578 protein-coding genes, 6 tRNA genes, 2 other RNA genes, 4 pseudogenes and 1 CRISPR repeat array are annotated in these 665,004 nt (G+C 42.5%); of the genes and pseudogenes, 311 read left to right on the top strand and 279 right to left on the bottom strand.

Annotation, left to right across the window (positions count from 1 at the left end):
* Positions 1–32: 32 nt before the first annotated feature.
* From AM279_RS03535 to lpdA (AM279_RS03510), 6 genes are all read right to left on the bottom strand, one after another.
* Complete coding sequence (locus tag AM279_RS03535) at positions 33–2,105, bottom strand: protein-disulfide reductase DsbD family protein (RefSeq protein WP_054406281.1); 2,073 nt, start codon at positions 2,103–2,105, stop codon at positions 33–35.
* Entirely contained in the window at positions 2,102–3,418 is a 1,317-nt protein-coding gene (gene tilS, locus AM279_RS03530; protein ID WP_054406280.1) for a tRNA lysidine(34) synthetase TilS, read from the bottom strand. The genes AM279_RS03535 and tilS overlap by 4 nt, the downstream gene beginning before the upstream one ends.
* Positions 3,419–3,442: 24 nt before the next feature.
* Positions 3,443–4,744, bottom strand: a complete 1,302-nt coding sequence (locus AM279_RS03525; protein WP_054406279.1) for an anthranilate synthase component I family protein — start codon at positions 4,742–4,744, stop codon at positions 3,443–3,445.
* 6 nt (positions 4,745–4,750) lie between these two features.
* Positions 4,751–5,080, bottom strand: coding sequence for a type II toxin-antitoxin system RelE/ParE family toxin (locus AM279_RS03520; protein ID WP_054406278.1), 330 nt, complete (start codon positions 5,078–5,080; stop codon positions 4,751–4,753).
* On the bottom strand, positions 5,062–5,277 hold the full coding sequence (locus AM279_RS03515) for a hypothetical protein (RefSeq protein WP_054406277.1): 216 nt from the start codon (positions 5,275–5,277) through the stop codon (positions 5,062–5,064). The genes AM279_RS03520 and AM279_RS03515 overlap by 19 nt, the downstream gene beginning before the upstream one ends.
* Before the next feature lie 92 nt (positions 5,278–5,369).
* Positions 5,370–6,779, bottom strand: coding sequence for a dihydrolipoyl dehydrogenase (lpdA, locus tag AM279_RS03510; RefSeq protein WP_054406276.1), 1,410 nt, complete (start codon positions 6,777–6,779; stop codon positions 5,370–5,372).
* A 182-nt stretch (positions 6,780–6,961) separates the two neighbouring features.
* Here lpdA (AM279_RS03510) and AM279_RS03505 point away from each other — a divergent pair, with 182 nt between their 5' ends.
* On the top strand, positions 6,962–9,436 hold the full coding sequence (locus AM279_RS03505; RefSeq protein ID WP_054406275.1) for a beta-glucosidase: 2,475 nt from the start codon (positions 6,962–6,964) through the stop codon (positions 9,434–9,436).
* A 201-nt stretch (positions 9,437–9,637) separates the two neighbouring features.
* Here AM279_RS03505 and ung read toward each other — a convergent pair whose 3' ends face one another.
* Positions 9,638–10,303, bottom strand: a complete 666-nt coding sequence (ung, locus tag AM279_RS03500; protein ID WP_054406274.1) for a uracil-DNA glycosylase — start codon at positions 10,301–10,303, stop codon at positions 9,638–9,640.
* 277 nt (positions 10,304–10,580) lie between these two features.
* On the opposite strand from ung, the gene AM279_RS03495 reads away from it, so the two are divergent.
* Both AM279_RS03495 and AM279_RS03490 read left to right on the top strand, forming a co-directional pair.
* Positions 10,581–12,749: an endonuclease MutS2 gene (locus tag AM279_RS03495; RefSeq protein ID WP_054406273.1), complete on the top strand. Its 2,169-nt coding sequence runs from the start codon at positions 10,581–10,583 to the stop codon at positions 12,747–12,749.
* 34 nt (positions 12,750–12,783) lie between these two features.
* Positions 12,784–13,197: a thiol-disulfide oxidoreductase DCC family protein gene (locus AM279_RS03490; protein WP_054406272.1), complete on the top strand. Its 414-nt coding sequence runs from the start codon at positions 12,784–12,786 to the stop codon at positions 13,195–13,197.
* A 59-nt stretch (positions 13,198–13,256) separates the two neighbouring features.
* On the opposite strand, the gene AM279_RS03485 is transcribed toward AM279_RS03490, so the two are convergent.
* The 4 genes from AM279_RS03485 to AM279_RS03470 form a co-directional block, all read right to left on the bottom strand.
* A complete protein-coding gene (locus tag AM279_RS03485) occupies positions 13,257–14,198 on the bottom strand; it encodes a T9SS type A sorting domain-containing protein (RefSeq protein WP_082344172.1) in 942 nt (313 codons plus the stop codon).
* Positions 14,199–14,378: 180 nt separating this feature from the next.
* Complete coding sequence (locus tag AM279_RS03480) at positions 14,379–14,855, bottom strand: DUF5362 family protein (protein ID WP_054406270.1); 477 nt, start codon at positions 14,853–14,855, stop codon at positions 14,379–14,381.
* A 37-nt stretch (positions 14,856–14,892) separates the two neighbouring features.
* On the bottom strand, positions 14,893–16,137 hold the full coding sequence (rocD, locus tag AM279_RS03475) for an ornithine--oxo-acid transaminase (protein ID WP_054406269.1): 1,245 nt from the start codon (positions 16,135–16,137) through the stop codon (positions 14,893–14,895).
* A gap of 173 nt (positions 16,138–16,310) precedes the next feature.
* Positions 16,311–17,402 carry a M42 family metallopeptidase gene (locus AM279_RS03470; RefSeq protein ID WP_054406268.1) on the bottom strand — a complete coding sequence of 364 codons (1,092 nt, stop codon included), beginning with the start codon at positions 17,400–17,402 and terminating at the stop codon, positions 16,311–16,313.
* A gap of 76 nt (positions 17,403–17,478) precedes the next feature.
* Between AM279_RS03470 and AM279_RS03465 the strand changes: the two genes are divergently transcribed.
* The gene (locus tag AM279_RS03465; RefSeq protein WP_316948648.1) at positions 17,479–18,150 is read left to right on the top strand and encodes a DUF4294 domain-containing protein; all 672 of its coding nucleotides are present in this window, start codon (positions 17,479–17,481) and stop codon (positions 18,148–18,150) included.
* Positions 18,151–18,451: 301 nt separating this feature from the next.
* On the opposite strand, the gene sucD is transcribed toward AM279_RS03465, so the two are convergent.
* From sucD to AM279_RS03425, 8 genes are all read right to left on the bottom strand, one after another.
* Entirely contained in the window at positions 18,452–19,324 is an 873-nt protein-coding gene (sucD, locus tag AM279_RS03460; protein WP_054406266.1) for a succinate--CoA ligase subunit alpha, read from the bottom strand.
* Positions 19,325–19,441: 117 nt separating this feature from the next.
* Complete coding sequence (locus AM279_RS03455; RefSeq protein ID WP_054406265.1) at positions 19,442–19,804, bottom strand: nuclear transport factor 2 family protein; 363 nt, start codon at positions 19,802–19,804, stop codon at positions 19,442–19,444.
* A gap of 1 nt (position 19,805) precedes the next feature.
* Positions 19,806–20,735: a UDP-3-O-(3-hydroxymyristoyl)glucosamine N-acyltransferase gene (locus tag AM279_RS03450; RefSeq protein ID WP_054406264.1), complete on the bottom strand. Its 930-nt coding sequence runs from the start codon at positions 20,733–20,735 to the stop codon at positions 19,806–19,808.
* A gap of 82 nt (positions 20,736–20,817) precedes the next feature.
* Positions 20,818–21,384, bottom strand: a complete 567-nt coding sequence (gene efp, locus AM279_RS03445; protein ID WP_054406263.1) for an elongation factor P — start codon at positions 21,382–21,384, stop codon at positions 20,818–20,820.
* A gap of 166 nt (positions 21,385–21,550) precedes the next feature.
* A complete protein-coding gene (gene lpxA / locus AM279_RS03440) occupies positions 21,551–22,339 on the bottom strand; it encodes an acyl-ACP--UDP-N-acetylglucosamine O-acyltransferase (protein ID WP_054406262.1) in 789 nt (262 codons plus the stop codon).
* A gap of 22 nt (positions 22,340–22,361) precedes the next feature.
* Positions 22,362–23,753, bottom strand: a complete 1,392-nt coding sequence (locus AM279_RS03435) for a bifunctional UDP-3-O-[3-hydroxymyristoyl] N-acetylglucosamine deacetylase/3-hydroxyacyl-ACP dehydratase (protein WP_054406261.1) — start codon at positions 23,751–23,753, stop codon at positions 22,362–22,364.
* Between the two features lie 17 nt (positions 23,754–23,770).
* A complete protein-coding gene (lpxD, locus tag AM279_RS03430) occupies positions 23,771–24,790 on the bottom strand; it encodes a UDP-3-O-(3-hydroxymyristoyl)glucosamine N-acyltransferase (protein WP_054406260.1) in 1,020 nt (339 codons plus the stop codon).
* Positions 24,791–24,813: 23 nt separating this feature from the next.
* A complete protein-coding gene (locus AM279_RS03425; protein ID WP_054406259.1) occupies positions 24,814–26,058 on the bottom strand; it encodes an HD domain-containing protein in 1,245 nt (414 codons plus the stop codon).
* Between the two features lie 187 nt (positions 26,059–26,245).
* On the opposite strand from AM279_RS03425, the gene AM279_RS03420 reads away from it, so the two are divergent.
* Complete coding sequence (locus tag AM279_RS03420) at positions 26,246–26,527, top strand: hypothetical protein (RefSeq protein ID WP_054406258.1); 282 nt, start codon at positions 26,246–26,248, stop codon at positions 26,525–26,527.
* A 187-nt stretch (positions 26,528–26,714) separates the two neighbouring features.
* Here the strand turns inward: AM279_RS03420 and AM279_RS03415 are convergent, their stop codons facing one another.
* The 3 genes from AM279_RS03415 to AM279_RS03405 form a co-directional block, all read right to left on the bottom strand.
* Positions 26,715–27,473 carry a LuxR C-terminal-related transcriptional regulator gene (locus tag AM279_RS03415; protein ID WP_160316422.1) on the bottom strand — a complete coding sequence of 253 codons (759 nt, stop codon included), beginning with the start codon at positions 27,471–27,473 and terminating at the stop codon, positions 26,715–26,717.
* A gap of 244 nt (positions 27,474–27,717) precedes the next feature.
* Positions 27,718–28,404: an SIMPL domain-containing protein gene (locus AM279_RS03410; RefSeq protein ID WP_054406256.1), complete on the bottom strand. Its 687-nt coding sequence runs from the start codon at positions 28,402–28,404 to the stop codon at positions 27,718–27,720.
* 51 nt (positions 28,405–28,455) lie between these two features.
* Complete coding sequence (locus AM279_RS03405; protein WP_054406255.1) at positions 28,456–29,109, bottom strand: rhomboid family intramembrane serine protease; 654 nt, start codon at positions 29,107–29,109, stop codon at positions 28,456–28,458.
* Positions 29,110–29,205: 96 nt separating this feature from the next.
* Here AM279_RS03405 and AM279_RS03400 point away from each other — a divergent pair, with 96 nt between their 5' ends.
* Positions 29,206–30,093, top strand: coding sequence for a lysophospholipid acyltransferase family protein (locus AM279_RS03400; protein ID WP_054406254.1), 888 nt, complete (start codon positions 29,206–29,208; stop codon positions 30,091–30,093).
* On the opposite strand, the gene AM279_RS03395 is transcribed toward AM279_RS03400, so the two are convergent.
* The 4 genes from AM279_RS03395 to AM279_RS03380 all read right to left on the bottom strand — a co-directional run bounded on the left by AM279_RS03395 (position 30,088) and on the right by AM279_RS03380 (position 36,347).
* A complete protein-coding gene (locus AM279_RS03395) occupies positions 30,088–31,578 on the bottom strand; it encodes an aminotransferase class V-fold PLP-dependent enzyme (RefSeq protein WP_054406253.1) in 1,491 nt (496 codons plus the stop codon). The two genes, AM279_RS03400 and AM279_RS03395, sit on opposite strands and share 6 nt — an antisense overlap.
* 48 nt (positions 31,579–31,626) lie before the next feature.
* Positions 31,627–33,993: a hypothetical protein gene (locus tag AM279_RS03390; RefSeq protein WP_074961547.1), complete on the bottom strand. Its 2,367-nt coding sequence runs from the start codon at positions 33,991–33,993 to the stop codon at positions 31,627–31,629.
* Positions 33,947–35,056 (bottom strand): hypothetical protein, encoded by a 1,110-nt coding sequence (locus AM279_RS03385; protein ID WP_074961530.1) that lies wholly within the window; start codon positions 35,054–35,056, stop codon positions 33,947–33,949. Before AM279_RS03385 ends, AM279_RS03390 begins: the two co-directional genes overlap by 47 nt.
* Before the next feature lie 70 nt (positions 35,057–35,126).
* Positions 35,127–36,347 carry a porin gene (locus tag AM279_RS03380; protein ID WP_054406250.1) on the bottom strand — a complete coding sequence of 407 codons (1,221 nt, stop codon included), beginning with the start codon at positions 36,345–36,347 and terminating at the stop codon, positions 35,127–35,129.
* A gap of 151 nt (positions 36,348–36,498) precedes the next feature.
* Here AM279_RS03380 and prmA point away from each other — a divergent pair, with 151 nt between their 5' ends.
* Complete coding sequence (gene prmA / locus AM279_RS03375) at positions 36,499–37,332, top strand: 50S ribosomal protein L11 methyltransferase (RefSeq protein WP_054406249.1); 834 nt, start codon at positions 36,499–36,501, stop codon at positions 37,330–37,332.
* 18 nt (positions 37,333–37,350) lie between these two features.
* Positions 37,351–37,626, top strand: a complete 276-nt coding sequence (locus AM279_RS03370; protein WP_054406248.1) for an ATP-dependent Clp protease adaptor ClpS — start codon at positions 37,351–37,353, stop codon at positions 37,624–37,626.
* 42 nt (positions 37,627–37,668) lie between these two features.
* Here AM279_RS03370 and AM279_RS03365 read toward each other — a convergent pair whose 3' ends face one another.
* The gene (locus tag AM279_RS03365) at positions 37,669–38,196 is read right to left on the bottom strand and encodes a lipocalin family protein (protein ID WP_054406247.1); all 528 of its coding nucleotides are present in this window, start codon (positions 38,194–38,196) and stop codon (positions 37,669–37,671) included.
* A gap of 540 nt (positions 38,197–38,736) precedes the next feature.
* Between AM279_RS03365 and AM279_RS03360 the strand changes: the two genes are divergently transcribed.
* The 10 genes from AM279_RS03360 to AM279_RS03320 all read left to right on the top strand — a co-directional run bounded on the left by AM279_RS03360 (position 38,737) and on the right by AM279_RS03320 (position 55,472).
* Positions 38,737–40,284 carry a T9SS type A sorting domain-containing protein gene (locus AM279_RS03360; protein ID WP_054406246.1) on the top strand — a complete coding sequence of 516 codons (1,548 nt, stop codon included), beginning with the start codon at positions 38,737–38,739 and terminating at the stop codon, positions 40,282–40,284.
* Positions 40,285–40,419: 135 nt separating this feature from the next.
* Complete coding sequence (locus AM279_RS03355) at positions 40,420–43,191, top strand: helix-turn-helix and ligand-binding sensor domain-containing protein (RefSeq protein ID WP_280521867.1); 2,772 nt, start codon at positions 40,420–40,422, stop codon at positions 43,189–43,191.
* Positions 43,192–43,439: 248 nt separating this feature from the next.
* Complete coding sequence (locus AM279_RS03350) at positions 43,440–46,496, top strand: SusC/RagA family TonB-linked outer membrane protein (protein WP_054406244.1); 3,057 nt, start codon at positions 43,440–43,442, stop codon at positions 46,494–46,496.
* Positions 46,497–46,502: 6 nt separating this feature from the next.
* Positions 46,503–47,975, top strand: coding sequence for a RagB/SusD family nutrient uptake outer membrane protein (locus AM279_RS03345; protein WP_054406243.1), 1,473 nt, complete (start codon positions 46,503–46,505; stop codon positions 47,973–47,975).
* 12 nt (positions 47,976–47,987) lie between these two features.
* Positions 47,988–49,535 carry a hypothetical protein gene (locus AM279_RS03340; RefSeq protein ID WP_054406242.1) on the top strand — a complete coding sequence of 516 codons (1,548 nt, stop codon included), beginning with the start codon at positions 47,988–47,990 and terminating at the stop codon, positions 49,533–49,535.
* Positions 49,536–49,540: 5 nt separating this feature from the next.
* Positions 49,541–51,178 (top strand): glycoside hydrolase family 16 protein, encoded by a 1,638-nt coding sequence (locus AM279_RS03335; protein ID WP_054406241.1) that lies wholly within the window; start codon positions 49,541–49,543, stop codon positions 51,176–51,178.
* Positions 51,179–51,278: 100 nt separating this feature from the next.
* Positions 51,279–53,579, top strand: a complete 2,301-nt coding sequence (bglX, locus tag AM279_RS03330; RefSeq protein WP_054406240.1) for a beta-glucosidase BglX — start codon at positions 51,279–51,281, stop codon at positions 53,577–53,579.
* 6 nt (positions 53,580–53,585) lie between these two features.
* Positions 53,586–53,864 carry a glycoside hydrolase family 16 protein gene (locus tag AM279_RS21010; protein ID WP_316948647.1) on the top strand — a complete coding sequence of 93 codons (279 nt, stop codon included), beginning with the start codon at positions 53,586–53,588 and terminating at the stop codon, positions 53,862–53,864.
* A gap of 28 nt (positions 53,865–53,892) precedes the next feature.
* Positions 53,893–54,354, top strand: a complete 462-nt coding sequence (locus tag AM279_RS21005; RefSeq protein ID WP_316948646.1) for a glycoside hydrolase family 16 protein — start codon at positions 53,893–53,895, stop codon at positions 54,352–54,354.
* A gap of 140 nt (positions 54,355–54,494) precedes the next feature.
* Positions 54,495–55,472, top strand: a complete 978-nt coding sequence (locus tag AM279_RS03320) for a phosphatase PAP2 family protein (RefSeq protein ID WP_074961532.1) — start codon at positions 54,495–54,497, stop codon at positions 55,470–55,472.
* A gap of 44 nt (positions 55,473–55,516) precedes the next feature.
* Here the strand turns inward: AM279_RS03320 and AM279_RS03315 are convergent, their stop codons facing one another.
* Positions 55,517–56,623 carry a lactonase family protein gene (locus tag AM279_RS03315; protein ID WP_054410093.1) on the bottom strand — a complete coding sequence of 369 codons (1,107 nt, stop codon included), beginning with the start codon at positions 56,621–56,623 and terminating at the stop codon, positions 55,517–55,519.
* Between the two features lie 117 nt (positions 56,624–56,740).
* Between AM279_RS03315 and AM279_RS03310 the strand changes: the two genes are divergently transcribed.
* Genes AM279_RS03310 through AM279_RS03290 form a run of 5 tightly spaced genes read left to right on the top strand, consistent with a single transcriptional unit; the run spans position 56,741 to position 61,365 of the window.
* Positions 56,741–58,666 carry a vWA domain-containing protein gene (locus tag AM279_RS03310; protein WP_054406238.1) on the top strand — a complete coding sequence of 642 codons (1,926 nt, stop codon included), beginning with the start codon at positions 56,741–56,743 and terminating at the stop codon, positions 58,664–58,666.
* Positions 58,663–59,919 carry a dihydroorotase gene (locus tag AM279_RS03305; RefSeq protein ID WP_054406237.1) on the top strand — a complete coding sequence of 419 codons (1,257 nt, stop codon included), beginning with the start codon at positions 58,663–58,665 and terminating at the stop codon, positions 59,917–59,919. The genes AM279_RS03310 and AM279_RS03305 overlap by 4 nt, the downstream gene beginning before the upstream one ends.
* A 1-nt stretch (position 59,920) precedes the next feature.
* On the top strand, positions 59,921–60,382 hold the full coding sequence (locus tag AM279_RS03300; RefSeq protein ID WP_054406236.1) for a hypothetical protein: 462 nt from the start codon (positions 59,921–59,923) through the stop codon (positions 60,380–60,382).
* Positions 60,383–60,721 (top strand): hypothetical protein, encoded by a 339-nt coding sequence (locus AM279_RS03295; RefSeq protein WP_054406235.1) that lies wholly within the window; start codon positions 60,383–60,385, stop codon positions 60,719–60,721. It begins immediately after the preceding gene.
* The gene (locus AM279_RS03290) at positions 60,721–61,365 is read left to right on the top strand and encodes an alpha/beta hydrolase (protein WP_054406234.1); all 645 of its coding nucleotides are present in this window, start codon (positions 60,721–60,723) and stop codon (positions 61,363–61,365) included. The genes AM279_RS03295 and AM279_RS03290 overlap by 1 nt, the downstream gene beginning before the upstream one ends.
* A gap of 60 nt (positions 61,366–61,425) precedes the next feature.
* Here the strand turns inward: AM279_RS03290 and AM279_RS03285 are convergent, their stop codons facing one another.
* From AM279_RS03285 to AM279_RS03275, 3 genes are read right to left on the bottom strand one after another with little or no spacing between them, the layout of a single operon-like run.
* Positions 61,426–61,998 carry a DNA mismatch repair protein MutS gene (locus AM279_RS03285; protein WP_236688485.1) on the bottom strand — a complete coding sequence of 191 codons (573 nt, stop codon included), beginning with the start codon at positions 61,996–61,998 and terminating at the stop codon, positions 61,426–61,428.
* Complete coding sequence (locus AM279_RS03280) at positions 61,970–62,152, bottom strand: hypothetical protein (RefSeq protein ID WP_054406232.1); 183 nt, start codon at positions 62,150–62,152, stop codon at positions 61,970–61,972. The genes AM279_RS03285 and AM279_RS03280 overlap by 29 nt, the downstream gene beginning before the upstream one ends.
* Positions 62,153–62,179: 27 nt before the next feature.
* Positions 62,180–63,229, bottom strand: a complete 1,050-nt coding sequence (locus AM279_RS03275; protein ID WP_054406231.1) for a WD40/YVTN/BNR-like repeat-containing protein — start codon at positions 63,227–63,229, stop codon at positions 62,180–62,182.
* 100 nt (positions 63,230–63,329) lie between these two features.
* On the opposite strand from AM279_RS03275, the gene AM279_RS03270 reads away from it, so the two are divergent.
* Both AM279_RS03270 and AM279_RS03265 read left to right on the top strand, forming a co-directional pair.
* The gene (locus AM279_RS03270; RefSeq protein ID WP_054406230.1) at positions 63,330–63,617 is read left to right on the top strand and encodes a DUF3817 domain-containing protein; all 288 of its coding nucleotides are present in this window, start codon (positions 63,330–63,332) and stop codon (positions 63,615–63,617) included.
* On the top strand, positions 63,618–64,859 hold the full coding sequence (locus AM279_RS03265; RefSeq protein WP_054406229.1) for a mechanosensitive ion channel family protein: 1,242 nt from the start codon (positions 63,618–63,620) through the stop codon (positions 64,857–64,859).
* Positions 64,860–64,914: 55 nt separating this feature from the next.
* Here the strand turns inward: AM279_RS03265 and AM279_RS03260 are convergent, their stop codons facing one another.
* Positions 64,915–65,307, bottom strand: a complete 393-nt coding sequence (locus tag AM279_RS03260; protein ID WP_054406228.1) for an acyl-CoA thioesterase — start codon at positions 65,305–65,307, stop codon at positions 64,915–64,917.
* 435 nt (positions 65,308–65,742) lie between these two features.
* Here AM279_RS03260 and AM279_RS03250 point away from each other — a divergent pair, with 435 nt between their 5' ends.
* Positions 65,743–66,414, top strand: a complete 672-nt coding sequence (locus AM279_RS03250) for an OmpW/AlkL family protein (RefSeq protein ID WP_054406226.1) — start codon at positions 65,743–65,745, stop codon at positions 66,412–66,414.
* A 133-nt stretch (positions 66,415–66,547) separates the two neighbouring features.
* Here AM279_RS03250 and AM279_RS03245 read toward each other — a convergent pair whose 3' ends face one another.
* Entirely contained in the window at positions 66,548–68,170 is a 1,623-nt protein-coding gene (locus tag AM279_RS03245) for an NADP-dependent glyceraldehyde-3-phosphate dehydrogenase (protein WP_054406225.1), read from the bottom strand.
* 186 nt (positions 68,171–68,356) lie between these two features.
* Here AM279_RS03245 and AM279_RS03240 point away from each other — a divergent pair, with 186 nt between their 5' ends.
* Positions 68,357–69,247, top strand: coding sequence for a sulfite exporter TauE/SafE family protein (locus AM279_RS03240; RefSeq protein WP_054406224.1), 891 nt, complete (start codon positions 68,357–68,359; stop codon positions 69,245–69,247).
* Here the strand turns inward: AM279_RS03240 and AM279_RS03235 are convergent.
* From AM279_RS03235 to AM279_RS03220, 4 genes are read right to left on the bottom strand one after another with little or no spacing between them, the layout of a single operon-like run.
* Positions 69,242–69,901, bottom strand: coding sequence for a response regulator transcription factor (locus AM279_RS03235; protein ID WP_054406223.1), 660 nt, complete (start codon positions 69,899–69,901; stop codon positions 69,242–69,244). The genes AM279_RS03240 and AM279_RS03235 overlap by 6 nt on opposite strands.
* A complete protein-coding gene (locus AM279_RS03230) occupies positions 69,901–70,680 on the bottom strand; it encodes a sensor histidine kinase (RefSeq protein ID WP_054406222.1) in 780 nt (259 codons plus the stop codon). The genes AM279_RS03235 and AM279_RS03230 overlap by 1 nt, the downstream gene beginning before the upstream one ends.
* Entirely contained in the window at positions 70,670–71,344 is a 675-nt protein-coding gene (locus AM279_RS03225) for a hypothetical protein (RefSeq protein WP_074961534.1), read from the bottom strand. Before AM279_RS03225 ends, AM279_RS03230 begins: the two co-directional genes overlap by 11 nt.
* Before the next feature lie 36 nt (positions 71,345–71,380).
* A complete protein-coding gene (locus AM279_RS03220; protein ID WP_054406220.1) occupies positions 71,381–72,121 on the bottom strand; it encodes a hypothetical protein in 741 nt (246 codons plus the stop codon).
* 238 nt (positions 72,122–72,359) lie between these two features.
* Here AM279_RS03220 and AM279_RS03215 point away from each other — a divergent pair, with 238 nt between their 5' ends.
* Together AM279_RS03215 and AM279_RS03210 are read left to right on the top strand one after the other, a co-directional pair.
* The gene (locus AM279_RS03215; protein ID WP_054406219.1) at positions 72,360–73,235 is read left to right on the top strand and encodes a carbon-nitrogen hydrolase; all 876 of its coding nucleotides are present in this window, start codon (positions 72,360–72,362) and stop codon (positions 73,233–73,235) included.
* 108 nt (positions 73,236–73,343) lie between these two features.
* Entirely contained in the window at positions 73,344–74,414 is a 1,071-nt protein-coding gene (locus AM279_RS03210) for an agmatine deiminase family protein (protein ID WP_054406218.1), read from the top strand.
* A gap of 47 nt (positions 74,415–74,461) precedes the next feature.
* On the opposite strand, the gene trxA is transcribed toward AM279_RS03210, so the two are convergent.
* Entirely contained in the window at positions 74,462–74,764 is a 303-nt protein-coding gene (gene trxA, locus AM279_RS03205) for a thioredoxin (RefSeq protein ID WP_054406217.1), read from the bottom strand.
* 180 nt (positions 74,765–74,944) lie between these two features.
* On the opposite strand from trxA, the gene AM279_RS03200 reads away from it, so the two are divergent.
* Positions 74,945–76,537, top strand: coding sequence for a L,D-transpeptidase family protein (locus AM279_RS03200; RefSeq protein WP_054406216.1), 1,593 nt, complete (start codon positions 74,945–74,947; stop codon positions 76,535–76,537).
* A gap of 152 nt (positions 76,538–76,689) precedes the next feature.
* Here the strand turns inward: AM279_RS03200 and AM279_RS03195 are convergent, their stop codons facing one another.
* The 3 genes from AM279_RS03195 to AM279_RS03185 form a co-directional block, all read right to left on the bottom strand.
* On the bottom strand, positions 76,690–77,211 hold the full coding sequence (locus AM279_RS03195) for a C40 family peptidase (RefSeq protein WP_054406215.1): 522 nt from the start codon (positions 77,209–77,211) through the stop codon (positions 76,690–76,692).
* A gap of 155 nt (positions 77,212–77,366) precedes the next feature.
* Positions 77,367–77,612 (bottom strand): hypothetical protein, encoded by a 246-nt coding sequence (locus AM279_RS03190; RefSeq protein ID WP_054406214.1) that lies wholly within the window; start codon positions 77,610–77,612, stop codon positions 77,367–77,369.
* Between the two features lie 348 nt (positions 77,613–77,960).
* The gene (locus tag AM279_RS03185) at positions 77,961–78,968 is read right to left on the bottom strand and encodes an HNH endonuclease (protein ID WP_054406213.1); all 1,008 of its coding nucleotides are present in this window, start codon (positions 78,966–78,968) and stop codon (positions 77,961–77,963) included.
* A gap of 136 nt (positions 78,969–79,104) precedes the next feature.
* On the opposite strand from AM279_RS03185, the gene uvrA (AM279_RS03180) reads away from it, so the two are divergent.
* The 4 genes from uvrA (AM279_RS03180) to AM279_RS03165 all read left to right on the top strand — a co-directional run bounded on the left by uvrA (AM279_RS03180) (position 79,105) and on the right by AM279_RS03165 (position 88,384).
* On the top strand, positions 79,105–81,933 hold the full coding sequence (uvrA, locus tag AM279_RS03180; protein ID WP_054406212.1) for an excinuclease ABC subunit UvrA: 2,829 nt from the start codon (positions 79,105–79,107) through the stop codon (positions 81,931–81,933).
* Between the two features lie 87 nt (positions 81,934–82,020).
* Entirely contained in the window at positions 82,021–82,746 is a 726-nt protein-coding gene (locus AM279_RS03175) for an LOG family protein (protein WP_054406211.1), read from the top strand.
* A gap of 130 nt (positions 82,747–82,876) precedes the next feature.
* The gene (locus AM279_RS03170) at positions 82,877–85,708 is read left to right on the top strand and encodes an aminopeptidase (protein ID WP_236688484.1); all 2,832 of its coding nucleotides are present in this window, start codon (positions 82,877–82,879) and stop codon (positions 85,706–85,708) included.
* 273 nt (positions 85,709–85,981) lie between these two features.
* Positions 85,982–88,384, top strand: a complete 2,403-nt coding sequence (locus AM279_RS03165; protein WP_054406210.1) for an alpha-ketoacid dehydrogenase subunit alpha/beta — start codon at positions 85,982–85,984, stop codon at positions 88,382–88,384.
* 90 nt (positions 88,385–88,474) lie between these two features.
* Here the strand turns inward: AM279_RS03165 and AM279_RS03160 are convergent, their stop codons facing one another.
* Positions 88,475–89,074, bottom strand: a complete 600-nt coding sequence (locus AM279_RS03160; RefSeq protein ID WP_143090375.1) for a DUF1684 domain-containing protein — start codon at positions 89,072–89,074, stop codon at positions 88,475–88,477.
* Positions 89,075–89,306: 232 nt separating this feature from the next.
* Here AM279_RS03160 and AM279_RS03155 point away from each other — a divergent pair, with 232 nt between their 5' ends.
* From AM279_RS03155 to AM279_RS03140, 4 genes are all read left to right on the top strand, one after another.
* Entirely contained in the window at positions 89,307–89,666 is a 360-nt protein-coding gene (locus AM279_RS03155) for a BlaI/MecI/CopY family transcriptional regulator (RefSeq protein WP_054410087.1), read from the top strand.
* A 1-nt stretch (position 89,667) separates the two neighbouring features.
* Positions 89,668–91,758 (top strand): M56 family metallopeptidase, encoded by a 2,091-nt coding sequence (locus AM279_RS03150; protein WP_054406209.1) that lies wholly within the window; start codon positions 89,668–89,670, stop codon positions 91,756–91,758.
* An 87-nt stretch (positions 91,759–91,845) separates the two neighbouring features.
* Positions 91,846–93,750 carry a M56 family metallopeptidase gene (locus AM279_RS03145; RefSeq protein ID WP_082344171.1) on the top strand — a complete coding sequence of 635 codons (1,905 nt, stop codon included), beginning with the start codon at positions 91,846–91,848 and terminating at the stop codon, positions 93,748–93,750.
* Positions 93,751–93,827: 77 nt separating this feature from the next.
* On the top strand, positions 93,828–93,968 hold the full coding sequence (locus AM279_RS03140; protein WP_054406207.1) for a hypothetical protein: 141 nt from the start codon (positions 93,828–93,830) through the stop codon (positions 93,966–93,968).
* On the opposite strand, the gene AM279_RS03135 is transcribed toward AM279_RS03140, so the two are convergent.
* Entirely contained in the window at positions 93,965–94,477 is a 513-nt protein-coding gene (locus AM279_RS03135) for an adenine phosphoribosyltransferase (protein ID WP_054406206.1), read from the bottom strand. The two genes, AM279_RS03140 and AM279_RS03135, sit on opposite strands and share 4 nt — an antisense overlap.
* Before the next feature lie 103 nt (positions 94,478–94,580).
* On the opposite strand from AM279_RS03135, the gene AM279_RS03130 reads away from it, so the two are divergent.
* Positions 94,581–94,654: transfer RNA gene (locus AM279_RS03130), tRNA-Arg, on the top strand.
* Between the two features lie 392 nt (positions 94,655–95,046).
* Here the strand turns inward: AM279_RS03130 and AM279_RS03125 are convergent.
* The gene (locus tag AM279_RS03125; RefSeq protein ID WP_054406205.1) at positions 95,047–96,057 is read right to left on the bottom strand and encodes an aldo/keto reductase; all 1,011 of its coding nucleotides are present in this window, start codon (positions 96,055–96,057) and stop codon (positions 95,047–95,049) included.
* Positions 96,058–96,171: 114 nt separating this feature from the next.
* Complete coding sequence (locus tag AM279_RS03120; protein WP_054406204.1) at positions 96,172–97,059, bottom strand: NAD(P)H-binding protein; 888 nt, start codon at positions 97,057–97,059, stop codon at positions 96,172–96,174.
* Between the two features lie 321 nt (positions 97,060–97,380).
* Between AM279_RS03120 and AM279_RS03115 the strand changes: the two genes are divergently transcribed.
* The 4 genes from AM279_RS03115 (at position 97,381) to AM279_RS03100 (ending at position 101,913) form a co-directional block, all read left to right on the top strand.
* Positions 97,381–98,421, top strand: a complete 1,041-nt coding sequence (locus AM279_RS03115; RefSeq protein ID WP_054406203.1) for an NAD(P)-dependent alcohol dehydrogenase — start codon at positions 97,381–97,383, stop codon at positions 98,419–98,421.
* Positions 98,422–98,451: 30 nt separating this feature from the next.
* On the top strand, positions 98,452–99,333 hold the full coding sequence (locus AM279_RS03110; RefSeq protein WP_236688483.1) for a helix-turn-helix domain-containing protein: 882 nt from the start codon (positions 98,452–98,454) through the stop codon (positions 99,331–99,333).
* 101 nt (positions 99,334–99,434) lie between these two features.
* Complete coding sequence (locus tag AM279_RS03105) at positions 99,435–100,847, top strand: aldehyde dehydrogenase family protein (RefSeq protein ID WP_054406201.1); 1,413 nt, start codon at positions 99,435–99,437, stop codon at positions 100,845–100,847.
* A gap of 61 nt (positions 100,848–100,908) precedes the next feature.
* The gene (locus tag AM279_RS03100) at positions 100,909–101,913 is read left to right on the top strand and encodes a zinc-dependent alcohol dehydrogenase family protein (RefSeq protein ID WP_054406200.1); all 1,005 of its coding nucleotides are present in this window, start codon (positions 100,909–100,911) and stop codon (positions 101,911–101,913) included.
* Between the two features lie 221 nt (positions 101,914–102,134).
* On the opposite strand, the gene AM279_RS03095 is transcribed toward AM279_RS03100, so the two are convergent.
* Positions 102,135–103,121 (bottom strand): aldo/keto reductase, encoded by a 987-nt coding sequence (locus AM279_RS03095; RefSeq protein ID WP_054406199.1) that lies wholly within the window; start codon positions 103,119–103,121, stop codon positions 102,135–102,137.
* A gap of 231 nt (positions 103,122–103,352) precedes the next feature.
* Here AM279_RS03095 and AM279_RS03090 point away from each other — a divergent pair, with 231 nt between their 5' ends.
* The 3 genes from AM279_RS03090 (at position 103,353) to AM279_RS03080 (ending at position 108,065) form a co-directional block, all read left to right on the top strand.
* Entirely contained in the window at positions 103,353–104,270 is a 918-nt protein-coding gene (locus AM279_RS03090; RefSeq protein ID WP_054410085.1) for a helix-turn-helix domain-containing protein, read from the top strand.
* Between the two features lie 63 nt (positions 104,271–104,333).
* The gene (locus AM279_RS03085) at positions 104,334–106,895 is read left to right on the top strand and encodes a TonB-dependent receptor (protein ID WP_054406198.1); all 2,562 of its coding nucleotides are present in this window, start codon (positions 104,334–104,336) and stop codon (positions 106,893–106,895) included.
* Positions 106,896–106,928: 33 nt separating this feature from the next.
* Positions 106,929–108,065, top strand: a complete 1,137-nt coding sequence (locus AM279_RS03080; protein ID WP_054406197.1) for a cysteine desulfurase family protein — start codon at positions 106,929–106,931, stop codon at positions 108,063–108,065.
* Here AM279_RS03080 and moaCB read toward each other — a convergent pair.
* The 15 genes from moaCB to AM279_RS03005 form a co-directional block, all read right to left on the bottom strand.
* Positions 108,062–108,967, bottom strand: coding sequence for a bifunctional molybdenum cofactor biosynthesis protein MoaC/MoaB (moaCB, locus tag AM279_RS03075; protein WP_054406196.1), 906 nt, complete (start codon positions 108,965–108,967; stop codon positions 108,062–108,064). The genes AM279_RS03080 and moaCB overlap by 4 nt on opposite strands.
* Before the next feature lies 1 nt (position 108,968).
* Entirely contained in the window at positions 108,969–109,409 is a 441-nt protein-coding gene (locus AM279_RS03070; RefSeq protein ID WP_054406195.1) for a molybdenum cofactor biosynthesis protein MoaE, read from the bottom strand.
* Positions 109,393–110,544, bottom strand: a complete 1,152-nt coding sequence (moeB, locus tag AM279_RS03065; protein WP_236688482.1) for a HesA/MoeB/ThiF family protein — start codon at positions 110,542–110,544, stop codon at positions 109,393–109,395. The genes AM279_RS03070 and moeB overlap by 17 nt, the downstream gene beginning before the upstream one ends.
* Positions 110,507–110,734, bottom strand: a complete 228-nt coding sequence (locus AM279_RS03060; RefSeq protein ID WP_054406193.1) for a MoaD/ThiS family protein — start codon at positions 110,732–110,734, stop codon at positions 110,507–110,509. Before AM279_RS03060 ends, moeB begins: the two co-directional genes overlap by 38 nt.
* Complete coding sequence (locus AM279_RS03055) at positions 110,731–111,228, bottom strand: molybdopterin-binding protein (RefSeq protein WP_054406192.1); 498 nt, start codon at positions 111,226–111,228, stop codon at positions 110,731–110,733. The genes AM279_RS03060 and AM279_RS03055 overlap by 4 nt, the downstream gene beginning before the upstream one ends.
* 2 nt (positions 111,229–111,230) lie before the next feature.
* Positions 111,231–111,965 carry a sulfite exporter TauE/SafE family protein gene (locus tag AM279_RS03050; protein ID WP_054406191.1) on the bottom strand — a complete coding sequence of 245 codons (735 nt, stop codon included), beginning with the start codon at positions 111,963–111,965 and terminating at the stop codon, positions 111,231–111,233.
* 15 nt (positions 111,966–111,980) lie between these two features.
* Positions 111,981–113,159 carry a molybdopterin molybdotransferase MoeA gene (locus AM279_RS03045; RefSeq protein ID WP_054406190.1) on the bottom strand — a complete coding sequence of 393 codons (1,179 nt, stop codon included), beginning with the start codon at positions 113,157–113,159 and terminating at the stop codon, positions 111,981–111,983.
* The gene (locus AM279_RS03040; protein ID WP_054406189.1) at positions 113,156–113,743 is read right to left on the bottom strand and encodes a nucleotidyltransferase family protein; all 588 of its coding nucleotides are present in this window, start codon (positions 113,741–113,743) and stop codon (positions 113,156–113,158) included. The genes AM279_RS03045 and AM279_RS03040 overlap by 4 nt, the downstream gene beginning before the upstream one ends.
* Positions 113,740–114,720, bottom strand: a complete 981-nt coding sequence (gene moaA / locus AM279_RS03035; protein WP_054406188.1) for a GTP 3',8-cyclase MoaA — start codon at positions 114,718–114,720, stop codon at positions 113,740–113,742. The genes AM279_RS03040 and moaA overlap by 4 nt, the downstream gene beginning before the upstream one ends.
* A 1-nt stretch (position 114,721) precedes the next feature.
* Positions 114,722–115,834: an XdhC family protein gene (locus tag AM279_RS03030; protein WP_054406187.1), complete on the bottom strand. Its 1,113-nt coding sequence runs from the start codon at positions 115,832–115,834 to the stop codon at positions 114,722–114,724.
* Between the two features lie 62 nt (positions 115,835–115,896).
* Entirely contained in the window at positions 115,897–118,056 is a 2,160-nt protein-coding gene (locus AM279_RS03025; RefSeq protein WP_054406186.1) for a xanthine dehydrogenase family protein molybdopterin-binding subunit, read from the bottom strand.
* Positions 118,057–118,075: 19 nt separating this feature from the next.
* Positions 118,076–118,699, bottom strand: a complete 624-nt coding sequence (locus AM279_RS03020; protein WP_054406185.1) for a hypothetical protein — start codon at positions 118,697–118,699, stop codon at positions 118,076–118,078.
* A gap of 6 nt (positions 118,700–118,705) precedes the next feature.
* The gene (locus AM279_RS03015) at positions 118,706–119,173 is read right to left on the bottom strand and encodes a (2Fe-2S)-binding protein (RefSeq protein ID WP_054406184.1); all 468 of its coding nucleotides are present in this window, start codon (positions 119,171–119,173) and stop codon (positions 118,706–118,708) included.
* A 184-nt stretch (positions 119,174–119,357) separates the two neighbouring features.
* Entirely contained in the window at positions 119,358–120,410 is a 1,053-nt protein-coding gene (locus AM279_RS03010) for an NAD(P)-dependent alcohol dehydrogenase (protein ID WP_054406183.1), read from the bottom strand.
* A 502-nt stretch (positions 120,411–120,912) separates the two neighbouring features.
* Complete coding sequence (locus AM279_RS03005; protein ID WP_160316421.1) at positions 120,913–123,156, bottom strand: Ig-like domain-containing protein; 2,244 nt, start codon at positions 123,154–123,156, stop codon at positions 120,913–120,915.
* 180 nt (positions 123,157–123,336) lie between these two features.
* Between AM279_RS03005 and AM279_RS03000 the strand changes: the two genes are divergently transcribed.
* Positions 123,337–125,505: a T9SS type B sorting domain-containing protein gene (locus AM279_RS03000; RefSeq protein ID WP_160316420.1), complete on the top strand. Its 2,169-nt coding sequence runs from the start codon at positions 123,337–123,339 to the stop codon at positions 125,503–125,505.
* 78 nt (positions 125,506–125,583) lie between these two features.
* Here AM279_RS03000 and AM279_RS02995 read toward each other — a convergent pair whose 3' ends face one another.
* On the bottom strand, positions 125,584–126,069 hold the full coding sequence (locus AM279_RS02995; protein ID WP_054406180.1) for a cytochrome b5-like heme/steroid binding domain-containing protein: 486 nt from the start codon (positions 126,067–126,069) through the stop codon (positions 125,584–125,586).
* A gap of 89 nt (positions 126,070–126,158) precedes the next feature.
* Positions 126,159–128,498 carry an ATP-dependent helicase gene (locus AM279_RS02990; protein ID WP_054410083.1) on the bottom strand — a complete coding sequence of 780 codons (2,340 nt, stop codon included), beginning with the start codon at positions 128,496–128,498 and terminating at the stop codon, positions 126,159–126,161.
* Between the two features lie 233 nt (positions 128,499–128,731).
* On the opposite strand from AM279_RS02990, the gene AM279_RS02985 reads away from it, so the two are divergent.
* Positions 128,732–129,259, top strand: coding sequence for a DUF7935 family protein (locus tag AM279_RS02985; protein ID WP_054406179.1), 528 nt, complete (start codon positions 128,732–128,734; stop codon positions 129,257–129,259).
* Positions 129,260–129,349: 90 nt separating this feature from the next.
* Entirely contained in the window at positions 129,350–130,357 is a 1,008-nt protein-coding gene (locus tag AM279_RS02980) for a tetratricopeptide repeat protein (protein WP_054406178.1), read from the top strand.
* Here the strand turns inward: AM279_RS02980 and AM279_RS02975 are convergent, their stop codons facing one another.
* Complete coding sequence (locus AM279_RS02975; RefSeq protein ID WP_054406177.1) at positions 130,358–130,747, bottom strand: hypothetical protein; 390 nt, start codon at positions 130,745–130,747, stop codon at positions 130,358–130,360.
* A 104-nt stretch (positions 130,748–130,851) separates the two neighbouring features.
* Here AM279_RS02975 and porX point away from each other — a divergent pair, with 104 nt between their 5' ends.
* From porX to AM279_RS02940, 6 genes are all read left to right on the top strand, one after another.
* Entirely contained in the window at positions 130,852–132,405 is a 1,554-nt protein-coding gene (gene porX / locus AM279_RS02970) for a T9SS response regulator signal transducer PorX (RefSeq protein ID WP_054406176.1), read from the top strand.
* Positions 132,406–132,505: 100 nt separating this feature from the next.
* Positions 132,506–132,913, top strand: coding sequence for a tRNA (adenosine(37)-N6)-threonylcarbamoyltransferase complex ATPase subunit type 1 TsaE (gene tsaE, locus AM279_RS02965; RefSeq protein WP_054406175.1), 408 nt, complete (start codon positions 132,506–132,508; stop codon positions 132,911–132,913).
* Positions 132,914–132,963: 50 nt separating this feature from the next.
* A complete protein-coding gene (locus tag AM279_RS02960) occupies positions 132,964–134,157 on the top strand; it encodes an alanine dehydrogenase (protein ID WP_054406174.1) in 1,194 nt (397 codons plus the stop codon).
* Positions 134,158–134,169: 12 nt separating this feature from the next.
* Entirely contained in the window at positions 134,170–134,919 is a 750-nt protein-coding gene (locus AM279_RS02955; protein WP_054406173.1) for a protein kinase domain-containing protein, read from the top strand.
* 569 nt (positions 134,920–135,488) lie between these two features.
* Positions 135,489–136,199 (top strand): PP2C family protein-serine/threonine phosphatase, encoded by a 711-nt coding sequence (locus tag AM279_RS02945; RefSeq protein WP_054406171.1) that lies wholly within the window; start codon positions 135,489–135,491, stop codon positions 136,197–136,199.
* A 98-nt stretch (positions 136,200–136,297) separates the two neighbouring features.
* Positions 136,298–137,515, top strand: coding sequence for a sterol desaturase family protein (locus AM279_RS02940; RefSeq protein ID WP_054406170.1), 1,218 nt, complete (start codon positions 136,298–136,300; stop codon positions 137,513–137,515).
* 52 nt (positions 137,516–137,567) lie between these two features.
* Here the strand turns inward: AM279_RS02940 and AM279_RS02935 are convergent, their stop codons facing one another.
* Positions 137,568–138,182, bottom strand: a complete 615-nt coding sequence (locus tag AM279_RS02935; RefSeq protein ID WP_054406169.1) for a porin family protein — start codon at positions 138,180–138,182, stop codon at positions 137,568–137,570.
* A 106-nt stretch (positions 138,183–138,288) separates the two neighbouring features.
* On the bottom strand, positions 138,289–138,906 hold the full coding sequence (locus AM279_RS02930) for a porin family protein (protein ID WP_054406168.1): 618 nt from the start codon (positions 138,904–138,906) through the stop codon (positions 138,289–138,291).
* Between the two features lie 145 nt (positions 138,907–139,051).
* Here AM279_RS02930 and AM279_RS02925 point away from each other — a divergent pair, with 145 nt between their 5' ends.
* Complete coding sequence (locus tag AM279_RS02925) at positions 139,052–139,408, top strand: hypothetical protein (protein WP_054406167.1); 357 nt, start codon at positions 139,052–139,054, stop codon at positions 139,406–139,408.
* Positions 139,409–139,410: 2 nt separating this feature from the next.
* The gene (locus AM279_RS02920; protein WP_143090376.1) at positions 139,411–139,893 is read left to right on the top strand and encodes a hypothetical protein; all 483 of its coding nucleotides are present in this window, start codon (positions 139,411–139,413) and stop codon (positions 139,891–139,893) included.
* 74 nt (positions 139,894–139,967) lie between these two features.
* Here the strand turns inward: AM279_RS02920 and AM279_RS02915 are convergent, their stop codons facing one another.
* Both AM279_RS02915 and AM279_RS02910 read right to left on the bottom strand, forming a co-directional pair.
* Entirely contained in the window at positions 139,968–140,201 is a 234-nt protein-coding gene (locus AM279_RS02915; protein WP_054406165.1) for a hypothetical protein, read from the bottom strand.
* Between the two features lie 9 nt (positions 140,202–140,210).
* A complete protein-coding gene (locus AM279_RS02910) occupies positions 140,211–141,353 on the bottom strand; it encodes a THUMP domain-containing class I SAM-dependent RNA methyltransferase (protein ID WP_074961549.1) in 1,143 nt (380 codons plus the stop codon).
* 73 nt (positions 141,354–141,426) lie between these two features.
* On the opposite strand from AM279_RS02910, the gene AM279_RS02905 reads away from it, so the two are divergent.
* The 7 genes from AM279_RS02905 to AM279_RS02875 are packed head-to-tail and all read left to right on the top strand — an operon-like array spanning position 141,427 to position 145,852.
* Positions 141,427–142,158, top strand: a complete 732-nt coding sequence (locus tag AM279_RS02905; protein ID WP_054406163.1) for a class I SAM-dependent methyltransferase — start codon at positions 141,427–141,429, stop codon at positions 142,156–142,158.
* A gap of 4 nt (positions 142,159–142,162) precedes the next feature.
* Positions 142,163–143,056 (top strand): ZIP family metal transporter, encoded by an 894-nt coding sequence (locus tag AM279_RS20860; protein ID WP_054406162.1) that lies wholly within the window; start codon positions 142,163–142,165, stop codon positions 143,054–143,056.
* 18 nt (positions 143,057–143,074) lie between these two features.
* A complete protein-coding gene (gene murQ, locus AM279_RS02895; protein WP_054406161.1) occupies positions 143,075–143,890 on the top strand; it encodes an N-acetylmuramic acid 6-phosphate etherase in 816 nt (271 codons plus the stop codon).
* Positions 143,877–144,095, top strand: a complete 219-nt coding sequence (locus AM279_RS02890; RefSeq protein WP_054406160.1) for a DUF6095 family protein — start codon at positions 143,877–143,879, stop codon at positions 144,093–144,095. Before murQ ends, AM279_RS02890 begins: the two co-directional genes overlap by 14 nt.
* A 6-nt stretch (positions 144,096–144,101) precedes the next feature.
* Positions 144,102–144,689, top strand: coding sequence for a DUF1572 family protein (locus AM279_RS02885; RefSeq protein ID WP_054406159.1), 588 nt, complete (start codon positions 144,102–144,104; stop codon positions 144,687–144,689).
* Positions 144,686–145,060, top strand: coding sequence for a hypothetical protein (locus AM279_RS02880; RefSeq protein ID WP_054406158.1), 375 nt, complete (start codon positions 144,686–144,688; stop codon positions 145,058–145,060). The genes AM279_RS02885 and AM279_RS02880 overlap by 4 nt, the downstream gene beginning before the upstream one ends.
* 12 nt (positions 145,061–145,072) lie before the next feature.
* The gene (locus AM279_RS02875; protein WP_054406157.1) at positions 145,073–145,852 is read left to right on the top strand and encodes a TerC family protein; all 780 of its coding nucleotides are present in this window, start codon (positions 145,073–145,075) and stop codon (positions 145,850–145,852) included.
* Between the two features lie 28 nt (positions 145,853–145,880).
* On the opposite strand, the gene AM279_RS02870 is transcribed toward AM279_RS02875, so the two are convergent.
* The 8 genes from AM279_RS02870 to AM279_RS02835 form a co-directional block, all read right to left on the bottom strand.
* Entirely contained in the window at positions 145,881–148,517 is a 2,637-nt protein-coding gene (locus AM279_RS02870; protein WP_054406156.1) for a DNA gyrase/topoisomerase IV subunit A, read from the bottom strand.
* An 86-nt stretch (positions 148,518–148,603) separates the two neighbouring features.
* A complete protein-coding gene (locus AM279_RS02865; protein WP_054406155.1) occupies positions 148,604–150,454 on the bottom strand; it encodes a DNA topoisomerase IV subunit B in 1,851 nt (616 codons plus the stop codon).
* 114 nt (positions 150,455–150,568) lie between these two features.
* A complete protein-coding gene (locus AM279_RS02860; RefSeq protein ID WP_054406154.1) occupies positions 150,569–151,534 on the bottom strand; it encodes a transglutaminase domain-containing protein in 966 nt (321 codons plus the stop codon).
* Positions 151,535–151,624: 90 nt separating this feature from the next.
* The gene (locus AM279_RS02855; RefSeq protein ID WP_054406153.1) at positions 151,625–152,305 is read right to left on the bottom strand and encodes a TIGR02117 family protein; all 681 of its coding nucleotides are present in this window, start codon (positions 152,303–152,305) and stop codon (positions 151,625–151,627) included.
* Positions 152,289–152,831, bottom strand: coding sequence for an NADPH-dependent FMN reductase (locus AM279_RS02850; protein ID WP_054406152.1), 543 nt, complete (start codon positions 152,829–152,831; stop codon positions 152,289–152,291). Before AM279_RS02850 ends, AM279_RS02855 begins: the two co-directional genes overlap by 17 nt.
* Before the next feature lie 36 nt (positions 152,832–152,867).
* Positions 152,868–153,077: a hypothetical protein gene (locus AM279_RS02845; protein WP_054406151.1), complete on the bottom strand. Its 210-nt coding sequence runs from the start codon at positions 153,075–153,077 to the stop codon at positions 152,868–152,870.
* A 186-nt stretch (positions 153,078–153,263) separates the two neighbouring features.
* A complete protein-coding gene (locus tag AM279_RS02840) occupies positions 153,264–153,740 on the bottom strand; it encodes a hypothetical protein (protein WP_143090378.1) in 477 nt (158 codons plus the stop codon).
* Positions 153,741–153,850: 110 nt separating this feature from the next.
* Positions 153,851–154,336: a DNA-deoxyinosine glycosylase gene (locus tag AM279_RS02835; protein WP_054406149.1), complete on the bottom strand. Its 486-nt coding sequence runs from the start codon at positions 154,334–154,336 to the stop codon at positions 153,851–153,853.
* A 164-nt stretch (positions 154,337–154,500) separates the two neighbouring features.
* Between AM279_RS02835 and AM279_RS02830 the strand changes: the two genes are divergently transcribed.
* Positions 154,501–155,118 carry a YciE/YciF ferroxidase family protein gene (locus tag AM279_RS02830; RefSeq protein WP_054406148.1) on the top strand — a complete coding sequence of 206 codons (618 nt, stop codon included), beginning with the start codon at positions 154,501–154,503 and terminating at the stop codon, positions 155,116–155,118.
* A gap of 72 nt (positions 155,119–155,190) precedes the next feature.
* Here AM279_RS02830 and AM279_RS20740 read toward each other — a convergent pair whose 3' ends face one another.
* A complete protein-coding gene (locus tag AM279_RS20740; RefSeq protein WP_054406147.1) occupies positions 155,191–155,355 on the bottom strand; it encodes a hypothetical protein in 165 nt (54 codons plus the stop codon).
* Between the two features lie 218 nt (positions 155,356–155,573).
* On the opposite strand from AM279_RS20740, the gene fumC reads away from it, so the two are divergent.
* Positions 155,574–156,971, top strand: a complete 1,398-nt coding sequence (gene fumC, locus AM279_RS02825; protein WP_054406146.1) for a class II fumarate hydratase — start codon at positions 155,574–155,576, stop codon at positions 156,969–156,971.
* 46 nt (positions 156,972–157,017) lie between these two features.
* On the opposite strand, the gene AM279_RS02820 is transcribed toward fumC, so the two are convergent.
* Complete coding sequence (locus AM279_RS02820) at positions 157,018–157,530, bottom strand: hypothetical protein (protein ID WP_054406145.1); 513 nt, start codon at positions 157,528–157,530, stop codon at positions 157,018–157,020.
* 171 nt (positions 157,531–157,701) lie between these two features.
* Between AM279_RS02820 and AM279_RS02815 the strand changes: the two genes are divergently transcribed.
* Genes AM279_RS02815 through AM279_RS02805 form a run of 3 tightly spaced genes read left to right on the top strand, consistent with a single transcriptional unit; the run spans position 157,702 to position 159,858 of the window.
* Entirely contained in the window at positions 157,702–158,424 is a 723-nt protein-coding gene (locus AM279_RS02815; RefSeq protein WP_074961535.1) for a hypothetical protein, read from the top strand.
* Positions 158,425–158,426: 2 nt separating this feature from the next.
* Entirely contained in the window at positions 158,427–158,918 is a 492-nt protein-coding gene (locus AM279_RS02810) for a GNAT family N-acetyltransferase (RefSeq protein ID WP_143090379.1), read from the top strand.
* Between the two features lies 1 nt (position 158,919).
* Positions 158,920–159,858: an APC family permease gene (locus tag AM279_RS02805; RefSeq protein ID WP_054406142.1), complete on the top strand. Its 939-nt coding sequence runs from the start codon at positions 158,920–158,922 to the stop codon at positions 159,856–159,858.
* Here AM279_RS02805 and AM279_RS02800 read toward each other — a convergent pair.
* A complete protein-coding gene (locus tag AM279_RS02800) occupies positions 159,855–160,661 on the bottom strand; it encodes a helix-turn-helix domain-containing protein (RefSeq protein ID WP_082344170.1) in 807 nt (268 codons plus the stop codon). The two genes, AM279_RS02805 and AM279_RS02800, sit on opposite strands and share 4 nt — an antisense overlap.
* Before the next feature lie 265 nt (positions 160,662–160,926).
* On the opposite strand from AM279_RS02800, the gene AM279_RS02795 reads away from it, so the two are divergent.
* The 5 genes from AM279_RS02795 to AM279_RS02775 all read left to right on the top strand — a co-directional run bounded on the left by AM279_RS02795 (position 160,927) and on the right by AM279_RS02775 (position 164,822).
* Entirely contained in the window at positions 160,927–161,199 is a 273-nt protein-coding gene (locus tag AM279_RS02795) for an IS110 family transposase (protein WP_143090380.1), read from the top strand.
* A 106-nt stretch (positions 161,200–161,305) separates the two neighbouring features.
* The gene (locus tag AM279_RS02790) at positions 161,306–161,908 is read left to right on the top strand and encodes a hypothetical protein (RefSeq protein ID WP_054406139.1); all 603 of its coding nucleotides are present in this window, start codon (positions 161,306–161,308) and stop codon (positions 161,906–161,908) included.
* A gap of 48 nt (positions 161,909–161,956) precedes the next feature.
* The gene (locus AM279_RS02785) at positions 161,957–162,616 is read left to right on the top strand and encodes a hypothetical protein (protein WP_054406138.1); all 660 of its coding nucleotides are present in this window, start codon (positions 161,957–161,959) and stop codon (positions 162,614–162,616) included.
* Between the two features lie 65 nt (positions 162,617–162,681).
* Positions 162,682–164,187: a family 43 glycosylhydrolase gene (locus AM279_RS02780; RefSeq protein ID WP_054406137.1), complete on the top strand. Its 1,506-nt coding sequence runs from the start codon at positions 162,682–162,684 to the stop codon at positions 164,185–164,187.
* A gap of 50 nt (positions 164,188–164,237) precedes the next feature.
* Entirely contained in the window at positions 164,238–164,822 is a 585-nt protein-coding gene (locus tag AM279_RS02775; RefSeq protein ID WP_316948723.1) for a J domain-containing protein, read from the top strand.
* On the opposite strand, the gene AM279_RS02770 is transcribed toward AM279_RS02775, so the two are convergent.
* Complete coding sequence (locus AM279_RS02770) at positions 164,814–165,644, bottom strand: alpha/beta hydrolase (RefSeq protein WP_074961537.1); 831 nt, start codon at positions 165,642–165,644, stop codon at positions 164,814–164,816. The genes AM279_RS02775 and AM279_RS02770 overlap by 9 nt on opposite strands.
* Before the next feature lie 59 nt (positions 165,645–165,703).
* Here AM279_RS02770 and AM279_RS02765 point away from each other — a divergent pair, with 59 nt between their 5' ends.
* Positions 165,704–166,105: an excinuclease ABC subunit B gene (locus AM279_RS02765; protein WP_054406135.1), complete on the top strand. Its 402-nt coding sequence runs from the start codon at positions 165,704–165,706 to the stop codon at positions 166,103–166,105.
* Here AM279_RS02765 and AM279_RS02760 read toward each other — a convergent pair.
* From AM279_RS02760 to AM279_RS02750, 3 genes are all read right to left on the bottom strand, one after another.
* Positions 166,102–166,971, bottom strand: a complete 870-nt coding sequence (locus AM279_RS02760; RefSeq protein WP_074961539.1) for an alpha/beta hydrolase — start codon at positions 166,969–166,971, stop codon at positions 166,102–166,104. The genes AM279_RS02765 and AM279_RS02760 overlap by 4 nt on opposite strands.
* Before the next feature lie 103 nt (positions 166,972–167,074).
* On the bottom strand, positions 167,075–167,626 hold the full coding sequence (locus AM279_RS02755) for a hypothetical protein (protein ID WP_054406134.1): 552 nt from the start codon (positions 167,624–167,626) through the stop codon (positions 167,075–167,077).
* Positions 167,627–167,635: 9 nt separating this feature from the next.
* Positions 167,636–168,808: a proline dehydrogenase family protein gene (locus tag AM279_RS02750; protein WP_054406133.1), complete on the bottom strand. Its 1,173-nt coding sequence runs from the start codon at positions 168,806–168,808 to the stop codon at positions 167,636–167,638.
* A 90-nt stretch (positions 168,809–168,898) separates the two neighbouring features.
* On the opposite strand from AM279_RS02750, the gene aroB reads away from it, so the two are divergent.
* The 6 genes from aroB to AM279_RS02725 all read left to right on the top strand — a co-directional run bounded on the left by aroB (position 168,899) and on the right by AM279_RS02725 (position 173,793).
* Complete coding sequence (gene aroB, locus AM279_RS02745) at positions 168,899–169,966, top strand: 3-dehydroquinate synthase (protein WP_054410078.1); 1,068 nt, start codon at positions 168,899–168,901, stop codon at positions 169,964–169,966.
* Positions 169,967–170,023: 57 nt separating this feature from the next.
* Positions 170,024–170,200, top strand: coding sequence for a hypothetical protein (locus AM279_RS20580; RefSeq protein WP_160316419.1), 177 nt, complete (start codon positions 170,024–170,026; stop codon positions 170,198–170,200).
* A 60-nt stretch (positions 170,201–170,260) separates the two neighbouring features.
* Positions 170,261–171,670: an arginine decarboxylase gene (locus AM279_RS02740; protein WP_054406132.1), complete on the top strand. Its 1,410-nt coding sequence runs from the start codon at positions 170,261–170,263 to the stop codon at positions 171,668–171,670.
* Between the two features lie 40 nt (positions 171,671–171,710).
* Positions 171,711–172,682 (top strand): deoxyhypusine synthase family protein, encoded by a 972-nt coding sequence (locus tag AM279_RS02735; RefSeq protein ID WP_054406131.1) that lies wholly within the window; start codon positions 171,711–171,713, stop codon positions 172,680–172,682.
* A 7-nt stretch (positions 172,683–172,689) separates the two neighbouring features.
* The gene (locus tag AM279_RS20760; protein ID WP_054406130.1) at positions 172,690–173,184 is read left to right on the top strand and encodes a hypothetical protein; all 495 of its coding nucleotides are present in this window, start codon (positions 172,690–172,692) and stop codon (positions 173,182–173,184) included.
* Between the two features lie 99 nt (positions 173,185–173,283).
* The gene (locus AM279_RS02725) at positions 173,284–173,793 is read left to right on the top strand and encodes a hypothetical protein (RefSeq protein WP_054406129.1); all 510 of its coding nucleotides are present in this window, start codon (positions 173,284–173,286) and stop codon (positions 173,791–173,793) included.
* Between the two features lie 249 nt (positions 173,794–174,042).
* On the opposite strand, the gene AM279_RS02720 is transcribed toward AM279_RS02725, so the two are convergent.
* Positions 174,043–175,626 (bottom strand): ABC-F family ATP-binding cassette domain-containing protein, encoded by a 1,584-nt coding sequence (locus tag AM279_RS02720; protein WP_054406128.1) that lies wholly within the window; start codon positions 175,624–175,626, stop codon positions 174,043–174,045.
* Between the two features lie 379 nt (positions 175,627–176,005).
* On the opposite strand from AM279_RS02720, the gene AM279_RS02715 reads away from it, so the two are divergent.
* Positions 176,006–181,144 carry a translocation/assembly module TamB domain-containing protein gene (locus tag AM279_RS02715; protein ID WP_054406127.1) on the top strand — a complete coding sequence of 1,713 codons (5,139 nt, stop codon included), beginning with the start codon at positions 176,006–176,008 and terminating at the stop codon, positions 181,142–181,144.
* Entirely contained in the window at positions 181,128–183,461 is a 2,334-nt protein-coding gene (tamL, locus tag AM279_RS02710) for a translocation and assembly module lipoprotein TamL (protein ID WP_082344168.1), read from the top strand. Before AM279_RS02715 ends, tamL begins: the two co-directional genes overlap by 17 nt.
* 276 nt (positions 183,462–183,737) lie before the next feature.
* Here tamL and AM279_RS02705 read toward each other — a convergent pair whose 3' ends face one another.
* Positions 183,738–185,198 (bottom strand): hypothetical protein, encoded by a 1,461-nt coding sequence (locus AM279_RS02705; protein ID WP_054406125.1) that lies wholly within the window; start codon positions 185,196–185,198, stop codon positions 183,738–183,740.
* 92 nt (positions 185,199–185,290) lie between these two features.
* On the bottom strand, positions 185,291–186,421 hold the full coding sequence (locus AM279_RS02700) for a vWA domain-containing protein (protein WP_054406124.1): 1,131 nt from the start codon (positions 186,419–186,421) through the stop codon (positions 185,291–185,293).
* A gap of 105 nt (positions 186,422–186,526) precedes the next feature.
* Here AM279_RS02700 and AM279_RS02695 point away from each other — a divergent pair, with 105 nt between their 5' ends.
* From AM279_RS02695 to AM279_RS02685, 3 genes are read left to right on the top strand one after another with little or no spacing between them, the layout of a single operon-like run.
* On the top strand, positions 186,527–187,465 hold the full coding sequence (locus AM279_RS02695; RefSeq protein WP_054406123.1) for an alpha/beta hydrolase family protein: 939 nt from the start codon (positions 186,527–186,529) through the stop codon (positions 187,463–187,465).
* Positions 187,466–187,496: 31 nt separating this feature from the next.
* Positions 187,497–188,567 carry a hypothetical protein gene (locus AM279_RS02690; protein ID WP_054406122.1) on the top strand — a complete coding sequence of 357 codons (1,071 nt, stop codon included), beginning with the start codon at positions 187,497–187,499 and terminating at the stop codon, positions 188,565–188,567.
* A gap of 12 nt (positions 188,568–188,579) precedes the next feature.
* Positions 188,580–189,248: a lipocalin family protein gene (locus AM279_RS02685; RefSeq protein WP_054406121.1), complete on the top strand. Its 669-nt coding sequence runs from the start codon at positions 188,580–188,582 to the stop codon at positions 189,246–189,248.
* Here the strand turns inward: AM279_RS02685 and AM279_RS02680 are convergent, their stop codons facing one another.
* The 4 genes from AM279_RS02680 to AM279_RS02665 form a co-directional block, all read right to left on the bottom strand.
* Positions 189,249–191,330 carry a M1 family metallopeptidase gene (locus tag AM279_RS02680; protein WP_054406120.1) on the bottom strand — a complete coding sequence of 694 codons (2,082 nt, stop codon included), beginning with the start codon at positions 191,328–191,330 and terminating at the stop codon, positions 189,249–189,251. It abuts the gene before it with no gap.
* 111 nt (positions 191,331–191,441) lie between these two features.
* Positions 191,442–191,876, bottom strand: a complete 435-nt coding sequence (locus tag AM279_RS02675; RefSeq protein WP_054406119.1) for a response regulator — start codon at positions 191,874–191,876, stop codon at positions 191,442–191,444.
* A 212-nt stretch (positions 191,877–192,088) separates the two neighbouring features.
* Positions 192,089–193,714 carry a carboxylesterase/lipase family protein gene (locus AM279_RS02670; protein WP_054406118.1) on the bottom strand — a complete coding sequence of 542 codons (1,626 nt, stop codon included), beginning with the start codon at positions 193,712–193,714 and terminating at the stop codon, positions 192,089–192,091.
* Between the two features lie 53 nt (positions 193,715–193,767).
* Entirely contained in the window at positions 193,768–194,226 is a 459-nt protein-coding gene (locus AM279_RS02665) for an Lrp/AsnC family transcriptional regulator (protein WP_054406117.1), read from the bottom strand.
* A gap of 160 nt (positions 194,227–194,386) precedes the next feature.
* Between AM279_RS02665 and AM279_RS02660 the strand changes: the two genes are divergently transcribed.
* From AM279_RS02660 to AM279_RS02645, 4 genes are all read left to right on the top strand, one after another.
* Positions 194,387–195,616 carry an aminotransferase class I/II-fold pyridoxal phosphate-dependent enzyme gene (locus AM279_RS02660; RefSeq protein ID WP_054406116.1) on the top strand — a complete coding sequence of 410 codons (1,230 nt, stop codon included), beginning with the start codon at positions 194,387–194,389 and terminating at the stop codon, positions 195,614–195,616.
* 113 nt (positions 195,617–195,729) lie between these two features.
* Positions 195,730–197,925 (top strand): S9 family peptidase, encoded by a 2,196-nt coding sequence (locus tag AM279_RS02655; protein WP_054406115.1) that lies wholly within the window; start codon positions 195,730–195,732, stop codon positions 197,923–197,925.
* A 5-nt stretch (positions 197,926–197,930) separates the two neighbouring features.
* A complete protein-coding gene (locus AM279_RS02650; protein ID WP_054406114.1) occupies positions 197,931–198,446 on the top strand; it encodes a hypothetical protein in 516 nt (171 codons plus the stop codon).
* Positions 198,447–198,625: 179 nt separating this feature from the next.
* Positions 198,626–199,522: a bestrophin family protein gene (locus AM279_RS02645; RefSeq protein ID WP_054406113.1), complete on the top strand. Its 897-nt coding sequence runs from the start codon at positions 198,626–198,628 to the stop codon at positions 199,520–199,522.
* Positions 199,523–199,693: 171 nt separating this feature from the next.
* On the opposite strand, the gene AM279_RS20575 is transcribed toward AM279_RS02645, so the two are convergent.
* Positions 199,694–200,056: a hypothetical protein gene (locus tag AM279_RS20575; protein ID WP_160316418.1), complete on the bottom strand. Its 363-nt coding sequence runs from the start codon at positions 200,054–200,056 to the stop codon at positions 199,694–199,696.
* On the opposite strand from AM279_RS20575, the gene AM279_RS02640 reads away from it, so the two are divergent.
* Together AM279_RS02640 and AM279_RS02635 are read left to right on the top strand one after the other, a co-directional pair.
* Positions 200,025–201,602, top strand: coding sequence for a sensor histidine kinase (locus tag AM279_RS02640; RefSeq protein WP_160316417.1), 1,578 nt, complete (start codon positions 200,025–200,027; stop codon positions 201,600–201,602). The genes AM279_RS20575 and AM279_RS02640 overlap by 32 nt on opposite strands.
* Positions 201,599–202,009 (top strand): response regulator, encoded by a 411-nt coding sequence (locus tag AM279_RS02635; RefSeq protein WP_054406111.1) that lies wholly within the window; start codon positions 201,599–201,601, stop codon positions 202,007–202,009. The genes AM279_RS02640 and AM279_RS02635 overlap by 4 nt, the downstream gene beginning before the upstream one ends.
* 4 nt (positions 202,010–202,013) lie before the next feature.
* On the opposite strand, the gene AM279_RS02630 is transcribed toward AM279_RS02635, so the two are convergent.
* Both AM279_RS02630 and AM279_RS02625 read right to left on the bottom strand, forming a co-directional pair.
* The gene (locus AM279_RS02630; protein WP_054406110.1) at positions 202,014–203,144 is read right to left on the bottom strand and encodes an XAC2610-related protein; all 1,131 of its coding nucleotides are present in this window, start codon (positions 203,142–203,144) and stop codon (positions 202,014–202,016) included.
* A 3-nt stretch (positions 203,145–203,147) separates the two neighbouring features.
* Positions 203,148–203,660: an O-acetyl-ADP-ribose deacetylase gene (locus tag AM279_RS02625; RefSeq protein ID WP_054406109.1), complete on the bottom strand. Its 513-nt coding sequence runs from the start codon at positions 203,658–203,660 to the stop codon at positions 203,148–203,150.
* Between the two features lie 83 nt (positions 203,661–203,743).
* Here AM279_RS02625 and AM279_RS02620 point away from each other — a divergent pair, with 83 nt between their 5' ends.
* On the top strand, positions 203,744–204,958 hold the full coding sequence (locus tag AM279_RS02620) for an RsmB/NOP family class I SAM-dependent RNA methyltransferase (RefSeq protein ID WP_054406108.1): 1,215 nt from the start codon (positions 203,744–203,746) through the stop codon (positions 204,956–204,958).
* Positions 204,959–205,037: 79 nt separating this feature from the next.
* On the top strand, positions 205,038–206,129 hold the full coding sequence (locus AM279_RS02615; protein WP_054406107.1) for an endonuclease: 1,092 nt from the start codon (positions 205,038–205,040) through the stop codon (positions 206,127–206,129).
* Positions 206,130–206,212: 83 nt separating this feature from the next.
* Here AM279_RS02615 and AM279_RS02610 read toward each other — a convergent pair whose 3' ends face one another.
* Positions 206,213–206,443 carry a hypothetical protein gene (locus AM279_RS02610; protein WP_054406106.1) on the bottom strand — a complete coding sequence of 77 codons (231 nt, stop codon included), beginning with the start codon at positions 206,441–206,443 and terminating at the stop codon, positions 206,213–206,215.
* 59 nt (positions 206,444–206,502) lie between these two features.
* A pseudogene (locus AM279_RS02605) lies at positions 206,503–207,528 on the bottom strand (YifB family Mg chelatase-like AAA ATPase); the annotation flags it as partial.
* A gap of 50 nt (positions 207,529–207,578) precedes the next feature.
* Between AM279_RS02605 and AM279_RS02600 the strand changes: the two are divergent.
* Positions 207,579–208,934 carry a tyrosine-type recombinase/integrase gene (locus AM279_RS02600; protein WP_054406105.1) on the top strand — a complete coding sequence of 452 codons (1,356 nt, stop codon included), beginning with the start codon at positions 207,579–207,581 and terminating at the stop codon, positions 208,932–208,934.
* Here AM279_RS02600 and AM279_RS02595 read toward each other — a convergent pair.
* A complete protein-coding gene (locus AM279_RS02595; protein WP_054406104.1) occupies positions 208,924–209,154 on the bottom strand; it encodes a helix-turn-helix domain-containing protein in 231 nt (76 codons plus the stop codon). The genes AM279_RS02600 and AM279_RS02595 overlap by 11 nt on opposite strands.
* A gap of 917 nt (positions 209,155–210,071) precedes the next feature.
* On the opposite strand from AM279_RS02595, the gene AM279_RS02585 reads away from it, so the two are divergent.
* From AM279_RS02585 to AM279_RS02575, 3 genes are all read left to right on the top strand, one after another.
* Positions 210,072–210,527: a response regulator gene (locus AM279_RS02585; RefSeq protein ID WP_143090344.1), complete on the top strand. Its 456-nt coding sequence runs from the start codon at positions 210,072–210,074 to the stop codon at positions 210,525–210,527.
* Positions 210,528–210,537: 10 nt separating this feature from the next.
* The gene (locus AM279_RS02580) at positions 210,538–210,936 is read left to right on the top strand and encodes a response regulator (RefSeq protein ID WP_177205392.1); all 399 of its coding nucleotides are present in this window, start codon (positions 210,538–210,540) and stop codon (positions 210,934–210,936) included.
* 98 nt (positions 210,937–211,034) lie between these two features.
* Positions 211,035–211,229 (top strand): hypothetical protein, encoded by a 195-nt coding sequence (locus tag AM279_RS02575; RefSeq protein WP_054406100.1) that lies wholly within the window; start codon positions 211,035–211,037, stop codon positions 211,227–211,229.
* A gap of 3 nt (positions 211,230–211,232) precedes the next feature.
* On the opposite strand, the gene AM279_RS02570 is transcribed toward AM279_RS02575, so the two are convergent.
* On the bottom strand, positions 211,233–211,469 hold the full coding sequence (locus AM279_RS02570; RefSeq protein WP_074961463.1) for a hypothetical protein: 237 nt from the start codon (positions 211,467–211,469) through the stop codon (positions 211,233–211,235).
* A gap of 182 nt (positions 211,470–211,651) precedes the next feature.
* Positions 211,652–211,795, bottom strand: a complete 144-nt coding sequence (locus tag AM279_RS20570; protein ID WP_160316416.1) for a hypothetical protein — start codon at positions 211,793–211,795, stop codon at positions 211,652–211,654.
* Positions 211,796–212,059: 264 nt separating this feature from the next.
* Here AM279_RS20570 and AM279_RS02565 point away from each other — a divergent pair, with 264 nt between their 5' ends.
* The 4 genes from AM279_RS02565 to AM279_RS20430 all read left to right on the top strand — a co-directional run bounded on the left by AM279_RS02565 (position 212,060) and on the right by AM279_RS20430 (position 213,786).
* The gene (locus AM279_RS02565; RefSeq protein ID WP_054406098.1) at positions 212,060–212,278 is read left to right on the top strand and encodes a hypothetical protein; all 219 of its coding nucleotides are present in this window, start codon (positions 212,060–212,062) and stop codon (positions 212,276–212,278) included.
* A gap of 14 nt (positions 212,279–212,292) precedes the next feature.
* Complete coding sequence (locus AM279_RS02560) at positions 212,293–212,640, top strand: hypothetical protein (protein ID WP_054406097.1); 348 nt, start codon at positions 212,293–212,295, stop codon at positions 212,638–212,640.
* 267 nt (positions 212,641–212,907) lie between these two features.
* Positions 212,908–213,102: a hypothetical protein gene (locus AM279_RS02550; protein ID WP_054406095.1), complete on the top strand. Its 195-nt coding sequence runs from the start codon at positions 212,908–212,910 to the stop codon at positions 213,100–213,102.
* Positions 213,103–213,105: 3 nt separating this feature from the next.
* Positions 213,106–213,786, top strand: coding sequence for a hypothetical protein (locus AM279_RS20430; RefSeq protein ID WP_074961467.1), 681 nt, complete (start codon positions 213,106–213,108; stop codon positions 213,784–213,786).
* On the opposite strand, the gene AM279_RS02540 is transcribed toward AM279_RS20430, so the two are convergent.
* From AM279_RS02540 to AM279_RS02530, 3 genes and pseudogenes are all read right to left on the bottom strand, one after another.
* A complete protein-coding gene (locus AM279_RS02540) occupies positions 213,787–214,374 on the bottom strand; it encodes a hypothetical protein (RefSeq protein ID WP_054406094.1) in 588 nt (195 codons plus the stop codon).
* Positions 214,375–214,627: 253 nt separating this feature from the next.
* Positions 214,628–215,290: pseudogene (locus AM279_RS02535) on the bottom strand (magnesium chelatase domain-containing protein); the annotation flags it as partial.
* A 51-nt stretch (positions 215,291–215,341) separates the two neighbouring features.
* Complete coding sequence (locus AM279_RS02530; protein WP_054406093.1) at positions 215,342–215,821, bottom strand: hypothetical protein; 480 nt, start codon at positions 215,819–215,821, stop codon at positions 215,342–215,344.
* Between the two features lie 102 nt (positions 215,822–215,923).
* Here AM279_RS02530 and AM279_RS02525 point away from each other — a divergent pair, with 102 nt between their 5' ends.
* The 3 genes from AM279_RS02525 (at position 215,924) to AM279_RS02515 (ending at position 219,044) form a co-directional block, all read left to right on the top strand.
* A complete protein-coding gene (locus AM279_RS02525) occupies positions 215,924–217,276 on the top strand; it encodes an FAD-dependent oxidoreductase (RefSeq protein ID WP_054406092.1) in 1,353 nt (450 codons plus the stop codon).
* An 8-nt stretch (positions 217,277–217,284) separates the two neighbouring features.
* Entirely contained in the window at positions 217,285–217,905 is a 621-nt protein-coding gene (locus AM279_RS02520) for an NUDIX hydrolase (protein ID WP_054406091.1), read from the top strand.
* A 92-nt stretch (positions 217,906–217,997) separates the two neighbouring features.
* Positions 217,998–219,044, top strand: coding sequence for a glycoside hydrolase family 43 protein (locus AM279_RS02515; protein WP_236688480.1), 1,047 nt, complete (start codon positions 217,998–218,000; stop codon positions 219,042–219,044).
* A 46-nt stretch (positions 219,045–219,090) separates the two neighbouring features.
* Here the strand turns inward: AM279_RS02515 and AM279_RS02510 are convergent, their stop codons facing one another.
* Positions 219,091–219,450 carry a DUF983 domain-containing protein gene (locus AM279_RS02510; protein WP_054406090.1) on the bottom strand — a complete coding sequence of 120 codons (360 nt, stop codon included), beginning with the start codon at positions 219,448–219,450 and terminating at the stop codon, positions 219,091–219,093.
* A 139-nt stretch (positions 219,451–219,589) separates the two neighbouring features.
* On the opposite strand from AM279_RS02510, the gene AM279_RS02505 reads away from it, so the two are divergent.
* Positions 219,590–220,468, top strand: coding sequence for an AraC family transcriptional regulator (locus AM279_RS02505; protein WP_054406089.1), 879 nt, complete (start codon positions 219,590–219,592; stop codon positions 220,466–220,468).
* Here the strand turns inward: AM279_RS02505 and AM279_RS02500 are convergent.
* A complete protein-coding gene (locus AM279_RS02500) occupies positions 220,465–221,085 on the bottom strand; it encodes an L-threonylcarbamoyladenylate synthase (protein ID WP_054406088.1) in 621 nt (206 codons plus the stop codon). The two genes, AM279_RS02505 and AM279_RS02500, sit on opposite strands and share 4 nt — an antisense overlap.
* Positions 221,086–221,177: 92 nt before the next feature.
* Positions 221,178–221,690, bottom strand: a complete 513-nt coding sequence (locus AM279_RS02495; RefSeq protein ID WP_054406087.1) for a DUF6155 family protein — start codon at positions 221,688–221,690, stop codon at positions 221,178–221,180.
* A 116-nt stretch (positions 221,691–221,806) separates the two neighbouring features.
* Here AM279_RS02495 and AM279_RS02490 point away from each other — a divergent pair, with 116 nt between their 5' ends.
* Positions 221,807–222,175: a hypothetical protein gene (locus AM279_RS02490; RefSeq protein WP_054406086.1), complete on the top strand. Its 369-nt coding sequence runs from the start codon at positions 221,807–221,809 to the stop codon at positions 222,173–222,175.
* 173 nt (positions 222,176–222,348) lie between these two features.
* Here the strand turns inward: AM279_RS02490 and rho are convergent, their stop codons facing one another.
* Positions 222,349–224,247 carry a transcription termination factor Rho gene (gene rho, locus AM279_RS02485; protein WP_054406085.1) on the bottom strand — a complete coding sequence of 633 codons (1,899 nt, stop codon included), beginning with the start codon at positions 224,245–224,247 and terminating at the stop codon, positions 222,349–222,351.
* Positions 224,248–224,460: 213 nt separating this feature from the next.
* Here rho and AM279_RS02480 point away from each other — a divergent pair, with 213 nt between their 5' ends.
* Positions 224,461–224,868, top strand: coding sequence for a DUF4293 domain-containing protein (locus tag AM279_RS02480; protein WP_054406084.1), 408 nt, complete (start codon positions 224,461–224,463; stop codon positions 224,866–224,868).
* A gap of 162 nt (positions 224,869–225,030) precedes the next feature.
* On the opposite strand, the gene AM279_RS02475 is transcribed toward AM279_RS02480, so the two are convergent.
* The 7 genes from AM279_RS02475 to AM279_RS02450 all read right to left on the bottom strand — a co-directional run bounded on the left by AM279_RS02475 (position 225,031) and on the right by AM279_RS02450 (position 227,666).
* Positions 225,031–225,774, bottom strand: coding sequence for a DUF434 domain-containing protein (locus AM279_RS02475; RefSeq protein WP_054406083.1), 744 nt, complete (start codon positions 225,772–225,774; stop codon positions 225,031–225,033).
* Between the two features lie 136 nt (positions 225,775–225,910).
* A complete protein-coding gene (locus AM279_RS02470) occupies positions 225,911–226,252 on the bottom strand; it encodes a nuclear transport factor 2 family protein (protein WP_054406082.1) in 342 nt (113 codons plus the stop codon).
* Positions 226,253–226,302: 50 nt separating this feature from the next.
* Entirely contained in the window at positions 226,303–226,509 is a 207-nt protein-coding gene (locus AM279_RS20425; protein ID WP_143090346.1) for a hypothetical protein, read from the bottom strand.
* Positions 226,510–226,639: 130 nt separating this feature from the next.
* Positions 226,640–226,713 (bottom strand) — tRNA-Arg (locus AM279_RS02465).
* A gap of 66 nt (positions 226,714–226,779) precedes the next feature.
* Positions 226,780–226,857, bottom strand: a tRNA-Pro gene (locus tag AM279_RS02460).
* Positions 226,858–226,865: 8 nt separating this feature from the next.
* A tRNA-Ser gene (locus AM279_RS02455) sits at positions 226,866–226,949 on the bottom strand.
* A 144-nt stretch (positions 226,950–227,093) separates the two neighbouring features.
* Positions 227,094–227,666, bottom strand: coding sequence for a hypothetical protein (locus AM279_RS02450; protein WP_054406081.1), 573 nt, complete (start codon positions 227,664–227,666; stop codon positions 227,094–227,096).
* 114 nt (positions 227,667–227,780) lie between these two features.
* On the opposite strand from AM279_RS02450, the gene AM279_RS02445 reads away from it, so the two are divergent.
* The gene (locus AM279_RS02445; RefSeq protein WP_054410074.1) at positions 227,781–229,208 is read left to right on the top strand and encodes a PQQ-dependent sugar dehydrogenase; all 1,428 of its coding nucleotides are present in this window, start codon (positions 227,781–227,783) and stop codon (positions 229,206–229,208) included.
* Here AM279_RS02445 and AM279_RS02440 read toward each other — a convergent pair whose 3' ends face one another.
* The 7 genes from AM279_RS02440 to AM279_RS02410 form a co-directional block, all read right to left on the bottom strand.
* Positions 229,209–230,384, bottom strand: a complete 1,176-nt coding sequence (locus tag AM279_RS02440) for a class I SAM-dependent methyltransferase (RefSeq protein ID WP_054406080.1) — start codon at positions 230,382–230,384, stop codon at positions 229,209–229,211.
* A gap of 3 nt (positions 230,385–230,387) precedes the next feature.
* Positions 230,388–231,470 (bottom strand): AI-2E family transporter, encoded by a 1,083-nt coding sequence (locus AM279_RS02435; protein ID WP_054406079.1) that lies wholly within the window; start codon positions 231,468–231,470, stop codon positions 230,388–230,390.
* 110 nt (positions 231,471–231,580) lie between these two features.
* Positions 231,581–232,471: a Ppx/GppA phosphatase family protein gene (locus tag AM279_RS02430; RefSeq protein ID WP_054406078.1), complete on the bottom strand. Its 891-nt coding sequence runs from the start codon at positions 232,469–232,471 to the stop codon at positions 231,581–231,583.
* Positions 232,464–234,647 (bottom strand): polyphosphate kinase 1, encoded by a 2,184-nt coding sequence (gene ppk1 / locus AM279_RS02425; RefSeq protein WP_082344166.1) that lies wholly within the window; start codon positions 234,645–234,647, stop codon positions 232,464–232,466. The genes AM279_RS02430 and ppk1 overlap by 8 nt, the downstream gene beginning before the upstream one ends.
* Positions 234,613–235,134, bottom strand: coding sequence for a SixA phosphatase family protein (locus tag AM279_RS02420; protein ID WP_054406077.1), 522 nt, complete (start codon positions 235,132–235,134; stop codon positions 234,613–234,615). The genes ppk1 and AM279_RS02420 overlap by 35 nt, the downstream gene beginning before the upstream one ends.
* A 143-nt stretch (positions 235,135–235,277) precedes the next feature.
* The gene (pdxH, locus tag AM279_RS02415) at positions 235,278–235,922 is read right to left on the bottom strand and encodes a pyridoxamine 5'-phosphate oxidase (RefSeq protein WP_054406076.1); all 645 of its coding nucleotides are present in this window, start codon (positions 235,920–235,922) and stop codon (positions 235,278–235,280) included.
* A 144-nt stretch (positions 235,923–236,066) separates the two neighbouring features.
* Positions 236,067–236,972, bottom strand: a complete 906-nt coding sequence (locus AM279_RS02410) for a ribonuclease Z (RefSeq protein WP_054406075.1) — start codon at positions 236,970–236,972, stop codon at positions 236,067–236,069.
* Positions 236,973–237,072: 100 nt separating this feature from the next.
* Between AM279_RS02410 and AM279_RS02405 the strand changes: the two genes are divergently transcribed.
* From AM279_RS02405 to AM279_RS02380, 6 genes are all read left to right on the top strand, one after another.
* A complete protein-coding gene (locus AM279_RS02405) occupies positions 237,073–237,831 on the top strand; it encodes a Rossmann-like and DUF2520 domain-containing protein (protein WP_054406074.1) in 759 nt (252 codons plus the stop codon).
* Positions 237,815–238,342, top strand: coding sequence for a KdsC family phosphatase (locus tag AM279_RS02400; protein WP_054406073.1), 528 nt, complete (start codon positions 237,815–237,817; stop codon positions 238,340–238,342). The genes AM279_RS02405 and AM279_RS02400 overlap by 17 nt, the downstream gene beginning before the upstream one ends.
* A 74-nt stretch (positions 238,343–238,416) precedes the next feature.
* Positions 238,417–239,391 (top strand): UbiA family prenyltransferase, encoded by a 975-nt coding sequence (locus AM279_RS02395; RefSeq protein WP_054406072.1) that lies wholly within the window; start codon positions 238,417–238,419, stop codon positions 239,389–239,391.
* Positions 239,309–239,893, top strand: coding sequence for a Maf-like protein (locus tag AM279_RS02390; RefSeq protein ID WP_054406071.1), 585 nt, complete (start codon positions 239,309–239,311; stop codon positions 239,891–239,893). Before AM279_RS02395 ends, AM279_RS02390 begins: the two co-directional genes overlap by 83 nt.
* Positions 239,894–239,904: 11 nt before the next feature.
* Positions 239,905–240,435: a mechanosensitive ion channel domain-containing protein gene (locus AM279_RS02385; protein WP_054406070.1), complete on the top strand. Its 531-nt coding sequence runs from the start codon at positions 239,905–239,907 to the stop codon at positions 240,433–240,435.
* A gap of 11 nt (positions 240,436–240,446) precedes the next feature.
* Positions 240,447–242,924, top strand: coding sequence for a PIG-L family deacetylase (locus tag AM279_RS02380; protein WP_054406069.1), 2,478 nt, complete (start codon positions 240,447–240,449; stop codon positions 242,922–242,924).
* A 125-nt stretch (positions 242,925–243,049) separates the two neighbouring features.
* On the opposite strand, the gene nfi is transcribed toward AM279_RS02380, so the two are convergent.
* Positions 243,050–243,769, bottom strand: coding sequence for a deoxyribonuclease V (gene nfi, locus AM279_RS02375; RefSeq protein ID WP_054406068.1), 720 nt, complete (start codon positions 243,767–243,769; stop codon positions 243,050–243,052).
* Positions 243,770–244,048: 279 nt separating this feature from the next.
* Between nfi and AM279_RS02370 the strand changes: the two genes are divergently transcribed.
* On the top strand, positions 244,049–245,602 hold the full coding sequence (locus AM279_RS02370; protein WP_054406067.1) for a DEAD/DEAH box helicase: 1,554 nt from the start codon (positions 244,049–244,051) through the stop codon (positions 245,600–245,602).
* Positions 245,603–245,627: 25 nt separating this feature from the next.
* On the opposite strand, the gene AM279_RS02365 is transcribed toward AM279_RS02370, so the two are convergent.
* From AM279_RS02365 to AM279_RS02355, 3 genes are read right to left on the bottom strand one after another with little or no spacing between them, the layout of a single operon-like run.
* Positions 245,628–246,083 (bottom strand): hypothetical protein, encoded by a 456-nt coding sequence (locus AM279_RS02365; RefSeq protein ID WP_054410073.1) that lies wholly within the window; start codon positions 246,081–246,083, stop codon positions 245,628–245,630.
* 29 nt (positions 246,084–246,112) lie between these two features.
* The gene (locus tag AM279_RS02360) at positions 246,113–246,523 is read right to left on the bottom strand and encodes a hypothetical protein (RefSeq protein ID WP_054406066.1); all 411 of its coding nucleotides are present in this window, start codon (positions 246,521–246,523) and stop codon (positions 246,113–246,115) included.
* 30 nt (positions 246,524–246,553) lie between these two features.
* Complete coding sequence (locus AM279_RS02355; RefSeq protein ID WP_054406065.1) at positions 246,554–247,096, bottom strand: RNA polymerase sigma factor; 543 nt, start codon at positions 247,094–247,096, stop codon at positions 246,554–246,556.
* Positions 247,097–247,255: 159 nt separating this feature from the next.
* On the opposite strand from AM279_RS02355, the gene AM279_RS02350 reads away from it, so the two are divergent.
* From AM279_RS02350 to AM279_RS02340, 3 genes are all read left to right on the top strand, one after another.
* Complete coding sequence (locus AM279_RS02350; protein ID WP_054406064.1) at positions 247,256–247,573, top strand: four-helix bundle copper-binding protein; 318 nt, start codon at positions 247,256–247,258, stop codon at positions 247,571–247,573.
* Between the two features lie 71 nt (positions 247,574–247,644).
* Complete coding sequence (locus tag AM279_RS02345) at positions 247,645–248,301, top strand: HAD family hydrolase (protein WP_054406063.1); 657 nt, start codon at positions 247,645–247,647, stop codon at positions 248,299–248,301.
* Between the two features lie 88 nt (positions 248,302–248,389).
* A complete protein-coding gene (locus tag AM279_RS02340) occupies positions 248,390–249,046 on the top strand; it encodes an HAD family hydrolase (protein ID WP_054406062.1) in 657 nt (218 codons plus the stop codon).
* An 86-nt stretch (positions 249,047–249,132) separates the two neighbouring features.
* Here AM279_RS02340 and AM279_RS02335 read toward each other — a convergent pair whose 3' ends face one another.
* Positions 249,133–250,416: a cryptochrome/photolyase family protein gene (locus tag AM279_RS02335; RefSeq protein ID WP_054406061.1), complete on the bottom strand. Its 1,284-nt coding sequence runs from the start codon at positions 250,414–250,416 to the stop codon at positions 249,133–249,135.
* A 3-nt stretch (positions 250,417–250,419) separates the two neighbouring features.
* Positions 250,420–250,884, bottom strand: a complete 465-nt coding sequence (locus tag AM279_RS02330) for an SRPBCC family protein (RefSeq protein ID WP_054406060.1) — start codon at positions 250,882–250,884, stop codon at positions 250,420–250,422.
* Positions 250,885–251,014: 130 nt separating this feature from the next.
* Between AM279_RS02330 and AM279_RS02325 the strand changes: the two genes are divergently transcribed.
* Complete coding sequence (locus tag AM279_RS02325) at positions 251,015–251,872, top strand: DUF2911 domain-containing protein (protein ID WP_054406059.1); 858 nt, start codon at positions 251,015–251,017, stop codon at positions 251,870–251,872.
* Positions 251,873–251,949: 77 nt separating this feature from the next.
* Here AM279_RS02325 and AM279_RS02320 read toward each other — a convergent pair whose 3' ends face one another.
* The 4 genes from AM279_RS02320 to AM279_RS02305 form a co-directional block, all read right to left on the bottom strand.
* Positions 251,950–253,728, bottom strand: a complete 1,779-nt coding sequence (locus AM279_RS02320; protein ID WP_082344165.1) for a sodium:solute symporter — start codon at positions 253,726–253,728, stop codon at positions 251,950–251,952.
* A gap of 161 nt (positions 253,729–253,889) precedes the next feature.
* Complete coding sequence (locus AM279_RS02315; RefSeq protein WP_054406058.1) at positions 253,890–254,375, bottom strand: hypothetical protein; 486 nt, start codon at positions 254,373–254,375, stop codon at positions 253,890–253,892.
* A 47-nt stretch (positions 254,376–254,422) separates the two neighbouring features.
* Complete coding sequence (locus tag AM279_RS02310; protein WP_054406057.1) at positions 254,423–254,917, bottom strand: hypothetical protein; 495 nt, start codon at positions 254,915–254,917, stop codon at positions 254,423–254,425.
* A gap of 4 nt (positions 254,918–254,921) precedes the next feature.
* Positions 254,922–255,686, bottom strand: a complete 765-nt coding sequence (locus AM279_RS02305) for an MBL fold metallo-hydrolase (RefSeq protein WP_054406056.1) — start codon at positions 255,684–255,686, stop codon at positions 254,922–254,924.
* An 86-nt stretch (positions 255,687–255,772) separates the two neighbouring features.
* Here AM279_RS02305 and AM279_RS02300 point away from each other — a divergent pair, with 86 nt between their 5' ends.
* Entirely contained in the window at positions 255,773–257,260 is a 1,488-nt protein-coding gene (locus tag AM279_RS02300) for a hypothetical protein (protein WP_054406055.1), read from the top strand.
* A gap of 30 nt (positions 257,261–257,290) precedes the next feature.
* Here the strand turns inward: AM279_RS02300 and AM279_RS02295 are convergent, their stop codons facing one another.
* A complete protein-coding gene (locus AM279_RS02295; RefSeq protein WP_054406054.1) occupies positions 257,291–258,262 on the bottom strand; it encodes a hydrogen peroxide-inducible genes activator in 972 nt (323 codons plus the stop codon).
* A 137-nt stretch (positions 258,263–258,399) separates the two neighbouring features.
* Here AM279_RS02295 and AM279_RS02290 point away from each other — a divergent pair, with 137 nt between their 5' ends.
* Positions 258,400–259,428 carry an alpha/beta hydrolase gene (locus AM279_RS02290; RefSeq protein WP_082344164.1) on the top strand — a complete coding sequence of 343 codons (1,029 nt, stop codon included), beginning with the start codon at positions 258,400–258,402 and terminating at the stop codon, positions 259,426–259,428.
* Between the two features lie 120 nt (positions 259,429–259,548).
* The gene (locus AM279_RS02285; protein WP_054406053.1) at positions 259,549–259,968 is read left to right on the top strand and encodes an OsmC family protein; all 420 of its coding nucleotides are present in this window, start codon (positions 259,549–259,551) and stop codon (positions 259,966–259,968) included.
* A gap of 76 nt (positions 259,969–260,044) precedes the next feature.
* Here AM279_RS02285 and AM279_RS02280 read toward each other — a convergent pair whose 3' ends face one another.
* The 3 genes from AM279_RS02280 to aroC form a co-directional block, all read right to left on the bottom strand.
* Entirely contained in the window at positions 260,045–261,541 is a 1,497-nt protein-coding gene (locus tag AM279_RS02280; protein WP_054406052.1) for a T9SS-dependent choice-of-anchor J family protein, read from the bottom strand.
* Between the two features lie 167 nt (positions 261,542–261,708).
* The gene (locus AM279_RS02275) at positions 261,709–262,575 is read right to left on the bottom strand and encodes a T9SS-dependent choice-of-anchor J family protein (protein ID WP_054406051.1); all 867 of its coding nucleotides are present in this window, start codon (positions 262,573–262,575) and stop codon (positions 261,709–261,711) included.
* A gap of 141 nt (positions 262,576–262,716) precedes the next feature.
* On the bottom strand, positions 262,717–263,781 hold the full coding sequence (aroC, locus tag AM279_RS02270; protein WP_054406050.1) for a chorismate synthase: 1,065 nt from the start codon (positions 263,779–263,781) through the stop codon (positions 262,717–262,719).
* Between the two features lie 163 nt (positions 263,782–263,944).
* On the opposite strand from aroC, the gene AM279_RS02265 reads away from it, so the two are divergent.
* The 13 genes from AM279_RS02265 (at position 263,945) to AM279_RS02205 (ending at position 274,424) form a co-directional block, all read left to right on the top strand.
* Positions 263,945–264,778 carry a UDP-2,3-diacylglucosamine diphosphatase gene (locus tag AM279_RS02265; RefSeq protein ID WP_054406049.1) on the top strand — a complete coding sequence of 278 codons (834 nt, stop codon included), beginning with the start codon at positions 263,945–263,947 and terminating at the stop codon, positions 264,776–264,778.
* Between the two features lie 56 nt (positions 264,779–264,834).
* Positions 264,835–265,653: a hypothetical protein gene (locus tag AM279_RS02260; protein WP_054406048.1), complete on the top strand. Its 819-nt coding sequence runs from the start codon at positions 264,835–264,837 to the stop codon at positions 265,651–265,653.
* A gap of 98 nt (positions 265,654–265,751) precedes the next feature.
* The gene (locus AM279_RS02255; protein ID WP_054406047.1) at positions 265,752–266,252 is read left to right on the top strand and encodes a hypothetical protein; all 501 of its coding nucleotides are present in this window, start codon (positions 265,752–265,754) and stop codon (positions 266,250–266,252) included.
* Positions 266,253–266,470: 218 nt separating this feature from the next.
* Positions 266,471–267,649 (top strand): acetyl-CoA C-acyltransferase, encoded by a 1,179-nt coding sequence (locus AM279_RS02250; protein WP_054406046.1) that lies wholly within the window; start codon positions 266,471–266,473, stop codon positions 267,647–267,649.
* 108 nt (positions 267,650–267,757) lie between these two features.
* Positions 267,758–268,519: a C40 family peptidase gene (locus AM279_RS02245; RefSeq protein ID WP_054406045.1), complete on the top strand. Its 762-nt coding sequence runs from the start codon at positions 267,758–267,760 to the stop codon at positions 268,517–268,519.
* A gap of 60 nt (positions 268,520–268,579) precedes the next feature.
* Positions 268,580–269,431 carry an alpha/beta hydrolase gene (locus tag AM279_RS02240; protein ID WP_054406044.1) on the top strand — a complete coding sequence of 284 codons (852 nt, stop codon included), beginning with the start codon at positions 268,580–268,582 and terminating at the stop codon, positions 269,429–269,431.
* A gap of 210 nt (positions 269,432–269,641) precedes the next feature.
* On the top strand, positions 269,642–270,274 hold the full coding sequence (locus tag AM279_RS02235; protein ID WP_143090347.1) for a peptidase associated/transthyretin-like domain-containing protein: 633 nt from the start codon (positions 269,642–269,644) through the stop codon (positions 270,272–270,274).
* 10 nt (positions 270,275–270,284) lie between these two features.
* The gene (locus AM279_RS02230) at positions 270,285–270,920 is read left to right on the top strand and encodes a peptidase associated/transthyretin-like domain-containing protein (RefSeq protein ID WP_054406042.1); all 636 of its coding nucleotides are present in this window, start codon (positions 270,285–270,287) and stop codon (positions 270,918–270,920) included.
* 10 nt (positions 270,921–270,930) lie between these two features.
* Positions 270,931–271,623 carry a carboxypeptidase regulatory-like domain-containing protein gene (locus AM279_RS02225; RefSeq protein ID WP_054406041.1) on the top strand — a complete coding sequence of 231 codons (693 nt, stop codon included), beginning with the start codon at positions 270,931–270,933 and terminating at the stop codon, positions 271,621–271,623.
* Positions 271,623–272,357 carry a carboxypeptidase-like regulatory domain-containing protein gene (locus tag AM279_RS02220; RefSeq protein WP_054406040.1) on the top strand — a complete coding sequence of 245 codons (735 nt, stop codon included), beginning with the start codon at positions 271,623–271,625 and terminating at the stop codon, positions 272,355–272,357. The genes AM279_RS02225 and AM279_RS02220 overlap by 1 nt, the downstream gene beginning before the upstream one ends.
* Before the next feature lie 76 nt (positions 272,358–272,433).
* Entirely contained in the window at positions 272,434–273,234 is an 801-nt protein-coding gene (locus AM279_RS02215; protein WP_054406039.1) for a DUF3822 family protein, read from the top strand.
* Positions 273,231–273,806 (top strand): 16S rRNA (guanine(966)-N(2))-methyltransferase RsmD, encoded by a 576-nt coding sequence (rsmD, locus tag AM279_RS02210; RefSeq protein ID WP_054406038.1) that lies wholly within the window; start codon positions 273,231–273,233, stop codon positions 273,804–273,806. Before AM279_RS02215 ends, rsmD begins: the two co-directional genes overlap by 4 nt.
* A 6-nt stretch (positions 273,807–273,812) precedes the next feature.
* The gene (locus tag AM279_RS02205; RefSeq protein ID WP_054406037.1) at positions 273,813–274,424 is read left to right on the top strand and encodes a hypothetical protein; all 612 of its coding nucleotides are present in this window, start codon (positions 273,813–273,815) and stop codon (positions 274,422–274,424) included.
* Here AM279_RS02205 and rnpB read toward each other — a convergent pair.
* Positions 274,422–274,737: RNase P RNA component class A (rnpB, locus tag AM279_RS02200), an RNA gene on the bottom strand. The genes AM279_RS02205 and rnpB overlap by 3 nt on opposite strands.
* Before the next feature lie 685 nt (positions 274,738–275,422).
* Here rnpB and panB point away from each other — a divergent pair.
* The 7 genes from panB to ypfJ all read left to right on the top strand — a co-directional run bounded on the left by panB (position 275,423) and on the right by ypfJ (position 282,244).
* The gene (panB, locus tag AM279_RS02195) at positions 275,423–276,241 is read left to right on the top strand and encodes a 3-methyl-2-oxobutanoate hydroxymethyltransferase (protein ID WP_054406035.1); all 819 of its coding nucleotides are present in this window, start codon (positions 275,423–275,425) and stop codon (positions 276,239–276,241) included.
* A 42-nt stretch (positions 276,242–276,283) separates the two neighbouring features.
* Positions 276,284–276,634, top strand: a complete 351-nt coding sequence (locus tag AM279_RS02190; protein WP_054406034.1) for a four helix bundle protein — start codon at positions 276,284–276,286, stop codon at positions 276,632–276,634.
* 41 nt (positions 276,635–276,675) lie between these two features.
* Entirely contained in the window at positions 276,676–277,365 is a 690-nt protein-coding gene (locus AM279_RS02185) for an RluA family pseudouridine synthase (protein WP_054406033.1), read from the top strand.
* A gap of 138 nt (positions 277,366–277,503) precedes the next feature.
* A complete protein-coding gene (locus AM279_RS02180) occupies positions 277,504–278,850 on the top strand; it encodes a hypothetical protein (RefSeq protein ID WP_054406032.1) in 1,347 nt (448 codons plus the stop codon).
* 163 nt (positions 278,851–279,013) lie between these two features.
* Entirely contained in the window at positions 279,014–280,357 is a 1,344-nt protein-coding gene (locus AM279_RS02175; RefSeq protein ID WP_054406031.1) for a hypothetical protein, read from the top strand.
* Positions 280,358–280,382: 25 nt separating this feature from the next.
* Entirely contained in the window at positions 280,383–281,261 is an 879-nt protein-coding gene (locus AM279_RS02170) for a flavodoxin family protein (protein WP_054406030.1), read from the top strand.
* Between the two features lie 134 nt (positions 281,262–281,395).
* Positions 281,396–282,244, top strand: coding sequence for a KPN_02809 family neutral zinc metallopeptidase (gene ypfJ, locus AM279_RS02165; RefSeq protein ID WP_054406029.1), 849 nt, complete (start codon positions 281,396–281,398; stop codon positions 282,242–282,244).
* A gap of 78 nt (positions 282,245–282,322) precedes the next feature.
* On the opposite strand, the gene AM279_RS02160 is transcribed toward ypfJ, so the two are convergent.
* On the bottom strand, positions 282,323–282,577 hold the full coding sequence (locus AM279_RS02160; protein ID WP_054406028.1) for a hypothetical protein: 255 nt from the start codon (positions 282,575–282,577) through the stop codon (positions 282,323–282,325).
* Positions 282,578–282,742: 165 nt separating this feature from the next.
* On the opposite strand from AM279_RS02160, the gene AM279_RS02155 reads away from it, so the two are divergent.
* Positions 282,743–284,089 carry a DEAD/DEAH box helicase gene (locus AM279_RS02155; protein ID WP_054406027.1) on the top strand — a complete coding sequence of 449 codons (1,347 nt, stop codon included), beginning with the start codon at positions 282,743–282,745 and terminating at the stop codon, positions 284,087–284,089.
* A 112-nt stretch (positions 284,090–284,201) separates the two neighbouring features.
* Complete coding sequence (locus AM279_RS02150; RefSeq protein WP_160316415.1) at positions 284,202–286,376, top strand: DUF7619 domain-containing protein; 2,175 nt, start codon at positions 284,202–284,204, stop codon at positions 286,374–286,376.
* Between the two features lie 166 nt (positions 286,377–286,542).
* Here the strand turns inward: AM279_RS02150 and AM279_RS02145 are convergent, their stop codons facing one another.
* The 3 genes from AM279_RS02145 to rlmD are packed head-to-tail and all read right to left on the bottom strand — an operon-like array spanning position 286,543 to position 289,266.
* A complete protein-coding gene (locus AM279_RS02145; RefSeq protein WP_054406025.1) occupies positions 286,543–287,325 on the bottom strand; it encodes a DUF6048 family protein in 783 nt (260 codons plus the stop codon).
* Positions 287,300–287,845 (bottom strand): DUF6452 family protein, encoded by a 546-nt coding sequence (locus AM279_RS02140; protein WP_054406024.1) that lies wholly within the window; start codon positions 287,843–287,845, stop codon positions 287,300–287,302. Before AM279_RS02140 ends, AM279_RS02145 begins: the two co-directional genes overlap by 26 nt.
* Positions 287,846–287,853: 8 nt before the next feature.
* A complete protein-coding gene (gene rlmD / locus AM279_RS02135) occupies positions 287,854–289,266 on the bottom strand; it encodes a 23S rRNA (uracil(1939)-C(5))-methyltransferase RlmD (protein WP_054406023.1) in 1,413 nt (470 codons plus the stop codon).
* A 68-nt stretch (positions 289,267–289,334) separates the two neighbouring features.
* Between rlmD and AM279_RS02130 the strand changes: the two genes are divergently transcribed.
* Entirely contained in the window at positions 289,335–289,886 is a 552-nt protein-coding gene (locus AM279_RS02130) for a DUF1697 domain-containing protein (protein WP_054406022.1), read from the top strand.
* A gap of 47 nt (positions 289,887–289,933) precedes the next feature.
* The gene (locus AM279_RS02125) at positions 289,934–290,572 is read left to right on the top strand and encodes a DUF4159 domain-containing protein (RefSeq protein ID WP_054406021.1); all 639 of its coding nucleotides are present in this window, start codon (positions 289,934–289,936) and stop codon (positions 290,570–290,572) included.
* An 81-nt stretch (positions 290,573–290,653) separates the two neighbouring features.
* Here the strand turns inward: AM279_RS02125 and AM279_RS02120 are convergent, their stop codons facing one another.
* Complete coding sequence (locus AM279_RS02120) at positions 290,654–291,151, bottom strand: metallophosphoesterase family protein (protein WP_054406020.1); 498 nt, start codon at positions 291,149–291,151, stop codon at positions 290,654–290,656.
* A gap of 102 nt (positions 291,152–291,253) precedes the next feature.
* Between AM279_RS02120 and truA the strand changes: the two genes are divergently transcribed.
* The 8 genes from truA (at position 291,254) to AM279_RS02080 (ending at position 299,688) form a co-directional block, all read left to right on the top strand.
* Positions 291,254–291,988, top strand: a complete 735-nt coding sequence (truA, locus tag AM279_RS02115) for a tRNA pseudouridine(38-40) synthase TruA (RefSeq protein WP_054406019.1) — start codon at positions 291,254–291,256, stop codon at positions 291,986–291,988.
* An 8-nt stretch (positions 291,989–291,996) separates the two neighbouring features.
* The gene (locus tag AM279_RS02110) at positions 291,997–293,769 is read left to right on the top strand and encodes an ABC transporter ATP-binding protein (RefSeq protein WP_054406018.1); all 1,773 of its coding nucleotides are present in this window, start codon (positions 291,997–291,999) and stop codon (positions 293,767–293,769) included.
* A 387-nt stretch (positions 293,770–294,156) separates the two neighbouring features.
* The gene (locus tag AM279_RS02105; protein WP_054406017.1) at positions 294,157–294,435 is read left to right on the top strand and encodes a hypothetical protein; all 279 of its coding nucleotides are present in this window, start codon (positions 294,157–294,159) and stop codon (positions 294,433–294,435) included.
* Positions 294,436–294,442: 7 nt separating this feature from the next.
* The gene (locus AM279_RS02100) at positions 294,443–295,024 is read left to right on the top strand and encodes a Fic/DOC family protein (protein ID WP_054406016.1); all 582 of its coding nucleotides are present in this window, start codon (positions 294,443–294,445) and stop codon (positions 295,022–295,024) included.
* Between the two features lie 293 nt (positions 295,025–295,317).
* Entirely contained in the window at positions 295,318–296,706 is a 1,389-nt protein-coding gene (gene lpdA, locus AM279_RS02095) for a dihydrolipoyl dehydrogenase (RefSeq protein WP_054406015.1), read from the top strand.
* Between the two features lie 339 nt (positions 296,707–297,045).
* Complete coding sequence (locus AM279_RS02090; RefSeq protein WP_054406014.1) at positions 297,046–297,741, top strand: hypothetical protein; 696 nt, start codon at positions 297,046–297,048, stop codon at positions 297,739–297,741.
* A 35-nt stretch (positions 297,742–297,776) separates the two neighbouring features.
* Positions 297,777–299,315: a serine hydrolase gene (locus tag AM279_RS02085; protein WP_054406013.1), complete on the top strand. Its 1,539-nt coding sequence runs from the start codon at positions 297,777–297,779 to the stop codon at positions 299,313–299,315.
* Between the two features lies 1 nt (position 299,316).
* Positions 299,317–299,688: a VOC family protein gene (locus AM279_RS02080; RefSeq protein WP_054406012.1), complete on the top strand. Its 372-nt coding sequence runs from the start codon at positions 299,317–299,319 to the stop codon at positions 299,686–299,688.
* Here AM279_RS02080 and holA read toward each other — a convergent pair.
* Positions 299,685–300,689 carry a DNA polymerase III subunit delta gene (gene holA, locus AM279_RS02075; RefSeq protein WP_054406011.1) on the bottom strand — a complete coding sequence of 335 codons (1,005 nt, stop codon included), beginning with the start codon at positions 300,687–300,689 and terminating at the stop codon, positions 299,685–299,687. The two genes, AM279_RS02080 and holA, sit on opposite strands and share 4 nt — an antisense overlap.
* A 44-nt stretch (positions 300,690–300,733) precedes the next feature.
* On the opposite strand from holA, the gene AM279_RS02070 reads away from it, so the two are divergent.
* From AM279_RS02070 to AM279_RS02055, 4 genes are all read left to right on the top strand, one after another.
* A complete protein-coding gene (locus tag AM279_RS02070; protein WP_054406010.1) occupies positions 300,734–301,186 on the top strand; it encodes a type I restriction enzyme HsdR N-terminal domain-containing protein in 453 nt (150 codons plus the stop codon).
* On the top strand, positions 301,183–302,193 hold the full coding sequence (locus AM279_RS02065) for a glycosyltransferase family 2 protein (RefSeq protein ID WP_054406009.1): 1,011 nt from the start codon (positions 301,183–301,185) through the stop codon (positions 302,191–302,193). Before AM279_RS02070 ends, AM279_RS02065 begins: the two co-directional genes overlap by 4 nt.
* 58 nt (positions 302,194–302,251) lie before the next feature.
* Positions 302,252–303,085: an OmpA/MotB family protein gene (locus tag AM279_RS02060; RefSeq protein WP_054406008.1), complete on the top strand. Its 834-nt coding sequence runs from the start codon at positions 302,252–302,254 to the stop codon at positions 303,083–303,085.
* A 389-nt stretch (positions 303,086–303,474) separates the two neighbouring features.
* Positions 303,475–304,881: a hypothetical protein gene (locus tag AM279_RS02055; protein WP_054406007.1), complete on the top strand. Its 1,407-nt coding sequence runs from the start codon at positions 303,475–303,477 to the stop codon at positions 304,879–304,881.
* A 231-nt stretch (positions 304,882–305,112) separates the two neighbouring features.
* Here the strand turns inward: AM279_RS02055 and AM279_RS02050 are convergent, their stop codons facing one another.
* The 3 genes from AM279_RS02050 to AM279_RS02040 form a co-directional block, all read right to left on the bottom strand.
* Positions 305,113–306,060, bottom strand: a complete 948-nt coding sequence (locus tag AM279_RS02050; RefSeq protein ID WP_054406006.1) for a phosphoribosylaminoimidazolesuccinocarboxamide synthase — start codon at positions 306,058–306,060, stop codon at positions 305,113–305,115.
* Between the two features lie 34 nt (positions 306,061–306,094).
* Positions 306,095–306,526 (bottom strand): hypothetical protein, encoded by a 432-nt coding sequence (locus AM279_RS02045; protein WP_054406005.1) that lies wholly within the window; start codon positions 306,524–306,526, stop codon positions 306,095–306,097.
* Positions 306,527–306,708: 182 nt separating this feature from the next.
* Positions 306,709–307,656 (bottom strand): PhoH family protein, encoded by a 948-nt coding sequence (locus AM279_RS02040; protein ID WP_054406004.1) that lies wholly within the window; start codon positions 307,654–307,656, stop codon positions 306,709–306,711.
* A 102-nt stretch (positions 307,657–307,758) separates the two neighbouring features.
* Between AM279_RS02040 and AM279_RS02035 the strand changes: the two genes are divergently transcribed.
* The 7 genes from AM279_RS02035 (at position 307,759) to AM279_RS02005 (ending at position 322,729) form a co-directional block, all read left to right on the top strand.
* Positions 307,759–308,595, top strand: coding sequence for an SAM hydrolase/SAM-dependent halogenase family protein (locus tag AM279_RS02035; RefSeq protein ID WP_054406003.1), 837 nt, complete (start codon positions 307,759–307,761; stop codon positions 308,593–308,595).
* A gap of 123 nt (positions 308,596–308,718) precedes the next feature.
* A complete protein-coding gene (locus AM279_RS02030; protein ID WP_054406002.1) occupies positions 308,719–309,015 on the top strand; it encodes a putative quinol monooxygenase in 297 nt (98 codons plus the stop codon).
* A gap of 299 nt (positions 309,016–309,314) precedes the next feature.
* Positions 309,315–310,040, top strand: coding sequence for a gliding motility-associated ABC transporter permease subunit GldF (gene gldF, locus AM279_RS02025; RefSeq protein ID WP_054406001.1), 726 nt, complete (start codon positions 309,315–309,317; stop codon positions 310,038–310,040).
* Entirely contained in the window at positions 310,040–311,878 is a 1,839-nt protein-coding gene (gene gldG, locus AM279_RS02020; RefSeq protein WP_074961477.1) for a gliding motility-associated ABC transporter substrate-binding protein GldG, read from the top strand. Before gldF ends, gldG begins: the two co-directional genes overlap by 1 nt.
* 90 nt (positions 311,879–311,968) lie before the next feature.
* Positions 311,969–313,087: a DNA polymerase III subunit beta gene (gene dnaN / locus AM279_RS02015; protein ID WP_054406000.1), complete on the top strand. Its 1,119-nt coding sequence runs from the start codon at positions 311,969–311,971 to the stop codon at positions 313,085–313,087.
* 251 nt (positions 313,088–313,338) lie between these two features.
* Positions 313,339–318,726 carry an Ig-like domain-containing protein gene (locus AM279_RS02010; RefSeq protein ID WP_054405999.1) on the top strand — a complete coding sequence of 1,796 codons (5,388 nt, stop codon included), beginning with the start codon at positions 313,339–313,341 and terminating at the stop codon, positions 318,724–318,726.
* A gap of 208 nt (positions 318,727–318,934) precedes the next feature.
* Positions 318,935–322,729: a T9SS type B sorting domain-containing protein gene (locus tag AM279_RS02005; RefSeq protein WP_054405998.1), complete on the top strand. Its 3,795-nt coding sequence runs from the start codon at positions 318,935–318,937 to the stop codon at positions 322,727–322,729.
* Between the two features lie 64 nt (positions 322,730–322,793).
* On the opposite strand, the gene AM279_RS02000 is transcribed toward AM279_RS02005, so the two are convergent.
* Positions 322,794–323,126: a hypothetical protein gene (locus AM279_RS02000; RefSeq protein WP_054405997.1), complete on the bottom strand. Its 333-nt coding sequence runs from the start codon at positions 323,124–323,126 to the stop codon at positions 322,794–322,796.
* Positions 323,127–323,271: 145 nt separating this feature from the next.
* Between AM279_RS02000 and AM279_RS01995 the strand changes: the two genes are divergently transcribed.
* The 3 genes from AM279_RS01995 (at position 323,272) to AM279_RS01985 (ending at position 328,982) form a co-directional block, all read left to right on the top strand.
* Positions 323,272–324,546 carry an acetyl-CoA C-acetyltransferase gene (locus AM279_RS01995; RefSeq protein ID WP_054405996.1) on the top strand — a complete coding sequence of 425 codons (1,275 nt, stop codon included), beginning with the start codon at positions 323,272–323,274 and terminating at the stop codon, positions 324,544–324,546.
* Positions 324,547–324,626: 80 nt separating this feature from the next.
* Complete coding sequence (locus AM279_RS01990; protein ID WP_054405995.1) at positions 324,627–326,246, top strand: M1 family metallopeptidase; 1,620 nt, start codon at positions 324,627–324,629, stop codon at positions 326,244–326,246.
* A gap of 234 nt (positions 326,247–326,480) precedes the next feature.
* Entirely contained in the window at positions 326,481–328,982 is a 2,502-nt protein-coding gene (locus AM279_RS01985) for a TonB-dependent receptor domain-containing protein (protein ID WP_054405994.1), read from the top strand.
* Between the two features lie 153 nt (positions 328,983–329,135).
* Here the strand turns inward: AM279_RS01985 and AM279_RS01980 are convergent, their stop codons facing one another.
* Positions 329,136–329,798 carry a thiamine diphosphokinase gene (locus AM279_RS01980; protein WP_054405993.1) on the bottom strand — a complete coding sequence of 221 codons (663 nt, stop codon included), beginning with the start codon at positions 329,796–329,798 and terminating at the stop codon, positions 329,136–329,138.
* Positions 329,799–330,043: 245 nt separating this feature from the next.
* Between AM279_RS01980 and AM279_RS01975 the strand changes: the two genes are divergently transcribed.
* Positions 330,044–330,433, top strand: a complete 390-nt coding sequence (locus AM279_RS01975) for an ankyrin repeat domain-containing protein (protein ID WP_054405992.1) — start codon at positions 330,044–330,046, stop codon at positions 330,431–330,433.
* Between the two features lie 52 nt (positions 330,434–330,485).
* On the opposite strand, the gene AM279_RS20735 is transcribed toward AM279_RS01975, so the two are convergent.
* Positions 330,486–330,653, bottom strand: coding sequence for a hypothetical protein (locus AM279_RS20735; RefSeq protein WP_162838289.1), 168 nt, complete (start codon positions 330,651–330,653; stop codon positions 330,486–330,488).
* Between the two features lie 167 nt (positions 330,654–330,820).
* Here AM279_RS20735 and pyrR point away from each other — a divergent pair, with 167 nt between their 5' ends.
* The 3 genes from pyrR (at position 330,821) to AM279_RS01960 (ending at position 332,717) form a co-directional block, all read left to right on the top strand.
* Positions 330,821–331,363: a bifunctional pyr operon transcriptional regulator/uracil phosphoribosyltransferase PyrR gene (gene pyrR / locus AM279_RS01970; RefSeq protein WP_054405991.1), complete on the top strand. Its 543-nt coding sequence runs from the start codon at positions 330,821–330,823 to the stop codon at positions 331,361–331,363.
* Positions 331,364–331,387: 24 nt separating this feature from the next.
* Complete coding sequence (locus tag AM279_RS01965; protein ID WP_054405990.1) at positions 331,388–332,317, top strand: aspartate carbamoyltransferase catalytic subunit; 930 nt, start codon at positions 331,388–331,390, stop codon at positions 332,315–332,317.
* A 67-nt stretch (positions 332,318–332,384) separates the two neighbouring features.
* Positions 332,385–332,717 (top strand): hypothetical protein, encoded by a 333-nt coding sequence (locus AM279_RS01960; protein ID WP_054405989.1) that lies wholly within the window; start codon positions 332,385–332,387, stop codon positions 332,715–332,717.
* An 81-nt stretch (positions 332,718–332,798) separates the two neighbouring features.
* Here AM279_RS01960 and sucC read toward each other — a convergent pair whose 3' ends face one another.
* The gene (gene sucC / locus AM279_RS01955; protein WP_054405988.1) at positions 332,799–333,992 is read right to left on the bottom strand and encodes an ADP-forming succinate--CoA ligase subunit beta; all 1,194 of its coding nucleotides are present in this window, start codon (positions 333,990–333,992) and stop codon (positions 332,799–332,801) included.
* Between the two features lie 530 nt (positions 333,993–334,522).
* On the opposite strand from sucC, the gene lysA reads away from it, so the two are divergent.
* Positions 334,523–335,752, top strand: a complete 1,230-nt coding sequence (gene lysA, locus AM279_RS01950) for a diaminopimelate decarboxylase (protein WP_054405987.1) — start codon at positions 334,523–334,525, stop codon at positions 335,750–335,752.
* Between the two features lie 58 nt (positions 335,753–335,810).
* Here lysA and bcp read toward each other — a convergent pair whose 3' ends face one another.
* Positions 335,811–336,266: a thioredoxin-dependent thiol peroxidase gene (bcp, locus tag AM279_RS01945; RefSeq protein ID WP_054405986.1), complete on the bottom strand. Its 456-nt coding sequence runs from the start codon at positions 336,264–336,266 to the stop codon at positions 335,811–335,813.
* 27 nt (positions 336,267–336,293) lie between these two features.
* Between bcp and AM279_RS01940 the strand changes: the two genes are divergently transcribed.
* Positions 336,294–336,956: an endonuclease III domain-containing protein gene (locus AM279_RS01940; RefSeq protein WP_054405985.1), complete on the top strand. Its 663-nt coding sequence runs from the start codon at positions 336,294–336,296 to the stop codon at positions 336,954–336,956.
* Between the two features lie 14 nt (positions 336,957–336,970).
* On the opposite strand, the gene AM279_RS20730 is transcribed toward AM279_RS01940, so the two are convergent.
* From AM279_RS20730 to AM279_RS01915, 6 genes are all read right to left on the bottom strand, one after another.
* Positions 336,971–337,111, bottom strand: coding sequence for a hypothetical protein (locus AM279_RS20730; protein ID WP_162838288.1), 141 nt, complete (start codon positions 337,109–337,111; stop codon positions 336,971–336,973).
* Positions 337,112–337,171: 60 nt separating this feature from the next.
* Positions 337,172–337,756 (bottom strand): RNA polymerase sigma factor, encoded by a 585-nt coding sequence (locus AM279_RS01935; RefSeq protein ID WP_054405984.1) that lies wholly within the window; start codon positions 337,754–337,756, stop codon positions 337,172–337,174.
* A gap of 251 nt (positions 337,757–338,007) precedes the next feature.
* On the bottom strand, positions 338,008–338,481 hold the full coding sequence (locus AM279_RS01930) for a YdeI/OmpD-associated family protein (RefSeq protein WP_054405983.1): 474 nt from the start codon (positions 338,479–338,481) through the stop codon (positions 338,008–338,010).
* Positions 338,481–339,371 (bottom strand): S66 peptidase family protein, encoded by an 891-nt coding sequence (locus AM279_RS01925; RefSeq protein ID WP_054405982.1) that lies wholly within the window; start codon positions 339,369–339,371, stop codon positions 338,481–338,483. The genes AM279_RS01930 and AM279_RS01925 overlap by 1 nt, the downstream gene beginning before the upstream one ends.
* Positions 339,368–340,624, bottom strand: coding sequence for an ADP-ribosylglycohydrolase family protein (locus AM279_RS01920; RefSeq protein WP_074961479.1), 1,257 nt, complete (start codon positions 340,622–340,624; stop codon positions 339,368–339,370). The genes AM279_RS01925 and AM279_RS01920 overlap by 4 nt, the downstream gene beginning before the upstream one ends.
* A gap of 12 nt (positions 340,625–340,636) precedes the next feature.
* Complete coding sequence (locus tag AM279_RS01915; protein ID WP_054405981.1) at positions 340,637–340,936, bottom strand: hypothetical protein; 300 nt, start codon at positions 340,934–340,936, stop codon at positions 340,637–340,639.
* 94 nt (positions 340,937–341,030) lie between these two features.
* Between AM279_RS01915 and uvrA (AM279_RS01910) the strand changes: the two genes are divergently transcribed.
* The 3 genes from uvrA (AM279_RS01910) to AM279_RS01900 all read left to right on the top strand — a co-directional run bounded on the left by uvrA (AM279_RS01910) (position 341,031) and on the right by AM279_RS01900 (position 346,122).
* The gene (gene uvrA, locus AM279_RS01910) at positions 341,031–343,820 is read left to right on the top strand and encodes an excinuclease ABC subunit UvrA (RefSeq protein WP_054405980.1); all 2,790 of its coding nucleotides are present in this window, start codon (positions 341,031–341,033) and stop codon (positions 343,818–343,820) included.
* Positions 343,821–344,008: 188 nt separating this feature from the next.
* Positions 344,009–345,211, top strand: a complete 1,203-nt coding sequence (locus AM279_RS01905; protein ID WP_054405979.1) for a carboxypeptidase-like regulatory domain-containing protein — start codon at positions 344,009–344,011, stop codon at positions 345,209–345,211.
* A gap of 26 nt (positions 345,212–345,237) precedes the next feature.
* Complete coding sequence (locus AM279_RS01900) at positions 345,238–346,122, top strand: 3-hydroxyacyl-CoA dehydrogenase family protein (RefSeq protein WP_054405978.1); 885 nt, start codon at positions 345,238–345,240, stop codon at positions 346,120–346,122.
* A gap of 96 nt (positions 346,123–346,218) precedes the next feature.
* Here the strand turns inward: AM279_RS01900 and AM279_RS01895 are convergent, their stop codons facing one another.
* Positions 346,219–347,358, bottom strand: coding sequence for a cysteine desulfurase family protein (locus AM279_RS01895; protein ID WP_054405977.1), 1,140 nt, complete (start codon positions 347,356–347,358; stop codon positions 346,219–346,221).
* A gap of 89 nt (positions 347,359–347,447) precedes the next feature.
* Here AM279_RS01895 and AM279_RS01890 point away from each other — a divergent pair, with 89 nt between their 5' ends.
* Positions 347,448–348,398, top strand: a complete 951-nt coding sequence (locus AM279_RS01890) for a hypothetical protein (protein WP_054405976.1) — start codon at positions 347,448–347,450, stop codon at positions 348,396–348,398.
* Between the two features lie 16 nt (positions 348,399–348,414).
* Here the strand turns inward: AM279_RS01890 and AM279_RS01885 are convergent, their stop codons facing one another.
* Genes AM279_RS01885 through AM279_RS01865 form a run of 5 tightly spaced genes read right to left on the bottom strand, consistent with a single transcriptional unit; the run spans position 348,415 to position 352,970 of the window.
* Positions 348,415–349,479, bottom strand: coding sequence for an AMP-binding protein (locus tag AM279_RS01885; RefSeq protein WP_054405975.1), 1,065 nt, complete (start codon positions 349,477–349,479; stop codon positions 348,415–348,417).
* A gap of 18 nt (positions 349,480–349,497) precedes the next feature.
* The gene (locus AM279_RS01880; protein ID WP_054405974.1) at positions 349,498–350,427 is read right to left on the bottom strand and encodes a CPBP family intramembrane glutamic endopeptidase; all 930 of its coding nucleotides are present in this window, start codon (positions 350,425–350,427) and stop codon (positions 349,498–349,500) included.
* 30 nt (positions 350,428–350,457) lie between these two features.
* Positions 350,458–352,446, bottom strand: a complete 1,989-nt coding sequence (gene uvrB / locus AM279_RS01875) for an excinuclease ABC subunit UvrB (protein ID WP_054405973.1) — start codon at positions 352,444–352,446, stop codon at positions 350,458–350,460.
* 12 nt (positions 352,447–352,458) lie between these two features.
* Positions 352,459–352,758, bottom strand: coding sequence for a type II toxin-antitoxin system RelE/ParE family toxin (locus AM279_RS01870; protein ID WP_054405972.1), 300 nt, complete (start codon positions 352,756–352,758; stop codon positions 352,459–352,461).
* Complete coding sequence (locus AM279_RS01865) at positions 352,740–352,970, bottom strand: hypothetical protein (RefSeq protein ID WP_054405971.1); 231 nt, start codon at positions 352,968–352,970, stop codon at positions 352,740–352,742. Before AM279_RS01865 ends, AM279_RS01870 begins: the two co-directional genes overlap by 19 nt.
* Positions 352,971–353,107: 137 nt before the next feature.
* Between AM279_RS01865 and AM279_RS01860 the strand changes: the two genes are divergently transcribed.
* The 5 genes from AM279_RS01860 (at position 353,108) to AM279_RS01840 (ending at position 358,417) form a co-directional block, all read left to right on the top strand.
* Positions 353,108–353,560, top strand: a complete 453-nt coding sequence (locus AM279_RS01860) for a DUF1456 family protein (RefSeq protein ID WP_054405970.1) — start codon at positions 353,108–353,110, stop codon at positions 353,558–353,560.
* Entirely contained in the window at positions 353,560–354,084 is a 525-nt protein-coding gene (locus tag AM279_RS01855) for a DUF4269 domain-containing protein (protein WP_054405969.1), read from the top strand. The genes AM279_RS01860 and AM279_RS01855 overlap by 1 nt, the downstream gene beginning before the upstream one ends.
* A 158-nt stretch (positions 354,085–354,242) precedes the next feature.
* The gene (locus AM279_RS01850; protein ID WP_054405968.1) at positions 354,243–356,423 is read left to right on the top strand and encodes a bifunctional alpha,alpha-trehalose-phosphate synthase (UDP-forming)/trehalose-phosphatase; all 2,181 of its coding nucleotides are present in this window, start codon (positions 354,243–354,245) and stop codon (positions 356,421–356,423) included.
* A gap of 55 nt (positions 356,424–356,478) precedes the next feature.
* Positions 356,479–357,303 (top strand): alpha/beta hydrolase, encoded by an 825-nt coding sequence (locus tag AM279_RS01845; RefSeq protein ID WP_054405967.1) that lies wholly within the window; start codon positions 356,479–356,481, stop codon positions 357,301–357,303.
* On the top strand, positions 357,293–358,417 hold the full coding sequence (locus AM279_RS01840) for a ParB N-terminal domain-containing protein (RefSeq protein WP_054405966.1): 1,125 nt from the start codon (positions 357,293–357,295) through the stop codon (positions 358,415–358,417). The genes AM279_RS01845 and AM279_RS01840 overlap by 11 nt, the downstream gene beginning before the upstream one ends.
* Positions 358,418–358,474: 57 nt before the next feature.
* Here AM279_RS01840 and AM279_RS01835 read toward each other — a convergent pair whose 3' ends face one another.
* From AM279_RS01835 to AM279_RS01820, 4 genes are all read right to left on the bottom strand, one after another.
* Positions 358,475–359,002, bottom strand: coding sequence for a DUF2911 domain-containing protein (locus AM279_RS01835; protein WP_054405965.1), 528 nt, complete (start codon positions 359,000–359,002; stop codon positions 358,475–358,477).
* Positions 359,003–359,132: 130 nt separating this feature from the next.
* Positions 359,133–359,214: transfer RNA gene (locus AM279_RS01830), tRNA-Tyr, on the bottom strand.
* Between the two features lie 192 nt (positions 359,215–359,406).
* On the bottom strand, positions 359,407–360,573 hold the full coding sequence (locus AM279_RS01825) for a TlpA disulfide reductase family protein (protein WP_054405964.1): 1,167 nt from the start codon (positions 360,571–360,573) through the stop codon (positions 359,407–359,409).
* Positions 360,574–360,652: 79 nt separating this feature from the next.
* Complete coding sequence (locus AM279_RS01820; protein ID WP_054405963.1) at positions 360,653–362,056, bottom strand: MBL fold metallo-hydrolase; 1,404 nt, start codon at positions 362,054–362,056, stop codon at positions 360,653–360,655.
* 334 nt (positions 362,057–362,390) lie between these two features.
* On the opposite strand from AM279_RS01820, the gene AM279_RS01815 reads away from it, so the two are divergent.
* The 3 genes from AM279_RS01815 (at position 362,391) to AM279_RS01805 (ending at position 365,421) form a co-directional block, all read left to right on the top strand.
* Positions 362,391–363,665 (top strand): Glu/Leu/Phe/Val family dehydrogenase, encoded by a 1,275-nt coding sequence (locus tag AM279_RS01815; protein ID WP_054405962.1) that lies wholly within the window; start codon positions 362,391–362,393, stop codon positions 363,663–363,665.
* 87 nt (positions 363,666–363,752) lie between these two features.
* A complete protein-coding gene (locus tag AM279_RS01810) occupies positions 363,753–364,127 on the top strand; it encodes a VOC family protein (protein WP_054405961.1) in 375 nt (124 codons plus the stop codon).
* A 25-nt stretch (positions 364,128–364,152) separates the two neighbouring features.
* A complete protein-coding gene (locus AM279_RS01805; protein WP_054405960.1) occupies positions 364,153–365,421 on the top strand; it encodes an ATP-binding protein in 1,269 nt (422 codons plus the stop codon).
* Positions 365,422–365,625: 204 nt separating this feature from the next.
* Here the strand turns inward: AM279_RS01805 and AM279_RS01800 are convergent, their stop codons facing one another.
* The 5 genes from AM279_RS01800 to AM279_RS01780 are packed head-to-tail and all read right to left on the bottom strand — an operon-like array spanning position 365,626 to position 370,121.
* The gene (locus tag AM279_RS01800; protein ID WP_054405959.1) at positions 365,626–366,180 is read right to left on the bottom strand and encodes a DinB family protein; all 555 of its coding nucleotides are present in this window, start codon (positions 366,178–366,180) and stop codon (positions 365,626–365,628) included.
* 59 nt (positions 366,181–366,239) lie between these two features.
* Positions 366,240–366,785, bottom strand: a complete 546-nt coding sequence (locus tag AM279_RS01795) for a Crp/Fnr family transcriptional regulator (protein ID WP_074961483.1) — start codon at positions 366,783–366,785, stop codon at positions 366,240–366,242.
* Positions 366,786–366,788: 3 nt separating this feature from the next.
* Positions 366,789–369,050 carry an ATP-binding protein gene (locus AM279_RS01790; RefSeq protein WP_054405958.1) on the bottom strand — a complete coding sequence of 754 codons (2,262 nt, stop codon included), beginning with the start codon at positions 369,048–369,050 and terminating at the stop codon, positions 366,789–366,791.
* 37 nt (positions 369,051–369,087) lie between these two features.
* Positions 369,088–369,678 carry a biliverdin-producing heme oxygenase gene (locus AM279_RS01785; RefSeq protein WP_054405957.1) on the bottom strand — a complete coding sequence of 197 codons (591 nt, stop codon included), beginning with the start codon at positions 369,676–369,678 and terminating at the stop codon, positions 369,088–369,090.
* Positions 369,679–369,686: 8 nt separating this feature from the next.
* A complete protein-coding gene (locus AM279_RS01780; protein WP_054405956.1) occupies positions 369,687–370,121 on the bottom strand; it encodes a response regulator in 435 nt (144 codons plus the stop codon).
* A gap of 374 nt (positions 370,122–370,495) precedes the next feature.
* On the opposite strand from AM279_RS01780, the gene AM279_RS01775 reads away from it, so the two are divergent.
* Genes AM279_RS01775 through AM279_RS01765 form a run of 3 tightly spaced genes read left to right on the top strand, consistent with a single transcriptional unit; the run spans position 370,496 to position 374,904 of the window.
* Complete coding sequence (locus AM279_RS01775) at positions 370,496–372,985, top strand: YfhO family protein (protein ID WP_054410064.1); 2,490 nt, start codon at positions 370,496–370,498, stop codon at positions 372,983–372,985.
* Between the two features lie 35 nt (positions 372,986–373,020).
* The gene (locus tag AM279_RS01770; protein WP_054405955.1) at positions 373,021–374,346 is read left to right on the top strand and encodes a glycosyltransferase family 4 protein; all 1,326 of its coding nucleotides are present in this window, start codon (positions 373,021–373,023) and stop codon (positions 374,344–374,346) included.
* Entirely contained in the window at positions 374,347–374,904 is a 558-nt protein-coding gene (locus AM279_RS01765) for a hypothetical protein (RefSeq protein WP_054405954.1), read from the top strand.
* A gap of 203 nt (positions 374,905–375,107) precedes the next feature.
* Here the strand turns inward: AM279_RS01765 and AM279_RS01760 are convergent, their stop codons facing one another.
* Positions 375,108–376,787, bottom strand: coding sequence for an amino acid permease (locus tag AM279_RS01760; RefSeq protein WP_082344162.1), 1,680 nt, complete (start codon positions 376,785–376,787; stop codon positions 375,108–375,110).
* Positions 376,788–377,005: 218 nt separating this feature from the next.
* Here AM279_RS01760 and AM279_RS01755 point away from each other — a divergent pair, with 218 nt between their 5' ends.
* From AM279_RS01755 to AM279_RS01745, 3 genes are read left to right on the top strand one after another with little or no spacing between them, the layout of a single operon-like run.
* A complete protein-coding gene (locus tag AM279_RS01755; RefSeq protein ID WP_054405953.1) occupies positions 377,006–377,644 on the top strand; it encodes a peroxiredoxin in 639 nt (212 codons plus the stop codon).
* Positions 377,645–377,667: 23 nt separating this feature from the next.
* Positions 377,668–377,982, top strand: coding sequence for a thioredoxin family protein (locus tag AM279_RS01750; RefSeq protein ID WP_054405952.1), 315 nt, complete (start codon positions 377,668–377,670; stop codon positions 377,980–377,982).
* Positions 377,963–378,223, top strand: a complete 261-nt coding sequence (locus tag AM279_RS01745) for a DUF6952 family protein (protein WP_054405951.1) — start codon at positions 377,963–377,965, stop codon at positions 378,221–378,223. The genes AM279_RS01750 and AM279_RS01745 overlap by 20 nt, the downstream gene beginning before the upstream one ends.
* A 52-nt stretch (positions 378,224–378,275) precedes the next feature.
* Here the strand turns inward: AM279_RS01745 and AM279_RS01740 are convergent, their stop codons facing one another.
* The 9 genes from AM279_RS01740 to AM279_RS01700 all read right to left on the bottom strand — a co-directional run bounded on the left by AM279_RS01740 (position 378,276) and on the right by AM279_RS01700 (position 396,455).
* Entirely contained in the window at positions 378,276–379,652 is a 1,377-nt protein-coding gene (locus AM279_RS01740) for an exonuclease domain-containing protein (RefSeq protein WP_054405950.1), read from the bottom strand.
* A gap of 83 nt (positions 379,653–379,735) precedes the next feature.
* Complete coding sequence (locus AM279_RS01735) at positions 379,736–380,389, bottom strand: hypothetical protein (protein ID WP_054405949.1); 654 nt, start codon at positions 380,387–380,389, stop codon at positions 379,736–379,738.
* Between the two features lie 11 nt (positions 380,390–380,400).
* Positions 380,401–380,997 carry an N-acetylmuramoyl-L-alanine amidase gene (locus tag AM279_RS01730; protein WP_054410060.1) on the bottom strand — a complete coding sequence of 199 codons (597 nt, stop codon included), beginning with the start codon at positions 380,995–380,997 and terminating at the stop codon, positions 380,401–380,403.
* Between the two features lie 160 nt (positions 380,998–381,157).
* Complete coding sequence (locus tag AM279_RS01725; protein ID WP_054405948.1) at positions 381,158–382,609, bottom strand: nicotinate phosphoribosyltransferase; 1,452 nt, start codon at positions 382,607–382,609, stop codon at positions 381,158–381,160.
* Between the two features lie 27 nt (positions 382,610–382,636).
* Positions 382,637–383,467: a ribose-phosphate diphosphokinase gene (prs, locus tag AM279_RS01720; protein ID WP_054410058.1), complete on the bottom strand. Its 831-nt coding sequence runs from the start codon at positions 383,465–383,467 to the stop codon at positions 382,637–382,639.
* A gap of 75 nt (positions 383,468–383,542) precedes the next feature.
* A complete protein-coding gene (locus AM279_RS01715) occupies positions 383,543–384,229 on the bottom strand; it encodes an NUDIX hydrolase (RefSeq protein ID WP_054405947.1) in 687 nt (228 codons plus the stop codon).
* Positions 384,230–384,344: 115 nt separating this feature from the next.
* Complete coding sequence (locus AM279_RS01710; protein WP_082344161.1) at positions 384,345–392,459, bottom strand: LamG-like jellyroll fold domain-containing protein; 8,115 nt, start codon at positions 392,457–392,459, stop codon at positions 384,345–384,347.
* A gap of 359 nt (positions 392,460–392,818) precedes the next feature.
* Positions 392,819–394,777, bottom strand: a complete 1,959-nt coding sequence (locus AM279_RS01705) for a cytochrome-c peroxidase (protein WP_054405945.1) — start codon at positions 394,775–394,777, stop codon at positions 392,819–392,821.
* A 121-nt stretch (positions 394,778–394,898) separates the two neighbouring features.
* A complete protein-coding gene (locus tag AM279_RS01700) occupies positions 394,899–396,455 on the bottom strand; it encodes a hypothetical protein (protein WP_054405944.1) in 1,557 nt (518 codons plus the stop codon).
* Positions 396,456–396,687: 232 nt separating this feature from the next.
* On the opposite strand from AM279_RS01700, the gene AM279_RS01695 reads away from it, so the two are divergent.
* From AM279_RS01695 to AM279_RS01675, 5 genes are read left to right on the top strand one after another with little or no spacing between them, the layout of a single operon-like run.
* A complete protein-coding gene (locus tag AM279_RS01695; protein WP_054405943.1) occupies positions 396,688–397,854 on the top strand; it encodes a 2-isopropylmalate synthase in 1,167 nt (388 codons plus the stop codon).
* Between the two features lie 4 nt (positions 397,855–397,858).
* Entirely contained in the window at positions 397,859–399,241 is a 1,383-nt protein-coding gene (gene leuC / locus AM279_RS01690) for a 3-isopropylmalate dehydratase large subunit (RefSeq protein ID WP_054410056.1), read from the top strand.
* A gap of 1 nt (position 399,242) precedes the next feature.
* Positions 399,243–399,821: a 3-isopropylmalate dehydratase small subunit gene (leuD, locus tag AM279_RS01685; protein ID WP_054405942.1), complete on the top strand. Its 579-nt coding sequence runs from the start codon at positions 399,243–399,245 to the stop codon at positions 399,819–399,821.
* A 3-nt stretch (positions 399,822–399,824) separates the two neighbouring features.
* Positions 399,825–400,937 (top strand): 3-isopropylmalate dehydrogenase, encoded by a 1,113-nt coding sequence (gene leuB / locus AM279_RS01680; protein WP_054405941.1) that lies wholly within the window; start codon positions 399,825–399,827, stop codon positions 400,935–400,937.
* The gene (locus AM279_RS01675; RefSeq protein WP_054405940.1) at positions 400,938–401,804 is read left to right on the top strand and encodes a branched-chain amino acid transaminase; all 867 of its coding nucleotides are present in this window, start codon (positions 400,938–400,940) and stop codon (positions 401,802–401,804) included.
* Between the two features lie 73 nt (positions 401,805–401,877).
* On the opposite strand, the gene AM279_RS01670 is transcribed toward AM279_RS01675, so the two are convergent.
* Positions 401,878–404,739, bottom strand: coding sequence for a TIM-barrel domain-containing protein (locus AM279_RS01670; RefSeq protein WP_054405939.1), 2,862 nt, complete (start codon positions 404,737–404,739; stop codon positions 401,878–401,880).
* A gap of 240 nt (positions 404,740–404,979) precedes the next feature.
* Between AM279_RS01670 and AM279_RS01665 the strand changes: the two genes are divergently transcribed.
* The 5 genes from AM279_RS01665 to AM279_RS01645 are packed head-to-tail and all read left to right on the top strand — an operon-like array spanning position 404,980 to position 409,197.
* On the top strand, positions 404,980–405,297 hold the full coding sequence (locus AM279_RS01665; RefSeq protein WP_054405938.1) for a hypothetical protein: 318 nt from the start codon (positions 404,980–404,982) through the stop codon (positions 405,295–405,297).
* Complete coding sequence (locus AM279_RS01660) at positions 405,272–406,201, top strand: FAD:protein FMN transferase (RefSeq protein WP_054405937.1); 930 nt, start codon at positions 405,272–405,274, stop codon at positions 406,199–406,201. Before AM279_RS01665 ends, AM279_RS01660 begins: the two co-directional genes overlap by 26 nt.
* Positions 406,198–407,445: an electron transport complex subunit RsxC gene (rsxC, locus tag AM279_RS01655; protein ID WP_054405936.1), complete on the top strand. Its 1,248-nt coding sequence runs from the start codon at positions 406,198–406,200 to the stop codon at positions 407,443–407,445. Before AM279_RS01660 ends, rsxC begins: the two co-directional genes overlap by 4 nt.
* Positions 407,446–407,457: 12 nt before the next feature.
* A complete protein-coding gene (locus AM279_RS01650; RefSeq protein ID WP_054405935.1) occupies positions 407,458–408,537 on the top strand; it encodes an RnfABCDGE type electron transport complex subunit D in 1,080 nt (359 codons plus the stop codon).
* 6 nt (positions 408,538–408,543) lie between these two features.
* Complete coding sequence (locus AM279_RS01645; protein WP_082344160.1) at positions 408,544–409,197, top strand: nitroreductase family protein; 654 nt, start codon at positions 408,544–408,546, stop codon at positions 409,195–409,197.
* 156 nt (positions 409,198–409,353) lie between these two features.
* On the opposite strand, the gene AM279_RS01640 is transcribed toward AM279_RS01645, so the two are convergent.
* Positions 409,354–409,701 carry a hypothetical protein gene (locus AM279_RS01640; protein WP_054405934.1) on the bottom strand — a complete coding sequence of 116 codons (348 nt, stop codon included), beginning with the start codon at positions 409,699–409,701 and terminating at the stop codon, positions 409,354–409,356.
* 251 nt (positions 409,702–409,952) lie between these two features.
* Between AM279_RS01640 and AM279_RS01635 the strand changes: the two genes are divergently transcribed.
* From AM279_RS01635 to AM279_RS01625, 3 genes are all read left to right on the top strand, one after another.
* Positions 409,953–410,663, top strand: coding sequence for a hypothetical protein (locus AM279_RS01635; protein WP_054405933.1), 711 nt, complete (start codon positions 409,953–409,955; stop codon positions 410,661–410,663).
* Between the two features lie 247 nt (positions 410,664–410,910).
* The gene (locus tag AM279_RS01630; protein WP_054405932.1) at positions 410,911–411,705 is read left to right on the top strand and encodes a HipA family kinase; all 795 of its coding nucleotides are present in this window, start codon (positions 410,911–410,913) and stop codon (positions 411,703–411,705) included.
* Positions 411,683–412,066 carry a DUF3037 domain-containing protein gene (locus AM279_RS01625; RefSeq protein WP_054405931.1) on the top strand — a complete coding sequence of 128 codons (384 nt, stop codon included), beginning with the start codon at positions 411,683–411,685 and terminating at the stop codon, positions 412,064–412,066. Before AM279_RS01630 ends, AM279_RS01625 begins: the two co-directional genes overlap by 23 nt.
* A 148-nt stretch (positions 412,067–412,214) precedes the next feature.
* Here the strand turns inward: AM279_RS01625 and AM279_RS01620 are convergent, their stop codons facing one another.
* On the bottom strand, positions 412,215–412,889 hold the full coding sequence (locus tag AM279_RS01620) for a hypothetical protein (RefSeq protein WP_054405930.1): 675 nt from the start codon (positions 412,887–412,889) through the stop codon (positions 412,215–412,217).
* 226 nt (positions 412,890–413,115) lie between these two features.
* Between AM279_RS01620 and AM279_RS01610 the strand changes: the two genes are divergently transcribed.
* Both AM279_RS01610 and AM279_RS01605 read left to right on the top strand, forming a co-directional pair.
* Entirely contained in the window at positions 413,116–413,673 is a 558-nt protein-coding gene (locus AM279_RS01610; protein ID WP_054405928.1) for a helix-turn-helix domain-containing protein, read from the top strand.
* 22 nt (positions 413,674–413,695) lie between these two features.
* The gene (locus AM279_RS01605) at positions 413,696–414,142 is read left to right on the top strand and encodes a response regulator (RefSeq protein ID WP_054405927.1); all 447 of its coding nucleotides are present in this window, start codon (positions 413,696–413,698) and stop codon (positions 414,140–414,142) included.
* Positions 414,143–414,175: 33 nt separating this feature from the next.
* Here AM279_RS01605 and AM279_RS01600 read toward each other — a convergent pair whose 3' ends face one another.
* Positions 414,176–414,451 carry a DUF4834 family protein gene (locus AM279_RS01600; protein ID WP_054405926.1) on the bottom strand — a complete coding sequence of 92 codons (276 nt, stop codon included), beginning with the start codon at positions 414,449–414,451 and terminating at the stop codon, positions 414,176–414,178.
* Between the two features lie 123 nt (positions 414,452–414,574).
* Between AM279_RS01600 and AM279_RS01595 the strand changes: the two genes are divergently transcribed.
* On the top strand, positions 414,575–415,570 hold the full coding sequence (locus AM279_RS01595; RefSeq protein WP_054405925.1) for a transporter: 996 nt from the start codon (positions 414,575–414,577) through the stop codon (positions 415,568–415,570).
* A 3-nt stretch (positions 415,571–415,573) separates the two neighbouring features.
* Positions 415,574–416,692, top strand: coding sequence for a hypothetical protein (locus tag AM279_RS01590; protein WP_054405924.1), 1,119 nt, complete (start codon positions 415,574–415,576; stop codon positions 416,690–416,692).
* A 48-nt stretch (positions 416,693–416,740) separates the two neighbouring features.
* Here the strand turns inward: AM279_RS01590 and AM279_RS01585 are convergent, their stop codons facing one another.
* Positions 416,741–418,006: an aminotransferase class I/II-fold pyridoxal phosphate-dependent enzyme gene (locus tag AM279_RS01585; protein ID WP_054405923.1), complete on the bottom strand. Its 1,266-nt coding sequence runs from the start codon at positions 418,004–418,006 to the stop codon at positions 416,741–416,743.
* Between the two features lie 227 nt (positions 418,007–418,233).
* On the opposite strand from AM279_RS01585, the gene AM279_RS01580 reads away from it, so the two are divergent.
* The 6 genes from AM279_RS01580 to AM279_RS01555 all read left to right on the top strand — a co-directional run bounded on the left by AM279_RS01580 (position 418,234) and on the right by AM279_RS01555 (position 422,867).
* On the top strand, positions 418,234–418,569 hold the full coding sequence (locus tag AM279_RS01580) for a TM2 domain-containing protein (protein WP_054405922.1): 336 nt from the start codon (positions 418,234–418,236) through the stop codon (positions 418,567–418,569).
* 6 nt (positions 418,570–418,575) lie between these two features.
* A complete protein-coding gene (locus tag AM279_RS21040) occupies positions 418,576–418,989 on the top strand; it encodes a DUF2752 domain-containing protein (RefSeq protein WP_074961487.1) in 414 nt (137 codons plus the stop codon).
* Positions 418,986–419,492, top strand: coding sequence for a DUF4870 domain-containing protein (locus tag AM279_RS01570; protein ID WP_054405920.1), 507 nt, complete (start codon positions 418,986–418,988; stop codon positions 419,490–419,492). The genes AM279_RS21040 and AM279_RS01570 overlap by 4 nt, the downstream gene beginning before the upstream one ends.
* A gap of 12 nt (positions 419,493–419,504) precedes the next feature.
* Complete coding sequence (locus tag AM279_RS01565; RefSeq protein ID WP_054405919.1) at positions 419,505–420,077, top strand: non-canonical purine NTP diphosphatase; 573 nt, start codon at positions 419,505–419,507, stop codon at positions 420,075–420,077.
* A gap of 99 nt (positions 420,078–420,176) precedes the next feature.
* The gene (locus tag AM279_RS01560; RefSeq protein WP_054405918.1) at positions 420,177–421,982 is read left to right on the top strand and encodes a DEAD/DEAH box helicase; all 1,806 of its coding nucleotides are present in this window, start codon (positions 420,177–420,179) and stop codon (positions 421,980–421,982) included.
* An 18-nt stretch (positions 421,983–422,000) separates the two neighbouring features.
* Complete coding sequence (locus AM279_RS01555) at positions 422,001–422,867, top strand: carboxypeptidase-like regulatory domain-containing protein (RefSeq protein ID WP_143090349.1); 867 nt, start codon at positions 422,001–422,003, stop codon at positions 422,865–422,867.
* Here the strand turns inward: AM279_RS01555 and AM279_RS01550 are convergent.
* Entirely contained in the window at positions 422,864–423,535 is a 672-nt protein-coding gene (locus AM279_RS01550; RefSeq protein ID WP_054405917.1) for a TrmH family RNA methyltransferase, read from the bottom strand. The genes AM279_RS01555 and AM279_RS01550 overlap by 4 nt on opposite strands.
* Before the next feature lie 57 nt (positions 423,536–423,592).
* Between AM279_RS01550 and AM279_RS01545 the strand changes: the two genes are divergently transcribed.
* From AM279_RS01545 to AM279_RS01535, 3 genes are all read left to right on the top strand, one after another.
* Positions 423,593–424,123, top strand: coding sequence for an RNA polymerase sigma factor (locus tag AM279_RS01545; protein ID WP_054405916.1), 531 nt, complete (start codon positions 423,593–423,595; stop codon positions 424,121–424,123).
* Positions 424,124–424,912, top strand: a complete 789-nt coding sequence (locus AM279_RS01540) for an anti-sigma factor (protein ID WP_054405915.1) — start codon at positions 424,124–424,126, stop codon at positions 424,910–424,912.
* Positions 424,913–425,012: 100 nt separating this feature from the next.
* On the top strand, positions 425,013–425,705 hold the full coding sequence (locus AM279_RS01535; RefSeq protein WP_054405914.1) for an SIR2 family NAD-dependent protein deacylase: 693 nt from the start codon (positions 425,013–425,015) through the stop codon (positions 425,703–425,705).
* On the opposite strand, the gene AM279_RS01530 is transcribed toward AM279_RS01535, so the two are convergent.
* Positions 425,693–426,820 (bottom strand): hypothetical protein, encoded by a 1,128-nt coding sequence (locus AM279_RS01530; RefSeq protein WP_054405913.1) that lies wholly within the window; start codon positions 426,818–426,820, stop codon positions 425,693–425,695. The two genes, AM279_RS01535 and AM279_RS01530, sit on opposite strands and share 13 nt — an antisense overlap.
* 516 nt (positions 426,821–427,336) lie before the next feature.
* On the opposite strand from AM279_RS01530, the gene purB reads away from it, so the two are divergent.
* The 3 genes from purB (at position 427,337) to AM279_RS01510 (ending at position 431,252) form a co-directional block, all read left to right on the top strand.
* Positions 427,337–428,686, top strand: coding sequence for an adenylosuccinate lyase (gene purB / locus AM279_RS01520; RefSeq protein WP_054405911.1), 1,350 nt, complete (start codon positions 427,337–427,339; stop codon positions 428,684–428,686).
* A gap of 83 nt (positions 428,687–428,769) precedes the next feature.
* On the top strand, positions 428,770–429,372 hold the full coding sequence (locus AM279_RS01515; protein ID WP_054410049.1) for an NAD(P)H-dependent oxidoreductase: 603 nt from the start codon (positions 428,770–428,772) through the stop codon (positions 429,370–429,372).
* Positions 429,373–429,374: 2 nt separating this feature from the next.
* Entirely contained in the window at positions 429,375–431,252 is a 1,878-nt protein-coding gene (locus tag AM279_RS01510) for a monovalent cation:proton antiporter-2 (CPA2) family protein (protein WP_054405910.1), read from the top strand.
* Here AM279_RS01510 and AM279_RS01505 read toward each other — a convergent pair.
* From AM279_RS01505 to AM279_RS01460, 10 genes are all read right to left on the bottom strand, one after another.
* Positions 431,249–431,665, bottom strand: a complete 417-nt coding sequence (locus AM279_RS01505; RefSeq protein ID WP_054405909.1) for a hypothetical protein — start codon at positions 431,663–431,665, stop codon at positions 431,249–431,251. The two genes, AM279_RS01510 and AM279_RS01505, sit on opposite strands and share 4 nt — an antisense overlap.
* Before the next feature lie 107 nt (positions 431,666–431,772).
* Positions 431,773–433,209: an MFS transporter gene (locus AM279_RS01500; RefSeq protein ID WP_054405908.1), complete on the bottom strand. Its 1,437-nt coding sequence runs from the start codon at positions 433,207–433,209 to the stop codon at positions 431,773–431,775.
* A 57-nt stretch (positions 433,210–433,266) separates the two neighbouring features.
* Entirely contained in the window at positions 433,267–435,051 is a 1,785-nt protein-coding gene (locus AM279_RS01495) for a family 43 glycosylhydrolase (RefSeq protein WP_236688478.1), read from the bottom strand.
* A 181-nt stretch (positions 435,052–435,232) separates the two neighbouring features.
* Positions 435,233–437,476 carry a beta-glucosidase BglX gene (gene bglX / locus AM279_RS01490; RefSeq protein WP_054405907.1) on the bottom strand — a complete coding sequence of 748 codons (2,244 nt, stop codon included), beginning with the start codon at positions 437,474–437,476 and terminating at the stop codon, positions 435,233–435,235.
* A 109-nt stretch (positions 437,477–437,585) separates the two neighbouring features.
* Positions 437,586–438,965 (bottom strand): glucoamylase family protein, encoded by a 1,380-nt coding sequence (locus AM279_RS01485; protein WP_054405906.1) that lies wholly within the window; start codon positions 438,963–438,965, stop codon positions 437,586–437,588.
* 97 nt (positions 438,966–439,062) lie between these two features.
* Positions 439,063–439,968 (bottom strand): LamG-like jellyroll fold domain-containing protein, encoded by a 906-nt coding sequence (locus tag AM279_RS01480; RefSeq protein WP_054405905.1) that lies wholly within the window; start codon positions 439,966–439,968, stop codon positions 439,063–439,065.
* A 27-nt stretch (positions 439,969–439,995) separates the two neighbouring features.
* Positions 439,996–441,456 carry a RagB/SusD family nutrient uptake outer membrane protein gene (locus tag AM279_RS01475; RefSeq protein ID WP_054410043.1) on the bottom strand — a complete coding sequence of 487 codons (1,461 nt, stop codon included), beginning with the start codon at positions 441,454–441,456 and terminating at the stop codon, positions 439,996–439,998.
* A gap of 26 nt (positions 441,457–441,482) precedes the next feature.
* Positions 441,483–444,293, bottom strand: a complete 2,811-nt coding sequence (locus AM279_RS01470; RefSeq protein ID WP_074961488.1) for a SusC/RagA family TonB-linked outer membrane protein — start codon at positions 444,291–444,293, stop codon at positions 441,483–441,485.
* A 179-nt stretch (positions 444,294–444,472) separates the two neighbouring features.
* Positions 444,473–447,220, bottom strand: coding sequence for a helix-turn-helix and ligand-binding sensor domain-containing protein (locus AM279_RS01465; RefSeq protein ID WP_054405903.1), 2,748 nt, complete (start codon positions 447,218–447,220; stop codon positions 444,473–444,475).
* A gap of 44 nt (positions 447,221–447,264) precedes the next feature.
* The gene (locus AM279_RS01460) at positions 447,265–448,482 is read right to left on the bottom strand and encodes an NAD(P)-dependent oxidoreductase (protein WP_054405902.1); all 1,218 of its coding nucleotides are present in this window, start codon (positions 448,480–448,482) and stop codon (positions 447,265–447,267) included.
* 191 nt (positions 448,483–448,673) lie between these two features.
* On the opposite strand from AM279_RS01460, the gene ssrA reads away from it, so the two are divergent.
* Positions 448,674–449,070: a transfer-messenger RNA gene (gene ssrA / locus AM279_RS01455) on the top strand.
* Between the two features lie 164 nt (positions 449,071–449,234).
* On the opposite strand, the gene AM279_RS01450 is transcribed toward ssrA, so the two are convergent.
* Positions 449,235–449,828, bottom strand: a complete 594-nt coding sequence (locus AM279_RS01450) for a Crp/Fnr family transcriptional regulator (protein ID WP_054405901.1) — start codon at positions 449,826–449,828, stop codon at positions 449,235–449,237.
* Positions 449,829–450,092: 264 nt separating this feature from the next.
* On the opposite strand from AM279_RS01450, the gene AM279_RS01445 reads away from it, so the two are divergent.
* Positions 450,093–450,974, top strand: coding sequence for a quinone oxidoreductase family protein (locus AM279_RS01445; protein WP_201782525.1), 882 nt, complete (start codon positions 450,093–450,095; stop codon positions 450,972–450,974).
* Between the two features lie 17 nt (positions 450,975–450,991).
* Positions 450,992–451,738: an SDR family NAD(P)-dependent oxidoreductase gene (locus AM279_RS01440; RefSeq protein WP_054405899.1), complete on the top strand. Its 747-nt coding sequence runs from the start codon at positions 450,992–450,994 to the stop codon at positions 451,736–451,738.
* Positions 451,739–451,811: 73 nt separating this feature from the next.
* On the opposite strand, the gene AM279_RS01435 is transcribed toward AM279_RS01440, so the two are convergent.
* Positions 451,812–453,230: a TolC family protein gene (locus AM279_RS01435; protein WP_054405898.1), complete on the bottom strand. Its 1,419-nt coding sequence runs from the start codon at positions 453,228–453,230 to the stop codon at positions 451,812–451,814.
* A gap of 374 nt (positions 453,231–453,604) precedes the next feature.
* On the opposite strand from AM279_RS01435, the gene ku reads away from it, so the two are divergent.
* Positions 453,605–454,390 carry a non-homologous end joining protein Ku gene (gene ku, locus AM279_RS01430; protein WP_054405897.1) on the top strand — a complete coding sequence of 262 codons (786 nt, stop codon included), beginning with the start codon at positions 453,605–453,607 and terminating at the stop codon, positions 454,388–454,390.
* A gap of 6 nt (positions 454,391–454,396) precedes the next feature.
* Positions 454,397–456,964, top strand: coding sequence for a DNA ligase D (ligD, locus tag AM279_RS01425; protein ID WP_054405896.1), 2,568 nt, complete (start codon positions 454,397–454,399; stop codon positions 456,962–456,964).
* A 212-nt stretch (positions 456,965–457,176) separates the two neighbouring features.
* On the opposite strand, the gene AM279_RS01420 is transcribed toward ligD, so the two are convergent.
* The 3 genes from AM279_RS01420 to AM279_RS01410 all read right to left on the bottom strand — a co-directional run bounded on the left by AM279_RS01420 (position 457,177) and on the right by AM279_RS01410 (position 463,846).
* Complete coding sequence (locus AM279_RS01420; RefSeq protein ID WP_054405895.1) at positions 457,177–460,323, bottom strand: T9SS type B sorting domain-containing protein; 3,147 nt, start codon at positions 460,321–460,323, stop codon at positions 457,177–457,179.
* Between the two features lie 47 nt (positions 460,324–460,370).
* Positions 460,371–462,290: an Ig-like domain-containing protein gene (locus AM279_RS01415; protein ID WP_054405894.1), complete on the bottom strand. Its 1,920-nt coding sequence runs from the start codon at positions 462,288–462,290 to the stop codon at positions 460,371–460,373.
* Between the two features lie 134 nt (positions 462,291–462,424).
* Entirely contained in the window at positions 462,425–463,846 is a 1,422-nt protein-coding gene (locus AM279_RS01410; RefSeq protein ID WP_160316414.1) for a tetratricopeptide repeat protein, read from the bottom strand.
* Positions 463,847–464,219: 373 nt separating this feature from the next.
* Between AM279_RS01410 and AM279_RS01405 the strand changes: the two genes are divergently transcribed.
* Positions 464,220–466,424: a sensor histidine kinase gene (locus AM279_RS01405; RefSeq protein ID WP_054405892.1), complete on the top strand. Its 2,205-nt coding sequence runs from the start codon at positions 464,220–464,222 to the stop codon at positions 466,422–466,424.
* Positions 466,425–466,595: 171 nt separating this feature from the next.
* Here the strand turns inward: AM279_RS01405 and AM279_RS01400 are convergent, their stop codons facing one another.
* The 4 genes from AM279_RS01400 to AM279_RS01385 form a co-directional block, all read right to left on the bottom strand.
* Positions 466,596–467,426: an alpha/beta hydrolase gene (locus tag AM279_RS01400; protein ID WP_054405891.1), complete on the bottom strand. Its 831-nt coding sequence runs from the start codon at positions 467,424–467,426 to the stop codon at positions 466,596–466,598.
* 214 nt (positions 467,427–467,640) lie between these two features.
* A complete protein-coding gene (locus AM279_RS01395) occupies positions 467,641–469,581 on the bottom strand; it encodes a sigma 54-interacting transcriptional regulator (RefSeq protein WP_054405890.1) in 1,941 nt (646 codons plus the stop codon).
* Positions 469,578–471,824, bottom strand: coding sequence for a tetratricopeptide repeat-containing sensor histidine kinase (locus tag AM279_RS01390; RefSeq protein ID WP_054405889.1), 2,247 nt, complete (start codon positions 471,822–471,824; stop codon positions 469,578–469,580). The genes AM279_RS01395 and AM279_RS01390 overlap by 4 nt, the downstream gene beginning before the upstream one ends.
* Before the next feature lie 5 nt (positions 471,825–471,829).
* Positions 471,830–474,088, bottom strand: coding sequence for a tetratricopeptide repeat-containing sensor histidine kinase (locus AM279_RS01385; RefSeq protein WP_054405888.1), 2,259 nt, complete (start codon positions 474,086–474,088; stop codon positions 471,830–471,832).
* A 402-nt stretch (positions 474,089–474,490) separates the two neighbouring features.
* Between AM279_RS01385 and AM279_RS01380 the strand changes: the two genes are divergently transcribed.
* Positions 474,491–475,378: an alpha/beta hydrolase gene (locus AM279_RS01380; RefSeq protein ID WP_082344158.1), complete on the top strand. Its 888-nt coding sequence runs from the start codon at positions 474,491–474,493 to the stop codon at positions 475,376–475,378.
* 148 nt (positions 475,379–475,526) lie between these two features.
* On the top strand, positions 475,527–476,096 hold the full coding sequence (locus AM279_RS01375) for a thioredoxin domain-containing protein (protein ID WP_143090351.1): 570 nt from the start codon (positions 475,527–475,529) through the stop codon (positions 476,094–476,096).
* A 69-nt stretch (positions 476,097–476,165) separates the two neighbouring features.
* Here the strand turns inward: AM279_RS01375 and AM279_RS01370 are convergent, their stop codons facing one another.
* The 6 genes from AM279_RS01370 to AM279_RS01345 all read right to left on the bottom strand — a co-directional run bounded on the left by AM279_RS01370 (position 476,166) and on the right by AM279_RS01345 (position 482,268).
* Positions 476,166–477,629 carry a catalase gene (locus AM279_RS01370; RefSeq protein ID WP_054405886.1) on the bottom strand — a complete coding sequence of 488 codons (1,464 nt, stop codon included), beginning with the start codon at positions 477,627–477,629 and terminating at the stop codon, positions 476,166–476,168.
* Between the two features lie 88 nt (positions 477,630–477,717).
* Positions 477,718–478,797: an alpha/beta hydrolase gene (locus tag AM279_RS01365; RefSeq protein WP_082344278.1), complete on the bottom strand. Its 1,080-nt coding sequence runs from the start codon at positions 478,795–478,797 to the stop codon at positions 477,718–477,720.
* Between the two features lie 266 nt (positions 478,798–479,063).
* Positions 479,064–479,810: a GLPGLI family protein gene (locus AM279_RS01360; protein WP_054405885.1), complete on the bottom strand. Its 747-nt coding sequence runs from the start codon at positions 479,808–479,810 to the stop codon at positions 479,064–479,066.
* Positions 479,811–479,817: 7 nt separating this feature from the next.
* Positions 479,818–480,687 carry an alpha/beta fold hydrolase gene (locus tag AM279_RS01355; protein ID WP_054405884.1) on the bottom strand — a complete coding sequence of 290 codons (870 nt, stop codon included), beginning with the start codon at positions 480,685–480,687 and terminating at the stop codon, positions 479,818–479,820.
* A 58-nt stretch (positions 480,688–480,745) separates the two neighbouring features.
* Positions 480,746–481,528, bottom strand: coding sequence for an alpha/beta hydrolase (locus tag AM279_RS01350; protein ID WP_054405883.1), 783 nt, complete (start codon positions 481,526–481,528; stop codon positions 480,746–480,748).
* 5 nt (positions 481,529–481,533) lie between these two features.
* Entirely contained in the window at positions 481,534–482,268 is a 735-nt protein-coding gene (locus tag AM279_RS01345) for a hypothetical protein (protein ID WP_054405882.1), read from the bottom strand.
* 355 nt (positions 482,269–482,623) lie between these two features.
* Between AM279_RS01345 and AM279_RS21000 the strand changes: the two genes are divergently transcribed.
* Positions 482,624–484,519 carry a sigma 54-interacting response regulator gene (locus AM279_RS21000; RefSeq protein ID WP_054405881.1) on the top strand — a complete coding sequence of 632 codons (1,896 nt, stop codon included), beginning with the start codon at positions 482,624–482,626 and terminating at the stop codon, positions 484,517–484,519.
* Positions 484,520–484,595: 76 nt separating this feature from the next.
* Here AM279_RS21000 and AM279_RS01335 read toward each other — a convergent pair whose 3' ends face one another.
* From AM279_RS01335 to AM279_RS01295, 9 genes and pseudogenes are all read right to left on the bottom strand, one after another.
* Positions 484,596–484,886 carry a hypothetical protein gene (locus tag AM279_RS01335; protein ID WP_054405880.1) on the bottom strand — a complete coding sequence of 97 codons (291 nt, stop codon included), beginning with the start codon at positions 484,884–484,886 and terminating at the stop codon, positions 484,596–484,598.
* A gap of 86 nt (positions 484,887–484,972) precedes the next feature.
* Positions 484,973–485,566 (bottom strand): Crp/Fnr family transcriptional regulator, encoded by a 594-nt coding sequence (locus tag AM279_RS01330; RefSeq protein ID WP_054405879.1) that lies wholly within the window; start codon positions 485,564–485,566, stop codon positions 484,973–484,975.
* 49 nt (positions 485,567–485,615) lie between these two features.
* A complete protein-coding gene (locus tag AM279_RS01325) occupies positions 485,616–486,455 on the bottom strand; it encodes a CPBP family intramembrane glutamic endopeptidase (RefSeq protein WP_054405878.1) in 840 nt (279 codons plus the stop codon).
* 23 nt (positions 486,456–486,478) lie between these two features.
* Complete coding sequence (locus AM279_RS01320; protein WP_054405877.1) at positions 486,479–487,012, bottom strand: YceI family protein; 534 nt, start codon at positions 487,010–487,012, stop codon at positions 486,479–486,481.
* Positions 487,013–487,217: 205 nt separating this feature from the next.
* Positions 487,218–487,913, bottom strand: a complete 696-nt coding sequence (locus AM279_RS01315) for a type 1 glutamine amidotransferase (protein ID WP_054405876.1) — start codon at positions 487,911–487,913, stop codon at positions 487,218–487,220.
* A pseudogene (locus AM279_RS01310) lies at positions 487,910–488,662 on the bottom strand (YggS family pyridoxal phosphate-dependent enzyme). Before AM279_RS01310 ends, AM279_RS01315 begins: the two are co-directional and overlap by 4 nt.
* A gap of 3 nt (positions 488,663–488,665) precedes the next feature.
* Complete coding sequence (locus tag AM279_RS01305) at positions 488,666–489,253, bottom strand: MarR family winged helix-turn-helix transcriptional regulator (RefSeq protein ID WP_054405875.1); 588 nt, start codon at positions 489,251–489,253, stop codon at positions 488,666–488,668.
* Positions 489,254–489,256: 3 nt separating this feature from the next.
* Positions 489,257–489,520 (bottom strand): DUF2024 family protein, encoded by a 264-nt coding sequence (locus AM279_RS01300; RefSeq protein WP_054405874.1) that lies wholly within the window; start codon positions 489,518–489,520, stop codon positions 489,257–489,259.
* Positions 489,521–489,568: 48 nt separating this feature from the next.
* Positions 489,569–489,802: a hypothetical protein gene (locus AM279_RS01295; RefSeq protein ID WP_054405873.1), complete on the bottom strand. Its 234-nt coding sequence runs from the start codon at positions 489,800–489,802 to the stop codon at positions 489,569–489,571.
* Between the two features lie 208 nt (positions 489,803–490,010).
* On the opposite strand from AM279_RS01295, the gene AM279_RS01290 reads away from it, so the two are divergent.
* Positions 490,011–490,721 carry an AAA family ATPase gene (locus AM279_RS01290; protein ID WP_054405872.1) on the top strand — a complete coding sequence of 237 codons (711 nt, stop codon included), beginning with the start codon at positions 490,011–490,013 and terminating at the stop codon, positions 490,719–490,721.
* A 100-nt stretch (positions 490,722–490,821) separates the two neighbouring features.
* On the opposite strand, the gene AM279_RS01285 is transcribed toward AM279_RS01290, so the two are convergent.
* Complete coding sequence (locus tag AM279_RS01285) at positions 490,822–492,423, bottom strand: Na+/H+ antiporter (RefSeq protein ID WP_054405871.1); 1,602 nt, start codon at positions 492,421–492,423, stop codon at positions 490,822–490,824.
* 516 nt (positions 492,424–492,939) lie between these two features.
* Between AM279_RS01285 and epsC (AM279_RS01280) the strand changes: the two genes are divergently transcribed.
* The 9 genes from epsC (AM279_RS01280) to AM279_RS01240 all read left to right on the top strand — a co-directional run bounded on the left by epsC (AM279_RS01280) (position 492,940) and on the right by AM279_RS01240 (position 507,251).
* A complete protein-coding gene (gene epsC / locus AM279_RS01280; protein ID WP_173571676.1) occupies positions 492,940–493,776 on the top strand; it encodes a serine O-acetyltransferase EpsC in 837 nt (278 codons plus the stop codon).
* Positions 493,777–493,794: 18 nt separating this feature from the next.
* Positions 493,795–494,706, top strand: a complete 912-nt coding sequence (cysK, locus tag AM279_RS01275; RefSeq protein WP_054405870.1) for a cysteine synthase A — start codon at positions 493,795–493,797, stop codon at positions 494,704–494,706.
* A 79-nt stretch (positions 494,707–494,785) separates the two neighbouring features.
* Positions 494,786–495,601 carry a uroporphyrinogen-III C-methyltransferase gene (cobA, locus tag AM279_RS01270; RefSeq protein ID WP_054405869.1) on the top strand — a complete coding sequence of 272 codons (816 nt, stop codon included), beginning with the start codon at positions 494,786–494,788 and terminating at the stop codon, positions 495,599–495,601.
* Complete coding sequence (locus AM279_RS01265; protein WP_054405868.1) at positions 495,588–497,276, top strand: diflavin oxidoreductase; 1,689 nt, start codon at positions 495,588–495,590, stop codon at positions 497,274–497,276. The genes cobA and AM279_RS01265 overlap by 14 nt, the downstream gene beginning before the upstream one ends.
* Before the next feature lie 18 nt (positions 497,277–497,294).
* On the top strand, positions 497,295–498,938 hold the full coding sequence (locus AM279_RS01260; RefSeq protein ID WP_054405867.1) for an NADPH-dependent assimilatory sulfite reductase hemoprotein subunit: 1,644 nt from the start codon (positions 497,295–497,297) through the stop codon (positions 498,936–498,938).
* Positions 498,939–498,957: 19 nt separating this feature from the next.
* On the top strand, positions 498,958–500,403 hold the full coding sequence (locus AM279_RS01255) for a TSUP family transporter (protein ID WP_054405866.1): 1,446 nt from the start codon (positions 498,958–498,960) through the stop codon (positions 500,401–500,403).
* A gap of 102 nt (positions 500,404–500,505) precedes the next feature.
* Complete coding sequence (locus AM279_RS01250; RefSeq protein ID WP_054405865.1) at positions 500,506–503,658, top strand: T9SS type A sorting domain-containing protein; 3,153 nt, start codon at positions 500,506–500,508, stop codon at positions 503,656–503,658.
* 85 nt (positions 503,659–503,743) lie between these two features.
* Complete coding sequence (locus tag AM279_RS01245; RefSeq protein WP_054405864.1) at positions 503,744–505,228, top strand: tetratricopeptide repeat protein; 1,485 nt, start codon at positions 503,744–503,746, stop codon at positions 505,226–505,228.
* Positions 505,229–505,583: 355 nt separating this feature from the next.
* On the top strand, positions 505,584–507,251 hold the full coding sequence (locus AM279_RS01240) for an ATP-dependent nuclease (protein WP_054405863.1): 1,668 nt from the start codon (positions 505,584–505,586) through the stop codon (positions 507,249–507,251).
* Between the two features lie 574 nt (positions 507,252–507,825).
* Here AM279_RS01240 and AM279_RS01235 read toward each other — a convergent pair.
* Both AM279_RS01235 and AM279_RS01230 read right to left on the bottom strand, forming a co-directional pair.
* Complete coding sequence (locus AM279_RS01235; protein ID WP_054405862.1) at positions 507,826–508,848, bottom strand: LLM class flavin-dependent oxidoreductase; 1,023 nt, start codon at positions 508,846–508,848, stop codon at positions 507,826–507,828.
* Positions 508,849–508,898: 50 nt separating this feature from the next.
* Entirely contained in the window at positions 508,899–509,243 is a 345-nt protein-coding gene (locus AM279_RS01230) for a winged helix-turn-helix transcriptional regulator (RefSeq protein ID WP_054405861.1), read from the bottom strand.
* 106 nt (positions 509,244–509,349) lie between these two features.
* Between AM279_RS01230 and AM279_RS01225 the strand changes: the two genes are divergently transcribed.
* On the top strand, positions 509,350–510,093 hold the full coding sequence (locus tag AM279_RS01225) for an SDR family oxidoreductase (RefSeq protein WP_054405860.1): 744 nt from the start codon (positions 509,350–509,352) through the stop codon (positions 510,091–510,093).
* An 86-nt stretch (positions 510,094–510,179) separates the two neighbouring features.
* Here the strand turns inward: AM279_RS01225 and AM279_RS01220 are convergent, their stop codons facing one another.
* The gene (locus AM279_RS01220; RefSeq protein ID WP_054405859.1) at positions 510,180–511,139 is read right to left on the bottom strand and encodes a hypothetical protein; all 960 of its coding nucleotides are present in this window, start codon (positions 511,137–511,139) and stop codon (positions 510,180–510,182) included.
* Between the two features lie 349 nt (positions 511,140–511,488).
* Between AM279_RS01220 and AM279_RS20565 the strand changes: the two genes are divergently transcribed.
* The 21 genes from AM279_RS20565 to cas2 all read left to right on the top strand — a co-directional run bounded on the left by AM279_RS20565 (position 511,489) and on the right by cas2 (position 532,595).
* On the top strand, positions 511,489–511,638 hold the full coding sequence (locus tag AM279_RS20565) for a hypothetical protein (protein ID WP_160316413.1): 150 nt from the start codon (positions 511,489–511,491) through the stop codon (positions 511,636–511,638).
* 68 nt (positions 511,639–511,706) lie between these two features.
* Entirely contained in the window at positions 511,707–513,410 is a 1,704-nt protein-coding gene (locus AM279_RS01215; RefSeq protein WP_054405858.1) for a tetratricopeptide repeat-containing sensor histidine kinase, read from the top strand.
* A gap of 8 nt (positions 513,411–513,418) precedes the next feature.
* Entirely contained in the window at positions 513,419–514,084 is a 666-nt protein-coding gene (locus AM279_RS01210; protein ID WP_054405857.1) for a response regulator transcription factor, read from the top strand.
* Between the two features lie 97 nt (positions 514,085–514,181).
* On the top strand, positions 514,182–514,412 hold the full coding sequence (locus AM279_RS01205; protein WP_054405856.1) for a hypothetical protein: 231 nt from the start codon (positions 514,182–514,184) through the stop codon (positions 514,410–514,412).
* On the top strand, positions 514,409–514,708 hold the full coding sequence (gene yidD, locus AM279_RS01200) for a membrane protein insertion efficiency factor YidD (RefSeq protein WP_054405855.1): 300 nt from the start codon (positions 514,409–514,411) through the stop codon (positions 514,706–514,708). The genes AM279_RS01205 and yidD overlap by 4 nt, the downstream gene beginning before the upstream one ends.
* Before the next feature lie 156 nt (positions 514,709–514,864).
* Positions 514,865–515,263 carry a hypothetical protein gene (locus AM279_RS01195; RefSeq protein ID WP_054405854.1) on the top strand — a complete coding sequence of 133 codons (399 nt, stop codon included), beginning with the start codon at positions 514,865–514,867 and terminating at the stop codon, positions 515,261–515,263.
* 10 nt (positions 515,264–515,273) lie between these two features.
* Positions 515,274–516,356, top strand: a complete 1,083-nt coding sequence (locus AM279_RS01190; protein WP_054405853.1) for a type I restriction endonuclease — start codon at positions 515,274–515,276, stop codon at positions 516,354–516,356.
* Between the two features lie 18 nt (positions 516,357–516,374).
* Positions 516,375–516,575, top strand: a complete 201-nt coding sequence (locus tag AM279_RS01185) for a hypothetical protein (RefSeq protein ID WP_054405852.1) — start codon at positions 516,375–516,377, stop codon at positions 516,573–516,575.
* A gap of 40 nt (positions 516,576–516,615) precedes the next feature.
* Positions 516,616–517,284, top strand: a complete 669-nt coding sequence (locus AM279_RS01180; protein WP_054405851.1) for a DUF805 domain-containing protein — start codon at positions 516,616–516,618, stop codon at positions 517,282–517,284.
* 3 nt (positions 517,285–517,287) lie between these two features.
* Positions 517,288–518,718: a hypothetical protein gene (locus AM279_RS01175; protein ID WP_054405850.1), complete on the top strand. Its 1,431-nt coding sequence runs from the start codon at positions 517,288–517,290 to the stop codon at positions 518,716–518,718.
* Between the two features lie 7 nt (positions 518,719–518,725).
* On the top strand, positions 518,726–519,142 hold the full coding sequence (locus AM279_RS01170; RefSeq protein ID WP_054405849.1) for a hypothetical protein: 417 nt from the start codon (positions 518,726–518,728) through the stop codon (positions 519,140–519,142).
* Between the two features lie 2 nt (positions 519,143–519,144).
* Entirely contained in the window at positions 519,145–520,581 is a 1,437-nt protein-coding gene (locus AM279_RS01165; protein WP_054405848.1) for a hypothetical protein, read from the top strand.
* A gap of 5 nt (positions 520,582–520,586) precedes the next feature.
* Positions 520,587–523,970, top strand: a complete 3,384-nt coding sequence (locus AM279_RS01160; protein ID WP_054405847.1) for a hypothetical protein — start codon at positions 520,587–520,589, stop codon at positions 523,968–523,970.
* Positions 523,971–524,079: 109 nt separating this feature from the next.
* Entirely contained in the window at positions 524,080–524,628 is a 549-nt protein-coding gene (locus AM279_RS01155) for a hypothetical protein (protein WP_143090352.1), read from the top strand.
* A 2-nt stretch (positions 524,629–524,630) separates the two neighbouring features.
* Positions 524,631–525,035: a hypothetical protein gene (locus AM279_RS01150; RefSeq protein WP_054405845.1), complete on the top strand. Its 405-nt coding sequence runs from the start codon at positions 524,631–524,633 to the stop codon at positions 525,033–525,035.
* Between the two features lie 11 nt (positions 525,036–525,046).
* The gene (locus AM279_RS01145; RefSeq protein ID WP_054405844.1) at positions 525,047–526,342 is read left to right on the top strand and encodes a coiled-coil domain-containing protein; all 1,296 of its coding nucleotides are present in this window, start codon (positions 525,047–525,049) and stop codon (positions 526,340–526,342) included.
* A gap of 2 nt (positions 526,343–526,344) precedes the next feature.
* Positions 526,345–526,947, top strand: coding sequence for an OmpA family protein (locus AM279_RS01140; RefSeq protein WP_054405843.1), 603 nt, complete (start codon positions 526,345–526,347; stop codon positions 526,945–526,947).
* A gap of 23 nt (positions 526,948–526,970) precedes the next feature.
* Positions 526,971–527,225 carry a hypothetical protein gene (locus AM279_RS01135; RefSeq protein ID WP_054405842.1) on the top strand — a complete coding sequence of 85 codons (255 nt, stop codon included), beginning with the start codon at positions 526,971–526,973 and terminating at the stop codon, positions 527,223–527,225.
* Between the two features lie 231 nt (positions 527,226–527,456).
* Positions 527,457–531,335: a type II CRISPR RNA-guided endonuclease Cas9 gene (gene cas9, locus AM279_RS01130; protein WP_160316412.1), complete on the top strand. Its 3,879-nt coding sequence runs from the start codon at positions 527,457–527,459 to the stop codon at positions 531,333–531,335.
* A complete protein-coding gene (gene cas1, locus AM279_RS01125) occupies positions 531,332–532,237 on the top strand; it encodes a type II CRISPR-associated endonuclease Cas1 (protein WP_054405840.1) in 906 nt (301 codons plus the stop codon). The genes cas9 and cas1 overlap by 4 nt, the downstream gene beginning before the upstream one ends.
* A gap of 10 nt (positions 532,238–532,247) precedes the next feature.
* Positions 532,248–532,595, top strand: a complete 348-nt coding sequence (cas2, locus tag AM279_RS01120; protein WP_054405839.1) for a CRISPR-associated endonuclease Cas2 — start codon at positions 532,248–532,250, stop codon at positions 532,593–532,595.
* Positions 532,596–532,703: 108 nt separating this feature from the next.
* Positions 532,704–534,947: a CRISPR direct-repeat array (repeat unit 46 nt; unit sequence CCTGTGAATCATCTACTAAGATACAATTTTGAAAGCTATTCACAAC).
* Between the two features lie 123 nt (positions 534,948–535,070).
* Here cas2 and AM279_RS20840 read toward each other — a convergent pair.
* The 15 genes from AM279_RS20840 to AM279_RS01045 all read right to left on the bottom strand — a co-directional run bounded on the left by AM279_RS20840 (position 535,071) and on the right by AM279_RS01045 (position 571,388).
* The gene (locus AM279_RS20840) at positions 535,071–537,299 is read right to left on the bottom strand and encodes a DUF2264 domain-containing protein (protein ID WP_236688476.1); all 2,229 of its coding nucleotides are present in this window, start codon (positions 537,297–537,299) and stop codon (positions 535,071–535,073) included.
* A 308-nt stretch (positions 537,300–537,607) separates the two neighbouring features.
* Positions 537,608–542,512 (bottom strand): PKD domain-containing protein, encoded by a 4,905-nt coding sequence (locus AM279_RS01110; RefSeq protein ID WP_054405838.1) that lies wholly within the window; start codon positions 542,510–542,512, stop codon positions 537,608–537,610.
* Positions 542,513–543,525: 1,013 nt separating this feature from the next.
* The gene (locus AM279_RS21080) at positions 543,526–543,741 is read right to left on the bottom strand and encodes a DUF7829 domain-containing protein (RefSeq protein WP_449403934.1); all 216 of its coding nucleotides are present in this window, start codon (positions 543,739–543,741) and stop codon (positions 543,526–543,528) included.
* A gap of 231 nt (positions 543,742–543,972) precedes the next feature.
* Entirely contained in the window at positions 543,973–544,920 is a 948-nt protein-coding gene (locus AM279_RS01100) for a hypothetical protein (RefSeq protein ID WP_054405836.1), read from the bottom strand.
* Between the two features lie 348 nt (positions 544,921–545,268).
* Positions 545,269–546,204: a hypothetical protein gene (locus AM279_RS01095; protein ID WP_143090418.1), complete on the bottom strand. Its 936-nt coding sequence runs from the start codon at positions 546,202–546,204 to the stop codon at positions 545,269–545,271.
* A gap of 63 nt (positions 546,205–546,267) precedes the next feature.
* Complete coding sequence (locus tag AM279_RS01090; protein WP_054405834.1) at positions 546,268–548,238, bottom strand: C1 family peptidase; 1,971 nt, start codon at positions 548,236–548,238, stop codon at positions 546,268–546,270.
* A 499-nt stretch (positions 548,239–548,737) separates the two neighbouring features.
* Complete coding sequence (locus AM279_RS01085; protein ID WP_054405833.1) at positions 548,738–548,920, bottom strand: hypothetical protein; 183 nt, start codon at positions 548,918–548,920, stop codon at positions 548,738–548,740.
* Between the two features lie 12 nt (positions 548,921–548,932).
* Entirely contained in the window at positions 548,933–551,086 is a 2,154-nt protein-coding gene (locus AM279_RS01080; protein WP_054405832.1) for a BspA family leucine-rich repeat surface protein, read from the bottom strand.
* A 143-nt stretch (positions 551,087–551,229) separates the two neighbouring features.
* The gene (locus AM279_RS01075; RefSeq protein ID WP_054405831.1) at positions 551,230–552,075 is read right to left on the bottom strand and encodes a hypothetical protein; all 846 of its coding nucleotides are present in this window, start codon (positions 552,073–552,075) and stop codon (positions 551,230–551,232) included.
* A gap of 15 nt (positions 552,076–552,090) precedes the next feature.
* Positions 552,091–557,889 carry a hypothetical protein gene (locus tag AM279_RS01070; RefSeq protein WP_054405830.1) on the bottom strand — a complete coding sequence of 1,933 codons (5,799 nt, stop codon included), beginning with the start codon at positions 557,887–557,889 and terminating at the stop codon, positions 552,091–552,093.
* Positions 557,890–557,901: 12 nt separating this feature from the next.
* On the bottom strand, positions 557,902–563,904 hold the full coding sequence (locus AM279_RS01065; RefSeq protein ID WP_054405829.1) for a hypothetical protein: 6,003 nt from the start codon (positions 563,902–563,904) through the stop codon (positions 557,902–557,904).
* A gap of 677 nt (positions 563,905–564,581) precedes the next feature.
* Positions 564,582–565,067, bottom strand: a complete 486-nt coding sequence (locus AM279_RS01060; protein ID WP_054405828.1) for a hypothetical protein — start codon at positions 565,065–565,067, stop codon at positions 564,582–564,584.
* A gap of 1 nt (position 565,068) precedes the next feature.
* Positions 565,069–568,494, bottom strand: a complete 3,426-nt coding sequence (locus tag AM279_RS01055) for a hypothetical protein (protein ID WP_054405827.1) — start codon at positions 568,492–568,494, stop codon at positions 565,069–565,071.
* Entirely contained in the window at positions 568,491–570,617 is a 2,127-nt protein-coding gene (locus AM279_RS01050; protein ID WP_054405826.1) for a hypothetical protein, read from the bottom strand. Before AM279_RS01050 ends, AM279_RS01055 begins: the two co-directional genes overlap by 4 nt.
* A gap of 129 nt (positions 570,618–570,746) precedes the next feature.
* Positions 570,747–571,388, bottom strand: a complete 642-nt coding sequence (locus tag AM279_RS01045) for a response regulator (RefSeq protein WP_054405825.1) — start codon at positions 571,386–571,388, stop codon at positions 570,747–570,749.
* Between the two features lie 129 nt (positions 571,389–571,517).
* On the opposite strand from AM279_RS01045, the pseudogene AM279_RS21035 reads away from it, so the two are divergent.
* Together AM279_RS21035 and AM279_RS21075 are read left to right on the top strand one after the other, a co-directional pair.
* Positions 571,518–573,390, top strand: a pseudogene (locus AM279_RS21035) (RCC1 domain-containing protein); the annotation flags it as partial.
* Between the two features lie 26 nt (positions 573,391–573,416).
* Positions 573,417–574,292 (top strand): T9SS type A sorting domain-containing protein, encoded by an 876-nt coding sequence (locus tag AM279_RS21075; protein ID WP_449403933.1) that lies wholly within the window; start codon positions 573,417–573,419, stop codon positions 574,290–574,292.
* Between the two features lie 358 nt (positions 574,293–574,650).
* Here AM279_RS21075 and AM279_RS01035 read toward each other — a convergent pair.
* From AM279_RS01035 to AM279_RS00970, 14 genes are all read right to left on the bottom strand, one after another.
* Positions 574,651–574,735, bottom strand: a tRNA-Ser gene (locus AM279_RS01035).
* A 150-nt stretch (positions 574,736–574,885) separates the two neighbouring features.
* A complete protein-coding gene (gene ribB / locus AM279_RS01030) occupies positions 574,886–576,022 on the bottom strand; it encodes a 3,4-dihydroxy-2-butanone-4-phosphate synthase (protein WP_054405823.1) in 1,137 nt (378 codons plus the stop codon).
* A complete protein-coding gene (locus tag AM279_RS01025; RefSeq protein ID WP_074961627.1) occupies positions 576,019–578,019 on the bottom strand; it encodes an LptF/LptG family permease in 2,001 nt (666 codons plus the stop codon). Before AM279_RS01025 ends, ribB begins: the two co-directional genes overlap by 4 nt.
* Before the next feature lie 5 nt (positions 578,020–578,024).
* Positions 578,025–578,696, bottom strand: a complete 672-nt coding sequence (locus tag AM279_RS01020; RefSeq protein WP_054405822.1) for a LolA family protein — start codon at positions 578,694–578,696, stop codon at positions 578,025–578,027.
* Complete coding sequence (locus AM279_RS01015; RefSeq protein WP_054405821.1) at positions 578,677–581,229, bottom strand: DNA translocase FtsK; 2,553 nt, start codon at positions 581,227–581,229, stop codon at positions 578,677–578,679. Before AM279_RS01015 ends, AM279_RS01020 begins: the two co-directional genes overlap by 20 nt.
* 30 nt (positions 581,230–581,259) lie before the next feature.
* Positions 581,260–581,634: a diacylglycerol kinase gene (locus AM279_RS01010; protein WP_054405820.1), complete on the bottom strand. Its 375-nt coding sequence runs from the start codon at positions 581,632–581,634 to the stop codon at positions 581,260–581,262.
* A 194-nt stretch (positions 581,635–581,828) separates the two neighbouring features.
* Positions 581,829–582,326, bottom strand: coding sequence for a thiol peroxidase (gene tpx / locus AM279_RS01005; protein ID WP_054405819.1), 498 nt, complete (start codon positions 582,324–582,326; stop codon positions 581,829–581,831).
* A gap of 265 nt (positions 582,327–582,591) precedes the next feature.
* Positions 582,592–583,092, bottom strand: a complete 501-nt coding sequence (tpx, locus tag AM279_RS01000; RefSeq protein WP_054405818.1) for a thiol peroxidase — start codon at positions 583,090–583,092, stop codon at positions 582,592–582,594.
* 78 nt (positions 583,093–583,170) lie between these two features.
* Entirely contained in the window at positions 583,171–583,722 is a 552-nt protein-coding gene (locus AM279_RS00995) for a hypothetical protein (protein ID WP_054405817.1), read from the bottom strand.
* On the bottom strand, positions 583,719–583,922 hold the full coding sequence (locus AM279_RS00990) for a hypothetical protein (protein WP_054405816.1): 204 nt from the start codon (positions 583,920–583,922) through the stop codon (positions 583,719–583,721). The genes AM279_RS00995 and AM279_RS00990 overlap by 4 nt, the downstream gene beginning before the upstream one ends.
* A gap of 118 nt (positions 583,923–584,040) precedes the next feature.
* Positions 584,041–584,808, bottom strand: a complete 768-nt coding sequence (locus tag AM279_RS00985; protein ID WP_054405815.1) for a heavy-metal-associated domain-containing protein — start codon at positions 584,806–584,808, stop codon at positions 584,041–584,043.
* A gap of 239 nt (positions 584,809–585,047) precedes the next feature.
* Positions 585,048–585,608 carry an AraC family transcriptional regulator gene (locus AM279_RS00980; protein ID WP_054405814.1) on the bottom strand — a complete coding sequence of 187 codons (561 nt, stop codon included), beginning with the start codon at positions 585,606–585,608 and terminating at the stop codon, positions 585,048–585,050.
* Positions 585,609–585,713: 105 nt separating this feature from the next.
* On the bottom strand, positions 585,714–587,489 hold the full coding sequence (locus AM279_RS00975) for a MutS-related protein (protein WP_054405813.1): 1,776 nt from the start codon (positions 587,487–587,489) through the stop codon (positions 585,714–585,716).
* Positions 587,490–587,550: 61 nt separating this feature from the next.
* A complete protein-coding gene (locus tag AM279_RS00970) occupies positions 587,551–588,387 on the bottom strand; it encodes a universal stress protein (protein ID WP_054405812.1) in 837 nt (278 codons plus the stop codon).
* A 130-nt stretch (positions 588,388–588,517) separates the two neighbouring features.
* Here AM279_RS00970 and mnmE point away from each other — a divergent pair, with 130 nt between their 5' ends.
* On the top strand, positions 588,518–589,906 hold the full coding sequence (gene mnmE / locus AM279_RS00965) for a tRNA uridine-5-carboxymethylaminomethyl(34) synthesis GTPase MnmE (protein ID WP_054405811.1): 1,389 nt from the start codon (positions 588,518–588,520) through the stop codon (positions 589,904–589,906).
* A gap of 296 nt (positions 589,907–590,202) precedes the next feature.
* Here the strand turns inward: mnmE and AM279_RS00960 are convergent, their stop codons facing one another.
* The 4 genes from AM279_RS00960 to AM279_RS00945 form a co-directional block, all read right to left on the bottom strand.
* Positions 590,203–595,176 carry an Ig-like domain-containing protein gene (locus AM279_RS00960; protein ID WP_054405810.1) on the bottom strand — a complete coding sequence of 1,658 codons (4,974 nt, stop codon included), beginning with the start codon at positions 595,174–595,176 and terminating at the stop codon, positions 590,203–590,205.
* A 405-nt stretch (positions 595,177–595,581) separates the two neighbouring features.
* Positions 595,582–600,651, bottom strand: a complete 5,070-nt coding sequence (locus AM279_RS00955; protein ID WP_054405809.1) for a DUF4132 domain-containing protein — start codon at positions 600,649–600,651, stop codon at positions 595,582–595,584.
* Positions 600,652–600,677: 26 nt separating this feature from the next.
* Complete coding sequence (locus tag AM279_RS00950; protein WP_054405808.1) at positions 600,678–601,112, bottom strand: hypothetical protein; 435 nt, start codon at positions 601,110–601,112, stop codon at positions 600,678–600,680.
* A gap of 176 nt (positions 601,113–601,288) precedes the next feature.
* Positions 601,289–602,188: a LysR family transcriptional regulator gene (locus tag AM279_RS00945; protein ID WP_054405807.1), complete on the bottom strand. Its 900-nt coding sequence runs from the start codon at positions 602,186–602,188 to the stop codon at positions 601,289–601,291.
* Between the two features lie 99 nt (positions 602,189–602,287).
* Here AM279_RS00945 and AM279_RS00940 point away from each other — a divergent pair, with 99 nt between their 5' ends.
* The 13 genes from AM279_RS00940 (at position 602,288) to AM279_RS00880 (ending at position 614,594) form a co-directional block, all read left to right on the top strand.
* Entirely contained in the window at positions 602,288–603,415 is a 1,128-nt protein-coding gene (locus AM279_RS00940; protein WP_054405806.1) for an alkene reductase, read from the top strand.
* A 117-nt stretch (positions 603,416–603,532) separates the two neighbouring features.
* Positions 603,533–604,645 (top strand): alkene reductase, encoded by a 1,113-nt coding sequence (locus tag AM279_RS00935; protein ID WP_054405805.1) that lies wholly within the window; start codon positions 603,533–603,535, stop codon positions 604,643–604,645.
* A gap of 69 nt (positions 604,646–604,714) precedes the next feature.
* Positions 604,715–605,551, top strand: a complete 837-nt coding sequence (locus tag AM279_RS00930) for an aldo/keto reductase (protein WP_054405804.1) — start codon at positions 604,715–604,717, stop codon at positions 605,549–605,551.
* A gap of 256 nt (positions 605,552–605,807) precedes the next feature.
* Positions 605,808–606,284 carry a Dps family protein gene (locus tag AM279_RS00925; RefSeq protein ID WP_054405803.1) on the top strand — a complete coding sequence of 159 codons (477 nt, stop codon included), beginning with the start codon at positions 605,808–605,810 and terminating at the stop codon, positions 606,282–606,284.
* A gap of 52 nt (positions 606,285–606,336) precedes the next feature.
* Positions 606,337–607,032 carry a LytR/AlgR family response regulator transcription factor gene (locus AM279_RS00920; RefSeq protein ID WP_054405802.1) on the top strand — a complete coding sequence of 232 codons (696 nt, stop codon included), beginning with the start codon at positions 606,337–606,339 and terminating at the stop codon, positions 607,030–607,032.
* Positions 607,033–607,223: 191 nt separating this feature from the next.
* Positions 607,224–609,437, top strand: a complete 2,214-nt coding sequence (locus tag AM279_RS00915; RefSeq protein WP_054405801.1) for an ATP-binding protein — start codon at positions 607,224–607,226, stop codon at positions 609,435–609,437.
* A gap of 24 nt (positions 609,438–609,461) precedes the next feature.
* The gene (locus tag AM279_RS00910; RefSeq protein WP_054405800.1) at positions 609,462–610,004 is read left to right on the top strand and encodes an antibiotic biosynthesis monooxygenase; all 543 of its coding nucleotides are present in this window, start codon (positions 609,462–609,464) and stop codon (positions 610,002–610,004) included.
* Positions 610,005–610,235: 231 nt separating this feature from the next.
* On the top strand, positions 610,236–610,793 hold the full coding sequence (locus tag AM279_RS00905; RefSeq protein WP_054405799.1) for a hypothetical protein: 558 nt from the start codon (positions 610,236–610,238) through the stop codon (positions 610,791–610,793).
* Between the two features lie 166 nt (positions 610,794–610,959).
* Positions 610,960–612,006 carry a cupin domain-containing protein gene (locus tag AM279_RS00900; RefSeq protein WP_054405798.1) on the top strand — a complete coding sequence of 349 codons (1,047 nt, stop codon included), beginning with the start codon at positions 610,960–610,962 and terminating at the stop codon, positions 612,004–612,006.
* A 5-nt stretch (positions 612,007–612,011) separates the two neighbouring features.
* Positions 612,012–612,704 (top strand): YoaK family protein, encoded by a 693-nt coding sequence (locus AM279_RS00895; protein WP_054405797.1) that lies wholly within the window; start codon positions 612,012–612,014, stop codon positions 612,702–612,704.
* A gap of 4 nt (positions 612,705–612,708) precedes the next feature.
* The gene (locus AM279_RS00890) at positions 612,709–613,170 is read left to right on the top strand and encodes a redoxin domain-containing protein (RefSeq protein ID WP_054405796.1); all 462 of its coding nucleotides are present in this window, start codon (positions 612,709–612,711) and stop codon (positions 613,168–613,170) included.
* A 2-nt stretch (positions 613,171–613,172) separates the two neighbouring features.
* On the top strand, positions 613,173–613,691 hold the full coding sequence (locus tag AM279_RS00885; RefSeq protein WP_054405795.1) for a DsbA family protein: 519 nt from the start codon (positions 613,173–613,175) through the stop codon (positions 613,689–613,691).
* Between the two features lie 81 nt (positions 613,692–613,772).
* On the top strand, positions 613,773–614,594 hold the full coding sequence (locus AM279_RS00880; protein ID WP_054405794.1) for an alpha/beta fold hydrolase: 822 nt from the start codon (positions 613,773–613,775) through the stop codon (positions 614,592–614,594).
* 125 nt (positions 614,595–614,719) lie between these two features.
* Here the strand turns inward: AM279_RS00880 and AM279_RS00875 are convergent, their stop codons facing one another.
* Positions 614,720–617,089 carry an outer membrane beta-barrel family protein gene (locus tag AM279_RS00875; protein WP_054405793.1) on the bottom strand — a complete coding sequence of 790 codons (2,370 nt, stop codon included), beginning with the start codon at positions 617,087–617,089 and terminating at the stop codon, positions 614,720–614,722.
* A 203-nt stretch (positions 617,090–617,292) separates the two neighbouring features.
* Between AM279_RS00875 and AM279_RS00870 the strand changes: the two genes are divergently transcribed.
* Both AM279_RS00870 and AM279_RS00865 read left to right on the top strand, forming a co-directional pair.
* Complete coding sequence (locus tag AM279_RS00870) at positions 617,293–618,321, top strand: sensor histidine kinase (protein ID WP_054405792.1); 1,029 nt, start codon at positions 617,293–617,295, stop codon at positions 618,319–618,321.
* Complete coding sequence (locus tag AM279_RS00865; protein ID WP_054405791.1) at positions 618,321–619,046, top strand: LytR/AlgR family response regulator transcription factor; 726 nt, start codon at positions 618,321–618,323, stop codon at positions 619,044–619,046. The genes AM279_RS00870 and AM279_RS00865 overlap by 1 nt, the downstream gene beginning before the upstream one ends.
* A gap of 92 nt (positions 619,047–619,138) precedes the next feature.
* Here the strand turns inward: AM279_RS00865 and AM279_RS00860 are convergent, their stop codons facing one another.
* Entirely contained in the window at positions 619,139–619,747 is a 609-nt protein-coding gene (locus tag AM279_RS00860) for a thioredoxin family protein (protein ID WP_054405790.1), read from the bottom strand.
* A gap of 30 nt (positions 619,748–619,777) precedes the next feature.
* Positions 619,778–620,377, bottom strand: a complete 600-nt coding sequence (locus tag AM279_RS00855; protein WP_054405789.1) for a TlpA family protein disulfide reductase — start codon at positions 620,375–620,377, stop codon at positions 619,778–619,780.
* A gap of 157 nt (positions 620,378–620,534) precedes the next feature.
* Here AM279_RS00855 and AM279_RS00850 point away from each other — a divergent pair, with 157 nt between their 5' ends.
* The 3 genes from AM279_RS00850 to AM279_RS00840 are packed head-to-tail and all read left to right on the top strand — an operon-like array spanning position 620,535 to position 622,264.
* Positions 620,535–620,990 (top strand): MarR family winged helix-turn-helix transcriptional regulator, encoded by a 456-nt coding sequence (locus AM279_RS00850; protein ID WP_054410026.1) that lies wholly within the window; start codon positions 620,535–620,537, stop codon positions 620,988–620,990.
* 27 nt (positions 620,991–621,017) lie between these two features.
* A complete protein-coding gene (locus AM279_RS00845) occupies positions 621,018–621,656 on the top strand; it encodes an NAD(P)H-dependent oxidoreductase (protein WP_054405788.1) in 639 nt (212 codons plus the stop codon).
* A gap of 35 nt (positions 621,657–621,691) precedes the next feature.
* Positions 621,692–622,264: a YceI family protein gene (locus AM279_RS00840; RefSeq protein ID WP_054405787.1), complete on the top strand. Its 573-nt coding sequence runs from the start codon at positions 621,692–621,694 to the stop codon at positions 622,262–622,264.
* Positions 622,265–622,464: 200 nt separating this feature from the next.
* On the opposite strand, the gene cysK (AM279_RS00835) is transcribed toward AM279_RS00840, so the two are convergent.
* The 3 genes from cysK (AM279_RS00835) to AM279_RS00825 all read right to left on the bottom strand — a co-directional run bounded on the left by cysK (AM279_RS00835) (position 622,465) and on the right by AM279_RS00825 (position 625,207).
* A complete protein-coding gene (cysK, locus tag AM279_RS00835; RefSeq protein ID WP_054405786.1) occupies positions 622,465–623,376 on the bottom strand; it encodes a cysteine synthase A in 912 nt (303 codons plus the stop codon).
* Positions 623,377–623,389: 13 nt separating this feature from the next.
* Positions 623,390–624,205: a serine O-acetyltransferase EpsC gene (gene epsC, locus AM279_RS00830; protein ID WP_054405785.1), complete on the bottom strand. Its 816-nt coding sequence runs from the start codon at positions 624,203–624,205 to the stop codon at positions 623,390–623,392.
* Positions 624,206–624,421: 216 nt separating this feature from the next.
* Positions 624,422–625,207, bottom strand: coding sequence for a carbon-nitrogen hydrolase family protein (locus tag AM279_RS00825; protein WP_054405784.1), 786 nt, complete (start codon positions 625,205–625,207; stop codon positions 624,422–624,424).
* Positions 625,208–625,513: 306 nt separating this feature from the next.
* On the opposite strand from AM279_RS00825, the gene AM279_RS00820 reads away from it, so the two are divergent.
* The 6 genes from AM279_RS00820 to AM279_RS00795 all read left to right on the top strand — a co-directional run bounded on the left by AM279_RS00820 (position 625,514) and on the right by AM279_RS00795 (position 631,608).
* Entirely contained in the window at positions 625,514–626,137 is a 624-nt protein-coding gene (locus AM279_RS00820) for a TetR/AcrR family transcriptional regulator (protein WP_054405783.1), read from the top strand.
* On the top strand, positions 626,127–627,479 hold the full coding sequence (locus AM279_RS00815) for a TolC family protein (RefSeq protein ID WP_054405782.1): 1,353 nt from the start codon (positions 626,127–626,129) through the stop codon (positions 627,477–627,479). The genes AM279_RS00820 and AM279_RS00815 overlap by 11 nt, the downstream gene beginning before the upstream one ends.
* A 2-nt stretch (positions 627,480–627,481) precedes the next feature.
* Positions 627,482–628,570: an HlyD family secretion protein gene (locus AM279_RS00810; RefSeq protein ID WP_054405781.1), complete on the top strand. Its 1,089-nt coding sequence runs from the start codon at positions 627,482–627,484 to the stop codon at positions 628,568–628,570.
* A 4-nt stretch (positions 628,571–628,574) separates the two neighbouring features.
* Positions 628,575–630,164 carry an MDR family MFS transporter gene (locus tag AM279_RS00805; RefSeq protein ID WP_054405780.1) on the top strand — a complete coding sequence of 530 codons (1,590 nt, stop codon included), beginning with the start codon at positions 628,575–628,577 and terminating at the stop codon, positions 630,162–630,164.
* Between the two features lie 122 nt (positions 630,165–630,286).
* The gene (locus tag AM279_RS00800) at positions 630,287–630,577 is read left to right on the top strand and encodes a DUF3861 domain-containing protein (RefSeq protein WP_054405779.1); all 291 of its coding nucleotides are present in this window, start codon (positions 630,287–630,289) and stop codon (positions 630,575–630,577) included.
* A gap of 167 nt (positions 630,578–630,744) precedes the next feature.
* Positions 630,745–631,608, top strand: coding sequence for an RHS repeat domain-containing protein (locus AM279_RS00795; protein WP_054405778.1), 864 nt, complete (start codon positions 630,745–630,747; stop codon positions 631,606–631,608).
* 103 nt (positions 631,609–631,711) lie between these two features.
* On the opposite strand, the gene yaaA is transcribed toward AM279_RS00795, so the two are convergent.
* Positions 631,712–632,470 carry a peroxide stress protein YaaA gene (gene yaaA / locus AM279_RS00790; RefSeq protein WP_054405777.1) on the bottom strand — a complete coding sequence of 253 codons (759 nt, stop codon included), beginning with the start codon at positions 632,468–632,470 and terminating at the stop codon, positions 631,712–631,714.
* A 97-nt stretch (positions 632,471–632,567) separates the two neighbouring features.
* Here yaaA and AM279_RS00785 point away from each other — a divergent pair, with 97 nt between their 5' ends.
* The 6 genes from AM279_RS00785 (at position 632,568) to AM279_RS00760 (ending at position 637,998) form a co-directional block, all read left to right on the top strand.
* On the top strand, positions 632,568–633,476 hold the full coding sequence (locus tag AM279_RS00785) for an ABC transporter ATP-binding protein (protein WP_054405776.1): 909 nt from the start codon (positions 632,568–632,570) through the stop codon (positions 633,474–633,476).
* Positions 633,477–633,483: 7 nt separating this feature from the next.
* Complete coding sequence (locus AM279_RS00780) at positions 633,484–635,691, top strand: redoxin family protein (RefSeq protein ID WP_054405775.1); 2,208 nt, start codon at positions 633,484–633,486, stop codon at positions 635,689–635,691.
* Positions 635,692–635,828: 137 nt separating this feature from the next.
* Complete coding sequence (locus tag AM279_RS00775) at positions 635,829–636,293, top strand: response regulator transcription factor (RefSeq protein WP_054405774.1); 465 nt, start codon at positions 635,829–635,831, stop codon at positions 636,291–636,293.
* Between the two features lie 116 nt (positions 636,294–636,409).
* Entirely contained in the window at positions 636,410–636,922 is a 513-nt protein-coding gene (locus tag AM279_RS00770) for a DUF4199 domain-containing protein (RefSeq protein WP_054405773.1), read from the top strand.
* A 1-nt stretch (position 636,923) separates the two neighbouring features.
* Entirely contained in the window at positions 636,924–637,271 is a 348-nt protein-coding gene (locus tag AM279_RS00765; RefSeq protein ID WP_054405772.1) for a VOC family protein, read from the top strand.
* A gap of 127 nt (positions 637,272–637,398) precedes the next feature.
* Positions 637,399–637,998: a Crp/Fnr family transcriptional regulator gene (locus tag AM279_RS00760; RefSeq protein WP_054405771.1), complete on the top strand. Its 600-nt coding sequence runs from the start codon at positions 637,399–637,401 to the stop codon at positions 637,996–637,998.
* A gap of 92 nt (positions 637,999–638,090) precedes the next feature.
* Here the strand turns inward: AM279_RS00760 and AM279_RS00755 are convergent, their stop codons facing one another.
* The 10 genes from AM279_RS00755 to AM279_RS00710 all read right to left on the bottom strand — a co-directional run bounded on the left by AM279_RS00755 (position 638,091) and on the right by AM279_RS00710 (position 646,444).
* Positions 638,091–638,660, bottom strand: a complete 570-nt coding sequence (locus AM279_RS00755) for a hypothetical protein (protein WP_054405770.1) — start codon at positions 638,658–638,660, stop codon at positions 638,091–638,093.
* 3 nt (positions 638,661–638,663) lie between these two features.
* On the bottom strand, positions 638,664–639,296 hold the full coding sequence (locus tag AM279_RS00750) for a hypothetical protein (RefSeq protein ID WP_054405769.1): 633 nt from the start codon (positions 639,294–639,296) through the stop codon (positions 638,664–638,666).
* A gap of 1 nt (position 639,297) precedes the next feature.
* A complete protein-coding gene (locus AM279_RS00745; protein WP_054405768.1) occupies positions 639,298–639,864 on the bottom strand; it encodes a hypothetical protein in 567 nt (188 codons plus the stop codon).
* A gap of 4 nt (positions 639,865–639,868) precedes the next feature.
* Positions 639,869–640,465, bottom strand: a complete 597-nt coding sequence (locus tag AM279_RS00740; RefSeq protein ID WP_143090419.1) for a hypothetical protein — start codon at positions 640,463–640,465, stop codon at positions 639,869–639,871.
* A 10-nt stretch (positions 640,466–640,475) separates the two neighbouring features.
* Positions 640,476–641,030, bottom strand: coding sequence for a hypothetical protein (locus tag AM279_RS00735; RefSeq protein ID WP_054405766.1), 555 nt, complete (start codon positions 641,028–641,030; stop codon positions 640,476–640,478).
* 157 nt (positions 641,031–641,187) lie between these two features.
* A complete protein-coding gene (locus tag AM279_RS00730) occupies positions 641,188–642,369 on the bottom strand; it encodes a tetratricopeptide repeat protein (RefSeq protein ID WP_054405765.1) in 1,182 nt (393 codons plus the stop codon).
* 53 nt (positions 642,370–642,422) lie between these two features.
* Entirely contained in the window at positions 642,423–642,977 is a 555-nt protein-coding gene (locus tag AM279_RS00725) for a hypothetical protein (protein ID WP_054405764.1), read from the bottom strand.
* Positions 642,978–643,183: 206 nt separating this feature from the next.
* Complete coding sequence (locus AM279_RS00720; RefSeq protein ID WP_054405763.1) at positions 643,184–644,917, bottom strand: M14 family metallopeptidase; 1,734 nt, start codon at positions 644,915–644,917, stop codon at positions 643,184–643,186.
* 6 nt (positions 644,918–644,923) lie between these two features.
* Positions 644,924–645,379 (bottom strand): pantetheine-phosphate adenylyltransferase, encoded by a 456-nt coding sequence (coaD, locus tag AM279_RS00715; protein ID WP_054405762.1) that lies wholly within the window; start codon positions 645,377–645,379, stop codon positions 644,924–644,926.
* 78 nt (positions 645,380–645,457) lie between these two features.
* Positions 645,458–646,444, bottom strand: a complete 987-nt coding sequence (locus tag AM279_RS00710) for a D-alanine--D-alanine ligase (RefSeq protein ID WP_054405761.1) — start codon at positions 646,442–646,444, stop codon at positions 645,458–645,460.
* 110 nt (positions 646,445–646,554) lie between these two features.
* Here AM279_RS00710 and AM279_RS00705 point away from each other — a divergent pair, with 110 nt between their 5' ends.
* Together AM279_RS00705 and AM279_RS00700 are read left to right on the top strand one after the other, a co-directional pair.
* Entirely contained in the window at positions 646,555–647,163 is a 609-nt protein-coding gene (locus tag AM279_RS00705; protein ID WP_054405760.1) for a PASTA domain-containing protein, read from the top strand.
* Entirely contained in the window at positions 647,163–648,206 is a 1,044-nt protein-coding gene (locus AM279_RS00700; protein ID WP_054405759.1) for an RluA family pseudouridine synthase, read from the top strand. The genes AM279_RS00705 and AM279_RS00700 overlap by 1 nt, the downstream gene beginning before the upstream one ends.
* Before the next feature lie 137 nt (positions 648,207–648,343).
* Here the strand turns inward: AM279_RS00700 and AM279_RS00695 are convergent, their stop codons facing one another.
* The 3 genes from AM279_RS00695 to AM279_RS00685 all read right to left on the bottom strand — a co-directional run bounded on the left by AM279_RS00695 (position 648,344) and on the right by AM279_RS00685 (position 650,548).
* Positions 648,344–648,874 (bottom strand): YceI family protein, encoded by a 531-nt coding sequence (locus AM279_RS00695; RefSeq protein WP_054405758.1) that lies wholly within the window; start codon positions 648,872–648,874, stop codon positions 648,344–648,346.
* Positions 648,875–648,982: 108 nt separating this feature from the next.
* Positions 648,983–649,858 carry a pirin family protein gene (locus tag AM279_RS00690; protein WP_054405757.1) on the bottom strand — a complete coding sequence of 292 codons (876 nt, stop codon included), beginning with the start codon at positions 649,856–649,858 and terminating at the stop codon, positions 648,983–648,985.
* 81 nt (positions 649,859–649,939) lie between these two features.
* Positions 649,940–650,548 (bottom strand): NUDIX hydrolase, encoded by a 609-nt coding sequence (locus tag AM279_RS00685; protein ID WP_054405756.1) that lies wholly within the window; start codon positions 650,546–650,548, stop codon positions 649,940–649,942.
* 7 nt (positions 650,549–650,555) lie between these two features.
* On the opposite strand from AM279_RS00685, the gene pyrE reads away from it, so the two are divergent.
* The 3 genes from pyrE to AM279_RS00670 all read left to right on the top strand — a co-directional run bounded on the left by pyrE (position 650,556) and on the right by AM279_RS00670 (position 652,546).
* Positions 650,556–651,206, top strand: coding sequence for an orotate phosphoribosyltransferase (pyrE, locus tag AM279_RS00680; RefSeq protein ID WP_054405755.1), 651 nt, complete (start codon positions 650,556–650,558; stop codon positions 651,204–651,206).
* A gap of 89 nt (positions 651,207–651,295) precedes the next feature.
* Entirely contained in the window at positions 651,296–651,688 is a 393-nt protein-coding gene (locus AM279_RS00675; protein WP_054405754.1) for a hypothetical protein, read from the top strand.
* Positions 651,689–651,844: 156 nt separating this feature from the next.
* Entirely contained in the window at positions 651,845–652,546 is a 702-nt protein-coding gene (locus tag AM279_RS00670; protein ID WP_054405753.1) for a DUF4241 domain-containing protein, read from the top strand.
* Here AM279_RS00670 and AM279_RS00665 read toward each other — a convergent pair whose 3' ends face one another.
* Positions 652,547–653,272 carry a biotin--[acetyl-CoA-carboxylase] ligase gene (locus AM279_RS00665; protein WP_054405752.1) on the bottom strand — a complete coding sequence of 242 codons (726 nt, stop codon included), beginning with the start codon at positions 653,270–653,272 and terminating at the stop codon, positions 652,547–652,549.
* Between the two features lie 94 nt (positions 653,273–653,366).
* On the opposite strand from AM279_RS00665, the gene rsfS reads away from it, so the two are divergent.
* The 8 genes from rsfS to AM279_RS00625 all read left to right on the top strand — a co-directional run bounded on the left by rsfS (position 653,367) and on the right by AM279_RS00625 (position 660,113).
* Positions 653,367–653,738: a ribosome silencing factor gene (gene rsfS / locus AM279_RS00660; RefSeq protein WP_054405751.1), complete on the top strand. Its 372-nt coding sequence runs from the start codon at positions 653,367–653,369 to the stop codon at positions 653,736–653,738.
* 17 nt (positions 653,739–653,755) lie between these two features.
* A complete protein-coding gene (gene ftsH / locus AM279_RS00655) occupies positions 653,756–655,684 on the top strand; it encodes an ATP-dependent zinc metalloprotease FtsH (protein ID WP_054405750.1) in 1,929 nt (642 codons plus the stop codon).
* A 107-nt stretch (positions 655,685–655,791) separates the two neighbouring features.
* Positions 655,792–656,391 carry a lactate utilization protein B/C gene (locus tag AM279_RS00650; RefSeq protein ID WP_054405749.1) on the top strand — a complete coding sequence of 200 codons (600 nt, stop codon included), beginning with the start codon at positions 655,792–655,794 and terminating at the stop codon, positions 656,389–656,391.
* Position 656,392: 1 nt separating this feature from the next.
* Complete coding sequence (locus AM279_RS00645) at positions 656,393–657,208, top strand: phosphatidate cytidylyltransferase (RefSeq protein WP_054405748.1); 816 nt, start codon at positions 656,393–656,395, stop codon at positions 657,206–657,208.
* Entirely contained in the window at positions 657,198–657,851 is a 654-nt protein-coding gene (locus AM279_RS00640; RefSeq protein ID WP_054405747.1) for a phosphatidylserine decarboxylase family protein, read from the top strand. The genes AM279_RS00645 and AM279_RS00640 overlap by 11 nt, the downstream gene beginning before the upstream one ends.
* Positions 657,852–658,115 carry an acyl-CoA-binding protein gene (locus AM279_RS00635; RefSeq protein WP_054405746.1) on the top strand — a complete coding sequence of 88 codons (264 nt, stop codon included), beginning with the start codon at positions 657,852–657,854 and terminating at the stop codon, positions 658,113–658,115. It abuts the gene before it with no gap.
* 8 nt (positions 658,116–658,123) lie between these two features.
* On the top strand, positions 658,124–658,912 hold the full coding sequence (locus AM279_RS00630) for a superoxide dismutase (RefSeq protein WP_082344152.1): 789 nt from the start codon (positions 658,124–658,126) through the stop codon (positions 658,910–658,912).
* Positions 658,913–659,030: 118 nt separating this feature from the next.
* Positions 659,031–660,113: a hypothetical protein gene (locus AM279_RS00625; protein WP_054405745.1), complete on the top strand. Its 1,083-nt coding sequence runs from the start codon at positions 659,031–659,033 to the stop codon at positions 660,111–660,113.
* 57 nt (positions 660,114–660,170) lie between these two features.
* Here the strand turns inward: AM279_RS00625 and AM279_RS00620 are convergent, their stop codons facing one another.
* Entirely contained in the window at positions 660,171–662,801 is a 2,631-nt protein-coding gene (locus AM279_RS00620) for a valine--tRNA ligase (protein WP_054405744.1), read from the bottom strand.
* A 154-nt stretch (positions 662,802–662,955) separates the two neighbouring features.
* Between AM279_RS00620 and AM279_RS00615 the strand changes: the two genes are divergently transcribed.
* Entirely contained in the window at positions 662,956–663,384 is a 429-nt protein-coding gene (locus tag AM279_RS00615; RefSeq protein WP_054405743.1) for a DUF1573 domain-containing protein, read from the top strand.
* A 117-nt stretch (positions 663,385–663,501) separates the two neighbouring features.
* Positions 663,502–664,692, top strand: a complete 1,191-nt coding sequence (locus AM279_RS00610; RefSeq protein WP_054405742.1) for a pyridoxal phosphate-dependent aminotransferase — start codon at positions 663,502–663,504, stop codon at positions 664,690–664,692.
* Positions 664,693–665,004 lie beyond the last annotated feature (312 nt).

The raw sequence follows: 665,004 nt of genomic DNA, 5'->3' as shown, positions 1-665,004 counted from the left end.
AAAAAAGCGGGATGATAATCATCCCGCTTTTTTTATTTTTTATAGTTGGCAACACCTTCCTGCAGCCATTTTAAATACTCTTCAATATCCGGCGTGTATCCTACCGGTTCATTAAGGTTTTCTTCCTTATTGTTTACCAGTACATAATAAGGCTGAGAGTTGGTCTTGTATTTCCTTATCTGCATATCGCTCCATTTATTGCCAATGGTTTTAATATGCTTACCCGTAGTTTCAGATATATACTGCTCACTCTCTGGTAATTCTTCTTTAAAGTCTACATATAAAGATACCAGCACCACATCATTGTTAAGTACTGAAAGTATGCGTTTATCACTCCACACATTATCTTCCATTTTGCGGCAGTTAACGCAGGCATATCCTGTAAAATCAATAAGCAATGGCTTATTAGTTTTCTTGGCGTAGGCCAATGCCTTGTCATAATCTTCAAAGGCGGCTATGCCTTGTGGCCCGCTGTGGGCACCTTCAGGCAGTGCTACGGCTGTTGTAACGCCACTACTTCCACCAAAACCAAAAGGACTCTCGCTATAGGTTTGAGATGGCGGGAAACCGCTTATAAGCTTAAGAGGCGCACCCCACAAACCAGGGATAAGGTAAATGGTAAAACTTAAAACCAAAAGCCCAAGCAGCAGCCTGCCTACCGATATAAAGCCACCTGGGGTATCGTGCGGCATTTTGATTTTGCCAAACATATAAAGCGCCAGTGCACCAAAAACGGCAATCCATATAGCAAGAAATGTTTCCCTTTCAAGATAATGCAGTTGCAATACCAGGTCGGCATTACTTAAAAATTTAAAGGCAAGTGCAAGCTCAAGGAAACCAAGGAATACCTTAACCGTATTAAGCCAGCCTCCTGACTTTGGAAGGCTGTTTAGCCACCCCGGAAACATTGCAAAAAGCATAAATGGCAAAGCAAGTGCAAGCGAAAAGCCAAACATGCCTATTACAGGGGCAAGTCCGCCTTTAGATGCTGCTTCAACAAGTAGCGTACCTACTATTGGGCCGGTACATGAAAATGATACTATTGCAAGGGCAAGCGCCATAAACAGTATGCCTATTATGCCACCCCTGTCTGCCTGCCTGTCTACTTTGTTAGCCCATGAGTTAGGCAGCATAATTTCGAAAGCGCCCAGAAATGAACAAGCAAACACAATTAAAAGCACAAAGAAAATAAGGTTGAATGCCACATTTGTAGATAATGCATTTAGCGAATCTGCCCCAAAAATACCGGTAACCAGAGAACCTAAAAGTACATATATAACAATAATTGATATACCGTAGGTTATGGCATTGCGCACACCTGCAGCCTTAGATTTGCTTTGCTTGGTAAAGAAACTCACCGTCATGGGTATCATAGGGAATACACACGGTGTAAGCAGTGCCGCAAAACCCGATAAAAACGCAACAAAGAAGATAGTGAAAAGCCCATCTTTACCTTTTTCCTCATCTTTTGCAGCCTTTACATCCGGCTTGGCGGTTTCATCTTTAGGAGCAGGTACTACTTGTGTTTTAGCTGTATCTGTTGCTTTTACAGTATCAGTAACAGTAGCCTCAACAGGCTGTGCACCGGCCGGAGGGTCGGTTGCCAATACGGCAAGCGGTATATTTTTGAAATTTTTAACCTCTTTTGATGCCATTTTTGCAAGGTCAAACTCAAACAGGTTTCCATCCTGTATGCAAGACTCCTTACAAACCTGGTAATCAAGCGTTACCTGAACCACCTTGTTGCTGGCAGGCGCTAACTTTACCGTTTGTTTAAGCTGGGCGGTGTGGCTCCAGAAATATTCGTCAACCTCAAAAATATCATTAAAGGCCTTTTCGGTCTTACTTTCCTGGGTTTTACCTACAAGTGTATAATTACCTTTTTGGTTGTTAAATGTAATAACCATGGGCAGTGCACCGCCATCAGGTGTAAACTGCGAATACATATGCCAGCTTTCTTCAATTACGGCATTAAAAACCAGTACATATTCGGTATCTGATTTCTTTTCAATTTTGCTGGTCCATTTTACCGGGTGCTTTACCCCCTGTGCATAAGTGCCTGCAAACGATACTATTAATAATAGTAATAATCCAAACTTTTTCATTCCTGCAAAAACGCTATCTTTAAAATTTGTGTTGTGTTTTCTGTTACTCTAAAACGGTTATCGGCACGGTGTCCCACAACCCATATTATATCTTCGCCCGAACAAAGCAGCCAGGTATTTTCCTTATCACTCAAAGAAAATTTCTCATCTTTAAAGTACTTGGAAACTTTTTTTTTGAGGCCCTTCATCCCGAAAGGGTAAAAATAGTCACCCTCTTTCCATTTACGCACAAATAACGGAAATTTTATTAATTCTTTGTTAACAAAAATTATGTTTTTTGTGTGGTTTTGTTCAAAATAATGCACATTTTCAAGCTTTAACCCTATCGGAATAGTAGTTTTTTGCACATTTTCTTCAATTTCATAAATTCCGGAATCGTATCCTGAAACCATTTCCAAAACTAAAAAATCACGGTCTTTCAGCAGCCTGTAGTCCCCTGAAAGCACATACTTACCCGGCTGTGCATCAGCAAGGTTATAAATATCATCCCATGCTGTAAAACCCATAGGGCTTAGCCAGTAATACAGGTAAGCCTTGTAATTGGGCAGGCGCTTAAGCTGTGTAATATCTATATGCTTGTAGCTGCCATAATCTCTTATAACCTGCTTAAAAACCAATGCCGCTGCATCATCTGCCATTGATTTAGCCTGTTGTAAATGATTGAGCGTATTGGTAAACGAGGCTTCAAAACCCCCGTTAAGGCTTTTAAGTATGGGTACTACATGGTGGCGCAGCTTGTTGCGCAGGTATTTGTCAGACGCATTACTGCTGTCCTCCCGCCATTGTATGTTGTGTTGTGTGGCATATCCCTCTATCTGTGTACGACCAAAGGGCAATAGCGGACGCACAATATTTCCATTTTGCTGTGGGATGCCCGTAAGCCCCTCAAGGCCGGTGCCACGCGTAAAGTTGATAAGGAAGGTCTCAATGCTATCATCAAGATGATGCGCCGTAAGCAGGTAATCAAGCCCGTGTTCCTGCAAGAGTTCTTCAAACCAAATATACCGCAACTGGCGCGCTGCTATTTGAATGGATACTTTAGCATCATTAGCAAAAGTATTTGTATCAAAGTGTGTTACAAAAGAAGGGATATTGTTTTGAGATGCATAGTTGCGAATAAATTGCTCATCACCATCGCTTTCCACACCTCTTAGTCCAAAGTTACAATGTGCTATGCTAATATCATACCCCAACTGCTGAAACAGGTGTACCAAAACCATGCTGTCTATGCCACCGCTTGTAGCAAGCAGCAGCTTTTTATCTTTTAAAAAAGGGAGGTTTTGGGCAAGGTGTTGTTGCAATACTTCGAGCATACACAAAGGTAGGCAAAATTTGGTTTATTCGCCCATCAGTACCGTGCGCATGGCATTGGCCTTAAGTAAGCATTCGTCGTACTCTTTTTTGGGCGCCGACTCATACGTAATCGCGCTGCCTACCGAGAACGACACATAGTTGTTGGCCTCGTTATACAGTATACTGCGGATGACCACGTTAAAATCAAAATCGCCCTCTGGGGTAAAATAGCCCACGGCACCGCTGTAAAGCCCGCGTTTGGTTTCCTCCAGCTTTTCTATTATTTGCATGGCCGATATTTTGGGTGCACCCGTCATACTCCCCATAGGGAACGTACTTTTTATAACATCAACCGGGCTATACTCTTGCCCTACGCTGCTGCTTACTGTAGATATTAAATGATGTACCTGTTTAAAGGTATACACACCACAGAGCTCATCTACCTTTACCGAGTTTTTCTCCGCCGTATGCGAAAGGTCGTTGCGCACCAGGTCTACAATCATGATGTTTTCAGCGCGTTCCTTTTCATTCAGCTGAAGCTCCTGTTTAATGGCTTCATCTTCCTGTGGGTTGGCACTGCGGCGGGCTGTGCCTTTTATGGGTTGGGTAATTACCGTGCTGCCCTCTTTCTTTAAATACCGCTCCGGCGATGCAGAAAGCAGGTATTGCTTATGGTTTTTAAGGTATACGGCAAACGGCGGTTCTGATATGGCATTGAGTTTCTGGTACGTTTCAAGCGGGTTTATTATGGCATCTTCGGCATAAAACTCCATACAGAAGTTGGCCTCATAAATATCGCCACGGTAAATATGGCTGCGCATGTGCTCCACCTTATCAATATAACTTTCTTTAGAGATGCGTTGTTGAATGGTTAAGGGTTGGGAGTTTAGGGTTGTAGGCTGTAGGTTGGAAGGATAGCCCAGAATTTTCTCCAAATCCTGCTCCCATTCATCATCACACATAAAAAGATAGTGTGCTTCAAGGGTATCGCCTTTCAGCAAAAAGATCTTCTTAGGCTGGAAGAAAAACAAATCCGGGAAACCAAGCCCGTCCAAATTTTGTGATGCAAGTACTTCGGTATCGTTTTTAAGGTCATAAGAAAGGTAGCCAAACAGCCAGTCTTTAGTGGTTTTCTGATAGGTATTAAGCTCTTCAAAGGCATTAACATAATCGGTTTGTATGGCGGTAAGGGCATCAACAGCCAGCACAGCATCAAAAGATGAATGTGCCTGCGCATAGTTGTTGCTGTCCATATACACCACTTCCCTGAACTGTTGCGCCCAGGCGAGCAGCTTTGTTTTAAAATCTTCGGGGTTTTGGATACCGGCTGAAAAAATAGTCCTCACTAAAAATTATCGGTTTTTACGTGGATGCTGGCGGGTGTCAAATACCTTGCTTACAAATATTTTGTCAGCACCTTCCCTATAGTTTATCTTGTAATGTCCGTGTATAAGTTTGCGATACTTTCTTTTGAGAAAATTTAAACTTTCATCCACGGCTCCAATTTCAGAATAATTGAAATTTGGATTTTCAAGGACTAAAACGGCATCAACTATTTCAAAAGAAATTTGCCTTGCTTTATCGGCTCCTAACAATTCCACATTAAAAGCTGTTATTTTTTGTAAATCTTTGGTAGCCCTGTGAGTCCAGTGAATTGGTTTGATTATCTCTTTTTTGTCCAACTTTCAATCATTGATTTCACTTCCTCAGTGCTAAAAATCCTGCCAGCCTTAATATCTTCCTCAGCCTCTTCAATCATTTCCCATTCTTCTTTATGGGAAATATAGTTTTTGATAAGGCCGTAAATACCCTCAAGAGTAGATGAATCTTCCCTGTCAATCATTTCATGTAGCTCCTTTCTGATTTCAAGCGTACTCATAGCAGTCAATTTTATACATCAAATATACAAAATTGCTTTATAACACAAAACCCGCCTCTTTCGAAGCGGGTTTATTATTTTTAAACTATATATTATATATGTATTGCCCTGTTTTCGGTAGCGGCAAGTGCAGCTTCTTTAACAGCTTCAGCATACGTTGGGTGCGCGTGAGACGACCTTGCAATATCTTCGGCGCTGGCCTTAAATTCCATTGCAATAACGGCTTCAGCAATAAGGTCGGCCGTACGGGCGCCTATCATGTGTATGCCCAGCACCTCGTCAGTTGTAGCATCAGCAAGAATTTTAACAAAACCATCGGTATCCATACTGGCACGGCTACGGCCAAGCGCCTTGAACGGGAAACTTCCTGATTTGTAGGCAACACCTGCCTCTTTAAGCTGCTCTTCGGTTTTGCCCACAGCGGCAACTTCCGGCCATGTATAAACCACACCAGGGATTAAGTTGTAGTCAATGTGTGGTTTTTGTCCGGCAATGGTTTCGGCAACAAATACGCCTTCTTCCTCAGCCTTGTGGGCAAGCATGGCACCTTTAATTACATCGCCAATAGCATAAATGTTCGGTACGTTTGTTTGCAGATGGTCGTTAACTTCAATCTGTCCGCGTTCCGTGATTTTTACACCGGCTTTTTCGGCGTTAAGGCCATCGGTAAACGGCCTGCGGCCTACTGATACAAGGGCATAATCACCATCAAGGGTAATGGTTTCGCCTTTAGCGTTATCAGCCTGAACCTGTACGCCACTGCCCGTATTTTCAACTGATTTTACTTTGTGAGAAGTGTAGAACTTCATGCCCTGCTTTTTAAGAACCTTTGTAAGTTCTTTGCTCAGGCCTGCATCCATACCCGGAATAATACGGTCAAGGTATTCTACCACGCTTACCTGTGCACCAAGGCGAAGGTATACCTGGCCCAGCTCAAGGCCTATAACACCACCACCTATAACAATAAGGTGTTTTGGTACTTCTTTAAGCTTAAGGGCTTCGGTAGAGGTAATAACCCTTTCTTTATCTATTTTGATGAACGGAAGCGTAGACGGCTTAGAACCCGTAGCAATAATGGTGTTCTTAGCCTCAATTATTTCTTCGCCGCTGCCATCAGTCTTGGTTATTTTTATATGTGTAGCATCTTCAAATGAGCCAACACCTGCAAAAACAGTGATTTTGTTTTTGTCCATCAGGTATTTAATGCCGCTTACATTTTGCTCTACAACACCCTGTTTGCGGGCAATCATTTGCTCAAAGTTTACTTTAATTTCTCCTGCAATGTCTATACCGTGCTCCTTAAAGTTTGAATGCGCATCGTGGTAGTGGTGCGAAGAATCAAGCAATGCCTTAGAAGGGATACAGCCCACGTTAAGGCATGTACCGCCCAGGTTAGGGTATTTTTCTATAATCGCGGTTTTAAATCCCAGTTGAGACGAACGGATGGCCGCTACATAGCCGCCCGGGCCAGAACCTATCACTACAACGTCAAATGCACTCATATTTTAGTATTTTATGGTTAAAAATTGCAACGCAAATTTAGGTAATAACATCAATATAGCGGCAAAGATTATTCATGAAAATAAACGGCTTTTTTTATCAGGTTATCAGTTAACGGCTACCATTCCGAAAACGATTTCAAAATAAACACTACATTTACAATCCAAATCCAAAACATCTGCAAATGCGAAATTACCTTATTACTGCCGTGGCGGCCTTTTGCCTTACGACCCATGCCCAGACCTATAAAGACAAAAACGCCCCGGTTGAAGACCGTGTAGAGTCGTTACTCAAATCCATGACGCTTGAGGAAAAGATCGACTACATAGGCGGCTTTGAAGACTTCTATATTATGGCGATAGACCGCCTAGGGCTCCCTAAAATAAAAATGACCGATGGCCCTGTGGGTACCCGCAACTACGGTAAAACCACCGCCTACCCTGCAAGTGTGCTTGCGGCTGCAAGCTGGGACAGGCAACTGGCTTATAAATATGGCGAAGCTTTAGGCAAGGATGCCCGAGAGCGTGGCGTGCACATTTTGCTTGCGCCCGGGGTAAACATATACCGTGAGCCCATGAACGGCCGTAACTTTGAATACCTGGGTGAAGATCCCTACCTTTCCGGCGAAATGGCAGTGGCCTACATTAAAGGTGTGCAAAGCCAGAAAGTAGTGGCTACCGTGAAGCACTTTGCTGCTAACAACCAGGAATGGGACCGCAACAATGTGAGCAGCGATATAGACGAACGCACCCTGCGCGAAATTTACCTGCCTGCCTTTAAAGCGGCTGTACAAAAAGGACAGGTAGGTGCCGTGATGGACAGCTACAACCTGATTAACGGTGAGCATGCCACACAAAACAACCACCTGAACAACGAGATACTAAAAGGCGACTGGAAGTTTGACGGCCTTGTGATGAGCGACTGGGTAGCCACCTATGATGCCGTAGCTGCTGCCAAAGGCGGCCTTGACCTGGAGATGCCCAGCGGCAAGTACATGAACCGCGAAAACCTGTTGCCTGCTATAAAGAGCGGCGCGTTGAGCGAATTGGTTATTGATGATAAGGTAAGGCGAATTTTGCGCGTTATCTTCCGTTTTGGGTTTTATGATACGGAATATAAGATGACTGAACCGCTTCAGCCCAATGTTGAGAATGAAAAAGTGGCTTTAGAGCTGGCACGCGGCGGCATGGTGCTGCTGAAGAACGAAGGCAGCCTCCTACCCCTTTCTAAAGACATAAAAACCATCGCAGTTATTGGCCCAAATGCCGATGTAAACGTTGCCGGTGGCGGCAGTTCGTATACGCACCCGTTCCACTTTGTGTCGCTGCTTAGCGGTATTAAAGATGCTGTACCTGCTGCTAAGGTAGTGTATGTAAGCAACAGCATACCCAAGCTGGATGATTATGTGGATGTTTCGCCCATTTATACAGATAAGAAATCGAAAACCAAAGGCGCTAAGGCTGAGTATTTCAGCAATATGAACCTGGAAGGTGCTCCCGTTGCCCAGCGGATAGAAACTACCATAAACCACGACTGGCCGAAAGAACCTGGCATTGAAGGCATAGGCGAAGACAACTTCTCTGCCCGTTATACCGGTGTGGTGCGCCCTGAAAAGTCAGGTACGTACAAATTCAGCGTGCGCGGTGACGACGGTTTCCGCCTGTTTGTAGACGGCGAGAAAGTTATTGATGTATGGAACGACCACGGCGCGGTAATAAGTAGCAAGGAACTTAACCTGAAAGCAGGTAAGGAATATAGCTTTAAGCTTGAATATTATGAGCACGGCGGCTCGGCACAGGTGGCGCTGGCGGTGTACCAGGAAAACATAAGCTATAACGAAGCCGTGGCGGCTGCCAAAAACGCCGATGCCGTAATACTGTCGGTTGGCTACGAAATGGCCAGCGAAGGCGAAGGTTTTGACCGCACCTTTACCCTGCCGGAATACCAGGACGGACTTGTACAGGCGGTTACCAAAGCCAACTCCAAAACCATAGTGGTTCTTAACGCAGGTGGTAATGTAGACATGCAAAAATGGCTGCCGCAAACTAAGGCGCTGCTGCATGCCTGGTTCCCGGGTCAGGAAGGCGGTACGGCTGTGGCCGATATACTTTTCGGCAAAGTAAACCCAAGTGGCAAGCTGCCCGCCAGCTTTGAGAAGAAATGGGAAGATAACCCTACCTTCAATAATTATTACGACCCGGATGGCGACAAGCGCGTTACCTATAAAGAAGGCCTTAACGTGGGATACCGTTATTATGACTTAGGTAAAGTACAGCCGCAATTCGCATTCGGATTCGGACTTTCGTATACTACTTTTGAGTATTCAAGCCTTAAGATAAGCTCAAACGGCGGTACTGATGTTACGCTTACTTTCAGCATTAAAAACATAGGGAATTATGATGGTGCCGAAGTAGCTCAGGTATACGTTAGCCAGCCCAACGCCCCTGTGCAGCGCCCGGTTAAGGAGCTGAAAGGCTTTGACAAGGTATTCCTTAAAAAAGGCGAAACTAAAACCGTTATCATAAAGCTGGATGCTGATGCATTCTCATACTTCAAGACTGAAAAAAATGCCTTTGGGTATGATGCCGGTACATTTGAAATAAAAGTGGGCGCTTCATCTCAGGATATAAAGCTTAAAGGTGAGGTGAATGTGAAGTAGTTGTAGTTTCACGATCCCGATAGCTACCGGGACGCAAAGAAGACATAAAGATGCGCAAAGAGCCCCGGAGGGACGGCATATTTATAGCAAATCAAATGCAATCGTTGCACGAGTTCCATAGAAGCTATCTCTCTAAACCAATGATTTTTTCTATAAATATGCGGTCCCTACGGGATTCTTGTCTTAAAAACAAAAAGCAGGTTACCACTCAATTTGCTTTTTTCCTTTCTCCGCAAGGAAAGCATTGCTACGGCTAAAGTGCCTGTTGCCAAACCAATGGCCTTTATTGGCGCTAAGTGGGCTCGGGTGGCCGCTTTCGAGCACCAAATGTTTGCTGCGGTCTACGCGTGCGCCTTTCTTTTTGGCGGAACCGCCCCACAATAGGAACACCACGTTTTCTTTTTCGTCAGATATTTTCTGGATAACGGCATCGGTAAAGGCTTCCCACCCTTTGCCCTGGTGGCTGTTGGCTTCGCCCTGGCGAACGGTTAGTACGGCGTTCAGGAGCAGCACGCCCTGGCTTGCCCAGCGCTCTAAATTGCCTGTCGGCGGAAACGGTTTACCCAAATCGGCCTGTATCTCGCGGAAGATGTTCAGCAAAGACGGCGGCATAGGTATACCATCGTTAACCGAAAAGCACAGCCCGTTGGCCTGCCCGGGCCCGTGGTAGGGATCCTGCCCTATTATAACCACCTCCAGTTTGTCAAACGGGCAATGGTCAAACGCAGAGAAAATCTGCTTGCCGGGCGGGTAGCAGGTGTGGTGTGCATATTGCTCCTTTACAAAAGGGATAAGCTGCTCAAAGTAAGGCTTTTCAAATTCAGATGATAGTACCGCCTTCCACGACGGGTGTATGTTTACGTCCATTTAGTTGTATGATTGTTATGCAAATATAACCTAAGCCACGAATTACACCAATTAAACGAATCGAATACTTTTTGCCACGAATTTCACTAATTCAACTAATTTATAATGTCCAAAATTTGTGTAATTCGTGAAATTAGTGGCAAAAACAAGACGCCGGACTGAATCTGTGTAAATCTTTTAATCTGTGGCAAAACAGCCTTTATTAAACTTTACTGCCATTTGTGCAGGCTGAGCCAATATGTAGTAAATTTGCATAGATTTTGCTTTGAAAATAATAATGATTAGTATTACAGATAAAACCCTTAAAGATTTAGAATTTGGCACCGTGCTCGAGGCGGTGTCATCGGGCTGCGTTACCGAACCCGGTATGGAAAAGGCGCTCCAGATTGTTCCGTTTAAAAACAGGGACACGCTTATGGAAGCCCTGCACCAGACTTCGGAATACGTGTCGTCTTTCGATAACAATAACGCACTGCCCAACCACGGGTTTGACCCGATATTCAACGAAATAAAATTCCTGGCTATAGAAGACAGTTACCTTGATGCGCCTGCTTTCAGGAAAATAGCCAACCTGAGCGAAACGGTAAATACGCTCATTAAATTCCTCGAAAAGTTTGAAGACTACTACCCTACGCTCAACAACCGTGCGCTACAGGTAGAATATACCAAGGATATCCTAAAATTCATAGACAAGGTAATAGACAAATACGGCGAGGTTAAAGACGATGCATCGCCTGAGCTGGCTAACATCCGCCGGGAAATGAACCTTGTTAAGACCAAGATAAACCAAAGCTTTACCATGGCGCTTACCCAGTACAACAGCCTGGGCTACCTTGATGATATTAAGGAAACCGTGGTAGAAAACCGCCGCGTGCTGGCCGTTTTGGCTATGTACCGCCGCAAGGTTAAAGGCAGCATACTGGGTAGCTCTAAAACGGGCAGTATTGCCTACATAGAGCCCGAAGCCACCCTGCGGCATTCGCGTGAGCTGAACAATTTTGAGTATGAGGAAAAAGAAGAAATAAAGCGCATATTAAAGCAGCTGAGCACATTGGTTAGGCCATTTGTGCCGTTGTTGTATGACTATCAGGACTTTCTTACCGATATAGATGTAATTTCTGCAAAGGCAAAATATGCCAAACGTATTAACGGGTTGTTGCCCAATATTACATCTGAAAAAAGGCTGTATTTCCGTGAGGCATACCACCCTATATTGTTTAGTAACAACAGGGCCAAGAACCAGCCTACCTATCCGCAAACCATAGAGCTTAAGGAAGATAACCGCATTATAGTAATATCGGGACCTAACGCCGGTGGTAAAAGTATTACGCTAAAAACCATTGGCCTGCTGCAACTTATGCTGCAATGCGGCCTGCTTATACCGGTACATGAACGCAGCGAAACGTTTTTGTTTGACCGCATTATGACTGATATTGGGGATAACCAAAGTATTGAAAATCACTTGAGTACCTACAGTTACCGCCTTAAGAACATGAACTACTTTTTACGTAAGTGTAACGACCGTACGCTGTTTTTGATAGACGAATTTGGTACGGGGTCAGACCCCGAGCTGGGTGGTGCGCTTGCGGAAGTTTTCCTTGAGGAGTTTTACCATCGTGAGGCTTTTGGTATCATTACCACGCACTATACCAACCTTAAGATACTGGCCGATGAACTGCCGTTTGCCACCAACGCCAACATGCTTTTTGACGAGAAAAGCCTGGAGCCTATGTACAAGCTAATCCTTGGCCAGGCCGGTAGCTCGTTTACATTTGAAGTGGCGCAGAAAAACGGTATCCCTTACGGGTTGATAAACCGCGCCAAGAAGAAGATTGAAGGCAGTAAGGTACGTTTTGATAAAACCATTGCCAACCTGCAAAAAGAACGCAGCAAGCTGGAGAAAACGTCGCAAAACCTTAAGGAAGAGGAGATCCGCGCACGTGAGGAAGGCAAAAAGATGGAAAACATCAACACCAAAATACAGCAAAAGCTGGAAAGCTACCAGGAGTTGTATGATGCCAACCAGCGCCTGATTTACATGGGCCAAAAGCTGGATGATATTAGCGAGAAATACTTTAACAACCGCAACAAGAAGGAGCTTATTGGCGAATTTTTAAAGATGGTGGAGATTGAAAACTCCAAACGTAAAAAGCTGGAACCGAAAGAGAAAAAGAAAAAAGAGGTTGAGCAAAAGAAAATCATAGCAGAAGTACAGGTTAAGGTTGAGGAAATCCGCGAGGAGAAAAAAGAGAAGAAAATAAAAGAAGCCGAAGCACCCAAGCCCAAAGCTGCCATTAGAATAGGCGACCGCGTGCGCATGATAGACGGCAAGGCCGTGGGTACGCTGGAAGCTATAGAAAAGAAAAAAGCAACGGTTAATTATGGTGTATTTACCAGCAAGGTTGATTTAGAAAGCCTTGAGTTGGTAGAAGCTATGAAGAAATAATGTAGCAACGGCTTAATTTTTTAGTGTGTCAATTATGGAAAATTTGCCAAAAGATAAAAAAATAATACTGTTTGATGGTGTGTGCAACCTTTGCGATAACACCGTGCAGTTTATTATAAAACACGACAAAAATGATGACTTCAGGTTTGTGGCGCTGCAAAGTGAACTGGGGCAGGAAATCATTAAACATATAGGTGTAGATGTTTCTAAAACGGATTCAATAATTTTATACGAACCCGGAAAAGCCTATTACTATAAAGCCGAAGCAGCGCTTAACATTGCTACCGGCCTTGGGGGAATTTATTCGCTACTGGGGGCTTTTAAAATACTGCCTAAATGGCTGAGCAATAAAGTATATGATTATGTAGCCCGAAACCGCTACAAGTGGTATGGTAAAAAAGATGCCTGCATGATACCCACACCAGAGCTTAAGGCCAAATTTTTATAAAAGTAAACGCCCCCTGCCGCTAAGCAGGGGGCGTTTGGTTATATATAAATATGTAGGTACTAATTTTTAACGATTTTCTTTGTAACAGCACCTTTTTCAGATGTTACAGTTACCATGTACACACCGCTGTTAAGGTCGGCAAGGCTAAGCTGGGCAGTAGCAATACCATCATATTTTGCCGATTTTACAATACGCCCGTTTACATCAGCCACCTGTATACCGTTTACAAGTGCACTATCTGCATTGCTAATGGTAATTACATCTACAGCCGGGTTAGGATATATTGAAAATGTAAGCGCCTGTACACTTTTAGTGCTAAGCGTGCCTGAGTAAAGGCTTACGTTATCAATATAAAAGTCGGTTGTACCACCATAGGTATAGTACTGTAGCAGGTCGGCATAAATACCACTGCCATCAGCAAAGGCAGTCTGGCCTATTTCTTCGCCGTTAAGGTAGTAAGTAATAATGTTGTTAGTTACATCGCAGGTATAAGAAAGGTTAAACCACTCGCCTACCGGAAAATAAGATAAACCAACATACTCTTCGCTATCATAGTCATAGGCATAAATAGCGTCATCCCCACTAAACAAAACGGCATAACCCGCATAAGGATAAGCACTCTGGTCATAATTAAGGCTGTTAAAATACAGGCTTGCCCCTGATTCGCTGTCTGATTCGTTCAGGTATAAATCCTGGGAGATAGTGTATACATCAAACTCGTGTGTAAATAAGCCACCATAAAAACCTGTTGGGTCGGCATCGCTGTCTTCAGCGGCACCGTTGCCCGAAATTTTTACCGAATTACTCCCTGTAGCTGCATAGGCAGAAGATACGGTTGTTTCATTACCTTCGGTCATAGAATACCATGCGCCATCGCCCTGGGCGTCTACCGTTTCACCTGCTGCAAAATTTTCTGATTCTTCAAAACCTGTTGCATACTGTGCCTGGGCACTAAACATTGCACTAAATAGTACTGCTCCTAAAAATAGTCTTTTCTTCATTTTTAATAGTTATGTAAGTTTTTCACAGTTTCAAAAATAGCCCGTACTGTAAGAAAAACCACCCCCTGAAACAGCCTGTTGACCTACATAATTACCGCGATTACCGAAGCCGCAGGGCATAAAAGCAAAAAAGCCGCCCCACAACGGTGAGACGGCTTTTAAATAGTAAAGATTTTATTTTTAGTAAGCACCGGCAGCTGCACCCATGGCGGCCACAATACCTATAATAAAGAACAATATGAACAACGCAATACCCACTATGGTTGCTATGCCTACAAATTTGTAGTGCGACTTAAGGTTGCCAAAAGCCTCGGTAAGTATATCTGTCCTGTTAGAGTTTAGCGCATCTTTTATTTTACTTGCAAACCTGTTAAGGTAAAGTATCGGAAAGAAATAAAGCCCTGCCATAATAAGGTATATAAGCCCCACTACTACCCCAGACATTGGGCTTCCTGCAGTTGCAAGGCTGCTGCCTAAGGCCATCATAAATATACCTCCAAGCAGCATAAAGCCAAGGCCTATAAAACCAAGGATAGAAAGGAAAGTAGCCCACTTAGCCGTTTCACGTAAAAAAGACTGGGCTTCGGCATTAACGTGTAATTCAAAATTGTCAAACTGAGAGCTTTGCTCAGACTCAAATGGAGATTTGTAATCCATAAATAATTGTTTTGGTTGTTTATAACTTCATAATTGTTTACTGTTCAAAAGCCTGCAGCGTGGTGGTTATGATGGCAACACATTCATTTAGCTGCTCTTCATTCATTACCAGCGGCGGCGCAAAACGAATAATATTGCCGTGTGTAGGCTTGGCCAGCAGGCCGTTATCTTTCAGGGCCACACATACATCCCATGCGGTAGAGCTGTCTTCGGTATCGTTAATAACAATTGCATTAAGAAGCCCTTTTCCGCGCACGGCAGATACTATTTTACTACCCGCAATATACGCATTCATTTTTTCCCTGAAAAGGTTGCCCAGATTTTCTGCATTGGCAGCAAGGTTTTCATCTTCAACCACATTTAGTGCAGCCACGGCCACTGCCGCAGCCACCGGGTTGCCCCCAAAGGTAGAACCGTGCTGGCCGGGCTTTATAACACCCATTATACTGTCATTAGCCAATACTGCACTTACAGGATATACACCACCGCTTAATGCTTTGCCCAGTATAAGAATATCGGGCTGTACGTTTTCATGGTGTACTGCCAGTAGCTTGCCGGTACGGGCTATGCCTGTCTGAACTTCATCTGCAATAAAGAGTACGTTGTGTTTTTCACACAGGGCTTTGGCTTTTGCCAAATAGCCTTCCTGCGGAACATACACCCCGGCTTCTCCCTGTATGGGCTCTACCAAAAAGCCCGCTATGTTTGTTTCAGTTGCCAAAACCTGCTCAAGGGCATCAAGGTCGTCATAAGCTATTTTAATGAAGCCTGCCGTGTAAGGGCCAAAGTTTTTACGGGCATTTTCATCATTACTGAATGATATTATAGTAGTGGTACGCCCGTGGAAATTGTTTTCGCATACAATTATTTTGGCTTCCTGTTCGGCAATGCCTTTGCGCTCATACGCCCATTTGCGGCACAGCTTTATTGCGGTTTCTACGGCTTCGGCACCGGTATTCATGGGCAGAACCTTGTCAAACCCAAAGTATTTTGTAACAAACTCTTCATACTTACCCAATTGGTCGTTATAAAACGCACGGCTGGTTAGGGTTAATGTTTGTGCCTGATTAACCATTGCAGCAATAATTTTTGGGTGGCAGTGCCCTTGGTTTACGGCTGAGTATGCCGAAAGGAAATCGTAATACTTTTTGCCTTCAACATCCCACACATATACGCCCTCTCCCCTGCTTAATACAACCGGTAGCGGGTGGTAGTTATGTGCCCCGTATTTATCTTCTAATTCTATGGCCTGTTCTGACCCTGTTTTTTGTAAAACTGACATTGTAGTGATATTCAATTCTTAAAAAGCAATTCCTTCTTTAAGGAGAGAAATCATCCTCTTTAGCAGCCAAATTAATAAAAATAATGGTATGTGTAAGCAATATGCCAATTAAATGATAAAAATAAAACCCTGCTACAAAAGCAGCAGGGTTTGTTATTAAAAGTGTAATGCTTTTAGTTAAAATATGAAAACGTTTCGCCTTCTTCTATTTTAAGCACGGTTTCATATATCAGTTTGATTACATTTTCAACGTCTTCTTTATGCACCATTTCTACCGTGGTGTGCATATAGCGCAGCGGCAGCGATATAAGCGCCGAAGCCACACCGCCATTGCTGTAGGCAAAAGCATCGGTATCAGTACCCGTTACACGGCTTGAAGCCAGGCGCTGAAACGGAATCTCGTTCTTTTCGGCAGTTTCTACAATAAGGTCGCGCAGCTTGTTTTGCACGGCCGGAGCATAGGTAATAACCGGGCCTTTGCCAATCTGGGTTTCACCTTCAATGCGCTTGTCTATCATAGGCGTAGTGCTGTCGTGGCACACATCAGTAACAATAGCCACATTAGGGCGGATTGTTTTGGTAATCATCTCGGCACCCCTAAGCCCTACTTCTTCCTGAACTGAGTTGGTTATATATAGGCCAAATGGTAGTTTTTTGCCTTTTTCTTTTAAAAGCCTTGCTACTTCGGCAATCATAAAGCCCCCCATACGGTTGTCTAACGCGCGGCACACAAACTTATTTTCGTTAAGCACCATAAACTCATCAGGGTATGTAATCACACAGCCCACGTGCACGCCCAGTTTTTCTACTTCTTCTTTAGTATTACAGCCCAGATCTATAAATATAGTTTCAATTTTCGGGGCTTCGTCTTTACCGCCACGGTTGCGGGTGTGTATGGCAGGCCAGCCAAATACGCCTTTTACAATGCCGTTTTTGGTGTGTATGTTTACGCGCTTGCTTGGGGCAATCATCTGGTCGCTACCACCGTTGCGTATAACATATATCAATCCGTTATCTGTAATATAATTTACATACCACGAAATTTCGTCGCTGTGGCCTTCAATTACTACTTTATAAGGAGCATCCGGATTAATAACACCTACAGCCGTACCATAAGTATCGGTAATAAACGTATCTACATAAGGTTTAAGGTACTCCATCCATATTTTCTGGCCTTCGGCTTCGTAGCCTGTAGGCGATGCATTATTAAGGTATTTTTCTAAAAATGCCATTGAGGCATCGTTAAGCAGGGTTTTATCTGACATAAATATAATTTTACGCTAAAATACAAAATGCAATACAGCGTTATAGATAAATCTATATTTTTGAAGTAAATTTTTTATGATGAAATCGCCGCTATACCTACTGTTTTTACTTCTTTTTACGCTTAGCGCCAAGGCCCAGGTGCCCGAAACGGCACAGCAGGACAGCCTTGATAACGACTCTATTGTGTTTAGGGAGCAGTTGCGTACGCTGGTTATAGGCGGTGCTGATGACGAGGAAGCGGCTTCGGCAGACTTAAAGAAGCAGCTTGCCCTTTTACAGAGGCGTGTGCTTAAGGTATACCCTTATGCCAAAGTTGCGGCTGACAGGCTGGCCATGCTGGATGCCAACATGAAAAAACTAAAGACAAAGAAGGAGAAGAAAAAATATGCCAAGATTGTAGAAGATTACCTTACCAACGAGTTTGAAGCACAGCTTAAAAAACTTACCCGTAAAGAAGGCCAGATACTGGTAAAACTTATACACCGCCAAACCGGCATAACTACCTATGATTTGATTACCGAACGTAAAAGCGGCTGGAAAGCCTGGTGGTCACAACGTATGGCGCGCCTGTTTAGCATAAACCTGAAGACTACCTATAGCCCGGCTAATGTGGCCGAAGACTTTATGATTGAAGGCTTTTTGATAAAAGCTTTTCAGGAGCATAAACTTGTGAAGCAGGATGCCGCGTTTAAAATTGACTATCCCGCACTTAAGGAAGCGTGGAAGAAAAAACAGGAAGCTGAGTAAAAAGCGGCTTAGCTTCTGAGCCGCTTAGCCACTTAGCAGGATTGCTTCGTCGTTCCTCCTCGCAATGACGGGACGTGAAGAAAGGAATGAAAAAATGAGCTTTTAAAGATTGCCACGCTCCGTAAACTCCGCTCGCAAAGACGGGCGTGAAGAAAGGAATAAAAAAATGCTGAGTTTATTTAACGAGAGATTCCTCAGCTACGCTGCGTTTCGTTAGGAATGACAAAAAATCAGCAATAATTATAGTATAAAAAAAGCTCCGCAATTTGCGGAGCTTTTATATTTATAAGGGTTTAGAAAATTAACCTAAAACCTCTTTTACTTTTTTGCCTATTTCAGCAGGAGAGTCAACCACGTGGATGCCGTTTTCCCTCATGATGCGTTTTTTAGCTTCAGCTGTATCGTCAGCACCGCCAACAATTGCACCTGCGTGGCCCATTGTACGGCCTTTAGGGGCAGTTTCACCGGCTATAAAGCCAATTACAGGCTTGCGGTTACCGTCTGCCTTAACCCAACGTGCAGCGTCAGCCTCAAGTTGGCCACCAATTTCACCTATCATAATGATAGCTTCAGTTTCAGGGTCGTTCATTAGCAGTTCAACAGCTTCTTTAGTAGTAGTACCAATTATTGGGTCGCCACCAATACCAATAGCTGTAGTAATACCAAGGCCTTGTTTTACAACCTGGTCTGCCGCTTCATAGGTAAGGGTACCTGATTTAGAAACAATACCTACTTTACCTTTTTTGAAAACGAAGCCCGGCATAATACCTACCTTAGCCTCTTCCGGAGTAATAACACCCGGACAGTTAGGGCCTATAAGGCGGCAGTCTTTGCCTTTAATATAGTCATAAGCTTTAATCATATCTGCCACAGGAATACCTTCAGTAATAGCAATGATTACTTTAATGCCTGCATCGGCAGCTTCCATAATTGCATCAGCAGCAAATGCCGGCGGAACAAATATGATAGAAGTATCGGCACCTGCAACATCTACTGCATCTTTAACAGTATTAAAAACAGGTTTGTCTAAGTGTGTTGAACCACCTTTGCCCGGTGTTACACCACCTACCACGTTAGTGCCGTATTCAATCATCTGGCTGGCATGGAAAGTACCTTCGCTGCCGGTAAAGCCCTGTACAATTATCTTGGAATTTTTATTAACTAAAACACTCATGATATTTATTTTATTGTTTTTTCAAGTTTGTGGTACAAAAATAGGGTTTTAACTGAAATATTATAACCCTTTTTTATTATTTGTACATCAATTTTTAAAGAAATTTCTGCTTAAGCGCTAACCCAGCTGGCTCATAAGCCTGCCACGGTACAGCTGCCCGTCTTTAATTTCCCAAAATACGGCAAAATGTGCCAGCACCATCTCCTCGGTAGGGTTTTCAAACGCCGTAACGTGGTAAATGTAGCGCACGGCTACCTGGCTGCCATCCTGCAGTATGCTGATAATCTCAGTGCGCGATGATGTGTAGGATTTACCCATTTCGGCAGCAAGCGCCATAACATCATTTTTATCGGCCTCGAGGTAGCCTTTAGAACTGTGCCATTGCAGCAAAAAATCGCTGTGTATGTATTTATCCATAACCTCAGGGTGGCGCAGTGCATCCTGTGTATAATAATCAAGTACCAGCTCTTTTGGGGTCATATTATTTCAGTTTAGCAAGAATTTCGGGAATGCGTTTTACGTAGGCCATGTCTTTCAGCTTTTCGCGCGATTCTTCGGCCGGAGAGCCAAAGTATACCTTGCCGCCGGCGAGTGACTTAGCCACGCCCGTTTGTGCCAGTATAACGGCTTTTGTGCCTATGGTAGCACCGCTGGTAACACCCACCTGGCCCCACATGGTTACTTCGTCTTCTATAATGCAGCAGCCTGCAATACCCGTTTGGCTGGCAATGAGGCATTTTTTGCCAATAACGGTGTCGTGGCCTATGTGCACCTGGTTGTCAAGCTTAGAGCCTGCACCAATGGTGGTATCGCCGGTAACGCCTTTATCTATTGTACACAGTGCGCCTATGCCCACGTTGTCTTCAATAACCACACGCCCACCGCTTAGCAGCTGGTCAAAGCCTTCAGGGCGCTTCTTGTAGTAAAAAGCATCGCCGCCCAGCACGGTACCTGAGTGGATAATTACGTTATTGCCTATAATGGTATTGTCATAAATGGCAACATTGCTGTGTATAAGGCAATCTTTACCAATAACTACATTATTGCCCACAAAGGTATTGGGCTGTATAACCGTGCCCTCGCCTATTTTGGCGCTTGGCGCGACAGATACATTGGCCTGTTGAAACGGCATAAAATGCCTGGTAAGTTTGTTGAAATCCCTGAATGGGTCGTCTGAAATAAGCAGCGCCTTACCCTCCGGGCACTCTACCTGCTTGTTAATAAGCACTATTGTAGCGGCAGATTGTAATGCCTTGTCATAATATTTGGGGTGGTCTACAAACACAATATCGCCGGGTTCTACCACGTGTATTTCGTTCATGCCGTGCACCGGGAAGGTTTCATGGCCCACAAATTCAGCGCCTATAAGTGCGGCTATTTCCTTAAGCGGATATACCTTTGGGAATTTCATTTTTTGAAATTTAAAAATTGAAAGATTTAAAGATTGAACAATTTTTAAATCCTTCAATCTTTAAATCTTTAAATCAGAAGAATTATTCTTTCACACGCTCAAGATACTGGCCTGTAGCGGTGTCGATTTTAATTTTATCGCCTTCGTTAATGAAAAGCGGTACGTTAACCGATGCACCTGTTTCAACCTTTGCAGGCTTGGTAGCGTTGGTTGCTGTGTTGCCTTTAACACCCGGCTCGGCATAGGTAACTTCAAGCACTACAGAAGCAGGCATATCTACAGATAGTGGCGCTTCAGTCTCAGCATTAATGATAACCATTACGTTCTCACCTTCTTTAAGCAGGTCCGGTGCATCAAGAATATCACGGCTTAGTGTGATTTGCTCGTATGTTTCAGCGTGCATGAAGTGGAACTGGTCGCCTTCTGGGTACAGGAACTGGAACTTGTGTGTTTCTACGCGCACGTCATCTATCTTGTGGCCTGCAGAAAACGTGTTGTCAAGCACTTTACCAGTGGTAAGGCTTTTTAGTTTTGTACGAACGAAAGCTGGGCCTTTACCCGGCTTAACGTGAAGGAATTCGATGATTTTATAAATATCGTGGTTGAACTTAATGCACAAACCGTTACGGATATCTGATGTACTTGCCATTATCTAAATTGTTTACTTTTTATGTTTATTTGTTTATTCGTTGATTCGGTAATTTGGTTATTTGTTTTTAGAGGTTACGAATAACCCAACCAATAAATCATTTTTTGTCAGGAATTGGCTTTCCGAATTAAATAAAATTACCAAATCGACAAATTACCTTTTAAATTTATTCTTTTCCGCCGCTGTAGCCTTTCATAACACCACGCGGAGAGTTACGGATAGACATGATAATTTCATCACGCTCCGGTGTTGCCTCCATATCAGCCTCGATTATTTCAAGGGCCTGGCTTACGTTGTAATTTTTTTGGTACAGTATACGGTATATGTTTTGTATTTCGGTAATTTTTTCTGATGAAAAACCGCGCCTGCGCAGCCCTACCGAGTTAATACCTACATAGCTAAGCGGCTCGCGCGCTGCCTTTACATAAGGTGGAACGTCTTTGCGCACAAGCGAACCACCGGTTACAAACGCGTGGTTGCCTATGGTAGAAAACTGGTGTACGGCCACCATGCCTGCAAGCACTACGTAGTCGCCCACGGTAATGTGGCCTGCCAGGTTGGTATTATTACTAAAAATACAGTAGTTGCCCACAAAACAGTCGTGCGCCACGTGAGAATAAGCCATAATAAGGCAGTTTTTGCCTATAACGGTCTTCATCCTGTCGGATGTGCCACGGTTAATGGTAACACACTCGCGTATTGTGGTGTTATCGCCAATTTCGGCGGTGGTTTCCTCGCCCTGGTATTTAAGGTCCTGCGGCGGTGCAGAAATTACCGCACCCGGAAATATATTACAATTTTTACCTATGCGGGCCCCTTCCATAATGGTTACGTTAGAGCCTATCCATGTGCCTTCGCCTATAACCACATTGTTGTGTATGGTTGTAAACGGCTCGATTACCACATTTTTGGCAATCTTGGCACCCGGATGCACATATGCTAAAGGTTGATTCATAAAGGTTGTCTTGGGTTAGTGCTTAGTTGTTATTTTTTGCAATTTGCGCCATTAGTTCGGCCTCTGCCACCAACTTGCCGTTTGCATAGGCATTGGCGTGCATGTGGCATATACCGCGGCGTATGGGCGACACAAGGTCGCACTTAAACACCAGGGTATCGCCCGGCAGTACTTTGTGCTTAAACTTAACACCGTCTATTTTCATAAAATAGGTTAAGTAGTTTTCAGGATCAGGCACGGTGCTTAGTATAAGTATACCGCCCGTTTGTGCCATAGCCTCTACAATAAGAACGCCCGGCATAACCGGCGCACCAGGGAAGTGCCCTACAAAGAAGCTTTCGTTCATGGTTACGTTCTTAAGGCCCACCACGTGGTTATCGCTCATTTCAAGAATGCGGTCTACCAGCAAAAACGGCGGACGGTGCGGCAGCATAGCCATAATTTTATGGATATCCATAAGCGGCTCTTTATGCAGGTCATAAACCGGCACGGCGTTGCGCTGCTCTATTTTTATTAGCTTGGCTATTTTCTTGGCAAACTGGGTGTTTACAAAGTGGCCCGGCTTATTTGCTATTACTTTTCCTTTAATACGGGTGCCTATAAGGGCAAGGTCGCCCACTACATCAAGCAGTTTGTGGCGTGCAGCCTCGTTAGGGTAATGCAGCGTAAGGTTATCAAGAATGCCGTTTGGCTTAACCGATATGCTTTCTTTGCCAAAAGCCACCTTAAGCCTGTCCATAGTTTCAGGAGAAATTTCCTTATCTACATATACAATAGCATTGTTAAGGTCGCCGCCTTTAATAAGGCCGTGCTCCAGCAGGGTTTCAAGCTCGTGCAAAAAGCTAAAGGTACGTGCATCGGCAATTTCTTCTTTAAAGTCGCCCATGCTTTTTAGCGTAGCGTTTTGTGTGCCCAGAACTTTAGTGCCAAAATCTACCATGGTGGTAACCTGGTACTCATCTGCCGGCATAACAATAATCTCGCTGCCGGTGGCCTCATCTGTATAAGAAATTACTTCTTTAACCACATACACCTTGCGCTCTGCATCCTGCTCTTCTACGCCCACGCTTTCTATGGCTTCTACAAAAAATTTAGAAGAACCATCCATAATAGGAGGCTCAGAGGCATTAAGCTCTATAATCACGTTATCTACATCGCAGCCCACAAATGCAGCAAGCACGTGTTCTGATGTTTGTATTTTAACGCCGTTTTTTTCAAGGTTTGTGCCCCTTTGGGTGTTCACTACATAAGTGGCATCGGCTTCTATAACCGGCTTGCCTTCTAAATCTACCCTTACAAAAGTGTAGCCGTTGTTTACCGGTGCAGGCTTAAAGGTCATGGTTACTTCCTTACCCGTGTGCAGGCCCACGCCTTTTAACGAAACTTCACTCCTGATTGTGGTTTGCTTAACCATTATATATTTGCTTTTGTTTATTTAGTTACTTTTTTAAGATCCTCCAGCTCGGCCACTATTTTAGGCAGGTTGCGGAAGTGTACATACGACTTGCTGAAATCATGGTATGGCATTGCCGGTGTACCCTGTACGAAATCGCCATCGGCATGGCTTTTGGTAACGCCGCTTTGTGCCTGTATGCGCACGTTGTTGCCTATAGTAAGATGGCCTACAATGCCCACCTGCCCGCCAATAATGCAGCCGCTGCCTATTTTAGTAGAGCCTGCAATGCCGGTTTGGCTGGCAATAACGGTGTTTTCGCCTATAACCACGTTATGGGCAATCTGAATCTGGTTATCCAGCTTAACGCCTTTTTTAATAAGTGTGCTGCCCAGGGTGGCCCTGTCTATAGTAGTACAGGCACCTACCTCTACATTATCTTCCAGTATAACGTTGCCTATTTGCGGTACTTTACTGTAAACGCCTTCATCATCTTTGGCAAAGCCAAAACCATCTGAACCTATAATGGCGCCTGAATGTATAACACAATTTTGGCCTATTACCGTTTCGCTGTACACGCGGCTGCCTGCGAAAAGAATTGTATTATCGCCAATGGTAACATTATCGCCCACAAAACTGTTGGGGTATATTTTTACGTTATCGCCTATTTTTACATTTTTGCCAATGTAGCAAAAACTGCCCAGGTACAGGTTTTCGCCATAGGTAGCGCCTTCTGAAATTACAGACGGCTGCTCTATGCCGCTCTTCATAAGCTTAACCTGGTTGTAATATTCCAGCAGCATGCCAAATGCCTTATAAGCATCATCTACCTTAATAAGTGTGGTAGTAATATTGGCCTCGGGCTCAAAAGTGCGGTTAACTATAGTAATAGAAGCCTGTGTAGAATATATATAAGGAAGGTATTTAGGGTTGGCCAAAAACGTAATAGCCCCCTCCGTACCCTCTTCTATTTTTGCCAGCTTGTGTACTTCGGTAGCGGGGTTGCCCACTATTTCGCCCTCCAGTATACCTGCTATTTGTTCTGCTGTAAATTTCATCCTGACAAAAATATAAAATTAAATTAAAACGCCGCCTGTTGCAAAAGCTCTTTTGGAAAGCACAGGTAGTACTTGGTTACCGGCTTGCTAAGTGCCTTAAGGTTAAGCTGGTCGCTGGCTGCCACTACATCTTCAATAGACTTGTCTTTCCTTAATATATGTATGGGCTCGCCCTCCTTATTATAGGCCTGGTTCTTAATTTTGCCTTTAAACACAAAGTAGTTGGCCTCTTTTTCGGTAATACTGTGCAGTTCCATAAGGTAGTTGCGCAGGTTTTCCAGGTTATCTTTAGTAAACTTCTCTGCCCTTAGTTTTATTTTAGGCAGGTCGCGGTTTATAATCATGCGGCTCAGTTCGCGCAGTACAAAATCATCGTGAAACTGCCACGCCTTTACCGCGCCCATAATATCAAAATCATCAAGGTAGCTGAATTTTGTAAGCACTTCCGGCGTAAAATCCTCCAGGCCTATGCGGTGTACCAAGAAGTGCCTTAGCGGTTCGCTGGCTGTTAAGTACACACCGCTGTGCGTAAGCTCTTTGGCGCGTTTAAGTATTTTGGTAAGCACCAGTTCTGCCGCTACACTGGTTTTGTGCAGGTAAGCCTGCCAGTACATAAGCCTGCGTGCCACAATAAACTTTTCTACGCTGTAAATACCTTTTTCTTCAACCACCAGGGTATCATCCTGCACGTTTAGCATCTGGATTAGGCGCTCGCTGTTAATGTTGCCCTCTGCCACGCCGCTGTAAAAGCTGTCGCGCTTCAGGTAGTCCATACGGTCCATATCCATCTGGCTTGATATAAGCTGCAGCATAAACTTGCGGTGGTACTCCCCCTTAAAAATACTTATGGCAAGCGAAAGCCTGCCGCCAAACTCCTTATTTAGCTCGTCCATAAACATAAGCGATATGTGCTCATGGCTTATGCCCTCTACAATGCTGTGCTCCATAGCGTGGCTAAACGGGCCGTGGCCTATATCGTGCAGCAGTATGGCTATGCACAGGGCGTTTTCTTCGTCATCGCTTATGGCTACGTCTTTAGAGCGCAGTACGGCCACCGTTTTTTGCATAAGGTGCATACAGCCCAGCGCATGGTGAAAACGGGTGTGGTGCGCCCCGGGATATACCAGGTAAGACATGCCCATTTGAGATATGCGCCTTAACCTTTGAAAATAAGGGTGTTGAATAAGGTCGTAAACAAGGGGGTTGGTTATTGAGATAAACCCATAAATAGGGTCGTTAAGTATTTTAAGCTTGTTGATTTGGCTCACTATGGCTAAATTTTTAACAAAGATACTAAAAGCCCGCGAAGTAAGCCAACCCCGTTTGTTTTTAACTTACCGTGTAGGGTTGTTTAACGGGTTTTTGTAATATGCGTTAAACATAGGTTAATCAGCATTTTAAAGGGTGCCGGCGCACACCAATTGCCTAACTTTACAAATGTAACAATGGGGGATTATGAAAACAACATTTTACATTGCCGTACCCGTTTTAGCTTTTAGCCTGCACGCTTATGCGCAGCAGGAAAACCAAAAAGCCGACCAACAGCCGCCCGTGGTAACCGAACAGCAGGTTGCTAAAGATGCGCAAATGGCTGTGGCCGAACGCAAAAAAGATGAAAAAGAACGGTATGAACCCGTTAAGCAAAAAACAGAGGGCCAAAAGGACAAAGGCACTAATACCGGCTCTGTAGATACTCAAACCGCCAAAAAATCTTCAACCAAGCCGGAAGAACAATAATAACGTTATTTTTTGTTACTTAGGTTATTGAAGGAAGGGCCTGCAAAACAGTGTTTTGCGGGCCTTTTTCATTTTTATATTAAACTGTTTAACACAACTATCAAGATTATAAGCACCTTTATGAACATAGTTATTTGTATTTCAGACAACTAATAAATTTAAACAAAAACTACCCCTGTGCAGGTAGCTATATCCAGCCGTTATCATAGGCTATACGAATAACCTCGCTTGCCGAACGGGCATTGGTTTTGCGCAGTATGTTTTTGCGGTGAGAGTCTACCGTTAGCTTGCTTATGTGCAGGGCATCGCTAATTTCCTGGCTTTTAAGCCCCGATGCCATTGCCTTGAGTATGTCTTTCTCGCGGCGGGTAAAGACCTGTTGGGTGGGCTTAAAAATATTTTCGAAGTCGATATTGTAATAAGAAGGTTCGCCATCGAGCCCTATGATAGACATACGGGGTGTATCGTCATGCTTAAGGTGGCTTATATCGGTATTTACAAGAAAGGTGCGCACGTTTTGGTTGTCGTGCTGTATAATGTTCATTTGGTTAAGGATGCGCACATAATGGCCATCTGCCCTGCGCAGCCTGAAATCGTACTGTACCTTGTATTTAAAGAGCTTTTCGGGCGGTACCGACTGAAAGAATTTCTCGGTAGCGGTTTCATAGTTAAGCAGGTTGGCCTTATCTACAGGATGTAAAAGGTTAAGGAATGTAAAAAAATCAAGCTCGCCAGCCGGGTAACCCAGCACCTCTTCCACTTCGGGGCTTACAAATTCGTAGGTAGAGGTGCGCACGTTGAGCACCATGTAGTAGTATTTGCCCACATGAAACAGGTCGAGCAACGCCTTGCACGAGTTTATATCAAACTGCTTGTTTACAACATTGGGCTCGGTAGGTATCCTGTCCCAAATTTTACGTAATTCATTTTCTATTTCTAACCCCATACCCCAACGCATTTAAAAATGGAATGTACATTTTTTGGCAAGGCCAAACCAAGGTACAAAAATCATCATTTAAATTTTAACTGCCGTTATAAAATTAAACCACAAAAATACAAATTTGTTTCACACCGTAAATCCAAACTCCAAAAGTGAAAAATTAGCGTTAAAATGTGTTAAAAAATAAGAAAATACTGCAAATAAAAAACCCCGAAAAAATTCCGGGGCTGTAGTATATTTTTACAGAAAATTAATACAAATCAAAAGCAATGTTGACATTTGCAGTGATGGTAATTTCGCCAATGGCAAGAGTTTCCTGCGGGGCGCTGTCAGCCATAGCTGCTTTCATTTCCATCCTATATACCTGTGGATAAAGCACTTGTGTATTGTCAGTCACGGTAATAGCCTTGCCTACCTTTTGATTAAGCGCTGTGGCATAGTCGGTTGCCTTTTTCTTAGCATCGGCAACGGCTTTTATACGCGCTTCGCTCTCATAATCAGCCTGTTTGCTGGTTTTAAAGGTAACACCCTCAATGGTATTAACACCGGCATCAGTAAGGCCCATCATAAGGGTGTCATACTTAGCTAAGTCCTTGAGGTGTATCACTATAGACTGCGAAGCCACATAGCTGTATTTCTTTTTGTTGTAATCATAATTGCGGTTAAGGTTTACCCTTTGAGTTTGGTAGTCAGCCGGTTGCAGCTTCTGGTTCTTCAAAAACTTTAATATGGCGTCTATGGCCGCATCATTGGCTTTCTTAACGTCGGCGGCATCAGCACCGGTGTTGGTTACTCCTACAATAATATCGGCCTGGTCTGGCGTTACCATAATTTTACCTTCGCCGTTTACATTAATCTGAGGCTGAGGGTTTTGCTGCACCTGAGCAGTAGCAAACATTGTTGCAAACAGGGCAAATACAAGGGCTAATTTTTTCATAATATTCAATTTTTGTTGTTTTTACTGTAGGAAATTCAAAATGCGTGCCAATTATAGCTTTTTCATACGGGCAAGTACAAACAAAATCACAATGGGTATAGCCAATAGTATGACCATCAACGTGTTATTATAAAACATATCAGGCCTTTTTATAAGCGTAAAGGCAAATCCGCCTATTGCACCGCCAAAGTGAGCCACGTGGCCTATGTTGTCGTTCTTGGCCTTCATACCATAGATGGAATACAGCAAATAGCCTATACCAAACAGGTAAGCCGGTACGGGGATAACAAAGTACAGCCCGAGTTCCATATTGGGTTCCAGCAAAATAGAAGCATACAACACCCCCGTAACCGCCCCTGAAGCCCCTATGGCACGGTACCAGTAGTCGTTTTTATGGAAGGCAAATGTAAGCAGGTTGCCCGCCAACAGACTTAAAGCATAAACAGCTATAAATGAAGGTATTCCCATCAATACCATAACCACTGGTGCAAAGAAATACAGGGTTAGCATGTTGAATATGAGGTGCATAATATCAGCATGCAGAAATGCACTTGTAAACATCCGGTACTGCTCCCCTGCCCTTATGCTGCCTATGTGAAAATCGTATTTCCTGAAAAACAGCTGGTCGTTAAACCCCTTGTAGCTCACTAACACGTTGATTCCTATAAGGATAAATAAAACAATTGAATAAATATCTGTAGCCATAGTATGATTTTGCATTGCAAATCTAACGCAAAATGCCTGTGTTAGCATATATTTACATATTATAATTAGCATTATCTTTGCTAAAAATTATCATTAATGCAATTTTTAGCATACGTACTGGCCTATCCTTTTATCTGGCTTATCTCGCTACTGCCATTCAGGGTGCTCTACATATTATCTGACTTTGTTTATGTATTAATCTATTACATAGTGGGTTACAGAAAAAAAATAGTCAGGAAAAACTTCGAACTTTGCCTGCCACATCTTTCTGCCCAAGAGAAAAAGAAGGTTGAAAAACAGTTTTACCACCATTTTTGCGATAGTTTTGTAGAAATGGTTAAAACATTAAATATCAGCGATAAAGAAATAAAAAAACGTTTTGTTTTTACCAATTTTGAAGTAATCCATGAATTGGAAGAAACCGGTAAAAGTACTGTTGTACTGATAGGCCACTATGCCAGCTATGAGTGGTTACTTTTAATGCACAAATATCTAAAAAAACAGGTGGGCTTTGGTATTTACAAGCCTATAAAAAACAAGTATTTTGACCGCCTGGTGCGAAAAATACGCGGAAAGTTTGGTGCCGAACTTATTGGTATGAGGCAAGTTATACCACAAATGAGGCAAAACATACGCAACGGCAAACAAGGCGCCTACGGCTTTATTACCGACCAGTCGCCCCGTTTAAATACTGAGGCACACTGGTGTACATTCTTTGGCATGGAAGTACCTGTACACGTAGGCGGAGAGATGCTTTCCAAAAAAATAGGACTTAATATGGCGTATGCCCGTATAGAAAAGGTTAAGCGTGGCTACTATCAATGTACCTTTATACCCGTTGAGGGCGATTTAAAGGCAATCCCTAACTTCGAGGTAACCGACCGTTTTATGCTAATGCTTGAAGAGCAGATAAAGCAGGCTCCACAATACTATCTGTGGACCCACAACCGCTTTAAGCACCGCAAAAACGACCCCGTATTATAGTGTAAACCAGCTTTTTACCTCTATAGGATTCTCAGCCGATTTATGGGTGAACTCGTTATTGCCGCGGTTATAATTATAATCATTAGCCCATTCTTCAAAGCCTTCGGCTAACGCCTTTATACTTTCACACACATACTGAATCTCTGCATTTGTAGTGGTTGGGTGTATAGACATCCTTATCCACCCCGGTTTTTGAATGAGGTCGCCTGCTGTTATCTTATCGGTCAGGTAGTTAGACTGTTCCTGGTCTACATGCAGCAGGTAGTGGCCGTAAGTACCGGCACAACTGCATCCGCCACGGGTTTGTATGCCAAAACGGTCGTTAAGCAGCTTAACGCCAAGATTGTAGTGCAGGCCGTCTACATAAAAAGAGATTACCCCAAGCCTGTTTGTGTGCTGCGGTGCAAGTATATTAAGGTTAGGAACGTTACCCAGACTATCAAACACATAATCAGTGATTTCCTTCTCGCGCTTCAGGATGTTTTCAACGCCCATCTGTTCTTTAAGCCTTACAGAAAGCGCTGTTTTTATAACCTGGAGGAAACCGGGCGTACCGCCATCCTCACGCTCCTCAATATTATCAAGATATTTGTGCTCGCCCCATGGGTTTGTCCAGCTTACTGTACCCCCACCCGGATGGTCGGGCACCATGTTTTTGTACAGTTTCTTATTGAAAATCAGCACTCCGGAAGTTCCGGGGCCTCCCAAAAACTTGTGCGGAGAGAAGAAAATAGCGTCAAGGTAGGCTTCTTCATCAGCCGGATGCATATCTATATGTACATAAGGAGCGCTACAGGCAAAGTCTACAAAACACACACCGTTGTACTGGTGGATGAGCTTAGCTACCTCATAATAAGGTGTTTTAATACCTGTAACATTACTGCATGCCGTTATTGAAGCTATTTTAAGGGTTACATCTTTATATTGTTCTAAAAGCTCTTTAAAGCTGTCCAGGCATACCAAACCTTGCGGGCAGGCAGGTATAACCACCACATTTGCAATGGTTTCCAGCCAGGATGTCTGGTTGCTGTGGTGCTCCATGTGGGTAACAAATACCACCGGCCTTTTTTCATCGGGCACGGTTGTATGCGGCCTTAAATTTTCAGGAACCTTAAGCCCAAGTATGCGCTGTAGTTTATTTACAACGCCCGTCATACCTGTACCTGAGTTAATTAGCACATCATCAGGCCCTGCATTTACATGGTGCTTAATAATATGGCGTGCTTCATGATAGGCATTGGTCATAGCGGTGCCGCTAACCGTTGTTTCGGTGTGGGTATTGGCTACAAACGGGCCAAATTCTTCAATCAGTTTCTCCTCAATAGGCCTGTAAAGGCGGCCGCTGGCAGTCCAGTCGGTATACACCATTTCTTTTAAGCCATAAGGCGACTCAAACTCCTGCCCTATGCCTATGATGTTTTGCCTGAACTTGCTGAAATATTGTTCAAGTTCACTTTTTACCGATGTTTCTGCAGCGTGTAACATATTTTTTAAAGATATAGTGCAAATTTATTAAAATATGCTTCCAAAAATTTATTTAAGGTACATTTCCATCTCCGGACAGCTGAATTTTTTAAATGTGCCGGTTTTCTTATACGTACTGTAGAATGCCCCCACCCATTTATCGGACGACAAATTGCGTGGCTTATTATCCCACCAATGGCGATGGAATGAAAAGTTGCTGTGTTTTGTACACACGTGCAGCATAAGCGCGGCCATAGCCTTCTGTTCCTTGTTTTTAGCCTTTTTGTAAGCCTTATTATACCAGTACTTTGCAAGCGTTAAGTTAGCATAATTGCCACTCTGGAATGTTTCTTTAAGCTTAGCCATGTGGCCAAAATAAGCATCATAGTACATATAACCCTGATAATAGCTAATCATTTTCCAATAGCTACCGGCATAACTCAGATTGTAATAAGCGTGCCCAAGCTTAAGGTAGCTTTCTGCGTCTGTTTTCTCCTGAAGGCCAATAAGTTGTTTTACAAATTCGGCCTTATCAAAATCATATACTACTTTGCGCTCGACTTCGGTAAGGGCATAATCAAGCACAGACGGATAGTAAGGGTCTGACGTATAATACCCAGAATAAGGGTCTTGTTCTTTATAATATGATTTAGGAATGGCTTTGAAAATTTCAAAGGCTTCTTTCAATTTATTCTGTCTGAAGGCAATAGTACCTTTCAGGTCAAGATAAAAATTAACATCAGTCGTAACTCCATTACTGATAAATGTATAGAAAGGACTCTTGTTTTTGTCACTGATAATGTCTACCAGGTTATCAATATCTTTTAGGGTAGCAAGGCGGTCAAAATAAGCTATGTGCGAATAGTTAGCCGGTTGATTTTCAACTGAAAGGCCATCGCTATAATAGCCATAGTAGTATTTATAATTGTCAGCCTTCAAAAAGAGCAGCCCTGCGGTAGCCATATCGCCTGCTTTGTTATATTCTGAGCTTAATACCTTTAAGAATGTGTACAGGCTCTTTGCCTCGTCTGCCTCGGTGTTTGCCCAAAGTTGCTGTATTGCTTCATAGAGCTTCTGCTGTACGGCCACATCGCTTAATTTACCCTGTTTGGCCGCTACAAGTGCCAGCTCAACAGACTTTTGTACCTTAACCGAAGCCGGTGCATTATTACTAATAGCATTTGCATACCTGTAACCATCGGCAATACTGTCGTCCATAAAGCTAAGGTGCGACAGGCACGACAGCAGGTAATCTTTTGTTGCAGACTGTGTTTGCGGATATACATTTTTAACAAACCCTTTTAGCCTGGCGAGATAAGCCAGGTCGTTTTTAAGGTTTTGCCTGCGCGCCCTTGCATATTCCTTTTCATACACATATTCAGAATATATATCAGGCCCGGAAGTGAGCATCTTCGGGCTAAATATCCAGTCTTCCAGCTTATTTATTTCGCGCCCTACCAGCATATTTACATATACACTTTGTGGCCACAGCCTGTTTATACGCTCAATCTGGTCAAGCGCCCTGCCGGGGTTGCGCATGGCGGCTATGGGAAGTATTACAGCCTTTTCGTGGTCGTTTTTGGTATAGGCCAGTGTGCGCTCTGTTTCATTAATGTTAAACCACTGCATTACGGCAATTACCTTTTCTTCGCACAGGTCAAAAACCCGGCTCAGGTAGTAATTTTGTTCGGCTTTATCTTGTGTAGCATACGCCTTAAACAGCAATGCCCAGTTTTGCAGTATGGTGTTGCTATTAGTAAAATAACGGTCGTATAACGCCGGCACTTTAGCCGTTTCGCCATATCGAATGAGCATAAACGCATAGCGCTGCTGTAAAAAAGCATCTTTTACCTGCGGTAGTTTTTTAGCAACCTGCGCAAGGATGGTGGCAGCTGACTTTTGCCCCTGTTCTGCAAAATCCTGCTCCCTGTCCCAATACCTTTCTTCGCCGCTGTCATCCCACGATTCCCATTTAGAGTTATGCGGGTTTTGAAAATACTCCATCTGCTTAGCAAACTCAAAATACTCAAGCAGCCCTTTATTTTTGGGCAAAAGAAGTGCTTTTATAAAGGTATTACCTTTAAATTCTGTTTTTAATGTGCCTGACTGGTAAGCAAGCTGAAACCTTTCGGGTACTGTATTATACTGAAGCTCATATATATGTTCTAATACAACTGCATCACCAAGTTTTTGCTGCCATTCCCTGCAATTGCGCCAGCGGTCTGCCGTGCTGTATATTTCATACTGATTAAAATAATGGTCAGAATAATAAAACGGGCTAAACTTGGCCATTCCCGGTGCCTCTGCCCTAAAAAAGGCCAGGCGCAGGGTTTCGTCGGTATCGCCCCAGCCACATGCCGCAACGCTAACTGAGTAAAGAAATGCTATGCTAATTGCTAAACAGCCTGTAATAGGCTTCAATGTTTTTGGTGCCATAATCATTAATAAAATTTTCATCCCACGAAAAAAACGTAACCCTTGAATTTTCTAAATCTATATTATCTTTAATAATATCAATCATTTGGCGCAATTCTGCATCGCTTACTTTTTCAACTCTCACTTCATCGCCATTACGGAAATAAGTTTGGCCAATAGTAATATCATTTGTAAGCATATACCGGTTTTCGGCAAGTTTTTTATAATCTGTACCACGCAGTGAGAGCAAATCATCTGTCAGGATACCTTTAAATTCACCTCCCCTAAATACTAATTGCCAGTTAAATATAGGCAGTGCCACATTAAGCTTAAGCGGATAATCATTATGGGTAATATACTGCTTTAATGTTTTAGATGAACCTATAGAATTACCTGTTTTATGGTTTGTGGGGCTATCCATATTATAGCACATTAACAGGCCATTATCTACAGGTGGTACCCCCGCCTTTTTAAAATCGCGGTATTGCCACAGCCTTATGGTTGCTGCAATTTTATAATTTGGGAATTGCCTTTTAATTTCAGAAAGCAGGAAAAAGTAGTTATCGCGGCTTTTTTGCGTCCAGTCGCAGTCAATAAGTATTTCTTTAATACGGCTTTTAAAATTGGCCGTTTCCTTAATCTTAAGGGAATCTTTGTTACCCGTATAGGTACTATCCCTCCTTTTTGCCGCGGCTGACCATAATACCGTTTTCTCTTCAGTTTTAGATAATATTGCAATAGTGCGCTTATTAATATTTGCAGCCAATTCCCTTAGTTGCTCGCGGCTGCTGTTTACTATAGCATCATTATTAATATAAATACTTGGGGTAATATGCATTTTGTTATGTTCATCTGAAAAATCCCAAAGGGTTGCCATGGGTGCAGGTTTTTTTTCAAAAGGGTTCCACCCCACGTCAAACAAACGCATATACATATGGCCTACGCCCAGCGAATCGGCTAATTGCTGGTTAAAGTTATAAGATTGGAAAGTAGTCTTCCAGTAGCAGAAAGACCGCTCTGTTTTGTACTCTTTTTTACAGGAAAGAAGTGTACAAAAACACAAAAAGAATAATAGTTTTTTCATTACAGGCTGGTGATTTTCAGCAATAACGAAAGTACTATTATTCTTGTTGTGATGTAAGAAAAATATATTTTTAGATACCCATTTCCACCTGAAAGCGCAGGTACCAGTTTTGTTTAGTAGACCCGTCTAAATAGTTAAGGTCATCAAGGGTAAACTCCATCTGTGCTTTAAAGGCGTGCTCCCAAACATACTTGGTTAAACCTATTGTATATTGGTTGGTATTTGGTGCAAAAGCACGTATATCATTATCTACTTTTTGTGTAGAAAAACGGCCTATAACCTCATAATCTGAAAGGAAAAGATAGCTGGCCTGGTAGTCAAAACCATGGCCGGTAAACACATATTTAATATCAGTATCGTCAAGTGGGTTTACGGTAACCGGGTTATCTGAAATACGCTGCATATAAGCTGCCATAAGGCTCCAGCCGTTGTATTTAAACATACCGTCTAAAAGTATAGACTGCATATCGCGTTTTTCAAACAGGTCATCGCCCAGCTGGCCCTGTGTGCGCCTTGCCTTGTCATTATATTGATAAGCCCCTGACAAAAGAAATTTAGGCTGCTGCTCACGTTTAAGGTCGCCTTCAAAATAAGTACCATCTTTACTGAAAGCCCCAAAAGGAAACAACTCTACTTTACCGGTATAAGCCAGGCCATTATCAGGGGCATCGGTGCTGTTACGCCCCTCACCCATGGTTATGGCCCCTTTAAAGTTGTATGAAAACTTGTCCATCCACTCGTGCATATTGTACACCTGTACACCAAAATCCCTGTCTATTGTAAAACGCGCATTGTTAATACTCCTGTCAGTTAACTGTAGTGCCCCTGAAGAGTTTACACGCTGGCGGTTGCCCGGAAGTTTGGTTTGACCAAAAGCAATGTTCCAGTTTTGGTTAGGGCGGTAAATAACCACCGCATCGCGAATAATATTTATGTTTTTACCGTCTTCTATTTCACCCACATCACCCGGGGCAAATGATAGCTGTAAAGCATATAAAAAGTGAGGGTTACCCACATAACCGTCAAAACGAAGCCTGAGACGCCTTATCTGTCCGTCTATGGCTGCTTCTTCGTCTTCATTTTGCAGGTAGGTTGCCCTGTTTTGTATCCTGAAACGGATGTTGAGCTGAAACAGGCTGTCTGGCGATGTTAATCCTAACCCTTTACCATAACTGTAGTATGGCAGGGCCGAAAGTTTAAGGTCGTTATTTGTTGTGGTTCTTTTAATGTCAATCTGGGCTGATAGCGCCAGAGAAATAAAAAATAAAAATAACGTTAGTTTTGTTTTCATTAAAAATAGTGTTGTTATTTTGCTGCAAAAACCAAACATAGGTAACCCGGAAATAACGCCATAAGCACCGCTTGTAAAGTTTGCGCAAACTTAATATTAAATGTTGCCGACTAATGTTACGCCAATGTTACCTTTGTAAAAAATTAAAGTTATGCCAGATATTTATATTGGATATCATTTTACTGTAGAGCCTAAAGAACCGGCCACAGAAATACTAATTGCCGAACTGGGCGAAACCGCTTTTGAGAGCTTCGAAGAAACCGAAACCGGCCTTAGCGCCTATGTGCAGAAACAGTTTTGGACGGAAGATATTTTATCTGAAATACAGATACTTAATTCAGGTGAGTTTAAGATAAGCTTTACTAAAGAAGAAATTGAGCAGGTAAACTGGAATGAGGAATGGGAAAAGAATTTTGAGCCTATTGACGTTGACGGCACCTGCCGCGTGCGTGCACCATTTCATGAATATAAAGAGGTGCAGTATGATATTGTTATTGAGCCTAAAATGAGTTTTGGTACCGGCCATCATGAAACTACTTTTATGATGATAAAACACCTTCTTGAAACAGAACTTGAGGGAAAAAAGACCCTTGATATGGGCTGCGGTACAGCTATACTTGCCATTTTAGCGGAAATGAAAGGCGCAAAACCCCTTGATGCTATAGATATAGACCATTGGTGCTACCTTAATTCTATTGAAAATGCCGAACGCAACAATTGCCATAACATTACTGTTGAAGAAGGAGATGCAGCATTGCTTACCGGCAGAAAATATGATGTTATTATTGCTAACATAAACCGTAACATACTGCTTAATGATATGCAGCAATATGTAGATTGTCTTAACGAAAAGGGCATATTATTATTGAGCGGTTTTTATGAAGAAGATATTCCATATATAGATGAATCATGTACCGAGAAGGGCCTTAAACTGGAAAAAAAGCACCAGAAAAACAACTGGGTTGCCCTAAAATATGTAAATTAGCATTTTAAAGTTTTGATAATGAGCACAAGGGAAAAAGTACTTGAAGAAGTACTGGTTGAAGAACAGGTAGGCAACAATAACGAGATTGTTTTGTATAATGATGATGTAAACACATTTGACCACGTTATTGATACGCTTATCCGTGTATGCAGGCATACCGCCGAACAGGCAGAACAATGCTCTATAATTGTGCATTATAAAGGCAAATGCACTGTTAAAACCGGCGAACTTAGCGAGTTGAAGCCTCAATGTACACAACTGCTCGAAGCCGGTCTAAGTGCCGAAATAATATAAAAAAAGGGATGCTAAAGCATCCCTTTTTCTTTACATACTGAATTATTTTTCATAAACATAGTTTATGCTGCCGGGAGTATATATTGCCCCGCCTTCAGCATCCCTGTCAGGATACCTTGAAAGAATATTGTCATTTTCCCAAGTAATCTTATTTCCCTGTTTTGTTACAAATGCAGTAGCATTATCTCCCGTCTCATCTTCATACGTTAATGTAAGAATAGCATCTGTACCGGTTCCCTCTGCCTCCCAGGTTCCCGAAAGTGTTACAGGATTGGCACAACCGGCCTGCCCAGTTGCTTCATCAATTAATATAGCAGTATGCACATAAGTAAATGTGTTATCGCTATTAATTGTAATCCTGCCGGAATCATAGCAGTTAGACTCTTCTGTCTGGTCAATATGCGAATCACCGTCCATATCAAAATCGGTAGCTTCGGCAGTATTAACCTCTTCAAGTTCATAAGTACCTTCAATAGTTGTTGCATTTGGTGCGTCGTCATCATCACTACATGCTGTAAAAAGGGCACCTGATAGTAATAATGCACCGGCCAATAAATGAATCTTTTTCATTTCTCAAATTTTTATGTTAGTTGAGCCAAAACTACCCCGAGCTTTCTTAATGAAAAATTAATAAAAACTTAATTAGAAGATGTTTAACAAAACAATCTTCCATATAAAATTCATAAATAACTATTGCACAAGGATATTGCCTTAATAATACTAATTAATAGTTAAAAGATTAATATAGGTATATACAACACTCTTAACAAGTAATTATGATTAATAACTATTTTACATAAATTATAAAGCAAAATTATTTTTTATACCATTAAAGTTCGATTTACATAATTGTATGGGTATTCGCAAACCTACAACAAAAAGCAAATCAGATATAAATCAACTATACATTACCTATACAAAAGTATAATAAACCCGAAAACGATATAGTTAAAGGCTTAATCAAAAAGTTAATATTTATAAGGGGTTTGGCTACTATTCATTATTGTATTCTAATTGCTTTACCATGTATAGTTTCTATATAGGTAGTAAAAATTACATCGTTTTCGTTGAATGTATATTTTTACATCATAACCTTAATTCCTAATTTATATGAAAGTAAAACAATTACTTAAAAACAATATCTTTAAAACAACTGCTTTGCTGGGCATATCGCTTTTTGCAGCTAATACCCATGCGCAGGTGTTTGTAACGGTAAATAATTTTGATGCTACTGCAGATAATGAAAAATGGAGGTCGTATAGAAACGTATTCTTAAACAATGGTGCATTTGAAGCAGGAACCAATTTAGCATATGAATTTGGCGACCAGTGGGTAACATTTGATGAACTTAAAAGTGTTTTTAATACAGGCGAAGGCACTATAGCGCTATACCCTAATTACACACTTTATAATGCTGCAGATGCTTATTGGTCTGACGGAAATGGTAATGGAAACAAAATTTTTGAAGGCCTTACCTTTGTAGAGCGTACCGATATGGAGGGCGAGCAACTTGTTTTTTCAGGACATACTAACAGCTCGACCTTAATAGCAAGTTATCATGATACCGCTTTTATAAAAATACTCAATCCGGCTGCTAACTGGGCTACAGAAGTAATGATTACCGTTCCGCTTACGCCGGGAGAGGATTTTACGCTTTCTACAGGTGATTTTGAAATAGGCCCCGGACGTTATGTTCAGTATGGTTTCTCAATGCTTGGCCTTAATGGTAACCCTGCTAATGAAGCCGCTACCGGTTTTACTGTTGTAACTAATGCCCCTCCGGGCGAAAACCCTATTACCCCGGAAGAACCGGTTGAGCCTACACCGGGAACAGTAAACGTAACCATTGAAAACCTTGATACAGAAAACCTTTGGAAACCTTTTGCTAACTGGTTTGAAAACAACGGCAACTTTGAAGCTGGTACAGAATTAACCTATGTAGCAGGAAATTCATGGACTTTTGATGCTTTAAAAAGTGTGCTAAACCCTGCAGATAATACCATAAGCATTTATCCCAATTACAATACATATAATCCCGCTGATACCTATTGGGCAGACGGAAATGGAAACGGAAACAAAATTTTTGAAGGCAATACTTTTGTGGAAAGGACTGACCTTGCTGCGCAAACCCTTATATTTACAGGTAAAACAGTTAGCTCTACCCTTACAGATGATTTTGAAGACGTTGCCTTTATAAAAATCCTTAATCCTGGTAATAACTGGTCTCTTGATTTTCATGCTTCAGCAGATCTTGTGCCTGGTCAGGACTGGTCGCTTTCTACTGAAGGATTTACCATAACGGCAGGACTTATTGTACAATATGGTGTTTCAGTTACCGGGCTTAACCAAAATCCGGCTAACGGTACTGAAGAAGCAAATGGTTTTACTGTAGTTACAAGCACTACTGCTAATGCACCTGCTTTTAATAAATTTATTACTACTGTATATCCAAATCCGGTAAGTGATGTACTAAACATTACCAACGAAAATGCTATAGATACAGTAGAAATTTATAACCTTATCGGCCAGTTAATATACACTGCCAAGCCAGCACAAAATAATGTATCTGTAAACGTTTCTAACCTAAATGCCGGTGTTTATATTGTAAACACATCCGCTAAAGGAAAACAAACATCTCAGCGCATTATAAAACAGTAAGTTTTATTCCAAATTTCATGTTGATAGTTAGCCGCCCCGCCTGTGCGGGGCGGTTTTTTTATAACAACTTTTCTTGTATATTCGTAATTATAACCAACCAATAGTATCATTTTGAAAAAAAAGTTACTCTTTTTTTTGCTATTTGCAATAAGCACTTTTGCCCAGGATCTCCCTCCTATTTTGCAGTATCCTACTTCTGTGTATAATGCGGGTAATCAAAACTGGATGATAAGCCAGGATAAAAACGGTTATATATACTTTGCTAACAATTCGGGGCTGTTAGAATATAACGGCACCAGCTGGAAGTTATACCCTACCCCTAACGAAACAATTTTACGCTCTGTAAGGGCTGTGGGGGACAGGATTTATACCGGCTCCTATATGGAGTTTGGCTACTGGACCCGCCAGGAAAACGGAAGCCTTAAATACTTCTCACTTTCAGATAAGATAAAGTCAAAAATTATTGACGACGAACAGTTTTGGAATATTAAACATCTTGACCACTGGGTTATATTTCAATCGCTTACACAAATATTTATTTATGATTGTAAAACACAAGCATTTAACATAATTGCTTCAGATACAGGCATGAATAAGGTTTTTGCCGTTAACAACAGTATATTATATCAAACATTTAGTTCCGGCTTATTTGAAATAGAAAATGGGAAAAGTAAACTTTTAAGTAATGCTCCCATTTTTGCAAACAGTAAAATTGTAAATATTTTTGGCATTGATGATGGCCTGCTAATACAAATGCAATATGACGGCTTTTACATTTATAAAAATGGTGAGATTACAAAATGGAATATAGCCGCAGATGAACAGCTTAAAAACAGTAGTATATACAGCAGCCAAAGGCTAAGCGACGGCAGCTTTGCATTAGGCACTGTTTCTAATGGTATTTATATACTCTCGTCTTCAGGTGCTATAAAATATCATATTACCCAAAATAAAGGTTTAAGTAACAATACAGCCCTTTCATTGTTTGAAGACCGCGACAATAACCTGTGGATAGGGCTTGATAACGGTATAAACTGCATAAATATGCAAAGTGCAGTACACAGCTATGTAGATGATACCGGTTTTTTAGGAACGGTATATGCATCAGTACTTTATAATGATGTTATTTATATTGGCACAAATCAGGGACTGTTTTGTAAGCCTTATAATTCTGACAGTGATTTTAAATTTGTAGCAGGCACTAAAGGACAGGTATGGTCTTTATTTATATATGATAATACTCTTTTTTGCGGCCATGACTATGGTACCTATTTGATTAATGGTACATCTGCAACACAAATATTTTCGGGCATTGGCACATGGAAATTTGAAAAAATTCAGGGTAAGCCAAATCTACTTCTGCAAGGTAATTATCTGGGTTTTACAGTTCTCGAAAAAACACCTGCAGGATGGAAACTCCGCAACCGGATAGATGGATTTGATTATTCCAGCAGGTTTTTTGCCATAAACGGTAGTGATGTTTATATAAGCCATGAGTATAAAGGCATATTCAGGATAACGGTAGATAATAATTTTACGAAGGCATCAGGTTTTTACGCCTACAAAACGCCTAAAAAAGGGAAAAATGCAAGCCTCTCTACCTTTAATGGCGAAATATACTATGCCTACAAGGAAGGTATCTATAAGCTGAATACAAAAACAAAACAATTTATAAAACAGGAAAAACTTTCTAAACCTTTTGCTAATGATGAGTATACATCGGGCAAAATTATAGCAGACAATAGTGGAAGGTTGTGGTTTTTTACTAAGAACTATATTAATTACTTTACTTCAGGCAAGCTCAATTCAGAATTAAAGCACAATGTTATTCCCATTCCCAGTACGTTAACCAATTCAATGGCAGGGTATGAAAACATAACTCAAATTACGGTTAATACATACTTAATAGGCACTACAGATGGATATTACACTATAAACCTTAATGAGTTAGACTCTAAGCAATACAATGTATTTATTTCAGATATCGCTATTAATGAGCTAAACAGACAACCCGTTTCAACCAATATTAAAGGCGAAGGCAGCTTTAAATATACTCAAAATAATATCACATTCAGCTTTACTGTTCCGGAATACAACAAGTATGTCAATTCTGAATTTCAGTACAAACTTGAAGGAATGCAGGATGAGTGGAGTGAATGGGCTACAAAGCCGTTAGTGAATTTTAAAAACCTGCCTCCGGGAGAATACATCTTTAAAGTAAGGGCCAAAACAGGCAACTCATTATCTGAAAATGTTGCAGAATATAGGTTTACTATTTTAAAACCCTGGTATGCAACTACATTTGCTTTAATTATTTATCTATTTATAGCACTTATAGCGGCTTACATGATTAACCGAGCCTACAAGAACTATTACCACAATCAACGTGAAAAGCTTATAGAAGAAAACAACAGGCTTCTTGAGATTAAGGAACTTGAAAATGAACAGGAATTAATGCGTGTAAAAAATGAGCAGCTACAGCAGGATTTTGAGAATAAGAATCGTGAACTGGCTGCTTCTACAATGAACCTTATTAAAAAGAATGAACTGCTATCAATGATTAAGGACGATCTTAAAAAGAGTACTGAGATTGGCGATAGAAGTATAAAATCGGTTATAACGACAATAAATAAAAACATAAATGAAAACGATACCTGGGATATGTTTAAGGAAGCATTTAATAATGCTGATAAAGACTTTTTAAAGAAAATAAAGAAGGCTCATGCAGCACTTACACCTAACGATTTACGCTTGTGTGCATACCTCAGGCTTAACCTTTCAAGTAAAGAAATTGCACCTTTGCTTAACATATCTGTAAGAAGCGTTGAAATAAAACGATATCGTTTGCGCAAAAAAATGGATTTACCACATGAATTAGGCCTTGTTGAGTATATCCTGTCGGTTTAATAAACCACAACACTGTTTAAAAATACCTATACATTACCACAACATTACCTTATTTACAAGGTTTTCGTTACTGTATTTTTAACATATTTAAAATGTTGCTAAACACTGTTAACAGTAGGTTAACGTGTGTTTTTATTGCTTAAAAAAATCTTTTTTCAAATTGTATAACATTTGTAGGGGTACTAAAAAATTTACATGTTTTTAGTACCCCTACTTTTATATTATCACAAAAAACATTTTAGTATTATATGAAGTCAAAACTATTAGCCATTGCTTTTATGTTTATTTCAGCCCTGTGTATTGCACAGAATGTTGAAATAAACGGAAAGGTAACAGAAGCGGCCTCCGGAGATCCTCTGCCGGGAGTAAGTGTCGTTGTAAAAAGTTCCACAACAGCTACCGTAACAGATCTCGACGGTAATTTTTCAATCTCGGTGCCGGTAGGCTCTATATTAGAGTTTTCATCTATTGGCTATACCCCATTTCAAAAAATTGTTACAGCTACAGAAACCATTACTGTTTCGTTAGAAGCTTCGGTAGAAAGCCTTGAAGAACTTGTGGTTATTGGTTACGGTAGCCAGCGCAAAAAAGAAGTTACCGGCGCTGTAAGCACAATTGGCTCAGAAACGCTGGACCAGCTTAGGCCAGTAAAAATTGAACAGGCACTACAAGGTACTGTATCGGGAGTTAATGTTACATCAACCTCTGGATCTCCGGGAGCGGGGCTTAGCATCAGGATTCGTGGTATAGCCACAAATGGCGACGCCAACCCGGTAGTGATTATTGACGGCTACCAGGGCGAACTTGGCCTATTAAACGCATCTGACATTGAAAGTATTACCGTTCTTAAAGATGCCCAAGCTGCCATTTATGGTACAATTGGTGCCAATGGTGTTATACTTGTAACCACTAAAAAGGGCCGTAAAAACCAAAAGCCCGAAGTTAGCTACAATGTATTTACCGGTTTTCAGGAAACAACAAGAAAGCTGCCAACATTAAACGCTACTGAGTATGCCGCTTTGCTTAACGAAAGCTATGCTAACGGTGGGCAACCTATTCCCTTCCCTAACCTTAGCGGGCTTGGAACCGGCACCAACTGGCAGGATCAGGTTTTTCAAAATGATGCGCCAATAACAAGCCAGGATATTACCTTTAGCGGCGGTGCCGATAAAATTTCATACTCAGTAGGCGGCTCACGTGTTGAGCAGGAAGGTATTGTGGGCGGCAACAAGGCAAACTTTTTAAGAAATACTGCCAGGATATCCTTAACCGCCGACCTTACAGACAGACTAAGGATGAACGGTAACGTGATTTACACGCAGTTTGACAGGGCAAGCCTTAGCGAAAACGTATTGGGTTCGGTGCTTTTTAATACATTAAACGTTTCACCTGTATTAACGCCTTACAATGAAACCGGAGACTTTACCCTCGTGCCAAGCGATACCGGTTTTGGTACAGAAATTATCAACCCGCTGGCACAAATGGCTAATACCTATAACGCTTATAATTTTAAGAAAATCAACGGTACATTTGGCCTTGACTACAAAATTATTGATGGGCTAACCATAACCAGCAGGATAGGTTTCAACTCTTCTACAGACAGGGGTAAAACATTTGGTAAACAGGTTAATTATGGTGGTAAAATTTATGATGTGCAGCGCAGCAGCGTTACCCAGAGCGCAAGTAATTTTAACGACTATACGTATGACCTTTTTGCTACATACGCTAAAACATTTGCCGAAAACCATAATGTTACAGCCACAGCCGGTATGACCGTATTTAAAACGTATGGCCAGAATGTAACCGCAACAGGATTTGACGTTCCTTACAACTCATGGGAATATGCAGATATAAGCCTGGCAAACGGGCTTAGCGACTCTAAAACAAACAGTTCATATACGTATGATGACAGAAGGCTTTCTTATTTTGGAAGGATACAATACGACTATAAAGGCAGGTACTTGCTGTCAGGCATGCTTAGGCGTGATATGTCTACAAAATTTGGCCCGGGCAATTCAGTAGCTTATTTTCCTTCTGTAACAGCAGGTTGGGTTATGTCAGACGAAAGCTTCTTTGGAGGTGGCGAAGATTCAAATGACAAAGGCATCATAAGCTTTGCAAAACTACGCGCCAGCTATGGCGAACTGGGTAGCGACCTTATTGGTTCTAACACCTACAGGTCTTTGCTAAGTGGTGAGGCAACGTATGTATTTAACGGGCAACTTGTAAACGGTGTTGCAACAGGAACGGTTGTAAACCCTAATGTTAAGTGGGAAGTAGCCAAGAAATTTGACGTAGGTGCTGATATTTATTTCTTTAACGATAAGCTTAGCCTTGTAGCAGATTATTTTATTGATACCCGAGATGACCTTCTTATTCCTAATATTCCGGTATCGGGTATAATAGGCATCGGTGCACCGGGAGCAAGCGCTCCTACTGTAAATGCAGGTAGCGTTCGTAATAGCGGTTTTGAGCTTGCTTTAGGTTATAAAACAGATATTATTGAAGGTATGCAGCTTGATGCCAATTACAACGTTACATTCCTTAAAAACGAAGTAACTGCGGTAAACAATGGTACAGGTTACTACCCCGGCGGTACTTTTGGACTGAGCGAACAACCATCAAGAATGGAGGTTGGACAGCCTATGGGCTACTTCTATGGTTACCAGATGGATGGTATTTTCCAGAACCAGGCAGAAGTTGATGCCGCTCCAAGCCAGGCAGGCCTTGGTGGTACAGGAGCACACCCGGGCGACATTAGATTTAAAGATGTTAACGGCGACGGTATAATTACCCCTGATGATAAAACTAATATTGGTGACCCTATACCAAATGCTACCATGGGGCTTAATGTAACGCTAAGGTATAAAGGTTTTGACCTTACAGCTTATGCGTTTGCATCTCTTGGAAATGACATGGTAAGGGCTTATGAAAGAAATGTACCTAATGGCAACCGCCTTAATTATGTACTTGGCAGGTGGACCGGCGAAGGCACAAGCAATACTATCCCTATCCAGACTGTTGGGGCAAATAACAATACACTTTTCTCATCTTATTATGTGGAGGATGCTTCATATTGCAGGATACAAAACCTACAGTTGGGCTACAGCATAAATCCTAACTGGCTGGGCAATGTGGTTACCCAAACCAGGATATATGTAGCTGTAAACAATCTTTACACCTTTACAAAATACCGGGGCTATGACCCAAGTGCTTCATCCGGGGCACCTATTGGCAGCGGTATAGACTATGGTTTTTATCCGGTACCCAGAACATTTATGGTAGGTGCTAACATTAAATTTTAATTGACAATGAAAAAGAAGATAATAACAGCTATTGCCGCGTTTAGCCTGCTATCGCTAAACATTTCGTGTTCAGACAGTTTTACAGAACGCACACCGGCATACTCTATAGACTCAGAAAACTATTTTAATTCGCCCGAAGATTATAACTATGCATTGATTGCAGTGTATGACATTTTGCAGTCTACTTATGTAAATGTTCTGCTTGGTGAAATTGCATCAGACAATACCCTTTGTGGTGGCGAAAGCGCTACAGACGTGCCGGGTTTCCAGCAAATTGACGATATGACCCACACTCCTGTAAACCCTAACCTTAAAAACGTATGGGACTGGATGTTTGCCGGTGTAAACAGGGCTAATTACATACTCGAATTTCAGGATAAGCTTGATTTTGAAGGTAAGCAGAGCATTATTGCACAAACCCGTTTTTTAAGGGCTTATTTCCATTTTGAGCTTGTAAAATGGTTTGGTGGTATCCCCATGAAGGGCGATATGAGGTTTGCAGTAGGAGACGAAACTACCATACCCCGCTGTACCCCACAGGAGGTATATGCATCAATAGAGGCAGATCTTTTATTTGCAATAGAAAACCTTTCTGTTGAAGCACAGGAACAAGGCCGTGTTACTAAAGGCGCTGCACAGGCACTGCTTGGCAAAGCTTATTTATATCAGGGTAAATACCAGGAAGCCTCAACAGTATTGGAAACACTTATACAAAGCGGTACTTACACCCTTGTAACAGACTATAACACCATATTTGAAAGTGCAGGCGAAAATGGCCCTGAATCGGTTTTTGAAGTACAGTATAGCGATGCTGAAGGTGCCGGTTTTGGATGCCTTCAGTGTAGTGAAGGTAACGTTGCCGTAGGCTTTAACGGCCCCAGGAACTATGTAGGGCCGCTATATGATGCCGGATACAGCTTTAACATACCTGCGCAGGAAGCTTATGATGCCTTTGAACCGGGCGATAACCGCCGCGATGTAGCTATACTTGATATCAATGCTTGGGCTGCTGCAAATCCCGGTGTAACCTACGGTGTAGGTTATGAGCATACCGGCTATTATAATAAAAAATACATACCAAGGCAGGGTGACCTTAACCTGGGCGACAGCAAGCTAACCAACCCTAACAACTACAGGGCTATTCGCTATGCCGATATATTACTAATGGCAGCCGAGGCCTTTAACAGGGCGGGTAACGACCAAAAAGCCCAACAGTATGTTAACCAGGTTAGGCAACGTGCCTTTGGCGATAACAACCATAATATAACCAGTACCGGAGATGGCCTTTATGACCGCATTTTACTGGAAAGAAGGCTTGAGCTTGTTGGAGAAGGACACCGCTTTTTTGACCTTGTAAGAACAGGTAAGGCACAAAGTGAAATTAATGGGTTTACATCTAATAAAAACGAAGTGTTTCCAATACCTTATGAGGAGATACAATTTTCTAACGGAAACTGGCCACAAAACCCCGGCTATTAATTAAGATAATTTATGAAAAAAATAAAATACATAATTGCAGTCTTATTTGTAGCCTTAAGTATAGGCTGCGAAGATTCTGACCAGGATACCACTTTTGCTGATGATGCAGCGGCACCTCAAAACCTAACCGCTTTATTTACCATAACCCAGGATAATTCTGGCCTGGTAACTATTGCACCACACGGTGAAGGCGTTACCCGTTTTGAGATTTTTTATGGTGATGGCACCACAGAACCGGCCTCTGTAAATGTTGGAGAAAAAACGTCACACACCTATGCTGAAGGTACTTATACCGTTAAGCTCATCGGTTATAGTATAAACGGTAAGTCTACTGAAATGGAACAACCTTTAACAGTATCTTTTGTAGCGCCGGAAAACCTTGCCGTAAATATTGCCACTGTTGTAGGCAATCCATTTCAGGTAAACGTTACTGCTACAGCAGATTATGAAACCTATTTTGAAGTTTGGTTTGATGAAGATACGGCACTGCCTCCTGTACAGTTTAACGAAGGACAAACCGCAACATATACTTATGCTGCTATAGGCACATATACTGTTACTGTTGTGGCATATAGTGGTGGTGTGGCTACAGCTACCTACACAGGTTCGGTTACTATATCTAATCCGGTATCATTGCCGTTAACTTTTGAAACTAACACCTACAACTTCGCAAACTTTGGCAATGCTGTAACCACGGTTATAGATAACCCCGATCCTACAGGTATAAATACAAGCTCAAAAGTTGCCAGACAGGTTAAAAATGCAGGCTCAGAAACGTGGGCGGGCTCATTAGTTACTCTTGATACGCCCATTACAAACCTGGCAACCATGCCTTATTTTAAAATGAAAGTGTGGTCTCCGGCAGTAGGAACAACCTTCCTGCTAAAGATAGAAAACCTGGCTAACAACACCATTAACCATGAAGTACAGGCTGTAACTACCGTGGCAAACCAGTGGGAAGAGCTTATCTATGATTTCTCAAATGCCGATGCTAACCAAACTTACAATAATGTGGTAGTGTTCTGTAACTTTAATGTTACTGGTGCCGGTGATGAATATTATTTTGACGATGTAGAGCAAAGTGTTTCCGGCGTGCCTATGGTTATGCCCATAACTTTTGAGAACACATCTTTAGATTACACATTTACTGATTTTCTTGGTGCTGCAAGTGCTGTTGAAAACAACCCTGTATCGGGTGGAATAAACACCAGCAACACCGTTTTAAGAATATTAAAGTCTACAGGTGGGCAAGACTGGGCCGGAAGCTGGATATTACTGTCTGAACCGGTAGATTTTAGCACACAGGGCAAAATAAAAATGAAGGTTTACAGCCCAACGGCAAATACTCCTGTTATTTTCAAATTTGAAAACATAGACAACACATCCAGTGTAGAAAAAAATGTTAGCACAACAGTAGCAAATCAGTGGGAAGAAATGACATTTGATTTTACGGGTACTGACTCGGCTAATAACTACCAGCGTGTTGTGGTGTTTATGAATGCAGGTGTAGCAGGTACAAATCAAACGTACTACATTGATGATATTAAACAATCTAACTAAAAGCTATGAAAGAGATATTTAAAAAATTAGGCATCCTGGTTATGCTTGTGGCTGTAGCTACAGGGTGTGTAGACGACGATACAAAATTTGGTGATATTAACACCCCTACTGCCCTGTCTCTCAATTACAATATAATGGGCCAGGATGCCGCAAACCCTAATGGAGACGGCACAGGATATGTGCAGCTTAAGGCATATGCTGAGGGAGCAATAAGCTATAAATACATTTTTCCAAGTGGTGACACTAAAACTGTTGCCGGCGGCGAACTTATGTATCGCTTCACCAGTACCGGTATTAATGACTATGAAATTACTGTAATTGCTTATGGCAGAGGTGGTGTTTCTACAAGCAACAGCTTTGTTATAGAAGATGTACTTAGCAACTTTGATGATCCGGTTACAACAGGCCTTTTAACCGGTACTGGTTCTAAAGTTTGGTACTGGGCTGCAGCAGAACAAGGCCACCTTGGTGTAGGCCCTAACACACCTACAGGTAATAACTATTGGCCTGAGTGGTATGCTGCCGCACCGTTTGAAAAAGCAGGAAGCCCTGAAAGCAGCTGCCTTTATACAAACAAGTTAACCTTTACTCTTGATGGCAGTATGATTAAACTATCGCTTGAAAATGAAGGTACATTCTTTAATGCTGCCTTTACAAGTGTGGGTGGCGGTAACCAGACTACAGATGCCTGTCTTCCATACAATGTAAGTGGGCAAAAAAATGTAATGCTTGCACCTGCACAATCTTATGTGCCTGAAGAATTCTCTACAGGAACCCAAATGACGTTTTCAGACGGTGGCTTTATGGGATATTACATAGGCCAAAGCACTTATGAGATACTGGAACTTACAGAGAACCGTATGGTAGTAAGGGCAATAATGGGTGGTGATGACGCCCTTGCCTGGTATCATATTTTTACTACACAAGACCCATCTGCCACGCCAGACCCGGAATATAACAATCTTATATGGGCAGACGAGTTTGATGTAGATGGTGCCCCGAATGCTGCAAACTGGACATTAGAAGAAGGTAATAATAATGGATGGGGCAATCAGGAGCTTCAACATTACACTCAGTCAGGAAACGCAGCAGTAAGCGGGGGTATATTAACCATTACAGCAAATAAAAATCAAGACGGCATTTATAATTCGGCTCGTATGATTTCTCGTAACAAATTTGACTTTACCTATGGCAGGGTAGAAATAAGGGCTAAACTGCCTACCGAGCTAGGTTCATGGCCGGCCCTATGGATGCTTGGTTCAAATTATACAACTAACCCATGGCCCGGATGTGGTGAAATAGATATTATGGAATATGCTGCTAACGTTAGCCCTACAACCATTAGTGGTACATTACATTACCCCGGTAATTTTGGAGGCAGTGCAAATACAGGCTCAACACAACTGGCCGACCCGTCAGAATGGCATACTTATACACTAATATGGAGCCCCGAGGTTATCAAGTGGTATATAGATGATAACCCTGCATTTAAAACGTTTGTAAACAGCAACGCCCACCCCTATTTTAATTGGAACTACTTCCTGATAATGAATATTGCTGTGGGTGGTAATTTTACGCAAAACTACACCCCAACGTTCTTAACAGACTCTATGGAGGTAGATTATGTTCGCGTTTATCAATAGCCTTTCCAAATCCAAAACATCAATTTAATTTTTACCCCAAAGCAACAGAGGCTGGCCACAGGCTGGCCTCTATGTTGTAAGGGCAATTCCCGAAAAAAGAATGAAATACAATAAAATATCACCTTATATAGCTGCAACAGGTTTATTGGTTGTACTGGCATGCAGTAGTCCCAAAAAAAGCTTTGTTACTGAAAACAACCGCGATGCGATTGACAAAAAAGTAGACTCAGTACTGGCACTTATGACGCTTGAAGAAAAAGTAGGCCAAATGAACCAGTACAATGGCTTTTGGGAGGTTACCGGCCCTGTTCCAAAAGATGGAGCGGCTGCTCTTAAATATGAACATCTTAAAAAAGGCTGGGTAGGCTCTATGCTTAATGTTAAGGGTGTTAAAGATGTGAAAGCCCTGCAAAAAATTGCAGTTGAAGAAACCCGGCTGGGCATACCTGTTATTTTTGGTTATGATGTAATTCACGGATATAAAACCATAAGCCCCATACCTCTTGCCGAAGCCGCAAGCTGGGATATGGAAGCCATAAAAAAATCGGCTGAAATAGCAGCTGCAGAAGCCGCTGCATCAGGGCTAAACTGGACATTTGCCCCAATGGTAGATGTAAGCCGTGATGCCCGCTGGGGCCGCGTAATGGAAGGCGCCGGAGAAGACCCTTACCTAAACAGCCAGATTGCCGTAGCAAGGGTTAAAGGCTTTCAAGGAGATTTTGGCGAATTTAATGTAGCTGCGTGTGTTAAACATTTTGCAGGATACTCTTTTGCCGAATCCGGAAGAGACTACAATACCGTAGATATTAGCAATAATACGCTCCACAATATTGTCCTCCCTCCTTTTAAAGCAGCGCTTGAGGCCGGAGCACTTACCTTTATGAACTCTTTTAACGAGCTGGAAGGCATACCTGCAACGGGTAATCCTTACCTGCAAAGAGAGATACTTAAAGGGCAATGGAATTTTAAAGGATTTGTAGTAAGCGATTGGGGCAGCCTGGGTGAAATGGTATCGCACGGTTATGCCAAAGACCTTAAAGAAGCTGCTGAAAGAGCTGCCAATGCAGGAAGCGATATGGATATGGAAAGCTATGGCTATGTAGCCCACCTTACTGCACTTGTGCGCGAGGGCAAGGTAAGTGAAGATAAGATTGACGACGCTGTAAGGCGTATACTTCGTGTAAAGTTTACATTGGGTCTATTTGACAACCCTTATAAGTATTGCGATGAAACACGTGAGCAACAAACCATTGGTAAAAAGGAATTTCAAGATGGCGTGCTGGATATGGCTAAAAAATCAATCGTACTTTTAAAAAATGACAACAACCTGCTTCCTTTAAAAAAGGAAGGCCTGAAAATAGCCGTTATTGGCGCTTTAGCAAATGACAAAACCAGCCCGCTGGGTTCGTGGCGCATAGGGGCTGATGACGGTACGGCAGTATCTGTACTTGAGGGATTACAAAACTATAAAGGTAACCGTATAAGCTATGCAAAAGGTGCCGATGTTGCCATTGGCCAAACCGTTTTTGCCAGCGAAACCCACATCAATACAACTGATAAAAGCGGATTTACCGAAGCGATAAGCACAGCCAAAGGTGCCGATGTGGTTATTATGGTACTGGGTGAGCACGGCCTGCAAACCGGCGAAGGCCGCAGCAGGGCAAGTCTTGACCTGCCCGGCGTTCAGCAGGAACTGCTTGAAGAAGTATACAAGGTAAACAGCAATATAGTATTGGTACTCAATAACGGAAGACCATTAACAATACCCTGGGCTGCACAACATATACCTGCCATTGTTGAGGGATGGCAACTGGGCACCCAAAGTGGCAACGCCATTGCACAGGTGCTCTATGGCGACTACAACCCCAGCGGTAAACTACCTATGAGCTTTCCTAAAAGCGTGGGGCAGCTACCTCTGTATTACAATCATAAATCTACCGGAAGACCGGGTAACGGGCAACCAACCGAGAGTGTATTCTGGTCGCATTATATTGATGAGCAAAATGCCCCCCTCTACCCTTTTGGATATGGACTGAGTTACTCAAAATTTGAGTACAGTAATTTTAAAATAAGTGCTTCATCTTTTGGAAAAGGAGGAAATATTACCGTATCGGTAGATGTAAAAAACATAAGCAATGTTGACGGTAAAGAAGTTGTACAGTTATACATACGCGATTTAGTGGGCTCTGTAACGCGCCCTGTCAAAGAGCTTAAAGGATTTGAACTTACAGAAATCAAGGCAGGGCAAACAAAAACCGTTACCTTTACTATAAATGAAAAGACTATAGAATTTTATACCGCTAACAATAAATGGGAAGCTGAACCCGGCGATTTTAAGGTGTATGTAGGCACAAACTCAGATACCAGGACCGAACTACCTTTTAGTTATATAACCAACTAATACATTATGAAAAAATTGTTATTACTATTACTTCTTAGCGCCTGTATTGCTACTGCTCAGGTAAAAAAAGGAAAACTTATATGGGAGGAAAATTTCAATAGCGACAGCCTTAATACCGCTACATGGAACTTTGAAACCGGTAACGGTTGCCCGGATAATTGCGGTTTTGGAAATGCTGAGAAACAAACCTATACAACCACAAACCATAAAGTAGCAAACGGTTACTTAACCATTACCACAAAAAAAGAAGGTAACGGCTATACCAGCACACGTATAACTACCTAAGGGTAAAAAAGAATTTAAATATGGCTACATGGAAGCACGCGCCAAACTACCCGCTGGTAAAGGCATTTGGCCTGCCTTCTGGATGCTGGGTGGCGACATTGATAAAGTGGGTTGGCCTCTGGCAGGAGAAATAGATATAATGGAATATGTGGGGCGCGAGCCGCACATGGCCTATGCAACCGTACATACAACACAAACACATGGGGCCAATGCAAACGGCAATAAAATGGAGTTTAAAAATCTTGAGGAGGGTTTTCACACATTTGGTGCTTTATGGACTGAAAATAAAATAACCTTTTATGTTGATAATATAGAAATTCACAGCTTTGCTTCAGATAGTAAATCCCCTGAAATCTGGCCTTTCAACAAACCATTCTATTTCATTTTAAATTGTGCAGTAGGTGGTCATTTTGGCGGTATGGAAGTAGACGACAGCATTTTTCCGCAGGAATATGTTGTTGACTATATCAAAGTATATGAAATTGAATAATTTTATTAATTAGTTCATAAAAAAAGCCGCTATATGCGGCTTTTTTTGTTAACGAAATCATAAATCCAGGCATTACACAGTAAAACAAAAGTACATTAGCACACCTACAAACTACTGATCCATAAAAAAATCTCTTCCTAATGAAACAAATTTCAATCAATTGTTTTTTGATGCTGTTGTATTGCCTAAGCGGCTTTTCACAGTCTCAGGATTCCCTCTCTACAAAAAATGATACGCTTCAACATAATCAAAAAAAGGGAATATTTTCTACTTCCTGGGGGGTAATTAAAAATAGCGTTCTTACTGTTCCACAGGATTTTGTACAGATAGGACATGGTGTTTCAGATAACTGGAAAAAAACCGCAATTTATACCGCCGGTATAGCGGGGCTGGTACTGGTAGATAAATATACTACTGAATTTTACCAAGATGAAATAGAAAGTGCCATTGATTATCATTTGCCAAATATTTCACCAAAGAAAGAGCATCCCTTTATTATAGATCAATTCCTTTCCGGTACTGATGCTTATATTACGTATTCTTTATTAGGCATTTATGCCGGTTCATTTGCCACAAATTATGAAAAAGGCCAATATGCTGCCGTCAACTCATTCAAAGCATTGGCCTATTCTTACGTTATATCACACTTACTGCTAAAATCAGTTATAGGCAGGCATAGGCCAGACCTGACACTTAGCGATGGAAATCCGCCGGAATATCCTTACACAAGCAATCCATTTGATTTTGGAAATTTAAGCGGTATAGAATTTGACCGTGGGCAGTATGGCACTGCAATGCCATCATTTCACGCTACTGCTTATTATGCCGTTGCAAAGGTAATGGCTATGGAGTTTAATAATTACTGGATACCTTATACCGTTGTTACGGGCATATTTTTGTCAGATATCCGCGGCCATAAGCATTGGGTTTCAGATATGGTTGCGGGAGGTATATTAGGCACACTCATTGGTGGGTCTATAGTAAAAAGCTCAAGAAAAAGACGCGATATTCAGGATATAAGCAGCAATGTTACATCCTGGACAGATAAAATAGAATTTAAACTGGTTCCGCAAATCTCTGGCAATTTTGTAGGATTGCACCTTATGGGAAGCTTTTAAACAAAAAGTCCCGCTACAGCAGGGGCTTATAAAATATTTTTTGCTTATTTATTTGGCGTAAATACCAGGCAAACCGGCTGGCATAATTTTATTTCTTTACCGGTTGTAGCAAGGAAACCTGTAGCCTTATCTCGCTTGTAAATAACAACGTTATTGGTGTTTTGGTTAGCTACAAGCAGGTAGTTATCGTTAGGGTCTATACTAAAGTTGCGCGGTGCTGCACCCTGTGTGCTTATTTGCTGCACCAGGTTTACCATACCGTTAGCATGCACTTTAAAGGTAGAAATAGTATTGGCATCACCCCTGTTTGTGGTATATAAATACTTGCCATCGTTACTAAAGTGAATATCAGCCCCGCCGTGTTTACCACCAAAAATCGCAGCACCCATTGTGGTTTCCTGTATTTTCTCCAGCTTGTTATTGTTGTAATTAAACACTGTTAATGAACCATCAAGCTCACCCAGCAAATACACAAAAATACCACTTGGGCTAAATACAAGGTGGCGTGGGCCGCTGCCTGCCTTCACTGCAATGCTTTCTTTAAGAACAAGTGTTTTATCGCCTCCGGTTGGGTTGTAACTGTATATTGATAGCTTATCGGTACCCAGGTCGTTTACAAACACAAATTTCTTATCAGGGCTAAAATATACCATGTGCACGTGGGCGGCTTCCTGACGGCTTTTGTTTGGCCCGGTACCCGTGTGCTTCACCTGTTGTTTAATATCGCCAAGCGAACCATCTGCCTTACGTTCAAATACGGTTATAGACCCACCTGAATAGTTGGCCGTAATCACATTTTTATCGTCGTTGATAATGTAGCATGGGTCGGCCCCCTTGGTTTCTTTCTTGTTTATAAAGTCCAGCTTACCCGTAACGGCATTGAATTTAAACGCGCTGGCTGCACTGTTCTTGCCGTCTTCGTTTACACTGTACAAATACTTTTTATCTGCGCTAAGCGTTACATAACTTGGGTTTACCACACCATCAGTATTGCTTTTGGCCTTAAATTCGCCGGTATTGGTATTAAAATCATACACATAAATACCTTTACTTTCGCAGGCATTGGTGTATGTACCTACAACAAGATTAAAATTATCCTGGGCGGCGGCATTTATAAAAGCAAATAATAGTAACGCTTTGGCTATTTTCATGTTATGTAATTTAGTCTTTACAAATGTAAACGATTTAAATGTTATGTGAAATTTATGCTCCATATTTGCACAAACGTTTAAAATAAAAATTAGTATTTTTGACAAACTTTAAAGCGAATGCAGTTTAAACACCCGGAAATTCTATACTTTCTTTTCCTGCTGGTAATTCCCGTTCTGGTACACCTTTTCCAGTTACGCCGCTTTAAAAAAGAATACTTTACCAACGTGCGCTTCCTTAAAGAGCTGAGCATGCAAACCCGCAAAAGCTCGGTAATAAAAAAATGGCTGTTGCTGTTTACGCGCCTGTTGCTGCTTGCCTGCCTTATTATAGCATTTGCCCAGCCGTTTTTTAAAGCGCCTGACGATGATAATAAGGGTAACGAAATGGTTATCCTGCTCGACAACTCATTTTCTATGCAGGCAAAAGGCAGCCGTGGCGAACTGCTAAAACGCGCCGTACAGGACCTGCTCGAAAACACACCCGAAAGCCAGCGCTTTTCGCTCATAACTAACTCAGGTGCGTTTTGGTATACCGATATCAAATCCATACAAAAGGAACTGCAAAACCTGCCGTATAGCGATATTCCTTATAAACCCGACTTTCTGCTGAACAAAGCGCTTGCCAAAAGTCCCAATATCGGCAAAGACGTGGTACTGATTACCGATGCTGTTAACCTGGACAGTAAGGATGTTTCTAAGTTTGGCAACAGGCCTGTGTATGCCATTAAACCGGAAGCCCAGAACATACGCAACATTGCCATAGACAGTGTGTGCATATCGCAAACCATGGACAACTTTTACGAGGTTAAGGTAGAAATGAGCGCGTATGGCACGTATGAAGATGCCATACCCGTAGCGCTGTACAACGGCAAAAGCCTTACGGCAAAATCGCTTGTTACCTTTGATACTGCCAAGAAAAGCAGTGTGTTTACCATACCTAAAAAGGATTTTCACGGTTATGTTGAAGTAATAGACGGCAGCCTGGATTATGATAACACCTATTTCTTCAGCCTTTCAAAGCCACAGAAAAGTACTGTTACAGCCATAGGCGATGCTGATAAGAACAAGTTTTTAAGCCGTATTTTTACCGAAGACGAGTTTAACTACACTGCTACTCCCCTTGCTACGCTTGATTACAACAGCCTTCAAAAACAGGATGCTATAATACTCAACGAGTTAAAGGACATTCCACAGGCGCTTATTACTACACTGAAGGACTTTTATGCCAAAGGTGGTAACATATGTATCATTCCCGCGGCTGAAGGCAGCCTGCAAAGCCTTAATGCATTGTTAAGCGCTCTTGGGCCGGTAAGTTTTAAGCCTGTTACCGACGGCGAAAAGCAAATAACTAAAATTGCCAACAACCACCCTTTATTTAGTACCGTGTTTGAAAAGAGAGTTGACAACTTTCAATATCCAAAAGTGAAATCAAGCTACTCTATTACCGGAAATGTACTACCCATATTAAGTTATGCCGACCAACAAGTGTTCTTGGCTTCGTTTAACAACAAGCTGGGCAATGTATATGTGTTTTCGGCCCCGATAAACAGTAAAAACACAAACTTCCAGAACTCGCCACTTGTGCTGGTATCGTTCTATAATATGGCGCAAAACAGCGGCAAAACGGGAATCAGCGCCATAACCATAGGCAAAAATGAGAGCCTTGTTCTTGACGTACAGCTGGGCAAAGACGAGGTCCTGGCCGTTAAGAACGATGGTGCCGACTTCATACCAATGCAGCAATTACTGAACAACAAAGTAAAGCTGTCTTTTGGCGATTATCCTGAAAAGGCGGGTAATTACGGCATTTTTAAAAGCAACGAAAAGCTGAAAGACGTTAGCTTTAACCACGCCCGAACCGAAAGCAACCTGAACCTGCAAAACACCGCCGTTCTGGACGATTTTACATCGGTCGACTCGGTTGCAACGGTATTTAACGATATAAAATCTGAACGTACTGCCAGCGAACTGTGGAAATGGTTTGTAATAGGCACCCTTATATTTTTAGTACTTGAACTCTTCATCCAAAAATTTGTAAAATGAACCTGATATTTAAAAACGCTACCATTATAGACAAGAACAGCCCGTTTAACAATAAAACGGTTGACATAAAAGTGGAGAGTGGCATTATAACAAAAATTGGAAATAACATACCTGCCGAAAACAGCTTTGAAACCGTTGAACTCGATAACCTGCACATTTCTAAAGGCTGGTTTGACAGTTCGGTAAGCCTGGGCGAACCCGGCTATGAAGACCGCGAAACCATTGCCAACGGCCTTAACGTGGCAGCCCGTAGCGGCTTTACCGATATTGCCCTGCAACCTACCGGAAACCCCGTAGCCGATAGCCAGAGTGATATTGCTTTTGTACTGCGCCGCAGCGAAGGTGCCGCTACTACACTGCACCCTATTGGCGCGCTTACCAAAGGCAGCGAAGGCAAGGATATTGCCGAAATGTATGACATGAAAAATGCTGGGGCTGTAGCCTTTGGCGACTACAATAAATCGCTTCAGGATGCTAACCTGCTCAAAATAGCGTTACAGTATGTACAGGACTTTAACGGTCTTGTTATTGCCTATGCCCAGGACGATAAAATTAAGGGCAAGGGCGTTGTGCACGAGGGTATTGTTAGCACCCGCCTGGGCCTTAAAGGAATCCCTGCCCTGGCAGAAGAACTGCAAATTGCCCGCAACCTGTACCTTTTAGAGTATACCGGAGGCAAAATGCACATCCCTACCATAAGTACGGCGCGTTCTGTTGAGCTGATACGAGAGGCTAAGGCCAAAGGTCTTGAAGTTACCTGTAGTGTTACCGTACACCACCTGCTTCATACCGATGAGGTATTAGGCAACTTTGACAGCCGCTATAAAGTAGCGCCGCCGTTGAGAACAGAGGCCGATCGTAAAGTGTTGCTTGATGGCGTATTAGATGGGACTATTGATATCATTACTTCAGATCATAACCCGCTTGATGTAGAGCTTAAAAAACTGGAGTTTGACCTTGCTAAAGACGGTACAGTCGGCTTTGAGAGCGCTTTCGGGGCGCTTAACACACTGCTGCCACTTGAGATTATTGTAGAGAAATTCAATGCCGGTAAAATTATCTTTGGCTTAGGTAACCATGATATTTCCGAGGGTTCTAAAGCTTCGTTTACGCTGTTTAACCCTGAAGGTGAGTGGTTTTTTACACAAAAAGATATACTTTCAAAATCGAAGAACTCGGCATTTCTTAACCAAAAGCTTAAAGGCAGGGCATACGGTATTTACAACAACGGTAAGTTAATCCTAAATTCATAATATGAAAAAGGTATTGATATATGGAGGTGTTATAGCTCTTGTATTGTCATGCAATGACATGAAACAGAAAACAAAAGACACCCTTAATAAAGGTGGTGAGGCTGTTGGTGAAATTGCTACTGAAGTAGGCGAAGGCATTAGTGAAGGTATTGACCGCACACTGGAAAGTAAAGTTGTACTTAGTAATGAGCTTATAGAAAAAGGCCTTAAAGTAGGTAAATTCCAGATTGAAAGCGATTCTGTGAACAACCCTAAAGCAAATAATAACAAACTTACCATTTATATTGCTACCGAAAAAGCTTTTGTGGGCGTAGTAACAGTCAAGGTATCTGATAAAAAGGGAACAGAATTTGGACGCAAACAACTACAAATAAGCAGTATGGCGGATGATGCTGCCTACTATGATGTGGTGTTTGACCCACGCACTAATATTGAAACAAGAAGTACCATAGAAATACAATAAATGGATATTAAAACTATTGAAGAAGGCAAAAGCACCGCTATAACAAGTTACATATTAGTAGTGGGTGTACTAATTGCCATGAGTATGAATTCTGAAAAAAGAAATGCTTTTGCATCTTATCATATAAGGCAGGCTTTAGGGCTGTCAATACTTTTTGTAGCTATAGGCTACACTCTTAGCGGCTTTTCTGCTGATGCACCTGAAATTTTATTGCCTTTTTGGCTATGTATGACCGTACTGTGGGGCTATGGGCTTTATACAGCTATATCAGGACAAATGAGGCCTATGCCTATTATTGGCACACTTTGCCAGAAAGTATTTAAAACAATTGGAGCATAATGGATTTATCACTTTATCACCTGGTTAGGGAACCAAAAGTTAAAAAAGATAAAAACCCGCTGCTGCTGCTTATTCACGGGTATGGTAGTAACGAAGAAGACCTGTTTGGTTTTGCCGCGCAGTTGCCCGATGAGTATTTTATCATCTCGGTACGTGCACCTTATAACCTGCCCGGCTATTGCTTTGCATGGTATGCCATAAATTTTGACGCCGATATGAACAAGTTTACCGATGACGTACAGGCACAACAGTCTCGCGACCTCATTGCCAAATTTATAGATGAGGCCATTGACGCTTATCCTATTGACAAAGAAAATGTAACACTCATAGGCTTCAGCCAGGGCGCTATTTTAAGCTATGGGGTATCGTTAACTTATCCTGAAAAAATAAGCCGTGTGGCAGCCCTCAGCGGCTATATGCACCCGGCAATTATTGGCGAAAACCTACACACCGAGAGCGTAAAGCACATAAAATACTTTATTTCGCACGGTGTTGTAGACCAAGTAATCCCGGTAGAATGGACGCGTAAAGCCCCGGAGTTCCTTAAAACATTAGGACTGGATACAGAATATCACGAATATCCTGTAGGCCATGGTGTTGCACCACAAAATTTTTATGATTTACTTAATTTTTTGAATAAGTAGTTTTGACTACGAATTGCACGAATTAAAATTAGAGAAATTTGTGCAATTCGTAGCAGAAAATTATCGATTCGGGTTTTGCTTAATATACACTTCGGTAGCGCCGCCGCCATACTTTTGGTAATCGCCGTCGCTCACTATAACACCGTCGTAACGGCCAAAAAGAAAGTCCAGTTCGGCTTTAAGTACGCCTTCCCCCACCCCGTGGATAAAAACCACACGCGGCAGCCTGTTGCGTATGGCAAAATCAAGCTGGCTTTTGGCGGTTTCAGTCTGTAGCGTAAGGATATCGTAATTGCTCATGCCCCGCTTATTCTTTACCAGTTTTTCTATATGGAGGTCAACTTCCAGCACAAATCCGTCCTTCTTAGGCTTCTTTTCCTTGACAAAGCTGCGTTTGGCAGGCTCCTGTTTTTCCTTTAATATGGAAGATACACTACGCCCACTAAACAGTGCCTGCATATCGCCTGTTTGGGTTTTAACCAGTTCACTTTCGCTAAATTCCAGCTCAAAGCCATCGGTAGTAACTACAACAACCCTGTCTTTTTTATATCCTTTAACCTTGCCGGTAAAAGAATCATCAAGTACTGTTACCGTATCTCCTGCTTTAAACTTCGCCATTACTGTCTCTTTCATTTTTAGAAGGCACTTTGCTCATAAGGCGCATCAGCCCCACTACAAATACTATTAGCGCCCCTACCATTATATATACATTAGGCTTTGGAATTGATTGCTCATAAAGCGCCACAAATGCCGCTGCAAACATTATTATGATATAAATGGTTTTCATAGTTTACTTTTAGGAGTGCAAATGTAACTATTTCAGTTTTATTAGCACAATACGGTTTTGCCCGGCAGCAATAAGCGTTTTGGCATCTGCAAACTGTAGTGTATGAAGGTTGGTATCATTAAGGATTTTTTTCCAGGTAACACCACGGTCATAACTATAAAAAATACCGTTGCCACCTGTAGTAACCAGCTCATAACCATCGCTGCCCGGCACAAACTGCACGCAGCTTATATAGCCAGGTCCACTACCATCAGCAACCAGTTTCCAGGTCTTACCACCATCTGTAGTTAATGCCTTATTTTTAGCATTGCTATCTGGTTCTGTATAATCTCCACCAGCCATAAACCCAACTTCGGTATCATAAAAGTCTATGCTATATGGGCCGGTTGCCTCACTACCCTGTACAATAGGAGAAATAAATTCCTGCCAGTTTTTTGCATCTTTATCTTTGAATAGTACACGCGACTTTTTACCACCGGTAGCTATCCATGTTTTGCCATCTTTAATTACAATATTAGTATTACTTGCGGCAAAGGCTGCCTCTCCATCAGATAGCTTAGGAGAAATAGTTTTACTTTCTTTATACCATTTTTCACCTCCATTATCCGTTTTTAGTAAGTCAGGATAACCATTTTGTGGATCGCCAAAGGCAATTCCGTTTTTCCCGTCTATCTTCAGACAATCATAAAAGACAGTTTTGGCAGTATCGATATACACAAGGCGGGTGCTCTTACCGTCTTTAGATATTTTAAACAACAACGCCGGAGATGCTGCACTCAGTATAAAAACATCGGTAGCTGTTTGGGCAATAGCCCTGAATTCAGGGAATATGGTATCCTGAGATGCCACACCATTAAAATCTTTACCCCCACTTAACGATACCCAGCCATATTTACCTTTACTACCTGCATACCACACTTTATTACCATCAATAGCTAATGCACGTATACTGATACTGTCTGTTAACAAGGTATCTACTGTAACAGATGCAAACGAAGGCTTAAACTTATGTTTTTCTTCCTTTTTGCAGGATGAAATTAGTATTGAGAACAAAATCAATGGCAGGTATTTCTTCATATCAGGTTGTTTATTGCTAAGATAAGAATAAGATATTTCCTGTAATTTAACTTTATGGAAAAAACTTTAGTAACTACCTTTGCAACAAATTTTACAACTTATGACACGCTTTTTTAAAATAATTGCAACCCTTGAAGGTATCTCTTTATTAGTATTATTTTTTGTTGCCATGCCATTGAAGTATATTGGTGGAGATGAAACTATCATGAAACCGGCAGGCTACACACATGGCTTTCTTTTTATAGCATATATTATAGCCGCTTTTATCTTGAAAGAAAAAGAAAACTGGGATACTAAAAAATTCCTGATTATTTGTCTGGCATCTCTAATACCCTTTGGTACATTCTATATTGAATACAAATATTTCCGAAACACACAAAACAGCTAAATGGATATATTTCACTGGGCATACGACCTGTTCAGGGAACTGGATTTTAAAAAGACAACCGCATTGTATGCCAACCTTGCGGTTAATCTTTTAGTCATTATTATTGCCACATTTGTAATAGATTTTATTGCGCGAAAAATAGTACTTTGGGCTACAGCAGTGGCAGCACGCCGCAGCAAAACCCAATTTGACGATTTTTTAGTACAAAATAAAACGCCTCAATATATTGCCCACCTAATACCACTTTATGTGGTATATCAAACAGTTCCGGTTATACTAACCGATTTTTCAAGATGGGAGTACCTTTTCCACAAAGGGATAACAGCTTTTATAATATTGCTTACATTGTGGATAATACGTAGCGTGTTTAACTCGCTGCGTGACTACTTAAAATTATTACCTGATTATAACGATAAGCCCATTGACAGCTACATTCAGGTAGTAATGATAATGCTGTGGATTTTTGCCATAACAGCTATAATCCTTGCCTTATTTGACACCTCATTTACAGCACTTATCAGTACGTTTGGTGCTATTTCGGCTATAATAATCCTAATTTTTAAAGATACCATACTGGGCTTTGTTGCCAGTATACAGGTAACGGTTAACGACATTGTGCGCATAGGTGACTGGATAACCATTGAAAAATATGGCGCTGATGGTGATGTGATTGAAATTAACCTGGCTACCGTTAAGGTGCGCAATTTTGACATGACCACTACTACTATACCTACTTATAGCCTGATATCTGACTCTTTTAAAAACTGGCGCGGTATGCAGGAAAGTGGAGGACGCCGTGTAAAAAGGCATATACTGATTAAGGCAAATAGTGTGCGCTTCATTACAGATGACGAAATAGATGATCTAAAGAAGATACAACTTATAGCTAACTATCTTGATCAGCGCCGCAGTGATATTAATACATTTAACGAAAAAAACAGTATTGATAAATCGCTACCGCTTAATGGAAGAAATATGACCAACCTGGGCATTTTCAGGAAATACATAAACAGCTATATTGAGCATTATCCCGGTGTAAATAAAGATATGACCATTATGTGCCGTCATCTGCAGCCAACCGATAAAGGTATACCTATTGAAATATACCTGTTTACAAGCGATAAGCGCTGGCTAAACTACGAGTATATAATGGCCGATATTTTTGACCACATTATAGCATCAGTAAAATATTTTGATCTCGAAATATTTGAACTGCCATCAGCAAACAGTTTTGTTGAATAAAGTTCAGTTGTTCAGCGTTTTTTAGAAATATAAATAACGCTGAACAATAAACCCTTTATGGTTTTGCTATCCTGTCTTTTACATATTCAATCTGCGTTTTGCCGTGTGCAGACGGACGGCCAAAACTATCCAGGTTTACCATAGTAATATTATCTACAGTAATAATTTTTTCCTGCGTCATTTTATTGCGCACTTCACTTCTCAAAACTATAGATGTACGGCCAAATTTAACCACATCTATACCTATCTCTATTATATCGCCTTGACGTGCTGATGCCATAAAGTTAATTTCGCTCATGTGCTTGGTAACTATACGCTGGTTTTCAAGCTGAATTATTGAGTACAGGGCTGCCTCCTCATCTATCCATGAAAGCAGTTTACCGCCAAACAAGGTACCATTGGGGTTAAGGTCTTCGGGTTTTACCCATTTGCGGGTATGGAATCTCATATGATGTTAATTTACAATGTCAATGTTATGTGAACCTGAGTGTTTTTACCCTACAAATTTACAACCTAAAAACCATACGGGCATTTCTTATCGAAACGTTATTTAGCATTTTTTTGCATGGCTCTATCCGTAACTTCAATAATTAAAATTAGCGTTATGAGCAAACTAAAGAAAAAAGCCCGAAAAAGCAGCAGTAAGAAAAACAAGTTGGGTGTAAAAAACTCCTTAGTTAACAATATAAACGCCAGGCGGCGCAAAGGCAAATCCCGTGCAAAAAGTAAACACACGGTTAGTAAAGAATCTTATAAAAAGATGCAAAACGGATGGGGCAAATAGAAATAAATACACCCATTTTTTATCCTAACCATGATTTAAGTCAGTATCCGGGCGGTTTGTGATACATACTTTTGGTATGTAATTCAAAACACAAATATTATGAAAAAATTACTTTTTGCCGCCATGGCGCTTGCCCTTACCGGAATAACTTTTGCCCAGGATACTGAAACAACTGATTTTAAAAGATGGCAGGTGCGCCTGCGAGGTGTAGCAGTACTGCCTGATGAAAGTGCCAACATAGGGATTATAGGCGGAGATACTGAAATCTCAAACACTGTTATTCCGGAACTGGACTTTACCTATTTCTTCACCAAAAATATTGCTGCAGAACTTATACTTGGCACGAGCAAGCACGATGTAAATACTAAAGGTTCTGACATTTCTGCTGTTGGAGGTTCTAAAAATGCTAATGTAGACCTCGGCAGTGTGTGGCTGCTGCCTCCTACCCTAACAGTACAATATCATTTCTTTCCTGAAACAAACTTTAAGCCTTATGTAGGTGCGGGTGTAAACTACACTATTTTTTATAGCGTAGACCAAGGAAGTACCGTAAAAGATGTAAAATATGACAATGCCTTTGGTTATGCCTTTCAGTTGGGCTTTGATTACATAATTACCGATAAATTCTTTATAAATGCCGATATCAAGAAAATATTCCTGAATACAGATGTTACTGTAGATGCCTCTAACCTCGCTACAGGACTTTCTATACCGGCTGATGTAGATATAAACCCACTGCTCATTGGCATAGGCATAGGGATGAAATTTTAGGGAATTGTTATTTTGATTGACCCGGGCCGCAGCAATGCGGCCTTTTCATTTGAAGATTAATTAACCTCTGCATACCCATATAAAACACAAAGAGCGGCTTAAAAAAGCCGCTCTTATATTTCTTTCTAAAATATTAAAATATATAATCTGTACTCAGGAAGTTACTGTCATGATCACGCACAATAGTATTAAACAAATCTTTAGTAGTATCGTTTACCTTAGCTGCTACCAACGAACGTATTGAAAACGACCTTAGTGCATCGGCTACTGAAAGCGTACCTTCGGCACTGTCTTTTCTTCCTGTAAAAGGAAAAACGTCTGGGCCGCGTTGCGCCTGTGTATTAATATTTACACGGCTTACCAGGTTTACAAACGGGTCTATAAGACTGGCAACCTCTTTAGCATCGTTACTAAAAATACTTACCTGCATACCATGGTTAGCTTCAATCTGGTACTTAAGCGGCTCGTCTATTGTGTCAAACGGCACCACAGGAATTACCGGCCCAAACTGCTCTTCTTCATACAGCCGCATGGTATCATTTACCGGATATACCACCGCCGGGAATACAAAAGAGCCTTCCGTATAGCCACCATACTCATTTACCACTTTAGCGCCTTTCGCCTCTGCATCTTCAATAATACCTTTTAGGTATTCAGGCTTATCAGCTTCAGGCAGCGGGGTTATCTTAACATCTTTATCCCAAGGCAGGCCGGGCTTAAGGGCAGATACCTTTTCGCTCAGTTTTTTCACAAACTCATCCGCCACACCCCTTTGTACAAATATCAGCTTAAGTGCCGTACAACGTTGCCCGTTAAATGAAAGCGAACCTAATATACTCTCATTAACGGCCACATCAAGGTCAGCATTATTAGTTACTATAGCGGCGTTCTTGGCATCAAGACTTAATATCGCGCGCAGGCGGTTAACCTTAGGATGCTGTTTTTTAAGGCCATTGGCCACTTTACTTGAACCAATAAATGCCAGTACATTTACCTTACCACTTTCCATTATTGGAGTTATAATTTCAGAACCCTTACCATATAGTGTACTTACTGTTCCTTTTGGGAACGATTCTTTAAACGCCTTTAGCAACGGATAGTGTGCCAGCACACCATGCTTCGGCATTTTAAAAAGTATAGTATTACCCATAATAAGGGCAGGTATAAGTGTGGTAAAAATTTCGTTTAGCGGATAGTTAAACGGCCCCATACTAAGCACCACACCAAGAGGTGCACGCCTTATTTGTGCAATAGTGCCTTCAGCCACCTGAAACCTTGAAGATTCGCGGTCAATATCTTTGTAAGCATCGATAGTAAAATTGATGTACTCAACCGTACGGTCAAACTCTTTAGTCGCATCAGCCAGTGATTTTCCTATTTCCCACATAAGCAATTTTATAACCAGGTCGCGCTCATTAATCATTAAGCCTACAAATTTTTGCATACACTTAATGCGGTCTTCTACTTTCATGGTTGGCCATTCTCCAAGACCATTATTATAAGCATCTACAGCAGCCTGTAGTGCCTCCATAGATTCTGTAGGTGTAGTGTGGGGTATTGTACCTACAAGCTTACGCTTGAGCCCATCTTGGCCGGGTATGCTAACCGGCGACCATACCTCCTGTACAGCTCCATTCCATGGCACAAGCTCTCCATTTAAAAGGTATTCGCGTTGGTGTATTTCGGGTATATTATATTCTTCGGGAATCTGTGTAGTAAAAATATTTAGTTTGTCTGGTTTTGTGTTGTTTTCCATAAGTTATGTATGTTGATTTTTGTACATTAAAAGTAGCGAACAAAACTGTAATACATAAGCTACATTCAATAAATTTTTGTTATATATCAATAAATGCTTCTTGTCATGCGGCTATTTAATTGTGTTTATTATATTTGCAAAACCTACTACTCTATAGAAATTATATAGTAGTATAATTTTAAGCCCATGACCCGAATAATATTAACACTTGAGCGCGCCACAAATAATATTACCTTTAAGCAGATAGCCATAACCATGCTGCTGCTTAAACTGGTAATTATAGGCTATTTTGGTTACCTGCTAACGCTGGAAGCTCTTAACGGCACGCTTGAGTTTAACAGCAACTTTTTCTTTTTTATGGCAGTAGGCTTTTTAGCACAGCTAATAGATGGCGCACTGGGCATGGCTTATGGTGTAAGTTGCACCACCCTGCTTATGAATTATGGCATACCTGCCGGGCTTGCATCGGCCAGCGTGCATACCAGCGAGATTTTTACGACCGGAATAAGCGGGTTGGCACACATTAAATTTAAGAATATAGACAAACCCCTTTTCTTTAAAATAGTAATTACGGGCACATTGGGTGCTGTACTGGGTGCTTACCTTATAAGCGGTTATTTTGACGGAAATGTGGTAAAACCCTACATATCGGCCTATTTGATATTATTAGGGAGCTACATTATTTATAAAGGCATAGAAAATAAAAAAAGAGAAGATAGAAATGTAAAACGTGCCCCACTACTGGCACTTGTAGGCGGATTTCTTGATACTATTGGCGGCGGTGGATGGGGCCCTATTGTAACCAGCAACCTTATAGGCCAGGGCAAAGACCCGCGCCATGCCATAGGCACCGTTAATACAGCCGAATTTTTTGTGACCTATTTCGCCACAGCTGTTTTTGTATTTATTTTAGGGATAAGCCATTGGCAAATAATATTAGGGCTTATAACGGGTGGCGCGCTTGCTGCTCCTTTGGGGGCTTTTATAGCATCGCGCATAAATAAAAGAGTATTGTTTTTTATGGTAGGCACGCTTATTATACTAACATCGGCTTATTCGCTTTATAAAATGCTATAAAAAGGGTTCTGTAAGGCGGTGTTTATAACTAAAAAGCACCAGTCCTACCTTACTTTTTATATCATATTTTTCAAACAAGGCCGTGCGATAAGATTCAATAGATTTTAGGCTGACAGACATAAGGTCGGCCATTTGGTCATAAGTTAGTTCCCTTTCATCACATACCAGTCTTAAAAAATCACGTTCACGGGCAGTTAATATAACAACCTCTGTTTTAAGCGAAACAGGATCAGGGTCGTACTTGCGCAGGCGCTTTAAAATTTCAACGACATTGTTATATCCGGTTGTGGCTATGTTTTCTATGGCATACTTAAGGTCGAACGCAGAACAGTTTTTATTTAAAAACCCCCTGGCACCATAATGGTAAGCAGCGTTTATAATAGACTCGTCTAAATGCTGGGTTAACAGCAGCGCTTTATAATCGGCACCCATTTCGTCAAGTGCTTTAATAACCTCTACCCCATTAAGGCCGGGCATTGAATAATCTATAATCCACAGGCTTGGGCTGTTTTGTACCGGCAGGGCTGCCAGCAGATCGTTTCCACTACTAAATTCGTGGGTAACATTATAAGTACCAATTTTTGTGAGCAGTACCTTAAGCCCCTGTCTCACAATTTCATGGTCATCAACTAAGCCTATTGTAATGTTATCCATTAATTATCTGTATTATCAAACAGTTTTACGGTAGTGCTTTGCCCCGGCGAAGTAGTAAAGTCTACATCAAAGTTAATAAGTTCTGCCCGGTTTTTAATATTTTTAAGGCCAAGCCCCTCTTTTTGCATAGCGGTGTTAAGGTCAAAACCATTGCCATTATCAAATACTATAAGCTCAAACTGTGGGCCGGTGGTAATTTGTATGTCTACCACGGTAGCGCCGGAATGTTTAAAAATGTTATTGACCAGCTCCTGAAAAATACGGTAAATTACTATTTTCTCGTTTGTAGCAAACACCTTTGGTTCATCGCCCGAAATAGAAAACATAATGGTAATCCGGCTGTTTTTCTTTAGGCGCATTACCTCTGCTTCTATAGCTTTAACCAAATCCTGTTTCATAAGCAGCTGATTGTTTAGCGAGTGGCTAATACTGCGTATGGAGTTGCTAAGCAGGCGCACTGAGTTGCTTATAGGCTCAAGGTCTTCGGTAAGTTGCGGTGAATCGAGCTTAAGGTTTTCTACCATAAAATTAATGTAGGTAAGTTGCTGGCCGGCATCATCGTGTAAATCTACCGATATATTGTTGAGCACCTGCTCCTGTGTTTCTATGATTGTGGTATTAAGGGTACGCTCAAAATTAAGATCTTTTTCATAAATGAGCTTTGTGTAAGCCTTAATCTTTTTTATATAGGTCCTTATAACCAACACAGTAAAAAAAATTAACGCTGTAGCAAACAGCACCCCTATTATAATACCAATAGCTATAGTATTATTGTGCATACTGTAATTTGTTTACACGGTAAATATAAACGTTTATAAGCCCATAATAAAAAATGTTGCCAAAAGTATTTACCAATTTGTATAACGGTATATTTCCTACTACAGTAATATCAAACAGTTCAGAATCATTAAAACCCGTAATGGCACTTGTAGTTATAAATAATAAAAGCGGTGTGCAAAGCAACAGGTTTTCGTTAGATGAAATAAACTCAAAATTTTCATTTTTAAGCTGGTACATATTTTCACGCAAAAACAGGGCGAGATAAATAAGGGCACCTACTACAAAAGTGTAGATTAAAAAATGGTCTGGACTTTCAATATAAAACATATCAACTACAGCAAAAATCACATAAGGCACAGCTATGAATGTAAATAAATTGGTTTTATTAATATTTACCAATAATATCCTGAACCACAATAGACTATGTACTGTTATAGATATATTATAAATTGGACCATAATTTTTATCGTGTGCAACTGCTATACGGGTAAAAATTTCTGTAAGTAAAAATAAAACAAGTACCCCGATAAGTAAAAAGTTGGTAGCGTTTTTCCTGAATTTAACTAATAAATACACCAAGGTAATCAGTAGAATTCCCTGTACTATATTAATATTTGATAAAAAACTTTGTAACATAATTTGAGCCTGCAAAAACAGGCTCAAATTACAAAAATTTTGTTAAATGCCACACGCTCCGTATTAATTTAATGGAGGGTTTGTAGAAAGGTCATAGTAGCCCACAAAGCTACCCTCTGTAACCTTTATAAAAGTCTTAAGCGAACTACCTATAGTAGCCTGTGCAAAATGAAACGTTGGATTGCTAAGGCTGTTTTGTGTAACAATTCCGTTAATAAGTGGTGTAGAATAAACGCCATCGGCACACTCATAAGGCCTTTTAGTTACTGTTATGGCTGTGCCCGTAAGGTTAACCTTAAACAAATCATCATACTGGTCATTAGTATCTATACCTGCATCTCCCAGGGCATCTTTTAATCCCATATAGGTAATAGCCTTAAATCCAGTGGGCGCCACAGCAGTAACAGCAGCATATGCTGTACTGTCGGCACTTGTAATTTGGTGCCTTGATACAGTAATAGGATAAAGCTCGCTAAACTTTATATAAGTATCATTTTGCCCTAACCATGTTGCAATTGCAGTCATATTACCTACAGACTCAAGGTCAACATAATAAGTATTTCCGTTTTCGTTGTCAATATAGGTTTTATTGGCTTTATACCAGCTAGTGTTAACCTTAGACCTGTCTACAGGTATGTTTAATACAACAGCCGGGGCAATACCACGTTTAGCATTTGGCGCGGGGGCCGTTACTTTTGTGGCGCTGTCAGTTGCAGTACTGTCTGCACCGCCTTCTGCCTGCCCTTTTTTGGCACAACCTGCAAGAAGGGCAAACACAAAACTTAAAATAAAAATTCTCTTCATAATTATCAAAGATTAAAAAATACAAATTGGTTTCAAGGGGCAAAATTATAGTTTTAACCTATACTATTTAATAGGGGAAACCCTATTTTTTTAAGAGTAGTTTAACATGGTGTTATTCTTTTTATTGTGTAAACTATATTATTAAAAGTGTTTTATATTTAAGAAAAGGCTAACGTCAGTCATACCTGTAAAATCAAACTTTTTGACTAAATTTGCGGCTTAATTTTAAAGATTAGCCATGGGTAAAGTAAAAGTAGGCCTTGTACAAATGAGCTGTGTAAAAGATAAGCAGCCAAACCTTGACAAAGCCATCCGCGAAATACGCAATGCCGCCGCAAAAGGCGCGCAGATTGTGTGCCTTCAGGAACTGTTTACATCGCTATACTTTTGCGATGTGGAAGATTATGAAAACTTTAAACTGGCCGAAGCCATTCCCGGCCCAAGCACCGAAGCCCTAAGCCCCATTGCCAAAGAGCTTAATGTGGTTATTGTAGCTTCGTTATTTGAAAAGCGTGCCGAAGGCCTGTACCACAACACCACGGCGGTTATTGATGCCGATGGTACCTACCTGGGCAAATACCGCAAAATGCACATTCCGGATGACCCGGCTTTTTATGAGAAATTTTATTTTACACCCGGCGACCTGGGCTATAAAACCTTCCAGACAAAATATGCCAAGATAGGCATACTTATCTGCTGGGATCAGTGGTATCCTGAGGCGAGCCGCATTACCGCCCTTATGGGAGCCGAAATCATGTTTTACCCTACCGCTATTGGCTGGGCTACCGACCAGGATGAGGAGACCAATAAAGAGCAGTATGATGCCTGGCAAATTATACAGCGCAGCCATGCCGTGGCAAACGGCGTACACGTGGTTAGCGTAAACCGTGTGGGCTTTGAGCAGGATGGCGCCATGAAATTTTGGGGCGGCAGCTTTGTATCAAACCCTCAGGGCAAGCTTATGTATCTTGCCAGCCACGACCAGGAAGAAACTACAGTGGTTGAACTCGATACCCAAAAAACCGACCATTACCGCACGCACTGGCCATTCCTTCGCGACAGAAGGATAGACAGCTACCAGCCAATTACCAAAAGGTATCTGGATGGGGAATAGCCTTCGGCGTTTGTAGTTTATTGTCTATAGTTTGTTGTTACCCTGCTTGTTATTCCAAGCGAAGCGTAGAAGAGGAACAACAAAGCAATCTTGATTACTAAGTAACATATGTCATTTCCAGATATAAAAACCCCAAAGCAACTGGGCTTCCATTTCCCTGCTGAATTTGCCCCACAGCGTGCGCTGTGGCTGTCATGGCCGCATAAAGAGGCATCATGGCCGGGCAAGCTGTACACTATTTACAAACCATATTGCGAGTTCATTCTCCAGGTTAGTCGCCACCAGAAGGTGTGCATTAACGTGGCCGATGAAGCCATGAAAACCTTCGCCTTGCGTGAAATTGAGGCATATGCGCCCACGGTTAAGGGTGCTAAAGTAGATAACGTTACGTTCTACTTTCACCCTACTAACGATGCATGGTGCCGCGACCACGGGCCGGCATTTTTACTTAACAACCAAACCGGCGAAAAAGCTATTGTTGACTGGGGCTACAACGCCTGGGGCGACAAATATCCTCCGTATGACCTTGACGATGTTATCCCAACCCGCATAGGCGAGGCGCTTGGACTTAAAGTCTTTAACCCAGGTATTATAATGGAAGGTGGCAGCGTAGAGTTTAACGGAAAAGGTACTTTACTTACAACCACAGCATGTTTGTTAAATGAAAACCGCAACCCACACCTTAGCCAAAAACAGATTGAAGAATACCTTACGGAATATTATGGTGTAGAACACATTCTTTGGCTGGGCGATGGTATTGTAGGCGATGATACAGATGGGCATATTGATGATATCACCCGTTTTGTAAACGAAGACACTGTGGTTACCGTGGTGGAAGAAAATAAAAACGATGAGAACTACAACCTGTTACAGGAAAACCTGAAGCTGCTGCACAAAATGCGCCTTCAGGATGGCAAACAATTAAATGTAATTGAATTGCCGATGCCTAAGGCAGTAATTTGGGAAGAACAGCGCCTGCCGGCTTCATATGCTAATTTTTATATTGCAAATGAAAGTGTTATTGTGCCTACCTTCCGCGATGATGTTAACGATAAAAAAGCACTTGATATACTACAGGATTGCTTTAAAACCCGCGAGGTTATAGGCATAGACAGTACCGACCTTATTTGGGGGCTGGGCAGTTTCCATTGCCTGAGCCAGCAGGAACCTTCTTTGTAAGTAAGCAGTATTTAGTGATCAGTTTACAGTAACTTCACTCAAACTGATCACTGAATACTCTTAATAGTTTTTACAAGTTCTTCCCTTGGCACTACCCCGCTTTGGCGCCACAACATTTTTCCGTTTTTAAATAACATAAGTGTAGGCACGCCTTTTACCTGAAACTGCGGCTGGCTCATAAGCGCACGGTTTTTATCTACATCTACCTTAATTATTTTTATACCGTCTCCCAATTCATCTTTAACTTCTTTAAGTATGGGCGACATCATTTGGCATGGGCCGCACCACGTAGCAAAAAAATCTACCAAAACCGGCGTTGGGCTGTTTATAATAGTGTTGAAACTTTCCATGATCATCAGTAATTTTATATAAAGGTACTAAACCCTAACGTCGTGCTTTATTGCATTAGCAGAATTTTATGAGAAACGGTTAGCTCCTGCTAATTGTAAGTTAATTCTACGTATACATAATAGCAAATATTCATAAATGGTGTTTTTATTGCTATCTTTAAAACTGTAAAATAAACACCTATGAAAAAGCTACCTCTTATATTTGCCCTATTTATGGGCATTGTACTTACTACCACTTCATGTAAGAAAAAAGATGACAATAAGCAAGAAGAAGCCACAGCAAATACCGAAGTACACGACCATGACCAGGTTATACCAATTGACAAGGGCCAATTTGCAGCATTCTTTACCAAGTACCCTGATCTTAAGGCTTATGAAGACCAAATAAACGAGCTTTACGAAAAACACGACCATTATATATGGCATGAAAAGCGTGGCTTTATTGAATTTGCAGAAGTACTGTACAACCGTGTTAACCAGATAGGTGCAGACGGGCTACCAACCAAAGTTCCCTATAAGGCTAAGCTTGATGAACTGTTTACTGATTCCGGCCGTGGAGATAAGGCTAATGTAGATTCAGAGCTACTTATAAGTGCCATGTACTTTTATTATACCGATAAGGTTATTGGTGGTCTTGATGCCGAAAAAAGCAAGCAAACGGGCTGGTTCCTGCCTCGTGAAAAGATGGACTATGTGGCTTATCTTGACACTCTTATGCGCAACCCTAAAAAAATTAATGCTGATAAAGATGAAATGTTCAGCCAGTATTACAACCTTAAAAAAGGATTGCAAAAATATCAGGACATTAAGAAAAAAGGCGGCTGGGCTACAATAACCTGGCCTGATGGCACCAAGGCTATTAACCCGGGCGATTCATCGGCTACGGTACAGCAAATAAGGGCGAGGCTTGCCGCCGAAGGTTTTATTAAATCAGATAACAAAAGTGGTGTATATGATGATGAGCTTAAAAATGGCGTTGCTGAGTATGAAAAACGCCATTTCCGCGAGTTTAACGGCAAAATAACAGAGCTGATAGTTAAAGAATTAAACATATCTGTTGATGACCGCATTAAGGCCATAACTGTAAATATGGAACGTTGTCGCTGGGTTACCCCCGCTATAGATAAACAGCAGGAATACATAGCCGTAAATATACCTTCCTATCGTCTGCGGTATGTAAAAGATGGTAAAATATTTATGACCAGTAACGTTGTGGTAGGCAAAGAATTAAACAAGACTGTTATTTTTAGCGGCGAAATGAGCTATCTTGTGTTTGCCCCCTACTGGAACATCCCTAAAAGTATACTGGAAAAGGAAATAAAGCCCGGTATTGCAAAAAACAGCAATTACCTGGCTAACCATAATATGGAGTATTATAACAATGGCAAGAGCGTACGCCAAAAACCGGGCGGGCAAAACTCACTGGGACTGGTTAAGTTTATGTTCCCTAATACTAACAATATTTACCTGCACGATACCCCTGCGAAAAGCCTCTTTAATAAAGACGACCGCGCCTTTAGCCACGGCTGTGTGCGTGTACAAAAAGCCCGAGACCTGGCTATTGCTATAACCAAAGACCAGGCCGGCTGGAGTGAAAGCAAGGTTGATGCAGCTATGAAAGGCAGTAAGGAAACCTATTTTAACCTGAAACGTAAAATACCTGTATACCTAACCTATTTTACCGCATGGGCAGATGAAAACGGCAATGTAGCCTTTTTTGACGATGTATATAAAAGGGATGAAAGCTTGGCACACCTGCTATATAATGAATAGTTGTTACAGGTTGAAAAGGTTATAAGTTGGGAGTTGTTTTACAGTTGTAAACAGTAATAAATAAATAGAGGTCAGACACAAATGTCTGGCCTCTATTATTTTAGGATGTCAACTTTTAAAGCAACTCCGAACCTATCAACCCTCAACAGAAACTATAGTGTAAACGGATTAACACATTTATAAAACCTGCGGGTATACATATCGCTGCCCAGCTCGCTAATGGTTACAGCCATTTCACTGCCCGATGAAGCATGTATAAATTTAGACTGCATGCCATTTGCCTCACATACAATACCCACATGGCCTATATGGTTTTTATCACGGTAGCCATAAAACACCAGTACATCACCCACTTTAAAGTCGGCTGGCTTGAGTGGTTTTCCCAGGCTTTTAAAGCCCGATGAGCTGCGTGGCAGGTCTATATTAAAATGCTTATACACATAATTTACAAAACCTGAACAGTCAAACCCCTTTTTAGGGTCAGCCGATGCATAGCAATATTTAATCCCCATATATTTCTTGGCAAATGCTACTACAGAGTCGCGCAAGGCAACCGCAGTATCGGCTTTAACTGCAAGTGGTTGCGCAGGCACAGGCTGTGGTTTAATTTCATCTTTGCAAGACAGTAATGCAATTCCAAAAACAAGTAACAGGGTGTGTTGCAGTATCTTCATGCCCGCTAAGTTACAAAAGCCATGCCTTTTAGTGTTAAAGTAGTTATATTTCAGGATTTAACCACATCTATTATAAAAAGAAAGGGTTTGGTAACATAAAGTTCCAAACCCTTTTATAATATTTAAAATACCTACAATCTGTAGTTAAACTACAGTTATGCCACAATTCTTGGATAAAATACAGTACACATCATGCCTTCGCTGGCTTTGTTAGGGTGTGCACAGTTATTAGTCTGGAATTTTGCACATTTAAGGCAGTCAGACTCGCGGCTAAGTACAGCACGGAATTCATAAGATTCACATCCTTGTGTTTCGGCAGTTACAATTTCGTGTACATTACACAATTGGCCTTTTACGTGGTGGTCGCAGTTACCGCAGCAGCTTGCTAATTTAATATCCATAACATTTATTTTTAGTGTTGAACTTCCGTTATTAATTATTTACAAGACAAAATTACGGACAATAAATGTTAGAAGAATTCTAAATAATTGATTTTGAGTAATTTGAAAATAGATTGTTTATAAATAAGGTTTTTATATATCTAATTTACAAGCAGTTACCAACACAGCTTAACATTCCTTTAGAATATAGGAAAAGCCTGTGGTTTTAACAGTTTATGAGGAATGGAACACGGATGACGCGGATTGAGCGGATTAACGCGGATTTTTCTTGAGTATGAGTAGCATTCCTCTGCCCCGCAGGGCGGGGTGGTTTTTTAGCTGTCGCAAAGTTTTAGAAAGGGATAATATTTAGTACTCCAAATTCAATTCATAATTAATTCCATTAAGATCAAAATTTATTTTGTCATAAGTATGCTCATTGATTATCAAATCGCCTAAATCAAATTCTTTATGATGATTAGGACATAGTAAAATAATGTTATTTGGAGTCTCAAGTCCTTTTTTGTGTTTCGCTTTTATATGAGCTGCTTCAATGTATTTCATGCCATCTTTTTTTAAAATTGATGTAGAGCATATCTGACATTTATAATCTCTTAGTATTTTAATTAAAGCTAATGTTCTATTATTTCTTTTATAAAATTTATTTTTAACAATAACTAATAATGAATCATCCATTTTTATATCTCTAATATAATCTAACAATTTTTCTTTTGATAAATTCTTATAGATAACGGTCAGTTCATTTTGCTCTTTTTCATCTTGTGTATAGAACGGTTTTAAGATTTTTTTTCCTGTATATATTTCATATACATTCTGTAATTTTTTATATTCTTCAATATAACCACCTGACTTTAATATTTCATCAAGTTCATACCTCAATACTTTTTCTGCGAAACTATGATCCTTATATGTAAAACCAATTTGGCCAACTATCCTCTCACTGGGATGACTTTTAAAATGATTGGCATCTATAGGTATGGGAAATAACAAGGATAAATCCTTGTCTCCATCAATATTACTTCCGTGAGCAACTTTATGCAAATGCTCTTCTTTGATAACTCCACCCTCATATATGTTACCACCACCATAAACCCCTACAATCTGCCCTTTTTTGAGTTCAGTATTTCTTGTATAAAAAATTATTAATCCCCCATTAATAAACTTTTTGGGAGGATGTGTCCATTGGGCATATCCCCAAATTTGGGAATCATCAGGATCTTTGTTGAAATCAAAATTTGTTGACTCCCCACCTACATTATTTCTCGCATAACTGTGTCCAGCTTTGGGATTAATGTAGGTGTTATTTTTCCATCCGAAAGGATTCCAAGTTAAATTAACTAAAATTACATTGTGCATCTGTTATTTAATTTATTTGTTAAAAATAAATATTTTATGAATAACTTTAAATTTCAGTTTAACACTCCCTTACCACAACCGTAACCCTAAAATCTCCCCAAAATTCAGTACCTTTGCGTTTTGCACAAAACTCAATATGCTGAATACCGACGAAACGATTGAAGTGCTTGGCGCACGCGCCCACAACCTTAAAAATATAGACGTTACCATACCCCGCGAAAAGCTTGTGGTTATAACCGGGCTTTCAGGTTCGGGTAAGTCCAGTTTAGCGTTTGACACCATTTATGCCGAGGGCCAGCGCCGCTATATAGAAACCTTCTCGGCTTATGCGCGTCAGTTCCTTGGCGGGCTCGAAAGACCAGATGTAGACAAGATAGACGGCCTCTCTCCCGTTATTGCGATCGAACAGAAAACCACCAGTAAGAGCCCCCGCTCTACTGTAGGTACTATTACCGAAATTTACGATTTCCTACGCCTGCTGTACGCCCGTGGTGCCGATGCCTACAGTTACGTAACCGGCGAAAAAATGGTAAGTTATAGTGACGAGCAGATAAAAGACCTGATAAAAGAAAAATTTAATGGTAAGCGCATCAACATACTCGCTCCCATAATCCGTTCAAGAAAAGGGCACTATCGCGAACTGTTTGAGCAAATCAGCAAGCAGGGCTTTTTAAAAGTACGCGTAGACGGCGAAATAAAAGACATTGAAAGCGGCATGAAGCTAGACCGCTACAAGGTGCACGACATTGAGACCGTTGTAGACCGTATGGCTGTAGATATGAGCGAAGATACCGATAAACGTTTGGCCGATAGCATACGCACCGCCATGTACCATGGCGAAGATGTAATGATGGTTATTGAGCAGGAAAGCCAGGAGGTGCGCTACTACAGCCGTAACCTTATGTGCCCCAGCAGTGGCATATCTTACCCTAACCCTGAGCCAAATAACTTTTCGTTTAACTCGCCCAAGGGTGCTTGCCCGCATTGCAACGGCCTGGGCACAGTGAATGAAATTAATGTCAGGAAAATCATCCCCAACCCTAAACTGAGTATAAAACAGGGCGGTTTTGTTCCACTTGGAGAATATAAAAACTCATGGATTTTTAAGCAGCTGGAGGCTATTGGCGAAAAGTTTGAATTTAAAATTACTGACCCGATTGAAAAGATTCCGGCTGAGGCTATGGAGATGATTCTCAACGGCGGTAAAGACAAGTTCACCATAAACAGTAAAACGCTTGGCGTTAACCGCGAATACAAGATTGATTTTGAGGGTATTTCCAACTTCATAAAAAACCAATACAGCGAAGAAGCTTCGGCATCATTAAAACGCTGGGCCAAAGATTTTATGGATGAGATTCCGTGCCCTGAGTGCAACGGTACACGTCTTAAAAAAGAATCGCTTTACTTTAAGGTAAACGGCCTTAACATTGCCGAACTTTCGGCTATGGATATTTCTGACCTGGCCGGTTGGTTTGAAAACCTGCACGAAAATTTATCCGACAAGCAAAAAGTTATAGCTGCCGAAATTGTAAAAGAAATCAAAGCACGCCTTAGCTTTCTGGTTGATGTGGGCTTAAATTACCTGTCGCTAAACCGTAGCTCAGGTACACTGAGTGGCGGCGAGGCACAGCGCATCAGGCTGGCCACGCAAATAGGTTCGCAGCTTGTGGGCGTACTATATATTCTTGATGAACCCTCTATAGGCCTGCATCAACGCGATAACGAAAAACTGATACATTCCCTTGAGGCCCTGCGCGATATAGGTAACTCAGTAATAGTGGTAGAACACGACAAAGACATGATAGAGCGCGCCGATTATGTAATAGACATAGGTCCGGCAGCCGGTCGTTTCGGCGGACAAATAGTAAGCAAGGGTACGCCGGAAGAGCTTCTGAAAGAACACACGTTAACTGCAGCGTATCTTAACGGCGAAAAAGAAATTGCTGTACCCAAACAACGCCGCGAGGGCAATGGCAAGACCCTTAAATTAACCGGCGCTACCGGCAACAACCTTAAGAATGTTTCGGTAGAGTTTCCTTTAGGAAAAATGATATGTGTAACCGGCGTTTCGGGTAGTGGCAAAAGTACGCTTATTAATGGTACGCTCTACCCTATTTTAAATGCGCATTTCTTTAACGGGGTCAAGAAACCGGCACCGTACAAAAAAATTGATGGCCTTGAGCACATCGACAAGGTTATAGATATCGACCAAAGCCCAATAGGCCGCACGCCTCGCTCTAATCCGGCCACGTATACCGAGGTATTTAGCGAAATACGTAGTCTGTTTACCCAAACACCTGAAGCCATGATTCGCGGTTACAAACCGGGACGCTTTAGCTTTAATGTAAGCGGTGGCCGTTGTGAAACCTGCGAGGGTAGTGGTATGCGTGTAATTGAAATGGCATTCCTGCCTGACGTATATGTAGAGTGCGAAACCTGCCAGGGCAAGCGCTTTAACCGCGAAACGCTGGAAATTCGCTACAAAGGCAAGTCAATAAGCGATGTACTTGATATGACTGTTGATGAGGCCGTTCCGTTTTTTGAGAACATCCCAAAAATATACCGCAAGATAAAAACCATACAGGATGTAGGTCTTGGTTACATCACATTAGGCCAACAGAGCACTACCCTTAGCGGTGGTGAGGCACAGCGTATTAAACTTGCAAGCGAACTTTCTAAAAAAGATACAGGTAATACTTTCTATATACTGGATGAACCTACTACAGGTCTGCATTTTGAAGACATCCGTGTACTTATGGAGGTAATTAACAAGCTGGTAGATAAAGGTAATACTGTACTTATTATAGAACATAACCTTGATGTGGTAAAGCTTGCCGACTACATTATAGATATAGGATATGAGGGCGGTAAAGGCGGCGGGCAGGTGGTAGCAAAAGGCACGCCGGAACAGGTAGCTAAAGACAAAAAGAGCTATACTGCCAAATTCCTTAAAAAAGAACTTTAAAAAAAGCCTATATTAGCAGGCTATGCTTTTTGCCACTAATAAATCTAATGCTAAATTGTGGCAAGCTATAATTAAAAAATACTGAAAATGTCTAAAGAAACATATAATAACGAAGACGAACGCATACAGGCGGGGCTTACACAAAAACCCTGGAACGAAATAAGGAGTAATGACTCTTGGGCCATATTCAAAATAATGTCCGAATTTGTGAATGGATTTGAAACCATGGCTAAAATAGGCCCGTGTGTATCAATATTTGGTTCTGCACGCACTAAACCCGATGATAAATACTACCTGCTTACTGAAGAGATTGCCGAAAAAATAGCCAACTCGGGCTATGGTGTTATTACAGGTGGAGGGCCGGGTATAATGGAGGCCGGTAACAAAGGTGCAAGCCGTGGCACGGCACCGTCTGTAGGGCTTAATATAGAACTGCCTTTTGAACAGCACTTTAACCCATACATCAGCCATAATTTCAACTTAAACTTCGATTACTTTTTTGTGCGTAAAACCATGTTTGTAAAATACTCACAAGGTTTTGTGGTAATGCCCGGCGGCTTTGGTACACTGGATGAAATGTTTGAAGCCGTTACACTCATCCAAACCAAGAAGATAGCCCGTTTTCCAATTATATTGGTGGGTACAGAATTCTGGGGTGGCCTTATGGATTGGATTAAAACCGTAATGATAGAAAGATACCACAACGCAAGCCCTGAAGACCTTAACCTGGTTAAATTGGTTGACACTGCCGATGAAGTAGTGGAAATTATTGATAAATTCTACAAAAAATACAGCCTTAGCCCTAACTTTTAAATACCCCCTGCCTAAAGGCAGGGGCAAATCATCCATAATTGCTTTTAAAAAGCAACCTTTAATACAATTTTGTATCATATATTTGGATGAAAACAACCAACGCTAAGTATAAAATAAACCATAGCAGGCATTGAAATTAAGAATTACGTTTTTATTGCTGCTGTTTTTATGCGGCGTTGGGCAGGCCCAGCACACTAATACTATTACAGCTACGGTAGATTATGCGCAGCAAACCATTGTTGTGCAGCAGGAAATAATATTCCGCAATACGGGAGATACACCCCTTAACCATATTGTTTTAAATGATTGGAACAATGCCTACAGTAGTAAAGACTCTCCCCTCGCCCGCCGTTTTACAGATGAATTTCTAAAGGCTTTCCACCTTGCCAAAGACAGCGAGCGCGGATTTACCCTTATACAGTTGGCTACAGCTAATGGTAATACACTACAATGGTCTCGTCCTGCTAATCATCCTGATATTGTAGATGTAAAGCTCCATTCTGTACTGACACCCAACGAAAGTATTACACTCAAATTTAGTTACAGTATAAAAATTCCCGCAGACAGGTTTACGCATTTTGGATATGACGCCAAAACAGGCACTTTTACACTGCGTGACTGGTATCTTACCCCTGCCCGTTTAGAAGATGGTAATTTCATAACAAACAGCAATGAAAATCTTGATGATATTGCAAATGCCGTCTGCGATTATAACATTACACTAAATGTGTCTAATGGTGCATTTGTCTGGAGCGACCTTTATGAAGGTAATAAGGTACCAAACGGAAACACTATCGAATATTATTTTAGCGGAAAAGCACGCACAGGGTTTAATCTTTCTATACAGGCAGTCAACACATTCGAAACGTTCAGGTTTCCGCAGGCAGAAGTATTGTGTAACCTTAAAAACAACCGTGTAATTGAAATACAACGTGCCGCAACTATAAACCAGGTTGTAAATTTCGTTTCAGAAAACCTGGGCACCTACCCTCTTGGAAAAATAATGGTTACGCAGGCTGATTATGAACGTAATCCCGTATATGGCCTTAATCAACTCCCAGCCTTTATTAGCCCATTTCCTGACTCGTTTATGTATGAGGTACGTTTCCTGAAAACCTACTTAAATGCCTACCTTAAAAATACCCTGAAACTTGATCCACGAAAAGACAACTGGGTATATGATGCGATACAGGTACAGCTTATGATAAATTATATCAAACAGTACTATCCTGAACAAAAAATGATGGGCGCCCTTGGTTACTGGTGGTTACTAAAAAGCCACCACCTGTTTGAAATACCGTTTAACGAGCAATATAACAATTTTGCATTGCTTATGGCACGCCGAAATAGCGACCAGCCCATTGGCAATCCAAAAAGCACTTTCATAAAATTTAATGAACAGATAGCCGGAAAATACAAAGCAGGTATAAGCTACAATTATCTTAATGAATACTTAGGCAATGATACCGGATTACAGTCACTTCGCGAATTTTATAGCCTAAATACATCTCAAAACCAAACAAACCGTCAGGACCTGCAAAACATACTACAATCAAAAACCCATAAAGATGTAAGCTGGTTCTTTAATTCAACGGTAAACTCCCGGGATTTAATAGACTATCGTTTTGGTACTATAAAAGAAGATACGGATTCACTTACTGTAGAAATCAAAAACGTAACAGGTACTAAAGCTCCTATTCCGCTTTACGGTATAAATAAGTCAGGAACTGTATTTAAATACTGGATAGATGGGTTTGAGAAAGACACCGTTGTAAACCTGCCACGCCTTAATGCCACTAAACTTGTATTGAACCATGAAAATATAGTACCGGAATACAACCAGCGCAACAATTATTACCGGATTGATAAGTTCTTTCCAAACAACAGGCCGGTAAAACTCACATTCTTTCAGGATTTAGAAAACCCGGCATACAACCAAATGTTTTATGTGCCCAATTTTATTTATAATCTCTATGATGGATTTTCCCAAGGTATAAGATTCCATAATAAGTCAATGCTCGAAAAACCTTTTATATATGAGGTAACTCCTACCTATTCCATGAATACCGGTGAGCTAATAGGTGGTTTTTCATTAATGTATAACCAATACCTTCGCGATAATGAAGAGGGGCCTTTTAACATCAGGTATTATCTTTCTGGTTCTACTTATCATTATACGCCAGATGCCAGCTATCGCAAGTTTGTGCCATCAGTACAGTTCCGTTTCCGTGATGAAAACCTACGCAAAAACAAACGTGAAACCGTAACGCTACGTCAAATAATGGTAGAGCGAGAAAAATCGGCGTTTGTAGCTACGCAACAACAAAACGAAAGCTATTCCGTATTCAATGCCCGCTATGCCAAATCAGATTCAGAAATTACAAAGCATTATAATTTTTACAGCGATGTACAAATAGCCAATGCTTTTGGTAAACTATCGGGCGAATTTCAGTTTCGCCGACTGTTTAATGATAACAGGCAGGTAAACATACGTGTATTTGCCGGTATGTTTATGTACCGCAGCACGCAGTCTGAGTTTTTTAGTTTCGGCCTTGACCGTCCTACTGACTATCTTTTCGACTATAATTACTATGGGCGTAGTGAAGAAACAGGTTTATTCAGCCAACAATTTATTATGGCCGAAGGCGGTTTTAAATCTAAGCTTGATACCCGCTTTGCCAACCAGTGGATGACCACTATAAACACCAGTTTTAATGTATGGAACTGGATTGAGCTTTATGGCGATGCAGGCCTGTTAAGCAACAAATATGAAGGCACAAAGTTTGTTTATGACAGTGGTATACGACTCAATCTGGTCACAGATTATTTTGAGCTTTACTTCCCTGTATATTCAAGTAACGGATTTGAACCGGGTAATGGCAATTACAGCGAAAAAATAAGGTTTGTAGTAACCATTGCCCCGAGTACACTATTAGGATTGTTTACCAGGAGGTGGTTTTAATTATAGACCAATCGTCAAATATTTTATTTAGGCTTTAAAACCCTCATATAATTTATGCCTGTTCTGCACATATCTGCCGGACCGTTGTCAAATTAAAAATTTTGAATAAAAAATACACAAAACGCATTTTTTCAACACAATCGTTAATCATATTTTACATAGATATAGGCTAAATTTTATTTTGCTGATAAAAATGCAATTTAAATTTACGTCATGATATTATGATATGTCGCAGTTTTGTTTAAATTTGTATTTACACAACACACTTAGCTTATGACAAGTACAGAAATAAAACAGGCCCTGTCTTTTACAGATTTTAAAGCCCAGGTACTTAACGATTATAAAATTGCCATAACAAGCCGCGAATGCAGCCTTTTAGGCCGTCGCGAAGTGCTTACAGGTAAAGCCAAGTTTGGTATTTTTGGCGATGGTAAAGAAGTACCACAGTTGGCTATGGCTAAAGCGTTTAAAAACGGTGATTTTCGGTCGGGTTATTATCGTGACCAAACCTTTATGATGGCCATTGGCGAGTTATCCATTGAGCAATTCTTTGCAGGGTTATACGGGCATGCATCATTAGAGCACGACCCGATGAGTGCAGGCCGACAAATGGGTGGGCATTTTGCCACACACAGCCTTGACGAAAACGGCAAATGGAAAAACCTTACACAACAAAAAAATTCAAGTTCAGATATATCGCCTACTGCCGGGCAAATGCCCCGCCTCTTGGGCTTGGCACAGGCAAGCAAAATATATAGGAATGTGCGTGGTATAGATACCACAAACTTCTCTGAAAATGGTAACGAGGTAGCCTGGGGTACCATTGGCAATGCCAGCACCAGCGAAGGCTTATTCTTTGAAACCATAAATGCCGCCGGTGTACTACAGGTGCCTATGGTAATGAGCGTTTGGGATGACGATTACGGTATCTCTGTACACGCGCGCTACCAGACTACCAAAGAAAATATAAGCGAAATACTTAAAGGTTTCCAGCGCGATGAGAATAGCAATGGTTATGAAATAATACGCGTAAAAGGATGGGACTACCCGGAACTTGTTGCTGCTTATGAAAAAGCCTCTAAAATAGCCCGCGAAGAACACGTACCGGTACTAATGCATATATACCAGCTTACACAGCCACAGGGCCACTCTACTTCAGGATCACACGAGCGCTATAAAAATGCCGACCGCCTTGCCTGGGAGGCTGAATTTGACTGTATTACCCAAATGCGTAAATGGGTTATAGAAAACAATTTGGCTACACAGGAAGAAATTGATGCCATTGACAAGCAGGCAAAAGCTGATGTACTTGAAGGTAAGAAAAATGCGTGGAACGCGTATCTTAACCCTATTAAGGCTGAACGCGATGAGCTTACAGCGCTACTTAAAAACATTGCTTCTGCTAGTGATAATGGTGTGTTTATTGAAAAGTATGTAGCCGAACTATCAGGTTTAAAAGAGCCGCAACGCAAAGACCTGCTTATAGCTGCACGCAAGGTGTTGCGCCTTGTTATTAAAGAAAGTGGCAGGCATGCCCTTAGTGCATGGATCAAAAACTATACCGAAGATATTCAGCCTAAATATAGCTCACACCTGCACTCTCAAAGCGACAGGAATATTTTTAATATACAGGAAGTTGCCCCTCAGTACAACGAAAGCACAGAGGACGCAGATGGCCGTATGGTAATGCGTAATAACTTTGATGCTCTGTTTACCAAATATCCTGAAGCACTTGTTTTTGGCGAAGATTGCGGCAATATAGGCGATGTTAACCAGGGCCTTGAGGGTATGCAGGAAAAATACGGCGATTTCCGTGTGTGCGATGCCGGTATCCGTGAAGCTACTATTTTAGGACAGGGTATTGGCATGGCCATGCGTGGCCTGCGCCCTATTGCAGAAATTCAATATCTTGATTACCTGCTATATGCATTGCAGATAATGAGCGATGACCTTGCAACCCTGCATTACCGTACAGCAGGCAGGCAAAAAGCGCCGCTTATCATTCGCACGCGTGGACACAGGCTTGAAGGCATATGGCACTCTGGCTCGCCTATGGGGATGATTATAAATGCCCTGCGCGGTATTAATGTATTGGTACCAAGAAATATGACCAAGGCAGCAGGTTTTTACAACACCCTTATGGAAAGCGATGAGCCTGCACTGGTAGTAGAATGTCTTAACGGTTATCGACTTAAAGAAAAAATGCCGGCCAACCTGGGCGAATTTAAAACTCCTATTGGTGTTACAGAAACCCTTAAAGAAGGAAAGGATATTACCCTTGTTTCATACGGCTCTACCCTACGTCTTGTGGAACAAGCCGCTAAAGAATTGCTTGAGGTGGGTATTGACGCCGAAATTATAGACATACAATCGCTACTGCCATTTGACATTAATCATGATATTGCAAAAAGTGTGGCTAAGACAAACAGGTTACTGGTTATTGATGAAGATGTTCCCGGCGGGGCATCGGCATACATACTGCAACAAGTGATAGATGTTCAGGGTGCATACAAATATCTTGACAGCAAGCCTGAAACACTTGCTGCTAAAGAACACCGTCCTGCTTATGGTACTGATGGCGATTACTTTAGTAAACCATCAGTAGAAGATATTTTTGAAAAGGTATACAGCATAATGTATGAGGCTAAACCTGAAGAGTTCCCTGAGCTTTATTAGGTTTCAAGTCGCAGTTTACAGGTAGCATCATATAAAAAATCCGCTTAAAATTTAAGCGGATTTTTTTATCTCTAAACTTGCGACTGCAAACTATTTCATATACTCCTTCACACCTGCTTTAATAACTGCATCAAGGCTGTTTTGAGATGGAGGTATTGGGCACGAATAATCATGGTTGTAAGCACAATACGGATTATATGCTTTATTAAAATCTATTTGTATAGTATCTCCCACAGGTATCTTTAAATCAACATAGCGGCCACCTTCATAACTACCTTCCCCGTTTGTATCATCCCTAAATGGCAGGAAAAGATAGTCTTTATATTCTTCAAGTCTTGAGAGGTCCGGACTTTGAAAAATATCCAGCTTATGCTGCTTTCCGGCTATTGTAAAGCTAACTTCCCCATATTTTACATAGCGCGCTTTACGGCCGGTAGTTGTGGCCATATAAAACGGTTTTTCATCCGGAGTACGTTTAAATTTAGCGGTAACACAATACTGAAGGTCTACCGGGTAGAAGTCAAGCGATTTAAAAGTCTTTTGGTCTGCCTTTGTAAGTGGCGTTGTTTTAGGGTCGGCATATTCTTTATTAAGTTTATCCTGCGCTTCTTTTGAAGCCATCTCGCTACAATCTTGTGCATATCCGTAAGATAAGCATGCGAGAGCCACTATTATAAAAATATTTTTCATGTATTTCAATTTTGGCAAAAGTAATGAATAAAAAATAACATTATATATTAAGTGTCTACGGGCTAAAATAACACCTTAATAAACAAACGCTTATATTTAAAAACCAAATAAAAAATTATTATTTTAGAGTATCAATATACTAAACAAACTAACTGTTTCGTTGTTTAACTATAAAAACAGTTGTGAAACTAAAAATTTAGTTTTAGCTTTGGTAAACCAAAATATAAACATCATGCAAAAGTTAACTAATAAAGAAGAAGAAATAATGCACATACTATGGAAGCTGGAAAAAGCTTTTGTAAAAGATGTGCTTAACGAGGTAAAAGATGATAAGCCACATTATAACACCCTCAGTACAATCATTCGCAACCTTGAAGAAAAAGGCTATGTAGGCCATAATGCCTATGGTAATACACATCAATATTTTCCGGTAGTAACTAAAGAAGATTACCGCAAGGGCTTTATGAGCAATGCTATAGAGAATTACTTTAACAATTCTTATAAAAGTATGATTTCTTTTTTTGCCAAAGAAGAGAAAATATCTGCCGAAGAGCTTCGTGAAATTTTAGATATGATAGAAAAAAAGAAATAATATGGACGCGTTTCTGTACCTGGCAAAAACATCCGGCCTTATAGCCTTATTTTATGTTGCTTACTGGCTTTTGCTTAAAAAGGAGACCTTTTTTAATCCCAACCGTTGGTTTTTACTGGCGGGTCTGATAACAGCCGCACTGCTTCCGATGGTAACCTATACAAAAGTGGTATGGATAGAAGCTAAACCGGTTACAACACTTATTATAAACGCTCAGGATCTTAATACAAACAATATTAACGCATTACAACAACATGCGGCATTAGCCCATGCGCAAATTGTACAAGCGGAAACACAAATAAACTGGCAGGATATAGCACTCGCGGTATATATAATAGGCGCACTACTTCTTTTAGCGCGCTTTTTAACCGATGTATCGTTTATTAGGGAACTGCTTAAGGCACATAAGGCCACAAAACACGGCCGGTACAGGCTAATTGATTCGCCACAGGTACAATCACCTTTTTCATTCTTTAATTATATAGTTTACAATAGTGCTGCATTTACTGCTACAGAACTTGAAAGCATTTTAGAGCATGAAAAAGTACACAGCCGCCAGCTTCACAGCCTTGATATGATTATAGGCCAGCTGTTTTGTGTAATACTGTGGTTTAACCCGTTTGTATGGCTATACAAAAAGGCTATAGCCCAAAACCTTGAGTTTATTGCCGATGCAGGCGCTGCTCAAAAGGTAACCGACGCAGTAGGCTACCAAAAAACCCTGCTGAAAATCACCCTTCAGCCGGAATGCATTGCAATCACCAATCATTTTTATCAATCATTAATCAAAAAACGTATCGTTATGTTAAACAAAAAAAAATCAAGCAGCCGTAGCTCCTGGAAGTATGGCGTTGTGCTACCGGCACTGGTTACCTTTGTGCTGGCCTTTCAGGTAAAGGTTGTAGCACAGGAAAAAGAAACTGAAACCCTAAATGTTGTAAAGGCTGATGTACTCATCACACACAGCCCAACACAAGACAGGCTGGTTGTAAAAATTGATAAAGACACTAAGGACAGTGAGCTCGAAGAGCGCAAGAGAACCATTAAAGATGAGTTTGATGCCGATGTGGCTTTCAGCAACATAAAGCGAAATGACAAGAGCGAAATAACTGCTATTAAAGTAGCCTTTAAAGGTAAAAACAATGATAATGTTTATGAGCTAAAAGGCAATAAGCCCATAAAAGCTTTCACTATAGAAATTAACAGTAAAGGCAATAATGACTATATTATAAATTTTGGAACGCCAAAGGATATAGCTGCTTTTTATCCTTCGGATGATAACAATGATACTGTAATCTTCAATGCTAATCCATACACCCACACCCCTGCCCCACCACAGGCATTTGTACATCGCCCTGCACTTGTTTATGGCACAGCGCAGCCCATTATAACATCGGGTAACCGTGTGGCGCTAAATTTTGGTAATAGTGATGCCCTCATTGTAATAAATGGCGTAAAATATGCCAAAGGCCAGGAAATAAAATTGCCTGCCGGACATCAGGTAACGGCTATTACAACACTTAATGATAAAGAAGGGAAAAGCAAATATGGCAAAGAAGGTAAAAAAGGCGTTATAGAAATTATAGCGTCTCCTGCAAAAGCACAACTATCTGACGATATTGCATTTGGATACATGTTACCTGATGATTTACTCAACTCAATTTCAGAGAAAATGAATATAGAAACCTCAAAGGGATTGCTTAATTCTGACCTGATGGATAAATTTCCTTTTGAAATTTTTGACGGCGTAACTTTTGGAGAAAATGGCTTTGAAGGCCTTACACCCGAAAAACAAAAGGAAATAGAACAAAAGCTTATGGCATTTGTAGATCTTGAAAAAGTTTATTTTTCGAAGGGAAGCGACATAGAACGCCTTAAAGCAGAAAAAATGCGTGAGGAGGTAGAACGCCAACGCAACCACCTTAAAAACAGGCTTGAAGACAACAGGCAGGTATTGGAGGCTAAGAGAAACGAAGTAGAAAAAATAAGAGCTGAAAAAGAGAAAAAGAAGGCTGAAATGATAAAACGCCGTGAAGAATTAAAAAGGAAAGCAGAAGCTAAAAAGAATGCAGAAGCCAAAGAAAAACATTAATTTGAGAGTTAGTTATTTAATTGTTTGATGCAGGAGCGGCGGTAACAGCTGCCCCAACACCTACAAACCAACCAATACCCGAACATTATGGAAAATGTACTACTATACATAGTTAAAGTATGTGGCCTCACCGTAGCTTTCTATGCCACTTACTACCTGTTACTACGCAAAGAAACCTTTTTTGCGACAAACCGTTGGTTTCTACTGACAGGATTAATAACTTCAGTATTGCTGCCGTTAGCTGTATTTACCAAAACAGTTTGGGTTGAGCCTCAACCTGTAAGCAATGTAAATGCTATAACTTTCACGGATTTTCAAACAACACCCATACCCGAGGCGCAATTTGAATTTGAGTGGTGGATGTCCGCACTTGTATTATACATCATGGTTGCCGGTACACTATTGTTAAGACTATTGATTGATTTTAAAAAGATTTTAACCCTTTTTAAAGGAAGGGTATCAACAAGGTTAGGTAGGTTTAAAATAATTGATTCTGAGGCTGCAAAATCGCCTTTTTCATTCTTTAATTATATAGTTTACAACTCAGCCAGCCTTGAGCCCGAAGAGCTTCAGGGGATTATAAGCCATGAAAAGGTACACAGCAGCCAGCACCACAGTATTGATATACTAATAGTACAGCTATTTTGTACGGCTTTTTGGTTTAACCCTTTTGCCTGGCTTTATAAAAAAGCAATATCACAAAATCTTGAATTTATTGCTGATGCTGAAGCCATTAAACATATTAACGATGTTACTTCATACCAAAGAACATTACTTAAAATGACACTTGAACTACAAGGTACCATTATAGCAAACCATTTTTACCAACCTTTAATTAAAAAGCGCATCATAATGATTAATAAGCCAAAATCAAAAAAAAGTAATTCGGTTAAGTATGCTTTAATACTTCCTCTTTTGGTGGCCTTTATGTTTTTCTTCCAGGTAAAAACTGAAGCGAAGGAAAAAGTAACTGCTAATACAACCATGACCGTAGGGCCACTACAAGACACAATAATTCAGAGTGTTAAAGTAACCGTTACAAAAGATACTAAAGATGAGCACCTAAAAGAAAATATGGCCATTATTTCGGGCACTTTTAAGCTCTCTGCAAATTATAATGTAAAACGTAATAAAAGTAATGAGATTACCTATATCAAGGTATCAATAAATGGCAATGGACTGGAAAAGGTTTACGAAGAAAAAAGCAAGAAACCTATAAAAGACCTAACAATTAATGTAGAACGCGATGCAAATAATGAATTGGACATCCATTTTTCTAATCCTATAAAAAATATTGTTACCGATGCAATTGCTATAAAAGCAGATACTTTATGGTTTGACCGAAACAATAAAGTGATGCAAAATAAAGTCTTGTATATAGTCAACGGTAAGCAGGCTAATGAGTCAGATTTCAGGACTATAGACCCTAATCAAATTGAAGCCATAACGGTTCTTAAAGACGACAAAGCAGTTGAAAAATATGGTAATGACGCTAAAGATGGTGTAATAGAAATTACTACTAAGAAAGATTTTAAAATTGTAATGGGTAACTATGACCCGGCAATAACATCTGATAACCAAACGGTTGTAGTAAAGAGTATATCGTATGATTCTGAAGAAAAAAATGGAACCCAGGCCATAAAGACAAGGTCATGGTCAGCACAGGGAGCCATTGAAATATCTAATACAGATAATGGAGACGGGAACAAAACCAGTTTTAAGTTAGCAAATGACGGCAATAGCGGTTTTATTATAAATAAACTGTCTACCGATACCGACCTTGATTTTTATGTTGAACTGTTGGCTAAGAACGGAATAACCATGAAATATTCAGGAGTTAAACGCAATAACAAGGCAGAAATTACTAAGATTAAGATTGAACTTTCTAAAGATGGCAATAAAGCCAAAGGAGCTTTTGAATCATCTACAGGTATTGACCGTGTTTACATAGGCGAAAAGAATGGTAGCCTGGTAGCCTCAAGCATGAAATAATTGCACAATATATTCTTAAAAGGCTGCTGTTCAGGCAGCCTTTTTTGTAATTTTGGGTTACACCAAAAATTTATGCTATGTTTAAACTATTAGCAAAGCTTAATAAATGGCTCTTGCCCAACTACACAAAACAGCAGCTCGACCTTGCAAAAGCTACAAAATGGCAAAAGGCCGTTATAGCCTGGAAATATTATGTAATTACCCGTGCTGTAGACTAATACACCAGCGGAGCATATACTTCATAAGGTAGTAATTTCTCACGTCCTTTAAGGAAAGACAACTCCATCAGAAAGTTGCATTGTACAATTTCCCCTCCCAGTTTTTCAACTAACTCGCAAAGAGCCTTAGCCGTTCCACCTGTAGCAAGTACATCATCATGTATTACAACGCGTTCTCCGGGCTTAATAGCATCAATGTGTATTTCCAGTGTATCTGTACCATATTCAAGCTGATATGTAGCTTTTAGCGTTGTGTAGGGCAGCTTTTTAGGCTTACGCACAGGCACAAAACCCGCATTAAGTTCATAAGCCAGCAGTGTAGCAAAGAAAAAGCCCCTGCTCTCTGCCCCTACCACCTTATCAATATTCCGTTCAGCCAGCCGGTTTTTAAGCAAAGCCATACATTCGCGCACTGCGGCAGGGTTTGCAAGCAGCGGAGTTATGTCTTTAAACAAAATTCCCGGTTTCGGAAAATCCTGAACGTCACGCACATACTGATTAAGTGTCATTTTTTTCTATATTTTTATGGGTTTATGCTTGCAATATACGTATTAATGCCTATATTTGCACCCGCAATCAGGTTATGAATTAACAACAACCTAACAGCAAAAAGGCACCGTGGCGCAACTGAATAGCGCATCTGATTACGGCTCAGAAGGTTACAGGTTTGAATCCTGTCGGTGTCACAAGCAAAAATCCCGAAATCACTACGATTTCGGGATTTTTTGTTTTAATGATCTTATAAAATATAAGTTTTAACTTCTGGTTTTGATATTAGTAATTAACCAGACAGGATTCAGATCATTTAAATGTTTTTAATTACAGAATTCACTTTCATTTCTGATACTAAAAGTGCTTAATATTTCACTTTTGGAATTCATTTTCACGGTGTGAAATAAAAAAAAACAATGTGCCGGTGTACGGTTGTTGGGTTACAGATACTAATTTATAGTATCAAAGATCCTTTGGCCTTAAAAGCCCAATCAATGGGAAGTTAGGTCACTGTCAAGAATTGGTATGTTACTATTCAGATATTAAATTTACAAAAAATAAAGGTGTCCTCAGGCACCTTTAAACTTTAGTCTTCGTTAATTATTGATTGCATGTATCCTTCGTAGCGGGCACCCACCTGTGTCGTTCCCAACGGCATAATTGCCTCAATACGGTTCATTTCACCGGAACTAACCACAATGTCTGTTGCACCAATATTCTGTTCGGCATATTTAACATGTCTGGTTCCTGGAATCGGTACATGTCCTTTTGCAATAATCCACGCAAGTGCCAATTGCGATGCGGTTATATCTTTTTCATCCGCAATGGCCTGTAACGCTTTCACAAGTTCAAGGTTCTTATAAAAGTTCTCACCCTGGAATCTCGGCAGGTCTCGGCGCGAATCATCCACCCCAAAGTCGTCCGGGCTTTTCAACTCACCGGATAGAAAACCCCGGCCCAGCGGCGAATATGCTACCAGCCCTATGCCCAGTTCGCTTAAGATAGTAGTTGTACCGTTTTCATCCAGTGTGCGCTCAAACAATGAATATTCCGTCTGAACAGCTGTCAGTGGGTGCACCGCATGTGCCCGTTTGATGGTTGAAGCGGAAACTTCCGAAAGCCCGATATAGCGTATCTTCCCTTCCCTCACAAGTTCAGACAGTACTTCCATAGTCTCTTCAATAGGTGTATTGGGGTCAAGGCGATGCTGATAATAAAGATCAATGTAGTCTGTGTTTAAATTCTTCAATGAGCGCTCAACAGCATGTTTTATGTAGGCCTTATCACCCCTGATTCGACCTGTAGCCAGCCCTGTTTGGTCATCGATTTCAAATCCAAATTTTGTAGCAATGATTACCTGTTCACGTTTTCCCTTCAACGCTTTCGCAAGCAACCTCTCATTACTTAGCGGGCCATATACATCGGCCGTATCAAGAAAATTGCTTCCCAGTTCCAGTGCCCGGGAAATAACATTTATGCCGTCCGCTTCGCTGGATTTGCCATAAACATTTTGCGTTTCACTTCCTGCGAAACTCATACAGCCTAAACCTATTGAAGGTACCATAAGACCCTGGCTGCCCAAATTTGTTGTTTTCATAATTATACATTTATTAATTTATTGTGTTAAGACCAGCAGCATAATGTTATGTAATGCCACCCAATCACTTATAGCTTTTCCAAATCAATGCACATAGGGTTTGAATTTCGCAGATTAAGAAGTATGAAACCGCTCTGCAAATTCTTTGGAAAACTCAGAGAGTTTTATCTTTCCGGTAACCGGAGTGCCTGAAGCATAAAAGTCTTTGGTTATAAGTCCTGAGCCAAATCCTTTTCCCATTTCCACATAACCCTCAACAGATTCCACCGGCAGGCCTGCATTTAACAACGCCTCATGTAGCTGGCTATCTGCAAATTCCACCCAGTAAAGTTCCGGTTTGGAAATAGCAACCCCAAGTAAGGAAGCAATAATACCCACCTCCTGTAAGTCACTTACAATGTACCTTACATTTTTACCTTCAGATGGCTTTGTAAGCTCTTCAGCAGCAGCGGCGGCAATGTCTTTAGGATGAACGAGAGGCAAGACTGCATCTGCGGGATAATTGCTGCCAAGTATACCGAACTCCTTTATTATTGGAATATCCCTGAAATAATTATAATAGAAGAAACCGGGCCTTAAAAAAGTTACCGCTACATTTTCCAGCTGCCTGAAACGTTCTTCAATATGATGTATACCCTTTACAGGTCCGTTGCCTGAAGGGAGATCTGCACCGATGCTGCTTAGCATCACAACTTTTTTTACTTGCGCCACGGTAATAGCCTCCGCATAGGTGTGACCTGTCTTAATCGTATTGGAAATCATGTCGGGGTCGAATGCATCAGATGGTGTCATGGTAAAAACTGCGTCTGCACCCGAGAAGGCACGTATGAGAAAATCTAAATCTGTAATGGAGCCCACAGCTGCGCTTGCGCCAATCTTATTGATTTCGTTTTCCCTGTCCGGGGTGCTGGTAATAATCGTTACCTGATGTCCTTCGCTTATTAGTTGCTCAGCAAGTGGCCGGCCCACATTGCCCAGTGAACCTGTTACAGTTATTTTCATCTTGTTTTTCTTTTACGTTATTGAGGTGATAAAATTAAACAGGCGGCTATATCATAAAGTATCCCAATCACGGAATGATGTTTCCCAATCACCGCTAACGCTTTTCCACCTTTTTAAATCGTTGTATAGAAATAAAATGAGGTTTACTATCTACTTTATATACCTATATAGCAGAACCCATTTATTGGCCATTGTTGCAATTTTTTATAAAAAATTCAACTTCCCTGATTGAGATACAAAATTCTTCAATAGACCTACTTTATCCGGTTATTCTATTGCGAAGTTTGCATCGTAATAATTTATCAATTAAAACTTTCTATCATGACAGCATTAAAAGGTTACGCAGCACAAAACCCAAAAGACAAATTAGCGCCCTGGGATTTCGAAGTGAGAGAACTCGGCCCTCACGATGTATTGGTTAATATTATGTATTGTGGGGTTTGCCACACCGACCTGCATCAAATTAACAACGATTGGTTTCCGGGAATCTTTCCAATGGTACCTGGGCACGAAATTGTTGGTGAAATCGCAAAAGTGGGCAATCATGTAAAAAAGCACAAAATTGGTGACTGTGTTGGTGTTGGGGTTATGGTCGATTCCTGTGGGGGGTGCGAAGATTGTTCTCATGGCCACGAAACAACCTGTAGCGTAAGCCCCGTTTGGACATACAATAGCCTGGGATTAGACGGTAAGCCAACATATGGTGGATATGCTAATGCAATTGTAATTAAGGAAGACTTCGTACTGCGTGTAGCTCAATCACTAAATCCAGAGGGTGTTGGCCCATTGCTCTGCGCAGGCATCACCACATATACCCCCCTGAAAAGGTTTAATGTAGGTAATGGCCACAAACTTGCAGTATTAGGCCTTGGCGGCTTGGGGCATATGGCAGTTAAATTTGGTGTAGCTTTTGGAGCGGAAGTAACAGTGTTAAGCACCTCTTCCAAAAAAGAACAGGCAGCATATAAACTGGGGGCACATCATTTTATCAATACATCTGATCAGGGACAACTCGACAGTGTAAAAGGGGAATTCGATTTTATCCTCGATACCGTTTCAGCACCTCATGATTTAAATGTATATTTACAACTATTAAGAAGTAACGGAACTCACATCTGTGTTGGCATACCCGTAGAACCATATGTTATTTCGCCATTTTCGCTGCTTGCAGGAAATAAAAGCATAACAGGTTCCGGTCCGGGCGGCCTTCCGCTGACCCAGGAAATGCTGGACTTCTGTGCTGAGAAAGATATTACGGCCGATGTCGAACTGATTGACATCAAAGACATACACCATGCTTTTGAAAGAATGGAAAGAGGAGATGTTCTTTACCGCTTCGTAATCGATCTTGCTACGCTGTGAGAACGGGTAAAAACATAAAGGATGCTTGTTATGAATTCCATTTCTGAATTTCATAGGATTCTGGGTGTGACCCGGCCGGAGCACCCGTTGATCAGCGTAATCCATTTTGAGGATCTTGGCACATTTGCAGAAGAGATTTCCGAGAAGGTAATGTACAACTTCTACATGATCCTACTGGTAAAGAAATTCGACGGCCGCATCCGTTACGGACAGAACTTTGTGGATTTCGATGAAGGCTCCGCCTCTTTCTTCAGTCCCGGTCAGATACTTTCCACAGATGACAATGCTAAGGAAGGCTGGATACTTATCATCCATCCTGATTTCATACGCAGCCATGCATTCGGGAAGACCATCAAAAATTACGGATTCTTCTCGTACGACATTTACGAGGCTTTGTTCCTGTCTGAAAAAGAGGAAACGGTACTGAACGGCATCATCCACAACATTGAACAGGAATTTAAATCGAACATCGACAACTTCAGCCAGAATATTATCATCTCGCAGGTTGAAACGTTACTCAACTATGCAGATCGTTTTTACAACAGGCAGTTCATTACCCGGAAGCAGATCAACAATGACTTGTTATCGAAACTCGATAAAATCCTGAATGAGTATTTTGACAGCGAACAAGTTCAGGACAATGGCCTGCCAAAAGTGGAAAACCTGGCCCGGGAACTCCATTTGTCGCCAAATTATCTTAGTGACATGCTTCGGTCCCTGACCGGATTGAACACGCAGCAAACCATACAGCACAAGTTGGTAGAAAAAGCGAAAGAAACACTTGCATCCACTACGCTTTCCGTTAGTGAAATTGCCTTCAGGCTTGGGTTCAGCCACCCACAGTCGTTTAATAAGTTCTTTAAGAGTAAAACACAGCTGTCGCCTTTGGCTTTCAGACGCTCTTTTAATTAATCAAAATTTTTATCGGACTATTTTTTCCGGCAGGTGAAAAAACTGCCGACAGGATACCTTTTGTCTAAAATCAATACTCACAATCTAAAAAATTTATTATTATGAAAACGCTTAACCGCATTTATGTAAATGGTGCTTTTGTGGCTCCTCACGGTACCGAATTGTTTGAGCTCATCAACCCTGTAGACAACACACTTACAGGAACCGTACAACTTGCCGATGAGCATGATACCCGCACTGCGATTGCCGCAGCCAAACGCGCATTCAGGACCTATTCCCAAACCAGCCCTCAGGAAAGGATGTTATATCTAAGAAGTTTCAGGGCCGCGGTAGAAAAAAGGCTTGACAGCATCGTAGAAGCTATGTTGCTCGAATACGGTGGTACAATACAGTTTTGTCGTCAGGCGGCCCAATCATGCCTTGCCTTCATCGATTCGAACATTGCCTTGCTCGAAACATTCGATTTCGAAAGGAGATTGGGAAATTCCGATGTTTTTCTCGACCCTGTGGGCGTTGTAGGCATCATCACGCCATGGAATGCCAGCAACGGATTTATATGCAGCAAACTTTCAACCGCATTGGCAGCCGGGTGTACGGCAGTAATCAAACCGGCGCAGATGAGTGCACTCCAAACCCAAGTCATGATGGAAATTCTCGATGACGCGCGCCTGCCACAAGGTGTTGCCAACGTGCTTATCGGACGTGGAGAACTTGTCGGTGCCGAAATCTGCCGTCACCCGGATATTGCTAAAATCACATTCACCGGATCGACCGACGTGGGCAAATGGATAGCCCGTGAATCGGCAAGTACAATGAAACGCCTAACCCTTGAACTTGGCGGGAAATCGCCTAACATCCTTCTTGAAGACGCCGATTTCGAAACGGCCGTTCCTATGGCTGCATTAATGGCCTTTATGAATAGCGGACAGGCGTGCATTGCAGGAACGCGCTTATTGGTACCCGAAGACAAGCTTCCACTTGTTGAATCGCTCATTGTGAAAGCCGTTGAGAGCCTGAAAGTAGGAAACCCCGGAGACGAGGATACTGCTGTTGGGCCAATGGTAAACAAAAAACAATACGAGCGTGTACAAAGTTATATTCGCCTCGGGCTCGAGGAAGGTGCCAGGTTGCTCATTGGAGGTGAAGGCCATCCGGAAGGTCTCGAAGAAGGTAATTTCGTCAAATTAACCGTCTTTTCTGATGTTACCAATGATATGCGTATCGCTCGTGAAGAAATTTTCGGGCCTGTATTGTCTATCATTACTTACAAAGACGACGAAGAAGCCATCGCAATTGCTAACGATACCGACTATGGACTTTTTGCCTACGTCAGCGGTGAGGAAAACCATGCGCGCAAAATTGCAGGCCGCATCGAGTCTGGCCGTGTGGCCATCAACCAGTTTGAGTTTGACCTTGTAGCTCCGTTTGGCGGGTCTAAGCAGTCAGGTATCGGGCGAGAATACGGGAAATATGGCCTCGAGGCCTTTCTTGAACCTAAGGCTATCAGTTACTAAATAAGTTGGGAATGCTCCTGCAAGCACGGAGCCTTTCTTTAATCAATTAAACAAATCATTTATGAAAGCAATGGTCTTAAAGGAATTCAACACCGATTTCCAATTAGAAGATATAGCAATACCTGAAATAAGCGAAGGAAAAGTTTTAGTAAAAGTGGTATCAAGCGGTATCAATCCATTAGATATTAAAATTAAGAGTGGGCAGGCGGCACATGCCGAAATTAAAATGCCCAATGCGGTATTAGGGCTCGACATGAGCGGCATCGTTATCTCGGTTGGTGCCGGAGTAACCGGTTTTGCGGTAGGCGATGCAGTTTACGGAATGGTAGGTGGCGTGGGAGATAATCAGGGAACGATGGCGGAATTTGTTGTTGCCGATGCACTTTTGCTGGCTAAAATGCCTGAAAAACTCAGTTTCAAACAGGCTGCTGCCCTTCCGTTGATCAGTATTACTGCCTGGGAAGCATTGGTGGACAGGGCCAACGTCAAGCCAGGTGATAAAGTGCTAATACATGGAGGTGCGGGTGGCGTAGGGCATATCGCAATACAAATCGCGAAATCGAAAGGTGCAGTTGTATTCACCACCGTAACGCCTGAAGAAATACCGTTGGTAGAATCATTCGGGGCAGTCGCTATCGACCGCACAATACACAGTGTCGGTTCCTTTATTAGTGAACGTAGCGAAACCGAAGGTTTCGACATCATTCTGGATACTGTTGGCGGCAAGGTTTTAGACGACTCCTTTCAATATGTGAAGCGTTATACCGGACGTGTCGTGAGTATCTTGGGGTGGGGTTCCCATAGCCTTGCGCCACTGTCTTTCAGAGGTGCAACTTATTCTGGCGTTTTCACGCTTTATCCATTGCTTTCAGGTGAACACCGGCAACACCATGGGGAAATTCTGGAGGAAATCGCAAAATTGGCTAACGAGGGGCTCATAGTACCTATCGTAGATAACCGTGATTTCTGTTTCATATATGCAGACGAGGCCTATGCGATACTGAGCCGTGGGGAGGCAAATGGGAAAATGGTCCTCGACGTATTTAGAGAAATCAAGGCGCGGTAATGCACCATCAACAAGAAAATCCTTGATAGTATTTGGCGGAGCCAGTAATTGGATCCGCCAGATATCTATAAAAAATTGCATAGCATCATGACATCTCTGTTAATGTTTTATGCACAGAATAATTTGAAATATTTTTCTTGCTTTTTAAGGTTTAAAGTGCTTAATATTTCACTTTTGGAATTCATTTTCACGGTGTGAAATATATAAAGCCTATCAGGTAATTAAATACCTGTCATTTTTTCAATGGCTTCGGTGTAGCGGCCACCTGCTACCTCAAGTTTGTTAGCCGCCTCTGTAATATTTTCCACATCGTTTTGTGTAAGGGTTACAGTTGCCGCAACAACATTCTCCTCAAGCCTTTGCAGTTTTGTAGTACCCGGTATTGGGGCAATAAACGGCTTTTGGGCCAGCAGCCAGGCCAGGGCTATTTGTGCCGGTGTGGCATTCTTTTGTGTTGCAAAGCTTTTAAGAAGGTCTACAAAAGCCAGGTTTGCAGCACGCGACTCCTCCTTAAACCGCGGCGAATTAACACGGAAGTCGTTATCGGCAATCTTTGTGTTTTCATTAAAAGCACCGGTAAGGAAACCTTTGCCAAGCGGGCTGTAGGGCACCAATCCAATGTTCAGTTCTTCTAAAATCGGGATTATTTCTGCCTCAGGCTTGCGATACCACAGCGAATATTCGCTTTGCAGTGCCGATACCGGGAACACCGCATTAGCCCTGCGTATGGTTTCTAAACCCGCTTCACTAAGGCCAAAATACTTCACCTTGCCTTCTGCCACCAGTTCTTTAACCGTACCGGCAACATCTTCAATAGGTACATTAGGGTCTACCCTGTGCTGGTACAGCAGGTCTATGGCTTCAACCCCCAGCCTGTTTAACGAACCTTCCACTGCTTTGCGAATTTGCTCCGGGCGGCTGTTTACCCCTGCCATCTTGCCATCAACAATATTAAAGCCAAACTTAGTGGCTATTACCACCTCATTGCGCAGGGGTGCAAGTGCCTCGCCTACTATCTCTTCGTTAGTGTAAGCGCCATATACCTCGGCCGTATCAAAAAACGTTATACCTTTATCTACGGCAGCACGAATAATTCTAACCGATTCTTCCTTGCTTATGCTGCTTGCATAGCCAAAGTTCAGCCCCATGCAGCCAAACCCAAGTGCCGATACTTCAAGCCCTTGGCTGCCTAATTTTCTTTTTTCCATAATTTGTATATTTATTATACAAAGTTCTGCACATACCACACAGGCACTTGTATACAGATTACTGAAATGTTTACCAATATTACAGGGGCAGCATAAAGTTTTGTTAAGCCGAAAAACCGCCTTTGTATACATATTACGGTTTTACCTACCATTTTTACTGATTGGGGCACACTACGTAACCAACTGCCTAAAAAAGCCTTAATTTTGAATTGAATTCATAAGCATATGACCATGGAAAGGATAGTAGATTTTAAGAGCATCAGCGATTATAACACGTTTAACAACCACGAAACGCTGCACCCTTTGGTTAGTATAGTAGATTTAGCCAAAGCCAGCCCAAGGGCATCGCATAAAATGACTTTTGATATTTATGCCGTTATATTTAAGGATGTTAAATGCGGCGACCTTAAATACGGCAAAGAATATTATGATTATCAGGAAGGCACCCTTGTATTTTTTGGCCCCGGTCAGGTTATTGAGGTTGAGTCTGATGCTATTTATCAGCCTTTCGGCCATGCCCTTGTGTTTCACCCGGACCTGATTGCAGGAACTTCACTTGGAAAACTCATAGACGATTACACTTTCTTTTCATACAACACCAGCGAGGCCCTGCACGTATCTGAAAAAGAGCGCCAGGTTATTTTAGACTGTTTTGACAAAATTGCCACCGAACTGGAACGCGGGGTAGACAAACACAGCAAAAAACTCATTACCAGTAACATTGAGTTATTACTCAACTACTGCGACCGTTTTTACGACCGCCAGTTTATTACCCGCGATACCGTAAACAGGGGCATTATAGAGCGTTTTGAAACATTGCTTTCTGATTTTTTCACCACAGGGAAATCACAGCAGGAAGGCCTGCCTACTGTATCATACTGCGCAGAACGCCTGCACCTTTCACCCAATTATTTTGGCGACCTTATAAAGAAGGAAACCGGCCGCACCGCGCAGGATTATATACAGGCAAAAACAATAGCAATAGCCAAAGACCGGGTGTTTGACCTGAACAAATCTGTAAGCGAAGTGGCTTATGAACTTGGGTTTAAATACCCGCAGCACTTTACACGCCTTTTTAAGCAAAAAGTGGGCTGTACACCATTGGAATACAGAAAAGTGGCTAACCTGGTTCAGCCATCGGAAAATTAATTAACTACATAACAAAAACGTAAGCAACAGTAATTACTGTTGCTTTTTTTATACGCCTTATACATGACAAAAAACTACCTGATAGTATTTTTATTATATACTTCTTGCCTGCTGGCACAAACCCAGCCAAAAGATAATGTAGACACGCTTAACAACCAGTATTTGGAAGAAGTGGTGATTTCAGCCTCCCGCACACCCGAAAGCATTTTAAAATCGCCTGTAACCATAGAAAATGTAAGCAGCCGCGAAATCAAAAATATGGCAGCCCCTTCTTTTTTCGACGGGCTCGAAAACATAAAAGGCGTACAGATGCTTACCCCCAGCCTGGGGTTTAAAATCATCAACACCCGTGGCTTTGCCAATACAACCAACGTCCGCTTTACCCAGATGGTAGACGGCTTTGATAACCAGGCACCCCATATTGGCGCGCCCATAGGCAATACCATGGGGCCAACCGACCTTGATATTGACCGTGTGGAAATTATTCCTGGCACTGCCTCTGCCCTCTACGGCCTTAACGCCATTAACGGCCTTGCTAATTTTATCACCAAAGACCCGTTTACTACCACAGGCATTACCCTGCAACAGAAAACCGGCATAAACCATATGGGCGATGCTGATTCAGGAGTAAAGCTATACAGCGAAAGTGCCTTGCGTATTGCCGAAAAAATCAACGACCGTTTTGCTTTCAAAATCAATTTTGCCTATACCACCGGGCAGGACTGGATTGCCAACAACCGTACCGACCTGAACCCCAATGCCAATGCAGGCGTGGGCATTGCCGGAGGGGTTAACAACCCGGCTTACGACCCTGTTAACGGCTACGGTAACGAATCATCAAACCGCCGCACCCTTACACTTGGTGGCACACGCTATGTAGTGGCACGTACCGGTTACAGCGAACATGATGTGGCCGATTACGGCATACAGAACATTAAAGCCGACGTGGGGCTCTACTACAAACTGAGCCCCAAAACTACTATCTCTTACACCTACCGTTTTGCCGACCTTGATAATGTATACCAGCGTGCCAACCGCTTTACACTTAAAGATTACATACTGCAACAGCACGCCATTGAGGTTAAGAACGATATCCTCCAGGTACGGGCTTTTGCCACCAGTGAAGACACAGGCAAGTCATACAACCTGCGCTCTGCCGCCGAAAACTTAGACCGACGTTTTAAATCCGATAACGATTGGTATGCCGATTATACCACCGCTTTTAATACCGCTGTGGGTCAGGGTTCATCAGTACCGCAGGCGCTTGCCGCAGCACGTGCCGAGGCCGACCTGGGCAGGCTGCAACCCGGTACACCCGAATTTAAGCAGGCGCTAAACGAACTGGCTGATATTAACAATTGGGATGAAGGCGCAGCCCTTCGCGTAAAAGACTGGCTGGTACACGGCGAGGCACAGGTAAACCTATCTAAGGCCATAGGTGCTGATTTTGAAACCTATACCGGGCTGCAACTCCTTGCCGGCGCCGATTACCAGTCTTACATCATAAAGCCTGATGGCAACTACTTTATAAACCCCACGGCTACCGATCCATTCTCAACTTTAACGTACGGTAAAACGGGTGGGTTTATTCAGGCAGGCAAAACCCTGTTTGAAGGGCTTTTAAAGCTTTCTGCTACACTACGCGTTGATAAAAACGATTATTTTGATGTAAAATATAACCCAAGGGTAGCCGCAGTATTTACCCCGGCAGCGGAACAGAGCATCAGGGCATCGTTCCAGAGCGGGTCGCGTTTCCCCAGCATATTCGAGGCCTTTAGTAATGTAAACAGCGGTGGCGTGCGCCGGGTAGGCGGCCTCAGGGTTATGTCAAACGGGGTGTTTGAAAATGGCTACCTGCGCAGCTCCATAGACCGCTTCCAGGCAGCTGTAACGGCCGATTTTAATAACGGGGCTACACTTGACGATGCCATACAAAACAACCAAAGCCTGCTGCAAAAGAATACCCAGTACACCTATCTTAAACCCGAGCAGATCAACTCGTTTGAGGCAGGTTATAAAGGATTGTTCTTTAACCGCACGTTTAAGGTAGATGCCGATTTTTATTTTAACCGCTACAACAACTTCATCGCCCAGATTGAAATGAATGTGCCCCAAACCACCAACCCTGCACAGATACCCTACTACCTTAACGACCGTACCCTGCAGGACCGTTACCGTATTTATACCAACTCACAAAGTGTGGTGTATAATTATGGGGCAAGCCTTGGCCTTAGCTACACCATTACCCCACAATACACGATTAGCGGAAATGTATCGTATGCCAAACTGAGACGTACCGATAACGGCGATGGTTTTGAAGACGGTTTCAACACCCCGGAGTGGATTGGCAACATATCGTTTACCGGAGATAATGTGTGGAAAACCCTGGGCTTTAACGTTACCTACAAACGCCAAAGCAGCTTTTACTGGAGGTCGTTTTTAGTAAACGGTACGGTTCAGGCCTACGGCACGCTCGATGCGCAGGTTAATTATACGTTCCTGCAATCTAAGCTGGGCATAAAAGTAGGTGCCACTAACCTTACCAATGCTTATTACAACTCATTTTTGGGTGGCCCTGCCGTGGGTGGGTTGTACTATACAACACTTACCTACCAGCTGCAATAAATAAAAGCGTATATTTAGGATAAGAAAATAAGTATGCCTGTAATATATCTTGATAACAATGCTACTACCCGTCTTGACAACAGGGTGCTAACGGCCATGCTGCCCTACTTTACAGAGCAGTATGCCAATGCGGGCAGTAGCCATTTGTTTGGCCTTACGGTAAAAGAAGCCGTTGAAACCGCACAGCAGCAGGTGGCGGATTTAATAAATTGCCGCCCGGCAGAAATTGTTTTTACCTCAGGCGCTACAGAGGCCATAAACCTCGCTATTAAAGGATTCGCAAGTGCTTCTCGTAAGCACATTGTAGCCATTACCACCGAACATAAAGCCGTTTTGGATACTTGTGCGCATGCGGAGAAAGAGGGATTCTCTGTAACCTACCTTCGGGTTGATAAAAAGGGGTTGATTAACCTCACTGAATTAGAAGCTGCCATTACAACAGATACACTTATTGTATGTGTAATGCTTGCCAATAACGAAACCGGCGTACTACAGCCAATTGCCGAAATTGCTGAAATAACCCATGCCAAAGGTGCACTTTTACTGTGCGATGCCACACAGGCCATTGGCAAAATCCCGGTTGATGTAAATGCTTTGGGTATTGACCTCATGCCGTTTTCTGCCCATAAGTTTTACGGGCCAAAAGGCGTGGGCGGTTTGTTTGTATCGTCTAACATCAGGAAGTATTTATCGCCACAAATACACGGCGGAGGCCAGCAGCGCAACCTGCGCAGCGGTACACTAAACGTACCCGGGATTGTAGGGATGGGTATGGCTGCTGAAGTTGCCCTTGCCGATATGGATCACGATACTATAAGAATAAGTGCTTTACGCGATACGTTGGAAACCACACTCTTAAAAATTGAGGGCAGCTATGTAAACGGTGCAACCGAAAATCGACTGCCCAATACCACCAATATTTGTTTTCCGGGCATCAACGCTGAAAAGCTGATAATCAGTTTGCAAAATATAGCCGTTAGTAGTGGTTCGGCCTGTTCATCTGTTACCACCGAACCCAGTCCTGTACTGAAAGCCATGGGATTAAACGATGCAGATGCCCTGGCCTCCATACGCTTCAGCCTTGGGCGTTTCACAACTGATGAAGAAATTCAAACTGCTATTATAAAAGTAACTGAATTGGTTTCCCGAATGCGGCAACCGGTTGTTTAATGCTGCTTACCTTCCCTTACGGCAAACACGTGCAGCACCTGTGGGAAAATGGCCTGCAAACTCTCCTCTACCCCTTTACGTGAACCCGGCAGGGTTATAACCAGTGTATCTTTGGCAAAGCCTGCCACGCCGCGGCTCAGCATGGCGGTTTTTACCCTGTCTTGCCCGTAGGCACGTGAGGCCTCCATAATACCGGGAATTTCGGTATCTATAAATGGGCACACGGCTTCCGGCGTTACATCGCGGGGCGAAAGGCCGGTGCCGCCGGTAAACAGCACAAGGTCGGTTTTACTGTCAATAAAATGGTGCAGCACGTTGGTTATTGTGCCAATATCATCGGGCACAACCTGGTAGGCCACATTTTCATAGCCATACGCGCCAAGAATATCAACTATGGCTTTACCCGCTGTATCTTCCTTCTCGCCTCTTGATACCGTATCGCTACACACCACTACGGCACATTTCAAGCCTTTGGGCAGATTTTTAAGGTCAGATTTACCGCCGTGTTTTTCCTGTAACCTGATATTCTGAATTTCTACATTCTTATCAATAGGCTTCAGCATATCATACATAACCAGTGCCGCTACCGATGCACCGTGCATGGCCTCTACCTCTACCCCGGTTTTATAAATGGTATGCACCTCAACTGATATAATTACAGCAAGGCCATCAATGGTATAACTGATATGAGCATACTCCACCGGCAGCGGGTGGCAGTCGGGTATTACATCGCTGGTTTTTTTGATGCCAAAAAGCGCCGCTGCACGGGCAAACTCAAAAATATCGCCTTTAGGCACCTTTCGCTGCTCAATAGCATCAATGGTCTCCTGTTTGGAAGTGAGCACGGTAGCCGTAGCAATGGCCTTACGCAGCGTGTTGGTTTTATGTGTAATATTTACCATGTTAGTTGTTTACTTTCCACTGGTGGGTGGCATCTTCAAAAAGTTCTTTTCCCCAAACGGGCAGCTCGGCCTTAATGCGCTCCACCACTTCATTACAGGCTTCTGTAGCCGCTTTCCGGTGTTTGGAAGACGTGAATACAAACAGGCATATTTCGCCCGCTAAAACGCTTCCCAGGCTGTGGTGTATGTGCATGCACGTCAGCTCATACTTATTAAATATCTCCTCGCGTATTTTATGCATTTTCTCGAGCGCCATTTCCTGGTACGATGTGTATTCAATAGCAGCAACGGTTTTACCGTCTACATCATCTGCCCGCACCTGGCCTAAGAAAATACTGTGCGCGCCTATACCTGTTTTAGCTGAATGCTTTGCAATGCTCTCGGCAATAAATGCGGGACTAATGGCACCCTGTGTAAATATATTTTTAATGCTTTTGCCCATATTCCTGTAATGCCAGTATACCGCCCGTTAAATGGCTGATATTCTTTTGGTTTTTGTAATGTTCTAAAAAAAGCTGCCCTGCGATAAGGCTACGCTTACCGCTTTGACAGAACAATATTATGTTGTTTTCTATTATTTCCGGCAAATTATCCGTCAAGGTTGACAGCGGCATCTGTAGACAATCAAAATCCGCTTTTGGCAGTTCCCGATTCTCACGTACGTCTATAATAATTGCATCGGCATCATTAAATGTCCTCAAAAAAGCTTCAGCATCCAGCTCGTTTATCCCTGCCGCTTTAGTTCCACATAGCCACTCATAGTCGGTTGCCTTAAATACGGCTTCATTGGTGGGTAGTACACCGGCTTCCAGATCATGGACTGTAATCTCAAATGCATACGTTTGGTAATTCAGCAGGTTAAACGTAAGCAATTTGCCGGCCAGCACCTCGCCTATACCTGTTATAATTTTTATAACCTCGGTAGCCTGTAGCGTACCAATGATGCCCGGCAAAACGCCCAGCACACCTGCTTCGTTACAGTCCTGTACCTCAAGCGGGTTAGGCGGTGTGGCAAACAAATGCCTGTAATTTATTGTATCTCCTTTTTGATTTGGCATATTAAACACACTTACCTGCCCTTCATACTGTGATATCGCCCCAAAAACCAATGGCTTATCCAGCAGCACGCAGGCATCGTTAACCAGGTAGCGCGTAGCAAAATTATCAGTACAATCTACTATCACATCATATTCAGTTATTATTTCCAAAGCATTGGCTGTGGTAATGGCACCGTTTATTGTAGTAATACTTATCTCAGGATTCAGGGCTTTTAGCCTTGCAGCTGCTATTCCAGCTTTTGGTTTGCCAATATCTTCTGCGCTAAACAACACCTGCCGTTGGAGGTTGCTGAGCGAAACGGTATCGTGGTCGGCTATGCCAATGTCCCCCACTCCGACAGAGGCAAGGTATTGCAACACCGGGCAGCCCAGGCCACCGGCGCCTATAACCAATACACGTGCAGCAGCCAGCTTTTGCTGCCCTGTTGTGCCAAAGCCTTTCAGGCTATAGTGCCGTGCATACCGCTCGTTACTTTCCATATTATCCTCCTGAATAGGGCGGCATGAGTGCCACCACATCGTTTTCTGTTAGTGCCGTAACTTCTGTTACCAGCTTATTGTTTACCGCTATGGCATACTTTTTATCGGCAAGTGTGGGAAATTCAACCTGCAACGCCGCTTTTAAAACAACTGTGTCCTGAGCTTCTATAAAAAGTTCGCCGCCAGTAATTTCGGCTATTTGGCCAAATGCTATAACCCTTACCTTCATTTAACCTGCTGTATGCTGACTTTAGAAAAATTCTTTACATACCTCCTGCCCGTTGCCTTGTCGGTTGGTGTAAGCAGTATAATGCCTTCTTTCTGGCTTATGGATGGTACGCCATTAACCTCGGTCACCACAAGGGTTTGGTCGCCCGTGGGACTGTTAAACAGTTCGTTCCATGAAAAAACCACTTTGTAACCGTCGTCGGCAATGCACACAATGTAAAACTCGCTCAGCACTTTTGGCGAGTTTACGCTAAATTCTGCCTTAGCCAAAACGTCTTTGAGCAACACACCTTTAATACCTTTCAGCGTACTCTTATATTCTCCCTTGTGGTTGAGGATTTGCAGGCTGTCAATGCTTTTGGTGTTGTATGTCTTAAGGTCGTCAAAACTAATGGTAAGCGGTTTGGCAATAGCGCCTTCCACCGTAATGGTTTTGGTAACCTGTGCCGAAACCGACAGACCAAACAATAGTGTAATTATGTATAAATATCTCATTTTTATGCGGTTGTAAATAACAGTTTGTATGATGCTATAAGTAACACAGTTGCCAGTGTATACTTTAAAAAGTTCTGGTTAAACTTCATCGAACCGAAGTATGCCCCCAATAACCCACCTGCAAAGGCTACCGCTACATACATAACCATATTTGTGCTGAACGTTATCCCCTGCGTGAGCTGCCCCATGAGCCCGGCTATCGAATTTACAAAAATAAACAACGCGCTAATGGCTGCCGTTTGCTTTTGGTTGGTCCACTTTAAAAGCAGCAGTATGGGTGAAAGGATAATGCCCCCACCTATACCTATCATACCCGAAAGCAGCCCTACCACCCCACCGGATGCCAGTGCAATACCGGTGCTGTGGGGTTTCAGTTCCTCATCAGGTACATTCTTAAAAAAGAAAAAACGGATAACCGGAAACAGCAGCAGTACGCCCAGTACGGTTTTGTACAGGCGGTCTTCAACCGTTACCATACCGCCCAAAAAGGCCATAGGTATTGACGCCGCGGCTATAGGCACAAACAGCTTCCACTTAAAATGCCCGCCCCGGTAATATTGTATAAATGAGGTGAGCGACACAAACAAATTAAGCATTAAAGCCGTGGGTTTCATTTCTTCGGGCGCGGCGCCATACAACGCCATAAGCGCCAAATAGCCACTGGCCCCACCGTGTCCCACAGCGGCATATAGAAAGGCTACAATAAAAAGTATAAGATAAAATAGTTCTAAAGGCATAGTCAAATATAGGATTTATAACGGCAACAAGTGTACTTCCGCACTATCTCCTTCAGTGCATCCCTCTGATGCTTCAGGCAGTACCAAAAAACAGTTGGCCTGTGCAAAAGAATGCAGCCTATACGACTCCTGCGCATGCAGTGGTGTTACGGTTCCATCGGCATAAAAAGCTTTCAGGAAATGGGTTAAACCCTGTGGTTTTTTATAGTTGTGTGTGGCTGTGGCAGTAGTTTTTACTATCGAATTTGGCAGCTGCATCATTTTTTCCAATGCAGGCAGCACATATTCATAAAAACACGTGAGTGATGACGACGGGTTGCCGGGCAGGCCAAAAACTGTTTTATCTCCCTTTGTACCAAAAAATAAGGGTTTGCCGGGCCTCTGCTTTATTTTATGGAATTTTTGTTCAATGCCACAGGCTTCTGCCGCAGCGGGAACATAATCATAATCGCCCACGCTTACACCGCCGGTTAGCAATACCACCTGGCTGGTGGCAAGGGCATATTGCAGGCATTTTTGAAGCGCTTCGGGGTCGTCATCTGCGTGCATAACGCCTATATTTTTAATACCCGCTTTTTGCAGTGCCGCCTTAAGCTGAAACGAATTTGCCTCATACACCTGTCCAAATTCCAACAGTTTACCCTGCTCCTGCAATTCATCCCCCGTAAGGATGATGCTCACCTCAGGCGGACTGTACACCGGTACTTCAGTACAACCAATGCCTGCCAGGAAACCTATTGCCGCCGCAGATAAAAAGGTTCCCTGCTTCATGGCAATTTCACCTTCCTGCACCTCTGAGCCTTTTGGACGGGCATTTAACCCCTGCGATAAATTTTCATCGTGTATTTTGAGTATACCGTTTTCAACAATCACTTTCTCTTGCATCACCACGGTGTCAGCCCCTTCGGGCAGTGGTGCACCTGTAAAGATGCGGGTTGCCTGGCCGGTTTGTATGGATAACTTAACGGTAGCGCCCGCAGGCATTTCGCCAATGATTTGCAGCTCTTTACTGCGATCTTCAAATTTCAGGGCATAGCCGTCCATAGACGATTGCGCAAAGTTGGGTATGCTTACCGCAGCAATAATATCTTCTGCCGTTACAAGCCCAAAAGCCTGCAACAAGGGCACAGTTTGTATATTTTTAAAGGTTACAGACTCATCTATTATCTGCCTTGCCTCTTGTACACTTATCATGTATTAATCAGGTTGTTATAATCTTCAGGAGTATCAATGTCTACTACACCTTTTTCAAAAGGCACAACAGCCACATCTCCCTTAAATTTTGTGAGTAATTTACGGGCACCTTCCTGCCCTTCAAGGTGCAACAACGCATCAAAATACTGCCTGCCAAACAATACGGGCACACCCGCTGTTGCCGCATATTGCGCTGCCACAATACCTTTGCCTGCTTGCTGCTGTTTTAAAAGCAGTTCCCTGAATACCCCGGCATCAAGATGGGGCTGGTCGCATACGGTTATAATGCAGCTGCGCAGTTCAGGGTATACCAAAAGTAGGTGCTTTAGCCCCATTTTTATAGATGAGGCCATACCTTCTTTCCATTTGGGGTTATGGCACGTTAGCACTGATTCATCTGCAATACTTTCTTCTATTGCCCTGCGCTGTGCACCGGTTACCACAACAACAGCTTCACCGGCAAAAAACACCGCCTCCTGGGTTATTCGGTTAAGCAGGCTGGTACCTTTATAATCTAATAGCTGCTTGGGCTGCCCAAGCCTTGATGAGTTTCCGGCAGCAAGGATTATTATGCCTGTACTCATCCGCCTATGGTTATCATGCTACGGTTTTGTAGGGCTGCCGCATCAAGGTTTTCAAATTTCTCATCCATTTGCCCACCCAGCGCTTTGGCTTTGGCTTTAATGGTATTGTGTATTAATGGCAATACTTCGTCGCCTGCCCTTAATGCTCCAAGCAAATCGGTTTCCGATTTAGAGAACAGGCAGTTTTTCAGCTTGCCGTCAGCCGTAAGGCGCATGCGGTTGCAGCCCTCACAAAACGGGGCACTCATAGTGCTTATTACCGCAAATGACCCTGCATGGCCGGGAATCATATAGTGCTTAGCGGTATCGTGAGGGTTGCCCTCAACGGGAAGTGCCTCATACTTTTGGGCAACCGTATCTAAAACTTCCTGCAAGGTTACTACCTGGTTGCTGGTCCATTTATTACCACTAAAGGGCATAAACTCAATAAAGCGTATTTCGAGCGGGTAGTGTTTGGTGAGGGCTATAAAATCGTTTATCTCGTTATCATTCAGCCCTTTCATTACCACTACATTTATCTTGGTGCGGATGTTGTGCTGCAAAAGCAACTCTATATTGCTGCGCACCCGGTGGTACAAATCACGGCGGGTTATTTTCAGGAATTTATCAGGTTGAAGCGTGTCCAGACTTATGTTTATGGTACTGATGTTGGCTGCTATTAATTCCGGCAGCATTTCGTGCAGGCGTACGCCGTTTGTGGTAATGGCAAGTTCTACGCCCAGTTTGCCCAGCGCCTCAATAATTTTTGGGGCATCTTTGCGCACCAGCGGCTCGCCACCCGTAAGCCGGATTTTTGTAACGCCATTGGCCACAAACAGTTTAGCCAGCTGCTCAATTTCATGGACCTGCATAAGTTTAGATGCCGGGGCAAAGGCATACTTTTCCTCAGGCATGCAATAAAAGCAGCGCAGGTTGCAGTTATCGGTAAGTGATATCCGCAGGTAATTGTGCACACGGCCAAAGGTGTCTGTAATCATGTTATTGCAGCACGATAGTATCGTGTATTTTTTGTGTTTTATATTTTAACGATGCGCCTGTTTTACCGCTCATTACCGCCTTTATTTCAGCGACAATCGATATGGCTATTTCTTCAGATGTTTCTGCGCCAATGTCAAGCCCTACAGGGCCGTAAATACGGTTCAATTGTTCCTCAGTTACCGTAATGCCTTCCTGCTGTAAATCATCAAGCATACGGTTTAGTTTGGTTTTTGGGCCAAGGATTCCTATATACGGTACACTGGTTTCAAGCAATAGTTTCAACAAGGCAAGGTCATACTTATAGTTATGCGTCATCAATACAAAACAGGTGTTTTCATCAATAGTAACCCTTTGAACCAGTTCATCAGGTTTAACCTGAAAAACACACGTTGCCTCCCTGAAACGCTGTGGCAACGCATGTGTGGCACGGCCGTCGCCTACGGTTACTTCCCAACCTATAAGCGAAGCAGCGCTAACCAGTGGCTGTACATCATTACCCGCACCTGCCACAACAAGCTGCAACGGCGGGGCTATGTATTCCATCAGGGCTTCATCCCCCCCAGCTAACTGCTTTATTGCCGATGCCTTACTCATTAACACTGCCTGGGCATCAGTTAGCAATTGCAATGCGGCATTGTTATTACCGGCTATATTTCCTTCCCTATAGAACAGCGCTGTACCGGTTTGCTGCTGCTTCCTGTCAAGGCTGTAAACAGTGGTTATAACCGCATCTTTACGCTCTTCCCGCAGCTTTTCAAGAAACCGTATGGGGTTGTTTTCTACCGCTTCATCTATATACTCAAAAAGGATGTGCACTATGCCGTTACACCCCAGCTGCACACCAAACTCTACATCATCTTCATTACTGGTATCATAGGTTATCAGCTTGTTTTGCTGCTGGTTTATGCACAGCAGTGCCTTGCGCAGGGCATCGCCCTCCAGGCAGCCGCCGCTAATGGCACCGGTTAGCAGGCCTTCTTCTGTTACCAGCATACGCGCACCCGGCTGCCGGTAAGAAGACCCCTCAACTTTAACAACGGTAGCCAGTGCGGTTTTTATGCCAAGCCCGTGTGCGGTATGGTATGCTGTTATGATATCGGATATTTCCTTCATTCTATAAATATAAGCTGCAACAAGCTGTAAACGCCGTATTTAATGATGACTTCAATTCAGCCTTACACCTCATCCATCTTAAAGGGCAGTTTCCTGATTCGGGTGCCGGTAAGGTCGAAAATGGCATTGGTTAGCGCCGGTGCGAATGAAGGTAATCCCGGTTCGCCCACGCCACCTGCATCTTCGGCATTTTCCATAATATGAACCTCTATAGGCGGAATATCATATATACGCGGCATTTGGTACGAATGATAATTTTTTTGATCAACCAAACCATCGGTAAATGTAATTTCGTGCATGGTAGCTGCGCCAAGCCCCATTACTATTGCACCCTCAACCTGAGCCTGCACAATATCAGGGTTTACATACCAGCCACAATCCATTACGGCCCACACCTTGTCAATTTTCACTTTGCCGCCTGCCTTGCGCGATACTTTTACAATCTGGCCTACGGTAGAAGCAAAACACTCGGTAATGGCAACGCCAAAGCCTTCGTTTTTCTTACGGTTTTTCCAGCCCGATATTTCCTCCATCTTGTCCAACAGCTTTTGGCTGCGTTCATCGGTAAGATACTGCCTGCGCAAATCCATGGGGTCTTTACCGGCTGCATGCGCCACCTCATCAAGAAAACTTTCATAAGCAAAGCCATTTGTAGAAGCATATACCGATCGCCACCACATACTGGGTATAGGCGTTTCAAAAATTACCTCGGCAAAGCTTATGTTTTTAATTGAATCATAGTAGGGTTGTAAAAAACCTTCGCTTGTACTGCGGTTAGCTTGTTGTTTATTTTTCGGGTCGCGCCAGTGGTCGTTATTTTGCCCTGACATTCGGAATTTAAGTGCATCAATATCACCATTGTTGATTGATGCCTCACAACGGTACGTAATGCCCGGGCGATAAGGCCCCTGGGTCATTTCGTCTTCGCGTGTCCATACCACCTGAACCGGTGCGTTTATTTCTTTTGAGATAACGGCAGCCTCATGCGGGTAGTCCATAAAAGCCTTACGGCCAAAGCCGCCGCCCAAAAACGTCATGTTTACAATTACATTTTCGCGCTTAAGCCCCATCTCTTCGCTCAGCGCATCCTGTATCCAGTCCGGTGCCTGTATAGGGCCCCATACCTCTACTTTATCTCCCTGGTAATGCGCCACGCAGTTAAGGGGCTCTATAGGCGAATGCGACTGGTAAGGCGTTTGGTATATTAAATCCAGCTTTTGTGCCGATTTGGCTAATGCAGCATCTGGGTCGCCCTGCTTTTTAAGGAACAAGCCTTCTTTTGTTTTTACGTTTTCGAGTTGGCGGGCATAAATATCAGCTGTATTGATGTGTTCAAAACCACTATCATCCCACTCTACCTTCAGGGCTTTTTTACCCTGAAAGGCCGCATAGGTACTGTTAGCCACTACAGCCACACCTTCGCGATAGGTTTTAAACACCAGCATTTTTATCTTGAATACCTTTTGCACACCCGGCACTTTTAGCGCGGCGCTGGCATCAAAGCTTTTTACCTTACCCCTAAGCCTTGGGTTGCGTTCTACAGCGGCAAACACCATACCCGGTACGCGCTTATCAAGCCCAAAAATTGCAGTGCCGTTAGTTTTCAGCGGTGTATCAAGGCGTTTTAGCGGCTTGCCTATAAGCCTGTATTCCGAACGTTTTTTAAGCTTAACATCTTTAGGAGGCGTTAGTTTAGACGCCGCCACTACAAGTTCACCATAATGCGCCTTTTTACCCGACTTTTTATGAATTACATGGCCGTGTTCAGCATAGCATTCAGCGGCAGCTACACCCCACTGGGCAGCAGCTGCGGCAATAAGCATTTCGCGTGCGGTGGCCGTTAGCTTCAGGAAGTTTTTGTAGTTCATCCTGATTGTTGAACTACCACCTGTAACCTGGCTGCCGTATTTTTTATCGCCCTGGCCAAAAATGATGTTTACATCGTTTAGGTCAACCTCAAGCTCTTCGGCAAGTATTTGAGATACCGAATGATATGACCCCTGTCCCATTTCTGCACGGTGGTCTACAAAAGTTACCTTGCCGGCTGTATCTATATACACCCAAGCATTAAGTTCAATGCTTTGATAGGCTGCCTGCCCCGCATTTACTATGGTAGCTTCTGCCCCTGTAGCCGAAGGAAAAACACCCAGGTAGAGCGCAGTACCGCCCAAACCCGCAATTTTAAGAAAACCCCTTCTTGATATATCTGTAGTTGATGACATAATTTCTTAGTTTTAAAGGTTAAGGTGCCGGTGCATAGGCACCTTTTTCAATCCACTCTATCCAGGATTTTTTAAACTCGGCATGGGTTAATGGCGGTTTCTTTAAACCTTCACCGGGATTCCAGCCGGTTTTAACCAATCCGTCATCGGCATGCTCAACAAGCTTTTTAAGGTCTTTGCCCCCGTTTTGTTTAGGGTCTACCAACTGTTTTGCAAGCTCATGCGCAGTTTTGCCCTCAAACACCATTTTCATATCAGCCGGAGGCAAATGCCAGTCCTTGTGCCCTGGTGGCATGTGCAACCCGGGGGTATTTTCGGGCTGGTGACAGTTGGTGCACTTCATGGCATAGAGCCCTTTACCATCTTTGCCCCTTTGTGGCATCATTTGGTGCAGGTGGCTGTCTTCGCCCTGTAAAGGAACATCACCTTTAGGGTGGCAGTTCATACAACGCGGACTCATAAGCACCGAATATACTTTTTGAAAGGCTTTTACCGATGCTATACTGTCTTTTTTCTTATCAGGAACGGCCATATAATCACTCACATTAGCACCATCTTTCTTAAAAGAAAACGCCACTAACGAAACTAACAGTAATGCCATGACAATCACCCCTGAGGTGATTTTAGTGTGTGTATTTTTCATGGCCTGTTATTTAAGTGATTTCTGCTGTAGTTCTGCCGCTGTGTGTATTGCCTTACGTATACGCGGATATGTACCGCAACGGCAAATATTACCTGCCATGGCAATGTCAATATCGGCATCTGTAGGGTTAGGGTTATCACGAAGCAATACGGCTGCCGCCATAATCTGGCCTGAATGGCAGTACCCACACTGTGGCACGTCAATTTCTGCCCAAGCCTGCTGCACAGGATGATTGTTATTATCAGATAACCCCTCAATAGTTATTACCTGCTTGCCCACTGCACGCTTTATCTTTGTTACACAAGAGCGTACGGCATCGCCGTCAAGGTGCACCATACAGGCACCGCATTGTGCCACGCCACAGCCAAATTTAGTTCCGGTTAATCCGGCTAAATCCCTTATTGCCCATAGCAACGGCATCTCAGGGTCGGCATCAAGAGTGTGTTCTTTACCGTTAATAGTTAGTTTTATCATTAGTTTAGTTTTTGTCAAAAGTAAATTTCGTAATTTTATTAATCCCTGCCTTTATCTTTATTACTGTTTTACTTACCAATATTACAGATTAACACTATTTTAAGAGTTATAGGTAAAAGACAAAAACCGGCCCTGAAACAGGAACCGGTTTTCTTCAACCAACCAATTTATAGCAAGGTGGTTATTAGCTTAGAGAGGCCATATCTATTACAAAACGATATTTAACATCACCTTTTTCAAGGCGTTCAAACGCCTGGTTCACATAGTCTATATTAATTACCTCACTCTCTGCTGTAATGTTATGCTTAAAGCAGAAATCCAGCATTTCCTGGGTTTCGGCTATACCGCCAATGTTAGAGCCTGCAAAGCTGCGGCGGCCCATAACCACATTAAATGCAACAACTTCAAGCGGCTCCGGCGGAAGCCCTACCAGCACCACAGTACCATCATGGCGCAGCAGGTTTAAGTAAGTATTAATATCATGTTTAGCCGAAACCGTATCTATTATAAAGTGCAGCTTGCGTGCATAAGCCGCCATAGCTGTGTCATCTTTAGACAGTACAGCGTGGTCTGCCCCCAGCCTTTTGGCATCTTCCACTTTTTCTGGCGATGTGGTAAACACGGTAACCTCTGCCCCCATAGCCTTGGCTATTTTAATGGCTACGTGCCCAAGGCCACCTATGCCCAATACACCCACTTTTTTACCTGGGCCGGCCTGCCAGTGCTTTAACGGAGAATATACCGTAATACCGGCACACAACAGCGGAGCCGCGGCAGCAAGGTTTTCAAACGCAGGCATTTTTAAAACATAGCGCTCGTTGCACACATAGGCTTTAGAAAAGCCCCCATAAGTATGCCCACTCGATATTTTATCGGGGCTGTTGAATGAGAAGGTAACCCCCTCATCGCAAAATTGCTCTATGCCCTCGTTGCAATATTCGCAATTGTCGCAGCTGTCTACTATACAGCCTATACCGGCAAGGTCGCCCACCTTAAAGTTCTTTACATGGGCACCTACGGCGGTTACACGGCCCAGTATTTCATGTCCGGGCACTATCGGTGCTGCAAAGGGGCCAAAATCGCCTTTTACCTGGTGCAGGTCGCTGTGGCATATTCCACAGTATAAAATTTCCATTTCTATATCGTGCGGCTGTATGGCACGGCGGTTTATTATAATTTCATGCAAAGGTGCAGCTGGTGTGGCTGTTCCATAAGCTTTTACCTGTGTTGTTTCCATTTTGTGTACTGTTTAATTCATTGCAAATTTCAACTTATAACAAGACACCAGCTGTATACACATTACGGTTTTGCCTACCATTATTACTGATAACTTGTGCTGCCTGGTATACCATTATTTAAATTGATATTAATATTTATAAAAAGACATAGGATGTATAAAATACCAATAGTACACCCAAAATGCTAAAACCAAAAATTATCTCAAAAACTGCTTAATATTTCACTTTTGGACTTTAAGATTCAATTCAAAAATCAAAAGGCTTACACCATAAAATGTAATTAAAAACAAACAATACAACATCGTAAAAAATCATAGCCTGATTTTCTTCTTACGGCTTCATAGAGCAAAAAAAAATTCACGATATATCGTGAATTTTTACATTTTTAACTTTGTTTAAAACGCCACCTCTAAAAACGGGCCATTTGATATTTGAATTCCACATGTCAAAAACGGGAAGCTGTCTCCTAAAATACAGCTCCCCATTTTCAGTGTGTTTTACTTACTGCTTTATAAGCTTTACGGTACTCATACCATTGCCTGAACCAACTGCAACAAAATATACGCCCGGTGTTAGTTCCTGCATTGACACTTCTGCCCTGTTGCCCGAAACTGCTACCATTTTTACAACCTGGCCGGTTATAGAAAGTATCCTTATGTATTCCAGCTCAGCCCTGCTCTCTACAGTTACCCTATCAATTACCGGATTTGGATACACTTTTAGTGCGGCAGTACCAAAATCAGGTAATGATAAGCAGGCATCAATTGTAACCCCAAGCCTTTCCTGGCTTTCGCAACCGTTAACGGTTTGCGAGGCATAATAAACCGCTTCGTCTTCCACTTCTGTGGTTGCAGCAAGCACATCGCCTCCCGTAGCGGCATCATACCAGGTTATGTTCTCGCCGGTAACTACCACATCGGCTAAAGTTTCAACTGTGCAGGAAGACTGTATGGCCTCGCCCTCCGGGGCTGGTGTGGCATTTACGGTAACGGTAACCGCCAACCTTGGGCTTTCACCACATATATTGGTTTGCGATACATAATAAGTAGTACCGTCTTCAAGTTCCGTTTCAGGGGCCAGCTCATTGCCTTCTGTTTCGGCATCATACCAGGTTAAATCAGTACCGGTAACCGCAAGCCCGGCCAGCGTGCCTGTAAAACAAACCTGCTGTTCCGGTTCTCCCTCCGGCGCATTTGCCGTGCTTACTGTTATTGCAAACGTATCGGTCAGCAAGCACGCAGTAGCCGTGTAGGTTTGGCTTGCTGTTGGGGCTACATAAACGCTGTGTACTTTTGATGTACCATCATAAACCACAGTACCTTCAGCATCGGTATAAAGGGCGCCTTCGCCGTCTGTAGACCATACTGCTGTAGCCTGCTCCACCGTAAGGGCAAGCTGCACAGCACCACCGGCACATACTTCGGCCTGCTCTGCGCTTATTTCTATTGCATAAGGCAGTACCTGTGTTGAGGCGTAAGCCGATTTGGTAACCGGCTCATCCAGCACGCCGGTTGTGCTCATGGGTGTTATGGCGGCCATTAAAGTAGCTGTGGTTGTTGCAGCGGCAGCGGTTATGGCACCGGTAAACTCATCGCATCCGTTGGCGTTGCCCTCAAGGTCGGTATGTAAAACCCACCCGTCTGTGCCGGAGCCTCCCACGGCAAGATAGCCGTCTTCGGTAGCCGTAAGCCCGTATAAACCATCGTCAGTAGCCCTGCCATAGGTTTTAGACCACAGCACCTCACCCTCATCATCTATTTTTAACAGCAACCCATCGCCATTGGCCGACATACTTTCCTTTATATCGCCCGCTATAATATAGCCTCCGCCCTCAGCCGGTATTACTTTATTAAAGGCTTCTACTTTGGTGCCGTCAGTATATTGCTTGCTCCACTCTACCTCATAACTGGCATTTAGCTTAAGCACATAGCCATTCATGTAAGCGGCCTGGCCAATAATTAAAAAACCGCCGTCGTCAGTATTCAGTATCTGGTTGGCCACAGGGTATACCGTGCCTATGCCATACCTGCTGTGCGATATATAGTTACCGTCGTTATCAAATATATAAAGGTATAGCCCGCCAGACTGGCCTCCTAACACGATGTAGTCGCCGTTTGCAGCTTTTTTTACATCGCTGGCAAAAATAAAGGCATAGCCAAAATCTTTCCTCCATATTACATTGCCGTCTGCATCTGTTTTTTGCAGCATATTAAAATAGTCAAAAGCCCCGCCCGACCCGCTGTTAAACCAGCCTGAGCTTACATAATTATCCCCGTCTATAAGGGTCGATGTAAGCCCTCCCCTGGCATTGGTACCTCCCGGGGCAAGGGCATCGTTTTTATACACTTTATTCCACAGCACTTCGCCGTCTGCATCCATTTTCAGCAGACCCGGGTATATGCTGGTGTTGCCTGTAAAGCCACTGCTGTATACTGAGAGGAGCACATTATCGCCGTCAAGGGTTATGGTATGGTTTGGGAAACCGCCAAAAAAGTTAAGGCCTGAGCCACCTCCGGCCGTAAGCTGGTCTGAACTTATCTGCGTTCCCTCTGCCGATATTTTCTGTACAATTGCCGAACCGGGAATCATTTTTGCCACCTGGCCTACAAGAAGTATTTCTCCGTTTGATAGTTGCCTGGCATCGGTATACGATGCATTACTGAATGTTTTTTGGTAATAATCCTGCGCATATGCAGAAAAGGCGAGTAAGGATATGCCTAAAATCAAAAAGGATTTTTTTTTCATTTTAAATTTATTTAGACTTAATAATATTTTAGCTGCGTCAAAAATAAACATTATTCTTATATAGACTAATTATAAATAATGTAAATTTGCCGCAGTTATATCATAAACATTATGGTAAAATATTATTTAGTAGTGTTTTTTACTGCCTTTATAGCAACAGGTTATGCATTTAATCCAACGATGGCAGCAAAACCGGCGGCCTATACACAGCCTGTAAACGAAATACAGATTGAAGACGCTTACCTTAACGACTGTATGTCTATAAACATAAACCAGATGATTGGGTTTATAGACATGATGCGCATAAATGCCCCCTATGCCACACTTGCATTTTACAATGGCGATACCCTTATAACCGGGGCCAATTATTTTCAGCTTATTGGCAATATGATAACCATAATGCAGGGGCTGGAATCAGGTACTATAACCGTTGTGGCATCAGAACCCGGGTATCCTGATAAAACCGTAAGCCTGTTTTTTAACCTGGGGCAATACATACCCAATTTTGTTACGCCCCCTACCCCTTTGTACACCCCGTGCCTGGAGCCAAACCAGGTATACAACCTGTCCCAACAGGAAATTAAGAGCCATTTGCAGCAATTTTTAGTAAACGGCAGTAACCTTACGCTGGAAATAAACATGATTGGCGGTTTCAGTATTTTAAACAGCGGCCCCATAAGCTTCCAGTTCAGGGTTCAGGGAGAATCCTGCTGGTCACATAACTTCAGTATGCACGTAATTACTGTCAGAAAACCTGATGTAGACGTACTGCCCGATAATAATTATACCTCCAATTGCGAAAACACCTTTACCGTTACTGAAGAAATAGTGCAGCAATCGTTTGGCGCTACTTCAATCTACTTTGGCTATGAAATTAAATACAATGGCGTCTTACAGAATTTAGGCCAGCCGGTTACCCTTGATTTTTCAGTAAACGATACAGATGAGATTGTTGTTGAGTTTTACTACCTCTCTTCGCCAGATTGCAGGGCAACGGGCATATTGAGTATACAACAGGCTGCACAAATAAACCTTGATACACAACCCGTACAGGATTATCTGGATAACCACACAGTAAGCTTTTGCGATGCCGAAGACCCAACACCCCAGGTACAAACCATTATTAATTACATTGCTTTACAATACCCCGGTGTTACCATAGCGCAATCTGTTGACGATATTGTTGCTGCCTTTACAAATAACAACGGGCAGGTTGCTATAAACCTAACTATGCAGGGGCTGTGTGGCACGGTAACCCTCCTTATTTCTTATGCAGTGTATGCCGCACCCGTAATTTTTCCCATCAATACACCAATACTTTACTCGTGCGGAACGTTTGATTTAACCCTGCCGGGTGAAGAAGCTTTTGGCAACCAGGATACAAATGTATATGCTGTTACCTACTATACAACCGAAACAGCTGCCACAGCAGGCAATACAAACAGCGAGTTTTATATTGCAGCACCCAATGCATATACCACAACGCTTAGCAGCCAGCAAATATGGATAAGGATTGAAAATACCGGCCATACAAACTGCTATGCTACAGCCGTTTTCTCTTTACAGAACGAGCAGCTGCTACAGCCACAAATTACCGTTGCAGGTACTAATGTGTTGTGTGTAGATTATAATACCGGCCAGGCGTTAAACACTGTTGATCTTGTTGCCGGCACACAAAACAACAACATTATATACAATTGGTACAAAGATGGTATTTTAATACCGGGCGCTACATGGCATACATACACTGCTAATGAGCCTGGAAGCTACACGGCAGCAGCCACTTTGCAACAGGCGCCTGATTGTATTTCTCAACCATCTGCCGCTTATGAGGTTATTACATCGGGGCCGGCAGTGCCAATAGGCAATGGGTTTACAGCCACTCCTTTTGATGAGAATGGCACTGTTGAAGTGCTTGTTAACGGTTATGGCCAGTATGCCTACAGCGTAAGCCCGCAGGGCCCCTGGCAGGACACCACCGTATTTAGCGGCCTTACAGCTGGAGTATACAATGTGTATGTAAAAGACGTTACACCGGGCAGCGGGTGCGGCCTGACTGTTATAGAAAACATCCCTGTAATTTTTTACCGCAAGTTTTTTACCCCAAATAATGATGGTGTTAACGACTTTTGGTATATAGATGATTTTGATGCGTTTGCAAATTGTACTGTCTACATATTTGACAGGTACGGTAAGCTGCTAAAAGAGTTATACCCCAAAAGCAGCAATTGGGATAAGAAAGCCTGGGATGGTAACAATATGCCTGCCGGAGACTATTGGTTCAGTATAATTTTTATATACAACGGTTCACAATTCGAATATAAATCACATTTTAGTTTAATACGCTAACTAAAAACAGGCACTAAAATTTATTTTCACGGTGTGAAATAGGGATGTTTACCGTATATAGCAAAAAATGCAGTTTAACTACCCACCATATTCAAGCAGGCAGTATTCTAAAGCTGTTTTTATTTGCTGGGCTTTGGCCTTATCAGCTATATAAAACGTACGGCTTTCTGCTATTGGTTCTGACTTATCATTATAAACCGTTCCGTTGATTACCACCCAGTAGTCTCCATTTTTATTTTGCAGGTCAATGCTTGAAACTTCAGTCCATGTAAGAAACAAAATACCATTAACAGTAGCATCAGGCACCAGTTTATCAGCCTCAGCCTTATTGTATTGCGTGGTATAGCTTTTTTCAGCGATTATACCACGATATTGAAAAATGTTTATCTCATTGATGTCAAAAACCAATTCTACCGGGTCTTTCCAGGTAGCGCCCTCTTTTACATAAGTCGACACTTTAAAATTATCTGTCAGAAATTTAAGTGCATCGGTAGCAGTGCTAAACTCCTGTGCATTAGCCGAAAAGGCAACAAACGATACTATAATTAAGAATATTTTTTTCATGTTGTGTGTTTAGTAACAGCTTCTAAGCCTTAATTTTAACGGTAGCAATAAATAAAAAGTATAAATCACTTAAACCAACCTGATAAACGTTACCCTATCACATCAAGCTTGGCAAACCTGAGCAGCAATTTCTTAATCCCCCCTACCTCAAAGTGAATCTCAGCTTTACGGTCAGGGCCTGCTCCTTCAATATTTAAAACTTTGCCCTTTCCAAAGCGCTCGTGCATAACTACATTGCCCGGCTGTAGCTTACTGTCTGGCATTGCAGCCGTACTGCTTGGCGCAGGCCCACCACCTGCCATAGGTTTAAGGCGGCGTATGGGCATATCGTGTTTAGGCTCGTTATCGGTAACCCACTTGGGTGGTGTACCTGCAACAGGCTTGGTTTGGCGTAGTTTAGATTTGTCTACATCGCCAAAGATATCGGTATTAATCATTGGCTTGTAGCGGTAGTTGGTCTCTGTAGGTGTAAGGTATTCTATAAACGACTCTGTAATCTCTTCTATAAAGCGGCTTGGCTCGCTGTCTACCAATTTACCCCAGCGGTAGCGGCTTTGCGCATAGGTAAGGTAAGCCTGGTGCTCAGCACGCGTTAGGGCTACATAAAACAGGCGGCGCTCCTCCTCAAGTTCGCTACGGGTATTCATACTCATGGCGCTGGGGAAAAGGTCTTCTTCCATACCCACAATAAACACATACGGAAATTCAAGCCCTTTTGCCAGGTGAATGGTCATAAGCGCTACACGGTCGTCATCGCCGGTATCTTTATCAAGGTCGGTTGCCAATGCCACATCTTCAAGAAATTCCGAAAGCGCACCACGCGCACCGTCTACTTCACGCTGGCCTTCAATAAAATCGCGGATACCATTCAGTAGTTCCTCAATGTTTTCTATACGGGCGATACCTTCCGGTGTGGCATCTTTTTTCAGTTCCTGAATAAGGCCGGTTTTCTTGGTAATATGGTCGGCCAGGTAAAAGGCATCCTGCGATTCGTTTATAACCTGGAATGATTTAATCATGGTTACAAAGTCCTGCAGTTTGTTCTTGGTGCCGCTGTTCAGCTTCAGGTCTATACGGTCAAGGTTTTCCATAACCTCAAACATAGAACGGCCGTAATGGTTTGCCGCCACGGTAATTTTTTCGATAGTAGTATCGCCTATACCCCTTGCCGGGAAATTGATAATACGCACCAGCGCCTCCTCGTCTTTCGGGTTTATAACCATGCGCAGGTAAGCCAGCACGTCTTTAATTTCCTTGCGCTGGTAAAACGACAACCCGCCATAAATACGGTACGGAATATCGCGCTTGCGCAGGGCATCTTCCATGGCACGGCTTTGGGCATTGGTGCGGTACAGAATGGCAAATTTGTTGTTGCCCAGCTGTTTTTGCATCTTCTCTTCAAAAATGGTACTGGCTACAAAACGGCCTTCCTCAGCATCGGTAAGGCTGCGGTGCACTTTAATACGAGGGCCGTCATCATTAGCTGTCCAAACCACCTTATCAAGCTTTACCTTGTTTTTATCAATAATAGAGTTCGCCGCCTCTACAATGTTTTTGGTTGAGCGGTAATTTTGCTCAAGGCGGTACATTTGTACATTATCATAATCCTTCTGAAAGTTAAGGATGTTGTTAATGTTTGCCCCGCGGAATGCATATATACTCTGGGCATCATCGCCCACCACACATATATTCTGGAACTTGTCAGACAAGGCCCTTACAATAAGGTACTGGCTGTGGTTGGTATCCTGGTACTCATCTACCAGTATATAACGGAAACGGTCCTGGTATTTGGCCAGCACCTCCGGGTACATATTTAAAAGCTCGTTGGTACGCAGCAGCAGGTCGTCAAAATCCATTGCGCCCGCTTTAAAGCAACGCAATACATACTGCTCATATATTTCGCCCATACGCGGCTTTTTGCTCATGGCATCGGCTTCCTGTAGCTCCGGGTTGTTATAGTATGCCTTAACGGTTATAAGGCTGTTCTTGTAAGATGATATGCGCCCCAAAACCTGCTTGGGCTTGTAAATATCCTTATCCAGCTGCATTTCTTTAATAATAGAAGAAATAAGGCGCACGCTGTCCTGGGTATCATAAATGGTAAAGTTGCTGGGGAAACCCAGCTTATCGGCCTCAAAACGCAGTATTTTGGCAAAGATTGAGTGAAAGGTACCCATCCACAGGTTTTTGGCCTCACTATTACCCACAATACTGGCAATACGGTGTTTCATTTCACGTGCGGCCTTATTGGTAAATGTAAGCGCAAGGATGTTAAATGAGTCTACCCCCTGGCTCATAAGGTAGGCAATGCGCATGGTTAACACACGGGTTTTGCCCGAACCTGCACCTGCAATAACAATCATAGGCCCGTCTTTTTGCAGGGTGGGTGCCTGCTGGGCGTCATTTAACTGGCTTATATATTTAAGGATATCCTCTTTCATAACCGCAAAAATAAGTATTTTGAGCGGGATTTTTTTATCCCTGATTATATCAATTGCTACTCCCCTATAGGTGTAAACAGTAGTTTATTAATTTCTTTATCAAACTTTGCCCCTTCTTAGCCAACCTTTGCATAATAACAAAATATTTCGCTATTTTCGCTACTTAACAATTATCTGGCGGCAAACACCGTTACTATTACGCTAACCCTTTACACTACTATATGAATAGCGACAAACTTTTTGAACTGTTCTTTTATGTGCTGCCTGCCGCCATTACCGGTGGTGTAGCCTATTATTTTTTTCAGACGTATCTTAAAAACGAAGAAGGCCGCCGCCGCTACAAAATACACGCTGAGGCCATGCGCCACTCTATGCCGCTAAGGCTACAGGCTTATGAAAGGCTGGTATTGTTTTTAGAACGCATTAGCCCCGCACAGCTGCTTATTCGCATTACACCGCAGTCAAGCAACAAGCATGATTATGAAGAATATGTAATTGCACAGATTGAACAGGAATATGAGCATAACCTCACACAACAGATTTACATATCTGCCCAGTGCTGGGATATTATAACCACGGCTAAAAACGCCACAATACAAACCATCCGCAAGACAAACATGAGCCCTAATATTGATTCGGCCAACAAGTTGCGTGAGGTTATTTTAACCGACCTTTTTGACAAGCAAAGCCCAAGTAGCATTGCTATTGCCTACCTTAAAAATGAAGTAGGTGGCCTTTGGGACAGGTAATCTTAATTTAAAAATACAGCGCCTTATAACAGGGCGCTTTTTTAATTCAACCAATATTACAGAACTAAACACATTAGTTATTCAATAACTATGAAAAAACTGCTGCTACTTGCCATACTTATTGTCCCTGTCCTTCTAAATGCCCAAAACGCACACCAGCGTATGGACTTTGCCAAAGAAAAACTGGAGCAGAAAGACACACTTTCGGCGCTTGCTTTTTATGAGCAGGCATTGCGGCTTGAACCCCGCAACCCCGAAGTATATGCCACAAGGGCATCGCTTTATAACCAAATGGGGCGCATTAAAGAGGCAAAAGCTGATTATGACAAAGCGGTTATGGTGGCCCCAAAAGAAGCTAAATATTACAACCAGAGGGCTTCTTTTTTCAATTTAAATGGGTATGACCAATACACCATAACAGATGCCGAAAAGGCATTAGAGCTTGCAGGAAATAACGCTGAAGAAAAAAATAAAGCCTATTACTTTATGGCTGAAGGCAAATGGAATTTGGGCAACCTTGAAGCAGCACTGGCAGATTATGAAAGGCTATTGGCTAATAACCCTGAATCAGGCATAGAAATAGGAAGCCTTTTAAGCTCTGCCAGAATTTTAGGCCAGCTAAAAAAGCATAAGGAAGCAATAGCCAGGCTCGAAAATCTGGTTGCTAAATATCCTGATTTTACAGCCGGATATAACAACCTTGGGTTTCAGTATACACAAAACGGGCAGTATGAAAAGGCTATTGAGGCATATAACAAAAATATTGACCTGATAGAAAAACATAATACCGACAATTATGACCTGCAAAGCGGCAACAAAGTACTAACAGGTGGCAAACAAAAAGCCCCTCCGTTAAACAACCGTGGGTTTGCAAAATATAAACTGGGCGACAATAAAGCAGCGCTAAAAGATATTAATGCATCACTGGAAATCGACCCTAAAAATGCATTTGCTTATAAAAACCGTGCACTGGTATACATTGCCGCCAAAAAGCAAAAAGAAGCCTGTGCCGACCTGCAAAAAGCGCTCGAATTAGGCTTTACAAAAACGTATGGCACCGAAGTAGAAGAACTTATAAAAGAACATTGCAAAGAGTAATTACTCTTCAATCATGGCTACCTTCCACACACCGTCTGTTACCGTCAGGAATATTTTATTTACAAAAAAAGTTCCGTCGTTATAAAATATCTCTTCAATAACGGTATACAGGTTGCCTGTTACATGATACACATCAGAATAATCCCTGTTAACTCCTGTAAAATCCGGGAATCCGTTATCTTCAATACTTTTTATCAATGCAAGTTTAAGCAGTTGTGCCACTTCTAAAACAGTATCTTCATCATTATAGTCATCATCACTCCTCTGTGCAATTATAAGCCTTGCTTCGGCAACAAAATCCTTGGCATTTAAAACCCCGTCAAGGTCCTTATTTACATATGCTTTTTCCAACGAAATTATAGCCTCTACGGGTGTAGTATAGTTATACATTAAACTTGAGTCTTTGTTTTCTTTTTTATAAAATAATTAATACAAAAATCGTTAAATAAACATAACTTGCGTATTAATTTACGAACGAAATTTCCCTCATAAACATGAATGAGATAAATATACTTTGGGTAGATGATGAAATAGACATGCTGAAGCCCCATATTCTTTTCCTTGAAAAAAAGAATTATACCGTTACCACTGCAAATAACGGCCAGGATGCGCTTGAACTATTTGATAAACAAAACTTTGACATTGTTTTCCTTGATGAAAATATGCCCGGCTTAAGCGGGCTTGAAGTGCTTGCCGAAATTAAGGAAAAGAAATCATCGGTACCTGTAATCATGATTACCAAAAGTGAGGAAGAATATATAATGGAAGAGGCTATTGGCTCTAAAATTGCCGATTACCTCATTAAGCCCGTAAACCCTAACCAGATACTGCTTTCACTAAAGAAAAACCTTGATAACTCGCGCCTGGTGTCGAGCAAAACCACGCTGGATTACCAAAAGGAATTCCGCAAGATATCTATGGATATGGGCATGGTGCGCACCTATGAAGACTGGGTTGATATGTACAAAAGGCTGGTTTTCTGGGAAATGGAGCTTGAGAATATTGAAGACCAGAGCATGGTTGAAATTCTTGAAAGCCAGAAGCTTGAGGCCAACTCACAGTTTGGCAAATTCATAGAGAAAAACTACGAAGACTGGTTTGACCCTAAGGCCGATAAGCCGGTACTGAGCCACAACCTGTTCCGAGAGCTTGTTTCGCCTGAAATTAAAAAGAAACAGCCCATACTTTTTGTAGTGATAGACAACCTGCGTTATGACCAGTGGAAAGCATTTGAACCCGTAGTAAACAACCACTACAAGCTGGAAAAGGAAACCTCTTATTTCTCAATCCTGCCTACGGCTACACAGTATGCCCGTAATGCTATTTTCAGTGGCCTTACACCTTTGGAAATGGAAAAGAAATACCCGCAATACTGGAAGAATGATGTAGATGAAGGTGGTAAAAACCTGTTTGAAGGCGAATTTCTAACCGAACAGCTAAAACGCCTGGGCATGAGCAGCCTTAAACAGGAATATTATAAAATCACCAACTTTAAAGACGGTAAAAAACTGGTAGACAACTTTAAGACCCTTAAAGATAACGACCTTACCACGGTAGTGTATAACTTTGTAGACATGCTAAGCCACGCCAAAACCGAAATGGATGTGGTTAAAGAACTGGCCAGTAATGATAAGGCTTACAGGTCACTTACGCTAAGCTGGTTCCGTAACTCACCACTGTTGGAAATCATACAGCAGGCACAACAAATGGGCTTCCGCCTGATTATTACTACAGATCACGGCACCATAAACGTTAAAAACCCAAGCAAGGTTATTGGCGACCGCAATACCAGCCTCAACCTGCGTTATAAAACAGGCCGCAGCCTTACCTATGAAGACCGGGACGTATATCACGTTAAAGACCCTAAAGCCATACAGCTGCCTGCCATAAACATGAGCAGCTCGTTTATATTTGCCAAGAACGACCTGTTCCTTGCCTATGTAAATAACTACAACCACTATGTAAGCTACTACCGCAACACCTACCAGCACGGTGGTATATCGCTTGAGGAAATGATTATACCGTTCCTTGTTTTTAATCCGAAATAGATTATTCGACGTTATGTTTGAGATTTGGAATTTGAAGTTTGGAATTTCCCTTTTGTTATTTGGGATTTGTTATTTGGAATTTAAACTACACAGTACGTAAATGGAAATCACTTTTTCCCTTGAGGAAATAGACGGCGCGGCACAAAAGCTGCTGGACGCCAATATAAAAAACATCATATTGTTTCACGGCAGCATGGGTGCGGGTAAAACTACATTCATAAAAGCACTTGCCCGCCGCCTTGGTGTTAAAGATATGACCGGTAGCCCCACGTTTTCATTGGTTAACGAATATGAAACCGAAGACGGCAAAACGCTGTACCATTTTGACCTGTACCGCCTTAATAGCGAGGAGGAAGCCTATGATATGGGTATAGACGAATATTTTTACAGCGGCAACCTGTGCCTTATAGAATGGCCCGAGAAAACCCCAAACCTTATTCCGTTAGACCACACCGCTGTCAGCCTTAAAGAGCTGCCTGACGGCAGGCGCCAACTAACTGTGAATTAACGTACACCAACCGCTATTTTTTTGTACATTGTAACGATATTACACCAGTCATGCCAATTACACCTTTTACAAAACAGCAGCTATTGCCGCAGGAAGAGACACTTGAAGTAGCGCGGCAACGCAGCGAACTGTTTATAGGGCTGCCCAAAGAAACCAGTTACCAGGAGCGCCGCATTTGCCTTACACCCGATGCCGTTAGTTCACTTGTTGCCCACGGGCACCGCGTGCTTATGGAAGCCGGTGCCGGGCTTACCGCCAGCTATACCGATAAAGAATATAGCGATGCCGGTGCCGAAATTACGCATGACCCTAAAAAGGTATTCAGCTGCCCTATCATACTAAAGGTAGAGCCGCCCACAACGGCCGAGATTGAAATGATGAATATGGGCTCGCTGCTTATATCGGCATTACAATTAAAAACGCAGCGCAAAGAGTTTTTTGATGCACTGCAAACAAAAAAAATCACGGGGCTTGCCTTCGAGTTTATAAAAGACCCTGATGGTTCCTACCCTGCCGTAAAATCACTGAGTGAGATTGCCGGTACAGCATCGGTACTTATTGCAGCCGAACTTATGATAAGCCAAAAGCTGGGCAAAGGCCTGCTGCTGGGTAACATAACGGGCGTGCCGCCTACCGAAGTGGTAATACTGGGCGCCGGTACCGCTGCCGAATTTGCTGCCAAAACAGCCATAGGCCTTGGTGCCAGCGTAAAGGTATTTGACAATTCTATCAATAAACTACGCAGGCTTCAAAACAACCTTAACCAGCGTATTTTTACCAGCACCATTCAGGAAAAGGCACTACAAAAAGCCTTAATGCGTTGTGATGTGGCCATTGGTGCCATGCGCGGCAAAGACCGTAGCCCCGTTATTGTAACCGAAACTATGGTAGAGCGCATGAAAAAAGGTGCAGTTATTATAGATGTTTCTATTGACACCGGCGGATGTTTTGAAACCAGCGAAGTTACAACCCACGAAAAACCCACGTTTGTTAAGCATAATGTTACACATTATTGTGTGCCTAATATACCTTCGCGATACAGCAAAACGGCATCATTATCAATAAGTAACATTATTAGCCCATTCTTATTGCAAATGGCAGAAGATGGAGGTATAGAACCCTCAATACGTTGTAATCCGGGACTTAAGCATGGTATTTATTTTTACCATGGCCGCTTAACAAACCGCAGTATTGCCGAATGGTTTGGAATGGATGACACTGATATTAACCTGATTGTTTTTTAAACCTTTTATTTTATGAAAGTTGTCAAAATAATAAAAAACATTGATAATGGTGGTTTTGGAAATGTAGATAAAGTTAAGTGTGAAGATGGAAATTTATATGCACGGAAAACATTCACTATGAATATTCCTCATGATGAAAGTCTAAAAGAAAATGCCTTGCAAAGATTTAGAAGAGAAGCTACATACCAAGAATCTTTCAATCATAAAAATATAGTTCCTATTTTATTCAAGGATTTAGACTGCGAGAATCCTTATTATATAATGCCTTTAGCTGAAAATGCCTTAAAAAAAATCAATCTATCGGATAAAGAGGAAATCAACTTGATGTTACTTGATGTCATGTCAGGTTTGGAGGAGATGCACAAAAAAAGTTATTACCATCGTGATTTAAAACCTGGAAACATTTTAAGGTTTAAAGATCAAAACGAAGATTTTTATTATGCTATTGGTGACTTTGGTTTACTTTCCATAGATCAAACAAATATAACAGAACTTACGCCAGTTTCTATGATTAAAGGAAGCGATTATTATACTGCTCCTGAGATTGTTGCTAGCCTATCAAGGGCCTCAATTCAATCTGATATTTTTTCTTTAGGCTGTCTGATTCATGATTATTATGGCAAATCTAATAGGATACCTTGTCAACAGATAAACGAAGATGGAGCTATAGGAAAAATCATTGCAAGTTGTACTTATAAAAAATCTAGTAGAAGGTTTAAATCAATAGAATTCGTAAGAGAAGCCCTTCTCTCAATTTTATAATCAGACATTGAAATTAAGAGTGAAGAAGGTAAAAAATTAGTTGGACTAGTAGAATCTGAAAATTATCTTGATTTCGATGATTGGGAAGCAGTAATTAATTTCCTAAGTACCGATAAAAGTTCATCTGAAGACGTTGATACACTTTTCAAAATAATTAATTATAAAAGAATTAGTGAATTAATAAAACTCGATTTAGGCTTAGCCGATTCATATGGATTGTTATTCTCGGAATGGGTTAGAGAAGGGAATTTTCTTTTTAGTTTTTGTGATGCTATAGGGAAACGATTAGATCTTTTGACTGAATATTGTTCCTTAAATACAAAGCCACAATGCATTATCGCTTTATTGTATATGGGGGCATCTCATAATAGATTTTATGTAGAGAAATTGTTTTACAAATGGGCTACCACTAACGATGAAGAATTAGCAGAAAGACTTAGCTTAGAAATGATGAGTGAAGGAAAAGAAATATGTTATAAAATATCACATATTGAATATTCTATAAATGTCAATAGAAAAGATTTTCATAAGAAAATTAATAATGCCATAGGCAAACTGTGTAAGAAAAAATGAAGTTCGATATAGCATATTATACAAACATTGGTAAGAGAGCTGATAATCAAGACAGCTATGCTTATCGCTTGCTCGGTGAAAACTTAGTTGCGTGTATTGCCGATGGTGTAGGTGGTCAATTAGGAGGAAGTATTGCATCACGATTGAGCACACAATATTTCATAAATAATATCGATAAAAACGCAGATGAAGATAAACTACACAATCTTTTGTCAGAAATAAATTCTCATATATTAAATCAAGCTGTTGATGAAAATTATGGTATGGCAACGACTTTTACTGGCGTAATAATCAAAAATAAAATAATAATTGGTGCCCACACAGGTGATACCCGTGTATGTATATTACGAGGTAATGGCATTAAACAGTTAACGAATGACCATACAGAAATCGCAAGATTACTGAAAGAGGGATTGATATCATTTGAGGATTCATTAAGTTATCCTAGACGTAATATTATTGAAAGTGCTTTAGGAATTCGTGATGAATTTCCAAGAATCGATAATTTTACATTTGATTTGGAATACGGGGATAGAATAATATTAACCACAGACGGAGTTCATGAAAATGTTTCTAAAAGAGATTTAAGAGATATATCTCTAAAAAGTAAAACATCGAATCAATTCGTAGATATTCTATCTGAGTATTTGCTAATAAAAGAACCTAGCGACAATAATACTTTTATAGTTATTACTATCCATCAATAATTTCCACTTATCAACTACATCAGTTGAAAAATTTTAACACCAATACTCTACTAAATTAGTAGAGTATTTATATTTTTGTCCGTAGCTAATTCATCGTTATGGAAAAACTAAACTATCTCGCCTTTGCCATGCCCGCATTCTTTTTGTTTGTATGGCTGGAATATAAAGCCGCACAGCGTAAAAAAAGGCCTGAGCTCTTTAAATACGAAAGCTCTGTTTCTAACATAAGCATTGGCATTGCAGAGCGTTTACTCAACCTGTTTGTAGCTGCCAGCTTCTACCAGCTATACTATTATGTATATGATAATTACGCCATTTGGGATATCCCCGCAAACTGGATGGTATGGATAGCACTTATCCTTGCAACCGATTTTGTATGGTACTGGTACCACCGCCTGGGCCATGAGGTAAATATTTTCTGGGCGGCACACATAGTACACCACCATAGCGAGGAGTTTAATTTTACAGCAGCTGCGCGCATAACCACTATACAGGCTGTTATACGTACAGCTTTTTGGTGCCTGCTGCCACTGGCAGGCTTCCACCCCACTATGGTTATTACCATGCTGTTGGTGCACGGAGCCTATTCATTCTTTACACATACACAGGTTGTAGGGCGCATAAAGTGGCTGGAGTATGTATTCATAACACCATCGTTACACGGGGTACACCACGCCAGCGATGAGAAATACCTTGATAAAAATTACGGTGATATGTTTGTGTTTTGGGATAAGCTGTTCGGCACATACCAGGCTGAGGAAGAAGCCCCTAAGTATGGGCTGACCCACCCGCTTAAAAGCTACAGCTTTTTGTGGCAGCATTTTCATTACTACTTTGAAATAGCCGAAAGCTACCGGCGTGCCAACGGCTTTAAAGCCAAATGGAAAGCCGTTTTTGGCAGCCCTGCGCACATGGACCAGGACATACGCCCGGAGCTTGAAAAGAAATTTTTGCAATGCCGAAGCCTCCAACTAAGGCAGCTGCGTTTTAAGGGTTACCTTGCTTTGCAAATAGCCCTGTGCACCCTGATGCTCATGTGGTTTACTTTTTTCTTTGCCTATCAGGATATTGCTGATAAAGTATTTACCTTAACCTTTATATTGCTCACGCTGGTAAACTGTGGTGCCCTTTTAGAACAGCGCCGCTGGATTTACTACCTTGAATATGCACGATTACTACTGCTAAGCTCCTACCTGCTATATAATAACGATATGGTTGAATACATTTTTATTCCAGTGGCACTACTGTTTGTTGCCGAGAAATATTTCTCTCTGGGTCAACGTTACCAGGGGTATATACTCCAAACACGGTCATAAAAAAAGAGGCCTAAGCCTCTAAGTAATTCTCTTTTTCAAATATTATTTACGGTTACTTCAGCAGAAAATTAAACCCAACATTAAATGAATGACGGTAGTTGCTCAGGTCCTGGCTATAGTCATTAACCAGTACATCTGTAACTCCTGCCTGCATATCATACTCAAGGCTTAACCTTACATAATTACTAACCGGTATTTTTACACCAAAGCCAACTGCAAGCCCAAAATCTGTCTCCTCAAAATTGTGTTTAATGTCATTATTAAAGCGTGTATCTTCAGCATCCATTAAAAAACCTATGTATGGCCCAAAGTTCATGTACCAATTATATTTATTGCCAAAATGCCAGCTGGCCATTACCGGTACTGTTATATAGGTTAAATTAATGTTGGTATCATAATAATCGCCGTCAATATCAATAATATCATTGTTCCAGCCTTTTTTATCATAAATCCCTTTTACTTTAAGGCTCCATTCCTGCGAAAAATAAAAATCAAGCGATGCCCCAAAGTTGTAACCGCTACGGTATTCTAAATATTGATCGTAAGTATCTACATAAGATGCGTTATAGCCGGTATTAAGGCCAAATTCTATGTTGCCCCTGCCCTGTGCACTTGCCGCTGCCGAGAACAGTAATGTAACCAGCAACACTTGTATTGTTTTTTTCATAGTTAATGAGTTTTTTTGGTAATAAACATATATCTAAAATAATGCCATTTTTCTATAAATGAAAAAGGGAAGCTAATGCCTCCCTCATAAACAATAGTTGGTTTTGCTATTTCAGCAGGAAATTTAGGCCTACGTTAAGCGAGTTTCTTGATGTATATACATTACCTGTATAATTGTCTTTAAAAGCATCTGAAAAACCAGACTGGCCTTCATATTCAAAGAAAATCTTTATTTTATCGCTAACCGGTATTTTTACACCTATGCCAAATGCAAGGCCAATATCGGTACTGTTAAGGGCATTTTTTACATCTGTATCAAACCTTGTATCTTTTGCAGAAAGAAGAAAACCGGCATACGGGCCAAAGTTAAGGTACCAGTTTCTTTTACTACCAAAATGCCAGTTGGCCATTACGGGCACCGTTAAATAATCAACATTATAATCAGTAGGATAATCATTTCCGTCTACCGTTACATAATCGCCATCCCACCCCTTACGGTCATAAGTAGGCTTAACTTTTATACTCCAGCGGTCTGAAAAATAAAAATCAAGAGATGCAGCAACGTTAAAACCGGTACTGGTATCTGCGCTACCCCAGTATTCGCCGCTTGAAATTGTGCTGAAGTTTACCCCCGTGTTAACTCCAAATTCAATGTTACCCTTAGATTGGGCATTTGCACCAAGTGCAAAAAGAAAGGCAGTAGCCGCTAAAGCAATTTTTTTCATGATTAGGTGATTTTGATGACAAACATAGTAAAATATAAGCAATCAAAATTTTTGTTATGAAATTAATCTTTAATCATGCCCCACATCAAAAAAAACAGAAGCCCAAAAACTCCTGTTTTTTTATTATTTTTGATTTTTAACCATTATGCAATACCTACCCTACATTATTTTACTGGTGCTATTTGCACTGCCACTACTGCTATTCCTTAAAAAACAGGACGCTTTTAAGGCATTTGCCTATCCAAAATTTGTATGGGCATTAAACAGGGCAGCACTTATATACCTGATATTTTCTTTAGGTTTTGCATTTTTATTTGCCTGGCTTGAAAGCACTTACACACTAAGCAGCGGCGGCACCACAACGGTAGACATAGTAGCCGAAGTGGCTATGGGATTCATGATGATTACGGTTGGTTTAATTGCACCATTAATTTTAATATTAAACATTATAAAATGGGCCACTAAAAAGAAGCCCACCGCACCAACTGATACAAACCAATAGTCATGAAAATCCTCCTCCTCGCCCTTTTCTTTACCATTTTTTGTAATGCACAGGACACTATACAATATACTTGTAGTGTTAATGTTGGTAAATCGTATATGCTTTTATATGAGTCTATTCAATTGCATCCCGGTAATTTTGTAAAATGGACCAGTGAATACGACTTATCATGGTCAGAATATGGAAGGTACACCATTTCTGGCGATACACTCCGGCTTGATTTGTATGATGAAATAAGCATGGATCAAAACAGCACCAGCCGGAGTTTTAAGGTAGCCGATTCACTGGCTGCAGCAAATGTCAAACCTTATAACGTTAAATATTATCTGATTTCTGGAGATAATCTGCAATTCCTTACCCTTAAAAACAAAAAGCTAAAACCTGTTAAACGTATTTACGACAGCTCCCTACCCAAACCGCTTGGGTGGCTTTTTGGCAATGGGCGCAAATACATTTACCACAAAACAGGGCTGCTGAAAAAATAATTTACCAATTCATCAATTTTTTAATGTAGCAATTAAAAACCATTGTTACATTAAAAAATTGGTAAATTAGATAATTACTTAACCTCTTTAACTCCTTTTATGAACAACCAACGCATAAATATTTTTTCTTCACCCATATATTTTACCGCTTGGAATTTAGGCGATATGATAGTAGTTACCACAAACGAAGTAACCGGAACCCACAAACCTATAAGCCCTGTAAATTCAAGAATAACGTAATATAAAATCAGGAAAACGGGCGCAAAACCCAAAAAATTATATAGTAGTGCTTTATATGATTTTTTCATGTGTAAAATTTAATCTTGCTGAAATTTAGCTTTTTTGCTGCCTTCATACATTTCATATTTAACCAGCCTTGCCTCAAGCTTGCCGTTAAACAGTTTTATTTTTCGAGAGGGTTTTAGCCCTACAAACTTAAGTGCCTCAAGGTTAGCTGTTATAAACCATGCATTGGTGTTTTGATAACCCTGCTTTAGGGTATCGCCTATTTCGCGGTAAAAACGCTCCAGGTCTATATCAAGCCTTTCTCCATAGGGTGGGTTAAACACCATGTGTAATGGGCCTTGTGTTTCTTTATTGGTATCAAAAAAGTTTTCCTGGCTTATAGTTACATACTCCTCCAGGTTGGCATTGCGAATATTATCCTTAGCTTTCAGTACAGCACTTGGTGCTTTATCATAACCTTTTATGGTATAATGAAACTCGCGGGTTTTGTTCATAAGCGAATCAATAACCTTATCAAACAGGTCGTTATCCCAGTCGTTCCATTTCTCAAAAGCAAATTCCTTACGGTTTATGTTGGCCGGAATGTTGCAGGCAATCATAGCTGCTTCGGCAAGAATAGTTCCGCTACCGCACATAGGGTCAAGAAAATGTGTACTGCCATCCCAACCGCTAAGCAGCAGCATACCGGCAGCAAGCACCTCGTTAATAGGCGCAATGTTAGTAGCCGAACGGTAACCCCTGTGGTGCAATGAGTTTCCGCTGGTATCAAGCGCTACAGAGCATTGTTCGTCGTGTATGTGTATGTTTATCCTAAGGTCAGGATAATCTTTATCAATATCCGGGCGCTTGCCGTATTTGTCTCTAAACTGGTCTACAATGGCATCTTTGGTTTTTAGCGCCACAAACTGAGAGTGGTTAAAGTGTTCCGACTTCAGCGTAACATCTACCACAAACGTTTGGTTTACGTTAAGGTACTGTTCCCAGTTAATAGACTGTATGCCGGTGTACAAAGCCCTGTCGTTATAAGCCCTGAAATTATGTATGGGTTTCAGTATCTTTAAAGCAGTGCGCAGGCCCAGGTTTGCTTTATACATAAAGCCCTTATCGCCCACAAAACTAACCATACGCACACCCTGCTCTACCTTTTGGGCGCCCATTTGCTGCAATTCTTTTGCAAGTATCTCTTCAAAGCCAAAAAAGGTTTTGGCTATCATTTTAAAATTCTCCATCAATCGGTTTCCTTTTCACGGCAAAAATAAGCTAAATTTGCGGGTACATTTTATCAATATGCAAAAAGAAACAAACAACTGGTATGCTTCGTGGTTTGATACCCCTTATTACCACATTCTTTACAAAGACCGTGACTATGAAGAAGCACAGCTGTTTATGGACAATCTTACGGCTTATTTAAACCTGCCCGAAGACGCTAAAATACTTGACCTTGCCTGTGGTAAAGGCCGACATTCCATCTACTTAAACAAGCTTGGTTATGATGTTACCGGAGCCGATTTAAGCACGCACAGCATTGCCGAGGCCTCTAAACACAGCAATGACACACTGCACTTTATGGTGCACGATATGCGTGAGCCCTTCCCTACAAAATATGATGCTATTTTTAACCTGTTTACCAGTTTTGGCTATTTTGAGCATGATGAAGACAACCTCATGACATTACAATCGATATGCAAAAGCCTTACCGAATATGGTTTTGGAGTTATTGATTTTATGAATGTTGAGTATGTAACAAAACATCTTGTTCCGGCTGAGACCAAAACGGTTGAGGGTATAGAATTCCACATAAGGCGCTACGTGCAGGACGGTTATATTTTCAAAGAAATAGATTTTGAAGATAAAGGCGAAAGCTACCATTACACCGAGCGCGTTAAAGCCCTTACCCTACAGGATTTTGAACAGCTTATGGAAGAAGCCGGCATATACCTTTTAGATACCTTTGGCGATTATAAACTGCGCAAGTTCTACAAAAACGAATCAGAACGCCTTATAATGATTTTCAAATAAAACAATGATATACTTAGTTCCCCTGCTATCGGTATTGCTGGGTTATGCCGTGGCATTAATCCTTAAACCAAGCAACAAAAAAAGCCTTAAACTATTACTTGCGTTTAGCGGCGCCTTTTTACTGTCTCTTACGGTTTTACACTTATTGCCAGAAGTGTATGAAAGCAGCAATCACAGTACCGAAACACATACAGAAGAAGTTCATAATCATGAAGTACACAACCATGATGAACACACTGCCGAAATACATGATCATGATGAACACAATCACGATCATGAAGCAGATGAAACTCATAATCATGAGGCCCATGAAGGGCATGACCACAGCACACATAACCATGATGCACACATAGAAAATGACGGCCACGGGCACGACCATAAACATGCCAATAACCCTATTGGTTTATATATCATGGCGGGTATTGTGTTCCAGATAATCCTTGAATACTTTAGTAAAGGTGCAGAGCACGGCCATGTACACGGTGGCCACGACCACGATCATGCTTCTATGCCTTGGTTATTGTTTATAAGTCTTTGCATACATGCACTGTTAGAAGGCATGCCGGTACACCACCATAATGAGCTGGCCTGGGGCATTGCCATACACCACTTCCCTATTGCCATAATACTCACTGCATTTTTTATAAATTCAGGGCTTAATAAATGGGCCGTGCTGCTATTTATGGTAGCATTTTCTGCTATGACACCGCTTGGTACGTTTGCTTCCGGCCAACTGGAGTTTTTAGCCGATTATTTTACCGAGATTTCAGCAGTTGTGGTTGGTATTTTATTTCACATATCATCTACCATTATATTTGAAAGCGGTGAAAACCATAGGTTTAACCTGGCTAAGCTACTTGCTATTATATTGGGCGCCATTATGGCTTATTTTCTGTAATTTTATAAAAAACTACACATGGCTTTTACACGTATAACCGAGCAATCATCTAAATACGAGCATCTTGAAAAAATGCCCGTAAACGAGTTGCTGGCCAACATAAATAACGAAGACAAAACCGTTCCGCTTGCGGTAGAAAAAGCGCTTCCGCAGATAGAAGCCCTGGTAAACAAGGTGGTGGAATGCCTTAAAAAAGGCGGCAGGCTTTTTTACATAGGCGCAGGTACAAGTGGCCGTCTGGGTATTGTAGATGCGAGTGAATGCCCGCCTACTTTCGGCGTTCCGTTTGATTTGGTTATAGGCCTTATTGCCGGTGGCGATACTGCTATTCGCCGTGCTGTAGAATTTGCCGAAGACAACCGTGAACAGGCCTGGAAAGACCTGTCTGAATGCAATATAAATAGTAATGATGTTGTAGTGGGTATTGCCGCATCGGGCACAACGCCTTATGTTATTGGCGGGCTCGAAACGTGTAACGCAAACGGCATTGCCACAGGCTGCATTACCTGCAACCAGGGCAGCCCGCTGGCACAAACGGCACAATTCCCCATAGAAGTGGTGGTAGGCCCTGAGTTTGTTACCGGAAGCAGCCGTATGAAAGCCGGTACTGCGCAGAAACTGGTGCTGAACATGATTAGCACCGCAACCATGATTCAGCTGGGGCGTGTAAAAGGCAACAAAATGGTAGACATGCAGCTTAGCAACCACAAACTGGTGGGGCGTGGTGTGCAAATGATTATAGACGAACTGGGAATACCTGAGGCCGAAGCTGCCGCCCTGCTTGATGAACATAAAAACGTGCGCAAAGCCATAGAAGCCTATGCCAACCGATAAGAAAATACTAATGCGTGGGCTAAGACGCCTTGGCGGTGCACTCCCGCTGTTTTTTATAGGGCCCATTGTAATACACAGCTCTTTTAAAAACCAGGAACACCCTCTTTATATACCCATTTTAGGGTTAGGTATTATATTATGCATCTACGCCATAATACTTATGGCTGTAGGGTTACGTACAATTATGAAAAGCATGATAGATTAATATTTTATGGAAACAGCTGTAGCCTACATAGAAAGCGTTAAGAAACAGTTTCTGTATTATAAAACACTGGGCGAAAAAGCCATGGCACAGTTACAGCCTGAACAATTATTTTTTTCGCCAAATGAAGATACCAACAGCATTGCCATTATTGTAAAACACCTGCACGGCAATATGCTGAGCCGGTGGACAGACTTCCTTACATCTGATGGTGAAAAAGAATGGCGTAACCGCGATGATGAGTTTGAAAACCCATTTACTGATGCCGAAACCCTGATGCAAAAATGGAATGAAGGCTGGGATTGTCTGCTCAATGCGCTTGAAACTGTTACACCTGATAACCTTGACAGCATTATTTATATCAGGAACGAAGGTCATACCGTTACAGAAGCCATTAACCGGCAGTTGGCACATTATCCTTACCACATAGGCCAGATTGTATTTTTTGCCAAACAGCTTAAACAAGAAGCCTGGAACAGCCTTTCAATATCTAAAAATAATTCGGCACAATATAACAACCAGAAATTTGCCGAGGAAAAAGGCACACGAAACTTTATTGACAGCGAGCTCAACCGGCTTAACAATACAACCAAATGAAACGACTAATTTACCTGTTACCTCTTTTTGTAATTGTAACATCATGCTATGAAGCAGAACGCAATTGTGCCGATTTTAAAACCGGAAAGTTTAAGTATGAACTTACGCTTAATGGCAAGACACAAACAACTATAGTAGAACGTAATGACAGTATTCAGGTAGAAACATTTGAAGGTAAAACTGATACTGCAAGTGTGCGCTGGGTAAACGACTGCGAATTTGTAATGCAAAACCTGCACCCTAAAAGCCGTGAAGAAAAAAAAGGTATAAGCATACGCATACTTACCACTAAGGGCAATACAGCAACCGTTGAGTTTTCGCTTGTAGGCGAGGCCGAAAAGCAAAAGGTAACCGTAACCAAAATAGACTAACATCCCTGTAAAATGTTTGATTTTCTTGCTAACCCCGATGTATGGATTGCCCTTGTAACCCTTACTTTTCTTGAAATTGTACTGGGCATAGACAACATTATATTTATCTCTATAGTAACCGGTAAACTGCCACCGGAAGACCGTAAAAAAGCAACCCGTACCGGGCTTTTTATGGCTATGTTTTTACGTATAGGGCTATTATCCGGCATTACCTACTTAACACGTATGACAAAGCCGTTATTTGGTTTTGACTGGGGTTGGTTCAGCGCCCATTTTACAGGCCAGGCACTTATACTGCTTGCCGGTGGATTATTCCTTATTTACAAGAGTACCAAAGAAATACATGAAAAAGTAGATACAAAAGGTGAACACGAACAGGAATTAAACTTCAAGGCAAAAAAATCTATGGCCAGCACTATAGGCCAGATACTTGTAATAGACCTTATTTTTTCGATAGATTCTATACTTACAGCCGTAGGTATGACCAGCGGGCTTGAAGGAGCACTGTATGTTATGATTGCCGCTGTGGTAATATCTGTAGGTATTATGATGCTTTTTGCCGTGCCCGTTGGCAATTTTGTAAATGCCAACCCATCAATTCAAATCCTGGGACTGGCATTTCTTATCCTTATCGGCTTTATGCTTATAACCGAAAGTATGCACCTAAGCGGTGCTCAGCTTGCAGGCCAGCACGTGGGCGAAGTGCCCAAAGGCTACCTGTACTTTGCTATTGCCTTTTCACTGGCTGTAGAATTCCTCAACATGAAAATGCGGAAAAACAAACCTGAATAAAAAAACGGCAGCTGCAAGCTGCCGTTTTTTATTCTAAACTCAGGGTTATCTGCCCATCATCATCAAGTGTTATAATAGTATCATCATTAGTAATATCAACCCCGTCTTTAGGTTCTTCGGGAATTTCTTCCACAGGCTCTTCATAAGGCAACGATTCTAAAAGGCTTATCTGTTTTACCTTATCAGCCGTAAGCTGGTTGCCCAGCGCCTTAATACCTTTAACAGCTATAAAGCTTTCCAGGTCTACCGTAATGGTTTCTTTCTGAACACCTTTTACTTTGGCAAAAATAACTTCAGCTACCGGCCTGTAATCAGTACTCACAATTTCAAGCTGTGATTTTTCGTGGTCGGTTATAAAGGTTTCTTCCTTATTTTCGCTTTCAACAACAAAACGTTTTATAAAGTAACGCTCCTTTTCGCCATCATAATAAATAGCCGAAATAGGCTTTGTAGGCTTCCACTTCTCCAGTACAATCATACCTTCATCAAAGTGTGTTGTAAGTTCCGGCACTATGGTTTTAACCCTGCCATTCTGGTTAATGATAAGCAGCCTGTCATTCGGACGGAATTCACCCAGCAACTCTCCCCTGCCATCTACATTAAGCCTGTGCACAGTATCGTCAAACCAAATGCGGCGCGGCTTAAGGGTAGATATGCCTTTTTCCTTAAGGTCAATTTTTTTGATAGGATATTTAGAAACCGTATTGCCACGCGAAGCCCTGCCCTTAATAGCAATATTGGCAAAATCCATATCAAATTTAAGCTTTTTAACGCTGCCCACCTGGCGTAGTAATATGGTTACCACCTCTGCCTCACCATTAGGGTTGGCGCTAAAATACAGCACCATAGAATCTTTGGTACCGGCTGTAAGGTCATACGGTTTATCGCGGGTTACACCACTTACATTAAATCGTTTTACATAACTTGGCCCGCTCTTACCATCGCGGTAAATCATATTATAAATGGTGCGTTTATCATTTCTGTCAAACACCGCCACGTGAATAATATCCTTGCCTACAAAAGTCTTTACATCTACTTTGGTAATAATCATGCTGCCATCACGAAGAAAGACAATAACATCGTCAATATCGCTACAATCAGCTACGTACTCATCCTTTTTAAGGCCGGTACCCACAAAGCCTTCCTCACGGTTTACATATAACTTGGTGTTACGCAATACTACCTTAGTAGCTTCAATATTATCAAAGCTACGGAGCTCGGTCTTGCGCTCTCGGCCTTTGCCATAACGTTCTTTAAGCCCGGTAAAGAAGCTAACTGCAAAATCTATAATATGCTCCAGGTTGTATTTTACCTGTTCGATTTCTCCTTCAAGGGCTTCTATTTTTTCCTGGGCTTTATCAATATCAAATTTAGAGATACGCTTAATACGTATTTCTGTAAGCCGCACAATGTCTTCTTCAGTTACTGCCCGTTTCAGGTGCGTGGTAAATGGCTTAAGGCCCTCATCAATAGCTTTAATTACGCCTTCCCAGGTTTCCTCCTCTTCAATAAGGCGATAAATCCTGTTTTCAATAAAAATGCGTTCCAGCGACTGGAAGTGCCAGCTTTCTTCAAGCTCGCCCAGCTCAATTTCCAGCTCGCGTTTTAGCAGGTCTACAGTGCGGTGGGTTGAAATACGTAGCATTTCGCTTACACCCACAAAGTACGGTTTATGTGCCTCAATAACACAGCCCAGTGGCGCTACCGAAGTTTCACAGGCCGTAAAAGCAAACAGCGCATCAATAGTTTTATCGGGCGAAACACCCGGCGGCAGGTGTATCAAAATTTCTACATCTGCGGCAGTATTATCTTCAATTTTCCTGATTTTTATCTTGCCTTTTTCATTGGCTTTCAGAATACTGTCTATTAAAGTACCGGTATTAGTACTAAAGGGTATTTGTGTGATAACCAGCGTACTTTTATCAAGTTGCGAAATCTTTGCGCGCACGCGCACACGCCCGCCACGCATACCGTCATTATAATTAGAGATATCAGCAATACCCGCCGTAGGGAAATCAGGGTACAGCGTAAATGGCTTGCCTTTCAGTATTTTTACGGAAGCGTCAATCAGCTCGTTAAAGTTATGCGGAAGTACCTTTGTAGAAAGGCCTACCGCAATACCTTCGGCACCCTGCGCCAATAGCAGCGGGAATTTTACAGGCAGGTTTACCGGTTCATTCTTACGCCCGTCGTATGACGATTGCCATGTGGTAATTTTGGGGCTATACAGCACCTCAAGCGCAAACTTACTAAGGCGCGCCTCTATATATCGGCTTGCCGCAGCACCATCGCCCGTAAGGATGTTACCCCAGTTACCCTGTGTGTCAATCAGCAAATCCTTTTGGCCTATTTGCACCATAGCATCGCCAATGGAAGCATCTCCATGCGGGTGGTACTGCATGGTGTGCCCCACCACGTTAGCCACCTTGTTGTAACGGCCGTCGTCAAGCTCTTTAAGCGAGTGCATAATGCGGCGTTGCACGGGTTTAAAACCGTCTTCAATGGCGGGTACTGCTCGCTCCAGGATTACGTATGACGCATAATCCAGAAACCAGTCTTTATACATGCCCGTTACCTTGGTAATGGTTTCGCCTGATTCCGGATTATCCGGCTTGTCATAAAAATGTTCCCCCTCAAAGGAGTTTATATTTTCTTCTTCGCTCATTTATAAAAAATGATATTTAAAAGATTGTTTTTTTATCGCTGAAAGACAAGCAAAAACTGTCTTAAGCTGCCAACTGACAACTAAAACTACTCCACTACGTCAAGCTCTACCTTAAGGTTATTAATAATAAAGTCCTGCCTGTCCGGTGTATTCTTGCCCATATAAAACTCCAGCAGGTTTTGTATGGAAGTTGTAGTATCCATCAGTACCGGGTCGAGCCTTATATCCTGGCCTATAAAATGCTTAAACTCATCAGGGCTAATTTCGCCAAGCCCTTTAAATCGTGTAATTTCGGGTTTGCCTTTTAGCTTTTCTATTGCTGCACGGCGCTCTTCGTCGCTATAACAGTAAATGGTTTCTTTCTTATTACGCACACGGAACAGCGGGGTTTGCAAAATATACAAATGGTTCTCTTTAATAAGCTCAGGAAAGAACTGCAAAAAGAACGTAATGAGCAGCAGGCGTATGTGCATACCGTCTACGTCAGCATCAGTAGCAATTACAATATTATTGTAGCGCAGGTTTTCCATATCCTCCTCAATATCAAGGGCGGCCTGCAACAGGTTAAACTCCTCGTTTTCATACACAATCTTCTTGGTCATGCCGTATGAGTTAAGCGGCTTACCGCGAAGGCTGAATACCGCCTGGGTGTTTACATCCCTTGATTTTGTTATAGACCCTGAGGCCGAGTCGCCCTCCGTTATAAACAGGGTACTCTCAAGGCTGCGGGGGTTTTTGGCATCGGGAAGGTGCACACGGCAGTCGCGCAGCTTTTTGTTGTGCAGGCTGGCTTTCTTGGCCCTGTCGCGCGCCAGCTTGCGTATGCCGCTCAGTTCTTTGCGCTCGCGTTCTGCCTGTAGTATTTTTTTAAGCAGCGCATCGGCCGTTTCGGGGTTGCGGTGCAAAAAGTTGTCGAGCTTGGTTTTTATAAAATCGTTTACAAAAGTACGTACACTGGGTGCGTCAGGCCCCATTTCGGTAGAACCCAGCTTGGTTTTGGTTTGAGATTCAAACACAGGCTCCTCTACCTTAACGCTTATGGCGCTTACGATTGACTTACGGATGTCTGAAGCCTCAAAGTTCTTATTATAAAATTCTTTAATAGTGCGCACTATAGCCTCACGGAACGCTCCAAGGTGGGTACCGCCCTGTGTGGTGTTTTGCCCGTTTACAAACGAATAATATTCTTCGCTGTACTGGGTTTTACTGTGCGTCATGGCTATTTCTATGTCATCATCCTTAAGGTGGATAATGTCATAAATACGGTCTTCTGCGGCAATGGTTTCGCCTAAAAGGTCTTTAAGGCCATCTTCGCTGTAGTATTTTTCGCCGTTAAAAATTATTGTCAGCCCGGTATTGAGGTAACAATAATTTTTGAGCATCTTAACAATGTACTCGTTACGGTATTTGTAGTTTTTAAAGATAGTATCGTCTGCTGTAAAGGTAACCTTAGTACCTTTGCGGCGTGTAGTTTCTACCACGTCTTCTTCAACGGTAATTTCGCCTGCCGAGAATTCCGCAGCCTTTAGCTGATTATCGCGAACTGACTCTACCCTGAAGTAATTACTAAGGGCATTTACTGCTTTTGTCCCCACACCGTTCAAACCAACCGATTTTTTAAACGCCTTGGAATCGTACTTACCGCCGGTATTCATTTTGCTTACAACGTCTACCACCTTGCCAAGCGGAATGCCACGGCCATAATCGCGCACGGTAACGGTTTTGTCTTTTACTGTAACCTCAATGGTTTTACCCGTGCCCATAACAAACTCGTCTATAGAGTTATCAATAACCTCTTTTACAAGGATATAGATACCGTCATCGGGTGATGAACCATCTCCCAGCTTGCCGATATACATACCGGGGCGCATGCGGATATGCTCTTTCCAGTCGAGTGAACGTATATTATCTTCGGTGTACTGATTTTGCTCGGCCATCTAAAATTTGGGATTTTCCGCTAATATAGCGCAAAACCTCAAAAAATGAAAGCCGTAATGCAGATTTTTTTTAACATCCTTTGCAATACGGCTTATAACCTTAAGAAAATAGTCTTATTTATTTATCCGGTATGCCGCCACTGATTTCTGGTTGACATAAATAGTAAGCGTACCCGCTGATTTAGCCGTTAACGGCACCTGAAATGTTTTTGCATCACCGTTAGCCGTAAGGGTTACAGGCATGTATTTGCGCTCCTGGCTAAAGGCATAATGCACTTTATCATCAGGTTTAAGATTTTTTACCGCAAACCCAATTATACCGCCGGGCCTGTTGGTAAACGTACCTCCTGTTGGGGCGGTAAACTCATAGCCTTCGCTAAGGGCGTTACCATAAATAAGCGGCAGGTTGGCAAAGTCGGCTTCAGTCTTATTGGTCAGCAACCATTTTTTATCATCGGGAAAATGGTTAAGGAAAAACGTATCGGGTTCGGCAAAAAAATAAGCATCGTTAAACTTAAAGGCAAACGCAGGTTTCTCACCGGTTACAACGCCGGCGCCCCAGGTAGCATCGAGCAGTTTCCACTGGCCGTTAATTTTTACGGCATTCCAGGCGTGGTCGCTGGCGCCGGGTGCTTTGCCTATATGCATAGGGTGCGATTTGCTCGTACCGGTAACCATAGCCGCTTCAAGACCGGCCTTTTGGGCTACCACCTCATACAGCGTGGCATAGCCCTGGCATACGCCTTTTTTAGATTTTAATGTTTTCTGCGAAAGGTCTTCACGAAATTTCTTTTGGAGGTTTAGCTTTTCCTGTTCAGTTTTATAACTGTAGGCTACAGGCTTTTCATTAACCCCATATGCTCCAAGGTCGTACTTTACATTAAGGGCAATCCAGGTAAATATGGCGCGGGCTTTTTCGTCATCACGGGTAAAATCGGTTTTTACTTTTTCGGCAAATTTATCGGTATCAGCAAAAGACGGATAGACTTTTACAGCGGCATCTACTTTGGCAAAGTCCTGGGCATTTACAAAAGTCGTGCTAAATAAAATGATTAGTATCGTATTAAATATTTTCTTCATGGCTTCTAAAATTCAAATATCTTGCCAAAAAAACTGTTGAACTATTGATCTTCTTAACTAAAAAAGCAATCAGGATAGCTTAATAGCTCCTTATTCGTAATGGCAAAAAATCCCACCCTCATATGGCGTCCATAATGCAGCCTTTTGATTGGCCGCCTTTAGGGCACTGTTGGCCCAGGTGTTACAGGTATAAAAAAGGCTATAAGTGCGTTTTGCCTCATAAAAAGCATCATAGCGGCCGTATGACTGGTTTTCTATCCAAATCACATGATTGTCCTGCACATCAAAACTATCCTGTATATATTTAACCAGCAGAGCATAATCCTGACGGGTTATCATCACTTTTTTACAGCTTTCATCTTCGTTAAGCGATTTATAAAATTTGGTATGCATGGCGCTTGTTCCCAGCCAGAATGCCGCCTTAAAAGCTGTGCTTGCCTTAAGGTCGCTCCACTCGGGCGTATTGAGGTAAAAACCCTTATCACCCCAGCCAAATGCCACATAATTCGCAATGGTATCGTTTGCTTTTGTATGGGTAAAGAGTATATCTTTCGTCCAGTCTTTTACATCATTTTTAATAGGCACCACAATATCGGTATGTACGCCGTTACTGTTTATGTAAATCGGAATATCACCACCCTGTGCCGGGTGGCGGTTAACGGTAATATGCGAAAGTATGGCTACCGCCAGCAGATAGGTGCCTATAAAAATAAGTATAGCTAATACAAAACGTTTTGTAAAGCGAAGAACCTGCTTAAGCCCTGGGTGCATAGTTAAAATGGGTGATTATATCTTTTAACGCATCATCAAGCTCTTTATTGGATATAACACCGGCTTCTGTATCAAAATTATGGCTGAATGAGGGTAGTGAAAACGTTGCCCTTATATCGCCTCCGTAGTGCTTAAGACTTATTTGTGCAGCTTCAAGGGCATTTAGGCCACCATTACGCCCGGGCGAAGTAGACATCAGCAAGACAGGCTTATTATCAAACACCAGCTTTTTTTGGCGTGAAGCCCAGTCATAAATATTCTTAAAGGCGGCAGTCATACCTGCGTTGTGTTCGGCTACAGAAATAAAAAGTACATCAGCCCACTCTATCTTATCAAGAAACTGGCGCGCTATGGGAGGCTGCCCAATCAGCTTTTCGCGGTCTACACTAAAAAGCGGCAGCTCATAATCGTTAAGGTCAAGTATTTGTGTTTCGGTGGCGGCACTAAAAAGACCGGCTGCATAAGTAACCAGCTTTTTGTTGATGGATTGCGTACTGCTGCTTCCTGCAAAGGCAAGTAATTTCATGTATGTTGGTTTTTTATGCCAATATACAAAAATCCCTTATTTATAGCTAAGCCTAAAACGGTTGTGTATGCGCGACAGCAGCGGCCAGTTAATAATTATTCCGGTTACACACACCATGAGCAGAATGAGCATTATGCCAAAGTAAATTAACCCGTTAAGTGTGGTTACATCAGGGAAATCGGTTACTAAAAAATACAATGTTGCACTAAAAGCAGTAAGCGAAAGGATAAGGCTGAAGGTTTTCATAATCCCGATAAATTTGTGTTCATTCTTAAAACCGATAAGAAAGGAGTATATCCTCCCGGAAACGCTTATTTTTATTACTAACAAGTGCCGGTAAACAAAAATATAAAGGGGTAAAGTGAGGCCCTTAGGTCATTTGCTTATAAAGATAGTAAAATATTGTAAATCAGGTGTTATGATACCGTTTTTTTACTGCCTGTTTTTGTAGAGTGTAGTATTAAAAATACGGTTAAAATAAGCATCAATACAATTAAGGTCGGCCGGTAGTGTTCCTGTAGTTAATATCTGGCCGTCTTTAATAAAATAATTTTCAGCAATTGTTCCCTTCTTAGCATTCTTTTTAGTAAAAATAATGTTGGTTACAGTAACACGATATTTACCATCGCTCGACTCAATTTCAAAATTAAAGCTCACATTATCTTTCATAAAGACAGAAGTCTCCGGACATGTATTGCGAATACCCGCCGCATTACCTTTAATAATATTTTGATCTGCAGATGTTATCTTAAGCTTAGAATGGCGTGATATAAAGGCCTGTATATTGGTATCGTTTGTAATAAACACGTTTTCCCAAACCAGCTTATTGCTGCTTGCCAAAAAACTGTTTGACTGGCCCATAGCCATTAGTGAGACAAACATTATAATAACCCAAAAAATCCTTTTCATAGCTTGTGCCTCAATGGCTTATAATTTGGCAACAAAGATAGATATTTTTAAATGCTGTGTGAAAAATTTCATTACAATTAATTACAATTTTCTTTACAAGATTTTTCCTGCTATAACAAAGATGCTATCATTTCTTGCCATGCTTGTAGCTTTTGTGCGGGAGTCATAGTAGCGTTTGCACCACTGGGCGATGGTAGCGTATTATATACAATACCCTCTCTCCTGCCCACATATTTATCATAATAGGCTGCGGCATTTTTACTTGAGAAAAACACGTGTGTTATGCCGGGATACTGCTTGTAAAAAGATTCAAAATCATTGGCTACCTCGTTTTTAATATTACTATCGAGGCTGCCCTCACGGTGGCAGTAGGCCAAAACATCCCACACGGCAATACCATTATCAGTAAGCAACTTTACTTTTTCATTGTAATCTTGCGAAAGCTCCCTGCCAAAAATACTAAATAGTATAGGCCAGAAGCGGTTACCCCGGTTGCCATAATATTCCTGCAATTGCAGGCTTTTTTCGCCCGGCATGGTACCAAGTATTAATATGCGGCTTTTATCATTCACAATGGGTGCAAACGCTTTTATCATAACAAAATGTAAAGGCTTTAAGTGCCTTATAAGTAATATATTACAAGCAGAGTTAAACTATTCTTAGCGTGTTTTGTTTTAAGATTTTGTTGGCTGTCAGCACATTATGCATTGGCTATTTTTGATACAGAACACGATATAAAAATAACTAAAACACACAAGAAATGGCAACTAAAACCACCACAAGAACAAGAAGCACGGCTTCTAAAACTACAGCAAAAAACAATGCATCTAAAACCACTGCCACGCGCCCATCTGCCAGAGGTATGGTAAAAGCAAAAAGCACCGCAGCCGAAGGCCTGAAAGAATTGTTTATAGACTGCCTGAAAGACATTTACTGGGCAGAAAAAGCGCTTAGCAAGGCATTGCCTAAAATGGCTAAAAACGCTACTAACACTAACCTTATAGAGGGGCTTGAAAACCACCTGAGCGAAACCGAAGAGCAAATAACCAGACTGGAACAGGCTTTTGAAAAGATAGGCAAAAAAGCAGTAGGAAAAAAATGTGAGGCTATGGATGGCCTGCTTAAAGAAGGACAGGATATTATGGAAAGTACTGAGCCCGGACCTGTGCGCGATGCCGGTATTATTGCTGCCTGCCAAAAAGTAGAACATTATGAAATAGCTACCTATGGCACTATCGTGGCTTTTGCCAAAACACTGGGGCTTGATGAAATAGCCAGCCTGCTGCATATTACCCTTGAAGAAGAAAAAGCAGCCGATATACAACTTACCGAAGCAGCTTATAACACCATTAACTTTGATGCTGCCGAAATGGATTAACAACCTCTAAAGGCTATAAACAAAAAGAAGCTTCCTGTTTAGGAAGCTTCTTTGTCTTAAATGCAATAGCGCTTATTGCACAAGCTTTTTCTCAGCCCTTTTTTCTTTAATAAGCTCAACGGTAGCACCGCCCACCCAGTAAAACACAAAGCTTACAAGGAACATCATAAGCCAAAAGCCTATGGTAGCAATAGTTAAGAATAAAAGGAAACCAAGGTACTCTTGAAATTCAAACATGTTTTCCGGAATTTTTTTGAATTATGCACCAAATATAAGGGTAATAATTTGTTAACGCAACCTATTTTAGTTTAAAATCATTAAAAATTAATTACGAAATCCTTTTCCCGCCGTGGCATTTATGCTTAATTTTGGCTGGCTTTAAAATTGCCTGCACACAGCCAGACAGTTAACAAAGCCATTAACTTAAACATTACAACCACAAACATTTTACAAAAATGGAATACAGGATTGAAAAAGACACCATGGGTGAAGTGAAAGTACCTGCAGACAAGTACTGGGGTGCCCAAACAGAACGTTCGCGCAATAACTTTAAGATAGGCCCGTCTGGCTCTATGCCGAAAGAGATAGTAGAGGGTTTTGCCTATCTTAAAAAAGCTGCTGCTTATGCCAACCACGACCTGGGTGTGCTTAGCGCAGAAAAGCGTGATGCTATAGGCCAGGTGTGCGATGAAATACTTACCGGTGCCCTTGATGCCGAGTTTCCGCTTGTTATATGGCAAACCGGTTCTGGTACACAGAGCAATATGAACGTTAATGAGGTTATAGCCAACCGCGCGCAGGTGCTGGCAGGCGGCAAAATAGGTGAAGGCGAGCCCGTGCTAAAAGCTAATGACGATGTTAACAAGTCGCAATCCAGCAACGATACCTACCCTACCGGCATGCACATTGCTGCATACAAAGCCGTTGTAGAGGTTACCATACCGGGAGTTGAAAAACTTCGCGATACGCTTAAGGCAAAATCTGTGGAGTATATGAATGTGGTTAAAATAGGCCGTACACACCTTATGGATGCCACTCCCCTAACGCTGGGCCAGGAGCTTGGCGGTTATGCCGCACAGCTTACCTATGGCATTAAGGCAGTCAAAAATACCCTTGCACACCTTAGCGAACTTGCCCTGGGCGGTACAGCAGTAGGTACAGGCCTTAACACCCCTGAAGGCTACGACGTAAAAGTAGCCGAATACATTGCCAAATTTACAGGCCACCCGTTTATAACGGCGCCTAACAAGTTTGAAGCCCTTGCCAGCCATGATGCCATTGTAGAGGCACACGGCGCGCTTAAGCAGCTTGCGGTTTCACTAAACAAAATAGCTAACGATATCCGTATGCTGGCTTCAGGCCCACGCAGTGGTATTGGCGAAATACTTATCCCTGAAAACGAGCCGGGTTCTTCTATTATGCCGGGCAAGGTTAACCCTACCCAGTGCGAAGCGCTTACCATGGTGTGCGCGCAAGTTATAGGCAATGATGTTGCCATTGCTTTTGGCGGTGCACAGGGCCATTATGAGCTTAACGTATTCAAGCCGGTTATGGCGGCAAACTTCCTGCAGTCTGCACGCCTTATAGGCGATGCATGTATATCGTTTGATGAGCACTGTGCACAGGGTATTGAGCCTAACTACACCCGCATTAAAGAGCTTGTAGATAACTCACTGATGCTGGTTACAGCGCTTAACACCAAAATTGGCTACTACAAAGCTGCCGAAATTGCGCAGACTGCCCACAAAAACGGCACAACGCTTAAAGAGGAGGCCGTGCACCTGGGCTATGTAACCCCTGAAGATTTTGACGCATGGGTTAAGCCGGAAGATATGGTGGGATCACTTAAATAATTGATACTACTTATAATTTAAGAGGCTGCCCATTGGCAGCCTCTTTTTATTGCTTTTGTTTTTTTAAATATTCTTTTAACCCGTCTACCTTTTCTTTGGAAAGGCCATAATGTTCCGGGATTACAGTCATAATGTCTATAAGCACTAATGCCATTAAACGTGGGCCATAGGGCAGTTTCAAAACTTTATATTGATATGTATCAAATTCATTATTCTGTTTCCTTTCTAATTCTGTTGCGTCTAAAAGCTTAATCCATTCATCATCTGCTTCTTTAATGCTTTTAAATTTAGTATCAGAAAGATGAGCCCTTGTCCAGGCACCAAGATCTTTTACATTTAAAATCCTATATTTATTATGTTCATAATTGATCATTTTTTTGTAGTGATCAAAAACTTTCTCATAATTTATATAAGCTTCTGAAAAAATACGTTTTAGATATAGTTCTTTATACTTGTTATAATGCAACTGATATTCAGGGTCGTTACTTACTTCATTATTTTGCGCTGTTGCAAGGTTTGTAAATGCTATTATGCAAAATAAGTATATTATTTTTTTCATGAGGGGATAAATTAGTTGGCTAAACTTTCGAAAAGTTAAACAAGAAAGGACTTAAAACCTGTTAAAAATCAGTTAAAAAATATTAACAGTAGTATGTCCGGAAACACTATCTACTCAAAGAGTTTTCTTATGGTTATTTTGTACCTTAGCAAACAACCAACTTTTATTGCCATGAAAATAGTATTCCTTTTATTGTTTGCTATTGCTGCTTTTGCACAAAACACACCAACAGACGACAACCATATTTTTGTGATCGACAAAAAAGAAACCAAAGAAATTGGCCTTGGCTATTACCAGGTAAAAACCTCAGGCACAATAGCCAAAATAAACTATTATGACGAAGACGATACCCCAATAACAAAAGAAGAATTTAACCAGAGGATAGACCACACTAAAAATCTTGAAGCCTACTCACAGCTTGATACTGTTGTAACCGCAAAGCTGTACCGGCGCGAGCACTATTTCACACTCGAAAAACCAAAGCAAAAAGCATTGATGATGTTTTTACAGGGTATTTCAGGAAAACCTTCTGATACTACTGCCATTACTATGATACATTTTTATTCAGGAACTCTTAATGCACCTTCTGAGCTTGGCACACCACATTACAAAGCAAAAGAAAAACCGTATAAAAAGAAACTTCCAAAAAACACGAAGTTAAACCAGTACTTCGTCTATCAAAAAAGATTTGACCCAAATGATGAAGCTGCAAAGAACAATGGATGGCTTTATGATAAACACGGGTTTATTGAGCAAATGTTTATCCCCGCGCATTTTAATTACAATACTGCAATAGTCATACTGCCTGATGGACGCTCTTACTGTTATTTAGGGGAACATGGCTCTGAAGTTGTAGTAGAAGGTATAGAGGTACTTTTAAAACCTAAACAATAACAATGCTAATACTTCACGCTACAGCGAATGACCTGCCAGGCATACAGGCCATTATGAACCATAATATCCTGCACAGCACCGCCCTTTATGACTATGCACCAAAATCTGAAGCCGACATACTGCAATGGTATGCCGAAAAAACCGAAGCCGGCTGGCCTGTTATTGTGGCTAAAGAGGCTGATGTGGTTGTAGGCTATGGAAGTTACGGCACATTCCGTTTTAAGGATGGGTTTAAATTTACCGTAGAGCACTCGGTTTATGTAGCCGAAGGCCATCACGGTAAAGGCATTGGCAACGGATTGATGCAGGAGCTTATTAACCTGGCAAAGCAAAACGGATACCACACCATGATAGGCTGTATAGATGCCGATAATGTCGGCAGCATTACCTTTCATAAAAAATTTGGCTTTACCGAAGCCGGCATACTTAGGGAGTCAGGCTTTAAATTTGGCAAATGGCTCGACCTGTTGTTTATGCAACTAATCCTTAAATAAAATGATAGCACAAAAACACAGGCTACCTGCCCTGGGCATTTTATTAGGTATAGTTTACGGCATACTCACGCGCCTGTTTATGGATAGTAATATTGCATCAATAACCTTTATGGTGGCTGTGCCGGTAGTAGTTGGGCTTATCCCCCTGTTTTTTATTCATAATGAACAGCAAAAAAGCTATAAATCGCTAATTTTCATCCCATGGCTAACCATATTGGGCTTTTTCCTGTCGTTATATCTTTTAGGTATAGAAGACCTTATCTGCTTCCTTATACTCCTGGTGCCTTTTATTGTACTGGGCACACTGGGTGCATTTATTTACAGGTTCGTATCCATACACAAAGAGAAGAAAAAAGGCAGGCTGTTAGTTATTGGCATAGTACCATTTTTATTGCTCCCGCTTGAACAGGTCTTTATCGCACCGTCTCAATCTTATACTGTTACCAGCACTATAATTGTAAATGCCTTGCCTGAAGAGATATGGCATAACATTGTTGAAGTACCAACTATTACCAATGCAGAGTATACCCCCGGTGTTTTTAACCACCTTGGCATTCCACGGCCTGTAAATGCCACAGTTACAAAAAAAGCCATTGGAGGCATACGTACCGGCACATTTTCTGGCGGCCTTCAGTTTACCGAAAAGATTATTGATTATACCCAAAACAAACGCCTTGAAGTAAGTATAGCCATAGGCCATGTACCCAAAAGCAAAAAGGTATTTGAGCAGCATGTGCTTAAGGGCAATTACTTTACATTTGAAAATGCCACCTACACACTTACACCAATGGCAAACGGCACTGTAAAACTATCGCTTTCAGCAGGATATAGCCTTACAACCAATGTTAACTTTTATGGCAAATGGTGGGCAGACATGATGATTAAAGACTTTCAGGACAGGCTGTTAGAAGTTATAGCCGCACGTTGTGAAACTCCCTAAGAAGCCTCACTAAGCTGCGATGGCGATGTACCAAAGGCTTTCTTAAAGGCAAACGAAAAGTGTGACAGGTTTTCAAAACCCACCTCTATATATACGTCAGATGGTTTTTTACGCTCCCGCGAAATAAGTCGGTAGGCTTCGTCCAGGCGTTTTTGTTGCAGCCACTTGCTGGGGCTCTTGCCAAATAGCTTTTCAAAATCACGCTTAAAGGTGGAGAGACTGCGACCCGTGAGGTAGGCAAAACGCTCCAACCCCACATTAAAGTTGAAGTTCCGTAGCATAAAATCCTTCAGATCTATCTTGCCCGGTTCGCTAAAATCGAATAGTATGTTGGCAAACTCAGGCTTTGTTTCCAAAAGCAGCAGCGCTATTTCCTGCACCTTTACATCCAGCAGGCGCTCGCTGGGCTGTTCTTCCGTATTAATGTAGGCAATAAGTGACTGAGCATAGCTCTTGTACAGCGGATTAGCATCCAGATGGATAACCGACTCCGGTTCAGGCGCTGCCTGTTGCTTAAAGGTGCCTTTTAGTTTCAGGAGCATTTGCTCGTCCATCATTACAGATAGCGATTTATACTCCCCGCCCTGCTCCGTAGGCTGTTTAGTAAACTTAGCCAGGCGGTTTTTTACATAAAAAGCAAAATCACCCGCCTTAAGGATATACACCTTGTGCCCATCGTTAATTTGCAGGCTGCCCGATTCTATATAAGTAAAAATATGCTCAGGGATAAAATTTTCGCTCTCCCGGCTTATTTTAGTATAGCAGGAATATATAATCCCGCGGTTTCTAAATGGATTTTCCATATGCATTTTATAGCAATTTTTTCATCCTATGTTTGTAATTGGATAGCTTTAAGAGAATAAAAAAGAATGATTAAATTTCAATAGAAAAAGGGAAAGAAATAAAAACCGAGTTCTGTCATTGGTCTTTACAAGGCTGTTCGCAATGCTGGTTCCTTTCCCTCTCTGCTTGAAACTTGGACAGTTCATTAGGCCTTTGAGCCTGTAAGTAGGATTGATAAGTTCAGAGCAGTTCTTCTATCTACTTGTTTCTCTTAAAAACAAAATTATGGAAAAATCCTTTACTTATGTTGGTATTGATATTAGTAAACTGACCTTTGATATTGCTATTTTTCAAAGTGGAAAGTATCAATATTATAAGTTTGAGAATGAAACTAAAGGCTTTAAAGCGTTCTTAAAATTATTGTCTGCAAGCGATTGTTGCGTAATGGAAGCCAGCGGCCCTTATTATCTTAAATTGGCTTGTTTTCTTTTTGACAAAGCGATAGCTGTTAGTGTTGTTCATTGCGAACGAAGCGCAGCGGAGTGGAGTAATCTCTAATAGCTTTTCAAAACATTTTATACATTTATAAACGGAGTACGGTTTTTCCTGCTCCGTTTTTTGATTTACATTTAAGCAAACCAACCAATCTCATCATCAATATTGTATGAAAGCAAAATACTTAGTTTATATCCTGCCCTTTTTACTGATAAATTGTAATACAAACAATAGTCCTCAGCCCGATACAAATTCTGAAATAGAAAAACTGACCGAAAAAGAAAATGCCTCAGATAAAGATGAATACAAAGATGGAATCCTGGCAGGCAGTTTTGCTTTTGAGGTTAAAACAGATGATGTTGAAATGGAAGACGGCATAATTCCGTGGGCAAGTATTGAAAAACCTGAAGAGGATTTACCAAACCTAATTAACGGTGACGATATTATAATCAAGGACAAAAAGATTACCGTAATTATTGATTACCCCTTAACAAATGAATACCATTTTAATTTAGAATCCAATAACGGTTTTTCCAGAAAAATGCTGCTTACTGAAATCAGTAAACATTATTACAAACTATATAAGGAAGAGGAAGAAACGGCAACAATAAAAACACTTCCTATGGATAAAAGAACAATTGCCAATAGAAATGAAACCAACGGTAAATATGGCATTTGGGGACATGACATAGCAGATTTGGTATTGACTGATATTTATTTCTACAAGTCAGATGACGGTAAAATCATATTGCGCATGGATATTGAATCGTAGATGCAATAATACCTGCAAAAAACAAGTTAGTATACAAATCACTAACCTATGAAAACCACCTTCCTCCTCCTCCCCATCCTCTTAATCCTGGCCTGTAGGGGCGATAATAACAAGCAAACAACCCAAGCTCCCCAACACCCAACTATTGAATACAGCGCCTTTAAAGACTCAGTAGCCACACACAAGGCCACACTTAAAAACAAACCACATACTGAGGCGGCCTCTTATTTCTTCAATTTAATTAACAATGATATTTATGCCTACTGGCAGGGTACTCCGTGGGCATTTTACGGCATGACCCGCAACCCAAAAGAGGGCGAAATTGCCTGCGGCTATTTTGTAACCAACACGCTATCTGATTTAGGGTTTAAAATAGAACGTATCAAGCTGGCCCAGGCGGTATCAGCCACCATGATAAAAAAGCTGTGCGTAGACGTGCATTCGTGTAACGGTATTACAAACTTTGCCGCCTATATGGAAAAGCAGCCGGTTAATTCGGTTTACATTGTAGGGCTTGATTTCCACACGGGTTACATTGTTAAAGATGCTACCGGAAGCTACTTCCTGCATTCCAACTACATCAACAACCAGGGCGTAATTAAAGAACGTATTACCGAATCGCGTGCTTTGGCAAACAACAAATTCTTTATGATGGGTAGCCTTACAGCCAATAAAAAACTACTTAAGGACTGGGTGGGCGGTAAATAATTTTCCGCATATCGTTTAGGTTATGGTCTAAAAGACTATATTTACAACCATAACCAAACACAGCAATGAACAAACTATTTTTAACCCTGCTTACCCTGTGCAGCTTAGGCCTTTTTGCTCAAAAGCAATACACACCAAACCCAAGAGGCACAGACTATTATGTAAACCCCATCTTCGGTGGCGATTCACCCGACCCAAGCCTCCTGCGTGACGGAAAGGAATACTACATTGTGCATTCGTCGTTCGATTATTACCCCGGCCTACTCATCTGGCACTCAACCGACCTTGTTAACTGGCAGCCGGTTACCCATGCGCTTAACAAATATGTGGGCGCTGTATGGGCACCTGACCTGGTTAAGCACAAAGGCAAGTACTATATTTACTTCCCCGCGAATGAAACCAACTATGTGGTTACCGCCAACTCTATAAACGGCCCGTGGAGCGACCCGATTGACCTTAAAATAGGCAATATAGACCCCGGCCATGTTACTGATGATAAGGGCAAGCGCTACCTGTATTTTAGCAACGGCGGTTACGTGCCGTTGTCAGACGACGGCCTTAGCGTTACCGGCGAACTAAAACACGCGTATGACGGGTGGGAAATTCCCCGCGAGTGGTCTATAGAGTGTTTTTGTATGGAAGGCCCCAAGCTTTTTAAGCGCGGCGATTATTATTACCTTACCGTTGCCGAGGGTGGTACTGCAGGCCCTGCCACAAGCCACATGGTGGTATCGGCACGGTCTAAAACACCATTTGGCCCATGGGAAAATTCGCCCCACAACCCTGTAGTGCGTACCGGTAGCCCGTCAGAAAAATGGTGGTCTAAAGGGCACAGTACTGTTTTTGAAGACGCAAACGGCAAGTGGTGGATGGTGCTGCACGCCTATGAAAATGGCTTTTACAACATGGGGCGCCAAACCCTTTTACAACCTGTTGAATGGACGGCAGATGGCTGGTATAAAATTCCCGACGGCATTAAGACTGAAGACCCAATCAAAAAACCGCAGCTTGCATCAACAGCCGGTACTTTTAGCCTTAGCGATACTTTTACCGGTAAAGAATTAAAACCGCAATGGAGCTTCTTTGGCGGGTATGATGCCCAAAGGGTCAGCGCCACGCAAAGCGGCCTGAACATAAAAGGTAAAGGCAACAGCGTGGCAAACTGTGCACCGCTTACCGTTGTACCCCCTACCCACTCGTATATTGCCGAAGTGGAAATGGAAATTGAAGGCAATGCAACCGGCGGGCTGGTGTTATTTTATGACAACCGTTTTTACAGCGGGATTCTGGCCGATAAAGAAAACATCCTGGCCAACCTGCGAGGCTGGCAGTTCCCTACCGAAAAGGGTATAAACAAACGCCACATATACCTAAGGTTGAAAAACGTAAACAACAACGTAGATATGTTTTACAGTACCGATGGCACCACCTGGAAGAAAATCGAGAACTCGCTTGAGGTTTCAGGCTATAATCACAATGTGCTAAGCGGCTTCCTGAGCCTGCGCATAGGGCTGTGCTCAATGGGCGAAGGCGCGGTAAACTTTAAGAATTTTAAGTTTGAAGCGTTGTAGTCTACGGTTAACAGTAAGGGCAGGATTATTTCTGCCCTTTTCTATATTACATTATTAAGTATCTTTGGCGAAAACACGGTTTCCTGAAAGACTACTACAAAATACTGAGTGTGCAGCCGGGCTGCTCTCAGGCCGAAATCAAATCGGCCTACAGGCTGCTTGCTTTAAAGCACCACCCCGACAAGAACAACGGCAGTGACGAGAGTGAGGCTCTTTTTAAGGAAATAGCCGCGGCCTATCTTATCCTGGGGGATGAAGCCAAACGCAATGCCTATGATTTTACCAAAGGTTTCCACCGTATTTTTGCCCAAAGCAAGGAAACCGGCGAAACCCCGGCCACTTACCTCATAATGTTCAAAAGTATTAAGAGTAAGGTACTTAATGCAGGCGGACGCATTAACCACGACGCACTTTTTAAGGTTATAGACGATATCCTTACGTTTGATAATATAGATTTCCTTATAAAGGCCGGGCACATTATTACCAATAACCTGATTATAGATGAGGTGCTTATAGCCTGTGTATTTTTACAGGAACCGTATAAATCAGCCATACACAGTAAACTGGGTATACTTTCTAACGGCGACCCCATGTTCAGGAAAAAGCTGGAACTGCTTAACAACAAATCACTTTAATTCCTTTTCTGAAGTAAGCCACAAAATGGCTTCGGCAAATTCATGTGCCCACAGCTTTTCATTATGCTGCCCGCCGGGTACTACTTTGCTTTTAATAAGATCAGGCACGCGGGCTTTGTCAGTGGCCAGCTTTACCATGCGCTGCATATCGGGCACCATGTCCTTACTTTCGGCATCACCGGCCATAAAATATACCTTTGCGTTAATAGTATCGGCATACTGGTTCAGGTCAAACACCTCGGGATTAATCCAGAATGCAGGAGAAAAAACCCCGGCCATACCAAAAGTGTCCGGATAACTTATAATGGTATAATACGCCATTAACCCGCCCAGCGAACTTCCAAATATGCCTGTATATTCCTTTTCAGGTTTTGTGCGGTATACTTTGTCAACGTGCGGTTTTAGGGTATACATAATAAAGTCCAGGTACTTGTCTACCCCGCCCCCGCCATACTGGGCATTTTTATAGGGCGTTAATTCGTTAAGGCGGTCGTCGCCACCGTGCTCTACCGCCACAATTATAACTTTTGCCTGCAGGCTGTCCAGCGTTTCATCAACCCGCCACTCACCCGAAAACGAGGTCTTGGCGTCAAAAATATTCTGCCCATCGGCCATGTAAATTACCGGGTAATGCTTTCTTGATTTTTTGCCGTATTCTTCGGGCAGGTACACCCATATCCTTTTGCTAAAGTCATATTCCGGGCTGTAAAGTGTGTAGGTTTTTACATTTTTGCCGGCTGTACTTTGCTGCTCAGGCTGTTGCTGTGCACATAACGTATTGAAATATAGTAGTGATACAAAAAACAATAAGTAAGGTTTCATAAAAAGAAGCTTGCTTTTTTAAATCAAATAAGATATTTTAGCCAAAAAAGGATGGTGTTATGAATACATACGAAGAAAAGCTGAGTTTATTGTCTGAAATGATTGCGTTTGCCCAGATAGACGGCCAGGTGCACGAGCGCGAATACCGTTTTTTGAGTATTGTGGCAGCCCAGCTTCGTGTGGAGCGTACCACCTTTGAAAGCCTTTTTGCCTATCCTGAAAAAAAGAAAATCTTAAAGACCGAGCACGAACGTATACTGCAATTTTACAGGCTTGCCTTACTTATGTATGCCGATGGTGTTTTGCACGACAGCGAGCAGGTTGCCATTCGCGAAATAGGCATAAACATGGGGCTGAGCCCGTTTGCTATGAAAAGCGTGCTCGATGAAATTAAGCGTTCTCCTACCGGGTTAATAGACCCAGAGATTTTACTGGCTTTATTTAGGGCACAGCAGAATTAACTCTCATTTTTAAGCCACTTATCAAAAAAATGATTGACGTCTTCATTGGATATGGTATTTCCTGAAGCAATATCGTTTTTGGCCTCTGCTATAGCTTTTCTTTCATCTTCAGACAAAATATAAACACCTATCAACCACTTATAAGCATCAGCAAACTCATGGCGCCACAGCTTTTCATTATGGTGGCCACCTGCTACAATTTTCTTGTGTAACTGTGTAGGTTTGGCAATCCTTTCAAGTATAAGCTTTTCCATGCGCTCTAAATCCGGAACCATGTCTTTGCTCTCGTGGTCGCCAGCCATAAGGTAAATACGCCCACTTATTGAATCAACCGACTTTATAAGTTCAAATATTTCTTCACTATACCAGAATGAGGGCGAAAATACCCCGGCATTACCGTATACATCAGGAAATTTAAGCAAGGCATAAAAAGAAATCAACCCACCTACAGAGCTTCCAAAAATGGTAGTATTGGGCGCATCGGTTAAGGTTTTATAATGGCCGTCCACATAGGGTTTCAGCTCATTAACCAGAAAATCAAGGTAATCATCGGCATGGCCGCCACCGTGCTTTTCGTTTTTGTAAGGTGTAAGCTCATCTAATCGATGCGTGCTGCCTCCGTGTTCAATGCCCACAATTATGGCTTCGCTGTGTAAAACATTCAGCTTATCTTCTAAAAACCAGTCATGTTTAGGCGAATCAGCCCTGTTAAAAACGTGCTGCCCGTCGTGCATATAAATAACGGGGTAATGCTTTGCAGCATTGGCATAATCATACGGCAGGTACACCCAAATGGTTTTATCACGGCCTAATGTAGTGGCATGCAGGGTAATTTCTTCAACGGTGCCTTTTTCCTGTAATTTCATAGGCTTAAATTAAGCGCAATGTTTGATATATAAAAGGCTTTATGTAAAGTTTAACCTGAAAAGAAATGGCCACGAAGCGCTGAAGACTTCTGTATCCTAAAATTTACTTCTTTATAATAAGCGGCTTGTAAAGTGTATCAGCAGGGATAAGCCTATTCTTACTGTCAATATAATATTTAGTAGTAAGCAGTCCGCCGGTTTTTTCAGGCAGGTCTTCCCTGTCAAGGTAAAGCGTATCGTTATTTATCCTGTAGTTGCCGGAATAGCTCATAGAAAAATCGGTAAAAACCTCAGTACCTGTAAACGAATGGTTTTCATACAAAACGAGCCTGCCATCGTGTGGGTTATGCTGATTATCTGTATTAGCCTCAAGTACAACAGATGTCCAGAATTTACCTCCTTCAGATTGTATAGTAAGTGTAAAAAACAGTGCAAAAACACCAAATATACCTACCGGAATCCAATCAAACCTGGTCTTTTTATAAATGTTTATGACAATTACTATCAGGAATGAAACAATAAACAGGGCTGAAAAAAGCAGCATCAACAGCCCATTAGCCATTCCGCTGGAATAATCGCCAATGGGTATAAGGTTAGCTAATGCTAAGGCAGCAAATAAAACCAAAAAGAAATATGTTGCTGCCTTTTTATACATAACTCTTTATTATTCCTCCAGTTTCCTGCGTTTACGTTCGGTTTTAAGCAGGTTAAGCTCGCGGCTGGTTTGCCCGGCTACCGATGTATTTTCTTCCGCACGGCGAATAAGGTAAGGCATAACATCGCGCACAGGGCCAAACGGCAGGTACTTGGCTACGTTATAACCGTTTGCCGCAAGGTTAAAGCTAATATTATCGCTCATGCCATAAAGTTGCCCAAACCAAAAACGGTTATCACCCGGCTCAATACCGGCCTTAGCCATAATTTTCATAAGCTTGTATGAGCTTTCTTCGTTGTGCGTACCGGCAAAAATAGCCATGGTATCAATATGGCCGGCCATGTAGGCAATACATTCGTTATAATTAAGGTCGGTTGCCTCCTTACTGATGCATATAGGAGAGATATAGCCTTTTTCTTCCGCACGTTTGTTTTCTTTTTCCATATAGGCACCGCGAACCACCTTCATACCAATGTAAAAACCTTCAGCTTTGGCACGTTCGTGCAGTTTTTTAAGGTAATCCAGCCTGTCCCAACGGTACATTTGCAACGTATTGAAAACAATGGCCTTATGTTTATTGTATTTCGCCATCATATCAGCCACAAGGTCGTCAGCCGCATCCTGCATCCAGCTTTCTTCGGCATCTATAAGCAGCGCCACATCGTTTTCATGGGCCGTTTTACATACAATTTCAAAGCGTTCCACTACCCTGTTCCACTCGGCAGCTTCTTCCATAGACAGTTTTTTGCCTTCGCCCAGCTTCTGCCATAGCTCAAAACGGCCAAAACCCGTAGGCTTAAACACCGCAAATGGTATAGCCTTGCGCTCTTTGGCAAATTCAACCGTTTTTAAGGTAATTTCAAGGGCCTTGTCAAACTCATTCTCATTCTCCTTAGCCTCAACAGAATAATCTAATACCGATGATACCCCTTTGGTAAACATCTTGTCTACCACCGGAAGGCAATCCTGCTCGTTAACACCTCCGCAAAAATGATCAAAAACCGTAGCGCGGATAAGCCCTTCTACCGGAAGGTGGGCCTTAAGGGCAAAGTTAGTAACCGCAGTGCCTATCTTAACCAATGGTTCAGAAGCTATCATTTTAAACAGGAAATAAGCCCTGTCAAGCTCGGTGTCGCTCTTTAATGCAAATGCTGCGGCGGTATTGTTGAAGATCTTTTCCATTACCTTAAAAAAATTTGTGCAAATATATAGAGTATGTAATAATTAATGCTGCAAATTACTTTATTTTGCCACTTGTTTAAAACTTTGCCCATGCAGCCTATTGAAAGCTCCGGCTACAGCATTTATTTTAACCAGGATTGCTACCCCTACCTGCAGCAGCTGCTTGCAGGCGGGCAGTACAGCGGTATTTTTATCCTTACCGATGAAAATACGTCAACCCACTGCCTGCCAGGCTTTTTAGCCAACCTGGCTACCGACCTGCCATTTGAAATTATTGAAATAGAGGCCGGTGAAGAACATAAAAATATAACCACCTGTACCGAGGTTTGGCATGCACTTACCGAGCTTGGCGCCGAACGCAAAAGCCTGCTGATAAACCTGGGCGGCGGCGTGGTTACCGACCTGGGTGGCTTTGTAGCTTCAACCTTTAAAAGGGGGATGGATTTTATAAATGTGCCTACTACCCTGCTTTCTATGGTAGATGCATCGGTAGGCGGAAAAACAGGTGTTGACCTGGGGGTATTAAAAAACCAGATAGGTGTAATAACCAATCCGGTTGCAGTACTGGTAGATACCACTTTTCTTGAAACTTTGCCCGCAAGCCAAATGCGCAGCGGCCTTGCCGAAATGCTAAAGCACGGCCTGATTGCCGATAAAGCCTATTGGGAACAGTTTGCCAACCTTGGCAACCTTACTACCGATGATATGGATGGATTGGTATACCGTTCGGTTGAAATTAAAAATGAGGTGGTTAAAGCAGACCCCTTTGAAAAAGGCCTGCGCAAAATACTAAACTTTGGCCACACGCTGGGCCATGCCATAGAGAGCTATTGCCTTGAAAACCCTGAAAAAGAAACGCTTTTACACGGCGAGGCCATTGCCATAGGCATGGTGCTGGAAAGCTACATTTCTTGGCAGCAGGATTTAATTTCTGAGGCCGAATACATAAACATAAAAGAGGTTATTTCGGGTATTTATACCCCGGTTTCGTTTACTCCCGAAGACATAAATGTTATCAATACACTGCTGGTTCACGATAAAAAAAATGAAAATGGCGAAATCCGGTTTACGCTACTGGAGGCTACCGGCAGGGCAGTTATTAACAAAACCGTTGAAAACACATTGATACTCAAAGCGTTTGAAGACTACCAAAACTAACGTTTTTTTAAGACAAATGTTTTTTAATCAGAACTATTATTTTTTACATTTGCCCAGATGAAAGGAAAGCAAAACAGGTTTTCCCCGCAGGGAAATATGAGCAAATACAAGCCGTTTGGCCTTGTAGTGTTACCCGTTTCGGGCATAGTAAGTTTACTATGTACCTCCCTTGCATTTATGGCCGGTAACGGCAAAGAAAAGCTACAGATAAGATATGCCAATTTAAGAGTTTGAAAATCAGTTATAATTTAGGTTTTTTCTTATATTTATAATCTATTATTCCAAATTTTTGAAATGAATACAAAGTATTTTGACCTGATAAACCAAACGTTTTATTTTCCTCAGGAAGAATTTACACTTAATAAAGACAACCAGCTACAGTTTCATAATATAGACCTTATGAAGCTGGTTGAGCAATATGGCACGCCACTAAAATTTACGTACCTGCCGCAAATTTCTACTAACATCCGCAAAGCCAAAGAATGGTTTAGGAACGCTATGGAAAAAAGTGATTATGAAGGTAAGTATTTTTACTGCTACTGCACCAAGAGTTCTCACTTTGAATATGTTATGAATGAGGCTTTCAAGAATAACATTCACATTGAAACCTCTGCCGCATTTGACGTAAATATTGTTGAAAAGCTGCTTGAATCAGGCAAAATCAACAGGAACACTTACGTTATTTGCAACGGCTTTAAGCGCGACCAGTACATTAGCAATATTGCAAAGCTTATAAACGGCGGCCACAGCAGGACTATCCCTATCATAGATAACTATGAGGAGCTTGACCTGCTTCAGGAGCAAATTCAGGGCAAATTCAAGATTGGTATCCGTATCGCATCTGAAGAAGAACCTAAGTTTGAGTTCTATACATCTCGCCTTGGCATTGGCTATAAAAACATTGTTCCTTTTTACAGGAAAACCATACAGGAAAACAAGAACCTGGAGCTTAAAATGCTGCACTTCTTTATCAACACCGGCATTCGCGATACGTCTTACTACTGGAACGAGCTTGCCAAGTGTTTAAAAGTATATGTTAGCCTTAAAAAAGAGTGCCCTACCCTTGATAGCCTTAACATTGGCGGTGGTTTCCCTATCAAAAACTCACTGGCGTTTGAGTATGACTACCAGTACATGATAGACGAAATCATCAACCAGATTAAAATTGCCTGCGAAGAAGCTGAGGTAGATGTACCACACATTTATACTGAGTTTGGTTCGTTTACCGTGGGCGAAAGTGCCGGTGCAATCTATAAAGTACTGTACCAAAAGCAACAAAATGACAGGGAAAAATGGAATATGATAGACTCTTCTTTCATCACTACCCTGCCTGATACATGGGCCATTAACAAGCGTTTCATTATGCTGGCCATTAACCGCTGGAACGACCAGTATGAGCGTGTGCTCCTGGGCGGCCTTACGTGCGACAGCGACGATTATTACAACTCTGAACAAAACTTAAACGCCATATACCTGCCGAAGTATAATAAGGAGAAGCCGTTGTACATAGGCTTCTTTAACACAGGCGCTTACCAGGAAACCATTGGTGGCTATGGCGGGCTTCACCACTGCCTTATACCGCAGCCAAAGCACATTTTGATAGACAGGGACGAAAACGGATTCCTTGCTACTGAGGTGTTTAGCGAAATGCAACAGGCAGACGACGTGCTTAAGATATTAGGCTACGATGTAGAGAAGAAATAAACTTTTTAGAATAGCAAGCAAACAAAAACAAACGAATAAAATGAGTAAAGGACCTATTAGCCAGTTTGTTGAAAAGTACTACCTGCACTTTAACGCAGCAGCACTTGTAGACGCAGCAAAGGCTTATGAAAAACAATTGCAGGACGGTGCCAAAATGATGGTAACCCTTGCAGGCGCCATGAGTACCGCCGAACTGGGTAAGATTTTTGCCGAAATGATACGCCAGGACAAAGTACAGATTATATCGTGTACCGGTGCCAACCTTGAAGAAGATATTATGAACCTTGTGGCACACAGCCACTATGAGCGCGTACCTAATTACCGCGACCTTACTCCGCAGCAGGAATGGGATTTGCTGGAGCGTGGCCTTAACCGCGTTACAGACACCTGTATACCTGAGCATGAAGCTTTTAGGAGACTTCAAAAGCATATCCATAAAATATGGAAAGATGCCGATGATAAAGGCGAACGTTACTTTCCTCATGAGTTTATGTACAAAATGCTGCTAAGCGGCGTGCTTGAGGAGTACTATGAAATAGACCTGAAAGACAGCTGGATGTATGCCGCTGCCGAGAAAAACCTGCCCATCATCGTTCCGGGATGGGAAGACAGCACCATGGGCAACATCTTCGCTTCTTATGTAATTAAGGGCGAGCTTAAAGCCAGCACCATGAAAAGCGGTATTGAGTACATGACCTTCCTTGCAGACTGGTACACTAAAAACAGCAGCAACGGCGTGGGCTTCTTCCAGATAGGTGGTGGTATTGCGGGCGATTTCCCAATCTGCGTAGTGCCAATGCTTTACCAGGATATGGAAATGCACGATGTGCCGTTCTGGAGCTATTTTTGCCAGATATCAGACTCTACAACCAGCTACGGTTCTTACTCGGGTGCTGTGCCAAATGAGAAGATTACATGGGGCAAACTCGACATAAATACACCAAAATTTATCATAGAAAGTGATGCTACAATCGTTGCACCTCTTATATTTGCTTATCTATTAGATTTATAATTTCCTGATGAAAAGAGTTATTGTTGATTACGCCAAGTTAACTAATGAAATCCTTACCCTGCTGGTGGAAAAATTTCCGGACGGGTATGATGATTCTGACATTGTCCGCTTTAAAAACGCTAAAAATGAGACCATTGAGGCCGTTGAAGTAAGGACAGAAGACACTATTTATCTTGTTAAGGTAAGCACCAAGCTTGCCGACAGGATAGAAAATTATGACGATGATGATGATGTAGACAGTACATCTGGCGATGATCTTGGCGCACTTAAAGACCTTGATATGGCTGATAATGAGGATGATGACGACGATACGCCTAAAAAAGAGTCGCCGCGCAGGAGTGCCAATGATGATGAGGATGAAGACGATGAGGATGGCGACGACGACGATGAAGACTATGATGATGAAGATGGCGACGACGATGATGAAGACTATGGCAGCAAAAAACGCCGTAAGAAAAAGGATGAAGACGAAGATGAGGACGATGAAGACGATGATTATTAGTCACTTAGCTTCTTAATATCATAAAGAACCCTTAACAGGGTTCTTTATTTGTTTAATATGGGCTACATTAGTAGTATAAATCAAACAAAATAGCTGATTATGAACCGTTTACTTATAATAGCGGCTGCCGGATTATTACTGACAGGCTGCAACAATCGCGAGAAGAAAGATGCTGTATCTGTGGGAGATACCGTTCAGGATACTATACCCGCGGCTGAAAATAAAGAGGTTTTTGGCAAACAATGTTACCTTCAGGTAACAACCGGAAAAGCCGATTATGGCGACCGCAAAACCCTGAGCGACAGCATTATATTTAACATCGAGAAACGCGATGGCGACAGTATTTGGGGTATTTACCACTGGAAACCTGCCGAAAAAGACAAGAAAATAGCCACTTTTAAAGGCGAAATCAAAGGTGGCGAAGGCCGTGCCATTGCAAACTCCCAGGCTGAGGGTATGAATTACAAGGAGGAAGTTCTTTTCACCTTGAAAGACAATACGTTATCAGTCAAATCTGGCGAAATGGCCGAAGGTAAAGATGGCATTTGGTACTATAAAGACAAGTCTAAACTGAGCGAGCAGGTACTTAGCAAGGTAGACTGCAAATAGCAATGTATGGACAATACTATGATTTTTATCCCGTTTTTGAAGATGAAAATCATTTTTATTTTTACAGAAATGACTCACAAGTTAAGTCTAAAAAGTGCTTAATATTTCACTTTCGGAGTTTGAAATCGATTATAAGAGTCGAAAGTTTAAAATCCAACATCACAAAATAAAAACGGCCTGCATAAAATTTTGCAGGGCCGTTTTTTTATAATCAAAATCTCTTAGTTATATATTTCACATCTATAAAAACTATAGCTCAATTATTTTATCAAGAGCAATGGCATCGGTAAAATTTTTATCGTGCGAAACCACCACAAGTGTGCCCTTATAATTTTTTACGGCATCAATAAGCACCTCCTGGCTTGCAATGTCAAGGTTGTTGGTGGGCTCATCCAGCACCAGCATATCAGGTGCATTTTTGCCAAGGTAAAGGCAGCAAAAAATAAGCTTCATGCGCTGCCCGCCACTCAGCACACTACAGGGTTTATCCCACACCTCACGGGGCAACCCATGATTGTGCAGCTGCATCCTTACCTCATGCTCCGGCAGGTTTAAGTGGTTATACTGCCCTGCCTGCTCAAATACAGTCAGGCTGTTATTAATCAGGGCATACTCCTGGTCAAGGTAAAGGCAGTTCAATTCTGCCACATACAGGCTGCCGGCTGTGGGCTGTAGTTGTTGCATCAGCAGTTTAAGCAATGTGGTCTTGCCCGCCCCATTACCTCCTTTAATATACACCCTGTCTCCCGAAAGTAGTGTAAAGCTAAGCCCCTCATGCCACAGCGGCGCATTATTATACTCTACATTAATGGCTTTGGCCTCTGCCAATACCTTGCCTTTGTGCAGCACAGGCATCCCAAAATCAAACCTTAGCGCCTTGTGCCGTTCTACCCGGCTGCGCAGTGCGGCCACATCGCCCTGCAGGCCGTCTATCTTTTCGTTATGCACATCCTTAAGGCGTGCGGTGCTTTGTTCTGCCTGGCTCTTCCTCCTTCCGGCAAGTATACGTGGCAATCCTTTATCACCGGCAGCTGCTCCCCTGGCCTCCTGCCTGTTGCGCTTTTCTTCGGTTTCGCGGGCTTTTTGCTGCGCCTGCTTCAGCTGTTTACGGCTGTCGTCTAATTTTAGTTCCAGCGCCCCTGCCTCAATGTCCTTCTGTGCTTTATAAAAATCATAATTGCCGCCATAAGCGCTCATGCCATTGCTGTTTAGCTCAAGGGTAACACCTGCCAGGCGAAGCAGGTTAATATCGTGGCTTACCATAAGCACCGTGGCCTTTGTTTCGGCTACAAAACGGTACAGCAATTCGCGCCCCGCTATATCCATATGGTTGGTAGGCTCGTCCAGCAGCAGCACATCAGGTTTGGCCAGGGTAATCCCCGCCATAAAAACCCGGGTTTTCTCGCCGCCGCTCAGCAGTTGCAGGTTTTGCTGTGGCGTTATATGCCCAAGCTGCCAGTGAGCCAATGCCGCCTGTATGCGTTCTTCAATATCCCATTCGTCGTTAAGGGTTGTAAAATGTTGCGGGCTGGCATCACCACCTAAAATAGCGTGCAGGGCATTAAGTTTAGCTTCCGCGCCAAGCGCCTGTGCTACGGTTTGGTTGTTAAACTGCCCGGTGTGCTGCGGCACATAATACAACAGCCCGTTTATAGCCACGCTCCCTGAAGACGCCTGTAGCTCCCCGGCAATAATTTGCAGCAAGGTTGATTTTCCCGCGCCGTTCCTGCCTACTATAGCTGCTTTTTGGTGCGGTTGTATGTTGAAACTAATGTTGCTGAAAAGCACATCCTTATCCGGATGTGTATATGATAATGATGAGATTGTACCCATACTGTAACGTTTAAATGATGAATAAATGCAATTGGGCCGCACGGATAACCGGCAGCAGTCCTGGCTGGTAAAAAGCGGGAAATCACATAATAACTGAGTTTTAGCCAATAAGGGTTGGCATTGGTTTAACCAAAAAATTCGGGGTTCGAATGTAGATGGCGTTACACCATCGGTTTACTCAGTTATTCTCATCGGTAGGGGTATTCGTTACTACTGGGGCAAAGATAGTAATTTTATAAATACGGTATAACAGGCTCATTACCTGCAAAACAGTAATCGTTACCTTACAAACCAACTACTTTTGTTAACAAAATCTTGTAAGATTTTTTAGCAAAACTTTAAAAGCCTGCTGTGTTAATAATAGTTATTTTTAAATCACATGAATAAGAAAGACTCAAAGGCAAAAAAATACCTCCGCAAGGCATTAAAAATCTTCCTCTGGACAGTGGGCAGCATCGTTGCGCTGTTCCTGCTCATAGTACTGCTATTGCAAATTCCGTGGGTGCAGAACAAGGTTAAAGATAAGGCCGTGGCCTACCTCGAAAAAAAGATTGGTACCGATGTAAACATCGACCGTATTGAAATTGGCCTGCCTAAAAAGGTAATAGTCAAAGGGGTATATTTTGAAAGCCAGAAAGGCGATACCCTGCTGGCCGGCGAGCGTCTTGCCGTAGACATTAGCCTGTTTAAGCTGCTGAGCAATGAAGTGGAAATCAACTCCATTGACCTGGAGGGCATTACCGGAAACATATCACGCACTAAAGAGGGCGTGTTTAACTTTGATTATATCATAAAGGCGTTTGACAGCGGCGAACCCAAAGATACCACGGGCGAGCCCATGAAGTTTTCCATCCGTAAAATAAACCTCGACCGCATTAAGGTGGGCTATAACGACGACCTTACTAAAAACTACCTTACTGCCAGCCTGAAGCATTTTGATACCAAAATAACAGAGTTTGACCTGGATAGCATGGCGTTTGAAATACCAAAAATTAACCTTAATGGTGTTAAGGTGCGCTTTAAGCAGGATATGGTAGATGAAATTGCCGAAACCACGCAAAAGGCAGCCGAGGAAGCCAGCAAGCAACCCGACCTGAAACTGAAGCTGGGCACCATTGCCTTGGCCGATATTGATATTGCGTATGACAACAAAGGCAGCCGCCTTGATACCGGCCTTACCCTTAAAAAGCTTGATGTTGATATTGACAACATAGACCTTAAAACCCAGCTTATTGAACTCAAAAGCATTACGCTCGACGGGCTTAACGGCCAGCTGGCATTTGGTAAATTTGAAAAACAGGTGCAACAGGCCCTGCCAGAAGAAACCGCAGCGGTTGAGCAGGCACAGTGGAAGTTTACCCTCAACAAGGCAGATATTACCAATGTAGCCTTTAAGTTTGACGATCAAAACAGCGCCCCCGTAGCCAAAGGCATGGATTACAAGCACCTTGAAATTACAGGCTTTAACCTTGCCGCACAGGGTATTGCTTATGGGTCGGAGGGCATTTCGGGCAACATTGGCAAACTGACCGTTAAAGACAAAAGCGGGCTTGATTTGCAGGAGCTGCGCACAAAATTCAGCTATACCCCTACCGGCGCAAAGCTTGAAGATTTGTATGTACAAACACCCAATACCCTCATAAAAGACCGCATTGCTGTGGCCTACCCTTCTATGGATGCCCTTACTAAAGATATTGGCAGCCTTAGTGTAGATGCAGCGTTGCAGGGCTCTAAACTGGGCTTTGCCGATGTGCTGCTGTTTGTACCCACCCTGGCCGACACCCCTCCGTTTAAGGGTAACCCTAACGGTACACTATATATAAGTAGTGTGGTAGAGGGCAAAGTGAGCGATATTTATATAGCCAACCTTGAGCTGCACGGCATAGGCAATACCGTGGTGGCTGCCAGCGGCCGCATTAAGGGCCTGCCGGATGTTAACACAGCCTACCTTGACCTTAACGTGCGCAATTTCCGCACCACGGCTAAAGATATCAATACGTTTGTACCGGCGGGTACACTGCCTGCCAACCTGCAAATTCCGGCAAGCATAGCTTTTAAAGGTACGTTTAAGGGTACGCTTACCAATTTTAATACTAACGTAAACCTGAATACCAGCTACGGCAACGCCCGTATAAAAGCCTTGTTTGACCAAAGCCGTAAAGGCCGCGAACGCTATGATGCCGATGTGGATATTGCCAACTTTAACGTGGGCGCCCTGCTTAAAAACGATTCGCTGGGTAAGTTTACGCTTAAAGCGAAAGTAAAAGGCACGGGGCTCGACCCTCAAACCGCTAATGCCACCATAGACGGCAGGCTGGTAAGCGGCGAGTTTAACAGCTATGTGTACAAAGACCTTACGCTAAAAGGCGCCATAAACAACGGCAATTTTGATGTGGTAGCCGCCATGGACGACCCTAACCTCGACTTTCAGCTGGATGCCAAAGGCGGTTTTGACGGCAAATTCCCCAAAGGAAAAGTACACCTTAATGTAGATATTGCCGACCTCGACAAGCTTAACCTGCACGCCGGGCCGCTTAAGCTCCGCGGAAATGTAGATGCCGCCATAGACGATTCTAACCCCGATAACCTTAACGGTATTGTAAGCCTGCACCACTTTATGTTTGCCAATGGCGAAGAAGAGTTTGCGCTCGATTCGGTTAACATTACGGCGCGCACCTCGGCAGATACCACGGCCATACGCGTTAAGTCGCAAATACTTCACGCAAGTGCAGTGGGCAAGTACAAAATCACACAGCTGCCTACTGCCATAACCCGCACCATATCTAAATATTACAATATAGGCCCGGTAGATACTGTAGGCACCATAAGCCGGCAAAATGTGGTGTTTGATGTGCGTATAGATAACGACCCGGTACTGTACAAGCTAATGCCGCAAATAACCCGTTTGGAGCCCATTACCCTAAGCGGAAAATACGATTCGCAAACCGATACCCTTATCCTTAACGGTGCCGTGCCAAGGCTTGTATATGGCGAAAACATCATATCGGGCGTTACCCTTATGGCCGAAGCACGCGATACGGCGTTGGTGTACCAGGTAAAGGTAGACGGTGTGGAAAGCAGCGCATTCAGCATTGCAAACACCACCCTTAGCGGCGATGTTAAATACAATATCGTGTCGTATGACCTTCAGATAGACGACCGCAAAAAGGCAGAACAATACCGCATTGCCGGCCAGCTTGAAGCTAAAGAAGGCGCTACAGAGCTTTCGCTAAACCCAGATGGCCTTATGCTTAACTACGAAGAATGGACGGTGGCACAGGGCAACCTCATCCGCTTTGGTAAAGACGGGCTGTATGCCAATGATTTTGATATAAGCCACGACGGCGGCTCCATAAAGCTGCAAAGCGAGTCGGAAACACCTAACGCCCCGCTTAATGTAGAGCTCGACAACTTTAAGATTGAGACTATTACGGGCATGATTCAAAAAGACGAGCAGCAGTTTAAGGGTACCATAAACGGCACAGCTAATGTGCGCGACCTTACTGCATCGCCGGTATTTACATCAGATATAAACATTACTGATTTTGCTGTAGCGAAAGATACAGTGGGCAACATTAAAATAAAAGTAAATAACGAAGTAGCCGACACCTTTACTGCAAATGTAGAGGTTACGGGCAACGGCAACCAGCTTAATGTAGACGGCACTTACAACACCGCCGGCAGCAGTTTTGACATGAAGGTAGACCTGCAAAAGCTTAACATTGCCAGTGTTCAGGCCCTTACTATGGGTGCGCTTAAAGACGGCAAAGGCTTTATAAACGGTAATTTTGATGTAACCGGCACTACTACAGATCCAAGTGTTTTGGGCAACCTTAAGTTTAACGATGTAGGCTTCCGTGTAACGCAGCTTAACTCCTACTTTAAAGAAATAAACGACAACATTAGCTTTACCGAAACGGGTATTGTTATGGATAACTTTAAGGTGCAGGACGAAAAAAACAACCTGCTTACCATAGACGGCACCGTCAGCACTACTGATTACACCCAGTTTGGGTTTGACATGAACGTTACTGCCGAGAACTTCCGTGCGGTAAACAGCAAGGCTACCGATAATGACTTTTATTATGGCGACCTGTTTATTGATGCCGATATCAACCTTAAGGGCGATATGAACAACCCCGTGGTAGACGGCGACCTGCGCATTAATGAAGACACAAAGTTTACCGTAGTACTGCCCCAACAGGATCCCGGCATTGCCGACCGCGAAGGCGTAGTGGAGTTTATAGACGAAGACAATGCAGAAATGCAGCAGCGCCTTAAAATTGAAGAAACAGTAAACAGCACCCAGTTTAAGGGTATGGATGTTTCGGTTAATATTGAGATTGTTAAGGAGGCTGAGCTCAACCTTATTATAGACAAGGGCAACGGCGACTTTTTGCAGCTTAAGGGCGAGGCGCAGCTTACCGGCGGTATAGACCAGAGTGGTAAAACCACCCTTACCGGCCGCTATGAGTTTAGCGAAGGCTCATACCAAATGACCTTTAACTTCCTGAAACGCAAGTTTGATATTGAAGAGGGCAGCTACATTTTATGGACCGGCGAACCTACAGATGCTACTATTGATATTACCGCAATATACCAAACCGAAGCCCCGCCTATTGATTTGGTAAACAGCACCTATACAGGCAATAACCCCAACATATTTAAGCAGCGTATTCCGTTTAACACCATCCTTATGATGAAGGGCGAACTGCTAAGGCCTGAGCTGTCTTTTGATATCCAGATACCCGAGGGCAATTATATGGTATCTACAGAGGTAACCAATACCACCAAGGCCAAGCTCGACCAGTTGCGCCAGCAGCCCAGCGAGCTCAACAAACAGGTGTTTGCACTCCTGCTGCTTAACCGTTTTATTGGCGAAAACCCGTTTGCCAGCGAGGCAGGCGGCCAGAGCGGCGAAGCCCTTGCCCGCCAGAGTGTGAGCAAAATATTAAGCCAGCAGCTTAACAACCTTGCGGCCGACCTCATCAGTGGTGTAGAGCTTAATTTCGACCTTGAGTCTACCGAAGATTATACCACCGGCCAGGCCGAACAGCGCACCGACCTAAATGTGGGTGTAAGTAAAAGGCTTATGAACGATAGGCTTAAGGTAAGCGTGGGCAGCAGCTTTGGCCTTGAAGGCCCGCAGCAAACCAACCAGGATGCCACTAATATTGCAGGTGACGTTTCGGTTGATTATATGCTAACGCAGGATGGCCGTTATGCCGTGCGCGCCTACCGTACTAACGAATACCAGGTGGCGCTTCAGGGGCAGGTTATAGAAACCGGTGTGGCCTTTGTAATAACCATGGATTACAACAAGTTCCGTGAGCTGTTCCACCGTTCGCAGGAAGAACGCGAGCAACTGCAGCGCGAACGCGAACGCAAAGCCCGCGAAAAAGCAGAAAGGAAAGAGCGCGAAGCCGAAGAAGAAGCAAAGAAAAAAGAAGAGAAAGAAAAGAAACAAACACAGGATGACCTACCGCCAAACAGCACAAACGATGAAGACAAACAGTAAGCTACTCCCCCTATTGCTATTGCTGCTTATAGGCTATGGGTGCAGCAATACTAAATACCTGCCCGAAGGCGATATGCTGTACGTAGGCGGCGAGGTTACCGTGCAGGATTCTACCCTTGCCAAAAAGCAGCGCAAAACCATGGAAAAAGAAATGGAAGCCCTGCTGCGCCCCCGCCCTAACCGCAGCTTTTTGGGGCTTAAGTTTAAGCTGTATATGTACAACATAGCCGGAGAGCCCACTAAAGACAGTGGTTTCCGCCACTGGCTGCGCAATAAGGTGGGCGAACCACCGGTGCTTTTCAGCCAGGTAGACCTTGATTATAATGCCGATGTAATTCAAAACTATGCCGAAAACAAAGGCTATTACAAAGCCCGCACCAGTGCCGATTCGGTTTCAAAAAACAGGAGGTCAAAGGCTATGTATACCCTTTCGCCGGGCAGGCAATACACCATCCGTAAGGTTATTTTTCCTGATTCTACCGCCAGCCCGTTAGACAGTGTTATAAACCGCACAAAACGCCGCAGCCTGCTGCGCAAGGGCGAGCCTTATGACCTTGGCGTGATTAAAGATGAACGCGACCGCATAGACCAGCGCCTAAAAAACCAGGGCTACTTTTACTTCAACCCTGATTACCTGCTGGTGCGTGTAGACAGCACCGTAGGCAACTACCAGGTAGACCTGCGCGTTATTGTAAAACCTGAAACGCCCGAAAAAGCCAGGCAGGTATATACCATAAACAACATTGTTATTTACCCCAACTATTCCCTTAAAAACGGGCAGGACAGCATACAGTACCCCGAAGGCTCTGTCACCTATTATAAAGACTTTAAGATAATAGACTCAGCACGCACGTTCAGGCCCATTATATACGACAGGACACTGTTTTTCCACAAGGGGGATATCTATAACCGCCGAGACCACAATCTTTCGTTAAACAGGCTTGTAAACCTCGGCACGTTTAAGTTTGTAAAAAATGAGTTCTACCCGTCTGACTCGGTTAAAAACGGGCTCGATGCTTACTATTACTTTACGCCCATGCCTAAAAAATCATTGCGCTTTGAAATTTTGGGCAAAACCAACTCGGCCAACTATAATGGCTCTGAGGCCAATGTAAACTGGATGCACCGCAACGCCTTTAAAGGAGCCGAACAGCTTACCGCAACAGTATTTGGCGGGCTTGAAGTACAGGTATCCGGGCAAAATAAGGGCTATAACATTTACCGTGTGGGTGGCGAAACCAGCCTTATATGGCCGCGTTTTATATCGCCCATACACATTGCCGATTCCAGCGCTTATGTGCCGCGCACCAAGGCCACCATTAGCTACGAATACCAAAAGCGCATAAAACTGTATGCGCTAAACTCGTTCCGTGCGCAGTTTGGTTACCTGTGGAAAGACAACCGCCACAGCGAGCACCAGCTAAACGTGGGCGATATTAACTATGTAAACCCGGCAAACGTTACAAGGGAGTATCTTGATATGGCCTACGGAAACGATACTTTAGAACCTAACGTGGCGCTGCAACGCGTTATAGAAAAGCAGTTGATTTTTGGCCCTACCTACTCCTATACGTTTACCAATACTATGGAAAAGCGCAGGAAACATACCTTTTACTACAAAGGCTCGCTTGACCTCGCCGGTAACCTTACAGGGCTTATTATGGGCGCCGATGCAAAAGGTGGCGACCCCAAAACGTTGCTTAATGTACAGTTTAGCCAGTTTGTAAAAATGGAGCACGATTTTAGGCATTACCTTAAACTGGGAGAAGGCTCGTCTTTAGCCAGCCGTGTTAATATAGGTGTGGGTATGCCCTGGGGCAACTCTACCGCCCTGCCCTACCTGCGCCAGTTTTTTATAGGCGGTACTAACAGTATAAGGGCATTCAGGGCGCGCAGTATAGGCCCGGGTTCGTATGATTTCAGGAATGAGGAGGGTTATAGCGAAAACAGCTTTTTGCCCGACCAGAGTGGCGATATTAAGCTGGAGCTGAATACCGAATACCGGGCGCAGCTGTACAACTTTATACACGGAGCCGTGTTTGTAGATGCCGGTAACATCTGGCTGTGGAATGAAGACCCCGCCAGGCCGGGCGCACAAATAAGTGATAAGTTTTTGAGTGAGCTTGCTGTGGGCACCGGCGTAGGCTTAAGGCTCGACCTCGACTTTTTGGTACTAAGGCTGGATGTGGCATTCCCGGTGCGCAAGCCGTGGCGCGAAGAAGGCAACCGCTGGGTATTTGACGAAATTGATTTTAGCACCAAAACCTGGCGCAGGGAAAACATTGTGTACAACCTGGCTATAGGCTATCCGTTTTAAGACAATCATTTTAGCATAAAACAAAACAGGCAACGTTATAAACGTTGCCTGTTTTGTTTATATCTCTTCTTACCTATTTACATAAGAGTTATAAATATCCTTAAAAAGAAAATCCCTCCTGAGAAAACGTGTCTCAGGAAGGATAAGTCGTGATTTAATGCCCCCAAAAAATCAACAAGCAAATATAACGTAATAAATATTGAATTTCAAAATTTTTTAACAATTTTTTAATCCGCTTTCTGTAAGGGAAAAATTAATAATTTGAAAAACAAAAAATTACAGTTTACTAATGTAGCTTCCAAAAGGGTCTTTAAACTGGTAACCCTCGCTATACCTGTCTTTACTAAGCTTTTTATATTCTGAAAGGCCCCATAAAATAAACTCTTTCATAAAGTAAACATCCTCTTTTGGCGTGCCCGGCTGGTATTTTTGCACCAGCTGCTTAAGGGGTATAATGCTGTCCAGCTGTTTTTGGTATTCCCTGTCGGTAGCATCGTCGTTTATCTCAAGGCCGCTTTCGTTAAAAAACCAGTCTACCACATCCTGGTATTCGTCTTTATCTTTGGCTTTCTGTAGCTTTTCTATCTTAGGGAAATATTCTGTAAACAGCGTTTTAACGGCGCTGCCCATCAATATTTCTGCTACGGCAGCAGCTCCCTCCTGTTCCCCTTCATACACCAATTCCACTTTACCGGTAATGGCAGGTATAATGCCCATAAAATCACTCAGGCGTATAGATGTCTTTTCCTGACCCGCCCTTAGCCCACGGCGTTCAGCGGTACTTAATAAGTTTTCAAAGGCTGTGATGCTCATACGGGCGCTCACCCCGCTTTTGTAATCTACAAACTCGCTGTTGCGGGCTTCAAAGGCAATCTGTTCCAGCAGGTCTTTAGCCAGTGTGGGCACGTAAATTTCTTCCTGGCGGCCGTCCTGGTTGGCTTCCTGCTGCGTAATGGTACGTGCAATTTCAATGGTTTCAGGATAGTGCGTTAATATCTGGCTGCCTATCCTGTCTTTTAGCGGCGTAACAATACTGCCACGGTTGGTATAATCCTCCGGGTTTGCGGTAAACACAAATTGCAGGTCGAGCGGCAGGCGCAGCTTAAACCCACGTATTTGTATATCGCCTTCCTGAAGGATGTTAAACAGGGCCACCTGTATGCGTGCCTGTAAATCCGGAAGTTCGTTAATTACAAAAATGCAGCGGTTAGCCCTCGGAATCATCCCGAAATGTATTACACGGTCATCAGCATACGAAAGCTTTAGGTTTGCAGCCTTAATAGGGTCTATATCGCCTATAAGGTCGGCCACGGTAACATCGGGCGTAGCCAGCTTTTCATAAAAGCGGTCGTTGCGGTGCAGCCAGCTTATGGGAGTGTCATCGCCTTTTTCGGCAATCAGGTCTTTTGCATAGCGCGACATGGGGTTAAATGGGTCGTCGTTAATCTCGCTGCCCTCCACTACGGGAATATACTCATCAAGCAAATTAACCATAAGCCGTGCAAGCCTTGTCTTCGCCTGCCCACGAAGCCCCAGCAGGTTGATGTTGTGGCGGCTTAGTATGGCACGTTCCAGCTCTGGTATAACGGTGTTTTCATAACCGTGCACACCTTCAAAAACGGTTTGCCCTTTGGTAATTTTTTTGCGCAGGTTGTCGCGCAGTTCATCTTTTATCTTTTTAGGCTGGTAGCCTGCTTTTTTTAGTTCCCAAAATGTTTTTATATCTGTAGTAGCCATATTCAGTTTTAATGTTTAAATATCGAAAGTTGTAACGTCAGTTTCACTCTTTCGTCTATCATCTATTATCTCGTATCTAAAATTCCAAAAATCTATTTTACCCTCTTTTTCCTGTTCGCCTCATAATCCTCAAAAATCATCTCACCCAAGCCCTTGAGCCCGGTGTAAAACGCCTTGCCCTGGTTGGCCTGTGTAAACTCACGCACAAAGCGTTGCAGGTAGCTGTCCTGGGCAATCATAAAGGTGGTAATGGGTATATGAAGCTTGCGGGCCTGTGCCGCCATGTTATAGCACTTCTCGGTAATATAATCGTCAAGGCCGTAGCTGTTCATGTAGTAAGAGCCATCGCTTTCGCGGATGCAGCTGGGCTTGCCATCGGTAATCATAAAAATCTGCTTGTTGGTATTGCGCTTGCGGCGCAGCAAATCCATAGCCAGTTGTAAGCCGGCAACCGTATTGGTATGGTACGGCCCTACCTGTAGGTACGGCAAATCTTTAATGGCAATAGGCCAGGCATCGTTGCCAAACACCAGTATATCGAGCGTGTCTTTAGGGTAGCGTGTAGTAATGAGCTCGGCCAGCGCCATGGCTACCTTTTTGGCGGGTGTAATGCGGTCTTCGCCATAAAGTATCATGCTGTGGCTGATGTCTATCATAAGCACGGTGCTCATTTGCGCCTTAAAATGGCTGTCTTCCACCACCAGGTCGTCTTCGGTAAGGTTAAAGGCATTTACGCCATGGTTTACCTGCGCGTTCTTGAGGCTTTCCGTAAGCGAAATCTTTTCTAACGCATCGCCAAAACGAAACTCCCTAAACTCGCCTGTGTGCTCCTCTCCTGCCCCGCTGTGCTTGGTGCTGTGGTTGCCGCTGCCGCTTTTTTTAAGATTGCTAAATATCTGCTTCAGCGCCTGCTGACGTATGTTCTGCTCCATTTTAGAGCTAAGGCGTATGCCGTTGCCCTCTCCGTCGCCATCACCATTGCGGATTTCCTCACGTATGTAACCCTTTTTCTTCAGGTCTTCAATAAAATCGTCAATGGTATATTGTGGCGTGGTAAGCTCATATTCTTTATCAAGCTGGCGCAGCCAGTCTATGGCCTCGTCAAAATCACCCGAAGTGTGGGTAATAAGCTCGGTAAAAATCTCAAACAGCTTGTCAAACGGCGATTGGTGTGGCGCCTCATATTTTGTGAATATAAATCCTTTTCTCCTGCTTGTTTCCATACCATAAAATTAAGGCATAAACGGCAAAACTGTACCACTAACTGTAACATTTTTTGTTAAAGTTAAAATTATCATTGTAAGGCTTTATTTAGTAAACTTGTAGGTATGAAACCTCACAAAAAATATCTGAAGCGCATTGCTCGCATACTCCTGGTTATTTTCATACTAATGAACGTAATAGCGGCCTTTCATGCTTATAAATTCACACATTTTTCAGAAACAGCCGCACCACGTACTAAAGCCGACAGCCTTACACCCTTGCAAAAGCTAAAAATAGTATTTACAGGTGTAGATGCCCCACGCCCTGAAAACGACATAAAGCCCTCCCAACCCTTTGAAACCATTCCCTTGCAAAGCAACAAGAAGATTGAGTGCTGGTATGTAAAGGCTGAAAATGCTAAGGGCACCATGCTGCTTTTTCACGGCTACCAGGGTAACAAATCAAAACTGATTGAACAAAGTGATATCTTCCACAACCTGGGCTACAACACGCTGCTGGTAGATTTTATGGGCTCCGGCGGCAGCGAAGGCAACCAGACCACAATAGGCTTTAAAGAGGCTGAACAGGTTAAAACCTGCTTTGAATACATTAAAAATAAGGGCGAACAAAACATTTACCTGTGCGGCAACAGCATGGGTGCCGCAGCTATTTTAAAGGCCATTGATACCTATAATATAAACCCAAAAGCCATTATGATAGGCTGCCCGTTTGGCGCTATGTACACCACTGTTTGCGCCCGTTTTGAGCTGATGGGCATACCTAAATTCCCCATGGCAGGGCTGCTTACGTTTTGGGGCGGTGTAGAGAACGGTTTCTGGGCGTTTGGGCACAACCCGCAGGAATACGCCAAGGCTGTAAAATGCCCCACACTGCTGGCCTATGGCGCAAATGATAACCGTGTTTCCCGGGCTGAAACTGATGCCATTTTTACCAACCTTGCGGGCACTAAAACCCTAAAAGTGTATACTCAGGCCGGGCATGATTTTTTAACCACCCACAAACAACAGTGGGCGCAGGATGTTACTGCATTTCTCAAAAAATAGCTATATTTGAAATACATAACCTACTATTTCTATGCGCCTTATCCTCCTCATACTCCTGGCACCGCTGCTTGCCGTTGCACAACGGCAGGTTGAAAACCCAAAATATAAAACCAGGCAGCTGCCTACTGAAAAACAATGGAAAGAGGTGCAAAACAGCTACAATAATACGATCCCTGTACTTGAATATGCCCAGCAGGATTTAGAGCATACTGTTGTTGCCAAACAGGCTTTTAAGTGTATACACAATGCCGACACCACACGCTTCATTGCTTTTTTTGTTGACAGGGTAGATTCAGAGCATTATAAATTTATGGATAGGTTTAGTGGTGGAAGCCGGATGGAATATGAGCGTAGAAAAACCGATACCATACATTATTACGGCTACATGCTTTGGGGCATGAAATATGAAGGTAAGTGGTATTTTGATAAAGATAAATCAGTTACCCTGCATGCAGCAAACCTTTCTGAAGCTCAGGACATTTACCTTTTTGATGCCCTGGTAAACATTGAATACTTTAAATACATAAAGGATTTTTGGGAAGGCAAAAAAGACAACCCTTTAGCCATTGCTACAGATAAAAATACCCACAGGGCAAAATACCGTATCCCTTATCTTGGTAAGCCTTTAATAATAGAAAATTATACCTTACACGTGGCATGGATGCGCGAAGAAGCCCGCGACGAGAAAGCCCTTACCTGGTTTACCCCTGCTGCCGACAGCCTTTGGGCACAACTGCACCGCACAAAGCCTTTTACCTGCAATAAGCGGTTTGAAGAAAAATATCACGATAACAAACGCTACATATTGTTGAGCCCAAACAGGGACAAGGCCCTTGTACCTATTGTGTATTATGACGGCACAGGCCGCCTGTGGCTGGAATATTATTACATAGCTAAAACAACTTCAGGAGGCTTGTTTTACAAATGGAATAAAATACCCCGTAAAGAATGTGAAACCGCCCTGCGCCGTGAATTCATGATAATAAACAATGACATACGCACTTTGGTGCCCGACTGGAAATCGACTAAAAGGCAGGCCATAACCGATGAGGCTTTTTGGCAAAACAATTTTAACGATACCGACATACAAGCCATCCAATAAACAACAAACAACATGAAACATTATTTCACACTACTGCTGCTTATTACATTTAGTATAAATGCCCAGGTTAGGGACAGCCTGTTCGGTACCTGGGAATTTGAAGCCTTTGCCGACGATATGGGGGTAGATAAAGAAAAAAAAGCAAGGGTTGAAGGTTATATGAAAGGCTACACCTTTGTTTTTTATCCGGATAATTATTATGAAGCCAAGCTGCTTACCAGTACCGAAAAAGGCATCTGGAAGCTAACAGGTAACACAATAACCGCCACTACAAACGAGGGTAAAATATCAGGTACATTAGAGATATTATCGCTTGAACCCCATAAAATGAAAGTAAGGCAGAAAGAGCTTATAATGACCTTTAAACGTAATGACAGTTTTAGCAACCCTGCCAACATTATGCACAAATGGAAATTTGAGGGTACCCGCCTTGACCCTGATGACGAAGACCTGCAACCCGCCCCCGCCAATAATTTTATAGACTTCAGGCCAGATAATACCTATACCGTAACCGTAGGGCAAATAAACGAAACCGGCTTTTGGTATTTTGACGCCAAGACAAATACTATAATTGCAACATCAGCCAGCGGCGCCAAGCAATGGAAGGTTGTAATTGCTAACAGCAACACCCTTGAGCTGCACATGAACACGGCTAAAACCGGATTTGTATTCAGCCGCTAATTACTTTTCATCAAGCAACTGCTGCAACTTCGCCCTTTCAGGCGCTTTAAGCTGCGGCAGCAGGCCTTCAAAATGCTCGCGGTAACCCGGCTTTTTAAGCAGTTCCCTTAGTTTATCTTTTGCATATTTTACAAACTGCCACTTATAATGCAGCGTAGCATTCACGAGGTTTTCCCACACAATGGGGTCGGCTTTGCCTATGTAAAGCAGGTTGGCAAAAGCGTTGGTGCGCACGGTGCTTTCATACTTAGGCGTTGCAAATTCCTGCAGGCGGGCATAAAATTCTGGTTTTTCAGCCTCATTATAGCCGGGGGTTACATAAGCCAGGGTAAGCCATAGTATCCTTAAATTCATATCATTAAACCCGGTTAAATTTTTTGTTTTATCCAGCAGTTCTGTTCGCCTTTTCGGGAAGTTTTTGTACAGCACATTCAGCACAATTTCCTGTGTGATATATGATTTATCATCCAGCAGCGACCAATACTGCGCCTCAAATTCAGCAGGTATTTTAGTAACGGTTCGCGCCACAGACTGCCTTAGCTTTACATCGCCGCTGTTCATGGCAATAGCTATAATCTCGGCCTTATCGGCATACGGCACATCTGAACACTGATACAAAATTTCTTCCTTTACAGGAAAATACACATCAGATTTCATGAGTTCCAGATACTGCTCTTTATTTTCGGCAAAAGCCTTATTATCAAGGTCTCCCAGGGCTAGGTACTGCTGCATAAATTTGTTTTTACTAAGCAGTTCGAGTGCCTCCTGCACTTCAAACGTACCGCTTTGCAGCCAGCGCTTTTTAAAACCTTCAGTATCATAATCAGGTGCAACCGCCTTTATTTCGGCCAAAAATTCATCGGTAACCACGTTTTTAAAGGCATATTTTTCAAGGTAACTTTTTACTGCCTTTCTAAAGTTGTCAATGCCCACGCCTTCGCGCAGCACGTGCAGCGCCCACGCACCCTTTTGGTAAAAGGTAAGCGTGCTGGCCTTCTCATTCATAATAGCAATAGTATCACGCTTGGATGCCTGTTGCAGGCGTTCGGCCATTTCATACAGCTCGTAGTAAAAATGGTCATCGCCATACAAATCCTGCTCGGCAAGCAGGGCATAGTAGGTAGCAAACCCCTCCTGCAACCAGTGATGGGTACTACTTTGGGCCGTAATAAGGTCGCCAAACCACTGGTGCGCCAGCTCGTGGGCGTTTACGTTTATGTATGTACGGTCATTAAACCCAATTGAATCTACCACATAATCCTGGCTAAAAATAGTTGAGGTAGTATTCTCCATACCGCCATATAAAAAGTCTAACGCAGGCACCTGGCGGTACACCCCCCACGGGTAGGCATAACCGGTTTCGCGTTCTAAAAAATCAAATATCCTGCGGCTGTAGCGGTAAGTAGGCTCCATTTTAAGCGAATCTTCCTTACGGATATAAAACGCCATTGGTGTACCCGATGATGATGTTTCCTGCTGCTCGGTAAACCTGCCTATACTCAGCATGGCCAGGTAGCTGCTCATGGGTTTATCCATCTCATAAAGCCAGGTTTGTGTACCATCGTTATTGCCCGTTTTAGCCTTAAGTTTTCCATTAGCCAAAACCGTATAACCATGCTGGTATTTGACCGATAACTTAAATATCAGCTTTTCATTTACATCGTCAAAACTGGGCAGCCAGTGGCTGGTATACTTGCCCTGCCCCTGTGTCCATATCTGGTCGTCTGTACCGTCTTTTACAAAGTAAAGCGCCTGTTTGGGCTGGACGGTATAACTAAGCGTAAGGGTATTTTTGCCCTTCTTAAAACCCTTAAAAAGCTTAAGTTGTTTATTTGTAGCAAGCCATCCGGTTTTCTTTTTACCATTAAGTCGCACATTGGCAAACTCCATATTTTGGGCATCAATGTATATGGTATCTGTTTTTTCAAGCACCTCAAATTCATAGGTTGCGGTACCCAGAACCTTTTTTGCAGGAACGTCAAACGCTATAGCAGCCGATAGGGTTTTAAAATCAACCTGTTTGTATTGCTGTGCTGTAGCGGCACCGGCCGTAAGCAAAAGAAAAAAGAAAACAACTCTCATTAGCAGGGATTATTTAATATCAAAGCTAATGAATTATATTTTTATGGGCAGGGTAAATAAAAAAACAGCCCCGCAAAAAGCGGGGCCATACTGAAAAAACAATTACTAATGCTATTTAGGCGCTTCAGTTGGGCTGTCGCTCCATTGTTTTAAAATTTCGCTAATCAGCACCTTATACTTTTCAAGGTCAGCAGGCTTCACATAATGCCCCTGTGCCCCTACAGCAATAGATTTTGCTTCATAGTCTTCTTCATCAGCCGTAGAAAGAAAAACAAACGGTACAAATAAATCTTTCAGGTCAGGGTCGTTTGCAATTTGTTCCCTAAGTTCAAAGCCGTCCATAAACGGCATATTGATGTCAGAAAAAATAATGTACGGTTCTGTTTCACATTCCTTTAAGTAATCAATAGCCATGGGTGCCTCTTCAAAAATCACCACACGGTTATCATAACCTTCACCGTCAAGAACATGCTCAAAAACTTCGAGCAGGATTTCCCAGTCGTCCGGGTCGTCCTCAACGATAATAATGTCCCCTTTTTTGTTCATAATATTGATGTTTTGGTCTAAACGCAGGTCACTCTCAGCCTCAAATATACTATATCTACGGAAAACCGTATCATAAAGATTTTACAAAAATAATTATAATATTTTACTAAAATCAATATTACGAATATATATAATAATCTCTTAATGAGTGTTATAACGTAAAAAAAGCTGCATATTAACTATGCAGCTTTTTTTAAAACACCTTATTTTACTTACTTTTTTAAGAATTTTTTATCTAAAAAAAGATAACGATTCCTATGGGGTTCCTTATAAGATTTTACAGTTTTATCCAGTTTCATTATGGTCATTTCGGCATCTTTAGGCTTGCTTTCGGGCCATTGCACCAAACCCTTACCATTAGGGTTTCCGGTCTTTATAAAATTGGCAAAATAGTCTTCCCCTGTTTCAGATGCTTTATAGTCATCTGCAGTCCAGTCAAAAACCGTATTGCTTTTCAGGTTACCTAACAGGTATTCAATATCGCTGGCGTGGGCTGCCCCCGTCATGTTATCGGGTAGTGCATTTTCAGGTTTAGTACCATCGTCTTTAATAACCCCACCTGCAAGGCCGCTTTTAGCATTACCCATTTCGGCTACCATAGGCGGGCGCGGCCTGCTGAAGATATAGGCATACACAGGTGTATTTGAAGTCTTACGGTGCAGCTCAAGCCATTTCCAGGTGCTGTAAACAATAAAATTATCGCTGGCCAAGGCTGTAGCCGATTTAATTACCTCTTCTTGTGTTGTGCCGGGATACAACTTTAAAACCTCACCTGCCTGTTCGCCATATTGTGCCTTAACACGGGCAACATAGTTTTCCGGGTTGGGAAATTGCCCCTGCATAAAAGCGCCATAAGGTATCTCAGCCGATGTCCACCCGGCAAGCAACGGCACTTTTGCCTGCTCCCCTGCCGCAAATATTTCTGATGGCAGTTTTGGCAAAAAATATCCGTCTACAACGGCCTTGGTATTAAAAGCCCCCCATTTACTGGCTTCATCCAGCAGTTGCTCGGCAGGTATGGCACGCAGCGCTGCTAACGAACCGGCCTTAACCTTGCCGGCGAACTCAATACCATGCTTTTCATGGTCGGCCATGGGTATGGCATCAAGCGTTGGGTTTATCATAGCCCCACTCTGCCCTATAGCGCCCGCAATAAGGTTTTTGCTTAGCGGCGATGCCATTTGCGCACTTACCGATATACTCCCCGCAGATTCGCCTGCAATGGTTATTTTATTAGGGTCGCCGCCAAAGGCCGCAATGTTTTTCCTTACCCACAGCAGGGCAGCATTCTGGTCTAACAAACCGTAGTTGCCCGAAGCATGGTTGGGCGATTCTACCGTTAATTCAGGATGCGAAAAGAACCCAAAAATACCCAGCCTGTAGTTTAACGTTACGGTAACAATACCTTTTTCAGCCAGGCTTTCGCCATCGTAGCGGTTTTCAGAACCATCTCCGGCAATAAATCCGCCTCCGTAAAAATACACCAGTACAGGCAGCTTTTCGCCTGTTTTTTTAGCGGGAGTCCAAACGTTAAGATACAGGCAGTCTTCGCTCATATTTGGTGCACGGAAACTCATATCACCAAAAACCGGCTTTTGCATGGCATTGTTGCCAAAAGCATCGGCCTTACGGATGCCGCTCCAGCTTTTAGGCGGTTGTGGGGCTTTCCAGCGCAAATTACCCACCGGTGGCTGCGCAAACGGGATGCCCCTGTAATTTTTTATACCCGAAGGCAATGTTATACCCTCAAGGGTGCCCTGCTCTACTTTGGCCTGCGGGGCCTGGGCATAGGTTATAGAAGCCACGCAAAACGCAATGGCAAGTAGTTTAAGTTTCATACGAAAACGTTATTTGGTTGTAAACAAATGTAGCGATAATATTTATTGCTTCACTATAACGCAATAATATTTGTATTCTTAACCTCGCCTATCATAAACGTGCTGTGTGTACTGCCTATATGCTGAAGCGTGGTAAGCTTGGTTACCATAAATTCGCGGTAGGCTTCCATATCGGCAACATAAATTTTAAGGATGTAGTCATAATCGCCGCTTACGTGGTAGCATTCCAGTACCTCATCAAGCCGCGTAACTTCCTTTTCAAATTTTGTGAGGTATTCTTTAGTATGCTGCACCAGTTTGAGGTGGCAAAACACCACAAAGCCACGGTTTACCTTTTTGCGGTCTACTATAGCTACATATTTGTGTATAACCCCTTCGCGCTCCAGCTTTTTAATACGCTCATAAACTGCCGTAACAGATAATCCCAGCTTAAGCGAAAGCGCCTTGGTGGTTTGGGTGCTGTCTTCCTGCAAAAACAGCAGCAGTTTTTTATCGGTAGCATCTAATGTCATAATGAAATTTTTTCGGAAAATTAGTTTTTAGCTAACATTAATATGAATAAAAATCTAAAAACATTCAAAATTACAGATTATAAATCTATTCGAAAACATTATAGTTGATTAATAACACAATCATTCGTCACTTTGTAATAGAACAAAAAACTATAAAAACATGAACCATAAACCGTTCTCCCCTGCCGACAATATACAAGACCTGCAATATTTTGGCGAATTTGGCGGGGTAAATCCATCTATATCTGATTCTTCTACTTATACGTTTCTTTCGGCCAAAACCATGTTTGATACCTTTGAGGGTAATGCCGAGGGCTGCTATCTGTACAGCCGCCACTCATCGCCCATGAATTTATATCTGGGTCAGGCACTTGCCGCTATGGAAGGTACCGAGGCGGCCAACGTATGTGCATCAGGCATGGGGGCCATTACTACCGTTTTACTGCAACTGTGCATGGGCGGCGGGCATATAGTTTCGGCACGTACCATTTATGGTGGTACCTATGCCTTTATGAAAAACTTTTTACCGGGACTGGGCATTACTACCACTTTTGTTGATATTACAAAGGCTGATGTTGTAGAAGCTGCCATTACCCCTAAAACAACAGTATTGTACTGCGAAACCGTAAGCAACCCGCTACTTGAAGTGGCCGATATTGAAGCACTTGCTAAAATTGCAAAAAAACACAACCTGAAGCTGGTGGTAGACAATACATTCTCACCCTTATCGGTTTCACCTGCAAAAATGGGCGCCGATGTGGTAATACACAGCCTTACCAAATTTATAAACGGCAGCAGCGATACGGTGGGTGGTGTAGTATGCGGCACACAGCTGTTTATAGACGACCTGCGCAATGTAAACAACGGTGCAGCCATGCTTTTGGGTCCCACTATGGACAGCCTGCGTTCTGCCAGTATATTAAAGAACCTGCGCACACTGCATATCCGTATGAAGCAGCACAGCTACAACGCACAATACCTTGCCGAGCGCTTTGAGCAGGACGGCCTTAAGGTGGTATATCCGGGGCTTGAGAGCCACCCAAGCCACAACCTTTACAAAGGCATGATTAACCCTGAGTATGGCTTTGGCGGTATGATGACAGTAGATGTGGGCAGCCTTGATAAGGCAAACGAACTTATGGAACTTATGCAGCACCGCAACCTGGGTTACCTTGCCGTGAGCCTTGGATTTTACAAAACGCTGTTCAGCGCGCCGGGCACCTCAACATCAAGCGAAATACCCATGGATGAGCAAAAAGAAATGGGATTAAGCAATGGGCTTATCCGTTTTTCTATTGGGCTTGATAACGATATAAGGCGAACGTATAAAATGATGCGCACCTGTATGCAGGATTTGGGCATTTTAAAAGAAGCTTTGTCTACACTTTAAATTTAACTAACTCTGATTGCCTGTCCGCTACGCAAAATTTTGTGCAGCGGACTTTTTATTGGCAGCCGTTGTAAATTGTTTCTTAACTTGCGCATTGCATAAAAAACCTTAAAATGAAAAAAATACTTGGGCTGTTCCTCCTGGCGGGAATGGCTGCCACAGCACAACAAAACCTAAATATACAGCAGGCCACTTACGGCCAGTACCAGGATTTTGCAGTAAAAAGCCTTACCGCCCCACAGTGGAGGCCCGATACCCACACCCTAACCTACCTTGATGCTACTTATCAAAACCTTATGGCACGGAGCGAAGACGGACAATGGGCAGAAAAGGTGTTGGTTACAAAAGCCGAACTGACTAAGGCACTAAATGAGGTGTTAGGTGAAAAAATAAGCCTTTCAACATTTCCCACAGACTATGCCTGGAAAGACAAAAGCACAATACAATTTAATGTTGATGGCGAAAAAGTGGCAACCGCCGTGTTATATGATGTAGACAAGAAAGCGGTTACAAGTGCATTATCATTTTTAGACGGTGGGCAGCATTTTATATCTCCGAAAGGAACTGATTTAGTATATACTAAAGATAACAACATAAAGCTTGTACAGGAATCTGCAACAACCGGTGGCGGTTTGAGAATTGATCATAAGCCGATTACCAACGACACCGATAAAGCCATAGTAAACGGCAGTGACTACGTGCACCGCCAGGAGTTTGGCATAGACCGCGGTATGTGGTGGAGCCCGGACAGCAACAGCCTGCTATACTATCACAAAGATGAAACCATGGTAGCTGATTATCCTTTGGTGCAGTGGGGCGAACGCATTGCTGCCGATAAGGAAATCAAGTACCCTATGGCGGGCATGAAAAGCGAAGAGGTTACCCTTGTAGTATACAACCTTGCAAACAACACAAACGTAACCCTTAAAACAGAAGGCGATAAAGAACAATACCTAACCAGCGTTACCTGGTCGCCAGACAGTAAGTTTGTATTTGTAGGTGTACTAAACCGCGGGCAAAACCACCTGTGGCTTAATAAATATGATGCCACAACCGGCAATTTCGTTAAGACACTTTTTGAAGAAACCGCTACCACTTATGTAGAACCGCTTCATGGGCTAACGTTTATTCCCGGTAAAAACAACGAGTTTTTATATCGCAGCGAAAAAGACGGCTATGAGCAATTTTATCATTACAACACTGATGGCAAGCTGATTAAAAAACTTGGTTTTAAAGATGTAGTGGTTACAAACTTTATAGGCTTTGATAAAGAGGCCAAAAACTTCTTTTACACAGGTACTGCCAATAACGGCCTTGACAGGCAGTTGTATAAAACAGAACTGAAAAGCGGCAAGACCGTGCAGGTAACAACAGGTTCGGGTACGCACGATGCTATTGTAAGTACAGACGGTATGCTTATACTCGACAGCTTTAGCAACACTACTACCCCTAACGATGTAAACATCATCAGCGTTAAAAACGGCAAGGCCACCAACCTGTTTAAAGCTGAAAACCCATATACCGGTAAAACCGTACTCCCAAAAATGGAGCTGGTTACCCTTACAGCCGCCGATGGCAAAACCCCTCTTAACGGGCGTATTATATACCCTGCCAACTTTGATGCCTCTAAAAAATACCCGGTAATGGTATATGTTTATGGCGGCCCCCATGCACAGCTGGTTACTAACGAATGGCTGGGCGGCGGTGGCCTGTTTGACTATTATATGGCACAAAAAGGCTATGTGGTGTTTACGCTTGATAACCGAGGCAGCGATGCCCGAGGTCGTGATTTTGAGCACGTGATTCACCGTAACCTGGGCGTTAATGAAATGGCCGACCAGATGAAGGGCGTTGAGTTCCTGAAAAGCAAAAGTTTTGTAGATACCGCACGTATTGGTGTTTACGGCTGGAGCTTTGGTGGTTTTATGACCTCATCATTAATGCTGGACCAGGCCGACACCTTTAAAGTAGGTGTGGCAGGCGGCCCGGTGTGCGACTGGCAGTACTATGAAATTATGTATGGCGAGCGCTACATGGATACGCCACAGGAAAATCCCGAAGGCTACAAAAGCAACAATATTATAGACAAGGCCAAAAAGCTGAAAGGCCACCTGCTGGTAATACACGGTGCACAGGATAATGTGGTGGTACAGCAGCACAGCATGCAGTTTATACAAGCGTGCATACAGGCCGGCAAACAGGTAGACTACTTCCTGTACCCTACACACGAGCATAACGTGCGCGGCAGGGACCGTTACCACCTGAACCAGAAAATTGCCGATTATTTTGATACATATCTAAAACCATAAACTGCATGAAAAATCTCCTCATTACAACCTTTATGTTGCTTGGCTTAATGGCGTTTGCACAAAACGATTTACCCAATCGCGAAGCTTTTACGCTTAAGCTGGCTGTAGACAACGACCAGTTTTACGAGATGGATGTAGAAAAATCAGCCTACCTGCCTGCCGAAAAAGTGTTACAAATATATCCGGGTGAAAAAGTTTTTGTAGAAGCCGAAATAAAAGCCGACACCATATTCTCAATGAAAACCGTAAAAGAAATAAAGTTTCCGGAACGCACTATAAGCATTGAGTTTAAACAATCTGTAAAAGAAGACGGTAAAGGCCATGAGCAAATGTTATTATCTGTAAAAAACCCTTTTGGCAAATACCTCGCTTACAACGCTGCAATGTATATTGTAGGACATGATGAATGGATAGACACCAGCATAATACCTGTGTATCCTAAAATTGTAGGATATGAAATGTGGAATGATGTTATTATATCTATTGTATTGCACAGCTGGCGTTTACAGGATAAACCATAAATAAGTTAAAAATCAGAATTACAATACTCTAAAAAGGACATATTGAATATGTCCTTTTTTTATATCACAATAGTTGTGCTATTATTAATTTTATAAAAGAGTTCTTACAGGTTTGTTAAACTCTTGCATCAAATTAAAACAATACCTACTTTTAAACCACAATTCACAACTAACTGTTTATGCTTATAGAAAACCGCCTGCCCTTTAGGTACATCTTTGGTACTATAAAGTATGAGATGCTTATAGTATTTATACTGGGCATAATAATACACCTGCTAACTGAGCAGTTTTACTACTACCTGCCCGATATGCCCCTTACCATAGCTACGTTTTTAGGTACGGCCATATCGGTACTATTGTCGTTTAAAATGAGCCAGAGCTATGACCGCTGGTGGGAAGCCCGCAAGATATGGGGCGCTATAGTAAACGATTCTCGCAGCTATGTACTGCAAATGCAGGCTTTTTTAACCAACCCGGAACTTAACCCTCAAATTAAAACCATGACCTATCGCCAAATAGCATGGAACTATGTGCTGGGGCGTTCACTACGAGGCCAGGAACCACTTGAAGGCTGCGAAAACCTGCTTACAGAACAGGATATTGCCGAACTTAAAAAACACAATAATAAAGCACTGGGTATACTGCAACAAAACGTGCATCAAATAAGCGACCTCCATAAAAAAGGCCATATTTCTGATTTTATGCATGTACAGTTTAACAATATATTCATTCGCTTTTCAGATAACATGGGCATGGCAGAGCGTATCAATAATACAGTATTCCCTACCACTTACAGGCTGTACCTGCACCTTACCATTTACCTGTTTGTGGTCATACTTTCTATAGGCCTTAAAGGTGTGCTGGTATATTATGAAATACCGCTGCTCATGCTACTCTCAATGCTATTCTTTTTACTTGAAAAAACGGCTTACCACCTTCAGGATCCATTCCGCAACAGGCCAAGCGATACTAACGTAACCACCATTGCCCGCAGCATAGAAATTAACCTGCGCCAGCTATTGGGCGAAGAAAGTGTTCCTGCACCAATACAACGGGACAGCTTTTACAGTATGTAAATTTGAACGTTAATTAAACTATAAGCCTTCATTTAGTTAAAATGGAGGCTTGTATTTTTATATGCACACATATTATAACTAAACATTAAGAAGTTCCTAAATAAGTCATTATTATATTTGTAATTTAATAATAAAATTAAATTTTTATTTCATTATTTATTTTTTAGATATTTAATTGCAAATTATGTCTCCTCTTAAAAGCAAATACACGCTATTTATTGCATTCTCCGGTATTGCCGTGACCTTGCTTGGACTTGTTGTAATTATATATTTCATATTGGCAGAATGCCATATTATCAAATCTGAAAAAGCTTTTCCCTTACCCATAGCCTTAGACGCCGCACTATGCTTTGTATTTATCGGCACATCATTACTATTGCATTTATCCAACACAAAATCAACAAAGCTTACCTCACGCATAGCCACTGCTATAGTAATTTGCATAAGCATTGCCGTATTAATAAAATGGTTTACAGAAATACATATACCGCTTGTTATGGGTATGTCTCCCATAACAGCAGCTACTTTCATCATATCGGGCATTGGTTTACTGTTCATTCATGATGGTATTAAGCCCATTTATATGCAGTGCACTTTTCATGCTGTAACACTTATAACTTCTGTGGCGCTAATAGGTCACTTACTGCATGTTCCGGAATTTTACCATATGTCTTTTACCCCTATGTCGGTCTACTCAGCGGTAGCGCTTTTCCTTTTTAGTATTGCGTCATCATTACTAAACCCTACCAAAGGGCTTACCGGTATTTTTACGGGAGACCGCATAGGCAATTTAATGGCCCGCAGGCTATTCATATCTATGCTTATAGCCGTATCTGTTGTGTGCTATTTAAGGCTGCATTTTTACCGAAAAGGCATTATAGGTGTTGAACTTGGCCTTGCGTTGCTGTTACTCACTTTTTGCCTTACCAGCCTTGTTCTTATAACCATTGTGGCACGTACTCTCAATAAAGCTAACGCAAAAGCAAACAGGGCAACCAACAATTTCAGGTATATTGTTCAGGCATCGCCATACGCCATTTTAATGACCGATAAAAACGGACTTATACAAGAGGTTAATCATGAAGCCGAAAAAGTATTTGGATATACCAAACACGAACTGTTAGGTAAAAGCGTGGGGATTTTGGTTCCCGGGATTTCGCGGGATGCATGGATGGAACGCCGCACAGCCCTTTTTGCCGACCCGCAAACCCGGCAGGTTGGGTTTCATGACGAAATCATATCAGTAAAAAAAGATGGTACAGAATTCCCCATAGAAATAACATTAACCCCACTAAACCTTAGCCGCGATACATACTCAATACTTTCCTTTATAAAAGATATTACCCAGCGCAGGGCTAACGAAGAACTTATAAAAACACAGCTAACAGAACTTCAGCATAAAAACGAAGAGCTGGAGCAGTTTAACTACATATCATCGCATGATTTACAGGAACCTTTGCGCACGGTATCTAATTACATTATGCTGCTTGAAGAAGATTATCCTTATGTTATAAGGGGCGAAATTAAAGAACACCTGCAGTCTATAAATAATGCCGTAAACCGCATGCGCACTTTAGTACGCTCCTTACTTGATTTTGGCAAGCTTGGACAAAACAGGAAAATGTCGGCAGTAGATACCCACGAGGTTACAAACCATGTAGTAGAAGACCTGCAGGGGCTCATAAAAGAAAATAACGCAACGGTACTGATTGAAGGCACACTGCCTAAACTGTATGCCTATGCGCTTGAATTAAGGCAGCTGTTACAAAACCTGGTTAATAACGCCATTAAATTTAAAAGCAAGGAAAGGCCTCCGGTTGTAAGCATATCGGCTACATCTATAGAGGGATATTATCAGTTTAAAGTAGCAGATAACGGCATAGGCATTGCCCCGGAACACCGCGAAAAAATATTTAATATTTTCCAGAAGCTACACGCCGAAGAAAAGTTTGCCGGCCACGGCATAGGGCTGGCCAATTGTAAAAAAATTGCAGAAATGCACGGCGGCCGCATTTGGGTAGAGTCAGAACCGGGAAAAGGCAGTATATTTATATTCACAATTTTAAAGTTTAAAGCATGACCAACACTACACACACAATTATGCTTATTGATGACAATAAGATTGACAACCTTTTTCATGCACGGGTTGTAAAAAAACACAGCGATACTATTGAGGTAATAGTTAAAGACTCGGCCGAAGACGGTTTAGAATACCTCTCAGGCAACCAGGGTGCATTTCCTGATATTATTTTCCTCGATATCAATATGCCCGGAATGAGTGGCTGGGATTTTCTTGAAGCTTTCAGGAAACTGGAACAAAACAGCCTCGATACACTGATTATGGTAATGCTGGGCACATTTGAAACTGCCACCCCCGAAATGCAAACCAAAATTGACGGCCTGTTTGCAGGGTTTGCCCCAAAACCGCTTACAAAAGAAACGGTTGACGAGGTTATGGCACGTTACAATTTAAAACAGGATCTGTAGCGCATTATTTCGGGTTCAGTTTTCGCCAGCCATCCCCTTTGGGAGGGGCAGTATACTGATAATAAATATCTTCAGACTCATAGGTATTTAACCGCACCTTTGCTACCAAGGTTTTTTCTTCCGTTATAATTTTATAAGGGAAATACCCCATTGAGGTGCTTAAAAACTGATTAATAATAAAACGCCCTGTTTTATCCTGAAAGTAAAAATTATACATAGGCCCACCATTACCACCCTGCTCGCGTTTTATGGCAAGGTCTTCAAGTCCGTCAAAGTTGAGGTCGGCCACTATAATATTGCCATAATCGTTGTCCATAACCTCTTTATCTTTATTAAAACCTGTGGTATAAGACCGGCCTTCGCCAAAATACTCTAATGGCATCATATAAAAATCAGTAGCTATATCAATTGCCTGCAAAAAATTTTCCTTTTTGTCATAAACACAAACATTTACATATACCGAGTCTTTATTACCGTTTTGCTCAACTTCAGATATTGCCATCCAAAAATCAAGGTTGTTAGAAAGTTCAGTAAAATTGTGCCCTCGTGCCCTTTCATAACGTGATATGCCCCATGATTTATTTTTATCGTCATACCTGTACGTACGCCGGTTCATGCCCACAGCCCCCGATATGGCGCTAACGGTCAGTTCTTTTTTAGACGCATCAACAGATTCCGGACAATAAAACACTTTTTCACTCAGGTAATCGTCTTTTATAAAACTGCCATCCTTTTGTTGCAGGTAAAAATTATACCCGGGGCCGCTGTTGCTCCATCCGTCATACTTAAGGGCAAAATCATCGCTGCCGTCAAAATTAAAATCAGCTACTATAAGGTCGCCATAATCATTATTAAGTGTTTCTTTATCTTTATTAACCCCGGTTGTATAAGACCTTACATTGCCGCATTGTGCATAAGAATCATCGTAAAAAGAATGCGTACCAAAATGTACATTGCTTTTCCTGCCCCCTTTTTTAATGATTACAGTTACGTCAACATCAACTGAATCTGAAGTATTAGCATACTCAAACCGCTTTGCTTTTACCGTAAAATCAAGCTGTTTTGAAAGGTTAGTGTAGGTACAATCCTGTGCAAATGCACAGCTTGCAAAAAGAAGGAGGAGCAGGATTTTCATAGGTTATAGCAGGTGGTTGTAAAGATGGTAATTTTCATCATCAAAACATACAAACGTTACCTGTTTAATAGTAGTATCGGCAGACAGAAAATCTTTTACAGCCTGAACCGCAACCTGTGCTGCCAGGTCTTTCGGGTAACCGTAAATACCCGTACTAATATTAGGGAAGGCAATGGTTTTAACCCCGTTTTCAATCGCCAGTTTCAGGCTGTTAGTATAAGCGTTGGTTAGCAGTTGGGGTTCGCCTTTGGTACCGCCATTCCACACGGGCCCAACGGTATGGATAACGTAAGTAGCCGGAAGGTTTCCGGCAGTGGTAATTACCGCCTCTCCCGTTTTGCATTTGCCCTGCCTGTTGCGAATGGCCACACATGCATCAAGAATAGCCTTGCCCCCTGCCCTGTGTATGGCACCGTCTACCCCGCCGCCGCCAAGGAGTGAGCTATTAGCCGCATTTACAATAGCATCGGCCTCAACCTTAGTAATATCACCTTTTATAACATAAATCTTTTCCATAGGCTAAAGGTAATCTATAAGCCGTAAAATCTGTTACAAAACATCCGCATAAAAATTATACCTTTGCACCTCAATTTTTTACAATGAGACTACACAGGAATTTATGCTTTACGGTTATAGACTCGCTAAATTTTATTTTTAACGAAGGCCAGTATGCCGATAAGGTTGTGGCGCTTGCGCTAAAAAAAGATAAACGCTGGGGCAGTGCAGACCGCAAATTTGTGGCCGAAACCATCTATGAAATTGTACGGTGGAAACGCCTTTATGCCGAAATTGCCGAAGTTAAAGAACCGTATGACCGCGATAACCTGTGGCGCATTTTTGCTGTTTGGGCCGTATTGCGAGGAATACAACTGCCTGACTGGAAGTATTTTGAAGAAACCCCCATTCGCCGTATTAAAGGCCGTTTTGATGAGTTAAGCAAGACTCGCAAATATCGTGAATCTATACCGGACTGGATGGACGAGATAGGCGTTGCCGAACTTGGCGAAAAGGTGTGGGAAAAAGAAATTGCAGCACAAAACGAACAGGCTAAGGTTATCCTTCGTGTAAACACACTTAAAACCACTAAAGAAAAGCTTCGTGCCATTCTTTTTGATTTGAATATAGAAACTGAGGTTCTTAAAGAATACCCTGATGCATTGGTACTTAAAGAGCGTGCTAACGTGTTCCTTACAGATGCTTTTAAAGAAGGATTGTTTGAGGTTCAGGATGCTTCTTCTCAGCTTGTGGCCCGTTTTCTTGACGTAGAGCCGGGCATGCGCGTGGTAGATACCTGCGCCGGTGCCGGTGGTAAAACCCTGCACATGGCTGCGCTTATGCAAAATAAGGGCCAGCTTATTGCCATGGATTTATACGAAAGCAAGCTGAAACAGCTAAAAATCCGCGCCAAGCGCGATAGTGCTTTCAACATTGAATACCGTATTATAGATTCTACTAAAGTTATTAAGAAACTCCACGAAAAGGCAGACCGTGTTCTTATTGACGCGCCTTGCAGTGGCCTGGGTGTTTTAAAACGTAACCCTGACAGCAAGTGGAAACTACAGCCTGAGTTTATTGATAACATCCGAAAAACGCAAGCCGAAGTACTTGAAAACTATAGTAAAATAGTAAAACCGGGCGGCAAGCTCGTGTATGCCACCTGCTCGGTATTACCATCGGAAAATGAGGAACAGGTTAAGCGTTTCCTTTCTACAGATATAGGGAAAGAATTTACATTTGTAAAAGAAAATAAAGTTTTGGCGCATCAAAGTGGGTTCGACGGCTTTTACATGGCCCTGATGGAGCGAAAAAAATAACATTTAACACAAGTGTAGTTAAATTAATGCGACTTTACATTACAAAGTCGTTACATTTGCTGTCCCAAAATATTTCTGGATGAAACAATTATACACTCTTGCCCTGCTTGCCGCAGGATTTATAGCCACAGCCCAAGATGGTGCACCTGCATCTCCTTACTATGATGGTTTTAATTTTGAGCAGGCCGGCACTGCACTAAAAAATGCGCTTGCTACAAAAATAACAAACACGCATACAAACGAGCTTACCTATACCCCCGGGCTTTGGAATGCGCTTAAAAATACCGACCTTGACCCTGAAGATACATCACACACCAATGTATTGCTTCTTTACGGCTATAGTTCAGCTATTTGCCCGGCTGGCGCATCTACAGATGATACGCACCGAAGGCGAAACAAAGACAGCAATGGTGGTAGTAACAGCTGCGAGTGGAACCGCGAACACGTTTACCCGCAATCGCTTGGCACACCAGATCTTGGCCAGATTGGCCCCGGTGCCGATGCACACCACTTAAGGGCTTGCGATGTAGACCGTAATGGCGCAAGGGCTAATAAATTGTACACTACAGGTTCAGGAAATTCAGGAAACTCAGGTTCAGGATGGTATCCCGGCGATGAGTGGAAAGGCGATGTTGCGCGTATACTTATGTATATGTACCTGCATTATGGTAACCAGTGCCTTCCTACAGGTGCTGTTATGGGCGAAACGGTATCAACAGATTCTAATATGCCGCTTATACTGCTACAGTGGAATGCTGAAGACCCGGTATCTGACTTTGAAGACCAGCGCAATACCTACCTGGGTAACGCTAATAATCCGTTTGGGCAGGGCAACCGCAATCCATTTATAGATAACCCTTACCTGGCAACCCTTATATGGGGCGGCCCTATAGCCGAAGACCGTTGGGATCTGGGTGCAATTGATGATGTTTTTGCAGCGCAGCTTGCCGTTTACCCTAACCCATCGGTTAACCACGAGGTAAACATTTACAGCGAAACTGAACTTACCGAAATTGAACTTGTAAACCTTAACGGGCAACTGGTTCAAAAAATAACAAGGCCAAATGCCGTTAACCAGAGCTATACGCTTAGCAACCTGCCGTATGGCTTTTACCTGCTAAAGGTTACCGCCGGAGAAAGCACCGCTACTAAAAAAGTAATAGTGAACTAAAAAACAAAACTCCCCTGCCATGGCAGGGGAGTTTTGTTTTTTAGAGCTGCTGAGCTACTTAGCCCCTGAGCGCAATTGCTACATTAATTATTTTTCCTGGCATTCATAATCTGCCACTGGTCGTTAAGGTATTTTACCTTGTGTACTTCCTTCATAATATCTTCGCGCTCCTCTTCATAATACTCGCTGGTTTTGTTTTTCTCAGCATCAAGGTCGGCGGCGCGTTCCAACAGGTTATCCATTACGGGCTGTAGTTTATCTTTTACCAGTTGAGGCATGGCCTCAAACAGTTGTTGTAGTTCTTCTTTAAGCATAGTTAATAGTATTAATTAGAGATTTCAGGAACCTGAAACCTTAAACTTGAAACAAATTCTTACCCAAGCCAGCCATCCCTATCTAAACTTCTATACTGTATGGCTTCACTAATATGGTGTGATGCCACATTTTCAGAAGCTTCGAGGTCAGCAATGGTGCGGGCTACTTTTAAAATACGGTCATACGCACGTGCCGAAAGGTTAAGGCGTTCCATCGCGGTTTTAAGCAGCTGCAGCGAAGCATCGTCAAGCGCGCAGTACTTGCGTATTTGCTTAACATTCATCTGGGCATTGTAGTGCACGTTTTCAAACTCCTCAAAGCGCTGGGTTTGTATTTCGCGGGCAGCAGTAACACGCTTGCGGATTTCCACGCTGCTTTCGGCATTACGGGTATCGCTCAGCTTTTCAAACGGCACGGGGGTAACTTCAATATGAATATCTATCCTGTCTAATAACGGACCAGAAATCTTGCTCATATAGCGCTGCATTTCGTGTGGCGATGTGGTAACAGGGGCATCGGGGTCGTTAAAATAACCACCCGGGCTCGGGTTCATACTTGCCACAAGCATAAAGCTGGACGGGTAAGTTATAGTAAATTTGGCACGGCTTATGGTAACCTCACGATCCTCAAGCGGCTGGCGCATTACCTCAAGCACTTCACGTTTAAATTCGGGTAACTCGTCAAGGAAAAGAACGCCATTGTGTGCAAGACTTATTTCCCCAGGCTGGGGAAAACTTCCTCCCCCTACAAGAGATACAGACGAAGCCGTATGATGGGGACTTCTAAACGGCCTTTGATTAAGCAACCCTACGTTTTTCATCTTACCCGCCACACTATGTATCTTAGTAGTTTCAAGCGCCTCACGTAGTGTCATGGGTGGCAGTATGCTGGGCAGTCGCTTCGCCAGCATGGTTTTACCTGCCCCCGGTGGGCCTATCAATATAATATTATGCCCTCCTGCTGCGGCTATCTCCATACAGCGTTTAATAGATTCCTGGCCCTTCACATCGAAACACACCAACTCTACTCCAATCGTAAGACTGAAAATCAACAGTTTAAAAAAAGATTTAGAAAGTTTTATCAATCTAATTTATCAATTGTTGTACAAATGTTGTACGATTAAAACCTTGAAGTATGAGTTTAAAAATTGTCTTCCGACCCGTAAACAAAGATAGTAAAGAAGGCTATCTAAAAGTAAGAGTTATTGAAAATCGTAAATCAAAATTTGTAAGCTTGGGAATCAAGTTACATGAATCCTTTTGGCTTGAAGGAAAACAAAGGGTTTCTAACAAAGAGATTCGCCACGAGGTAATCAACAAAAAAATTGAGGATGTCCTTAAAACACTTTCAGCTTATGACAATGATGTTCAGGTATTGCAAAGCAACAATAAAACAATATTGGAATTTTATCAAGATATCATTGATACAACCATAAATGAGGGTACTAAACTAAAATACATCAACATTCAACTTAAGCTTAGAAATTACTTTAACTCAATTAATCTACACGACCTTAAATTCAAGCATTTAGATTCTAAGAAGGTTCAGGAATTTTATAAATTTATAATCGATAGTGGTAATGCAATTGATACTGCTAACTATAACATGAAAGCATTTAAGGCTCTAATAAATAAAGCAAAAAAAGCAGGTCATGTACGATATGCCAATGACCCATTTGCTAATCTCCAATTAAAATTCTCTGAAAAGAAACTCAAAGCTTTAACTACAGACGAAGTTAAGCGTATTATAAATACAAGATTTGCAGAAAGAAGAAAGCATCACTATAACAGAAGGTTTAGAGTAAATGAACTGACATTAAGAGAGGTAGCGAATGTATTTCTTTTTCAATTATTTACTCAAGGTTTAAGATGCAGTGATGTTCAATTTTTACGCTGGAGAAACTTCAAGTTTGAAAATGGCAAGATGTATTTGGAATATACCATGTACAAAACAAAAAAGGGAATGAAGGTTAGCCTTTCATACATAGCATTAAAAATGATTGAGCTACAAGTAATTCGTTTTATGCCCCAAGCAGAAGATGAAATATATTCCTTAAATCAGTTAGATGAAAATTACGCCGAGGATATTTATAAAATTTATTCAAAATACATTGAACAACTTTCTTTAAGTGAACAGCGCAATAGCTTTGTTTTTCACTTCTTTAACCCAAACGATTTTGCTGAATTTAAAGATAAGGAAATTGGTGTATTAAATAACCTGCAATATAAAAGGCTAACAGGTACTAGAGCATGGTATAACAAACTTTTGAAAGATATTCAGGAGCAATGTAAAATTTCAATAAATCTTACTTCACACGTTGCAAGGCATACCTATAGCCAGCTTCTTATTGAAAATGACGTAAACCTTCAAGATGTATCTCATTCTTTAGGACACATGCATATTAGCACTACTCAGACCTATATAGCAAGACTGCCATCGAAGAACATAGATAGATTTAATGAAGTGTTTTCGCAGCAGTTTACTTCTTAAACAACTCCCCTACTTCTATTCCAAGTGCGTTTGCAATAAGGGCAAGCTTATCAATACCCATGATTTGTTTGCCCCAAACATAACGCCTCAAAGCCTCCACGTCCATATTGCAGTCGTTGGCAACATTACGGAAGATTAACTCCTTTTCTTCAATTATTTCCTTGATACGCTCTCCTACTTGGATAACAACGGGTGGTATTTCTTTTTTTCTATCTGCCATACATCAAAAATATTTGTACGACACAAATAAATTATGAACGAATACGTTCTGAGCATATTTACAAAATCATATATTTGCATTATAAATAATTAAAAACCAGGACAAAATGAAAAAAACTTTATTCGTGGCCATCACAGCCTTATTATTCATTCATTGCTCAAGTGATAACAACGACCCAGTGACCGAAATTGATAGTCCTCAAGAGGTAACAAACTATTTGCTTCAAATAGATACTGGGAATTATAGCCCTGAATGGATTAGGATTATTAAAAATGACAGTAATTCAGTCATCGCAGGTTGCAATTCAATAAGCGTTAAGACTGGCGATAAAATTGAAATATTTGGAGAAATAGCGGCAAGTGATGACACACCAATTACATTGAATTTAAGAGATTCCTCGAACAATTTAACTAGTACTACCCTCCATAAATCCAGCGAGAATAAAACTGGCAACTACACTTATAAAGCTTGCTACTCAAATGGTACAGGAGTTACCAACGGTGGTAAAGTATGGACAGGCGAAAACAATGAAAAAATATTTATAATATGGATNGTTTGCACTGGTTTGTCCAATGTGAGTGTTCATAAAATTGATTTAGCTGTTTCAAATATATCTCGAATCTTAATACTAATAAAGAGGTTTAACTTTACATTATCTATTAGTTATTATACGCTTACTTATCAATAATATCATCTAAAATACATACTGTAAATAAATATCCTCCCCAGAAATCAAATCACCCAAAATGATTTAGGGAAGGATATTTCGGTTTAGGGTTCGTGCAGTAAAAATATTATTAAACATTTAGTGACAATTTATGTTTTAATACAAATCCGTTTCAATCCGTAAGATAATTTGTTTAGGTGGGAAAAATTAAGATTTAGTTAAGTTTGAGATATTCTCTAAGCTGATACTTTTGCTTAAAAAAGATATGTGTACATATAGAAAAATTGTAGTGATAGAAGATGACCCTGAAAGTTGCAGTTTATTTGAAGCTGCTATTCCAGAGGTTTCTAAGGAAGTTTCATTAAAATGCTATTCAAATGTAATTGATTTCATGAATGATGTCACTGCTACCCAGCAGGTACCAGATTTAATTTTTATTGAAATTAACTTGAGAAAAATCAATGGCTTTATTGCGGCCGAACTTTTTAAAGCTCATGCACTTTTACAAAATATCCCATTCATTATTTTAACCAACAGCCGCGCTGATGAAGATATAAATCGCTTATTTAATTTGGGTGCTACACGTTACATAGTTAAACCCACTAAATATTCTGATTTAGTCAACGTCTTAAGAAATGTTGGGCTTGATTCAAACAAAAAGATGTCAATACCAACATCAAATACGTTTTTATTATCTTATGTATAATATATTTTTAGTGGATGATGACCAAGACGACAGATTTATTTTTGGTGAGGCACTTGAATTGTCTGGCATTAATGCCAATCTAAAAACATTTAATGGTGGTGAAGATTTTGAAAATTATATTTTATCAAATCCTATAAAACCAGATATAATTTTTTTAGATTTGAATCTTCCACGCCGACACGGTTTCGAGATTCTGGATGATTTAAAAGGCACTGATAGATTTAAAGAAACAACTGTTTTACTATATACTACAAGTGACGATGAGAATGATGTGTATAAGGCTAAGCAGAGGAAAGCATCAGGTTTTATAACTAAACCTACAGACTTTTTAAAGTTAGAAAAGATAATAAATCAAGTGTTTCATAATTTTTATTCTGCTACCGAACCCAGCGGATTTATAAGATTATGAGAAAGCCCCTCATTGAGGGGCTTATTACTTATTTACCAGATTTAAAGATTTTATAACAATTTATTTGCTAACTTATTAATAATCAAAAACTTAATATTATGCAATTTACAGTACCAAAAGGAGATTTACAGAAAGCGGATGAGCTGCTAACTCTCATTAAAAAATATGCTTCAAAATATGACTTGGAGTCCAATAATGAGGATGGAGATGTATATAAAATATCTTTTAAAGATGAGGAAGATGAAGACGCATTTAAAGTTCAAAGTATTGAACTTTTAAGGATGAATGAATAACTTTTAAAGCAGGTCTAGCTTAGGCAAATACTTCTCTAAATGCTCGCCATACTTAAACTGATTTTTACCTAATATATCATGGGAATCTTTACTATACATTATTTCAACATAAAAGTTCCCCATAGCGTATAATAAATATATGGCATCCTTATGAACTAAGGTATCAATATGATTTCCTTGGTGCCACACAGCTTGATACTGCTGAAGGTCGGTTAAGCCTAGAAACTCATAGAGTGTCATAGTAATAAATTTAAAATATCCTTCCCGAGACAATATTTTACCCAAAAAGATGCTGGGAAGGATATAAAAGTATTTCAGTAAAGATATAAAAAAACGGGTTAAAATTAACCCGTTCTAAATTCAGACGTATGAATCCGAGATTTTACTAATCCACTATAAAGATAGTAAAATTTTTAAAGGATTCATTTATAACTCTGTATTATAGCTTCAACTTTATCTTTAAAATCCTGAACTTTATCTTTTGGTACACGGCGTGCAATTACAACTGTAACAGCTTCCTCAAATCTTTTCTTGCCAGGATACCAATCTCTTTTTTCAGCTTTCATAACTGCAAGATAAGATAAAAAGCGGGCTAAACTGATAACCCGCTTTAAACAAAGTATGAAATCTCCTCAAATTAAAATACTTTGGAATTTGGATTCAACTAATTCGAAATAAAATTAGCTTAATTACAATGAATACGTTTTACAAAATCTTGTTCAATTTTTACTCTTTAAGTTTTACCTGAACTCTAATTGATAACATTTTTATCTTGAGTGAATTGGGAATTGAACAAATATTTTATATTTGTTTTAACAAAGTAACCAATTATGAAAACTCTCCTATTATCCTTGGTGGCAGGTTTTATCCTGACCGCCTCCACTCCACCATCTACTGATTATGTCTATATCTGCAACGGCAAATACAGCAAAAAGTATCACCTGAAAGAAGATTGCAGGGGGCTAAATAATTGCTCGACAAAGGTTGAGAAGGTAACTCTTAAGGATGCAAAAGATAAAGGCCGCACACTTTGCGGATTTGAAGATTAATTAATATTATAAACATGACACACCCTACTCCCTTTACATTTCTTGGATTCTATTTGAATTCTCTCGTTGATAGCGGTAAAGTTGAAACCCTTAGTGATATCAAACGCAGATTAGAGAACAATACATTATTCGAATACCTTGATGGTAAGTATAACGACAGCTTTGATATAAGTTTATTCTCCAAAAAGCAGCTTATTGAAATAGAAGACTATTTTGCAATGATGGCAAATGCGATTGATGAAGATAGAAAAATGGGAATAACGGAAAATGGTTTATGCCTCTTAGTGGCATACTGCTTTCAAGCTGCTCAAACAAAACAAAAAGATTTACATCCACCGATGAAAGAATTATATGGACAATAAACGTAAAATAATCTTCCTATACGTGGGTCATTCCAATTTTGGTAAATCTTCAACATTGAAATACTTTACCAAAAATAACTCCAAAGTTAAAACTGCTGATTTGTTTGGCAGGACATTTAAAGTACGTAAGATGTCTAACAATGACAACGTACCTAGCTACATTTTGTATGTCAAAGATTTGGAAAAATCGTCACACCCTTATTTCATATCAGCATTTTCACCTGATGAAAAAAAAACGCAGGATATTTTTTAAGCAAAATTAAGCAGGTGGCTGATTTACATATTTTCGTTCAACTTCATGGATATAAAGGCGGTAAATTAAGTACTGACGATATCAAATTATTAAGGTTATATGATGAAAATTTAGTGATACTGGAAGAAAAATTGGAAGCAAAAGACAGAGCAGATAAGTTTTTAGCGTTTATTAAAAAGAACTTAGATAATTTTAAAAATTACAATTAAAAAATGAAGCTGTTTTGTTTATATCTAATTTTTGTAACGAGTTTTATTTTTGCACAAACTAATCCTAATCATGTTCAGGTCAAGGGATATACACGTTCAGATGGCACCTATGTAGCACCATATACAAGGACGGCTCCAAATAGTACTAATTCTGACAACTTTTCGACAAGAGGGAACACAAACCCATACACGGGTCAACCTGGATATGTCCCTTCAGATGGTGGTACTCCAACATATAACAACAATAGTAATTACATGCCGTCAACTTCAACGTATAATACTAATAGCTATCCCGCAACTTCAACATACAACGGTCATAATAATATTTCTAATCTAACAACATCAAACTATTACTATGATGTTTATGAAGAAAATAGAAAATTAAAACAAAGGGTTAGAGAATTAGAAGATGAAATTAATGGCATGAAAGAAAGTGTGCAGTTTATGGAAGAAGATTATAATTTTGTGATGGATAGTATAAAAGAAGCCAAAGCAATTGCCGAAAATTCAAACGCCTCACAAAAATTTGAAAACAGTAGTGAAAATCAAAATACAAATACTTCCAATTATTCAAGTTCTAAACCTTACAGTAGTCCAGTAAGCAATAATCATAAGGATTCAGCCTGGCCTCTAGTCGTAATAATTGGAGTGATTGTATTTTTAATGATTGTGTTTAGAAAATAATTAATGCTTGCCGCAAAGTGGCTTTAATTTATAAGCCATAATTTTTTCAAATGCTTCAAGATATGCATTTGGGAAGTCTTCTTCAAACTGAACAACATTTAACTTTATATCAAGCCCAGCTTCAGCAGCCCAATATGCCAATTGAAGCCCCTGTGTTGAACCTTTAGCATAATAACCCAAATGCTGAATCATTCTACCTGATATATTAGATAACTTCCATTTTTGAGTATATCCTCTCCTCCTTATTCCAACATACAACACATTACTATCACAGTTCTTATTTGCAACAGGAACAATCCTCTCCTTTTCAGCAAGTGATAGCCTGCTAGTATTAAGCAAATCGATTAGCGTTTTACAATTGATATCATCGTCCAATTCAAACCAATATAAGCAGCTATTTTTCTTTGCATCCAATTCATCAAAGATGGGTTTGAAAGTTTGATGGCTTCTTATACTCTTATGATTTGGATTCAAGTTAGCAGTATATTCAAAGGCATCTGGCAAATCTTTTAGATTAAAGGAGAATGATTGAGCATTGTTTATGAGAGTTTCAATTACTTCATCAAAATTGTGGGTTTGTAATAACATATAGGAGATTGGTATTAAGTTTAGTTTCGATACATCATATCCCTGACCTTTAAATAAAATACTATAAGCTGGATGATTATTATAATCAAACCTACTACCATTATGATTTTATAAGATTTGTCAGGGGTCATTTAGATTGGTGTTGTACAATCAAAAGATAGTTTTATATTTGTTGTACGATTGTTGTACAATTGTGTGTTTTCTTCTTTGTCAGGATGCTTGTATAAAAACGCTATGCTGCTCGTAAGTGGTTGCCAATCAATATGATGTTATGCCCGCCCGCTGCGGCTATCTCCATACAACGTTTGATGCTCTCTTGCCCTTTTACATCACTAAAGTCAAACTCAGGGAAGTCGAGCGTTTTGTAAAACTCCTCGCGGGTATTGATAACCGTAGGCTTTAAATCGCCGCGGCCTTCAAAAAAGTCAATAATTTCAGAAACGTTCTCCAGGCCATATACATCAAGCCCGGAAACTATAGCAGCCTCATTTGCATTTTGCTTCGGCAGGAAAAAGCCCTTAAAGCCCTCCTCTTTTGCTTTTATGGCAATAGGCAATACTCCTTTTATGGGTTGCAGCGAACCATCAAGCGACAGCTCGCCCATAATAATGTACATGTCTACTTCATCGGCTTTTATCTGTCCGCTGGCGGCAAGGATACCCACTGCAAGGGTAAGGTCATATGCGCTGCCTTCCTTACGCATATCAGCCGGGGCCATATTTATGGTAATCTTCTTAACGGGGAGCTGGTAGCCAATATTTTTAAGCGCGGCAGCAATACGGTAGCTGCTTTCTTTAACGGCGCTATCGGCAAGGCCTACAAGGTGGTAGCCTACACCTTTATCAATATTAACTTCAACAGTTATGGTGGCGGCTTCTACGCCAAAAACGGCACTGCCGTAAACTTTTATAAGCATAAGGAGTTTTTACAGGGAGTGAAATTACGGAAAATTTATTCGATAATCACATCAGTTTGATAACGATTCAACGACATCATTTTTAATGTCCACATCATCGCCCACATAAATCAATTTGTCTTGTTTATTAAGATATAGCGTAAGAAAATCGTTGTTGTTTCCCTTAACCAGGGCCATAAGTTTTTTGCAAAATGCCTGCCTCCTTTCATACAAATCAGCTTCAACCGATGCATCTGCTACATACAAGTTAGCTGTATACCCTGTTTTTTGGGCAAGGTTTTCCATCAGGCTGTCTTTACTTGTAATACCAATAAAATAAAAAACGACTGTTGCTGCATATCTTTCCTGTAATGCTTTGTATCGGGAAACTATTTGCACCACATCTTCGCAATTAGGGTTAAAAAACTGTATTACAGTCGCCTTATTATCGGTACTTATTTCTTTATACAATTGTTCGGGTGTAAGGTGAACCGGCTTTTGCGCAAAAGCTACGGTAGTTACAAAAAACACAAATATTTTTAAAAGGCTCATAGAGGATATTTTATGGCTAAGCTAACTATATTTCTTTAAAGACGGGTTTAATATCTGCACATAAGGTGTGAATTTGTAAAAACATTCTTAACTTTAGCTTCTATGGATACCCTCGTAATTATTGGCGGCGATGCTGCCGGAATGTCGGCTGCCTCTAAAGTGCGCCGCGTACACAAAGACAAAAAAATAATTGTATTTGAAAAATCAGCCTATACCTCCTACTCTGCCTGTGGCATACCTTATTTTATTTCCGGGCTTATAGAAAGCATAGACGAACTGGTGCGCCGCAGCCCCGATGAATTCCGCAATAAATACAACATAGATGTACATACCGAACACCTGGTGCTTGAGGTAGATACAAACGGTAAGCGCATCCGCGTGCTGGACAAGCAAAACAATACTGAATTTTGGCAACCATACGGCCAACTGCTTATTGCCACGGGCGGAAAAGCCTATTGCCCTAAAGATATTACAGGGTATGATGCAGAAAATGTGTTTGGTGTTACCACCCTTAAAAGTGGCATTAACATTGAAAATTTTATAGAAGATAAAAAGCCGCAAACCGCCGTTATTGTGGGTGGCGGCTACATAGGCCTTGAAATGGCAGAATCGCTTTTAAGGCGCGGGCTTGAGGTTACACTTATTACAAAAGGTGCCCAGGTTATGAACACACTCGACCCGGATATGGGGGTTTTGGTTACCGAGGCATTACAGGTCCTGGGTGTAACAGTTTACCTAAACGAAAGCCTTAAAGGATTTGTTTTAGAGGGTAATACTATTACAGAAGTTATAACCGACAAGCAAAATTTACCGGCTGATATGGTGGTGTTTGGCATGGGTACTTCTCCTAACACTGCATTTCTTGAAGGTTCAGGTATTGAACTTGGCGTTAAAGGCGCTATTAAAGTAAATGCCCAAATGCAGACTAATATTCCTGATGTATGGGCGGCGGGCGACTGTACCGAAACCCTGAACATGGTAAGCCGACAGCACATACACATTGCCCTGGGCACATTAGCCAATAAAACCGGACTTGTGGCTGGCAGCAGCATTGCGGGCGAACAGGCCGTGTTTCCGGGTGCGGTAGGCACGGCGGTATGCAAAATATGCAGCTATGAGGTGGCGCGCACCGGCCTGCAGGAAAAAGAACTGAATAAACTGGGTATTGAGTATGCAGCCACTACTGTTGACAGCCTTACGCGCGCAAATTATTACCCCGGAGCCACTAAAATTGTGGTAAAGCTCCTGGCCGAAAAAAACAGCGGCAGGCTGCTGGGCGGACAAATAATTGGGCAGGAAGGCGCCGCAAAACGCATAGATGTTTTGGCTACAGCCATAACGCACAACCTTACCCTTCAAAATATTATTGACCTGGATTTAAGCTACGCCCCCCCTTTTTCGCCCGTGTGGGACCCGGTGCAGACCTGTGCACGAAAACTAATTAAGATGATATAAATAAAACTATGATTCCCCTATTAGACCAAATTAAAAAACTAAAAGCCCTTGCCGATACCGGGCTTGTATATGCTACCGATGATTACAACCGCGAACGTTATGAGCAGATACTTGAAATAAGCCTTGAACTTATGGCACAGGTTGGCAATACCTCTGTAGATGCATTAAAAGCGGCATTTGCCCCGATTACCGAATATCCTACTGTAAAAACTGATGTGCGTGCTCTGGTATTGAGCGCCGACAAAAAACAGGTGCTTATGGCACGCGAAAGTGTAGACGGCAAATGGACACTACCAGGCGGATGGGCCGATATTGGCGAAACTCCGCGCGAGGCCGTAGTTAAAGAAGTTTGGGAAGAAACCGGCATCACTGCAAAACCTTTGGCATTACTGGCTGTGTTTGATAAACGCGCACACCCACACCCTCCCCAACCGTTTTATGTTTACAAAATGGTTATTTTGTGCGAGGCGGTTTCAGGCGAACTGAAAAGTGGTTTTGATATGGCCGGTGCTGACTATTTTGATATTGAAAACCTGCCGGAACTGAGCGAAGACCGCATTTTAAAAAGCCAGGTAGAGCTGGTATACAAAAAAGCCGTTGAAGGCGATTATGTTGCTTACTTTGATTAAACCCAATTACATATAATATGAAAAAAAGCCCTTTTACCATTGTGCATCTATTAAAAAATATGCCGCGGGTAAGAATAGTTATGTGCCTGTTAATGATTACTATTATTTCAGGTTCATGCAAACATCAAAAAACCGTTTTTATTCCTGATAACCCTTTGCCAGTTGCTTTTGGCGACCCTTTTGTTCTTAAAACCAATAACAAATACTATTTATATGGTACCACAGGTGGCAAAGCAGGGTTTGAAGCCTATTCTTCAGATAACCTTAAAGACTGGAAACCTGAAGGCGACGTTTATTATGGCAACAACACTAACGGCTGGGGCAACGGGGCTTACTGGGCTCCTGAGGTATATGAAAAAGAGGGAAAATATTATATGTTTTACAGCGCGCAATGGAAAGACAACCCTAACAACGAAAAAGAAAATTTTAAAGTGGGCGTAGCTGTAGCAAACAATCCGCTTGGGCCATTTACAGATCTTAGCAACAAGCCCATTTTCGATCCGGGATACCCAATAATAGATGCTAATGTATATTTTGAGAATGGTAAAGCCTACTTATATTACTCAAGGTGCTGCTATAAGCATGCTGTTGATAGTGAAGTATCTGCCTGGGCAAAAGAAAAAGGCTGGTATAACGAAATTGAAGAAAGCTGGATTTATGGCGTAGAATTAAAACCCGATTTTAGCGGAATAATTGGCCAGCCTGTAGTTTTATTAAAACCGCCGGTTGATATGAACAATGAGCACACAAAGTGGGAAAGCAGGTCGGTTTTAGCTAAAGAAGCTAACAGGAGGTGGAATGAGGGTTCTGTTTTATTTAAGGATAAAGATGTATATTATATGATGTATTCGGCAAATCATTTTGCAGGAGAATATTATGCCATAGGATATGCCACTGCACAATCTCCTTTAGGGCCTTTTACCAAATCAGTACACAATCCTGTTTTAGAAAAAAATAACATCGTTACAGGAACAGGACATAACAGTATTATTCCGGATCCTGACGGCAAAGGATGGCTGTGCATATATCATGGAAGAACTGAAAAAACGGGCAACGATCGCCAGGTCTTTATTGACAGGATGGTAATAGATAAAAATGGTGTTTTAAAAGTAGAAGGGCCAACAGTATCTACTAAATAACCTGAAAATATAAAACGATACTATATACCCGGCAGCAATATTCAATTTACAGGCTACGCTTGCCGCCATCAAACATATAAATCCACAGCATGCGCGATTTCCTGAAATTAAACGTACTGAACAGTACTGAAAGTATGGCTATTGTGGTTACCAGTGTAGCAAAATCAGTGGTAAAAAACTGCATTATTACAAAAACGGCAATCATTTCAGCCACCGCTATGGCATAGCTTACAAACATTGACCCAAAGAAATAACCGGGCTCACGCTCAAATTTATGGCCACAAACAGTACAATTGGTTTCCATCTTAGGCATCTGGAATAACAACGGGTTGCCCTTTTTTGCAAAAACATGGCCTTTGCCACACACCGGGCATTTTTCTGTAATGATATCTATAAACGTCGACATGATAATTTAGTTTAAAGTTTCAGGTTTTAAGCTTCAGTTTATGTTGTTATAAATTGAAGCTTAAAAACATATTCAAATGTACGGCAGGATATTAAAAAAGCCCATGATATAATTACGCAGAAATTTGTACTTTTAGGACATGAAAAAAGTACCGGTTTTAGACATAAAGCAATTTCATGTGCACGATGGTGCAGAAGATTTTTATGCAAATACACTGGAAAACCACCTTGTAACACGACATAAAGACATAAGCCACCCGCATTCGCACAATTTTTATGTTGCAGTACTTTTTACACATGGCAGCGGCATTCATGAAATAGATTTTAAATCTTATGCTATTACTGCCGGGGCATTATTTTTTCTTAATCCCGGGCAAACACATCATTGGGAATTGTCTCCAGATACCAAAGGTTTTATCTTTTTACATACACGCCCGTTCTATGAAATGCATTACACGCATAACAACCTGGGACAATTTCCGTTTTTTTACAGCCTGTATAACGTGCCCTGCCTGTATTTGGGAAATAATGAAACCGATAGTATAACCACACTTTTCAAGCAGATATACACAGAAAACCAAAAGCATGATGCCCAGCAGCACAACATACTGCTAAGCCTTGTAAATTTGGTGTACAGCCAGTCTGCACGCCTGTATTTTTCAGACAAACAGGTTACAGGTACAGATAACAACTACTATACAAAATTCAGGAAGTTTGAAGATTTGGCCGCAACCTATTTTCGTGAAGAGAAATCGCCGGCTTATTATGCCGGTTTACTTGCAGTAAGCCCCCGCCACTTAAACCGTATTGCACAGGCTGTTACCGGTAAAACCGCTACTGATGTAATACTGGACAGGGTTATGCTTGAAGCAAAAAAAGAACTGGTATTGCAGCAGGACAGTTTTGCAAACATAGCAGAAGGTTTAGGCTATGATGATTATGCTTATTTTTCGCGTCTTTTTAAAAACCGTACCGGCGAAACCGCAAGCCATTTTTTAAACCGCTATAGGAAAGCTTAAAAAACATCGGGGTCGCCTTTACCTTCCCTAACCACAACGGGCTCATCGCCACTCAGGTCTATAATGGTTGAAGCTACGTTATCGCCATAGCCGCCATCAATCACGGCATCTACCAGGTTTTGCCATTTTTCAAAGATAAGCTCAGGATCTGTACTGTACTCAATTACTTCATCTTCATCATAAATAGAGGTAGATACTATTGGGTTCCCCAGCTGGCGTACAATTTCGAGAGCTATGTTGTTATCGGGTACACGGATACCCACAGTAGTTTTCTTTTTAAACTCCTTGGGCAGTTTGTTATTACCCGGTAAAATAAACGTATACGGCCCCGGCAGCGAGCGTTTCAGTATCTTAAAGGTACTGGTATCGATTTGCTTTACATAATCGCTCAGGTTGCTTAAATCGCTGCACACAAACGAGAAGTTAGCCTTTTCCAGCTTAATGCCTTTTATTTTGGCAATACGCTCCAGCGCACGGCTGTTGGTTATATCGCACCCCATGCCATAAACGGTATCGGTTGGGTATATAATAATACCGCCGTCCTGCAATATGCGCACTACTTTGGCAATCTCCTTTTCGTTAGGGTTTTCGGGGTATATTTTTATAAACTGGGCCATGGCTGCGCTGTTCTGGGTTTAGTGTTCAATGTTCAAAGTTACGGCTGTATGGGGTAATAGTGTTTTGTGCTTAACAAAATTTAAGAAAATGCTTACTCAAAATTGTCGTAAATACGTTCAAATTCTTTGCGGTTTTCCCAATGCTGGCGCATGGTTTCTTTATAAACAGCAGCAATCCGGTCTTTAAAGTCTCCTGCTATGCCGTTTGCCGTTGCGTAATCTGCTACCTGTTTATAGGAATTGAGCATGCTTTTGTAAAACGTGCCATAACGCATTTCGCGCCTGGCAGAGTATTTTTGGGCGGTTTCAATATTAAACAGCATAACATCGGCCACTACAAAGGGGTCTACCCCCAGCGTAAGGAAATGTTTAATGTATTTTTGGGCTGTACTCCTCCGCAATTTGGGGCGTTTGCCGCGTGGCGGAAAGTATTCGGCACTTATTTTTACCTTAGCCTCATCAGCCAGCTTGTCTTCTTTAGGGTTAAAAACAAAGTTGTAATATGCCTTTACATCAGTAAATTTTTCATACAAAGACAGTAATTGCTCTTCAAGTTCTTCTTTAGGAAGGGATGCAAGGTATTTTTTAAGGTCGCGTTTGCTCATAGATGCCCCAAAATTAAGGGTTAAATTATGCTTCTCAATAAATTATTAAAAAGATATGGAAAAATTATATAAAATACTATTTTTGCCCTTTCTTAACAAACCCAAAATTTAAGACTGTGGAAAACCCTACTGCACAAAAGCTGATCAATAAAATACAGGTGGACCTGTTTAAAAATGGTTTTGACGCCGAAAAACTTGTAGCCGACCTTAAGAAGCTGCGCGAATATTCTCTTGAAGAGAACATCCCGGTGCTTACAAAGGCACTACGCCTTACGTATGAGCACATTGAGGCTAACGGCGCGTTTCTTATCCCTATTCCGGATGATGAGCCACTTGACGACGAAGAAGTAGAAAGCAGTGCCGAGAGCACAGACGAAAATAACCTGGAAAGCCTGGAGTACCTTATTTCGCTTTTCAGCGACCTGAGCCACAAAAACAACATTGCCGACCTTAGGGAATACAATAAGGCGTTGCAGGAGTTTTAAAAAGAAGCTGCTAAGCTGCTGAGTTTCTTAGCTACTGAGCTTTTACCCATTAAGGGGAAAGTGAAGTTAAGAAATCACAGTTACCACATAAAAAAACAGGCTGTCAATTGACAGCCTGTTTTTTTATGTAACTAAGAAGCTAAGCGGCTAAGTAGCTCAGCCGCCTCTTCTCTTTAATCATTCATAGATATTAAAAACTCTTCGTTGTTGCGGGTCTTTTTAAAGCGGTCGTTTATAAAGTCCATTGCTTCAACCGGGTTCATATCGGCCAGGTACTTACGCATAATCCACATGCGCTGTATGGTTTTTTCGTCCTGTAGCAGGTCGTCACGGCGTGTGCTTGACGATGTAAGGTCGATAGCCGGGAAAATACGCCTGTTGGCAATTTTACGGTCAAGCTGCAGCTCCATGTTACCGGTACCTTTAAATTCTTCAAAGATAACCTCGTCCATTTTAGAGCCAGTGTCTACAAGTGCTGTAGCTATAATACTTAGCGATCCACCGCCTTCTATGTTACGTGCCGCACCAAAGAAACGCTTAGGTTTTTGCAGGGCATTAGCATCTACACCACCGCTCAATACCTTGCCCGAAGCCGGCTGTACCGTGTTGTAAGCCCTTGCAAGTCGGGTAATAGAGTCAAGCAGTATAACTACATCGTGGCCACATTCTACAAGGCGTTTTGCCTTTTCAAGTACAATGTTCGCTACTTTAACGTGGCGCTCGGCAGGCTCGTCAAACGTAGAGGCAATAACCTCCCCACGCACGCTGCGTTGCATATCGGTAACCTCTTCAGGGCGCTCGTCTATAAGCAGTACTATAAGGTATACTTCCGGGTGGTTAGCCGCAATAGAATTGGCTATATCCTTAAGAAGCATGGTTTTACCTGTTTTAGGCTGTGCTACAATCATACCGCGTTGGCCTTTACCAATTGGCGAAAACAGGTCTATAATACGGGTAGAAATTGGGGCATGCTTATCGGCCAGGTTAAATTTTTCGTTAGGGAAAAGCGGCGTTAAGTGTTCAAACGAAACCCTGTCGCGCACCACCTGTGGGTCGTGGCCATTAATTTTTAACACTTTTACAAGCGGGAAATATTTTTCGCCTTCTTTAGGCGGGCGTACCACACCTTTTACCGTATCGCCGGTTTTAAGACCAAACAGGCGTATTTGCGATGTAGAAAGGTAAATATCATCTGGTGATGCAAGGTAATTGTAATCAGATGAACGAAGGAAACCATAGCCATCGGGCATCATTTCGAGCACACCTTCGCTTTCTATAATACCGTCAAACTCATAATCAGGTTCACGGTAATTGATTTCTTTAGGTGCTTTTGGCTCCCTTTGTACCTTAACCTCTACCTGCTCTTTAGGCTCACGCTGTTCTTTTGGTTCGCGGGGTTCTTTAGGTTCCCTTACCGCTTTAGGCTCATCTACCTGTTCTCCGGGTTTTGCTACATTAGCCTTCGGCAGCTCAGTAGGTATAGGCTCTCCGTTAGCGGCAGCCGCTGCCTGTAATTCGGCAAGGCGTTTTTTGTAGCTTGGGTGGTTGGGGTTGTTAGCGTTAGCGCGTTCTATTTGTGCACGGCGCTCTTCATCTGTCAGCGGCTGCCTTTGCTTGTTTTGTTGCTGGGGCTGTGGCTGCTGTTCTTTTTTATCTTTAAACTCCTTACGGGGCTTATCGGTTTTTGGTGTTTCGGCAGTTTCAGCTGTAGCGGGGGCGGCCACAGGGGTTTCGGGTGCTACAGGCTGTTCAGCAATATCTGCTTTCTTTGCCCTTACCGGTTTTTCGGCAGGAGCTTCAGTAACAGGCTCGGCTGTAGCGGTTTGTGGTACTGCATCAGCAGCGGGCTTACTAATACGTGCGCGTTTGGCCTTAGGGGCAGCGGCTTCGGCATCAGTTGCAGGATCTTCAAAAAGGGGTTGTATCTTAGCAGGGTTAGCAGCCTGGTGATCCAGGATCTGGTAAATAAGCTCATCTTTTTTGAGCCCCCTGAACTTGCTGATATTGGCCTTTTTGGCAATGTCCTGAAGCTCAGTAAGCTTCATTTCCTTTAGTTCAGAAATATCAAACATGTACTTGTTTATGGGTTATAATAAAACTCGTCTATTTTTTAGAGTAGGTCGTTAAAATTTTTATTCTTTATGATTTGGGGGTGAGAGAGCACATTGCCTTTGGTAGGGGTTAGGCATTGTGGTTTTGTCTCGCAATATTACAAATTTATTTTTACTGCGCAATAGTATTTTTTTAAAAAGAAAATTTAATTTTGTGCAGCAATTAAACAGCAAATGATTCAGCGTATACAGAGTATTTACTTAGCTTTGGCCTTTATATGTAACGGCGTGCTCCCTTTTTTATTGCCCTTGTTTTGGGTAAACGGTGAGCCTGAGTTTGTTATAGAAAACATAGGCTATGTTGTACTTAATGCTTTTAGTGCATCGCTTAGTATAATAAGCCTGTTTAGCTTTAAGAAAAGAAAAAACCAGTTTGTTTTTGGCAGGCTGAATATAATATTGAACTTTATTTTATTAGGATTATTTATAGCACGGTTGCTAAATGTATCCGGAGGGGAAAACACCCCTGTGAAGGGTATTGGGGTATTCCTCCCTATTGTTTCTATCGTTTTACTAAGCCTTGCAAACAGGGCTGTCAAAAAGGATGAAAACCTCGTAAAATCAGCCGACCGCCTAAGATAAACCTCTTAACTTAGTTTATTAGTGCGTTAAAAAATCCGGGCCGCCAGCCCGGATTTTTTTATTTAAGGCACTGAGAGACTTAACACTGAAACCGGGATTTTTATATCATTCTTCCTCCCGGGCTAAAGCCAGGGGCAAATTATCCTGCCCCTGAATGCTGAATCAAACCTCAAAACGAATAACATTTTCAGGCACATCATCAGGATACAGGCCATTAACAATATGCGCACCAAGGTTAAACCAGTCTTTACAATGATTTAGTACCCAGGCATCTGAACTGGCCACTACACCCTCTTGTTTTGTAAGATATTTATCAGGTGCATTGTCAAGCAGTACTTCCCACACAAAACCATTATCAAGCGCTGTTTTTTGACACAGAGCCCTTAGGCGGCCGCTGTTGCTTACAGGCGCATCAAACACCCATACGGCTTTTTGCACACCTAAATCACGCAATGTATTGCCCGCCAGCAGCAAAACCTCTTCGGTTTGGTTTACTTTTTTATATGTACCGTGTACCGATGAAACATCTCGGTAGCAGCCATCTAACCCTCCAAATATATATCCGCCCGAAAGCAAGGTTTCCAGCAATATAAGCAGGTTAAAACCATCTATAAACAGTATTTTATTGCGCATAGCCTCAGGTTTTAGCTCCCGCCCTGCCCTTTCTTCAATTTCCTGGGCCGAGCATGCCATGCCCTGCAATGCCAATAGCTGCCTTGCACGCAGGCGGTGCCGGTTACCTACTAATGCCAGCGTAGCCTTTACAGGATAGCCCCGGCTTAGCAGGTAATACATATCCTGCAAGGCTTCACGTATTTTAGACCTCTGTTTTTCCGACGAAAACAGCGCATCATCTTCAGAGCTTTTACCACGGTTGCGGCCTTTTTGTTCAGCAATATCACTCATAAACAGCAATTTTTGGAGTATTATCTTACATAAACTTACAACAAAACCCTGATTTACAAATCAGGGTTTTGAAGAAATTTGCATTTGATAAACACAAATTAGCCATTAGGAAACAAATAAAGATTTGAAAACCTAATTATACCGTTATCACAAAAGCCCTAAGCTCAGCCATTTTACCGTTACTAAATTTCCACACATCGCAGTAAGCGTAATCAACCGGTTTGCCGGCTTCGTCTTTCATGCTTATTCTTCCGGTTGCAACAACAAAGTCGCCTTCAGCCACTAAAGTCTCGACCTCAAATACCGGCAGCTCAATATAGGCTTTTGCAATATACTGCCGTACAGCTTCTTTACCACACAGCGTTTGGTCGCCTACAAACTCCCAAACAGTATCACCGGTACAGTAAGCCAAAAAACCTTCGTTATCGCCTGCCGAAACAGCTTTATTTGCTTTTAAAAGCACTTCTTTATTATTCATAGCTATATTTTATAACTATCCAATATAACGCTTTTAAAACTAAGATGGTGTTAATGATTCACTTTCCAAAACACAGGAGTTTCCTCTAAGTTTTTTACTTCTCCTTTATAATGCAACGTCCATAAAGGCTCATCAGGAAAATTATTAAGGGTTAACCAGCATTCATCTGCCGGATATTTATCGGTACAATACTTTCCTTTCTGCCCATTGACAGGACTCCAGGAAAGTGGACGGAGTATTATAAGGGTTGTTTTCACTACATACGTTTTTTAATCAGGCAAAATTCATATATGCTTTGCACGCATTTGTAATGTAAAATTAGGGAGTTATTAGTTTTCGGCAAATCATAAAAACAAAAAAGCCCCGGCGTTAACCGAAGCTTTAAAGTGATCACATCAGGATTCGAACCTGAGACCGCCTGCTTAGAAGGCAGGTGCTCTATCCAGCTGAGCTATGTGACCTCATTATTTTTAGTATCCCTTTTAAACAAAAAATCCCGCCGTTACAGCGGGATGTGTGGGAAATTTTGGTCGGGGTGGCAGGATTCGAACCTGCGACCTCCTGGTCCCAAACCAGGCGCGATGACCGGGCTACGCTACACCCCGAAAAGAAGCGGAGAGACAGGGATTCGAACCCTGGCAACGATTGCTCGTTGACAGATTAGCAATCTGCTCCGTTACCACTCCGGCACCTCTCCTGCTTTTCAACACTAAGGTTTGACCCTTTTTGCGGTTGCAAATGTAGCGTATTTATTCACTTATTTGCAACTATTTTTGTTCTTTTTTTTAATTTTTTGATAATGTAAATGTAAAATTACTATTACACAGCACTATAGCAAAAATTAATCTTTTATACATTTCAGCATATTTATAAAATATGTGTCCGGTTTATAGGTTGTGCCGTTGTTTTCGCTTATAAATTCGCGCTTCATGGGGTAGTCTACTGTTTCGGTAGCATACTTAACCCTGATAAAAGAAATGCTTGATTTTTCAAGTTCCTCTAAAGAACCTACCGTAAACAGGAACGAGCCCGAGAGTACACGTATGTTGTTTTGCTCGGCGCCGTCATACACCAGGCCGCTGCACTGGTCTTCGGTAATGCTTACCAGCGTAATAATTTTGCCGTTTGTAAGCTGTATATAAATGCGCGATGTTTTATCTAAACAGTAAATGGGAGGAAAATCTTTGCTTTTGGCAAGATACTGAAACGTTAGTATGGGCGTACCTTCAGAATTTGTAAGCGAAAAGAACATAAACTGCGATGAGTTGCCAAAAATGCGCTCATACATCATATATTCCTTTGTACTCTTAACCTCTACCCCATCATCGGTAGTAAGTATGTTATATTCGCAGCCGTCCTGGCTGTGCATTACACCTGCAGCCATAAGCAACAGCAGGCTGAATATCTTTTTCATATAATAAGTTTAAAACCTGCCAAATATAGATAAAGCGCTGTAAAACATAATGTATTACAACGTTTTTTTATTTGTATGAAAAACAGTAGTTTTGGTAATACACAAAAACTACTTATGAAAATATATCCTCTTGCCGGTTTAGCATTGGCTACAACTGTTGTATTTAGCCTTGGCTGTAAAGACAAAACCTACACAAAGGCCGAAGCCGTAACCATGCCTGCCAAAACCCCGCAGGAAAACTATGCCAACTATTGCAGCGGCTGCCATGGCGAAAAGATGGATATGTTTGTAGACCGCCAGTGGAAACACGGCAACACCCAGGCCGACCTTGAGAAAAGCATTCGTGATGGATGGGCAAACGAAGGGATGCCGGCATTTGATAAAACCTTTACCCCTACCGAAATTAAAGAGCTTGCAACCTATATACTTGACGGTGTAAAAAACACCCAGACGTACAACCTTGATGATGTGCCCGTTACCGGCATTTTTGAAAGCGAAAAACTAACCGTGAAGCTCGATACCATTGCTACCGGGTTTGATGTGCCGTGGGGTATTGCCTTTTTGCCCGATGGCAGCCTGCTGGCAACCGAGCGCAGCGGCAAGCTGTTTGCCATTAAAGACAAAAAGAAACAGGAAATAAGCGGTGTGCCCGAAGTGCTTGCCGAAAACCAGGGCGGCCTGCTTGATGTTGCCGTACACCCTGATTTTAAGAAGAACAAGTGGGTATACATTAGCTATTCCAAACCTAAGAAAGAAGGTAACCGCACATTGGCTACTACAGCTATTACACGCGGCGAACTTAAAGGCAACGCCCTTGTAAACCAAAAAATTATTTTTGAGGCCAACCCTTACCAGCCTACCCGCCACCATTATGGCAACCGCATGGTTTTTGGCAAAGACGGTTTTATTTACCTCTCTGTTGGTGAGCGCGGCAACGAAAAGCAAAACCCGCAAAGCCTGGGCAACAACCAGCTGGGTAAAATCCACCGGATTAAAGATGACGGTTCAATACCGGCAGATAACCCGTTTAAGGATGATAACGGCAAACCTACATCATTATACACCTACGGCAACCGCAACCCACAGGGGCTTGCCTTTAACCCGTGGACGGGCGATTTATGGGAAAATGAACACGGCCCACGTGGCGGTGATGAGATAAACATCATTAAAAAAGGCATTAACTACGGGTGGCCCGTTACCAGCTATGGCATTAATTATGACGGCCAGCCTATAACTGATAAAACCTCTGCGCCGGGCATACAGGAGCCCATTCATTACTGGATACCTTCTATAGCGCCATCGGGCATGGCGTTTGTTACAAGCGATGTATACAAGCCGTGGAAAGGCGCCGTACTGGTGGGTGCCATGCGCTTTAAATACCTTACCATTTGCTACCTTGACGGCAATAAAGTGGTAAGCGAAGAAAAATTACTTAAGAATATAGGCCGCGTGCGCGACGTTCGCCAGGGGCCTGACGGTTATATATATGTTGCGGTTGAAGCGCCCGCAGGCGGCATTTACAGGCTTGTGCCGGTTAAGTAATTATACTTTTCGGCACAACAGCACCACCTTTTCATTAGTAAGGTTGGTGGTAAAAAATGCATAGGTATCGCCGCCGTCTTTTATCTTCCATTTCTTTAAAAGCTCCTGCGGCGTTAGCGGAAAATTGCGCGTGCTTACATTCATGCGTTTGCCTTCTATATGCTGTTTTATTTCCTGCTTTTGGTACGGGATTACTGCCTCAATTTCAAACCGGCGCCCGGCAAAAGCAATACTTTCATCAGATGTGTATAAATGCGTGTTGGTGTGTAGCTTACCTATCCCGTAATGTTTGCTTACTTCGTTAAAAGCACCTGCTTTCATTATGGCGGCATTGGGCTCATACAGGTATTTTTTAGGCAGGCTAAAAGTGGGTATCGCCTCATTGCCCATGGGGTTTTCAAACACTTCTATACCGGTTTTGGTAAGGTTAACCGCCACCGTTAACGGGTATCCCTCAAAGCCTTTTTGCAGTATCCACAGCAGCTCTTTAACCTCATTATTAAGCGCCACCACGTGTATGGCCTTAACCGAATGAAGCTCTTTTAACCCTGCCGAAATATCAAGCAACGGGGCTGTTTTTACCATTATGTTATCGGTATACTCAAAGTATGTTGAAAGCAAATCGGGTACGTTGGGCAGGCAGTCCTTCAGCATAAAAACCTTGCCTTTGGCATCGTTACGGCGCGAGGGATCAATGTACATCCAGTTCCATTTGCGGTCTGTAAGCGTTAGTACATCAAGGCTGTCGCCCGGCAGGCACTCTATGTTATCAGCCCCTAAAACCTCAAAGTTGTGTTTGGCTATAGCCGAAAGCCCCACATTCATTTCGCAATGGGTAACGTGTCTTACGGCCTTAGAAAAGTAATAATCGTCTATACCAAAACCACCTGTCATATCAATAAGCGCATCGCCCGAAACCAGCCCCGACTTGTAGCGCGCGGCAGTTTCGGAAGAAGTTTGCTCTACCGATATTTTTGAAGGGTAAATAATACTGTTTTTACCAAACCACGTTGGCAGCTTGGTTTCGGCTTTTTGGCGTGCCGCTACCTGGTTTACAACCTCTACCCACTCTACCCCGCTAAACGGATTTTTTTGCAATGCAAGTTTAGACACGTCATCATGCGTGTGCTGTTTTATAAATTCCTGGATTTCGGGTTGTAAAAGTTGGGTAAGCACGTATTATAAATCTTTTGTCAATATCCTTACAACAGGGTTGCGCGGCCAGAATTCTTTAGCTACCACTTTCATAGACGTGTAGAATGGTACGGCTACAATCATGCCCAGTATACCAAATACAAAACCACTGGCAAGTATTACGATAAATATTTCGAGCGGGTGCGAATTGGTGCTGCTCGAAAATATAAGCGGCGTGCTGATGTTGTTGTCTATAAACTGCGCCACACAGTAACCTATAAACACATACAGGGTAGTAGAGAACATATCGGCCTGTGTTTCGGGGCCCAGGTGGCCAAGCATGGTTAACACAATGGTTAATACTGATGCTATTATTGGCCCCACATAAGGAATAATATTAAGGAAAGCGCTGATAAAGGCTATAATAAAGGCGTTTTCCACACCAAATATCAGTAACACAATAAGGTAGCATACAAAAAGTACCGCCATTTGTATAATAAGCCCTATAAAGTAGCGGCTTAGCATGTAGTTTATTTTACGGAAAGAGTTGAGTATCTTCTCTTCGTGGGCATCGGGCAATATTTTCTTGGCACTAAGTGTAAACAACTGCCTGTCTTTCAGGAAAAAAAATGAAATAAACACCACTGAAGCCACGCCTATACCAAAACCGCTTAGCACCCCTAAAAGGCTGTTTATAAAATTAGGTATAAAACTGAAGTTTAATTTTTTTGTAAGGTCAGATTCAGATATAAGCTTTTGTGTATCAATACCAAAACTGTTATCAACCTGTTTTATAAGGTCCATGACATCTTTTTCAAGCTGGCCCATATCAAGCAGCGAAAGGTTTTCGCTTTGCGATATAATAAGCGGCACAAACAACATTATAAAGCCTGCCAATAACGATATAAAAAAGATGAGCGTTACAAGTACCGCCAATGTGTGCGGAAACTTAAGCTTTGTTTTTAAAAAGAATACCACCGGACTGGCAATCATGCTTACAATAAGCGCTACAAACAGGTACGTTATTACAGCCGATATGCTGTATAAAAAATATAGCCCAAGGCATATAGCAACCAGTATGCCTATGGCACGCAAAAGGCCGTTTGAAATAATTTTGGCAGTAACCATTTGTCTTTGTGTTTTTAGTTACCCGAATGTATGAAAAAAATTACTAAATGATTTTCATTTAATATAAGATTAAGATATACCGATAGTAACTACAATGCCTGCAAACACGGCTATATAGTGCCGTTGTACATGGCTTTTACAATACCGTCTGACAATCCTATCTTGGGTACAAAAATATTACGGGCGCCGCTCCAGCGCATGGCGTTTAAATATATGCGCGCCGCATGGATAATAACATCGGCACGATCGGGATTAAGGCCCAGGTCGGCAATGCGCTGCTCGTAGCTCATGCTGTTAAGCGCCTGGTACTGGCTGTGTACATAAAAGTAAGACAAGGGCTTGTCCTGCTTTTTGCCCGAAAGCTTAAACAGCTTATTTATGTTTCCGCCCGACCCTATAAGGTTTACGGTTTCATAAGGCTCTGTAACGGCTTTTATCCATTTTTCTATTTCTACCCATACCACATCATTAACCATATTGTTAAGCAGGCGCACGGTACCATTTTTAAATGATTTTGAGGCCACTATCTGCCCTTTGGCAAATAACGAAAACTCTGTACTGCCGCCGCCCACATCTACAAAAAGATAGGTGGTATCAGGCTTTATAAATTCGTGCAGGTCGGTTGCAGCAATAATAGCCGCTTCTTTCTTGCCGTCTATAATATCTATTTTAATATCTGCCTCACGCTGAATGGTTTCTACAATATCAGCCGCGTTATACGCCTCGCGCATGGCCGATGTGGCACACGCCATATAGCGCTCTACCCCATGCACCTTCATAAGCAGCTTGTAGGCTTTCATGGCATCTACCATGCGGGCAATGTTTTCCTCGGTAATTTCGCCCACGGTAAAGGCATCCTGCCCCAAACGGATGGGCACGCGCACAAGCGAACTTTTATTAAACTGGGGTTCACGCCCTTCCTGCTCTACAATGTTGCTTATCAGCAGCCTTACGGCATTTGAGCCGATGTCTATGGCAGCGTATTTTTTTATGTTAATCATTCGTTTCTGTAAGGTCCTGAGGTTCTAAGGTACTGAGTTGCTGAGTTTCTTCTTCATCTCCCGGGTTTACAACCTCATACACCACCTCTAATTTGTTCCTGTAATAATTGTATGTTTCAAACTGCGCACGGAATGGCTTTGCCTTGGGGCGCTTACGGTATTTGTTTTCAAGGTTTTCGCTGTGCAAACGGGCTTTTACGTTGCCTTTCCAGCCTATTTCAAACGTGTCTATAAGCTCCTGCTTAATTTCCTCGTCATATATAGGGCAGGTTACCTCTACCCTGCTGTCAAGGTTACGGGTCATAAAATCTGCCGATGATATATATACCACAGGCTCGCCATCATTTGCAAATATATAAATACGCGGGTGTTCCAGGTAATTATCTACAATACTTATGGCCTCTATATTATCGCTCATTCCCGGTACGCCCGGTATAAGGCAGCACATACCCCTGATAACAAGCTGAATTTTAACGCCCTCGCGGCTGGCTTCATACAGCTTATCTATCATCCTGTAATCGGTAAGGCTGTTCATTTTAAGCTTTATGTAAGCCTCTTTACCGGCAATGGCATTCAGTATTTCCTTATCTATAAGCTTGTAAAACTTATTACGGGTGTAGTGCGGCGAAACCACAAGGTGCTTGTAGCGGTGCACTTTGTAGTTAACATCAAAAAAGTCGAATATCTTGCTGACTTCCTTCATTATTTGCTGATGGCCGGTAAAGAGCGTAACATCGGTATATACCTTTGCCGTACTCTCATTAAAGTTACCGGTAGAAATAAAGCCGTAGCGCTTAATCTTGTTGCCCTCCAGCCTTTCTATAAGGCATATTTTACTGTGCACCTTAAGGCCTTTAACCCCAAAGATAAGGTTAATGCCCTCGGTTTGCATTTGCTCTGCATAGGTAATGTTACTGGCCTCGTCAAAACGCGCCTGAAGCTCAATCTGCACCGTGACTTTTTTACCATTTTTAGCGGCATTTATAAGTGAGCTGATAATCTGCGAGTTCTTGGCCAGCCTGTAGAGCGTGATTTTTATGCTCTGCACCTTTGGGTCGAGTGCGGCTTCACGCAAAAACTTAATTACATAAGAATAGCTTTGGTAAGGCGCATACAGCAGGTAGTCTTTCTTTTTAACCTTTTGCAGAATATTTCCGTCAAGCGAAAGCCCCGGCACCGGCAGTGGCGCGTTGGCTGCATAATGCAGGTCGCTGCGGCCCAGAGTGGGGAAATCCATATAATCGCGGCGATTGTGGTAGCGCCCACCGGGTATAATACTGTCTGACTTGTCTATTTGCAGGTTCGTTAGGAAGTACTCCAGCGTATCATCTTCAATAGCCTGGTCATACACAAAACGCACGGGCTCGCCTATGCGGCGGTCTTTCACGCCGGTAGAAATCTTTTCCATAAGGCTCTTGCTCTGGTCAGAATCCAGGTCGAGCTGTGCATCGCGCGTAATTTTTATCATGTGCGCCGAAATGCTCTCGTATTTAAAGATGTTGAAAATGCTGTGCAGGTTAAACCTGATAACATCATCAAGCATTATAATACACTTATGGTCGCCGTCTGACGGAAGGATAACAAAGCGGTTTATGGTGCGCGGCATTTCTATAACGGCATAGCGCACACGCTGGTCTGACATTGCACCGTCTTCATCGGGCGTTTTGGTTTTCATAACCATTTTAACGGCAAGATAGCCTGCGGTATCCCTAAGCAGCGGAAACTCCTCGAGGTCGTTAAGTATAATGGTAACCAGCTCATTGCTTACCTTCTGGATAAAGAAGTCTTTTACAAAAACGGCCTGCTCACGGTTAAGCTGGGTTTCGTTTACCATAAAGATATTTTCCTTTTCCAGCTCTTTTTCTATAACACTAAGTATGCGAAGGCTCTCGCTTTGCTGCTCAATTACAATATCGGTAATTTCGCTAAGCAGCTCGGCGGCGCTTTCGCTCATGGGCAGTTCTTCGCTGGTAATGCCCTCCAGGCTAAGCCTGCGGATGGCAGCATAGCGCACGCGGAAAAACTCGTCGAAGTTGTTTGAAAATATCCCTAAAAACCTAAGCCTGTCTAAAAGCGGAACGGTATCATCGGCAGCTTCCTGCAGCACCCTTGCGTTAAAGGCAAGCCAGCTTTTCTCCCTGTCAATGTACCGGTTGTCCGGTGAGTGGTGGATCATATTTTTTTAAGTCACTTGGAAATAGTACTGTTTCTGTTCTGCCTTTGCGGATATCTTTCCAGTTATCCTGGTCAAAATGCAGCGATACCACACCCGATGTGGGCACGTTATCGATATCGCGATTGCCAAAGGTATTAACAAAATTAGTAATCGCGTCGTTATGACCAAAAAGAATTAAGTTATCAAATTGGTCATCGCAGCTTTTTATAATCTTTTCCAGCTTTTTTTCGTCAAAAGTATAGAGGTCGTCTTTAAACACAATAGTCTCTACCGGTATAGAAAGGTTTTCGGCAAAAATATAGGCCGTATTTTTAGCCCTTTGTGCGGTGCTGCTCCATACTATATATTGTTGCGGCAGGCTGCCCTCTACATTATCGGCAACCAGGTGTGCATCGTTTATACCTCTTTTGCTAAGCGGCCTGTCTTTATCAATCAGCGGTGCATCCCAGCTTGACTTAGCATGGCGTATCAGGATCAGGTTTTTCATACGCTTTAAATTTAAGTTGGTTAAAATCCAAATATTCAGTTAATTAAATATCCAAAAAAATCTAACACTATTCACTTAAAACCTGTTAATAAGTTCTTAAATTTTTAATTAAGACGGAATTATTATGTATTTACTTCAGAAAATCAGGGCGCAAGGCGTTCTGTTTTCCAACCCAGATCTTGCTGCTGGGTGTAGCGTATGCGGTCGTGCAGGCGGTTGGGCCTGCCCTGCCAGAATTCTACTTCTACCGGACGTACCAAATAGCCCCCCCAGTTATCAGGGCGAGGCACTTCTTTACCTTCATATTCGGCTTCAAGCGCTTTAAGGGCATCTTCAAGAAAATCGCGAGAGGGTATTACTTCGCTTTGCGGCGAAACCTTTGCCCCAAGCTGGCTGCCGTGAGGGCGGCTTTCAAAATACCCGTCAGAATTATTAGCTGATGTTTTTTCTGCCACACCTTTTATGATTACCTGGCGCTCCATTTCCTGCCAGAAGAACGACAGGCATACATTAGGGTTGGCCGCAATGGCCCTGCCCTTTTCGCTGTCGTAATTTGTATAAAACGTAAAACCTTCAAACGTAAACTGCTTGAGCAGCACCACCCTGTTTTTAGGGAAACCGTCAAGGCCAAAGGTGCTTACCGTCATGGCGTTTACCTCTCCGGCTGAGCCGCTTTCCTCAAACTCTATAAACCAGTTTTTAAACAGCGTTATAGGGTCTTCCGGCAGGTGCTCTTCGGTTAAAATGCTTTTATCGTATACTTTGCGGTAGTTGCTTAGGTCGGTCATTTTATAGATTTCAGATTGTAGATTGTAGATTTCAGATTTCAGATTGAACTTCACTCAAAGCTATTTCAGATTGTAGATTGAGCTACACCCAAAGCTGATTTTCAGATTCCAAAAAATCTGAAATCTGAAATCTACAATCTGAAATTAATATTCAAATACCTTCCCGTCATCGGCCACATCTACGTTTTCAAAAATAGTGGCGGCTTCTTCACGAAAAAGGTCTATACTTTCATAACGGGTGCTAAAGTGCCCCAATATCAGGTTGCCGGCATTGGCCTTAAGGGCTATGCGGGCGGCCTGTTTTGCGGTACAGTGCATGGTGGTTTCGCAGTAGCGTTCCTCGCTTTCCAAAAATGTACTTTCATGGTACAGCACCGTAACATCTTTTATAATGGGTACAATATCTTCCTTATAGGCCGTGTCGCTGCAAAAAGCATAGCTCTTGCACGGCGGCGGGTCAAACGTCAGTTCAGCATTGGGTATCACGCGCCCGTCTTCAAGGGTTATGTCGCCACCATACTTAATCTTGCGGTAGTATGCCTGGTCTATTTCATACGCTTCCACCGCTTCTATATTCAGGGTACGCTCAGCAGGTTTTTCTTCAAACAGGTAGCCGTTTGTGTATACCCTGTGGCGCAGCGGAATGGTGCTTACACGTACTTTTTCGTCTTCATATACCACCTCGCTTTCGGCAGATTCCAGCTCATGGAAATACAGGTTGTATGTAGTCCACGAATTAGAAACCTTAAGTAGCAGGAGTATAACTTCTTTAATGCCTTTGGGCCCGTATACGTGCAAATCGTTTTTGCGGCCCAGCAATGCAAAAGTAGATATAAGGCCTATAAGCCCGTAAAAATGGTCGCCGTGCAGGTGCGAAATGAATATGTGCTCTATGCGCCCAAACTTTATTTTTTGCTTGCGCAGCTGTACCTGTGTGCCTTCCCCACAGTCTATTAAAAACATACGGCCTTTAATTTCGAGTACCTGAGAGGTTGGGTTTGTAAATGTGCGCGGTGTGGCTGCATAACAGCCCAGTATATTTATGGTCATTACAGTTAAATTGATAATAACCCGTTTTAGCGGGTAATAACAAAGTTACTTTATAAAATTGAGAACAAAAAGCCGTTTTATTTTTATAATTTAGCGCGCTATGATAAAGGCAGTGGTTATAGGCAGCGGCAATGTGGCTGCCCATTTAATAAAAGCGCTTGGCAGCTCACCGCAGGTACAACTGGTACAGGCAGTTGCGCGCAGGCCTGAGCAGCTTGAGGGTGTACTGCCCCCTGAAAAAATTACACATAACTTTAACGAAATTACCGAAGCCGACGTGTACCTGATATCAGTAACCGATGGCGCTATTGCCCAGGTTTCTGCACAGTTACCGTTTACCGGAAGGCTTGTGGTGCATACATCGGGCAGTACAGATATGGAGGCGCTTGATGCCAAAAACAGGCGCGGCGTGTTTTACCCACTGCAAACCTTCAGTAAAGCCAAAGATGTTGATTTTAAAGCCATTCCCCTTTGCCTGGAGGCCGAAAACGAGGCTGACTTTGACACACTAAGAACCCTGGCCGAAGCCTTGAGCAATAGTGTGTACAGTATTAGCCAGGCACAAAGGCAGGCGCTGCACGTGGCGGCGGTGTTTGTAAGCAACTTTGCCAACCATATGTATGCACAGGGCGCTAAGGTGTGTGAGGAGCACGGCATTCCCTTCGCTATCCTGCAACCGTTGATTCAGGAAACAGCAGCCAAAGTGGCTACCCTGCACCCGCTACAGGCGCAAACAGGCCCGGCCATACGCCACGACGAGAAGACCATACAACGCCATTTGGATTTTATTATAAACAAACACCAAAAGGCCATATATACGTTATTAACCCAATCTATACAAGATGAGCAAAAGCTATAAAGAGCTTATGAACGATATTACCACATTTATTTTTGATGTGGACGGCGTGCTTACAGACGGCACCATACACGTGGCGCCAAACGGCGAAATGCTGCGCAATATGAACATTCGCGATGGGTATGCCATGAAAGCCGCGGTTGAAAACGGCTACACGGTATGCATTATTTCGGGCGGTAGCAACGAGGGTGTGCGCATTCGCCTGCGCAACCTGGGTATTACTGATATTCACCTGGGGGTGCCAAATAAGGTGGAAACGTTTAATGAGTTTATTGATATTTACAACATTAAGCCTGAACAAGTGCTGTATATGGGCGACGATATTCCGGATTATTATGTAATGCAGCTTGTAGGGCTACCTACCTGCCCACAGGATGCCGCACCCGAAATTAAGGAAATCAGCAGGTACATATCGCACAAAACGGGCGGTACCGGCTGTGTGCGCGATGTTATTGAGCAGGTAATGAAGGTTCAGGGTAAATGGATGGAGCATTTTAATGCAAAATACGACTGAGAAAATTCCAAAAAACAAATTTTAAATTCCAAACATCTTTCAATATTTAAATTTTTCAATCTTTAAATAAACAAATGAAGATCAAGCTTTTTAACATTCCTGCCCTTGCAATCCTTGCAGTTGCCATGTTTTCTTTCCGATACGGGTTTTTAACGCAGCAGGAAGGCTTTAGCCCTTTTCTTAACGACTGGCAGTATGCGCTGCTGGTGCTGTCTTGCGTGCTGATTGCCGCGGGTGGCTTTTTAATGAACAACACGTATGGCGTGGGCCGCGAAGATAAGTCAGGCCTAAGCGAGGCAACCGTTTATAACATTTATATAGCCCTAAACGTGGTGGGTGTGGGCATAGGTTACTACCTGGCCAACCTTGGCGAAAAGCCCATGTACCTGGGTATTTTTGTAGTGGGTGCGGCAACGCTTTATCTGTATGCTACCAGTCTTAAACAAAGCCTGCTGATTAGCAATATTTTACTGGCATTGATTATGACCCTGCCCCTTGTGGCTATTGGCGTTTTTAATATGTATTTCGGGCTTACCAACATTAATTATTCTATGGCAAAACCCATGTTTGAGGTACTGCTGGACTATATAATTTTTTCCTTTATTATAAACCTGATACTTACCTTTATAAACGACCTTACCAACAGCGATGCCGACTATAACGCCGGGCTTAATACGCTGCCCATTACCCTGGGCAGGGCGCGTACGGTTAAAATACTGCTGGGCCTTTGTATATTACCGGTACTGGCCGTGGTGGTTTATGGCAAGGTATACCTTATAAACCTGCCGTTTGCACTGGCTTTTGTACTGTTGTTTTTAGGCGGGCCGCTGGTATTCTGCATCATAAAATTGTGGAACGGCGCTACACAAAAAGAATTCCGCCAGATGGAGAGCGCACTAAAGCTGGTGCTGCTGTTTACGGCGTTATCTATTGCAGTTATTTCATTCAACATAAAATTAAAAGCAGATGCTGAAACAAAAACTGAAGGACTTCAAACTGATACTGGCATCGGGTTCGCCCCGCAGGCAGCAGTTTTTAAAGGAGCTTAACGTAGACTTTGAAATCCGCCTTAAAGATGTGGAGGAAATTTATCCTGACCACCTTCAGGGCGCTGAAATTACCGACTACCTGGCCAAACTAAAGGCCGCAGCGCTGGAAGACACCCTGGCCGAAAATGAGATTGCCATAACCAGCGACACCATTGTGTGGCACCAAAATAAAGCCCTGGGCAAGCCAAAGGATTACAATGATGCCTTTGCCATGCTACAGTCTTTACAGGGAAAAACGCATGAGGTTATAACATCGGTTTGTATAAAAACAGCGGCTAAGGCCGATGTGTTTAACGAAACCACCCGCGTTACCTTTAACCCTCTGACAGACAAAGAAATACGCTACTACCTTGACAACTACCAACCGTTTGACAAGGCCGGTTCTTATGGCATACAGGAGTGGATAGGCCTGGTGGCCATTGCCCGTATAGACGGCTCTTATGCCAATGTTGTGGGCATGCCGGTAGACAAGGTTTACCAATATTTAAGTAAATTTGCGTAAAACCCAATGAAATGCTCGACGATTTTGAACATAAAAATGAGATAGTAAGCACCATTATAACCATACTGATTTTTATTGCACTCAACTTTATAATTACCAAGCTTACAAAACGATACGCAAAGGCATCACACCTAAGCGAACACCGCACCAACCTTATAGGCAAGTATATAGACTATGCCATGTTTTTACTGTTTGTGGTTGCCCTTGTAGGCGTTTGGGGCATTAAAGAAGACGGCCTTTTTGGTTTTATAGGCGGTACACTTGCCGTTATAGGCGTTGCGTTTTTTGCACAATGGAGCATTTTGAGCAACATAACCTCGGGGGTGATTATGTTTTTTACCTTCCCGTTCCGCATAGGCGATGTAATTCGCGTGCACGACAAAGATTTCCCCATAGAAGCACAGATTGAAGACATAAAATCCTTCCATACCATACTGCGCACCCGTGAGGGCGAAATTATTACCTACCCCAACAGCCTCCTGCTGCAAAAAGGCGTGAGCATTGTGCCCATAAAGCAGGAAGACAAAGAATTTTACGACTAAAGATTTACTACATGCACAAAAGCCTGCTATATGCCCTGCTGCTTATTTTTGGCGTAAGCCATGCCCAGCAGCCCGAAAAGCCTACTTCGGCAGAAATATACCACAAGATTGAGAAACTCAACTTTTTAGGGTCGGCACTGTACCTTGCCGCACACCCTGATGATGAGAATACCCGCCTGATATCCTACCTTGCCAATACCAGCCTTGCCCGCACCGGCTATTTGTCGCTTACCCGTGGCGACGGCGGACAGAACCTTATTGGCACCGAGCTGCGCGAACTGTTGGGCGTAATCCGCACGCAAGAACTTATAGAAGCCCGCAAGATAGACGGGGGCGAACAGTTTTTTAGCCGCGCCAATGACTTCGGGTTCAGCAAAATGCCCAATGAAACCCTGCAAATATGGGACAAAGAGCAGGTATTACAGGACATGGTTTGGGTGATACGTAACTTTCAGCCCGATGTTATCATTACAAGGTTTGACCACCGTTCGCCGGGCACCACCCACGGCCACCACACATCATCGGCCATGCTGGCACAGGAAGCCTTTGAACTGGCACAGGATAAAAACTATGAACCCAACCAACTGAAATATACCACAGCATGGGCGCCGCAACGCCTGTTTTTTAACGTGTCGTGGTGGTTTTTTGGCGGTAAGGAAAACTTTGAGAAAGCCGATAAGTCAAAGTACGTAAACATCTCCACCGGCAGCTACTACCCGCTGCTGGGCAAATCGAACCAGGAAATTGCCGCCCTTAGCCGCAGCAGGCACAAAAGCCAGGGCTTTGGTTCTACCGGCGAACGCGGCGAAGACATGGAATACCTGGAACTTATAAAAGGCCCTGATTTTAAGGACCGTAAAAACCTGAACCTGTTTGAAGGCATAGACACCTCATGGAACCGCGTTAAAGGCGGCAAGGCCATAGGCGATGCCGTGGCAGCCATCATGAAAAATTATGACTTTAAGAACCCATCAGCCTCAGTGCCTGCGCTTATAGCGGTTTACAACCAGGTTATGGCGCTTGAAGACGGTTACTGGAAATGGCAGAAAACGGAAGAACTTAAAGAAATTATTGCCGATTGCAGCGGCCTGTACCTTGAGGCTGTGGCCGATGTGCAGAGCATTACACCCGGCAGCACGCTCAAGGTAAAATGGGAAGCCATAAACCGCAGCGGCATAAACATTACGCTTTCGAACATCTCGACCCAAAAAATGGGCATCTCCCTTAAAAATAACCAGGGCCAAAGCGGCGAATATGACGTTAAAGTGCCCGATAACTTTGCCTACACCTCGCCCTACTGGCTTATGGAACCCGGCACGGCAGGTATGTATGCTGTAAACGACCTTAAAAAAATTGGCATCCCAGATATTATAAGGAACCTGAACCTGCTGTTTACCGTAGATATTAACGGCACTACCTTTGGATTTCCTAAACAAATTGTGTATAAATACAACGACCCTGTTGATGGCGAGGTGTACCAGCCGCTGGACATAATTCCGGCTGTTACCACACGCATTGCCAACAAGGTACAGCTGTTTACCGATGATGACAGCCAAACCGTGAGCATAAAAATCAAGGCCGGGAAAGATAACTGCAAAGGTAGCCTGCGCTTTGAACTGCCTGCCGGATGGGAGGTTACCCCAGCCAGTATTCCGTTTGACCTGAAAACCAAGGGCAGCGAGGTTACGGTTGAGTTTGAGGTTACCGCGCCCGATGCACCCAGCGAAGTTACCGGCCGCAGTATTGCCACTATGGATGGCAGGGAATATGACCTGGAACAAACCATTATAAACTACCCTCACATAAACATACAGCAGGTACTGTTGCCCAGCACGGCCAAGTTTACCCGTGCCAATGTGCGCATTAAGGGCAAAGACATAGCTTACCTGATGGGCGCAGGAGACAACGTACCGGCAAGCCTTGAGCAAATGGGCTATAACGTTACCCTTATTGGCATAGGCGACCTATCTGCTGAAAAGTTGAAAAAATTTGACGCTGTAGTGGTGGGCATACGCGCCTACAACGTGCTCGATGGCCTTGCCTACAAGCAGCAAACCCTGCTTGATTATGTACACCAGGGCGGCACTATGGTGGTGCAGTACAACACTACCGGCGCACTGACCACAAAGAACGTTGGCCCCTACCCATTCCGCATATCGAGGGACAGGGTTACTGAGGAAGATGCCCAGGTAACGTTTATAGATCCCAAACACCCCGTGCTAAATTACCCTAACAAGCTTACCGAAGCCGATTTTAAAGGCTGGGTACAGGAACAGGGCCTATACTACCCTGACGAATGGGCACCGGAATACACCCCAATAATTTCAAGCCACGATAAGGGCGAACCTGACAAAAAAAGCGCCATACTGGTTGCAAAGTACGGTAAGGGCTATTATGTATACACCGGCCTGAGCTTTTTCCGTGAACTGCCCGAGGGCGTTAGCGGCGCCTACAGGCTTATGGCTAATTTGATAGCGATTGGCCAATAGGATTGTTGGATTTTTAGATGGTTCGATTATTAGATAGCTTCACTCGAATCCTATAATAGCCTTGTTATTCAGGTTTATAAGTATTGATTAAGTCGAGCAATTGAACCATCTAAAAATCCAATAATCTATCCAAAGAGATCCATTTGCGGGTTAAGGCTGTGGTAACCGGGCTTTAAATTGCCTGTGCGCAGCAGGTTTACCGCGTTATGTGCCAGTCGCGTAGGTTCAGGTATGCGGTGTTTGCCTATACAATTGTTCATAATTTCAAGGCTTTGCGGTACGCTTACCGTATTACCGGGTGAAATATATACCGGCTTTACCCCCTGCTTTGTGCGCAGCGCATAGCCCAACAACTCACCCCCGTTAGTTATCGGGCTGCTGCTAAACTTTTCTTCCCCAAGCTCCGGGAACTTACCATACAGCATATTCTTTGCACAACCTATAGCAGCACAATTAGCCAACAGCCCGAAATGGCTGGCTATACCCATTCGCCGGGGATGTGTTATGCCCTGCCCGTCGAGCACCATAATATCCGGTTTTTGCGGTAACTGTTGCCAGGCCTCGAGCAATGCGGGTACTTCGCGAAAGCCTAAATACCCCGGCACATAAGGGAACTTAGTCTCACTAACCACTAAAGAATAGCTTAGCAGTGTCATTTGCGGATAGCTCAGCACCACAATGCCCGCATATACGGTGTCTTCATATTTATTATGCGAAATATCTGCCCCTCCTATTGTAACAACCTTACCCTGCAAACCGGCAAGCAAGATGTTGCCCTTCATCTCGTTTTGCATTCGCGTTGCTTGGTCAAGCGGCAGGTTGTTATAGTTTGGTATCATCTGCATTAAAATCTTCGGTACAAAGTTAAGAATATTTTCTAATAAATAAAAGGAAAATTTTATAATTTATTTTACGAGCTAAAATTTGGCTAAAAGACCAAAAAACACCACTTGTAATAATACGCTATTTTGATTTTGAATTTCGAAGTCCAAAAGTGAAAAATTAAGCACTTTTCGCAAGATAACCGTAGGTTATTTCTGAATATGAAAATTAGAAAAACAATTAAGATTTTTTAAACAGATATATCTAACTAAAATTTTATTTTTGTTGTTTAGTAACTGCCCATGCAACCGGAAGAAGCCGAAAGGAAAGAGCTGTACAACTACCAACAGCAGGACATCGACGCCATTTTTGAGAAGTTTGAGGGCAAGCCCAACAACTACCACCTGCTCTACCAGCTGCCAACCGGCGGCGGTAAAACCGTGATTTTTAGCGAAATAGCACGCCGTTTCATAGAGAAATACGGCCGAAAAGTGCTGGTACTCACCCACAGGATTGAGCTTAGCAAGCAAACATCGCAAATGCTTAACGGCTTTGGGGTGCGCAACACCATAATAGACAGCGCCGTTAAAGACCTGCCACAGGATAACGATTTTGACTGCTATGTGGCTATGGTTGAAACACTTAATAACCGCCTGAAAGACAAGAAGTTCCACATGGATTATGTGGGACTGGTTATTGTAGACGAGGCGCATTACAACTCCTTCCGTAAGCTTTTTACCTACTTTAAAGATTCGCTGTTTTTGGGCGTAACTGCCACACCCTTAAGCTCTAACATAGAATTACCTATGTATGAAACCTATGATGAGCTTATTACGGGCGAACCTATTAAAGCCCTGATTGACAAAGGCTTCCTTGCAAATGCAGCAATGTATGGCTATGATGTGGAGCTAACTTCTTTAAAATTAGGCATTAACGGCGATTATACGGTATCATCTTCAGATGAACTGTACTCCCGTACCATAATGCAGGATTTGTTATTACAGTCGTATGTGGCGCGTTCTTCTGGACGTAAAACACTGATTTTCAATAACGGTATCAATACATCGCTCTATGTTTATGAAACATTTAAAGCAGCTGGATTACCCATTAAGCACCTCGACAACAAGACGCCCGATGTAGAACGCAAGAAAATACTAAGCTGGTTCAGGAAGACCCCTGACGCCATACTTACCTCAGTATCAATACTTACCACCGGTTTTGATGAACCAACGGTTGAAACCATAATACTTAACCGCGCCACGAGGTCGCTAACGCTGTACTTCCAGATGATAGGCCGTGGTTCGCGCAAGCTGCCAAACAAGGACTATTTTACGGTTATTGACCTGGGTAACAACGCACAACGCTTTGGTTTATGGAGCGACCCGGTAGACTGGCACTACATTTTTAAGAACCCGGAACTGTTCCTGGAGAATATACGCTCCGACGCCGAAATCGAGAGTTACCATGTGTACACCATGACCGATGAGCTAAGGGCTAAATTTGCTAATACTCTGGATGTTACGTTTGATGTAGAGGCCGAATTCAGGCAGGCTACTGATGATAAAGAAAAGCCTAAAGTGGTGATTGAGAAGTCAATACGCCAGCATGCCTTTATGTGTATTGAAAACAGCGAAACGGTTAGCGAAGCCCGCAAACTGGCCCGCGAGCTGGATGGCGATATTGAATACAGGGTTAAACAGTATGCTAAGTTGCTGTCTAAGACAACTAAAAACTATCGTGAGTGGCTTGTGGAAGATTACAAAAACCGCCTAAGTGTGATGATAGGCCGTATTTTCCACAAGGTTAAGGATAACGATGATGAAGACGAAGATATAGAACTCAACAAGTTAAATTAAACAAAAAAGGCTCATAATGAGCCTTTTAGTTTTTCTTTTTGTCCTTATCCTTATATTTTTCCAGGAGTTTTTTGTTGAAGTCGTCCTCAGCTTTCTTGAGTTTTAGCAACCTGGCAGAGCCAATAATGGGTTTTAGGTCAGAGATAAGTTTATTCCTTAAAGTAAGAAGCTCTTCTTCAGCATCTTGCAACTTCTCCAGATAAGCTGCTGCATCTTTTTCATTCACCTTATCAAAGCCCACTTCGTCTATCTTTTTTATGATGGGGCGCATTTTATCGTGCCTTATCTGCCATTGTTTTTCCTCATAAACATTGTAAACCGGCCAAAACTTCTCTGATTCCTGGGGGGTTAAACTTAATTCGGTAGTAAGGAAAGAAACCTTGAGCGCCTTGATCTGCTCCCATTTTTCCTTGTGGTCTTTTTGCGCTAACATACTGATGCTGAACAGCAAAAGCAGCGGCGTTAGTAACTTCATTTTCATTTTCATTGTTGTTTATTGCGGTGGTTGTATTATTCCAGGTAAATATCTTCGGTGGTTAAGTAGTCCTGAATGGCGTCATCAGGAATATCATCCAGCGACACCTCTATCTCCTTTATATCCTGAACATCAAGGTTTTGGATAAGATCGTAAGAATTAATACCCTGCTGGTACACCAGGTAACTTTCAATAGCCTCGGCATCAGGCTGAACCGTTTTGGGTACTATCATATCTTTAAAGAAAATGCCAAGCCCCAGCAGTATAACAAACACAGCAGCAGCACTTAACCATACCGGCCTGCGCCTGTAAAGCGGCACTACTTTGGGTTCATTAGCAATAGCAAGCCTTTCTGAAAGCCTGTCAGCAAAGCCTTCAAAGTAGCCATTGGGCGTACTGAACCCGGACTTTATGTTATCTCCTTCATCTAATTTAAACTGGCTCATGGTGTTAAGACTAAATTAATTGCAAATGGTTTAATGGTGGTTTATGTATTCTTCAATTTTTTTGGCGGCATGGTGGTAAGATGCCTTTAACGCCCCTACAGACGTGCCCAGTATTTCAGATATATCTTCATACTTCAGGTCTTCAAAATAGCGCATTTTAAACACAAGCTGCTGTTTTTCAGGCAGCCTGGCAATAGCCTGCTGTAGTTTTAGCTGAAGTGTATCGCCCTCAAAATACTCATCGGCTTGCAGGTTCATGATAGCTTTTTGCTGTACTTCTTCGCTGCTTATGCCGCTTTTCTTAGCCCTTTGGTTTATAAAGGTAATGGCCTCATTAGTAGCAATGCGGTACATCCAGCTAAACAGTTTGCTCTCTCCTTTAAAATTTTTAAGGTTCTGGAACACCTTTACAAAGGTGTTTTGCAGCACGTCGTCGGCATCATCGTGGCTAAGCACAATGTTGCGTATATGGCTGTACAGCGGCCTGCTATACTGCCCTACAAGGCGGTTAAATGCGGCCTGCTGCGTTTTAGGGTCAAGCAACTGTGCTATAAATTCCTTCTCGTCCTGCAATGTTTAAAAGCTCTTTGTTTGTAAGACTAAAGTTAATGTAAAAGGTTTAATCTGCATCATTTAAAACTTTTCAGGTAAACCTTTAACAGGGTTTTAAGGCAGTCTGCGGGTGGTATAGGCTAACTTTGTGTTAATCAGTAACCACAAAATCAAATCATTATGAAAAATGAAGCCATGATAGATGCCTGCCTGGCCTGTTTTGCGGCCTGCGAAATGTGTGCTACCCAATGCATTAAACTGCTTAGCGAAGACCATCTGCGTTGCATTGCCCTGTGCCGCGACTGTGCCGAAATTTGCGCACTGTGCGTAAAACTGGAGGAGCGCGAAAGTGAGTACAGCCACCACGCCATGAGGCTTTGCGCCGATATGTGCAGCGCCTGTGCCGAAGAATGCGAAAAATTTGCCACTCACCACAGCCACTGCCACGAGTGTGCCCGGGCCTGCCGCGAATGTGCCGAGGAATGTATGGCCTACTAAATAACGTTTAAATAACCTTTTGGCTTTTCTGTTAGGCCGTTATGTTGTATTTTTGGGCTTTAAGAAGAAAAATGGTTAACACAGTTATTTTTGACATGGACGGTGTTATTGTTGACACCGAGCCCCTGCACTACCACGCCTACCATCAACATTTTGAGCACCTTAACATTGAGGTTCCGCATGAAATGTATGCCGGTTTTACAGGCCTTAGCACCAAAAACACCTACCAGCGCCTTAAGGAAAACTTTAATCTTGAGCATGAGGTACAAGACCTTATACAAAGCAAGCGCGACTTTTTTAACGGGTTGTTTGATACCAAGGAAGACCTTGAACTGCTTCCGGGTGTGTTTGACCTTATTAAAAACCTGCACAGCAGTGGTTTACAGTTGGTTTTGGCATCTTCTGCATCAAACATAACAATTAAAAAGGTGTTTGACCGCTTTAACCTGCACCAGTATTTTACCCATAAGGTTAGCGGTGAAGACTTTCCGCAATCTAAACCCCACCCTGCCATATTTTTAAAAGCTGCCGAACTATCGGGTACTCCGGTAAGCCAATGTATTGTTATCGAAGACAGTACAAACGGTATTAAGGCTGCCAACGCCGCCGGTATTTTTGTGGTGGGTTATAAAAGTGAAAACACAGCACCACAGGAACTGAGCGATGCCAACAAGGTTATTAGCCATTTTAATGAATTAAACGCCGAAATAGTAAAGAATTTAGTTTAAAAAAGTTTCGAGTTTCAGGTTTCAGGTTTCAAGTTTAGGGACTGAGTAAGAACCTGAAACTTGAAACCTGAAACTCGAAACAAAAAACATGATTAAAGCCGTTATTTTTGATATGGATGGTGTTGTTGTAGACACCGAACCCCTTAGCCACAGGGCAAATACCAAGTTTTATGATGCCATGGGCATTACTGTTACCGATGAAGTGTATTCTACCTTTATAGGCAATTCTGACCGCAATATACTACAGAAAATAAAGGATATGTACACGCTTGACGCTACTGTAGACGATATGCTGCAACAGTGCCTTGATTACTACTGTGAAGCCTTTGATGCTGATGAAACCCTTGAGCTGATGCCCGGTGTTAAAGACCTTATTGTAGACCTTTACAATAACGGTGTAACGATATTACTTGCATCGTCATCATCTAAAGTTAAGATAGAAAGGGTGTTTAACCGTTTTGGATTAAACCCTTATTTTAGCCATAAAATAAGCGGACAGGACTTTGAATTCAGCAAGCCGCACCCTGCAATTTTCTTAGAAGCTGTAGCCAAATCAGGCTTTACGGCGGATGAATGTATTGTAATTGAAGACAGTACCAACGGTGTGAAAGCTGCTAAAGCTGCCGGGGTATATTGCATTGGTTATAAAAACGACGAACATACTACACAGGATACATCCCTTGCTGACCAGGTTATCAGTGATTTCAGCCAGCTTAACTACCAGATAATCAGAGACATAAAATAGTTTATAGTTTGTGGTTTATGGTTTATGGTTTATGGTTGCTTACTCAGCTCTTAAACTATAAACCATAAACCACAAACCATAACCAGTTAGCTCACCGCTTCCTTGTAAACCTTTAGCGCCCTTTCGCGGCTTTCTTTATAGTCTACAATGGGTTTATAATCAATATCCTGGAACTCGGGCACCCATTTTTTGATGTACTTAAGGTCTTTATCAAACTTTTTAACCTGCTCATCAGGATTAAAAATACGGAAGTATGGCGATGCATCTGCCCCACTGCTGGCTGCCCACTGCCAGTTACCCACATTGCTGGATTGTTCATAATCAAGCAGTTTCTCAGCAAAATAAGCCTCACCTTTGCGCCAGTCAAGCAGTAATTGCTTGCATAAAAAGCTTGCGGTTATCATACGTACACGGTTGTGCATGTGGCCTGTAGCGTTTAGTTCGCGCATGCCGGCATCTACTATAGGAAATCCGGTTTTACCCTCGCACCAGGCTTTAAAATCTTTCTCACTATAACGCCATTTAACATTGTCGTACTTAGGCTTAAAGGCTTTGGTAACCGTTTCAGGGTAATGCCACAGTAATTGCATGAAGAATTCCCTCCAAATCAGCTCGTTAAGGAATGTCTGGTTTTTAGCCGCAAGAGCTTTTTTAACCAACTGCCTGATACTCAAAGCACCAAAACGCAGGTACGGGCTCAGCTTACTGGTGCCCTCTATAGCCGGATAGTTACGTGTATTTTCGTATCCTTCTATCAGCGAAGGCGATACATCATACGGTTCGGGCTTAATGCTGCTTTCGGTAAAGCCAATATCTGTAAGAGTTAAGAATGGATAATCGTGTTTAACGATGCTTTTAGCCTCAATTTGAGGATGGTGCATCCTAAGCTGAACATCCTTAAAATGTAGTAGCCAACGGTTCTTATACGGTGTGTAAACCGAATAAGGTTCGCCGTTATCCTTTACCACCTCGCTTTTCTCAAAAATTACCTGGTCCTTAAAGCTTTTAAAAGGAATATTTTTCTCCTGAAGCACTTCATACACGGCCTTATCGCGCTTGCGGGCATAGGGCTCATAATCGCGGTTGGCATACAGGGCGGTAATATCATGGTCTTTCAACAGGTGCTTAAACACGTTTTCGGGCGTATCATAAAACACCGCAAGCGACCGGCTGTGCTTTTTAAATTCGCTGTTAAATCCCTCTAAAAGAGACATAATGAATGTAACCCGCGCATCATCTTTGGGTAATTCTTCGAGTATATTTTTGTCGAAAATAAAAACAGGAAATACCTCCTCGCCTGCTGCCAGGGCTTCATGCAGGGCGGTGTTATCATCAATACGCAGGTCGCGCCTAAACCAAAATACTATCATGTGTTAACCTTTAAATCCTCCAAACAGTTCAATAAGCTTCTTTTCGCGGTAAGCAAAAATCTCTTCAAGCTTGGGCTTAACCAAAAATGGATGTACCAGCCTGCCTAAAAAGCCCATTGGCACCTTGTAATGCACTATGTCTTCCATCTCGGTACCACCCAGTATTTCCTTCAAAAAATGCTTATGATGCCAAAATGCGTAAGGCCCGTAACGCTGCTCATCTACAAAAAATTCAACAGGCTTTACATGCGTAATTTCGGTAACCCATTGCAATTTTATACCAAATAAAGGCGTTATGGTATAGGTAATTATCTGGCCAGCAAACATTTTGCGTTCGTCGCCGCTTTTGGTTACAAACCCCATACTATCGGGCGTTATAACGGCAAGGTTTTTAGGGTCGGCCATAAAATCCCAGGCCTGTTGCAGTGGTATGGGCAGTTTTTGAATGCGGTGCAGGGTGTAAATCATGGGGCTGTTTGTATGGAGTGAAATTACTAAACATACTTAAAACCCTTACAGCAATTTTAGTATTTTTTAACAACCGTAACATCTATTATTACTATTTTCGCAGTACAAACATTAACATATAAACAATATCATGAAAAAGATATTTCTTACAGCCGCACTGGTAATTGCGCTGTCTTTAACTTCTAACGCACAGATACAAACACCACAGGCAAGCCCGCACGCTGTTATAGAACAAACGGTAGGCCTTACAACGGTTAAGATAGACTACTCCCGCCCAAGTGCACGCGGAAGGGCTGTATATGGCGAATTGGTTCCTTTTGGCCGTATCTGGAGGACAGGTGCTAATATGAATACCGTTATAACATTTGGCGATGATGTAAAAATAAACGGTAAAGACATAAAAGCCGGTAAATATGCACTTTATACCCAGCCGAAAGCTGACAGCTGGGATGTGATTTTGTATAACGACATCAACAACTGGGGTACGCCCGAAAAATGGGATGAAACCAAAGAAGTGGTAAGGGCAACGGTTAAACCGGAGTTTGTTTCACGCCATGTTGAAACCCTTACAATTGGCATGAACGCCCTTGAGAATGATTTTGGTTTCCTTGAAATTGCATGGGAAAAAACCATGGTAGCCCTTAAGATTGAAGTACCCACCAAGGCTACCGCACTTAAAAGTATTGAAGAAGCCATGAGCGGCCCTACACAAGGCGCTTACTTTGCTGCTGCCCAATACTACTACCAAAGCAATGCCGACCTTAACAAGGCGCTTACATGGATTAACCTTTCAATTGAAAAAACTGAAAAAGGACAGGATGCCCCTTTCTATATCTTAAGGCAAAAAGCACTTATACAGGCTAAACTTGGCGATAAGGCAGGTGCTGTAGAAACGGCTAAACTATCGCTTGCAGGCGCTCAAAAAGCGAACAACCAGGACTATATTAAAATGAACCAGGACTCTATTAAAGAGTGGAGCAAGAAATAATCCTGATGTAAATACCAATAAAAAATCGCCCTTTAACCGGGCGATTTTTTTATGCTTATACCTTAAGAAATAGTTTTTTACGCAAATATCTTCATGATGTAATAGGTAATTATGGCCGCAGACATTAGGCACACCAGCGATAAGCATACACGGCTTATAACTTTATAAAGATCTTTAGACGCGCTGTTGTACATGGCCTGTAACAGGAATGATAATCCTATAGCAAGTGCTGCTCCCAATACATTGAGCCACAGGAAGCTTACAATATCGCTTTCATATACTACTATAATAATAAGCTGTGCAAGGAAAGCCCCCCAAAACATAGCATCGGCCTTTATGTATTTTATGTAAAACGCTACAAGGAAAATGCCCAGCACTGTACCGTAAAATATTGAGCCAATAATATTTACAAGCTGTATAAGGTTTTCAAACAAAGTGCCGAAACAGGCAAACAGAATGGCCACAAGCCCCCAGAAAAGGGTAAACAGCTTGGTCATGTTCACCATGTGCTTGTCTTCTTTTTCGCCGGGATATAAGCGCTTATAAATATCAATAGAAGTAGTTGAAGCCAAGGCATTTAACCCCGAAGCTGAAGATGACATGGCTGCTGAGAATATCACTGCAAGCAACAGCCCTACCAGTCCTTTAGGCAGGAAATTGAGTATGAAGTATAAAAACACATAGTCTTTATCATTGGTTTCTGCGCCTTTGTCTACTTTTTCAATCAGTTGCCTGGCCTGTTCACGTAAATCTTTTTCACGGCTGTTAAGGCTTACCAGGCGGTTGTGCAGCTCTTTATTATCATAATCCTGGTGTAGCTGCCCTACATACAGGTGGCTTATTTCTTCTTTTTCGGCAGCTACTTCTTTAAGCTGGGTTTCAAGTGCATTGTAGTCTTTTTTATAAACCGATTTGTTTATGCTATTGGTATTGTTTGGGTTAAAGTGCAGCGGGGCACTGTGAAACTGGAAAAACACAAATACCATTACCCCTATTAACAGTATAAAAAACTGCATAGGCACTTTTAGCAGGCCGTTCATAATAAGGCCCATCTGGCTTTCTTTTATGCTTTTGCCTGAAAGATAGCGCTGTACCTGGCTTTGGTCTGTACCAAAATAAGACAGTGCTAAAAAGAAACCACCGGCAAGGCCCGTCCATATCGTATAACGCTTATCCGGGTCTACCGAAAAATCAAGTATATTCAGTTTATCGTTAGCACCGGCTATGTGCAGTGCATTGTTAAAGCTAAGCTCATCGGGCAGGTAATCAAGTATGATAAAAAAGGTAATTATCATGCCCGACATTATTACAAACATCTGTTGTTTATGGGTAACGTTTACCGCCCTTGTGCCCCCCGTCATGGTGTAAATTATTACCAGCGCACCTATGGCAATGTTCATAGCATTAAGGTTCCACCCTAATAATGACGATAAAATTATAGCAGGCGCATAAATGGTAAGGCCTGTGCCAAGCCCGCGTTGTATAAGGAAAATTATTGCCGCCAGCGACCTTGATTTAACATCAAAACGCTGCTCAAGAAACTCATAGGCGGTATAAACCTTTAGCTTGTGGTAAATAGGTATGAAAGTGAGGCATATAACCACCATGGCAAGCGGCAACCCGAAGTAAAACTGTACAAAACCAAGGCCATCATGATAGGCCTGGCCGGGTGTGGATAAAAAGGTAATGGCACTTGCCTGTGTAGCCATTACAGAAAGGCCTACAGTCCACCAGGGCGTTTGGTTACTGCCTAATATATATTCTTCAACATTTTGGCTGCCTTTGGTTTTAAGTGCCCCATAGGCAACTATAAACAAAAGCGTAACTGTAAGTATAATCCAGTCTAACGGCTGCATACTATGTATATATCTGCATTATAAAATAAAACACAACTATGTATATAACATTAAGCAGCAGCACAAGGCTGTAGCTTTTTTTCCAGGAAGTAGTTTTATCGTTCATGCTTTTTCAGTTTCTAAATAAGACTATTATAAAACTGTTTTGTTACTATTTAATTTTAATCTTCGGCCTTGTCGTCTCCGGTTACCTGGCCTTCCTGCACGGCAGCCCCCTGAAACAGGAGTGCCCCGTTTTTATGCAGGCTGTATTTTTCGTTTACTGAAAGTACCCATTTACCATCAGAGTAAACTCCATTCTTATCTTTTTTCAGTATGGCAGAAGTCCTTACATTGGGCAGGAACAGTTCGGCTTTTTCTTTATCTTCATCAAAGGTAACAAAAGCACTTTTGTAAGTGCTTTCCCCTTCTACCTGTTCTATACTGTTAAGCCTGTACCCCTCTTCAATAGGCCTTATACAGTCTTCTTTAAGCTGGCTCCACCTGTAACCGGCAGATATTACACAGCCTTTATCATCCTTATCAGTATCTGTCCCGGTAACAACCTGCGGCGTTTTAGCGGTTGAATCTTTATCTTTCGGCTTCAAAATATAATCACACGAAAACAAAAGACCGGCAACAGCAATCATTACAATATGCTTTTTCATAAAATTCAAGGATGTATTACACGTGCCTAAAGTACAAAAAATAATTGTTATTGCTGCGGATATAACAGCGTGTCGGCCTTTTCAAGGGTTATGCTGCCGTTATCTTCCACAAAGTAGCGTAGCAGTGCTTCTCCCCAGTATTTACCGTTGCTGTAGTCTATAATTACCCACCTGTGGTTAAGCACTTTTATTTTAGATACCGAAAACGGCTGGCCTTCCATGGCAGGATAGCCAACAAGCGGGTTACCGCCCTTAGTTGCATTTTGGGCATATATGGCATCTCTTACTTTTATGGCAATCTCTTTTACATCTTTACCTGCAAAATACTCCTGTGCATTGGCGTTATTTTCAAGCGAAAAATAACTATCAGAAGCACTTTTGGCACTTTCAGTCTTTATGCTGTCGCGAACTGACTTAAGTTTACCCTGAAGCTTGTCTATGCGCCCATGGTCAAAATTTTGCTGGTTTGTAAAATACATATACGCAAACACATTGATTGCCAGCGAAAAAATAAACAGGTATAGAAAAATATTCTTCTTCATTATTTTAAATGGTTATTTCTAAATTATCGTAGGCCAAAAATACATTTTCCGGCAGTATTTTCTGCACTTCTTCATGAAAACCTAACATGTGGCTTATATGCGTTAAATAGGCTCTTCCTGGATTAACAAGAGCAATAAAATCTAATGCCTCCTGCAGGTTAAAATGGTTTTCATGAGGTTCTATCCTTAAGGCACTAACTACCAATACATCAACTTCTTTTATAAGCTCCAGGCTCTCGTCAGGAATTATTTTTGCATCGGTTATATAAGCAAAACCGTCAATCCTGTAGCCAAAAATTTCGAGGCTGCCGTGCAATACCGTAAACGCGGTTGCCGTTTTATTGCCAATAGCAAAAGGTTTGTAGGCTTCAACAGGGTTACTATTTACTGATGGTGCCCCGGGGTATTTGTTTTCTTCCTGAAAGATATATTCAAAACGTTTTTGCAAGTTGTTTATTACACGATTGTGGGCATAAATGGGTATGTTGCCCTGACGAAAGAAAAAAGGCCTTATATCGTCTAATCCGGCGGTATGGTCGCTGTGTTCATGGGTATAAAGTATGCCGTCTAATGCAGTACAGCCGCTGGTTAGCATTTGCTGCCTGAAATCAGGCCCGCAATCTATTACAAATGAGTGTCCCGGCCATGATATCCATACCGAAACACGCAGGCGCTTGTCTTTTGGGTCGCTGCTCAGGCATACAGGATGTGTGCTGCCAATGATGGGAATGCCCTGGGATGTGCCGGTACCGAGAAACCAAACGTTCAAAATACTTTATTTTTTACACAAAAATAGCATAATTTGTTTTATAAAATGCAGTCATTTCCTAACTTTGCAGCATATCTTTCACCGCTATGAAACTATCTGACGACGAAATAACTTTAAAGGGCGACAGGATTATTGCTCACGTTCCATCTATAAAAGATAAAGCGCTGCGCATAAACCTGAACGAAAACATTTACGGCACATTTGCCGAAATAGGTGCCGGACAGGAAACTGTGCGCCATTTCTTCCGCTCAGGAGCATCGAGTGGAACGATAGCCAAAGCCATGTCTGCCTACGATAAAGATTTTAGTGATGCCATTTACGGCGTTGAGGAAGACGGAAGATATGTTACCGAAAGCCGCCTTAAAAAGATGCTGGGCCACGAGGTGCGCATTATGGAAGACAGGCTTAAGCGCGAAAAACACCCCAACAAGGTATTTTTTAGCTATGCAAATACCGTTGCCACTATAGATTTTGCCAAGCAATTTAAAGGACACGGCTGGGTAGGCATAAGGTACCAGGTTGAGCCGGATGAAGATTACAACGAGATTATACTGCACATACGTTTTAGGGAAACCGATGCACGCCTTCAGCAGGAAACACTGGGCATTTTAGGTGTAAATCTTATTTATGGCGCGTTTTACAAGTATAACGACCCTAAAAAACTACTGCGCTACCTATATGACCACCTTGACAAAGACCAGCTTGAAATTGATACCATAAACTTTTCAGGCCCACGCTTTGCCGATGTAGACAACAGGCTTATGAGCCTTCAGCTGGTTAAAAACGGCATGACCGATGCCGTAATGTTTGACCCAAGCGGCCACAATGTACTGCCAGCTGCTGTACTTTATAAAAAGAATATCCTTGCGCTGCGTGGAAGTTTCCGCCCGGTAACCAAGGTAAACATGGATATGTATGAGAAATCATACAAAATGTTTCTTGAAGAAAACAAGGTTGACCCTGATAAGGCACTTGTGGTGTTTGAAATAACCCTTAGCAACCTGCGCAGCGATGGTGAGATTGATGAGCGTGACTTTATGGACAGGGCTGAGCTTTTATGCTCGCTTGGCCAAACGGTTATGATATCTAATTTCCAGGAATACTATAAGGTTGTTGAATACTTTAGCTCTTATACCAAAGCCCGTATGGGACTATCAATGGGTGTAAGTAACCTGATTGATATTTTTGATGAAAAATATTACCGCCACCTTAGCGGAGGCATATTAGAGGCATTTGGCAAACTGTTTTACCGCGATCTTAAGGTATACCTCTACCCTATGAAAGACGAAGAAGGCCATGTTATTGACTCTGAAAACCTTAAAGTACACCCGCGCATGAAAGAGTTGTATAAGTTCTTTAAATACAACGGTAAGGTTAATGATATTCCTGATGTTGATGTAAACAACCTGAACATCTTTAGCCGTGAAGTACTTAAAATGATCAGCAAAGGAAAAGCCGGGTGGGAAACCATGCTACCTGCCGGTATTGCTGAAATAATTAAACAGAACCACCTGTTTGGTTACGACCCAAAAAAGCAACTGGCCGAATCTACTGAAAGCCAGCCACAGATATAACACAAACCGCAGCATACAGCTGCGGTTTTTTTATCCTTTATATTGTTCTAAAGCCTTTATAAAATAGGGCGAGTCGTTCCAGCGTATTTTCTTGTATTGTTTTTGCTGTTTTAATGATTCCGGCAGGCACAGCCACAATGTTTCGCTTATCTTTTCAAGCAAAAGCTTGCGGCTAAAAGTATCGGCCACTACCAGGCTTATTTCCCTTACCGGTATGGTATCCTTAAAAGGCTTATAAATGCCTTCATCTTTATTTTGGGCTGATAATTGAGGCAGTATAGCAAACCCCATCCCCGCCTTAACCAGGTTTTTAAGGGTTTCAATTGAGTTTATTTCATACTTAACATTACCAGACTGCAAGCCCGGTTCGCCCAGGCTGCAAATATCCAAAAGCTGCGCATTAAAACAATACTCGTTTTGCAGCAAAAGTAAATCAGGCTTATCATTTTCATTCAGCTCATAAAAAGGGGTATTAGCCATACTATGCCCTTCAGGCAAGCATGCCACAAAAGGTTCCTGAAAAACCGGGTATTCATTTAAACCGGGATTAGATGTAGGTGTAGCCATGAGTGCTATATCTATAGCTCCTGTTTCCAGATAGTGCATTAAATGTACGGTACCGGCCTCCACTATAGTAAACGCAACATCGGGCACAACATCTTTAATCTTTTTAATAAATACAGGCATTAAATAAGGCGAAAGGGTACTTATTACCCCTATTGTTACCTTACCGGTCAGGTCATTTTTTTTATGCACTACATAATCACGAATAGAATCTGCCTCACGCAGCAGCTTCTTAGCCCTCTCAATAATCTCAAAACCGGCAAGTGTGGGCTTTAAAGGCACTTTAGCCCGGTCAAAAACCTTAATACCAATCTCTTCTTCAAGGTTTTTAAGCTGAATGGTTAAGCCCGGCTGTGTAACGTTACATTCTTCGGCAGCCCTTGCAAAATGGCGGTGTTCATCGAGCGCCACAATATATCTTAATTGTTGAATTGTCATTGTTATAATTTTATTTTATAAAGATAAAAAATTATTAATTTGATTTATATATAGCTATCGAAATAAATTTGTCTTGTCAAAATGAGGTAATTAAAACCTCATAAAATGTAAACAATCAACAATTAATACAAATCATTATGAAAAAATTTGCAACATTGGCTTTAGTACTTATAGGATTAAGCATTGCCACCGCACAAACCGACCCATCTTTAGCGGGAAGCTATAACATTGAAAAACAAACCCGCGAATTTTTAAAAGCGGTACATAGTGGCAATGGCCCACAACTTTATGAGCTTTCCATTCAAGATGCCCGCAACGTACTTATAAATGCGCAGACCGGCGATTACAAAAAACTACCGGCCGACATTGAAGAGAAAACCATAACCCAGGATGGTTATAAAGTATCTATAAGAATTGTGAAACCCCAGGGGGCTAAAGAAAAGCTACCGGTGTTGATGTATTTTCATGGTGGCGGATGGATTTTAGGCAATGCCTTTACACACGACAGGTTAGTAAGGGAACTGGCGGTTGGTGCAAATATAGCCGTAGTTTTTGTTAACTATACCCCAACCCCCGAAGCCAGGTATCCGCAGGCTAACGAAGAGGCTTATGCTGCAACTAAGTGGATTAAAGAAAACGGCAGTAAACTGGGACTTGACACTTCAAAACTGGCTGTGGGCGGCGATAGTGTAGGTGGAAATATGGCCATAGCCGTAACACTCATGGCAAAAGAGCGCAAAGGCCCGGCTATTGATTTTCAGCTACTTTTCTACCCTGTTACCGATGCTAACTTTAACACAGCCTCATACCAGCAATTTGCCAACGGACACTTTCTTACCCTTAATGCCATGATATGGTTTTGGAACCAATATGCACCCAATGCAGCAGACCGTAACCAAATTACTGCCTCGCCACTACGTGCTGATTTTGAACAACTAAAAAACCTGCCTGAAGCATTGATAATTACAGCAGAAAATGATGTACTGCGTGATGAAGGTGAAGCCTATGCAAAAAAACTGAATGCAGCAGGCGTAAAAGTTACCGCAACCCGATATATAGGCACTATACACGACTTTGTAATGCTAAATCCCATTACAGATACACCTGCACCTCGAGCTGCTATTAAACAGGCTACCGATGCACTAAAAGACAAACTACACAATTAATAATCAGTAAGAAAAATAACAAAGGCTTAACAAGTTAGAGCTCATACAATAAATAACTTTATAGCTACACTTAAATACTTTTAAAACTAATATCTTTAATAATCTAAAAATCAATAAACCATGAAATTTACAAGAAAAGCAAGCGCAAACTGGAAAGGGACCGGCAAAGACGGAAAAGGCTCTGTAAGCACAGAAAGTACAACTTTAAACAAAGCACAGTACTCATTTAAAACCCGTTTTGAAGACGGTGTAGGCACTAACCCTGAAGAACTTTTAGGCGCAGCACATGCAGGATGTTTTACCATGCAATTTAGCTTCTTACTTAACGAGAAAGGCTTTACAGCCGATAACCTTGACACTGAAGCCCAGGTAACATTTGAAGATGGCACTATCACTAAAATACACTTAAAGCTTGAAGGCAGCGTTCCCGGAATTACAGAACAGGACTTTCAGGATATCGCTAAAAAAGCAAAAGAAATTTGCCCGCTTTCTAAAGTTTTAGCTGCCGCAGAAATAACATTATCAGCTACACTGGTATAATTTTTCAGACCAAACTCAAATAAAAAGGCTGCCCATTTCAGGCAGCCTTTAATATGTTCTAAAAAAACTAACTAATTTAGTTTTTAACAATTTTCTTGGTTACAGAACCTTTGTCTGATGAAATGTTCATCATATAAACACCATTAGCAAGATCTGAAACGCCAACCTGAGCCTGAGCAACACCGTCAAAAGACATAGTCTTAACAATACGGCCATTAAGGTCAGTAAGCTGGATGTTGTTGATTAGTACATTATCAGTATTAGAAACAGTTACAAAATTGTTAGCAGGGTTTGGAGACACAAGGAATGAAGCTGTATTAAAACCAGCAACACCACCTGTAGGCGAAGTAATAGCCACATTATCAATCAATGCATATCCGTAATTAGCTGCAGCCTGACCGGTAGATGTATAATGGAAACCTAAATAATATACCCCGGCAGTAGCAGCTGTAAAAGTTGCGGTCCTTTGAGTCCAATCTGCACTATCAACAATAGTTTGTTCAGTAATCACAGTTTGGCCCGCTACAGTAGTATCATTACCCCTTGTAAGGCCAATATTGTTTTCTCCGCCAGTTCCTGCACCGGTAAGTTTAGCAACATAGTAAGAAATATTAACAACCTGGCCAGCCTCAACATTTATGCCCCTTGAAAACAACCAAGAATCAGAGGTAGTATATGCGCCTGCACCTATTGCGTTCTCACCTTCCTGAGCGGTAAAACCTTCAAGAGAATCTGCATTCTCAATTGCCCAAGGAGATCCTGCTACTATATTTGTTGTCCAGCCATCCAAGTTTGTTGTTTCAAAACCATAGTAATAGTTAAGGTTTGCAGGATCAAATAGAGTTGTAAATGTAATAGGGCCTAACCATTCGCTAAAATCGCCTTCACCACAATCAGTCCTTACATAAAATGCATAATTAGTACCAGAAGTAAGCCCTTCAATATCAGCAATAGGCGTATCAAGATTTAATGTTGTACCACTGCCTTGAGTAAATCCTGCCGGACCATATTCAAACTCATACCCTACCGGAGCTGTTGCAGGCTCATCCCACTCAATTGAAGCACTCGTAGTTGTAAGGCCACCCTCAGCTGAGAATGCAAATCCAGATGGGGTAAAGCAACTGGCAGGTGTAATAGTAATTTCAAAATCAAAGCCGGTTGATAGCCAACGGTTATCAAACATTATAAAATAAGTGTCTCCTGCAACTGCCTGGAATGTTAGATCTCCTAAAAAGTTACTTGAGCTAATATCATCCATACCATCTACACAAGTTAATCCATTTGCAGCACAAGTACCTGTAGCAATTGAAAACCTTGTATCGGCCTGGGCGGTAACGTTTGCAGGAAGGTTTGTATTAACCCTGATTAAAGAGTTTTCTGTAGGTGTAATTTTATACCATTCAGTAGCGGTGGCGGCACCGGTAAGACAGGTACCAATATACGTTCCGTTAATAGCATCTACAGTAAAGCTACCGCTTGCGGTAATTTCGAGCGCATCTGCACAAGAATCCTGCGCTTTAGCAGCAAACAGAGCTGTAAGTAAAAAAGCACCAGTAAGTAATTTTTTTTTCATGGTTGACAATAGTTTTTATGTTTCAACCAAAAATAGAAAAAAAAATAACCTACATTAATTATTCACTAATTATTAACAAATATTTTATGAAACTCTCAGGATATAACAAAAATAAAAAAGCTACCCATATAGGGTAGCTTTAAATATATTGTATGAACTAAGATAAATTAGTTTTTAACAATCTTTTTAGTTACAGCACCTTTATCAGATGAAATTGTCATCATATAAACACCGTTTGAAAGGTCAGAAACATTAATCTGAGCTTCAGAAACTGATGCAAAAGATACATTTTTAACCACACGGCCGTTTACATCTGCAACACTTACACCTGTTACAAGAGCATTGTTAGCATTAGCAACAGTTACAATATTGTTAGCAGGGTTTGGAGATACAGAGAATTGAGAAGCTATAACAGAACCAGCTGACATTGTACCTGTAGTAACAGATACATCATCTAAAAGTAGAAGATTCATATCAGTAACATCAAAATGCCTAAAAACAATACGAACTGTTTGGCCAGAAAAATCGGCAAGGTCTATGTTTTTAACAGATGGTCCAGCTGTAGCAATGGTTTCTTCTAAAAGCGGGTCAACAAGCAGTGCAAGATAATCTTCAACTGTAGCAGTTGCCGGCTCAGCGCTAAGACCGTCAATTACTTCTGTAAAGGCATCATCAGCTACTACATACACAGCATAATGCTCTTGAAAAAACTGAGGATCTATACCACCAATTTTAAAAGAAGCATAGCCACCGTTAGCAGGCAATTCAAAAGCCTGAGTAATAAGAGAGTTGTCAGGAGTTAGAGCTCCAGCAGCTTGAGTCCATGATGCAGAAAATGCAATACCAGCTCCATAACCGTCAACCTCTGCATCTTCAACAACATTCCAAGTTTGGTTATCACCGTCAGCATTCATCAAATACCAGTCAGAAAGAGCCTCAAGATCAGTAAAATCTACATTAAAAAGAACATCTTGGGCATTAGCTGTTAAAAAAGTCGAAAGTGCAAAAGCACCAGTAAGTAAAAGTTTTTTCATGATGATTAAAATAGAATTAATATTTTCCAAATATAGAAAAAATATATCGATAACAATTAATTTATATTAAAAAAACAAAAAAAATTATATAAAAAAACAGACAATAACACAATTTACTGATTAATAAGCAGTAAAGTTGATTTATTTAGTGTAAGATTTATTAATAAGATAAAAATCAGCTAAAACAATTGCGGCCATAGCCTCAACAATAGGCACTGCACGCGGCACAACGCAAGGATCATGCCTGCCCCTACCCTGCATTTTTACAATATTACCCTGTTTATCTATGGTTTCCTGCTCCTGCATTATGGTGGCAACGGGTTTAAAAGCTACCCTGAAATAAATATCCATACCATTACTAATACCACCCTGTATACCACCGCTAAGGTTACTTTTAGTAGTACCGTCAGTATTAAAAAGGTCGTTGTGTTCACTTCCTTTCATCTTAGCGCCACAAAAACCGCTGCCATATTCAAAGCCCTTTACCGCATTAATTGACAGCATAGCTTTACCCAGCTCTGCATGCAATTTATCAAAGGCCGGCTCACCAAGCCCTACAGGCACACCTTTTATTACACAGGTAACGGTTCCGCCTACGGTATCACCCTGCTTGCGTATCTCTTTAATATAGGCCTCCATTTTTTCTGCTGTTGTACTATCAGGGCAGCGCACATCATTGCTTTCTATAAGCGAAAAATCAAGCGCCTGGTAAGGTTTATCTATAAATATATCGCCTACCGAAGACACAAATGCATTAATTGTTATGCCGGGCAGGATTTGCTTTGCAATAGCACCGGCCACCACCCTGCTTATGGTTTCGCGGGCAGAACTGCGCCCACCGCCACGATAATCACGAAAACCATATTTCTTGTCATATGTATAGTCAGCATGCGAAGGACGGTAAGCATCTTTTATATGGTCATAGTCGCCACTTTTTTGGTTGGTATTCTGCACCATGAAACCTATTGGCGCCCCGGTAGTTTTACCTTCAAATATACCCGATAGAAACTGTACTTCATCCGGCTCTTTTCTTTGGGTAACAATAGCAGATTGCCCCGGCCTGCGCCTGTTAAGTTCGTGCTGTATTGCATTAAAATTTACCTCTAAGCCTGATGGGCAACCATCAATAACCCCTCCTACTGCCGGGCCATGAGACTCTCCAAATGTGGTAAGATTAAATAGTGTGCCAAAAGAATTACCTGCCATTTTATATTGATTTATAACAAATGTAAGGGTTTAACCGCTTAGTTTGCAGAACATTTTTTGCGTACATAAACTTAATATACAGCACAACTTCCGTAATATTTTAATAAAGTTCTACTAATAAATAAGTTACACCCACATTCTTAATTTGCAAGAAACGTTTCCAATGAAAAAAAGGAGTGTTGATGTTGTAGTACTTTCAGATGTTCACCTTGGCACGTACGGCTGCCACGCAAAAGAACTGCTTGCCTACCTGGGCACAATTAAGCCCAAAACCCTTATCCTTAACGGAGATATTATTGATATCTGGCAGTTCAGGAAATCATACTTTCCTAAATCACACCTTAAAGTAGTTAAAAAACTGCTTGATTTTGCCGGAAAGGGCACCAAAGTATACTACATTACCGGAAATCATGACGAAATGCTGAGGAAGTTTGCCGATACCGAAATGGGTAATTTTTCTATTGTAAACAAAGTAGTTTTAGAACTTGACGGTAAAAAGGCCTGGTTTTTTCACGGCGATATTTTTGATAATTCTGTACACCACGCAAAATGGATTGCCAAACTGGGCGGCATAGGCTATGACTATCTTATATTATTAAACCGTTTTGTTAACTGGTGCCTGGTTAAAATGGGCCGTGAACCCTACTCCCTTTCTAAGAAAATTAAAGCCAGTGTAAAAAAAGCAGTTAAATTTATTACTGATTTTGAAACCACTGCGGCCGACCTGGCCATTGAAAACAACTATGACTATGTAGTTTGCGGGCATATACATGAGCCAAAACACACCGTTATTACCAATAAAAAAGGCAGCGTAACTTATCTTAATTCCGGTGACTGGATAGAAAACCTAACGGCTTTAGAGTATCATAAAAAGAAATGGAAGTTGTATCAATACACTAATGAAATAGAGGTTAGCACCGAAGAAGAATTACCAGAAATGGACAACCAACTGCTAAGCCAGCAACTTGTTGCCACTTTATTTTTTAATAAAAATTAAACCAAGGTATACATTTATGTTAGCTATATTCGCAAAAAACATAACTATAGCTACACATGAAAAAAACATTCCTATTTATTATGGCAGCAGCATCTGTGCTTGCTGTTTCCTGCTCAAGCGATGACAGTAACGATACCCCTCCTATAGACAATACTGTATACCTGCCCTTAAGCCAGGGTAATTATTGGGTGTATGATGTTACCAGCACTCAGGAAGCCGGCCAGGCAACAGGACGCGACTCATTATATGTAGCCAACGATACTGTAGTGGGCAGTACTACATACAAAAAGCTAAAGACACAAAGCATGGCCAACGGCTTCTTTTCCGGGGCTTTAAGCGGCAATGCTATAAGGCAAAACGGCACTAAGCTGCAATTAACAGGTAGCACCGCATTTGCTTTTAGCGAATATTTTCCGGTAGAACTAAGCATTACAGATTTTACTTTTTTTGATTCTGCGGCTTCTGCAGGAACTCAATTAGGTACTACAAGCGGTACCATTGAGCAACCAACAGAAGAAGGCTATAACCTTAGTATTGAATATGAACTAAAAGCAACTACCGGCGAAACCCTGAATAGCCACACTGTACAGGGTGGTGATACTTACAGCAATGTAAAAACGGTAAATATAACACTAACCTTAACTATTACAGCACTTTTTGATGCCGGAGGCTTTACAATTCCGTTTGAAGTATTACCGGAACAGGATGTGGTTACATCAACCCAGTATTATGTAGAAAACATTGGCGCCGTACATGTATCAACACTAATAGAATATAACCTGGTAGACCTTTCCGGATTAAACGTTAACCTGCCCATACCCCAATCAGGAACCATACAGCAAGAGGAAGTACTTGATACTTATAATGTAGAGTAGTTTTAACAAAATGATAACTGTTAAAACTTTAACATCATTATATTCCTACAAAAAAGAGGTCTTTAATTTTGCTCATAAGAAACAACTAATTCATTATTATGAGAAAATTATTTTTATCTGCTTTTATGCTACTAGGGTTAGCATTTGCAGCACAGGCGCAGGATGGCGGAAGAAATGCACTGGGTCTTCGCCTTGGCGATAACGATGGTTTTGGTGGTGAAATATCATACCAAAGGCTATTAGGCGATAATAACCGCCTTGAACTTGACCTTGGCTGGAGAAACTCTAATAACTATGATGCTTTTAAGCTTGCTGCCCTATACCAATGGGTATGGAATATTGAAGGTGGCTTTAACTGGTATGCCGGTGTAGGTGGTGGTTTAGGTACATGGAGCTATGATTATGACGGCCCGGGATCAAACGATTTTGATGATGATGGAACATTTATATTTGTAGCAGGTGATATAGGTATAGAATATAACTTTGATATACCACTACAGCTATCACTTGACTTCAGGCCGGAACTATATTTTAACGATGACTACAGAGGAGATAACTTTGGCCCGGATATCGCATTGGGTATCAGGTTCAAATTTTAATACTGCTTCTAACGACGTAATTACCATAAGCCGCTTTTTTAGCGGCTTTTTTTATTAAGTACATTATTTAAAACTGTATATTTCAAAACACAAACAGTTATTCATCATTTCGCAACAATTATAAATATATTTAAAATATTTTTTAATTAATCGTTTTTATAAAAGGTATAAATCATTAAATTCGCAACAACAAACTATATAAACAGCTATAAACAGTCATGAATAAAAAAGTAGTAATAGTATCGGCAGTACGTACGCCAATAGGCAGTTTCATGGGAGGTCTTTCAACAGTAGCCGCGCCACAACTGGGCGCTACAGCTATTAAAGGTGCTCTTGATAAAATAGGCCTTAAGCCAGAACTTGTAGACGAAGTAATAATGGGTAACGTAGTTCAGGCAGGTGTAGGCCAGGCTCCGGCAAGGCAGGCATCAAGGTTTGCAGGGCTTCCGGACAGCGTTATTGCTACTACCGTCAACAAAGTATGTGCCAGCGGTATGAAAGCCGTTACACAGGCAGCACAGGCTATTATGTGTGGCGATGCTGAAATTATTGTGGCCGGTGGTATGGAAAACATGAGCCTTATACCACACTATGTGCACATGCGTAACGGCGTTAAATTTGGCCCTGCATCTATGGCCGATGGCCTTCAGCGTGATGGCCTTAGCGATGCTTATGACAACAACGCAATGGGCGTTTTTGCCGATGCCTGTGCAACAGAATATAATATAACCCGCGAAGAGCAGGACGCTTTCGCTATAGCCTCATACCAACGCTCTGCCTCCGCATGGGATGCCGGAAAGTTTGATAATGAAGTTGTTCCGGTTGCGGTACCGCAACGTAAGGGCGACCCAATTATGGTTACCAAAGACGAAGAATATACTAACGTTAAGCTGGACAAGATACCTGCGCTTAACGCCGTGTTTACTAAAGACGGTACCGTTACCGCTGCCAACGCCTCTACTATAAATGATGGTGCTGCTGCACTTGTACTTATGAGTGAAGATAAAGCCAACGAACTTGGCCTTAAGCCATTAGCCTACATTAAAAGCTATTCTGATGCCGAGCAGGAACCAAAATGGTTTACCACTGCCCCTGCCAAAGCATTACCTAAAGCGCTTGCTAAAGCTGGTATAAACAAGGAAGATGTTGATTTCTTTGAGTTTAACGAGGCATTTTCGGTAGTGGGCCTTGCCAACAGCAAAATATTAGGCCTTGATGCTGAAAAAGTTAATGTAAACGGAGGTGCCGTTTCACTGGGCCACCCACTGGGCTGCTCAGGTGCCAGGATTATAGTTACCCTTATCAATGTACTAGAACAAAACAACGCAAAAACCGGAGCTGCAGCCATTTGCAACGGTGGTGGCGGTGCTTCTGCAATTGTTATTGAAAGAGCATAACTGATTATTTTCATATCATAATGCTGCTTCAGATTTTACTGCTATATTTGTAGTAAACTGAAGCAGCATTATATTTTTGTACCACCCTTAAACTTTAAAGCCTCTTAAATGTTCGGTATCTGTCATTTAGCCATTGTACCCCTCCGTTTAGAACCCTCAGACCGCAGCGAAATGACATCGCAGGTACTATTTGGCGACTACTTTAAAGTACTGGAACAAACCCTTAACTGGAGCCGCATAGAGCTGGCTTTTGATGGCTATAACGGTTGGATAGACAATAAACAATTCAGGCTAATTACTGAATACCAATACAATACAATACATAATAACCCCGTTACCCTTAATGGAGACCTGGTTGAATACGTAACCTCGTCAAACAACCTGCTGGCAACCATACCCTTGGGTGCAGATGTATCATTTCTTTCAGACCCTGGCATTAATACTGACGGCTTTGTATTTGAAGGCCTGAGTGTTACGGGCAAAAAAGGCAGGCAGGAAATCATACAAACGGCCTTTATGTATCTCAACACGCCTTATCTTTGGGGCGGTAAAACCCCTTTTGGCATAGACTGCTCAGGCATGGTGCAAATGGTATACAAGCTTAATGGACACAATATGCTGCGTGATGCATCTCAGCAAGCTACTATGGGCGAAGCACTTAGCTTTATTGAAGAAAGTGAACCCGGCGATTTGGCATTCTTTGATAATGAGGAAGGCCGCATAATCCATGTAGGTATCATTATGGAAGACAACCACATTATCCATGCCCACGGAAAGGTGCGTATAGACAGGCTCGATCACCTGGGTATTTACAACGTAGACACAAACCGGCACACTCATAAACTACGGGTAATCAAGAAAATACTGTAGCCAACAATAATTTAAGATATTAATTAGGAGATTTTTGTTATTTAAAGGAAAATAAGCATTATGAAAAGAATACTATACATAATACCACTTTTTTTACTGTTAACAAGCTGTAATTCAAACGATACCCCATCGCCAACATATAACCCATCCGAGGCCATTGTTATTGAGAATGAACACTACGGCACTGACCCTCAACAAACTATGGATATATATCTTCCGGCAGGCCGAACTACTGAAACTAAGACAGTTATATACATACATGGCGGCGCATGGGAAGCCGGAGACAAGTCTGAACATACTGATTTCATGGTATTCCTACAAGGCTTATTCCCTGGTTATGCGATAGTTAATCTTAACTACAGGCTGGCTACCTCTGCCAGCCCGGCCTACTCAAAGCAAATTGAGGATATTGGCCTTGCCCTTGCTAAATTAAATTCATCAAACTACACATTATCAAACAATTATGCTTTAATGGGGTCAAGCGCAGGTGGGCACCTGTCCATGCTCTATTCTTACGGATTTGACCAAAACCATGATATTAAGGCAGTTGTAAACTTTGTAGGCCCATCAGACTTTTCTGACCCTCAATATCCTTCACTATCAGCATATAGCGGATACATCCGTAACATAACTGGGTCAGAAAATCCTCAAATATCTAAAATTGAAGAGGTTAGCCCAATAACTTATGTTACCGCTACCAGTACCCCAACCATTTCATTTTATGGCGGACAAGACCCCTTAGTACCTGATAGCCAAGGCCCAAGGCTTCATAATAAACTAAATGAAATGGGCGTGGTAAACCAACTCTATTTATACCCAAATGGCGGGCATAATGACTGGAATGACAGTATTTATTCTGAAGTATACCCAAGTATGGTAATCTTTATCCAGGAAAATTTAAACACCAATTAAAGTAATTTTTTTCTTACTTTTTAACAATATTTTAACGCTAATATTTCACTTTTGGAACTTGGATTCACGGTGTGAAATCAAATAATAGATTGCATACTTAAATCATGTAGAAATTCTAAAATTGTTTACAGGAATTTGACCTGAAAAATTTTAGGCACCTCTCCCAACCTTTCGCCATAAAAAATGCTCTTATATAAAAAAGAGTGTACTATGGTACAAGGCATAAAAATATCAATCCCCACCCCCTGCCATGAAAACTGGCAGGATATGACCCCAGCCGACCGTGGCCGCTTTTGCGCTGCCTGCCAAAAAACCGTGGTTGACTTTACCCGCGCTACCGACCGCGAGATTGTAGCAGCCTATAACGGTAACGAAAAACTATGTGGGCGTTTCCTCAATACACAGCTGGACCGCGAACTGGTTTTCCCAAAAGAAAAAAACAGCCTGTGGGCAGGCGCAGCGGCATTGGCACTATTAAGCCTGGGTACTACGGCGGCAAATGCACAAACCTCAATACAAACGGAACAAACCGAACCTGATTCAAACAACCGGCATCCCCTTGCCACACCACGCACCATTACCGGAAATGTATATTACAATATTGCCCTGGCCGGCTGTACTGTAATGGTTAATAATACCAATAGCGGCACAACAGATAAAAATGGTAAGTTTTCTGTAACTGCAAAAACGGGAGATTACATACAGATAATACATGACGGTTTTGAAACTGCTGAGATAAAAGTTACTGACGAATCATACTACAAAGTAATGCTCAGCCGTGTAGTTAAACAGGAAGTTCATACAACTATAATGGGGAAAATGCTTATCAAGCCAAAACAATAAATAAGCACTTATGGCTGCATCCGGCATAAAAATATCAATCCCCACACCCTGCCACGAAAACTGGGGCAACATGACTCCCGCTGACCGCGGACGGTTTTGCACTGCCTGCCAGAAAACCGTGGTTGACTTTACCCGTGCTACCGACCGCGAGATTGTAGCTGCCTATAACCGTAACGAAAAACTATGCGGGCGTTTCCTTAGCACTCAACTCAACCGGGAATTGCTTATCCCAAAAGAAAAAGGAAGCCTGTGGGCAGGCGCAGCAGCCTTAGCATTATTAAGCTTGGGCACTACGGCGGCAAATGCGCAAAACTCAGTACAAACAGAACAAACCGAACCTGATTCAAATAACCGGTTTACCCCTGCCAAACCACGCACCATTACAGGAAATGTATATTACAATATTGCCCTGGCCGGCTGTACTGTAATGGTTAATAATACCAATAGCGGCACAACAGATAAAAATGGTAAGTTTTCTGTAACTGCAAAAACGGGAGATTACATACAGATAATACATGACGATTTTGAAACTGCTGAGATAAAAGTTACTGACGAATCATACTACAAAGTAGTGCTCAGCCGTGTAGTTAAACAGGAAGTTCATACAACTATAATGGGGAAAATGCTTATCAAGCCAAAACAATAAATAAGCACTTATGGCTGCATCCGGCATAAAAATATCAATCCCCACACCCTGCCACGAAAACTGGGACAACATGACTCCCGCTGACCGCGGACGGTTTTGCGCTGCCTGCCAGAAAACCGTGGTTGACTTTACCCGCGCTACCGACCGCGAAATTGTAGCGGCCTACAACCGTGACGAAAAACTATGCGGGCGTTTCCTTAGCACTCAACTCAACCGGGAATTGGTTATCCCAAAAGAAAAAAATAGCCTGTGGGCAAGGGCCGCAGCATTAACAGTACTGAGTATGGGTGGTGTAGAAACTTTGGCGCAAACACCTGAAAAAACAGAGTTACGTGAGGTTAAAAATGAGGTATTAGTAGGTAAATCCAAATCAATCATAACTAAAACAATAACCGGAATAATAACAGATAGCGAGGGAATGCCTATCCCGGGTTGTAAAGTAACCATTCAAAGTAAAGAAGAATTAACAACCGTAACTGATTTTGATGGTAATTTTAATATTCAGGGAGAAGTGGGCGACATACTGATTGTTACATTTGGTGAGCATAATAAAGAAATAGAGGTAACAAAAGAAGATGACTACCCAATTACATTAAAAAATATAACTTGGGTTCAAATGAGTGTAGCTGTATGGGAAACAACCCCTAAAGAACGTACATTTTTTGGACGCATATTTCACGCCATAGGCAATATATTCAGGTAATGGATCATAAAATCAAAATATCAATCCCCAAACCCTGCCACGAAAACTGGCAGAATATGACCCCAGCCGACCGCGGCCGGTTTTGCGCTGCCTGCCAGAAAACCGTGGTTGACTTTACCCGCGCTACCGACCGCGAGATTGTAGCAGCCTATAACCGTGACGAAAAATTATGCGGCAGGTTCCTCAACACACAACTGGACCGCGAACTGGTTATCCCAAAAGAAAAAAATAGCCTGTGGGCGGGTGCAGCAGCATTGGCAGCGTTGAGCTTAGGTAGCGCAGGCGCTCTGGCACAAACACCTCAAACTGAAACGGAGCAACACGTAGTAAAAGGCAAATTCATGATGCCGGGTGGCCCTAAAACCATAACCGGCACTGTTACAGATCAGGACGGCCTGCCTCTTCCCGGCGCTACCGTATCACTGCAATCAGGCACAGTCAGTACCGATTTAAACGGCATGTTTAGCATCCGCGCCGCCGTAGGCAATGTCCTTTCCGTTGAATACCAGGGCTATTTAAAAACGTTGGTAACCATTACAGCACAAGATACATACACCATATGCCTTGAACCCGATGGCTCGCTAATGGAAGAAGTAATAATAATGGGTTACAGTACTCAAAAACACACTATAACAATGGGCGCCATAACAACGGTACCGGCGAAGGAGCTGCAAACCAAACGCCGCACATTTGTAGGGCGCATACTGCACGGTATAGGCAGTATTTTTAAGTAATTTCATATTTTAGTACCCCTTGCCTGCCCAACTTTGCAGTACAATATTGTAAATTTGTAACCCAAGCAAGCACTACATGAACAGCATAACCCACCGTAATTACAAGAAACTCGCCCTGCAGGTGGCCGCCACCGGTATGTCTTTTTGCGAGTTTGACACCCTTAACGGACAGGTTAGCAACTTGCATCAGGTAAACTTCCCTAAAGGCAGTAATATAGACGATGAGCTGTGGAAGGTTTTTGTACACCACCCGGAGCTGAAACTACAGTTTGACAACACCCTGGTACTGCACGACAACAGTTTTAATACCCTGGTGCCCAATGCACTGTTTGACGAAAACTACCCCGGCAGCTACCTGCAATACAGCACCCGCGTGTTTGAAGGCGATTTTTTTGCGTGGGACAGCCTGCAGGGCCATGACATGGCCAATGTATATGTGCCGCTTATGAACGTTAATAACTTTTTAATTGACCGCCTGGGCAGCTTTGACTATAAAAACACCAACAGCATACTGGTAGAAAAACTGCTGGATGCCAGCGTTAATATAGAAGAAAAACAGGTATTTGTACACATACAGCCCACCCACTTTGAAATTGTGGTGGCGCAGGACCAAAAGTTACTGCTGTTCAATTCGTTTGAATATGCCGCCCCGGTAGACTTTTTATACTACCTGCTCTTTACCCTCGAACAACTTTCACTAAACCCCGAAACGGTTAAGGTATGGCTATTGGGCGATATTACGCAGGAGAGCGCACTGTTTGAGGCTGCTTACACCTACATTCGCCACGTGGCGCTACACGATACCACCGCGCTTGCCCAAAGGTGGCAGGTAACCCCGCAGCAAGCATCAACCCACTTTATTTTACTAAACGCATGAGGATTATTTCCGGAAAATATAAAGGCCGCAGGATAAACGCACCCAAAAACCTGCCCGTAAGGCCTACCACTGATATGAGCAAGGAATCGTTGTTTAACATACTCAACAACCGCCTTGAATTTGACGGCCTTAAGGTGCTCGACCTTTTTAGCGGCACGGGCAACCTGAGCTATGAGTTTGGTTCTCGCGGCGCCGACAGCATTACCAGCGTAGATGCCGATTTTGGCTGTGTAAAGTTCATAAAGCAAACCGCCGCCGAGTTTGAGTTTAACATTACTGCCATTAAAAGCGATGTGTTTAAATTCCTCGCTGCACACCGTTCGGCCTATGATGTTATTGTGGCCGACCCGCCCTACAACATGGAGCAAAAGCATTTTGAAGAGCTGGTTCACCTTATTTTTGAAAACGGGCTCCTGCAGGAAGACGGCATCATGATTATAGAGCACAGCAAGTACACCAAACTGGAGCACGCTACAAATTTTTCATTCTTAAAGAAATACGGAGGCAGTATTTTCAGCTTCTTTGAATTTGAACGGGAAGATGAAGTGGATGAAGATGGCGAGGAGGAGTAATTTTATATGAAGAAATTAGAACTACCTATAACAGTACACCTTGCCACAAAAGACGAGGTTGCTAACACTCCTGAAATTTTAAGTAATATTTTAAGAAGTGAACAGGCTAACCTTGTGGAAGGATATACACTTCATGGTAATACAACAACTGAACTTCCGTTTGCTTTTTTTAGCGAAATCAACATAAATAACAGCAGGCTTTGGAATTTGTTTGAGGCATTGCTCTCGGGATTACCCCATGTATCATGCCTCGTGTATGGCCATATAGATACCGAACCTTACTATAGTCAATATCTTGAAAGGCCTGTCATATTAGAGAAAATTACCGAATTTAAGGATGAGTTATCGTTAGACGGCTTCCTTGAATTTGGCTTACTTTATCAGGATGATGACAAGCTTATTGAAGTATTTATAAAAAAAGCAAAATACATACAGTACTGGGGCACTGATGAAGTGTTCTTTACGAAGGTCATGGCTGATTTTGGGCTTCAGAATATAGAGGATATAAACTTTGTTGATGAGTTTCCTTTGGTAACAGAATCGTTATCATTAAAAGATTCTAAATATACCGCAACCGAAGATATTATCAATAATCTGAAAGATTACTTCAAAAATTAAAAAAACAGGCCTGTAAGCCGGATTCTGTATCCTTAAAAAAGAACCCTTATCATTTATCTGGCACAGGCATTACTGCCTGTATCTATCTGCCTACCCCCCGGCATCGGGCGGGCAGCCCTACATATAGCCGGTATACATGGCATTTCACCGCATAGAGTTTACCTGGTTTCACTACAGCATTACCTGTACATACTTTCTGTTGCACTTGTCCTCCCCCACCTGCGCGGGGTGACGGGCGTTACCCGCTATGCTGCCCTATGGTGTCCGGACTTTCCTCCCGTAATGGTTAACGGGCGATAAGGCGGCCTGTTTCGGGCGCAAAGATACTTTTCTAAGTCTAAAGTCAAAAGTTTAAAAGTCGAAAGTTGAGCTACTGCCTGCAAACTGTTACCTGCTACCTGCCTACTCCCCCTTTGGGGGCTGGGGGCTCTCCTCGTATCAACAATATAGCTTATCTTCCACACACCATTATGTTTTACTAATGTAAAGGCATTATTGCCGGTGTGGCTCAACTTGTTGCCAAAGTAAAACTCATAGGATGTCCACACCTGGGCAATACCATCGTCATACTGTATTTTAAAGCCCAGCAGCTTTTCTTCAAAAACTTCGGTTTTAGGCACAGCGGCAATACCTTTGTAAAATTCGCTTACATCTTCAGTGGTAAATTTAGTGCTCTTAGCCCTTACATTAACCGAATGCAGTGCCATTCCGTCCACACAAACCGATTTAATCATTACCGTATCGCGTGCATACATACCCTCAAAAAAAGTTTGTATCGATTTTTTAATGGCAGCTTCCTCATCCTGTGCAAAAACCATTGGCGCAAACGCCAGCAGGGCTATAAGTAATATTCTTTTCATTTGATTGATGTTTAGGTTACTAAGATAGGATTTTTTAGTTTTCAGTCGCAGTCGCAGTCATCAGGCTGTCCAAACTGAAAACTGTGACTGCGACTGAAAACTTTAATTCGTAACTTTACCGCCCTAAAACAAAAACTTATGTCAGTCGCTAAAAAAGATTACAAACGCATAACCACCAAGTCGCTTATTGAAATGAAAGCCAATGGAGAGCGCATCTCCATGCTAACCGCCTATGATTTTACCATGGCCAAAATAGTTGATACCGCGGGTGTAGATGTAATCCTGGTGGGCGACTCGGCCAGTAACGTTATGGCAGGCCACGAAACCACCCTGCCCATTACGCTCGACCAAATGGTGTATCACGCCTCATCGGTAGTGCGTGGTGTAGAGCGTGCCCTTGTAGTGGTAGACCTCCCGTTTGGTACGTATCAAAGCGACCCAAAAGAGGCATTACGCTCAGCCATACGCATCATGAAAGAAAGCGGTGCCCACGCCCTTAAGCTGGAAGGCGGTGCCGAAATTAAAGACTCGGTTAAAAAACTGCTGCATGCAGGCATACCCGTTATGGGCCACCTGGGGCTAACGCCGCAAAGTATATATAAATTCGGCTCTTACACCGTGCGTGCCAAAGAAGATGCCGAAGCCGAAAAACTAATTGAAGACGCACAGCTTTTAGAGCGCCTGGGCTGTTTTGCCGTAGTGCTCGAAAAAATTCCGGCTGCACTTGCACAAAGGGTTGCCGAAAGCCTTACCATACCCGTAATAGGCATTGGTGCCGGTGGCGGTGTAGACGGCCAGGTACTGGTTATACACGATATGCTGGGCATGAACAACGAGTTTAGCCCACGTTTCCTGCGCCGTTACATGAACCTGTTTGAAGGCATGACACAGGCCATAGGACAATATTCGGCAGATGTTAAGAGCGGCGATTTCCCTAACGAGAAGGAGCAATATTAAGCTGGATTGTTAGATTATTGGATTTTTAGATTATTAGACTGTATGCATAGATTCAAGGACTTGGAAATTTGGAAGCAAAGCAGGAAGTTTTGTACCGATATTTATGCAGTAACTTCAAAATTTCCTGAGTCAGAAAAATTTGGCTTAACTAACCAGTTGCGCCGCGCTTCTGTTTCTATCCCCTGTAATATAGCCGAAGGCTCTTCAAGAAGTTCTAACAAAGATTTTTCAAGATTTTTAGAGATTGCAATAGGCTCTGCATTCGAAGTTGAAGCACAATTACTGATTTCTTCAGATTTGGGTTTTTTAAAGCCTGAAGAACTCGAAGCCTTAATACTAAAACTTCAGGCTATCATCAGGATGACATCTAAGTTTCGATCAACGCTATCGTAGCTTTCTAACAATCTAAAAATCCAATAATCTAACAATCCATTTTGAAAGTACTATCCACAAAAGAAAACCTAAACGTCCTCTACGAAGACAACCACATAATAGTGGTCAACAAACGCGTGGGCGATATTGTGCAGGGCGATAAAACTGGCGATAAGCCCCTTAGCGATGTGGTTAAGGAGTATATTAAGGATAAGTATAACAAACCCGGCGAAGTATTCCTGGGTGTGGTGCACAGGCTCGACAGGCCCACTACAGGCATAGTGCTATTTGCCCGCACCAGCAAGGCACTAACAAGGCTTAACGAACTGTTTAAAAACCGTGAAACCCAAAAAACCTACTGGGCAGTGGTAAAAAACCCGCCTGTTCAGGAAAATGGTACACTGGTGCACTACCTTACCCGCAACGAAAAAAGCAACACCAGCCACGCCCACACTAAAGAGGTTTCAGGCAGTAAAAAGGCCAGCCTTGACTACAAGATAATCAGGCACCTGCAAAACTACACTGCGCTCGAAATTGACCTGCACACCGGCCGCCACCACCAGATACGCGCTCAGCTGGCCGCAATAGGCTCGCCCATTAAAGGCGACCTTAAATATGGCGCCGGCCGCAGCAACCCCGATGGCGGCATACACCTGCACGCCAGGAGGTTGCAGCTTACACACCCGGTTACTAAAGAACAGCTGGTTATTACCGCCCCGGTGCCCGATGATTCGGTTTGGAAATCGGTATAAATATCACAACCTGTTAAACGAAAACGTTTTTATTCTTAAAAGCCCCTTTTATATCTACCTAACATTCACACAGTTATAACACACTCATAGATAAACAGTTGCTAACTAATTCTTAAATTGGTTAAAAACCACACAACTATGAGAGCAATACTGATTTTAACTGTGCTGTGCTGCTACAGTATGCAGGCACAGGAGCATTATGCGGGCATCAATACATCGCAACGCACCGGTATTATTAGCGGTGCCTTAAACCCTGCCGAGCTTGTCAATATCACTTCAGAAAACGAAGCCAACATCATAACCTTTAGCGCTAATTTCACCAACAACAAAATGGCCTTTAGCCAGTTGTGGGGCGACCGCGAGTTTACCGACCTGCTTTTTGATGGTAATGCCCCGGCCAACCTTAATGCCGACCTCGAAATTCTGGGTCCGTCATTTGCATTCAAAAAAGGGAAATGGGCATTTGCCATAACAACAGCCGGTAAAACCAAGGCCAATATTAAAGACATTAATCCGCAATTGGGCCGTGCTGTTATAGCCGATAGCGGTGTAGATTCGCTTGCAGCGGCAGCAGCCGTACTGGTAGACTACAACCAGAGTGCCGCAGCAACCACCTGGGGCGAAATAGGCCTTTCTGCCGCACGGGAAATCTATAGCGATAATGGGCATACCTTAAACGCAGGCGTTACATTTAAAGTACTCTTTCCGGGTTCTTACGCCAGGATGTACTCCAGCAACTTTACAGGCACCATAGAGGGCTACACCGGCGGTATAGGCTTAACAGATGCTTCTACAAGCCTTAACTTTGCCTACTCCGGCTCGCTGGGGAATGATTTTACCGATTCGGGTAACTTTACCAATTATTTTGGTAACGGCCCCCACGGCTTTGCGGTAGACTTTGGCTTTAACTACCGCTGGAAACAGGAAACCGATACCGGCTACCGTATAAATGTGGGGCTGTCGTTCCGCAACCTGGGCAGCATGAAATTCAGGGATAGTGGCAACGAGAGTAATACGTATGTATTAAACGTGCCGCAGGGCGAGTATCTTAACCTTAACCAGTTTGCAAACGTAAGCACCATAAGCCAGATTGAGGCACTACTGCTGCAAAGTGGCTATGCCAAGATTACAAAGCAATCTAATGATTTTGTGGCCAAACTGCCCGCCATGTTTTCGCTGTATGCCGATGTAAAAGTGTATAACGCATGGTACATAACCGGCTACCTTCAGCAAAAGCTGGTTAGCGATGTAAGCCAAAACCAGATTCCCGCACAAAACACAGTTACCCTTATACCCCGTTTCTCACCGGGTAAATATGAGTTCTTCGCTCCCCTGTCTTCAAACGAAATTTCGGGGTTTGCCGCGGGGCTGGGCGTTAGGTATGGCGGCTTTTTTATAGGCTCAGGCTCTGTTTTAACCGCCTTGCTTAGTGATGGCGACACCCACCAGGCCGATGCTTACCTGGGCTTCCGCTGGGCTTTTTAAGGTTTGTTTCCTGTTTATAGCACAATACCAGATCCTTCATTTTTGGAGGATTTTTTTTGTTATTATTTTATTAAGAAACATTACGAATTAGGTTGTAAGTAGTTGCTAATTAGATTTTTTATTTATTTTTATTGTTCTCTAATCAACTATTAAATCTCCTTTTATGAAAAAAACCTTACTATTAGCTTTTGTGCTTACCGGCACATCTGTAATTGCACAGCAACATTTTGCAGGCATGAGCACATCACGCCGCGTTAGCTTTTTAAATGCCGGGATAAACCCCGCCGAACTGGCAAACCTGACCACTAAATACGAACTCAATGTTTTTGGTGTAAGTGCCGGGATTGCAAATAATAAAATAACCTTTGGCGATATTGTGAGCGGCGAAAATTTTAGCGACCTTGTTTTTAGCGGTACGCAACCTACAAACCTGCGTACAGACATAGAGTTGCTGGGGCCTTCGTTTGCAGTTAAATACCGCAGCTGGGCCTTTGGGGTTTCCACTACTGCAAAAGTGCGTGCCGATATGATAGACCTTAACCCTGCCCTTGCTAATGCGGTAACAAATGGCGGTATAGATAATGTTACTGAGGTTTATGATATTATTGACAATTTTAACCAGCGTGGTGTAGCCACATCCTGGGGAGAAATAGGTATTAATGTAGCCAAAACCCTTTTAGAAACCGATAAACAAAAGCTAAGTGTAGGGGTTAATTTAAAACTTTTGTTTCCCGGGTCTTATGCAAATATTGGTGCAGGAAACCTTGATGGTATTGTAATTAACAATAATAATGATGTTGCCCTTACAAATGCTACTGCAAGCCTTAACTTTGCCTATAGCGGCTCTCTTGCTAACGGTTTTGATGACAGCAGTAATTATACCAAATTCTTCGCCGGCGGATTAAACGGTTTTGGTGCAGATATAGGCGTTAACTACCAGTTAAAAAGCAGTACCGACCCCGGGCGCTATTTTATAAATGCCGGCCTGTCTTTAAAAAATATAGGCAGCCTTACATTTAAAGATGATAACAACCGCGAAAATAACTACAACCTAAATATTCCGGCAAATCAGTCGCTCAACCTCAATCAGTTTGAAAACGTAGATAACATTCAGGAAGTTGAAGACATATTGCTGCAAAGTGGCTTTGTAACACTAACACAAACAAACCGCGACTTTAAAATAAACCTGCCCACTTACATTGCCGCCTATGCCGATGTAAATTTTGTAAGCAACTTTTATGCAGCGCTATACATTCAGCAAAAGTTTAATGAAGACAATAACAACAACCAGATAGCCGTGCAAAACATGATAACGCTTATACCCCGTTTTTCACTCAGCAATTTTGAAGTTTTTGTCCCTATGTCTGTAAACGAAATATCTGATTTTACAGCGGGTTTTGGCTTGCGTGCAGGTTTCTTTTATTTGGGTTCCGGCTCTATACTTTCGGCCGCCATTGCCGATACACACCAGGCAGATGCCTACCTTGGTTTCAGGTTCGGATTTTAATATATTTGCCGCCTAAACCAACATTATGAACCGATTTTTACTTGTATTCCTGCTTATTGCAGCCAAAGCCTTTTGCCAGATTAACCCCGCGGACTCTACCGTTCAGGTTGTTGCCTACTGGGATAAAAACGAGGCACATAGCTACAGCATAGTGCATGAAAAGCTTAAGGTTAAGGGCACTGATACTACCGTAACCTTTCACGTAGATTATAAGGTAGACATTACCATAAAAGACTCTACCGAAAACAGTTATACCGTTGAATGGAAATACCGCGACTTTAAATCGGCAGATAAAAGTGCATCGTCTAAAACGGCCGGGCTTGTAGATGGCCTTACGGTGCGCTTTAAAACTAACGAAATGGGCGAATATGAAGAGCTGCTTAACTGGAAAGAAATAAACGAACACCTTAAAAAGAGCATCGCCAATCTTGAAAAAACCACCAAGTTGCCCCCTTTCTTTATCAAAAGCCTTAAAACCATCAACACCCGCGAAAGTGTTGAAGAAGGGCTTTTGGTAGACATACAGCAGTTTCACTCTTTTTATGGCACTGCCATGACCCTTGGCGAAGAAATATCTGATACATCTGAAGAAGCCGGAGACCTGGGCATACCTGTTAAATCAGAACTGTACCTGGTGCTTGAGGAAATTGATTTTGAAGACGAAGCCTACCTCATTAAGTTTTTCCAGACTTATGATGATGAGTCCGTACAAAGCGCAATGGGCGAGTTTATTGGCGACTTTTTAGGAACGGAGAACACCAAGGCAGTAACAGCCAGTGGTTTTGAAGATTATTATGGCGCTTACATTCACACATCGGGATGGCCTTACAATATGTTTTACCAGCGCGATATGACCATTAACGGCGAAACCAACATAGAAACCCGCGCTATTGCTTTTGAATAGCTTAAATAAACACGTAAAATCAGGGCAGCCGTTTGTGCTGCCTTTTTTATTAAAGGCAAATGCTAAAATGTTAATAAAATACCGCCTGTTTACTGTTATTTTACTTAATTTCAACTCATAAAAATCGTACAGATATGAAATGGGGAGGCCGCAGGCAAAGTGAAAATATGGAAGACCGCCGGGGTGTTTCGGGCGGGCAGGTAGCCGTGGGTGGCGGTATTATTGGTATTATTGTACTGCTCATCAATATGTTTATGGGTGGCGATGCCAGTGTGCTTAACGACATCAATAACCAGATTCAAACCCAGCCCGGCCAAACCCGTGAACTCAGCGCCCGCGATAAAGAACAGGGCGAAATGGTAAACGCCATACTGGTTGATACTGAAGATGTTTGGACCAAAATTTTTGAAGAAAACGGCATGACCTACAAGTACCCTAAACTGGTGCTGTTTCGAGATGGCGTGCAAACGGCCTGTGGCGGGGCTTCATCTGCCGTAGGGCCATTTTACTGCCCGTTAGACCAAAAAGTGTACATGGACCTCTCATTTTTTGATGAGCTGCAATCCCGCTACGGGGCAAAGGGTGGCGATTTTGCCGTGGCCTATGTTATAGCCCACGAAATAGGCCACCACGTGCAAACCCTGCTGGGCACAAACGAAAAAGTGCGTAAAGCCCAGGAAAACCTATCTGAGGCTGAGGCCAATAAACTATCGGTAGCCTTAGAACTACAGGCCGATTTTTACGCTGGTGTGTGGGCACATTATGACCAGAAAATGAAGAATATACTGGAAGAGGGCGATATTGAAGAAGCCCTTAGTGCTGCAAACGCCGTGGGCGATGATGCCATACAAAAGCGTTCGCAGGGGCATGTAGTGCCTGATTCGTTTACGCACGGCACGTCGCAACAACGCATGTACTGGTTTAAAAAAGGCTTTGAAACCGGGGATATAAACCAGGGAGATACTTTTAAAAGTCTACAGTAAATGATAAATACAAAAAGTAAAAACCCCGTATGGCACTACTCACACGGGGTTTTACATTTATAAACAAACACAAATTTTCTATAGCTTTTCGTTTTTAACAATTTGCACCTTGCCCACAGGCACATCGCCCGATGGGTCTTTGGCAAGCAGCACGCCCAGCACGTTTAGCGGTATATCTATCGGTTCGCCCGATTCTTTAATATCGCCCACAAGGTGCTCATAGTCCATTGGGTTCAGCACCAGGGTGTCGCCCTTGTCTATACGCTTGGCAAAAAGGTAGCTTCTTATAGAAGCAACGGTTATGTGGTCTCCCACTACTACAAATTCTGACATAGCAATTATTTTATATCTACTAAATTAACAGGCTGAAATTCAATTATTGACAACATTTTGTTAATTTTCTTACACTTAACTCCTTTTTAACCTTACAATTAGCGGTATAGAACTAATCTTAGCCGTTTGCCGTAAAAAACCTATCTTTGCAAAAAATTTAACCGCATGGCCACATTTCATGATTTAGACCTGCCAAAATCGCTGCAAAAAGCGTTAGACGAACTTGGCTTTACCACCCCCACCCCCATACAGGAGCGGGCCATGCCGGTAATTATGAGTGGCCGCGATATGATGGGTATTGCACAAACCGGTACAGGTAAAACCTTTGCCTACCTGCTGCCCATTTTAAAACAATGGAAATTTGCCGCTACCGATGCCCCCCGTGTGGTAATACTTGTACCCACCCGCGAACTTGTGGTTCAGGTAGCCGAAGAGGTGGTAAAACTTACGCAATACATGTCGGTGCGCACACTGGGCGTATATGGAGGGGTAAACATCAATACCCAGAAAAAGAACGTGTATGAGGGCGTAGATGTGCTGGTGGGCACACCGGGCAGGCTAATGGACCTGGCGCTTGACGGCGTTGTGCGTTTTGACTCGCTGCAAAAGCTGGTTATAGACGAATTTGACGAAATACTAAACCTGGGCTTCCGTTTCCAGGTAACCTCTATACTTTCTATGATGAAAGACAAGAGGCAAAACATATTATTCTCTGCCACCATGACGGATGAAGTGGACGAGATGCTGAACGACTTTTTTGATTTCCCTGAAGAAGTATCGCTTGCGGCAAGCGGCACACCGCTCGAAAAAATCACCCAGCAGGGCTATGCCGTGCCCAACTTCCTTACCAAGATAAACCTGTTTAAAGAATTATTGCAGGACGAATCAATGGAGCGTGTGCTGGTATTTGTGAACAACAAAAAAACAGCCGACCTGTTATTTACATCACTTGAAGAAGATTTTAGCGGGCAGTTTGGTGTTATACACGGCAACAAATCGCAAAACTACAGGCTAAACACCATGGCCACGTTTCAGGATGGCGGCTTAAGGGGTATTGTTACTACCGATGTTATGGCACGCGGCCTTGATATAAGCGATATAAGCCACGTTGTAAACATGGAGTTCCCCGAAGTGCCTGAGCAGTACATTCACCGCATAGGGCGCACCGGGCGTGCCGATAAAGAAGGTACAGCCATAAGCTTTATAAGCCCTCGTGAGGAAGAAATTCAACTGGCGGCAGAAGTGCTTATGGAAAAGGAAATCGAAATACTGCCTATTCCGGAAGATGTAGTTATTGCCGAAAAACTGCTTGAATTTGAAAAGGACAAAAAGAAAGTAAAATTCCTGCTTAAAAAGGTTAAGCTTGATGGCGGGGGCGCTTTCCATGAAAAATCTGATAAAAATAAAAAGGTAAACTTAGGTGGCCCCGGTAAGCGTACACCTCGCAAAACTGCGCCGCGCAACCGTGCTGCCGAAGCCAAAAAAGCTGCCAAAAAGAAAAGGGGAAAATAATTTTTCAATTATTTTATCCTTATTTTACTGGTGTTTTAGCATAAAGCAATTTTCATAACGTAGGGTTTTTAACATAATGTTTGTTTATACAGCAAACATAAAACCTACCGTTATGAAAAAATTTTTACTCACCTTAGCCTTCGCTGCCTTTTGCAGCCTTGGTGCGCGGGCACAGGCAACCGCTTATGAGGTTGACGAAATTTCCCAATGCATGTATGAGGTTTTTGACCTCGCAGCATTATCGCCCGTTATTTTAGGCGACCAGAATCCTGATGAATACAGCGTTACCTTTTTTACAACCGAAGCCAACGCTAACGCCAATACCGCCGCCATAACCAACCCTCAGGCTTATATTATCAACGGCTGGCAACAAACCATTTGGGTGCGTGTTGAAAACAACGCAAACGGCGATTATGATGTTGATGATTTTATCATTAGTATGCATCAGGGCATTGAAGTACCAGAATTTGATGATGTGGTTACCTGCGGCAGCTTTATCCTGCCCTTTATACAGTGGCCTTCACTCTATTATACCGAACCCAATATGGGCGGCACACCACTGCAAAGCGGCACTGCAATAACTACCAGCCAAACCATTTATATACACGCCGTTAACGGTGTTTGCAATGACGAAAGCAGCTTTACCGTTACCATTACAGGAAACGGGCCTGCCCTTGTACCACCAAACCCATTGATAGCCTGCGATGAAGATGGCGATGGTTTTGAAACTTTTGACCTGGCAACCCTGGTTGAAGCTATTGAAAGTATTGAGGGTATTGACGGTGTTACTGTACATGAAACTTTTATAGATGCCGAAAACGGCACAAACCCGGTACCATCCCTTTCAAGCTACATATCACCAGTTATGCCACAAATAGTAACGGTATACATCAGGGCGGTTGCCGGTAGTGGCTGCATAACCATATTACCGTTGCAGCTTATTGTTACGGAATGCAACCTTACCGGCAACTCATTTTCCGGCACAGTAAAATATGATGGAAATAATGATGGCTGCGATGGCAACGATAACCCTGCCGCCGGTGTTTGGGTTTCATACACACATGAAAACACCACATATTATGCTTATACCGATGCCAATGGTTACTACGAGTTTACCAATGTACCTGATGGCGAATCGTATGTAAGTGTAGAAGCCATACCCGGATTTAATGTATCTCCGCAAAGCATGGCTGTAACATTTCCGGGTAACGACCCCATAGATAATGATTTTTGCATAACAGCAGCCGCTCCCGTTCAGGATATATTGGTTTATATATACCCATCTACGTTTGCTGTACCGGGTTTTGAAACCGCTTATGTAGTAGTACTGCAAAACCTGGGTACTACAACGGTTAGCGGCAGCATTACCATACAGTATGATGCCAGCAACCTGGCTTATATCCCTTCACCCGGCTTTACACAATCTGGCAATATGCTAACGGTAAACTACACTGACCTAAGTGCTTTCGAAACGCAGTATTTTTACTTCTCGGGCACGCTTGCAGCCCCTCCTGCACTTAATATAGGCGATGTAATAACCTTTACAGCCGTGGCAAATCCCCTTACAGGCGATGCAAACCCTGATAATAACACCTATGTGCTGGACCACCAGATTGTAAATTCTTACGACCCTAACGATATTACCTGCCGTGAGGGCGAATTTATTACCGAAGAACAGGCAGACGGCTACCTGCACTACATGGTGCGTTTCCAGAACACTGGTACGTTTCCTGCTACCAATGTAAGGGTTGAAGGCATACTGGACGATAAGCTGGACTGGGATACGTTTGAGCCTATAAATGCCAGCCACAACTACCAGGCCTATCGTACCGAAGACAACATAAAGTTTATGTTTGATACCATAAACCTGCCCGACAGCACCAGCAATGAAGCTGCCAGCCACGGTTATGTAATTTACAAAATTAAGCCAAAAGCAAGCGTGCAGGTAGGCGACACCATGAGCGCACAGGTGGGCATATACTTTGACTTTAACACAGCAGTAATAACCAATACCTACAACACAACCATAGAAACAATGGCTATTGATGCTGTGGTTAAAGAAACCTTTGCCCTGTACCCTAACCCGGCTAACAACAGCGTAAACATAAAACTTCAGGATACTGTAAATGCCGGGGTTATAATTACTGATGTGCTGGACAAAACAGTATTAAAATCACAGGTTAACGGCGAAGTAACGCTTGATGTATCAGCCTTGAACAGCGGTGTGTATTTTGTAACCGTGCAGGCCGGCAGCACACACGCAACCCAAAAATTAGTGGTGAAATAGATTGGTTTTGGCAGGGTTTCCCCGAAAAGCAGTAAGGGAAACCTTTGCACCACCTTAGTAAAATTCCAAAAATAAAAAGTAGTAGTTAAATTAAAGTGATGATTAGTTAACTATGCGAAATGCCGCCCTTTCGGGCGGCATTTTTGTTATTACGGGGATATGTAATTTATTGTTTTTTCTTTACCGGAGCAGGTTCTGCGGGTTTGGGCTGCTTTTTAAACAACGGTATAAGGTACGATATGGTATAGTTAAAACCTACGCCAAAAGCACCTTCATAAGTGCGGTTAAAGCCCGGTATATACAGGTTGGCAAAACCGGCGGGCTCAGTTTCGGCCAGCTTTATATTAAGGCGTGCGCTAAGGCCAATAAATACATTATCAAGCACTTCAGCCTTAAAGCCCCCTACTATTTCTACCCAATGGGCTGTAAGGCTGCTGTATTCAGTATTAGGGTAAACGGTTACTTCATCAAAATAGTTGTAAGAACCGTTAACATCATCATTGGTAAGGATATCAGAATTCTGGTATATGGTGTATGAATTAAGCGTTTGCTTAAACGTACTGAAACCATAGCGCATACCGGCATATATCATGTTTTCCATATCAAGCCAGTTTTGGTATACGTTATAATCAAAGCCCAGCTTTATATAGCTGCCGTTTGCTGTAAAGTTTAACTGCGGCTCATCTACCGTGATTTTAGTAGTACCCAGCTCAGCGGCGGCATACATTTTTCTTGACAGGCGAAAATCGCCCACCAGCTCTATCCCCCTAAAATCATCATCATACACAGATCGTGCCGCCCTGTGCACATCGGCCCCTATACGCAGGCCATAGCGCTGCGGGTAAGGCCCGGGCACTTTGTTTGCAGTACTGTCTTTAGGCTGTTCCTGTGCTGCAGCACAAAACGACACCAGTACAAAAAGGCTAAAAATATATCTTAATGTGTACATCGTTTTCGTCGTCTTCTGCGGTTTCAAATTCGTCTGTTATTTCGGTGGTCATCACTTCAACCTCCTGAATCCATCGTGTAGCATCGCCATCGGTAATCAGGGGGTTAAGGTCTCCGGGAACACTTGGGTCTAAATGAAAAATAGAGCGGTACCCACAGGCTCTTGATATATATTCTTCGCTGGTTACATAGCTAAAATCAAGATAATCAAGGTTAGGCACCGTACTGCCTGAAAATACTTCGTTAAAAATAAAGCCCCACTTGGTGTTATTCAGGTCGGTTTTTAGCGGTACACGTATGCGGTTTACCGTTCCTGGCGAAAGCGTGTCTATCCTGCCCTCGGCAAAATATTGCAGGCCCGTAACCGATTTTAGCTGCGTGCGGTTGTTGGCATCATAAAAGGCAATAACCAGGCTGGGTGTGGTAAGGGTACCATCGGCACACAGGTCGTCTTTTTCGCAGCTGCTCAGGTAAACCATAAGCGTGCCAAAAACAACAATACAGGCAACTAATTTTTTCATAGCGGGTTTTATCGTTTCTCTAAAAGTACAACATTTTCCACGTGGTGCGTTTGCGGAAACATATCTACCGGGCGCACACGGGTTACTTTATACATTTCGTCCATAAGGGCCAGGTCGCGCGCCTGTGTAGCGCTGTTACAGCTTACATACACTACCTTTTCAGGGGCAATGCGCAGTATTTGCTCTACTACATCTTTATGCATACCATCGCGCGGAGGGTCGGTTATAATAACATCCGGGTGGCCGTGGGTATTAATGAATTCAGCGTTAAACACATCCTTCATATCCCCAACAAAAAACTCGCAATTGTCAATATTATTGCGTTTGGCGTTTTCCTTTGCATCGGCAATAGCCTCGGGCACTGCCTCTACCCCTACCACTTTTTTTGCTTTGCGCGATACAAACTGGGCAATAGTGCCGGTACCGGTATACAGGTCATACACCAGCTCGTTGCCGGTTAGCCCTGCAAAATCGCGTGTTATACTGTACAGTTCATAGGCCTGTTCGCTGTTTGTCTGGTAAAAAGACTTGGCATTAATCTTAAAGGTAAGGCCTTCCATCTCTTCCAGAATATAGTCGCGCCCTTTATACAGCTTTATATTCTGGTCATACAGCGTGTCATTAGCCTTTTGGTTTACCACATATTGCAGCGATGTAATACCCGGGAATTTCTCCATAAGGAAATCCAGCAGCATTTCGCGCTGTTCTTTATTATTATCAAAGAACTGGATAAGCACCATCAGCTCACCAATACTGGTATTGCGAATCATAAGCGTGCGCAGCAGGCCGCTGTGTTCGCGCGGGTTAAAAAACTCCAGGTTGTGCTCATTGGCAAAATCCCTCACCGCATTACGAATCATGTTGCTTGGGTCGCCCTGAAGGTGGCAATGGGTAATGTCAAGAATTTTATCCCACATGCGCGGTATGTGGAAACCCAGCGCATTGCGGTTGTCTATTTCTTCGCCTGAAGCAGATTCTTCCTCTGTTATCCAACGGGCATTACTAAAAGAAAACTCCATTTTGTTGCGGTAGTAAAACTGCTTATCGCTGCCTTTTATAGGCTCAAATTCAGGCAATTCTACCTTACCAATGCGCTTAAGGTGGTTAAATACCTCACGGTTTTTATAATACAGCTGCTTTTCATACAGCATATTTTGCCATTTGCAGCCGCCACATGCACCAAAATGCTGGCACTGCGGTATAACCCTGTCGGCGCTGTATTCATGAAAATGCACGGCTTTACCTTCATAATAGGCCTTACGCTTTTTAAACGTCTGCACATCAACCACATCGCCCGGCACTACATTCGGAATAAAAATTACCTTGCCGTCCGGCGCCTTGGCAACACTCACGCCTTTTGCACCGGCATCAAGCACATCAACATTAGTAAAGACAATTTTGTCTGTTTTTCTTTTTCCCATGCGGCAAAAATACGTTATTGGTCACAGAATTTAAATAAATTTGTAATTTATCATCAATCTACACAAGTATGCCAAAATACCTTGCGTTATTCAGGGCCGTAAACGTTAGCGGCCACAACATTATCAAGATGGACCACCTTAAAAAGCTAATGACGGCAGAGGGTTACCAAAACGTGCAGACCTACATACAAAGCGGTAATGTGGTTTTTGAGAAAGACGAAACTGATAAAGCCAAGCTAAAACGCGATATAGAAACCCTGCTGTACAAAGAATATGGCCACGACGTTTTTAACTTTATACTGGATGAAACCGAACTGCAAAAAGCCGTTGACAATAACCCGTTTACAGGCCCGGAGCCCGAACCAAGCGGTGTAAAGAAATATTTTGTAGCATTCCTTAGCGGCGATGCCACACCACAGGGCAACGACCAGCTTAAAAAATACAACCGCAGCGATGATGAGTTTAAAACCGTAGATAATATACTGTACCTTAAGCTTTCGCAAAGCGCGGCTGACTCAAAATTCAGCAATTCGTTTATAGAAGGTAAGCTGGGGCTGAAATCTACAACACGCAACTGGAACACCACCCTGAAACTGCTGGAAATGCTAAAAGGCAATTAAGCCACCGTGTTTCCGTTTGTTTTATATCTTTACAACAGATATTTGCTATGAAAAAACTGCTCTCTATACTCTTACTTACCCCCGCCTTGCTTGCTGCACAGGAAATTGCCGTGCTTAAATACAGCGGCGGCGGCGACTGGTATGGCAACCCCACATCGCTGCCCAACCTGGCTAAATTTTGCAACCAGAACATCAATACCAAAATAACAGCCAAAACATCTACCGTTGAGGCCGGTAGTGCTGATTTGTTTAGCTATGCCTTTGTGCACATGACGGGCCACGGCAATGTGGTGTTTAGCGATAATGACATTACCAACCTGCGCAACTACCTTACATCGGGCGGTTTTTTGCATATTGACGATAATTATGGCATGGACCAGTATATTCGCCGTGAGATAAAAAAGATATTCCCAGATAAGGAGTTAGCATTGGTTCCTGCAAGCCATGAGATTTTTAAAGGGCCTTTTAGTTTCCCACAGGGATTGCCAAAAATACACGAGCACGATAACAAAGCACCACAGGCCTGGGGTATTTTTGTAGAGGGCAGGTTAGTACTGCTCTACACCCTTGAAACCGACCTTGGCGACGGCTGGGAAGACGCCGAAGTACACAATGACCCACTTGAAGTACGCACAAAAGCCCTAAAAATGGGAGCTAACATACTGAATTACGCCTTCAACAACTAACGGGTTATTTGGTTATTTGTTAATGAGTTAATTTGGTTTTTGTGTAATTTAAAATTAATCATTCAAAATTTAAAATAAACATCAAACCTTCTTCGGCATTTCCACCACTTCAAGGTTCTGAATTTTATCACCGTCTATTTCAAACCGCAGCATGGTGCGCACCTGCTGAAAGCCGTGCATACCCGCCGCCCCGGGGTTCATGTGCAACAATCCCAACTTATTATCAGGCATCACCTTGAGTATATGGCTGTGCCCACAAATGAATAGTTTAGGAGGGTTCAGCATCAGTTCCTGGCGGATAGACGGGCTATATTTTCCGGGATAACCGCCTATATGGGTTATCAGCACCTCTACCCCTTCGCACATAAACCTGTTATTTAACGGAAACTCCAGGCGCGCCTTAGCATCATCAATATTGCCGTATACAGCGCGTAACGGCTTAATTTTCTTTATAGCATCAGTAACGCTAAGGTCGCCAATATCGCCCGCATGCCACACTTCGTCGGCCAGGTTTACATATTTAAGTATGGTATCGTCTATATGGCTATGGGTATCGCTAAGCAGCAGGATTTTTGTCATTTTAAGCTTCAAAGTTGCAGAGCAGCAAAGTTACAAAGTTTTGCGCCCTGAACCTGAAACTTTAAACTTTAAACCTGAAACAAACACAGTATCTTTGCCCCCATGAGATACTTCATAGAATTTGCTTATAACGGTAAGGAATACTGCGGTTGGCAGTACCAGCCCCACAGCCCGTCAGTTCAGGAAACGCTTAACAAGGCGCTTTCTATCCTGCTACGCAAAGAGATAGACGTTGTAGGCGCAGGCCGTACCGATACCGGCGTGCACGCCACCCAGATGTTTGCACACTTTGATTATGAAGATGTTATAGACAGTGACATCCTCACCAAACGCCTCAATGCCTTTTTGCCAAAGGATATTGTGGTGTACCGTTTCATTCAGTTGCACGACGAAGCTCATGCCCGTTTTGACGCCACCAGCCGAACTTATGAGTATCATATCCATACCTTTAAGGATGCTTTTGTAACCGAAGGCAGCTGGTATAACTTTCACCCGCTGGATGTGGATAAAATGAACGAAGCCGCTAAAATACTTTTTGAATATATTGATTTTAAATGCTTTAGCAAAACCCACACCGATGTAAAAACCTTTAACTGCAAGGTTACCGAAGCCTACTGGCAGCAAAACGGCACCCGCCTTGTATTTACCGTTACGGCCGACCGTTTTTTGCGCAACATGGTGCGCGCCATTGTGGGTACACTTGTAAATGTGGGGCTTGGCAAAATTAACCTGCACGATTTCAGGCAGATAATAGAAAGCCGCGACCGTAGTGCCGCAGGTTTCTCGGTTCCGGCACACGGATTGTACCTTACTAAGGTAAAATATCCGTATCTTTGAGGCTCGTTATGAAAGCCAAAGACACCCCTAAGAATAAGAATATATCATCACTCAAAAAAGTGATGCAGTTTGCAAAACCCTACCGCTCACGCTTTGTGTGGGTTGTACTTTTTGCCCTTGCCCTCTCATTATTTGCCGCCCTGCGCCCCATGTATGCCGGCGATGTGGTAGATAAAACACTTGAACACAAAGACTATAACGGCCTCATTACCTACATTATAGTAATGACTGTGGCACTAATACTTGAAGTTGCCGCACAGTTCTATTTTGTGTACTGGGCCAACTGGCTTGGGCAGGATATTGTAAAGGATATCCGAGAGAAACTCTTTGCCCACATAAGCAGTTTCAGGATGAAATTCTTTGATAACGAGGCAGTTGGACGCCTTGTTACCCGCACCGTTTTTGATATTGAGTCCATTGCCAAAATATTCAGCCAGGGTTTGTTCATGATAGTATCAGACATACTTAAAATGCTGGTAATCTTAGGGTTTATGTTCTGGATCAACTGGAAACTGACAGTGGTTGTAATGCTTGCCATGCCGTTTTTAGTTATTGCCACCCGCATCTTCCAGAAGAAAATGAAGGTAGCCTTTGTAGAGGTACGCGCCCAGGTGGCCAACCTCAATACTTTTGTTCAGGAGCGCCTTACCGGTATGAAAATCGTACAGCTTTTTAACCGTGAAGATATTGAATATGAGAACTTTAAAAAAATAAACCAAAAACATAACGATGCCTGGAAAAAGAACATCCTGTACAACTCGGTGTTCTTCCCTATTGCCGATATCGTCTCGGCCGTAACCCTCGGGTTTGTAATATGGTACGGAGGTATGAGCATTGTGGCCCATGATAACTTTACCACACCGGGCGACCTGATAGGCTACCTGATGTATATCCCTATGTTATTCAACCCGTTACGACAAATTGCCGATAAATTCAACGAGATGCAAATGGGCATCGTGGCAAGCGACCGTGTGTTTGAAGTACTTGATTTAGAACAGAATATACAGCAACAGGGCACCCAGGAAGCATGGCATTTTAAAGGCGACCTGTATTTTAACGATGTACGCTTCAGTTATATTGAAAATGAGGAAGTTATAAAAGGGATTACCCTTAAGGTAGAGGCCGGGCAAACCGTAGCCATAGTAGGTGCAACAGGTGCCGGTAAAAGTACAATTATCAACCTGCTGAACCGTTTTTATGAGATTGACAGCGGCACTATCACCATAGATAATACTGATATTGACCACTTTACACTCGACAGCCTGCGCCGCCAGATTGCTGTGGTGCTTCAGGATGTGTTTTTGTTTGCAGATACCATACTCAACAACATTACCCTTAATAACCCGCAAATAAGCCGTGAGCAGGTTATAAAAGCCGCGCAAGCCATTGGCGTACACGACTTTATCATGAGCCTGCCGGAAGGGTACGACTACAATGTTAAGGAGCGTGGCGTAATGCTCAGTAGCGGGCAAAGGCAGCTCATAGCCTTCCTGAGGGCTTATGTTAGCAACCCTGCCATACTGATTTTAGACGAGGCTACATCATCTATAGATACTCATAGTGAGGAACTTATACGCAATGCAACCGACGCCGTAACCCAGGGGCGCACCTCAATTGTAATTGCGCACAGGCTGGCTACGATTGTCAATGCCGACAAGATTATCGTGATGGATAAAGGCAAAATTGTAGAGGAAGGCACTCATTACGAACTGATTAACCGCAGCGAAGGCTACTACAAAAACCTTTATTACTCGCAATTTGCGGTGGAAGCTGAAGAGTAATCCTAATTTCAGATTTTTGACGTCAGAATGAACTACACTCAAACCCAAAAAGTGCTTAATATTTCACTTTTGGAGTTTGAAATTACGTTTAAAAAGCAGCATCAAAAAGCCATAAAAAGTTTGGTTGTAAAAGAAGGTAGTGTGTTTTGACATGGTTTTGTTGTCGGATAGGATTTCCAATTATATGATTTATGAAGCAAAAAAATGCTTTTTCGTTAAGTTTCTGTTTGTTAGTGCTTTGCGTTTTCGTCGCTAAAAAAAATTCACGATATATCGTGAATTTGATGTGAGCAAGTTTTTTAACGTTTTATTTGTAATTCTACATGATTTTAAAGGCCGAAAAATTATACTTATTTTCGAGGCATAATTTTTTTATACGCCTAACCAATGAAAACCTATTTAAGGCTTTTCGCCATATTGTTGATTGTTGAATTGCTACTCGGTATGCTTGGGCTGTTCCTCACGCAGGAAATAGTACCCAAATTTGCCGAATCCATCGGGCACTTATTAAACGTGCTCCTTGCCCTGCCCCTTAGTCTCATAAACCCTACTTGGCCTTTTTATACCAGTCCTACATGGTTTGGCCTTACCCTTATGGTAATCAATATTGTTATACATACCGGGATTCTGTATGCTTTTATGAAGTTGAGGCGTAAAAAAATATAAAGTCGAAATGGATAACAATACAAACTATACTTCGGGCCCTGAAGAAAATCTGTTAGGTATAACCGATATTTCAAAGATTAACGAAATTGAAGCTGAAGGTATTGCCAAGGCAGAAATCAGGATGTTTGAAATAGATATCCTGGCTAATATAACAGTTGACACTATCCTCGAACTACACAAAGCAGCATTTCAGGTCTTGTATGGCTGGGCAGGAAAATGGCGTAAAATCAGCGTTCAGGCCGGGCAGTTACAGTTACCTGAGCCTCATCGCATACCAAACTTAATGTATCAGTTTCTTGATAACCTCAATTACAAAATTAATATTGTAAAAAGCAGGCAGGACCATATAGATTGTATTGTGTTTGCACACTACCAGTTTGTTATAATACATCCCTTTAATAATGGAAATGGCAGGCTTGGCCGTATTTTAATGAATCTTGTAGCATTAAAGTTAGGGTATTATCCTTTAGATTTTTATAGCCGGGACGGTGAATCGAGAACGGTTTATATCAATGCACTTAAACAAGCAGATATAGGTGATTTTAAAGAATTAAACAACCTTGTAGATAATGAGTTAAGAATATTATAACTATTCAGTCTCAATCAGCCTCTCAACTATAGCATCAATCTTTTCCTTTGAAACTTCCTGTCCTTCAAGTGCCATAGTAGCATAGGTAGACCGGGCTATCATCTGTTTAAGCATAGCCTTATTTTTAAGTTGCGGATATTTCTCAAGAAAAGTCATAGATTCCTTTTATCTCACAAATATACTAAATTATTGAAAAACAATACACCTCTAAATTTCAATCTCCCGCATTTCCCCATTCCCAAAATAATCACTATTTTCGTATCGCGAAATTTTAACGAGAAATTCACAAACAAATGAAATACGATATTATTGTTCTGGGCAGCGGCCCCGGCGGTTATGTAACTGCCATAAGGGCGTCGCAGTTGGGCTTTAAAGTAGCCATTGTTGAAAAAGAAAACCTTGGCGGCATATGCCTAAACTGGGGCTGTATCCCTACAAAGGCGCTGCTAAAAAGCGCGCAGGTGTTTGATTACCTTAAGCATGCTTCAGATTACGGCCTTACCGTAAAAGAGTTTGATAAAGACTTTAGCGCTGTGGTGCAACGCAGCCGCTCGGTTGCCGATGGCATGAGCAAAGGCGTGCAGTTCCTAATGAAAAAGAACAAAATCGAGGTTATAAACGGTTACGGCAAAGTAAAGCCGGGCAAAAAAGTTGAAGTTACTGATGCCGATGGTAAAGTAAGCGAACTTAGTGCAGACCATATCATTATCGCCACAGGTGCACGCAGCCGCGAACTGCCTAACCTGCCACAGGACGGTAAAAAAGTTATAGGCTACCGCCAGGCTATGGTACTGCCTGAGCAGCCTAAAAGCATGATTGTAGTAGGCTCTGGCGCTATAGGCGTTGAGTTTGCACACTTCTACAACTCTATGGGCACAAAAGTGACTATTGTTGAGTTTATGCCAACTGTAGTACCTGTTGAAGATGAGGATGTATCGAAGCAATTTGAGCGTTCGCTTAAAAAAGCAGGTATCGATGTAATGACCAACTCATCGGTTGAGAAAGTTGATACATCGGGCAACGGCGTAAAAGCTACCGTTAAAACGGCTAAAGGCGAAGAAATTCTTGAGGCCGACATCCTGCTTTCGGCAGTAGGCATCAAGTCTAACATAGAAAACATAGGCCTTGAAGAGGTGGGTATTGCTACCGACCGCGACAAGGTACTTGTAAACAAATACTACCAGACCAACATACCGGGCTACTATGCCATTGGCGATATCGTTCCGGGCCAGGCGCTTGCCCACGTGGCATCGGCTGAAGGTATCCTGTGTGTGGAGAAAATCGCAGGCCTGCACGTAGAGCCGCTTGATTATGGCAACATACCGGGCTGTACCTATGCTACCCCTGAAATTGCTTCTGTTGGCCTTACCGAAAAAGCAGCTAAAGAAAAAGGCTATGAAATCAAGGTGGGTAAATTCCCGTTCTCGGCTTCAGGCAAGGCAAAAGCTTCAGGCGCTTCAGACGGTTTTGTAAAAGTAATATTCGACGCTAAGTACGGCGAATGGCTGGGCTGCCACATGATAGGCGCCGGCGTTACCGATATGATTGCCGAAGCTGTTGTAGCCCGCAGGCTTGAAACCACCGGCCACGAAATCATCAAGTCGGTACACCCGCACCCTACCATGAGCGAGGCCATTATGGAAGCCGCCGCCGCTGCGTATGACGAGGTGATACATATATAGTAATCAGTGGTCAGTATTCAGGTGGCAGATAGCAGTTTGCAGCGTTTATCATTCTGAGCGAAGCGCAGCGGAGTCGAAGAATCTCTGTTTTTCACTCCCCGTCATTACTTCGTCAATTCGGCTTTGCCTCGGGTGCGAGGAGGAACGACGAAGCAATCTTTCTGTCATGCTGAGCTTGTCTAAACATAAGCCATCGAACTACAACCTACCCTGAAAGGGTTTGACGTTCCATAGCCCCGGACAACGTCCGGGGTACTAAAATAAACCACAAACACAAATACCATAATCCGTCCCTAAATCAGGGGCGGATTTTTTATATTTACACAAAAATCCTCCTCTATGAAATTTTACCTTACCAAATGGTACATACAAATACTAATAGTAATGCTTATTTGCGCTATATGTAGACTTACCCTGGGCATTCCCTACAGCACAAGTTTTTACATCAGTATGGGTCTTCCGGCCATGGCAGTTATAGCAAGTGGCATCATAGGCGTTGTAAGGCTTTTTAAAGGGCAAACTATACAAGGCCTGCTTCAAATTATCATTTCAGCCGGAATAGGCTTTGCAGGCCTGCTTTTCCTTAGCTTCCATGTTATGTTTTATCCGTATGATAATTTTGCCGAAGGCCTTACCATACCCGATAATATTGAACTGAATATCCCAAAAGATACTATATCTGAAAAGCCTTTGGCAACTACAGGCTTCGAAATATACAACGGTATGCAGCCCGGCATATATACCTACACAGCTACCGTAACCAACCTAAAAAAAGGCATGCTGTACCTCAAGGCGTATGAGGTTACACAAAACACCCCGCTTTCGGCAGAAAGAGTAAAACACAGGTCAATAATAGAAATTGAAGATACCGGTGCACCTGCACTCTACTCCCTACCTGAATATTTTACCATTTACGAAGGCGACTGGGGCCAGTACTATGCTGCCCGCTTCGAACTGTGGTACCTGCCTGCACACGGCGGTAAAGAACGGAAGCTTGTCGAAAAAATATACCGTACCGAAGGCTGGATGCGTTAATTTGCCTAAACTTGCACTACCAATAAAAACACGTTATGAAAAAACTACTGTCGCTGCTATTGCTTGGCAATGTGGCATTTGCACAGCTTACTTCAACCCAGATAGACAGCCTGGCTAACAATGCCCTTAAGCGTTTTAACGTTGCCGGATGTGCCGTGGCCGTGGTTAAAGATGGTAAAATCATCCACAGCAAGGGTTATGGCGTGCAGTCCATCTCAACAAAAATACCGGTTACAGAGCATACTAACTTTGCCATAGCCTCTAACAGTAAGGCGTTTACCTGCGTGGCGCTGGGCATACTGGCAGATGAGGGCAAAATTAACTGGAAAGACAAGGTGGTAAAATACATCCCTGAGTTTAAGATGTATAACGAATATGTTACACAGAATTTTACCATAGAAGACCTCCTTACCCACCGCAGCGGCCTGGGCCTTGGTGCGGGAGACCTGATGTTCTTCCCTAACGGAAGTGATTTTACGGTTACCGACCTCGTTACGGCATTCCAGTATTTTGAGCCTACATCGGCTTTCCGAACCCAGTTTGATTATGACAACCTGCTCTACATGGTGGCAGGCGAGGTTATACACCGCGTTACCGGCCAAACCTGGGAAGCGTTTGTACAGCAGCGTATATTGCAGCCCATTGGCATGGAAAGCTCTTACACGGGCTTCTCGCAAATAAAAGACAAAAGCACCCTGGCCTCCCCACATGCCGATGTTAAGGGCAAACTTAACGAACTGCAAAACTGGGACGAAATGGTTAACGGTGCTGCAGGCGGCATTTATGCCAATGTAAACGACCTGGGTCAGTGGATGCTCCTGCAGCTTAACCACGGCAAGTATAATGGCAGGCAGCTTATAAGCGAAGACAACCACCTTAAAACCTGGACAACGCATACCGTTATGGAGGCGGGTTATGGCGGCGGGCGCTACAGCAACCACTTTGGGGGCTATGGCTTGGGCTGGATGCTGAGCGATATTAACGGCAACCTTGTGGTTACCCACACCGGCGGCCTTCCGGGTATGCTGAGTGAAACCCTCCTGATACCCGACCTTAATTTTGGTGTAGTGGTACTTACCAATACATCTGAAGGCGGTGGCGGTGTATTTACAGCCCTTACGCGCAGTATTATGGACGGTTACCTGGGCCTTGAAAAAATGGACTGGACCGGCATGATGGAAACCGCCCTTAAACAACAGTCTGCCCAGGGCGATGCGGTTACTGATAAGGTTTGGAAAACCGTAAAGGACAACGCCAAAGTTAAAATCAATACAGCCGATTATATAGGCATTTACCAGGACAAATGGTTTGGTAAGGTAGAGGTGTTTATGAAAGGGAAACAGTTGTGGTTCAAGAGCCATCGTTCGCCCAAACTAAACGGCCCAATGCAGTTTTACAAGGGTAATAGCTTTGCCATTAAATGGGAATTCCAGGATATGCCTGCCGATGCCTTTGCCATTTTCAGCCTTGATGAAGAAGGAAAAGCAAACGGCCTTACAATGAAAGGCATATCGCCAAACATAGATTTCAGTTTCGACTTCCAGGACCTTGACTTTAAGCGTGTAGCGAAGTAGTATGCAAAAACCCACCGCCATAGGCATTGCGCCGCAGTTATTAGTGCCCGATGTGGTTCAGACAGCCGAGTATTACCGCGATGTACTGGGTTTTACCATTATAGGCTATGCCGTAACCCCGCCCGTATATGCCATGGTGCAGCGCGACGGCCTGCAAATACATTTTGCTAAGGCCGGTGATTTTACAACCAACGAACACCACCGCCCGTCTACTACTGATTTTATACTTTGGGTACCTGAAATTGATGCCTTTTATAATGAGCTAAAAGCCAGCGGTGCCAATATTGTGCAGGAAATACAGTTGCGCCCTTACGGCAGCCGCGAGTTTATTGTGCGCGACTGCAACGGCTACAAAATACTTATTGGCGATTAATTAAAAATTTTGACCAGCATTTCTTTTAGCAGGTCATGCTGGGGTATATTGCCGGCCCCTACCCCCTTGCTTTTCACATCAATATCGCGCAGGGCGGCTACCACAGCGCTTACCTTTTTCATGGGATAGTTACGCAGGGCAATATCATAATCCTTTAAAAAGTAAGGGTTAACCTTAAGCATTTTAGCCGCATTACCGGGGCTTTTATCTTTTAACCCATGGTACATTAATAACTGCGAGAAAAACCCAAACACAAGCCCCACCGTCATTACCAGCGGGTTGTCTTTAGGGTTATTGGCAAAGTAGTCGGCTATTTTGTATGCCTTAAGCTGGTCGCGTTCGCCAATGGCCTTGCGCAGCTCAAACACATTATAATCCTTGCTGATGCCTATGTTGTCTTCAATGGCTTTTGGCGTTATAGTACTGCCCTGCGGCAGTATAATGGCCAGCTTATCAAGCTCATTACTAATACGGCTCAGATCGTTGCCTAAAAACTCTACCAGCATGGCGGCAGCCTTTGGTTCTATGCCATAGCCTTTTCCGCTAAGCACACGCTTTATCCAGTCGGCCACCTGGTTTTCATACAGCTTTTTACTTTCAAAAACCACCCCGTGCTTGTCCATCAGCTTGGTTACCTTCTTGCGCTTATCAAGCGTTTTATACTTGTAGGCAAAAACCAAAACCGTTGTGGGCTGCGGGTTTTCGGCATATTTTTCAAGCTTTTCTATGGTGCGGCTCAATTCCTGGGCTTCCTTAACAATAACCACCTGGCGCTCGGCCATCATGGGATATCGCTTGGCATTGCTCACCACCTCGTCTATACTCACATCTTTGCCATACAGCACCATCTGGTTAAAGCCCTTTTCGTCTTCGGTAAGCACGTTTTCCTCAATAAAATCGGTAAGCTTGTCAATATAATAAGGCTCTTCGCCCATAAAAAAGTAAAGGGGCTTAATATTGCCCTGCTTAATATCGTTTACAATTCGGGTAACGTCGTCCACAGTAGTGCTTGTAGTTTATTGGCTAAAAATAATACCTTTGCGCCATGCAAAAGCTCAATTTTCCGGAGTATACATTCCGTTTCAAAAATAGTGAAAATAAAATAGCCATTTTTGACGACATCCGTAAAAAATTTATCATCCTTACACCCGAAGAATGGGTGCGCCAGCATGTAGTACGCTTTTTGCTCGATGAAAAAAAGTTTCCCAAATCGCACGTAAATGTAGAGAAGATTGTGAAAATCAATGGCATGAACAAGCGCTATGATGTAGTGGTTTTCCGCCCCGATGGCAGCATATACCTTATTGTAGAGTGCAAGGCGCCCGGCGTGCCCATATCGCAAATAACGTTCGACCAGATTGCCCGCTACAACATGACCCTCAATGCCACACACCTTATGGTAACCAACGGCCTTAACCACTATTTTTGCCAGATGGACCACGAGGCCGAAAAATACATCTTTTTGCCCGACGTGCCACACTATACCCCCTCTGTATGAACACTATAGCCGTAGTAATACTCAACTGGAACGGGCGCGCGCTGCTGGAGCAGTTCCTGCCATCTGTAACAAAATATTCGCCGGAAGCTACTGTTTATGTAGCCGATAACGCCAGTACCGATGATTCAATTGCATTTGTAAAAGCCAACTATCCTGATGTAAAAATTATTCAAAACACAGGCAATTATGGCTATGCCAAAGGCTACAACCTGGCACTTGAGGGAGTTGAGGAGGAATTGTACTGCCTGCTTAACAGCGATGTAGAAGTTACCGAAGGCTGGCTGGCACCTGTTTTAGATTTGTTTGAACGCGACCCCGAAACAGCCATTATACAACCCAAACTACTGGATTTCAAAAACAAAACCCATTTTGAATATGCCGGTGCTGCCGGTGGGTTTATAGATAAGTATGGCTTTCCGTTTTGCCGCGGCCGTATTATGGATACCGTAGAGCAGGACAACGGCCAGTATAACGACGAAACCGAGATATTCTGGGCATCAGGGGCGTGTTTCTTTATCCGTAAAAATGTGTACCGCGAACTTGGTGGCTTTGACCAGGACTTTTTTGCCCACCAGGAAGAGATAGACCTGTGCTGGCGTGCGTTTAACCATAACTATAAAGCGCGTTTTTGCTACAAGTCAGTGGTATATCACGTGGGCGGTGCTACCCTCGACAGCCAAAACCCTAAGAAAACCTACCTAAACTTCCGTAACTCGTTGTGGATGATGATAAAAAACCTGCCAGCGCACAAAATGCTGCCCGTACTATTCATACGTATGTGCTTAGACGGTGTGGCAGGTGTCAGGTTTTTATTACAGGGAAAACCTGCTCTCTTATGGGCGGTGCTAAAAGCGCATTTTAACTTTTATTTAAGATTTTTTCATTTTCTAAACACAAGAAAGTCAAATAAATACGAGAATTACTACAAGACAAAGAGCATCGTTTATAAATATTTTGTTAAAAATGGCAAGGTGTTTGATTCACAATTTAACAATAGTTTATCGTAGTAAGCGTTACTATTTTTGAGATTAATAGTAATTTTGTTAAAAATTTAAATCAACACGTATGAAAAGAGCCATCTTAACACTTTCGTTAGCAGCACTTACGCTGACAAGCTGCGGTTCAAAGAAAAAGATTGCCGAGCTTGAAGCTAAAAACAAAGAGATCCAGGATTTGCTTAATACAGCTACAGTTCAGCTTAACACCTGCCTTGCAGAAAAGAGCCAGCTTAACAGCCAGGTAGACTACCTGAAAAAAAGCAATTCTGACCTTATTAATACCACAGCAAACATGACAACCCTTACATCTAAGGGTGCTGAAAACCTTGAAAAATCGCTTGAAAGCCTTAAGGAAAAAGACCTTAAAATTGCAAGGCTTCAGGATGCCCTTACCCGTAAAGACTCTGTAACGCTTGCACTTGTAACAAGCATTAAGCGTTCGGTAGGCATTAACGACCCGGATATCGAGGTTAACGTAGAAAAAGGTGTGGTATACATCTCTATAGCCGATAAACTATTGTTTAAAAGCGGTAGCTATGAAGTGAGCGACAGGGCTAAGGAAATCCTTGGTAAGGTTGCCAAAATTGTTCAGGACAAACCTGAATTTGAATGTATGGTAGAAGGACACACTGATAATGTGCCTATTAAAAACGCTATACTTGTAGACAACTGGGATTTGAGCGTTAAACGTGCTACTTCAATTGTGCGCATACTGCAAAAAGACTATGGTATTGAGCCGTCTCGCCTTGTAGCCTCAGGCCGTGGCGAATACGTTCCGGTAGACAACAACACATCTGCCGATGGCCGTGCCAAAAACAGGAGGACACGTATCCTTATACTACCTAAAATCGATCAGTTCTATGACATGATCGAGAAAGAAATGAAAAACCAGACTAAGTAATCTTTTAGTCAGCTTACTACATATAAAAGCCATCCTGAAAAGGGTGGCTTTTTTGGTTTTAGGCACCAGCCGGATTCTGAAATTTCATTTTTACATTATCTTCAAAATATTAACAACCCTGGCTTTGGTATAAAACGCAGTAATATCTTACATTTTACACTTAAAAACAGCTTAATATTTCACTTTTGGATTCCGGATTTACAGTGTGAAACAGTAGAAATCAGCCTCATTTTGAAAACCCCTTATTTTCCTCATTTTTTTAGTGAAAGAATGGCTGCAATAAATCCTCCAAAAACCGTCATACCTTTGCAGCAGGATTTTTCTCAACCATTATCACAAAATTTTATTTTTAGCGTTTACAGTATAACCAACTTTTAAAAAACAACCTAATGCTTAAAAAACTCCTCTCACTACTCATTACTATAAGCTGCCTTTCGGCGAAGGCCCAAAAACCGCTGCACATAACGGTTGATGCAACCTATTTTGACCCGGCAAGCACAACATTTTATAAACCGCTTAACAGTGGCAACGCCCTGGTGTATTACATTGATATAGATTTTGATGACAACACAATGGAGTATACCGTAAAGCCATTAGAGAGAAAAACGGTTAACCTTGAAGCCCATCTTAAAATGCAGGGCAAATCATTAAGCTACCTTGTGCCAATGGCAAATATTAAAAAAGGCAGCACAGGCTATGATAAAAAGCTGGAAACACTTGCCAGCCGCAGTTTGCCCAAAACAACACAAACCAGCAACTATTATACAGGATTTCAAGTAGTTAATCCCTATTATTTTGCAGTAGTGCATCACCGCGGCAGCAAAGACAAAGAATCTAACGAATATTCATACCACCTGGATGTTACATATACACGGTTTGCTACCATAGTTGTAAACAATTGCTTTACCATTTATACTAATGATAATCAATGCCATATAGCAAATTACAACGGCGAATCTTATCTGTATATTTCAGAAGAACCGCAAACGCTGCACGGCACATTCCCTTCTAAAGAGTTTACTACCCTGCTCAGGAAAACTTATCCTGTGGGAGAAAACGTTACACACAACGGCAAAATGGGCGTTATGGGTTATAAAAGCAACAAAATACTTATCCCCACCAAATACGATTCTATTTTTAATGATGGTAATACCCTTATAATTGCCTATAAAAAGGAGAAACCGCACCTATTTTACCGCACCGGTGAAGAAGTTAAAATAAAAAAGCTGCGTGCGGTGTACAGGGGCAACGATCTTTCTGTCCTTACCGGCAATAAGGTGTCGTGGCTTAGCCCGGAAGGCAAGCTTACAGATAGTGTACCGCTTCGCCTTGTTTGCGGTGGCTCTTCTTTTGAAATGGAACACATTTATAAAAAAGACAACAGCTACATTTTAAGCAAGTACCTTATGGAAGCCGATAGCCTGTTTACAAAAGAATGGGTTTTGGGTTCAGATACAACGTTTAGCAATGTTAGCCTTATTATGGGCGAAGCCCGTATAAACTTTAATACCCGATACATACTGGCAGAAACGCCAGACGGCAAAAAAGGAATTATAAGTCCTGCCGAAAATGGTTATACGATAACAATAAATCCTGATTACCAGGAAATAACGGGTTACTTTAATAACCTGTTACGCATTGATACAAAAAATGGCCTCTGTGGCTATTACCCGTTAAATAAAGAAGCTAAATACACCCGGCTGGCACGATTTGAAAAAGGCTTCGCCCGCTTTACCCTGCCCAATGGCAAACAGGGCTGGCTGGCAATGGATGGCACCGAATATTTAGATGAGTAATTGAATCAAACTAAAAAGATCGCTTCGTGCCTCGCGATGACAACCGGAGTGTTGTCTGCTCACTCTTGCAATTAGATATCATATCCGAGTGCATTTACACAATGTTTTTCACGTCCCGTCATTGCGAACGCAGCGCAGCGGAGTGCGGCAATCCTTTTTAAAATAGCCTAAACCCTTAAAAACAAAAATCCCGAAGTTACCTCCGGGATTCGCTATATCAAAAAAAGTAAATTACTTATTTAAAAACGCCACCACATTCTTTTCAATACGGGTGTTGATGTCGTTAATATCGGCCTTGGCAAATTTTTCGCCAATAATGTTTTCATACAGCTCAATATAACGTTCAGATACGCTTTCAATGTATTCATCGGTCATTTCCGGAATCTGCTGGCCATCCTTTCCCTGAAAACCGTTGGCAATAAGCCACTGGCGCACAAACTCCTTGCTCAGCTGCTTTTGCGCCTCGCCTTTGTTTTGGCGTTCCTGGTAGCCATCAGCATAAAAATAGCGCGAAGAATCAGGTGTGTGTATTTCGTCTATCAGTACAATTTTGCCATCCCTTGTTTTGCCAAACTCATACTTGGTGTCAACCAGTATAAGGCCACGGCTGGCGGCAATTTCAGTACCGCGCTCAAAAAGGGCACGGGTATATTTCTCAAGCACCAGGTAGTCTTCCTCGCTAACAATACCTTTAGTCAATATGTCTTCGCGGCTAATGTCCATATCGTGCTCACCGTTGTCAGCCTTTGTGGTAGGCGTAATTATAGGGCTTGGGAATTTATCGTTCTCTTTAAGGCCCTCAACAAGCTCAACACCACACAGCACGCGCTTACCGGCAGCATACTCACGGGCAGCGTGCCCACTCATGTACCCGCGTATAACCATCTCTACCTTAAACGGCTCGCACTGGTGGCCCACGGCAACGTTAGGGTCTGGAGTATCAATAAGCCAGTTCGGCACTATGTCTTCGGTAAGGCGCATAAATTTAGTAGCAATCTGGTTCAAAATCTGCCCTTTATACGGAATGCCCTTTGGCATAACCACATCAAAAGCGCTAAGCCTGTCGGTAGCTACCATTACCAGCAGGTCATCGTTTATGTTATATACTTCCCTCACCTTTCCGCGGTATACGCTTTTCTGGCCCGGAAAATTAAAATCAGTCTTGGTTATTGTGTTCATCGTGCTGTTTGTTTAAGCGGCAAAAATAAGAAAGTTATTTTTGGTAATCTATATTTCTGCCCGCTTTACTATATTTTATAAGCGATACTATAATATTGGCAAAAAACGACAGGAACGCCACAGCCAGGCAGCCAAAAACCAGGTAAACCAGATAACTGCCAAAACCACCCCTGCTAAGATATAGTGGCAATACTCCTAAAAACGAAACGGCATTAACAATTACCAGCCATTTAATAAACCTGACCCCAAAAGCATACATAGCCAGATAAGAGCATACAAAAGCCACGAAAATAAACCCGTAAACCGCAAAAGGCAGTAAATGTCCTGCGTGCGACGCCCAGCCTATGGTTCTGTTTACGCCATAAGTACCAATAAGTTTATCATTACCACTCAGCACAAACAATAAAAAAGCAGCGGCCAGTAACAGGCCGCCATATATAAACCGGGTTTGTTTATTCTTAACCATAATATTTTTTCCTGGGATTTCATCCCGGGCTAATATACGCTACCCTTTCAGGGTCGGCTTTTCCATGTCGAACGCAGCGCAGCGGAGTTGAGACATCTCTGTTACATTTATTGAAGCTTGTACTCTTCAACGAAATCAACTTTAAATCAACCCCCAACTCTCAACCAAAAACGCACTTCGCGCTACCCCTGGTGCTCAATAGTCTTATACGCCTCAATAACCTTTTTCACAAGGCGGTGGCGCACCACATCTTTATCGTCAAGGTAAATAATGCCAATGCCGTCTACGTTTTTCAGTATCAAAAGCGCCTCTTTAAGTCCGCTGGTGGTACTGCGTGGCAGGTCAATCTGGCCCGGGTCGCCGGTAATCATAAACTTGGCATTCTTGCCCATACGGGTCAGGAACATTTTCATCTGGTTGTGGGTGGTGTTTTGCGCCTCGTCCAGTATCACAAACGCATTATCAAGCGTGCGCCCGCGCATAAACGCCAGTGGTGCAATTTGTATAATACCCTTTAAAAGGTAGTCTTCAAGTGTCTGTGGTGGCAGCATATCGCGCAGCGCATCATACAGCGGCTGCATATAAGGGTCAAGCTTCTCCTTCATGTCTCCCGGAAGGAAACCCAGGTTCTCCCCTGCCTCTACCGCCGGGCGTGTAAGTATTATCCGCTTAACCGATTTTTCTTTAAGCGCCTTAACCGCAAGGGCCACACCCGTATAGGTTTTACCCGTACCGGCCGGGCCTATGGCAAACACCATGTCGTTTTTGGCCATAGTGTCTACAAGCAGCTGCTGGTTGGGGGTCATGGCCTTTATAAGCTTGCCGCCTATGCCGTGCACCAGTATTTTGTCGCTGGGGTTCATTTGCTCCACGCGGCTGTCGTCGTGTATTACGCGCTCAATAACATTATCGTCAATATTATTATAGCGGGTAAAGTGCACCATAAGCCTGTTGAAACGCTTTTCAAACTCGTCAAGCATTTCTTTTTCGCCAAAGGCTTTCAGGGTAGTGCCACGCGCCACTATTTTAAGCTTGGGGTAATATTTCTTGATGGTTTCCAGGTGTGAGTCCTGGGCGCCCCAAAAGTCTTTCGGGGCAATGTCGGTCAGTTCAATTATCCTTTCGTTCAAAAGCAGTAGTTTTTAGTTAACAGGATAGCTATATAATTAGTAGCTTTGCATTCAAATTTACTGAAATTTCAGTCGCGTTTTTTAAAAGTTTTGCACAATTTTATGTCAATAATTACCCTGACGACAGATTTTGGCCTTAAAGACCATTTTGTGGGCGCCCTTAAGGGTAAGCTGCTTTCCGGCTACCCCGAAGCCATGCTTATTGACGTATCGCACCATATAGAGCACTTTAACATTGCACAGGCCAGCTATGTAGTGGGCGCGGCATACAGCAGTTTCCCACCCGGCACCGTGCACCTCATTGGTGTGGACTGCGAACTGAGCACCGAAAACCGCCACCTGGCCATGCTGTGGAACGGCCATTATTTTATTTGTGCCGATAACGGCATCCTCACGTTGCTGACCGAAAAAATTGTACCCGAAAAAATAGTCGAGATAAACATACACGACCGCCTGCCCGAAGGATGTGTAGATATGGATGTGTTTGCTACTGTGGCGTGCCATTTAGCCAAAGGCGGTACGCTGAACGTTATAGGCCGCGAAACCACAGCCATGAAAGAAATAAACGGCGTGCAGCCCGTTGTAGCGCCCGATAATAACAGCATTAGGGGCTATGTGGTGTATGTAGACCATTTTGGCAACTGTGTGACAAACATTAACCAAAAGCTGCTGAAAGACATAGGCAAAGGCCGCCCGTTTGATATTACCTATGGCGTTAAGGGCGAAATAAAGGGTATTAAACGCGGGTATTCCGACTTTACACTGAACGACCGCTTTACGCTGAAGAACTACGAGGGTGAAAAGCTGGCGCTTATAAACGGTGCGGGCTTCCTGGAAATAGCGGTTTTCCGCAGCAACCCGCACACTGTGGGCAGTGCCTCTACCCTTTTGGGGCTGAAGTTCAGGGATGCGGTTAATGTGGTGTTCCGGGCCCCCTAACCCCCAAAGGGGGAATTATTGGGAGCCGTAAATTTATACGTTATTTAAAACCCGAGTGAAGCTCCGCCCCTCTCCTTTGGAGAGGGGTTGGGGTGAGGCTTTCAAAACATATAAAAAAACAGTATGTTTGTACGCATAGTAAAAATGCAGTTCCGAGAAGATGCGGTAAAAACCTTCCTTTCTAATTTTGAAAACGTTAGGCAGGATATACGAAACGCACCCGGCTGCCGTTTGTTAGAGTTGTACCGCGATAAGGATAACCCACAGGTGTTCTTTACCTACAGTTACTGGGAAAACGAGGCTTATTTAGAAGCCTACCGCACCTCAAAACTGTTTACTGATACCTGGGCCATAACCAAGCCCCTCTTTGCCCAAAAGGCCGAAGCGTGGAGCGTGGATAAGCTGGTTTCGTTAGGTTAGATTATTCGATTGTTGGATTTTTAGATGATTCGACTGTTCGAAAGTATAGTGTACCGTACGTTCCGTTTTTCACGCCCCGTCATTACTTCGTCAGTTCGGGCATAGCCCTCGGGTGCGAGGAGGAACGACGAAGCAATCTTTTTGTCAGCCTGAGCTTGTAGAAAGCAAGATTGCCGCGCTCCGCAAGCTCCGCTCGCAATGACAGGACCGGATAACAACACAACTAAAAAAAGCTAAGCAGCTCAGTGGCTCAGCAGCTAACTTTATGACTTTTGACTTTAAAACTTTTGACTGAATAAATGAAAGCACTACTGCTACGGGAAATCAAGTCCTTCTTCGGCTCGCTGACGGGATACCTGGTTATTGCCGTTTTTCTTTTGCTTAACGGGCTCTTCCTTTGGGTATTTCCCGGCGATTTCAACATACCTGCAACTGGCTTTGCCGATATGGCGCCGTTCTTTACCCTGGCCCCGTGGATTTTTATTTTCCTCATACCGGCCGTTACCATGCGCAGCTTTTCTGATGAGAAAAAACAGGGCACTATAGAGCTGCTGTTTACCAAGCCACTAAGCGTTTGGGAAATCGTGAACGGCAAATTCTTTGGTGCGTTTATCCTTATACTGCTGTCGCTTTTGCCAACCATAATATATGTAGTAATACTGTCAAACTACGGCAACCCACAGGGCAATATAGATATGGGCAGCACACTGGGCAGCTACTTCGGACTGTTGTTTTTAGTGGCAGGCTACACTTCAATAGGCATTTTTACCTCTACCCTTTCTGATAACCAGATTGTGGCCTTTATATTGGCAGTACTGTTTTGCTTCTTGTTATATTTTGGCTTTACAGGCATATCAGGCTTTGCAGGCAGCTTTAGCTCGGTTGTAGCCATGCTGGGCATGGATTACCACTTTAAGAGCATGAGCCGCGGCGTGCTTGATACCCGCGACATTATCTATTTTGTGAGCATTGCGTTTTTGTTCCTTTCGCTTACTGTTTATAAACTTAAATCACTAAGGGCATAATGGAAGAGCAAAAACAACTACCCGAAAAAAAAGCCCTTACGCCCAAACAGCAAAACCGCAACAAGCTGCTGCTTACCATAGTGGCGCTGTTTGCCCTTAATTTTGCAGGCTATTTCTTTTTTAAGCGTTTTGACCTTACCAAAGACAAACGCTACACCCTCTCTGAAACCTCATTAAACATTGTAGGCGAAGCCATAGAGCCGGTTTACGTACGCGTGTTCCTGGCGGGGGATGTAAGCGCCGAATACAAACGCCTCCAGGACGAAACCCGCCAGCTATTGCAGGAATTTGAAGCCTACAACCCTAACGTTAAGTTTGAGTTTGTAAACCCGCTTAATGAGTCAGAAAGTGCCGCTGCTGAAAAGCGCGACCTGATTTATGACCTGCACATAATGAACAACCCGCAGGATGCCAAAAACAAAACCGCAATACGCGAAAGCATTGCCAGCCAGCCCGATATAGATAATTTTGTAATTCAGGCGTTTATTAATGCCGGTATGCAACCCGCAAGTGTATCAGTAGTATACAAAGGTAAGCAGAGCGAAACCACCATATTCCCGTGGGCGCTGGCTACTTATAACGGCAAAAGCGTTAAAATCCCATTGCTTAAAAACCAGCGTGGCGCTTCGGCTCAGGAAAACATAGAAAGTTCTGTCCAAAACCTGGAATATGCCTTTTCTGATGCTTTTAATAAAGTGGTAAAAAACAAGCAGAAAAAAATTGTTTTCCTGCACGGCAATGCCGAAATGCCGCCGCCGCTTATGGGCAGTTTTCTTAACAACCTGCGCGACAGCTATTACATTGGGCCTTTCACTATGGATTCGGTTGCCCGTAACCCTAACAAAGTACTGAAAGACCTGCAGCAGTATGACATGGCCGTAATAGCCAAGCCCCGCGAAAAGTTTACCGAAGAAGAAAAGCTTATCATTGACCAGTACATTGTTAACGGTGGTAAAACCCTGTGGCTGGTAGACCCTGTTATGGCCGAAATGGACAGCCTTAACCAAAAGGGCACTGCCCTTGCCGTGCCTAACGACCTGGGGTTAAACGATATGTTCTTTAAATACGGCTTCAGGATTTTGCCTGACCTGGTTAAAGATGAAATGGCAACGCCCATAAAGCTTGCCACCGGTCAGGAAGGCAACAGCGGCACCCAGTACCAAAACTACATCTGGAAATATGCCCCGTTTGTATATCCTGATTCGGTTAACCAAAACCCTATAGTTAAAAACCTTGACGGCGTTAAGCTTGATTTTGCCGGTGGTATAGACACCCTTAAAAACGGCATTAAAAAGAACGTGCTGCTGGCCACATCGCAATATTCTAAGCGCGTGGGCACACCTGCGCAGGTTAACCTTAACATGGTTATGGAAGAGTTTAACCCTGCCGAATACCCTCCTAAATCGGGCTTTATACCGGTAGCGGTACTGCTTGAGGGCAGCTTCCATTCTATGTACGAAAACCGCCTGATGCCGTTTAAAGACCCGTCTTACAAAACCGTGGGCAAGCCCGGAAAGATGATTGTAATATCAGACGGCGACATAGTAAAAAGCCAGTTTGATAAAGACGGTAAACCCCTTGAGCTGGGCTATGATAAATGGACGGGTGAGCACTATGACAACCTTAGCTTTATGATGAACTGCGTAAACTACCTGCTCGACGATACAGGACTTATCAACATTCGCAGTAAAGATGTAAGCCTGCCCATACTTAACACGCAAAAGGTGTATGACAACTACAACACCATACAAATAATAACAGTAGGTGTGCCCGTAGCAGTGTTGGCCGTGTTTGGCTTTGTGTTTACATGGCTGCGCCGCAGGAAGTATGCACGCTAAGTGTTGATAAAAATTTTCTGTAAATAAATTATATTAAAATATATTTGCTAATCCTTTAAAAACGGATAACCACTAACAATAAAACTCACTATGAAATTTATAGTATCCAGTTCTTATTTGCTAAAGCAGTTGCAGGTATTGGGCAGCGTTATAAACAGCAGCAACACCCTGCCTATTTTAGATAACTTCCTTTTTGAATTAAACGGCCCTGAACTAAAGGTTTCGGCTTCAGACCTTGAAACCACCATGCAGGCCACCCTTGAAATAGACAGCGAAAGCACCGGTGCCGTTGCTGTTCCTGCCAAGCTGTTGCTGGAAACCCTTAAAACCTTTCCTGAGCAGCCGCTTACTTTTACCGTTGAAGACAACAATACTATAGAAATAAGCTCAGAGTCGGGTAAATATGCGCTGGCTTACGCCAATGGCGATGAGTTCCCTAAAGCCGTATCGCTTGAAGAGCCTTCGTCTACCATTGTACCTGCCGAAGTGCTTTCTACAGCCATAAGCAAAACCATTTTTGCAGCGGGTAATGACGACCTTCGCCCTGTAATGTCGGGCGTGTTCTTCCAGTTCTCTCCGCAGGGGCTTATTTTTGTGGCTACCGATGCCCACAAGCTTGTAAAATATGCCCGTACCGATGTTAGTGCCAGCCAGGTGGCCGATTTCATTATGCCTAAAAAGCCGCTTAACATCCTTAAAGGCATCCTTGCAACATCTAATGCAGAGGTTACTATTGAGTATAACGATTCAAACGCTACATTCTCGTTTGACAACTATATCCTTACCTGCCGCCTTATAGATGGTAAGTACCCTAACTACGAAGCCGTAATACCTAAAGAAAACCCCAACCGCCTGCTTATTGGCCGTAGCCAGATACTAAGCTCAGTGCGCCGTGTGGCCATCTTTAGCAACAAAACCACACACCAGATTCGCCTTAAGATAGCCGGTACAGAACTTAACATTTCTGCCGAAGATATCGACTACTCAAACAAGGCTGAAGAAAGGCTAACCTGCGATTACCAGGGCGATGATATGCAGATAGGCTTCAACTCGCGTTTCCTTACAGAAATGCTAACCAACCTGCAAAGCGATGAAATTCAGCTTGAAATGTCGCTGCCTAACCGTGCGGGTATCCTTACACCGGTAGACGGCCTTAGCGACGGCGAAACCGTTACCATGCTGGTTATGCCGGTAATGCTTAACAATTAATGAGATAACTCTTCCCGGTAGGGAAAATAGTACAAAGCCTGTTATTTAATTATAACAGGCTTTTTTTATGATGTTATTTTTATTTAGATTTGTTCCAAATAAAATGGCGATTTTCTAAAATATCACTAATTTATCAGTTTTTGTGAGATTTCTACAACATACCTTTTTTTCCGATAAGAAGTCTGCAACCTCACGCAACGTTTTAGTTATTTTAGCGACTTAATTAATGAATTTTTATTATACCTTTTCCTATGAAAAACACATTTACGCTTTTGCTGTGTATGCTGCTGTTTTCAGCCCCCCTCTTCGCCCAGCTCGACGAGGAAGGCTTTGAAGGCACATGGACAGCCCAATCCGGCGCAGGGCCGGGTGGCCCTACAGACTGGGCCATAGTTAACGTTTTGCCCCATGGGCCAGTGCAGTCCTGGATTCATGGTACCGGAACAACAACTACCCCTGTTTATCAAGGCGATTTTTCTGCCTGTATATTAGGTGAAAACGTTGCAAACGGCTTTACTTCCGAAGACTGGCTTATTACAAAAGCATTTACAGTACCTGAAAATGCTGAGCTTCACTTCTTTTCGCGCCTGGGTGTTCCGGGCGACCAAAACACGCAGTACAAAATAATGATGTCGGCAAATACAACTGCCGGAGAACAAATTAATACTGCTAACTATGCTGCTGTACAAACCTGGTCAGAGCTGCAGCTTAACCCATCTCAGTTAGAGTGGACCGAAAAAGTGGTAAACATACCTGCCACATACCCTGCCGGTACGGTAGTATACCTTGCATTTGTAATGCAGGGCGATGCCGGAGACCGCTGGGCTATAGACAATGTTAAAGTAGTTTCTAAATGTCTTGACCCTGTAAACCTTACCGCAGTAGGGTCAGATACATCGGCCAGCCTTAGCTGGGGTAACCCAAGCGGTGCTACCCAATGGGAAATTGAAGTAGTAGGTGCCGATGCCTCGCCAACAGGCGAAGGTGTAGAATATGACGGTGCTCTTCCTTACACCGCACCAAACCTTACTGCAAGTACAGAATATAAATATTATGTGCGTGCCCTTTGCGATGACAACACCAGCGCATGGGTAGGCCCTTTTGAATTTAGTACAACCGTATGCCCTATAGAAGAAACCTGTAACTATACCTTTACCGTATGGGATTCATGGGGCGATGGATGGAACGGCAACACCATGACCGTTTCGCAAAACGGCATAACCATGGGCACACTTACTTTACCAGGTGGTGCAGGCCCTAATGCCATTGTAATACCGTTGTGTAACGACCAGCCTTTCCAGCTTTTCTGGAACTCGGGCGGCAGCTTCCCTGCTGAAGTAGGTGTATCAATAACAAACGCTTTCTCTCAGGTTCTTTACACTAAAGCACCGGGCACAGGCAGCCAGAACACAGCGCTGTTTACCGGCACTGTAGACTGCGATACACCGGCATGTTTACCCGTTACAGGCCTTACGGCTACAGATCTTACTGCTACATCGGCAAATATCAGCTGGGGCGGTGTAGATACCGGTAGCTGGGAATACTATGTAGTACCAAACGGAGCCCCGGCGCCTAACGTGGCTACATCAGGTATTTTAACCAATAGCAAACCGGTAACGGTTAGTAACCTAAATACAGGTACAGCCCTGCTGCCTGAAACCACTTACCAGTTTTATGTAAGGGTTGTTTGCGGTGGCGGTGCATACAGTGCATGGTCTGTAGCAGGTTCGTTTACTACCCTGCCTACCTGCCCAAGGCCGGTAAGCCTTAACACCAGCCTTATTGGCGATGACGAAGTAACCCTGGGCTGGACCGAAGACGGCGATGCAACACAGTGGGAAGTATATGTAGTGCCGGTTGCAGCCGCAGCACCTACAGCAACTACCGAGGGTGTAGTAGCCGATTCTAACTCATTTTTATATGATAATGGCCTTACACCGGGTACTGCTTATAAATTTTATGTAAGGGCACTTTGCGGCCCTGGTGATATAAGCACATGGGCAGGTCCTTTTAACTTTACAACTGCCCTTTGCGACCTTGCAACACAGTGTGTATACAACTTTACCGTATGGGATTCATGGGGTGATGGCTGGAACGGCAACACCATGACGGTTTCTCAAAACGGTACAACCATTGCAACCCTTGGCCTTTCATCGGGCGCAGGCCCTGTAGTAATACCGGTAACCGTGTGCGATGGCATGCCGCTACAGCTTTTCTGGAATACAGGCGGTAGTTTCCCTGCCGAAGTAGGTGTTTCTATAACCAACAACTACGCCCAGACATTCTATACAAAAGCACCGGGCACAGGCGCACAAAACAGCGTGCTGTATACTACCACTGCTGTAAATTGTGATTCTCCTATGTGTTTGCCTCCGGGTGCACTTGAAGCTAATAACATAACATCTACATCGGCCGAACTAAACTGGGGTGGCCCTGCAACCGGCAACTGGGAGTATTATGTGGTTCCGGTTACTCAACCTAACCCTACAGATGCAACTCCGGGTACAGCAACCACTACCAAACCGGTAACTGTAGCGCTTAACCCGTCTACAGCATACAAGTTCTTTGTAAGGACAGTATGCAGCCTTACAGAAAACAGCGCATGGAGCCCTGCATTTAACTTCTCATCGGCCATTGGCAATGATGACTGTGCAGGTGCCATAGTACTTCCTGTTAACCCCGGCGAAGAATGTGTAGAATCTGTTCAAACATTGTTTACAGGCGCTACAGCATCGTTACAGCCAAACTGTGCTGCAATCAGCGGCCCGGATATTTGGTATACATTTACCGCAGAAGGCACGCAGCACAATATTGCCGGTGATTACTCTAACCTTCCGGTATCTCAGTTAGAAAATACTACACAGCCGGTTACACTTAGCCTTTATGCAGGCAACGTGTGTACAGCGTTAGACACGCCACTATACTGTGTTACCAACAACTACATAATGGCTTCTAACCTTGTGGCAGGAAACCAGTATACCGTAAGGGTAACCATAAGCAGCGCTACCCCTAACCTTAACTATCCGTTTAACCTGTGTGTAACCACACCGGAATCTAACGGTATTGCGGCTACGTGCGAAATCAACACGATTAACTATAGTTTTGAAAGCCCTAACCTGCCCGATACACAGTTCTATCCGCCAATGGTACACCAAAACGTAGTACCGGGCTGGAAAACAACCGCTACAGACGGTAAGATAGAAATTTGGAATACTAACCCTAACGGCGAAAGCTTTGAAGGCTTTACCGCTTATGAGGGCGACCAGTTTATAGAGCTTAACGCTAACCAGGTATCTGGTGTTTACCAGGATTATATAACACCTCCGGGTACTGTATTTAGCTATGGCTTTGCACACCGTGCCAGGACAACAGGCACAGGCCAGGACGTTTGCCAGCTTTTAGCAGGCCCGCCACAGGGTCCTTGGCTTCCTGTTGGAGACCCGGTAGCATCTGGCGGTGCAGCCTGGACGTACAACACAGGCAGTTACACCGTGCCGGATGACCAAACCGTTACACGTTTTATATTCCAGTCTGTATCAAGCGCTTCAGGAAACAACACAGTAGGTAACTTCCTTGATGCTATTACCTTTACGGCCAACGTGGGTATTATTACAAACAGTCCTGTAGCCCTTAACTGCGACAACGCAATTGCGGCAGTAGAGGCTAACGGTACAGGTTCATGGGTAGCACACAGCGGTAACCCATCTCCTACTGTTATTGAAGATGACCAGAGCAACACTACAAACATTTCAGGCTTTAGCGCCCCGGGTTCATACTACTATGAGTGGACTACAGCACTATGTTCAAGCACACTTGAAATTGTATATGACAACGGCGGTATTACCGCACCGGTTGTAACAAACGTTACATACTGCGTGGGCGATACCCCTGCACAGTTAACAGCAACCGCTACAGGCACTAACACATTAAACTGGTATGATGTTGCTACAGGTGGTACTCCGCTTGCAACAGCCCCTACCCCTACTGCAGATGCCGTAGGCACTACATCTTACTATGTAAGCCAGAGCCAGTCTAACTGCGAAGGCCCAAGGGCAGAGATTACAGTAACGGTCAACCCGCTTCCTGCTGCACCGGTTGTAGCCGATGTAGAATACTGCCTTAACGCAACAGCTGTGCCACTTACTGCAACTGCCGATTCTGGCAGCACGCTAAACTGGTATCTTGTAGCCAACGGCGGCACTGCGCTTACAGCTGCCCCTACCCCTGCAACTACTGCAACGGGCACTACTGTTTACTACGTAAGCCAGGAAAATGCACAGGGCTGCGAAGGCGCAAGGGCAACAATAACGGTTACCATTAACCCACTTGTTACTCCTGAAACCGGATTCCTGCTTCCTGCAACCGTATGTGAGCTTACCGGTACTGTAGCTCCTGTTCCTGCAACAGGCTATGTAGCCGGTGGTACTTATACATCTACAACAGGCCTTGATATAGACCCTGCAACAGGTGTTATAGACCTTGCTGCCAGCGATGCAGGTACTTATGTTGTAACATACACCATTGCAGCAGACCCTGCCAATTGTGGTGTAGAGGCCTCAACCGAAGTGACAATAACTATTACAGCTGCTGCTGCCCCAATAGCCGGATTTAGCTATACAGATGCTTGTGGAAACGATGCTAACCAGCTACCTGCAACCGTAACAGGATTTGCAACAGGTGGTACATTTAGCGCTACCACAGGTCTTGATATTGATGCCACAACGGGCGAAATTAACGTTGCAAACAGCACACCGGGCAGTTATATAGTTTCTTATGCACTTGCACAAAATACTGCAACGTGTGCCACGGCTATTATTACTACTGCTTCTATTGTAATTACAGAAGCCATAGTACCGGAAGCAGAATTTAACTACGAAGATAATTATTGCTACGGCGCAGGTGTTGTAACACCTTCAATTGTTCCGGGCTTTGATGCAGGTGGTACATTTACAGCTACGAACGGCCTTGCTATAAACGCTGCCACAGGTGAGATAAATGTTAATACAGCAACACCGGGTATATATTCTGTAACCTATACAGTAGCAGCAAACCCTGCCGTATGTAATACCGGCAACAGCTTTACCGATACGTTTAGCATAGGTGGCGAAATTGCCTTTACCTTAGAGGGTAACTGCGAAGCCAGCGATTACTTTATCAGGGCTACATCTACTACAAACAACGGCGAATTTGCCGATGGCCTTGTATTTGAATGGACTACTGCTAACGGTATGCCTGTAGGCGGAAACGACGATTACCTTAACGTAAGCGAGTTTGCTGCCCAAAACCCGGGCAACGAAGTATTTCCAATGCAGTTTGTACTTACCGTGTTTGACGGTGACTGCGAAAGTGCACCGGTAGTATTTGAAGTTCCGGATATTGCATGTACTGTACAACGTGGTATATCGCCTAACGGGGATGACAAAAACGATACGTTTGACCTTACATCAATGGGTGTTAAAAAACTAAGCATCTTTAACCGTTACGGTAAAGAGGTTTACACGAAAAACAATTATGTTAACGACTGGTATGGCCAGACTAATAGTGGAGATGAGCTGCCTACAGGCACTTACTACTATATGTTTGAGCGCACTAACGGCGAAACAAGAACCGGATGGATTTACATCAACAGGGAAGAATAACGTCCTGAAAATAAATTTTAAGCCCCCGCAATACTGCGGGGGCTTTTTTTTACCCAAAAACAAATGTAAAATACTAACTATAAACACATTAAACCCTTTTCAATCTTAATTTCAGGTTAATCTTACAACAATTCTTCATTAAGAAATATAACAATATCACCTAACAGAGTTACATTTGCACAAAATTTCAGATTTAACCTTTTTTTGTATGAAAAGAAAAATTACGCTGATAAAGCTTGTAATGATTGTGCTTTCTCTGTTTGCAATACAGCTTAAAGGCCAGGCACAGGTTTACCAGCATGACTTTGGCACAACTGCCATTAGCACCCACCCCTACACCGTGGCACCCGGAATTATAAACCAGTACCTTTCGGGTTCGTCATGGGCAAATGCCAACAATGAATGGACAAGCTTTTCAGGCTCAGCCGGGCAGGCCATAACCATGCTTGAAACCGGGGGTACAAAAACCATAACCCTCAGCTTTAACGTAGCCACCGGAAGGCAGCTTGCCGTTACCGGATTTAACTTCTGGAGGCAGCGCAGCAGTGCCGGTGCACAAAACTGGTCTATGGCTATTAACGGCACAACGGTAGGCTCGGGCTCAATACCGGCTTCGGGAGCACCGTTAAGCACAACCGACCCTGTTGCCGTATCAACCCCAATAAACGGATTAACAGGCACTATAAATGTGGTTATTACCCTAACCGGCGCAAGCGGAAACGGCAACGTGCGCTTAGATGATTTTGCCCTTTTTGGCAGCGTTACACAAACCTGTACACCTCCTGTAATTGCTACAATAAGCCCGGCTTCAGGCCCGGCCAATACGGTAGTTACCATAAATGGAACCGGTTTCCAGGCAGGCAGCGGAACATCATCAGTAACCTTTAACGGAGTAGCAGCTACGGCTGTTACGGTAGTTTCTGATACTCAAATTAAGGCTACCGTACCGGCAAACGCCACTACCGGCACAATACTGGTTACCACAAACAACTGCGAAGGCATTACGCCTGCTTTTACCGTATTACAAAGCAACTGCCCCATTGTTACGCCCCCTACAGATATTTTTATCTCTGAACTTTTTGACCAGGATGGCGGTACACCGGGTGCAATAGAACTTTTCAACCCTACCCCAAACACTATTACCTTTAATGGCGAATATGTATTAGAACGATATGGCACCATTGGCGACCCCGACCCTTCAGGCGGTTATATACTTACCCTTATAGGCTCTATAGCACCTAACTCAACCTACCTGCTTAACAGCGGCGATATACCGTGCGGCATTACCCCTATTACCGGTTTTGGAGGTGGTATTAATGCCAATGACGAATTTAAGCTTAAGAAAAATGGTGTTGTGATAGACGTTGCACAGGCACCGGGCGAAATAGGCTATACCGTAATAAGGAATGCCAATGCACCTGTACCATCGGCAACGTTTAATGCTGCTGACTGGACATTTGATTCAACCGAAGACTGTTCTAACCTTGGCATTCACAGTATAAACTCATCTGTATCTTACGAAATTACATCAAACCCTGTTAACGATACAGTTTGCGAAAACAACCCGGACACAGCTACCTTCAGTGTAACGGCAAGCAACGCCACAGGCGCTGCATACCAATGGAAAATGCTTAACGCATCGGGTGTATGGGTAAACGTAACCAACAATACTACATACAGCGGCGCTACAACTGCTACGCTAACCATAACAAATGCCCCTGCATCTTTAAACGGAACACAGTTTTACTGCCAGGTAACTCTTGCAAGCTGTACGCTTGTAAGTAATGCGGCAACACTAACAGTAAGCCCTGCTCCGGCTGTAGCTACAATTGCTGCACCGGTTCAGCCTACCTGCACAACAACTACAGGAACTATAACTGTCACAGCGCCACTTGGAACAGGCCTTACCTACAGCATCAACGGCACCGACTTCCAAACCAGCCCTGTATTCAACGTTGGCCCGGGCTCATACTTCATCACAGTTCAGAATGCTGCGGGTTGTACATCTGTTACAACTACAGCCACCGTAATAAACCCCGTACCTGCGGCTCCTGCCGTAGCTACAATTGGCACTCCTGTTCAGCCTACCTGTACAACCGCTACAGGAACTATAACCGTTACTGCACCGCTTGGCACAGGCCTTACTTATAGCATAAACGGAACCGACTTCCAAACCAGCCCTGTGTTTAACGTAGGTCCTGGTTCTTATTTCATCACTGTGCAAAATGCTGCGGGCTGTACCTCTGTAACAACTACAGCTACTGTAATAAACCCTGTACCTGCGGCTCCTGCTGTAGCTATAATTGCTGCACCTGTGCAACCTACCTGTACAACAGCTACAGGAACAATCACCATTACTGCACCACTTGGCACAGGCCTTACCTACAGCATAAACGGTACCGATTTCCAAACCAACCCTGTATTCAACGTTGGCCCCGGTTCATACTTCATTACTGTGCAGAATGCTGCCGGTTGTACATCTGTAACAACAACCGCTACCATAATAAACCCTGCGCCGGGAGCGCCAGCTGTAGCTACTATCGCTGCACCTGTGCAACCTACGTGTACTACCGCCACAGGAACAATTACGGTTACTGCACCGCTTGGCACAGGCCTTACCTACAGCATCAATGGTACTGATTTCCAAACCAGCCCTGTGTTTAACGTAGGCCCTGGCTCATACTTCATTACTGTGCAGAATGCGGCGGGTTGTACCTCTGTAACAACAACCGCTACTGTAATAACCCCTGCACCGGGAGCTCCGGCTGTAGCTACAATTGCTACACCGGTACAACCTACCTGTACAACCGCTACAGGAACAATTACGGTTACTGCACCGCTTGGCACAGGCCTTACCTACAGCATCAATGGTACCGACTTCCAAACCAGCCCTGTGTTTAACGTAAGCCCCGGCTCATACTTCATTACTGTGCAAAATGCGGCGGGTTGTACTTCTGTAACCACAACGGCTACTGTAATTAGCCCTGCGCCGGGAGCGCCAGCTGTAGCTACTATCGCTGCACCGGTACAACCTACGTGTACTACCGCTACAGGAACTATAACCGTTACTGCACCACTTGGCACAGGCCTAACATACAGCATAAACGGAACCGACTTCCAAACCAGCCCTGTATTTAACGTGACTCCGGGTTCATATTTCATTACTGTACAGAATGCGGCGGGTTGTACTTCTGTAACCACAACCGCTACTGTAATAAACCCTGCACCGGGCGCACCGGCTGTGGCTACAGCTATCACTACTCCTGTTACGTGTACTGCTCAGGGCAGCCTAACCATAAACGCCCCGCTGGGTGCTGAATACACCTACAGCATAAACGGCACCGATTTCCAGACGGCTACAACCTTCAACAACCTTGAAGCCGGTAGTTACACCGTTACTGTAATGACAACAGGCGGATGTACATCGGTATCGGCACCATTTACAGTTGCTGACCAGGGAGGCGTAATAGCTGTTGCCGGCGCAGAAGGCTGTGAGCAAACCATTAGCGGCAAACACTACATGCTGCACGCATTGCCTGATAACGGTTCGTTTAATGCTAACGATGCTGCTTATGAGTGGTTTGATGCAAACGGCAACCTTGTAAGTGAAGACAGCTCATTTGACGTTACCGAATATGCAAATGAAAATCAGCTTGACGTTGAAGACTTCCCCCTAACCTTTACTGTAGACGTTACTGTAAACGGCGGATGCTCAGGCACGGCACAGTTTACGGTTAACGGAACATTTTGTGATATACCAAAAGGCATTTCGCCAAACAACGATGGCTTTAACGACCGTTTTGACATCAGCGGTATGAATGCCCGCAAACTGAGCATCTTTAACCGTTATGGTAAAGAAGTATACACTCAGGGTAATTACACCAACCAGTGGCACGGCCAGAGCGACAGCGGCGACCTGCCAACCGGCACTTACTACTATGTAATAGAGCTTCCCGGCGAAACCAAAACCGGGTGGGTGTACATCAACAGGCAGGAAAACTAAATACTGCCAAATAAATCAGGGCGGCCATTTGGCCGCCCTGATTGTTTATTACCTGAAAGAAAAACTATATAATATCGCGTTGGGTTTCTTTTAGCCTCTTCTTTGTATTACGAATCGCATCGCGCACATCGCGCACCGCTATACGCGCACATTTATCGGCCTTACCCAGTTTCTTCACAAAAGCGGTAATTTTAGTCTGCTCAGAAGCCGACAGCTTGTGGTGTATGCTTTCTACAAATTCCTGAAAATCGTCGGTTAGCGTATCAAGGTCTTCATAGGCCGTTTGCACATCGGCATGCAGCTCTTCAAGTTCTTTTACAGCTTCTTTCCAGAGTTGTACATTGTTTTTTCCAAGGCTCAGTATCAGTTCCTTCTCTTTTTTGCTGAATAATCCCATTAGTGTTAGTTTTAAGATGCAATTTCTTCCTAAAACATAATTCTGCCGTTAACGCAATGTTACCATAAGTGTATTTTTTACAATGGAAAGTTATAGCCTTTGGTAGCAAAAAATCACTAATTTTAATGTGTAAAACATCCACATTATGCAAGCACAAACACTTCGTAGGGTAGCCATTGTGGGCTACAGCCGCATACCTTTTGCCAGGCAGTTTACCAATTATGCAACGGCCTCTAACCAGGATATGATGGTAGCCGCCATAAACGGGCTTATTAACAAGTATGGCCTTGCAGGTAAGCAGCTGGGCGAAGTAGCCGGTGGTGCCGTTATAAAACACAGCTGGGAAATTAACCTGATGCGCGAGTGCGTGCTGCACACCAGCCTCAACCCTAAAACCCCGGCGTGCGATGTGCAGCAGGCCTGTAATACAGGCTTTGAGTCGGCATTGTACATTGCCAATAAAATAGCCCTCGGGCAAATAGACAGCGGTATAGCCGGGGGAGTAGATTCTACCAGTAATGTGCCGCTGGTGCTCAATGAACACATAAGGCGCATATTGCTCGATGTCCGCCGCAGCAAAAGCACATGGGACAGGATAAAGCAGTTCAGTAAGATTAAACTGAAAGACCTCACCCCCGTTGCCCCGGCCAATGTAGAGCCCGGCACCGGCCTTTCTATGGGCGGGCATACCGAATATACCGCCAAGTACTACAACATAAGCCGCGAAGAGCAGGATGCCTTTTCGCTTGGCAGCCACCAAAAAATGGCAGCAGCAGTTGACCGCGGTTTTTACAACGACTTAATCGTGCCGTTTATGGGGCTGGAACTCGACAACAATATGCGCCGTGATACTTCCCTTGAAAAACTGGCAAAACTAAAACCCGCTTTTGATAAAGAAAACGGATCGCTAACAGCCGGTAACTCCTCTCCCCTAACCGATGGTGCTTCGTGCATACTGCTGGCCAGCGAAGAATGGGCACAGGCTCAGGGGCTACCTGTATTGGCTTACATTACCCATGCCGAGCTTTCAGCTATTGAATATATTGAAAACAAACACAACCTGCTGCTGGCACCGGTATATGCCGCACCAAAAATGCTTAAAAAAGCAGGGCTTACATTGCAGGATTTTGATTTTTATGAAATTCACGAAGCTTTCGCGGCACAGGTACTCGCACTGCTCAAAATATGGGAATCCCCGCAACTTTCGACACAATTTGGCGTTGAAGCTTTAGGCTCAATAGACCCTGCAAAACTTAATGTAAACGGCAGCAGCCTGGCTACCGGCCATCCGTTTGCCGCTACAGGCGGGCGCATACTGGCCACCATGGCAAAGCTGCTGCATGAAAAAGGCTCAGGCCGTGGGTTTATTTCAGTATGTGCGGCGGGTGGCCAGGGCATGACATTCATCCTTGAAAAATAGCTGAAAAGATTTTGTACTGAAAACACCTAATCCGTAACAAATCCTTACATTTCGCTACCAATCAATAAACACATATCTTCATGAAAAAAGGGTTTCTTCTATTTACTCTTGCCGCCGGTTTTGCCGCTTCGGCACAGCAATATACACGCCGCGACAGCCTGCAGGGTGGCCTGCGTCCGGAGCGCACTACCTTTGATGTGCAGCGCTATGACCTGGATATTACCATAAACCCTGACGAGCGCAGCGTTGTGGGGTACAACCAGGTTACCTTTAAAGTTTTAGAAAACACATCTAAAATTCAGCTTGACCTTTTTGACAACATGAATGTAGACAGTATTGTGTACAACAAAACCAAACTGGCCTACACGCGCGATAATGATGCGGTGTTTATTACCTTCCCTAACGGCCTTAAAAAAGATAGTGAGGAAAGCCTGAAGTTTTACTATTCGGGCAGGCCTAATGTGGCTAAAAATGCCCCGTGGGACGGCGGTTTTGTATTTAAGAAGGATACCGATGGCAAGCCGTGGATAGGCGTTGCCGTACAGGGTACCGGTGCCAGCCTGTGGTATCCCGTTAAAGACCACCAGACTGATGAGCCCGACAGGGGTGCCTCTATAAAAGTAGCGGTGCCAAACGGGCTTATGAACGTGAGCAACGGCCGCTTTAAAGGCAGCGAAGATTTGGGCAACGGCTACACCCGTTGGGACTGGGAGGTTACCAACCCCATCAATAACTATGACATTACCATAAATGTGGCTGATTATGCCCACATTCACGACACGCACAACGGCCTTGACCTTGACTATTATGTACTACGCAAAAATGAGGAAAAAGCCAGGGTGCATTTTGAAGAGGTAAAAGGCATGCTGGATTGTTTCCAACAAAAATTTGGGCAATACCCGTTTGCAGAAGACGGTTACAAGCTGGTAGAAACGTCTTATCTGGGTATGGAGCACCAAAGTGCTGTGGCCTATGGCAACAAGTATAAAAAAGGCTACATGGGCATGGATATGACCGGTACAGGCCTGGGCCGTGAGTTTGATTACATTATAGTGCACGAAAGCGGCCACGAGTGGTTTGGCAACAGTATAACCAGTAAAGATATTGCCGATATGTGGATTCACGAAGGGTTTACCACCTATAGCGAAACGGTGTATGTAGAATGCCGCTATGGTTATGATAAAGCCATGCAGTACATTAACGGGCAGGCGCGCAATGTAGAAAACCGCAAGCCTGTAATAGGCGTTTTTGGCGTAAATAAAGAAGGTTCGGGAGATATGTATTACAAGGGTTCGCTAATGCTTAATACCCTGCGCCATATAACCAATGACGACACAAAATGGTGGAAAATGCTCCTGGGCTATTCTGAAACGTATAAAAAGAAGATTATTGATACCGAAACGGTAAACAAATATTTCAGCAAGGAAATGGGTATGGACCTGACTCACATTTTTAACCAGTACCTGCGCTTTACCCAAATACCTATCCTTCAGCTCAAGCTAAACGGCAAAAACCTGGAATACCGCTGGCAAACCGATGAAAAGGATTTTGAAATGCCGGTAGAGATATTAATTGGCGATAAAACCATCCGACTTAAGGCAACCAATAAATGGAAAAAGGAAAAAGTTACCGCCGCATCACTTACCGATGTTGAAGTAGCAACCAAAAAATTCTACATAAACGTTGAAAAACAACAATAACCCAAACGCCGCACTTAGCGGCGTTTTTTAATTGAATAGCTGTCACGGCAGTATACTGCCAAATATATAATTTCAGATATAGTATTTATGAGCAAAAAAGTTAGCCCCTCGTTTACAACCCCTTACACCAAATTTTAAAATTTTAACAAATCATTAATATTTAAGAGTTAAACCTCGGCGGAGTTTTTGTGTCAAACAGGCTCAATCATCAAAACTTACTATATATACTATTTCATGAAATTTTTAAAGATCACATTCATCTACTCCCTGTTATTTTTATCGGCAGGTTTGTTTGCCCAGGGCCAGCCCGCGGGTAAAAAAGTAACCGTAACCGGTACCGTAACAGATGCCTCAAGCAAAGAACCGCTTGAATTTGCCAATATTGTAATACAAAATGTAGCCGGTGCCACAATGGGCGGCGGCCTTACAGACGATAAGGGTAAATTTTCGGTAGAAGTTGCACCGGGCACCTACAAAATACTAATCTCGTTTTTTTCGTATAAAAACTTTACGATAGAAAATCGCGCCATAGAAGCCGATACCAACCTTGGGGCAATAGGCATGAGCGTAGACGCTACTGAGCTTGAAGGTGTGGAAATTATATCTGAAGTTACTACCGTTGAGCTAAAGCTTGATAAGCGCGTGTACAACATAGGTAACGATATGATGGTAAAAGGCGGTACGGTTAGCGATGTGCTTGATAACGTTCCGTCGCTTTCGGTAGATGCTGAAGGTAATGTGGCGCTTCGTGGCAACCAGAGTGTTACCATACTTATAGACGGCCGCCCCAGTAATCTTGCGGGCAGCAATGTGGCCGAGGTACTGCGCCTGCTGCCTGCAGACAGCGTAGATAAAGTAGAGATTATTACAAACCCTTCTGCACGTTATGATGCCGAAGGTGGTGGCGGTATTGTAAACATCGTGCTTAAAAAAGGTAAGGCAAACGGCTTTAACGGCTCTTTAATGGCTAATACCGGCGACCCGGCTAACCACGGTGCCAGCGCCAACCTAAACTTTAGGGGCGAAAGCTTTAACCTTTATACCAATATGGGCTATAACTACCGTAACAACCCCGGTAACTCTAAAACAGAGGCTGAATATCTTGATGCCGACAACAATACCGAAAGCTTTACAAACGAGCGCCGTACTAACGACCGTAAACGTAAAGGTTTTAACGCTACTGTAGGCCTTGAGTGGTTTGTAGACTCTACCGCTACATGGACAAACGCCATCAGCATCCGCCGCAATACAGGCGACAACCCTACTAAAACCTATTATGATAATTATGATGCCAGCCGCAACTACCTGAGCTCACGCTACAGGCTAAACGCACAGGAAAGCGAAGAAAGCAACCTTAATTACAGCACCAGCTTCCAGAAGAAATTTGACAATAACGGCCACGAGCTTAAGATTGATATGTCGGCTTCAAAAAACATTGAAGATGAAAATGCCAACATAAGCGATGAGTACATCAATACAAACCTTGAAAACGCCTATCAGCGCACGTTTAACGATACAGAGGAAAGCCGTGGGCTTATTCAGGCCGATTATGTGTTGCCTCTTGGCGAAAGCGGGCGTTTTGAAGCCGGTTACCGTGGCAGCTTCAGCCAGCAGGATGTAGATTTTACTACCGAAGACCTTGTTGACGGGGCGTATGAAAACAATGTAAACTACACTAACCACCTTATTTATAAAGAAAAGGTTAATGCGCTTTATGCACAATACGGCAATAAAATGGGTAAATTCTCTTACCTGCTTGGCCTTAGGTGGGAAGACTCTAACATAGATGTTAACCTGCTTACCACTAACGATTTTAACAACAAGAGGTACAACAACTTCTTCCCTACTGCCTTTGCGTCTTATGAGTTTAGCGAAAGCAGCAGCCTTAGCCTTAGCTATGCACGCAGGATAAACCGCCCCCGAGGCAGGTTCCTTAACCCGTTTGGCGGCCTTGAGAGTAACATTAATATCTTTAGGGGTAACCCCGACATTAACCCGAGTATGACACACTCTATTGATGCCGGCTACATGAAAAAATGGAGGGATATAACCCTAAATACTTCGGCTTACTTTAACATGACCGATGACAGCTTCCAGTTTGTGCGCCAGGCAGGCGGTACAACGGCCGATGGTACGCCAATAACGCTTACAACCCCTATTAACCTTGCTAAAGAATACCGTTTTGGCTTTGAGTTTAATGTAAACTATAATCCTTTTAAATGGTGGAGGCTAAACAGCAACTTTAACTTCTTCCGTAACGAGACACAGGGTGATTACACCTTTACGTATACCGACCCTACAACCGGCGAAACAGTTAACGACTACCAGGATTTTAATAACACGGCCTATGCCTGGACCACCCGCCTTAACAGTAAAATAAGCCTGCCATGGAAAATAGACTGGCAGCTTAACGGAAACTATGAAGCACCGCAAAACAATGCTCAGGGCCGCCGTGTGGGTGTGGCAAGTGCCAATACTGCCCTAAGCAAGGATATTTTAAAAGACCAGGCTACCATAGCGTTAAACGTGCAGGATATTTTTAACTCACGTAAAATGAAGAACGATACCTTTATACCGGGCCAGATACGCTCGTACAGCGAAATGCAGTGGAGGCAAAGGCAGGTAACACTAAGCTTTACCTACCGTTTTAACATGAGCAGGTCTGACAGGCAAAAAGAACAGCAGCGCCAGCGCCAGGACAATGGCGGCGGAGGCGATGAGTATATGGGAGGTTAAACTCTAATTCAGAAATTAGAACTCAGAAATTAGAATTAGCTACCGGAAACCTTAATTTAAATGAGAAACGCAGATGTGATAAATTATTACATCTGCGTTTTTATTTTGAGTGAAGTTCATTCTAATTTCTAATTTCTGACTTCTAAGTTAACCTCAGTCAAAACACTCCATCATAAGCAGGTCTCCGGCGGTATGTTCAATAGTTACAATTCCATCTTTAACCACTTTGTTACTGCTACCCGTGCGATAACCTATTGTTAGCTCATCATTATTAAGCTCATACATTAAATTTTGAGAATAAATGCCGCTTACCTTCCCTACCGGTATTAATGATATGGGTGTGCCGGCAGTATACCACTTTTCAAATTTAGGGGGGAGCACAAAAACCTTACTATGGTCGTCAAGTACAACTATTTTGAGTTTATCCCTAAACCGTACAATATTGGTAATATTTGTTATGGTATGGTCTGCCCTTTTGCCCGTTGCCCACACAACATTTACGGCAGGAAAACCTCTTTCCACAAGATAATCACAGGCTTTTTCAAGGTCGGTCTTGTCCTGGTCGGGTGTATGTACTATTTCAAGCGGATACTGTAAATCCCTGTAAGTTTCAGGGTCAAAGCCATGGTCAAAATCACCAAGCAATACATCTACCTTAATATCCAGTTGCATAACACGCTCTATTGCACTGTCAAGTACAATAACCAGGGGGCTCCATTCCAGCAGCTGCCCTAAAAGTTCGGGGCTGCATTCCTGCCCGTTGGCTATAATAAGTGCGGGCTCCTGGTCGTCTCTAACAATATGGTGTGATGACATTTCTAAAAAATTTCAACAAAAATACAGATGTTTTATTTAAACCCGAAATTACTGTAATAATCAGTAAATAAAGACACTTACATAATTATTATATGCCTGCATAACAAAATTTAATAGTTAAAAGAGTGTTAAAACAATTAATTGTTGTAACGAAAACGGGGTAATGAGCGTCTATTATATTAAACGGGCTAATCATCCGGAAGTAAAAACAAAACAACATATCAATCATCAAAAAATCAATTATCATGAAAAAAGCGATCATTTATTTAGGCCTTGCTTTATTAGCATTTAGTAACGTAACAATGGCATCTGCAAACACAACTGCTGTTCCAGAATTTGGGTTAGTTAAAGAATACGGAAACAACACGCCGCTTGCAATTGCTATTATGAAAGGTGATACCGAAACGGTAAAGAAATTTATTGAGTATGGGGCTGATGTAAACGAAAAATCTAACGGCATGACACCACTTATGGTAGCCGCCAGGTACAATCGTGTAGACATTATTAAACTTTTGCTTGATAAAGGCGCAAACCTTAAAGCTGCTGATGAAAAAGGCCTTACAGCACTAAAGCATGCACAGATATCTAAAGCATCTGATGCAGAGGAATTAATTAAGCAGGCACTTGACTCTTAAGTGCAGGCCTGAAAAAATGGTTAAAAAGCATCTGCCACGGCAGATGCTTTTTTTATTTCCTGAAACGGCTTATAATCCAGATGATAATTACTACAACGGCAATCACGGCAAAAATACCCACTGCCATACCCGCCTGAAAAATATCGCCAATAAGTTCACATCCTGTTACAAGGCTTAGCAATATGGCAAAAAAGCCTAATTTTATAATCCTGGTTTGCATACTGTTTTGTTTTTAGGTTTATTACTTAAAGTTAAAACATACCTGACTGGATTTTCTTAAAAATAAATCAATTAGCTTAAAATTAAGGGTTTAAGTATTGTGTAAAGTTTACTTTTTAAAAAGCCATTTTTTACCTACTTTTACACCTCCAAACCATTACCCAAAACATGAGCCATAAAATATTGCTTACAAGCCGCGAAGTAAACATAATACTGCACCGCCTGGCCTGCCAGCTGATAGAAAAACACCTTGATTTTTCTGACACGGTTCTTATAGGCATACAGCCGCGTGGTGGCTTTGTGGCAAACCGCATAAAACAAATACTGGAAAAAGAATATAATGTGCCCGAAATTAAGCTGGGCAACCTTGATATTACATTCTTTCGCGATGATTTCCGCCGTCATGAAAAACCACTTGAGGCCAATAAAACTGAAATTGACTTTATTGTAGAAAATAAAAAGGTGGTATTTATAGACGATGTTTTATATACCGGCCGCAGCATTCGTGCAGCACTTACCGCCATACAATCGTTTGGGCGTCCAAGCAATATAGAGCTTATGGTGCTTATAGACCGCCGTTTTAGCCGCGACCTGCCCATACAGCCTGATTACAGGGGCCGCCAGGTAGATGCCATAAACAACGAAAAGGTTAAGGTATCTTGGGTGGAAAACGAAGGCGAAGATGCCGTTTACATTGTTCAAAAAAGCTAAAAGCAACAACACACAACAACTAAAATGAAAGAACTGAGCGTTAATCATTTACTTGGTATAAAATATATAAACAAGGCCGATATTGACCTTATTTTTGAAACTGCAGACCAGTTTAAAGAAGTAATTAACCGCCCTATTAAAAAAGTACCCTCGCTCAGGGATATTACCATAGCCAACATTTTTTTTGAAAACAGTACCCGTACCCGCCTTTCTTTTGAACTGGCACAAAAAAGGCTTAGCGCCGATGTAATAAGCTTTAGTGCGGCACAGTCTTCTGTTAAAAAAGGCGAAACGCTGATTGATACCGTAAACAACATACTTTCAATGAAAGTAGATATGGTTGTTATGAGGCATGAAAAACCCGGAGCAGCACACTTTTTGGCCAATAACGTTAACGCCAGTATAGTTAATGCTGGAGACGGTGCCCATGAGCACCCTACTCAGGCGTTACTGGATTCTTATACCATCCGCGAGAAATTAGGCGGTGTAGAGGGTAAAAAAATTGTTATTGTGGGCGATATACTGCACAGCCGTGTGGCACTTTCTAACATATTTGCTTTGCAGATGCAAGGTGCCGAAGTGCGCGTATGCGGGCCAAAAACGCTTATACCACGTTATATTGAGTCGCTTGGTGTTAAGGTAGAACCTAACCTTCGAAAAGCATTAGAGTGGGGTGATGTAGCCAATATGCTGCGCGTGCAAAATGAAAGGCTTGATGTTAATTACTTCCCTTCAACGCGTGAATATGCACAACAATACGGCCTTGACAAGCAGTTGCTTGACTCGCTTAACAAAGAAATAATTATTATGCACCCCGGCCCTATTAACCGTGGCGTAGAAATAACCAGCGATGTGGCCGACTCTCAGCAATCGGTTATATTAGAACAGGTAGAAAACGGTGTGGCCGTAAGGATGGCTGTAATATACCTGCTGGCAAGCAAAATTAAACAGTAACAAAGCGGCTTAGCCGCTGAGCCTCTTAGCTGCTTAGCCGCTAAGGAGCTAAGAAGCTTTAGAAAAAATGCAATCAGAACAAAAAGGACATACAACAGTTTTAACGGATACAAACAGTAACACAGCCGCTTTTCTTGAAGCTGTTACCGCAGCATACAGCACTTACAAAGACCAAAACCTGGTGCTTGACTTAACAGCAAATGGCGAATTAGCGTTGGAGCAGCTACTGCCCTACCTGCCACTGAGCAACAAACACCGCAAGGCAAAAAAATCTTTTGTATTGGTAGTACCCGGATTTGATTATGATGAAGCTCCGGATGAAATGGTTATTGTACCTACACTCCAGGAAGCCCACGATCTTATTGAAATGGAAGAAATAGAACGTGATTTGGGTTTTTAATATATCTTTTTAAAACCAAAACGTTTACAAAATATAAAGGCCACCTTTCGGTGGCCTTTACTATTACATAGAAGTTTCTTCTTAGCTAAGTGCAGCTTTAACCTGGTCAGCAGCTTCCTGGAACAATGTTGCAGAAAGGATAGGCATACCAGAGTTATCTATAAGTTCTTTTGCTATCTCAGCATTAGTACCCTGAAGACGAACGATGATAGGCACATTGATAGCATCACCCATGTTTTGGTAAGCATCTACAACACCCTGTGCAACACGGTCGCAACGCACAATACCACCAAAAATATTGATAAGGATTGCTTTTACGTTAGGGTCTTTAAGTATAATACGGAAAGCCGTTTCAACACGCTTGGCATCGGCAGTACCACCCACGTCAAGGAAGTTAGCCGGCTCAAAACCTGCATATTTAATAAGGTCCATAGTTGCCATGGCAAGGCCTGCGCCGTTTACCATACAACCTACAGTACCGTCAAGGTCAACATAGTTAAGGCCTACTTCTTTAGCTTCAACCTCAATTGGGTTTTCCTCACGCACATCGCGCATATCGGCATATTTCTTCTGGCGGTAAAGAGCGTTGTCATCAAGCACCACTTTAGCATCTACAGCAAGAATTTTATTGTCTGATGTTTTAAGAACCGGGTTTATTTCAAACATTGATGAATCGCTGTCAACATAAGCGTTGTAAAGAGCAGCAATAAATGTTACCATTTCTTTAAAAGCATTGCCGCTAAGGCCAAGGTTAAAAGCAATTCTCCTTGCCTGGAAGCCCTGAAGGCCTACAGCCGGGTCAATTTCTTCAGTAAAAATACGGTCTGGAGTGTGCTCAGCCACTTCTTCAATATCCATACCGCCCTCAGTAGAATACATAATCATGTTACGGCCTGTACCCCTGTTAAGAAGTACTGATACATAAAATTCTGAAGTTTCACTTTCACCGGGATAGTATACGTCTTCAGCCACAAGTACTTTGTGTACCCTTTTACCTGTTGGAGGAGTTTGAGGTGTTATAAGGTCCATACCTATAATTTGTCCTGCAATCTCTTCAACCTGCTCAAGGTTTTTGGCAAGCTTTACGCCACCGCCTTTACCACGGCCACCCGCATGTATTTGTGCTTTAATAACGTGCCAGCCTGTACCGGTTTGTGCAGTAAGCTCTTTTGCAGCGGCTACAGCCTCAGCAGGGCTGTTAGCTACAATACCGCGTTGCACACGCACACCGTGGCTTGCCAGTATTTCTTTTCCCTGATATTCGTGTAAATTCATGATATATGCGTTTATCTTATTAAAAGTGGAACAAAAATAGCAAATTACATCGTATCGCAGAAAGTTATTTAAACTTTTTCCTGCTAAAAAACATTACATTATTGTTAAGGCCACGCAACCATCTAAAAACTCATGCGTCTTTAAAATAAAAACAGCTATATGTTATCAATCAATTATTATAAATATTAAAACAATCACAATTTTTTGACCTTGTTTAACCAACTTTTAAGATACAAGGCTATATTTACACCTTACTTTTATACTAAAACGTAACGCCTATTGAATTTTTAACTTTATTTAAAACCAGTATGAAAGAGATTATTATTCTACTACTCGCCCTGCCACTACTAATATTTTACAAAGAAGCTGAAGACGACGCCATTTATTATAACGAAAATCAGCAAAAATAATACACCTTTAGCATATTAAGTTATAAATATAACTTTTTGTTATTTTTTGTTAATCATTATATATTTGCTTGTGTGCGTGCTATTTGATACCTAATTTTGCTGTACTGAAAAGGATTTTTTATGGAAGCAAGACAGCTGGTACAACTGGCAGAACAATTTGGCAGCCCGCTATATGTATATGATGCGGCTAAAATACAATCGCAATACCATAAGCTTGAAAACGCATTTGGTAAGGTAAAACATTTAAGGATAAACTATGCCGTTAAGGCACTAAGCAATATATCTGTACTAAAGCTGCTGAAACAAATGGGCAGCGGCCTTGATACTGTTAGCATACAGGAAGTTCAGTTAGGTCTTTTGGCAGGCTATTCGCCCGAAAAAATCATCTATACGCCAAACGGTGTATCTATGGAAGAAATTGAGGAGGTAGCCGCACTGGGCGTTCAGATAAACATAGACAACCTTAGTATCCTGGAGCAATTTGGTGCCAAGCATCCCACTACTCCGGTGTGCATCCGCATAAACCCACACGTTATGGCAGGTGGCAACAGCAATATATCGGTTGGGCATATAGACAGCAAATTTGGTATTTCTATACACCAAATGCCACACCTGCTGCGCATAGTACAAAATACAGGTATGCACATTAACGGCATACACATGCACACGGGCAGCGATATTCTTGATATTGAGGTATTCCTTTATGCCGCAGAAATATTATTTGAAGCTGCAAGCCACTTTAAAGAATTGGAGTTCCTTGATTTTGGCAGCGGGTTTAAAGTACCCTACAAAAAAGACGACATCCATACTGATGTTGAAGAACTGGGCAAAAAACTGGGCAAGCGTTTTAATGCTTTCTGTGCAGAATATGGCCGCGACCTTACACTTGCTTTTGAACCGGGTAAATTCCTGGTAAGCGAAGCCGGTTATTTTCTTGCTAAGGTAAATGTGGTGAAACAAACCACCTCAACCGTATTTGCAGGGGTAGACAGCGGTTTTAACCACCTTATACGACCTATGCTTTATGGCTCTTACCACCACATAGAAAACATTTCTAACCCTAAAGGTAAGGAGCGCTTTTACAGCGTAGTGGGCTATATCTGTGAAACCGATACTTTTGCAAGCAACCGCCGCATTGCCGAAATTAAAGAAGGTGATTTACTGTGTTTCCGCAACGCAGGGGCTTATTGTTTTAGCATGAGCAGCAACTACAACAGCCGCGTGCGCCCTGCCGAAGTACTTTGGTATGAAGGCAAAGGCCACATTATAAGGGAACGCGAAACCTTTGAAGACATCATACGCAACCAGGTTATAATGGATTTTGAACCTGCCGTTGCCGTTACCGTTTAGGTTATATATAATTGTTACTTTACTTGAAGGGCCGCACCAGAAATGGTACGGCCTTTTATTATTCCCCAAGTATTTGTGCAGCGTGGTTTTTAGTCACAACCTTACTTATCACATTCTCAATAACACCATTACCATCAATAACAAAAGTAGTGCGGTGTATGCCGTCAAACTCGCGGCCCATAAATTTCTTAGGCCCCCAAACGCCAAAGGCATTTATAAGTTCCTTATTTTCATCTGCCAATAGTGGAAACGGCAGGTTTTGCTTTACCTGGAAGTTCTTCTGTTTCTTTTGGGTATCGGCACTAACACCTAAAAGCTCATAACCTTGTGCCTTTAGTTCTGCATAATTGTCGCGCAGGTTGCAGGCCTCAACGGTGCAGCTTGGTGTGCTGGCCGCCGGGTAAAAAAACACCACCAGCTTTTTGCCTTTGTAGTCAGAAAGTTTGTGGGTATTGCCATCTTGGTCTACAGCAGTAAATTGTGGCGCTTTATCTCCTTTTTTAAGTGTGTTCATGTTGTATATTTGTGCAAAAGTACAACAATGACTAAAGCCGAAAAAGCCAAATTTGTTATAAAAACCCTACAGGAAATATACCCTACCATACCGCTTCCGCTCGACCATAAAGACCCATACACGTTACTGATTGCCGTGCTTATGAGTGCCCAGAGCACTGATGTGCGGGTTAACCAGATAACCCCACTGCTTTTTGAACGCGCCGATAACCCTAAAATGATGGTAAAGCTGGATGTGGAAGAAATACGCGAGATTATAAAACCCGTAGGCCTCTCTCCTGCCAAGGCAAAAGCCATACACGGCCTTTCTGAAATACTGCTGGATAAATATAATGGCGAAGTACCTGCCACATTTGAAGACCTGGAGTCTTTACCCGGTGTGGGCCATAAAACCGCCAGCGTGGTTATGAGCCAGGCATTTGGCGTGCCGGCCTTTCCGGTAGATACCCACATACACCGACTTATGTACCGCTGGGGCTTAAGCGATGGCAAAAACGTGGTGCAGACTGAAAATGATGCCAAGAAACTATTTCCACGTGATTTGTGGAACGACCTGCACCTTCAAATCATCTGGTACGGGCGCCAGTACTCCCCTGCCCGCGGCTGGAACCTGGACAAGGATATTGTTACCGCAACCATAGGACGAAAATCAGTTTTGGACGAATACCATAAAAAAAGCTCCCGTAAATAAGGGAGCTTTTTTTATTAATTGGCTATGTTTTCAAACACGCCATGTTCAGTCTTAACAAAATTTAGAGCTTTGGAGTAGCTGAGTAAAAAATCTATTGTTTCCTGTTTAGGCAGCATATCCTGTGATACTTGTTCTTTAGAGTAGAGTTTTGCCATAGAGCATTGTTATTTATGTTGTTGCTACATATAATAACGCTAAACTAAAACAAGTATTGCCTAATTGGTTAAAATAATTTTATTTTTTTCAATTACCTTACGCATATTCATTAGTGCATAGCGCATACGGCCCAGGGCAGTATTAATACTAACACCTGTTAAATCAGCTATCTCCTTAAAGCTAAGATCCTGATAGATGCGCATTTGCAGCACTTCTTTCTGGTCAGCCGGAAGCTCGTCAATAATACGCATCAGGTCGCTTTCCACCTGTTCGGTAATAATCCTGTTCTCTACATTAGGCGCATTGTCTGTCATGATAGAGAAAATAGAAAACTCCTCGGTTTCGCGGTGCATTGGCATTTTTTTATTGCGGCGAAAGTGGTCTACCACAAGGTTATGGGCAATACGCATTACCCACGGCAAAAATTTGCCCTCCTCATTGTATGAATTGCTCTTTAAGGTTTTAATAACCTTAATAAAAGTATCCTGAAAGATGTCATCAGCTACATCCCTGTCAGAAACTTTAGAATAGATAAATCCGTAGATTTTAGATTGGTGCCTCTTAATTAGTGTAGCAAGAGCATTTTCATCTCCACCCACATAATTTTTCACCAGGACAGCGTCAGGGATTACAACATTAGCCATAGCAATACTTTTTAGCGTTTTTTGAATTTGGTTTTCTTAACCTCTGCTTAGCAGAGTTCTAAAAAGTAGTTTTCGCTTATAGGCCTTGTTAATTTTGAATTAATGATATGCCAAATATAACATAATAAAATTATAAAAAACAAACCTTATTTAAAATTTTAACATATAACAGGCAATAATATTTGTTAATATCAGTAAACATCTCAACAAATTCAGGAAAAAACGCTGTAGTACTGCTGTTTTAGCACCAATTACCTTACAATATTTTCACGTTTTTGTAACCTGAAAATAGTACGTAAAATACGCTCTTCAGTAGTTTCGGGGCGTTTCGCGGCATATATCCACTCGGCACACATGCGCTGCTCCCATTTTTTGCGCTGCAGAAACAATTTGTACACCCCGGCTTCTTCCAAACGCACAACAAGCCCTTCCGGCACCTGATACACCGAATCATCCCGGTAAAGCGTTACGTGCACATAATCGCCTTCCTCCTTCTTAATTGCCTTACGAATTTCGGCTTTAACCGGAAAGAACAGCCTGCCGCCTCCCATAGGCATGAGATTATAGCTTTTAATCTCATGCCCGTCAATAGTGCCTTTTACTTTAACCCAGCCGAAGGCAGCATCCTTTTCCTTTTTAATTTCAGGCAGGGTAATATACGTCCACCCGCCCTTACCGGGAAAGCGTTCTAACTGGTATTCTTTATCTACAAGGGGCTTTTCCATTACACAAATTCAAATTTAACCGTTTCTGTATCGGGGGTAATCTTTATTGTACTGCCCAATATTAATGCCCTGTTATCAGCTATATGCCCGCTGGGGAAGCCAAAATACACAGGACAGTCAAAGTGCTGTAGGGTAATATCCTGATAGGTCATACCGAATGGGATTGTGCTTTCCTTAATATCTACCATACCGCCCACAATTACAGCTTTAAGGCTGGCAAATTTACCGGCACGTTTCAGCGCAATAAGCATACGGTCATAATGATACAGGTATTCATCTATATCTTCAATAAACAATATTTTACCAGTCATATCGCTATCCGATTCTGAACCCACGATATTGTACAGCATTGAGAGGTTGCCGCCTACAAGCGCGCCTTCTACCATCTCCCCTGCCCTGTTTTCAGGTTCTACAGGAATTTCATAAGCCAGGCTTTCGCCGAAGAGCGCCTTACGGATGGTTTCTGTCGATTCCGGCGTACTTTTAGGATAGCCCTGCAACATAACGCCATGCAGTGTTTGTATGCCAAAGTTGTGTACGTGGCTGTGCAGCAGCGTGATGTCGCTATAGCCCACCAGCCATTTAGGATTTTGTTTGAATCCTGTCCAGTCAACCGCATCAATAATGCGCAGCGTACCATAGCCGCCTTTAGTAAAAAAGATGGCTTTTATGGCCGAATCATCCAGCATTTGCTGCAAATCGGCGAGGCGCTGGGCATCTGTACCCGCCAGGAAGCCGTATTCGTTAAACGCATTGGCGCCTATTACGGGCTCAAGGCCCCAGCTTTTTAGTGTGGTAAGGGCAGCTTCTATTTCATGCGGTTCGGTACGCTTAGCGGTACTTATAATACCGATTTTATCGCCGGGAGAAAGGTATGGTGGTGTGGTCATATTTTAGTTTTTAAATCCGGATTTAAGATGTTGGTTATAGTTCCTTTTCCTAAAACTTTATCCCCTTCCATAAACTCAAAATCAAGACCATCATAAAGCCTACCATTAAAAAACTCCGGCGACAATATTCTTATTGCAGCCTCAACTGTTTCGCCCGGATATACAAACTCTTTATCTATAAATATCTGTGTTCCGCTTGTTGACATTTTATCAAAACTAAACTTTATCTGTGGCCTGTACCCAGATGCAGCAGGGGTTTTCCTACCACCTTGCTCAGTAGTTTTATAAGTAAGTTCTGCTATAAAATCTGCATTTTGTATTTGAAGCCCCTTATCAAGTCTTACGGCCAATTTTTCAATATCCTGACGCTTTGCCAGTACATTAAGCCAGTCTTGGGGTATGGTTTCATAGCCATACAGCAATGCGGCAAGCCCGCCGGTTACGGCCGCTGTAGTATCGGTATCGCTACCCAGGTTTACGGCTTTAAGTGTAGCGTCTTTGTAGTTATCAGTAGTAAACAGGCACCAGATGCTTGCCTCAAGTGTATGCAACACATAGCCACTGCTTTGCACCTCATCTTCGGGCAGGGTATAAATATCTCCCTTTAAAAGCCTGTCGAAAATGGCAACCTCGTCTGCAATAATCCCTTTGGCTTTCAGGAAATCGCCCACCTCTGTTTTAAGCAATGTATAGATATAGTGTATGTCTGTTGTTTCCAACAAATGCCGTGCAAACTCCAGGTAATAAAAACACGCAATAACCGACCGCACATGCCCGTGTGTAATAGACGACACCATTTTTGTAATGGCATAACGTTCTTCAACCGGTTTATCTTTTATATAAAACACAAGCGGCAGTATGCGCATAAGCGAACCATTTCCGTTTGAGCTGACTTCAAAACCACCGGCAACTTCGGGTTTTATGCCGCGTGCCAGCCTTTCAATGGCCTGATGTGTGGCAATGCCAATATCAAAAACCTGCCCGCGTGCCGACCAAAACCCCTGATACAGCCACAGCTTAAAGTTATCGGCAATTTCATCGGGGTCGCAGCCGTTAACCAGCGCTTCTGCAAGGCAAAACGTAAGCGAGGCATCGTCAGAAAACGTGCCTGCCGGCTGATGGTGCGTACCAAAAGCCTGCATATCAACCACCGGGAAACGCGTTAAATACTCCCGTTCCTCAAACTCAACTGGCACGCCAAGGGCATCGCCCACTGCCACACCAAGAAGCGCTGCTGTTATTTTATTTTGCATCTGTTGTATTAATTAATCCTTGCCTTCAATACTTATTGTTGCTGTCTCGCTACCTATATTAAGGCCAAGCAATAACTGCAGGGTTTCCTCATCAGCATTTACAACAAGTAATTTATAATTGCTCTTATCGTTAGTTATAACCACATCTTCAACAGAGGCAATACGTAACGTAAGCGAGAGGCCTTTGTTTAGTGCAATGTTTACAAACCATTGTTCTTTTACTTCTCCGTTTATAAGGTTGCCAATAATGTAGAATTCATTTTTACGTATTACAGCAAAGCTCTCAATGATATTAAATGTTCCCTGGCTCATTATTATTCTTTACCTCAAATATAATAATTCCCTTCTCAATCCCTTAACAAAAATCTCCCCTAAAACCCGTATCTTTGCCTATTCAAATTTTGCCATGATAAAGACCGATTTTTCTACCCTCGAGCCTAAGAAAAACATACTTATAAAAGGTGCGCAGCTGCACAACCTTAAAAATATAGATGTAGCCATACCACGTAACAAGCTTGTGGTGGTTACGGGCCTTTCGGGTTCGGGTAAATCGAGCCTGGCATTTGATACCCTTTATGCCGAAGGCCAGCGCCGCTATGTAGAGAGCCTTTCGAGTTACGCACGCCAGTTCCTTGGCCGCCTCGACAAGCCAAAGGTAGAATACATTAAGGGCATTGCCCCTGCCATTGCCATAGAACAAAAAGTAAACACCACAAACGCACGCTCTACCGTGGGCACCAGCACCGAGATTTATGATTACATGAAGCTGCTGTTTGCGCGTGTGGGCCGCACCTATTCGCCCGTATCGGGCCGCGAGGTTAAAAAGCATACGGTTACCGATGTTATTAACGAAGTAAAAGGCTTTGAGCCTGATAGCCGCTGGCTGCTGCTTGCACCTGTGCATACCGAAAAAGGCCGTACCCTACAGGAAAAGCTGGGCATACTGCTACAACAGGGTTTTGCCCGTGTGCTGGTAGATAACGAAACCCTGCGCCTTGATGATATTACCGGTGCCGACTTTACTAACAAAGAGGTTTTACTGATTGTAGACCGTATTGTGGTAAAAGACGAAGAAGAGTTTTACAACCGCCTGGGCGATGCCGTGCAAACCGCATTTTATGAAGGCAAGGGCGAAGCTTACCTTCAGGATGTAAGCACCGGTAACCGCCTGCCTTTCAGTAATAATTTCGAGTTGGACGGCATTACCTTTGCCGAGCCCAACGTGCACCTGTTCAGCTTTAACAACCCCTATGGCGCGTGCCCTTCATGCGAAGGCTACGGCAGCATTATAGGCATTGATGAAGAACTGGTGATTCCAAACACAGCGCTTTCGGTATATGAAAATGCCATTTACCCGTGGCGTGGCGAAAGCATGGGCTGGTATCGCGACGAACTGGTAAAGAACAGCCATAAGTTTGATTTCCCCGTGCACAAACCGTATTTCCAGCTTAGCGAAAGCGACCGCCACCTTATATGGACGGGCAATAAATACTTCGTAGGCCTTAACGATTTCTTCGCCGAGCTTGAAGAGAAAAACTACAAGATACAAAACCGTGTAATGCTGAGCCGTTACCGCGGTAAAACCAAATGCCCCGAATGTAAAGGCAAACGCCTGAAACCCGAAGCCAACTACGTATTAATTGGCAACCGCACCATAAGCGATTTGGTTGACCTCCCAATAAAAAACCTGGCAGAGTTCTTCAGCCAGCTTGAGCTGAACGAATATGATGCCAAGGTGGCCAAGCGCCTTTTGATAGAAATAAACAACCGCCTGCGCTTTTTGCAGGAAGTCGGGTTAGATTACCTTACCTTAAACCGCCGTTCGGCTACACTATCGGGTGGAGAAAGCCAAAGGATAAACCTGGCTACATCGCTCGGCAGTAGCCTTGTGGGCAGTATGTATATTTTGGATGAGCCGTCTATCGGGCTGCACCCTAAAGACACCGAACGCCTTATAAAAGTGCTGGAAGACCTGCGCAACCTGGGCAATACCGTGATTGTGGTAGAGCACGACGAAGACATCATGAAAATGGCCGATATGATTATTGATATTGGCCCTGAAGCCGGTACGCACGGTGGCGAACTCGTAGCACAAGGCACGTATGATGAGATATTAAAGTCGGACTCGCTTACCGCGAAATACCTAAACGGTGAGCTGGAGATAAGCGTACCTAAAAAACGCCGCAAATTTAAGCACCATATAGATGTAGTGGGCGCCCGCGAAAACAACCTGAAAAACATAGATGTTACCTTTCCGCTGGACTGCCTTACGGTTATAACAGGGGTTTCGGGCAGCGGCAAGAGTACGCTTGTCAAAAAAATACTGTTCCCCGCCCTGCAAAAGCAATTAGAGGGCGTGGGCGAAAAAGCCGGCCAGTTTACCGAACTTCGCGGCAGCTACAGCCACATAAAGCATATTGAGTACGTTGACCAGAACCCCATAGGCCGTAGCTCGCGCTCTAACCCGGTTACCTATATTAAAGCGTATGATGACATCCGCGACCTGTTTGCTAAGCAAAAGCTGGCACAACTGCGCGGTTACCAGAGCAAGCATTTCTCGTTTAACGTAGACGGCGGCCGCTGCGAAACCTGCAAGGGTGATGGCGAGGTAACCATTGAGATGCAGTTTATGGCCGACGTGCACCTGGAATGCGAAACCTGCAACGGCAAGCGCTTTAAGAAAGAAATTCTTGAAATTACCTTTGAGGATAAAAATATAGACGATATCCTGACCATGACCATTGATGATGCCGTGGCGTTTTTCAGCAAGCACAAACAAACCAAGATCATGACCAAGCTACAACCGCTACAGGATGTTGGTTTGGGCTATGTACAGTTGGGGCAGTCAAGCTCTACCCTTTCGGGTGGTGAGGCACAGCGCATTAAGCTGGCATCGTTCCTTGTTAAAGGCGCTACTAAAGACAAGGCGCTGTTTGTGTTTGACGAGCCTACCACAGGCCTGCACTTCCACGATATTAAAAAGTTGCTGGCCAGCTTTGAGGCGCTGATTGACAAAGGGCATTCCATCATAGTAATTGAGCACAACCTCGACCTGATTAAATGCGCCGACTACATTATTGACATTGGCCCTGAAGGTGGCGAAAATGGCGGGCACTTAGTAGCTTTCGGTACGCCGGAAGAAGTGGCTAAGAATATTAAGAGTGTTACGGGTGCGTATTTAAAGGAGAAGCTCTAGAGTTATCCATAATCTATTATAAAACATTAATATTTAAATATTTACAATTTCGGATACAATGTATCCGAAATTGTAAATTATATGGCTTCAAAAAAACAAGGCACTATACACAATAAAATCAGGGCTTAAGAAATAACAATACATTTCTCACAGCAACGTTTAATTGGCACACAAACCAAATTAAACGTATGAACAAACTGCTTTTATTAGCCTTTATCCTTTTTTCAGCACTTAGCTTTGGCCAAACCCTTACAGGTACAGCATTAGATAACACCACCCGCAAACCACTTGACAGGGCCACCATTACAACCGCAGACGGAAAACGTACCACCGTAACCAATTCCCAAGGAAAATTTGCCTTTTCTTATCCGCAAGGCACAAAAAAAGTCATTATCAAACACCTGGGCTACACCATCCTTACAGTAGATGTTAATTCCGCTTCGCCAAATGCAACCTACTATCTGGAGCCCGAATCCTACAGCCTTGATGAAGTTGTAGTGCCCTCCATACCCATTTATGAGGTTATAGAGCGCATAAGGGCAAACTCTGTAAAACACCTGCAAGCCCCATTGGTACTCAACACCTACTATCGTGAATTTATTAATATAAACGATACCTGCCGTAAGTTTAGCGATGCACTTTTAGACTACAAAACAGCACACAATAAAAAAGCCACTAAGCTTAACAGCAAAATTGCAATAAAACAAAGCCGTGCGGCAGAAATACATACCAATGTAAAACGCGGCCTTTTATATTCTACCGGGATTGATACCCGAGGTATGATAAAACACGCCTGTAATTTTTATTTTATTGATGATTATTTCCCTAACAGGAAAGAATACGGCAAATACAAATTTACCTTTGAAGAACGTACCGACGGTAACGGAAAACCACTTACTGCAATAGTTTTTCGCCCGCGGGAAGAAGTACACGAATACCTGTATGAAGGTGAAATTGTTTACAACCCGGAGACCGAGCTGATACTGAATACAGAGGTACATCCTGCCCAAACACACACGCAATACCTGCGCAGCCGCTTTAAGATTGGAGGGCACTACACCATAAGCGACATGAATGAAAAAACCATTTTCACCGAAATTAACGGAACATATATGCCTGCATACTCGTATATTTACGGCATTGTACACACCTGGGGATGGGGTTTTGACAACACTTATAAATTTACAAGTGATGTTATTGTAACCGGCTCAGCAGAAGACCTTACAACATTTTACGGTACTTATACCCACAGGCAATTGTATGATGCAGGCACCAATTATACCGAAAAATTTTGGCTGAACAACAATGCCATGGTGCTTACGGCAGAGGAAGAAGCGATTATTGAGTCGCTCGAAAAAAATAATATTTTAGAGAACAACAACAAACAATAAATATAACCAAACCTCAAATTTTTAGAATGAAAAACATTGCAGTAATAGGCGCCGGAACCATGGGCAACGGCATTGCGCACACTTTTGCCCAAAGCGGCTTTAGCGTGAAGCTTATAGACATTAGCGAAAAGGCCATAGAAAAAGGCATGAACACCATTGCGGCAAACCTTGACCGCATGGTGGCAAAAGGCACCATTACCGAAACCGACAAGCACAACACAATAGGTAACATTATAACCTATACCGATATTAAAGACGGTGTGGTAAACACCGACCTGGTTGTGGAAGCTGCTACCGAAAACGTAGACCTTAAGCTGAAAATATTTAAAGACCTTGATGCCTTTTGCGATGCCAATACCATTTTGGCTACCAATACCTCATCTATCTCAATAACACAAATAGCGGCGGTAACCAACAGGCAGGACAGGGTAATAGGTATGCATTTTATGAACCCCGTGCCTATCATGAAGCTTGTGGAAATCATCCGCGGGTATAACACGAGTGATGAAGTGACCAAATCCATCATGGAGATGAGCGAAAAGCTGGGTAAGGTTCCTGTAGAGGTTAACGATTACCCGGGCTTTGTGGCAAACCGTATCCTGATGCCCATGATAAACGAAGCCATAGAAACCCTGTACAACGGCGTGGCAGGCGTATATGAAATTGATACTGTTATGAAACTGGGCATGGCGCACCCTATGGGCCCACTACAACTGGCCGACTTTATTGGCCTTGATGTTTGCCTTAGCATACTGCACGTAATGTATGACGGCTTTAAGAACCCTAAATATGCCCCGTGCCCACTACTGGTAAATATGGTGCGCGCCGGCAAGCTGGGCGTTAAGTCAGGTGAAGGGTTTTATGATTACTCCGAAACCAAAAAAGCTGAGAAAGTAGCCTATAAAAAATAGCCTTCGGTAATAAATAATGCTTCGTTGAGTTCCATAATTTTGAAAATCAGCGAAGCATTATTGTTTATATAAAATTCAGAAAGGAAACCCTGAATATCAGATTTTGCCAAGTGCATCGATAAACAAATCAATATCCTCACGGGTATTAAAATGGCTGAATGATATGCGCAGCGAGGGTTTCTTGATGTCTTCGGCAGGTAATATTTGTTCCAATACATGAGATGGCCTCACGCTACCACTCTGGCAGGCACTACCGCGTGATACAGCTACCCCCAGCATATCAAGATGAAACAGTATCATGGCCGTTTTATCTTCGCCGAAAGGCAGTAATATATTGGTAATATTATAAAACAGTTGGGTTGAAGGCTGGGCGTTGAGTCCGTTTACTTTATATCCTGCAAAATGCATATCAAGCTGTTCAAACAAATAGTTTTTAAGCCCTGTAATATGCTCCCGTTCTTCGTTAAGATTTTTGTACGATAGTTCAAGCGCCTTAGCCATACCGGCAATCTGGTGAATGGCTTCGGTACCGGCGCGCAGGCCTTTTTCCTGCTCACCGCCATATATCATGGGTTGCACGGCAATATTCTTACGAATGTAAGCAAACCCTACCCCTTTTGGCCCGTGAAACTTGTGTGCACTGGCTACTATAAAATCTACCGGAAGGTTTTTTAAATCAAGCTCTGTTTTGCCAACGGCCTGTACTGTATCGGTATGAAAATAGGCATTGTACTCACGACACATATTCCCTATCCTTTCAATGTCGGCCATTACACCCGTTTCGTTATTAACATACATAAGGCTTACAAGTGTAGGGATACCTTCGTCAAGCAGTTGGCGTAAGTGCCTGTAATCAGGAAAACCACCCTGGGTAAGGTTAATATAATCTATCTTAATACCAAATTCTGCCGCCAGTTGCGGTAATGTAGTCAATACAGAGTGATGTTCCACCCTACTGCTTATAATCCGTTTAACGCCTAAATCCTTTACGGCACTGCGCAGGATAAAATTATTAGCCTCAGTACCGCCGCTTGTAAAAATAATTTCACGTGCTTCAGCGTTAAGTAATGCTGCAATGGTTTTGCGCGATGTTTCGAGCACTACCTTAGCACTGCGCCCAAAGCTGTGCGTAGACGAGGGGTTGCCATAAATATCGGCCATAACACGGGCCATTTCGGCAATAACTTCAGGGTGTATGGCCGTGGTGCCGGCGTTATCAAGATAGGCTCTTTTCATGGGGTACAAAATTAGCCAAAACGCCACTGCTATGCAAAACCTTTTACTAAACGGCTAAAAACACTACATTTGCTTAAAATTACAATTGCATGAAAAAGATTTTTGGCCTGCTGGCTGCCCTTATACTGCTTACCGGATGCGACGATGGTGATATGTCTTTCCGTACTTTTAATTTTACCGATGCCGCCCCAACACGCTGTGATAACCAGAGCAGCGTATTTTACAAAATAAACGGTACTGAAGTGCTTATTTTTGAACTTAGCCTGCAAACAGCCCTGGTTAATATAGCTACCGAAACAGGCCAGCCAAGAATAGTAACTACCGACCTTACTTACCGCAATTACAGCAGCACGGTTACAAACAGTACCCTGTGTAGCAACATACCCCCCACAAGCCCGTCTGTTTTAGAAGAGTGGCAGGGAGAAGGGCGCATGGCCATAACTACTACAGCGGTTACCGAAACCACAAATGGCGTTACACGCATTACCGGTTATAGCCACCAGATTACGCTTCAAACCGGCACGTTTACTAAAGACGGCGAAGAAATAATTATTACCGATGTTAATTTAGGAACCATCAGCCGCGACCTTGGTTTTGATTTTGATTTTTTAACCACATCAAACCCGCCGGCACAGTTTACAGAATGCCCTACCACACCAAATACCTACTACAGGTTAGATGGTACTGAAGCCCTGGTATTAACACTGGGAGCCGATGTTTTACCTACAGAACCTACCAGCCAGCCGGTTGTAATAAACCTGCAAGCCAGTACCGATGCCAATACATTATTACTGCGCGTGTTTAGCAGCAGCATAGGCGCTACAAGCATTTGTGGCTCTAACCCACCTATTACACCTACAGAAACCCAGCGCTGGGATGCCAACCAGGGTACGCTTGAAATAACCACTACACAAAACGGCCCGGGGCTTACCCATACGCTCCGCTTAAAGCTGGCCCGCTTTAGGGATACAGCCTCTACCGCAGTATACCTGCCGGTACCCAATGCTGATTACCTTATAGGGGTTATAAATGAAAACTAAACAAAAACGAGGGTTATTAACCCTCGTTTTTGTTTAATGCAATATTCAACGTTTCTGTCCGGCGAATTTTACCGCTGCCGGTTTCTGTAAACTGTTTTACAAAATAAATTTCTTTGGGTTTTTCATACCTGCCCAATACATCAAATTGTTTGGTAGCTATAGTAAAAGGTTCGCCTTCAATTACCAGTACCAGCTTGTTTCCTAATACATCATCAGGCACAGTGGTAATAAAATACCGCCTGTTGTTTAAAATTGCGGCTAACTTCTCTTCTATCTGTTCGGGGTGCAGTTTTATGCCTCCGCTGTTAATTACATTATCTACACGCCCCAGCCATACAAACCGGTTTTCACCCAAAACCTCAACCACATCATTAGTAACAACAGGCTTGTCAGCTACGCGCGGTGCGTTAATTACCAGGCAATTCCTGTCATCTGCCTCTACCGTTACACCCGGAAGTGTTTCAAAGGCAGGCTGCCCCACTTTTTTTGCAGCAATATGGGTTACGGTTTCAGTCATGCCATAGGTTTCATAAACGTTTACCGGCAACTCCTGCAACTGTCTGCTAAGCTCAGGGCCTACTTTAGCACCACCCAATATTGTTTTTTTAACCCTGTGCAGTTCAGATAAAGAAGCTTCGGCCTGTAACGGTACAAGTGCACTGAAATCATAATTGCCCTTACAATTATCTAACGGGCGCGATGCAGGCGCAGTAACATCTATGTGCCAGCCTAACAGTATGGCGCGTACCAGCATCATTTTACCTGCCACAAATTGTGCGGGCAGGCAATGCAGGGCACGTGTACCGGCAGGTAAATCAAAGTAAGCACCTGTAGCCAGGGCAGACTGTACCATTGCCTGTTTTGACACCCTTATGGGCTTGGGCGTACCTGTAGTACCCGATGTTTGCATAGGCACAAAATCATTGCCATCAAGCCAGTCGAGTATAAAAAGCCCTATATGTTTCTGGTATTCTTCGCCTTCCTTAATAAAACTGTATGCTACACTCCACAAGCTTTCTGCGTTAAGCGAAATTCCGTTAAGGCAGAAAGAAGGGTGTATAAAATCAGGGGTAATTTCCATTTAAAATTCTTTTGCAATTTAAGCAGCCTCTATAGGTTTTATGTTGCCAGAAAGCTTTTCTTTCCAGCCCACCCATTTGTATTTTTTGGCAAATATATAGAGTACTATAGGGTAAATAATCACGGCAGGAAGTATAACATCTATCCCCGCTGAAGGCTCTGAAGTATCTTTTAAAACAGAGTAGGTTTGCAGCACACTATAGTCTGACGTTACCAGTAGCGCTGCAAAAAGGTTGTTAGCCGCGTGGAAACCCAGGGCAAGCTCAGTACCCTCATCCATAAGTGTCATAATGCCCAGGGCAAGGCCGGTAAGCACATAATACGTTATTACAACGGGGCCCATTTTGTCTACCTCGGGGTTCATAAAATGCAGGCCTCCAAATATAAGGGAGGTCATAACCAACGGAAACCACCTGTTTTTAGCCAGCAGCCCAAACCCCTGCATGAGGTATCCCCTGAAAACCAGTTCTTCAACCGATGTTTGTATGGGGATAAGCGGTATGGCAATACAACATAATATAAGGAAGTTTACAGGCTCAAACTGTAATACAAATGTTTCGGGCGACAGGAAGTAGCTTATAGCCGTGGTTACAACGGTAAAAGCACCCCACACCCCAAAGGCAAAGAAGAAGCGCCCCCAGGCTATCTTAGGGCGCGAGGTTATGATTTCCTTCATCTTTTGGCTGTGCAGCGCCCTTACGGCTATTATAACACCTATGAGTGCGAAGACAAAAGAGATAAGCAGTAAAGACAGGGTAACGTTAGCATCAAAAAAGCCATAAATTTCATTTTCTGATGTGGGCATACCCCTACCCGATTTAAGTGCTTTTGCAGCTACGGCCATAACCATGGGCAGCTGCCCTATTGTACTAAACGCAATTATTATAAGCGACCCCAGCAGGTACTTGCCGAAGTAGTTTTTTGGCCTGAAAGCCTGTTCTATAAACATATTTTTAAATATAAACGGTAATGGTTATTGCTACACCTTTTCCTGTAGCACCTTAATTTCATCCCTAAGTTTGGCAGCCTGGAGGAAATCCAGTTCTTTGGCGGCTTTTTCCATGGCTTTGCGCTTATCGCGGATTAGTTTTTCTATATCGCCTTTAGCCATATAAGCCGTGTCCGGTTCGGCAGCCACTTTAGGCGCATTATCATAATGGAACGAAGTAATAGGGCTTTTGACCAATGCATTCTCGATTTTCTTAACAAGCCCTTTGGGCACAATACCGTTAGCTTTATTAAAATTATCCTGCTTTTCCCGGCGGTAACCGGTTTCATCAATGGTGCGCTGCATACTGTCGGTAATTTTATCGGCATACATAATAGCCTTGCCGTTAACGTTACGCGCGGCACGGCCCACGGTTTGCACCAGCGAACGTGTGCTCCTTAAAAAGCCTTCTTTATCGGCATCGAGTATTGCTACAAGAGAAACCTCGGGTAAATCCAACCCTTCACGCAGCAGGTTAACACCTATCAGCACGTCAAACAGTCCTTTACGTAAATCCTGCATAATTTCTACACGCTCCAGCGTGTCTACCTCGCTGTGTATGTAGCGGCAACGTATTGATACTTTAGTGAGGTATTTGGCAAGCTCCTCGGCCATACGCTTGGTCAGCGTGGTTACCAGTGTGCGCTCGTCAAGTTCCACGCGTTGCTGTATTTCGTCAATAAGGTCGTCTATCTGGTTAAGGCTCGGGCGAATCTCAATAATAGGGTCAAGCAGCCCGGTTGGGCGGATAACCTGCTCTACATATACACCCTGGCTTTTTTGAAGCTCATAGTCGGCCGGGGTGGCGCTTACATACACCACCTGGTTTTGCAGGGCTTCAAACTCCTCAAACTTAAGCGGGCGGTTATCCATAGCGGCAGGCAGGCGGAAACCAAATTCCACAAGGTTTTCCTTGCGGCTGCGGTCGCCGCCATACATGGCGTGTACCTGGCTTACAGTAACGTGGCTTTCGTCTATTACCATCAAAAAATCATCGGGGAAATAATCCAATAAGCAGAACGGCCTTGTGCCCGGCAGCCTCTGGTCAAGGTAGCGCGAATAGTTTTCGATACCTGAACAATAGCCCAGTTCACGAATCATTTCAAGGTCAAAATTGGTGCGTTCTTCAAGGCGTTTGGCCTCAAGGTGCTTGCCGGTTTCCTTAAAATAATCCACCTGCTTTACCAGGTCCTGCTGTATCTCCCATATAGCGCCGTGCAGCACCTCCGGGCTTGTTACAAACATATTGGCCGGGTAAATGTTAAGCCTGTCGTATTTTTCTATTACAAGCGATGTAACCTTATCAAATGCCTCGATTTCCTCAATCTCATCTCCGAAGAAATGGATGCGAAACGGCTCATCGCCATAACTTGGGAATACCTCTACCGTATCGCCCTTTATGCGGAAAGTTCCGGGTGTAAAATCAGCCTCGGTGCGCGAATAGAGGCTTTGCACCAGCCTGTGCAGCAATTTGGTACGGCTTATAACCTGGTCTTTGTGAATGGAAACCACGTTCTTTTGGAACTCCACCGGGTTACCAATACCATACAGGCACGATACCGATGCCACCACCAGCACATCTCTCCTGCCTGATAATAGGGCCGATGTGGTACTAAGGCGCATCTTTTCAAGTTCCTCGTTTATGGAAAGATCCTTTTCTATGTAGGTTCCCGTAACGGGAATATAGGCTTCGGGCTGATAATAGTCGTAATATGATACAAAGTATTCTACCGCATTGTTTGGGAAGAACTGCTTAAACTCACTATACAGCTGGGCTGCAAGGGTTTTGTTGTGTGCCAGTACCAGCGTGGGGCGCTGTACTTCCTGCACTACGTTAGCCATGGTAAAGGTTTTACCTGAGCCCGTTACCCCCAAAAGTGTCTGGTAACGTTCGCCATCTTTAATGCCCTGGCTAAGCTGTTTTATGGCCTGGGGCTGGTCGCCCATGGGTTTATAATCTGATACTACCTGAAATTTCATTTATCCTCCTTCTTATCTGATTTTTAATTCTTGCGGGTTTTGACGATTGTCCCAAAGTGTATGTACAATTATAAGCTTATCTGTCACTTCATAAAACAAAGTATAATCGCCAACAATTAGTCCTCTTATTTCGTTAACATCAGTCTTTATACCAATTTCAGGATTCTTACTGAGTTTTGCTAATTGTTTATGAAAGGTTTTATAAAGTTTTATAGAGTACGTAGCGCTTTTGTTTCTGTCTATAAAAAATTCGAGAATCGCATAAAGCTTTCTCTCAGCAACCGGCGACCATTTTATTTTCCTGACAGCCATTGCATCACTTCATTGTTAAGTGTTTCGTTACCTTTATAATTACCGGCTGCAACAGCTTTACGCGAATCGTCAATTTCTTCTTTCTGTAAATCATTAAGAGCCATTACAGGAGTTTTAGCCTCAAGAATAGTCCTAAGTGCTTCAAGCAAAGACTTATCTTCAATTTGCTGAATTTGCGATATAACGATGTTCTTTAACTCAAGCGTACTCATAGCAATTATTTTGTAACGAAGATACGAAATTTTTCATCATCACAAATCCAAACCCATAACCTCTTTGTTACTTTACAAACTTCATAACTTTCAACTTTACAATTTAAAAGGACTATCTTTGCAAAAAATAAGACGGCATGAATAACAACGATATATTTAAGAAACTGCGTGTGGCACTTCAGCTTCGCGATGACCAGATAGTAGATATTCTTCAACTGGTAGATTTCCGTATAACGAAGGCTGAGCTGGGGGCTTTCTTTCGCAATGCAGACCACCCCAACTATATGGAGTGTGGCGACCAGGTACTGCGCAATTTTTTGAACGGGCTTGTTATTCACCTGCGCGGTACTAAAGAAAACCCTAAGAACCCGCAGGAGGTACTGGCACAAAACAAGGCAGCGGCTGCAACTGCCCCTAAGCTAAAAACGGATGCCAAACAGCCTTCTAAAGGCGCACCTGCCCCACGCCCAAAAGCCAAAACACAGGCTACAAAAACCACATCTAAAGGAAAAAAATTTACAAAACCGGCCAAACCGGCACCTGTAGTTGAGCAGGTAAAATTCAACAACGGTAAGGGTAAAACCAAATAATGGATTTTCTTGATATCAGTTACCTGAAGCAGGGCAGCGCCACACAGCAACGTGTGCATACTGTTTTAACTGAATCCGGTATCATACACAAACTATCTGCATATACACCCGTACTGGCCGGAACCACTCCCCTTACGATAGACATAGAGGGCAGCGACCTTGATATACTTTGTTATTACCGGGATTATGACGGCTTTATTTCGCATATAAACAATTTGTTTTCAGGACATGAACGTTTTTCAATCCGCACGAAAAACATAAACGGGCATGAGTCGGTAATCGCTAATTTCTTTGTTGGAGGTTTTGAAGTAGAAATCTTCGGACAAACCATACCCGTTACACAACAATACGGTTACCGGCACATGATTAAAGAATATGAGATCCTGAAAGAAAAGGGAGAAGATTTCCGGCTACACATTGTTGCCTTAAAGCAACAAGGCATTAAAACAGAGCCTGCTTTTGCATTGCTTTTAGGTTTGGAAGGTAATCCATACGAGGCGCTTTTAACCTACAAAACCCGGTGAGATATCTTAAAAATTAGTCTTATAATTTTACAGATGTGGCAAAAGGGTCACAAAGTAATGTTAACTAACAATAGGTAAACAGCCTGTAAAATAAGGGTTTTGTAACTTTACGGTATGGCCTGTGTGGCTAAAAACTCCGTACAGGTTCATTACCTATAATGAAAATAATTACTATCTCCTACAGGCTGCCCCTGTCTATTAAAAAGCAAAACCGTAAAACCGTAATAACACAAAGCGCCGGGGGGCTTGCCACAGCAATTCTTTCGTATGCCGAAAAAAGTAAGGCAAACCTTACCTGGGTGGGTGTGGCCGATTTTGAAAAATCTACCTGGGAGAACCATAAAAACGACTTTGCCAAAAGCTTTGAAACCGAACCGGTTTTTTTAGATAAAAAACTTAATAAAAGCTTTTACAACAATTTTAGTAACTCAGTATTGTGGGCACTGTTTCATTATTTTCCAAGTTATGTTGAGTATGATGATGAAGGATTTGAAGCCTACAAAACCGCAAACGAAATTGTAGCACAAAAGGTTAATGAAATTTATGAACCGGGTGATATTGTATGGATACACGATTATCATTTCCTGGGGCTTGCCAATTTAGTGCGCCAGCAGCACCCTAATGCAAAAATTGGTTTCTTTCTGCATATACCCTTCCCCAACTTTGAAATTTTCCGTATACTGCCCAGCAATGCAAAAAAGTATATCCTTGACGGCATTTTAGGGGCTAACCTTGCGGGTTTCCATACATGGGACAACGCCATACATTTTACCGAATGTGTAGAGAAAATAATGGGCTACAGCCAGCGTAACTTTATTTTTAACCAGGATACGCACCGCACTAAAGTAGGCTCTTACCCCATAAGTATTGACTTTGATAAATTTTACGATTCTTACGATAAGCCCGAGGTGGCTACCCTTCGTAATGAAATCAGGGAACTTTACCAGGACAAGAAAATCATCTTTTCGGTAGACCGGCTGGATTATACTAAAGGCATAAACAACCGCCTTAACGCCTTTGAGAACTTTTTGCTTAAACATCCCGAATGGCGGGAAAAAGTAGTATTCCTGCTGGTAATTGTCCCCTCACGCGAAGAAATAACCAAGTATGGCGAGCGTAAGCGTATGATAGAGCTTAACGTTGGGCGTATAAACGGCTCTATGGGCAGCTATAAATGGGCACCGGTGGTGTACCAGTACCAGTCGGTTGATTTTAACCGGCTGATAGCCCTGTACAGCAGCGCTGATGTGGCCTTAATTTCGCCTGTGCGCGACGGAATGAACCTGGTGGCAAAAGAGTATGTAGCCAGCCGTAAAGATGCACGAGGCGCGCTTATTTTGAGCAGCATGGCCGGTGCTGCCAAAGAGCTACAGGAAGCCATTACCATAAACCCGTTTGATACCGAACTGACCGGCGAAAAAATTGCCCTTGCCCTTAATATGCCCCAGGAAGTACAGGAAGTAAAAATGAAGCGCATGCAGGACTATCTGCGCAAGCACGATGTGTTTAGATGGGCGACTAACTTTCTTACCGATACCGAAGAAATGCACGACCATGACAACAAGGCGCAAAAGCTTTCTGGCAAGGTAAAGGAAGAACTGCTACATACCTTTGAAACCGCCCAAAAACGCCTGTTCCTGCTTGATTTTGACGGCACGCTGGTTAACCTTAAGCCACGCCCTGAGCTGGCCGTGCCCGATAAAAAACTACTAAACCTGTTGGGCAACCTTGCAGGCGACCCTAAAAATGAAGTATGGATTATAAGCGGGCGCGACAGGAATTTCCTTGAGCAGCACCTGGGCCACCTGCCCATAGGCCTTGTGGCCGAGCACGGAGGCTATATTAAACGCGAACACGGCTGGGAATCTATTATTGCCGGAATGCCTGAATGGAAAGAACGTGTTATTGATGTTATGCAGCAGTATGCCGACCTTAATAGCGCCAGTTTTGTAGAGGTCAAGGAGTTTGGCGTGGCGTTTCATTACCGTAATGTTGAGGAAAAATTGGGTTTCCTTATGTCTCGCGAGTTGCTAACGCTGCTTAAAAATCACCTGTACAACACGCCGGTGCAAATTATAGACGGCAACAAGGTTATAGAGGTTAAGCACTTTATGGCCCACAAAGGCACCACCTGCCGTAACAATATTTTGTGTGGCGAGCACGACTTTGTTATTGCCTTTGGCGATGATAAGACTGACGAAGATATGTTTGAATTGCTTACCGCCGATAACGAATTTTCGGTTAAGGTAGGCCCGGGCAATACAGCAGCTAAGTACCGTATAAAGTCGGTTGAAAAAGTGCATGAATTGCTCAGCCAGTTTGAAGGGCACCCGGCTTAGGTTGCAGGCATTGGGTTTTATTTGTACTTTTAGCATTCAACAATAATCAAACCCAATGAAAAAAGCCCTTGCCTTACTGCTGTTTGTAAGCACCCTTGCCTTTGCGCAAAAAACCGAATATGACACCAAAACAAACATTCGCTACTACCCGGATGCCGATTATAAAAACGATGCATACAAGGCCGAACGCTGCGTACTGGATATTTACTATCCAAAAAACACAAAGGGCTTTGCTACCATTGTGTGGTTTCACGGTGGGGGTATAACCGGCGGCAGTAAAGAAATTCCGCAATATTTAAAAGATAAGGGCTACTGCGTTATAGGTGTGGGCTATCGCCTGAACCCAAAGGTAACCGCACCTGCCTATATAGAAGATGCCGCTGCGGCCATAGCGTGGGCGTTTAATAACGTTGCCAGTTATGGTGGCGATGCCGGACAGGTGTTTATTTCAGGGCACTCGGCCGGGGGCTATCTTGCGCTTATGGTGGGGCTTGACAAAAAATACCTTGCCAAACATAATATTGATGCCAATAAAATTGCCGGGCTTATACCCTTTAGCCCGCAGTGTATAACGCATTTTACCATCCGTAAAGAAAAAGGCATACCCGAAAAACAGCCAACTATTGATGAGTATGCGCCGTTATTCCACGTGAGGGCCGATGCCCCACCCCTATTGCTTATAACCGGCAACCGCGAATTGGAAATGCTGGGCCGCTACGAAGAAAACGCCTACATGGAGCGTATGATGAAGCTGTCAGGCCATAAAGACACCCGCCTGTTTGAAATAGACGGCTACGGGCACGATATGGTATATCCGGCACTGCCACTACTGGTTAATGAGATAAAACGGGTTTTGGAGTCGAAGAAAGATGCAAAATAAATCTTTAAAAATATCGGTAACAAACGGACAAGGCGTTATTAAATTGCTTTCAGATAATTACTCAAGCTGTCTTGCTATTAAAAGAGCCCTTGCGGTTAACTGGCCAGATTGCAGGGGCAGTGTTGGGGAATATTATGCTATTTCGAACCTGACAGATGATGAGCGGGAAAAACTAACCGTGCAGCTGAACGAAGTACTCATTAAAGGTACCGATGAAGAAATTCTTTCGGCTGTAAGCCCTTTCGTTAATTTATTTGACAATGGAGAATACACAGCAACCATAACCATATTAAAACCTGAGAAAACAAAAATTCTTCACGATTACAGCACGGTTTATTCTGATACCGTACCCGAAGATGAGCTATTTTCAGGATGGTTTTTTCCTGATTTTAAAAAAACATATTGTCTTTATACACGTCCAAAAGCAAGCATAAACGCTGGAAGGGTACAATATTATACAGATTTGATTAGCGAAGGTGCAAGGCCTAAGATTATTGTAGCATTTGCTTACCATGACGATACAGGCGATTGTAGTGCAGAATACATAATAGACGGCCATCATAAAGTTGAAGCCTATATTAAGTTAGGAATAGATATTCCTTGCGTATATATATCATTAAATCTGGACAAGAAGCATACAGAAGAAATTTTGAGATATGTGCAGCCGTTGCTTAAAGGTTTTGAATTTAAGCATTTTTTTGAAAACAATCCTAACTTAGAAAATCTTGATTTTGAGAAATCAACTTTTTTAACCGATGTATTAGACAATTACCTTTTAACTACAACAAGACTGGATTTAGAACTGACACAGGTTTTTATAAAAGCTGCAAAATCGAATGATACCGAAAAGAACCTGTGGTTATCGCAAAGACTAAAAGTTTTTGAGAAAAATAAGAATATAAGTATTATTAACAGCCTCACAGTTTTATATCAGGATTGCCGCACCCAATTTCCATATAACGGGCAAATCATGTGGTTTAGAAAAAAAATCCCAAATAAGCTTACACTCAGGGTGTGGGCAAAAGGAACAATATATAATGAACCTAAAATACAGCAGACCGAACCAAAGAACCTATTGGAACTTTTTTTTAAGTTGATAGGAAAAAAACCATAAATAGCAAAAGCTCCGGTTCTCCCGGAGCTTTTACTTTTTTAAACACGGGCGTGAGTATTATTTTTTGATGCTTACCGGCAGTACAACAGCGGTATTTTCCCAGGAAAGGACAATGTTGCAGCTGCTATCTGTAAATTCAGCGAAGTTTATGGTAAATGTTTCCATTTTTTCGGCCAGTTTGGCTACCGGTACTTTTACCCTTACCACATCGTTTTCCTGCTTGTACTTCGATGGGTCATTAACGTTTACATCGGTAGTAATAATAAGCGTCCATTCTTTAGCATCGGGTATGCTTAGCAGGCCGTACTTACCGGCTTTAATGGCAGTACCACCTATGGTTACATCGTTAGAAAACTGTAACGTGGTGGCCCCGTTAGCGCCGGTGCGCCACACTTTGCCATACGGGGCAAGGTCTGCACCCAGCTTGCGGCCTTTTAAGCCCGGGCGGCTGTAAGAAAGGTCTATACTGCCTGTACCAAAGTTTTGTTTTACGGTTTGTGTGGGTGAAGCCTGTGGCTTAGCTGCATTTTGTGCGTGTGCGGCAAACATGCCACATAGTAAAAAAGTAAGTAAAAAACGTTTCATAATTTGTTTGCGGTTTGCACAAATGTAACCATTTCCACCGTAAGCAGGGTTTTATGAAAGCGATAAATGACGAAATCAATACATCAATAAAACAAAAAAAGCTCCGGTATAAACCGAAGCTTTATTGAGGTGGGGAGAGCAGGATTCGAACCTGCGAAGGTGTAACCAACGGATTTACAGTCCGTCCTCGTTGGCCGCTTGAGTATCTCCCCAAACCGTGGCAACAGCAGTATTTCGCTATTGCGGTTGCAAATATAGTGCTGTTTTTTAACTATCCAAACATATTTAGGGCATAATTAATAACTATTTTTTAATACCCTGTAAGCTAAGCGCTAACGTTGTATTATTTTTTATAAAAAAGGCCCTCACACTGTGAGGGCCCTTGGTATTTTATATCTGTACGCTTATTTAAGCAGTTCTGCAACCTTGGCTTTAAGGTCATCTCCCCTTAAGTCTTTAGCTACAACCTTGCCGCTTGCGTCAAGTATAAACGTTGCAGGTATGCTTTGCACGCCATATTGCTTAGCAATTGGGTCTTCCCAAAACTTAAGGTTAGAAACGTGGTTCCAGGCCAGTTTGTCTTTGGCAATAGCCTCTTTCCATTTAGCGCTCTCGCCTTCCTTATCAAGAGATACACCTATTATGTTTAGCCCTTTAGCGTGATACTCATTATAAAGCGCCACTACATTAGGGTTTTCTTTCCTGCACGGGCCACACCATGATGCCCAGAAGTCTATAATGGTAACTTTACCCATAGCTTCTTTAAGCGATAGTTGTTTGCCTTCAGGCGTTGGGGCGCTAAACTGCGGGGCTGCATCGCCTACCTTAACCGCTGCAGGTGCCTGTTGTGGTTGCTGTGGCTGGTTAAAGTTTTTAAACACTTCTGCAACCTGCTTGCCGCGCTCTGTTTTCTTTATAGATGCATCAAAGCCTTCAAATATTTTTGACAGGGCCTTCATATCCGTCTTTTGCATTTGTGCAACCTGCTGAATAACGTACAGGTTATAGAAAGCCTTAGGGTTTTCTTTCATAAACTTAACATACTCCTTATCGGCATCAACAAGCAGTACATCCTGGCCTTTTATAATTTTATCTACAGCAGCCTGGTCGTTCTTTTTCATAGCCTCTTCATACTGCGGCTTGAATTTTTTACCATACTCTTTAAACTTGTTTTGTACTTTAAGCTTAATCTGGTTAAACTCCTCAAGCTTATCGTTATTATACGTACCTTCTACTTTAGATTTAAACAGGCTGTCTTTATCTACAGTAAGGTCTATAGCGCCCGGCTCAAGTACAAACTCAAGGCGGTTTTCTACACCTTCAATAGTTATGTAAGCAATTTCGGGCAGGGTGTTTTTAAGTGAATCTTTAAAAACAAACTCGCCGTTTTTAATAACTACGGTATCAACAGGCACGGTACCAAACATACCGCCTGCTTTTTCAAGTATTGCCTTTTTGCCTTCAAGCGCGCTGTTTATTTCGCCTGTGATTTGATATTCATTATCTTTAAGGTTGTTGCACGATACTAAAGAAACGGCAGCCAACGCTAAAAATGCAATTGTTTTTTTCATTGTTTTTTGTTTGTTAATGATGCGCAAAAGTATTTAAAATTATGATGTGCGCATTATAAGGGCTTAAAAATTATACAGCTTATAAAGCCGCAGGTGCATTAAGGGTTGTTTTTACCGATGTGTTTTTAATAGCACCAAAACCCTTCTCTACATTTATCATGTTGTGGTAGCCACGCGCCTTTAAAATACTGGCCATAATAATGCTGCGGTAGCCACCGGCACAGTGCAGGTAAAAATCGCCGTCTTTAGGCACTTCTGCCAGCTGCTCGTTTACAAAATCAAGCGGAATGTTAAGCGCACCCTGTACGTGTCCGCCATCAAACTCGCCCGGCTTGCGGGAGTCAACCACAGGAATATTTTCAGTATAAGCATCGGCAAACGCCTCCGCAGAAACAGAACGAATGCTGTCTACCTCAAAACCGGCTTCCTGCCATGCTGTAAGGCCTCCGTTAAGGTAGCCCAGGGTATTATCAAACCCCACGCGCGAAAGGCGGGTAACGGCTTCGGTTTCCTTACCTTCCGGTATTACCAGCAAAAGCGGCTGCTTAACATCCATAATAAGGGCACCTACCCAAGGGGCAAAGTTTCCGTTAAGGCCAATTGATATAGAACCCGGTATGTGGCTTTTAACAAAGTCATCTTCATGCCTAACATCAAGTACAAGTGCATCGGCACTGTTAGCCAAGGCCTCAAATTGTGCCGGTGTAAGGGCTTTGTTTTTTTCTATAACGGTATCAAGGCTTTCGTAGCCGTTAATATTCATTAATACGTTTTGCGGAAAATATGCCGGCGGGCGGCCAAGGCCATCAAGCAGCTCGGCAATAAACTCCTGGCGGGTCATATCGGCACGCAGTGCATAGTTGGTTTTCTTCTGGTTGCCCAGTGTATCGGTAGTTTCCTTGCTCATGTTTTTACCACAGGCACTGCCTGCGCCATGGCTTGGGTATACTATAAGCTCATCTGGCAATACCATTATTTTATTACGGAGTGAGTCATACAGGTGCGATGCCAGTACATCCTGCGTAAGCGATTCGGTAAGCGCCTGTGCAAGGTCTGGCCTGCCCACATCGCCTATAAACAGGGTGTCGCCGGTAATAATACCGTGCATGTTGTTGTTTTCGTCCAGCAGCAGGTAGCAGGTGCTTTCCAGCGTATGGCCGGGCGTGTGGAGGGCCTTAATGGTATAAGCGCCCACTTTAAATTCCTGCCCGTCGGTTGCTATAAGGGCATCAAAAGCAGGCTGTGCCGTAGGGCCATATACAATTTGTGCACCGGTTTTAGCCGCCAGGTCTATGTGGCCCGAAACAAAATCGGCATGAAAGTGCGTTTCAAATATGTATTTTATGGTAGCGTTGTCTTTTTTTGCCTTTTCTATATAGGGCTGCACCTCCCTTAGCGGGTCAAAAATAGCGGCCTCGCCGTTACTTTCAAGGTAGTAGGCTGCCTGTGCAATGCAGCCGGTATAAATTTGCTCAATCTTCATGGTTCAAAATAAAGTTATCGCCGCCCAATTTTAATTATGGGGATGGCATTGCAAATATATCAAAAAGCACATTACCCTGCCCCAATTTTAATAGGGTAATAGCAGGACCAAATTGTGTTTAAAAATGTGCCGTGTACTTTTGAAGGCAGGTAGTAAACGCAAAAATAATTATTATATTCACACAAAAAATATGTTAATGAAACTGTTAATTTTAAAAATCATAATTTAATCCTGAAAATTTTAAATATTTTTTAATGGCAGTCCAAATTTGTTTATACCTTTGTGTAGCATTTTGATGCAAAAACTATAACAACCAAGCATATAAGTTCTAAATATGGCTACAGATGCAAAGCCCCGCAGAATGGGGATGTATGAAAACGTAAAAAACCAGTTTGAAAAGGCTTCCGAAGTAATGGGCCTTGACGACAGCTTAAAGAAAATTTTAGCATTAACAAATAACGAGATTGTTGTGCACTTTCCTGTAAAGATGGATAATGGCGAGGTACAGGTGTTTACCGGCTACCGCGTGCAGCACAACAACTTTCTTGGGCCATACAAAGGCGGGCTTCGCTACCACGAAACGGTAGACCTGGATGCCGCACGTGCACTGGCTACCTGGATGACCTGGAAAACATCGCTTGCAGGCCTGCCTTATGGCGGTGGTAAAGGTGGCATTCAGCTTGACCCTAAAAAATACTCTCAGGGCGAACTTGAGCGCATTACCCGCAGGTTTACATTTGCCCTGGGCGACAACATAGGCCCTGAGCACGATATCCCTGCACCGGACGTTAATACTAACGCCCAAATGATGGCATGGATTGCCGATACTTATATGAGTACTAAGGCCCCGGCAGAACGCAGCAAAAACCAGCACGTGGTTACCGGCAAACCGGTAGGATCTGGCGGGCTTGAAGGGCGCGACAGGGCTACAGGCTTTGGCGTTGTGGTAACCCTTGAAGCATGGGCTAAACTGCGCGGCACTACCCTTGAAGGTAAAAAATATATTGTACAGGGCTTTGGTAACGTGGGTTACTGGGCTGCACATTTTATGAACAAAAACGGTGCTATACTCGTAGGCGTTCAGGATGCTACAGGTACTATTTACAACCCTGACGGCATGGATCCTGAAGACCTGCTGCAATACCAGAAAGACAATGCTACTATTCATGGTTATACTGACCACGATTTTGACGGCAGCAAATTCTTTGCTATTGACTGCGATATTATAATCCCTGCGGCACTGGGTAACCAGATTACCGATGAAAACGCTGCCGATATCAAAGCTAAGGTTATTGCCGAAGGCGCTAACGGCCCTACCGATACTGACGGCGAAGCAATATTGCTTGCTAACGGTGTTGAAATTATTCCTGATATACTTTGTAACTCGGGCGGTGTAATAGGCTCTTACTATGAGTGGCTGCAAAACCGCAACGGCGAGATATGGTATATGGAAGATGTTATTGCCAAACTTAGGCGCAAGCTTGAAGAGGCTTTTGGTAAAGTGGTTGCCACATCTGAACAGTATAAGACTGACTGGAGGACTGCCGCTTACATTGTAGCCCTTGTGCGTATTGAGATGGCTTACAAGCAAAGGGGTATATTCCCATAAATAAAACCTGTTCCTGTAAAAGGCGCCTTTGTGGCGCCTTTTTTATTGGCTAAAATGTAGTACCTTGGCGCAACAAACCAAACTGCTATGAATCACAATGCTAAATCGCTGCGCCCGTTTATTGGCGCTAAAGACTTTGACCTGAGCCGGGCTTTTTACCGCGACCTGGGCTTTGAAGAGCATACCCTTGGGCCCGAAATGAGCGTGTTTTTAAGCAACGGCAACCCCACCTTTGCCTTTTACCTGCAACGCTATTACAGCGAAGACTGGGTAAACAACACCATGGTTTTTATGGAGGTTGACAACACCGAACGTTTTTACAACGAGCTGAAAGCCCTTGACCTGCCCGGCAAGTACCCGGGGGCGCGTGTAAGCCCCATACGTGTGCAGGAATGGGGATGCGAGTGCTTTGTGCACGACCCAAGCGGGGTGCTGTGGCATTTTGGCGAGTTTTTTAATTAATAGAACATTATATCATATCATTTATATGAGACAGGTTACAATAAATCAAATTGCCAATGCATTTATTCCAGCAAGGGAAATTACGGATGCAAAACTTTTTGCAGGAAGAGAAGCGCAAGTTAAAGACGCTTATTATGCTCTAAATACAGACGGAGCTAACATCGCCATTGTTGGAGGGAGAGGTATTGGAAAAAGCTCTTTAGCACGACAGATAATTAATATCGGACAAGGCAATAACGAAATACTGGATAAGCTTAATATATATCACGATGCAAAATTAGACTATCTAACAATCTATTTAGCTTGTGGAAATAATATAAAAACTATAGATGATCTTTTAAGGAGACTAATTACTACTAAAGAATGTCTTCTTGATTGGATTTATGATATAGCTTCTGCAAGAAAAGAATTAGGTAAATTTCAGTCAGGTTTAGATATTGGTGTTTTAAAAATTGGAGGAGATGATTCTGTTGAAAAAACCAGTATTCCATCGATATCATCTCATGAAATTGATGTAATATTCCAAAATATCATTAGTGAAATCTTAAAAGCTAAAATTACTAAAAATGGAATTTTAATAGTAGTTGATGAATTTGATCAAATTGATGATCCAAGTGGTTTTGCAAAGCTTCTAAAATCATTAGCTACTAACACACCAGGACTTAAATTTTGCATAGTCGGAGTAGCACAAGATATACAATATCTAATGAAAGAACATGGCAGTACTGATAGATTATTTGCTGGCAGTGTTATCAATTTGCCATCTATGAGTAATCCAGAATTAACCGAAATTATTAGAAATGCAGAGAACTCAATCAATGACCACATCAAATTTGATGATACTGCAACGAATAAATTAATTGATTTGGCCAACGGTCATCCATATATAGTACATTTAATTGGTAAACAAGCACTAAGAACTGCATATCTTGAGCCAAGACATGAACTTGATGAAAATTTTATCACGGATACTTTAAATGAGATTGCCGAAAAAGAGGCAGACCCTGTTTTAGAAGGCAGATACAAAAAGGCGGTAGCTTCATCTTATCAACGTGAGGGTGTATTAAAATCACTTGTAGAAGTTATTCAAAAGGATGGCGAAATACTTACCAGCGACGCCTACAAAGTTGCTATTGATTATGATATAGATAATCCAAGTCAATATGTTGGTCACTTAGTTAGTGATGAATATGGTGCCGAATTAATTAAAGTTCGTGATAGATATTATCGTTTTAAAGATAGTCTTTTCACAACATATGTAAAAGCAAGACCTTGGCTAACATCTAAAAAATAGCTGTAATGAAGCCGCCTTTACCGGGCGGCTTTTTTATCCCCATAAAACATTAACTAAAATGTAATAAAAAAAATTACATTACTTTTCCACTTTGGCACGCAAGTTGCATTATACTATATACAAGTCTCTGATTTGAGGTTTGTTAATAATTGGTTGGTTGGTTTGTTAAGCCCTGTATATTTCCACGTTTGAAATATCGGGGCTTTAACTTTTTACAGTGTTGCCTAATGCGCGCTGTGCCTGCAAAATATGGCGGTGGTGGTGGTGTACCATAAACCGCAGCGCATCCCCCAGGCGCAGTTTTATAAGGCTTGTAAATGTTACTGCAACACCCCTGTGGTTTAAATCGGCGTTAGCGGCATGTTGCAAAAACAAGATAAGCTGCCGCTGATTAGCGATAAACCGGTTTAGCACTTCCTGCCCATCTCCCAGATTTTCAGGTTCCATAGCAGCAAAGGTTTTCATTTTTTTGCCGTTTTCTTTGGGTATAATACTATTGACCAACATATTGCCAATTATCCCGCTGCTAAACTGCTGCCGGGCAGTACCGGCATTGGTTAAGGCTTTTTCAATTTCCGGCAGGTAAAAAACGGCATACAGGTTAAGGTGCTCCAGGCATTGCAGGGCGCTCCACGCCTCGGGTGCAGGGTTTTTAGCCAGGTTTTCCGCCGGTAGGCCTGCAAATGCCTCTATGGTTTGCAAGTCGTGCTGTGCAATATTTGTTAACTGAAGTAAAAGGGCTGAACTGTTTGTTTTCATTGATTGCTGATTGATGCTGCAAAGTTGCACACAACCCACCATGAAAACATTGACGGCAATCAAGATTTTTTAAGCCGCGACAGCGTTTCGGGTGCCATGCGCAGGTATGAGGCTATGTGGCGGTGCGGTATGTGCTGAAAAAGTTGTGGCGAACGCTGTAATACCCGTTCATAACGTTCACGGGGCGTGGCGGCAAGGAGGTCGGTTTCACGCTCAAGCAGGGCTGTTATGGTGTACCCCAGCATTTGGTTCCACAACTGTAAATGGGTTATATGGCTGTTTATAAAACGGTCGAAGTCGGCCTTTTTCATAACCATTAATTCGCTGGCGCGGATGGCCTGCACATCATAGACTGACGGCTTAGATGTAAGGAATGAGTCGAGCGCGGTAAATAGCGAACCTTCATAACCAAAACGTATGGTATTTTCGACTTCCGTGGTTTGGTGGTAAATGCGCAGGGCACCGCTTTTTACAAAGTAAATATCAGTATGCACATACCCGGCCACAGTAAGCACCTCGTTGCGTTTTAAGCGCAGTGTTTCCGGCTGCCATAACGGTACATCAAAACCGTCTATACGTGCCAGGAGCTGCCTTAAAACATCCATATACTACACTTCTGCCGGAAAATACAGGCTTATAACCGTGCCCACCCCCACCTGGCTGCTGGCCCTTATATAGCCGTTGTGGTTCTGCATTATTTTTTTGCACAATGCCAGCCCTACCCCACTGCCCTTAAACTCGGGCGAGGTATGCACACGGGTAAATATGTTAAACACCTGTTCTGCATACTGCTGCTCAAAGCCAATACCATTATCGGCCACGTGCACCACGCGGTACAGGGTTTTATCATCGGCATTATACGGTTGCAGCTCGTGGCTGCCTGTTATTTTTATAACCGGTTCGCGCTCCGGTGCTGCATATTTAATACTGTTGGCAAACAGGTTGCTTAAAAGCTGTTTAAGCAGGAAAGGCACACCCTCTACAAGCGGCAGGTTTTCAGCCCAAACGGATACTTTCTTTTCAGCAATAACCTCTGCCATGTCGCCTTTTACCTCCTCTACAAGCTCAACCATATTTACCTTTTCTTTGGCATCCTGCGAGTGCCTTAGCCTGGTGTATTTCAGGATATCTATAAGTAGTGTTTGCATACGGTTAGCCGAATCGTTCATGCGCTTAATGCTGTCCTGTACGTTAACCGGCATTTGCTCTTCCTTTACAAGGATGCGCGATGCTATAAGCTGTATTTTGCGCAGGGGCTCCTGAAGGTCGTGCGTGCTTATCCAGTTAATGTTTTCAAGCTCAGAATTGGTTTCGCGCAGCAGTTCGCTCAGGCGGCGGTATTTTTCTTCCTCAAGGGTTATGATAAGCAGGTTTATCTGGCGTTGCAGCGCGTGTGCATAAGAGGCCGCGGCATCAACCTCGGGCTGTAGCCAGGGCTTGCTCTTACACTCTACAAGCTGGTTCCACAACGCAAAAGAACGGCGTGGCGAAAGGCCTTTTTCATCCTTTTCTATTGATTTTGTAGGGTCGCCCGCCCAGTGCACCTCGGTTTTGGTTTCGGGCCTGAACCATATAATACAGTTATCGCTGTTCATATCGAGCGAATGGTATAATATGCCCGATGTTTTCTGGCACATATCTCTATGTTCGGGCAAAAAGTCTATGAGCTTATCAGTAACCAGCGTTGTGTTTTTGCTGTAGGTAGCTGCCCAGCTGGCCAGGCGCCTTATTTCTTCTGATTTTGGCGTGTGGCCGTTTTTGTAAATCTGGCCGTCAAAAAGCACCGCTACACCGGTAGCATTGGCAACTTTTAAAATATCAGGCGAAAACACCACCGAGTTTAAATCAGCCGCACGGTCCAGCTGAATGGCGTTCATTTTCTCAACGGCAATAGATGTATTTCGTGCCAGTTCATATTCTTCGCTGGCCTGGCGCACATCAATCTGCGATGTAATAAAGTGCCCCTGCAACTGTGCTGCAAGCCTAATTTCGGGAGTAAGGTTTTTAGGCGAATAATGGTGGCAGGCAATAAGCCCCCACAGTTTTTTCTTATAAATAAGCGATATGGTAAGCGTAGCCCCCACCCCCATGTTGTGCAGGTACTGCACGTGTATGGGCGATGTACTGCGGAGCACGCTAAGGCTCAGGTCTACGTTTTTATCGGCTGCATCATCAAGGGTATAAATGGGCACCGGGGTATAGTCTATATCTACAATAAGGCGCAGCAGGTTGCGCATATAAAGTTCACGCGCCTGTGCGGGTATATCGGTATGCGGATAATGCAGGCCAAGAAACGGCTCCAGGTCGGCGCGCACGCTTTCGGCAAACACTTCGCCGTTATAATCCTGGTCAAAGCGGTAAATCATTACGCGGTCATAACCGGTAATTTCGCGGGTACCATCGGCCACCAACTGGCACAAGCCCTTAAGCGAATGGGTATCGCTCATGTAGCTTAAAAACTGCGACGTTTGTACATACATTTCGCTGGGCAAAAGCTTTTGGAGTATAACAGGCTCTGCCTCAAACACAAAAATGCCGTTGCTGTTGTGCACGGTACACACAAAATCTACCCCGGCAAGGGTGGTGCGCAACAGTGTAGACGACAGCATTTTGCCACTCTCTACATAAGCCTTTAGTTCTGAAAAAGGTTCATTACCAAAGGCTTCTGCAAAGGTTTTACCCAACAGCTGGCTATGAAAAAGGCTAATGTACTCGGCGGTATTGGCACTGCAATAGTCTATTATAAAAGAACCTTCTTTAATACCCAGTAAAAAGCCGTGGGGCTGTATACTGCCGGGTATGTGTATGGGTTCCTGCTCGCAGTTTGTAAGGTTTACAATATCGCGGTTTACAATATCTTTTATTTCCATAAAGGCTGGGGGTCTGGTAGTATGTCTTTTTTAGATATTATTTGCCAAAGTGTGCCGCAATAGCATCATAGGCGTGGTTAGCACCTGCAATAATTTCGGCACCGGCATTGTTTTCGGCTTCAAAAGCGGTAAAAGGCGCTAAATAGCCTTTCCACATGCTGCCGGTTTGGCCACCGTAGCCAGAGAAGAATGCAGCACCGTTTTCGGCATCGTGGCCCAACGCGGTGTTTATGTTTTTAAGAATTACCCTTCCGCCCAGTGTAGAACCTTCTACCACATAAGCAACACCAAGTGCAAATGCAGGGGTAATGTTTTGTAAATTACCGGTAAGCACTTTTTGGTAACCGTCTTTAGCATGGCCTAAAAAAGCAAGGTCGGCCTCAATGTGGGCTACTTTTTTACGGGCATCAAGGTCAGTAATAACCGTGGCAATTAGAGGGAAGATGTTTTCTTCCACATCTTTAACCACATCGTGCATTAGGTTAAGGTAGTTGGCATATTCTGCATTTGTAATAGCAGGGTTTACTACCGATTCTGAAACCGGCAGGGCCTCAAGGGCGGTGTGCGACTGTGCAGTAAGGTTTCTAAGGTTTTCTAAAAAAAGCGGAGCTGTTGTTGTGTTTTCCATTATTAAAATTATAGGCTGTAAACAAAATTTTTATCGGTAGTTATAAAGCTTGGCCAGTTAATGCCCAGCACGTGCTCTATAGATTTTTTAAGGTTTTCGAATATACCCGACTTGGGTATGTAGTAGGTAGCGCCCAGCAGGCGGCTTTTTTCTATAGCGGCCTCATCGCGCGAGGTTGAAAACATTACAATAGGCAGTTCTTTATGCTCCCTCTGGCTGCGCAGGGCTTTAAGCACGTCAAACCCTGTCATGCCCGGCATATTTATGTCAAGCATTACAACATACGGGTGCGGCGGGGGGTTATCGAGCGCGTGCAGCAACTCAGGGCCATTGCTTTGGGTAACTACATGCCAGTCATCGCTTATGCTCCCTACTATCTCACGGAAGAACTCCAGGTCTTCCTGGTCGTCATCAGTATAAAATATGGTTAACTCGTTTTTCATTTTTACGGATTTTTAGGTGTTGGCGGCCTTGATAGCAAAGGTAGGCATTAAATACCGAAAAGTCTTTCAAAACCAAAATTTAACGTGAGGTAAGGTGAAGTGCAAAGGGTAAATATATCACTATTATTTGTGTTTTGTATTACAGCCTGATACAAGTTTGTTACAAAATGATGCATTGACACAATTTAATTTCACAAAGACTTGCAGAGGAGATATAAAAGTCACAAAATTTTACGTTTAGGTGGCTATAAAACTTTGTGTTAAAAATGTGCCGCAACCCAAAAAGATATCCCTGCATGGCACCTGCGGCATGGGCAATAGCGGAAAAATCTGTATCTTCACGCCGTTTTTTTATACAGGCTAACATTCCATACATGAAAAATATTAACAGGATACTGCCCCAATTGCTTGCTATTGGCGGTTTTATAGTGGTTGCGCTTATTTATTTTTACCCTGTGCTGCAGGGCAAACAGCTTTTTCAGAGCGATATTGCCCAGTATACCGGCATGGCCAAGGAAATGAACGATTTCCGTAAAGATACCGGCGAAGAGCCCTACTGGACCAACAATGCCTTTGGCGGTATGCCCACCTACCAGATGGGTGCCAAATACCCCCACAACTACATTAAGCAGCTGGACAGCGTTATCCGTTTCCTGCCCCGCCCGGCAGACTACCTTTTCCTGTATTTCCTGGGCTTTTTTGTACTGCTAAGGGTTCTTAAGATAGATACCTTAAAAGCATTTTTTGGGGCGCTGGCCTTTGGTTTCAGTACCTATATGATTGTAATATTAGGGGCCGGGCATAACGCCAAGGCCCACGCCATAGGCTATATGCCGCTTATTGTGGCGGGTATAATACTGGTATTCCGAAAACGCTATGTGGTGGGGGGGCTGCTCACACTTGTAGCCACAGCGCTCGAAATACAGGCCAACCACTTCCAGATGACCTACTACCTGCTGTTTTTACTGCTTATACTGGGCATTTATTATGTAGTGAAGATTGCCAAACAAAAAGACTACAAACACCTGGGTACATCAGTAGGTGTGTTTGCCGTGGCAGGCCTTGTGGCGCTGGGGCTTAATGCCGGGAGCCTTATGGCTACTGCCGAATACACTCCCTTTAGTAACCGTGGCAAGAGCGAGCTGAGCTTTAACCAGGACGGCAAGCAAAGCAGCGATGCCAGCATGGAATACAGCTATATTACCGAATACAGCTATGGTGTTGCCGAGAGTTTCGACCTTATATCGCCGCGCCTTTTTGGTGGCGGTAACCGCGAAAACGTGGGCGAAGACTCACATATGTATAACTTTATAAGCGAACTGGGTGCCAGCCCGAGCGAAGCCGCCGAATTTGCCGCAAACGTGCCTACCTACTGGGGCGACCAGCCTATTGTTGAGGCCCCGGCTTATATAGGCGCTATTGTATTCTTCCTTGCGGTATTTGCCCTTTTTGCCGATACCCGCAAGCTTAAATATGTTTTCCTTGGCGGTGCGGTATTATCGCTTATGCTGTCGTGGGGTAAGAATTTTGACCCGCTAACCAGCTTCTTTATCAACTATGTGCCGCTGTATGATAAGTTCAGGGCGGTATCATCCATACAGGTTATTTTAGAGCTGTGTATGCCAGCCCTTGCTTTTATGGGGCTGCAAACCTTCTTTAAAACCGAAAAAGACAAACAGTTTAAATACCTGTGGCAAAGCGCTGCCGTGGTACTGGGCATTTTTGTAGCGCTGATGGTACTTAAGGGCAGCTTTAGCTTTACAGGCCTTCGCGATGAAGAGTACCGCAAGGGCTATGGCGAAATGGGCAATTCTTTTGTTGATGCCCTGCGCCAGCAGCGTATGGATATGTATATGGCCGACCTGTGGCGTTCTATATTGCTTGTTGCAGCCGCTGCCGGTGTGCTGTTTGCCGCCAGCAGGCAAAAGCTTAGCGAAATGGCTGCGGTAATTGTACTGGGTGTGCTGCTTGTGGGCGACCTGTATTTTGTTGACCGTAACTATGTAAACGCCGAAGACTTTGTGGGCGCCATTAAAATGGAAAAACCGTTTGACGCTACCGTGGCCGACGAGATTGTGCGCAGGGACGAAGGGCATTTCCGTGTGTATGAACCGCAGGGAAGGCTACAGGGCCGCGCGTCTTACTTTCACCAGAGTGTGGGCGGCTACAGTGCTGTGCGCCCCCGCAGGATGGACCAGCTGTTTACCCACAATATTGAGAAGAACTTTGACAAGATTGATATAGACCCGCAAACCGGCCTGCTTAAAAAGCCGGTGCCAGTACTTGACCTGCTTAACGTAAAATATATGCTGCTGGGCGAAGAACAACCGCCGGTAACCAACCCGTTTGCCAATGGCCCGGCCTGGTTTGTAAGCAGCGTGAAGCCTGTAAATACGCCCGATGAGGAGTTTAAGGCGCTGGACAACCTAAACAGCAGGGATGTAGCGGTGGTAAACAAGGAGAAATTTGGCAAAGACATAGCCAAGACCTCTTTTGTTAAAGACAGCGCTGCTACTATTAAACTGGAATCTTATGAGCCTAACCATTTGGTTTATAACACTAACAATACTAACGATGGTCTTGCGGTATTTAGCGAAATGTACTACCCGTATGGCTGGAACACCTATATTGACGGCAAGCCTGCCACGCATTTCCAGGCTGATTATGTGCTACGCGCCATGAACGTGCCTGCCGGCAAACATAAAATTGAGTTTAAGTTTGAGCCACAGGTGGTTAAAACCGGCGGAACGATATCGCTTATAAGCTTTGTGGTGCTGCTTGGGCTTATTGGTGCGGGTGTGTGGTATGAAGCCCCCCGTCCCCCAAAGGGGGAGAAAGCCCAGGCTCCTAATTTAAAAGGATAAACCTCTAACCATAAAGAGTAAGATAAAGCTATATTATGGACAAGAGCGAGCAAATTCCCCCTTTGGGGGTTAGGGGGCTTAAAGTCCTCATAATAAGTTATTACTGGCCGCCTGCGGGTGGGCCGGGTGTGCAGCGCTGGCTTAAGTTTGTTAAGTACCTGCCGGGCTATGGCGTTGAGCCTGTGGTTTACATTCCTGAAAACCCTACCTACCCTTTGATAGACGAAGGCCTGCTGGCAGAAGTAAGCCCTGACACTACCATTATAAAACACAAGATAGTAGAGCCTTATGCATGGGCTTCGGCATTTAGCAAGGGCAGTACAAAGAAAATAAGCAGCGGTATTATTCCGAATAAAAAGAAACAGAGCGCCCTGCAAAAGCTGATGCTGTGGGTGCGCGGCAACCTTTTTATTCCGGATGCGCGGGTGCTTTGGGTTAAGCCATCAATAAAATACCTTACCCAATACATACAGGAAAACGGCATTGAAGTGGTTATTACCACCGGGCCGCCACACAGCCTGCACCTTATTGGCCTGGGCCTTAAAAAGCAGTTACCGGCAGTAAAATGGCTGGCTGATTTCCGCGACCCGTGGACTACCATTGGCTACCATAAGGAACTGAAATTATCGGCTTCGGCGGAAGCCAAACATAAAGCGCTGGAAAAAGAGGTGCTCAACACAGCCGATACCGTACTGGTAACCAGCCCCACCACAAAGCGAGAGTTTGAGGCGCTTACCCCCCGCCCCATTGCCGTAATTACCAACGGTTATGATGTGGAGAAGGTGGTTAAACAACCGCTTGACGCTACGTTTACGCTGGCGCATATAGGGTCGTTCTTATCAGAGCGCAACCCGCAGATACTATGGGAATCCATTGCCGAACTGATAGCAGAACAGGAAGCCTTTAAAGCCGCTTTTGAGCTGAAACTGATAGGTGCCGTGAGCCAGGAGGTGCTAAACAGCATTGCCGCCCACAACCTTAACGGGTATGTAAACAACCTGGGCTATGTTAGCCACGAAGAAGCGGTAATACAGCAGCGCAAGAGCCAGGTACTGCTACTGGTGGAGATTGACCGTGAGGAGACCAAATGTATTATACCCGGCAAGCTGTTTGAATACATGGTAAGCGAACGCCCCATTGTGGCCATTGGCCCCGGTGGTGCTGACTTTGCCGATATTATACGCACCACAAACACGGGGGTATTTGTTACCTACACCGAAAAGGACAGGCTGAAGCAAACCCTGCTCTCCTATTTTGAACACTACCAACAGGGAAGCCTGAAAAGCTACCCCATTGGCCTGCAGCAATTTTCAAGGAAAAGCCTTACGGGGCAACTGGCTGAATTGCTGAAATCTATGTAAATGAAACTGACTAAAAGAAATACCTTACTTGTTTTACTGCCACTATCGTGCATAATAGCAGCTATTTATGCCATAATCAACGATTGCCTGCTGTACCTGTTTTGCCCGGAGTTTTTTACCAAATTTAAGTTTATAGAATATGGCGTAAGGCAAAACATACCCGGATTAGAAACGGATACGGGTTTCCCTTTAACCGAAATTGCACAGGTTGCTATTATGGCCAGCTGGTGGATGGGCCTTATAATAGGCACTACCCTAACGGTGCTGTGCCTGCCCATTATTTGCCCTAAAACCCGGCTTATTACAATTGCCAAAGCTATGGGCATTACAACACTGGTTACGGCAGTAATATCCTTAACCGGCCTGGTGTTTGGAAAATTGTTCCTTACCGGTAAAAATATGCTGAATTTTGGCTACCTGCCAAATGGCCTGCAAAAACCGGACGACTTTATGATGGCCTTTAGCCTGCACAACTTTAGCTACATAGGCGCCATAACAGGTATGTTTGTAGCCAGCGTTTACATTATAAAGAAGAAGAAAAAACTAATGGCGTTTTAAACAAAGTAGAAAATTTCAAAATTCACGATATATCGTGAATTTTTTTTTAAAGCAAAACCCCGAAACGGATGTTTCGGGGTTGTTAGTTTTTTGCAACTTCAGGTGACGGATTTCAGAACCTGAATTTTGGACTTTATGACTTTTGACCTTCGACTTTAGAAATGAATTTCAAACTCCAAAAGTGAAATATTAAGCACTTTTTGTTATGACTTTGTAAGGTTTAGCTTACTATTGTTTCTGCCGTATATAAAGTAAATTACAAGGCCTATAACCAGCCATGCACCAAACCACATCCAGTTAGAGGCTGCCATACCGGTTAGCAGGTAGCAGCATGACACAAGCCCCAGTAACGGTATGAGTGACAGCTGCTTAACGAAGGCCAGCACCGCCATAACTATACAAAGCACGAAAAACGCTACCATAGAAACATTTGTGGTAAGGGCATCTCCCGAAAAATCAAAGGTATCTGTAAAGAAATTGGGGAATGCGTATTGCACTATGCCTGAAGCTATTACAATCAAAACAGGGAATATAAACCTCGAATTGATGTACGGAATCCTGAATTTGCCCTTGGTTTTAGACTCGGCCTCCTCCTCTTCGCTCCTTGGCGACAGCATTAGTACCCCGCCACACACCAAAACGAAGGCGAACAGGGTGCCAATGCTCGTAAAATCAAGCACAAAGGTTTCATCTGTAAAGAAAATAGGCAGGCCAACCACTATACCTGTAACAATTGTTGCAAAGCCAGGGGTCTTGTATTTAGGATGTATCTTGCTGAATTTCTGGGGCATAAGTCCATCACGGCTCATAGTCATCCAGATACGTGGCTGCCCCAACTGGAACACCAGCATAACACTGGTCATGGCCACTACAGCAGCTATAGAAACAATGAACAGCATCCACTTAACTCCCTTAAGTTCAAATATTTCCGCAAGCGGGTCGGTTACGCCAAGTTGTGTATAAGACACCATACCGGTGAGCACAAGCGCCAGGATAATATACAGCACCGTACATATTACAAGGCTGTAAATCATGCCTTTAGGCAGGTCGCGCTGCGGGTTTTTAGATTCTTCGGCAAGGGTTGAAACGGCATCAAAACCAATGTAGGCAAAGAAAACCGCTGATACTCCGGCCATTACACCACTAAAGCTATTAGGCATAAAGGGTGTCCAGTTATCAATATCTATATAAAATGCACCAACTACTATTACAAGCAAGACAATCAGCAACTTAACAACCACCATGGCATTACTAAAGTTCTTAGACTCTTTAGTGCCGCGGTATACTAAGTAGGTAATAATCACATTGATAAACACCGCAGGCAGGTCAAAAATAATACGCAGGCTACCCAGCATTGGGGCGTTTTGCCAGGCGTTAAAGCCTTCTCCTGGTTTATTTTCAAGAAAGTTACGGTGGGCTTCGGTATAGTTAATCGTCAGCCATTCAGGCAGATGTATATGGAATGACTCTAAAAGCTTGGTAAAATAACCGCTCCAGCTAAAGGCAATATAGATGTTGCCTATAGAATATTCCATAATAAGCGCCCAGCCTATAATCCAGGCAAATAGCTCACCAAAAGACACATAGGCATAGGTATAGGCACTACCCGAAACCGGTACACGGCTGGCAAATTCAGCATAGCACATGGCAGTAAAACCACAGGCTATGGCACATATTATATACAGTAATATAACACCGGGGCCTCCTGTAAAACAGGCATTGCCAATGGCGCTAAACGTGCCCCCGCCAATGATGGCCGCAATACCAAAGAAGGTTAAATCCCTAACCGACAAAACTTTATGAAGTCCCCCATGTTCGCCATCGCCGCCCTGCTGGAGTATTTTACTAATAGGTTTTGTACGGAAAAGGTCTTTAAATGCCATTCTAAGTGTCGCGTTTTATGGTTTTGAACAAATATAGAAACTTAAATTAAAAAAGTGCAGGTTATTTGCATAATTCAAAATTATTCTTTAAATTCTATATAATAGATTTTTTCTATCATAAAATAGATAAAGATGATGGATATCATCTGCCTTAATGTAAGTACTATCCTATTTTTGCAATACAGAAAAAGTAAATAATTAACTTAATAATACACAACATGGCTTTAGTAGGAAAAAAATTCCCAAACATTACCGTAGACGCAATTTCTGAAATGGGTGACAACCTGAAAATCAATGTTTATGAAGAGGCGGTAAACAACAAAAAGAAAGTGCTACTATTTTGGTACCCTAAAGACTTTACCTTTGTTTGCCCTACAGAACTTCACGCTTTCCAGGCTGCCCTTGGCGAGTTTGAAAAACGTAACACTATTGTAATAGGCGCTTCTTGCGATACTAACGAAGTACACTTTGCATGGTTAAACACTGCAAAAGATAACGGTGGTATTGAAGGTGTTACATACCCTCTTATTGCTGATACTACCCGCAACCTTAGCAACGTGCTTGGCATTCTTGATGTTGAATCTTCTGAGTATAACGATGAGCTTGACACTGTGCTTATTACAGGTTCTAACGTTACTTACCGCGCTACTTACCTTGTAGATGAAGACGGTAAAATATTCCACGAAAGCGTAAACGATATGCCGCTTGGCCGTAACGTAAACGAATACCTAAGGCTGATTGACGCTTACACCCACGTGCAGGTTAAAGGCGAAGTTTGCCCGGCTAACTGGGAAGAAGGCAAAGAAGCAATGACTGCAGACCGTGCCGGTGTAGCTTCTTACCTTGCATCTAACTAATTAATAATCAACACAAAACCATCATGTTACAAGAATTAAATAAAGACAACCTTGCAGAGATTGTTGCAGGAGAGCCGGTTGTTGTAGTACAATACTCGGCAGGATGGTGCGGCAACTGTAGGATCATGAAGCCAAAATTTAAAAAAATGGCTACTGAAAATGAGAATGTTACATTTATAATTGCAGATGCCGAAAACTTTCCTGAATCGCGCAAGCTGGCCAAGGTAGACAACCTGCCCACTTTTGCAACTTTTAGGAATGGTGCCCTGGTTAATCAGGTACAAACAAACAAAGTAGAAATCTTAACCGACCTTGTAAATGAAGTTACCAGTAATTAAGCACCTTACAGAGTTTATAGAACAAAATGACCAGGACTATATTATTGAAGCCCTGGAGGTTCTGGAAGCCCTTACTGAGGTACCCTCTTTAAAAGATGAGGAGCTTGATGTTGTAGCCGAGCTTATATCTAATATGTATGGCGCGCTTGAGGTAAACAAAATGATAAAAGACGGCCTGAGCAAAAAAGAGGCGCTAAATGCTTTTATGATGCGCGTTCTTGGAGCTATAGATAAAAACTAAGAGTTTTTTATAATTTGGTTAAAAATTGCGCCTCCGGAAACGGGGGCGTTTTTTATATTACTGAAAATGAGGCCTGATATACCTTTTTGGGATATTTTGCAGCAAAGCCATACAGCAATTGCATAATGTAACCATTACTTTTATAAGGTGTTACATATTCCTTTACCTCGTCTGGTTGGGAAAAAGCTACATCGGCAGCAACATAACCCATGCCATAAAAACGGCCGTTTTCTACCCAGATACAGCTGCGCTCATCGGCTGTACGGCCTTTATCTATAATGGCAAAACTGGGCTTTTCCTGTAAAAGTGATGTTATTGCACTATTAACCTGATGATTATGCAAATCAACATCAGGCAAATCCATAAGCCCATGGCCTTTATAAGCCTCTTCATCAGATGGGCGGCCGTATTTGCAAAACCTGTAGTCTATAGTATATTTTTCGGCAAGGGTGCGCAACAGGTTAATACCCTCATATTCTGAGTGAAAGGTTTCTATACACTCCTGGTTTTTAGCAAGTTTACCTACTGCAAGGTATTTATAGCCACTTCGCGCTTCATATTGGTACAGGCCAAATTTAGCGTCAAACCGCTTAAGGGCAGTATTGTAAACCGGCCAAAGCTTCTTGATTTCAGTACATTCCAATAGTAATGCCATAAGCTCGGTAGCGCATACTTCAAACGAAATTCCATAAATATCCCGAAGAAAATTTTGCCGCTGGGCCGTAACCTTATGCCCGCTAAAGTGCGATGCCACACGCTTTTTAAGGTTAACCGCCTTGCCCACATATACCACCTTGCGCTCGCGGTTATAAAAGTAATATACACCGGGGTTTTCGGGCAGCTGCTCAAAGTCGGCCGGAGGTAAATTGGGTGGAAGCCGCTGATCCTGAGACGCTTTTTTGAGCATTTTTTCTATCTCACCCTCAGTATCCCAAGCCAGTAACTGTTTGAATAGTATTGCGGTAGCATTAACATCTCCCCCTGCCCTGTGCTGCCTTTCTATGGGTATACTTAACGAGCGGCACAGGTTGCCCAGGCTGTAAGAATGCAGGCCCGGCCTTACCTTTCGGGTAGCGCGTACTGTACAGAGCTTGCGGGCTGTGAATTTAAACCCTGCCTGCTCCAGCTGGTGGCGAATAAACGAGTAGTCAAAATTAACGTTATGCGCCACAAATACCCTCCCGTCAAGCAGTTGGAATACCTGTTCTGCTATATCATCAAACATCGGAGCATGGCGCACCATTTCATTAGTAATTCCCGTAAGGGCAAAAATGGGCAGGGGTATTTCTTTTTCAGGGTTTACAAGGGTTTCAAAACGGCTGAGTTCAGTAATTCCATCGTGAATTACAATAGCAATTTCGGTTATACGGCTACCGGCGGCATTGCCGCCTGTGGTTTCGATATCTACTATTGCATATTCCCTTTTCATTGCATCTTAAGCTGAATGCCAAAAATAGAAAAAACCTTTAAATACTTAAATTTAAAGGTTTAGCTTTTTATGAACGAAGAGTATTACAGTTTTATCTCCCCGGTATCTTTAGCGGCTGTTAATGCCGATGATAGTGGTATTACCGATATTTTAGAGCGTATAAAGCTGTTGCTGCTCTCAAAAGGCACTTTTATATCATACGGAACATCGGTACCGCGCAACAGTGTGCCGTTCTGGCGGAACAACTCATCATCTTTATTCTTTTTGAGCCTGTCGGCTATAATAAGGGCAAGGTCGCCCAAAACCCTCCCTGCCGTGGCAAAACCCGGGTTAGCCGCCAACAGTGCCGCAGCGCCGTTTTTAGCGGCCTCACTTTGTATAATTTCCTGGATGGCTTCGCCCAGGCTGCGCATATCGCTGTCGCTTTCCATATATAAAACGCTGTAGGCCACAAATTCGCCCGGATTGGCAGGGCCATAAATAAGGTGCCCCTGACCGCCAAAGTTTACAATATCGCCTTTTTTTACATTAGGAAAAGGCAACACGTTAAAATCTATGGCCGGGTTATTAGCGCCATTTTGGTCTATAGCCATAGAAACAATATATGGCTCAGAATAACGAAAAGGCCAGTCTGGGTTCTTTTTTAGCTCGAATTCGTCAATTACAATGGCAATTTTGTCATTTACAGGGTCAAAAGCCTGCTCGGTAACTAAAAATTCGCTAACGGAAAAATTCATATTATAGTAATTTAAAATAGTTGTTGCTTTACTTTAACGATACTTTTTACATGATAGTCTACAACGCGCTGCCTTCCTGCTTTTGTCATTAACAGGTTTTTGCATTCGTCTTCGTTATCCATAAAAAAGTTCTCTGTTAATATAGCAGGCATTTTGGTGTTTTTAATCACATAAAAATTAGCTTCCTTATCAGGGTCGCCATCGCTTAAATCGGCCCTGAACTTCCGCTCAGGGAATACCTCTTTATACACCCCTGCAAAAACGGTAGCTATACTATCGCTCTTTGTCTGGCCGGGCGTGGTAAATATCTCTGAGCCCGTACCTCCGCCGGCATTAGAGTGCACGCTAACATAAAAGCATGGCGAACCGTAGTAGCTGTTTGCACGCTTTACCCTTTCTTCAAGCGTAATATCTGTATACTCCGGCGCTATATTTACATAAGGTATTTTAAGGACTGTAAGCTGCTCTATAATACCGTTTACAATAGCGCGATTAAACTCGCCTTCAAAAAGCTGGCTGCCGTCTGCCCAAATGGGGCTGCGTTTGCCGGGCGTTTGATAAACACCGTTTATCAGGCCGCCATGTCCGTTATCAAGTAATACAATCATGTTGGTTGGTTTTTGTTGGTTATATTTTAGTAAACCGGCACAGGTAAGGAGTATGCCTTGTACCAAATTTACTGTTTTTAACCTTCTAAACCACTAACTGTCATTAAATTATCGATAACATTCATACAACGGCTTATAAACGGTACTTACTGTTAAATCATTATCCCTGTACCCTGCTGCGTATTTCAGCCAGGCTTTGGTCTACCAGCAATGTCCCATCGCGGAATACTTCCTTCAGTTCGCCGGTGCGCTCTTCCTCCCAGCTAACCTGGTCAATAAGAGTGTATGCGCCGTTTTCTTTTACAATTTTAATAAGCCCCTTAGCCGATTTTTTAGTACCGTCATCAGTAACCGGATCTTTAAATATCTCGCGACCCTGGCCGTTTACCTCGCCATAGGTAGCTTTCATGGCAAAACCAAAGGTATCGCGTGTGTTGTACTGGTAGGTGTAAGAACCTATACCCAGCACTACATTGGTACTTGCAAAACCTTTTGCCTTAAGCCTTTCGCAAATATCTATGGCACGGGCTATGGTTATGCTATCGCCATAAATAGCCCCAATTTGCGGAATCAGTTCCCTGTAACCTTTACTGTTGGTGCTGCCGCCAAAGGTATCCCAAAGCAGTTCTACAACGCCTTTTTGCTCTTCTACGGTTTTACCATTTGGGTTACCGCATAATATATCTACCGGGTCTCCGCTATCAGGGCGTACCACCACTTTACCATCGCGGCCTGCAATAACATCTTTAAGGCGTGGCAGGTAATCGGTAAGTACTTTCCACAAGTCCCACGTATCGCTAACAATTGATACAATACCTTTAGGATAAACATCACATATCAGCCTTTTAAATGTTTCAAATTCGCCCTCATTAGTGCCCATACACATTACAGAGTGCTCTGTGGCAGCAACCGAGCCTGCCACCAGCTCTGTATCGCTATTGGCGTTATAGTATTCTTCCAAAAAGTCTATTGCCGGTATCGTATCGGTGCCTGTAAAGCTTAAGAGGTGGCCTGCAGCAGAGCTAACCGCCGCCTCTATGCCCGCCATGCCGCGCATACTAAAGTCGTGCCCCTGCCAGTTTACAAACTCCGGCACAGATGATGTTTCGGCTGCATAGGCATCAAGCACACTGCGGTAGCGCGCTGCTATTGTGGCTGATGTGCACGGCATCCATACCACGGCAGAAAGTAAGGTTTCGAAATAATTGGTTAACCAGAAAAACTCCGGCAGTGTATTGTACATGGTAAACATAGGTACACGCACCGGCACCTTTGCGCCTTCGGGCAATGCTTTAAACACCATGGGTATATAACCTAAATCGTGCAGGGCCGCTATATGATCTGAGCCTACCTGGTTTTCGCCAAGGTAATTGTTTATACGGCGGGCATAGCGTGCCACTACCTCATCTTTAGGGCGGCTGAAGAAATCACGCTCAAAATCCTGTAGTATGTATTTTTTAATGAAGTACTGCAAACCAAAAAACACTACCTCTTCTGCACCTTCAATGCGTGATTTTCTGGGTGTCCAGTTGCTGTATACAAGTGTGGTGCCATCAGGGTACTGCCTGCGGTGGTCTGTTTTATATCCGTCTGTTAAAAGTAGTGGGTTCATATAGAAGTAGTTTTGAGATTGGTTTAATTAAAATGAAAGCTGTATTTGCCTAACCACAGGATGGTTTACATCTCGGAAAGAGTTTGTGGTAAAAATGGTTTCAAATGACTGCGCAAGTACATCAAAACCTTTACTGAAGATACCGTGGCTAACAGCAAGGTATAGTTTTCCGGCATTTTTGGCCTTTAAGGCTTCGGCAAGTCCGGTAAAGGTGCCGCCGCCATCGCTAATATCGTCTACAATAAGGCAATCAGCGCCTGCAAGGTCTTCTTCATATACTTTAAATCCGCCTAATTTGCCCGTAGCCACATCACGGCTTTTGCCGCATTCGGTAACATCATGCACACCCAGGTAGGCCGAAAGCTTGTATATTTTCTTTAGTGCCCCACCATCCGGCGCTATAAGCTTAACAGGGCTGCCAATAAGCTGTATTACCTGGCTTATAAAAGCATGGTTACTGATTACCTCAACATTATCAAGAAGTGCCGGTGCAACATCGCTATGCGGGTCGAATATGGTTACCTTGCCAAAACCAAGGCTGTTGATTATAGTAGCATATACTTTTACCGTAAGCGGCTCCCCGGGCACCATAACCCTGTCCTGCCTTGCCCCCGGAAAATAAGGTATACAAAGGTTTATGCAGGTTACACCCATGCGCCTAAGGGCATCGGCCGCTATACAAACCTCCCCTAACGCGTTAAAACTGTTAAGACGGTGTGTAATGGTTACAATTTGTGATGTATCAAAATGCTCCTCAATTTTTATGTGAGGTTCGCCACCATAAAATGTAAATGTTTTATGAGGCAGCGCAGTAGCAGTGTAAGGTGTAAAATTGGGGTCTAAATTTAGCGTAAACATAAGAATTACATTTTGCGTTATATATACGCAAATATACATGAGTTATTTTACCTGCAAAATAATTTTGCGTATTTTTTACACAAACTTTATTTCAAAGTGCATTCCCTCGTTAATTAACTGATTATATTTCTGCTGGTTAAAGCGATATAATTTACCCGGACGCCCATTTTTTTTATCTGAAATTTTATTGGTTTCCTCAACAAAACCAAAGCTTAATACCTTTTTACGGAAGTTTCGCCTGTCTATTTCTTTTTCTAAAATGGTGCAGTACAGGTTTTCAAGATCTGAAAAAGCAAAATACTCTGGCAGCAGGCCAAACCCCACGGGCTGGTAACCCAGTTTTGCCTTTAGCCGTTGCAGTGCCATGGTTACAATGGCGTTATGGTCAAAAGCCAGTGCGGGTACCTCTCCTACTGCGCACCACTGCACATTTTCGGCATCGGTATCGGCCTTAATATGGGTTTCGGCCGGGTCTATAAGCGCAAAATAGGCTACAGAAATTACCCTGTTGCGCGAATCGCGGTATATGTCGTCTCCAAAAGTATACAGCTGCTCAAGGTATTTTATGGTTACATTGGTTTCTTCCATCAGCTCGCGCCTAACAGCATTGCTAAGCGGCTCATTATCTTTTACAAGGCCACCCGGCAGCGCCCAGTAGGGGTCCTGCCCGCTGAATTTTTGCTGGATGAGCAGTACATACAACTGCCCCTCGTTATAGCCAAATACAACGGCATCTACCGCTATTTTTATATTTTGGATCATGGAATAAAACTTAACCTTACAACAAAAATACTACTTACAGGCATATTTATAGAGCATGATATAAAAAAAGCAGGGCTGCCTACCGGCAGCCCTGCTAAAAACTAAATACTAAAGCTTATTTTACTTTAAGTAGTTTGTAAGTACCTGTAGCATCACCAATTTTTAGCTTGATGATAAGTACCTGCTCGCCTACAATATTAGTAAGGTCAAGCGCTATATCCTGGCTTCCGCCAATGGTTTGGATGTTTTTCTTTTCTGAAACTATCCTTCCAAGGATATCATATACTTCAAGTGAAACATTTTCGCCTGCCACATTGGTTGTTACTGAAATAGTTACCTTACCTGTTGTAGGGTTAGGGTATACTTTTACAGTGCCTTCGGCAATTGGGTTATCAATACCCGTTGTAGTTTCAACAAGTATATATTCCGCTTTGCTTTCCTGGCTGTTACCTGCCACGTTGTTAGTAACAAGGGTAACATCATAAGTACCGGCCGTGTTATACGTAACAACCGGGTTTTGCTCTGTTGAAGTAGCCGGTGTACCGCCTTCAAACGTCCACTGCCATGCGGTAGGGTTGTTTGTGGTAAGGTCAGTAAACGTTACCTGCTGGCCTGTGTTAACCGTTACCTGGCTGGCAACAAAGTCAGTATCAGGAGCCTGTGCACCAAGGAACTGGCTTAGTGAGAACACTACCGATGCAGATGAGTTAAACGTTACGTTTCCAAAAGTAGCATCCTGCTGGGCAGTGTTGCCTCCGCTTGGGTGCTGTACAGAGAAGAAACCATACTTAAAGTCTGGCGTAAAGGTAAGGCCTGTAGGCTCAGATCCTGCCGGCATAGAGGCAAATATCTTAACGTTAGGCGCATCCTGCCTGTGGTCTGGAGCAATAACCCAAATATAGTTACGGCCACCATCCTGGCACACCCACATATTACCTTTATCATCAAACACAAGGTTGTCGTTACCATCGGCCCAAGCCTCAGTTACCGTACCACCTTCGGTTTCTATAGGGTAGCTCATACCACCCACAAACACTTCAAATTCGCTTACGGTTTCGCCGTCGTCTTTAAAGCGGTAAACACGGTTTTTACCTTTAGAAGTAAAGTAAACTTTACCATCAGGACCTATTTCGCAGTCTTCAACACCGTTAAAGTTAGTACCACCAAGGGTAGCGGCTAACGAGTTAAGGTTGTTACGGTCTGTTTGTGTAGTGTTAGGCACCTGTACCCATGTAGCTGTAGATGAGCTTGGCTCGTCTGACGAAAGGGCAAGGTCCATTTTAAGTACATACACCGCACCAGAATAAAGCTGTCCAGGTGTTGTAGGTACAAATTTGTACACACAATGTGTACCACCGTCTTCGCCATAGTAAGCAGCAGTACCGTCTTGCGTAACCACCACGTTTTCGTGGTTCATACGGCCCATAGCCCATAGTTTTTCCTGCTTGCCGTTGCCATATTCCATTACTTCGGCAGTTGCAGGGTCTATTTCTACAAGCCAGCCTACATCCTGGTAGCCATCGCCATTGGCATCGCCACCATCTGTAGCTTCTTCAGCTGTAACAATTGTACCCCAAGGTGTAGTACCACCACTACAGTTCCTGTTAGTAGTTACAAGGTCGGCATTATAAAGGTCTACCTGCCTTGACTGGTCTATAACCCAAAGGCTGTTGTTTTCCTCATCAAGGTGAATGTTAAGCATGCTTACACCACCCGGGTTGTTTTCGTGGTTAACCGAAAGGTAACCTGTTTCGCTGCTGCCTTCTACCGGCACATAAGCAGTATAGTCATGGTTACCCGGCACTGTGTTAGTACCTTCGGTATAGTTACTGCCTTCTTTAAATATCTGTTGGAAGCGGTGCGCCGTAGATATTAATAGCTGAGGCGTTTGGCCTGTTGGGTTGATTGAAGTAAAGCAAGATATGTGTGGAGCATCGCACTCTACGCTTAGGTCTTGCGCGTTCTTTACATACAGGTCATACTTAAGGTCTGAACTTGAACCGTCGCGGTTGTGTATTTCTACCGCAATCCTGTTAACGCCCTCTACAAACATGGTTTTAGGTACAAAGTGTACAAAATACCTGTTTTCATCAGCTCCGTCTACAACTGTAGATGAATGTGTCTGGTAGTTAACATCGCCTTCAGGAAGGTTTTCCCTGAATGCTTCAACACCGTTTACATATACAATAGCACCGTCATCGCGCTTAAGGCCAAACTCTACCATATCGGTCATATCAGCCAGCTCAACATCTACGTTTCTGTAGAAGTAAGACGTAATGTATTTGTTAGATGCATCTGCACCATAGCTAATTACAGTATTTACAGGGTCGCCATAACCAAGCGGCGCTTTACCTGAAAGCCATCCCGGAGTATAAGTAGCCACACCCCACTCTACATCATCAAGGCTTGTACCGTTATCAAGGTAATGCCAATCGTTGTCTTTTGGTATTGGGTAAGTTGTAACTTCAAGTTCCGGCGGAAGACCCCTAAGCTGCATATCAAAACTAAGGTCTGAACTGTTAGCAGCGCCCTGGTGAAGCTCTACTGCAATTACGTTTTCACCATCCTGCAGCATATTTTCGGTAATAACCTCTATATAAGTAGTTTCATCTATACCACCTATTTGAGAAGAAGCATACGTGTTGTAAGTAATATCGCCTTCAGGCATGTTGTTGCGGAATGCTTCAACACCGTTTACATATACTACAACACCATCATCCCTAAGTACATCAAATATTAGCGAACCATATTCTGATGCATCTTCTACGTTAAACGTATGCCTTAGATAAGTGGTTGGGTACTTGTTCTGAGCATCTGTACCATAGCTAAGCAACGTACTTTCGTTGCCATCGCCATAGCCAAGGATACCGTTACCAAAATACCAGTTGCTGTCGTCAAAATCAGCTTCTTTCCACTCTGTACCCAGGTTCTGGCCAAGGTCGTTAAACTTCCAAAGGCTTTGCGGCGCCATAGGGAAACCGGCTACAGGATAAGTAGTATCGGTTAACCATGCAAGGTATACAGGCTCATCGTTAAACGTTATTTGAGAGAACGTTACAATGTTGTTTTGCTTAGTACCGGTTGCAATAACGTTATAAGTACCTTGCGGGTTGCCCTGTATAAGGTAGTATTCGTTAGCCAGTACATTTACATCATACAGGTTGCTGAAAATTTTGGTTAGGTCTGCCTTTACCACACCGCTTTCTATGAATAGCGATTCAAATTTCCAACGGCTGTTAAGGTATTTCTTATCAGCATTATCTGTATTAGGAAGCTCAAGTATCTCTGTACCTGCTTCTTTACCTACAACAACGTTATTATCTGTAGATGCAATAACATCTGCCAGGTATAAACCGTTGCGGGTATCGTTCATCAGGCTCCAGTTACCCGCTACTTTTGTGCGGAAATCTGCCTCCATATCCCTTACAGGGTCTGTAGCCGGTATAATGCTTGCAGCAGTATACGCTACTTCTACAGCCGTGCTGCCACTGTTTACAAGGTAGCCGCTGTTGTCCTGGTTAAAGGTATAGTTGTATGGCAGGTTTTCTGTACCCTGAGGTATTGTAAGGTACATATCCCTACGGATTTCTTCCTGCGTTTTAGCCACAGTCCATATACGGAATTCATCTATATCACTTTGTGTAGGTGCATTGTTTGCAATGTTCCTGCCAAAGGCCAGGTTGTTTGTACATGGGGCGAAAGTACCTACAGGTGTACTATCCATAAGTTCACCGTTGATGTAGAATTTAAACTCTCCGTTTGGCACGAAAGTTACCGCAACGTGGTTCCACTCGTTGTGCGACCACACGTGTGTAGAGTTTAGCGAGTTCCAGCCACCACCTGCACCCTGGCCGGTAATGGTTTGAAGTGTTTGGTTGCCCAGGAATTCAAGCTCCCAGCCAAAGTTACCACCACCAAAGTTTGTAAATCCTACAAGCTTGGTATTACCGCCGGCTGTAGCCGTAAGACGGCCCCAAAGCTCTATAGTAAACGGACCCGAAAGTGCTTCGTTTACGCCTTCTTTTGGTATGGTTACCTGGTGGCCCTGTGCAAGGCTAAGGGCACCACCCTGTTCACCAATTACAGCGTCAATATCAGTTTCAAACGCAAGGTAGTAGTTACCCAGGTCAAGCGCTACGTTTTCAAAGTTTACAAACAGGCCTTCGGCAGTACCTGTAGCCACAACTTCGTAGTTGCTGGCAGGATCGCCTTTTAGTAGTAGGTATTCCTGTACGGTAGCGTTAGTTTGCTCAGGGTTTGCAAATACTTCTGCAAGGCTTACCTGCAGGTTGGCATTGTCAATACCAAGGGCATTTAGGTGCCAGCCACCGGCAAGGTATGATGTATCTTCTACATCGCCAAGCGGCATAATGTTAGTGTTGTTGTTACTGCCTATAACCACGTTTTGCACATAGCTGTTTATTACCGTAGAAAGGTAAAGGCCATTAGCGGTTTCGTTAGTTACACTCCAGTTACCGGTTACCTCATTAGGGAAAGCCGGGTCTACTTCAGCCACAGGGCTTGTAGAATCTATTATAGAAGCGCTGGTATAGGTAATGTCTCCATTAACACCCGTGTTGTCTATAGTACCGTTATCGTCCTGGTTAAAGGTAAAGTTATAGATAAGGTTTTCGTTACCCTCTTCTATAATGGTGTGCATACCGGCTACAATCTGTTCTTGCGTGCGTGCTACATTCCAGATACGGAATTCATCCATAATAGAAGTAGTCTGGCTGTTGTAGTTAAGGCTCCTGCCCAGTGCAAAGTTCCAGTTTGTGTTAGCAGCATAAGCAGCATAATCTGCCGTTGCCTTAAGCTCGCCGTTTACATATAGCTTAATATTCTGGCCCGGTGCTGCAGTAAGTGCAATGTGGTTCCACTCGCCTATGTTTAGTGCGCTGCCCGAGTTAATGCTAAGCCAGTTGGCCGTATTGTTACCAAATGTTGCCGAAACAGAGTTGTTATCAGGCATTTCAAGTGTAAAGCCCCTTGTAAGGTTGTTTACCCTGCCGTGGCTTGATACAAGCGGTTGGTTGTTACCCGGGTCCTGGGTTACATTTACCCAAAACTCTACGGTAAAGTTACCTTCGGCTACAGCGTTCATATCAGCATACGGAATCTGTACCTGGTGGCCACCGGCAAGCGATAGTGCACCGCCACGGCCTGCTGTAAAGTCGCTGTTAGTCCATGCTACGTTATACGTGCCTTCTGCAAGGTTAGTGTTGTAGAAAGTAGCATTTTGTCCGTCGTAGTTACCTTGTGCAACTACTGCAAATTCGCCTTCTGCCTCTTCTTTTATAAGGAAGAATTCAGATGCCGTGTCGTTTACGGTATCAAAATCAGGAATAGCCTCAGCCAGGTTGATTTTAACTGTAGCAAAAGGGTTGTTTACAGGGTCTATCCTCCAGCCACCGGTTACATAGCTCATTTCTTCATTACCAGGTACGGCAGCAACCGTAGCTTCGTTATGCTTACCTACCACAATGTTACTGCTGTAGTTTGTAATTGCATCAGGGAAACTAAGGCCTGCATTGATAATGTTGTTGTTTTTGCTCCACTTGCCGGTTACAACATCGCGATATGTAGCATCAAGCGCACTAACCGGAGATGTAGCAGGTGCAAAAAGGCCACCGCTAAGGGTAATATCAGTATCGGCTGCAAGGTCTTCCATTGCAGTTACCTCTTCTTCCTCAGTGTTGTAGTTGTAGTAGTGGGCAAGGCCTTCTTCATCCCCGTTAAGGGTTATGTGCATACCCTGCTGAATTTGCTCAAGGGTACGGGCTGTACTCCAGATACGTACTTCATCCATTTCGGCATGTATACCACCTGAATAGGCAGGGCTTTTACCAAAGCCAAGGCCCCACGAGTTAGGTATATATTCACCAAAAGGAATTTCTGTTACCTGTGCACCGTTAATAATGTACTTAATTGTACCGTTTTTAGTAGCACTAACGGCTACGTGGTTCCATTCACCCACGTTCCAGGCACTACCCTGCTCGCTTATTGTGCTCCAGCCTGAAGTATTGTTACCAATAACCACGTTTAGCTTGTTGCTGTCAGGATATTCAAAAGATATACCTGTAGTGTTATTGTTTATACGGCCGTTGCTGGCAAATATCTTGTAGTTAGAACCCGGGTCGCCGTTAAGCTTAGCCCAGAACTCAATTGTAAAATCGTTAGCAAGCGCTGTGTTTACTGCATCGCCCGGAACAGCCATGTTAGGCGCACCGCTCATTTTAAGTACACCACCACGTGTAGACTGTACATCGGCATCGTTAAGGATTTCCATATCCGATATGATCCTGCCATAAAGGGTAACGTTATCTATAAGGCCAACAAAATGCTTGTTCTGGAAGTTATTGCCTATTTTTACATCAGCTGTAGAAGCTGTAGGGCTAAGCACGTTATTCCAAGACTGGATAAGGAAACCATTGTAGTATAAAGACAGTTTCCTTCTTACGTTGTCATACTTCCAAACTACATGGCTCCATGCGTTAGGCAATATGCTGTACTGGCTTGTGTAGGTTACGTTAGCACCGTGGTTAGTAAACGTTAGTTTACCCGTACCATCAATACCCATGCTTACACCACTGCCGTTTGCACCGTTACTTAAAATAGTAGCTCCACTTGCAGGAATGTTATCAGGGTTTATCCAGGTTACAAGGCTAAAAGGCCTGTCGTGCAGGTTAAGCGCAAGGCCAGCCGGTGCAGTAAGGTTTGTAGCTGTTGTTACGTGTATAGCACCGTTAGCATCGCCTTCACGGCCTTCGGCAAACGTATAGCCGGTAGCGGTTAGCGCATGCTCATATTCAGATGCATCGGCCACATCATTGTTTATGCCAAGCGATAGCTTAAGGGCATCGCTGTTTTGGCTGGTAAGCATATCTTCGTGAATGATTTCCTCAAAGTATGGGTTACCGTCAAGGCCTACATACTGTACTTTCATCCTGCGGTCGTCTTCTTCGCCGTAAACCGATACCTTAAGGTAGGTTTGCTTAACGCCCGTAAGCACATAATCAGAGTTGTAGTTAACGTTTACAACACCGTTACCCACATCTGAATTAAGGTTGCCCGAAAGCACATCATACAGCGGGTATTTTACATCGCCCTCGCGAATCATGAATTTTTGCTCATGAACATCGGCACTTAGCGATATAACACCGTTTATGTTGTTATCCTGAATGTACTGTATAACTTCGTTACCCTGTACTGTGTTACAAAAGTTACGGCCACCACAGTTGCGCTCAAAAGACGGCGTACCGTTTATAAGCACTTTAAAGGTAGCGGTAGAGTTTAAAAGGCCTGCCTTAAGCCATGCCAGCTGATCAGGGCCCAGGTGCTGGTGTGTACCATCTCGGTAGCTACGGTTGTCCAGCAAAAAGTACTCTACATCTTTATATACATAAGACGAGTAAAGCCCCGGCCCTTCGGGTGTATCTAAATATTCCGGGTTAGGCCACCAGTCTTTAAAAATATCACGCATTTCACCCAGGGTTGGCATGTTTTTGTCAAACTCGTTTGGCCCTGTGTCGTGGTTATCAGTAATAGCCAACTGCGGCATTGCCGAAATAAGCTGGTCATGATACTGACGGTAAAACAGGTAACGGTCAAACGCCATATCCTTATTAGCCCAGTCGTCTACACCATCAGGGCACTGGCCCATGGCGTGCTGAAGTCCCAACAGGTATACGGCATCGCCCAGCCATATCATCATATCGCTGTCTTCCTGCGCCATAACGTTAAAAATTTCGGGGTCGCCGTTAAAGTGGAATTCAGACTCCGGCAGGTCTATACAACGGGTAAGGTCGTAAATCCTGGCGCAGCCGCCCGAAAGGAAAGAGAAATCGCCAAGTGTGTTTTGGCTGTTAACAATACTTGATGTGCGGCCGCTGGGCTGGCCGTTTACAAGCACATTTGCGGTGTAGGTTACACCTTCTGCCAGGCCGGTGTACTCAAACGAACGCAGGCTGTAGCCAAGGCGGTCATCTGTGTTGTGCACCGTTCCGGTTAAATACGTTGCAGGGGCGTTACTCCCTGACAGGCCCACACTAAGTGTGTTGCCAGAGCCTGTGTCGTTCTTGGTTAGTACCCATACGCGCACCGAGTTGTTATACACGGGGCTCATCATAGGACCATGAACGATGGAATCTCCGGGTATGGACGTTTGCGCCTTAGCACCAAACGACAAACCCAGAGAAACCAACAAGCCAAAAAGCAAGTTGTTTTTCATCTGGTTGTGATGTTTTAAAGTAATTAAATTGAAAATCGTGTCGCAAAAGTATGTTTATGGCATACCGGGAGGCTTATGCAAATGCTTATGTTTGTTTTAAGCAAATATGAACACGTGTGAGAAAAATCTATCAAAACAGGGTGTTTTGTGATATTTAGAAAAACGATATTTCTTAACAAATTAGATTTTTGATAGCATAATTCACAATTACACACTTACACATCACAACGAAAACGTTAACATTAAAAATAATCTGAAACAATCTGCCAAAAACACATTATTAACCGTCAGTTAATTTTAAAGTACTTATTAAGGTGCAGTTAAATGGCTCTTAACATTAACGCTGAGAAAATGCAGCGTTATTTATATACCGCAATATTGCTGTTTAAAGAAGCAATAAAAGCAATAAGCGCTTTCTTCTCTTTTTTGGTAAGATTCAGGGCATCAGGGGCCAAAGTCTGGTTGTAAACTTCATAGTCAAAGCCCATACCGGCAGCACCGCCTTTATCATAAAAGTCAATAACCTCTTCCAGGGTTTTGTAAGCCCCATTATGAAAATATGGTGCTGTAAGTGCAGCATTGCGCACTGTAGTGGTTTTAAACGAACGGCGATAAATATCCAGCTTATCATCTGTTACCCCGTTAGCATAACGCCCGGCATCATCATCGGGCATGCCATTTGTAGCGCTGTTTAAAACCCCCAGAACTTCAGTTTCGTTTTCTTCAAATAACGGCGGCACAAGCCCGTTAAACAACGGAATGTAATGGCAGGTAGCACAGGCTGCCTTACCGGCAAACAGGTTAAAGCCGTCTTTTACTTCTTTAGATATTGAAGCGCTTTCACCACGTATGTACTTATCAAAATCGCTGTCAAAGCCCCTTAATGATAGTACATAAGATGACAACGCCTGCGCAAAATTATAGCGGGTTACCTTTTGGCCTTTGCCAAAAACGGCTTCAAACGCCTTACTATAATCGGTATCTGCGTTAAGCTGGTTTACTATGGTTTCAAAACTGGTGTTAAACTCCATGTGGTTTTCTACCACGTGCTCTGCCTGCTCTTCAAGGTCATAAGCCCTCAAATCATAAAAATACCTATCTGAAAACACTGCATTTATAAGTGTAGGTGCATTGCGCAATACATTCTTACCTTTAACTGATGATGCCGAAGTAGCCAAACCATCGGTAAATGCCAGCTCCGGCTTATGGCAGGTGGCGCAGCTCATGGTGCCGCTGCTGCTTAACAGTGGTTCATAAAACAGTTTTTTACCCAATTCCCTGAGTTCTTTGCTGTCTTTATCTTCCGGAAGCATGGTATAGAAATACGGGTTAAGGAAATCCTCATCAAAAATATTGGTGCTTTTGGCATTCCAGGCCGGTACCTTGCCCCACCTTTCAGCAGATGAGGGTAAATGCAGTTCCTGTTGTAACGCTCCCAGCATTTTGTATAATGGGTTTATGTGGTCAGTTATAAACGCAAGCCTGTCGAAACGATCGAAATTATTGTTCTTATTAACGTAGGCCACGGCTTTGGCAAACTGTTGCTCAATATTTTGTTTTGTTTGGTTACCCGCCTGGCTTAGTAAAGGCTGTAGGGTTACAGCTATTGATTGTAAGGCTTCGGCGGCTTCAGGCATTGCGTTAAGCGACCCCGGCGTGTCAAATCCGGTAACCCCCATACTTAAAATACGCACCAGCTCCATACGGGCGGCTTCCACAATTTCGAAGTCATAGAAAAAGTTGCGCTTTTCAAGGGCTATTTGTATGGCAGGCAGGGCATCATCAAGGCGGGTGCAAAGTGCAATGAGTTTGTCTGAAGGTATTTCGCCACTAAAAACAAGCTCGTCTATAGTCTGCAGGCCTTCGGGCTCTATTACGCGCCTTTCGCCTTTGTAGTGTTCAATATCTAAATAATCAAGCGGCAGGTCTTTGCTGTATTCCTGCGGGGTAATGCCATAGTAGTTTTGGTCATTATACTTTTCATCAACAGGAAAAGGGTCGGCGTGCATAAGCGGCGCACCGTTAAGATAGGCCTTGCAATGCTTAGGATAATAATATTCTATTACCATCTCGTTCTTTTTGTAGGCCAGCCTGGTTTTTGCAACCTGGTTTTGCAGGGCTTTCAGGTTACCGTCTTTTTCAAACCCAAGCGCTATTTTTTTAAGCAGGGCGGTTTCAGTCTTGAGTGCTGTAATATTGGCTATAATCTGTTGCCTGTAGTCGCTTTCATAATAGTTGCTTATGGTAGTATTATTGAGGGTTTTAAAGCTTACAAAAACAGCAATAAAAAATAAGGGGATATAAAAAAGGGGTTTCATGTACAGTAATTATTGAGGCTACACTTTTGTATGCACAATGCATAAAAATTAGCGGCTGTAAATGTAACCCCTGCAAAAAAGGGCGGTATTATGGCAGGGTTAAGTAAAAGTCAAAAAAAGATTACACCTTTTGTTTGGCGGCAACCTTGCGGGCAATAACCGTTGCAATAGGCTCATCGTTAATATGACCTTCCAGCCACGAAAGCAGGTCAAGGTACAAAAAGGCGCGGCGCTCAAACGGATGGTTTTCAAACTGACTGAGAATGCCGTGAAACCTCCTAAACTCGTCTTTAAGCTGTAGCGGAGATATTTGCGGCAGGCTGCCCAAAAACGCCATCAATGCCTTTTGCACCTCGTGCAGGTGGTTCATTTTACTCAAAAACACACGGGTAGACTTTATAAGCGCTTCCAGCCTGTAGTCCTGCCCGGCCTCATAGTGTGCGGCAAGGTTGAGTATCATGGTAAAGCACACCAAATCCTCCCGAAGCTGGGTTGACTTGTTATCCATTATCTTTTTAAGGAAGTATATGCACTTGTCATACTTCCTGTCGCCAAAGTAAAGGCACGCCATTTTATAATACAGTATCATAATATGGTGGTCGTCTACCTTATCCCTGTAGCGTTCAATCTTTTTATTTATGGTATCCAGCAGTTCATCACCATTGGTGTACTCAGCTTTCATAAAGCGCAGGTTGAGCTTGTTTGAATATACATACAAGAAGGACAGCACCATAATATTGTCGTCCTCAGGGATATCGGTGCTCGCTAAAATGGCTTCAAAATTATCGAGCGCTGCCTCAAACTGCTTTGTCCGGTTAAGATAAAACAACGATTCCAGCACATAGTGGTTGCCCTTAATATAAAACACGGGGTGCACGGCTATTAAGTGCGGGGCCTTATCAAACAGCGCCACCCACCTGCTGGCATATTTATAGCATGATACAAAATCCTGTATTATAAAGCTGTACCACACATAGGCCTGGCAGTGCCAAAGTTTTTCCCTAAAGCCGAAGCGCTGCTCATCATACGGTGGCAGGTTGGCAAAAAAGTGGGCAGATACCTCTTCTTTCTCCTGTGGTGTGCGCACATAACCGTTTTTTAAAAACAGGTTGTACAGGTGCAGCGTAAGGTTAGAAAGCACGTTTGCCACGCTGTTAAGGTGCGAAAGCTCGTTGGCCTGTTCGATAAGCAAATCGGCACGGTTGGGGCGGCTGCGGGTTATGTATTGCGATTCTATAATCTTCTCAAGGTCTACAATTTCATAGCCGGTTATTTTTTCTTCATACAGCAGCGCCAGTGATTTTATCTTGTCCAGCACCTTAAGGCTTTGCTGGTACAGGCCCTTGCGGTACAGTATCATGGCAAAATCAAGCTGTTCCCTTATTTGCAGGGGCACACTGCGCACCGCCGGGTTTAGCCTCAGGCTGGTGAGTATCTGGGTGTACAGGTGCGATTTAATGTTAGACAGCTGCTGCTTGGTAATATCGGTACTGTTAAGTATGGCGGCCTCATCATACTTCGCTTGTGCGCAAAGTATTTTAAAGAGGCTTATAAACTTACTCTCACTGTTTACCGCTACCCTACCTGCATATACGGTAAACTGCCGCTTTTCAGAAGCAGTAAGCGATTTAACCAGTGCAAAAAGGTTATCGGTAAGTTCGTTATTGTTCTTAATCATGGCAGGCGGTCATTCAACCCCGAAATGTAGTTCTTTTTTTCGATTTATGCCACAGCCTGCCCTACGAATTATTATTAGTCATTAAGGTTAAGCATCGTAAGAAAAAAGAATTTAAAACACTAATAATCAAATAACTAAATAAAATATTTCAGGCCAGGGCATCGTAATACGGCTTGCGTTTAAAAATGCTATTCTATGCATACATAATAACTTAGCGGTAAACATACTTACCATGGAACACGTAGAAATTTTTGACACCACACTAAGAGATGGCGAACAGGTGCCCGGCTGTAAGCTAAATACAGGCCAGAAACTGCGCATTGCCGAACAGCTCGACACACTGGGCGTAGATGTTATAGAGGCCGGTTTCCCGGTTTCAAGCCCCGGCGATTTCCAGTCGGTTACAGAGATTGCAAAACTCGTTAAAAACGCCACCGTGTGCGGACTTACCCGTGCCGTTGAAAAAGACATTGAGGTGGCCGCCGAAGCGCTTAAATATGCCAAAAGGCCGCGCATACACACCGGTATTGGCACTTCTGAATCGCACATAAAATACAAATTCAACACCACACCCGATAAGATTATTGAGCGTGCCTATGCAGCCGTGGCCTATGCCAAGTCTTTTGTGGAAGAGGTGGAGTTTTATGCCGAAGACGCAGGCCGTACTGATAACGCCTTTCTTGCCAGAGTATGTGCCGAAGCCGTAAGGGCGGGCGCTACCGTGCTCAACATTCCTGATACTACGGGCTACTGCCTACCGGACGAGTATGGCGCCAAGATTAAGTACCTTATGGAAAACGTACCGGGCATAGAAAAAGTGCGCCTTTCGTGCCACTGCCATAACGATTTGGGTTTGGCTACGGCCAATGCCATTGCGGGGGTTATTAACGGCGCCCGCCAGATTGAGTGTACCATAAACGGCATTGGCGAACGTGCAGGCAACACATCGCTGGAAGAGGTGGTAATGATTTTGCGCCAGCACCCTACACTTAACCTGAATACTAATATAGATACAAAACGCCTGCTAAGCATTAGTAAAATGGTGGCCGAAGAAATGGGCATGCCGGTACAGGCCAATAAGGCCATTGTGGGCGAAAATGCCTTTGCACACAGCAGCGGCATACACCAGGACGGGGTTATTAAAAACCGCGAAACCTACGAGATTATCAACCCGGCCGATGTGGGCGTTAACGAATCGTCTATTATACTCACAGCACGCAGCGGGAGGTCGGCGCTGGCCTACAGGGCCAAGAATATTGGATATGAATTTACCAAGCTCGACCTTGATGTTGTGTACTCTGAGTTCCTGCATTTTGCCGACAACTGTAAAGTAGTGGCCGATAACGACATTCACCACATTGTGGCGTTGTCTAAGAATAAGTTTCAACTAAGCCTTTAATATGATGAAGAAAACGCTTTTTGATAAAGTATGGGATGCCCACGTGGTGGAGTCTGTAACCAACGGGCCCGATATTTTATATATAGACAAGCACCTTATACACGAGGTAACCAGCCCGCAGGCCTTTAATGAGCTTGAGGAGCGCGGCATACCGCTTTTCCGCCCGGGCAAAATTGTTGCCACGGCAGACCACAACACCCCTACCCTTAACCAGCATTTGCCCATAAAAGACGAAATGTCGCGCAAACAGATTGAAGAACTTACCATAAACTGTAAAAAGAACAACATTACGTTTTATGGCCTTGGGCACGAGTACAACGGCATTGTGCACGTTATAGCGCCCGAACTGGGCATTACGCAGCCGGGCATGACCATTGTGTGCGGAGACAGCCACACCAGTACCCACGGCGCCTTTGGCTCTATTGCGTTTGGCATTGGCACCAGCCAGGTAGCACAGGTGTTTGCCAGCCAGTGCCTTTTGGTTGAAAAACCGCAGAAAATGCGCATTAACGTTAACGGCACGCTAAAAAAAGGGGTTACGCCTAAAGATGTTATCCTGTACATCATCAGCAAACTGGGTACTAACTCGGGTACCGGTTATTTTTGCGAATATGCAGGCAGTGTATTCCGCGAAATGTCTATGGAAGGACGTATGACTGTGTGCAACATGAGCATTGAAATGGGCGCACGCGGCGGGCTTATAGCGCCGGATGAAACCACGTTTAAATATGTAGCCGGGCGCGAATTTGCCCCTAAGGGCGAAGCACTCGACGCCAAAATAGCCTACTGGAAAACCCTGGTAACCGATGAGGGCGCCGTATTTGATAAGGAGTATGATATTGATGCCAATGATATTGCGCCCATGCTTACCTACGGCACCAATCCCGGTATGGGCATGAAAATTACAGATAGTATACCTGAAACCGTTGAGGCAAGTACCGATAAGGCGTTGGCTTACATGGGCTTTAATTACGGGCAGTCGCTGTTGGGTACACCGGTAAACTACATCTTTATAGGCAGCTGTACCAACTCCCGCATTGAAGATTTCAGGACGGTGGCAGAATACATTAACGGCAAGCGAAAGGCCGATAACGTAACCGCGCTTATTGTTCCCGGGTCGCAGCAGGTAGCCAGCGAAATGAAAGCCGAAGGCCTGTACCAGATATTTGAAGATGCAGGCTTCCAGGTGCGCCAGCCGGGCTGTTCGGCATGCCTTGCCATGAACGATGATAAAATACCTGCCGATGAGTACTGCGTGTCTACCAGCAACCGCAATTTTGAAGGCCGCCAGGGTCCGGGCGCACGCACCATTTTAGCCAGCCCGCTTACCGCCGCCGCAATTGCCATTGAAGGGAAAATTATTGACTTTACCGAAAAACTGAATTAGCATGCAAAAGTTCACAACACTTACCGATGTGGCCATGACGCTCAACATAGAAAATGTGGATACCGACCAAATTATCCCGGCACGCTTTTTAAAATCTACCGATAAGAAAGGCTTTGGCGATAACCTGTTCCGCGACTGGAGGTACATAAAAGACGATATTTTAAACCCTGATTTTGAACTCAACAGCCAGCCGCACGGGCCCATTTTGGTTACGGGCAATAACTTTGGCTGCGGCTCAAGCCGTGAACATGCACCGTGGGCGCTGGCCGGTTTTGGTTTTAAGGTTATCGTGTCGAGCTATTTTGCCGATATCTTTAAAGGCAACTGCCTTAACAACAGCCTGCTGCCGCTACAGGTTAGCCCTGAGTATTTAAAAACACTGCTGGATATCCTGGCGCAAAACCCCGCCGAACCCGTTACCGTAAACCTGGAGGAGCAAACCATTACCTGCGCCGGAAAATCGGAACATTTTGAAATTAACGCCTACAAAAAGATATGCATGATAAACGGTTATGATGACATAGATTTTTTAGTAAGCAGGCTGGATGCCATTACCCAATTTGAAGAAAAACACCAATAAACCATGCAACTAAACATAGCAGTTTTAGCCGGAGATGGCATAGGCCCCGAGGTTACTAACGAAGCCATAAAAGTACTAAACGCCGTAGCCGCGCGCTTTGGCCATGACTTTACCTACAGCCATGCCCTTTTGGGTGCCTGTGCCATAGACAAATATAACGAACCCCTGCCACAGGACACTCTAAACACGTGCCTTGCTGCCGATGCCGTATTGCTTGGCGCTGTGGGCCACCCTAAGTATGACAACAACCCAGATGCGCCCGTACGCCCTGAGCAGGGCCTGCTGGCCATTCGCAAGGCGCTGAATTTGTTTGCCAACATAAGGCCCATTACTATTTACAACAAACTTATACCGCATTCGCCCCTGAAGGCCGACCGTATTGCAGGAGTAGATATTTCCATTTACCGCGAGCTCACAGGCGGTATTTACTTCGGGCAGAAATCGCTTAGCGAAGACAAAACCGTAGCCTCTGACCTATGTTCATATTCTGTTCAGGAAATTGAGCAGATAGCCCATATGGCGTTTAAGGCCGCCCAAAACAGGCGTAAGAAAGTGACCCTGGTGGATAAAGCTAACGTACTGGAAACGTCAAGGCTGTGGCGCAGGGTGGTAACGCAAATTTCAGGCGAATATCCTGATGTGGCGTTAGATTTTTTGTTTGTAGACAACGCCGCCATGCAGCTTATCTTAAACCCGAAACAGTTTGATGTAATGCTTACCGAAAATATGTTTGGCGATATCCTGTCTGACGAGGCAAGTGTTATAGGCGGCAGTATCGGCCTGGCGGCATCAGCCTCTGTAGGCGATAAATACAGCCTGTTTGAGCCCATACACGGCTCCTACCCTGCTGCAACCGGCAAAGGCATTGCAAACCCGGTGGCTTCTATACTTTCGGCGGCATTGCTGCTGGAGCATTTTGGCCTGTATACTGAAGGCGCTGCCATTAAAGAAGCCGTTACCACAAGCATTGAGCAGGACTACTGCACTACCGATATTAACCCTGACAGCACCTACTCTACAAGCGATGTGGGCAGTTATATAGAAAGGCTGGTACAGGGCAACGAAGCATTTACTAATACCGCTAATGTAAGCATTGGCAAATCTACCATCATCTAAATGTATTATAACGAAAATACCATAGTGTACCTAAACGGGCAGTGGATTCCCGCGGCGCAGGCAACAGCCAGCCTGTATAACCAGACCATGCACTATGGCAACGGCATTTTTGAGGGCATACGGGCGTATGACACCCCGAATGGCGTAAAAATATTTAAGGCTAAGGAACACTACGAGCGCATGCTTAAATCGGCCGAGCTGATGCATATTAAGACCGGTTACACGGTTGAACAGCTCACGGCACTGAGTTATGAGCTATTGGAAAAAAACGGGCTTAAAAATGCTTACATAAGGCCGTTGTTTTACCTGGAGCCCACCATGTCTTTAGTACCTGTTCAGGAGCCTGCCAACCTGTTTTTATGCGCGTGGGAATGGGGCCGTTACCTGGGCGACGGGCTGTTGCGTATTGGCACCTCATCCTACCAGCGCCCTAACCCCAAATCGTGCCATGTAGAGGCCAAAACCGTGGGGCATTACATCAACTCGATACTTGCCACCACAGAGGCCAAACAAAACGGCTTTGATGAAGCCCTGATGCTTGATGCCGCGGGTTTTGTAGCAGAAGGCCCGGGCGCCAACTTCTTTTATGAGAAAGATGGGGTACTGTATACCTGCCCGCTGGGCAACATACTGCCGGGTATCACGAGAAATACGGTTTTAGAACTGGCTAAGAAAAACAACATTCCCGTAGTGGAGAAACTGTTTACCATAGACGAAGTTAAAACCGCAGACAGCGCTTTTTTTACCGGTACCGCCGCCGAAATTGCAGGCATCGGTTCGTTAGACGATTATACGTTCCCATTGGTGTGGAACAACAGCTTTGGTAAAAAGCTATCGGTATTATACCAAAAAGAAGTCCTGAAATAAAAATCGGATTAAAAATAACAAAGCCCCCTATGAATAACCATAAGGGGCTTTTGCAATCATTTGTATTTGTAAACTATTTCAGGCTGATAACCTGTTTAGTGCCGTTATACGTAACTGTTTTACCTTTAGCATCAAATGTAAATGCTTTTGGTGCGGTTTTATTAACCGTTACTACTGTAAAGGTGCGGTTTTTAAGCATTCCGTTAAACTCGCCTTCTCGCGCATCTATGGTTAGTGTACCGGCTGCTTCATTATAATGGAAACCGATACGGCTAAACTGGCCTTTTTCATAATTGTAATTAACGCCTTCGTCTTCATATAATGTAAAGTCGCCATCTTTACCCTGGTACACATACAGCACAATGTTTTCGGCCGGTTTCTCGCTTGTATACTGCATTTCAGGGCCTACCGGTACAATTGCGCCTTCGCGGATGTATAGCGGAATCTGGCCATACGGTGCATCAACAGTGCGTTTTTGCCCGCCGGTAATGTATTGCCCGGTATAGAAATCATACCAGTTAGCATTTTCAGGGAAGTATACCTCGCGGTTGCGCGCGCCATATTTATACACCGGGTTAACCATAAACGCAGGGCCAAACATAAACTGGTCGCTAATGTTTTCCACTTTTTTGTCTGAGCCGAAGTCCATAACAAGCGGGCGCATAATGGTATAATCGTTAAAATAGGTCATACCGGCAAGGGTATAAATGTATGGCATAAGCCTGTAACGCAGGTTAGTGTAGTACACAATACTTTTGTAAGCGTCATGGCCTTCAGGCGCTATGTGCCACGGCTCACGGAACGGAAACTGGCCGTGTGCCCTGTAAAGCGGTGCAAACGCACCAAACTGGAACCAACGGGCGTTAAGCTCCCTCCACTCTTTATAATCGGCGTTTTCCTTACCGTCTTTATCATAAGCCAGCTGCCCGGCAACGTAGCGGTCTTCTACACAAAAACCACCTATATCCATAGTCCAGTATGGCACACCGGCAATAGAAAAGTTAAGCCCGGCGGCTATCTGCGCTTTCATGTCTTCCCAACGGGTAGCAATATCTCCACTCCATGTAGCGGTAGAATAGCGCTGAAGGCCTGCAAAACCCGAACGGGTAAGCAGGAAAACACGCTTGTTGTTGTCTACACTGCGCTGGCCGTCATAAATAGCCTCGGCATTCATAAGTGCATATGCGTTAAAGTACTGTGTAGAAGAACCCAGAGCGGTAGGGCCGCACAGCTCTTTACGGTATTCCATATCAGTACAATCCAGCACGTTAGGCTCGCTGGCATCCATCCACCATGCGTCTATGCCCAGTGGGTACAGGTGTTCGTACATTTGTTTCCAGAAAAGCTGGCGCGCACCCGATGAGTATGCATCATAAAATGAACCTACATAACCAGGTCCAACCCAGTCTTTTACGTTATCTTTAATAGCCTGTTGATACATCCAGCCTTTTTGGTCAAACTCCTTAAAATGCTCGGTAGTTTTATAAAACTTAGGCCATACCGATATCATCATTTTGGCATTAAGCCCGTGAATATCATCAACCATGCCTTTAGGGTCTGGGAAACGGGCCTTATCAAACTCGTGGCTGCCCCATGCATCTTCGTTCCAGTAATTCCAGTCAAGTACAATATTATCGATAGGAATTTTACGCTCGCGGAATTCTTTAAGCGTGCCTACAATCTCATCCTGTGTTTTATAGCGCTCGCGGCTTTGCCAGTAGCCCATGGCCCATTTAGGCATAACCTGCGATTTTCCGGTAAGGGTACGGTAACCTTTAATAACCTCATCCATAGTGTTGCCGTACACAAAATAGTAATCCATTTTGTTGTTCATTTCGCTCCACCACACCTGGTTGTTTTTCTCCTCATCTGTTTGTGGCTCAAGGGCACGCAGGCCGCAGTAAGACACACCACCGTCAGGCTGCCACTCTATGCGCAGGGGCACGCGTTTGCCTGCCTCAAGCGGAAACGTAAACTTATAGCTGTTAGGGTTCCATGCTGTCCTCCAGCGCTCTGCCACTACCAGCTGGTTGTTTACATATACTTTCATGTAACCTGCATAATACAGGGTAAACTTGTAGGTGCCGGTTTCGTTAGCTTCTATAGAACCTTCATACAACACGTTAGCATGCTTTAGCGGGAAACCCTGTGGTAGCGCCTTTATGCTCTTAATATCTTCAAAGAAAATATTAGGCTCCCGGCGCACTATGGTTTGCACACCGGCATCGGTAGAAGAATAGGTACCGGTTATGCTGCCCGGCTGCCCGTTTTTATCATAAATCTTAAAAACGTCGCTTAGCTGTTTGTATGGGCGGCTGTCGCCAAAGCGGCTTAGTGCATAGCTGTCCCACAGTACACCGTAGTTTTTATTTGAAACAATAAACGGTACCGAAACCTTTGTGTTATACTGAAAAAGCTCTTCGCTCTTGCCTTTGTAGTTAAACTCATCGGCCTGGTGCTGGCCAAGGCCAAAGAACGATTCATCTGCCGGTGAATTGAATATCTGTTTTACTGAGTAGGCTTTTTTGCCTTCTACCTCAATCGGGTCAAACGTTTTGCCACCGCCCTGCTGTTCTGCAAGCAACAGTTTACCGCTGTTATCCCTGAACTGGATACCCCCGTCGTTTTTAGAAATCTTTACCTTTAGTTTGGCTGTGGCCACTTCTACAGAGTCTTTGGCATCCTTAACCTTAAACGGAACGGTTTTTAAACCCGGTACAATAATAAGGCTCGAATCTTTAGGGAAATCAGCATCGGGCGTGGCAGATACGTGTACCAGTTCGTCCTGCAACACGTGCACGCGGATTTTTCCTGCCTGGGTATCCTTATTTTTCTTAAGGGTAAGCACAACGCTATCATTTGTTACCTGATATGTTTTGGGCGAACACGCCGCCAAAACCAAACCGGCTAACAATAGAGATATTTTTTTACTCATCGTTATTTTATTAATTAAAACGTTTGAATTTGCAAATGTGCCTATAATTAGTGCATTGCAGGGGCTATAATGTTTTTAAAAAGGTACTGTTATGTGTTTTTAATGGTTATAATGACCATAAGTAGACTTTTACGGCTTATGGTTTTAATATTGGATTCTCTGACCAATTAAATTCATCACTTAATTGCTTCTTAAAAAAGCATAACTGTGTATTTTTACCCCAAGGCAAAAACTACAACAATGAAATTAAAACCGGTATTGTTATACTTAACGGGTATTGCGCTGCTTATTTTTGGCAACCGCGACCTGTGGGACGAACTACAGGAAGAACGGGCAGAAAAACAACGGCAACAGGATTTGGCACAGCTGCAAAAAGACGTGTTGAAACAGCAGTTTGACAGCCAGAAACTACAGTATGACTCGCTTACAAAAAAGTGGAAAAACCCTGAGTTTTATTTCCAGGTAGTTAATGTTGGCAAGGTCAACTTTAAGGCTTTAAAGAAAGGTAAAACCAAAGTTGAAACCGATACCGATGAAGATGCCACAGACAGCCAGTAAGACGTACATATCACAAACACGCAGGCTGTTTCATTGCAATTTCAGGATAAAAATACCTGCACACCACGATGAGGCCATAATAGAACGTGGCTTTGCGCTACTGGAATATATTGATGCGCTATACAATTCTTATACGCCGGGTTCTGTATTCCACAACATAAATGCCAATGCCGGACGGTGGGCTGATATTGACGAAAATACCGCAATTATGCTGCAAAGCATAGCAAAAATAAGCCAGGCTACAAACGGCGCTTATGATATTACCATGATGCCGCTGCTAAAGCTTTGGGGCTTTTACAGGGACGGAGAAACTTCTTTCCCTAAATCCCAACACATACAGCAGGCGCTTAAAAATACAGACTATACCAAAATACAGCTTGACGGCCATAAAGCCATGATAAGCAGCGGACAGGAAATTATTACAGGGTCGTTTATAAAAGCTTTTGCTGTAGATGTACTGGCAAAACAGCTTAAAAATGAAGGCGTTACAAATGGCGTAATCAATGCGGGCGGCAGCACTATTTATGCTGTTAACAGCCGTAACATTAACCTGCCTCACCCTTTTGAGGATGATGAAAAATGCGGCAGGATTAGTATAGCCAATGCGTGTTTTTCGTTATCGGCTACTATGAGTGGGTTTATAACCATAGACGGCAAAAAATACGGGCATATTATTAACGCCAAAACGGGCTACCCATCAGAAAACGTGCAGTGTGGTGTTATTTGTAAAAGTGCCTTTTTAAGCGATGTGCTTTCTACCGCATTATTTGCCGTACAGGAAGATGATTTTGAAACAGTTGCTACTGAACTGAAACATAATTTCGATTTTGAGGCGTACCTTATTACGCAACAGCGTGTTGTAAAAACCACTGGGTATGAACCTTTTAAAGTACTGAGCGTATGATGCATATTACGTCTTTAAAAAGTAAAACCAAGCATATACCTATTGCTACGCTTGCAGACCCGCCTGAACTATACCTGCCGCTTTATGGCTACAAAGGCACTATGGATTTGCTTGTACAGCCGGGAGAAACGGTAAAGAAATACCAGCCAGTAGCGGCTTCTGAGGGTGTTTTTGCGGCCTGTGTACATGCACCGGTTTCGGGAACTATAGAAGGCATTGAAGATATTAACGGGCAGCCCCACTTAAAACTTATAAACAATTTTAAGGACAATGAATATGAATTGCCCTCCCTAAATCCTGATGGGCTTACCAATGCACAAATCCTTTCCATATTAAAAGAATATGGTATTGAAGGCAGTGGCGGAGCGCGTTTCCCTACGCATTTAAAATATGATGTTGAAGGCCGGATCAGTACGCTTATAATAAACGGGGCTGAGTGCGAGCCTTACCTGAGCGCCGACTATGCCCTGCTAAAAAACGAACTCCCCGCACTTGTAAAGGCCATACAGCTGCTGCAAAAAGTAGTACGCGCGCAATGGGTGGTTATTGCCATAGAAAAGCAGCACAGGGAGCTTAAAAAGCTGTTATCCCCCCTGCTGCCTGTACACGCAATTGAAACACACTTACTGCCTAACGAATACCCGCAGGGCGGCGAACTGCAACTTATAAAATCAGTGACGGGAAAAGAGCTGCCTAAAGGCAGCATACCGGCACAACACGGTATAATGGTGAGCAACGTGGGCACGCTGTGGGCAGTATATAATGCCTTTTACGGCAACAAACCTTATACAGACAGGGTAATTACCCTTTCGGGTGAAAAAGCCCGGCATATAGGCAATTACAGCGTTAAAGTTGGTACGCCGGTTTGGTTTATAATGCAGGAACTGGGTATGGATTGGAATCCTGAACAGCAAACCGTAATACTGGGCGGCCCCATGATGGGCAGGGCGGTACACGATGCCCGCAGCCCAATAAACAAGGGCACCGGTGGTGTACTTATTATGCCCCAGGCTAAAGCAAACGACAACAACTGCATACAGTGCGGCTACTGCGCCGATGCCTGTCCGCAACGGCTTATGCCCATGGAGTTTGTGCGGCCGGAAGCCCGGGCCGATAAGGAACGCCTGCTACAGCTTAACCTTACCGATTGTATAGAATGCGGCGCCTGTGCCTATATATGCCCCAGCGATGTGCCGCTTATGAAAAGTATTTTTACAGGAAAACAAACCCTGCAGGCAAGTTAATCAAGATATTGAATGAATGTAAACCCCTACATAAAACCCCGCTTTAATACTACCACCGCCGTAATGGCTGATGTTATACTGGCACTGCTGCCTTTGGTTGCCGTTGCTTACATTGCCTATGGACTACAGGCATTGCTGGTTATTGGCACCGCCGTAGGTACTGCCTTAGTAACCGACTTTGTATTTTCTGCGGTTTATGTAAAAAAAACTACGGCTGTTTTAGATGGTTCGGCTGTTATAACGGGATTATTGCTGGCGTTTACGCTATCGCCCGCCACGCCGTGGTATGTGGTGGCATTTGGCGCGTTTGCAGCCATATTGTTTGGCAAGCTGCTGTGGGGCGGCCTGGGCAAAAACCGGTTTAACCCTGCACTTATGGGCCGTGAGTTTATGGCGGCCTTTTTCCCGGTAATGAGCTCGGCGGCTATATGGGTCACCAAATCGTTTATAAATGTAAAGGAGATTGGCTTTTTAGGTACTAACAGCTACCTTGCCACGTATACATCAGGGCTACTGTACAAAACCACAGGGGCTTTGGGCGAATACTCTGTTGCGGCAATTGCGCTGGGTGGGCTGTATTTACTGATAAGACGGCGCATTTCATGGCACATACCGTTTGCCTTGTTGGCTGTTTTTAGCACAGGCTTCTGGCTGGTTAATGATGGCGACGACCTTAAGTATTCGGCTGCGGGGGTATTGCTGGGTGCCCTTTTTATGGCTACCGATATGCCTTCGAGCCCCAATTCGCCAAACGGTAAACTGTATTATGGCGGCATGATAGGGCTTTCTGCATTTGCGTTTATACTGGCGGGAGTTCGGTTTGAGTATATGTCGTTCTCCATATTACTGCTCAATGGTTTTACCCCTAAGATAAATGAGGTGTTTATGCCTCGTGCCTGGGGCCATAAGCATGACTTTAAGGCTCTGGCCGAAAAGGTATTCCTGCTTACGCTTAGTATAGCGGGCGGTGTGCTGGCCCTGCTTTCGTTACACTATTACGGGCTTACCAGCTATGTGGTATACCTGTACATTGTATACATCATCTTTAAGTTCAACTTTTCGTTTTCAGATAAAATTTCAAACCCTATTTAAATACCCATGAAGAAGATTTTTATGTTTTGCCTGTTTGCCGCAATTGCCGTTTCATGCAACGACTCCCCACCTGTACAGCAAACCACCTATACCGGCAGCCAGAAAGAGGCCATATTAAACAACATACTTACGCGCAGGTCTATACGCAAGTACACCACCCAACAGGTAAGCAAGGCGCAGATAGACACCATAATGAAAAGCGCCATATATGCGCCAAGCGCCCTGAACAAGCAGCCGTGGGAAGTGCGTGTGGTACAAAACCCTGAAATACTAAAGGAGATAAACCAGCGTTTCCTGAATTTTGCCGAGGGTAAAGAGTTTCAGGGCAGTGCGGCGCATTACAAAGAACCCGGATTCAGTATTTTTCATAATGCCCCTACCCTTATTGTTATTGCCCGCGATAAAAGCAGCGATATTAGCTACCTTGACAGCGGTATTATCCTGCAGAATATACTGCTCAGCTCGCACGCCATAGGGCTGGGCACTTGTCCGTTAGGCACGTTGGTACCTATACTTAACAACCCCGATAATAAAGATATACTGGAGCTGCTTAATATACCCGATGGCTATGAGGTTGCCATAAACATTTCGTTAGGCTACCCGGCAGAAGCCCCTGTAGCCCCGAAACGTTTTGCGCAAAAGGTTAAAATTATTGAATAAAGCTACTGAGCCACTTAGCTGCTGAACCCCTAAGCTAAGAAGCTTATCAGCTAAGCGGCAGCACCTTTAAGATATCTCAAGGCTTTTTATACAGGTGCCTTAAGAACGTAACGCCATTAAAGCTACCTTTAAAAAAGTTATGGTAAGGCACTAAACTCAGTCTATGGTAACCAGCTGAAAGTTAGCCCCGTCATCTATAACACGGTGCCTGCCCGTGCCGGTAAGCCATGCCGATACACGCTCGAAAATACGGTTGTTGCTGCAACGCTGCGGGTGCAGGTGCATGTCTACCAGTACATAGGTGGTAAATTTTTGGTTGCCCGAAACATGGCTGCGTAAATCTTCAGATATACCGGTGTCCTGCCGCTTACTGATAATTTTAGCCTTGCCATCGCGAATGTTGCCGGCAACGGCCGTCCAGAAACCATGTGTATTAGCTTCGTCTACATATTTAAGTTCTTCGCCGCCCGGCAGCTCAAGAACTACAAAGCAATGATTGTCCATATAGTAAGAGGATATCTATTTTACCCTAAATTTACCTCCGGAGCCTTATTAAATAATGTTAATTATACGATTATTAACACACTGTAAACACTTAATCGAACAATAGGTGTTTTTGGGCGATAAAAAAACGGTTCATCTTGAGCGCAATCGTTTTTCGCAATACTTTTGACCTATTCGAACCCAACAAAAATTCCCCAACGGTTATAGTAGCAGACCTTAGGGGATTTTTTATATTTACAAAAATCCTCACAATGAAATTAGTATACACCTTGCTACTGTTTTGTACCGCGTTTTGCCATGGGCAGGATGCCGCCGCCTACACCTTTACCCCTGATAGCGACACCGCTTTAAGCGTTACCTACAAAAACCAAAGGATAGCCCAATTTGGCTTTGAGCCAATAGAAACCAGCCGGGCAGATTATGCCGTAAGGCTCTCGTGGTATGGTACCCGCATTGAAGCCTACAGGAATTTAGGGCAGTCATGGGGGTTTGTAACCCTTATTGCTGATGAAATAGAAGAATCACGTACAGAAAGAAAGTTTTGGATGCAATTTTCATTACCGCCGGAAGTTGCCGATGAAATTATAAGCCTTACTGATGGTAGCGGTTTGGAAAGCGTGCCCTCCCAAAATAAAATCAAGGGCTGGAAGGATGGCTTTGATGGGAGGACTTATATTATTGAAACCAAGAATGAGGGGCAATATTCTTTTAAGACATATTGGTCTCCCGAACTACAGGATGTACCTGAAGCGAAAATTATCAATCAGTACACAGAATTAGTGAGAACTTTATGCAACTATAAAAAGATAGCAGGACATTTTGAAGCGCTGATACCTTTTTTCGCCTACACAATAGATGGATTAACCATAACTGCCCGTCCAACTTCAGAAGCTGTTGAAAAACGACAAAAATATTTAGAGGAGCGCCAGGCAATTTTAAGGCAGGGCCAAACTAAAAACTGATGGCTTCAAAAAGTAAAAAAGCACGCTTATTTTTTAACCTGACACGGGTTTTTAAAAAAGGTGCACAAAAACCGAATGTCAAACTCCAAAAGTGAAATATTAAGCACTTCAATTTCGCTAAAGCACTGATAATCAACAAAAGCTAAAATTTAAATATTTCACACCGAAAACTGCCATATCGTAACCCAAAAAACACAATTTTTTTTCGGATTAAAAAGGCGTAATTTTACGTAAAAACAAATCCAGGATGGAACACAACCCAAAGCTGCGTACGGTAAATGTAACGCGCTATATAACGCCGCTTCGCGAGGGGGGCTCTCTCCCCGCCCTTGCCGATGCCGACGATGACTTTAAATATGTACTGAAATTCAGGGGTGCCGGGCATGGCACCAAGGCCCTGATTGCCGAGCTTATAGGTGGCGAAATAGCCCGCCTGCTGGGGCTTCCGGTGCCTGAGCTGGTGTTTGCCAACCTTGATGAAGCCTTTGGCCGTACCGAGGCCGATGAGGAAATACAAGACCTGCTACAGGCCAGCAAGGGGCTTAACCTGGCGCTGCACTACCTGCAGGGCGCCATAAATTTTGACCCCGTAGTTACTACCGTAGATGCCCGCCTGGCCTCGCAAATTGTGTGGCTGGATGCCTTTATTACCAATGTAGACAGGACGTTCCGCAACACCAATATGCTTATGTGGCACAAGGAGTTATGGCTTATAGACCACGGTGCCAGCCTGTATTTTCACCATTCATTTACAGATCCAGAAGGCCACGCCAAGAGTCCGTTTGCCTTAATAAAAGACCATGTACTGCTACCGCAGGCATCTGAATTAGAGCAGGTTGACGCTGATTTTAAAGCACTGTTAACCGAGCAGAAAATTCGTAGTGTGGTAAACCTGCTGCCCGATACCTGGCTGCAATGGGAAGGCCTTGAACAATCGCCCGATGAAGTGCGAGAGGTGTATGTTACCTTCCTTGTGACCCGTTTAAACAATTCGCAAACCTTTGTAAACCAGGCACAAAATGCAAGACAGGCACTTATATGAGTATGCGGTTATCCGCGTGGTGCCGCGGGTAGAACGCGAAGAGTTTGTAAATGTGGGGGTTATAGTATTTTGCAAGCGCCAAAAGTTTGTAAAAATGCTGTTTGAAGTCAACGAGGCCAAGCTGCTAATGCTACATAATGATATTGATAACGAACAGCTTAGGCTAAACCTGGAGTCGTTTGAACGCATTGCACACGGTGCTAAAAATGGCGGCCCTATTGCAAAGCTGGAGCCCGATGAGCGTTTCAGGTGGTTAACGGCGGTGCGGAGTTCGGTTATACAAACGTCAAGGCCGCATCCGGGCTTTTGTTTAGCCCTGCAAGACACAGCTAATCAATTATTTAACGATTTAGTAAAATAAGTCAGAAAAATTGTTGGTTCTGTTATTTTTCTTATTACATTTGATAATCATTAATTAGATTTGTAAGTTAATACTTAAATAAAAATAAATACCGTGATTAATGCTAAAACCCGTTTGCTCCCCCAGTCCCCCTTGCAAACGGGTTTTTTTATGTGGTTTCGGGCTTTAAATTTATCAGGTACAGGTACTGAAACATACAGAAAGCAGCTATCGCGCCAAATGTATGCCACAAAAAGTGCGTCCCGAAAGACATCCAGCCCCATGGGTCGGCTACCCTAAAGGTAAGCGCAAGCACAAATGCCAGTAATGCAAGCCCCACCCACATTCCGTTCTTAAACTTAGTAGACATTAGGTAAGCCAGTACCGGTAACAGCACCATCCCTGCTAATATTGCATAGTTTATATTTATAAACAGCTGTATATTACCTTCTTCTGAAAAATAGCGCCGTGCAAAAATCATAAAGGCAAGGTATAAAACCACAAACAAAACCGCATAATACCAGCGTGTTAGCCTGGCTATAAAATATACACCTGCCGAAACGCACAGCAGCATAATGGGCATCCAGTCCATCATGATAAAGAAATTCCATTGGCGCAGGCCGTGGTAAATAGTGCCGCCTATCCCGCCTATATACAGCAAAATAAGTGCAACGGTAAGATAAGTGTGCTGCCTGGCCTTACCCCATAACTTGTAAGTCCAATACAAAGCAATGGCAAGGAAAAAGCATGATGTAATCATGTTTAAAGGCTCAGGAAAGGTGTGTTCAAGGTTGGTTTCGGCATATAGCATACCGCCATCTGGCGGGTTTTGAATGGGCTGCATAACATAGTAAATTTGTAGACTAATTTAAAACTTATGGTTTACAGCGCAATAGCCAAATACGTTAATTTTATATTTAATACCTTACAAAAATACACATATAACACTGTAAAACAATTGATTGAAAAATTATTATTAGTAACTGTTATAAAATTATGCATAATCTATTACAACCTGATATTCATACATAATTTTCGTACATTTACTTTTTATAACAAGGGGGCAATAAATGGAACTTTACATTAAGTATAACATAGACACCATGTGTAAAGTTGTATTACAGCAACAACTGGATGCATTTAAAATTAATTGCAGGGTTACAGAGCCGGGATATGTAAAGTTTAAGGAAAACATACCCATGGAGACCTACAATGCCTTTATAAGCTCTTTAAAAGACTTTGGTATTGAAATAGTAGACAACCAGAAAAGCATACTGGTACAGAAGATTAAAAACACTATAATTGAGATGCTTTATGCCGACAAGGGTATGCAGTCTTTAAAGATATCTACTTACCTCTCTGAGAAGTTGGGCGAAAATTACCGCACGCTGTCTCAGGTATTTTCTGAGGTTACTTTCATATCAATAGAAAATTTCATTATTTTGCACAAAATCGAAAGGGTAAAACAGTTGCTGTTAACTGAAAACCTTTCGCTTACAGAGATTTCTTTCATGATGAACTACAGCAGCGTAGCTTACCTTTCCCAGCAATTTAAGAACATTACCGGTGTTACCCCTACCGCTTTTCAAAAAATTATGAAGCAAAAACGCTACATAGAAACCAAGTAACAACTTATACACTATATATTAGATGCGCCCTACACCATTACATATTATGCTTGCCGATGACGATGAAGATGACCGTTTGTTTTTTGAGGAAGCATTTGAGGAAGTAAAAATTAAGTATGAAATCTCATCGTTTAGTGACGGTGAGCAGCTTATGGCACATCTTAATAATACCGAAAACGCCTTGCCGGATATTATTTTTCTTGACCTAAACATGCCCCGCAAAAGCGGTATGGAGTGCCTTAAGGAAATAAGGGCTAACGATAGGCTTAAAAGGATATCTGTAGCCATATATTCAACCTCTTCGAGCGAGCAGGATATAGAAGACACCTTTGTGGCCGGGGCCAATGTTTACATACGCAAGCCAAACGATTTTAATATGCTTAAAAAAGTATTGAGCGATGTGGTACACATTAACTGGCAGTACATAGTAGACGGGCTTAATAAAGACAGTTTTATACTAAGCCTGTAATAAACTAAAAATCCCCGCTTTGCGGGGATTTTTTTATTCTATCTCTTCAAAATCAATATATTCACCTACTTTTTTCTTTTCGCGGGGCTTCTCTGGTTTGGGCTGCTGATAAGCATTGTTATCATAGCCATATTGCTGTTGCTGCGATTGTTGCTGATTATGGGCACGCTGAAAGTTCTGCTCGGCTTTTTTAACCACTTCCTGCACAATTACCGGGGCAAGAAGCCTCATTAAAAAGCGTATAGCATAATAAACCAATACAATAATAAAAATTGTTTTAAGCAGGCCGTTAAATGATGCTGTTTCCATAATCATAAAGTTTTGTCAAAAATAAGCATTACGCTCTTTAATTATTACCGGGTTGTCTTAAAATAATAATAAAAACATTATTTTTGGATAACCTAAGTAACCCACAACAACAAGCGAGCCAAAATGACGCGACTGACAAAATTACTTATACCCGCCCTGTTTACCGCAGCAGTGGCCCAGGCTCAGTATACTGACCAGATTAATACTAACCGCCCGGGACAGTCTCAATCAGCTTTTGCTGTGGGGCAAACAGTATTTCAAATAGAAAGCGGTATTAACGGCATATATGAAAAACACGAAATATCAAGATATGAATACTATGGTGCCAATGCCGAAATAGCCCTGAGATATGGTGTTTTTGCAGAAGAGTTTGAGTTTATGCTAAACATGCAGTATGAATTTGACCGCTACACAAACTCACTTGAAACCTATAACCGTAATGATTTCAGGCAGCTTACATTTGGCGCAAAATACCTGTTGTATGACCCAGATAAATATTATACTCCGGAAGTAAACCTATACAGCTGGAAAGAAAACCACAAATTCAGGTGGCGTTCATTGATTCCGGCAGTAGCAGTATACGCAGGTTTTAACCTTATTGGCAAGAACAATCCCTATACTTTTCCTTCAGATGGAATAAGTCCAAAAATAGTAGGTATACTACACAACCACTTTGGCAAATGGGTTTGGGTTAACAATATTATAGGCGATAAACTTACAACAGACTATCTTAGCCTGGGCTGGATAACCACCATAACACGAGGATTTAGTGAAAAATGGTCTGGTTTTTTAGAATACCAGCAATATGTAAGCGACTATTATGCTGATGGTGTTGTAAGGTTGGGTGCTGCCCACCTTCTTAATGAAACCATGCAAATAGATGCATCAATAAGCACTAACTTTAAAGACACACCCTATGTAGCTTATGGTGGCATAGGCTTTTCATGGCGTTTTGACCTTAACTACAAGGAGGTACTATTGCCAGGTAAAGGCGACCGTGAAGACGAATTCAACAAAGATAAAGCCAAACAAAAAGAAGAACGCGACAAGCGCAAACAGGAACGCGAAGAAAGAAGGAAAGCCCTTGAAGAAACACCTGTAGAGCCTTCGGGAGAATAAAATATGATAACCATAAAAGAAGCTAAGACTACTGCTGAGATGAAGGAATTTATTAAATTTTCCTTCTCATTATACAAAGACAACCCCTATTGGATTCCGCCCCTTATAAACGATGAGTTACAGGGGTTTGACAAAAAAAACAACCCTGCTTTTGAACATGCCGAAGCTAAATTTTATATAGCTTACAAAGATGGTAAAGCAGCCGGAAAGGTTGCTGCAATTGTTAACTGGCAGGAAATAAATGACCAGGGCAAGAAAAAAGTACGCTTCGGCTGGTTTGATGTTATAGACGACATTGAAGTTACAAAGGCATTACTTGAAAAAGTATATAAATATGGTACTGAGCAAGGGCTGGAATATGTAGAAGGCCCTATGGGTTTTAGCAACCTTGATAAGGTAGGGGTACTTACCGAAGGGTTTGATGAAATAGGTACCGCCATAACCTGGTACAACCCACCTTATTACAAAGACCATTTTGAACAACTGGGCTTTGTAAAAGAAAAAGAGTATATAGAAAGTATCTTTTCTTTTGCCAATGTAGACTCTGCCTTGTTTATGAAAGCCAGCGATATGGTTAAAAGGCGCTATGGATTTAAAGCCATGACCTTTAAATCCACAGATGAGGTTATGCCTTATGTAGACCAGATGTTTGACTTGTTTAATGCTACTTACGCGCGCCTTACATCGTTTGTAGCGGTAAGCGATGTGCAAAAAGAGTATTTCAAGAAAAAATATATAGGCCTTATAAACCCCGAATATATTGTTTTCGTTAAAGATAAAGACGATAACATTATATCATTCGGTATTGTAATGCCATCGTTTGCAGAGGCGCTTAAAAAAGCAAACGGCAGCCTGCTCCCATTTGGCTGGTACCACCTTCTTAAAGCAAAAAAACACAGTAAAGATGTTGTTTTTTACCTGATTGGTGTTGAAGAAGAATACCAGAACAAAGGTGTTACCGCCGTAATGTTTGAAGAATATTTCAAAGTTTTCAGTAAAAACGGTGTACGCAACTGCATCCGCACGCCAGAACTGGAAGATAACCACGCCATACACAACCTGTGGAAGAATTTTAACCCCAGGATACACAAACGCAGAAGAACCTACCGTAAAGACTTATAAAACAAAAAACTCCGCTTTAAGCGGAGTTTTTTATATCATTTTACCGGATTATTGAGCAGATACATCTACCGTATTTTGCTCAGCAATCTTTTTATAAGTACCGTTTTCAAGTTTCTCACGGATAGCTTCATAAGCAGAAAGCGTCTCATCTATATCCTGCTTAGTATGCGTAGCTGTAGGTATCATCCTTAACAGGATTATACCTTTAGGTATAACCGGATATACCACTATACTAAGGAAAATACTATAGTTTTCACGCAGGTCGTTTACCAGCATCATAGCTTCAGGAATACTTCCTTCAAGGTATACCGGTGTAACACAGGTATTGGTATCGCCAATATTAAACCCTTTAGATTTAAGGCCGTTTTGCAGGTAGTTTACGTTTTCCCAAAGCTTGTCTTTAAGCTCTGGCATAGTGCGCAGCATTTCAAGGCGCTTAAGGGCACCTTTAACCAATACCATTGGCAGCGCCTTGGCAAACATCTGGCTGCGAAGGTTATATTTAAGGAAATCTATAACATCTTTATCAGCAGCAATAAAAGCACCAATACTGGCCATAGATTTTGCAAACGTACTAAAGTACACATCTATACCGTCCTGGCAGCCCTGCTCCTCACCCGCTCCGGCACCGGTTTTACCCAAAGTACCAAAACCATGTGCATCATCTACAAGAAGACGGAAGTTATATTTCTTTTTAAGTTCAACTATTTCTTTAAGCTTGCCCTGCTGGCCACGCATACCAAAAACACCTTCGGTAATAAGTAAAATACCACCACCGGTAGTTTCGGCCATATTAGTGGCGCGCTCAAGGTTTTTTTCAATACTTTCTATATCGTTGTGCTTGTAGGTAAAACGCTTACCCATGTGCAGGCGCACACCGTCTATAATACAGGCATGGCTATCTACATCATACACAATAACATCGTTTTTGCTTACAAGGGCATCAATGGTACTTACCATACCCTGATAGCCAAAGTTTAAAAGGTAAGCAGATTCCTTACCTACAAAGCTGGCAAGTTCCTGCTCAAGTTTTTCATGCCAGTCTGTATGGCCGCTCATCATACGCGCACCCATTGGGTATGCACTGCCATATTCAGCTGCAGCCTCAGCATCTACCTTACGCACCTCCGGGTGGTTAGCAAGGCCAAGGTAATCGTTTATACTCCAGTTTATAACCTCTTTACCATGAAACATCATGCGGTTGCTAAGAGGCCCTTCCAGCTTAGGAAATACATAATAACCTTCAGCCTGAGACGCCCATTTGCCAAGAGGCCCTTTATTTTTTTGAATCCTTTCGAAAAGATCTTTCATCATATATCCAAATAATTAATATCCGATTTTTTACCGCCCAAAAGTAACTATTAAATTGGTTACATCATAATAAATTAAGTAATCACTATAGCATAGTCAATACTTTTTTTTAACAAAGCCTTATTTTAATCCTAACAATATTCTGTTATTGTTAAATTTTGAGACATAGTTACGTATTCCTGTTTTTTTTATAGATTTACAATTGTACAACCAATAACAAAATCAATTTTATGGACTCTCAGAAAGTAGACATGTATTTAATGACCAATGCTAAATTTTTTAGCCCGGCCCACATTAATTTTATCCGCGAAAGGCTTTTAGCTGCCGATGATTCTAAATGGGGGCTTATAAACAGTGTAGATGTTAAAGACCCAACAACGGTTTTAATAGTATCTATTTTTGTAGGCTATTTAGGCATAGACCGCTTTATGATAGGCGACACAGGGCTTGGCATAGGCAAGCTTTTAACCGGTGGCGGCTGCGGTATATGGGCATTAGTAGACTGGTTCCTTATTCAGGATGCTACACGCCAGAAAAACATGGAAAAACTACAAATGTACCTGTAACAAAATATGTCAGGAAACAGGCTATACCTTTCTGTATCTTTATTACTTTCCGTAGGATATTTTTGGTTGGGATGGAGCTTAATGCAACCGGAACCTAAACACAACTTTACCCCGTGCCTGTTCAAAAATGTAACCGGTATAGCCTGTCCCTCCTGTGGCACCACGCGCTCGGTATTATTAATTACAAAGGGGCATTTGCAAGAAGCAGCCTTAACTAATCCGTTAGGCTTACTGGCAGCCATTATTATGCTTACATTACCCGCATGGCTGCTGTATGACTTTTTTAGAAGAGAAAAAACATTCTACAACAACTACTCAATAGCAGAACGCTTTATAAACAAGAATAAAAAAATTATAATACCCATAACCGTTAGCCTAATGCTTGGCAACTGGATATGGAATATTTGTAAAGGTTTATGACTACCAAAGAATATATAGTACAGCCTTATGAACATGAGCCGGCCGGCAACGCCTATCTCATGTCTACTGTAGCAGTAATTGCAGGGCTTCCACTACCTATAATTAATGTAATAGCATCGGTTATATTTTACCTCTCAAACAGGAAAGCCAGCTATTATGTGCGCTGGCATTCGCTACAGGCACTTATTGCCCAGGCTGTGGTTATGCCATTTAACAGTATAGCCCTGGCATGGACCATAAGAATCTTTTTTGAGCCTTTAGTATGGACAGAAACCAGGCATAACCATTATGAAGCTCATTTTAATGAAAACCTTTTTGACTTTCCGTCAGCATGGTACTTCATTTACATATTCTTTGTACTTGCACTAAACCTTTTTGAATTTATAGGCGTGCTGATTACGGCAGTAGCCGTACGCAAAGGTAAAAATGTGCGCTGGGCCATTATTGCAAATATTACAGACAGGCTTTGCAGCAAAGAAAACCGTGATCCATACGCCATATAAAAACTCATATAAATGAAACTCGTTTTCGCATCAAACAACAAAAACAAACTACAGGAAATAAGGCATCAGCTGCCGCCCGAAATTGAATTACTAAGCCTTGAAGACATAGGCTGCCATGAAGATATCCCGGAAACAGCCGATACTATTGAGGGTAATGCCATTTTAAAAGCCGACTATGTTACCAAACACTATGGCTATGATTGCTTTGCCGATGATACAGGCCTTGAAGTAGACGCCCTTAACGGTGCACCCGGCGTTTACAGTGCACGCTATGCCGGCGAAGAAAAAGACGCCAATGCCAATATGGACAAGCTTCTAACTGAGCTTGCAGGTAACAAGAACCGCGCTGCCCGTTTTAAAACCGTTATAGCCCTAAACCTTAACGGAACGCAACATCTTTTTACAGGAATTGTAAACGGAAACATAACTCTCGAGAAAGCCGGAACTGAGGGATTTGGCTATGACCCGGTGTTTATCCCTGTAGGATTTAGCCTTACTTTTGCACAGATTTCTTTAGCTGAAAAAGCACTGCTTAGCCATCGCGGACGCGCCGTAAAACAGCTGCTTGATTTCCTTAAAAAATAAACCTTTGAAAATCAAACGTTTTCTTAAAAATAATTCTGTAACCCTCATTAGTTAATATGATTAAGAAAATGTACCTTTGCGGCTTATTTAAAAGCATATATGAACAAATTTGAACAATTAGGGTTAAATGAAGCGCTCGTTAAGGCAGTTAACGATCTTGGCTTTGAGAACCCCTCTGAAGTCCAGGAGAAAGCGATTCCCCTATTATTGGAAAAGGATACCGACATGGTTGCACTTGCACAAACCGGTACAGGTAAAACCGCAGCATTCGGTTTTCCGCTTATCCAAAAATTAGACCCTGAGAGCAGGAACACTCAGGCGCTTATTCTCTCTCCCACACGGGAACTTTGCCTGCAAATTACAAACGAAATTAAGCTTTATTCTAAATACGTTAAAGGCCTGCACACTGTAGCTGTTTATGGTGGCGCAAGCATTAACGACCAGGCTCGCGAAATTAAACGTGGCGCACAAATTATTGTTGCCACCCCGGGCCGTATGCAAGACATGATAAACCGTGGCCTTGTAGACATTTCTAAAATTGATTTCTGCGTTCTTGATGAGGCAGACGAAATGCTAAACATGGGCTTTTATGACGATATCGTTTCGATACTGTCTACAACCCCAGATGAAAAAAGCACCTGGCTTTTCAGCGCTACAATGCCGCAGGAAGTGGCACGCATAGCACGCGAGTTTATGCGCAAGCCGCTTGAAATTACAGTAGGCCACAAAAACTCTGGCTCAAGCACTGTTTCCCACGAATTTTATGTGGTGGCAGGCCGCGACCGTTATGAAGCCCTTAAACGCCTTGCAGATGCTAACCCTGATATTTTCTCGGTTGTATTTTGCCGCACAAAACGCGACACACAAGCTGTAGCCGAAAAACTTATTGAAGACGGATACAATGCTGCCGCCCTGCATGGCGACCTTAGCCAGGCACAACGCGATGGTGTAATGAAATCATTCCGTGGCAGGCAAATACAAATGCTTGTGGCTACCGATGTGGCTGCACGTGGTATAGACGTAGACAACGTAACGCACGTTATAAACTACCAGCTACCTGATGATATAGAAACCTACAACCACCGTAGTGGCCGTACAGGCCGTGCCGGTAAACTGGGCACCTCTATTGTTATTGTTGCAAAAAGCGATATCAGGAAAATACACGCTATAGAAAAGACCATCAAACAAAAATTTGAGGAAAAAACTATTCCGTCTGGTATAGAAATTTGCGAGATACAGCTACTGCACCTTGCAAACAAAATACATGATGTAGAAGTTGACCACGAAATAGACTCTTACCTTCCTGCAATTTATGAGGTTATGAAAGACCTTAGCAAAGAAGAGCTTATCAAGAAAATGGTATCGGTAGAGTTTAACCGTTTCCTTAACTACTACAAGAAAAACAAAGACCTTTCTACCCAAAAAGCAGGCACAGCTGATACCCGCAGGGAAAGCTTTAGCGGTGGAGGAGATGGCGCCGTAAGGTACTTTATAAACATAGGCTCACGCGATGATTTTGACTGGATGAGCCTTAAAGATTTCCTTCGTGATACACTTGGGCTTGGCCGTGACGATATCTTTAAAGTTGACGTAAAAGAAGGTTTCTCTTTCTTTAATACCGATGCTGAGCACGCTGATATGGTAATGAATACCCTAAACAGCATGCACCTTGAAGGCCGTCGCCTAAATGTAGAGGTTTCTAAAAACGATGGTGGCCGTAACGACCGCCGACGCGACCACAACAACCGTGGTGGCGGAGGAAACTTTGGTGGGCCAAGGGGCGAGCGCCGTGGAGAAGGCTTTAAAGGTGGTGGAAGAAGAGAAGGTGGTTCGGGTTCGGGTTCTGGCCGTCCGCCACGCCGTAGCGATTCTGCACCTCGCGACAGGAAGCCAAGAAGGGGCTAAAAAAATATTTTAACAACTATGCATAATAACTACAAAATATCGCGTTTGTTTATTACCTTTACTATACATAACAAGCCAATGAGGTATTTTGTAGTTATTTTATTTTTATTGCTTCCTTTTTTAAGCGAAGCACAAACCACTCAACCCACAACTACGGCACAGGCACAGCCTGCCGAGGTTTCGGGTACCATAATTTCAGACAATACATTATTGCCTATATCAGGCGCTAATATCATAAACATCAACAAAGTAAAAGGCACCCTTACCGATACCAAAGGTAATTTTACTCTTGAAGCTGCTGTTAATGATACTATACATATTTCATTTATTGGCTATACATCTGTAAAAGTGCGTGTTACTAATGACTGGGTTAAGAACTCAGCCCCTGTAAAAATTACCCTTACCGAAAAGGCTTACACACTTGAAGAAGTGGTTATTAACTCTTACAACCTTACAGGCTACCTTCAGGTAGATGCCAAGCTGGCACCGGTACAGCCACCTGCTTTCCGTTACAATATATCATCATTAGGTATTGGTTATGAAAGTGCCGGAGGTGCAGCCGCATCGGTAAACCGTGTATTGAGTTCTGTATTTAACCCGGCTGACCTTTTACATAATACTTTTGGTAAAAAAGGTAATGAAATGCGCAGACTACGCGAAATGAAAAAGGATGATGCCGTGCGCAATGCGCTTGCCTCAAAATTTGACCGCGAAACGCTTTCTGCCCTGCTTGGCGTTAGCAAACAGGAAATTACCGACATACTTGAGCGCTGTAACTATTCGGAAGAATTTATTAATACTGCTAACGACCTCCAGATTATGGATGCCGTGAGTGGTTGCTATGAAGAATATAAGGCTGTAAACCGTTCTTCAGCTTCTAACTAAGCTTCTTCAGGAATATACCTGCTTTTTACAAAGTCGATATCCTTAATAGATTTCTCGGCCCAGTCAATGCGCTTTTCAAGCACCTGCTGCTCTGTAAGTTGCCAATTGATATCTTCTGCCTTTCTAATTTTACCGCTCAAATGCTGAATAATTATTGCTGCCGAAGAAGATATATTAAGGCTTTCGGTAAAACCCAACATTGGTATTTTTAAAAAACCATCGGCATTTTTAAGTACTTCATCAGTCAGGCCGTCAATTTCCGTCCCAAAAAATAAAGCAAAAGGTGTTGTTACATCAAAATCATCAAGGTAGCATGAGTCTTCATGAGGTGTAGTAGCAATAATGCGATATCCTTGCTGTTTCAAGTCAGATATACACCGGGCTGTAGAAGCAAACCGATTAACATCTACCCACTTTTGGGCACCAAGGGCAATTTCCTTATCTATGGTTTTGCCCATCTTCTCCTCTATTACATTTAATTCCTGGACACCAAAAACCTCGCAGGTACGCAATACGGCGCTGGTATTATGCAACTGAAAAATATCCTGTATAGCTACTGTAAAATGCCTGCTGCGCTGCGCCAATATGCGCAAAAAAGTATCGCGGCGGTTTTCGGTTATAAAGTTTTCAAGGTAATTAAGGTAACGGGTAAGTTGGATATCTTTCATTTATAAATTGTAGTCTTAAATAAATTGTGTACATTAGTTGTAACCAAAAACCGACTAATGACACAGGAACAACTACTGGAGCAAATTTATAAAAAAGACGGCAAAGCATTTACCACATTGTATGATATGTATTCTAAAAACCTGTATGGTATTATCTTCAATATCCTAAAAGACAAGGAAGAAAGCGAAGATGTACTACAGGAAGTTTTTGTAAAAATATGGAAAGGCATAGACAGCTATAATGAAAGTAAAGGCCGATTTTTTACCTGGATACTTAATATTTCGCGCAACGCCGCTATAGATAAGCTGCGTTCTAAGGGCCACAAAAACAGCTCTAAAAACCTCTCTTCTGATAATTTCGTACATATTCTTGACCACAATACAAGTGTGGTAAACAAGATAGATGCAATAGGCATACGCGACTTTATAAACAAGCTAAAGCCTAAATGCATCCGCCTTATAGACCTGCTCTTTTTTAAGGGCTACACACAGCAGGAAGCAAGCGAAGAGCTTGAAATACCGCTGGGTACCGTAAAGACGCAGAACAGGAATTGCATGAATGAACTCAGGACTTATTTACAGGTATAAATGGAAACCCAGGAATATATACAATCAGGCATACTCGAGCTTTATGTGTTTGGCCTTTTAAGCGAAACCGAAAACCTTGAGGTTAAAAAAATGGCCGATGAACACGAAAGTGTACAAAGTGAGATACTATCTATAGAAAAGGCTGTAATAAACCTTTCTTATGTAGTATCACCACACCTGTCATCTGCTAATTATGAAAAAATCAGGCAGAAGCTTATAGAAAAATACAGTGAGCGTGAGGTAGTGCAGTTAGAGCCTAAGCGTGGCATAGCGCCATATATTGGCTGGGCAGCGGCTGTACTGCTTATGTTTGGCATGGGCATACAGTACTATAAATACAACCAAGCAAACGAAGAACTTAACAAGGTTAGCGTGCAAAGTACCCGTTTCCAGGAATTGCTGGCCAACCTTGAAAAAACCAACAACCAAAACGCAACGGCACTTAATGTATTACGCGATAAGGGCAACAAAGTGGTTCCGCTTGCCGGTCAGGAAGTCGCACCCCAGGCCTATGCAACCGTGTATATGAATACCGGTAAAAAAGAGGTATATGTAGATATAAGCGGGCTGCCAAAAGCACCTGAAGGTAAGGTGTACCAGATGTGGGCGCTTCAGTTTAACCCACTTACACCAAACAGTATTGGCGTATTGAGCGATGCAGGCAACACAAGCGGCGTGTTTAAAGTAGATAACTTTGACGGCGTTCAGGGCTTTGGTATAACACTTGAGCCTGCGGGCGGTAGCAAATCACCTACGCTTGACCAGCTGTATACTTTAGGACAGATATAAAGCATTAAAATTATTTTGCCACGAATTACACTAATTTTCACGAACTAAAATTCGTTGAATTAGTGTAATTCGTGGCAAATTTTATTTGGTATATTTGGTTATGAAGAAACTGGTAATACTATCGGGCGCAGGCATTAGCGCCGAAAGCGGTGTGAGTACTTTTCGCGATGCGGGCGGGCTATGGGAAGGTCATGATGTAATGGAGGTAGCCTCTCCCGAAGGTTTTAGGGCAAACCCGGCTCTGGTACTGGATTTTTACAACAAGCGCCGCCGCCAGTTGTTTGAGGTACTACCTAATAAAGCCCACATAATAGCAGCCGAGCTTGAAAAAGACTTTGAGGTAACCATCATTACCCAAAACGTAGACGACCTGCACGAACGTGCCGGCAGCACCCACGTACTACACCTGCATGGCGAACTGCTAAAAGCACGCTGTACGGTACAATATGATTCAGTCATAGACTGGAAAGAGGACATTTCTTTAGGCCAGCTGCACCCCACAACCGGCAAGCAACTACGTCCGCATATAGTATGGTTTGGCGAGGCCGTACCTGCCATTGAAGAGGCAGTTGGTATTGTAGAGCAGGCTGATTATGTAGTGGTAATAGGCACATCATTACAGGTATATCCTGCTGCGGGGCTTATGGATTTTGCTAAGCCATCTGCTAAAATATTTTATGTTGACCCCAAGCCGGTAAGCATCCCCAACCTTCGTAATGAACTTGAAGTTTTGGCAATGAAAGCAAGTGAGGGTATAGAAGTTGTGAGACAAAGGCTGAATCAGGGCTTATAATTACGTATATAATCCATTACAATCCGGTCTATATTTTCATAAGACGTACCGTATAAACCAGCCAAAACATTTTGCAGGTCGGTTATGGTTTCGCCACAATTCAATACTTTATTAAGCCCATCCAGCCCATATTTTTCATATGCCAACTTACAAATAACGGCACCGGTTACATACAATGGCGAATTGTCATATTGATTCCTGTAACGATTTTCTAAAATATCCATTACAGTCAGGGCGGCATTACTTTTTATATCTCCGGAAAATTTCAAAAGAGCCTCCTCAAACGTTTCATCATAACCCGGCCCTCCCAGCCATGTGGCAATACCTTCGTTAATTATAAAAGGCCTTTTGCCATCAGGAAATAAAAGGTGTACAAACTCATGGTCATAATCCTCATTACCAAAAGCCGTATAAAGTTCCATGAACTTTTTTAAAGCACGCCCTGTTCCGTAAGAAAGCCAGTAATCATAATTAAACAACCTTCCCAGCGCATCAGAATTTGGCGTTATATAATACGTAATAGGCCCGGATACCTCAATTTTAAACTGTTTTATGGTATTCTCGCAAAAAGCAAGCGCTTTCTTGGCTTTCTTTTTATTAAAAACACAATCAGGGTGCACCACATATTTTATAAACTTGTAGTGATACACTTTCCAGTTACGGGTATCATAACTCATAGTATTTTCAAGCTTATAAGCACCATTAATGCCTTCTACCGCATATAACCGGTGAATAGCCATAGGATTATAAAAAGCATAATCTTTGTCAATACTGTCGTTCATAAAGATGGTTTTAATCTGGTAGCGCCCCTCTTCTACCTTATCTATCTGCAGTATTTTAGGTTTAAAATAGTACAGGCTGTTTTCTTCAAAGTTAAAAGTGCCCATAATCACTCCCATATCAGGCTGGAAACCATTATCTGTAAAACGCTTCAATTCAGTTTCGTTCCAGTACGGATTAGCATAAACACTATCCGGCCTTGAGCTAATATAATCACTATAAAGGTGGTACACTTTATTAACGTTTACATCAGTAGTGTCTACACGGGCAGAAATATCTGGTTTAATTTGGGCGTTTACTGAAACAAAGGCGAATAATAAAAGGTATTTGTACATTTTGTTTGATTGATTGCCGCAATGTAATTATTTTGTAAATCAAATACCATTATACAACAATTTTTATCGTGTATACAGGTTATAATGATAACTAATCCTCAACTTATGAAAATCTGGAGAATTGCTTTTTACATTATCAGCATATTCCCGCTACTATTTATTATCCCGTTACTTACCTTTTATTTCCACACTGCATACAACACAGGGCATTTACCTACTTATGGCAACCCAGATCCAAAATATTCCGGTTTATACAATTACTATAACCCATTGATTCATATTACATTTTCGGCCTGGATTCTTTCACTATTACCGTGGCTTATAATGCTAACAGTACATTTCTTTATCAAAGAAAAAGAACCGTTGCAAAAAATAAAGGTTTGGGGAGCCCTGTTTCACCTTGCATCATTTATAACAATGTTATCGGTAGTTTTTGAATGGTATGTAGATTAAGTATATTGCCAGTTAGCTTAAAAACCTTATATTTGCGCGCATAAATACAACAACACAATATTTATGCAATTATCTGAACTGAATGCCATATCGCCTATTGATGGCCGATACAGGAGTAAAACACAAGCCCTTAGCTCTTATTTTTCGGAAGAAGCCCTTATAAAATACCGCGTACTTGTAGAGGTAGAGTATTTTATTGCCCTTTGCGAATTACCCCTGCCACAACTTTCAGCCATAGATAAAGCCACTTTTGAGCCCCTGCGCGATATTTACCGCAATTTCAATTCAGAAGATGCGCAAAGCATAAAAGACATTGAAAAAACCACAAACCACGATGTTAAGGCGGTTGAATACTTCATTAAAAAAGCCTTTGACACCCTTGGTTTAGACCAGTATAAAGAATTCATACATTTTGGCCTTACCAGCCAGGATATCAATAATACTGCAATACCGCTTTCTACAAAAGAAGCGTTTGAAAAAGTATATATGCCGTCGCTTATCGCTGTTATCGCAAAACTGAAAGAACTTAGCATAGAGTGGGCCGATGTACCCATGCTGGCACGCACACACGGCCAGCCAGCCTCTCCTACCCGCCTTGGTAAAGAAATACTGGTGTTTGTAGAGCGCCTTGAAGAACAGCTGCGCCTGCTGTTCAACGTGCCGTTTGCAGCAAAATTTGGCGGTGCTACCGGTAACTTTAACGCACACTTTATAGCCTATCCGCAAACCGACTGGCGCAAGTTTGGTGGCGATTTTGTTGAAGGTACACTTGGCCTGCAACACTCGTTCCCTACTACGCAAATTGAACATTACGACCATTTTGCAGCATTTTTTGATGCCCTTAAGCGCATCAACAACATCCTTATTGACCTTGACCGCGATATCTGGACGTACGTATCTATGGATTACTTCAAGCAAAAAATAAAAGCCGGCGAAATAGGCTCATCGGCCATGCCACACAAGGTTAACCCTATTGATTTTGAAAATTCTGAAGGCAACCTGGGTATAGCCAACGCCCTGTTTGAGCACCTTGCAGCAAAACTGCCTATTTCACGCCTTCAGCGCGACCTTACTGATAGTACTGTTTTAAGGAATGTGGGTGTGCCAATTGGCCATACCATCATTGCTTTTGAAGCCACCCTTAAAGGTCTTAATAAACTGTTGCTTAATGCAGATAAATTTGCCGAAGACCTTGAAAAAAACTGGGCTGTTGTGGCAGAGGCTATCCAAACTATACTACGCCGTGAGGCTTATCCTAACCCGTATGAGGCGCTTAAAGACCTTACACGTACCAACACGGTTATTGACAAGAATGCAATTCACAATTTTATAGGTACACTTAACATTAGCGATGCTGTTAAAGAGGAACTACTTAAGATTACACCGTCTAATTACCTGGGTATTCAGCCTTAATTTTAAGTTTTAATTTAGATTTTATAAGTTTTTTAGCACATTAGTTAGCGCTTAAAATGTTATCTTGCAGCAAAGCCGTTGCTATGCCCAATAAGATACTCATTTTATTTGCCCATCCGTTGTTTGAGAAATCAAACGCTAACAACGCGCTTGTAAGCAATATACCTGATTCTCCAAATATTACATTTCACGACCTCTATCAGGAGTATCCTAATTTTGATATTGATATAAAGCGCGAACAGGAACTGCTGTTGCTACATGATATTGTCATTTGGCACCACCCGATGTACTGGTACAGTTGTCCGCCTCTTTTAAAGCAGTGGATAGACCTTGTGCTGGAGCACGGCTGGGCCTACGGGCGTGAGGGGTTTGCCCTTAAAGATAAACTACTGTTACAGGCCATAACAACCGGAGGTAAAAAAGAGAACTACTGCTCTACCGGGCGCGACAGGTTTACTATTTTACAGTTACTGGAGCCTTTTTGCCAGACTGCAAAAGTTTGTAACATGACTTACCTTCCACCGTTTGTAGTGCATGGTACACATTCTATGGATCAGGATGGCTATGATGATCATGGAAAACAATATAACCTCATGCTTGAATACCTTGAAAACAAGGAAATAGACCTCGCCGAACTGGCTCAACACGACTATTTTAATAACTGGATGGCAACTAAAATCGGGTAATTATGGCAGATGGTTTTTTCTTTCAGGCAATAATATACCTGCTGGCAGCAGTAGTATGTGTACCAATAGCCAAGAAGCTTGGGCTTAGCTCAATATTGGGTTATCTTTTTGCAGGTATTATTATAGGCCCATACGTATTGGGCCTCATAGGCCAGGAAGGCCAGGATATTATGCACTTTGCCGAATTTGGCGTAACCATGATGCTGTTCCTTATAGGGCTTGAACTCGACCCCTATAAATTTTGGCGCATGCGTCGCATAATTATAGGCATGGGGCTTTTACAGGTGTTGGGCACAGCGGCAGTGCTTTTTATAGTATGCTCTTTGGTATTACGGTGGAACTGGCATGCAACGTTAACCATTTCACTTGCCCTTACCCTGTCTTCAACGGCTATTGTAATGCAAACCCTTAAAGAAAAAGGGCTTACCAAAACCTCTATGGGGCGGTCATCTTTTGCAGTGCTGTTGTTTCAGGATATTGCAGTAATTCCTATCCTTGCCATACTCCCACTATTAGCTGATGGCGATATTAATAATAAAAACATAAGCCAGTCGCTTATTTCAAACCTTGATCCATGGCTGCAAACAGGCATTGTATTTGGTACAATAGGGCTTGTTTATATTGGCGGAAGGTATATAATCATACCATTGCTTCATGTAGTGGCTAAAACACGCTTACAGGAGTTATTTACAGCCTCTGCATTGCTATTGGTTATGGGTGTTTCATATATGATGCAGCTTGTAGGCCTTAGCCCTGCACTTGGTGCATTTATAGCAGGACTTGTATTGGCAAATAGTGAATTCCGTCATGAGCTTGAAGGCGATATTGCACCATTTAAAGGGTTGCTTTTAGGACTGTTCTTTATAGGCGTTGGGGCATCTATAAACTTTAATATCATTGCTGCCGACCCAATATTTATACTTATTTTTTCAACCATATTCAACTCACTCAAGTTCTTTGTGCTGTTAGTGGTGGGTAAAGTATACAGGAAAAGCTCAGACCAAAACCTGCTGTTTTCTTTTGCATTGAGCCAGGCTGGTGAATTTGGTTTTGTAATACTGGGTTTTGCAGTGCAACTCAACCTTCTACCTACCACATTAAGTAATCAAATGATGGCCGTTATTGCCATAAGTATGATAGGTACACCATTCTTGTTATTAATTAATGAAAAATGGATAGACCCTTTCTTTGGAGTAAAAGAAAAACCCAAGGAAAAGTATGATAATATTGAAGAACAAAACGATGTGGTTATAGCCGGTTTTGGCAACTTTGGAAGTACTATAGGCCGCCTGCTTAAAGCCAATGGCATACCTGCTACGGTATTGGATATGGATTCAGACAGGGTTGATTCGCTTCGTAAACTGGGCTTTAAGGTGTATTATGGAGATGCCTCAAGACTGGAACTTTTAAAAGCCGCCGGATGCGAAAATGCCAAATTGTTTATAGCTGCTATTGACAACCCACGTGTAAACCTGCAGGTGGTAGAAATGATTAAAAAGCATTTTCCGCATCTTAAAATATTAGCCCGTGCCCGTAACCGAAATGACGCTTTCGAGCTGGTAGATATGGGTGTAAACGATTTTTACCGCGAAAATTTGTATAGCGCCGTTAACCTTGGGGTTGATGCCCTTGTAGAAATGGGCCATCGCCGTTATACCGCCACACGCCAGGGGCAACGTTTTATTCGCGTAGATGAAGAAGCTACCTTCCGCCTGGCAGAAAAGCGCCATGACAAAAAAGCGCTTCTTATAAGCACCCTTCAGGAAATTGAAATCCAGGAGCAGCTTATAAAAAGCGACTTATACAACCAGCTTGGCGCCCAGGACCACGCCTGGGAGGCCGATGATATCCGCCGCGAACAGCAGCAGGGTGAATCTTAGTGCAGCTTGGTTACTTTAATCATTATATCTTCCTCAATAGGGAAAACCTCTCCGGTAACGGTAATTTTATCGCCTGTTTTAACCGCCCTGTAATCTTTTGGGTCGGCCATATTAGGTATGCTTATAGTTGCAATATAGGTTTTACCTTCAGTATTCTTTAGCTTGGCAGAATAACCGTCTTTGCCCTGGTTAATTTCAAACACTTCTCCGGTAATGGTAATAATATCGCCCTCGGCCGGCCTTGTATCTTGAGGTTTTTCAGCAGGAGGTAAAGAGTCTGTAGCCGTTGCTGTTGCATCAACTTCTTCCGTTGCCGGAACTTCGCTTTCAGGCACTTCGCCCTGTTTCTTTTCGGTACAGGCAACAGTTAACAAAAGGCTTAAAGCAGCTAATGGTAAAAAACGTGATTTCATAGTTATGATTTTTGCTCAAAGATAAGGCTTTCCTCACAAGCATAATGTTATTAAAAACAAAAACCGGCTGCATGGCAACCGGTTTAATTTTATAGTAATGCAACAGATTAATGTCCGCCGCCGCTTACCTTATCAAAGTTAATGCCTTGTTTGGTAAGTATGCCTTTAACCGTAATGGCATAAAATGCAAGGTAGGCAAAACATACAACGCCTACTATGTAGCTGGCCTGCATACCTATAATTCCGGCAAGGTAACCCTGGGCAATACTTATAAATCCACCCCCCATAATCATCATGATAAGGAAGGTACTACCCTGAGTGGTTTGTTTACCAAGGCCACTAACGGCAAGCGTAAAGATACACGGCCACAGTGTACTACAAAATAAGCCCACACTTGTAAAGGCAAAAATACTAACATTGCCTTCAGTAAGCATACCTATTATTAGTGCTATAATTCCCAATATTGAGAAGAACATAAGCATGGTGGCTGGATTACCCTTACTGGCAAAATCGGCTACTATAAGCACAACAATAATGGCAGCATATATATAAAACGGTGCCACGTCATGGCCTATGAGTGTATTAACCCCAAGGAATACCCCAAAGGCAAGATAAGGGGCAACTATCTTTAATATTTTTTGAAGGCTTACATCATTAGTAAACGCTTCTACAGCGCCACCCCAGCGGCCTATCATAAGGCTTGCCCAATATAACGATACATAAGGCGCTACAGAACTTGTAGCAAACCCAAGTTCTTTAAGGTAGGCAGGCAGATTACTGGCAGTAGAAACCTCAACACCTACATATAAAAATATGGCAAACATACCCATTAAAAGCTGTGGATATTGCAATGCCGATTTTTTTGCAGGGGCTGCATCGCTAACAACATCTTCTTCTATAGTTTCAGGATGGTTGGGTAGCGAAGACAGCTTAAGGAATATTGCCACAAGTAGAAAAACACCCGCAAGGATAAGGTAAGGCACTTTAACCGTATTAATATCTACATTTTCAGACGGGGCTGATACCGAACCAAAAATAGCAAGGCTAACTAATAGTGGGCCTATGGTTGTACCAAAGTTGTTAATACCACCTGCAAGCGTAAGGCGCTGTGAACCTGTTTGTATAGGTCCAAGTGCAATGGCAAGTGGGTTAGCAACAGTTTGCTGTAATGAGAAACCAAGTGCAACCACAAAAAGGCCGGTTAGCATTAGCGGAAAAGAGTTCATTTCGGCAGCAGGGTAAAACAATACTGCACCAACAGCCGAAATGGTTAAGCCTAAAGACAGCGAGTTTTTGTAGCCAAGGCGCTCTACAATGTCTCTTTTTGTAATAGATGAGATGGCAATGTACAGCAGCGAGCCCACTGTATAAGCAATGTAAAATGCAAAAGATACCATTTGGCTTTGCCAAGGCTCTAAGTCAAATTTATCTTCAAATACAGGAATAAGGATGTCGTTACTGGCGGCAACGAAACCCCAGAAAAAAAATACGGTTACGAGCGGAATGAACTGCCCCCAACGCGTTTGGGTGTTTGATGAACTCATAGTTTCATTTTAAGGGTTAATGAATAGTTTGGGTATTATTGATATTTGGGTTTCAATTTATTCTGATTTCTTAACCTCAGTGCGTGGGCCTATGCCGTTTGCATTAAACGCTTCTATGGCAAAATAGTAAGCATCTGTGCGGTCGAGGCCGCTAAAATAATACTCATTTTTGCCATATACCATAATTGAGCCGTATAATTTTTCGGGCGATTTGCCAAAATATATTACATAACCGTCAGCTTCTGGCTGTTGCTGCCATTTAAACCAAACATTGCGGCGCTCACCCTTCTTGCGGGGCTCAGCACGTAGTGGCACAAAATTTTTAACCTCACCCGGCTTATTACCAGCACCTTTACCAAACACTCGGAAACCACTCAGGGCAAATTTACCGGTTGGCATTTGTATATTTTCAAGCTTTAAGTAGCGGGCTGCAGCGGGCTTTTCAAGCTCAATATAATCGTGTGGCACATCAGTGTTATTTTTGCTCTTATCTAGCAAAACCCTCCACTTTTTTCCGTCATCTGAGGCATAAATAATGTATTTATGCCCGGTTGTAGTTTCAGGCTTGCCCATAATATCGGCATCCTGGTCGGCATAATTAAGCTGGATGGCGTTAATAGTTGACTTCTCCCCCAGGTCAGTAATTACATATTCGCCTTTATCGGCCGTTTTAGCACTCCAATAAGTCTTTATATCTTCATCTACTAAATAATTTGCCTGGTAGCCCCCTAAGGTACTCGAAACCAGTACAGGCTTGTTGTAGTTAAGCAACATCCATCCGGTAAAGGAATTCAGGCCGTTGTGTGCTTTATTTTCAGATGGCAGATAGGTGGGGTAATCACCATAAGCGGTATTACTGTATAAAATGCCATCGGTATCAAAACCGGCAGGCCATATACCCAGCCTGCGCTCAAAATTATTCTTTGTAGAAATTACAATGGTAGATATATGCCAGTAAGCACCCTTATCGTCCTGGTAGGTAGCCCCATGCCCCGCCCCGCGCGCAAAACCACCCGGTTTATACGAAAACGGGTTGAACGACTGGTATTCAAACGGCCCAAGCGGGTTGCTGCCTACATAAACACCATCGGCATAACCACTAAACTCAGTACCCGGAGCACCATATTGCAGGTAGTACTTGCCGTTGTGCTTGGTCATAAAAGCCCCTTCGGTAAAGGGCTGTAAAAAGGTATTATCATTATGCTCGCCAAAGCGTTCCCAGCCGTGCTCATCGTCGTTAAGCGCCAATACAGGGATTACTTCTCCTTCCGGTTGAAAAGTCTTGCGATTAAGCTTTACCCCATACAGCGGATACAGGTTGCTGGAACCGTAGTACAGGTATACCTCATCTTTTTCCTTATCCCAAAATATTTGCGGATCCCATGCACCGGCTTCAAACTTATGTACCAGTTCTTTCCAGTTGTCGCCATCAGGCTTTGTACTCATCCAGATGGGAAATTCCTTAGTATGGGTAGACCCCACTACAAGCAGCGTATCATTTACAAACGAAACCGACGGCGCGCAAAGCTCATCGTACACATTATGCTCCGGCCTCAGGAATTTGCGGGGAATAAACTTCCAGTTTACCATATCTTTACTATGCCAGTATCCCCATTGATTGGTAGAAAACAAGTAATACTCACCTTTAAAATAGGTAATTACAGGGTCGGCTGTAGCGCGGTGCTTGCCTTGTGTTACAAAATTGGGTATGGGGCAATAACCGTAATCAATATTTATGGGGTTGCAATAGGTTTTTTGCTGTCCAAAACAGGTGGCAGTAAGTGCGGTAAGCAAAAAAAGTGTTGCAAGCGTGCGGAGCATTTTTATTTTTAAAAATTTCATAAATATAGGTATTCAAAAGTTGTGGGAGTAGATTAATAATTTAAAAATCAGCGTGTTTTAAAACCATTTGGTTATAATTTCTAATCGAAAACCAAAAAGGACTGCTTATTTTTTATAATGATAAAAAAAGGCTGCCCCATAAGGCAGCCCATCCCAAAGATCAACAAAATTAAACTCAAAATTATTTAACTAACATAAATTCAGTAGTCAGGCCTGCATCAGAACTACCGCCAACAAACACTTTAAAGTCACCGGGTTCTGCCACAAACTGCATATCTATATTGTAAAAGCGTAAATCATCAGGTTTTATATCAAATTCCACCGTTTTCTTTTCGCCCTTTTTAAGTGCTGTTTTTTTAAAACCTTTCAGTTCCCTAACTGGGCGGGTTACTGAGCCTACCTCATCCTGAATATACAACTGTACGATTTCCTCTCCGTCAAAATTGCCTGTGTTTGCTACATCTACAGTCACTTTTACAGTGCCATTGGCTGTAAGCTCTTTAGACGATATTTTAAGGTTAGAATACTCAAACGTAGTATAGCTAAGGCCGTAACCAAACGGATACAGCGGGCTGTTATCGCTATCTATGTAGCGCGACTTGTATTTTTGCTCAGGGTCTTTAGAGCCAAGGTAGGGCCTGCCTGTATTTTTATGATTGTAGTAAATGGGTACCTGACCCAATGTGCGTGGGAAAGTTATAGGTAATTTACCTGATGGGTTATTAATGCCATAAAGCGTTTGGGCAATGGCATCGCCACCCATAGTACCGGGAAACCAAGCTTCAAGTATGGCATCCATATTTCCATTTTCCCAACTTAGCGTAAGCGGGCGGCCATTCATAAGCACAAGCACCACCGGCTTGCCCAGCTTTTTAAGTTCTGCTAAAAATTCTTTCTGTATTCCCGGAAGGTCTATTACAGTGCGTGAAGCAGCCTCGCCGGTCATATTTTCAAATTCGCCCATTACGGCTACAATTACATCGGCTGTAGAAGCCGCGTCAAGGGCTGCTTTCATCATATCACGACGCTGGTCCACAATTTCAATTCCTTTGGTAAAGCTTATTTTGCTCTTGTCGCTAATTATTTTTTTTACGCCTTCCTCAACACTCACGGCATAACCGTTTCGGTCTCCCGTAGCTGCCCATGAGCCTATAATATTCCATTCATCACTTACCAACGGCCCAACAAACGCCACACGTTGCTCTTTTTTAAGTGGGAGTACGTTATTGCTGTTTTTAAGCAATACCATACTTTTATTAGCTACGGTAAGTGCAGCATCAAGGTATTCTTTCTTGTATATTTCCTGCTTTTCACGTTTAACATCGTTATAACGATATGGGTCTTCAAAAAGGCCAAGGTCGTACTTAGCTTCAAGAATACGCCTGCAGGCGTCATTTATCTGTGCTTCGGTTACTTTACCTTCGGCCAATAACTTTTTGAGGCTTTTAAGGTAAATACCGCCCACCATATCCATATCTACACCTGCTTTAAGCGACAGTTCGCCTGCATGTATAGAATCTTTTGCAAAACCGTGCGGTATAAGCTCGTTAATGGCGGTATAGTCTGTAACCACAAAGCCGTCAAATTTCCACTCGCCTTTCAGTATATCACGCAACAGGAATTTACTACCCGTTGCCGGAACACCTGAAATTTCATTAAATGATGTCATGAACGTACGAACGCCGGCATCTACCGTAGCTTTAAAAGGCGGCAGGTAGGTTTCCCGCAATACGCGCTCGCTCATATCCACTGTATTATAGTCACGTCCGGCCTCGGCAGCGCCATAGGCAGCAAAGTGCTTGGTACAGGCAAGTATAGTGTTTACAGCACTAAGGTCAGCGCCCTGAAAACCCTTTACCCTTGCAATAGCAAGTTGAATTCCCAGATAGGTGTCTTCGCCCGAACCTTCGCTCACACGGCCCCAACGCGGGTCACGCGCTATGTCTACCATAGGGGCAAACGTCCAGTGTATGCCGCTTGCAGCAGCTTCGGCGGCAGCTACTTTACTGGAAAGCTCAGCCAGTGCCGGATCCCAGCTTGCCGATTCGCCCAGGTTTATAGGGAAAACCGTGCGGTACCCATGAATAACATCATAACCAAAAAGCAACGGAATTTTAAGCCTCGAATTTGCCATATTAAGCTCCTGTAGCTTACGGGTATACTCAACACCTGTAGCGTTTAAAATAGAGCCTACATTGCCTTTTTTTATCTGCTCAATAAAGTTATCGCCGCTTTTAGGCCCTGTTGTAGTACCATCTGCGGTAAATTGCACCAACTGGGCAATTTTTTCGTCAACGGTCATTTTAGCCATCAGTTCGGTTACAAACTCATTGCGGGGCTTTATTTTTGCGGCTTTTTTATTTTTCTGGGCATATAATGATGTCCCGCAGGCTAATAGGATAATGAGTATTTTGGTACACTTCATTTCAAATATATTTTAAAATAGATGTTTTGGATAAAAAAACCGCCCCTGCCCAAAGGTAAAGGCGGTATAAAAACAGAATTGCTATGAAAAAATCCGAGTTTATTAGTTATTAAAATCCGTGCTGACTTGATGAAAAGCCCAGGTTCTGAAGGCCTTCCTGAACTTCGGGAGCCTGCATAAACAGGTTCCAGAGCATACCGGTACGGTGGTTTTCTATCATAGGCACAATAGTACCCTGGTCTATAGCAAGATATCGTGGTGTAACCCAATCTTTATCTACAGAAAATGCATCATAAGGCCCGGCCGGGCCAACAAGCCTGTCTTTCCAATCCGGATTTTCATAACAAAAACGGAGCATTTTCATAGATTCCTGCGGAGTATATGGAAAATCAGACAAAGCAGCTGTAGGCGATATTACCCCCCTATCATTTACCGGAGAGTGTGCCGAATATCCTGTAGAGCCATCGGCATTACGGCTATAGCTGGCGGTAAGCCCCCAGCAATCTTCGCCATATCCGGCATATTGATAAGGGTTTGCCACACAATATGAATGCATAATCTTAGCATGGTTTTGAGTAAGGCTCCAGTAATTTGCATATTGGTCGATAAGCCCACGCGGGTCTAAACCCAGGTAAGAGTAATGTGCCCAAAACATAGGGCCTACATTGCCTGTTGCGCCGTTATAATTAAATATAACGGGAATATTATAGCGCACACCAGAGTGTACAATAGCACCATTGCGGGCCCAGGCCTGGTTGTAAGCAGCTGCCCCAACCGGGTGTGTGGGCGATGCTGCCGCCATTATATAAGTAATAAGACATTCGTTATAGCCTTCAAGCTTAAAGTTTAACTGCCATTCATATTCGGGCGACCAATGCCAGTAAAGGGCATTTTCGCCTCTTGTGTACCAGCTCCAGTCTACTCCTTTCCACAATTCATCTGCCTGCGTGGCAAGTGCCTGTTCGGCATCTGTACCATCTTTAAAATATTCGCGAAGGCAAATAAGTGCCTGGCATAAAAAAGAAGTTTCTACAAGGTCTCCGCCATTATCTACAGTACCAAAAGGCACTACATGGCCGTTTGTACCATTTAGCCAGTGTGGCCATGCACCATGAAACCTGTCGGCATTTTCAAGAAAATTAAGAGAAGTCTGTAACCTTGCCACGGCTTCTTCGCGGGGTATAAAACCACGGTCTATGCCCACAAGTATGGTCATAAGCCCAAAGCCTGAACCTCCTGTTGTGACAAGGTTTGCATCTACCGATGCTTCGCCCGGATGGTAACGCTCTCTTGCCAGTTTAGAATTTACCTCGGCAAACTCCCAAAAATACTTCAGGGCATCTTTTTGAGCCAGGTCAAGTATTTCCTCTTCAGTCATGGTTTCGGTTACCGGAGGTGTAGTATTGTCGTCAGTATCATCGCTCTTATTATCGCACGACGTGCACGATATAAAGAGATTAAGTATAATGAACAGCTGTAGGATTTTCATAGTTTTTTGATTGATGTATTTAAAACAGTATAGTTGGGAGCATACTATTTTAGAAAAATTCCCGGCCCAACAGAGCCGGGAACTATAGTTAATTTAATTACCTGCCCTGAGATTCCAGCTGATACAGGAAGTTTATATCGGCATCATTAATTACTTTTTTCCACACGCGGATTTCATCAATTTCGCCATTCATAGGCCTTTGCCAAGCTTCGGCAGTACCATCTATAACTGTAGCAAATGTACCTATAATAGGCCTTGTAGGTGTAAAGAAGTTAAGGCCAAGGGCCGCACCACCGTTTCTTGATTCCCATGCCGGGTTAGAAATTTTTTGTCCGTTGGCATATACCTTAAACATAGCAGTAGTAGCATCCCATGTAATTACATAATGAGCCCATTGCCCGCTGTTTTTATTAGCATTACCCACGTGGCCGGCTGCAATATCTTCTGCACTTGGCTTAGGAGAGTTCCTTGAATCCTGGCCGCTTTCGCCACCTCCTGCTGTCTGAATTTTTACAAATCCTTTTACTATAAGTGTATCTACTGAAGATGCATACCAGCCCGTTTCTGACATAAGGTTTATGTTACCACCCCAGTCATTTGGTTTACTAAGCTGAAACATCATTGCCGGGTGCCCGTCTGCACCGGGGCCGCCATTGTTGGTTACTTTGGCCCAAAGGCTTATTGTCATGCTTGGCATTGTTGTACTAAGCGATGCAATTGCAGGAAAATTAAGGTAACCATTAGTAAGCACTAATTTTTGGCCTTTTGTTGAAGAGGCATAAGTAGCACCCACACTATTAGATGGTGCGGTGCCCGAAATTTGTTCTGTACCATTACCATCAAGAGGCCAGTAAGCTACAAGGTCAGCAGCACCTATTTCATCTGCGCTGTTATAGCCACCAACCGGTGGCAGGTTATTGCCCCCCTCGTCATCATCGCCACACGATGTAAATACAAAGCCTGATGCAATTAGGGCACAAACTAAAATTTTGATTGTTTTCATAGTAATAAATTAAAGATTAAGTTAGTATTAGTATCCGTTGTTTTGAGTTAATAATCCGTTGCTTATAATTATCTGGGGCTCAGGTATAGGGAAAAGTTCATGCTTGCCTGTCACAAATGTTTTACCATCTGCCGCCATGGCACTAACCCCCTGTCCGGTTCGCACAATATCAAACCACCTGTCGTGTTCCATTGCCATTTCCCATCTTCTTTCGTTATATAGTTGCTGTAAGGTAAGCCCGCTAATTTCTGCCAGCCCTGCGCGGGTACGCAGTTGATTTACAATATCTTCGGCTTCGCTTACCATTCCCATTTCCATGGCAGCTTCAGCACGGATAAGAAGTAAATCGCTGTATTTTAGCAATCTTAAGTTTTTGGCTGTCTCGGCTTTATTACCATTCCATGATTCTGCTATACTACTTTGATACGCTTTATAGTTATAGCGGGGGTTATTCCAGGTAGTAGGTGCCTCAAAGCCATCCCATAACGTAGAGGGTACAAACATAATAGTGCCTTCGCGCCTTAAATCGCCTGCAGGATACGAGTTTGAAAGCCCTGCTGATGGCGTATTAAAGCCCCAGCCTAAATCAGGAGTGCCGCGGGGCCCCTGAACATCGGTATATTGTATAAGGCCTTTAGTTAATGTAGCCTGCACTTCAAATATTGATTCTTCCTGGTTTTCGCCTACCTCACGCCATACTTCGGCATAATTAGTCATTAATCCATATTGACCTGATGAAATTACTTCTCCGGCCGCTGTATAGGCATCATTCCACTTTTCCTGATACAGATACGATTTGGCAAGCAAGGCATGTGCTGCCCCTTTTGTGGCACGCCCTAAATCTGTTTGACCGTACTGCGATTTAAGAGGCAGTTTAGAAGCAGCATCTATAAGATCGGCTTCAATCTGGGCATAAACATCAGCCTTTGGTTTTCTTACAAATACCACATCATTAATAAGTTCAGTATCATTAAGGTCTATTTGTTCTACAACCAGCGGCACATCGCCAAAACAACGTACAAGATCAAAATACCAAAATGCCCTTAAGAACTTAACCTCGCCTATAAGCCTGTTTTTTAAGGTTTCATCTATTGATAGCTGCTCAAGATACCCAAGCGCATTATTTGCGCGGTATATAGCCGCATAACGACTTTTCCAGACTTCGTTAAAAGAAGGATCTGTAGCATCAAATGACAGAGCATCCATCCTGTGCTTATCGCTACCCGTATCACCTGGGGTTGAGCCTTTATCTGCATCGTCTGATGTTATACTGGTAACCCCTATCCAGCTAAAGGAATACATATCAAAATCAAGCATTTTGTTGTATACACCATTAACAAGCGCTACGGCATTATCTGGATTATTAAGAAAATCATTTTCGTTTATGGCATTTCTTGGGTCTACATTTAAATCATCATCGCATGATACAGCTATAGCCACAACACAAAGCATTGCCAAACCTGTTTTATATGTAAATCGTTTTTTCATTTTTGAAATATTTTTATTCATAGCAATTAAAAACCTATACTAAGCCCAAACAGGAACGTTTTGTTTGTAGGATAAGCATCCAGCTCTATACCTGCTCCACCAAGCGGATTGGCATTATCATTACCAACAATTTCCGGCGAAAAACCACTGAATTTTGTAAACAGGAATGGGTTAACCGCTGTAGCATAAAGCCTTACTTTATCAAGCCCTTCAAAAATGTTATTAAATGTGTAACCCAGGGTTATATTGTTTATCCTTAGATAATCTCCATTTTCAATAAAGTAAGTTGAAGCCCTTGGCACATCATTGCTTGGCCTTGGGTTAGTGGCATTTGGGTTAGATGGTACCCAGAAGCTGTCAAGAATATCATATTCTACATTTTCGCCGCCAAAGCGCTGGGCTTTTTTACCGTTATACAACTTGTTGCCTGCCACACCGTAAGCATCTACCGAAAAATCAAAATGCTTGTAGCTAAAGCCCAGGTTAATGCCATAAGTGGTTTTAGGAATGTATGACCCTGCCACTACCCTTTCATCGCTATAAGTAAAGCCACCATCGCTGTTAAAACCCGTTACTTCATATACATAAAAGCTTCCCAGCGGCTGGCCTTCAAGCACTTGTTTGGTCCATTGCCCGTTACCCAGGCTGCCGCCTATGTATTCGCCAAAAAATGGGCTGGTTACTTCTTCAAGCTCATTTTTATTTTGAGATACGTTACCACCTACCCAGTAGCTAAAGTCTTCACCTATGTTGTCAGACCATTTAAGCGTTAGCTCAACGCCTTTGTTGCTTACTGTACCACTGTTTAGGTATACGGGTTCAGGAGAAAGCACAGTGGGTACTGCTACCGGAAGTATTACATTTTCTGTTTTGCGGTTATAATAATCAAATGCACCGGTTAACCTACTGTCCAGCAAAGCAAAATCAAGGCCTAAATCTATTTCTTTCATGGTTTCCCAGGTAAGGTTAGGGTCTACCTGATAAGGTACATTGTTACCCGGATAAATTATCTGATCCGGGCCAAAAGCATAGTTGGTACCTGTAGAAAATAATATTGCATTCAACGAGCCCGCGTTACCATTGCCTACTTCGCCATATCCACCCCTCAGCTTAAGGTTATTGATTACCTTAACATCTTTCATAAAGTCTTCGGAAGTAATTACCCAACCGGCTGAAACCGATGGGAAGACCTCAAAACGTTTATCTTCAGTAAAAGCGCTAATACCTTCCCTCCTAACCGATGCAGATAATAAGTACTTGCCTTTGTAATCATACTCGGCACGGGCAAAATATGCCACAGAAACAATTGGAGTACTGGTTGTATTTTGTGCAACCGAACCCGGTGCCACTTCAATATTATTGTTGGAAAGGTCAAGACTCCAGTAATTAGACTGTAGCGGTACATCCTGCCTTGTAGCATTAAGGTATTCAGATATGTTAAATGTAGTGCGCGATAAACCGGCAACAACTGTTACATTATGGTCTTCAGCAAATGTATTTGTATAAGTAAAATAGTTATCCCAGTTCCACCTGTAATTAGTGCTGCGGCGTTGCTGCAGGGTATTGATTATAGGATTTTCAGGGTTAAGCGCTATATAATCAGTAACTGAACTAGATGGGTTACCGGCAAGCCATAAATCACGTGTGGGCGTATAGGTATAACCTTTTCCCCAACTGGCTGTAGCACCAAAATTAGAATTGAATTTCAGGTTATCTTTCCACAGTTTCAGCTCTGCATTAACCGAACCTATAAGCGTGGTATTTTTATCCTGCTGGTTAAAATAATACACCTGGGCGGCCGGATTAGCCACGTTATTATAGCGTTCCCCGGTTAAATCATTAAATCCCTGCGGGTTTACAAGTGGGGCGCCCCACCTGCCGTTTGCATATTGCACAGGCATTATGGGCGACTGTTTATAAGCATTTGTAAATGCACTTAAGGGCTTAGGGGTATTTTTAGCAACTGAAAGGTTTATAAACGAAGTTATCTTAAGTTTTTCATTTAGAAGCTTGTAAGTGTTATTGCTAATAATATTTGTCCTTTCAAACTCGCTGCCCGACAGAATACCTTTTTCCTGGTAGTTTGATGCTCCAAAATAATAGGAGGCATTTTCTCCGGCTCCGGATAGCGATATTGAGTTATTAATAACCTGGCCGGTATCTGTAATTTCGTCGAGCCAGTTTGTGTTGTAGGGCTGCTCAAAACTAAAGTAGGTAGGCGCACCTAAAGCGGTGTTATTAAAATAAGCATAACGATATGAGTCTGCCATTTTAACATCGCGCTGAATGAATTTTTGGCCGTAGTATCCGTCATACGATACCTTAATCTCTCCTTCTTTACCTTTTTTTGTCGTAATCAATACAACACCGTTAGAACCCTTTTGCCCATAAATTGCCAATGAAGACGCATCTTTTAAGATGTCAATGGTAGCAATATCATTGGGGTTAAGCCCATTAAGGCTTGAGGTTTCAATACCATCAATTACATAAAGCGGATCGCGGGCGCCAAGTATGGTTCCCAGTCCCCTTATGCGTATTGATGGGTTAGCACCGGGTTCATCATTGGTTACAATGTTTATACCGGCTGCCTTGCCCTGTATACCCTGTATTGCAGATTGTGCAGGTGTACGCACTATGTCTGCCGCCCGGATTGATGAAACAGAGCCTGTTATGGCTCCTGCTTTACGGGCACCATATCCAATAAGCACCACTTCTTCCATAACCTGATCCTGAAAGAAAATAGAGTCATTAAATATAGAATCGTTTTGTTGCTGGGGTGTTACCTGAGCAAAAGATGCGCAGGAAATTAGTAGGATGATGAGTAATGATTTCCTCATGGCTGTATGGAATTAATCGTTACCCAAAAATACAACTAAAACGTTTTAGTTAAGCAACAACCAACCCTATCAACACTACATCAAATTAACAAAAATAAAATATAATACACTGTAAATAAAAAACTTAAACAATACACATATACATCAAATTTTAAGATATTGATGTAGTAATGATGTACCTATTGTAAAGTAATCATAAATGAATTTAAACTTTCGTCTGTCATAATCTGCAGCTTTTTACGCAAACGATATCGATGCAGCTCTACACCACGGTAAGAAATGTTCATAAGTGGCGCTATTTCCTTAGAAGACAAGTTCATGCGTAAATATATAGACAGCTTAATATCTTTAGGTGTAAGTTCTGGATAATTTTTAGTTAGCCGAGACACAAAATCTTCGTGGCTTTTAAGAAGATTCCGTTCAAAACTTTGCCACTCATTTTTACTTAAAGTATTGGCTTTTATAATCCTCTTGATTTTTGATTTAAGCTGGTCAGCATTATTTTCATCATCAAGCACCTGCTGAATGCTCTCAATCATTTCACTATGTTTTGCTATAGAAAGTGATTTACCTGCTACTTCAGACGCTTTATTTTGCACCTCTGCCTCAAGCATGTGTTTTTCATGTTGTTCGCGCCTTAACTTATTCTCTGCCTCCATTTCAAGCTCCAGAATTTGCGTCATGTGCTTTAATTCTTCTTCGTTAAGTTTAAGTTTTTGTTTGTACCGCAGGTTATTCCAACGGTAATACAGGAAAAAAATACCTGCGATTGCCATTATATAAGCCAAAATCATGTAGATAGAAAAATACCACGGCTTTTTTACATGAAATTTATAAGCTGCCAGTTTATTATATTTTTCTCCTTCAAGAGAATAAATTTCAACCTCCTGTTTACCACTACCAAGGCTACTAAGAGTAAACTGTCCATTATCTATTGGCATATATGGCTTTTCTTCATTTAAACTGTAGTAAAGTACGGGTTTATCAAATCCATAATACCCACTGGATACATTAATTTCAACCGACTGGTTGTAACCGGTTTTTATATCGTTTGTAATTGGCTTACCCTCATAATAAGCTTGGATATCAACTTTATAGGGTTGCAACTCCTTTTTATGTATCTGATAAGCCATAAAACCATCGTCAAGGTTAACAAACAGAGTATTGCCTTGCCTGTATGCTTTCATATTATCAGAAATTAACCTGCCCTGGTAGTATTTTTCGGGTATAAGCTCATAGTGAAAAACACTACCGGACTGTGTTATTGCATATAGCTTAGCGTCTTTAACGATTATAAAAACCTCATCGTCAACAGGTATAATGTCGTCTATAATATTAAATTCTTTTGTAAATGTGTTGTTTTTTTCAAGCTTCTCTGCAAGGCTATTGTAGTTATACCATACATTATTAATATAAAACAGCAATTCGTTCCTGTATTGAAATATTTTAACCCCAAAATCAGCCTTTATACCATTCTTCTCACTAACATTTTCTACCCTTTTAACACTAAAATCTTTATCATAAGTAATCCGGTATAAACCACGGTGGCTATCGGCAGCCCACAATTCTCCCCTGCGTGTTTGGGCAATATATCTTATGGGCTTTGTTATGCCACCCAAAACCTGCCATTGTGCCAGATTATTATTATCCTGATAAATTACTACGCCCGAATAATTTGGCTGAAAATAAGCTTCATCATATACACTTTTAACAAAATTCCATCCACCGTTAACCGGATTGATTTTAGTGAGCCCATTGCCATCAAAAACAAAAGTACCGTCATTATGGCCTATGATGTACTTATCACCGTTTTGATAAATGTTCCATATTTGCCCCTGAGATTTAGGCACCGTTTGCAGTTTGTTATCCAAAAGCTTAAAAAGCCCGTGGTTTGTAGCAAATAAGAACCCGTTATTATATGTGGAGAGGGAATATACCGAACCCAAAATACCCGAAGTATCAGTAAATAACCAAACGGGCGAGTTTATTTCAACATGGGCTATACCATTATCAAGCCCTAACCATAAATTAGATTCGGCGTCTACAGTAACAGAGAGCACTGCATTATTTTTAAGGCCGTTATTTCTGTTAATATTTTTTACCGTATTATTATATATATCTATCAAATACAAACCATTTAGTGCTGTACCTATAGCCAGAATGCGGTTGTTAACTACTTTTGCCGTAAGGATAACTTCATTTTTAAGAACATCATTAACGGGGTTATTCCAAACGGATAACACTGAGTTATTACCTTTTAAAATGCCCTTGGTTTTGGTAAATATAAAAATATCACTACCACACTTTTCTATACCGTGAACTACGGTTTCCTTTAGTTGCGGCCAGTTTTCAACCGTTTTAAACTCATTATTAACAAGCTCGTAGATACCATTTCTTACAGTTGCAGCATACACGTGGCTATCAACCACGTAGCAATATGAAACTTGGGATGGAAAAGCTATTTTAGTTGTTTTACCATTTTCATACTTATAAAGGACATTAAATGCCTGAAAATAAATGGCTTTCTTATATTTAAAAATTTTCCAGACTTCTTCATTATCAGCAAAACCATTAAAAAGGTCTTTTGCTTTAGATAACGATACATATTGCGTTTTACCGTTATTTTCCTGCCAATAGCCAAACTCTTTATATGAACCGCAGTAAATACGGTTTCCATCGGCAAAAACAGAACGAATAACCGTTTTATTGGGAAGCGTATATTTTTGCCATTTTACACCGTTATAGCGTAACATAAAATGGTGATTAGCAAAATATAACGACTTATCAGCTCCCTGCTCTACATCCCAAACCTGGTTATCTCCATTATAGTCAGATTTGGTGAAATTTTCTACAAAAGGCAGCAATTCCTGGGCTTTTAAAGAAACAAACAATAAACAGGCAACCAGTACAAATACTTTGCGCAACATATAACTAACTTTAATTAAGTTAAATATACTCAAAAAAAATGCCCCTACAAATGGGGCACATTTTCTTCTACATATCCTGAAAGATACTTAAACCGCTCTGTCAGTCTTCCGTTTTCTGCTATTTTACTGCGTTGTAGTATACCGTCTTTATCATTATTAAAAAAAGCAGGTATTACATGCTCAAGAAACATTTGGCCAAAACCCTCGCTGGCATCTTTTGGCAACGCACATGGCAGATTATCTACTGCCATTACAACAATTGCCGTAGGATGGTGCATATCAGTTTCCTGGCCTGTTGATGGGTTGTATCCATAAAACGGATGTGCTATAGAGCTGGCTCTTAATGTACAGGCCACTGGGCCGTCTACATCGCAAGATATATCTGCAACTACTTTTAATTTACATGATTTGCCTTTTAACATTTCCTGCGTCAGGATATCAGGAGCGCCATTACCATGAAAATGCCCTGCAATAAACACATCAGCTATATTTACAAACCTCTCAAAATCTGACGTATACAGCTGCGGATTTTTGAAAAAATCTTCATTGGCTGAGACAATTGTTCCGTCTATACGTTTATTATAGTCCAATACATCTAACTGCACATAAATCGGATGATCATACGTTTTGCTCAGGAAATCAGCTACCGATACTTGTTTGATTTTTATGGCATCAAGTATTTCTTTAGCCCCCTGCCCTACTTTACCTTTGCCGGTAAGTACAAACTTTACGGGTGGTAAATATTTAGCTTTTAACCTTTTAACAAGTGCTTCTTTGTTTTCAAGAGTTTCAGCGGCTGCAAGGTCAAACAATTCATACTTAAGCCCTAAAGCCCTGAATGCATTATAGGCACCTACAATACCGGCATAGCGCCCAAAGCCTATAAGGCGTCTCCCATCTGCATCTACCACAGTTTCATGGTCATACAAGGTAATATCCTTATCCAGTATAGCCTGTAGCATTTTTTTATTATGTGCCTGTTTTTTAATAGTATGCGAAAAGAAAAAGTATGATTTTCCTTCAATAAGAGCATCAACCGGTATTTCTTTAACACCTAAAAACACATCGCAATTCTCAATAGAATCCTGAATATCAAAACCTAAAGCCCTGTATTCATCATTATTAAAAATCCTTACATCGCTTGCCTCTACTACAAACTGTGCTTCAGGATATTTTTCCCTGAAAGCCTGTAGCATTTGCGGAGAGAATACCACTCTTTTGTCTGGTGGTGATTTACGTTCTTTAAGTATACCAAATTTCATAGCACTCAGATTATCATATTATTGTGAGTTTCACAACAACGAAAACGTTGTATTAAATTTTTATCACCATTATAGTTTTAAAAACATTCAAATATAACAATAATTCAATAACCTATATTAGTTTACTATTTATTTATTGTTATTTTTGCAAAAGTTTTTGGCACCTTGTTTGCTATTAACTAAAAGCTACTGGGGCCGACTGGTTTTGACAGCAGGCCGATGTGAACAGTAAGCACGCCGGGAAATGAGGCTGTTCCCGTATATCATTGCTTCGAACTTTTAAACGGCGAAAATAACTACGCTCTTGCTGCTTAATTCTGAATTATAGTAAGATAAGCCTCGTCCCTGCAAGGCAGGGAGGCGGGATTCTCCTGAAAAGCCCCGGTTTATGGCGTTTCGATTAGGAGAACCGTAAAAATAGACCTGGGGATGGCTTTGCTCTGCGGCTGTCCTGAGACTTAAGGAGCTAAGTGGTGTGTGGCAGTTTCCGGCCTTGCATACCATCTAAAACCCAAGCGGAAACTAAGCGTGTAGAAAGCTCTTTGCTTCCCTGTTTGGACCCGGGTTCAATTCCCGGCGGCTCCACCGATGCCTTTTGCAGCTTGCAAAAGGCATTTTTTTGTTATAAAAATAGCAAAATCAAAATAGTGTTACACAATTCCTAACTTCACATGTCACATAATGATTTTCATTGAGAATTATGGTGTTCGATTTCCTGTTAATATAAAGCTATAAAAGCGGTCTTAAAGCTATTATTTATTTAAAATATTTTTTCTTATCCTGCTTAACGTTTCAGGCGAAATGCCCAGATAAGAAGCTATCATAACAAGTGGGAAGCGATTGAGGATTTTAGGATAGGATTTTAAAAAAGCATCATATTTTTCCTCGGCATTAAGACTTATAGACGAGTATATTCGCTTTTGATTGGCCACAACACCTTTTTTATCTATTTCTTTAATCATGGCATCAAAAGCCGGAACCAATGATGTTAGTTTCTGTAACCCTTCTTTAGAAATTTGTAATAAATCTGAATCTTCAACCATTTCTATGTTATGGCGCGACGGAATACTATAATTATAACTTTCATAATCACCCAGCCACCAATTTTCTATACCAAAACGCATGGTATATTCCTGTCCTTTATCATTAAGGCCAAACATTCTGCCCGCCCCTTTAACTATAAATGACATATCCTTGCATATATCCCCTTCCTGTAACAGGTATTGTCTTTTTCTCAAATGTTTCGGTTTAAAAAACAATTGGATATGTAGTTTTTCTTCCGGCGTTAGGTTACTGCCTGACTTGGTTTCAATATAGTCATACAGCGGCTCATACAAAACTGTCATTTGATGAATTTTAAAATTGTATTCAGTTGTAAAATTACAGTAATTACCTGAGCCGACTTGACAAATATCAAGTATAATTTACTGCATTTGTCAATAGCCACATTAGCTATAACGCAGAAATTTGAAGTCTTCAAATGTCAAATTTTTTATATAGAAATGATGGAAAATAATATAACAAATGGTACAATACGTATTAGTAGGCAAGGAATTCCCTCAGTGCTGGAATACGCTAATGTTGATATATCCAACCCCGGGTCAAATCAGGTGGTATTACAGCAGGAAGCTATAGGGCTCAATTTTGTAGATGTCCTTTTCCGTAGCGGAACCTTCCCGCTACGTGATTTTCCGGCAACAATTGGCGTAGAAGCCGCCGGAACAGTAACGGCTATAGGGCCGGGTGTTACTAACTTCAGGGTAGGTAATCGCGTGGGATACTTTTTTTCACTTGGTGCTTATACAGAGTACAGGCTAATTGATGAAAAAGCCCTAATAAAACTTCCTGACCATGTTTCTTTTGACCAGGCTGCTTCATTACTCGCAAAAGGCATGACCGCACGCATGTTAATTAAAGAAGCCTATGCCGTTAAGCCCGGTGATACCATCCTTATCCATGCAGCGGCAGGTGGAGTTGGCTCTTTAGTTAGCAGATGGGCAAAGCATTTAGGGGCAACAGTAATAGGCACAGTTGGGCATAGTATAAAGAAAGAGTATGCCCTGGCACATGGCATTGACCATGTTATTGCGCTGGATGTCGAAGATTTTACTGAGAGTGTAAAAACAATTACGTCAGGTAAAGGTGTTCAGGCCGTGTATGACGGCGTGGGCCAATCCACTTTTGGCAAGTCATTGCAATTGATTGCTGAAGGAGGATATGCCATACTTTTTGGTTTTGCTTCAGGCCTTCCAAAATTAGATTCGGCGCTTATCAGGGAACGCAAAATTAACTTCATACAGCCCGATCTTGGTAGTTACCTGCCCAACCATGCGGCTGCGCAGCGGGCCGCAGACGATGTTTTTGAGGCATTAAGGTTGGGCGTGTTCGCAGAAATAGCTCCCACAATATATTCACTAAAAGACGCCCAAAAGGCACATGAAGACCTTGAGTCGGGCAAAACAAAAGGCCCGGTTATATTTCATACTAATTAAAATCAAAAATCATTAAAATGCCAACATTAAAAGGAAAAGTTGCTTTAGTTACAGGAGGTAGCAGAGGCATTGGTGCAGGAATTGTCAGCCGTTTAGCCCGCGAAGGGGCTAACGTAGCCTTTACTTATGTATCATCTAAGGAGAAAGCTGAAGAACTGAAAAATGAGTTAGAAAAACTGGAAGTAAGTGTACTCCCCATTAAAGCCGATACGGGAAACCAGGAGCAGATTGACGTGGCAGTAAAAGAAGTAGCCAACGCATTTGGCAGTATCGACATACTTGTAAACAGCTCAGGGCTTTTTATAACCGGTCAGATTGATGCCGCAGATGATAACATTACACAATTTAGAAAACAATGGGATGTAAACGTACACGGTGCCGTATATGCAGTTAGGAGCGTGCTGCCTTATATGGGTAGCGGCGGGCGTATTATAAATATAGGCTCTACAGGAGGCGCCCGCACCCCTTATGCGGGAATAGGCGATTATGCAGCCACAAAAGCAGCGCTGGGTGCGTATACCCGAAGCTGGGCAAGGGATTTAGGGTCGAGGAATATAACGGTTAACATCATTCAACCGGGGCTAATCGATACAGACATGAACCCGGCAGACGGACCTTTTAGCGCTACCATGCTACAGGCTGTAGCGTTAGGGCATTACGGCGAACCCGAAGATATAGCAGGTACGGTTGCTTTTTTGGCTGGAAACGACGCAAAATACATTACAGGGGCTACACTTAATGTAGATGGCGGACAAACAACTTAAAAGCTATATGGTTTCATTTTTAATTTATATAAAAACGGCTGCTAAATTTAGCAGCCGTTTTAAATAATAAGAATTACAAATCCGAACCACCCCCGAGTGACCGGTATAATGCTATACCTGAATGCAACTGTTGCTGTTTTACTGTAGCCAGTTCGAGTTCTGCTTGTAGCAGGTTTCCCTGGGCTATTATAACCTCCAGGTAAGTAGCCATACCGTTTTCAAACAATTGGTTGGCATTGCCCGAGGCTTGCTGCAGGGTAACAAGCCTTTTTTCAGCAATAGCATATTCCTGCGCCAGGCGATCAATCTTCACCAACTCATCTGAAACTTCTCCCACCGCATCTAACACAGATTGACGAAAACGGATAACCGCCTTTTCACGGTCTATTTCGGCCAGCTTTACATTGCTTTTTAGTTTACCCCGTTCAAAAAGCGGTTGCGTAATTCCACCAGATACCAACCCGAATAATGACGCGGGTATATTAAACCAGTTGCTCGATTTAAAAGAATTTATGCCCCCGCCGGCAGTGATTATTAAAGATGGATATAAAGCTGCTTTAGCCACACCCACTTTTGCATTTGCAATGGTTAATTCCAGCTCGGCGGATTTTATATCGGGCCTGTGGCTTAGCATTGCGGAAGGAAATCCTGCGTTTAACTTATTGGGTACATCTATTTTATCAAGGCCGTTTATTCGTTTAATTGCGGTCGGTTCTACTCCTATTAGCACACTTAACGCGTTTTCCTGAATAATAATATTTTTTTCGAGCTGCGGTATAAGTTTTTCCGAATACAGCTTCTGGGCCTCTGCCTGCTGAATGGCAAGTGAGGTAACCTGCCCGGATGAGAACTGTAAATTAATTATATCCAGCGTGCTGCTGTTAAGCTCTAAATTCTTTTTTGCTATTGCTAACTGCTCATCCAGCATCAGCAAGTTATAATACACCTGTGCTACATCGGCAATCAAACGTGTCTGAACCGCTTTACTTGCTTCCTGTGTTTGAAGATAAGCGGCTAAGGCACCTTTTTTACGGTTGCTAATTTTCCCCCATATATCAGCCTCCCAGTGCATACCCAAGTTAGCGTTATAATCTTCAATATGGGTGGTGCCTAAAAACTGGTTGAGGGTAAAACCATTCAGGCTGTTGTCTGAAGGGCGGCTGGTATTTGCCGTTACCTGTAATCTTATTTCGGGCAGATTGCCCAGTTTAGACTGCCTGAAAAGCACTTCTGCAGCTTCAATATTTTTTAGCGCAAGCTGCATGCTATAGTTTTTTACAAGGGCAGTATCAATCAGGCTTAGCAGTGAGGCATCTGTAATAAAATTTCTCAGGGGCAAAGCGCCTATACTTGATGAATCTTTTGGAGAAGCATACCTAAATGTTTCTGGCGCAGCATCAGGTAAAAGCATATCCTTTGAAACAGAGCATCCTATCCAGGTAAAAGCTGCAAGTATATGATGGATATTTTTGAAAGTAATTTTTACTAACATGAAGTTTATACATCAAACTTCATTACAGTAGATTTTTCGTTGCAGTAATACCTGCCTTAACACATCATAAAATTTTTCTCTTTTAACACCCAAAAAGTGCTTAATATTTCACTTTTGGAATTTGGATTTACGGTGTGAAATACTAAAATGGGCTATACCTAATTAAACAAAACTCAAAGCTTATATTTCGGTAAACCGATTTCAGGTTATTTCAGGCACGCAAAAAATCACACCATTTGCTTAGTACCCTAAAGCAATAGTAATAAATCGCAAATAGGTTTCTAAGCTAACTACATACCTACTTAACAGATTATTAAATAACTATGAATTTGCTTTCATTCTTTTTAAATTCATAAAGAATTAAAATATAACCCATGAAAGCATTGTGGAAAGGCAGCATCAGCTTTGGCCTGGTGCACATCCCTATAAAAATATACAGCGGTACTCAAACCCACCGCCTGGCATTAGATATGGTGCGCAAAAAAGATAAATGTGCCATTCAGTACGTTCGGGTGTGTAAAAAAGATGGTAAGGAAGTGCCATGGGAAGATATTGCCAAAGGCTATCGTAAGGAAAACGGTGATTATGTAATCCTTGACAAGGATGATTTTGCCAAAGCAGCACCCGAGAAAACGCAATCGCTCGATATTTTTGAATTTATCAAGGAAGAAGAAATCCCTTCTAAATATCTTGAGAAACCCTATATAACCGAACCCGCAAAAGATGCCAAAAAGGTGTATGCCCTTTTGCGTGAGGCATTGCGTAAATCAGGCAAGGTGGGATTGTGCAAATTTGTAATGCGCACCACCGAACATTTGGGGATATTAAAGGTAGAAGAAGATGCCATTCTGCTGATCCAGATCCGTTTTGAGGATGAGCTGCGCGACCCCGAAGAAGCAGGGCTAATCCCAAAAGATGTGAAAATCGCCAAGAAGGAGCTGGATATGGCCATGAATATCATAGACCAGCTTACCGATACTTTTGACCCCACAAAATATAAGGATACCTACAAGGCAGAACTCATAAAGATGATCAAGAAAAAAGCAGCTGCCAAGCCGGGAGCCAAAGCCCCTGCACCACGCAGGAAAAAGAAAACACCCGAGGCCAAAGACGATTTGCTGGAACAGCTAAAAGCCAGCCTGGAAGCCATAAAAAACTAAGTTGCCATGAAACTATCAGAATACCATAAAAAACGTGACTTCAAAAAAACGGCTGAACCAAAAGGCAAAATCAAAAAGTCGGGCGATGCACAGCATTTCGTGGTGCAAAAACACGAAGCATCACACCTGCATTTTGACTGGAGGCTGGAAATTGACGGGGTTTTGGTAAGCTGGGCGGTACCCAAGGGCCCCAGTGCCGACCCATCTGTTAAAAGGCTTGCCATGCACGTGGAAGACCACCCCATGGATTATATTGATTTTGAAGGCACCATACCCAAAGGGCAATATGGTGGTGGTACTGTAATGGTATGGGACACCGGTACGTACATGGCAGAAGGTGCAGAATCAGTAGCCGAGAGCAAAAAAATGCTCACCAAAATGCACCAGGAGGGCAACATTAAAGTAGTTATGCAGGGCGAAAAGCTAAAGGGCTCCTACCATCTGGTACGCATGAGTGGCAAGAAAGAAGAATGGCTGCTGATGAAAGGTAAGGATGAGTTTGCCACAAAACGGAATTTTAACCAAAACTCAGTACTCACGGGACGAACGCTACCACAAATTGCAAAGGACAAAGATTCTGATACCTGGGAAAGCGGCAAGAAAGCTGCCACAACCAAAAGTGGTGATAAGAATGACATCCTTGAAAACGTTACAAAGAAGAAAGCCTCAGCACCCTCTTTTACTGCTGACGATGTGGCCGGTGCGAAACGCCGCAAAACCTTCCCGAAAGACTGGAAACCGCAACTTGCAACCCTGACAGATGCAGTATTTGATAATGAGGATTGGCTGTTTGAAAACAAATACGACGGCTACAGGGCATTGATACAAATCAATAAGGGAAAGGTAGAACTGACCTCCCGAAATGGGCTGTCCTTTAATAAAAAATATGCCCCACTTGTAGACGCTTTCGGGAGCATTAAAGACGATATGATTCTGGATGGGGAGATTGTTGCAGAAGATGCCAAAGGCAAGAGCCACTTTCAGTGGTTGCAGGATTATGAAGAGAATCCCGACCGGGGAAAACTGAAATGCTATGTGTTTGACATACTGTATTTCAACGGCTATGACCTTACTCCGCTGCCCCTGCTGCAACGAAAACGCATCCTTGAGGCACTATTGCCAAAGCAGGAAAGCATAGTCTATTCAGCGCATACCATTGGCAAAGGTAAAAAGGCATTAGAAAAAGTTGCCAAACAGGGCGGCGAAGGGCTGATAGCTAAAAAGGCTGACTCTGTTTACCATGTAAACAAACGCTCAAAAGACTGGTTGAAAATAAAGGTAACCAACGAGCAGGAAATGGTCATCGGCGGTTATACAGAACCTAAAGGTACGCGTAGCGGCTTCGGTGCGCTACTTTTAGGTTATTATGAGGGTGATACATTTATCTACTCTGGCAAAGTGGGTACGGGGTTTAACGAAACCTCATTAAAGGAACTGCATGATGCATTAAAAAAGCTTGAAGTAAAAACCTGCCCGTTTGCCGAAAAGCCTAAAGAGCCCGGTGTGCATTGGGTAAAGCCGCAGCTGGTAGCGCAGATTAAATATTCGGAGTGGACAGCGGCCGGAAGCCTGCGCCATCCTGTATTTGTTGCCCTCCGAACGGATAAGAAAGCAAAAAATGTAGTAAGGGAAAAACCCGTAAGCAAGAAAAAAGTTGTTGCCAAAGATACTGAAACAGCAAATAGTTTTGATACTGAAAAAGTACCAATAACCAACCCTGATAAAGTATTCTGGCCGAAAGAAGGCCACACCAAAGGCGATGTGATTGCGTATTATAATGCTATGGCAGAATATGTGCTGAAGTATGTAAAAGACAGGCCACAGTCGTTACGCCGTAACCCCGATGGTATTAAAAACGAAGGCTTTTTCCAAAAAGATATGGGTGGAAAAGCACCAAAGTGGGCTACGACCCGGAAATTAAAATCGTTAGCGGACGGGGAATCTATAGAGTACCTGATTTGTAATAATAAAGAAACCCTGATGTATATGGCCAACCTGGGCTGTATAGAGATAAACCCGTGGAGCAGCCGTATTGGCAGCATCAACAACCCGGATTACATTATTTTTGACCTCGACCCTAATGAGGCTTCCATAAAAGACCTGGTTACAACGGCCAAAAAAGTAAAAGAAATATTGGATAAGTTGAATATCAAGGGATATTTGAAAACATCCGGGGGCAAAGGGCTGCATATTTTTATTCCGGTTAAACCGAAATACACCTACGACCAAACCCGCGACTTTTCACACCTTATAAGCCATACGGTGCACAGTGCTTTGCCGGATATTACCAGCCTGGAGCGTATGCCCAAAAACCGCGTGGGTAAAATCTATCTTGACTTCCTGCAAAACGGCAAGGGTAAAACCATGGCCTGTGCCTATTCGCTACGGCCTCGTGACCGTGCTACGGTAAGCACACCTTTAGATTGGAGTGAGCTGAACGGTAAATTTGATATCAAGAAGTACAATATCAAAACAGTACCGAAACGGGTGGAGGAAAAAGGTGATTTATGGGAGGGCTTTTTTGAGGATGCAGTTGATTTAAAGGCGGTACTGGGCCAACTTGAAAAAGCTTAATGCAATTAACAAGAGATTCACGGTCTATCCTGCGCATTGCCGGGCTTACAGAAAGCCAGTGCAGTATCGCTTCTTTTTCAGGATCAGCCTTAATCAGTTCGGCTCCTTTTTCAATGAACGTACACTAAAGTGTGAAACAGTAAAACCAAAATCACCCATTAAACTGCGTGATTTTGGTTTTTGCCTTTTTATAAAAATTTAGCCCGGCCCACTTATCGTATTAAACTAAAATGTCCTTTTGCAGTTTTTTCAGTACGGGTACCATTACTCAGGTAATGTAAATACTCTACCATGAACCAATAATCAGTAGCCGGTAACATTTTGCCTTTGTAGGTTCCGTCCCACCTGCCATTTTGAGGCAGGGAAACCAATAGTTTGCCAAACCGGTCATAAATGTAAACCTGCTTTATCCTTATGGCATCATAAGCGTTTAAAAATGCCAGGCTCCAGTAATCGCTATTACCATCGCCATTTGGCGTAAAGAAAGAAGGGTAACCTACACTTGTAAAGGCAAATACCCCTGTTGCACACTCATCATCATTAGGATAAAAAGTATGCTGTGTTACAGTATTAGTAAAAGATGATACCCAATATCCCTGTATGCCGTTAACCGAAACATCCGGTAATGCCGACGGTTCTTCCCCAAAAAAATATTCGGTGGCCAAATCAAACTGTGGTACAACGGGTTGGGTTACTTCTATTTCTATTTCCGTTTGCAGGCCATTGTCGCAATCGCCGGAATTTGAGGTAAACACATAAGTGTATATACCCGGTGAGGATGTGTTTATTGATGCCGGGCTCCAGGTTCCGCTCAGGCCGTTACCTGATGTTGCAGGCAATGCAGGAGCGTAATCGTTAAGGCAATATACCGTACCAAAAGTAAACACGGGTACCAGTACTTCTTTAATCAAAACGTTTACCACTACCCTTCCCGATGCACAGCCTGTGGCGTTTACCAGCTCTGCCCAATAGCTTGCCGGTGCCGTTAAGGCCGGTGTTTCAAATACCGTTCCGCTATAGAGAATAACATGGCTTGTCTCGGTTTCATACCAGTTAACGGTATAGCCGGGTTGTGCAACAACTTCTAAAACGGCCGCTGTACCGCTGCAAACGGCTACATTTTCGGTATAGGCAAACGCTTCAAACGGGGCTACGGTAACCGTAACTTCAATTTTATCCGACTTACATCCTGCAGCGCTTACCGCCTCTGCCCAATAGCTTGTAGTTTCGCCTAATTGAGGAGTGGCAAAAGTAGCGCCCGTGTACATGGGAGTGGTATCTGCTTCATTTGCATACCAGTTTACCACGCTGCCGTTTGTGGTTACGCTAAGTGTAGCGTTCTCTCCCGGGCAGGCTGTAAATGCAGCAGCACTTATTTGTGGCAGCGCATTAATGGTAAAAGTTAAAGAGCTTATAACATTACCGCAATTAATACCGCTGTTTAAGGAGAAATTAATCCATACCGTGTGGGTTTGTCCGCTTGACGGAAGGCTATACGCTTGCGGTTCTGCAACAGCATTAGCCGTGTTATTTGCCGTGGCATCGGCCTGATTTGTATAATAATATATACTGTAGTTTTGGGGCGTTGTAGTAAACTGGTCAATATAAGATGCAAGGTCTACCGTATTTTCTGTACCGCAAATATCAATACCATTTATATGCTGAGGGGTTATATCCATAGCAGAGATAACCAAATGTACCTGCTGTAGCACAAAACAGCCGTTCAGGTTTTCAATCCTGGCATACACAGTGCCCGCCGCACCGGTATACCCTCCGGGGTTAGATATAAGCCCTGCGGCTTCCCCGGCCTGTGCTGCCGCCTCTGTACTGTAATACCTTATAAATATTTCACCAGCCTCATCATCAGTCAACAGGCCATCAGCCTCATTAAGGTTAAACAAACCAATACTGCTGCCTATGGTTGTACAATAAAACAAAGTGGGTGCCTGGGCTACCGCAGGTGTTTCATATACATAAAACTTTATTTTTATGCCGTTTACAAAATTGCCATTGGCATCTTCCAGGCGGGCAAATAGTATATTGGGGTTTTGATTGGCATAAGCAACATAGCTGCCACTTAAAAGGTTGCTGCTGTTTTCAAGGCGGGCATTTTCAAATGTATCATAAAACGAAACCGAATGCCCCGGATAATCGGCAACAATCTGCGTGGCAATTTCATCAAGGTTAAAGCTTTCCTGCCCGTCATAACCTTCATCACAGCGTTCAAATTTATAGCTCATCATAATACAGCGTACCGAAAACGCAAACCCGCGTGTAGTATTATGCTCATACACTGTGTTCTGGAAATGGAAGTCGTTAGAGCTGTTTATAGATGCAATTGCGCTTGTCCAGTAAACCGACTGGTAACCCGGCGGGCTTTCTACCAAACCTGTGCTGTAATTGCGTGCGCTTGGCCCCACAACCCTAAACTGCGATGCAAAAGCATCATTAAGGGTTTGCAGGTTATTGGCATCAGATTCTAAAGTAAACTCACTTTGCAACGGCACCCTGAAACCACACGGGCACGGGTTATTAGCACCACCCTCGCCCTGCCATAGTGCTGAGTTAGATACTTCCCTCCAGTCGCCTTGGCTACCCTGGGTTATAATCATATCGTTATGCCCCGGTGTATCGGTTACAGATTTTGTGGCCGTTGTTTGGTTTACAGCTACATTGCCCGTACCGGCTTCACTCACCCAGTTCATAAGCTCATGGCCGTCGCTATAACGGCCCCATTGGTACAGGCTGCCAAAAGCATTCAGGTCGGTTATAGATTGCGGTTCGGCATCGGGGTTAAAATCCGGGTGCCCCACTTTATTATAATTACTGCCCAGGTTGGTTTGCAGCCATTCCTCCTCAGTATTGCCCGATTCAAAAACCCGGTACAAAAACCTGTGGTGACGTGCTGTACTGCCACCGTTACCCAGGCTGTCTTCTCCCTGTTGGGTGCTGTCTTTATACCTCCTGTCCGGTATATAGGTTGTGCGCTCAAATTCGCAACCCTGTACTGCATAGCTAAACGTGCCATAATTAAGGGGCATACCCGCTGCATGTAATGTAACATTTTGCAAACCTGTTTGCGTAAAGCTACCTGATTTACTAAATGTTATGCCATTTACAGTATTGGTACTAATGGTATAGCTACCCGTTTGGGTTACATTAACCTGCAGGGTTTGTGTGGGGAAAATATCAGCTTCATCGGGGTCTGAAATGGAAATACCCTTAACAGGATATCCTGCCTGGCTTACCTGGCAGTTTACCACCGTAAATTGAGAAAAGGCAGTACCTGTAACCGGACTGCCTGCTGCACAAAATATGTGTATATAAAATAAAAGGATGTATAAGTATAAAGGCTTCATTATAAATAAAAAGCCCCACCGGCCATACCGGTGAGGCTTTAGGGGAATTATTGTTTAGTAACTTTAAATGATTTTTCGGCATTTTCAGTCTGTGCCTTAACAATGTAAGTGCCTGTAGCAAGGTTTGCCAAATCAACTTCTGTAATTTCCTGGGCATACTGGGCTTTTATAAGCCTTCCGCTAAGGTCGTACACAGTTATGCTTTTTACAGGTACAGTAGTATTAAAAAACAGCTTATTACCCACAGGGTTAGGATAGTAGGTAAAACCTTCAAGCTCTGCTACACCTGTGCTAAGCGCAATATCTTCTGCCGTTATGGCCGTGGCAGGGCTAACGCATCCGTTAACAGCCTGTACGGCATAATACACCGTGTTGTGCACCAGTACAGTTGTATCGGGTAATATTGTAGTAAGTGTCTCATCGGCATACCAGGTAATTTCGCCCTCTGCTTCCACTTCAAGGCTGGCAAGGGTTTCCCCTTCTGTAAAGCTTTGTGTGGCAGCAGCCTCAACAGCCTGCGGCAGGGCATTTACAGTAGCCACGTTTTCAACCCTTTCAGAGCTGCAGCCTATGTAGGTTACGGCCTCTACCCAGTAGCTTGTAGTAGCACCAAGTTCGGGCGTTTCAAAAGTTGTTCCTGTATAAACAGGTTCTGTAGCATCGGCAGCTGTATACCAGTTGTAGGTAATATCTTCAGTTTCTGTTACCGAAAGTGTAACCGCATTACCAGCACAAACCGCTTCAGGTTCCGTAGCAACGGGTGCGGCAACTAAACAGTTAAACTCAAAAGCCCTTGCATAATGCGCCGTTGCCGAACCCGCGCCTTCACGGCCGCCAACCATTATTTTTTCGCCGTCATTGCTTAGCGCAACCGAACTTCCGTAAAAAGTTCCGTTTGTAGTATCGGCAATAGTACCTGTCTGGTACCATTCTTCGTCAATAAACTTATAAATTTCGGCTTTGCCCACCTGGCTCGATATGCCTTCAGATCCTACTGCAAGTACATCTCCGGCTGCATTTAGCCTTACACGTGCATAAAGCTGGAACATTGCCGTGCCATAAAGCGCGTTGCCCAATTGGGTCCATATACCGTCCTGGTTTTCATATACGGTGGCCCTGCCGGCAAAAAAAGTACCCGTGGGGCTGTTAGCGGTAAAAGAACCCAGTGCTACCCTGTTGCCCGCTGCATTAAAGCTAACATAGCCTACAGGTACATCATCTATAAGGGCGGTTTGTATCCACACCGCACCATCTAACTGGTATATTCTTGCAACACCGCCATCATAATAAGTAGCTACAATGGTAGTACCGGCATCGTTAATATCTACATCAAAGCCAAATGATGTCCCCTCACTGTTAGCCGATATTACGGTTTGCCCCACCTGCTGCCAGGCTGTTCCGTTTAACTCATATACTTTTACCTGTCCTGAAAAAGCCGCACCAGTGTAATTAGCATCTGCACCGGTAACCAGTTTTGTACCGTCTGCCGTAAGGGCAAGCGAACCGCCAAGGCCCGTGCTTTCATCGCCCACTATATCTTCACCTACCTGAACCCAGGCTGTGCCGTTGTAATTAAATACCCCAACTTTACCCGAATTATTACCGTTAGCATCGCTTAGCGGAGCGCCTATTGCAACGGTTTGCCCGTCATCGCTAAGGCTTATGGTAAGGTCGGCATTGTCTCCATAAGTAGCCCCTATGTTTATATCGCCAAACTGTATATCTGTACCTAATTGTACCCACTCATTATTGTTGTACTGGTACACTTTTGTAAGCCCGGTTGTAACCCCAGAGTTTACTGAAAAGGACGGGCTTACCGCAACCACATTTCCATCGCCGCTCATGGCAGTTGTGCTTACAGGTTGCCCTTCATACTGAAACGTTTCGCCAAGCTGGTTCCATTCCTGGGCCTGCATAACCGAAATATGCGCCACAAGGCCCAATACTACCAATGTAATTTTCTTCATAAAATACTTTATTTAGTCTTTTTAAAAACAATGGCGCAAAAGTATCCTGTGTACAACTTTACGTAAGGGCATTACGTGTTAAAAGTGCGTAAGTTAATGTACCCTCCTGTTCTTTTATGCAGATTTACAGTAACTTAAAAAAGGTTGAAGTAGAAGTAAATATCAGTATCGTTAGGAATATTGAGCTTTTTGCGGATGCGGTATTTACGGTTTTGGATGGTTTTAGGCTCCAGGTTTTTTATCCGGGCTATATCTTTAGTGGTAAGGTTGAGTTTAAGGTAGGCACAAAACTCAACCTCAGAATCCAGTATACCCTCATTTATTGCAACCAGTTTTTCTTTAAAATAAGGAAATGCACAATTGAATTCAGGAATAAAATCAGCATGGTTTTCGCCGCACAACTCCACAAGTTTTTTGTTAACCGTTTCCCTGTCTTCGGTTTCAGCAGCAGTGCTATTTACTGTTTCGGCAGGTATAGAAACTTTACTTTTCCTGAAGTATAAAAACACCAGCAATGCGCACAACATTACTATTACGGCACCGCCAATACCATACACTATGCTATGGTTTGTTTGTTGCCCTGATTGCTTTACTACCGAGTGTAGTGATTTATATTTGGCATCTGCAATCTCAAGTTTTACCTCGTTTAGTTTATTCCGGTAATGATTCATGGCAATACTGTCGCCCAGGGCCAAATGGGTTTTAACCATGGCTTCATACAGGCTTTGCCGGTTTTTTAAATCAGCGCCCTCCGGTGCAGTGTTTTCGGCAAGGGTGTAATACTCAAGTGCTTTTTTAAAGTTTTTATGTTTCAGGCTTATATCTCCCAGCACCGAATAATTAAGAAAAACTATAAAATCTTTAGTACCCTTTGGCACAGGGCATACTGCAAGTGACCTTTCTATGTAATATTGAGCGCTATCAAGGCTTTTACGCTCAAATACAGTACCCGTGTTAGAGTAGTTTCTAAACAACCCCGAAAACCGCTTGTTTTTGTCTTTCTGTAGCAGTATTTGTTTGCGGGCAAGCGCCATTTTATTTATGGCCTCATCTATTTCGTTGTTGTTATAGTAAAGGTTGGCTATATACGTATGGGCATTTGCCTTAGAACCAATTATGCTTTCATTTTCAGCATCTCCTTCATCTAATATTTTAAGGGCTTTATTGTATTCATCTAAAGCCCTGTTGCGCAAATCGTTTTCTATATATATCTGGCACAAATAGATATGCGCTACAGCCTGGTAGTTTATACTTTTATATGCTGTGGCTTTTTCTTCAAGCGATACCGATGCTTTAATTACATTGTCAAACTCGTTTTTCATTAAAAAATACCAGCAGGTATTGGAAAGCAACACAAGTTCCGATTCTGTAAAGTTTTTTTCTCTGGCCTCTTTTAGCAGGCTTTTCAATTTTAGGTAGCCTTCATCTGGGTTTGACTGCAATACCTTGTGCATTTCTGCAATCCTGGCTTTAAAGGCTTTTTTTGCCTCGCCCGTTTGTGCAAGAAGGCTTTGAGAAAAAAGTAGCGTAAAATAAAGTACAATTCTAAATGGCATCGATATATAACCCATAGTAATTTAATTCAGGTTCTCCCCGGCAAAAATAACTATTTAGAATGGTAATAAATAAGGGGGGTTTATCAATGTAACAAATTATCACATGAATTCAACAGTTCAAAAATGTTTCGATGCTTTCGTTTCACACCTGAAAACAGCTTAATATTTCACTTTTGGAGTTTGTTTTTACGGTGTGAAATATCAAATTGCAGGCAGTCTTAATTTTTACCATTTTTCGGGCAGCCTAAGCACCGGTTCAAAGTAAAAATTAAATCCCTGCCACAACTCTATGTTAAAAAAAATGTAATTTTATGCTGGTTTGGCACCCACCTGCCAGGCTGTAATTTTCCCAACCTTTTTAATACCCTTCAGCATGAAAAAAACTACTTTTTTATTAGTACTGGCTGTTTTGGCGGGTACACTAAACGGTATGGCACAGGATATAAAAACCCTGCACAAAAACCTCAAAACGGCAAAATCTGCAGTGCAAAAAGCCGATGCCATGATAGCAATAGGCAAATGGCACCATGAACGGTACGGAAATTTGGATTTTCCGCTTTCGGCAGACAGTACCTGGTATTATGCTAAAACATCTGAAAAGTTTTGCCTCGAAAAAAACCTGAAGCTACAGTTGGCGTATACCTACAATTTGTTTTCTTACACCTATGCCGATAATATGCTGGTAGATGAGGCATCGGCTTATGCCGAAAAAGCCATTAAAATCTTTGAAAAAACAACCGACAAAAAAGGGTTGAGCAGGGCCTACAACCGGCTGCTAACGGCCGAAATACAAAAACAAACCGTAAGGAAAGACCTTTTAGCCATACTTGAAAAAGGAATTAAAACAGCCACCGAAGCAGGTGATAATGAGATAAAAACCTATCTACTGGAAAAAACAGGCTATTACTACTCGCGCATGGGGCAGTTTGATAAAACCACCCAGTACCTTCAAAAGGCCATAGCTACTTATAAAAAAACAGGCGAAACAAGCCACCTTAAAACCCTTTATAGCACTATAGCTGCATTTTACATATTAACAGGCAGTAACGAAAAAGCACTGCATTACAACCACGAAGCGGCTGCCATACTTAACAAACTAAAGGAATATACCATTGAAGAATCGCTGCTCTTTGGCTCCTTAGCCGATACCTACAACAACCTTAACTATACAGATGAAGCTGTTATATATGCTAAAAAAGCCTGGGAAATTGCCCATAAGTATGACAACAAAAACTATGAAGAGCTAAGCGAAAGAAGCCTTATACAAATGCTGTGCATTAAGAAAAGGCGCGCCGAAGCACAATTTCACTACAAAAACCTTGAAAGTTATTTTAACCGGCTCGAACCTTTTACCAGGGCCGATGCCATAAATACATTGCTGGAAAACAGCCTGTACCTTGGGTATCCTGATAAGGCAAAGCGCTATGCAGCTATGGGGGTAGAATATGTAAACAGTACCAATGCCGTTGAAGAAATTAAACGAAACCTTGCCAAAACACTTTCAAACTATTTTCTACAGGTAAAAAACTATAAAGAAGCCAGGCAATACGGGCTTATGTATGCCGGTATTGTAGAAAAAAGCAGGAGTATATCGCACCTTCAGGAAGCCTACCTACAGCTGTTTAAAATAGATTCTACCGCGGGCAATTACCCTGGTGCCCTTAACAATTACAGGATATTTACACAATACAAAGACAGCATTATGACCGAAAAACGGGTTAAGGAAATAGCCCGTATAGAAACCCTGTACAAAACCCGCGAAAAAGATAAAGACAACCAACTGCTTAAAAAGCAGGCCCGGCTAAAGGAGGCTCAACTCTCTAAAACCACCCTCGAAAAAAACCTGAGCCTGCTGGGCATAGGGCTTTTGGTTATTATTATTATACTGGTATACAGGAGTTACTACCTTAACCAAAAAATTAAAAAACAAACCACCCTTAAAAATGCCATGCTGCAAAACCTGCTTAACGAAAAAGAATGGCTTTTAAAAGAAATACACCACCGCGTAAAAAACAACCTGCAAATTGTTATGAGCCTTTTGGGTGCACAGTCTCACTTTCTTGAAGACAGCGGCGCTAAAGAAGCCATTAAAAACAGCCAGCACCGCATACACTCTATGTCGCTTATACACAAAAAGCTATACCAGTCAGATAATATTGTTACAATAAATGTAGAGCTGTATTTTAAAGAGCTTATTGAATACTATAAAATGGCGTTTGATACCCGCGAACGCATACGGTTTGAGGTAGATGTAGCACCGCTGGAGCTTGAATCGGCACAGGCGGTACCCATGGGCCTTATACTTAACGAGGCCGTAAACAATGCCCTAAAGCATGCTTTCCCTAACGAGGCTACCGGGCTCATACAGGTAAGCTTACTGCCTGATGCCGATACCCTTATTTTTAAGGTTAAAGATAACGGCGTAGGTATGCCCAATGCCCAAACGGGTTTTAACTCACTGGGGCTTAACCTTATTTCGGGCTTTAGCCGGGAGCTTAACGCAGCCCTTCAAATAAACGGTATCAATGGTGTTGAAATAACCGTAACGTTTAAATACAGCAAGCCCGCTGTGGCATAACCCATGGGGGTACATAAAAAAGCCCGGACATAGCCCGGGCCCGAAGCAGAAACTTAAATAAAAAAAAGGGGAAATTTTATTTTCGGTTTTCTACCTGCGTTTATTATTTAGTAGGGGTAATTAAAAATTCCTCACCTTTTGTGTTTCATTTAAAAACTGAATTACAGCACGTTACACCTTTTGCAGCCCCGCTGCGGCAAACGGCTGGGCAGCAGGTATATTAATTTCCAGGAAGTTTGCTATGTAAGATGCCTCAATCTCCCAGTCATCATGTGTCAGTACGCTGTGGTTGGTGGCAAACTCGGCATATTCAAGTACAGAGGTGCCTTTCCTGTATTTATTAAATACCCTGCGGGTAAGGTGTGCGGGTATTACATTATCATCAAGGCCGGCAGTAAGCAGCAGCGGCGCATGCCTTTTACTGTAATCTACAAAAGCAGCATCGGTAAGGCCTCCCCTGCCCACCCTTTTAGATTCGGGTATGGCATACAGTTCATAAGCCTCAGCTTGCTCTTCATAGCTCATGCCATTGCCAAAAGCATACTGAAAATCAGCAAAAGACATAAGGTAGGTTTTTTTTAGCGAAGAAAAAAGCCCCAGCAATTTCCATGACGATTTAAGGAACGTAAACTCATACGGTATAACCCCTTTGGGCGGCACGGCGTGTATGGCTACCCCACCTTTTGCATACCCCTGGTTGATTAATATCTGCGCCACAAGCCCGCCTAACGAATGCCCTATTACAACAGGCTTCTCGCCCAGGCGGAGTGCTATTTGCGCATAATGGCTTACTACACCGCTAAGCGTAAGCGCGGCAAGCTCATGGTCGTGCGGTTGCAGTGCGCGCAGTTCGGCGGCGCTTTTTTCTTTATGCGGCCATGATGGGGCAATAGCATTGTAGCCCTTGTCTTCAAAATAGCTAATCCAGCGGTTCCATGTGGTATGGCTTACAAATGCTCCTGTAATAAACAAGATTGTTTCTCTCTTTTCAAGTGTTTTCATGATAGTATATTTTGTGGGATATCCCGTTTTTTAATATGCCAAAGGCAATTAAAGGCATACAACAGCAATACCATTTTATAAAAAACTAACAACCTGACAGTTACATATAAAACCTATTTTCACTTTCTTGATATCCCGCAGAAACCAAGAAACAATTAGCGATATTTCGAGGTACAAAAAAGGCTAAACGGTTTGTTTAGCCTTTAATTGTTATTTACGAAAAATCACGTTTTATGCCCAGCTTTTTCATCCTCGAATTCAATGTAGATGGTGGTAAGTCAAGCAGCTCGGCCGCACCACCTGCCCCCCACACTTTGCCGTTGCACTTTTTCAACGCCCTCATAATGTGTTCCCGCTCGTTATCTTCTATTGTTTTAAAAGAGTCTCCCAACGGTGTAGCACCTTCAGCTTCTGCTATACTGTGCCTGGGCAGCTGAAGTTCTTTTATGGTGTCTTCGCGCGCAAGCAGCACGGCACGCTCCATAAGGTTTTCAAGCTCGCGTATGTTACCGGGCCAGTTATAAGCCAACGCCTCTTTTAGCGCCTCTTTAGACAGCCCGTTGATGGATTTGCCTATCTTACGGTTAAAATAGCCTACAAAATGGTCTGCCAGCAGGGGTATGTCTTCCCGGCGTTCGCGCAACGGCGGCAGGTTTATAGGGAAAATATTAAGCCTGTAATACAGGTCGAGCCTGAAACGGCCTGCCGCCACTTCTTTTTCAAGTTCCCTATTAGTAGCGGCAATAATGCGTACATCTATTTTAACGGCCGCCCCGCCGCCTATGCGCTCTATTTCTTTTTCCTGCAACACCCTCAGCAGCTTAGATTGCAGTTCCAGCGGCATTTCGCCTATTTCATCAAGAAAAATAGTACCCTTATTGGCCAGTTCAAACTTGCCGGTACGCTTTTCAACAGCACCGGTAAAAGCCCCTTTTTCATGGCCAAATAATTCTGACTCAATAAGGTTTGCAGGCAGTGCTGCACAATTAATTTTTATAAGCGGCTGCTTTGCCCGTTTAGAAAGGTCGTGTATGCATTGGGCAATACGTTCTTTGCCGGTGCCGCTTTCGCCAAGTATAAGTACCGATGTATCGGCCGGTGCAACCTGAGCTATGTTATCAAATACATTAAGTAACAGGTGGCTTTTACCTACAATGCCACTAAAAACGTTAGATACCGGGCTTTTAACCGGCACCGGCTCTTTTTTGGGTAGCTGTTCCTGTACAGGTGCTTTTTCTATAGACAGCATACGCGCCACGGCCTCAACAAGTATGTTTTTAAACGTCCTGAGCAGCACAATATATTCGTTTTTATAGGTATCGGGCCGCCTGCTGTAAAAGAAAAAGTAAAACGTTTCGCCATTGGGCGCCATAAGCGGAAAAATAAGCATTGACTTCATCCCAAACTGTTCTGAAACCAGGCGGCGCATAGAGGGCTTTATGGTTATCTTTACAAAATCATCGCCGTTAAACAGTTGCGGTTCAGTTTCGGTGGGTGTGGCAGCCTGCAAAGCCGCAAGCTCTTTCAGGGTTGTGTGGGTAATAAGCTGCAGTTCGGGCAGCCCTATAACCTGGTATTCGTTAAAGCCCACACGCAAAAAGCTAATGGCGTTATACGGAATTTCGCCTGCCGTGCGAAACCCCGCCACCATATAATCAAACGGCACGTAGGTTTGCAGCGCTATGGCGGTTTTGAGCATTTTTTGTTCCCACCCCTCTTTTTCATCGGCAATTGACTTGAGCTTTTTTTGCAAATCGGCCTCTTTGCGCAGGTTGGCCTCAGCGCTGTTTTCATAGCGGTACTGGGCAATTTCGAGTGTAACCATAAGGTCGCGTTCCCTGAAAGGCTTTACTATAAACCCATAAGGCTGTGTAGCCTTAGCCGCCATTAACACCTCATGGTTAGAGTTTGCCGAAATAAAAATAAAGGGTATAGCCTTTTCATTCAGCACGCCGGCAAGGTCAATACCGGTTTCTTTTCCCTTCAAAAATATATCTACCAGCACAAGGCCGGGTTTTTCTTTTTCTATCAGTTTAAGCGCTTCTGCTACAGAGTTTGCAATACCCGCCACCTGGTAACCTGCCTTCAGCAGCATAATTTCAAGGTCGTTGGCCTCAATAAACTGGTCTTCAACTATAAGTACTTTTTGTTTCATATTACTGATTTGTTACGCTTAAGTTCAAAATTGTAGGTAAATTCTATCTGTACGGCCGTGCCACCGTTAGCCACCATGGTAAAGCTCCCCTCAAGGTCTTTAGACAGGCCACGTATAAGCCGCAGCCCCAAAGACTGTGATTTTGTAATATCAAAACCGGCTGGCAGGCCAATGCCGTCATCTGCAATACGGAGGATAAATGTATGGTCGCCACGGTTTTTTAGCGATATGCTAATCTGCCCCTTTCTCCCACCTGGAAAGGCATATTTTATGGCGTTTGTTACCGCCTCATTAACTATAAGCCCTACCGGTACTGCAAAGCTTACATCCATTTCAAGGTCTTCGGCATCTAAAATAAAGGTAAGCCTGTTCTGCACGGTAAAGCTGTTTTCTAAATATTCCACCAGCTCGCGGATGTAAGCGCCTATGTTTATGGTTTCGCACGTTGTTTTATCGCTATACAGCTTGTTGTGTATTAACGCCATAGACTGCACGCGGTGGCGGCTGTTTTGTATGGCACTAAGCGCCTGCTTGTGGGTTAACGATTCTGACTGGCTGCTGAGCAGGCTCATAATAATCTGGAGGTTGTTTTTTACCCTACGATGAATTTCCTGCAAAAGCCACTGGCGCTCGTTAACCAGGCGCTTTAACTGGCGGTTCTTAATTTTTATTTCAGTGTTTTTTTGTGTGAGTTTCAACCCGGCTGCCTTCTTGGCTTTATAACCCAGGTATACAATGCATACAAACAATGCCGAAAGCACGGTAAACACAATAACAATGGCATTGGCAATATTCTTTTGCCTGAGCTGGCCCAGCTGTAGCATTTTTTGCTGTTCCAGTAGCTTTATACTTGCCTTCCTGCCCGCAAGTGCGTGGTCTTTCTGTTCAATATCATACAGCACCATCATCTCAGATATTACCCTGCCTTTTGAAGCTTTTTCTACCTTATCCAGTAAATTATCATATTGCTGGTGTATCCTTATAGCATCGCCAAACCGGCTTTCCATTTCGGCAAGCCTGTAGCCGAATGAATAAAAACTAATCGAGTCAATATAATTTTTTAACGGAAAGGTACTAAAGCGGTTATAATACTCCCTGGCGCCGGTTTTATTTGCAGCCCATATCTGGTAATTCAAAATATTAAGGTAAGCCATACGTACCTCAGCCTCATGGGTTTTATATTTTTCCGCAAGCTGCTGTAACAGTGCGCAATTACGCCGGGCATTGCTTTTCCTGTTCATAAGCATATCTATATCCAGCAGTATTTTTTGGTTGGTGATGATGCTCAGGGGGCTGGCTGGAGCATACTTGCCGTGCACACTGTTATAAAAGTCGGTTGCTTCTTTTTCGGTCTTAAAATAATTGGCATGGATAAGCGAAGCGGTAAGGGTATAAATATCATCTACCTTGCCTTCTTTCATAAACTGCTCCAGGGCTTTATATAAATATTTTATACCTTCTTCATCATGGTTTGATTGCAGGTAAGACAGGCCCACATTATAATAAATAACCGAAAGCCACGATGCGTTATTATTGCGCTGTTCGCCCAGCCGGGCTGCCTTTAGCCCGTAGGCTATACTGCGCTCATGGTCTAATAGCCTGCCATAGCTGCAGCACAACACAAAATAAACGGTCATAAGGTCCTGCTCGCCCACTTTGGTATATATATCGAGTGATTTGGTTGCCGCATCGAGCGCCTTTGCCAAACTGTCGTCTGACAGGTAAAACTCGCTTAAAAGCGAAAGCGCCCTGCCATGTTGCAATACAGGCTTACAGTTTTCAAATGCGGCTACTGATTTTTCAAGGGCGGCAATTTTTGGGGTTATCTGGTCAGATGGGTAATAGTAGCACTGCTCAAACCAGTACTCTGCCAGTAGGCGTGCCGACCCGGTTTTTGTGGCCAGGTTAAACGTTTTTTTAAGATAGGGTGTGGCTTTACCCGTTTCTCCGCTTTCCCTGTAAAGTTTAGAAAACAATATCCATGTTAAACCGCTATATTCATCAGAACGCACCGTTTTGTTATACGTTTGGGCACGTTGCAGGTACAGGTTAGCGCTGTCAAGGTCTTTCTTTAGTTCGCCCGAACGCTCAATATACAGCCTTGCCACCTCATGGCAGGCCTCAATTTTTTTGTTTAGCGGGGCTTTTCCTTCAATAGTTTTCAGGTTGGCATCTATAGCCTTATCCTGGGCCAAAAGCCACGAACTGAAAAAAAAGAAACAAATAATAACCTTGTATTTCATACAATTTATGTTAAGTCTTCAACAGCAGTATATTTTATTGCAAATTCAAGCCTGGTTACCGTGCCGGTACTGTTACTGGTAAAATCAAGCGATGCATCTAATTCTTTGCTTAACCCTTTTATAAGCCGCATACCCAGTGTGCCGGTAGACTCCCATTCAATTGCCTGGTCAAGGCCCTTTCCGTCATCAGTAACCCGGAGCACAAAATTTTCGTTACTGTTTATAAATACCTCAATGGTAACAGTACCCGTGCCCGATGGAAATGCGTGCCGTATGGCATTGGTTAACACCTCATTTAATATAAGCCCTACAGGCACAGCCGGCCCTATATCAAGCGTTACATCTTCAATATGGGTTACAAACCGTATGTTTCTGGAAACCTGGTAACTTTCTTTAAGGTATTCTATCATTTCGGTAACATAATCCCTTACGTTAATGCTCGACATATTTTCATTTGTATACAGCCTTTGGTGTATTAAAGACATGGCATTTACACGCTGCTGGCTGTTTTTAAGCGCAGCTATTGCGGCGGCATCCGTAAGAAAGGCCGACTGGCTGTTGAGCAGGCTCATAACAATTTGCAGGTTGTTTTTTACCCGGTGGTGAATTTCCCTCAGCAGCCATTCCTTTTCTTCGGCCATGTTTTCGAGCGAAACATTTTTGTGTTCTATTATGGCCTGCTTAATTTCGAGCTGGCGTACACTTTTTCTTTTCATGTAAAAACTATACAGCAGCAGTGCGGCAATAATAAGCACAAGGCCAAATACCGTATAAATAACAATTTTTATGGTCTTGTCATTCTCTAACTGTGCGTTGCGCAGCCGGGCATCGCGGTTAAGCAGCTGTATGTTTCTTTCTTTTTGCTTAATATCATTCGATTTTTGCTCGGCATCATACTCCACCTGCAGCAGCGCTATCTGGTTATCCTGGTCCTGTTTGGCTGCCCGGCGTGTGCGGTCGCTGTAGGTTTTATATTTTTTAAAAGCCTGCTCATAATTACCGGTAAGCGAATCTATTTTAAAATCCCAAAACGTGTTGTTGCGCTGGTAAAACTGGTCTTCTGTTATGCGGGCTATTTCTTTGTTTTTATCTAAATACTGCTGTGCCTTACTTACCTCTTTCCTGTTAAAAAAATAACGGATAGCCGTTGCATTTACATTATAAATTACCGACTGCCTCAGGGCCGGTTTGTGCTCTTGGGCCAGGGCAATAAGGGTAAGCGTTTCGTTGTTTGCCTTGCTGTTTTTTTGCAGGGCACCATACACGGTTATAAGGCTAAGCTTATCCATAATACGGTCATCGGGGTTTTCGGCCTTGTGCTGTTTAAGTTTTTCCTGCAAAAACCGTTCAGCTCTTTTTGCATTGCCGCCGTGCACCAAATCATTTACCACATTGTTTATAACCACATGGGTATAATTATCGTCTTTATTAGCAACGGCCAGTTCCAGCGCCTTAAGGTGAAAGCGTTCGGCATCAGTATAATTACGGTTATAATAGTGTGCAAGCCCCAGGTTGTTGTATATAGAGGCCATTTGTATTGAGGTATCGTTTTTTTTGTCGCCCTCCTTAGCCGCTGCAAGGCTGTATTTTATGCCCTGTTCATACAGCCCCATCTTGGTATAGCATATCCCTAAAAGGTCATAAAGGTTTTGCAGCAGGTCAGCCCTGCCGGCATCACGGCACATCCTGAGCGATTCGCTTGCGATGGTAATGGCCTTGCGGTGTTCAGATATATTGGTGTATTGTTCTGCTAAAGAAGCCAACACTTCCATTAGCTGGGTTTTGCTGTTGGCTTTCCTAAAAAACACCAATGCTTTTTCCAGGTAGCGAATGCGGTCCATCTGCTCTTTACCCCAACCAAAATAATAAGAAAACTCACACCAGTATTCGCCCTCTAAAGCAACCAGCTTTTTACTTCGGGCAATAGCCAAAGCCTTATTGTTGCACACTTTGGCTTTGTCAAACTCATGCCGTTCGCGCCAAATGCGTGAAAGCAATACACAGGCCATGCCCTCCCCTTCATAATACGTAAGGGTTTTGCTTAAGCGCAGGGCTTTATCGGTAAAATAATAGGCACTGTCCAGGTGTACCTCAACCGACTTGGGTTTGGCGGCAAAAAACTGCCCCATTGCCTGATAAGCCTTAACCTTTGCGATACCATTACCGGGTTGCGAAACATTCCTGTTAAGCTCTTTCCAGGGCTTAGGCTGCCCGTGTACCACTAAACCTGTAAAGATGGCTAACATAAGCAGTATGGTTTTCATGTAATGCATTGCTTTATAATATAAATACAGACATTAAGCCAAAACAAATGCCGCTTAAAGGCTAACAACAAAAGACTCTTATTTACAAGCACTTACAGCCTAAAAAACAAAACCCATAGCCATACCGCCAACAACTTTTTCGAAATACCGCTAAAACAGGCAGCCAAAACCTCGAAATATCGCTAATTCAAAAACCTGTATAGCGTGTATTTGTTTACAAACTACGGTAACCCGTGGTACTATTGATATATCGCGGTTTTAAGCAAAACACAACGATATATAAAGTGCTTAGCCAAACAAGACAGCACTTAAACAATTGAAAACAAACAAATTAAACATTTGGAATACATTATGGTTATAGGTTGAAAACCAGATTACTTATAACTTTAAATTTCAATTATCATGAACTCAAAATCTATCTTTAAAAAAGCAGCACTTGTAGTATGTGTACTACTGCTGTATGTAAACGGCTTTGCAGCCAACGATACCATTGTATCAAACCCTAAAAAACAAACCATAATGCTTATTTCAGGTGCATTTGTTACCGCCGAAGGCTGGGGCGAATGGAAGCGCTACTTTGAAGAAAAAGGCTATAACGTGGTGGTGCCCGAGTGGCCTTATAAAACCGGCGAACCCGGAACCCTAAAAGAGCGTTACAAAGAAAAAATGACGCTGGAGTATGACCTTGAAAAAATTGTAGACTACCATGCTGCCCTTATTGATAAAATGCCCGAAAAACCAATACTGGTAGGGCACTCTTTTGGCGGGCTTATAGTACAATTGCTTTTGCAGCGCGACAAGGGCGCAGCAGGAATTGCCTACCACTCTGTACCGGCTAAAGGCGTATTTGTTTTTAAATATTCATTTTTAAAGTCGTTGTGGGGGCCTCTGGGCATTTTCAGGAGTAAGGAAAACCCTTTCTTAATGTCTTTTACCCAATGGCAGTATGCCTTTACTAACGGTATGCCCGAAGAAGAACAAAGGGCGTATTACAACAAGCTGGTAGTGCCGGAATCAAGGCAGGTGCTAAGGGCTGCCCTAAAAAAACAGGGCAAGATAGATTTCCGTAAGGCACATGCACCGCTGTTGTTTGTATCAGGAAGTACAGATAACATTATACCTGCATCGTTAAACAAAAAAAACTACAAAAAATACATAAAGCACCAGCCCGAAGGGTCTATAACAGAATACAAGGAGTTTGAAGGCCGTAACCACCTGGCCATGTCTCAATCTACCTGGAAAGAGGATGCCGATTTTATACTGGGCTGGATTGAAAAACAAACTAAATAAGCTTTATCCCGGGCCTGTAACTTTAAGAGTAATACAGGCCGGGCTTTTTTGCGTAAAACAGGGTGGGTTTTAAAGCAATATAATTTGTACATGCAACCAAATTTCGGTTTTAAGCGTCTAACTTATATAACCACTAAAACAAATCACCATGAAACAATTACTTTTATTATGCGCCTTTATATGTTGTGCCTGTACCAATGCGCAGGAAAGTCAAAATCAAGCTAAAACGGCAACGGCTACATCAAACATTTTGAGTATTGACAGTAACGATGTTTACAAAATGGCACAGACATCGGGTAAAAAAAACACACTGTTTTACACCTTTGGCATTTGGTGCGAGCCCTGCCGCCTGCATTTGCCTACAGCCATAAAACTGGCCAAAGACTATGATTTGGAATTTTATGTACTGCTTGTAGATTCAGAAACCAGTGCTAAAACGCCCCGTGCAGTTGAGTACCTTCAAAAACAGGATAAAGACCTTAAGATTGCCATATTAAAAGATGCCGTATATGGCGAGAAGACCCAAAAACGCAACACAAAATTTGTAACTGAGGTTACCCCGCCGGAATTTGAAATGGTAGATGATTATTCTAAATACATTTTGCTTAATAACCAGGGCAAGGTTATTATGGTTACAAACTGGCAGGATAATCCCGGAAGCTGGGAAGACGACAGCGATATGGTAGAAATAAAGATTGTTCCGCTACTTAAGAACTAATGTAAAGCCAAAAAAACTGCAACCCAATAAGTTGCAGTTTTTTGTTTTAGCCTGTATTATAATGTAAATTTATTCGGCATCCTGCCAAACGGCCTGCATATCGATACCTAATGCCCCGGCAACGCCTTCACCATATTGTGCATCTGCCCTAAAGCAGTTGCGTATGTGGCGTATTTTAATAAACGCCTGCGCATCGCCCAGTGCACGTGCAGTGTTGGCAAAAAGCACTTCTTTACTGTCATTGCTTAATAGCCTGAAAAGGTTACCGGGCTGCGAGTAATAATCGTCATCCGTCCTGTGGTCATAAGCATATGCATCGCCACTTATGGCAAGCGGTGGCTCTTTATAAGCGGGCTGTTCCTGCCACTGGTTAAAGCTGTTGGGCTCATAGCCTTTTGTACTGCCATAATTTCCGTCTACACGCATTGCGCCATCGCGGTGAAAAGCATGATACGGGCATCGTGGCGCGTTTACAGGTATTTGTGCATGGTTTACCCCCAGCCTGTAGCGTTGCGCATCTCCATAAGAAAACAGCCTGCCCTGTAGCATTTTATCGGGCGAAAAACCTATGCCCGGCACTATATTGGCGGGGTTAAAGGCCGCCTGCTCTACCTCGGCAAAATAATTATCAGGGTTTCTGTTTAATACAAACTTCCCTACAGGCATCAACGGATAATCAGCATGCGGCCATACTTTGGTCAGGTCAAAAGGGTTAATGTGGTAGGTGGCTGCATCTGCCTCGGGCATAACCTGTATAAAAAACTGCCATTCGGGGTAATTGCCGTTCTCTATATTTTCATACAGGTCGCGCTGGTGGCTTTCCCTGTCTTTACCGATAATTTCAGTAGCTTCGGCATCGGTAAGGCTTTCTATGCCCTGCTGCGTGCGGTAATGGAATTTAACCCAGTAACGTTCATTAGCCGCATTGATAAAGCTATAGGTATGGCTGCCAAAGCCATGCATGTGGCGGTAAGAGCGCGGTATACCCCTTTCGGTCATGTTTATGGTAATCTGGTGCAGTGCCTCGGGCAGCAGCGTCCAGTAATCCCAGTTGTTATCGGCACTGCGCAGGTTGGTACGCGGGTCGCGTTTTACGGCATGGTTAAGATCGGGGAATTTCATAGGGTCGCGCAAAAAGAATACCGGGGTGTTGTTGCCCACCAAATCCCAGTTGCCCTGTTGGGTATAAAACTTAAGCGCAAAACCACGGATATCGCGCTCTGCATCGGCAGCGCCCCTTTCGCCTGCAACGGTAGAAAAGCGTACAAACATAGGCGTGGTTTTTCCTATTTCAGAAAAAATATCAGCCTTGGTATACTGCGAAATATCGTGTGTAACGATAAATTCGCCATAAGCCCCTGAACCCTTTGCGTGCATGCGGCGTTCCGGTATAACCTCCCTGTCAAAATGGGCCATTTTTTCTAAAAACCAAAAATCCTGTAGCAGTGCCGGGCCATACTTGCCTGCAGTTGCTATATTCTGGTTATCAGGCACAGGGGTGCCTGTTGCTGTTGTGAGTAGATTGTTGTTCATAGTATATGGTTTGAAATTAATGTACGGTTAAAGGCCGGGGGCAGACTTTCGCCTGCTGCCCGGCCAGAATTAACACTCCCTAATATTGTTATTTAAGCCTCTTTTTAAGCTCAGCGGCAGCCTGTATAAATAATGCTTTTGTTTGTGGTGTGTCGGCCAGCCCGTTAAGCAGGCCCCAGTCGTGTATTACATCATTATATCGTACTGTAGTGGCATCTACACCGGCCTCAAGCAGTTTACGCCCATAAGCTTCGCCCTCATCCCTTAAAATATCATTCTCGGCAACCTGAATAAGTGTTGGCGGTAACCCCTTAAGCTGCTCTACCGTAGCCTGTAACGGCGATGCAAAAATTTCTTTACGCTTTTCGGCAGGTATGTACTGGTCCCACATCCATTTCATTAAAGAAGCCGTTAAAAAGCGCTGTTCGCCATATTGTTTCCATGATTCACGCTCAAAATTGGCATCGGTAACCGGCCAGAACAGTATTTGCGATTTAAAGGTTACGCCACCTTTTTCCTTAGCGGTAAGCACAGTAGCAGTTGCAAGGTTTCCACCGGCGCTGTTGCCCACTATGGCAAGGTTGCTACCGTCTACATTTATCTCGCTGCCGTTTTTGGCAATCCATTTGGCAGCGGCATACACCTCATTTACCTGGTAGGGGTATTTAAACTCGGGCGCCCTTTTGTATTCCACAAAAATTCCTGAAAACCCGGTTAGCACCACAAGGTCGCGCACCATGCGTTTATGTGTAGGATAATCGCCCAGCACCCAGCCACCGCCGTGTATAAACATAAAGGCAGGTAGCTTGCCTGTGGCACCTTTAGGGCGTACAATGTTTAACTTAATAGTAAGGTCGTCCTGCTGGATTTCCTTTTCTGTCTCTTCAATGCCAGATAGGTCTACCTGTGCGCCTGCCTGAGCGCCTACAAGCACATTACGGGCATCTTCAACCGGCAGGGTTTCCAAAGGCTTCCCACCTGAATTAAGGGGCTTTAAAAAGGCTTTTGTTGCGGGGCTCAGGTGGCTGTCCTGTGCATAATCAACAGTGGTAACACCTGCGGCTGAATCTGTAGCCTGCGGCTTACCGGCTTCTTTGTTTTCTGTACACGATACCAGTAGTACTGTGTATACTGATAGTATCACTGTGTTTTTAAGTAATGATTTCATTTTTATGATTTTAAGATTTATTACACATATTTTTAAGTAATGCGGCTGCATGCCAAAAAAAACAAAGCATATACCAAAACACCAAACCATTGAAAAACAAATAATTACAAAAAACACCGTAAAATAAATTCGCGATAATTAGAGAATTTACCTTGATATTTAGAGAATCCGGGCTTTAAACGCATAAAAAAAGCCGCTTGTTAAGCGGCTTTTACAACAATCAATCTACCAATTACATCAATCATCAATGTAACGTGCTTTTTATATTACCTGTTTTTATTGGAAGGCACTTCCTGTATTACGGGCTCAAATTCAGACTGCTTTTTAGATAGTATATCCAACAGTTCTTCTTTAGTTACTTTCCTCCCGGTAGCAGGCGGCGTAATAACCGGTTTTTTACCGGTATTAAGGCTAATAGCCGTGCATTGCAGTACAGCATTGCCTTCGTTTATTTCGAGTATTAATCCCGGCAGGCCATAATAGCCTTCAGGCCCAAGGCTTACAGGTATATCGGGGGTATACCAGGCCGTAACCGTAGTGTTGTCTTCGGGCCTTAAGTATGTAGCTTTCTTGCAAGTGTACCCGGCAATTTGCTTTACCTCGTTTTCCTGTTTCCATGTAATATCACGCGGGGTATTGGTCAGCAGGTAGGTTTCATCTAAAATAGTAAGCTGCATTATGGCTTTGTTGTCTTTAAGGTTCATATAGTGCTGTGCATTAAACGAACCTGCGCTTATTACAAGCATTCCGCTTAGCTCTTGTGCCGGGTTTTCAACCTTTTTATAATACGATGACGCATTGTCAAACTGTAGCGTATAGGTTTCTTCGGCAGCCTCTATTACAGATGCTTTTGTTTCCTCTACCATATCCGGCGGTGTTTCAGCCAGTATATCTTCACCTAATTCAATCGATGTTAGTTTAGATGTGTAGGTTACCGTACCATATATATCCTGTGCATGGGCGGTACAGGCAAGCAATACCGCAATGCCTGTAACCAGTAAACGTTTTTTCATTTTATAATTATTCTTTTAAAAACGAATTGATATAATTTGCCACCAAACCGGGAAACTGGTGCTGGGGAGCATGCCCGGTTAATGGAAAGATTATAAACTGCGCGGTAGTAAGTATCCTTAGAAGCGGAAACCAGTTTTCAATAGCAAAACTAATATCATGATCTCCAGAAACAACCAAAATAGGTATTGTGGTAGCTTTTAATTCTTCAAGCATTCCCGCCTTATCTTCATGTGCTGCTTCTGCCCCCTGAACATAGCGCTGTAAGACATCTGCAGCAGATGGTACTTTAGATCTGTCAATCCTTTGTGCAATACGGTCGTGCGATGCCTGTGCTTCTTTTTTAGAAGATTCTGATAAAGGTTCAAAGAACAAAATTATTTCGTCATTCAGGTCATACTCCGGCTTAATTGCCGTTTCAAGAAATAGCGGTTCTAACGGCACCTCGCGTTTGCCTAACGGGCCTGTGCCAATTAAAATAAGCTTTTCTACCAATTTTGGAAATTTAATTGCTGTAATTTGCGACACAAGCCCTCCATAAGACCATCCCATTACTGTAATCTTACTGAGGTTAAGATGTGTAGCCAGGTCTTTAATATCCTGGGCAACAAAACTTAAATCGGTAGGCAATGTACCGGATGAATGACCAATACCGGTATAATCAAATGTAATTACCCTGAAGTTTTGGGCCAGGTTATCAAGAAAGAGCGGATCCCAGGTATCGAGCGTTCCGCGAAAGCGGTTAACCAGTATAATAGCCGGGCCTTTACCTATAGACCTGTAAGCCAGTTTCCTGCCATTAAGTTCGGCATATTGGGTCTTGCTGTTGTAAGCAGTGATTTGTGCAGAAGTTTGGTTACTTGTTGATTTTGTTTCCATTTTATTTTAGTTTTTAAATTAGGTTTAAAAATTGGTGGCCAACACCACCTGTGTATAATTATTGGGATAAAACAAGGCTAAGCCACTCCCTTATTACCACGGCCTCGTCTTTCCATGACGGATGCGTAAGTATACCGTGGTTACTCTCAGGAAATTCCCTGTAATCAGTAACCGAACCCGGGGTGTTGTAGCGCTTAAAATTCCGTTTTATTAAGTGCACCGGTATAAGGTTATCTTTACCTCCGGCTGTTATAAGCAATGGAGGGTGCGGTTTTTTAAAATCTACCGCGGCCGCTTTGGTAAGTCCTCCCCTTGCTACTGTTCTTGATTCGGGTATGGCATATTTTTCGTATTCCGATAGCTGTACCTGTAGTGGTAGCCCGTTTGCAAACGTCCTGCTGAAATCATTAAAGCTTACCATGTGGGTTTTCTTTACAGAAGAGAATAGCCCTAAAAGCTTCCAGGTAGCACGTAAAAATGTAAATTCATACGGAAAAACACCCTGTGGCGGTACCGGGTGTATGCCAACCCCTGCACTGGCAAGACCCCGGTTTACAAGTATTTGTGCAATAAGCCCCCCAAGCGAATGCCCTATAACTATCGGCTTTTCGGGCAGCGCTGCCGCAATGGCCGCATAATGGTTTACAAGCTCATCTAAAGTTAAGGTAGCCAGCCCTGCCCCTTCCGGCTGAAACTCTCGCAACGTTTTTGCCGGCGCATCTTTAAAAGGCCACGGCGGGGCCACTACCTCAAAACCTTCTTCAGAAAAATAAGTTATCCACTTATCCCATGTGGTATGGCTTACAAAAGCCCCCGTTATAAAAATAATGTGCTGTGCCATAACCGTTATTTTACTTTATAAGGCAATGAAAGGTTGCCACTGGCCACAGAATATACTTTATACACACCAAGCATGGGCTTGTCTCCCTCGCCCATTTCGGTACCGCCATCGCCGGTATCAACCATCATGTAGCAGGCTACAGCATCAAACTTAAAATCAGTGCGGTTGTTAATCCTGTAATCAGGCACAATAACCTTAATAGTATTGCCACTGGTTACTACATTAAATCCGGGGCTGTCCATGTACATTTCCATGCCCGGGTTATTTGCCGGAAGCACCACGTTAGGGTCGCCTTTTTTAAACTGTTTTACAGAGAGCCCTCCGCCCACACGTTTGTCTTCGTTAAGCACCACCCAGTGCGGGTGCCATATTACACCGTCGTTACCATAGTTACCGTCGGTATTTTCATCCCACATGGGTGTATCGTCAAAATCAGGGTGCGATGTAAGGGCTAAGGCTAAAATGCCTTCTGTCTGGCTAAAACCTACATCAGATGGTTTTAGTGTTGTAGGGAAAACATAGCCCAAAACCGGGGCGCCGTTTAGCTTGCCCACCCCTTTTGGCGTGGTAGAACCGGCCTGGCCCTTAACCTTAATTTCCCATACGGTTACACCCAAATCTTTATTGTGGGTTACAGATGCCGAACGAATCTGGAGGTCTTCGTTATCATAACATTTGTCGCATACAGGTGTAGAGAAAAGCCCAAGGGCTGCTGCCATTAACGTAAAAAGATTTTTCATAATAGTTGATTTAAAAATTAGTAAAGCCTTTTGGCTGCCCTACCTGTTTCCTAAATCCATACCAAAACCATAAAACACTAACAAACAACAACTTAAACAAAACACAGGTTATTTGTATTTAGCTAAATATCATAAAACAGCGAAATACCAATAATTTTCATAAAGGCATTTTTTTAGACACCACCACGAATGCTGTAAACAGAAGCAATACACTGACACCCAGCGCTATTAACTTTTGGTTAGTATTGTTTAATTTTGATGTATAAATGTTAATTTTTGCCTAAATTAGCGGTACTCCAAAATTGCCTTTCTGTAAGAAACTATTGCTGTACAAATGGCATAATTAATTATCTGTATGAAGGTTTTAATAGTAGAAGACCAGTTTATAGAGGCCTATGACCTGCAACTTACGCTGGAACGCAATGGGCACAGCGTTACCGGTATAGCAGCATCGGCACAGGAGGCTATGGCGTCAATTGAAAAAAACACGCCTGATTTGGTATGCCTTGATATATTTATAAAAGGCGCGGTAAACGGTATTGAGCTTGCAGAAACACTACAGGCATTAGGTATAGGGTTTGTTTTTATATCGGCCAACTCTGGCAAAACCATACTGGACCGGGCTAAGGTAACCAACCCTTATGGCTTTATTATTAAGCCTTTTCGCGAAGAAGATATACTTACAACTATAGAAATAGCCGGTTATAGGCACAACCATAAGCAGGAACAGCTTTGGGAACAGCGCACCAACCTGCAGCAACGCCTTAATGCGCTCGACACATCGGGTAAAGTGCTGTCTGAAAAGCTGGTACAAACAGGTGCCGTTTTACAATCTTATTATCCTTTTGATTATTTAGAGCTGGGCTTTAATGAAACAGGTATTAAACAGGCCCTGCTGCGCAAAGGATTTAGCGAATACCGTTTTTTAAGCCATAATGAATTACCCGAAATAAATAAACCTAACCCTAAAAGCCATAGTAACCTTTTTGAAAACGGAGGCCACGATATATATACAGGCCAGGCTTTTACAGCTTTGTGCCGGTCTTCTGCACGGTGCCGTTATATAGCCGAAACGTTTGGAATCCGTTCACTGATAGTGCTTACAGGCACAATAGCAAAAAGTTCTTTTAGCCTTTTAATTTGCAGCAGGCAGCCTGATTATTATAACAAGCAGCACGTTATAATGAATGATGTGGTTACGGCATATTTTGAGAAGCTTTTTAATGCGCGTGATTTAGAACTTACCCCCGTAAATAAAGTATCTCCTAAAAAACAACTTACGGCTCACAGGCACATTACCGGGGCTTTTGTGGGCACAAACAGTAAAATGCTGTCGGTTTATGATGCTGCTACCCGGGTTGCCCCATCAGATACATCGGTACTTATATTAGGCGAAAACGGAACCGGAAAAGAGCACGTAGCCCGGTACATACACAAACTTTCATCAAGGGCTGAAAAATCGTTTGTGGCCGTAAACTGCGCGGCAATACCGGCAAACTTAGCAGAATCTATTTTATTCGGCCATGAAAAAGGCGCTTTTACAGGTGCCAATGAACGCCACATAGGCAAATTTGAATTGGCCGAAAACGGAACCATCTTCCTTGATGAAATTGGTGAAATGCCCATAGAACTGCAGGTTAAGCTGTTGCGGGTATTACAGGAAAATGAAATTGAGCGGGTTGGCGGGCAAAAGCCAATTAAAATCAACGCCCGCATAATTGCCGCAACCAATAAAAACCTTGAGGAAGAAGTAAGCACAGGCAGGTTTAGGATAGACCTTTTTTACAGGTTGTACGTATTTCCTGTAAACATACCTCCCCTGCGCGAGCGTACAGAAGATATTATAAACCTTGCAGGGTATTTTATAGAAGGCTATTGCAAAAAGCTAAACCGTGGCCTTATGAAACTCTCTGCTGCCGCTGCTGAGCAACTTATTAAATACAGCTGGCCGGGCAATGTAAGGCAGCTGGAGCACGCCATACAACGCGCTATTATTATGACCGATGGCGAAATTATTAACGAACTGCCATTGCCTAAAACCACTGTAACCGGGCATACAGCATTACAGGAATTTGCCATAGATTCGGTTAAGACCATACAGGAAATGGAACGTGATTATATTTACCACATCCTTAAAAAATGCCAGGGTAAAGTATATGGTACCGGCGGTGCTGCCGAACTGCTCAATTTGCCGCCATCTACCTTAAATTCTAAAATGAAGAAACTGGGTATTTCATCTAAGTTTATTTAAGCCACTGGTATTAAATAATTTACAATAAGAAAACCCGGCTGTCTGGCCGGGCTTAGAATATATGTGGCGAAAAACATCAGCCTATAAATAACGTATTGAGTATAAGGAACAAACCGTTAATACCTACACTGGCTATTAGCAGGTTAAACACAATTTTAAGCTTTTGCTGAGACAACACAGCGGCATTAAAAGCCATACATAGTATAACCGTAAAAAACAGTTGTATAAACTGCGGTAATGATGTGCCGTTTTGCAGGATTACCATTGCTGCTATAGAACCCCAGCAGCTTTGAAATAAAACGGCAATTGTATTGAAGCCAATATACCCCCTGGCATACCCGGCTAAATATTTTTGATACGTGCTCATTGCTAAATTTTTTATTGATTTATACACACAAAGTTAGAACAGCCATAAGGCTGCGGTTTATGACCTGAATCATAACAAAGCAAAAATTACCTGAATATTTTCCTGTCGGTAATTGTAAGTGCGCCTTTGCGTTCCAGGGTTTTAATAGCGCGGATAACCGTTTCTACCCTAAGCCCGGTAAGGTCGGCAATTTGCTGGCGGGTAAGTGTAACCCTGAATTTTTCTGAAGGTGCAACGCCCACAATTTCCTTGAAGTAATCAATAAGCTTAATAATACGGTGCCCGGCATCTTGCGAAGATATTTCTGAAGCCATAATAGACTTAAAATACAGCCGTTGAGAGAGTGTAATGCTTACAGCCAGGTTTACATCAGGGTTGTTGCGCAGCATTTCAAAAAAGGCCTCTTTAGAAATTACATACACCTCGGCATCAGTAATGGCCTCTGCATTTGCAGGATATGGTTTTTCAATGAAAAGCGGCGGTTCGCCAAAGCTCATCCCTTTAGTAAAAATGCCCTGTATAAACTCCTTTCCCTCATCGTTAAAGTTGTTCATTTTAACTTCGCCCCTGGCCACCTGATAAAAGTATCTGGGCGTTTCGCCTGCATTAAAAAAGGTCTCCCCTTTCTTTGCAAAGCGTTTCTGTGCACCGTATTCTTCTAAAAGGCTTTCCTGTATCATCAGTAAAAATTAGCACCGTAAAGATACTCATAATACAAGATTGCCAGCCTTACGCATGCTGTATTTTATTGTCTTGTACCACTCCTAATTGCCTGCGATACAGTATTAACACAATACCAAGTATAACAGCCAGGCAAACCACCATAAAATCATCAATACTTTTAGAATAGGCAGTGTAATTTGCAACAGCTACAAGCCCTATTCCGTTACTGTCGCCTTCCAGCAGGGCAGCACAAAAATTCCAGCATAAGTGAAATACCACCACACTCCATATTGATTTTGTAACCACATACATAATGGTTAGCAAGTAACCCAGCAATACTATGCCTATATACCATGATGACGATGTTACAGCGCTATCAAAACTAAACCAGTGCATAAGCGAAAACAGCACCGATGATAGTAATGCTGAAGCATGGAAGCCAAATTTTGACTCCATAAAATAGTTAAATACAAATCCGCGGAAAAAAAATTCTTCCCACACGCCAACTATAAAAAGAGTCCAGAGTGTTACAAGCATGGTATGGGCAAAATCATTTGCCGGGGGCAAAAAAACAACCTGTATATCTATTATAAATACCGCTGCCAAAACTGAAAGAGTAATGATAATAACAGGCAGGCATACACCTATTACTATATTGCTGAGCAGATTTTTGGCTGTAAAGCCATATTGCCCCGGCGACAGCTTATTTATACGGCGGTTAAGCACAATTACATAAACCAGTATTATAAAAGGGAAAAGCGTCATGATGCCATTGCCTAAATCACGGTAGTTAAGCGACTGTACAACATTACCGGCACCTACAACTGCTATAAATAGTAGCATTGCACCAAGGGTTACAGCTACAGCTACCCCTGTCTTTTTAAGTTTGTTAAGTATATTTTTCATATCTGTACTTGCTTTTAAGGCTGTTAATTTTGTTTTATAAACTGAATATCTATACCAAGCCTTACTTCATCGCTTACAAGCACACCACCGGTTTCAAGTGGGGTGTTCCAGTTAAGGCCCCAGTCTTTACGGTTAATTTTGGCATTCATCATAAACGCTGCCTTAATATTGCCATAAGGGTCTTTTAAAAGGCCGCTAAACTCGGTATCAAGGGTAATGGTTTTGGTTTGCCCTTTTATGGTAAGGTCGCCGGTAATTTTGTAGTTAACCTCATCAAGGCGCTCAAACTGTGTAGCCAAAAATGTAACTTTCGGAAAGCGTTCTGCATCAAAAAAATCCTGGCTTAGCAAATGGGCATCGCGTTCTGCATTATTAGTAGTAAGCGAATTAATATCTCCGTCAAACACAACCCTGGCGTTTTCAAACAGGTCTACGTTTGTTTCCATCAGGGCCGTAAAATTTTGAATTTTGCCCGATACATTGGTAAACATCATGTGTTTTACCTTAAAACCAATTTCTGAGTGTGCTGGGTCAACAACCCATTTTGTCTTCTTCATAATGTATTGTTTTGATTAATAGCCTGTGTTATTTCGGGAATAAAAGCAAATTTACAGCCCAAAACACAAGTATTTAAAAATCAATACATTATAGATTAGCGGTATAATAATTATTTGCCACATCTCGTTAGGTTTAACGAAATATCAAGAATAATTAAAGTGGAGCATTAAAAAAGGCGCCTTAAAAAGCGCCCCTAAAATAGTATCATAAAGTTATTAGCCTGTCTAAAATTTGATGCAGTATTGCATTAGATTTCTGCACATTAGCCTCTGTCTGAGACCTTATATCGTCAGGTTGCTGAACATAAGAGTGTTGCGTTAAGTCATCAGCGGCGTGGTGTAGCAAATCGTCAACGCTATTGGCGGTTGCTTCCAGGTGAAACTGCAGGCCAAGAACATTATTGCCGTATAAAAAGCCTTGGTTACCGTTTGCATCTGATACCAGTTTGCCTTCAGCACCTTGCGGAATTTCAAATTGCTCGCCATGCCAGTGGAAAACTACAGGTGCACCGTTAAAATAATGCCACGGCCATTTATCTGAAGGGGAGCCGTTCTTAACCGTATACCAGCCTATTTCTTTATTAGTGGCAGCAGTTACTTTAGCACCAAGCACACCCGCTATTAACTGGGCACCAAGGCATATACCAAGAATGGGTATGTTTGCCGCAAGGCATTGTTTTATAAAAGCCATTTCCTGCTGCATCCACGGGGTAAAAGCACTATCATTTACACTCATGGGCCCACCCATTACAACCAGCAAATCAAAAGTGCCGAGTTCAGGAAGGCTGTGGTTTTCTTCATAAAATTTAGTAATGGTAAGCTCAGCTCCCTGGGTTTGTGCCCATTGGGTTATATAGCCTGGGCCTTCAAAATCAACGTGCTGTAAAATATGTAGTTTCATAATGCCTTATTTTCGTTCCAATAATAACTGTCAGGATAAATACGCTGCCCAAAAATAGCCGTACCTATCCTTACAATTGTTGCGCCCTCTTCAATTGCGGTTTCAAGGTCGTTGCTCATGCCCATAGAAAGGTGTTTAAACCGCGCTTCAGGCAATATATTTTCTTTGATTACCTGCTCCTTTATATTTCGTAGCAATGCAAATGATGGGCGCACCTTTTAGTGTTCGGCACTAAACAGCCCTATAGTCATAAGGCCGGTTATGCGGAGTGTGCTAAATTTGCTTATATGGCTTATAAATTCAACAACCTCGTGGGGTGATAGTCCAAATTTACTATCTTCAAAAGATGTATTTACCTGCACCATAATATCAAGCATACGGCCCTGTGCCTGTAGTTGTTTATCAAGTGCTTCGGCTACAGATAACCGGTCTACCGACTGTATACAGGTTGCATATTTAAGTACATCTTTTACCTTATTGGTTTGCAGGTGCCCTATAAAATGGCGCTCAACAGTGGCAGCACCCAGTAAGAAATCTTTATCCCTTAGTTCCTGTACTTTATTTTCGCCAAGCAGGTCTTCGCCTGCATCAATGGCTAATTTAATTACTTCTGCCGGTACTGTTTTTGTAGCCAGCAGCAGGCGCACATCATCCGGGTTTCTGCCTGCTGCCAGGCAAGCATTTACAATCCGGCTGTGTATTTCGGTAAGCCGTTCTTTTATTTCAACGGCGTCATGTATATGATTCATAATTTACTCCTGGGTTTGATGCTCTGTACAATCAGTGCGAAGCTCATGCGCCATAAGCGGAGACTGTAGCAATGTGCAAAAATGCTCGCTGCCGCTATTGCGGTAAAACCTGCAGGAAACACAATTGCGCTGTACAGATATGATGCCTTTAGCATTTAAACCCCTTATAAGAGAGTGCAGCACACTGTAAAAATTGTTTTTCTCATCTGCACTAAACTGTGCCATTAGGTTGCTGATAACCGTATTAAAACCCGATACCTGCTGCGCCGTTTCACGCCCTGATGGTGTTAGTGCGAGGCTAAAGCTCCTGCTGTCTGACGTATCAGCCGTTTTTAGCAAGTAGCCTTTAGCAACCAGCACTTTAACCGAATCGCTAACTGTGGCTTTGGTAAGGTTAAACTCTTCGGCAAGATAGGTTATACGGCATTTTTCTGGCCCGTGTGATGCTATAAAAATCAACAGCTGAATTTGTATGGGGCTTAGGCCTGTATCTTTACTTTGTTCCCACAACAATACCCTGAAAGCCTCGGAGATCCTTTCCAGTGAAAATAAAATTTGCCTGTCAGTTTCAGGTATTGTGGGTTTATCCATAGGTTAATTACAGTTTTCCATCTCTATAATAGAAAAACCATTTGCTGTTATATCGTCAATTATGTTTTGCGGGGCCGCTGCTATATGGCAAAAACGGCACTCATCTGCGCTTATTATACTGCCGGGCTGGCCTTTCCTTTCCAGATATTGCTTCCCAAAATTAAATATAATTTCCTGTTCTGCTATAGCCTCCGGTGCAAGGATATCAAAATGCATTACCTGCCCGTTGCTCTTTTTTACATAGGTGTCCCAAACTGCTACTCTCATAATTACCTGATTTATATGCCCCTACCGTGGCAGGGGCATGGTTTTACTTTAGTTTTTAAGGTCTTCTATAGAAGCACCAAAATTAATGTGCAGTACATTGCCACCCTCAAGCACTAAAGCCGGTACTGATTTAACGCCTGCTTTGTCAGCTTCTGTTACCCTGTCTTTCTGGTCGCCAAGGTGCACTACCTCAACGTTTTCCTTGCCGATAAGTGTTACAATATCTTGTTCTGCGCTTACGCAAACCGGGCAGCCGGCATGATAAAAAACATGCTTTGCCATGATTATTTTTTGTTATGTTATTTAGCATTATTGCCGGGACAAATTTAGTTAGGAATCCTAACTAAATTTGTTAATAAAAAGTTAATTTTAAAAAACAAGATGATCTGTTTTAGTCATAAATATCATTTATACAGCCATTAAGAAAGAAAATAGATATTCATAATTTGTGTAGATATTATAACTAATTTAGCGCCCTTAATTTCATGTTATGAATGTTTTCGACCTACTGGTAACTAATAAAAAGCCCTCTAACTTTAATGATATTGCCCTTAGTGCGGGCAACCGGGAGTTACTATTGGCATTTATCAGCGAGCAGAAATACAGCAAACAACTACTGGAACACGGCCTGGAGCCCAACAACAAACTACTGTTACACGGTTCATCAGGGTGTGGAAAAACCATGACAGCTAATGCAATTGCCGCATCTTTAGGACGTAATTTACTGACCCTCAGCTTAAGTACCATTGTATCAGCCAGGATAGGCGAAACCTCAAAAAGCCTGAAACTGGTGTTTGACAAGGCTTCCCGCGAAAAAGCCGTACTCTTTCTTGACGAATTCGACCAGCTTGGAAAGTCCCGCTCAAGCGAGGATACCGATGTGGGCGAAATGCGCAGGCTGGTAAACTCCATCATACAACTCATTGATTACTACCCATCTGACGCCGTACTTATAGCTGCTACCAACCATTATGAGGTATTGGATATTGCCCTTAAAAGAAGGTTTCAGCTTAAAATAAGCTACGAGATGCCCGGCAAGGCCCAGTTAGATGCTTTTTATGACAACCTGCTGCATAACTACCCTGATTTCAATACCTTAAACAGGCAATATGGCATATCTTATGCCGAAGCGAAAGACTATACGATGACAACCATAAAACGTAGCTTAATAGAAAAATGGGCTGCTGAAGAAGCTGTGTAATTTCTTACATTTAATACTACAAAAACGCTTAATATTTCACTTTTGGAATTCATTTTCACGGTGTGAAATATCAAAATACGTTAACCCAGGATGCATTTGTTTATCCTTTATAAATATCCATCATCAGGCGGGCTTCTTCAAGGTCAAGTTCGCGCTCAATTTTGCGCAGCACCTGGTCGTTGGCTTCGCCGGTGCGGTGTTTCCTTTCAAGCGATTTCCGTTCAATATTAATAAGGTCTATTTGCAGCTGCGTGTATTCGTTAAATATCTCACTGGCAAGCGTTTCGCCCTTCCCGAAAAAATTCGCAGGCAAATCGGTCTTTTGCAGGCGGTTATACTTTACCTCATACTTGCTTTTAATATTACGCAGCAAATCATCCTGCAATAGCGCTAAGTTAGATTCAATATATTCTATGGTTTCAGATACCACTTCATTACGCACTATATACTCCTCTGCCTGAATGGAATACGGCTCAATCTTAAGCTTTTTAATAACCCATGGCAGGGTAAACCCAAGCAGTACAAGGGTAGAGAAAATCACGCAAAACGTAAGGTATATAATAAGGCTCCTGTGCGGAAAAGGCGTACCATCGTCAAAAGCTATGGGCAGTGCCAGTGCAGCCGCCATAGAAACCACACCCCGCATGCCAGACCACCCAAAAATAACCATGTTCCTTACATCAAAAGCTTCGGTTTCCTTTATGCGTTTGCTCAATACACGGGGCAGCATGGCCGCAGGTACCACCCATATAAAACGGATGGCAATAACCACAAAGCTTACGGTAACACCCCAAAGCGCCAGCGACAGTACAGAATAATCGCCTATACCCTCTGTTACCTGGCGCAGCTGCAACCCTATAAGTATAAAAATAAGGCCGTTTAATATGTAGGCCACCACCTGCCATACCGTGTTGGTCATAATGCGGCTTTCATGGCTGTATATTTCCCCGGCCCTGTAAGAAAGGTACAGCCCGGTGCATACCACAGCCAGTACGCCCGAAAAGTGGAAGTGCTCTGCAATAAGGTAAGAAGCAAACGGCGTAAGGAACGAAAGGGTAACCTCTACAATAGGATCGCACACAAACTTTTTGTGTATTATATACATTATGTAGCCTATAAGCAGCCCCACCCCTACGCCAAAAACAGATACCATAACAAAATTAAGCCCGGCTTTCCAAAGCACAAAATTGCCCGCTGTAACTGCAATAAGGGCATACCGGTACGCAATAAGGCCACTGGCATCGTTAACCAGGCTTTCGCCCTCCAGTATGGTAAGCACCCTTGGCGAGAGCCCCTTGCCTTTGGTTACAGATGTTGCCGCTACGGCATCGGGCGGCGATACTATGGCCCCAAGCAAAAAGGCAAGCGGCCAGCCCATATCATCTACAAGAGAATGGATAACAACCGCCACGCCAATGGTAGTAAAAAGCACTAACCCAACAGCTGCAAGCGTTATGGGCCGCAGGGCTCCTTTGAAATCGTGCCAGCTGGTGTGCCATGCCGAATAATACAGTAACGGCGGCAGGAAAATTACAAACACCACATCTGGGTCAAGCGCAATTACGGGCAACCCCGGTGTAAGGCTTATTACAATGCCACATAGCACCAGTACAATAGGGAACGGAAATTTATAGCGGTTACTAAGCAGCCCCAAAAAAGCCACCCCAAACAGCAGCATAATAATTACAGTAATGTTTTCCATGCCGAAATATAAGAAAGTTTTACCTGAAAGCCATACCTGCTACAAAACAGGTTACCAGAGGGTTAGGGTTAAAAAAAAAGCATCAGCCCACAAATTTTGGCAGGGCTTTAGTATGTTTGCATCTGAAGCAAAATAAAAACGGTTGGTGTAAAATTTTTGCCATTTTGTTGTTGTAATCAAATAATTTATATATTTGCATTTCAAGATAACAAAGAAATGACATTTAAAGTTTGTAATATGTGCTGTACCGTAACGGAATTTTCCGCAGGGCACGCTATTGCATAATTTTAAACCAAATTATACTATACAGGCCTCTGCACAGCAGGGGCTTTTTTTTTTGCATTTTTATGAATACTATATCTTTTGTAACCGTAGCTTGTTGTTGTTCTCAGAAAACCTGGGACACGTTTTGCTATGTATGCCACTGTTAAAAGTGCCTATACTATACAATAAACCTGAGTCCCTCCTGCGAGGGACTTTTTTTTTGCCTTAAATCGTTTATAAAAACTAACAGATATGGAACCGGTAGCACACTACAACATAAGGGATATTTATAAAGCCAACCTGGTTGAAAAGAGGATGTATATAGATATTGACAAAGTAAAATTGTGGGTAGATGAAACCTATGCCTGGCTGTTTTGCCAAAAGGAGCAGTATGTAAGCTACACTGTTTTCCAGAATAAGGAAACAGAACTGCGCGATATTCTTAAGGGCTTTTTAATACAGGAACGCATACCGCCAAGCGAGGCGCAAACCCTTTCAGGCCTGCTTTTTGCCCGCCTTGGCATAGTACACGCCATACTTTTAGACGACCTCAGCGCCGTGCTGGAATTTGACCCGGCTGCCAAATCTAAAGATGAAATACTGCTGGCCTACCCCGGGTTCTTTGCCCTTGCGGTGCACAGGCTGGCACACGAAATGTGGAAAGCCGGGTTGCAGGTACTGCCGCGCATTATAAGCGAATATTCACACAGCAAAACAGGCATAGACATACACCCTGCGGCTACCATTGGGCGGCGGTTTTTTATAGACCACGGCACCGGCATTGTTATAGGCGAAACTACCGTAATAGGTAACGATGTAAAAATATACCAGGGTGTAACCCTGGGCGCACTGTCTGTTGAAAAAGACTATACCTTCAAAAAGCGCCACCCCACCATAGAAGACAATGTAACGCTATATGCCAATGCCACCATACTTGGCGGCGAAACCACTATAGGCACCCGGTCGGTCATAGGGGGCAGCGTGTGGCTTACGGCATCTGTACCGCCTGATTCTCAGGTGTTCCACCAAACCGAAAACAAGCTTGGCCCCAAAAGGGCAAAGATATTTGCACAAAATTTTTCTATTTAAACAACAAAGAGTAAACAAATGAAATTCAATTCAGTATTAGAAACCATCGGCAAAACCCCGGTGGTAAAAGTAAACCGCCTGTATGGCGCAAACAAAAACGTATACATTAAGCTGGAGCGTTCTAACCCCGGCAACAGCATTAAAGACCGCATAGCCTTGGCCATGATAGAAGATGCCGAAGCAAAAGGAATCCTTACGCCGGAGAGCATTATCATAGAGCCAACATCGGGCAATACGGGTATAGGCCTGGCGCTTGTTGCCGCCGTAAAAGGCTACCGTGTTATACTGGTAATGCCAGAATCTATGAGTGTGGAACGCCGTAAGCTGATGCAGATTTACGGTGCGGAATTTGACCTCACCCCGCGTGAAAAGGGCATGAAAGGTGCTATAGAGCGTGCCGCCGAGCTGGTTGCAACAACACCCAATGCCTGGACCCCGGGGCAGTTTAGCAACCCCGCTAACGTATGGGCACATCAAAAAACCACCGCACAGGAAATACTGGAAGACTTTCCTAACGGTATAGATTACCTGGTTACCGGCGTGGGTACGGGCGGTCACATTACCGGCGTGGCATCAGTTTTAAAAGAACGGTTCCCTAAGCTGCAGGTTGTAGCCGTTGAGCCGGAACTTTCGCCGGTACTATCCGGTGGCAGCCCCGCACCCCACCCCATACAGGGCATTGGCGCAGGCTTTGTACCCGAAATTTACCAAAGCGGCCTGATTGACAACATTATAAAAGTAAGTAAAGACGACGCTTTTAATTACACCAGGCAGCTTGCTGCTAAAGAGGCTATACTGGGCGGCATTTCTACCGGGGCATCGCTTGCGGCTGTGGCACAGGTTATAGGCACGCTGCCGGATGATGCCGTTATCCTTACTTTTAACTACGACACCGGCGAACGCTACCTTTCGGTAGACGGCCTTTTCTAAACAATCACCATTAAATACTGTAGGAAATTACCTTGTTTAAAATACAGGGCAGGACTTCCTATGCCTAAAATGAGCTAAAATGAAAATAAAGAAAGGTAAAGTAATACTGGCAGGCGCAGGCCCGGGCGACCCTGATTTGGTTACCGTTAAAACGCTGCGCTACCTGCAACAGGCCGATGTGATACTGACTGACAGGCTGGTTTCGCCGGTACTTATTGAACAAAATGCCCGTAAAGACGCGCATATAGTATACGTGGGCAAACAATGCTCTAAAGGCATACACACGCCGCAGTCTGATATTAACGCCCTTATGGCAGAACTTGCATTAAAAGGCCACCTGGTGCTGCGCCTTAAAGGCGGCGATGTTTCGCTGTTCTCTAACGTGCTCGATGAGCTGGAAACACTGAAAAAGTACCACATCCCGTACGAAATTATCCCCGGGGTATCGGCGGCGTTTGGGGCGGCGGCTTATACGGGCATACCACTCACGGCACGCGGGTATTCCCGTGGTGTGCGGTTCCTTACGCTGTATGACCTCGGCACGGTAAAGCACACACAATGGCAGGACTGGGCCGAAACCGATGATACACTGGTATTCTACATGAGCGGGCAAAAGCTGGAAGAGCTTACCCAAAAACTCATCCGCATAGGCATTGACCCCGAAAAAGGCATTGCCATAGTGCAGCAGGCCACCACGCCGTTCCAGAAAACCACCATACGCAGCTTTTATGAAATAAACCGCAAAGGCCTGCCAGGGTTTGGCTATGTACCTACCCTTATCATTATAGGCAGTGTGGTAAACCTGCACAAACAATATGCATGGATAAAGGAAAACCACGCAGCAGAATCTTATTTTGATAACCATAAAAACACGTTTCAGTATGCTGCCGGATAGTACATTAGCCCTTTTAAAACAACTGGTAAAGGTGGCTACCCCCGAAGAGCTGATATGGTCTAAAGGCTATATAGCCGGCTTTCTTGAGGGCAGGAACACCCCTGCCCTGCCTGCCCCAGTTGCAGCGCCGGTAGCAGTAAAACCCGTTATTATTTACGGTACAGAGACAGGTAATGCCAAGAAAGTGGCATCGGGCCTGCTTGCCTCCTTCAAAAAGAAAAAGATAAATGCCAGGTCAGTAGACATTTTTGGGTTCGACCCCTTAAAACTGGAGAAAGAAGAACTGGCCCTGTTTATCGTCAGTACCCAGGGCGAAGGCGAGTTTCCGCTTAATGCGCAGGCGTTTTATGAAAAGCTTACTGCAAGGCAATACAAACTGGATAAGCTGTCGTATGCCGTGTTTGGGCTGGGCGATTCGTCATACCCGTTATTCAACCAGGCGGCGGTATTGTTAGATGAAGCCCTTACCAAACAAGGCGCTAAAAGCATACTGCCGCTTGTTAAAGCCGATGTAAGCTACCGGGACGACGTACAGCAATGGGAAACCGCCCTTGAAGCTGTTTTTTCGGGGTTACAGCCCAATGCTGTGGTTGCAGCGCCTACCGAACCTGCACACAGCAAAACGGCCTACCGGGGCGTTGTTTCGCACAGCATAGTGCTTAATGATACGGGCTCTAACAAGGAAACCCACCACATAGAAATCACTACCGATGAACCGGTTGACTACCGGCCCGGCGATGCCCTTGGCATATATGCCAAAAACGAACCGGCTAAAATAAATGCCGTATTAAAACTTCTGGGTACAGATGCCAATACGCTGATCGTAATTAACGGAGAAAACAAAACCGCCACGCAATGGCTGGAGGAAAAGAACATATTGGGTTTAAGCAAGCGTTCGGTTAAGGGTATTGGTGCATTACTCAACACCCATTTTGCCGATGAAGTATCTGATTTAGAAGACCTGCTTTCCCAAACCGGATTGCCACAGGATTTTGATGTTTCGGCGCTTATTGCCCTGCTGCTGCCCATAGCGCCAAGGCTGTATTCTATTTCTTCATCTCCCGAAGCCCATAACGGCGAGGTACACTTAACAGTTACCCTTAACACTTTCGTTGCAAACGGCATAGAAAAACAAGGACTGGCATCGCAATACCTAACCGCTTTTCCTAAAGATGCCCCGCTTGATTTTTACATCCACCGTAACAATAACTTCAGGCTACCCGATGACAGCCGCGACATCATAATGATAGGCCCCGGCACCGGCATTGCCCCGTTCAGGAGCTTTTTAGCCCACCGCGATGCTACCGGAGCTGAGGGCAAAAACTGGCTTTTCTTTGGCGAACAGCACTTTGTACTCGATTTCTACTACCAGACCGAAATACAGGACTGGCTAACGTCGGGCGTGCTTACCCATCTTGATGTGGCTTTTTCGCGCGACCAGCAGCACAAAATTTACGTCCAGGACCGCATTCGCGAAAAAGCCGCAGCCTTTAACCAATGGCTTCAGGACGGCGCCGTGCTGTACATCTGCGGGCAAAAATCGCCCATGAGCACCGATGTGGAAAAGGCAATTATTGAAGTAATAGCCTCACAACGCGGCATAAGCCACGAAGCAGCCGCACAGGTTCTGGAAACCCTTGAAACCGAAGGCCGCTACCTGAAAGATGTTTACTAACAATTTAAGACTAACACAATGAGCGATAAACTATCGGCGGTAGAAAAGATAAAAACCGCCAGCGACGGCCTTCGCGGCACGCTAAACCAAAGCCTGGAAGACAACTATACGGGCAACTTAAGGCCGGACGACCAGGTGCTGGTTAAATTTCACGGTATGTATGTGCAGGATGACCGTGACCGCCGTGCAGAACGTGCCGAAAAAAAACTGGATAAACTGTACTCGTTCATGATTCGCCTGCGCATACCCGGCGGGGCTATTACAGCAGAGCAATGGACGGCCCTGCACGAAATATCAGAACAATACGGCACCGGTACCCTTAAAATTACCACACGCCAAACGGTACAGCTGCACGGGCTGCTAAAGCACCAGCTGCGCCCCACCATACAGGCGTTCAACACCGCAAAACTCGACTCAATAGCGGCCTGTGGCGATGTAAACCGCAACGTGATTGTAAGTTCGCACCCACAGCTTTCGCCCCTGCATGAACAGGTGTATGTATATGCCGATAAAATTTCGCAACTGCTGCTGCCTAAAACCCAGGCCTATTATGAAGTATTTATAGATGGCGAAAAAATATACGAACGCTCCGTTGAGGCCGACCCGCTGTACCAGGACCGTTACCTGCCGCGCAAGTTTAAAATAGGCATTGCCATTCCGCCGTCTAACGATGTAGATGTGTATACCAATGACATTGGGCTTATTGCCATTATTGAAAACAACGAGCTGAAAGGCTTCAACATAGTCGCGGGCGGAGGCATGGCTACCACGCACGGCAACCCTAACACGTATTCAAGGCTGGGCAGCGTACTGGGATTTACTGATAATGAAGAAGATACCCTGAAAGCCGTGTATGAAATCCTTACCATACAACGTGATTTTGGCAACCGCGAAGACCGTAAGTTTTCGCGCCTAAAATACACTATAGACAAGCTAACCGTTGAGGGCTTTAAGCAGGAACTGGAAAACCGTATTGGCTTTACACTACAACACGCAAGGCCATACACCTTTACCGAACGCAGCGACCGTTATGGCTGGCTGCAGGGGCATGACGGCAAATGGTACTACACCCTTTTTGTGGAGCATGGTGTTATAAAACCGCATCAAAAAACGTTCCTGGCGGAACTGGCCTTGCTTGGTATTTCAAACTTCATTTTTACGGCTAACCAAAACCTGATGCTTGGGGAAATTAACCCGGAAGATAAAGATGCCGTTGCTGCACTACTATCAAAACACCAAATTGAAACTGCTACAAGCGGGCTGCGCAAAAACTCAATGGCGTGTGTGGCGCTACCCACCTGCCCTCTTGCACTTGCCGAGGCACAGCGCTACCTGCCGGAACTGGTTACCAAACTCGAACCGCTGCTGGAACGCCACAACCTGCTTGACGATGATATTGTGATAAGGATGACCGGATGCCCTAACGGATGCGGCAGGCCCTATGTTGCCGAAATAGGCTTTATAGGCACTGCGCCCGGGCAGTACAACCTTATGGTGGGTGGCGACCGTTTTGGCGAACGCCTTAACAAGCTGTATAAGGAAAAACTTGATGAAGCCCAGATACTCTATGAGGCTGATTTGCTTTTTGAACGCTTTGCTGCGGAGAGGAACATTGGCGAAACCTTTGGCGATTATACCCACCGCACTTACTTCGCAAATTAAACTATTGAATGCACAGAAAATGAAAAACACGCTGTTCCCCATATTTCTTAAGACTGAAACCGCCCGCTTCCTTATAGTGGGCGGCGGTAAGGTGGGGCTTGAAAAAACGCTTACCCTGCTCAAACAAAACCCCAATGTGGCCATTACCATAGTGTCGCCCGAGCTGCACCCCGATCTCAAGCCGGTAATTGCTGTAAATGAAAACGTACAGGCCATAGTGCGCAATTTTGAGCCGCAGGATGTAAACCATGCCGATTTTATTATTATTGCCACTGCCAATACCCCACTGAATACAGGCATACGGCAACTGGCAAAACAACGGGGATTGCTGGTAAACGCGGCCGACCAGCCTGCATTGTGTGATTTTTACCTGGGTTCTATAGTAAACAAGGGCAGCCTTAAGGTAGCTTTTTCTACCAATGGTAAATCACCCGTAATGGCCCGCAGGCTGCGCGAGTATTTTGAGCAGGTTATACCTGATGAGGTAGATGCTACTATTGAACAGCTCAACAAACTCAGGAATGCCCATACGGGAGATTTCAGTTCTAAACTAAAAGAGCTGAACAAGATAACAGCACCGCTTGCAGCAAAGCACAACAGCCTTTCTACCAATAAAAGGGCCATAACGGGTATATCTTTATTGTTTATAGTCTTTGTGGTGGGCTACAGCCTTTCTGCTGTAATATCTGGCCCGGAGCTGTTTAAACTGGCGCAGGGCATACCTGTAGAGTTTTTCATTATGCTTGCGGTGGGTTTTGTTGCACAATTGGTAGATGGCGCACTGGGCATGGGCTATGGCATTATGTGTTCTACCATGATGATGCTTTTTGGCGTAAACCTGCCCGTAATAAGCAGCAGCATACACACCGCCGAGGTATTTTCGAGTGCAGTAAGCGGCTACACCCATTATAAATTTGGCAACGTCAACAAAAAACTGCTCATCTGGCTGGCTATACCCGGTGTTATAGGGGCGGTAAGCGGGGCGTTGCTGCTTATATACCTGGGCAATACGTATGAAACTTTTGCCTATGTTGGAGTATCAGTCTACGCACTTGTCATTGGGTTCCGGCTTATATACCTTGCCCTTAAAAACATCCGCGCCAAATCTAAAATTAAAAAGGTGGGCCTATTAGGTTTTACCGGGGGCTTTATGGATTCTTTTGCCGGGGGCGGCTGGGGGCCAATAGTTACCTCTACCCTTTTGGCCAAAGGCAGAAAAATGAATTTTGTGGTTGGCACCGTTAGCCTGTCTGAGTTTTTTGTAACCTTTGCTGCGGCCCTAACCTTTTTTACTTCATTAGGCATAACACACTGGGCCACCCTGTCGGGCATAATAGTGGGCGGCAGTATTGCAGCACCGCTTGCAGCCCGGCTGTCGGGTAAATTACCGCGAAAAACAGCGCTATTGCTGGTAGCGGCATTGGTTATACTTTTTAGCATACGCATACTGCTAAAGCTGTTATAACGGCAAATTGTATGCATTTGTCTACACTATTGTCTACACTGTAAAACTCTATAAAACCACTATACTACAGTAAATTTACATATACCAATAAATTCTATGAATATGAAATTTACTACTAAGCACATCTTCGGCTTGCTGGCCGTTGCGGCATTTCCATTGGTGTCGGCAGCGCAAAGCGGGCTGGAGTCGCAACCCGGTTATGAGGTTTCAAAAACCGGCGGCGCAGTGGCCTCGCTCATGAAGTGGAAGGCCTTTAAACCCAATTACAGCAAAGCGCCTGTTACCAGCCCGCAGCAAAAAATGTTGCAGCAAATGGGCATACAAACCCCACAGTACACCACCCTTTCTAACAATTATGAATTTTATGGCGGCGAAGCCTACAAAGGCAACAATGTGCCCTATGCATCGGTTACAGATGGCGCTGGAAACACATACATTACCGGGGGCAGTACTAACGAGGACCACCCTGCGGGAGATTTCTTTACCATGAAAGTAAGCCCAGGTGGCGAAATACTGTGGGAAGAACGCGAACCTGCTGCTATGTATGCTGTTGAATATGGCATGAACATAGCCTTTGATAATTCGGGCAACATAATAGCATCGGGCCTTAAATGGAATGGTAACGATATGGATATCCGTGTGATTAAATATTCACCGGACGGTACCAAACTTTGGGATACCACTTTTGACAATGGTGCCGAAGGGATTGAAGTGCCTAACAGTATGGCCATAGGTGCTGATGGAAGTGTTTACATTGCGGGCATTGCATGGTCGGGCAATTCGGTTGATTACATTACCCTTAAATACAACAGCAGCGGTGCTGAACAGTGGCACCATACCGAAAACCCAGCCGGCGATGATACCTGGAACGAAGCTACGGCCATTGCGGTAGATGCCGGCAATAATGTGATTGTTACCGGTTACAGCCCTAATGAAAACGGCTGGCTTAACTACCACACTATTAAGTATAACCCGCAGGGCACAAAGCTATGGGAACAGGCCTATAACTATGAGAGTACCGACCCTGATAACGTAGCTGATGTAACCAACTCTGTACCCCGCGCCGTTATTACCGATGCCGATGGCAACATTTATGTTACCGGTACTTTTGATACGTTTATTAACCGCATAGGCACTATTAAATATAATGCCGCAGGAGAACAACAATGGGTTGAAACCTACAAAAGCGGTACTGAGGTAACCCTGGGCTGGAGAATTGGCCTTAATAACAACACGCTATATGTTGCCGGAAGCCACCTGGGCGGTTTTGCCGATGACGGTACCGTACTGATATCGTATGATACTGACGGTACCCAAAACTGGGTTGAAGAAACCACAAATCTTATTGAAACGGCAAATGCCCGGTTAGCTTTTGATGCGGAAGGCAATATTGTGGTATCGGCTGGCGGCATGACCCCTGGTGCCGAAGAATGGGAGCAGGATATGGCCGCACGTGCCTACAAATATACACCGGAAGGCGACCTTTTAGGCCAGGCTGCTTTTGTAATATCTACCGCCACCGGCACTGCCAGCATGGGCGAAATGGCCGGTACAGGTGTTGATAATGAAGGCAATGTATATTTTACCGTAAACTCATTTTACAGCGAAAGCGGCCCTGTTTTCGAAACCGTAAAATCTGGCTTTGGCACCACCGCCCCCGTAACAGACTGGAGCGCCACCTACACCAACCTTGGTTCGCCGGGTGCATCTATGCTCAACTCGTTTGCCGATGGTAACGGCAATACGTTTTCTACCGGTTCTTACTATACATTTAGCGATAATATGCTAAATGCCAATTACTTTATTGTAAAGCACGATTCAGAAGGCAACATAGACTGGAATGTGGCATTCAACGCAGAAAACGGCAACCCTGCCGAAGGCATTATAGGTAGTACTGATGCTAACGGAAACGCTTACGTGTGCCTGCTGCCCGGTTTTGAAGCTTATCCGCCACAGCTAAAGGTTATTAAGCTTTCGCCGGAAGGCACACAACTTTGGTCGGCTCAAATTGAGTTGTACAACCCCACTGTATATGTTTTAGCCCCACAGGCCGATGGTTCGGTATTCCTTGGCGGCACGGCCCTTGAGAATGAGGACAGTGCAGATCCGTCTTTTGTAGGCATTAAGCTTAAAGGCGATGGTTCCCAGCAATGGAAAACCTTTATGCCGGGCATTAGCGGCAACAACATTTACCAGATAAGTGCAGGCAAAGTTGATAGTGATGGCCGCCTGATACTTGCCGGTTCACACGGCAGTGGAACCTTTATGGCACAGGTTGTAAACCTTACAGCAGTACAGTTTAATGCCGATGGTACACCGGGCTGGATTGCATCAGTGCCCGTTGAGGGAGGGTCATCGCGCGGAACCGACCTGTATATTGCAGCCGATAACAGCCTTTACATAAACGGCTACACACAAAACAGCACCACTTTTTACGAAGATATTATAACCGCAAAAATAAGCGCTACAGGCGAAGTACTGTGGAGCGATACCTTTGGCGAAAGCGAAAGAAACGAACGCTCGTATACCGTTAAACCATTCAGTAACGGCGATATAGTGGTAGTGGGCTACAGCCTTGCCGATAATGGCGATATACACAACACGCTTGTAAAATATACCGCTGACGGAGAACTGCTTTGGGATTTTGCATCAGAAAATATGCGCTATTATAATGATTTCCATATAGATGGATCTGATGTATGCTACATAATGAACCAGGCAATTGTTGACCCGTTTCCGCATAAAATTTTCAATATGCCCTTCCCTATAGCATCTCTTGTAACGGTTGATTCTAATGGCGAAAACAGCAATGAGGCATTTTTTGTAGGCCCTGAATATGCCGAGTTTTATGGCGAAAGGCTTGTGCCGCATCCTGATAACAGGCTGCTTTTGGCAGGCAGTGTGAGCAACCAGGCTTTTTATCAGGGTACCTATTTTTTTGAAACCGAACACGATGGCACCCTTGGCCTTCCCGGTGAATTAACCCCTGATACACAACACAATATACTGGGACAAAATTATCCTAACCCGGTGCGCGAAGTTACGTCAATACCTTTTACGCTTGTAAACGGCGGCAAAGCGGCATTAAGGCTATACAACGCCCAGGGCAGGTACATAAGGGAAATTGCCAATGATATTTATGCTTCAGGCAGTAACACTATAACATTTGATACCAAAGGGTTAGCCCCGGGTATCTATTTTTACCAGATAGAATATAACGGCTTTAAACAGGCCCGCAAAATGGTTATAAAATAGGTTTATCAATCAAAAAGAATAAAGGCCCCGTTAAAACCGGGGCCTTTTTATGTTTTGTGCAGTATAAAATTTAAATTTGGCCCTTATGCCAAATTTAAATAAAGCAAAATGGTTAACCGGGCTGTGTTTTTTGCTGCTGGTTGTGGCCTGCACTAAAAACGAGGGGAATAGTACTGCCCCTAAAAGCCAGCCTGAAAAACAGGTATCGGCAGTGCTTACTAATATGGGTAATGAGCAGTGGCGCATGGGCAACTACCAGGAGGCACTTAACTATTTTACACAGGCTTATAAACAGGTAAAGGCATCGGGTAACGAACAGGAAATGGCTACCCTGCTCAACAACCTGGGGCTGGTACACTGGCGCCTGGAGAACAACACCGCCGCAATGGAGTGCTATACAGAAGCCGCCACCCTGGCCGAAAAAACCGGTATGAAAAGGCTGCTGGGCCTTACACTTACCAATAAGTCGCTCATTTTAAAGGAACAACGGGATTTTAACACCGCCTTTAAAGACAATAATGAGGCCATACAAATTTTTAAAGAGCTTAAAGAACCGCGTGACCTGGCCATTGCCTACAACAACCAGGGGCAAATATACCGGCTATCTGGCGCGTTTGACCCCGCCCTGAACTACTACCTGCTGTCTTTAGAAGAATGCAAAAAAATTAACTATTCTGAAGGTATGGCTACGGCCTACCAAAACCTCAGCACCGTTTATGCCAAACAGGGTAACAAAGAAAAAGCCCTGTGGGCAGGACACAAATGCCTGAACCTTAGCTACAAAGTAAAAAGCAAAGTGCGCATAAGTGAAGGCCTGCGCGAGCTTTCCCGTAATTATGACCTGTTCCAGGTACCCGATTCGGCGCTGTATTATTTCAAGAAGCACTATGATGTGGAAAAAGAGGTTATGGAAGCCAACCAGAGCAACCTCCTCTCCCAATACCAGGCAAAACTGGGCATTGAGGTAAAAAACCTGCGCATTAAAAACCTGCAAAACGAAAAAGAAATTGCCAATAACAGGCTGATGCTCATTGCAGTAAGCGTGGTTATTGCGCTGCTTATTTCGGCATTTTTTGTATACAGGTACCTCTCTATCATCAGGTTCCGTAAGAAACAGCTGGAACTACAGCTGCAAAACTCCCTGCAACTCATACAGGTTAAGGAAGAAGAACTTAAAACCTACATTATAGACCTTACACATAAAAACAACATAATCAACAAATTACAGGAGCCAAACGGTATAGAACCCGCCACAGACCCCGACTATGATGTAACCGAACTGCTTGAGCATAAGATATTTACCGATGACGGCTGGGACAAATTCAAGGTGCGTTTCAGGGCCATTTACCCTGATTTTTTCAGCAGGATTAAGCAAAGCGGCATTGCCGTTACCGAAGCCGAAATACGCATCCTGGTGCTTATGCGCCTGCAGCTTAACGGCACTGATATGGCCAGTATACTGGGCATTTCGCCACAAAGCGTAAGGGCCTGCAAGATGAGGCTCAAGAAAAAACTACAGGCAAACAACTACCAGTCGGTAGAAGAATACCTGCAATACATAGTATCTTAAAACTGTAGGTAATTTCTGTTATTTACTACCTGAAAATGGGTAATATTTCACTTTCGGAATTCATTTTCACGGTGTGAAATATCAAATTGCGCAAAAAAGCATATCGGGCAAAATTTTCAGGTTTAAAAATACCGTTTTGGAACTCCGGTGGGTCAAATGGTAAGGAGTATGACGTAGAATTTGTCAGGATATTAATTTTGACAAGAAATAAATGATCCAAATGAAATTCTGACAGCTTTAATGAAAAACCATAAGCATTTAGAGGAGTAAATCAATAGATTAAATACCTAATGATGGGTATTGGCATAGTTATATTATAATTATATTTTAGTTTAACTTATCAACCATCTACTATATGAAACTCCAAAAATTAATAATCAAAAATTTCCGCGGCCTTAAAGGCAATAATAATGTAATTGACTTTTCCACTTCTAATATCATTTTCCTTATCGGTCAAAATAATGTTGGTAAATCTTCTTTTTTAAGAGCGTATGAATTTTTCGTGATATCAACTCAAAAGGCAAGTCTTTCGGACTTTTATAATTACAACTTAGAAACCCCAATAGAAATTGAAGGAGTTTTTCTAAAAGATGATAATGATGATGAGGACGTAAACTTATCTATGGCTGTAAAAGGTAAAGGTACAGATCCGGATTGGATAAAAAAATGGGTAGATGATACTAATCACATCAGGGTAAAGAAGATTTGGACTAGAACTGATGCGGCAGATAAGTACACATATTCACCTGAAACAAATGAATGGGTTCTTAATGGTTTCGGTGGAATGCCGTCATTATTTCAGAAATATTCTCCAACTCCTATTATCATTGGAGCTATGGAAACAGAAAGTAGCCTTGAAGAAAAGGTCAATAAACTTATCCAAGATGAAATACTTAAAAAGCTGAAAGAGGATTATGGAGATGATCTTGATAAACTAATACAAGGTGTTAAGGATCTTCAGCAAAAAATTGCAGATTCGGATATTATCACGAAGTATAATGAAGACATCAATGAATACTTCAAGAAGGTTTTTACAGATTTGACGTTGAAATTATCTCCCAAGGATGATGAGAACATTAAATTGGAAGATTCATTTAAGAAAAACCATTCTGTAACAATAACGAAAGATGGTGTAGATCGTAACGAGGTATTTACACAATATGGACATGGTGTTATTCGCCAGGCTTTATATAATTTCTTGACATTTTTAAAAAGATCACGTGAAGGTAGTAAAAAGGAGTACATCATTCTTTATGAAGAGCCGGAGTTATTTTTGCATCCGGAGATTACATTCAGATTAAGAACAAGTTTATATGACCTGGCTGAGAATTCCCCATTCCAAATTTTGTGTGCGACACATTCTCCTTTAATGATTGATATTTCAAAACCACATTCATCCTTAGTTAGGGTTGTAAAGAGACAAGATGAAACAACTCATACGTATCAGGTTGGTGATGAAGTGTTCAGGGGTGATGAAGTGAAAAAGCAAAGAATACAAATGATAAACAGGTTTAATCCTCATGTATGTGAGTCATTTTATTCTAAGACTGTAATCATCGTTGAAGGAGATACTGAGGCCATAGTTTTTAGAGATTTGATTAAGCGATTTTACAACACCTTTGAAGTATATGTTTTGAATTCTGGATCAAAGAATAATATTCCTTTTTTTCAGGAAATATTTACTGCATTCCATATTGAGCACTGTGTTATACATGATTCGGATTCACGAACTACAAGTGATGGAAAAGCTAATAGTGCATGGACATTAAACAAATCAATCTGGGACAAGGTACTCGCAGCCAATGATAGATTAGAAGGTTTGTCTAGGAGATATGTCCATGTAGGGAACTTTGAGTTATCTCATGGAATAGTTTCAAATGGTAAGGATAAGCCTTGGAAAGCATATGACTATGCGCAAAGTTTAACATTAGAATCTGATGCACCTTGTCTTGTTCTATTGAAAGATCTACTAATAGATAAAGTAATACTACATAATCATGAATACGTAGAAGGCTTAAATTAAAGATTTAAGAAAAATAAGCCTCTGTTTTTTAAAGGTTCTCCACATAATTTCACATCACACAAGAGACAGATTTATAGGTTGTATAATAAGTAACCGAGGCAGTTTTTAACTGTCTCGGTTGTTCATTTAATCAACATTAGTTTTTATCTAATGTCAATAGCTCAGGAAGAATACTAAGGACATTTTGTTATCTTGTCGTTTTACTTTGATTAGTCCATCAGTAAATCCTGTTACAATCATTTTAAGGTTTGGTTTGCAAATTAAGCATACAGAATCTCCTTTTATGAATTTTATTTTCATAAAAAATATGATTTAGGTGAATTAGTATTATTTAGATTATGCTAAGACTATCGTCTAAATTATTAGGAGTATGTAATTCTTCCTTTTGAGAATCATAGATAAATGTAGGTAAATTTTGATACAAAACAAAGCTATATGTTTATTTTCCTGCTTATTTGTTCTTATACCAAATGGAAACCATATATAAATGCCAAAATTAAATTCCCCAAACCGGCGTCAGGGGAATTTAATTCAGGTAACGGGCAAATGTATACCTGTAGTATGTAACCTGCTGTTAACGCCAGCCCAGGGCGGGTGCCACGTGCTCTAAAATAGCCGAAAGCACGTGTATGTTATAATCAACGCCCAGTGTATTGGGTATGGTTAAAAGCAGTGTATCGGCCTCCTTTATGGCTTCGTCTTCTGCCAGCTCCTTTATAAGCTTATCGGGTTCAGCGGCATAGCTTTTGCCAAAAATGGCCCGTTTGTCGCTTTCTATATAGCCAAAGCTATCAGCCGTTTTGCCCTGCTGGCCAAAATAAAACCGGTCCTGGTCGTTAACCAGTGCAAAGATGGAGCGGCTTACCGAAACCCGCGGCTCGCGCTGGTGGCCGGCATTTTTCCAGGCTTCTTTATACATCCGTATCTGCTCTGCCTGCTGTATGTGGAACGGCTTGCCGTTTTCATCAAACTTAAGGGTAGAGCTTTGCAGGTGCATGCCGTTTTCGGCTGCCCAAACGGCAGTGGCGTTAGAGGCCGCCCCCCACCATATACGCTCCCTTAACCCTTCGCTATGCGGCTCAAGGCGCAGCAATCCCGGCGGATTGGGGAACATAGGGTACGGGTTGGGCTCTGCAAACCCTTTACCGCTAAGCCTGTCTAAAAACTCAAGCGCTTTTTTGCGCCCCATATCGGCATCGGTTTCACCCTCGGCCGGTTCATAGCCAAAGTAGCGCCAGCCGTCAATTACCTGCTCCGGCGAACCGCGGCTTATGCCCAATTGCAGCCTGCCTTCAGATATAAGGTCGGCAGCACCTGCGTCTTCCACCATGTACAGCGGATTTTCATAACGCATATCAATTACACCGGTGCCTATCTCTATTTTATGTGTTTTTGCACCCACCGCCGAAAGCAGCGGAAAAGGCGATGCCAGCTGCCGTGCAAAGTGATGCACCCTGAAATAGGCCCCGTCTACCCCTATTTCTTCGGCGGCTACGGCCAAATCAATAGACTGCAGCAGTGTATCGGCTGCCGTGCGGGTTTGGTAGGCCGGATGGTCTGACCAATGCCCAAATGATAAAAACCCTATTTTTTTCATACGTTTTGTTTACGCTAAATATATTAAATAAACCCTTGGCTTTAGCAGGCTTACTCCCCTGCTATAATTACCTGCCTGTGCTTTATGCCCCATTCGGCAAGGTCGTGTATAAGGTTTTGTAAAGACCACCCATACTCGGTTAAGTTGTATTGTACTGATATGGGCTGGGTGTCTAAAACCGTGCGTTTAATAAGCTTGTTCTGCTCCAGTTCTTTTAGCTCTTTACTTAACTGCTTGTTAGATATACCGTTAAGATTAGTTAGTATATCGCTAAAACGTCTGTGGTTATAGTAGCACATGGTAGATATAATAGATATCTTCCATTTACCCCCCAGTACATCCATAGTATCATGAATGGCCATGATTTCTTTTTTGTGGCATGCTGTTTCTGTCATAAGTTACCTGGTTACTCTAAAGTTACTGTTACTTTTAGTTACAAAGTTACAGTAATAAATCAGTATAACCTAAATTTGTACCATACAATTTAAAATCATAAAAAACATGAGTTTACAAAATAAAAATGTGGTTATAACCGGTGGTACAACAGGCATAGGGCTGGCCACTGCAAAAGCATTTATAAACGCAGGGGCAAATGTGCTTATTACCGGCAGGGGCGCTGCAAACCTGCAAAAAGCGGCCGAAGAAATAAACAGCCCCAACTTAAAAACACTGGTGTCTGACACCGCTAACCTTGATGGGATAGCTGTTCTTGAAAAGGCAGTTGCCGAAAGCGGTAACAAGCTGGATGTACTCTTTTTAAACGCTGCAATTGCCACCTTTGGCCCCATTGGGCAGGTAACCGAGGCCGATTTTGATGCGCAGTTTAACACCAACACCAAAGGCCCTTTCTTTACCCTACAAAAGCTAACCCCGCACCTGGCCGATGGCGCATCGGTAATATTTACCTCATCGGTAGTGGCATCGGCTGCAAACATTGGCACAAGCGTATATTCTGCCACTAAGGGCGCGCTTAATAAAATTGCCCAGATTGCTGCTAACGAGCTTGCGGAAAGAAAAATACGTGTAAACACCGTTAGCCCGGGCCCTATACAAACACCGGGGCTTGATTCTGTAGCTACACCAGATGCTAAAGATTACCTGGCATCGGCCACCGCGTTCCAGCGCCTTGGTACTGCCGATGAAATTGCCGGTACCGTGCTCTTCCTTGCCTCTGATGCTGCAAGCTATATAAGCGGCGCAGATATTACTGCCGATGGCGGATACCTTACCTACAGCAGGAAGTAAACATTGCTGAAAACCAATAAATACAGCCGGGAGACGCATAATCTTCCGGCTGTATTTTTAATACTATAAACGGAAAAATTGCAGGCTTATTTATGTAAATATTTCTCGATAATATAAGTAGTAATTTTTTTCAACTCTTTATTACTTTCAGGATGTTTTCCCGGATAACTAAAACATTCATATTCGTTCTCCCCCGATTTACAATACCACACGCGCGGGCTTCTATCTTCATTAAAAAATGTTGTGGTATCTGTAACCATAATTTTCCTTTGAAATGCCAATAAATTTTCATCTATTGGTATAATTCTGTTACCGGCCTCAGTATTTACCTGTAAATCGCACGGCACTTTTTCATAATGGTCGCCTTTCCACATCATACATTCGCTTTCAGTGTAAAAAATACTTTTTACGGCATATCCTGTTCCGGCAAAAAACACCAGGCAAAGGGCTATAAGTTTTATCCGGTTATATCTATTTCTGTGGTGGGGAGATACAAAATATTTTTGGGGTATAGCAACGGTATCCCGGGTTACATTTTCAATACCGGTTTCAGGGTCAGCAACTGGGGTTATTATTTCTTCCTTTAAAACTTCAACCGTAGCATCTAAATTTTCCTGCTGTTGTTCTGCTACCTTATCTTCTTGCCCATAAGCCGTAGTGGGTTCTGCAACAAATCCTGAAATAACAGGATCCGGCTGGTTTTCCAACTGCATTTTTTTGAACCTCTTAGAAGGCCTTGATGGTAAACCTACCAAAATTGCCAAAAGTTCTACGCTATTTAAATCGCGCGGAACTGTACCTTTTTTTATAAAACTTATTATAGGCCTGAATCTATCATTGTCAAATTCCTTAACCTTATTGAATTCAACTTTTTCAAGTTTAAAAAATCTACAATAAATAACCTTGTCATCGTCACTTAATGAATTAATCAAAGACAGGCTTAATTCTTTAAGTCCGGCAGTGGTGGGCTTCTCTAAATATGCACTGTTCTCCCCTTCTTTTACCTCGTTATACCGGGTCAGTATTGCTTTTTTATACTCATCCATAATAGTACTCTCTAATTAAAAAATGGATTTTTTTGGAATTCTCCGGAATTTTCAGGAATGATTGGAATGATTGGAATTCCACAACTAACATCTTAAAAATCAATCATTTCTTTGCCTCAGAATTTAGTTCCTGTCTTAAGCGCAATAAGGCAAATGTACAAAACTACTTTCAACATTAGTGCTGCTGTCAGGCCGCAACAGTTATCCGGGAAGTATACCTGCTTACGGTTCTGTTCAGCACACTAACACTTCCCAAAATTACGGGTGTAGCCAAAATAACGGCTCAAAGCCTTAGGGCTAAACAATGCCACAATGGCAACCCTATGTCTAATTTTTAATTACAAATTAAATGAAAAAAATAGTTTTGCTGGCAGCTTTTTCGCTGCTGGGAGGTAGTTTAGTGTCTTGCGATAACGAAAAAACCGGTTCTGATGGTTATGCGTATGAGTATAATACAGATGATGGTTTTGTACCACCTGTAAGGCCTCCAAGGCCATAGCGCCAACATATTGCCGGCCATAAAATAGGGCAGCAATAAAATTACATAACTTTTTATACTTTAGGGGAATGAAACTTAGCATTAAGATTTGTTCCCCTTTTATTATACTTTTTTTAGTACTCTTATGCTCATGCCACAATGGTAATACTTCATTTGGTAAAGCACAGCCTCAGGAAACTGTATTAAAACTATCTAAAAACGAGAGTATAGCGTTTAATTGTTTTACCAAGCAAAAGTATGAGGCTGCATACAGGCATTATATAAAGCTGCGTGGCGATTATCTTGCAATTAAAGATACCGCAAATGCCGGTTATGCTTGCTATATGATGGCACAAATACAAATGACTGTAGGCGACTACAATGGCTGCGAAAACACTGCAGTTGATGCATTAAAACTCTTAAAAGTAGTCGGCAAACGGGGCAATCTTGTTTCAACCTATAATTTGCTGGGCATTGTAAGCCGTAAAATACTTGATTATGATAATGCAATAGTTAATTATAAAAAAGCAGCTGCATATACATCAGATTCATTAAGTATTTATATAATTTACAACAATATAGCATCGCTTTACATAACAACTAACCATTATAGAAATGCTATAGAAATTCTTGAAAAAATTATAAAGTCAAGCTATGTTAGTGCAGACCCTCAAACAAAGGCAAGGGTACTTGATAATTTAGGATGGGCTTATAGCAAAGTAAAAAAGCCCGAAGCGTTAACATATTTAAAAAGTGGACTACAATTACGGGAAAAAATTGGCGATCTTAAAGGGCTTATAAGCAGTTACCACAATTTACATAATTTTTACATTACTGTAAATAAACCGTTAGCATTGCAATATGCTCTAATGGCTTACAAAACTGCATCTCAAATTAAAAATAATGAAGAAAAGCTCATAGCCCTTAAAGAAATTATTAAAAGTACCGATGGTAAGCAACGCAATATGTACACTAATGAATTTATGATTTTAGACGATTTTTTAAATAAAGAACGGTCTAAAACAGAGAACAAGTTTGCCAAAATAAAGTATGACTACTCTGAAATGAAAGCAGAGCGCGACAAAACCGTACTTAAATCACAACGCGATAAATTGCTTATAACGGTATTAATTTTGGTTGCCGGGTTTATATTACTAATAACCGTATTTTTATTTATTGCACAGCGCCTTAAACTAAAAAAGGCAAAACTGGAGGAAACCTATAAGGCAGAAGGCCGCATTTCAAAAAAAATACACGATGAACTGGCTAATGATGTTTTTGAAACAATTGTATTTACCCAAACATTACAGTTAGACAACCCCGCTAAAAAAGATATGCTTTTAAAAACCCTTGATAAAGTATATGAAAAAACGCGCGATATTTCGCGTGAAAATGCAAACATAGATGCCGATGCCGATTTTCATACTATACTTATTGAAATGCTTGCGCTGTTTAAAACCAAAGAGGTTAATATATTGCCCGTTAATGCTGAGGCTATTGCATGGAACACCATAAACGAATATAAAAAAAACACACTACACAAGGTATTGCGGGAGCTTATGGTAAACATGAAAAAGCACAGCCAGGCCACGCTTGTTACAATAAAATTTACCATTAACAATAAAAAACTGGTTGTAACCTATGCCGATAATGGAATAGGAATTAAAAAAGAAAGTTTTATTCGTAAAAATGGGTTGCAAAATGCGGAATCCCGCATTAAATTGGTAAACGGTACGGTTACTTTTGACGAAATATCCAAAGGTGTCAAAATTTCAATAGTAATCCCTTTATAAACATATCAATGTTCAAAAAAATATTAGTAGCCGAAGACGTAGACAGTACAGGGCTGTATGTAAAGATGGAATTAGAAAAGCTATGCATTGAAGAGCCTGTGTATGTAAAATATTGCGATGAGGCTTTCCTAAAATTGAAAAAATCATATCTTGATAATACCCCCTTTGAACTTATTATTACAGACCTTTCATTTACCGGCGGTAACCGAGAAGCAAAGCTTGCCGGCGGCGAAGAACTTATAAAAGCCATAAAAGAACAAGGCTGGCCCATTAAAATAATTGCATATTCTATAGAAGACAGGGGCCATAAAATACGCCATCTTTTAAACGATTGCAATATTGATGCCTATGTGCTTAAAAGCAGGGATAGTATTTCTCAGCTTCAAAATGCCATAAACATAATATATAAAGACGGCACCTACCTTTCTCCGGAGCTGTCGTACCTGCGAAAACCCGATATGCTGCTTGAACTTGATGCTACCGACCTCGAAATTATAAAGCTCCTTTCAGACGGGCTTAGCCAAAACGAAATAACAGACCTCTTTAAAAAAGAACGCAAAAAAGCTTCGAGTTTTAGCAGCGTAGAAAAACGCATTATTAAAATGCGCACATCTTTACAGGCAAAAAACACTACACACCTGGTAAGTATTGCTAAAGATATGGGATTGATATAAATTTCTACACATTGTAGTTTTTACATCAAAATGAGGGTTTCCGCAAAATAACTACAAAACGCTACAGTAGGTTTACAAAAATTTAAACCTTACTGTTATGGAATATAAAGTTGTACCCTTTGTGGCTTCAATTGATGCTAAAATTGGCAGCACGTCTCAGGTGGCAGACCAGCTTGAGTCAATAATTAAAAGTTATACCGCCCAGGGCTGGGAATATGTACGGCTGGAAAGCGTTACCACGTTTGTAAAACCCGAAGCCGGGTGCTTTGGCCAGGATGCAAAACCAGGCTATACCACGGCTAATCAAATGGTAGTTTTTAAAAAATGAAGCATTTGCTGCTCATAATTATAAAACTGTACTGGCTAATACCCGTGTCTAAACGCCGTACGTGCCTTTTTAAAAAATCATGTTCGCATTTTGTGTATGATGCCACTGCCCATAAAGGGCTATTTGCAGGCCTTAAAGCCTTGCAGTACCGCTACAAAACCTGCCGCCACGGGGCTTATGTATATAAAAATACCATTACCGGCAACATTGAAATGGTTTTACCCAATAACGATATTGTGGCACATAACGATATAGCCGATAACATTTTGGCAAAACTTACACAGGCAACTACCTGATACTCCTCTCTCCGGTTTTAAAAACCGAAACCAAACCGGCTGTTACAGGCCGGTTTTTTTATTCTTTTTTAGAAAATTTTAGCAAAGTGAGGAATCCCTCATTTTTTTGATTTTCAGGTGTAGTAGGTTTGGTTAAAATTTAAAATCAACCTTATTATGAATAAAATAGTTAAAGGGCTTTTAATTGGCTTCGGTTTACTAATCCTGATTTACACTTGTAGCAACAGTAATGATAAATTGACTGACAATGTACCTGCTGCAAACAATCTTACTACACAATCTCCTGAAGATAATCCTTCTGCCAAAAATACAGTAGACAATCAAAAAGCCTCAATAGAGCAAAAACTCAAGGAAAGGGCAAAAAGAGACTGGCCTGATGATTACGTAACTCAGGAGTTTTGGGTTAATGAGCAACTCGATGCCTATGATTATATGCTTAAAATAGAAGAAAACTCCATCAAGAAAAAAGCACAACAAGACTGGCCGTTAGATTTTGTAACTCAAAAATTTTGGTATAACGAACAGATAGAAGCTAAAAACAGGATAAACCAATAAACGTAAAACCATGGAATTTAAAGATCATATAAAATCATTGGGCCAAAGGGTGGTAAAGCTAAAAGGCCAGGTTAATACCGAAGAAGCTACTAAAAACGCCTTTATAATGCCTTTTATAAAAGAACTGGGATATGACGTTTTTAACCCGTTTGAAGTAACCCCTGAACTGGTGGCAGACATTGGCATTAAACAGGGCGAAAAAATAGACTATGCCATTATGCAAAACGGCGAACCCATTATACTTATTGAGTGTAAACACCATGCCGTACCGCTTAATGTAAACAATGCATCGCAGCTTTTCAGGTACTTTCATACCACTAAAGCCAAATTTTCTATACTTACAAACGGTGTAGAGTATAAGTTTTATACAGATCTTGTTGAGCCTAATAAAATGGATGACAAGCCCTTCTTCTCATTTAATATTACAGATATTAAAGACAACCAAATTGAAGAGCTGAAAAAGTTTCATAAAGCCCATTATGATTTTGAAAATATTGTAAACACTGCCAGCGACCTTAAATATACCAATGAGCTTAAAAAGCTAATCCATACCGAGTTTACCACTCCGGGTGTAGATTTTGTAAAACATTTTGCGCGTCAGGTTTACCCCAGTGTTATAACAGCAAAGGTGCTGGAACAGTTTACCAACCTTACAAAAGCATCTGTTAACCAATACATAAGCGACCTGATAACCGAAAGGCTCAAACTGGCGCTTACCAAAGAAAACGAAGTAATAAAAGAACAGGATGCCGCCCTTGTACAGGAAACCGCACCAAACCCCAACCAGGTTATTACTACCCACGAAGAGCTTGAAGGTTTTATGATTGTAAAAACCATACTAAGGCAAAAAGTGCCCGTAAGCCGTATAGTGTATAGAGATGCACTCTCTTACTTTGCCATACTGCTGGACGACAACAACCGTAAAACACTTTGCAGGCTTTACTTTAACGGAACCAAAAAATACATGGTTACCCTAAATGACCAGCGCAAAGAAGTGCGCCATGACCTTTCATCTCTCGATGATATTTTTAATTACTCAGAAGAACTGCTTAGTGTTTTGGAAGGCTATGAAAAAGTAAATGAAAAAATATAAATCTAAAAATTAAAATTTATGAAAACATATTACGTAAACAATAACTCACAACCTAACGGCGACCATGAGGTGCATGAAAGCGGATGTAGCTTTATGCCTTCAGACAAAAAAAACCTTGGCCAGCATCCGTCTTGTAAAGAAGCGGTAGCCGAAGCTAAAAAAACATATTCTAAATCAGACGGATGCTGGTATTGCTGCCCATCATGCCACAAAAGTTAAGTATGGCTACATATATTTTGTCTAATAAAGCACCTGTAAAATGTTTAGCAACCTGTTTCTCTCAGTAGGCCGCATACGCAGGCTGGAGTATTGCCTAAGTGTAATATTCTACATAGTGGGTATAACTATCCTTGATAACGTAACCCATAAAGGCAACAGTATTTTATCACTCCTTATTATACCCTTAATATGGTTTTTACTAACTCAGGGAGCTAAAAGGTGTCATGATTTAGGCAACAGCGGCTGGTGTCAGCTTATTCCTTTTTATTTTTTATGGATGGTCTTTAAAGAAGGCCATCCTTACACTAATGTTTATGGCATTAATCCTAAAATAAACAGTATTAAAGCCGTGCAGCCAATAGGCCGTACAATTTCGGCAAACACCCCAACAGTTTCAAAACCACAACCCAAAACCACAACAGGAGTAACGGCCATAATCAGCACGTTGCAAAACAACCCCGATGCGGTTCAGCAAACAATAATGGAAGTAGAAAATGTTAACCACAGCATAACCCATGATATCCTCAAAAAACTAAGGCTGCTTGATAAAACCAGTGGAATGTCTTACACGCTTTTGGGCACCACTGCCACCATAACCGTTAAACACACACATAGTACGCACTTACTGCTGGATGATTTTTACACGATTATGCCAAATATAAATGTGCTTGATGTAAAACCCGGAACTATATACATTAAAATTAAATGATTTATGAAAATAAAATTACTCCTGCTATTTATAACATCAATACTATTTGTGGGCTGCGGGCCAGAGGCACCCGATATTTTTAACAGCATGGTTAAAAAGTTTGCCACCAGCGAAGGTTACATATCATTAAACGAGCTCTCTGAACTAAAAACATACATTGAGCAAAACCCGGATGAGCCTGATTTCAGCCCTTTTCTGACTAATGAAAAGGTAGACGATAATAAGCTGGCTGCATTCTTAAAAAAGCAAAAATATAAACTGGAAACCCCGTATAACCCTAAAAATGATACCGTAAAAATTTACATAGAAAACTCGCTAAGCATGCTGGGCTATATTAGCAACAAAGGCAGCAATTTTAAAACCAGTATACAGGAATTACTTTTTACTGCAGATGAGTTTAAAGGCTATAGCACAAACTACATAAGCGATAGCATATACCCCACATATCCTGAAAAACTAAGTACAGATGATATAATAAATATTAACCGTGTTTCTTTTTCTAAAAATGGCGCTTCAAACAGTAAACTCGAAGCCATATTTAAACAGGTTTTGTCTGAAGCAGATAAAAATACGGTTTCTATACTCGTGTCAGACTGTATTTATTCTTTACAGAAGGGAGGTTCTTCAGAATTACTAAACAGCTTAAAAACCACTACCCGGCAGGCATTTAAAAATGGAGGTGCAAAGTATAAAAATTTCAGCATCCTGATTTTAAAGCTGGATTCAGAGTTTTCAGGTTCTTATTTTGACAGAAGGGATCACGAATATAAAAATGTAAATACACCAAGGCCTTTCTACGTAGTTGTAATGGGCGAAGACGCTGCTGTATCCAACTTTAAATCAACTACTAATATAAAATATACAAATTCTTACACCATTAATACTAACCAATATGCCCCATACCATACTATAGTAAATACCAACACAGGTTCAGGCTTTAAACCAGACCGTGAATATTCTGATAAAAATTCGATAAGGGGCATACAGGATATAGTAGTAAATGAAAGGGTTAGCAAAACATTTACCTTTTCGGTAGCCGTAGATATGAGCAGCGTGCCGGTCGATGAAAATATTATAAAAGACCCTAAAAGCTATAGTATTACGGCAGGCAACTATAAAATAACCGGTATAACGGCTTATAACGATAAACAGGTTAAGCCGGCATCTGTAAACCTCATAAAAAAGTCTTCTACCCCACCCACCCATATTGTGCATTTTGCTGCCACAAAACCGGTATATACTAATGTAACATTCGGGTTAAAAAGAGAAATTCCCAACTGGGTTACAAACACCCATACGGTAAACGACACTATACCCGCGCAATTCAGTAATAATACAACTTTTGGCTTTAAATACCTGGTAGAAGGTATAAACGAGGCCATTAACAAAAACACATCTAACAATTACTTTACTATAACCATAACAATTAACTAATAAACCTATGGCCAGTTTTTTTGAAATGCTTTACGAGGGATTCCCTCCGTTAAACCTCTTTTATATCAATGGATTTTCCAATGATATGTTTAGTGCCGATGCCTATACGTCTATAGGCCTCATGATGCTGTTTTCGGCACTTATCATGGAAGGTTTATACTATTTTGTATTGTCTAATTACGGCAAAATGCACCGGCGCAGTTTTTGGTTTTTATGGCTGTTTATAATTGCGGTACTAAACTTTGTACTGGCATACATAAACAGTATGTCGTCATTAACAAAAGTAGGTACAGGAAGCGACTATACCTTTTCACAATACTTTTCTTTTTCTATGGTAAATGTATTATGGGCAGTAGTTTTTAGCTTCATATTTTCGGTAATCTTCAAATTCTGGAGCGTTTCTGCTTCAAGGACTCCCTTTTAATTATGGCAAAATTATACATATTCGGAATAGGCGGCACAGGCTCAAGGGTTATCAAGGCCCTTACCATGCTGCTGGCAACAGGTGTAGACATAAACGGCTTTGAAGTTGTACCTGTAATTATTGACCCTGATGAAGCAAATGGCGATGTATCGCGCACTACAGATATACTTAAAAACTACCAGCACATACACAATAACCTGAGCTTTACAGGTGCCGATGACAATAAATTTTTTAAAACCAAAATAAGTAGTATTTGCCAAAACTTTAAGTTGGTGTTAAGTGAGGTTAAAGGCGAACGTTTTAAAGACTATATAGAATATAACAGCCTTGATGAAAACAATAAGGCCCTTATAAGTCTTTTATTTAGCGAAGATAACCTTGAGGCAGATATGGAGGTAGGCTTTAAAGGCAACCCTAACATAGGCAGCGTGGTGCTAAACCAGTTTAAGCAATCGCAGGACTTTAAGGCGTTTGCATCGTCTTTTGCGCAAAACGACCGCATATTTATTATCAGTTCTATTTTTGGCGGAACCGGCGCATCAGGGTTTCCGCTACTGCTTAAAAACATCCGTAATGCCGATGCTTCATTACCTTCGGCTGCGCTGCTGCGCGATGCCCCTGTGGGTGCAATTACCCTCCTGCCCTATTTTGGCGTTTCGCCAAGCGAAGAAAGTAAAATCGATAAGTCATCTTTTATTTCTAAAACAAAGGCTGCACTGTCTTATTATGAAGAAAACGTAAGCGGCAACAGCTCGCTTAATGCATTGTATTATGCCGGAGATGACATTACCAAAGACCACCCTAACCATGAGGGGGCAGCATTTCAAAAAAACGATGCCCATTTCTTAGAACTGGCAGCAGCACTGGCTATTATAGATTTTTCGGCTATCCCAGCAACAGCGCTGGTTACTACAGGAGGCAAAGCCGAAAATCCGGTTTACAAAGAGTTTGGCATAAAAGATAATGCCCCTTCCATCATATTTGAAAACCTTGGTTTTACATCGCAGTTCATACTTAAAAAGCCACTTACACAATACCTGTTTTTTGCGCTGTACTGCACCAGTAAAATGCAGGATTGTCCGGAAAGAGCCTGGGCAAAAAAAATAAATCTTCAGGCATTTTTAACCCAACCCTTTGTACACAGTTACCTCAGGACATTTAACCAGTATTTTTTAGAATGGCTTACAGAAATGGGTAATAACCAACGTGGGTTTTCGCCCTTTAACCTTAACGCTAACGACAATAACCTTTTTGAAATAGTTAAGGGTATAAAACCTGATAGCGGCATATTTGAGCTCAATAAAAACTACAATAAGTATGATCATATGCTTGACAAAGTAGAGAAAAGCCTAAAGAATAATGATTCTCAGCAGCAGCGTTTTATGAACCTTTTTTATAACACTACCGAAACCCTGGTTTCAGAAAAGTATAAATTTTAAGCACTATGGCAAAAGTATTTAGATTTCATGACGGAGGCAGTTTAGAAGACTGGCAAACATCTGCCTCATACGGGCAAACTGCTATAAATGCAATTAAAGATCCTTCGGGCGCATCTGCACGCAGGGAAATAACCTCTATTCCCAGTCCTTTTGCGCGCATAGACCTGGTTAAAACCGCGTTTGAAAACATAACCAACAGCAGTCAGTTAAACGGTACCACTATTTTTCATAAAATGGTATCAGACTGTTTTGATGTAGGAGAGATTTTTTTCAATATAGATAAGCTACAGGATAAAGTAAATATCATTGCCTGGGATAAAAACAAAGACCTTGAGGCACTGCTACAGTCGCCAAATGCGCGCCACAGGCTTTTAGGAGACACTTTAAAATTATATTTAGAGCAGGATGCCCGGGCATATAACTTTAACGAAACCGAGCAAATTTATCTCTTAAACTACAAAGCCGGGCCACGGCCTATAAACATTATAGGGGGCACATCGCCGGCCAGCCTGTTTTTTACACCGGCAAATAACTTAAAATATGTAAACATTCCTTTTGGAACCGATTATGTGTTTGATGACAGCTACCAACCCCTGTACAAACGCGATTTTTATTACCAGAAGTTTATTTACGGTTTAAAAAAGTTTATACCTGATTTTTCAAGAAAATTCAGGGCGGTTGATAATTATTTAGATGCCAGTTTTGAGATGCTTACTGCTCAGCAAAAAGAAGAAATAAATAATTATACTACGGCAGATTTTGAATCTGATTTTGAAAAACTTACCGCAGGCAGTGCCGGCACACCTGTTGAAATTTTAGGGTATCCGCTACGCAAAAAGAAAGAAGCAGCCCCTAAAGCAAGCGGTTTTATAATTGGTTCTGCAAAATATAAGGGCGAAAATCCACCTTTAGTGCTGCCCGTAGATGCCTATGCCGAAAAAACGCTGTACACGTCTGATTATTGGGACAGGAACAACAAAGCCGATTATATAGATAACCGCCCTTTAAAAGAGCGAACATTGCCCTTTGATGGCAAGAAATATCCGTATTTAACCATAAGCGATTTTCTTGAACCCTACATTATACGCACAATTTATCCGCTTCAAAATAAGAAGTTTTTTGACGGAAGTTTTACAATGGCATCGGGTGAAATAGCCAAGGGCTATCTCTTACCTGTAAAAAGAGAATACTTTGACTATTTTGATGTAGATAAACTTACCAGGGGCATGCCGGACGGTAAAAAAGCCATTGAAATAAAACAAATGGTAAGTGGCGGCGTGGCTGTTACACTAAGGGTACCTATACAGGATAATAAGTATATTACCTATGAACGGATGTATTATCCGCCTGCAAACGAATACCAAATTGCCGAGCCAGAACTGCCCCGCAACCGTGGCGCCGTTATAGAAAACCAGTTTGGCCTTACAGTATATCCTTTTTTAAAACTCGCTGCCGACAGTAACAACCATTACCGTATTGCACTTTTTGACCGTGATATACAAGAACATAATAAACATAACAGCTACAGCCTGCAGTTTTTTAAAAACCAGGACAATATACAGGCACCACACAAAGCACTGAAACAAAGAAGTGAAAAGGCGGTAGATAACATAGCTTCATCTTATTATGTACTGGAAGAAGGGTTTGACTATATTGAAATTAAAAACAACTGGGCCCGTGGCATAATCATACCGCTTTTTGAAACCCCGGTTCAGGGAACCTCTCAATTTACATTTGCTGTAGATTTTGGTACTACAAACACTCATATTGAGTACCGTAAAGATAATGGCAATGCAAGGCCTTTTGAAATTAACAGGGAAGATATACAAATTGCAACCCTGCACGATACCGCAAATTCTGAAACCCTTAAATCTATAAATGCGCTAAGGGCTAACAAACTGCTGGATGTAATACCTCACGAATTCGTACCCGAAATTATACAGAAAGAGACTGAAATAAGTTTTCCGCAAAGAACCGCTATCAGTTCTAAAAAGGGAACAGATTTGAGCAATACCGTATATGCATTTTCTGATTTCAATATTCCGTTTCTTTATGAAAAGCACATTACGCCACGCAATACAGATATAAAAACAAACCTTAAGTGGTCTGGTATACAAACAAATGACGGTTTAAAAGTAGTAGAAGCTTATTTTGAAAATCTCTTGTTATTAATGAGGAATAAAGTGCTGTTAAACAACGGCGACCTGTCTTTAACAAAACTTATATGGCTCTACCCATCGAGCATGACAGATGCCCGCCGTAATAAAATAGGGCAAAGCTGGGATAAGCTTTTTAAAAAATATTTCAATTCTGCACCTGCCCCGGAAAAGCTTTCTGAAAGCGTGGCACCGTTTTACTATTTCAATAAAAAAGAAGGCATTGTTGCCGGCGAAAACTCAGTTATATCTATTGATATAGGTGGCGAAACTACAGATACCGTTATTTATATTAATGACAGGCCAGAGCTTTTAACATCTTTCAGGTTTGCGGCAAATTCTATTTTTGGAGATTACACCGGCAGGTCATCTTCAATTAACGGTTTTGTAAACAAATACAGCCAGATAATTGAAGAAAAAGGGCTGTCTAACTGGTTTTCATTTAAAGATATCGAAAAATCAGAAGATATTATATCATACCTGTTTTCAATTGAAAAAAGCGACCGCCTTAAGGCAGAAGGAAAAGACTTTTCATTTAACAGCCTCTTGCTTAATGACCATGATTTCAGGATTGTTTTCATCCTTTTTTACAGCGCTGTTATTTACCATATAGCCATGTTAATGGTAGCAAAAAATATAAAAGCCCCCGGATGTATAACATTAAGTGGTACTGGCTCTAAAATGGTAGACCTTGCAGAAGGCAATACTAAACTTACCGCTATTAAAGAGCTAACAGAACTGATTTTTAAGAAAGTCTACAACCTTGAAAAAAGCATAAATATTGACTTGAAAAAAGTTGCCAACCCTAAAGAAATAAGCTGTATAGGTGCGCTGCTTGTGGATGAGAAAGATATTTCTGTAAATAACGTAACTACTTTTTCAGGAACTATAGATCATCCATTTTCATTAAAGTATAATGATATTACACCAAACCTTGAAAAGCAGGTAGCCGACGGTTATTTAGAATTTTTAAACTTTTTCTTCGGGCTTAATAATGAATTCAGCTTTAAAAATAAGCTCGATATTAATCCTGCATTTCTTGCAAAGTATAAAGGTTTTCTGGAAGAAAAAGTACTTGATAACATAAAATCAGGTATTAAAGAAAAAATAAAAGAACTACAGGGAAACAGTAATGAAGAAATAGAGGAAACACTGTTCTTTTATCCTTTAAAAGGGGGGCTCAATCATTTGGCACATAAAATTTATTCTGAACTAAATAATTCCGAAGCATAATATGAATACACTGTCATACGATTTTAATTTTTGGTTTATTCCGTTATATATTTTCATCATCTTGTTTTCAATAGCTGTGATCATTTTGTTTAAAAGGCTTTTTGCTTTAATGGATGAGGTAGACAAGAATACAGAATACAGAAAAAATAACACCTCAAAAAGCACATCACAAAACCCCAACCCGGTAAACCTTGACCCCATATTGCAACGGCTAAACCAGCTCGAAGCTACTCCCCGTCAACCTGTTGCAAATACGCAATCAGCAACACCTTCGGTTTATGCTGATGAAACAACGCACACTGTTAACCTAACCGTCAATAACCCGGTTACAGATGTTGTTTTTTATGTTTCAACGCCTAACCCCGCCGGTTTTTTTGATGCAGACCAGGTTTCTGATTCCTTTAGGCAAACGGTATCGTTGTATAAGTTTACAATAAACAGCCAGGCCCAAAACACGGCAGCTTTTGAGTTCTTTTCAGACCAGATTGGAACAAATGACTCAATAAACAGCCCAAAAACCTTTATAGAACCGGCCTGTTATGAAACTAACGACGCTTTTTCCGGAGCCAGTAAAATAATAACACTACAGCCGGGCACCGCCGAAAAAAGGGATAATAAATGGATAATTACTTCTAAAGCTAAAATTACATATCAATAGTCATGCATAATACCATAATAATACTGGTAATACTTATAGTAGTTGGTTTCCAGGCTTATGTAGCCTATACTGCCTGGAAAAAAATAGATTTTTATCAGGGCATCATTCCACAGCCGGAAAATTTTCAAACTATAAAAGTATATATACCCGAAAGCCAGGTTAAAAACATCGATATCAATTATGTTTTAAACAACCCTGATAAGTTTGGCCCGCCTGCTGTATTTGCCTTAAGCGAAACCATTACTGAACCTGAAATTATCAACGAGCCAGCCATAGCTATTGTAACTACAGAAACAAACCAAACAGGCCATGAAGAATATGTATGGGTAGCTAAAGATAATGAGGAAAAGAAAATTAAGTATACACTTTTACAAAGCCATGAACAGGCCGGCTGGAACAGAATATAACCCACATAATCATGCAGGAAAAATACATAGAAGTTACACTCATAAAAACAGCACTGTCTAACCCCGTATTAGATAAAATGCTAAGTTCTGTAAATACATACCTACTGCGTAATAAAGGCGCCGTAAGCGATTTTAACCTTATTAAAGATGTTGTAGAACGTAATACAGATGCAGTAGACGAAGAAATTAATTCTCTATTGCCCATACCGCTCTATTTAGGGCTTATGGGCACTATGATAGGTATAGTTATAGGCCTTTTTGCCATGCCGGGCATTAGCGATACTAATTTTGAAAATGCTATTGATATGCTCATCGGCGGGGTAAAAATTGCCATGATAGCCAGTTTTATCGGCTTATTGCTAACAGTAGTGTTGTCAGGATATAAGTATAAAGGAACAAAACTATATGCCGAAGGCCTTAAAAATGACTTTTTTACCTGGATACAAACCCAATTACTGCCTGTACTGTCACAAAACATATCTTCAAGTATTTATGCATTACAGGCAAACCTGCTAAAGTTTAACGATACCTTCTCGGCAAACGTGGGTAGCTTTAATGGCGTAATGAATAAAATACTGCATTCTTTTGATAGCCAGATAAACCTGATGAATGAGCTTAAGGAAGTTGATGTAGTGCAGCTGGCAAAACTTAATGTGCATGTATTTCAGGAACTAAGGGTAAGTACAAAAGAATTTGAAAAATTTAACCAGTATTTAAACCAGCTCAATGTTTTTGTTGACAATGCACATAAGCTAAACCACTCTATAAACAACCAGTTAGACAGGACGTATGATTTAGAAAAAGTTGCCGGAGCAATAGGTACGGGTATAGAAACAAATAAGTTACTTATAAATGTTTTACAATCTGATTTAAAAGAAATAAGCGACCGTAAACAATTAATGAAAGATGCCGTAATAGATGTAGACAAAGCCTTTGAAAAAAGCCTTGACGACTTAAAAAGGCATATAAATGAGCAAATTACAGCCATAAAAAATATTACAATAAAAGAAGAAGACCTGCTTGAAAAATTGCTTAAAGAAGACCGTGGCAACCTGAACGAACTAAAAAAACTGGGCGAACTGAAAACCGGGATGTCAATACTGGAAAAGGAAACAAAATCGCAAAACGAAAAGCTGGAACAGTTAAACAAAACCCTCGAGAATTTAGCCGGTATATTAGCAAAACCGGCAGCTCCTGTAGTAAAAGTGCCGGAAGTTATAAAATATGCGGCTTATGTTTTTGTAGGTTCAGGGGCTATACTTGGCGTAGGCTATTGTTTCTGGACCATCTATAAAATCCTGTCATAGCCATGTCTAAAAAAACAAATTTTTTCTGGGCCAGTTATGCCGATTTAATGACCAGCCTGTTCTTTATAATGCTTGTACTGTTTGTACTTTCAATAGCCATGATGAAAAGGCAACAGGCAGCAACAGAGCAGCAATTACGCAAAATTATAGAAATACAATCGGCCGTAAAAGAGCTTCCAAAAGAGTATTTTGCTTATGATGGTATTTACAAACGTTTTTCCCTAAAACAAAATGTTGAGTTTATTATTAATACTGACCAATTTAAAAATATTCAGGATGAAAATTACCTTATAAAGGTGGGTAATTCTATTAAAAGCCTTACCGATACGTTAAAAAAGAAATATACCGGCCAGGATATAAGGTATGTAGTTTTAATAGAAGGAATGTCGAGCGCTGATACTTATAAAAACAACTACCTGCTAAGCTATGCCCGTGCATGGGCGGTAAAAAAGTTATGGGACAAAAATAACATTAAACTCGACCCTTCTGTTTGCGAAATACAAATATCAGGCTCGGGTACCGGCGGTGTGGGCAGGCTTATTAACGACAGGAGCAACCAGCGGATTTTAATTCAGGTAATTCCTAAAATTGGTACTATTGAGTAATATAATGTTTAAATACTGCTATTATGCTTAAGCACCCGGTTATATGCTTACTGGCACTATTATTTTTAAGCTGTACAGATGCACCCCAAAGCCCTGACCCGGAAAATACCGAAGTATACCTGTGCGACAGCCCTGCTGCCTACAGCTATCACTTTAACCCAAATTGTAAGGGGCTGCAACAATGTAAACACAATATTTATAAAACAAGCCTAAAAACTGCAAAAAAGCATGGCCGTAGTTTTTGTGGCTGGGAAGCTAATGATACTATCGCCCGTTAATATGGGCGATTTTTTTTTGCATAAAAAAAGGGCGATCCTTTCGAACCACCCTGAATGTTTTCACAACAGAATAATCTTTATTGTGAATCGCTTTCAAAATTGTATTACAATATTACAAAAAACTTTTTGTCTAAAAATGAGGTTTGCCGCATTTATGAAATATTTTTTTGTAGTATTTTAACATACTTTTTAAAAAAATACAACCACGATATATTTAAGAAATCCTCAACCATGAAAACAATACTTGGATTAGATTTAGGCGTTACAAGCATAGGCTGGGCCGTTATAGTTACAGATGACGACAATACACCAATAAAAATACTGGGTATGGGCAGCCGCATTATACCACTCTCTACTGCCGATAAGGAAGAATTTCAAAAAGGCCAGGCCATTTCTAAAAACCAGTCGCGCACCATAGCCCGCACACAACGCAAAGGTTATAACCGCAAACAGCTGCGCAAAGAAGAACTTAAAAAAATACTGGGCGAACTTGGTATAACGCCTTCTAAAGAGTTGCTTAACCTGCCGTCAATTGAATTGTGGAAGCTGCGTGCCGATGCGGCATCGGGCAATGCACCGTTATCTGCCGAACAGTTGGGCCGCATTTTTTATATGCTTAACCAAAAGAGGGGTTACAAATCGGCCCGCAGCGAGGCCAACCAGGATAAAAAAGATACTGATTATGTAGCTGCCGTAAAAGGCAGGCACCAGCAACTAAAAGAAAAAGGGCAAACCATAGGCCAGCATTTTTATACCGAAATGCTAACCCTTGAAGAAAATTCGGGGCATTTTCAGGTAAAAAACAATGTGTATCCCCGCGAAGCTTATCTGGAAGAATTTAATGCCATAATCGCCGCACAAAAACCACAACATGCATTCCTGACGGACGATGTGGTAGACAGGCTTAGGGATGAGGTTATCTTTTATCAGCGAAAGCTAAAATCGCAAAAAGGCCTTGTAAGCATTTGCGAATTTGAAGGTTTTGAACGCACTTTTTTTGATAACGTTAAACAAAAGGACAAAACCATCTTTACCGGGCCAAAGGTTGCGCCTAAGTCCTCTCCCCTATTCCAGCTTTGTAAAATATGGGAAACAGTAAACAACATAAACCTGAAAGTTAAAAATACCGATGGTTCTAAAAACAAATGGGCAGACTATGTACCAACGTTAGAGCAAAAGCAGGAAATTATTGAGCATTTGTTTAAAAATGCGGGAATAAGTTTAGATGCGCTCCGTAAAATACTTGGCTTTAATAAAGATGAGATTTTTGTAAACAAGCAGATAGAAAAAGGCCTACAGGGCAATACTACCTATGCCGAAATTCATAAGATATTGGGCGACAGTAAACCTGAATTATTAGGTTTTAACATCAATATTGAGCCATCTAAGCATAGTGCCCTGCTTGTAGATAAGCGTACCGGAGAAATTTTAGCCGAAAAAGAAGGGCAACAGGTTAGTGCAGAAATAGAAAAGGAAAATTTTTATCAGCTATGGCATACCATTTATTCTATTAAAGATCTTGATGAATGTGCAGCAGCATTGATAAAGCGCTTTAATATTGACCCAAATGTAGCAGCCCAGCTTGCTAAAATAGACTTTAGCAAAGGGGCTTTTGGCAACAAGAGCAATAAAGCCATGCGCAAAATATTGCCTTACCTTATGCAAGGATATAACTATGCCGATGCCTGTAGCCTTGCAGGTTATAATCATTCTGACAGCCAGACTAAAAAAGAAAAGGAAGAAAACGTAGTTGATGACAAACTAAAGCTGTTGGAAAAAAACAGCCTCAGGCAACCTGTAGTTGAAAAGATAATTAACCAGATGATTCATGTGGTTAATGCTATTATAGATAAATATGGAAAGCCTGATGAAATAAGGGTAGAACTTGCGCGTGACCTTAAAAAGAGTAAAGACGAGCGCAATGAAGCCGAACTGCAAAATGCTTCTAATAAAAAGCTTAATGAAGAAGTAGCCAACAGGCTAAAAGAGCTGGGCTTGCCTGTTACAAAACGATTTGTGCAAAAATATAAGTTTATATTCCCGGTAAGGGATAGAAAAATTAAAGAAGCACAGTTGGTTAACCAGTGTATTTATTGTGGTGAAACATTTAACGTTACCGAAGCATTAAGCGGCGATAATTTTGATGTTGACCACATTATTCCAAAGTCTATGTTGTTTGATGATTCTCAAACCAACAAAGTTTTGGTACACCGCAAGTGTAATGCCAAAGACAAAAGCAACAAAACCGCTTATGACTTTATTGCCGCCAAAGGCGAAAATGAATTAGCTATCTATCTTGACCGCGTTGATGACTGGTTTAAAAGAGGGGTGTTGTCTTATGGAAAAATGCAGCGCCTAAAGGTATCTTATGAGCAATATGCTGAACGGAAGCAGCTAAAAAAAGAAACGGAAGCTGATATAAAGTTATGGGAAAACTTTATTGAGCGTGATTTGCGCCAAACACAATACATTGCAAAAAAATCAAAAGACCTGCTGAAGAAAATATGCAACAACGTTACAGTAACTGAAGGTAAAATTACGGCTCAGCTTCGCAACTTATGGGGGTGGGATGATGTGCTCATGAACCTGCAATTACCAAAATATAAAGCACTAGGCCAAACTGAGATTAAAGAATGGACAAGTGAGCATGGGCGCAGGCTACACAAAAAAGAAGAAATTACAAATTGGACAAAACGCGATGACCATCGCCATCATGCTATAGATGCCCTTGTAGTTGCCTGTACCAAACAAGGTTTTATACAACGTATCAATACCCTTAATTCGAGCGATACTAAAGATGCTATGGATAGGGAAATCAAAGCTGCCAAAGAAAAATACAATGAGCTCTACGACAAAAAATTATTAACTGAAACAAACGAACAGGTTAAAAACCATACCGAACGATTTAATAAACTCGAAACGTACCTGAAATCTCAACAGCCACCTTTATTTACTACAAGGTATGTAGAGCAGGAGGCCGATAAAATATTTGTTTCTTTTAAGGCAGGCAAAAAAGCCGCTACATACGGTATCAGGAAAATTAAAAAAGACGGTAAAAAGGTTGTGGTACAAGAAAAGATTGTGGTACCAAGGGGTGCGCTACACGAGCAATCAGTTTACGGTAAAATAAAAACACAGGAGAAAGACAAACCGTTAAAATACCTTTTTGAAAATCCCGAAACTATTGTTGATAATCGAATAAAGATATTAGTAAAGGAACGTTTAGATAAATTTGAAGGAGATGTAAAAAAAGCATTGACATCACTAAAAAAAGAGCCTTTATTTATTGATAATGAAAAGAATACTTTATTAGAAAAGGCAGCATGCTATACTGATGCCACTGTCCTAAAATATAAATTACAGGCACTCAAAGCCAATCAGGTAAATGATATTGTTGATGAAGGTGTTAAACGGATAGTGAAAGCCCGGTTAGCACAGCATAAGAACGAAAAAGAAGCCTTTAAAGACACCGTTTGGTTTAACCAAGAAAAACGCATACCGATAGTTTCAGTGCGTGTATTTGCACGCCCTGACGCCTCTAAGCTTGCAATAATAAAAACAGATGAAAACAATAAGCCAATAGGTTTTGCCCTTACAGGAAACAATCACCATATAGCTATTTATAAAGATAACACAGGTAAATTAGTACAACATATATGTACATTTTGGAGTGCTGTTGAGCGTAAAAAATTTGGTGTGCCTACAGTTGTAAAAAATACCGGTACGCTTTGGTCTGAACTATTGCATAAAGACTTACCCGGAACTTTTCTTGATAAATTACCTCAAGATGGGCTTGAACTTGAATACAGCCTTCAACAAAATGAAATGTTTGTATTAGGGCTACCTAAAGAATCTTTTGAAGATGCTATTAAAAACAATGATTTACCATTATTAAGCAAACATTTGTACCTGGTTTGGAGTATTTCTGATAATGATTATTGGTTTAGGCATCATCTTGAAACAAAAAATAGTGAACTTAAAAGTACCACCGGAGCTAAAGAGTCTAAAAGATATTATAGATTTCAAAGTGTTGGTACTTTCACAAAAGAAAATCCCATAAAGGTACAGCTTAATCATCTTGGTGAAATAACTAAAATTGGTGAGCCATGATAAAGCGCACGTTGTTTTTTGGTAATCCTGCTTATCTCAATACAAAAAATGAGCAGCTGGTGGTTAGCTTTCCCGAAGAAGACAAACCACCGGTTACCATTCCAATTGAGGACTTGGGTTATATAGTTTTAGAACATCCTCAAATTACAATAACTAACGGTTTGTTTACAAAACTTGTAGAAAATAAAACTGCTGTGATAACGTGTGATAAACAACATTTACCCAACGCTTTCCTGCAACCACTATCAGGCCATAGCGAACAAACCGAGCGCTACAGGCATCAGCTAAATGCGAGTGTTCCACTTAAGAAAAATATGTGGCAGCAAACAGTTAGTTCTAAAATATGCAACCAGGCACTACATTTATCAAGCCGGGATAAAGAATCACGAAAAATAATGCGTTGGTCTGGCGAAGTGAAAAGTGGCGATGCAGAAAATCACGAAGCTATTGCGGCAGCGTATTATTTTCAAAATCTTTTTGACCACTTAGAGGGCTTTAGTCGCAATCAAAAGGGAGTTGCACCCAATAATTTATTAAATTATGGATATGCAATTTTAAGGGCAATAACAGCCCGTGCGCTTGTAAGCACCGGATTATTGCCATCAGTAGGAATATTTCATAGTAATAAATATAATGCCTATTGCCTTGCAGATGATATAATGGAGCCTTATCGCATTTTTGTAGATGCTTTAGTATATAATATAACTCAGAGGGAACATAGTTTTGAAGAACTATCACAACAATTAAAAGCCGAGCTACTCACCATCCCTGCACTTAATGTAACTATTGAAGGGAAACAAAGTCCATTAATGGTAGCAATGAGCCGCACTACAAATAGCGTTTATGAGTGTTATGCCGGTGTAAGCAGAAAAATACTTTATCCGGTATTTGATCTTAGTTAACATAATCGCTATGAAACCCGATTATTATTCAAGATTAAACGAATATAGGAATATGTGGGTACTTGTTTTTTTTGATTTGCCTACTGAAACCAAAACCGAACGTAAAGCAGCTTCCAGGTTTCGGAAAGATTTGTTAGATGACGGTTTTACAATGTTTCAGTTTTCCATATATCTAAGATTTTGTGCAAGTCGCGAAAACGCAGATGTACATACTAAGCGGGTAAAGCGGGTTTTACCTAAACAAGGTAAAGTAGGAATTATGCAAATAACAGATAAACAATTTGGTATGATGGAAATATTTTATGCTCAAAAAGAAATAGTAAAAGATACTCCAGGGCAACAACTAGAACTGTTCTAAAATAAAAAAACAACCCCAAATCAATACTTATCAAAGCCTTTTTATTAGATTTTTTTCATCCTAAGATTGAACGTAGATTTCAGGATACCAGCATTTTAAAGCTGGTATCCTGTGAATCATCTACTAAGATACAATTTTGAAAGCTATTCACAACAGAGCAGCAACAGGGGCAATTCGATGAAACCCTGTGAATCATCTACTAAGATACAATTTTGAAAGCTATTCACAACAAGGCTTGACCGTTTAATATTTGGTTTTGCCTGTGAATCATCTACTAAGATACAATTTTGAAAGCTATTCACAACTGGCAGTCACTGCTCATGTTATGGACTTGACCTGTGAATCATCTACTAAGATACAATTTTGAAAGCTATTCACAACCCAACACATCCAAAAAGGTTCATAAACAGACCTGTGAATCATCTACTAAGATACAATTTTGAAAGCTATTCACAACAACACCCAGTAAAGGTTAAATTGGTCTGTGCCTGTGAATCATCTACTAAGATACAATTTTGAAAGCTATTCACAACAGCATCTGCAACATCAGTAAAACTTTTCCTCCTGTGAATCATCTACTAAGATACAATTTTGAAAGCTATTCACAACCTCTCGCTTAAAATCTCGTTTAGCTTTTCCCCTGTGAATCATCTACTAAGATACAATTTTGAAAGCTATTCACAACTATCAATGAATGTAAATCAGTCATACTATTCCTGTGAATCATCTACTAAGATACAATTTTGAAAGCTATTCACAACAGTGGGAATTGCCGGTATATGCCTCTGCTTCCTGTGAATCATCTACTAAGATACAATTTTGAAAGCTATTCACAACCCGGTGTAGTGCCTTAGCAATATATACTTACCTGTGAATCATCTACTAAGATACAATTTTGAAAGCTATTCACAACAAGGCTGATTAATAAGAGAGCCGGGCTGCACCTGTGAATCATCTACTAAGATACAATTTTGAAAGCTATTCACAACGGCAAACGCAGGGTTTACAGGAGGTGTATGCCTGTGAATCATCTACTAAGATACAATTTTGAAAGCTATTCACAACGTAAGGCGTGATTTGTCTATGTTAATGGACCCTGTGAATCATCTACTAAGATACAATTTTGAAAGCTATTCACAACAAAGATTTATAAATCTTTTTAATGCCTTCTCCTGTGAATCATCTACTAAGATACAATTTTGAAAGCTATTCACAACTATAAGTGTGGCACCTGTTAAAGAGTTTGCCTGTGAATCATCTACTAAGATACAATTTTGAAAGCTATTCACAACTAATTATAAATATACCCCCGGCCTCTTCAACCTGTGAATCATCTACTAAGATACAATTTTGAAAGCTATTCACAACCCGGGGGACCTGCCTAACTTTGATGCGTTTCCTGTGAATCATCTACTAAGATACAATTTTGAAAGCTATTCACAACTGAAAAAGCGGAGGCGGTAGAACCGATTACCCTGTGAATCATCTACTAAGATACAATTTTGAAAGCTATTCACAACAGGAAAACCACCCATTAAAATATCCGCCCCCTGTGAATCATCTACTAAGATACAATTTTGAAAGCTATTCACAACACAGGCTCTACGGCCTCGCTTGCCATATCGCCTGTGAATCATCTACTAAGATACAATTTTGAAAGCTATTCACAACTAGCAAAACGAAATCCTGCTATGTTTTTACCTGTGAATCATCTACTAAGATACAATTTTGAAAGCTATTCACAACATACGCTTCTTCGCGTCTGCACCTTCTCCCCCTGTGAATCATCTACTAAGATACAATTTTGAAAGCTATTCACAACCTATGCAAAGCGACCTTTTGCCGTCATGTACCTGTGAATCATCTACTAAGATACAATTTTGAAAGCTATTCACAACTACAAGTGTACTGTTGTAGCTGTCTGCCTCCTGTGAATCATCTACTAAGATACAATTTTGAAAGCTATTCACAACGCTATTACCCCTATAATTATTGAGGCTTTCCCTGTGAATCATCTACTAAGATACAATTTTGAAAGCTATTCACAACTTAGTATTTCTACCCCCTTTAGTAGCCCGGCCTGTGAATCATCTACTAAGATACAATTTTGAAAGCTATTCACAACTTAAGCAGGCGGAAACCATAAACAAGCTACCCTGTGAATCATCTACTAAGATACAATTTTGAAAGCTATTCACAACTTAGACACTTATTGCATCCGGGGTTAACGCCTGTGAATCATCTACTAAGATACAATTTTGAAAGCTATTCACAACTCAGTGTTAGAGGGTAAAGCAAATGTTACCCCTGTGAATCATCTACTAAGATACAATTTTGAAAGCTATTCACAACTTGTAACTTTTCATTATAGATTGGGCATTTCCTGTGAATCATCCCTTGCCTTATCAAACAATCTTAACCTAAATTCAGGCAGTGTTCAGCCGATGTATTTCCCCAGTATTATTATTTGAGTAATTAATATTTATCTTTTGTCTGTATTTCGTCTTTCCAATGATGGTCTTTAGGAAAAGATTGCCCACTCCATGCTTTTACACTCGTCAAGTCCATAGCGGCATCAGCCCAAAAAGGATGCGCCGCCGGTAAGCCCAGTGGCATAAAGGAAAGCGAAGTCATGTAGAGGCTGCCATTATTAGTATACCAGTCGGCAATGTTGGGTTGGCTACCTACAAAACCTATTGTAAGGTATCCTTTTTTATTAAAATTATCCGATCCATCAAACATACGGTGCATAACGGCTGTGAGCGCCGCCCTCGCCTGGCCGTTTGTAATCCCTTCAGGCAGACGCCCATATTGCGCCATTAGGGCAAGGGGCTGCATACAGGCCATACGGTAAGGTATAGATCTGCCAAAAACCGGAAAAGTGCCTTCGGGTGAAATAAACCGTTCAAGAATAAGCGCATACTTTTGCGCGCGCCTTAGTTCACGGTCGTAATATTTTTCATAGTCAATGCGTGTGCCCGCACCGGCATCTTTCATTGCCTGGCAGGTTTCAAGATACATAGGGTGAAAAACAAAGCTACTGTAATAGTCAAAGCTAAATGAAGGCCCGTCGGCATACCAGCCATCGCCCACATACCATTCTTCTACTTTACGTATAGCTGAGTTAATACGAAATTCGTCATGTTCGGCGCCGGCCTTTGCCAAAAATGCCTCAATAGTAGATGAAAAGAGTAACCAGTTAGTATAAGGCGGGTCAATGCGGCGCAATTGCTGAAACTCGGCTATATAGCAGTTCTTAGTTTCTTCATCAAGAGGTACCCAGAGTGCATCATACCCACGAAGGAAACTTTCGGCAATGTATGCAGCATCTACCAGCGCCTGCCCGTGGCCGCGCCATAACAAATAATCAGGGCTGTTAGGGTCTACAGCATTTTTATAACTTTTTAGTGCCCATTGGCGCAGCTGCCTGCGTTTAGCTCCTTCTTTTGTATTATCATCGGGCAATGCCAGCCATGGCGCTATACCCGCCATTAGCCTGCCAAAAGCTTCCATATACACCACACGGTTATCGCGCCCATCATAAGACGCGCTTACCTCTACAAGCATATTTGCACGCAGCGTGCCTTCAGACATGTTACTAAGTACCGGGGCCGCCATTTTGTAGGCAAGTTCAGACCAGTACGCCCTGTCTTTGCTGCTTTCATTATTCGCTTCGAGGTAGCGCACATATTCGCAGGCAGCTAAAAGGAATGCCCCTACTCCAAAATTTGCTGTAGATGCTGCATTTACTACCTGGCCGGGAATGGCTTTTTCACCTATGGGCTGAACATACCCTATTTTACCATTCTTTTGCAGTGCAGTACCTTTAAGGTACCTCCATGAACGTTCAATTACCGGCACATATGTTGCCTGGTCCAGGTAATTATTGTTTATTCCCCAAAGTATAGCATATGTAAAAAATGCAGTACCACTTGTTTCGGGGCCGGGTGCATGTTCAGTATCCATCATACTCCTTGTCCAGTAGCCCTGTGGCTGCTGTAATTGAGCCACTGCTGCAGCCATCTTCTGAAATTTTTGGACAAAGAAATCACGGTGCTTATAATCGGCAGGTAAATCTTTAATAACTTTAGCAAGGCCAGCCAGAACCCAGCCATCGCCACGGGCCCAGAAATCTTTCTTGCCGTTTACACTTTTATGCTTCGGATAAACATATTTGGCATCGCGGTAATACAGGTTTTCATCTGCATCAAACATAATACTGTCTGCATACGACAGATATTCAAATAATTTATCAAGGTATTGTCTATTGTTTGTTATCTTATACATCTTGGTCATTACCGGCATTACCATATACAACCCATCGCTCCACCACCAGTAATCATTATTACCTGTGGCCATTTGGTATTCCATAACTTCTTTAGCCCTTGCTATTTTATGCGGTTCCGGCAACAGGTTGTATAAGTCTGCATAGACCTGGAAACAGATTTGATAATCGCCAAAAAGCACATATTCATCGCTCTCTCCGTATGAATACTTCCATTGTTGTTTATCGTTGCTTTTTGCCCCCATCCACTGATTATGATTAGCCCAGGCTTCAGAATAGGCGCGGTATTTTTCATTACCGGTAAGCATATAGGCTTCTATATTTCCGGTATGATAGGCTGCGTTATCCCAAAAGCTTCTTGTTTCTGCAACGTTTTGCGATTGCCAGTATGTATTAACCCTGTCAATTATTTTCCGCACCTGTTCCGGGTTATCCGATTGTGCAGATACTCTATTAAATAGTAAAACAAACAGGATAAATAAAAATCGGAGTGTGATAGGATTTGGTTTGCTCATTATAGCTGTGTATGTTGGAAAGTTTTTCGTAAACATACAAAAAACCTCTTAAGGAAATGGTTTCATTTAACTTATGGCAATACATTGCCTATATAGCCGTCTGCCGTCGCCATTTATGTAAATAATTTCCTACATTACAGGAAGATATATAAAAACAAAAACCTGCAAACTTTTAGTTTGCAGGTTTTACAGGCTTTAAAGATATTTTATAGTTATTGCTTTATTAATGTATGTTGTATGGCACGCTGCCCATCAGCCTGAATGCTGATTATATATGTTCCCGAAGCAAGTGCAGAAGTATCTAAGATAACCTCGGCCGAAGATTGCTTTAACTGTACCGTTTGCAGCGGAACTCCGAGTAAATTAAATAGTGTTATAGACTCTGCCTTAGCAAAAGTAGTCCCTAAATCATACTTAACAACAGTGTAATCTTTTGCAGGATTAGGCATAGTTGTCATTTCTGCTGGTGTAGCAAGTAACCTGGCTGTGCTGTTATTATTAATTTTTGGGAAATTTATAGGAACTTCAGTATAACATCCATCCATTTGTATAATTAGATAATCACTTCCGCCGTTAAACGTGGCATTAGGTGTAAAAGTAAATGATACAGGCACTGTACTACCAGCCGCTACAAATACAGATGGAGGCGAATAAATACCATAATTATTAAAGCTTGAAATAGTTACATTAGCAGTAGGTGCAGTGCCGCTAACAAATGTACCGGTTACCTGGTATATGCCGTTAACAACACTAACATTCAGGTTTCCTAAAACCCCAATACCGCATTTTGGATATTCGCAACCTTCTGATGGTACTATGGTTAGTATTTCACTTTCATAAGTACAGCCGTCATTAACCACCACTAACTGATAATTACCAATCTGGTCAATGGGCTGGTTTTGTATGCCCATGTTGGCCCCTTGTGTAGCGGGCTGGCCGTTTACAAGCCATGTGTAAGCATCAACCACTCCTAAAGGTGCAAGTATGTATGGGGCCGGCAATGCATCCAGGCACCTGCTAAAGAAGCCTCCCGCAAAATCCCACGAAAAAGAATGCGGCACGGTAATGCCTGCCGATGCATTGCAGGCACCTCCCTCATTAACAACTGTTACCTGGTAAGCGCCTCCTGTTGTTACAATTATTGAGTTTCCGGTATCGCCATTACTCCAGTTGTAAGTGCCACCATTAACCGAATTTGTTACATTGATTTTAACCTGGTAAGGTTCACAACTTACAATATTATAGGTTAGCACCGGTTGTGGTGACGGTGCAAAAACTTCAACCACTATTATAGCCATATTAGTGCAACCTGCCCCATTAGCATATCTTACCTCAAGGGCATATTGATAAGTTCCGGCGGATAAATTGCCCGGTACTGTAAAAGATAAGTTTGCCGGTGTTGCAGTTGCCCAGACCCCCTGTGGCCCTGTTACCGGATTGGTATTTAAAAGCCATCTTACTTGTAGGTTATTGCCGGAAACACTGCCCTGTAAAATAGTTGTTTGCCCCTGGCATATACTGCTGTTTCCTGTTATTCCCACAACAGGCTGCGGTATAATGGTTACCGATGCATTTCCGTTACCGGCATAACTACAGCCGCCCTGACCTCCTAACCTAACCCAGTATGTTCCTGTAGTAGTTGGATTAAAATAAGGAACATTTGTATTGGCTACTACCTGGTTACCATTCAACCATGTGAATGTTGATGGCACTGCACTACCTGTAGCCGGAGTATATTTTATTTCTGCAAGCCCCCCCGGAGTACAGGCTAAAGCGGGTGTAGCGCTTAGCGTTCCGTTAAACTGCTGGCTGTTTACGTTTACATTTACCGCATTACTACTTATGCTGCAACCGTATGGTGTAGTTGCCTGAAGCGTAATGAGCACCTGTCCGTTACCTGTAACATTTACAACAGTTGAAGCTCCGGTTGCATTGTATATACTGCTTCCAAAATGCCACGAGTACTGGTAAGCAGCATTATAATTAGGTATGGTAAGCGTTAATGGCTCCTGCGGGCAGTAATTGAGGTCGGCCAGGTTGAAGTTCAGGTTAGGCAATGGTGCCAGTACAATGGTTTTACTTATTGAGCAGGCCTGCATGCCGGGTGCATTTACAGTTAGGGTATAGGTATAAGAACCAGGTGCAAGATTGTTTACAGTAACGCTTTGCCCTGTTGTGGGTGGAAGGTTGGGGCCACTAAATGTGTAGGTTGCATTTTGCGCATTAAATACAGTAGAATTATTGAGCAACGTAACGTTATAAGTATGGTTTGTTCCTGAATTACAGGCTGTAGTAGTATAAAAATCAGGTGTATATTTTTTCTCTACCATAATACTCTTTTGCACTACGCAAAGCCCGCTTGAGGTTTGAAATGTTACTTTTACTGTTATAATATGCATACCCGGTACATCGGTTGCAAAATAGGCATAATTTGTACCCTGGCTGCTCAGCCCTATGTGCTGGCTGCCAATCCATTCTACATTTATAGCTGTTCCACCTGTAAAACTCACTTCAGCAAGATACTTTTCGCATTCAGCCCAATGCCCGGTTAATGTTACAGTTGGAGATGGCGAGCAAGGCTCACCCGGCCCATTGCCACAATCTTCAGTTACTGTAACCGGTTGCGATGTAGCTACACAACCATTAACATCTGTAACTTCCACATAATATTCGCCGCCGGGGTTAGCCCCTGTAATGGTATATGCCGCTGCGCCAGATCCTACAGCCGCATTATTTTTATACCACTTGTAAGATACGGGCTGGCTAATACCACTGCCACTGTTTGAATATAATGTTAACGATTGATATGTACCCGGGCATACTATAAATGAACCCGGGGTAATGGTAATTTCCTTTTCCGGATAAATGGCAATAGTATCTGTAGCCCTTACCGGTGTACAGCCATTAGTGGTTGTTACACTTGCTGTAATAGCATAATTTATATTTACTGGCGTGGTACCTGCAGCTACTACATAAGGGTTAGGAAATGTATAAATACCCGAAGCATTAACAGGTGTAACGGTGGTAGTTCCATTTCCAAAATCCCAGTTAACGCTACCGGTAGTTATTCCCGGTGTAGACAGGTTTACGGTTAACTCAGCATCATTATTGCACAAAGAAGCCGGTGCGCTGAGGCTTATAACAGGCCGCGGCACAAGCGTTATGGGTATGTTTACAACGGTATCAGGATTACATTTCTTTACGCGTAGTGTAAGCGTACCCCCGGTTTGGTTTGCGGCTATTTCATTCCAGTTTACTGTTACTGTAGTAGCATTTGCGCCAGATACAATGTTACCAAAGCCCTGCGGAGATATACTCCACTCAAGAAAATCAGGTGTAATGCCACCCAGGTTTACCGAAAAAGAAGATTGTGTACCGGGGCAAAATACCGTAGACCCGCTGCTACTTGTTACTACCGGATTAATAACCAAACGGCTAACATTTAGATTTAATGGAGCCGAAAGACAGCCTAAAGCCCCAGTAGAGCGCCTGCGCACACTAACCGTATAGTTAGATGCATTTGCATTAAACTGCACAGTTACTGAGTTACCTGTAGTGGCGCCAATAATGGTACCGTTAACAACAGACCATTCTAAAACTGAACCCGTATCTGTATTAATAAAACTGTACTGGTAAGGCTGCCCTGCACATACCTTTTCCGGCCCGCTAATAACACCGGTGGGTGCCGGTGGGGTTCTCTCTACAGTTATAAGCTTTTTAGCAGGGCAATATGCGGCTGACGAGGCTGTTAGTTCATATATGCCGGGGCTGGAAAAAGGATTTGTAAAAGTTGGCCCGGTTGACGAGGCTATAATAGCGGAATCTTTTCTTAAAACCCATTGAACGCTGCCTACACTTGATGTGTAAGAGCCTAAAGGATTACCACTGCAAAAAGCGGCGGCACCCAAAATATCAATTGTTTTTTTAATTTGTATGGTAATGCTTGCAGTGCCCTGGCAGCCCATTATGGTATTGGTATACTGGCAACTTAGTGTATAAGTGCCGGCTTCGGCAGCATTTATATACACCTGGTTTCTGTTAGGCGTGGCAACAATTGAGTTTTGGGAACTTCCTGACAGCGACCACACATATTGGGTACTGGGCCATTGGGGCAGCGAAAAAAGCCCCTGCTCATCAAGGCACAGTGTAGTAGCGCCATCTATGGCAATGCCGCTGGTTTTTATAACAGGTATCCTTATTGTGGTCCAGGTGGGGCAGGTACATGCCGAACGGTAACTAACATAGCCAAACCCATCTGCATTTACACTGTTCCACTTAACATCAATAGAATTTCCTGTAATGTTTTGGGTTGCGCCCCCAATAATCTGCCACTCGCCGTTGCAACTGCTGTTTACCGTATAGTGATGAAACTGCCCGTCATCGCAAACTACGCCCGGGTGGTTTATGGTTATACCCGGATTATCAGTTACTGTTACCGTATGTGTTTTTGTGGCCTGGCAGCCACAATTGTTAGTAACAGTTAAAGTAACCGGGTAAGTTCCGGGCTGACTGTAGCCATGAACCGGCTCAAAAGAATTAGACGTAGCCCCGTCACCAAAATCCCATTGGTAGGTTACCATTTCAGAGCCCCCGTTTTGATTTGAAAGGTTATGAAAATTTATAGCGCTGTTGAGGCAAAATTCAAGATTGCTATCGGCTCCATAAATTCCAAAGTCAGCAACCGGGCGGTTAATTTTTGTTATACATAAGGTAACACGCCGGGTAATATTCTTAGGATATGTAATAAAGGCTTCCAGCGATCCAATTCCGGATGCACCCCAGCTAACAGTTCCAACGGTATTGCCAGTGCCAGAAAGCGCTATAGTGCCCCCGGATACTGACCACTGTACATTTACTACATTGTTGCCATGAACGGTATACACAACACTACTCAATTCGCATACCTGTATACATTCGGTATCAGGTATCTCCTCTGAGAAAGAAACCTGCTGTGGCGCACTATTAGGGTTACCGCTGGAATCATAACTAATACAGCCTACCTGTGTATCCCAACTCAGGAAACTATTTTGCTGGGCTAATACGGTGGTGGATAAAAAAAGACAATACAAGAGTACTGGCAGCAGCATAAAACTGCTCCATCGGGAGAGGTTTTTCATGATTGATTGGTTTATAATTTATATTTAGGTAATGCTAAAGAAGCCTGGCCAGCCTTCATTGTATACATCTGCAAATCAAGATTTTTAAACCTTTCTTTAACAGGATGTTACTTATCAAATATAGGGGTATCGGAAATAAACCGTATTAGTAAAAACGGTTAAATATCTGTTAAAAAAAAGTGTAATTATATAAATACTAAATACTTACATCTATAATTAATCTTTTTAATACACATCTTTAAATAAAGCGCTCAACAATTGGATAACTTATAACAAATCTCTTGGCAGAAAGTACCAATTAAGCCTATGTGTAAACCTTTAAAATAAACTAAAAAACTTTATAATATTACGCCCCTGTTTTTGTATTTGATTTACTTCCGCAATTTTTATAAAGTAATATATCCCTATATATTGATTATATTTTCGTCAGCACTAATAAGAAAGTAATGCCATAGAAAATAATAAGGTATTTTTTTATTTTCTCANCTGTATCGTTATTTTAGGACTAGTCATCAGTAATTTATGCTTGAAAGACTTGGAAAATCAACGCTACAAAGTAAAAACTGTTCCATTTTGCAGAATGTAACACGGATAAATAAAAAACCCCCAGTAAACACTGAGGGTTTCTAAACCAGCGGAGAAAGAGGCTCTCCAAAACTCTTTAAAAAACACCAGTATATATGGGCTTTTACAGTATTATATCAAAGCAGGGTAACCCATAGGGTAACTTGCAAAGTTGTATACATTTTACATTACAAATATAGAGAATTTGGAGCAATTAGATATGATCTTAAGCAACTACTTTCCTTTGTTCTGAGGGGTGTATAAGATGGTAGCTATAGCGTTTTCATGTTGAAAAAACCAAGGATTTAAAAGAAAGTATTCAGGGGAATATAGCATTTAGTGATTTAAAATAATTCTGGAAAAATATCCCGTAACAATCCCGCATACTTATCTAGTTTTTCTGTATTGTAAGTTTTAAAGAATCAAACTTTTAACAAATGAAGGCTTTTTCATAAACCCCTCATATAAATCATGGATTTGAAAAAGCCTGGGACGAACAGATTACCAAATTCTTTATAATGCTCTAAGGCATTATTTGCCAATTGTATCATATGAGAAAACCTGAAACTTATAATCAGTCCGTATTTAAAAGATAATAAAGTGCATATCTTCCTGTATATTTCACTCAGCCCTTTATAAACAAATACCTTTTGGGAACACCACATCCCGAAATCCGTCAAGGAAATGCTACCAAGGATTAATTTGACTTTCAGGCAGATAAAATAATTAGGTATAACAATTACCGTATTGTAACTTGTTTTCAATATTTTTAACACAAATTACCTACATCTGAAACACTTATTACTTTGTATTATCGCCCGGCAAACGTAAAGCTTTTACAGGTTGATACCGTGGTATTCAGAGTTGTACAGCACAACAATTTTAGGCGAATATACTTAGGCGTAATTCAAATGCGAATTATAATAATTTGCTTTGATGCGCTCTTGCGCTTTTTGTATAACAGCACTGTAATCTCCGCCCCTGTCTTGTAATGCTTCAATAGCCATTGACACAACCAACTGCTCCCGCGAAACATTTTTCGGCAAGGGCAGTGCCGCACTAAACTTATTGTCTTTTTTTACCGTTGGGGCGATCTGTGAAGGCCCTGGAATCGGTTGTCCATATTGCTTGATCTTTTGCTCGAGTTTTGCAACCCTGTCAGAATAAATTTCATCCTTTTTTAGATACTCTTCCAGTGTTAAAGTATCATTGGCAAGGGCATCAACGAGTGCTGCCTGTAGTTTTTTAAATTGTAATAACGTTTGGGTGTCGATGAGTATCATCGTTACCGCGATACCTGTTAAAAGATCGCTTTTACTGCTGATAACCTTATAATATACTATTGTGGATGTAACTGATTCCTCGCCAAAAGTTTCTTTATCCTTCATACTTATGGAGATGGCCGATATAAAGGCAATCAGGCCCGGGTGCAAGCGGTTCTTTGAAAAACTAAGGCTTGTGGCCGTTGCGGAAGATGTTTTTGCGGCCTCCGCTATAGAAGTAACGAGATCCGAATAGGCATCAATCGTTCCGGGTGTCACCAAGGCCTGTGCCAGTTGCAAACCTTGGGAGGCAACAATCGCCTCTAAGGAATCCTTGACAACGGCCACAATTTTATCGAGGCTAAATTCAGAGGTGTACTCCGTTTTTATGTAATCGTTGTAATCAATTTCAACCGCATCGGTTATATTGGCACTTGCCAAATGCTTGGTCACATTTTGTTCAAAGACCGTTTTATACTTCTCCTTTTGTAAGCTTATATCATCTAAGAGTTTTTCCAGTTGCTTTTTGGCAGCAATGGATTTGTCAGCTATACGTTCTACGGAAGCGGTTCTACAGGCCATGACTCTTGGTTTTGAAGGTTAGAAACAATGTTATAGTTTACAATATACGTCATCGTATACTGTCATAAATATATAACAAACAGAACTTTAAATAAATACCCATTAATAGGTATTTTTATCAAGGTAGGTCCAGGGTTCTGTGAGAATAAAACTGATAATTTCCTTGCCGAAACTGCAATTTCCGGTCATTGGACCTTTGTCTGTAAGCAATTCTGGATTAAGGATAGGCTTTATTATATAAGGATAGGGTCTAATTTAATGTTTATTGAAAATCTATTAAAAATTTCCAATGTATTGGTTATAAATCTGGAACAATAAAATCTTTCTTATCTGTAGTAGGGGAAAACGCTATTTTTTAAATGTTTTGACCCGGAAATAAACATTATCTCTGCCTAAATTTTTAAATTCCAAGCTTTGGACCGTAATTATGTATCGGTATTTACCATCTGGGGAGGATACCGTGATCTGCTCCTTTAAATGCAATACCCGTTCTGGCTCAAATTCATCAAATTTTTCATTCTCAACATCTAGCAAACTTACATTAACCGATTGGGAATCTTTGTTAAAACCGTTAACAAAGATTCGTAACGACCCGTTAAACTCTACGTACCTGTTACGCGTACAGTAATGAGTTTCTTCATTAACAAGTATTTCTGCCTGAGCTGCAGGCTTTACTTCAGTAACAGCCACTGGCACGTCAATCTTTGCACTGATAAGCTCGGCCTTTTTCGAATTTTTATCAATCTGATACGTTAGGGCATCAATTTTTTCCCTCAATTTTGGTACTTCTTTGCTGTCCGCTTGCTTGTTCCTCAACCCATAATATTCCTTTACTTTTTCCTCCTTGATCCCCAACAAAGAATCGCGTAACATTTGTAGCGAATCCTTGGTATGTTGTAGCCTTAACATCTTCGATTCACAATATAGCGAGAGGTCAGTCCAGCCCTTCTTTAAATCGTCGTCGGTAACTACGAATGACAAAAATTTCGCCATTTCATATTGCTGGCGGTAAGCGGTATCCTGCTTCACAAGAGTCATGTAGTCGTCAAGGTATGCTTTCAGGTAGGAACTTTCGTGGGCGCGTGTTTGTTCTCTCAGTTCATAGCGTTTTACTATATATGTAGAAATTATCGTCGCAACCCCTATGCAAAATGTTCCTAAAAACCACTTTAAGAAATCATGCCAGGATTTGCTATTCTTATCACCACTATCGCCTCCCCCCCCTTCCTTAGCACCTGGAACCTGGTGGGATAAGCCTGATTCTATTTTATTGTTTATTTCCATGTTAAACCATATAATGCTCAAAAATATTTGCATAAATAAAAAGAGGCCTTACCTTCATAGTGCTTATGAAAGACCTTTCCTTCTATCGGCCTGTCCTTGTCCTGAAGCCTTAAATGAGAAACGGTTTACTATTTCTTTTTTTCCCAGTATCCTATGCAATGTAGCGATGACAGTTGCTTTGTCGTCATCAAAACCTCCATGTGTTGTGGCTGTAGCGGCTCCTATATTCCCCTCCTGCGCTGTGTTGGGCGACAATACCCAATCTGCTCCCGCATTTTCAAAGAGTTCCATAAGTGCTTTATCATTGCGTATGAATTTCTCCATCCCTAAAATAGGCTCACCGTCCCTGAACAGCGGTATCCGGGGCTTCTGTTCAAAAGCGTTTGAAACCAGGTACAACAGGGATTTGTTGTAGATATGGCCACAGTGGTCATCCTGCTCAGCCCGGTCGGTCAGGGTAAACAAGGCAAAATTCCGTATTGTCCTGGATGTTATCGCAGGAAGGTAGGCCTGATTGAAAAGGTCTACCGTACAGGCCGGTGCCCAAAGTGTACACGTCTCAACCTTTAGCCCAAGCCCCGCCTGGCCTTTCAGGGCACCGGATAAGATCGTTCCCTCAGTGCTAAGCAATTGTAAAAAAGGGGCATGAAAAATACTTCCGGCGCTGTGGCCGATAATATGGATCTCCAGGTCTGCGCCATACTCCTGCTTAAGGGTTTTAAGGAAACCTGCCACAAAGCGTGCCCCTCCCACCTTGGAAATGGTGGCCAGCTGCGCATTTTCTTTCATCTCATCCCATTGCAGTTTTCCGGTCAGCGTACGCGCCAGCGGTTCCAGGGCATCGTCCAGGCGGTCCAAAAGGAAATCACGCGCACCATCCAGTACCCCTTCTGATTTCCTGCGCCCAAGCGCATCTTTCAGGATGTTGGTCAATGTTGTCCAGGCATCGCTTTTCCAGATAAAAGCCAACGGGTAGACCTCAGCCTCCAATAAGGCGGTGCGATATTCGCTCACGCGCTGCAAGGCACTTTTTTCATCGACAAGCCCGCCATGGGCGTAGAGCACAATTCTTTTCTTCTTCCAGTTCTTTGTAATGCGTGGGAAGTCTTCCTCGAAAATGGCCCGTACCTCATCGGCAGACGTGCCATACTCGCCACCGGGGCGCAACGCGCCGTCGTTGCCGATACTCACAATATGGGGCCTGAGTTCACTGTACACATAGGCTTTGGTCTTGCCCGCCCCGGGTGAGAACCCCTCCGATACCGAAGTGTAGTTCTGCAAGGTGATTGGTGCACCAAGCCGTGCTACCCAGACATCGGTACCGTTACGCAGCCAGTCGTCATAGGTAACCAGCGCAAATCCTCCCATTCCCCAGTCAGCACCCCACGAGTTTTGAATCCACAACCCCTGGCTGTTATAGGCCACAATGGCAAAGGCATGGCCGCCAGTCAATTCGTCATGCAACGGGATGGTGCCATCCACTCCTACATTGTTCCAGCCTTCGTGTACTTGGGAAGTGGCGTACAATACACCTACCTCGGCCATCGCAGTATGGATTGCAATAATATCCTTATGGTTAACCCGGTAATAAGCACCAAGGGGACGCTTCAGGGCATCCATAGCCCGGTCTTCGTTAAAATAAGAGGGATTATAATTCTCATAAGCCCAGCATTCCTCACTACACACCCCATGCTTCTGCCATCCCTTCATTGCGCCCCGGGCACTCGAACCCGAATAGTCCTCTCCGGGCCATTCGTCATAACGCCGGGCCATCTCATAAAACATGCGGGCACTTACGGCCAATGTATTAGGGTACCGGGTACGCTTGCGCAACAGGTAATTGGCTACGGTTGCCAGGCCGAATCCCGTACAGGCGCCTTCCGATTTTTGGTCGAGGACAGGCACGCCAACGCTTTTATAATCTTCAAGTGGGATTTCTTCAGGTACTTCATACAAATTGGCTTGGTATAGCCGGTCACGGAAATCAAGGGTATCCGGGCGGGCATTAAGGATGCGGTTGACAGGTGTTTCCATAAGTAAGATGATTAAGTTGGGTTATGTGCCTGAAGAGTGAAGGCACTAATTAGCCTCCAGTAACATGCACTAAATTATAGCAATATGCGAAACTGCGCCATCCCTATTAGTAGGTATTTTTAAGGTTTTTTTTGTAAAACCTGTCACAGGTAACAGAACCGCTATCAAAGGCGGAACATTTAAAACAGCTAAATAATAGGAGCGCCTTTTCGTGCGCTCCGATGTATCTTTTCCACAGGAAAAGGATGCCGCTGCGCTCATGGGCGCGCATGAAGGGACTGGGTCGTGTTTTCTTTCTGCTTAAAAATAAATAACATTGCCTTAAGACCGGAAAAGGTTGGCTTATCTTTAGGTCACTGATCGGTGATTCGAATTATTGCCTACTAATACAAAACAGGTAAAAATACCTATAAATATTTTTCTAACTTCGTTAAATCGCTATCCTCTATACATTTTATTAGTATAAATTCACATTATTTTATTGATTTTGTAAAGTTTATTACAGAGCCTGTCCTCCGGTTGCCTGATACTTTACAAATTCATCGGGATACTCTCGTAATGCTAAAGCAAAATCATCTTCATTATCGAAGAACTGAACACTGGGGCTTGGTAGTTCGCTGTCTTCGTTGCTGTTTCCCCACCGGATTTCACCTGGTAAGATGTCAATAAACCATTGGTTCATATTTTTAAAAATTTAAGTTGTTAAACCTCCATCAACAATAGTCCAACCTTTGGTACCTGTTAACGTATTTCTTGATGCCTGCCCAGCGGAAGTGTATCTAATAGTACCAAAAGACACAGTGCGGCCAGTAAGCACATTCTGAGCCGCCCAGCTGTTAAGGGTAGCATTATAGTTTGCCGTGCTATAATTTGTGTATGTTTTATTATCCATAAAGCCGGCTAAAGTTGATAACTTCGTAACATTCCACCCCGCAAGCGACTGGTTGAAGGCCGTTGCAAGATTGAACATGTAAGACACGTTAGTTACATTTGATGTGTTCCAAACGCCTATAGCCTGGTTAAAAGCTAAAGCCCCCTCAAACATAGCCTGCATGTTAGTTGCGGCGATTGTATTCCACGTTACTATATTGCCATTAAATGCCGCTGCATTTTGAAACATTTGCAGAAAGGTTGTTACTTTGCTAACATTCCAACCGCCGATGTTTTGATTGAATACATTTGCAAAAGCAAACATTTGCCACATGTTGGTAACATTGCCTGTATTCCAACCCGTTATGTTGCCATTAAATAGAGAATTCATAAACATTTGCTGCATGCTGATCACTTTAGCAGTGTTCCAGGCCAAGTCTTGCGAAAACGCCATTTTAGCATTTGTAAGCGATGATGCAAACATTTGTATCATGTTGGTCACATTAGCAGTATTCCAATCACCTAATGGTTGATTAAATGCCCTACAATCTTTAAAAGTGGCATTTAATGTTGTTACATTCGATATATTCCAACTATTTAACGGCTGATTGAAATTAGAATTGTAAGCAAACATATAAGCCATATTGGTAACGGCACCCACATTCCACATATCGATATTTTGATTGAATGACATATCATGAGTCAATATGCCGGTAACAGTATCTACTGCGCCCCTAAACATATTAAGCATGGTAGTAACCTTAGCTACATTCCAGTTACTAAGTGGTTGATTAAAAGCTACAGACCGGCCAAACATCTGCGCCATGTTGGTTACATTTGATGTGTCCCAATCATTTAATGGTTGATTAAACTCATAACACTGGTTAAGCATTTGCTGCATATTAGTCACATTTGCCACATCCCAATCACCTATTGGCTGATTGAATTTTTGACAATTAAAAAACATGAGGGTCATGTCTAATATGTTTACAGTATTCCAGTTTGATATGTCCTGATTAAAATTTATGCAATTAACAAAGCATGAGTTTATATCTGTTATATTAGACACATCCCAGTCGTTCATATAATTTACAGTAGTTAATGCACTACAATCATAAAATGCACCGGCAAGGTCTGTTGTACCCTTCAGGTTTAATACGTCTTGCACATTTTCCAGATTAAGATTGCTACAACCATGAAAATAACCTGTACTATTGCCAATTTTTAAGCAACCCCATTCTTCAACAGAAATCAGTTTTAGCCTGTCTCCTAAACCTCCAAACTTCCAGCCATTAAGCCTGCCGGTTATTGACACATTATAAGTACCGGCAACTTCATAGGTGTGTGTTATCTCAGCCTGGTTATATGCAGTTATCCTATTTTTTGTACCATCGCCCCAATGCACTATAAAATCATATGTACCTGTACTTTCTAAAGGCAGTGTTACCTGCACCGCCGTACTGCTGCCACTACTAATATTATCAGTCTTCCATGTACTGTTAAAAGCCGTAGAAACTGCTAATTTTCCATGAACTAAATATGTCTTTTCTTCCTGCCATTCTACAGCAAAAACACTATAACGCTCTGCAGAAACAGCCTCTTCACTTACAGCACAGATTATGTTTACACCAGAACCCGGTGCAGCCAAAATACTTACATTCCCTTCACCATATTGCACACATTCAAATGCACAATTTGGAAAATCATCAGCAATATAAAATTTTTGTGGAGCAACATTCTTAAACTGAAGCTTTTTATTGATATCAGTAGCGGTAGCAGTATAATTCAGTCCGGTAATTGGCTTTATTTCACGAACCTTCAGGCTTTCTAATACATCCTCAAGCCCTTCTATATCAGATTGGGAAATGACTTCATCTTTGTGCCAAAAGCTATCCATCCATGCCCAAAATTGTGATTGAGTAGGCTTTTTACCAGTTATAAACCAATTTTTTATAGTAGTTAATGATGTTGTAGCCATAAGTATATTTATCCGTTATTTATGAAAATGTGATCAATAAGCCCTGTATCCGGGCTTCTGTTTATATGAGAGATTCACTTCCCCGTTTATTGTTCTATTATTTCTTTTACCAAGAAAACAAGACTTCTTACCAAAATATATTTCTAATTCAGGGTAGTTATTACAAGAGTAGTCCCGCTTCTCAAAATTACACTAACTCCAGTTTGGGTAGTTTCTGCTCCCCACTGCACACTAAAGTTTCCCGCTGTGCTACAGTCAAAGAATACTTTTGCATTTATAAAATACCGTGTACCGGCTGTTTCGACTCCGGATGATGTCATAAAACTATTAACGGTTGACGCAGTAGTATTAACTGTGTTTATAAGTTTTTTTTCAGAGCCTACCGTTGATGTTTGCAGCTCTACATACCCCCTTATAGCGCCTGTGGCAGGTGATGCAAGTAAAAAACCCAGGCTGGCTCCTACAGTAGTACTGCTACTACTGTAATCTCCCAAGATTTCGATCATATAGCGCTTGCCCACAGCTGCGGCAAATGTAAAGCCTGTAATTGTAGCCCTTGTTGCTGAGCTGGAGGTTATATCTGCTGAAGTCCTTACTATAATAGGAAGCGTGGGCAATGCAATGTTACCTGACCCCAGAATTGTGGCCCCATTTATGGTTTTAATGGTAGTACCGCTTGTAAGTGTTGCCTGTTTGCCATTGAGTGTTGTTTGCAGGCTGGGGATATCAGCAATGGCTAACGCAACGTTGCCCGAACTTGGTGTTTTACTGTTTACTGTTTTTATCGGAGACAATTGTGCAATGGCCTGACTTACCTTTTGCGGTGTCATGTATTTGTTATCTATTGAGCCGGTTTGGGCTTCTAACGTAGTAGCCTTATCTTCGTTTACAGTTACTGCGCTGTCTATTAAATCTACAAACTGTGCTTGCGTGGGCCTGTCTCCCGTATTAAAATATGTTTTTAACGTTGTCCTGTTTTGCGTTGCCATAGTATTATTATTTTTTTATCTTACTATAAAAGTGCCTTCTATAATCATATCTCCTATCCCGCCTATACCCTGCCATGTATCAGCCTGGTAAATAGTCAGCATGTTTTCATTTGTGCTTATCATTCCCGAATAGTTTTCCGCCAATACTTTGTAATGGTGGTATATTTGGCTGCCATTAGCATCTTCAATCGTTAAATTACCTACAGGTAAGTAAAGTATTTCCGCATTAGAAACAACTTCCTGTAACTTAACCCAATTGCCTTGGGTGTTCATTTTATACACATGATATTTTCCGTTATACACCGTTGCTTCCCATGAGAGTATCACACTATTCAGCTGGCCGTTATTTTCAGGTTCTGAATAATAAGACAGTACCGGAGATTCGGGCATAGCATTATTAACCACATTGGTTACCATCAGTTCAGATGTGCTTGAAGGCGCATAGTCTGTTACAAGGCTTCCTGATGGGGTAGTATACTTTATTTCCCTCGAAACGGTCAGGCGGTAATACAGTGTATCACCAAAGGGTACAAATGGAAGGTCGTCAAAATCATCATAAATAGTCCACACCCGTGCGTCAGCCATATCCCCATCAATTTCAATTTCTTTTACAAGAGGCATGGTGCGCACTGAAAGGGCATCTGCCTTTTGCAGGGTACGGTAAACATTAATCTTTACTATTCCCTGTGCCTGCGGGTAAGCGTTTATGGTAAACTGAATAGCCGGTAAAGTGCCCAACTGCCTGTTTTCGAGTACTGAAAGTACTTTTACAATATCCGGTGAAGGGGGTGCACTGCTGTTAACCATGCTTATAGGGCCTAATATAGGGCTATAAATACTGGTTCTCATTTGCAGGTTTATCTCTTTGGCTGCATAAAAGTAGCGGGCGCTGGAGGCACCATCGAGGCCAAAATCTGTGAATTGTATCCTATATTCTGATGCCGAGGCTACCTTCATCATAGGTGCCATATCAAAATCAGGATGAGACGGGCTAAGCAGGTTACCGTTACGGTCTCTTACAACCTGTTTTTTTGGCTGTGGTGTATAATTATTATCTTTAATGTGTTGGTAAATAACCGGTATTTCGGTTAACGGCACAAAACAGTTCCATACTGCCTGCTTGATAAAATCAGTTACAGTCAGCTGCCCGTGCAAGGGTGTTTGAGGAATGATAACCTGGTTAAGCGCCGTTATTGTAGTGATATCCTGCACATCGGGCTCACTTGGATAATAGTTGTTATGTCCATCAATAAAATCATTTATGGCTTCTATAAACCGCTGGCTGTTTGGCATAGGCAACGCTACTCCCTCATATGTGTTAAAATTACCATTAGAGTAAGTAAAGCCCAACAGGTTCATCCATCGGTCTACGTAGAATGGTTCACTGCCATTTTTAAAAATATCGTCCATAATGTAACGCACCGTTGAGGGCATGCCAAAAGCGGGTGTAACACTATCATAAAGCGTAGTTATAATCTGGATATCGCTGGCACGGCCAAATTGCACAGAATATGGCTTTTGCATAAACTTAGTGGTAAAAGTATATGTTGCCTTACCAAAAAAATCAGGCCGTGTGGCATACAAGCCTCCGCTAGGCAGCTGCGGCTGCTGGGGCAATTGTATTTTCTTGGCATACATTAATGCCGGTACCGAAAGCGGTGAGAAATAATTGAGTGCAAAATCATGGCTCCTTAAACCAAATACAGAATATTTTACATCCTGGTCTTCCCCCGGCAAAAGGTTAGTTTCGGTAAAACCATGTGTTGCATTTGCATACAGATACACCTTGTAGCCTGGGTAGTAATTTACCTTTTGGTTGACGGTAGTGGCCGCATCAGCCATTAATTTACCGTCATACGTTGCAAGTTCAGCCGAAGTGGCAGGAAAGGTTGGGTCGCTGGCATAAATTTTAAGCGCTGCCCCGGTAACCCCAATATTTACGGCCCTTACTACCTGAAGCTCTTTACGGGGGGCGGTAGCATTACCAAATGTATGTATCCTTACAACGCCTTTTGCAAACTCTACCGAATCATCTTCCTCTGCAAACTGGGTGTGTTGTGGCAGTGTATAACCTGTAAATGTAATTTCATACAGGCCGTTATGCTTGTTTACCAACACGGGGGCCTGCTGGCCGGGCAGGTACTCTTCTACCTGCTCAATTACCTTTGTAATTACAGCATCTCTATATATACCCCTAAATTTATGGAGGTAGGTTTCTAACACACCTTCTACATTAGCAACCACAATGGTTTCCCTGTGAACCGTAGTGTGGTTTATGGCAACCCTGAGCTGTAGCGGATTGGTATTGATACTGTTATTCCACGAAAGTGGGTTTTGCATATTTTCCACCACAAGAAAAAGGCTTCCGGTTTCCGGCGACTGCAGGCCCTCCGGCACAACAGTAGTAGATTCGTTAACCAGAGTGCCATCTAATGCCCTTTTAAATACTGTAAACTGTGGGTAAGTCCCTGTATTATTAACGGCCTGGATAATGTATTCGTTACCATCGGCCTGCAAAACAGCACCTATGTAGTTTCCTTCTTTACCCGCAGGTATTTGTGGTGTTACTGACTGGCTGGTATTGGCTATATCATTTTCATTGGTAGCAGTACTTGTCAGCACATAAGGTGCAGTTGTAAGAACAGCCAGCAGTGGGTCTGCATCATTTTGCACAACGCTGATTTTGCCCGAAACAGGATGGGGTACCGTGTTCCTGAAAAACAGCTCAAGCTCATCGGCAAAAGGTTCTTCATTATCAGGAAACTCTGCATAACCCGATACCAGTTCATTGCCAATTTTCTGCTTGTAAACAATAAGTTCCTGGGCATGGTTGTAATCAAAACTCACCCGGGCAAGGGTTTTATCTGTTCCTGTTATGTCACCCAGCATATCCTGTTCAACGGCACTGGTAAGCAGCAATGGCAGTTCTTCCTGCACAAGCACGGCGTTAACGTTAGTAGGCGGCTGTAGTTCATTAGCCGGTATAATAATGGTTTCAATATTGTGGGTAACACTACTTGATGCCGCCCGGCTAAACCAGTTAACCCCATAAGAGCCGTATGTATGCCAGCCGCCTTGTTTTTCGCGGTGTATAAAAAGCGGATAACCATCATCCGGTAACAGGATAGACCTGGTTTCGCTTTTCTGGAAAGGATCTGTAACGGTATTGTCAATGTTCAGGTAGGTAAGGCTAAAAGGAAGCTCAGGTTTTCGCCACAATGCGTCCGCTGTCCTTTTGTATTCTATACCTCCGTAAACCGGGATTGTAAAATCTGACGATACAAATTCATCCTCTTTATAAAAAAACGAAGCATTTTGTGCTTCATCAGGCAATGGTTTATTGAATAGTGTTATAAAGCGTGTTTTGCCATCCGGCGAATAACCACCTGCATCTGTAAGGCTTGACGGGCCTTCATTATAATTATCATTAAATATTCCCGGAACCGGAACCTTTAGTTCAACCGGAATTGGCAGCCTTTGGTCTGTAAGTGCAGTGGGCAGGGAACAATAAAGGTGCTTTACCTCAGCTGTAGGCTGCCCGTCCTGAAGGTTGGCAATGGTTACATACTCTGCCATGTATACATACTGGCCCGTATATACATTTTGAACCGTATCAAGGGTACCAAGCCCCAGCATCCTGGCTATGTGAAAATCCATTGAGGCGGCCTGGAGCACAAAAAGGTTTGAAATCTCAAAGGTTGAGGCTTCCTCTGTATCCGGCTCTACCCCTTCAACCGATGGGTAATCAAAAACCTCAATAGCCTCCGGGTTGTTAGCGTTATTGGTAAGGGTTATAAACGCCTGAACGCAGGGCTTGATACGCTCTTCTATTTCGGCGGCAGTATTCCATCGGGTTTTGTAGTTTTCGGCATTTACATATGCACTGTCATTATACCTCAGCCACTTACCGTTTACTGTATCATATTGTGGTTCTAATCTTAAAAAAGCAGCGTCATCATCAAGTGTAAGCGCAAAATCACCAAGTGGGCTCCAGGCCGTTGCTGCATTTGCCGTAGCTATAAAATTAGAATAATATTCAAATTCAAGCTGTATCGGGTAGGTACCTGCACAACGCAGCCTTACACTCCTTATATTTTCGCTAAAGCGTTTTACCCCGTGTACCGCAGTATATGCATATGTTTTACGGAGTGTAGCATATTTAGGGGCCGATACGGTATTTTCTTCTACTGAGAGTAACTCTATCTTAATGTTTGATGACGGTGCGCTGTTAAAACGTGGTGTTACCGCAAATGCCAGCTCATTTTGGTTCTCTATTTCAATAATGCCACCTAATTGTGAATAGGAATTCACAAACCCCTGTGCATTAGCAGTTGGGTTTATAGTTGCCCGTACCTGTGCATAAAATGAAATATTGATAAACCTGATATAGAACATTTTTGTACCCACAGCATATATCCAGTAAGCAGCGCTATCGTTTACAACCCCTGGTGCTGAACTAAAGCCTAATATTACTTTATTTTCAATGTACGGTGTCCTGTAAACCTTAACATAGTCATTCGCTTTGTTAAAGTTTACACCTGCAACTGCATAATTTGCTTTGGGCAGGTGGTTGGCCAGTGCATTCTTAAACAGCCAGCGCAAGTGAACCCCTTTTGTACTATCGGTACCCGGTGAGCCGGCTGCCTGCAGGTAAAGGTGTGGCGACTGTATTTTTATGTTACCTGATACAGAAACACCAAAAGGGCATAGCTGTTCGATAACCGAATTTAAAGGGCCGTACTGAGCCGTAGCGTTACTAGGGGTTATAAGCGCTGCATTGGTAATAGTTGCATTAAAGTCAGAATAAAATGTCAATGCTTTGTCAGTCAGCTGTGCCGTTGCTTCATTTACTGTTTTACAGCTGGTTAGGTTTGTATCTACCCTGCCTAAAAAGCTGTCTGCACCACTACCCCTCAGGTAAATATCTGTGCCTGTAGCCGATTCAAGGAAAAGATTGGCAGTAGTATCAAAACGTTTGGTATAGGTAGCCGCCAGGTTTGACGGCGTAAGCTTGTACACCCTGTGTATGCCAGATATGTGAGTATGCAGGTAAATATTTGTACCATTATTGGTAAAATCACCAATACCGGTTAAAAGTTTGCACGGAATGTTAACATTTACGGGATTTGTAGGTATTGCAAACCTTGCAATGTAGTATGTATCTGAAAAACCATATATAATGGCATTATTTCCGTCATATTCTACTTTCCTGAAATTAGTGCCGGGGCGCGAAGATACCTTTACCCTGTTTATAAGGTTAAAAGAGGCATCGAGCTCAATAAATACCTGTGTTCCATAAAGCATAAGGCGGGAGCCGTTTGTGGCAACACCTTCAAGCGCGGTAAAAATGCCATTTACAGAAAAATCAATCCTGCGCTGGTTTAAAATTGCACCTGTACTGTCGTCAATAGCGGCAATGGCAATACTGTTAGACTGTTGGAATACCAAAAAGTAACGCCCGGTGGTCATCCTTATAAAAAATCGGGGCACTGTAGTACTTCCCGCTACAGAATACAATTGCGTCCACACCACATCTCCGGTAGCTTTTAACCTTGTTAAAGAGTACCGGGTGGTATCTGAAGTGCCCAATACAATAATGTCGTCTGTATCTGTGGCCGATACCTGATTAAATACCAGGTTGGTAGTATTACTTATCTTTATATGGCGTTCCCAGATAATGCTGCCGTCTGCGGCCAGTTTTGTAACTAAACCATCATTACCTACTGCGCCAACAGCATATCGCGCATTTCCTATTACTTTAGATTCCTGAAATGAAGTTTGTTCTGTCTTGTTATATCGGTTTAAATAAGGCATACGGATGAGGATTTATGGTAGATTGATGGTTATAGTTTGAGTATTGTTTACCTGGTAAGCAAAACCATTCCATAATTTATAAGTGAAACGTAGTGTTAACAATCCTGATGGTATTACTTGGGAGGTGTGCATAATGATAGCCTGTGAATAATCTTTAGAATGCAGGACTTTATAATTTGCATCGGGCACCCCATTGCTTATTACCACAATAGTATCCGCTATTTGATCTATTGGTATTTTAGGAATGTTAAAAGGCTCCGGGTTACGGATGATAAGTGCAACTTTTGAGCCTCCCGAATTACTATTCCTTATGATATTCAGCTCTGTAGAAATGGCTTCGTCAAGTGGATTCATTTTAAAGATTCCTTCAAATATGCGGTCATAGGCATGCTGGTACTTTGTTATCAACTGGTCAGCCGTATTAGCTATACCTGTAATAGTGTATAATGCATTTGAGGCAGCATTACTATCTAATGGTACATCAGTATTAAATATAGCTTCACGCGTTACTGCATCTTCACCTGCCCCGTCAAAGAGTAAAAAACTGTGTACCTGCTCATAGAAATTGGCATATCGTGATGTTTTAAACACATACTTATGCACCTCTTTTGTTTCTAAAACCGGGTCAAAACCTCCGGCCGAATTCCTGTCAAACAGGTTGTTTACCATGGCCGTATAAAGTTTATTGGGCTTCAGGTTTTTAAGCGCTATACTAATGTATTTTGAAGCCGGCCTTATAGGTTCTGCACCAACAATTATACAGTCGTTAGAGTTGTACAGGTTAATCCATTGCTGCAATACAAATGGCATAAGCGGGTTTAAATCGTCCTCCCACGCTTCTACTGTTTGTGGTATGTGTGTTGTTGTAATATCGTCCTCATCATAATCAAGATATGGAGGGTTAACAATATCATCTGCTTCGGCCGGGTCCTTTATGACAACTTTTATCCTGCCGTTAAGTGCAGGCTTACCGTTGTACAATTGCCAGTTATGGAAGAAATGTGTAGCATACGGTTTTGTCCAGAACAGGAACAGTTCTGCATTATCAGTATCATAAAACAAAGGCTTGGCGCTTAACAGGTTACCATCGGCATTAGGATAAGAACGCTGGTAATCTATATAATGGCTTAGCGTTGTAAGAGCTTCATTATTAAAGGCATTGTATCCTACAGGGCCCTGTGTTGTAAAGCCGTAAGTAAAGTTAAATACTCCTTCTCCGGCGCCATTATCAACAGAATCTTTCAGGGTAAAGTTTACCAGATAAGAGGTATCGGGCCTCCATATAGGCTGTATGTACTGGGTAATACCGTTAATTGCAGCCTGTGCATCTGCCTCTACAGCGGCCATTCCGGGTATATTTTCATTATATTCATAGGCTTCAAGAGACATCCAGCATACAGAATGCAGTAATGTGGTGTTAGGTATCCTGTCAAAGGCATTGCCTCCTAAATTATTAATAAACGTAAGTATCTCGGCTATGGCTTCAGCTGCACCGGCATAAGTACCTGTGTTAGGGTTATTGATAAAATTGTTTACTATAGCAATCTCGCCACTCAGGTTAGTAAGTATATTATAACCCGGATTAGCGGTATTAAAATCATTAAGTAATGTAATAACCTGCTGTGCATAGGTTACCTGGCTGTTTACGTTACCCAGCTGGCCTGCATCCGGAAAATGGTTATCCAGTATCTCCGCTATTTCATCGTAAAGAATTTCTAGGTCATCTCCTTTGCAATTACATCCCCCTTTTTTAATGATATGGTTCACAATAGCCATTGTTGCAGCATAGGCAGCCACATAATTCAGGAAGTCCGGGTCATCTATAAACGCCTCAAGGGACTGAATTTCTTCACTCATTTCATTTACCAGGTTGTATTGGGGGAAACTCTGGGCAAAGCTTAAAAAGTCTTCAAGCAGGTATTCCACATTTTCAATCATATCCGGCAGTTGCCCTTCCTGTATCATATCAGGGTTAACATAGCGCTGGAAAGCATAAACCTGCTTGGTTGAAAATGTGCACAAGGTATTATCCGGGTTGCACAGGCCACTGTCATCAAACAGCCCTACCTCTACCTCTACATGCCCCTGATTGTTCAGGTAGTCCTGTATACGGTCAAATTTTATAGTTACATTCCTGCCAATATTATCAGTCAGGTAGCCTATTGATGCCCGCTCAGGCAGGAAACGGACTCCCAGCACCTGGAAATTACTTTGTACCTGCAGTGTATTACCTGTAAGGTTAAAGCCAATAGGATTTGTTGGTATTTTTTGCTTGTTTACCAAATCCCAACTGGTTGTCCAGTTCAGGCTTTGCCCGTTGTTAACCGCGTACTGGTTGGTGGCACTGTTGTAAAGGTAGCTTACAGTGGCTATCTGGCCTTGCTGGCTGTTAACCGTATTTAATTCTGATTGCTGCTGTTGCGGCGATTGCGGCTGGCCCGTTGCAAGCCCCACTGCTATAAGGTCGTTTTGGTTGTTTATCTGGGCAATTTGTGCATTAAGGCTGCCCACCAGTAACGGGTTAGGATAAAGTGGCTCTATAACTATTTTAGTAATAGCCCTCCAGCCCGGATGATTGTAAACCACAGGTAATCCCAGTTCCTGAACTGATACGGTAACCGTAAATGGAAGCGACTGGTTTACTGCTGATGGGTCAGGGTGGCCGTATTGAACCTCTAATGCCGAATCATTAATAAGGGGTGCGTAGTATTTAATGCGTACCCCCTGGCTATCGCTGGTAAGGCGCAGCGATGCATAAACTGAAGGCTCTGCAAGCATAATTTGCAGCGGTGTCCTGTTTTTAAATGCCAAGGACTGGGCAAAATTGAAAACATTGGTATAATCTGTAACCTCAGCCGTTTCACCTTCATCTGCATTAAGTAAAAGGAATGAAGCCGTATTGGCATAGAAAAGGCTGTTGTTATCTATATGGTAATATTGCTGCCCGAGCGGCTTATTCAGGAAATTAGCGCAAACCGGCAATAGTGCTTCGGCCTCGCAGAAAATTGAACCCGGGGTAAGCCCGTACTGTTCAGGTATAAACCAGCCGGGCTGCCCCTGCTCAGTATATGAAAAAGGGGTGGTTGCCAGCAGGCGTACTGTATTATACTGGTTGCCGTTCTTTTGAAACTGGCCTACTTTATAACTGCTTATCTGGCTATCATTTGGATACAATGCTGCATACGGATGGTAATCTATCCATCCGGCAGATACTCCCTGAGATGCCGGCCTCCATGATTTAATTGACAAAGCGGTAATGGCATATTGGTGTTTTACCTGTCGCAGCTCCTTGCCTTTTACAATCTTATCTGGCGGTATAAGGTCGGTATAATTATTTGGCGCTCCGTTAACCCCACCTATAAGGTTGCCAATTGCTTCGGGCAAAAGCCCTTTTTCGGTTTTTATATCTATATAAGTATCAAGCGGAATTACTTTTTCTAAAACCGCGGCAGGCAGGTTACCCGGTATACCACCCGATAGATAGGCCAGGTCAAAGGTTTCGCTGGTAAGCATATTAACGCCTTTAACCAGTTGTGGTATGCGGTCCTGGTTAGCTGCACTGATAAGTGGGTTAACAGGGGTGCGGTCAACCTGTTTGCTTTTCTCCCAAAGAATTTCTACCTGCTTATCAAAAGAGAATTTAAAGAACAGCACACGTATCCTTATTTTAATGCGGGCTTTGCCGTAAATAAGGTACGGTTTTGCTGCTTCAACAGCAAAAAGTATCTGGAGTGAGGCATGTATTTCAAAAACCCTCACATTAATATCGGCTCCTACGCCTGCATCAAGATATGCTCCAAACTGAGGCCGCTCAAAACTAATTTTGCCGCCTACTTCAATATATGCCCATGCGTGTACCTTAACCGGGCCATATTTACGCTTAAAGTCAAAATCGCCCCTTGCCCCGGCCTCGATTCCTTTGGCCGATAACATAAGATAGCTCTTGATATTGATAAGCTTAAGGATTTCGGCAGTAGAAGGTGTGGTTTTAGTACCAAAGTTTACATACCACTTAGATGAATCATTAAAGAAAAAGGCTGCCTGTACACTGGCATACATATTAAATATCTGCCCGTTGTCTTTGGGTAGTTTATAGTCGGCACCAAAGCCCAGTTCCATAGAATTTTGCCCTACCGCTGCAAATGCAAAGAACGGCGGATCCTGAGGGCTGTCAAGCTTAAGGCGTGCCGCCAGTACCGCTGCCCTGCCATCAAGCATAAACAGTGTTGGTATAGACAACAATAACATAGCCTTTATATTCAGTACCGTACCGTTATCAAAAGTGGTACCCATTGATACCCCCGCGCCTATTGAAAACGGGTCTGTATATCCTGATGTCTGGTCTGGCCCTGCAAACTTTTCATAATTAATACCCCTTGGCGGCTTTTTATAATAGTCATACCATGTGCTATCTGCCGTAAGGCCTATAGCTTGTTTATCGGCGACGTAACGGTAGCCTAACAGGCCGTTAAAACCGTATAGCGTAACAGCCCCCATGGGTATTGGAGCCGGGAAATCAACAGCTGTCTCAACCAAAAAAGCAGGATGGCTTGGCGCAAGTTTCATATTGGCACTTCCTGCAATATTAGCATCAGGAAGCTGAAAACTTACACTGCCTATGTATTCTTTTGAAACACCGGGTTCAGGTATTGTTAAACGCCCGTTGATTATGGCCACCGGCTCATTCATCGGGATAGTAAGGTCGAGATAAAGGGTTTGAATATGGAGGTAAGAGGAAGGCCTGTTTGGGAGATCATCGGTACAGAAGTAATACTTAACACCATCGCCACGTATCTCTACGCCGAATGGGTCTACCTTTAGGCCTCCGTCAAATCCAAAATAGCTGAACTTGCGCATTTGCCCGTTAACTTCTTTTTGATGCGAACCGTAGTGTATTGCGGTTACAGTTATATCAACAGGGCCAAGTGGTAGTGGAATAGGCTCGACAAGATTTATTGAGCCTCCTGAAAATTCCATTGAGCCATCACTGTAAATTTTTAACGACTGGATTTCGATAGGTCCTATGTGCAGGATACTGCCTAATATACCCAAAAACTCTAAAGTACCCGAAGTGCCTATATAGAAAGGGCTATCATCGTCATCGCGGCCTAATTCAACCGTTTTAAGGGTGTAATTAAAAACTCCCGGAAAAGTAATAGGATAGTCTTGTACTGACCCCGTAAGCCTGAATCCTCCATCATCTTCAATTACACCTTCAATGCCTATTACAACTTGTTGATTGGCTTGTGAGTGGTTATCAGGATATACAAATTTTTTGATTTCAAGGGCTCCTTTTACAGATGATGATGTAACCTTACTTTGATGGAAATTGATATCAAAACTGGTGAATCCAGCCCTAAAACCATTCTCTCCGCCAATATTAAACCATAAGATATCATCCTCTCCGGGCGGATTACCGCCTACAATGGTTTCGAGTGCAATGGTGCCCGAGAAACCTCCTGTGCCAACCAAAAGTTTTTTAGCCGCAATTTGTAGTGTAGTGTTTTCCTGGATGTTACTAAACCATTTTTTAGGGAGTATTACATCAAGCTCTTCGGCATATATGCCAATAAAATCCGAAGGCCTTCCATCGGCATCAGCCTCAGGTATATTGGTGGTTTTACTTAAATCAAGTTTAAGGTTATCAAGATAGATTATGATACCCGTATTACCAATTTGGGCATAGGTATTTGTTTCAATAACAAATTCAACGGCATAGCCTAGGCCCTGCTCGGTATCTGCATAAAAGTTAGCTTCGGCAAATAGCAGTGTAACTTTCGGGTTGCCTTCGGCGTCTGTAGCAGGTATAACATTTAACGCCTGTGAAGGGTCTGGGTTGCCAAATGGGTTTTCTCCATTAGGACCATAAACCGGTTGGAGGTATTCCCTCGGAAACTGAAGGCCTGCACGTAATGTAAGAGACGCCTTTATTTTTGGAACTAATATTTCCCTAATAAAATCTTCAATGCCATCGGGTACTAATAAACCAAAAAACTTCTTTATTTTACTCTTCATATCACTCACGTCTATTGAGTCTATATATACCGCGAATATGACCTCAGTGACTGAAGGAAGGTTAGGATTGTCTTTAATTGCTTGAGCTATCGCATCTGCATTTGCGGTTGAATCAACTTGAAAATTGGAATCGGAAAAAACACTGTTTACATCGCTAACTAGTTGTTCCACCCTGTTAACTTCTGAAGTGGTTGGATTAACAAAAAAACTAACACAGTAACTTACCGCTTGTTCTCCAGTAATTTTGAAAATTTGCAACCCTAAATCAAAAAAATCAGTGGGTAGAAAAGAGAAACTATTTAAGCTAAACGAATTGATATAAGATAAAACATCCCATCTAAGTTCTACCGCGACAGGAAACGAAGAGATATTAGTCTCGCTTGCATCAGGATTAAGAACGAGAGCAACATTACCGGGGAGAATCAAGGATATTTGCTTTGCTGAAACAATATCTATACTATAAAATGAATTATCTCCTCTGAAGCTTTTAGAATACTTAAAATTTTTGTAATATATTTTATCAAATATTGCAGCAAGACCTTCCTGCGCAAAAGACAAAAATTCTGGCAAATCTTCCAAAGTTATTACCTCTGAAAGTCTGGGATAGTATCTCTTTGTTATTTGTATATTGTTTTGAGGCATCTTATTATTTTTTGAATTCTGCCGACGATTATTTTTTAATCAATCCTCGATGTATAAGTTTCATTCGATAGAAGAGCGTACTCATAAAAGCTAATTAAATTTTCAAATTGCTGAATAAGAAAACTAATTGATCCATTAAAGTGTTCATCGCTAGTTAGTCCAAGATTTTCTAAATAGCCTGCGTCCAGATAATACATATCTATAAAGCTATGTACACCCCCGTATTGATCTAACAAGTTCAAATTTTCATTATTTAGAGATATGATGACATCATCATTCAAAAAATTAATGACTTCCTGTATTTCAGATACAACAAAATGGGCCAAATAATTATGATAAGTAATATTTCCTAAAGGTAAGTCATACATCACTCTATAGCTATACTCGCTCAATAGTGAGTCAAATAACTTCTTACCTTTTTGCGAATTAATCTGTTTGGCATAAAACATCATTATTCCATATGTACCGAAATCGAAGTAGATTTCTTCATCACCTAATTCTAATAAAATTATCCTCGCCATATTAAAATTTTAATTTTAATGATTGATAAGAACTCTCCAATAAACTCTCGCGTGTTGTATTTAGGACTGGAGGATCAATTTTCAATCCATCTATATTAATGTTATATATTTCCTTTATTTTTGTTCTAAAAGCTGAGGGAGATTCGTCCAAGATCTCTATTCCCGTCCTTAAACTAGTATATTTAATCTGTGCTGTTACTATTTGATCAATTGTTGGTTGGGTTAATGCTCGTAAGAACGCAGGTTTACTAGCTAAAAATATTCTTAAATCTTCTCCGTTATCTGGCATACCTTTAAAATAATTATTCAATTTATTAAAATCACGACCAATTCGATGTGCATCAAAATCTAATTTCATACTTATTAATGTTTCAATTTTATTTGTTGACCCATTAATAATCAGGCCGTCTATTTCCTGAAATATTGAAGAAAGTACTTTTCCATCAGATTGAATAAACCTAAAGTCTACACTCAGGTAAACATCATCTGCGGAGCCAATAAAATTTCTAAGATATTCTTTGGCAGGAATTTCCACTAATTGGCCATTAGACCAATTTTGGCCTAAACGGAGAAAGCGTTCTGCGTTGGCTTTTTGAGCAGGATTGACAAACCACTGTACATGTCCCCGCTGCCTTACGGTTGCCGCTGCTTTATTCAAATCATTTTGAAGTTCACCTATCGTATTTATGGATAAATCATCTATCAGCCAAAAATACCTATTATTACTAATAATCAATCTTTTTGCGCTATCAACACCAAGAAAGTCTTGAATAAAAGTACGCCCACTATTCGTAAGTTTTTCAAATAAAATACCACTTTCATCGCCAAAATATTTTATAAATTGTACCCTTCCCTCTCTAACCGCATTTTTCAAAACTTCTTCAGAAAATGATATATCATAGTATCTAATTAGATTATTAGTCATGTTGCTACTTGTGAAAAACTCTGTCAACGTCCTGTCTGGTAGATTCCGTAGCCAAAGTATCTTCCAGTTGTTTAGCGATTCAACTTTGTTCAACGAATTCCAAAATTGCAAATTCTCGTTAGTATATCTACTAAAATCTCTGTAGAAAGCAACCTGAACTTCATAGGTGTATTCTGTTGTATATCGCAGGTGTATTACATCGGCTGCCTCATCTAAGTTCTGCAATTTTGTAGCAAAATTGGAAACAGCGGTAAGTTCTGCTCCGGTCAATGATTCAAATAAGTTCTTTATGCTTATCGGCACAGATATTAGACCCGGAGTATTCTCCAGAACCGCTCTTGCTAACGACGTCGCTCTGTAGCCAGAAATTAGTGATGCCCCAGCGCCACCTAACAGTATGTATATAAATACCATATTTATATCTTGTTGAGCCTTTCTCTCTGCTTCTGTAGGCAATGCTAATGCGTTATATTGACCTAAATTATAAAAGACGCCAGCTGTTATTGTAATCGCTTGGGAGACTAAATTAATTGTCGTCCACGTAATGACAGGTGTTGTGGCTGCTAACGCTCCTGCAACACCTGGCGCTAAAAAAGCTCTATTAATTAATGTAATTTCTTTAAGATATTGCAAATGCTTAAGTTGTGTAAGCCCTCCCAATGTAAAAAATGAAACTACTTCAATTGCAAGACCAGCTATAACCGCTAATGCTGCATCTATTTTTATCAATCGCGTAAAGTCCTCAGAATAATAAAACAAGAATGAAGGAATAGCAATTTGATTAGGTAGAGCTATGCGGTCATCTCCTATATGTCCATAGATAACGACTGACTGATAAAGATGTATGTTCATCTCAATCCATTCTCTATACTCATCAAAAAGTTCAGTCGGTACAATTTCACTGTCTCCATCACTATAATATTTGTTTTGTGGCTTTTCAAAATCTTCTCCTACATTATTTCTGACATACTCATGATAGATTTTCTTTATAACGACAAATTCATTGAACAAATTTGCTTTAGCCTCAAAATCAATCCAATTATCGCCAATCGCTCTTTCTTCTAGTTCATCACACCTGGCACTATATTCAAATACAATAGGATTTTTAAATGTACCATCGTCTTTAAGATAGAAATCGAGATTACTTTTGAAGAAAGATTCAGACTTAAGAGTTCCATCTGTTGAATAGAAACTATATTTGGAATGTTGCCATAATCTATAGACGGAATATACAAATGTCATTCTATTCGTCTTCTCATCAACAATCCAATTGATTATGGGATATCTTTCTATCCTTGCATCATCCAACCTGTTAAAAACAATTTCAAACCTTGTGTTTTTTGCATTTTTACATTCAAGCAGCCAGTCTAGTACCTCATCAGCTTCAGTATTTGGTATAGAGGCAATCAATTTTGCAATCATTTGTTCTTCATTCTCTGGCGTTTTATCTTTATCAATAAAATAATCAATTAGCTGTTTTTTAATTACTAGAGGTAAAATACCTAGACCACTCACAGACATAACTTCCAGCAAATAGTAGTATTTTTGTTGAGTATACCATGTTTGCAATTCATGAGCATGTTGGAGACATTTATCGTAGAAAGCGATCAAGCTGTTATAATAGTCCTCATAATCTTCAAAAGTTGAAAACTCATCAAAGATAGGTTCAATCTCCATTCTATGTGGTAAGGTTGACCCAGGTAAATAATAGTAGCCCCATGACTTTTTAATCAAAAAAATGATTTCTTTTAAAGCATTATCAGGATCAATGATCAAGTTTGCGTCTGTGTTGTTTGCCAAAGCATCGACATCAGCCATTGTGAAATCGGCATTAGCTAATAAAATTGGCAAAATGTCTCTCATAATGTACCTTATCCTAAATACAATGAGGCAACCAGCTTTTTTTAGAATACGTTTTCCTATGTCATCTATCTGGAGTTGATTTATAAATTCTCCAAGGTTTTTGATATAAAAATATTGCCCTGGAGTATTAGTCTGATCTGTCGCTGCCGGAGTAATTTCAGGTACTACATCCTGCGGTATAATAATCTTCCAGTAAGAAGTTCCCCTACTAGCAACTATTAAAGTAGAATAGTTTTTTGTAGCACTAATCGCAAACGAATATTCTACCCTGTCGTAGAAAAAATTATATGGAACACTAAAATTAACCATATTTACGTTAACTGAATCATCGGACACGCTCCTAAATTTTTCGATGTCAAACTTATGAGTGTATATCATTTCGGATATCGATGGGGAATTCTCCCCTCCGGAATAGTATTTTATAAATTCTTGTCTATCATAAAATCCAGAGGTGAGCGTACGTCCGTATTGATCTTGGTGAATTTTTTTGAAATCCGATACTTTTGTATAAGAATAATATTTCGTGATTTGATTTACTGTATAGGAGAATTCTATGAGAAAACCTTCAATATCAAAGATTACACTTCCAAAGTCGTTGGTTAACTTAATTGCTGTTCCTGAATAAATGATTGCGATCATATTGCTAATTCGATATTGATTACGATGTCATCTTTTAAATTTTCTGAATCCGGTACATACTCGCTGAATCCATCAGAGAAGTAGAATTTTCTATCTATTGAAAACACGAACACATTGGTAGAAGGGTATAGGAGTTGTAAATTTCCTGAACTATTTTCAACAGCTACCGCCAATTTATATTTCTGATATTTAATCCCTTCTGAAGATTTAATTACCGTATTTGCAGTGTCAAAAATATCCACCATAATAATCTTTTTGTTGGTAAACTGGCCATCATTAATCAAATCGACAAGTAATAAGTTCTCACTGCGCGTAATACCTATCGCAACTTTACTAGGAATAGCTCCGTCATACTGATTTAATATTAAACCCTGAATTTGCCTGCCTTCATCTTCAAATCTAAGTGTAGAAATGAAAAAAGGTGGTGGTATTGAATAAGTATCTGACGTTGACAAATTTAGACTGGAACTGGAAGATGTATATGTTAACGAACTTTGTTCTGACAAAAAACTCCCCGCGCTGTTTAATGTTTCAATCGTTTCAGTAATATAAATAACACGTTCAATTTTCGTCAGATTAGGTGAACTTATAAAATCTCGTACAAATACATTTTGTAAAGCATATGAACCCAATTGTTTTCCCTCAAAAAAATTATTTAAAACTTTAATTTTATAAAAACTAATTTTATATACGCCCTGATTTTCTTCGGTAACAAAATTAGAAGTTGTACCTAAATCGAAAATGTCATCCAAAAAAATAGGTGTAAAATAAATGGGTGTTAAATTATTGTTTTCGTCCAGGGTCTCTCCCGCTAGATATTTGTAAACCATTCCCTGATAAATAATTATATTAAATGTACTTATTACCGGTGCGTTAAAAGATGAATTAGGGTTAGATAATTCTAAAATCTTAGTAAAGCTGCTTAAATTACCTGCTTCATCAGCTGGTAGTATTAGATCTTGCGCATTGCTAAAATTATTTTTAGCGCCATTTAAAATAGTAGCTTTTTGTCCGTACAATACGGTGTTAACATTATTGTCAGTCAAGAATTGTAAAAATATCGACGATGTTGAAGGAGATTCAATAATTACAGGCCATCCTTGCGTAGCATAAATTCTATCTGTCAATGAATTTACTACTGTACCATATTTCAGAGAATTGTCAGTTTCCGCTATGTTGTAAGTTCCATAAAAATTATAAGACCGTGTCCGGTCACTTTGTATATAAAGATATAATTGATTTTTTGTATTAAAATTAGTTAGTACAGCACTATAAATAGCTGTGCCTGTTTTATTTTCTTTAGTGCCATTATTATCAATAATTACAGTGCCATTGTCTGTATGTGAACCAAAATAGGCTGCTATATCTAAAAACTGGAATATTTGTTCTTTTATCACTTTGTCTTCGTAAACATCGTTTCCCGGTAATACGATGCTGACCTTATTAGCGCGTGCATAATACAGGTTAAAGTTGAATTCGCCTAATTCTCCCAAAGGCCTGTAATCTCCATAATCTAATACTACATCAACAGCGCATTCCCCTGCACTAAAGTATCCTAATGATGCCCCCATAGTAATAAGCGGGAGTTCAAAAGCACCAAAAGCGTCTTCGTCTTCTACAAACTCACCACCGCTTTCAACATATTGTGATTCTTTGAAAAAGAAATCATCGATTAAAAGCGTATCAGGTTGGTTTTGCGGATCAAAACCAATATACTTTGCTAAAAAAGGTGGATTAGGATTTACAGGATCATCAGCATGAAAACTATTGAAGTCATCGCGAATTTTTGTTATAAAGTCTGAACCTGAAGTTAATACTATTCCCGAACTATCAAAAAAATCACTCTTGCGAAGTCCCCGGTAAATAAAATATTTAATATTTACACCCGAAATGGGTTGCGTATAAGGCTTAAGAATAAGATTTACCTTTGATGCCGATGAAGCATTTGACTGTATCATTACTATGCCTTTGCAAATTGCAAAGGCTTTTGCACTTGCCGTAGCGTTAAAAGCGGCACTAATACGATAGCTTGTTGCAGAAGCCGGCCCGAAAGCTTGCCCAGCAGATTGAGTTATTTGACTTGGTATCGTAAAAAAATGCGAAACAGGATTTGATGTATCCATAGATGTGTGAGGTTTTGCTTTTGATAAAATAACAAAACAATTTTCACTTTTATTGCGACCAAATAGTTAGATTTTAGTCATTTAACAAGAATGGCAGTTTTTCTGCCATTCTTGTTAAATAGAGTAATTTTACACCAACCCCCTGCTTACAAATTCTTTTATCAGGTTTCCTTCTTCACTAACGCCTAAAAGTTTTTTCATTTGTATGATCCGTTTCTGAATTGTACTGGAAGATAGATTGATTACCGTGCTCAGGTCTTTTATTTTATATCCCTTAAGCATGTAAAATACAATTTTTCTATTTTCCTGGTCAAGCATTAAATTTTCTTTCCAAATCCTGTCGTTACATTTTTTTACAGTATCACTTAGATAGTGATCTCCCATCAATACATCTTCAACAATTGTGCAGAGGTTATCTGATGTCAAATCACTTTTAATTATAAGTCCGTCAGGATATACTTTGTGAAGAATATCATAGATTAGCAATGGTTCAGAATGAGCAGTTATCATAATTACTTTACACGGCCTGTTGTATTCCCTGATTCGTAAAGTAATATCGCTTCCTGATTTTACATTACCCTGTAAAAAAGGCGGAATATTATAATCAATAAGTGCCAGAGAAAAACAAATGTTACCGTCAGTAAGCTCATGGGCCTTAGTAGCGTCAGCTGCAATATAAATAACAGGATTATTTAGTTTAAAAAAATCAGCCAAAACGCCTTTATAGAGGCCGGCGACCATGGGATGGTCTTCAACAATAAGAATATTCATGCGAGGAGAAATTATTTAAACTAAAAATAATTCTTTTTTTAATTCAAATTCTATGATTGAAAAAAATCTTTCGACATAAAACTATTTATTTGTTTTTCATACATTTGGCACTTTAAAATCCTCATTCTTATGCGAAAAATTATTTTTCTTCCCATATTATTGTTATGTTATCAAATACATGCACAATGTTATAGCGCTATTGCAACTAAAGGCATGCACAACCTTGCTATTAAAAGCGATGGCACATTATGGGCATGGGGTCAGAACAACAATGGACAGGTAGGCAATAATTCAAACACTGATCAGCCTACGCCTGTGCAGATAGGAACTGATAACGACTGGTGGAAAATCTCAGCCGGTACTTATTATTCAACAGCAATTAAAAATGATGGTACATTATGGGCATGGGGGTCAAACTCACTTGGGCAAACCGGCACCCTTACCACTAATTATCCTCATATGATAGGTACAGATACCGACTGGGTGCATGTTGCTACAGGCCTCGCTTTTACTTCAGCTATTAAATCAGACGGCACTTTATGGATGTGGGGCTACAACGACTATGGGCAATTGGGTAACGGTACTGACGTAAATAGTAATGTGCCCGCACAGGTGGGTACTGATAACGACTGGGTATTTACCTCTCATGGATCGCAACACATATTGGCATTAAAATCGGACGGAACATTATGGTCTTGGGGGTCAGACTCTGCCGGATCACTTGGACTTGGAAGCCTAGGGGAGCAATGGTATCCCACGCAGATTGGTACTGACAACAATTGGATACAGGTATGTGCGGGATATAGCAGCGGTGCGGCAATTAAGTCTAACGGGACGTTGTGGACCTGGGGCTACAATGATTATGGAATGGTAGGAGATGGTACTTTTGTAAGCAAACAGGCACCTGTACAAATTGGTACTGATACCGATTGGCAAAATGTAACGATTACCACCCATACCATGGCTATAAAAACCAATGGTACATTATGGGCATGGGGAAGGAATAATTATGGAAAAATTGGGAACGGCGTTGTAAGTTTCGGCCAAAGCACACCTGTTCAGATTGGTACCGATACGGACTGGATTAAAGTATTACCAGGCTTTGAGCATAGTTTGGGATTAAAAGGCAATGGAACGCTTTGGGCTTGGGGGCATAATAATTTTGGACAGCTTGGAGATAATACAACTGTAGATAAAATAGTACCCACACAAACCGGTTCTATTTGTAACGAACCTTTGTGCACCATAACCGTAAGCCCGTTAGCACCTGTTACTGCACAATGTAGCGTAGCCTTATCAGATGTTACAGTTCCAACTGTTGTTGACAACTGCGAAAATACCATAACAGCCGCATTGGTTTCCGGAACATTTCCGATAACAGCCCAGGGCACTACACCTATTAGCTGGAAATTTCAAAACACGGTAAATACTGTTATAGTAACTCAAAATATAATTATAGACGACACTACAGCTCCTGTACCAACAATTGCTACATTGCCAGATATAACAACAGAATGCCAGCTTACTGCCGGTTCTGTTACTGCACCCACAGCCCTTGACGCCTGTGCGGGTACAATAACCGGTACAACTACAGCCACCTTCCCTATCACTACACAAAGCACTACAACCATTACATGGACGTATAATGACGGTAACGGTAATACCTCAACCCAAACACAGAATGTAATTATAGACGATACTACAGCCCCTGTACCAACCATCGCTACGCTACCTAATGTAACTGCACAGTGCCAGCTTACTGCCGGTTCTGTTACTGCTCCTACAGCCCTTGACGCCTGTGCGGGTACAATAACCGGTACAACTACAGCCACCTTCCCTATCACTACACAAGGCACTACAACCATTACATGGACGTATAATGACGGTAACGGTAATACTTCAACCCAAACACAGAATGTAATTATAGACGATACTACAGCCCCTGTTATAGACGATACTACAGCCCCTGTACCAACCATCGCTACGCTACCTAATGTAACAGNAGCCCTTGACGCCTGTGCGGGTACAATAACCGGTACAACTACAGCCACCTTCCCTATCACTACACAAGGCACTACAACCATTACATGGACGTATAATGACGGTAACGGTAATACTTCAACCCAAACACAGAATGTAATTATAGACGATACTACAGCCCCTGTTATAGACGATACTACAGCCCCTGTACCAACCATCGCTACGCTACCTAATGTAACAGCACAATGCCAGTTTACTGCCGGTTCTGTTACTGCTCCTACAGCCTTTGACGCCTGTGCCGGTACAATAACCGGTACAACAACAGCCACCTTCCCTATCACAACACAGGGCACTACAACCATTACATGGACGTATAATGACAGTAATGGAAATACTTCAACCCAAACACAAAATGTAGTTATAGATGACACTACGGTACCACAAGCCTTTGCACAACATATTACTGTTGACCTTGATGGAAACCCTTCAGTTACTATTACAGCAGATGAGATTGATAACGGCTCTACAGACAATTGCAGTGATTTTACGTTAGCTCTTAGCCAGGATACCTTTACACAGGCAGGAAGCTACACCATAACACTTACAATTACAGATATAGCCGGAAATACGGCACAGGCAACAGCAACAGTTACGGTTATAGATTCTTCAATGGGGTCGGAAATATTTATCCGTCCGGAATTAACCCTATACCCACAACCTGCCGCCGAAAAACTTTTTATTTCTACTACGGGAGACATAACAGTAAAAACGGTGCGTTTATACGACCTGAACGGAAAAACGGTATATGCTGTAACCGAAAATGCACGGACAATTAATTTACCTGCACTTAGTGATGGCACTTATATTGTAATAATTTCTACCGATAAGGGTATTTATGAAAAACAACTTGTTTTAAAGAAATAATACGCTTATTTTCAGAACGGCAAGCACTTACTTATTTTAATGTTATTGTTTTATACAACACGGTTCCTGTCATTCTGTAACGAGAGGAACCGTATCTTGCTGTTATAACATGAAGTTTTAATTACCCTAAGCCTCTCAAAAAAGCAAATATTTCAAGGGCAACCAACAGGGTAACTCTGCTTTGATACAATATGTGTATTTTGATATAACTATCTATAAAAAAGGGGAAAAACCTTTTTAAAACTGAAATAAGGAATAGTTTTTACAGGAAAAAACTTTAAAAAAATAGGTTCAGGAGTTTTAAGCACCGGTTTTAAATGACGAAACCCCCAGTAAACACTGAGGGTTTCTAAACCAGCGGAGAAAGAGGGATTCGAACCCCCGGACCTGTTACAGTCAACGGTTTTCAAGACCGCCGCATTCGACCACTCTGCCATTTCTCCAGTAAGACTCGCAATTCATTTCCTGATTGCGAGTGCAAATATAGTACTGTTTTCGGTAATTCCAAAAAGTTTTTTAAGTATTTCCCGGGTATTTTCAGGTATATTTTTTAACCTTTTAATTACACGGAAGTTACCTCCAAAAAAAATCTATTAAAAACCGGTGTATTCTGTTATTTCAAGGCCATAACCTATCATGCCCACCCTTTTTGCCTGTTCGCTGTTTGTTAGCAGGCGTATCTTGCAAATATCAAGGTCGTGCAAAATTTGTGCACCTATACCAAAATCTTTCACATCCATTTTAGGCTGTGGCGCTTTAATTTCGCCTTTAGCCTGCAGGGTTTTAAGCTCTGTAACGCGTGCCAGCAGCTCGCCCGGCTCTACTTCCTGGTTAATGAATAGAATGGCTCCCCTGCCCTCCTGGTTAATTTTAGCAAACATACGCTCCAGCTTGCCATCGGCATCGCTGGTAAGGGTTCCTAAGAGGTCGTTATTAATCTGGGTAGAATTTATGCGCGTTAGCACAGGTTCGCCGTTGTTCCAGCTGCCTTTTGTAAGGGCTATGTGTACCTGCTTATTGGTGGTTTGTTCATAAGCGCGCAGCCTGAAGTTGCCATAACGGGTTTGCACCTCAAAGTCTTCGCGTTTTTTAATAAGGCTGTCGTGCTGCATACGGTATGCCACCAGCGCCTCTATAGAAATAAGTTTAAGGTCGAGTTTTTTAGCCACAACAGCCAGTTCGGGCAGGCGTGCCATAGAGCCGTCTTCGTTTAGTATTTCTACCAAAATACCGGCCGGCTGAAGCCCTGCAAGGCGCGCAAGGTCTATAGCTGCCTCTGTATGGCCTGTGCGGCGCAGTACACCACCCTGCTTGGCCCTTAGCGGGAAAATATGCCCTGGGCGGCCCAGCTCGTGCGGCTTGGTATCTTTATCTACAAGGGCTTTTATGGTCTTGGCCCTGTCGTGAACCGAAATACCGGTTGTACAGCCATGCCCTATAAGGTCTACCGATACGGTAAAGGCCGTTTGGTGCAGCACGGTGTTGTTGGTTACCATAGGGTGCAGTTCCAGCTCATCGCAGCGCTGCTCTGTAAGGGGCGCACAAATAAGCCCGCGGCCCTGGGTGGCCATAAAGTTTATCATTTCGGGCGTAACCATTTCGGCGGCGGCAATAAAGTCGCCCTCGTTTTCACGGTCTTCGTCATCTACCACTATTACAACTTTTCCGTTACGGATGTCTTCAATGGCTTCTTCAATAGTATTTAACTGTATTTTTGATGCAGTAATCATGAGTTGTATTGGCTAAAAGCCTGCTTTACAGCACGCTTATTGATAAAATAAAATATAATATAAAAAGGCAAGCCTAATAAAAGTGCAAAGATAAGGTTTACTTTTTTATGGTTATATACAATTCTTGAAACGCGGTTAACCTGCTGCACAGCCCTAAAAAGGCTAAAGTAAAATATAGCCACAGACACAAGCCCCATTATAGCCAGCGTTTTGTTTTTTATAAAACCGGGCATGCCCAGCCATATGCCCACTCCTGCTATAAGTATAGCATAGGCAATAAGCGCCAGGTTAGCCGAAAGGTTGTATTTTTCTGAATAGATAAGCAGCCTGTCATAATCTTCGTTATACAGGTTGCCGGAGTCTTTAAGCTGTTCCTGGGTTATGCCCCTGCCATCAAGTATCTTTAGCAGCTTAATGCGGTATTTGTAGGTAAAGCTACGCTGTTTACTATTGCGCACCAGGGCAATAAGTTCATCATCTTCCATGGCGTTGAGTTCGTCCCAGTCGTTACCCTTTTCGGTATGCACGGTAGCCAGGTTAATAACAGGCGGCGGTGCAGGCTTGCTGGTGGTAAACAGCTTGGTAAGCGGTGTAATAAGCCAGTCGAAGTTTATAGATACACCCAAATCATTAGTAGCCCGGTAGCTAAACAGCACCGCCAGCGGTGTGAGCACGAAAGACGACATCCAGCTGCCAAGGAATGGTGAGATACCGTTTTCCTGTGCCAGCTTTTTTCCAAAGGTGTTTACAAAGTGATATACAATAAATATAAGCACCGCAAACACTATGGGCAATCCAAGGCCTCCTTTACGGATAATGGCCCCAAGTGGCGCACCTATAAAAAACATAAGCAAGCAGGCGTAAGCAATTACATATTTTTCGTGCAGTGCAATAACGTGCTTGTTAATGTTCTTTATCTTATCCAATAGTTTTTGCTCGTTAGACGACACAAGGTAATCTACCGAGCTTATGTTGTTTGCAGCCAGGTCGAACACGCGGGCCCTGTCGGCTTTTTCAATAACATCTATAAGGTTAGCCGGTACATTATTGTTCTTTTTTACAACAATTGTATCGGTTTTTGCAGGGCGAATGGGCGCCATAACGCTACCCGGGCGGTTGGCCAGGTTTTCGGCTACGCTTTTAACCTCGTCATTATAATTTTTCTGAAGGGAATCAATAACATAATTGAGCTCGCCGGCAGTAAGCATGTTGTTGGTTTGCGAAATCTGCTCATCGTCAAGGTTATCGGTATTAAGCTGCGAGAGGTCAATATTCATAACCTGGCGCGTAAAGCTGCTTTTGGCAAACGGCTCTTTACTGCGGTCTTCTATTTTTTTGGTGGTTATTTCCTCATAGTAATAACCGTCAAAAAGCTCCAGCTGGAGCATATTTTCTTTTTCAACGCTTTTTAAAAGCCCTGTTTTAGACTTAATTACCGTAACGTTTACAGAACCCGGCCTGCGCTTGTGTATGGTTACATTGGTAAGGTGTTCGCCATCATTACCTGATTTCTTTTCTACCCTTATGTTAAACTCGCCCACGGGGTTAAACTGCCCCTCTACAATGGCAAGGGCGGGTTGCTTGTGGATAATGTTGTTGCGCAGGTTAAGGAATTTATATTCTGCCTGCGGGATAACGTTATTGGCAAAAAAGTAAGATACAATACTAAGCAGCACTATAAACACTGTAAGGCTGTGCATGGCACGGCGCAGCGATATGCCCGACGATTTCATGGCGGCAAACTCATAGTTTTCGGCAAAGGCGCCAAACGTCATGATAGAGGCCAGCAGGATAGACAGCGGCAATACCAACGGCACTATTTTGGGCGCATAAAACGCAAGGAATTTTATAATGGTAAGTATACCCAGGTCTTTACCGGCAAGCTCTGCAATAAACAGCCAGATAGCCTGAAGCACAAATATAAAGAACAGGATGGTAAATGCTGAAAGGAACGTTTTTATAAACGATGTAAGGATGTAGCGGTCTAAAATCTTCACCGGGCTTAGTCTAATCGGTTAATGTAATAGTTGGGGTACTTACTCTCGTTAAAGGTAAAATGATTTTTTGACAAAGGCTGGTTTGTTTTAAAAGAATTAATAGTAAAGGTAGCCTTGGTACCGTCTTTGTCTACCTGTATAAGGTTGTAAATGTGCTTGGTTTGGTAATCAATACCTATAAGTATATCTTTTACACCACTTTTAGTATCGGTAGGTATAAGCTTTACATACTGTATTTTGCGGCCGCTAACGGTTTGGGTTATATCCCACGAATATTTGTAGCCGGTTTTAAAAAACGTAAAAATACGGTCGGGCGTAAGGCCCTCCTCATCATTAGGGTCGTAATTGCTTATGGTAATCTCCTCGTCTTCGGGCACTATGTTGTACACCTTTTTGCCGTCGCAAAGGCGCGTAACCCCCATAAAGTTAAGCAGGTATTTGTTGCCCTCTAAGGCCACATTGCCCTTGCTTTCCTGGTTAAGGTTCTTTTTTGAATTGCTAAGCGAATACTTAAAATCTATGGTTACGTTTTTATAACTTTTAATTTTAGCGCTCACATCATCCAGCAGTTTTTTTGCCTTATCGGCATTCTGTGCCTGCACAGAAAAGCCTGATAGCAGTACAAACAATACAAAAAACCTGATGGCGCGGTGCATACTAATAGCTGTTTTCTTCATTTCTAAAAAATTGTTCCAGCGATGCGAGGTCAGTAATAAGCACACTGCGTGCCTTGCTTCCTTCAAACGGGCCAACAATACCTGCGGCTTCCAGCTGGTCTATAAGCCTGCCTGCACGGTTGTAACCCAACTTAAGCTTGCGCTGCAGTAACGATGCACTACCCTGCTGGGCCGTTACAATCACCTCTGCGGCTTCCCTGAACATCGAATCTCTTTCGCCAATGTCTATATCAAGATTAGTGCCACTTTCTTCACCCACATACTCCGGAAGCAAATAAGCCTCAGGATATGCCTTTTGGTTACCTATAAATTCGGTTATTTTTTCTACTTCGGGGGTATCTACAAAGGCACACTGCACCCGTACCAGGTCGTTGCCCTGCGTGTACAGTAAGTCGCCACGGCCAATAAGCTGATCGGCACCCTGGCTGTCAAGGATAGTACGTGAGTCAATTTTAGAGGTTACCCTAAAGGCTATCCTTGCCGGGAAGTTGGCTTTAATAATACCCGTAATAACGTTTACCGACGGCCTTTGTGTAGCAATAATCAGGTGAATACCAATAGCACGTGCCAGCTGTGCAAGGCGCGCAATGGGGGTTTCTACCTCCTTGCCTGCCGTCATGATAAGGTCGGCAAACTCATCGACTACCAATACAATATACGGAAGGAAACGGTGGCCGTTTTCAGGGTTTAGCCTGCGCTGGCGGAATTTTTCGTTATACTCCTTAATGTTACGCACCATGGCGTCTTTAAGCAGCGTGTAACGATTATCCATTTCAATACACAGTGAGTTTAGCGTATTGATAACCTTTGTATTATCGGTAATAATAGCGTCTTCGCCATCGGGCAGCTTGGCCAGGTAGTGGCGCTCTATTTTGTTAAACAGCGTAAGCTCTACCTTTTTAGGGTCGACCAATACAAACTTTACCTCGGCAGGGTGTTTTTTATACAGCAGCGATGTTAGCACCGCGTTTAACCCCACCGACTTACCCTGGCCCGTAGCACCCGCCATAAGCATGTGCGGCATTTTGGCAAGGTCGGCCACAAAGGTTTCGTTGCTAATGGTTTTGCCAAGGGCAATAGGCAGCTCCATTTCGGCCGTCTGGAATTTAGGCGATGCAATAACGCTTTTCATGGAAACCATGGTAGGCGTATTGTTAGGCACCTCTATACCTATAGTTCCCTTGCCAGGGATGGGCGCAATGATACGGATACCCAGTGCCGCAAGCGACAGGGCAATATCATCTTCAAGGCTCTTGATTTTTGATATACGGATACCGGCTTCTGGCACAATTTCATACAATGTAACCGTAGGCCCCACGGTAGCCTTAATTTGCGCAATATCAATTTTATAATTGCGCAGGGTATCTACAATGCGGTTTTTGTTTTCCTCCAGCTCGTGCTGGTTTATAGTAATGCCACCGCTTGAATAGTCTTTAAGTAAATCAATGGGCGGAAACTGGTAATTGCTCAGCTCGAGTGTTGGGTCGAACTCGCCGAAATCCTTTACCAGGCGTGCGGCCAGGTTTTCTTCCACCACATCTTCATCGGCAATTTTTTCGATAACGAAGTTTTCATCGCCGGTTTCAATAATTTCATGTTCCGGCTCTTTTGGCGCAGGCTTGTTTACGTTTAGGTTAATGGCCGAAGCATTCTCTATAGTAGGCTTCACATCTTTATTAACCTCAAACTTAGATACCGGCGGCACGGGTGGCACCGGCGCAGTATTTACAGGCTTCATCTCTATTTTAGAGAGGGCCTCTTCTTCCTCTTCATCAATATAATCATCCTCAAAATCATCTTCTACAGCATAATTTTGGGGTGCAGGTGGTGTAGTAACAGGTGCTGCCTGTGCCTCATCAGTAACCGAAAACGGCGCGGCTGTAGCGGCTGCGTGTGCCAGCTCTGAAGCCGACGGGTTTTCTTCCTCTTCCTCCTCTTCTTTTTCCCTGCGCTCAAACAGGCTCTTAAGTGCATCGGGCGACATCTTAACCCTTAGCAGCAGGAATATAAACACGGCAAACACAAGTATTAGCAATGTGCCGGTCATGCCCACATAATGCTGCATATAATCGTTAAGCTCATAGCCCATTACCCCGCCAAGCTCTGGCAGGTACTGGTTAAAGAACCCGCACAAAACGCTAACAATAAGCACCAGGTATAAATCCCAGAAAAGTGTTTTTTTAAGCTTGCCCACAGGCAAATCAAGCACCAGGTGGGCACCGATTAAAAAGAAAAAGCGAATGAGTATGAATGATGCCACACCAAAGCCCTGGAACAAGAACACATGGCCCAGCCACGCGCCAAAGCTGCCCAGCCAGTTTTGCATATTAAGGCTCCTGTCGCTAAGGTTGCGCAGCGTGCTCTGGTCTTGCTGCCAGTACATAAAGTATGATATGAACGACAGCAGCAGCGCCACAGAAAACAAAAAGAACAGTATGCCCACAAGCACCTTATGCTGGCGGGATAGTTTCCATTTTTTCTTAGGGGTGGTGGTTGCCTCAGCCTTTGCGGCCGGTTTCTTTGCTTTTGCCATTTATGCTACTTTCTGTAAAAATATCAAATATTAAAAAAGCATTGCCACTTTAGGGTAATAAATTATTGCCCCGATAACTATGGCTGCTACGGCTGCAAAAAACACTGCACCGCTGGCAATGTCTTTTATAAAGCCTATTTTAGGGTTAAAGTCAGGGTGTATAAAATCGCATATTTTTTCTACAGCGGTGTTTGCCCCCTCTATGGCCATGACCATGCCTATGGCAAGGGTTTGCAGCATCCACTCTGTAGCCGATATATCAAAGTAAAACCCGGCAGCCGTAACTGCCAGGCCTATAAAAAATTGTACGATTATGCTGTGTTCAGACGTTACAAGGCGGTATGCCCCAATAAACGAATAACTTACGCTTTTTATGCGCCCCCTGACAAATTTGTTGTCTTTCATTGTTTATACTACTGAAAACCGTATTTCAGTATTTTAGTATTTTGGTATTTCCGAGAATGCTCAATTGGAGTATCAGAATTTTTGGTATGCTGGAATTTTAGAGATTACTTATCCTACATATAATATCACATTCTATACAACTAAACAAGACGTCGAAAATTCTAAAATACAAATATACTAATATTCAGAAATTACTAAAGAGCATTTAGAGCGGCATCATAGTTAGGCTCATCTTTAAGCTCAGGAACCTGCTCTGTATACTTAACAACGCCGTTTTCGTCTATAACCACAATAGCGCGCGAGTGCAGGCCGCTAAGCTTGCCGCCGTCTATCATTACGCCATAGTTTTCGCCAAAGTTGTCGTTACGGTAGTCAGACAGGGTAATAACATTTTCAAGGCCTTCGGCAGCACAAAAACGGTCCTGTGCAAACGGCAGGTCGCGGCTTACACACAAAATTTTTGTGTTTTCAAGCCCCGATGCTTTCTCATTAAACCTCCTTACCGAAAGTGCGCAGGTTTGCGTATCGATACTTGGGAAAATGTTTATAATAAGCTTTGTACCCTTAAAATCGTCAAGGGTAGTAACCTCAAGATTGTTAGTAATAAGGCTGAAACCAGGCGCCTGTGTGCCTACTTCAGGAAGTTCGCCCCAGGTTTTTACCGGGTCGCCAAAAAGGGTTATATCTGCCATTGCGGTAGTTTTTTAGTTGAGCAAATGTAGTAAAATGGATTGTTAGATTATTGGATTTTTCGATAATTCGACTGTTCGATGGTTCGATTATTCGATACTTCGATTGTTCGATTGTTCGATGATTCGATGATTCGACTGTTCGATGATTCGACTGTTCGATGATTCGATTATTCGATGATTCGATTATTCAATCGTTGGACTATTCAATATCCGTAACGTCGAAAAATCCAATTATCGAAAAATCCAATAATCCATAAAATCTACTTTACGAAAGGCTGTTAAGAGCCGCTTCGTAGTTAGGTTCGTCTTTGGTTTCGGCAACCTGCTCGGTATACACTACCTCGCCGTTTTCGTTAACCACCACTACAGAACGCGACAGCAGGCCTTTTAGCGGGCCTTCGGCAAAAGTAACGCCATAGGCCTTGCCAAAGCTGCCTTCCTGAAAATCAGATAGTGACACTACATTGCTTAGCCCCTCGGCACCGCAAAAACGCGCCTGTGCAAACGGCAGGTCTCGGCTTATGCACAGCACTTTTGTGTTTTCAAGGTTTGAAGCCTCCTGGTTAAACTTGCGTACTGATGCAGCGCATGTACCGGTGTCTACGCTTGGGAATATATTAAGTACCAGCCTGGTACCTTTAAAATCAGATAATGATGCGGTTGAAAGATCGGCCTTTACAAGGGTAAAATCAGGTGCGGCAGCGCCGTTTTGAGGCAGGTTGCCTATGGTGTTTATTGGGTTGCCCCCAAGGGTTACTGTAGCCATTTGTGCTTGGTTTTTGTTAGGCTGCAAAGGTAGGGAATTATGGCGGGAGGACAATGATAATATTGGTGCCACCAAAAATTACACATCAGGCAAATTATCGTAGTTTGCAGCAAACATGGCTACAATTTCGCGCTCTTTTTCATCAATATTGGCAGCTGACTTATTTACAAGCAAATACGCGCTAATATCTTCATATTCATAATGTGCAAATGTTTTATTACCAAATTTTTTAGCCACAATATTACTGTATATTCTAAAACGCTGGTTCTTTTGGTAATTTTCTACTTTTCTTGATTTAAAGTCAATCGAGCGTGCCCCTGCAAATGCAAATGAGGCAGTAGGATAATCTATCAGCAGCATTGGCACAGCCAAAGCACACGTAATAAGTATATTACCAATATCGCCTTTATTGACAATTTTAGAATACTTGTATTCGCTATGCTTGTCTTTTACACAATAAAATTTAATGGCAAATACATCAAACTCATGATATTCAGCCCTTAATATATAATGATAATGGGTTACAGGAGAATAGAATTTGTAGAGAAGGGTAAAAAGATGCGCACTTTTATCTTTACAGGGTTGCTTTTGTAAAAACTCTAACGGATAGCCTTGATAATCAAATGTCAAGGCACTAAAGTATTTGACTGGCTGTTTTTTGTTCTGTGAGAAAGTTCAGAAGCATCAACAAGTTTACCTTTATTAGCGCCATCTTTAACCGAAACCGATGTTTGCCTTGCTTCCTGCAAAGGCTGCCAATGCAACCTGTCGCCCTTGGTAGGCTGGCTGTTGGTCTTAGGATTTCTGTTAGATGGTCTTAAAGTACTCATACTGCAAAGATAACGATTATTTGTCAAACTTTGACATGACAAATATTGAACCGGAACAGAACAAAAAAACGGCACACAGTAATTACCACGTGCCATTCTTTATAGTAGGCAATCTAAATTACAGGTACATAGCCAGCATGGCTACGCTCATCAATATCATTAAACCGTCTTCAATAATGGTAACGGTGCTCATGGGCAGGTTAAACACCGCACCCAGGCATGCACAACGGATGGTCTTTTTACTAAGCACGCTTTGCAGCACCCCTACAAGGCTGACCGACATGAGCACCGCGGTAAAGGCGTTGGTAAACACCGGCTGCCAGTTGGTTGCAAAGGCAAGGCCCAGGCCCAGCTCAAGGAAAGCATAGATATAGCCCCAGGCGGGTATTTTTTTGGCTACAATGTCATACATGGCATAGCTTTCGGCAAAGCCCCTAAGGTCGAGCATCTTGAAGAACGAGAACGTAAGGAAGAACCCCGCCATAAATACCCTCATAAACGCCATGCCGTTAAAAGCACCTGCTGCTGTAGCCGCAATAGTAGAGGCAACTGTAATATAGCCTGCTATAAGTAATATAGGCCTGTAGATTTGCACCCAGCTTTTGGCGGGTTCGGCTACCGGGTTGCCAAAAACATCGGTTCCCGGTGCCGGGGCAGCTGCCATATGGTGGTGACCTGCCTTCTCGCTAAGCTGGTACTTGGGGTAGTCTTTAAGTGCCTCCTGAAGTTTTGGGGTGGAAATGTGGCTACTCATGGTTACATCGGCAGTGCCTTGTGCCAGGTTAACGGTTACGCCGGTAACTTCCGGCAGCTGCTTTAGCAGGTGGCTTACTTTTGCCACACAACCTTCGCAGGTCATGTTTGTGATGTTATAGGTATGTGTCATTTTTTTAAGTCGAAAGTTAAATTAAAGGTCAAAGGCCAAAATTGAAGTCGAAAGTCGAAAGTCGAAAGCCAAAGGTCGTAAGTCACGAAAACCATACTTGTAAATTTACGACATGGCACTTGTAAAAATCCAACATTTTTGCATTTTGAATCTCAAACTCCAAAAGTGAAATATTAAGGCAAATTTAGCCCTGAAAAGTGAGAAATGGCTTATGCAATTTTTGGTGATTGCTATAACATTTACAGTTGGTCTAAGCTGCGGCGTTTGTTCTCTTTAATATCCTTGTAGTGAGACGGGGTAAAACCGGTAACCTTTTTAAACTGGCCAGAGAGGTAAGCCGCACTGCTATAGCCCAGCATATCAGCTATTTGCAACAGCGTAAATTCATCATACACAAGGAGTTCCTTTACCTTTTCTATGCGCTGGGCAATGTAGTATTTCTCTATTGTAGTGCCCTCAACCTCGCTGAAGAGGTTGCTTAAATAGGTGTAATCATAATGCAATTTACCTGATAACCAAACAGATAGATTAGTATTAAGCACCTCGCCGGAGTGATGCACCAGGTATACAATCTCAGTTTTAATGCGCTCTATCAATTGGCTCTTCTTGTCTTCAATTATCTCAAAACCAATAGCTTGAAGTTTATCATCTAATTGGGAAAGCGTTTCAGCAGCGGGTTCCTCCCCCACCTCTACCTCGCCAAGGGTAACAGACAGATACTTAATATCCAGCGACTTAAGCACATTTTCAACCGCCATAATGCAGCGGTTGCACACCATATTCCTGATATAGAGGCGCATACCTAATTAGTGTTAGAAGGGTTCATGGCACAAAGGTACGCCCTTACAGGCTAAAAGCACTATATGCAAAACCAACAAAAACATAAAACCCTGTAATTCAAAACCTTAAATCACACCAAGTTTTTGCATCAGGAAGGTTGCACTGCGGTTTTTGCAGATGCCGTTGCGCAGGGTATAGTCAAAATAGATGTCGTTATCAATAATCTGCGCCTCAAAACAGCGGTTAATCAGGGCGTCAGGATATTGCAGGGCAGTATCGCAAACCTCAATATCATGTGTTGCAATAGCGCCAACAGCCTGACAATGAACCAGATTCTCTATAACCTTAACGGTACCGGCACGCTTATCGTCTGAGTTTGTACCACGCAAAATTTCGTCCAGAAGCACGAAGGCTCTTTGGCTGCGGAGGCTGTCGGTAATTTCCTTAAGCCTCTTGATTTCAGCATAAAAGTATGAGGTATTATCTGATAATGAATCAGATAACCTCATAGAAACCAGCACCGGAAGCGGATGTATTGATGCCGCCGTAGCGCAAACCGGGGCACCTGTACCCGCCAGCACCATATTAACGCCAAGTGCCCTTAAAAACGTACTCTTGCCTGACATATTAGAACCGGTAAGGATGGTAAAAGCAGGACTGAAATCAATGGTGTTACTTACTCGTTTTGAACCATTTAGCAAGGGATGTGCGGTGTTTGTAAACGCTACTTTATATTGGGTATTAATCTCCGGAAAGGCATAATCAGGGTTGTTATAGTGCATATTGGCAAAGCTGCCAAGTGCCTCAAATTCAGCAATAACATCAAGCCATTGGTCAATATTGGCAGTATTCTTTTTCTTCCACCTGCCAAGAGCATCCAATATGTGGAAATGATACAGGCACAAACCATTCATAACTATGGCTGCCAGTATATTAGAGGCCGAATCAAGCTGTGAAAACAACGTACCCAGCCTGGCAAGCTGTTTAGATGCCTGTTGGTTATCGTCTTTAATCCTGGCTTTTAAATCGTTAAGCTTTTCACTCTCAAACTGCTGTTTTTCAATTATTTCAAGGATAGCAGCATAGCCTTTAATAATCTCAGCTACCTCGGTAGTATCTTTAACTTCGTTGGCTATTAGCTTAACATACTTCAGGGCAAAGGCCACATTAAACGCAAGCAGGTAGTTTATAAACGGCACAATACTGTCATCCCCTGCTATCCAGTAATATAACAGCAACCCAACCAAGAGTATAGGTGCGGCAGTTCCCAAAATACGGGCAATAGTTGTAATTACAGGTGCGGGCTTGGCGACCCATGCCGTAATCTTTTGATATACAGGCTTCGAATCGTTATTTATCCTGCCCTGGGCCAATATTTCCTGCCTGAATTCAATCAGGTTGCCAAGCTCTTTTATAGCAGCCTGATTTTTAAGTATCTCGTTGTTAGGCAACAGGTTAAGCAGCATATCCGCAAGCTTTCTGCGGCCTTTGTAAGTAGCTGCGCGGTTAAGGTGCTGGTATAGTGAATGGTTGCCGAAAATGTCAAGATCATGCGCATAAGGGTGTGAGGTATCGGCAAACTCACTGCCACTTTCAAACGGTAATTTATTGTATTCCAAAAAATTAACCTCATCTTCATTTACCTTAAGCAATGCCTCTGCCTTCTTTTTCTTTAGTGATAATGTATTGTGATAGCGCAATAATACTATAAATGCACCACACCCCAACAGGATACACAAAACAGCTGTATCTCTTGCAGTTACAGAACTTATGGCAAAGTATACTGAACCGATAACAAAAACGGCAGCAGCGGCCCTTAAAAGGCTTATCAGGTTATAAGACTGCTTTAATTGTGAAAGTTGTGCGGCAAACTGCTCTTTGCGCTGTATGTAAAACTGCATGGATAAGGATTATGCGCAAATATATCAATAAAAATCCCGCACAGGGCGGGATTTGCGGCTTTTATGCTTCATGATACACTAACAAAGGTATCTTGCTGTGGTAGGCCATTTTTTTGGTAAGGCTACGGTGGAAAAGGCTTTCGAAAAAGCCACGTTTGTGGGTGCGCATAACAAGCAGCCCGGCATGTTGGTTTTCAACAAAATCAAGTATAGTCTGCTCTATGTGGTCTCCGGCAATATTAAAGAAATCGATATCTTCATCCCTATAATATATCTTCCATTCATTAATCCTGTCATCGATATCTTCAGGGTCATCATCATTCTTAATATACAAGCATTGTAGCCTGGCCCTGAACTTCTTAGCTATATCCATAGCGTTTTTAAGGGCATCATTATCTTTATCTTTATACTGTGTAGTAAACACTACACTCTTAATAGGTTCATACTCAGCTTCGGCCGGTATACCCAATACAGGCACCTTAGCATTTGTAATAACCGAAGCGGTTGTAGATCCTAAAAAGGTTTCCTTTAGCCCGCTTGCACCTTTTGTACCCATAACTATAAGGTCGATAGCTTCTTCCTCGCAAATCTTATTAATATTGTACACTAAATCTCCATATAGCAATGTATTACGTATTTTAATATGCCCCAGGTTGTGCTCTTCAGCAAGTTTGTGCAGGGCAGGCAATTCTTCCCTAAAGCTTTCAAACTGGTTCATTTCCACTATATCAAATATTTCTTTTGTAGATTCCGGCAATGGCGGGGTTTCTACAATGGGCAGGTCATATACATGCAGTATTAAAACCTCTGCATTAAAAGAGTCGGCAAACTTAAGCGCATATATAAAAGCGGTATTGGCAGCCTCGCTAAAATCGGTGGGAAAAAGTATTTGTTTCATGATTCTGGTTGTCAGGAGTTATACCAGTAAATTTACAAAATACGGCTAACTTTTCCTACTTTTTAGGCTATGCTTAACACAATAATAATTTAATGTATAAGGTGTATCTTTGCAGCCTAAACCATACAGAATGATTTCTCAGGATACAATAGTGGCGCTTGCAACCCCCTCTGGCGCAGGGGCTATTGCCGTTATACGCATCTCAGGGGCTGATGCCATTGCCATTGCTGCCAAAGTATTTACCTCTGTCAAGGCAAAAGATATCCTTAAACAAAAGTCGCACACACTGCACCTGGGCTATATTGAAGATGAAGGCAAGGTGTATGACCAGGTTTTGCTCTCTATTTTTAAAGGGCCTAACTCCTACACCGGCGAAAATACCGTTGAGATTTCATGCCATGGTTCGCTATTTATCCAGCAGCAAATCATACAGTTACTATTAAGAAAAGGCTGCCGTATGGCAAATGCGGGGGAGTTTACACTGCGTGCTTTTCTAAACGCGAAGCTCGACCTAAGCCAGGCTGAGGCTGTGGCCGACCTGATTGCCAGCGATAACGAAGCCAGCCACCAGATTGCCATGCAGCAAATGCGTGGCGGTTTTAGCAATGAAATTGCCCGCCTGCGCGAGGAATTACTCAATTTCGCTTCATTAATTGAACTGGAGCTCGACTTTTCTGAAGAAGATGTGGAGTTTGCCGACCGTACGCAATTTAATGAATTACTAAACCGTATTGAATTTGTCCTTAAGCGATTAATAGACTCATTTGCAACAGGTAACGTTATTAAAAACGGTATACCCGTAGCCATTGTGGGCGAACCCAATGTGGGCAAGTCTACCCTGCTTAATGCCCTGCTTAATGAAGAGCGTGCCATAGTAAGCGACATTGCCGGAACCACCCGCGACACTATTGAAGATGAGTTAGTTATAAACGGTATAGGCTTCCGGTTTATAGATACCGCCGGTATACGCGAAACGCAGGATGTAGTTGAGGGTATCGGTATAAAGAAAACATTCGAAAAGATAGCTCAGGCACAGGTAGTTATATATTTATGCCCCGTTGCTAAAGATACTCAAACCCTTGCTGCTGTAACAACTGAAATTGAGAAAATAAAGAACCAACACCCTCTTAAACAACTACTTGTAGTAGGCAATAAGATGGATCTATACACACCTGATGAACTGGAGGCTCTTCTTCAAGCTGTACCTGGTATACTGTTAATATCGGCGAAAGACAACTCTAATGTTAATACACTGAAAGAAATACTACTATCATTTGTAAACACCGGCGCTTTACGCAACAATGAAACTATTGTTACCAATACCCGTCATTACGACTCGCTTTTAAAAGCCTTAGAGGAAATACAGAAAGTTAAATGGGGTTTAAGTAACGGATTACCTGCTGATTTAATGGCTATTGACATCCGCCAGGCGCTGTATTATTTTGGTGAGATTACCGGTACTGTTACTAATGATGAACTACTGGGTAATATATTTGCTAATTTCTGCATCGGTAAATAGCTCTATTCATCGGTGTAGTTAGTGGCTTTTTGTTAAATAGATCATTAGCTTAATATTTCACTTTTGGAGTTTGGATTTAGGTATGAAATTGTTAAAAATTAAGGTGGACATCCTAAACTGCCAAATGATCACTTTTATCTTTTTATTATAAAACAATTCTACCCTTTCTTCGAAATTGTGATGAAATACTACATAAGCCAAACCTCATATTGTTATTAACAGAATATAAAAACCCGGTCGCTTTTTGCAACCGGGTTCTTAAAAATAATAAACGTTTAGGGTAACCTTTAGTAAACCTACTTTTTCATTAATTTTTGGGTTGCAGTTGTACCGTTTTCAAAATGGGTTTTTATAATGTATATCCCGGTTGAAATATTTGAAACATCTATTGATACTGTATTATACGTGGTAAGTACTTCCTGGCCTAATTCATTATAAATAGTAACCTGTTTTATAACCTGTGCAGATGATATGTTTACAACATCTACCGCAGGGTTGGGATATATTGTAAACTGAACCATATCAGGGTTTGTTACACCTGCCGTTTGGTCAATTAAAATTTCAATTTCATCAAACTTTGTAGCGTCTGCAACTGATGTAGCGCGTACTGTAGCAGTACCGTTAGCAACAGCCGTTACAAGGCCGTTAGCATCAACCGTTGCAAATTCATTGCCTGATGTAATGCTCCAGGTAACGTCCTGGCTCACGTCTTCAGGGTTAACTGTGGCTACAAGCTGCAGTGTGCTGTTTTCTGTTGTAATTACCGGCTCTGCATTATCCTGTACCGATACCGCTACACTCTCAACCTCAATAACAGTCTGGTAGTTAATGGTAACTTCAATTTCATCAAACTTAGTAGCGTCTGCAACTGATGTAGCACGCACAGTAACCGTACCGTTAGCAACAGCCGTTACAAGGCCGTTAGCATCAACCGTTGCAAATTCATTGCCTGATGTAATGCTCCAGGTAACGTCCTGGCTCACGTCTTCAGGATTTACCGTAGCAACAAGTTGTAAGGTGCCGTTTTCAGTGGTAATTTCTGCCGAAATATTATCTTGAGTTGCAACCACAACACTTTCAACAACAACCGGGATTGCTTCAATTACTTCTACATCATAGTCAACCGCAATACCATACGAGTTTATTGTACCACAAGGGGTAAGGTTTTCGGGCTGTGAATTTGGAAACTGTAAAATAACACGCAAACGATAATTTCCGGGTACTACATTTTCGGGGACCGTAAAGTTAAACGCACCCTGCCCCGATGAGTTTATGCCATTATTAAGATATCCTATTTCTTCCTCATCATCAAATTGATAGTTATTATTGTAGTCAATCCATGCGCGTACATTTATATATTGGGGATCCTGCCAGTTAGTAGAAAAATTTAAATCATAACTACTTCCCGAAACAAGATCTGCTTTTGGATCGCTTGTATGGTTTGCATATCCATCCTCAGTATAAGCTATAGGGTTAACACTCCAGGTAATTGTTTCACCTGCTAAAGAAATGGTATTTATTGTAATTCCTGCCTGCGATGAAGGATAGAAAAACTCAGGCTGGCAATAATTATCTCCGGGTTGAGATGCAATGTTAACTACAACCTCAATTTCATCAAATTTAGCAGTATCTTCAGCCGAAGTAGCGCGTACAGTAACCGTGCCGTTTGCAATAGCTGTTACAAGGCCATCCTGGTTTACAGATGCAAATGCCCCGCCCGATATTACACTCCATTCCACAGCCTGGTTAGCTCCTTCCGGGTTAACAATTGCTTCAAGCTGTAGCGTGCCGTTTGCAACCGTTATTTCGGCATCTACATCATTTTGTGTTGAAACTGTTACCATTTCAACTGCATCCTGAGCCGTTACATTTAGTGTATAGTCTTCGGTTTGGCCGTATGTAGAAGTGGCACAAGGGCCATAAGCAGTGCTTTCGTTAATAATAACACGCATTCTTGTAGTACCTGCCAGGGCGTTAGCAGGAACAGTAATTTCTTTACTAAAAGTACCGGCTGTGTTATTAATATAAAATTCGTTTTCATCAAAAACATTATCCTGGTTCCAGTCTATGTATACATGCAGGTACAGGAAGTTTGTCAAACCAAGAAAACCGGCCGACTGCGCTGTTAACGTATACGTTTGATTTTGTGTTACGTTTCCTGTTACATCTGTAAAATCTTCATATACCTGGTTAGCTGTGGTACTACTACTGTTATTAATGTTGCTAAACTGTACATTAGTAGTAAGCACCGCTATACCGGCAGATGGTGTACAATACCCCTCTGTAACATTTACAGTAACTTCGATTTCGTCAAATTTAGTGCTATCTGCCTCTGAAACTGCACGAACGGTAACCGTGCCGTTTGCAATAGCTGTTACAAGCCCGTTTTCATCTATAGTAGCAAAATCAGTACCCGATGTAACACTCCAGGTAACATCCTGGCTTGCGTTTGCAGGGGTTACGGTAGCTTCAAGCTGTAGCGTGCCGTTTTCCGTAGTAATGGTTGCAGGAGCATCATTTTCAACCGATACGGTTACGCTTTCTACTAAAACAGCAGGGGCTTTAATTTCGAAGTTATCAAAAGAAAGGTCAAAATCACCTGCAGTCCTGTTTGCAGTAATCCTTACCTGTACATATTCGCCCTGATAATCTGCAAGGCTGTATACTTTTTGGGTATACGCTCCCTGTGCCGCCTGGTTGGTTATGGTTTCAAGGTCTGTCCACGTAGTACCAAAATCTGTAGATACGGCTACGGTAAAGTTGCCCCATTCGGCCGGTGTGGCATAAGGGCTGCCAAAGTTAGATACCTTGTAATAAAAGCTTAGCTCATAGTTTGATGCATTTAGCGGGCCTACAGCTATAGTATTAAACGTACCTGTTGCAGCCGAACCATACAGGTTTTTATAAAGGCTTGTGGCTGAGTTTCCGTTACCGGTTATGCCCCTTGTAGTGCCTAATGACCAGTTAGTTGTAGTCCATCCGGCAGGGTAGTTAGAAGTAAGGAATTCTTCCTGCCACGGCGCAGGCGTAGTAGCAATGGTAGCAAAAGTTGCCGATCTCCACGGGCTTTTGTCTGTATCGGTACATACCCTCCTTACAAAAACATAGTATGTTCCGTTAGCAAGGCCACTAAGGTTAACCGATGTTTGCTGTGTTTGTGTAAATGTTACTGTTTCTGCCGGGGCAGTATTTACGGTAGAAACATAATATTCATAACCGTTTTGTGGTGCTGTACCGGCTACGTTTTCCCAGCTTACCGTTGCACCCGTTGGTGTAGGTGCTGTAGCAGTTACCGAAAGCAGCTCAGTACAAGAAGGCGTAGGTTCCCAAATAACATCATCTACATACATATAAGAATAGCTGCTGCCCCCTACCCTCTGTATGCCTATATGCGTACCGTTCCCGGTATAACCGGTAAGGTAAACGGTAAACTCCTGGTATGTAGTGGTTAGGTCTGTAATGGTTTGTATTACCGTAATATCAGCGGCTTCGGTATTACCGTTTAAGGCTACCACTTTAAGGCTTATAGGGTTAGATGCTGTTGTTTTACGTGCCCTGAAACGCAGCCTGTGCGTGCCTGCCGAAAGGTTTGTTATTTCCGGGCTTACCAGTATAATTTTTGTTGCCGCAGCATCAGTATCCGCGCCATTTCCATAGAAGCTTACGTTATTGGGTGCCGAAAAATTATCAGTAGTAGTTACGTTTATGGTTGGCGGGCCACCGGCACCTACCAGTATTTTGCTCCAGCAGTTAGGCAGTGTGGTACCTGTTGTGCCGTCAAAACCTTCACTAAATGCTGTAACCGGCACACAACCCGTAAACAGGCTGGCTACCGATGAAAAACTACTTTCGCACTGTGTGCTTACATTTTTAGCCCTGTAAAAATATTGTGTATTAGGCTGAAGGCCGGTAATTACCTGAGAAAGCGTAGCCGATGTAAGTGTAAACGGCGAGCCCTGTACCATATTGGCAAACGCATTATCTGTAGCTACTTCAAGCACGGTTGTAAAGGTGTTAGCGTTTCCGTTTTCTGTAGCAGGCCATGTTAGTGTAAAACCTGTAGATGTAACCGCGGCAGGTGTTATGCCATTTACTGTGGCCGGGCAGTTAGTAATAGTACCGCTAAGGGGGCTTTGTGTATTGTATAACGGCCCACCGTTACAGTTTGAGTTTACAGCATAAATTGTATACGTATACTGGTTGTTACCCCTTATACCGTGATTGTAGTTGTTTTCAAAAGATGTTGCAGTGCCATAATAAGCCACATAGCTGTTTAGTACATCGTTTTGCCCCGTGGTATAGGTTGTGCCGTTAACCGGTGCGTTTGGCGTTGTACCTGCAATATTGCGCAGCACAAGATACCGGTCAGGCGCAGGGCTTGCAGCAGTAAAGCTTGCGTTTACAATAATACCTGTATTTGTTAGCGCAAGTGCTGTAGGCTGTGCTGTAGGCGCCTGGCAGGCTGCGGGTGGAGTCCAGGTAAGGGTAAGTCCCTCAGCTGGCAAAAAACTATAATTGGTAGCTATTCCGGCCGAACTATAGCTGCCGGCTACGTTATTGCCCCAGTTGCTGGTGGCATTGCCCGATGCGGTTCGGTTTGTGTAATCTGCACTGGTTGTACCCCTTAGCCCTACTTTTCCGTTAGTAGCAGATGGTGTACCGGCAAAGGTAAAATCATAAGCAAACCTAATGGTACCGTCTTCTTTAAGCCTTGCCTGAAAATTCCAGTTATGGTGGTTTGCATTGCTTGCCGCCTGGTAAGAGTATGGCCTAAAGTGTTTCCACTCTACCACAAACTCGCGCTGGGGTGCCACACCTACAACCTCATAGGCTATGGTACCGGTATTGCCGTTTATATTGAAAAGCGCATCAAGATCGGCACCAAACGGAGCAATAACCCCACTGTATGCGAGGTATGAAGAAAGAGGGTCAGTTGCGGTTTCTGCCGTTGTACCAAAACTTATAAAACCATTGGCATGTACTTTTAAAGATGTAAATGTTTGCCCGTTAAAGCTAAAATTAAAAGGTATGGCGTTATCAAGTGCATATACCTGTTCATCTATACCGCCACTGCCGGATGCAGCAGTTGCAGTTGCTATAACAGTAGCATTAGCAAGTTGGGTGTAAGTTCCCTCGCTTTGCGAAAAGCCGTAATAAGACACCGTTTGTGCGGAACCTATTATGGTAATCAGACAAAAAATGCACAATAGCCACAGTTTTTTAACCGGATTATTGCGCACTTTTTTAATGAGTAAATGTGATTTAATCATAAGTAAAATATTAATAATTTGGAGGCATAAAATTATTTATTTAGATTAAATAAAAATAACAGCAACATAACTATTGCCATTATTTAAGAAGTTTGTGATTTATCGTTATTTATGCCGAAATATTTAACAAATAATATCTAATTCGTGAAATATCTACACCTATTTTAAAAATTTAATCATATAATATTTAAAAGAAGCCATACTTTTAAATATAGTTTACATTAAAGAAGTAAAAAGCTGAATATGTATGGTTTACATTTCATACCGTATTATATATACTTTTTTTATACTCTTTACCGTAATGCACTATATGAAAATATTGAGGTTTTATTTAGGCTAAATTATTTATCCGGCCGGGGAGTATATTATAAATGTTTAGGTAAACTATTGCTAACCTACAAAATCTTAGATATCCACATTCTTATCTATTTGTGTTAGTATTGTAGGATCCTGAATTTTATCATCTTTTGCCAGTAGCAGCACTTTAGACATTACCTCTGCCGATTTTGGGTCGTCATCGGCAAATGGAAGGAACAGCCTGCCCCTGTGTTGCGAGTGCACCGGTAATATAGACAAATACCTGCCCGGTACCTGGTGCACCACGCCACTGCCTAAATGCACGCTATAATTAGCCATTTTGCCCGTTATAAGCGCATGGTTTTGCTTAATCTCTACATTGTTTGCCTTAAACAGCCTGAGGGTTTCCCTTAGCAGCACGGTCCTCATTTCTATTGATGAATGGCTTGCCTCAGGGTCTACACCGCCCACATGGGCCACGCTTACCACCAGGTCTATATCGCGCATTACTTCAGAGAAAATACGTGGGTTAACCGCATCAAAAGCAATATTCTTATACTCTTTAAGCGAATGGAATTCAACTGTTTCAAGCGTAGGGCTTTCTACATCGGCCGGAGAAAACCAATTAGCCATTGAATACAATTTAACGTGATAGCCTTCTTTATGAAAAACCTTTTGCAGGCCTTCTTCATAATCTACCTTCCAACCCCTGCTTTTTAATAATGCAAGTGTTTGCTTAGGGTTAACCTGATGCCCCGCATACCTGCGCGATACCGACTTCTCTTCCAGCTCATCGGGCGTAGGCATATACAGTTCCCTGAACACCTGCTTAAAGGGCTGTTGCAGCTGGTTTTCAAAACAATAGCGCTGATAATCTGTCCACACCTTATTTTGATGCAGGTCATAACAATGTGCTATCCGGAAGGTTTGATTTTCATTAAGTTCAATCATCTCACCCTGTGCCGTCACGAGGTTGCTATTTATATAAAAACCTAATCGATTATCATTTGTTATCAGCACCAGTTTTTCTAAGTGTTTAGAAATAACCGGATGTTCAAAAAGGTTAGTAATTTCAGAAAACAGAAATTCATCGCCGCGAATCATACTCTCTTCTAAACCTTTGCGTGAGCGCGTCCATTGTTCACGCATGGTTTTACGGTAGTTTACAAGCTCTATATAGCCTTTATCTTTCTTAACGTTTGCCGGTATGGTTTTCAGTTCCTTATCTCCTTTTATGGCTACCACTTCAGCCTTGCCGTCGGGGTTTACAATAAGGCGAATGGTAGTTCCTTCAATAGTAACTTCTGTTTCTTTAGACAATATATTTTGCACCTGCCTGGTTTCCATAGCCCAGGTAAGGCGCACCGGGTCTGGGTATCCGGCATTACGGGCCAGGTTTTCGAGCGCTACCCTTATGGCAAGTGCCTCGCTGGTTTGTTTCATAGCGCCAAATTCCCTGCTTTCTTTTTTAAACTGTTGCAGGTATTCATAACGGCTTAATACGTCTTTTTCGGGGTTGGCTTTGCTAAGTGGCACCAGCCCGTATACCCGCAGGTAATCCTGGTCGCGCTTATCTTTAACTTTTGCTGTTACCTCTTTAATTTTCAGGTCGCCAATAATGGTATCGGCATATAGCCTTGCCCTGCGGTGGCCGTTGCCATCAGTTACATACTTAGCCGAATCATACAGCATTTCCCATCGGGCCTTTCCTAACTTTTTATAGGCCGATACAAACCAGCTGCGGTCTACAGCGCCATCTTTAAAATCCTGAAGGTCTATGGCCGAAAACCTGGCCGCCTCACTTTCCAGTTCGGCATTTACATCGCTATAAGTCGAAGTTTTAGTATGGGCATGCAACCACCATATTCCCTCATCAAGGCCATTCCAACCCAGGTAACTGCTAATAATTTTTTGCCATTGCGGTGCATAAATAGCCGCCTGTATAAGCCTTTCTTCAGATATTTTGGTTTTATCCATCAGCTGATTAAAGGCCTCCTGCGTGTCAGTGTCAAGCGGGTAGCAATGTTTTAGGAGATAGCTAAACAGTTTTTGACGGCTAAGGCTTTCAGACCCCCAGCTGTATATATAACCTTTGTACAGGTTTTGCCTGCCAAGGCCGGTTATCAGCTCTGTAAAGCGGTTAATACCATATATGCGTTCAAAACCAATTACAAGATGGGTTACCGAAGTATCAGAATCGCCCCGTTTTAGCTCTATATCAAGAAACGTATCCCTTATTTGGCTTACCATAGGCACCAGGACAGGAAAGTTTTCGGTCAGTTTTTCGCTGCCATGGTGTCCATAATGCTTGCTTTTGCCTGTTAATATTGAGAGCCTTGTACGCTCCAGTATACCTTCATACAGTTCGTCTTTGGTTATCAGGCCTTGTTCAAAAGCTACACAATACATATAAATGGGCGGTTTACTGAAAGGTATGCTTTTTTTCAACCCCGAAAACTGCCTCCAGCGGTATAAATGCCACACCTTTTTACTTTGCTCAGGCGTTAAGCCCTCCAGATTAATGGCTTTAAGGTAAACATCGCAGGCTCCCTGGCTCTGCCAGCCATTGTCGTTATCGTCACGGTAATAGTATTCATTTTTACCGGGCTTGTATTCATAATTGCGTATAGACCCCGGCATACCTGCATACAGGGCGCTGCAGGCATCAATCAAAAAGTTTTCCTTTTCCTTAAAAGGAAAACGGTATTGCAAAGACTGCAGGATAGCTATAAGCGGGTTGTTCCAGTAATACGAATAAGCCCCTTTAAGGGGATTGGGTATAAAGCTTTCATGATAAAACACATACTTATTAAGAAAGCTTTGCCACTCCTTCCTCTCGCACTTACCGGCAAGCGTAAGCAAAAACAAATCCCGCTCCACAAGCCCCGAGGTTTTAAACCACTCTTCCCATACGTGGTGCAGCGGGTAGTTAGCTGCATTTTCGTCTGCGCCTGCGGTATCCGGAAGCTTTTTTAACTGCCTGAAAACATTACCAAGAAGTACGGTTTCTTTGCTGTTATCATAGTTTTCAACCTGGTATTCATGATGCCCATTTTGTTCAAACAGGCTTTTGAGCCTTAAAATTTCGGTCTTAAGCCGGGTAAGCGACGTAGAAAAACCGTACTGGTTAGTATTAACTGCAACCGCATAAAGCCCATCTTTGTGGGGCACCGGCAAAGCATACTCAGAAATTTGGCCCGGATTGTAAAAGCCATAGCCATTTTCTTCATTTAGTACTTCTTTCTTTTGCTCAGGAAACAGCTGCTCTATAAACTTTAGCTCCTTTTCGGTAATTTTAGGGCGCAAAGCATAGTCTTTAACCCAGCCGTTAACCTTTTTGGTCATGCGCTGCTTTTTTTGCAGCTGCAACATCATGTCAAGAGCGCTCATGCGCTGCTCTGCATCGCCGTTTTCTAAAATATTATTTATAAGGCTTTCAATCCTGCTTTCTTTTTGCTCTAATATAATGGCAGCCAGGCTCTTTTTTAATGTAGTGTTTTTTCTTTTCAGCAGTTCAAAAAACTGGCCTGCCTCATCGCCATTCAGGGTTACATTGCGCAGGGTGTTAAGAGCAGTGGCAACCATTGCCTCTCCCCTGTCTTTTAAAATACGCAGGGCAAAGCTGCGCTGAAAATCAGTAGGTGTTTTATTGTCGCCGGTATTATTTGCCCGCATGTAGCCATACATGTAAAAATCTTTAAGCAAATTTTGGGTAAGTGACGTGCGCAACTCAATAGATAAACCCTCAAAATGGGTCAAAATGCGTTCCAGCCTGCTATTGTGTTCGCCTATAAGTTTAATGGCGGCGGCATAAAGCGCATCTTTTTCAAATTTGGCGTTAAGCCATGAGAACACCCTGCCTTCAAATACTTTTTCCTTAATGCCAATGCTTTGGCTCAGGCCATACATGGTATCAAAAAAGTCAGGATACTCTTTGTTATCAATATAAAACTTAGATTTCAGGTTGGCTTCCAGCAGGGCATTCATCCGCGGAAGCGCAAAAGCAAGTACCTGCGGGTCGCCATACTGTAATGCCTTATAATACAAAGGCATTTCTATGTAAGGGTTCTGTGTTTCGCCGGCAAATTTAAGCGCCAGGCATTTTTTTTCAACCGAACCTTTATCCAAGAGTTCGTGCAGCCAGGGCACTGTTTTTTCAACATCAAAAACAGCCTGTACCCACAGGGCCATGTATACCTCATTGTTGTTCTTACTGTGTACCACTGTAGCTATAGACTGTACATCATTAAAATAGCCAGCGGCAAGGCTAAGGATATTTTTTACGGTGGCCTCCTTTTCAGCATCCCATCCCAGGCCGGTCCACACGTCTACAGCACGTACTACCGATGAAAAACGTGTAAGCTTGTGCTCTATAATTACGTTTATCATATACTGTAGCGCACCGGTATCGGTTTCATCCAGGGCTTCAAGAATGGTTTGGCGCAGGCCTTCCTGTCGCTGGGCGGCCAGTAACAGCTTTTCAACCAGCTGCCAGCACTCCTTTTTAGTACTGTTTAAAAGGGCTTTTATTATGTTTCGCGATACTTTGCCCTGAGGGTGCCTGCCAAAAATAATATCTTCAAGCAGCTGATAAATAGCAGTGTTGCCTGCATCTATAGCTGCCGACCATACCATAAACTGCCCGCCTGCATTGGTTAAATCAGTATCGTAGCAAATTTGCTCTTCAAGGGAAAGGTTGTAATAGGTATTGTCTGGATAAGCAAAACGACAAGGGCCATCCATAAGCCCCCTCAAAAAGTTTATTTGGCTAACCAACAGGTATTTATCATTATGAGGTGCCCTAAACGACCGCCTTGCATAGCCGTATTGGTACATTTTATGCGGCAGTTTTTGCCAGGCGTGCTTTATATAAGCTGCCTGTTCAGGTTCAAAGAAATATACCAGCAAGTCATAATAATTGTTATCGTCCCACATACTGGGCTTAATCCATTTGGCAATTTCCATAGCTTTTTCAGAACCCAGGTATACAAAAAAAGCGTCATAATTGCCTTTAAGGTTAGTAAGGGCCAAGCCAAACTCTGCCACGTCTTTTTTAAGCCTGTTTTTAAGCAATAAACGAGATACAAGGTTACTTTCAGAAATTTCTTTGAGCTCTTTTTTATACGTGTCTAAAGGCCTTTTAACTACTTTATTTTTGAGGGTATTTTCTACAGACATATAGGTTTTTGATTGGATTGTTGTTACTACCAGTAGCTGCCTGCCAAAAAAGTAAGGCGGATAAAGGTAAAAGGTTTGTGTTGGCTTAAATCGAGTTGGGTATCCAGGCGTTCGAGCTCATCATCGCCATAAAATATAGCGTAAAGGCCGTCTTCAAAAGCCTGAAGCGCAGTTTGGGTAAGCTTTTCTAAATCGGGTTTTTGATGGTTATAAACAGCGCCAAAGCCCACTTTGCCTGTATCGGTTAAAAGGGGCAGGTAATTTTCTTTTGGAAGGTGTATGGTATCATGTTCGTCAAACTCAAATGATGAGGCATTGAACAGGGTTACCTGCTGTTTTATAACAAGCTCTATGAGTGTGCCGGTGGTAATTACTGAATCCGGAGTATCGAGTTCAATTGCCTTTTCATTAAGTAAAGCGTGTTTTTTACCCAACTGCTTTACTGATATGAGGATATTCATTTTTTAGGTAGGTAAATTTATTTCCAAAGTAAGCATTTTAGTGAACCCGCCGAAAACTTTCCTTAAAAACTTTAGAAACTAATTTATGTAGAGATAAATAGTAGCCAATACCCATCTTTTTATTCGAATGTGATGCTTAAAAGCAATGAACTATTTTTGTTTACACAACACTTAAATCACTCCCATTTCTTTTTAAATATTGTTTCTAACTGGCTTACCTCATTTTGGTACATTGTTTTTTTTCGGGTCCCGAAATAAAGTTTATTCTCCAGCAGCGTATTGCCTTCCCATATAAGTTTGATTTTTCCGGAAGCTATGGCTTCCTTACACAGGAAATCCGGAACAATCGAAAAGCCCTCGCCCTCGCTAAGACAACGTATAATAGACATTATATTGGGTACAATATAATTGGGGCTGAAATCAGGATGTTCATTAAACTGTTTCAGCCAAAAATTTTTCAGGTGCTCCATATCGGCAGCTGTACTATACCAAAGCTGCTGCTTTAAAAAGGTTACAGCTTTATCGAGCTGTCCATTAGCAAGATACCTTTCCAGTTCTTCTGATTTTGCATTTTGCCCGGCAACAAGTACAATCCGCTCTTTTGAAAAATGTTCGTACTCTAAATTTTGCTGGTTCCCTTTTTGGGGCGTAATAATAAGATCAAGCAGGCCGTTATCCAGGTCCTGCTGCATTTGCGGATATTCGCCAAACTTAATGATAAGGTTAAATGGCAGGCTCGCAATATGTTCTTCCAATGTATATTGAAACGTTTCAAAACACATTCCCACACTTATGGTAGGCCTCTCACTTTGTGAGCGTTTATGAAAATGCTGCTCACCCGTTTCTAATTTTTTTAGCGGTTCCAACACAAAATTGTAAAGGATTTTCCCTTTTTCGGTAGGCACCATTTTTCTTGCCGCCCTGTCAAACAGCTTGTATCCGGTATAAGCCTCCAGTGAGTTAAGGTGCAGGCTTACACCAGGCTGAGATATAAATAACTCCTGTGCAGCTGCAGACAGTGTACCGGTTTCATAAATCGCTCTAAATGTTCTGATCCATTCTAAATTCCACCTCATAACTATTATTTTTCTGATACAAAGATACAATATAAGTTATTTTGTTTATAAACAAATGTGATAGAAATTTGCACTATCAATTATTAAAATAATAACATCATGTTGTTTAAATCTTACAACCTTGAAGGTATATCACTAAAAAACAGAATAGTAATGCCACCAATGACACGATCAAGATCTGCTAAGGGAGAAGTGGCTACAACGCTAATGGCAGAATATTATGCTCAAAGGGCAACTGCCGGCCTCATTATTTCTGAAGGCACACAAATAAGCCAACAGGGACAAGGTTATGCCTGGACTCCGGGTATATACACCCCTGAGCAAATTAAAGGATGGAAAAACGTTACAAATGCGGTTCATCAAAAAGAAGGAAAAATATTTGCCCAGCTTTGGCATGTTGGCCGTGTATCGCATACATCTTTACAGGAAAATGGGCAATCGCCCGTTGCACCATCTGCCATAATAGCTCAAGGGGTAAAAGTGTTTTTGGCAAAAGACGGAAAAGAAGCCACATCCGGCGACGGATATATGGAACAACATTCTATGCCAAGGGAGCTTACTATTCCTGAAATTCAGGGCATTATAAAAGATTATGTACAAGCTGCAAAAAATGCCATTGAAGCAGGCTTTGATGGCGTGGAGCTTCATGGTGCCAACGGTTATCTTATTGAACAATTTATAGATTCTCAAACCAATCAACGTACCGATGAATATGGGGGCACATTAGAGAACCGTTTACGCTTTTTAAAAGAAGTTGTTACCGCAGTAGCGGGCGCTATAGGCCCTGATAAAGTGGGTGTACGCCAGGCACCGCTTACTACCTTAATGGGGGCAATGGATGATAACCCCGAAGAAACCTATATAGCCGCCGCCAAAATACTAAACCAAATAGGTATTGCCTACATACATATTGCAGAAGCAGACTGGGACAATGCACCCGTAATGCCTATTGAGTTTAAGGAAGCCTATCGAAATGCATTTAAAGGTACACTAATCTATTCAGGAAAGTATGATGCCGGCAGAGCTGAAGAAGCATTACACGAAGGATGGGCAGACCTGATAGGATTTGGTCGCCCGTTTATAGCCAATCCTGACCTGCCGTATCGTTTACAGAACGGATTGCCCTTTAATACACCCAAAAAAGAGAAGTTTTTTGGTGGTGGCGCCGAAGGGTATACCGATTATCCTTATTACGAATCAGATAAAACAGCATCAGCAGAAAATTAAAGCGATCCATGATATCTGCATTATTAATCCAGATTACCAAAGACTAAAGAAATTTTATAGTGAGATACCATAACCTGAAATCATACGAACTAAACAAACACTAAATAGTAAAACAATATGAACATAGATATTTTTAAACCGTTAATTATCGGCTCTTTACAACTAAAAAACCGAATTGCAATGGCTCCTATGACCCGTGCCAGGAATGCTGATGGCATCCCTAAAGACTTTAATGCCGAATATTATTCGCAAAGGTGTGGTGCCGGGTTGATTATTACCGAAGGTACAGCCATTTCTGAAACATCTAAAGGTGTCTTGCATATACCCGGACTATATACCCCACACCAAGTGGAAGGATGGAAAAAAGTTACTGATGCAGTTCATGAAAAAGGCAGTACCATTTTTACGCAACTGTGGCATGTAGGCAGGGTTTCACATACAACTAATCAGCCTGATGGGGCTGCACCGGTGGGGGCATCTGATATTCAGGCTGAAAATTCGACAGCATGGGGATATGATGAAAACGGAAAAGAAGGTTTTGTACCCTGTTCAAAACCCAGGGCCCTTTCAATAGATGAAATCCACCAGGTAGAAAAGGATTTTACCAACGCTGCCATAAATGCAATAAAAGCGGGTTTTGACGGAGTTGAACTACACGGGGCAAACGGATATCTTATTGAGCAGTTCCTAAATCCGTTTATCAATAACAGAACTGATGAATATGGTGGAAATATTGAAAACCGCAGCCGCTTTTTACTGGAAACAATTGATGCGTGTATAGCCGCTATTGGCCCTGATAAGGTAGCCATCCGCCTCACACCCTACGGTGGCCTGCACGAAGTTCCGCACTATGACGAAATAGAAGCCACTTACCAATATCTGGCAAAGGAACTCGCAAAAAGAAAAATTGCTTTCATTCATATTATGGATCAAAAGTCAAGAGGAAGTTTTGCATTGCCGGAAGGCTTTCCTGAACGTTTCAGAAACTGGTATGATGGTGTTATTATACTTGCCGGTGGAATGGACAGGGTAAAATCTGAAAAGCTAATTAATGACGGGACAATTGATATTGCTGCCTTTGGCGAGCCTTTTATTTCTAATCCCGACCTGGTAGAACGACTAAAAAATAATTGGGAACTTACCCCTCCTAAAAGGGAATTGCATTATAGCCTGTTGATGGAAGGATATACCGACTGGCCAAGCTATGCCCAAAGTAATGCTAAGTCATAATACTTATATCAGAGTATAGATGATAAGAATCTTTTAATAAGCTATAAAATACCGATTGAAATTTTAAAAATGGAAAAATTCACATTACATAACGGAATAACAATTCCTGCATTAGGATACGGAACCTTTAAAACCGAAGAAAATGTTACTGCAAAAGTGGTTAAGGAATCTATTGAAACGGGCTACAGGCATATAGATGCAGCAGCAATTTACGGGAACGAAAAAGCTGTAGGGCAAGGGATAAAAAATAGTGGTATTAACAGGGAAGAGCTTTTTGTAACCGGTAAACTGTGGAATGAGCACCGTGGTTATGAAAATACGCTAAAGGCTTTTCAACAAACGTTAAACGACTTGCAGTTAGAATATCTGGATCTGTATTTAATTCATTGGCCTGCAAATGAAAAGCAGTTTGCCAATTGGAAAGAGCTGAACAACGAAACCTGGCGTGCCCTTGAAAAATTATATGCCGATGGTAAAGTAAAAAGTATTGGGGTTAGTAATTTTTTGCCCCATCATTTGGATAGCCTTTTTGAATTTGCGACAGTAAAACCAATGGTAAACCAAATAGAAATACACCCCGGTTATCAACAACAGGATTTGGTAAAATACAGCCAATCTTTAGGAATGGTTGTTGAAGCCTGGGGGTCGCTGGGGCAATCCCGTTTGCTGGATAACCCAACACTAAAAACAATTGGTGAAAAACATGGCAAATCTGCTGCACAAGTAAGTTTAAGATGGCTGTTACAAAGAAAAATTCTTCCGTTAGCAAAATCCATTACACAAAGCAGGATTCAGGAAAATTTTGAGGTTTCGGATTTTATACTTTCTGAAGAAGATATGGTAGCTATTAAAGCTATACCGCAACAAGGATTTTCGGGGCTAAATCCTGATGAAGTTGATTTTTAAAAAAATAAAGTAAAAAAGGCAGAATGTAAATTTTACATTCTGCCTTTTTTACTTTTTCATGAATGGCGTTTTTGTAGTACCCGGAGATACAGCAGGCACACTATCTCCTCCGGCCCTAAAAAATAACCCTGCTCTATAAACCGATTTCAACGATTCATTTTGCCTGTCTAACGAAAAAAAACACAAAATAATGTTGTTTAACCTGAACTTTACTCTTGAAACAGAGTGATAAAGCGCTCTCTTAAAACTCAATATTATGAAAGCTAAAATTGGAATAACAGAACAAAACACAGAAGCAGTTGCCCAACAATTGGCAAAACTATTAGCAGACGAAACCCTCCTTTACATTAAAACCAGAAATGCTCATTGGAATGTAACCGGAGATAATTTCCATGCCAACCATATTTTTTTCGAAAAACAGTACAAACAATTAGATGAAATAATTGATAGTGTTGCAGAGCGCATTCGGAAAATTGGACATTACGTTCCGGCAACAATGAAAATATACCTGGAGTTAACGCACCTTACGGAATATAGCGAGAGAACCAATGACGGACCTGGCTATATGAAAGATTTGCTAAGCGACCATGAAAGCATTATTGAATTCCTGCGAGGAAAAATCACCCCTTTTGCCGAAGAATATAAAGATTATGGCACAAGCGACTTTATTACCGGATTAATGGAAACCCACGAAGAAATGGCCTGGATGATACGTTCGTACTTTAGTAAGTAAAGAAATAAAACAAGGAATAGTTATATTTGCTTTAACCACAATAAAAACTCCTATGAAAGCCTTAATTGTTGATGATAATGATATTGCCAGAACAACTCTTGCCCATTTAGCAAAACAAGTCCCGAATCTCACAATTGAAAATGAGTTTTGTAATGCGATTGAGGCTTATAACTATTTGCAGTCTAATTCTGTTGATTTGATTTTTCTGGATATTGAAATGCCGGAAATGACAGGAATAGAGCTTACCAAAAATCTTTCCGGAAAAGATACCATCATTATTTTCACAACGTCTAAGAAAGAATATGCACTTGAAGCTTTTGAACTTAACATAGCAGATTATCTCTTAAAACCTGTTGTGCCGGCAAGATTTTTAATGGCTGTTAAAAAAGCCCAAACGATTCTTGAAAGCAGAAAAGAGAATTTGGAGGTTACAAAAGATGAGTTTCTTTTTGTGAGAGATTCTAATATTACAAGGCGTTTGAAGCTTGATGATATTTTTTATGCCGAAGCAATGGGCGACTATGTTAAATTTTATACCAGGGAAAAGATGTTTGCCATACATGGCAAGATGAAAACGGCAGAAGAACGTCTTCCTAAAGATCATTTTATAAGAGTTCATAGATCATACATTGTTTCTGTAGGTAAAATAGATACACTACAGGATGGTGGTATTATGATAAACGGAAAATTTATTCCCATTGCAGACGCCTACCGAAAAGCCCTGAATACAAGAATGAATGTTTTTTAGCGATACAATTTTTGTTTCAGTAAAGTGCCGCTTTGTTAGTTTTAAACAGCATTGTAACTGTAGTTTATTTTGGACAATAACCTCCCGGTTTTTTAAAATCGCGGACTGAAAACATTATTCCGGCATTTAATGAAATCATTTTTTGGGTTCCTTGAAATGAGAAACGTTACGTTGTAAACATACATTTATTTATGAAAAAAATGTCCTCTGAAATGGGAAACAAACGATTTAGCTATTTTATTATTTTAACATTTATTGTGGGGTCTCTTCTATTGATAGCGGTACAAATCAATTCTGCTCAAAATACCCAAGAACTTATCCAAAATAATAATAAATTACTTAATGAGTTACGTTCCAGTAATCATTTACGAGAAATTGACCGGGATATTTTAGGCGTAGAAAGCAGAATCAGGGCTTCTATTGCCACCAATGACACCACTCATCTTGAAGGGATTGATAAAAAAATTACCCAGATAGAAAAATTCCTGGATTCACTTTCTAAAGATAACGCCGATCCTGAAGAAGAACGGCTGATACATAGATTGAGCGTGCTTGCGCTGGAAAAAAAAACAACAAAAGACAAATTATTACTGCGTTACCAGGCAATTGGAAACATGGATGACAATACTTCTATTGCCAACCCAAGGGCCCGAAATATATCAAATGAAATTACTTCTATTACTGCAAAAATCTATAGGAGCAGAAAACTCCATATGGAGGAGCTTAGTAAAGAAACTGTGGCAATGGGGCAAAAGGCAAGGCTATATGATATTTCCTTATTGATTCTTTTAATTTTGAGCGGCTCTATTGTTGGTTATTATATTTTACGCCAGTTTAAACGCCAAAGACTGTTAATACAGGAATTAGATATTGCAGAAAAAAAAGCCTCTGTTGCTGCACAAACCAAAGAAAATTTCTTAGCCAATATGAGCCATGAAATCAGGACACCTTTAAGTGGAATTTTAGGCTTTACCAATCTTTTACAGAAAAGGCCTCTGGATGAAACTTCAAAAGAATTTGTTTCTTCTATCCAGCATTCCGGAGAAAATCTGATGGCTATAATCAATGACATTTTAGACCTCTCAAAAATAGAAGCCGGAATGATGCGGATTACCAAAGGCATATTTAGCATTAGCGGATTAGTAAACTCTGTAGAAACATTTTTTGCAGAACGGGCCAAAGAAAAAGGATTAACCATTTCCAGCAAAATTGATGCTTCAATCCCGGACACCTTAAATGGTGATGCAACAAGACTTACCCAGATCTTGGTTAATCTTATAGGTAATGCTATAAAATTTACTTATCAGGGAAATATAACTATTGAAATTTACAATAAGCAACTAACAGTAAACGAAGTTGTTATAGGGTTCAAAATTTCTGATACAGGTATAGGAATTGATAAAGATAAATTAAACTATATTTTTGAACGGTTTAATCAGGGAGAAGATTCTACAACCCGAAATTATGGCGGAACCGGACTTGGTTTATCAATTGTAAAAAATTTGATTCAGTTACAAAACGGGAATATTGAAGTAACGAGCGAACAAGGAAAAGGCACAACTTTTCATTTTTATATTCCTTATGCAATTGCCGAAGAACAGCTGAACGTGATTCCAAAACCTGACTTGCATTATTTTAAAGATAAATCAAACACTCCGCTTAAAGTTTTAATTGTTGATGACAATGCTATTAATAAAAGCCTCATGAAGCACCTTTTGTCTCAATGGAATATTGATTTTGGTATTGCTTCTAACGGTATTGAAGCAGTAGAATACCTCAGAAATAACAATTGCCACCTGGTATTAATGGATATCCAGATGCCACAAATGGACGGGTATACAGCAACACAAAAAATACGGGAAGAACTGAAACTTACTATACCCATTATTGCAATGACGGCTCATGCTTTAGCAGGAGAACGCGAAAGATGTATGAGCAGTGGAATGAACGAATACCTATCTAAACCGATAAATGAAGATGAATTATTTAAGTTAATCTCCAATTTTGGGTTGAAAGAGTTTGGAAAAAAACCATCAAAAGAAAAAGAAATATCTTTTGCTTATGAATACATAAACCTTGGTTACATGAAATCTGTTAGTAATGGCTCTTTGGATTTTGAAAGAAAGGTAACACAGCAATTTTTAGACATTACCCCCCATCAATTGCAAGAACTTAAACTATGTTATGAAAACAACGATTTTAAACTGGTAAAGCTCAAAGCACACGATTTAAAATCGAGTGTGGCAATAATGGGCTTACTTTCCTTGCTTGAGGAAAAGCTTGATATTTTAGAGCTCACTAACGATGAAAATACAACATCTCAAAAAGCTTTAGAAGAGTTGAAAGATATTTTACTGAAGTCTTTTTTTGAAGCCAAGTTATTTTTAAACTCTATTAGTGATTAAACTACTAAAACAATCAATTTCATTATGGAAAATCAAGGTGCTTCTGTAGTAATTTCACATCATATCCTTGATGGTAAACAACAGGAATATGAACAATGGCTAAATGAAATTGTTCCTTTAACAAAGGCTTCAACAGGTTTTATAGATTGGCAAATTATAAAGCCTGTTCCTAATTTAACCTTTATTTATACTGTAATTATTAGATTTGATACAACTGAGAACCTGAAAAACTGGGTAGAATCTGAAGAGCGTAAAAAATTAATACAAAAGGTTAATCCTTTGTTTAAAAAAACGGATAATTACAAGATAAAATCAGGACTTGGCTTTCTTTTTGAAACCGAAATAAAAGTTCCGGTACGCTGGAAACAGTTTTTAGTTACCTGGTCAGCCATTTATCCTCTATCATTACTAATACCACTATTACTCCTCCCCTTTTTACGATTATTAAACGTTCCTGTAAACCATTATCTTGACGGGCTTTTGATTTCCGGATGCATTGTTTTTCTCATGATTTTTTTAATTATGCCTAATTATACAAAATTGATTGAGAAATGGCTTTTTAAATAAAGCGTTTTAATGAATTATTAAAAACGTTTGCAACACCCCAATACAAATTTTACAGAATTTGTATTGGGGTGTTTTTACTTAAAAACATATTGTGTGCTATCTTATAAAATCTACCCCGCACTTATCTAACGACTGTTCTTGCCTGTTTATCGAATGCCAACTGGTTGTGGTTTGAGTTGATTGTAACTTTACATTATAAAATTAATATAAACAATTAAAATCTAAACCATTATGGAAATTCTACAAACTCCGGAAAACGCATTATCCCATTCAAGTGTAACGGCCATTATTAATGCACCCATTGAAAAAGTTAATATTGCAGACTGGTTATTAAACCTGCCTGATGCCGAATATCAACGGTGTTCAACACAACATATAGGGGCGGCAATTTCTACAACTTTTGATGGCGAACCTGTTTCTTTAAACGTTGAAACAATTGGAGATGCCCTTATGGTTCAGCATTATGTTGCTACAGTTTATCGCCCTGATTATTGTAGAATGTTATCTGTTTCAGATTCAATTACTAAAAACGGAAGGACAAAAGTTCAGGTTTTATGGGAACTGAAAGCCACAAAAATTGATGACAACACTACGTTGTACACCAATGAAATTCATGCAACTGCAACTCCAGAAATGTTTGAATACATGAAAGAACACGGAATTGAACTGGAAAGTGCAGCTGCATCAAGACAAGCCGCTTCTGACGCCCACAACCATGAAGAAACACCCAACTTTGCAAAAAGCATCGAAAACAAGGCACTGACAGGCAAATACAATCAGCCTTTTTAATTCAAAGTAAAATGAGCGTACTATAAAGTACGCTCATTTTACCCTGTATATCTTAACGAGTCATTTTGCCTATTCAACGAATGTGATCTTAAAAAACATTACTTCAAAAGTAACTTTACTATAGAATAAAAAACAAACCAGGATTAACCATCTAAAAAATAACATTATGAAAACAGAGCCACTTAGTTTTAAATACGAATTAGAAAAAAAAGAACCCCGCACTAATGATGGCGGAACCACAAGAGGGGCTTCTGTAAAAGATTTTCCGGCTTCTATAGGTATTGCCGGGGTTTCAATGAGGCTACAGCCCGGAAGTATGAGAGAGTTACACTGGCATGCTAACGCCGCAGAATGGGCTTATGTAATTTCAGGAACGGTTCGCACCACCATTATACATCCGGACGGAAAAAGTTATACCGATAATTTTGAGCCTGGCGATGTATGGTATTTCCCAAAAGGTTATGGGCACTCAATCCAGGCAACAGGAACAGGAGAATGTCATTTTATCCTGATTTTTGATAATGGTAATTTTTCTGAAGACCATACGTTTAGCGTAACAGATTTTGTTTCGAGCGTACCACCGGGAATTGTTGCCCAGAATTTGGGCCTGACACTTGAAGAAGTAGCTGCCTTACCACAAAGAGAAGCTTATTTTGCTGCGGGACTTGTTCCTGATGAATTGTCTTTTAATGCCACAGCCCGACCGCAAGAATCTGATATAGAATTAACTAATCTTCACCGCTACCCATTACATTCTCAACAGCCCAGGATTATTCCGGGGGGCGGCCTGCAAAGACTGGTAACCAGCAAAGAATTTCCTATCAGCAAAACAATGGCAGGCTCAATTTTAGAATTACAACCCGGCGCTTTAAGAGAAATGCACTGGCACCCGAACGCTGATGAATGGCAATATTTTATTTCGGGCCAGGCAGAAATGTCTGTCTTCTTAGCCGAAGGAACAATAGTTACAGAACAGTTTAATGCAGGAGATGTTGGGTATGTGCCAATGGGAGCCGGACACTATATAAAAAACACGGGAAACACGGTTTGTAAAGTTTTGATTGGGTTCAATAGCGGCACTTATGAATCGATTGATATAAGCGAATGGCTGGCCGGAAACCCGAAAGATGTGGTAATAACAAACTTCGGGCTGAGAGAAGGTGAAATTGAAAAATTTCCATCGAAGAAATTGTTCATTCAACCTGAAAAATAAGGGTTTTGAAAGCCGGGAAAGCGCTCCTGTCGCCTCAACAGATTAGAGCGCAGGAGAAATTAGCAATATTATTAGCTTTCATTGCAGGATATACAGATGCAACGGGATTGATACAATGGAAAACCTACGTTTCTTTTATGAGTGGAAACACCACACAATTAGGTGCAGGCTTTTTTAGTGGAAAATCAGAGATAGTCATTACCTCTATAACGGTTATTACAAGTTTTTTAATCGGAGTTTACATTGGCAGCTGTATTACATTATGGAAAAAACGCAAGGCGAAAACCATTGTTTTTTACATCACTTCGGGGATTATGATTCTTTACACTTTTATTAATTATAATCATCAAATTCCGGTAATACCGTCCATAGCTGTTATAGGCTTTGCAATGGGAATGATGAATACAATTGTAACTTCGGTAGGAAACCTGAAAGTGAATACCGATTTTGTAACGGGAACCTTAAACAGCCTTGCCAAAAACATTGCCATATTTACAATGAGTAATGATAAGAATGAAAAAAAGGAATCTAAGGATTATGCAATACACTTACTACTTCTGTGGATAGGATTTGTTTCAGGAGCCTTTACTTCTTCTTTCTTAATCAACTTGTTAGAAAAATGTACTTTGCTTGTGCCTGCAATTTTATTGTTAACTTGTAGTGGATTAATTTCCAATCCAATAACCAAAAAAAATTAAGTATATGTTACAAAAAGGTACCCCTGCCCCTGATTTTACTTTGTTTGCAACGCCCGATCAGGAAATCACTTTATCTGAGTTTAAAGGACAAAATGTTATACTCGCCTTTTATCCGGCAGACTGGAGCCCGGTTTGTAGCGACCAAATGGCTTTATATAATGAGATGCTGAAATTCTTTAAAAAATACAATGCAGAAATCTTTGGAATATCGGTAGACAGTAAATGGTGTCATTTTGCATTTTCACAATCCCGAAATTTACATTTCCCTTTATTGGCAGACTTTGAAGCCAAAGGAGAAACTGCCAAAAAATATGGTGTTTATAACGATAAGGAAGGAGAATGCAAACGGGCCTTATTTGTTATTGATAAAGATGGCATTATTGAATGGAGCTACTTATCGCCAACTGCAGTAAATCCAGGGGCAGACGGAATTTTAGAAGCATTACAAAATCTTAACAACAAATAACTATGTCACTAAAACCAGCAGTTAATAAAAATGACCATGCACAGGGAAATTTAAAATCCGATTTGGTTATTGTAGAATACGGTGATTATCAATGTCCGTATTGCAGAGCGGCTTATCCTGTTTTAAAAGAACTTGGAAGAGAATTTGGAAGCCAGCTAAAATTTGTCTTCAGGAATTTTCCGCTGTCAGAAATGCATCAATATGCAAGAGTAGCTGCAATTGCAACCGAGGCTGCCAATTTACAGGGTAAATTCTGGGAAATGCACGATGCTATTTATGAAAATCAGGAAAACCTGAATGAAAAATTCCTGATCAAACTGGCCAAACAATTAAACCTGAACATTTCTCAGTTTGAGAAAGACTTGCAAAATCCTGAATTGGGGAATAAAGTGGATTCGGATTTTGAAAGCGGCGTTATGAGTGGCGTAAATGGTACGCCTTCCTTTTTTGTGAATGATAAAAAATTTGATGGCAGTGCGAGGGATTTACTACAGATAATCAGGGAAAATGCTACAGAATAAACCATCAATATTTTTTTTAACCAATCAAGGCACAAAATAATTATAAAACAAATTAATCATAATAACTAAAAATTTAAACCAATGAGCACATTAACATTAAAAGACGGAACAGAAATTTTTTACAAAGACCAGGGAAAAGGACCGGTATTAATGTTTCACCACGGGTGGCCTTTATCATCAGATGATTGGGATGCACAGGTAATTTTCTTCCTCCAGAAAGGCTATAGGGTAGTTACGCATGACAGAAGAGGCCATGGCCGTTCCAGCCAGGATATTTATAACCACACCATTGAGCAGTATGCCTCTGATGCAGCAGAATTGGTAGATTATCTTGGATTAACAGATGTTATACATATTGGCCACTCAACCGGAGGTGGCGAAGTTATTCGTTACGTTAATAAATATGCCAATGGAAGGGCAAAAAAAGCAGTATTAATTAGTGCAGTTCCACCGGTAATGGTTAAAAGCGAAAGTAATCCTGATGGTGTTCCAATGGAAGTGTTTGATAATATCAGGGAGCAGACTTTAAACAACAGAAACCAATTTTATATTGATTTGACTTTCCCTTTCTACGGCTACAACAAAGAAGGTGCCAAGGTAAAAGAAGGTATCCAGAGAAACTGGTGGAGACAGGGCATGATGGGCGGGATTGTTGCCCATTATGACGGAATAAAAGCTTTTTCTGAAACTGATTTTACCGAAGATTTGAAAGCCGTTGATATTCCGGTTTTGGTTCTTCACGGTGAAGATGACCAGATTGTACCCATTGAAAACTCAGCCTTAAAATCTGCAAAACTTTTGAAAAACGAAAAGCTAATCACCTATCCCGGTTTCCCTCACGGAATGCCAACTACAGAGCACGAAACAATTAATAAAGACCTTCTGGAGTTTATCCAATCCTGATTCACAGCCAAAAAACACATGAGACACTAATAATCATTGTTTTATTTTGCAAAACACCGTATTCTACAGAAAGGCAAATAACGCCACCGAAAGATAGTGGCGTTATTTTTTTATGTTTAACCCTATTACATCCTGTTTGTTTCCTCATCCAGCGATGTTGATTTTACCTCCTTGTTTTTGCCTGAACCAAAATAATAGGTAACCTGTACAAAAAAGCGGCGGGTTTCCCAGCGGTTGGTCCAGTCTGTAGATACATTGTTTACCTGCGTGGTATGGTTGTACAGGCTTTTCCTTAATATGTTGGAGCATCCGGCGGCAACCACCAGTTTTTTATCCAGCAGGGGCTTTTTACCCGAAAGGCTCACATCATAGGTAGCTTTAGAAAAACCATTTGGCGTGGTAGAGCGCCCGCTGTAAAAACCGTTCATGGTCAGTTTCCAGTCGCCTTTTAGCTCAACCCCCTGGTACAGGTTAACATCGTAGCCAAAACCGCTGCCGTTATAGGCAAAGTTTTCAATATCTGATTTTTCAGTGCTCAGGTATGCGTCTGCGCTTAGCTGCACCGTCCACCACTTTACAGGCTGGTAAGGTACCGAAGCCGAAAACCCAAACCGGCTGCCGTTTGCCGCGTTGGCACTGTAGGTTATGTTATAATTTTCGCCATGGCGGTAGTCTATAACCTGTGTAAAGCCGTCTTTGTACAAATACCCGTAAAGGCCCAGGCTAAGCATGCTTTTATAAATGTAGTTAAGCTGAAAGCTGTTGTAATACTGCGGCCTTAGCGCAGGGTTGCCGGTTTGCAGCGTGTAGGCATCCATATACTGGTAGTATGGGTTTAGCGATAAATAATCAGGCCTGCCTATGCGCCTGCTGTAGCTAAACTGGTACTGGTTATTTTCGTGCCTGTAGCCAAATGAAAACGACGGGAACAGGTTGGTATATTCGCCCTTATTTACCTGTGCGTTTAATGGCGATGCTGCTGTAAACCTGTAGTACTCTGCCCTAAGCCCTGCCTGAAGGTTCCAACGGCCAAATTCTGCCGATGCCTGTGCATAACCGCTTGCCAGCTTTTCATCATATTTAAAATCGTTAACCAGCAGGCTGTCCGGTATAAACAACAGTTCGGTATTGTTGGCTTCATAGCGGTTGTAGTAGTCCATTTTTACATAGGCATACTTGGCGCCGGCCTCAAGGTTTATGTTTTGGGCAAGCTTGTGGTTAAAATCGGCCTGTACGTTGGCAATGGTGTATGCCGTTTTATTTTCGCCATCCAGGTTCAGGTTATCCCCACCGGCATACTCATTACGCTGAAAACCGTTGCGCTCTGTGCTGTAGTGTGCAAAATTTGCCTGCAGGTCAAGCTTGGTGGTAAGGCTGTCTGATGTAAAATTGTAAAAAAGGTTACCGGCAACACGGCTCTCGGGTGCTTTAAAGCGCTGGCTCAGATTTACCCTGTTTTGCGGTATGCCGTTAAGGTACTCATTGGTATAGCCGTTAGTGGTTTCGGTACTGCTGTCTTTATAATATTGCCATTCGGTACTCATAACCTGGTTTTTGCCCAGCCTGCGCTCTACGGCTGCATTAAAACCACCCGATTTTGTTACCGGCAGCCAGGTGTTGTACTGGTCAATAACCCTTTGGCCTTCTTCGGCAGCTATGGTTTGCTTTATGTGCCTGTGGTTAACCGACTGGCCGTTGTAGTATGAGCCGTTTGCTGTAACCGTCCACAGCGAATCGTTATAAAACAGCCTTCCCCCCTGCTGGCTTTTAAAATATTCGCCATAATAGGCCGCGGTGTTTATACTGCCCGATAGCCCTGCCTTACGGCTCTTTTTCAGTACAATGTTTATTATACCGGCCGTTCCCGCTGCATCATATCGGGCCGATGGTTGTGCTATAATTTCAATAGACTCTATATCGCTGCCTTTTAAAGACCGTATGTATTCGCGTAGGGCATCGCCGGTTAGCAGGCTTTTCTTGCCGTTAATCATTATTTGCAGGTCGGTACTGCCCCTGTACACCAGGTTTTCGTCTTTATCAAGGCGCATACCCGGTACCAGGCGTATGGTTTCAAGCCCGTTATTGCCGTTGCCTATACCGGCTGCCTCAACATTAAGTATGGTTTTATCGCCTTTCATGGTCATGGCCTTCTGGCGCACGTCTATTACCACCTCATTAAGCTGCTCCTGCTGCGGAATAAGGGTTACATTCAGTTCTGCCGGCAGGTTGGCACTGCTTATTTCCTGTGTATAGGTGGTAAAGCCAAAGTAGCTCACGGTAAAGGTTCCACTTGTAAATGTGGGCGGAATGGTTAGTGCATAGTTGCCCGCATCATCGGTTTCGGTATAGGCTATGGTGGTATCTGCATTAGTAATATATACAGAAGCAAAAGAAACGACCGAGGCATCCTGTTCTTTTACCACACCTGTAATAGCCTGTGCCAGCACCGGTAACGCAGTAAAAAGCAGTAACGTAATAAGCAGTAATTTTTTCATTGTTGTATTGATTTTATGCTGCAATAGTACGCCGCCTGTTTAAGGGCAAATGGCATTTGGTACCAACCTGCCGGTTTGTAAAACAAAACCGCTGTGACAGGTTATTTTGGGGTTTGTTGTGGTAAAAACGGTATTTGTCCTGTATTTTTGCCTGTTTAAACAATACCGCTGCACACGTTTGGCATAAGCGCTACCTTAGCACTATGAGCAAGAAAAAAGAAATACTGTACCACCTTATATTCTGGTTCCTGTTTGTGGGGCTCGACCAGCTTTTAAAGAGCATAACCGTTTATAACGATTTAGATTCAACATGGAGCATTTTGCAAAATATAGGTTTCCTATTGCTGGAACTCCTTATTTTTTACCTCAACTACCTGTTTATCTGCCCAAAAACAATCCCCAATAAAAAATGGAGTTTGCTAATAATTGCGCAATTTGGGCTTATAATAGTGTTCCCCGCCATACGCTTTGTGTATGAAGAGGTACTACTCTTTAAACTAACGGGCTATCATAATTATGATGTGCGCGACCTTAACCCGTTGTATTATATATATGATAACTCCTATTTTTCTATAAGGGTACTGCTGTTTAGCCTTGTGGGTTATTTTATGAAACACCTGTGGAATACCAACTCACAGCTTAACCGGCTTACCATAGAGAAAAAACAAGCCGAGTTACAGGCCCTCAAAAACCAGCTGAGCCCGCACTTTTTGTTTAATTCGCTCAACGGTTTTTATTCTGATTTGTATGATACAAACCCCGGGGTGGCGGCTGATATCCTGAAACTATCTGAAATGCTGCGCTATGTTACTTATGAAAGCGAGAACGATATGGTGCTGCTAAAGGACGAAATGGTGTTCCTGCAAAATTATATCGACCTTTTTAAAAGGCGTTTTGACGGCAAGGTGGCCGTAACCTTTACATACCCTCATGACGCGGGCACACACAAAATACCATCGCTGTTGCTGATACATTTCCTTGAAAATGCCTTTAAGCACGGCATTACCGATGATTTTGACAATCCTGTTGTTATAACCCTCAAAACACAGGCAGGAAGGCTTATCTTTACTGCAACCAACAAATACCGCGTTACCCAAAGCTATGATGAGCACGGCATTGGCAATAAAAACATAAGCCAGAGGCTGCACATTATGTACCCTGAAAACCACAGCCTTGATATAGAGCAGGATGCCCGGTATTATAACGTATCACTTACCCTACCGCTAAGCTAATGAGCAACACCATAACCTGCATAATAGTAGATGACGAACCGCCTGCAATACGCCTGCTGCAAAAATATACTGAGCAGTTGCAGGGCATAGAATGCGTGGCTACCTGTACCCGTGCGGTAGAGGCCCTTGCGCTTATAGAGCAGCATAAGCCCGATGTGGTGTTCCTGGACATACAAATGCCCGACCTTACAGGTATTCAGCTTTCGGCAATTATTAAAGACAAGGTAAAAATTGTATTTACCACCGCCTACCCCCAGTTTGCCATAGAGGGCTTTGAAATGAATGCGGTAGATTACCTGCTAAAGCCCATACCCTTTAACCGTTTTATTGCAGCCGTAGAAAAAGTGCGCAAGCAAAATACAGAGCCCGCTGCTGTAAAGCTGCCTGCCGATACCATTACCGATGAGTACTTTTTTGTAAAAACCGACGGCAAAAACCGCTACCAGCGCATAGAAATTAAAGACATACACTACATAGAAAGCATTAAGAACTATATAGTGCTGCACACCTCAACCGAACAGGTGGTAACCTACAACACCCTGAAATACTTTGAAGAAAACCTGCCCGGCAGCCTGTTTATAAAAATACACAAGTCGTTTATTGCCGCCATTGGCAAAATTGAAAAGACTGATAATAACGAAGTGTGGATTAGCGGCAAGTGCCTGCCCCTGGGCGATACCTACAGGAATGAGTTTTTCAGCAGGATAGAAAAATTCAGGATTTAAGGGGTACAAAACAAATTCCTGCTAAAGAAACTGCCAACCAACGTTTGGTGCATTATCTTTAACAGGAATTGAAACAGGCAAAGCCTTAAACCTTATGCCTTTATTGAGCAGCCAATGGCCTTTGTTTCCGTAACCGAAACCTCTTTGCCTTTTAGCAGCGCATCTACTGCATTTTCAACATATTTCTGGGTTACGGCCTTTTCATCTTCGTGGTTATCGTCTATAGCGCCTATGTATTTCACTACATTACCCTTAGCCGTTTTTTGAAGTACATATACGTGTGGCGTTTTGGTTGCACCATACTGCGGGTATACCTTTTGCCCTTCGTCTAACAGATACGGGAATGCATATTTTTTGGCCTTAGCCCTTTCCTGCATTTTTTCAAAACTGTCTTCTTTTTGTTTTTCAGGGTTATTAGGGTTTATGGCCACAACCTGGTAGCCCTGCTTGCTGTATTTTTTATCGAGCGCTATAATACGGTCTTCGTATGCCTGGGCATACGGGCAATGGTTGCAGGTAAACACCACAATATAGCCTTTGGCATTTTTATAGTCTTTAAGCGCTACTTTTTTGCCGTCAACGTTCTTAAGGCTAAAGTCGGTTGCGGTATCGCCCACCTTGTATCCGGCTACGGTAGCCGTAGTAAATGCGGCCAGCGCCCCTACAGCGACAAACAAGGCCAATAGTTTGATTGTTTTCATGATTTTTGAATATTAAAATTTGATTATAGCTTATTTAAAGTTGCTTATTTCTTTTTCGAGTTCGGCATAGGTAAACTCTTTTTCGTAAAACTTACGCATCTCCTTATTGTATATTACCGTCGCCGGAATAGCCCCGCTCCACGTGGTGTCTACCTTGGGCAGCCAGCTGTTAAGGTCGGTTTCGCGCATTAATATCACCTCGCTTTTTATTTGTTTCCTGTTAATAAACGGCAGGAGTTTTTTCTCAATGTCCTTTTTAAAGTCCATGCTAACCAGCACCACCTTAACCTTATTCTTCTTATACTTTTTGTTTATTTCTTCAAAATGCGGCAGCTCTTCCACACACGGCTGGCACCATGTGGCCCAAAAGTTAACCACATAGGTAGTATCGTTCTTTTGGCTCAGGTAGTGGTTTAGCCCCTCCCATTTATAGCCTTTTACAGTAACGGTATCGTTGGTAAACACCTCTACAGGCTCGGGCCCGGTTTGCACTTTGGCTACGGGCGCAGCAGTATCTTTTGGTACAGAATCTCCCACGGGCTGTGCGGCCTCGGCAGTATTCTCCTTACACGAAAACACGGCAAACCCCATGCACAGTGCGGCGGCATATAGTATTACTCTTTTTTGCATAACTAACTTTTTAGGGGATTAAATGTACCAAAAATTCAGCCCCATATTACCCGCAAAACCGGCGTTACATACCGTTAACAAAAAATTAACAACACTTGTACATACAAATAAGGGAAATCTACATACATTTGTACATACAAATTTTGTAATTACAAATATGAAGATTGAAGAAGCCATACAGCCCACTTCTGCATTGTCTGCCGAAAAGAAGACGATACTGAATATTATGTACACGCAAAACCTGCTGGCAGAAAGCATGAACGAAGTACTAAAACCCTTTGACCTCTCGGCAGAACAGTTTAACGTACTGCGCATTTTACGCGGGCAAAAAGGCTGCCCTGCCAACATGGGCATGATACAGGAACGCATGATTGCCAAAACCAGCAATACTACCCGGCTGGTAGACAAGCTGCTGCTAAAAGAGCTTGTGGAACGCAAAATTTGCCCCGATAACCGCCGCAAGATGGAAATTTCCATTACCCAAAAAGGCCTTGAGCTGTTAAAAGAGCTTGACCCGCAGGTAGAAGCACACGACAACAAATATGCCGGTAACCTTACCCCTGCCGAACTGGAGCAGCTTAACATACTGCTGGAAAAATACCGCACCCTTTAATACCACTTTATAGTTACCCAATTTATTATGACCGATTTTATAAACAGCCTGAAATGGCGCTATGCCGTTAAAAAATATGATGCATCTAAAAGTGTATCGGCACAGGATTTAGAACAGCTTAAAGAAGCCGTACGCCTTAGCGTATCGTCTGTAGGGCTGCAGCCTTACAACATTATTATTGTAGAAAACCCCGAAGTAAAACAACAGCTTACCGAAGGCGTAAGCGGCAACAATAAAAACCTTGTGGCCGATGCAAGCCATGTGTTTGTTTTTGCCAGCCAGGTTAACGTAGGGGCCGAACAGGTTCAGGCCTACGCCGATAACATTATTGCCGAACGCGAACTGCCTGCCGATGCCGTAAGCGGCCTTCAGGATTACATTAACGGTTTTCTTGCCTCCCTAACCGAAGAGCAGCGCAACAACTGGACTGCAAAACAGGCTTATATAGCCCTTAGCACCCTGGTTAACAGCGCAGCAATCTTAAAAATAGACACCACTCCTATGGAAGGCTTTAATACTGCTGCGGTAAACAAAATACTGGGCCTTGACCAAAAAGGGCTTAGCGTTGCGGTTATGGCCACAATAGGCTACCGCCACGAGGAAGACCGCAACCAGCACCTTAAAAAGGTGCGCAAACCTAAAGACGAACTTTTTATTACAATCTAATAATTTAATAACCCAATTTTTAATTTTAAAACAAGATGAAAAATTTCAAATCAATTGCAGTTGCCTTTTTTGTAGCGCTTTCTACACTTGCTACAGCACAAGACAAAAAAATCGACACTAAAAAAAGTACTATAGCCTGGGTAGGTAAAAAAGTAACCGGCCAGCACAGCGGTACCGTTAACTTTAAAGAAGGTACTCTTACTTTTAAAAGCGGCAAACTTACAGGCGGTAACCTTACTGTAGACATGAACAGCATTGCTGTAACCGACCTTAAAGCAGGCGAAGGCAAAGAAAAACTGGAAGGCCACCTTAAAGCTGACGATTTCTTTGGTACAGATAAATTTGCTACTGCAAAAATCGTTTTTAAAAGTGCAACCCTTAAGGGAAGCAGCAAAAGCATTTACACTGTAACTGCCGACCTTACCATTAAAAACGTAACAAAACCTGTAACGTTTGACCTTACTGTAGGTAAAACTATTGCTACTACCACAATAAACATAGACAGGACAAAATATGGTATTGAGTACAAATCAGGCAGCGTATTTGACGGCCTTGGTGATGCAGCCATCAGCGATGAGTTTGAACTTACTGTATCGCTTCAGTACTAATTAAAGGTTCTGAGGGACTGAGGTGCTTAGGTACTGAGCTTTCCAAAATTTAATAAATAAAAGGGCTGCTTCGCTTTGAGGCAGTCCTTTCATATTTTAGCTTAATTACTTTATAAAAAAGATACCTCAACTCCGCTGCGCTTCGTTCGGCATGACACTGCCCTCCTAAGCATCTCAGAACCTAAGTACCTCAGAACCTTCTAAAAAAGCCCCTCCACACTCAAATACCTTTCACCTGTATCATAGTTAAAGGTAAGCACGGTGGAGCCTTCAGGAATTTCGGTCAGTTTTTTGTGTACCGCCGCAAGCGATGCCCCGGTGGAAACCCCAACAAGAATCCCCTCTTCTTTTGCCACGCGGCGGGCAAAATTAAACGCTTCGTCTTTGCTAACCTGTATAATGCCGTCAATCACACTGCTGTTGTAAATAGACGGCACAAAACCGGCACCAATACCCTGTATGGGGTGTGGCGCAGGGCTGCCCCCGCTCAATACAGGCGATAATTCGGGCTCAACGGCATACACCTTAACCTGTGGCCATTTTTGTTTTAAAACCTCAGCTACGCCTGTTATATGGCCTCCTGTGCCCACTCCGGTAATAACGTAGTCAACCCCATCAGGAAAATCTTCAATAATTTCCTGTGCGGTAGTTTTGCGGTGCACTTCAACATTGGCCTTGTTATCAAACTGGCTCGGGCTCCACGCGTGTGGTGTAGATGCCGTAAGTTCAGCCGCCTTTTCAATAGCGCCCTTCATGCCTTTTTCGCGTGGGGTAAGCTCAAATTCCGCCCCATAAATAGACATTAGTTTGCGGCGCTCAATGCTCATACTTTCCGGCATAACCAGTATCAGTTTGTAGCCTTTTACCGCTGCCACAAGCGCCAGGCCAATACCCGTGTTGCCAGATGTAGGCTCTATAATAACGCTCTCCGGCGTAAGGATTCCCTTAGCTTCGGCATCTTCAATCATAGCCAGGGCAATGCGGTCTTTAATGCTGTTGCCGGGGTTGTTGCGCTCCAGCTTTATCCACACATTGGCACCATTTCCATACAATTTATTTATTTTTACATGAGGTGTTTTACCAATGGTTTTTAATATGTTATCTGCTTTCATATAGAGTATAAGTTTATATTATAAAATTTAAAGGTTCAGGAAAGGTTTCGCGGGTTTTTATGGTTACTTCACTCTTATGGTACACCAGCGAATTAGCCGGAACCGAATGCGTTACCCACACGTTGCCCCCTATTACAGAACCATCGCCAATAACGGTTTGCCCACCCAAAATGGTGGCGTTGGCATAAATGGTAACCCCGTTGCCAATGGTTGGGTGGCGTTTTACTTCAGCCTCGGCCTTACTCACGCTAAGTGCACCAAGGGTAACGCCCTGGTACATTTTTACATCATTACCAATGATTGATGTTTCGCCCACCACAATACCGGTGCCGTGGTCAATAAAAAAGCGCTCGCCTATTGCCGCGCCGGGATGTATATCTATACCTGTTTTGCCGTGCACGTATTCACTCAGCATACGCGGCAGCACCGGCACCTGGTTAAGCCACAATTGGTGCGCTATGCGGTATATGGCAATAGCAAAGAAACCGGGGTATGAAACCAGCACTTCACTACGTGATTTTGCAGCCGGGTCAAACTCAAAAATGGCTTTTAAATCATCTTCAAGTTTTTGATGAAGTAGTATAGACTTATCAGTTAAAGATAAGAGTAATGAATCTGTTTTATCCTGCGGATATCCCGCCAGTATAAGCAGCCCTGAAAGTATATCCTGAAGATGCTTTTCCTCCTTTAAGAAAAAGCCATAATCGCCATATTGAGGCCCTATACAAAACAGCCAGCGGAAGTATTCTTCAGCCCAATTGGCCAGGGTTTCTTTATCGGGCAACAGGCCCGATTTTAGGTAATTTGCAGTATAGATAGGGTGTTTCATAGGTATAAAAAAAGCCCCTCAACAGAGGAGCTTATGTTAGGGCCACAACCAAAACGGCAGGCACCGGCATGCTCCTCATAAAGAACAACAGCAAACGGCGCTAACAACATGGGTAGATGGCATATATTAATAATTGAATACCTAACAAATGTAAGTAAATATTTATTAGTCTACAAAAACAGTAGATTAAAAATTTACTAAAAAAGTACCCAAAACCTAATAACTTTCAGGCTTATACCGCCCGGCAAGGAAACCGGTAGCCAGCTCAAGGTCAATATCCGCAACAGTGATACCCGGTTCGCCATAAGCCGCATGTGCAATACATTGCCCGCTTGCCGCTATAATGGCGCTTGCCGCCTCACTGTAGCGCGATGCATAGTTAGATGTAGCAATGTAAACCGTATTCTCCAACGCCCGCACCATCTGGGCTTTTTCGTAATACGGATTGGTTTTAGCACCATATTCCGTCAGCTCCACCCCTTCGGTATCGCTGCCCGCAAAAAACGGATGAAACACCACCTGCGCACCGTTTCGCACTGCAAACCGCACCGTTTCCGGATAGCGGAAGCCCTCATGGCAAATACTTATACCAAATATAAGTCCGTCAATTTCAAAAACCCGCCGCTTTGTACCGGGAACCCATATAGCATCTTCACTCGGGTCGAGCTGTGTTTTAGCCTGGTAACCCAACACTTTTCCATTGGCAGAAACCACAAAAGCCACATTGAGCAGTTGGCCGTTTTCATGCCAGTCCATAGGTACAATAACCGTAATATTGTTTTCGGCAGCTACCGCGCATACCTTTTCAAGGGCAGCCTCCAAACGTTCTTTTGTGCGGTCTTCAGAGGTGTAGGGCATACCCGGATAACCCGGCAAAAACGACTCCGGAAAACAGATGATTTTCACACCCTGAGCAGCGGCCTGCTTTACGTGTTTTTCAAGTTCAATGAGGCCATCTTTTAACGAATGGGGGATGGACGGAGAGGCTACAGCTATCTTCATTTCAATTTGTTTTACGCGTTAAAAATACAAAAATCCGGCGCTAAAAACAGCCTAAAAAGCACCAAATTCGCAAACCGGATTATCTTCAACCGCAGCGTATATCCTGAAAAAGTTAAACAAATAAATACTTTAAGTAAAAGCTATTAAACATACTGGTTAACAAATAACTGAACATTCAATATAGAATTTATTTATAGCTATTTTCGCAACCGTTTTCTGTTAAAAAAATGTTAACAAACAATTTAAACAAACGTTTAATTTAAACAAGTGTTTAACTTTGCAGCGCAATAAACAACAACTTATAAAATGACAGAGTTTAACGAAAAGCAAATCGAGATTTTGCAGGTGGCTGAAAAGCTGTTTGCAGATGAAGGTTTTGACGGCGCCTCTATCAGGACCATAGCTAAAGATGCGGGCGTAAACATAGCCATGATATCCTACTATTTCGGTTCTAAGGAGAAGCTGCTGGAAGCGCTTATTATGTATCGCACCAGCGACATGAAAATGCAGCTTGAAAGTATACTGGGTGATGACCTCCCCCCTTTTGATAAAATAGACCGCCTTGTAGATTTATACATAAACCGTATTAACAGGCACAAGTGCATGTACCAGATTATGCACTTTGAACTTAGCACCAAAAAGCGCATACTGAGTATGGAAAGCTTTATGAATGTTAAGAAAGAAAACACGGCCATTTTTAGAAAAATAATACAGGAAGGACAGGATGCAGGGGTTTTCAGGACCGATATAATTGCCGACCTGATTCCGGCTACCGTAATGGGCACCCTGGTGCACATTCGCAACAACAGGGCCTACTTTGAACAGATTTACGGTTTTGATACCGAAGAGAAGTTTGAGGCCTACATGAACACCGAAGTTACAAAACACATTAAGCAAACCATTAAAGCGCTATTAGCAAATGAGAATTAATCATGTATTGCCACTGGGCATCATGCTACTGTTGGGCTTATCAGGCAGCGCACAGCAAAAAAAACCGCTGACGCTGGATGAGGCCATAAACATAGCTGTAACCCAGAGTACCGAGGCAGCCCTGGCAGACACCCGGGTTAACACGGCCGGACTTAACGTAGACAACGTAAAAAACAACGCCTATCCTGATTTTAAAATATCAGGCCAGTACCAAAGGCTTACCGAGCCTTCTATAAACCTGCGCGTGCCCATGGGCGGCGAGGGCGAATCGGGCGAAAGCGGGTCATCATCTACCCCAAAAGTAAACCAGGTAATACTGGGCATGGCACAGTTTAGCCTGCCGGTATTTTCGGGTTTCAGGCTTAAAAACAATATTGCCGCCAGCGAAAGCATGTACAAGGCTCAAACCTTTAACGCCGCCAGTGTAAAAGAGCAGCTTGCCATGCAGGCCATTGTGCTGTATGCAAACCTGTACAAGGCACAGCAGTCGGTTTCCCTTATCGAAGAGAACCTGAAGAGCGCCAACCAGCGCGTGACCGACTTTACCGCCATGGAGCAAAACGGCCTGCTTGCCCGCAACGACTTATTGAAGGCGCAGCTACAGGCCAGCAACATCCAGCTAAGCCTGGATGATGCCAAAATGCGCGTAAGCACCATAAACTACCAGCTTATTACATTACTTAAACTTCCGGAAGGCACACAGATTGCCGTTACCGATGCCTATTTTAACAATTCGAGCAATTTAACGCCTTCTTTTACCGAAAGTGATGCCATTGCACAGCGCAGCGACTTAGAGGCGCTTAGATGGCAGGAAAAGGCCTCTCAGAGCGATGTAGACATTGCCAAGGCAGACTACTACCCTTCGCTATCGCTTGTAGCGGGTTATACCGCCCTGGATATCCAGAATTTTGTAGAGGTGCACAATGCCATAAACTTTGGCGTGGCGCTTAGCTATGACATAAGCAACATTTTTAAGAACAACAAAAAAGTGCGCGCTGCCGAAAGCCGTGCCGAAGAGGCCAAGCATGAGGTTGAGATAAAAAGCGAGCGCGTTAAGGTTGAGGTACAGCAATCATTAGAAAGCTACAACCTTGCACTTAAACAAAACAAGGTATACACGCAGGCTGTAGAGCAGGCAGGCGAAAACTACCGCATAGTAAAAGACAAGTATGACAACGGCCTTGTAGACACTAACGACCTGCTTGAGGCCGATGTAGAGCAGTTACAGGCAAAACTTAACCAAACCTTTAGCAAGGCAGATATTACCCAAAGGTATTATGAGCTGCTTAACGCTTCAGGAAGACTAACACAATCATTCAACCTTACCCAAAATAAACAGTAATCATGGAAACGACTGAGAAGAAGAAAACCAATAAAAAGTTTGCCGTTATACTTACAGCCCTTGTGGTGGTAGGCGGTGGCTACGGCATATATAAATACCTGCACGGGCAGGCACACGAAATTACCGATGACGCACAGGTAGAAAAAAACATGAACCCTATCATTCCACGTGTTACGGGCTACATTACCAAAGTTTTTGTAAAAGACAACCAACAGGTTAAAAAAGGCGATACCCTTTTTGTTATAGACGATAACGATTATGTGGTGCGCGTTGAAGAGGCTAAAGCAGCCCTTGCCGCCGCAGAAGGCAGCTTTGCCGTTGCTAAGGCCGATATAGGCGGTGCACAGGCGGGCGTTAGCGTAAGCGATGCCAACATACAAAGCAGCAAAGGCAACATAGAGGCTGCCAAAGTGCGCGTATGGAGGGCCAATAACGATTTTGAACGTTACCAGAACCTGTACAACAACAAGTCTATCACTAAGCAACAGTTTGAGCAGGCACAGGCCGCCAAGCAGGAGGCCGATGCCAACCTGCGCGTACTGCAACAGGCAGAGGCAGCAAGCCGCAGCCAGAGGGCAGCAAGCGTGAGCCGCAGCGCCGTATCTAACAAGCAGACTGAAGTGGCTAATGCCAATATAGAAAGGGCTAAAGCCACGCTAAGGGCTGCCGAACTTAACCTGAGCTACACCGTGGTTACTGCCGCTGTAGACGGCCAGGTTAGCGCTATAGACATTCAGCCGGGGCAGCTGGTACAACCGGGCCAGGCACTGTTTTACATCATTAACAGCGAAGAAGCATGGGTTGTAGCCAACTTTAAAGAAACCCAGCTTGGCAAAATGAAAGAAGGCCAGAAAGTAATCATCAAAGCTGATGCTTATGACGATGCCGAGTTTGAAGGCCAGGTAAGCTCGTTCTCGCCGGCTACAGGTGCACGCTTTTCGCTGCTGCCTCCAGATAACGCTACCGGTAACTTTGTTAAAACGGTACAAAGGGTTCCTGTAAAAATTACCCTTACAGCAAACAACGATAAAGAAAAAGTAAAACTGCTACGCCCGGGCATGAACGTGGAAGTAGACGTACACTTAAAATAACAACATGGCAGGAGCAGCAACCGTAAGCGACGATTTGGTAGAATACGGCTTCAGGCGGGTTATTATTACAATAACAGCGGTACTTTGTGCCCTGCTTGAAATTGTAGATACTACCATTGTAAACGTTGCACTAAACCAAATGAGGGGCAGCCTTGGCGCTACCCTTACCGATGTGGCCTGGGTAATTACAGCCTATGCCATTGCAAACGTGATTGTAATACCCATGACCAGCTGGCTGAGCCAGCAGTTTGGCCGCCGTAATTATTTCGCGGCATCCATAATTATTTTTACCGTAACTTCTTTTTTGTGCGGTAATGCCGATAATATTTGGGAACTGGTGGTATTCCGCTTTATACAGGGTATGGGCGGTGGCGCGCTGCTGGTAACGGCACAAACTATTATAACCGAAAGCTACCCTGTTGCAAAACGCGGTATGGCACAGGCCATTTATGGTATGGGCGTTATTGTGGGCCCTACCCTTGGCCCGCCTCTTGGCGGATGGATTGTAGACAACTGGAGCTGGCCTTATATATTTTACATAAATGTACCGCTGGGCATTATTGCCACCATGCTAACGCTAATGTATGTTAAGAGCCCTAAGTATGGCGAAAAACTGAGTGCCGATAAGGTAGACTGGTGGGGAGTGGTTTTCCTTATAGCGTTTATTGGCTCGCTACAGTTTGTACTGGAGCACGGCCAGCAGGAAGACTGGTTTGAAAGCCATGAAATTGTAGCCCTGAGCGTGGTAAGTATCTTTGGCCTTGTAGCCTTTATATGGCGCGAGCTGGTGTATGAACACCCTATTGTAAACCTGCGGGTGCTTAAAGACAGTAACCTGCGCATAGGTACCATCATGTCGTTCATTATGGGATTTGGATTATTTGGCTCAACCTTTATAATACCGCTATACACGCAGTCTATTTTAGGCTGGACAGCTACCGATGCCGGTATGCTACTGATTCCAAGTTCGCTAATGACGGCGTTTATGATGCCATTTATAGGCCAGATGATACAGCGTGGGGTTAAAAAAACCTACATGGTTGCCGCGGGCTTTAGCATATTCTTTGGGTTTACCTTCTGGATGTACACCGTAATGACACCTGATACCGGCGTAGAGCACTTTTTCAACCCGCTTATATTGCGTGGTATAGGCCTTGGTTTACTGTTTGTACCTATCACTACTATGTCGCTTTCTACCCTTAAGGGCAAGAGCATTGGCGAAGGGGCTGCCTTTACCGGTATGCTGCGCCAGCTGGGAGGTTCGTTTGGTATTGCCATCATTAGTACATTCCTTACCCGTTTTACGCAAAAGCACAGGGTTGACCTTGTATCGCACGAAAAGCTGTATGATTATGAAACCCAGCAGCGTGTAAAACAGCTTACCGCAGGTTTTATGTCTAAAGGTTTTTCACCTAACGAAGCCCTGCAAAAAGCCTATGCAGCACTTGAGGGCGGTGTATTAAAGCAGGCTACGGTACTGTCTTACATGGATATATTTTTATACCTGGGTATTTTGTTTGCCGTTTGTATACCGTTCATACTTCTTGTAAAAGAGGGTAAGGGCAAGATAGATATGGCCGATGCGATGCACTAATTTATTTTAATGATTGAAAGATTTAATAATTTAAAGATTGAAAAATTAGGGGTAACAATTACTGGGAATTTTTCAATCTTTAAATCTTTCAATTTTTAAATTTCACAATCATCAATCAAAGCATGAACAAAAAATACAATCATTACAAAGTTACACTCGAACACACTTACAGCCCTGTGGCAGATGACCTGCACCGCCGTGTTGAGGTGCTGTTTGACAACCACGACAACCTGTTTAATATTATTGACGTGATGCAGCAAAAAGACCTGTTTAACGACATGGGCCAAAGCACCGAGTTTGCCATAGGCCTTAAAATGTTTAGCGAGGTTATGCTGCGCAACAAAGACAACGCCCTGTTTACCGACTTTATGCCGGCCTTTAAGGATTTTATGAAAAAACTTAAGGGACAGTAGGCAGTCGTCAGATAGCAGGTGGCAGTTTTACCTATCCTAAAGAGTGGCATATAGTTACCCGGGATATAAATACTATAAAAAATGCGGCAAATAATGCCGCATTTTTTATACTTACTGATTATCAGCAAAATAATTACTTATATTTGGAGGTATAAACCTTACAAGCCATGAAAAAAAATTTCCTCACCTATTTATTAATGCTGTTTATACTTGCCTGCATAGCCTCATGCCAAAATGACGATGCACCCATGCAGCAGGAAAATAATCCTAATGACACCATAACAAACCCGGGCAATGATACGGTTATACCTCCCCCGGTGCCTATAGACAGTATTAAGGTATTGGCAAGAATAAATACCGGAATTTATTGGGGATCTCAAAGTTATGTGGCTTTTGGATACTATTATAACCAAATTGTCGGTACTAATGTAAACAGTCCATACAGAGGTTTAGCCATTAGTTTTGATTCAATCAAGCGACCAAAATCAAGTTACATAAGAGTGGCGAATGATTTTGTTGTGCAACAGAAGAAATATTTTTTTGAAGACAATTTGCTTATTCATTACAAAGTAAATGATTATGATAACAGTATTATTCTGGAAGCCGATTTTACGTATGACAGCAATAATGTATTACTCACATCCGCTCTTACCCCTAATTCAGGATCAACTTTTGTAACTTCATACTTCTATGACGGTTTTGGGAATGTATCTGAACTTCGCAATGAAGACGGCACTTTAAGGGTAAAATATTATTATGATAACGCAAACAATCCTTTTATAAGCCAACCAAATTACTTTACTATCGTAGCAATGGAGTCTAATGAGTTTACTCGTGACATCAAGTCTTTTGTAAACAATGTAACCCAAATTATAAGGTATGATGAAGCAGGAAATATAACCGAAGAACTTAATTACAGTTATGAATATGATGCCGATAATTTTCCGGTAAAACGAACCACCACCTCATCCGGCGGTAATGTTACAGAAATAATTGAATATCAATACAGTTATATTTACATATACGAATAACAAAAAAATCCCCGAAGATGTTTAACCTTTCGGGGATTTTTTATTTTATGATGTTCATGTTTTGACCGAGACTTAATCTAAATTCAAATTCTGAACCCTGAACTTACCTTGTAAACACAAGCGTATTCCCCTTGCTTAGTTTTGCATCAAAAGCATAGCCTTCATAATCAAAACCTTTAAGCCCCTTAAGGGTTTTTATGTTTTTATCAATAATGTAGCGCACCATCATGCCACGCGCCTTTTTGGCGAAGAAGCTTACCATGCGCAGCTTGCCGTCTTTATAATCTTTAAACTCGGGGGTAATAACGGGCACTTTAAGAGCCTTTTCGTCTATAGCGCCAAAATATTCCTGGCTGGCAAGGTTTACAAACAGCTCATCGTCGGCCAATTCAGCATTCAGGGCCTGGGTTAGCTGCTGTTTCCAGAATTCGTACAGGTTTTTGTTGTCTCCTACGGGCATTTGCGTGCCCATTTCCAGGCGGTAAGGCTGTATAAGGTCTAATGGTTTTAGCAGGCCGTAAAGACCAGAAAGTATGCGCAGGGTGTCCTGCAACCTGTTGAGTTTTGCAGCAGGTATGGTATAGGCATCGAGCCCGGTGTATACATCGCCGTTAAAGGCATACAGGGCGGGACGGGCATTTTTTGCCGTAAAAGGCGTTGCCCACTCCTGGTTGCGCTGCCAGTTAAGGTCGGCCAGCTTATCGCTTATTTCCATAAGGCTGCTAAGCTGCGGCGGTGTTTTTTCTTTTAAAACGGCGTGCACGGTTTCGGCTTCAGCCAAAAAATGGGGCTGTGTGTTGCGGCGTGTGGGCAGCTTTGTTTCAAAATCAAGGGTTTTGGCAGGCGATATAACAATTTTCATCAGTAACAATATTATATACCAAATGTAGGGGTATAAACCCTGTTGCGCAATATTTGTAAGGGTATTTTGTTATATTAGCAAACCAATCAATTTACACATGCCAGAATATGCCATCCGCACACAGGGGCTCAGCTTTAGGTATTCGCAATACCGCAAAGTGCTCGATAACGTGTCGCTCAACATCCCCAAAGGCGCCATATACGGGTTTTTAGGCCCCAACGGCGCAGGAAAATCAACCACCATGAGGCTGCTTACCGGTATTTTGCCCGAGCAGGAAAACGCCATAGAAATTTTTGGAAAGCCCCTGCACGGCCAGCTGCCCGAAGTTTTTAAAAGCATAGGCTCGCTGGTAGAAAGCCCCGCGCTGTACCTGCACCTTAGCGGCTACAACAACATGAAGTATATTGCCACCCTGCGCGGCATAGACCACAGCAAGATTACCCCGGCGCTTGAAATGGTAGACCTTGCCCGCGATGCCAACCGCAAGGTAAAGCAATACTCACTGGGCATGAAACAGCGCCTGGCCATTGCCATGGCACTGCTTAGCGAACCCGAGCTGCTGCTGCTTGACGAACCCGTAAACGGCCTTGACCCTAACGGCATGCGCGATATGCGCCAGCTGCTGGTTAAGCTTAACAAAGAAAAGGGCGTTACCATTTTTGTATCGAGCCACCTGCTGGCCGAAATAGAACGTATGTGTACCCACGTGGGTATTATTAGCAACGGCAAGCTGCGTTTTGAAGGCACCATACAGCAACTGGCCGAACAAAGTGGCGCCTGCCGCATACAGGTTAGCGTTAAAGATGCCGCCCTGTGGGCCGATAAGCTGCGCACCCACTACCCCGCCCTGGCGTTTGACGGCAACCAGTTTGTACTGGAGCTCCCTGCACGTGAAGACATACCTGCATTTACCAAAACCCTTGTAAACCTTGGGGCCGATGTGTATGAAATTAAAATACTCAACGGGCTTGAAGAATGGTTTATGGCGCTAATCAATCAAAAATAACCTCCTTATGAATATGTTTACCACGGCGCTAAAAGCCGAACACATAAAAAAGAAAGGCACCGGCCTGTACTGGGTATCGGTAATACTGGGGGCGTTTATGCCGCTGGTATATTGCATTGCCATGGTATTTGATACCGATATGCGCAAAGGCGATATGCTGCCCTTTAACTATTACCAGCGCCTTATTGAACAAATGCTGGATGGCTACGCCAGCTTTTTCTTTCCGCTGCTTATAATAATCAGTGTAAGCCGCATTACACAGCTTGACCACCGCAACGGTGGCTGGCAGCTTATGGAAACCCAGCCCCTGCGCAAGCTTAATTTTTACTTTGCAAAATTTAGCGTGGTGGTTATAGGCAGTATTATTTCGGTAGCAACGCTTATGGCCTCGTGCTACCTGTTTGGTAGCATACTGCTTATTTTTAAGGAAGCGCCTAAAGATGCCGTTATAGCTTTTGAAGCCGGCCCCATGCTGCTGGTGGCGCTCAGGCTGTTTTTGGCCTCGTTGTTTTTAACGGCAGTGCAATACCTTATTTCGGTACTTATATCCAGCTTTATATGGAGTGTGCTTATTGGGTTCTTCCTGCTGCTGGCTTACCTGTTCCTTAATATATTTAACGTAATACCAGACTGGTACCCATTAGAAACCCTGGGCAAAGTAGCCAAATATAAAACAGGCAGCGAACTGGGATACTGGATTACCTATAGCGAAGTGGTATCTATACTATTAGCCGTGTTTACACTGTATTTAGGCTTTAACTGGTACAGGCACAAAAACCTGAAACGCGCTTTCTTAACCCCAAAACGTGGTGGTGCGCTTGTGGCAATGGGCCTTGTGTTTATTGGCGCAACGGCATGGGTGCTTATGCCCAATATGTATGATGCCTACGGAAAAACCATTATTGCCGGGCGCATAGACAGCAAGCAGCAGTTTAAATACCTGTATGTTACCGATAATTTTGTGCAGGATACCATAGCTAAAATCCCGGTAACCAATAATGAGTTTCATTATGAAATAAAGCAGGATATTCCGCTTGACGTGTATATGTTTAAGCTTGACGGCGGCATTAACGGCAACCTGGTTATGGGCAATAAAGACAGTATTTACATACTGGCCCGTAAAAACAACCAGGCCATAGATGGTAAAATTACCGGCACCCGCCTTGCCGAAAACAAGTATAAAAAGGAAGAAGCGCAAAACTGGAGCGAGGCGCAATGGTACCTGCAAAGAAATGAGGTAGACGATGTAACCATATTTACCAATGTGCTGGTGGAAGAATGGAAAGATGCCATGGCCGATACCGATAAATTTAAAACGGCAGACAATTATGTGTTTCGACAGGATTTTGTACAAGATAACAAGAAGGCCCAAACCATTACCTACCTTAACTACTGGCAGGACTTTGTAAAAAAGCGCAAGGCCATTTACCCGGATAAGCCTACGCCCGAAAGCCCCGGTATTGCCGAAATGAAAAAAACGGTATCGCTTAACGATGAGGGTATGCTGAGCAACGAGGCTTATTTTGATTACGTTCGCGGGCAGCTTATAGCCCAAAACAATGCCGATATAGATGAGAACGTAAAAGCGCTACAGGCCATTGAAAAGCTAAAACCGGGTACTTTTAAAGACAAAATGCTATACTGGCAGCTTAAGGAAGGGCTTAACGCGGCTTCGGCACGCAGCGAACGCGACAGCCTTGTGGGGCAGTATGCTGATGCTTTTACCGATGCTAAATTTGCAGAGCGCATTGGCAACCTGAACAAATCACTCCAAAATATTGATAAAGGCCAGCCGGCACCTGCCATTGCCGCTACAGGGTTAGATAAAAAACCGTTTACCCTGGAGCAGTATAAAGGCAAGCTTATAGCCATAGATGTGTGGGCCACATGGTGCGCCCCGTGCAGGGAGGAATCGCCCAAGTTTGAAAAGCTGGCCATTAAGTACAAAAACCAGCCGGTGGAGTTTGTAGCCATTAGCACCGACCGCAATATTACCGACTGGTATGTAGATGCCAGGCAAAAAAGCAAGAGCGTGCTACAGGTGCATGCCAATGACGGCGAAGCCTTTGGCAAAGACTACATTATTGAGTTTATTCCGCGGTTTATACTGATTGATAAAGACGGAAAGCTTATAAATGCCAATATGCCGCGCCCAAGCCAAAAAACCTTTGAGGAAACCCTGCGCAGGGAACTGGGGCTGCCGGATGAGCGTTAAAAAGCTTCTGAGTTTCTTAGCCTCTTAGCTTTTAGAAAAGATTGCAGAAAGCCTCACCGTGTTTACATAGTGAGGCTTTTTTCTTGCTTAGCGGCTCAGAAGCTAAGAGGCTAAGCAGCTTTTTCTATCTTTGCCCTATGCATTGGTTTAAATACAAAAACGCGCTGCTGTATGGCCTTAGCCTGGCGCTGCTGCTGTTACTGCTTCAGTGGCTTGAATTCCGTTTCCTGGTGCTGAGCCACTCTATGGAAGTTTATGTGGGGTTTATTGCGCTGCTGTTTACGGGGCTGGGCGTTTGGCTTGCCCTTAAATTGGCTAAGCCCAAAAAGGAAACCATTGTTATTGAAAAAGAGGTGCACATACCCGCCCCCACTGAGTTTACCCTTAACCAAAATGAATTAGAACGGCTGGGTATAAGCAAGCGCGAACTTGAGGTACTGCAACTGATGAGCGAGGGCCTTAGTAATGCCGAAATTGCCGAACGCCTGTTTGTATCGCTCAATACCATAAAGACGCACAGCTCTAAACTGTTTGAAAAGCTTGATGTAAAACGGCGCACCCAGGCGGTTGAGGCGGCAAAGCGCCTGCAGCTTATACCCTAACTAAAATAACCTAAAAGTGTGAAAACGTCCGTAAACAGGCAAAATCATACTAAAGTATGACCGGGTTTTGGGTACAGATGCCCACCTTTGCCCTATAAATCATAAAACAAAAACAGATGAAAAAACTTGTACTTACTCATGGTCTTATAGCAGGCGGAATATCAGTAATTGGTTACCTTATTACGTTTATATCGGGTGCTATGCACAATGAAATGGCCATGCTTATTGGCTTTGCCAGTATGCTGCTGGCGTTTTCGCTTATATTTGTGGCCACGGTAAAATTCCGTAAACAGCAGGGCGGTGTGGTGAGCTTTGGGCAGGCATTCCAAATCGGGCTTTACATATCACTTATAGCCTCTACAGTGTATGTGCTGGTGTGGCTGTACAACCTGTATAATGTGTACCCTGACTTTGCCGAGAAATACTCAGCCGAATACCTTGAGGGGCTTAAGGCGGCAGGTGCATCGGCCGAAAAGCTGGCTAAGGCAACCGCCGAAATGAACCAGTTTGTAGCTGACTATAAAAAGCCATGGTATGTAATTGTAATGACTTATACCGAGATACTGCCCATTGGCATTATTGTATCGCTTATAAGCGCACTGATTTTAAAACGCAAACCTAATTTATAATATGGCACGAGTAACAGGATTTGGCGGGTTCTTTTTCCGCTCAAAAGACAGTAAGGCGCTGGCCGCCTGGTATGAAGAGCACCTGGGTGTAAACGGCATGGCGTGGCAGCAGGAAGCAGGCTCCACGGTGTTTGCCCCTTTTAAGCAGGACACCACCTACTTTGGCAGCGATGCCCAGCAGTTTATGCTCAACTTTCGTGTGGAGGGGCTTGATGCGCTTATAGAGAACCTAAAGGCAGCCGGTGTGCGTGTAGACGACAACCGCATGGAAGAATCATACGGCAAGTTTGCCTGGATTTATGACCCCGAAGGCAACAAGATTGAACTTTGGGAGCCGGCCGGGGAATAAATCGAAGGCATTTTAGCCACGAATTTCACGAATTACACAAATTCAGGTTTGCTTTGCAGACGTTTTTATTAGTGATAATTCGTGAAATTCGTGGCTAAACTTTACTTTTGCTTAAAAGCCTTACAACATGGAGCCTTATTTTGAGCAGATAAACAAAAGCATTAGCCGTTATGTGGATTTTACGCCCGAGGAACTGGCTATTTTCAATTCGCTGTTAGAATACAAGCGTGTGCAGAAGAAAACCATTATGCTGCGCGAGGGCGAAGTTTGTCCGTTTGAGGCTTTTGTGGTAAAGGGCTGTGTACGCAAGTATTATATTGACCCTAACGGGTTTGAGGTTATCCTGCAGTTTGCCATTGAAGACGGCTGGGTGGGCGACATATCATTCAGCATATACGAACAAAAACCCAGCAAACTGTATGTGGAAACGCTTGAAGACAGCGAGTTCCTGATGTTTAACCCCGATACCAAGGAGGAGCTTTTTGCCCGTGCACCCCGCTTTGAGCGCGCTTTCCGTATACTGATGCAAAGGCACCTGTGGGTTACGCAAAACCGCCTTATCAACACCATAAGCAAAACGGCTTTAGACAAATACATTGAGTTTTTAGAGCTGTACCCTACCCTGCCGCAACGTGTGGCCCAGCACTACATTGCCAGCTACCTGGGCATTTCTGCTGAGTTTTTAAGCAAAACAAGGGCGAAATTGGTAAAGACAGAAGGCAGGTAGCAGTTTTCAGTCCCAGTCTCAGTTTTCAGGAGCTGCACTCATAGTGTTTTGATGCTGTAAGGGCTGTCGCATAAAAGCCCTATATACTACATTTAGCTTATCCACATGCTGCTTTTGCCCAGCACGGTCCATACACCGTTTATTTTTTTAATGACAAAGGTAGCGCCTGAGCCCGTTTGCCAGTCATTTGTTCTGCGTATGGTTACTACAGCTATAGTGCGGTCTTTTGTAAATACCGGTACAGAAACCAGGCAATACGATCTTTCTCCATATTCTTTAAACAAGGGTTCCCAGCCGCTATTATTGTAGCCATCTTTAAACATTTCCTTGTGTTTTTGTGCGGCAAACCAGCGGTAACTGCCTTTTATGCGTGTGGTATCAAGCGGAAAGGCTTTGGCATTCCCGGCCGCAGCAAGCAGTTCTTTTTCCTGCTGTAAAATAACATCTTCGGGCGTTTCCTCGTCATACAACCCTTTTACATCATGTTTATAAGGCACAACAAGCTTATCCAGCAACAGGTCGTCAGTATCTATATACTCCTGGTAAGACATCACCGCATTTATAACATCATACACGTCCTGTTGTTGTGCAACGGTGGTTTGCTTTGTAGTGCTGCATGACAGCAATAGCGCAGAGGCTATAAGTAGGTATAGGTTTTTCATGGTTTAGCTTATCCAGGTTGGAACAATCCCTCTTTTGTCAAATTCCCATTTTCCGGCACTGTTTTTTTTCAGGTAAATACGCCGCCCCGAACCACACAGCTGCCCACAATAGTGGTTGCACTCTATAACAGCATAGGTATACTCTCTATTAAAAACAGGCTTGCTGAGCGAAATGTAACTGTATGAAAACTCGCCTTTATGGTCCTGGTACGATACTATTTTTACAGGGCGTACCAGCCTTGTGGTGTCTATTTGTATACGGGTAGTATCAGCTGCCTGCCTGCTCATAAAAGCGCGGTCTTCTTTAGGCATGCCATGAATAGCTCCCACATCCTTTACATCTCTTTCGTCATAAGCTACAAGATACAATTTCATTTCTTTGGTATCTCCTGCAATGCGCCTTTCGGTAAGGCATAAATTAACCACGGCATATAATTCCTTATCCGGGTTTACTGGCGCCGGTTTTGGCGGTGGTAGGTCAGCCACGGGTTCAGCGGTAACAGGTGGCGGTGTAGGCTTTGCTGCGGGCTGCGGTGCCGGTATATCTTTTTGGGGCAATGGTGCGGCTACAGGATTTTCTTTTTTGCAGGAAGCCAGCAGCAGGCAAAGGCATAAAATGGCAAGGAGGTTTTTCATATCAGTCATTTCCAGATGTCCACAAAACCACATACGATATTTCTTCCCAGCCTGTTTCGCCTTTCCTGAAAAGGTACCGGCTATTATTACCGCTTATCCCATCATGCATTATACATATGTCTATAACGGCCAGTGTACCATCTTTAGAAAACAGCGGCCTGGACATACCAACAATACTTACCTGTTCGCCATAGGTGTCATGAATACCCTGCCAGTAGTCTGTAGTACTAAGTGACAAAAGTCGGTTACCATCTACCAAGTTCCCACCTATAAGAAGCTTAACCCTGTGTGGCTTAAGAGTAAACACACCGTTATAGGCCGCTGCCTGTTGCAGCATATATTGGCGGTCTTCTACTGTAAGCAAGGTGCCAAATTCTGCAAGGCGCAGGGAGTCTTTTCCAATAAAATTAGGAAATAGATCTTCATTAAGCAATACAACATAACCTTTATTATGATTGGAACGGAAATAATCGATCACAAGGTTATAAATTTCATTTTCTTTAGGTGTTGACTGGCTATAGGCAGACAAGGCTGCGATACCTAATAGCAGTATGAGGAGGTTTTTCATCGTATTAATACACAGGGTCTTTAAAAGTATGAATAATATTCCACCCTTGAGGCGTTTTTCTTACTATATAATAAGCACCATACCCGCACATTGGGCCACATTCGTAGCCGGCATGCAGTACCGCATATTGTTTTGATAACGAAAACAACGGCATACTGATATGGTTTATTCCTGAAGGATATTGCTTTTTAATGAAATTGCCATGATTGTGGCCTTTTAACTTTGAAAAAAGGGTATCGCATGAAACAAGATTTGCATTTTTACTAAGAAATTGTTGCGTAATCCTAAAATGGGGTTCAAGGCGTTTTTGTTTTAGCATATAGGTTATATCTGCCTTGCTAAAAAGGGTTAACGATGCCAGCATGAGCGAATCTTCTTCAACTCCAAAGTTTATAGGGTTGCCGTCTATTAAATTGTTGGCTACAGGATTAATAAATGGTTTTCCTTGCGAAAGGCAATGGTTTATTAACTTATAAATAGTTGTGATATCTACTATTTGCCCGGGATTATTAGCCTGTAATTCATTATCCAATTGCACGTTATCTTTTTGGCAACCGAGTAGCAAAATATATGAAAGTGAGATTGCGAGGAGGTTTTTCATATCATTCAATTTAACTTATCCATAAGAGTTCTGACTTAACTACTTTCCAGCCTTTGCCATCTTTTTTAAGTATGCAGCGAGCCCCAGCCCCTGCACGGCTTCCCATCCAGGAAGATACTGTAATCACAGCTGTTTTATGGTCTTCTGAAAATAAGGGTTTACCAATGTTTATAATAACTATAAGCCCATACTTATCATAAATTTCACTATCGCTAAGCTGTTTAAAAGCTGTATGGCTTATTAAAGTAGTGCCATAAGGTACTTTAAGCCTGTCTTTCTTTAAAATAAAAGGTATAGTATCTTTATCCTGAATGGTTATGTAATCTATATCATCTTTAGTAAAAAGACTGTCGGGTTTAAGATTGAGGGAGTCTTTATATGATAATGGCGTGCGGCATTCTTCTCTTAAAAATACTTTGAGCCCATGTTTAGGACCGTTTAAAAAATCTTCATCTGTACTGATGTAATGGTTTACAACATCATATATCTCATCATCTGAAGGTTTTTCAGTAGTGCAGGAAGCCAGCAAGCCTGCTGCAAATAACAGTATAAGGAGGTTTTTCATATTCAATTGGTTTTTAAAAGAACGATGCAACAGGCCGTGATATTGTTATAACCTCTATTTCCGGGATTGCCACCGCGGGCCATGCCACGGGGTTGGATTGTACCCGGATACCTATAGCTATTGCGACTGAAAACTGTGACTGCGACTGTAAACTACTTTACCCCTTTGTGTATTCCAGTACTTCTTCAAGCACATCAAACACACTGTTGCCCGCCTCAACCGATTTGGTTAAATGCGCTTTGGCTTTTAAAAAATGGCTGTGGGCTGTGGGGTTATCATTGTCTATATACAACGAGCCGAGGTAAAAATGCAGGCTGCCGGTTACTTTATCATCATTGGTAAAACTGCCAAATTTGCTGTTGTAAAAAGCTATAAGCGAATCTTTATCATTGTGGTAAATCTTCTCGAGGTCGGCATAAATGGTAGGATTGCCGGGCGCCAGGTTAAAAAATTCATTGCGTGTGGCGGCGGCCCTGGCATCTTTATTAAGCACATAGGCATCCAGCAGCGGACGCAGCGTGTAGTAGTTGCCCGGATCTGCGACATTAGATTTTTCATACCATAGGGTAGCGTTTACCCCATCAGACAACTCACTGTAGGCCATACCCACCATACGTGCGGCATCTGCTTTATAAGCCGCATCGGTATAGCGGTTGTAGGCTTCGGTGCCATACTTTATGGCATTTGCACGGTCGTCTTTATACAGGTAGGCATAGGCCACGTTGTAATATGAGGTAGCATATTCCTTATCCAACTTAATAGCCTCAAGATAAAACGGAATGGCCTCACTATACTTTTCGCGGTTAAGGGCCACAAAGCCCAGTGTTTCATAGGCATCAAAACCGGCACATTTGCCCACTACCGCTTTTGCACAATTAGCTTCCATAAGGTTTAAAAGTTCATCCGGGGTTTTAAGCCAGTTTTCCCCATACTTGGTATACACCTCATGATAAAAGTGGCCCAGGGTGTTGTAAAGTGCACAATTATCGGGATATTTGGCAATAAGTGCCTCAAGGGCTTCATTTGGCACAAAGGTAAACATGCTAAAATGGCCTTCCTTGCCACGGTAGTCCATAATATCTTCTCCGGGTGCAAGGTCTTTAAGGGCAAACATTTGGTGCATCATGCTGGTTACAAAGTAATCCATCATAATATTGGCCTTTAGCACCACTACAGCAGGCCGGGTATTGTCTTTATCAAATTCCTCAAGCTTTCTAAATGCCGACTCATATTGCTTACTGGCAATAAGCGTGTTGGCCTCTTTAAGCACATCGGCTTCTTTTTGTGCAGATAAAGATAACGAGGCTGCGAGGAACAGCAGGGTAAACAGGTATTTCATAAAAGGAAGGTGGTTTTGCGTAAATGTACAGAAAAATTTGCCAGCACGGGCTACTATGCAGGCTGACCTGAGCCAACGGCCTTAAGCTGTTTAAGGAAACGGTTTAAAAACCATTTGTTGCCAAAGTAATGAAATGGCGATTTTGTCCCATACCTGCCATAGCTTATAACGTTGACCAGCATGATATGGGCATCATAAATAACGGTTATTTCTTTGCCATAATCCCAGCTGCCAAAGGTATTATGCCTGTAGAAAACGGTATATGCTGCACTGTCGTGCTTTACCTCCCACCCCAGGTGGCGGGCAGTTTGCTTAACCAGGTGGCGGTTTTGCACATTAGATATACCGCTGATGCGCGACAGGCCAAGCATAAATATTGTACTGTAGATAATAAAACCCGATAAAAGCAGGCTGAGTAAAAGCATCAAAATACTTAACGATTCTACGTGGTGGTATTTGATGCCCTTATAAATTTCTGATGACCAGATGAAGATGAAGAAAAGGGCAAATAAAAAAGACAGGACATCGAAATTTTTCCAGAAAGAAAACCGGCTATACACCACTTTTCTTTTTTCTTTCGATTTTTCGATATCAATTTCCTGTACCATGCCAAATGTATTTTATGATATAAGGTAAATTTATGGAAATTAAAAATACGATAGAATTTCGCTACACAAAAACATCATAGTTTTTAGCTATTCGTTTCCGGAATTTGATACAAGATATTGATTGAAACGAATAATTGATTTCACACCGTGAAAATGAATTCCGAAAGTGAAAAATTAGCGTTAATTTACTGTTAAAATGTAAGATTTTACTGCTTAGCCATCCTGCGGTAAACAGGGTACTGCATGTGTGATTTTTCGTAATAGGGCGAATGGGTATAAATCCAGTCGAGCTGTGCAGCGGTATCCCATGCAAAAGCCTTGTCGTTCAGCTTCTTATCATCAAATTCAGCACGCAGTTGCCTGTTTTCCTTAAGCAATTGTGCCGCAGTATCTTCAAACACATAAGCCGAGTAATACTCCTTTTGCTGTAGGATGGCATCGAAGAAATTCCAGTTAAAAAACGAGTCAACACCTTGTGGTTCAAGGGTTTCAAGCAGGTATTTTACGCCCGGCTGGGCAGTTGACACCACATAATCGCCCTTTTGGAACAGTACTTTTTGGGTTGTGGCAGCCACCTGGGTATCGTTGTGCGGGTAGTGCCCCTCATACGGATAACTGCTTGTTTTATAATTGGTTATACGGTAAGATTCGACCTCAAACGTGGTATCTTTATCCAGCACTTGGAGCTGTATATTGTTGATTTTCAGCAACTCGGCAACCTGCCACCACTCCTGCGGAATAATGTAAGCTTCAGGTATAACTACCTGTTGTTTAGGTACATACTCCTGAAAATACTTTACCACCTTGTTAAACGGGCGGGTACGGTCATAATACAAACGTTGCTGCCCCGTAACGCTACTCACCTTATAATCAGCCTCATACCCTAAAAAAGGCAGTAACGTTACCTTGGTAGAATCTACTTCCCATTGCAGGGTGTAGCGGGCCCCAGGCATATACTCGGCCAGGTTATTGGCACGCAGGTCTTTGATTTTTTGATAGTTATCATCAAGATAATCAAGGGTTTGCACCATATACTCATAGGTCACACCTACCCTTTTACTGTATTCCTTAAGCATGTGGGTTTCAGGCATAGAGCCCGGCACATTAAACAGTGATGCATAGCCGGTAGAGTACCTGCCATAGTCCATAAACTGCTGAAAACCAGACTCAGGGGTATCGCCATGTATGTTTACATAGGGAGTTGCCTCTATACCTTTGGCCTTCATAGCAGTAAGGATTGCAGGCATCATTTCGGCTTTGAAAAAGTCGCCCAATTGGCCTCCCAGGCGCTGGTGTTGTGTAGCGATATAGGTAAAAATACACTGATAATCAGCACCATTACTAACGTGATTGTCTATAAAAACATCAGGCTGCACCTTGTGGAACAGGGCTGCAAAGCTGCGGGCTTCGCGGGTATCGGCCTTTATGAAGTCTCGGTTAAGGTCATAATTGCGGCTGTTGCCCCTAAAACCGTAGCTTTCAGGACCATTCTGGTTGGCACGGCTGTAGCTGCCACGGTTTAGCATGCCGCCAATATTGTATACAGGTATTGCTACAACTACCGTATTTTCAGGCGCTTGCAGCTTACCTGTAGCCAAGTCGCGCAGGAGCATCATGGTGGCATCTATACCATCGGGTTCGCCGGGATGAATGCCATTATTAATAAGGAGGATGGCTTTCTTTTTACGTATCTCGCTGAAATTAAACCCCTTATCCTTATCAAAAACCACAATATGCAGGGGCAGTCCGGCATCTGTAGTGCCCATTTCCTGCATTTGTATGGTTTCAAAGCCGTTATCAAGCTGTTGATAAAAGGCCATAGCCTCCTGATAAGTAGCGGTCTGGTTGCCGTTTCCTTTTTCGTAAGGTGTTGTATATGAGGTTTTTTTCTGTGAAAACAGTGCCGCCGGAAGCAGCAGGATTAGTAGCAGTATCTTCATTAAAATCTATTTCACGCGCACCGAATCGGGCACCAGTATGGTATAATCTCCCCCGTTGCGCAGTACATCGCGCACTATGCTGGAGCTTATGTATGAGGTGTTTGCAGCCGTAAGCAGGAACACGGTTTCAATTTTACTAAGGCGGCGGTTGGTGTGGGCAATGGCCTTTTCAAACTCAAAGTCGGCCGGGTTGCGCAACCCCCTCAGTATGAATTTAGCCCCTACTTTTTTGCAGAGGTCTATTGTAAGCCCCTGATAGGTAATCACTTCCACTTTTGGCTCGTCTTTAAAAGCCTCCTCAATAAAACGCTTACGCTCCTCAAGGTCAAACATATACTTCTTTTCGGCATTAACGCCAATAGCCACAATAACCTTATCAAAAAGGCTCACACCACGCTTTATAATATCGTAATGCCCAAGGGTTATCGGGTCAAAAGACCCCGGAAATACTGCGGTTTTCATGATTTTGTTTAAGGTTTCAGGTTTAAAGTTTCAGGTTCAGCACAACTGACTACTGACCATTGATCACTGATTACTACATTACTTCTTCCAAAGCACTTTACGGTTCAGTGCAAGCTGTATCTCGCTGTCTAACAGGTCGCTAAATGCCATACCGGCGTGTTGTGCCTGTTGCGGGAAGATACTTTGCTGCGAAAGCCCAGGGTTGGTATTAATCTCAATAAAGTGGGGTTCGCCATCCATTACAATAAAATCGGTACGGCTAAAACCGCTCATCCCCAGTGCTTCATAGGCTTTAGCGGCGGTTTCGCGCACTTTTTGCTCGGTAGCGGCATCAAGGCGGGCGGGCGTTATTTCCTCACTCTTGCCAAGGTATTTGGCCTCATAGTCAAAGAAATCGTTGTGCGAAACAATCTCGGTAAGCCCTAAAACAGTGGTGTTGCCGTTGTAATTCAGCACGCCTACAGATACTTCAGTCCCTTTCAGGTAGCTTTCAATCAGGATATCGCTGTCTTCGGCAAAGGCAAATTCAAGGGCCTTTTCAAACTCCTCAATACTATTTACCTTGCTCACTCCCAGGCTGCTACCGCTTTGGTTAGGCTTTACCATAAACGGAAGCCCAAGGGTATCAACCACATCCTGGGCCGTTATCACATCGCCTTTAGAAAGGTAAATGGATTTTGCCCTTGGTATGTTGAATTTACTTAAAACACTCAGTGTATCGCGTTTGTTAAAGGTTAGCGCGCTTTGGTAAAACCCGCAACCGGTGTATGGTAGCCCTAAAAGTTCCCAGTAAGCCTGGAGGTGCCCGTCTTCGCCTGGGGTGCCGTGTACAGTGTTTACGGCAACATCAAACCTTATGGTTTGCCCGTCTTTTTCAAAGCTGAAACCGGCTTTATTTATAGGATATTTGGCGCCATCAACAAGCACATGCCAGCCTTCGGGCAGTATATGCACTTCAAAAGGGGTGTATTTAGAGCGGTCAAGGTTATTTAAAATAAGCTGCCCGCTGCGGATAGATATAACGGATTCATCTGAGTATCCGCCCATTACTACTGCTATATTCATAGGTTGGGTTATAACAGGCCTTTGTTTAAGGGCCTACACAAAAATATCATTATTTGGCTTAACTTATAAAGTTTAGTAATATTTATATCTTTGCGGAAACTCTTTTATATATGAGCAACCTTAAAAACTTTTTAACGAGCAAAGTGTTTTTCAAACAGGTGGCAATCGCCTTGGGCATAATTGTGGTGGTTATTTTCCTGCTGCTGCAATGGCTTAGCTGGACTACCAACCATGGCGAGCAGGTACAGGTGCCTGACCTGGCTAAAAAGACCGTTGAAAAGGCAAGTGAAGAACTGGACAACCTTGGCCTTGAAGCCGTTGTACTTGACACTGTGGAATTTAATGCTAAGTTTCCGCCCTATACTATTGTAGAGCAGGACCCGCTTGCTAAGGTTAATGTAAAAGACGGCCGTAAGGTATATGTAAAGGTTAATGCCGGTGGCTACAGCGCAATTAAGGTGCCTGATTTAGTGCAAAAAACATACAGGCTTGCCCTGCCAATGCTTAAAAATGCCGGGCTTGAAGAAGGTACTAAAACCTATGTTCCGTACCTCGCAAAAGACGTGGTTCTTGAAATGAAACAAAACGGCAAAACCCTGAAAGCCGGCGATAAAGTTCAAAAAGCCAGCAAGATAGACCTTGTACTTGGTGATGGTAAAACCGGTTACCAGGAAGCTGAAGGCACACAAGACAGTACATCTGAAACCCCTGAAAACTAATGAATAAACCCATTGTAGAGATTGATGCCGAGAATGAGGAGCTGTATGAGCATTACCGATTTGAGGCCGGTAAAGGACAGCAGCCATTAAGGGTTGACAAATTTTTAATGAACCTGGTGGAAAATGCCACCCGAAACAAGATACAAAAGGCCGCAGAAGCCGGTAATATCTATATAAACGATGTTGCCGTAAAAAGCAACCATAAGGTAAAGGCTAACGATATTGTGCGTGTTTTAATGGAACACCCGCCCTATGAGTACCTGCTTGAGCCTGAGAATATTCCGCTTAATATACCGTATGAAGACGACCAGCTGCTTATTGTAAATAAGGAGCCCGGCATGGTGGTACACCCGGGGCATGGCAACTACAGCGGCACGCTGGTTAACGCCCTTGCCTACCACTTTGAAAACCTGCCCATGAACAGCAGCGAAAGGCCGGGATTGGTACACCGCATTGATAAAGACACATCGGGCCTATTGGTTATTGCCAAGACGGAACAGGCCATGACCTACCTTACACAGCAGTTTGCCGATAAAACATCTGAACGTGAATACATTGCCCTGGTTTGGGGTAACGTAAAAGAGGATGAAGGTACTATTGAAGGTAATATAGACCGCCACCCTAAAGACCGTATGCAAATGGCTGTTTTTCCTGATGGAGACCAAGGCAAGCACGCGGTTACGCATTATAAGGTTTTAGAGCGTTTTGGCTATGTTACACTGGTTAGCTGCAGGCTTGAAACCGGCCGCACGCACCAGATTCGCGTGCACATGAAATACATAGGCCACACCCTGTTTAATGATGCACGCTATGGCGGAGATGCCATTCTTAAAGGCACTACATTTACTAAATACAAACAGTTTATAGACAATTGCTTTAAGATATTGCCAAGGCAGGCACTGCACGCCAAAACCCTTGGTTTTGAGCACCCTGTAACCAAAGAATTTATGCGCTTTGACAGCGAAGTGCCCGCCGATATGGTAGAATGCCTTGAAAAATGGCGTGTATATGCAAAATCGCATAATGCTGAGGATGAGGAATAATCAGTAGCCAGTATTCGGTGTTCAGTACACAGAAAGCAGAAAAACAGCTTTACATTAATGTAAAGCTGTTTTTTTATGCAGAAAACCCGCTGCATTGCTGCAACGGGTTTACTAAATATAATGGGTAGTTAAAAAGCTTATTGTTTTACAAACTGAAGCTCAAGGGCAAGCTTAACTTCTTCGCCAAGCATTACACCGCCTGTTTCAAGGGCTGCATTCCAGCTAAGGCCAAAATCTTTACGGTTTATTTTTCCGGTTACAGAGAAGCCTGATTTTACGTTGCCCCATGGGTCTTTCTGAATACCGCCAAACTCTACATCAAGAGTAACTGATTTTGTTACACCGTGTATGGTAAGGTCTCCTGTAATGTCAAGCTCATCTTCGCTTTCTTTAGAAACTGAAGTTGATTTGAAAGAAATGGTTGGGAATTGTGCTGCATCAAAGAAATCGCCGCTTTTTAGGTGGCCATCGCGATCAGCATTATTTGTGTTGATAGAATCTACATCGGCGCTAAAGCTGAAAGAGGCACCGTTAAAGCCATCATCTTCAGACTCAGCTGTAGCTTCAAATTTTGTAAAGTTTCCTGAAACGTTAGTAAACATAAGGTGTTTTACCTTAAAAGTAACTTCTGAGTGAGTTGGGTCTAATACCCATTTTGTTGTTGCCATGATTTAAAATTTTATGGTTTATTTAATGTGTTTATCAATTTTTGATGAAGCAAAGTTCAGGCAAAATGAAATGCTGTGCATTGAACTAGGACAAGATTTTACAAAATCTTAAAGTACCATAGGCACTTCCATAAGCAGCACTTCGGCATCCTGGCTTTTAGCAGTAATATCAAGGTTTGCAATATCCCAAACACCAAGGCCGTCCCTCTCGTTAAGGTCAATACCCGAAATGGTTATGTCGCCCTTTAAAACAAAGGCATACACACCATTACCTTTTTTGTTGATGGTATACGTAGTAGTAAAATCTTTATCAAACTTCCCCATGTGGAACCATGCATCCTGGTGAATCCATACACCGGCATCATCTGCATTTGGCGAAAGTATCTGTTGCAGGTTGTTGTGCCTGTCGGCTTCGTTTAGTGTAATCTGACCGTACCTTGGGGTAACATTCCTCTTTTTAGGAAATACCCAAATCTGCAGGAATTTAGTTAGCTGGTCGCTGTTACGGTTATACTCGCTGTGCTGAATGCCCGTACCGGCGCTCATAACCTGTATATCGCCCTTTTTAATAACGGCCACATTGCCCATACTGTCTTTATGCTCTAAATCGCCCTCCAGCGGAATAGAGATAATCTCCATATTATCATGCGGGTGTGTGCCAAAGCCCCTGCCGGCATCTACGCGGTCATCATTAAGTACACGCAGTACGCCAAAGTGCATACGCTCAGGGTTGTTGTAATTTGCAAAGCTAAAAGTGTGGTAGGTATCAAGCCATCCGTGGTTGGCATGACCACGGGTGTGTGCTTTGTGCAGCACCATGTTGTCGGTAACCTTATTTTCCGGATTAGGCAGGTGGTTGTAGCCCATAGGCTCAAGTGGCTTAATCTCGTCTATATCGTTTATAAGGGCATCGCCCACGGCAGCAGAGGTAATAAACATACCGGTACCCAGCAGTCCTTTCTTTAAAAAATCTTTTCTGTCCATAACGTTTAGTATTTTAATGCATTACAAAATTGCAAACATTAAAACACATGCGCATTGAACCAGGACAAGAAAACAAACAGGCTACTTAATTTCTTTGATGTGCTGCTCCTCAAACAACAGCTTTATGTTTTCGTACGAGTTTTTAAGAGCTTCCTTAACCTCGTCTGGCTTTAGCCACACAGCTTTTTCTATACCCTCATTGGCTTGTGGAGTTAGTGCACCACGGTGATTGCTAATCATTTCAAACCAATGGGTTATCTTAAGCTTGTAGTTGCCGTTTCGCTTAAAAATATGATAGGTTTTTTGTAGTTTTTGTACAATAACAAGGTTTTTGGCACCGGTCTCCTCCTCTACCTCTCGCATGGCCGTTTCCTCTATATCCTCGCCTTTTTCAATACCGCCCTTTGGCAAATCCCATTTGCCATTACGTAATATAAAAAGTATTTCGCCTTTTTTGTTGTATACCAGGCCCCCGCCGGCCTTAGCCACAGGAATTTTTTCCTTAAGTTTTTTAAGGATAAGCTTTTCATCAGGATGGTACAGGTGTGCTTTTTCAACTTTGTTGCTAAACATCCTGGTTACAAGCTGCTCAATATCAACACCATCCAACAAAAACGTTTGGAAATCGGTTTCTTTTTCAACTGTCGAAGTCAAAAAAAGCGGCTTATCGTTAACAAAAACTTTATACATTTGCAATATGATTTTCAACACAGACACCGCCAAAAAAACGGCAGAATTGCTGCTGCAAATAAACGCAATTAAATTAAATCCCAAAAATCCTTTTACATGGGCATCAGGATGGAAGTCGCCTATTTATTGCGATAACCGCATAACGCTTTCATTTCCACCCATAAGGAATTATATAAGGGAAGAATTTAGTAAGCACATTGAAAAAGAATATGGCAAGCCCGATGTTATTGCCGGCGTTGCTACAGGCGCCATAGGCATAGGCATGCTGGTAGCCGAATACATGGGCCTACCCTTTATTTACGTGCGCCCTGAGCCTAAAAAACACGGCCGCCAAAACCAGGTGGAAGGTTTTCTTCAAAAAGGCCAGAACGTTGTAGTGGTAGAAGACCTTATAAGCACCGGAGGCAGCAGCCTGCTTGCTGTTGAAGCCCTTAAGGCAGCCGGAGCCAACGTTAAAGGCATGGTGGCCATATTTACCTATGGTTTTGACCTTTCGGTAGAAAACTTCAAAAAAGCCAACGTTACCCTGCACACACTGGGTAACTATGACACACTGCTTGAAGAAGCTGTTGCCAAGCAATATATTACTGAAAAAGAACTGGAAACCCTTAAGGAGTGGAGAACAAGCCCTTCTACATGGGGGCAGGAAACTGTTTAGGGTTTATAGTTTATGGTTCAGAGTTACTTACTCAATTCCATAACACTACGCGCCTTCTAACAACCATCAACTAATAACCATCAACCGAAATGAACTTAGAATCACCTAAAGTAACGGTACAAAAACCGGCTGAGTATATATATAACGCATTAATTGACGTACGCAATTTTGAAAAGCTGATGCCCGAAAATATTGCCAAGTTTGAAATAACCGGCGAAGAATCGTTTATTTTTGCACTGAAAGGCATGCCTGAAATTAAGCTGAAGCTAAAAGACCGCAACCCGGTTGATAAAGTAGTGCTTGGTGCTGCGAGCGATAAAATTCCGTTTACCCTTACGGGAGATATTACAACAACAGGAGACAATTCTTGTGATGTACAGCTGTTCTTTACCGGCGAGTTCAACGCCATGATGGCCATGATGGTTAAAGGCCCTATAACCAAGTTTATAGAAACCCTGGCCAACAATATGCACAAACTGTAATACACTTGTATAAAATACACCTAAAGCTCCGCTAAATGCGGAGTTTTTTATTTTACAATACCGCATGAGCATTAAAATCAGGGTTAAAGATTTTATAAAATTTCAGCCTTAAATAATGCTTTTTGCCTAACTTTAATGTTCACAAAACAAATAAACATGAAAGATCCAAACGAGTTTGAAATGCCCTACGACCTACACAGCGAAATGAGCGAACAGGAATTGGTTGAAATACACATTGGCGATGTTAACCTGCCTACGGGCCGCATTATAGCATCTGACCCGTTTTTTGTTGACAGCCAGCGCCCCTTTAGCCGCACCGTAGAGCCCGACAAATATCCGGTATATATTTACATGGCAGAGATTGACAAACTGCACCACCGCATTGCTTATGCTAAGGTTAAATTCCGCCCGGAAGAAGCCACAAAATGGATACTGGCCCTTACTGACGACCTGACAGAAGAAGAGCTTGGCAGCCTTGAGCCCGATGAGTTTTATGGTTTTCCTGTAGAAAGCGGCCTGGCAGCTTTTATGGACGAAGAAACCAGCAGCCAGTTTATAGATAAAATGGACGTTTTTGAAGAAGCCAATCCCGATGCTGATTATTATGATGAAGTACTGGCTGAAGAATTCAGGCTATACTCCGGCAAAAACAACTTTAGCCGCGACCTGGGCGACTGGAACGACCACAGCATTAGTAATGACACCGACAATAACCTGGTTATGTTTGCTTCCGGCTGGGGAGACGGCTACTATCCTGCTTACTGGGGCTTAAATGAAAACGGCGATACCATAGAACTTGTTATAGACTTCCTTATCAGCGATTTTGAATCAGACGATGAAGAAGATATTGAAGAATAATTAATACAACAGGGCTATCTCTTTAAGTCCGTATTCAGCAACTTTATCATTCTCATGTAAAATAATGAGGTTACCTGAAGCAGATACCCCCTGAATAATACCCACAAACCTGCTGCCGTCTTTTTCAAACGTGGCAGGTATATTTTTTTTAAACAAAAGGCTGTGATAAGTATCCAAAAGCTGTTGGGCATTGTTATTTACAAACTCAACATTAGCTCTCAGAGCGTTTAGTATAGCCATCATAATTTGTTCTTTGTCAAATGTTTTATCACTAACAATAGCTAAAGAAGACGCTTTAGGCAGGCCGTTAAAATCGGTTTGGTTTACATTAAGCCCAATACCAATTACAGATTGTATGCTGCCATCGGGTTTAATAGCATTTTCAATAAGTATGCCGCCTATCTTCTTACTGCCTGCCAAAATGTCGTTAGGCCATTTTATATTTATCTCCTGTAAAGCAAGTGAATTCAGTGCCTGCACAACACTAACGGCAACAGCAACATTAAGGTTAAAAATACCGGCAACATCTGGCAGGACATCTTTTATTAAAACACTAAATGTGAGGTTTTTGCCGGGCTCTACATTCCATTTGGCACCCATTTGGCCTTTACCGGCGGTTTGGTATTCGGCAACAACAGTAGTAAAGTTTTCTGCCGGCGTTGCAGCGTTAAGCTCTTTTAGGTAGTCGTTAGTAGAACTTATGGCATTGAGTTTGATGATATTCATTAAAAATAATCAGCTGTTTTGTGTTTTTTACCGCAAATGAGGTTCAAAAGTAAACACAAAAAATGATAACTTTGCGTAATATATAATATTTTAAATGGCGAAAAAAAAGGTAAACAATGATGATTTATTAGCCGGAATCATTAAAGGGATTGAAGAAGTAAAAGGCAATGATATAGATATCCTGGACCTAAGGGCAATTGATAATACTGTATGCGATTATTTTGTAATATGCAACGGTACCTCTAATACTCAGGTGAACGCTATTGTTCACTCCATCCAAAAAATAGTTTCAAGGGATTTAAAAGACAAGCCATGGCACGTAGAAGGAACCGAAAACGGTGAATGGGTGCTTATGGACTATGTTAATATTGTGGTGCATGTATTCCAGAAGCACGTGCGCGAATATTACAACATAGAAAGCCTGTGGGGCGATGCCAAAATTACATCCATTGGAAGCAATTACTAAGTAACTAAGACTAATTCATGTCAAAAGATAATAAACCGACTAAGATAAAAATAAGCCCGTGGTTTATATACGGCGCTATTATACTGGCGTTTATAGCTATTAACTATGTAGCCGGAGGCGCAACCTGGAGCAACCCAAAACCGCTTTCACTATCTAACTTCTACCAGTATCTTGATGCCGGGCAGGTAGATAAGGTTATGTACAGCAACACATCTGCCGATGTATACCTTAAGCCACAGGCGCTTAATGATGCCAAGCATAAAGATGTAAAAAACGATATGCTGGGCAAAGCCAACAAAGGTCCACACTACTCTGTTATTATTGGCAGCCAGAACGAACTGTTTACTAAAAAACTTGATGAGGCAAAACAGGCCAATAAAATTGCCGACTATGGAGCTGAGCCAGAGAGCCCATGGGGAGAAATCCTTACGTTTGTACTGCCATTTGTAGTTATCATTGTACTTTGGATATACATGATGCGCAGGATGGCCGGCGGCGGTGCTGCAGGCGGTGGCGGACAGATATTTAATATCGGCAAGAGCCGCGCCAAGCTTTTTGATGAGAAAAACGATATTAAGGTTACATTTAAAGATGTAGCCGGCCTTGAAGGGGCTAAAGAAGAAATTCAGGAAATTGTAGAATTCCTTAAAAACCCTGAAAAATATACTAACATAGGTGGTAAGATACCCAAAGGTGCACTACTTGTAGGCCCTCCGGGAACCGGTAAAACCCTTCTTGCTAAGGCAGTAGCCGGTGAAGCTAAAGTACCTTTCTTTTCACTTTCGGGTTCAGACTTTGTTGAGATGTTTGTGGGTGTAGGCGCAAGCCGTGTGCGCGACCTGTTTAAACAGGCTAAAGAAAAATCACCAGCCATTATTTTTATAGATGAGATCGATGCCGTGGGCCGTGCCCGTGGTAAAAACAACTTCTCTGGCTCTAACGACGAACGCGAAAACACACTAAACCAGCTTCTTACCGAAATGGACGGTTTTGGCACTAATACAAATGTTATTGTACTTGCTGCAACCAACCGTGCTGATGTGCTTGATAAAGCCCTTATGCGTGCCGGACGTTTTGACAGGCAGATATATGTAGACCTTCCGGATATTCGAGAGCGTAAGGAAATTTTTGAAGTGCACCTTAAGCCACTTAAAAAGTCTGAAGACCTTGATACCGAATTCCTTGCCAAACAAACACCGGGCTTTAGCGGTGCAGATATTGCCAACGTATGTAACGAGGCTGCCCTTGTAGCTGCCCGTAAAGATAAAACTGCTGTAGACAAACAGGATTTCCTTGATGCAGTAGACCGTATTGTGGGTGGCCTTGAAAAGAAAAACAAGATTGTTTCTCCTGAAGAAAAACGCGCCATTGCAATACACGAAGCAGGCCACGCTACTGTTAGCTGGATGCTTGAGCACGCGGCACCACTGGTTAAGGTAACTATTGTGCCACGCGGGCAAAGCCTGGGTGCTGCATGGTATCTGCCTGAAGAAAGGCTTATTGTGCGACCAGACCAAATGCTTGATGAAATGTGCGCCACCATGGGAGGCCGTGCTGCCGAAAAGGTAATCTTTAACAAAATATCTACCGGTGCATTGAGCGACCTTGAAAAGGTTACCAAACAGGCCCGTGCAATGGTTACCATATATGGCCTTAACGATAAACTGGGCAATATAACCTATTACGATTCAACAGGGCAAAGCGAATATAACTTCTCTAAACCATACAGCGAAGACACAGCCCAGGTTATAGATAAAGAAATTTCATCGCTTATTGAAGAGCAGTATCAGCGCGCTATAACAATACTTACCGAAAACCAGGATAAGCTGCTTAAGTTGGCAGACATTCTTATAGAGCGTGAAGTTATTTTTAAAGATGACCTTGAAGAAATTTTTGGCCACCGCCCTTTCGAACAAAAAGGCAGCGAGGTAGTTACAGAGGCTTAAATTTCATTATTCATAAATAAATCCAAAAATCTTAACTCAAATGCAATATTTGAGTTAAGATTTTTTTATCTTTGGTCATAAGGAAAAACGCAGAGGTTAGATACAGGATGAGCCTATTTAAAAAGATTTTTGGTGCTGCAGATGATGCAGCCGACGACAAAAACCCCGAAACAAGCCCTTACACACAGGAGCAACAACTACCTGTTGACGAGCTTTTTATGACAAATTTTAAAAAGAATGGGGGCAAATTCCTATATTGTGACACTGTAGGCGAACTGCATGAGCAGTTTATAAACGTTTTAGAAGAAAACGATTGGTTTGAGTGCGAAGCCCTCTGTTTTGAGCCTAAACTCTTCCCCCTGCTTGACGAAAACAAGCTGGCTCATGATAAGCCGCAAAACCCTAAATTTATATTGGCTACCTGCGAAAGCCTTGTGGCAGATGAGGGTTCAATACTGTTTTCATCTAACCAGATAAAGCAGAACAAGCCCAATGAATTACCTGATAACATGGTAATTTATGCTACTACCAGCCAAATACTGGCTAATAAAACCGAATGCCTTAAATACATTAAAAAACGTTATGACAAGGCATACCCCACTAATATAACCGCAATAAAATATTTCGAAAAGGCAAAAGAAGAAGACTTTCTTCATTATGGCAGCGTTGCAAAAAACCTGTACCTTTTGCTTTTAGAAGACCTGTAGCATGAACGAAAGCATTACAAGGGCGCTCTCGGGCATAGTTTATATTATACTACTAATTACAGCAACCTATTACCACCCCCTAAGCTTTATGCTTTTGTTTGGGGTTTTCCTTATTATAGCCGTTACTGAATTTTGCCGCCTTGTAAACCTAAATAAAACAGGCCCTATTGTAATGGCAATCATTGGGTGGCTGCTGTTTGGCTACATTATTAATAATGATTTCTATACAAACATATTAATCAACGCAGGCGCACTTATTATAAGCATAGGCCTACTTAACGAATTGTTTTCCAGCAAGCCTATTGTACCTAAAGATACTATGGCTAAGCAGGCACAACTTATAGGGTATATAATCATCCCGTTCCTGCTTATTATAAAGCTGGCTTACCTTACTAATGATTTTGAGCCCAGTATAATAATTGGTATGTTTATACTTATATGGGCTAATGACACCTTTGCATACATTGTTGGCAAAGCCATAGGCAAGCGAAAGCTATTTGAACGTATTTCCCCTAAAAAAACCATTGAAGGCTTTGCCGGAGGTATGCTTTTTACCATAATCAGCGCTTACTTTTTAGGCAAAAGTATATACTTTACAGTACTTTCTCCATGGCAATGGATGGCTTTTGCAGCCATATTGGTTGTTTTTGGCACACTGGGCGACCTGGTAGAGAGCAAACTAAAGCGCAATGCCGGTGTAAAAGACAGCGGAAATATAATGCCCGGCCACGGAGGCATTTTAGACAGGCTTGATAGCATATTATTTGCAATACCTTTTATATTTTTGTATTACCAAATCTTATATTATGTTTCATAAAGAAGGAGCTAAAATTATCCTGGGCGCCCTTGTGGTTACCGTAGCTGTATTATTATTATCAGATCATTTTCTGGAAAACCGCTGGCTGGTAGGCGCCATACAGGTGTTTACGCTGGTTTTTCTTATCCTGATATTACAGTTTTTCCGCAACCCAAAACGCCACGTAACAATTACTGACCATAATATTATTGCCCCGGTAGATGGCAAGGTTGTAGTAATAGAAGAGGTATATGAACCCGAATATTTTAAAGATAAGCGCCTTCAGGTATCTATCTTTATGTCGCCTATAAATGTGCACGTAACCCGCTACCCCGTTAACGGGCTGGTTAAATTCAGTAAATACCACCCTGGTAAATACCTTGTGGCATGGCACCCAAAAGCAAGCGAAGAAAACGAGCGTACCACTATAGTTATAGAAAACAACCTGTTTGGCGAAATACTGTACCGCCAGATTGCCGGTGCCCTTGCCCGCAGGATTGTAAATTATGCACAGGAAGGCACACAGGTTGTACAGGGTACTGATGCCGGTTTTATAAAATTTGGCTCTCGTGTAGACCTGTTTTTGCCTTTAGGCACCAAGGTAGATGTTCAGCTTAACCAAAAAGCCATAGGCGGCAAAACCATAATTGCAACCAAAGCATAAATGGAGGAAAAAGATTTAGACACGCTTTTTAACGAGGCATTTCAACGCGCTTCTGATATGACACAGGTATTACCTCCCGATGTCATGCTGCGTATTTATGCCTATTACAAGCAGGCCACCGGTAATACCACAGGTGTTAACCCACACCCTACCCACAACCTAAGGGAAGCTTTTAAGCTAAATGCATGGATGCAGGTAAGGCATTTAACACCAAATGAGGCAAAAAAGTTGTATATTGAAACTATCAATTCGCTAATTAAATAGTTACTATCATGAAAAATGTAAAGATTTTAGCATCGGCGCTTATTCTTGCAGCCATAATGCAGTCTTGTAAAGAAAAAGATAACCTGGAGCCTGTAGTAAGCACTCCTGAGCCTGAAAAAGAACAGGCAGAAGCAAAAGCGCCACTTGGCAACCCTGACGATGTTAAGGCAGAAGATGCTGCCGGTAAATTTCAGGTTGCAAAGCTTGGCTATAAATATGATGCCCTTGAGCCAAATATAGATGCCGCCACTATGGAAGTGCACTACTCTAAGCATTATAAAAAATATACTGATGAGCTTAATAAGGCTGTAAAAGGCACACCACAGGAAACCCAGTCTATTGAAGACATACTTGGCAAACTTGACTTAAACAACAAGGCACTTCGCAACAATGGTGGCGGTTACTACAACCACACTTTCTTTTGGGAAGTACTAAGTCCCGGTGGAGCAAAAGCCCCGGCCGGTGCACTTGCAGAAGCCATTAATAAGGATTTTGGAAGCTTTGATGCATTTAAAACCCAATTTACTGAGGCCGCTACAAAACAGTTTGGTTCAGGCTGGGCATGGTTAGTGGTTGATAAATCAGGTAAACTGGTTGTGGGCAGCACGCCAAACCAGGATAACCCGCTAATGCCGGGTGTGGGCATCGCCGGTAAACCTGTTTTAGGTATAGATGTATGGGAGCACGCTTACTACCTTAAATACCAAAACAAAAGGCCGGATTATATAACCGCTTTCTGGAATGCCATTAACTGGGATACCGTATCTAAAAAATATACAGCTGCAACTGCTAAATAGTACATTGCAGTATCACAAAATTATCCGCCCATGTGGCGGATTTTTTATTTAACCTAAATTTAAAATTTTGGTTTTACCAAAAAAAAGCTGATTTTTACGCTACCTAAAAACTAAAACTATGAAAAACCTGTATGCCCTTCCGGCTGCATTAATGCTGCTTTTGGTATCATGCAAAAGCGATAAGAAAGAAGACGCTGAAGTTGCCATTGACCCAAAGAAAACAGATATATATGCCGATAAGCTAAACGGTAAAGTAAAAACCGTTGCCGAAAGATCTTTTACCTTTACAAATGGCGCTAAAGGAGCCGCTGCGGGAGAGCCGGGGCATTTTGATACCGATCTTCAATATGATGCTACAGGCATGCTTACCATTGAAAAAAAATACAATGCCGCGGGTATCGCCAATGAAAATACATATAAAGGCAGAAGCAACCACATAAAAGAAACGCAATATATTAACGGGGCGGCCGGCATGGTAACCGAGCATAGTTATGATAAGAGTGGTAATGTAACCTCTATAACCCGCAGAACAGCGAGCAACAGCCAGATAGACCGCATTGAGATGAAGTATAAAGGTAAAAGTATAGTTGAAAAAAATACGTTTAACAACCAAAATACACCTATAGATAAAATTACCTATACCTGCGATAAAGAAGGTAACATTGTTGAAGAAAATATTTACATGGGTACACAAAGCGTAAAAGTGCGTGCAGTGTATGAATATGATGGTAAAGGCCATAAAACAGGCGAAACACGCTACAGCGGTGAAAAACTGAGCTACAAAACAAGTTATACCTATGATGGCGATAAACTGATGAATAAAATAACTACCGGCCCTAACGGCGATACTGAATATGCTGAAGTGTTTAAATATGACGACAAGGGCAACATTATAAAGTTTGAAACCTTTGAAAAAGCCACTAACACACGCTCTGAAGAAGTAAATGTATATGATGGCAAGGGTAACATTTTAAACGTTACCATAAGCAACAATGGCAAAATGCAATTCAGGGAAATGCATACCTATGATAAAAACAATAACATCATATCTATCATGGCTACAGATGCCACAGGGAAAATATTAAACAACAGGAACTATGCCTATACATATGACAGTAACAACAACTGGACAAAAAAAGTTGTAAACATAATGGGCGAGCCTGCCTTTATTATAGAACGGGCCATAACATACCACCCATAAACAAAAAGTCCCGCCATATATATGGCGGGACTTTTATTTTAAGCCCTTTATAGCTATTTATTTTAGAGAGGCAAGGCTTTGCTCCAGTGTAGCTATTTTAGCCAAAGCATCGGCCTCTTTTTGGCGTTCATTGGCCACAACCTTCTCAGGCGCACCGGCCATAAACTTCTCATTATTCAGTTTTGACTGTACTGATTTAAGGAAGCCCTGGTTATATTTCAATTCTTCCTCCAGCTTGGCAATTTCTTCTTCAATATTTACAGAACCCGTTACCGGCACAAAGTATTCGTTACTCTTTACACGGAAGGTAAGCGCACCACCCACTTTTTCGGTTACATACTCAATGCCTGATACATTTGTAAGCTTGGTGATGATACTGTCAAAATTATCAGAAGCATTCTCGCTGTCAACCACCTTCAGTTCAATAGCATCCTTAAACGGAATGTTCTTGTCTTTACGGATGGTGCGTATGCCTGCAATAACTTCTGTTGCAAAATCAAAACCTTCAAGTATTGATGCATCAAACGCTTTAGTTTCCGGCCATTGTGCTATAATAAGTGCCTCATCTGTTGAACGCTCAGCAATATGCTGCCATATCTCTTCAGTAAGGAAAGGCATAAATGGATGCAGCAACTTCAGGTTGGCTTCAAGCATGGCAATAGCGCCTTCAAAAGTAGCCCTGTCAATAGGCTGCTGATAGCCCGGTTTTATCATTTCAAGGAACCATGAGCAAAAATCATCCCACACCAGCTTGTAAATAGCCATAAGCGCATCGCTAATACGATACTTTTCAAAGTGGTCTTCAATCTCAGCAAGTGTTTTTTGTAACTTGGCTTCATACCATGCAAGGGCTTTTTTAGCATACTCAGGCTGTGCAATATCAGCAACCTCCCACCCTGTTATCAGGCGGAAAGCATTCCATATTTTATTGGTAAAGCCTTTACCCTGGTTGCATAATTCTTCATCAAAAAGAATATCATTACCGGCAGAAGCACTTAGTAGCAGCCCTACCCTTACACCATCGGCACCAAATTTCTCAATAAGGTCAAGCGGGTCAGGCGAGTTACCAAGTGATTTACTCATCTTCCTGCGCTGGTTATCACGAACCAGACCGGTTAGGTACACATTGGTAAACGGCTTTTCCCCTGCATATTCATATCCGGCAATAATCATACGGGCTACCCAAAAGAAAAGGATATCCGGGCCGGTAACCAGGTCGTTTGTAGGATAGTAGTATTTAAAATCCTTGCTTTCAGGGTTAAGTACACCACCAAAAACGCTCATTGGCCATAGCCAAGAGCTAAACCAGGTATCAAGTGCATCGGCATCCTGGGTTAGGTCAGCTACGGTAAGCGCAGCGTTACCCGTTTTAGCCTTAGCAAGCTCAAGGGCTGCTTCCGGCGTTTCGGCTACAACAAAATCTTCCTTGCCATCGCCAAAGTAATAAGCCGGTATTTGTTGGCCCCACCACAGCTGGCGCGAAATATTCCAGTCACGGATGTTTTCCATCCAGTGCCTATAGGTATTGTTAAATCGATTAGGGTACAGTTTAACCTCTTCCGTTTCCAATACAGCCTTAATGGCAGGTTTAGCCAACTCTTCCATCTTAAGGAACCACTGGTCGCTAAGCCTCGGTTCAATAACGGCCTTAGTTCTTTCAGAAGTACCTACCTTATTAAGGTGGGTTTCTACTTTTTCAAGGCTGCCAATGGCTTCAAGCTCTTTAGCTATTTCATCACGAACCACAAAACGGTCTTTACCGGCATAATGCAGGCCAAAACTATTAAGAGTAGCATCTTCGTTAAAAATGTCTATTATTTCAAGACCGTGCTTGTCACCAAGATCTTTATCGTTAACATCATGTGCAGGCGTAACCTTAAGCGCACCCGTACCAAACTCCATGTCTACATACTCATCAAAAATAATTGGTATAACACGGTTGGCAATAGGCACAATAGCCTTCTTGCCCTGTAGGTGCGTATAACGCTCATCATTAGGGTTTATACAGATGGCCGTATCGCCTAAAATGGTTTCAGGACGCGTGGTAGCAATGGTAATATAATCAGTAGTGCCCTCAATCTGGTACTTAATGTGGTACAGCTTACCCTGGCGCTCTTCATAAATTACTTCTTCGTCAGACAACGTAGTTTTCGCCTCCGGATCCCAGTTTACCATACGGTAACCGCGGTATATAAGGCCTTTGTTATACAGGTCTACAAACGATTTTATAACCGATGCACTCATGTCTGGGTCCATAGTAAACTTGGTACGTTCCCAATCGCATGAAGCACCCAGTTTTTTTAGCTGCTCAAGGATAACGCCGCCATATTTATCGGTCCATTCCCATGCGTGTTTCAAAAACTCCTCACGGATCAGGTCGGCCTTGTTAACGCCTTCTGCTTTAAGCTTTGCCACAACCTTAGCTTCGGTAGCAATACTGGCGTGGTCTGTACCCGGCACCCAGCAGGCATTAAAGCCCTTAAGGCGTGCACGGCGAATAAGTACATCCTGTATGGTATTATTAAGCATGTGCCCCATGTGCAAAACGCCCGTAACGTTTGGCGGAGGAATGACTATAGTATAAGGTGTGCGGCTATCGGGTTCAGAATGAAAGTAATTGTTCTCCATCCAGTAGCCATACCACTTGGCTTCTACTGCTTTTGCATCAAATTGTGCGGGGATTGTCATAAACGTTAGCTTTAATAATTGACCAAAAATTGGTGCGGTTTTTGTAAAATGTATGCAAAAATACCATATATAACTATAATTTTAAAAAACGTAAAGTAATTATTTGCACTTTTATTTAAAGTAGTTACTTTTACTTTCACAAAGTTTTAAGAGAATGAAAAGAATTTTATTTTGCATTGCCGTTTTTGTTATCAGTATGGCCACTTATGCCCAAAAAGGCGCTAAGATTGAATTTAAATCTGATACTATAGATTACGGAACCGTAACCAAGGAGGAAGACAATGGCGTAAGGGTTTTTGAATTTACCAACACAGGCGATGCCGACCTGATTATTACCAATGTAAAATCTACCTGTGGCTGTACAGTGCCCAGCAAACCTAAAGACCCTATTAAGCCCGGGAAAACCGGACAAATAGAGGTAAAATACAATATGAACACCGGGCCTATCCGCAAGACCATAACCGTAACCAGTAATGCGGTTAATGTGCCTGATGGTGTTGTTGCCCTGAAAATTAAGGGTGAGGTTGTAAAAGGCGAATCGACCGACATTCTCCAGAAAAAGAAAACATTACCTGAAAACTAATACAAGCCCCTTAAAGGGGCTTTTTTATTGGGGTACATTGATATTTATGATCAATAATGTATCCATTCATTAAAAAAATTGCAAATTTGCCCCTGCAAACAAATAAATATCGAAAATATGCCGCAGGTATCTAATAAAGGCATCCAAATGCCTGAATCGCCAATACGCAAACTGGTTCCTTATGCCGAAATAGCTAAGAAGAAAGGTAATAAAGTATATCACCTTAATATTGGCCAGCCCGATATTAAAACTCCTGAAGTAGCTCTTGAAGCCATTAAAAATGCCAATATAGAAATACTGGAATACAGCCACTCTGCCGGTTTTGAAAGTTACCGCACCAAGCTGGCTGCTTATTATACAAAACATGGCCTTCCTGTAGAAACACATGACATTATTATAACAACCGGCGGTTCTGAAGCGCTGTTATTTGCCCTTGGTACTACGCTTGATGCAGGTGATGAAGTAATTATCCCTGAGCCATTTTATGCAAACTACAATGGCTTTTCAGTAGCATCAGGTGTAAAAGTAGTTCCTGTTATTTCTACTATAGACGAAGGTTTTGCCCTTCCCCCTATTGCCGATTTTGAAAAACTGATTACACCTAAAACCAAGGCTATACTTATCTGTAACCCGGGCAACCCAACAGGCTACCTGTATACACAGGATGAAATAAACCAACTGGCTGAACTGGTTAAAAAACATGATCTTTTCCTTATTGCCGATGAAGTATACCGTGAGTTTACGTATGACGGAGACAAACACTATTCGGTACTTAACGTTGCGGGCATTGAGCAAAATGCAATTATGATTGACTCAGTTTCTAAGCGTTACAGCATGTGTGGCGCACGTATTGGCTGCATTGTGTCTAAAAACAAACAGGTAATGGCTACTGCTATGAAGTTTGCCCAGGCGCGCCTTAGCCCGCCAACCTATGAGCAAATTGCCAGCGAAGCCGCACTTGATACACCTCAAAGTTACTTTGACGAAGTAATTACCGAATACAAAGAGCGCCGCGACACCCTAATTACAGAGCTTAACAAAATTGAAGGTGTTAAAGTATCAGCACCTAAAGGTGCATTTTACTGCATCGCCAAGCTACCCGTAGACAACGCCGATAACTTTGCACAATGGTTGCTTGAAAGTTTCAGCAGCAATGGCGAAACCGTTATGGTAGCCCCAGCAGCAGGTTTTTATTCCACCCCAGGCATTGGCCTTGACGAAATCAGGATTGCCTATGTTTTAAAGAAAGAAGATCTTATACGTTCTGTAGCCATACTTAAAGAAGCACTGCAACAGTACAACAAATAGTACAAGCTCATCTCAATATATAAGCCTTACTGCAAAGTAGGGCTTTTTTATTTGCAGCCCATCGCCTGCGCCTTGCATGATATTCAGTTCCTGCTTTCGGCTATATCTGCCTTGCTGCGCCGGCAGGATGCCGCCTCAATCAGGGCTATGTAACTTCTTTACGCTTCTTCTAAGCTTCGCGATGTACTGCCACATAACAAAACACCCCGCCAATGGCGGGGTGTTTGTTTTATAAGCCACAGGCTGCTTACTGCCACCTGCTATCTGTTCCCTCCCACTTTGCTTCGCCAGTTCGCTCCGCTCGTGTGGGGG

It is taken from the genome of Flavobacterium akiainvivens (assembly GCF_001278115.1).
GTDB lineage: Bacteria > Bacteroidota > Bacteroidia > Flavobacteriales > Flavobacteriaceae > Flavobacterium > Flavobacterium akiainvivens.
This window is presented reverse-complemented; position numbering and strand designations above follow the sequence as displayed.

Excerpts from the sequence above, each read along its gene's own strand:
- AM279_RS03535 (WP_054406281.1), bottom strand. The coding sequence starts at position 2,105 with ATGAAAAAGTTTGGATTATTACTATTATTAATAGTATCGTTTGCAGGC.
- tilS (WP_054406280.1), bottom strand. The coding sequence starts at position 3,418 with ATGCTCGAAGTATTGCAACAACACCTTGCCCAAAACCTCCCTTTTTTA.
- AM279_RS03515 (WP_054406277.1), bottom strand. The coding sequence starts at position 5,277 with ATGAGTACGCTTGAAATCAGAAAGGAGCTACATGAAATGATTGACAGG.
- lpdA (WP_054406276.1), bottom strand. The coding sequence starts at position 6,779 with ATGAGTGCATTTGACGTTGTAGTGATAGGTTCTGGCCCGGGCGGCTAT.
- AM279_RS03505 (WP_054406275.1), top strand. The coding sequence starts at position 6,962 with ATGCGAAATTACCTTATTACTGCCGTGGCGGCCTTTTGCCTTACGACC.
- ung (WP_054406274.1), bottom strand. The coding sequence starts at position 10,303 with ATGGACGTAAACATACACCCGTCGTGGAAGGCGGTACTATCATCTGAA.
- AM279_RS03495 (WP_054406273.1), top strand. The coding sequence starts at position 10,581 with ATGATTAGTATTACAGATAAAACCCTTAAAGATTTAGAATTTGGCACC.
- AM279_RS03490 (WP_054406272.1), top strand. The coding sequence starts at position 12,784 with ATGGAAAATTTGCCAAAAGATAAAAAAATAATACTGTTTGATGGTGTG.
- AM279_RS03485 (WP_082344172.1), bottom strand. The coding sequence starts at position 14,198 with ATGAAGAAAAGACTATTTTTAGGAGCAGTACTATTTAGTGCAATGTTT.
- AM279_RS03480 (WP_054406270.1), bottom strand. The coding sequence starts at position 14,855 with ATGGATTACAAATCTCCATTTGAGTCTGAGCAAAGCTCTCAGTTTGAC.
- rocD (WP_054406269.1), bottom strand. The coding sequence starts at position 16,137 with ATGTCAGTTTTACAAAAAACAGGGTCAGAACAGGCCATAGAATTAGAA.
- AM279_RS03470 (WP_054406268.1), bottom strand. The coding sequence starts at position 17,402 with ATGTCAGATAAAACCCTGCTTAACGATGCCTCAATGGCATTTTTAGAA.
- AM279_RS03465 (WP_316948648.1), top strand. The coding sequence starts at position 17,479 with ATGATGAAATCGCCGCTATACCTACTGTTTTTACTTCTTTTTACGCTT.
- sucD (WP_054406266.1), bottom strand. The coding sequence starts at position 19,324 with ATGAGTGTTTTAGTTAATAAAAATTCCAAGATAATTGTACAGGGCTTT.
- AM279_RS03455 (WP_054406265.1), bottom strand. The coding sequence starts at position 19,804 with ATGACCCCAAAAGAGCTGGTACTTGATTATTATACACAGGATGCACTG.
- AM279_RS03450 (WP_054406264.1), bottom strand. The coding sequence starts at position 20,735 with ATGAAATTCCCAAAGGTATATCCGCTTAAGGAAATAGCCGCACTTATA.
- efp (WP_054406263.1), bottom strand. The coding sequence starts at position 21,384 with ATGGCAAGTACATCAGATATCCGTAACGGTTTGTGCATTAAGTTCAAC.
- lpxA (WP_054406262.1), bottom strand. The coding sequence starts at position 22,339 with ATGAATCAACCTTTAGCATATGTGCATCCGGGTGCCAAGATTGCCAAA.
- AM279_RS03435 (WP_054406261.1), bottom strand. The coding sequence starts at position 23,753 with ATGGTTAAGCAAACCACAATCAGGAGTGAAGTTTCGTTAAAAGGCGTG.
- lpxD (WP_054406260.1), bottom strand. The coding sequence starts at position 24,790 with ATGAAATTTACAGCAGAACAAATAGCAGGTATACTGGAGGGCGAAATA.
- AM279_RS03420 (WP_054406258.1), top strand. The coding sequence starts at position 26,246 with ATGAAAACAACATTTTACATTGCCGTACCCGTTTTAGCTTTTAGCCTG.
- AM279_RS03415 (WP_160316422.1), bottom strand. The coding sequence starts at position 27,473 with ATGGGGTTAGAAATAGAAAATGAATTACGTAAAATTTGGGACAGGATA.
- AM279_RS03410 (WP_054406256.1), bottom strand. The coding sequence starts at position 28,404 with ATGAAAAAATTAGCCCTTGTATTTGCCCTGTTTGCAACAATGTTTGCT.
- AM279_RS03405 (WP_054406255.1), bottom strand. The coding sequence starts at position 29,109 with ATGGCTACAGATATTTATTCAATTGTTTTATTTATCCTTATAGGAATC.
- AM279_RS03400 (WP_054406254.1), top strand. The coding sequence starts at position 29,206 with ATGCAATTTTTAGCATACGTACTGGCCTATCCTTTTATCTGGCTTATC.
- AM279_RS03395 (WP_054406253.1), bottom strand. The coding sequence starts at position 31,578 with ATGTTACACGCTGCAGAAACATCGGTAAAAAGTGAACTTGAACAATAT.
- AM279_RS03390 (WP_074961547.1), bottom strand. The coding sequence starts at position 33,993 with ATGGCACCAAAAACATTGAAGCCTATTACAGGCTGTTTAGCAATTAGC.
- AM279_RS03385 (WP_074961530.1), bottom strand. The coding sequence starts at position 35,056 with ATGAAAAAACTATTATTCTTTTTGTGTTTTTGTACACTTCTTTCCTGT.
- AM279_RS03380 (WP_054406250.1), bottom strand. The coding sequence starts at position 36,347 with ATGAAAACAAAACTAACGTTATTTTTATTTTTTATTTCTCTGGCGCTA.
- prmA (WP_054406249.1), top strand. The coding sequence starts at position 36,499 with ATGCCAGATATTTATATTGGATATCATTTTACTGTAGAGCCTAAAGAA.
- AM279_RS03370 (WP_054406248.1), top strand. The coding sequence starts at position 37,351 with ATGAGCACAAGGGAAAAAGTACTTGAAGAAGTACTGGTTGAAGAACAG.
- AM279_RS03365 (WP_054406247.1), bottom strand. The coding sequence starts at position 38,196 with ATGAAAAAGATTCATTTATTGGCCGGTGCATTATTACTATCAGGTGCC.
- AM279_RS03360 (WP_054406246.1), top strand. The coding sequence starts at position 38,737 with ATGAAAGTAAAACAATTACTTAAAAACAATATCTTTAAAACAACTGCT.
- AM279_RS03350 (WP_054406244.1), top strand. The coding sequence starts at position 43,440 with ATGAAGTCAAAACTATTAGCCATTGCTTTTATGTTTATTTCAGCCCTG.
- AM279_RS03345 (WP_054406243.1), top strand. The coding sequence starts at position 46,503 with ATGAAAAAGAAGATAATAACAGCTATTGCCGCGTTTAGCCTGCTATCG.
- AM279_RS03340 (WP_054406242.1), top strand. The coding sequence starts at position 47,988 with ATGAAAAAAATAAAATACATAATTGCAGTCTTATTTGTAGCCTTAAGT.
- AM279_RS03335 (WP_054406241.1), top strand. The coding sequence starts at position 49,541 with ATGAAAGAGATATTTAAAAAATTAGGCATCCTGGTTATGCTTGTGGCT.
- bglX (WP_054406240.1), top strand. The coding sequence starts at position 51,279 with ATGAAATACAATAAAATATCACCTTATATAGCTGCAACAGGTTTATTG.
- AM279_RS21010 (WP_316948647.1), top strand. The coding sequence starts at position 53,586 with ATGAAAAAATTGTTATTACTATTACTTCTTAGCGCCTGTATTGCTACT.
- AM279_RS21005 (WP_316948646.1), top strand. The coding sequence starts at position 53,893 with ATGGAAGCACGCGCCAAACTACCCGCTGGTAAAGGCATTTGGCCTGCC.
- AM279_RS03320 (WP_074961532.1), top strand. The coding sequence starts at position 54,495 with ATGAAACAAATTTCAATCAATTGTTTTTTGATGCTGTTGTATTGCCTA.
- AM279_RS03315 (WP_054410093.1), bottom strand. The coding sequence starts at position 56,623 with ATGAAAATAGCCAAAGCGTTACTATTATTTGCTTTTATAAATGCCGCC.
- AM279_RS03310 (WP_054406238.1), top strand. The coding sequence starts at position 56,741 with ATGCAGTTTAAACACCCGGAAATTCTATACTTTCTTTTCCTGCTGGTA.
- AM279_RS03305 (WP_054406237.1), top strand. The coding sequence starts at position 58,663 with ATGAACCTGATATTTAAAAACGCTACCATTATAGACAAGAACAGCCCG.
- AM279_RS03300 (WP_054406236.1), top strand. The coding sequence starts at position 59,921 with ATGAAAAAGGTATTGATATATGGAGGTGTTATAGCTCTTGTATTGTCA.
- AM279_RS03295 (WP_054406235.1), top strand. The coding sequence starts at position 60,383 with ATGGATATTAAAACTATTGAAGAAGGCAAAAGCACCGCTATAACAAGT.
- AM279_RS03290 (WP_054406234.1), top strand. The coding sequence starts at position 60,721 with ATGGATTTATCACTTTATCACCTGGTTAGGGAACCAAAAGTTAAAAAA.
- AM279_RS03285 (WP_236688485.1), bottom strand. The coding sequence starts at position 61,998 with ATGAAAGAGACAGTAATGGCGAAGTTTAAAGCAGGAGATACGGTAACA.
- AM279_RS03280 (WP_054406232.1), bottom strand. The coding sequence starts at position 62,152 with ATGAAAACCATTTATATCATAATAATGTTTGCAGCGGCATTTGTGGCG.
- AM279_RS03275 (WP_054406231.1), bottom strand. The coding sequence starts at position 63,229 with ATGAAGAAATACCTGCCATTGATTTTGTTCTCAATACTAATTTCATCC.
- AM279_RS03270 (WP_054406230.1), top strand. The coding sequence starts at position 63,330 with ATGACACGCTTTTTTAAAATAATTGCAACCCTTGAAGGTATCTCTTTA.
- AM279_RS03265 (WP_054406229.1), top strand. The coding sequence starts at position 63,618 with ATGGATATATTTCACTGGGCATACGACCTGTTCAGGGAACTGGATTTT.
- AM279_RS03260 (WP_054406228.1), bottom strand. The coding sequence starts at position 65,307 with ATGAGATTCCATACCCGCAAATGGGTAAAACCCGAAGACCTTAACCCC.
- AM279_RS03250 (WP_054406226.1), top strand. The coding sequence starts at position 65,743 with ATGAAAAAATTACTTTTTGCCGCCATGGCGCTTGCCCTTACCGGAATA.
- AM279_RS03245 (WP_054406225.1), bottom strand. The coding sequence starts at position 68,170 with ATGGAAAACAACACAAAACCAGACAAACTAAATATTTTTACTACACAG.
- AM279_RS03240 (WP_054406224.1), top strand. The coding sequence starts at position 68,357 with ATGACCCGAATAATATTAACACTTGAGCGCGCCACAAATAATATTACC.
- AM279_RS03235 (WP_054406223.1), bottom strand. The coding sequence starts at position 69,901 with ATGGATAACATTACAATAGGCTTAGTTGATGACCATGAAATTGTGAGA.
- AM279_RS03230 (WP_054406222.1), bottom strand. The coding sequence starts at position 70,680 with ATGCACAATAATACTATAGCTATTGGTATTATAATAGGGGTGCTGTTT.
- AM279_RS03220 (WP_054406220.1), bottom strand. The coding sequence starts at position 72,121 with ATGAAGAGAATTTTTATTTTAAGTTTTGTGTTTGCCCTTCTTGCAGGT.
- AM279_RS03215 (WP_054406219.1), top strand. The coding sequence starts at position 72,360 with ATGGGTAAAGTAAAAGTAGGCCTTGTACAAATGAGCTGTGTAAAAGAT.
- AM279_RS03210 (WP_054406218.1), top strand. The coding sequence starts at position 73,344 with ATGTCATTTCCAGATATAAAAACCCCAAAGCAACTGGGCTTCCATTTC.
- trxA (WP_054406217.1), bottom strand. The coding sequence starts at position 74,764 with ATGGAAAGTTTCAACACTATTATAAACAGCCCAACGCCGGTTTTGGTA.
- AM279_RS03200 (WP_054406216.1), top strand. The coding sequence starts at position 74,945 with ATGAAAAAGCTACCTCTTATATTTGCCCTATTTATGGGCATTGTACTT.
- AM279_RS03195 (WP_054406215.1), bottom strand. The coding sequence starts at position 77,211 with ATGAAGATACTGCAACACACCCTGTTACTTGTTTTTGGAATTGCATTA.
- AM279_RS03190 (WP_054406214.1), bottom strand. The coding sequence starts at position 77,612 with ATGGATATTAAATTAGCAAGCTGCTGCGGTAACTGCGACCACCACGTA.
- AM279_RS03185 (WP_054406213.1), bottom strand. The coding sequence starts at position 78,968 with ATGCACAATGTAATTTTAGTTAATTTAACTTGGAATCCTTTCGGATGG.
- uvrA (WP_054406212.1), top strand. The coding sequence starts at position 79,105 with ATGCTGAATACCGACGAAACGATTGAAGTGCTTGGCGCACGCGCCCAC.
- AM279_RS03175 (WP_054406211.1), top strand. The coding sequence starts at position 82,021 with ATGTCTAAAGAAACATATAATAACGAAGACGAACGCATACAGGCGGGG.
- AM279_RS03165 (WP_054406210.1), top strand. The coding sequence starts at position 85,982 with ATGACAAGTACAGAAATAAAACAGGCCCTGTCTTTTACAGATTTTAAA.
- AM279_RS03160 (WP_143090375.1), bottom strand. The coding sequence starts at position 89,074 with ATGAAAAATATTTTTATAATAGTGGCTCTCGCATGCTTATCTTACGGA.
- AM279_RS03155 (WP_054410087.1), top strand. The coding sequence starts at position 89,307 with ATGCAAAAGTTAACTAATAAAGAAGAAGAAATAATGCACATACTATGG.
- AM279_RS03150 (WP_054406209.1), top strand. The coding sequence starts at position 89,668 with ATGGACGCGTTTCTGTACCTGGCAAAAACATCCGGCCTTATAGCCTTA.
- AM279_RS03145 (WP_082344171.1), top strand. The coding sequence starts at position 91,846 with ATGGAAAATGTACTACTATACATAGTTAAAGTATGTGGCCTCACCGTA.
- AM279_RS03140 (WP_054406207.1), top strand. The coding sequence starts at position 93,828 with ATGTTTAAACTATTAGCAAAGCTTAATAAATGGCTCTTGCCCAACTAC.
- AM279_RS03135 (WP_054406206.1), bottom strand. The coding sequence starts at position 94,477 with ATGACACTTAATCAGTATGTGCGTGACGTTCAGGATTTTCCGAAACCG.
- AM279_RS03125 (WP_054406205.1), bottom strand. The coding sequence starts at position 96,057 with ATGAAAACAACAAATTTGGGCAGCCAGGGTCTTATGGTACCTTCAATA.
- AM279_RS03120 (WP_054406204.1), bottom strand. The coding sequence starts at position 97,059 with ATGAAAATAACTGTAACAGGTTCACTGGGCAATGTGGGCCGGCCACTT.
- AM279_RS03115 (WP_054406203.1), top strand. The coding sequence starts at position 97,381 with ATGACAGCATTAAAAGGTTACGCAGCACAAAACCCAAAAGACAAATTA.
- AM279_RS03110 (WP_236688483.1), top strand. The coding sequence starts at position 98,452 with ATGAATTCCATTTCTGAATTTCATAGGATTCTGGGTGTGACCCGGCCG.
- AM279_RS03105 (WP_054406201.1), top strand. The coding sequence starts at position 99,435 with ATGAAAACGCTTAACCGCATTTATGTAAATGGTGCTTTTGTGGCTCCT.
- AM279_RS03100 (WP_054406200.1), top strand. The coding sequence starts at position 100,909 with ATGAAAGCAATGGTCTTAAAGGAATTCAACACCGATTTCCAATTAGAA.
- AM279_RS03095 (WP_054406199.1), bottom strand. The coding sequence starts at position 103,121 with ATGGAAAAAAGAAAATTAGGCAGCCAAGGGCTTGAAGTATCGGCACTT.
- AM279_RS03090 (WP_054410085.1), top strand. The coding sequence starts at position 103,353 with ATGGAAAGGATAGTAGATTTTAAGAGCATCAGCGATTATAACACGTTT.
- AM279_RS03085 (WP_054406198.1), top strand. The coding sequence starts at position 104,334 with ATGACAAAAAACTACCTGATAGTATTTTTATTATATACTTCTTGCCTG.
- AM279_RS03080 (WP_054406197.1), top strand. The coding sequence starts at position 106,929 with ATGCCTGTAATATATCTTGATAACAATGCTACTACCCGTCTTGACAAC.
- moaCB (WP_054406196.1), bottom strand. The coding sequence starts at position 108,967 with ATGGTAAATATTACACATAAAACCAACACGCTGCGTAAGGCCATTGCT.
- AM279_RS03070 (WP_054406195.1), bottom strand. The coding sequence starts at position 109,409 with ATGGGCAAAAGCATTAAAAATATATTTACACAGGGTGCCATTAGTCCC.
- moeB (WP_236688482.1), bottom strand. The coding sequence starts at position 110,544 with ATGTGGTGGCACTCATGCCGCCCTATTCAGGAGGATAATATGGAAAGT.
- AM279_RS03060 (WP_054406193.1), bottom strand. The coding sequence starts at position 110,734 with ATGAAGGTAAGGGTTATAGCATTTGGCCAAATAGCCGAAATTACTGGC.
- AM279_RS03055 (WP_054406192.1), bottom strand. The coding sequence starts at position 111,228 with ATGAGATATTTATACATAATTACACTATTGTTTGGTCTGTCGGTTTCG.
- AM279_RS03050 (WP_054406191.1), bottom strand. The coding sequence starts at position 111,965 with ATGCCTTTAGAACTATTTTATCTTATACTTTTTATTGTAGCCTTTCTA.
- AM279_RS03045 (WP_054406190.1), bottom strand. The coding sequence starts at position 113,159 with ATGATAAGTGTACAAGAGGCAAGGCAGATAATAGATGAGTCTGTAACC.
- AM279_RS03040 (WP_054406189.1), bottom strand. The coding sequence starts at position 113,743 with ATGAGTACAGGCATAATAATCCTTGCTGCCGGAAACTCATCAAGGCTT.
- moaA (WP_054406188.1), bottom strand. The coding sequence starts at position 114,720 with ATGATTACAGACACCTTTGGCCGTGTGCACAATTACCTGCGGATATCA.
- AM279_RS03030 (WP_054406187.1), bottom strand. The coding sequence starts at position 115,834 with ATGAAGGAAATATCCGATATCATAACAGCATACCATACCGCACACGGG.
- AM279_RS03025 (WP_054406186.1), bottom strand. The coding sequence starts at position 118,056 with ATGTCATCAACTACAGATATATCAAGAAGGGGTTTTCTTAAAATTGCG.
- AM279_RS03020 (WP_054406185.1), bottom strand. The coding sequence starts at position 118,699 with ATGAAAAATACACACACTAAAATCACCTCAGGGGTGATTGTCATGGCA.
- AM279_RS03015 (WP_054406184.1), bottom strand. The coding sequence starts at position 119,173 with ATGATAAAACTAACTATTAACGGTAAAGAACACACTCTTGATGCCGAC.
- AM279_RS03010 (WP_054406183.1), bottom strand. The coding sequence starts at position 120,410 with ATGGAAACAACACAGGTAAAAGCTTATGGAACAGCCACACCAGCTGCA.
- AM279_RS03005 (WP_160316421.1), bottom strand. The coding sequence starts at position 123,156 with ATGAAAAAAAAATCCTTTTTGATTTTAGGCATATCCTTACTCGCCTTT.
- AM279_RS03000 (WP_160316420.1), top strand. The coding sequence starts at position 123,337 with ATGGCAGCAAAACCGGCGGCCTATACACAGCCTGTAAACGAAATACAG.
- AM279_RS02995 (WP_054406180.1), bottom strand. The coding sequence starts at position 126,069 with ATGAAAAAAATATTCTTAATTATAGTATCGTTTGTTGCCTTTTCGGCT.
- AM279_RS02985 (WP_054406179.1), top strand. The coding sequence starts at position 128,732 with ATGAATAGCGACAAACTTTTTGAACTGTTCTTTTATGTGCTGCCTGCC.
- AM279_RS02980 (WP_054406178.1), top strand. The coding sequence starts at position 129,350 with ATGAAAAAACTGCTGCTACTTGCCATACTTATTGTCCCTGTCCTTCTA.
- AM279_RS02975 (WP_054406177.1), bottom strand. The coding sequence starts at position 130,747 with ATGTATAACTATACTACACCCGTAGAGGCTATAATTTCGTTGGAAAAA.
- porX (WP_054406176.1), top strand. The coding sequence starts at position 130,852 with ATGAATGAGATAAATATACTTTGGGTAGATGATGAAATAGACATGCTG.
- tsaE (WP_054406175.1), top strand. The coding sequence starts at position 132,506 with ATGGAAATCACTTTTTCCCTTGAGGAAATAGACGGCGCGGCACAAAAG.
- AM279_RS02960 (WP_054406174.1), top strand. The coding sequence starts at position 132,964 with ATGCCAATTACACCTTTTACAAAACAGCAGCTATTGCCGCAGGAAGAG.
- AM279_RS02955 (WP_054406173.1), top strand. The coding sequence starts at position 134,170 with ATGAAAGTTGTCAAAATAATAAAAAACATTGATAATGGTGGTTTTGGA.
- AM279_RS02945 (WP_054406171.1), top strand. The coding sequence starts at position 135,489 with ATGAAGTTCGATATAGCATATTATACAAACATTGGTAAGAGAGCTGAT.
- AM279_RS02940 (WP_054406170.1), top strand. The coding sequence starts at position 136,298 with ATGGAAAAACTAAACTATCTCGCCTTTGCCATGCCCGCATTCTTTTTG.
- AM279_RS02935 (WP_054406169.1), bottom strand. The coding sequence starts at position 138,182 with ATGAAAAAAACAATACAAGTGTTGCTGGTTACATTACTGTTCTCGGCA.
- AM279_RS02930 (WP_054406168.1), bottom strand. The coding sequence starts at position 138,906 with ATGAAAAAAATTGCTTTAGCGGCTACTGCCTTTCTTTTTGCACTTGGT.
- AM279_RS02925 (WP_054406167.1), top strand. The coding sequence starts at position 139,052 with ATGCAATACCTACCCTACATTATTTTACTGGTGCTATTTGCACTGCCA.
- AM279_RS02920 (WP_143090376.1), top strand. The coding sequence starts at position 139,411 with ATGAAAATCCTCCTCCTCGCCCTTTTCTTTACCATTTTTTGTAATGCA.
- AM279_RS02915 (WP_054406165.1), bottom strand. The coding sequence starts at position 140,201 with ATGAAAAAATCATATAAAGCACTACTATATAATTTTTTGGGTTTTGCG.
- AM279_RS02910 (WP_074961549.1), bottom strand. The coding sequence starts at position 141,353 with ATGATAGCCAAAACCTTTTTTGGCTTTGAAGAGATACTTGCAAAAGAA.
- AM279_RS02905 (WP_054406163.1), top strand. The coding sequence starts at position 141,427 with ATGCAAAAAGAAACAAACAACTGGTATGCTTCGTGGTTTGATACCCCT.
- AM279_RS20860 (WP_054406162.1), top strand. The coding sequence starts at position 142,163 with ATGATATACTTAGTTCCCCTGCTATCGGTATTGCTGGGTTATGCCGTG.
- murQ (WP_054406161.1), top strand. The coding sequence starts at position 143,075 with ATGGCTTTTACACGTATAACCGAGCAATCATCTAAATACGAGCATCTT.
- AM279_RS02890 (WP_054406160.1), top strand. The coding sequence starts at position 143,877 with ATGCCAACCGATAAGAAAATACTAATGCGTGGGCTAAGACGCCTTGGC.
- AM279_RS02885 (WP_054406159.1), top strand. The coding sequence starts at position 144,102 with ATGGAAACAGCTGTAGCCTACATAGAAAGCGTTAAGAAACAGTTTCTG.
- AM279_RS02880 (WP_054406158.1), top strand. The coding sequence starts at position 144,686 with ATGAAACGACTAATTTACCTGTTACCTCTTTTTGTAATTGTAACATCA.
- AM279_RS02875 (WP_054406157.1), top strand. The coding sequence starts at position 145,073 with ATGTTTGATTTTCTTGCTAACCCCGATGTATGGATTGCCCTTGTAACC.
- AM279_RS02870 (WP_054406156.1), bottom strand. The coding sequence starts at position 148,517 with ATGAGCGAAGAAGAAAATATAAACTCCTTTGAGGGGGAACATTTTTAT.
- AM279_RS02865 (WP_054406155.1), bottom strand. The coding sequence starts at position 150,454 with ATGGCCGAGCAAAATCAGTACACCGAAGATAATATACGTTCACTCGAC.
- AM279_RS02860 (WP_054406154.1), bottom strand. The coding sequence starts at position 151,534 with ATGAAGAAAATATTTAATACGATACTAATCATTTTATTTAGCACGACT.
- AM279_RS02855 (WP_054406153.1), bottom strand. The coding sequence starts at position 152,305 with ATGCACCCAGGGCTTAAGCAGGTTCTTCGCTTTACAAAACGTTTTGTA.
- AM279_RS02850 (WP_054406152.1), bottom strand. The coding sequence starts at position 152,831 with ATGAAATTACTTGCCTTTGCAGGAAGCAGCAGTACGCAATCCATCAAC.
- AM279_RS02845 (WP_054406151.1), bottom strand. The coding sequence starts at position 153,077 with ATGAAAACCTTCAGCCTTATCCTTTCGCTTACTGCTTTTAGTGCAACA.
- AM279_RS02840 (WP_143090378.1), bottom strand. The coding sequence starts at position 153,740 with ATGAAAAGGATTTTTTGGGTTATTATAATGTTTGTCTCACTAATGGCT.
- AM279_RS02835 (WP_054406149.1), bottom strand. The coding sequence starts at position 154,336 with ATGATAAAAGCGTTTGCACCCATTGTGAATGATAAAAGCCGCATATTA.
- AM279_RS02830 (WP_054406148.1), top strand. The coding sequence starts at position 154,501 with ATGGCAACTAAAACCACCACAAGAACAAGAAGCACGGCTTCTAAAACT.
- AM279_RS20740 (WP_054406147.1), bottom strand. The coding sequence starts at position 155,355 with ATGTTTGAATTTCAAGAGTACCTTGGTTTCCTTTTATTCTTAACTATT.
- fumC (WP_054406146.1), top strand. The coding sequence starts at position 155,574 with ATGGAATACAGGATTGAAAAAGACACCATGGGTGAAGTGAAAGTACCT.
- AM279_RS02820 (WP_054406145.1), bottom strand. The coding sequence starts at position 157,530 with ATGAAAAAAATAATATACTTATTTTGCATAATAGCATTTACAAACCTT.
- AM279_RS02815 (WP_074961535.1), top strand. The coding sequence starts at position 157,702 with ATGAAAATAGTATTCCTTTTATTGTTTGCTATTGCTGCTTTTGCACAA.
- AM279_RS02810 (WP_143090379.1), top strand. The coding sequence starts at position 158,427 with ATGCTAATACTTCACGCTACAGCGAATGACCTGCCAGGCATACAGGCC.
- AM279_RS02805 (WP_054406142.1), top strand. The coding sequence starts at position 158,920 with ATGATAGCACAAAAACACAGGCTACCTGCCCTGGGCATTTTATTAGGT.
- AM279_RS02800 (WP_082344170.1), bottom strand. The coding sequence starts at position 160,661 with ATGGAAAATCCATTTAGAAACCGCGGGATTATATATTCCTGCTATACT.
- AM279_RS02795 (WP_143090380.1), top strand. The coding sequence starts at position 160,927 with ATGGAAAAATCCTTTACTTATGTTGGTATTGATATTAGTAAACTGACC.
- AM279_RS02790 (WP_054406139.1), top strand. The coding sequence starts at position 161,306 with ATGAAAGCAAAATACTTAGTTTATATCCTGCCCTTTTTACTGATAAAT.
- AM279_RS02785 (WP_054406138.1), top strand. The coding sequence starts at position 161,957 with ATGAAAACCACCTTCCTCCTCCTCCCCATCCTCTTAATCCTGGCCTGT.
- AM279_RS02780 (WP_054406137.1), top strand. The coding sequence starts at position 162,682 with ATGAACAAACTATTTTTAACCCTGCTTACCCTGTGCAGCTTAGGCCTT.
- AM279_RS02770 (WP_074961537.1), bottom strand. The coding sequence starts at position 165,644 with ATGAAACCTTACTTATTGTTTTTTGTATCACTACTATATTTCAATACG.
- AM279_RS02765 (WP_054406135.1), top strand. The coding sequence starts at position 165,704 with ATGAATACATACGAAGAAAAGCTGAGTTTATTGTCTGAAATGATTGCG.
- AM279_RS02760 (WP_074961539.1), bottom strand. The coding sequence starts at position 166,971 with ATGAAATTACAGGAAAAAGGCACCGTTGAAGAAATTACCCTGCATGCC.
- AM279_RS02755 (WP_054406134.1), bottom strand. The coding sequence starts at position 167,626 with ATGTATAAAAAGGCAGCAACATATTTCTTTTTGGTTTTATTTGCTGCC.
- AM279_RS02750 (WP_054406133.1), bottom strand. The coding sequence starts at position 168,808 with ATGGAAAAGATCTTCAACAATACCGCCGCAGCATTTGCATTAAAGAGC.
- aroB (WP_054410078.1), top strand. The coding sequence starts at position 168,899 with ATGCAGCCTATTGAAAGCTCCGGCTACAGCATTTATTTTAACCAGGAT.
- AM279_RS20580 (WP_160316419.1), top strand. The coding sequence starts at position 170,024 with ATGAAAGGAAAGCAAAACAGGTTTTCCCCGCAGGGAAATATGAGCAAA.
- AM279_RS02740 (WP_054406132.1), top strand. The coding sequence starts at position 170,261 with ATGAATACAAAGTATTTTGACCTGATAAACCAAACGTTTTATTTTCCT.
- AM279_RS02735 (WP_054406131.1), top strand. The coding sequence starts at position 171,711 with ATGAGTAAAGGACCTATTAGCCAGTTTGTTGAAAAGTACTACCTGCAC.
- AM279_RS20760 (WP_054406130.1), top strand. The coding sequence starts at position 172,690 with ATGAAAAGAGTTATTGTTGATTACGCCAAGTTAACTAATGAAATCCTT.
- AM279_RS02725 (WP_054406129.1), top strand. The coding sequence starts at position 173,284 with ATGAACCGTTTACTTATAATAGCGGCTGCCGGATTATTACTGACAGGC.
- AM279_RS02720 (WP_054406128.1), bottom strand. The coding sequence starts at position 175,626 with ATGGGTACAATCTCATCATTATCATATACACATCCGGATAAGGATGTG.
- AM279_RS02715 (WP_054406127.1), top strand. The coding sequence starts at position 176,006 with ATGAATAAGAAAGACTCAAAGGCAAAAAAATACCTCCGCAAGGCATTA.
- tamL (WP_082344168.1), top strand. The coding sequence starts at position 181,128 with ATGAAGACAAACAGTAAGCTACTCCCCCTATTGCTATTGCTGCTTATA.
- AM279_RS02705 (WP_054406125.1), bottom strand. The coding sequence starts at position 185,198 with ATGGCTACTACAGATATAAAAACATTTTGGGAACTAAAAAAAGCAGGC.
- AM279_RS02700 (WP_054406124.1), bottom strand. The coding sequence starts at position 186,421 with ATGGAAACAAGCAGGAGAAAAGGATTTATATTCACAAAATATGAGGCG.
- AM279_RS02695 (WP_054406123.1), top strand. The coding sequence starts at position 186,527 with ATGAAACCTCACAAAAAATATCTGAAGCGCATTGCTCGCATACTCCTG.
- AM279_RS02690 (WP_054406122.1), top strand. The coding sequence starts at position 187,497 with ATGCGCCTTATCCTCCTCATACTCCTGGCACCGCTGCTTGCCGTTGCA.
- AM279_RS02685 (WP_054406121.1), top strand. The coding sequence starts at position 188,580 with ATGAAACATTATTTCACACTACTGCTGCTTATTACATTTAGTATAAAT.
- AM279_RS02680 (WP_054406120.1), bottom strand. The coding sequence starts at position 191,330 with ATGAGAGTTGTTTTCTTTTTTCTTTTGCTTACGGCCGGTGCCGCTACA.
- AM279_RS02675 (WP_054406119.1), bottom strand. The coding sequence starts at position 191,876 with ATGAACAAAAAAGGGGACATTATTATCGTTGAGGACGACCCGGACGAC.
- AM279_RS02670 (WP_054406118.1), bottom strand. The coding sequence starts at position 193,714 with ATGAAACTTAAACTACTTGCCATTGCGTTTTGCGTGGCTTCTATAACC.
- AM279_RS02665 (WP_054406117.1), bottom strand. The coding sequence starts at position 194,226 with ATGACATTAGATGCTACCGATAAAAAACTGCTGCTGTTTTTGCAGGAA.
- AM279_RS02660 (WP_054406116.1), top strand. The coding sequence starts at position 194,387 with ATGAACCATAAACCGTTCTCCCCTGCCGACAATATACAAGACCTGCAA.
- AM279_RS02655 (WP_054406115.1), top strand. The coding sequence starts at position 195,730 with ATGAAAAAAATACTTGGGCTGTTCCTCCTGGCGGGAATGGCTGCCACA.
- AM279_RS02650 (WP_054406114.1), top strand. The coding sequence starts at position 197,931 with ATGAAAAATCTCCTCATTACAACCTTTATGTTGCTTGGCTTAATGGCG.
- AM279_RS02645 (WP_054406113.1), top strand. The coding sequence starts at position 198,626 with ATGCTTATAGAAAACCGCCTGCCCTTTAGGTACATCTTTGGTACTATA.
- AM279_RS02640 (WP_160316417.1), top strand. The coding sequence starts at position 200,025 with ATGTCTCCCATAACAGCAGCTACTTTCATCATATCGGGCATTGGTTTA.
- AM279_RS20575 (WP_160316418.1), bottom strand. The coding sequence starts at position 200,056 with ATGATGAAAGTAGCTGCTGTTATGGGAGACATACCCATAACAAGCGGT.
- AM279_RS02635 (WP_054406111.1), top strand. The coding sequence starts at position 201,599 with ATGACCAACACTACACACACAATTATGCTTATTGATGACAATAAGATT.
- AM279_RS02630 (WP_054406110.1), bottom strand. The coding sequence starts at position 203,144 with ATGAAAATCCTGCTCCTCCTTCTTTTTGCAAGCTGTGCATTTGCACAG.
- AM279_RS02625 (WP_054406109.1), bottom strand. The coding sequence starts at position 203,660 with ATGGAAAAGATTTATGTTATAAAAGGTGATATTACTAAGGTTGAGGCC.
- AM279_RS02620 (WP_054406108.1), top strand. The coding sequence starts at position 203,744 with ATGAGACTACACAGGAATTTATGCTTTACGGTTATAGACTCGCTAAAT.
- AM279_RS02615 (WP_054406107.1), top strand. The coding sequence starts at position 205,038 with ATGAAACAATTATACACTCTTGCCCTGCTTGCCGCAGGATTTATAGCC.
- AM279_RS02610 (WP_054406106.1), bottom strand. The coding sequence starts at position 206,443 with ATGCTTAAAGAAGAACTACAACAACTGTTTGAGGCCATGCCTCAACTG.
- AM279_RS02600 (WP_054406105.1), top strand. The coding sequence starts at position 207,579 with ATGAGTTTAAAAATTGTCTTCCGACCCGTAAACAAAGATAGTAAAGAA.
- AM279_RS02595 (WP_054406104.1), bottom strand. The coding sequence starts at position 209,154 with ATGGCAGATAGAAAAAAAGAAATACCACCCGTTGTTATCCAAGTAGGA.
- AM279_RS02575 (WP_054406100.1), top strand. The coding sequence starts at position 211,035 with ATGCAATTTACAGTACCAAAAGGAGATTTACAGAAAGCGGATGAGCTG.
- AM279_RS02570 (WP_074961463.1), bottom strand. The coding sequence starts at position 211,469 with ATGACACTCTATGAGTTTCTAGGCTTAACCGACCTTCAGCAGTATCAA.
- AM279_RS20570 (WP_160316416.1), bottom strand. The coding sequence starts at position 211,795 with ATGAAAGCTGAAAAAAGAGATTGGTATCCTGGCAAGAAAAGATTTGAG.
- AM279_RS02565 (WP_054406098.1), top strand. The coding sequence starts at position 212,060 with ATGAAAACTCTCCTATTATCCTTGGTGGCAGGTTTTATCCTGACCGCC.
- AM279_RS02560 (WP_054406097.1), top strand. The coding sequence starts at position 212,293 with ATGACACACCCTACTCCCTTTACATTTCTTGGATTCTATTTGAATTCT.
- AM279_RS20430 (WP_074961467.1), top strand. The coding sequence starts at position 213,106 with ATGAAGCTGTTTTGTTTATATCTAATTTTTGTAACGAGTTTTATTTTT.
- AM279_RS02540 (WP_054406094.1), bottom strand. The coding sequence starts at position 214,374 with ATGTTATTACAAACCCACAATTTTGATGAAGTAATTGAAACTCTCATA.
- AM279_RS02530 (WP_054406093.1), bottom strand. The coding sequence starts at position 215,821 with ATGAGCCTTTTAAAAATATTTGTGTTTTTTGTAACTACCGTAGCTTTT.
- AM279_RS02525 (WP_054406092.1), top strand. The coding sequence starts at position 215,924 with ATGGATACCCTCGTAATTATTGGCGGCGATGCTGCCGGAATGTCGGCT.
- AM279_RS02520 (WP_054406091.1), top strand. The coding sequence starts at position 217,285 with ATGATTCCCCTATTAGACCAAATTAAAAAACTAAAAGCCCTTGCCGAT.
- AM279_RS02515 (WP_236688480.1), top strand. The coding sequence starts at position 217,998 with ATGATTACTATTATTTCAGGTTCATGCAAACATCAAAAAACCGTTTTT.
- AM279_RS02510 (WP_054406090.1), bottom strand. The coding sequence starts at position 219,450 with ATGTCGACGTTTATAGATATCATTACAGAAAAATGCCCGGTGTGTGGC.
- AM279_RS02505 (WP_054406089.1), top strand. The coding sequence starts at position 219,590 with ATGAAAAAAGTACCGGTTTTAGACATAAAGCAATTTCATGTGCACGAT.
- AM279_RS02500 (WP_054406088.1), bottom strand. The coding sequence starts at position 221,085 with ATGGCCCAGTTTATAAAAATATACCCCGAAAACCCTAACGAAAAGGAG.
- AM279_RS02495 (WP_054406087.1), bottom strand. The coding sequence starts at position 221,690 with ATGAGCAAACGCGACCTTAAAAAATACCTTGCATCCCTTCCTAAAGAA.
- rho (WP_054406085.1), bottom strand. The coding sequence starts at position 224,247 with ATGTTTGATATTTCTGAACTAAAGGAAATGAAGCTTACTGAGCTTCAG.
- AM279_RS02480 (WP_054406084.1), top strand. The coding sequence starts at position 224,461 with ATGATTCAGCGTATACAGAGTATTTACTTAGCTTTGGCCTTTATATGT.
- AM279_RS02475 (WP_054406083.1), bottom strand. The coding sequence starts at position 225,774 with ATGAGTGATATTGCTGAACAAAAAGGCCGCAACCGTGGTAAAAGCTCT.
- AM279_RS02470 (WP_054406082.1), bottom strand. The coding sequence starts at position 226,252 with ATGAATAATAAAGAAGTGCTTTTAAAAGCAAATAAAGCTGTTTCGGCA.
- AM279_RS02450 (WP_054406081.1), bottom strand. The coding sequence starts at position 227,666 with ATGAAAAAGATATTCAGCCTGCTGTTGCTTATGGCTGCAGGTGTAATG.
- AM279_RS02445 (WP_054410074.1), top strand. The coding sequence starts at position 227,781 with ATGAAAATATATCCTCTTGCCGGTTTAGCATTGGCTACAACTGTTGTA.
- AM279_RS02435 (WP_054406079.1), bottom strand. The coding sequence starts at position 231,470 with ATGGTTACTGCCAAAATTATTTCAAACGGCCTTTTGCGTGCCATAGGC.
- AM279_RS02430 (WP_054406078.1), bottom strand. The coding sequence starts at position 232,471 with ATGATTAACATAAAAAAATACGCTGCCATAGACATCGGCTCAAATGCC.
- ppk1 (WP_082344166.1), bottom strand. The coding sequence starts at position 234,647 with ATGATCCACCACTCACCGGACAACCGGTACATTGACAGGGAGAAAAGC.
- AM279_RS02420 (WP_054406077.1), bottom strand. The coding sequence starts at position 235,134 with ATGAAAAACCTGATCCTGATACGCCATGCTAAGTCAAGCTGGGATGCA.
- pdxH (WP_054406076.1), bottom strand. The coding sequence starts at position 235,922 with ATGACCGACCTAAGCAACTACCGCAAAGTATACGATAAAAGCATTTTA.
- AM279_RS02410 (WP_054406075.1), bottom strand. The coding sequence starts at position 236,972 with ATGACCATAAATATACTGGGCTGTTATGCAGCCACACCGCGCACATTT.
- AM279_RS02405 (WP_054406074.1), top strand. The coding sequence starts at position 237,073 with ATGATAAAGGCAGTGGTTATAGGCAGCGGCAATGTGGCTGCCCATTTA.
- AM279_RS02400 (WP_054406073.1), top strand. The coding sequence starts at position 237,815 with ATGAGCAAAAGCTATAAAGAGCTTATGAACGATATTACCACATTTATT.
- AM279_RS02395 (WP_054406072.1), top strand. The coding sequence starts at position 238,417 with ATGAAGATCAAGCTTTTTAACATTCCTGCCCTTGCAATCCTTGCAGTT.
- AM279_RS02390 (WP_054406071.1), top strand. The coding sequence starts at position 239,309 with ATGCTGAAACAAAAACTGAAGGACTTCAAACTGATACTGGCATCGGGT.
- AM279_RS02385 (WP_054406070.1), top strand. The coding sequence starts at position 239,905 with ATGCTCGACGATTTTGAACATAAAAATGAGATAGTAAGCACCATTATA.
- AM279_RS02380 (WP_054406069.1), top strand. The coding sequence starts at position 240,447 with ATGCACAAAAGCCTGCTATATGCCCTGCTGCTTATTTTTGGCGTAAGC.
- nfi (WP_054406068.1), bottom strand. The coding sequence starts at position 243,769 with ATGCAGATGATACCAAACTATAACAACCTGCCGCTTGACCAAGCAACG.
- AM279_RS02370 (WP_054406067.1), top strand. The coding sequence starts at position 244,049 with ATGCAACCGGAAGAAGCCGAAAGGAAAGAGCTGTACAACTACCAACAG.
- AM279_RS02365 (WP_054410073.1), bottom strand. The coding sequence starts at position 246,083 with ATGAAAATGAAGTTACTAACGCCGCTGCTTTTGCTGTTCAGCATCAGT.
- AM279_RS02360 (WP_054406066.1), bottom strand. The coding sequence starts at position 246,523 with ATGAGCCAGTTTAAATTAGATGAAGGAGATAACATAAAGTCCGGGTTC.
- AM279_RS02350 (WP_054406064.1), top strand. The coding sequence starts at position 247,256 with ATGAAAAATGAAGCCATGATAGATGCCTGCCTGGCCTGTTTTGCGGCC.
- AM279_RS02345 (WP_054406063.1), top strand. The coding sequence starts at position 247,645 with ATGGTTAACACAGTTATTTTTGACATGGACGGTGTTATTGTTGACACC.
- AM279_RS02340 (WP_054406062.1), top strand. The coding sequence starts at position 248,390 with ATGATTAAAGCCGTTATTTTTGATATGGATGGTGTTGTTGTAGACACC.
- AM279_RS02335 (WP_054406061.1), bottom strand. The coding sequence starts at position 250,416 with ATGATAGTATTTTGGTTTAGGCGCGACCTGCGTATTGATGATAACACC.
- AM279_RS02330 (WP_054406060.1), bottom strand. The coding sequence starts at position 250,884 with ATGATTTACACCCTGCACCGCATTCAAAAACTGCCCATACCACTGCAA.
- AM279_RS02325 (WP_054406059.1), top strand. The coding sequence starts at position 251,015 with ATGAAAAAGATATTTCTTACAGCCGCACTGGTAATTGCGCTGTCTTTA.
- AM279_RS02320 (WP_082344165.1), bottom strand. The coding sequence starts at position 253,728 with ATGCAGCCGTTAGACTGGATTATACTTACAGTTACGCTTTTGTTTATA.
- AM279_RS02315 (WP_054406058.1), bottom strand. The coding sequence starts at position 254,375 with ATGAAAAAGCATATTGTAATGATTGCTGTTGCCGGTCTTTTGTTTTCG.
- AM279_RS02310 (WP_054406057.1), bottom strand. The coding sequence starts at position 254,917 with ATGAAGAAGAATATTTTTCTATACCTGTTTATTTTTTCGCTGGCAATC.
- AM279_RS02300 (WP_054406055.1), top strand. The coding sequence starts at position 255,773 with ATGAAACTATCTGACGACGAAATAACTTTAAAGGGCGACAGGATTATT.
- AM279_RS02295 (WP_054406054.1), bottom strand. The coding sequence starts at position 258,262 with ATGACAATTCAACAATTAAGATATATTGTGGCGCTCGATGAACACCGC.
- AM279_RS02290 (WP_082344164.1), top strand. The coding sequence starts at position 258,400 with ATGAAAAAATTTGCAACATTGGCTTTAGTACTTATAGGATTAAGCATT.
- AM279_RS02285 (WP_054406053.1), top strand. The coding sequence starts at position 259,549 with ATGAAATTTACAAGAAAAGCAAGCGCAAACTGGAAAGGGACCGGCAAA.
- AM279_RS02280 (WP_054406052.1), bottom strand. The coding sequence starts at position 261,541 with ATGAAAAAAAAATTACTTACTGGTGCTTTTTTACTTACAGCTCTGTTT.
- AM279_RS02275 (WP_054406051.1), bottom strand. The coding sequence starts at position 262,575 with ATGAAAAAACTTTTACTTACTGGTGCTTTTGCACTTTCGACTTTTTTA.
- aroC (WP_054406050.1), bottom strand. The coding sequence starts at position 263,781 with ATGGCAGGTAATTCTTTTGGCACACTATTTAATCTTACCACATTTGGA.
- AM279_RS02265 (WP_054406049.1), top strand. The coding sequence starts at position 263,945 with ATGAAAAAAAGGAGTGTTGATGTTGTAGTACTTTCAGATGTTCACCTT.
- AM279_RS02260 (WP_054406048.1), top strand. The coding sequence starts at position 264,835 with ATGAAAAAAACATTCCTATTTATTATGGCAGCAGCATCTGTGCTTGCT.
- AM279_RS02255 (WP_054406047.1), top strand. The coding sequence starts at position 265,752 with ATGAGAAAATTATTTTTATCTGCTTTTATGCTACTAGGGTTAGCATTT.
- AM279_RS02250 (WP_054406046.1), top strand. The coding sequence starts at position 266,471 with ATGAATAAAAAAGTAGTAATAGTATCGGCAGTACGTACGCCAATAGGC.
- AM279_RS02245 (WP_054406045.1), top strand. The coding sequence starts at position 267,758 with ATGTTCGGTATCTGTCATTTAGCCATTGTACCCCTCCGTTTAGAACCC.
- AM279_RS02240 (WP_054406044.1), top strand. The coding sequence starts at position 268,580 with ATGAAAAGAATACTATACATAATACCACTTTTTTTACTGTTAACAAGC.
- AM279_RS02235 (WP_143090347.1), top strand. The coding sequence starts at position 269,642 with ATGGTACAAGGCATAAAAATATCAATCCCCACCCCCTGCCATGAAAAC.
- AM279_RS02230 (WP_054406042.1), top strand. The coding sequence starts at position 270,285 with ATGGCTGCATCCGGCATAAAAATATCAATCCCCACACCCTGCCACGAA.
- AM279_RS02225 (WP_054406041.1), top strand. The coding sequence starts at position 270,931 with ATGGCTGCATCCGGCATAAAAATATCAATCCCCACACCCTGCCACGAA.
- AM279_RS02220 (WP_054406040.1), top strand. The coding sequence starts at position 271,623 with ATGGATCATAAAATCAAAATATCAATCCCCAAACCCTGCCACGAAAAC.
- AM279_RS02215 (WP_054406039.1), top strand. The coding sequence starts at position 272,434 with ATGAACAGCATAACCCACCGTAATTACAAGAAACTCGCCCTGCAGGTG.
- rsmD (WP_054406038.1), top strand. The coding sequence starts at position 273,231 with ATGAGGATTATTTCCGGAAAATATAAAGGCCGCAGGATAAACGCACCC.
- AM279_RS02205 (WP_054406037.1), top strand. The coding sequence starts at position 273,813 with ATGAAGAAATTAGAACTACCTATAACAGTACACCTTGCCACAAAAGAC.
- panB (WP_054406035.1), top strand. The coding sequence starts at position 275,423 with ATGTCAGTCGCTAAAAAAGATTACAAACGCATAACCACCAAGTCGCTT.
- AM279_RS02190 (WP_054406034.1), top strand. The coding sequence starts at position 276,284 with ATGCATAGATTCAAGGACTTGGAAATTTGGAAGCAAAGCAGGAAGTTT.
- AM279_RS02180 (WP_054406032.1), top strand. The coding sequence starts at position 277,504 with ATGAGAGCAATACTGATTTTAACTGTGCTGTGCTGCTACAGTATGCAG.
- AM279_RS02175 (WP_054406031.1), top strand. The coding sequence starts at position 279,014 with ATGAAAAAAACCTTACTATTAGCTTTTGTGCTTACCGGCACATCTGTA.
- AM279_RS02170 (WP_054406030.1), top strand. The coding sequence starts at position 280,383 with ATGAACCGATTTTTACTTGTATTCCTGCTTATTGCAGCCAAAGCCTTT.
- ypfJ (WP_054406029.1), top strand. The coding sequence starts at position 281,396 with ATGAAATGGGGAGGCCGCAGGCAAAGTGAAAATATGGAAGACCGCCGG.
- AM279_RS02160 (WP_054406028.1), bottom strand. The coding sequence starts at position 282,577 with ATGTCAGAATTTGTAGTAGTGGGAGACCACATAACCGTTGCTTCTATA.
- AM279_RS02155 (WP_054406027.1), top strand. The coding sequence starts at position 282,743 with ATGGCCACATTTCATGATTTAGACCTGCCAAAATCGCTGCAAAAAGCG.
- AM279_RS02150 (WP_160316415.1), top strand. The coding sequence starts at position 284,202 with ATGAAAAAATTTTTACTCACCTTAGCCTTCGCTGCCTTTTGCAGCCTT.
- AM279_RS02145 (WP_054406025.1), bottom strand. The coding sequence starts at position 287,325 with ATGTACACATTAAGATATATTTTTAGCCTTTTTGTACTGGTGTCGTTT.
- AM279_RS02140 (WP_054406024.1), bottom strand. The coding sequence starts at position 287,845 with ATGAAAAAATTAGTTGCCTGTATTGTTGTTTTTGGCACGCTTATGGTT.
- rlmD (WP_054406023.1), bottom strand. The coding sequence starts at position 289,266 with ATGGGAAAAAGAAAAACAGACAAAATTGTCTTTACTAATGTTGATGTG.
- AM279_RS02130 (WP_054406022.1), top strand. The coding sequence starts at position 289,335 with ATGCCAAAATACCTTGCGTTATTCAGGGCCGTAAACGTTAGCGGCCAC.
- AM279_RS02125 (WP_054406021.1), top strand. The coding sequence starts at position 289,934 with ATGAAAAAACTGCTCTCTATACTCTTACTTACCCCCGCCTTGCTTGCT.
- AM279_RS02120 (WP_054406020.1), bottom strand. The coding sequence starts at position 291,151 with ATGACAAAAATCCTGCTGCTTAGCGATACCCATAGCCATATAGACGAT.
- truA (WP_054406019.1), top strand. The coding sequence starts at position 291,254 with ATGAGATACTTCATAGAATTTGCTTATAACGGTAAGGAATACTGCGGT.
- AM279_RS02110 (WP_054406018.1), top strand. The coding sequence starts at position 291,997 with ATGAAAGCCAAAGACACCCCTAAGAATAAGAATATATCATCACTCAAA.
- AM279_RS02105 (WP_054406017.1), top strand. The coding sequence starts at position 294,157 with ATGAAAACCTATTTAAGGCTTTTCGCCATATTGTTGATTGTTGAATTG.
- AM279_RS02100 (WP_054406016.1), top strand. The coding sequence starts at position 294,443 with ATGGATAACAATACAAACTATACTTCGGGCCCTGAAGAAAATCTGTTA.
- lpdA (WP_054406015.1), top strand. The coding sequence starts at position 295,318 with ATGAAATACGATATTATTGTTCTGGGCAGCGGCCCCGGCGGTTATGTA.
- AM279_RS02090 (WP_054406014.1), top strand. The coding sequence starts at position 297,046 with ATGAAATTTTACCTTACCAAATGGTACATACAAATACTAATAGTAATG.
- AM279_RS02085 (WP_054406013.1), top strand. The coding sequence starts at position 297,777 with ATGAAAAAACTACTGTCGCTGCTATTGCTTGGCAATGTGGCATTTGCA.
- AM279_RS02080 (WP_054406012.1), top strand. The coding sequence starts at position 299,317 with ATGCAAAAACCCACCGCCATAGGCATTGCGCCGCAGTTATTAGTGCCC.
- AM279_RS02070 (WP_054406010.1), top strand. The coding sequence starts at position 300,734 with ATGCAAAAGCTCAATTTTCCGGAGTATACATTCCGTTTCAAAAATAGT.
- AM279_RS02065 (WP_054406009.1), top strand. The coding sequence starts at position 301,183 with ATGAACACTATAGCCGTAGTAATACTCAACTGGAACGGGCGCGCGCTG.
- AM279_RS02060 (WP_054406008.1), top strand. The coding sequence starts at position 302,252 with ATGAAAAGAGCCATCTTAACACTTTCGTTAGCAGCACTTACGCTGACA.
- AM279_RS02055 (WP_054406007.1), top strand. The coding sequence starts at position 303,475 with ATGCTTAAAAAACTCCTCTCACTACTCATTACTATAAGCTGCCTTTCG.
- AM279_RS02050 (WP_054406006.1), bottom strand. The coding sequence starts at position 306,060 with ATGAACACAATAACCAAGACTGATTTTAATTTTCCGGGCCAGAAAAGC.
- AM279_RS02045 (WP_054406005.1), bottom strand. The coding sequence starts at position 306,526 with ATGGTTAAGAATAAACAAACCCGGTTTATATATGGCGGCCTGTTACTG.
- AM279_RS02035 (WP_054406003.1), top strand. The coding sequence starts at position 307,759 with ATGTCAATAATTACCCTGACGACAGATTTTGGCCTTAAAGACCATTTT.
- AM279_RS02030 (WP_054406002.1), top strand. The coding sequence starts at position 308,719 with ATGTTTGTACGCATAGTAAAAATGCAGTTCCGAGAAGATGCGGTAAAA.
- gldF (WP_054406001.1), top strand. The coding sequence starts at position 309,315 with ATGAAAGCACTACTGCTACGGGAAATCAAGTCCTTCTTCGGCTCGCTG.
- gldG (WP_074961477.1), top strand. The coding sequence starts at position 310,040 with ATGGAAGAGCAAAAACAACTACCCGAAAAAAAAGCCCTTACGCCCAAA.
- dnaN (WP_054406000.1), top strand. The coding sequence starts at position 311,969 with ATGAAATTTATAGTATCCAGTTCTTATTTGCTAAAGCAGTTGCAGGTA.
- AM279_RS02010 (WP_054405999.1), top strand. The coding sequence starts at position 313,339 with ATGAAAAACACATTTACGCTTTTGCTGTGTATGCTGCTGTTTTCAGCC.
- AM279_RS02005 (WP_054405998.1), top strand. The coding sequence starts at position 318,935 with ATGAAAAGAAAAATTACGCTGATAAAGCTTGTAATGATTGTGCTTTCT.
- AM279_RS02000 (WP_054405997.1), bottom strand. The coding sequence starts at position 323,126 with ATGGGATTATTCAGCAAAAAAGAGAAGGAACTGATACTGAGCCTTGGA.
- AM279_RS01995 (WP_054405996.1), top strand. The coding sequence starts at position 323,272 with ATGCAAGCACAAACACTTCGTAGGGTAGCCATTGTGGGCTACAGCCGC.
- AM279_RS01990 (WP_054405995.1), top strand. The coding sequence starts at position 324,627 with ATGAAAAAAGGGTTTCTTCTATTTACTCTTGCCGCCGGTTTTGCCGCT.
- AM279_RS01985 (WP_054405994.1), top strand. The coding sequence starts at position 326,481 with ATGAAATTTTTAAAGATCACATTCATCTACTCCCTGTTATTTTTATCG.
- AM279_RS01980 (WP_054405993.1), bottom strand. The coding sequence starts at position 329,798 with ATGTCATCACACCATATTGTTAGAGACGACCAGGAGCCCGCACTTATT.
- AM279_RS01975 (WP_054405992.1), top strand. The coding sequence starts at position 330,044 with ATGAAAAAAGCGATCATTTATTTAGGCCTTGCTTTATTAGCATTTAGT.
- AM279_RS20735 (WP_162838289.1), bottom strand. The coding sequence starts at position 330,653 with ATGCAAACCAGGATTATAAAATTAGGCTTTTTTGCCATATTGCTAAGC.
- pyrR (WP_054405991.1), top strand. The coding sequence starts at position 330,821 with ATGAGCCATAAAATATTGCTTACAAGCCGCGAAGTAAACATAATACTG.
- AM279_RS01965 (WP_054405990.1), top strand. The coding sequence starts at position 331,388 with ATGAAAGAACTGAGCGTTAATCATTTACTTGGTATAAAATATATAAAC.
- AM279_RS01960 (WP_054405989.1), top strand. The coding sequence starts at position 332,385 with ATGCAATCAGAACAAAAAGGACATACAACAGTTTTAACGGATACAAAC.
- sucC (WP_054405988.1), bottom strand. The coding sequence starts at position 333,992 with ATGAATTTACACGAATATCAGGGAAAAGAAATACTGGCAAGCCACGGT.
- lysA (WP_054405987.1), top strand. The coding sequence starts at position 334,523 with ATGGAAGCAAGACAGCTGGTACAACTGGCAGAACAATTTGGCAGCCCG.
- bcp (WP_054405986.1), bottom strand. The coding sequence starts at position 336,266 with ATGAACACACTTAAAAAAGGAGATAAAGCGCCACAATTTACTGCTGTA.
- AM279_RS01940 (WP_054405985.1), top strand. The coding sequence starts at position 336,294 with ATGACTAAAGCCGAAAAAGCCAAATTTGTTATAAAAACCCTACAGGAA.
- AM279_RS20730 (WP_162838288.1), bottom strand. The coding sequence starts at position 337,111 with ATGGCAAAACTCTACTCTAAAGAACAAGTATCACAGGATATGCTGCCT.
- AM279_RS01935 (WP_054405984.1), bottom strand. The coding sequence starts at position 337,756 with ATGGCTAATGTTGTAATCCCTGACGCTGTCCTGGTGAAAAATTATGTG.
- AM279_RS01930 (WP_054405983.1), bottom strand. The coding sequence starts at position 338,481 with ATGGAAAAGCCCCTTGTAGATAAAGAATACCAGTTAGAACGCTTTCCC.
- AM279_RS01925 (WP_054405982.1), bottom strand. The coding sequence starts at position 339,371 with ATGACCACACCACCATACCTTTCTCCCGGCGATAAAATCGGTATTATA.
- AM279_RS01920 (WP_074961479.1), bottom strand. The coding sequence starts at position 340,624 with ATGCAAAATAAAATAACAGCAGCGCTTCTTGGTGTGGCAGTGGGCGAT.
- AM279_RS01915 (WP_054405981.1), bottom strand. The coding sequence starts at position 340,936 with ATGAGCCAGGGAACATTTAATATCATTGAGAGCTTTGCTGTAATACGT.
- uvrA (WP_054405980.1), top strand. The coding sequence starts at position 341,031 with ATGATAAAGACCGATTTTTCTACCCTCGAGCCTAAGAAAAACATACTT.
- AM279_RS01905 (WP_054405979.1), top strand. The coding sequence starts at position 344,009 with ATGAACAAACTGCTTTTATTAGCCTTTATCCTTTTTTCAGCACTTAGC.
- AM279_RS01900 (WP_054405978.1), top strand. The coding sequence starts at position 345,238 with ATGAAAAACATTGCAGTAATAGGCGCCGGAACCATGGGCAACGGCATT.
- AM279_RS01895 (WP_054405977.1), bottom strand. The coding sequence starts at position 347,358 with ATGAAAAGAGCCTATCTTGATAACGCCGGCACCACGGCCATACACCCT.
- AM279_RS01890 (WP_054405976.1), top strand. The coding sequence starts at position 347,448 with ATGAAAAAGATTTTTGGCCTGCTGGCTGCCCTTATACTGCTTACCGGA.
- AM279_RS01885 (WP_054405975.1), bottom strand. The coding sequence starts at position 349,479 with ATGGAAATTACCCCTGATTTTATACACCCTTCTTTCTGCCTTAACGGA.
- AM279_RS01880 (WP_054405974.1), bottom strand. The coding sequence starts at position 350,427 with ATGTTTATAGAACAGGCTTTCAGGCCAAAAAACTACTTCGGCAAGTAC.
- uvrB (WP_054405973.1), bottom strand. The coding sequence starts at position 352,446 with ATGAAATTTCAGGTAGTATCAGATTATAAACCCATGGGCGACCAGCCC.
- AM279_RS01870 (WP_054405972.1), bottom strand. The coding sequence starts at position 352,758 with ATGGCTGTCAGGAAAATAAAATGGTCGCCGGTTGCTGAGAGAAAGCTT.
- AM279_RS01865 (WP_054405971.1), bottom strand. The coding sequence starts at position 352,970 with ATGAGTACGCTTGAGTTAAAGAACATCGTTATATCGCAAATTCAGCAA.
- AM279_RS01860 (WP_054405970.1), top strand. The coding sequence starts at position 353,108 with ATGAATAACAACGATATATTTAAGAAACTGCGTGTGGCACTTCAGCTT.
- AM279_RS01855 (WP_054405969.1), top strand. The coding sequence starts at position 353,560 with ATGGATTTTCTTGATATCAGTTACCTGAAGCAGGGCAGCGCCACACAG.
- AM279_RS01850 (WP_054405968.1), top strand. The coding sequence starts at position 354,243 with ATGAAAATAATTACTATCTCCTACAGGCTGCCCCTGTCTATTAAAAAG.
- AM279_RS01845 (WP_054405967.1), top strand. The coding sequence starts at position 356,479 with ATGAAAAAAGCCCTTGCCTTACTGCTGTTTGTAAGCACCCTTGCCTTT.
- AM279_RS01840 (WP_054405966.1), top strand. The coding sequence starts at position 357,293 with ATGCAAAATAAATCTTTAAAAATATCGGTAACAAACGGACAAGGCGTT.
- AM279_RS01835 (WP_054405965.1), bottom strand. The coding sequence starts at position 359,002 with ATGAAACGTTTTTTACTTACTTTTTTACTATGTGGCATGTTTGCCGCA.
- AM279_RS01825 (WP_054405964.1), bottom strand. The coding sequence starts at position 360,573 with ATGAAAAAAACAATTGCATTTTTAGCGTTGGCTGCCGTTTCTTTAGTA.
- AM279_RS01820 (WP_054405963.1), bottom strand. The coding sequence starts at position 362,056 with ATGAAGATTGAGCAAATTTATACCGGCTGCATTGCACAGGCAGCCTAC.
- AM279_RS01815 (WP_054405962.1), top strand. The coding sequence starts at position 362,391 with ATGGCTACAGATGCAAAGCCCCGCAGAATGGGGATGTATGAAAACGTA.
- AM279_RS01810 (WP_054405961.1), top strand. The coding sequence starts at position 363,753 with ATGAATCACAATGCTAAATCGCTGCGCCCGTTTATTGGCGCTAAAGAC.
- AM279_RS01805 (WP_054405960.1), top strand. The coding sequence starts at position 364,153 with ATGAGACAGGTTACAATAAATCAAATTGCCAATGCATTTATTCCAGCA.
- AM279_RS01800 (WP_054405959.1), bottom strand. The coding sequence starts at position 366,180 with ATGAAAACAAACAGTTCAGCCCTTTTACTTCAGTTAACAAATATTGCA.
- AM279_RS01795 (WP_074961483.1), bottom strand. The coding sequence starts at position 366,785 with ATGGATGTTTTAAGGCAGCTCCTGGCACGTATAGACGGTTTTGATGTA.
- AM279_RS01790 (WP_054405958.1), bottom strand. The coding sequence starts at position 369,050 with ATGGAAATAAAAGATATTGTAAACCGCGATATTGTAAACCTTACAAAC.
- AM279_RS01785 (WP_054405957.1), bottom strand. The coding sequence starts at position 369,678 with ATGGAAAACACAACAACAGCTCCGCTTTTTTTAGAAAACCTTAGAAAC.
- AM279_RS01780 (WP_054405956.1), bottom strand. The coding sequence starts at position 370,121 with ATGAAAAACGAGTTAACCATATTTTATACTGATGACGACCAGGAAGAC.
- AM279_RS01775 (WP_054410064.1), top strand. The coding sequence starts at position 370,496 with ATGAAAAATATTAACAGGATACTGCCCCAATTGCTTGCTATTGGCGGT.
- AM279_RS01770 (WP_054405955.1), top strand. The coding sequence starts at position 373,021 with ATGGACAAGAGCGAGCAAATTCCCCCTTTGGGGGTTAGGGGGCTTAAA.
- AM279_RS01765 (WP_054405954.1), top strand. The coding sequence starts at position 374,347 with ATGAAACTGACTAAAAGAAATACCTTACTTGTTTTACTGCCACTATCG.
- AM279_RS01760 (WP_082344162.1), bottom strand. The coding sequence starts at position 376,787 with ATGGCATTTAAAGACCTTTTCCGTACAAAACCTATTAGTAAAATACTC.
- AM279_RS01755 (WP_054405953.1), top strand. The coding sequence starts at position 377,006 with ATGGCTTTAGTAGGAAAAAAATTCCCAAACATTACCGTAGACGCAATT.
- AM279_RS01750 (WP_054405952.1), top strand. The coding sequence starts at position 377,668 with ATGTTACAAGAATTAAATAAAGACAACCTTGCAGAGATTGTTGCAGGA.
- AM279_RS01745 (WP_054405951.1), top strand. The coding sequence starts at position 377,963 with ATGAAGTTACCAGTAATTAAGCACCTTACAGAGTTTATAGAACAAAAT.
- AM279_RS01740 (WP_054405950.1), bottom strand. The coding sequence starts at position 379,652 with ATGAAAAGGGAATATGCAATAGTAGATATCGAAACCACAGGCGGCAAT.
- AM279_RS01735 (WP_054405949.1), bottom strand. The coding sequence starts at position 380,389 with ATGAATTTTTCCGTTAGCGAATTTTTAGTTACCGAGCAGGCTTTTGAC.
- AM279_RS01730 (WP_054410060.1), bottom strand. The coding sequence starts at position 380,997 with ATGATTGTATTACTTGATAACGGACATGGCGGCCTGATAAACGGTGTT.
- AM279_RS01725 (WP_054405948.1), bottom strand. The coding sequence starts at position 382,609 with ATGAACCCACTACTTTTAACAGACGGATATAAAACAGACCACCGCAGG.
- prs (WP_054410058.1), bottom strand. The coding sequence starts at position 383,467 with ATGTTTACGCTAAATTTAGACCCCAATTTTACACCTTACACTGCTACT.
- AM279_RS01715 (WP_054405947.1), bottom strand. The coding sequence starts at position 384,229 with ATGATCCAAAATATAAAAATAGCGGTAGATGCCGTTGTATTTGGCTAT.
- AM279_RS01710 (WP_082344161.1), bottom strand. The coding sequence starts at position 392,459 with ATGAAAAACAACTTGCTTTTTGGCTTGTTGGTTTCTCTGGGTTTGTCG.
- AM279_RS01705 (WP_054405945.1), bottom strand. The coding sequence starts at position 394,777 with ATGAAACCCCTTTTTTATATCCCCTTATTTTTTATTGCTGTTTTTGTA.
- AM279_RS01700 (WP_054405944.1), bottom strand. The coding sequence starts at position 396,455 with ATGATTAAGAACAATAACGAACTTACCGATAACCTTTTTGCACTGGTT.
- AM279_RS01695 (WP_054405943.1), top strand. The coding sequence starts at position 396,688 with ATGGAACACGTAGAAATTTTTGACACCACACTAAGAGATGGCGAACAG.
- leuC (WP_054410056.1), top strand. The coding sequence starts at position 397,859 with ATGAAGAAAACGCTTTTTGATAAAGTATGGGATGCCCACGTGGTGGAG.
- leuD (WP_054405942.1), top strand. The coding sequence starts at position 399,243 with ATGCAAAAGTTCACAACACTTACCGATGTGGCCATGACGCTCAACATA.
- leuB (WP_054405941.1), top strand. The coding sequence starts at position 399,825 with ATGCAACTAAACATAGCAGTTTTAGCCGGAGATGGCATAGGCCCCGAG.
- AM279_RS01675 (WP_054405940.1), top strand. The coding sequence starts at position 400,938 with ATGTATTATAACGAAAATACCATAGTGTACCTAAACGGGCAGTGGATT.
- AM279_RS01670 (WP_054405939.1), bottom strand. The coding sequence starts at position 404,739 with ATGAGTAAAAAAATATCTCTATTGTTAGCCGGTTTGGTTTTGGCGGCG.
- AM279_RS01665 (WP_054405938.1), top strand. The coding sequence starts at position 404,980 with ATGAAATTAAAACCGGTATTGTTATACTTAACGGGTATTGCGCTGCTT.
- AM279_RS01660 (WP_054405937.1), top strand. The coding sequence starts at position 405,272 with ATGAAGATGCCACAGACAGCCAGTAAGACGTACATATCACAAACACGC.
- rsxC (WP_054405936.1), top strand. The coding sequence starts at position 406,198 with ATGATGCATATTACGTCTTTAAAAAGTAAAACCAAGCATATACCTATT.
- AM279_RS01650 (WP_054405935.1), top strand. The coding sequence starts at position 407,458 with ATGAATGTAAACCCCTACATAAAACCCCGCTTTAATACTACCACCGCC.
- AM279_RS01645 (WP_082344160.1), top strand. The coding sequence starts at position 408,544 with ATGAAGAAGATTTTTATGTTTTGCCTGTTTGCCGCAATTGCCGTTTCA.
- AM279_RS01640 (WP_054405934.1), bottom strand. The coding sequence starts at position 409,701 with ATGGACAATCATTGCTTTGTAGTTCTTGAGCTGCCGGGCGGCGAAGAA.
- AM279_RS01635 (WP_054405933.1), top strand. The coding sequence starts at position 409,953 with ATGAAATTAGTATACACCTTGCTACTGTTTTGTACCGCGTTTTGCCAT.
- AM279_RS01630 (WP_054405932.1), top strand. The coding sequence starts at position 410,911 with ATGGAACACAACCCAAAGCTGCGTACGGTAAATGTAACGCGCTATATA.
- AM279_RS01625 (WP_054405931.1), top strand. The coding sequence starts at position 411,683 with ATGCAAGACAGGCACTTATATGAGTATGCGGTTATCCGCGTGGTGCCG.
- AM279_RS01620 (WP_054405930.1), bottom strand. The coding sequence starts at position 412,889 with ATGCAGCCCATTCAAAACCCGCCAGATGGCGGTATGCTATATGCCGAA.
- AM279_RS01610 (WP_054405928.1), top strand. The coding sequence starts at position 413,116 with ATGGAACTTTACATTAAGTATAACATAGACACCATGTGTAAAGTTGTA.
- AM279_RS01605 (WP_054405927.1), top strand. The coding sequence starts at position 413,696 with ATGCGCCCTACACCATTACATATTATGCTTGCCGATGACGATGAAGAT.
- AM279_RS01600 (WP_054405926.1), bottom strand. The coding sequence starts at position 414,451 with ATGGAAACAGCATCATTTAACGGCCTGCTTAAAACAATTTTTATTATT.
- AM279_RS01595 (WP_054405925.1), top strand. The coding sequence starts at position 414,575 with ATGACGCGACTGACAAAATTACTTATACCCGCCCTGTTTACCGCAGCA.
- AM279_RS01590 (WP_054405924.1), top strand. The coding sequence starts at position 415,574 with ATGATAACCATAAAAGAAGCTAAGACTACTGCTGAGATGAAGGAATTT.
- AM279_RS01585 (WP_054405923.1), bottom strand. The coding sequence starts at position 418,006 with ATGATGAAAGATCTTTTCGAAAGGATTCAAAAAAATAAAGGGCCTCTT.
- AM279_RS01580 (WP_054405922.1), top strand. The coding sequence starts at position 418,234 with ATGGACTCTCAGAAAGTAGACATGTATTTAATGACCAATGCTAAATTT.
- AM279_RS21040 (WP_074961487.1), top strand. The coding sequence starts at position 418,576 with ATGTCAGGAAACAGGCTATACCTTTCTGTATCTTTATTACTTTCCGTA.
- AM279_RS01570 (WP_054405920.1), top strand. The coding sequence starts at position 418,986 with ATGACTACCAAAGAATATATAGTACAGCCTTATGAACATGAGCCGGCC.
- AM279_RS01565 (WP_054405919.1), top strand. The coding sequence starts at position 419,505 with ATGAAACTCGTTTTCGCATCAAACAACAAAAACAAACTACAGGAAATA.
- AM279_RS01560 (WP_054405918.1), top strand. The coding sequence starts at position 420,177 with ATGAACAAATTTGAACAATTAGGGTTAAATGAAGCGCTCGTTAAGGCA.
- AM279_RS01555 (WP_143090349.1), top strand. The coding sequence starts at position 422,001 with ATGCATAATAACTACAAAATATCGCGTTTGTTTATTACCTTTACTATA.
- AM279_RS01550 (WP_054405917.1), bottom strand. The coding sequence starts at position 423,535 with ATGAAAGATATCCAACTTACCCGTTACCTTAATTACCTTGAAAACTTT.
- AM279_RS01545 (WP_054405916.1), top strand. The coding sequence starts at position 423,593 with ATGACACAGGAACAACTACTGGAGCAAATTTATAAAAAAGACGGCAAA.
- AM279_RS01540 (WP_054405915.1), top strand. The coding sequence starts at position 424,124 with ATGGAAACCCAGGAATATATACAATCAGGCATACTCGAGCTTTATGTG.
- AM279_RS01535 (WP_054405914.1), top strand. The coding sequence starts at position 425,013 with ATGAAGAAACTGGTAATACTATCGGGCGCAGGCATTAGCGCCGAAAGC.
- AM279_RS01530 (WP_054405913.1), bottom strand. The coding sequence starts at position 426,820 with ATGTACAAATACCTTTTATTATTCGCCTTTGTTTCAGTAAACGCCCAA.
- purB (WP_054405911.1), top strand. The coding sequence starts at position 427,337 with ATGCAATTATCTGAACTGAATGCCATATCGCCTATTGATGGCCGATAC.
- AM279_RS01515 (WP_054410049.1), top strand. The coding sequence starts at position 428,770 with ATGCCCAATAAGATACTCATTTTATTTGCCCATCCGTTGTTTGAGAAA.
- AM279_RS01510 (WP_054405910.1), top strand. The coding sequence starts at position 429,375 with ATGGCAGATGGTTTTTTCTTTCAGGCAATAATATACCTGCTGGCAGCA.
- AM279_RS01505 (WP_054405909.1), bottom strand. The coding sequence starts at position 431,665 with ATGAAATCACGTTTTTTACCATTAGCTGCTTTAAGCCTTTTGTTAACT.
- AM279_RS01500 (WP_054405908.1), bottom strand. The coding sequence starts at position 433,209 with ATGAGTTCATCAAACACCCAAACGCGTTGGGGGCAGTTCATTCCGCTC.
- AM279_RS01495 (WP_236688478.1), bottom strand. The coding sequence starts at position 435,051 with ATGAAATTTTTAAAAATAAAAATGCTCCGCACGCTTGCAACACTTTTT.
- bglX (WP_054405907.1), bottom strand. The coding sequence starts at position 437,476 with ATGAAGTGTACCAAAATACTCATTATCCTATTAGCCTGCGGGACATCA.
- AM279_RS01485 (WP_054405906.1), bottom strand. The coding sequence starts at position 438,965 with ATGAAAATCCTACAGCTGTTCATTATACTTAATCTCTTTATATCGTGC.
- AM279_RS01480 (WP_054405905.1), bottom strand. The coding sequence starts at position 439,968 with ATGAAAACAATCAAAATTTTAGTTTGTGCCCTAATTGCATCAGGCTTT.
- AM279_RS01475 (WP_054410043.1), bottom strand. The coding sequence starts at position 441,456 with ATGAAAAAACGATTTACATATAAAACAGGTTTGGCAATGCTTTGTGTT.
- AM279_RS01470 (WP_074961488.1), bottom strand. The coding sequence starts at position 444,293 with ATGAGGAAATCATTACTCATCATCCTACTAATTTCCTGCGCATCTTTT.
- AM279_RS01465 (WP_054405903.1), bottom strand. The coding sequence starts at position 447,220 with ATGTTGCGCAAAGTATTTGTACTGGTTGCCTGTTTATTGTTTGTTTCT.
- AM279_RS01460 (WP_054405902.1), bottom strand. The coding sequence starts at position 448,482 with ATGAAATTTGGTATACTTAAAGAACGTAAATCACCACCAGACAAAAGA.
- AM279_RS01450 (WP_054405901.1), bottom strand. The coding sequence starts at position 449,828 with ATGACAGTTTTGTATGAGCCGCTGTATGACTATATTGAAACCAAGTCA.
- AM279_RS01440 (WP_054405899.1), top strand. The coding sequence starts at position 450,992 with ATGCCAACATTAAAAGGAAAAGTTGCTTTAGTTACAGGAGGTAGCAGA.
- AM279_RS01435 (WP_054405898.1), bottom strand. The coding sequence starts at position 453,230 with ATGTTAGTAAAAATTACTTTCAAAAATATCCATCATATACTTGCAGCT.
- ku (WP_054405897.1), top strand. The coding sequence starts at position 453,605 with ATGAAAGCATTGTGGAAAGGCAGCATCAGCTTTGGCCTGGTGCACATC.
- ligD (WP_054405896.1), top strand. The coding sequence starts at position 454,397 with ATGAAACTATCAGAATACCATAAAAAACGTGACTTCAAAAAAACGGCT.
- AM279_RS01420 (WP_054405895.1), bottom strand. The coding sequence starts at position 460,323 with ATGAAGCCTTTATACTTATACATCCTTTTATTTTATATACACATATTT.
- AM279_RS01415 (WP_054405894.1), bottom strand. The coding sequence starts at position 462,290 with ATGAAGAAAATTACATTGGTAGTATTGGGCCTTGTGGCGCATATTTCG.
- AM279_RS01410 (WP_160316414.1), bottom strand. The coding sequence starts at position 463,846 with ATGCCATTTAGAATTGTACTTTATTTTACGCTACTTTTTTCTCAAAGC.
- AM279_RS01405 (WP_054405892.1), top strand. The coding sequence starts at position 464,220 with ATGAAAAAAACTACTTTTTTATTAGTACTGGCTGTTTTGGCGGGTACA.
- AM279_RS01400 (WP_054405891.1), bottom strand. The coding sequence starts at position 467,426 with ATGAAAACACTTGAAAAGAGAGAAACAATCTTGTTTATTACAGGAGCA.
- AM279_RS01395 (WP_054405890.1), bottom strand. The coding sequence starts at position 469,581 with ATGAAACAAAAAGTACTTATAGTTGAAGACCAGTTTATTGAGGCCAAC.
- AM279_RS01390 (WP_054405889.1), bottom strand. The coding sequence starts at position 471,824 with ATGAAATACAAGGTTATTATTTGTTTCTTTTTTTTCAGTTCGTGGCTT.
- AM279_RS01385 (WP_054405888.1), bottom strand. The coding sequence starts at position 474,088 with ATGAAAACCATACTGCTTATGTTAGCCATCTTTACAGGTTTAGTGGTA.
- AM279_RS01380 (WP_082344158.1), top strand. The coding sequence starts at position 474,491 with ATGAACTCAAAATCTATCTTTAAAAAAGCAGCACTTGTAGTATGTGTA.
- AM279_RS01375 (WP_143090351.1), top strand. The coding sequence starts at position 475,527 with ATGAAACAATTACTTTTATTATGCGCCTTTATATGTTGTGCCTGTACC.
- AM279_RS01370 (WP_054405886.1), bottom strand. The coding sequence starts at position 477,629 with ATGAACAACAATCTACTCACAACAGCAACAGGCACCCCTGTGCCTGAT.
- AM279_RS01365 (WP_082344278.1), bottom strand. The coding sequence starts at position 478,797 with ATGAAATCATTACTTAAAAACACAGTGATACTATCAGTATACACAGTA.
- AM279_RS01360 (WP_054405885.1), bottom strand. The coding sequence starts at position 479,810 with ATGAAAAAACGTTTACTGGTTACAGGCATTGCGGTATTGCTTGCCTGT.
- AM279_RS01355 (WP_054405884.1), bottom strand. The coding sequence starts at position 480,687 with ATGGAAACAAAATCAACAAGTAACCAAACTTCTGCACAAATCACTGCT.
- AM279_RS01350 (WP_054405883.1), bottom strand. The coding sequence starts at position 481,528 with ATGGCACAGCACATTATTTTTATAACGGGGGCTTTTGTAAGCCATACC.
- AM279_RS01345 (WP_054405882.1), bottom strand. The coding sequence starts at position 482,268 with ATGAAAAATCTTTTTACGTTAATGGCAGCAGCCCTTGGGCTTTTCTCT.
- AM279_RS21000 (WP_054405881.1), top strand. The coding sequence starts at position 482,624 with ATGAAGGTTTTAATAGTAGAAGACCAGTTTATAGAGGCCTATGACCTG.
- AM279_RS01335 (WP_054405880.1), bottom strand. The coding sequence starts at position 484,886 with ATGAGCACGTATCAAAAATATTTAGCCGGGTATGCCAGGGGGTATATT.
- AM279_RS01330 (WP_054405879.1), bottom strand. The coding sequence starts at position 485,566 with ATGATACAGGAAAGCCTTTTAGAAGAATACGGTGCACAGAAACGCTTT.
- AM279_RS01325 (WP_054405878.1), bottom strand. The coding sequence starts at position 486,455 with ATGAAAAATATACTTAACAAACTTAAAAAGACAGGGGTAGCTGTAGCT.
- AM279_RS01320 (WP_054405877.1), bottom strand. The coding sequence starts at position 487,012 with ATGAAGAAGACAAAATGGGTTGTTGACCCAGCACACTCAGAAATTGGT.
- AM279_RS01315 (WP_054405876.1), bottom strand. The coding sequence starts at position 487,913 with ATGAAACTACATATTTTACAGCACGTTGATTTTGAAGGCCCAGGCTAT.
- AM279_RS01305 (WP_054405875.1), bottom strand. The coding sequence starts at position 489,253 with ATGGATAAACCCACAATACCTGAAACTGACAGGCAAATTTTATTTTCA.
- AM279_RS01300 (WP_054405874.1), bottom strand. The coding sequence starts at position 489,520 with ATGAGAGTAGCAGTTTGGGACACCTATGTAAAAAAGAGCAACGGGCAG.
- AM279_RS01295 (WP_054405873.1), bottom strand. The coding sequence starts at position 489,802 with ATGGCAAAGCATGTTTTTTATCATGCCGGCTGCCCGGTTTGCGTAAGC.
- AM279_RS01290 (WP_054405872.1), top strand. The coding sequence starts at position 490,011 with ATGAATGTTTTCGACCTACTGGTAACTAATAAAAAGCCCTCTAACTTT.
- AM279_RS01285 (WP_054405871.1), bottom strand. The coding sequence starts at position 492,423 with ATGGAAAACATTACTGTAATTATTATGCTGCTGTTTGGGGTGGCTTTT.
- epsC (WP_173571676.1), top strand. The coding sequence starts at position 492,940 with ATGGAACCGGTAGCACACTACAACATAAGGGATATTTATAAAGCCAAC.
- cysK (WP_054405870.1), top strand. The coding sequence starts at position 493,795 with ATGAAATTCAATTCAGTATTAGAAACCATCGGCAAAACCCCGGTGGTA.
- cobA (WP_054405869.1), top strand. The coding sequence starts at position 494,786 with ATGAAAATAAAGAAAGGTAAAGTAATACTGGCAGGCGCAGGCCCGGGC.
- AM279_RS01265 (WP_054405868.1), top strand. The coding sequence starts at position 495,588 with ATGCTGCCGGATAGTACATTAGCCCTTTTAAAACAACTGGTAAAGGTG.
- AM279_RS01260 (WP_054405867.1), top strand. The coding sequence starts at position 497,295 with ATGAGCGATAAACTATCGGCGGTAGAAAAGATAAAAACCGCCAGCGAC.
- AM279_RS01255 (WP_054405866.1), top strand. The coding sequence starts at position 498,958 with ATGAAAAACACGCTGTTCCCCATATTTCTTAAGACTGAAACCGCCCGC.
- AM279_RS01250 (WP_054405865.1), top strand. The coding sequence starts at position 500,506 with ATGAAATTTACTACTAAGCACATCTTCGGCTTGCTGGCCGTTGCGGCA.
- AM279_RS01245 (WP_054405864.1), top strand. The coding sequence starts at position 503,744 with ATGCCAAATTTAAATAAAGCAAAATGGTTAACCGGGCTGTGTTTTTTG.
- AM279_RS01240 (WP_054405863.1), top strand. The coding sequence starts at position 505,584 with ATGAAACTCCAAAAATTAATAATCAAAAATTTCCGCGGCCTTAAAGGC.
- AM279_RS01235 (WP_054405862.1), bottom strand. The coding sequence starts at position 508,848 with ATGAAAAAAATAGGGTTTTTATCATTTGGGCATTGGTCAGACCATCCG.
- AM279_RS01230 (WP_054405861.1), bottom strand. The coding sequence starts at position 509,243 with ATGACAGAAACAGCATGCCACAAAAAAGAAATCATGGCCATTCATGAT.
- AM279_RS01225 (WP_054405860.1), top strand. The coding sequence starts at position 509,350 with ATGAGTTTACAAAATAAAAATGTGGTTATAACCGGTGGTACAACAGGC.
- AM279_RS01220 (WP_054405859.1), bottom strand. The coding sequence starts at position 511,139 with ATGGATGAGTATAAAAAAGCAATACTGACCCGGTATAACGAGGTAAAA.
- AM279_RS20565 (WP_160316413.1), top strand. The coding sequence starts at position 511,489 with ATGAAAAAAATAGTTTTGCTGGCAGCTTTTTCGCTGCTGGGAGGTAGT.
- AM279_RS01215 (WP_054405858.1), top strand. The coding sequence starts at position 511,707 with ATGAAACTTAGCATTAAGATTTGTTCCCCTTTTATTATACTTTTTTTA.
- AM279_RS01210 (WP_054405857.1), top strand. The coding sequence starts at position 513,419 with ATGTTCAAAAAAATATTAGTAGCCGAAGACGTAGACAGTACAGGGCTG.
- AM279_RS01205 (WP_054405856.1), top strand. The coding sequence starts at position 514,182 with ATGGAATATAAAGTTGTACCCTTTGTGGCTTCAATTGATGCTAAAATT.
- yidD (WP_054405855.1), top strand. The coding sequence starts at position 514,409 with ATGAAGCATTTGCTGCTCATAATTATAAAACTGTACTGGCTAATACCC.
- AM279_RS01195 (WP_054405854.1), top strand. The coding sequence starts at position 514,865 with ATGAATAAAATAGTTAAAGGGCTTTTAATTGGCTTCGGTTTACTAATC.
- AM279_RS01190 (WP_054405853.1), top strand. The coding sequence starts at position 515,274 with ATGGAATTTAAAGATCATATAAAATCATTGGGCCAAAGGGTGGTAAAG.
- AM279_RS01185 (WP_054405852.1), top strand. The coding sequence starts at position 516,375 with ATGAAAACATATTACGTAAACAATAACTCACAACCTAACGGCGACCAT.
- AM279_RS01180 (WP_054405851.1), top strand. The coding sequence starts at position 516,616 with ATGTTTAGCAACCTGTTTCTCTCAGTAGGCCGCATACGCAGGCTGGAG.
- AM279_RS01175 (WP_054405850.1), top strand. The coding sequence starts at position 517,288 with ATGAAAATAAAATTACTCCTGCTATTTATAACATCAATACTATTTGTG.
- AM279_RS01170 (WP_054405849.1), top strand. The coding sequence starts at position 518,726 with ATGGCCAGTTTTTTTGAAATGCTTTACGAGGGATTCCCTCCGTTAAAC.
- AM279_RS01165 (WP_054405848.1), top strand. The coding sequence starts at position 519,145 with ATGGCAAAATTATACATATTCGGAATAGGCGGCACAGGCTCAAGGGTT.
- AM279_RS01160 (WP_054405847.1), top strand. The coding sequence starts at position 520,587 with ATGGCAAAAGTATTTAGATTTCATGACGGAGGCAGTTTAGAAGACTGG.
- AM279_RS01155 (WP_143090352.1), top strand. The coding sequence starts at position 524,080 with ATGGATGAGGTAGACAAGAATACAGAATACAGAAAAAATAACACCTCA.
- AM279_RS01150 (WP_054405845.1), top strand. The coding sequence starts at position 524,631 with ATGCATAATACCATAATAATACTGGTAATACTTATAGTAGTTGGTTTC.
- AM279_RS01145 (WP_054405844.1), top strand. The coding sequence starts at position 525,047 with ATGCAGGAAAAATACATAGAAGTTACACTCATAAAAACAGCACTGTCT.
- AM279_RS01140 (WP_054405843.1), top strand. The coding sequence starts at position 526,345 with ATGTCTAAAAAAACAAATTTTTTCTGGGCCAGTTATGCCGATTTAATG.
- AM279_RS01135 (WP_054405842.1), top strand. The coding sequence starts at position 526,971 with ATGCTTAAGCACCCGGTTATATGCTTACTGGCACTATTATTTTTAAGC.
- cas9 (WP_160316412.1), top strand. The coding sequence starts at position 527,457 with ATGAAAACAATACTTGGATTAGATTTAGGCGTTACAAGCATAGGCTGG.
- cas1 (WP_054405840.1), top strand. The coding sequence starts at position 531,332 with ATGATAAAGCGCACGTTGTTTTTTGGTAATCCTGCTTATCTCAATACA.
- cas2 (WP_054405839.1), top strand. The coding sequence starts at position 532,248 with ATGAAACCCGATTATTATTCAAGATTAAACGAATATAGGAATATGTGG.
- AM279_RS01110 (WP_054405838.1), bottom strand. The coding sequence starts at position 542,512 with ATGAAAAACCTCTCCCGATGGAGCAGTTTTATGCTGCTGCCAGTACTC.
- AM279_RS21080 (WP_449403934.1), bottom strand. The coding sequence starts at position 543,741 with ATGTGGTGTTCCCAAAAGGTATTTGTTTATAAAGGGCTGAGTGAAATA.
- AM279_RS01100 (WP_054405836.1), bottom strand. The coding sequence starts at position 544,920 with ATGGCCTGTAGAACCGCTTCCGTAGAACGTATAGCTGACAAATCCATT.
- AM279_RS01095 (WP_143090418.1), bottom strand. The coding sequence starts at position 546,204 with ATGGAAATAAACAATAAAATAGAATCAGGCTTATCCCACCAGGTTCCA.
- AM279_RS01090 (WP_054405834.1), bottom strand. The coding sequence starts at position 548,238 with ATGGAAACACCTGTCAACCGCATCCTTAATGCCCGCCCGGATACCCTT.
- AM279_RS01085 (WP_054405833.1), bottom strand. The coding sequence starts at position 548,920 with ATGAACCAATGGTTTATTGACATCTTACCAGGTGAAATCCGGTGGGGA.
- AM279_RS01080 (WP_054405832.1), bottom strand. The coding sequence starts at position 551,086 with ATGGCTACAACATCATTAACTACTATAAAAAATTGGTTTATAACTGGT.
- AM279_RS01075 (WP_054405831.1), bottom strand. The coding sequence starts at position 552,075 with ATGGCAACGCAAAACAGGACAACGTTAAAAACATATTTTAATACGGGA.
- AM279_RS01070 (WP_054405830.1), bottom strand. The coding sequence starts at position 557,889 with ATGCCTTATTTAAACCGATATAACAAGACAGAACAAACTTCATTTCAG.
- AM279_RS01065 (WP_054405829.1), bottom strand. The coding sequence starts at position 563,904 with ATGAAGAGTAAAATAAAGAAGTTTTTTGGTTTATTAGTACCCGATGGC.
- AM279_RS01060 (WP_054405828.1), bottom strand. The coding sequence starts at position 565,067 with ATGGCGAGGATAATTTTATTAGAATTAGGTGATGAAGAAATCTACTTC.
- AM279_RS01055 (WP_054405827.1), bottom strand. The coding sequence starts at position 568,494 with ATGATCGCAATCATTTATTCAGGAACAGCAATTAAGTTAACCAACGAC.
- AM279_RS01050 (WP_054405826.1), bottom strand. The coding sequence starts at position 570,617 with ATGGATACATCAAATCCTGTTTCGCATTTTTTTACGATACCAAGTCAA.
- AM279_RS01045 (WP_054405825.1), bottom strand. The coding sequence starts at position 571,388 with ATGAATATTCTTATTGTTGAAGACCATCCCATGGTCGCCGGCCTCTAT.
- ribB (WP_054405823.1), bottom strand. The coding sequence starts at position 576,022 with ATGATTACTGCATCAAAAATACAGTTAAATACTATTGAAGAAGCCATT.
- AM279_RS01020 (WP_054405822.1), bottom strand. The coding sequence starts at position 578,696 with ATGAAGAAAACAGCTATTAGTATGCACCGCGCCATCAGGTTTTTTGTA.
- AM279_RS01015 (WP_054405821.1), bottom strand. The coding sequence starts at position 581,229 with ATGGCAAAAGCAAAGAAACCGGCCGCAAAGGCTGAGGCAACCACCACC.
- AM279_RS01010 (WP_054405820.1), bottom strand. The coding sequence starts at position 581,634 with ATGAAAGACAACAAATTTGTCAGGGGGCGCATAAAAAGCGTAAGTTAT.
- tpx (WP_054405819.1), bottom strand. The coding sequence starts at position 582,326 with ATGGCAGATATAACCCTTTTTGGCGACCCGGTAAAAACCTGGGGCGAA.
- tpx (WP_054405818.1), bottom strand. The coding sequence starts at position 583,092 with ATGGCTACAGTAACCCTTGGGGGCAACCCAATAAACACCATAGGCAAC.
- AM279_RS00990 (WP_054405816.1), bottom strand. The coding sequence starts at position 583,922 with ATGAGTACTTTAAGACCATCTAACAGAAATCCTAAGACCAACAGCCAG.
- AM279_RS00985 (WP_054405815.1), bottom strand. The coding sequence starts at position 584,808 with ATGACACATACCTATAACATCACAAACATGACCTGCGAAGGTTGTGTG.
- AM279_RS00980 (WP_054405814.1), bottom strand. The coding sequence starts at position 585,608 with ATGCGCCTCTATATCAGGAATATGGTGTGCAACCGCTGCATTATGGCG.
- AM279_RS00975 (WP_054405813.1), bottom strand. The coding sequence starts at position 587,489 with ATGCAGTTTTACATACAGCGCAAAGAGCAGTTTGCCGCACAACTTTCA.
- AM279_RS00970 (WP_054405812.1), bottom strand. The coding sequence starts at position 588,387 with ATGAAACAAATACTTTTTCCCACCGATTTTAGCGAGGCTGCCAATACC.
- mnmE (WP_054405811.1), top strand. The coding sequence starts at position 588,518 with ATGATTTCTCAGGATACAATAGTGGCGCTTGCAACCCCCTCTGGCGCA.
- AM279_RS00960 (WP_054405810.1), bottom strand. The coding sequence starts at position 595,176 with ATGATTAAATCACATTTACTCATTAAAAAAGTGCGCAATAATCCGGTT.
- AM279_RS00955 (WP_054405809.1), bottom strand. The coding sequence starts at position 600,651 with ATGTCTGTAGAAAATACCCTCAAAAATAAAGTAGTTAAAAGGCCTTTA.
- AM279_RS00950 (WP_054405808.1), bottom strand. The coding sequence starts at position 601,112 with ATGAATATCCTCATATCAGTAAAGCAGTTGGGTAAAAAACACGCTTTA.
- AM279_RS00945 (WP_054405807.1), bottom strand. The coding sequence starts at position 602,188 with ATGAGGTGGAATTTAGAATGGATCAGAACATTTAGAGCGATTTATGAA.
- AM279_RS00940 (WP_054405806.1), top strand. The coding sequence starts at position 602,288 with ATGTTGTTTAAATCTTACAACCTTGAAGGTATATCACTAAAAAACAGA.
- AM279_RS00935 (WP_054405805.1), top strand. The coding sequence starts at position 603,533 with ATGAACATAGATATTTTTAAACCGTTAATTATCGGCTCTTTACAACTA.
- AM279_RS00930 (WP_054405804.1), top strand. The coding sequence starts at position 604,715 with ATGGAAAAATTCACATTACATAACGGAATAACAATTCCTGCATTAGGA.
- AM279_RS00925 (WP_054405803.1), top strand. The coding sequence starts at position 605,808 with ATGAAAGCTAAAATTGGAATAACAGAACAAAACACAGAAGCAGTTGCC.
- AM279_RS00920 (WP_054405802.1), top strand. The coding sequence starts at position 606,337 with ATGAAAGCCTTAATTGTTGATGATAATGATATTGCCAGAACAACTCTT.
- AM279_RS00915 (WP_054405801.1), top strand. The coding sequence starts at position 607,224 with ATGAAAAAAATGTCCTCTGAAATGGGAAACAAACGATTTAGCTATTTT.
- AM279_RS00910 (WP_054405800.1), top strand. The coding sequence starts at position 609,462 with ATGGAAAATCAAGGTGCTTCTGTAGTAATTTCACATCATATCCTTGAT.
- AM279_RS00905 (WP_054405799.1), top strand. The coding sequence starts at position 610,236 with ATGGAAATTCTACAAACTCCGGAAAACGCATTATCCCATTCAAGTGTA.
- AM279_RS00900 (WP_054405798.1), top strand. The coding sequence starts at position 610,960 with ATGAAAACAGAGCCACTTAGTTTTAAATACGAATTAGAAAAAAAAGAA.
- AM279_RS00890 (WP_054405796.1), top strand. The coding sequence starts at position 612,709 with ATGTTACAAAAAGGTACCCCTGCCCCTGATTTTACTTTGTTTGCAACG.
- AM279_RS00885 (WP_054405795.1), top strand. The coding sequence starts at position 613,173 with ATGTCACTAAAACCAGCAGTTAATAAAAATGACCATGCACAGGGAAAT.
- AM279_RS00880 (WP_054405794.1), top strand. The coding sequence starts at position 613,773 with ATGAGCACATTAACATTAAAAGACGGAACAGAAATTTTTTACAAAGAC.
- AM279_RS00875 (WP_054405793.1), bottom strand. The coding sequence starts at position 617,089 with ATGAAAAAATTACTGCTTATTACGTTACTGCTTTTTACTGCGTTACCG.
- AM279_RS00870 (WP_054405792.1), top strand. The coding sequence starts at position 617,293 with ATGAGCAAGAAAAAAGAAATACTGTACCACCTTATATTCTGGTTCCTG.
- AM279_RS00865 (WP_054405791.1), top strand. The coding sequence starts at position 618,321 with ATGAGCAACACCATAACCTGCATAATAGTAGATGACGAACCGCCTGCA.
- AM279_RS00860 (WP_054405790.1), bottom strand. The coding sequence starts at position 619,747 with ATGAAAACAATCAAACTATTGGCCTTGTTTGTCGCTGTAGGGGCGCTG.
- AM279_RS00855 (WP_054405789.1), bottom strand. The coding sequence starts at position 620,377 with ATGCAAAAAAGAGTAATACTATATGCCGCCGCACTGTGCATGGGGTTT.
- AM279_RS00850 (WP_054410026.1), top strand. The coding sequence starts at position 620,535 with ATGAAGATTGAAGAAGCCATACAGCCCACTTCTGCATTGTCTGCCGAA.
- AM279_RS00845 (WP_054405788.1), top strand. The coding sequence starts at position 621,018 with ATGACCGATTTTATAAACAGCCTGAAATGGCGCTATGCCGTTAAAAAA.
- AM279_RS00840 (WP_054405787.1), top strand. The coding sequence starts at position 621,692 with ATGAAAAATTTCAAATCAATTGCAGTTGCCTTTTTTGTAGCGCTTTCT.
- cysK (WP_054405786.1), bottom strand. The coding sequence starts at position 623,376 with ATGAAAGCAGATAACATATTAAAAACCATTGGTAAAACACCTCATGTA.
- epsC (WP_054405785.1), bottom strand. The coding sequence starts at position 624,205 with ATGAAACACCCTATCTATACTGCAAATTACCTAAAATCGGGCCTGTTG.
- AM279_RS00825 (WP_054405784.1), bottom strand. The coding sequence starts at position 625,207 with ATGAAGATAGCTGTAGCCTCTCCGTCCATCCCCCATTCGTTAAAAGAT.
- AM279_RS00820 (WP_054405783.1), top strand. The coding sequence starts at position 625,514 with ATGACAGAGTTTAACGAAAAGCAAATCGAGATTTTGCAGGTGGCTGAA.
- AM279_RS00815 (WP_054405782.1), top strand. The coding sequence starts at position 626,127 with ATGAGAATTAATCATGTATTGCCACTGGGCATCATGCTACTGTTGGGC.
- AM279_RS00810 (WP_054405781.1), top strand. The coding sequence starts at position 627,482 with ATGGAAACGACTGAGAAGAAGAAAACCAATAAAAAGTTTGCCGTTATA.
- AM279_RS00805 (WP_054405780.1), top strand. The coding sequence starts at position 628,575 with ATGGCAGGAGCAGCAACCGTAAGCGACGATTTGGTAGAATACGGCTTC.
- AM279_RS00800 (WP_054405779.1), top strand. The coding sequence starts at position 630,287 with ATGAACAAAAAATACAATCATTACAAAGTTACACTCGAACACACTTAC.
- AM279_RS00795 (WP_054405778.1), top strand. The coding sequence starts at position 630,745 with ATGAAAAAAAATTTCCTCACCTATTTATTAATGCTGTTTATACTTGCC.
- yaaA (WP_054405777.1), bottom strand. The coding sequence starts at position 632,470 with ATGAAAATTGTTATATCGCCTGCCAAAACCCTTGATTTTGAAACAAAG.
- AM279_RS00785 (WP_054405776.1), top strand. The coding sequence starts at position 632,568 with ATGCCAGAATATGCCATCCGCACACAGGGGCTCAGCTTTAGGTATTCG.
- AM279_RS00780 (WP_054405775.1), top strand. The coding sequence starts at position 633,484 with ATGAATATGTTTACCACGGCGCTAAAAGCCGAACACATAAAAAAGAAA.
- AM279_RS00775 (WP_054405774.1), top strand. The coding sequence starts at position 635,829 with ATGCATTGGTTTAAATACAAAAACGCGCTGCTGTATGGCCTTAGCCTG.
- AM279_RS00770 (WP_054405773.1), top strand. The coding sequence starts at position 636,410 with ATGAAAAAACTTGTACTTACTCATGGTCTTATAGCAGGCGGAATATCA.
- AM279_RS00765 (WP_054405772.1), top strand. The coding sequence starts at position 636,924 with ATGGCACGAGTAACAGGATTTGGCGGGTTCTTTTTCCGCTCAAAAGAC.
- AM279_RS00760 (WP_054405771.1), top strand. The coding sequence starts at position 637,399 with ATGGAGCCTTATTTTGAGCAGATAAACAAAAGCATTAGCCGTTATGTG.
- AM279_RS00755 (WP_054405770.1), bottom strand. The coding sequence starts at position 638,660 with ATGAAAAACCTATACCTACTTATAGCCTCTGCGCTATTGCTGTCATGC.
- AM279_RS00750 (WP_054405769.1), bottom strand. The coding sequence starts at position 639,296 with ATGAAAAACCTCCTTGCCATTTTATGCCTTTGCCTGCTGCTGGCTTCC.
- AM279_RS00745 (WP_054405768.1), bottom strand. The coding sequence starts at position 639,864 with ATGAAAAACCTCCTCATACTGCTATTAGGTATCGCAGCCTTGTCTGCC.
- AM279_RS00740 (WP_143090419.1), bottom strand. The coding sequence starts at position 640,465 with ATGAAAAACCTCCTCGCAATCTCACTTTCATATATTTTGCTACTCGGT.
- AM279_RS00735 (WP_054405766.1), bottom strand. The coding sequence starts at position 641,030 with ATGAAAAACCTCCTTATACTGTTATTTGCAGCAGGCTTGCTGGCTTCC.
- AM279_RS00730 (WP_054405765.1), bottom strand. The coding sequence starts at position 642,369 with ATGAAATACCTGTTTACCCTGCTGTTCCTCGCAGCCTCGTTATCTTTA.
- AM279_RS00725 (WP_054405764.1), bottom strand. The coding sequence starts at position 642,977 with ATGGTACAGGAAATTGATATCGAAAAATCGAAAGAAAAAAGAAAAGTG.
- AM279_RS00720 (WP_054405763.1), bottom strand. The coding sequence starts at position 644,917 with ATGAAGATACTGCTACTAATCCTGCTGCTTCCGGCGGCACTGTTTTCA.
- coaD (WP_054405762.1), bottom strand. The coding sequence starts at position 645,379 with ATGAAAACCGCAGTATTTCCGGGGTCTTTTGACCCGATAACCCTTGGG.
- AM279_RS00710 (WP_054405761.1), bottom strand. The coding sequence starts at position 646,444 with ATGAATATAGCAGTAGTAATGGGCGGATACTCAGATGAATCCGTTATA.
- AM279_RS00705 (WP_054405760.1), top strand. The coding sequence starts at position 646,555 with ATGAGCAACCTTAAAAACTTTTTAACGAGCAAAGTGTTTTTCAAACAG.
- AM279_RS00700 (WP_054405759.1), top strand. The coding sequence starts at position 647,163 with ATGAATAAACCCATTGTAGAGATTGATGCCGAGAATGAGGAGCTGTAT.
- AM279_RS00695 (WP_054405758.1), bottom strand. The coding sequence starts at position 648,874 with ATGGCAACAACAAAATGGGTATTAGACCCAACTCACTCAGAAGTTACT.
- AM279_RS00690 (WP_054405757.1), bottom strand. The coding sequence starts at position 649,858 with ATGGACAGAAAAGATTTTTTAAAGAAAGGACTGCTGGGTACCGGTATG.
- AM279_RS00685 (WP_054405756.1), bottom strand. The coding sequence starts at position 650,548 with ATGTATAAAGTTTTTGTTAACGATAAGCCGCTTTTTTTGACTTCGACA.
- pyrE (WP_054405755.1), top strand. The coding sequence starts at position 650,556 with ATGATTTTCAACACAGACACCGCCAAAAAAACGGCAGAATTGCTGCTG.
- AM279_RS00675 (WP_054405754.1), top strand. The coding sequence starts at position 651,296 with ATGAACTTAGAATCACCTAAAGTAACGGTACAAAAACCGGCTGAGTAT.
- AM279_RS00670 (WP_054405753.1), top strand. The coding sequence starts at position 651,845 with ATGAAAGATCCAAACGAGTTTGAAATGCCCTACGACCTACACAGCGAA.
- AM279_RS00665 (WP_054405752.1), bottom strand. The coding sequence starts at position 653,272 with ATGAATATCATCAAACTCAATGCCATAAGTTCTACTAACGACTACCTA.
- rsfS (WP_054405751.1), top strand. The coding sequence starts at position 653,367 with ATGGCGAAAAAAAAGGTAAACAATGATGATTTATTAGCCGGAATCATT.
- ftsH (WP_054405750.1), top strand. The coding sequence starts at position 653,756 with ATGTCAAAAGATAATAAACCGACTAAGATAAAAATAAGCCCGTGGTTT.
- AM279_RS00650 (WP_054405749.1), top strand. The coding sequence starts at position 655,792 with ATGAGCCTATTTAAAAAGATTTTTGGTGCTGCAGATGATGCAGCCGAC.
- AM279_RS00645 (WP_054405748.1), top strand. The coding sequence starts at position 656,393 with ATGAACGAAAGCATTACAAGGGCGCTCTCGGGCATAGTTTATATTATA.
- AM279_RS00640 (WP_054405747.1), top strand. The coding sequence starts at position 657,198 with ATGTTTCATAAAGAAGGAGCTAAAATTATCCTGGGCGCCCTTGTGGTT.
- AM279_RS00635 (WP_054405746.1), top strand. The coding sequence starts at position 657,852 with ATGGAGGAAAAAGATTTAGACACGCTTTTTAACGAGGCATTTCAACGC.
- AM279_RS00630 (WP_082344152.1), top strand. The coding sequence starts at position 658,124 with ATGAAAAATGTAAAGATTTTAGCATCGGCGCTTATTCTTGCAGCCATA.
- AM279_RS00625 (WP_054405745.1), top strand. The coding sequence starts at position 659,031 with ATGAAAAACCTGTATGCCCTTCCGGCTGCATTAATGCTGCTTTTGGTA.
- AM279_RS00620 (WP_054405744.1), bottom strand. The coding sequence starts at position 662,801 with ATGACAATCCCCGCACAATTTGATGCAAAAGCAGTAGAAGCCAAGTGG.
- AM279_RS00615 (WP_054405743.1), top strand. The coding sequence starts at position 662,956 with ATGAAAAGAATTTTATTTTGCATTGCCGTTTTTGTTATCAGTATGGCC.
- AM279_RS00610 (WP_054405742.1), top strand. The coding sequence starts at position 663,502 with ATGCCGCAGGTATCTAATAAAGGCATCCAAATGCCTGAATCGCCAATA.